The 922,746-nt window shown below is 56.1% G+C and carries 834 protein-coding genes, 9 tRNA genes, 1 other RNA gene, 5 pseudogenes, 1 CRISPR repeat array and 5 riboswitches (2 of these 855 cut by a window edge); of the genes and pseudogenes, 586 read left to right on the top strand and 263 right to left on the bottom strand.

Translation table 11 applies throughout. The features are described from left to right. Both MNODULE_RS13805 and MNODULE_RS13800 read right to left on the bottom strand, forming a co-directional pair. Positions 1–84, bottom strand: partial view of a YceH family protein gene (locus MNODULE_RS13805; RefSeq protein WP_168060747.1) — the start only. 558 nt of this gene lie to the left of the window's left edge; the window shows 84 of its 642 coding nt (coding positions 1–84); the start codon lies at positions 82–84; the stop codon falls past the left edge of the window. 247 nt (positions 85–331) lie between these two features. After that, positions 332–781: a CBS domain-containing protein gene (locus tag MNODULE_RS13800; RefSeq protein WP_168060745.1), complete on the bottom strand. Its 450-nt coding sequence runs from the start codon at positions 779–781 to the stop codon at positions 332–334. A 201-nt stretch (positions 782–982) separates the two neighbouring features. Between MNODULE_RS13800 and MNODULE_RS13795 the strand changes: the two genes are divergently transcribed. Next, the gene (locus MNODULE_RS13795) at positions 983–1,150 is read left to right on the top strand and encodes a hypothetical protein (RefSeq protein ID WP_168060743.1); all 168 of its coding nucleotides are present in this window, start codon (positions 983–985) and stop codon (positions 1,148–1,150) included. Between the two features lie 72 nt (positions 1,151–1,222). Here the strand turns inward: MNODULE_RS13795 and MNODULE_RS13790 are convergent, their stop codons facing one another. Both MNODULE_RS13790 and MNODULE_RS13785 read right to left on the bottom strand, forming a co-directional pair. Further along, on the bottom strand, positions 1,223–1,930 hold the full coding sequence (locus tag MNODULE_RS13790; protein WP_168060741.1) for a DUF502 domain-containing protein: 708 nt from the start codon (positions 1,928–1,930) through the stop codon (positions 1,223–1,225). 71 nt (positions 1,931–2,001) lie between these two features. Next, positions 2,002–2,997, bottom strand: a complete 996-nt coding sequence (locus MNODULE_RS13785; RefSeq protein WP_168060739.1) for a ParB N-terminal domain-containing protein — start codon at positions 2,995–2,997, stop codon at positions 2,002–2,004. A 187-nt stretch (positions 2,998–3,184) separates the two neighbouring features. Here MNODULE_RS13785 and MNODULE_RS13780 point away from each other — a divergent pair, with 187 nt between their 5' ends. From MNODULE_RS13780 to MNODULE_RS13770, 3 genes are all read left to right on the top strand, one after another. Continuing rightward, positions 3,185–3,421: a DUF433 domain-containing protein gene (locus MNODULE_RS13780; protein WP_168060736.1), complete on the top strand. Its 237-nt coding sequence runs from the start codon at positions 3,185–3,187 to the stop codon at positions 3,419–3,421. Position 3,422: 1 nt separating this feature from the next. Further along, entirely contained in the window at positions 3,423–3,782 is a 360-nt protein-coding gene (locus tag MNODULE_RS13775) for a DUF5615 family PIN-like protein (protein ID WP_168060734.1), read from the top strand. A gap of 443 nt (positions 3,783–4,225) precedes the next feature. Next, positions 4,226–4,474 carry a hypothetical protein gene (locus MNODULE_RS13770; RefSeq protein WP_168060732.1) on the top strand — a complete coding sequence of 83 codons (249 nt, stop codon included), beginning with the start codon at positions 4,226–4,228 and terminating at the stop codon, positions 4,472–4,474. A 57-nt stretch (positions 4,475–4,531) separates the two neighbouring features. On the opposite strand, the gene MNODULE_RS13765 is transcribed toward MNODULE_RS13770, so the two are convergent. The 7 genes from MNODULE_RS13765 to MNODULE_RS13735 all read right to left on the bottom strand — a co-directional run bounded on the left by MNODULE_RS13765 (position 4,532) and on the right by MNODULE_RS13735 (position 11,916). After that, entirely contained in the window at positions 4,532–7,411 is a 2,880-nt protein-coding gene (locus MNODULE_RS13765; protein ID WP_202882214.1) for a peroxidase family protein, read from the bottom strand. A 691-nt stretch (positions 7,412–8,102) separates the two neighbouring features. After that, positions 8,103–8,486 carry a hypothetical protein gene (locus MNODULE_RS13760; RefSeq protein ID WP_168060730.1) on the bottom strand — a complete coding sequence of 128 codons (384 nt, stop codon included), beginning with the start codon at positions 8,484–8,486 and terminating at the stop codon, positions 8,103–8,105. 139 nt (positions 8,487–8,625) lie between these two features. Beyond that, positions 8,626–9,210, bottom strand: a complete 585-nt coding sequence (locus MNODULE_RS13755; RefSeq protein WP_168060729.1) for a magnesium transporter — start codon at positions 9,208–9,210, stop codon at positions 8,626–8,628. Then, positions 9,116–9,604, bottom strand: coding sequence for a CBS domain-containing protein (locus MNODULE_RS13750; protein WP_168060727.1), 489 nt, complete (start codon positions 9,602–9,604; stop codon positions 9,116–9,118). Before MNODULE_RS13750 ends, MNODULE_RS13755 begins: the two co-directional genes overlap by 95 nt. Before the next feature lie 47 nt (positions 9,605–9,651). Beyond that, the gene (locus MNODULE_RS13745) at positions 9,652–10,494 is read right to left on the bottom strand and encodes a hypothetical protein (protein ID WP_168060725.1); all 843 of its coding nucleotides are present in this window, start codon (positions 10,492–10,494) and stop codon (positions 9,652–9,654) included. Positions 10,495–10,496: 2 nt separating this feature from the next. After that, positions 10,497–10,820, bottom strand: a complete 324-nt coding sequence (locus tag MNODULE_RS13740; protein WP_168060723.1) for a TFIIB-type zinc ribbon-containing protein — start codon at positions 10,818–10,820, stop codon at positions 10,497–10,499. A gap of 172 nt (positions 10,821–10,992) precedes the next feature. Further along, on the bottom strand, positions 10,993–11,916 hold the full coding sequence (locus tag MNODULE_RS13735) for a hypothetical protein (RefSeq protein ID WP_168060721.1): 924 nt from the start codon (positions 11,914–11,916) through the stop codon (positions 10,993–10,995). 101 nt (positions 11,917–12,017) lie between these two features. Between MNODULE_RS13735 and MNODULE_RS13730 the strand changes: the two genes are divergently transcribed. Further along, entirely contained in the window at positions 12,018–12,740 is a 723-nt protein-coding gene (locus tag MNODULE_RS13730; protein WP_168060719.1) for a hypothetical protein, read from the top strand. On the opposite strand, the gene MNODULE_RS25475 is transcribed toward MNODULE_RS13730, so the two are convergent. The 5 genes from MNODULE_RS25475 to MNODULE_RS13705 form a co-directional block, all read right to left on the bottom strand. Further along, on the bottom strand, positions 12,690–12,902 hold the full coding sequence (locus tag MNODULE_RS25475; RefSeq protein WP_168060717.1) for a type II toxin-antitoxin system HicB family antitoxin: 213 nt from the start codon (positions 12,900–12,902) through the stop codon (positions 12,690–12,692). The genes MNODULE_RS13730 and MNODULE_RS25475 overlap by 51 nt on opposite strands. 1 nt (position 12,903) lies before the next feature. After that, positions 12,904–13,098, bottom strand: coding sequence for a type II toxin-antitoxin system HicA family toxin (locus MNODULE_RS13720; RefSeq protein WP_168060715.1), 195 nt, complete (start codon positions 13,096–13,098; stop codon positions 12,904–12,906). A 110-nt stretch (positions 13,099–13,208) separates the two neighbouring features. Beyond that, positions 13,209–15,848 carry a hybrid sensor histidine kinase/response regulator gene (locus MNODULE_RS13715; RefSeq protein WP_168060713.1) on the bottom strand — a complete coding sequence of 880 codons (2,640 nt, stop codon included), beginning with the start codon at positions 15,846–15,848 and terminating at the stop codon, positions 13,209–13,211. 79 nt (positions 15,849–15,927) lie between these two features. Next, entirely contained in the window at positions 15,928–17,145 is a 1,218-nt protein-coding gene (locus MNODULE_RS13710) for an ABC transporter permease (RefSeq protein WP_168060711.1), read from the bottom strand. Positions 17,146–17,226: 81 nt separating this feature from the next. Continuing rightward, positions 17,227–17,910, bottom strand: a complete 684-nt coding sequence (locus MNODULE_RS13705; RefSeq protein ID WP_272953262.1) for an ABC transporter ATP-binding protein — start codon at positions 17,908–17,910, stop codon at positions 17,227–17,229. Between the two features lie 205 nt (positions 17,911–18,115). Here MNODULE_RS13705 and MNODULE_RS13700 point away from each other — a divergent pair, with 205 nt between their 5' ends. Further along, positions 18,116–19,510: a peptidase associated/transthyretin-like domain-containing protein gene (locus tag MNODULE_RS13700; protein ID WP_168060710.1), complete on the top strand. Its 1,395-nt coding sequence runs from the start codon at positions 18,116–18,118 to the stop codon at positions 19,508–19,510. Positions 19,511–19,532: 22 nt separating this feature from the next. Here MNODULE_RS13700 and MNODULE_RS13695 read toward each other — a convergent pair whose 3' ends face one another. The 3 genes from MNODULE_RS13695 to MNODULE_RS13685 all read right to left on the bottom strand — a co-directional run bounded on the left by MNODULE_RS13695 (position 19,533) and on the right by MNODULE_RS13685 (position 23,283). Continuing rightward, positions 19,533–20,660 carry an efflux RND transporter periplasmic adaptor subunit gene (locus MNODULE_RS13695; protein WP_168060708.1) on the bottom strand — a complete coding sequence of 376 codons (1,128 nt, stop codon included), beginning with the start codon at positions 20,658–20,660 and terminating at the stop codon, positions 19,533–19,535. After that, on the bottom strand, positions 20,657–22,159 hold the full coding sequence (locus MNODULE_RS13690; RefSeq protein ID WP_168060706.1) for a TolC family protein: 1,503 nt from the start codon (positions 22,157–22,159) through the stop codon (positions 20,657–20,659). Before MNODULE_RS13690 ends, MNODULE_RS13695 begins: the two co-directional genes overlap by 4 nt. Positions 22,160–22,365: 206 nt before the next feature. Next, positions 22,366–23,283: an outer membrane lipoprotein-sorting protein gene (locus tag MNODULE_RS13685; RefSeq protein ID WP_168060704.1), complete on the bottom strand. Its 918-nt coding sequence runs from the start codon at positions 23,281–23,283 to the stop codon at positions 22,366–22,368. Positions 23,284–23,453: 170 nt separating this feature from the next. On the opposite strand from MNODULE_RS13685, the gene MNODULE_RS13680 reads away from it, so the two are divergent. From MNODULE_RS13680 to MNODULE_RS13670, 3 genes are all read left to right on the top strand, one after another. Next, positions 23,454–23,765, top strand: a complete 312-nt coding sequence (locus MNODULE_RS13680; protein ID WP_168060702.1) for a hypothetical protein — start codon at positions 23,454–23,456, stop codon at positions 23,763–23,765. A 305-nt stretch (positions 23,766–24,070) separates the two neighbouring features. After that, entirely contained in the window at positions 24,071–24,253 is a 183-nt protein-coding gene (locus MNODULE_RS13675) for an LSm family protein (RefSeq protein WP_168060700.1), read from the top strand. After that, positions 24,243–25,205 (top strand): site-2 protease family protein, encoded by a 963-nt coding sequence (locus MNODULE_RS13670; protein ID WP_168060698.1) that lies wholly within the window; start codon positions 24,243–24,245, stop codon positions 25,203–25,205. Before MNODULE_RS13675 ends, MNODULE_RS13670 begins: the two co-directional genes overlap by 11 nt. A gap of 48 nt (positions 25,206–25,253) precedes the next feature. Here MNODULE_RS13670 and MNODULE_RS13665 read toward each other — a convergent pair whose 3' ends face one another. The 4 genes from MNODULE_RS13665 to MNODULE_RS13650 form a co-directional block, all read right to left on the bottom strand. Continuing rightward, entirely contained in the window at positions 25,254–26,741 is a 1,488-nt protein-coding gene (locus MNODULE_RS13665) for an HD domain-containing phosphohydrolase (protein ID WP_168060696.1), read from the bottom strand. Further along, the gene (locus MNODULE_RS13660; RefSeq protein WP_168060694.1) at positions 26,734–28,935 is read right to left on the bottom strand and encodes an ATP-binding protein; all 2,202 of its coding nucleotides are present in this window, start codon (positions 28,933–28,935) and stop codon (positions 26,734–26,736) included. The genes MNODULE_RS13665 and MNODULE_RS13660 overlap by 8 nt, the downstream gene beginning before the upstream one ends. A 12-nt stretch (positions 28,936–28,947) precedes the next feature. Beyond that, a complete protein-coding gene (locus tag MNODULE_RS13655; protein ID WP_168060692.1) occupies positions 28,948–30,162 on the bottom strand; it encodes a hypothetical protein in 1,215 nt (404 codons plus the stop codon). A gap of 341 nt (positions 30,163–30,503) precedes the next feature. Then, positions 30,504–31,289: an inositol monophosphatase family protein gene (locus MNODULE_RS13650; protein WP_202882213.1), complete on the bottom strand. Its 786-nt coding sequence runs from the start codon at positions 31,287–31,289 to the stop codon at positions 30,504–30,506. Between the two features lie 187 nt (positions 31,290–31,476). On the opposite strand from MNODULE_RS13650, the gene MNODULE_RS13645 reads away from it, so the two are divergent. The 18 genes from MNODULE_RS13645 (at position 31,477) to MNODULE_RS13560 (ending at position 52,968) form a co-directional block, all read left to right on the top strand. Next, positions 31,477–32,808, top strand: coding sequence for an MATE family efflux transporter (locus tag MNODULE_RS13645; RefSeq protein ID WP_168060688.1), 1,332 nt, complete (start codon positions 31,477–31,479; stop codon positions 32,806–32,808). 58 nt (positions 32,809–32,866) lie between these two features. Then, complete coding sequence (locus MNODULE_RS13640) at positions 32,867–34,348, top strand: FG-GAP repeat domain-containing protein (RefSeq protein WP_168060686.1); 1,482 nt, start codon at positions 32,867–32,869, stop codon at positions 34,346–34,348. 165 nt (positions 34,349–34,513) lie between these two features. Then, positions 34,514–35,653, top strand: a complete 1,140-nt coding sequence (locus MNODULE_RS13635) for a bactofilin family protein (RefSeq protein ID WP_168060684.1) — start codon at positions 34,514–34,516, stop codon at positions 35,651–35,653. Positions 35,654–35,814: 161 nt separating this feature from the next. Next, complete coding sequence (gene mscL, locus MNODULE_RS13630) at positions 35,815–36,261, top strand: large conductance mechanosensitive channel protein MscL (RefSeq protein WP_168060682.1); 447 nt, start codon at positions 35,815–35,817, stop codon at positions 36,259–36,261. A gap of 65 nt (positions 36,262–36,326) precedes the next feature. Beyond that, the gene (locus tag MNODULE_RS13625) at positions 36,327–37,055 is read left to right on the top strand and encodes a DUF481 domain-containing protein (protein WP_168060680.1); all 729 of its coding nucleotides are present in this window, start codon (positions 36,327–36,329) and stop codon (positions 37,053–37,055) included. Between the two features lie 98 nt (positions 37,056–37,153). Beyond that, positions 37,154–38,998, top strand: a complete 1,845-nt coding sequence (locus MNODULE_RS13620) for a chloride channel protein (RefSeq protein WP_168060678.1) — start codon at positions 37,154–37,156, stop codon at positions 38,996–38,998. A 238-nt stretch (positions 38,999–39,236) separates the two neighbouring features. Beyond that, positions 39,237–40,799 (top strand): sensor histidine kinase, encoded by a 1,563-nt coding sequence (locus MNODULE_RS13615; RefSeq protein ID WP_168060676.1) that lies wholly within the window; start codon positions 39,237–39,239, stop codon positions 40,797–40,799. Continuing rightward, positions 40,786–42,189 (top strand): sigma-54-dependent transcriptional regulator, encoded by a 1,404-nt coding sequence (locus MNODULE_RS13610; RefSeq protein ID WP_168060674.1) that lies wholly within the window; start codon positions 40,786–40,788, stop codon positions 42,187–42,189. Before MNODULE_RS13615 ends, MNODULE_RS13610 begins: the two co-directional genes overlap by 14 nt. 234 nt (positions 42,190–42,423) lie before the next feature. Continuing rightward, the gene (locus MNODULE_RS13605) at positions 42,424–42,654 is read left to right on the top strand and encodes a hypothetical protein (RefSeq protein ID WP_168060672.1); all 231 of its coding nucleotides are present in this window, start codon (positions 42,424–42,426) and stop codon (positions 42,652–42,654) included. Positions 42,655–43,087: 433 nt separating this feature from the next. Then, on the top strand, positions 43,088–44,200 hold the full coding sequence (locus MNODULE_RS13600; RefSeq protein WP_168060670.1) for a calcium/sodium antiporter: 1,113 nt from the start codon (positions 43,088–43,090) through the stop codon (positions 44,198–44,200). Continuing rightward, a complete protein-coding gene (locus MNODULE_RS13595; protein WP_168061178.1) occupies positions 44,200–45,264 on the top strand; it encodes a calcium/sodium antiporter in 1,065 nt (354 codons plus the stop codon). Before MNODULE_RS13600 ends, MNODULE_RS13595 begins: the two co-directional genes overlap by 1 nt. Positions 45,265–45,402: 138 nt before the next feature. Continuing rightward, positions 45,403–45,864 carry a universal stress protein gene (locus MNODULE_RS13590; RefSeq protein ID WP_168060668.1) on the top strand — a complete coding sequence of 154 codons (462 nt, stop codon included), beginning with the start codon at positions 45,403–45,405 and terminating at the stop codon, positions 45,862–45,864. Positions 45,865–45,901: 37 nt separating this feature from the next. After that, entirely contained in the window at positions 45,902–46,855 is a 954-nt protein-coding gene (locus tag MNODULE_RS13585; RefSeq protein ID WP_168060667.1) for a TerC family protein, read from the top strand. A 114-nt stretch (positions 46,856–46,969) separates the two neighbouring features. After that, on the top strand, positions 46,970–47,248 hold the full coding sequence (locus MNODULE_RS13580) for a hypothetical protein (RefSeq protein ID WP_168060665.1): 279 nt from the start codon (positions 46,970–46,972) through the stop codon (positions 47,246–47,248). 159 nt (positions 47,249–47,407) lie between these two features. Next, positions 47,408–47,860, top strand: coding sequence for an HIT family protein (locus MNODULE_RS13575; RefSeq protein WP_168060663.1), 453 nt, complete (start codon positions 47,408–47,410; stop codon positions 47,858–47,860). A 72-nt stretch (positions 47,861–47,932) separates the two neighbouring features. After that, on the top strand, positions 47,933–50,878 hold the full coding sequence (locus MNODULE_RS13570) for an ATP-dependent helicase (protein WP_238339487.1): 2,946 nt from the start codon (positions 47,933–47,935) through the stop codon (positions 50,876–50,878). Between the two features lie 151 nt (positions 50,879–51,029). Then, on the top strand, positions 51,030–52,037 hold the full coding sequence (locus MNODULE_RS13565; RefSeq protein ID WP_168060659.1) for a tyrosine-type recombinase/integrase: 1,008 nt from the start codon (positions 51,030–51,032) through the stop codon (positions 52,035–52,037). Beyond that, on the top strand, positions 52,024–52,968 hold the full coding sequence (locus tag MNODULE_RS13560; protein WP_168060657.1) for a tyrosine-type recombinase/integrase: 945 nt from the start codon (positions 52,024–52,026) through the stop codon (positions 52,966–52,968). The genes MNODULE_RS13565 and MNODULE_RS13560 overlap by 14 nt, the downstream gene beginning before the upstream one ends. Positions 52,969–53,093: 125 nt before the next feature. Here MNODULE_RS13560 and MNODULE_RS13555 read toward each other — a convergent pair whose 3' ends face one another. From MNODULE_RS13555 to MNODULE_RS13535, 5 genes are all read right to left on the bottom strand, one after another. Continuing rightward, entirely contained in the window at positions 53,094–53,672 is a 579-nt protein-coding gene (locus MNODULE_RS13555; RefSeq protein ID WP_168060655.1) for a hypothetical protein, read from the bottom strand. A 190-nt stretch (positions 53,673–53,862) separates the two neighbouring features. Beyond that, the gene (locus MNODULE_RS13550) at positions 53,863–54,813 is read right to left on the bottom strand and encodes an MDR/zinc-dependent alcohol dehydrogenase-like family protein (RefSeq protein WP_168060653.1); all 951 of its coding nucleotides are present in this window, start codon (positions 54,811–54,813) and stop codon (positions 53,863–53,865) included. A gap of 3 nt (positions 54,814–54,816) precedes the next feature. Then, a complete protein-coding gene (locus MNODULE_RS13545; protein ID WP_168060651.1) occupies positions 54,817–55,134 on the bottom strand; it encodes a DUF3467 domain-containing protein in 318 nt (105 codons plus the stop codon). Positions 55,135–55,160: 26 nt separating this feature from the next. Next, positions 55,161–56,294, bottom strand: a complete 1,134-nt coding sequence (locus MNODULE_RS13540; protein ID WP_168060649.1) for a DNA recombination protein RmuC — start codon at positions 56,292–56,294, stop codon at positions 55,161–55,163. A 127-nt stretch (positions 56,295–56,421) separates the two neighbouring features. After that, positions 56,422–56,928 carry an ORF6N domain-containing protein gene (locus MNODULE_RS13535; RefSeq protein WP_181071040.1) on the bottom strand — a complete coding sequence of 169 codons (507 nt, stop codon included), beginning with the start codon at positions 56,926–56,928 and terminating at the stop codon, positions 56,422–56,424. Positions 56,929–57,089: 161 nt separating this feature from the next. Between MNODULE_RS13535 and MNODULE_RS13530 the strand changes: the two genes are divergently transcribed. The 6 genes from MNODULE_RS13530 (at position 57,090) to MNODULE_RS13505 (ending at position 61,802) form a co-directional block, all read left to right on the top strand. Continuing rightward, a complete protein-coding gene (locus tag MNODULE_RS13530; RefSeq protein WP_168060647.1) occupies positions 57,090–57,812 on the top strand; it encodes a glycerophosphodiester phosphodiesterase in 723 nt (240 codons plus the stop codon). An 85-nt stretch (positions 57,813–57,897) separates the two neighbouring features. After that, complete coding sequence (locus MNODULE_RS13525; protein ID WP_238339485.1) at positions 57,898–59,328, top strand: hypothetical protein; 1,431 nt, start codon at positions 57,898–57,900, stop codon at positions 59,326–59,328. A 22-nt stretch (positions 59,329–59,350) separates the two neighbouring features. Beyond that, positions 59,351–59,596 carry a glutathione S-transferase N-terminal domain-containing protein gene (locus MNODULE_RS13520; RefSeq protein ID WP_168060645.1) on the top strand — a complete coding sequence of 82 codons (246 nt, stop codon included), beginning with the start codon at positions 59,351–59,353 and terminating at the stop codon, positions 59,594–59,596. 38 nt (positions 59,597–59,634) lie between these two features. Then, positions 59,635–60,753: a KamA family radical SAM protein gene (locus tag MNODULE_RS13515; protein ID WP_320412468.1), complete on the top strand. Its 1,119-nt coding sequence runs from the start codon at positions 59,635–59,637 to the stop codon at positions 60,751–60,753. A gap of 99 nt (positions 60,754–60,852) precedes the next feature. Beyond that, the gene (dcd, locus tag MNODULE_RS13510) at positions 60,853–61,404 is read left to right on the top strand and encodes a dCTP deaminase (protein ID WP_168060644.1); all 552 of its coding nucleotides are present in this window, start codon (positions 60,853–60,855) and stop codon (positions 61,402–61,404) included. A 44-nt stretch (positions 61,405–61,448) separates the two neighbouring features. Continuing rightward, on the top strand, positions 61,449–61,802 hold the full coding sequence (locus MNODULE_RS13505) for a peptide chain release factor-like protein (RefSeq protein WP_202882211.1): 354 nt from the start codon (positions 61,449–61,451) through the stop codon (positions 61,800–61,802). Positions 61,803–62,256: 454 nt separating this feature from the next. Here the strand turns inward: MNODULE_RS13505 and MNODULE_RS13500 are convergent, their stop codons facing one another. Beyond that, positions 62,257–62,493, bottom strand: coding sequence for a tetratricopeptide repeat protein (locus MNODULE_RS13500; RefSeq protein ID WP_168060640.1), 237 nt, complete (start codon positions 62,491–62,493; stop codon positions 62,257–62,259). 3 nt (positions 62,494–62,496) lie between these two features. Beyond that, positions 62,497–66,849: a DEAD/DEAH box helicase gene (locus MNODULE_RS13495; protein WP_168060638.1), complete on the bottom strand. Its 4,353-nt coding sequence runs from the start codon at positions 66,847–66,849 to the stop codon at positions 62,497–62,499. A gap of 225 nt (positions 66,850–67,074) precedes the next feature. On the opposite strand from MNODULE_RS13495, the gene MNODULE_RS13490 reads away from it, so the two are divergent. From MNODULE_RS13490 to bcsS, 9 genes are all read left to right on the top strand, one after another. After that, positions 67,075–67,833 carry a hypothetical protein gene (locus MNODULE_RS13490; RefSeq protein WP_168060636.1) on the top strand — a complete coding sequence of 253 codons (759 nt, stop codon included), beginning with the start codon at positions 67,075–67,077 and terminating at the stop codon, positions 67,831–67,833. Between the two features lie 307 nt (positions 67,834–68,140). Further along, the gene (locus tag MNODULE_RS13485; RefSeq protein WP_168060634.1) at positions 68,141–68,821 is read left to right on the top strand and encodes a MotA/TolQ/ExbB proton channel family protein; all 681 of its coding nucleotides are present in this window, start codon (positions 68,141–68,143) and stop codon (positions 68,819–68,821) included. Continuing rightward, positions 68,818–69,234, top strand: a complete 417-nt coding sequence (locus MNODULE_RS13480) for an ExbD/TolR family protein (RefSeq protein WP_168060632.1) — start codon at positions 68,818–68,820, stop codon at positions 69,232–69,234. Before MNODULE_RS13485 ends, MNODULE_RS13480 begins: the two co-directional genes overlap by 4 nt. A gap of 1 nt (position 69,235) precedes the next feature. Further along, on the top strand, positions 69,236–70,108 hold the full coding sequence (locus MNODULE_RS13475; protein ID WP_168060630.1) for an energy transducer TonB: 873 nt from the start codon (positions 69,236–69,238) through the stop codon (positions 70,106–70,108). Between the two features lie 48 nt (positions 70,109–70,156). Beyond that, complete coding sequence (locus MNODULE_RS13470; protein ID WP_168060629.1) at positions 70,157–72,451, top strand: TonB-dependent receptor; 2,295 nt, start codon at positions 70,157–70,159, stop codon at positions 72,449–72,451. A 17-nt stretch (positions 72,452–72,468) separates the two neighbouring features. Continuing rightward, positions 72,469–73,149 (top strand): Fe2+-dependent dioxygenase, encoded by a 681-nt coding sequence (locus tag MNODULE_RS13465; protein ID WP_168060627.1) that lies wholly within the window; start codon positions 72,469–72,471, stop codon positions 73,147–73,149. Between the two features lie 15 nt (positions 73,150–73,164). Beyond that, complete coding sequence (locus MNODULE_RS13460; protein WP_168060625.1) at positions 73,165–74,334, top strand: PepSY-associated TM helix domain-containing protein; 1,170 nt, start codon at positions 73,165–73,167, stop codon at positions 74,332–74,334. A gap of 254 nt (positions 74,335–74,588) precedes the next feature. Continuing rightward, positions 74,589–77,036: a glycosyltransferase gene (locus MNODULE_RS13455; RefSeq protein WP_168060623.1), complete on the top strand. Its 2,448-nt coding sequence runs from the start codon at positions 74,589–74,591 to the stop codon at positions 77,034–77,036. Further along, the gene (gene bcsS, locus MNODULE_RS13450) at positions 76,994–77,776 is read left to right on the top strand and encodes a cellulose biosynthesis protein BcsS (protein WP_168060621.1); all 783 of its coding nucleotides are present in this window, start codon (positions 76,994–76,996) and stop codon (positions 77,774–77,776) included. The genes MNODULE_RS13455 and bcsS overlap by 43 nt, the downstream gene beginning before the upstream one ends. A 23-nt stretch (positions 77,777–77,799) precedes the next feature. Here the strand turns inward: bcsS and MNODULE_RS13445 are convergent, their stop codons facing one another. Next, entirely contained in the window at positions 77,800–78,201 is a 402-nt protein-coding gene (locus MNODULE_RS13445) for a 6-pyruvoyl trahydropterin synthase family protein (protein ID WP_168060619.1), read from the bottom strand. A 17-nt stretch (positions 78,202–78,218) separates the two neighbouring features. After that, positions 78,219–78,950: an SDR family NAD(P)-dependent oxidoreductase gene (locus tag MNODULE_RS13440; RefSeq protein WP_168060617.1), complete on the bottom strand. Its 732-nt coding sequence runs from the start codon at positions 78,948–78,950 to the stop codon at positions 78,219–78,221. Positions 78,951–79,203: 253 nt separating this feature from the next. On the opposite strand from MNODULE_RS13440, the gene MNODULE_RS13435 reads away from it, so the two are divergent. The 5 genes from MNODULE_RS13435 to MNODULE_RS13415 all read left to right on the top strand — a co-directional run bounded on the left by MNODULE_RS13435 (position 79,204) and on the right by MNODULE_RS13415 (position 83,590). Beyond that, the gene (locus MNODULE_RS13435) at positions 79,204–79,875 is read left to right on the top strand and encodes a 7-cyano-7-deazaguanine synthase (protein ID WP_202882210.1); all 672 of its coding nucleotides are present in this window, start codon (positions 79,204–79,206) and stop codon (positions 79,873–79,875) included. Next, positions 79,868–80,827: a hypothetical protein gene (locus tag MNODULE_RS13430; RefSeq protein ID WP_168060612.1), complete on the top strand. Its 960-nt coding sequence runs from the start codon at positions 79,868–79,870 to the stop codon at positions 80,825–80,827. The genes MNODULE_RS13435 and MNODULE_RS13430 overlap by 8 nt, the downstream gene beginning before the upstream one ends. Positions 80,828–80,899: 72 nt before the next feature. Further along, positions 80,900–81,364 (top strand): 50S ribosomal protein L9, encoded by a 465-nt coding sequence (rplI, locus tag MNODULE_RS13425; protein ID WP_168060610.1) that lies wholly within the window; start codon positions 80,900–80,902, stop codon positions 81,362–81,364. A gap of 152 nt (positions 81,365–81,516) precedes the next feature. Next, positions 81,517–82,812, top strand: coding sequence for an NfeD family protein (locus MNODULE_RS13420; RefSeq protein ID WP_168060608.1), 1,296 nt, complete (start codon positions 81,517–81,519; stop codon positions 82,810–82,812). Positions 82,813–82,822: 10 nt separating this feature from the next. Beyond that, entirely contained in the window at positions 82,823–83,590 is a 768-nt protein-coding gene (locus MNODULE_RS13415) for a slipin family protein (protein ID WP_168060606.1), read from the top strand. Positions 83,591–83,601: 11 nt separating this feature from the next. Here the strand turns inward: MNODULE_RS13415 and MNODULE_RS13410 are convergent, their stop codons facing one another. Together MNODULE_RS13410 and hemL are read right to left on the bottom strand one after the other, a co-directional pair. Continuing rightward, a complete protein-coding gene (locus MNODULE_RS13410) occupies positions 83,602–84,000 on the bottom strand; it encodes an ATP synthase subunit I (protein ID WP_168060604.1) in 399 nt (132 codons plus the stop codon). Next, positions 84,000–85,283 carry a glutamate-1-semialdehyde 2,1-aminomutase gene (hemL, locus tag MNODULE_RS13405; RefSeq protein WP_168060602.1) on the bottom strand — a complete coding sequence of 428 codons (1,284 nt, stop codon included), beginning with the start codon at positions 85,281–85,283 and terminating at the stop codon, positions 84,000–84,002. The genes MNODULE_RS13410 and hemL overlap by 1 nt, the downstream gene beginning before the upstream one ends. Before the next feature lie 123 nt (positions 85,284–85,406). Between hemL and MNODULE_RS13400 the strand changes: the two genes are divergently transcribed. Further along, positions 85,407–88,019, top strand: a complete 2,613-nt coding sequence (locus MNODULE_RS13400; protein ID WP_168060600.1) for a DUF6242 domain-containing protein — start codon at positions 85,407–85,409, stop codon at positions 88,017–88,019. Beyond that, a complete protein-coding gene (locus tag MNODULE_RS13395) occupies positions 88,016–88,606 on the top strand; it encodes a type II secretion system protein (RefSeq protein WP_168060598.1) in 591 nt (196 codons plus the stop codon). Before MNODULE_RS13400 ends, MNODULE_RS13395 begins: the two co-directional genes overlap by 4 nt. Before the next feature lie 6 nt (positions 88,607–88,612). Here MNODULE_RS13395 and MNODULE_RS13390 read toward each other — a convergent pair whose 3' ends face one another. Continuing rightward, a complete protein-coding gene (locus MNODULE_RS13390) occupies positions 88,613–91,486 on the bottom strand; it encodes a PD40 domain-containing protein (protein WP_168060596.1) in 2,874 nt (957 codons plus the stop codon). Positions 91,487–91,510: 24 nt separating this feature from the next. Further along, positions 91,511–92,041, bottom strand: a complete 531-nt coding sequence (locus MNODULE_RS13385; RefSeq protein WP_320412473.1) for a type II secretion system protein — start codon at positions 92,039–92,041, stop codon at positions 91,511–91,513. A 535-nt stretch (positions 92,042–92,576) separates the two neighbouring features. On the opposite strand from MNODULE_RS13385, the gene MNODULE_RS13380 reads away from it, so the two are divergent. Next, positions 92,577–93,782 (top strand): NAD(P)/FAD-dependent oxidoreductase, encoded by a 1,206-nt coding sequence (locus MNODULE_RS13380; protein ID WP_168060592.1) that lies wholly within the window; start codon positions 92,577–92,579, stop codon positions 93,780–93,782. Positions 93,783–93,786: 4 nt separating this feature from the next. Here MNODULE_RS13380 and MNODULE_RS13375 read toward each other — a convergent pair whose 3' ends face one another. Next, positions 93,787–94,122, bottom strand: a complete 336-nt coding sequence (locus MNODULE_RS13375) for a hypothetical protein (RefSeq protein WP_168060590.1) — start codon at positions 94,120–94,122, stop codon at positions 93,787–93,789. 168 nt (positions 94,123–94,290) lie between these two features. Here MNODULE_RS13375 and MNODULE_RS13370 point away from each other — a divergent pair, with 168 nt between their 5' ends. After that, positions 94,291–95,322, top strand: a complete 1,032-nt coding sequence (locus tag MNODULE_RS13370; RefSeq protein WP_168060588.1) for a helix-turn-helix transcriptional regulator — start codon at positions 94,291–94,293, stop codon at positions 95,320–95,322. On the opposite strand, the gene MNODULE_RS13365 is transcribed toward MNODULE_RS13370, so the two are convergent. Next, complete coding sequence (locus tag MNODULE_RS13365; RefSeq protein WP_168060586.1) at positions 95,319–95,714, bottom strand: type II toxin-antitoxin system death-on-curing family toxin; 396 nt, start codon at positions 95,712–95,714, stop codon at positions 95,319–95,321. The genes MNODULE_RS13370 and MNODULE_RS13365 overlap by 4 nt on opposite strands. A 2-nt stretch (positions 95,715–95,716) precedes the next feature. Further along, positions 95,717–95,944, bottom strand: coding sequence for an AbrB/MazE/SpoVT family DNA-binding domain-containing protein (locus tag MNODULE_RS13360; protein WP_168060584.1), 228 nt, complete (start codon positions 95,942–95,944; stop codon positions 95,717–95,719). 627 nt (positions 95,945–96,571) lie between these two features. Between MNODULE_RS13360 and cas3g the strand changes: the two genes are divergently transcribed. Genes cas3g through csb2 form a run of 4 tightly spaced genes read left to right on the top strand, consistent with a single transcriptional unit; the run spans position 96,572 to position 103,624 of the window. Further along, the gene (gene cas3g, locus MNODULE_RS13355; protein WP_202882209.1) at positions 96,572–99,016 is read left to right on the top strand and encodes a type I-G CRISPR-associated helicase/endonuclease Cas3g; all 2,445 of its coding nucleotides are present in this window, start codon (positions 96,572–96,574) and stop codon (positions 99,014–99,016) included. Continuing rightward, positions 99,009–101,075, top strand: a complete 2,067-nt coding sequence (gene cas8g1, locus MNODULE_RS13350; protein WP_168060582.1) for a type I-G CRISPR-associated protein Cas8g1/Csx17 — start codon at positions 99,009–99,011, stop codon at positions 101,073–101,075. The genes cas3g and cas8g1 overlap by 8 nt, the downstream gene beginning before the upstream one ends. Positions 101,076–101,111: 36 nt before the next feature. After that, positions 101,112–102,077 carry a type I-G CRISPR-associated RAMP protein Csb1/Cas7g gene (gene cas7g, locus MNODULE_RS13345; RefSeq protein WP_168060581.1) on the top strand — a complete coding sequence of 322 codons (966 nt, stop codon included), beginning with the start codon at positions 101,112–101,114 and terminating at the stop codon, positions 102,075–102,077. After that, on the top strand, positions 102,074–103,624 hold the full coding sequence (gene csb2 / locus MNODULE_RS13340; protein ID WP_168060579.1) for a type I-G CRISPR-associated protein Csb2: 1,551 nt from the start codon (positions 102,074–102,076) through the stop codon (positions 103,622–103,624). The genes cas7g and csb2 overlap by 4 nt, the downstream gene beginning before the upstream one ends. 1,060 nt (positions 103,625–104,684) lie before the next feature. Continuing rightward, positions 104,685–105,089: a CRISPR direct-repeat array (repeat unit 37 nt; unit sequence ACTTTCCGAAGAGTAAAATCTTCGGCCTCATTGAAGC). Between the two features lie 251 nt (positions 105,090–105,340). Here csb2 and MNODULE_RS13335 read toward each other — a convergent pair. Genes MNODULE_RS13335 through MNODULE_RS13325 form a run of 3 tightly spaced genes read right to left on the bottom strand, consistent with a single transcriptional unit; the run spans position 105,341 to position 107,085 of the window. After that, the gene (locus MNODULE_RS13335) at positions 105,341–105,532 is read right to left on the bottom strand and encodes a hypothetical protein (RefSeq protein ID WP_168060577.1); all 192 of its coding nucleotides are present in this window, start codon (positions 105,530–105,532) and stop codon (positions 105,341–105,343) included. A gap of 18 nt (positions 105,533–105,550) precedes the next feature. Then, positions 105,551–106,552, bottom strand: a complete 1,002-nt coding sequence (gene gap / locus MNODULE_RS13330; protein ID WP_168060575.1) for a type I glyceraldehyde-3-phosphate dehydrogenase — start codon at positions 106,550–106,552, stop codon at positions 105,551–105,553. Further along, entirely contained in the window at positions 106,549–107,085 is a 537-nt protein-coding gene (locus tag MNODULE_RS13325) for a BON domain-containing protein (protein WP_168060573.1), read from the bottom strand. Before MNODULE_RS13325 ends, gap begins: the two co-directional genes overlap by 4 nt. A gap of 183 nt (positions 107,086–107,268) precedes the next feature. On the opposite strand from MNODULE_RS13325, the gene MNODULE_RS13320 reads away from it, so the two are divergent. The 3 genes from MNODULE_RS13320 to MNODULE_RS13310 all read left to right on the top strand — a co-directional run bounded on the left by MNODULE_RS13320 (position 107,269) and on the right by MNODULE_RS13310 (position 108,597). After that, entirely contained in the window at positions 107,269–107,628 is a 360-nt protein-coding gene (locus tag MNODULE_RS13320; RefSeq protein WP_168060571.1) for a hypothetical protein, read from the top strand. 68 nt (positions 107,629–107,696) lie between these two features. Next, the gene (locus MNODULE_RS13315) at positions 107,697–108,026 is read left to right on the top strand and encodes a hypothetical protein (RefSeq protein ID WP_168060569.1); all 330 of its coding nucleotides are present in this window, start codon (positions 107,697–107,699) and stop codon (positions 108,024–108,026) included. A gap of 127 nt (positions 108,027–108,153) precedes the next feature. Next, positions 108,154–108,597 (top strand): hypothetical protein, encoded by a 444-nt coding sequence (locus tag MNODULE_RS13310; protein WP_168060567.1) that lies wholly within the window; start codon positions 108,154–108,156, stop codon positions 108,595–108,597. Positions 108,598–108,599: 2 nt separating this feature from the next. Here MNODULE_RS13310 and MNODULE_RS13305 read toward each other — a convergent pair whose 3' ends face one another. The 15 genes from MNODULE_RS13305 to MNODULE_RS13230 all read right to left on the bottom strand — a co-directional run bounded on the left by MNODULE_RS13305 (position 108,600) and on the right by MNODULE_RS13230 (position 125,123). Further along, positions 108,600–109,952 carry a cytochrome ubiquinol oxidase subunit I gene (locus MNODULE_RS13305; protein ID WP_168060565.1) on the bottom strand — a complete coding sequence of 451 codons (1,353 nt, stop codon included), beginning with the start codon at positions 109,950–109,952 and terminating at the stop codon, positions 108,600–108,602. An 18-nt stretch (positions 109,953–109,970) separates the two neighbouring features. Beyond that, a complete protein-coding gene (locus tag MNODULE_RS13300; protein WP_168060563.1) occupies positions 109,971–111,122 on the bottom strand; it encodes a cytochrome b in 1,152 nt (383 codons plus the stop codon). Then, on the bottom strand, positions 111,095–111,640 hold the full coding sequence (locus tag MNODULE_RS13295; protein ID WP_168060561.1) for a QcrA and Rieske domain-containing protein: 546 nt from the start codon (positions 111,638–111,640) through the stop codon (positions 111,095–111,097). The genes MNODULE_RS13300 and MNODULE_RS13295 overlap by 28 nt, the downstream gene beginning before the upstream one ends. After that, on the bottom strand, positions 111,637–112,860 hold the full coding sequence (locus tag MNODULE_RS13290) for a hypothetical protein (RefSeq protein WP_168060560.1): 1,224 nt from the start codon (positions 112,858–112,860) through the stop codon (positions 111,637–111,639). Before MNODULE_RS13290 ends, MNODULE_RS13295 begins: the two co-directional genes overlap by 4 nt. 33 nt (positions 112,861–112,893) lie before the next feature. Beyond that, positions 112,894–113,268, bottom strand: coding sequence for a response regulator (locus MNODULE_RS13285; RefSeq protein WP_168060558.1), 375 nt, complete (start codon positions 113,266–113,268; stop codon positions 112,894–112,896). A 234-nt stretch (positions 113,269–113,502) separates the two neighbouring features. Continuing rightward, a complete protein-coding gene (locus MNODULE_RS13280) occupies positions 113,503–114,480 on the bottom strand; it encodes a sigma-54 interaction domain-containing protein (RefSeq protein WP_168060556.1) in 978 nt (325 codons plus the stop codon). Continuing rightward, a complete protein-coding gene (locus tag MNODULE_RS13275) occupies positions 114,480–115,439 on the bottom strand; it encodes an ABC transporter ATP-binding protein (RefSeq protein WP_168060554.1) in 960 nt (319 codons plus the stop codon). Before MNODULE_RS13275 ends, MNODULE_RS13280 begins: the two co-directional genes overlap by 1 nt. 62 nt (positions 115,440–115,501) lie before the next feature. Further along, a complete protein-coding gene (locus MNODULE_RS13270) occupies positions 115,502–116,374 on the bottom strand; it encodes an ABC transporter ATP-binding protein (RefSeq protein WP_168060552.1) in 873 nt (290 codons plus the stop codon). 88 nt (positions 116,375–116,462) lie between these two features. Further along, the gene (sucB, locus tag MNODULE_RS13265; protein WP_168060550.1) at positions 116,463–117,839 is read right to left on the bottom strand and encodes a 2-oxoglutarate dehydrogenase, E2 component, dihydrolipoamide succinyltransferase; all 1,377 of its coding nucleotides are present in this window, start codon (positions 117,837–117,839) and stop codon (positions 116,463–116,465) included. A gap of 47 nt (positions 117,840–117,886) precedes the next feature. Beyond that, positions 117,887–118,867 (bottom strand): alpha-ketoacid dehydrogenase subunit beta, encoded by a 981-nt coding sequence (locus MNODULE_RS13260; RefSeq protein ID WP_168060548.1) that lies wholly within the window; start codon positions 118,865–118,867, stop codon positions 117,887–117,889. Between the two features lie 94 nt (positions 118,868–118,961). Beyond that, positions 118,962–119,924 (bottom strand): thiamine pyrophosphate-dependent dehydrogenase E1 component subunit alpha, encoded by a 963-nt coding sequence (locus MNODULE_RS13255; protein ID WP_168060546.1) that lies wholly within the window; start codon positions 119,922–119,924, stop codon positions 118,962–118,964. A 1,235-nt stretch (positions 119,925–121,159) separates the two neighbouring features. Then, a complete protein-coding gene (locus MNODULE_RS13245) occupies positions 121,160–121,522 on the bottom strand; it encodes a response regulator (RefSeq protein WP_168060542.1) in 363 nt (120 codons plus the stop codon). A gap of 112 nt (positions 121,523–121,634) precedes the next feature. After that, complete coding sequence (locus MNODULE_RS13240; RefSeq protein ID WP_168060540.1) at positions 121,635–122,618, bottom strand: sugar phosphate nucleotidyltransferase; 984 nt, start codon at positions 122,616–122,618, stop codon at positions 121,635–121,637. 74 nt (positions 122,619–122,692) lie between these two features. Then, positions 122,693–123,448, bottom strand: coding sequence for a Crp/Fnr family transcriptional regulator (locus tag MNODULE_RS13235; RefSeq protein ID WP_168060539.1), 756 nt, complete (start codon positions 123,446–123,448; stop codon positions 122,693–122,695). Between the two features lie 301 nt (positions 123,449–123,749). Continuing rightward, positions 123,750–125,123: a sigma 54-interacting transcriptional regulator gene (locus MNODULE_RS13230; protein WP_168060537.1), complete on the bottom strand. Its 1,374-nt coding sequence runs from the start codon at positions 125,121–125,123 to the stop codon at positions 123,750–123,752. A 254-nt stretch (positions 125,124–125,377) separates the two neighbouring features. On the opposite strand from MNODULE_RS13230, the gene MNODULE_RS13225 reads away from it, so the two are divergent. Then, positions 125,378–127,339, top strand: a complete 1,962-nt coding sequence (locus MNODULE_RS13225; RefSeq protein ID WP_168060535.1) for an ATP-dependent helicase — start codon at positions 125,378–125,380, stop codon at positions 127,337–127,339. 45 nt (positions 127,340–127,384) lie between these two features. Here the strand turns inward: MNODULE_RS13225 and MNODULE_RS13220 are convergent, their stop codons facing one another. Next, positions 127,385–128,497, bottom strand: a complete 1,113-nt coding sequence (locus MNODULE_RS13220) for an SGNH/GDSL hydrolase family protein (protein ID WP_168060533.1) — start codon at positions 128,495–128,497, stop codon at positions 127,385–127,387. Between the two features lie 145 nt (positions 128,498–128,642). Here MNODULE_RS13220 and MNODULE_RS13215 point away from each other — a divergent pair, with 145 nt between their 5' ends. From MNODULE_RS13215 to MNODULE_RS13105, 23 genes and pseudogenes are all read left to right on the top strand, one after another. Next, entirely contained in the window at positions 128,643–129,650 is a 1,008-nt protein-coding gene (locus MNODULE_RS13215; protein ID WP_168060532.1) for an ATP-binding protein, read from the top strand. 197 nt (positions 129,651–129,847) lie between these two features. After that, entirely contained in the window at positions 129,848–130,801 is a 954-nt protein-coding gene (locus MNODULE_RS13210; protein ID WP_202882207.1) for a formate/nitrite transporter family protein, read from the top strand. Positions 130,802–130,857: 56 nt separating this feature from the next. Continuing rightward, complete coding sequence (locus MNODULE_RS13205; protein ID WP_168060528.1) at positions 130,858–131,577, top strand: hypothetical protein; 720 nt, start codon at positions 130,858–130,860, stop codon at positions 131,575–131,577. Between the two features lie 74 nt (positions 131,578–131,651). Then, positions 131,652–132,365, top strand: coding sequence for a hypothetical protein (locus MNODULE_RS13200; protein ID WP_168060526.1), 714 nt, complete (start codon positions 131,652–131,654; stop codon positions 132,363–132,365). Between the two features lie 150 nt (positions 132,366–132,515). Continuing rightward, positions 132,516–132,937, top strand: a pseudogene (locus tag MNODULE_RS24745) (VOC family protein). Positions 132,938–132,943: 6 nt separating this feature from the next. Then, on the top strand, positions 132,944–133,924 hold the full coding sequence (locus tag MNODULE_RS13190; RefSeq protein WP_168060524.1) for an isopenicillin N synthase family dioxygenase: 981 nt from the start codon (positions 132,944–132,946) through the stop codon (positions 133,922–133,924). A gap of 20 nt (positions 133,925–133,944) precedes the next feature. After that, positions 133,945–134,433, top strand: a complete 489-nt coding sequence (locus tag MNODULE_RS13185) for a cupin domain-containing protein (protein WP_168060522.1) — start codon at positions 133,945–133,947, stop codon at positions 134,431–134,433. 25 nt (positions 134,434–134,458) lie between these two features. After that, positions 134,459–135,433: a PD-(D/E)XK nuclease domain-containing protein gene (locus MNODULE_RS13180; protein ID WP_168060520.1), complete on the top strand. Its 975-nt coding sequence runs from the start codon at positions 134,459–134,461 to the stop codon at positions 135,431–135,433. 97 nt (positions 135,434–135,530) lie between these two features. Then, entirely contained in the window at positions 135,531–135,815 is a 285-nt protein-coding gene (locus tag MNODULE_RS13175; RefSeq protein WP_168060519.1) for a DUF4258 domain-containing protein, read from the top strand. Next, complete coding sequence (locus tag MNODULE_RS13170) at positions 135,812–136,033, top strand: YgiT-type zinc finger protein (RefSeq protein WP_168060517.1); 222 nt, start codon at positions 135,812–135,814, stop codon at positions 136,031–136,033. Before MNODULE_RS13175 ends, MNODULE_RS13170 begins: the two co-directional genes overlap by 4 nt. Positions 136,034–136,272: 239 nt before the next feature. After that, complete coding sequence (locus tag MNODULE_RS13165; protein ID WP_168060515.1) at positions 136,273–136,641, top strand: YciI family protein; 369 nt, start codon at positions 136,273–136,275, stop codon at positions 136,639–136,641. A gap of 2 nt (positions 136,642–136,643) precedes the next feature. Next, positions 136,644–137,041 (top strand): annotated as a pseudogene (locus MNODULE_RS13160) (GFA family protein). Between the two features lie 249 nt (positions 137,042–137,290). Continuing rightward, positions 137,291–137,713 carry a YciI family protein gene (locus MNODULE_RS13155; protein WP_168060513.1) on the top strand — a complete coding sequence of 141 codons (423 nt, stop codon included), beginning with the start codon at positions 137,291–137,293 and terminating at the stop codon, positions 137,711–137,713. Positions 137,714–137,748: 35 nt separating this feature from the next. Continuing rightward, positions 137,749–138,171, top strand: a complete 423-nt coding sequence (locus tag MNODULE_RS13150) for a VOC family protein (RefSeq protein WP_168060511.1) — start codon at positions 137,749–137,751, stop codon at positions 138,169–138,171. After that, positions 138,168–138,524, top strand: coding sequence for a YciI family protein (locus MNODULE_RS13145; protein ID WP_168060509.1), 357 nt, complete (start codon positions 138,168–138,170; stop codon positions 138,522–138,524). The genes MNODULE_RS13150 and MNODULE_RS13145 overlap by 4 nt, the downstream gene beginning before the upstream one ends. Positions 138,525–138,554: 30 nt before the next feature. Next, positions 138,555–138,911 (top strand): DUF1428 domain-containing protein, encoded by a 357-nt coding sequence (locus MNODULE_RS13140; RefSeq protein ID WP_168060507.1) that lies wholly within the window; start codon positions 138,555–138,557, stop codon positions 138,909–138,911. Between the two features lie 161 nt (positions 138,912–139,072). Continuing rightward, positions 139,073–140,254 carry an efflux RND transporter periplasmic adaptor subunit gene (locus MNODULE_RS13135; RefSeq protein WP_202882205.1) on the top strand — a complete coding sequence of 394 codons (1,182 nt, stop codon included), beginning with the start codon at positions 139,073–139,075 and terminating at the stop codon, positions 140,252–140,254. 95 nt (positions 140,255–140,349) lie between these two features. Then, positions 140,350–143,490 carry an efflux RND transporter permease subunit gene (locus tag MNODULE_RS13130; protein WP_168060505.1) on the top strand — a complete coding sequence of 1,047 codons (3,141 nt, stop codon included), beginning with the start codon at positions 140,350–140,352 and terminating at the stop codon, positions 143,488–143,490. A gap of 20 nt (positions 143,491–143,510) precedes the next feature. Then, positions 143,511–144,764 (top strand): RNA polymerase sigma factor, encoded by a 1,254-nt coding sequence (locus tag MNODULE_RS13125; protein WP_168060503.1) that lies wholly within the window; start codon positions 143,511–143,513, stop codon positions 144,762–144,764. Positions 144,765–144,928: 164 nt separating this feature from the next. After that, the gene (locus MNODULE_RS13120) at positions 144,929–145,636 is read left to right on the top strand and encodes a BamJ family beta-barrel-assembly machinery protein (protein WP_168060501.1); all 708 of its coding nucleotides are present in this window, start codon (positions 144,929–144,931) and stop codon (positions 145,634–145,636) included. Positions 145,637–145,890: 254 nt separating this feature from the next. After that, a complete protein-coding gene (locus tag MNODULE_RS13115) occupies positions 145,891–146,481 on the top strand; it encodes an exopolysaccharide biosynthesis protein (RefSeq protein ID WP_168060499.1) in 591 nt (196 codons plus the stop codon). A gap of 73 nt (positions 146,482–146,554) precedes the next feature. Continuing rightward, the gene (locus tag MNODULE_RS13110) at positions 146,555–147,577 is read left to right on the top strand and encodes a sodium:calcium antiporter (protein ID WP_168060497.1); all 1,023 of its coding nucleotides are present in this window, start codon (positions 146,555–146,557) and stop codon (positions 147,575–147,577) included. A gap of 82 nt (positions 147,578–147,659) precedes the next feature. Beyond that, entirely contained in the window at positions 147,660–147,890 is a 231-nt protein-coding gene (locus tag MNODULE_RS13105; protein ID WP_168061166.1) for an amphi-Trp domain-containing protein, read from the top strand. Between the two features lie 13 nt (positions 147,891–147,903). Here the strand turns inward: MNODULE_RS13105 and MNODULE_RS13100 are convergent, their stop codons facing one another. The 3 genes from MNODULE_RS13100 to MNODULE_RS13090 form a co-directional block, all read right to left on the bottom strand. Beyond that, positions 147,904–148,911 carry an NADP-dependent oxidoreductase gene (locus MNODULE_RS13100; RefSeq protein WP_168060495.1) on the bottom strand — a complete coding sequence of 336 codons (1,008 nt, stop codon included), beginning with the start codon at positions 148,909–148,911 and terminating at the stop codon, positions 147,904–147,906. A 128-nt stretch (positions 148,912–149,039) separates the two neighbouring features. Continuing rightward, positions 149,040–149,600, bottom strand: a complete 561-nt coding sequence (locus MNODULE_RS13095) for a DsbA family protein (RefSeq protein WP_168060493.1) — start codon at positions 149,598–149,600, stop codon at positions 149,040–149,042. Next, positions 149,593–150,090, bottom strand: coding sequence for a peroxiredoxin (locus MNODULE_RS13090; protein ID WP_168060492.1), 498 nt, complete (start codon positions 150,088–150,090; stop codon positions 149,593–149,595). Before MNODULE_RS13090 ends, MNODULE_RS13095 begins: the two co-directional genes overlap by 8 nt. A gap of 139 nt (positions 150,091–150,229) precedes the next feature. On the opposite strand from MNODULE_RS13090, the gene MNODULE_RS13085 reads away from it, so the two are divergent. Beyond that, positions 150,230–151,240: a GNAT family N-acetyltransferase gene (locus MNODULE_RS13085; RefSeq protein ID WP_168060490.1), complete on the top strand. Its 1,011-nt coding sequence runs from the start codon at positions 150,230–150,232 to the stop codon at positions 151,238–151,240. A 17-nt stretch (positions 151,241–151,257) separates the two neighbouring features. Here MNODULE_RS13085 and MNODULE_RS13080 read toward each other — a convergent pair whose 3' ends face one another. The 6 genes from MNODULE_RS13080 to MNODULE_RS13055 all read right to left on the bottom strand — a co-directional run bounded on the left by MNODULE_RS13080 (position 151,258) and on the right by MNODULE_RS13055 (position 155,835). Further along, positions 151,258–151,539, bottom strand: a complete 282-nt coding sequence (locus MNODULE_RS13080) for a hypothetical protein (RefSeq protein ID WP_168060488.1) — start codon at positions 151,537–151,539, stop codon at positions 151,258–151,260. 140 nt (positions 151,540–151,679) lie between these two features. Then, positions 151,680–153,527 (bottom strand): glycoside hydrolase family 15 protein, encoded by a 1,848-nt coding sequence (locus tag MNODULE_RS13075; RefSeq protein ID WP_168060486.1) that lies wholly within the window; start codon positions 153,525–153,527, stop codon positions 151,680–151,682. Then, entirely contained in the window at positions 153,528–154,631 is a 1,104-nt protein-coding gene (locus tag MNODULE_RS13070; RefSeq protein WP_168060484.1) for a glucose 1-dehydrogenase, read from the bottom strand. Positions 154,632–154,637: 6 nt separating this feature from the next. Continuing rightward, on the bottom strand, positions 154,638–155,219 hold the full coding sequence (locus MNODULE_RS13065) for an NADPH-dependent F420 reductase (protein WP_168060482.1): 582 nt from the start codon (positions 155,217–155,219) through the stop codon (positions 154,638–154,640). A 26-nt stretch (positions 155,220–155,245) separates the two neighbouring features. Next, complete coding sequence (locus MNODULE_RS13060) at positions 155,246–155,632, bottom strand: nuclear transport factor 2 family protein (protein ID WP_168060480.1); 387 nt, start codon at positions 155,630–155,632, stop codon at positions 155,246–155,248. 20 nt (positions 155,633–155,652) lie between these two features. Further along, on the bottom strand, positions 155,653–155,835 hold the full coding sequence (locus MNODULE_RS13055) for a hypothetical protein (RefSeq protein WP_168060478.1): 183 nt from the start codon (positions 155,833–155,835) through the stop codon (positions 155,653–155,655). Between the two features lie 293 nt (positions 155,836–156,128). On the opposite strand from MNODULE_RS13055, the gene MNODULE_RS13050 reads away from it, so the two are divergent. The 3 genes from MNODULE_RS13050 (at position 156,129) to MNODULE_RS13040 (ending at position 158,644) form a co-directional block, all read left to right on the top strand. Beyond that, positions 156,129–156,866 carry a rhomboid family intramembrane serine protease gene (locus MNODULE_RS13050; RefSeq protein ID WP_168060476.1) on the top strand — a complete coding sequence of 246 codons (738 nt, stop codon included), beginning with the start codon at positions 156,129–156,131 and terminating at the stop codon, positions 156,864–156,866. Between the two features lie 17 nt (positions 156,867–156,883). Then, positions 156,884–157,723, top strand: a complete 840-nt coding sequence (locus MNODULE_RS13045) for an SDH family Clp fold serine proteinase (RefSeq protein WP_168060474.1) — start codon at positions 156,884–156,886, stop codon at positions 157,721–157,723. 117 nt (positions 157,724–157,840) lie between these two features. Beyond that, positions 157,841–158,644 (top strand): hypothetical protein, encoded by an 804-nt coding sequence (locus MNODULE_RS13040; protein WP_168060472.1) that lies wholly within the window; start codon positions 157,841–157,843, stop codon positions 158,642–158,644. 144 nt (positions 158,645–158,788) lie between these two features. On the opposite strand, the gene MNODULE_RS13035 is transcribed toward MNODULE_RS13040, so the two are convergent. The 5 genes from MNODULE_RS13035 to MNODULE_RS13015 form a co-directional block, all read right to left on the bottom strand. Beyond that, complete coding sequence (locus tag MNODULE_RS13035; protein WP_168060470.1) at positions 158,789–159,790, bottom strand: hypothetical protein; 1,002 nt, start codon at positions 159,788–159,790, stop codon at positions 158,789–158,791. Positions 159,791–159,849: 59 nt separating this feature from the next. Then, a complete protein-coding gene (locus MNODULE_RS13030; RefSeq protein WP_168060468.1) occupies positions 159,850–160,719 on the bottom strand; it encodes a hypothetical protein in 870 nt (289 codons plus the stop codon). A 51-nt stretch (positions 160,720–160,770) separates the two neighbouring features. Then, a complete protein-coding gene (locus MNODULE_RS13025) occupies positions 160,771–161,604 on the bottom strand; it encodes a fibronectin type III domain-containing protein (protein ID WP_168060466.1) in 834 nt (277 codons plus the stop codon). Positions 161,605–161,618: 14 nt separating this feature from the next. Further along, a complete protein-coding gene (locus MNODULE_RS13020) occupies positions 161,619–169,070 on the bottom strand; it encodes a fibronectin type III domain-containing protein (protein WP_168060464.1) in 7,452 nt (2,483 codons plus the stop codon). Positions 169,071–169,361: 291 nt separating this feature from the next. After that, positions 169,362–169,450, bottom strand: a riboswitch (cyclic di-GMP riboswitch). 98 nt (positions 169,451–169,548) lie between these two features. Continuing rightward, positions 169,549–170,997, bottom strand: a complete 1,449-nt coding sequence (locus tag MNODULE_RS13015; protein ID WP_238339479.1) for an FG-GAP-like repeat-containing protein — start codon at positions 170,995–170,997, stop codon at positions 169,549–169,551. A 188-nt stretch (positions 170,998–171,185) separates the two neighbouring features. On the opposite strand from MNODULE_RS13015, the gene MNODULE_RS13010 reads away from it, so the two are divergent. The 7 genes from MNODULE_RS13010 (at position 171,186) to MNODULE_RS12980 (ending at position 179,882) form a co-directional block, all read left to right on the top strand. Next, entirely contained in the window at positions 171,186–172,994 is a 1,809-nt protein-coding gene (locus MNODULE_RS13010) for a M3 family oligoendopeptidase (protein WP_168060460.1), read from the top strand. A 95-nt stretch (positions 172,995–173,089) separates the two neighbouring features. Further along, the gene (gene tviB, locus MNODULE_RS13005; RefSeq protein WP_168060458.1) at positions 173,090–174,373 is read left to right on the top strand and encodes a Vi polysaccharide biosynthesis UDP-N-acetylglucosamine C-6 dehydrogenase TviB; all 1,284 of its coding nucleotides are present in this window, start codon (positions 173,090–173,092) and stop codon (positions 174,371–174,373) included. Positions 174,374–174,385: 12 nt separating this feature from the next. Beyond that, the gene (locus tag MNODULE_RS13000; RefSeq protein ID WP_168060456.1) at positions 174,386–175,393 is read left to right on the top strand and encodes an NAD-dependent epimerase; all 1,008 of its coding nucleotides are present in this window, start codon (positions 174,386–174,388) and stop codon (positions 175,391–175,393) included. Positions 175,394–175,513: 120 nt separating this feature from the next. Continuing rightward, positions 175,514–176,953, top strand: a complete 1,440-nt coding sequence (locus MNODULE_RS12995) for a hypothetical protein (RefSeq protein ID WP_168060454.1) — start codon at positions 175,514–175,516, stop codon at positions 176,951–176,953. A gap of 137 nt (positions 176,954–177,090) precedes the next feature. Beyond that, positions 177,091–178,149, top strand: a complete 1,059-nt coding sequence (ligD, locus tag MNODULE_RS12990) for a non-homologous end-joining DNA ligase (protein WP_168060452.1) — start codon at positions 177,091–177,093, stop codon at positions 178,147–178,149. Positions 178,150–178,208: 59 nt separating this feature from the next. After that, positions 178,209–179,075, top strand: coding sequence for an SDR family oxidoreductase (locus tag MNODULE_RS12985; RefSeq protein ID WP_168060450.1), 867 nt, complete (start codon positions 178,209–178,211; stop codon positions 179,073–179,075). A gap of 63 nt (positions 179,076–179,138) precedes the next feature. After that, positions 179,139–179,882 carry a YgaP-like transmembrane domain gene (locus tag MNODULE_RS12980; RefSeq protein ID WP_168060448.1) on the top strand — a complete coding sequence of 248 codons (744 nt, stop codon included), beginning with the start codon at positions 179,139–179,141 and terminating at the stop codon, positions 179,880–179,882. A gap of 67 nt (positions 179,883–179,949) precedes the next feature. Here the strand turns inward: MNODULE_RS12980 and MNODULE_RS12975 are convergent, their stop codons facing one another. After that, positions 179,950–180,711: a GGDEF domain-containing protein gene (locus MNODULE_RS12975; protein WP_168060446.1), complete on the bottom strand. Its 762-nt coding sequence runs from the start codon at positions 180,709–180,711 to the stop codon at positions 179,950–179,952. A 356-nt stretch (positions 180,712–181,067) separates the two neighbouring features. Between MNODULE_RS12975 and MNODULE_RS12970 the strand changes: the two genes are divergently transcribed. The 5 genes from MNODULE_RS12970 (at position 181,068) to MNODULE_RS12950 (ending at position 185,722) form a co-directional block, all read left to right on the top strand. Then, positions 181,068–181,721: an urease accessory protein UreH domain-containing protein gene (locus MNODULE_RS12970; protein ID WP_168060444.1), complete on the top strand. Its 654-nt coding sequence runs from the start codon at positions 181,068–181,070 to the stop codon at positions 181,719–181,721. After that, positions 181,721–183,799, top strand: coding sequence for a heavy metal translocating P-type ATPase (locus tag MNODULE_RS12965; protein WP_168060442.1), 2,079 nt, complete (start codon positions 181,721–181,723; stop codon positions 183,797–183,799). Before MNODULE_RS12970 ends, MNODULE_RS12965 begins: the two co-directional genes overlap by 1 nt. Positions 183,800–183,892: 93 nt before the next feature. Continuing rightward, positions 183,893–184,600 (top strand): lysophospholipid acyltransferase family protein, encoded by a 708-nt coding sequence (locus tag MNODULE_RS12960; protein ID WP_168060440.1) that lies wholly within the window; start codon positions 183,893–183,895, stop codon positions 184,598–184,600. Between the two features lie 32 nt (positions 184,601–184,632). Next, the gene (locus MNODULE_RS12955) at positions 184,633–184,965 is read left to right on the top strand and encodes a hypothetical protein (protein WP_168060438.1); all 333 of its coding nucleotides are present in this window, start codon (positions 184,633–184,635) and stop codon (positions 184,963–184,965) included. 139 nt (positions 184,966–185,104) lie between these two features. Continuing rightward, on the top strand, positions 185,105–185,722 hold the full coding sequence (locus tag MNODULE_RS12950) for a CHAP domain-containing protein (RefSeq protein WP_168060436.1): 618 nt from the start codon (positions 185,105–185,107) through the stop codon (positions 185,720–185,722). Between the two features lie 92 nt (positions 185,723–185,814). Here MNODULE_RS12950 and MNODULE_RS12945 read toward each other — a convergent pair whose 3' ends face one another. Further along, positions 185,815–186,426, bottom strand: a complete 612-nt coding sequence (locus tag MNODULE_RS12945) for a hypothetical protein (RefSeq protein WP_168060434.1) — start codon at positions 186,424–186,426, stop codon at positions 185,815–185,817. Positions 186,427–186,710: 284 nt separating this feature from the next. Between MNODULE_RS12945 and MNODULE_RS12940 the strand changes: the two genes are divergently transcribed. The 14 genes from MNODULE_RS12940 (at position 186,711) to MNODULE_RS12875 (ending at position 201,985) form a co-directional block, all read left to right on the top strand. Further along, complete coding sequence (locus MNODULE_RS12940; RefSeq protein WP_168060432.1) at positions 186,711–187,019, top strand: protease inhibitor I42 family protein; 309 nt, start codon at positions 186,711–186,713, stop codon at positions 187,017–187,019. Between the two features lie 67 nt (positions 187,020–187,086). After that, a tRNA-Glu gene (locus tag MNODULE_RS12935) sits at positions 187,087–187,162 on the top strand. A gap of 244 nt (positions 187,163–187,406) precedes the next feature. After that, complete coding sequence (locus tag MNODULE_RS12930) at positions 187,407–188,696, top strand: RecB family exonuclease (RefSeq protein ID WP_168060430.1); 1,290 nt, start codon at positions 187,407–187,409, stop codon at positions 188,694–188,696. 169 nt (positions 188,697–188,865) lie between these two features. Next, the gene (locus MNODULE_RS12925; RefSeq protein WP_168060428.1) at positions 188,866–189,549 is read left to right on the top strand and encodes a hypothetical protein; all 684 of its coding nucleotides are present in this window, start codon (positions 188,866–188,868) and stop codon (positions 189,547–189,549) included. A 66-nt stretch (positions 189,550–189,615) separates the two neighbouring features. Further along, on the top strand, positions 189,616–190,449 hold the full coding sequence (locus MNODULE_RS12920) for a formylglycine-generating enzyme family protein (protein WP_202882203.1): 834 nt from the start codon (positions 189,616–189,618) through the stop codon (positions 190,447–190,449). A gap of 528 nt (positions 190,450–190,977) precedes the next feature. Continuing rightward, positions 190,978–191,124 (top strand): hypothetical protein, encoded by a 147-nt coding sequence (locus MNODULE_RS12915; RefSeq protein ID WP_168060426.1) that lies wholly within the window; start codon positions 190,978–190,980, stop codon positions 191,122–191,124. A gap of 96 nt (positions 191,125–191,220) precedes the next feature. Next, the gene (locus tag MNODULE_RS12910) at positions 191,221–193,149 is read left to right on the top strand and encodes a cytochrome ubiquinol oxidase subunit I (protein WP_168060424.1); all 1,929 of its coding nucleotides are present in this window, start codon (positions 191,221–191,223) and stop codon (positions 193,147–193,149) included. Positions 193,150–193,219: 70 nt separating this feature from the next. Continuing rightward, positions 193,220–194,446, top strand: a complete 1,227-nt coding sequence (locus MNODULE_RS12905) for a nitric oxide reductase (RefSeq protein WP_168060422.1) — start codon at positions 193,220–193,222, stop codon at positions 194,444–194,446. A 188-nt stretch (positions 194,447–194,634) separates the two neighbouring features. Further along, entirely contained in the window at positions 194,635–195,483 is an 849-nt protein-coding gene (locus MNODULE_RS12900) for a c-type cytochrome (RefSeq protein ID WP_168060419.1), read from the top strand. A 61-nt stretch (positions 195,484–195,544) separates the two neighbouring features. After that, positions 195,545–197,299: a c-type cytochrome gene (locus MNODULE_RS12895; RefSeq protein ID WP_168060417.1), complete on the top strand. Its 1,755-nt coding sequence runs from the start codon at positions 195,545–195,547 to the stop codon at positions 197,297–197,299. 242 nt (positions 197,300–197,541) lie between these two features. After that, entirely contained in the window at positions 197,542–198,693 is a 1,152-nt protein-coding gene (gene metK, locus MNODULE_RS12890; protein ID WP_168060415.1) for a methionine adenosyltransferase, read from the top strand. A gap of 203 nt (positions 198,694–198,896) precedes the next feature. Then, entirely contained in the window at positions 198,897–200,153 is a 1,257-nt protein-coding gene (gene ahcY, locus MNODULE_RS12885) for an adenosylhomocysteinase (protein ID WP_168060413.1), read from the top strand. 111 nt (positions 200,154–200,264) lie between these two features. Then, positions 200,265–201,095: an acetyl-CoA carboxylase, carboxyltransferase subunit beta gene (gene accD, locus MNODULE_RS12880; protein WP_168060411.1), complete on the top strand. Its 831-nt coding sequence runs from the start codon at positions 200,265–200,267 to the stop codon at positions 201,093–201,095. Between the two features lie 110 nt (positions 201,096–201,205). Next, the gene (locus MNODULE_RS12875; protein WP_168060409.1) at positions 201,206–201,985 is read left to right on the top strand and encodes a class I SAM-dependent methyltransferase; all 780 of its coding nucleotides are present in this window, start codon (positions 201,206–201,208) and stop codon (positions 201,983–201,985) included. A gap of 12 nt (positions 201,986–201,997) precedes the next feature. On the opposite strand, the gene MNODULE_RS12870 is transcribed toward MNODULE_RS12875, so the two are convergent. From MNODULE_RS12870 to MNODULE_RS12845, 6 genes are all read right to left on the bottom strand, one after another. Beyond that, the gene (locus tag MNODULE_RS12870; RefSeq protein ID WP_168060407.1) at positions 201,998–205,792 is read right to left on the bottom strand and encodes an FG-GAP-like repeat-containing protein; all 3,795 of its coding nucleotides are present in this window, start codon (positions 205,790–205,792) and stop codon (positions 201,998–202,000) included. Between the two features lie 18 nt (positions 205,793–205,810). Continuing rightward, positions 205,811–207,184, bottom strand: a complete 1,374-nt coding sequence (locus MNODULE_RS12865) for a DUF1302 family protein (RefSeq protein ID WP_168060405.1) — start codon at positions 207,182–207,184, stop codon at positions 205,811–205,813. Between the two features lie 46 nt (positions 207,185–207,230). Next, on the bottom strand, positions 207,231–210,758 hold the full coding sequence (locus tag MNODULE_RS12860) for a tetratricopeptide repeat protein (RefSeq protein ID WP_272953261.1): 3,528 nt from the start codon (positions 210,756–210,758) through the stop codon (positions 207,231–207,233). 105 nt (positions 210,759–210,863) lie between these two features. Further along, positions 210,864–211,718 carry a hypothetical protein gene (locus MNODULE_RS12855; protein WP_168060400.1) on the bottom strand — a complete coding sequence of 285 codons (855 nt, stop codon included), beginning with the start codon at positions 211,716–211,718 and terminating at the stop codon, positions 210,864–210,866. A gap of 105 nt (positions 211,719–211,823) precedes the next feature. Next, the gene (locus MNODULE_RS12850; protein WP_168060398.1) at positions 211,824–212,435 is read right to left on the bottom strand and encodes a hypothetical protein; all 612 of its coding nucleotides are present in this window, start codon (positions 212,433–212,435) and stop codon (positions 211,824–211,826) included. A gap of 340 nt (positions 212,436–212,775) precedes the next feature. After that, entirely contained in the window at positions 212,776–213,504 is a 729-nt protein-coding gene (locus MNODULE_RS12845) for a hypothetical protein (RefSeq protein WP_168060396.1), read from the bottom strand. A gap of 835 nt (positions 213,505–214,339) precedes the next feature. On the opposite strand from MNODULE_RS12845, the gene MNODULE_RS12840 reads away from it, so the two are divergent. From MNODULE_RS12840 to MNODULE_RS12780, 13 genes are all read left to right on the top strand, one after another. Further along, complete coding sequence (locus tag MNODULE_RS12840) at positions 214,340–222,652, top strand: FG-GAP-like repeat-containing protein (protein ID WP_168060394.1); 8,313 nt, start codon at positions 214,340–214,342, stop codon at positions 222,650–222,652. A gap of 21 nt (positions 222,653–222,673) precedes the next feature. Then, positions 222,674–224,179 (top strand): hypothetical protein, encoded by a 1,506-nt coding sequence (locus MNODULE_RS12835; RefSeq protein WP_168060392.1) that lies wholly within the window; start codon positions 222,674–222,676, stop codon positions 224,177–224,179. A 128-nt stretch (positions 224,180–224,307) separates the two neighbouring features. Further along, the gene (trpE, locus tag MNODULE_RS12830) at positions 224,308–225,786 is read left to right on the top strand and encodes an anthranilate synthase component I (protein ID WP_168060390.1); all 1,479 of its coding nucleotides are present in this window, start codon (positions 224,308–224,310) and stop codon (positions 225,784–225,786) included. Positions 225,787–225,841: 55 nt separating this feature from the next. Continuing rightward, positions 225,842–226,426 (top strand): anthranilate synthase component II, encoded by a 585-nt coding sequence (locus MNODULE_RS12825; RefSeq protein WP_168060386.1) that lies wholly within the window; start codon positions 225,842–225,844, stop codon positions 226,424–226,426. A gap of 9 nt (positions 226,427–226,435) precedes the next feature. Next, positions 226,436–227,446, top strand: coding sequence for an anthranilate phosphoribosyltransferase (trpD, locus tag MNODULE_RS12820; RefSeq protein WP_168060383.1), 1,011 nt, complete (start codon positions 226,436–226,438; stop codon positions 227,444–227,446). Between the two features lie 11 nt (positions 227,447–227,457). Then, entirely contained in the window at positions 227,458–228,285 is an 828-nt protein-coding gene (gene trpC / locus MNODULE_RS12815) for an indole-3-glycerol phosphate synthase TrpC (RefSeq protein WP_202882202.1), read from the top strand. Positions 228,286–228,294: 9 nt separating this feature from the next. Then, positions 228,295–228,957, top strand: coding sequence for a phosphoribosylanthranilate isomerase (locus tag MNODULE_RS12810; protein WP_272953278.1), 663 nt, complete (start codon positions 228,295–228,297; stop codon positions 228,955–228,957). Further along, positions 228,941–230,149: a tryptophan synthase subunit beta gene (gene trpB / locus MNODULE_RS12805; RefSeq protein WP_168060379.1), complete on the top strand. Its 1,209-nt coding sequence runs from the start codon at positions 228,941–228,943 to the stop codon at positions 230,147–230,149. Before MNODULE_RS12810 ends, trpB begins: the two co-directional genes overlap by 17 nt. Positions 230,150–230,163: 14 nt before the next feature. Then, on the top strand, positions 230,164–231,423 hold the full coding sequence (locus tag MNODULE_RS12800) for a GAF and HD-GYP domain-containing protein (protein ID WP_168060377.1): 1,260 nt from the start codon (positions 230,164–230,166) through the stop codon (positions 231,421–231,423). Beyond that, entirely contained in the window at positions 231,420–232,217 is a 798-nt protein-coding gene (trpA, locus tag MNODULE_RS12795; protein ID WP_168060375.1) for a tryptophan synthase subunit alpha, read from the top strand. The genes MNODULE_RS12800 and trpA overlap by 4 nt, the downstream gene beginning before the upstream one ends. 172 nt (positions 232,218–232,389) lie before the next feature. After that, positions 232,390–233,148 (top strand): hypothetical protein, encoded by a 759-nt coding sequence (locus MNODULE_RS12790; protein ID WP_168060373.1) that lies wholly within the window; start codon positions 232,390–232,392, stop codon positions 233,146–233,148. Positions 233,149–233,174: 26 nt separating this feature from the next. Next, entirely contained in the window at positions 233,175–234,239 is a 1,065-nt protein-coding gene (locus MNODULE_RS12785) for a PorV/PorQ family protein (RefSeq protein WP_168060371.1), read from the top strand. A 194-nt stretch (positions 234,240–234,433) separates the two neighbouring features. Further along, complete coding sequence (locus tag MNODULE_RS12780; protein WP_168060369.1) at positions 234,434–237,259, top strand: PAS domain-containing hybrid sensor histidine kinase/response regulator; 2,826 nt, start codon at positions 234,434–234,436, stop codon at positions 237,257–237,259. A gap of 15 nt (positions 237,260–237,274) precedes the next feature. On the opposite strand, the gene MNODULE_RS12775 is transcribed toward MNODULE_RS12780, so the two are convergent. From MNODULE_RS12775 to lysS, 3 genes are all read right to left on the bottom strand, one after another. Further along, positions 237,275–237,943 (bottom strand): ABC transporter ATP-binding protein, encoded by a 669-nt coding sequence (locus MNODULE_RS12775; RefSeq protein ID WP_168060366.1) that lies wholly within the window; start codon positions 237,941–237,943, stop codon positions 237,275–237,277. Between the two features lie 98 nt (positions 237,944–238,041). Next, entirely contained in the window at positions 238,042–239,343 is a 1,302-nt protein-coding gene (locus tag MNODULE_RS12770; protein ID WP_168061160.1) for a lipoprotein-releasing ABC transporter permease subunit, read from the bottom strand. A gap of 91 nt (positions 239,344–239,434) precedes the next feature. Continuing rightward, on the bottom strand, positions 239,435–240,925 hold the full coding sequence (gene lysS / locus MNODULE_RS12765; RefSeq protein ID WP_168060364.1) for a lysine--tRNA ligase: 1,491 nt from the start codon (positions 240,923–240,925) through the stop codon (positions 239,435–239,437). Between the two features lie 198 nt (positions 240,926–241,123). On the opposite strand from lysS, the gene MNODULE_RS12760 reads away from it, so the two are divergent. Then, positions 241,124–243,598, top strand: a complete 2,475-nt coding sequence (locus MNODULE_RS12760) for an FG-GAP-like repeat-containing protein (protein ID WP_168060362.1) — start codon at positions 241,124–241,126, stop codon at positions 243,596–243,598. 24 nt (positions 243,599–243,622) lie between these two features. On the opposite strand, the gene MNODULE_RS12755 is transcribed toward MNODULE_RS12760, so the two are convergent. The 4 genes from MNODULE_RS12755 to MNODULE_RS12740 are packed head-to-tail and all read right to left on the bottom strand — an operon-like array spanning position 243,623 to position 246,714. Beyond that, positions 243,623–244,960: a DUF2254 domain-containing protein gene (locus MNODULE_RS12755; protein WP_168060360.1), complete on the bottom strand. Its 1,338-nt coding sequence runs from the start codon at positions 244,958–244,960 to the stop codon at positions 243,623–243,625. 22 nt (positions 244,961–244,982) lie between these two features. Next, positions 244,983–245,432, bottom strand: a complete 450-nt coding sequence (locus tag MNODULE_RS12750) for a DUF421 domain-containing protein (protein ID WP_168060358.1) — start codon at positions 245,430–245,432, stop codon at positions 244,983–244,985. A gap of 34 nt (positions 245,433–245,466) precedes the next feature. After that, positions 245,467–245,979 carry a hypothetical protein gene (locus MNODULE_RS12745; protein ID WP_168060356.1) on the bottom strand — a complete coding sequence of 171 codons (513 nt, stop codon included), beginning with the start codon at positions 245,977–245,979 and terminating at the stop codon, positions 245,467–245,469. Positions 245,980–246,006: 27 nt separating this feature from the next. Further along, entirely contained in the window at positions 246,007–246,714 is a 708-nt protein-coding gene (locus MNODULE_RS12740; protein ID WP_422666757.1) for an ion transporter, read from the bottom strand. 644 nt (positions 246,715–247,358) lie between these two features. Between MNODULE_RS12740 and MNODULE_RS12735 the strand changes: the two genes are divergently transcribed. The 11 genes from MNODULE_RS12735 (at position 247,359) to MNODULE_RS12685 (ending at position 258,345) form a co-directional block, all read left to right on the top strand. Continuing rightward, positions 247,359–247,736, top strand: a complete 378-nt coding sequence (locus MNODULE_RS12735) for a response regulator transcription factor (RefSeq protein ID WP_168060352.1) — start codon at positions 247,359–247,361, stop codon at positions 247,734–247,736. 141 nt (positions 247,737–247,877) lie between these two features. Continuing rightward, entirely contained in the window at positions 247,878–249,281 is a 1,404-nt protein-coding gene (gene mpl, locus MNODULE_RS12730; protein WP_202882200.1) for a UDP-N-acetylmuramate:L-alanyl-gamma-D-glutamyl-meso-diaminopimelate ligase, read from the top strand. Positions 249,282–249,345: 64 nt separating this feature from the next. Next, a complete protein-coding gene (locus tag MNODULE_RS12725; RefSeq protein ID WP_168060350.1) occupies positions 249,346–250,467 on the top strand; it encodes a serine hydrolase in 1,122 nt (373 codons plus the stop codon). Beyond that, positions 250,460–251,374 (top strand): LD-carboxypeptidase, encoded by a 915-nt coding sequence (locus MNODULE_RS12720; RefSeq protein WP_168060348.1) that lies wholly within the window; start codon positions 250,460–250,462, stop codon positions 251,372–251,374. The genes MNODULE_RS12725 and MNODULE_RS12720 overlap by 8 nt, the downstream gene beginning before the upstream one ends. Positions 251,375–252,317: 943 nt before the next feature. Continuing rightward, a complete protein-coding gene (locus MNODULE_RS12715) occupies positions 252,318–252,983 on the top strand; it encodes an outer membrane beta-barrel protein (protein WP_168060346.1) in 666 nt (221 codons plus the stop codon). Between the two features lie 17 nt (positions 252,984–253,000). Beyond that, the gene (locus MNODULE_RS12710) at positions 253,001–253,405 is read left to right on the top strand and encodes a BON domain-containing protein (protein ID WP_168060343.1); all 405 of its coding nucleotides are present in this window, start codon (positions 253,001–253,003) and stop codon (positions 253,403–253,405) included. 75 nt (positions 253,406–253,480) lie between these two features. Further along, positions 253,481–254,011: a BON domain-containing protein gene (locus MNODULE_RS12705; RefSeq protein WP_168060341.1), complete on the top strand. Its 531-nt coding sequence runs from the start codon at positions 253,481–253,483 to the stop codon at positions 254,009–254,011. 20 nt (positions 254,012–254,031) lie between these two features. Next, complete coding sequence (locus tag MNODULE_RS12700; protein ID WP_168060339.1) at positions 254,032–255,486, top strand: PEGA domain-containing protein; 1,455 nt, start codon at positions 254,032–254,034, stop codon at positions 255,484–255,486. Then, a complete protein-coding gene (locus MNODULE_RS12695) occupies positions 255,486–257,228 on the top strand; it encodes a glycosyltransferase family protein (protein ID WP_168060337.1) in 1,743 nt (580 codons plus the stop codon). Before MNODULE_RS12700 ends, MNODULE_RS12695 begins: the two co-directional genes overlap by 1 nt. Then, complete coding sequence (locus tag MNODULE_RS12690) at positions 257,225–257,761, top strand: hypothetical protein (protein ID WP_168060335.1); 537 nt, start codon at positions 257,225–257,227, stop codon at positions 257,759–257,761. Before MNODULE_RS12695 ends, MNODULE_RS12690 begins: the two co-directional genes overlap by 4 nt. Next, on the top strand, positions 257,749–258,345 hold the full coding sequence (locus MNODULE_RS12685; RefSeq protein WP_168060333.1) for a COG1470 family protein: 597 nt from the start codon (positions 257,749–257,751) through the stop codon (positions 258,343–258,345). The genes MNODULE_RS12690 and MNODULE_RS12685 overlap by 13 nt, the downstream gene beginning before the upstream one ends. 37 nt (positions 258,346–258,382) lie before the next feature. Here MNODULE_RS12685 and MNODULE_RS12680 read toward each other — a convergent pair whose 3' ends face one another. Together MNODULE_RS12680 and MNODULE_RS12675 are read right to left on the bottom strand one after the other, a co-directional pair. Continuing rightward, positions 258,383–259,564, bottom strand: coding sequence for a tetratricopeptide repeat protein (locus MNODULE_RS12680; protein WP_168060331.1), 1,182 nt, complete (start codon positions 259,562–259,564; stop codon positions 258,383–258,385). A gap of 115 nt (positions 259,565–259,679) precedes the next feature. Further along, the gene (locus MNODULE_RS12675) at positions 259,680–259,961 is read right to left on the bottom strand and encodes a hypothetical protein (RefSeq protein ID WP_168060330.1); all 282 of its coding nucleotides are present in this window, start codon (positions 259,959–259,961) and stop codon (positions 259,680–259,682) included. Between the two features lie 368 nt (positions 259,962–260,329). Here MNODULE_RS12675 and MNODULE_RS12670 point away from each other — a divergent pair, with 368 nt between their 5' ends. The 29 genes and pseudogenes from MNODULE_RS12670 (at position 260,330) to MNODULE_RS12530 (ending at position 285,693) form a co-directional block, all read left to right on the top strand. Then, complete coding sequence (locus MNODULE_RS12670) at positions 260,330–261,685, top strand: DUF512 domain-containing protein (protein ID WP_168060327.1); 1,356 nt, start codon at positions 260,330–260,332, stop codon at positions 261,683–261,685. A gap of 59 nt (positions 261,686–261,744) precedes the next feature. Beyond that, positions 261,745–262,632, top strand: coding sequence for a shikimate dehydrogenase (locus MNODULE_RS12665; RefSeq protein ID WP_168060325.1), 888 nt, complete (start codon positions 261,745–261,747; stop codon positions 262,630–262,632). A gap of 219 nt (positions 262,633–262,851) precedes the next feature. Continuing rightward, positions 262,852–264,648 carry a type IV-A pilus assembly ATPase PilB gene (gene pilB / locus MNODULE_RS12660; protein WP_168060323.1) on the top strand — a complete coding sequence of 599 codons (1,797 nt, stop codon included), beginning with the start codon at positions 262,852–262,854 and terminating at the stop codon, positions 264,646–264,648. 13 nt (positions 264,649–264,661) lie between these two features. Further along, entirely contained in the window at positions 264,662–265,780 is a 1,119-nt protein-coding gene (locus MNODULE_RS12655; protein ID WP_168060321.1) for a type IV pilus twitching motility protein PilT, read from the top strand. 36 nt (positions 265,781–265,816) lie between these two features. Continuing rightward, positions 265,817–267,022 carry a type II secretion system F family protein gene (locus MNODULE_RS12650; RefSeq protein WP_168060319.1) on the top strand — a complete coding sequence of 402 codons (1,206 nt, stop codon included), beginning with the start codon at positions 265,817–265,819 and terminating at the stop codon, positions 267,020–267,022. 31 nt (positions 267,023–267,053) lie between these two features. After that, the gene (locus tag MNODULE_RS12645; protein WP_168060317.1) at positions 267,054–268,805 is read left to right on the top strand and encodes a two-component system sensor histidine kinase NtrB; all 1,752 of its coding nucleotides are present in this window, start codon (positions 267,054–267,056) and stop codon (positions 268,803–268,805) included. Positions 268,806–268,814: 9 nt separating this feature from the next. Next, positions 268,815–270,251 carry a sigma-54-dependent transcriptional regulator gene (locus MNODULE_RS12640; RefSeq protein ID WP_168060315.1) on the top strand — a complete coding sequence of 479 codons (1,437 nt, stop codon included), beginning with the start codon at positions 268,815–268,817 and terminating at the stop codon, positions 270,249–270,251. An 81-nt stretch (positions 270,252–270,332) separates the two neighbouring features. After that, entirely contained in the window at positions 270,333–271,226 is an 894-nt protein-coding gene (gene ispE, locus MNODULE_RS12635) for a 4-(cytidine 5'-diphospho)-2-C-methyl-D-erythritol kinase (protein WP_168060313.1), read from the top strand. 11 nt (positions 271,227–271,237) lie between these two features. After that, a tRNA-Gln gene (locus MNODULE_RS12630) sits at positions 271,238–271,312 on the top strand. A gap of 79 nt (positions 271,313–271,391) precedes the next feature. Then, positions 271,392–272,330, top strand: a complete 939-nt coding sequence (locus MNODULE_RS12625) for a ribose-phosphate diphosphokinase (protein ID WP_168060311.1) — start codon at positions 271,392–271,394, stop codon at positions 272,328–272,330. Positions 272,331–272,388: 58 nt separating this feature from the next. Further along, on the top strand, positions 272,389–273,135 hold the full coding sequence (locus MNODULE_RS12620) for a 50S ribosomal protein L25 (protein ID WP_168060308.1): 747 nt from the start codon (positions 272,389–272,391) through the stop codon (positions 273,133–273,135). Positions 273,136–273,252: 117 nt separating this feature from the next. Further along, the gene (gene pth / locus MNODULE_RS12615; RefSeq protein ID WP_181071066.1) at positions 273,253–273,813 is read left to right on the top strand and encodes an aminoacyl-tRNA hydrolase; all 561 of its coding nucleotides are present in this window, start codon (positions 273,253–273,255) and stop codon (positions 273,811–273,813) included. Between the two features lie 56 nt (positions 273,814–273,869). Beyond that, entirely contained in the window at positions 273,870–274,964 is a 1,095-nt protein-coding gene (gene ychF, locus MNODULE_RS12610; protein ID WP_168060304.1) for a redox-regulated ATPase YchF, read from the top strand. 347 nt (positions 274,965–275,311) lie between these two features. Further along, positions 275,312–275,680 carry a 30S ribosomal protein S6 gene (gene rpsF, locus MNODULE_RS12605; RefSeq protein ID WP_168060302.1) on the top strand — a complete coding sequence of 123 codons (369 nt, stop codon included), beginning with the start codon at positions 275,312–275,314 and terminating at the stop codon, positions 275,678–275,680. 78 nt (positions 275,681–275,758) lie between these two features. Then, positions 275,759–276,160, top strand: a complete 402-nt coding sequence (locus tag MNODULE_RS12600) for a single-stranded DNA-binding protein (RefSeq protein WP_168060300.1) — start codon at positions 275,759–275,761, stop codon at positions 276,158–276,160. A gap of 66 nt (positions 276,161–276,226) precedes the next feature. Beyond that, the gene (gene rpsR / locus MNODULE_RS12595; protein ID WP_168060298.1) at positions 276,227–276,454 is read left to right on the top strand and encodes a 30S ribosomal protein S18; all 228 of its coding nucleotides are present in this window, start codon (positions 276,227–276,229) and stop codon (positions 276,452–276,454) included. Positions 276,455–276,610: 156 nt separating this feature from the next. Further along, positions 276,611–276,985: a PilZ domain-containing protein gene (locus MNODULE_RS12590; RefSeq protein WP_168060296.1), complete on the top strand. Its 375-nt coding sequence runs from the start codon at positions 276,611–276,613 to the stop codon at positions 276,983–276,985. Between the two features lie 261 nt (positions 276,986–277,246). Next, positions 277,247–277,816 (top strand): DUF4149 domain-containing protein, encoded by a 570-nt coding sequence (locus MNODULE_RS12585; RefSeq protein ID WP_168060294.1) that lies wholly within the window; start codon positions 277,247–277,249, stop codon positions 277,814–277,816. Positions 277,817–277,856: 40 nt separating this feature from the next. Continuing rightward, complete coding sequence (locus MNODULE_RS12580) at positions 277,857–278,066, top strand: hypothetical protein (RefSeq protein ID WP_168060292.1); 210 nt, start codon at positions 277,857–277,859, stop codon at positions 278,064–278,066. A 192-nt stretch (positions 278,067–278,258) separates the two neighbouring features. After that, on the top strand, positions 278,259–278,948 hold the full coding sequence (locus tag MNODULE_RS12575; protein WP_168060290.1) for a septal ring lytic transglycosylase RlpA family protein: 690 nt from the start codon (positions 278,259–278,261) through the stop codon (positions 278,946–278,948). 57 nt (positions 278,949–279,005) lie between these two features. Continuing rightward, complete coding sequence (locus MNODULE_RS25085) at positions 279,006–279,416, top strand: type IV pilin protein (RefSeq protein WP_320412466.1); 411 nt, start codon at positions 279,006–279,008, stop codon at positions 279,414–279,416. A gap of 464 nt (positions 279,417–279,880) precedes the next feature. After that, the gene (locus MNODULE_RS12565) at positions 279,881–281,050 is read left to right on the top strand and encodes a DUF4062 domain-containing protein (protein ID WP_168060286.1); all 1,170 of its coding nucleotides are present in this window, start codon (positions 279,881–279,883) and stop codon (positions 281,048–281,050) included. Positions 281,051–281,200: 150 nt separating this feature from the next. Beyond that, entirely contained in the window at positions 281,201–282,040 is an 840-nt protein-coding gene (locus MNODULE_RS25275) for an HNH endonuclease (RefSeq protein WP_202882198.1), read from the top strand. Positions 282,041–282,071: 31 nt separating this feature from the next. Beyond that, positions 282,072–282,329: pseudogene (locus MNODULE_RS25470) on the top strand (transposase); the annotation flags it as partial. A 201-nt stretch (positions 282,330–282,530) separates the two neighbouring features. Continuing rightward, positions 282,531–282,899, top strand: coding sequence for a hypothetical protein (locus MNODULE_RS12550; protein ID WP_168060284.1), 369 nt, complete (start codon positions 282,531–282,533; stop codon positions 282,897–282,899). A 147-nt stretch (positions 282,900–283,046) separates the two neighbouring features. Further along, positions 283,047–283,400, top strand: coding sequence for a hypothetical protein (locus tag MNODULE_RS12545; protein WP_168060282.1), 354 nt, complete (start codon positions 283,047–283,049; stop codon positions 283,398–283,400). A 168-nt stretch (positions 283,401–283,568) separates the two neighbouring features. Beyond that, the gene (locus tag MNODULE_RS12540) at positions 283,569–283,994 is read left to right on the top strand and encodes a hypothetical protein (RefSeq protein WP_168060280.1); all 426 of its coding nucleotides are present in this window, start codon (positions 283,569–283,571) and stop codon (positions 283,992–283,994) included. A 106-nt stretch (positions 283,995–284,100) separates the two neighbouring features. Further along, a complete protein-coding gene (locus MNODULE_RS12535) occupies positions 284,101–284,442 on the top strand; it encodes a YciI family protein (protein WP_168060278.1) in 342 nt (113 codons plus the stop codon). A 207-nt stretch (positions 284,443–284,649) separates the two neighbouring features. Then, positions 284,650–285,693: a glycosyl hydrolase family 18 protein gene (locus MNODULE_RS12530; protein WP_168060276.1), complete on the top strand. Its 1,044-nt coding sequence runs from the start codon at positions 284,650–284,652 to the stop codon at positions 285,691–285,693. A 26-nt stretch (positions 285,694–285,719) separates the two neighbouring features. On the opposite strand, the gene MNODULE_RS12525 is transcribed toward MNODULE_RS12530, so the two are convergent. The 3 genes from MNODULE_RS12525 to MNODULE_RS12515 are packed head-to-tail and all read right to left on the bottom strand — an operon-like array spanning position 285,720 to position 293,452. Beyond that, positions 285,720–289,853 (bottom strand): tetratricopeptide repeat protein, encoded by a 4,134-nt coding sequence (locus MNODULE_RS12525; protein ID WP_168060274.1) that lies wholly within the window; start codon positions 289,851–289,853, stop codon positions 285,720–285,722. Positions 289,854–289,894: 41 nt separating this feature from the next. Then, a complete protein-coding gene (locus tag MNODULE_RS12520; protein ID WP_168060272.1) occupies positions 289,895–291,802 on the bottom strand; it encodes a polysaccharide deacetylase family protein in 1,908 nt (635 codons plus the stop codon). After that, positions 291,803–293,452, bottom strand: a complete 1,650-nt coding sequence (locus MNODULE_RS12515; RefSeq protein ID WP_202882197.1) for a glycosyltransferase family 2 protein — start codon at positions 293,450–293,452, stop codon at positions 291,803–291,805. 334 nt (positions 293,453–293,786) lie between these two features. On the opposite strand from MNODULE_RS12515, the gene MNODULE_RS12510 reads away from it, so the two are divergent. The 10 genes from MNODULE_RS12510 to MNODULE_RS12465 all read left to right on the top strand — a co-directional run bounded on the left by MNODULE_RS12510 (position 293,787) and on the right by MNODULE_RS12465 (position 302,666). After that, positions 293,787–294,809 (top strand): Gfo/Idh/MocA family protein, encoded by a 1,023-nt coding sequence (locus MNODULE_RS12510; protein ID WP_168060270.1) that lies wholly within the window; start codon positions 293,787–293,789, stop codon positions 294,807–294,809. A gap of 293 nt (positions 294,810–295,102) precedes the next feature. Next, positions 295,103–295,903 carry a nucleoside triphosphate pyrophosphohydrolase gene (gene mazG, locus MNODULE_RS12505; protein ID WP_168060268.1) on the top strand — a complete coding sequence of 267 codons (801 nt, stop codon included), beginning with the start codon at positions 295,103–295,105 and terminating at the stop codon, positions 295,901–295,903. A gap of 42 nt (positions 295,904–295,945) precedes the next feature. Beyond that, positions 295,946–297,151 (top strand): type II secretion system F family protein, encoded by a 1,206-nt coding sequence (locus tag MNODULE_RS12500; RefSeq protein ID WP_168060266.1) that lies wholly within the window; start codon positions 295,946–295,948, stop codon positions 297,149–297,151. Further along, positions 297,148–298,869, top strand: coding sequence for a GspE/PulE family protein (locus MNODULE_RS12495; RefSeq protein ID WP_168060264.1), 1,722 nt, complete (start codon positions 297,148–297,150; stop codon positions 298,867–298,869). The genes MNODULE_RS12500 and MNODULE_RS12495 overlap by 4 nt, the downstream gene beginning before the upstream one ends. A gap of 27 nt (positions 298,870–298,896) precedes the next feature. Then, positions 298,897–299,844, top strand: a complete 948-nt coding sequence (gene pilM / locus MNODULE_RS12490) for a type IV pilus biogenesis protein PilM (protein ID WP_168060262.1) — start codon at positions 298,897–298,899, stop codon at positions 299,842–299,844. Between the two features lie 4 nt (positions 299,845–299,848). Beyond that, on the top strand, positions 299,849–300,418 hold the full coding sequence (locus MNODULE_RS12485; protein WP_168060260.1) for a PilN domain-containing protein: 570 nt from the start codon (positions 299,849–299,851) through the stop codon (positions 300,416–300,418). Further along, complete coding sequence (pilO, locus tag MNODULE_RS12480; RefSeq protein ID WP_168060258.1) at positions 300,415–300,948, top strand: type 4a pilus biogenesis protein PilO; 534 nt, start codon at positions 300,415–300,417, stop codon at positions 300,946–300,948. The genes MNODULE_RS12485 and pilO overlap by 4 nt, the downstream gene beginning before the upstream one ends. 7 nt (positions 300,949–300,955) lie before the next feature. Further along, positions 300,956–301,546 carry a hypothetical protein gene (locus MNODULE_RS12475; RefSeq protein ID WP_168059263.1) on the top strand — a complete coding sequence of 197 codons (591 nt, stop codon included), beginning with the start codon at positions 300,956–300,958 and terminating at the stop codon, positions 301,544–301,546. Then, positions 301,546–302,028 carry a c-type cytochrome gene (locus MNODULE_RS12470; RefSeq protein WP_168060256.1) on the top strand — a complete coding sequence of 161 codons (483 nt, stop codon included), beginning with the start codon at positions 301,546–301,548 and terminating at the stop codon, positions 302,026–302,028. Before MNODULE_RS12475 ends, MNODULE_RS12470 begins: the two co-directional genes overlap by 1 nt. 110 nt (positions 302,029–302,138) lie before the next feature. After that, positions 302,139–302,666 (top strand): Slp family lipoprotein, encoded by a 528-nt coding sequence (locus MNODULE_RS12465; protein WP_168060254.1) that lies wholly within the window; start codon positions 302,139–302,141, stop codon positions 302,664–302,666. Here the strand turns inward: MNODULE_RS12465 and MNODULE_RS12460 are convergent. Beyond that, complete coding sequence (locus tag MNODULE_RS12460) at positions 302,656–303,852, bottom strand: FIST signal transduction protein (RefSeq protein WP_168060252.1); 1,197 nt, start codon at positions 303,850–303,852, stop codon at positions 302,656–302,658. The genes MNODULE_RS12465 and MNODULE_RS12460 overlap by 11 nt on opposite strands. Positions 303,853–304,066: 214 nt before the next feature. Between MNODULE_RS12460 and MNODULE_RS12455 the strand changes: the two genes are divergently transcribed. Together MNODULE_RS12455 and MNODULE_RS12450 are read left to right on the top strand one after the other, a co-directional pair. Continuing rightward, positions 304,067–304,633, top strand: coding sequence for a hypothetical protein (locus MNODULE_RS12455; protein WP_168060250.1), 567 nt, complete (start codon positions 304,067–304,069; stop codon positions 304,631–304,633). Between the two features lie 78 nt (positions 304,634–304,711). Further along, positions 304,712–305,710, top strand: a complete 999-nt coding sequence (locus tag MNODULE_RS12450; protein WP_168060248.1) for an SMP-30/gluconolactonase/LRE family protein — start codon at positions 304,712–304,714, stop codon at positions 305,708–305,710. A 21-nt stretch (positions 305,711–305,731) separates the two neighbouring features. On the opposite strand, the gene MNODULE_RS12445 is transcribed toward MNODULE_RS12450, so the two are convergent. The 4 genes from MNODULE_RS12445 to MNODULE_RS12430 form a co-directional block, all read right to left on the bottom strand. Next, positions 305,732–306,223 (bottom strand): urate hydroxylase PuuD, encoded by a 492-nt coding sequence (locus tag MNODULE_RS12445; protein WP_168060246.1) that lies wholly within the window; start codon positions 306,221–306,223, stop codon positions 305,732–305,734. Positions 306,224–306,319: 96 nt separating this feature from the next. Beyond that, positions 306,320–306,808, bottom strand: coding sequence for a urate hydroxylase PuuD (locus MNODULE_RS12440; protein WP_168060244.1), 489 nt, complete (start codon positions 306,806–306,808; stop codon positions 306,320–306,322). Between the two features lie 429 nt (positions 306,809–307,237). Next, positions 307,238–307,867, bottom strand: coding sequence for a superoxide dismutase (locus MNODULE_RS12435; RefSeq protein ID WP_168060242.1), 630 nt, complete (start codon positions 307,865–307,867; stop codon positions 307,238–307,240). A 164-nt stretch (positions 307,868–308,031) separates the two neighbouring features. Further along, complete coding sequence (locus MNODULE_RS12430; RefSeq protein WP_168060240.1) at positions 308,032–308,787, bottom strand: alpha/beta hydrolase; 756 nt, start codon at positions 308,785–308,787, stop codon at positions 308,032–308,034. Between the two features lie 268 nt (positions 308,788–309,055). Between MNODULE_RS12430 and MNODULE_RS12425 the strand changes: the two genes are divergently transcribed. The 6 genes from MNODULE_RS12425 to MNODULE_RS12400 all read left to right on the top strand — a co-directional run bounded on the left by MNODULE_RS12425 (position 309,056) and on the right by MNODULE_RS12400 (position 314,942). After that, a complete protein-coding gene (locus MNODULE_RS12425) occupies positions 309,056–310,171 on the top strand; it encodes an efflux RND transporter periplasmic adaptor subunit (protein WP_168060238.1) in 1,116 nt (371 codons plus the stop codon). A gap of 87 nt (positions 310,172–310,258) precedes the next feature. Continuing rightward, the gene (locus MNODULE_RS12420) at positions 310,259–310,933 is read left to right on the top strand and encodes an ABC transporter ATP-binding protein (protein WP_168060236.1); all 675 of its coding nucleotides are present in this window, start codon (positions 310,259–310,261) and stop codon (positions 310,931–310,933) included. Continuing rightward, positions 310,933–312,105 carry an ABC transporter permease gene (locus MNODULE_RS12415; RefSeq protein ID WP_168060234.1) on the top strand — a complete coding sequence of 391 codons (1,173 nt, stop codon included), beginning with the start codon at positions 310,933–310,935 and terminating at the stop codon, positions 312,103–312,105. Before MNODULE_RS12420 ends, MNODULE_RS12415 begins: the two co-directional genes overlap by 1 nt. After that, positions 312,102–313,268 carry an ABC transporter permease gene (locus MNODULE_RS12410; protein ID WP_168060232.1) on the top strand — a complete coding sequence of 389 codons (1,167 nt, stop codon included), beginning with the start codon at positions 312,102–312,104 and terminating at the stop codon, positions 313,266–313,268. The genes MNODULE_RS12415 and MNODULE_RS12410 overlap by 4 nt, the downstream gene beginning before the upstream one ends. A 55-nt stretch (positions 313,269–313,323) precedes the next feature. Further along, positions 313,324–314,697, top strand: coding sequence for a dihydrolipoyl dehydrogenase family protein (locus MNODULE_RS12405; protein ID WP_168060230.1), 1,374 nt, complete (start codon positions 313,324–313,326; stop codon positions 314,695–314,697). Beyond that, positions 314,697–314,942 (top strand): hypothetical protein, encoded by a 246-nt coding sequence (locus MNODULE_RS12400; protein ID WP_168060228.1) that lies wholly within the window; start codon positions 314,697–314,699, stop codon positions 314,940–314,942. Before MNODULE_RS12405 ends, MNODULE_RS12400 begins: the two co-directional genes overlap by 1 nt. 7 nt (positions 314,943–314,949) lie before the next feature. Here the strand turns inward: MNODULE_RS12400 and MNODULE_RS12395 are convergent, their stop codons facing one another. After that, the gene (locus tag MNODULE_RS12395) at positions 314,950–315,705 is read right to left on the bottom strand and encodes a hypothetical protein (RefSeq protein ID WP_168060226.1); all 756 of its coding nucleotides are present in this window, start codon (positions 315,703–315,705) and stop codon (positions 314,950–314,952) included. A 369-nt stretch (positions 315,706–316,074) separates the two neighbouring features. On the opposite strand from MNODULE_RS12395, the gene MNODULE_RS12390 reads away from it, so the two are divergent. Together MNODULE_RS12390 and MNODULE_RS12385 are read left to right on the top strand one after the other, a co-directional pair. Then, positions 316,075–316,896 (top strand): prohibitin family protein, encoded by an 822-nt coding sequence (locus MNODULE_RS12390; protein ID WP_168060224.1) that lies wholly within the window; start codon positions 316,075–316,077, stop codon positions 316,894–316,896. A 144-nt stretch (positions 316,897–317,040) separates the two neighbouring features. Then, positions 317,041–318,471 (top strand): NAD-dependent malic enzyme, encoded by a 1,431-nt coding sequence (locus tag MNODULE_RS12385; RefSeq protein ID WP_168060222.1) that lies wholly within the window; start codon positions 317,041–317,043, stop codon positions 318,469–318,471. A gap of 10 nt (positions 318,472–318,481) precedes the next feature. Here the strand turns inward: MNODULE_RS12385 and MNODULE_RS12380 are convergent, their stop codons facing one another. Further along, a complete protein-coding gene (locus tag MNODULE_RS12380) occupies positions 318,482–321,001 on the bottom strand; it encodes an efflux RND transporter permease subunit (RefSeq protein ID WP_168060220.1) in 2,520 nt (839 codons plus the stop codon). A gap of 319 nt (positions 321,002–321,320) precedes the next feature. On the opposite strand from MNODULE_RS12380, the gene MNODULE_RS12375 reads away from it, so the two are divergent. The 3 genes from MNODULE_RS12375 (at position 321,321) to MNODULE_RS12365 (ending at position 327,760) form a co-directional block, all read left to right on the top strand. Further along, positions 321,321–322,724 carry a hypothetical protein gene (locus MNODULE_RS12375; protein WP_168060218.1) on the top strand — a complete coding sequence of 468 codons (1,404 nt, stop codon included), beginning with the start codon at positions 321,321–321,323 and terminating at the stop codon, positions 322,722–322,724. 116 nt (positions 322,725–322,840) lie between these two features. Continuing rightward, positions 322,841–324,988: an alkaline phosphatase D family protein gene (locus tag MNODULE_RS12370; RefSeq protein WP_168060216.1), complete on the top strand. Its 2,148-nt coding sequence runs from the start codon at positions 322,841–322,843 to the stop codon at positions 324,986–324,988. A 102-nt stretch (positions 324,989–325,090) separates the two neighbouring features. Beyond that, the gene (locus MNODULE_RS12365) at positions 325,091–327,760 is read left to right on the top strand and encodes a protein kinase domain-containing protein (RefSeq protein ID WP_168060214.1); all 2,670 of its coding nucleotides are present in this window, start codon (positions 325,091–325,093) and stop codon (positions 327,758–327,760) included. Positions 327,761–327,805: 45 nt separating this feature from the next. On the opposite strand, the gene MNODULE_RS12360 is transcribed toward MNODULE_RS12365, so the two are convergent. The 4 genes from MNODULE_RS12360 to MNODULE_RS12345 form a co-directional block, all read right to left on the bottom strand. After that, complete coding sequence (locus MNODULE_RS12360; protein ID WP_238339473.1) at positions 327,806–328,642, bottom strand: metal ABC transporter permease; 837 nt, start codon at positions 328,640–328,642, stop codon at positions 327,806–327,808. A 10-nt stretch (positions 328,643–328,652) separates the two neighbouring features. Beyond that, on the bottom strand, positions 328,653–329,483 hold the full coding sequence (locus MNODULE_RS12355) for a metal ABC transporter ATP-binding protein (RefSeq protein WP_168060210.1): 831 nt from the start codon (positions 329,481–329,483) through the stop codon (positions 328,653–328,655). Then, a complete protein-coding gene (locus MNODULE_RS12350; RefSeq protein ID WP_238339471.1) occupies positions 329,483–330,439 on the bottom strand; it encodes a metal ABC transporter substrate-binding protein in 957 nt (318 codons plus the stop codon). Before MNODULE_RS12350 ends, MNODULE_RS12355 begins: the two co-directional genes overlap by 1 nt. Before the next feature lie 78 nt (positions 330,440–330,517). Beyond that, complete coding sequence (locus MNODULE_RS12345) at positions 330,518–330,859, bottom strand: 4a-hydroxytetrahydrobiopterin dehydratase (protein ID WP_168060206.1); 342 nt, start codon at positions 330,857–330,859, stop codon at positions 330,518–330,520. A 158-nt stretch (positions 330,860–331,017) separates the two neighbouring features. Here MNODULE_RS12345 and MNODULE_RS12340 point away from each other — a divergent pair, with 158 nt between their 5' ends. Continuing rightward, positions 331,018–332,187 carry an anhydro-N-acetylmuramic acid kinase gene (locus tag MNODULE_RS12340; protein WP_168060204.1) on the top strand — a complete coding sequence of 390 codons (1,170 nt, stop codon included), beginning with the start codon at positions 331,018–331,020 and terminating at the stop codon, positions 332,185–332,187. 79 nt (positions 332,188–332,266) lie between these two features. On the opposite strand, the gene MNODULE_RS12335 is transcribed toward MNODULE_RS12340, so the two are convergent. From MNODULE_RS12335 to MNODULE_RS12235, 21 genes are all read right to left on the bottom strand, one after another. Next, positions 332,267–333,562, bottom strand: a complete 1,296-nt coding sequence (locus MNODULE_RS12335; protein WP_168060202.1) for a ferritin-like domain-containing protein — start codon at positions 333,560–333,562, stop codon at positions 332,267–332,269. Positions 333,563–333,787: 225 nt separating this feature from the next. Continuing rightward, entirely contained in the window at positions 333,788–334,486 is a 699-nt protein-coding gene (locus MNODULE_RS12330; RefSeq protein ID WP_168060200.1) for an iron-containing redox enzyme family protein, read from the bottom strand. 12 nt (positions 334,487–334,498) lie between these two features. Further along, entirely contained in the window at positions 334,499–335,215 is a 717-nt protein-coding gene (locus MNODULE_RS12325) for a PCP reductase family protein (protein WP_168060198.1), read from the bottom strand. A 42-nt stretch (positions 335,216–335,257) separates the two neighbouring features. Then, a complete protein-coding gene (locus MNODULE_RS12320) occupies positions 335,258–336,181 on the bottom strand; it encodes an Mrp/NBP35 family ATP-binding protein (RefSeq protein WP_168060196.1) in 924 nt (307 codons plus the stop codon). Between the two features lie 145 nt (positions 336,182–336,326). Continuing rightward, positions 336,327–337,562, bottom strand: coding sequence for a SufS family cysteine desulfurase (locus MNODULE_RS12315; RefSeq protein WP_168060194.1), 1,236 nt, complete (start codon positions 337,560–337,562; stop codon positions 336,327–336,329). After that, positions 337,559–337,939, bottom strand: coding sequence for an iron-sulfur cluster assembly scaffold protein (locus MNODULE_RS12310; protein WP_168060192.1), 381 nt, complete (start codon positions 337,937–337,939; stop codon positions 337,559–337,561). Before MNODULE_RS12310 ends, MNODULE_RS12315 begins: the two co-directional genes overlap by 4 nt. Continuing rightward, the gene (locus tag MNODULE_RS12305; protein WP_168060190.1) at positions 337,936–338,964 is read right to left on the bottom strand and encodes a molybdopterin-binding domain-containing protein; all 1,029 of its coding nucleotides are present in this window, start codon (positions 338,962–338,964) and stop codon (positions 337,936–337,938) included. Before MNODULE_RS12305 ends, MNODULE_RS12310 begins: the two co-directional genes overlap by 4 nt. Continuing rightward, on the bottom strand, positions 338,961–340,091 hold the full coding sequence (locus tag MNODULE_RS12300; protein ID WP_168060188.1) for an XdhC family protein: 1,131 nt from the start codon (positions 340,089–340,091) through the stop codon (positions 338,961–338,963). The genes MNODULE_RS12305 and MNODULE_RS12300 overlap by 4 nt, the downstream gene beginning before the upstream one ends. 42 nt (positions 340,092–340,133) lie before the next feature. Continuing rightward, positions 340,134–340,700: a four helix bundle suffix domain-containing protein gene (locus MNODULE_RS12295; RefSeq protein ID WP_168060186.1), complete on the bottom strand. Its 567-nt coding sequence runs from the start codon at positions 340,698–340,700 to the stop codon at positions 340,134–340,136. A gap of 12 nt (positions 340,701–340,712) precedes the next feature. Then, positions 340,713–342,317, bottom strand: a complete 1,605-nt coding sequence (locus MNODULE_RS12290) for an NTP transferase domain-containing protein (RefSeq protein ID WP_168060184.1) — start codon at positions 342,315–342,317, stop codon at positions 340,713–340,715. Then, a complete protein-coding gene (locus MNODULE_RS12285) occupies positions 342,304–342,891 on the bottom strand; it encodes an SRPBCC family protein (protein WP_168060182.1) in 588 nt (195 codons plus the stop codon). The genes MNODULE_RS12290 and MNODULE_RS12285 overlap by 14 nt, the downstream gene beginning before the upstream one ends. 16 nt (positions 342,892–342,907) lie before the next feature. After that, positions 342,908–344,059, bottom strand: a complete 1,152-nt coding sequence (locus tag MNODULE_RS12280) for a vWA domain-containing protein (protein ID WP_168060180.1) — start codon at positions 344,057–344,059, stop codon at positions 342,908–342,910. Next, positions 344,056–344,973: an AAA family ATPase gene (locus MNODULE_RS12275; RefSeq protein WP_168060178.1), complete on the bottom strand. Its 918-nt coding sequence runs from the start codon at positions 344,971–344,973 to the stop codon at positions 344,056–344,058. The genes MNODULE_RS12280 and MNODULE_RS12275 overlap by 4 nt, the downstream gene beginning before the upstream one ends. 31 nt (positions 344,974–345,004) lie before the next feature. Next, positions 345,005–347,371 carry an aerobic carbon-monoxide dehydrogenase large subunit gene (locus MNODULE_RS12270; RefSeq protein WP_168060176.1) on the bottom strand — a complete coding sequence of 789 codons (2,367 nt, stop codon included), beginning with the start codon at positions 347,369–347,371 and terminating at the stop codon, positions 345,005–345,007. 16 nt (positions 347,372–347,387) lie between these two features. Next, the gene (locus tag MNODULE_RS12265; RefSeq protein ID WP_168060174.1) at positions 347,388–347,873 is read right to left on the bottom strand and encodes a (2Fe-2S)-binding protein; all 486 of its coding nucleotides are present in this window, start codon (positions 347,871–347,873) and stop codon (positions 347,388–347,390) included. Further along, positions 347,870–348,751 carry an FAD binding domain-containing protein gene (locus MNODULE_RS12260; protein ID WP_168060172.1) on the bottom strand — a complete coding sequence of 294 codons (882 nt, stop codon included), beginning with the start codon at positions 348,749–348,751 and terminating at the stop codon, positions 347,870–347,872. Before MNODULE_RS12260 ends, MNODULE_RS12265 begins: the two co-directional genes overlap by 4 nt. A 292-nt stretch (positions 348,752–349,043) precedes the next feature. Then, positions 349,044–350,216, bottom strand: a complete 1,173-nt coding sequence (sat, locus tag MNODULE_RS12255) for a sulfate adenylyltransferase (protein WP_168060170.1) — start codon at positions 350,214–350,216, stop codon at positions 349,044–349,046. Positions 350,217–350,266: 50 nt separating this feature from the next. Continuing rightward, positions 350,267–350,653 (bottom strand): 4Fe-4S binding protein, encoded by a 387-nt coding sequence (locus MNODULE_RS12250; protein WP_168060168.1) that lies wholly within the window; start codon positions 350,651–350,653, stop codon positions 350,267–350,269. Between the two features lie 62 nt (positions 350,654–350,715). Next, complete coding sequence (locus MNODULE_RS12245; RefSeq protein WP_168060166.1) at positions 350,716–352,431, bottom strand: adenylyl-sulfate reductase subunit alpha; 1,716 nt, start codon at positions 352,429–352,431, stop codon at positions 350,716–350,718. 37 nt (positions 352,432–352,468) lie between these two features. After that, positions 352,469–353,410 carry a sulfite exporter TauE/SafE family protein gene (locus MNODULE_RS12240; RefSeq protein ID WP_168060164.1) on the bottom strand — a complete coding sequence of 314 codons (942 nt, stop codon included), beginning with the start codon at positions 353,408–353,410 and terminating at the stop codon, positions 352,469–352,471. A 50-nt stretch (positions 353,411–353,460) separates the two neighbouring features. Beyond that, the gene (locus MNODULE_RS12235) at positions 353,461–353,925 is read right to left on the bottom strand and encodes an RrF2 family transcriptional regulator (protein ID WP_168060162.1); all 465 of its coding nucleotides are present in this window, start codon (positions 353,923–353,925) and stop codon (positions 353,461–353,463) included. Between the two features lie 131 nt (positions 353,926–354,056). On the opposite strand from MNODULE_RS12235, the gene MNODULE_RS12230 reads away from it, so the two are divergent. Both MNODULE_RS12230 and MNODULE_RS12225 read left to right on the top strand, forming a co-directional pair. Next, the gene (locus MNODULE_RS12230; protein WP_168060160.1) at positions 354,057–355,415 is read left to right on the top strand and encodes a hemolysin family protein; all 1,359 of its coding nucleotides are present in this window, start codon (positions 354,057–354,059) and stop codon (positions 355,413–355,415) included. Between the two features lie 41 nt (positions 355,416–355,456). After that, on the top strand, positions 355,457–357,811 hold the full coding sequence (locus MNODULE_RS12225; protein WP_168060158.1) for a GAF domain-containing protein: 2,355 nt from the start codon (positions 355,457–355,459) through the stop codon (positions 357,809–357,811). Here the strand turns inward: MNODULE_RS12225 and MNODULE_RS12220 are convergent. The 3 genes from MNODULE_RS12220 to MNODULE_RS12210 are packed head-to-tail and all read right to left on the bottom strand — an operon-like array spanning position 357,778 to position 360,924. Continuing rightward, on the bottom strand, positions 357,778–358,629 hold the full coding sequence (locus MNODULE_RS12220) for an aminotransferase class IV (protein ID WP_168060156.1): 852 nt from the start codon (positions 358,627–358,629) through the stop codon (positions 357,778–357,780). The genes MNODULE_RS12225 and MNODULE_RS12220 overlap by 34 nt on opposite strands. 56 nt (positions 358,630–358,685) lie before the next feature. Further along, positions 358,686–360,173, bottom strand: coding sequence for an anthranilate synthase component I family protein (locus MNODULE_RS12215; protein WP_168060154.1), 1,488 nt, complete (start codon positions 360,171–360,173; stop codon positions 358,686–358,688). Positions 360,174–360,192: 19 nt separating this feature from the next. Next, positions 360,193–360,924: a formylglycine-generating enzyme family protein gene (locus MNODULE_RS12210; protein WP_168060152.1), complete on the bottom strand. Its 732-nt coding sequence runs from the start codon at positions 360,922–360,924 to the stop codon at positions 360,193–360,195. Positions 360,925–361,305: 381 nt separating this feature from the next. Here MNODULE_RS12210 and MNODULE_RS12205 point away from each other — a divergent pair, with 381 nt between their 5' ends. From MNODULE_RS12205 to MNODULE_RS12175, 7 genes are all read left to right on the top strand, one after another. Then, a complete protein-coding gene (locus tag MNODULE_RS12205) occupies positions 361,306–361,719 on the top strand; it encodes a c-type cytochrome (protein ID WP_238339557.1) in 414 nt (137 codons plus the stop codon). 140 nt (positions 361,720–361,859) lie between these two features. After that, positions 361,860–362,174, top strand: coding sequence for a c-type cytochrome (locus tag MNODULE_RS12200; protein WP_202882196.1), 315 nt, complete (start codon positions 361,860–361,862; stop codon positions 362,172–362,174). 178 nt (positions 362,175–362,352) lie between these two features. Beyond that, the gene (locus MNODULE_RS12195; protein ID WP_168060146.1) at positions 362,353–363,429 is read left to right on the top strand and encodes an HD-GYP domain-containing protein; all 1,077 of its coding nucleotides are present in this window, start codon (positions 362,353–362,355) and stop codon (positions 363,427–363,429) included. A gap of 340 nt (positions 363,430–363,769) precedes the next feature. Continuing rightward, positions 363,770–366,430: a GAF domain-containing protein gene (locus MNODULE_RS12190; protein ID WP_168060144.1), complete on the top strand. Its 2,661-nt coding sequence runs from the start codon at positions 363,770–363,772 to the stop codon at positions 366,428–366,430. After that, a complete protein-coding gene (locus tag MNODULE_RS12185) occupies positions 366,427–367,101 on the top strand; it encodes a response regulator (protein WP_202882195.1) in 675 nt (224 codons plus the stop codon). Before MNODULE_RS12190 ends, MNODULE_RS12185 begins: the two co-directional genes overlap by 4 nt. A gap of 393 nt (positions 367,102–367,494) precedes the next feature. Beyond that, a complete protein-coding gene (locus MNODULE_RS12180; protein ID WP_168060142.1) occupies positions 367,495–367,716 on the top strand; it encodes a response regulator transcription factor in 222 nt (73 codons plus the stop codon). Between the two features lie 42 nt (positions 367,717–367,758). After that, the gene (locus tag MNODULE_RS12175) at positions 367,759–368,163 is read left to right on the top strand and encodes a response regulator (protein ID WP_168060140.1); all 405 of its coding nucleotides are present in this window, start codon (positions 367,759–367,761) and stop codon (positions 368,161–368,163) included. On the opposite strand, the gene prfB is transcribed toward MNODULE_RS12175, so the two are convergent. The 3 genes from prfB to MNODULE_RS12160 all read right to left on the bottom strand — a co-directional run bounded on the left by prfB (position 368,117) and on the right by MNODULE_RS12160 (position 371,386). Further along, a protein-coding gene (gene prfB, locus MNODULE_RS12170; RefSeq protein ID WP_202882194.1) for a peptide chain release factor 2 occupies positions 368,117–369,233 on the bottom strand; the annotation gives its coding sequence in 2 pieces (ribosomal slippage) (positions 368,117–369,163 and positions 369,165–369,233; 1,116 coding nt in all). The genes MNODULE_RS12175 and prfB overlap by 47 nt on opposite strands. After that, positions 369,223–370,881 (bottom strand): apolipoprotein N-acyltransferase, encoded by a 1,659-nt coding sequence (gene lnt, locus MNODULE_RS12165; RefSeq protein WP_202882193.1) that lies wholly within the window; start codon positions 370,879–370,881, stop codon positions 369,223–369,225. The genes prfB and lnt overlap by 11 nt, the downstream gene beginning before the upstream one ends. Next, positions 370,808–371,386: a DUF3105 domain-containing protein gene (locus MNODULE_RS12160; protein WP_168060134.1), complete on the bottom strand. Its 579-nt coding sequence runs from the start codon at positions 371,384–371,386 to the stop codon at positions 370,808–370,810. Before MNODULE_RS12160 ends, lnt begins: the two co-directional genes overlap by 74 nt. 186 nt (positions 371,387–371,572) lie before the next feature. Between MNODULE_RS12160 and MNODULE_RS12155 the strand changes: the two genes are divergently transcribed. The 15 genes from MNODULE_RS12155 (at position 371,573) to iscX (ending at position 387,008) form a co-directional block, all read left to right on the top strand. Continuing rightward, entirely contained in the window at positions 371,573–373,606 is a 2,034-nt protein-coding gene (locus MNODULE_RS12155) for a monovalent cation:proton antiporter family protein (protein WP_168060132.1), read from the top strand. A 156-nt stretch (positions 373,607–373,762) separates the two neighbouring features. Continuing rightward, positions 373,763–375,439 (top strand): arginine--tRNA ligase, encoded by a 1,677-nt coding sequence (gene argS, locus MNODULE_RS12150; protein WP_168060130.1) that lies wholly within the window; start codon positions 373,763–373,765, stop codon positions 375,437–375,439. Beyond that, the gene (gene tgt, locus MNODULE_RS12145) at positions 375,439–376,623 is read left to right on the top strand and encodes a tRNA guanosine(34) transglycosylase Tgt (RefSeq protein ID WP_168060128.1); all 1,185 of its coding nucleotides are present in this window, start codon (positions 375,439–375,441) and stop codon (positions 376,621–376,623) included. Before argS ends, tgt begins: the two co-directional genes overlap by 1 nt. 53 nt (positions 376,624–376,676) lie before the next feature. Continuing rightward, the gene (yajC, locus tag MNODULE_RS12140; RefSeq protein ID WP_238339465.1) at positions 376,677–377,027 is read left to right on the top strand and encodes a preprotein translocase subunit YajC; all 351 of its coding nucleotides are present in this window, start codon (positions 376,677–376,679) and stop codon (positions 377,025–377,027) included. Continuing rightward, positions 377,024–378,658, top strand: coding sequence for a protein translocase subunit SecD (gene secD / locus MNODULE_RS12135; protein WP_168060126.1), 1,635 nt, complete (start codon positions 377,024–377,026; stop codon positions 378,656–378,658). The genes yajC and secD overlap by 4 nt, the downstream gene beginning before the upstream one ends. Positions 378,659–378,704: 46 nt before the next feature. Next, positions 378,705–379,628 carry a protein translocase subunit SecF gene (gene secF, locus MNODULE_RS12130; RefSeq protein ID WP_168060124.1) on the top strand — a complete coding sequence of 308 codons (924 nt, stop codon included), beginning with the start codon at positions 378,705–378,707 and terminating at the stop codon, positions 379,626–379,628. A 5-nt stretch (positions 379,629–379,633) separates the two neighbouring features. After that, a complete protein-coding gene (locus tag MNODULE_RS12125; RefSeq protein WP_168060122.1) occupies positions 379,634–381,145 on the top strand; it encodes a DUF4388 domain-containing protein in 1,512 nt (503 codons plus the stop codon). Positions 381,146–381,262: 117 nt separating this feature from the next. Then, complete coding sequence (locus MNODULE_RS12120; RefSeq protein WP_168060120.1) at positions 381,263–381,694, top strand: RrF2 family transcriptional regulator; 432 nt, start codon at positions 381,263–381,265, stop codon at positions 381,692–381,694. Between the two features lie 19 nt (positions 381,695–381,713). Beyond that, complete coding sequence (locus tag MNODULE_RS12115) at positions 381,714–382,931, top strand: IscS subfamily cysteine desulfurase (RefSeq protein ID WP_272953259.1); 1,218 nt, start codon at positions 381,714–381,716, stop codon at positions 382,929–382,931. Positions 382,932–382,961: 30 nt separating this feature from the next. Then, entirely contained in the window at positions 382,962–383,345 is a 384-nt protein-coding gene (iscU, locus tag MNODULE_RS12110) for a Fe-S cluster assembly scaffold IscU (RefSeq protein ID WP_168060118.1), read from the top strand. A gap of 14 nt (positions 383,346–383,359) precedes the next feature. Beyond that, positions 383,360–383,710 (top strand): HesB/IscA family protein, encoded by a 351-nt coding sequence (locus MNODULE_RS12105; protein ID WP_168060116.1) that lies wholly within the window; start codon positions 383,360–383,362, stop codon positions 383,708–383,710. Between the two features lie 182 nt (positions 383,711–383,892). Further along, entirely contained in the window at positions 383,893–384,579 is a 687-nt protein-coding gene (gene hscB / locus MNODULE_RS12100; protein WP_168060114.1) for a Fe-S protein assembly co-chaperone HscB, read from the top strand. Next, complete coding sequence (hscA, locus tag MNODULE_RS12095; protein ID WP_168060112.1) at positions 384,580–386,415, top strand: Fe-S protein assembly chaperone HscA; 1,836 nt, start codon at positions 384,580–384,582, stop codon at positions 386,413–386,415. A gap of 9 nt (positions 386,416–386,424) precedes the next feature. Then, the gene (locus MNODULE_RS12090) at positions 386,425–386,760 is read left to right on the top strand and encodes a 2Fe-2S iron-sulfur cluster-binding protein (protein ID WP_168060110.1); all 336 of its coding nucleotides are present in this window, start codon (positions 386,425–386,427) and stop codon (positions 386,758–386,760) included. 35 nt (positions 386,761–386,795) lie between these two features. Beyond that, a complete protein-coding gene (gene iscX, locus MNODULE_RS12085) occupies positions 386,796–387,008 on the top strand; it encodes a Fe-S cluster assembly protein IscX (RefSeq protein WP_168060108.1) in 213 nt (70 codons plus the stop codon). Between the two features lie 13 nt (positions 387,009–387,021). Here iscX and MNODULE_RS12080 read toward each other — a convergent pair whose 3' ends face one another. Genes MNODULE_RS12080 through MNODULE_RS12070 form a run of 3 tightly spaced genes read right to left on the bottom strand, consistent with a single transcriptional unit; the run spans position 387,022 to position 387,952 of the window. Next, a complete protein-coding gene (locus MNODULE_RS12080) occupies positions 387,022–387,279 on the bottom strand; it encodes a hypothetical protein (protein ID WP_168060106.1) in 258 nt (85 codons plus the stop codon). Between the two features lie 9 nt (positions 387,280–387,288). After that, entirely contained in the window at positions 387,289–387,636 is a 348-nt protein-coding gene (locus tag MNODULE_RS12075) for a DsrE family protein (protein ID WP_168060104.1), read from the bottom strand. A 4-nt stretch (positions 387,637–387,640) separates the two neighbouring features. After that, positions 387,641–387,952 (bottom strand): DsrE family protein, encoded by a 312-nt coding sequence (locus MNODULE_RS12070; protein ID WP_168060102.1) that lies wholly within the window; start codon positions 387,950–387,952, stop codon positions 387,641–387,643. A gap of 306 nt (positions 387,953–388,258) precedes the next feature. Between MNODULE_RS12070 and MNODULE_RS12065 the strand changes: the two genes are divergently transcribed. From MNODULE_RS12065 to MNODULE_RS12035, 7 genes are all read left to right on the top strand, one after another. Next, a complete protein-coding gene (locus MNODULE_RS12065; RefSeq protein WP_168060100.1) occupies positions 388,259–390,280 on the top strand; it encodes a PAS domain S-box protein in 2,022 nt (673 codons plus the stop codon). A 111-nt stretch (positions 390,281–390,391) separates the two neighbouring features. Continuing rightward, positions 390,392–391,414 carry a chemotaxis protein CheB gene (locus MNODULE_RS12060; RefSeq protein ID WP_168060098.1) on the top strand — a complete coding sequence of 341 codons (1,023 nt, stop codon included), beginning with the start codon at positions 390,392–390,394 and terminating at the stop codon, positions 391,412–391,414. Positions 391,415–391,565: 151 nt separating this feature from the next. After that, entirely contained in the window at positions 391,566–394,544 is a 2,979-nt protein-coding gene (locus tag MNODULE_RS12055) for a CheR family methyltransferase (protein WP_168060096.1), read from the top strand. Positions 394,545–394,584: 40 nt separating this feature from the next. Continuing rightward, positions 394,585–396,579 carry a sensor histidine kinase gene (locus tag MNODULE_RS12050; protein ID WP_168060094.1) on the top strand — a complete coding sequence of 665 codons (1,995 nt, stop codon included), beginning with the start codon at positions 394,585–394,587 and terminating at the stop codon, positions 396,577–396,579. Between the two features lie 153 nt (positions 396,580–396,732). Continuing rightward, entirely contained in the window at positions 396,733–397,593 is an 861-nt protein-coding gene (locus tag MNODULE_RS12045; protein WP_168060092.1) for an acyl-CoA desaturase, read from the top strand. A gap of 156 nt (positions 397,594–397,749) precedes the next feature. Continuing rightward, positions 397,750–398,925 carry a cysteine desulfurase family protein gene (locus tag MNODULE_RS12040; RefSeq protein WP_168060090.1) on the top strand — a complete coding sequence of 392 codons (1,176 nt, stop codon included), beginning with the start codon at positions 397,750–397,752 and terminating at the stop codon, positions 398,923–398,925. 30 nt (positions 398,926–398,955) lie between these two features. Further along, the gene (locus MNODULE_RS12035; protein ID WP_181071034.1) at positions 398,956–399,189 is read left to right on the top strand and encodes a sulfurtransferase TusA family protein; all 234 of its coding nucleotides are present in this window, start codon (positions 398,956–398,958) and stop codon (positions 399,187–399,189) included. A gap of 49 nt (positions 399,190–399,238) precedes the next feature. Here the strand turns inward: MNODULE_RS12035 and MNODULE_RS12030 are convergent, their stop codons facing one another. The 5 genes from MNODULE_RS12030 to MNODULE_RS12010 form a co-directional block, all read right to left on the bottom strand. Then, positions 399,239–399,829 carry a DUF3501 family protein gene (locus MNODULE_RS12030; RefSeq protein ID WP_168060088.1) on the bottom strand — a complete coding sequence of 197 codons (591 nt, stop codon included), beginning with the start codon at positions 399,827–399,829 and terminating at the stop codon, positions 399,239–399,241. Between the two features lie 40 nt (positions 399,830–399,869). Beyond that, on the bottom strand, positions 399,870–401,120 hold the full coding sequence (locus MNODULE_RS12025) for an anaerobic glycerol-3-phosphate dehydrogenase subunit C (RefSeq protein ID WP_168060086.1): 1,251 nt from the start codon (positions 401,118–401,120) through the stop codon (positions 399,870–399,872). An 84-nt stretch (positions 401,121–401,204) separates the two neighbouring features. After that, on the bottom strand, positions 401,205–401,633 hold the full coding sequence (locus MNODULE_RS12020; protein WP_168060084.1) for a rubrerythrin family protein: 429 nt from the start codon (positions 401,631–401,633) through the stop codon (positions 401,205–401,207). Between the two features lie 43 nt (positions 401,634–401,676). Further along, positions 401,677–402,072, bottom strand: coding sequence for a Fur family transcriptional regulator (locus MNODULE_RS12015; protein WP_168060082.1), 396 nt, complete (start codon positions 402,070–402,072; stop codon positions 401,677–401,679). A 59-nt stretch (positions 402,073–402,131) separates the two neighbouring features. Further along, complete coding sequence (locus MNODULE_RS12010; RefSeq protein WP_168060080.1) at positions 402,132–403,265, bottom strand: FG-GAP repeat domain-containing protein; 1,134 nt, start codon at positions 403,263–403,265, stop codon at positions 402,132–402,134. 189 nt (positions 403,266–403,454) lie between these two features. Here MNODULE_RS12010 and MNODULE_RS12005 point away from each other — a divergent pair, with 189 nt between their 5' ends. The 8 genes from MNODULE_RS12005 to MNODULE_RS11970 all read left to right on the top strand — a co-directional run bounded on the left by MNODULE_RS12005 (position 403,455) and on the right by MNODULE_RS11970 (position 413,321). Then, positions 403,455–403,847: a tetratricopeptide repeat protein gene (locus tag MNODULE_RS12005; RefSeq protein ID WP_168060078.1), complete on the top strand. Its 393-nt coding sequence runs from the start codon at positions 403,455–403,457 to the stop codon at positions 403,845–403,847. Between the two features lie 201 nt (positions 403,848–404,048). Then, complete coding sequence (locus MNODULE_RS12000; protein ID WP_168060076.1) at positions 404,049–406,463, top strand: sulfurtransferase TusA family protein; 2,415 nt, start codon at positions 404,049–404,051, stop codon at positions 406,461–406,463. Positions 406,464–406,878: 415 nt separating this feature from the next. Further along, a complete protein-coding gene (locus MNODULE_RS11995; RefSeq protein ID WP_202882192.1) occupies positions 406,879–407,151 on the top strand; it encodes a hypothetical protein in 273 nt (90 codons plus the stop codon). A gap of 208 nt (positions 407,152–407,359) precedes the next feature. Next, positions 407,360–408,427 (top strand): beta/alpha barrel domain-containing protein, encoded by a 1,068-nt coding sequence (locus MNODULE_RS11990; RefSeq protein ID WP_168060074.1) that lies wholly within the window; start codon positions 407,360–407,362, stop codon positions 408,425–408,427. Next, a complete protein-coding gene (gene add / locus MNODULE_RS11985; RefSeq protein WP_168060072.1) occupies positions 408,424–409,503 on the top strand; it encodes an adenosine deaminase in 1,080 nt (359 codons plus the stop codon). The genes MNODULE_RS11990 and add overlap by 4 nt, the downstream gene beginning before the upstream one ends. Next, positions 409,500–411,497: an ABC-F family ATP-binding cassette domain-containing protein gene (locus MNODULE_RS11980; RefSeq protein WP_168060070.1), complete on the top strand. Its 1,998-nt coding sequence runs from the start codon at positions 409,500–409,502 to the stop codon at positions 411,495–411,497. Before add ends, MNODULE_RS11980 begins: the two co-directional genes overlap by 4 nt. 26 nt (positions 411,498–411,523) lie before the next feature. Further along, on the top strand, positions 411,524–412,438 hold the full coding sequence (locus MNODULE_RS11975; protein WP_168060068.1) for an NAD-dependent epimerase/dehydratase family protein: 915 nt from the start codon (positions 411,524–411,526) through the stop codon (positions 412,436–412,438). A 73-nt stretch (positions 412,439–412,511) separates the two neighbouring features. Further along, positions 412,512–413,321 (top strand): class I SAM-dependent methyltransferase, encoded by an 810-nt coding sequence (locus MNODULE_RS11970; protein ID WP_168060066.1) that lies wholly within the window; start codon positions 412,512–412,514, stop codon positions 413,319–413,321. 75 nt (positions 413,322–413,396) lie between these two features. Here the strand turns inward: MNODULE_RS11970 and smbP are convergent, their stop codons facing one another. Further along, positions 413,397–413,831, bottom strand: a complete 435-nt coding sequence (gene smbP / locus MNODULE_RS11965) for a small metal-binding protein SmbP (protein ID WP_168060064.1) — start codon at positions 413,829–413,831, stop codon at positions 413,397–413,399. 115 nt (positions 413,832–413,946) lie between these two features. Next, complete coding sequence (locus MNODULE_RS11960) at positions 413,947–414,393, bottom strand: DUF192 domain-containing protein (protein ID WP_168060062.1); 447 nt, start codon at positions 414,391–414,393, stop codon at positions 413,947–413,949. A 96-nt stretch (positions 414,394–414,489) separates the two neighbouring features. On the opposite strand from MNODULE_RS11960, the gene MNODULE_RS11955 reads away from it, so the two are divergent. From MNODULE_RS11955 to MNODULE_RS25075, 20 genes are all read left to right on the top strand, one after another. Continuing rightward, a complete protein-coding gene (locus MNODULE_RS11955; RefSeq protein ID WP_168060060.1) occupies positions 414,490–415,506 on the top strand; it encodes an energy transducer TonB in 1,017 nt (338 codons plus the stop codon). A 230-nt stretch (positions 415,507–415,736) separates the two neighbouring features. Further along, positions 415,737–415,997, top strand: coding sequence for a cell division protein ZapB (gene zapB, locus MNODULE_RS11950; protein WP_168060058.1), 261 nt, complete (start codon positions 415,737–415,739; stop codon positions 415,995–415,997). Further along, positions 415,987–416,283, top strand: a complete 297-nt coding sequence (locus MNODULE_RS11945; RefSeq protein WP_168060056.1) for a cell division protein ZapA — start codon at positions 415,987–415,989, stop codon at positions 416,281–416,283. Before zapB ends, MNODULE_RS11945 begins: the two co-directional genes overlap by 11 nt. Before the next feature lie 56 nt (positions 416,284–416,339). Further along, positions 416,340–416,522, top strand: a non-coding RNA gene (gene ssrS / locus MNODULE_RS11940) — 6S RNA. 73 nt (positions 416,523–416,595) lie between these two features. Continuing rightward, a complete protein-coding gene (locus tag MNODULE_RS11935) occupies positions 416,596–417,933 on the top strand; it encodes a replication-associated recombination protein A (RefSeq protein ID WP_168060054.1) in 1,338 nt (445 codons plus the stop codon). 45 nt (positions 417,934–417,978) lie between these two features. Beyond that, positions 417,979–419,364, top strand: a complete 1,386-nt coding sequence (xseA, locus tag MNODULE_RS11930; RefSeq protein ID WP_168060052.1) for an exodeoxyribonuclease VII large subunit — start codon at positions 417,979–417,981, stop codon at positions 419,362–419,364. A gap of 93 nt (positions 419,365–419,457) precedes the next feature. Further along, positions 419,458–419,877, top strand: coding sequence for a secondary thiamine-phosphate synthase enzyme YjbQ (locus MNODULE_RS11925; RefSeq protein WP_422666756.1), 420 nt, complete (start codon positions 419,458–419,460; stop codon positions 419,875–419,877). A gap of 6 nt (positions 419,878–419,883) precedes the next feature. Beyond that, positions 419,884–421,440, top strand: coding sequence for a DASS family sodium-coupled anion symporter (locus tag MNODULE_RS11920; RefSeq protein ID WP_202882191.1), 1,557 nt, complete (start codon positions 419,884–419,886; stop codon positions 421,438–421,440). A 177-nt stretch (positions 421,441–421,617) separates the two neighbouring features. Beyond that, positions 421,618–421,938: an exodeoxyribonuclease VII small subunit gene (locus MNODULE_RS11915; RefSeq protein ID WP_181071032.1), complete on the top strand. Its 321-nt coding sequence runs from the start codon at positions 421,618–421,620 to the stop codon at positions 421,936–421,938. Beyond that, positions 421,931–422,833 (top strand): polyprenyl synthetase family protein, encoded by a 903-nt coding sequence (locus MNODULE_RS11910; protein ID WP_168060046.1) that lies wholly within the window; start codon positions 421,931–421,933, stop codon positions 422,831–422,833. The genes MNODULE_RS11915 and MNODULE_RS11910 overlap by 8 nt, the downstream gene beginning before the upstream one ends. A gap of 32 nt (positions 422,834–422,865) precedes the next feature. Beyond that, complete coding sequence (dxs, locus tag MNODULE_RS11905) at positions 422,866–424,842, top strand: 1-deoxy-D-xylulose-5-phosphate synthase (RefSeq protein WP_168060044.1); 1,977 nt, start codon at positions 422,866–422,868, stop codon at positions 424,840–424,842. Then, a complete protein-coding gene (locus tag MNODULE_RS11900) occupies positions 424,842–425,642 on the top strand; it encodes a TlyA family RNA methyltransferase (RefSeq protein WP_168061140.1) in 801 nt (266 codons plus the stop codon). The genes dxs and MNODULE_RS11900 overlap by 1 nt, the downstream gene beginning before the upstream one ends. 69 nt (positions 425,643–425,711) lie before the next feature. Beyond that, entirely contained in the window at positions 425,712–426,629 is a 918-nt protein-coding gene (locus MNODULE_RS11895) for an SDR family oxidoreductase (protein WP_168060042.1), read from the top strand. A gap of 116 nt (positions 426,630–426,745) precedes the next feature. Next, entirely contained in the window at positions 426,746–429,091 is a 2,346-nt protein-coding gene (locus tag MNODULE_RS24730; protein ID WP_168060040.1) for a tetratricopeptide repeat protein, read from the top strand. Further along, positions 429,088–429,582, top strand: a complete 495-nt coding sequence (locus MNODULE_RS11885) for a type II secretion system protein (protein WP_168060038.1) — start codon at positions 429,088–429,090, stop codon at positions 429,580–429,582. The genes MNODULE_RS24730 and MNODULE_RS11885 overlap by 4 nt, the downstream gene beginning before the upstream one ends. Before the next feature lie 43 nt (positions 429,583–429,625). Then, positions 429,626–429,847, top strand: a complete 222-nt coding sequence (locus MNODULE_RS11880; protein ID WP_168060036.1) for a hypothetical protein — start codon at positions 429,626–429,628, stop codon at positions 429,845–429,847. 114 nt (positions 429,848–429,961) lie between these two features. Further along, positions 429,962–430,873 (top strand): patatin-like phospholipase family protein, encoded by a 912-nt coding sequence (locus MNODULE_RS11875; protein WP_168060034.1) that lies wholly within the window; start codon positions 429,962–429,964, stop codon positions 430,871–430,873. A gap of 45 nt (positions 430,874–430,918) precedes the next feature. Further along, on the top strand, positions 430,919–431,101 hold the full coding sequence (locus MNODULE_RS11870) for a DUF4177 domain-containing protein (protein ID WP_168060032.1): 183 nt from the start codon (positions 430,919–430,921) through the stop codon (positions 431,099–431,101). Further along, the gene (locus tag MNODULE_RS11865) at positions 431,098–433,182 is read left to right on the top strand and encodes a sensor domain-containing diguanylate cyclase (protein ID WP_168060030.1); all 2,085 of its coding nucleotides are present in this window, start codon (positions 431,098–431,100) and stop codon (positions 433,180–433,182) included. Before MNODULE_RS11870 ends, MNODULE_RS11865 begins: the two co-directional genes overlap by 4 nt. 144 nt (positions 433,183–433,326) lie before the next feature. After that, positions 433,327–434,835 (top strand): DUF4388 domain-containing protein, encoded by a 1,509-nt coding sequence (locus MNODULE_RS25075; protein ID WP_168060028.1) that lies wholly within the window; start codon positions 433,327–433,329, stop codon positions 434,833–434,835. A 50-nt stretch (positions 434,836–434,885) separates the two neighbouring features. On the opposite strand, the gene MNODULE_RS11855 is transcribed toward MNODULE_RS25075, so the two are convergent. From MNODULE_RS11855 to MNODULE_RS11845, 3 genes are read right to left on the bottom strand one after another with little or no spacing between them, the layout of a single operon-like run. Beyond that, positions 434,886–435,320 (bottom strand): hypothetical protein, encoded by a 435-nt coding sequence (locus MNODULE_RS11855; RefSeq protein WP_168060026.1) that lies wholly within the window; start codon positions 435,318–435,320, stop codon positions 434,886–434,888. A 2-nt stretch (positions 435,321–435,322) separates the two neighbouring features. Beyond that, complete coding sequence (locus MNODULE_RS11850; RefSeq protein ID WP_168060024.1) at positions 435,323–436,708, bottom strand: HEAT repeat domain-containing protein; 1,386 nt, start codon at positions 436,706–436,708, stop codon at positions 435,323–435,325. A 57-nt stretch (positions 436,709–436,765) separates the two neighbouring features. Beyond that, a complete protein-coding gene (locus tag MNODULE_RS11845; protein ID WP_168060022.1) occupies positions 436,766–438,487 on the bottom strand; it encodes an ABC1 kinase family protein in 1,722 nt (573 codons plus the stop codon). A 223-nt stretch (positions 438,488–438,710) separates the two neighbouring features. On the opposite strand from MNODULE_RS11845, the gene MNODULE_RS11840 reads away from it, so the two are divergent. From MNODULE_RS11840 to MNODULE_RS11815, 6 genes are all read left to right on the top strand, one after another. Further along, positions 438,711–440,663, top strand: coding sequence for a tetratricopeptide repeat protein (locus tag MNODULE_RS11840; protein WP_168060020.1), 1,953 nt, complete (start codon positions 438,711–438,713; stop codon positions 440,661–440,663). Positions 440,664–440,830: 167 nt separating this feature from the next. Next, positions 440,831–442,576 (top strand): AAA family ATPase, encoded by a 1,746-nt coding sequence (locus MNODULE_RS11835; RefSeq protein WP_168060018.1) that lies wholly within the window; start codon positions 440,831–440,833, stop codon positions 442,574–442,576. A gap of 77 nt (positions 442,577–442,653) precedes the next feature. Next, a complete protein-coding gene (locus MNODULE_RS11830; RefSeq protein ID WP_168060016.1) occupies positions 442,654–443,340 on the top strand; it encodes a rhomboid family intramembrane serine protease in 687 nt (228 codons plus the stop codon). A gap of 109 nt (positions 443,341–443,449) precedes the next feature. Continuing rightward, positions 443,450–443,665, top strand: coding sequence for a type II toxin-antitoxin system VapB family antitoxin (locus MNODULE_RS11825; protein ID WP_168060014.1), 216 nt, complete (start codon positions 443,450–443,452; stop codon positions 443,663–443,665). Between the two features lie 26 nt (positions 443,666–443,691). Further along, complete coding sequence (locus tag MNODULE_RS11820) at positions 443,692–444,042, top strand: PIN domain-containing protein (protein ID WP_168060012.1); 351 nt, start codon at positions 443,692–443,694, stop codon at positions 444,040–444,042. A gap of 81 nt (positions 444,043–444,123) precedes the next feature. Next, positions 444,124–444,435, top strand: a complete 312-nt coding sequence (locus MNODULE_RS11815) for a hypothetical protein (RefSeq protein WP_168060010.1) — start codon at positions 444,124–444,126, stop codon at positions 444,433–444,435. A 35-nt stretch (positions 444,436–444,470) separates the two neighbouring features. Here the strand turns inward: MNODULE_RS11815 and MNODULE_RS25465 are convergent, their stop codons facing one another. From MNODULE_RS25465 to MNODULE_RS11800, 3 genes are all read right to left on the bottom strand, one after another. Beyond that, positions 444,471–444,821, bottom strand: coding sequence for a DUF5615 family PIN-like protein (locus MNODULE_RS25465; RefSeq protein ID WP_168060008.1), 351 nt, complete (start codon positions 444,819–444,821; stop codon positions 444,471–444,473). Beyond that, on the bottom strand, positions 444,818–445,033 hold the full coding sequence (locus MNODULE_RS25460; protein ID WP_168060006.1) for a DUF433 domain-containing protein: 216 nt from the start codon (positions 445,031–445,033) through the stop codon (positions 444,818–444,820). Before MNODULE_RS25460 ends, MNODULE_RS25465 begins: the two co-directional genes overlap by 4 nt. Positions 445,034–445,192: 159 nt before the next feature. Further along, positions 445,193–445,732 (bottom strand): YqhA family protein, encoded by a 540-nt coding sequence (locus MNODULE_RS11800; protein ID WP_202882190.1) that lies wholly within the window; start codon positions 445,730–445,732, stop codon positions 445,193–445,195. Positions 445,733–445,997: 265 nt separating this feature from the next. Between MNODULE_RS11800 and gspC the strand changes: the two genes are divergently transcribed. The 11 genes from gspC (at position 445,998) to gspM (ending at position 456,890) form a co-directional block, all read left to right on the top strand. Further along, complete coding sequence (gene gspC, locus MNODULE_RS11795; RefSeq protein WP_168060004.1) at positions 445,998–446,906, top strand: type II secretion system protein GspC; 909 nt, start codon at positions 445,998–446,000, stop codon at positions 446,904–446,906. Positions 446,907–446,915: 9 nt separating this feature from the next. Then, positions 446,916–448,409 carry a secretin N-terminal domain-containing protein gene (locus MNODULE_RS11790; RefSeq protein ID WP_168060002.1) on the top strand — a complete coding sequence of 498 codons (1,494 nt, stop codon included), beginning with the start codon at positions 446,916–446,918 and terminating at the stop codon, positions 448,407–448,409. 88 nt (positions 448,410–448,497) lie between these two features. Continuing rightward, on the top strand, positions 448,498–450,210 hold the full coding sequence (gspE, locus tag MNODULE_RS11785; protein WP_168060000.1) for a type II secretion system ATPase GspE: 1,713 nt from the start codon (positions 448,498–448,500) through the stop codon (positions 450,208–450,210). A 55-nt stretch (positions 450,211–450,265) separates the two neighbouring features. Further along, positions 450,266–451,486, top strand: a complete 1,221-nt coding sequence (gene gspF / locus MNODULE_RS11780) for a type II secretion system inner membrane protein GspF (RefSeq protein WP_168059998.1) — start codon at positions 450,266–450,268, stop codon at positions 451,484–451,486. A 59-nt stretch (positions 451,487–451,545) separates the two neighbouring features. Further along, complete coding sequence (gene gspG / locus MNODULE_RS11775; protein WP_168059996.1) at positions 451,546–452,025, top strand: type II secretion system major pseudopilin GspG; 480 nt, start codon at positions 451,546–451,548, stop codon at positions 452,023–452,025. Further along, positions 452,025–452,624: a pilus assembly FimT family protein gene (locus tag MNODULE_RS11770; protein WP_168059994.1), complete on the top strand. Its 600-nt coding sequence runs from the start codon at positions 452,025–452,027 to the stop codon at positions 452,622–452,624. The genes gspG and MNODULE_RS11770 overlap by 1 nt, the downstream gene beginning before the upstream one ends. 31 nt (positions 452,625–452,655) lie before the next feature. Continuing rightward, positions 452,656–453,021, top strand: a complete 366-nt coding sequence (locus MNODULE_RS11765) for a prepilin-type N-terminal cleavage/methylation domain-containing protein (protein ID WP_168059992.1) — start codon at positions 452,656–452,658, stop codon at positions 453,019–453,021. A gap of 1 nt (position 453,022) precedes the next feature. Then, positions 453,023–453,727 (top strand): type II secretion system protein GspJ, encoded by a 705-nt coding sequence (locus tag MNODULE_RS11760; RefSeq protein ID WP_168059990.1) that lies wholly within the window; start codon positions 453,023–453,025, stop codon positions 453,725–453,727. A gap of 6 nt (positions 453,728–453,733) precedes the next feature. Next, positions 453,734–454,618: a type II secretion system protein GspN gene (gene gspN / locus MNODULE_RS11755; RefSeq protein WP_168059988.1), complete on the top strand. Its 885-nt coding sequence runs from the start codon at positions 453,734–453,736 to the stop codon at positions 454,616–454,618. Between the two features lie 21 nt (positions 454,619–454,639). After that, positions 454,640–456,346, top strand: coding sequence for a pilus assembly protein PilM (gene pilM, locus MNODULE_RS11750; RefSeq protein WP_168059986.1), 1,707 nt, complete (start codon positions 454,640–454,642; stop codon positions 456,344–456,346). Beyond that, on the top strand, positions 456,324–456,890 hold the full coding sequence (gspM, locus tag MNODULE_RS11745) for a type II secretion system protein GspM (RefSeq protein WP_168059984.1): 567 nt from the start codon (positions 456,324–456,326) through the stop codon (positions 456,888–456,890). The genes pilM (MNODULE_RS11750) and gspM overlap by 23 nt, the downstream gene beginning before the upstream one ends. A gap of 21 nt (positions 456,891–456,911) precedes the next feature. Here gspM and MNODULE_RS11740 read toward each other — a convergent pair whose 3' ends face one another. Continuing rightward, entirely contained in the window at positions 456,912–457,784 is an 873-nt protein-coding gene (locus MNODULE_RS11740; protein WP_168059982.1) for a hypothetical protein, read from the bottom strand. On the opposite strand from MNODULE_RS11740, the gene gspK reads away from it, so the two are divergent. The 4 genes from gspK to MNODULE_RS11720 all read left to right on the top strand — a co-directional run bounded on the left by gspK (position 457,723) and on the right by MNODULE_RS11720 (position 462,101). Then, the gene (gspK, locus tag MNODULE_RS11735; protein WP_320412472.1) at positions 457,723–458,847 is read left to right on the top strand and encodes a type II secretion system minor pseudopilin GspK; all 1,125 of its coding nucleotides are present in this window, start codon (positions 457,723–457,725) and stop codon (positions 458,845–458,847) included. The genes MNODULE_RS11740 and gspK overlap by 62 nt on opposite strands. A 318-nt stretch (positions 458,848–459,165) precedes the next feature. After that, complete coding sequence (locus MNODULE_RS11730) at positions 459,166–461,472, top strand: vitamin B12-dependent ribonucleotide reductase (RefSeq protein WP_168061135.1); 2,307 nt, start codon at positions 459,166–459,168, stop codon at positions 461,470–461,472. 150 nt (positions 461,473–461,622) lie between these two features. Beyond that, positions 461,623–461,796, top strand: coding sequence for an SWIB-MDM2 domain-containing protein (locus tag MNODULE_RS11725; RefSeq protein WP_168059978.1), 174 nt, complete (start codon positions 461,623–461,625; stop codon positions 461,794–461,796). A gap of 32 nt (positions 461,797–461,828) precedes the next feature. Next, positions 461,829–462,101 carry a hypothetical protein gene (locus MNODULE_RS11720; protein ID WP_168059976.1) on the top strand — a complete coding sequence of 91 codons (273 nt, stop codon included), beginning with the start codon at positions 461,829–461,831 and terminating at the stop codon, positions 462,099–462,101. A gap of 78 nt (positions 462,102–462,179) precedes the next feature. Here MNODULE_RS11720 and MNODULE_RS11715 read toward each other — a convergent pair whose 3' ends face one another. From MNODULE_RS11715 to mpqE, 4 genes are all read right to left on the bottom strand, one after another. Further along, positions 462,180–463,709, bottom strand: a complete 1,530-nt coding sequence (locus MNODULE_RS11715) for a HEAT repeat domain-containing protein (RefSeq protein ID WP_168059974.1) — start codon at positions 463,707–463,709, stop codon at positions 462,180–462,182. Positions 463,710–463,713: 4 nt separating this feature from the next. Then, positions 463,714–465,300, bottom strand: coding sequence for a B12-binding domain-containing radical SAM protein (locus MNODULE_RS11710; RefSeq protein ID WP_238339455.1), 1,587 nt, complete (start codon positions 465,298–465,300; stop codon positions 463,714–463,716). Between the two features lie 164 nt (positions 465,301–465,464). Then, complete coding sequence (locus tag MNODULE_RS11705) at positions 465,465–466,073, bottom strand: PEP-CTERM sorting domain-containing protein (protein ID WP_168059972.1); 609 nt, start codon at positions 466,071–466,073, stop codon at positions 465,465–465,467. 429 nt (positions 466,074–466,502) lie between these two features. Continuing rightward, complete coding sequence (gene mpqE / locus MNODULE_RS11700) at positions 466,503–467,222, bottom strand: methyl-plastoquinone biosynthesis methyltransferase MpqE (RefSeq protein WP_168059970.1); 720 nt, start codon at positions 467,220–467,222, stop codon at positions 466,503–466,505. Between the two features lie 214 nt (positions 467,223–467,436). On the opposite strand from mpqE, the gene MNODULE_RS11695 reads away from it, so the two are divergent. Further along, on the top strand, positions 467,437–468,018 hold the full coding sequence (locus tag MNODULE_RS11695; RefSeq protein WP_168059968.1) for a sigma-70 family RNA polymerase sigma factor: 582 nt from the start codon (positions 467,437–467,439) through the stop codon (positions 468,016–468,018). After that, positions 468,011–468,841 (top strand): zf-HC2 domain-containing protein, encoded by an 831-nt coding sequence (locus MNODULE_RS11690; protein ID WP_168059966.1) that lies wholly within the window; start codon positions 468,011–468,013, stop codon positions 468,839–468,841. The genes MNODULE_RS11695 and MNODULE_RS11690 overlap by 8 nt, the downstream gene beginning before the upstream one ends. Before the next feature lie 119 nt (positions 468,842–468,960). Here the strand turns inward: MNODULE_RS11690 and MNODULE_RS11685 are convergent, their stop codons facing one another. The 4 genes from MNODULE_RS11685 to MNODULE_RS11670 all read right to left on the bottom strand — a co-directional run bounded on the left by MNODULE_RS11685 (position 468,961) and on the right by MNODULE_RS11670 (position 471,122). Next, entirely contained in the window at positions 468,961–470,013 is a 1,053-nt protein-coding gene (locus MNODULE_RS11685; RefSeq protein ID WP_168059964.1) for a cytochrome-c peroxidase, read from the bottom strand. A gap of 147 nt (positions 470,014–470,160) precedes the next feature. Then, complete coding sequence (locus MNODULE_RS11680; RefSeq protein ID WP_168059962.1) at positions 470,161–470,406, bottom strand: DsrH/TusB family sulfur relay protein; 246 nt, start codon at positions 470,404–470,406, stop codon at positions 470,161–470,163. Then, positions 470,403–470,750 carry a DsrE family protein gene (locus MNODULE_RS11675; protein WP_168059960.1) on the bottom strand — a complete coding sequence of 116 codons (348 nt, stop codon included), beginning with the start codon at positions 470,748–470,750 and terminating at the stop codon, positions 470,403–470,405. The genes MNODULE_RS11680 and MNODULE_RS11675 overlap by 4 nt, the downstream gene beginning before the upstream one ends. A gap of 3 nt (positions 470,751–470,753) precedes the next feature. Further along, on the bottom strand, positions 470,754–471,122 hold the full coding sequence (locus MNODULE_RS11670) for a DsrE family protein (protein WP_168059958.1): 369 nt from the start codon (positions 471,120–471,122) through the stop codon (positions 470,754–470,756). Between the two features lie 125 nt (positions 471,123–471,247). Here MNODULE_RS11670 and MNODULE_RS11665 point away from each other — a divergent pair, with 125 nt between their 5' ends. From MNODULE_RS11665 to MNODULE_RS11650, 4 genes are all read left to right on the top strand, one after another. Continuing rightward, on the top strand, positions 471,248–474,661 hold the full coding sequence (locus MNODULE_RS11665) for a M20/M25/M40 family metallo-hydrolase (protein ID WP_168059956.1): 3,414 nt from the start codon (positions 471,248–471,250) through the stop codon (positions 474,659–474,661). 357 nt (positions 474,662–475,018) lie between these two features. Further along, positions 475,019–477,838 carry an excinuclease ABC subunit UvrA gene (uvrA, locus tag MNODULE_RS11660; protein WP_168059954.1) on the top strand — a complete coding sequence of 940 codons (2,820 nt, stop codon included), beginning with the start codon at positions 475,019–475,021 and terminating at the stop codon, positions 477,836–477,838. Between the two features lie 147 nt (positions 477,839–477,985). Further along, positions 477,986–479,770 (top strand): hypothetical protein, encoded by a 1,785-nt coding sequence (locus MNODULE_RS11655; RefSeq protein WP_168059952.1) that lies wholly within the window; start codon positions 477,986–477,988, stop codon positions 479,768–479,770. A gap of 87 nt (positions 479,771–479,857) precedes the next feature. Continuing rightward, on the top strand, positions 479,858–480,238 hold the full coding sequence (locus MNODULE_RS11650; RefSeq protein ID WP_168059950.1) for a rhodanese-like domain-containing protein: 381 nt from the start codon (positions 479,858–479,860) through the stop codon (positions 480,236–480,238). Positions 480,239–480,250: 12 nt separating this feature from the next. Here the strand turns inward: MNODULE_RS11650 and MNODULE_RS11645 are convergent, their stop codons facing one another. Continuing rightward, complete coding sequence (locus tag MNODULE_RS11645; RefSeq protein WP_168059948.1) at positions 480,251–481,492, bottom strand: ATP-grasp domain-containing protein; 1,242 nt, start codon at positions 481,490–481,492, stop codon at positions 480,251–480,253. A 141-nt stretch (positions 481,493–481,633) separates the two neighbouring features. Then, entirely contained in the window at positions 481,634–482,251 is a 618-nt protein-coding gene (locus tag MNODULE_RS11640; protein WP_168059946.1) for a NifU family protein, read from the bottom strand. 398 nt (positions 482,252–482,649) lie between these two features. Then, positions 482,650–482,742: riboswitch (cyclic di-GMP riboswitch) on the top strand. A gap of 82 nt (positions 482,743–482,824) precedes the next feature. Next, a riboswitch (cyclic di-GMP riboswitch) is annotated at positions 482,825–482,909 on the top strand. A gap of 48 nt (positions 482,910–482,957) precedes the next feature. Between MNODULE_RS11640 and MNODULE_RS11635 the strand changes: the two genes are divergently transcribed. Continuing rightward, positions 482,958–486,776, top strand: coding sequence for a fibronectin type III domain-containing protein (locus tag MNODULE_RS11635; RefSeq protein ID WP_168059944.1), 3,819 nt, complete (start codon positions 482,958–482,960; stop codon positions 486,774–486,776). 92 nt (positions 486,777–486,868) lie between these two features. On the opposite strand, the gene MNODULE_RS11630 is transcribed toward MNODULE_RS11635, so the two are convergent. Then, complete coding sequence (locus tag MNODULE_RS11630; protein ID WP_168059942.1) at positions 486,869–487,801, bottom strand: cobalamin-binding protein; 933 nt, start codon at positions 487,799–487,801, stop codon at positions 486,869–486,871. Next, a complete protein-coding gene (locus MNODULE_RS11625; RefSeq protein ID WP_168059940.1) occupies positions 487,802–488,554 on the bottom strand; it encodes a DUF72 domain-containing protein in 753 nt (250 codons plus the stop codon). A gap of 322 nt (positions 488,555–488,876) precedes the next feature. Beyond that, positions 488,877–488,961, top strand: a riboswitch (cyclic di-GMP riboswitch). Positions 488,962–489,045: 84 nt separating this feature from the next. Then, positions 489,046–489,130: riboswitch (cyclic di-GMP riboswitch) on the top strand. Positions 489,131–489,170: 40 nt separating this feature from the next. On the opposite strand from MNODULE_RS11625, the gene MNODULE_RS11620 reads away from it, so the two are divergent. Continuing rightward, positions 489,171–492,641: a fibronectin type III domain-containing protein gene (locus MNODULE_RS11620; protein WP_168059938.1), complete on the top strand. Its 3,471-nt coding sequence runs from the start codon at positions 489,171–489,173 to the stop codon at positions 492,639–492,641. Between the two features lie 114 nt (positions 492,642–492,755). On the opposite strand, the gene MNODULE_RS11615 is transcribed toward MNODULE_RS11620, so the two are convergent. Continuing rightward, complete coding sequence (locus MNODULE_RS11615) at positions 492,756–493,454, bottom strand: phosphoribosyltransferase (protein ID WP_168059936.1); 699 nt, start codon at positions 493,452–493,454, stop codon at positions 492,756–492,758. A gap of 114 nt (positions 493,455–493,568) precedes the next feature. On the opposite strand from MNODULE_RS11615, the gene MNODULE_RS11610 reads away from it, so the two are divergent. After that, a complete protein-coding gene (locus MNODULE_RS11610; protein WP_168059934.1) occupies positions 493,569–495,506 on the top strand; it encodes an ABC-F family ATP-binding cassette domain-containing protein in 1,938 nt (645 codons plus the stop codon). A 10-nt stretch (positions 495,507–495,516) separates the two neighbouring features. Next, the gene (locus tag MNODULE_RS11605; RefSeq protein WP_238339453.1) at positions 495,517–496,155 is read left to right on the top strand and encodes a DNA-3-methyladenine glycosylase family protein; all 639 of its coding nucleotides are present in this window, start codon (positions 495,517–495,519) and stop codon (positions 496,153–496,155) included. Between the two features lie 91 nt (positions 496,156–496,246). On the opposite strand, the gene MNODULE_RS11600 is transcribed toward MNODULE_RS11605, so the two are convergent. The 3 genes from MNODULE_RS11600 to MNODULE_RS11590 form a co-directional block, all read right to left on the bottom strand. Continuing rightward, positions 496,247–497,563, bottom strand: coding sequence for a CPBP family glutamic-type intramembrane protease (locus tag MNODULE_RS11600; protein WP_168059930.1), 1,317 nt, complete (start codon positions 497,561–497,563; stop codon positions 496,247–496,249). 371 nt (positions 497,564–497,934) lie between these two features. Continuing rightward, positions 497,935–498,783 carry a hypothetical protein gene (locus tag MNODULE_RS11595; protein WP_168059928.1) on the bottom strand — a complete coding sequence of 283 codons (849 nt, stop codon included), beginning with the start codon at positions 498,781–498,783 and terminating at the stop codon, positions 497,935–497,937. After that, positions 498,773–500,227 (bottom strand): class II fructose-bisphosphate aldolase, encoded by a 1,455-nt coding sequence (locus MNODULE_RS11590; RefSeq protein WP_168059926.1) that lies wholly within the window; start codon positions 500,225–500,227, stop codon positions 498,773–498,775. The genes MNODULE_RS11595 and MNODULE_RS11590 overlap by 11 nt, the downstream gene beginning before the upstream one ends. Before the next feature lie 526 nt (positions 500,228–500,753). Here MNODULE_RS11590 and MNODULE_RS11585 point away from each other — a divergent pair. Continuing rightward, entirely contained in the window at positions 500,754–501,839 is a 1,086-nt protein-coding gene (locus tag MNODULE_RS11585; RefSeq protein WP_168059924.1) for an LVIVD repeat-containing protein, read from the top strand. A gap of 25 nt (positions 501,840–501,864) precedes the next feature. On the opposite strand, the gene MNODULE_RS11580 is transcribed toward MNODULE_RS11585, so the two are convergent. Further along, positions 501,865–503,529 (bottom strand): thiamine pyrophosphate-binding protein, encoded by a 1,665-nt coding sequence (locus MNODULE_RS11580; protein WP_168059922.1) that lies wholly within the window; start codon positions 503,527–503,529, stop codon positions 501,865–501,867. Between the two features lie 146 nt (positions 503,530–503,675). Between MNODULE_RS11580 and MNODULE_RS11575 the strand changes: the two genes are divergently transcribed. From MNODULE_RS11575 to MNODULE_RS11560, 4 genes are read left to right on the top strand one after another with little or no spacing between them, the layout of a single operon-like run. Then, positions 503,676–505,166, top strand: coding sequence for a helicase HerA-like domain-containing protein (locus tag MNODULE_RS11575; RefSeq protein ID WP_168059920.1), 1,491 nt, complete (start codon positions 503,676–503,678; stop codon positions 505,164–505,166). 22 nt (positions 505,167–505,188) lie between these two features. Further along, the gene (locus MNODULE_RS11570; protein ID WP_168059918.1) at positions 505,189–505,650 is read left to right on the top strand and encodes a hypothetical protein; all 462 of its coding nucleotides are present in this window, start codon (positions 505,189–505,191) and stop codon (positions 505,648–505,650) included. Positions 505,651–505,706: 56 nt separating this feature from the next. After that, positions 505,707–506,648, top strand: a complete 942-nt coding sequence (locus MNODULE_RS11565; RefSeq protein ID WP_168059916.1) for a hypothetical protein — start codon at positions 505,707–505,709, stop codon at positions 506,646–506,648. 19 nt (positions 506,649–506,667) lie between these two features. Then, complete coding sequence (locus MNODULE_RS11560; RefSeq protein ID WP_168059914.1) at positions 506,668–506,967, top strand: antibiotic biosynthesis monooxygenase family protein; 300 nt, start codon at positions 506,668–506,670, stop codon at positions 506,965–506,967. A 13-nt stretch (positions 506,968–506,980) separates the two neighbouring features. Here the strand turns inward: MNODULE_RS11560 and MNODULE_RS11555 are convergent, their stop codons facing one another. The 3 genes from MNODULE_RS11555 to MNODULE_RS11545 form a co-directional block, all read right to left on the bottom strand. Next, entirely contained in the window at positions 506,981–508,120 is a 1,140-nt protein-coding gene (locus MNODULE_RS11555) for a M20/M25/M40 family metallo-hydrolase (RefSeq protein ID WP_168059912.1), read from the bottom strand. A 108-nt stretch (positions 508,121–508,228) separates the two neighbouring features. Then, positions 508,229–508,951, bottom strand: coding sequence for a dienelactone hydrolase family protein (locus MNODULE_RS11550; RefSeq protein WP_168059910.1), 723 nt, complete (start codon positions 508,949–508,951; stop codon positions 508,229–508,231). 42 nt (positions 508,952–508,993) lie between these two features. Beyond that, positions 508,994–509,974 (bottom strand): DUF6687 family protein, encoded by a 981-nt coding sequence (locus MNODULE_RS11545; protein WP_168059908.1) that lies wholly within the window; start codon positions 509,972–509,974, stop codon positions 508,994–508,996. Positions 509,975–510,308: 334 nt separating this feature from the next. Between MNODULE_RS11545 and MNODULE_RS11540 the strand changes: the two genes are divergently transcribed. Both MNODULE_RS11540 and MNODULE_RS11535 read left to right on the top strand, forming a co-directional pair. After that, a complete protein-coding gene (locus MNODULE_RS11540) occupies positions 510,309–510,827 on the top strand; it encodes a gamma carbonic anhydrase family protein (RefSeq protein WP_168061131.1) in 519 nt (172 codons plus the stop codon). An 11-nt stretch (positions 510,828–510,838) separates the two neighbouring features. Further along, positions 510,839–511,207 carry a phage holin family protein gene (locus tag MNODULE_RS11535; protein WP_168059906.1) on the top strand — a complete coding sequence of 123 codons (369 nt, stop codon included), beginning with the start codon at positions 510,839–510,841 and terminating at the stop codon, positions 511,205–511,207. Between the two features lie 52 nt (positions 511,208–511,259). Here the strand turns inward: MNODULE_RS11535 and MNODULE_RS11530 are convergent, their stop codons facing one another. The 3 genes from MNODULE_RS11530 to MNODULE_RS11520 are packed head-to-tail and all read right to left on the bottom strand — an operon-like array spanning position 511,260 to position 512,449. Next, complete coding sequence (locus tag MNODULE_RS11530) at positions 511,260–511,796, bottom strand: general stress protein (RefSeq protein WP_168059904.1); 537 nt, start codon at positions 511,794–511,796, stop codon at positions 511,260–511,262. Positions 511,797–511,807: 11 nt separating this feature from the next. Next, positions 511,808–512,200 (bottom strand): BON domain-containing protein, encoded by a 393-nt coding sequence (locus MNODULE_RS11525; protein ID WP_168059902.1) that lies wholly within the window; start codon positions 512,198–512,200, stop codon positions 511,808–511,810. A gap of 18 nt (positions 512,201–512,218) precedes the next feature. Further along, complete coding sequence (locus MNODULE_RS11520) at positions 512,219–512,449, bottom strand: hypothetical protein (RefSeq protein ID WP_168059900.1); 231 nt, start codon at positions 512,447–512,449, stop codon at positions 512,219–512,221. A 383-nt stretch (positions 512,450–512,832) separates the two neighbouring features. Here MNODULE_RS11520 and ftsH point away from each other — a divergent pair, with 383 nt between their 5' ends. From ftsH to MNODULE_RS11460, 12 genes are all read left to right on the top strand, one after another. After that, positions 512,833–514,719 (top strand): ATP-dependent zinc metalloprotease FtsH, encoded by a 1,887-nt coding sequence (ftsH, locus tag MNODULE_RS11515; protein WP_168059898.1) that lies wholly within the window; start codon positions 512,833–512,835, stop codon positions 514,717–514,719. Positions 514,720–514,730: 11 nt separating this feature from the next. Beyond that, entirely contained in the window at positions 514,731–515,153 is a 423-nt protein-coding gene (locus tag MNODULE_RS11510) for a ferritin-like domain-containing protein (RefSeq protein WP_168059896.1), read from the top strand. A gap of 40 nt (positions 515,154–515,193) precedes the next feature. Continuing rightward, complete coding sequence (locus MNODULE_RS11505) at positions 515,194–515,649, top strand: DUF1284 domain-containing protein (protein WP_168059894.1); 456 nt, start codon at positions 515,194–515,196, stop codon at positions 515,647–515,649. Beyond that, entirely contained in the window at positions 515,646–516,194 is a 549-nt protein-coding gene (locus MNODULE_RS11500; RefSeq protein WP_168059892.1) for a DJ-1 family glyoxalase III, read from the top strand. Before MNODULE_RS11505 ends, MNODULE_RS11500 begins: the two co-directional genes overlap by 4 nt. 26 nt (positions 516,195–516,220) lie before the next feature. Further along, positions 516,221–516,997, top strand: a complete 777-nt coding sequence (locus MNODULE_RS11495) for a hypothetical protein (RefSeq protein ID WP_168059890.1) — start codon at positions 516,221–516,223, stop codon at positions 516,995–516,997. A gap of 916 nt (positions 516,998–517,913) precedes the next feature. After that, positions 517,914–519,362 (top strand): ATP-binding protein, encoded by a 1,449-nt coding sequence (locus MNODULE_RS11490; RefSeq protein WP_238339449.1) that lies wholly within the window; start codon positions 517,914–517,916, stop codon positions 519,360–519,362. After that, positions 519,359–522,199: a Z1 domain-containing protein gene (locus tag MNODULE_RS11485; protein ID WP_168059886.1), complete on the top strand. Its 2,841-nt coding sequence runs from the start codon at positions 519,359–519,361 to the stop codon at positions 522,197–522,199. The genes MNODULE_RS11490 and MNODULE_RS11485 overlap by 4 nt, the downstream gene beginning before the upstream one ends. Next, positions 522,199–523,203, top strand: coding sequence for a PD-(D/E)XK motif protein (locus MNODULE_RS11480; protein ID WP_168059884.1), 1,005 nt, complete (start codon positions 522,199–522,201; stop codon positions 523,201–523,203). Before MNODULE_RS11485 ends, MNODULE_RS11480 begins: the two co-directional genes overlap by 1 nt. After that, positions 523,200–525,248 (top strand): AIPR family protein, encoded by a 2,049-nt coding sequence (locus MNODULE_RS11475; RefSeq protein ID WP_168059882.1) that lies wholly within the window; start codon positions 523,200–523,202, stop codon positions 525,246–525,248. The genes MNODULE_RS11480 and MNODULE_RS11475 overlap by 4 nt, the downstream gene beginning before the upstream one ends. Positions 525,249–525,406: 158 nt before the next feature. After that, positions 525,407–526,084: an HhH-GPD family protein gene (locus MNODULE_RS11470; RefSeq protein WP_202882187.1), complete on the top strand. Its 678-nt coding sequence runs from the start codon at positions 525,407–525,409 to the stop codon at positions 526,082–526,084. Between the two features lie 277 nt (positions 526,085–526,361). Beyond that, on the top strand, positions 526,362–528,401 hold the full coding sequence (dcm, locus tag MNODULE_RS11465; protein ID WP_168059880.1) for a DNA (cytosine-5-)-methyltransferase: 2,040 nt from the start codon (positions 526,362–526,364) through the stop codon (positions 528,399–528,401). 9 nt (positions 528,402–528,410) lie between these two features. Further along, a complete protein-coding gene (locus tag MNODULE_RS11460; RefSeq protein WP_168059878.1) occupies positions 528,411–529,940 on the top strand; it encodes a DNA cytosine methyltransferase in 1,530 nt (509 codons plus the stop codon). 183 nt (positions 529,941–530,123) lie between these two features. On the opposite strand, the gene MNODULE_RS11455 is transcribed toward MNODULE_RS11460, so the two are convergent. Together MNODULE_RS11455 and MNODULE_RS11450 are read right to left on the bottom strand one after the other, a co-directional pair. Next, entirely contained in the window at positions 530,124–530,414 is a 291-nt protein-coding gene (locus MNODULE_RS11455; protein ID WP_168059876.1) for a hypothetical protein, read from the bottom strand. A gap of 390 nt (positions 530,415–530,804) precedes the next feature. Continuing rightward, complete coding sequence (locus tag MNODULE_RS11450) at positions 530,805–531,014, bottom strand: hypothetical protein (RefSeq protein WP_168059874.1); 210 nt, start codon at positions 531,012–531,014, stop codon at positions 530,805–530,807. Between the two features lie 148 nt (positions 531,015–531,162). On the opposite strand from MNODULE_RS11450, the gene MNODULE_RS11445 reads away from it, so the two are divergent. From MNODULE_RS11445 to MNODULE_RS11435, 3 genes are all read left to right on the top strand, one after another. Continuing rightward, positions 531,163–531,570 carry a hypothetical protein gene (locus MNODULE_RS11445; protein ID WP_168059872.1) on the top strand — a complete coding sequence of 136 codons (408 nt, stop codon included), beginning with the start codon at positions 531,163–531,165 and terminating at the stop codon, positions 531,568–531,570. A 317-nt stretch (positions 531,571–531,887) separates the two neighbouring features. Then, positions 531,888–533,378 carry an eCIS core domain-containing protein gene (locus tag MNODULE_RS11440; RefSeq protein WP_202882186.1) on the top strand — a complete coding sequence of 497 codons (1,491 nt, stop codon included), beginning with the start codon at positions 531,888–531,890 and terminating at the stop codon, positions 533,376–533,378. 132 nt (positions 533,379–533,510) lie between these two features. Continuing rightward, the gene (locus MNODULE_RS11435; protein ID WP_168059870.1) at positions 533,511–534,269 is read left to right on the top strand and encodes a DNA/RNA non-specific endonuclease; all 759 of its coding nucleotides are present in this window, start codon (positions 533,511–533,513) and stop codon (positions 534,267–534,269) included. A 207-nt stretch (positions 534,270–534,476) separates the two neighbouring features. Here the strand turns inward: MNODULE_RS11435 and MNODULE_RS11430 are convergent, their stop codons facing one another. Next, positions 534,477–534,764 (bottom strand): helix-turn-helix domain-containing protein, encoded by a 288-nt coding sequence (locus MNODULE_RS11430; protein ID WP_168059868.1) that lies wholly within the window; start codon positions 534,762–534,764, stop codon positions 534,477–534,479. A gap of 161 nt (positions 534,765–534,925) precedes the next feature. Between MNODULE_RS11430 and MNODULE_RS11425 the strand changes: the two genes are divergently transcribed. The 3 genes from MNODULE_RS11425 (at position 534,926) to MNODULE_RS11415 (ending at position 536,170) form a co-directional block, all read left to right on the top strand. Beyond that, positions 534,926–535,330 (top strand): response regulator, encoded by a 405-nt coding sequence (locus tag MNODULE_RS11425; RefSeq protein ID WP_168059866.1) that lies wholly within the window; start codon positions 534,926–534,928, stop codon positions 535,328–535,330. 271 nt (positions 535,331–535,601) lie between these two features. Then, positions 535,602–535,880, top strand: a complete 279-nt coding sequence (locus MNODULE_RS11420; RefSeq protein ID WP_168059864.1) for an HU family DNA-binding protein — start codon at positions 535,602–535,604, stop codon at positions 535,878–535,880. A gap of 17 nt (positions 535,881–535,897) precedes the next feature. After that, a complete protein-coding gene (locus tag MNODULE_RS11415) occupies positions 535,898–536,170 on the top strand; it encodes a response regulator transcription factor (RefSeq protein ID WP_168059862.1) in 273 nt (90 codons plus the stop codon). A 20-nt stretch (positions 536,171–536,190) separates the two neighbouring features. On the opposite strand, the gene MNODULE_RS11410 is transcribed toward MNODULE_RS11415, so the two are convergent. Together MNODULE_RS11410 and MNODULE_RS11405 are read right to left on the bottom strand one after the other, a co-directional pair. Next, on the bottom strand, positions 536,191–536,466 hold the full coding sequence (locus tag MNODULE_RS11410; protein ID WP_168059860.1) for a hypothetical protein: 276 nt from the start codon (positions 536,464–536,466) through the stop codon (positions 536,191–536,193). A 23-nt stretch (positions 536,467–536,489) separates the two neighbouring features. Then, positions 536,490–536,819 carry a hypothetical protein gene (locus tag MNODULE_RS11405; RefSeq protein ID WP_168059858.1) on the bottom strand — a complete coding sequence of 110 codons (330 nt, stop codon included), beginning with the start codon at positions 536,817–536,819 and terminating at the stop codon, positions 536,490–536,492. A gap of 326 nt (positions 536,820–537,145) precedes the next feature. On the opposite strand from MNODULE_RS11405, the gene MNODULE_RS11400 reads away from it, so the two are divergent. The 10 genes from MNODULE_RS11400 (at position 537,146) to MNODULE_RS11355 (ending at position 552,909) form a co-directional block, all read left to right on the top strand. Beyond that, the gene (locus MNODULE_RS11400) at positions 537,146–538,516 is read left to right on the top strand and encodes an OmpP1/FadL family transporter (protein WP_168059856.1); all 1,371 of its coding nucleotides are present in this window, start codon (positions 537,146–537,148) and stop codon (positions 538,514–538,516) included. A gap of 47 nt (positions 538,517–538,563) precedes the next feature. After that, positions 538,564–539,739 carry a glycosyltransferase family 2 protein gene (locus MNODULE_RS11395; protein WP_168059854.1) on the top strand — a complete coding sequence of 392 codons (1,176 nt, stop codon included), beginning with the start codon at positions 538,564–538,566 and terminating at the stop codon, positions 539,737–539,739. Between the two features lie 48 nt (positions 539,740–539,787). Then, positions 539,788–543,141, top strand: a complete 3,354-nt coding sequence (locus MNODULE_RS11390) for an ATP-binding protein (protein ID WP_168059852.1) — start codon at positions 539,788–539,790, stop codon at positions 543,139–543,141. Beyond that, positions 543,113–544,534, top strand: a complete 1,422-nt coding sequence (locus tag MNODULE_RS11385) for a sigma-54-dependent transcriptional regulator (protein ID WP_168059850.1) — start codon at positions 543,113–543,115, stop codon at positions 544,532–544,534. Before MNODULE_RS11390 ends, MNODULE_RS11385 begins: the two co-directional genes overlap by 29 nt. Positions 544,535–545,162: 628 nt before the next feature. Continuing rightward, positions 545,163–545,366, top strand: a complete 204-nt coding sequence (locus MNODULE_RS11380; RefSeq protein WP_168059848.1) for a hypothetical protein — start codon at positions 545,163–545,165, stop codon at positions 545,364–545,366. 404 nt (positions 545,367–545,770) lie between these two features. Then, positions 545,771–547,456 (top strand): hypothetical protein, encoded by a 1,686-nt coding sequence (locus MNODULE_RS11375; protein WP_168059846.1) that lies wholly within the window; start codon positions 545,771–545,773, stop codon positions 547,454–547,456. A 234-nt stretch (positions 547,457–547,690) separates the two neighbouring features. Then, positions 547,691–548,209 carry a hypothetical protein gene (locus tag MNODULE_RS11370; protein ID WP_168059844.1) on the top strand — a complete coding sequence of 173 codons (519 nt, stop codon included), beginning with the start codon at positions 547,691–547,693 and terminating at the stop codon, positions 548,207–548,209. Continuing rightward, positions 548,206–550,011 carry a hypothetical protein gene (locus MNODULE_RS11365; protein WP_168059842.1) on the top strand — a complete coding sequence of 602 codons (1,806 nt, stop codon included), beginning with the start codon at positions 548,206–548,208 and terminating at the stop codon, positions 550,009–550,011. The genes MNODULE_RS11370 and MNODULE_RS11365 overlap by 4 nt, the downstream gene beginning before the upstream one ends. 904 nt (positions 550,012–550,915) lie before the next feature. Continuing rightward, positions 550,916–552,106, top strand: coding sequence for a hypothetical protein (locus tag MNODULE_RS11360; protein ID WP_168059840.1), 1,191 nt, complete (start codon positions 550,916–550,918; stop codon positions 552,104–552,106). 260 nt (positions 552,107–552,366) lie between these two features. After that, a complete protein-coding gene (locus MNODULE_RS11355; protein ID WP_168059839.1) occupies positions 552,367–552,909 on the top strand; it encodes a hypothetical protein in 543 nt (180 codons plus the stop codon). A gap of 239 nt (positions 552,910–553,148) precedes the next feature. Here the strand turns inward: MNODULE_RS11355 and MNODULE_RS11350 are convergent, their stop codons facing one another. Together MNODULE_RS11350 and MNODULE_RS11345 are read right to left on the bottom strand one after the other, a co-directional pair. Beyond that, positions 553,149–553,400: a hypothetical protein gene (locus MNODULE_RS11350; RefSeq protein WP_168059838.1), complete on the bottom strand. Its 252-nt coding sequence runs from the start codon at positions 553,398–553,400 to the stop codon at positions 553,149–553,151. Between the two features lie 96 nt (positions 553,401–553,496). Further along, complete coding sequence (locus tag MNODULE_RS11345; protein ID WP_168059837.1) at positions 553,497–554,690, bottom strand: hypothetical protein; 1,194 nt, start codon at positions 554,688–554,690, stop codon at positions 553,497–553,499. A 1,675-nt stretch (positions 554,691–556,365) separates the two neighbouring features. Here MNODULE_RS11345 and MNODULE_RS11340 point away from each other — a divergent pair. The 21 genes from MNODULE_RS11340 (at position 556,366) to MNODULE_RS11240 (ending at position 579,523) form a co-directional block, all read left to right on the top strand. Further along, positions 556,366–556,515 carry a hypothetical protein gene (locus MNODULE_RS11340; protein WP_168059836.1) on the top strand — a complete coding sequence of 50 codons (150 nt, stop codon included), beginning with the start codon at positions 556,366–556,368 and terminating at the stop codon, positions 556,513–556,515. 35 nt (positions 556,516–556,550) lie between these two features. Next, entirely contained in the window at positions 556,551–556,865 is a 315-nt protein-coding gene (locus tag MNODULE_RS11335; RefSeq protein WP_168059835.1) for a hypothetical protein, read from the top strand. A gap of 113 nt (positions 556,866–556,978) precedes the next feature. Further along, on the top strand, positions 556,979–557,146 hold the full coding sequence (locus MNODULE_RS11330; RefSeq protein WP_168059834.1) for a hypothetical protein: 168 nt from the start codon (positions 556,979–556,981) through the stop codon (positions 557,144–557,146). Positions 557,147–557,187: 41 nt separating this feature from the next. Then, complete coding sequence (locus MNODULE_RS11325) at positions 557,188–557,634, top strand: hypothetical protein (RefSeq protein WP_168059833.1); 447 nt, start codon at positions 557,188–557,190, stop codon at positions 557,632–557,634. A gap of 315 nt (positions 557,635–557,949) precedes the next feature. Further along, positions 557,950–560,196, top strand: coding sequence for a vitamin B12-dependent ribonucleotide reductase (locus MNODULE_RS11320; protein ID WP_168059831.1), 2,247 nt, complete (start codon positions 557,950–557,952; stop codon positions 560,194–560,196). Positions 560,197–560,243: 47 nt separating this feature from the next. Beyond that, positions 560,244–560,441: a hypothetical protein gene (locus MNODULE_RS11315; RefSeq protein ID WP_168059829.1), complete on the top strand. Its 198-nt coding sequence runs from the start codon at positions 560,244–560,246 to the stop codon at positions 560,439–560,441. Between the two features lie 97 nt (positions 560,442–560,538). Continuing rightward, positions 560,539–560,841, top strand: a complete 303-nt coding sequence (locus tag MNODULE_RS11310; protein WP_168059828.1) for a toxin-antitoxin system protein — start codon at positions 560,539–560,541, stop codon at positions 560,839–560,841. Further along, on the top strand, positions 560,825–561,175 hold the full coding sequence (locus MNODULE_RS25455; RefSeq protein WP_202882185.1) for a type II toxin-antitoxin system PemK/MazF family toxin: 351 nt from the start codon (positions 560,825–560,827) through the stop codon (positions 561,173–561,175). Before MNODULE_RS11310 ends, MNODULE_RS25455 begins: the two co-directional genes overlap by 17 nt. 258 nt (positions 561,176–561,433) lie before the next feature. Then, positions 561,434–561,835 (top strand): hypothetical protein, encoded by a 402-nt coding sequence (locus MNODULE_RS11300; protein WP_168059826.1) that lies wholly within the window; start codon positions 561,434–561,436, stop codon positions 561,833–561,835. Positions 561,836–561,869: 34 nt separating this feature from the next. Further along, complete coding sequence (locus MNODULE_RS11295) at positions 561,870–563,426, top strand: recombination directionality factor (protein WP_168059824.1); 1,557 nt, start codon at positions 561,870–561,872, stop codon at positions 563,424–563,426. 63 nt (positions 563,427–563,489) lie between these two features. Then, positions 563,490–564,470, top strand: coding sequence for a toprim domain-containing protein (locus tag MNODULE_RS11290; RefSeq protein WP_168059822.1), 981 nt, complete (start codon positions 563,490–563,492; stop codon positions 564,468–564,470). 3 nt (positions 564,471–564,473) lie between these two features. Then, positions 564,474–566,333 carry an ATP-dependent helicase gene (locus MNODULE_RS11285; protein ID WP_168059820.1) on the top strand — a complete coding sequence of 620 codons (1,860 nt, stop codon included), beginning with the start codon at positions 564,474–564,476 and terminating at the stop codon, positions 566,331–566,333. A gap of 17 nt (positions 566,334–566,350) precedes the next feature. Continuing rightward, positions 566,351–566,812, top strand: coding sequence for a hypothetical protein (locus tag MNODULE_RS11280; protein WP_168059818.1), 462 nt, complete (start codon positions 566,351–566,353; stop codon positions 566,810–566,812). 268 nt (positions 566,813–567,080) lie between these two features. Beyond that, positions 567,081–567,461: an antitoxin Xre/MbcA/ParS toxin-binding domain-containing protein gene (locus tag MNODULE_RS11275; RefSeq protein ID WP_168059816.1), complete on the top strand. Its 381-nt coding sequence runs from the start codon at positions 567,081–567,083 to the stop codon at positions 567,459–567,461. After that, complete coding sequence (locus tag MNODULE_RS11270) at positions 567,462–568,025, top strand: RES family NAD+ phosphorylase (RefSeq protein ID WP_168059814.1); 564 nt, start codon at positions 567,462–567,464, stop codon at positions 568,023–568,025. Between the two features lie 124 nt (positions 568,026–568,149). Continuing rightward, positions 568,150–568,566 (top strand): JAB domain-containing protein, encoded by a 417-nt coding sequence (locus MNODULE_RS11265; protein ID WP_168059812.1) that lies wholly within the window; start codon positions 568,150–568,152, stop codon positions 568,564–568,566. 24 nt (positions 568,567–568,590) lie between these two features. Continuing rightward, entirely contained in the window at positions 568,591–569,721 is a 1,131-nt protein-coding gene (locus MNODULE_RS11260) for a hypothetical protein (protein WP_168059810.1), read from the top strand. A gap of 120 nt (positions 569,722–569,841) precedes the next feature. Next, positions 569,842–572,406, top strand: coding sequence for a class I SAM-dependent methyltransferase (locus MNODULE_RS11255; protein ID WP_168059808.1), 2,565 nt, complete (start codon positions 569,842–569,844; stop codon positions 572,404–572,406). 34 nt (positions 572,407–572,440) lie between these two features. After that, positions 572,441–574,087 (top strand): ATP-binding protein, encoded by a 1,647-nt coding sequence (locus MNODULE_RS11250; RefSeq protein ID WP_168059806.1) that lies wholly within the window; start codon positions 572,441–572,443, stop codon positions 574,085–574,087. A gap of 80 nt (positions 574,088–574,167) precedes the next feature. After that, complete coding sequence (locus MNODULE_RS11245) at positions 574,168–575,337, top strand: hypothetical protein (protein WP_168059805.1); 1,170 nt, start codon at positions 574,168–574,170, stop codon at positions 575,335–575,337. Positions 575,338–575,674: 337 nt separating this feature from the next. Next, positions 575,675–579,523: a DEAD/DEAH box helicase family protein gene (locus tag MNODULE_RS11240; RefSeq protein ID WP_168059803.1), complete on the top strand. Its 3,849-nt coding sequence runs from the start codon at positions 575,675–575,677 to the stop codon at positions 579,521–579,523. Positions 579,524–580,007: 484 nt separating this feature from the next. Here MNODULE_RS11240 and MNODULE_RS11235 read toward each other — a convergent pair whose 3' ends face one another. After that, positions 580,008–580,154: a hypothetical protein gene (locus tag MNODULE_RS11235; protein ID WP_168059801.1), complete on the bottom strand. Its 147-nt coding sequence runs from the start codon at positions 580,152–580,154 to the stop codon at positions 580,008–580,010. A gap of 584 nt (positions 580,155–580,738) precedes the next feature. Here MNODULE_RS11235 and MNODULE_RS11230 point away from each other — a divergent pair. From MNODULE_RS11230 to MNODULE_RS11210, 5 genes are all read left to right on the top strand, one after another. Continuing rightward, a complete protein-coding gene (locus MNODULE_RS11230) occupies positions 580,739–586,867 on the top strand; it encodes an Ig-like domain-containing protein (RefSeq protein WP_168059799.1) in 6,129 nt (2,042 codons plus the stop codon). A 408-nt stretch (positions 586,868–587,275) separates the two neighbouring features. Further along, a complete protein-coding gene (locus tag MNODULE_RS11225) occupies positions 587,276–587,776 on the top strand; it encodes a hypothetical protein (RefSeq protein WP_168059797.1) in 501 nt (166 codons plus the stop codon). A gap of 259 nt (positions 587,777–588,035) precedes the next feature. After that, entirely contained in the window at positions 588,036–588,326 is a 291-nt protein-coding gene (locus MNODULE_RS11220; RefSeq protein WP_168059795.1) for a hypothetical protein, read from the top strand. 24 nt (positions 588,327–588,350) lie between these two features. Beyond that, on the top strand, positions 588,351–588,725 hold the full coding sequence (locus MNODULE_RS11215) for a hypothetical protein (protein ID WP_168059793.1): 375 nt from the start codon (positions 588,351–588,353) through the stop codon (positions 588,723–588,725). 184 nt (positions 588,726–588,909) lie between these two features. Next, a complete protein-coding gene (locus tag MNODULE_RS11210; protein ID WP_168059791.1) occupies positions 588,910–589,398 on the top strand; it encodes a hypothetical protein in 489 nt (162 codons plus the stop codon). A gap of 212 nt (positions 589,399–589,610) precedes the next feature. Here MNODULE_RS11210 and MNODULE_RS11205 read toward each other — a convergent pair whose 3' ends face one another. Genes MNODULE_RS11205 through MNODULE_RS11195 form a run of 3 tightly spaced genes read right to left on the bottom strand, consistent with a single transcriptional unit; the run spans position 589,611 to position 594,001 of the window. Beyond that, positions 589,611–590,471, bottom strand: coding sequence for a replication-relaxation family protein (locus MNODULE_RS11205; protein ID WP_168059789.1), 861 nt, complete (start codon positions 590,469–590,471; stop codon positions 589,611–589,613). Next, positions 590,440–592,203 carry a CHC2 zinc finger domain-containing protein gene (locus MNODULE_RS11200; RefSeq protein ID WP_168059787.1) on the bottom strand — a complete coding sequence of 588 codons (1,764 nt, stop codon included), beginning with the start codon at positions 592,201–592,203 and terminating at the stop codon, positions 590,440–590,442. Before MNODULE_RS11200 ends, MNODULE_RS11205 begins: the two co-directional genes overlap by 32 nt. A 22-nt stretch (positions 592,204–592,225) precedes the next feature. Next, entirely contained in the window at positions 592,226–594,001 is a 1,776-nt protein-coding gene (locus MNODULE_RS11195) for a type IV secretory system conjugative DNA transfer family protein (protein WP_168059785.1), read from the bottom strand. Between the two features lie 256 nt (positions 594,002–594,257). Between MNODULE_RS11195 and MNODULE_RS11190 the strand changes: the two genes are divergently transcribed. From MNODULE_RS11190 to MNODULE_RS11070, 25 genes are all read left to right on the top strand, one after another. Then, the gene (locus tag MNODULE_RS11190; RefSeq protein ID WP_168059783.1) at positions 594,258–594,944 is read left to right on the top strand and encodes an OmpA family protein; all 687 of its coding nucleotides are present in this window, start codon (positions 594,258–594,260) and stop codon (positions 594,942–594,944) included. Then, positions 594,934–595,650 (top strand): DsbC family protein, encoded by a 717-nt coding sequence (locus tag MNODULE_RS11185; protein ID WP_168059781.1) that lies wholly within the window; start codon positions 594,934–594,936, stop codon positions 595,648–595,650. The genes MNODULE_RS11190 and MNODULE_RS11185 overlap by 11 nt, the downstream gene beginning before the upstream one ends. A 45-nt stretch (positions 595,651–595,695) precedes the next feature. Next, the gene (locus MNODULE_RS11180; RefSeq protein WP_168059779.1) at positions 595,696–596,022 is read left to right on the top strand and encodes a hypothetical protein; all 327 of its coding nucleotides are present in this window, start codon (positions 595,696–595,698) and stop codon (positions 596,020–596,022) included. 66 nt (positions 596,023–596,088) lie between these two features. Then, on the top strand, positions 596,089–596,358 hold the full coding sequence (locus MNODULE_RS11175) for a type IV conjugative transfer system protein TraL (protein ID WP_168059777.1): 270 nt from the start codon (positions 596,089–596,091) through the stop codon (positions 596,356–596,358). Next, positions 596,355–596,909 carry a type IV conjugative transfer system protein TraE gene (locus tag MNODULE_RS11170; RefSeq protein WP_168059775.1) on the top strand — a complete coding sequence of 185 codons (555 nt, stop codon included), beginning with the start codon at positions 596,355–596,357 and terminating at the stop codon, positions 596,907–596,909. Before MNODULE_RS11175 ends, MNODULE_RS11170 begins: the two co-directional genes overlap by 4 nt. Before the next feature lies 1 nt (position 596,910). Then, on the top strand, positions 596,911–597,675 hold the full coding sequence (locus tag MNODULE_RS11165; RefSeq protein ID WP_168059773.1) for a TraK domain-containing protein: 765 nt from the start codon (positions 596,911–596,913) through the stop codon (positions 597,673–597,675). Beyond that, positions 597,668–598,843, top strand: a complete 1,176-nt coding sequence (locus MNODULE_RS11160; RefSeq protein ID WP_168059771.1) for a TraB/VirB10 family protein — start codon at positions 597,668–597,670, stop codon at positions 598,841–598,843. Before MNODULE_RS11165 ends, MNODULE_RS11160 begins: the two co-directional genes overlap by 8 nt. Further along, positions 598,831–599,301, top strand: a complete 471-nt coding sequence (locus MNODULE_RS11155; RefSeq protein WP_168059769.1) for a TraV family lipoprotein — start codon at positions 598,831–598,833, stop codon at positions 599,299–599,301. Before MNODULE_RS11160 ends, MNODULE_RS11155 begins: the two co-directional genes overlap by 13 nt. A 15-nt stretch (positions 599,302–599,316) precedes the next feature. Beyond that, positions 599,317–601,830: a TraC family protein gene (locus MNODULE_RS11150; protein WP_168059767.1), complete on the top strand. Its 2,514-nt coding sequence runs from the start codon at positions 599,317–599,319 to the stop codon at positions 601,828–601,830. A gap of 25 nt (positions 601,831–601,855) precedes the next feature. After that, positions 601,856–604,189, top strand: a complete 2,334-nt coding sequence (gene traN, locus MNODULE_RS11145) for a conjugal transfer protein TraN (RefSeq protein WP_168059765.1) — start codon at positions 601,856–601,858, stop codon at positions 604,187–604,189. Next, positions 604,161–604,847, top strand: a complete 687-nt coding sequence (locus tag MNODULE_RS11140; protein ID WP_202882184.1) for a hypothetical protein — start codon at positions 604,161–604,163, stop codon at positions 604,845–604,847. Before traN ends, MNODULE_RS11140 begins: the two co-directional genes overlap by 29 nt. 73 nt (positions 604,848–604,920) lie before the next feature. Beyond that, a complete protein-coding gene (locus tag MNODULE_RS11135; protein ID WP_168059763.1) occupies positions 604,921–605,832 on the top strand; it encodes a TraU family protein in 912 nt (303 codons plus the stop codon). Further along, entirely contained in the window at positions 605,822–606,946 is a 1,125-nt protein-coding gene (locus MNODULE_RS25270; RefSeq protein WP_168059761.1) for a TrbC family F-type conjugative pilus assembly protein, read from the top strand. The genes MNODULE_RS11135 and MNODULE_RS25270 overlap by 11 nt, the downstream gene beginning before the upstream one ends. Further along, positions 606,943–607,218 (top strand): hypothetical protein, encoded by a 276-nt coding sequence (locus tag MNODULE_RS11125; protein WP_168059759.1) that lies wholly within the window; start codon positions 606,943–606,945, stop codon positions 607,216–607,218. The genes MNODULE_RS25270 and MNODULE_RS11125 overlap by 4 nt, the downstream gene beginning before the upstream one ends. After that, positions 607,196–607,672 (top strand): S26 family signal peptidase, encoded by a 477-nt coding sequence (locus MNODULE_RS11120; RefSeq protein ID WP_168059757.1) that lies wholly within the window; start codon positions 607,196–607,198, stop codon positions 607,670–607,672. Before MNODULE_RS11125 ends, MNODULE_RS11120 begins: the two co-directional genes overlap by 23 nt. Continuing rightward, entirely contained in the window at positions 607,641–608,477 is an 837-nt protein-coding gene (locus MNODULE_RS11115; RefSeq protein ID WP_168059755.1) for a conjugal transfer protein TraF, read from the top strand. Before MNODULE_RS11120 ends, MNODULE_RS11115 begins: the two co-directional genes overlap by 32 nt. 19 nt (positions 608,478–608,496) lie before the next feature. Beyond that, the gene (locus tag MNODULE_RS11110; RefSeq protein WP_168059753.1) at positions 608,497–609,927 is read left to right on the top strand and encodes a conjugal transfer protein TraH; all 1,431 of its coding nucleotides are present in this window, start codon (positions 608,497–608,499) and stop codon (positions 609,925–609,927) included. An 8-nt stretch (positions 609,928–609,935) separates the two neighbouring features. Next, a complete protein-coding gene (locus tag MNODULE_RS11105) occupies positions 609,936–613,349 on the top strand; it encodes a conjugal transfer protein TraG N-terminal domain-containing protein (protein ID WP_168059751.1) in 3,414 nt (1,137 codons plus the stop codon). A gap of 275 nt (positions 613,350–613,624) precedes the next feature. Then, the gene (locus tag MNODULE_RS11100; RefSeq protein WP_168059749.1) at positions 613,625–614,080 is read left to right on the top strand and encodes a lytic transglycosylase domain-containing protein; all 456 of its coding nucleotides are present in this window, start codon (positions 613,625–613,627) and stop codon (positions 614,078–614,080) included. A 58-nt stretch (positions 614,081–614,138) separates the two neighbouring features. Continuing rightward, positions 614,139–614,357, top strand: coding sequence for a hypothetical protein (locus tag MNODULE_RS11095; RefSeq protein ID WP_168059747.1), 219 nt, complete (start codon positions 614,139–614,141; stop codon positions 614,355–614,357). 151 nt (positions 614,358–614,508) lie between these two features. Further along, positions 614,509–614,736 (top strand): helix-turn-helix domain-containing protein, encoded by a 228-nt coding sequence (locus MNODULE_RS25450; RefSeq protein WP_168059745.1) that lies wholly within the window; start codon positions 614,509–614,511, stop codon positions 614,734–614,736. A 95-nt stretch (positions 614,737–614,831) separates the two neighbouring features. Next, a complete protein-coding gene (locus MNODULE_RS11085) occupies positions 614,832–615,410 on the top strand; it encodes a hypothetical protein (RefSeq protein ID WP_168059743.1) in 579 nt (192 codons plus the stop codon). Between the two features lie 29 nt (positions 615,411–615,439). Next, positions 615,440–616,063: an EcsC family protein gene (locus MNODULE_RS11080; RefSeq protein ID WP_168059741.1), complete on the top strand. Its 624-nt coding sequence runs from the start codon at positions 615,440–615,442 to the stop codon at positions 616,061–616,063. A 124-nt stretch (positions 616,064–616,187) separates the two neighbouring features. Next, the gene (locus tag MNODULE_RS11075) at positions 616,188–617,294 is read left to right on the top strand and encodes a tyrosine-type recombinase/integrase (protein ID WP_168059739.1); all 1,107 of its coding nucleotides are present in this window, start codon (positions 616,188–616,190) and stop codon (positions 617,292–617,294) included. A 4-nt stretch (positions 617,295–617,298) separates the two neighbouring features. After that, positions 617,299–617,375, top strand: a tRNA-Arg gene (locus MNODULE_RS11070). Here MNODULE_RS11070 and MNODULE_RS11065 read toward each other — a convergent pair. Both MNODULE_RS11065 and MNODULE_RS11060 read right to left on the bottom strand, forming a co-directional pair. Further along, positions 617,354–618,565: a site-specific integrase gene (locus tag MNODULE_RS11065; protein ID WP_168059737.1), complete on the bottom strand. Its 1,212-nt coding sequence runs from the start codon at positions 618,563–618,565 to the stop codon at positions 617,354–617,356. The two genes, MNODULE_RS11070 and MNODULE_RS11065, sit on opposite strands and share 22 nt — an antisense overlap. Further along, positions 618,528–619,445 carry a CGNR zinc finger domain-containing protein gene (locus MNODULE_RS11060; RefSeq protein ID WP_168059735.1) on the bottom strand — a complete coding sequence of 306 codons (918 nt, stop codon included), beginning with the start codon at positions 619,443–619,445 and terminating at the stop codon, positions 618,528–618,530. Before MNODULE_RS11060 ends, MNODULE_RS11065 begins: the two co-directional genes overlap by 38 nt. Before the next feature lie 151 nt (positions 619,446–619,596). Between MNODULE_RS11060 and MNODULE_RS11055 the strand changes: the two genes are divergently transcribed. The 15 genes from MNODULE_RS11055 (at position 619,597) to MNODULE_RS10985 (ending at position 632,089) form a co-directional block, all read left to right on the top strand. Next, positions 619,597–619,794, top strand: a complete 198-nt coding sequence (locus MNODULE_RS11055) for a helix-turn-helix domain-containing protein (protein WP_168059733.1) — start codon at positions 619,597–619,599, stop codon at positions 619,792–619,794. A gap of 186 nt (positions 619,795–619,980) precedes the next feature. Then, complete coding sequence (locus MNODULE_RS11050) at positions 619,981–621,399, top strand: AAA family ATPase (protein WP_168059731.1); 1,419 nt, start codon at positions 619,981–619,983, stop codon at positions 621,397–621,399. A gap of 176 nt (positions 621,400–621,575) precedes the next feature. Beyond that, entirely contained in the window at positions 621,576–621,764 is a 189-nt protein-coding gene (locus tag MNODULE_RS11045) for a hypothetical protein (protein ID WP_168059729.1), read from the top strand. After that, a complete protein-coding gene (locus tag MNODULE_RS11040; RefSeq protein ID WP_168059727.1) occupies positions 621,761–621,991 on the top strand; it encodes a hypothetical protein in 231 nt (76 codons plus the stop codon). The genes MNODULE_RS11045 and MNODULE_RS11040 overlap by 4 nt, the downstream gene beginning before the upstream one ends. A 743-nt stretch (positions 621,992–622,734) precedes the next feature. Then, positions 622,735–623,001, top strand: a complete 267-nt coding sequence (locus tag MNODULE_RS11035; protein WP_168059725.1) for a hypothetical protein — start codon at positions 622,735–622,737, stop codon at positions 622,999–623,001. A 15-nt stretch (positions 623,002–623,016) separates the two neighbouring features. Next, positions 623,017–623,547 (top strand): hypothetical protein, encoded by a 531-nt coding sequence (locus MNODULE_RS11030; RefSeq protein ID WP_168059723.1) that lies wholly within the window; start codon positions 623,017–623,019, stop codon positions 623,545–623,547. Between the two features lie 60 nt (positions 623,548–623,607). Further along, positions 623,608–623,766: a hypothetical protein gene (locus MNODULE_RS11025; protein ID WP_168059721.1), complete on the top strand. Its 159-nt coding sequence runs from the start codon at positions 623,608–623,610 to the stop codon at positions 623,764–623,766. Positions 623,767–623,967: 201 nt separating this feature from the next. Next, complete coding sequence (locus tag MNODULE_RS11020) at positions 623,968–624,375, top strand: hypothetical protein (protein ID WP_168059719.1); 408 nt, start codon at positions 623,968–623,970, stop codon at positions 624,373–624,375. Between the two features lie 69 nt (positions 624,376–624,444). Next, positions 624,445–626,724, top strand: a complete 2,280-nt coding sequence (locus tag MNODULE_RS11015; protein ID WP_168059717.1) for a phage tail tape measure protein — start codon at positions 624,445–624,447, stop codon at positions 626,722–626,724. 345 nt (positions 626,725–627,069) lie between these two features. Further along, positions 627,070–627,945, top strand: a complete 876-nt coding sequence (locus MNODULE_RS11010) for a hypothetical protein (RefSeq protein ID WP_168059715.1) — start codon at positions 627,070–627,072, stop codon at positions 627,943–627,945. Between the two features lie 11 nt (positions 627,946–627,956). Beyond that, entirely contained in the window at positions 627,957–628,910 is a 954-nt protein-coding gene (locus MNODULE_RS11005) for a hypothetical protein (protein WP_168059713.1), read from the top strand. 71 nt (positions 628,911–628,981) lie between these two features. Then, complete coding sequence (locus MNODULE_RS11000; RefSeq protein WP_168059711.1) at positions 628,982–629,299, top strand: hypothetical protein; 318 nt, start codon at positions 628,982–628,984, stop codon at positions 629,297–629,299. 533 nt (positions 629,300–629,832) lie between these two features. Continuing rightward, on the top strand, positions 629,833–630,819 hold the full coding sequence (locus MNODULE_RS10995; protein WP_168059709.1) for a tyrosine-type recombinase/integrase: 987 nt from the start codon (positions 629,833–629,835) through the stop codon (positions 630,817–630,819). A gap of 268 nt (positions 630,820–631,087) precedes the next feature. Next, positions 631,088–631,336: a hypothetical protein gene (locus MNODULE_RS10990; protein WP_168059707.1), complete on the top strand. Its 249-nt coding sequence runs from the start codon at positions 631,088–631,090 to the stop codon at positions 631,334–631,336. A gap of 183 nt (positions 631,337–631,519) precedes the next feature. Beyond that, positions 631,520–632,089 carry a hypothetical protein gene (locus MNODULE_RS10985; protein ID WP_168059705.1) on the top strand — a complete coding sequence of 190 codons (570 nt, stop codon included), beginning with the start codon at positions 631,520–631,522 and terminating at the stop codon, positions 632,087–632,089. A 185-nt stretch (positions 632,090–632,274) separates the two neighbouring features. Here the strand turns inward: MNODULE_RS10985 and MNODULE_RS10980 are convergent, their stop codons facing one another. After that, on the bottom strand, positions 632,275–632,916 hold the full coding sequence (locus MNODULE_RS10980; protein WP_168059703.1) for a BRCT domain-containing protein: 642 nt from the start codon (positions 632,914–632,916) through the stop codon (positions 632,275–632,277). A gap of 494 nt (positions 632,917–633,410) precedes the next feature. Between MNODULE_RS10980 and MNODULE_RS10975 the strand changes: the two genes are divergently transcribed. From MNODULE_RS10975 to MNODULE_RS10955, 5 genes are all read left to right on the top strand, one after another. Then, positions 633,411–633,689: a hypothetical protein gene (locus MNODULE_RS10975; protein ID WP_168059701.1), complete on the top strand. Its 279-nt coding sequence runs from the start codon at positions 633,411–633,413 to the stop codon at positions 633,687–633,689. Positions 633,690–633,707: 18 nt separating this feature from the next. Next, a complete protein-coding gene (locus MNODULE_RS10970) occupies positions 633,708–633,980 on the top strand; it encodes an AbrB/MazE/SpoVT family DNA-binding domain-containing protein (RefSeq protein WP_168059699.1) in 273 nt (90 codons plus the stop codon). A gap of 6 nt (positions 633,981–633,986) precedes the next feature. After that, positions 633,987–634,421 (top strand): PIN domain-containing protein, encoded by a 435-nt coding sequence (locus tag MNODULE_RS10965; RefSeq protein WP_168059697.1) that lies wholly within the window; start codon positions 633,987–633,989, stop codon positions 634,419–634,421. A gap of 31 nt (positions 634,422–634,452) precedes the next feature. Beyond that, on the top strand, positions 634,453–634,854 hold the full coding sequence (locus MNODULE_RS10960) for a hypothetical protein (RefSeq protein WP_168059695.1): 402 nt from the start codon (positions 634,453–634,455) through the stop codon (positions 634,852–634,854). 349 nt (positions 634,855–635,203) lie between these two features. Next, complete coding sequence (locus MNODULE_RS10955; RefSeq protein ID WP_168059693.1) at positions 635,204–636,280, top strand: sensor histidine kinase; 1,077 nt, start codon at positions 635,204–635,206, stop codon at positions 636,278–636,280. A gap of 121 nt (positions 636,281–636,401) precedes the next feature. Here the strand turns inward: MNODULE_RS10955 and MNODULE_RS10950 are convergent, their stop codons facing one another. The 6 genes from MNODULE_RS10950 to MNODULE_RS10925 form a co-directional block, all read right to left on the bottom strand. Then, the gene (locus MNODULE_RS10950) at positions 636,402–636,878 is read right to left on the bottom strand and encodes a hypothetical protein (protein WP_168059691.1); all 477 of its coding nucleotides are present in this window, start codon (positions 636,876–636,878) and stop codon (positions 636,402–636,404) included. Between the two features lie 110 nt (positions 636,879–636,988). Beyond that, a complete protein-coding gene (locus MNODULE_RS10945) occupies positions 636,989–637,567 on the bottom strand; it encodes a hypothetical protein (RefSeq protein ID WP_168059689.1) in 579 nt (192 codons plus the stop codon). 1 nt (position 637,568) lies between these two features. Next, entirely contained in the window at positions 637,569–637,964 is a 396-nt protein-coding gene (locus MNODULE_RS10940; RefSeq protein WP_168059687.1) for a DUF1622 domain-containing protein, read from the bottom strand. A 74-nt stretch (positions 637,965–638,038) separates the two neighbouring features. Then, entirely contained in the window at positions 638,039–638,776 is a 738-nt protein-coding gene (locus MNODULE_RS10935; RefSeq protein ID WP_168059685.1) for a hypothetical protein, read from the bottom strand. A 97-nt stretch (positions 638,777–638,873) separates the two neighbouring features. Next, the gene (locus MNODULE_RS10930) at positions 638,874–639,377 is read right to left on the bottom strand and encodes a hypothetical protein (RefSeq protein ID WP_168059683.1); all 504 of its coding nucleotides are present in this window, start codon (positions 639,375–639,377) and stop codon (positions 638,874–638,876) included. Between the two features lie 191 nt (positions 639,378–639,568). Next, positions 639,569–640,273, bottom strand: a complete 705-nt coding sequence (locus MNODULE_RS10925; RefSeq protein WP_168059681.1) for a hypothetical protein — start codon at positions 640,271–640,273, stop codon at positions 639,569–639,571. A gap of 492 nt (positions 640,274–640,765) precedes the next feature. On the opposite strand from MNODULE_RS10925, the gene MNODULE_RS10920 reads away from it, so the two are divergent. From MNODULE_RS10920 to MNODULE_RS10910, 3 genes are all read left to right on the top strand, one after another. Next, on the top strand, positions 640,766–640,924 hold the full coding sequence (locus tag MNODULE_RS10920) for a lmo0937 family membrane protein (RefSeq protein WP_168059679.1): 159 nt from the start codon (positions 640,766–640,768) through the stop codon (positions 640,922–640,924). Between the two features lie 122 nt (positions 640,925–641,046). Next, a complete protein-coding gene (locus MNODULE_RS10915) occupies positions 641,047–641,244 on the top strand; it encodes a BON domain-containing protein (RefSeq protein ID WP_168059677.1) in 198 nt (65 codons plus the stop codon). Then, a complete protein-coding gene (locus tag MNODULE_RS10910; protein WP_168059675.1) occupies positions 641,222–643,585 on the top strand; it encodes a DUF748 domain-containing protein in 2,364 nt (787 codons plus the stop codon). Before MNODULE_RS10915 ends, MNODULE_RS10910 begins: the two co-directional genes overlap by 23 nt. Positions 643,586–643,589: 4 nt before the next feature. Here MNODULE_RS10910 and MNODULE_RS10905 read toward each other — a convergent pair whose 3' ends face one another. The 9 genes from MNODULE_RS10905 to MNODULE_RS10865 form a co-directional block, all read right to left on the bottom strand. Then, positions 643,590–644,609: a mechanosensitive ion channel family protein gene (locus MNODULE_RS10905; RefSeq protein ID WP_168059673.1), complete on the bottom strand. Its 1,020-nt coding sequence runs from the start codon at positions 644,607–644,609 to the stop codon at positions 643,590–643,592. Between the two features lie 60 nt (positions 644,610–644,669). Then, positions 644,670–645,230 carry a DUF421 domain-containing protein gene (locus MNODULE_RS10900; RefSeq protein WP_168061121.1) on the bottom strand — a complete coding sequence of 187 codons (561 nt, stop codon included), beginning with the start codon at positions 645,228–645,230 and terminating at the stop codon, positions 644,670–644,672. Positions 645,231–645,459: 229 nt separating this feature from the next. Beyond that, positions 645,460–645,942: a MarR family winged helix-turn-helix transcriptional regulator gene (locus MNODULE_RS10895; RefSeq protein WP_168059671.1), complete on the bottom strand. Its 483-nt coding sequence runs from the start codon at positions 645,940–645,942 to the stop codon at positions 645,460–645,462. Between the two features lie 56 nt (positions 645,943–645,998). Continuing rightward, on the bottom strand, positions 645,999–646,268 hold the full coding sequence (locus MNODULE_RS10890; RefSeq protein WP_202882182.1) for a DUF5985 family protein: 270 nt from the start codon (positions 646,266–646,268) through the stop codon (positions 645,999–646,001). Between the two features lie 11 nt (positions 646,269–646,279). Next, positions 646,280–646,540, bottom strand: a complete 261-nt coding sequence (locus MNODULE_RS10885) for a DUF5985 family protein (RefSeq protein WP_168059669.1) — start codon at positions 646,538–646,540, stop codon at positions 646,280–646,282. A 1-nt stretch (position 646,541) separates the two neighbouring features. Continuing rightward, positions 646,542–646,928: a hypothetical protein gene (locus MNODULE_RS10880; protein WP_168059667.1), complete on the bottom strand. Its 387-nt coding sequence runs from the start codon at positions 646,926–646,928 to the stop codon at positions 646,542–646,544. A gap of 71 nt (positions 646,929–646,999) precedes the next feature. After that, positions 647,000–648,424 (bottom strand): chloride channel protein, encoded by a 1,425-nt coding sequence (locus tag MNODULE_RS10875; RefSeq protein WP_168059665.1) that lies wholly within the window; start codon positions 648,422–648,424, stop codon positions 647,000–647,002. Positions 648,425–648,433: 9 nt separating this feature from the next. Further along, positions 648,434–651,391 carry a malto-oligosyltrehalose synthase gene (gene treY, locus MNODULE_RS10870; RefSeq protein ID WP_168059663.1) on the bottom strand — a complete coding sequence of 986 codons (2,958 nt, stop codon included), beginning with the start codon at positions 651,389–651,391 and terminating at the stop codon, positions 648,434–648,436. A 161-nt stretch (positions 651,392–651,552) separates the two neighbouring features. Beyond that, on the bottom strand, positions 651,553–654,885 hold the full coding sequence (locus MNODULE_RS10865) for a PAS domain S-box protein (RefSeq protein WP_168059661.1): 3,333 nt from the start codon (positions 654,883–654,885) through the stop codon (positions 651,553–651,555). 330 nt (positions 654,886–655,215) lie between these two features. Between MNODULE_RS10865 and MNODULE_RS10860 the strand changes: the two genes are divergently transcribed. The 6 genes from MNODULE_RS10860 (at position 655,216) to MNODULE_RS25445 (ending at position 658,549) form a co-directional block, all read left to right on the top strand. Further along, positions 655,216–655,587 (top strand): PilZ domain-containing protein, encoded by a 372-nt coding sequence (locus MNODULE_RS10860; protein ID WP_168059659.1) that lies wholly within the window; start codon positions 655,216–655,218, stop codon positions 655,585–655,587. A 101-nt stretch (positions 655,588–655,688) separates the two neighbouring features. Continuing rightward, positions 655,689–656,294 carry an NADPH-dependent FMN reductase gene (locus tag MNODULE_RS10855; RefSeq protein WP_168059657.1) on the top strand — a complete coding sequence of 202 codons (606 nt, stop codon included), beginning with the start codon at positions 655,689–655,691 and terminating at the stop codon, positions 656,292–656,294. 190 nt (positions 656,295–656,484) lie between these two features. After that, entirely contained in the window at positions 656,485–657,033 is a 549-nt protein-coding gene (locus tag MNODULE_RS10850; protein ID WP_168059655.1) for a hypothetical protein, read from the top strand. Between the two features lie 154 nt (positions 657,034–657,187). Then, positions 657,188–657,895: a hypothetical protein gene (locus MNODULE_RS10845; RefSeq protein WP_168059653.1), complete on the top strand. Its 708-nt coding sequence runs from the start codon at positions 657,188–657,190 to the stop codon at positions 657,893–657,895. A 78-nt stretch (positions 657,896–657,973) separates the two neighbouring features. Continuing rightward, positions 657,974–658,234 (top strand): type II toxin-antitoxin system Phd/YefM family antitoxin, encoded by a 261-nt coding sequence (locus MNODULE_RS10840; protein ID WP_168059651.1) that lies wholly within the window; start codon positions 657,974–657,976, stop codon positions 658,232–658,234. Positions 658,235–658,258: 24 nt separating this feature from the next. After that, positions 658,259–658,549, top strand: coding sequence for a type II toxin-antitoxin system RelE family toxin (locus MNODULE_RS25445; protein WP_422666753.1), 291 nt, complete (start codon positions 658,259–658,261; stop codon positions 658,547–658,549). A gap of 20 nt (positions 658,550–658,569) precedes the next feature. On the opposite strand, the gene MNODULE_RS10830 is transcribed toward MNODULE_RS25445, so the two are convergent. Genes MNODULE_RS10830 through MNODULE_RS25065 form a run of 13 tightly spaced genes read right to left on the bottom strand, consistent with a single transcriptional unit; the run spans position 658,570 to position 673,256 of the window. Then, the gene (locus tag MNODULE_RS10830) at positions 658,570–660,060 is read right to left on the bottom strand and encodes an NADH-quinone oxidoreductase subunit N (protein WP_168061117.1); all 1,491 of its coding nucleotides are present in this window, start codon (positions 660,058–660,060) and stop codon (positions 658,570–658,572) included. Beyond that, the gene (nuoM, locus tag MNODULE_RS10825) at positions 660,060–661,574 is read right to left on the bottom strand and encodes an NADH-quinone oxidoreductase subunit M (protein WP_168059647.1); all 1,515 of its coding nucleotides are present in this window, start codon (positions 661,572–661,574) and stop codon (positions 660,060–660,062) included. Before nuoM ends, MNODULE_RS10830 begins: the two co-directional genes overlap by 1 nt. Beyond that, positions 661,571–663,541, bottom strand: coding sequence for an NADH-quinone oxidoreductase subunit L (nuoL, locus tag MNODULE_RS10820; RefSeq protein ID WP_168059645.1), 1,971 nt, complete (start codon positions 663,539–663,541; stop codon positions 661,571–661,573). The genes nuoM and nuoL overlap by 4 nt, the downstream gene beginning before the upstream one ends. A gap of 1 nt (position 663,542) precedes the next feature. Next, positions 663,543–663,851, bottom strand: a complete 309-nt coding sequence (nuoK, locus tag MNODULE_RS10815; RefSeq protein WP_168059643.1) for an NADH-quinone oxidoreductase subunit NuoK — start codon at positions 663,849–663,851, stop codon at positions 663,543–663,545. Next, a complete protein-coding gene (gene nuoJ / locus MNODULE_RS10810) occupies positions 663,766–664,356 on the bottom strand; it encodes an NADH-quinone oxidoreductase subunit J (RefSeq protein ID WP_168059641.1) in 591 nt (196 codons plus the stop codon). Before nuoJ ends, nuoK begins: the two co-directional genes overlap by 86 nt. A gap of 19 nt (positions 664,357–664,375) precedes the next feature. Next, positions 664,376–664,891, bottom strand: a complete 516-nt coding sequence (nuoI, locus tag MNODULE_RS10805; protein WP_168059639.1) for an NADH-quinone oxidoreductase subunit NuoI — start codon at positions 664,889–664,891, stop codon at positions 664,376–664,378. A gap of 55 nt (positions 664,892–664,946) precedes the next feature. Continuing rightward, positions 664,947–665,894, bottom strand: coding sequence for an NADH-quinone oxidoreductase subunit NuoH (gene nuoH, locus MNODULE_RS10800; protein WP_168059637.1), 948 nt, complete (start codon positions 665,892–665,894; stop codon positions 664,947–664,949). Next, positions 665,891–668,635, bottom strand: a complete 2,745-nt coding sequence (gene nuoG, locus MNODULE_RS10795; RefSeq protein ID WP_168059635.1) for an NADH-quinone oxidoreductase subunit NuoG — start codon at positions 668,633–668,635, stop codon at positions 665,891–665,893. The genes nuoH and nuoG overlap by 4 nt, the downstream gene beginning before the upstream one ends. A 13-nt stretch (positions 668,636–668,648) precedes the next feature. Next, complete coding sequence (gene nuoF / locus MNODULE_RS10790) at positions 668,649–669,923, bottom strand: NADH-quinone oxidoreductase subunit NuoF (protein ID WP_181071052.1); 1,275 nt, start codon at positions 669,921–669,923, stop codon at positions 668,649–668,651. A 10-nt stretch (positions 669,924–669,933) separates the two neighbouring features. Next, entirely contained in the window at positions 669,934–670,398 is a 465-nt protein-coding gene (nuoE, locus tag MNODULE_RS10785) for an NADH-quinone oxidoreductase subunit NuoE (RefSeq protein ID WP_168059633.1), read from the bottom strand. A gap of 40 nt (positions 670,399–670,438) precedes the next feature. After that, positions 670,439–672,187, bottom strand: coding sequence for an NADH-quinone oxidoreductase subunit C/D (gene nuoC / locus MNODULE_RS10780; protein WP_168059631.1), 1,749 nt, complete (start codon positions 672,185–672,187; stop codon positions 670,439–670,441). Next, the gene (locus MNODULE_RS10775; protein ID WP_168059629.1) at positions 672,174–672,854 is read right to left on the bottom strand and encodes an NADH-quinone oxidoreductase subunit B; all 681 of its coding nucleotides are present in this window, start codon (positions 672,852–672,854) and stop codon (positions 672,174–672,176) included. The genes nuoC and MNODULE_RS10775 overlap by 14 nt, the downstream gene beginning before the upstream one ends. Before the next feature lie 9 nt (positions 672,855–672,863). Next, complete coding sequence (locus MNODULE_RS25065) at positions 672,864–673,256, bottom strand: NADH-quinone oxidoreductase subunit A (protein ID WP_168059627.1); 393 nt, start codon at positions 673,254–673,256, stop codon at positions 672,864–672,866. Between the two features lie 351 nt (positions 673,257–673,607). Here MNODULE_RS25065 and MNODULE_RS10765 point away from each other — a divergent pair, with 351 nt between their 5' ends. Next, the gene (locus MNODULE_RS10765; protein WP_168059625.1) at positions 673,608–675,302 is read left to right on the top strand and encodes a sensor histidine kinase; all 1,695 of its coding nucleotides are present in this window, start codon (positions 673,608–673,610) and stop codon (positions 675,300–675,302) included. A gap of 13 nt (positions 675,303–675,315) precedes the next feature. On the opposite strand, the gene MNODULE_RS10760 is transcribed toward MNODULE_RS10765, so the two are convergent. Further along, positions 675,316–677,529, bottom strand: coding sequence for a GAF domain-containing sensor histidine kinase (locus tag MNODULE_RS10760; RefSeq protein ID WP_168059623.1), 2,214 nt, complete (start codon positions 677,527–677,529; stop codon positions 675,316–675,318). A 155-nt stretch (positions 677,530–677,684) separates the two neighbouring features. Between MNODULE_RS10760 and MNODULE_RS10755 the strand changes: the two genes are divergently transcribed. Next, positions 677,685–678,176: a GNAT family N-acetyltransferase gene (locus tag MNODULE_RS10755; protein ID WP_168059621.1), complete on the top strand. Its 492-nt coding sequence runs from the start codon at positions 677,685–677,687 to the stop codon at positions 678,174–678,176. Here the strand turns inward: MNODULE_RS10755 and MNODULE_RS10750 are convergent. The 4 genes from MNODULE_RS10750 to MNODULE_RS10735 form a co-directional block, all read right to left on the bottom strand. Next, on the bottom strand, positions 678,136–678,933 hold the full coding sequence (locus tag MNODULE_RS10750; RefSeq protein WP_168059619.1) for an HAD-IIA family hydrolase: 798 nt from the start codon (positions 678,931–678,933) through the stop codon (positions 678,136–678,138). The two genes, MNODULE_RS10755 and MNODULE_RS10750, sit on opposite strands and share 41 nt — an antisense overlap. Further along, positions 678,930–679,781 carry a bifunctional hydroxymethylpyrimidine kinase/phosphomethylpyrimidine kinase gene (thiD, locus tag MNODULE_RS10745; protein WP_181071030.1) on the bottom strand — a complete coding sequence of 284 codons (852 nt, stop codon included), beginning with the start codon at positions 679,779–679,781 and terminating at the stop codon, positions 678,930–678,932. Before thiD ends, MNODULE_RS10750 begins: the two co-directional genes overlap by 4 nt. After that, positions 679,769–680,434 carry a thiaminase II gene (tenA, locus tag MNODULE_RS10740; protein WP_168059617.1) on the bottom strand — a complete coding sequence of 222 codons (666 nt, stop codon included), beginning with the start codon at positions 680,432–680,434 and terminating at the stop codon, positions 679,769–679,771. The genes thiD and tenA overlap by 13 nt, the downstream gene beginning before the upstream one ends. Before the next feature lie 145 nt (positions 680,435–680,579). Continuing rightward, a complete protein-coding gene (locus tag MNODULE_RS10735; RefSeq protein WP_168059609.1) occupies positions 680,580–681,338 on the bottom strand; it encodes a class I SAM-dependent methyltransferase in 759 nt (252 codons plus the stop codon). Positions 681,339–681,636: 298 nt separating this feature from the next. Between MNODULE_RS10735 and MNODULE_RS10730 the strand changes: the two genes are divergently transcribed. Further along, the gene (locus MNODULE_RS10730) at positions 681,637–681,951 is read left to right on the top strand and encodes a GroES family chaperonin (protein ID WP_168059607.1); all 315 of its coding nucleotides are present in this window, start codon (positions 681,637–681,639) and stop codon (positions 681,949–681,951) included. A 104-nt stretch (positions 681,952–682,055) separates the two neighbouring features. Here MNODULE_RS10730 and MNODULE_RS10725 read toward each other — a convergent pair whose 3' ends face one another. Then, positions 682,056–682,262: an SPW repeat protein gene (locus MNODULE_RS10725; protein ID WP_168059605.1), complete on the bottom strand. Its 207-nt coding sequence runs from the start codon at positions 682,260–682,262 to the stop codon at positions 682,056–682,058. A 780-nt stretch (positions 682,263–683,042) separates the two neighbouring features. On the opposite strand from MNODULE_RS10725, the gene MNODULE_RS10720 reads away from it, so the two are divergent. The 18 genes from MNODULE_RS10720 to MNODULE_RS10640 all read left to right on the top strand — a co-directional run bounded on the left by MNODULE_RS10720 (position 683,043) and on the right by MNODULE_RS10640 (position 701,826). Then, the gene (locus MNODULE_RS10720; protein ID WP_320412471.1) at positions 683,043–684,182 is read left to right on the top strand and encodes a c-type cytochrome; all 1,140 of its coding nucleotides are present in this window, start codon (positions 683,043–683,045) and stop codon (positions 684,180–684,182) included. A 72-nt stretch (positions 684,183–684,254) separates the two neighbouring features. Then, positions 684,255–684,782, top strand: a complete 528-nt coding sequence (locus MNODULE_RS10715; RefSeq protein WP_168059601.1) for a c-type cytochrome — start codon at positions 684,255–684,257, stop codon at positions 684,780–684,782. Positions 684,783–684,900: 118 nt separating this feature from the next. Next, positions 684,901–686,439 carry a monovalent cation/H+ antiporter subunit D family protein gene (locus MNODULE_RS10710; RefSeq protein WP_168061112.1) on the top strand — a complete coding sequence of 513 codons (1,539 nt, stop codon included), beginning with the start codon at positions 684,901–684,903 and terminating at the stop codon, positions 686,437–686,439. A 109-nt stretch (positions 686,440–686,548) separates the two neighbouring features. Beyond that, positions 686,549–688,078, top strand: coding sequence for a Na(+)/H(+) antiporter subunit D (locus MNODULE_RS10705; protein ID WP_168059599.1), 1,530 nt, complete (start codon positions 686,549–686,551; stop codon positions 688,076–688,078). A gap of 22 nt (positions 688,079–688,100) precedes the next feature. Beyond that, on the top strand, positions 688,101–688,448 hold the full coding sequence (locus MNODULE_RS10700) for a hypothetical protein (RefSeq protein WP_202882178.1): 348 nt from the start codon (positions 688,101–688,103) through the stop codon (positions 688,446–688,448). A 114-nt stretch (positions 688,449–688,562) separates the two neighbouring features. Beyond that, complete coding sequence (locus MNODULE_RS10695) at positions 688,563–690,965, top strand: c-type cytochrome (RefSeq protein WP_168059597.1); 2,403 nt, start codon at positions 688,563–688,565, stop codon at positions 690,963–690,965. 11 nt (positions 690,966–690,976) lie between these two features. Further along, positions 690,977–691,420, top strand: coding sequence for a c-type cytochrome (locus MNODULE_RS10690; RefSeq protein WP_168059595.1), 444 nt, complete (start codon positions 690,977–690,979; stop codon positions 691,418–691,420). A gap of 40 nt (positions 691,421–691,460) precedes the next feature. Then, positions 691,461–692,204 carry a c-type cytochrome gene (locus MNODULE_RS10685; protein WP_168059593.1) on the top strand — a complete coding sequence of 248 codons (744 nt, stop codon included), beginning with the start codon at positions 691,461–691,463 and terminating at the stop codon, positions 692,202–692,204. A gap of 22 nt (positions 692,205–692,226) precedes the next feature. Further along, a complete protein-coding gene (locus MNODULE_RS10680) occupies positions 692,227–693,804 on the top strand; it encodes a c-type cytochrome (RefSeq protein WP_168059591.1) in 1,578 nt (525 codons plus the stop codon). A gap of 31 nt (positions 693,805–693,835) precedes the next feature. Beyond that, entirely contained in the window at positions 693,836–694,651 is an 816-nt protein-coding gene (locus MNODULE_RS10675; protein WP_168059589.1) for a c-type cytochrome, read from the top strand. A gap of 333 nt (positions 694,652–694,984) precedes the next feature. Continuing rightward, positions 694,985–695,470, top strand: a complete 486-nt coding sequence (locus tag MNODULE_RS10670) for a carboxypeptidase-like regulatory domain-containing protein (protein WP_168059587.1) — start codon at positions 694,985–694,987, stop codon at positions 695,468–695,470. Positions 695,471–695,538: 68 nt separating this feature from the next. Beyond that, positions 695,539–696,117 carry a QcrA and Rieske domain-containing protein gene (locus MNODULE_RS10665; protein WP_238339443.1) on the top strand — a complete coding sequence of 193 codons (579 nt, stop codon included), beginning with the start codon at positions 695,539–695,541 and terminating at the stop codon, positions 696,115–696,117. A 54-nt stretch (positions 696,118–696,171) separates the two neighbouring features. Next, positions 696,172–696,942: a cytochrome b N-terminal domain-containing protein gene (locus MNODULE_RS10660; RefSeq protein ID WP_168059585.1), complete on the top strand. Its 771-nt coding sequence runs from the start codon at positions 696,172–696,174 to the stop codon at positions 696,940–696,942. 27 nt (positions 696,943–696,969) lie between these two features. Beyond that, positions 696,970–697,830, top strand: a complete 861-nt coding sequence (locus MNODULE_RS10655) for a cytochrome B6 (RefSeq protein WP_202882177.1) — start codon at positions 696,970–696,972, stop codon at positions 697,828–697,830. A 19-nt stretch (positions 697,831–697,849) separates the two neighbouring features. Continuing rightward, the gene (locus MNODULE_RS25060) at positions 697,850–697,972 is read left to right on the top strand and encodes an NOVXTKCP family nitrogen cycling protein (RefSeq protein ID WP_272953258.1); all 123 of its coding nucleotides are present in this window, start codon (positions 697,850–697,852) and stop codon (positions 697,970–697,972) included. 18 nt (positions 697,973–697,990) lie between these two features. Beyond that, complete coding sequence (locus MNODULE_RS10650) at positions 697,991–698,914, top strand: c-type cytochrome (RefSeq protein WP_168059583.1); 924 nt, start codon at positions 697,991–697,993, stop codon at positions 698,912–698,914. 233 nt (positions 698,915–699,147) lie between these two features. Further along, positions 699,148–700,926: an SLC13 family permease gene (locus tag MNODULE_RS10645; protein WP_168059581.1), complete on the top strand. Its 1,779-nt coding sequence runs from the start codon at positions 699,148–699,150 to the stop codon at positions 700,924–700,926. A 12-nt stretch (positions 700,927–700,938) separates the two neighbouring features. Then, positions 700,939–701,826 carry a mechanosensitive ion channel family protein gene (locus tag MNODULE_RS10640; protein WP_168059579.1) on the top strand — a complete coding sequence of 296 codons (888 nt, stop codon included), beginning with the start codon at positions 700,939–700,941 and terminating at the stop codon, positions 701,824–701,826. 74 nt (positions 701,827–701,900) lie between these two features. Here MNODULE_RS10640 and MNODULE_RS10635 read toward each other — a convergent pair whose 3' ends face one another. The 17 genes and pseudogenes from MNODULE_RS10635 to MNODULE_RS10560 form a co-directional block, all read right to left on the bottom strand. Then, complete coding sequence (locus tag MNODULE_RS10635; RefSeq protein WP_168059577.1) at positions 701,901–702,599, bottom strand: potassium channel family protein; 699 nt, start codon at positions 702,597–702,599, stop codon at positions 701,901–701,903. 9 nt (positions 702,600–702,608) lie between these two features. Further along, complete coding sequence (locus MNODULE_RS10630) at positions 702,609–704,432, bottom strand: TrkH family potassium uptake protein (protein ID WP_168059565.1); 1,824 nt, start codon at positions 704,430–704,432, stop codon at positions 702,609–702,611. A 148-nt stretch (positions 704,433–704,580) separates the two neighbouring features. Continuing rightward, positions 704,581–706,512, bottom strand: coding sequence for a 1,4-alpha-glucan branching protein GlgB (gene glgB / locus MNODULE_RS10625; protein ID WP_168061104.1), 1,932 nt, complete (start codon positions 706,510–706,512; stop codon positions 704,581–704,583). Next, positions 706,512–709,841, bottom strand: a complete 3,330-nt coding sequence (treS, locus tag MNODULE_RS10620; protein WP_168059563.1) for a maltose alpha-D-glucosyltransferase — start codon at positions 709,839–709,841, stop codon at positions 706,512–706,514. The genes glgB and treS (MNODULE_RS10620) overlap by 1 nt, the downstream gene beginning before the upstream one ends. A gap of 200 nt (positions 709,842–710,041) precedes the next feature. Beyond that, on the bottom strand, positions 710,042–710,743 hold the full coding sequence (locus MNODULE_RS10615; protein WP_168059561.1) for a mechanosensitive ion channel family protein: 702 nt from the start codon (positions 710,741–710,743) through the stop codon (positions 710,042–710,044). A 7-nt stretch (positions 710,744–710,750) separates the two neighbouring features. Then, positions 710,751–712,088 (bottom strand): glycosyltransferase family protein, encoded by a 1,338-nt coding sequence (locus MNODULE_RS10610; RefSeq protein WP_168059559.1) that lies wholly within the window; start codon positions 712,086–712,088, stop codon positions 710,751–710,753. Positions 712,089–712,109: 21 nt separating this feature from the next. Continuing rightward, entirely contained in the window at positions 712,110–713,753 is a 1,644-nt protein-coding gene (gene treS, locus MNODULE_RS10605; protein ID WP_320412465.1) for a maltose alpha-D-glucosyltransferase, read from the bottom strand. A 17-nt stretch (positions 713,754–713,770) separates the two neighbouring features. Further along, entirely contained in the window at positions 713,771–715,804 is a 2,034-nt protein-coding gene (locus MNODULE_RS10600) for an alpha-1,4-glucan--maltose-1-phosphate maltosyltransferase (RefSeq protein ID WP_168059555.1), read from the bottom strand. Positions 715,805–715,936: 132 nt separating this feature from the next. Next, positions 715,937–716,593: a TetR/AcrR family transcriptional regulator gene (locus tag MNODULE_RS10595; protein ID WP_202882176.1), complete on the bottom strand. Its 657-nt coding sequence runs from the start codon at positions 716,591–716,593 to the stop codon at positions 715,937–715,939. Positions 716,594–716,712: 119 nt separating this feature from the next. Further along, on the bottom strand, positions 716,713–717,120 hold the full coding sequence (locus MNODULE_RS10590; protein ID WP_168059553.1) for a YtxH domain-containing protein: 408 nt from the start codon (positions 717,118–717,120) through the stop codon (positions 716,713–716,715). Positions 717,121–717,392: 272 nt separating this feature from the next. Continuing rightward, entirely contained in the window at positions 717,393–718,592 is a 1,200-nt protein-coding gene (locus tag MNODULE_RS10585; protein ID WP_168059551.1) for an ATP-binding response regulator, read from the bottom strand. Between the two features lie 66 nt (positions 718,593–718,658). Continuing rightward, complete coding sequence (locus tag MNODULE_RS10580; RefSeq protein ID WP_238339439.1) at positions 718,659–721,445, bottom strand: ATP-binding protein; 2,787 nt, start codon at positions 721,443–721,445, stop codon at positions 718,659–718,661. A gap of 36 nt (positions 721,446–721,481) precedes the next feature. Next, positions 721,482–722,165: pseudogene (locus tag MNODULE_RS25440) on the bottom strand (histidine kinase N-terminal 7TM domain-containing protein); the annotation flags it as partial. Positions 722,166–722,194: 29 nt separating this feature from the next. Continuing rightward, positions 722,195–724,306 (bottom strand): aldehyde dehydrogenase family protein, encoded by a 2,112-nt coding sequence (locus MNODULE_RS10575; RefSeq protein WP_168059547.1) that lies wholly within the window; start codon positions 724,304–724,306, stop codon positions 722,195–722,197. Positions 724,307–724,323: 17 nt separating this feature from the next. Next, positions 724,324–726,102, bottom strand: a complete 1,779-nt coding sequence (locus tag MNODULE_RS10570) for an acyl-CoA dehydrogenase family protein (RefSeq protein WP_168059545.1) — start codon at positions 726,100–726,102, stop codon at positions 724,324–724,326. A 220-nt stretch (positions 726,103–726,322) separates the two neighbouring features. Next, a complete protein-coding gene (locus MNODULE_RS10565) occupies positions 726,323–727,666 on the bottom strand; it encodes a thiaminase II/PqqC family protein (protein WP_168059543.1) in 1,344 nt (447 codons plus the stop codon). Positions 727,667–727,770: 104 nt separating this feature from the next. After that, the gene (locus MNODULE_RS10560; RefSeq protein ID WP_168059541.1) at positions 727,771–731,691 is read right to left on the bottom strand and encodes an ATP-binding protein; all 3,921 of its coding nucleotides are present in this window, start codon (positions 731,689–731,691) and stop codon (positions 727,771–727,773) included. 708 nt (positions 731,692–732,399) lie between these two features. Between MNODULE_RS10560 and MNODULE_RS10555 the strand changes: the two genes are divergently transcribed. Continuing rightward, the gene (locus MNODULE_RS10555; RefSeq protein ID WP_168059539.1) at positions 732,400–734,187 is read left to right on the top strand and encodes a putative bifunctional diguanylate cyclase/phosphodiesterase; all 1,788 of its coding nucleotides are present in this window, start codon (positions 732,400–732,402) and stop codon (positions 734,185–734,187) included. Between the two features lie 108 nt (positions 734,188–734,295). Here the strand turns inward: MNODULE_RS10555 and MNODULE_RS10550 are convergent, their stop codons facing one another. The 7 genes from MNODULE_RS10550 to MNODULE_RS10520 form a co-directional block, all read right to left on the bottom strand. Beyond that, a complete protein-coding gene (locus tag MNODULE_RS10550; protein ID WP_168059537.1) occupies positions 734,296–734,703 on the bottom strand; it encodes a response regulator in 408 nt (135 codons plus the stop codon). A gap of 394 nt (positions 734,704–735,097) precedes the next feature. Beyond that, a tRNA-Ala gene (locus MNODULE_RS10545) sits at positions 735,098–735,173 on the bottom strand. 40 nt (positions 735,174–735,213) lie between these two features. Then, the gene (locus tag MNODULE_RS10540) at positions 735,214–735,696 is read right to left on the bottom strand and encodes a tetratricopeptide repeat protein (RefSeq protein WP_168059535.1); all 483 of its coding nucleotides are present in this window, start codon (positions 735,694–735,696) and stop codon (positions 735,214–735,216) included. 111 nt (positions 735,697–735,807) lie between these two features. Next, positions 735,808–736,419 carry a heavy metal-binding domain-containing protein gene (locus MNODULE_RS10535; RefSeq protein ID WP_168059533.1) on the bottom strand — a complete coding sequence of 204 codons (612 nt, stop codon included), beginning with the start codon at positions 736,417–736,419 and terminating at the stop codon, positions 735,808–735,810. Continuing rightward, complete coding sequence (gene purN / locus MNODULE_RS10530; protein WP_168059531.1) at positions 736,416–737,087, bottom strand: phosphoribosylglycinamide formyltransferase; 672 nt, start codon at positions 737,085–737,087, stop codon at positions 736,416–736,418. Before purN ends, MNODULE_RS10535 begins: the two co-directional genes overlap by 4 nt. After that, positions 737,080–738,111: a phosphoribosylformylglycinamidine cyclo-ligase gene (purM, locus tag MNODULE_RS10525; protein ID WP_168059529.1), complete on the bottom strand. Its 1,032-nt coding sequence runs from the start codon at positions 738,109–738,111 to the stop codon at positions 737,080–737,082. The genes purN and purM overlap by 8 nt, the downstream gene beginning before the upstream one ends. 351 nt (positions 738,112–738,462) lie before the next feature. Further along, positions 738,463–738,702, bottom strand: a complete 240-nt coding sequence (locus tag MNODULE_RS10520) for a hypothetical protein (protein WP_168059527.1) — start codon at positions 738,700–738,702, stop codon at positions 738,463–738,465. A gap of 266 nt (positions 738,703–738,968) precedes the next feature. Between MNODULE_RS10520 and MNODULE_RS10515 the strand changes: the two genes are divergently transcribed. The 6 genes from MNODULE_RS10515 to MNODULE_RS10490 all read left to right on the top strand — a co-directional run bounded on the left by MNODULE_RS10515 (position 738,969) and on the right by MNODULE_RS10490 (position 743,985). Next, positions 738,969–740,021 carry a class I SAM-dependent methyltransferase gene (locus tag MNODULE_RS10515; protein WP_168059525.1) on the top strand — a complete coding sequence of 351 codons (1,053 nt, stop codon included), beginning with the start codon at positions 738,969–738,971 and terminating at the stop codon, positions 740,019–740,021. Further along, the gene (locus tag MNODULE_RS10510; RefSeq protein WP_168059523.1) at positions 740,008–741,339 is read left to right on the top strand and encodes a sensor histidine kinase; all 1,332 of its coding nucleotides are present in this window, start codon (positions 740,008–740,010) and stop codon (positions 741,337–741,339) included. Before MNODULE_RS10515 ends, MNODULE_RS10510 begins: the two co-directional genes overlap by 14 nt. A gap of 1 nt (position 741,340) precedes the next feature. After that, complete coding sequence (locus tag MNODULE_RS10505) at positions 741,341–742,012, top strand: response regulator transcription factor (RefSeq protein WP_168059521.1); 672 nt, start codon at positions 741,341–741,343, stop codon at positions 742,010–742,012. 162 nt (positions 742,013–742,174) lie between these two features. After that, entirely contained in the window at positions 742,175–742,513 is a 339-nt protein-coding gene (locus MNODULE_RS10500; protein ID WP_168059519.1) for a PilZ domain-containing protein, read from the top strand. Positions 742,514–742,678: 165 nt separating this feature from the next. Continuing rightward, positions 742,679–743,545: a sensor histidine kinase gene (locus MNODULE_RS10495; RefSeq protein ID WP_168059517.1), complete on the top strand. Its 867-nt coding sequence runs from the start codon at positions 742,679–742,681 to the stop codon at positions 743,543–743,545. 71 nt (positions 743,546–743,616) lie between these two features. Continuing rightward, a complete protein-coding gene (locus MNODULE_RS10490; protein WP_168059515.1) occupies positions 743,617–743,985 on the top strand; it encodes a response regulator transcription factor in 369 nt (122 codons plus the stop codon). 4 nt (positions 743,986–743,989) lie between these two features. Here the strand turns inward: MNODULE_RS10490 and MNODULE_RS10485 are convergent, their stop codons facing one another. From MNODULE_RS10485 to MNODULE_RS10460, 6 genes are read right to left on the bottom strand one after another with little or no spacing between them, the layout of a single operon-like run. Further along, positions 743,990–745,393, bottom strand: coding sequence for a proteasome accessory factor PafA2 family protein (locus tag MNODULE_RS10485; protein WP_168059513.1), 1,404 nt, complete (start codon positions 745,391–745,393; stop codon positions 743,990–743,992). Further along, the gene (locus MNODULE_RS10480) at positions 745,394–746,173 is read right to left on the bottom strand and encodes an Ntn hydrolase family protein (RefSeq protein WP_168059511.1); all 780 of its coding nucleotides are present in this window, start codon (positions 746,171–746,173) and stop codon (positions 745,394–745,396) included. Positions 746,174–746,200: 27 nt separating this feature from the next. After that, positions 746,201–747,019, bottom strand: a complete 819-nt coding sequence (locus MNODULE_RS10475; RefSeq protein ID WP_168059509.1) for a proteasome subunit alpha — start codon at positions 747,017–747,019, stop codon at positions 746,201–746,203. 3 nt (positions 747,020–747,022) lie between these two features. Continuing rightward, positions 747,023–747,196, bottom strand: coding sequence for a ubiquitin-like protein UBact (locus MNODULE_RS10470; protein WP_168059507.1), 174 nt, complete (start codon positions 747,194–747,196; stop codon positions 747,023–747,025). Between the two features lie 9 nt (positions 747,197–747,205). Beyond that, positions 747,206–748,708, bottom strand: a complete 1,503-nt coding sequence (locus MNODULE_RS10465; protein ID WP_168059505.1) for a proteasome accessory factor PafA2 family protein — start codon at positions 748,706–748,708, stop codon at positions 747,206–747,208. Then, positions 748,708–750,264, bottom strand: coding sequence for an AAA family ATPase (locus tag MNODULE_RS10460; protein ID WP_238339436.1), 1,557 nt, complete (start codon positions 750,262–750,264; stop codon positions 748,708–748,710). Before MNODULE_RS10460 ends, MNODULE_RS10465 begins: the two co-directional genes overlap by 1 nt. Positions 750,265–750,596: 332 nt before the next feature. Between MNODULE_RS10460 and MNODULE_RS10455 the strand changes: the two genes are divergently transcribed. The 20 genes from MNODULE_RS10455 (at position 750,597) to MNODULE_RS10360 (ending at position 780,087) form a co-directional block, all read left to right on the top strand. Beyond that, positions 750,597–752,120, top strand: coding sequence for a carboxypeptidase M32 (locus MNODULE_RS10455; RefSeq protein WP_168059503.1), 1,524 nt, complete (start codon positions 750,597–750,599; stop codon positions 752,118–752,120). Between the two features lie 57 nt (positions 752,121–752,177). Beyond that, on the top strand, positions 752,178–752,579 hold the full coding sequence (locus tag MNODULE_RS10450) for a hypothetical protein (RefSeq protein ID WP_168059501.1): 402 nt from the start codon (positions 752,178–752,180) through the stop codon (positions 752,577–752,579). Positions 752,580–752,691: 112 nt separating this feature from the next. Further along, the gene (locus tag MNODULE_RS10445; RefSeq protein ID WP_168059499.1) at positions 752,692–753,942 is read left to right on the top strand and encodes a TolC family protein; all 1,251 of its coding nucleotides are present in this window, start codon (positions 752,692–752,694) and stop codon (positions 753,940–753,942) included. A gap of 27 nt (positions 753,943–753,969) precedes the next feature. Next, the gene (locus MNODULE_RS10440) at positions 753,970–755,610 is read left to right on the top strand and encodes an efflux RND transporter periplasmic adaptor subunit (RefSeq protein ID WP_168059497.1); all 1,641 of its coding nucleotides are present in this window, start codon (positions 753,970–753,972) and stop codon (positions 755,608–755,610) included. Positions 755,611–755,658: 48 nt separating this feature from the next. After that, positions 755,659–758,844, top strand: coding sequence for an efflux RND transporter permease subunit (locus MNODULE_RS10435; protein WP_168059495.1), 3,186 nt, complete (start codon positions 755,659–755,661; stop codon positions 758,842–758,844). 534 nt (positions 758,845–759,378) lie between these two features. Then, complete coding sequence (locus MNODULE_RS10430; protein ID WP_168059493.1) at positions 759,379–761,607, top strand: MEDS domain-containing protein; 2,229 nt, start codon at positions 759,379–759,381, stop codon at positions 761,605–761,607. Positions 761,608–761,620: 13 nt separating this feature from the next. Further along, entirely contained in the window at positions 761,621–762,841 is a 1,221-nt protein-coding gene (locus tag MNODULE_RS10425) for a PAS domain-containing sensor histidine kinase (RefSeq protein ID WP_168059491.1), read from the top strand. A 232-nt stretch (positions 762,842–763,073) separates the two neighbouring features. Further along, the gene (gene recO / locus MNODULE_RS10420) at positions 763,074–763,826 is read left to right on the top strand and encodes a DNA repair protein RecO (protein ID WP_168059489.1); all 753 of its coding nucleotides are present in this window, start codon (positions 763,074–763,076) and stop codon (positions 763,824–763,826) included. Between the two features lie 259 nt (positions 763,827–764,085). Then, on the top strand, positions 764,086–766,419 hold the full coding sequence (gene pgaA, locus MNODULE_RS10415; RefSeq protein WP_168059487.1) for a poly-beta-1,6 N-acetyl-D-glucosamine export porin PgaA: 2,334 nt from the start codon (positions 764,086–764,088) through the stop codon (positions 766,417–766,419). 2 nt (positions 766,420–766,421) lie between these two features. Then, positions 766,422–768,371: a poly-beta-1,6-N-acetyl-D-glucosamine N-deacetylase PgaB gene (gene pgaB, locus MNODULE_RS10410; RefSeq protein ID WP_168059485.1), complete on the top strand. Its 1,950-nt coding sequence runs from the start codon at positions 766,422–766,424 to the stop codon at positions 768,369–768,371. A gap of 6 nt (positions 768,372–768,377) precedes the next feature. After that, positions 768,378–769,643, top strand: coding sequence for a poly-beta-1,6-N-acetyl-D-glucosamine synthase (pgaC, locus tag MNODULE_RS10405; RefSeq protein ID WP_168059483.1), 1,266 nt, complete (start codon positions 768,378–768,380; stop codon positions 769,641–769,643). Continuing rightward, entirely contained in the window at positions 769,640–770,125 is a 486-nt protein-coding gene (gene pgaD / locus MNODULE_RS10400; protein WP_168059481.1) for a poly-beta-1,6-N-acetyl-D-glucosamine biosynthesis protein PgaD, read from the top strand. Before pgaC ends, pgaD begins: the two co-directional genes overlap by 4 nt. A 138-nt stretch (positions 770,126–770,263) precedes the next feature. Further along, positions 770,264–771,148, top strand: coding sequence for a glycine--tRNA ligase subunit alpha (locus tag MNODULE_RS10395; RefSeq protein WP_168061097.1), 885 nt, complete (start codon positions 770,264–770,266; stop codon positions 771,146–771,148). Continuing rightward, entirely contained in the window at positions 771,138–773,327 is a 2,190-nt protein-coding gene (glyS, locus tag MNODULE_RS10390) for a glycine--tRNA ligase subunit beta (RefSeq protein ID WP_168059479.1), read from the top strand. The genes MNODULE_RS10395 and glyS overlap by 11 nt, the downstream gene beginning before the upstream one ends. After that, a complete protein-coding gene (locus MNODULE_RS10385; RefSeq protein ID WP_168059477.1) occupies positions 773,324–773,758 on the top strand; it encodes a hypothetical protein in 435 nt (144 codons plus the stop codon). The genes glyS and MNODULE_RS10385 overlap by 4 nt, the downstream gene beginning before the upstream one ends. Before the next feature lie 68 nt (positions 773,759–773,826). Beyond that, positions 773,827–776,496 carry a pyruvate, phosphate dikinase gene (gene ppdK / locus MNODULE_RS10380; protein ID WP_168059475.1) on the top strand — a complete coding sequence of 890 codons (2,670 nt, stop codon included), beginning with the start codon at positions 773,827–773,829 and terminating at the stop codon, positions 776,494–776,496. 73 nt (positions 776,497–776,569) lie between these two features. Next, the gene (locus tag MNODULE_RS10375; RefSeq protein WP_168059473.1) at positions 776,570–776,935 is read left to right on the top strand and encodes a hypothetical protein; all 366 of its coding nucleotides are present in this window, start codon (positions 776,570–776,572) and stop codon (positions 776,933–776,935) included. 114 nt (positions 776,936–777,049) lie between these two features. Then, entirely contained in the window at positions 777,050–778,171 is a 1,122-nt protein-coding gene (ribD, locus tag MNODULE_RS10370; RefSeq protein WP_168059471.1) for a bifunctional diaminohydroxyphosphoribosylaminopyrimidine deaminase/5-amino-6-(5-phosphoribosylamino)uracil reductase RibD, read from the top strand. Further along, positions 778,168–779,466, top strand: coding sequence for a carboxylesterase family protein (locus tag MNODULE_RS10365; protein ID WP_168059469.1), 1,299 nt, complete (start codon positions 778,168–778,170; stop codon positions 779,464–779,466). The genes ribD and MNODULE_RS10365 overlap by 4 nt, the downstream gene beginning before the upstream one ends. 6 nt (positions 779,467–779,472) lie before the next feature. Then, a complete protein-coding gene (locus MNODULE_RS10360) occupies positions 779,473–780,087 on the top strand; it encodes a riboflavin synthase (protein ID WP_168059467.1) in 615 nt (204 codons plus the stop codon). Positions 780,088–780,139: 52 nt separating this feature from the next. On the opposite strand, the gene MNODULE_RS10355 is transcribed toward MNODULE_RS10360, so the two are convergent. Together MNODULE_RS10355 and MNODULE_RS10350 are read right to left on the bottom strand one after the other, a co-directional pair. Then, complete coding sequence (locus tag MNODULE_RS10355) at positions 780,140–781,549, bottom strand: sigma-54-dependent transcriptional regulator (protein ID WP_168059465.1); 1,410 nt, start codon at positions 781,547–781,549, stop codon at positions 780,140–780,142. Positions 781,550–781,581: 32 nt separating this feature from the next. Next, complete coding sequence (locus tag MNODULE_RS10350; RefSeq protein ID WP_168059463.1) at positions 781,582–782,307, bottom strand: Stp1/IreP family PP2C-type Ser/Thr phosphatase; 726 nt, start codon at positions 782,305–782,307, stop codon at positions 781,582–781,584. 310 nt (positions 782,308–782,617) lie between these two features. Here MNODULE_RS10350 and MNODULE_RS10345 point away from each other — a divergent pair, with 310 nt between their 5' ends. The 4 genes from MNODULE_RS10345 (at position 782,618) to lgt (ending at position 785,269) form a co-directional block, all read left to right on the top strand. Next, positions 782,618–783,148 (top strand): ribonuclease H-like domain-containing protein, encoded by a 531-nt coding sequence (locus tag MNODULE_RS10345; protein ID WP_202882175.1) that lies wholly within the window; start codon positions 782,618–782,620, stop codon positions 783,146–783,148. Between the two features lie 95 nt (positions 783,149–783,243). After that, positions 783,244–783,882, top strand: coding sequence for a hypothetical protein (locus MNODULE_RS10340; protein WP_168059461.1), 639 nt, complete (start codon positions 783,244–783,246; stop codon positions 783,880–783,882). Then, positions 783,879–784,301, top strand: a complete 423-nt coding sequence (locus MNODULE_RS10335; protein WP_168059459.1) for a GerW family sporulation protein — start codon at positions 783,879–783,881, stop codon at positions 784,299–784,301. Before MNODULE_RS10340 ends, MNODULE_RS10335 begins: the two co-directional genes overlap by 4 nt. 122 nt (positions 784,302–784,423) lie before the next feature. Then, positions 784,424–785,269, top strand: coding sequence for a prolipoprotein diacylglyceryl transferase (gene lgt / locus MNODULE_RS10330; protein WP_168061093.1), 846 nt, complete (start codon positions 784,424–784,426; stop codon positions 785,267–785,269). Here the strand turns inward: lgt and truA are convergent. Both truA and MNODULE_RS10320 read right to left on the bottom strand, forming a co-directional pair. Continuing rightward, positions 785,263–786,003, bottom strand: coding sequence for a tRNA pseudouridine(38-40) synthase TruA (gene truA, locus MNODULE_RS10325; RefSeq protein ID WP_168059457.1), 741 nt, complete (start codon positions 786,001–786,003; stop codon positions 785,263–785,265). The two genes, lgt and truA, sit on opposite strands and share 7 nt — an antisense overlap. A 5-nt stretch (positions 786,004–786,008) precedes the next feature. Further along, positions 786,009–787,544, bottom strand: coding sequence for an N-acetylmuramoyl-L-alanine amidase (locus MNODULE_RS10320; RefSeq protein WP_168059455.1), 1,536 nt, complete (start codon positions 787,542–787,544; stop codon positions 786,009–786,011). A 297-nt stretch (positions 787,545–787,841) separates the two neighbouring features. Here MNODULE_RS10320 and MNODULE_RS10315 point away from each other — a divergent pair, with 297 nt between their 5' ends. The 29 genes from MNODULE_RS10315 to MNODULE_RS25050 all read left to right on the top strand — a co-directional run bounded on the left by MNODULE_RS10315 (position 787,842) and on the right by MNODULE_RS25050 (position 820,816). After that, positions 787,842–788,981 carry a pyridoxal-phosphate-dependent aminotransferase family protein gene (locus MNODULE_RS10315; protein ID WP_168059453.1) on the top strand — a complete coding sequence of 380 codons (1,140 nt, stop codon included), beginning with the start codon at positions 787,842–787,844 and terminating at the stop codon, positions 788,979–788,981. 27 nt (positions 788,982–789,008) lie between these two features. Beyond that, positions 789,009–790,589 (top strand): phosphoglycerate dehydrogenase, encoded by a 1,581-nt coding sequence (serA, locus tag MNODULE_RS10310; RefSeq protein ID WP_168059451.1) that lies wholly within the window; start codon positions 789,009–789,011, stop codon positions 790,587–790,589. Positions 790,590–790,696: 107 nt separating this feature from the next. Beyond that, positions 790,697–791,989: an ATP phosphoribosyltransferase regulatory subunit gene (hisZ, locus tag MNODULE_RS10305; RefSeq protein WP_168059449.1), complete on the top strand. Its 1,293-nt coding sequence runs from the start codon at positions 790,697–790,699 to the stop codon at positions 791,987–791,989. A 49-nt stretch (positions 791,990–792,038) separates the two neighbouring features. After that, positions 792,039–793,442 carry a replicative DNA helicase gene (dnaB, locus tag MNODULE_RS10300; protein ID WP_168059447.1) on the top strand — a complete coding sequence of 468 codons (1,404 nt, stop codon included), beginning with the start codon at positions 792,039–792,041 and terminating at the stop codon, positions 793,440–793,442. Between the two features lie 234 nt (positions 793,443–793,676). Further along, positions 793,677–793,883, top strand: a complete 207-nt coding sequence (locus tag MNODULE_RS10295; RefSeq protein ID WP_168059445.1) for a twin-arginine translocase TatA/TatE family subunit — start codon at positions 793,677–793,679, stop codon at positions 793,881–793,883. A gap of 33 nt (positions 793,884–793,916) precedes the next feature. Continuing rightward, a complete protein-coding gene (locus MNODULE_RS10290; protein WP_168059443.1) occupies positions 793,917–795,758 on the top strand; it encodes a tetratricopeptide repeat protein in 1,842 nt (613 codons plus the stop codon). Between the two features lie 444 nt (positions 795,759–796,202). Beyond that, positions 796,203–796,601, top strand: coding sequence for a type IV pilin protein (locus MNODULE_RS25055; protein WP_168059442.1), 399 nt, complete (start codon positions 796,203–796,205; stop codon positions 796,599–796,601). A 16-nt stretch (positions 796,602–796,617) separates the two neighbouring features. Beyond that, entirely contained in the window at positions 796,618–798,768 is a 2,151-nt protein-coding gene (locus MNODULE_RS10280; protein ID WP_168059441.1) for a glycosyltransferase family 117 protein, read from the top strand. Positions 798,769–798,778: 10 nt separating this feature from the next. Next, positions 798,779–799,729, top strand: coding sequence for a glycosyltransferase family 2 protein (locus tag MNODULE_RS10275; RefSeq protein WP_168059440.1), 951 nt, complete (start codon positions 798,779–798,781; stop codon positions 799,727–799,729). 4 nt (positions 799,730–799,733) lie between these two features. Beyond that, positions 799,734–800,930, top strand: coding sequence for a glycosyltransferase (locus MNODULE_RS10270; RefSeq protein ID WP_168059439.1), 1,197 nt, complete (start codon positions 799,734–799,736; stop codon positions 800,928–800,930). Further along, positions 800,900–802,765, top strand: coding sequence for an asparagine synthase (glutamine-hydrolyzing) (gene asnB / locus MNODULE_RS10265; protein WP_168059438.1), 1,866 nt, complete (start codon positions 800,900–800,902; stop codon positions 802,763–802,765). The genes MNODULE_RS10270 and asnB (MNODULE_RS10265) overlap by 31 nt, the downstream gene beginning before the upstream one ends. Next, positions 802,762–803,904 carry a glycosyltransferase gene (locus tag MNODULE_RS10260; protein ID WP_168059437.1) on the top strand — a complete coding sequence of 381 codons (1,143 nt, stop codon included), beginning with the start codon at positions 802,762–802,764 and terminating at the stop codon, positions 803,902–803,904. The genes asnB (MNODULE_RS10265) and MNODULE_RS10260 overlap by 4 nt, the downstream gene beginning before the upstream one ends. 71 nt (positions 803,905–803,975) lie before the next feature. After that, complete coding sequence (locus MNODULE_RS10255) at positions 803,976–804,929, top strand: NAD-dependent epimerase/dehydratase family protein (RefSeq protein ID WP_168059436.1); 954 nt, start codon at positions 803,976–803,978, stop codon at positions 804,927–804,929. A gap of 51 nt (positions 804,930–804,980) precedes the next feature. Further along, positions 804,981–806,111, top strand: a complete 1,131-nt coding sequence (locus tag MNODULE_RS10250; RefSeq protein WP_168059435.1) for a DegT/DnrJ/EryC1/StrS family aminotransferase — start codon at positions 804,981–804,983, stop codon at positions 806,109–806,111. After that, a complete protein-coding gene (locus MNODULE_RS10245) occupies positions 806,101–806,670 on the top strand; it encodes an acyltransferase (RefSeq protein ID WP_168059434.1) in 570 nt (189 codons plus the stop codon). Before MNODULE_RS10250 ends, MNODULE_RS10245 begins: the two co-directional genes overlap by 11 nt. Beyond that, complete coding sequence (gene hisH / locus MNODULE_RS10240) at positions 806,642–807,265, top strand: imidazole glycerol phosphate synthase subunit HisH (RefSeq protein WP_202882174.1); 624 nt, start codon at positions 806,642–806,644, stop codon at positions 807,263–807,265. The genes MNODULE_RS10245 and hisH overlap by 29 nt, the downstream gene beginning before the upstream one ends. Before the next feature lies 1 nt (position 807,266). Further along, complete coding sequence (locus MNODULE_RS10235) at positions 807,267–808,046, top strand: AglZ/HisF2 family acetamidino modification protein (protein ID WP_168059433.1); 780 nt, start codon at positions 807,267–807,269, stop codon at positions 808,044–808,046. Beyond that, positions 808,043–809,176 (top strand): N-acetyl sugar amidotransferase, encoded by a 1,134-nt coding sequence (locus MNODULE_RS10230; RefSeq protein ID WP_168059432.1) that lies wholly within the window; start codon positions 808,043–808,045, stop codon positions 809,174–809,176. The genes MNODULE_RS10235 and MNODULE_RS10230 overlap by 4 nt, the downstream gene beginning before the upstream one ends. A gap of 27 nt (positions 809,177–809,203) precedes the next feature. After that, the gene (locus MNODULE_RS10225) at positions 809,204–810,376 is read left to right on the top strand and encodes a glycosyltransferase family protein (RefSeq protein ID WP_168059431.1); all 1,173 of its coding nucleotides are present in this window, start codon (positions 809,204–809,206) and stop codon (positions 810,374–810,376) included. Between the two features lie 7 nt (positions 810,377–810,383). Beyond that, entirely contained in the window at positions 810,384–811,892 is a 1,509-nt protein-coding gene (locus tag MNODULE_RS10220; protein WP_168059430.1) for a lipopolysaccharide biosynthesis protein, read from the top strand. A gap of 28 nt (positions 811,893–811,920) precedes the next feature. Then, entirely contained in the window at positions 811,921–812,994 is a 1,074-nt protein-coding gene (locus tag MNODULE_RS10215) for a glycosyltransferase family 4 protein (protein WP_168059429.1), read from the top strand. Next, on the top strand, positions 812,972–813,826 hold the full coding sequence (locus tag MNODULE_RS10210; protein WP_181071026.1) for a class I SAM-dependent methyltransferase: 855 nt from the start codon (positions 812,972–812,974) through the stop codon (positions 813,824–813,826). The genes MNODULE_RS10215 and MNODULE_RS10210 overlap by 23 nt, the downstream gene beginning before the upstream one ends. Positions 813,827–813,867: 41 nt before the next feature. Then, positions 813,868–815,781, top strand: coding sequence for an asparagine synthase (glutamine-hydrolyzing) (gene asnB, locus MNODULE_RS10205; protein WP_168059428.1), 1,914 nt, complete (start codon positions 813,868–813,870; stop codon positions 815,779–815,781). Between the two features lie 148 nt (positions 815,782–815,929). Further along, entirely contained in the window at positions 815,930–816,622 is a 693-nt protein-coding gene (locus MNODULE_RS10200) for a tetratricopeptide repeat protein (RefSeq protein ID WP_168059427.1), read from the top strand. Next, entirely contained in the window at positions 816,603–817,538 is a 936-nt protein-coding gene (locus MNODULE_RS10195; RefSeq protein WP_168059426.1) for an ABC transporter ATP-binding protein, read from the top strand. Before MNODULE_RS10200 ends, MNODULE_RS10195 begins: the two co-directional genes overlap by 20 nt. Continuing rightward, complete coding sequence (locus MNODULE_RS10190) at positions 817,538–818,317, top strand: ABC transporter permease (protein WP_168059425.1); 780 nt, start codon at positions 817,538–817,540, stop codon at positions 818,315–818,317. The genes MNODULE_RS10195 and MNODULE_RS10190 overlap by 1 nt, the downstream gene beginning before the upstream one ends. A 2-nt stretch (positions 818,318–818,319) precedes the next feature. Then, positions 818,320–818,973, top strand: coding sequence for a tetratricopeptide repeat protein (locus MNODULE_RS10185; protein WP_168059424.1), 654 nt, complete (start codon positions 818,320–818,322; stop codon positions 818,971–818,973). 21 nt (positions 818,974–818,994) lie between these two features. Further along, positions 818,995–819,174, top strand: a complete 180-nt coding sequence (locus MNODULE_RS10180) for a hypothetical protein (protein ID WP_168059423.1) — start codon at positions 818,995–818,997, stop codon at positions 819,172–819,174. Between the two features lie 25 nt (positions 819,175–819,199). Further along, positions 819,200–820,816 carry a Gfo/Idh/MocA family oxidoreductase gene (locus MNODULE_RS25050; protein WP_168059422.1) on the top strand — a complete coding sequence of 539 codons (1,617 nt, stop codon included), beginning with the start codon at positions 819,200–819,202 and terminating at the stop codon, positions 820,814–820,816. 87 nt (positions 820,817–820,903) lie between these two features. Here MNODULE_RS25050 and MNODULE_RS10170 read toward each other — a convergent pair whose 3' ends face one another. Further along, a complete protein-coding gene (locus MNODULE_RS10170; protein WP_168059421.1) occupies positions 820,904–821,656 on the bottom strand; it encodes a hypothetical protein in 753 nt (250 codons plus the stop codon). A 225-nt stretch (positions 821,657–821,881) separates the two neighbouring features. Between MNODULE_RS10170 and MNODULE_RS10165 the strand changes: the two genes are divergently transcribed. From MNODULE_RS10165 to rplQ, 50 genes and pseudogenes are all read left to right on the top strand, one after another. Beyond that, positions 821,882–821,957, top strand: a tRNA-Thr gene (locus MNODULE_RS10165). Between the two features lie 53 nt (positions 821,958–822,010). After that, positions 822,011–822,096: transfer RNA gene (locus MNODULE_RS10160), tRNA-Tyr, on the top strand. 51 nt (positions 822,097–822,147) lie between these two features. Further along, positions 822,148–822,222, top strand: a tRNA-Gly gene (locus MNODULE_RS10155). 121 nt (positions 822,223–822,343) lie between these two features. Then, positions 822,344–822,419, top strand: a tRNA-Thr gene (locus MNODULE_RS10150). A 92-nt stretch (positions 822,420–822,511) separates the two neighbouring features. Next, positions 822,512–823,702, top strand: a complete 1,191-nt coding sequence (gene tuf, locus MNODULE_RS10145; RefSeq protein ID WP_168059410.1) for an elongation factor Tu — start codon at positions 822,512–822,514, stop codon at positions 823,700–823,702. Positions 823,703–823,729: 27 nt separating this feature from the next. Further along, complete coding sequence (rpmG, locus tag MNODULE_RS10140) at positions 823,730–823,879, top strand: 50S ribosomal protein L33 (protein WP_168059420.1); 150 nt, start codon at positions 823,730–823,732, stop codon at positions 823,877–823,879. A 117-nt stretch (positions 823,880–823,996) separates the two neighbouring features. Further along, positions 823,997–824,074 (top strand) — tRNA-Trp (locus tag MNODULE_RS10135). Between the two features lie 12 nt (positions 824,075–824,086). After that, positions 824,087–824,344 carry a preprotein translocase subunit SecE gene (gene secE / locus MNODULE_RS10130; RefSeq protein WP_202882173.1) on the top strand — a complete coding sequence of 86 codons (258 nt, stop codon included), beginning with the start codon at positions 824,087–824,089 and terminating at the stop codon, positions 824,342–824,344. Positions 824,345–824,372: 28 nt separating this feature from the next. Then, entirely contained in the window at positions 824,373–824,903 is a 531-nt protein-coding gene (gene nusG, locus MNODULE_RS10125; protein ID WP_168059419.1) for a transcription termination/antitermination protein NusG, read from the top strand. 39 nt (positions 824,904–824,942) lie between these two features. Next, positions 824,943–825,365, top strand: a complete 423-nt coding sequence (gene rplK / locus MNODULE_RS10120) for a 50S ribosomal protein L11 (protein ID WP_168059418.1) — start codon at positions 824,943–824,945, stop codon at positions 825,363–825,365. A gap of 53 nt (positions 825,366–825,418) precedes the next feature. Beyond that, positions 825,419–826,108 carry a 50S ribosomal protein L1 gene (gene rplA, locus MNODULE_RS10115; RefSeq protein WP_168059417.1) on the top strand — a complete coding sequence of 230 codons (690 nt, stop codon included), beginning with the start codon at positions 825,419–825,421 and terminating at the stop codon, positions 826,106–826,108. A gap of 67 nt (positions 826,109–826,175) precedes the next feature. Then, on the top strand, positions 826,176–826,703 hold the full coding sequence (gene rplJ / locus MNODULE_RS10110; RefSeq protein ID WP_168059416.1) for a 50S ribosomal protein L10: 528 nt from the start codon (positions 826,176–826,178) through the stop codon (positions 826,701–826,703). An 82-nt stretch (positions 826,704–826,785) separates the two neighbouring features. Beyond that, positions 826,786–827,190: a 50S ribosomal protein L7/L12 gene (gene rplL, locus MNODULE_RS10105; protein ID WP_422666752.1), complete on the top strand. Its 405-nt coding sequence runs from the start codon at positions 826,786–826,788 to the stop codon at positions 827,188–827,190. A gap of 195 nt (positions 827,191–827,385) precedes the next feature. Beyond that, the gene (gene rpoB, locus MNODULE_RS10100) at positions 827,386–831,429 is read left to right on the top strand and encodes a DNA-directed RNA polymerase subunit beta (RefSeq protein ID WP_168059415.1); all 4,044 of its coding nucleotides are present in this window, start codon (positions 827,386–827,388) and stop codon (positions 831,427–831,429) included. Between the two features lie 113 nt (positions 831,430–831,542). Next, on the top strand, positions 831,543–835,709 hold the full coding sequence (gene rpoC / locus MNODULE_RS10095; protein WP_168059414.1) for a DNA-directed RNA polymerase subunit beta': 4,167 nt from the start codon (positions 831,543–831,545) through the stop codon (positions 835,707–835,709). Between the two features lie 139 nt (positions 835,710–835,848). After that, positions 835,849–836,220 (top strand): 30S ribosomal protein S12, encoded by a 372-nt coding sequence (gene rpsL, locus MNODULE_RS10090; RefSeq protein ID WP_168059413.1) that lies wholly within the window; start codon positions 835,849–835,851, stop codon positions 836,218–836,220. 51 nt (positions 836,221–836,271) lie between these two features. After that, on the top strand, positions 836,272–836,742 hold the full coding sequence (gene rpsG, locus MNODULE_RS10085) for a 30S ribosomal protein S7 (protein WP_168059412.1): 471 nt from the start codon (positions 836,272–836,274) through the stop codon (positions 836,740–836,742). A gap of 107 nt (positions 836,743–836,849) precedes the next feature. Beyond that, positions 836,850–838,937 carry an elongation factor G gene (gene fusA / locus MNODULE_RS10080; RefSeq protein ID WP_168059411.1) on the top strand — a complete coding sequence of 696 codons (2,088 nt, stop codon included), beginning with the start codon at positions 836,850–836,852 and terminating at the stop codon, positions 838,935–838,937. Between the two features lie 47 nt (positions 838,938–838,984). Beyond that, positions 838,985–840,175, top strand: coding sequence for an elongation factor Tu (tuf, locus tag MNODULE_RS10075; RefSeq protein ID WP_168059410.1), 1,191 nt, complete (start codon positions 838,985–838,987; stop codon positions 840,173–840,175). Positions 840,176–840,332: 157 nt separating this feature from the next. Next, on the top strand, positions 840,333–840,641 hold the full coding sequence (rpsJ, locus tag MNODULE_RS10070; RefSeq protein ID WP_168061083.1) for a 30S ribosomal protein S10: 309 nt from the start codon (positions 840,333–840,335) through the stop codon (positions 840,639–840,641). Between the two features lie 82 nt (positions 840,642–840,723). Then, positions 840,724–841,386: a 50S ribosomal protein L3 gene (rplC, locus tag MNODULE_RS10065; protein ID WP_168059409.1), complete on the top strand. Its 663-nt coding sequence runs from the start codon at positions 840,724–840,726 to the stop codon at positions 841,384–841,386. 17 nt (positions 841,387–841,403) lie between these two features. Further along, positions 841,404–842,042: a 50S ribosomal protein L4 gene (rplD, locus tag MNODULE_RS10060; protein WP_168059408.1), complete on the top strand. Its 639-nt coding sequence runs from the start codon at positions 841,404–841,406 to the stop codon at positions 842,040–842,042. Continuing rightward, the gene (locus MNODULE_RS10055) at positions 842,029–842,313 is read left to right on the top strand and encodes a 50S ribosomal protein L23 (protein ID WP_168059407.1); all 285 of its coding nucleotides are present in this window, start codon (positions 842,029–842,031) and stop codon (positions 842,311–842,313) included. The genes rplD and MNODULE_RS10055 overlap by 14 nt, the downstream gene beginning before the upstream one ends. 60 nt (positions 842,314–842,373) lie before the next feature. After that, complete coding sequence (gene rplB / locus MNODULE_RS10050) at positions 842,374–843,198, top strand: 50S ribosomal protein L2 (RefSeq protein ID WP_168059406.1); 825 nt, start codon at positions 842,374–842,376, stop codon at positions 843,196–843,198. A 111-nt stretch (positions 843,199–843,309) separates the two neighbouring features. Then, entirely contained in the window at positions 843,310–843,597 is a 288-nt protein-coding gene (rpsS, locus tag MNODULE_RS10045; protein WP_168059405.1) for a 30S ribosomal protein S19, read from the top strand. Positions 843,598–843,655: 58 nt separating this feature from the next. Further along, positions 843,656–843,988, top strand: a pseudogene (gene rplV / locus MNODULE_RS24685) (50S ribosomal protein L22); the annotation flags it as partial. 230 nt (positions 843,989–844,218) lie between these two features. Further along, positions 844,219–844,893: a 30S ribosomal protein S3 gene (rpsC, locus tag MNODULE_RS10035; protein WP_168059403.1), complete on the top strand. Its 675-nt coding sequence runs from the start codon at positions 844,219–844,221 to the stop codon at positions 844,891–844,893. Further along, entirely contained in the window at positions 844,893–845,306 is a 414-nt protein-coding gene (rplP, locus tag MNODULE_RS10030) for a 50S ribosomal protein L16 (protein ID WP_168059402.1), read from the top strand. The genes rpsC and rplP overlap by 1 nt, the downstream gene beginning before the upstream one ends. Before the next feature lie 3 nt (positions 845,307–845,309). Further along, entirely contained in the window at positions 845,310–845,531 is a 222-nt protein-coding gene (gene rpmC / locus MNODULE_RS10025) for a 50S ribosomal protein L29 (RefSeq protein ID WP_168059401.1), read from the top strand. Positions 845,532–845,557: 26 nt separating this feature from the next. After that, positions 845,558–845,815: a 30S ribosomal protein S17 gene (rpsQ, locus tag MNODULE_RS10020; RefSeq protein WP_168061081.1), complete on the top strand. Its 258-nt coding sequence runs from the start codon at positions 845,558–845,560 to the stop codon at positions 845,813–845,815. Between the two features lie 50 nt (positions 845,816–845,865). Continuing rightward, positions 845,866–846,234 (top strand): 50S ribosomal protein L14, encoded by a 369-nt coding sequence (gene rplN, locus MNODULE_RS10015; RefSeq protein WP_168059400.1) that lies wholly within the window; start codon positions 845,866–845,868, stop codon positions 846,232–846,234. An 8-nt stretch (positions 846,235–846,242) separates the two neighbouring features. Continuing rightward, complete coding sequence (rplX, locus tag MNODULE_RS10010; protein ID WP_422666751.1) at positions 846,243–846,596, top strand: 50S ribosomal protein L24; 354 nt, start codon at positions 846,243–846,245, stop codon at positions 846,594–846,596. Positions 846,597–846,654: 58 nt separating this feature from the next. Beyond that, the gene (gene rplE, locus MNODULE_RS10005; RefSeq protein WP_168059399.1) at positions 846,655–847,227 is read left to right on the top strand and encodes a 50S ribosomal protein L5; all 573 of its coding nucleotides are present in this window, start codon (positions 846,655–846,657) and stop codon (positions 847,225–847,227) included. A gap of 185 nt (positions 847,228–847,412) precedes the next feature. After that, a complete protein-coding gene (locus MNODULE_RS10000; protein ID WP_168059398.1) occupies positions 847,413–847,598 on the top strand; it encodes a type Z 30S ribosomal protein S14 in 186 nt (61 codons plus the stop codon). 72 nt (positions 847,599–847,670) lie between these two features. After that, positions 847,671–848,063: a 30S ribosomal protein S8 gene (gene rpsH / locus MNODULE_RS09995; RefSeq protein WP_168059397.1), complete on the top strand. Its 393-nt coding sequence runs from the start codon at positions 847,671–847,673 to the stop codon at positions 848,061–848,063. Between the two features lie 125 nt (positions 848,064–848,188). After that, positions 848,189–848,725, top strand: coding sequence for a 50S ribosomal protein L6 (gene rplF / locus MNODULE_RS09990; RefSeq protein ID WP_168059396.1), 537 nt, complete (start codon positions 848,189–848,191; stop codon positions 848,723–848,725). A 20-nt stretch (positions 848,726–848,745) separates the two neighbouring features. Then, the gene (gene rplR, locus MNODULE_RS09985; protein WP_168059395.1) at positions 848,746–849,123 is read left to right on the top strand and encodes a 50S ribosomal protein L18; all 378 of its coding nucleotides are present in this window, start codon (positions 848,746–848,748) and stop codon (positions 849,121–849,123) included. A 52-nt stretch (positions 849,124–849,175) separates the two neighbouring features. Beyond that, positions 849,176–849,676 carry a 30S ribosomal protein S5 gene (gene rpsE / locus MNODULE_RS09980; RefSeq protein WP_168059394.1) on the top strand — a complete coding sequence of 167 codons (501 nt, stop codon included), beginning with the start codon at positions 849,176–849,178 and terminating at the stop codon, positions 849,674–849,676. Position 849,677: 1 nt separating this feature from the next. Then, positions 849,678–849,890 (top strand): 50S ribosomal protein L30, encoded by a 213-nt coding sequence (gene rpmD, locus MNODULE_RS09975; protein WP_168059393.1) that lies wholly within the window; start codon positions 849,678–849,680, stop codon positions 849,888–849,890. Next, complete coding sequence (gene rplO / locus MNODULE_RS09970; RefSeq protein WP_168059392.1) at positions 849,887–850,330, top strand: 50S ribosomal protein L15; 444 nt, start codon at positions 849,887–849,889, stop codon at positions 850,328–850,330. Before rpmD ends, rplO begins: the two co-directional genes overlap by 4 nt. An 11-nt stretch (positions 850,331–850,341) precedes the next feature. Continuing rightward, positions 850,342–851,655: a preprotein translocase subunit SecY gene (gene secY / locus MNODULE_RS09965; RefSeq protein WP_168059391.1), complete on the top strand. Its 1,314-nt coding sequence runs from the start codon at positions 850,342–850,344 to the stop codon at positions 851,653–851,655. A gap of 92 nt (positions 851,656–851,747) precedes the next feature. Then, the gene (locus MNODULE_RS09960) at positions 851,748–852,401 is read left to right on the top strand and encodes an adenylate kinase (RefSeq protein ID WP_168059390.1); all 654 of its coding nucleotides are present in this window, start codon (positions 851,748–851,750) and stop codon (positions 852,399–852,401) included. A 37-nt stretch (positions 852,402–852,438) separates the two neighbouring features. Beyond that, entirely contained in the window at positions 852,439–853,188 is a 750-nt protein-coding gene (gene map / locus MNODULE_RS09955; protein WP_168059389.1) for a type I methionyl aminopeptidase, read from the top strand. Between the two features lie 63 nt (positions 853,189–853,251). Further along, the gene (infA, locus tag MNODULE_RS09950) at positions 853,252–853,473 is read left to right on the top strand and encodes a translation initiation factor IF-1 (protein WP_168059388.1); all 222 of its coding nucleotides are present in this window, start codon (positions 853,252–853,254) and stop codon (positions 853,471–853,473) included. A gap of 9 nt (positions 853,474–853,482) precedes the next feature. Next, positions 853,483–853,596, top strand: a complete 114-nt coding sequence (gene rpmJ, locus MNODULE_RS09945) for a 50S ribosomal protein L36 (RefSeq protein ID WP_168059387.1) — start codon at positions 853,483–853,485, stop codon at positions 853,594–853,596. A gap of 21 nt (positions 853,597–853,617) precedes the next feature. After that, positions 853,618–853,998, top strand: a complete 381-nt coding sequence (gene rpsM / locus MNODULE_RS09940) for a 30S ribosomal protein S13 (protein ID WP_168059386.1) — start codon at positions 853,618–853,620, stop codon at positions 853,996–853,998. Between the two features lie 22 nt (positions 853,999–854,020). Beyond that, positions 854,021–854,407 carry a 30S ribosomal protein S11 gene (gene rpsK, locus MNODULE_RS09935; protein ID WP_168059385.1) on the top strand — a complete coding sequence of 129 codons (387 nt, stop codon included), beginning with the start codon at positions 854,021–854,023 and terminating at the stop codon, positions 854,405–854,407. Positions 854,408–854,493: 86 nt separating this feature from the next. Beyond that, a complete protein-coding gene (rpsD, locus tag MNODULE_RS09930) occupies positions 854,494–855,120 on the top strand; it encodes a 30S ribosomal protein S4 (protein ID WP_168059384.1) in 627 nt (208 codons plus the stop codon). A 77-nt stretch (positions 855,121–855,197) separates the two neighbouring features. Next, positions 855,198–856,187 (top strand): DNA-directed RNA polymerase subunit alpha, encoded by a 990-nt coding sequence (locus MNODULE_RS09925; RefSeq protein ID WP_168059383.1) that lies wholly within the window; start codon positions 855,198–855,200, stop codon positions 856,185–856,187. Positions 856,188–856,219: 32 nt separating this feature from the next. Next, positions 856,220–856,666 (top strand): 50S ribosomal protein L17, encoded by a 447-nt coding sequence (gene rplQ / locus MNODULE_RS09920; protein ID WP_168059382.1) that lies wholly within the window; start codon positions 856,220–856,222, stop codon positions 856,664–856,666. A 24-nt stretch (positions 856,667–856,690) separates the two neighbouring features. Here the strand turns inward: rplQ and MNODULE_RS09915 are convergent, their stop codons facing one another. Further along, entirely contained in the window at positions 856,691–857,437 is a 747-nt protein-coding gene (locus tag MNODULE_RS09915) for a hypothetical protein (protein WP_168059381.1), read from the bottom strand. A 438-nt stretch (positions 857,438–857,875) separates the two neighbouring features. Here MNODULE_RS09915 and lptC point away from each other — a divergent pair, with 438 nt between their 5' ends. The 23 genes from lptC (at position 857,876) to purD (ending at position 878,701) form a co-directional block, all read left to right on the top strand. Beyond that, positions 857,876–858,403, top strand: a complete 528-nt coding sequence (gene lptC, locus MNODULE_RS09910) for an LPS export ABC transporter periplasmic protein LptC (protein WP_272953269.1) — start codon at positions 857,876–857,878, stop codon at positions 858,401–858,403. Beyond that, positions 858,381–858,926, top strand: a complete 546-nt coding sequence (locus MNODULE_RS09905) for an LptA/OstA family protein (protein ID WP_272953257.1) — start codon at positions 858,381–858,383, stop codon at positions 858,924–858,926. Before lptC ends, MNODULE_RS09905 begins: the two co-directional genes overlap by 23 nt. A gap of 16 nt (positions 858,927–858,942) precedes the next feature. Beyond that, entirely contained in the window at positions 858,943–859,689 is a 747-nt protein-coding gene (gene lptB, locus MNODULE_RS09900) for an LPS export ABC transporter ATP-binding protein (RefSeq protein WP_168059378.1), read from the top strand. A 44-nt stretch (positions 859,690–859,733) separates the two neighbouring features. Further along, positions 859,734–861,170: an RNA polymerase factor sigma-54 gene (rpoN, locus tag MNODULE_RS09895; RefSeq protein ID WP_168059377.1), complete on the top strand. Its 1,437-nt coding sequence runs from the start codon at positions 859,734–859,736 to the stop codon at positions 861,168–861,170. Between the two features lie 50 nt (positions 861,171–861,220). After that, a complete protein-coding gene (gene hpf, locus MNODULE_RS24680) occupies positions 861,221–861,742 on the top strand; it encodes a ribosome hibernation-promoting factor, HPF/YfiA family (RefSeq protein ID WP_168059376.1) in 522 nt (173 codons plus the stop codon). 44 nt (positions 861,743–861,786) lie between these two features. After that, positions 861,787–862,665, top strand: a complete 879-nt coding sequence (gene rapZ / locus MNODULE_RS09885) for an RNase adapter RapZ (RefSeq protein ID WP_168059375.1) — start codon at positions 861,787–861,789, stop codon at positions 862,663–862,665. A 2-nt stretch (positions 862,666–862,667) separates the two neighbouring features. Next, entirely contained in the window at positions 862,668–863,264 is a 597-nt protein-coding gene (locus MNODULE_RS09880) for a UbiX family flavin prenyltransferase (protein WP_168059374.1), read from the top strand. Next, entirely contained in the window at positions 863,261–863,731 is a 471-nt protein-coding gene (locus tag MNODULE_RS09875; RefSeq protein ID WP_168059373.1) for a hypothetical protein, read from the top strand. The genes MNODULE_RS09880 and MNODULE_RS09875 overlap by 4 nt, the downstream gene beginning before the upstream one ends. Positions 863,732–863,746: 15 nt before the next feature. Continuing rightward, entirely contained in the window at positions 863,747–864,448 is a 702-nt protein-coding gene (locus MNODULE_RS09870; RefSeq protein ID WP_168059372.1) for a hypothetical protein, read from the top strand. A 179-nt stretch (positions 864,449–864,627) separates the two neighbouring features. After that, positions 864,628–864,855 (top strand): MerR family transcriptional regulator, encoded by a 228-nt coding sequence (locus MNODULE_RS09865; protein WP_168059371.1) that lies wholly within the window; start codon positions 864,628–864,630, stop codon positions 864,853–864,855. A gap of 13 nt (positions 864,856–864,868) precedes the next feature. Beyond that, on the top strand, positions 864,869–865,945 hold the full coding sequence (gene pilM, locus MNODULE_RS09860) for a type IV pilus assembly protein PilM (RefSeq protein ID WP_168059370.1): 1,077 nt from the start codon (positions 864,869–864,871) through the stop codon (positions 865,943–865,945). Between the two features lie 3 nt (positions 865,946–865,948). Continuing rightward, positions 865,949–866,494: a PilN domain-containing protein gene (locus MNODULE_RS09855; RefSeq protein ID WP_168059369.1), complete on the top strand. Its 546-nt coding sequence runs from the start codon at positions 865,949–865,951 to the stop codon at positions 866,492–866,494. Positions 866,495–866,521: 27 nt separating this feature from the next. Next, positions 866,522–867,103: a type IV pilus inner membrane component PilO gene (locus tag MNODULE_RS09850; protein ID WP_168059368.1), complete on the top strand. Its 582-nt coding sequence runs from the start codon at positions 866,522–866,524 to the stop codon at positions 867,101–867,103. Continuing rightward, positions 867,100–867,663 (top strand): pilus assembly protein PilP, encoded by a 564-nt coding sequence (locus tag MNODULE_RS09845; protein ID WP_168059367.1) that lies wholly within the window; start codon positions 867,100–867,102, stop codon positions 867,661–867,663. Before MNODULE_RS09850 ends, MNODULE_RS09845 begins: the two co-directional genes overlap by 4 nt. Before the next feature lie 77 nt (positions 867,664–867,740). After that, positions 867,741–870,083, top strand: coding sequence for a type IV pilus secretin PilQ (locus MNODULE_RS09840; protein ID WP_238339510.1), 2,343 nt, complete (start codon positions 867,741–867,743; stop codon positions 870,081–870,083). Positions 870,084–870,119: 36 nt separating this feature from the next. After that, positions 870,120–870,650: a shikimate kinase gene (locus MNODULE_RS09835; protein WP_168059365.1), complete on the top strand. Its 531-nt coding sequence runs from the start codon at positions 870,120–870,122 to the stop codon at positions 870,648–870,650. After that, the gene (gene aroB / locus MNODULE_RS09830; RefSeq protein ID WP_238339429.1) at positions 870,625–871,704 is read left to right on the top strand and encodes a 3-dehydroquinate synthase; all 1,080 of its coding nucleotides are present in this window, start codon (positions 870,625–870,627) and stop codon (positions 871,702–871,704) included. Before MNODULE_RS09835 ends, aroB begins: the two co-directional genes overlap by 26 nt. A 34-nt stretch (positions 871,705–871,738) precedes the next feature. After that, positions 871,739–872,191: a hypothetical protein gene (locus tag MNODULE_RS09825; RefSeq protein WP_168059364.1), complete on the top strand. Its 453-nt coding sequence runs from the start codon at positions 871,739–871,741 to the stop codon at positions 872,189–872,191. 366 nt (positions 872,192–872,557) lie between these two features. Further along, positions 872,558–874,342 (top strand): hypothetical protein, encoded by a 1,785-nt coding sequence (locus MNODULE_RS09820; protein WP_168059363.1) that lies wholly within the window; start codon positions 872,558–872,560, stop codon positions 874,340–874,342. 235 nt (positions 874,343–874,577) lie between these two features. Beyond that, positions 874,578–875,120 (top strand): methyltransferase family protein, encoded by a 543-nt coding sequence (locus tag MNODULE_RS09815; protein WP_168059362.1) that lies wholly within the window; start codon positions 874,578–874,580, stop codon positions 875,118–875,120. 95 nt (positions 875,121–875,215) lie between these two features. Next, positions 875,216–875,851 (top strand): protein kinase family protein, encoded by a 636-nt coding sequence (locus MNODULE_RS09810; protein ID WP_168059361.1) that lies wholly within the window; start codon positions 875,216–875,218, stop codon positions 875,849–875,851. Then, positions 875,811–877,373: a bifunctional phosphoribosylaminoimidazolecarboxamide formyltransferase/IMP cyclohydrolase gene (purH, locus tag MNODULE_RS09805; RefSeq protein WP_168059360.1), complete on the top strand. Its 1,563-nt coding sequence runs from the start codon at positions 875,811–875,813 to the stop codon at positions 877,371–877,373. Before MNODULE_RS09810 ends, purH begins: the two co-directional genes overlap by 41 nt. Before the next feature lie 77 nt (positions 877,374–877,450). Further along, positions 877,451–878,701 carry a phosphoribosylamine--glycine ligase gene (gene purD, locus MNODULE_RS09800; protein WP_168059359.1) on the top strand — a complete coding sequence of 417 codons (1,251 nt, stop codon included), beginning with the start codon at positions 877,451–877,453 and terminating at the stop codon, positions 878,699–878,701. A 122-nt stretch (positions 878,702–878,823) separates the two neighbouring features. Here purD and MNODULE_RS09795 read toward each other — a convergent pair whose 3' ends face one another. The 4 genes from MNODULE_RS09795 to MNODULE_RS09780 all read right to left on the bottom strand — a co-directional run bounded on the left by MNODULE_RS09795 (position 878,824) and on the right by MNODULE_RS09780 (position 880,452). Beyond that, entirely contained in the window at positions 878,824–879,111 is a 288-nt protein-coding gene (locus MNODULE_RS09795) for a hypothetical protein (protein WP_168059358.1), read from the bottom strand. 27 nt (positions 879,112–879,138) lie between these two features. After that, complete coding sequence (locus MNODULE_RS09790; protein WP_168059357.1) at positions 879,139–879,531, bottom strand: CBS domain-containing protein; 393 nt, start codon at positions 879,529–879,531, stop codon at positions 879,139–879,141. Between the two features lie 386 nt (positions 879,532–879,917). Further along, the gene (locus tag MNODULE_RS09785) at positions 879,918–880,202 is read right to left on the bottom strand and encodes a type II toxin-antitoxin system RelE family toxin (RefSeq protein ID WP_168059356.1); all 285 of its coding nucleotides are present in this window, start codon (positions 880,200–880,202) and stop codon (positions 879,918–879,920) included. After that, entirely contained in the window at positions 880,186–880,452 is a 267-nt protein-coding gene (locus MNODULE_RS09780) for a type II toxin-antitoxin system prevent-host-death family antitoxin (RefSeq protein WP_168059355.1), read from the bottom strand. Before MNODULE_RS09780 ends, MNODULE_RS09785 begins: the two co-directional genes overlap by 17 nt. Before the next feature lie 272 nt (positions 880,453–880,724). On the opposite strand from MNODULE_RS09780, the gene tpx reads away from it, so the two are divergent. The 6 genes from tpx (at position 880,725) to MNODULE_RS09750 (ending at position 886,059) form a co-directional block, all read left to right on the top strand. Next, positions 880,725–881,333 carry a thiol peroxidase gene (tpx, locus tag MNODULE_RS09775; protein WP_168059354.1) on the top strand — a complete coding sequence of 203 codons (609 nt, stop codon included), beginning with the start codon at positions 880,725–880,727 and terminating at the stop codon, positions 881,331–881,333. Between the two features lie 148 nt (positions 881,334–881,481). Beyond that, positions 881,482–881,991: a 5-(carboxyamino)imidazole ribonucleotide mutase gene (gene purE, locus MNODULE_RS09770; RefSeq protein WP_168059353.1), complete on the top strand. Its 510-nt coding sequence runs from the start codon at positions 881,482–881,484 to the stop codon at positions 881,989–881,991. Continuing rightward, positions 881,969–882,604 carry an L-threonylcarbamoyladenylate synthase gene (locus MNODULE_RS09765; protein ID WP_168059352.1) on the top strand — a complete coding sequence of 212 codons (636 nt, stop codon included), beginning with the start codon at positions 881,969–881,971 and terminating at the stop codon, positions 882,602–882,604. Before purE ends, MNODULE_RS09765 begins: the two co-directional genes overlap by 23 nt. A gap of 2 nt (positions 882,605–882,606) precedes the next feature. Beyond that, complete coding sequence (locus MNODULE_RS09760; protein ID WP_168059351.1) at positions 882,607–884,094, top strand: sensor histidine kinase; 1,488 nt, start codon at positions 882,607–882,609, stop codon at positions 884,092–884,094. After that, a complete protein-coding gene (locus MNODULE_RS09755; RefSeq protein WP_168059350.1) occupies positions 884,091–885,503 on the top strand; it encodes a sigma-54-dependent transcriptional regulator in 1,413 nt (470 codons plus the stop codon). Before MNODULE_RS09760 ends, MNODULE_RS09755 begins: the two co-directional genes overlap by 4 nt. A gap of 76 nt (positions 885,504–885,579) precedes the next feature. Beyond that, positions 885,580–886,059 (top strand): hypothetical protein, encoded by a 480-nt coding sequence (locus tag MNODULE_RS09750; RefSeq protein WP_168059349.1) that lies wholly within the window; start codon positions 885,580–885,582, stop codon positions 886,057–886,059. A gap of 42 nt (positions 886,060–886,101) precedes the next feature. Here MNODULE_RS09750 and MNODULE_RS25435 read toward each other — a convergent pair whose 3' ends face one another. The 4 genes from MNODULE_RS25435 to rsmD form a co-directional block, all read right to left on the bottom strand. Next, positions 886,102–886,425 carry an FmdB family zinc ribbon protein gene (locus tag MNODULE_RS25435; protein ID WP_168059348.1) on the bottom strand — a complete coding sequence of 108 codons (324 nt, stop codon included), beginning with the start codon at positions 886,423–886,425 and terminating at the stop codon, positions 886,102–886,104. A 76-nt stretch (positions 886,426–886,501) separates the two neighbouring features. Continuing rightward, positions 886,502–887,695, bottom strand: coding sequence for a pyridoxal phosphate-dependent aminotransferase (locus tag MNODULE_RS09740; protein WP_168059347.1), 1,194 nt, complete (start codon positions 887,693–887,695; stop codon positions 886,502–886,504). 37 nt (positions 887,696–887,732) lie between these two features. Next, entirely contained in the window at positions 887,733–888,230 is a 498-nt protein-coding gene (coaD, locus tag MNODULE_RS09735) for a pantetheine-phosphate adenylyltransferase (RefSeq protein ID WP_168059346.1), read from the bottom strand. Further along, positions 888,217–888,762 (bottom strand): 16S rRNA (guanine(966)-N(2))-methyltransferase RsmD, encoded by a 546-nt coding sequence (gene rsmD, locus MNODULE_RS09730; RefSeq protein WP_168059345.1) that lies wholly within the window; start codon positions 888,760–888,762, stop codon positions 888,217–888,219. Before rsmD ends, coaD begins: the two co-directional genes overlap by 14 nt. Before the next feature lie 120 nt (positions 888,763–888,882). On the opposite strand from rsmD, the gene MNODULE_RS09725 reads away from it, so the two are divergent. Further along, positions 888,883–889,467, top strand: coding sequence for a hypothetical protein (locus MNODULE_RS09725; protein ID WP_168059344.1), 585 nt, complete (start codon positions 888,883–888,885; stop codon positions 889,465–889,467). Between the two features lie 33 nt (positions 889,468–889,500). Here MNODULE_RS09725 and MNODULE_RS09720 read toward each other — a convergent pair whose 3' ends face one another. Beyond that, on the bottom strand, positions 889,501–889,683 hold the full coding sequence (locus tag MNODULE_RS09720) for a hypothetical protein (protein WP_168059343.1): 183 nt from the start codon (positions 889,681–889,683) through the stop codon (positions 889,501–889,503). A gap of 200 nt (positions 889,684–889,883) precedes the next feature. Between MNODULE_RS09720 and radC the strand changes: the two genes are divergently transcribed. The 30 genes from radC to MNODULE_RS09570 form a co-directional block, all read left to right on the top strand. Next, on the top strand, positions 889,884–890,603 hold the full coding sequence (gene radC, locus MNODULE_RS09715) for a RadC family protein (RefSeq protein WP_168059342.1): 720 nt from the start codon (positions 889,884–889,886) through the stop codon (positions 890,601–890,603). 225 nt (positions 890,604–890,828) lie between these two features. Further along, complete coding sequence (polX, locus tag MNODULE_RS09710) at positions 890,829–892,547, top strand: DNA polymerase/3'-5' exonuclease PolX (protein WP_422666755.1); 1,719 nt, start codon at positions 890,829–890,831, stop codon at positions 892,545–892,547. Positions 892,548–892,702: 155 nt separating this feature from the next. After that, a complete protein-coding gene (gene bamA / locus MNODULE_RS09705) occupies positions 892,703–895,033 on the top strand; it encodes an outer membrane protein assembly factor BamA (protein ID WP_168059340.1) in 2,331 nt (776 codons plus the stop codon). Between the two features lie 63 nt (positions 895,034–895,096). Next, positions 895,097–895,627 carry an OmpH/Skp family outer membrane protein gene (locus MNODULE_RS09700; protein WP_168059339.1) on the top strand — a complete coding sequence of 177 codons (531 nt, stop codon included), beginning with the start codon at positions 895,097–895,099 and terminating at the stop codon, positions 895,625–895,627. A 105-nt stretch (positions 895,628–895,732) separates the two neighbouring features. Then, the gene (gene lpxD, locus MNODULE_RS09695; RefSeq protein WP_168059338.1) at positions 895,733–896,782 is read left to right on the top strand and encodes a UDP-3-O-(3-hydroxymyristoyl)glucosamine N-acyltransferase; all 1,050 of its coding nucleotides are present in this window, start codon (positions 895,733–895,735) and stop codon (positions 896,780–896,782) included. A 17-nt stretch (positions 896,783–896,799) separates the two neighbouring features. Then, positions 896,800–897,252 carry a 3-hydroxyacyl-ACP dehydratase FabZ gene (gene fabZ / locus MNODULE_RS09690; protein WP_168061075.1) on the top strand — a complete coding sequence of 151 codons (453 nt, stop codon included), beginning with the start codon at positions 896,800–896,802 and terminating at the stop codon, positions 897,250–897,252. Next, positions 897,249–898,022 (top strand): acyl-ACP--UDP-N-acetylglucosamine O-acyltransferase, encoded by a 774-nt coding sequence (gene lpxA, locus MNODULE_RS09685; protein WP_168059337.1) that lies wholly within the window; start codon positions 897,249–897,251, stop codon positions 898,020–898,022. Before fabZ ends, lpxA begins: the two co-directional genes overlap by 4 nt. Positions 898,023–898,099: 77 nt before the next feature. Continuing rightward, a complete protein-coding gene (locus MNODULE_RS09680; RefSeq protein ID WP_168059336.1) occupies positions 898,100–898,918 on the top strand; it encodes an LpxI family protein in 819 nt (272 codons plus the stop codon). Between the two features lie 73 nt (positions 898,919–898,991). Continuing rightward, positions 898,992–899,957 carry a Gfo/Idh/MocA family protein gene (locus tag MNODULE_RS09675; protein WP_168059335.1) on the top strand — a complete coding sequence of 322 codons (966 nt, stop codon included), beginning with the start codon at positions 898,992–898,994 and terminating at the stop codon, positions 899,955–899,957. A 16-nt stretch (positions 899,958–899,973) separates the two neighbouring features. Beyond that, positions 899,974–901,134, top strand: coding sequence for a lipid-A-disaccharide synthase (gene lpxB, locus MNODULE_RS09670; protein ID WP_168059334.1), 1,161 nt, complete (start codon positions 899,974–899,976; stop codon positions 901,132–901,134). Positions 901,135–901,156: 22 nt separating this feature from the next. Next, positions 901,157–902,944 (top strand): lipid A export permease/ATP-binding protein MsbA, encoded by a 1,788-nt coding sequence (msbA, locus tag MNODULE_RS09665; RefSeq protein WP_168059333.1) that lies wholly within the window; start codon positions 901,157–901,159, stop codon positions 902,942–902,944. A 20-nt stretch (positions 902,945–902,964) separates the two neighbouring features. After that, complete coding sequence (locus MNODULE_RS09660; RefSeq protein ID WP_168059332.1) at positions 902,965–904,281, top strand: 3-deoxy-D-manno-octulosonic acid transferase; 1,317 nt, start codon at positions 902,965–902,967, stop codon at positions 904,279–904,281. 68 nt (positions 904,282–904,349) lie between these two features. After that, entirely contained in the window at positions 904,350–905,402 is a 1,053-nt protein-coding gene (gene lpxK / locus MNODULE_RS09655) for a tetraacyldisaccharide 4'-kinase (RefSeq protein WP_168059331.1), read from the top strand. A gap of 8 nt (positions 905,403–905,410) precedes the next feature. After that, complete coding sequence (locus MNODULE_RS09650) at positions 905,411–906,298, top strand: lysophospholipid acyltransferase family protein (RefSeq protein ID WP_168059330.1); 888 nt, start codon at positions 905,411–905,413, stop codon at positions 906,296–906,298. 97 nt (positions 906,299–906,395) lie between these two features. Further along, positions 906,396–907,991, top strand: coding sequence for a lipopolysaccharide heptosyltransferase II (gene waaF, locus MNODULE_RS09645; RefSeq protein WP_168059329.1), 1,596 nt, complete (start codon positions 906,396–906,398; stop codon positions 907,989–907,991). Beyond that, positions 907,988–909,037 carry a lipopolysaccharide heptosyltransferase I gene (gene waaC, locus MNODULE_RS09640; protein ID WP_168059328.1) on the top strand — a complete coding sequence of 350 codons (1,050 nt, stop codon included), beginning with the start codon at positions 907,988–907,990 and terminating at the stop codon, positions 909,035–909,037. Before waaF ends, waaC begins: the two co-directional genes overlap by 4 nt. Beyond that, positions 909,024–909,194, top strand: a complete 171-nt coding sequence (locus MNODULE_RS09635) for a Trm112 family protein (protein ID WP_168059327.1) — start codon at positions 909,024–909,026, stop codon at positions 909,192–909,194. Before waaC ends, MNODULE_RS09635 begins: the two co-directional genes overlap by 14 nt. 191 nt (positions 909,195–909,385) lie before the next feature. Further along, on the top strand, positions 909,386–910,198 hold the full coding sequence (locus MNODULE_RS09630; RefSeq protein WP_168059326.1) for a lipopolysaccharide kinase InaA family protein: 813 nt from the start codon (positions 909,386–909,388) through the stop codon (positions 910,196–910,198). A gap of 38 nt (positions 910,199–910,236) precedes the next feature. Beyond that, the gene (locus MNODULE_RS09625) at positions 910,237–911,373 is read left to right on the top strand and encodes a glycosyltransferase family 4 protein (RefSeq protein WP_168059325.1); all 1,137 of its coding nucleotides are present in this window, start codon (positions 910,237–910,239) and stop codon (positions 911,371–911,373) included. Continuing rightward, complete coding sequence (locus MNODULE_RS09620) at positions 911,370–912,221, top strand: lipopolysaccharide kinase InaA family protein (RefSeq protein WP_168059324.1); 852 nt, start codon at positions 911,370–911,372, stop codon at positions 912,219–912,221. The genes MNODULE_RS09625 and MNODULE_RS09620 overlap by 4 nt, the downstream gene beginning before the upstream one ends. 53 nt (positions 912,222–912,274) lie before the next feature. Next, on the top strand, positions 912,275–913,030 hold the full coding sequence (locus tag MNODULE_RS09615) for an FkbM family methyltransferase (RefSeq protein ID WP_168059323.1): 756 nt from the start codon (positions 912,275–912,277) through the stop codon (positions 913,028–913,030). 271 nt (positions 913,031–913,301) lie between these two features. After that, entirely contained in the window at positions 913,302–914,576 is a 1,275-nt protein-coding gene (locus MNODULE_RS09610; protein ID WP_168059322.1) for an O-antigen ligase family protein, read from the top strand. Between the two features lie 34 nt (positions 914,577–914,610). Further along, positions 914,611–915,597, top strand: a complete 987-nt coding sequence (locus tag MNODULE_RS09605; RefSeq protein ID WP_168059321.1) for a CgeB family protein — start codon at positions 914,611–914,613, stop codon at positions 915,595–915,597. Continuing rightward, positions 915,590–916,762: a glycosyltransferase gene (locus tag MNODULE_RS09600; protein WP_168059320.1), complete on the top strand. Its 1,173-nt coding sequence runs from the start codon at positions 915,590–915,592 to the stop codon at positions 916,760–916,762. Before MNODULE_RS09605 ends, MNODULE_RS09600 begins: the two co-directional genes overlap by 8 nt. Beyond that, complete coding sequence (locus MNODULE_RS09595; protein ID WP_168059319.1) at positions 916,759–917,526, top strand: glycosyltransferase family 2 protein; 768 nt, start codon at positions 916,759–916,761, stop codon at positions 917,524–917,526. The genes MNODULE_RS09600 and MNODULE_RS09595 overlap by 4 nt, the downstream gene beginning before the upstream one ends. Continuing rightward, complete coding sequence (locus MNODULE_RS09590; RefSeq protein ID WP_168059318.1) at positions 917,507–918,052, top strand: methyltransferase family protein; 546 nt, start codon at positions 917,507–917,509, stop codon at positions 918,050–918,052. Before MNODULE_RS09595 ends, MNODULE_RS09590 begins: the two co-directional genes overlap by 20 nt. Positions 918,053–918,089: 37 nt before the next feature. Further along, positions 918,090–919,226: a putative lipopolysaccharide heptosyltransferase III gene (gene rfaQ, locus MNODULE_RS09585; RefSeq protein WP_168059317.1), complete on the top strand. Its 1,137-nt coding sequence runs from the start codon at positions 918,090–918,092 to the stop codon at positions 919,224–919,226. Positions 919,227–919,309: 83 nt separating this feature from the next. Further along, positions 919,310–919,957: a class I SAM-dependent methyltransferase gene (locus MNODULE_RS09580; protein WP_168059316.1), complete on the top strand. Its 648-nt coding sequence runs from the start codon at positions 919,310–919,312 to the stop codon at positions 919,955–919,957. 315 nt (positions 919,958–920,272) lie between these two features. Beyond that, the gene (locus MNODULE_RS09575; protein ID WP_168059315.1) at positions 920,273–921,694 is read left to right on the top strand and encodes a mannose-1-phosphate guanylyltransferase/mannose-6-phosphate isomerase; all 1,422 of its coding nucleotides are present in this window, start codon (positions 920,273–920,275) and stop codon (positions 921,692–921,694) included. Positions 921,695–921,696: 2 nt separating this feature from the next. Then, positions 921,697–922,746, top strand: partial view of a phosphomannomutase/phosphoglucomutase gene (locus MNODULE_RS09570; RefSeq protein ID WP_168059314.1) — the 5' portion only. The gene runs 294 nt beyond the window's last position; the window shows 1,050 of its 1,344 coding nt (coding positions 1–1,050); it begins with the start codon at positions 921,697–921,699; its stop codon lies off the right edge, out of view.

Genomic DNA, 922,746 nt, shown 5'->3' with positions numbered 1-922,746 from the left:
AGGGTAGTAGTCGGGGGTCGCCATCTCCTTTTCGATCAAGCAGCCCAGGACGCGGACTTCCGCGTCGGTGAGAACAAAATCCATCAGCACGGCTCCTTTACATTCTTTCTCATGAATGGTTTTTTATACCTGATCCGATCCGATTTCGCAACCGTTTAACCTTTGCGTACGGTCGGGAGAAGGGTGGGTCATGATTGAGGCGGGGTAAATGAAAGAGAGGCGGCTTTTTGGATCGATCTCTTTGGCGAGGACCCGGATCACCTCCAGGGGGGTGGAAGGTCACCGGGTCATCGCCTCCTTGTGAAGAGAGAAATTGGAGATCTCTGTGGGGCTACATCCACCAGACTTTGTCGGGGACCTGTGATTGGAGGTAACCTTTCATCAGGTCCCTTCGGGCCAACATTCCGACCAGTTTTCCATCCTCATCGACCACCGCGACACGGATCAGATGTTTGTCTTCCATGACTTTCATGATCTCCGCCGAGCTGGCTTCGACCGGGACCGTGATGGCCGGTTTGGTCATAATGTCGCCAGCGCTGATTTCGTTCAGCTGCTTTCCCTGCCGCATCGCCTTCAGCAGATCGTATTCGCTCACGATCCCGACCGGTTTCAGATCGCTGTCGACGATCGGCACGCTCCCGAAGTTGCCGGTGGTGATGGCCGCGGCAATCGATTGCGCTTTTACCGATTTTGTAAAATAAACCACGTCCTGCTGCATGAACTGAGCAGCGGTCAGTGTGTTGAAATCTGTTTGTCCGACCATAAAGTCAATCCGTCTCATCCGATTCCTCCTATGGTTCATTTCTGGGGAGACTACTTCGTCGTAGGGTCCGCCGGTTTCATCGCGCCTCTTTTACCGGAAGGTTTCGCAGATAATCATTCGAGAAGCTCGATTGTATTCGATACCACTCTGGGCTTCATCCCGCCGGCATGAAATCCCAGATACAAAGTAAGTATGCCATAGAAGTGAAAAGTAGGCCACATGGCCGGTGAGTATAAATTTCTATATAAACCGCCCCAGGAAAATAAAAACCGGAAGAAGGAGAGTGGCTCGGCATCCTTGGGTCGAAAGGGGGTGGTCATCGTCGATCCGCAAAAGCCGATGCGGCCGGCGCCCTATTCGAACGGCAAGACGGAGCTGGCGCCGTAACCTTCCCCTCCTTGCAATCGGCGCGGCGGCCCCGTATTCCATCGCGGGGCCGCCGATTGTCTTCTTTCCTCTTCAACGCAGTTCCTCCTTCGCAGACGACCGGGCCGCTTCGGCCAGGTCGCTGATGGAGACGGGGGCGTAAATTCCCGCCGCGACGATCATCTTCATCGCCTCTTCCACGCTTAGCGACGTCGGAATCACCTCCGACTCGGGAAGGTGGATCAGAAAGCCGGTGAAGGGGGTCGGGGTCATCGGGATGAAGATGTTGACCAGCCGCTCAAACGGGAGCCGCTGAATTTCCGCCCGGACCTCCCCCGTCACGAAACCGATGGAATACGCTCCTTTCCGCGGATATTCGACCAAGACGACACGATGAAATCTCCCGCGCTCCTTCTGCTGGACCGAGAGGGTTTCCACGATCGACTTCACCAGCGAGTAGACGTTCCGGACCACCGGGACCCGGTGGAGAAAATCGTCCCACATCTGCAGGAATTTCTTGCCGAAAATATTCGTCGCGAAGAGACCCGCCAGAAGGATCAGGGAGATCAAAACGAGAATCCCGAATCCCGGCAGGTAATAGATGCCGGACCCCTTCAGAAGATTGCCGAGCACGCCGTCGAGGGTCTTAAAGAGCGTCCTTAAGGCAAGGTAGGTTCCCCAGATCGGGACCACCACCAGGAGGCCCGCGATGAAATAGCGCCGGACCGCATTTAAGTAGTCTTCAGGAAACCGGCTTTCCCCCTCCCGCTCCGGCGGGGAGGCTTGGTTGTCATCGCTCATGCGTAAGGGTCGCCATTGTTAAATATTAAAATCATTCCGAATCGCTGCCGGCAATTCCTTCCTATATTACCTTATTCCGCTTCTTCCGCCACCCCGCCGGTCTTCGCCAGATCCTCCGGCTTGATCTTCTCCGGATTAAACTTCGCCAGCGCCTTGCTCATCCGCTCAAGCGTCTCATTGAAGGAGAGCGGCTCGGCATCCTTGGGTCGAAAGCGGATCGGGTTGATTCTTGCGACAATGAAGCTGCGCAGATAAGGGCTGGTCAGTCCACGTGCTTTTAAAAGCTCTACCCGGCTGCTGACGGTTTCATCCAATCGAAGCAGGGCGTCGGCCCGTTCTTGACGGAGCGCCGTCGCATCGCCGATCGGCTTCTTGATAAAGGTGTCGACGCGCCGCAGGATCGGGTGATACGCTCCGCCGGAGAAACGGGGGCGCGCTTCGTAGCAGAAGCCGAGGGTGATCAGGGCCGCTTCTTCAAATTCAAGCTGATAGGTTTCTTCCATGGCGTCGCCCAGGCCGGCCAATTCCCGGTACATCCGGACCACTTCCAGCGCCCGCTCGCGAAGGTTGTGCGCCTTCTCGGTATTCAGCGCCAGGATTTGATAGGCGACCGATGCTTCGGGCGCGACGATCGCGATGATGCTTTTGGCGCCGAGGGTCCGCATCGCCGAGAGCCGGTGATGGCCGTTGGGGGTCCAGTATTTCGCGATGCCCTCCTTGTCGATCCGAACGGTGATGATCGGGTCGAGGAAGCGGCCGATCTTACCGATCACCCGCTCCAGCTTGAGGACATGCGTTTCGGAGAGATTGCGTTGATAGGGGGTCGGCGATACTTTGTCGATCGGAAGCGCCGCCATCACCAGCCAATGACCGCCGTAAGGCTCCCGGTAGATCGACAAGACCTTCCCGCCGTCGGCTTCGATCTGCTGATGGAGATCGATCACATTTCCCGGCGGTCGCGCGGCCAGCAGCTCGGTCGCCTCCAGCCCCACCGCCACCCCCGCCGGCTTCCGCCGTTTTCGGACGGCGCCCGGCGCGCGCGGCTTCTTCGGCTTTTTCTCCGGCATGAGAGATCCCTCAGGAGGGTAACGCAATATCATAGCCCAAGCCGGCGACAAAAGGGAAGCCCCCGAAGCCTTCGTTCAGGGGTGAGTTTAAATCTGTAGCAGCCGGGGGATTTTTATCCGGATTTCCTTGTTTGACTCTCTCTCCCTTTTTAGATACCATGAGATTACAATTAGTGGAGCAATCCCAATGAAAAAGGAAGAGCTTTTGTCCAGGATCACTGTCGACCCAAAGATATTGGTCGGTAAGCCGACGATTCGGGGGCTGCGCATCAGCGTAGAACAGATCATTAAAGCCTTGGCCAACAATGTTTCTGCGAAGGAACTTCTGGAAGAGTACCCGGAACTCGAACCGGAGGATATCCAGGCGGTACTGCTTTACGCTGCGGAACTTATCTCCGAAGAGCGTGTCTTCCAACTAAAATGACATGAAAGCAGCCCTCAAATTCCTCGTCGATGTCGGGGTTGGAAAGAATGTGGAGGGGTGGCTCCGGTCGCAAGGTTTCGATACGACTGCGCTGAGGGACATCGATCCTCGGATGGCCGATCAGGATGCTCAAAAGCTTGCCTCTACGGAGGGAAGAATCGTCATTACAATGGACAAAGATTTTGGAGAACTGGTTTATCGACTACAACAGAAGCATGTGGGAGTCCTTCTTCTGAGAATGAACGATGCGCATAAGGATGAAAAGCTCACCGCAATAAAAAGTATCCTTTCCCAATATGGCGACCAGCTGAACAATAGCTTCAGCACCTTCCGAAACGGCAAGCTCCGGATCAGAAAGTAAGATACTAAACAAGCCCTTCACTTCGCTCCATCTTTAAAAACACGACCCTCCTACGCTGCCGCGTGCGGTTATACTCCTGTGAGTTCAGGAAGACAGCCGTAATCATCTATCGCATCAGCAGGGGAAGGATCAACTGCCGGGAATTCCCCGCCGGATGATTGAATTCAGGCGGAGGTTTTCCAATCTTCATCGTAATCAGTGGGCCAACCGCCCCAAGGTTTGGTCAATTCCCCCACCGTCCATTGAACGCTCCCGGGCCCGTGAGCCGGAGAGAATATTTTTCTTCTTCAATTTCAAGCGTCTCGATTCTTATCTTCAATTTCCCCTACGCTGGCATCCCTATTGCTACATGCCTGTCATGTGGTTGAAAGATCACATCGTCCCGGAGCGGAATCCGGCGCTTAACTTCACAACTTAAACGTCAAATGAAAAAGGAGGGTCCCATGTTGAATCTATATCTTGTTTTCGGTTCGTTTGCCTTCGCTTATGTGATCGGTTGTGTGCTCCTGGTGAATAATGTCGCCGCGGTCATGCAATCAGCCAACGTCCTTCCTCCCGGCATTATCGTGAAAATGGAAATGCCGGACCCGGTCCGGACAGAGTTTCAACATCTGGAGCAAGGCGTGCCGGTCCGCGGCGCCACGCTTCGGGCGCCGGAGTGGAAGAAATCAGAGACGCATCGGGCGCGCTGATGGTTTCGGCAGTTCAATTGACATGGAACGGAGAACTTACCGCTCGTCTTCATTTATTCATTTAAATGCCTCATCCCCCTCCGCCCCCGGGCGCGGCTTCCATTCCAAAGAGTAATATTCGCCGCGGTCGCGCCCCCACGGATCGAACGCGTTGACCACATGCGCCAACTCCGGCGCCAGCTCCGGCGTGGCCCGCAGCAGCACCCGCTTGAGCGGGGAGACCTCCACCAGGTGGCCGTTCGGCGTCCCCTTCTCAATCACCTTGCCGTCCGGTCCGTTGTTCGTCACCCACTCGACGCCGAGATGGGTGTAGAACTCGGGGCGGAAGCTGGAGGTGAAGAAGCGGTCGCTGAAGAGACGCCGGGAGGCGTTGAGGATGAAGACCTGGAATTGGGTCTCCGAGATCGCGAAGCCGTGCGGGCGGGTGAATTCCGAGAGCCAGCCGACGACGGTATCGACATCTTCGATGTTGTCGACCAGGCTCCCGTCGGGATGTCCGAGGCAGTCGGTGATCGGTGTGCCGTCGTCGTTGACCTGAGCGGAGGTGATGACCTTCGACGCATCGCAAATGTGCTGGCCGTAGACCTCGCGCAGCAGTCCCACCAGTCGTCTTTGTTCGACCTCCTCCGGTGAATCTTTCGGAAGGCGCGGATCGATGAAGTCGTCGAAACGGGTCAACTGCTTCAAGCCGTATTGCCGGCGGAACTCATTGAAGCGGGGGACCCCCCGCTCGCGGTCGCGGATCAGATCGAGCGCCGGCACGTCGAGCGTGTTCGTCGCCGTCTGAAGGCGCGGCATCGGGAGGTTCTGGAGGAACTGCGGCTGGTTCTGGAGGGTGAGGAGACCCAGGCGTTGCCGCCCCATCGAAAGGGCCCAGTTGGCGAGGCCGCGGCTCTCCATCGCCGCCGTTGCTTTTCCGCGGAAAGTTTCGATCACCGGAATCTTGTTTCGGATGACATTCGGATCTCCGGCCTCGCGGAATTCGATCAGGTCGGGGACCAAGGCATGCAGCCGGTAGACGGTGACGAACTCCTCCGGGAAGTTGAAGGGGGAGCCGAAGTGGTTGATCCCGCCGTTGACATGGTCGGGGTTCGCGACATTCCAGGTGTCGGTCTTCTTCGGATCGAACTTGGCGAGGATTGCGTCATCCGAATAGACCCGGCTTCCGAGACCGAAGATCCCCGGGCCGGAGGCGAAGACCGAATACCACTGTCCCGCTTTCCGGGCGTTTTCCGAGGCGCCGAAGTTGTCGACCACGATCTTCTCCAACGCCCGGGAGACGAGGTTGTCGCCGTGGATCAGCCCGCTCCAGTTGGAGTTCATTCCGAGGAAGAGCGGCTCATCGTAGAGGAGCTGCGGGGTCCATTCGATCGTGTGGATTTTGGCGATCTCCGCCGAAACGACCAGCCGCGCCGCCTCGAAGAGCTCGTCGTCGGTGACTTCCTTGTTGCGGATCACCGTATCGGGCCGCGCGGGGTTGCGAAGGCCGGAGTCGGCCTCCGGCATCTCCGCCGCCTGCGTCCGGAAGGCGTCGACGAAGAGGTTGTGCTCGCGGGCGAAAAGGTTGTGGTAGAAGCTCATGCCGATCGACCAGTTGTCGGGAAACGCGGTCGCTTCCTGGCCCGACCAGGCGGGATGGATCGGATCGCCGGGCGAAAACGGGGGGAGGTAGCCGGTTTTCTCGCCGGCCGCCTCCCGCTGCGGGATCGAAACCAACAAGAGCTTGGCCCGATCGGCCGGATCGCGCTTCACCCGGCGGCGCGACCTCTCGTCATAGCCGTAGATCTGAGAGGCATCCCACCAGGCGGTGACGTTGTTGTTCGTCGTCTTGTAGGCGCGAGTGAGAACGCGCTTGCCCTTGTGGATGAAGGTCGCGGGATCGCTTTCGTCGGCGGTGAGCGACTTTTCCATCCGATCATCCGGACGGCAGCCGAGCTTCGTAGCCTCTTCCGGTGTGATCGGCTGCTCCACATTGGCCACCTTCTGCGTCGCACAGCCGACCGCCATCATCTCCGGCCCGTTCTCTCCCTCTTCCAGGTGGGAGAACCAATCGTGCGTCATGAACTGAATCCAAAACGCCGCCAGAACGTTGAAGAAGGGGGCCTTCTTGTAGTCGCAGTTCGCTTCGGGCGAGTCGCCGGGGAGCCCCTGCCCTTCTCGGCATTTCTCCGGCTGCGACTGCGGGCGGGTGAAAAGCTTCCGGCTGATCACCTGCGGATCGGGGGTGAGCAGACCGATCCGATCGCCGTGACGGTTCCGGGCCAGTTCGTCTTTACCAAGGTCGGGGAAGGTCGCCTCGAATTGAACGTTTCGGGCGAAGGGCATCTGTGTCGATCCCATCGCCGGGTTTTTGAGATCGTTGCAGATCCCGGTCGGCGTGCGATATCGGATCAATTCCCCCCGGCAGAGCTGCGGGCCGTCCCCCCCGACGGCGGCGTAGTTAGGATGCCTGTTCTGCAGACGCATCGTGTCCCAGACCTTCAATGCCGCACCGGGAATGCCGTCGCGTCCCTGGACATAATCGGGATAGGTCCCGCTGTTGTCGAAGAGATTGAATTTGACCAGCTCCACCCGCTGATATTCCAGATCGAGGAGGGCGCCGTCGATCCCGCGACCGTTCGGATCGAGATGCCGATTGGTCCTGTCGGAGCCGGGGACGCGGCTGCTCAGATCGCCGGTGGCCCAGTAGTTTGACCAATCGAGCCAGGGAGCGCTCCTAAAAGCGGCGGCTTTTTCTCCGCCGCGGCAGCGGGCGGTCGCTTCCTGGACCTTTCCGAGGAACCGCTCGGTCCGCTCGCCCGCGACGGGACGGAACCCGCTCGCCGCCATCTTCGCGCAGCTGTCGAGATCGCGCTGCCCCTCCAGCCGTTTCTTCGCCCCGGCGCATCCGCCCATCACGATGAGGATCAACAATAATGCACAGACCGCTCTTCTCATTCTCCCCTCCTTGGTCGAAGCCGAGATGTCTCTTCCGTCTGCTTGTTCAATGCCGCCTGGTATATCACGCAATGAGATTCAATTCAATAAAAAACAGGGAGAGTCCCCGTGGGCTTGGGCGCGGGCCGATCCCTCCGGAATGTATGCCGGGCGGAACGCTCGGCTCCGGAGGAATGCCAGGGTCCCCGAGAGGGTCCCTTGCTTCCCAAAGCCCACGGGGAGGGGATGCGGCAGCAGATGGGACGGTCTCGACGGCGCAAGAAGAGGCCGAAGGAACGGCTGCCGCAGGCTTTGTATTCATCTCTCATTGGGACTTTGCAACAGAGATGCCGCAGCGGTTTATCTTTCCGCAGGGAGACTTTTACTGGAAAGACAAAGGATTTGTGAGTAGAGGAAAGAATGAAGTTTAATTTTAAGAAGAAGCTGAGAAGTTTTTCGGATACACCCGATTAAAAAGAATACACTTTATTGAACACGCACGCGCGTCGCATTCCTCGCAGCTTGCTGCGAAGGTTAGACGCGAGAATACAAATAGAGTCTTTCCATCCTATCGGGTCGAAGATTCCCCGCAGCTTGCTGCGGGGAGCTTCAATGAGGTCGGGGTTTGTCGTAGGGGCGCACCGATGTGTGCGCCCGTCTTTTTCTTTTTCGGTTGAAAGACAGGGCGGACACTCAGGTCCGCCCCTACCGATCAATTGATTCCTCGGACGACTTTCTTTTCGAAGGGAGATCCTTTTTTAGTACGGCCCTGTGCTCGGATGGTCACGCTTTGAGGCGGCGGATCGGTCAGGGTGAAGGAGAGCTCAAGCACCTGTTCCCCTCCGGCCGGGAGCGTTCCCTGCCAGTGGGGATCGCCTGCCGTGAGCTTCAGACCCTTTGAGGCTTCGACGGTCAGGTGGGTCAAATCGAGATCGGCCCGGCCGAGGAGGGTGACGGTGAGGACCCATCCTCCCCCCGGCGCCGGCACACCGTCAAACAAGATTTCCAGAGAGATCGGCTCCTCGGCCGAGGTGAAGGAAGGAATGAGGAGGGTCCACAGGAGAATGCTTATCCGGAGGCTTCGTTGACGACTCATGCCGGTTTTCACAAGACCTCTCTCATCGCAACGGCCAGATCGCACATCGCCCGCTCGCCGTCGCCGATATTCAGGTGAGTTGGTCTTGATGATAAAGGATCTCTGCTGTCGATTCCAAGAAGAATTTAGGCCGATCGATTTATCGGAGAAGAACTTGAACGATCAGAAAGTAGATCAGAATGCTCAGGACATCCTGAAGAATGGTGGCGGTGGGGCCGGCGCCGAAGGCGGGATCTTTTCCGAGGCGGGAGAGGAGCCAGGGTAAAAAGAGGCCGACGGTTGTCGCAATCGTCCCGGCGGTGATGATGGCCAGACCGACGGCGAGGGCAAGGGGAAAATCGCCGAAGGCGAGCCAAATGGCCGGAACGCTGAAACCGGCCAGCGAAAGCCCGATCAAGAAACCGGTTCGTAATTCGCTGCCGAGGAGATGTCGGAGGGAGAGGTGGCTGAGGGAGAGGCCTCGAACGGCGACCGCTTCGGTTTGGGTTCCGATGGCGTCGGCCAGGTAAACAATTCCCGGAACGAAAAACGAAACGGCGACCCGGGCCGAAAGAAGCCCCTCGAATCGCGACATGATGAACGTGGCGATGAAGCTCCCGATCAGTCCGACCAGAAGCCAAGGGAGCCGATCACGGGTCCGGCGGATCGGGGGGGGCCTCCATCGCGTTTCGGGCGCTTGCCGTTTCTCGGCGGATCCCGGCGAGACGATGGAGATTTTCGACATGCTCCCGCCGGAGAATCTGAAGCAGCGCCTGCGCCGGGACCACCCCCAAGAGCCGCCGGTCCGGTCCGACCACCGGAACCGCCGTCAGGTTGTGCCTCACGGCCAACCCGACGACCCGCTCCTGATCGACATCGGCGTGGACCGCCGGCGGAGGGGGGGCCATCACCTCCCGCAGCCGGCGGTGTCGTCGCGTTGCAAACAGGACGGAGAGGGGAAGAAAGCCTTGGAGACGCTCCTTTTCATCGACGATGTAGACTGCTTCCAAGGCGTCGAACCCCTTCTCGGGGAGCCGCGCGATAACCGCCCCGACCTCTTCTTCGATCTGCGCGGTCGGGATGCGGGTGACGAGGTGTTGCTCCGCCGTCTCTGTGTGATGATTCTGTCGGGGCCGCATGGCCTTTTCCTCCGTTCGATTTCATCATGCCGATCGGAAGGCTCAATTCAAGGGAAGAGATCATGATCAAACCTCCTCCGGAGGATCTCCCCCGCCTCGTTGGTGACGATCAGATCGTCGCCGTCCCAGGCGATCGCCTCGGCTTGACCAAAAAAGAAGAAGATGCTCCGGCGTTTGCCGGCGAGATAACGATCCCCGTCTTTCGGTTTTTCGAAGAGATGGATGGAGTTGTAGGTGAGAACGGAGAGGCGAGATCCGTCGGGGGCGAGGTCCGCGGCGGTGACCAGGCCGTCGATCTCGGTTTTGCCGGCAAAGGTGACGATCTGCTCGCGCTCCGGACGCGACAGGTCGAGCCGATAAAGGAACGTCTCGTCGGCGCCCCGTTCTTTGGTGAGGATGTAAATGGCGCCGTCGGCGAAGAAGCAGGCTTCGGCGTCGGGAGAGCGAAGGCCGGGGTAGCGGAAGGGGAAACGGGCGGCGACATTGACGGTTCGAACGCGCCTTGGATCGACCTCCGGCACCCGATAGACGACGAGATCGGTCCGGCGGTTCCGGTTGTTTCCGATGTCGCAGAGATAGAGGAACCCGACATCGTCGATCGCGATGTCCTCCCAGTCGACGTTCCGTGTGTTCGGAACTTCGACGGCGCCGATCGACCGGCCCTCCCGGGTGACGGCGAAGAGCCGCGGGCGGTCCCCCGAATCGTTATGCGTCCAGAAGACGCCGTCGAGACGGCGGCTCTTCACCAAGCCGGACGATTCGTTGATGGCGGGCTCTTCGAACCGGGCGTCGGGTGTCTCAAAAAGGGTGGCGCGGCCGATCGAAGCCGATCCGGCCAGGAGAACGAAGAGGGCAATGAACCGGACGGCGCGGAAAGCGAGGCGGCTCATCCTTACTTCTTGAAGACCTTCCGAAACCCGCTCAGAAATCCCTTCGGTTCCTGGGCCTGGAGGAGAATTTCGAGCTCGCCGTTATCAAAGAAAACACCTGAGCAGTTGCTGCAGCGATCGATCTTGATCCCGAGATGCTCCACCTCCTGGAGGTCAGAGCCGCACTTGGGGCATTTCATCCAGTGGGTGTTTTTTCGGGCCAGGGCCTCCTCCTCGGCCCGGTGAGAATCGCGCTCCTTCCGCATCTTTTCGATCAGCTCTTGGTTCTTCTTGAAGAAATATTCTTCTTCCTGGTTGTAACCTTGCTTTCTCATATCCAGTTCCATATGCCTCTTCCTTTCTCTGCGAAGATCCGGATTTAAACGGTTAGAGGGAAACGCCGGCCTGTTTGAATCGCTGATCGGTTTTCGCTTGCTTCATCCCGATGGGATGATAACCGAATCGAGGCCCGGATTTCAACGGGGGCCCGGCGCGAAGAGCGATTCGAAATTCTGCGGCTTAGGACAATACGACCAGCCGCTGATCGTCCTGATTCCAGCGCCAGGCCGATTCGCTCCCATGAAGATGAACCCCCCCGAGCCGGCGGTCGATCCCGTTCAGCCCGATCGAATCGGCGTCGCCGGCGAGGACGGCCCGGCCGCTGCCGGTGATCTCAAACATCCGTTCCGTCGTGAGGAGCGGCGAGGGGCCTACGGTGAGCCGCTTGAGCGCGGTGTAGAAGATCAAGTCGGTCATCCAGAAGACCTTCTCGCGGCGGTTGACCTCCCGGAAGATTCGATCGGGCCGGTTCTCCCCGGAGGCGATCACCTCGAGCGCCCACTGCTCGGTCAGGTTCAATCCATTCTTCCGTGAGGGAAACTCTTGGAGATGACGGAGCAGGGCGTCATGGAGGAAGGGGAGGGGGGCGGTGCCGTCGCGAAGGAGCCGCTCGATCCCGGTCGGGTCGGGGGAGCAGAAAGCGCTCCAGGCGCGGCGGGCGAGATCGAGCTCCGCCGCAGTCACCTCGTGCTCGGTTCCGAAGAGCCGGGTTAATTCTTCGCCGCTTAAGTGGCCGAGATGTTTTCCGATGCAGATTAAGAAGAGTTTCGTCTTGCCGAGTTTTTGCCGGGAGAACCAGTCGAGCAGGTAGATGAGATTGATCTGGCAGAAGAGGTCGTGCTCGAACCAGAGGAGCACCCGGTCATGTTCGCGGAAGCGTTCAAGGTTTTGATCCTGTTCGGCGAGAAACGGGAGTGCTTTATCGAAAGGAAGGTAGCCGTTTTCCGCGGCGAACCGCGCGCGGAGTGTTCGCCATTCCTCTTGCGGCAGACCGGCCGGAGTCGGTCCCTGACAGAGCGGATCGGCCCACCGGATGAATTCGCCGGGGAGGCCCGCTTCCTTCAGTTTCGGAAGGATATCCTCGCCGGGCCGGATGTGAAGCATGCTATACCTCTGTTATATATTGTGTGGTCTGCCTGACGGCGAATGCTGCTGAACATTAGAATATCCGAGACGCGTTGTCAAACCCAATAGGAGTAGCTGCAATGGCTAATATTCTTCTCTTATATGATATGACCGAAAGAGATTTTGCAAGGGATTTGAAAGACCTTTTAGAGGAATTAAACATTGGTAAGGTCAAGAGGATTCCAGTGTCTACGAATAAGGGTCTGACACTCGAAGAAAAGGAGAAACAGTGTTTCGATGAAGCAGATGGAGCGCTTTTCCTAATAACGCCTGGCTCAAAACGTCTTGACGACATCTATCCGTCTCCTAGTGTAAATCACGAGATGGGTCAAGCGAAACAAAAGTTTGCAGGGATGTCTCAGAATGTCATCTACCTCGTCGATGGAGAATGTAACCTTCCCGTCATTGATCAAAAGGCAAGAATAGTTTTTAACCGCAAGGATATCCGTTCAGTTGTTGTTGCTTTGACCCAGGTCATTCAAGATTTGAAAGCGGCCGGTTTGTTTCGAACCGCACCGATACCGACAGAGATTAAGCCTGAGCCAAGAACGATAACGTTGGAGGAAATAGCCAAGCGTCTTAATGGAGAAAGAGAGGGAGTGTTGCTGGAGATAAGTAATCGTCTTGACGGGCGTATCAGCGATACTGACCTAAATAAATTTTTAATCGAAAAATTGAAGTTTGATATGAGATCTGTAAATTTTATAAAACAAGATCTGGAGTCTCTTGGTTTTTTGCTTCACTTAAAATCTTTATTCGACAGAGATATACTCTGCAAAAGAGTGGGATTCGGGAATCGGTAGTTTGTCTTCCAGTAGACCCCGCACGTGCATTTCGATCGCCTCATGCATGTTCTTTTCCGCAGCTTCACGAGTAGGCCCTGTGGCGACGCAGCCTGGAAGATCAGGTGAATAAGCGGAGTAATTATCGTTCGCTTTCTCAATGACCACAAGGAAACGGTACACCTTACTTTCCCTCCTTTAATCGCGCCTGCTTCAAAACGCTGTTTAATGTTCCGGGTGCCAAATCGTCACCCGGATGGCCGGCGATCGTAACCCGACCAGGCTTCGTTGGATGTTTATACTGCCGATAGCTCCCTTTTGTAGCGACCAGATACCAACCATCTTTTTCAATCAGCTTTATGATATCACGTACCTTCATGCCAGTCTATCTCTTCACTGACCAATTAGGAGGTGATGATACTTCAGTCCCTTAACAGGGTCGCGTTGTTTGGAAGGATATCGTCGTCGGGCCGGATGTGGAGCATCGGATTACTCCGACGGCTGCTGAAGCGCTTCCATCACCCTTCGAAGAAGATCGTCGGGGCGGTAGGGCTTCGGGAGGAAGAGGACGTTCGTGAAGTCGAAGGAGTGATCGGTCCGGTGGCCGCTCGACATGATGACCTTCAGCTTCGGGTCTATTTGACGAAGTTGACGGAGGACCTCTCCCCCCGATCGATGAGGCATCATCACATCGAGAATGACTAGGTCGATCGTTTCTTTCTCTTTGGAGAAGATCTCGATCACCTCCCTGCCGTCCCCCGCCGTCAGGACCTGATAGCCTTTCTGCTCCAGAATGGCTTTTCCCAGATCGCGAATCGCCTCTTCGTCGTCCACGAAAAGGATCGTTTTTCCGCCGCCCGTGGCCGGTTTTTCGGATGAGGGAGCAATCGATGAAATCGGGGCCTGCTTTGTCCGAGGAAAATAAACCGAGAACCGGGTCCCTTCGTCTCTCGCGCTCTCCAATTCGATCCAGCCTTGATGCGCGGCGACGATTCCGTAGACCGCCGACAGCCCCAACCCGGTCCCCCGCCCGACCTTCTTGGTGGTGAAGAAGGGCTCGAAGATCCGGTGGCGAATCTCCTCATCGATTCCGATGCCGTTGTCGGAGATGGAGAGCCGGACATGGTCGCCGCTTTTGGCGTTGGGGTGCGCTTGGCAATGCGCGTCATCGACGATCATATTTTCGACGCGAATCAGAATCCGCGGCTCCCAGTCGGGCGGCGCGGAAGCGTCCGCATTTTTTTCGATCCGCTCCAGCAGGGCATCGCGCGCGTTGACGCAAAGATTCATCATCAGTTGGTTCATCTCCCCCGCATCGGCCAATACGGGCCAGAGATCGTCGGCGACGTCTATCTCCATCCGGATCCGCCGGTCGATCGCCTGCCGGAGAAGACGCGCCACCTCTTTGACTTCCGTCCCGAGATCTTGCGGCCGCCGGTCGATCGGACTTCGCCGGCTGAACGAGAGGAGTTGTTTGGTGAGCGAGGCCGCCCGCCAGGCGGCCTGTTCGGCCGTATTTACGAGGCCGTGCAATTCGCCCCCGGGAGGAAGCTGATCGAGAACGAGATCGAGGCTTCCCGTGATCGCCGTCAGGAGATTGTTGAATTCGTGGGCGACCCCGCCGGTGAGCTGGCCGACCGCTTCCAGCTTATGGGCGTGCCGGAGCTGCTCTTCGAGCTGTTTCCGTTCGGTGATGTCGTTTAACGTGCCGAAGAGTCCGGTCAAAGCGCCTTTGGGGTCCCGGGCGGTCTGAAGGTAGGCTTCGATCCACCGAACCCCTCCCTCCTTCGTCCGGTAGCGGGTCTCATACCGGGCCGACTCTTTTTTCCCCGTCGTCAGCGAGTGGAGGTGCTCCTCATTTTTTCGCTTGTCGGGAGGGTGAACGTATTTCCAGAAAGGGGCGCCGAGGCTGGCATCGACCGAAAAGCCGGTCATCGTTTCCCAGGCGGGGTTGAGAAATTGAAAGCAGCCGTGGATGTCGGCCTGAAAAATGACTTCCTTTACATTTTCCACGACCGAACGGTACTGCTCCTCCGATCGGCGCAGATTCCGATAGAGAATCAGGTTATCGAGCGCGTCGGCGATTTTTCGGGAAAGGTCTTTGAAGAGCCGCTTCTCGTTCGGGCACCAGACGCGCGGATGGGAGCATTGGTGCAGACCGAGCATCCACGGTTTGCCGAGCTTGGGCCGAAGGGCGGTGGAGATATGGGACTGGATGGAAAAATCTTTTTGCCACGCCGGGTTTCCCGGGATCGGCCGGTCCGGCCCGTAGGTCACCGGTACCGCCTGTTCGAGAGAGGCGCGGCAGATTTCTTGGGCCACCGGATCGAAAGGGATCTCCACGTTCTTGGCAAACGCGCCGGGATATTCCGGAACGGTGCTCTCGACCGGGACGCGCCAGGTGGGGGCGTCCGGATCGCACGGATATAAAAGCCATGCGCGGTCCGCCTTGAAGATCTGGCGGATCCGCTCGATGACCCGGGTGATCATCTCTTCCACGTCGTTCGTCTGCTCGATGATTTCGGAGATCTGCTGCATCGCCGAGATGTAGGCCAATGTGGCCCGCCGGGTTTCCTCCAGCCGCTTGCGCTCCAGGGCGGCGGAGATGATCTCCCCCACCATCTTCAAGAGGCGGATGTCCGCTTCGGCCCACCTCTTTTCGGCGCGGATCGAGTCGAAGCCGATAAACCCGACCAAGACGCCGCCATAGGTGACCGGGACCGAAAGAACCGAGCGGACGCCGTCTTGCTCGAGAATCGATTTTTCGGCCGCGGCTTCGGGAGGAAGGTCGGCGACGCAGGGGATATGGATGCTTTCAAAACGGCGGAGTTGGTCCATCCACCAAGGAAAGACGTCGACCGAGAGTCCTTTGACATTGTCGATGATCGAGGCGATTCCTTCGGCGCACCACTCGTGGGTGTTCTCGATCTTGGTCCCCTGATCGGTAAAAAGGTAGAGGTAGCTGCGGTCGTCCCCGGCGAACTCGCCGATCGTTTTGAGGGCCCAGTTGATCCCGTGGTCGGTTTCTTCCGGGGGAAGGTTAATGAAGTAGGTGGAGATGGCCGTAATCTGTTTTTCAATGCCGATTCGATGTTGAAGCGCCTCTTCCGGCTTGAATCGATCGGTCATTGAATGGCCCTTGGAGAGTTGTCTAAAAGAATGGCGCAATCATAACATGACTTTTTTGTTTGATCCACCCTGGATATACCTACTGATATCTAAGCGCCTCGGCCGGATCAAGGTTCGACGCCTTAAAGGCCGGGTAGAGGCCGAAGGTGATTCCGACCGCCATGGCGAAGAAGAAGCCGAGGAAGACGGCGCTCGGCAGAAGCACGGCGTTCCACCCGGTGATGGCGCGGCTGGCGAGCCAGCCGAAACCGAGGCCGAGGCTGGCGCCGAGCACGATTCCAACAATCCCTCCGATCGTGCTGATGGCGACCGACTCGATCAAAAATTGTGTCAGGATCGCCCGGCGGCTCGCCCCGACCGCCTTGCGCAGTCCGATCTCGCCGGTCCGCTCCGTCACCGTCACCAGCATGATGTTCATGATTCCGATCCCGCCGACCAGGAGCGAGAGGGCGGCGGTGCCCCCCAAGATCACGCGGAAGGTAAAGATAATCAGCTCGGTGTTTCGGACCAGCTCGTCCTGGCTTCGAATTACGAAGTCCTCGACCCCGTCGTGCCGCTGCAGGAGGATCGACTTGATCATCGCGTCGGCCTTCTTCATATTCTGCCGCTCGTCCACCTTCACGATGAAGGAGTTGAGCTCATCGTTTCCTTTAAAGAGCTTCATCGCCGTTGTCGCCGGGATCAGGACCGTCTCGTCGTAATTGATCCCATGCAGGCTCCCTTTCTCCGCAAGGATGCCGACGACGATAAAGCGATGATCGCCGATTTTGACGTCCTGGCCGAGCGGGTCGGCGCTCCCGAAGAGCTCTTTTACGATCTCGGTCCCGAGCACCGTCACCTTTTTGAATTCGGCGCTGTCCTCCGCGGCGAGGAACCGGCCCCGATCGACGTCGTAGTTTCGTATCTCCCGGTAGGTCTCGAGGACCCCTTCGACCATGCCGCTGTAATCGCGGTCGCCGTATTTAAGGTGGGATTGGAAGTTGATGACCGGCGTGACCTGCTCGGCGTAGGGAACCATCGCTTTGACCTGCTCGATGTCGCCGTAACGGAGCCCTTTGGAGCGGCCCGGGAATTGGCGGAGCTCCTCTTCATTCAACTTCTTGGGACGGATCGAGAGGAGGTTGGTCCCCATTTTTTCGATCATCTCGACAGTCATTTTCTGGCCCCCTTCGACGATCGACGACATGGCGATCACCGCCGCGACGCCGATGATCACCCCCAGCATCGTCAGGCCGGAGCGGAGCTTATTGGTCGAGAGATTCTTGAAGGCATCGGTAAAGATTTCGAAGAAATTCATCGGAATGATCCTTCTTTGTAGGGGCGACCCACCGGGTCGCCCTCGTTTCGCGAACGGATCCGGGCGAGGCGTCTCCTCGCCCTACGAATTCCGTTTCACATCATCCACGATCCGGCCGTCTTTTAATACGATGGTCCGCTCGGCCGAATCGGCCAGCTCTTTGTCGTGCGTCACCATGATAATGGTGTGGCCGTCCCGGTGGAGCTGGCGGAGAAGATCGACGATCTCGTGGCCCGATTTCGAGTCGAGGTTCCCGGTCGGCTCGTCGGCCAGAATGATGTCGGGGCGGTTGACCAGCGCCCGCGCGATCGCCACCCGCTGCTGCTGTCCGCCGGAGAGCTGGTTCGGCCGGTGGTGAATCCGGTCGGCCAGGCCGACTTTGGCCAGCGCTTCTTTCGCCCGGGCCGTCCGTTCTTCTTGCGGAAGACCTGCATAAAAGAGGGGGAGCGCCACGTTCGCCAGGGCGCTCTGGCGGCCTAAAAGATGAAACGTCTGAAAGACGAAGCCGATTTTCCGGTTGCGCACCCGGGCGAGGTCGGGATCGGAAAGATGCTGGGTCTCTTCTCCCTTTAGAAGGTAGGTTCCCGAGGTCGGGCGGGAAAGGCAACCGAGGATATCGAGCAGGGTCGTTTTCCCGCTCCCGGAAGGCCCGATGATCGAAATAAAATCTCCGCTGTCGATCGTAAAGCTGATCCCATCGAGGGCCCGTACCGCGACCTCTCCCATTTGGTAGGTTTTGGTGACCTCTTTCACTTGGATCAGCATGGTTCGGTGCCGGCTAGAAAGTGTGGTGCCGAAGTTAGAATAACAAAAGGAGGATAAAAATTCAATTTTGATCGATGTGGCGTGTCCAATCCGGTCGTTGACGCTTAATCACTTTAAGGTATACTTAATCGGGTAAAGAAAGATGCAATTATTCCGTACAGGAATTTTATAAAAAACGCTCAGATCTCCCGGAAAGGGGTGCTTTGTGCAACACTTCGATCGCATATTGTCCGTGGTTTTAACCGCAGGGTTTCTACTCGCCGGCTGCGGCGGGGGCGGCGGAAGTTCCGACGCGTCTCCGACATCCCCGGAAACGACCACCCTGCGCGGCGTCATTTTGGAGACGGCGGGGACCGATCAGACCAAGGTGGCGGAGAGCGCCACGATTACCGCGGAGGTGGTGACCGCGGAAAAGCCCGGACTGGCGAAGACCGACATCCTGACGGCCCAGACAAACTCGGATGGAAGTTTTGAAATCCCGGAGGTTCCCGTCGGGGCGACCGTCACGCTGACGATGAGCAAGGAAGGTTATACCTCCACGACGAAAGAGATCGCCGTTTCAGGCCTGACGTATGCCGGCGCTTCTCTCCAGCGGAAGGACGAAACGTCTGTGATCCTTACCGCCTCCGGAGGGACCTTGACGACCGACGGCTCGGAGTTAGTGGTCCCGGCCGGCGCTTTAAATGAAGATGTCCCGGAGGTCACGATCACTTCTTATCATACCGCCCAAAATCTTCCGGTTCCGCTCCCCGACGGCGCCACCCCGCTGGCCGGGGCGGATCTGAGCGCGTCGACCGAAGTGGTCTTTAACGCCGGGTTCGGCGCCGCTCTGATGACCCAGCCCCCTTCAAATCTCACTGCCGATGATCTTCAAGACGCCGATATCCGGCTTTTTGAATTCACCGCACTCGGCTGGCAAGAGCGTCCGGGGAAGGGGGTCTTGCTGACCGCGGGACCGTATGCCGGTTCCCTCGGGCCGGATCCAAATGATCCCGCGAGCCTCTCCGGCCTTTTTCCCGCCGTTTATGCCCGGATGGGGATCCTCCCAGGATCGGTGAGTGGAACGGTCCGTAATACCGCCGGCACACCGCTTCCCGGCGTCTACGTTTTTGGGGGAGGGGATCTGGCGATTACGGACAGTAATGGAAACTATCAGTTGCAAAGGGTCTCGATTCTGAAAGAAACGGGAGAGAATATCCCTCTGATCGCTGCGACGTCCGGCTTTTTAGCGGGCGCTCAGGTGGCGACGCTTGCGCCGGGAGGGACGGCCGCTGTTGATTTCACGCTGACCAGCCTGATCCAAATTCCAACGATCGGCTCAAACTCGGAAGGCTTTTCTATCGGGACGATCCGACTCACTTTTACCACGCCGCTATCGAATCTCATTCCGATTGAGGGGGAGATCGTTCGAAATAATGTTACTCTCGGAACCTTTTTGCTCGACCCGGGCGAGTCGGTTTTTATTATCTACATCACGGACGGAAGTTTTTCGACGGTGTATGCGCTGGATATCCTCGTCTTGTCAGGAGCGGTCGATTTTGACATACAGGGCCAGGCCAGCACGTTGAATGCCGGCCAGGACCAGCTTTTTATCCTGTAACGTTCAGGCGTTTCTCCCACCTTTATGCCCGTTCCTTGGAATTCCGTTTTGGCAGGATAACTTGATCCCCCTCCTTCAAGCCTTCGGTGATTGTGATGACACTCTCATTCCGAAGGCCGAGGACGATGGGGCGGAGCTGATCCTCGCCGGAGGGGAGGCGCAGGGTGACCGCACTCTTCCCGTCGTTCTGGTTCAGCGCGATCAGGGGAAGGTAGAGGACATCTTTGGCGACATCGGTAATGATGTCGATGTTGGCGGTCATCGACGGTTTCAATCGCTGGTCGGAGTTGTCCAATTCGATCGTGACCTCGTAGGTGACGATGTTGTTGTTTTTCTCCCCCTTCGGAGAGATTTTGACGACGCGTCCCTGGTAGATCTGGTTGGGGACGGCGTCGAGGCGGATTTCGGCCGACTGGCCGGCTTTCACCTGGCCGATATTCACTTCGTTGATCTTGGTTTTCACCCACATCTTCGAGAGATCGGCGATCTTCATCAGCGTCGTCCCCCCCGAAAAACCGGAGGTCCCGGAAGAGACGATCTCGCCGACCGAAACGCTCAGCTCCAGGACCGTCCCGGAGAGAGGAGCGTGGATGGTGAAGTCGTCCGGTTCATCGCTCGTCAAGTCCCGTTGAAGATATTTCTCATAAAGCGCTTTGTTCCCGCTGAGGGTGAGGAGAAGCTGGCGTTTGGAGAGATCGTACCTGATCTGCGCGTTGTCACGCAATTTCTGGGCGCTCTCCAGCTCCTTTCGGGCGACGAACCCCTTCTCGAAGAGCTCCTTCATCCGGTTGTATTCCCGCTCGGCCTCTTCGAGGTTGAGCCGTTCCTGCTCGATCGTCGCCCGCGCCTCGGCGACCCGCCGTGCCTGAGTTGATTCCTGCTGGATCCTCGCCAGCGGCTGCCCCGCCTCGACGGTATCACCGGAACGGACGAAGAGTTTTTTCACCTCGCCGGCCTGCTCCGACTTGATTTCGACGATGTTGGTCGGCTCCAACGACCCGGTCTCGGTCGCCTTGGCGACGACATCTCCCCGCTTGACGACGACGATCTCCTCGTCGGCCGCCGCGTGCCGTCCCTTGCCGCGGAAGGTCGCGATCCCGGCGATCAATACAAAGATGACCAGGGTGAGGGTGATCGTTTTTTTTCTCATCGCTTCTCTCCCGCGGCCGAGACCGTCTCGATGTTAAAGCGCTCCAATAAGAGGCCGGTGACCCGGTCGAGATTGATCAGCGCTTTATTATAATCGGTGATCGCCCGGATCTCCCTTCCCCGCGCATCGGCAAGCTCCGTTTGAAACTCCAGCAGATCATGGCTGCTGATCAGGCCGAGAGCGGCCCGTTCGTTTCCGGCCGAGAGCTGCCGCTCGGCGAGGATCCGGGCGCGCCGGTTCGATTCGATCCGGCGGTAGTCGGTCTCGACCCGCCGCAGACCCTCCTTCGTTTCGAGGGTGATTTGTTGAACCGTCCTCTCCTTGAAGAGGGCCGCCTGGTTCCATTCCGATTTTGCCCGTTGAACGTTGGCCCGCGCCGAGCGATTGCCGAGAGGAAAGCTCAAGACCACGCCGGCTTCCCAATGGTAGAAGTCGCCCGATTCGATCTGGTCGAGCTCGGCGTCGTAACTCCCGCCGATTCCGTTCAGGCCGACGCTTCCGACCAGATCGAACGAGGGATAGAGCTGGTTCTCGGCGATTCGAATCGAGAGGGCGCGGTTGCGCAACTCCATCTGATGCTGCGCGATCTCCGGCCGCTCCCTCAGCGCCGTCGCCAAGAGCGCCGACTCCTCGAATTCTTTGCGCGTGTCGGTCGGTGTCTCCGTCGGAAGAAGAGGGGGCGGGTCGCTGATCGGTTGTTCCGGAAGGTTAAGGAGCCGGCGAAGCAGATCTTCCGTGTCCTGGATTGCCTTTTCGGCCACCACGACTCCTTCGACCCGGGAGGCGACCCCCGCCTCGGCGACCAAAATCTCGATCGGTGCCAGGAGTCCCAACTGAACCTTGTTTCGGTTGAGCTCCAAGAGCTGTTCGGCGGCCAGAAGGAGTTGCTGCTGCACCTTCAAATTCTCCCGTTGGAAGATCAGGTCCCAATAGACGTCGCTGATCTCCAGGATGATTGCCATCAATTGGGATCGGAAGACCGATTGCGAGATCTGCAATTGAGTCCGAGCGATCCGTAGGGGGCCCTGCGTGATTTCACGTCCGAATCCGCGCAGAAGCGGCTGGGTAAAGGTGAGAACCGGCTCTCCACGAAACGTCGGATTGATCTGCTGGAGGGTGGCGCTGGAGCGGGCCTGTGAAAAGGTGACGTCGTAATCTCCCCCCCAGCCGAAGCGGTGATTCAGCCCGAGACTCAGCCGCTGGTTTTCCTGTTCGAGTTGGTCGGTCCGAATAAAGCCGGTCTCGATGACCGAGGTGCTCTCCCGGACCGTCTTGTCGGCGCGGGCGTCGAGGTGAAGAATCGGATCGAATTGGCCGCGCTCGAAGAGAACGGCCGATTCCTGAAGGCGGATATTTTCCCGTTCCACTCTAAGATCAACGTTGTTTTCAAGCGCAATGCCGACCGCCTCTGCGAGCGAGAGCGGACGGGGCGGGATTTCCGCCGCTTCGAGAGAGGCCGTCTGGAAAAAGGGGGAGAAAAGCAAGGCGAAAGAGAGCATGACCACGATCCTGGAAGGGAAGTTCGGCATAAGTGGATCTTAAGATAACAAATGCAGGATGAAAATTCAACGAGCGAAGGAGGATGTGCTCATTTGAAATTTTTGATGGCGTAGGGGCGACCCGTTGGGTCGCCCTTCTTTTGCGGACAGGGCGAGTCGCCGCCTCGCCCCTACACGTCACGGCGTCGTATTCGGAAGAGAAGGCTTTATCTCCGGAGGGCTCTTTCGGAGAACTGGTCGTCTTGCAGGCCGATGTTGATCTTCACGTCGCTCACCTCGACGAAAGTCTTTCTGGAAGATTCCGCGTTGACGACCTGAGAGCCCTTCCATACATATGATTTATCCACCTGTTGCCAGTCGATCCATTGCGTCTTCAGCAGGGTTCCATCGTCGGAAAAGTAATCGACCTTTCGAAGGGTTCCCTCGTTTTTGGAGAGGTGGAGAATCTTTTTCCCATAGAGATGGTGATCCTTGAGCTTGCTCTCAACCACGTAACAGGGCTCGCCGCGGACTTCGCTTTCGGGAAGAAGTTGGTGCGCATCCCATTCGACAGGACGCTGGTGCATGTCTTCAAAAAGAAGATCGGAATCGGGCTCGTTGTCGTGTTTGTGCCGTCCCGGTTGAAGACGCCGGACCTGGCGCAGTTCCGGGAGATAGAGCCAGAGGTCGGCCTGGTTTTCTTGGGCCCGTTCCCAGAGAAGGAACTTGATCCCTTTGTCGCTGACCGGCGATTCAGTGACGAGGAGCGTCTTGCTGTGGAGATTCTCCTGGCCGGCGTAATTCTTCCAGTAGAGCCGAAAGATTGTTTTCTTCTCGGTTCCGTCGGTATCGACGATCCGGAAGGTCACCTGCGAGGTCTGATCCTTGATCCCATACATCCGCTTGTGAGCCGCCTTGAGGATCGCTTCGGCGGTGGGTCCTTGTTTGGGTGGGGCCTCCTGAGCGGTCAGGAGCGGGGTGGGGAGGAGCAAGAGAGAAAAAAAGAGGAAAAATCTTCCGATAACGGTTTGCATCGTCATAAAGCGGCTTCCTTTCTCCGCCGGAAAGAGGGGAGAAGCGTTCGTTTCCGGCAGCCGAAGAGGAAGCGTATCAAAAACCCTGTAATCCGTCAAATCGCCTTCCATGATTCTCCTAGGTAATTGGGATGGGTCGGCGCTTTTCCTTTTTTCTCCGTGGTCGATCCCGAGCGATCGCTCGAATCGCCCTTCTCAATTTCTATCGAAGGAGGTTGACATGGAGGGCTTTTTCTCATTATGATCAAAAAATCCTTTTTGATTAAAACGGGAGCCTCTCCGTGGCCGATATGTCGGACAAACGAAAATCAAATCAGATCGCTTTTATTCTCTCCGGGATTCACCCGGGGCTGGGGCAGTTTTACAATGAGGATTGGGGGAAGGGGATCGCCTTCTTCGTTTCATTTTTCTTCTTGAACGGTTTGCTTCTCCCCGAAAGTTATCTTGATATTTTGCGGATGAAAGTGCCGATGAGCTGGAATCTCTTCGTGCGACTCCTCCTGCTCGGCGCCTTCTGGGCAGTTTCCATTTATGATGCGGATCGATCCGCAAAGAGAAGGAACGCCGCCCTCTCCGCCCCGTCCCGGACTTAGTCTTTCTCACCCCCGAGCACTGCCGATCCGAGGCTTCTTTCTTTTTCTCCCACTCCATTCAGAGGCAATTTCCGTCTGCAGGTGGCAAGTTGAGATTTCATCTGGTAAACTGAGGCGATGATGAAGAAGCTCTTATCGGGATGGCTTGGATTTTTTCCGTTAAGAGGGTTTTTTGACCGGCGCCTGCCAGGTTCATCGTTTTCCGGGAAAATGCGATACAACGTTTCTGAAATACAACTTGCCAGCGGAATGAAGAGAAGATTATAATTAGTCACAAGAATCGGTGTGCCAAAGGAGTCGCCCCGGTGGATCAATTGCAAAGGCTTCAGGGAAAACAGGTCGAAGTCGTTTATCAAGGGATCGTTTATAGGGGGACATTGGTCGGCGCAAGCGAAAGTGAAGTCTATCTTCAAACGCTGAACGACTGGGTCACCCTGCCGATGGAAGATGTCACCGACGTTCGAGAGGCGAGCGGAAATGGAGCGTGAGAGCGAAGGACCGAAGATTCCTGAAGTAAAAGAGGTTTTCCACGGCGGTCCCATCGGAAACGGGATGGCTCCTCCGATGCAGGAGGAGAGCTGGGCCGCGGCAGGGGAAGAGGAAAAGACCCGGTTTGCCGTTCCTGCTATCCTCTTTCTCATCACCATTTTTACCACCCTTCTGGCGGGAAGCTACCAGGAGGGGGGAGAGCCCTTTCGCCGTCCCGCCGACCTGGTAAAGGGGATTCCCTTCTCGTTCACGTTGATGTCGATCCTTTTTGTTCATGAGATGGGTCACTACGTGACGTCAAAGTATTACGGGGTCAAAACGACCCTCCCCTATTTTATTCCGGGTCCCTGGGCGCCCTTCGGCATCGGAACGTTCGGCGCGTTTATCCGGATGAGATCCCCCATTCTCCGAAAGAACGCCCTCCTCGACATCGGCGCCGCCGGGCCGATCGCCGGATTCGTTGTCTCCATCTTCGCCGTGGGGGTGGGGCTTTACTCATCGAAAATTGTGGAGATTCAAGAGGGAAACGCCTTGCTTCGCCTGGGCGATCCGCTGATGTTCACCTTCTTGGCCCATTTCCTCGGGAAGGTTCCTCCGGCCGGTTATGATGTGGCGCTTAGTTCCGTCGCATTTGCCGGATGGTTCGGCTTGTTTGTGACCTCCATGAACCTCCTTCCGATCGGTCAACTCGACGGGGGGCATATCGCTTACGCCCTGCTCGGACGCAAGCAGCGGTTCCTCTCGATCGGGATGGTGGTGACCCTGATTATCCTGGGGGTGATCGGATGGCCAGGCTGGTATATCTGGGCGATCTTAATCTCGTTCCTGGGGCTTCACCATCCGCCGACGATCGACGAAGATGTGCCGCTCGATTTGAAGCATCAATTGATCGGGTGGGGATCGATCGTTCTCTTCATCGTGACCTTCATGCCGGTTCCGTTCAAGATCTAGACGATTGGCGCGCGTTCCGGGGGCTTTTGGGGCGATAGAACCCCGGGGTTATCCTGAAAGCGCATCCAGGTCGGAGGATTCTGAATTGAGGAGGGTTTTTTCTTCGATCCCCAGGAAAATGTCTACCAGCTTCGGATCAAATTGGCTTCCCTTGAACCGCCGGATTTCATCCCGCGCTTCGGCCAGCGTGACCTCTTGTTGATAGGGGCGGGGAGTCGTCATGGCGTCGATCGTATCGGCGATGGCAATGATCCGAGAGAAGAGCGGAATCTCTTCTTTGGAGAGACCCTTCGGATATCCGCTTCCGTCCCACCATTCGTGGTGATGGAGGATCGAGGAGAGAATTTCCTGGGAGAGGCCGATCGTCTCCAAGATTTTGACGGCGTTGCCGGGATGCGACTTCATCAATTCGAATTCGTCTTCGGAGAGCTTGCTTCCCTTTTTAAGGATGTCGTCGCTGCTGCCGATTTTGCCGATATCGTGCAGGATCGCGGCAATGATCAAGTCTTGCATCCGTCCCTTTGAGAGTTGCAGTGCTTTCCCGATGATCCCCGCATATTGCGCCACTCCGGAGGAATGGCCTTTGCTGAATTGGTCTTTGATCTCGATGGCGGCGACGAGGGCCTGCAGCGTTCGAAGATAGCTGTTCCGAATGTCGCGGTAGAGGCGCGCATTTTCGATCGCGACCGCAATCTGTCCGCAAAAGATCGAGATCAGCCCCAGATCGCTCTCCCCCAACGGCTGGCCGCGGTTGAATTTCGAAAGATTCAGAACGCCGATCACCTTCTTTCGAATCATGATCGGAACCGCCAGTCCGGACGCGACCTTTTCATCGTCGAGGAGACCCTTCAGATCCGGGTTTTCTTCGATCCCTCCTTGCACCAAAATCGGCTGCTTCTTCTCCACGGCCAATCCGGCGATTCCTTCTCCCACATGTTTTTTTAGCTTGTTTTCATCCAAATTCTCGAAGCCGGTGGTGGCTTTCACGACGAGTTCGCCGGTTTTTTCGTTCAGAAGCATGATGCTGGCACGGTCCACTTTGAGTTCCGTTTTCACCAAATCGACGATCAGGCGCATCAGATGGGTGAGATCGGTCTGCATCATCAACTGTTGGTTGACCTGAAAGAGCGGCATGAGCGATTTCATCCGGACGTTTTCCTGCCGCAACCGGTATTTGTCGAGGGCGTTGTGGATGGCGGAGAGGAGCTCCTGGCGCGTGAACGGTTTAAGGATAAATCCCATGGCGCCCATTTTGAGCGATTCGATGGCGGTGGTGATCGTTCCGTGGCCGGTGATCACGACCATGATGATTTCGGGCCGGACCGATCGGGCCATCTTCATCAGTTCCAGGCCGCTCATCCCAGGCATTCGGATATCGGTGAGGAGGATTTCATAAGGGCCTTGCTCTAAAAGCTTCATCGCCTGCATCCCTTGAGAGGCGGTTTCAACATTGAATCCTTCAGAGGAGAGAAATCGTTGGCCCAGCTCCAGGATGGTCCTCTCGTCGTCGACCACCAAGATCCGCTCTTTAGACATTTCGGCTCCCCTGATGCGAGAGGGCGGGGAGCTTGATCATGAAATTGCTCCCTTTTCCAAGCTCGCTTTCGACTTCCATCCTCCCGCCGTGTTTCTCGATAATATTGTAGCTGATGGAGAGGCCGAGACCGGTCCCCATCTGCCGGCCTTTCGTGGTAAAGAACGGATCGAAAATGTTTTGAAGATGATCCGGATGGATCCCCATGCCGGAATCTTTGAATTGGATCATGACCATCTCTTCGGACGGACTCTCATGGAGGGAAGTTCCGTTCAGCATGAGCGGTTTTTCCGGGAGGGTCGTTGTCTCGATCGTCAGCATCCCCCCTTTGGGCATCGCATCAAACGCATTTTTAATCAAATTGATGAAGACCTGCTTGAGTTGATCGGCGTCGGCCTGGACGAGGGGGAGATCCTTTGCAAACTTCTCGACGATATTGATGTTGGAAGTTTTTGCTTGATATTGAATCAGGGTGAGCGTATTTCGGATGACGCCGTTGATGTCGATCGGCTCTTTTTTGGAGCCGTGAGAGCGGGAAAAATCGAGCAGATTGCGGACGATCTGCCGGGAGCGCAACGCCTCGCTCTCGATCACTTTCAGATCTTTCGTCCGAGGGTCATCGGGGGGCATTTCGGAGAGGAGGAGGCTGGTAAAGCCGAGGATGCCCGTGAGCGGATTGTTGATCTCGTGGGCGACGCTGACCGCCAGTTCTCCGACGGAAGCGAGCTTGGCCGACTGCATCAGCTGTTCGCTTTGGTTCTTTTTCAGCTCTTCCATCTGTTCCTGGACCCGTTTATAAAGCCGCGCGTTCTCGATGGAGGTGCCGGCCTGTGAAAAAATGATCTCCAGCATCGAGAACTCATCTTCCGTATAAATGTCTTCCGATCGTTTGTCGTCGAGAAAGAAAAGCCCGGTGAGGCGTCCCTTGATATAGATGGGGCCGACCAGCGTGACGCTCAGCTTCTCCATCTCCCGGATCAGCACGGTCAAATCACGATCGCTGGGATCTTCTTCGGACTGTTTTGCGATCTCATTATACACCAGAAGTTCTTTCTGAATCCCTTGAATATTGAAATATTCGATCAGAGGATTATTGGAGGAAAGCGCAAGGGTGGGTTCATTAAAACCCTCTTGGGCGCCGATAATGACAAAAGGGGATTCCTCTTCCACCAGGAGAATCGCCATCTTCTTCGCCGTCAATTTGGTCATCAACGTGTAGGTGAGATCTTTGCAAAGCTTTTCGAGGTTGATCGTGTTGCGCATCATGGTGGAAAGCCGGGAGAGGAGGAGTTTCTGGTCGTATTCTCCTTTGAAAAAAATCCGATCGGTCGCCCGCTGAAAGAAACGCTTCAACGGCTCGAAACCGACGGCCACCAGAAGGGCGGAGAGGAACATCCGGAAGGTCGGCTCGGATTTGTCCCCCAAGGTATTCTGGGAGAAAAGGATCATGAAGACATAGACGGAAAAGGTGATGATCAAGAGCATGGAATAAACGAGGGTCCGCTTTAGGATGATCTTGATGTCCAGCAGGCGGTAGCGAACGATGGCATAGGCGATGAAACTGCTCATGATGATGGTTAAAATCTGGCCGAGCCAGTTGAGCGAGAAAATGCCGAGGGTCGGCAGGATTAAATTGGTGATCATCCCGAGATTGGCCGAGATGAAGGTGCCGAAAAAGACGTAGCGGATCTGCATCCGGCCGATTCCGGAGGCGTTGAAATATTCCTTGCTGAGAATAATGAAGGACCAGCAGAAATAGGCGATGATAAAGATGAAATAAATCGGATAAGCGGGTCCGAAAACAATTTGCTTTTCGCCGGAGGAGGTGTGGAGCACCGCCTGGATAACCATCTCCGGCCACAGGGTAAGCCCCAGAATCCCCAATGCGGGTGCAAGGGGGAGCAGATAGGAGAATCGAGAAGAGCGCTCCTGACAAAGGAAGGTGAAATTGAAGAACAAGAAGGAGGTCACGATGGAAATCGGGCTGATGTATAAAATCTTAGACCAGAGGAGTGATGCGGCCGGATCGACGGCGGAACGGAAGGGAATCACCGAGAAGCACCAGGAAGCGACGCTCAACGCCACCAGACTGTACAGCGCGTTCAGGGTGTTCTTGCGGCCCCGGGACCAAACGACAAAACCCAGCGCCAGGTTGGTGATTCCCGCCAAAAAGCTAAGACTATTTTGGATGTCCATCTTGTTCCCGCTCTACTTGGGAAAGAGCTCGGCCATCGGCTGGTGGAATGTCTTGATATACTCTAACTTTTCCTGTGAGACCAATTCGTTGAAGCTTCTGAGGGGAGCAATTTTAAATTTCATCTCTTCGCTCCATCGGGTCATTTGATGGACGAGCTGGTCGTCGAATTGTCCGACGGCGAAATGCCCTTTCCAATTGCGCGCGGCCAAAATCATCACCTCCCCGCAGCAGGTGAAAACATCGTCGGACTGCGGAAAGCCGAATGAAAAATGGGTGTCGACGCCGGGAGCCTGTGCAACCACATCCAGGATGAGAACGTCGGGCCTTGTCCAGACGAGGTCCTTGGAGGTGTTCCGGGGCTGCGTGTCGTCGAGTACGACTGCGCCGGGCTTCAAGTGCTCCGGCTTGATGAGAACCTCGACCGAATTCGTGACGACGATGACGATGTCGGCCTGGCGAAGACTATGAAGGGTGGTGGCCACTTCGATGGCGACCGATTTTATTTCTTGCTGCAGAAGATCCAACGCGACTCGCTTCGCCGGGCGATCGACGAGGAGTAATTTTCCTATTTTCCTCTTCTCGGAAAGGATCCGCGTGCAGGGGACGCCCATATAGCCGGCCGCGCCGACGATCGCCAAGGTTTTTTGCTCCAGGTCCATGTTCAAGACATGGGCAACCTCATCCAGCATCTGGAGGATGACCGAAGTGGTATAGGCATGTCCCGTGGTGACGCCGATGTCGGTTTTGTCGGTCAGGTATTCGCCCCCCATGCTCATGGAGGTGGAAAGCGCGCCAAGGCCGATGACTTCGCAGCCGAGCTTCTCCGCCAACCGGGCCGTTTGAAGAATCCTTTTTTTAGCAAGGCGCTGATTGTAATGCATCTGCTCGGGTGTCAGCGGGCAGATGACGATATATCCGGTCTTATCCTCCCCGTCCGCCGACTTCAGGCCGGTAATGCGGGAGCCGATGATCGGCCACAACATCCGTGTGGCGCGTTCGACCCAATGGGGTGGAAAATAAGACGAAAAGGGATACTTTCTCGAAACATCGGTGAGGTCTCTTGGGTGGATAAGGAAGGCATAATCTCCCTTGCGGATCACGAGGCGAGCGATGATCCGGGGGAACCACAAAATAAAGAGGTCACGAAGGGCGGCCAGAAAAAGCGCCAATGAATTGATGGTGAGTTTAAAAAAAGAGGGTTTCTTCCTGGATTCTTTATCGCTCATCTGACTCCCGCTGGAGAGTTCGAATATATTGAACAAAACTGAACAGGGCTGTCGATGGCTAAAAAGCAATTCTTATACCAATAATGTATTGCAAGGAGGGTTCATTATGCCATTCAAAATCAATGGGTTATAAATATTTTAAGAATGCCCTGAAAAAAGTAAGACCGAAAAGAGGACGAGATTACCCATCAGTTGACAAAAAATGTCATTCTGTCTGGTATCCCGGCGTGCTGCTGCACGGACTTCCCCTGATGATTCACGGACTGAACTAAGACGAGACGGATATAAAAGAAGGCCGGGGGAGCGGATGCCCCTCTTCGGCTGCCGGTCAGCGGGGGGCTTCATCCGACCTTTTGCAACACATCAATCATCTCCCGATGAATTTTCCCGTTGCTGGCGAGCAATTCCGAATCGTAAATGGAATAGGATTTTCCGGAGAAGTCGCTCAATTTCCCGCCGGCCTCGGTCAGAATCAAGCTTCCGGCCGCGGTATCCCACGGCTGGAGCTTGAGTTCCCAGAAGCCGTCGAGCCGGCCGGAGGCGACATAAGAGAGATCGAGCGCCGCCGAACCGGTTCTGCGGACCCCCTGGGCCTTCATGCTGAAATTGATAAAATGATTGAAGTTGTTGATCGGATCGGTTCGAACATCGTAGGCGAAACCGGTGACAAGAAGACTCTTGCTCAGGCGCGTGACCGAAGAGACGGAGATCGGTTTTTCGTTGAGGAAGGCGCCCTTCCCCTTTTCGGCGAAGAAGAGTTCGTTCCGAAGGGGATCGAGCACGATGCCCAACTGCACTTTTCCCCGTATTTCCACCGCGATCGAAACGCAGAAAAATGGAAACCGATGGGAGTAATTGGTGGTTCCATCCAACGGATCGATAATCCATCGGAAGGGGGAGGGCTCGGTTCGATCGTGGCCCTCCTCCGCCAGGACCTGATGGCCGGGGAACTGTTTGTTGACCAACGCCACGATCGCTTCTTCAGAGCGATGATCGATGTTGGTCACCAGATTGAGGTCTCCTTTATAAGAGACCGTGACCTCTCCTTCCAGTCCTTTCTTGAGAATCTGTCCCGCCTTTTTGGCGGCGCGGAGGGCGACTTCGCGAATGCGTTTCATTTCCGTCATGGCTGCAATATATCATGTTTTATACCGAAAGTTAAAAAAATGTGATCAGTTGCCGATCCGAATCAAAGCGGATATAATCATTCACATCCATGAAAGATCGATTTGTTTTTCTTCCATCCGTCCCCCATTCTTCGTTCCCTCCGCCGCGCCGTTTGCTCATCGAAAAGCAGCTCCGGGCAGTCCCGCAATGAGAAGAGACGTTCGACGGCAGATGTTGGCGCTGGCCCTGCCTGTGATCGCCGGCAGCCTCTTGGATCGGGCGGTCACGACCACCGATATCTTCTTGGTCGGCGGTCTGGGAGCGTCGGCGATCGCGGCGGTCGGCCTCTCCCAGCTGATCATCGTTTTCATGATGAGCCTGATTGCCGGGCTATCGGTCGGGACCACGGTGGTCGTGGCTCAACTGGTCGGCGCACAAAGAGGACAGCGGGCGTCGGAGGCGGCATTCAGCGCGTTGTGGCTCGGCTTTGCGCTCAGTTTTTTGATCGGCGGGGTCGGGCTTTTTTTCCGCCGGGAAGCGGCCTTCCTTCTCGGAGCGGAGCCGGCGCTCATCGAATTGATCGATGCATACCTCTTTTATATTTTTCTCTTTTTGCCGGTCAGTGTGGGGGTCGATCTTCTCTCGGCGATCATGCACGGGCGGGCCGATACGCGCACCCCGATGATCGCCATCATCGGGGTGAATCTTCTTCACCTCGGCATCGCTTACACCCTCATTTACGGCCGGTTCGGATTCCCCGCGATGGGGGTTCGGGGAGCCGCTATTGCGGTCGGCGTTTCCGAAATCTTCGGCGCAGGCTATCTCCTGATGAGGGCTTTCCAGAAAGGTTTTCTCCACCGAACCCCGCTTCGCCTCGATTTGATCCGGCAGGTCGTCCGCGTCGGTCTTCCCTTCTGCGCCGACCGGCTCGTCCAGCAGGTGGCCCAAATGTCGTACGCGCGGGCCGTGCTGGTCTATGGGACGGTCACCTACGCCGCGCATCAGGTGGGGCTTGCGATCGAGGCCTTCTCCTTTATGGCCGGAAGCGGGTTCGCCGTGGCCGCCGTCACCTCCGTGGGGCAGAGCATCGGCGCCTCGCAGTACAAGCGGGCGAAGGTTGCGAATTGGGAGGCGAATCGACTCGCCGTTTTGGTGATGGCCTCCATGGGAATTGTTTTTTTCTTCTTCCCCTATCTATTGCTTCGGCTGTTTACGGAAGATGCGGAGGTCATCCGTCTGGGGACCCTCTTTCTGAAGATCGTCGCGCTGATCCAGATTCCGCTGGCGATCACGATGGTCCTCTCCGGCTCCCTCAAGGGGGCGGGGGACACCCGCTTTCTCCTGACGGTCACCTTCGTCGGCGCCTGGCTGATCCGGGTTCCCCTCGCCTTTTATTTTTCTTTCGTTCAGCCTCTCGGGATCACTTACGTCTGGGGAGTGATGGTGGTCGATTGGTTTGTCCGCATGACATTGACCCTCCTTCGATACCGCTCCGAAAAGTGGCAGAGCATCCGCGTCGTCGAGCAGGAAAGATCGTAATCATCCGTTTGCCAAAACGGGATCTCGGCAGTATTCTTACAGTAAAGAGGTGCCGGGGATGCCGTTTTCAAAAAAACTTGTCTTTTTATTTATTCTTTCTGCGCTCTTCGGCTGCGGCCGGAAGGAGGCGGATGACAGTGTCGGCGTCGCGGTGGTTCCGACCTTCTTTAAACTTCCGGCCGGGGGAGAGGTGCAACTTTCGGCCGATGTGTTTGGGACCCTGGACAAAGGGGTGATCTGGCAGATCAACGGACCGGGAAGTATCAATCCCGCGACCGGCCTCTATCGATCCGATCCTAATTTCGATTCGAATAGACCGACCGCCACGATCCAGGCGGTCAGCCAGGATGATCCGAGTGCGATCGGTTTCGCGGCGATCACGATGACCTCTTCCTCGAAGTCGTCGAGCGATCCGGCGGTTCCGGTTGGATCCCGCAGCTTGGTCATGGGGGGATACACGGTCCGCGCGGGGCAGACGATCGACCTCAATGGGGATAGCCTGCTCGACATGGTGTCGGTGAGTCGTTCAGAAAATCTTGCGGTGGTCTTCCTGGGGGTCGGCAACGGCCTCTTTCGAAAACAGGCCGAGATTCCATTGGGCGACCCGTCCGGCGTCACCGTCGGCGATTTTGTCAATTCGGAGGCCTTTATTGCCGATCTTGCGATCGGAAGCCGAGACGAGCGGGCGGTCAAGATCATCTCCGGAGAGGCGGGAAGCCCTCACGTTGCTTTCCCGGTGACCGTCACGACTCACTTACTCCCCGGCGGAGTAGCCCCCTCGGCCCTGGCCGCCGGGCAGTTCCACGGCGATGTCGCAAGCCGAAATTCGGATCTGGTCGTCGGAACCGAAGAAGGGTCGATCATCCTTTTTCTACAGGACCGGTCCACGAATCAATTTAGTCCGCAGCCTTCCATCGCCGTCGGCGGAAAAGTGACGCAGATGGTCACGGCCGATTTTAATGGGGATGAGCTTCTCGATCTGGCCGTCCTCCGTGAAGAGGCCGGCGATGTCCTCGTCTTCCTGGGCGACGGGGCCGGCGCCTTTTCCGGACCGGTCGCCGTTCCATTCTCATCGCCGCCGACGTCGCTTGCGGTGGGGGACTTGAACGGAGACAGCATCATCGATATGGCGGCGGCGCATCAGGCCTCCAGCCAAGTTTCGACCTCGAGCGGGACAGGGGACGGAACGTTTTTGCCGGCCGTTTATCTCTCCGTCGACTTTCCGCCCGGAGCGATCGTCGTGGAAGATTTCAACCTCGACAGGATTAATGAAACCCCCACCCGACCGGGAAATCCGATGTTGGACATCGCCGTGACCCTCCCCTCTTTACGTGAAATTCTGGTTCTCTTCGGAGACGGCACCGGGAAGTTTATCGGAAAGTTTAATCACAGCACCGGCGCCACGACCCCTCTGACTCTGATCTCCGGATTCTTTCTCACCGGCGGTTTCCAGAGCCCGCAAGGTTTTCAAAGCGTCAGCCTGGTCTACCTCAGCGAAACGGAAGACAAGTTTCACCTTCTCAACAACATCAGCTTCTAGTCTAGGCGTAAACCGCTCCCCCCTAAAAACTTACAGACATCGCCATGCCGCTTGGAGCCGGGCCGCCCGCGGCATTTTAATGCCCCATCCGGGGGATTGCCACGCGTGCCGACGGGGATCAAAATGGAGATGGCAGGTGAGGGCTTTGGTTTTGGAGGCAGTGCGATGAAAGCGAATATCAGAAAGGGGATTCAGCGAAGGGGGGCGAAGGGGTTTCTGCCGTTTTTTGTCGTGATGATTTTGGGGATAATTTTTTTTCGCCCCCTCTCCGCCGCGGCCGAGGAAGGGTCGCCGAACAACGCCGACAGGCTCGTCACCCTCCGGGCGGATCAAACGGTGAACGGGGATTATTTTGCTTTTGGGGATGTGGTCGAGATTTTGGGGACGGTTCATGGCGACGTCTACGCGGCGGGGGGAAAGGTCCGGGTCGCAGGGACGATCGCCGGCGATCTGCTGGCCGCCGGCGGGGAGATCGATATCGAGGGGGAGGTCGGTCAAGACGCCCGGATCGCAGGGGGCGAGATCACCCTCTCGGGCGACATCGGAAGAAACCTCACGATCGCCGGCGGCCGGATCATTCTGGCCGATTCCTCGACGGTTCAAGGGAACGTCATCTCCGCCGGCGATCTCGTGATCTCCAATCAGATTCACGGAAATGTAAAGGCGATGGCGGGGAATCTCCAGATTACCTCGACGGCAGCGGTCGGCGGGGATATCGCCTACCGGAGTCCTCAGCCGGCGCGGATCGCGGAGGGGGCGGAGATCGGCGGGACGGTGATGCAGCGGACGCCGCATGAGATGTTCGACTTTTCTCCCGGCCGGATGGTCGGGGCGGTGGCCGGTCTGATTTTTCTCTTCAAGATAATCAGCTTCGTATCGACCCTCCTCCTCGGATTGCTGTTGATCTTCCTCTTTCCCGGGTTCAGCCGCGCGGTGGTCTCGACACTGAGGGAGAAACCGATGGCGTCGCTCGGCTGGGGGCTGGTCTGGCTGATCGTCACCCCGGTCGTCCTCATCGCCCTCCTGGCGACGGTGGTCGGAATTCCGCTTGCCCTGATCCTCTTTCCCCTCTACTTTATCAGCCTCTACCTGGCGCGGATCGTGATCATTCTCTGGGCCGGCACCGCCATTCTGGAGCGGATGGGGAAGGAGGGACATCCGGGATGGGCGCTCTTCGTCGGTCTTTTCCTCTACACGTTGCTGACGCTGATTCCGGGACCGGGCGGTCTCATCAGTCTTCTTGTGATTCTCTTCGGGTTGGGCGCGGCGCTTTTAACCTTGAGGGCGCAATACGCCGCCGCATGAACCGTACGGGCGAGTCTAAGATCCGCCCGTACATGAACCGAACGTTTTTGTCCCGGGTCAAAGGGGCATTTCCGATCGCCCCATGTTGACAGGGGATAAACCATAAGCATATCATCTCCTCTTTGAAGAGATCGAGTCATTTTCAAAAAAGGAGACGAAATATGCTCAAAGAGTTCAAAGAATTCGCCATGCGGGGGAACATCCTCGATTTGGCGGCCGGGATAATTCTCGGCGCCGCTTTCGGCCGAATCGTCAACTCCTTTGTGAATGACATCTTAATGCCCCCCGTCGGCTTTCTTCTCGGGAAGACCGATTTTTCGAGCCTCTTTATCAACCTTTCCGGAAAGCCGGTCGCTTCGTTGGCGGAAGCGAAAGAAGCCGGCCTCGCCACCATCAACTACGGTCTCTTCATTAACCAGGTGATCGATTTTGTCATCGTCGCCTTCGCGATTTTTCTGCTGATCCGGCGGATCAATGCGATGCGGCGTCGAGCCGAACCGACGCCGGCGGCCCCCACCCGAAAAAGCTGCCCATACTGCCGGCTCGATATTCCGATCCAGGCCACGCGCTGTCCGCATTGTACATCGGAGTTGGCGTTGGCGGCTTGATCCCGCGGCCACCCCGGTCGACCGAAAAATCAATCCAGGTCTTCCGCCCACAAGGAGTCGAATTGATGAAACAGTTGATCCGAAACGTCGTGTTGTTTTCTTTCTTGATGCTGATTGTGAGCCCGCTTGCTGCGCAGGAGATCCCGCCGTGGCGAGGAAACCTGGAGCTCTCGTTTGTCGAGACCTCCGGGAATACGAACGCGGAGACCCTGGTGGTGGCCGGCAAGGCGGAGCGGACCTTTGAGGCCTCAAAGCTGTGGGGGGAGGTGAGAGCGCTTTATGGAAAAAGCGAGGGGGTCACCTCCGACAAAAACTGGATCGGCATCCTCAAATACGACCGGAACATCACCGAGCAGACGTACGGCTTTCTCTCCCAGACGGTGGAGCGGAACACCCCGAAGGGGATCGAAGCCCGCTATATCACCCTGACCGGTTTGGGGCGTTATTTTATCAAGACCGCCGCGGACACCCTCCGGGCGGAGGCCGGTCTCGGCTACACCCGGGAGAACCAGGTCCGTCCTTTGGATGACAACGGTTTTGCAACGGCCCGCCTCTTCGGCGGCTATATCCATGCCTTCACGGAGAAGACCCGATTCGAGCAGACGGCGGAGTACACGCCGAGCTTACAGGAGCCGAAAGATTACCTGATCAACGAAGAATCGGCCTTCATTACGAACCTGATGGGGAACCTCGCTTTCAAGATCTCCTATGCCGTCCTCTACGACAACCGGCCTCCCGTCGGGTTCGGGAAATATGATCGTCTTTTTAAGACGGCGCTGCTCTATACGTTTTGAGACGAATGATTGCGCATCCTTGACGGACTGTGATAATTTCATGAAATAAAGCAATGATCCGTTCAGTCACATGAACGTCAAAGTAGATCACCCAGCCTATGGCTCCTGTATCGAAATCATCAACGACTGAAGGCCTGCCGGTCGCCCCTGCATTAGAGGCGGCGCATGTTCCCCAGCGGGCGACGCGGGTGGACCGGCGCGTCGTCCAGATGACCTTCGTCGCCGTGCTTATCGCGCTTGTTGCGGGGGTGATTGCGCAAGGTCTCGCCCATTTGATCGATCTAATCACCAACATCGCCTTTTATGGCCGTTTTGCTTTGACGCCTGTTTCACCTGCAGGTCATCAACTTGGAATCTTTGTGCTCTTTGTCCCTGTCGTGGGTGGAATCTTGGTCGGTTTCATGGCGCGCTACGGCTCCAAGAGCATCCGCGGACACGGCATTCCGGAAGCGATGGAGCAGGTTCTGATCAATCAAAGCCGTATTCCGGCGCGGATGGCATTTCTAAAGCCGATCTCCGCCGCGATCGCGATTGGAACAGGAGGGCCGTTTGGCGCGGAGGGGCCGATTATCGCGACGGGCGGCGCGCTCGGCTCCGTGGTGGGTCAACTCTTGAAAACGACCGCCGACGAACGGAAGATTCTTTTATCGGCCGGGGCGGCGGCCGGCATGTCGGCGACGTTCGGCAGCCCTGTGTCGGCTGTCTTGCTGGCGATTGAGCTGTTGTTATTTGAATTTCGGCCCCGCTCCTTCATCCCGGTGGCATTGGCCAGTGTGACCGCGGCGGCGGTTCGAATGGGATTTGTCGGCGCGGCCCCCGCCTTTGCCATGCCTGAATTAGCCCAGCCCGCCGGGGCGGCGATCGCCTCTTACATTTTCCTGGGCGCCGCCGTCGGGGTGGTCTCCGTCTATATCACGCGTGCGGTCTATGCGATTGAAGATGGGTTCGAGCATTTACCCATTCATTGGATGTGGTGGCCGGCGCTCGGCGCGGTTGCCGTCGGCGTCATCGGTTATGCCGTGCCTCGCACCCTGGGGATCGGGTATGAAAATATTGAGGAGATCCTTTCAGGAGAGATCACCGGCCAAGCGCTGGTGATCCTTTTTACTTTTAAATTCATTTCATGGGCGGTCTCGCTTGGAAGCGGGACCTCCGGGGGAACACTGGCCCCCTTATTCACCATTGGAGGAGGCCTGGGAGCCGCTCTCGGAAGCGCGACCTTGTTTCTGTTTCCCCATATCGGGCTGGATGTGCGCGTCGCCGCTCTTGTCGGAATGGCGGCGATTTTTGCAGGAGCCTCCCGGGCGCTGCTGGCTTCCGTGGTCTTTGCCTTCGAGACGACCATGCAACCGCTGGGTCTGCTTCCGCTGCTGGGTGGATGCACAGCGGCCTATTTGGTTTCGAGCCTGCTCATGAAGCATACGATTATGACGGAAAAAATTGCGCGCCGCGGCGTCCAGGTCCTCACCGAATATACGGTTGATTCCCTGGCGCAGACACTCGTTCGAGAGAGCGCTTCATACCCGGCCGTCTCGCTTAAAGCCGATATGACGGTCGAGCAGGTTCGCTCCTGGGTTGCTTTAGATCTTCCAGAGAGCCGTCATCAAGGGTTTCCCATATTAGACCCAGAGGGCCGTCTTATCGGCGTCTTAACCCGGCGCGACTTGTTTGATCCCAACATTCCTGTGACGACACCACTCAGGGAGCTTATTAAACGGCCGCCGGCTGTCGTCTTTGAAGCGCATACCCTTCGTGAAGCGGCCGACTTGATGGTCGAAGAGGATATCGGACGGCTTCCTGTAATCACGCGATCCCATCCATCCAAAGTCGTTGCCATGCTGACACGGAGTGACCTGCTGTTAGCACACCGCAAACGCCTCGAAGAAGCGCACCAAATGCAACAGAGTATCCGCTGGGGTAAAGGTCCATCCGCTTCGGGATAATTCACAACCATCCTTCCACGGGAGATCTTCAGAGAAATGTCGGAAGCAAGGTTCCTTAGCCCCTATTTTTTCTTTGCCGGCCTGAAGCGTATTGTAATAATCTCTGTTATTTAAAGAAGAATCGCTTTGCTGCATTCGGGCTAACACTCCGAATGGGACTGTCACCGTCACGCCATCTTCTTGGCGTTCGGGCCTATATTTGGTATGATCCTCCTATCGTTCTCCCAAGGTAGTCGTTATGATCCATTTGTCCCGATGGAACATCGGTCTTCAGACGAAGATTACCCTTTATGTGATCGGGATCGTCGTTTCGGTCCTCTCCATTGCAATTACCGCGTCGCGACTGGTCATCGAAAGGCAGGCCCGTCTGCTTCTTCGGGAGGAATATATCACCCTCGTCAGGCAGATCGGGGCCGGTATCGGAACTCTTGAGGAGCTTCGAGACCGGTCGATTTTAGAGGAAGAACTGGCGAAGCTCCGGGAGATTGATCCGGAGATCCTTCTGATAGAAATTTTCGATCTGGCAGCAGGCGCACCTCATCTGATAGCAGGAAGCGGGAAGGCAGTCAGCGGATTAAGTCCCCTGCCTGGTGAATTGGAAATCAAAACGATCCTGCGAGGGGATCCCGTGGCACATCTCGCGGAGCTACGGGGACAGCTTTTTTGGGAAATCCAGGCGCCGGTCCGGATCGGAACGCAGGTTTCAGGCTTGGTCCTTGCACAGATTTCCATGACCGGATTTGAAGCGCTGGTGGCGCGGGATCGCCTCCATGCCTTTCTGGTGACAGGGGCGGTCGCGGCGGTGATCCTGGTTTTCCTGGTCTGGTATCTGCGCCAGAGGATCGGACGCCCGATCGGGTCGCTGGTGGCCGAGATGGCCCGCGTGGAGGCGGGCGACCTGGAACGGCAGGTTTCAATCGAATCTCAAGACGAAATCGGCGCACTCGCGGCGCAATTCAACCGGATGCTTCTGAGGCTTCGGGAGGGAACCGACGCGGTCCGGCAGCTAAACGAGTCGTTGCAGGGGCGGATCGAGCGGGCTACCGCTGAAGTCAACCGGCGCTACGAAGAGCTGGTGCGGGTGAACCGGCGTCTCTCCGAAATGCAGCTCCGGCTGGCCGACAGCGAGCGGCTGGCCGCGGCGGGGCAAATGGCGGCGGCGCTGGCTCACAAGATCGGGACCCCCCTTCACTCGACCCTGGGGCACCTGCAGCGGCTCAAGCGGGACACCTCGACGGAGAAGCGGGAGGAGCGGCTGAAGATCATCGAGTCGCAGCTGGAGCGGATGGTTCAGAGCATCCAAGAGGTCCTCGAAAAGGTCCGCAAGCCGGCTCCCCGGATGGCGCCAGTGGAGATCAATCCCCTTTTACAGGGGCTGCTCGATCTGGTCATGCCGGGGCTTTCGTTCCGCGGCATCGAGATGCGGGCTTCTTTTGAGGAGCGGCTGCCGGCGACGCTCGGGGACAATGGGGAGCTGCAGGAAGCGTTTCTCAACCTTCTCACCAATGCAATGGATGCCATGCCGAACGGCGGGCTCTTGCGTTTGGAGACCCGATCGATTGACGGCGCGATCCACGTCACCATCGCCGATACCGGCGTCGGAATCGCCGAAGCCGATCTGGAAAAGATCTTCGAGCCGTTCTTCTCGACGAAGGAACGGGGAAAGGGAACCGGTTTGGGGCTGAGCATCTGCCGGAACATTATCAGAGCGCACGGCGGGGAAATCGAAGCGGAGAGCCGCCGCGGCGCGGGGACGACGTTGATCATTACACTGCCGGTGAGGGATCATGAGACGAAATGAATCCGCTTCCGCCCGAATGTTGGCCGTTGATGACGACGCCGTCGCCTGCCAGCTGCTGGTCGAGATTTTATCGGAAGAGGGATACACCGTCGAATCGGCCTCCGGCGGCCGGGAGGCGGTCGACCGTCTGGAGAAAGCATTTTACGACCTGATCATCACCGACCTGAAGATGCCCGGCCTGGACGGTTTGGAGGTCCTGCGCCGTTATAAAGAGCAGAGCCCGGAGACATTGGTGGTTTTAGTGACCGCCTTCGGATCGATGGAATCGGCGATCGAGGCGATGAAGGCGGGCGCTTTCGACTACGTCAGCAAACCGTTTCGGGAAGACGAGATCAAGATCGTCGTCCGGCGCGCCCTCAATCAACGCCGTCTGAAGAAAGAGAACGAGCAATACCGGCAGGAGTTCGTCCGGACCTACGGCCTCGATCAAATCGTCGGCCACAGCCGGCCGATGACCGAGGTCTATAAAACCGTGGCGATGATCACCGGCCAGAACAGCACCGTTCTCATCCAGGGGGAGAGCGGAACCGGAAAGGAGCTGATCGCGCGGGCGATCCATTACAACGGCCCCCGCGCGGGAAGGCCGTTCGTCGTAGTAAACTGCGCCGCCCTTCCGGAGCCGCTGCTCGAGAGCGAGATGTTCGGCCATGTCCGGGGGGCTTTTACCGGGGCGGTCGTGAACAAAAAGGGGCTCTTCGAAGAGGCGGAAGGGGGAACCCTCTTTCTCGATGAGATCGGGGAGATGAGCCTTTCGCTTCAGGCCAAGCTGCTGCGGGCCCTTCAGGAGCGAGAGGTCCGGCGGGTCGGCGCCAACGATCCGGTCCGGGTCGATGTTCGAATCGTCGCCGCGACCAACCAGCCGCTCGATGTGAGGGTGAAAGAAGGCCGGTTCCGCGAAGATCTTCTCTATCGCTTCCGCGTCGTCACGATTGTCCTTCCCCCTTTGAGGGAGCGGAAAGACGATATCCCCTTGTTGGCCGACTATTTCTTGAAACAATATGCCGCCGAGGCCAAAAAAAGCGATCTCTCGTTTCATCCCCAGACGATCGAGGCGATGTGCCGGTACGACTGGCCTGGAAACGTCCGGGAGCTGCAGCATGCGATCGAGCAGGCGGTGGTCTTGACGACCGGCCGCGTCATCCTTGCCGATGACCTCCCGCTGTCGATTCGGGATGTGGCCGCTTCGGAAGAGGCGCTCCCTCCTTTTCCGCTCATGCCGCTCGATGAACTGCAGCGGCGTTATCTGATCCGGGTTCTTCGTGAAATCCCGAACCGAACCGAAGCGGCGCGGATCTTGGGGGTCGACCGAAGGACCCTCTACCGGATGGCGCAGCGGTACGGGATTCCTCTTGCGGACGAGCGGGGTCAGACGTTCCCCTCATCCGAGTAACGAGCAAAGACGCCCCACCGCTGTGGCGGTTTGGCTTCTCCTCACCGCGATTCTCCCACTTCCCATCTCCCTTTCTTCCATGCCGCACCGTTGTTTTTTCTTGAAAGAATAGGCAGATACGCGACGGTTCTCAATTTCTCTCCGACCGGAATGCGACGGCATCCCTTCTGCAAGGTGCTCCGGCGTGAGTCGTTTCATAGGAGGGGCGTTCATTCTTATTAAGGAGGCTTGTTCATGGCTGGATCGACAAAAACGGAATTTCAGACGAATGTCTACGCCGAGCAGGGTAAAAAAGAAATGCCAGGCTCTTCAACCGAGCCGTCGGGCGGCGCTTCGATCATCGCACCCGGACTCGATCAATTTTATGAATTTCTTTACCGATACGGTCTCGCGCTCGTTCTTTTCGCATCGGTGGCCTTCAGCTTTTGGATGATTTGGGCGCTTGATTTCAGCGGCGGGATGTAGACGGGCGGCGGCATTCTCCGAATGATCCAGCACGCGGCCGGGCGGGTCACCGGGGTGTCTGTCCGGCCGGCGATTAGTGAGGACGTTTGCCGACGCGAGCCGTCGGGCCGATTGACGAGTTCGGCCCGACGGCTCCCTGAAAAACCCTTCTTGCCACGTATTCATTCCCGCCCTTTCGCAGAACAAGACCCAAGCAGGCTCCCGAATATTCTCCTCGCCTAAAAACCTTCATACGGGCCCCTTTCCCTTCAAAACCGTCTCCACGCGCGGAACCGATCACTGCTGTCCTCTTCCCCCCTGATCCCGCGATCCGGTTGACCTCGATCTTCCGGGCAGGTTAGGATGAAAAGATTTCATTCATCCGGCCGGAAGTATTCCGGTGGCCCGGGACCGGATTTCAGCGCGGCAGCGGCAATCCGGATAATCGAGGTTCATGGAGATCACCCTCCTTCTCAAGTTCATCCTCGGCCTCGTCCTCCTCCTGGGGGGCGCAGAGGTTCTGGTTCGCGGTGCTTCTCGGGTTGCCGCCGCGGTCGGGCTCTCTCCGCTCGTGATCGGCCTGACGGTGGTCGCCTTCGGCACCAGCGCCCCCGAGATCACCGTCAGTGTGATCTCGGCGCTCAACGGGGAAGGGGATCTCGCCTTCGGGAATGTGATCGGAAGCAATATCTTCAATATTCTCTTCATCCTCGGTCTCTCCGCGGCGATCACGCCGTTGGTGGTGGCGCAGCAGATGGTCCGGATCGATGTTCCAGTGATGATCGGTGTGAGCTTCCTCATTGTTCTTTTAGCGGTCGATGGGACGATCGACCGTCTGGAGGGGGGGCTGCTTTTCGCCGGACTGATCGGGTATCTCGTCTTCTCGATCAGGCAGTCGCGAAGGGAGCCGCCCGAAATCGAGCGGGAGTACGCCGCCGAGTTCGCCCCCCCTTCTTGGAAAGCGTCGGGCGCGGTCGCATGGAACATCGCCCTGGTGATCTTCGGTTTGGCGTTGTTGATTCTCGGGTCGCGTTGGGTGGTTGCCGGCGCGATCTCGGTCGCTCAGGCGGTCGGGGTCAGCGAGCTGGTCATCGGGCTGACGATTGTGGCGGCCGGAACCTCGCTCCCGGAGGTGGCGACCTCGGTGGTGGCGGCGGTTCGGGGAGAGCGGGACATTGCCGTCGGCAACGTCGTCGGGAGCAACATCTTTAACCTCCTCGGCGTTCTGGGAATGGCGGGAATCGTCGCGCCGCAGGGGCTCTCCGTTTCGCCGGCGGCGATGAATTTCGATTTTCCGGTGATGCTCGCAACCGCAGCGGCCGCTCTTCCGATCTTCTTTACCGGTTACCGGATCGCCCGCTGGGAGGGATTTCTCTTCCTCGGCTACTACATCGCGTATACGGCCTATCTTACTCTCAAGGCATCGGAGCATGACGCCCTCCCCGCTTTCAGCGGCGTCATGCAGCTGTTTGTCCTCCCGCTGACGATTGTGACGCTGATCCTGATTGCATTAAGGAGTTGGTTCGCGACTCGGAAGGACAAGAGGACGCCGGAAGGGTCTGAATGATGGAGGTCTTCGTTCTTCTGGGGTTTGTCGCCGGGATCGTGCTTCTGCTGGCCGGCGCCGAGTTCCTCGTTCGCGGTGCATCGCGGATTGCTTCGGCGCTGGGCCTCCCTCCGGTCATGATCGGCCTGACGGTGGTTGCGATCGGAACGGGCGCTCCGGAGATCACCGTCAGCGTCGCATCGGCCTGGATAGGAAGGGGGGACCTTGCCGTCGGGAACATCGTCGGCAGCAATATCATGAATATTCTCTTTGTGCTGGGCGCCTCTGCGGCGATCACGCCGCTGGTCGTCGCGCGGCGGCTGGTCCGGATCGATGTTCCGATCATGATCGGTGTGAGCCTCCTGCTGGTTTTGCTGGCGATCGATGGGCGGATCGGCCGCATGGATGGGGCGCTTCTTTTTGCCGGATTGATCGGATATATGATTTTCTTGATCCGGCAGGTACGAGGAGAGCCGGAGCCGATCGATGCGCCGTATTCGCCCCCCGCGGGGCGGGCCGGGAGGATGGGGTGGCAAATCCTGCGGGTCCTCCTCGGCTTGGCGCTTCTCATCACCGGATCGCGCTGGATGATCGGCGGCGCGGTCTCCCTCGCCAGAGCGATCGGGGTCAGCGAGCTGGTCATCGGGCTGACGATCGTGGCGGTCGGAACCTCGCTCCCGGAGGCGGCGACCTCGCTCATGGCGGCGATCCGCGGAAGACGGGAGATCGCCGTCGGCAACGTCATCGGAAGCAATATTTTCAATATCCTCGGCGTCGTTGGAATCGCGGGGGTTGCGGCCCCCCGAGGGATTGCCGTTTCGCCGGCGGCGATGAATTTCGATTTTCCGGTGATGCTCGCCGCCGCGGCGGCCGCCCTTCCGATCTTCTTTACCGGTTACCGGATCGCCCGCTGGGAGGGATTTCTCTTCCTCGGCCACTACATCGCGTATACGGCCTATCTTATTCTCAAGGCATCGGAGCATGACGCCCTCCCCGCTTTCAGCGGCGTCATGCAGCTCTTTGTCCTCCCGCTGACTGCGGTCACCCTCATCGTCGTGGTCGTACGGGGTTGGCGGGCGAAGTGATCGGAACAGCCGTGAGGGGAAGAGATGACCGGATGCACCAAGCGAATAAAGACTTTCCGGTTTATTTCTGATAAGATGGACCGTAAAACCGTTGGGGGAGAGAGGCCCCCCCTGTGGTATTTGAGAGGGAGGATCACGATGACGCCCCGCCGTATTTTGGTGGCAACCGATTTTTCAGAGTGTTCAAAAGACGCGATCGATTCCGCCGCGCGTCTGGCAGCATGTTTCTCGGCAGAGCTCTTCCTGCTTCATGTGTTTGAGCCGCCGTTTTATACGCTGGAAGGAAGGGAGATCAGCATTCATCCGGAGGTCGACCGTTGGGTTCGGGAATTGAGGGAAAAGGAATCGAAAAAACTCGACGGAGAGGTGGAGGCGGTTAAACGCCAGGGAGTTGATGTCCGCTCCTATTTCAAGGAAGGGTCGCCGCTGGTCGAGATCTTGAAGGTCGCGGAGGAGGTTGGAGCCGATCTGATCGTCCTCGGAACCCATGGGCGGACGGGGATGGACCGTTTCGTCATGGGGAGCGTGGCGGATCGGGTGACGCGGAAGGCCCCCTGTTCGGTCCTCGTTGTCCGGGAGAAGCGGCCGGCCGGCGGCTAGTCTTTAGATCAAAATCTGAAAGGAGAATTGTAAATAAATGTGGCCATGGATTCTTTTCAATCTTTTCGTTCTTGCCATGTTGGCCTTGGACCTCGGTGTGTTTCATCGAAAGGCCCATGTGGTCCGCCTCAAAGAGGCGCTGGGGTGGAGCGTGGTTTGGATCTGCCTGGCGCTCCTCTTCAACCTGCTCATCTATTTCTGGCTCGGTCAGGAGACCGCCCTCCAGTTTTTAGCCGGTTATGTCATTGAAAAGTCGCTGAGCGTCGATAACCTCTTCGTTTTCCTGCTGATCTTTTCCTATTTCTCCGTCCCCTCGATCTACCAGCACAAGATCCTTTTCTGGGGGATCCTCGGCGCCCTCGTCATGCGCGCCATCTTTATCGCCGCGGGGATCACCCTGATTGAAAAGTTCCATTGGATGATTTATCTCTTCGGCGGCTTTCTGATCATCACCGGCATCAAGATGGCCTTCCAGAAGGATAAAGAGCTTCACCCCGAAGCGAATCCGGTCCTCCGGCTCTTCCGTCGGTTTGTTCCGGTCACCAGCGAATATCATGAGAGCCGCTTTTGGGTGATAAAAGAGGGGAAGCGTTGGGCCACCCCCTTATTCGTCGTACTTCTCCTGGTCGAGACGACCGACGTGATCTTCGCCGTCGATTCGATTCCCGCCATCCTGGCGGTCACGCGGGACCCTTTTATCGTCTACACGTCGAACGTCTTCGCCATCTTGGGCCTGCGCGCCCTCTACTTCGCCCTGGCCGGCATCATGCAGCTTTTTCATTATCTTCACTATGGTCTCTCGCTCATCCTTGTTTTTGTCGGGACCAAGATGCTGATCTCAGACCTGTACAAGGTGCCGATCGGCATCGCGCTTGCGGTGATCGCCGGAATCCTCCTCATTTCGGTCGTTGCCTCGATCCTTCGACCCCGGCCGGAAGCGGTTCCCTCTCCCCCGGCGGGGCAGGTCGAGGAGCAGGCCGGCCACCACTGACGCGGTCCGGTTTTCCGGTCTGAGGGGGCCGCTCGCATCCGGTTAGGCCGATAATGGCATCCGACCTTTCACTGTGATAGGATAAAAATAAGAATCAAGTGAAGGAGGGTTTCAATGTCGGAGAAGTTCCCGGAAGAGGAAAAAGAGGTTTACCAAGTCACCGTTGAAGATCGCGAACGGCGCAGCGGCCCGGCCTTCCGCCCCTTAAGCCGGATGGAGCGGTTGAAGTTCAGCTTGACGGCCCTCTTCGGCCTGACGATCTTTCTGGCGGTGATCATCTCGGCCTTTTTCATCGGTTTGGTCCTGGCGATTCCGCTGACGGTGATCTGGATGATCTGGCTGGCCCGGATCCCTTGGCGCCTGCGGATGCGATCGCGCGCAAACCGGTTTTAGCGGGGCCTATGAAGTACACCTCCAACTTAACGGCGCGTCCCTCTTGCTGGAGGGACCGAGTGTTTGCGGCGGCATTCCCGTCTTTTCCTTTCCTTAAGCACCCCACTCCTGTATAATCCAATCCCGAAAAAAGATCACGATCCGGGATGGAGCCCCAAAATGCCCAAGGTTGAACGTTCGAATTGCGGTTTCTGCAAAATCATCCGGGGGGAGGTCCCGAGCCATTCCGTTTTTGAGGATGAAGTTTCTTTCGCCTTCCTCGATCATCGCCCCCTCTTCGCAGGGCATCTCCTCCTGGCGCCCAAGGTCCATTATGAGACGCTGGTCGATCTTCCGGCCGGTCTGATTGCGCCGCTCTTCGGCAGCGCGCAGTTGCTGGCCCGCGCGGTGGAGGAGGGGATGGCGGCCGAGGGGAGCTTCATTGCGATCAATAACCATGTCAGCCAGAGTGTCCCGCACCTTCACATCCACGTTGTCCCCCGTCGGAAAGGGGATGGTTTGAAGGGATTTTTCTGGCCGCGCCATGCCTACAAGAACAATGATGAGATCGCACAGGTCCAGCAAACCCTCCGCGCGGCGATCGACCGAATCCGATCGGCGGGTGCGGTCTAGTCCAAGCGAGGATAAGATTTTTGGTCCCTCATTTTCATTGACTTCCTCGGCGGCTTTCTTTACATTTTCCTGATGGAACCCTCCTCTCTTCTTGGATCGGAAGCTGGCACCCGTCCTCTCTCGCCGAAGCAGAAAGCGGCGGTGGAACATGGCGAAGGACCGCTCTTGATCATCGCCGGGGCGGGGACGGGAAAGACCCTCGTCATCACCCGCCGGATCGCCCACCTCATCTCGACCAAAAAAGCGAAGCCGCATGAAATCCTGGCGCTCACCTTCACCGAGAAGGCGGCGAAAGAGATGGAGGAGCGGGTCGATCTCCTCGTCCCCTACGGCTATACCGGCATTACCATCTCCACCTTCCATGCCTTCGGCGATCGGATCTTGCGGGAGCATGGCCTGCGGCTGGGGCTTACCCCCGACTTTCGGGTGCTGTCGCGGCCGGAGCAGGTGATCTTCTTCAGGAAACATCTCTTCTCGCTCCCCCTCAAGACCTTTCGGCCCCTCGGCAACCCGACCAAACATATCGAAGCGCTCCTCTCCCTCTTCTCGCGCGCCAAGGATGAAGATGTCGGCCCCGAGGCCTATCTTGCCTATGCCGACCGGCGGTTGACGAAGGCCCTGGCGACTCCCGAAGATTCGAGCCTCTTGGAAGAAGCGGCCTTTGAGAAGGAGCTGGCCGAAACCTACCGGCATTATCAAGATCTTCTGATGGAGGAGGGGTGCATCGACTTCGGCGACCAGGTCTCGATGGCGCTGCGCTTGCTTCGAGAGAACCCGACCGTTCTTAAAAAAGTCCAGTCGCAGTTCCGGTATATCCTGGTCGATGAGTTTCAAGATACCAACTTTGCCCAGTTCCAGCTGGTTCGCCTGCTCTCCGAAAGCCACCACAACGTCACCGTCGTCGGCGATGACGATCAGAGCATCTACAAGTTCCGGGGGGCGGCGATCTCGAATATCCTCGGCTTCGGTAAGATGTATCACGACGCGAAGCGGGTGGTCCTGACCGAGAATTACCGGTCGGTCCAGCCGATCCTTGATGTCGCTTATCGCCTCATCCAGCAGAACAATCCCGACCGCCTGGAGGTTCAGGAGAAGATCGACAAGCGATTAATCTCGCAGGTCGAAGATCCCGCGCCGTCGCTTTTAGACCCGCCGGTGGTCCATCTCCATTACGACACCCTCTCGTCCGAGGCCGATGCGGTGGCGCGGATCATCGCCGAGGAGCACGAAGCCGGCCTCGACTTCGGCGATGTTGCGATCCTCGTCCGGGGGAATGCCGACGCCGATTCGTTTCTCCGAGCGCTGAACGTCCGCGGGATTCCCTATCGGTTCACCGGCAACCGGGGCCTCTACTCGCGGCCGGAAGTCCGGCTGCTGATCGCCTTCATGCGGGCGGTTGCCGACTTCCACGACAGCAGCAGCCTCTACTATCTCGCGACTTCGGAGCTTTACCGCTTGCCGGATGAAATCCTCGCCCGATGCAATGCGTTGGCGCGCCGGAAGAACCAGAGTCTTTATGACGTTTTTAAGACGATTGAATCGGTAGGTATCTCCGTTTCGCCGGAGGCGGCGGCGACCCTCGAGAAGTTGCTGACCGATTTACAGGCCTCGCTCCAGCGGGCGCGGGAGGTCGATGCCGGGGTGGTCCTCTACGAGTTCATCCGCCGCAGCGGCCTGCTGGAGCAGTATGCCGAGCGGATGACGACGGCGCAGGAGGTGAAGATCCAGAACGTCGCCCGTTTCTTCGAAGAGATTCGCCGCTTCCAGCAATTGACCCCGACCGCGGCGCTGCATGACGTGGTCGCCTATCTCGATCTTCTGATCAAGGCCGGGGAAGATCCCCCCGCCGCCGAGGCCGACGTTGACGCATCGGCCGTCTCGGTCCTGACGATCCACAAGTCGAAGGGGCTGGAGTTCGACACCGTCTTCATGGTCGGTCTCGTCGACGGGAAATTCCCGAGCCGGGAGCGGAGCGAGCGGATCGAGCTGCCGGTGGAGCTCATTCAGGAAGTGCTCCCGCAGGGGGATTTCCACATCCAGGAAGAGCGGCGGCTCTTCTATGTCGGGATGACCCGCGCGCGGCGGCGGCTTTATCTGACCAGCGCCCGCGACATCGGCGGGGTGCGCGAGCGGAAGGTGAGCCCCTTCGTGCTGGAAGCGTTGAATCTCCCGATCCAGGCGGTGCCGACGACGAAAGCATCGGCCCTGGAGGCGATCGCCCGGCATGGGGCGGTGGAGCAGCCCGATCTCTTCACGCGCCGCGCTCCGGCTTCGGATGAGCCGCTTTATCTGACTCATTATCAGATCGACGACTATTCCACCTGCCCGCTGAAATACAAATACACGCATATTCTCCGCGTGCCGATCTATCAGCATCATGCCGTCCTTTACGGCAATGCGATGCACCAGGCGGTGGCGGCCTATCTCTCGGCGAAGATGACCGATCAAACCATTTCATTCGAGGAAATCCTCGTCGTGTTCAACCGGGCGTGGCGGAGCGAGGGGTTCTTAAGCCGCCAGCATGAGGAGCAACGTCTTGCTGCCGGCCGCGCGGCGCTCCAGCGGTTTTATGATGAGCAGGAGCGGGGCGGGCGGAAGCCGACCTACATCGAAAAAGAATTTTCGTTCACTTTTGAAGGGAACCGGATTGCGGGGCGGTGGGACCGGGTCGATGAGACCCCAGAAGGCGGGGTGATCATCGACTACAAAACCGCCGAAGTGCACGATCAGAAGACCGCCGATAAGAAAGCCAAAGAGAATCCGCAGCTCACGCTTTATGCCTGGTCGTACCGGGAGCGGTTTGGGACATTGCCGGTGCGGGTGGAGCTGCACTTTCTCGATTCGGGGTTCGTCGGGACGGCGGTGCGGAAAGAGAAAGAGATCGAGAAGATGCAGGAGAAGATCCGCGTCGTCGCGGAGGGGATTCGGAAGGAAGACTTCGAGGCCCGGCCCACCTATATTGCCTGCCAGTATTGCGCCTACCAGGACATCTGCCCGAACACCGCGGGAGCGGAGTAGCGGTTTGAGAGATCGATTCGTTTAGCGCTCAAACAGTCGAAAATTCAACCGATTCTTTCACCTACCTATACGTAACAAAATAGATTGACCATTTAAACGGCTAACGGTCATGATTTTTCCTGCTTTTTCTTGAAAAAGGAAAGGGGGAGCAATGACCAAGGTAGAGCCGATCACCAATGAGTCAGTCGAAAGTGAAGCGCCACGTAAGCAGCATCCTGCACAAACCCTGATCGATCACATCCTGCAGAAGGTCTCCCGCCTGCAGCTTCCCGCCAAGGAATACTTCGAGCGCTACATGCGGCACAAGTGGCGCATGAACCACAAGCCGAGGACGCTTGGGAGTTCGTATACGTCCGTCATGCTCTTCCTCGCCTTTTATGGAGGGTCGGGCAAGAAGGATCTCAGGGAGATTGAACGGATTGACCTTGAAGCCTTTATCGAACATGAGCAGGACAGGGGGATCCGCCTCTCCACGGTGCGGACGAGGCTGGCCTGCATTATTGCTTTTTTGCATTTTCTGATCGAGCAGGATGTTCTCTCCGGGGCGTTTCTTAAACGGAGGATCAAGCTGAAGCTCCCCGACGTCCTCCCTCGGGCGATAAACCCTGCCGATGTGAGAAGACTTTTCTCTGTGATTGACGATATCCGGGACCGGGCCCTTTTCCTTCTGCTTTTACGGACGGGCATGCGGATCGGTGAGGCATTGGGACTGAGGATGACCGATCTAGATATTCAAGACAGAAAGATTCATCTCTTCGAGGGAGAGAAGAACAGCATGGGGAGGGTGGTTTACCTGAGCGATGATGCTCTGTTCGCCATAAAACTCTGGCTCAGACAAAGGCAGAAGAGCAAGCCGTTCGTCTTTTATGGTCAGGGCAATAAAGGCATCTGCTACAGTACGGGCCGCAACCTCTTCGTGAAATATCTGAAGAGGGCAGGGCTCGAGCAGAAAGGCTACACGGTGCATTGTCTTCGCCATACATTCGCCTCCGAGCTTCTCAATGCCGGGATGCGTCTGGAATGTCTCCAGCAGCTGCTGGGTCATCAGGATATTGAGGTGACCCGCCGCTATGCCCGGCTCACTGACAAAACTCGTGAACAAGAATACTTCCGGGCCATGGCCTTGATCGAAAAAGGGGGGATTGATGGAGACTACTGAGCTGATCCACTACCGCAGGGCCTTGAAGCGGAAAAACTACTCCGCTCATACCGTGAAGAACTACATCAACATCCTCGAACACTTCATCCGAGGGCTCACGGTCCCCCTCTGTGAAGTCACTGCCAAGCAGATCGACCTCTACACGGATCATCTGCTCCAGAAGCGGCGAACACCCAAAACGATCACCTGTCATCTGCAGACGATCCGTCTCTTCTTCGATTATCTCATCAACGAAGCGGGAAGAAGGATGGTGAATCCCGTGACTCGGATCTCGCTGCGCCTGCCAAAGCCCCTGCCCCGGCACCTGAAGGACGCGCAGGTCGGGAGGCTCTTTGCCTTCATCACGGATCTAAGAGACAGGGCCATGTTTATGTTGATGCTCCGCTGCGGTCTTCGGGTCAAAGAGGTTGCTCACCTGACCGTGGATGCGGTAGATTACCAGAGAAGACAGATCTTTGTCTTTAATGGGAAAGGGGGTAAGGACCGGATCGTCTACATGAGTGAAGACGCTCGCTCTGCTCTTTTAGCATACATCGAGAAACGATCATCGAAAGTGAAAGGATTATTTCTCGTGCAGAAGGGACCGATGAGAGGGAAACCCCTATCGGTCCGAGGAATCCAGAAGAGGATCGAATACTATGCGCGGAAAAGCAGTCTGGACGTCTCGTGTCATCGGCTTCGCCACACCATGGCCACGCAGCTTCTCAACGCTAATGCCGATCTTGTTACGATCCAGGACCTCCTGGGGCATGGCCAGATTACCACAACCCAGCGCTACTGCAGGGTAGCGAACATCAAGGTCCAACGAGACTACTACAAGGCCATGGAGGTGGTCCTGCAAAGAACGCAGACCCAAGAAGAAGATGACGACGATGGGGAAGAGACTTATATGCGGAAAATGAATAATGGAAAAAGGGAGATAAGCAACTAAAATCACAAGAAAAAGCAGGATATGTTACGTATAGCACCTACAAGTCTTCCAAAACTGAGATTTAGATGATTAAGGATTACCGACTGAAAGATGATGCTCAGGAACTCTAGTACACTGAGGTTTTCCTAATATCTATGCCGCCAACGGACGTCCTCGAGTAATATTAAACCTGCGCAGACTACAATACGTCGATCGACAATCTTATGCGAGTCTATAGTAAAATCGATAAAAGCTTGTCGACCTGCCAAACCCCTGAAATCTATTCCACCATACCACTTAATAAAACCAATGCCCTGGCAGCGTGATGAAAGAGTAAACAACAATGTTTCCCGTTCTGACGTAAGCTGTTTTGTCTCAAATCGACCTAGTTCCTCTCCTGAACCACCATATAGAATCCACTCGTGCTCGCCATGTCCGAAGAGAACCTTCTTTCGGGTTCTCTCCATCATGCCGATCGGGCGCGCGTGTTCATCACATATCGTATAGGTACCTTTCATTTCTATCGATAGAACCCTTTCCTTTTTCATCTCATCTGCATACACGGCCATAAACGGTTTTGGTGTCCATGGGAAAAAGGGTGTTTCAACTTGAGCGTATAGCTGTCTGTGCCCGGACACATCGCAAACAAAATACTTTCCTTGCAGGGTCCGGTTCTTACGATAAATAGAAAATTTACTTAATTCGAATGCAGATATCATGGTCACAACAATTATACTATCAGAGTAATGACTGGGTCCGTTTTGATGAGTATATCAAAGCTGTGGAACCCTAAGAGAATATATCAAAGGGTAACGCATCAATGTTTGGGTAATTCCGTATGAAATATAGGCTGTGGCGAAGATACAATGGCAGTTGATTACAGGAAGAAATTAAGAACCTCAAGCCCATCGCCCCCTAGGGCCGGAGTAACACCTTCAACGTCCCTCGCTCCGCCGCTTTCCGAAACGCTTCTTTTCCTCTCTTCAGCGGGAACACCTCTGTAATCAGCGGGCGAACGTCGACCTTCTTCCGAGAGAGCGCTTCCAGCGCCGGTGCAAACGGACCGCAGCGGGAACCGACCACGGTGACCTCGTCGATGACCACTTTCGCCAGATCCACTTTCGGGCGGCCGGCGCAGGTGGTCTTCAGGACGATCGTGCCTTGGGGACGGACGAGTTGTTGGGCGAGGTCGAAACCTTTTGGGGAGCCGGTGGCGTCGATGACGATGTCGGAGAGATGCTGGAGCGGGATGGTTTGGTCAGGGGAAAGAGATTGGATGCCCCACTGCTCCAGCGTCTTGTTCCGCTCTGGGTATCGTCCGACGACGACCAACCGGCAGCGGTCTTTCAGCACTTGTGCGATCAGAAGGCCGAGCTTGCCGTCGCCGAGGAGGGTGACGCGCTCTTCGGGACGGGTCGCAAGCTGCTCGGTGATTCGGAATGCGGCGGCGAGCGGTTCGGTGAAGACCGCTTCTTCGTCGGTGAGATTTTCCGGAACGAGATGGAGATTTTGAATCGGCAACGAGAGCTGCTCGGCGAAGCTGCCGTCTCTTCCCAGGATGCCGAGGACGGTTCGTTGAGAGCAATGATTTCGCATCCCCCGAACGCAGAAGCAGCAGCCGCCGCAGGCGGCGTTGATTTCACCGACGACCCGCTTCCCGATCCAGGCCTGATCGGGGGCCGCTTCGACGACGCCGACGAATTCGTGTCCCAGGATGCTGTGGAAACCCATGTAGCCCTTGGCGATCTCGAGATCGGTGCTGCAGATCCCGGCGAGGGAGACACGGATGCGGGCTTCGCCGGGCGCGGAGGGGAGCGGAAGATTCTTGCGGAGGGTCAGGGTTTTCTTAAAAGAGAGGCCCTGCATCGTTTACAAATAGAGTCCCTGGTACGGGGGATTGTTTTTGTCCGGCTCGCCGGCGACTTTGATCGTGCCGAAACGCTGCTCGTAACGCTGGATGTTCTCTTGAAGGGCCGCCAGAAACCGTTTGGCGTGGGCGGGGCTGGTGATGATGCGGGACCGCACCTTCGCCTTCGGCGCCTGCGGCTGGATGTAGATGAAGTCCATGACGAACTCGGTCTCGCTGTGGGTCAGAAGGGCGAGGTTCGTGTAGACTCCCTGGGAGGTGGCATCGTCGATTTCAACCTGGACTTGAACAGGGGGCTGCGATTGCTGACCGTTCGACATAACGCGTGTCCTTTTCTACTGAGTGATTAATCGAAGAGGGCTGGGCGGGCCAGTTCTTCCTTCGGCAGGGTGACCTTCACTTTCGGTTCCGCGCTTTCATGGTCGATCGTGACGAGCCGGTCGCCGAGCCGGTCGAGTTTCTTGGAGGCCTCTTCGTATTTGCCGCGCGTGTTCGAGAGATGTTTCCCGATGACATCGAAATCGTCTTTGAATTTAAGAAAGTCTCCCGAGAGCCGCTGCAGGCGCTGGTGGATCTCCTGCGCCGATTTCTCGATCCGCAGCCCGCGGAAACCGAGGACGATCGCCTGAAGATAAGCATAGAATGAGTTGGGGGAGACGGGGATCACCCGCTTCGTGAGGGCATAGCTGCAAAGGCTTTTCTCGTCGCCGAACGATTCGTCCTTGATGATCGTTTCGTAATAAACATTTTCGGCGGGGATATACATTAACGCAAAGTCATAGGTTCCTTCATCGGGGAGAATATATTTCGCGGCGATGGCATCGATGTGCTTTTTCACGTCGGTGAGAAACCGCTTCCGATGGGACTTCTTCTCCTCGTCAACGCTGGTTTCGATCATCTTCTTGAAGTTCTCGAGCGGAAACTTGGAATCGACCGACACCAGTCCCGGTCCCAGGGTGATCACGGCATCGACCGCTTCGTTGCTTTTAAAGCGATATTGCAGGGAGAAGTGGGTCGGCGGGAGGACCTGGGCGAGGAGCTCGCCTAAAAAAAGCTCGCCGAGGCTGCCGCGCAGCTTGGGGGCGCGGAGGATCTCCTGAAGCGATGAGATATCTTTTCCGACCTCGTAAACCTGCTGGGTCGCTTTGGTCAATTCTCCAAGGTTTTGCTTCACCTCGCCGACGACGCGCGCGGCGTTGTCGAGGCGGGTGCCGATCTGGCCGGTGGCCGAGGTGAGCTGCTGATTGACCGATTGAAGCTGGGAATTGACCTGCGTTGTGATTTGGGAAAGCTGCTGCTGCATCTGGTTCGTATTTGCGGTCAGCGTTTCCGAAAGCTGCTGGCGCAGCTGATCGACCTGCTGCTGCATCACGAGCATCCCGGCGTCGGGCGCTTGCGCGGGCGGCTTGAATGAGCGGACGAGGAGCACCAGAAGAAGGACCACCAAGACCGCAAGGAGAACAAAAATCCCCAGTTCCATAAAGAAGTGCTCCTGTTTGGTATCTGTTGATCATTACTACCGGAATCGAGGGGTGAAGTCAAACAGATTTTCAGAATCGAGGGAAGAGAGGCGGTCGGGTTTAATGAAATCGACGGAGGGTGCCGAATTATTTAAACCCAATTTTCCGGTTTGTGTTTTCCGGCGGGGCCATCAATTGCCGGATTGCTTCGAAGACCACCTGGAATTGCTCATCATATTTCTTTTCGAGTTCATCCAGTTTTTTCACCAGATCTTTGTGGGAGGCAATCATCTCGCGTAGTTTGACGAAGGTGCGCATGATGAGAATGTTGACCTCAATAGCCCGCTCGCTGTTCAAAGCGCTGGAGAGCATTGCGACCCCCTGTTCCGTGAAGGCATAGGGGAGGTATTTGAGGTGCTGACCGCGTCCTTTTTTTAAGGTCGCATTTTGCGACCTTAAAAATTTTGCTTCGTCCGCAGTAAGTTGAAACATAAAATCGGGTGGAAACCGCTTTATATTTCGGCGAACTTGTTCGTTCAATCTTTTTGTCGGCACGCCATAAAGTTTGGCAAGATCTCCGTCGAGCATCACCTTGTGTCCCCGGATAAAATAGATTTTCTGCTCAATGACTTCCGTAGGAATGGTTGTCTTCATTCAATGCTCCGCCTTGAAATCACCGGGTTGGGATGGGGTGATGATAGGTAATTACGGGATAATTGTCAATTCAGAGATTGCCGGACGCTCCATTTTTTGGCCTGGGATCAATTGGCCGTGCTTCCTTTACAACCCCAACCTCCTGTGTTACCTTTCCCCGCATGGATAAAAAGATCATCATCTGGGCCCATCGCGGCGCCTCCGGACACGCGCCGGAGAATACCCTTGTTGCATTTCAGAAGGCGATGGCGATGGGGGCCGACGGCATCGAGTGCGACCTGCGGGAGAGCCGGGAGGGGGATCTGGTCGTCTTCCACGATCCGACGATTAAACGGCTGACAGGACAGAGCGGCCGGGTCGTCGATCTAACCCTCTCCGAATTAAAGCGGCTTGATATCGGGAGCTGGTTTTCCCCTTCGTTTGCAAAGCAGACCGTTCTCACGGCGGCGGAGCTGATCGACAAAATCCCCCCTCCCTTCCTGCTGAACCTGGAGATCAAAGCGGCCTCTCCCCAGAAGGTGGTCGATCTGATCCAAAAGAAGGGAATCGTCGATCGGGTGATCGTCTCCTCGTTCGACCATATTCTCCTCAAAAAAGTCCGCTCCCTTCATCCCACCCTCCCGATCGGCTACCTGGTGGACCGGGAGCCGTTGAAGAAAATTCTGCAAGAAGCCCGACGGCTGGAAGCGGTCTCGATCCATCTCGCTTCCAAGCGGGTAACCCCCGACTTGATTGAAATAGCACACAAAGAAGGATTCAAGGTCTACGCTTACACCGTCAATGAACCCTCTCAAATGAACCTCTTTATGGGAATGGGGATCGATGGCCTCTTTACCAATTATCCTGATCGTTTGGCCGAGGTTCTAAGTAAAAAGAAGGAGTAAGGGGGCTTTCTCGCCCTAAAATCTTACTTGCGGATCGGCTTCCGGCGATGTTATCATCAAATCATTGTCTTTGGAGAATTTGACATTGTCCAAGGCCTTTGAGCCTCCACCTGACCCATCGAGAGACGCGCCCATTCAAAAAAAGAGCCATTCGATCCGGGGTACCCTTGTTCAAGAGGGGCTTTTTAGGCCCGAAGGGAATTCGGCGGCAGGAAACGACCTCTGGCGGATCGCGACCGAACCATACTGGATTACAAAAGAGGAGTTGGGTTTTCTAGAAACGCTTGGAAACCAGCTCCTTTCTTTTTACCAGGCGGCGAATCGGCTCTACCTCGACAGCGTCCATGGCCGGGCGCCCCGTTGGGTCGCAGGTTATCTCGATCAGGGAAAACCGGAATCGGTCGTCGAATATGGCCGGATGAACCGGTTTAAACAGGATCTGCCGGGGATCATTCGACCCGACCTCATCCCGACCGAAGAGGGGATGATTGCGACGGAATTGGATGCCGTTCCCGGCGGCATGGGGCTGACGGCGGGACTCTCGATTGCTTACGCTTCGGAGGGAGACCGTCCGGTCGGTGAGCGAGACGGGATGGTGGCCGGCTTCGAGCGGATGATCCGGGCCCATGCTTCCCAAGAGGATCCCCTTTTGGCAATCGTCGTCTCGGATGAATCGAAAGACTACCGCCCGGAGATGGATTGGCTGGGAGGGGCGCTCCACCAACGCGGGCTTCGGACGCGGGTGCTTCATCCGAGAGAGATCTCTTTTACCGAAGAAGGACTCTGGGCCGATCGGGAGCGGATCGATATCCTTTATCGTTTTTTCGAGCTCTTCGATCTAAAGAACATCCCGAAGTCGGAGCTGATCCTCTATGCCGCCAAGAAGAAGCAGGTGGCCATGACGCCGCCGCCGAAGGCGTTTCTGGAGGAGAAAAGTCTCTTCGCCCTCTTCCATCATCCGGTCCTACAAGAGTTCTGGCTGGGGCATTTGGGGGAGGGGACGATGTCTCAGCTCCGGCGGATTTTCCCAAAAACCTGGATCATCGATCCGCGCGAGGTCCCTCCCTATGCGATCATTCCCGACCTCACCTTGGAGAATCGGCCGGTCACCGATTTCCGGCAGCTGGGGGAGGCGACGCAGAAAGAGCGGCAGTTGATCATCAAGCCGTCCGGTTTCTCGGAGTTCGCCTGGGGAAGCCGTGGGGTGATCGCGGGCCACGATCATCCGGAAGAAGCGTGGAAAGGGGCGATCGATCGGGCGCTACAGAGCTTCCCGACGACCCCCCATCTCCTCCAGAAGTTCCACAAAGGGAAAAAGGTGACGGTCCGTTATTACGACTTCGAAGGAGAGCGAGAGGTTGCGATGGAGGGTCGTGCGCGGCTGTCGCCTTATTATTTTGTCGATGGGAAGGAAGCGAAGCTCGGAGGGATCTTGGCCACCGTCGTCTCCACCGAGAAGAAGCTGATTCATGGGATGGTCGACGCGGTCATGGCGCCGTGCGCTGTCGCAATCTAGAAAGGATTTGGCAAGCGAAACAATGGAAAAAATGAAACTGTATGATCTTGATTCCTGTCCTTATTGTCGGATGGTGCGGGATAAATTGGAGGAGCTGGGGCTGGAATACGAGAAGATCGCGGTTCCTTCCTATCGGCCGAACCGGAAGGAGGTCTTCGAGGTCTCGGGGCAATATTTGGTGCCGGTGTTGGTCGACGGCGATGTCGTCCTGGACGACGAGGATGAGATCATCGCCTATCTGGAAAAAAAGTACGGACAGCAGCCCTGACGAGGGGGCGGGCCTTTCTATCTTTAATTAAGAGGGGAGTGATCGCTGTGGAGCAGTGGCAGAAAGATATCAAAGAAAGTATCGACGACGTCGAGACGCTGGAGAAGATGTTGGGCGTCCCTGCGGAAGAGGTGCGCGAGATTGTCGAGCAGTACCCGATGCGGATCACGCCGCATGTCTTTAAATTAATCAGAGAGAAGGGGGATTCCATCTGGAAGCAGGTGGTTCCGACCGCCGAGGAAGACCATCCCGACGCCGCCTGCGATTCCGAAGACCCGCTGCACGAGGAGAAAGACAGTCCCGTGCCGAATCTGGTCCATCGCTATCCCGACCGGGTGCTGCTGGTCATCACCAACCAATGCCCGATCTACTGCCGATTCTGCACCCGAAAGCGGTTTGTCGGCTCCCCCGGCACGCTGACGCCGGAGAATCTCAAGCAGGTGGTCGATTACATCTCGGCCCATACCGAAATCCGCGACATCATCCTCTCCGGCGGCGATCCGCTGATGGTGGTCGACATGCTTCTGGAGCGGGTCTTAAAGGCGCTCCGCGCGATTCCGCACCTGGAGATCATCCGGATCGGCACCCGCGTGCCGGGAACCCTTCCCTCCCGGATCACCGAGAACCTCTGCAACATGCTCAAGAAGTACCACCCGCTTTATATGAACCTTCATTTCAATCACCCCGACGAGATCACCCCCGAGGTCGCCAAGGCCTGCGGGATGCTCGCCGATGCGGGGATTCCGCTCGGCAGCCAGACCGTTTTGCTGGAAGGGGTGAACGACGACCCGGAGGTGATGAAACGGCTGATGCAGAAACTCCTCTCGATCCGGGTGAAGCCGTATTATATCTATCAAGCCGACCTGGTGAAGGGGACGCATCATTTCCGGACCCGTGTGGAGAAGGGATTGAAGATCATCTCCGCGCTGCGCGGCCATACCTCCGGAATGGCGGTGCCGCACTATGTGATCGACGCCCCCGGCGGCGGAGGAAAGGTGGCGATTCTTCCCCAGGACACCCTCCTTTATCTCGATGACGACCAGGCGATTGTGAAGAACTACGAGGAGAAGACCTTCAAATACTCCCAGCCGAACGTTCCCAAAGAGGTCAATAAGGATGCGGCTTCCTTCTGGGTGGTTCCCCACGATACCGACTAGAAAATTGATGGTTTTGATTGCAAGCATTCCCCATTTGTGGTAGCGTACTTCCAATCGAACACACTATATGGGGATGGGAACGCTTAGCGGAGGGATCGGATGATTAAGAGCGATCGATGGATTCGGCGTATGGCCAAAGATTATGGAATGATTCAGCCGTTTGAGGAAAAACAAGTCCGCGCCGGGGGAATTTCCTACGGTGTCTCCTCTTACGGTTACGATATCCGGATTGCCAACGAATTTAAGATCTTCACCAACATCAACAACACCCTCGTCGACCCGAAGGAATTCGATCCCAAATCGTTCGTCGACTTCAAAGGGGATGTTTGCGTCATTCCCCCCAACTCCTTTGCCTTGGGGAAGAGCGTCGAGTTCTTCAAGATCCCCCGCAATGTCATGACGATCTGCGTTGGAAAATCGACCTACGCCCGCTGCGGCATCATCACCAACGTCACCCCGTTCGAGCCGGAGTGGGAGGGGTTCGTCACCCTGGAGATCTCCAACACCACCCCGCTGCCGGCGAAGATCTACGCCAACGAGGGGATTGCCCAGGTTCTTTTCTTCGAGTCGGATGAGGAGTGTGAGGTTTCCTACGCCGATAAGAAAGGAAAATATCAATCTCAAGTCGGGATCACGCTTCCCAAGATTTAGTGTCAACGATGAACCTGTTCGCCATGAGAAAAACGGAGGGAAGCGTGAGGAAGAAGCCGTTTGCGACCGACATGAAGACCCTCGAACGCGAAACCGAAATCTCCTTTTATAAAAGCAGCGGCCCGGGCGGACAGAAAAAAAATAAAACCGAATCGGCCGTCCGCCTCCACCATCCTCCCTCCGGTCTGATCGTCATCGCAACCGAGCAGCGCTCTCAAGCCCAGAACCGCCTCCTTGCCTTCCGCCGACTGCAGCGAAAATTGGCGGGACTGAACCGGGTCCCGAAGCCGAGGGTAAAGACCCGACCTCCAAAGGCGGCCAAGGAAAGAGTCCTCGCGTTCAAGAAAAAGCTTGCCGAAAAGAAACAGCTGCGCCAGTCAAAAGAGATTACCCCGTAACAGCCCTGAACGACCGCTTTTTCTCTCCGGGTCGGACATCCATGAACGAGCTGAGGTTCCCCTAGCGCGGATCGGATTTGGGGATAAAATAGGGGAGCGGTATTTTGGGGGCCAGGGTCGGGTGGGATTGATCGAGGAGATTTTTCCCGCACCCGTTGCAATGCGCAGTACCGCTCTTATACGGCGATCCGCAAGAGCGGCAATGAAGCGCGATCATAAACCGGCACTTCCAGCAAAAAGAGCGATGATCTCCATTCCGGACCTTACATTTTGGACATTCCATAAGTAAAATTTACCAGATCACGCTGATTCGTCAATCTGGAGAAAGACCGCCTTCTAGGGTGAGGATGTGCGGTGATTGCCGCAGAGGTTGGCGGGATTCAAACCGATGTTCGAACGATGCGTTTTTTCCAAGAAGCGAATACTTGTAGTGGAAGCAGGCTGAATAAACCATTTATTTTTCTTCCAACTCCTTCAACCTTGTTTCGGCCTGCTTGGCCGTTTCGGTTTCCGGATACTCTTTCAGAATCCGCTCGTAAAGCTGCCGCGCATGTTTGAAGTTCCGCTGCTGCTCTTCGAATTGCGCGGTGTCGTAAAGCTCTTTGCTTTTCGCTTCCGGGTTGCCGCATCCGACCGCCAGCAACAGTAGGCCGATTGAGAAAAATTGATTGATCCGATTCCGCCAGCCCATCGATCACTCCGTTAGTAAGCCGATCTGTTCCATCTCCCCCTCGCCCTCTTCCCCCGGCTCTTCCGGCGCCAACAACCGGCCCGACGCCAGGGTCCGCTCGATCTGCCGGGAGGTCTCTTTCTGAAGCTTCTCGGAGATCCAAATTTCCTTTCCCTCGCGCGATCCGACGAAGGCGCCGCCGTGGAAGGCGACGGCGTTCGACGGCTGGGCCGTCACCCGCCGGCCCGGTGTCAGAATGCCGATCAGGTTCAATGGATCGACCGCCGAGAGAAAAACCGTCTCCGTCTCCGGCGGATGCTGTTTCAGATGACGCAGCGACTCGACCGCCTCCGGCAGGCCATATTGCTCCCCGCCGACGTCGAGGACGAATCGCCCCCCCCGAACCTCTCCCCGTTGTTCCAGCCGCCGCAGGATTGGGAGAAGCCGATACCAGGGAGGCGCTCCCTCTTCGCGGCCCATGAGATCCCTGAAGAGAATCCCATAGCGCTGAAGAAGCTGCCAAGCCCACGCCTCGATGCGATCTTCAGGTGGAATGGTATCGGGAGCGGAGGGGAGGATGGTCCATCTTCCGCTTCCGCGCGCGCGGGGCGTCCGCTTCCACCCGCGCCGCCGTCGGGAGAGGGCGGCGCGCTCCGCACGATTCGGGTCGGTCAGCAACCGGACCGCCGAGAACCCATCGCCTGTGACCAGACCGGCGGCGACCAGCTCCCAAAGGGCTTCGTCGATTTGGGTCGAAAGAAGGCGGGTGGCGGAGAGAAGATCGGAGATAAACGACGCCCCCTGCCGGCGGAGCGCTTCAAGGACCGTCTTCGCATTTTCGCTGAGAAAGGGAAGCTCTTCCAATGATGTTCTGAGCCAGCCGAGATCTTCCCGCGCCATGAGCGAGATCGGAAGGTTTCGCGTCGCCTGCCGGGGCCGGCCCGGTTCGTCGCCGTTGCTCTTCTTCGCGACGGGCGGGCTGAGTCGTCCCCAGGCGACTTCGCCGTTCAAGCAGAGCTCATCGAGCCAGGCCGGATTGTAGCGGGCGATCCGGGAGGGGAGGATGATCCGCTCCCACGCGCTGGCCGCAATCTCGAATCCCTGGAGCTGCTCGATCACCGAGAAGAGTCCCTCGCGTCCATGCAGCTGCGTTTTCGGAAGGAGCCGATGCCACTGCAGGAGGAACTGGAGGAAGGTTTCCACCGAGGCCGGCTCGATCTGACGCCGCAGGCGGTCGAGTGTCAGACGGTGGATACGTGCAAGCAACCGACGTGCACACCATTCGGTCTCCGGTGCATCCGGCGTGAAGCGCCCCCGCAGGACAAAACCTTCCGCTTCCAATGCCCCTAACGCTGATTCAACGTGGTCCGGATTCAATCCAAGATCATGAGCGATCTGGGCTGTTGTGGCCGGGCCGACCACCTCCAACCGCCCGCGCGCCAGCGCCACCCATCCTTCGGAGGCCGACCCATCTTGGCGAATCCCGTCCGGAATCGTCGGCGTCGTCTGCGGAACGAGATCGGGCCGGGCGGCATGAGCCATCGGCCACTGCTCGACGGCGATCCAGAAGCGCCGGCCATCCGGACCGCGTGCTTCGACCGCACGGCCGGAGAGGCGGAGCGTGTGAAAGAAGGGGGCCCACGCTTCACCCTCGGCGGCCGGGAGCATTCCGATCAAGAGGAGCGCATCGTGCAGCTCGTCGGCGTCGCGGACCAACGGCCAGGCCTCTTTCCGGACCTGCTCGATGGCGAGCGGGTCGAGACGGCCGATGTCGCGGACCGACTCCACCGTCAGCGTCCGCCGGGTCGCCACCGCCCGCGCCCGCCGTTCTTCCAGCGGCGCGTCATCCAGGAAGGCATACGGGCTGGCATTGAGAATCTGGTAGGCGAAAGGGGTCGGCTCGCGCGTGTCGGCGGCGGTGATTTCGATCTCGCCCCGTTCAATCGCACGCAGCAGATCGAGCCAGCCGTCGATATCCATCGCCTCATGCAGACAGTCGACGATCGTCTGCTCGACCAGGGGATGATCGGGGACCGGGATGTCTCCCGGCAGGTTTTCCCGGCAGGCGACCTGTTGCGGGAAGACGGCGCAGAGCAGGTCGTCCGATTTCATCCGCTGGAGCGCCGGCGGGACCCGCTTGCCGTTCCGCTGACGCAGGATCGCGAGCGAGCGGTTGGCGTTCCACCGCCACCGTGTGTTGAACATCGGCGCGGCGAGGAGCGCCTGGACCAAAATCTCCCGGCCCTGCTCGGCGCGGAGCATCTTCGCAACCTGTTCGAGCGGGAAGCTCTGCTGCGGCCCGAGCGAAAGAACGATGCCGTTGTCGTCGGCGCTCGCCTGCAGCTCAAAATCAAACGTCCGGCAGAAGCGCTTTCGCAGGGCGAGTCCCCACGCCCGGTTGATCCGCCCGCCGAAGGGGGAGTGAATCACCAGCTGCATCCCCCCCGACTCATCGAAGAAGCGTTCGAAGAGAAGATGCCGCTGGGTGGGGAGAAGACCGATCGCGGCTTTCTGTGCCTGGGCATAATGGACCATCTGGCGGGCGCCGAATTCATCCAGCGCCGCCTCTTCCCTCAGCCACGCGGCGGCCTCGTCGGGCCGATCGACCCGGTCGGAAAGTTCTTCGCGCAGATCGGAAAGCGCCGCCGACAGCTCCACCGTCCGCGCCGGCGCTTCGCCGCGCCAGAAGGGGATCGTCGGAGGGGCGCCGTGGGCGTCGGTGACGACGACATCGCCGCCGCGGACATGAACGACACGCCAGGAGGTGTTTCCCAAGAGAAAGACATCTCCCGAGAGGCTCTCGACGGCGAAATCTTCATCGACCGATCCGACGACGATCTTCTCCGGCTCCGCCACCACCCGATAGTCGGCCAGCTCCGGGATCGCGCCGCCGGAGGTGATCGCCGCCAGGCGGGCCCCGCGCCGGGCCTTGATCTTCTTGTTCACCCGATCGTGATGGAGGTACGCCCCGCTCCGGCCGAGCCGGGTGGCGAATCCTTCGCTCAACATCTGAACGACTGCGCCGAATTTCTCTCGCGTCAGCTGATGATAGGGCCAGGCGGCGCGGCTGAGGTCGAAGAGGGCCTGCTCGTCCATCTCCCGGTCGGCCGTCTCGGCGATGATCTGCTGCGCCAGGATATCGATCGGCGCCTCCGGCGGAATGATCCGGTCGAGGCGGCCATGGCGGATCGCCCGGATCAGCGCGGCGCACTCGATCAACTCATCCCGCGTGAGGGCAAAGAGCCGGCCCTTGGGGGTGAGGCCGAGGGCATGGCCGGAGCGCCCGACCCGCTGCAGGAAGGTCGCGATCGACCTGGGGGAGCCGACCTGGATGACCAGATCGATGAAGCCGATATCGATCCCCAGCTCCAAGGAGGCGGTGGCGACGACCGCCTTGAGCTCTCCCGCTTTTAGACGCTGCTCCGCTTTCAGCCGGATCTTTTTCGAGAGGCTGCCGTGGTGGGACGAGACCGCGTTCTCTCCGAGAAGTTCTGCGAGCTGATGGGTCACCCGCTCCGCCAGCCGGCGGGTGTTGACGAAGACGAGGGTGCTTCGATGCTGCTGGATCAGCGCCGCGAGGCGATGGTAGACCTCGGCCCACTGCTCGTTCGAGCAGACGGCGGAGAGCTCGCTGGGAGGAACTTCGATGGCCAGATCGAGATTGCGCTGGTGGCCGACATCGACAATCGCGCAGGGGGAATGTCCATTGGCATCGACCCGTTTGCTGCCGATCAAAAACCGCGCGATCTCTTCCATCGGCCGCTGTGTGGCGGAGAGGCCGATCCGGACCGGCCGTTTATTACAGAGCGCTTCCAGCCGCTCGAGCGAAAGAGCCAGGTGCGATCCCCGTTTGTCCCGCGCGACGGCATGGATTTCATCGACGATCACCGTCTCCACCGTCCGCAGAATCTCCCGGCTTTTCTGTGCGGTGAGCAAAAGATAAAGAGATTCCGGCGTCGTCACCAGAATGTGCGGCGGCTTCCGGAGCATTGCCTGCCGCTCGTGCGAGGGGGTATCGCCGGTTCGGACCAGCGCCCGGATCTCCGGAAGCTTCACCCACTGTTTGACGGCGCGCTTTTGGATCTCCTCCAGCGGCGTCTGAAGGTTTCGTTGTACATCGCTGCTGAGCGCTTTGAGCGGCGAAACATAGAGGACCTTCACTTCATGGGTGAGCCGCCCCGCGATCCCGTCCCGAACCAGCCGATCGATGGCGCAGAGAAAGGCCGCCAGCGTCTTTCCCGATCCGGTCGGCGCGGCGATGAGTGTATCTTCGCCCGAGAGAATAGGGGGCCAACCGAGTTTCTGCGGCTCGGTCGGCTCGCCGAATTTTTCTCTGAACCAGTCGGCAATAATGGGATGAAAGGGGGTTAAAGACATGAGGGTCATTATACACTTTGGGAGGGGGGTAGGGAAGAGCGAGAGGAAATAGGAAAGGGAAGGACCGGCATTTTTCACGTGGATGAGAATGAGAATTGTGGTAGAGTGTGGATTGCCTTAACAGAACCGGACTACTTGAGAGATTAACTACGCACTCGAAGCGACCGTGAAACACCGCGGGGTTTTATACTAGGCGGCGGGCCACCTTGATCGTGAGGGGGGCAGATGCGAAGAATTTTTCTCATTGTTCTGATAATTATCCTATCCGGGTGCAGCACCTTCCGGAGCGCCAAGCTTTTTGCCCCCACCTGGTTCGGATTCGTTCAGATCGACGACGGCGTTTATGTCGATGCGTCGATGCCGTCCTCCCAACGCGAGACATTGCTGGAGACGATCGGCGCCGCGAAGGCGCGCGTCTCGGATTTCTTCGGCCGTCTCAAAGGCAACCCTACGATTTATGCTTGCTCCACCGAGGCTTGTTTTGTTTCAAACGGCGGTGTGACCGCAAGAGGAAAAGCGTATGGATCGTCCAGAGTGTTGCTCTCTCCCCGCGGACTCGGCCTGGTGACGATCTCTCACGAGTTGACGCATGTCGAGCTTTACCGCCGGGTCGGTGATTTCAGGGCCTGGCATGCGATCCCACCCTGGTTCGATGAGGGGCTGGCGGTTCTGGTCAGCCAAGACCCCGACTACACCATCGATACGTGGCTTCGGGCCACCGACAACGGCCGGGGCGCTCCGGCGCTCAAACTTCTCGGCAATGCGGTCCCCTGGGCCGATGGGCAGCGGAGCTACGGCACGGCGAGGCAAGTCGTCGGAGAGTGGCACTCCCGCGCCGGCTCGGAAGGGCTTTTCCGTCTCATCCGCGGGATCAAGGCAGGCCACGATTTCGACACCCTGTTCGGCCGCTATCCCTACCTGCCGATCCCGTCGGACCCGCTGCCCCACACCGTCGCTACACAGAACGCGAGTTGGACGCCGTGAGTCCGTTCGCGCTTCTTTCGCGCCCCCGTCGGCGACCGCGCACGACCGAAACGAACTCCCACTCCCGACCCCGAGCAACATTCGTCTCCCATTCTTTTCATTCAATTAAAAAAAGATATTGACACCGTAAATCCGGATGGAGTATCTTGTCGATGATATTGAGATTGATTCTCAATTCCAGTCAGTGAGGCTCGCGCCGTAGCATATTGGCCCAAAGCCCAAAGCCGAATCACTTCGGCTTTGGGCTTTTTTATTTTCACCGGGCGGAAACGGGGCGGGCGATCTTTTTTCAGGTAGGAGGAATCTTATGGACGCGGTCTTTCATCGGTTGGCCCTCTTGGGGGATATATGGGTGCTCTGGCTGCTCGTCGCCGCCAGCGTGGTTTCTTTGGGGGTCATGCTGGAGCGGGGGTGGGTTTTCCGGAAAAACCGGCTCGACTTTCCGCGTTTTCTGGAGACGTTGGCCGGTTGCTTGGAAGAGGGAGATCTGGCGGGTGCGCGGCAGGCGGCGGAGAACGGACGGGGGGTCGAAGCGCGGGTGGCGGCGGCGGGGCTGGCGCACTTTGCCAAAGGGCCGGCCTCCGTGTCGGAAGCGATGACCTCCCGTCTGGTGCTGGAGCGGGCCGCGTTGGAGCGGAATTTGATCATCCTCGGGAGTCTCGGGAACAACGCGCCGTTCATCGGATTGTTCGGCACGGTCCTCGGCATCATCAAAGCCTTCAACGACCTCGCCACCAGCGGGCAGTCGGGGATCGGCGTCGTGATGGTCGGCATCTCCTCGGCGCTGATCGCCACGGCGTTCGGAATTTTCGTGGCGATCCCGGCGGTGGCGGCCAACAATGCCTTTCACACGAAGGTAAAGCGGGTGAGCGCCAACGCCCAGAGCCTCATTCACAGGATGCAGGTCTATTTGAGGGATGAAACCAAGCGGGACCAACATCGCCTTGTCGGCGCAACGGAAGAGGAGAAGGAAGAGGTGCGCGCATGAGCGGATCGGATTCCGGCGACGACGGGGCGGTCACCGGCATCAATGTCACGCCGCTGGTCGACGTGGTGCTGGTGCTCCTGATCATCTTTATGGTCACGGCCCATTTTACCTCCAACGGGGAGCTGAAGATCAATCTCCCCAAGACCGCCGCGGCGGAGGCCCCTCCCACCGCCGCCGGCCTGATCGTCTCGCTCGACGGCGACGGCCGTCTTTATTTGATGGAAGAAGCGGTCGATCTCAACGGCCTGAAGGCGAACCTGGCGCGCGAGGCGGAGTTGAATCCCGGCGTGCGGGTGACATTGTCCGCCGACGGCGGGATTCACTACCAACAGGTGGTCGGCGTTCTCGACGCGATCAAGCAATCGGGGGTCACGCGGGTGGCGTTGGCGTCGGAGCAGGGGGCGTCGCCTTAAGATGATTCTCCTTAAGCAGATATTCAGCGGCACAAGTATCGGGATCTTTCTCTCAACCCTCGTCCATGCCGGATTGGGCGGCGGGGTCTACTATACCTTGACCTCGGCCGTCGAGCCATCCCCCCGCGTTGTGGCCGAACTCGACCTCTCCATGACGTCGCTTTTACCGGCTCCCCCCGCCCCGCCCCCGCCGCCGGGACCGGGAGCCCAGGCGAAAACAACGCCCGCTCCGGTCCGGACCGTCGCGAAGAAGCGGGCGGCGGCGTCTTCTCTCCCCCAGAAGGAGACGCCGCCGAAGCCGGAAGCGATCATCCCGCCGGTCGTTTCGGAAGTCTCCTCCGATCTTCCGGAGGTTCCGGAAGCGCCTGAAACCCCCTCCACGGAGGAGGCTCCTTCGGGGGTCTCTTCCGTGGAGGCTCAGGAGACAGACGCGGGCGAGTCCGCCGCAGAAGAACCTGTCTCCGTCGCCGCGGCGGAGAGCGGCGAACCCGGGGGTGTGACCGGGGGAATTCCGGGGGGGACTCCCGGCGGGGAGATGGGCGGGGTGTCCGGGGGATCGGCCGGCGCCGCGGGCCGCTACCTTTCCGCCGCTCAAGTCGCCAAACTCCCTCAATGGGTCGACAATCTCATCACCCCCCGCGACTACCCCCGCTCGGCGCGCCGGAGGGGGAAGGACGGACGGGTGCTCCTCTCGGTTTTCATCGACGCGGCCGGCCGGGTAAGGGATGTCCGTCTGTTGCAGGGAAGCGACGAAGCCTTGAACGAAGTGGCCCTTCGCAAAGTCCGGGAGGCGGTCTTCACCCCGGCCTACAACCGGGAGGGGGAGCCGGTCGCCTGCAAGGTGACCCTCCCGATCCGGTTCCATTTACAATAGGTTCAAAATCAAAACACTCACCTCTAAAAGAGAAAGGAACATCCGAGAATGAGACAATTGAAACGGACCTGCCGCCGCAACCGGCGGCTGGCGGAAGCGACGGCGAAGAAAAGAAGCGTAAAACAATCCCCTGCAGAGATCAGACCGCGCAAAGGGCGTTTCGCCCAATCGATCGTCAGCGTCATCGGCGCGGCGGCTTTGATCGGCATGGGGACGGTCGCCTGGGCGCAGCAGACCAACGAGGAGTCGGCCGTCCTTCCGGAGGTGGTGGTGCCGGGGCAACAGGAAAGAGATGAGGACTCCTACAAGCCCGAAGCGCCCGCCTCGCCGAAATTTACCCAGCCGCTGGTCGACATCCCGCAGACGGTCACCGTGATTCCCGAGGCGGTGATCGAAGAGCGGGGGGCGACGACGCTGCGCGACGTGCTGCGCAACGTCCCCGGCATCTCCCTCCAGGCGGGAGAAGGGGGAGGGGGGCCGCCCGCCGACAACCTGTCGATCCGCGGATTTAACGCCCGGACCGACCTCTTCATCGACGGCGTCCGCGATTTCGGCGGCTATTTCCGCGATCCGTTCAACATCTCACAGGTCGAGGTATTCAAAGGCCCCGCTTCTTCGTACGCCGGGCGCGGCTCGACCGGCGGCGCGATCAATCTGGTCAGCAAGCGGCCGCTCCTCGATCCCTTCTACGGAGGGACGATCGGGATCGGCACCGATAATTACAAACGGGCGACCCTCGACCTCAACCAGCCTCTGGAAGGATTACAGGGAACCTCCCTTCGCCTCAATGCCCTCTGGCACGACGCCGACGTTCCCGGCCGCGACGAGGTGACCAACCAGCGCTGGGGAGTCGCCCCGTCGATCGCCTTCGGCCTCGACACGCCGACCCGGCTGACCCTCAGCTACTCCCATCTCGATCAGGACAACATGCCCGACTACGGCATCCCCTGGGTGCCGGCCGGCAACAGCGACCCGGTGCTGGCGACCTACGCCGATGAGGCGGCGCCGGTCGACTTCAGCAATTTCTACGGCCTCAAGGATCGCGATTTCGACGAGGTGATCACCGACATCGCCACCGCGGAGATCGCGCACGATTTCAGCTCTTCCTTCAGCCTCCGCAATCTGACCCGCTACGGCCAGACCCGGCGCGACTCGGTCACCACCGCCCCGCGCTTTGCCGATTTAGATCCGGGACCGGCGACGGTGCAGGGGACGGTGATCAACCGGAATCTGCAATCGCGCGACCAGACCGACACGATTCTCGCCAACCTGACCGACCTGACCCTCCGGTTCCGGACCGGCGGGATCGACCATGCGGTGACGACCGGGATCGAATACAGCCATGAAACTTCGGTCAACTATCTCCGGACAGGGCCGCTGTCGCAGACAGATCTCTTCAACCCGAATCCGGACGACCCCTATCCCGACTCGGTCCGGCGGACCGGCGCCAAAAATGACGCAACCGCGAAGGCCGGGGCGGTCTACCTCTTCGACACCCTCGGACTCGGCGAGCGATGGGAGGTCACCGGCGGCCTGCGGTGGGACTACTTCGACCTTGACTACCAATCCCGCGCGGCCGATGGAATGGTTACCCCGCTGGAGCGGACCGACCGGATGCTCAGCTGGCGGGCCGGCGTCGTCTTCAAGCCGACGGCGAACGGGAGCCTCTACGCCGCCTACGGAACGTCGTTTAATCCCGCCGGGGAGGGGTTGACCTTGAGCAGCAGCGTCACGGCCGCGGCCAACGTCGACACCGAGCCGGAGGAGAGCCGGACCTATGAAATCGGAACGAAGTGGAATCTCTTCGAGGAGCGTCTTGCCTTTACGGTGGCCCTCTTCCGGACCGAGAAGACCAACGCGCGGACCCAGGACCCGGTCGACCCCACCGACGTGATCGTCCTGGAGGGGAAAGAGCGGGTCGACGGCGTGGAGCTGAGCGTCGCCGGAAACGTCACCGATCAATGGCAGCTCTTCGGCGGCTATGCCCTTATGAACAGCGAAGTGGTCGAATCGCTCAACGCGGCGGTGGTCGGAAACGAGCTGGCCAATACGCCGAAGCACTCCTTCAGCCTCTGGACGACCCACCAGTTGCCGTGGAATCTCGAAGTCGGGGGAGGTGCGCAGTTCGTCGGTGACCGTTTCTCGAACGTCAACAACCAACGGACCGCGCCGAGCTACTGGCACTTCGACGCGATGGTCGCCTACCGGGCGACCGAGAGCCTGACCCTTCGGGTCAACGGATTCAATCTGGCCGATGAGGAATATATCCAGTCGGTCGGCGGCGGCCACTTCATCCCCGGCGCGGGGCGGTCGGCGATCGCCTCGGCCGACTTTCAATTCTAAGATGAAAGGAGACAACCATGTTATTGAGTATCCCCGATATATTGACGAAGGAGCAGCTTATTGAGGCCCGAAGAGTCCTGGAGCAGGCCGACTGGGTCGACGGGCGCGTCACCGCGGGCCATCAATCGGCCAGGGCGAAGGAGAACATGCAGGTGCGGGAGGGCCATCCCGCCGCGGTCAAAGTCGGCGAGATGATCCTGGAAGCGCTCGGGAAAAGTCCGCTGTTCATTTCGGCGGCCCTGCCGTTGAAGGTTTTCCCGCCGCTCTTCAATCGCTATCAAGACGGCCAGTCGTTCGGCACCCACGTCGACAACGCCGTCCGGCAGGTTCCGGGGACCCCCTACAAAATACGCACCGATCTTTCGGCGACCCTCTTCCTGTGCGCGCCGGACGAATACGAGGGGGGTGATCTGGTGGTGGAAGACACCTATGGCGTGCAAAGTATAAAGCTGTCGGCCGGCCACCTGGTTCTCTATCCTTCGACGAGTCTTCATCATGTCCGGCCGGTGACGCGCGGGACCCGCCTCGCTTCCTTCTTTTGGATTCAGAGCATGGTCCGCGATGATGCCCGGCGATCGATCCTGTTCGATCTCGATCTGGGGATCCAGCGGCTGGAGCGGGACCCGGGCCATCCGTCGGTCGTGCAGTTGACCGGCGTTTATCACAACCTTCTGCGGCATTGGTCGGAGGTGAGTTAGAGGAGGGATGGAAAAATGGAGAAAGTATCGGCCAAACCGGCGATGACGTTCCGGAATATCCTATTCTGGATCCATCTCGCGGCGGGAACCGTCGCCGGTGTCGTGATTCTGGTGATGTCGGTGACCGGCGCGCTGATCGCCTTCGAGCCGCAGATCGTCGATTTCGCGGAGCGGGGGGTTCGGAACGTGCCCCCCCCCGCTCCGGGCGCGCAAAGATTGAACATGGAGACGATCGTGGCGAAGGCGCGGGAAGCATTTCCGGAGGTCCCTCCGAGCGGTGTTTCGATGCGCTCCGAGCCGACCTCCTCCGCCGGGGTCAGCTTCGGCCGGGAGGGGACGCTCTTCGTGAATCCCTATACCGGCGACGTCTTGGGACAAGGCTCGAAGATCCACAAGCTCATGCATGACATTCAAGACTGGCATCGCTGGCTCGGCTCGCGGGAGATCGGAAGGCCGGTCACCGGCGTCTCCAACGCCGCGTTCCTGATCCTGGTCGTCACCGGGGTCTACCTCTGGTGGCCGAGGCGGTGGGCCGGCACGACGCTCAAAGCGGTGACCCGCTTCAACCCGCGCTTGCAAGGGAAGGCGCGCGATTGGAACCGCCATAACGTGATCGGTTTCTGGTGCGCGCCGCTTCTCGTCGTCATCACCCTGACCGGACTGGTCATGTCGTACCGGTGGGCCAACGATCTTCTCTACAGGCTCGCCGGAAATGAGCCCCCTCCGGCCCGGCAGACCGTCCCCCCCGGGCCTCCCCTTGAATTTCCCCTTGACCGGGTCGATCCCCTCTGGGCGCGCGCGGAGGCGCAGGCGCCCGGCTGGGCGTCGATCCGGCTCCGCTTCCCGCAACAGGCGGAGGGGCCGGCGACCGTTTTTATTCAGGAGCCGGCGACCTGGCATCCGAGCCCGCGCTCATTGCTGACGCTCAACCCGGTGACGGCGGAGGTCGTGAAATGGGAGCCGTTTTCCGAATACAACCTCGGAAGAACGTTGCGCGCGTGGGTCCGGCCGATCCACACCGGCGTGGCGGGGGGAATTCCGGGTCAAATCATCGCTCTTATCGGGGCGATGGGAGGGATCATGCTCGCCTGGACCGGTCTCGCCATGGCGTGGCGCCGGATCTTCCAGCGCAAGCGGGAGGCGGTCTCGGCGCCGGCGGTCACTCCGAACCAAACGGCGTCCTGACGGACTTCGGGTCCGCTCGAAATGCGGCGGTCATTCTGCCCGCTCAAAAAAACTTGTAAGGTTAATTCCATTCAGGTATGATATGCCGACGTTGTCGGGGGCGGAAGGGCTCGGCGGTGATCGTCCTTTTCCACGGCGCGCCGCCGCTTTTCCCTGCGGGCATCGATCGGAACCGCATGGACGACAGTTCATAATTTATAAGGAGAGGATGCGCCGGTTTTTTTCGCCGGCGCAGCGATACATTTAACGGGTTCATGTCTGAAATCTTTCCCTATCTTCTTTACCTGAATCTCTCCGCACTGCTTCTCAGCGGATTTTCCCTCTTTTTGTTCGGCCACCGGGTGAAGCGGGGGCACTGGCTGGTCTCGCTGATCTACCTGGGGAGCGTCGCCTACGCCGCGCAGCTTCTTCTGGAGACCTGGATCGTCCCCCCCGGCGGGCGGCTCTATCCCCTCCTCCTCTTTCTGGGGCTCGGGATAGTGACGGCGGCGCTGGCGGAGGAGTGGAACGCCTTGGGCCAGGCGGCGTTCGCCGCGATGGCGGCGAGCGCCGCCAGCCTGATCGGATATACGGGCTATGTGACCTTCACCTCCCACCTCGGTCCGCTGAGTTTCGCCTTTTCGATCGCGCTGCTCCTCCTTCAGTCGGTCGCGATGTTCTTCATGACCGGGCACACCTTCGAAGTGGTCGATGTGATCTGCCGGACCCGGTGGCGGAGGAATTTCTCGATCTGCCCCGCCGAGCGGAACTTCCCGAAGGTCTCCCTCCATCTCCCGGCGTACAACGAACCCCCCCGGATGGTGATTCAAACGCTCGATGCGCTCGCCAAGCTCGAATATCCGAATTACGAGGTGATCGTCATCGACAACAACACGAAAGAGGAGTCGTTGTGGCGCCCGGTCGAAGCGCATTGCCTCCGGCTCGGCTTCAAGTTCTTTCATCTCGACAACTGGCCCGGCTTTAAATCGGGGGCGCTCAATTTCGGTCTCACGCAGACCGATCCGGAGGCCGAAATCATCGGGGTGATCGATTCGGATTACGTCGTCGAGCGGAATTACCTGAAAGATCTGATCGGATTTTTCGACAATCCCAACGTCGCTTTTCTTCAAACCCCGCAGGATTACCGGGACTTCTCGAACGACGACCGCTACGCGGGCGCCTGTTACCGCGCCTACGCCTATTTTTTCGCGGTGTCGATGGCCTCCCGCAACGAGCGGAACGGGATCATCTTCGCCGGGACGATGGGGCTGATCCGGAAGAGGGTCCTGGAGGAGATGGGGGGGTGGGACGAGTGGTGCATCACCGAGGATGCCGAGATCTCCCTTCGAATTCTCAGCCGGGGGTATGAATCGGTCTACGTCGATCGGACCTACGGAAGGGGGCTGATGCCGCTCAATTTCGAGGGGCTCAGGAAGCAGCGTTTCCGTTGGGCCTTCGGGGGGATGCAGATTCTTCGCCTCCATTGGAAAAAGCTCCTCCCCTGGTCGGGCCGGCTCGATCCGGAAAACCGGCTGACCTGGGGTCAAAAGGCCGACTATTGGCTGGGGGGGCTCCAATGGCTCGGCGATCCGCTCGCGTTCGCTTTCACCCTCCTCCTGCTGATCAGCAGCAGCGCCTTCTTGCTGGCCCGATCGGTCTTTTTGCCTCCGATGGCGGTCGCCTCCTTTTTCGGTCCCCCCTTTTTCATCCTGTTCGGGGTAACGAAGTTTTTCTGGGCGCTTCGCATCCGCCTCGGCTGCACCCTTCGGGAGGCGTTCGATGCATTCATGGTGATTTTGGGTCTGACCTGGGTCGTGACGCTCGCGTGCCTTCTGGGCCTCACGAAGAAGGAGGGGGTTTTTCTCCGGACCCCCAAACAGCGGGGAGAGGCGGCGGCGATCCGCTCTCTCCAGATCGTGGCGAAAGAAGGGGTGATTCTCGGCGTTTGTCTCCTCTCCTCGATCGGCCTGATCTTCAGCGGCCCGACGAACGGGACGCTCCTCCTTCTCGCCTCCCTTCTTGGATGGCAGGGGTTTATTTACGGGTCGTCCCTTCTGGTGAGCCTCTGGAGTTATCGGAGCGAGCAGAAGGTGACCGATCCGGTTCTTCTCCAGACGTCGCGGACGACCGGGGAGCGGTTCCGGTCGATGGTCACCGACCGGCGGGGCGCCCTGGGGCTCGCCGCGGTCGGCGGGTTCGTCGCCTTCTTCTTTTATTTTTCGGTCACCCTCGCTCCGGATCAGGAGAAGGTCTTCCGAACGCTTCCGGCCGAGCGGCCGGAGATCCCCTCCGCCCCCCGGGCGTTGATCAACAACCCTCCCGAGGCGCTCATCCGGGCCAAGGTCTTTTCGGAGGAGAACGCGGCTCTGTCGAAGGATATCGATGCGGCGGTGGCGCTCTGGAGCCGGGACGGGGTGATCCGGGACGTCAACTATACCCTCCATGATGAAAGCGACGACCGTGTCTGGCGCGGCCTCGACCAGATTCGGACGCGATACGAAGAAGAGTTCGGCCTGCGGACGTATGTCAACTTAAGTCATCAGAACCTCTCCATGTTCATCGAGGAGGAGAAGGCGTCGGTCGTGAACGATCTGAGCGCGACGATTCAATCGGCCGGAAAAGAGCAAAAGGTTTTCTTGTCCATGGGGGACCGGTGGACCTTTCGGAAAGAAGGGGAGGAATGGAAAATCAGCAGTTTAACCGTCAACCGCACGCCGCGCTGAAGCTCGGTTTCGGAATGTTGGCCGTTTTTGTTCTATCCCTCATCATCGATCCCGCCGCCGGGCGGGCGATGCAGCTGGAAGGATACGGCGCCTGGGAGGGGGACAGCCATGGCGTCGGATTCGGCTTCTACAGCGTCAGCCTGATTGGTCCGTTGAACGAGCGTTTCGCCTGGATCGGGAAGGTCGAGGGGAGCTATCTCTACTACGATTTCGGATCGGACGATCAGCAGACCGACGTGACGTCGCCCGGCGCCGGCCTGTTTGCGGGGGGGCGGCTCACGGCGGGAGCGACGATGGCGCAGCTTCTCGCCGGCGTTGAACGGCGGTGGGACCGGAAGGTGGAGCGTTTTGCCGGCGGGGAGAGGAGGAGCGACCTCGACCTCCAGCAGGGAGGGGTCGTGCAGGGGATGGTTGACCACTCGATCGGAAAGCGGGCGGTCGTCAACGGATTCTCCTCCCACAGCTTCAAGAGCAGATACAGCTTCGGCCGGCTCGCGGTCAAGCTTCCGGTGACCCGCAGCGGGAACTGGACCGATCGGCTCGCCGTCGGCCTCGAAGCGATCCTCCAGGGGAACCGGGATCTTCTCACCCGCCAGGGGGGCGGGTTCATCGAGATCGACGTGATCCCGGGGAGGTTTTCGTTCGGGATGAAAGGGGGATTCAAGCGGACCCGGTTCTCGGAAGGGGAAGATCAGGAGGGATCTTATGTCGGCCTGCAAGCCTATACCCGGTTTCGCTAGCCCTCTTTAACAAAGGAAGGAGGTCACTTTCGGTAACTCGCAAACGACTTCGGCGTCTCCCACAGGCGCACTTCGGAGACCGGAAGTTTTTGCGAGACGGCGTAGTCGTAGATCAGCTTCGAGATCGCCTCGGCGGTGGGGTTTTCGTCGATGAGGTAGTAGCGCTCCTTCCTCTCCTCCAGCGCGGGGATCAGCGGGTCGCGGCGGCAGAGGATCATGTTGTGGTCGAGGTTGTCGTCGATCCAGACCTGAACCACCTGCTTGATCTCCTCGAAGTCGCGGACCATCCCCAGCTCGTTCAATTTTTCAGAATAAAGCTCGATCTCGACCTTGCCGTTGTGGCCGTGAAGATGGCGGCACTTGCCGCTGTAGTTGAGAAGGCGGTGGCCATAGCAGAAATGGATTTCGCGGGTGACTTTATACATCGATTGTCCCTTTCAAATTAAGCAATCAGCCGTCCGCCGTCGACGACAATCGTCGCGCCGGTCATGAAATCGGTCCCCTCGATTAAGAAGAGAATGGCATTCACGATGTCCTGCGGCGATCCGACCTTCTTCAGCGGCGTATTCCGCGAGATCTCCTCCTCTTCCATCGGGTCGAGGTTCTCGGGGAGGAGAATCGGGCCGGGGGCGATGGCGTTCACCTCGATTTTGGGGGCCAATGTCTTGGCGAGGCCTTTTGTCATCGCGATCACCCCCGCCTTCGAAATGCAGTAGGGGAGATAATCGACGTAGGGGCGAAAGCCGGACCAGTCGGCGAAGTTGATAATCTTCCCCCCCTCTTTCTGCATCGCCTTCGCCGCCGCCTGGGCGCAGAAGAAACTTCCCTTGAGATTCGAATCGAGGGTGAGATCCCAATCCTTCTCGGTGACCTCGAAGAGCGGGGTCTTAAAAAAGACCGCCGCATTGTTGACCAGAACGTCGAGGCGGCCGAGGACCTTGACCGTCTCCTGAACGATCCGCTCGCAGTCGCGCCCTTTGGCGAGATCTCCCTGAACGGCATGCGCGGTTCCCCCCCGCTTCTCGATCTCTTTGACGACCGTTCGAGCTTCTTTTTTGGAGCGATTGTAATGGATGGCCACCTGCGCCCCTTTCTCGGCGAGGGCCAGCGCGATCGATTTCCCGACCCGGCGGCCGGCACCGGTGACGAGGACCGTCTTTCCTTTGAGTTTCATTCGAGCATTGCTCCCGTTTGCAGAATTTCGCTATGATAGTATGCGGGGCGGAAAAGATCAAGGAGGGATCGGGTCTTCCCTTTTTTGCCGGGTGTCAAGATTTCCGTCGGTATCGGACAATATTGTGCCAGAAAATTTGATCGAAATACAACTTCGGAATTGATTTGATGAAAGCACTTTGTTAGAATCGGCTCCTATCTCGGAAGTCCAGGCTGGTATGAAAGGTCGGAAGGGAAGAGGCAGAGAAGAAAAGGTGCTTGCTTTAGTCAGCGGCGGGATCGACAGCGCGGTGCTGGTGTCGGAGTTGTCGGCTCAGTTTACGGCGGTGGTCCCCTTCTATATCCGGAACGGATTTGCCTGGGAGAAGGCCGAGCTTCACTGGCTCCGCCGTTACCTCAAAAGAATCGCCTTCAAGACCATCGCCCCCCTTAAGATCGTCGACCTGCCGCTTCGGGATATCTACCCCGATCATTGGAGCCTGACCGGAAAGAAAATCCCGTCCTTTGAATCGGAGGATGCGGCTGTCTACCTTCCGGGAAGAAATATCATTCTTCTCTCGAAAGCGGCGGTGTACGCGGCGCTGCAAGGGATCGCCTTCATCGCGTCGGGCATTCTGAAGGGGAATCCTTTCCCCGACAGCACCCCCCTTTTTTTCAGGACGATGGAGACCGCCCTGTCGGAAGGTCTCCGGGCCCCCCTCACGGTGGTCACCCCCTATGCGCAGCTCTCCAAACGCGAGGTGCTGGAGCGCGGGCGCGCTCTTCCCCTCTTCCTCACCTTCTCCTGCATCGCGCCGAAGGGGAGGGCCCATTGCGGAAACTGCAACAAGTGCGCGGAGCGGATGCGGGCTTTCCGGGCCGCCGGCCTCTCAGATCCAACCACGTATCGATCGATGCCAAGCGTGAAAGGAAAGTCTCATGACTGACAATGCCGCAACCTTCCCAGACCCGTCCGGTTGGGAGCGGCGAAGCCGGACCTTCCCGAATCGGCTCCGCCGAAAACTGAACGACTATTGGTTGATCCCCCTTCTGATCTGCTACCTTCAACTTTCGACCCAGTTCATTTACCCGGCCGAGCCGCCGCTGGAGCGGCTTTACAAGGGAAACAGGACCTTCGTCCAAGGGATTCCGATCTTCTACAAAATCGCGACCCACGAATTTCCTTACACATTGATGGGGCATTTTTATGAGATCGCCGACCATCATCTTTACCGGTTCGACTTAAACCAGGTTTCCCACCGCGATCTGAGGGTGGCGCTCGAATCTCCGGAGATCGGTCAAGAGATTTACGATCGCTTGGCGGCCTCCCGCCGTCATCGCCAAAGCGAGCTCGGAGGAATCTTGACCCTCTCGTACCGGCAGGGAAATCCGTCGATCCGTCTTTATGAGATCACCTCTCTGAATGAAATTTATCTCGGCCGGCTTCGAGAAAAAGGGGATTCGGTGTCGCAGTTCATCGCATTCCTCGATGATAAAGAGGCCCAGGAGGTGTTCGAAAAGGTCGGGGTGCAGCAGAAATGGAGGAGCGATCTGGTCTCCGCTCTGAAAAGTGAACGGCTGAGCGGTCCGATCAAGCAGAGCCTCATCGACAACTTCATCGATACCTTCGAGGCCCTTTCCGAGTCGCGCTATCTCCTCTCCCCTTATCAATTCAAGGAGGCGCTTGGGAAAATTCCCTTCGGGGAGCGCGTGGTCGGCCTCTATCACTTCCATAACGGTTTTAATGAGCCCCCTTCCTCCATTGATATCGAACAGAGCCTTCGGAAGCGGCAGATCGTGATGACCCTCAATCAGAAGGGGTGGACCCTCTATGATGTCGCCAAGGAGGATCTGAGGCGGATCGATATAGACGTTGACAAGACGGCCGCGCTCCAATAAAATAGCGAAATTCGGCCCGGCACCCCGCCGGGCCTCGTCTTGCAATCTATCCGGCGAAGGGAGAAGCGCTTTATGAAGGTGATTTTAAGAGAAGATGTCGATAAATTGGGGCGGATGGGCGACCTCGTGAACGTGGCGGACGGTTATGCCCGAAATTTTCTCCTTCCGAGAAATATGGCGGCGCTGGCCACGACGAAGAACATCAAATCGCTCGAGCACGAAAAGAGAGTGATCGCCGACCGGATCAAGAAAGAAAAGACGGCGGCGGAGGAAGAGGCGAAGAAAATCAGCGCCGTTTCCGTTTCCATTCCGGTCCAGGTCGGCGAGGAGGGAAAGCTCTTCGGGTCGGTCACCTCCAAGGATATCGCCGACGCCATTGCGGCTCAGGGTTTTGAGATCGACAAACGAAGGATCCAGCTTGAGAAGCCGATCAAGGAGATCGGGACCTTCATGGTTCCCGTCAAGGTCCATCACGACGTGACCGCCCAGGTCAAGGTCGAGGTCATCAAGTCGGAAGCGGTCGAAACAGAAGGATAATCGCGCGTGGGGGTCTCCTCCCCCGCGCCGCTTTTCCCCTCATGTAGGGACGATCCGCCGGTTACCCAGGGCGAGGCGCCGCCTCGCCCCTACCACCCTCATCCCATTCCCCTTTCTTGACTCCCCTCCGGCAAAGGGCTAAGATTTATCCCATGCGGCCTTTACGTAAATCCCTTTTTTCTCTTTTTCTATCGGTTTTTTTTATTTCTTCTTTCCCTCTGATTTCCGAGGCGAAGCCGATTCATGTCGTTACCTATGACGGAATCATCAATCCGGTGTCGTCCGAGCTCTTCACGACGGCGATCACGCAGGCCGAGCAGGCCGGCGCCGAAGCGCTGATCATCCAGCTCGATACTCCCGGCGGGCTCGATACCTCAATGCGGGATATCATCAAAGCGATGATCGCTTCGGAGGTTCCCATCGTCGTTTATGTCGCCCCCAGCGGCGGGCGGGCCGGATCGGCGGGGGTCTTCATCACCCTCGCGGCGCATGTCGCGGCGATGGCCCCCGGCACCAATATCGGCGCGGCCCACCCGGTGGCGATGGGCGGGGGAGAGATGGATGAGGAGATGAAGAAGAAGATCACGAATGACGCCGCCGCCTATATCCGATCGCTGGCGGAGCGGCGGGGCCGGAACCCGGAGTGGGCCGAAAAAGCGGTCCGGGAATCGGTCTCCATCACCGAGCAAGAAGCGGTGAAATTGAACGTCGTCGATCTCGTCGCAGATGATCTTGAAGAAGTGATCAAAAAAATCGACGGCCGGACGGTGACGACCGCCGCAGGAAAACAGGTTCTCTCGACGGAAAACGCCGAGGTGGTCAAAAACCCGATCAGCCTGCGGCTTCGAATCTTGAAGGCGATCTCCGATCCGAATGTCGCCTACATCTTGATGCTGGTCGGCATTACCGGCCTGATTGCGGAGCTCTACAGCCCGGGGGCGATCTTTCCCGGCGTGGTCGGGGCGATTTCGTTGATCCTCGCCTTTTATTCCTTCCAGACCTTGCCGATCAATTATGCCGGGCTACTTCTGATTTTGCTTGCGGTGGGCCTTTTTATCGCCGAGGCGCTGGTCCCCAGTTTCGGCATTCTGGGGCTGGGGGGAATCGCCGCTTTTCTCTTCGGCTCGCTGATGCTCATGGATACCGATCTTCCCGCCCTTCGCATTTCGCCGGCGGTGATTTTATCGACCATGGCGATGGTTCTTCTGGTCTCCCTCGTCTTTATTCGAGCCGCTTGGCGCGCGCAGCGCGGCAGCACGGTGACCGGAAAAGAGGGGATGGTCGGAGAAATCGGCGTGGCAATCGCCGATCTCGCGCCGCGCGGGATGGTTCGCATCCACGGGGAGATCTGGCAGGCGGAGAGCGACGAGCCGGTCGCGAAGGGCGAAGAGGTGGAGGTGACGAAGGTGACCGGGTTGAAGCTGCGCGTGCGGAAGATCAAAAAATAAGGAGGATGAGATGCCATTGACGTTTCCGGTTGTTGCCCTGTTGTTGCTTCTATTTTTCATCCTGGCCAATGGTTTGCGGATTTTGAAGGAGTACGAACGGGCGGTCGTCTTTCGCCTGGGACGGTATTCGAAGGACGGCGCCCTCTACGGAGGGAATGGGCCGGGGCTGATCATCTTGATCCCGATCCTGGACAAGATGGAGCGGGTCAGCCTGCGAACGGTCACGATGGACGTTCCGGCGCAGGATATCATCACGCGGGACAACGTCTCTGTGAAGGTGAACGCCGTGATCTATTTTCGCGTGGTCGATGCGCCGAAGGCGATCCTGGAGGTGGAGAATTTTCTCTACGCCACCTCCCAAATCGCCCAGACGACGCTTCGGAGCGTGTTAGGCCAGAGCCAGCTGGACGACCTCCTTTCCAAGCGGGAGGAGATCAACGCGCAGCTGCAGCGGATCATCGACGATCAGACCGAGCCGTGGGGGGTCAAAGTGACGGCGGTGGAGGTGAAGAACGTCGATCTTCCGGGAGAGATGCTCCGCGCGATCGCGCGCCAGGCCGAGGCGGAGCGGGAGCGGCGGGCGAAGGTCATCCATGCCGAAGGGGAATTCGAGGCGGCGCAGAGGCTGGCCGACGCGGCCCGGATCATCAGCTCGGAGCCGGCGACGCTGCAGCTGCGCTACCTGCAGTCATTGATCGAGCTCTCCAGCGACAAAACCTCGACGATCATCTTTCCGATCCCGATCGATCTGGTGACGGCGTTCTTCAAAAAAGTGTAAGGGACCCGATTTTATTTTCGGAGGGTCTCCAGATAGACCGAGCTGGTGATTAAAAAAAAGCCGATGAGGATGCCGGCGACGCTGATCTCCTTCCACTGGATGATGTAAAAGAAAAGACCGACAATCAAGAAGACCTTTCCGCTGTAGACCAGCTGTTCTTTATGCCGGCGGGAGGGATCGATCAGTCTTCGCTGGAACATCCGGTGGAGGCTTCGAAAGTTAAACATCCCCAGAACCCCGCCGATCATCATCGACGCCCCGAACGCGCCGAAGAAAAGAAGGGTCACCAATCCGATCACCGCCAGAATGATCAGCCCGTTTCGTTCGATTCGGTGAAGCGCCTGATTGCTCCGCGTCAGAAATTGTTCGCGGTCAAACGGAGGGGGAGACGGGCGGGGCTGCGTCGTCATTAGAGCTTTTTGAACGCCCGGTAGGCCGCCGCGACGGTCTGCTCAATATCGGATGGACTGTGGGCCGTCGAGAGGAAGAAGGCCTCGAATTGGGAAGGGGGGAGATAAACCCCCTGTTCCAGAAGGGCGAGGAAGAACTTCGAGAAGCGGTCCCGGTCCGACTGGAGGGCGGTCGTGTAGTCGGCGACCTTGTTGCTGTTGAAGAAAAGGGTCATCTGGGAGGCGACCCGGTTGATTTGAACGGAGATCTTGGCTTTCCGCGCGGCGTCGGCGAGCCCCTCGGCCAGATCGGCGGCGCGGCGTTCGAGTTTTTCATACACGCTCAAATCCTTCAACAGAGAAAGGGTGGCCAGCCCCGCGGCCATGGCGATCGGATTGCCGGAAAGGGTTCCGGCCTGATACACCGGACCGACCGGCGCGACCATCTCCATGATTTCGCGCTTTCCGCCGTACGCGCCGACCGGAAGTCCCCCGCCGATGATCTTTCCCAAGCAGGTCAGATCGGGACGGATTCCATAACGCTCCTGCGCACCGCCGGGGGCGATCCGAAAGCCGGACATCACCTCATCGAAGATCAGCACGGTCCCGAACGGCCGCGTCAGCTCCCGTAATCCGGGGAGATAACCGTCTTCCGGAACAATCGTTCCCATATTCCCCGGGACCGGCTCCACGATCACGCAGGCGATCTGGTTTCCTTCCTGTTCCAAGGTCTTCTGGAGCAACTTTAAATTATTGAAGGGAAGGGTGATCGTGTCGCGCGCGAGGTCGGGGTGAACGCCGGGAGAATCGGGAATGCCGAGGGTGGTCGCGCCCGATCCGGCTTTTACGAGAAGGGAGTCGGCGTGGCCGTGGTAGCAGCCTTCGAACTTGATGATCTTGTTCCGCCGGGTGAAGGCGCGCGCCAGGCGGATGGCGCTCATCGTCGCCTCGGTGCCGGAGTTGACGAAGCGGACCCGCTCCATCAGCGGGAAGTTGGCCTGGACCGATTTGGCGAGATCGATTTCCAAGGCCGTCGGGGCGCCGAAGCTGGTCCCGTTTTCGGCCGCTTTTTTGATCGCCTCCACGACTTTCGGATGGGCGTGGCCGACGATCATCGGTCCCCATGAAAGGACATAGTCGATGAAACGGTTTCCGTCCGCATCGACGATCTTGCTTCCTTTCGCTTTTTTAATAAAGAGGGGGTTTCCGCCGACCGATTTGAAGGCCCGAACCGGGGAGTTGACCCCGCCCGGAATCCGCTTCTCCGCCTCTTGAAAGAGGGCCGCCGATTTTTCTCGTTTCATCCGCCAAGCTCCAGAAATGTTGCTTCATTCTAAGGAAAGGAGGGAGGCAAGTCAAGTCGAGGCCGAACGCGTTGACAGTACTGGACTCTTCGACTATCCTTTTGATGAGTATTTCCAGGGATAATGATGAAAAAAGGATGGCAGAGCGGTATTTTTTCCCTCTTTCTTTTCGCGCTCTTGGCAGGTTGCAGCAACGATCCCCGAAACACCGGCCCGCGCGAGTCGCCGGAACCGACCGGTTGGAGCGACACAAGCGACTTATCCAAGGGGATTTTCTACGCCTTGGCGGCCGATCCGACCAATTCAAACGTCATTTATGCCGCCAGCTCCACGGTCAGCGTCTATAAAACGACCGACGGCGGCGCCACCTGGAGCGCCGCCAACCGGGGCCTTCCGGGACAGCCGGTCCGCTCCCTGATCGTCGATCCGATCAATCCGCTGAAGATTTACGCCGCTTTGGCGGGGGGAGAGCTCTTCAAGACCGAGGACGGCGGCGCTTCCTGGCAGATCATCGGATCGGGTCTGGCCCAGAACACCGCCTACGCGGTCGCCTTCCATCCCTATGCTCCGCCGAGCGGCATCGACGTCAGCGCCGGAAATGCGAGCAATTCATTGAGCTGGAATGCGGTTCCCAATGCCGCCGCTTACAAGCTCTACTTCCGGGACTGTCCCGGCTGCACGACCCCTCCTTCATTTGACGGAACATGGACGCTGATCGATCGATCCGATCCGGTGGCGCTCAGTTATGTCCATACCGGTCTGACGAATGGAATCCCCTACTATTATGTTGTGACCGCCGTTGTGAGCGGGGAAGAAACGACCCCCTCGGCGATGGTTTCAGCCGTTCCGGAAAACGTGACCGGCCAGAATCCTCCCCCCAGCGCAACCAAGGTGACGGCGGGAGACGGCCAGAATACGATTCGGTGGGGAACCGTCTCCGGCGCAGGGACATATCGCGTCTATCGTGATGTAGTCGCAGGCGTTGATGTCACAGATCCGTTGAATCTGATCGAAGATGGGATCACCGGGACCTCCTTTACCGATACGATCAATATCTCCAACGGGACCCCCTATTACTATGTTGTAACGCAAAACGGGAATCCGACGGCTCCTTCTCCGGAAGTGTCGGCCACCCCCACGCGGATGACCGCCCTTTATGTCGGAACCGGCGGGGGAGGGGTCTTTTCCAGCGGGCCGGCCGGTGAGTTTCGCAAGGCAAGCAATACCGGTCTTGGGACCGGAGACGGCCTCGATCTCTCCGCCCTGTTGATCGACCCGACCGTGCCGCACACCAGTGTGCCGACCCTTTATGCGGGAACGCGGGGAGGGGTGTATCGCAGCGTCGACGGCGGCGATCACTGGGTTTTAAATAACACCGGTCTGACCGGGTTGGGGATTCTGAGTTTGACTCTCGACGGGCCGAGGGGTATTCTCTACGCCGGGACGCCGGAGGGGATCTATCAGGGGAGCGCCGATGGAACGGGCGGCTGGGTTTCCATCGGCGCTCCGTCCATGGAATCGGTGACATCGATTATGATCGATCCAGGCGATTTCCGGATCCTCTATGCGACCAGCGCGACCGGCGGGATCTTCAAAAGCACCGATGGAGGAGCCGCCTGGTCGACGATCAACCAGGGATTGACGACGACCGATATCCGGGCTATTCTGATTCATCCTCAAAATCAAAGTCTTCTTTATGCGGGAGGGGTGGGAACATTGTTTAAGAGCACCGACGGGGGAGGCCAGTGGACGGCGATCGACCTCGGAAGTCTGGAAAACATCTCGAACCCCCTTCCGGCCGCATCGATCAAATCGATGATTTCCACTTCCGGAAATGTCTTGTACGCCGGCGGCTCCGCAGGGGTCTTCAAGAGTGTGAATCAGGGAAGGGCTTGGACCGCCGTGAACACGCGGCTCGCCTCCCGGGAGGTTCAGGCGTTGGCCGCTCACCCCGATCAGCCGGGAATCCTCTATGCCGCGCTCTCCGGCGACGGCGTTTATAAAAGTCTCGACGGCGGCGCCAGCTGGCGGGAAGAGAACGGCCCGGCCGGCCTGCCCGCCCAGCAGATTACGAAGTTCGTCAGCAGCTTGATCGTCGATCCGGGCGATCCGACGCGGCTCTACGCCGGAACCTCCGGCGGCGGGGTGTTCCGGGGGACGGTCGGATCGGACGGGCATCTCACCTGGTCGCCGATGAATACCGATGTAAGCGCGACATTGCCGACCGGCGGCGTCCACACGCTGGCGATTCTTCCGGGAAGTCCGCCGACCCTTTTGGCCGGGATGTTTCAGAACGGCATTTTTAAGGCGGTCGATGACGGCGCCGACGTATGGGTCCGTGTCACGGAGGAGAACCCCGGCGAAGGGGACGACCTCTCCGCCCGGAGCGTTTTTGCCCTCGCCGTTCATCCGGAATTTCCGTCGGTGCTCTTCGCCGGAACGACGGCCGGGCTCTTCAAGAGCAGCGACGGCGGCGCGAGCTGGAATGGAGTTTCCGATTTGAACGGGATTCGTGTTCATGTCATCACCTTCGACCCGGCCCTGTCTCCGTTCGGATCGGGGATGTATGTCGGCACCGACGCCGGCGTCTTCAAGAGCCTCAACGAGGGGGTCCACTGGATTCCTCTCGATGACGGGATGGCTTCCCCCGTTTATGCGATTCTGGCCGATCCGCAGCAGAACAGCATCGTCTATGCCGGCACGGTGGCGACCGGAGTCTACAGGAGGACCCGGTGATCGCGGCCAGTCGCTCCGGTTCGCTTCGACCCAATCAGCGCGGTTTCACCTTTTTGACGGTGATGTTTTCGATCGTGCTGATCGGAACGATGATCGGCACCGCCGCCCGGCAGTTGACCACCGTCGCCAAGCGGGAGAAGGAGACGGAGCTGTTGTTCCGGGGCCAGGCGATCCGGCGGGGGATCGAGCTCTATTATCGAACCAGCCGGGCCGGTTTTTCACAGTATCCCCGGACGCTCGAGGATTTGATCAAAGATCCCGGCTCTCCGGGAATCCGGCGTTATTTGAGGAAGATTTATCCCGACCCGGTCACCGGGGGGGAGTGGGTTCTCCTCCGGGACGGAAGCGGCCGGGTGAAGGGGGTTCGCAGCGCCAGCGAAGAGACCCCCCTCAAGATCGGAAATTTTCCGGAAGAGTTGAAGAGCTTCGAGGGAAAGAAGAAATATTCGGAATGGCTCTTCGAGTACAATCCGCAGCAGGCGATTCACAACCTGCCGCCGTCGAAAGCGCCGGTCCCTCCTGCAACCCCGTCCTCCCCCCCTTCGTCCTCCAGACTCAATCCGACCGATTCGCCGCCGCCGTTTTGATTCGCATCAAAATGCATTCCCGAGGGTGATAAAGACCAGTGTGATTCCTTCCTCGCTGAGCCCTCTCGCAACCCCCCCCTGAAGACGAACGGGAATGTAATAGCCGAGATAAAAATCGGTTCCAAGACTGCCGCCGACCCCGCTTTTAAAGGAGGGTCCCCCCTCTCCCTCATCCCAGGCATCTCCCAGATCTCCGAAAACGGTTCCATGCAGGCGGCGAACGAAGAAGGGAAACGTCCCCCATCCCCGCTCGACGTTTCTGAGCGGAAAGCGGTATTCGACCGAGAAGGAAAGGGCTCGCTCGCCGCGGAATTCACGTGCCGGATAGCCGCGGAGGAGGAAGGGCTCCTCCTGAAAATCGGCAAAGGGGGCGGTCAGCCCGCCGAGCTGAAAACTCCGCTGAACGAGGAGATCGCCGTGCGCAAGCCCCCCGGAGAGCTGGGCGGCGAAGAGCTGGTTGGGCCAGGGGAGATTGTAATACTCACGCCATCCGCCGATCGTCCGCCGCCGGTTGACATCTCCCCCGAACTTCCGGCGGAAAATTTCTTGGGTGAGAAAGAGGCGCCGCCCCTCTTCCGGGCTGATGGAGAAGCCGTATTCATGGGCGCTGTTGTAGACCCAAGAGAGACGAAGCCCGCTTAAGACCCCCTCTTCCGGAATCACCAGCGACGCGCCGAGATCGGTCAGCGACGCGAGCGCCTCCCGCTGATAACCGACCGAGATAAACGACTGCCGCTCGAAGGTGAGGAAAGGAAAGATCGCTTCGATGCGAAACCGCCGGTTCCGCTCCCAGTAGGTTTTCTCATCCCCGTCCGGCTCGATCAGCAGATCCCCATGGGGGTCTGCCCGGTCGAGCCACTGGAAATGAAGGGTCGGGGTAAAATGATCGTTCCAGTAATCGATCTGATAGGAGAACCGGTCGCTCTCCGAACCGTAAAAGAGATTGAGAAGGTAGCGGTCCTTCCCGAGCGGATCGACCCCGCCGGTCAGCGCGCCGACGGTCAGCCCTTCTTCATCGACCCCGAAGAGGGGGACCCAGAACCGGGGGAGGAGGGTCGCCGGCTCAAAGTAGGAATGGACCCGGCCGGCCTCCTCGATCGGCGGCGCATCCACAGGGGAAGCCGCTTCCGCCGGCGCCGCGGCCGCGACGGAGATCGGTTTCCAGGAAGATCGGTCATACGGGATCGCCGCGATCTCGAATCCGTCTGCGCGGTATGAGGAGAAGAAGATCGACTTCGAATCGGGGGAGACGAAGGGGGTGAAGGCCCCTCCCAAGAGACGGGTGACCCGATAAAACTGCCGGCCGGAAAGAGTGTAGGCAAAAAGATCGAAGATCCCTTCCCGATCGGAAACAAAGAGAAGGACTTCTCCGTCGGGAGACCAGACGGGGGTGAGGTCGAGCGCCGCATCCTCCATCACCCGCTCGAGGCGGTTCAATTCGAGATAATAAAGCGCGATGTCCTGATTTCCCCCGCTCCAGATGGAGAGGACAATCCGCTTACCGTCGGGCGACCAGCGCGGGGTAGCGAAGAATTGATCCCGCTCGCCGGAGAGGAGGAGACGGCTCTCTCCCTCTTCCCAGATCCAGAGATCGCTCCGGTCGATCTCCTGCCGGACGAAGAGGACCCGTTGTCCGTCCGGGGAGAAATCGGGGTCTTTCGCCCGCAGCCCCTTCGTCAGCCGCCGGAGCTTCCGATCGTCCAGATCAAACCGGTAGAGATCGCTGTAGGTGGAGAAATTTCCGAAGACCTCCATTTGGGAGAAGACGATCGATTTTCCGTCGGGGGACCAGGAGAGCCCGGCATCGGAGTTTCGCCGGATCGAATTCTCTTCCGATGTATTCCACTTCGATTCTCCTTCGGAGGAGAGGAATTTGATCTTTGGATATTCCCGCCGGTTGATCTCGGTGTAGGCGATCCGTCTCCCGTCGGGGGAAGGGACGGGGGCGAGCTTCCAAAAGTCGGAACGGCTCAGGGGGCGAGGGGTCGTGATCCCTTCTTCCTTCAAACGCGCGGCCTCCCGGCGATATTTTTCCTGAAGTGAATCTTTCCACTCCCGCCAGAGCGCGCCGAGGCGTCTGCCGAAGACGTCCTCCGCGTTGCTTTCGATGAAAAAGGGAATGAGGCGGCCGCTGTACCGGTTGCTCCACTCGGCGATCTTCTCCTCTCCGTAGCGCTCGCGCAGGAACCGATGAAAGGCGGCCCCGTAGTAATAAGGGGTCATTCCGGCGGGCCAGCTGTCGGGAAGATGCGCCTGGTCGATCGACTTGAATCGATCTTCCAGAACGGCGGTTCGAAGGAGCATCTCTGAGAAGGTCCCGTCGGACCGGTCGGTCGTTCCGGCCTCGCTCTCCTCGTATGTCGCCAATCCTTCAAGCAGCCAGAGGGGCTGCCAGACATTCGGGAGGACGACGCGGCCGAAGATAGATCGGAACACCTTGGGAAGCCGGTGCGCCTGATCGAGCTGGACGATGTGGGTGTATTCGTGGAAGATGATCGCCCGGAGCCAATTCTGATACCGGATCGGGGTGAGGATTCCGGCGGCGGGGGGATAAGGGTTGATGTAGATCGTATTATAGGGAAAAGGGGTCGCCTCTCCCTGGACCCGGTCGGCGTGGTCGACCAACACCAGCTGTGTTTTTCCGGAAGGGGTCCAATGCAGCCGCTGCGTCAAACGGGTGTGGGCCTCCTCCGCATGGCGCGCCGCCTCTTCGGCGGTCCGCTCTTCCCCCTGATGAAAGTGAATCGAGAAATGGGGGGTCTCGAGTGTCTTCCATGTCAGCGAGGGATCGAATTTGGGTGGGGTGAGCGGAAGAGGAATACACCCGGAGAGGAGGACAAAGAGGAAGAACCGCCTGAGAAAAAGGGTGCGCCTCTTCACGCGGCCCGTCGGCGCTCCCGCCCGTTACCAGTCGCGGTATTTGGTTTCATCGAGGGCGGTCTCTTCGCTTGTGGTATAGACATCATAGATATCGTCTTCGCACCAGGTCTCGGAATCGGGGGGATCGGTATAACAGCGCAATCCCCACTCGCCCGATTCGGTCATCGGATCGGGAAGGGGCTTTCGTAGATAGCGCCGGGTGGTCGTCTCGACCTCTCCCGTCAGCTCCACTCCGAGGAGGAGCTCCAATTTCTTGGGGTATCCGAAGGGGCTGCTCACCTCTTTGCAGGTGAGCTTGTTCTGCTTGCAGAGCTCCCCCAGAAGGTTGTCCCCGTCCCGGTTCCAGTCGCGATTGAAATCGTCGATCGCTTTCCGGAGGATCTGGAGGCGTTGTTTCAGCTCCGTCTCTTTGGCCCGCTTGGCGATATTTTTTGAAAGGGGAAGCGCCATCATCGCAAGGACGAAGATGATGACGATGGTGATCATCAACTCCAGCAGGGAGAACCCGGCCTGACGGCCCTTCCGCGGCTCACGATCAGGGTGTAGAAAAGAAATCAGAGCGGTCCTTGCCTCCTTGGGTTTTCAACCCGATCCCACGCCGGATCGGTTTCCATCCGATGCGATTGAGATTATAGCGGATCGTTTTAAAAGGTCAAGGGATGAAGGAGAGAACAGGCGAGGCGCTGGGGGGGAGCCGTGAGGGAAGAGGATTTATTTCTTATTTAAGACTTGCAAGGAGAGACCCCCCCGGGTTCGTTGAACGAACAGCCGGACTTGGGGGGGATCCGGTGGGGGGGCTCCCCTTGGGCTTCCCTGCGCTCCCGGAGGAGTGCAAGTGGGCCAAAATGAAAAAAAGTGCGAAACGTTTACAACCCGGTTCAAAGATTCAACACGCGCTGCGGGAAGCTTCCCGGTGAGAGGGGCTGTTGTCCTTCTTCTTTGTGACCGGGAGCACTCTCGCGCCGATCGGTTTCCTTGTAAGGTGCAAGTGCGGTGCCGTTGAGGTTTCTCCCCCTCGATTGGTGATCCGACCGAATTTGGATATAATGGTCGGAGACGGGAAGCAGATCAGATTCATCGGGAGAGCGCTTTGGAGCGATCGTTCGATATCCTCATCATCGGCGGCGGGATTATCGGGAGCAGCGTTGCAATGGCCCTCTCGGAGCGGGGGGGCGGCCGGATCGGCGTGGTCGATATCGACCTCTCCGGGACGTGGGGCTCGACCGAGCGGAATGCCGGCGGGGTCCGCGCCACCTGGGAGCAGCCGATCAATATTGAATTGGGGAGGCGATCGATCGCCTATTACGAGACGGTGGCGGCCGAGGTCGGGTTTCAACAGAAAGGTTACCTCTGGCTCTACAATGCGGCGCAGTGGCGGTGGGCCGCCGAGCGGCTGGCGGCGCAGCGGCGGTTGGGGGTTCCGGTGGAGGAGTGGACCCCGTCCGAAGTTCAAGCCCGATACCCTTTCCTCGATCGGCTGGAAGGGGTGGCGGCGGCGACCTTTTCCCCCCGCGACGGCCTGATCAACCCGAATCTCTTAAAACTGCATTATCGCCGGATCGCGTCGGAGCGGGGGGTCGCCTGGATCGACCGCCATGCCGTGGAGCGGATTGCCATGGCGCAGGGGCGGATCGACAGCGTCCTCCTGCGCGAGATCCGATCTCAAGAAGAGGTGACGCCCTTCCTCACAGAGGGGACCCTCCCGGAGGGGAGCGCGGCCCAAACGATCTCGGCGCGCATCGTGGTGAACGCGGCCGGGCCGTGGGCGCCCCGGCTCGCCCGGCTTTATGGAAAAGAGATCCCTTCCGCTCCGGTCCGGCGCCAGGTCTCCGTCGCCCACAGCCGGGAGGTCGATCTGACCCCCTTCGGAATGATCGTCGATACGACCGGTCTTTACTTCCATGCCGAGGCGAATAACCTTTTGGCGGGATATTCGGTTCCGACCGAGCCGAAAGGGTATCGTTTCGAGGACGAGGGGTACGACTTCTTTTTGCGGGAGATCTGGCCCCGGCTCTGGGAGCGGGGGAGCCGGTTTGAAAAGTTGAAGTATGTGAGCGGGTGGGCCGGGCTCTATGAGGTCTCCCCCGACAAAAGCGCCATCATCGGCGCGGCCGGCCCGGCGGGGGTTTTCGAGGCCCACTCTTTTTCAGGCCGGGGGGTGATGCAGTCGTACGCCGCCGGCCAGGCGCTGGCGGAGTTGATCGTCGAAGGACGGTATCGGACGCTCGATCTCGCCCCTCTCGCGGGGGATCGCTTCGAGAGAGGAGCGATGGTTCCGGAGGGGCTGCATATCTGACCGGCTACGCGGCTCTTTCGCGGAGCTGGGCCATTTTGTCGTGGAGTGATTTGAGCTTTCGTTCGATCTTTTTCGCATCCGCCAGTTTTTTCTTGATCGTCGGATCGGAGAGCGGGTTCTTCGCGCCGTTCGCCTCGGCGAGCTCGAAGAGCCGCTCGCCGATCTCGGAGAAATTTTTCTCCGCCTTCTGTTCGAACAAAAAAATCTGGTAGCGCAGCTTTCCGATCTGCGCCAAGTGGTCCGCTTTCTCGGAGACCGATCCCGGCCGCCGTTTGACGTGGGGAATTTCCCCCCGCATCTTCCGGGTGATATCCTCCTTCACCTTCATCCATGCATTCATGCAATACTCCTTCCGAAGAACCTTCTTCTTTATTGTAAGATTTTCCGGAGAGACGATTCAAGCCGACCGGGGCGGAGGCCTTCCCTGAACTCCGGAATTTCCGGTTGCCTTTTTAAATCCGTTTCGATACCATGCCGCCATTGCCCACTCTTCCCTGCGGGAGATCCCATGCCGCGCGCCGATCAGCCGATCCGCCAATGGACGATCCTCAAGCTGTTGGAGTCGAACGGGCGGGTGACCCTTCGGCAGATCTCCGACGCCCTCTCCGAAACCTGCCATGAGCGGACGCTCCGGCGGGACCTCGACGTCCTGGGGCTCGTCGGGTTTCCGATCTACGCCGAGCGGGAGAACGGCAAGAGCGTTTGGAAGCTTGACGACGCTTACAAGCGCGCCCCCCTTCCCCTCACCGGCACGGAGCTTTACGCCCTCCAATGCGGGATGCAGATGATGGCGCCGCTGGAAGGGACCTTCCTCGCCGACGCGATCCAGGGCCTCACCCAAAAAATCAAAGCGAACCTTCCCGCCAAAAGCAAAGATTATCTCGCCCTGCTTCAGCAGACGATTCAGATCGGGATGCCGCCGTACAAAGTTTACAAGGCGCACCGCTCCCGGATCGATCCGATCCGGCGGGCGATCGAGACCGGAAAAACAATCGAGATCCGCTACACCCCCTTGCGGACCGGCCGTCCCGCAACGAGAGCCGTCAATCCATATCGTCTCTGGCACTACGGCGGAACGCTCTACCTCATCGGTTACTGTCATGAACGAAAAGACACCCGCACCTTTGTTATCGACCGGATCGCCTCGCTTCAGGTGACCGGCCGGCCGTTTCAGATCCCCTTCTACTTCTCCATCGACGATTATTTCAAAGACGCCTTCGGGGTCTACCGGGGGGAGGCGGAGGATGTTTCCCTCCTTTTCGAAAAGAAGGCGGCCCTCTGGGTGCGGGAGCGGCGGTGGCATCGGAGCCAGAAGATCACGCCGCTTCGCGGCGGAAAAATTCAACTGGACCTTCGCGTGGCGATTACCCCCGAGCTGATGCAGTGGGTGATGGGGTTCGGAGCGCAGGTGGAGGTGACCGCGCCGGTGAGATTAAGACGGATGGTGGAGAATGAGGCGTGGAAGGTGGCGGGGAAGTATCAGAAGGGGAAGATCAATGCCGTGGCAAAAACCGCATCGGCGAAGAAGAGAGAAATTTAGTCTTCATTCCGTATGGGCTTTTTCCTGAAGAACTCGGCGACGGCTGCTTTGCCGGCCCGACCCTGCGCAACATCGAGAACAAGCTGAACCAAAGCGGTATTGGTGATTTTAAGATCGACCTGATTGAGTTCCAGAAACACCAAAGCCGCCGTCGCGCCGACCCGTTTGTTGCCGTCAACGAAGGGATGGTTTTGAACAATGTGGAAAAGGTAGCCTGCCGCCATTTCGAAGAGATCTGTATGAAGATACTGATCTCCGAATCCGGCCTGGGGCATCGCCACGGCCGATTGCAAGAGCATCATGTCCCGGATGCCGGCGGTTCCCCCGTAATGGGTGATCTGGTCGGCATGGATTTCGATCACCTCTTCCAAGGTGAGAAAGATCGGCTCCATTTTCACTCGGCCAATTTCTTAAGAGCGCGGCCATAACGTTTGTTCACCTTCTTCAGCGCGCTCTGAAATGATTGACGGCGCTTTTCATCCGGAGCCGGAGCGATAATCAGGCACTTCCCGTCGGTCGTCACCGAGAGCGGGGTTTGATCATCGATCTCCAAAAGGTCGAGTACCGGACGGTCGATCACCAGCGCCAGGCTGTTGCCGTGTTTGGTCAAGCGTTTGATCATGTTGAGCCTCCATGACAAAGTTTATTCAATGTATCTCCATTGTATTACCTCTTTTTTGGGAGGTCAAGGGAGGAATCGAATCTAAATAGTAGGAGGCATTCTTGTCCATCTTTCCTTCTCCAGGTGGGAGGGGCATTCCTGCCCCGATTCTTTCTGGAAAGAATTAAAGAGGCAGGAGATAAAATTTTTTTGAGGGTGAAGAGAATTTGTGACCTGGGATGTCAAAGGGGCATGGTAGGATCGCGCTTATGAAGTTAAAGAAAAGACTGACATCTTGATCTGGTTGCAAGTTTTTTGAAAATGGCTTATTCGTTTAAGTCAAACTCAGCAGGAGACGATCCAGTATAGAATTGACGTTCGAATATTGCGGCGGGCCGCGCAGTATCGGCGACATCCAACACTTGCGATGGATTTTGGAGGAATAGAAGTCCGATGAGTGAAGAGAGGGATGACATCGACTGGCGTTTGACGACCTGGGAAGGGAGCCGCGGGCCCAACGGAGGCAGGCGCTCAAGCTGACGCTACGGGAGTGCGTGGAGGCGGTTGAAGGGATGGCGGAGGTTGCGCGGCCATTTGCCGCGGCCCCATTTATTTCATCACAACTCTATACCCAACAGAGGACATTAAGTGAATAAACCCCATATCGAGTTCATAAATTGGTTCAAAAGAATTACAACACATGAACCCTATCCATATCAAATCCGCTTCGCAATGGATGATTCCCTTCCTCAATTAGTCGATATACCGACAGGCTTGGGGAAAACGGCAACGACTATCTTAGGATGGTTATGGAGGCGGAGGTTTCATCAGGATAGAGCGATCCAAAATGCCACACCGCGCCGCCTTGTTTACTGCCTGCCCATGCGTGTATTGGTTGAACAAACCTACGAGAACGCAAAGGGTTGGCTGAATGAATTAAACCTGCTTGGTAACCCCGGTGACGGGAAAGTTTCGGTCCACCTTCTTATGGGCGGTGAAATCGCTCTGGACTGGGACGCCCATCCGGAAGCGGATGCAATCCTGATCGGCACTCAAGACCAGCTGCTATCGCGCGCATTAAACCGGGGCTATGCAATGAGCCGCTATCGATGGCCAATGCATTTTTCCCTTCTCAATAACGACTGTCTTTGGACCTTCGACGAAGTGCAGCTGATGGGAGCGGGACTTCCGACAACCGCTCAGCTTCAGGCGTTTCGGGAAAAGCTCGGCACCTATGGAGCAGTTCATTCGCTCTGGATGTCCGCCACACTGAAAAAAGAAGGACTTGCCACAGTCGATTTTCTGGAACAGGCCGCTCGTCTCCAAACGCTCTCGTTGAATGACCAAGATAAGCAGCATCAAGAAGTATCTAAACGCACGAATGCCAGAAAATCTCTGACCAAGGCGCAGACGATTTGGCGCGCGGAAGCAGCAGATGACTATGCGGAGACTTTAGCAAAAGAAGTGGTGCAGAAGCACAAGACCGAGTCGTTCAGCCTGGTCATTGTAAATCGTGTCAATCGCGCCCAGGAAGTATTCAAAGCACTACAAGAACTCTTGCGAAGCGCTTCCCAACCACCAGACCTTCTTCTCATTCATTCCCGTTTCCGCTCCGCCGAACGGAAAAAGATTCAAGCACGTCTAAAAGAAAGCCCTCCACAAGGCCGTATCATTGTGGCCACTCAGGCCATTGAGGCAGGCATCGATCTCTCCGCCCAAACGCTCTTTACGGAACTGGCCCCCTGGTCGTCACTCGTTCAACGGTTTGGGCGGTGCAATCGATACGGAGAATACAACGAAGATCATCCTGCCCGCATCTTTTGGATAGACCTCGAAACGCTGATCGTCAACAAAAAAGGTGAAAATGAGCCAAATAAAGAGGCGGCTCAACCCTATGAGACCACTCCGCTGGACTGGGCGAGAAAACAACTGACGCAGTTAACGGATGGGGGACCTCAAGCAGTCTCTGGATTCAGCGATCCTTTCCCGGCTCCGCCCGCCCATATGCTCCGGAAAAAAGATTTGATCGAACTTTTTGACACCACCCCCGATCTGGCGGGGAATGACATTGACGTATCCCGTTACATTCGTGAAACCGAGAACAATGATGTTCAGGTCTATTGGCGAGCATTAGTTGATAAAAATTCGGAAAGTGCACCCCGAGACGAAGAACTCTGTTCGGTTTCAATTAAAAGTTTCAGAATCTTTCTAAAAAGGAAGAAGCCAGCCTCCCGATGGAATAGTTTAGATCAAGAGTGGGTTCCCGTTACGGATAGATCCGTCTGGCCCGGCCTTACCATTCGCATGGACATCGGTTCCGGCGGCTATTCGGAAGAGCTTGGCTGGACTGGAGACGAGAACGATCTGGTCACGGCTCTTCCACCTCCTCCAGACGCCACTCCGCTGGACGCTTACGACGATAACCGGCGGACCTTTATAGGCCGTTACGTCACCCTGACGGAGCATGCAAAAGATGTTGCTGAAGCGCTCAATGCCTTCAGGAAAATACTTTTTAGTTCTCTACCCGATGTCCCGTGGGACGACCTCTCCAAGGCGGCTCGATGGCACGATATCGGAAAAGCCCATGAAGTATTCCAAATGATGCTGCCGACTCCCTTACCAAGCGACGATTTAGGCGGAGCCCAGCCCCCATGGGCAAAATCGGCCCATAAAGGGGGAGCATATCAACGCCCCCATTTCCGTCATGAACTTGCCTCGGCTTTGGCACTTTTGCAACACAAGGAATCCGATCTCGCCGCGTACCTTGCAGCAGCCCATCACGGCAAGGTGCGTCTTTCGATCCGCTCCCTTCCTGGTGAAAGAGCATCTGGTGATGGTCGGCCCTTCGCCCGCGGCGTCTGGGAAGGAGATGAGCTTCCGGCGGTCGACCTTGGAGACAAAATTCAGAGTCAGAAATTGATTCTGACACTCGCTTATATGGGAATGGGTGAGGGCCCGCATGGGGCCAGCTGGTTGGAGCGAACACTTAGATTGCGGGATGAATACGGGCCTTTTAGATTAGCCTGGATGGAAACCCTCGTTCGTGTGGCCGATTGGAGAGGAACCCAAAAGGAAGAGGAGATCAATGAATGATCTGATACTTTCTGGATGTAGACCGGAACCGCTGGCCAACTATCTCAAGGCCCTCGGGGTATTACGGCTCTTGGGAGAACAGGCTGACCCAAATGTCCGTGGCGGATGGAAACAAGATGAGTTTATTCTCCGATCGAGCCTTGATCGAGAAAAACTGGAGCAGTTCTTTTTGCAGGATTATCCGCCAACGCCCATTGTCGCCCCGTGGAATGGGGGAAGTGGATTTTATCCGAAAGACAAAAAAGAGGGAATCGATGCCCTATGTACTTCTCCGGCTCAACGATTCTCCGATTACCGGCAAACGATTTCTATCGCTCAAAACTTAATCGAATCACTTGGGTTGTCCGAAAAATCGAGTGGCGAGCAAAAGCAACTCCTTTTACGTCAATGCCGAAATCATTTCCCGGATAAAGCAGTCGCCTGGCTGGATGCGGCGTATATCCTGACGGAACATGAAGCGAAATATCCACCTCTCCTCGGAACCGGTGGTAACGACGGGCGGTTGGAATTCACGAATAATTTCATGCAGCGCTTGATCGACATTTTCGATATCGGAATGGGTACGCCGACCGCTTTTTCCCGGTCATGGCTCTCCGGCGCTCTTTTCAACGAGCCTGTACAGAAGCTTTTAGCTGACAAACCGATTGGGCAATTTTATCCGGGCGCAGCGGGAGGGGCAAATTCGTCAGTAGGTTTTTCCTCAAAATCACTGATCAATCCTTGGGATTTCATTCTCATGATCGAAGGTGCGTTGCTCTTTGCGGCTGCGGCAACAAAGCGTCTTCGGGCCGGCACCACCGTAGAGTTGGGTTATCCCTTCAGCACACGAGCGGCCGGCGTTGGATATGGCACTGCCAGCACGGCAGATGAAACTTCCCGCGGTGAACTCTGGATCCCCTTATGGGAATCCCCTTCATTGCTCTCTGAAGTGATCACCCTTTTTTCTGAGGGAAGGGCGCAAGCGGGACGGCGCCCTGCTAAAAATAGTGTCGACTTCGCCCAGGCATTGGCAATGCTGGGAACGGATCGCGGCATCAATGAATTTCTTCGCTACGGCTTTCAGGAGAGAAACGGTCTCGCTTATTTTGCAACCCCTCTGGGGCGTTGGAGGGCCAAAGCCCGTCCTAAGGCAAATTTGCTGGATCAGGTCGGGTCCTGGATCGATTCGTTCAGGCATAAAGCGATGGGAAACACCGCCCCCGAACGGATAAAACGAACATTTCGCGCCGTCGAAGAAGCGATCATGAACTTCTGCAAACCCGGAGGGCCCGCCCAAATGACGGAGATCGTGATTGCACTGGGGCAGGCAGAGAGGGCCTTGGCGGGATCACCTCGATTTCGAGAAGAAGCGTTTGCCAAACCGATTCTTCTTTCCGAAGAGTGGATTGAAGCATTAGACAATGGGAGAGAAAAAGCCGAATTTCACCTCGCTTTAGCGCTGGCCTCGATGGGAATCCGGAAGAATTTAGAACCGGTCGAAGTCCGACCTGGTAAAGTAAGTTGGCTTGATCAAAAGAATCCTCCGCATGTGGTCTGGAGAGATGGATCGCTCGTTAATAATCTTACGGCCGCTCTACTTCGGCGATGTTTGGATGCTGAGTCCCTGGATGGAAAATACCGAGCGGGCCTGGGAGAAATTGCGGCCTTTATTTCTGTTGATGTCGATGATTCACGGCTTGAGAAACTTCTATGGGGACTCTCTCTCATTGACTGGCCAAAAGGCACAACCGCAGCCAGTCATCGCATTGAGGGCAGGGTTACGCCCCTGCTCTATGATCTCCTGAAATTGACATGTCTGCATGAGCCTTTAAAGGATACACCGATTCCGCTCAATACAGCGATTCTGACGAGAGCAGCCTCAGGGGATGCAGCCGCAGCCTCAAAGCTGGCAGCCCAACGTCTCACAGGCAGCGGGTTTCATCCCTTAGTAAACCTTATTACAGAGCCGAGCAAAAAAACTCAACGCATTGCAGCAGCATTGATCTTTCCAATTTCCAGATCAGATATTTACCGCCTCGTTAAACGAATTTTAAAAGTGTCCGAGCCGGCACAAAGATAGAACTTAATATTCTTACTCACATGAAAGGAGAACACCATGGCCTCAAAATTGGATCTTAAGTCTCTTCAAGACACGCCCCGCCTCCTTATCGAAGTCGAACTTCAGCCAATCCAGGGGACCCGCTTTCAACCAACGGGCTTTCCCGATTTGGGTGCGGCGACATTCACCTTGCACAATGACACATCGATGCTCTTGGTCGAATCGGCACAAAGCATGGCGAACCGGTTAGAAAACATCTGCTGGGACGAAACGAACAGCGATCTTACCGCTACCCTTAAAGGGATCCCATATATCGTGGTCAAGGAGAACGGAAAGGTTATCACGAATTCCTTGCTGGAGTCTCATCGACTGAATTCCCCTTACATTCTGGAGGGCACCGATAAGACTTTTTTCAAAAAGCTAAAGGCAGAATTAGGAGCATTTGAAGAAAGGCCGGTCGACCTCAAACTCTTGGCCGCCATCCTAATGAAATATGACCTGAATGCCTTGTTGCATGGCGTCTTTTTAGCAAAGAGTGAATTAGCGGGGGGAAGACTCCGCTTAGCCAGGAGCCTCTCGGCTTTTATCGAAGCAAAACAGGTGTACGTCGCTGCAAGCGGTGGGGTCAAAATGGACCGGGTCAATCCACAAGGCGATACGAAAAAAGGGTTCGGCCATGTCCCTTTTCATCGAAATGAGTTTACCGCAAAGGAGATCACCGCTTTTTTCAACCTCGATATTGCCCAGATCCGAGGATATGGCCTGGGGGAAAACGCCGAACAGTTATTGGTCGCCGTTGCCTTATTTAAGATCCAGAAATTTTTAAAAGAAGGATTGCGCCTCAGAACGGCTTGCGATCTGGAAGTCGTCAAGACCACAGTAAAACGTCCGGAAAACTTTGAAATTCCATCTTTGCAGAACTTAGAGGCTGCATTGCCTCCGCTTATCATGGCAGTCGCCGGCGAAGGCAGATTTGCGAGCCCGGCGGTCACAACCGTCTCTTTTAACGGGGGCAATGGATGATCACCTTAAATATCCGGTTCATAGCCGGCCGATATCACGCGACCCCGTGGGGTCGGCATGTTAATGAGGGAGCGATCGAATGGCCGCCGTCTCCCTGGCGGATTTTGAGAGGGCTCATTGCCGCCTGGCATCGAAAGTTTTCAACCGATATTCCCGAACCTGCCGTTCGCAACATTGTTGAAAACTTAACAGCGCTTCCTTTGTTTCATCTTCCAAAAGCCACACTGGGGCACACGCGGCACTTCATGCCGCAGAGAGATCCGCTTGGCCGGGACAAAACGAAAATCTTTGATGCTTTTATTTCAATCCTGCCCGATGATCCGGTTTCAGTGATCTGGCCCTCGGTCACACTGGAACAAGATCAGTTACTCCTCCTTCAACGATTAACCTCCGGTCTCGGTTGCCTGGGCCGCGCGGAAAGCTGGGTCAGCATCGAGGTCTCAGACAAGTGGGACGGGGTCTCGAACTGCGAACAGATCGAAAACGGCGAGAAAGTAGAAGGAGAGCGGGTTCGAACCATGGCTGTACTGACACCAGAGGAGTATTCAGTCTGGTTGACTCATTTCAGCATTCAACCCATTGGCCCGGAACTCGCTACCAAAAAAAAGAACAGAAGTAAAAAGGACACACTTTCTGCTGCCCCAACCGATCTATGGGGTGCGCTTCACGCTGAAACAAGCGACTTGCAAAAACAAGGCTGGTCATTCCCTCCGGGAAGCAGATGGGTTGATTACAGCCGTCCGGATGATGCATTTCAGGTCGTCTACCAACGGAGGCCGATGATGAAAGAAATCCATAACCCGACCGTGGCCAGATACGCGCTTGCAGGCTCCGTCCTTCCTCAACTGACGGACAGTCTGTTTATTGGCGAGCGAATACGCCAGGCGCTCATGTCTAGATCAAAAGGGCTCGGTGACGATGAACATGCGTTGCCAGTTTTCTCCGGCAAAGGGAAAGATGGTACGGCCCTAACCAAAAATCATGTTCATGCCTTTTACCTCCCCACGGATGAAGATGGCGATCGGAAGCTCGACCATATTAACGTCTACTCCTCAACCGGATTCGATCAAAGGGCGCAGATCGCTTTGTACAGACTCGACAAGCTGTGGGGTCCTCTGGAACATGACATCTTCACCGTCCTTATAGGTCTTGGCCATGTAGAAGACTATGGCGGATTTGATGAACGGAAAGGTCAAGCGCCTCAATTAGCTCGATCGAAAGTTTGGGTTTCAGCAACTCCTTATCTGCTCACACGCCATCCGAAGAAGAATGGAAAGGATTCTCCAGAATCTCAACTGCGATTAGATCTGACCCGCCGAGGGTTGCCGGAGCCCATTAGAATTGACCCGGTGGATCATACCACCGTGTTGAATAAAAAGATCCGTTGGCTTGAGTTCCGGCGGATCAGAACAAAGGGTGAAGGCAGGCTCGCCGATCCACGAGGATATGGGTTCAGAATTGAATTCCCCATTGAGGTCCCCGGCCCGATTGCCCTGGGTTATGGATGTCACTTCGGTCTGGGCCAGTTCATCGCGATTAAAGAGTAGTCGCCTCATTCCTTATTTAATTGCTCTTTGACAACCGAAAAGGAGCTTTTCTATGAACAACGCTACAGATCCGCCTGCCGACCTGCCGCTCCTCCCCGTGCGGATGCTGAACGAGTTTACCTATTGTCCCCGTTTGGGATATTCGGCCTCATTGAAGTAAGGGGACGCTCTGGAACGTGGACAAGGTGATGGTCGCTTTCCGAAGAGTAAAATCTTCGGCCTCATTGAAGCGTCAGCTCCACGGAAATGTCCGACCCGGTAAGCTCCTCTTTCCGAAGAGTAAAATCTTCGGCCTCATTGAAGCGGTTTCTGGATAGGTTGAAAGAGCAGCACGCGGTGCTTTCCGAAGAGTAAAATCTTCGGCCCTATTGAAGCGACACGATCAAGGTCAACGCTTTTAAGCAGGCCGCGCTTTCCGAAGAGTAAAATCTTCGGCCTTATTGAAGCACAGGAGAGTTTTAAAGGCGGTTGCCCTTTTGGGTATCCTTTCCGAAGAGTAAAATCTTTGGCCTTATTGAAGCGAGTGGGACAACGACAATTATCTGAATTTCGGATACGGGTCCTTTCCGAAGACTAAAGTCTTCGGCCTCATTGAAGCGCGGGAATGGCCGAGAGCCTGATCAACGCCAAGATACTTTCCGAAGAGTAAAATCTTCGGCCTTATTGAAGCCCGCTGAGCCGCTTCGAGGGCGGAGAGGAGGGTAGGAACTTCCCGAAGAATAAAACCTTCGGCCTCATTGAAGCCCCAGGCCCCAGGCCCGAAGATCGGCATACCAGCATTTTCCGAAGAGTAAAATCTTCGGCCTTATTGAAGAGAGTGGTTCGCGCGAAAGACGCGGTGGCTCTACTTCCCTTTCCGAAGGGTAAAGTCTTCGGCCTTATTGAAGAGTCTGCGAGGAACATGATAAGCAGATTCAGGCGGACCAACTTTCCGAAGAGTAAAATCTTCGGCCTCATTGAAGTGATGTTGATGGTGCGGGGACCGGGACGTAGGGCCTCTCTAAAATCTTCGGCTTAATTGAAGCTCGTTCTGAAAATGTGGCCGTTTCTGAATTTCAGAATCTTTCCGAAGAGTAAAATCTTCGGCCTTATTGAAGCCTCGAAAGAGCCGGGGAGAGCTCGACCATCCCAACGGCCTTTCCGAAGAGTAAAGTCTTCGGCCTCATTGAAGCGTGATTCTCATTTCCAAAATCGTGATCTTGTCCAGCACTTTCCGAAGAGTAAAATCTTTGGCCCTATTGAAGCATGTCCGGGACTTCGGCATAGTTTTGGGTTTGCTCGACTTTCCGAAGAGTAAAATCTTCGGCCTCATTGAAGCTCGTGTTTGGCGAGGATTCCGAACAGGTCAGACATGAACTTTCCGAAGAGTAAAATCTTCGGCCTCATTGAAGCACCAGATAGGTCTTCGATCCAGGCTGGGTCGGCGCCACTTTCCGAAGAGTAAAATCTTCGGCCTCATTGAAGCTGACGAAGCATCCGCGAAATGGTTCGGAAATAGCGCGTTTCCGAAGCGCATTTGCTTACGGGTAGCATATGATTTGATCTTTGATGCCCCCCTAAGGCGTGAATACTTTTGACGGCACTATATCAATGTAAGTGGGGGGAAGGTTAATCCGTTGCGTCCATCCTCCGGATGGATTTCGGATGGAACCCCTTCGATGAGGCGGGGGACACAAACCATCGACGGCCGGCCCGCCTTCGGGCCGGCGCCGTATATCATCCTCTGTATCTTTCCAGCCGGTCAATTTCCTTCAGCCGCTTCTGCATCTCTTTCTTCGGGTTTCGCTTTGAGAACTGGCTGACCCGGTGGATGATGAAGTAGCGTCCCCCGCCCCGATTGAGGCAGGAGGTCTCTCGCTCGGGCTCTTTCTTCCTGCACTTCGCGTTCGGCATCGCTTTCAGAATCATCGCGTTCTCTCCTTCGGGCTATAAAAGTTTCGTCACATCGACAAGGCGGTTCGAGAAGCCCCATTCGTTGTCGTACCAGGCCAAAACCCGGAGCAGGTGCTCGCCGACGACCATCGTCGACGGCGCGTCGATCACGGCGGAGTAGGGGGAGCCGATGTAGTCGATCGAGACCAGCTCCTCTTCGGAAACTTGCAAAATCGGGGCGAGGCGCGGGTTCTGCTCCGCCTTCCGGAAGGCCTCGACGACCTTCTCCACATCGACCGGCTCCCGCGTCTGGGCCACCAGATCGAGGATCGAAACGTCCGGGATCGGGGCGCGAATCGCCATCCCGTCGATTTTCCCCGCCAGCTCCGGAAGGGCCTGGGTCGCCGCGATCGCCGCGCCGGTGGTGGTCGGGATGAGGGAGAGGGCCGCGGCCCGGCCTCTTCGTTTGTCTTTTTTCTTCGGGCGGTCGAGGAGGACCTGGGAAGAAGTATAGGCGTGGACCGTGTTCATCAGGGCATGCTCGATCGTAAAGGCGTCGTTCAGCACCTTGGCGACGGGGGCGATGCAGTTGGTCGTGCAGGAGGCGTTCGACACGATGTGATGGCGCCGGGGGTCGTACCGATCCTCGTTGACCCCCATCGTGATCGTCAGATCGGCGTCGCGGGCGGGGGCGGAAACAAGCACCTTCCGCGCGCCGGCTTGCAGATGTTTCAAGGCCCCTTCGCGGTTCGTAAATTTCCCGGAGCATTCGACCACCCCTTCCACGTCCCACTCTTTCCAGGGAAGACGGGAGGGATCGGCCTCGTTGAGCACGGCAATTTTCTTCCCATCCGCGACAAAATGGTTCCGCTCCACCTCGAAGGGATGTTTCCATTTTCCGTGAACCGAATCGAATTTAAACGCGTAGGCGAGGCTCTCCGGATCGGAGATGTCGTTCACGGCGACGACCTCCAGATCTTTCTCTTCTCTTTGAAGGGCGATTCTTAAAAAGGCGCGGCCGATCCGGCCGAATCCGTTGATTGCAATCCGTCTCATGAAGACCTCCTTGCGGAGCAGGGGACGATCCGAAGCGCGTTCTCGACCGCCAAGACCCCTTCGGTAAAGCGGACGGCGTCTTCGATCATCGCTTTTTCGGCGAGCAGGGAGACAGACCCTTCCAGACGGACCACCCCGGCGGAGACGGCGATCCGAAGGTCGGGCGGGAACTCCGTCACGGCGCTGCGCTTGAGGCTGCTTAAGACGCGTCCCCCGATCTCCCGATCGTCTGTCGAGAGGAACCCCTCTTTTTTCTCCGGAACCATCCTTCGCTCCCGATGAAATCGATTTCGATCATCGCCGCCGATGAGACTCAAAATGAGACTCAAATGGATCGAACGATGAGAAATATCATGATTGATATCGGAGCAATATTTGTACCAGGCATCGTCGCAACGGCGGACGATGCCATGCAAAGGGAGGAAGTCCAAGGGGCTCTCCGCTTTACCCGCCCGATCGCTTCCGGGAGATCCGCGGGTGATGTGATCCGGAATGTATAAAAACCACCGTTCTTTCGCAATCGCCTCGGTCATCTGTGCAAGCTTTTTACAAAGAGAAATCGAGGCGCCTGAATGATTTCATTTTTAATCGAATAGAAAAGCTCCGCGCTCTTTTAAAAAGGCACTTTTCTTGCTCATACTATCAATAGGCATATGACATCTGTCCGGACGAAGCTCAACCAGACACGGTATATCGCGAATCCTATGGAGATGAAAATGTTGAGGATGATCAGGAAATATCTTCCAGCTTTTGGGACTTTATTCGCCATCACATTCTTTTTGGTCATGGCGCTCACCGCCTTGGCTCAAGTCCGGCACGCGCAGCAAGATAAAAAAGGGAGCCGAAGCGCGATCGAAGCGACCCGGCCGAGCGGGAGCGCTCAATGGGAGCGTCGATCGGTTGTTGAAGAAGAGCGGACGACGCGCTTCGCGGCGGCATATGCCGATCCGCGAACGGGAATGATCGGCCAAGGTCTGACTCGGACCGATCATCAAGAAAGTGAACCACATCGATTGTTTCAATCGAACCTGTCGGCCGGTAACGGAAGGCCGTCGGGCTTTTTACTTGTAAGGTAAGCAAGGGAGGTATTGTGATGAAAAAAGGATTCTTCGTCCTATTTGGATTAATGATAGGAATGTTCCTCATGGGACCGGTCCTGTCTCATGCAGAAATGGAGCAAAAACCCTCGAATCAATTTGAAGAGGGGAGAGGGGCGGCTCCCGGCGGCGGCAGCGGGGTGATCCTCTCGGAGGGGAGACTTTCCGGCGAGGTGGTGAATATCAATCCGCAAACCGGGATGATCGAGATCCAAACCGAGGAAGGGGTGACCAACCGTTTCACGGTTGAGGAAGAAGCAAAAGAGCAGCTCAATCAGATCAAAAAAGGAGACCAGGTCGATTTGGTGATGGTCCTTCGGGCGACCCCCCAGCAAGGAACGCAGGGAGGATCGCCGCAGCAGCCGATGACCCGGTGATCGGTTTGTTGTCCCTTCCGATGAAGGAGAGAGAGAACGGGCAACGACTCTATTAAACGAACCCCGGCGACCCCGAATGCACAGAGCGGGCGCCGGGGTTCGCACTTGCCGATAAAGGAGAGATTTGATGAAAAGATTCGTCGTCTTATTTGGTTTTTTAATGATGGGAATGCTGATCATGGGGCCGGTCACCTCCTCTGCGCAGATGGCGCAGCCGGATGAGCAGCAGGGTCAACCGGGGCGTGATCTGAATCAACAACAGCCCGATCCGGGGATGGAATCGGAGCAGCCGGGAATGGAATCGCAAGAAGGGATGGCCCCCGGCGGAACGCCGATGATCCCGACGCGAGGAACGGTTTCGGGAGAGGTGCTCGATATCGATCCGGCGACCGGATTGATTGCCGTGCGGACCCCGGAAGGGATGGTGAATATCTTTACCGTCGAGGAAGGGGCGAGAGGCCAGCTGGATCAAATCGAAGAGGGAGACCAGATCGACCTGGTCGTGGTCCTCAACGCGGTCGAGGTGACCCCCCAAGAGCAAGGGGGACCGATGGAGCCGCCGGCCGGGTAATCTCAGCGTCTCCTCATTTCTTCAGAGCCCCGAGGGTTCGGATCATTCCGATCGTCGGGGCTCTTTCTTTGGCGGTCGGGAGCTTCGCGCGTCGAACGGCCCCCTCCCAAGCCGATTTCTCTTTCATCTTCCATCGTCATTTTGCCGTAGATCAGATAGGGATACCGCGCGTTCTCCCGGGCATAACCCATGTTGATCATCGAGAAGATCGTAAAGAGGCCGAGGATGATCAGAAGCGCTTGAGGGAAACGCCCTCCTCCCCCCCACTCCGTCTTGAAGCGCAGGGCGCTGAGATAGAAGCCGTAGTTGAGGATTCCCAATCCGATCAGGACCCCCATCGCAATGTATTTATGCGGCTGCATCTTTCCCCAGGGATTGACCTCGGCCGAGGTGAAATACTCGGCGAAGGGGATGTAGCGGACCTGGTAAGGCATCACGAAAACGATCGCCGCGATTCCCATCACGATGAAGGTGATCAGACGGTACCGCTTGAAATGGGGGTTTTCTTTGTACCGAAAGTAGGCCATCCGGAACATGTACCAGGTTCCGGCGATAAAGAGAACGTTGATCAGGAGGACCTGGAGAACGAAGATCCACGATTTCTCGCCGAGCATCAGCCGGCTGAACGCCCCCTCGGAGGCGAAGCGGACCGCTTTCAGATAGGAAAACCCGATGATCGGCATCAGAAGAAGAAATCCGAACCCGACAATCACCGAAAAGGCGCCGACCCATTCATGATAGGCCCGCTCTTCCGGATCTTTCGTCCGCAAATAACGGATGGCCGAAAGCGCGGCGATGCCGAAGCCAAACCACGACAGATTTCCGGCGAAGCGATGAAGGGTCAGTTGAACCATCGTCGGGTTGATGGCCCGTTTGAAAAACGGCTCGACCGGGCCGGGGGTCAGCATGAAAGAGCCGACGATGTCGATCATCACCATCGCGATCACCCCGAAGGTCGCCCCCAGCCAGGCGACGAACAGATGGGTTTTCCGCGGCCATTTTCCCCAGCTGTAATACCAGGGATAGAGACAGGCGGCCTCCCCCAAGAACATCGACGCCTCGAAGATCAGCGGCCAGAACATGATCCGAAAAAGAAGGGTCCAGAAGGCCGGCCAGAGGATCGTCAGCAAGAAAACGAGGACCACCCCCAAAAAGGCCACCGTCGCGCTCATCAGCACGAGGGTGCGGGCGATCGAATGGGAGAGCCGCTCGTAGCGCGGCTCGCGGGTGAGCACCCCGACCGATTCGGCCGTGGCGCCCAAGAGCATCCCCCCGACGATGAAGGTGGCGAAGAGAGAGTGCAGCGACGCGGTGATTGCGATCGCCAATCGGCTTGCGAGTAACGATTCCTCCATCCCGATTCCCCTGTTGCGTCAGTAGTTGAGAATCCGCGCCCCCGCCATCAGGGCGAGGACGATGATAAAAAGATAGACCCACGTTCCGATGATCGTCGGGACCGGCCTTCGGATGGGGCTGACCTCCGGGTGGCGCTCGACAAACGGAATGAGGGGGAGAAAAAGAAAAAAGAGGGTGACGAGAATCAGCCCGATCGGGATCAACCGCCCCGGAAAGAACATCAGCCACTCGTCCACCGACCAGAAAAACCACTCCGGCCGGGGAATGATCTCGGTCGGCGGCGGCTCTTCGCCCCGATAAGGGGAGAAGGGGAAGAGGATCGAAAAAAGCGAAACGGCGGTGATCAGGCCGAAGGCGACGATCGAGTCGCGGAAAACCTGGGCGGGATAAAAAGGCTCCGTCTCGTCGGGGGTCATTTTCGTCACGATGATCGATTCCCGCGGGACCCCCTTCGCCTTCAGCGCCGCGATCTGATCGCGGTACTCGATGACCGACCCGAAGAGGCCGTGCTTCCGGATCAGGTAGAGGTGCAATGTAATCAAAATTCCGAGCACCAGCGGGAGAACCCAAACATGCAGGGCGTAGAACCGGGTCAGCGTGAGGGTGCCGACATGTTCTCCCCCCAGGAGCGCGCTGCGAAGAAAAGGGCCGACCAACGGGAAATAGGAGAGGGTGTTCCCGAAGACCGTTCCGATCCAATGGGCGTTGTCGTCCCACGGCAAAAGCCCGCCGGTCAAGCCGATGCCGATCACCGTCAAAAAGATCAGCGCGCCGATGACCCAGGTCATCTCCCGCGGCCGCTTGAACGAGCCGCTCACGAAGACGCGGAACATGTGGAGTCCGATCACGACGAAGAGGAGGTTCGCCGACCAGCGGTGCATGCTCCGCAGATACCAGCCGTAGCTCACCTGCTCCGTGATGTACCGGATCGACTGCTCGGCGTATTCCCCGTCTGGGACGTAGTAGAACATCAAGAAGGCGCCGGTGACGAACTGGATCGTGATCAAAGACAAGGTGGCGCTCCCGAGGGTATAAAACCAGGCCCCCCGCTTCGGGAGCGGCTTCTGAAGCATCCGCTCGAAAATATCGAGCCCCACCCGCTCGTCGAACCAATCCCGGAGCGATTGTCTCATGCCGTGTCTCAAGCCGGCCTCCTCGGATCTTTCCATCCGACCTCGTAAACGTTCGCCGGGTCTTTCAGATAGACCAGCCCGTTCTCCACCTTGTATTCCATCTCCGCCAGGTTCCGGGGCGGGGGGCCGCCGATCACCTCCCCGAAGTTGTTATAGAGTCCGCCGTGGCAGGGGCAGATGATCATCCGCTTCGCCTCGTCCCATGCGGTCGGGCAGCCGAGATGGGTGCAAAAAGAGGAGAAGAGGGCCAACTTTCCCCCTTTCTTCACCGCGAAGACCGGCCGCGAGGTCTCCCGCGTCCGCCATCCCTCTTTCACGAAATAGGGGACCTGAAACATCCGGGGGAGATCTCCGATCGACTCCATTTCCGCCAGGGAGGCGATCGGCGCCCACCGCGTCGATTGGGCGAGGTTCTCCCGGACGCGGAAGATCGGCGAGAGGATGTAGCCGATGATCGGCGCCGAGAGCATCAGGCCCAAAGCGCCGAAGATGCCCAGGATCGCCCGTTCCATGAAATGCCGCCGTCCGATCGGCTCTTCCGTTGTCTGATTCATCGTTGTGCGAGCTCCGATGCCGGTTGTTTTTCATCTTCAAGACGGATCTCTCCATACACCGTATACGGCCGCCGGGCCTGCTCCCGAATCACCCCCATCACCAGAAAGGTCGCCACGGCGCAAAAGCCGACCGAGATCGCGAGCCACGGTCCCCGGCGATGCTGCGGCGTTTCCCGGAGGGGAACGTGGCGGAGATGGTAAAGCGTAATCAAGATCAGGACCAGGGTCAGTCCCCGCCGAATCCAGACCTGCTGCGCGGCGAGGACCATGAAGAAAGCCGCCAGAAGGAGCGTTCCGATCAGAACGCGGGAGCGCCGGGGATGGGAGGAGATCTGCGCAAAAAATTGGTTGCTCAAGTAGAAAAGAAGTCCGATCAAGAGAAACTGGATCCGCAGCAGCCACTCCAGCTCGAAGAGAATCCGCTCGTACGCCCGCGGATTGGCCCGCCGGATCTGAAACGAATAGAGCATCCCCGCGATCGGCTGAATCAGGAGCAGGCCGGTTCCGATCACCATCCCCAAGTGCATGACCCGCGTATAGTAGGCCTCTTCTTCCCCTTTGGGTTTTCTCCAGAGCAGCTGCAAGCCGCCGTACAGGGCGATCGCGTAGAAGGAAATGATCAGGACGCCGAGGAAGCGATGGAGCGCCAACGGCGCCCAGGTCGGGTTCGTCAGAAAGGTGAGCCGAACGAAATCGGAGGTCCCCGGGCCCCCCATGTCCCCCTCGCCCGGCGTTAACATGTACGAGCCGATCCCGTCGAGGAGACCCCCCCAGATCAGAATCAAAACGGCGGCGGCGGCCCCCAGAGCGATATGCCGTGGAATACTCTTTTCCCTCGTTTTTTCCCATCGATACCAGTAAGTATAAAAAAACCAGATGTGAAGCAGAAAGACGCCGATCGCGATGTAGACGGCGGGTTTGAAAAGGCGGAAGATATAGACCGTCGACACCGGAAAAAGCCCGATGAACAGCTCGACCATGACGACGGCGAAGACGGCGCTGACGCTGAAGACCACCGCGACAAACCGGACCAGCGACCGGCCGAGCCGGGTGTAGAAAGGGTCCCGTATCCCAAAATATTCGAAGACCGGGGCGAGGACGATAAACCCCACCGTCAGTCCGGCCAGCGCGATGTGGAGCAGGCTGAATAATCCGATCGCCCCGCTGTTGCCGAGGACCGGGAATTGAATCGGAGGAAGGAGAAGGTCACTTTCAGGCATCGGTCTTCTTTCTTGCCGCGCCGGGCGCGCCGTTCAAAGGGTGCTCTGCGAATGTCGGGGAGAGGATTCCAATTCCGTCAGGAACCGGTAGAGCTCGCCGCTGCTGATCGGCTCTTTCAAAAAGCAGACGTTCGGCATCTCCGGAAAGGAGAGGGGGGCGCGCTCTCTGCAGAGGACCACCGCCGTGGCCGACGGCCGGAGGTCTTGCAGATTCATCAAAAACTCCAGGGCGTCCATCCCCGACATTTGGTCTTTCAGCAGAACGACATCGACCGGAAGTCTCTTGATGAAAGAGAGGGCGTCCGCCGCCTCGTGAATAAGCACAATGTTATAGGTTGCGCCGAGATAGGTGAATCGATCGAGCCCGTCGTAACCTTGATCCAACACCATCAGATTTTTTTGATGCATGGCCCCTCTCCTCAAATAATCTATTGGGATTGTGGAAAAGCAATATCCGTACCCCTTCCGGCAGAGGGGTCTCCGATCTATATTAAGGGGGCGGAAAGAGAAACGGAGGAGAGAGGGACGATCCTTTGGAAAAGAGTCGTGAAATAACTGCTCATCCCCCCTTTCTCGACGGGAGGATGGTGTAGAATTTACGCATGAAAAAGAGAAGGGTGTTTCAGAGGGGGCCGAAGGGTCTCAGACTTTGATATTCAACTGCTGGATCTTGTTATAAAGCGATCTGCGGCTGATCCCGAGAATTTTCGCCGTCGCCGTTTTGTTCCCCTTCCGGTCTTTCAGCGTGCGGATGATGAGGGTCTTCTCCGCGTCTCCCAGGGAGGTCCCCACGTCGAAGACGATTTTATTGTTGGGAACGCTCTTTAACTGGAACCGCCGGGGAAGGTACTCGGGAATGATGACGTTGCGGGGGGTCAGCAGCACCGCGCGCTGGATGACGTTCTTTAACTCGCGGACATTCCCCGGCCAGGGATAATTGACGAAGAGGTCGAGCGCCTCGGTGGAAAACTCGGTGATGCTCTTTTTGTATTTTTCATTGTACTCGTGCAGGAACTCGCGGGCCAGGAGCGGGATATCTTCCTTGCGCTCTTGGAGCGACGGCAGGCGGATGATGAACCCTTCCAGACGAAAATAGAGGTCTTTTCGGAAGGTCTCTTTCTGAACGGCCGCCTGCAGATCTTCATTCGTGGCGCAGAGGATGCGGACATCGACATGGATCAGATCTTTTCCTCCCACCCGATAGAAGGCTTTGTCTTCGATCGCCCGCAGCAGGGTGACCTGCGTTTTCTGATCCATCGTCCCGATCTCATCGAGGAAGAGGGTCCCGCCGTCGGCGCGCTCGAAAGCGCCCGAGGCCTGCGCATGCGCTCCGGTGAAGGCCCCCCGCTCATGCCCGAAGAGCTCGTTCGAGACCAGATCGGGGGTCAGCGCGCCGATATTCACCGGAATAAAGGGGCCTTTTCGGCGGACGCTGGCATTGTGAATGGCGCGCGCGACCAATTCTTTCCCCGTGCCGCTCTCTCCGATGACCATGACGGAGAGGTCGGTTTCCGCGGCGAGCCGGATCATCTTGAACACTTCCATCATCGGCTCGCTTTTACCGATGATCTCTTTCATGGAGAATGCTCCTTCCATTCGATCGTTCTTTTCTTCTATCATCAATGAAATCCTTCTCTCGACCGCCGATTGATCTCGGCGGTCCTCAGATGGCACGCGACAAAATGCTCCGGCTCCGCTTCGATCAGCCGGGGCGCTTCTTCCGGACGGTGATCGCAATGCGGCCTGAAGGGGGTCTCCGGCGCGCCGGGCCGCTCCTGTTTTTTCCGAAAGCGGGGATCGGGGACCGGGACGGCCGAGAGCAGCTCCCGGGTGTAGGGGTGAAGGGGATGTTTGTAGAGGACCTCGCTTTTGGCCAGCTCCACGATGATCCCCAAGTACATGACGGCGGTCCGGTCGGCGAAACTCTCCACCAAAGAGAGATCGTGCGCGATGAAGAGATAAGAGAGGCCGAAGGTCTCCTGAAGGTCGGCGAGCAGCTCCATCACCTGCGCCTGGACCGAGACGTCGAGGGCGGAGACCGGCTCATCCGCGACCACCAGCTCGGGGTGGAGGATCATCGCCCGCGCGATCCCGATCCGCTGCCGCTGCCCTCCCGAGAATTCATGGGGGTAGCGGTTCAAAATGGACGGCCCGAGCCCGACCCTTTGGAGGATCGACGCCACCCGCTCCCGCCGCTCCTCCCGTGAAATGGAGAAGTGGATGTCGAGCGGTTCCGCGACGATGTCCAAAATGGTCATCCGCGGATTGAGGGAGGCGTAAGGGTCTTGAAAGATGATCTGCAACTTCTGGCGCATCCGCCGCATTTCCTCCTTCGGAAGGGTCAAGAGGTTTGTTCCGTTGAAGTAGACCTCTCCCGAGGTCGGCTCGGTCAGACGGAGGATCGATCGGGCCAGCGTGCTCTTGCCCGAGCCGCTTTCGCCGACCAGGCCGACGGTTTCCCCCTTCCGGAGGAGCAAATCGACCCCGTCCACGGCGGGGTGAACCCCTTCCTGCCGTTTGAACAATCCCCCCTTGTGGATCGGGAAATATTTTTTGAGTCGTTTGACTTCGAGCAGCATAATTTTAAGGTGAAGCTTTCAGCGGTCAGCTTGAGATAAATAAAAGCGTTGAAGAAGATAGATTAAAAGATCGGTTCCTCGCTGACGGCTGATGGCTGACGGCTGAAAGCTTCCTTTCTCTTTTTGGACCACTTCTTCGTTTCGCCCAGACGGGGGACCGCCGCCAGGAGCTGCCGTGTGTAGGAATGCTGCGGTTTTTCAAAGAGAGAGAAGACATCGGAGGTCTCCACCACCCGTCCTTCTTTCATCACCACCACGCGTTGTGCCGTCTCTGCGATGATACCGAGATTATGGGTGATTAGCAATACGGCCATCCCGATCTCCTCTTGCAATTTGCCGATGAGGTCGAGGATCTGCCGCTGGATCGTCACATCGAGCGCCGTCGTCGGCTCGTCGGCGATCAAGAGGTCCGGTCGCATCGCCAGCGCCATCGCGATCATCACCCGCTGCCTCATTCCGCCGGAGAGCTGATGCGGGTACTCCCGAACCCGCCGCTCGGGGGCGGGGATCTCGACCTTGCGGAGCATCTCGATGGACTGGTTCATCGCCTCTTTTTTCCCGACGTTTTCATGAAGAACGATCCCTTCCGCGATCTGCTCGCCGATCGTCAGGACCGGATTGAGCGAGGTCATCGGCTCTTGAAAGATCATCGAGATCCGATTCCCGCGGATCTTCCGCATCTCTTTTTCCGGAAGGGCCAGAAGGTCTTTCCCTTCGAAGAGGATTTTCCCCCCGACGATCTTCCCCGGCGGATCGGGAACCAGCCGGAGAATCGAAAGGGCGGTGACGCTTTTTCCCGATCCGCTCTCTCCTACCAATCCCAAGGTTTCGCCCCGGTGAAGATCGAAGCTCACCTCTTCCACGGCGGGAACAACCCCTTCCATCAGATAGAAGTGGGTCTTGAGCTGCTGGACTTGCAGGATCGGCTCCGGCATTCGGGTCTCCATGGTTGTCGATTCGTGGGGGCGGACCGATGTGTCCGCCCGGTCTTCCGTCCGGGTAGGGCGCACACGCAGGTGCCCCCTACAGTTGGAACCGTCCTTCCTCTAAAATCTCCTTCACCCGGTGAAGAAAGGCGTTTCCGGTGGCGCCGTCGATCACCCGGTGGTCATACGAGAGGGCGAGGTACATCATCGGCCGGACGGCGATCGACTCGTTTCCGTCGACGTCGATGACCATCGGCCGCTTGACGATCTCCCCCATCCGGAGAATCCCGACCTGGGGTTGAAAAATGATGGGCGTACCAAATAAGTTCCCTTCCCTCCCTGGGTTTGAGATCGTAAACGATCCGCCGGTGATCTCGTCGGGACTCAGCGTCCCCTTGCGCGCTTTCTCGGCCAGCTCGGCCGCGGCCCGGGAGAGCCCGGCGAGGGACATCTCGTGGGCCCGCCGGATAACCGGAACCATCAATCCTTTCTCGGTCTCCACGGCGATCCCCATGTGGATCTCCTTCCGGATAACGAGGCTGTCATCGACCACGGCGGCATTGAGGGTCGGATAATCGCTGATCGCCTGAATGGCGGCCGAGATAAGGAAGGGGAGATAGGTCAGATCGGCGCCGGTTTGCTCTTTGATCGACCCCTTCTTCTCTTTTCGCAGCCGGACGACTTTCGCCATGTCGACTTCCGCCACGGTGGCGACGTGCGGCGCGGTCCGCTTGCTGTAGACCATATGTTCGGCGATCATCTTCCGGAGGCGGGAGAAGGGGATGACCTGGTCTCCTTCTTTCGGCTCGTACCGCGGGATCTTGAACTCTTTGAACCGGAGCGTTTCGGCGGGGAGCGGCGCGGCCGGTTTGGGCGCCTCGTGAGAGGGGCGAGAGGGGGCCGGAGAAGCGGGCGCGCGCTGTTCCTCGGCGGGCTGGGTTTCCTCCTCTCCGACGTAGCGGAGGATGTCTTGCTTGGTGATCCGGCCGCCGAGACCGGTTCCCTGCACCTGCGAGAGATCGACCCGGTGTTCCTCGGCCAGCTTCCGGACGAGCGGGGAGATCCGCCCGATCTCCGCATCTTCTCGTTTCGCTTCGCCTCTCTCTGATTTTTCCGCCGGTTTTTCCGGAGAAGGCGCCGTCGTCGGAGGGCGTTCCGTCTCCGGGGGACGGCCCGGCGTCGTGGCGGGAGGGCGTTGCACCTCCGGGGGCTTGGCCGCTTCCTTCCCCTCCTCTTTCCCGTCTCCGATGACGGCGAGCTCGGCCCCGATCGAGACGGTCTCTCCCTCGGGGACGTAGATTTTGGTCAAGGTTCCGGCGCCGGGAGAGGGGATTTCCACGTCGACCTTATCGGTCGAGATCTCCGCGATCGGCTGGTCGGTCTCGACCTGTTCCCCCTCCCGGACCAGCCACTTCGCGACCTTCCCTTCGACAACACTTTCTCCCATTTGGGGCATGATCACTTTGGTAGACATATTACCCTCTGAATATGTGGGAGGGACATTTCTGTCCCGACCGATCTTTAATAAGCCGCCAGCGTCCTCGCCTTCGCGACGATCTTATCGACGTTCGGCAGAATGAACTCTTCCAGCGGGGGGCTGAAGGCATAATGAGTGTCTTCCGACGTCACCCGCATGATCGGGCCGTCGAGTGATTCGAAGCACTCTTCGGAAAGTCGGGCGGAGATCTCTCCGCCGATGCCGCCGGTCCGCCGGTCTTCATGGATAATGACGACCTTGCTCGTCTTCCGGACCGATCGGAAAACCGCGTCCCAATCGAGCGGCCGAAGCGATCTCAAATCGATCACCTCCACGCTGAGCCCATCCTCCTTCTCCAGCCGCTCCGCCGCCGCGAGTGAAGGATGGACCATGGCGCTGTAGGTGATAAAGGTCATCTCCGATCCTTCGCGGCGGAGCGCCGCTTGGCCGAGGGGGACGATGTAATCCTCTTCGGGAAGCTCTTCCTGAATGCGCCGATAGAGATATTTGTGCTCGAAGAAAAGGACCGGATCGTTGTCCCGGATCGACGCCTTCAAAAGCCCCTTCGCGTCATAAGCGGTTGCCGGCGCGACAATCTTCAGACCGGGGACGGAGAGAAAGTAGGATTCGGGGTTCTGGGAATGGAAAAGGCCGCCATGGACCCCCGCCCCGGAAGGCCCCCGGATCACGATCGGGACCTGCGCGCCGCCGCCGTGGCGGTACCGGAGGGTTCCGGCCATGTTGATGATCTGATCGTAGGCGCAGGAGATGAAATCGGCGAATTGCATCTCCGCGATCGGCCGCATTCCCAAGACCGCCGCGCCGATCGCCGCGCCGACGATGAGCGATTCGGCGATCGGCGTGTCGATCACCCGCTCCGGCCCGAATTCTTGTAGAAAGCCCTCGGTCGCCTTGAACGCACCGCCGAGGATGCCGACATCTTCCCCCAGAACGAAGACATTTTCGTCCCGCTTCATCTCCTCGAACATGGCATCGTGAATGGCTTTGATATAAGTAGTTGGCATTGTTTGAAAATCGTTATTCGTGAAAACGTGGTTCGTTAATCGTGTAGGTCTTTACGATTAACGAATCGCGAATAACAAATAACGCCCCTTTGATTTAAAATGGATTTGCATAAAGGTCTTCAATCGCCTCTTTCCCCTCCGGCCAGGGGCTCTCTTCGGCGAATCGGACCGCTTCGTCGGTGATTGCTTTGACCTCTCTCTCCGTGTCGGCCTTCATTTGATCGACGTTGTACCCCTTTTTCTCGAGATAAATTTCAAAGCGCTGGATCGGGTCGCGGCTTTCCCATTCGATCAGTTCGTTTTGGGGCCGATAAAAGGGCTGGTCATGCTCGCTGTGGCCGTGATAACGATAGGTCTTGCATTCGATCAAGGTCGGCCCTTCTCCTTCGCGCGCCCGCTCGACGGCGGCATGGGCGGTCTTCATCACGGCGTGGAGGTCGTTCCCGCTGCAGACCGCTCCCTTGAAACCGTATCCTTCGGCGCGGATGGCGACATCTTCCACCGCCATCTGCATGTTCTGGGGGGTCGAGTAGGCGTAAAAGTTGTTCTCGCAGACGAAGAGGACCGGCAATTTATGAATGCCGGCGAAGTTGAGCGCTTCGTGAAAGTCTCCCCGGCTGCTCGCCCCCTCGCCGAAGAAGGCCACGGCGACGTGCGATTCTTTCTTCATTCTAAACTTCAGCGCGGCGCCGGCGGCGACCGGCAGGGTGGAAGCGAGCATGCTGGTCGCCCCGAAGACCCCCCGCGACAGGTCCCCGGCGTGAAGAAAAGAATCTTTTCCCTTCGAGAGTCCGGTTTTTTTCCCGAAGAGCTGCGCCATCAGGCGATTGGGATCGACCCCTTTGACGAGAAAAGCCCCCATGTCCCGATGAAGGGGGGCGATAAAGTCCTCCCGGCGCAATCCGTAGCAGACGCCGACCACGATCGCCTCTTGACCCCTCCCGGAGTAAACCCCTCCCAAAATTTTCCCCTGGCGATGGAGCTTGGAGACGCGATCTTCAAACTCGCGCGTCAGCTTCAAATAAAAATAAAGCTCCCGATCTTCCTTGTTTTCCATAAAATTCACCCTAAATTTTGATGTGACTCCATTCTAGCACAAATGGGTGGAGACCTTGTAGAGAGGGCCGAACGGGGGCGCTTCGTCGGATCGATTCTGGAAGTTGCCGGTGGGCCAGTAGGAAAGAACAAGATCAATGGCGGTAGAGACGTCCCGCCGGGACGTCTCTACAAGGAACGTATGTAACGTGTTGAACACGCACGCGCGTCGCATGGTTCGCTTTCACTCACGATGTGAGCAGAGGCGCTTCGCGCTTCATTCCTGTGGGCACATTCCTCGCAGCTTGCTGCGGGGAGTTTCAATGGAGGGGAACGGGATCGGACGAGGGGGGCGCCGGATCGGATCCGGCGCCGCTCGAATTCTCGCCGCGGATGAAAGGGCTGCTCCGTGCAAGGTGGATTCGGCACGGAACGGGTCTCTCCAAGATCATGTATCCGTTTGTTTTGAGGAGACGGTCGGCCGGGCACGGATACAATTTATTTTCAATGTCGGTTTCTTTATAAAAGGGTGAAGGACCTTCCAAACCCTCCCTTTGGAGGCGTGACGTCGGGAGAGGGATCTTGATTCCGACGGAGGCCGGGGTACGAAGGCCCGCGCGATCGAATCGCGGATCGATCTTTGCTGTCTGGACCGCTTCTCAGGAAAGGATGTCAGCATGGCTTGCTCGATCAAAAGTAAGTTATCAATTCAATATTTGTGTTCATCGAGATAAAAAGTGGTTATCTCCGATTGGTGACGATCAACGGGTCGATGATCTCACCACAGTGGATGCAACGGAACACAAGGAGCGATCCTTGTTGCGTATAAATCACTTCCTTATACATCAACCCTCCACATTTCCTACAAGTCATTCTCCCCTCCTTCGCTGGATGATCAAGATTCGTTAAGCGTCATTCCTGCCGCATCCGGCAGATCTAAAGTGCGGCCTTGCACCTGTTTTATCGAATTGCCCCTTGGCGCGAATATGCGCTAATAAGAAAGAGAGGCTTTGATGTAGCCGTACTCCGATGAAGATTCTGTGTCTGTATATGAAAATGATCGGTCGTGATTCTCCCTGCCGATGGTGCCGATCCAATCCCTGAGCAGCCATCCGACCCTTCCGCTGCACATCGGGCAGAAAGGGTTTTCTCGATCGTAGATCTCGTCGCAATCCAAACAGATTTTCGCTTGTTTGATGTTCATCATCCCTCCTTTGGTTTCGCAGTACGGTTGGAATGAACGGAATGGGTTCCATCCTAACGGCACGGGCAGAGCTCTTTGATCTTCTTTTTGATCTTGAAGAAGCTGGCGGTGTTCATGATATAAGCCTCCGAGACCCACCAGAGGTTTTCATCGCCGCCGGTGTCGTAGGCGGACCAGATCACGACCGGCGGGGAGGCGTTTCCTTCACGGAAGCAGCGCAAGACATCGGCGCTGTCGATGTCCGACAAAACCGTATCGATCAACACGATGTCCGGGAAGTCTTGCCGATATTTAGAGAACGCTTTTTCGCTGCTATCGGCGAGGGAGGCCTCGTATCCCTCTTCCATCAATTCGGCTCGAAGCAACTCTCCGATATAGTTCTCTTGGCTGACGACCAGGATCTTCTTCTTCATCATGGCTCTACCCCGTTTCTCTGTTGGGCCTGATCCCCTTTGGGATTGCCTCGATGGCTTCAGAGCGACGCCATCCTTTTATGCGTTAAAGAATAAGGACGAATAGACGAATATCCTAAACCGCTTTGCTTTCGGCCACGGCGTAGGGGATCTCCTCCCGTCCGGCCTCTTTCGCTTCCTGAAAGGGGGTCTTGCCGATCTTCTGAAGCGTTTGGAGGACCCGATGGCTGCTCCCCCAGTCGCTCCAAAAGACCCCCTTCACTTCCAATACGGCGATCTGATCGGGACAGCGCTCGAAGATTCCGCGCGAGAGGGTCGCCGACTCCATCGTGCGGTATTCCCGCTCGATGGTCGAAAGCTCATGGACCGTTCCGATCGCCCCCCTGATCCGCTCGAAGCGCTGCCAGATGCCGTGCAGGTACCGCTGGGTGAGGGCCAGCAGGGTGGAGGCTTTGAGCACCGAGACGAAGGTGTTCCAGAGGTAGCCGCTTTCATAGAAGGCCACGGCGGCTTCTCGGTCCGGTTTTTCCAGAAAACGGCCGACCTTCCGGGCGCCCATTTCGTCGGCGTTCGGCAGCGGATCGCCCGGAGCGATCCAGCCGTACTCCACCTCGGGGCCTTCGGGCTCGATGCCGAGCAGCGCGATCTGCTCCGGGTGGCGCTGCACGACCTGATCGGCGGCGGCCACGTAGCGCATAAAACGATCTTCCTCCTGGATAAAATGATCGGAGGGGAAGAAGGCGATCCGGGCTTCCGGGTCTTCTTTGAGGATATAGGTCATCGGCAGCAGCGCGCCGGGGGCGGTTTCACGGTTGTAGGGCTGAAAAACCAGGGAACGGTCCGGCAGGCTCGACAGTTGAGAGCGGATCTCCTTGATGTGGCTCGGGTTGACCACGATACGGGTGCGCTCGGGGGGGATCATCTGCGCCACCCGATCCAGCGTATGCTGGAGCATGGAGCGCTTTCCGGTAAACGCGATATACTGCTTCGGCGAGCAGAGCCCGTACGAAGACCGAATGAACTGGTTCATCCGCGTCCCTTCTCCCGCCGCCAATACGACCGCCCATAAATTTCCCTTCTCAGAATTTACATCACGCATCAATATCCTCCCTTCTTTGCGTTGTCGCAGGACAAACCATTCCGCCCCGATATAGCGTTTACGAAACAGCCGACTTACGCGGCATGCGTTAAGGTCAGCGTCTTTTCCGGTTCTTTCGGTTCTTTCGGTGAACTTTGGCTCAGGCTGAGTGTTTTCAATGATTGGAGATCCTTTATATGGATATTCCCTTTACTCTTGTGGATAATTCCCAATTTTTGGAAACGGTTGAGAATCATGGTCGTCGTCTCCCGGGTGGTTCCCGCGAGGCTGGCCAGAATCTCATGAGTCAGTCGGAGCTGGATGGAAGAGGGAGGAGCGGCGGGAGATTTCGCCTGTTTTGTCGCGAAGTGAATCAGCACTTTGGCCAACCGGGAATGAACCGGCGCGTAAAAGAATTGAAGCAGCCGGTTCTCCGATTCACATCTCCTCGTTCCGATCAACCGCATGATGCCGAGCGTGAAGAGGGGATTCTGCTTCAGCGGTTCGGACAACAGATCGGTCTTGAGGCTGATTAAGACCGATCTCTCGTAGGCCACGGCCATTTCAACGCGCGCCATCTCCCCGGCCATGCTCAATTCGCCGAAGGTCTCTCCGACATGATAAAGGGACGAGGTAAATTCTTTTCCACTCTCCATCAGGGTTGCGATCCGAATCGACCCGGAATGAACCAGATAAACCTGATCGCTCGGATGCCCCGGGAGGTAGATAGACTTACCCTTCTCAAAAACAAGGATCTTAGACTTGGAATGAATTGTTTCCAATTCATGATGGGATAGGACTGAATAGGGGTCACAGCTCTGAATAAACGGAAGCAAATCTGCCTTTTCCATATTTACCTGGGATGAAAGTGGTTTCATAAGATGCGCAAAAATATGCGTTATGCCTGAAAAACATTTCCTATGTTCAGGCAACCCTCAACTAATGAATTGCTTAAAAGTTTAGGAAATTGTGAAGAAACCAGACTTTTATGAAAAACTAGTAATGCTATTGAGCAAGATCAATGCCAGTAGGAAAAATGCTGTTTTTTGGCAAAAGGGTTATCTAGATGACACCTTTTCTGTGGATAAGGTGTGGATATGTGGTGGGAGTGTAATGTATCGTTCAATCAAATTGAAAAAATGAACGGAGTGTTTAGTATTCTACGGTGAAGGTCTTTCGGAAGAATTCGGTGAGATGATATTTCTTGATCTTTCGGTCGAGGGCGGGTCTTGATATTCCTAAAATCTCGCAGGCTTTTCCTTTGTGTCCCCCGGTGTGGCCAAGAATGTTTTGGATATGCAGCTTTTCAATCTCGGAAAGAGAGGCGATGATATTTCGGGGCTGGGTAGAGGCCGGTTGCTGGGTAAGGGGGAGAAGCGAGAGGGACTCTTCCAGAATCACGTTGCCCCGGGTGAGGACGACCGCCCGGGTGAGGACGTTTTCGAGCTCCCGGATATTGCCGGGCCAGGGATAGTTCATCAAGACATCCATGACCTTGGGGGAGACGCCGTTGATATTCTTATGGAGGTTCGTGCTGATCTTATTGAGAAGATACTGAACGAGGTGCGGAATGTCTTGCATCCGCTCCCGGAGGGGGGGAACTTTGATGCTGATGACCTTCAATCGATAATAGAGGTCTTTCCTGAATTTTCCGACCTTGATCAGCTCCTCCAGGTTTTTGTTGGTCGCCGCAATCACCCGCACGTTCGCCTTGATCTTCTCTTTCCCGCCGACCCGCTCGAACTCCCGCTCCTGAAGCACCCGGAGCAATTTCGCTTGAAGGTGAATCGACATATCTCCGATTTCGTCGAGAAGGAGGGTCCCTCCCTCGGCCATTTCAAACTTCCCCTCTTTCTTTTGGATCGCCCCGGTGAACGCTCCCTTTTCGTGGCCGAACAGCTCGCTTTCCAGAAGGGTCTCGACCAGCGCCGAGCAGTTGATCCCGAGGAAGGGGGTGTTGTAATTGGCATGATAGTGGATGGCCCGGGCGATCAGCTCCTTTCCGGTTCCGCTTTCCCCCTCGATCAGAACGGTCGCGTTGTTCTCCGAAGCGATGGCGATGGTTTTGAAGATCTGGAGCATCTGCGGCGTTTTTCCGATGATGTTGCCGATTTTCATCGAGGAGAATTCGTCCGACATCGGTCCGAGCGATGACCGTTTCAGGGCGATGATCCCCTTGATCTTTCCGATGACGGCGTTCAGCTCATCGATATTGATCGGCTTATTGATGTATTCGAACGCGCCCGACTTCATCGCCTGGATCGTCGTGTCCATATCGATAAAGGCGGTCATGATAATGATGAAGGTGTTGTCGTCGATGGAGCGGATCTCTTTGAGGACCGACAGTCCCGTCATGTCGGGGAGCCGGTTGTCGAGCAGGATGATTTGGGGAGCGAACGTCTTCACCTTGTCGAGACCCTCGCGTCCCGTCAATGCGGTTTGGACCTCGTATTTTTGATACTGAAAGTGGAGAGACAAAAGCTCGCAGTTGGACGGATCGTCGTCGATCACCAATATCTTTTGCACGTTCCCCCCCATCCTTGGAGACGCACCGGCGCGTGGTGCGGTTACGGTAAGATCTTCGGATTTTCGAAGAACACAATAGACATTAAGCGAAAATAGTAGCAAAGAGCAAATACAAAATTCAATCATTATATGCTTGAGATCCCGTGCGGCGCTATGACAGATCGCAAACCGGTTCACCCTTGGGGCCCCGCCGGAGGTCTCTGCGGCGGCAATACCTTCTTGCTCTCATCTATAAAGGCCCCTATAATCGGGGGATGAAGAAGTATATCTTGAGGGAGCCACCGAAGCAGGCCGCGCTCGATTCCTTTCGGGCGGCCTACCAATCTTCCCTCAATGAACAGCAATTTCAAGTCGCCACCGCCCCCGACGGTCCCGCCTTGGTGATCGCCGGAGCGGGGAGCGGCAAGACCCGGACCTTGATTTACCGGCTCGCCTGGCTGGTCCACTGCGGGGTCAAACCGGAATCGATCCTCCTGCTGACCTTCACCCGCCGCGCCGCCCAGGAGATGCTCAAGCGGGCGGCGGAATTGCTGGATGAACGATGCCGGCGGGTCTCCGGGGGGACGTTCCATTCGGTCGCCGCCGCCATCCTCCGCAGATACGGCAAAGCGCTCGGTCTCTCTTCCTCGTTCACCATTCTCGACCGCTCCGACGCCGAGGATGTGATTCAGCTCCTCCGCGGCGAACTAGGATTGTCGGAGAAGGGGAAGCGCTTTCCGAAAAAGGGAACCCTCTCCGATCTCTTCAGCAAGGTGCAGAACAAACTGCTGACCCTCGATGAAGCCGTCGAAGCGGAGTATTACCACTTCACCGATCAGATCGAGCTGATCCGCTCCCTCTTTATACGTTACCAAAAATACAAGACCGACCGCCACCTGGTCGATTATGACGATCTTCTCGTCGATCTTTATGCGCTTCTTTCGGAGCACGCGTCGATCCGAGAAGCGCTGGCCGAGCAGTATAAACATCTCTTGGTCGATGAATATCAGGACACCAACAAGATCCAGGGGGAGATCGTCCGTCTTCTCGGCCGGGACGGCCGGGTGATGGCGGTGGGGGATGACGCCCAAAGCATCTACTCTTTTCGCGGGGCCGATTTCCAAAACATTCTTCGCTTCCCGCAGTTTTTTCCGGGAACACAAGTTTACAAGCTCGAGGAGAATTACCGGTCGACCCAGGCGGTCCTCGATCTGGCCAATACCGTGATCGCCGAGTCGAAGCAGCAATACCCGAAGCGCCTCTTTACCCGGAAGCAAGGGGGGATGAAGCCGGCGCTGGTGCGGGCCCAGGAAGAGTCGGAGCAGTCGCGGTTCGTCGCCCAGAAGATCTTGGAACTGCGGGAGGAAGGAATCCCCCTTTCCGAAATCGCCGTCCTTTTCAGATCGAGCTTCCATTCATTCGATCTGGAGATCGAGCTGGCCCGTCGCAATCTTCCCTTCGAGAAGCGGGGCGGTTTCAAGCTGGTGGAGACGGCGCATGTCAAAGATGTGATGAGCCATCTTCGCATCCTGGCGAATCCTTCCGACGCGGTCAGCTGGAACCGGCTTCTGCTGTTGATTCCGGGGATCGGGCCGCGGACGAGCCAAAAGATGATCGCGAAGATGCTACAGGAGGGGAGGGAGGCGCTGCGGGGGTTCGCGCGGGGCGCGCAGGCCGAACCGATCCAACGCCTGCTGGAGATGTTGACGCAGGCCGAAGGAGCCGATTCGGTGACCGGCCGGATCGAGCGGGTGATGGAATATTATCTCCCGCTGATGAAAAACAAATATGACGACCACCCCAAGCGGACGAAAGATCTGGAGCACCTGCTGCTCATTTCAGAGCGGTATCGGAATCTTTCCCGGTTTCTCTCGGACCTGGCCCTGGAGCCGGACGCGTCGATCGTCGACGTGGCGCCGGCCGACGCAGATCAAGAAAAGCTGGTCCTCTCCACGATCCACTCGGCCAAGGGGCTCGAATGGCGGGTGGTCTTCATTCTCTGGGCGCTCGACGGCTATTTCCCGTCGATCTACTCCTTCACCCATGAGGCGGAGCTGGAGGAGGAGCGCCGGCTGATGTATGTCGCCATCACCCGGGCCAAGGAGCAGCTTTATCTTTCTTACCCGATCCGGGTCTTTCATCGCGCCAGCCATGCCGTTCTCACGAAACCTTCCCGATTTATTGAACCGGTGCCGGAGGAGATTTTGGAGCCGTGGGTCTTGTCGGAGGAGGGGTAAAGGGGACGGAAGAGAACGCAATAATTGAAGGAAATCGTTTCGCCGTCAAAGCGGATGTTGCCTTAGAATCTCCTCAACGACAACATCGCTGACGACTTCGTGTCCGTATTGATTCCAGTGGTAATCGGTTTCGGAGTTGAATTTTTTATGATCTTTTTCCCAAATCTCGTTGAGTCGGTCGGTGAGGTCTACCGCATGGAGGGACAGCGTCCTGCATGTTTCTAAAAGCGCTCTATTAATTTGGTATGTTTTCGTGTTCTTAGAATCGAGATTGTCATAGATCGCCTGCCTGTTGCCGTCGATCAGGACGAGAACTTTTATCCGATGCAGCACGGAAAGTTTTTGAATTTCGTGAAGGAGGTGGTCGAGCAGTTCATTCAGCAACCGATCGTTCGATAGGACGGCGGAGTTTGTATCGACATTCGCTTCATACTGTCTTACATCGCCGTATAAGAGTTGTTTGAGCAAATTTACTTTCGCCGGCAATTCCAGATTGAGCACCATAAATCGAATCAAAGCGGAGTTTCTTGCCGCTTTTTTCAGGTTCAGATTGGATGCAGGATGGGGCGGCACTTCAACGAATTGATCTCCGCTTTTCGTAAGGGTCCAATTATCTTTTCTGCCATAGCCGTATAATGCTTCATCGAGATCGTTGTGAACGAGATTAAAAATCACCATGTCCGGTTTATATTGAATGGCTTCTTTGAAAACATGAAGGTACTGGACCATATTTGCGCCGGAATGTCCGAAGCTGTAGGTCTGGAAAACGGGCTTATCGGCTTTTGCATTTAATTTGGCTTCGGCCAGGTATGGGAATGACCGTTGGTAATCGACTTGAAACGCCTCGACATAAGAATCCCCGATGACGGCGATTCTAAAAACGTCGTCTTGTTTATCTGTTGTATAGTCATAGGGAGAATTCCACCCGCTGGTGTTGATCCGATACTCCGACCTTTCAACCCCGCCGGGTCCTCTGGTAATGACCCCTTTTTGATTGGGTACAAAATGATTCCCAAGGGTCGGGTGAAAAAAAGTATCGGGAACGTCGCTCACCGGCAGGGCCGTTCGTGCGAGCAATTCCAGCAAGACGAGCAAACCGACCATTGTCGGAAAGGTGACAAGCGCAATGTTTTTGCAAAAGTTTAGAAACCGTTTCATCGACTCATTTTGGGTCGGATTGGGCCGCGATTTTATCGGGGTCGATCATCGAAAGTGAAGCGGGACGAATAGAAGTTTAACGGACATCCGAAATCGGGTCAACTATGGCAGTGATTGGACCACGGGTAGGATACAAAGAGTCGATATGAGTAATCCGCTGATTTCGTTTTTAACCGGTCTTGGGTCGCGGCGTGTCGTCGAGACCGTTCTTCCGAGGCGCACGTTGGAAGAAGTCGTCCTTCCGCCTCAAACCCGGCGCACGCTGGAGCAGGCGCTGGCCCAAGTTCGGAATCACGCCCTGATCTTCGGCCGCTGGGGCCTCGGCGAGCGCCATACGGCGGGACGCGGCTTGGTCTTCAGCTTTGCCGGGCCGCCCGGAACCGGAAAGACGGTCTGCGCCGAGGCGATCGCGCATGCGCTCGGCCTGAAGCTTCTGATCGTCAACTATGCCGAGGCGGAGTCGATGTGGGTCGGCCAGACGCCGAAAAATATCGTCGCGACCTTTCAGGCGGCGGCGGAGCAGAATGCCGTTCTTTTTTTCGACGAGGCCGATGCCATTGCGACCCGCCGCTCGGCCGGCGCCCCGACGCCCCATTCCCGCGAGATGAATTTGACGGTGAACGTGCTTCTTCGCGAGCTGGAGTCGTTCAACGGCATCGTGATCTTCGCGACCAACCTTGCGGCCAACTTCGACCCCGCTTTCGAGCGCCGCATCCGGACCCATGTGCTGTTTGAAATGCCGGGGGTGGAAGAGCGCGCGCGGATCTGGGAATTGCAGATTCATCCGAAGAAGACCCCGCTGGCGCCCGACGTCGATTTCCGCCGCCTCGCAGAACGTTATGAGCTGAGCGGCGGCGACATCAAGAATGCCGTTATTAAGGCGGCCTCCGGCGCGGCGGCCGAGCCGGGCGCGGACCTCGGCAAGCGGATCCATCAGCGCCATTTCGAATCGGCCGCGGAAGCGGTCCGCTCGGCCAGGGGGATCATGCAGCAATCGCTTTTTACCGAGGAGGAGGGCGCCGCCTCCGATCCGGTGAGCGCATGGCTCAAGATGCAGGCCCGCTGGCAGACGACGATTCTTGTGGCGATCGGTCTTTCCGGCGCCGCATTGGTGGCCGCGCTGGTGGCCGTCGCGTTGGTTATCCTGCATTAACGCCTTACCACGCCTGAAAAAACACCTGATCATCACTCTCTTGCACTCTCTTCTTCGGAGGCGCCAAGGTAAGCGCGCCGCCAGCCGCCGATCACCAATTTTTTGTAAGATGATTAGTGTCGGCAAGGGGTCGCCCAATGGCCCGCCATGGATCGCGTCCTCTTCCGCAGATCCAGCATTCCGAACGGAGAAACGCGTTGAGTGATGAGGAAGAGCAGCCCGCCCCTGAAATTCGCGACGTGGATCGGGCCGCGTCCGGGGGGCCGCGCGCCGGCTGGGCGATCGGCGATCGCTTCTCGTGGGAGGAGATCCACCAGCGGCTGCTGGCGAGTGCCGACGAGGAGATCTCCTCCAGCGTCCGGGAGATGTTTTTCAGCGGTTTCACCGCCGGGTTTGCGATTGCGCTGACCTTCGTCGCCTACGCGGTCGGCCGCGTGCAGTTTCCGGAGAACCGGTTCCTCGCCGCCCTGCTCTATCCGATCGGATTTCTCTATATCATCTTGGGCCGATACCAGCTCTTTACCGAGAACACGCTGCCTCCCGTGAAGCTAGTGATGACCCGATTGGCCAGCCTCCCGCTGCTGCTCCGCTTGTGGGGGGTCGTTCTGATCGCGAATATCGCCGGCGCCGCGCTCGGCGCGTACATTCTCGCCCACACGCACGTTCTCTCACCCGACGCGATAAAGGCCGGCGCCACCTTCGCTCAGCAGGGTTTCGAGACGGGAAGGTGGTGGGATGCCTTCTTCAAGGCCGTTTTCGCCGGCTGGCTCGTCGCCGGCGTGGTATGGATCAACGTCGCGGCGCGGGACACGATCTCACGCCTGGTGATCGTCTATATTGTCTTCTACATGGTTGCCGTCGCGGATCTCTTTCACGTGATCACCGCCGCCGCCGACCTCTTTTTCTTCGTCTTTCTTCAGGCGCCCGGTCCCGGACTCATCAGTTTGGTTCATCGGTTCTGGCTTCCGGTATTGCTCGGCAATACCGTCGGCGGCGTGATGCTGTTCGCATTCAGCGCCTATGCCCAGACCGAACAGCGGCGCTACCCCGAGGTGCGTATCCTCACCCTGCGGGAGCTGCTCTTCAGCATGAAGGGGGGGAGACCTTTTAAAACGCCGCGGCCGCGGCCTCCGTGGAAGAAAGGGTCGTAGCGATCCAATATCAGAGAAAAACAGTCAAAGAGACAATCATCACGAGGAGGAGCACGATGGCAAAAAAAGGTGAAGGCCGGCGGTATCCGGCCGATAAAAAGAAGGCTCCAAAGGCTAATTTCCTTTTTCCGCTCAGGCTTCCGATGGTGCGATCCGAGCCCGACCCATTGTTCGCACGTTTCTGCAAGAGCATCGGCCGATCGGTTCGATGTCCGGCGTCCACCGCCGAAAACGGCTCTATCGTCGGCCGCTTCGGCGGGCCTCAGGGGGGAGTTCCGCCGATCGATGATGTGGCGGCGATCTTGCCGGCGCACCTGCGCGTGACTTTTATCCTGCAGCAGATGGAAAATGAGGTGGTCTCCGGAAGCGGCGTCGATATCCCTTGTTGGGCGCGATGGGAAACGCACGGCTCCGCCGCCACGGAAGAGTTTGGAGACGGAGGGCCGTTCAGCCTGCCGGCGCCGGGGCCGGGCGAAATATGGCCGGTTCCGCACGCGAACGGGATTTATGATGCATTGGTCGAGGACGGCTGCGGCAGCACGCCGGTTTTCCCGGTGGAGTTCCACAGCTCGGTCGGCGAGATGCCGGACATCCTGAGTCCCTACGTTCTCATCGGCCAGTTCGACGCGGAGGACGATTCCACGCTGCAGCCGAACGGCTTCTGGACCTTTGCTTATACCATTCGCGCGAACGGGACCAACGGCGGGGTTTCCGATTTCAAGTTCAGGGGCATTGTCAGCGTCACCTGCACGAACATCGAGACCTTTTCTCCTTAACTGTGGAAACGAAGATCCCCCGTCGTTCGCGACGGGGGATCTTCCATCGCGGATTCAGAGGAAGGATGAGGGGAATGTCACCGACTGCGAGACACATCCGAACCGCTTCTATCGCGGGATTCTTCTTGGCGATCGCACTGCTCCTGACGGCCTGCGCCGCGCCGTTCGAGGCGATGATCCAAGACGACCTCCCTCCCGAGAGCCCGCGGGGCTATCTGGAGTTCTATTGTACCGAGTGTATCGCGGGGTGGGGGGTCTTCCGGATTGAGAATGGCAAAGAGGTCCCTGTCGGCCAGCAGCCGTTGGGGGTGAAAATCGAGGCGTCGATCGAGAACCCGGTGAGAATAAAACGGCTTTGGATCGCCCAGGAGCCGGGCGTCCATCTCTATTCGATTCGGTTGTTGCCGTATGCTTTTTTGGAGAACGACCATGCCGGGAGTATGCATATCCGTATCACCGAAAATGAGCTGACCCCCTACCGCATCGTTTTTACCAGGGAGACCGATTTCACCTTTCGGTGGGAGATCCGGGCCGGACCGGCCACCCCTCTGGTGGTCGATTCCGACTCCCTTCAAGCTTTGGCCTCCGGTCTCAACGATTCGGCGTGGGACAGCCGGTGGTATGCGGCGCAGGCGCTGGGACGTTATAAAGGGGGTCTTCCCCCGTCGATCCGGGCCCGCCTCAAAGAACTTTCGAGCGATGACGCCTATCGCCATTGTCGCAAAACAGCGACAACGACCGAATGCGACGAGCTCCGCAAAGAGGCCGCTCAAGCGGTTAAAAATTGAAAGCGACCCAGCCCTAGAGTCGTAACTCCTCTCTGAAATTGAGCCATTGACATTAATTGGTGATCTGGACTATACCAGGGGGACCAACCGTAAAAAGGGTCTCCGCTTCCAAATAAGTGATGCCTACTTGTGAATGAGTGAGGCGAGAAGATGAAACCACGGATCAAGATCATCACGTTGGCCGTCCGCGATTTGGAGAAGTCGATGGCCTTTTACCGTGACGGGATGGGATTGCCGACGGAAGGGATCGTCGGCACCGAATTTGAGGACGGGGCGGTCGCCTTCTTTGAAATGAACGACGGTCTCATCCTGGCGCTCTGGCCGAAGACGTCGTTGGCGAAGGATGCCAAGATTCCGGTCACCCCGGCCAGCCCCTCCGAATTCTCCATCGGCCACAATGTCCACTCCAAAGAAGAGGTCGATGCGGTGGTCCGGCAGGCGGAGCGGGCCGGCGCTATCGTCACCGATCCGCCGCACGACCGCTTTTGGGGGGGTATGCCGGATACTTCCAGGATTTGGACGGGCACCTGTGGGAAATCGCCTGGAATCCCCAGTGGGTTGTCGAGGAGTGAGGTTGGATGGAAATTCCTGTCGTCGATATCGCCGGGTTGGTTTCCGGAACGGAAGCGCGTCATGCTGTCGCGGAGAAAATCGGCCGGGCGTGCCGCGACTTCGGCTTCTTTTACATCGTCGGTCATGGGGTAGACGAACCCCTGCAGCAGCGGCTGGAAGCGGTCAGCCGGCAGTTCTTTTCGCAGGATCTTCAGACAAAGCTTGCAATCGCCATGGCGCGGGGAGGCCGGGCCTGGCGGGGATACTTCCCCGTCGGCGGCGAGCTGACCTCCGGCCGGCCTGATCTCAAGGAGGGAATTTATTTCGGGGCCGAGCTTCCGGAGGACCATCCCCCGGTGAAGGCGGGCACCCCGCTGCACGGCCCCAACCTCTTTCCGTCCGGGTGGCCGGAATTTAAAGAGACCGTTCTCGACTATATGGCCGCCATGACGCGGGTTGGACATGCGTTGATGGCCGGCCTCTCCCTCAGCCTCGGTCTGGAGGAGTCGTACTTTGCCGACCGTTATACGGCCGATCCGCTGGTCCTGTTCCGCATCTTCAACTATCCCGCCCCTTCAGGCAGCCCCGAGGAATCCGGCTACGGGGTCGGCGAGCATACCGACTATGGATTGCTGACGATCCTCAAGCAAGATCTGTCGGGCGGCTTGCAGGTAAAAATAAAATCTCAATGGATCGACGCCCCGCCGATCCCCAATGCTTTTGTCTGCAATATCGGAGACATGCTCGACCGCCTGACGGCGGGGCGCTATTTGTCCACCCCGCATCGGGTGTGGAATCCGGCGGGACAGGACCGTTTGTCTTTTCCGTTCTTCTTCGACCCCAATTTTAATGCCGAAGTGAAGCCGATCGAAACGGGTGTGGTGAATGATAATAAAGAAGCGCGTTGGGACCGCGCCAGCGTCCACGCGTTTCGCGGCACCTATGGGGATTATCTCTTGAGCAAGGTGTCGAAGGTTTTTCCGGAGCTGCGCCGGAAGGTGCTTTAACGTTCACTTGGTGAGAAACGATGCGTAAGGTGAATCTGAAAGATATTCCTGATGAAACCTGGTCGTCGCCGAGAGGGAAGTTCGGCGGGGCGAGCAAAGAAATTTCGATCGCGTTGGGGCGCAAGCCATCATCTACGGATTTGAAGGAGCGGCATCCCTTCGATGTGGAGTTGTGCCGCCTTCCTCCTGGAAAGATCCACTCTCCTTATCACTCGCACAGCGCGCAGTGGGAATTTTATCATGTGATCTCCGGCGCGGGACAGGTCCGGCATCAGGAAGGGATGACTCCCATCGAAGCGGGCGACGCCTTTCTCTTCGAGCCGGGCCAGCCGCATCAGCTAATCAATAACGGTTCTGAGGATCTGGTTCTCTATGTTGTCGCGGACAACCCGATCGGCGAGTCATGCCACTATCCCGACAGCGGGAAGTGGCTGGTGCGCTCGCCGGAGCATAGGGTGATTCAGCCGGAGGGTGCTGAGAAGTTAGACTACTATGCTGGCGAGGAATGAAACATTTAATTAGGAAAGAGACTTCATGGCAAAGTTTAGCGGGATTGATCTGACCTCATCTCAATGGACCTCCATTTCCGGTAACTGGAGCAAACGTGAGGCTGACTTTATTCATCGCCCAACAGATGTTTCCCCTAACTCATTTAATTTTTTTATATGTGATAAGCAAGTGCGAGACGGTGCAATTGAGGGTACAGTACGAGTTGCCCAAGGGGGTGATGATAGTGGGAGGCTAGTTTTTAGATACGGTCCGAGCGGTTGTTATTACGCAGGCGTTGGAGGTTACAGCCGTCACTTTGCGATAGTCAAGTATGTCCAGTCGATTGATAGAGCCGTTTCCGTTGCTATTGCACTTGCCGGGCTTCGAAGAGATATTCGCTATGAGGAGCCATACCACCTCCGAGTCGAATTCATTGGTGACACCATTACTCTTAAAAGCTCGGGGGTTACTGTCCTTCAAGCTAGAGATAATTGGTTTGATGAGGGACATATTGGTCTCGAAACGTACGGACAAACCAAGGTTGAATTTTCTCATCTGCGAGCATATGAAATTCCTGCTATCGAAGGTTTACTCCGTATTTTGGAAACTTTTCCCTATACACTGAAACGTGACAACACATATTTGAAACGCGAACTCCAAGATGAGAAAGACGTACAACGTGTTTTATGGACTATTCTTCGTTCTCACTATTCAGATCTGGTAGATGAAGAAATATTGGGAAGATTTGGCCTCAAACACTATCAGAATGACTTCGGCATCCCTTCTCTTTCAACTATCATAGAAGTCAAAGTCATTACGAGTTCAACCAATCTCAAAGCTCTACAAGAGCAACTCATGATCGATTTTGTAGGGTACTTCGCAACAATGACTAATTACCGACATTTGGTTTACTTTTTATACAATAAAGCAAATCGACTTATTGATTCATCGTTTGTACGTGCACTCGAGTCTCTTGATCCTGTTGCGGCAGTTGTCATTGTGCCTGGTGTGAAGACCTGATAGCATTAACAGTCGATAGAGAGCAAGAAATAAATCTGTCCCCTTTCCTACCCTATTAATCAGAAAACCCTTATTCTTAGGGGTTAGGCACCAACGAATGACGACAATACAGAGAATCCGACAGAAGGTCATTGATAGGGAATATTATCTCTCATCCCATGCCGAAGATGAAATGCTGGATGATCGGTTGGGACGGGACGATGTCGAGAATGCCATCCAAAAAGGAAGGGTTGAGAAAAGATTCACAAAGGATCAGAGAGGAACAAGATACCGGATCGGAGGGCCGTCGAAGGACGGAAGACCCATTCATGTTATTTGTAGGTTCAATGAAGAGGGAAACCTTGTTATAATAACAACATATGCATTAGGGGAAGAAACATGACTTGCGAATTTTGTGGCGGACAAACAGCAAAGAAGAAAGTAAAAAAACAGCACTGGCTTCACGGCAGATTGTATATCGTTGAAAATGTGGAAGCAGAGGTCTGCTCCGAATGCGGAGAGCGATACTTTCACGCAAAGACCCTGGATGAAATCGATCGGCTTCTTGAAACCTCACATGAGGTAAAGGAGCGTATCGAAGTGGAAGTCGTGACACTATAAATCTGTTCCCCTTGGCTTTGTAGGGGCAGGCCTCCGTGCCTGCCCTTGTCTTCATCCAGATTCAATCAATGCGGGCGGCCACAGAGGGCCGCCCCTACCAGACCGAACCGACCTGACAGTCCCCAGCTTTTCGATGATCCATTTAAAAATCCCTCAACACATAGCCCATTTGTCGATTTTCAGCCCCTCCGACGACTATTGAATGTTCATAGACGATACGTCACAATTTGGAGCAAGCCATGAAATATATCTGCCTGATCTATTTCGATGAAAAGAAACTGGAAGCGATGTCCAAAAGCGAATTGGACGCCTTTATGGAGGAGTGCCTGGCCTGCGACGTGCAACTCAAGAAGAGCGGGCATGCCATTGCCTGCCAAGTCCTCGAACCGATTCAGTCCGCCACCACCGTCCGGGTCCGGAAGGGAAGGGTGTCGATCATGGACGGCCCCTTCGCCGAAACAAAGGAACAGCTCGGCGGGTTCGTCCTCATCAATGCCCGGGACCTGAACGAGGCGATCCAGGTCGCCTCGAAAATTCCGCCGGCGCGCCTGGGGAGCGTCGAAGTCCGGCCGATCGGCGAATCAAACCACACGTTGCTTGGAGCGTGAGAATGAAAAAGAAATACACCGGAAGCTGCCACTGCGGCGCGGTCCGTTTCGAAGCGGAAATCGATCTGAGCGAGGGGACCTTCAAGTGCAACTGCGAGATGTGCACCAAAACGCGGTTGTGGGGGGCGGAGGTGAAACCGGGCACCTTCGGCTGCTCGCGGGAGAAGCCGATCTCATCGACTATCAACCCGACAACATTCACCATGTTTTCTGCAAACATTGCGGCGTCCGTCCTTTCGCGTGGGGAGACGCTCCCGAACGCGGCGGCAAGTTCTACGTCGCCCGGGTCTATTGCCTCGATGACGTCGATATCGATGAGCTGGTCAATGCGCCGATCATCTACTTCGACGGACGGCACGACAACTACCACTCCCCCCCGGCGGAGACCCGGCACCTGTAAGCAATCCGGCGCGGAGCCGTCCCGAAGCGGTCTGAGGGATGGAATGATCTTTATGCTGGACAGCGAGCCGGAGCCTCTGTATTTTAACGGTATCGATAAACTCGCGGAAAGCTTGAATAACTTAGAAGAGGAAAATTGTCGATTTTGGCCCCGCCCAACGACTAGATAATGAAACATGAAGCGTAGGCTTCTTCCGGACGGAACCATCCAAGAGCCGGGTTCAAACTCTAACCCAAAAGGAGAATGAAGATGCGATACATGATCATCGTCAAGGCGAGCAAAGACTCGGAGGCCGGCGTGATGCCGGAGGAGAAGCTCATCGCCGAGATGGCGACCTACCACGAGGAGCTGGCGAAGGCCGGCGTCCTGGTCGACGGCGCCGGCTTGCAGGCAAGCGCGAAGGGGTTCAAAATCAAATATTCCGGAAACAAACGGACCGTGGTCGACGGCCCCTTTACCGAAACAAAAGAGATGATCGCCGGCTACACGATCATCAATGTAAAGTCGCGGGAAGAGGCGGTCGAATGGGCCAAGCGCTTCCCCAACCCGCACGGCGAAGGGGCGGAGACGGAGATCGAGGTTCGCCGGTTCTTCGAGCTGGAGGACTTCGAGCCGAGCGAGGCGGTGGAGCGGCATCGGAAAATAAAGACGGTTCTTCCGCGGAAGAAGTAACCGGGGAGATGAAGAAGGGATCGAAAGGAGAGAAGATGGCGACGAAAATTTTCGTGAATCTACCGGTCAAAGATCTCAAGAAGTCGATTGACTTTTTTACCCACCTCGGCTTCACCTTCAACCCCCAATTCACCGACGAGACGGCGACCTGCATGATCGTGAGCGAGGAGAACTTCGTGATGCTCTTGACCGAAGAGAAGTTTAAGAGCTTTACGCCGAAACCGGTTTGCGATGCGACCAAAAGCACCGAAGTGCTCCTCGCTTTATCGTTGGAGAGCCGGGAGAAAGTCGATGAAATCGTCCGCAGGGCGGTCGCCGCCGGGGGAACGACTTACAAGGAGCCGCAAGACCACGGCTTTATGTACGCGCATGGGTTTCAAGATCTCGACGGCCACATCTGGGAGCCGTTCTTCATGGAGCCGAGCGCGATCAACCAGGCTAACGAGGGATCGAGATGAAATACATGTTGCTGATTTACCTTGAGGAAAAAACGTTGAGCGAGACCGAGCGGGAGGCGTGTTACAAGGAATCGACGCAACTCGCGCACGATTTAAAATCGAACGGGCGATACCTCTCCGCCAATCCGTTGCATCCGATCTCGATGGCGACCAGCGTCCGGGTCCGCGACGGAAAACGTCTGGTGACCGATGGGCCGTTCGCCGAGACGCGCGAACAGCTGGGCGGCTACTTCCTCGTCGACGCAAAGGATCTCGACGAAGCGATCGCCATCGCCGAGCGGATTCCGATGGCGCGCAAAGGGACGGTCGAGGTCCGGCCGGTGATCGAGATGCCGGGCTTGCCGACGGAATAACCTCTATAACCCATTAAAGGAGAAACGCATATGGCGAAGTATGTCGACGGTTTTGTCATACCGATCCCGAAGAAAAACCTGCAAGCTTACCGCCGGATCGCTCAGAAGGCGGGGAAGATCTGGCGGGAGTACGGCGCTCTGGAATACCGGGAATGCGCCGGAGACGACCTGAAGGTGCAGATGGGGGTGCCGTTCACCCGTCTGGTCAAGCTGAAGCCGGGTGAGACGGTGGTCTTCGCGTGGATCGTTTACAAATCGCGCGCGCATCGCGACAGCGTCAACGCCAAAGTGATGAAAGACCCGCGCCTACATATGGACCCCAAGGCGATGCCTTTTGATTTCAAACGGATGACCTACGGCGGGTTTAAGGCCTTGGTCGACCTCTGAGAAGGCGAAAGGGTGAATTCCCCTGGGATGAAATTTAATATTCATTCCGGTCGTCGCAGAACGATGATAGAATGTAGAAACAATGAGATGAGGTGGGAAACAACGTCCGACATGATCCGCGAAAGCGAGCGGCGGCGTGCAACAAGCAAAGGAGAACATCGATGATGGATACAAGAAACGGAGGGCGCGGCGACCGGGAAGGGAGCCTGAAGCGACTCCGTTGGGTCATTCTCGGCGTGGTGATCGTCCTGCCGATTGCCGGCGGCCTCATCGGGATGAAGGCGCTCCAGTTCAAGGCGATGGGGGACGCCGCCGCCCAACAGGTCATGCCGCCCGAGCGGGTTAATGCCGCCGAGGTGCGCGAAGAGCAGTGGCAGCCGCGCGTTTCCTCGGTCGGAACGGTCATGGCCGTTCAGGGAACGGTGGTCCGGGCCGAATCCGAGGGGATCGTCCGCGAGATCGCGTTCGATGCGGGCGCCGTGGTGAAGGCCGGTGATCTGCTGGCGCAGCTCGACGTCGACATCGAGCAGACGCAGCTGCGCGCGGCCGAAGCGGCGGCCGAATTGGCGCGCCTCTCCTTCAAACGGGCCAAAGAGCTTATCGAAAGCGACGGCATCTCCCAGGCCCAGTATGATTCGGCCGCCAGCAACCTCAAGCAGGCCGACGCCCAATTGGACAACATCCGGGCGGTCATCGCCAAGAAGACGGTGCGCGCCCCCTTCTCCGGCAAGCTCGGCATCCGGCAGATCAGCGTCGGGCAGCTTCTCCAGAGAGGGAGCCCGGTGGTGTCGCTTCACTCCCTCGATCCGGTTTACGTCGATTTCTCATTGCCGCAGCAGCAATTGGGCGATCCGGTCGAAGGGCTGAAGGTGGCCGTGGCGTCCGACGCTTTTCCAAAGCAATCGTTCGAGGGGAAGATCACGGCGGTGAATCCGGAGATCGATCCCGCGACGAGAAACGTCCGGGTCCAGGCGACCTTGGCCAATCCCGGCGGCCGGCTGCGGCCCGGCATGTTCGTCTCGGTCGAGATGATTCTCGCGCGGTCGGAAAAGGTGTTGCTCATTCCGGCGACCGCGGTGGTTCACGCCCCCTTCGGCGACTCTGTTTTTGTCATTGAAGAGGGACCGGCCGGTCCGGGCGGAGCGAAACCGCTCGTTGTCCGGCAGCAGTTCGTCCGCCTCGGCGCGCGACAGGGGGACTTTGTCGTCGTGACCGAAGGCCTTAAAATCGGGGAGAGAGTCGTCTCCACCGGCGTTTTCAAGCTTCGGCCGGAGATGTCGGTGGTCATCGACAACACGCTGGCCCCCCCCTTCACATTAACGCCGAAGCCCGGCAACAGCTAAGAAAACAGGGGCCGGGTGTCAGGGGTCGGGGAGAAGAATTTTTAAATAAAATCTTTTAACCGGACCCCGGCCCCCGCTTTTAAGAGGATCGATTTATGAAAGGCTTTACCGACATATTCGTGCGCCGTCCGGTCCTCGCGATCGTGGTCAATGTGCTGATCATCATCGCCGGCCTGCAAGCCTGGAAGACGCTGAGCGTCCGCCAATATCCCCGAAGCGAAAACGCCTCGGTGACGATCGCGACCGTCTACATCGGCGCCAGCGCCGACGTGGTGCGCGGTTTCATCACCACCGCGATCGAGCGTTCGATCGCCTCCGCGGACGGCATCGATTACGTCGAATCGAAAAGTCTCCTCGGCCTCTCCCTCGTCACCGCGCGCCTGAAGCTCAACTACGACGCCACCCGCGCGCTCGCCGACATCACCGCGAAGGTGAATCAGGTTCGAAACGAGCTGCCCGCGGAGGCGGAGGTCCCTTCCATCAGCGTGCAGTCGGCCGACTCGGAGTTCGCGGCCGCTTACCTGAGCTTTGCGTCCGACGCCCTGACGCAGAGTGAAATCACCGATTACGTGGTGCGCGCGATTCAGCCCCGCCTCGCTTCGCTCGCGGGGGTGCAGAAGGCGGAGATCATCGGCGCCCGCACCTTCGCGATGCGGGTCTGGTTGAAGCCGGCGCAGATGGCGGCGTTGAACGTCAGCCCCGCGCAGATCCGCGCGGCGCTGGCGGCGAATAACTTTCTCGCCGCCGTCGGCAATACGAAAGGGGCGTTCGTTCAGGTCAATCTGACCGCCAACACCGACTTGCACACGGTGGAGGAGTTCAAACAGCTTGTCATCCGGCGGGAGAACGATACCATCGTCCGGCTGCAGGACGTCGCCGACGTCGAGATGGGGGCGGAGGATTACGACACGGAGGTCCGTTTTACCGGACAGACGGCGATTTTCATCGGAATTTTTCCGCTCCCCCACGCCAACACCATCGACGTGGTCGAACGGGTCCGCGCGGAGCTCGATTCGATCCGGCGCGATCTGCCGAAGGGTCTCGAGGGGAGGGTCGCCTATGATGCTTCCGAGTACATCAGCAGCGCCATTCACGAAGTGCTCGGCACCCTCACCGAAACGTTGATCATTGTCGTCATCGTCATCTTTTTCTTTCTCGGCTCCTTCCGATCGGCGCTGGTGCCGATCCTCGCCATCCCTGTCTCTCTCATCGGCAGCGTCTTTTTGATGCAGTCGTTCGGTTTCACCCTCAACCTGCTCACGCTGCTCGCCATCGTGCTCTCGGTCGGTCTGGTCGTGGACGACGCCATCGTCGTGGTCGAGAATGTCGAACGCCACCTGCGCGAAGGGCGCACGCCGTTCCAGGCCGCGCTGGTCGGAGCGCGCGAGCTGATCGGGCCGGTCATCGCGATGACGATCACCCTCGCCGCGGTCTACACGCCGATCGGCCTGCAAGGGGGCTTCACGGGGGCGCTCTTTCGCGAATTCGCCCTCACCCTCGCGGGGGCCGTCACGATTTCCGGCATCGTGGCGCTGACGCTCTCGCCGATGATGGCGGCGAAACTGCTCCGCGGCGCGGACCGGGAAGAGCGCGGCTTCACCGGTTGGATCAATCACCGCTTCGACCGTCTGCGCCGGGGGTATGGGGGGATGCTCGACCGGACGATGCGGGCCCGTCCCGCGGTCTATACCGTCTGGATCGCCCTCAGCCTGCTGACGGTCCCGATGTATCTCTTTTCACCCAAAGAGCTGGCGCCGGTGGAGGACCAAGGGTTCATGTTCGGCATCATCAACAACGCGGCGAACGCGTCGGCGGACCAGAAGAGCCATTTCGGCCGCGCCGCCGAGCAGGCGTTTCTCTCGACACCCGAGCGGGATGTGACCTTTCAGATCCTCATGTCCCCCTCGGATCCATTCGCCGCGGCGATGGGGGTCGGCGGATTCAGCGGGATGGTCGTGAAACCGTGGGAGCAGCGCGACCGTTCCATCTCGCAGATCTTGCCCGAGGTGCAGGGCAAGCTCTCCGCCATTCCCGGCTTGCAGATCTTCGCCGCCAGACCCCCCGCGCTGCCGGGCGGCGGCAACTTCCCGGTCGAATTCATCATCGCGTCGACCGCCGAGCCGGAGCGGATGCTGGAAGCGGCGCAGCAGCTTCAGATGAAAGCGATGGAAAGCGGCCTTTTTTATTTCCCGCCGGAGATCGACCTGAAATACGACCAGCCGCAGTCGGAAATCGTCATCGACCATCAGAAGGTCGCAACCCTCGGTCTGAACAACGCCCAGATCGGCGCCGATCTGGGCGCCGCGCTCGGCGGCGACTACGTCAACCGCTTCAACATCGCGGGACGCGCCTACAAGGTGATCCCGCAGATCGCGCGCGCCGATCGGCTCAATCCCGATCAACTGAAAGAGATCTACGTCACCGGACCGGACAACCGGCTCATTCCGCTGAGTGCGATCGCGACCATCCGCGACGGCACGGTGCCGCGCTCGCTCAACCGCTTCCAGCAGATGAATGCGATCAAGCTTTCCGGAATGACCGCCCAGCTCGACGAAGGGCTGAAGGTTCTCGAAAATGCCGCGCGCGACATTTTGCCCCCCGGCTACACGATCAACTACACCGGCGAATCGCGGCAGCTTCGCACCGAAGGGGGGAAGTTCCTTCCGGCGCTGGGGCTTGCGATTCTGTTGATCTTCCTGGTGCTCGCGGTGCAGTTCAACTCGTTCCGCGACCCGCTGGTGATCCTTCTGGGGTCGGTGCCGTTGGCGATGTTCGGTGCCTTGATCTTCACCGTCCTGAAGATGCCCAACCCCGATCTTCCCTACTGGACCGACGGTTGGACCACGACGATGAACATCTACGCGCAGGTCGGGCTGGTGACCCTCGTCGGGCTGGTCGCGAAAAACGGCATCCTCATCGTCGAATTCGCCAACAAGCTTCAAGAGGGGGGCGCCGACAAGCGGTCGGCCGTCAAAGAAGCGGCGATGACCCGTTTGCGCCCCGTCTTGATGACCTCTGTGGCGACCGTCGCGGGCCACTTCCCGCTGACGCTGGTCAGCGGTCCGGGCGCCGCGGCGCGCAATTCGATCGGCCTGGTCCTGGTCGGCGGGATGATCATCGGGACGATCTTTACCCTCTTTGTGGTGCCGTCGCTCTACATGCTCATGGCCAAGCAGCACCACGCCGACCGCACCGCCGCGCCGCAGCTCCAACCGGTCGAGGCGGCGAAGTCCTGACCGGCCTGTTTGGAATTCGGATGGGTCAAGATGCAGCCGAAAAAATGCGCGAGGTCGTGGACGGTGTTTACCGCTCCGACTCGCGTCGCGTCCTCGCCACCCTGATCCGGCTGCTCGGCGATTTTGATTTGGCCGAGGAGGCGATGCACGACGCCTTCGCCGCGGCGGTGGAGCAGTGGCGGCGGGAGGGGGTGCCGAAGAATCCGGCGGCGTGGCTCATTTCGACCGGCCGCTTCAAAGCGATCGACGGGATGCGCCGGCGCGCCCGGTTCGACGCGTCGCTCGGGGAGATCGCCAGGAGTCTGGAGGCCGCCGCGAGTGATACGTCCGGATGGGAAAATGAAAGTGTCGAGGACGACCGCCTCCGCCTGATTTTCACCTGCAGCCATCCCGCCCTCCCCCCCGACGCCCGGATCGCGCTGACGCTGCGCGAAGTCTGCGGCCTCACGACGGAAGAGATCGCCCGCGCCTTCCTGACCGCCCCTCCCACGGTGGCGCAGCGGATCGTCCGCGCCAAGAGAAAAATCAAGGACGCGGGCATTCCCTATCAGGTGCCGTCGCAGCGCGATCTTCCCGACCGGCTCGACGCCGTCCTTCGTGTCATCTACCTGGTTTTCAACGAGGGTTATTCGGCGTCGTCGGGGAGTTCGCTGACGCGGCACGACCTTTCGGGCGAGGCGATCCGGCTCGGAAGGCTTCTCATCGAGTTGCTCCCGGAGCCCGAGGCGATGGGGCTTCTGGCGCTGATGCTGATTCAGGAGTCGCGGCGCGCCGCGCGCGCCTCCCCGGAAGGGGATTTGATCCTGCTCGACAACCAGGACCGCTCGCTCTGGAACCGGGATCAAATTGCGGAGGGGACGGCGCTGGTGGAGCGGGCTTTGTCGTCGCGCCGGTTCGGCCCCTACACGCTCCAAGCGGCGATCGCGGCGGTCCATGCCGAGGCGCCGACCGCCGCGGCGACCGACTGGGCCCAGATCGTCGGACTCTACGACGTGCTGCTGCGGGTGGAGCCCTCCCCCGTCATTGAATTGAACCGCGCCGTGGCGGTGGCGATGCGCGACGGCCCATCGGCCGGTCTCCCCCTCATCGACGCTCTCCTTGCAAGCGGCGAGCTGGAGGAGTACCACCTGGCGCACTCGGCGCGGGCCGATCTCTGCCGCCGGCTGGGGAGAACAGCGGAAGCCCGCGCCTCCTACGAACGGGCCCTTGCCCTCACGCAGCAAGCGCCGGAACGGCGGTTTCTCCAACGGCGGCTGGAGGAGCTGCCGGACTGAGGCCGGACTGGGGGAGGGAGGGAATTGTTAATTTTGCTCAGAAGGAGTATTCTAGTGGCCGTTGCGCCCGGATTCCTACGGCTTATGCGGCATTCGCAGGTTACGAGACGAGCGCAAATGAAAGAAAAGCCATCTGGATCAATATTCAAATCAAAGGAGCATGTATGTTATTTCGATTCATCGCAATTGTTGGTTTGGGACTTCTGTCCGTTTCGGTTTACGCGGCCGATAAATCGGATCTTAAAACGCAAAAGGACAAAGTCAGCTACAGCATCGGATTGGATATCGGGAGAAATTTAAAAGACCAGTCGATCGAGGTCGACCCGAAACTACTGTCGCAAGGGATCCAGGATGCGATCTCCGGAAAACATCTTCTGACCGACGAGGAAATCCAGAAGGTCATGGCGACGTTTCAACAGGAGATGCAGGCCAAGGTCGCCGCGCAGGCCAAAGTGATCGGGGATAAAAACCTGAAAGAAGGGAATGCCTTCCTTGATGAGAACAAGAAGAAAAAGGGGGTCGTGACCCTCCCCAGCGGCCTACAGTATAAAATCATCACCGCCGGTAAAGGGAAGAAGCCCAAGGCCACCGATACCGTCGTCACCCACTATCGAGGGACGCTCATTGACGGGACCGAATTCGACAGTTCGCACAAGCGGGGGGAGCCGGCCAGCTTTCCTGTGGAAGGGGTGATCCCCGGCTGGACCGAGGCGCTGCAGCTGATGCCGGTCGGCTCGAAGTGGCAGCTCGTGGTTCCGCCCTCTCTGGCTTACGGCCCCCGGGGCGCCGGACAGGCGATCGGACCGAACGCGACGCTGGTTTTCGAAGTGGAGCTGCTCTCGATTCAGGAAGCGGGAAAAACACCCCAATAAGGACCCTGTCCCATTTGGGGGAGCGGTTCCCCACAGTCCTTTTTAGACGTTAATGAACACGCATCGCGCGTCGTACGGTTCGTTTGTAGGGGCGTATTGCAATACGCCCCTACAAATTGCCGGCCGGCGCGTCGGCTCTCTTCACCGCCTGGAATTGATCCCTCCTGGAAATCAATGCTAACATAGAAATCAGCGGTGTGATCTTATGCTCGACGCACTGTCTGATCCTCGAATTGCGTTGTCTTCCGGAGCGCATGGGCAAAGATCGGAAACTCACGAATTTGGAGCAGCTGCTCGATCGGATCGAAAAGGCTGCGGATGATGATCGGGTCTCTCTTGACGCGATTTTGGATGTGGTGGGACGGAGTTCGTTCGGTCCCTTGTTGCTTGTGGCGGGCCTGGTCACCCTTGCACCGATCATCGGCGATATTCCGGGGGTGCCGACGATCGTGGCGGTGTTCGTCTTATTGACCGCGGGACAATTGCTGTTCCGCAGGGAACACATTTGGCTGCCGCGCTGGCTGCTGAAACGGTCCGTGGCGCGGAACAAGCTCTGCAAAGCGCTCGGGTGGCTGCGGCGCCCGGCGCGGTTCGTCGACCGCCTGTTACGGCCGCGCCTCACGATCTTCACCCAAGGGGCCGGAATCTACGCCGTCGCCATCGGATGCATCGTCATCGCCGCCGCGATGCCGGTCATGGAGCTGGTCCCCTTCAGCGCCAACGGCGCCGGCGCCGCCCTGACCGCCTTCGGTTTATCGCTGATCGCCCGTGACGGGCTCCTGGCGCTGCTTGCTTTCCTGTTTACGGCCGCCACCTTCGGATTGGCCGTTTATCACCTGTTTTGATCCGAAAGCCTTTGGGCGGCTCGGATTCTGAGATCGAGCAACGACGTGGCCGCACCCGACCGTGAGAGGACCTATGCTCGATTCGCTGACATCCGGCGTCGCTCTCTTTTCAATCGCCGCGATCGTCATCGCCATGGCCGGGACATTTCTCTCCCGGACCGCCGATGAGCTTGCCGACAAAACCGGTCTCGGCGAGGCGATGATCGGCACCCTCCTGCTCGCCGGCGCGACCTCTCTTCCCGACTTCGCCGCGACCCTCAGCGCGGCGGTCGACGGACGGCCCGAGCTTGCGATGAGCAATATCTTCGGTAGCATTGCGGTCAACCTGGCCTTCCTCGGCGTCGGAGACATCATCTACAGAAAGGCGAATCTGGAGCATGCAGCCGCCTCGGCGGCAAACCTGACGCAGGCCGCTCTCTCGATCGCGCTGCTGGCCATCCCGCTCATCGCGATGACCGCTCCTTCCGTCACTTTCGGGAGGATTCATCCGGCGACGCCGCTGATCGTCATCGCGTATCTCTTCGGGCTTCGCTTAGTCCGGCGGTCCCAGAGGGCGCCGATGTGGTCTCCCAGAATGACGCGGCAGACCATCGAGGATGTGCCGGCGACGGGGCGAGGCGGGGGTGGATTGTCGGCGCTGTGGCTGAAATTCGCCGGACTGACGGCGATCACCGCCGCCTCGGGGTGGGTCCTGATGGAAGCGGCGAAGACGATCGCCGATCGAACGGCGCTCTCAGAAAGCGTGGCGGGGGGGGTGCTCACCGCCGTTTCCACCTCCTCCCCCGAACTCGTCACGACCATCGCGGCGATCCGCCAAGGGGCGCTCACGTTGGCGGTCAGCAACATCATCGGCACGAACTGCTTCAACATGCTGGTGATCGCCGCCGCCGATCTCGGCTACCGCGGGGGATCGATCTACCACGACATTTCGTCGCTTCAGCTCTTGTGGGGACTGGTTGCGATATGGATGACCGCCATTCTGCTGCTCGGGATGGTTCGCAGGGAGACCTACGGCATCGGCAAGATCGGGTTCGAGAGCTTTCTGATCCTCTCGGTCTACGCGGCGACGCTGCTGATCATGATCGCGGCCGGATGACCCGCAAACAGCCCGCAAACAGAAGGGGGAGCGGACGGCGCTTTCGGAAAAACGGAAAACATAGTAAATAAGGAGCTTCATGATGCCGCGACGTAAATCTCGAGACTTGGAACGCACCTACACCCGCCGGCAATTTGTAGAAAAGCTTCGCCGCCTGGCGGATGCTTTGGAAAAGGAGCGGCCTTTCACAATACAAGTCGCCGGCGAGCGACTTCACATCCCGGCCGACGCCGTTTTTAACATCGAGCACGAACGCGAGGGGGCGGAGAATGAGTTGGAGTTCCAACTCCTTTGGAAGAGTACGAGCTCTTGATTCTGTTGCCCTGTTACCGACGTCCCCCGCGAATCCGCAGCGCAATCCTCCCCAGCACATGTCCCTTCTCGAGCCGTTCATGCGCCTGGGCGGCCTGCGCCAGCGGATAGACTTCCGAGACCGGCACGCGAAGCGTGGCCTCTTCCACGGCGGATGCCAGCCGCGCGAATTCACGCGGACCGGCCGCCGCGTCATAGGCGCGGATGCGGACGCTGGGGCGCGGCCTCGGTTCAGGCTCCACCCCGTTGGGGTAGGCGACCCATCCCCCGGCGCGGACGAGATCGAGAAAGCGATCGAGCGCCCGGCTTCCCGCGAGGCCCAGGACGGCGTCGAGCCCCTCGGGCGCCAGCGATCGAAGCCGCTCGACGGCATCGTCGCTTCGGGCATCGATCACGCCGTCGGCGCCGAGGTGGCGGACGAGCAGCGTCGCATCACGTCCGGTCGCCGTGCCGAAAACGGTTGCGCCCCGGTATTTCGCGAACTGGACGGCGAGTGTTCCGACCGCGCCGGAGGCCCCGAAGATCAACACGGTTTTTCCCGGGCGGACGCGAAGGACGTCGTCGATTCCCTGGAGCGCCGTCAAGCCGGTCACCGCCGCCGCGCCGGCCTTCAGAAGATCCAAGCGTTCCGGCGCATGCCCGACGGCGTCGGCGTCGACCGCCACGTATTCGGCGTAGAACCCTCCTTTCGGATTGGCATACGCATAGGCCCAGACCCGGTCGCCGATCTCAAAACGCCGGACGCGCCCCCCCTTTGCCGCGATGAACCCGGCGCCGTCGGTCCCCGGCACGATCGGAAAAGCCGGATCTTCCGTCGGCCACCAGGCGCCGTCCCGCATCCGCGCGTCCCAGATGCCGACGCCGGCGGCGTGCAGCGCGATCAACACTTCATGCGGACCCGGCTCCGGGACCGGAAGGGTATGCAGCGTCAAGACCGACGGCGGACCGAACCGGTCGATGGCGGCGGCCTGCATTGTTTCAGGAATGCGGGGTGTTCTGAACGTTGTTTTCTTTTTTATCATGACGCACCTCATTGATCTCGGTGCGGCCGTAAGGGCCCACCGAGCCGTTCGTTTCCGGACGCAGATTGATCTCATCATCCACCTGTATGAGACCAACCTCAAGACGCCGGGGGATGTGCCGGTCCCGGCTACGCCGCGCGCCTTCGGTCCTGCATCGCCGCTCTGACGGCGGCGATCGCGGCCGTCATCGATTCGTAGTCTCGGGGCCCGTCGTAGCGGAGGCGATTGATGAAGAGAGTCGGCGTGCCGTTGACGCCGTCTCGGATTCCCCGGCGGAAGTCCTGCTTGACCTCTTCCCGATGCGCATGTGTCTTCATCTCCCGGTCGAAGCGGTGGAGGTCGAGGCCGATCGCGTCGGCATAGTCGAGCAGGTCCTCATCTTCAAGCCGATCCTGATGGGTGAAGAGCATGTCGTGCATCTCCCAGAATTTTCCTTGCGCGCCGGCCGCTTCGGCCGCCTCGGCCGCCGGCAGGGCGTGGGGGTGAATGTTCGTGATCGGGAAATGCCGGTAGACGAGCCGGACCGCATCGGGGTTGTCGGCCACCAGCGCTTGCAGCACGGGATGGGCCATCCCGCAGTAAGGGCATTCGAAATCGCCGTATTCGAGAAGGGTGACCGGCGCGTCGGGCGAGCCGAGAATCCAATCGTCGTCGGTGATCGGCGTCTTTTGTATTTGGTCGTCAAGCATAACGGGCCTCCTTCGGGCGCGCTCCCTGGATCCGTTCGAGCGCATCGAAAATGATATTCAAGCCGGGGGCGATCGCGGGATCTTCGGAAACCCAGCGCTCGCGGAGCATCCCCGTTTCGTCGATAAAGAAAAGGGCGCGCTCGCTAATCCCGTCTTTTTCGCGAAAGACCTCATATTGGCGGGCCACCTCGCCGTGGGGCCAGAAATCGCTCAGCAACGGAAAGGTCAAGTGCTGGCGCTCGGCCCAGGCGCGATGCGAGTAGGTGTTGTCGACGCTGACCCCCAGGACCTCGGCGTTGTAGCCGCGGATGTCGTCGAGAACCTCTTGTATGAGCGACAGCTCGCTGGTGCAGACGGGGGACCAGTCGGCCGGGTAGAACGAGAGGACGACATTTTTGCCGCGATAGCCGCTCAGCTTGACCGGCTGCGCCTCGCCGTTCGGCAAGGTGAAATCGACGGCCGGTTTGTTAGGATAAGAGAGGGAAGCCATGGTATCCTCCTTTGCTTCCTGAATTTATTCTGGATCTTATTTTTTATGCCGTATATATTTATTCTACGCCGATGGGTTCTACGGGACAATACTTGGGGAGCGACCCGAGCGCGGCGGCATACCCTTCGTGAGGGCTTTAATGAAAATTCGACCCGCCGTCATTGACGACGCCCCCGCGATCAGCGCGCTTGTCAGCGCGCTGGCGCGGGAGTTCATTGTACCCGACTTCACCGAAGCGGCGGCCAAGCGGCTGCTCGAAGAGATGGATACCGCATCGATCCGGAAGTACATTGCGTCCGGCTGTCGTTATCACGTCGCCGAAGAGGGTGGGAAGATCATCGGCGCGGTTGCGGTGAAAGAGAACGGCCATCTCTTCCATCTCTTCGTGTCGAAAGATTTTCAGGGCCGCGGCATCGCAAGGGCGCTCTGGGAAACGGCCAAGGGGGCGAGTCTCGCCGCCGGGAATCCGAGACGGTTCACCGTGAACGCCTCCCTTGCGGCTGTCGGCGTGTATGAAAAGCTCGGTTTTGTCAGGCAATCTGAACCGGTCCGCAAATCGGGGATCGTTTACGTGCCGATGATGCTGGACTTGAGGGTCGGTCGGAAGGACGAAAGACTCCACATTCGAGATGCAAAGGAGAGCGACCGGGAGGCGATTCGGGAGGTGACGCTGGCCGCTTTTCAGGAGTACGCGGCGCAGATGCCGGTCCATTGGGAAGGCTACCGGCAGGGCATATCGGCCACCCTTGCGAACGTCGAACCGGCCGAGCAGATCGTTGCGGAGCGCGAGGGTATGATTGTCGGCGCCATTCTATTGTACCCGGCCGGGAGTGTCTATTCTCCGCCGAACAATCCCCCGATGACGCGAGCGTGGCCGGAGATGCGCTTGTTGGCCGTCGCGCCGGCGGCAAGGGGGTCGGGGATCGGGGCTGCGCTTGTGCGCGAGTGTATCCGGCGCGCGCGCCGGTCGGGGAGTCAGGCGCTGACGCTGCACACAAGCGACGTGATGCGGGTGGCGATGCGGATGTATGAGCGAATGGGGTTTGTGCGGGATCCTGAACTCGACTTCCGTCTGTCTGAAGCGGTGACGGTGAAGGGTTACCGCTTCAACCTGGATGTCCCGACGTCCGAAGCCGGCATCGCCGATTGAAGCGGGGTCCGCTGAAGCTACGAAGGGAGATCGGAAGGGGGATCGAAGGGCTGTCCGGAGAGCTCGCGCAGGAACTTCATCTCGTTTTCAAGGGTCCGAACGCGCTCTCCCAGGCTCTCGCGAAGCAGGCTCTCCACGCGGCAGTTCGCCAAGAGATAACGCACCATCGTCTGAAGACAGCTGATTCGCCATTCCGTATCCGCTGCTTCTTCCGAATCCATCTGCGTCTGTTTCTCGACCGCCGCGGATGCCTGATTCAATTCATCGATCGCTTCGCTCAGTTTTTCTTTGATAGACATCTCCGCCTCCAACTCCAATTCAAAAGCGCAAAATCAAGCGTAACACTTTTGGAGGAGAAAGTTCAATCCCGATTCAAGGGGGGGTGAACGGACATTCGCGCGGTGAACCTTTTTTTGTAGGGGCGTATCGCAATACGCCCCTACGATCGATCGGCGCTTCCGAGCGCCCGGTCAAGGTTGAACGCGGCGCTGATCAGGCCGAGATGGGTGAACGCCTGCGGAAAGTTTCCGAGCGCTTCCCCGACCGGTCCGGTCTCTTCGGCGTAGAGCCCAAGATGGTTGGCGTAGCCGAGCATCTGCTCGAAAATCAGCCGGGCGCTGTCGAGTTTCTTCGGATCGAAGCGACCGGCGCGGGCCATCGCCTCCACCAGCCAGAAAGTGCAAATATTGAAGGTTCCCTCGACGTCGTCGAATCCGTCGGGCAGGTCCCGTATATTGTACCGGTAGACGAGGCTGTTCGAGACCAGCCCCCCCTCTTCGGGTGACTTGAGGATGGCGTCGAGTGTTTTCCGTATCCGCGGGTCGTCGGGGGAGGTGAAAAAGACAAGCGGCATCATCAGAAGCGCAGCGTCGAGCGATTCTCCCCCGTAATACTGGACGAAGGTTTGCCGCTTCTCATTCCATCCGCGGGTCATGATCTCTTGATAGATCGTGTCGCGGCAGGTGAGCCACCGCAAGCGGTCGGCCGGAAAAGAGCGCTTCTCGGCAAGCCGGTGCGCCCGGTCGAACGCCACCCACGACATCAGCTTCGAGTAGACGAAGTGGTACCGGCCGGCGCGGACCTCCCAGATCCCCTCGTCGGGTTGGTCCCAATTTTCGGCCAAATAATCCATCAATCGGCAGAGGCTCCGCCAGAAATCGTACGAGATCGGCGCGCCGTATTTGTTGTAGAGATAGACCGAATCCATCAGCTCCCCGTAGATGTCGAGCTGGATCTGGTTGTAGGCGCCGTTGCCGATCCGGACCGGGCGGGACCCGCGGTACCCTTCGAGGTGGTCGAGATGTTCTTCGATCAGGTGATGGCGGCCGTCGATTCCATACATGATCTGGAGCGATCCGTCGGGCTTCAGCTCTGCGCAGCGCGCCTCCACCCAGCCCATGAACGCCGTCGCCTCCTCCGTGAGGCCGATCCGCATCAGGGCGTAGAGGGTGAAGGCGGCGTCCCGAATCCAGGTGTACCGGTAGTCCCAATTCCGTTTTCCTCCGATCACTTCCGGCAGAGAGCAGCTCGGCGCCGCGACGATCGCCCCGGTCGGCCGGAAGGTCATCAGCTTCAAGGCGAGCGCCGAGCGGTGGACGGTCTCCCGCCAACGGCCGCTGTAGGTGCACTTGGAGAGCCAACGCCGCCAGTAGTCGACCGTTTTCTTGAAAAGGGCCGTCGCTTCTTTTTCGGAGAGCCCGATCCCGCACCCCTGTCCCAGCTCGGTATCCTGCAGGAGAAAGGTGACGCTCTCTTCCTCCCGGAGGCGGAACTCGGCGATGACCCCTTTTCCGTCGGGCGTGAGCGGAACGGCGGTCGCCAGCCCCAGCGTCAGCAGAGGGGACTCGAAGCAGACCCCCCCCGGGAGAAGATGTGTCCGGTGTTCGTCCCGGGCGTAATTGAAGGCGGGCCGGCACTCCATCCGGAAGGGCATGCTTCCCCGGACGACCCGGACGCGGCGAACGAGCTGATGGGTTCCGTGTCCTTCCCAATCCAAATCGACCGGCATATAATCGGTGACCTCGCCGACCCCATCGGGAGAGTAGAAGCGGGTCACCAGAATGTTGGTGTCGGGCCAATAGGCCTGCCGCGGCCGGATCTTCTCCGACGGCTCGGCCGGGGCGATCTTGAAGCGCCCCCCGATCCGGTCGTCGAGGATCGCCGCGAAGACGGAGGGGGAGTCGAAGTGGGGGAAGCAGTACCAGTCGATCGATCCGTCGATCCCGACCAGCGCGGCGGTGTGCATGTCGCCGATCAGGCCGTAATTCTCAATCGGTTGATAGGGCATCTAGAAATCCGCCACGTCGCAGTAGATTTTGATCGTCTCTTTCCCTTCGATCAGGAGTTGAAACAGGCGGCCGTAGTTTTCCAGCCCCTTCACCGGGTGGGTCAGAAGGCGTTCCAGCCAGCCGGGATAGGCCGCTTCGGCGCAAGCGAGGTCGCGCACGCCGGTTTTGAAGTGCTCGCGATTGGCGCTGACGGTCCCGACGGCGACCTTGTTTCCCAGGACGAACCCCAGGTTGATCCGATCGGCCGGGACCTCGCTTTTCCGCTCCCCGCCGGTCACGCTGGAGAGAATCAATACCCCGTTTTTCCCCAGCGCCTCCATCGCCTCGAAAGCAAGGGGAGAATAACCGGTCGCCTCCAACATAAGATCGAACGGCCCATTCCGTCCCGCCGCATCCCGGAGGGAGATCTCCCGGGTCGAGAGATACCGGGCCCCGACCGCTTCGACGAGATCGGCATTCAGGTAGGGCTTCTTTTTTCGCGCGAAGGTCGTCACCTCCACCCCCCGCAGCCGGAGGATCAAGGTGGCGAGCAGGCCGATCGTTCCGGCCCCCAGGACCGCCGCCCGCTGCGGCCGCCAGGTCTTCAGGCGGTGCTGGATCTCCGTCGCCTGGGACCAGCCCTTCTCCATCACCGTGCTCGGCTCCAGCAGCACACCGACCTCTTTTAACGAGGGAGGAACTTCGATCAGGTAGTCCATATCATCGACATAATACTCGGCCAGATATCCATGAAGGAGGTTGATCCCCCGTTCGTAGTAGACCTCGTCGGTAGTGAAGTCGTAAAGACCGATCCGGTCGTAAATGCTCCGGCCCGGCCGCCGTACCGTGGCGACGACGTAATCGCCCGGTTTCAGGCCAGCGACGTTCGGCCCGACCGCCTCGACCTGTCCAAAACTCTCATGTCCGATGATGAGGAAGTCGTCCCCCGGCGGCGGGGCGCCGTAGAGCGCTTCATTGATTTCCCGGTCGGTGCCGTCGACGCCGACCCGGAGGACCTTCACGAGGACCCCCCGGCCGTTCGGAACACTTTCGAGGTCGGGCCGAGGGGCCTCGGTGAGATGGGCCGAATTCGGTTTTCCGGGATAAACTGCGACCGCTTTCATGATGATTTACCTTATCAACTTGAATTCGACGTCCGATCCCATTTTAAGAGCGTAGCCGAGTTGGATGTGAAAGTAGCCGAGGGTCTCCAGCCAGCGGGCGTTTTGAAGCGGGCCGGCGTCGACGGCGTCGAAACCGATCTCCCGTCCCAATTGAAGGACCGCCGCCTTCGCTTCCCCGTCGTCTCCCGCGGCGAAGAGGGTGATCGGCTCGTCCTTCACCTTTCCGAGATACATATGTTCGGCAAAGACAGTATTGAACGCTTTGATCACTTTTGCCGAGGGGACTTTCTTTTGCAATTCCTCCGCGCCGCTGGTGGTGCAGCCGAGGGCGAGCTGAAAGTCGGCGGTGACGACATTGGTGACGTCGACCAGCGGCTTCCCGTTGACATTTTCTCCCATTTCACGCAGCGTCTCGTCGAGGGCGGCAAAGGGGACGGCGAGAATGATCACCTCTCCCCAAGCGGAGGTCTCCTGCACCCCTTTCAGGTAGTGTCCCACCGCCTTCGCCTCGTACCCCGCCCGCTCACATCCCCGCAGGAGCGCGTGCCCGACATTCCCTTTTCCGATAATTCCGATTTTGGGTTTCATAGGTTTCTCCCATTTTTCAAGACGGACTAGAACATGGTGTTGTTGTTCGCCGATTTCTCCGGAACCTCTTGGATCACGTCCCAATGCTCGACGACCTTTCCGTTTTCCAGCCGGAAAATATCGACCACCGCCAGGCCGCGGTCGTCCGGCTTTCGGACCATATGGCTGTGGAGCGCCACCCGATCCCCTTCGGCGATCTCTCTCTTGAAATCAACCCGCAGAGAAGGAAAGGCTTTTGTAAATTCGCGGACAAAGGCGATAAACGCGTCCGGACCGTCCGGCGCCATCGGATTGTGCTGCCGGTAGTAGGGGCCCATGTATTTTGCGACCGCTTCCTCGGGCTTCTTTTGATTGAAGGCGAGATCATAAAATTCCCGGACGACTTTTTTGTTTGCTTCTAATGATTGAGTCATCTCTTCACTCCACAAGGTCCTTACGCCGTCTTCGCTCCGCCTCCGGGGATTTGGACGAGACCGAGTTGTGTCATGACGCTCAGGCTGTCGTAATAGAAAATCTTTTCAACCCTATGAAGCGGCTCAAAAGTGCTCCAGTCCCTTGCGTTCCAGGCGCGGTCGGCGCGCCGAATCACCTCCAGGTTCTCATCCACATTGTTCATAACGGCGGCGGTTCCTTTTCCGGTTTAAAGCCTCCGGCGCATGTTCCCATCCTAGCCCCGGCTTTGAACATGTGTCTATAACCCTTTGGAAGAGGGGGGAGATACTTACAATGCAGAGTGTATCTCCCATGCCAAGCGGAGGAGGAATCGTCTTGCTCGGAAAGGGGATGTTGACTTGATTTGTACGACCCGGCTATACAGGAGAAAGAAGTCGAGAAATAACGTCTTACGAAACGCGTAGGTAACGTTGACAAATTGTTGCCCGTGATTCGTCTGCCAGGAAACCGGAAAAGATGATTCCGATTCGCGATACCATCCCAAGCAGGAGTGCCCCCGTCGTCACTGGGTCGCTGATTGCCGTCAACACGGCCGTCTTTTTTTATGAGCTCAGCCTCGGCCCGATCGGCGTCGAACAGCTCTTTTATTGGTTCGGCCTCGTTCCCGCCCGCTACAGCTACCCCGAGTGGGCGCTGACGGTCGGGCTCCCTCCCGACGATTACTTGCCTTTTTTGACAAGCATGTTCCTTCACGGGGGGTGGCTGCACCTGATCGGAAACATGTGGACCCTTTGGATCTTCGGCGACAATGTCGAGGACCGGATGGGACACGCCCGGTTTCTGGCCTTCTACCTGCTGACCGGCCTTGCGGCGGGGTTGACGCACTGGCTCACGAATATCGACTCCATCGTCCCGACGGTCGGGGCTTCGGGGGCCATTGCAGGGGTGCTGGGGGCTTATTTCATCTTGTTTCCGCACGCCCGCATCATCGCGATCTTCCCGGTTTTCTTCTTTCCGTTCTTTTTCGAGCTGCCGGCGGGGGTTTATCTTTTGTTCTGGGGGCTCAGCCAGGTCTTTAGCGGGACCCTTTCAACGCTTGCCGCCGCAGACGTGGGGGGGGTGGCTTGGTGGGCGCACGTCGGCGGCTTTGTTTCGGGGATGTTGCTTTATCGGCTCTTCATCCTTCGTCCGCGCGACGGTCCCCGGCGATTCGAGCAGGACGAGGTCGGCATCGAAGGGGCCTGGGCCCGTTAACCGATTAGGAGGAAACCATGGGAGTCGGCGATCTCTTTTTTTTCTTCTTCATTTTCACGGCGCTCCAGCCGGTCCTGCAGCAACGCCTTCTTGAAGGCTCGCGCCGGCGGCTCATCGCGCAGATCGAGCACAAGCGCGGCTCGCGCCTTATCCTGCTGGTCCACCGGCAGGAGACGATGAACGTGCTCGGCTTTCCGATCATGCGGTATATCGACATTAACGATTCCGAGGATCTCCTGCGCGCCTGCGAGCTGACCGATCCGGAGGTGCCGATCGACATCGTATTGCATACCCCGGGCGGACTGGTTTTGGCCGCGCTCCAGATCGCCCATGCCGTGCGCCATCGGAAGGGGAAGGTGACGGTCTTCGTGCCGCACTATGCCATGTCGGGGGGGACGCTCATCGCCCTTGCCGCCGATGAAATCGTAATGGCGCGCGACGCGGTGCTCGGGCCGGTCGATCCGCAGCTCGGGCAATATCCCGCCGCCTCCCTGCTGAAGGTGGTCTCAAAAAAACCGATCTCCGAAGTGGACGACCAAACCCTCATTTTCGCCGACATCGGTGAAAAGGCGATCAACCAGGTCCGCGAGAGCGTCGGCGAACTGCTGCTGCGCACCCTGCCGCCGGACAAGTCGGCCGAGTTGGCCGGCCTTCTCTCCACGGGGACATGGACCCATGACTATCCGATTCGGTTTGAGGAGGCCCAGCGGCTCGGCCTCCATGTCCGCTCGGAGATGCTCCCCGAGATCTTGCAGCTGATGAGCCTCTACCCGCAGCCGGTCCGGCGGCAGCCTTCGGTGGAGTACCTGCCGATGCCGCGCCGCGCGCAGGAGCCGGCGCGGGGGGCGTCTAAGTAGCTGTCTTGGAGAGAGCGGTTGACTTCCTCATTCGACTGGACTATACAGGAGAACCGGGGGTGAAGAAGGACCCCTTCTGCGACCCACATGTGTTCAAAGAGACGGCTCTGAGACAAAATGCAGAGGAAGATCGCGGCCTTTGTTGCATTCAATGCCTATTTATTCTGTATCCTCATTGCATTTTATAATGCGCTTCCCGAGCTTTTTCACCTGAACTTTCGTTCTTCTCTGTCCCCTTTATTGCCCGACCCGTACTTTGAAACTCCCCAATGGGATTTTAGGCGCCTTCCTTTTCTCCTCCTGAGCCTCCTGGCGACATCGATCGCGGCCGTTCTGACCGGTGCGATCGTAAAGAGCCGGGGCGGGGTGGTCGCCGCGAAGAGCGCCATCCCGATCACGATTGTGTGGATCGAGATTTTTTTCGTTTCTCTTTTTACCGGGACCCTCGCTTCCGGAGCCGTCTCCCTTGCGGCCGTTCCCCTCACGATCTTGTTCTCCTCCTATTGGGGGAACGTCGGCGAACGGATGCAGCGGGAATACTATTCCGATACGACGATTTTTGGAATTTATCCTTATCATTTTATCTGGATGGTGTTTCCCCTTTTTGTCTATTCGATGATGACGGCCGCTTGGCTTCCCTATCTTGTAGATGCTCTCTTTCACAATGGGCTGGGCGCGAGTCTCTCCGAAACGCTTCTCCACCTGCTCTCCCTGATATACACTCTCCTTCCTTTTTTAGGGATGAGCGCACTTCTCCATGTCGTTTATAAAATACTGACCGGAAGGATTTTCAAAATACGATCGGAATGGGGGAGGGCCCTCTTCACGATGGGCCTCTTGGTCGTCGTTCCGATCGTTTTCTATCGGGTTTTGTTGGTGATCGGACGATTGATGCGACTGATCCCTTTAGAGGGGATTTAATGGAAAACCAGACGCCTTTGGATGTGATCGATGACTGAACTTACCGGTGTGTCGTGCGACGGCTGCGGCGCCTGTTGCGAGGAGCAGGGGATGCCGCCAGGGTACCTTTTTCCGCGCTCGATGGGGATGGAAACGGCCTGATTTCTAAGGCGAGTTGGATGAGATACCTAGCGGCCCCGAAGAGTAGGTGACCGAGGGTAAGACCGAGCTGTTCCCGCTGTATTGAAGGGTTCCGCTGTCGTTTTGCTCCATGTCGCCTTGGGATGGATAGGCGCCTGGAGAAAAGACATACTGAGTCCAATCGACCGTAGGGGCATCGAACGTGGTCGGGCCGGAATTGTTTGTCTGCCAGCTGGAGGTGATATCCATGATCTGATCGCCTGAGCCTGGCGAGTCGAGGGTCCCCGACCCGCCCAAGATATAATTGACCACCTGGCGCTCCCGCTGATCGCTGGTGGTGCAGCCGGGCGGGGCCGGAGGCCCTCCGGCGCTGGCGCAAGAGGCCCAGTGAAAGATGTTTTCCGCAAGGTAGCCCATATGCAGGTCGGAGACTTGGCTCCCCGCGGAGAGACAGTCGGTCCCTCCCTCCGCGCAGAAATCGGCTTCGGTCGGGAAGGAGCTGGTGAAGGGAAGAAGCGAGTTGCCGCCTGTGGGGACCGACATCCCCTGACTTGTTGGATCGAACCGGATGTCGCCGCAGTTGAGGCCGGCCAGGTTATTCGCCGTCGAGCTGACCGTCCGCCCGCATTTATAGGTGGCTCGATCGTCACCCGTTCCTAGGACCGTATCGGGCCCGGGGTCGTCCGAAGAGACGATCCCGAACATATTATCGGTCAATGCCCCGGGGCCGGAGCGGTTAAAGTAGGGGCCGACACAGGGACCGACGGGGCAGAGCGCCGGATCGATATGCCGGAGCATTAGGGCCGGACTATAACCGGGACAGTTGGGGCACTGCGGATTGGCAAAGAGACCGGTGCATTCCGTTTTGGTCGCGCTCTCCTCCGGTCCGGCTCCGCCGGTGACGACGCAATCGGCGCTGCTTTCAAGAGGGGAGAACAGGAGCATTCCGCAGAATGCGAAGCCCCAAAAAAGAATCGATGAATAATCTACCCATTTCGTCTGCACTTCCGAATTTAAAAGAGACATAAAAATCCTTCGGAATGACCCAATTCCCTGAAGATGAATCGTCGCCGGTACCATCTGCTTCAGCATCCCAAACTGTTATCGAATGAAGTTCTACTAAACTTCCCTGGATCAAATTGGGAGCCTTGGCAAAGATTTCCGGCCCGATCGACACAGGTGATCACCCCAGTCATCCCCGATTCAAACCGTCCCTCTGATTGGTTACTGCTTGCAGTGACAGAGCAGCTAGAGCCGCCGAATCCACTGAAGCTTTCGTCTAATTGTATTTTATACGTACCGACGGCGTTTCCGACCATTTGTCCATTGGCGTCGGTTGTAGAATCGATCGTGTAGAAGACTTTAAGCGTTTGGTCGGTGCCGACCAGGTCCAGATCAAAACCATATTCGATGTGGTGGACCCTGAGGGTGCCAAAGGTGTCGGAGCGGAATTGGTAGAACGGCTGGCCAACCCCTCCCAGGCTGGGGGGAGCTAAAATGATAGAAGGAGAGTTGGGATCGTCAATTCCAAGGGGAATGATTTGGTTGACCGATCCTTTGGTCTGGCAAGGATAAGGGAAAGGGGGGCCGCTTTGGTCATTCGGACCACAAGGAGCGCCCCTTCCAAAGCGGTTATCGATCAAATTGAATCCACCGGGAAGCTGGGGATCAAACTGTGAAGAGCAGAAATCGTCGAAGGAGGAGGGGGAGCAGTCGTCATTGATGTTGAATGGGTCGCTTGTGTCGGCGAAGGGTCCCCCATCGCAGCTCCCGGTATTTCCCCCGGCACAGGCGGTTCCGGCATTGTCTGAAGTAGAGAGGTTTTTATTGCCGTTGTTGTTGACCCCCATCCCAGTGTTGATGGTGAGGGTCTTGCTGACCTGATTTCCGGCCCCCCAGGTAAAATCCGGAACGGCGAGAAAAAAGAGGATTGAAATAAGAAGAATCGGTTTCATAAGCCTCCTTACCTTCCTTCTAAACCACTAAACCACCGGTCGGCGATTTTGTCAATTTAACGCGACCGAAATTTCATTGGAGTCTCCGCTGGCGCAGCCGTCGGGGTTTACCGCCGTCACTTTGTAAAAGTAGGTCTCTCCGGGAGAGAGGTTCCCGTCCAGAAAGCTCAGCGAGGTCACCGGCTGCGACGTGATCCGGGTGTATGCCGTCTGGCCGGAGGCGCGGCGAAAGAGATGATACCCCAAAAGATCCGACTCGATGAGACCGGACCACGAAAGAAGGATGCTCTCTTTTCCCTGTCGCGGGCTCCAGAGGTTCGTCGGCGGCGGGGGAGGAGGCGCGGAGACCCCTTCCGTAAAGTCGACCACCAGCCGCGTCGGTTGGTCCCCATTCGGAAAAGCATATGAGCCGCCGCCGGGCGAGATCTCGGTCGTCACGCCGCGGGTTGCATCGATCAATCGAACGACCGGGCGTTGGCAGAGATTGCCGGCGGTTTTGAATGTCCAGGAGAGGATAATATTGGCTCCGGGGCGGTCGGAAGAGACATCGATATTCCATGTGTGAGACGGCTGGTCGTTGCTCCGGATATCTTGCCAGAGCCATTCGCTTCCGGCGATGTAGCCGGGGTGGCTCGGATATTCCGGATGGGGAAATGTCGCCTGGAGCGGCCCGGTCGGGAAGGCGATCGTGTCCCACTGATTGTTGAAGCCGTCGTCGGCGGCGGGATCGACCCCCAGGATCAGTCTGTTTTGAAGGGCTCCGTTTGTTGCGAAGGGATCGGGAATCGAGAAATTGAGGACCATATACCAATCGAGGGCCCAGCCGATGGAGGCGGTTCCCATCGTGCCGATCAAGATCATTAGGATTGAGAAGAATCGTTTCATCGATTTCCCCTTTGTTACGGCTTCACAACAATGAGGCTATATGTATTTGCCGCGTTTGCGTCGGTCACCTGCAGCCAGTATCCCTGCCAGAGCTGGAGGGACGCCTTCATCGCAGGATCGGGATCATTGTAAGTCCGGAACGTGTAAGCGGCGCCGTCCCATCGATAAAGGGCATTTCCAACCCATCCTGCGGCGGCGGCATTGGCGTAGGATTTGAAATCGGCATCGTTGACCGAGGAAGTGCAGGTTCCACTCCCGCCGTTCCGACTCACGCAGGTGGCATCGAGCGCGATATCTTTCGTGTATGGATTTCCAATGATGTTATACCCTTGCATCAGCGGGATGGAGAAGGTGGCGGCCGCATTGGCCGACCCGGCCGGGCTCAGGAACCGCGTCGCGTCGGGGGATTCGAGGAAATATCCGATCCCCGCTTGGACTGTATCGGTTGCAGTAAGGGTGGCGAACGATCCGGTTTGGCTGGTTGTTCCGGTTGAGACCCATTTTCTGATATTGACGGGAACCCCGACACTCGATCCGAAAACGGTCGCCACGTCGGCCGGGCTCGGGGTCATCGGAACGGAGACCATGTTCCAGCTGTTCATCAGATTCGTTGACGGAACCGGCGGATCGGCCGACGCGTTGACTACGTTGGACATTGGAGAGGTCCACGGTTTTGCGTCGGTGCCGGTCATCGCAAAATAATAAGGTGTATTCGGATTCAGTCCCGTGACGGTCACGGTTTCCGTCGTGCCCGCCGCCTTCGGCGTCAGGGAGACGTTTGCCGCCGTTGCATCCGAGAATCGGATCTCTCCGGCTCCCGGGGTGGCGACGTCATCAACGATCTTCAGTGTCGAATAACGGATGTTGTAAGAGGCGACGGTTCCGCACGGACAGCCGGTGCCGGTTCCGGCGTCTCCCGGCGCGGTCCAAGTTAATGTCGTCGAGGTAGAAGTGCGCGCGCTGATTGCCAAATCGGTTACTGCATTCGGGGCAACAAGATCGGTCACCGTCGGACCGGAGAGAAGGCCCAAAGAGGGGACGACCGGCAAGAAGACCTGTTTCGCCCCGTCGGTGGCCTCGAAGAGATAGGTGTGGCTTCCCACGCCGAGGTTCGTGGTATAGCTGTATTGCTCCCCATTGACATAGTTGCCGTCTTTGAGCGCCGCCGCGGCGCTGCTGTCGACGGCCAACAATCCCTCCTGAGCGCCATCGATATGAACTTTTACATACAGCGGGCGGTTGTTGTCGGGGTGGGTGTAGATCACTTTATACGTAAATTGTGTCGATCCGCTCTCGCCGTCATTGGGGTTGATCCCATCGGTTCCGTACCCGCTCTCCGATGAGAACTGAAGGAACGGCTCGTTGACGGAGACGTTCGGTCCGGAGAGGGTTCCGCTGGTCGGGAGCCGATAGGTATTGCTCCCGTCGTTGGCGAGGAAGTAGTAATTGTGCGGCCCGACCGCCAGCCCATTCACCGCGGTGCTGTAATAGAATTGCTCTCCGTCGGTGTAGTCGCCGTTCCTCAACGGATCGTTGGTGATGAATTCGCCGTCATGGATCATCTCGTGCCCGCCGTCGCCGTCGATGAAGACCTTTAGCGAGGTGGGGGCGAAGTTCGATCCGCTGGCATAGACGACCTTGTAGGTGAAAATATGGTTCGGGTTCCATCCGTCGGGATCGATGCCGTCGGCGCCGAAGTATCCCCCTTCCGGCGAGTAGGAGAGGGTCGGAAGGCTGTTGTAATTGACCTGGATATACATTTGCGTGACCCGGATTTCTCTGCAGTTTGAGGAGCGGCTGCAACCCTCGTGATGCTTGACCACGCCGAGGAGGCTCTCGACGTCGTCCCACGTCCAGGTCGCGCCGGTCTTGGGATTCGTGTTGTGGAGGGCGCCGGCGTAGGTCGTGTAAGTGCTGGTTCCGGGGGTGCCGTAGCTGGTCATGTAGTCGGTCCCGCCGACCTGGAGCCCGACCGAGAAGTCCACATCGGTGGTCCCGTTGTCCCGGATAATGGCAAAGAGTTGAACCGAAGTAATCGCCGATGTGCCTCGGCTGACGTCGTCCATGTTCATGTAGAGCCTGTGGGTGTTTCGGGTTCCTCGCGCGTAGGAGACATCTCCGTCATAGCGCCAGGGGACGCTGCTTAAATTGGGGGAAAAAGCGGTGTCGGTGGTTAGCGAGGTGTCGTTCGCAATGGCGGTGACCCTCCGTTTCTGGTGAGGGGAACCGGCGGTGAGAATGCTACCCTCGCCCATGGCGGAGAAATTGCTTCCGACCCCGGTGACCGTCGTCGAGGACAAGGCGTTTGAGAGGGTTCCATTCCCGTCATAACCGGGATCCAGCGCGGTGGAAGGATCCTGATCGGTCCCCAAGAAGGTGAATCCCGTAGTCTGTGAGTTCCGGCTCGCCGGATAAATGACGATTCCGGAGCTGACCGAATCGGTGACGGAGGGGGCCAGGAAGCCGTCGCCGTCGAGCGGCCAGAAGACCGCCGTGACGCCGTCGGTTGCATCGAAGGAGTAGGCGTGGGTGCCGGGATAATCGAGGTACACGGTCACGGTATATTGCTCGCCGTTCGTGTAGTTTCCATCCCGCAGGCTCGCCGCGGCGCCGGTATCGAGCGACATGGCATGGACGACCGTATTGTAATCGAGGAGGAGCCGGGGATAACCGGTCACGGGGGGATTGTTGTCGGCGTCGGTGTAGATAATTTTATAGGTGAACTGCGAATTGACCGTTCCGCTGTTCGGCTCCACCCCTCGGAGGGGGAGGCCGTTCACGAAGGTGAACGATGCGCCGGAGAGATTAGGGGAGAAGGCCGTATCGACCGTCAATGAGGTATCGCTCGCGATGGCCGTCACTGTCCGGGTTTGGCCGGAGGCGGTGATCGTGCTTCCGACCTGGAGCTGGTTCGTGAAGCTGGTCCCGCTGCCGGTGACGGTTGTTGTCCCCGAGGTTGTCAAGGTGCCGGTGCCCGACCAGACGGAATAGGTGAACGCGGCCCCGGAGAGATTGGGGGAGAAGGGGGTATCTACCGTCAGGCTTGTATCGTTTGTAATGGCCGTGACCGTTCGCGTTTGTCCGCTGGCCGAGGTGATCGTTGTGCCGACCTGGAGTTGGGTCGTGAAGCTGGTGCCTGTTCCGGTGACGGTGCTGGTTCCCGAGGTTGTCAGGGTGCCGGTGCCTGCCGACGTAAGGGCATATCCCGTCTGGCTTGCAAAAGAGAGGGTCGGCGCGTTGGCGGAGACGACCGGGCCGATCAAGGTTCCGGAGAGGGGCGTTCGCACGATATTCGTGCCGTCCGAGACGTCGAAATAGTAGTCGTGCGGCGTTCCCTGTGCACCAAGCGTCGTGGCGTAGAGATACTGCTCGCCGTTGGTATAATCGCCATCTTGCAACTCTGCAGGGGCCTCCGTGTCAAGGGTCATGGCGACACCGGTAGCATTGCCGTCGATGTGAACTTTAGGATAGCCCGCCGCGGGGGCAAGGTCGTACGCTTGCGTATAGACAATCCGATACTTGAATTGCGTCGTCGTAATTCCCCCGTTCGGATCGACCCCGTCGTCAAAGTACCTGGGATCGGTTGAATAGGTGAGCCGGATCGGGGAGTAGGTGACGGTCAGATAAAGTTGCGTGACTCGAATTTCATTCGAATTGGTCTGATGCACGATGACCGCTCTCATCCCTTTGATGTCGTTCCAGCTCCAGTTTTCTCCGGTCGCCGGATTGGTGGTATAGACGGCGCCGGCGATAGCCGTTCCGTAAGCGTCGGGCGGGGTCTTGGTTGTTCCCGAGAGGTAATCGTCGCTGCCGAGCCGCAGTCCGAAATCAAACCCAGTGGTCGTCGAGCTGGAGGTATCCCGGGCGACGGCAAACAACTGAATGGCAGTAATCGTAAGGGCGTCGGAGAGGGCGGCCGGATCGTCGAGCTCCATATAGAGCCGGTCGCCGTTGACGGTGCTTCTGGCAAAAGAGGTGTCCCCATCATTGGTGTCAAGCGCGACGGTATGGGCGTAGGTGCTGGTACCGTTGGTGCTGCAAGTCGGGGTCGCATTGCAGAAGGTCCATCCGGTAGAGGTCACGATCGTCGCTTTTCCGGATGGAGCCAGGTTGGGGGCGGCGCCGTTGAGGGCGACATCGGGTCCGCTGAAGGTTGCTGTGCCGGCCGGCAGCCGGGCGGTGTTGGTTCCATCGGTGGCGGAAAAGTAGTAATTATGGGTTCCCTGCGCAAGGGTGGTCGTGTAGATGTATTGTTCGCCATTCGCGTAGTCGCCGTCACGGAGGGCCGCATCGGCGGTTGCATCGAGAGTCATGGCGACTCCGGTGGCATTGCCGTCGAGATGGATCTTGGGGTTGCCTGCGGCGGGGGCGGCGTTATTCACCTGATAATAAACCGTTTTGAACTTAAATGACGTTGTCGTATTTCCAAGGTTCGGGCTGACCCCGTCGCTGATGTAACCGGCCTCGATGGAGTTTTGCAAACGGACCGGGCCGTAGCTGACGACGACATAGAGTTGTGTGATCCGCATCCGGGTGTTATTGGTGTGATTCACGACCGCGACCAGGTTTTTGATATCGACCCAGGTCCAGGGGGCGCCGGTCAGGGGATTGAATCCATAAGCGGTCCCCGATAACGTGACATAACTCGTTGAAGAGGTGCTCAGGACCGATCCTTCGATGTGGTTGTCGGCGGAGGAGAGCCCGAGGGTAAAGTTGATCGTGCCCGACTCGCTCCGGACCACCGCGCTGACCTGGACCTGCGTGATGAATTGGCCGTTGTCCTGCGCGTCATCCATCGTCATAAATAGAAGGTCGCTGCTGCGTCTCCCCCGAGCGTAGCTCGAATCCCCGTCGTTGGTGTCGAGGGCGGTCTCGGAATTGAAGCAGTCGGAGCGCCTAAATCCGGAATTGCAGAAGCTGAACCCGGCGGTTCCATCGGCCACATCGGTTGGAAAGAGGGTGAAGCTCCCGGCCGGAAGGGAAACGGCGGGGCCGCTGAAGTTTCCGGAGACCGGGAAGAGGACACTGTTGGTGCCGTCGGAGACGCTGAAATAATAGTTATGTGTTCCGGTGGAGTAGCCGGCAGGGGCGGTGTAGGTGTATTGTTCACCGTCGAGGTAATCCCCGTTATAGAGCGATGGGTCGGAGGCGCCGGTGTCGAGGGTCATGGCGACGCCGGTCGCGTTGCCGTCGATATGGACCTTGGGGTTGTTGGCGGCCGGTGCCGTGCCGTTGGCTTGGCTATAAATGACTTTATAGGTGAAAGCGGTGGTGCTTTTTCCGGAGTCGGGACTGACCCCGTCGAGAGAATTGTAGCCGGGATCTTCCGCGAAGGAGAGGATGACCGGCGTATGGACGACCGCAACGCTGAATCGGGTGATCCGGAGGTCCTCTCTGCTTTCATTGAGGACCACCCCGATCATCTCGTTGAGGTCGTCCCAGGTCCACCCTTTTCCCGTGTCGGGATTGATCGCGTAGAGGGCGCTGGCCGGGGTATAAGTCGTATAGGTCCCGCAACTCGAGCTATTCGCCACGTTGAAGGCGGTGCTGACGTAGTCGGTCCCGTTCAACCGGAGGCCGATCCGAACGTTTGCCAGCGAGGTGGTCACCGAGCACATCACCGCCGAAACCTGAACCGAGGTGATCGAACCGGTCAGGGCGGAGTCGTCCATGTCGATATAGAGGACCTCTCCCCTGTCTGAGGCGTTGAGGTCGGCATAGGAGGTGTTCCCGTCGCTGGTGTCGAGGGCGGTCGATGCATCCGCCCCGTTAAAGCCCCAGTCTCCGATGCTCAGTGCATTTTCGCCGGAAGGAAGGATCGTGCTCGTCCCCGCGGGGATCTCGACCCCCGGGCCCGCGAGCGTTCCGGCGGTCGGTTTCTGGGTGCTGTCCGATCCGTCCGAGGCGGCGAAGTAATAGGTATGCTGGCCGGAGGAGAGGGAAGCAGCCGTGTAGGTGTACTGCTCGCCGTTTTCAAAGTCTCCATCCCTAAATTCGGGCTGTTCCGCGCTGGTATCCCGGACCATGTCGTGTCCGCCGTCGCCGTCGATATGAACTTTGATGGAGGTCGGTGCATTGTTGTTTAAATTGGTATAGACGACTTTATACGTAAACGGGGTGGCGGCCCCGCCCCCTTTGGGAAAGACGCCGCCGGTCGATCCAAAACCGGTATCCGGACTATAGGAGAGCGCCACCGGGGCGATGTAATTGATCGAGAGATACATCTGGGTGACCCGAAGACCGTTTGCATTGGTGACATGTTTGACGACCCCCATCATGTTATTGATGTCGTCCCAGCTCCAGGGGGCGAGCGTCGCCGGATTGCGGGTGAAGAAATCGCCGCTAAATGTTTGATAACTCGTCGTTCCGCCGAGGAAGGTGAACGGCACCGCCAAATCGTCATCGTTCGGCAACTGCGGGCTGAAGGCGGAGCTGACCGTAAGATCGTTCCGATCGCTGACGGAAGCGACCGTTCGGGTTTGTCCCATCGCCGTAATCTGACTTCCGGCCGCCAGCTGGGATGTAAAGCTGGTGGCGTTTCCATGGATGCTGGTGGCCCCGATGGAGTAGATGGTACCGGCGCCCGGCACCTCATCAAAGCTTTTAAGAAAATCGACGCCGTTGGTCCGGATCCCGATCTGCAGATTGCACGGAATGGTGGCACAGCGCGCTACCACGTTCAGCCGGACGCCGGTGATCATGGTCGTTGAAGCGGGGAAATCGTCCAGGTCCATATAGAGCGTTTCGTCAAGTACGGTGCTTGCCGCGTAGGAAGTGTCGCCGTTGGAGGTGTCAAGAGCGGTGGCCTCTGACCCGCCGGGAGTGAAGGTCCATCCTGTGGAGAGCGCATTCTTCCCGGAAGGGGAGAGGGCCTTTGTAAAATTGACTCTCACAAAAAGTTCGGTGACCCGAAGGGCGTCGGAGTCGGTTGAATGCTGCACGATCGGAATCAATGAGTTGATGTCGTCCCAGGTCCAGGGGGCGCTGGTTCTCGGATTGGTTGTATAGAGGTTCCCGGAATAACTTCGGTAAGAGCTGCTTCGGACCGTTCTGGTGCTGCCGAGACGGTCGGTTGTGTCGGTCGGCCCGGCCCGAAATCCCAACTGAATGCCGGTGCTCGACGACCCCGCAGCGCGGGCCATGGCAAAAACTTGAACATCGTTGATCACGAATCCGACAAGCGTCGTGTCGTCCAAATCCATGTAGATTTTATTGCCTAAAGCCGTATTTTCGATGTAGCTCGCATCACTGTCGTTGGCGTCCCAGACGTTTGCATAGGTGAACCCGCCCCCGACGACCGTCCAAGTTCCCGATGCGCTGAAATTGGAGTTTTGGCCGCTCGGATGCAAAGTGAGGGTTTCAGCAAGACTGGATGCGGCATTGAGAAGAATCGCAAGCAAGCCGGCAATAACAGGAAAAAGGCGCAGAGATGAGGGTCTTTTACCGAACGGTGATCGTTTCCTCACGAAGTGCCCTTCCTCTTGGAAAATTCTCGCCGAGCTTACTTGCCGACAGGCCGGTTTTCCCGTTTTCGGGTCCTCCCCGCCGGATGAATAAAATTTACTATCGGTATATCCTGAGTCAAGTATATCGTCACACCGCTCACAGTCAACAGGAACGACCGCACAATGATGTCGGTTGTGCCGTTTCGACATTCCTGGTTGACCTGAACTCATCGCAAGCGACCCCTCATTTTTCAGTTTCGTACTAAAAAAAGCTCATACCACCTTTGTGGATGAGCTTCGAGCGATTGCCGCTTCGGTAATCCTTGCAACCATATCCTTATGGGACTTAGGTCAAGGACTTTGCGCCCCGTCTCTTTCGAGGAGGGTAGCTCTTGTCGGTGGCATCATGGGTGTCTTTATGTAACTTTTAATATACGGCGGGGATGTCGTTACGTCAATATAAATAGTATCCCAACATTGTATTATGTGGAACGGTAAATTAGTTGGGATCTGCATTAAAAAAGACGGAGAGGGTGTTGTCGCCGGCATTGGTGACGACCAGGTCGTCTTTTGCGTCTCCGTTCAGATCTTCGGCCGAGATGGCCAGGGGGCCGTCACCGGTCGATTGTTGAATCGGATCGGAGAAGAGACCGCCGCCGATATTGAGCAAAACGGAGAGGGTATTATTGGCGCTGTCGGAAACCGCGATGTCCGGTTTTCCATCATTATCGAAGTCTCCCGTCGCGGCAAACTCGGGGTGTTCGCCCCCGGCGAGCGGTAACGTTTGAGCTGAAAAATTTCCGGCGCCGTCTCCAAACAACAGAGTGAGATCGGCGCTGGCACTGTTGACCACGGCCAGATCGATATTCCCATCACTGTCCCAATCTCCGGAGATCATTGCATTGGGACCCGTTCCGACGGAAATCGGCGGCTCCGGGCTGTCAAAACCGCCCGCGCCGTCATTGAGCAAAATCGCAACTTTGTCGTCTGATCCGAGTACGACGGCCAGATCGGTTCTTCCATCTTTATCCAGGTCAGCGGCAAGAAGCGCGATGGGCCCGCTCCCTTCGCTCGGAAAAGGAAGCGGAGATTGGAAAGTTCCGTCTCCGTTTCCGAGGAATAGAGAAATATCGCTTGTGGAAAGATTGGCGGTGGCGAGGTCTTGGTTGTCGTCGTTGTCGAAGTCGGCCGTCACGATTGCGATGGGACCGTTGCCGGAGGAAGGAATTCCCGTGGTTGGGCCGATTCCGGTATGAATCCCCAGGAAAAGAGAGATGGATGAATCTCCGAAATTCACAACGGCCAGATCGTCAAATGAATCGGGCCCAAAACGTCCTGAAGCAAGCGATTGAGGAAAAACGCCGACCGAGAAAGTCTCGGCGGCCGAGAATAGTCCGTTCCCCGTCCCTTTCAAGAGTGAAATGGAGTTGTCGTCTACATTTGCGGTGACTAAGTCCACGAAACTGTCATTGTTAAAATCGCCGGCAGTCACTACTGAAGGGGTGGTTCCCACAAGATGGGTGGTCGGGCTAGAGAAGAGACGGAAAGTCACTTCCACCGCCGTTGTTCCGGAGACCCCATCCGCGGAGGCGGTGATGATCGCCGTCCCTTCCGCGATGCCGGAGGCGAGGCCGTTGGCGTCGATGCTGACAATATCCGGATTGTTCGAAGACCAGGTAAACGTCACACTGGAGATCGATGTTCCGTCCGCATCCCGTGCGGTTGCACTGAACTGTAGGGAACCTGTTTTTGAGATGGTCACGGCCGTCGGGGAGACTTCAATCTCGGCGATGACAGGCGGCGGAGGATCCGTGCCGCCCCCTCCTCCGCCGCCACCGCCGCCGCAAGCGGCGACGAAGACGGATAAGAATACCCCTAAACAGAGGGGAATTCGAGCAAAGATAGATCGGAGAAATAACCGATCCGGTATGAAAAATGCGAGTTCCATCGGTATTTAAAAGACTATCTCTCGACCGGAAATCTGTCAAATTGCTGTAAGATGATCGGCTCTGAAGAAGAAGGTCGGATTGTCGGTCCGTTGAGCCGACCGATATTTTTATGTTCCAGGGAATTCATCGTTTATGATATTGTAATTCTGATGGATTTGAGAGCGTACCCACGGATGAGGAGAAGGAATTGAAAGCGTCCGGATTGCCGACTTGGAATTTGAGCGATTTGTATCAAGGGATCGATGATCCCAAAATCGAGGCCGATCTCCGCGATTCGCTTCAACGGGCCGAACGGTTCGAGCAACAATATCGGGGCCGCATTCTTTCGGGCGAGCTGACCGGAAAGCGTTTTTTCGAAGCGCTGGAAGAGTTGGAATCGATCCGGGAGGGGGTCGATCGGGTTCTTGCTTACGCTTACCTTGTTTTCGCCGCCGATACGCAGAATCCAAAACATGGGGCGCTCCTTCAGCGAACGCAGGAGCGTTTTACCGAACTCCAGCGGCATCTTCTCTTTTTTGAATTGGAATGGACCGCGGTTCCGGAGAAAAAGGCCGAGGAATGGATGCAAGCGCCCGAGCTGTCGAGATATCGTCATTTCTTGGATTCGATCCGAAAATGGGCGCCGCATCGGCTTTCGGAGGCCGAAGAAAAAATCTTGGAGGAAAAGGCGAACACCGGCATCCGCGCCTTCCAACGGCTCTTTGATGAAACGATCAATCAGATTCAATTTCAAGTTGATATCGACGGAGAGCGCCGTTCACTCACCGAGCAGGAGGCGCTCGCTTTGCTTTATGAGCCGCAGCGCGAGGTCCGGCGGGCGGCGGCCAAAGGACTGACCGAAGGGTTGGAGCGGAACGCCCCGCTTTTTACATTCATCTTCAATCAAATTGTGGCCGATCATGCCAGCGATGACCGGCTGCGCCATTTTCCGGACCCGATGGCCTCCCGGAATTTATCGAACGAAATCGAGCCTGCCGCGGTCGATGCGCTTCTCGCCGCCTGCGAATCCTACTACGGCTTGGTCGCTCGCTATTATCGATTGAAGAAAGCGCAACTCGGTCTGGATCAACTCTACGACTACGACCGTTATGCTCCGATGACTGCCAGAACGGAGCCGATCCCTTTCGATAAGGCAAAGGGGCAGGTCCTCTCGGCTTTTACCGACTTCTCGCCGCAGGTGGCCGAGATCGCCGCGCTTTTCTTCGAAAAAAACTGGATCGATGCCCCCGTTCGCCCCGGTAAGCGGGGAGGGGCCTTCAGTCACGGCACCGTTCCGAGCGTCCATCCGTATGTCTTCGTCAATTATCTCGGGAACCCCCGTGACGTGATGACCCTGGCGCACGAGCTCGGACATGGGGTGCATCAGTGGGTGTCCCGCAAGCAAAATTACTTCAACTTTGATACGCCGCTCACCACTGCAGAGACCGCCAGCGTCTTTGCCGAGATGCTTGTCTTTCATCGTTTACGAACGGAGGAACAGGATCCGAAGCAGAGATTGGCCCTTCTGATGGAAAAGCTCGAGGAGAGTTTCGCAACGATCTTCCGGCAGGTGGTTCTCTGCCGATTTGAGCAGAGGGTGCATGCGGCGCGGCGGACGGAGGGGGAACTCAGCCCGGATCGAATCAATCAACTTTGGCTTTCAGAGAACCGTGCGATGTTCGGCGACGCGTTGACCCTGACCGATGATTATCGATGGTGGTGGATGTACATCTCCCATTTTATTCACTCCCCTTTTTATACCTACGCCTACGCTTTCGGACATCTCCTTGTCCTCGCTTTGTATCAAAAATACCTGGAAGAGGGCGCCGGTTTCGTCCCGAAATATCTCGAGCTTCTCTCGGCCGGGGGCTCGCAATCGCCTAATCAACTGATCCGGGAAAAAATTGGGCTGGATATTACGAAGCGTGATTTCTGGCAAGGAGGACTCCGTTTCCTGGAGCAAATGCTGGAAGAGGCCGAGCGTCTTGCTCCAACGGTCTCTGCCAAATTAAGCTAGCTTGCATCGGGAGAGAGCGCCTTTCGTTCGACTTATTCTTGGACAAGGTTTTGAAAGTTTGTTACACTTCTCCTAGAAAATAAAGAGGGGAATCGATGACGGAAAAATTGGAAGACCGGATCAAGATCGCAATTATCGGCTTGGGGTACGTCGGACTCCCGCTGGCGGTTGAATTCGGGAAAAAATTTAAGACGGTCGGTTTTGATATCAATTCGAAACGGGTTGAAGCGCTCCAGAAAGGATTCGATGCCACCCTGGAGGTGTCGGAAGAAGCCCTTCGCGCAGCAAAAAAGCTTGTCTATACGACTGACCGGCAAGGGATCAAAGAGTGCAATTTTTTTATCGTGACCGTTCCTACACCGATTGATGCACATAAGCGTCCCGATCTCACACCCGTGGTCAAAGCGACGGAGAGTGTCGGAGCGGTTTTAAAAAAAGGGGACGTTGTCGTTTATGAATCGACCGTTTATCCCGGGGTGACCGAGGAGATCTGTGTGCCGATTCTGGAGCAGAAGTCGGGTCTGAAATTCAACCGCGACTTCTTTGCAGGTTACTCTCCGGAGCGGATCAATCCGGGAGATAAAGAACATACCGTCACCAAGATTCTTAAGGTCGTCTCCGGCTCGACACCGGAAACCTTGGAGATGGTGGATGCCGTCTATAAGTCAATTATCGTTGCCGGGACCCACCGCGCGGAATCGATCCGCGTGGCCGAGGCGGCGAAAGTCATCGAAAACACGCAGCGCGATGTGAATATCGCACTCATCAATGAGCTGGCTCTTCTCTTCAGTCGTTTGGGGATCGACACGGAGGCGGTGTTGAGGGCCGCCGGAACGAAATGGAATTTTCTCAAGTTCTCTCCGGGACTGGTCGGCGGGCATTGCATCGGCGTCGATCCGTATTATTTGACGCACAAAGCACAAGAGGTCGGCTATCACCCCGAGGTGATCCTCGCCGGACGGCGGATCAATGACGGTATGGGAAGCCATGTCGCGGGGCAGGTCGTGAAGTTGATGACGAAAAAGGGAATTCCGGTGGTCGGGAGCGACATCCTCATCCTCGGGCTGACGTTCAAAGAGAACTGTCCCGACATCCGAAATACCCGCGTTGTCGACATTATTCAAGAGTTAAAGCAGTACAATGCCAATGTGCACATCTATGATCCCTGGGCCGACACGAACGAAGTGGAGCATGAATATGGTCTCAAGCTGGACGAGGCCCTCCATGAGGGCTACTATGATGCCATCATCCTGTCGGTGGCGCATCAGCAATTCAAAAAGTGGACGGCGGACGACCTGAATCGATATGCCAAGGAGCGGCGGGTGATCTACGATGTGAAACATCTCTGGGATCGGTCCTGGGTCGATGGACGGTTATAAAGGGGCTCACCATTGAAGGTTTTGGTTACCGGCGCGGCCGGGTTCATCGGCTTCCATCTGTCGAAGCGGCTCCTCTCCCAAGGCCACGAAGTGGTTGGCCTCGATAACTTAAACGATTATTATGATGTTTCTCTGAAACAGGCCCGGCTCAAGCAGCTTGAAGGCCGTTCGAACTTTCGGTTGGTAAAGGCCGATCTGGCGGATCGGCCCAAGATGGAAGAGGTATTCCGGAACGACCAATATGAGCGGGTCTTCCATCTCGCCGCGCAAGCAGGGGTCCGCTACAGCCTCACTAACCCGCATGTCTATATCGAAAGCAACCTGGTTGGATTTCTCCATATCCTGGAGGGGTGCCGCCAAGCGCAGGTCCCTCACCTGATCTATGCCTCTTCCAGCTCAGTTTACGGCGCCAACACACAGATGCCATTTTCGGTCCACGACCGGGTCGATCACCCGGTTTCACTCTACGCCGCTACCAAAAAAGCAAATGAATTGATGGCGCATACCTACTCTCATCTTTATCGAATCCCGACGACCGGCCTCCGCTTTTTTACCGTCTACGGTCCGTGGGGAAGGCCCGATATGGCTCTGTTTCTCTTCAGCAATGCGATTTTGGCGGGAAAGCCGATCGAGCTCTTCAACTTCGGAAAGATGGAGCGCGATTTTACCTACATCGATGACATCATTGAAGGGGTGGTTCGCGTGGGGGAGAAGATTCCTGCCCCCGATCCGAACTGGAGCAGCCGAAACCCCGATCCGGCCACCAGTTCCGCCCCATATCGAATCTTCAACATTGGAAATAACAACCCCGTCGCCCTTCTTACCTTGGTCGATACGCTCGAGCAATGCCTTGGAAAGAAGGGGGAGCGGCGTTTGGTTCCGATTCAACCGGGAGACGTCCCGGCGACCTATGCCGATGTCGATGATCTGATGAAGGAGGTCGGATTCAAGCCGGCGACCCCGATTGAAGAGGGGGTCCGACGCTTCGTCGATTGGTATCGCGGCTACTATCAGGTCTAAATATCCTCCGATTTCCCCCAAACCCTTAGGTTCCCTTTTTTGAGAATCTACCCTTTTTCCCCAATCCCTCCTTCTTTCTAATTCGGCTATGCTTGGGCTTTTAGACGAAAGGAGGGACGTATGCCCTGTATGAAGAATGGAATCAAATCGATCGGGTCGATCCTCTTGTCCGCGGCGCTCCTCTTCGGCTGCAGCGGCGGGGGCTCCTCCGCTTCGGGTCCAGGGGTCCCCCTCCCATCCGGAGAGGTTGTTTCTGTCGAAATTCCAGAAGGGGAGGAACCAACCCCGCCCCCGCCTTCAACAGATGCGCCCCCTCCTGGAGAGGACACTCCGACCCCCATCGATCCTCCTCCCGTCGCCTCGAATCCACCTCTGATTGTCGATGGTTGGATGTTAAAACATAAAGAGACGTTCGATACCCCCCTTCCGGCGAATCTTCCCTGGGAACGGGACGCGTACGGCCAGCCTGAAGATCCCTGGGATGAGGATGGTTCATTTTTCTTCAAAAAATATGAGTCGTTCGGGAAGAATTTCGCCGATGAACTCGGAAAATTCCTCTCCTTCCGAAAGTCGTTTCCTTATAGCGAAAACGGTTGGCTGACTTTCGAGCTCTACGGAAGAGATGCCAATGCAAGCGGCACCCTCGATCTGAACGAGCATGGGGGAGAGTTCTTGATTTCCGAGCTGGGAGACGGGAACCGTGTCTTGCAACTGAACAACACGGTTCATTACGACGGCGCCGAAGTGCGAAGCACCGAGCCGCTTCCGTCCGAATACCGAATCCGGCTCAAAGTCACCCCGGTCTCCGCCGGCGGGCGCGATGACGACGGCGTCTGGCGGAAGAACGGCTACTCGGATAAAACGGAGACTGCCGATCCATGGCGATTCTCCAATCAATCGACCGCGCCGCTGGAGGCGTGGCGGGAGAACGGTTTCTACTTCCTCGCCATCCTCGACACGAAGCCGATGCCGCACAACAACGTCTGGATCCATCACCATCGGAAAGTCGTGATCGACTCCGACAACAATTTCTACGACGACCTTCCCGGAAACGCCTGGTCGACGATCTGGACGCCGCGGGGCCGGATCACCGAAGGATCGCATCCGGTTTCCATGCTGGCCCTCGACGGCAATAACTTCGGGAGCGTCTGGACCGGCAATCCTTTTCATTGTTTCTATAACGGCGCTTTTCGCGACTGCGGCCCGACCGGCCATACGGCGGCCGACGCCTACATCAACGGCGAGACCTACACCGTCACGATCGAACGGAATGCGACTCACTATGTCCTGGAGGTCTCCGGCCGGTTCCAATACGGCGGGGTGACAACTTACCGCGGCGCGATCGATTTTCGAAAGACCCCGGTTTGGCACTACAACAACACCCCCGAAGACGCCCCGCGCGACAAAAACAGCCAGCCGCTGAAAAGCATGGGAATCGACTGGAACGCCTGGCCGGCCGATTCCGCCTATCCCGATTACTTCATGTTCGGCGATCCCCACATCACCCACTACGAGGGAACTGTCCTCTACGACGACGTCGAACTCTGGGTGAGACCTTAAACGATCCTGACAACGTAGGGGCACAAATGTTGTGCCCCTACCATCTTCCACCTCTTGCCCCCCGATCTTGCTTTGGTCTATCCTGGATGTAAGGAGGATTTCCTCCGCCCCGGTCCATCCATCCTAAGCGGGTCGCCATGGGACTCAAGCCTTACCGAAAAAAGCGAAATTTCGAAAAAACGCCCGAGCCGGTCCCTGCCGTGAAGCCGGCCCGGATCAAGCGGACCCCTCCTGCAGAAGGGTCCCCTTTGACGGTTGAAGAATTTCTCTCCATGAAGAACCCCACCGGCGATGTGATCGTCGAAATCGGCGGCGCCCGTGTCGCCCTCACCCATCTCGAGCGGGTCTACTGGCCGGCGGAGCGAATCACCAAATTCGAGTTGCTTTGCTATTACATTCGCGTTTTTCCATTCATCGATCCTTTTCTCCGAAACCGGCCCGCCATTTTGCAGCGGTATCCCCGCGGCATCGCCGCGCCGAAATTTTTCCAACATGATCTTCAAAGCGCACCGAGCTACTTGCGGAGCGCCCGGATGCGGAACGAAGAGGGGAGGGAGATCGACTATGCCGTTTACTCCGGGCTTGCCTCGCTCCTTCACCTGGTGAATCTCGGGACGATCGAGCATCACCCCTGGCATTCGACGGTTGATCGAATCGACCGTCCCGATTGGTTGGTGATCGATCTCGATCCGGGCGGCGCTCCCTGGGAGAGCGTATTGAGGACGGCGCGGGTGACGCGCGCGGTTTTCGGCGGCTGGGGCCTTTCCGTTTATCCAAAGACCTCCGGGTCGTCGGGGATCCATCTCTATCTTCCTTTGGAGCCGATTTACGACTACGATACGGTGGCCTTGTTCGCCGAAGTGGTTGCAAACGAAGTGGCCCTCCGCGTTCCGGAAATTGCGACGGTCGCGCGGACCCCGTCGGCGCGGAAAAAAGGACAAGTCTATGTCGATTGGCTTCAGAACGCGCGGGGGAAGTCGGTGATCGCACCTTATAGCGCTCGGGCCAAAGGGGGGGCGACGGTCTCGATGCCGGTGACCTGGGAGGAGATCGATCAGGAGGTGCGAATCGCCGATTTCACGATTCGAAATGTGCCGAAACGATTGAAGACCGAAAGGGATAGATGGAGCGGATTCTTCGATCATCGGCAACGACTTCCGGGCCGTCCGATGAAGAAAGGAAAACAGGCGGCCTGATCGGATCCAAATGATCTATCTCATACACTATGCCGTTGGAAATTTTTGAGGAGTGAGCGATGGAAGAGAAAAGGAAAGTGCAACGTCCGGCGCAGCGCCAGGAGCGCCAGCCGGGGATTGAAGCGGAGATGACGCCGCAACCGAAATCAAAGGAACGGGGTTATCGCGGGAGCGGCAAGCTGAAGGGGAAAGCGGCGTTGATCACCGGCGGCGACAGCGGAATCGGCCGGGCGGTGGCGATCGCCTACGCAAAGGAAGGAGCCGATGTCGCCATCAGCTATCTCAACGAACATCAAGATGCGGAGGAGACCCGGCGCCTGATCGAAAAAGAAGGGCGCCGCTGTATCACGATGGCCGGGGATATCGGAGAGGAGGCCTTCTGCCGGCGGATCGTCGATGACACGGTGAAGGCCTTCGGCCGCCTCGACATTTTGGTGAACAACGCCGCCGAGCAGCACCCGCAGGAGGGGATCGAGAAGATCAGCGCCGAGCAGCTCGAGCGGACTTTCCGGACAAACATTTTCTCGTACTTCTTCGTGACCAAGGCGGCCCTGCCATATCTGGGGGAGGGGAGCAGCATCATCAATACCGCCTCGGTCACCGCCTATAAGGGGAGCCCGCACCTGCTCGACTATTCGGCGACGAAGGGGGCGATCGTCGCCTTCACCCGCTCGCTCTCTCAGGCGCTCATCGCGCGAGGGATTCGGGTCAACGGGGTCGCCCCCGGCCCCATCTGGACGCCGCTGATCCCGGCCGAGGCGAAATCGCCCCAGCATGTTGCCGAGTTCGGGAGCAATGTTCCGATGGAGCGGGCCGGCGAGCCGGACGAGGTGGCGCCGAGTTATGTCTTTCTCGCCTCGGAGGATGCTTCGTATTATGCCGGGCAGATGCTCCACCCCAACGGCGGCGTCGTGGTCAACGGCTGATTTTCAAACCGATATTTCGGACAGGCTTTTACAGGGATCGATCTCGTTCAGAGGAGGAACGGCATGTTGGAACATTCGGAGGAGCAGGTGAACAATAATATCAATGATATCAATGTCGGGAAGATCGAGCGGTGGCTCTCGGCGCTGGGGGGAGGAGGGCTCATTGCCTACGGCCTGAAGCGCCGCACGTGGCCCGGCCTCGCGTTGGCTCTTGTCGGCGGGGCGCTGGTGCATCGCGGGGTGACGGGGCACTGTTACGCCTATCAGGCGATCGGGGCGAACACGGCAGAGAAGCAGCGGCTGACGGAGAAGGAGAGGGGAGGAGCGGGATTCAAAGAAGAGGAATCGGCCGGTGGTGCAATCGAAGTGGAGAAGAGCATCACTGTCGATCGGCCGCCGGAGGCGCTTTATCCGTTATGGAAGAACCTGCAAAACCTTCCTCGATTTTTCGATACGATCGAATCGGTCCGAGAGGAGAGCGACGGCCGCTCTTACTGGGTGGCCGGACCCGACACCGGCACCCAATTGGAATGGGAAGCGCATTTGATCGAAGATCATCCGAACGCGGCGATCAGCTGGGGGGCGGGCGAAGGGGGAGAGGCGGAGATCATTTCGGTCCGTTTTGAGGCCGACCCGAACGGGGCCGGGACACGCGTCCGGCTCTTCCTCAAATATGATCCGGCGCACAGTCTCTTGGGGGCGGCGTTTGCGCGGCTCTTCGGCCAGGTTCCGGAGAAGGCGCTGGAGCGAAGCCTCGACCAGTTCAAACGGCTCATTGTGACGGGGGAGATATCCGAGGCGGCCTGAGGGGACGATCTGGTAAAGGCATTGCGGGGGGAAGGGAATCGGCTCGATCTCTCGGGGCGGTCCTCTCTTAAGCGGTTTTATCGTAGCGGGAGTAGGTCCATCCCGATTCGGACTCGATGCGATTCCCTCCCTTCCGCTTGGCCCGGTACATCGCGTCGTCGGCCCGTTTCAAGAGCCGCTCGGGGGTATCCCCCCGTTTGAAAACCGCCACCCCCATACTTAATGAGATGTTCCCGTTTCGATGTTGATGGAAGGCAAGCCGGATCCGCTCGCCGATCTCCATCGCCGCCTCCAGATCGGTATCGATCAAGATGACCGAGAACTCATCCCCGCCGTAGCGCGCCCCGCAATCGACCCCTTCCCGGATCATCCGCAAGATAATCTGGCCGGCCTCTTTCAAAACGGAGTCGCCGGCCGTGTGCCCATAAGAGTCGTTATATCGCTTGAATCCGTCGATGTCGAGAAAGAGCAGGGAGAAGACCTCTTTTTGCCGCTTGGCCCGCTCCACCTCTTTCCCGAGCCGGTGATGGAAGAAGCGGGCGTTGTAGATTTCCGTCAGGTGATCGGTCATGGAGAGCCGCTGCAGCTCCATCGTTCGGGTTTGCTGCAGCTTGGTCCGTTGGGTAAAGAGATAGATCAAAAGAAAGACCATGACCAGATTGAGCGAGGTGCTCGCGATATTGGCGAAAAGGTCTTTTCTTGTCTGAAAGAAAGATCCGGTTTGATAAAGATCGACCCACCAAGGGGTGGCTCCGATCAAGAGAATGAGGAAGAGACTCACGAGGACAAAGAGGGTCTCCAAGCTTGTTTCCGATCTATCGAACTGCATCGGCGGAATCCTGGAAATGTAATCAAGCTGACGTACCGAGGAGAAGCCAAGAGCGAAAAATGCAGGGGAAAACCGAGGAAGTACAGGCACCACCACTTCTTAAAACGTCCAGGCAGATCGTAGCATAGGTGTTTTTTTTATTCAATCCCTCCCCGATGACACGTGCTCAAGAAAGGGCGGTACGAAAGTTGCGTTTCATACATACGGTCATCCGTTCGGCGGATCGGGAGACCGTTCTCCGACTTTGATCCTCCGCGCAAAGAGCAAGGTTCAAGAGGAATCGGCCCGGCGGGCCGGAAAGCGCCTTCATCCTCTTCGCAAACGATTGCGCAGGCGGTGCTCTACGGGGAGAAAAAGTGATCGAATACCTGGCATTGTTTCTGATCAGCCTGGCCGCCTCTTTTCACTGCGTCGGGATGTGCGGCGGCATCGCGGGGATGCATGGTATGTGGATGGGGACTTCTCGCGGCCGGGCGGTTCACCTCCTTCTCTACCACGGCGGGCGGATCGGAACCTATCTCTCCATCGGCGCGCTGTTCGGGGCGTTTGGAACCTTGTTGCTCGGGACGCAGCGGCTTCTGTCGCTGATCACCGGGATCGCAATTATCTGGATTTCGATGATGGCGCTTTTTTTCTCCCCTGCGAAGGGGCTCCCGTTTCTGGAGGGAATCTTCGCTTCGCTTTTCGGTTGGGTGAAGGGGAGAGAGGGATGGGCCGCTTCTCTCTGCTTTGGGATCTTTCACGGTCTTCTCCCTTGCTCGTTGGTCTACGCGTTCGCCGCAAAGGCGGCGGGCACCGGATCGGTTTCGGCCGGGCTCTTCACGATGATCAGCTTTGGATTGGGAACCGTTCCGGCGCTCCTCTTTTCGGCCAAGCTGCTCTCTCTTTTTTCTCCCGCCGTTCGCGCCCGATTCATCTCGGCGGGGACCCTCTTCCTCCTGATTCTGGGGGTGATCACGCTGCTGCGGGCATTCATCCCGATGCATGCCGGACATGAGAGAGGTTTTTGATGAAGAGATCGCTCCATTGCCGGCATTGCCGGCTTCCGATCCGCTCAGGCCGGTCCGATCCCGACCCCTTTTGTTGCTACGGCTGCCGGCTGGCTTTCCGGATCGTCGGCGAGCAGGGGGAGGGGGGCGAGGCGGCTTTTCTCCTCGCCCGACTGGCGCTCGGCGCGCTCCTTTCCATGAACATTATGACCTTCAGTCTTCTCCTCTACGGAAAAGCGATCCCGCGAGAAGTGGTCCCTTCGTTTCATCTTCTTCTTTTTCTCCATGCAACGCCGCTGATGTTTCTCCTCGGGGTTCCTTTTTTCAGGGGCTTTTTCCAAGAGATAAAGACCTTCACGTTCGGGATGGACAGTCTGATCGCCCTGGGGGCCGGCGCGGCTTACCTCTACTCGACCTTCGCATGGCTGGCCGGAGAGGAGAGGGTCTATTTCGATACCGGAGCGATGATTCTGGTATTGGTCACCCTCGGCCGGTTTCTCGAAGCGACCGCCCGCGCGCAGGCGGCCGACGGAATCAAGCGGCTCCTCTCTCTCTCTCCGCTGACGGCGACGGTTCTGATCGGCGGCAGAGAAATTCGAAAGCCGGCCGAAGAAGTCCAAAGGGGAGAGACCGTCCGGGTCCGTCCGGGAGAACAGATCCCGGTTGATGGAGAGGTGATCGAAGGAGGCGCGGCGGAAGGGGCGCCGGTCGATGAGTCGATGCTGACCGGCGAGGCGCGCCCGGTCGAAAAGGAGGTGGGAGACCGGGTTTATGCCGCGACGCTGAATGGAGAGGCCCCTCTGATGATCCGCGCGATCGCCCCGCTGGCCGGATCACTTTTCAGGCAGATGATCTTGTTGATGGAAAAAGCGCAGCAGGCGCGCGGGGAGATGGCGCGGCTGGCCGATCGGATCTCCTCATTCTTCATTCCGGTGGTTCTTCTCTGCGCGGCCGGAACCGCCTTGTTCTGGTGGCGGCGGGCCGGCGGATCGGCGGCCCTCTTCAACGCCCTCGCCGTTCTCCTGGTCGCATGCCCCTGCGCCCTGGGGTTGGCGACGCCGATGGTGATCTCGGTCGGGATCGGCCGGGCGGCCCGGGAGGGAATCTTGATCCGGTCGAGCCGGGTCTTTGAAGTTTTGCCGAAGGTATCTAACATGTTCTTCGATAAAACCGGAACCCTCACCGAAGGAAAGCCGGTTCTTCTCTCGATTCTCCTTCCCGCGTGGGCGAACGTCCGTCCGGAGCCGCTTCTGGCCGTCGGCGCCTCCTTGGCGCAGCCGTCGGAGCATCTGCTGGCCCGATCGCTTGTTGTCGCCGGCATGGGGCAAGGGATTCCGCTCTATCCGACGGCCGGATTCAAAAACCACCCCGGCCTCGGCATGACGGGCCAGGTGAAGATCGACGGCGACGGGAAATGGGTTTGGCTCGGAAGCCGGCGGTGGATGAAGGAGAATGGCCTTCTCTTCGATTCACTTCTGGAGGGAGAGAGCCGGTGCGCCGCTTCGGCGGGGAAGAGCCTTGTCTTTTGCGGATGGGAGGGAAGGGTTCATGGGGCTTTCGTTTTTGGTGATCGTCTTCGGACGGAGGCATCGGAGGCGGTTTCTCTTCTCCAGCAGGAAGGACTTTCTCTCCACCTGTTGAGCGGGGATCAAAAACCGGCGTCCGAAGAGATCGGAAAACATCTGCCCGGATGCGCCATCCATGCCGAGCGGCTCCCCCATGAAAAATGCGAAGAGATCGGCCGGGTGAAAAAAAGAGGAGCGGCCGTCGCGATGGTCGGAGATGGAATCAACGATGCCGCCGCCCTTGCCGAGGCCGACATCGGCGTCGCCATCGGATCGGGGAGCGATGTTGCGAAAGAAACCGCCGACGTCAGCCTGGTCCGGACCGATCTTCGAAAAATCGCCTGGCTGGTCCGATTTACAAGACGGGCCTCCCGAACGATCAAGCAGAATCTCTTCTGGGCCTTTTTCTACAACATCATCGGCGTCGGGTTGGCCATGACGGGGCTGCTCCAGCCGATCTTTGCGGCTTTGGCGATGATTGTCAGCAGCTTGCTGGTGATTTGGAACAGCCTCCGGCTGAGGGGATTTCAATGAAGGGAGGGTAAGGGGCAAAGCGCAATCTTGTTTGAGTTCTTTGCATTGATCTTGTAGAATGACACGGCGATTGAACAAAATCCGGGAGTCTTCGTGCCAAAATCGTTTCTTGAGAAAATCCTTTTCCGCCTGGCTTATTGCTTCGCCTGGTTCTTCGTCCATCTCTACCGCTGGACTTGCCGGGTGGAGGTGAAGGGCCCTCTCCTCGATTGTCTGAATGAGGACCGGCCGGTCCTGCTGACCTGGTGGCATCAGGATATGCTGTTCAATTTCTATTTTCTGATCTCGTTCGCCAAAAGACGGAAAATCGCGACGATCGTCAGCCAAAGCAAAGACGGGGCGCTCGCCGCGTATCTGATCGAAAAATTCGGCTTCACCGTCCTGCGGGGTTCCAGCTCCAAAGGGGGAAAAGAGGCGCTCGGTCTGCTGACCGACTTCGTGATCAAAGAAAAAGCGGTCGGGATCATCGTCTGCGACGGCCCTCGCCCGCCGGGGCGGGTCGCCAAGCCGGGGATCATCCTCCTCGCCCGAAAGACCGGCTACCCGATCATCAAGATTCGCTCATGGGGATCGCGGCAACATCTTTTTCAAAAGAGCTGGTGCAAGCTTGCGTTGGTTTTTCCTTTCTCGCGGGTGACCGTTTGGTCGGACACCCCCATGGCGGTTTCAAGGGAGTCGCGCCGCCAGGAGCTGGAGGAATCCCGTCTGGAAGTCGAGAAGCGGCTCAACGAAATGGCCGCCGTTTCGGAGGGTCATTTCGGAGTCGATCGGACTGCGTCGATCTCCGTAAAAACAAATTGACTCATCCCCGATAGATTTGATAACCTGCGCCTATGTCGGCCAAGACCGTTTTAAATACGCTTCATACTTCCTTCCCCGGAATGCTGGTCACCGGCGTCACCGGGGGGCTGATCGGATCGTTCATCGGCGGACCGTTCTGGATTATCCTCGCCGCCACGATCGGCGCCCTCATCGGCATGGTCGTCTGGCGGCTCGGCGGCCGGCGCTTCTTCCTTTTCATCGTCGTCGGCGCGTTGTTGGGGGGGGTGCTGGCCCTCCTGATCGCCGGTCCCGAGCAGGGATTGATCGGCGCGGCGACAGGAGGGGCGATGGGAGGTTTCATCGCCGTCAACTTCCTCATGATGCGCCCCCGGCAGCCCTCCTGACCGATTGGGAAACCACCCTAGACCCCTTCTCGCCGCTCCTTAATTTCCGGAAATTATTCCCCTACGGCATCCTTTCCCGTTGCAATATTTCGACGCTTCTTTTTTAATGTTCCGAGAACCTTATATTCGGAGGAACATTATGATGAAGCGCTCGATCTTGATCTTCTCCACCCTGGTTATTCTGACGGCGGGAACGGCGTCCACCGGCGGGAGCATGGAAATCGCTCCCTGCGGGGCCACTCTTGCCACCCATGCCGGCGTCCCCGCCCGATCGAATATCATGACTCCCGACGAGAGCTGCGGCGGCCGGGCGACCTACGGATTACAATATCAGTGCGTGGAATATGTCCGGCGCTTCTATCATCTGGTGAAGGGAATCGAGACTCGGGAAGGGAGGATGGGGAAACGTTGGAACGGCAATGCCAACACCTTTTTCAAGACCGCCGATAAAAAAGAGCTCGACGCCTTCGAGAACGGCGGACTGGTGGCGCCGAGGCCGGACGACATTCTCACTTTCCAGGGAGGGCCCTACGGCCATGTCGCGATTATCACGCGGGTGGCCGATGATCATATCGAATTCGTCGAACAGAATTTCTCGCCGACGGGAAGAGGCCAATTGGCTTACAACCCGGCCACAAATCGGGTGGAGAATCGAAAGGCCGGCGGAGAGCTCTTCATCGTCGAGGGATGGCTTCGTCCCCAGTCCGATCGGAATCTTCTCCCACAGGCGCCTATCGAAGCGGTCTCGGACAGGTAATACGAAAGCGTGAGGCGTCGGGTGGCAGGCTTGGGGGGTAGAAGATTTTTAAGATCTTCTGACCTACCTCCGACGCCTCACGTATTTAGGGTCTACTGGATTCCGCCCGCAGGAGGAAGAAGCGGGGGCGGGGTCTCTCGTTCAGACCCCGGAACATCCTGACTCGGCGGTTCACTCAATCCGCCACGCTGGTCCAACCCACCTCCTCGATCGGTTCCCGGAGGACAATCGGTCATTCCAAACTGGTCTTGGCCGAATTGATCCTGATTTCCGGGGTCCGGCTGACCGAAGCTCCCTCCCTGATCTCCGGGCACACTCCCTTGCGGGTTTGGAGGAATGCTCCCCGGCGGGTTGGAGGGAAGACTTCCTGGAGGGTCGGACGGGACACTTCCGGGCGGGTTCGGAGGAACGCTTCCCGGCGGCAATTCGCGTTGTTCGAGCTGGCGGTCGCCCGGTGTCCCCGGCTCTCCCAGCCCGCCTCGGTCGCCTGGATTGATATCGGGCGCCGTTGATCCGGGAGGACAGGGATCCAAACCGCCTCGATCTCCCGGATCCGGAGCCGTCCGCGGCGGGGTGCCGAACGGGTCTGAATCGGTTCCGGGAGGGGCGCCGAAATCACCCGGTCCTCCCCGGTCCTCCATTTGCGCAAACGACGGTGCTGCGCAAAGCAAAAGCAAAAGTAGGAACAAAGCACTTTTTCTCATTCTGCATTCCTTTCGCTACAGTGTCTGGACATAAAATTATAGAACAATGGAAAAGCAAGAAGAGGGCCATGTCAAGGAGCGCTTCTTTTGAGGTTTTTTGGGAACGACGGAATCTGGATGTGTAAGAGTGCCGACTTTCTGCGCATCCCGACAAAAAGGGCCGGAAACGACTGAGCAGAGTTTATACATCCATTCGAAGCTTCAGGAGAAAAGCCGTTGACAAAGGAAAGCGATTTCGTTTAAAGTACCGCTCAGTTAATCGTTTATTCGACTGGACGACGAAGATGGCGGAGCAAATCCAAACCGAGATCAAAAAGATCCACGCCAAGGTCGGAGAGCCGTTCAAAATCCGCATCTGGGAAGATCGGACTCGAGGAAGCCGGTATGTGCCGACATTCGATGCTGCGGTGCTCAAGCTCATTAGTGACGAGTATGAGCGGACGCGGCACGTCCGGACCAACGATATCGGGATGCATTATTTTGAATTTGTTCCGGTCAAATCGGGTCGGTATAGCATTGAATTCGAATGCCGGTACGGCTGGAAGTTCTCCGCGGAAGATCGCTTAGTGTATGAGGTGGAGGTCGCCGGGTAAACCCTCCCTCCCTGTCTGTCGTAGCGGACAGCCTGACTTTTATAAAGTAAAAAAGCTCCAAATAAGTGGTCCCATCGTCTAGTGGCCTAGGACGTTGGCCTCTCACGCCGAAAACACGGGTTCGAACCCCGTTGGGACCACCAATCTTTTCAGCAACATAATGGCATCCACCGGGCACCCTTCAGTGCCCAAGTGGGTGCCATTTTGTTTATCAATCCGGTCCATTCCCGGTTCGATGCTAAAGTAAAGTCGGGCGGAAAGGCGATTCCCTACGGTTAGGAGCGGCCCGGCGGGTCGCCCTTCTTTATCACGGCAAATCAGGGCGAGGCGGCGCCTCGCCCCTACGGGGCAAATACCTTTTGACTTCCTCTTTCCCGCCCGGTTACAATGTCGGCCAAGAAAACCCCCGGTGAATCGGCCCGAGAGAAGGCAGTCGATACCGCATATCGGACGGAACCGATCGCCTGGAAAATGGAGCGGCCGCCAGTGATCTATTCCCCATCCCGGCTTGAGACCTACCGTCAATGTCCTCAAAAGTTTAAGTTTACCTACATCGACCAGGTCCCTTCCTCCCTGGAGGGGATCGAGGCCTTCATGGGATCCCGCGTTCACGAGGCGCTCTATAAGCTTTATACCGATCTGCGCTTCTGCAAATTAACGTCCTTGGAAGATCTCCTCGCCTACTATCGCGAAATCTGGGAAAACGAATGGCACGGCGACATTCAGATCATCCGCGATGAACTGACCCCGGACGAATACCGCGCCCTGGGGGAGAAATGCTTGATCGACTATTATCGTCGGTACGCTCCCTTCGATCAGACACGAACGCTCGGCCTGGAGCATCCGGTCCAGTTCAATCTCGATCCCGATGGAAGATATGCGATGAAGGGATTCATCGACCGGTTGAGCCAGCCGAAGGACGGCGTGATCTGGATTCACGACTACAAAACAAAAGGATTCTTCCCCACGCAGCAAGATCTCGATCAGGACCGGCAGCTCGCGTATTATCAAATGGCGGTGCAACGGCTCTGGCCCGAAACAAAAGAGGTCGAGCTGATTTGGCATTATCTCATCTTCGATCAAGAGATCCGCTCGCGGCGGACGACCGACGATTTGGAAGCGTTGCGGCAGGAGACGATCGCCTTGATCGAGGAGATCGAAACGACCACCGAATTTCCCGTCAAACAGAGCGCCCTCTGCAGTTGGTGCGAATATCGCGCGATCTGCCCCCTCTTCCGTCATCTTTATGAGACCGCGTCGCTTCCCAAAAATGAATATATGAATGAAGAGGGGGTCTTCCTGGTCGAGCGCCTGGCCGCCCTCCAAATCGAGGAGGTAAGGGTCAAAGGAGAGATTGAAAAGGTCAAGGAGGCCCTCCTGGCCTATACGCAGAAAAAGGGGGTCGAGATCCTCTTCTCAAAGACCCATAAGGTCCGGGTGAAGATATATGAAAATGTCCGCTTCCCGGGAAGAAATGATCCCGGGCGGCCCGCTTTGGAGAAAGCGATCAAAGAGGCGGGGCGATGGGAAGAGGTCTCGTCGCTCGATGTTTTTGCGCTTTCGAAGGTTCTTTTGAGCGGCGCCTGGGGGGCGGAATTGACGGAGCGGCTGAAAAAACTGGGCAAACCTGACAAGAGCCCCTGGATCAAGGTCTTTCCCCGCGACGAACGAAAATAGCATCGGTCTCCAATCTTCTCAACCTCTCCGAAGACACTTCCGAAGCATTACACACTTTTTCGTTCAATCGTTCAATTTTTAACCGATCGCGTCGGATGGATACGACTGGACAACCGTTCCAGAATTATATATAAAGGACACGCAACGCAACAGTATTATGAGGAGAGGAATGATCAAATACTTTATTCTTATTGGTTTTATGGCTATGAGCACGGCTCATCCCGCGGGAGCGGCCGATTGGAAGGTGATTCCGCAGCCCAAACTGGGGATGGTTTCTGCGACGGCGAATCAAAACTTTTCGGGTGGAGCGGGAAAAACAGAAAAGGCCACCCTCCCCGATTTCGCGTCTCTTCCGCAGCTTCTTGAGGCCGCCAGTTCCGATCAAGCCGGAGCGGACCGGAGCGCCAAAGCGGAAGCCCGTTTGGAGATGGAAAACGGCGTCATTCGGTTCAAAGGAAATCTGGAAACGACGGATAAAATGCCGACTGATTTTCTCGCTCCCGTCGCATCGATGAAAGGCGCGGTGACGCTGGATTTGAAAGTGGTGCTTCCGAACCAGCCTGGAACGATAAAAGGATCGATCCGCGTCACCCATAACGCGCCTGAGTCGATGATTGCGGCGGGAACGGAAGAAGTACAAAAGGGGTTGCCGGAAAATATTATCGCGAAGGTCTTTGTCAATGACGAGCTTGTTTTAAATTCGACCGATCTGACGGCGGGGGTGGAGAAGGAAATTCCGGTTCCGCTTCGTCATGAGGATATTGTGACGATCTTCGTTCAAGAAGAGTTCAGTATGATCGCATCCGGAAAGGTCGATCTTCTCTCTACGATTGAGTACAACTTTACTCCGTAGAGGAGTGCAAAAAAAAGCTTTGCTTCGCAGCAATTATTTGTGCTACCGTGATTTCCAGGGAAGTCTATGGACAAAATTTTTATTAGAGCTTGGGTTCTTTTTGTTTCATTTTTGTGCCTCATCGCACTTGTTGCAATTCGCGTTACCAGCCCAAGAGATCCGGAAAACGGGGTGGTTGCTCAAAGTGTAAAAGTCTCGGGGGATCCAAAGGAAAACCCAATGATTTTAGTGCCGGCGGGAGAATTCATCATGGGAAGCGAGGAGGGCGGGTTTGATGAAAAACCGCCCCGCCGCGTCTATGTGGATGCTTTTGAGATTAACCGGTATGAAGTAACTCAATATGATTATGCCGAATTCGTTCGAGCAACGGGACACCGATCTCCTCTCTCTCGTTATCTGAAAAACATTGAAAGCTTTAATGACCAGAATCAACCGGTCGTGTACGTTACCTGGGAAGATGCCGATGCATTTTGCCGATGGAAGGGGGGGCGACTTCCCACAGAGGCTGAGTGGGAAAAAGCTTCGAAAGGGGCAGAGGCGGCGGCATGGCCGTGGGGAAATGAGCCCACGCCGGTCTTTGCCAATTTCCTGGGGGGGGAGGATCAAGCCCATTATACGGCGATCGTCGGCTCGTTTGAGCAGGACAAGAGTCCTTATCGGATCTATGACATGGCGGGTAACGTGCGGGAATGGGTCCAAGATTGGTATGACGAGCATTATTACAGACACGCGCCCAATCGAAACCCGAAAGGTCCGGATCAGGGGGAGATGAAAACGCTTCGAGGGGGCTCCTGGAATGACTCCGCGGTTTCAGGACGGACTTCCGCGCGGATGAAAATGTTCCCGGATTACAGGGATACTACGGTGGGATTTAGGTGCGCCAAGTCGGCCGATCGATAATGGGTGCGGCTGTCCGGTATAGGCGGTATAGATGGTTAGACCAGATTCAGCCAGTAGAGGACAAGAAAGATCGCGATGAGGGCGTTAAAGATCAAGCCGACGATCACAATCATATCGAAAATTTGAGGGTCTTTGCGTTTAGGGGGTTCCATGTTATTCAGCCTCCCGCGTGTTGTAGGTGAAAAGTACACTATCATACGACTCAGAAAAGAGTCAAGATTTTTGAGTTTGAACATGTTTACTTTTTTGTTGACAAGCTTTATTTTTTGGTATATAGTCCCGTCAATTTTCTTTCCGGTTTACCGTAGCAGTCATTATTCCTTGGGGGTGGAAAAATGGATCAACAGCAAGGCGTCAAATTAGGGAAAGTTATATTCTTCGTTACACTTATCTTTTGCTCGTGGGCCATTTGGTATATCTCTGCTCCGCCGCCGGGGTTCGGGCACTAAATTTAGCGACTTCCCAAGTAATGCTCTTGGAGTATTAAGTCTTACAACGATATTAATGTTGAATAAAAGGAGTTGCGAGATGGCAAATCAGGAGACAGGCAGTAAGGAGACCGGCAAAACGCTCGGTTACTTTTTCGTATTTATGATTGTTGCCGCAGTCTATTACTATTTTCTTGATTGGGTCATGATGGGACCCATGCAAAACCTTCCGTTTCCATATAAATAGTTTGGTTGCGTTTTCTCAGAAGTTCGGGCGAGGGACTTCCCTCCCCGTCAGTTTCAAGTGTTTCACATCTTAATCATCTCTCAAGGAGGTATTAAAATGCGTAGCTTTAACGATCCTAGAAAGGCGAAGATCGGAGCAGGTGTCCTTCTGGGTGTGATAGGCTTGCTCCTCCTCCTCCCCTTTATCCCCCTTCAGGCTGGAGCCGAAGAAGCAAAAAAAGAAGCGGCTGCTGGAACGGAACAAAAGGTTGAGAAGGCAAAGGACGTTTTTTATAAGGGAGAGGGCGAGTTTGGGATCGTCTCGGGCCCGCCGGCCCCAAATCTAAAGTATCCAGATGATTACGGAACCTACGGCACCTTCCAGAGCCGTACGATTCTCTGGGTTGCAAACCAGCAGCATCTCTATTTCGGTAGCTTCGTTCTCGCCGTCCCCATGTTCGTGTTCGTGATGGAACTGGTCGGGATGATGCAAAAAGACAAGACGATGGCCAAGAAATATGATGATATGGCCCATGAGATGATGAAAATCAGCTTGACCGCTTATTCGATCACCGCGGTCCTCGGCGGTATTCTCATTTTTACTTTCCTGGCCCTCTATCCCGGGTTCTTCGGTTATCTGTCCAAAATCTTCAAGCCGATCATGCATGTGTATGCCCTCCTCTTTATCCTGGAGAGCGGAACACTCTATATCTACTACTACGGTTGGGATCGAATGAATGACGGCGGATTCCTGAAGTGGGTCCACCTTTCCATCTCCTTCCTTCTCAATACGATCGGCATCATCCTGATGTTCTTCGCCAATTCCTGGATCGCGTTCATGATGTCTCCGGCGGGCGTTGATGAAAAAGGCCGCTTCTTGGGCGACATCTGGAAGGCAGTGCATACCGCCCTCTGGCATCCGCTGAACATCCATCGTATTCTTGGAAATGCCGCGTTCGGCGGAGGTGTGGTGGCCGCTTATGCCTCTTATCGACTGTTGGCAGCCAAAACGCCGGAAGAAAAAGCGTATTACGACTGGATGAGCTATGTCGCGATGTTTATGGGGATCTTGAACCTCATTCCTCTTCCATTCGCAGGTTATTGGCTGATGCGGGAAATCTACGGTTACCGGCAACAGATGGGGATCACCTTGATGGGAGGTCTTCTGGCCTGGGTGTTCATCATGCAGGCGATGATGATCGCGATCTTGTTTGTGAGCACCAACTACTACCTCTGGCAGGCGATGGGGAGAATGCCGGGAGCGGAACGGTATTACCGGTTCTTTAAATATATGCTCCTTGTTCTTATCGTTTCCACGATCGCTTGGTTGACCCCTCATACGTTGGTGATGACCCCCGCTGAGTTGAAGGCGATGGGTGGCGCGCAGCATCCGGTTGTCGGAAACTACGGTGTCATGTCGGCTAAAAATACCGCGATCAACATCATGATCTCGACAACGGTTCTCTGCTTCTGTATTTATCAACGGTGCAACAAGGTCCCGACAGTAAAATGGGCGGCGATGGGAAATGCTTTCCTCGGCGCGCTTTTCACCGGTGCGGCGATCAACATCGTTTTCCTCGGAATCTATGGCTACTTCATCCCCGCCAACGTTCGGATCGGTCTTTCCGTTCCTCAGGTCTGCTCGACCTTGACCACGTTGTTCGTTGGGGTGACGGTTAATACAATGATGCTCAAGAATGCCAGGCAGCTGGGTGAAGTACGGTGGGGGCAGATGTCGCCCAGAGGAGCCTATGCGCTCTTTTTGCTCGCCGTGTCTTTCACCTGGACAATGGCGGTGATGGGTTACCTCCGCTCTTCCGTCCGCCTGCATTGGCATGTCAATGAAGTCCTTCGCGACAATTCTCCATGGGCATTTACCAATCCGCTGGGTTATGCGGGTAACATCAACTCAATGAATGTGCTTTTATTCTGGACGATGCTCCTCTTCGTCTTCTGGCTTGGCGCCCTCTCCGCGAAGAAGGCCCATGTCACGGCAGAAGAGACAGCGGGTGTCGGAAAAGCGACAGTTCCAGCGGGGAGCCATTAAATTCTCTTAATGGGGGGGGCAGCTGGGGACAGTTCGCCCCCCCCAAAAATGTGGGGGGTAAGAGAAGAGAATGAAAAGTAATAAGGCGGGTACGGGAACAATTGTAAAAGTAGCCATCTGGTACGTCTTTATCCTTGGGATCTTTGCGGGAATTGCAAACTGGTTGCCGCAAATCAGAGGAGACGCGCCCGAGGCGGCGGAAGCGGTCGATCTTGGTTCCATCACGCCGGAAGAGCTGGCGACGATGGGGAAAAAGATCGTTTTCGGAACCGAAAATCCAAGCTTCGGTAAAGGAGACGTTCCGATCGGAAAAGGTCAGTGCCCGCTCTGCCATATGTTCTTTCAAGAGCAGAAAGCGGATCGTTGCCCGGTCCTGATCGGTGAGGAAGAGCGATCCGGCAATCGGGTCAAGGAAGAAAGATACAAGGAGTTTGCCTCTCGCCTTTCAGGCGGTGAGTCGAACAGCGGATTCAAGCCCCATGCGACTACCGGCGGACAGTATCTGCTTGAGTCGGAATACTGCCCGAACTGCTACGTGGTGGAAGGATTCGGCATCAAGGGGACGAACGACCAGGAAAGCCCCATGCCGATGATCCATAAGCCGCCGATCCAGTTGACCGACACTGAAATCGTCGCGGTTGTCAGTTTCTTGCAGTCAAAAGATGCGGGTGAAATGAGCAAGATCACCGCGAAAGATGACTGGGAGGCTTATTTTGGAAAGCCGTTGAAGCAAGATGCGGGGCCGAAAGAAGGAGAGGCTAAAGTGGTGGCCGGACCTCCCGTTGCTCTCGAAGCCGATACGGTTGACCAGATCGTCACCAAGATGGCCTGTGTCGCTTGCCATAAAATCCCAGGTCTTGAAGTTGCCAAATCCGGGATGGTGGGTCCTCTTTTGATCGAAAAGACGAACGCACCCAATCGGATCAAATCTCCTGAATATCAGAAGGCGGTGAAAGAAGGGAAGGCCAAGGCGAAAACGCCGAGAGAGTATGTCGTTGAATCAATCATGGATCCGGCGGCCTTCATTGTTCCCGGATTTGCCGATGATATGATGAAGGACTTCCGTCACAAATTCACCGTCTCCGGACTGGATAAACTTGTTGATTACCTTCTGCAGCAAGATGCTGAAGCGGCGATCAAAAGCGGACTGGACCGGCTGCCGAACGAGAAGGAGGGCTCTTTAAAGAAGGCGAGCCTCACCCCTTCGGAAGAGGAATCTGTTGAAACCGCATCGAACCCAACTTCGGGTTCGATGCAGGCCTCTGCTACAGGTCAGGTTTCAGGAGGGAAATTTTAATGAATGGTATGAGGACGGGAGGCGCGTATCTTATGTTAAAGCAGAGAGCAACTTCTCTTACATTGCAAGTCCTCTTCGCAGTTCTGGCCCTACCGATGGCGGTTTGGGCAGGGGGAGGAGCGGGATTTATCGATGCCGGCAAGTTCGCCTTGCTGATTCAAATGGGCGTCGGAATCGGGATCATCGTCTTGGCTTGGATCATCAAGGATAAGATGGGAATACCCATTCCAAAAATCATCCAGGCTCCGATTATCTGGATTGCGGCTTATATTGTTTTCCGGTTTATCCTTCAGCCGCCGATCCCGTTTTCCCTCCTGGCGATTTATATGGCTGTTGTGACGATCGCATGTTTTCTTTACGTTTCACTCAGCCAGCCTTCTTGGGAGGAGTTTACCAGTCCCATTAAGTTTATGCTTCAGGAAGACACCGGGAAAGCAAAGATGTCGCGTTACTTCACCTTTGCAGCCATTCCTTTGCTTCTTGCATACGGGACATACAATAAGATGCTCCCTAAGTTTGACGAGCCGATCGAGTTGAGAACCGTTCATCCGGCTCCTCCGGCCAGTATCAACGTTCACGATAAAGTCCTGAACCTACAAACGGCGGAGAATCCGTTTCGAGTGGACGATAGCGGAGGATATTTGAAGGTCGGCCTCGAGAGTGTTCATCATGGAAAGAACCCTTTTGCCGAGAACGCTCCTAAATTTCTTCAAAATGTCCGTGATGGGGGAACCGTTTTCTTCGGGACGGCCGGCTGTTTCTTCTGTCATGGAGATAATTTGGATGGAAGAGGCCCTTTCGCCTTTGCCTTCAATCCGATCCCGGCGAATTTTGCCGACCCAGGAACAATTGCCCAGTTACAGGAAAGCTTTGTTTTCTGGCGAGTCGCGAAGGGTGGTCCCGGATTGTCGCGTGAAGCGTTTCCCTGGGCATCCGCTATGCCGCCATGGGAGAAGCATCTGACGACAAATGAAATGTGGCAGGTGATTCTTTTTGAATATTGGCATACCGGTTTCTTCCCAAGAACGTGGGATTAAGCTAAAACGTCATTCAAATATCTTATTCCCAATCGGTTTAATTGAGGGGGGACTTACTACCATGAGGGGAAAACTTAATCAAGAAATGAGCCGGTTTGCTCGGAAGACGGTAACGGCCGGTTTGGTTGCCGTCTTCCTGGCCGCCGCAGGAATGCTCTGGATTGGAAATGCGGAGGCCCAGCAACAGAAGTTGGAGCCGAAGCCGGGAAAATACACGCCGTCAAAGCCGACCGCGGAGGATGTCGAAGCGGGAAAAGCGGTTTACTTTCGAAAATGTGTCTGGTGTCACGGTCCGGATGGGGCGGGAGATGGTCCATCGGCCATTCGGCTGGCAACAAAGCCGAGAAATTTCAACCAGGGGACATTTAAAATCCGCCATTCAGCGAGCGGTGAACTGCCAACAGATGAGGATCTTTTCTTGAGCGTCACGCATGGCCTCTCGGGTTCGGCGATGCCTCCTTGGGGAGAAATTCTTAGTGAAAAAGAGAGAAAGCAGGTCATCTCTTTTGTTAAAACAGAACTTGTAAAGGATCGTAAATTTGATGATCCGGATGATGAAATAACCGTCATTGATTACGGAAAGCAGATCCCTTCCTCGGAAGAAAGCATCAAATTGGGGCAGGAGATCTATATGACGAAGGCAAAATGCGTCGAATGTCATGGAGTTGAAGGGCGCGGAAACGGAAACCTTACGCAAAGAGATGATTGGGGTTTTCCAATCTTTCCGGCTGATCTGACGAAACCTTGGAACCTGCGCGGCAATCGCCGCGATCCATACAATCCCAGAAATATTTTCAGAGAGATTTCAACCGGATTGAATGGAACGCCGATGCCTTCCTTCAGGGATGAGCTGACTGAGGAGGAACGATGGCATGTCGCGAACTTCGTCATGTCGCTCTCCGAGAAATATCCGATCGACCCGCAGACGGCAAAGCCGGCCATCCAATTCGTCCTCAAATCACGGTTTGTGGCCGAAGGGGAGCTTCCAACCGATCCAAATGACCCGAAATGGCTGGAGTTGCCGGCGCAGTATATCGGTCTGGCAAGCCAGATTATCCAGCCTCCGCGCCACTTCCTGAGAACGGTCGATGACATTCGCTTCCGCTCTCTCTTTAACGATAAAGAGGTCGTGTTTCTCTTGGAATGGAACGACCGCACCGAGAGCCATTTCGATGAAAATAAAGAAGCGGTATACGACGCAAAACGGATATCTTCGGATGCGTTTCCCGCCATCAATACGACCAACCTTACCCACGAAAACGACGGTGCGGCAGGTCCGTTGAAGGATGTAAACCCCGAGCCCAAAGGGGTTTTTAACGATGCGATTGCGATCCAGTTCGCAGAGAAATGGCAGGAACTTCCCCCGCCGGAGAAGCCGTATTTCATCCACGGCGATGCAAAGCGGGGAACCGATATCTGGAAATGGGAGTCCGACGGCTCTACGAAGGAATTGACCGGCCACGGACTTGAGCAGATCTCGGTAAAAGAGGCCAACAAAAACCTCAAAGTCGAAAACGCCAAATGGAGCAACGGGCGCTGGCAGCTCGTGATGAAGCGGGCGCTCAAGACCGAAGATCCGGAACATGATGCGCAGCTTGAGATGGGTAAGAACATTCCCGTCGTGTTCTTCGCCTGGGATGGAGATGCCGGCGAGTTCGGCGGCAAGATGGCTCTCTCCACCTACTACTACCTGATGATGGAGCCTCCCGTTCCGGGGAAGGTCTACGTGATTCCTCCAATCGTAGCAGGTGTGGTTGTTCTGTTGGAGGGGTTGGTTCTCTACGCAGCACGTAAAAAGAAAATAGAGAACGCCTAACCGAAACAGGTCATGCATTAGAAAAAGGGTGGATACGGAAAGATTGTATCCACCCTTTTTCTTTAACATAAAGATAAATTATCCCTCTAAATGTAACAGAAATGCTTTGATTCCTGCTTTTATTCGAGTTATAATCAGACAATTTTGAAATCCATCCCCGTGTGATATGAACTTGGGATAAGAGACGAGCGAAATGATCATTGAGGGCGAGCAACTCAGGCCTCAATAGAAGGAGGAAAGTGATGAGTCGTTTGAATTTTTTGTTTACATCGGAATCGGTCACGGAAGGCCATCCTGATAAGATCGCCGATCAAATTTCCGATGCAGTTTTGGATGCGATTATCGGACAGGACCCGACGTGCCGCGTCGCCTGCGAAGCGGTTGTGACCACCGGCCTTGCGTTTGTGGCGGGGGAGATTACCACCTCCTGCTATGTCGAAATTCCCGATATCGTCCGGGAAACGATCAAGCAGGTTGGATACACCCGGGCCAAGTACGGGTTTGATTATGAAACATGCGCGGTGATCACTTCTATCCACAGTCAGTCACCGGATATCGCGATGGGGGTCGATACGGGAGGCGCCGGAGACCAGGGGCTGATGTTCGGCTATGCAACGAATGAGACGCCGGAATTAATGCCGACACCGATTCTCCTTGCCCATAAAATTACGAAACGACTTACAGAGATGCGGAAGGGAGATATTCTTCCTTATCTTCGGCCGGACGGGAAATCTCAGGTGACTGTCGAATACCGTGATGGAAAGCCGACCCGGGTGACGACAATCGTCGTCTCGACGCAGCATAGCCCCGATATTACCTTAAAAGAGCTTCGGGAAGATGTGATCGAGAAGGTCATCAAGCCGGTCATTCCGCCGGAACTCCTTGATGATGAGAGCATCATCTATCACATCAACCCAACGGGACGATTCGTGGTCGGGGGGCCGCAAGGGGATACCGGGCTGACCGGAAGGAAGATTATTGTTGACACCTACGGCGGCGTCGGCAGTCACGGCGGAGGGGCTTTTTCCGGAAAAGATCCTTCAAAAGTCGATCGCTCGGCCTCCTACATGGCCCGTTATATTGCAAAAAACTTGGTGGCTGCCGGCATTGCGGAGCGCTGCGAAGTCCAGCTTGCGTATGCGATCGGTGTGGCCGATCCGGTTTCCATTTTGGTCGATACCAAGCAAACGGGAAAGGTCTCTCAGGATAAGCTGGTGAAACTGGTCCGGGATCATTTCCCCATGACCCCTCGGGGGATCATCGAACATCTGAAACTCCGGCGCGCCATTTATAAAAAGACCGCCGCCTATGGCCACTTTGGACGGAATGACCCCGACTTTACATGGGAGAAAACGGACTTGGCCGATGCGATCAGAAAGGCTGCAGGACTTTAACCGATCGCCGTCTCAAACCAGCAGGCGGTTTTCCACGCATGATCGCCGGCTGGAAGAGAGAACAATTTTGTTCAAAGACAATCATCGATAAAGAGCGGCCTGAAGCCGACCCCGGACCGATTACGCCTCCTGCACCAGCGGTCGCAGGGTATGCAAGTCGGTCGCGTTCAATACATCAACCTCTAGCATGTGATGGAGAAGGAATGGACTACGATATTAAAGATATCAAGCTGAGTGAAAAAGGAAAACTTCGGATGGAATGGGCCGAGCAGAGCATGCCGGTGCTCCGCTTGATTAAAAAACGTTTTAAGAAGGAAAAGCCGCTGGCGGGTGTGCGCATTTCGGCCTGTCTTCACGTCACCACCGAGACGGCGAATTTGATGGATGCCCTCAAGGCGGGCGGCGCCGATGTGGTTCTCTGCGCCTCCAATCCCCTTTCGACCCAGGACGATGTCGCCGCGACCCTGGTCGATCATTATCAGATCGCGACCTTTGCAATCAAAGGAGAGGACAACAAGACCTACTACAAGCATATCCAGTCGGCCCTGGCACACAAGCCGATGATCACGATGGATGACGGGGCCGATTTGGTTTCGACCATCCTCTCCGAGCAGAAGCAATTGATTCCGAATCTCATCGGGGGAACCGAGGAGACGACAACCGGCGTCATCCGTCTTCGGAGCATGGCGCAGAAGGGGGTTTTGAAATTTCCGGTGATCTCGGTCAATGACGCCAGCACCAAACATTTCTTCGACAATCGCTATGGGACGGGGCAAAGCACGCTGGACGGCGTTCTGCGCGCCACCAATCGGATGGTGGCCGGATCGACGGTGGTCGTCGCCGGCTACGGCTGGTGCGGACGTGGGATCGCGATGCGGGCGGCCGGAATGGGGGGAAATGTCATCGTCACCGAGATCGATCCATTAAAGGCGATTGAAGCGGTAATGGACGGCTATCGGGTGATGCCGATGTCGGAAGCGGCGAAGATCGGCGACTTCTTCATCACCGTCACCGGCGATATCAAGGTGATCCGGAAAGAGCATTTTGAGGTAATGAAAGACGGCGCGATTGTCTGCAACTCGGGCCATTTCAACGTCGAAATCGACATCCCTGCTCTCGAGAAACTCTCCAAGCGGAAGCGGACCATCCGGGAGTTTGTGGACGAGTATACCCTCTCGGACGGACGAAAAGTCAATCTCCTCGGCGAAGGGCGCTTGATTAACCTCGCTTCGGCCGAAGGGCATCCTTCCAGCGTGATGGATATGAGCTTCGCCAACCAGGCCCTCTCTGCGGAGTATCTCGTTCAGCAGCACAAAAACCTTGAAAAGAAGGTCTATCCCGTGCCGCCGAAGATCGACGCCGAAATTGCGCGCCTCAAGCTGGAGGGGATGGGGGTCAAGATCGATAAGCTGACCAAAGAGCAGGAGAAATATCTCGCCTCCTGGGAAATGGGGACCTAAATAATTAGGTCATGGAAGTTTGGAATTCAGGGGCCAGAATCCAGGGTAAATAAGGTGCACACCTTCTGGTTTCTGGCTCCTTTTTTCTGAAATCTGTTAGAATAGTGAGCCATGGCTTGGTTTAAAAAAGAACGGCAGCCCGGGGAAACGAAAAAGATCAAAATCCCGGAAGGGCTCTGGGTCAAGTGCAACAACTGTCGCGAGATTATTTACCGAAAAGAGCTCGAGCGGAACGCGAAGGTCTGCCCCAAGTGCGACTACCACTTTCCCATTTCCGTCGAAGAGCGGATTGCGATGGTGGTCGACGAGGGAAGCTTCATTGAATTCGATTCTTCACTCGCCCCCCTGGACCCCCTCCATTTCAAAGATTCCGCCCGATACAAAGACCGTTTGAAAGCAAACCAGGAAAAAACCGGACAGCTTGATGCCCTGGTGATCGGAGACGCGGAGATCAATCAACGCGTGGTGACGCTCGGCGTCCTCAACTTCGCTTTTATGGCCGGCAGCATGGGCTCCGTCGTCGGTGAAAAGTTGACGCGCGGCATCGAACGGTCGAAGGAGAAGCGCCTCCCGCTGATTCTCTTCTCCGCCTCCGGCGGCGCCCGGATGCAGGAGGGAATTCTCTCCCTGATGCAGATGGCGAAGACGAGCGCTGCCATCGCTCGCCTTCAAGAAGAAAAGGTCCCCTATATTTCCATCCTCACCGATCCGACCTTCGGCGGCGTCACCGCCAGCTTCGCGATGCTGGGCGATATCATCATCGCAGAGCCGAAATCCCTCGTCGGTTTCGCCGGGCCCCGGGTGATCGAAAAAACGATCAAGCAGCAGCTTCCGGAAGGTTTTCAAAGGGCCGAGTTCCTTTTGGAACATGGAATGATCGATATGATCGTCGAGCGAAAGCGCCTCCGAGAGACCCTCATTCGCATTTTATCTTTTTTTTAGCTTTCAAGCCCCCCTTAAAATCCAGCGCTTCCTTCGGTACGAGCCGTCATGTTATACTCGCCTTAAATCGGGGTATCCCTTCGTTCAATTTATAATGTAGGGAGGTGTGCATGAAGGATAGCGCTTTAAGAAAACGTACAATCGATCCGGAACAGATTGGAATGGAAACCTATCGAAACGTCAAGCAGGCCGACTATACAAAGGAAGCGGAGGTCTACGATTTAAAGCGATTTTCTCATGTCGCAGGCCGGTTCTATGCCGAATTGTCCAATCAGGTCATCTTCGATCTTTTAGAGGCGAAGGAGGGAGATCGTATTTTAGACTTGGCGACCGGAACGGGAAGGGTTTCCGTGGGAATGGCGGAAAAGGGAGTTTCGATCTTCGGCGCCGACCTGACCTGGAAGATGATCGAACGGGCCAAGGAGAAGGCGTCGGAGAAAAGGCTCACGAACGTCTCATTCCATCTGGCCGATGGGCTGCAGCTTCCCTATAAAGAGAATACCTTTGATAAGATTGTTTCTATTCGCTTCTTTCATATTCTCCCCTTCGAGATGCAGAAGGCGATCCTTCAAGAGGTCCGCCGTGTCTTAAAGCCGGGAGGAACGTTTATCGTCGAATTCAACAGCCCCTTTGCCGGCCTCTTTCTTTGGGCGCTCCGTCGCGATCATCTTGTGATCTGGCCGCGTCAGGTCCGGGAATTGTTTCAAGGAATGGCGATTGTTAAGAAGGTCGGCGTCATGCTCCCGGGACTGGGGCGAATCGCGAAGGTCAATCCTCAACTTGGATATGCTTTGGGGCGCCGCCTCGACTTCTTTCCATTCAACCACCTCTGCAATCAAATCCTCATTGTCGCTCGAAAGGACGAGGAAGCCTCAGTGAAGGCAGCCTGAAGTTTTTCGTTCTTACGGATCAAGCTTAATAATATGCTCGCTGTTGGCGCCCAGGTGAAGTTGGTATCTCCCTTCCGCCCCCGACATGGTTTTTGCTGACGTTCCGAGTGAGCTGACTTCGATTCCCTCCACCGAAATCCCGGCAAACTCTCCCGCCGTCGGGTTGATGACCTGACCGTCCACCATCACGGTGGTCGGCTGGATTGGATCCATATCTAAATGGGTATAGGAGAGGCCTCCTGAATAGGCGGTCACCAACGCGTTTCCCGCTCCCCCCTCCGCCACCCTTATGTTCGTTAATCCGGCGGGGACATTGAAGAAGATAAATCGGCCGCTGTCGGTGGTGGCCGTGGCCCCCGCGATCCGACCGTTTTGATCGGGATATGTTGCCACCCCGACCCACTCTCCCGCTGCATTCCTCGCCTCAATCCGGATCCCTGCCTGGGGACTGTCCGACCCGCGGAATAGTTGGAGTGCTCCGCTACTTGCTCCAGAGAGGATCAAATCCTCCTTCCCATCATCGTCTGCGTCGGCCAAGGCGAGGTCGGAAACCGGGGACGAAAGGATGCTTTTGGACGATCCAAACGCTCCATTCCCACTGCCGATGAGGAATCGCGCCTCCCCTGTCGACCCGGCCCCCCCGATGACCAGGTCCGCCCTGCTGTCGCGGTTGATATCCGTGAAGAGCATCCGGGTCGGAATAAAATCCGCCGGAAGGTCAAACGACGGGAGAAAAGCGATATTCGTGGTCGGCGTGTCCTGCACCTGCGCCGGCGGCAGACCGAGGAAAAAGGCCCCCCCCGTTTTGTGGAGGAGGAGAAAATCGGGGATATTGTCTGAATCGAGGAAAGCGGTTTTAATGGCGATCACATCGGCTGGGGAGACACCGGTTGGAAGCGTAAGCGTGATCGGCGGCGCATTCGGAATCCCCGTATTATCAAACGTGAGATCACAGAGTCCGCGGGCCGCGTCGGAAATCAAAATGTCGATCACGGCCAATCCCACTTGTCGGACGGCGATCGCGGTCGGATCATTCCCGCAGCTGCCGGAGGGATCTGCTACACCGGTTGCTGCTTCAAACGGGACAAAAGAGCCGTCGGTTTGGTTGATCAAGCGGAGAAGGGGGCGCTGCCCGCCGAGCGCGAAGACCAGATCGGGAGAGCTGTCTCCGTTTAACTCTGCGACGGTCATCGCTTTGGGACTACCTGAATCAAAGAGGGGGGTCGGATTCTCCCTTCCCTCCTCAAATCCGATGGTTCGGTTCCCAGCTCCAGGGAAGAAGATCAGCGTGTTGTCTCCAAAAACAATTATATCGGTTTGTCCATCCCGGTTGAAGTCTCCAATCTCAACGGATTGCACGGAAGCCAGGTCTTGAGGGTTTTCGAGACGGTCTCTGTATTTCAATTGAAAAGACAACGTAGATGGGAAACCGCCTTGGCCGTCTCCGAAGAGAAGTGTCATCATTCCCTGCTCAGAGACCGACAAGAGATCGATATGGGCGTCTTGATCCAAGAAGCCGAAATGGAGGCTCTTCGCGGCAGCCTCTAGTCCCGGAATAGGCGGATCGGTCGGTTTAGGCGCGTCAAATCCCCGAATCGACACCTTGCCTGATAATATTCCCCCTTGCAGGGGAAGGGAGAGACCGGCTTGTTGGGCCAACGCGTCGGCATCCCCCGCCGAAATTGTCCAGAGCGAAGAGGAAGGAGAGATTAGATTCCTTGCCGACGTTTCTACCTGATAATTGTAAGAGGGAAGATAGCCTTCTTTCTCGGCGCGGACAATGAATCTGCTGTTGCTGTCGAGTAAGAGATCGAACCTGCCGGAAGCGTCTGCAGTGAAGCGTTTTTGTGTCCCAAGGACGGAAAGTCGGACGTCTCCAACCATATTGTTTGCCCCCTCGGGTTGAGCGAGGTTTTGGACTTGTCCCCTGAAGGAGGTCTCCCGAGGCAACGCCTTGTTGATGTCGATCGAGACGAGGGTCACGCCGTCCGGATAAGCAGTGACCAGAAAGGCCCCGGAGTCCTCGGGGGAGGTCACTCGGATCTGAAAGACGCCAGGGGAGTTCGAAGCGAAGGGAAGATCACAGATGATAAACTGGCCCTGGGTATCGAAAGAGACGACCCGACCGGCCTCTTCCCCGTTCTCTTTGAAAACCTTCAGGGTGATTTCCTCTGCTGCACGCCCCCTTCGGGATGGATCGATCAGGCCGAGATCGCGAGCCGTCCCGATCAAAGCGCCTTGGCCGGAAGGGGGACAGAGTTGGGACATCCGTGCCGCCTCCACCAAGATCAGATCGCGCTTTCCACCCGCCGGGCCGGTTGAAAGGGACTGGTATGTTGGAACGAAAGTGAGTCCCTGCGCCCTAACAGTGTAGTTGCTGTTTGCCATAAGGGGGGAGATCGCATCCGGTGTGCCGGAAGGGGTAGGGGAAATTGTGAATTGCCCCTCGCCATTGGAACTGGTACTCCCGTCCGATCCAACGATCTGCAGCGTTGCTCCCGCGACTGCAGCGCCTCCTCTCTCCGGTTTCACTTCCCCATTGATAGGGACTGTAAACGAGGTCGATCCTACGGGCCGTGGTGTGATTGCGATCGTCTGAAGGAAGACTCCTCCCGGCCGGCAGTAGGCGACCGCCCGTCCCGTGGAGAAGATATCGTTATTTTGTGGGTCCGAGGCGATTGCCGATGCATTGAGGAAAATTTCGCCACCCGGGTTCTGCGCGCAGTCTGGAAAAAATACGAAGGAAGAGGTATTTGACGTCCCGGACAGAGAGGGATCAATCTGTCCGCTCTGGTTGAAATAGAAAACACGGCCGAGGGAGGCGGGATCGGGGCCGGTGGGTGTGATCGCAACATTTGCTTGACCAGGCGTGACCCGTCCGATAATCACACCGGTCGTCGGCCGGAGTTCCACGCCGAGGCGCTGCGCCCAGTCTTGGATGTTCCCTTCCGAGTAGAGGAGCATGTTGTCGTCTGTAAGAGGATCGAATGCCTGCTGCCGATTGAGAACATCCCCCATGGCCGTATTGAAACGGTGCGTCGTCTCCCGGAAGCCGGGAGCCGAGAGTCGGACGAGGTATTCGCCGTTGGTCGGCAGGCCCTGGTCGAGGGAAATCAAGAAGAGCCCGGCGGCATTGGCTTCTTCGACCTGCTCCCTTCCAAAAAAGGCGGCCGAGGCGCCGGGGACACCGGCTCCGGTAAGATTGTCGATCGCCACCCCCAACAAGCCGACCCGTTCTGGAAGCACAGGAAGAGCGTCGATTCGGCCGAGGGAAACGGCCCCGGCGAAAGAGGTGATCCGGCCGTTGCCCCGCCCGCCTCGAACGACCTGAAAGAAGGTCTCCCCCGGTGGGACATTGAACACCGTAAAGGTCCCCTCCGAGGAGGTCCCTTGATCGATGGTCAGATCGGGAATCCGTCCCAGGCTGTTGTAGAAGAGATTCCGGCTTGTTCCGGTGGCATGCCCGATGATGTTTCCCTCGGCGTCGGTGACCTGAATGGCCGCTTCGCGCGCCGGTCCCTGCGACCCCTGAACCACCCCGCCGATCAATCCGTTTCGATTTAGCTGGCTGGTCGCGGCGGAGTTCATCAGGGTCATGATATCCGCTTCCGTAATGATTCGGAGGAACTGGTCCGGGTTTGGCGCAACAATGTCGCTCGAGCCGGTCTTGAACTGAGCGAGGAAGGTCGTGCTGAAAGGGGCATCCCTCCGCTCTCCTTGATCAATACAGCAATCGGGAAAAGGGTCCGCCGAACAGGCGGAGAGGAGAAGGAAGAGGAGGAAAATTTTCTTTAGTAAATATTGCATCTGTTGCCTCGTTGCTTGTTAAAAACTGTAAGTCAATTCCAGATAGACCCGGTCATTGTTTTTAAAAAATCCGACAAAATTGAATTCTCCCGGCAGCGGGCCGCCGATCTCTCCATGGAAGATATCGGCCCCCACGGCGACTTTGAAGGCGTCGTTCAATTGATAAGTGGCCTTGGGACGAATCAAGAGCTCCCGGTCATTCACAAAATAGATCGTCAGCATCTCCAAAAGCAAGCGGCCGTAGAAAAGCTCTTTACGGATGAACAGGCCCCAGACGGTATCGATCCGGTCCTGAATGATTTCGGATTGGTATCCCAAAATATATTGCTGTTGAACCTGCAGGGAGAGGTCCGCCCCGAAGACGCGCCAATCGACGCTCAATGCATATTTCCAATAATCCCGTTGAATCTCTCCAAGGGTCAATGTCAAAGCCTCCGGATTGTCCGGCTGTCCGGTATCCGGGTTGAAGCGGCCGAATCGGGTTCCGAACATCTTTCCATGGACAAAGGCGGCCTCGCCGTTGAAGACCAGCGATTCAATCCCCTTCGAGAAGGTGGTTCCTACAATACGAAGCCGGGTATGTCTCGGATTAAAGGCCACCTCCGGAGAAACCCCGAATTCTCCCAGGCCGAAGACGGTCCGAAAGGCCGACGGGAAATCATCCCAGGTATAGAAGTAGCTCAGCGAAGTATCCCATCCGCCGATCTGACGCATTACTTTGATCGCCCATTCGCTGTTCTTCAAGTTCTGAGGGGGCGTCTCAAGTCCTTCCAGCACCTGAAATTGTTCCCATTCACTTCCGACCGAGGCCGGTTTGTGAAACTCAAGATCGGGAATCCAGAGAATCTCCACGGTGTTCGGATCGAAATAGAAATCGGCCTTGACCATCCAGAGGGGGATATATCGATCTTGAATCTCTCTCAAGATAAACTCCTGGAAATCGAGCGGGTTGATTTCATCGATGACCCGGGACCCCTCCACCACTCCCCATCGGACGATCTGTTTTCCGATCCGCAGATCGAACCTCGGGAAAAAAAGATCCAGATAAAACTCCCGCAGCTCGGTCTCCTTCTGCTCGACCTCAATCTTCCGGAGGTTTCCAATGCGGAGGGCTTTAATCTCCTCGGCGGTAAGATCCTCACTCAGAATGGTCCGCGGATTCTTCCTCGGGACGACATTATCGACCTCCTGGAAATCGTACACCGCATCGTAATAACTTCGGACCAATGCAGTCAACTGCACCGATGAGGAGGGGGTATAACGCGCCTCCAGACGGGCCAGATTAAGGATTTTGGTAAAGGAGGCCGGGTTGACATAGCGATAGGCGGTCTCGTTTTTAAGCTGGCCATGGAATGTGAAGCTCTCTTGGGCGAAGGTATTTGCGATCATCATGTTTTGGGTCACTAAAAAAATAAAAATGAAAAAAAGGAGAGCGAAACTAAAACGCAACGTTCACCCCCAACGTCAGCGTTCTTTTTTCATAATCTCCCAAGGCGGTGCTTCTCCCCTCCAGGATATCCTGTTGGCTCAGAAATGCCGGGCCGAGGTTCGACCGATTCTCCTGCCATCGATAATCGATGAAGAGATTCGTGCTCTCGCTCCAGGTATAAAGAAGCCCCACGCTGTAGGAGAGCAGGGTGTTCTGTCGGAGTCGGCCTTCCGGGTCCAGGGCGTCGGGATGGAGAAAGTTTTGTAAGAAAACAGCCGCCGATCCCCGGAATTGAAGATCGGGGCGAAGCCATCTTCGGTATCCGAGTTGAAGGCGATGGCCTTGGTAGCTGTTGTCTGGAGAGCCCGGGCTCTGTCGGTCGTTAAAGGTATAGGAGAGGTCGGCTTCATCCTGCCAGCCGAAAGCCTGGGTTGCCGACAACGTCCCCCGATGTTCTTTTGCATCGAGCTCGTCGTTGTGGCGAAAATAGAAGTCGCTGAATCCATATTCGAGAGAGAGAATAGTGGGAATTGTTCCAAAGCGACTCATGGAGGCGGTTCCCTGAGAAAGGAGAAGCCCCACGCCGCCGTTTTTGGCGAAGCTGGCTTGGAAGCGTCCGGTCATTCCGTAGGAGAAGGAGGTGCTCGGCCGATGTTGGAATCCCAAGGAGAGGCCATGATTGCTGAAGTAGATCGAACTGCGGTAGTAAAAGGTCGTATCCTGCTGATAGGAAAAAGGAATTTGAAATTGTGGGGACCGGACCAAATAATAAGCCAGATTCACCGAAAGACTGGTAAAGGTCTCATCCTGCGGCGGAGGGAAGAAATCCTGGGGCGGCGGGCCGAGGTTAAAGTTGCTGTCCAGCCCGGCGGCATATCCGACATTTCCGAAAAAGCGCCTCTCAAGCCTCAGGACGTTTGCCTCGATCTCCTTGACCTCTATCGGGTGTGGATCAGGCGCCACCTCCAGAAGCGATTTGTAGAAGGTGAGGGCTTTATCGTTCTCCTCTTGCCATTCATAAAGGTAGCCAAGGCGGGCGTAAGGAGGGAGGTAGCGGCGATCGAGATCGATCGCCGCCTTGTACGCCGCGACCGGTTCTTTCAAAAGACGCGGCTCCTTCTTCACCCGCTCCGCATTTTCCCGATTCAATCCCCCTTCGCCGAAATTGAGATGCTCATAAAAGAGGCCGAGATTGTAATGATAACGCGCCTCGTCGGGGCGAAGGGCGACAGCTTGCTTAAAGTCCCAGAGCGCGAGTTGAAGCCTCGCCGGGTCGGGTCGTTCGACATCGGCAGCCGGCTGGGCCGTCCCGATCCCGGAAGCGATCTCAGAGAGCTTGTTTAAAACCGCGAGCCCCCGTTTCTCATGGCGCTCGGCCTCTCTCAGCCGTTTGAGATTTTCGGTAACGGCGGCAAGCCGAGCCGACGCTTCTTTGTATTCCGGCGCGTCGCCTCGCTCTTTCTGTCGCAGGAGGCGTCGATAGGTCCGGGCGGCGGCCGGCAGCATCCCTCTCGTTTCTTGGATGAAACCGAGCCGAAGAAGGGCGCCCAAGTGGAGCGGATCGGCGTCGAGAATCTTCATGAAAACGCCGGTCGCCTCGGGCAACTTACCCTCTATCGCATAAACGATCCCGAGGGAGTAGAGGATCGAGAGGTTGTCTTTCTCTTCGTTAGACGCGGCTTCGAAAAGAGAGATCGCATTTTCGTTCTCCCCCTTGGCGAGGGCCTCTTGTGCTTGATTAAAGAGGGCGCGCGTTTTCGCGCGGGCGTCTTCCATTTTCTGTTGAGCGGCTCCCTTTTCTTTTTGGATTTCCTCGCGCGAGGTTCCGATCGACGTTAAGCCTGGATCAGAGAGGCTGAGAAGCCGATCGAGGGCATCGAGCGCTTTTGCGTGACGTCCTTGTTGAGCGTAAAGCCGGGAGAGCGCCCGCCAGGCCGGATAGAGGCCGGGGTGGAGTTCGACGGCCTCTTCAAAGGCGGCGATCGCTTTTTCTCTTTCCCCCTTTTTCTCGTAAACCTCTCCGAGAGCATGGTGAATGAGCGGGCTCCCGGGCGAGAGGCGCGATGCCTGCTCCAGCGAAATCTGGGCTTCGTCCAGCTCTCCGCTCGCTTTCTTCTGGAGCCCGTCCCGATAAGGTGGGGCCGCTTCGATGGGGGCCTTGAGCATCTCAAATTCCGTCTGGAGGAGTCCGGCCTGGGCTTCCAGATAGAAGAGGCCTTCCTGGCCATTTGGGGAAAGGGAAAGGGTCTTGACGTAGGCGGCCAAAGAATCCTTGAAGGCGCGCTCTGCGCGGAGGGCTTTTCCGAGGAGGAGATGGAGAGTGCGGGAGTCCGGCTCAAGAAGAAGCGCTTCGTTGACCGCTTGAACGACCAGATCGGGCCGATCGGTCTTGTCGTAGAAGCGCGCCAGATTGTGATGGACGACCGGAAGCCCGGGATCGATGTCCGCGGCAGCCTGGAAGTGCTGCAGCGCCTCTCCCCATTTTCCCTCTTGGGTGAGGAGTTCTCCTTTTCGGGTCAGCTCCTGAATCTCTTTTCGATCCAGCAGGAGAAAAAGCGCCTCCTTGGCGGATCGAATTTCCGGGAGGGTCTCGTCGTGATTTAAGAGAAGGAGGGCTTCATACTCTTTGATCGCCTCATCGGTTTTTCCGATCTGGTCGTAGAGTTTCGCCAGGGAGAGATGGGGCTGAAGGGCGGTGGAATCGATCTGAATCGCTTCCCGATAGACCTCTTCCGCCTTGGTTGGATTTCCAAGTTGAGAAGCCAGGCTCCCCATAAAGAGTCGAATCGAGAGGCTCTTTGGAAGAAGCTCAGCCGCTTTCTGATAAAGAGCCCACGCCCCCTTCGCATTCCCCTCATTGAGCCGGGCTTCCGCTTGAGCGACCCACGTCTGAACCTGCCTTGCGATCTCCGGTGTGTCCCCCAGCTCTTTCAGGTGCTGTTCGGCCTCACGCGCTTCCGAGGATGCCGCCGGGCCGCGCTCAATGACTTTCTGATAAGCCGCGACGGCTTCATCCATCTTCCTTTGTTTCTCTAAGATTTGGCCGAGGTGGAGCCAGGCGGAAATATGCGCAGGCGATAATGCGACCGTCTTTCTGAAAAGCTCCTCGGCCTGTTCGATCTCTCCCTGATTTCTGTATACGAGACCGAGGCCGAAATATCCTCCGGGGTAGGTCGATGCCTTTTGGATCACCGCCTCGAAAGCGGTTTTTGCCTCTTCCAATCGGTTTGATTGAACATAGACCCGTCCAAGGTATTCGTGGGGAAGAACCAGCGTAGGATCTTCTCGAAGGATCTCCAAAAATTGCGTCTCCGCTTCATCGATTTTTCCTTGTTGAAACAAGACGACCCCTTTGTCGAATCGTTTCTTTAGTTCGGGGGAAGCGGCCAGTGCGCTTGAATGATTGATCAGATAGAAAAAAAGAAGAAAAACAGAGCAGAGAATCGAAAGGAATCCTCTGTAGGAGGATAAGAGTTTTTCGGGTCCGAACCGGAAAGAGCGGGAAGTGCGGGAAGATAGTAAAAAATTAATTTGCATTCAAAAAAAAGAGTCTCTTTGTTTCATAATCACCTGCCGTCCATAGCAACCTCTCCAAGAGGATCTTCTCCTGGGGGATGGTCCCCCCAGGAGAAGAGGTGTTCATTAGAAAAATACCGGGAACTCGTCGGGGTTGGTTGGTGAAATGTTCAACCCCGGCGTTTGGAAGGCTCTCTCCGTTGGGAAATTGCTTCCGGTGAATGGAGACTCGCCCGGAGCCGGGAAGGCATTCCAGGACTGGGCATACGGGAACGGCACCGTGACATTTAATGTAAACGGTGTCGCCGTGGGAATCCCGCTGTCGCCGGTTTGCGTCAACTGCATCCCGGCGGTCATGTTGACCGGACCGTCAAAAGCAAATTGGTCCGGATCGGCCGACGCGGTGAATGTCGGAGCGGTATCGGTCTCAGTGAAAGAGACTGTGAGACCCCCTGCATCGTTGATGACCTGAACGATCTGCTGATCGATCGACGCTTCCATCGTGGCAGGATTCAGGGTAAAAGTGATATGTCCCGCCGCATGGAACGGATCGGTTGCGGCGGTTCCCAAACCCAGGTCGATGTTGGAGTTAATAAGGCCGGTGAGGGTATTGACTTCCCCCGCTGCCCCGCCAAAATCAGGCGCGGTTTGCGGGTCCGAACCCCCATTGGTGCCGCAGAGGAGTCCACAGCCAAAATCGGCATCGGCCCAAACAATTTTGTTAGGATTCCCTGTGAAAGAGCCGGGCATCCCAACCGCCTTGACGTAGTTGTCCAAGGTGCATACCCTCGACGCATCGCAGGTAGGGGCGGTGGTCGATTGCATGACCGTCCCAAGCTGCGCCGGTGTAATGACAAACCCGAACGTCGGCGACCCAACCGTGGTGCTGGTGGTGTTGGTCTGGATGTTCTGACCAAACGCCGCTCCGGCCAGGAGGAAAACCCCCAGCGTCCCGAGCGTCATAAGTTGTTTGATTCTCATACACCCTCCTTGTTGATGTTGCTTTAGGTGTTGCTTTTGCTGCCTCACTTCCCGGCAGCCCACTCCGATCCATGATGGACCGGAGAAGCCGTATGAACTCTCCGACTACTGATGCAAATTCGTTCCGCTGAATCCGTTTACGCTGTCGAATTGAATCGTTCCCTGTGTGACGACGCCGTCGATTTCTTGGGTGAATGTTCCGGTCGCGCTTCCGATGAGGTTGCCGTCCGGGTCGGTTAATGAATTGATCGAGAAAAGAATTGAAAACTGTTGGCCCCCGATCTCCGAGGTGCCGGGCGTCGGCCCGACGGTTTGGCTGATCCGGGAGGTAAAGGTATTGCTCCGGCCGTTCGCCATCGGAAGGGAAGACATTTCGTTTTCGGCCGAAAGGGTCATGTTGCTTTCGGTGAGATCGAACGGGGTCGAATGAAAAAGCGGGGTCCCGCTGTCGCCTGCAGGAATCCCGACGCCGAATTGATTGTTCGGGGGAAGCGCGCTTGCAATAATACTTGGAAGTTCGGCAGCCCTGGGATCTCCTTGGAATAGAGGGGTCGAGGTGTCGGGAAAAACGGTGCTTGGATCATGATTCGGGATGGAAGCGCAGGCGGCGCAACCGAGCACCGGATTATTGAGAAGGTTGGTGTTGGTCGAAGTAATGGTAAAAGTGGCCGTATTTTGGGCCGCGACCTCCCAGGGGAAAAACAAAGGCCCCATCATCCAAAATCCTCCGAAAAGGACGATTAATGCCTGCCGGGATAACCACCTGAATAGACCGCTTCGTCTCATAAAATTACCGCAGATAAAAAAGCCGCCATAGAAATTCCCTTTGGCGGCTCGGGAGAAGTGAATCGTTAATTGTTAAACGTGAATCGTTAAACGTAAAACCCGACGGGTGGCCGCCCCATTTTCTAGGCCGGCTGTTCCCGAATAACGAATAGCCTTTAACGAATAACGCTCACCTTGCAACCCACTGCCTTCGTGGTCACGATTCCCTTGGAAATCTCCCTGGTGGTCGATGCCGCCCTTCGATTATATATTGATGGGCTATTAAAAATCATCAAAAATAAAAATGGATTCCGATCATTCCTTCCACGCCGTCCAATTCGAGCGGCAGGTGTTTCACATCCGATCGGATTTCACATGTTGGAACCCCTCCCCGTTGGACCTCTCCGTATGTAACGACCTCTCCCTCTTGGGGGCGCGGTTGAAGATCAGGCTCGCCGGGTTGGCATCCCGTTTGTGACTCCAATGGAGGATCGGCCGAGAATCCCGAGGGGAAGAATCGCCTGATTTTCAGCCTGGAAATCTTCCCTACTATATAGCTGGTTCGGAATGAAATTGCAATCCAATTTTTCAAAAAATAGGCGCCGCCGAATCCCCATCGGCTTGTGAATCCCCACCCCTCCGCTTCCATTGAGCTGGCGACCGGAAAGGGCTCGCGAGTCGGAATCACTTTCAGTAAAGTATCGATCGTCATCTGACCATAAGCAAGACCGACCAATCCAATATCGATAAAAACCCGACTTTTTTCCTCCACAATCGGGATGTGATAACGCCAGCCTAACCAGAGATTCGTGACGGAAACGTTATATCGACTCGTCCGTGGCACCAGGGTAAAAGATTCATCGGTCGCAGCACTGATGGTTGGAACGATATCGTTCCCTGTTGTCTCTCCATCCCAAATGTTCAGGGTTGCCACAAAGGCGTGCCGGCGATTGACCTCCCGCACCAGCTCAACACCGAAGGCCCGGTCGGCCTCGAAAGAGGGAACCTCCAGGTTCCTCACCGCCGGAGTAAATTCCTCATTCGGCTGAAGTTGGTGATTCGGATCTTGAAGAATCGCCGAGCTGCGCTCATTTAAAATTCTGTTTAGCGTTCTTAGCGACGGCTTATAAACCCCTCCGAGGATCCCGACTTCCCATCTTCCTTCTTCTTCGGCGGCGAAGCTTTTTCCAATTCCGGCCAGGAGAAGAAAAAAAATAAGTCCGTATTTTAGAATCTGGAACGTAATAGATTAACTTTCCGAATTAATGACGGAACAGAGGACCGCGATTCATTCGTTTGTCTATTCGGGTAACGATTGAACAGCGCCCAACAATAATTAATGATTAATAACCAACTCGCTTTTTTTTATGAGAGTTTGGGAGGTTATTACTAGTTTATGAAAATATAGGTAATTGTCTTCTTTGTCAAGCATTTTATATCTTTCTTAGCAGGGTCTTTGCGACCATTTGAGTAGGGAATATGCTTCATTTTAAACAGGAAAGAACATTTTTCTTGACATGCTTTTCTGAGATATGTTAATGAAGCCCGAGTAAGAGTATTCCCGTTCGTGAAATCCCAACCTTAGATTCTGAATGTCGGTTAGAGAGTTCCAGTGATGGAGACTTGGGCTGGCCGGTTTCAGTCATTCCGTTTCGATTCAAGATGTCGCCGTAAGTTTGTCTTGTGTGCGACTGATAGTCGTTCCTCTCTAGATCTAGACCCAGAGATTTTTTAGTCTCTGGGTTTTTTGTTTTCCCGTATTTGAAATAAGTCAGTGATTTAGATTCTGGATGTGTCGAGGATCAGCGAAGTAGGCCTGTTTGGATCTCACCCACTCATTCAAAAGGAGCCCTTCCATGCGATCTGTTCGCGTCTTTGCTTGGACCCTTTTACTAGCGATTATTCTCTTCTCCAATCTGAGCTACGCCCAATCCGATGGTGGCAGCCAGAAGCCGGGCTTAATGGGAGGCGGTGGCGGCGGTGGGGCCAGTGCGGGTGGAGCAAGCGGCGGCGGAACCGCGCTCCCCGACCTCTTCACCGGGACCATGAGCCACTCGATTCCGATTGAAGTGCCGCCCGGTCGAAAGGGAATGGATCCAGGGTTGGAGCTGACCTATCGAAGCGGGGGAGGGGACAGCTGGGTGGGGCTTGGCTGGGACTTAGAGGCTGGCGCGATTGAGCGCGGGACGAAGTGGGGCGTTTGTTACACCTGTGATGATTATCTCTTTCGGATGGGCTCTACCATCGATCTGGTCAATATTGCCCCCAGTGAGTATCGGGCCAAAGTTGAAGGCGCCTTCAGCCGGATTCGGAAGATTACGGGAACCGATGGTCGGCCTGCTTGGCAAGTGACCGATCGGAGCGGCACCAATTATTTCTTTGGACGCAGCTCCGTTTCCCGGCAGGACAATCCTGCAAACCTGGACGAGATTTTTAAATGGTTGCTGGAGCGGGTGGAAGATACCGACGGCAATTACATGACCTTCACCTATGCTAAGGAACTAAATCAGATTTATTTAGATCGAGTTGATTATGCAGGTAACGTCGCCGGGATTACTCCAAATATTTATGTCAAGTTCTATCGTGCGTCGATTTTTGATGTTCCCGTCCCGGCCATGTATACCACAGTCTTCGAAGTTCGAACAGCCCGTCGGCTTAAGACAATTGACGTGGTGGCCAATGGTGCCCGTGTGAGGACCTATAAGCTGTCTTATCGTCCTGGGGGAAGTCAAAGTACATTGCGATCGCTCTTGGATAGCGTCCAACAATTCGGCAAGGATGCGACACTGGATGCAAGCGGAACCATCACAAACGAGGGAACTGCATCCAAGCTTCCTGCGAGTACGTTTACTTACGCATCGGACGGCTCTTTTTCAATTTTTACCGATGGGAGTGAGTGGCGGAGCGGGTGGTGCAACGGTGGGGGAGCACAATTTGGAACAGGGGACTTTAATGGCGACGCTAATCTTGATATCTGGTGCCATGATCGCGCGTTAGGCAATTCGGTGATCGAGCAGAACTGGACGCCTTCCGATACGCCTCTCTATGGAGGATCTGGCTATACTTGGGCCGGTGATTTCAATGGGGACGGTTTATCGGATATTGCCTCTGCAAATGGCGGGAATATTTATGTGAAGCGGTCGACGGGGTCCGGGTTTATAGAGGAGGGCTGGTGGACCTCCTCCACACCACACTGGGGAAGCACCGCAGCGGTCTGGCCGGGTGATTTCAATGGAGACGGGCTGACCGATATCGCTACATACAATGATGGCAAAATGTGGCTCAAGCGTTCCACCGGCTCCAGCTTTGTTGAGGAGCCCTGGGGAGATGACACAGACAACTGGGGAGGCGATAGCTATCGCTGGGTGGGTGATTTCAACGGGGATGGGCGTCAGGATATCGCCACTGCGGATGGTGGAACGATCTGGGTGAAGCGTTCCATCGGCCTCGCCTTTGTCGAGGAGGAATGGACGACCTCTGCCCCAAACTGGGGAGGAGGCGCATATACTCGGGTGGGTGATTTCAACGGGGATGGGCTTCAGGATATTGCGACTGCCGAAGGCGGAACGATCTGGGTAAAGCGCTCCACCGGCTCCAGCTTCGTTCAGGAGACTTGGACGACCTCTGCCCCCAACTGGGGGGGAAGCAGTTTTACCTGGGTGGGTGATTTCAATGGGGATGGGCTTCAGGATATTGCGACTGCCGAAGGCGGAACGATCTGGGTGAAGCGCTCCACCGGCTCAAGTTTTGTCCAGGAGACCTGGACAACCTCTGCAACCTGGAACGGTTCAAATCGAGCCTGGGCCGCGGATTTTAACCGAGACGGGCTGACCGACATTCTCTCAAACGCTGGGGGTGAAATGCGCATAAAGCGTTCCACCGGCTCCAGCTTTGTCGAGGAGTTTTTTGGAGACGACTATAACTGGGGAGATGATTCATATAATCGGCTAGGGGATTTTAACGGAGATGGCCTGCCCGATATTTTTATCCGGGAGAGTGGCGGGGTCATTTTGGTAAAGCTGACTGTTACTGGCAGTGGGGGTGGCGACGTCAGAGTGGCTCTCTCGAATGGTAATGGCGCATTCACCGACATTACGGTTAATCCTTGGCGAAGCAACTGGTGCAGAGCTGCGGGTGCCATGTTCGGGACAGGAGATTTTAATGCGGATGGGAAAACCGACATCTTCTGCCACGATCGACCTTCAGCGACAAGTATAACCAGGAACACGATGGTGGCCCTTTCGGATGGCGACGGCGCCTTCTATGATGTGACGGTGAATCCTTGGAGGACCAACTGGTGTAGTGCGGGTGCCATGTTCGGGACAGGAGATTTTAATGCGGATGGGATGACTGACATCTTCTGCAAAAGTCCTCAGAACAACACTCCTGGTACAACGTCAATTGCGCTCTCGAATGGTGCAGGAGCCTTTACTGATGGAAGTGAATGGCTTTCAAACTGGTGCGGTGAGGCTAATAGAACATTTGGAACAGGGGACTTCAACGGAGATGGAAGGGCCGATCTCTACTGTACGACTATTCCGAAAGGGGGCACAGGCGTATTTATAGCGCTTGCAAATATTTCGACGAACGGAGTAGGCTCGTTTATACCTCAAAATCAACTCGATATGACTTTGTGCTGGGGACCCGGTGCGAGGTTTGGTACGGGAGACTTCAACGGGGATGGAAAGACTGACATCTTTTGTCATCAGACGGCTGTGTCCCAACCACTGCTTGTGTTTCTAAGTTTTGTCAGACGCACCTATGTTTCTCTTTCCACTGGAAATGGTCAGTTTACAGCAGCGGCCAACTGGAAAACGAATTGGTGTCTTGAAGTCGGTAATACAATTGGGACAGGGGACTTCAACGGGGATGGAAAAACCGATCTCTACTGTCACTCCCCTCAAAACAACACGCCTGGTAAAACCCTGGTTTCACTTTCACGAGGAACGGCTTTTGATAGCGGAAATGACTGGCGCCCAGGTTGGTGCGGTCATGGCGGCGCCGTCTTCGGGGCGGGGGATTTCAATGGAGACGGAAGAACAGACGTTTTCTGCCATGACACCCTCGCGAGCTCTGCAGGGAAAACATGGATCGCCCGGGCGGGATCGACGGGTATTTTAACCGATTTGCTTGTCTCCATTTCAAACGGCATCGGGGGAACCTCTACCATTGGCTATACCCCTTCTTCACGATTTTTGACCAAACAGCTCCCCTTTCCTGTTCATGTCGTTTCCTCTGTCACAACCAATAGCGGGATTATCAGTGCAACCACAAACTACTCCTATACGGAAGGTTATTACTATTTCCTAGAGCGGGACTTCCGCGGATTTCATCGCGTGACCGTTACGGGCCCACTCGGCCCGAACGGTGAGCGAAGTGTCACTGAAACGGCATTCCACCAAGGAAGTGACATCGGATTTGGTCAAAATGAGCCGAACGTTACGGTCGGATACATGAAAGGGAAGCCCTATCAAGTGCTGGTGAAGAATGGAGCGGGACAGCTCTTCTCGGAGGTCCAGACTAACTATCTTTCTGATAATACGGAGCCGTACTTCAATCCCCCGACACAGGTCGACACTATTCTCTGCGACGGCGATGGGGTCTGCGGCAGTCGGACTCGCAGCCTCTTCAATTATGATAGCTATGGGAATCTGACGCGGGAAGAGCATCAAGGGGAGATCGTCGGTGGAAATAACACGAGTGATGACCGGATCGTCACCCGTGACTTCTCTCCAAATACCGGGGAGCCTTGGATCATTGGTTTACCCTATAGAGAGAGGGTGTCGACCTTCGCCGGCTCAGTGAAGTCCTCGACTGATTTCTATTATGATGGTGTCTCCAGCGGGACAGCCGGCTGTCAGCAAGCGTCGGCCAACACCCTACCTCAGAAAGGAAACCTGACTCGCATTGTCCGCTGGCTTGACGGGGGAAGCAGTCCCGAGACACGGATGTCCTATGATTCTTATGGGAACCTTGTCTGTACCCGGAATGCCAATGGGCATACCACCACGATTTCTCATGACGGATCGTTTACTTTTCCGAAAGTCACAACAAACCCCCTCGGCCACCAGACCACGACACAATATTATGGCATTGATGGTGTTGCGACGGACACTGGCCTGTATGGCCAGGTGAAGAGCGTCACCGATAATGCAAACAACGTCACGACCACAACGACTTATGATCCGTTGGGACGCAGAGCCGGTCTGATTCCACCCAGTCCAGATGCACCGACGAGTTGGTCTTATAATAGCTTCGGCACCCTCGGCCAGCAGAACGTCCAGTCGACCACCGCGGGGCTCTCCACCTGGACCTACTTTGACGGTTTCGGCCGAACCACCCTGGAGAAGCGGACCGGACCGGATGGGAAAAATATTGCCACACAAACCATCTACAATAATACCGGAACAGTAAAGCAAATCTCTCTTCCCTACTTCGATGGGACGGGAACACCGATCTGGAAAACCTTTATCTACGATCCAATGGGCCGGATGACTCAAGCGACGAACCCCGACGGGAGCCGCGTTCTTCAATGTTACAACGAGGGAGTGGCGGTCGCGATCGATGCGAGCAATCACCGGAAGCGGGAGGTCCGCGATGCCTTCGGCCGACTCGTTCAGGTGAACGAATATCAAAGCACCTTTACCATCTGCACCACCGATGTCGGCACCCCCTATGCGACGACGACTTATCAATACGATCTATTGGGAAGCCTCGTCAAAGTAACCGACGCCAAGGGCAACCAGACCACGATGCGCTACGACACCTTGGGGCGAAAGATCGCCATGTCCGACCCCGATATGGGCCGCTGCGGGGATTTGGTCACCCTCACCCCTTCTGCCTCTTATCCCTGGTACGCGACCCCCTGCTGGAACTATCGGTACGATGCCATTGGAAACCTGCTTCAGCAGAGCGATGCAAAGGGACAGACCCTTCACTTCCAGTACGATGCGGTCAACCGCTTGCTTCAGAAGGATTACACAACCCTCAAAACGCTTGGCAGCGGGGATGTTGTTTATCGTTACGACAATACAACCGTCGGAACGTATCGAATGGGACGCCTGTGGCAGGTGACTGATTCCTCCGGTATTGCGACCTTCACCTACGACAAACTGGGACGGCAGACACAGACTGATAAAACTATTATCTCAAGCGATCCGGTGTGGACGACTCAAACAGTCGACAGCGGGGGCAATACGGGTCAGCATACCTCAATTGCTGTAGATGCCAGCGGCAATCAACACATTAGCTACTACGATGCGACCAACCAAGACCTCAAATATGCCAAATGGACCGGCAGTAGCTGGAGCATCCAGACTGTGGAGAGTGCGGGCAATGTCGGTCTGATCACCTCCATTGCCCTCGATAGTGCGGGTAATCCTCATATCAGCTATGCCGGTGGCGGACTACTAAAATATGCGAAATGGACGGGAGGCAGTTGGTCGATCCAAACCGTAGATCCTTCAATTATCTCCTCTTCTTATTCCACTTCTTTGGCTCTGGATAGTGCTGGACAACCTCACATTGCATACATGAAGCCTAACGCAGTCGGAAATCCCCGTTTATACTACGCCAAGTGGACCGGATCGAGCTGGTCTATTCAAGAGCCAAATACCACAGTAAGTAGTGTTACAGGCGCGTCATTGGCGTTGGATAGCTCAGCCAATCCCCACATCGCCTATGCTGACTCAGGGGTTATCAAATATACAAAATGGACGGGCAGTGCTTGGACAACGCAGAACGTTGACACTACCGGAAGCACGGCCAACCCCTCGCTCGGGTTGGACGGAGCCGGGATTCCCCATATTGGCTACGGACGCGTGACAGTCCTCAAATATGCTAAATGGAATGGCAGTGCCTGGGCACTTCAGACCGTAGCCAGCGACTGGGGCAACTCTAAAACATCCACTGTTTTAGATGGGTCGGGGAATCCCCATATCGGCTACTATGCCACGAATGGCGATTTAAAATATGCCAAGTGGACAGGTACTGTTTGGGCGATTCAGGCAGCGGATATTTCTGGGGATGTAGGGCAATATCCATCGCTTCGTTTTGATCCGACCGGAAATCCTCAAATCAGCTATTATGACGCGACGAATCAAGATCTCAAGTTCGCAAAATTTGCCCCAGGAACCGCAGTCTATACCACCCAGACTGGGTATGATCCTCTGGGAAGAGTCTCTTCCGTCAGCTATCCGGATGGCAGCTCTGTCCAGTATGCCTATAATGGTCCTCTGCTCGATCGCGCTTTTGAGGGAACCACGAACTATGCCCAGTATACCGGCTACAACGCTCTAGGACAGCCGACGAGGCTGACGTTGGGGAATGGGGTGACGACCGATTACCAGTACAAGCCGAATAATTTCCGAATCCACTCGATCTTCACCACCCATGCGGCGACCAGTCAATGTTTCCAAAGCCTGCTTTATAATTATGACTCCGTGGCAAACGTCACAGACATCATCGATTATCGCAATCCGACCACCGGGGTCTGCGGCAGCGTTTCGGAGACAAACACGCAAAACTTCGGATATGATGGTTTAAACCGTCTGACCGCGGCAACGGGGCCCTATGGTGCCTTCAGCTATGCGTATAATGAAATCGGCAACATGACCTCCAACTCCCAGGTGGGAAGCTATACCTATCCGACAAGTGGTCCCACGAGCGTTCGTCCTCATGCGGTGGCCCAGGCGGGAGCGAACACCTATGGATATGATGCCAACGGCAACATGACCGCCGGGGCGGGCCGGACGATCACCTATGACATTGAGAACCGGCCGATTCAGGTTATCTCAGGTGGGGTGACGACCACCTTCATCTATGATGGAGACGGAGGTCGCGTGAAGAAAACGGCGGGCGGGATCACCACCGTCTACATCGGCAAACTCTATGAGTGCACCGGGAGCACCTGCAGCAAATATATCTTTGCGGGAAGCCAGCGGGTCGCGCTCAAGCCGGTTGGCTCCAGCGAGGTTTACTACTATCAACCGGATCATTTGGGAAGCAGCAATGTCGTCACTAATCAGGCCGGCACCAAATTACAAGAGCTGACCTATTATCCTTATGGTCAGACGCGGACGAATACCGGCTCCATCAATGTGAATCATAAATACACTTCCCAGGAACTGGATAGCTCAACGGGACTTTACTTCTATAATGCGAGGTACTATGATCCAGTATTGGGAAGGTTCATTAGCCCAGATACCATAGTGCCAGGCAGGAGAAATCCACAGAACCTTAATCGTTATTCCTATGTGAGTAACAACCCAATCAACTATACAGATCCTTCAGGACATTGGAAGCTCAGAAATTTTCTTAAATCTGTTGGTAATGTTGCTGCCTGGGTTGCAGCGCCGAATTTGATGGCACAACGTACAATATTTCTTGCGCTTCCTCAGACGTATCAGACAAGAGTCATCCAAATTAGTAGTGTTGCAGGCAGTATTGCCTGTCCAGCATGCGCTCCTGCTATAGCTGCCGCAAGTGCTATGGTTCTCGCAGATATGAATGGCGGTACAACACGAGATATGATCAAGGCTGGTGCGATTGGTGCTGGAGTTGGGTATGTTGCTGGGACTGCTGGGAGCTATGTGAGTACTTCTGGTGGAGCCTCTGGAGCCATCGCTGGTGGGGCCGCCAGCGGGTACATTTCAGGGGCTGGGACAACACTAGCGTATGGGGGAAGTTGGCAGCAAGCTTATCGTGCAGGTTACCAAGGAGCTGCTATCGGCGCAGCAAGCGCAGCAATAATGTATTATGCAGAGTCCGCTTTAACTGTGGCGAATACGCAGCCGACTCCTGATACGATACAGGGAAAGTGCCATCTGGACTACAATTGCGGTCTTCGGTTAGGTTCAAAACCTCCGACCGCCACGTTTTCAGAATATGATGAAGGAACGGGCCTAAGCTTCTTTGAGATTAACCTCAACGGGGCATCTCCAGAAACAGGTGCTGCCTTCTTCTCGGAATCTGGCTATTCATGTGTAGGAATTGTATGTAATCCAGGGATCGGAGCCCAACAAGGAACAGCATTTTCCTTCGTCCGCGGTCCAAACACATTCACGGTAGGGATTTCCACAACTTATGGCAGCGGAGGGAATCTGGAATTGGCAGCTCCGTGGGTTCCAAATCAATCTGGAGGTTGGACCATTGAATTTCCTCTCCCATAGATTTTATTAGTAGGTGTATTTGTGAAGGATATAAAAACAAAACTTATAGTTGTTTTCACGACGATATTGTTGTGCTCTACTGATATCCATAGTCAGCAAGCAGAGGAATTGACTGCGGGGGAAGTTATCAAGCGTGCTATTAATGTTGTGCAAATGATCAATATACAGAGTCGTTCGAGTGAAAAACATAAGAGGGAAATTCTAAAAGAGATTGCTGTAGTGCAAGCCAAAGCAGGGGATCGAACCGGCTCAAAAAAAATATTCGGCGATTTAATAGATGCCATATACACTTCGGGAAATAAGAAAGATTATCCCGGTGAAGGCAAGAACAAGAAAATGGATTCAAGAATTCTTGACGCCGAGGACAAAAGTGATGCTGAGGACGCGAGAAACAGAGGTAATTTTGTTTTGAAAATTGAGAGTCTAGAAGCAATAGCAATTGCTCAAATACGGGCAGGATTTATACTAGACGCGAAACAGACATTTGGTCGCATGATTCAAATTGCGACCCTTATTCCAAATGATGATCGCACAGACGGTAGAGCCTACATCCTGAGCCGGATTGCCGCTGCTCAAGCTAAAAGTGGAAACAATGAATGGGCCAGTGAGACGATTCAGATGGTTTTACAAGTCATTGATTCCGCCAAAACTCATTCAGGAGGTTCTCCGGAACCCTTTAAAATATTTCTCAAAATGGATCTCACCAGAACTCAGTTAGAGATCGGGGAGCATCTAGCGGCTATTTCCGCCATCCAGGAGGCCATCCAGTTAGCCTCCAATCTAAAGGATGCTAAGGTGAAGGCATTTGCTTTAAGGGATATTGCCATGGCTCAATCAAGGATAGGAGATAGGAATGGAGCGGTTGCGACTATTCAAAAAATGATTGATACGAGACGTACCATTCAAGATGAAGAGCCCAATCGAATTCTAATGTTTAACTTAAATGACATTGCACATATTGCAGAAAGCGCAGCTGAGTTTAACAGAAGAGAAGATACCGAAAATATCATCAATATGATAATCCGAATAATGGAAGCTAACGAAGATGAAGAGGAAGCTAAATCTCCTGCTTGGAGAATTATTGGAGAAGTCCGTGCTCGACTAGGGGATGTAGAAGGCGCACTTGAAGCGGAGAAACGGATTGTCTCTCCGATATACAGAGGGACGGTTCTGCCGGCTATTGTTGAAGCAGAAATAGAAGCAGGTAACTTCAAGGAAGCGCGTCAGCTTGCAAATATGTCCTTGCAACGTGATATCCTTCTTAAAGACATTGCCATTTCCCAAGCCAGAAGTGGAGATATTAAAGAAGCACTATCCACCGTGGATTCTATCTGTTGTAAAGCTGGGACGCTCATTGCCAGAAGCGAGGCTTTCCGAGCGATTGCAACAGCACGAATTATTTCTGGAGAAAAAAAAGAAACTCTAATATGGGCAGAGAACCAACCCTCGCCGGAAGAAAAAGCATACACACTATTAGGTCTAGCTGAGGGTTTATTAAACAAACCGATGAATAGTTTCACTCATTAAACGGTAAAAACTTGCGTGTGATGCTTTTAGTGCTATAGTTACTTCTGTTTCGGCTGAAAATCAAGCCAATTCATTGACTTTTCTCTGCCTTCTATGGTAGCGTGGAGCACCAATTTTGTGGACGCTCCATGATAACCCCATCGTTTGATCTTTTCTGCCAGAAGTCCAAAGAAGGTAATCTCATCCCGGTTTACCGAGAGATCCTGGCCGACACAGAAACACCCGTTTCCGCCTTCTTAAAGATTGCGACGTCGGATTACGCCTATCTTCTGGAAAGCGTCGAAGGGGGAGAGAAATGGGGGAGATATTCCTTCCTTGGGGTCGATCCCGCCACCCTCATCCAAGCCAAAGGCGATCGGGTCGAAGTGATCCGGGATGGAAAGGCGACGCAGATCGCCGCCGATGGCAATCCGTTGTTTGTATTGGAAAAGCTTCTCTCAGAATATAAGCCGGTGGAGGTGGAGGGGCTCCCCCGCTTTTTCGGCGGGGCGGTCGGCTATATCGGTTACGATATGGTCCGTTTTTTCGAGCCGGTCGAATTTAAAACGGCCGACCGGCCGAATCCGGACCTCTTTTTCCTCCTCACCGACACCCTTCTCATCTTCGACAATGTCAAACATCGAATCAAGGTCGTCTCGAATGCATTGATCGAGGACGGAAATCTGAAAGAAACCTATCAGAAGGCGGTCGAGAAAATTGATGCGCTGATTGCGCGCCTTCGACGCCCGTTGAACCAGGATACGGCGTCCCCATCGAAGGGGAGAAAGGCGACCGCCCCGAAATCGAATTTTACACGGGAGGAGTTCAAGAAAGCGGTCCTCGCCGCCAAGGAGTACATCAAGGCGGGGGATATCTTCCAGGTGCAGATCTCGCAGCGCTTCTCAACGCCGATTTCCAGCGATCCCTTTATGGTTTACCGCGCGCTGCGGAGCATCAACCCTTCGCCCTATATGTTTTTTCTGAAATTCGGTCAGCTTCACCTGGTCGGGACTTCTCCGGAGGTGCTGGTCCGGTTGGAAGGAAGACAGGCCGAAACCCGCCCCATCGCCGGGACCCGCCCTCGGGGAAGATCTTCCCAGGAAGATCAGGCGATGGAAAAGGAGCTTTTGGCCGATCCGAAAGAGCGGGCGGAGCATGTGATGCTGATCGACCTCGGCCGGAACGATCTCGGCCGGGTCTGCGATCATGGCACCGTCAAGGTTGATGAAATGATGGTGATCGAACGGTATTCCCACGTCATGCATATCGTCTCGAACGTCGTCGGTCAATTGACCGAGGGGAAAGACGCCTTCGATCTTCTGCAAGCATCCTTTCCCGCCGGGACGGTCACCGGGGCGCCGAAGATCCGGGCGATGGAGATTATCGACGAGCTCGAACCGGATGGCCGCGGCCTCTATGCCGGGGCGGTCGGCTACTTCAGCTTTCAGGGAAACATGGATACCTGCATTACGATTCGAACGATTATTATCAACGGCAACCAGGCGACCGTTCAGGCGGCGGCCGGGATCGTCGCCGACTCCGACCCCGACCGGGAGTATGAGGAGACGGTCAACAAAGCCAAAGCGATGCTGACCGCCATTCAGATGGCGGAGCAGGGACTCGAGTGAACAACGTTAAACGTGTGGCTCGAACTTATTTACGATTAACGAATAACGGATAACGATGCTTTTGATTCTAGACAATTACGATTCATTCACCTACAACCTGGTCCAGTACCTGGGGGAACTGGGGGCGGAGATGGCGGTCCATCGAAACGACCGGATCACGCTCCAAGAGATTGAAAAAATGCAGCCGTCGAAGATCGTCATCTCTCCCGGGCCTTGCACGCCGAAAGAGGCGGGGATCTCGGTCGATCTGATCCGGAAGTTCGGCTCGCAGATTCCGATCCTCGGCGTCTGCCTCGGCCATCAGGCGATCGGCGAGGCGTTCGGGGGTGAGATCATCCGCGCCCCGCGGTTGATGCATGGAAAGACCTCCATGATCGAGCATGACGGCCGGGGCGTTTACCGCGGCCTTCCGAATCCGTTCGAGGCGACACGTTATCACTCCCTCATCATCCGCCGGGAGAGCATGCCGGAGGTCCTGGAGATCACCGCCTGGACCAAAGAAGGAGAGATCATGGGGGTTCGGCATAAAACGTTTCCGATTGAAGGGGTCCAATTCCACCCGGAATCGATTCTCACCAAGGTTGGGAAGGATCTATTGAAAAATTTTTTGGAGAGCGCCGCGGCTCCGGTAAGAGGATAAGGGAGAAGCATGATTAAAGAAGCGATTGCCAAAGTGGTCGAAAGGATTGACCTGAAAGAGGAAGAAGCGGAGCAGGTCATGCGGGAGATCATGGAAGGAAAGGCGACGCCGGCACAGATCGCCTCCTACATCACCGCCCTCCGAATGAAAGGGGAATCGGTCGCCGAGATCACCGGATCGGCCAAGGTGATGCGGGAGAAAGCGGTTCGCGTCCGGGTCAGCGATCCGATGGTGGTCGATACCTGCGGAACCGGCGGAGATCGGCTTCACACGTTCAACATCTCGACGACCGTCGCCTTCGTCGTGGCCGGCTGCGGGGTCACCGTCGCCAAACATGGCAATCGATCGGTCTCCAGCTCCTGCGGAAGCGCCGACGTCTTAAAGACGCTGGGAATTCAAATCGATCTTCCCCCCGAGCGGGTCGAGGCATGCATCAACGATATCGGCATCGGCTTTCTCTTTGCCCCGCTCTTTCACGGCGCCATGAAACATGCCGTCGCCCCCCGGCAGGAGACCGGCATCCGGACCATCTTTAACATCTTGGGACCGCTGACTAATCCGGCCGGGGCGACCGTCCAGGTCCTTGGGGTCTTCTCCTCCATCTACACCGAGCTGATGGCGCAGGTGCTCCTCAATCTCGGATCGCGCCACTGCTTCGTTGTCCACGGCTCCGACGGTCTGGATGAGATTACCATCACCAGTAAGAGCCGTATCTCCGAGGGAAAGGGGGGCCGTGTTCTGACCTATCCGCTGGAGCCGAAAGACTTTCAGCTTCCGGCTGGGACGCTGAAGGATCTCGCCGGAGGCAACGCCGAGGTCAATGCAGCCATCCTCCTCGATATCCTCAAAGGGGAGAAGGGGCCGAAGCGGGATGTGGTTTTGATGAATGCCGCCCCGGCGCTCGTCGCCGTCGGAAAGGCAAAGACACTCCAGGAGGGGGTCCATCTGGCGGAGGAATCGATCGACTCCGGAAGGGCGATGGGCAAGCTGGAAGCCTTGAAGGAGATGACCAATAAGTAAGGAGTAAGTAGTTGGCTCCTTACACTTCACCCCTCACTTATTCTATGACTTTCCTAGACGACATTCTTAAAGTCAAACGCGAGTCGGTTCAGCGCCGAAAGGGGCGGAGCGCGCTTCAAGAGCTCCGGTCGCGGATTGCCGATGCGGAGCCGACCCGTCGATTTCAGAAGGCGCTTCGAGAACGCCAAGAGGGGGCTCCCCGGCTGATCGCCGAGATCAAGAAGGCCTCTCCTTCGAAAGGGATCATTCGGGAAAAGTTCCAGCCGGTGGAGATCGCCCGGATCTACGAGGGAGAAGGGGCCGCCGCCGTTTCCGTCTTGACGGAAGAGCACTTTTTCCTCGGCAAGCCTTCTTATCTAAAGGAAGTGCGGTCGGCGATCGCGCTTCCCTTGCTGAAAAAAGATTTCATCCTCGATGAATTTCAAGTGTATGAAGCGCGCGCCTGGGGAGCCGACGCGCTCCTCCTGATCGCCGCCTTGTTGGAACGCCAACAGGCGATCGACTATTTCCATCTGGCGCGGGAACTCTCGCTCGATACCCTTGTGGAAATTCATGATGAGAAGGAACTGGAGCAGGTGGTCGATTGGGCGCCGGCCATCGGGATCAACAATCGGGATCTGCGCACCTTCAAGACCGATCTGGAAACGACCTTCCGCCTTCTCCACAAGATCCCATCCTCGGTTCGGAAGGATCGGATTGTGATCAGCGAGAGCGGGATTCACTCTCGAAAAGAGGTGGAGCGGCTCTACGATGCCGGGGTCGAGGCGATGCTGATCGGAGAAACGTTCATGGCAGCTGAGAAGATGGCGGACAAAATGAAGGAATTGTTGGGAAGATAGGGGGCCGGCCTGAAGGTCAAGATCTGCGGGATTACCAATCTGGAAGATGCGATGATGGCGGCGGAGTATGGGGCCGATGCGATCGGATTCATCTTCGCCCCGGAGAGTCCGCGATTCACCCCGCCGGAGACGGTCCGAAAAATTATCTCCTCCTTGCCGGTCTTCGTAACCACTGTCGGTGTCTTTACCTCCGGGGAGGAGAAAGATTTCAGGCGGGCGGTTGAAGAGTGCGGACTCGACCTGATTCAATTTCATGGTTCTTTTTCACCCGAGACGATCCGGCCGTTTGCATCGCGGGCGATCAAGGTGATCCGCGTCCGGGATGAGGGGAGTCTCGATGAGATATCGTCCCCTCCCGCACGCGCCGTTCTGCTCGACACGTACCACGATCAACAACTCGGCGGAAGTGGCGCTACATTTGATTGGAAGATTGCGGCGAAGGCAGCACGACTCGGAAGGGTTCTCCTTGCCGGCGGTCTGACGCCGGAAAATGTCGAGGCGGCGATTGCGACGGTCCGTCCCTACGGTGTCGATGTGAGCAGCGGGGTGGAGATCGAGACAGGGGGCCGGGGGTCGGGGGTCGGGGGTAGGAGAAAGAAAGATCACGTGAAGATGAAACGATTTATCGAAGCGGCGAAGCGGGCGGGGGAGAAGTATGCTGTTACCGAATAAAAAAGGGCGGTTCGGTCCCTACGGCGGGAGGTATGTTCCCGAAACGTTGATGCCGGCGCTCGAGGAGTTGGAAGCCGCGTATCAGGCCGTCCGCCGCGACCCGACGTTTAAGAAAGCGCTGGCCGATGCGCTGAAGAATTACGTCGGCCGGCCGACCCCGCTCTATTTTGCGCGGCGTCTCTCGGAGCGGCTCGGCGGCGCCAAAGTCTATCTGAAACGGGAAGACCTCTGCCATACCGGGGCTCATAAGATCAACAATACGATGGGCCAGATCCTCCTGACACAGAAAATGGGGAAGAAGCGGGTCATCGCCGAGACCGGCGCCGGGCAGCATGGGGTGGCGGTGGCGACGGTGGCGGCGCGCGCGGGACTGGCCTGCGAGGTCTATATGGGGACCGAGGATATGGAGCGGCAGGCGCTGAACGTCATCCGGATGCGTCTCCTGGGGGCGAAGGTGACCGGCGTCGACGCCGGAAGCCGGACCCTGAAGGATGCAATCAACGAAGCGCTACGCGATTGGACCACGCATATCCGAACGACCCACTACATCCTCGGCTCGGTCCTGGGGCCGCATCCCTTCCCGATGATGATCCGCGACTTCCAGTCGGTCATCGGGCAGGAGGCGCGCCAGCAGATCTTGCGGGCGGAGGGACGGCTTCCCGACGCCCTGATCGCCTGCGTCGGCGGGGGGAGCAATGCCATCGGTCTTTTTTACCCGTTTCTCTCGGATAAATCGGTTCGAATGGTCGGCGTCGAGGCGGGAGGACGCGGCATCGCCCCCGGGCAGCACGCGGCGAGGTTTGCGTCCGGCTCGGTCGGCGTTCTCCATGGGACGATGACCTACCTGCTCCAAGATCCGAGCGGACAGATCCAGACGACCCATTCGGTTTCGGCCGGTTTGGACTACGCGGCGGTCGGCCCGGAGCATAGCTACTACCGGGATATGAAGCGGATCGATTATACTTATGTGACCGATGACGAGGCGCTGGCGGCCTTTAAGCTCCTTGCGGAGACCGAGGGGATTTTGCCGGCGCTCGAGTCGGCCCACGCGATCGCCCACCTGGTGAAGCTTGCGCCGACATTGGGCAAAGATCAGTTGATCATCGTCAACCTCTCCGGACGGGGTGATAAAGATGTGAATCAACTCTCCCAAATGGAAGCATTCGCGTCCATGATCGGGGAGAGGAAGTAAAGCGGGGAGGGATCATGCCTGCAACGACGAAAAAGAGAGCGAAGGGGGGCGGAGGAAAAAAGCGCAAAAAGCCCGTGGTTCAGGTGCACGCAGAGATCGGCTTAAAAAATAAGATCGCCGCCCAAAAAGCGCGGCTCGAGATCCTGGAGACAATGGAGGAGATCGGCCGGCTTCTGAACTCCACACTCGACGATCGGGAGGTTCGTAGGCGCGCCATGGAATCGGCGACCCGCTTGATGCGGTCGGAGGTCGGATCTTTATTGTTGATCGACCCCGAAACGGAGGAGCTTTTTTTCGAAGTGGCCCTCGGAGAGAAGGGGGAAAAGGTCCGCGAGATCCGCCTACAGCCGGGGGAGGGGATCGCCGGCTGGGTCGCGCAAACGGGGGAGCCGCAAATTGTGAACGATACCCGGGCGAACCCCCGTTTCTTCAAGAGCGCGGATGAGAAGAGCGGTTTCGTGACCCGCAATATGATCTGCGTTCCGGTGAAGATTCGCGAGAAGATTGTCGGCGTCCTCCAAGCGATCAACAAAAAGCGGGGAAAATTTACCGAGATCGATCTGGAGGGATTCAAATCGTTGGCCGACCAGGTCGCCATCGCCATTGAAAATGCCGGTTTGTACAAAGAGTTGAAAGAGACCTTTTTGAGCACGGCCGCGGCGCTCGGGGACGCCATCGAGGCGAAAGATGCCTACACCGGCGGCCACACGAAGCGGGTATTGGAATACAGCATGGTCGTCGGAAAACGGCTGGGACTTTCCCCGGAAGAGTTGGATCAGTTGAAACTCGCGGCGGCGCTTCATGACATCGGGAAGATCGGGATTGAAGATCGGATTCTAGGAAAACCGAGCCGTCTCGAGCCGGAGGAGGCCCGGATGATGGAGAATCACACCGTGATCGGGGCGAAGATCGTCGAAAATATCCGGCCGCTCCGCGCGATTGTCCCCGGCATCCGCCACCATCATGAGAAGTATGATGGAAAGGGGTATCCCGATGCGTTGAAGGGAGGGGGGATTCCGGTCATGGCCCGGATTATCTCGGTCAGCGATACGTTCGATGCGATCACCTCCGACCGTCCCTACCGAAAAGGGCTTCATTCGGAGATTGCCCTCCAAGAGCTGCGGCGACATGCCGGAACGCAATTCGATCCGAAGGTCGTTGATACCTTTATCGCGGCCTTCGAGAACGGAGAGATCGAGCCGATCCTCCATCGAAATCGGCGGACGATCGCCGGTCCTTCCACCCCTCCTTCAGAAGAAAAGAGCCCCCGATGAGCCGGATCGAGTCTACGATTAAAAATATAACGGCCCGAGGCGAAAAGGCGCTGATCGCCTACGTGATGGCCGGCGATCCGACCCTTTCCGAAACGGCGCAAATCGTTTTGGAGATGGAAAAAGCGGGAGCCGACCTGATTGAACTAGGGGTCCCCTTTTCCGACCCGGTTGCCGACGGTCCCACCATCCAGAAAGCATCGGAGCGGGCGCTGCGGCAGGGGGTGACGCTGCGTGGCGTTTTGGATCTGGTCACCCTGCTTCGCCGGCAGACGAAAATCCCGCTGATTTTGATGACCTATTCCAATCCGATCTATGCCTTCGGCCTTGCCGCTTTCTTCAAAGAGGCGAAAGGAGCCGGCGTCGACGGTTTGATCGTTCCCGACCTTCCTCGTGAAGAGGCGAAGGAATTCTTGTCTCTCGCGAAGCGCCACCTGATCGATTTGATTTTCCTGGTGGCGCCGACCACGCCGGCCGAGCGGGCGGAGCGGATCGTCAAAGACAGCGGCGGGTTTGTTTATTACGTCTCCCTCACCGGTATCACCGGCGCCGCTCTCACTGAGAAGGAGTCGATCCGCGCTCGGATACTGAAGTTGAAGTCGATGACCGACCGCCCGGTCGCCGTCGGCTTCGGCATCTCGACCCCGGAAGAGGCGAAAGAAATGGGACAAGCGGCCGATGGGATCATCGTCGGCAGCGCCTTGGTCAAGATCATCGAAACCGCCCAGAACGACCCCGCGTATCTCTCCCGGCTCTCGGGACTCGTCTCCTCATTGAAAGCCGCGATCCGCTCCTGACCTCTCTATATAGTAGATAACATTATGCCGGTTTCAGGTCCAACCGGTATTCCTCCTTTCCTTGACAAACCTCGATTTCCTGTTACCTTTGTAAACGTGTTTCGGACCACCCTGTCATTTGTAATCCCTTAAAAATATATTCAAATAAGGAATGATTAAAGAGGAGAGGACCATGCGGTTTAATTTAAGGACGGTTGTCTGGATCGGGTTTCTTCTCAGCACCGGTTTGTTTCTCGGCGGCGCGGAGGGACAGGGCTGCGGGGGAAAGAGCGTTTTCGAAAGCATGGCCGATGATGGAAGCGACGAGGCCCAGCTGGAGAAGGCGCGGATCGCGCTCGACGAGGGAGAGTTTGCAGATGCGGTGGAAATTCTTGCCGACCTTTGCGGGACAGATTATTCGGCCCCGAGTTGTGATCCGGAAGTCGTCAGTCTCTACGCTTCGGCCTTTTCAGGTCGCGCGGGGCTGGACGTTTTCGATCTCATCCAAGAGGCGGCCGATCGGCCGGTTGCACCCGGAAGCAGCTATACCCTCTTCTCAACCCATTTTTCGGATCCTGATTCTGTGGATGTTGGCGACATGAATAAAGCCGTCCTTCTACTTCTCTCCCTTTCGGCCCGAACGCCCGGTCAGGGACTGCAACTTGCGGTGGCGACCGTCGTTGATTTAGTCGTCCTGCTTGGCAGTGAGACGGGAGGATATGGAGCGGATGGAAGACCGGTCAGCATTCCGACCGCGGCGGAACTCGACTTAAGTGTCATTGAAGGGGTCTCGCTCATCAGCCGAGTGCTACGAGATGTGAATAATATGGATACCGGGCTGGACGAGGCCGGTATTGGGAATGAAAACATCAGCGGCCACATTCGTGAGATTCAGGAGCAGTTGGCGGGAGCGGATTCAACGGCGGTTGAGAGTTTCCTGAATACCATCTAATGACTTGGACACTGGGAGAGAGCGCCATGGTTAATAAAGGAATCATACTGGGGATCTTGGTCGGAGGGTTCTTGGGAATAGGGGTAGCGGCCGCCGAAGAGTTTCCAAGTCTCTATCGAGGAATTCGGCCGCTTGGGATGGGGGGAGCCTTCATTACCCTTTCCGATGATGAAAACGCGATGTTCTACAACCCGGCTGGTTTAAATGATGTGAGCGGATTCGGGGGGGTCGATCTTCTCAATCCGGTTGTGGAGTTCTCTGAGAACAGCAACTCGCTTTATCAGGACTTAAGCGATCTGGACACCGACAGCGAGGCGGCGGTAGCGGAGTTCCTCAGCGGGATGGTCGGAGAGCATCAACATGTACGCTTGGCGGTTCTGCCCAATTTTTACATGCATAATTTTGCCATTGGAGCGCTTGGCCAGGCCACAGTCGATATGGAAATCCGTAATCGGGCCAATCCTGAGGTGCCTACGAGGGTCCTGCTCGACGCCGGGGTTCTTGCGTCCGGGGCGCTCGGGTTTTTTGATGGGATGCTCCAGATCGGCGTCACAGGGAAGTATGTTCAACGGGAAGGGGTGGACACGGTCTATGACGCTGCAGACATTGCCGGCACCGACTTCGATCCACTCGATGAGTCTGTGAAGAAATCCGACTTCGCCCTTGATATCGGGACGAAGATCAATTTCAAGAATTCCCTCAAGCCGAGCGTTGCTCTCGTCGTTCAGAACATTACCGATCTCGACTTTGAAGAGCTCGGAATCATCCCTCAGCAGGTGAACATCGGCGCGTCGATCAATCCTGATTTCTGGATTCTGAAGACGACCTTCGCCATCGAACTCGACGATTTGACCAAGCAGGTCGAAGCAGACGACGACCTCTACAAACGGCTTCATCTCGGCGCCGAGTTCCGCTTCCCGATGATCTTGGCCGTCCGGGCCGGGGTCAACGGCGGTTACCTGACGGCCGGCGCCAGTGTCGACTTCTGGATTCTCTCCATTTCGGCCGCCACCTATGCGGAAGAGCTCGGGGCCATCTCCGGGCAGCGCTCCGATCGACGTTATGTTGCTCAACTGAGTCTTGGGTTCTAACGCTTGATCTTCTCAAAAGGGAGCGACCTTTCGGTCGCTCCCTTTTTTGTTCAAGCTTCATGCTCTTGCCTGCTTTCCGATCGGGTCCGCTTAGACGATTTCCGATCCAGTCGTAGGGTTGCATTTTTTCCCTCGATTCCTTTAAAATCATATATCTATTTGCCGATCCTTTTGTTAACGACATGAAAGAAAATATGCAGAAAAAAGATACCAGGCCCGCAGGCGAAGACGGATTGGAAGGGGCAAGGGCGGCCGAGGAGATCGAGAAGCTCCGCTTAATCACCGATTCCATGCCGGTCCTCATCGCCTATGTCGATGCGGGGCATTGCTATCGATTTAATAATAGGGTGTACGAAGAGTGGTTCGGCCAGAAACCCTCCGATCTCGATGGACGGCATGTCAAAGAGATCCTGGGTGAAGGGGCTTATGCCGCCCTGCTTCCTTATATCGAGAAAGTGTTCTCAGGGGAGCGTGTCGTTTTTGACGGTAAAGTTCCCTATCGGGAGGGCGGGGAGCGGTATATCCGGGCGACTTACTCCCCGCATTGGGCCGATGGAAAAGTGAAAGGATACTTCTCTCTGGTTCAAGATATCACGGCGCAGCAACGGACGGAGAAGGCGTGGCATAAGAGCGAGGAGCTTCTCAAGATCGCGCTCGAAGCCGGCAGAATGGGGGTCTTCGAGTTCGATATCCGGAGCGGAAAGGTCGCCTGGTCTCCTAATCTCGAAAAGATTCATGGCCTGGCGCCGGGGACATTCGGCGGCACCTTTGAAGATTTCAAACGGGATATTCACCCAGACGATTTGAACCGGGTTTTAAATCGGGTTCAACAGACCATCCAAGAAAAAAAGACCGACTACGGCGTAGAATATCGGATCATCAAGCCGAACGGGGAAACAGCGTGGGTAGAGGCCCGCGGCCGCGTCTTCTACGATCCGAACGGGGGGGCGGAGCGTTTCGTCGGTCTCTGTATGGATGTCACCGCGCGAAAGGGGGCTGAGGAGACGCTTCAAAATGAATTTGCCTTCCGGCGGGCAATTGAAGATGCCATCCCGGCCGGGATCACCATGGTCGATCCGAACGGGCGTAAAACCTATGTCAATCGCGCCTTCTGCGACATGGTGGGGTGGAGCGAATCGGAGCTGGTCGGAGCGGACCCGCCCTATCTCTACTGGCCGCCGGAAGAGATCGATCGGATCAGCCAGGCGTTCGAGGCCACGATGGCCGGGAAGGTCCCCCCGGGCGGTTTTGAACTGCGCTTCCGGCGCCGAAACGAAACGCGATTCGATGTTGTGCTGACCCCCGTTCCGGTCCGGGACAACCATGGCGCCCTTACCGGCTGGCTTGCCTCCGTCGTCGATATCACGGGACGCAAGGGGATCGAACAGAAACTTCAGGAGAGTGAAACGCAGTATCGCCTTCTCTTCGAGACCAACCCGCAGCCGATGTGGGTTTATGAAATCGAAAGCATGGCCTTTCTGGAGGTGAACGAAGCGGCGGTCCGGCATTACGGCTACTCCCGTGAGGAGTTTCTGTCGATGACGGTCAAAGAGATCCGTCCGCCGGAGGATATCCCGAAGCTGGCCCAAAAACACGCGGATGTTCCCAAGGAGGTGGCTTTAGGCCTTCGCTCCGCCGGGGTGTGGCGGCATCGCAAGAAAGACGGGACGATCATCGAGGTGGAGATCACGCGCAGTCCGATCGTATTCAAGGGGAGAAAGGCGCTGCTCATTCTGGCCAGCGATGTCACCGAGCGGCGCCGGGCGGAGGAGGAGCGGGTCGGCCTGCTCGCGCGCGAGCAGCAGGCGCGGCGGGAGGCGGAGGCGGCCAACCGTGCCAAGGATGAGTTCCTGGCGACCGTCTCCCATGAACTGCGCACCCCGCTGAACGCCATCTACGGATGGGCCCGACTGCTCCAGATGGGAGATCTGGATCGGGAGACGGTGACATCGGCCTATGAAACGATCGAGCGGAACGCCAAGGCCCAGGCGCAGTTGATCGATGATCTTCTCGATGTCTCCCGGATCATCGCCGGAAAGCTTCGGCTCGATGTTCGCTCGATCGCGTTGAAGCCGGTGATCGAGGCGGCGATTGAGACGGTGCAAACGGCGGCGAACGCCAAAGGAATCACGCTGGATTCAACCTTCGATGAAAGAATCGAATCGATCTCGGGAGATCCGGACCGCCTGCAGCAGGTTGTCTGGAATTTGCTGTCGAACGCCATCAAGTTCACCCCGACCGGAGGCCGGGTCGAGATCGAACTCCGTCGGATCGACTCCGCAATCCAGATTCGAGTAGAAGACGCGGGAATCGGGATCCATCCCGAGTTTCTCCCTTATGTTTTTGATCGGTTCCGGCAAGCCGAGAGAGTGAGCACCCGATTCTACGGAGGGTTGGGGCTCGGCTTGGCCATCGTCCGCCATCTGGTGGAACTCCACGGCGGGACCGTTTCAGCCGAGAGTCCCGGCGAAGGAAAAGGAGCGAATTTCACGGTGACCCTTCCGCTCAAAGTGCTCTCCGAGGAATCACCCGATCCGGAGATGAAACGCTCGGAGGAGACAATGCCGCCGACCCCTGCGATGATGCTGGAGGGAGTTGAAGTTTTGTTGGTGGACGATGAAGCCGACGCCCGCGAACTGCTCACCCTGATTCTTCAACGATCGGGCGCCCGGGTGATCACCGTTTCATCGACCCGAGAGGCGATCGACAGGCTCAAGCGGAAAAAACCCGATCTCTTGGTGAGTGATATTGAGATGCCGGGAGAGGATGGCTATTCCCTGATCCGGAAGGTCCGGGCGCGAGAGGCCGAGCGCGGGGAGAGGAGCGTTCCGGCGGTGGCGTTGACCGCTTATGCAGGAAGGGCCGATCGACGGCGGGCCCTCATGGCCGGTTTTCAAAAACATGTTCCCAAGCCGGTCGATCCGGCCGGATTGGTCGCCGTGGTGGCGGGGCTGATCGGACTTCCGAGGGAGGAGCATCGGGCCCCCGACCGCTCCTCGGACGAAGCGAATTCCCGCTGATCAGACGCGTTCCCTTTACGCCCCTTCAATTTTCCCATCGACCATTTTGATGAGCCGATCGGCCTGAAGCGACAGCTTCTCGTTATGCGTCACCAGGACGAAGGTGGTTCCCCTTTCCCGGTTGAGCTTTTTCAGCAGGGAGAAGACCTCATCGCTCGTGTGGGTGTCGAGATTTCCGGTCGGTTCGTCGGCCAGAATCAATTGCGGCTGCAGGACCAGCGCCCGTGCGATGGCGACCCGTTGCTGCTCCCCCCCGGAGAGTTGCCCCGGCCGGTGGGTCAGCCGATGACCCAACCCGACCGCTTCGAGCATTTCCCGAGCGGCTGTTTCGATCTTCTGCCGCTCCATCCGTTGGATCAATCCCGGCATCATGACATTCTCGAGCGCCGTGAATTCGGGAAGAAGATGATGAAACTGAAAGACATAGCCGATCTTTCGATTCCTGAATTCGGCCAGCTCCCGATCGGACCGGGAGAAGAGGTCGATCCCTTCAAAGAAGACCTTCCCGGAGGTCGGGCGGTCGAGCGCGCCGAGGAGATGGAGCAGCGTGCTCTTGCCGACCCCCGACGCGCCGACGATCGCCAACAACTCTCCCTTTTGGATTCCGATCGTTACCCCTTTCAGGATGACCAGCTCCTTGCCGGCGATCGGAAACGATTTGTAAAGGTCGATCACTTCAATCATATAGAACCTAAAAACGTTATTCGTGAGTCGTTATTCGTTAAACGTAAAACGAATTTCACGATTCACGAATAACAAATAACGTTTAACGGTGTCCTTGCTCACTCGTACCTCAGCGCTTCGGCGGGATCGAGTTTGGCGGCCTGCCAGGAGGGGTAGAGGGTGGCGAAAAACCCGATGAGGACCGCCGCCAATGAGACAACGAAGACATCGAGCGCGTTGATCTTCACCGGCAGGTGGCTGATGTAGTAGATGTCGGCCGGCAGCGTATAAAACTTCTGAAGCATCCAACAGACGACCAGTCCCAAGGGGGTCCCCAGGATCACGCCGACCAGACCGATAATCACCCCCTCCATCATGAAGATCCGCATGATCGACTCCCGCGTCGCCCCCATCGCTTTAAGAATGGCGATCTCCCGGCTCTTTTCAACCACCGTCATCGTGAGGGTGCTGACGATGTTAAAGGAGGCGACCAGAATGATCAAGACGAGGATAATGAACATCATCATCTTTTCAAGCTGGAGCGCCGAGAAGAGGTTCCGGTTAAGCTTCATCCAGTCGCGCGCCTGGTACGGAAAACCGAGATGGGTCTCGATCTGATCCGCCACACGATCGGCGATGAAGATATCATCGACCTTCACCTCGATCCCGGTGACCGCGTCGGAGAGGTTGAAGAAGTTCTGCGCCTCTTTGATCGAGATATAGGCGAGGGAGGAGTCATATTCGTACATCCCGGAGTCGAAAATGCCGACCACCCGGAATTTCCGGATCTTCGGCGTAAAGCCCATCGGGCCGGTGAGCGATTTGCCGATCGACGCTCCCTCCTGGCCGACCGGCGAGACGATATTGATCCGATCTCCGAGAAACGCCCCCAATCGCCCCGCCAGCTCCCTGCCGATGATGATGCCGGGAAGAATCTTCTCCGGCTCCCCTTCCGTCTCGCCGATCTCTTCTTCAGGAAGGGAGGAATCAGGCGGATTCGTCAGATAGTCGAGCCGCCCTTCGATGATGTTTTTCCCGATCTCGGTGACCTCCGCCTCGGTTTCAGGGTTAATTCCGCGCAGGACCACGCCGAAGACATTGGTGTCGGATGAGAGGAGGACCTGTCTGAAGATAAAGGGGGTGGCGGCGACCACGTGTGGAACCTTCTTCGCCTCGTCAACCAGCCGGGGATATTCGGGAATCTCGTCCCGGGTCCGGTCGGTGATGACGATGTGGGAGTTGGTCCCGAGGATCTTATCGCGGAGGTCTTCCTTGAAGCCGGTCATGACGGCGAGGGTGGCGATCAGTGCGGCCACGCCGACCATGACCCCGCCGATCGAGATCAGGGTATTCAGAGAGATGCTTTTTTGGCGCCGTTTGGCCTTTAAGTAGCGAAGGCCGACGAAAAATTCATAAGGCAAAGACATTTAATTAGGTAACGTTATTCGCTATCCGTTCAACGTTAAACGTAAAATCAAATATCATTTACGAATAACGACTCACGAATAACGACTAACGTTCACTCCTCTCTGGTCTTAATTGCGGAAAGAGGATCACGTCGCGAATCGAGCTCTGATTGGTCAACAACATCACCAGCCGGTCGATCCCGATCCCTTCCCCCGCGGTCGGGGGCATCCCGTACTCCAGGGCGCGAAGGTAGTCCTCATCCATGACGTGGGCTTCCAAATCGCCGGCCGCCCGCTGGGCCGCCTGCGATTCAAAGCGGGACCGTTGATCGTGCGGGTCGTTCAACTCGGAGAAGGCGTTGGCGATCTCGCGCGAGGCGATATACATCTCAAACCGTTCGGTGAGATGCGGCTGGTCCGGCTTTCGCTTTGCCAACGGGGAGATCTCGGTCGGGTAGTCGGTGATGAAGATCGGTCCCGTCAGCGCCGGCTCGACCGTCATCTCGAAGAGATCGTTCAACTGTTTCCCAAGCGAAGCCCCTGGTTTCATCGGCAGCCCCGCCCGCTGCATCAGCTCGGCGACCTTTTCTGGATCGGAGAGGTCGCTCACTGCCACCCGGTATTTCTCCGCGATCGCATCGAGGTAGGCGAGCCGGCGCCAGGGGGGGGTGAGGTCGATCTGTTTTCCCTGGTATTCGAACGTCAGCGTCCCCAAGACCTCCTTCGCCACCGTGGTGATGAGCGATTCGGTGAACGACATTAGATCCCGGTAATCGGCGTAGGCCATGTAGAATTCGAGCATGGTGAATTCGGGGTTGTGGATCGTCGAGATCCCCTCGTTTCGGAAATTCCGGTTGATCTCATAGACCCGCTCGAACCCGCCGACGATCAGCCGCTTCAGATAAAGCTCCGGCGCGATCCTCAGGTAGAGATCGACTCCCAGCGTATTGTGATGCGTAATGAAAGGGCGCGCCGCGGCCCCGCCGGGAATCGGGTGCATCATCGGCGTCTCTACTTCCAGAAAATCATGCTGTGTCAGAAAGCGGCGAATCGAATCGATGATCATGCTGCGAAGGGCAAACACTTTTCGGACTTCCGGGTTGGCGATCAGATCGACATATCGCATCCGGTAGCGGGTTTCGACATCGGTCAGCCCGTGCCACTTCTCCGGAAGGGGCCGGAGCGATTTGGAGAGAAGGGTCAGGCGATCGGCTTGAAGGGTCAATTCGTCGGTCTTCGTCCGGAAAAGGGGACCTTCGACTCCAATGTAGTCGCCGATATCGAGCTTCTCGAAGAGATCGTAACCGGCCTCCCCCAGATGGTCTTTCTTGAAATAGACCTGAAGCCGTCCGGTGGCGTCTTGCAGGTGGGAAAAAGCGGCTTTGCCGAAACGGCGAAGCGAGACCATCCTCCCTGAGATCTTATAGGAAACCGGCTGCGCCTCAAGGGTCTCTTTGGTGGAGGAGTGATACTTCTCGACGATCTCGGCGAGCGGCGTCTTCCCCTCGAAGCGGGCGCCGTACGGATCGATCCCGGCGGCGCGGAGGCTCTCCAGCTTCTTGATCCGCTGGACAATCTGGTCGTTGGTCTCTTCCATCTAGGATGAAACTCCTCAATTCGTATTGGGCTGGGACGACTCTCTGAGCAGTGAGAATCCTTTCAAAAATCAAATCATTATAGAGGATTGGCCGGGACACGTCAAGGATCAGACATGGCACGACGGAACGGCCGTTTTCTTGTCAAAAGGGGGATCGACTGTTACACTCAAATGGAGTATGAAACATGTGGGAAACCCATGAACCGGATCAAGTTAAGCCCTCTCTCCTTACGGGGAGCAGGGATTTTTTTTCTCGTCATCGCCTTGTCTCTTCACGCCTGCGGGCGGGGAGGGGGCCGGCATCGGGGGGGACGTCCTCCCGCCGCGCCGACCGGGGTCGCCGTCACTGCGTTCAGCGGAGCGGTTGTCATCGGATGGGACCCGGTCGACGGGGCGACCTCTTACAATGTCTACGTGGCGGCCGGCCCCGGGGTGACGAAAACGAATTACGAGACCCTCCCTTTCGGGAAGCGGAATCCCGCGGCCGCCGGTCCTTTCACGCAGAGCGATCTACTCGACGGGACACCCTATTATTTTGTCGTTACGGCGGTGAATGAGGCGGGGGAGAGCGCCGAATCGGCCGAGGTCTCCGCCACGCCGACGTCGACCGCGCTTCCTCTTCCTCCCACCGGATTAAGAGCGATCGCCGCGGACGGTCAGGTCACCCTGGAATGGAACTCCGTCACCGGCGCCTCGAGTTATTTCCTCTACAGGGCGACCGTCTCCGGGATCAACCGAGATAATTGGAACACCATTGTCGGCGGAAATCGGACCCAGGTGCCGGGAGGCGCCACTGTCTATATCGAGGACGACCTGACCAACGGCACGACCTACTTTTTCGTCGTCACCGCCCAAAACAACCTCGGGCAGGGTGCCGAATCGGCAGAGGTTTCGGCGACCCCTTTTGCGGCGGAGACGGTTCCGGTGCAACCGACGAACTTGACCGCCTCCGCGGCGGACAGTGAGGTGATCCTCAACTGGAATGCCGCCGCCGGGGCGCAATTTTACAACGTCTACTGGAGCACGACGGCGGAGGTCACCCCGGACAACGGAACGAAGATTCCCAATCTCTCCGGCACCAGCTATACCCACACCGCCCTCACGAACAACACCCTCTACTATTACATTCTGACAGCGGAGAATGCCCACGGGGAAAGCCTTCCGTCCGAGGAAGCCTCGGCGACGCCGATTCCGATCCCGCCCCCGGCGGTGGTGACCTTGCCCCCGAGCGAGGTGTTAAAGACCGGCTCGGCGATCTTACATGGGGAGGTGAACCCGCTTGGATTCTCGGGAGAAACGACGGTTTATTTTGAATGGGGGGTGACGACGGCCTACGGCAGCAGCACGGCGCTGCAGACCACACCGGGTGGGAATACTTTTGTGCCGATCGCGGACGGCCTAGAAGCTCTGGAGCCAAACAGACCCTACCACTACCGCATCGTGGCGACGAACAGCAGAGGAACGAACTACGGGGCGGATCAGAGCTTTATCCTTCCCTTTCTCGGCGAACCGAACGAGTTTTCTGTGGAGCCAGAAGAAAGTCCGAGCGACGTTGCGATCGCCGATTTTGATGGAGATTCAATATCGGATCTGGCTACTACTAACTTTGGAACCCACAAAGTCTCAATCCTGTTTGGCATTGGAAATTGGGCCGATCCCGAGGATGAGGATAATTTTGGTTTTGATACTGTCTCGATCCCTGTATATGATGTCGGAAACAATCCAGAACATCTTGCCGCTGGAAAATTCCATGGAAACCTAAACCCGGCCGATCTCGTCGTATCGAATGGCACCAGTGGTACAATGACCCTCCTTTCGAATAATGGGAATGGGATTTTTACCCCCGCCTCTATCGATCTCTGGACGAACCCGGCCGATAGCGGAAAGACTTTTCCTTCTGACCTGCTTGTTGCCGATTTCAATGAAGACGGAAATCCGGATGTGGCCGTTTCATCTGTGATGAGTGGGGTTGGAAATGTGGTTATCCTCATTGGAGACGGCGTAGGTGGATTCGCTTCAAAAACGCTCTTCGCAGCGGGTGTCAGCCCCTCTGGAATCGCTTCAGGAGATTTTAATGGAGACACTCACCTCGACTTGGTCGTAACGAATGAACTGATTAATACCATCTCTCTTCTGTTGGGGGATGGGGCCGGGAGTTTCGAGGCTCCGACCTCTTTTTCGGTCGGAAGTGACGCATTCCATCGGCCGGTCGCCTTGGCATCGGAAGACTTCAATGAAGATGGGATTCTCGATCTGGCAGTGGTGAATCGCGAGAGCGGAACGGTCTCGATCTTCTTGAATGACGGTGCCGGCGGTTTTGCAGCGCCGACCCGCTTCCCGGTTGGATTGGAGCCCCAAGGGATTGCGGTGGGGGACTTTAACCGGGATAGAAAACCGGATCTGATCATTCCGAATTTCCATCCCACGGGCAATACCCAAGACAATACCGAATCAGTTACGATCTATCTGGGGGTCGGAGATGGGACCTTTGGGCCTTCCCGAGAGGAGATTCTCGGAGAAGGAAAAAATCCGGTCGCCGCCGCCACAGGTTATTTTGATGATGATCCGCCGAATGATCCGTACGACCCGGATGATCCGAATGCGAACTCCAAACTCGATCTCGTCGTGGTAAATCGCAGCGGAAACTCGGTCTCAGTTCTTTTGGGACAGTGATTGACTCGAAGCGGTCGCTTTCGGTCAGGCCGCTTCTCTCTGGCGCGTCAGCGCCCGCAAGACCGCCGCGTACCGCGCGTCGATCTCACTTCGATACCAAGACATCGTCAGCTTTTCTTTTGCTTCTGTTTTAACCTGCTCGGCATGCCGGAGAAGCGCCGCCCGGTCTTCCTCTCGATGAATATGTGTTCCGATCACGGCAAGACTTTCCAGAAGCCGAAGCGTGACCGCTATACTCGATGATCCATACTGCCGGATATCCTCAAAGGCATCCTCGGCGACCTCCACGAAGGTGACCGGGTCGGCGATGATCCGGAGATGGTTTTCATCGTCATAGCGGTAGGGAGAAGGAATCGTCCGCTCGGCCAGGCGGGAGAGCGAGGCCCCGAGGCGGTCGATGCAGGTGGTGGCGGTGAACGGATCGTTGATGCCGGGAGAGACGGCGCGGACAGCGGTCTCGACGAGCTGCTGGATGCCGAATTTCACATCCTGCGTCAGTGTCCGCTCCCTTCCGAGAATGAAGGCCGCGTGGATTTGGCCGGAGACCGTCTCATCGACCCGCTCCCTCGGCCAAGCCCGCACCAGCACGTGACCCCAGCTGATATAATCCCCCGGGCGCTGTACGAGCCGCAGAAGGAGATTCTTCTGTCGGGCAAGGCGCATCAGCTTCTCGTTGTCGATTGCCTGAAGGTAGCCGATCTCCGACGCGCAGATCGAGACCGCCTCCGCTTCGAATTCCTTCGGAATATCGGCTTTGCCGCGTTGGCGGCTCTCCGGCGTTTCTTCCCCGAGCTCCTCCGGAAAGACCCCATCGATCGCCTCATCGAGCTCTTCCCCCACGGTGGAGATGATCGTCGAGGCCTGAATCGACGCCGAGATGTGGTGGATGAAGTAGATCAACACGCCGAGACTGAAGATCGCCAGGACGATGCCGAAGGTGATGGAGAGATGCGGGACGAACCCCTCCTCGCCGTCTCCGGTGACCGTCCGGAGGACGAGAAGACAGTAGATGAACGTCCCGACAAAAGTCCCGAGGACGATCTGGTTTCCGGGGTCGCGCATGAAGTTGCGAAGCAAACGGGGACCGAACTGCGAGGAGGCGAGGGAGAGAACGACGATCGTGATCGAGAAGACGACCCCCGCGACGGTGATCATCGATCCGGCGATCGTCGAGAGAAGGATGCGCCCCCCCTCCGGCTGGCCGCCATAGATCCACCACGTTTGCGGCCAGTCATCGCCGATTCGGCCGTCAAGGTGAGTCATCATGAAGGAGAGACCGATCGCCAGGATCGTCGCGAGCGTCGGGACGAACCAGAAGCTGGTTCGAAGCCAGTCCCAAAATTGAATCGCTTTTGTTTTCATTTTTGACCCTTTCGAGAGCCGGTTATGCCGCCCGCTTCGGAATGATTGAAATCCCGCCGCTCCGCTCCAACACGGCATATTTGATCTGATCCATCCGCTCCAGCCCGAGTCGCTCCCGGGCCGCCGTTAAAATATCCGATTCATCGACACGTGCTTTGTCCATTCGATCGTGGAGCGGGCGGCCGTTTTCCACAATGATCAGGGGAACCCCATCGAGCCACTTTTCCGCCCGCGGCGACCGTTGCTTGACCAAAGACATCAGGATGTCGGCGCCCAGGAGTGTGATAATCAACAGAAAGGCATTGGTGATGGAGTAGTCCTGGCCGAGCAGGGCCTGTTGGGCCGCCTCCGCAATGATCAGAATGAGGACAAAGTCGAAGGTGGTGACCTCCGAAACAGAACGTTTGCCGCCAATCCGAAAGACGATTAAAAGAAAAATGTAAACGGCGAGGCCGCGTAGAACGGCGTCCATAAAGACCTCCTTGGTTCATGAAGGGGGAGCGCACTCATGGATAAATCCATTGGCGGAAAGCCAATTCCTCTCCCGTGTTAAGACCGATCCGGCCCGGAAGCAGTCCGAACTGCTCGGTCTCCAGGTGAAATGTAATTTCTTTTGGGGGCCCCGATTTCTCGACCCGAAAGAGGTAGGTAAGACGATCCGGGCCGCTTTGGGTCTCATCCGGCTCCGGGGTGATCCGTCGAATCTGCACCCCCTTCAAGTAATCGAGATCGATCCAGAGGCGGACCGCTCCCTCTTTTTCGGCGCCGGGCCCCACAAGGACGCGGAGCGTCGTCGGGGACTGAAAGCGCTCGAAGCGTTTGTACTCCAACCGGAGGGGCCCCCCTTGTCGGCCCTGGCCGGCGCTGCTGAGCGGCCCCGGACCGAATAACCCGAGGAGGGCTCCCAGCACCGCGAGCGCCATGAGAATCCAGCCGATTCGTTGGATTTTCCAGGAGCGCTCTTGAAAAGGGAGATCCTCATCGATTTCTAAATTTCCGACCTGTTTCATGGTTGCCATCGTTTCATCCTTAAAATGAGTTTCTCATTATTTTGTCTCCTCTGGTCTGACGATGTTCGGCGCTTCTTCTTCCCGCTCCATCCGCTCATCGGGGGGAGGCCGCCCGATCAGAAAGCTTGCGATCGTGGCGGTGATGTAGCCGAAAATCGCGAAAGCGTAGACTGCCAGGAGCCAGCAAAGAATCCGGCCCTCGGCGGTTTTCGGCCAGTATTCCGAACCCATCGTGGTGATGATCATTGCGGTCCACCAGAGCGCCTCTGCGTAGCTGTGGAACCCGGCACCTTGCTCCGCCGCCTCGACATATCCCGATGAACGCAATGCAGCCGGGTTTTCAAAAAAAACCATGCCGGCTGCGCCGGCGAAGGTGATCAGGACCGTTAGGGCCAGGACGTACCCGAAGCCGTGGCGGCCGAGAGTGGTCCGGACCGCTCCCATGCCGCGGCTGAACGAGGTAATGAGTCGGGCCAGATTGACCGGCCGCACCGTACCGGTGACCCGGAGAAATCGAAGGGTTTGAGCGACCCGTAAAATGCGAAGCGCGGGGAGAGCCAACGAGAAGACGGTCAACCAATGGCGGCGAAGGTAGACCGCCTTGTCCGGTGCGACGAGGATCTCGATTAAAAAATCTAAAACAAAGATTCCCCAGATCGCATAAGTCAGGGTGCGCACAACGCCGTTGTGCCCCGTCAGGTCGAGGATCAGAAGGCCGATCCAGGCGAATGACAGGAAGACCATCGGCTGATCAAGCAGTGAATCGACCTGCCGGAGCAACTCCCAACGTGCTTGGCGGAGGCCGTTTTCATCTTCCTCTGATTCTTTCTTGAGCATCTATTTCTCCGAACATAAAAAAAGCAAAAGTTATGCCAGTAGCTGAACCAGAGACAATTACTCGCAATTGGTATTGATGAGTTTGGGCTCTCAACCCATCCTGATCCAGTTCTACCTGGAGTGGAGCAGTTGCGCGTGACTCCTTCCTTGTATTTCATGGAAAGGTAGTGATACAATAAACGCTGTCTGCGTCATCATCCGTTTCTTCTTCGATTCTGCTCTTGTTTCCATTCTCGGTTCAGCGTGTTCCAATACCCCTGGGATCCAAGCGATCCCTCCTACGGGCCCGACGAGATGATTCGTCATTAGTCGTCCGACTTGAAGATAGGTGAATGGATATCTACATTTCGGGATGGACTTCCGATCGGCCGATTGATAAAGTACCGCGCGGTGTATAGAGACGGCGTACATTTAAATAAAGAAGTTGAGCGGACGCGGTGAAGAGGAATCCACATGAGCGCCACAATCGGCTATGCTGTAGGAAAGTGTCGGTCCGCCCGCGGAGGGAGGTTCCAGCGATTCCCTTTGTAGCTACCAGGAGGTGAAGATCCTTGCAAAAAAAGATTTTAGTCGTTGACGATAATCAGGATACGGTCCAGATTTTGACGGCCGTACTGAAACGAGGGGGGTATATCGTCGTGGCGGCGAGAGACGGGGTCGAGGCGGTTGAGAAGGTTCAACAGGAAAGACCGGCGCTGGTCCTTTCGGATCTGATGATGCCGAAGCTGGATGGTTTCGGGGTCATGGAGGCGATGCGGGCCGACCCCGGAATGAACCAGATTCCGGTGCTGATTATCTCCGCCAAAGTCGATCCGGTTTCCAAGGCGCGGGGAATGGAGTTGGGGGCCAAAGATTATATCGTAAAGCCGATCAACCCCGGCGAAGTTCTCCAGAAAGTCCGCCACCATCTTCAAGAGGGTCTGAGTTAGAAGAGACTCTGACCTGAATCTTTGATCCCTTCCCATTTTTCCGAGATCATCTCCACTTCTTCCTTGGTAATGACTTACCGGCTTGATAAAACTGAAATAGCCTGATACACTCCCTTCATTCCGATGGAATGAGGGACCTCTTTGCCGGAATCAAAACGGATTCATATCATCGCCATCTGCGGGACGGGGATGGCCGCCTTGGCCGGACTTCTCAAAAAGGCGGGGCACGCCGTCACCGGCTCCGACACACAGATCTACCCCCCCATGAGCACCCTTCTTGAAGAAGCCGGAATCCCCTGTAAGATCGGGTATGACCCGGCCCACATCGAACCGAATACCGACCTGGTGATCATCGGAAACGCCGTCGGCAAAACCAATCCGGAGGTGGTCGCCACCCTGGAGCGGGGATTGCCCTATTTCTCCATGCCGGCGGCGCTGGGGGAGTTTTTCCTCAAGGGAAAAGCGTCGCTGGTGGTGGCCGGGACACACGGAAAGACGACCACCTCTTCTCTTCTCGCCTGGGTATTGACCTCGGCAGGGCTCGATCCGGGAATGATGATCGGCGGCTGGGTGAAGAACTTCAACAGCAATCACCGCTTGGGAAAGGGGAATTACTTCGTCGTTGAAGGAGACGAATACGATACCGCCTTCTTCGACAAAGGACCCAAGTTCCTTCATTATCAGCCTCATCATGCCATCCTGACCAGTATCGAGTTCGACCACGGCGACATCTATGCCGATCTGACGGCGATCAAACAATCTTTCCGAAAGTTCGTGGCGCTTCTCCCCGCGGAGGGATTGCTGGTGACGGCCGCGGGAGATCCCGCGATCGGGGAGGTCATCAAAGGGGCCGGCTGCCGGATCGAGACCTACGGGATCGATGAAGAGGCCGATTGGCAGGCGGAGCAGATCCATATGACCGGGGAACTCCTTTCGTTCGACGTTTTCCGCCGCCGAAAAAAAATGGGGACGATTCGAAGCCCCTTGGCCGGCCGGCATAACCTGAAAAATACATTGGCAGTGATCGCGTTGGCGCACGAGGTCGGCGTTCCTTGGGAAAAAATCGCGGAAGGGGTGCTGCGATTCGAGGGGATCAAGCGGCGCCAGGAGATCGTGGGGGAGGTTCGCGATATTTTGATCATCGACGACTTCGCCCATCATCCGACCGCCATCTCCGAGACCCTCATGGCCCTCCGGCTCCGGTATCCGACCCGACGGCTCTGGGCCGTCTTCGAGCCGCGCTCCGCCACCAGCCGGCGGAATGTCTTTCAGAAAGAGTTTGTCGCCGCCCTTGCCCCGGCCGACCGGATTATCTTGGCAGACATCTTCGCCCCGGAGAAGATTCCGGCGGAGGATCGGCTTCATCCCGAAAAGATCATCTCCGATCTGGTCGCGCTCGGAAAGAACGCCCGGTTTTTATCGACCCCCGACCGGATCGTCTCCGAAATGGTGAAGGAGCTGGCGCCGGGAGATGTCGTCTGCGTAATGTCGAGCGGCGGTTTCGGCGGGATTCACCAAAAATTGATTTCCGGATTGTCTTCGTAGGGGCGTGATTCATCACGCCCGAATGAGAGGTGCGAGGGCGCAATGAATTGCGCCCCTACCAGGCGTGTCTAATCGAATCTCCCAAAAAATGCAGGAGGGGGTCGCCGCCGGGGTCTTCCCGGGGGGGGTCCTATTGATCTACTCCCAAGGGGAGGTCCGTTTTCATCAGGCGTTCGGATCGGCCTCGCTGATTCCCAACCAGGTCCCGATGACCTGCGATACTCTTTTTGATCTCGCCTCCCTGACCAAGCCGCTCGCCACCGCCGCCGCGATCCTCATTTTAATTCAGAATGACCTTCTTGCCCTCACCGATCCGCTCTCGAAGTTTTTTCCCGAGTTTACTTTCGGGGCGAAGCGGGAGATCACCCTCTATCATCTCTTGAACCACAGCGCCGGTCTTCCCGATTGGAGGCCTTATTATCAGGAGATTGCGGAACAGGAGGAAAAAGATCCCGGTTTTCTCGGCTCCTCCGCAGCCAAGCGGAAAATCTGCCAACGGGTGAAAGAGGAGCCGCTGATCGCCTATCCGGGGGCGAAGAGCCTTTATAGCGATCTCGGTTTTATCCTCCTGGGCGAGGTGGTGGAAGCGGTGGCGACGGAGCCGCTTCACCGCTTTTGTTATCGGAATATCTTTTCAAAACACGATTGCAAGGAGACTTTCTTTATCCGGCTCGGACGGCGGCCTCAGGCCTATCGGGGGCGCCTTTTTGCCGCGACTGAAGAGTGCCCCTGGCGGGGAAAGGTGATCCGGGGGTGGGTTCACGACGATAATGCGTATGCGATGGGAGGGGTGGCCGGCCATGCCGGTTTATTCTCGACGGCGTGGGAGGTCTACCGTCTGGTCCGGCTTTGGATCGATTCGATCGAGGGGACGGGGCCGCTCAATTCGACGCTGGCCACCCTCTTCACCACCTGCCAGAAGGGGAATGACATTCCGGTCGGCTCTTCCTGGGGGTTGGGGTGGGACACCCCCTCGCATCCCCGTTCCTCTTCGGGCCGGTTTTTTTCTCCAATGAGCTTCGGCCACCTTGGCTTTACCGGAACATCAATTTGGGTCGACCGGAAGAGGGATCTCATTGTGATCTTGTTGACCAACCGGGTCCATCCGAGCCGCGACAATTCAGAGATCCGTCTCTTCCGCCCCGAGCTGCACGATCTGATTTTTGAGGAGGTGGTCGGTGTCTGATCAGCGCCGGCAGTCGATCATCAAGCCGAAACGGCTCTCCCCCGGGGAGACGATCGGAGTTGTGGCGCCGGCCGGGCGGGTGGAGCCGGCCGATCTTCACCGAGGCGTGCTTCGGCTCGAACAGCTTGGGTTTAAGGTCATCGTCGGGCGGCACGTTGAGAAGCGCCACCGCTACCTCGCCGGGAAAGACCCCGACCGGGCGGCCGACCTCCGGTCGATGTTCGAGAACCGTGATGTCCGCGCCGTCCTCTGCGCGCGGGGGGGCTCCGGAGCCGCCCGGCTCCTTCGCTTCCTCGATCGGAACCGCCTTGAACCGAAGATTTTCCTCGGCTGCAGCGATGTCACGACCCTGCTCCTCTATTTCTCCCGTATCTTGGGTTGGGTGACCTTCCATGGCCCGATGGTCGCAACGCAGTTTGGGAAAGGACCGAATCAGGCGATGGACGAAAACTTCATGAAGGTCCTCGGCGGCGAGGCGTTGGAAATGTCGTTCCCCGGCGTCCGGACATTGCGGCCCGGTCAAGCGGAGGGGATCTTGACCGGCGGCTGTCTTACCCTGATCTGCACAACCATCGGGACCCCCTATGAGATCGAGACCGAAGATAAGATCCTCTTTATTGAAGACATCGATGAGGCCCCCTATCGAATCGATCGGATGCTCTCTTATCTGAAAGGGTTGGGCAAATTCGACCATGTGCGGGGGGTTGTCTTCGGTCAGATGCCCCGTTGCCAGCCGGAGCTCCTTCCCGAGATCATTATGGAAATTTTTGATGAACTCCCCGTCCCGGTTCTCTTTGGTTTCCCTTCCGGCCATGGGGATTCGCTCGCCACCCTTCCCTTCGGCCTTCCTGTGCGGATCGATGGAATGACCGGCTCCCTGCGAATGTTGGAACCGGCCGTCCTTTGATGATTCCCGGGTGTGAAAGATTTACATATCTTCATTAAGCCCCCGCATCGTTTGTATATAACTTACCCAAGGCAATTCTCTCCATCTACTTTGATTTCCAATTAATTTCGTCTTCCCTCCCGTCGGCGCATCCCGTTTGCAACGGATTGATCCCACTTCCTAAAAAGTGCATGTTTTTTCATCGATCATCCGAAGAGGTCCCTTCTAACCGATGAATTCGAAAGCGTTCTACTGGCATGGGACTTGCTTTTTTCCTAATACAGAGTCGGCGAAGAGGAAATGTTCCTCTCATCTCAGAAACGAACTTTATATGGAGTAGAGGTCGATTATGAATTGCCCAAGATGCTCAGGATCGATGGTCCACGAGAACTTCTACGGTCTGGAAGACGAATACGCGTGGTTTTATCCAGGCTGGAGATGTGTTTATTGCGGAGAGATCGTGGACAAGGTCATCCTATCCAACCGCAAGGTCGTCAGCCGCCCTCATCGACGGGCCGCCTAGTCTTTCAGTGAGCGGGAGAAGAATGGACGCTCGTCGAATGAAGCGCCAGTTATCCCGCCATCTTCCCTGGACGTTGAAGGCCTCGCGGTCCATCATGAGGCGAAAGGGGATGATCTTCCCCTTTCCATAAAGCAGGCAAAGGATGATTCGCGACGAGGGAGAAGCGTCCGGATCGCGAAGTGGAACGGAACAACGGGTCATTTCTTGCCAGATACTATCAGTGAAATGCGGTCGTCGGCTGACCAGCGCACGATCTGGTCCAGAGAACGCACACAAGTAAACGTATCGACGGAATGTATCGCGGTGTTCAAAAAACTTCTCCAAAATATCAGCGTGTCCTCGGCCCATCGTGTCGTAGCCGCCTTTCGACAAAAACGAATCATCGCGATGACAGACCGGATCGATATCGATTTCTCTTGTTGAGAGTGAAGGAGGCTTCGAATGAAGTGGCTTGGTTTGAAGACAGGTTTATGGCTGATCGCGTTTATCTTGACGGGCGCCCTTTCCGCCCATGCGCAGGACCGGGAGGATGAGCGTGCCTGGTTTGTTCCCGAAATTGCCAATGTCGGCGCCGGTGTTCACGGCGGGTTTTTATCGTCTCGGGACGGAGACGGCGGCGAAGGATTTGCCGGCGCTCATCTCCGGTTTCGGGTCCTTTCTTTTATGGGGTTGGAGGTCTCTGCCGGCACGCTGGAGGAGACATTTCTGAACGAGTCGATCGTCCTGTCGGAGATCCCTTTGAGTGTGAGCGGACTGATCTACCCGGTCGGCGCCCCGTTCACTGTCCTTCCCTGGCCGGTCACCCCGTATCTGATCGGTGGAGTGACATGGGTTTATTTTAGAACCGATTTTGAGAAAGGGCTCGCGACACCCCCGACGAACCTTCAGAATGTCTCGCCCCTGGAGCACGATGTGGCGCCCGGCTGGCACGCGGGGGGAGGTTTCGATATTGGGATTACGGAGAACGTGACTTTCAGTGTGGAATATCGTGCGACCTTCTGGGACTTCAGGGAGAACATCGACAACGCCGCAGTCCGCGCCGCCCTCCCCGATCTTGAGACGAATAACTACACGGTGCGCGGCGCGCTTACGTTCCTGTTCCACTAATCACAAGGAGAAACACAATGAAAGAGACACTCAGCAAGCTGTTGGTTTTGATTCTGCTCATTGGAGTGACAACCGGTTGTGCCAGCTGGCGGGACCGCGATACGGAGAGCGCGCCGACCGATCGCGGCGCGGGGACCACGACCCGAACCGATGATGCGGCGCTGACCGCAAAGGTGAAGGCGAAGCTCCTCTCCGATGATGTTCTGAACGGGATGAATATCGATGTCGATACCCAAAATGGGGTTGTCTTCCTGAACGGGGTGGTTGATAGTCAGGACCAGAAGCAGAAGGCGATCGAGCTGGCCCAGAATACCGAAGGAGTCCGAGAGGTCGAGGACAATCTAAAGGTCGGTCGTATCGAGGGCTCTTCGAATGAGTCGGGGAGCACGTTGTCGGTGAATCTGCTGGAAGATCTCGGGTAGCTCTTTGACGCGGAGGGCGGTCGCCTCTGGGCCGCCCCCGCGTTTTGATCCACGTTTCCAATTTGGAGAAAAAAGATGCGGACGGTTTATTATGCCTTGTTAATGGCGCTCTGCATCGGGGTGATCGGGTGCGCCGCTCACCCGAAGAAGGGGGCGGAAGAACGGGCGGACGACACCGCCATCACCTCCCGGATTCGGGCGAAGCTGGCCAATGACGCAACCCTCCATCTCTTCCGGATCAATGTCGACAGCCGTCAAGGGATCGTCACCCTCTCCGGCACGCTCCCGTCGGAAGACCGGAAACGCCGGGCGGCGGAAATTGCGGCGGGGGTGGCCGGCGTCCGGCAGGTCGAGAATCTCCTTCGTGTGGGACAAATGAGACGGCCTGACCGATTCGAAGATGCCGTCATCGCCTCCAAAATCACATCGCGATTGATCCAAAATCCAATGACCCACGCGCTCGCCATCGACGTCGAGGCGGAAAAAGGGAAGGTGATTTTGTCCGGCCGCGTGCAGAGTGAACGGGAAAAGAAGGAAGCGGAACGGATCGCCCGGAATACAAGCGGGGTCCTTTCAGTTGAAAATCAGTTAGAGATTCTCGAATAGGAAATTTTCGGATTGCTCTCATGAAACCGCGCTATCGAAGGGCTTTTTTTCTTGGAGCGCTCTTCTTATTTACGATCGTCGCCCCCGTGCTGATTCTCGGCGCGAGCGGATACCGGTATGATTTTCAGACGCAGGCGCTGGTTCCGACGGGGACCCTTGTTTTAAAGTCGTATCCGGAGGGGGCGAAGATCCGCATCAACCGGCGGGAAGGGACCGATCGGACGCCGGCCGAGATTCAAGGCCTGCTCCCCTCGCGATACATCTTGGAGGTGAACTCGGAGAATTTCCGCTCCTGGCGAAAAGAGGTGGAGATCCGGGCGAATCGAATTACCGTCGAGGATCAGATATTGTTGATCCCGAAGCGGATCGCCGTCTCCTCCGTGTCGGCGAAAGAAATTCGGACCTTCGCCGTCTCGCCCGACGGCCGGAAGCTGATTTATGTCCACCGGAAAAACGCGGACGAGGGGGAGTCCCTCTGGCTCTTCGATATGGATCGGAGAGAGGAGCGCCTTCTTTTCCCATTCGACTCCGACCCGGGGGGGGCGCTCTCCGTCGAAGATTCCATCGATCGTCTCCTTTGGCTGGGGGACGGCCGGGGGGCTGCCTTTTCCGTTTCGACCTCTCGATCGAAACGCTATTTTATCCTGGCCGTCGGGGAGGGTGAAGAGCGGGAGCCGCCGTTCGAATGGACCCCGCCCGAAGGGGGAGGAGAGGTCGATCGTTGGAAATGGACCAAAACCGGACTTCGTCTCTTCTTCATGCAGGGGGAGTCGCTCTATCGGGCCGATTATGAAAAAAGATCGATCGCGCAGGTGGTCCCCGACCCGGTCCAAGGATATGCCCTTCTTGAAAATTTCCTCTATTTTGTAACAACCTCCCCGCCGGTTCTTTTCAGGCAAGACCTCGTGACCGGCGAGCGAACCACGCTGGCGGAGCTTCCGATCGACCCGGCGGAAAGAAATGACCCCGAGCGCCTCGTCGTCTCGCCCCGGGGAAAAATCGCTTTGATCGATCGACACCATATTCTCTGGCTCATCGACGACGTTCCCTCCGCGGCCCCTCTGCCGGTCGCGGCCGGGGTTCAAACGGTCCTGTTCAATGGCGACGGGAAACGGCTTCTCTACCAGACGAAACAGGGGATTTTCGTTTATCACCTCGAGGAGGGAAAGGCCTTGGGGGGACGGGAGGCCGGTTCTTTTGAAACGGCCGTCCGGCGGGAAGGAACGGTCATCGCGCCGGTCTGGTACAGCGATCAATTCCACATTCTCTACGGCGCCGGCGATACCGTCTATATCACCGAGATCGGCGGGCCGGGTTCTCCCAATACCTATCCGCTTTTCCAAATCCCCGGCGAAGCGCACCGATTTGTTTATCACGACCCCGATCAGGTCACCTTTCTTTTTCGAAACCGGCTTTACCAGGCGGATCTCTCTTTCGGAAGGCCCCGCTCGACGCTCCTGGGGAGCCGTCTTTAATGGGTGTTTTTCTTCCTTCTCCCCGCACGTCCCACCGAAGGGATGCGCTCCTGCAGCGCGCCTTTGAGATCGTTCCCGGCCTTCTCCTCTGGTCGACCTTTCTCGGCCTTTTTATTTTCTCCTTCTTTCAACCGGTCGCCGTCGCGATCTTCATCATCGCTTACGACCTTTATTGGCTGATCCGCGTGACCTATTTTTCCATCTTCATGCTCCTCGCTTACCGGCGGGTGCGGATGGAGTGGGGGACTGATTGGCGGAGGCGATGCGAAAAAGCGTCGGGGGAAATTCCGGCCTATCGCCGGGAGATCGAGGAGGAGACGGCGCGCGCCGAAAGAGAAGGGGCTCCAAAGCGGAGGCTTCAGAGCCTGCGTCTTCATCTGCAGGAAATCCGGCGAATCGAAACGGAAAAGGTCGACGTCTGGGATTGGACGACAATCCGCCATCTGGTGATCTTCCCGACTTATCAGGAAGGGCTCGAAATCCTTCGTTCTTCATTGAGGGCCCTCTTGCAGGCCGACTATCCGAATGAGCGGATGATCGTGGTGCTCGCCTTCGAGGAGCGAGAGGGGATTCCGGCCTACCGGAAGGCGAAGGCCCTTCGGCAGGAGTTTGGATCTTCCTTCGGCGCCTTCTTAACGACCTTTCATCCCGACGGGATTCCGGGCGAGGCGCGCGTCAAAGGGGCGAACATGGCCTGGGCGGCCCGCCAGGCCAAGCAATACCTGGACCGGGAGAACATTCCTTATGACCGGGTGATCCTTTCCGCCTTCGACGCCGATACCTGCGTCGATCGGCAGTACTTCGGCTGCCTCACTTACAACTACATCATCCACCCGCAGCGGACCCGGCGAAGCTACCAGCCGCTTCCGATGTATCATAACAATATCTGGGATGCGCCGTCGTTCGCGCGGGTGGTCGCCAACAGCACCACCTTCTGGCACATGGTGCAGAGCATCCGGCCCGATCTCCTCATCACCTTCTCCAGCCACGCGATGTCGTTCAAGGCGTTGGTGGAGGTCGGGTATTGGCCGGTCGATGTCATTTCGGACGACTCGGTGATTTTCTACTCCTGCTACTTGTATTATGGGGGACAGTATGAGACGATCCCGCTTTATGTTCCCGTTTCGATGGATGCGAACCTGGCGGAGAGTTACTGGCGGACGCTGATTAATCAATATAAACAGATGCGGCGGTGGGCCTGGGGGATCGAGAAGTTCCCCTTGATGATGCGGGGGTTCTTAATCGATCGGGCCATTCCGCTTCGAAAGAAAATTAAGCATGTCTTCCGAATGCTCGAGGGGAATTACAGCTGGGGGAGCGCCCCTTTTGTCATTCCGGTCTTCGGGAGCCTTCCCCTGTTGGTCGGCGGGAGAGAATTTTATCAGACGGTGCTCGCTTATAATTTTACCGCGACCACCCGGTCGATCTTATCGATGGCGCTGGTCGGCGTGTTCCTCTCGGTCTTTCTCTGTCATGCGCTCCTTCCCCCGCGCCCCGCGCGCTACGGCCGATGGCGGACCGTTTCGATGACATTGCAGTGGGCATTGGTCCCCCTCTCTTATATTTTCCTGGTCGGATTGCCCGCGGTCGATGCGCAGACCCGCTTGATGCTGGGGCGTTATCTCACCTTTTGGGTGACCGATAAGAAAAGAAAGGAAGGGGACGTTGCGTCCGGGAGTCCGGAACTCGGCCCCGTCGCGGGATTGGCGGAAGTTCCGGAGAAGCGGGAGGAGGTCGGATGAGGCGCTTTATCTTGCCGATGTCGGGAATTATACTTTTTTATCTCCTCTTCGAGAAATACGGGCAGCCCCTCTGGGTCAGCCACTGGCATCTTTATCTTTTCCTGGAAGCGACCACCCACCTCGTCCTCGCCTTTTTTGTCTTGATCGTCCTGGAGGGGTTCTCTCCGATGATTTTCCTCCGGATCTTCACGACCCTGATTCCCGACATCGATCATGTGATCTGGGCGCAATACCGGAGTTTCTTCCATACGCCGATCTTTATCCTGTCTCCTCTCCTCTTCCGCCGATATGGGGAGAAGGAGGCGCGCCTGCTCACCTTCATGTTCGCAACGCATTATCTCTTCGATACCCGCTCACAGATGGCCTGGTGGCTCAATTACGGCGTCTGGCTCCTTCCCCCAAAGGGGCTGCCGGTCCTCGTTCCCTGGATGCCGCTGGTCCTGCTGGTTGCGCTCGGCCTGCTCGCCGGCCTGGTGGGGCATTCCGATCAGATCAAGGCCTACTTGGCGGGGGAACGGATGTGGGTCTCTTAATCCGCTCGATCGCTTTCGCCTTGCTCTTCTTCTTCAGCGTGGGTCTTGCCCAAGATGCGCCGCCGGAGCCGCAATCGGCCGACATCTTCTCCCGGATTCCCTCCCCCCGCTTTCTCGAATCGGGGGAGCGGCGGGTCGTCGATATCGTCATTTCCAATCCTGGAAAGGAAACGAACTTTTATACCCTCAGCATCGAGCGAAAGCCGCAGGGATGGATTGCGAGGGTCGATCCCCGGAATATCGATCTGCCTCCCGATGAAGCGGCGCCGGTCCACGTCACCCTGATCCCGAAGAGCGGTCCTCCCAGCTTCACCGAGCAGATGACCCAATATGACGTCGTCATCAAAGCGGAAGATAAAGAGGCGAAGCCATTTTATGGAACCCTTCCGATCTACTTGAAGCCGGGCTACCGGGACCTTCTGACTTTTTTCGGAATCCCGGCATTGATCGGCTTTGCCGCCATCGGGATGGGAGAATGGCTCCGCCGCCGCGACTACTTCAAAGTCGGCGGCCTCTTTGTCATGGGGGGAGGGATCTTGACGGTGGTGTCGGTGACGGCAGTTTTGGGGATTTTGGTTTTGTAGAGAGATTCGGAAGGGGCCTTGCGCGCGATTCGGAGGGCTAGTTCTGCATCTGATCGCGCAGGATCTGAATCCGTTGATCGACGATATGGATTTGCTGAGAGGCGCCTCCCCTTTGGAAAAGCTCCTTTGATTTTTCAAGGTGCTGAATCGCCTGGGGAAGGTTGCCGAAGCTCTGGTGGATCGTTCCGATCGTTCCTTCGACATTCGCCATTCCGGGGAGATCATTCATCTCCTCCCGGATCTTCAGCGCCTTCTCCGCCGATCCGATCGCTTTCTCCAATTCTCCCTGATCCTGATAAATCAGCGCGAAATTGATGTGAGCATTTGACTGGGAAGAGAGATCGTCTCCCGCCTGATGGATGGCGAGGGCGTCGGATTGGAACGAGAGCGCCTTCGCGAAATCTTTTCGGTCTTTATAGATGAAGCTGAGGCTGGTGAGGGAGACCGCCTCCCCGATCGGGTTTCCCAACTCCCGATAAAGCTTCAGCGCCTTTTGTTGATAATCGAGGGCCGTCTCGTAGGACCGATCGAGGTAGTGGAGATTGCCGATCGACGCAAGCTGGCGCGCCATCAGCCGCCGATCGGAGATCGCCTCGGCGATCTTCAACGCTTCCATGTGCGCTTCCGATCCCTTCGCGGTGTCTCCCGCTTGATAATAAAGGGTTCCCAGAAGGGCGAGATCGGCTCCTTCAGCCTGCCGGTCGCCGGTCTGGCGGTCGATCGCCAGCGCCCGCTCGGTCCAGACGATTCCCTCTTTCCAGACCCGCTTTGTCGAGTAGAGTAGCCCGAAATTCGCCAACGCGGCGGCCTGTTCTTGAAGGGTCTCGGCCCGACGATAGGCCTCCTGATAGGCCCCCGCCGCTTCTTCATGTTTGCCGAGGAAGGCCAGGGCGTTGCCGTGCAGGAGATGGAGGGGGGCATTTTTCTGATCGTCCGAGAGGCCGACAATTTGATCCGAGACGGCTTGGAACTGGTTATCATCGTACAGGGTCAGAAGCGAGGGGAGCGGAGAATCAGGGTCTTTCTTCTGTCGCGCAGAGAGGCGAAACTGTCGCTTCGCCTCATCCAGCTTGGTCTTTTTCAGCGTGTCGGGGTTGATTTCTCTCGGCTCGGTCTGCCGGGCCGACGAGGGGAGGGTGATCCACTGGCCGAGCCCCCACATAACCAGGGCGGCAAAGAGAACAAACAGGAACGTTTTTTTGTAGGAATGTGACTTCATCTCAAAACCGGCGACATCCTAACACAACGGATTTCTAGAGTCAAAACACAGGAGGGGGTAGGCAGCAGGCGGAAAAAATAAAAAGAATGTCCTTGGGCGGTGTTGAATCAGGGCGTTACGACGCTTTGTAATAAACCCAGGGCTCTCTCTCGGCGAGGTAGCGATCTTCTCTGAAGTTGACCCGCGTCCTCAACTCTGTGAATCCTTTTTTTTGAAGTTTCTTGGCGAGATCGCTTAAAACCTCTTCGACCGTCGGATATTCGCTCGTCTGGACCGTCAAACCTTCGTAGCTGCAGTGGCCGGTGTAGCCGTTTTCGCCGACGTTGACCCGAACGTTGCGGCTGAACATCCTTCCGGTCGGATCGAACCCTTCAATATGATGGATCTCAAAGACCATTTGAAAATTTCTCCCAATTTTTCCATGAACGAAGGCGAGCCGATTATAACGAATTGAATCTCATCGGGCAAGGTTTTTTTATCAAAGTTTATTTTTTATTTTGAAGAGGAGATCGGTCGGATGATGGAAACGATATGATTCGTTTCCCAATTCATTTCCCGTGCCGCGGCCTGCCTCCTATTTAGGCAAACTGCTCTCTCGCCAAGAGAGATCGGCCTTTCGTCGTGATTGAGAGGCGCTTATCCACAATCTTTCCACCCGAGGTGTTGAAAACTCCCTATTTGACATTCAGACCCACCGACTACTATAATCAACCCTTCGTTGCGGAAGGTTTTCCCTTCTGCAAGTAACCTGAAGGAAGGTGGTTTGTGGAACAAAAAGGGGTCCGTCTTTCAAAAAATGCGGGATTGACGATTGAGAAGGTCGAGCCCGGCAGCATTGCGGAAGCGGTCGGGGTGGAGGCCGGCGATCGGTTGATCAGCATGAACGGTAGAGAGATGAAGGATGTCCTCGACTACCGTTTTGTGGAAGGAGAAGAAGAACTCCTCCTGGAGCTGGCGAAGCCGAACGGCGAAGTGTGGGAGGTCGAAGTCGAAAAAGATCTCGATGAAGCGCTCGGAATCGACTTCCCGGAGATGAAGATCCGAAGCTGTCCGAACAAATGCTTCTTCTGTTTTGTCGATCAAATGCCGGAAGGACAGCGGGATACCCTCTATATCCGCGATGAAGATTACCGGTTTTCTTTCCTCTTCGGCAACTACATCACCCTGACGAATTTGACCCGGAAAGACAAAGAGCGGATCTTCGAGCAGAAGATGAGCCCCCTTTATATTTCGGTCCATACCACCGACCTGGAGCTGCGCCGCTTGATGCTGGTCAATCCGCGCGCGCGCGATATCCTGGCCGAAATACGCGAGATGACCGAACATGGAATTGTCCTTCACACGCAGATCGTTCTCTGTCCGGGCATTAACGACGGCGACTATCTGGTTAAAAGCATCGAGGATCTGGTGAAGTTCTACCCCTCGGTCGGATCGCTGGCAGTCGTCCCGATCGGCCTGACCCGGCATCGGCAGGGACTTCAAGCGCTTCGGGAGGTGAGCGTCGAGGGGGCGCGCGAGATGATCGAGTGGATCAAGCCGTGGCAGAGGCGGTTCCGGAAGGAGATCGGCTATCCGTTCGTCTTCCTGGCGGACGAATGGTATACCAAGGCGGGCCTTCCGTTCCCTCCCTTGGAAGAATATGCCGATCTCCCCCAGCAGGGAAACGGGGTCGGAATTGTCCCCCTTTTCCTGAGCGACTTCGAAGGGATGCTTCCTTTTTTACCGAAAAAGATCTCCGAGCCGGCCCAAATTCTCATGGCGACGGGGACCTCCTTTTCTCCTTTTTTAACGTCATGCCTGAAACGGGTTCGAATCCGTGGCGCGGAGATGGAGGTGGTGACCGTCGTCAACGATTTCTTCGGCGACTCGGTGACGGTGGCCGGGCTCATGTCCGGCAGGGATATCATCAGAGCGGTCCGACAGCGGACCTCGGATCGATTCGGAAACCGGATCCTTCTGCTCCCGTCGGTGGCCCTGAACGAGGAGCGAAACCTCTTCTTGGATGGGATGACGCCGCAAGATCTTGAAAAGGAATTGGATCTCTCCGTTCAGGTCGTCTCCGCCGATGCCGAAGGGCTGATGGGGTTTCTCCAAAATATTCCGGTCTCCCAGTACCGATAACGGTTTTCGAAAAAACCGTCCCACTCATGGCCTCGATAAAGAAGCGGCCACCCGATCCGATGACTGATTTGAAACCGATCACCGGCCAGACGAAAATCTTTGGAATCTTCGGGCACCCGATTACCCATACCCTTTCCCCACTGATGCACAACGCGGCTTTCGACGCCCTCGGTCTTCCCTATCGCTATGTCCCCTTCGAGGTCCATCCCGACCGGTTGGAAGGGGCGGTCAGGGGGATCCTCCCGCTGGGGATTCTCGGAGTGAATGTCACCCTTCCCCATAAGGAGACGATCTTCCCTTTTCTCGACGAGATCGACGAAGAGGCCGGGAAAATCGGCGCGGTCAACACGATCGAAGTCGCCTCGGGCCGGCTGATCGGCCGCAATACCGACGGGCGTGGCTTTCTCGAATCCCTTCAAGAAAGAAATGTCGATCTCTCTGGAAAGCGGGTGATTCTTCTGGGGGCCGGAGGGGCGGCGAAGGGGGTTGCGGTGGCGTTGGCGCAAGAGCCGATTGCGGAAATGGTGATCGCGGCGCGGACGGCGTCGCGCGGGAAAGCGCTGGCCGATCGAGTAACCGCCGTCGCGCCGCGTTTGAAGACATCCCTCGTCGGGGTCGATTTCGGCCCCGGTTTTCCGGCCGATTCGGATCGGCCGACCCTCTTGGTGAATACCACCCCCCTTGGAATGAAGCAAGGAGATCCCTCCCCCTTTCCGCCCCATCTGCTCGATCCCCGTTGGTCGGTCGCCGACCTGATCTATCGTCCTGAAGAGACCCCGCTCCTCGCCGCGGCGAAAGAGGCGGGCGCGACGGTCGTTCCGGGTCTCGGGATGCTCCTTCATCAAGGGGCCCTCGCCTTTGAAATCTGGACGAAGCAAAAAGCGCCCCTCTCCAAGATGAGGCAAGCCCTTCAAGAGGCGCTTTCTCTCGGTCCTCTTCTACATTGATTTTTCGAAAAAGAAGAGAGAATAAAACCGATCCCGGATCGGTAGGCGCCATTTTTTGTCTCATCCCCCGTTTCGTTGACAGAAATTGTAACTTGGGATAGACTTTTCTCAGTATTTTTGTGGTTTTCATGTCGGAAGCGTGGTTCGCCGGTCGGCTCTCGTCATTCCTTCGTTCGGTCGGACCGATCCCAGGTTATCTGTTCATATCGAGGGGTTCCTTTGGTTTCGGAAAAACTTGGAAAGCTCATCGTGAATGCGCAGTTGATTAACGATGAGCAGCTCCAAAAGGCGTTGCTGGTCCAGAAGAAAGAGGGGGGGCGGCTCGGGAGCATTCTGGTTCGCTTGGGATTTATCGATGAAGCCAAACTGTTGAAATTCTTAAGCCAACAGTATGGCGTTCCGGCGGCGGACCTTACAAAGATAGAGATCGACCCTGCGGTGGTCAAATTGGTTCCGGCCGAAGTGGTGAAGAAATATCTGGTTGTTCCGATCAAGCGGATGGGAGCCACGCTGAGCCTCGCGATGGTCGATCCCTCCGATGTCTTTGCGATAGATGACATCAAGTTCATGACCGGTTACAACGTCGAGCCGATCATCGCCGCGGAGTCTTCCGTGGTCGAATTGATCAATAAGTATTACGGCAAGGGAGCCCTGGCCGTCGTCGAGAAGACAATGACGATCGAGGCCAAAGACTATACCCTCTCGGAAGAAGATACGGGTGGTTTCCAAGGCCAGGATGAAGACAACGCCATGGTCTCGGTCGATGACTTCGATACCGTGGTGGGAGACGCCCTGGAGAACATCGATGTTGTCGAGGAGCAGCAGGATGACGGGGGAATCAAAGATGTCGATGCTCCTATCGTCAAGCTGGTCAACGGCGTCTTGGTCAATGCGATCAAAGTGGGCGCCAGCGATATTCATGTGGAGCCTTTTGAAACCGTTTTTCGGGTCCGGTTCCGGATCGACGGCTCGATGAAGACGATCATGAATCTTCCGATCAAGATCAAGAACGCCGTGGTCTCCCGTCTGAAGATCATGTCGAAGCTCGATATCGCGGAGCGCCGGCTCCCCCAGGACGGACGGATCAAACTGAAGCTCGGAAAGAAGAAAGAGGTCGATTTCCGTGTCTCCACCCTTCCCTGCCTCTTCGGGGAGAAGGTGGTGATGCGTATCCTCGATAAGGGAAACCTTTCCCTCGATTTGACCAAACTCGGTTTCGAAGAGGGGGCGCTGAAAGACTTTACGGAGGCGATCAACGCTCCGTATGGAATGGTGTTGGTGACCGGGCCGACCGGAAGCGGAAAGACGACCACCCTCTATTCCGCCCTGAGCACCATCAATACCACCGAAATCAATATCATGACGGCGGAAGATCCGGTGGAGTATAACCTGATGGGGATCAATCAGGTTCAGATGAAAGATGAAATCGGCCTGAATTTCGCGGCGGCCCTCCGATCGTTTCTCCGGCAAGATCCCGATGTCGTCATGGTCGGAGAGATCCGGGATTATGAGACGGCCGAGATCGGCGTCAAAGCGGCCCTCACCGGCCATCTGGTCTTATCGACCCTTCACACCAATGACGCCCCCGGTACGGTCAATCGTCTCCTCAACATGGGGATTGAGCCTTTTCTGGTCGCCTCCTCAGTCGTTCTCATCCTGGCGCAGCGGCTCGCCAGAAGAATCTGCGCCAAATGCAAGGAGCCCGATAGTCTCCCTCCCGATGCGCTTCTGAAGGCCGGTTTCAAACAGGAAGAGCTGAAAGGTTTGGTGATTTACAAGGGGAAGGGGTGTGATGTTTGCAACAAAACAGGCTACAAAGGGCGGGTGGCGCTCTATGAAGTAATGCCGGTGAAAGAGGAACTGAGAGAATTGATCCTCCAAGGGGCTTCCGCGGATGAGCTCAAAAAAAAGGCGATCTCTCTTGGGATGAAAACCCTTCGGATGAGCGGCTTATCGAAGGTCAAAGAGGGAATGACCACGATCGAAGAGGTGTTGGACAGCACGTTTGCGGATTAAGTAAGGAGCACGCATGGCCAATTTGCATCAGTTACTTCAGATCATGATTGAAAAGGGTGCGTCGGATTTGCATCTGACGACAGGCTCCGCCCCCCAGATTCGGGTCAACGGACATCTGACGCCGCTCGATCTCCCGCAGCTGACGCCGGCCGATACGAAGCAGCTGGTCTACAGTGTTCTGACCGATGCGCAGAAGCATCGATTTGAAGAGGAAAACGAGCTCGACTTCTCATTCGGATTGAAGGGCTTTAGCCGATTCCGAGGCAATATTTTCATGCAGCGGGGCGCGGTCGGCGCGGCCATTCGGACCATCCCTTTCAAAATCAAAACGTTTGAAGAATTAGGACTCCCTCACGTGGTCCAAGAGTTGGTCAAGAAACCGAGGGGATTGGTCCTGGTGACCGGGCCGACCGGAAGCGGAAAATCGACCACCCTGGCCTCCATGATCGATCGGATCAACTCGGAACGCCACGATCATATCCTGACCATCGAAGACCCGATCGAGTTTCTTCATCCCCATAAGAAATCGGTGGTGAACCAGCGGGAGGTGACGACCGATACAAAGAGCTTCAAGGCGGCATTGAAATATATTCTTCGCCAAGACCCCGATGTCGTGTTGATCGGGGAGATGCGCGATCTGGAGACGATCGAGGCGGCGCTCACCATCTCGGAAACAGGCCATCTGACCTTCGGGACCCTTCACACCAACTCCTGCGCGCAAACGGTCAACCGGATCATCGATGTTTTCCCGCCCCATCAGCAGCCTCAGGTCCGGGCACAGCTTTCGTTCGTGTTGGAGGGGATCATCTCGCAGCAGCTGATCGCCAAGTCGAACGGCCAAGGGAGGGCGATGGCGATGGAGGTCCTGATCCCGACGCCGGCGATCCGGAACCTCATCCGCGAGGACAAGGTCCATCAGATTTACTCTTCCATGCAGACCGGTCAAGGGAAACATGGAATGCAGACGATGAACCAGTCGCTGTATGAGCTATACACAAAACGGATCATCTCGTATGAAGACGCGCTTGCGAGATCGAGCAATGTCGAGGAGCTGATCAACATGGTCAATCGCGGCGGAGGGGCCGGTCCGGGTTCGGCCGCTCGCGATCCGGGGAAGATGGTTCGGAACTAGAAAAAACGATGACACCCAGTCATCAAGGAGCGATCCATGGCGACGTTTGAATGGACGGGGAAGACCCGACAGGGGACGATTCAGAAAGGGCAGCTGGCGGCGAACAGCCGGGAGGAGGTCATCGCGCTTCTCAGAAAGGAAAATATCCTTGTCACCTCCGTTCAGCAAAAGGCCAAAGATCTCAAGATCCCGGGATTCGGCGGAGGGAAGGTCAGCGATAAGGATATTGTGATCTTCACGCGGCAATTCGCCACCATGATCGACGCCGGGCTTCCGCTGGTGCAATGTCTTGAAATTTTATCGGCGCAATGCGAGAATCCGGTTTTAGCAAAGGCGGTCGGAGAGGTCCGGGGGGATGTGGAGGGAGGATCGACCTATGCCGATGCCTTGCGGAAACACCCCAAAGTCTTCGATGACCTCTATGTGAACATGGTGGCCGCTGGGGAGGCGGGGGGGATTCTCGATACGATTTTGAATCGGTTGGCGAAGCACATTGAAAAATCGATGAAATTGAAAAAGCAGATCAAATCGGCGATGGTCTATCCCTCCACCATCATGGGGGTGGCGGGGATCGTGATTGTGGTCTTGCTCGTCTTCGTGATCCCGATTTTTGCGCAGATGTTTACCGATTTCGGCGGCACCCTTCCGGCGCTGACCCAGTTTGTCATCGATATCAGCTATTTCATGAAATCGAATATCCTCATCATTGTAGGGGCCGTCGGCTTGGCCGTTTTTGGTTTCAAAAAATATTACCGGACGCCGAGTGGAAGGAAGACGGTCGACAAGATTGCTCTAAAACTCCCGGTTCTTGGTGATTTGATCCGGAAGGCCGCCGTTGCGAAGTTTACACGGACCTTAGGGACATTGATCGCCAGCGGTGTGCCGATTCTCGAGGGGCTGGGGATCGTCGCGAAGACGGCGGGAAATAAAATTATCGAGCAGGCGCTCATGAACGCCCGTCAAAGCATCAGCGAAGGGAAGACCATTTCAGATCCGCTCGGGAAAGAGAAAGTTTTCCCTCCGATGGTGGTCCAGATGATCGCGGTCGGGGAGACGACCGGGGCGCTCGACGCCATGCTGAGCAAAATCGCCGATTTTTACGACGACGAGGTCGATTCGGCGGTCGGCGCCCTCACCTCGTTGCTGGAGCCGATGCTGATGGTCTTCCTTGGTATCACCATCGGAACGATCGTGATCGCCATGTACCTTCCGATCTTCAAACTGGCCTCGGTGGTGGGATAAACGGGTTGCGATACTTCGGCAGGATCGGTCGATGAAAAGAGAAGACGAGATCATTCTGGGGAGGATCAAGTGGCTGATGGCCCTCCGGATCTTCCTGGTGACCTCCCTTCTCGGTATCCCACTTCTGCTGCAGCTCAATTACCTCAAAAACCCATGGTCGATCACCACCTTTTATTTCCTGATCGGGTCGACCTATTTCCTCACCCTTGTTTATGCCCTCTTCATTTCGCGGACGCGGTATCCCCTCTTTTTCGTCTCCGTTCAGTTGGGGATCGACCTTTTGTTCGAAACGGCCCTGATCGTAGTGACAGGAGGGATTCAGAGCCCCTTTTCTTTTCTTTACGTCATTACGATCGTTTCGGCCTGCATCTTCTTCCACCGCAAGGGGGGGGTGCTGACCGCGGCCGCGGCGACGTTTTTATTCGGCACCGTCGTGAATCTACAATATGCCCACGTTCCTCCTTTCAATTCCCCCAGTCTGCTCGGCGAGAAAGAGGTGTTTTATATGCTCTTTCTTTATATGATCACCTTCTTTACCGTCGGCAGCCTCAGCGGAAGGCTCTCGGAGCGATTGCATGAGAAAGAGGTCGGGTTTTCAAAGCTGCGCGTTTTCACGGAAGACATCGTGGAGAGTATCTCGAGCGGTCTCGTGACGACCGATCTTTCCGGAAAGATCACCTCGTTTAACCGGTCGGCCTCCGAAATGACCGGTTTTCGGGCGGAAGAGGCGGTCGGATCGATCTGGTGGGAGCTCTTCTCCTGGGGGGAGATTCGGGACCGCTACCGAGATCTTGCGATTACCGGCGTTCCGCAGCGATTCGACGGAGAGATTTCTACGAAGCAGGGAGAGCGCTGCCTGCTCGGCGTGACGATCTCGCCCCTTCGGAACGAGCACGGGGGGCAAATCGGAATTATCGGGACGTTCCAGGATTTGACCCAGCTAAAAAGCCTCGAAGAAGAGATGCAAAAGAAGGAGCGTCTGGCGACCATCGGAGAGATGGCGGCCGGAATGGCCCATGAGATCCGAAACCCGCTCGCCTCCCTCAGCGGTTCGATCGAGGTGCTCAAAGGCGACCTCAACCTCCGCGATGAACATCTTAAGTTGATGGAGATCGCCGTCAGAGAAGCGGACCGGCTCAACTCGATTATCACGCAATTTCTTCTTTACGCGAAGCCGCTGCCGCCGCGGCGAAGGCGGACCGATCTCCACGCGCTTTTATCGGAAACGGTCCAGCTTCTTCAGAATCATCCGGAGTATCACGATCGGATCAAGGTTTCCCTGCTGATTCCGTCGGAGCCGCAGATGATTCTGATCGATCCCGACCAGATCCGGCAGGTTTTCTGGAATCTCTCGATCAATGCCTTTCAAGCGATGCCGGAAGAAGGGGTGCTGACGATTTCGACGCGGCGGAGCCGTCCTAAAAAAGGGAAAGGAGCGGTGGTCTCCGACGAGCGGATCGAGGTCCTTTTCGCCGACACGGGAGGGGGGATTCAAAAGGGAGATCTCCCGAAAATCTTTTATCCCTTCTTCACGACAAAAAGCTCCGGATCGGGTTTGGGTCTGTCGATCGTCCAGCGGATCATCGAAGAACATGCGGGAGAAATTCGCGTCGAGAGCTCTTCCAAGGGAACCACCTTTTTTATCACCCTTCCGCTGGATGAGTTGACAAGGAGCGAACGGCTGGATATCGAAGATTCCCGTCCGGAGCGCTCTCCGGCGGCCGATCGTCCGTCCGATCTTTTTCAATCTACAGAGAACCGGTTGAAGTCGTTATCGGTATAGGAAAGAGAGATGGAGAAAGTACTGGTCGTTGACAATGAAAAAAGCATGCGGGACTTCCTGTCGATTGTCCTTAAGAAAGAGGGCTATTTCGTCGAAACGGCGGAAGACGGCGACCGGGCCCTGAAGGTGTTGGAGAAAGACATCTACGACCTGGTCCTGACCGACATGAAGATGCCCCGGATGAGCGGCCTCGATCTCTTAAAGGGGCTGAAGGAGCTTTCTCCCGAGACGATCGTGATCATGATGACCGCCTATGCCTCGGCGGAGACGGCCGTCGAAGCGATGAAAGAGGGGGCCTATGATTATTTGACCAAACCGTTTCAGATCGACGAGGTCAAGCTAATCATCAAGAATGCCCTGGAGCGGAGGAAGCTGCGCCAGGAGAATACTCAGCTTCGCCGCGAGCTGAAGGGCCAGGCGACCTTCACCCAGATTATCGGAAGAAGCGAGAAGATGAAGCGGGTGCTCGATCTGGTCCGGAAGGTGGCCGACAGCAAGAGCAACGTCTTGATCTATGGAGAATCGGGAACGGGGAAGGAGCTGATCGCGCGGGCGATTCATTTCAACAGCGCGAGGCGCGATCGATCCTTCGTCACCGTCAACTGCAGCGCGCTTCCGGAAGCGCTGCTGGAAAGCGAGCTCTTCGGCCACATGAAAGGCTCTTTCACGGGAGCGATCGGAAACAAAGAAGGGCTTTTTGAGATCGCCCACGAAGGGAGCATTTTCCTCGATGAAATCGGGGAGACCTCTCTATCGATCCAGGTCAAGCTCTTGAGGGTCCTCCAGGAGAAAGAATTTCGCCGCGTAGGCGGAACAAAAGATTTGAAGGTCGATGTGCGGATCATCGCGGCGACCAATCGCGATCTGGAGAAGATGGTGGCGGAGGGGAAATTCCGCGAGGATCTCTACTACCGTTTAGACGTGATCCCGATCGACCTTCCTCCCTTGCGGGAGCGGCCGGAAGATATCCCTTTGCTGGCCGATTTTTTTCTGCGCAAATTCAATCAGAGCCTCGGAAAAGAAATCGAGGGGATTGAACCGGAGGCGATGCGTGTCTTGATGAACCACGAATGGAAGGGAAATGTGCGAGAGCTCGAGAACGTGGTCGAGCGCGCCGTCGCGCTGGCCTCCCATAAAATGCTGACCCTGGCCGATTTTAACCAAGGCTTTCTTAAACCGGAGGGGAGCTTTCCGATTCCGGCCGCCATCCCCGAAGACGGGCTCCATTTGGAAGATCTGATCGGAAAGATTGAAAAGGAGCTTCTTCTGAAGGCCCTTCAAGAGACAAACTGGGTCAAGAAAGAGGCGGCCAAGCTCCTTCACCTCAACTTCCGCTCTTTCCGTTACCGGCTCGATAAATACGGCATCAAGAAGCTGAAAAACGGGGAGGTCGATCCGGACCTCGAAGACGATGCTGACGACAACGCCGACGATCCCCTTGCGTAGCAAAAAAAATCCGCCCCGCTCGCCTTTTGCGCCGGAATATCGTACAATTCCCCCTCTCGATAACCCCATTATACCGATTGTATGAAAAAAACCGTTTTGATCAAGGCCCCCGCCAAAGTCAATCTTTATTTGAAGGTCCTCGGGCGGAGAGAAGACGGCTACCATGAAATCCTCTCCCTGATGCAGATGGTCGGCCTCTACGATTTCATCGCCCTCCGGGAGGAGTGGTCCGATGTTCGCTTAACGATTGAGAATGGATTTTCCCTTCCGGCCGACCGCTCCAACCTCGTCTTCCGGGCGGCCGAAGCGCTCCAAAAGGCCGCTTTCCAGGGAGAGGCGCGATCGAAGGGGGTTTCCATCCGGCTCACCAAGAACATTCCGATTGCGGCGGGGCTGGGGGGGGGAAGCAGCGATGCGGCGGCGACGTTGATCGGTTTGAACCGCCTTTGGGGTCTTCGTTGGCCGCGCGAGCGATTGGCCCGCCTTGGCGCAACGCTCGGAAGTGATGTTCCTTTCTTCCTCTCCGGTCCGACCGCTTGGGCGTCGGGAAGGGGGGACGAGATTGAGCCGGCGACGGCGAACGGACCGGGGTGGATGGTGCTGGTCAACCCCGGAATCGCCGTCTCGACCGCTTGGGTTTATCAGGCGTTTTCGCGAAAATTAGGGTTGACAAAAAGCGACCGGGAGATTACTATAAACAAATTTATTGCGCACAGACCTTCTTTAAGGGAGATCTATCACCGCCCTCATAACGACTTGGAAGAAGTCACGTTAGAGGCCTTTCCGCAACTCACCCAAATCAAGAAGAAACTCCTCGGCTTGGGAGGAAAAGGGATTTTGATGTCGGGTAGTGGTCCGACCCTTTTTGCCCGCTTCAGCGAGTATTCTTCGGCCAAACAGGCCGCCGCCGCCTTCGAAAAGAAGGACTCGGTAAAGGTGTGGGTCGCCCGAATATTGAGAAGGTCGCCGGTATAAGTTTTTATTATTGGGGCGTCGACTAGCTGGCAGGTCACGAGATTTTGGATCTCGCAGCCCAGGTTCGATCCCTGGCGCCCCAGCCAAACCACCCCAAAACAGTTCTGATGAACCGGAAACGGAGCGCATCAGAACTGTCTGCGGGGCTTATGAGGATCGCTTCCCATGCGACGGTTGAAGCTTTTTTCGGGTAATTCAAATCCAGTCCTCACCAAAGAGATCTGTGATTACCTCGGTATCTCGCTCGGACATGCCGTCGTCTCCACGTTCAGTGATGGAGAAATCTTCATCAAGATCGACGAGAATGTTCGCGGCAGCGATGTCTTTGTCGTTCAATCGACTTCGGAACCGGTGAATAACCATATCATGGAACTGCTGATCCTGATCGATGCCCTCCGGCGCGCCTCGGCAGAGAAGATCACGGCGGTCATCCCCTATTACGGGTATGCGCGGCAGGACCGGAAAGACCAGCCCCGGGTGCCGATCACGGCGAAGGTCGTGGCCGATCTGATCGCAACGGCGGGGGCCGATCGGGTTTTGACGATCGATCTTCATGCCGGACAGATCCAGGGCTTTTTCAACATCCCGGTCGATCATCTTTATGCGACGCCGGTTTTGCTCGACTATTTCAGGAAGAAGAAGTTTAACGATCTCGTGGTGGTCTCCCCCGATGCGGGGGGGGTGGAGCGGGCGCGCGCCTTCGCCAAGAGATTGAATGTCGGCTTGGCCATTATCGATAAACGGCGGGAAGGCCCCAACCGGACGAAGATTATGAATATTATCGGCGATGTCGTCGGGCGGGATATCCTGATCCTCGACGATATGATCGACACGGCGGGGACCATCGCGCAGGCGGCGGCGGCGATCAAAACAAAGGGGGCGGCCCGGATCGTCGCCGGGTGCACGCACCCGGTCCTGTCGGGTCCGGCCTTGCAGCGGCTCTCCGAAGCCCCCATTGATGAGATCGTGGTGACGAATACGATCCCGCTGAAGGGGAAAGATCAGATCTGTAAGAAAATCACCGTTTTGTCGATCGCTTCCCTCATCGGCGAAGCGATTAAGCGGATTCACGAAGAGGCGTCGGTCAGCTCTCTCTTCGTGTAAAGAGTGACAGGCTAGATCAGAATCGGGACCGGGAGGTCCCTCCCACAAGAGAGGTTTTATGCAAAAGATTGAGATCCGGAGTGAATTTCGAAAAGAGGCCGGCAAGGGGATCGCCCGGCAGTTGAGAATGCGCGGGAAAATACCGGCGGTGCTCTACGCCGCAGGCACTTCCACCCTGCTGACTATGGACCCCAAAGATATCAACAAGGTGCTCCATTCGGCCTCGGGAGAAAATACGCTGATTACCCTTCAAATCGCGGGGGGATCGGGCGAGGAATCCCGTGTGGCGATCCTGCGTGAATTTCATCGCGATCCGATTAACGGAAAGATCCTGCATGCCGATCTCTTCGAGCTCAATATGAACGAGCCGATCGTGGTCAAGGTGCCGGTCGAGGTCACCGGGACGGTGTCGGAGGGGGTCAAAGAGGGGGGGGTGCTTCAGCACAATATGCGTGAGTTGGAGATCCGCTGTCTGCCGCTGTCGATCCCCGATCATATTCAGGTCGATGCTTCCGCGCTCGGGATTGGAGAGTCGATTCATGCGAAGGACATCCAGTTGGCGGAAGGGATCGAGATGATGACCGATCCCGACCATGTGGTCGTCTCCGTGGCAGCGCCGATTTCCGAGGCGCAGCTGGAAGAGCTGTTGACGGCGCCCAAGGAGCTGAAAGAGCCGGAGGTCCTCTCCAAGAAAGAGGGAGAGGAAGGCGCGAAGGCGGAAGGAAAGGGAGAGTCCAAAGCCGGAGAGGCCAAGGCAAAGCCCGAGGCAAAGGGGAAGGAAGAGAAAAAAGAGACCAAGAAGTAAGCTCCTTCAGGAGCAGGGGCCGGGTGTCAGGAGTCAGGGGCCAGCAAAACAAAAATTTATTACCGATCCCCGGCCCCCGACACCCGGCCCCGTTCTTTTGAGGAGCGGATCGTGAAAATGATCGTCGGACTGGGGAACCCCGGCCCGGAGTATGAGGAGACCAAGCACAACGTCGGTTTTTGGCTGATCGATTCTTTCGCAAAGGACCACGGTATCTCTCTCTCCGAAAAGAAGGGTGAAGCCAGGGTGGGACAGGGCCGGTTGGCCGTCCCCTCCGGGCAGATCGATTTGGTTCTGGTGAAGCCGCAGACCTTCATGAACCGAAGCGGCCGGTCGATTCAGTATCTTCTTCAGCTTTTCGGTCTCTCCCCCTCCGAAATGATTGTGGTGTATGATGATCTCGACCTCCCGTGCGGCCGGATTCGAATCCGGCCCAAAGGAAGCGCGGGGGGCCACCGCGGGGTGGCGTCGATCATCGATGCGACCGGAACCGATGGGTTTATCCGTCTCCGGATCGGGATCGGCCGCGACCCAAGCCAAGATCCGGCCGATTATGTCCTGACCCCCTTTCGATCGGAAGAATTGAAGCAGGTGGAGGAATCGATCGACAAAGGGGTCGAGGCGCTTCCCCTTCTTCTGGAGGGGCGGATCACCGAGGCAATGAATCGGTACCATTAAAATGCCGTGAGGCGTGAGGAGAGAGAGCTCACGCCTCACGTGTTTTAGGAAAAAAGATGGCAGTGAATTGTGGAATTATCGGGCTTCCGAACGTCGGAAAGTCGACCATTTTTAATGCGCTGACCCGCGCCAACGCGGCGGTCGCGAACTATCCTTTCTGTACCGTCGAGCCGAACGTCGGGATCGTGGAGGTTCCGGATGAGCGGATCACCCGGTTGTCGGAGATCTATCGGCCGAAGAAGCGGACGCCGACGAATATGGAGTTCGTCGATATCGCCGGCTTGGTCGAAGGGGCCAGCAAGGGGGAAGGGCTCGGAAATCAATTTCTGGGCCATATCCGTGAGGTCGATGCGCTGGTCCACATTGTCCGCTGCTTCGACGATCCGGAGATCGTCCATGTCAACGGGGCGGTCAACCCGAAGCGCGATGTGGAGATCATCGATACCGAGCTGATTCTGAAAGATTTGGATTCCATCGATAAGCGGCTTCTCCGGGTTGAGAAGAAGGCGAAGTCGGGCGATAAAGAATCGGTGCGGGAGGCGACGCTCCTGACCCGTCTGAAAGAGGCCCTCTCGGAAGGAAAATCGGCGAGACAGGTTCCGTTCTCGGAAGAAGAGGCGCCGGTCATGAAGGAGCTGGCCCTTTTGACGGGAAAGCCGATTCTCTACGTGGCGAACGTGCCGGAAGGGGATGTCGAGAAGGGGAACGCCTACTCCGACCGCGTCGTTGAGATCGCCCGGCAGGAGGGGACCGAGTGCATCATCATCAGCGGAAAGATCGAGTCGGAGATCGCCGTCCTTTCCCCCGAGGAGGGAGCGGTCTTCTTGAAGGAGTTGGGGCTGACCGAACCGGGGCTCGCCCGGCTGATCCGCGCTTCGTATCGCCTTCTGGGGCTGATCACATTTTTTACCGTCGGTGAGGATGAGGTCAAAGGGTGGACGATCTCCAAGGGGACTCCGGCGGTGCAGGCGGCGGGAAAGATCCATTCCGACATCGAACGGGGTTTCATCCGGGCCGAAATTTTCCGCTACGACGATTTGATCCGTCTCGGCAGCGCGCAAGCGATCAAGGAGAAGGGACTGCTCCGCCTGGAAGGGAAGGAGTATCTCGTCCAAGACGGGGACTGCGTCTATTTCCGGTTCAATGTTTAGGTGCGCCGGAACGGTCACGGTCCAATTGACTCGGAAAATCGGATATGTTAAAAAATGTGGCGTTGATCTTGAGTGAACACGTACGCGCGTCGCATTCCTCGCAGCTTGCTGCGAAGGTTAGACGCGCGAATACAAATAGAGTCTTTCCATCCTTTCGGGTCGAAGATTCCCCGCAGCTTGCTGCGGGGAGCTTCAATGCCTGGAAGGGCATTTTCTTTAAGCAGCGCAAAGCGGATGGGAAACCGTCCGAAATCGCGGCAGGGGTGGTGCGGTTGCACTGCAAATGCCTTGTAAACATCCTCGCTCTAAACCTGTTTTAGGGCTTGATTAACCGTGAGGGAGAATTCATGAATGGATATGAGACGATTTTCATCGTCAAACCGTCCCTTTCCGATGAAGAGGTCGCCAAGATCACTGAAAAGATCAAAGGGGTGATCCAGAAAGCGGGAGGGGAAGTGGTCGTCACCGAGAATTGGGGCAAAAAGAAGCTCGCCTACGAAGTGCGGAAGGAAAAGAAAGGGACCTATCTGATCGCCCATTTCAAGGGAACCGGGACGACGGTCTCCGAACTGGAACGGAGCTATCGACTCGACGAGTCGATCATCAAATTCATCACCATCAAAATCGAGGACGAGCAGCTTGGAAAAACCCTTCCCGCACGCGATGAAAAGCCGGTCTCATCGTTCCGTGATCGGGAATCGGTCGGAGGGAGATAATATCAACTTGAGAGTTCCGCGGTCGTTTTCGTCTTTTTTGACAGAAAGGTGCTTATCTGCGGAACGAGGAGTGAGAAAATGGTCAGCTTTAACAAAGTCATTTTGATTGGAAACCTTACCAAGGACCCGGAGATCCGCTACACGCCGAGCGGAACGGCCGTCGCCAGTTTCGGGCTGGCCGTCAACCACCGCTACAAGCAGGGAGACGAGATGAAGGACGAAGTCTGCTTCATCGACATCGTGGTCTTCGGAAAGCAGGCGGAGAACAGCGGACAGTATCTTTCCAAGGGCCAGGGGGTCATCGTCGACGGGAGACTTCAGCAGCGTCGATGGGAGACGGAAGACGGTCAGAAGCGGAACAAGCATGAGGTCGTCGCCCAGACGATCCGGTTTCTGCCCAAGCGTCAAGACGGCTCCTCGGAGGGGCCTTCACGCAGCGACCTGCCCGGCGACGAGGGGATGGATGAGGTTCCATTTTAGGTAGGGGGCGTATTGCCATACGCCCCTACGATGCGTGTTCAGGAATAAGAACAAAACGGAGGAGTTGTGGAGAAGAAATATTTTCAACGGAGGCGCGTCTGCCGTTTTTGCACCGAGAAGAAAGAGACGGTCGATTACAAGGAGATCCAGGTTTTAAAGGGATTTCTCACCGAGCGGGGGAAGATCATCCCACGGCGGATTTCCGGAAACTGCGCCGCGCACCAGCGGATTCTGACCGCCGCGATCAAGCGCGCCCGGAATATCGCCTTCTTGGCCTTTGCGGAAGAGCGATAGACACGATCGACTAGGGGTTCTTCCTTCGCCCGCCATCGGGCGAAGGAAGAAAATCGGCGCAGCAACGGGACGCCCCGCGTCGCTGAATTTGATTGACGGATCTCCCCAAAATTGATATAGTCAGCCTCATCTTTCTACTTTGATTGAGGGGGGGATATGCTGACTTCTGAACGGAAACCAAAGGTCAACCGGCGGGAATCCACCCGGGTCCCGTTCATCGTTCTCGAGGTCAAGGGAAAGTACTCCAACAAGGTCTTCCTGGCGTATGCCGAGAATATCAGCCAAGGAGGGCTCTTCCTCTCCTCGGCGCAGACGCTGAAGGTGGGGGATCGTTTTCCAATCGAGTTTATCCTTCCCGACAACAAAACGAAGGTTCGCTGCACCTGCGAAGTCGCCTGGAAGAAGAAATACGACCACAACGGAATTATCTCCGAAGGGGTCGGCGTTCGCTTTATCGACCTTCCGGCGAGTCAGAAGAAGATCATCAGCGGCTGGATCGATAAGGAAGAGAAGAAAAAACGTGGTTCATGAGCAAGCCCCCGTCTGAAGCAATCCTCGCCCGTTTCTCCAAACATCGCTTTCGCGTTTTGCTTTTCATTTTTCTTCCCGGCAATCTCTTTCCCCTCCTCTTGCGCCGGGTTCGGGAAGGGGGCTTCTCGCTCGCGGATGAAGTCACGGAATGTCGGCGCAAGCCTGGGTTTTTGCAGGAATGATTTTCAGGAATTAAAAATCGTCGGAGAACGACGCGCCACGGGTTCGATAGACTGATATAGACTGATTAAGAAGGGGACGATGGAAGTTCCGATTCCGAACTTTTACTTCATGGGGATTCAATTCATTCACCTGCTGGCCCTCTCCGTTTGGGTCGGCGGAATCGTGGCGATCGGTTTAATCGTCGCCCCCATTCTTTTCCGGCGGATCAAATCGCGGCGCACCGCGGGCGAACTGATGGGGGAGATTTTGAGGAAGTTCGATCTTCTCTCCCTTTTTTGCATCGCGGCGCTGATGATCACCGGAATCATCAAATATTGGACCTGGGAGAATCTCACCCCCTGGAATCTCACGCGGTATCTTGCCATCCTGGTGATGTCGGCGGGGGGGCTTTACTCGGCCCTGGTCGTCTCGCCGAAACTTCGCAGTTGGATGGCCTCCCAGTCGTCGACCAAAGTCGCCGCCGTCGCCCGAGAGGGGGCGTTGCGCCCCTCGATGGTTCTGGCCTCTTCCGGTTCGGCCGCCGTCCAAACGGTGGAAGAGGTGGAAACCGGGGAGAATCCTCCCGACTTTAATCGGCTTCATCATTTATCGGTTCGCCTGATGAGCATTAATCTGATTTGCGGCGTGGTAGCCCTTCTGATGGCATGAAGTCGGGCCGCTTGCGCTTCTTTAGGGAGGAGTGACCGAAGTGATTGACTCTCAAGAGAGACGTGCCGGAGAACGGCGGGATGAAACGGAAGACCGCCGCCAAGGAGAGCGGCGGCAGGCCGATCGGCGGCAGGGGGCGCGCCGGGCGATCGAGCGACGCAAAGAATCGTGTCCCGTCTGCGCCAGCGAGCTGACCCCCAAACTTTTTTGCCCCTCCTGCAAGATGAGGGTGATCAAGATTAGAAATTAATCCGGTTCGCCGGGCAAAATCGCTTTCAATCCAAAAGGCTTTTCAGCCGGGCGATGATCTTCTTTCCAATGGTCTTTCCATCTTCGCTGGAAAAAAAGGGCAGAGCGGTTCGATCCCTGTTCGGGAGGATGGAGAAGACGTCGGCGCGACCCCAAAGGGGGATCCGCCTTCCACCCCCGCGAATCGACGGCCATGTCTTTGACGATTAACACAAAGCGCTCCTTTCCAACCTCTTTTCCTCATTCTCTCTCTATTCATCTCGTGATTCTGGTCGGACTCCTTGCGTTCAGCGGGTGCGCCGGCTCCCCTCGCAAGGCCGATTATGGCCTCGGCTACCGGGAGATCGGCCTGGCTTCTTGGTACGGAAAAGATTTTCATGGCAGGCCGACCAGCAGCGGCGAAATTTATAATATGTTCGAACTTTCCGCAGCCCACCAGACCCTTCCTTTCGGGACCCATCTTCGCGTGACGAAACTGGACAGCGGCCGGAGCGTTCGGGTGAAGGTGAACGATCGGGGACCGTTCGTGGGCGATCGGATTCTCGATCTTTCCTACGAGGCGGCCAGAAAATTGGGAATGATTCAAGCGGGAACGGCGGACGTTGAAATCGAGATCGTCGGTTTTGAGAAAATGCGCGGCCACGGCGATTTTTTCATTCAGGTCGGCTCCTTTCAATCCAAGGAGAATGCCGCTCGGATCAAGGAAAAGCTGGGAGGGGAGGGTCAAGCGGTCCGCATGGAGACGATTGAAACGGGAGACGGACCGTCCCACCGGGTTCGGGTGGGACCGTTTCGCTCCGAGAAGGCGGCCCGCGCGGCCGTCGGCCGGCTCCGAAAGCAGCTCGCGTCGGAGTCGCTGAAACCGATTATACTAAGAGAATAATTAGGAATCTGAAAATTAGGAATGAGGAATCAAGGGATAAAAGGAACAAGGGGAATTGTGAAGCGGGTTCATCGACTATTTCAGAAAATAAGGCGGGGGGGGGAGAAGGGATTTACCCTCATCGAATTGATGGTCGTGGTGGCGATCGTCGGCATCCTCGTCACCCTCGCCGAGCCGTCTTATCGCATCGCCACAATCAAGGCCAAAGAGGCGGCGCTCAAGAAAGATCTCTATGTCATGCGCGATGTCATCGATCAGTACCACGCCGATCAGGGGAGCTATCCCGCCGCCCTCCCCGACCTCGTCGAAAAAGGATACCTGCGGGCCATTCCGGTCGATCCTTTCACAGGAACCACCGATAGCTGGGTCGAAATTTTTGTCTCCGAAGGGGATGAATCCGGAATTTATGACGTCCACTCCGGCAGCGATATCATCGGGACCAACGGGACTTCTTATAATGAATGGTAGCGGTTCACTTGTTTGAGACTAGCTTTCCGGATCCTCTTTCTTCGGCTAAGCTGATCTCCACCTCTCCTCATCAGACTTTCTTCCCACTCCGAAAAGGCTATAAGATAAACCCATCTAAACTATACGGGGCGCCATTTATTTGTTTCAGTTGGATGACTTTCCGAACTTGATCGAGTGACTTCTTCGGCGCCGGAGGCAGGATCATATTTGATTCGATCCATGTTGGGTGGGTTTACAGTTACGGTATTGCTTTTACTTATTTCGATGTGATATACCACGGTCGTCCAGAATTATTAAGTATAAAATTTCCGTTTTTCCCGGAGATCGGTTTTCGACATTTCATATTTTCAACAATTTAGGAATGACTCACGAGAGATAGACAGAAAAAATTCCGTAAAATAAGGTAGAAAATTTCTGTCTATTTATTATGTTAGACGGCTCTACACTCACCGAAGGCTAGAGGGATGAGTTCCCCGCCAAATGTAATGGTAAGTTCGACGTTCTACGATCTCCGTCAGATACGCACGGACCTGGCGCATTTCATTGCCGACGAGCTTGGCTACATCCCACTTCTCTCCGAGTTGCCATCGTTTCCGATCGATCCTGATCTGGATACGATCGAGAACTGTCGAGCACGAGTCGAGAAAGACGCGAACGTCTTCGTCCTCATAGTGGGGGGCAGATACGGGTCGATTGACGACAAAACCGACAAATCGATAACTAATCTCGAGTTCCTCAGCGCCAGGCAGAAGGGGATTCCGATCTACGCTTTTGTTGAGAAAAGCGTGCTCGCAGTTGTTCCAACATGGAAAAACAACCGAACCGCCGATTTCTCTGCGACGGTCGATACACGTCGTGTGTTCGAGTTTATCGAATACGTTCGCTCTCAAGAACGCGTTTGGACCTTTCCCTTCGAAACCGCACAAGACATTGTTGGCACGCTCAGGCGGCAACTAGCTTATCTCTTTTCCGATTCGCTGAAAACACGGCTCAGATTGAACGGAGGAGGACTGCCAAGCTACTTTGACGCGCTCAGCCCAAAGGCCTTACGCATCGCGCTGGAGAAGCCCAAGGGCTGGGAGTATCGGTTGTTCCTACAGTCGTTTCTCGACGAAGTCGAACGTCATTCCGATTCGATTCTGGAATACAAATCTGGCCTTACACTTGACCCAGCCGAGTATGTGATTGCTATGAGCGCCGGAGATTGGATTCTCACTCGCATGCACGAACTCCAAGCTTTCGTTGCCTCTGCAAACAAACTTCTCAATACCTACGCCCAGGAGAGCTTTGGGAAGCCGGGGGAGGCTGGAGACCTGCAACGGATCATATGGGTGTCACGAATGCTCGGCTCCGTGCTTGATGGCATGCTCCGGTGGGCAAAACGCATCCGATGCGCGAGGTTAGATACTCCCTTCGAGCGTGTCGGCGCGGAACTTTCGCTTTTCGTCGACAACCTTATTGGGCAGTTTCAGACCTTTCCTCGTGAGTCCCTGAGCAAAGTTGAGGCAAGCCTCTCCCTTGCCGAATCTGGCCAAACCCAACAAGTCGAACTGACTATGGTGTTCACGCTAGCGAACTTGGAAGCCTTCCAGACCGCGCTGGCTGCAGCAAGTGCTCGTGCCGGGCTGAAATAAAACGGGGGTCAAGTCTGCCCTTGGCTCAATATCAGGCAGGCATCAAAGCCCGATATGTTATCGTTTATAGTTTGTAACTTGAGTCAAGAGCAGACTTGACCCCGATAGAATATCAAGCCGGTGCCAAAATGATGAAATGGAGATCGTCCAGTGCCGATTCTTGATCAGATCAGGCCAAAGGATAAGAACAGAATCTATGACATGGTTCGAGATGTCGGCGTGGATGTTAGTGATTGGGAAGCGTCAAAGGGCAATGCGTTAAGCGCCGCGGCAAATCCTAAGTATTGCTATAACTGGTCATTCGTTCAGCCCAATGAGGTTGTCGTTTTGAACCTTTGGCATAGCGACATCGAGGAGTTGGATGGGGTACTTACAGATGAGTTGAATGCGCGAGATATCGCCAAGAGGGGTAAGGGCGTTACCGTACGTCGCGCAACAGAAATGGATGAGGCAATAAAGGAGGCCTATCGCAAGAACCTCCCAATAAGAGTCGTTCTTTGTGAAGGCACGAAGCGGAACAGAAACGACCCAAATTCCAAGGCATCTAAAGTCCACTTTCGCTCTTTGGATCCGGAGCCATGGCATGTCGCGAAATATGACATGGATACAGGGCAAACCACCTTAATGCGTGGGTTGGGGCGTGGTTCTGACGGATTCGTAGATCAGTTTGATATGGCCGTTCCTTTGGGACGGCCTGCCGAAAGAGGCGAAACGAAGTCCTTCCCATTTGTCCGCCGTCCTGATGTCCGCCGGTATGTTCTGCTACGTGCAAATGGAAGGTGTGAATACTGCGGCGCAGTGGGATTCACCATGGCCAATGGGCAGGTCTATCTGGAAACCCATCATGTGGTCCCCTTGAACGAGAAGGGATCAGATTCTGTAGGCAACGTTGTCGCTCTTTGTCCAAATCATCACCGTGAGGCTCATCACGGCAAGAGTCGTGCAGAGATTCGTAAGACACTGCAGGAGAAATTAGAGAATAATTCTTGACTCGGCTCAGACAGAGGGATACCTTGCCGTCATGGCGAGAATAGCACGAGTGGTTGCAACTGGTTTTCCCCTCCACATCACACAACGTGGCAACCGTCGGCAACAAACATTTTTTCATGATGGGGACTGCCACGCCTACATCCGGCTGATGGCCCAATAGAGCGCTCACTTCAAGGTGGAGGTTTGGGCATACTGCCTGATGCCGAACCACATGCATTTGATTGCGGTGCCGCGCTCTGAAGAAGGTTTACGACGCGCGATCGGTGAGGCGCATCGGCATCATGAGCGGACGGGGCGTCCTCTTGGAGAGGAAGGGTTTGTGGCCAAACTTGAAAAAGGATTGGGCTGTATTTTTCATCGTCGAAAGCCGGGACCGAAGCGAAGCATACAGAATTAAAGTATGGTGTCCCCGGAATTTCGGAATTTGCAAACAGCGCGCGCCGGTTAGCTTTCAGTTAGGAGTCTTTTTTATAGACTAACGAGGGAAAATATGAAGAACCTCTTCTATCCGCTATTTTTATTTGCATTCTCTGTGTCTTTATTATCAGGATGTGCCACATTTGAAATTGCTCACTTCTCGATGCTGACCACAAAGAATGTAGATCTTTCGCAGCCATCTGAGAAGGTCGGCAGTAAAGTAATAGGAAAGGATAAGAGAATTTGGTTCATTATACCTTTCGGGCTTCCTCGAATAGATAATGCTGTAAATGACGCCTTAAAGAATGGGAACGGCGATTTCATGACGGATATAGATGTAGAGCACCGGGTATTTTCTATTCCCCTCATCTATTATCGCGTTTGGTATGAGGTGAAGGGTAATTTGTGGAGAATAAAACCTGTTTCAGGTAATGCCCCGTAATATTATTGCATGCACAGGAGAAATGATCCTAACACGGCACTGGAGCCGACCGCATCAAACCGTCGCGTTTTAGGCCGCATCGCTTCGCGGTCGGCTCAGCTTTACGTTAGCAGTATCGCGAAACGAAATTAAATGGGGGCTCTATCCATGCTCGACAAAATAAAAGAACTCGGAGCACAGGTAGCAACAAAGGCGAATGATGCCATGGAAGGGATCACCACTTCGGTCAAGGGAGGCGTCGACTCGTTGGCGAATACTGCGACCAACATGACCGAGGCGCTCAACGAAAAGGCGGTACGCGCCTCAACGGCACAGATGTGTAGCATCCTCGAAATCGCCATAGAGGAACTCAAAACGCGACCGTTGTCGGATCAGCCTGTTTCACTCACGGCAACTGTCAATATTGGAATCGCCTCACTTGAAATGCAAATTCACTTGCCGCCAACCGAGAGAGAGAATGAACGTGGCATCGTATCGAAAACATTGCCAAAAAGTGCCTAACCCGGCAGTCAACACGGACTAGGAAAATGAGGAACACATCCCTATTATTATTGGCATCGTTCCTTGTGCCCAACCAGTTGCTGGAGCCCCGACCGCTATCAAGCCCGCATGGTTTATGAGGGTCGTTTCAGCGGCGGATCAGCTTTATCGTTAGGCGAATAGAGACCGATGCGTACCTACTTCTGTCATGGCTGTGCAGTTATCAATGGAACCTTGCTGCCTCCTCCCAAAGGCGATGGTCTTACGGACAACAGCTATAAGCTTGACAAATACATAAAGCACACGCTTCCTTCTTCCTGTGGTGACTATAAGACTGTATTTACTGGCGTTGCTTCTGAGAGCTACCAAAACTATATCGTTACTGCTGTTGCCTCGGGCCATGTCCAGATAGACAGTAAAAACAGAATTAATATCGTTTATGTTGGGTCCGGCACTACTGGCATTGCGCTTAAAGGAGGGAAATGGGTTGGTGATATGGGCGCAGTCAAGGTTGTGTGCCATTCTGACACAAACAGAATCCATGGGTTTCCTATCGCCATTACCGAGTTAAGTTCAGCGAGCTGTATACAATGTGGAAAAATTATCCCATATTAGTGACCTTCAATTTTAACAGGTGTAAATTTGACCGGTTGCAGCGGACGGTCCGCTGCGCGGCCCGCCGCTGAACCGAATCGTTAGGCCACAAAGAAGGAACGATACGATGCCTCGGTACTTGATTTCGTTTGATGACGGCTCGATGGACCATATTCCTGATGAAGATTGGCCGTTGGTGGCCGAAGCATCACATAATGTGGTTCGGGAAGCAAAGGCCGCAGGGGTCTGGATCTTCGGCGGCGGTGTCCAGCGCCAGCAATCGACCATTGTTGCCACAGACGGGACCATCTCGGTCGGACCAGTGCCGGAGACAAAGGCAGTTATCGGCGGGTTTTCAATCATCGAGGTTTCTTCACGTGAGGAGGCACTCGTTTGGGCTGCCCGGATCGCCGCTGGGTGTCGCTGCGCGCAGGAGGTTCGCGAGATCATGTTCGACCCGGAGTCCTGATAGGAGTTTGCTGGACCGTGTGGCCTAACAAGCATGCTGGGGAAAAGGGCCAGGTCTAGATTTTTGAGATTTAATCTGTTTCAATTCAAAATAGAAAATCCAAATTTTTACATCGTTCAAAGATTTCCTCCCTTTCGACCGCGCGTGAACGCGCGGCCGCTACACTCAACAAGGTATTTTGCGATGTTGCTAGGACGGCGCTTCCGTATGTCTCTTTTTATCCTCCCGCTCTTCCTGGCTGCCTGTGCGTCCGGCGGAGCGAAGCCGGCGCGGCTCGGCGCCTGGGTGACTTATTGGGATTACAACCGAGGAATCGATTCAGTTCGGAGCGCGCCGTCGCTCCTCAACGACATCTATTTCTTCGCCGCCCACCTCGATTCGGAAGGTGCTCCGGTTTTCGCCAACAAGAACATTCCGTTCAATCTGGAAGCGGGACGGGTCAAGGAGGGCAACGCGCTTCCCTGGCTGACGGTCGTGAACGACGTCAAACCGTCTGCGGGGGGAGCGGTCATCTTGAAAGACCCGCAGGTCATCCACGATCTCCTGAGCGATCCGGATCGTCGCCGGCAGCACCGAAGCGAGATCGTCAGGCTCGCGGCGACGCACGGCTTTGCCGGGGTCGATATCGACTATGAAAATCTTCGGGCGGTCGATCGGGATCTTTTTAGCCTGTTTATCCGTGAGCTGGCGGCCGATTTAAAGCAGAAGGGGATTCTCTTATCGGTCACCGTTCAACCGAAGGCGCGGGAGAGCCGCGCCGACGGGCCCGGCGCCGCCGACTGGGCCGACCTCTGCCGATCGGCCGATCGATTGCAGATCATGCTTTACAATCTTCACAGCGGAAAAAGCGGCCCCGGCCCGATCGCCACCCCTGCCTGGATCAAAGAGATCCTTCAGTTTGCCGAGAGCCAATGCCCTCGCGAGCGGGTGGTCCCGATTCTCAAGGTCAGCGGGATGAAATGGGGAGGGGAGCACGCGGAGGGGGTTCAATATGATCGCGCCGCTTCTCTCGCCGAGGCCCATCGAGCGGAGATCCTGCGTGATCCGAACGGAAACGTTCCTTATTTCATCTACACCGACGCAGGAGGCCGCCACACGGTCTATTATGAAGATGCCGAGAGTTTGATGGAGAAGATCGCCGCCTTGGAGTCGTTTGGCTACCGGAATGTCGTCTTCTGGAGCCTGGGAAGGCAAGATCCGGAATTTCTTCCGCGCCTGGCCGAACGAAGCGGCCGGAAAACCGGCCGTTGAGGCCATCCCGAGACGGGGCGCTTTCGTCAGAACCGATAGTGGGCCATCGCCTCCACCGTCCAACTACGGTAGCCCGGCGAGCGGTTGTAGTCCCAGGCGAGGCTCGATCGGATCTGGTCGGTCCAGGCCTGAACCGATTTGATCTCGCCATATCCCACCCAGCGGGTTCCGCGCAGCGTGTCCTCGGCGAGGCCGATCCCCCCCTCTCCTTCCAGAAGCGTTCCCGAATCCCAGGCCTTTCGATAGGAAAGGGTCGCGCGGCCGACGTTCAACCCGGCCGGGGTATAATACCGGTCCGATTGGAAGCGGGTGTCGCTCCGCGTGAACGCGGCGCCGACCCGCCACCCCGGCCAGGCAAGGAGCTGATAAGAGAGGCCCGTTCGGAAGTCGGTCCGCTCGTTTCCATCTTCATAAGAGCGGTATAAAAAATCGACGTCGCCGCGCCACTGCGATGTCAACCGGAGGCGGTAACGAAATCCGCCGTTCCGTGTCTGAAGACCGATCCGATGCGCTTGAAGGGTTTCCACATCTTCATACGCCCATCGGAGGTGAATTTCTTGATGGTCGGCCTGATATTTCCCCGTCAGCCATAAATTTCCGGTATCGTCTCCCCCCTCCAAGAAACGCGCGCGAACGCTCCCTTCCAAAAGAATCTGCGCCGAGGTCTGCCAGCGCGCCCCGACACGCAATTCCTGGCCGGATAACGGGGAGAAACCGTTTTCTCGAAAGGAGATCCGGCCGATCTCGAACGACAGGTCGATCGGGTGGGCGAGCGGGTATCGAAAGAGGAGCGATTGCCAGCGGTTGCTGCGGTCGTTGGAATCGTGAAAGAGGCCGAACCGGATTCCGGTCTGAGCTTGATTTTGCCACGCGATCTGCCTCAACAGCGAGGCGCTATTCCCGGCCCGCTCCGAGCCTTCGGCGAGAGAGAGGCTAAAGTGCCGCGCGGCTTCTCGATATCGTCCCTGCTGATAGGAAAGGGCCGCCAGATAATAGGCGCTGTCCCCTTTGAGCAAGGGCGCTTCGGCCGGAAGCCGTTCGAAAAGCGCGCGCGCCGTATCATACCGCCCGCTCCAATAATAGGATTGGCCGATTCGGATCGTGGCCGCGAGGCCGGGATGCTGGGCGGTCAGATGCGCAAGAAGTTTTTTCCCATCCCAGGAGCGGGGAACGGAGAAGCGGCGGAGCATCCGGCCGGCAGGAGCGGGGCCCGGCTCGATCGCGTTATATCCGTTTTGATCCTGGACAAACCCGAACCGGAAATATTTCGCCAGCAGCTGTTCGTTAAATTCGGCGGCGCGCGGCTCGTTCCCGATATTCTCCTGTCCCGCCTCGGAGAAGGGGAACGCATAGCCGATCAGATCGAGTCCGGCGACCTCCCGGTCGAGCAAACGGCGGCTTTGCCGATAATCGATCTCCAGTCGCTGCAGATATTCCTCTCGGGTCTCCAGCCGCTCCTGCTCTTTGATCCAGAGCCGGTTGACGAGGAAGCCGCCGATCTGTTCGGCGGCGTCGATCGGGATCAGATCGTGGGCGTGATCGCCGTGGCTCTGCAGGTCCCACCGTCCGGTCCCGGCGTATTTTCGGATCATCTCCCAATCGGCGAAAAAGGGGTTTTGATCGGTGATCTTCGCCGTCGGAACGAACATCGTCGCCTTCATCCCATGTTTGGCCAGAATCGGGTCGCCGAGGAGAAACGCGTCGATCCGGGCGTCGTCGAAGGTGATCAAAATCGGTTTGGGGGGGAAAGGTTCTTTTCCGTCGACCATCCGTCCGAGCTCCCGAATCGTGATCGTTTGATAACCGGCGGCCCCAAGGGCCTGCAACTGCGCGTCGAAGAGATCGACCGAAAGATTCATGCTCCTCGGATGATCGCTCAACCCGTGATATAGGAGGATCGGAATATAGCGGGTTGTCTCGGCGGGCGAAGCGACCCGCATGAAAGACGATTCGGCGTCGCCGGGGGCTCCCATCCCGGCGTAGATCGCCCCCCGCTGCAGATCGACCTCATACCCCTTGAGGAAGGCGCTCCGGTTCTGCTCCAGGAGGGCCAACGCTTCCCTGAAGCGCCGCGCCTCGATCCGGGTCTGGAGCAGGCCGATGTAGGCGCGGCGGTTGTCGGGATATTCCTCGGTCAGCTCGATGTAGCGCCGCTCGGCCGCGTCGTATTTACCGTTGAGCCGCTCGGCCTCGGTCAGGGAGAGGCGAATTTCAAGATGATCGGGGTGGGCCTGCCGCGCCTGCTCCAATGTTTTCAGGCTTTCCGGAAAAAGGTTCATCTCCTGGTAGAGCCGGGAGCGCTCCAGCCAAAAAGAAGGGTGTTGAGGGAACGCTTCCGTCAGGAGGCGATACCATCGAACCGCCTCTTCTTTATCTTCCCGAAAGAGGGCATCTTCCGCCAAGAATCGAAGAATGGCCTGCTTCGGGGGATGCTCACCGGCCCGCTTTTTCGCCTCGGCGACCGCTTTCTCATATTCGCCCGATTCATACATCGACCGAAGCCAGAAATACTCCGCCTTGGGAGAGACCGAGCCGAGGTCGAGCACCTTTCGCCATTGCTCCTTCCCCCGTTTGAAATCGTGGTGTTGCATCAGAAGCTCCCCCCAGAAGGTCTGGATCGGGAGATGGTCGGGATAGAGGGTTGCCAGCTGTTCGGCCTCCCGTCTCCCCGTGTCGAACCGGCCGTCCCAGAAACGAGCCTTGGCCCGCTTCAGCCTTTCATCCGGCTGATCGGGGGAGAGGGCTAAACTTGCTTCGATTGAATCGATCGCGGTGCGATAGTCCCGTTTGTACAGATAGATCTGCGTAAGAAGATTATACGGTTCCGGACGGTCCGGATAAACCGCGCGATAACGTTTCCAAATCTCTTCGGACCGGTCCCACTGCGCCTGCTTCCAGTAGGACCAGCCGAGGTCCCGAAGCGCCTGCATATTCTGATTGTCGAATTGGAGTGCTGCAAGATAGTGTTGTGTCGCCCTCTCAACCTCGCCGGCCCGAAACGACTTTCCACCCTGATAAGCGTAGAGCCGGCCGAGCGCTTTTCCCCTTCCTGGGTCCCCGGTTTTTCTTTGAGTGAAAAAGGAAACCCCCTCCTCCGGTTGATCCAAAGCGATGAAGAGGTTTGCGACGCGCAGCGCCCAAGTTTCATCCCACTCCGGAAGGGTGGATAAATCGCTGAATCGTTGGATCGCCCGCTCGCGTTGATTCTCTTGAAAGGCGATTTCGGCGAGGTGATAGGCCGCCTCAGGCTCCCGCCTCCCCGATCCCCACCCCCGCTCGTACCAGGCGCGGGCCTCCGCCCTGTCGCCGAGTTCGAGATAGGCGTCTGCCAAGGGGCGGTAAAGGCGGCTTGGGTCGGGATCTCGGTCGAGGGCTTCTCGCCATTCGGCAATCGCCGCCGCGGTCGACCCTTGTTTCCGTTTCGTCCAGCCGAGGTTGATCCGGTACTGGGGATTGTCCGGATCCCACCGAAGGGCGGTTTGATAGGCGGCTTCGGCCTCCGAGTAGGCTCCGCTTCGATAGGCGCGATCTCCCCGCCGCGCCTGGAGGCGTCCGAGGTGAAACCGCAAGAGCGGGGAGGAGGTTTCAGAGAATTTCTCCTCCAGAAAGCCGATCGCCTCCAATTCCTGATCGCGTTTCTCATAAAGGGCCATTCTCCGTAGGATCGCCGTCAGGTCACCCGGCCGGAGCCGCAGCGCCGTTTCGTACTCCCGTGCCGCCTTCTCCCATCGGCCCAACGCCTGATACGCCTCGCCCAATCGCAATCGCGTCTTCGGTTGGTTCGGTTCGACTTGGAGGCTTTTCCGGAGAGAGACGACCGCCTTCTCCCAGGCCTCCCCGCTTAAGTGAATAAAGCCGATTTCGTTGAGCAGGTGAAGATTCCCCGGCTCGATTTTGAGAAGGGTTTCCCAGATCCGGACCGCCTCCTCCTTCCGATCCAATTTGTAATAGGCCCACCCGATATTCTCCCACCCCTTCAGAAGTCCGGGATCGAGCTCGGTGGCCCGCTTGAAGCGCGACAACGCTTCCTGGTATCGCTCTTTTTGATAGAGGGAGACCCCTTCATCGAGAAGATCTTGACCGGGTGATTTTCCAAAGGCGGGGGAGATTCCGAATAGGATGACAAAGATTAAGAGCGCAGGATAAAGAGACCCACGCAAGCGGGCCTTCCCTCTGTTTCCTAAAAAGAAAAAAATCGGCGTCATTTTGAATCGATCGATACATCGGGGCCGTAGGCGAGCCGCAGTCCTCTTTTTTGGAAAAGAAACCCCCATTGCCGGAGGAGCGGTTGCAGGCTTTGGCGCGTGGCGGGGGGGAGTTGCCGGAGATCGAGATAAATTCCTCCCCATCCCTTCTTTTCAACCCGGTGGAGGAGTTCGGTCAGGGTCGACTCGCTGAGGACGGATGCGCCGTCGTCAACCGGCATCTTGATCCGCCGAATTTCTCTCCCCTTCGCAGACACCCGGACCGTCGGCAGGATCTCCCATCCGTATCGATGCGAGAGGATTTTGAAGAGCTGCGATTCGAGAGGCAATTCGTGCAGGCGATCCCCGGTCATCTCCAGTCCGGGAGGGGAGAGGGCGGCGATCCGAGGGGCCTCCTTAACGAGCGAGGCAAGCGCCTTTTGTGAAGGGTTCTCCCCTACCGGTCTGATTTCGCCGGGAGAGCGGGTGAGGTGGAGGTTTGAAATCTGCAGCGCCGCCGGCCCGTCGGTCCGCCAGCCGATCCAGCCGAGGGGCCCGCGCGAGGGTCCGGGAAGATAGACCGGGTGCGCGGTGAGGGGACGGCGGTCCCATTCGATCCAAATTCCTTTTCCTCGTTTGATGACCTTGAGATGATGCCGTTTTCCCGGCGTCACGTCGGCGGCGAACCGACGGAGGGTCTCCAACGGTTTCCCCGGCATCCGATGTTGAAGCGAGAGGCCCGCCGGATCCCCTCCCCATCGCCACGACTCTCCCGAGTCCGATTCCTGAAGCAGCCAGAAAGAGCCCGATTCGATCGAGAGATCGGCCTCCATCACCCATTCTTCGGTCCAGGCGCTTCCCGGAAGCCAGAGGTCGGTGCGAGGGAAGCCTTTCAAGAAGAGCGCTTCTCCTTCGGAAGAGATGCGCCCCTCGCCCGCGATCCATCGGACCGGCGGGTTCTCGAAAGTGCCGCCGTCGGGGAGCGATTCAATCGCGGAAGTGAGCCGTTGGACCAACTCCTCTCCGGACCAGCCCGGATCGACCCGAAGGCGCTTGAGGGCGTGCGGATCGGTGAAGCGGTCGTTGACCCCGAATCGATCATCGACGAAACCGAGAGGGTAGAGCGAAGCCGATGCGTTCCGATTAAAGTGAACAACGGCGGCATCGCCGGTAATTTTCGAGAAGTCCCCAAACGGCGCGGCAAACGCAACGGGACGAACCCCTCTGAGATTCGATTCGATCGCTTCCTTGCTCGATCGGTAGTCTTGCCGGATTCGATCTTTTAATTCGGAATCGGTCTCCCGGCGGCCCTCTTTCTCCATCCAGATCCGCCGGGCTAAAAAAGGACCGACCTCGCCGCTCTGATCGATCGGGGCCGGATCGTTGCCGATCCGGCCGTTTGATCCGATCTCCCAAAGGCCGCTGTCGACCATCCTTTGGAGCCGATCCCAGTAGAGAAAGAAGGTGTCGCTCTTTTCCAGGCGGACCGTTTTGACAAACATTGCGGCGCGCCATTTTTTTCGGCGCAGGACAGGGTCGACCGCCATATAGGTGTCGAGGTAGCCGTGATCGAAGGTGAGCAGCAGCGGGTTCTGCGGAAGCGGCCGGCCCCGCTCGTAAAAGTCGGCCAATACGGAGAGGGTGATCGGGGTGAAGCCGCGTTGCTCCAATGCCTCCAGATGTTCCCGAAAGAGCTCCCGATCGACATGCTCCCCTTTCGCTTTTGTCACATGATCGTAAACAAGGACGGCGATGCGGGGGTCGTCGTCGGAATCGGCCGGCAACCCGGGGGGCGGCGCGACCTCCCGATGAAGCCAGAGGTATCCCCCGCCGAGGAGAAAAAACGAGAGGAGAAATAAGAGTCCCCAGGCAATGCGATCCTGGCGAAAGGAGATGGAAGCGTACGGATCGGTCGGCTCCTTCATTTATCGGGTTCCCCAATGGTTTCGCCGAACGGTCAAAACGGCATAATAGGTTTGCCAGACCAGGATGAACATGTAAAAGAAGCTGAAGTAAATGCCGTAGATCCAGAGCCCGGTTCGGAACCGGCCGAGATAGTAGAGACTATAGACGGCGGCCATCAATGTTGCGCCATAGATATAGAGAAGGGAGGGGCTTCCGTATCCGATCAACGGCAGGATCAGATTATCGAATGCGATGAGGGGGGAGATGATCGGGAAGAGGACCCCGAGATAAAAGAAGAAGGCGACGATCGGATGCCGCTTCCACATAAAAGTGCCGGCAAGCAGACTCTCCCGGATCCATGACTTCTTCCACCGGAGCTGCTGGCGAAAAAATTGGCGGTAGGTTTCCGGCACCAGGGTCGTACAGATCGCCTCGGAGTGGTAGATCACCCGGTACCGCCGGAGCATAAAGTTGGTCAGGCTGCGGTCGTCCCCGAAGGTCGCCTCTCTTCCGAGAAACCGCTGGTTCAGCCAGGTGTCGAGTACCTCCATCACCGGCTTGCGCCGGTAGGCGGCCAGGCAGCCGGAGCAGCAGGTCACGGCGGAGAAGACCGATTCCGCCGCCTTGACCACCCGGAACGCGATAAAATAACGGACCTCTTGCATTTTGGTGAGAAGATTCTTCCGGGCGTTCTGAACGGTGGCATGTCCGCAAACGGCGCCGACGGTCGGATCGGAAAATCCCTGAACGAGCTTTCGGATGGTCTCGCTTCTGACAAAACTATCGGAATCGATGTAGACCAAAATCTCCCCGGTCGCCATCCGCGCCCCGGCGGCCATCCCTTGCCGTTTGCCGAGGTTTTTATCGAAGTGAATAATTTTGAGTCCCGGATGGCGCTCCTTCGCCCGCTCCATCTCACCGCCGGTTCCGTCGGTGGACCCGTCGTTCACGGCGATGACCTCCATTCGGTCACGCGGATAATCGGATTGATAGATTGCATCGAGGGTCCGGCCGATCGAGTTCTCCTCGTTTTTGCAAGCGACGATCACCGTGACGGGGGGCAAATACCCGGCATCCCTCGGCGGCTTGTAAAAATAGGAGAGGAAGAATCGAGAGAGAATATAAAAAGAGATCAAGAGGCTGTAAAGATTAATCAGCGGTTCGTACCAGAAGTAGTGTAAATTAAAGCTCTTCAAGTAGAGGACATTAAAGATCCCGGCGGCGAAAAGGAGGTGGGCGATCCAGGGAAGCGCGCGCTCAAAATGATATCGACAAAGCGTTTTCCAGCCGACGGCGAAGACGAGGCCGTATGCGTAACCATTTCGCGCTTCGACGTCGGACAAGAGCGGCGCCTCTTGGACGATCCGCGCGCGCACCCGTCGCTTCTTTCGAAGAATCGGGGGGATCGGCATGTCGGAAGCCGATCCGGGTTTCAATTCCAGCTCGAGCCAGGTGCCGACCTCCAAAGGCCGGCTCATTTCAATCCGCCCGCCGCCGACGCTCCAATTGGTCAGCATGGCCGTCCCGGAACGATGGTTTGAAAAATGCTTGATCCGATAGAAAGAGGGGAGCGCCGTTTTGGAGCGGGAATAGGCCCTCCGCCTTGCCAGCGATTCCATACCGGGAGAATCCGTTGTCCGTTTGTCTTCTTGGTGAATGATCGTCGCCATAAATCGTTCTTCTCCCTTGAGGAGGTTTCAGATAGAGATCGTACGGGCGCGAAGAATCGCGTCTCCGCAATATCTTCACTAATCGAAGAGGATGATGTTATCCGTAAAATTTAATTCAATAGGGCAAAACGATAACAGAAAGGTTTGATATGGATGTTCAGGCGGCACGAATGGATCTAAAGCGAGGACATTATAACATAAGAAGATGTCGGAGGAGGAAGAAAAATAATTGAAAGCGGATGAAAAGGAATTCGACAGATCCAAAAGGGGGTCCGGTAATATTGTTTTTAATATTTTCATGTGATATATCCCAACCTTTATGGAGCTGAAGCAAATGCGAACGATCCGTTGGGGAATGATCGGCTGCGGCAATGTCGCCGAAGTCAAAAGCGGTCCCGGTTTTCAAAAGGCGAACCACTCCCGTCTGACGGCGGTCATGCGGCGTACCGGGGCGTTGGCGAAAGATTATGCGCAGCGCCACGGCGCGCCGAAGTGGTACGATAACGCGGAGGCGTTGATCGAGGATCCGGAAGTTGATGCCGTCTACATCGCCACCCCGCCCGCCTTTCACAAAGCGTATACGCTGATGAGCGCCCAAGCCAGAAAACCAGTCTATGTCGAAAAGCCGATGGCGCTGAACTTCGAGGAATGTCAGATGATGATCACGGCGTGCCGGGCGGCCGGCGTTCCCCTTTTTGTCGCCTATTACCGGCGGGCGCTCCCCCGTTTTCTCAAAGTGAAGGAGCTCCTCGACGCCCGGGCGATCGGGGAAGTTCGTTTCGTGACGATGACGCTCCGCCGGCCTTTGGCCGCCGACGAGCTTACTCTGCATACGCTCCCCTGGCGGGTGATTCCGGAAATCGCGGGGGGCGGACGTTTCGTCGATCTGGCCTCCCATATGTTGGACCTTCTCGATTATCTTCTCGGGCCGATCCGCCATGTCCACGGTTTCGCCTCCAATCAGGCCCGGCGGTATCCCGCCGAAGACATCGTCACCGGCGCGTTCGTCTTCGAGTCGGGGGTGCATGGGGTCGGGAGCTGGTGTTTTACCGGCTATGACCGGTGGGAGCAGACCGAGATCGTCGGGACGGAAGGGAAGATCGCTTATACCATCTTTGACGACCGGCCGATTCTCTTGACCACTTCCCAAGGGAGCACCCCGTTTTCATTCACGTCTCCTCCGCACATTCAGCAGCCGCTGATTCAGACGGTGGTGGACGCGCTCAACCGGGTTGGAGTTTGCCCGAGCACGGGTGAAAGCGCCGCCCGTACCTCTTGGGCATGGACCAGATGCGGAAGGGGTTCTAATAAAGATGATAGACAAAACACAATTTATTACGCTTGTATGACATTCTGAATAATCCGCAACTTTTTGAACTGGCGCAGCCCTTTGCTGACGGGTGAAGCACCCTTGTATCTTGCAGAAATTGTGACCGGAAAAAATCCTCTGTTTTTGTTCGGTTGAACACGCACGCGCGTCGCATTCCTCGCAGCTTGCTGCGAAGGTTAGACGCGCGAATACAAATAGAGTCTTTCCATCCTTTCGGGTCGAAGATTCCCCGCAGCTTGCTGCGGGGAGCTTCAATCAATCGCTTCCCCCTTGCATCTCTCCTCAAAGCTTGTATAATAGTCGGGTTTATAAGGAGAAGTATGTCGAAATCATTCGATCAGCTCGTCGCGCTGATGGACCGGCTGCGCGCGGAAGGGGGATGTCCGTGGGACCGCGCGCAGACCCCCGAATCGCTGAAGCCCTTTTTAATCGAAGAAGCGTATGAAGTCCTCGAAGCGATCGAAGCGGGAAAGGCCGAGCCGCTCTGCGAGGAGCTGGGAGACCTTCTCTTCCAGGTTCTCTTCCATGCGCAAATCGCGAAAGAGCGAAACCAATTCGATATCGAAGCGGTCGTGAAGACCTCGTTGGAAAAGATGACCCGCCGGCATCCGCACGTCTTCTCCCCGGAGCAATCGGAGGCCCCTCCCCTCGATCAGCAAGCGGTCTTATCCCGCTGGGAGGAGATGAAGAAAAAAGAAGATCGAAATCAATCCCGCAAATCGGCATTAGATGGAATTCCGCGACAGCTGCCGGCGCTTTTGCGGGCGCACCAGATCCAAGCGAGGGCGGCCCGGGTCGGATTTGATTGGAAGACGATTGAGCCGGTCTTTGGTAAAATTGAGGAAGAATTTCAGGAGGTTCGAACGGCGGCGGCGGAAGGCGTTCCGGCACGAATCGAAGCGGAGGTCGGAGATCTCCTCTTCGCGGTGGTGAATGCGGCCCGCTTCCTAAAGGTGAACCCGGAGGATGCGCTTCGCGGGACGATTCAACGTTTCACCGACCGGTTTCAAATGATGGAGTCGGAAGCAAAACAGCGGGGGGTGTCGCTCGACACGCTCTCTCTGGAGGAAATGGATGCCCTCTGGGAAAAAGCGAAGAAAGATGAAACACGGGAGGGGTGAGGCGTTCGGCGCCTCCCCCCTCCCGTCCTCTCGGTTTTGAAGATGGCTTTCTTTTCATATCGTGTCGCCAAGGGGGACGGAACAATCGTCACCCAACAGGAAGAGGCCGAAAGCGAATCGCTCCTTCGAAGCCGCCTGGAAGAGCAGGGATATCTGGTCCTCTCCATTTCGAAGACGATCGGCCTCTCCCTCCCGACCCTTTCCATGCAGAGGCGGCTTCCTCCGCGCGATTTTCTGGTCTTTAATCAGGAGCTGATGGCCCTCTTGAAGGCCGGCCTTCCGATCATGAAGATCTTCGATGTCCTCGTCGACCGGGGGAGCCAGCCCGGGTTTGTGGAGGCGCTCAAGGCGGTGCAGCGGGATATTCGAAGCGGCAGCGCGATGTCCGACGCCATGGCGAAACATCCCGGCTACTTTTCGGATCTCTATGTCTCCTCCCTCCGGGCGGGGGAGAAGAGCGGGAACCTGGTCGAGGTCATCGGTCGCTTCATGGATTATCAAAAGAAGATCTTGGAGGTGAAGAAAAAGGTCGTCGGGGCGTTGGCCTATCCTTCTTTTCTTTTGGCGATCGGGTTCGGCGTGCTCGGCTTTCTGCTGATCTACGTAATGCCTTCTTTCACCGAAATCTATGAGGGATCACAGGTCGATCTTCCCCTCTTCACAAAGGTCTTGCTTGGACTCGTCCACTTTATTCAGGGGAATCTTTTCCTGCTGTCGGTGGCCGCCGCCGGTCTCGGGGCGCTTCTCTGGAGCCTCTACCAAAGCGGATGGGGACGGGCGCAGGCCGACCGGCTCTCGCTCTCTTTCCCCTTTATCAAGCCGATTGTCCGGCGGCATCACTTGATCCGGATCAGCCGGACCTTATCGACGATCCTGAAGAGCGGCATCCCGCTGGTGGAGGCGATCCGGATGGTGGCGTCGGCGATGACCAATCGGGTGGTCCGTGATGACGTCGAGCGGGCCGGGGAGGCGGTTAAGACGGGAATCGGGATCTCGACCGCCCTCTCTCAGATCGATCTTTTTCCGAAGATCTCGATCGAGATGATCGCCGTCGGGGAATCGACCGGCTCGCTGGAGGAGATGCTCAACGAGGTGGCCAATTTCCATGAGGAGGAGCTGGATCTCTACCTCTCGCGGGTGACGACCTGGGTCGAGCCGGTCCTTCTTTTGACGATCGGCTCCCTGGTGGCGATGATCTTGATCGCCATGTACCTTCCCATTTTCCATCTTGCAGGAACGATCCGATGAAACCTTTCACAAAAAGAATACCGATCGGCGCCCTCCTGGTCAAAAGGGGAAAGGTGACCCTGGAGGTGATCGATCAGGTCCTCGAAGCGTACAGCGGGAAGGGGATGCGTCTCGGCGAGGCATTGATCGAGAAGGGGTTCATCACGGAGGAAGACCTCGCCCAGGCGCTCGCCGAGCAGTATCACCTTCCGTATTATCCGCTCGATCATTTCAAGATCGATTCCGCTTACTTCAAGAAAATTCCGGTCGAGTTAATGTATCGTTATCCCTTCGTTCCTTACGGAGAAGCGGAAGGGAAGATCCTCATTCTCATCTCCGACCCGACCAAACTCGCGGCGATGGATGAACTGGCGCTGATTCTGAAAGAGAAGATCACCTTCGGGCTCAGCAGCCGGACCGCCCTCCTCGAGACGTTGAAGCGGAGCGAGGGATCGGGCCAGGTGCTACAGCAGATTCAGGCCGACTTCAGACCGGTGCTGATCAAAGAGGATGAGAAGGGGGAGGAGATCCTCTCGATCGAGAAGGTCAGCAAGGACACCAGCCCGGTCATCAAGCTCCTCGATACGCTGATTCTCAACGCCCTTCATAAGCGGGCGAGCGACATCCATATTGAAGCGAGCGAGACGCAGGTGCAGATGAAATACCGGATCGACGGGGTGCTCTATCGCGCGATGGATCCCCTCGATATCAAGTTTCATCCGGCGCTGATCACCCGGATCAAGGTCCTCTCCGAGCTCGATATCGCCGAGAAGCGGGTTCCGCAAGACGGCCGCTTCAAGATGCGGCTGGAAGAGCGAAAGGTCGATTTCCGGGTTTCGATTCTTCCGAGCGTCTTCGGCGAAGATGTCGTGATCCGGATTCTGGACAAAGAGTACATTACGGCGGAGCTCAATGAGCTTCGCCTCGACCGGCTCGGTTTTAACGAGGGGGATCTGAGAAAATTCCGAAAAGCAATCATGGAGCCGTACGGCATGGTCCTGGTGACCGGGCCGACCGGAAGCGGCAAGACAACGACCCTCTATGCGGCGCTCACCGAGATCAACACGCGCGAGGACAAGATCATCACCATCGAAGATCCGGTCGAATACCAACTGCAGGATGTGGTTCAGATCCCGGTCAATGAAAAGAAGGGGCTGACCTTCGCCAGGGGACTCCGCTCCATCTTGCGGCACGATCCCGACAAGATTCTGGTGGGGGAGATCCGGGATGCGGAGACGGCCCACATCGCCATCCAGTCGGCGCTGACGGGGCACCTTGTTTTTACCACCGTCCACGCCAACAATGCGTTCGATGTCATCGGGCGGTTCGTCAACATGGGGATCGAGCCGTATAATTTCGTCTCCTCCCTCAATTGCATTTTGGCGCAGCGGCTGGTTCGGGGTCTCTGTGTGATCTGTAAACAAGAGGCGACCCTCCCTGAAGATCTCTTGGAGATTTCGGGGCTCAATCCGGCGGAGTATAAAGATCGGCTCTTCGCCCTTCCGAAGGGGTGCCCGGAGTGCAATGGGACCGGGTTCAAGGGGAGGGCTGCGATCACCGAGTTTCTCAATCTCTCCGATACGATCCGTGAGATGATCCTGTCGCGCCGCCCGACCTCCGAAGTCCGCCGCGCGGCGCTGGCAGAGGGGATGACGACGCTGCGCCAAGCGGGGCTGGAGAAAGTATTCAAAGGGGAGACGACCCTCAAGGAGATCAATCGGGTCACGTTTATTCAATAAGATTAAGCACGTTACGTGGGTCTTTAAATGGGTTTTTTGAAGCAAGATCATGTCGGTCTCTCCATCGGGCCGACCCATCTCTCGATTGCTTCAGCGGCGCAGCGGGGGGATTCGATCGACATTCGACATTGCGCCGTTGAGACGTTGGAAGAAGGGGTCTGCCGTCCCTCTCCGGTTGAAAAAAATATTCTTCAGATCGACCGGTGGAAAAAATCGGTCGGTTCCATGTTGGATCGCTTTCCCCGCGTTCGCCACCTGACGCTGGCCCTTCCCGATTCGGCGGTTCGGATGCTGTTGCTCGACCTGCAGCAGCTTCCAACGGGCCGGAAGGACTTCGAAAAACTGATCCAGTGGCACATGGAGAAGACCTTCCTCTATCCGTTGGGCGCGTCACGGTTTTCGTATCAGGTGCTTTTCCGTGAAGGGGGCCGGACGAAGATCCTTGCAACGGCGGTCAAGAAAGAGGTGATCGAGCAGTATGAATCGCTCGATGAAGCGCGCCCGATCGAGGCGCGGCGTATTTCTCCTACTTCGTTTTATCTCTTCAACCTGTTCCGGCCCCTCATCACTCGGACCGTGGGGGAGACGGGCCACTTCGTTTTTGTCTGTCTGATCGACCGAAATTTCACCGTCTTGGTCTTTGAGAAAGGACATGTCCGTTTCATCCGGGTGAAGGAGGTTCCCCACACGGGAGGAGATGCGGAACGCTCGACCGACTTTCTCTTGGAGGAGCTGGGGAATTCCCTCTCTTTTTACGATGAGGGGGGCAACCGTCTTCAAACGCTGACCCATCTCTTCCTCCTGCTCGAAAATAGCGCTCCCGAAATGGAAGCCCATTTTCAGGAGATATTTCATATCACTCCTGTTTTCTTGAACCCGTCTCAAGTCATCCGGTCGGTTCCGTCTTCGCTTCCCGAATCCTCCGAATGGACCCTGCGGATGATCTCTGCGGCGGCGGCCGCGGTCGGAGGATAACCCGTTGGATCGGTTTGATATCAATCTCTCGTCGGGAGACTACCTCAAGCGAAGGGTCATTCTGCTCACCCTTTATCTCGCGATCGTCGCGATGACCGTGTTGATCGGAATCGATCTGATGAAGCTCAACGAGATGAAGGAGAGCAAGGCGGCCTTTGACGCCCGAATCGGCCGCGTGATGAATGAGCAGCGGGAGCTCCAGGAAGAAATCGGAAAGATGGGGCGGAGGGTTTCGGACGACGCGGTCAAAGCGATGCAGAATGAGATCCAACTGATCAACCAGCTCCTCCGCCAAAAGAGTTTCTCCTGGACCGCCTTTCTTTCCGATCTGGAAGAGCGTGTTCCCGCCAAACTCTCCGTCGCCCGGATTCAGCCCGACTTCAACACCGGCCAGGTGATCCTGGGAGGGTCCGCCCCCTCTTTAAAAGAGGTCACCGAGTTGATCGGACGTCTCCAGGAATCTCCCTTTGAAGAGGCCTTCTTGATGCAACAGGAGGAATCGGAGAGAGAGGGGAAAAAGGAGGTGAATTTCTCCATCCGATTTAAGTACAATGCCAGGAGAGGAGGGATATGATCCTCTCCGTAAAGGGGTTCGTCGCCCGTTTCGGCCCGCATCTTTTTTTGTTTGTTCTCTTCGCGGGAATCCTTCTCTTTGTGCACGCCGGAAGGGTCGTTCCGCTTCAGAAAGAGATCATTGCCAGGGAAACCACATGGCAATCGGAGCGGCCGAAAATCGGTCAACTCACCACGCTGAAAACGGCGCAGCAAGAGTTGATTCTCTTCCGCCAGCGCCTTCCCGAGGAGACGGCGCTTTCGGAAGTGGTCTCGTTTGTTTCCGATTCGGCCGCGGCCCATCGCCTCTCGATTCCGGCGATTTCGTATCAGCCGGAAAACGTCGGCGCGCCGGGGCTGATGAAGGTGCTGATTTCATTCAGCGTCAAAGGGAGCTATCGGGATATCCGGAATTTGATTTATCGTTTGGAGCAGTCGGGCTATTTCCTCGTTCTGGAGAATCTGGTGCTTGCCTCCTCCAGCAGAGAAGGGGAAGCGATCCAGCTTCAACTTCGGATCGCAGCCTATTTCCGAGAAGGAAAGCGTTCGTAGAGGACGGATGGATCAGAAAAAACTCTTAATCGGCCTGTTGGTTTTCTGGGGAGCGCTTCTCTCGTATCGGGCCCTTTTTAGTGAAGGTCCCCAGCGAGCCCCGTTGAAATATGTAAAGGGGGCGGTTCAGACCGCCGCGAAGGCGGGGAGGAACTCTCCGATCAAAATCCAAACGGAGCTCTTGAGCCAAGAACCTCCTCCCCTGCCGGCAGAGGTTAAAAATATCTTCGCGCCGATCCCCCCCCCCAAGCCCCCCGCGCCGCCGCGGGCGGTCGCCCCGCGTCCGGTTCCGCCTCCCCCGGCCGAGCCGATGCTTCCTCCCCCGCCGGTGATCACGGGTCCGACCCCGGAGGAGCTGGCCCTGGCGCGGGCGAGGGCCGATTTGGCGGAGATTCGCTATCTCGGTTTTTTGGACCGGGGAAATGGAAAACAGGAAGGCTTTTTCTCAAGAAGGCAGGAGACGGTCATCGGTGAGAGGGGGGGGCTTCTCTTCAGCCGCTTTCTCATCCGGGAGCTGTCGAGCTCCGTCGCCGTCCTGGCCGACAAAGACACCCAAGCTGAAGTGACCCTTCAGCTCTCCGAAGGAAGAAATCAATAATGAGCCCAATCCGCATTTTCTTGATCCTGGGATCGATCATCCTTCTATTCTCGGGTTTGATTCATATGGCGACCAGCATCTTTGTGACGACCGGCACCGATCCGATGGTGTCGGCCTTTGATATGAGCCGCCCGCGCGCTCCCTCCGATGCGAGAAAGCTTAAAAACCCGATTCCCCTCTCCGGAGATGCGATCTCAAACGGCAAGGCCCTGTATGAGGGAAGGGGAAACTGCTTTGTCTGCCACGGAATGAACGGGCATGGCGATGGAGAAGCCGGGGTAATGCTCAGTCCCCCTCCGCGCAATTTCACCGATGTCCAATTCCAGAGGCTGAGGACCGACGGGGAGATCTTCTGGACCATTCGATACGGCATTCCGGATACGGCCATGTTCGCTTTTGTTCCCCGGCACCTGACCGAAGAGGAGGTATGGATGATCGTCCACTATCTTCGGACGATGTGGAAAGAGGAAGAGCCGATGTAGACAGATCCAACCATCACCCATCGACTTTTAAGTCCCCTTAATATTAAAATTAATTACATCATCATTATCTATTCATGCCGGATTGATTTCCTGCGCTTAAGGGGACAGCAATGAAAAAAAAATTAAATTCCAAGATGCCGGCGGTGCTCTTCCTTCTTCTTTCTTCTTCGATACTTTTCTCTTGTGGTCCGAAGGTGATCCCTGAGGATCTGGAGCGCAAAGTCGATCAAGAGATTTCATTTCGAGAGGTGAAGAAAAATCCCGAGTCGTACAAAGGAAGGAGGATGCTGGTCGGCGGCGAAATTATCGAGATCCGCAACCTCCAGAATAAAACCGAGATTGAAATTCTCCAGAAGCCGCTCGGACGAGACCGCGCTCCGATCAACGTGGATGAATCGGGGGGACGGTTTGTCCTCATTCACCCCGCCTTTTTGGACCCTTCGGTCTTCCGTAGCGGGCGAAGGCTGACGGCGGTCGGATTGGTGGAGGGGGGGCGTTCGGAGCAGGTCGGAGAGGCGGAGATGGTCCAGCCGGTCCTGCAGAGCGAGCATATCCATCTTTGGCCGCCGGGAGAGGGAGGCCGATCGGAGCCCTCGATCGGAATCGGGCTCGGTTTCGGGTTCGGATTTAGCCGCTAGATGATTGGGTCGAAGCCGGTTTGAAGATGCCGAAACAGCTTGTATACCCGTGCAGGAACGTCGTCCCGCCGACGGCGCCGATCTCTCCGTTGCAAAAGAATCCCCCCAGAGGGAGCGGGCCGAACCGGGTGTGAAAGAGCTCGCTGTCGTGGTTCGGCTTGCCGTAGAGATGCTCGCCGCGCCCCATGCAGGAGAAGAGAAGGGCCCCTTTTGCCGATCGGGCCTTTCCTTCCATCTGGTATTCCGTCAGGTACCACTTCAGATCTTCCGTCGAGGTTTCGGCGTCCCGCAGATGGAACTGAACCAGCTGTCCCTCGCGAAGGAAGGCCCCCACCGCCAGGCTCCCCGTTTTCGAATCCATACCGACGAGGTTTCGAATCAGGAAGTCGCCTCTTGTCAAGGTCTCTTTGAACGGCGTCATCGCCAATCCCAGAAAGAGAGAATGCTGCATCAACTTCTGATCTTCCTCGCTTAATTGCTCGTAGATTTCTTGAAGGACCTCCAGAGGGGGTTTGTGGTCGAGCTCGGTGAGGAGGTTCCGGTTGCATTTCGTAATCGAAAGAGGGGCGCCGATCGGCCGGCAACCTTGCGCCACGATCGTATCGACTTCGATATTTCCGCTCAAGGCCACGCCGACCATTCCGGAGCGATAGATCTTTTGATTCAGAAAAAGGGCGTTTTCGCCGGGGCTGTTCCCGCCGCTGACAAGCCCGCCGACCTTGACCGCCCTCGGATAGGCGAAGTCGAGTCCCATCAGTCCCTTCTCGGCTTCGAACGTGAGCGGATCGGCGAAGAGGACGAACTGCGACTTCAGGTCGGAATCGACCTGAAAACAGTCCTGCCATTTTTTCGGGCTCGCATCGAGGTCGGGAAGATCCGACGAGTCCAAATGGAACGGAGCAATCTCCACCTCCGGGAGCCGGGCCGCGATCAGCGCCGCCGCCGGAAGGTGTTCGATTTCCCGCCCCCCGCCGATGATTCCCCCGCCGGAGCAGCCGACCAGGGTCCTGCACCCGATCGCCTCCATCACGGCGGCCGGTATCTTGTCATTCAGAAGCGCCGGGGAGACAAAGAGGAAGGCGAGGTCGATCGGTTCGTTTTCCATTTGGCTCCGGATCGCCTCCGTCAATTCTGCGATCACTTCCGGGGTGGATTTTCCCTCGCTGAGTGCGGATGCCCATTTCATCGAATGATCTCCTCAATAGTTGATATCCTGTAACGCAACATCATACCTTTATTGGAACCCGTCTGTCGAGGGGGATCGCGTCCTCTCATTTTTCACACTGGAAAAAGGGAGCGAATTCAGGTAAAAAGGGGTGTGGATCTTCAGAAAACCCCGACATAGAAAGTGAGTAAGAAATGGCTTTCAAACGAATTTCGTTAGCATATCGGTCCTGTCGATGAATCCGGTACTGGTTTGTCCCAACTGCAGAACCCCCACCGAATACCAAGGCTCCGGGCAGCCGGCGTGCAGCGCCTGCGGAACGAAGCTTTCGGCGCGTGCCGACGCGGCCGGTAACCAAGCGGCGGAGAGACAGCGTCCCCTTCTTCTGTTGGTGTTGATGGTTTTTCTTGCGTCCCTTGCGACGATCGGGCTCATCATTACTTTCATGACTGTGACCGTGCCGGGAAATGAAGATTATATTGTCGATAATCGGCTCGCCACCCAAAGCGATTTTCTCGTCAAGATGCTCCCCTTTATTCTGCTCTATGTTGCGGCGGTTCCGATCGCCTACGGCCTCTGGAAAGAACGGCCCTGGACCCGGCCGCTCCTCGTTGCGTTCTTCGCGATTCCCGAGTTCGGAAAATATCTGACCCCCCGTTGGAGTGATGCGCCGGCCCACGCCTTCATTCCACGGTTCATCCTCTCCGCGATTCTCATCGGCTTACTGAGCTGGTATCTCTATAAAAAAAGAAACGTCGTCCGCTATTACAATGCCCTCTCCGGGTTGAAGTCGGATTCCTGACATCGCCCGATCGACTCAAGTTCTTGTCCCGGTTCTATCGTCTTACGTTGTGAGATCAATGACAAATGGAGGAGAGTCATGATGAGGTGGAATCACGCAGTAAGAATCCTTGTCGCAATTTTTACAGTGGTTCTGTTGGTCGCTGGAGGCTCGCCTGTATTCGCCAAGCCGGGATCGGGCGGCGGCAAGCCGAACGGTCCGGGCCACGATCCGGAGGAGACCGTTGTTTTCACCCTTGACCCCTCCACGCACGGCAACCCGGAGGGGGTGGCGTTCGATAAGCGCAGCGGCGCATTCTTCGTCGGCGCGGTCGGTGACGGCGCTCTCTACCGGGGAATGTTGAATGATCCCACCGTAACGGAGTTTATCCCCGGCGAGAGCGGCAAATCGGCGGTTGGAATGAAAGTCGCAAAGGGAAAATTGTATGTGGCCGGCGGGAACACCGGAACGCTCTCGGTTTATGACATCGCGACCAAGGAACTTGTCGCGTCATTCGAGACCGGCGGAGGCGGTTTTCTCAATGATCTCGTCGTCACGAAAGAGGGGGATGTCTTCATCACCGATTCGTTTCGCCCCACCCTCTGGCGTGTGACGGCCGAGCAGGTCGAGGCGGGGAGCGGCCTGCCGGAAGGGATTCCGATGGGGCCGGAGGTTGAATACGAAGCGGGGGCGTTCAACCTCAACGGGATTGTTTCGCTTCGAGGGGGCAAGCGGCTCATCGTGGTGCAGTCGAACAACGGAAAGCTCTTCCTGATCGACTTGAAGGACAAGGCGCCGGACGGCCGCAAAATCCATCCGATCGACGTCGAGCCGCTGGTCGGGGGGGACGGCCTGCTGCTCGACCGGGGCCGATTGATCGTCGTTCAGGGCGCTCCGCCGACGCTGACATTCGTCCAGCTCGGCCATGGCCGGTTGCGCTGGAAGGTCCTTGAGCGGAGGACCGACCCGACCTTCCGCGGGCCGTCGACCATCGCCCGGGCGTGGCACCTCTATCTGGTCGTCAACGCCGACTTCGCTACGAGCAACACGCCGTTCACGGTGTCGGGTATTCCGCGCGAAGAAGAGGAGGATGAGTAGCTGTCTTGCTAGAACGGAAGACTAAAACTGCGGAAAATGCGCCGACATTCCCATGAAGAGGAGCATCGGGAAGGAGAGATAGAAGTTCGTTCTTGAGGCGAGATAGGCGATCCGGGCGTGTTTGGCCATCTGGGGGGGCGGCGGCGTTTTGGTGGCGGTGGCGTCGCCGGTCATCTGGATGACTTTCTTTTGATTCGGCCAGATGAGGACCCAGACATTGAAGAGCATGATGAGGCCGAGGGTGCCGCCGATCATAATCGACGTGTTGACGATTCGCCCTACCATTAATAATAAAATCCCCGCCAAGACGGTCACCAAGGCAGACCAGCGAAACCACCAGAGGGCGCGCGGCACAAGCCGCAACACCACCCCGCTTTTCGTCGCCGCATCGGTCTCTTTCATGAAGGGGACCTGGACGAGATTGAAGTAGTAGAGCAGGCCGATCCAGGTGATCCCGGCGACGAAATGAATCCAACGAAGTAATAACGGTAAAACGGTTTCAGAACTGATCATCTGCTCAAGCTCCATGGCGTGCCCGACGAGCTGAACCCAAAAAGCGGTATCCCTTCCCCTCGGACCGGTCCCTCTCTCGATGAAAGGCGATGATTCTTAGAAGAGACCGGCCGGTGCGTGGCTGGAACTCGCCATGAAGAAGAGCATCGGGATCGACAGCATTGTGTTGGTGCGCGACGCGAGGAAGGCGATCCGAGCCGCTTTGGTCTTCTCTTCCGCCGTCGCCTGAACGATGCCGAGCACCTTCTGCTGGTTCGGCCAGATGATCACCCAGACATTAAAGAGCATGATCGTGCCGAGCCAGGCGCCCACTCCAATCACGGCGGCCGCTCCTTGGAGGAGGAACGCTTCAAAGAGAATGCCTCGGACCATCAGGATCAAGGCGCCGAAGATCCAGGTAAAGGCGGCCGCCCAGCGGAACCACCAGAGGGCGCGCGGGACCAGGTGCTTGGAAACATCGGCCTTTCCCTCGGGACTGGCCGTTTTCATGTATGCGCCTTGGATGAAGTTGAAGTAGTAGAGGAGGCCGATCCACATAATCCCGGCCAGAAAGTGCCCCCATCTAAAAATGAGCTCAATGGTCATTGTTTTTCCTTCCTAGTTAGTAGAGAGGTATCTTGCCGATCGACAGGGGTTATACCAATGCCCTGACAACGAAAAAGAGAATGAACGTCAACACAAAACCGGCCGTCACTGTGCCACCAATCGTATCAAGCGGATTTTTCATATCTTCTCTCCTTGGTCAAGGAATCACGATGAGACTGAGATGTAAAGCTGCGCGTCCTTCCGAGCGATGCGGCGCAGGCTGTCTCAACCGTTTTGTAATGAATAGGGATGAACTTGCTTTTGAGGATACACAACCGGGGGATTGTTCGTCAATATAAAAATATGGAGAGGCGAATGATATTGCGGAGTTCGGATTTCGGATGGCGGCGTGTAAAGATGAAGAGAAGGTCCTGTTTCCCCGCCTTTGCCGCGCCGCCATCCGCATTCCATCATCCGAAAAGAGACTTCTCAGGCGGCTTTCCGCAGGGAAGTCCGGTATTGAGCGAGGGGATAACGGTTCAACATGTGAGCGGCGAAGTTCCAGCTCATGTTCGGGAGAAAGCCCTCCTCGACATAGCTTTTCACCGAGGCGCCGTAGTCGATGTAATAGGCATGTTCGTACATGTCCAGGATCATCAACGGGATGATGTTCCACGCGCCGATGGAGTGGTTGTCGGTCAAGACATTAAAAATCCGGCCGCTGTCGAGATCGAAGCCGCAGATCGACCAGCCCCGCGCCGAGAGGCCGCACGCTTTGAACTCTTGCTTCCAGTTGTCGTAGGAGCCGAAGTCCTCCGAGATCATCTGTTTGAGAATGTCGGGCGGATCGCTCCTGCCGGAGAGGCATTGCCAGAAGGCCTCGTGGAGCTTGATCGAGTTGTGGCAGTAGAGCCGCTCGACGAGCAGCTCGCGCGTCTCGCTGTAGTTGGGATTCGCCTTCTGCTTATCGGCTTCTTTCAATTTGTTCTGGATCTCATTGAATTTGGTCACGTAGCCTTTGTACTTTACATCGAAATGATCGTCGATCTGCCGGTCCGAAAGTCCCGGCACCGGCCTCGGCTTAAGGTCCTCTTTGAATTTGGCCTGGAATTCAATCATCGCGCTTCCCTCCAGTTGGTTTTCAAGGGGGAAAATTTGCAAGATCAAGACCGCGACCTTAGCCGCGCGATGAGGAGATCGTCCCGTTCCAGTGACAGTTTTAATCTGATCTTGTGTGCACTTCTTTCACAAGCCGCGGGGCGAAATCGGGGTCGGCAGAGAGGCTAAGACACGAGACCGACGCGATGAAGAAACGCCGTCATCATGTCGAAGAGGTAATCTTTTTGTTGGCTGAGGCGATGATCTCCCCCGCCGATGAGGACCAGATCGAGCGGGCGGGCCGCGGCGCGGCGGAGAAAGTCGAAGCTTCCTTCCGGGGGAACGGTCGCATCGGCCGTTCCATGAAGAATCAGCGTCGGGGTCAGATAGGTGGGAAGGATTTTCTCAATGTCGTACCCCTTCGCGTCTTCGATCATCTCGCGTCCGACCGTTACATCGATCCACTCGTTTTTGATCCGCATCTCCCCCTCCTGGTTCAGGCGCCGGAGTCCCCCCTCCCCCAGATCGCGCAGCCGGTTCTGGTAGAAAGAGAAAGAGGGGGCGATCAAGACGGCGGCGGCGATCCGGTTCGGGTTCCAGGCCGCGGTCCAAACCGCGAGTTGGCCTCCCATCGAGGAGCCGATCAGAACGATTTTCCGGAAGGGAGCGGCGGGGCCGGCGAGGATGGCGGAGAGGTCCTCCAGCCCGCGGGTGAGGGTCAACTCCCGGATCGTTCCGCTCGAATCGCCGTGTCCCCGCAGATCAAAGGCCAGGTAGGCCATCCCTCGTTCGACCGCGCGATCCCGGAAATAAATCGCCTTCTCCCCCCGTTGGTGCGAGGCGAACCCGTGGATGTAGACGACGAGAATCTCGGCCGGCCGGGAGGGGAGGGTCAGCGTGTAATCGAGGTGATCGTGGTTTGAAAGTGTCAGTCGCGCCATATCGGATCGATTCAACTCGAGATCAACAAGCCAACCTTGGCATCATATGAGAAGGGAGCGGCCGAGGTCAACGGCAAATCCCTCCTTGAAGAACCGACACATTGCCATTACAATGAAAAGACGCCCATTTCATTGAAAGGAAATCGCCATCGAAACGAAGCCTTCCGACCTCTCCCGTCTCAAGATTGATTGGAAAAATACCGGAGCCGGATCGACCCCCCGTCGAAGCCGAAAAGGGCTCTGGATTGTTCTCTTTCTGGTCACGGCGATGGGGGTTGTGATCGGCCTTCGCGCCTTCAGCGGCGCGGCGAAATCGGTCGAAGTGGCGACCGTCTCCTCCCTCGATCCGTCTCAGTCGGTTCCGTTCCTCAACGCCAGCGGTTACGTGGTCGCCCAGCGGCGCGCCGCGGTCGCCTCCAAGGGGACCGGCCGGCTGGTCGAATTGCGGGTGCGCGAAGGGGACCGGGTGAAGAAAGGGGACATCATCGGCCGGCTGGAGAGCGACGACATGGAAGCGGCCTTGGCGCGCGCCAGGGCGAATCTCAATGTCGCCCGCTCGGCGTATGATCAGGCGAAAGCGGCGCTCGACAATGCGACCTCCGATTACGAACGGAAGAAAAGTCTGCTGGAGGAGGGGCTTGTTCCTCAGGCAGATTTCGACGCAGCGGAGGCGCAATACCGCGGGTCAAAGGCGGCGCTCGCCTCGGCCGCGGCGGGGGTGAAAGCGGCCGAGGCGGCGGTCCGTTCCGCCGAAGTCGAAGTGGAGAACACCGTCATCCGGGCGCCGTTCGACGGGACAGTCCTGACGAAGAACGCCGAGGTCGGGGAGGTGGTGGCCCCCTTCGGCACATCGACGCAGGTAAAGGCGGCGGTGGTGACGATGGCCGACATGTCGTCGCTTCAGGTGGAGGCCGACGTCTCCGAATCGAATATCGAAAAGGTCCGGATCGGCCAGGCGGCCGAGATCACCCTCGACGCCTATCCGGAAACGAAATACGAGGGGGTTGTTCAGACAATCGTCCCGACGGCCGACCGGGCCAAGGCGACGGTTTTGACCAAGATTCGTTTTCTCAACCTCGACGACCGGGTCCTCCCCGAGATGAGCGCCAAGGTCGCCTTCCTCTCCGAGCCTAAGGCCGATCAAGGAGGAGCGCCGATCGTCACGGTGAACCCCGGCGCGATCGTCACCCGGGAAGATCGAAAAGTGGCCTTTCGCATTCGGGAAGAGCATGTCGAGATGGTTCCGGTGGAGACTGGTGGGCCGCTCGGGAGCCAGGTCGAGATCAAGCAAGGACTCAAGCCGGGCGACCGGGTGGTCCTCAATCCCCCTGAGAATCTGGCTCCCGGAGATCGGGTTCAGATAGGAGAGAGTGCGAATCGTTAATTGTTATTCGTTAAACGTGAAAATCGGAAACCAATGGGCCTTTTCGCTTTTACGATTAACGATTCACGTTTAACCCATAACGGTTTTATGGCTGATTCACTCATCGAACTAATCGACGTTTCAAAATCGTATCATCGGGACACGCTGGAAATTCCGGTGCTCCAAAACATCTCGATGACGGTGCCGGAGGGAGAGTTCCTTGCGCTGATGGGGCCGTCGGGCTCCGGAAAAACGACCCTGCTGAATCTGATCGCCGGAATCGATCGTCCGACGCGCGGCCTCCTTCGTGTGGCCGGGACCGAGCTCGGCGCGCTCACCGAATCGGAATTGGCCCGGTGGCGGTCGCAGACGATCGGTTTTATCTTCCAGTTCTACAACCTCCTGCCGGTCCTGACGGCGCTTGAAAACGTCGAGCTGCCGCTCCTCCTGACCCCGCTTGCGAAGCAGGAGCGGCGGGAGCATGCCGCCGTGGCGCTGGAGCTGGTCGGTTTGGCCGACCGGATTCATCACTATCCCAAGCAGCTCTCCGGCGGTCAGGAGCAGCGGGTGGCGATCGCCCGGGCGATTGTGACCGATCCGCCGTTGTTGGTCGCCGACGAGCCGACGGGCGATCTCGATCGAACCTCCGCCGAGGAGGTCATGAACCTCCTCGGCCGGCTGAATACGGAATATGGAAAAACGATCGTGATGGTGACCCACGATCCCCGCGCGGCGGAACGTGCGAAGGCGGTGCGACATTTAGACAAGGGGTCCTTCGCCTGATGGAATTATTCCGCCTCATCTTGAAAAACACCCTGCGCCATCCGCTCCGGTCGATTCTGACCGTCTTCGGAATCGCCATCGCCATCAGCGCCTTCGGCTTGATCCGGACGGTGATCGGCGCCTGGTACTCCGGGGTCGATGCCTCGGCGCCGAACCGGCTGATCACCCGCAATGCCGTTTCGCTCGGTTTTTCGTTGCCGCTCTCTTATCGAGAGGCGATTCGGGGAATCCCCGGGGTGGCCGACGTGTCGTACGCCAACTGGTTCGGCGGGATTTACATCGACGAGAAGCATTCGCAGTTTCCCCAGTTCGCCGTCGATGCGACCACCTGGTACGAAATTTACCCCGAGTTCCAGCTCCCCCCAGAGCAGGAGGCGGTGTTCAAGCAGCAGCGGAACGCCGCGGTGGCGGGGCGGAAGCTGGCGGAGCGCTTCAACTGGAAGGTCGGCGATACGATCCAGATGCGCGGGATGATCTTTCCGGGAGAGTGGGAGTTTGTCATCCGGGGGATCTACACCGGGGAGCAAAAGTCGACCGATGAGACGCAGTTTCACTTCCACTACCAATACCTCGACGAGAAGCTCCGGCAGACGGCGCCGTTTCAGGCGGGGAATGTCGGCTGGTATGTCGTGAAGGTTCAGAACCCGAAACAGGCGGCGGAGGTGGCGGAGGCGATCGACCGGCGGTTCAAGAATTCGCTCGCGGAAACGCTCACCGAAACGGAGCGGGTCTTCGTCCTCGGCTTCATTTCGATGAGCGAGACGATTCTAGTGGCGCTTCGGATCATTTCGATGGTGATCATCGGGGTGATTCTTTTGGTCCTCTCGAACACCATGGCGATGACGGCGCGCGAGCGTCTCTCGGAGTATGCGGTCCTCAAGACCCTCGGCTTCGGGGCGCGGCATCTGATTGTTTTCATCATCGGCGAGTCGCTCCTCATCGCCCTGACGGGCGGTCTTTTGGGAATACTGATCACCTACCCCGCGGCGAACGGTTTCGAGCGGGCGATGGGGGATGCGATGGGGGCGATCTTCCCGGCGTTCGATGTGGCGACGAGCACGCAAATCATCTGTGCCCTGATGGCGCTCATCGTCGGCCTCGCCGCCAGCGCTTTCCCCACCTGGCGGGCGGTGCAGGTGCGGATTGTGGATGGGTTGAGGAGGGTGGGATGATCATTCCTCTCAACTACAGTTTTCGTAATCTCTGGACGCGGCGGCTGACGACCTTCCTGACGGCGGGAGGAATTGCGCTGGTGATCTTCGTTTTCTCGGCGGTATTGATGCTGGCGAACGGGCTGGAGAAGACGCTGGTGGGGACCGGGTCGGATAAAAACGCCATCATCGTCCGCCAAGGGGCCGAATCGGAATTCATGAGCATGCTCGATCGGAATGCGGTCAACATCGTCAAGAGCCAACCGGAGATCGCCGTCGGTCCGGAGGGGAATCGTCTGGCGGCCTCCGAAGTCGTCGTTCTGATCAATCTCCCCAAGCGGGGGAGCAGCAATCCGTCCCACGTCCAGATCCGGGGGGTGGCCCCCGAGTCGCTCACGATGCGTCCGCAGGTGAAACTGGTGGAGGGTCGCCGCTGGCGGCCGGGGCTTTCGGAGGTGATCGTCGGGCGCCCCGTCGCGGAGGGCTTTCAGGGGGCCGGGCTGGGGGAGACGATCCGGTTCGGCATGCGGGACTGGACCGTCGTCGGTGTATTCGATGCGGAGGGGGCGGGGTTTGAATCGGAGATCTGGGTCGATGCCGAGCAGCTGGTTCAGGCCTTCCGCCGGCCGGTCTTCTCATCGATCACCGCGCAGCTCTCAAGCGCCGGTGATTTTTCCTCCCTCAAATCGCGCCTGGAGTCCGACCCCCGGCTGACGGTAGAGGTGGCGCGGGAGAAGCAATATTACGCCGAGCAGTCGGAGATGATGGCGACCTTTATCCGGGTGCTGGGGCTCTTCGTCACCGTGATCTTCAGCCTGGGGGCGATGATCGGGGCGATGATCACGATGTACGCTTCGGTCGCCAACCGGACGACCGAGATCGGGACGATGCGGGCCCTCGGCTTCCCCCGGCGGAGCATTCTCGGCGCTTTTCTTTTTGAATCGCTCCTGCTCGCTTCAATCGGCGGGGGGATCGGGATCCTCCTCGCCTCGCTCCTCCAGTTCGTCACCGTCTCAACGACCAACTTCGCCACCTTTTCCGAGCTGGCTTTCCGTTTTATTCTCTCTCCGGCGATTGTCGTCCAGTCGCTTGCCTTCGCGCTCGCGATGGGCTTCCTCGGCGGCTTCCTCCCGGCGGTCCGCGCCTCCCGCCAAAAAATCGTCGAAGCCTTCCGGGCTTCCTGACGATCCGAATCACATTGTTGAGAACAAGACGAAAGTGAGGTATCATAATCGCGGCATGAAAACATTCGATGTCATGGTGATCGGGGCCGGAAGCGCGGGGCGGTATGGGGCCAAGGCGGCGGCGAAGCTGGGGGCGAAGGTCGGCCTGGTCGAGACCGGTCCCTTCGGCGGGCTCTGCATCCTCAAGGGATGTATGCCGACGAAAGCTTATCTTCGTTCTTCGGAATTGATCGGATTGCTCAAGAAAGCGCCCGAGGTGGGAATCTATCCGGGGAAACATGTCGGCATCCGTTTCGATCAGATCAAACAGCGCAAAGATAAATTGATCGCCGAGATGGCCGACGATGCGTACCAGGGGGTCCTCCGGCATCCGAATATCACGCTGCTTTCGGGGCGGGCGCGGTTTCTCTCCGGAAAAGAGGTCCAAGTCGGCGACGAACGATATTCCGCCGAGCGGTTCCTCATCGCCACCGGATCGCGGGCGATGATTCCGCCGATTCCCGGCCTGGAAGAGGCCGGCTATATCACGAGCGATGAAGCGCTGGAGATGGAATCGCTTCCGGAGTCGATGGTGATCATCGGCGGCGGGGTCGAGGGGACCGAGTTCGGCCAGTTCTTCGCCCGGATGGGGGTGAAGGTGACCCTCCTGCAGCGAGGCGAGCGGATCTTAAGCCACGAAGACGAAGATGTCAGCGAGGCGCTCGCCGAGATTCTTCGGAACGACGGCATCGACCTCCGGACCGGGGTCCGGGAGGTGATGATCGAGCGGGATCGGCAGGGGGAGTGGATCTCTTTTGAGGAACATGAGCGGGTCCAGAAAGTAGAGGCCGAGGTGATCATGATCGCGACCGGCCGGACCGGAAATATCGACGGGCTCCATCTTTCGGCCGCCGGCGTGGAGACGCACCCCCTCGGGATCGTTGCGAACGATTTCCTTCAAACGAGCAATCCGAATATCTACGCGGCGGGGGATGTGACCGGGGGGGCTCAAATCGTCAACATGGCGACCTACGAGGGAGAGATCGCCGGGACGAACCTAGTGAAGGGGCCGGTCCAAAAGGCCGACTACCGGGTCTTTCCCCGCGCGGTCTTTTGCGATCCGGAGTTCGCGCGGGTCGGCCTCTCCGAGCGCGACGCGCGGGAGCGGGGAATTCCGGTCCGTGTCGGAAAGTTTCCTTTCAGCGATCTCGGAAAAGCGATTATCACCGATCGAACAGAAGGGTTTATCAAGATCGTCGCCGATGCGCAGTGGGGGGAGATCTTGGGCGCCGCCATTGTCGGCGCAGAGGCGTCGATTCTCATTCACCAAGCGGCGGTCGCGATGCATTTCCGGTCGACGGTGGAGGAGTATGCGAAGATCAGCCACATCCATCCGTCGCTGGCGGAGATCATGCTCTATCTGGCCGACGAAATGGTCGGGAGAGAGTGATGGAGCCGCGCCGGAAGAAGCGGATCGTCGTCGGATTGACTCTTCTTCTCCTCTGGGTGCCGATCTTTCTGGTCGCCCGGCATTCGGTGGAAGAGATCCACTACCTCAAGACATTTCTTCCCTCCGAAATGACCCCTTCCGAAGCAAAAGACGCGGCCGTGATCGAACTGATCAAGGTTGCGATCATCGTCCTGCCCCTTCTGATTGCGATGGCTTTCGTCTGGAAGATGTCCCGAGAGGAGTGAATTCCAATTAATGTGCCGAGGATCGTCCTGTTGAATACTCGGACAGCTCCTCGGTGATGATCGATCCGGTCGGATTCCCTCCGTCCGGGGAGGGGAATTCGGTCTTCTCGATCCCCTTGACCATGCCGACATCGGGCGCGAACCAATTGGTCGTCTTGTCGGTCATGAGGAGGACCTTCCCATCGCCGGAGAGGGTGATGAAAACTTTCATCCTCCCCTCTAATTTCAAGGAATCCTTAAACACCCCCGCCGGCACCGAGACCGTCTCGAATCCCAAGGCGACAATCTCCGCCTGGACGTGGGCCTGTTCCTCTTTTCCATCCTCGTCCAAATCGCGGGCGAAGGTGATCGACTTGTCGATTTGAGAGAAAGGTTTGTTGAGAATCAGCGGGAATCGAATGACCCGATAGGGGACGAGCTGGTTTTCGAAAGGGGTCGTCGGTTTGCCGCCGTAGTAGGAGATCCCTTCTTCATCTCTGACGAAGTAGCTCTCGGCGGGGCCCTCATCGGCCTGATTGCTCTCCGTAAAGATCTTTACTTGAGTTCCTTTTTTCTCCGCGGTTCCCTTGACGGCGGCGGTGTTGATATAAGCGCCGACGCGTTGCACGTCGTCAACGACCGATCCCCGATAGCTCCAGGACATTCCCACCTCATCCGGAAAATAGCGCTCCACCTGAGGAATGGGCGTTTCTTCCGCCTGGACGAAGCTGACCCAAAAGAACAAGATGAAGAGAAAACCGAACGTTCGCGTGATCTGATTCATTGCTCTCTCCTTTGCTTTCTATCATAGCGGGATTCGGCGACCCAGTCAATTGACATTCTTGCCATTCGGTCGAGAATGTGTTAAGAAGGGACAAGCGAATGAGTCAACTCCCCCCTTTTTATAATAATTTCATTCACTCTCCGCTCGGTCCGATCGGGATAGCCCTCCACACGGAGGGACTTTCTTCCTCCACTGGCGTCCGTTCGAATCAGACCTTCTCGACGAGATCCACCGCGATACGGATTTCATCCCGCAGAGGAGCCCTCGACGGCTCGACCCCCGGCATCGCTTCCCGGAGCGCAACGAATTATTGGTGATCGAACAGGTAGATGTAACCGAAACCGAATTTAAAACAAAGGAGGTATATGAATGGCCGATATCTATGAGATGAAAATGCCGGGTGGGGCGAATCTTCCACGATTGATCGTGCTCGGAGCCGTCGTCCTGCTGTTGCTGATTGTTCTCTTCAGCTCCTTTCAGGTGGTCGGAGCCGGGCAGCGGGGGGTGGTCTTCAGCAAGCTGAGCGGGATCAGGGATGTGACGCTGGATGAGGGGCTGCACTTCAAGATCCCCTTTGTTGAAGAGGTGGTTCTGATGGATGTGAGGGTCCAGAAGTCGCAAACCGCCGCGCCGGCGGCGTCGAAAGACCTTCAGAACGTTTCCTCGACGATCGCGGTGAATTTTCATATCGATCCGAGCCGCGCGCAGAAAGTCTACCAGGAGGTCGGCGTCAGCTACAAGGAGCGGGTGATCGATCCCGCGGTCCAGGAGGCGGTCAAGGCGGCGACGGCGCATTTTACGGCCGAGGAGCTGATCACCCGGCGGGGCGAGGTCAAGGATGCGATCAAGACGACTTTGATTGAACGGCTGGTCCAGTTTCATATCCTTGTTGACGAATTCTCGATCATCGACTTCTCCTTCTCGGAGGAATTCAACCGGGCGATCGAGGCGAAGCAGACCGCCGAGCAGTCGGCGCTCAAGGCAAGACGGGATCTGGACCGGATCAAGATCGAGGCGGATCAGCGGATCACCCAGGCGCGCGCCGAGGCGGAAGGGCAACGGTTACAGCGGGAAACCCTGACGCCGATCCTGCTGCAGCTTCGCGCGATCGAAAAATGGGACGGGAAACTCCCTCAGGTCTCCGGGGGGGCGATGCCGTTCATCGACGTCAACAGCCTGAAAACAAAATAGTGTAAAATAAGAAAGTGGGGTGCCGGAGGATGGGGCGGCGTTCATCGTGTCTTCGCGTCCCATAGACCCCTGCGTAGAAGCGCGTCGTCGGAATTCTGCCTCCGACGCGGCTTCGGCTCGTTTATTGTCAGAGTTCTTTTTAATATGGTTTATCCCAGCGCCAGCCGCAGCGTAACGCTGCGGCTGAAATTCAAGAATAAAATCGGCATGCTCGGCCAAATTACGTCGGCGATCGGAGGGGCCGGGGGGGATATCGGCGCGATCGATATCGTCAGCGTCGATCGGGGGGGGATCACCCGCGATATCACCGTCAGCACACGGGATGAAGCGCATACGGCCCGGATCGTGGAGGCGGTCAAGCGGATTCCCGGCGTCGAAGTGGTTCATCTCTCCGACCGGACCTTTTTGCTTCATCTCGGGGGGAAAATCGAGATTGCGAATCGCATTCCGATCAAAACCCGCGACGATCTCTCCCGTGTCTACACCCCGGGGGTGGCGCAGGTCTGCCGGGCGATTCAGGAGGACAAAGGCAAAGCCTTCGCCCTGACGATCAAGAAGAACAGCGTTGCCGTGGTGACCGACGGCTCGGCGGTTTTGGGGCTGGGCAACATCGGACCGGAGGCGGCGCTGCCGGTGATGGAAGGGAAGGCGATGCTCTTCAAAGAGTTCGCCGGGATCGACGCCTATCCGATCTGTCTTGCGACGCAAGATCCGGATGAGATCGTCGAAACGGTCCAGCGGATTGCCACCGGCTTCGGCGGGATCAATTTGGAAGATATTTCTTCGCCCCGTTGCTTCGAAATCGAGCGGCGTCTTAAGAAGACGCTCGACATCCCGGTTTTTCACGATGATCAACACGGGACCGCCGTGGTGGTTTTGGCCGCGTTGTTGAATGCCGTGAGGATCGTAAAAAAGAAGCGGGAGGATCTCAAAGTCGTCGTGAACGGCGTGGGGGCCGCGGGCACCGCGATCATCGACATGCTTCTCTCTTCCGGGGTAAAGCGGATTATCGGCTGCGATCGGGACGGCATCCTCTGTGCCGGCCGAAGAGTCGAGATGAACCCGGTGATGCGCCGGTATGCGAAGCGAACCAATCCGGAGCGGGTAAAGGGGAAACTGGAGGATGCGCTGGTCGGGGCCGATGTCTTCATCGGCGTTTCGGTCGCCGGCATCCTCCACGCCGCCGCGGTGAAAAAGATGGCGCGCGATCCGATCGTTTTCGCCCTGGCCAATCCGTCCCCCGAGATCATGCCGGAGGAGACGGAGGGGATCGTCCGGATCATGGCGACGGGACGATCCGACTACCCCAACCAGATCAACAACGTCCTCGCCTTTCCCGGAATTTTCCGGGGGGCCTTGGATGTCCGCGCTTCCGAGATCAACGACGCGATGAATCTCGCCGCAGCGGAGGCGATCGCCTCCGTGATCCGAAAAGACGAGCTCTCCGAAGATTATATTGTTCCCGGCGTCTTTAACCGAAAGGTCGCAAAGGTGGTCGCCCAGGCGGTCTCGAAAGCGGCCACCGAAACCGGCGTCGCCCGCCGGGAAAAGAAGATCACGAACAATCAAGAATAAACCGTCCGGATCAAACCTTCCGAGATCGTCTGCTCTCAAAAATGCAGGGAAGAAGATGGAGCGAGGCGAGCAGGCAGATCCCCAGCCCGATTGATGCGACGATGCCGAACTCGCGAACCGCTGGACTCTCCGAGAAGCAAAAGCTTAAAAAGGCGAAGGCGGTGGTCAGGCTGGTCGCCGTCAGGCCCGAGCCGGTTTCTTTCAGCACCACCCGGACGGAGCCCTCTTTCCGATAACGCTCCATGATATGAATGCCGTAATCGATCCCGATCCCGAGCAGAATCGGCGTCACGGAAAGGGTGAGGAAGTTGAGCTCATAGCCCAAAAAGCCGGTCACCCCCAGGGTGATCCAGACCGAGCAGAGCAACGGGAGCAACGTCAAGGCAATCGATGAAGGTTTCCTAAAAGCAACGGTCAGCAACAGGGTGACCAGGATCAGGGCAATGGAGCCGGCCTGGATCACCTCTTTTTTGAGAAGGTTCGCGTGGCTTTCCGAGCCGATCCCTTCGCCCGCGAGAAAAACCCCATCGAGTTGTCCTCCGCCGGCCGCCTCAAACCGGCTGGTAAACCGCTTGACCACCCCCTTTGCCCACGGAAATTGCGTGAGGTAAACGTAGGTGACCGCCAGAGGATCGTTTCCAATCGTCCCAAGATGGCGATCGATTTCCGGCCTCAGACCCCATTCTTTGAGTTCTTCCAGGCGGATCGGCGTCTGCCTCGGCGGGCCGAGTGTTTTTGCAACCTGATCCGTGTAGGGGCCCAACAAGTATTCGGAATCTCGGCCGCCCTCTTTTAAAATTCCATGAAAATCTTTTCGGAATCTTTCCGCAGAAAAGAGGGATTGATTTGCGTTGATGAAGGCGATGTTTTCCCGCTGTTGGGATTCCTCGGGAAGGAGGCTCGTGACCGATTGAAAAAACGCGATCCCCGCTCCCTTCCGAATTTGGGCGAGAATCTTCGCCACCCGCCGGTCTTTCTCGATGGCTTCCGTCTCGGTCTCCCCGCGACTCACGATCAAAATGGGGACAAAGCTCATCCCGACTCTTTTGTCTAAATTAAGAACTTCCTCCGCCTCTTTGTTCCCCCGAACCGCCACGCTCCACGGATGATCTTCGTAACCAAGCCGAAACACACCGAACGTGGCGATCACGACCAGGAGTCCCCAGACAAACACTCCCCGCTTCGGAAACCGCTCGCTTAAGAAAATAAAAGCTTCGGTCCAGCGGAGGATCGCCTTGGGTGTCTCGATTGGTTTTTTAGAAAAAGAGATAAAAAAGGGGAAAAAAGTGACGGCGCTTAGCAACATCACCAAAATCCCGATCGCCGTGAGGAGACCGGTTTGGATGATCCCTCTGTATTGACTGAATGCAAGCGCCGAAAAAGCGGCCGCCGTGGTGAGGGCGCTGAACAGATTGCCTCTGCCGGGCCGCACGACCGCGCCGACAACCGCCTCTTCGCGAGGCCGGGACGGATGAGAGTGAAGCCAATAGTGCGTTCCGATATGAATGGAGAAATCGATGCCGAGTCCGGCAAGGACGGCGGCGAAGAGCAAAGAGAAGAGATTCACGGAGGGAAAGATCAACGCGCTTAAACCGGCAATGATCAGAAGACCAAAAAAGACGGGGAGCATGACGAGAAGCGGAGCGGCGAGCCGCCGGTAGAACAGGACCAGGAGGAGAAAAATCGATGCGACGGAATAAAAAAGGGATTGTTTGGCGTCCTTCATGGCCGTGTCAAAGGTGGAGGCATAGATGTAAGGGCGGCCGATCGGGGTCGCATCGATCTCTTTGAAGAGCGATTCAAACGAAGGGTCGGCGCGAACCTCGTTGAGAACCGCATCGATCTTCGTCGTGATCCGTTTGGCGTCCTCCGCTTTGCGGATCGGATCTTTGGGCTCGACCAAAATAAAGAACGACTCCTCTCCTCTGAAGGCAAAATACCCGTCGACCAGCACGATCCGGAACCCGGTCATCAAGTCGAAAAGATAGGGGCCGGTCAATGTGAAGAGTCCCAACGGGTCCCGATTGAGGACCCCCTCCGGCTGCGGGTTTCCGAATTCGGTCGGAAGAATCAGCGTCTTCATCGTTGAGGCGCTTATTTTTTTTGAAAAAAGGTTTAAGTCTTTCGGGTTCAGGTGGAGCAGAAGCATCCTCGGCAGCTCCGCGTCGATGAACGCCTTCAGCTTGGGCTCCAGACGGAAGGTCACTTTTTTGACCTCTTCGACGGCGTTTAATTTCCCGGCGACGGCTTCGATGAGCGGCGCGATGTTTCGGGCTTCGATCTTTTTGTTGCTTCGAAAAACAATGACGACCGGCGCCTTCCCTCCAAATTGTTCCAATACTTGCTGTTGAAAGTGTCGATCCCGGGGCGGCTTTTTGGGGAGAAAGTCTTCCGCGTCCAGCGTCAATTGGATCCGGGAGATTGAAAAAGAGGCAATCAGCGCGATCGATAGGAAAACAACGGCCCATCGCCCGCGATCTTTACAGACGGAGCGCGCAATGCTGCCGAGGATACGATCAACCAATGACATAAAGTGTCCTGCAAGTCGTTAAAAGTCGATTCATGAAGCTTACCTTAAAAGAAAAAAGCGATTTCTTCAAGGGATGATGGGGATGTCTTTATTTGGATACCCCCTCCAAAGAGGGGGTTGACTCATACATTAAAAGTATTTTATGAATGGGAGCATTTTAAGACCGGGTTTTCGATAGAGAATAAAAATAAAAAATAAAAGGAGAGATCACATGAACCAACTTATCGGTCGGCTTTACCACCCTGTTCTATTCGTTTTGGTCGCGGTTGTGCTCGGCGCTTGCTCGGTATAAACCATTCAAACTCAAAAAGGAACTCAAATGCGTTGGCTCATACGTAAAATGAAAAATGAAGCGTGGCCTTCCTCCACGCGCTATATCCTATGGGGGCTCTTGTTTTTTGTCGCCGTCGGAGCAATCGCGGCGTGCGGGGGTGGGGGGTCTAAAGGGTCGAGCGCGGGTGCTCCGGTTGAAGTGACCCCAGAGCAGGCCGCAGCGGGGGCGGCCGACACGGTCGGCGGGGCTTCGAAAAGCCTGCTCGGTTCGATAGGGAAATCTGTCGGCAATTCTTCAGCGGCCGAAACGATTCTGAATGCGCTCGGCATTCCGCCCGATCCCGATCCGACGGCCAATTTGGAAGCCCAACTCGGGGAGGCGATTGCGCTGATCCTTGAGAACGGCCAAAGAACCGGAGATGCCATCACCTTCGATCCGGATGAAACGCTGCTCTGCTCTGATCCGTTGTTGGGGCAAGTTACCCTCGAGGGTCAACCTTGTATCGATTTCTACAGTCACATCACGGTTGTATTAACCCCCGGCGGCAATGCCGAAGAGGGTACGCTTGAAATTAAATATGATAATTTCGTTCTAGCGACGATCGATTACAGCAGCGGGTCCGTTTCCCTTCAATTGGACCTCGCCCAGTTGAAGGCGATTGCATCCGCCGCCCGCCCTGACGTGGAGCTTCCGGAAACGTTGGAAGGGGTTGTGCGGGCAACATTTACGGAACTCGGCATCGATCACGCACAGTTCACCTTTTCGATCGTACAGGCGATTAACATCGTCGATGCGGCGAGCGATTTCAACATCAATATCGCCGCGACCGAGAAGGTCTTTGAATTCACCGCCGACGGTCCGGGGGGAACGCTCACGGCCGAACTCGGTCTGGGCGCGCTTAATGCGTTGTTTCCTGTGGAAGATCTGAACGATGTCAGCTTCCCAACCAAGCTGGCCCTGAATGGGGCGACACTCCATGCGGCGTTGACGGCGGAGACGCTGGTCATTACGAAGATCGGCATCAACAGCCCGCCGCCGTTCAGCCTTGATGTGGACGATCCGGCTAATAGCCCGAATGTTGATTTTTCGTTTGGGTTTGTGCCGTTCGGCGTGACCCTGAATGGAGCGGACGACAGCATCACGTTTGATCAGGAATACAATAGCGACTTCGCGATTGAGGATGTGTTCGGTCTGTTCAGTCCAGTGCCTCCCGGGGGCGGCAGTGGGCTGACCGGTACCGTCAATGTGGTCATCCCGCAGGGGACGAAATGGACGCTTCGGGAAAGCACAGCTCTTACGACGGAGCCCATTATTCGAATTGAGGAAGGCTCAGCTACCGTTACAGGAGACGGTGTTACTTTCCCTTCAGAGAGTCTTGTTGCAGGGGATTGTTTCCTGCTGCGCCCCAGCTTTGGTTTTCCATTGGTATCGATACCCTGTATACCTTAGTATTGGATCGACGTCGAAAAGGGCGGACCCTCGTCCGCCCTTTTCTTTTGTGCTCGACGATCTTTAACGCTCCACCAAAAGATTGAAGCGGGCAGGTTTATGATATTGTCTTCACCGTGTTAAGACGCGACTTTTTAAAGCTCTCCGGCGCCTTTCTCGTCGCGGCCGGCCTTCCCGGTCTGCTGACCGCTTGCGCTTCGAACGGTAAAAGCAGTACCTCCAAAACCTTTCCCCAGGGGGTGGCCTCCGGCGATCCGAGGCCGAATTCGGTTGTTATCTGGACGCGCGCCCTTCCTCATTTGCTCGGGCAGCCGCATTCCGTGACCGCCGAAGTCGCACTGGATGAGGCTTTCACCAGTCTGGTCCTCCAGGAAACCTTTCATGTCTCTTCCGCCAGCGACTACACGTTGCGGGTGGTGGTCGAAAATCTCCAGCCCGATACCTTTTATTTTTACCGGTTCATCACCGCTTCAAGACAGGTCTCTCCGACGGGCCGCACTCTGACTGCGCCTCCGTTGTCCGATGCGAAGGAAATCCATTTTGCCTTCGTCAGTTGCCAGGACCGGGGACACGGTTTCTATAATGCTTATCGCCGGATGATCAACGATGATCGAAACCAGCCGGCCGATCAACAAATCCGCTTCGTGCTCCATCTCGGCGACTTCATCTATGAGACGAACAACGATCCCTTGATGGCACCGTTGGACGAAGCATTTCAGCCGATTCCCGGAGGGCTGATCGACGGCGACGGGAACCGGCGGGAGGTCGGGGCGTTTCCGAACGGAGGGAAAACGTCGGACGGCATCTCTTATGCCCGGACGCTGGACGACTATCGTCATCTCTATCGGGAATACTTGACCGATCCCGATCTGCTGGAGGCGCGGGCCCGATGGCCGTTCATCCATATTTGGGACGATCATGAATTTTCGGACGACAGCTGGCAAACCGAGGCCAATTACGAATCTGCCGGAACGAACGGCAGCACCGATGAACCTTCCCAGCCGCGAAAGGTGGCGGCCAACCAGGCCTGGTTCGAATACCTTCCGGTCAATCTGCTCCAACGGGGCGATATCGACCCCGATCTCCAGCAGACGAAAGCGTTTGAATTCGCCGAGGTGAGGGAGACGCTGAACGACCGGGTCGATGAGTCCAATTTCGCCGACAATGAAGACAACCTTAAAGCGATCGACACGTTGACGATCTATCGAAGCTTCCGTTTCGGCCGATGGCTGGAGCTGGCGGTGACCGACAACCGCTCTTACCGGAGCGATCACCCCGTGCCGGAAGAGATCAGCGGGAACGGGTCGGTCTTCGTCGATCCTCGGATGTTGCTGCCGTTGGAGCTGGTCAATCAGCTCGATGCCGGCCGAACGGCGAACAACGGCGATCCCGACTCTTTCATTTTCGCAGGAGGGGTGCAGATCAATCCCCGTTTCAACCGGCCGCCGGGGACGATCTTGGGGGGAACACAGAAGGAGTGGTGGAAAGCGTTGATGCTCCGGTCGGAGGCCCGCTGGAAGGTATGGGGGAATTCGGTTCCGTTGATGCGGTTTTTGGTCAACCTCAGCGCGTTGAACACCGGGCTGCCCGATGTGGTTCTCTCCACCGACAGCTGGGACGGTTATGCGACGGAGCGAAACGAGTTAATGGCTTTCCTTGTCTCCAACGGGATCAGGGACGTCCTCTCGCTCTCCGGAGATTTCCATGCCCACTTTGCGGGAGTCGTCCTGAGCAATTACGACGCGAGTCCCCCGGCGCCGGCGCCGGCGATGGCGGAGTTTGTCTGCGGGAGTGTTAGCTCCGTCTCGATGTTTGCCGCAGCGAGGCAGCTTTCAGAAAGAGAGAATCCGACGGAGAATGAACGGTTGTTGCAAAGCCTCATCAGCTACGATGCCACCCGGGCGGATGAGCCCGGTGAGAACCGTGTTACGAATAATCTGAACAACACCTTGTTGAACGGGGTCGTCGCCGGCGTTGCCGCCGCTCAAACCAACGCCCTCTCCGCCATCGAGGCGGCAAAAGATCTCGACGTGAACGGGCATCTGAGATATGCCGATACTGACGGGCATGGATACGGGCGGGTGAGCGTCGCTGAAAATGAGGTAAAAGTGAAGTTGGTGACCCTCTCTTCAATCAACAAAGAAAGCAACGGCGCTGATCCCGGAATTCAAAGAACGGCCGCCTTTAGAGTCCCTTCCGTGATGATTGCAGGGAAGCTGGAAATATCAGGCCCTGTGATCGAGGGAGAGCCCCCCTTTCCTTGACAAGTTCGGCACCGTGCGATTTACTTGCTTACGGGTCTTCTTCCCTCTCTTTCCTCAGTGCTTCAAAAGCGTATCCCGACCATCACGATAGGGCGACCGGAAATGCCGACCGATTTTCCCGTGCAATACGGAAAGTATCTCCTCATCGATAAGATTGCCAAGGGGGGCATGGCGGAGGTCTTCCTCGCGAAGCAGACCGGATCGAAAGGATTCGAGCGGCTTCTTGCCATCAAGCGGATTCTTCCCCAGTTTACCGAGAATGCCGAATTCGTCTCGATGTTCATCAACGAGGCCAAAGTCGCGGCCCAACTCTCCCATCCGAATATCGTCCAGGTGTTCGATTTCGGACAGGTTGAAGAGTCGTACTACATCGGGATGGAATATGTGATGGGGAGAGATCTTCGGACGATCATGGAGCGGAGTCAAAAGAGCAACCGGCCCCTTCCGATCGATCAGATTCTCTTCATCGTCAGCCGCGTCTGCAGCGGGCTGGAGCATGCGCACAAGAAGAAAGATCTGCACGGAAACGAGCTGAACCTGGTTCACCGGGACATCAGCCCGCAGAACATTCTGATCTCCTACGACGGCGAGATCAAGCTGGTCGATTTCGGCATCGCCAAGGCGGCCCTCCAGGAGAACGAAACCCGGACCGGAACGTTGAAAGGAAAATTCGCCTACATGTCTCCCGAGCAGGCCTGGGGAAAGAAAGTCGATCACCGCTCCGACCTTTTTTCTCTGGGAATTGTCTTGTACGAGTGTGCCACCGGCAAGCGGCTCTTCAAAGGGGACAGCGAAATCAACACACTCGACCGTGTTCGAGAGGCGAAATTCGATCCGCCGCGCCGGTTTAATGCCGATATCTCGGAGCAGGTCGAGACGGTCATCTCGAAGTCGCTCGTCAAGGAGGCGGGGAATCGGTGCCCTTCCGCGGCGCAGATGCAGAGGGAGTTGGAGCGGTGTTTGTCGAAGCCGCTCAGCGAGGTCCAAGCGGGGCTGGCCCAAAATCTCCACCAACTTTTTAACGAGGAGATCGAGAAAGACCGGGTGCGGATGAAAAAGGCCGCCTTGGCGACCTCGGAAAAATCGAAGATTGAAGGGGGGGCGCAAACTCCCCCTTCGGGTCCTTCAAAAGCGGCGCCCCCTTCCAAGCCGACACCGGAGTCGCCGAAGGCAGAGTTCAAATCAACGGCTCAGCCGACGATCCTCCAGAAGTTACAGGATCGGATCCATCATCGGGGGGATCTTCCTGTTTTGCGCGATACGGTGATTCAGACGCTGCGCGCGGCGGAGGACAAAGTTTCAGGCGCCGCCGATGTGGCCAGAAGCATCCTTCAGGATCAGGGATTCGCCGTGAAGGTCCTTAAAGTGGCCAATTCTGCCTACTTCAACGGCGGCTACGGGGAGGTCTACACCGTCTCAAGGGCCGTCGTGGTTCTCGGCCTCGATATGATCCGTTCGGTGAGTCTCGGTCTGTCGTTTGTGGAGTTATTCCAAAAGCAGCACCCCGGGATCGATTTAAAAAAGATCATTGCAGACGCCTTCATCGCGGCCACCCTCGCGAAAGAATTGGGTGAACGCCTCCACTATCCGAAACAAGAAGAGCTCTTTCTCGCAACGCTTTTTTACAATCTCGGACCGATCTCGCTTGCTTATTATCTTCCGGAGTCGCATCTTGAGATTCAGCGCCTGGTGGAAAAATCGGGGCTCCCTTTGTGGAAAGCGGAGCAACAGGTTTTGGGGGCCTCCGTCAACCAGCTCGGCATCGCCATGGCGAAGGAGTGCAAGGTTCCTGATCATCTGGCGGAGCCGTTGGCCGCCTCCGACCAGATCCTTTTTTCCCCTGCGAACACCCCTCGGGAACAGCTCTGGGCCGTCTCATACCTCGCAAACAGAATCGTCGGGAATCTCTTCACGGAGAAGGGGACGGAAGAAGAGATGGCCGGGTTGATGCAGCAGATGGAGGTCTGCCTGAAGATCCCGCCCGAGGAGGGATTGGGCTTGATCCAGAAGGCATACAAAAATATCAAGGAAGTTTCGGACAGCTTTGAAATTGAAGCGGAGAAATTCAGGCCTCCCACATCCGGTTCAAAAACTTCCTCCCCCCGGAGTGGTTTGCTGGAGCGTCTCGGAAAGATATTCCGGGTCTCGGAGGGAGCCGAGGAAGAGGTGCCGATCCCTCCGGTCCAGATCAAAGAATCGACGAATGAGACAGAAAAGATTGAAGCGCCGGAAAAAATCGAAGGGATCGACCGGCCTTCGCTGCAGTTGAAGTTCCTGCGGGACATTTCCAATCACATCGCCGAGAATCAAGATATCAATGTCCTTTTCAGCGCCATCCTGGAAGGGATTCACATCGGAATCGGTTTTGACCGGGCCCTTCTCGTTCTCTGTAATCCTTCGAAAACACAAATTACGGGCCGCTACGGTCTTGGCGCCCTGTCTCAGGAACTGGCGGATCGGTTGAAGCTTCCGAATGACCCCGCCGATAATATTTTTGGAAAAGTTTACTTGGAGAAAAAGGCGGTATTCGTCCAGGATATTCATGTCGAGCCGGTCCGATCCCTGATATCGAAGACTTTTCTCTCTCTCTTCGAGTCCCGGTCCTTCGTGATCAGCCCGATTCACGCCAAGGGGAATGTCATCGGGTTCTTCTATGCGGACAAGGCTCTCTCCAAAGAGGTGATCAGCCAGGAAGATTATCAGCTCTTTCTGCACTTTGCTTTTCATGCAAATATCGCTCTGGAGCGGATGTTTCTGAGGTCGACCTCATGAGGTAGAAATGAGATTGTCGGGCGGGCGGCAGTCGCGGTGGAGCGTTTACTCCGGGATTTTTTCCGCCGATTCCTTGCGAAACGCGCTCCGTCGTCGCTTCGGTGAAAAGAGGACCGAGAGGAAGAAGAAGAGCGTTGCCAGGAGAACGATCGTTGATCCGGAGGGAAGGTCGAACCAGTAGGAGAGAATCACCCCCGCCCAGGAGGAAGAGATGCCGATGAGGATGGAGATAATGATCATCGTTCTCATCTTGGTCGCCCACTGCTGGGCCGCGGCGGCGGGGATCACCAACAGCGCGAAGACCAAAATCGCGCCGACCGCTTGAAGGGAGATCACGATGGTCAGGGAGATGAGGCTCAGCAGGAGAAAAAAGAGATTGCGGGCCGGAATGCCGCTCGCCTCCGCCATCTCCTGGTCGAATGAGATAAAGTGGAACTCTTTGAAGAAGAGAAAGATCGTCAGGAGGATGCCGAGGGAGAGAAGGAGAATCGCCTTCAGATCCGACGGGGTGACTGAGAGGATGCTTCCGAAGAGATAACCGTAGACCTCCGGATTGTACGCCTTCATCAGGCCGATAAAGAGAATGGCCAGCGCCATCGTCAAGGTGTAGAAGATCCCGATCGAGACATCCGGCTTCATCTTTCCGGTCTGTTGCAGGTAGCCGGTGATCCAGACGGTGGAGAGGCCGAAGAAAACGGCCATCAGGAGAGGGTTCGCCCCGATCAGGAAGGCGAGCGCCACCCCCGCAAAAGCGGCATGCGCCGTCCCCGCCCCGATAAATGAAAGCCCCTTCAAGACGACGAAGACCCCGATGACCGAGCAGACCAGTCCGATCAAGAAAGAGGCGAGCAGCGCCCGCTGCATGAAACCGTATGAAAGCATTTCAAGCATATCAGTGATGATGGTGATCGCTCATGATGACGTAGGGTCCCTTCTCCCGTTCGGCGAGGAGGGTCTCTTTGCCGTATACGCCGGAGAGAATCTCCTGCTTTAAAATGTCGCGGGGAGGCCCCTTCCCGTAGAGCCGGGTTTTTAAGAGAATCAGAGAGTCGACGACAGGGCTGATGATGTTGATGTCGTGCGTCACGAAAACAATCGTCAGGCCGTAGTTCTGATGCAGGCTCCGAATCAGATCGATCAGATGATGCTGCGCGGCGGCGTCAATCCCGGTGGTCGGCTCGTCCAGCAAAAGGATCTGCGGACGTTGGGCCAGCGCCCGCGCGATGAGGACCCGCTGTTGCTGTCCGCCGGAGAGACTGCCGAAGGGGAGATCCTTCAACGGTTCGACGCCGACCGCTTGCAGCGACTCGAAGACGATTTCCCGGTCTGCCTTCGCAGGACGGCGAAAGAGCCCGATCGCGGCATAGCGGCCCATCATCACCACCTCCCACGCGGTGATCGGGTAATGGGGGTCGATCAGTTCCTTTTGGGGAAGATATCCGATGCGGGCGCGGTGCTCGCATCGTAAGGCATGGCATTCGCAATCAAAGATCTGGACGCTTCCAGAAACCGGATGGACGAGGCCGAGGATCGCTTTGAGGAAGGTGGTCTTCCCGGAGCCGTTCGGCCCGATGACGCCGGCAAACTCCCCTTCCATGATATCGAGGGTGATCTCTTCCATGGCGATCCGGTTGGCAAAGGCGAACGTGGCGCGGACGAAATGAATGATCGGTTTTGCGGCGGTGTGCGGTGTCGGAACCGTTTTCAAGGCCGGATGGGCCATTAAGATCCTCCCAAAGCCTTGATCAAGGTCTCGGTGTTGTAACGGATCAGGTCGACATAACTCTCGGTTCCCGGAAGGGCGCCCGGCAACGGGGAGAGAACGACCACTCCGGCCCCCGTCTCCTCGGAGAGGATTTGGGGAACTTTTGGGTTGAGCTGCGGCTCCGAGACGATCACTTTCACCTTCTCCCGCTTCATCAACTTGATCAGTTCGCCGAGATGTTTGGCCGACGGCTCGGTGCCGACCTGGGTCAGAATATCCCCTTTGATGACGAAGCCGAACCGCCGGGCATAGTAGGGCCACGCCGGATGATGGGTGACGATGTTTCGGTTCGGCAGGCGGTTCACCTTTTTCTTCAGCTCCGCTTCGAGCGATTCCAGTTCCAGGATGTAGCGCGACTGATTTTTCAGGTATTCGCCGCGGCGGGCCGGATCGAAGCGGATCAGCTCGTCCGTAATGTGCCTGATCATTATTTTAACATTTTCCGGATCGAGCCAGATATGAGGATTCCCCATCGTATGTTGTTCCTTGAAGGCATGCTGCGGGTCGATGGTTTTGTCCAGGTGCTCTCGTTCGGGCCGTTCGGCGTGATCGCGGATGAGTCCCACCCCGTCGGAGGTGGTGACGATCCTCAAATCGGGGCGGTCGGCATTTTTGATCAGGGCGTTGACCCAGATCTCCAATCCCAATCCGATCTTGACCAGCAGTTTCGCTTCTTTAATGGCAAGGAGGTCGCTCGGCTTGGGGGTGTAGGTATGCTCGCTTTCCATGCCGGTGATCAGCGACTTGACCTCGACACTGGAACCGCCGATCTGTTCCGTGAAATCTTTAAGGACCGGGAGGGTCACCACGATCGGGATTTTATCTTCCGCGTGGAGTCCGGTCGCAAAGAGAAGGCTTCCCAGGAGGAGAACCGCTTGGAAGGACAACTTTTTATGCTGTCGGCTTAAAAGCATCGGGAAAAAATAACACCATGTGAGGAATAAGTCAAATCGAATTCCGATAGAGGATGATCGACAATCCGGCCGATCGCCTTACAGTTTTTCCCGCTCTTGATCGGCCTTGGCCGCCCAGACAAAGTCGCTCTCGGTCAGGCCGTTGATTTTATGCGTCCAGATGGTCAATTTGACCTTTCCCCAGGCCAGATAGATGTCGGGGTGATGGAACTGCGCCTCGGCCAGCTCGCCGGCCCGAATCGTAAAATCGAGCGCCTGCCGAAAATTGGGGAAGGTGTACTCCTTTTCGAGATGATGTTCGTCGATCACCTTCCAGCCGTTCCCGAGTTTTTCCAGGAGAATGGATAGCTCTTTCCCCTTCAGCGGAGGAACGCCTCCCTTACAGGGGATACATTCTTTCTGCGCCAATTCACTCGCCATGATGACCTCCTCTATCCACCGTTACGGTAGAGACGTCCCGGCGGGACGTCTCTACCTGCGATGACAATAACACGCCGGACCCTTCGGAACAAGTAGAGACGTTCCGCCGGAACGTCTCTACTTGACCTTTCTCATCAAATTCGGTAGCCTTCCGCCTTGTGAAGATCATCGGCCTCATATCGGGAACCTCTTCGGACGGCATCGATGCCGCTCTGGTCGATATCCGAAAAAATCGAGGGCGGCTTCAATTGGAGTTGATCGCCTTTGAGGTTTATCCCTATCCGAAATCTCTCCCGCGGCAATTAATCGATCTGGCCTCCGGTTTCCCTCAATCGATTGCGAACGTCTGTCATCTGAATTTTTACGTCGGCGAGCTCTTCGCCGAGGCGGCGCGGGAGATTGCCCGGAAGGGGCGGGTGCCTCTTGGCAAAATTGAATTGATCGGATCGCATGGACAGACGGTTCATCATCTTCCGGAGCCGAAGCGGGAAGGCAAGCGGGCGATCCGCTCCACCCTCCAGATCGGGGAGCCGTCGGTGATCGCCGAGCGGACGGGAATTACCACCATCGCCGACTTTCGCCCCCGCGATATGGCCGCTGGAGGCGAGGGGGCGCCGCTGACCCCCTATCTTCATTTCCTTCTCCTTTCCGATCCAAAACGGTCGCGCGCCGTTGTGAACATCGGAGGGATCAGCAATGTCACCTATCTGAAAGCGGGGGCGTCTCTGGAAAAGACGGCGGCCTTCGATATGGGGCCGGGGAACATGGTGATCGACGGGTTGGTCCGGACCCTCACCGGGAAGGAGATCGACGAAGGGGGAAAGATGGCGCGCCGGGGAAAAGCGGACGCGGCCCTTTTGTCGGAGCTGATGCGCCATCCTTTTATCCGAAGAAAGCCGCCGAAGAGCACCGGCCGCGAGGTCTTCGGGGCGTCGATGGTGGCGTCGATTCTCCAATCGACCCGGATGCGCCGTCTCCCGCCGGAGGACCTGGTGGCGACGGCGACGACTTTCACCGCTTCGGCGATCTCCGAGAACATCGATCGATTCATCTTAAAACGGGGAAGCCTTCACGAGGTGATCGTCGGAGGGGGCGGGGTGCGGAATCCGGTCCTGATGGAGTGCCTTGCCGAACTGCTCGCTCCCATCCCCGTTCAACCGTTCGAGGCGTTCGGCTATGAAAGCCGCGCCATCGAAGCGATGACCTTCGCCCTCTTTGCCTATCAAACCTTCCACGGCCAGCCGACGAACATCCCCTCCGTGACCGGGGCGCGACGGCCTGTCCTCTTGGGAAAGATTGTTCCGGGAGCTTCTTTCAATCTGAAATAATCCATTGAGCCGCCGCCGCTTCCATTTCGAAAGCGGCAGCGGCCTTTCAACGATAAAACCCTGAAGATAAACGGGACGGTTACGCGGCCCGCGCCACGTATTGCGGCTTCACCTCCTCGGCCCGCTCCGGCGCCGTGTTGGGGGCTTTCTCGGCGTCGAGTGATCTCAGGCGGATCTCGGCGGTTCGCTTCGCTAATGCTTCGCTTGCCCGGACGAGCTCCTGTCCGGCCGACTCCATTCTCAGCCGCACGACCTCCTCAGAAGGGGCTCCGGACGCGTTGACGATCCGTTGATAGGCGTAGCTCGGCCAGTTGCTCGGAAGCGCGTCGATTCGCTCGAACGCGCCGTCGGGCATCAGGCGTTTGTTGACCGTGTTGAAGAGAACGTCGGCGACGTACGCTTTGTTCTCCTCAAATGTGCCGGGGGTCGGAAGGGTTGTTCCGACGATCTCCTCCGGATCGCGTTTGTCGTACTTCTTGAGCATCTCGCCGGCGATCCTCAAATGCTCCAATTCGTAGCCGAGGAACATTTCCCAGATCTGCTTCAGCTTCGGATCGACTTCCGTCGTGTAGCAGGCATAATAATTGGCGCACTCCACAAATTCATGGCAGACCCATTTCTCATGCCAGGTTTCCTTAGGATCCATCAGCGATTCATACTGTGTGACATGCTCCTCTTCGACCTCCGAAATTTCGGCGTACAGCTCCCTTAAATCGGGACTCCCATACTGAAACCCATGTGACTTGTAGAACAGGGCGGTCTGCTGCTCCGCCGAGAGAAGGGTCAGGATGTTCGCTTTTGAGATCGGATTCGCCTGGTTCTTCTCGTAATGTTTCCGAAGGCGAAGGATCGGATCGTTGTGATGGTCCTGCGTCGGCCGTCCGGGGAAGACATCGGTTTTTCCCTGGAGAATTTCGTCCGGATCTTTCCCCTCGATCAGGTCGAGCATCTGGGCGAAACGAAATAGATGATCGAAATCTTCAAGAAGTCCGAAATCGAACACTTCCTTTACGTAAGGATCGGGCTCGGTGCGGGCCAAATAGGCGGTGAGATCGATCGCCACCTGCTCGTAGGCGATGCTCGTCTCCAAAATTGTCTGGTCCGGCGGGTTGAGCCAGTTGATCGTGACCTGCTGCTGGTGCTCCACCCGTCGCGTTTCGGCGAGGCGCGCCTGAATCTCCTTATGGTCGGTGTTTCGGGCGAAGGAATGTTTGAAGAACCACCCTTCGTTCTCGATTCCGTTCATGAGAATAATCCGGGTGCGGGTGTAGGCATCGACCTGCTGTTTTCGATAGGGGAGCAGGGCGATCTGCTTCCAGTTTCGGATCTGTTTTTCCAGAGGGATCCCTCTCTCTTTGAATGGGTTCATCGCCATTTCTCACTCCTTCGGTTAGAGGTTGTTTTATTGCTTGAAGTTTTAGAAGAAATCGGACTGCTCGACGTGTCCGGTGAAACAGCAAAATGAGTGCCGGTAGAAATGGAGTGAAGAGAGATGCTCTTTTTGATTTTTTTATCGGGAATGGAACGGCGATGAATTCGGAAGTGAGAAGAAATGAATCAGTTCGTTCTTTCTTGAGTGGGGCGGGTGATCAGAAAAGGATCAAGCGCCGAAGACCGCCCGTTGCAGTCCGTCCCAGAAGGTTTTCCGGTAGGCGAGCGATTGCAGGGCGCCGTCGCGGAGGCGCTTTTGGCCCTCTTCGGTTTCGACGTGGCGGGAGATCAGCTTGTTGAAGACGACGGCGTGCTCGACATCTTCGACGATATGAAGCGAGAAGTACTCGACATCCTCATCGGTCAGGCTCGTGTTTTTCTTGAGCCCTTCAATTAAATAGGCGAACATCGTCGGGATGGAGAACTCGTGTCCGGGACCGATGGCGCCGAGGGCGAAGAGAAAGTCTTTCCCTCGGGTCATCTCCTTGTGGCCCTCGATGAAGCGGGAGGTCTCCGGAAGGATCTTCACCCTGCCCCAGGCTTCGTCCGGGAGACCGAGCGCCTTCAAGAAATTTCGATAAAGGGCGGGGTGGCTTCGGAAGATGGTGTGCTGGCCGAACTCGTCGTCAAACACGGTCCGGAAAAGATCGGCGGCGTCTTTGTCCGGAATCTTCGGAAGCAGGTTGGTCATGTAGTTGACGAAGACCTTGACCAGTTGATAATGCTGAAGGCCGAAGGTCTGGATCTGCTCGACCGTCAGCTTCTCGGAGGCGAAGCGCTTGAGGAAGGGATGATGCACCGCTTCATGATGCAGGATCTCTTCCTCAAGGGAGTGGATAAACGTTTGGGCGTCCATCGTCGTCGACATGGTTTCTTCCGCTTAATAACCCATGCCGATGAACTTCGATTTGGCTTCTTCCATCAGATCGGCGGTGATCTGCGTCTGTCCCCGCTCTTTGGCCATCCGCTCGATCTCTTTTTTGGCCATCGGGCGGATGAAAGAGGGGATGTTGTCGAGGCGGCTTTCCGCCTCCTTCGACCAGACCATCTCACCTTGATCATTCTTGGAGGCGTCCATGACGTCCGGGGTGATCGTCGAGAGGCCGTTGCGCCGGGCGTAGCTTTCGATCCCCATCTGGATCATCGGCCGCATGAACGAGGGGACCTTCTCGATCCGCTCCTTCGCTTCGGCGGTCCAGGTCAATTCCCCGGTGGCCGCCTCCTTCTTGGTTCCCCCCTGCATCTGGGCGATCATGCTGGAGAAGGGACAGGTCCCGCCGCCGGAGGAAGAGGCCTTGGCCATCTCGGCCGCCATCATTTCTTTCTGGACCGTGGGAGAGGGGGCCGGCTTGCTGAAGTTGTCGGGGGTCTCTTTCAATGTCTGCCGGGTCAGCTCCATCGGCTCGGCCGGAGCGGTCCGTCCGCCCAGCTTCACGCCGAGCGCCTGGACCATCGCCGTCTCGCCGGGGTTGGTCACCATCGCCACCTTGGCATTACAGGTCGGGCAGGCGAAGGTCACGCCGAGCGATTGTTCTCCCGGGACTTGGACATTCTCAAAGGTCATGAAACTTTCACACTTCATACATACGAACTTCATGGGGTCCTCCGTAAAAGGAAAAATCAGAGATTTTGTGGGACGCTACAATTTTTCGGCAACGATCTTTTTATAATCCAAGAGCTGTTGAATCCGGTTGGCGATCTCATCGAACCGCTTCGAAATCGGATGCGTCGCCGCGAGCGGCTCGCCCGAGTCACACGCGTGCGACAATTCGCGGTCGAAGGGGATCTTTCCCAAAAGGGGAACATCGAGCTCTTCGCAGAGGTCTTCGCATCCTCCCTCAAAGAAGGGGACGGCGGTGCTGCAATTCGGGCAGAGGGCGCCGCTCATGTTTTCGACCAGTCCGATAATCGGAATGCCGAGATCGCGGGCATAGACGATCGATTTCTTCACGACGGTTTTGGCGACTTCGGAAGGGGTGGTGACGACGACCGCGCCGTCCAGCTCCGGGATGAATCCGGCGATCACCGGCGGCTTATCGGCGGCGGCGCCGGGGGGAAGATCGGTGAAGAGATAATCGATCTCGCCCCAGTTGACGTCCCCGAGAAATTCGCGGATGACGTTCATTTCCATTAATCCGAGCCAAACCGGGGAGAGCTCCATCGGTCCCTTCCAACGGACCGGAGAGTCTTCCTGGCGAAGGAAGAAATCCATCGAGGCGACCTTCATTTCATACGGCCCGACCGGCGGGATCGCTCCTTCGGAGGTGAACTCGAAGCGGTCTTTGACGCCAAGCATCTTCGGAATGCAGGGGCCGTTTAAATCGACGTCGAGGACCCCGACCTTGTTTCCCTGCCGGGCAAAGGCAAGGGAGATATTGGCGGTGGTCATGCTTTTTCCGACGCCGCCTTTTCCGCTCATGATCACGATTTTCCGGCGGATCTGGCCCATCCGGATCTTGACCTGGAGCGACTGGTCGACCAGCTGCTTCATCACCTGCGCGTCATCGGTAAAGTGAATCTTTTTAAGAATTGTTTTTAAATCTTTTTGAGCTTCTGGGGACATTTCCGGCACTCCGAATAAATATGGCCCGAATCTTATAACATCGGGAGAACCATGTCAATGAATTTGTCCGTTTTGAAGGCCTGAGAGCCGATCGGTCATCGGCTTCGTGAGAGCCGTTTTGAATGATTTATTGAGGGTTTGTGACTCAGCCCCGGCGAAGGGAGCGGAAGAGATCGACCGCCCGGGTCACCGCTTCGAGAAATATCTTTAAGTCGGCCGAAGTATTATAGAGGCCGAAGCTCGCGCGGGCGGTCCCGGCGATTCCGAGACGGCGCATCAGCGGCTGGGCGCAGTGGTGACCGGCCCGGATGGCGATCCCCTCTTCATCGAGGGAGGCGGCGAGATCATGGGGATGGATTCCATCACAAGTAAAGGAGACGATCGGGCCGCGGGCCTCTCCCGGCTTGGGGCCATACAGGGTCGTTCCCCGAATCTTCAAGAGGCCGGCCGCGGCCTCCTCCGCCAACGCCGCCCCGTGCGCCTGGATCCCCTTCATTCCGACCCGGTCGAGATAATCGATCGCAGCGGCGAGGCCAACCGCCCCGGCGACGTGCGGGGTCCCTGCCTCGAATTTCCAGGGAAGGGTGTTCCAGGTCGCCGTCTCCGGCCAGACCTCCCGGATCATCTCCCCCCCTCCGAAAAAAGGGGGCATCCGCTCCAACAGATCGGGCCGAGCGGCCAGGACGCCGATCCCGGTCGGGCCGAGCATCTTGTGGCCGGAGACGGCGAGGAAATCGCAGCCGATGGAGGCAAAGGAGATCGGCTGATGGGCGACCGCCTGTGCGGCATCGACAAGGAGCAGCGCCCCGACCGAAAGGGCCGCTTCTCGGAATCGCTCCAACGGCGTCACGCTGCCGAGGGCGTTTGAAAGCGCGGTCACGGCGATCAGCCGGGTCTTGCGGGTGACGCAGTCGGCGAGCCGATCGAGGTCAAGCGCGCCGTCGCGGACCGGGAGGAAGCGCAGCCGAGCGCCGCGCTCCTTCGCGACAAGCTGCCAGGGGATCAGGTTGCTGTGATGTTCCAAGTCAGTGAGCAAGATCTCATCGCCTTTCCGAAGAAAGCTCCTCCCCCCGCTCTGCGCGACGAGATTGATCGCTTCGGTCGTTCCCCGCGTGAAGACAACCCCTTCCCGGGGAACGTCGATGAATCGGGCCACGCGGTCCCGCGCCGCTTCATACCGGGCGGTCGCCTCTTCTCCCAGCGCGTAAATGCTGCGATGAACGTTCGCATTGGAGGAGAGGTAATAGTCCCGGATAGCATCGAGGACCTGGACCGGTTTTTGTGTCGTGGCGGCGTTGTCCAGATAGATCAGCGGTTTTCCATGAACGGTCCGCTCAAGAAGGGGAAAGTCTTTCCGCAATTGTTCGGCGTCGAGGCTCATCGGTGTTCTCGGCGGTATTCTTTGATTCCGGTTTGAAGGATCTCATAGGGGAGGAGGGCGCATTTGATCCGCGCGGGCCGAAGCTCCCATTGGAGCGCCTGCAGCAACGTTTCAGGAGCAAGCGTTTCGATTTCATCGAGCCGCCGGCCGGTGACCATCTCGGTGAGAAGGGAGCTGGCCGCCTGGCTGATGATGCAGCCGTCGGCCCGAAACCGCGCCGCGTCCACCGTCTCTCCCGCGGCGAGCTTCAACATGATCCGAATCCGGTCTCCGCAGAGGGGATTTACATCCTCATAAGAGATGTCGGGGTCTGGGAGCGATCCGGCATTTCGGGGATGGCGGTAGTGCTCCAAGATCCGCCCGCCGTAGGCGATCATGGCGCGCTCTCCCTCTCATAGGGGGGAAAACGGAACATCATGTCGCGATTTAAGATCCCCCCGTGGCCGAGGTCGGCGATCTCCTCCGGGGAGATCCTTCCGCGCGCCAAGAGTTTGGGGAGAATGAGATCAAAGACGGTTGTCTGTGAGAAAAGCCCGCAGCGGGGGAGTCCGATCAGGGGGACACCCTTGTAACCGGCGAGCCAGAGCAACGTTCCCGGGTGGGCCGGTATCCCGATCCGTTCCATCCGGGCCCCCGCCCTTTCCAAGGCGAGGAGAAAGGGGTCGAGCGGGTCCATGGCATTGCTGCCGGCGATCAAGATCAGCGTCGCCCCCGACGCGACGGCGTCCACGAGCGAGACGCGGATCACCTCGGGATCGGGGGGGAGATCAACGACTTCCCGTATCGTGGCGCCGAACCAATCGAGCTTTTTTTTCAGGACATTGAGAAAACGCTCCCTTGCGACCGGATCGCTTCGCTCAGAGAGGATGAGGCCGATCGAGCAGGGGAAGAAGGGGGCGACGGAGAGGAGGCATCCCGCCGGCCGGGTCCACCGCTCCACCGCTTCGATCGTCTTGTCGGGCAGGGCAAGCGGGGTGATCTGCGCATAGGCGATCACATCTCCGCCGCAGACGACCTGGCCGTTCAGGAGAGTATAAACGGCGATCCCCGAAAGGGCATTGATCCCTTGAAGGGTCGCCGCGTCGATCTTCAGCAGCCCTTTGTGCGATGCGCGGAGGGTCTGCTTGCCGTGCGCCCCCGCCTGGATGACGACCCCGGTTCCGGCGATTGCGCGGGCCAGGCGTTCTCCCGCCGCGATTTCATCGAGGTCCCCCGGCTCCAGCTGGACCAGGTGAAGCGTTTCCCAGGGGGCGGCGAGGAGGGCGGGGAGATCCGCTTCTAGAATCGGCGCTCCCTTTCTGAAAAGTATTTTCCCCTCGGAGTCGGAGAGATCATGGCAGAGACGCTGAAGAACGAGCGTCTCGGGGCGAAGCGCCTCCCGCCGGACCAATATCGCCTTCATTGGGGTCCTCCCGGTGCGGAGCGGCCGGAGGTCGTTGCAACCGCGGGTCGGCTCAACGGGGTTCCTTCACGCCCATACTTCACGGCGAGGATCTCCGACAGGATGCTGATCGCAATCTCCGCCGCCGACTGCGCGCCGAGGTCGAGGCCGATCGGGACGCGAATCCGTTGAAGCGACCCTTCGTCGATCCCTTTTTCTCGGAGGAGGTCGAGGATCGCCCGTCCCCGCCGGCGGCTCCCGAGCATTCCGATGTAGGGGACATCGGTCCGGAGGGCGCGCGCCAGAACCGGCACGTCATACTTGTAATCATGGGCGACCAGGACGACCCAAACCCCCCGGTTCAGCGGAAAGGCTTCGGCGATCTCCGAGGGAATCCCGACCCGGATGTCGTCGGCGTCCGGAAAACGTGTCCGATTGGCGAAACGGGGACGGCCGTCGACCAGGACGGTCCGGAAGCCGAGTCCCTTCCCGAAGGTCGCGAGCGGGATGGCGACCGCCCCGGCGCCGAAGATCAGCAGCGTCGGTGGGGCGCCGAAGGTTTCGAGGAAGAGATCAATCATTCGGCCGTCGGACAACGTGAGGGGAATCGTCTCGGAAACGGCTTGATTTGCAATCCGAGCGGGGATTTCCCGGCGAAGCGCCTCGGCGAGCGCCGAATCGACCGGACCCTTTACCTCTCCCGTTGTGCCGATCAGGAATCGCGCCCCGATCGACAGGCCCTCTCCACCGATGACGGCCGCCAAGACCGCTCCTCCCTGTTCGGCGGCTGCGCGCGCCGCATCATATCCGCGGGCGGTGGGGTCTGCCGGGTCGGAGGGGTGGATCGGCTCGATGAGGATGTCGAGGGTTCCCCCGCAGGTTAAGCCGATCTCCCAGGCTTCCTCATCCCCCAGTCGGAGCGACAGAAGGCGGGGCCGTCCGTCGCGGAGGACCTCTCCGCCGGCCTCGATCACCTGCGCATCGACGCAGCCGCCGATGGTCACCGAGCCGAGGATCTGGCCCGCCTCATCGACGAGCATTTTGGTCCCTTCTTTGCGGGGGGTCGTCCCGCGGGTCCGGATCAGCGTCGCCATGGCGGCGCGGGTCCGGGTGCGGCGGAGTTGATCGATGAAGTCAAAAGTTTCCATAAAAATTTATAGGTCTTATAGGTCCTATCGGTCGTATAGGACCTATAAAGGTCTTTTCTTTCTCGCCCGGTAGAGCCGCTCTGCGAAACCGCCTTCATTTAGAAACTGTTTTTCAAGCTGTCGCAATTGCCGGTCGAGCAGGTAGTTGGTTTGGTGGATCAAGCAGATCAATGTGTTTGCAGCAGTTTCTGCACTTTCTTTTTCGACATAGGTCCTATAGGTCTTATACGACCTATCCTTTTCAAAAGCGAGTTTTCTCACCGCTTGCGCGGTGGAGTGATTCTTTGCCCAAAGGGCCAGCCCGTGTTGCCTTAAATAGTCCTGGTAGTCCAGCAACAATTCTTCGAGGCTCGCCCGCGCCACGCTCACCAGTTTCAGTTCTGTTTTCCTAGAAGTGCCCGACGCCACGCTCCCCTCGGCGATGTTCTGCTTGCCGCTCCGCGCCGCCTGAACCATCTGGTCGCGCGTGCGTGATCGGTGCTCCACAAACCGGTCGCAGAACCTCACGGTGGCGTCATAAACGATCTCCGCGTTTTGATACGACTTCAGCTCGCGGTATCCGCCGTGCGCTCCGATCAAAACAGGAATTGGCTTGTCGCCGTTTTTCATGGGGTCTTCACTCTACGCAGCATGGGCGGCCGGGGCGGCGTCAAACTTCGCTTTACACCCGTCGCAGCAGAAATGAAATAACTTTCCTTGATATTCAGATTTGTATTCGGCTCCGACCGGGTTGACCATCATCCCGCAAATTGGATCTTTGGTCTTAGCGACGACTTTATCCTCCCGACGGACCTTCGGTTGGTCCTTTCTTTCGGCCCGCCGGAGTTGAACGATCTCAGCCAAGATGCTCAGCGCAATCTCCTCGGCGGTCTCTGCTCCGAGGTTCAAACCGGCGGGAGCCTTCACCCGCCCCAGCGCTTCCGGAGAGACCCCCCGCTCGCGCAAACGCCGTAAGATCGCATCGGCCCGCTTCCTGCTTGTGACCAGGGCGATATATCCGGCGCCGGTTCCGACCGCCTGCTCGATTGCTTCTTCATCGAACCGGCCGTGTGTCGCGACGATGACCGCGGCGCGCGCTCCGATTTCGAGCGCGGGGAGGTCGAGCCGATGAATCAGCCGGTCGGCCGCCGGAAACGAATTCGGATCGGCCAGAGGGTCGATCAGGGTGACGTCGAATCGCATCGCCTTGCCGAGCCGGACGAGCGCCGCGGCGACCGGATCGCGTCCCAAGACGATCAGCGGCGGATTCGGCAGTTGCGGCTCGATGAAAAGATCGATCGTCCCCCCGCTATAGCAGGGCATCGGGACCGTTTCCATCCCTTCCATCGGTTCCTCCTTTCGAGGGGTGATCCGGAGGAAAAGGGGCTTCTCTCCGCGGATCGCCTCGATTCCTTTTTCGATCACGGTATCCCGGGCGCAGCTTCCCCCGATCCATCCGTGGAGGGCGCCGTCTTCCTGGATGATCGCTTTGTCTCCCGGCTTGGCGGAGGTCGGCCGCTCGGCCCGGACCACGGTTGCTCGGGCGAAGGGGGTTCCGATCCGGCGGAGTCGGGCTTCGATCTGCGATAAGTCGTCCGGAACGGCGGAGACGGCCCGGTCATTCGGCTTTTCGGACGGCCCCTTCGGTTTTCCTTCAGCCGCCCGCTCGAAATCTTCCGGAGTGTCGATGTCGATGATCACTCCCGGATCGTCGACCGCCACCTTCACGATCCGGCCGGGATGATTTCCGAAGAGGGCGCGGCAGCCGATGTCCCCTTCAATCTGCTGCATCTCGTCGAAGAGCGACCTTGAAAGGAGAACCGGGTTTCCGCGGAACCCGTTGTAGGTAGGGATCACCACGGCGGGATGCGTTTTGCGGAAGGTGTCGACCAGGGCCGCCATCGTCTCGGGGGAGACGAACGGCTGGTCGGCCAGAACGATGAGCGCTCCTTCCGTCGCCGGGGACAGAGCGGCCAGGGCGATCTTCAGCGAACGGCTCATCCCCTCCTCCGGCCGGTCGTTCCGGACGGCGCGGGCGCGGCCGACATCGATCTCTTTGAGAATCGCCTCGGCCTCGGTCCCGAGGACCAGGATCACCTCATCCATCCCGGCTTTCAGGACCGGATCGAGCGCATGCTGCAGAAGGGGTTTGCCGTTCAGCCGGATCAACTGCTTGCATTGGCCGAATCGTTGGGAGGCGCCGGCGGCCAAGACGACCGCCGCGATTTTCGGATTATCCCTTTCCATCGGCGCTCCTTTTTCCGAAGAGCCGCAGCAACCATTGCCAGATCGCCCGGCTCAACAGGGCGAAGGCGTTGATCGGCGCCGCAGGGGAGGGAGGAGAGACCGCCGCCGCGGCATCAGCCGGCTTTTCGAGGCGCTCGCGGACCGCCGCGGTGAATTTGTGAAAGATTTGGTCGGCGACGTCTTGAATGAGCCCGCGGCCGAATTGGACCAGCTTCCCGGTCAAGTTGACCTCGGAGGAGATGGAGATCTCCGTCTTGCCCGGATCGATCGCTCGAAAACGGCTGACCATCTTTCCGTCGGCCCCGCCCTTCCCCGTCACATCTTGGCCGCGGCCGACGGCGACCACTTCATAGGTTGCGCGGTCCAGTTTTTCCAGGCGGACCTCCCCTTTGTATTTCGCCATGATGGGCCCGACCTTCGCGGAGACGGTCCCTTCATAAGTCGTCGCATCGATCTGTTTTGTCAGCTCGGCGCCCGGGAGGCATTGGGCCACCTGTTTGGGATCGGTCAGGAATGCCCAGGCCGCCTCGATCGGCGCGTTGATCTCAAATTTTTTATCGAATGTGAGTCCCATCGTCTTTCTCCTTCAATCAGACGCCAAGCTGGGTGATCAGCGTTTCCAGCGATTCAAGATTGTGCGCGGCCCCGAAGTGGTCGACAAAGGGGAGGGCGGCCTGCATACCTTGGCAGAGCGGCGCGTATTCGGGGTCTCCCAACAGCGGATTGAGCCAGATGATTTTTCTCGCTTTTCTCCGGATTCCTTGCATGGCATGAGCCAACAGGTCGGTCTCCCCGCGGTCAAGCCCATCGCTGAGGATAACGACCACCGATTCCGGCTTCAACAAGGACGGGTATCCGGTTAGAAATGCGTCGAGCGATTCGCCGATCATCGTCCCCCCCGACCAGCCGGGGACCGCTTCCGCAATCTCGTCGAGGAGACGGTCGACCGTCTGGACCCTCAGAAGCGGCGTCAGGTGAGTCAGGCTTGTGTTGAAAACGAGGATCTCGACCGAATCAGTGAACCGTCGGAGGGAGAGGAGGAACCGGATCAAGAACCGGCTGTAAGAGTCCATCGACCCGCTGACGTCGCAGAGGAAAACCAGCCGTGCCCGCTCGATCGGGCGTGTCCGGCGGGCTAGCGTGATGAATTCCCCGCCATACCAGAGCGCGGCGCGAAAGCTCCGGCGCAGATCGATCTCCTCTCCGCCATGGGCGGGGACCCTCCGCCGGCTCCGGCGTGTGGCGAGCCGCCAGACCAGCTTGTCGAGGAGCGCCTCCATCTCATCGAGCTCTTCCGGGGTAAGGGTTTCGAACGACCTTTTCCGGAGCGGCGCTTCCCGGCTCGATCCGACCTGAACCGTCTCTTGCCGCTCTTCGGATCGGGAGGAGCGCTCCTCTTCGCCGGGCCAAGAGAGGGGGGGACCCTCTCCGGAGGGCCGGGATCGGCGCGCCGGGCGGGGAGGCGATTCGGAAGAGACGATCTCCTCCCCCTTCCAGAATTTGCGGAAGAGTCGATCGAACGGCGCTAAGTCGGCGTGACGCCGGACCAGGGTGGAGCGGAGGGCGAGATGGAATTCGTCGAGATCGGCCAGATCGGCCTGAAGGATCGCTCGGCCGGCGTCGATTTCTTCCGACGGGCCGACCCGAACGCCGGCCTCCCGGAGATGTCGGCAGAAGAGGGCGAGATTCTCGATGAGATCGCCGGGACGGGATGGGAAATCAGAAAACGCTTGCGTCTTCATCGAAGGGTCCTTTCCACTTCCGCCAGCAGCGTCTTCGTCTCCTCCGGACCGAACGCCTTTACGTCGTGATAATTCTTCAACACGCAGCCGAGCGTTTCTTCGATGGCCTCCGGGTCAAGATGATCTCTGTGCAGCTGCATGAGGGCACGGGCCCAGTCGAGGGTCTCGGCGATCCCGGGGGTTTTATAGAGCCGGCGCGTTCGGATTCGCTGCATGAAGTGGCCGATCTCCTGGGCGAGCCGCGCGTTGATGTCGGGGAGGCGGCTTCGGAGGATCGCGATCTCTTTTTCGAAGCCGGGGGGATCGATCCAGAGGTAGAGGCAGCGCCGCCGCAGCGCGTCGCTTAAATCGCGGGTCCGGTTGGAGGTGAGGAGGACGATCGGAATCTGCTCCGCCCGGATCGTTCCCAACTCCGGGATGGTGACCTGAAAGTCGGAGAGAAGCTCCAGCAGAAAAGCCTCGAACCGCTCGTCGGCGCGGTCGACTTCGTCGATGAGGAGAACCGGAGGGCGCTCCTTTTGCGTGATCGCTTTTAGAAGGGGACGTTCCAGGAGGCAGTCGCGGCTGAAGACCTCTTCCTCGATCTGGGCGATCGGGTTCGGACGATGGGATCGATCCGGATCGAGTCCCCGCCGCTCCTCCATACGAATGCGGAGGATCTGCCGGGGGTAGTTCCATTCGTAGAGGGCGGAATGGACGTCGAGTCCGTCGTAGCATTGGAGCCGGATCAGCTCGGTCTGCTGAATCTGGGCGAAGACCCGCGCCACATCGGTCTTCCCGACCCCGGCCTCCCCCTCGATCAGCAGCGGCCGCTGGAGCGACCGGGCCAAGAAGAGCGCCGTCGTGATCGGGCGCTCGGCGATATACCCGGCCTCGGCCATCCGGGATTGCAGCGTGGCGATTTCTTCTTTCATGTCGATCCTTTGGGGCGTATGCAATACGCCCCTACTCGGCGACCCCTTTTTCCTTCAAAATCTTCCAGACCTTCGCGGCGGTGATCGGGATGTCGATGTGCCGGACCCCCAGATGCCAGAGGGCGTCGACCACGGCATTGGCGATGGCGGGGGGGGCCCCGACCGTGGCCGATTCCCCCACCCCTTTCGCGCCGAGGGGATGATGGGGGGAGGGGGTGCAGGTCTTGTCGGTCTCCCACTTGGGGGTCTCCACCGCAGTGGGGAGGAGATAATCCATAAAGCTTCCGGAGAGGTTGTTCCCCTGGTCGTCGTAGATGATCTCTTCGAGCAGGGCGGGGGCGAATCCCTGGGCCAGCCCGCCGTGGATCTGTCCCTCCACGATCATCGGGTTGATGATGTTGCCGCAATCGTCGACCGCGACGAAGCGGCGGACCTTGACCTCTCCGGTTCCCCGGTCGATGTCGACGACGCAGATATAACTTCCGAAGGGAAAGGTCAGGTTAGGGGGATCGTAATAGTTCACCGCCTCCATTCCCGCCTCCATTCCCTGGGGGTGGTTCGTGTAGGCGGCGAAGGCGATTTCCTGAATGGTTTTCGATTTGCCCGGGACCCCTTTGACGATAAACTTCCCCGGCTCCCAGATCAGGTCCTCTTCGCTCACCTCCATGAGGTAGGCGGCGATCTTTTTCGCCTTCTCCCGGACCTTCCGGGCGGCAAGGGCCGCCGCGGCGCCTGCGGTGGGGGTGCTCCGGCTGGCGTAGGTGCCGAGGCCGTAGGGGGCGGTGTCGGTATCTCCCTCTTCCACGGCAACATGGACGGCGGGAATGCCGAGCTCCTCGGCGATGATCTGCGCATAGGTGGTCTCATGTCCCTGGCCCTGCGATTTGGTGCCGAAGCGGGCGATCGCCTTGCCGGTCGGATGGATCCGAAGCTCGCAGCTGTCGAACATTTTGATTCCCAGGATGTCGAAATTTTTCGAGGGGCCGGCGCCGACGATTTCGGTGAAGCTGGAGATCCCGATCCCCATCAGCTCCCCGCGCTTTCTCTTTTCGGCCTGCTCTTTTCGAAGCGCATCGTAGCCGATCTTCTCCATCGCCAGATTGAGCGCGGGGGCATAGTCGCCGCTGTCATATTCCCACCCGAGGACGGACTTGTAAGGGAACTGCTCCTTCCGGATGAAGTTCTTTTTCCGCAGCGCCGCCGGATCGATGTTCAATTGGTGGGCGAGAATGTCGACCATCCGCTCGATGGCGTGCGCCGCCTCGGTGACCCGGAACGAGCAACGGTAAGCGACCCCGCCGGGAGGTTTGTTGGTGTAGGCGGCGTCCATCTCCACGAAGGCATTTTTAAAATCGTAAGAGCCGGTGCAGATGCTGAAGAGTCCGGCCGGGTATTTCGACGGGTTCGCCGCCGCGTCGGTATAGCCGTGGTCGGCGAGGGTCTTGATCCGAAGGGCCGTCATCGTGCCGTCTTTTTTGGCGGCGATCTCGGCGGTCATGTGGTAATCGCGGGCGAAGGAGTCGGACTGGAGATTCTCCATCCGGTCCTCGACCCACTTGACCGGCTTGCCGGTGAGGACCGAGGCGGCGACGGCGATGACATACCCCGGATAAACCGGCACCTTTCCGCCGAACCCGCCGCCGATGTCGGGGGAGATCACCCGGATTTTTTCCTCCGAGAGGCCGACATGGCCGGCGACCAGCGCCAGGACCGTCCGGATGGCATGGGGGGCCTGCGTCGTCATGATCAGCTTCAATTTTCCGGTGGCTTTCTCGAAGTGGGCGACGCAGCCGCAGGTCTCGATCGAGGAGACATGAATCCGCGGCAGGTAGATCTTCTCCTTGACCACCACCTCCGCCTCTTGGAACGCCTTTTCAGTCGCGGCCCGGTCGCCGTTTTCCCAATGCCAGATGAGGTTGTCTTTTTTATCTTTCTTATCGGTTCTCAAGACGGGCGCGCCCGGCTCGAGCGCCTTGAAGGGATCGACAACGACCGGCAACGGCTCGTATTCAACCTCGACCGCTTCCACCCCGTCGGCGGCGATGTATCGGTCGGTGGCGAGGACCGCGGCGACCTCCTGCCCCTGGAACATCACTTTGTCGACCGGCAGGACCATCTGTGTGTCGGACATGAGGGTCGGCATCCAATGGAGCTTGTACTTGGCGAGGGTTTCTCCCGTGATGACGGAGAGGACCCCCGGGATGGCGAGCGCGCGGCTTGGATCGATCCGCTTGATTTTGGCGTGGGCGTAGGGGCTTCGGACGATGTCGAGATGGAGCATCCCCGCCATCTGGATATCATCGACATAACTTCCTTTTCCCCGGATGAAGCGGGGGTCCTCCATCCGTTTAATGGAATGTCCCATCCCACCGATCTCTTCGCTCGTTCGAGGTGTCATGTCGGGCTCCTTTTTGTTAGACGCCTTGCTGCATCTTGTGGGCGGCGTTTTGGATCGCTTTCACGATGTTGACATATCCGGTGCAGCGGCAGAGATTTCCCGAGATTGCCTCGCGGATCTCCGCCTCCGACGGGATCGGATTGCCGTTTCTCTGAAGAAAGGCATAGCCGGTCATCAACATACCGGGGGTGCAGTAGCCGCACTGTAAGCCATGTTCCTGAACGAATCCCTCCTGGATCGGATGAAGCTTTCCCTCCTGCTCCAGCCCTTCGACGGTCATCAGCCGGCGCCCGTCGGCCTGAACGGCAAAGAGGGTGCACGATTTGACCGCCCGGCCGTCGAGCAAGACAGTGCAGGCGCCGCAGTGGCTGGTGTCGCATCCGATGTGGGTTCCGGTCAGCCGGAGGATCTCCCGGATGAAGTGGACCAAGAGAAGCCGCGGCTCTACCTCCGATTCGACCTTTGCCCCGTTGACGGTGACTTCGATCTTCTTTTTCGTCATCGCTCTTTTCCTCCCATCGCCCGCTGGAGCGCCCGGTTGAGCGCGCGGGTGGTTAAAACCCTCACCAGAGACCGTTTGTACTCCACGGAGCCCCGCTGGTCGGCGCTCGGCTGGGCCTCTTCCGAGGCGGTCTCCGCCGCCTGCCGGATGATCTGATCGTTGATCGTCTGCCCGCGCAGCAGCTGCTCGGCGCGGATCGCCTTGATCGGGGTAGGGCCGACGTTGGTGAGGCCGATCCCGATCCGCTCGCAGATGTTTCCTTTTCCGACGGTGAGTTGGACGGCGACGGCGGCGGCGGCGAAATCGCCCACCTTCCGTTCTATTTTCAGATAAGCGCCCCCGCTGTGAAGCGGGGGGATCGGAATCCGGATCTCGGTGAGAATTTCGTCGGAATTGAGCGAGGTGCTGAGCGGCCCATTGAATAAATTTTTGACCGGGATGGCGCGTGTGCCGTTCGGGCCGAGGACGACCACCTCCGCATCCATTGCGAGCATGGTGGCCGGGTGATCGTTGGCCGGATCGCCGTGGGCGAGATTGCCGCCGACCGTCGCCATGTTCCGGACGAGGGGATCGGCGATCACGGCGGCCGTGTCGGCGAGAATCGGATATTTGGTTTGAATCAGCTCGGAATGGTCGAGGTCCGACTCCCGTGTGAGGGCGCCGATCGCCAGGTATCCGTTGGACTCACGCAGATAGGCGAGGTCGGGGATGCGGTTGATATCGATCAAAACGGCGGGGGAGGCGAACCGAAGCTTCATGAGGGGGATGAGACTATGTCCTCCCGCAAGGATTTTGGCATCGTCGCCATGTCTTTGCAGAAGGGAAATCGCTTCGGGGAGGGTGCCGGGAGAAAAATAGTCGAATCGCGGGGGGATCATCTTCTCTCTCCTTCCTTTTTGACGAGGGTTAAGGTTCTGAGAGGTCTGTCCTATGGCTGGAAGGGCAAATTATATTCTTAATTTTTTATACGTGCAATATTTTTTTAGGCTTCTATAAGTAGGAGATGTTAATCAGGTAAAGTATGGAGGCGAGTAAAGAAGTGGCTGTCCAAAGCCTTTTTAGAGGTAACAGAAAGGGGTAGGACTTATTTCTGCCCCCCTCCGGGCAGGCTGGGCCTCTCGGCTTGCAGTCCTGCCCGGGGGGTCTTCAGTGTTCAGCGGGGAATCGATCTTATTTCGGCTGGCGGGCTTGATCGGACATCGCCTCGATCAAAATCTCGGCGACCTCGGCGCGGCTGAACTCGGGGGGAGGTTTGATCCCGCCGCGAAGCATCTCGCGCACTTTGGTTCCGGAGAGGGCGATATGTTCCGACGAATCGTGTGGGCAGGTCTTGGCCGAGACCATCCCAAGGCAGCGTTTGCAGTAGAAGGTGTGGTCGAAGAAGAGCGGCTGGATGCCGAGCTCTTCCAGCGTAAATTTCTGAAAGATGTGATGGGCATCGAACGAGCCGTAGAAGTTGCCGACGCCGGCGTGATCGCGGCCGACGATGAAGTGGGTCACCCCATAGTTCTTCCGGCAGATGGCGTGGAAGATTGCTTCCTTGGGGCCGGCGTAGCGCATCGCCGCCGGGAAGACGGCCAGGATCGTCCGATCTTTCGGGTAGTAGTTCTCGAGGAGCACTTTGTAGCAGCGCATCCGGACATCGGCGGGGACATCGTCGCTCTTCGTCTCCCCGACGATCGGGTGCAGCAAGAGGCCGTCGGTGATCTCCAGGGCGCACTTCTGAATATACTCGTGGGCGCGGTGGATCGGGTTGCGGGTCTGGAAGGCGACGATCCGCTTCCAGTCCTTCTCCTCGAAGAGCTTGCGCGTTTGCGCCGGGTCCATCTGGTGCTCGTGGAAGCGCTGGATCGGCGAGCGGCGGAGCATCTCGATCTTGCCTCCGAGGTAAAAGTCGCCGAGGGTCTGTGTGTAGGCGACGCCGGGATGGCTGGCGTCGTTCGTTCCGTAGGCGGCGACCGCCTCTTTCTCTTTGTCGAAGGGGTAGATTTCGTCGATCTTCAGAATGGCGAGGGGGAGCCCGGTCTCCTGGATCAAGGCCACTTCCATCCCTTGCTTCAATTCGGCGGCTTCGGCGGCGGTGACCGAGAGGGTGATCGGGAGGCTCCATGGGAGGCCATTCGCAAGCCGCATCCGGTCCAGCACGCTCTGGTAATCGGCGCTCCCCATGAATCCTTCCAGGGGAGAGAAGACGCCGATTGCGATCAGCTCCAGATCGGAGATCTCGCGGGGGGTCAACTCGATCTTTTTCATTTGAGAGGCCTTTTGCGTGAGCCGATCGACCTCCTTCGGATCAACAAAACGGTTGATCAATCTTCCACCGTGCGGAACGGAAATAGCCATGCTTGAAGCTCCTTTCGGAATAGTGATAATTGAATTGAGATGAATTTCTGCTAAATCGAAAAGTCGAGTGTCTGTGTTCCCCCTTCGACCTTTTCATCGAGCGCCACCGGCATCAGTTTGGTTCGGATGGTGAACGTCTCGCTGTTTCCCTGCGTATCGATCAGCTCCCAGGAGATCTGATCGTGCGATTTGTGGATATGTGGAATCAGCTTGGCGCCCTTCCCTCCGAACTGGTAGGCGAGATGAAACTCGATCGCCTCTTCCGGACAGACCTTGACGCAGGGGAGACAATCCCAGCAATCTTCCGGATATTTTAGATAGGCCTTATTGGCGGTGTGGTCCTTGACGATCAGGTCGCCCGGACACATCCGAAGACAGGGGGGCTGGCTGGCTCCGTGACAGCCGTTGCACTTTTCTGGATCTACCCAAACAGGCATTTAAAAACCTCCTTAAATTAAAACCGCGATGAATGACATTCCATGGGCCGATCGATATCCCTCTACGGCTTGTACCGATCTCCAGGGATGACCTGCTCGTAGGGCCGTGTCAGGACCTCGATGTTCCCGGTTTTCGGGTCGCGCCGGGAGTTGACGAACTTCAGCCAATTCACATCATCCCGCTCGGGATAATCGGTTCGGGTCTGATACGACGGCCAGCGGGTTTCTCTCCGGTGGAGAAGGTGTTCGACCAGCGTTTGGGCGACATCGACCCGGTCCATGATCTCGTGCACCTTCATCAGTTGATGAAGGTCGTTTGCGACCAGGTGATCGAAGTCGGCCGGGAATTTGGCCAGCCGCTGCCGTGCGATCTGGAGCATCTCTTCGTTCATCTCATAATAGGTCGAGGCGCCGCCGGCATACTGCTCCAGCAATTTCTGAAGCCGGGCCTCCATGTCGGTGGGGAGAATAGGGTAGCGCACTTTGCCTGGCCGCTTGATCGCCTCGAAAGCGCGCGCTTCCTCCGCCGCGATCTGCTGGTCCGAAACAGTGATCGGCGGCATGTTCGCGATATCGGCCCCGGCGGCCCGGGCGGCGATGACCCCCTCCGCCCAGCATCCGGAGACGAATTTATAAGGGGCGCCTCCGGCGACGTCCCCCGCGGCGTAAAGGCCTTTCAACGTCGTCCGGCGCTCGCCGTCGACCCAATAACCGGCCTGGCAATGGCCGCCGACGATGTAGGGCTCGGTCGTTTGGACTTCGATCGGCTCTTTGGAAGGATCGATGTTGTTGGCGGCCCAATAGAGGACCATCGAGGGATACATGTCGAGATAAGCCGCCTTCAGCTCTCGAACCTGTTCCGCCGTGAGGCCGCGGGTGTCGAGATAAACCGGGCCGCGCCCTTCCTTAATTTCCATCAACGGGCCGTACGTCCGATAGGGGGTCGGGGCGCCGTCGCCGCCGAGGTGGGCGTAGCGGGTTTTCATGAACTGCTCCCCCTTGGCGTTGACCTGCGGCGCCCTCACGCCGAGGGCGATCGTGCCGGTCGGCGCGATGGTGTCCTTCGTCCGGAGGGCGACGTAGCGCATCTCGAACGAGGTCATCTCGGCGCCGGCCCGGATTCCCATGGCGTATCCCGCTCCCGTGTTGTAGGGGCAATACCAGGTTTTGTGCGAAGCGTCCCCCGGATTGTTCGGCCGATAGAGTCCCGCCGCGCCGCCGGTCGCGATGATCGTCGCTTTGGCTTTGACGACATAGAAAGTGCCGTTTCGGAGCGAGAACCCGACCGCCCCCGCGATCCGGTCTCCATCCGTGAGAAGGTTGGTGACGGTGACCCAATTGTAGACCTGCGCCCCCGCCGAGCGGGCCGCTTTGGCAAGGATCGGCTTGAGCGATTCGCCGTTGATTTTGATGTTCCATCGACCTCTCGGAAGATAATTTCCCTGATCGTCACAGAGGATCGGCAGGCCCCACTTCTCCACCTTCTTCACGCAATACTCGAAGAACTCCGACATCGTCTTGACCAGGTCTTCCCGGATCAAGCCGCACGAGTCGGACCGGACATACCGGACGAAGCTCTCCGGGGTCTCCCCCTTGTTCAGATAGGCGTTGATGGCGTTCATCCCGCCGGCGAGGCAGCCGCTTCGGTCGATGTGGGCTTTCTCCAGGATCGTCACATTCAGTTGCGGGTAACGTTCTTTTGCCTCCACTGCCGCCATACATCCGGCGGTTCCCCCGCCGATGATGAGAATATCGGTCTCGATGATCTTCCGTTCCATAGGCTCCTTTCAGTTTGCTACATGTTGCTGAGGTTGATTATTCTTTCTGGCTCCATCGGCCCTCTACCGGAGAGATGTTCTGGACCGAAGGGATCACCTCCGGTGTTATCTCTGGATTTTCGGTTTGGATCTCAATCGGTTTGCGCCGGGTAAAAAAAGTGTAGAGAAGATAGCCGTCCACTGCGAGCGCGGAGAGCATGACGCTATAGGCATAGGGACTGCCGACCAGATGCAGATCAACCAGCACGCGGGAGAGACCGAAACCGACGATCCAGACATCGAAGCTCATGCAGATGCGACGGAAGGTCTCCGCATCCATCTGGCGAATCAAAAAGGCGCCGACCGGGATCCCGACGATCACGCTCGGGATGATGGTCGAGAGGATCGCCTTGCTTTCCACCGAATAGAGTCCCAAGTAATAATAAGCCAGGGCGGTTAGGCTCGATTCGGCGACGCGGATGATCCCGAGGGCGGCGCGGAACTCCTTCTTCACAAAACCCTGATTGTTAAAAAAGACGGCGAGAGGAGGGCCGGAAACGGTCGTGACGGAGTAGAGAAATCCGATGCCGGTGCCGAATGGAACGCCGAGGGCCCTCTCCGATTGGATCGGCCTTCGAATTCCCGCCGCCTGAATCAGGATCAGCGGGAGGAGAAAGAGATAGGTGAAGAACTTAATCCAGCCGGGTTGAATGGAGGAGAGGAGATAGCTGCCGAGAACCACGCCGGGGGCGAGACCGATCAAAATCGGATAAACCCGCCGCCAAACGGTCGGAACGCTCTCTCTATTAATGATGAGGACGTAGATGTTGACGACCACTTCGATCAAAACCAGCGCCGGATTGAGGATGCGATTGGTATGGAAAATCAGGGCGACGGGGACCGTAATTGAAGAAAAACCATACCCCAGCGCGCCATTCACGACGGCTGCAAAGAGTGTGATTGAGATTAGGACGATCGAACTGATATCGATGGGGTTCATGGTTACTTTCTTAGGAGTCTCACTTTCTCATGCTTCTTATGAACGATTCGCTAAATATGAAACATCAATGTCTGCTTTCCTTCCAACTCCTTTTTTCTTTCAGCAAGGTCTTTAAAATTGATCGAATCAAGATGATCTCTCAGTGAGGTGTTCACCTCTTGCCAGACTTCCTTGATGAGGATGTTGTCGATCTCCCCATTCGTTCCGTTCAGCGATTCCCGCTGGCGGCGCTGGGCGGAGTCGATTTCGACGAGGGGGCCCTCCATCGCTTGAAGCACCTCTCCTAAACGGATCTGCTCCGGAAGCCGGGTTAAACGGTAGCCGCCATGAGGACCTCGCACACTCTCGACGAAACCACGCTTCTTGAGATGATTCATCACCTGTTCTAAAAAACGGAGGGGGATTCTCTCTTTTTGGGCGATCGCCCTGACCTGTAGAGGGCCCTCCCCGGAGTGAAGGGAGAGTGCAAGAATCGCCAAGACTGCATATTCACTTTTTGCCGAGAAATGAACCATATATCCTACTATTCCGATAGAGATTAAGTATTTTATAAATTTATAAACGATAGAGCTTCAGCTGTCAAGCGAATTCTTATTCTTGTTCGACCTAGGATTTTGTGCTATGTTAAGCGAAGGAGAACAACTTCATGACACTCGAACTGACGCTGATCATTGTATTAATTCTGATCAATGCGTTTTTTTCGGCCGCAGAAATTGCCGTGATCACCGCCCGAAAGAGCAATATCAAGAGTCTTTCGGAAAAAGGGAATACTCGCGCAGGGATTCTCTATCATCTTCAGAGTGAACCGGAACGGTTCCTTGCAACCGTTCAAATCGGCGTGACTCTGGTCGGTTCTGCTGCTGCAGCCGTCGGCGGTGCCGTTGCCGTGGAGTCGATCCGTCCAATTTTTGACAAAATTCCCCTGTTAAATCGATTCAGTGAGGCGGCCTCCATCTCCGTAATGGTCATTGTTATCTCATATCTTTCGTTGATTTTGGGCGAACTTGTCCCAAAATCGTTGAGTCTGAAGTATCCTGAACAGATCGCCCTTGCCTTTGCGAAACCGCTTGATCTGATGGCACGGGTTTTAGGGCCCTTTGTAAGGGTACTGACGACGTCGGTTCGTTTCGTCCTGAAACCGATTGGGGGAAAAGTTATTCCAGGCACCTTCATCTCTGAAGAGGAAATTAAATACCTGTTAAAAGAAGGCCGGGAAAAAGGAGTTTTCAACCAGACGGAGCAGGAGCTGATCCATAGTGTTTTTGAGTTTAATGATATTTCTGTGAAAGAGGTGATGGTTCCGCGTCCGAAGATCCATGCCGTCCAAATCGATACCCCTTTCCAAGAAATTCTGAAATATGTAACTGAAAATAAGTTTTCAAGATATCCGGTCTATCGAACCAATATCAACGACATCACTGGGATTCTTTATTTTAAGGATCTCATGTCGGCCTTGATTCAGGAAAAGGCCGTTCATTTAAAGGACCTCCTTCATCCGGCCTATTTCGTTCCTGAAACCATGCAGGTGAGCCATCTTCTAAAGGAGCTTCAACGGCGAAGGATTCAAATGGCCATCGTCATCAACGAATATGGAAGTGTCGAAGGGTTGGTGACGATGGAAGACTTGGTGGAGGAAATTGTCGGTGAGATACAAGACGAATACGACGTCGAGGATCGGCCCGTCGAACGCTTGAAGGACGGCTCCTGGGTGATCGACGCGTCGCTTTCGGTTCGAGACCTCAACACCGACTATGGGCTTCCCATCCCGGAATCGGCTAATTATGAAACGTTGGGGGGATTTGCTCTCTCACAGCTGCAGAATATGCCGAAGGGGGGAGAAATTATTCGATATGGCGATTATAAATTCACCATCGTCGACATGGACGGCCGCCGGATCGCCAAATTGAAAGTTGAAAAAAAACCGGACACAACGCAACCCCAAAGCGGAGGCACTTTGGGGCCCCCGCGGAGTACGGTTCCACACAAAGTATCGATTGACAAATAAGAGGGATTCCCTTATATAAGTCTAAATTTTGGGACCCTCATGTGAAGAACAAAACCAGACCGTATATACTTCCGGCGGTTCTCGTCCTCTCCTTTTCCTATCTTTTATTCGCATATCTGATCACCAGAAATATCTCTCCCGCTTCGATCCCTTTGTCTATTTTTCTTTTCTCCTTGCTGGTCGGCGGGGTTTTATTCGCTCTCTTCCGTCTTGATCATCAACAAGAGCTTCGTTCTTCCATCGAGGATCTCGATGCGCTCAATGAGATCTCGGTATTAATGACGCAAGGGGTGGAGGTCGATGATCTTTTCAAAAAGGTATTTGCAAAGGTGCAGGAGCAGCTTCCGGCACTTTCCGCCGGCGCGCTCTTTCTCGTCGATTGGCAGGGAGAAGATCTCGGTCTGGCGGCCTCTGTTGCGCTTCCTCTTGAGTCGATCTCCGATTTAAAAGAACGGCGAGCCAAGTCAGGTTACGGGGTTATCGAAAGGGTTGCAAAGGGAGGAGAGGCCCAGCAGAAGGATTCTTTACCGTCTTTACAAAAGGAGGGAACGACCCTTTGCGGCGCTGTCCCGCTTCGGTCTTCGGAGCGGGTGGTGGGGGTTCTTTCATTCTGGTCGAGTCAGCCGACGGATCTGACGCCGCGGGAAAAAAAATGGCTTGAGGCGGTCGGCGGACAGATTGGTTTGGCTCTGGAGCGGATTCAGCTTCAGAAGTCGCATTTGAGAAGGGAAAAAGAGGCGCTGGCCCTTTTTCAACTCAGTCAGGCGACGACCTCCTCATTGTCGATCGATACGGTTGTCAAAATTATTCTGAATCATGTCGCCGGGATTACCGAATCGGAGGCGGTCTGGATCATGTTGTATAATCCGATTCAACGGCTCTTGGAGGTAGTCGCCGCGCGCGGGTTTTCAGACCAGATCTCCCTGAAATCACTCACCCTTCGTCCGGGGCAGGGGGTTTTAGGAGAGGTTTTCGAGAAAGAGAAGTTGATCTTTGTTCCGGATGTGCGGAAAGATCACCGCCTGGTTTATCGGGACGTGACCGAGCGCTCCGGAATCACCTCTATGATTGGAATTCCTTTGATGGTTAAAGGGAAAGCCATCGGGGTGATTGGATTGTTTTGCCCCAAATCGGTGGAGGCGGGGCGGATTCAGCAGGAGCGGCTCGATTTTCTGACGACCATCGCCTCGCAGGTCGCCATTGCGATCGATAATGTCAAGCTGTATCAAGATCTGGAGCAGAAGGTGACGGAGTTGCGTCGGCTCCAGGGGCAACTGATCCAAACGGAAAAGCTCTCCGCCATCGGGGAGTTGGTTTCCGGGGTGGCCCATGAGATCAATAACCCCCTCACGAGCGTTGTCGGGTTTACGCAGCTCTTGCTGGAGACGACCGAGAATCCGCGCGATCGGGAATTTCTCGAAAAAATATTCAGCGAGGCGATGAGTTGCTCCGAGATCATCCGCAATCTTCTGACCTTCGCCCGGCGCCATCCTGCCGAAAAGAGCTATAACAACATCAACGATATTATCCGGAAAGCGCTTGAGCTAAAACGATATCAGCTTGAAACCGACGGCGTTGAAATCATCGAGAACCTCTCCGATTCCATCCCTCCCATATGGGTCGATCCGCACCAGATGCAGCAGGTCTTTTTCAACATCATCCATAATGCGCACCAAGCGCTGCTTGAAAAGAAGAAATTGAGCACCAGCCCTTTACGGTTGACGATTTCAAGCGAGAGCAGGAATGGTCTTGTTTCCATTTCCTTCCACGATACCGGTCAAGGGATTCTCCCGGACGTCTTGCCGAAGGTTTTCGAGCCGTTTTTTACGACCAAAGAGGTCGGCGTCGGAACCGGTTTGGGGCTCTCCATTTCTTACGGGATCGTCAAGGAGCATGGCGGGGAGATCCTCATCGAAAATTTATTCGGAGAGGGGGTGACCTTTATCGTCACCTTTCCGATCAACGGACAGGGAAGGGATCGGAGAGTGGCTGAGGGGGCCAAAGGGGGGAGCTATGCGGGGAGGAGAATTCTCATCGTCGATGACTCCAATGCGGCCCTGGAAATGTGCACCTATATCTTGCGGTCGGAAGGATTCCGTGTCGAGGGGGTGGAGAGCGGTCGTGCTGCATTGGAGCGGCTTCGATCGGAGGATTATGATCTGATCTTGACCGACCTCGGGATCGCCGACATGCCGGGACTGGCGTTCCACGATGCGCTTCTTAAAGAGTATCCGGTGATGGCGGAGAAGATTCTTTTCTTGGCCGAGGAGCGGATCAACCCGGAGGCGCGGCGTTTCCTTGAAGAGAGAAAAGTGGAAATTCTCTTCAGGCCGTTCGGGATGACGGCATTAAAAGAGGCGGTTTATCGCTCTCTGATCACCTCTTTGAAGGCTTGATGAAGCCGGCGGGTGATCGGCCCCGGTTTCCCGCTACCGATCGGGTTCCCGTTGATCCGCGTCACCGGCATCAATTCAAAACCGCTGTTCGTGAGAAAGGCCTCCTCGGCTTCGAAGAGCGCGTCGGGCTTGAAGAATCCCTCCTCGGTCGGAAGACGCTTCTTCCGGGCCAGATCGATGACCACTTCCCGCGTGATCCCCTCCAAAAGCCCCACGGCCGGTGAAGGGGTTTCCAGTTTTCCCCGCCGCACCCAGAAGAGATTGCTCGTCGTCCCTTCGGAGAGATATCCTTCCGGATTCAGAAGAAGCCCGTCGTCGCTTCCCGCTTTCGTCGCCTCCGATTTTGCCATGACGTTGTTCAGGAAGCTGATCGATTTCAGGGCCGGATCGAGCGCCGTCGTCGCGTTCCGCCGGACCTGAACGATGACGGCGGAAATCCCATCGCGATAATATTCCGGAGGATAGCCGGTAAAGGGCCGGGCCGTGACGACCAGCGTCGGTTTATCGCACAGCGCCGGATCGAGGCCGATCTCCCCCTCTCCACGGGTAAAGGTGAGACGGAGAATTGCATCCCGTAGGGCGTTTCGCTTCAGCGTGTCGTAGAGAATGGCCTCAAGCCGAGGAAGGGGAGGAAGGGGAAGTTCCAATCGCCGGGCCGACCGGGCCAATCGTTCCAGGTGCCGCGAGAGACGGAAAACAACCCCATCGTAAGCGCGAAGGGTCTCAAAGAGACCGTCTCCATAAAGAAAACCATGATCGAAGACGGAGATCTTTGCCTCTTCTTTCGGGACAAATCGATCTTGGAGGTAGATCCACATCTAATCGGCCGTGAAAGGTGAGGGGTGGGGCGTAAGGGCCTGGCGCCTCACGTGTTTCATGGTTCCAGCGCCTTTATCAAAGCGGCCGCCTTCTGAAGGGTCTCTCGGTATTCCTTCTCCGGATCGGAGTCGGCGACGATGCCGGCCCCCACTTGAAAGGTCATCTCCTCTCCCTGCCGGACCCAGGTCCGAATGGCGATGTTCAGATCCATCTCCCCTGTAAAGTCGATATAGCCGACGGCCCCGGTGTAAATGCCCCTGGCGCGTTTCTCCAGCTCGGAGAGAATCTCCATGCAGCGAACTTTCGGAACCCCCGTGATCGTCCCTCCCGGGAAAAGCGCCTGCACGACCTCCGTCAAGGTCATCTCCGGCCGAAGCTCTCCCTGGATATTTGAGACCAGATGCAAGACATGCGAGTATTTTTCAAGCGACATCAACTCGTCCACTTCGATCGAGCCGTATCGGCAGACCTTTCCAAGATCGTTCCGTTCCAAATCGACCAGCATCAGATGCTCCGCCCGTTCCTTCTCGCTTTTGTACAAGGATTGAATCATCCGCTGGTCTTCTGCTTCATCTCCCCCGCGCGGATGGGTTCCCGCGATCGGTCGCGTCGAGACGAGGCGTCTTCCCCCCGAGGTGCTTACCCGAACGAGCCGTTCCGGCGAGCCGCTTGCAATCTGAATCAAGCCCAAATCGAGATACGCGGCAAAAGGGGAGGGGTTGATCTTGCGAAGCCGCCGATAAATCTGAAAAGGAGAGGGAGCGGGGGAAGCGATACGAAAACGGTGCGAGAGATTGGTCTGAAAGATATCCCCGGCTGCGATATACTCCTTCGCCCGGAGAACCATTTCAACATACTCGCGTTCCGAAAAATCTTCTTCGACGGTCGGGGTGAGGATTTGCGGTTTAATTGCCCGCGACGGCCGAGAGGAGAGGAACTCCGATCGTAAGTGAGCCATCTTCGCCCGTCCGTCCCGACAGGCCGATTCCTCCGGTTTTCCCATTTCCATTTCAGGAAAGGGATTGTAGACCAGATAGAGTCGCTCTCTTGTATGATCGAGGAGAACGAAGAGATTAAAGAAAAGAAGGAGGATATCGGGAATGGCCGGATTTCGGACGGAAGGGGCGGGGATATTTTCCCATCGTCGGACCAGATCATAGCTGAAAAATCCGGCCGCTCCTCCTTGTAGGAACGGAATTTCGGAAAGCGATCCTTCAAAAAGGGAAGATTGAAATCGATCGAGCCACCGCTGAAGGTGAGCAAGCGGGTTTCCCTTCTGATGATGAGCGTATCCCTTCCCGTCACCGAGCAGTTCGAATCGGCTTGTCTCCTCTTTGCTCTCGAACTTGGCAAAGGGAGTTCCGGCCATGAGTGAAAACCGCCCATCGAACCACCCTCCTCGCATTCCCTCGAAGAGGACCGATTGTTCCTTCCATCCGAGCCGCTCGAAGAGGGCCGTCGCCGACTTTCCTTGAGTAGGAAGCGTTTCGACAATCAGATCCCTATGAGGGCGGTCCAATATCAGGCGATCGGCGGGGGGCATCTGTTCTCTCTGAAACGAATTAACCGGGCCGGACACAGCGGAAGCCGACATCGCTGATGGTGGAATCGGGGGGGGCATAGAGGCGAAAGGTAACGGTCGAATGATGCTTGACCAACTCTTCCTGGACATCCGGAGGAAAATGCCCGATCGCCGACCACGAATTGCCTCGAATCACCTTGAGCTGCTTTCCATACTCCTTGCTCTGATACTTGCTTCCGGGGTAGGGGTGGTACCAGTCGGCCGTCCATTCCCAAACGTTCCCGATCATATCCACTGCGCCGTAAGTGCTTTGGCCTGCGGGATAGTGGCCTACCGGGGTCAGGTCTTGAGACTGTCCCCCGATATTCGCCTTCGTCAAATCGAACTCGTTCCCCCAGGGATATCTTCTTCCGTCGGTTCCCCGTGCCGCTTTCTCCCATTCCGCTTCGGTCGGCAGCCGGCCTTCCTTCCAATGGCAGTAGTCCTGCGCATCCTGCCAGGGGACATTCACCACCGGATAATGATCACTCCCTTTCAAGTATTGTCCCTCTTCCCAATGGCCGGGAGGCGCGCGCCGCGTCGAACGAATAAAGTCGGCGTATTGCGCATTGGTGACCTCGGTCCGGTCGATATAATACAGCGGCAGGTAGATTTTATGGGCCGGACCTTCATCGACAAACCAGGGTTTGACGATCCCCTGCTCCTGAGCGAAGTGCTCCTCATCGACTTCATCGGTGCCTCGGATGAAATCACCGGCGGGAACAGCGACCATTCCTTCCGGAGGACGACGCGAACAGGCCAGTAAGAGAGCGGTCAGGAACAGGGCAAGGATATTATTTCTATAATGGATCATCCGCAGGGTCCGGTTTTAAGTGAGCCGATCTTACTGAATCAGGAATGAGGTGTCAAGTTTTGCAAAAAAGACTTGACACTCCGGGGGTCAATCGATATAGTATCGCCTTGTTATTCCGAAAAGGTCACTTGTTCTTCCAGCTGAGCATTCTTAATAGTCAGAGCGCGGGAGCGAGTGTTTTTTCACTTTCTGAGATCTCTACAAGCACCAGCAATACCGGATCAGCAACACCAGACAGCAGAGCTTCATTAGAAATAAACAAGGAGGAACAAAATGAAGTTTGGACGGATCGGTTTGGCAATGCTCGTTGCAACAGCGTTTAGCGTGAATATCGGTTCGGCGGCGGAAAAGGATCCCCTGGCGCCCCGTGTTCCTGCGGACCAGATGGCGGCCGCAAAGGCGTGGAAGAACCCGATGAAGGCGACCCCTGATAATATTGCCAAAGGAAAAGAGATCTTCAACGGAAAGGGAACCTGCTTCACCTGCCACGGAAATGAAGGACGCGGTGACGGTCCCGCCGGCGCGGCGCTTGATCCCACCCCCCGCAATTTCCACAATCCGAAACTGAAGGGCAAGACGGATGGTGAGTTTGCTTGGGTGATCAAGAACGGCAGCCCCGGCACCGGGATGATCTCCTATGTCCCCGGCGTGATCAGCGAAGAAGAAATGGCGCTGGTGATCCTTTTTGAGAGAAGCCTGCACGACCAGCCATAAGTTCGGATGCATGAGAGGTGTTTAGAAGGTTTTTCCCAATCCTTTTGACTTTGGTTTTGATGGCCTCCTTTGCGTTTTCAGCCGAGGAGGAACTGGCAAAACCGAGGGTTCCTGCGGATCGTCTGAAAGAGGCTCAGAGTTTGAAGAGTCCCTTTAAGCCGACTCCGGAGAACATATCGAAAGGAAAAGCGCTCTTTGAGGGAAAAGGAACCTGTTTCACCTGTCACGGTAAGGAAGGGACAGGGGAAGGGTTGGCAGCCGCAGGGCTGGATCCTCCTCCCCGCAATTTCACAAGCGCCGCCTTCCATGCGATGCGTACGGATGGGGAACTCTTCTGGGTGATCAAACATGGGAGTCCGGGAACGGCGATGATGCCGATGGTCGGAAGCGTGATCACCGATGAAGAGGCCTGGTTGGTGCTTCTCTATGAGAGAAGCCTCGGCCGAAAAAAGTAGTAAAAGGGGGAGCTTTCGCTCCCCCTTTTTTTTTGGAGATTAGGTTTGATGTTTCGGTACTGATTAAGAGGGCGACTCGTTGATTCGTCCCTACCGATCAAGAACCCTCCGTCGTTGACAGTGTTGGCTTTTTTATTCTAGAATACGTAGCAGATTTGTGAATAATTGGGCTTTTATAATGGAAAAAAGGGGAACAATTTTAATTGTAGATGACGAGGAAAATATCCGTGATATCCTCTTCGAGGTCCTCTCCAATGAAGCGTATGAGTGTCATCGCGCCGAAGGGGGTGAAGAGGCCCTTTCAGTATTAAGAGAGAGGTCTTTCGATCTGGTGTTGTCGGATATCCTCATGCCCGGCATGTCGGGGATTGACTTGCTGAAAGAGGCCAAAGCGGCCGATGCCGATTTGTCGTTCATCATGGTCACCGCCGTCCATGCGGCGGAAACCGCCATTGAGGCAATGCGGTTGGGTGCCGACAATTATCTCATCAAACCTTTCAATTTGGACGAGGTGATCCTGAGTGTCGAGAAGGCGCTTCAGCGTCGAAGATTGATTATCGAGAACAGAGAGTATCAACTTCACCTTGAAAAAAAGGTGGAGGAGCGGACCCGTGAGTTGCACGATGCCTTAAAGAAGATTCAGGCAAGTTATCGGGCAACACTCGAAGCGCTCGGCTCCGCACTCGATACCCGCGATATCGGCACCCATGCTCACTCGAGGCGGGTGACGCATTATGCCCTTCTTCTAGGACGCACTCTCGGCATGAGCGGTCAAGAACTGGAAGTATTGGAGAGAGGGGTTTACCTTCACGATATCGGCAAGATCGGCATTCCCGATGATATTCTCCTCCGGCCCGGAAAGCTGACCAAGCAGGAGATGGAGATCATGATGACCCACGCGGAATTGGGGAAGCGGCTGCTCTCCAGGATCGACTTTTTGAGAGAAGCCTCCGAGATCGTCTACAGTCATCAAGAGCGTTTTGACGGGTCCGGTTATCCAAGGGGGCTGAAGGGAGAGGAGATTCCGCTGGGGGCGCGCGTCTTTGCGATCGTCGATGCGCTCGACGCAATGACCTCCGATCGCCCTTATCGAAAGGCGCTCCCCTTTGAGGCGGCCCGTGCGGAAATTATACGCTCGGCGGGGATCCAATTCGATCCTGAGATTGTCCGTGTTTTCATGAGCATTCCCAAAGAGCAATGGCTCAGGGTGCGGGAGCGCCCCCTTCTCTATGAAGAGGAGAGGGAAGTCGCCTAAATATTTTGCTGTGCGGTAGAGAGGATTTCCGCGCGGAAGGCTGCCCGCATGATCTCTTAGAAATCGGCTCGGAGCGCCGTCCGGGACGGTGCTTTTCGGACGAGAGGATCACCTCCTCCTTAATCAGGAGATCTTCAAAATCGCTTTGACATTCAGAGGGATCTATGTTAAAGTCACCGCCGACTATGATCCGCATCCAGTCCCTCTGGATGAACTCAATTGCGGCAGACACCCTCACTCATGAACTGGCCAAGAGAGGAAGTTCCACCCCCTTACTATCGCAGAGGCAAGTACCATACGATTTTGAAGGACACAGGGTGTGAGCGGGTAAGGATTAAGGATGTACGAAGAACAGGTACCTGTCCCAATGGAGGAAGACAGCGGAAGCTCCTTCAGTAAATCGGCCGATTATGACCCTCCTCCCAGCGAGAGCAGTGCGTCATCCTCTCCTTTCGAAAAACTAGAGCCGATCCTCCAAATCATGGCGGACCATGCCGAATTGGTTCGCGACCCCCCCCAATTCTTGAATCTCCTCTTGGATCAAATCTTCAAAGTCCTCGGCTCGGACATTCTTCTCCTGTTTAGCCGAGAGGAGAAGGCAAAGGAATGGGTCCTTCTTTCCCATCGGGGAATGCCGAAAGATTTCGGGAAGAATGGTTTTATCCCTCGCGCCTGGCAGTCCCTTCCGACGATTGTCCTCCAGCAGGGCCCCGCCCTTTTTTCTCATGAGATCTCAAAAGATCCCGTTTTCGTCGGTCAGATCATCCGCGGGATGAACATTCAGAGCTTCGGCGGAGCCACCCTCCAGTCGGAGGGGAAAGTGCTCGGATCGCTCTCGGTCGGTTATGCGAAGCCGGATGCAATGACGCCGAAAGATCGAGATCTCTTTCTAATGATTGCCAAGCTGATTTCCCCGTTTGTTACCCAACAACAAGGAGCCCCCTCCGCCGCCGCGCCGGAAACGCCCCGTTTGACCGCCGGTCTGGATCTCAGCGGCCGGATCGTTTCGATCAATTCCGAATTCGCTCAATTCCTCGGTTATGAAAAAGAACAGGTCCATCGGACCCCCTTTTCTCAGCACCTGACCGCGACGGGACTGAGCACCTTTTCCGGCCAGGTGGAAGCCCTCAAGTCGGGTCAAAGGAATCTTCCCCCTTTCCATCTGGAGGTCTTAAGGCGTGGCGAGTCAAGGCGGATTCTCAATGTCCATCTCTCGCCATATCTAAAAGAGACGAAGATGGCCGGCGTGACGATCTCAGCACAAGATGCAACAGAGATCGACGTCTTGGAGAAAGATCTCTCCGATAAGAAAATTGAATTGAATCTGTTGGAGTCGCTCTTTGCCAGCCTCAGCCGTTCTTTCCAGGAGGGAGATGTTTTCCGGACCGCTTTGGAAAAAATCCTCTCGCTGATGAATATCGAGGGGGGGTATCTTCTCCGGTTCGATGATAAGAAACAACGATTTCTCCTGGTCGCGCAAAAGGGCCTATCCCCCGAAAAAGCGCAGCGCCTTGAAAAACAGGGGGCAAAAGTCGGCGAAAATGTGATCGGAAAGATTGTGGAGAAAAAATCGCCCACCCTTGTTGTCGCGGAGGATGCGAAGGGTCCTTTAAAAAAGAGATTTGTCGGAGAGGACGGTCTTCTCGCCTATATGGGGGTGCCGATCCAGGCTTCGGGACAGATTTGGGGGACCCTTTCCTTGTTCAGCCGGAGCCGGCTCTTCACCGAAAGTGATCTGGGCGTCCTCGGCTTCGTCGGCAGAGAGATCGGCTTTACCATCGACAATATGAAATTGTTCGATCAGGCGCGCCAGCGTGTCGAAGATCTGACGATCATGAACGAGGTCAGCCAGTCGATTACGAAAAGCCTTCACCTCGATCAACTGCTCTCTTCGGTCGCCAACAGCCTGACCCGGATGATCGGGGCGAGCAACTGCTATATTTTCTCCGTAGACGACAAGCGAAACCTTCTCTACGGCGTGGCCGCGTCGGATCAGCGGGGGGACGCGATCCGGAAGGTGGAAATCAAAATGAATGAGAATACGCTCCTTTCCCTCACGGCGAGGGAGCAGCATTCTTTCGTGATCGAGAACGCCCCTCAAGATCCGCGGGTCAGCAAGAAATGGATCGATCTCTTTAAGTCGAGATCCCTTTTATCGGTTCCCCTCATTATTAAAGAGCGGGTCATCGGCGTGCTCCTTCTGGATGAAACCCGTTATTTCCGGCAGTTCGCTCCGGAAGAGATCCAGAAGATCGTCACGATGGCCAATCAGGTCTCGGTCGCCATCGAAAATGCCACCCTTTACCAGGCGGTGACCAAACACATGGAGCGCCTGCAGACCCTCTCTTCCGCGATCGTTAACATCCAGGAAGAGGAGCGGCGACGGATTGCTCAAGAGCTGCATGATGAGGCGGGGCAAGCGCTGACCGGAATCAAGATGAATCTTGAGTGGGTGGAAAAGGAGCTTCCCCCTTCCGAGAAAGCGATCCGGGAGAAAATCGAGGAGGTCAAGTCCCAGGTGGGGAAAATCATGGAAGAGCTCCGGCGGCTCTCCTACGATTTGCGTCCCGCCATTCTGGACGAACTCGGCCTGGTGCCGACGCTCCGCTGGTACATCGAGGAGTATTCGAAGCGCACCCGGACCGCCGTCCACCTCCAGACGACCGGCCTGCAGAAGCGGCTTTCGGCGAAAATCGAGATCCTTCTTTATCGGGTGATCCAAGAGGCCCTGACCAATGTCGCCAAACATGCGCAGGCGGAATCGGTCATCCTTTCCCTGGAAAAAAAGGATGTCCATATCCATCTCTACATCACCGACGACGGAAAGGGCTTTGAGGTGAAGCGCTACTTTTCTTCTCCGCCGATGATCCGACGGGGTCTCGGGATTTTAGGGATGAAGGAGCGGGTCGAATTGGCGGGAGGGACCTTTTTCATCGACTCGGACCCGGGACAGGGAACGCGGATTTCAATCAAGGTGCCGATCGTAAAGAGGGGATCGTGACGAGAAGAATCAAGCTCATGATCGCCGACGATCATACCATCGTCCGGCAGGGGATGAAAAAACTTCTTGAGACCTATCCGGAGCTTCAGATTGTCGGAGAGTCGCAAGACGGGGAGGAGACGGTGGAAATCGCCGTGCAGCTCCTTCCCGACCTGATCATCATGGATATCAGCATGCCCGGCCTCAACGGCCTGGAGGCGACCCGCGAGATTAAAAAGCGGCTTCCCGAAATAAAGATCTTGATTCTCACGATGCATGCGGAGAAGGAATACATCTTCAAAATTCTTCAATCGGGCGCTTCGGGTTATCTGCTCAAAGGCTCTCCCATCGAAGAGCTGGTCTCGGCGATCCACGCCGTGGATCGGGGGGAATCTTATCTTAGCCCCGCCGTTTCAAAGTCGATCATTGAAGATTATGTCGGCGGTGGGGTGAGACGGCCCGTCACGACGCGGTCTCAACCGCTGACGACCCGGGAGCGGGAGGTCCTGCAGCTGATTGCGGAGGGTTATACCAGCAAGCGCATCGCCACCCGACTCTCTCTTAGCGCCAAGACCATTGAAACGCACCGGTCCCATATCATGCAAAAATTGAATATCCACAACGCAGCCGGATTGATCCGATATGCCATTCAGAAAGGCTGGGTTGAAGGACCTCACGCGCAGGAACGGTAGCGCACCACCCTAGGTGATCCCCGCTTTTACGCCTTCCCGTTTTGGTTGAACGACCGTCAGGGACTCCCCTGATTTACAAATGAATCGCAATCAGTTATAAGTATTAGCGTTTTTACCCTCAGATGGAATATCCCTTGTCCGGATCACATCTGGTTTGCCCCGGAATCGACGGGTAAGTTGCGGGGTCGGTCCCCGAAAAAGGTCGGATTGGCGGGAAGGGTTAGAGCGGTTGTCCGGTTATCCTGGAAAACTGGTTTGATGATGGAGAGACGAAGGCACCAGCGAAAGTTCCATCCGTTTTTTTCCTCACCCTTTTTAATCTCATTTTTAACACGATTGTTCCCTCCCCTTGGATCATAACCTATTCATGTTGAACGCATAAAGAGGAAGAGAATGCCGGAAAAGAGATCTTTAACGAAGCGTGAAACCGAAATTGTGCGTCTTGTCGCGGACGGCTTTAAAAATAGGGAAGTGGCGGAAAAGCTTCAGATTAGTGTCAAGACGGTGGAGACCCACCGGGCCAATATCATGAATAAACTTGCCCTCAGAAACCTGGCCGAGTTGATTCGATACGCGATTCAAAAAGGATTGGTTAAAATCGATCAAGAAGCGTAACATGGCCGATCGCGTCGGGCACGGATGCCATCAAAAGGGATCATGGCCAAGAGAATCCTGATCATCGACGATGAGCAGCTCCTTCTCGATCTGCTCACCCATCTTCTGTCCAAAATCGGATATGAGGCGGATCAGGCTTTGGACAGCCGGGAGGCGGCGGGAAAATTAAAAGATCGGAAGTACGACGCCGTTTTCCTCGACATGAAAATGCCGCTGATGGACGGGAAGGCGCTTTATTCTCAGATTCAGGAACGTTTCCCCGACATGGCCAAGCGGGTGGTTTTTATTACCGGAGATGTCGCCAATCCGGAGACGATTTCATTCCTCGAAGAGACCGGCAATCTTTTTATCGAAAAGCCGTTCACGATTAAGGAGGTCAAAAACCTCCTCGACGGTTTTTTCATGAACCCGAACGCTTCTTCTCCCCCTTCAGATATTCCTCGATAAACGGATCGATCTCCCCGTCCATCACCGCCGTCACGTTTCCCTTTTCAAGACCGGTCCGGTGGTCTTTCACCATCTGGTAAGGCTGAAAGACGTACGACCGGATCTGATGCCCCCATCCGATCTCTTTCTTCTCCCCCGCTCCGGTCAATTTTGACAATTCCGCCTCTTTTTGCGCTTGCTGGATTTCATAGAGCCGGGACTTCAAGACGGTCATCGCCACCGCTTTATTCTGGAGTTGGGAGCGCTCGTTCTGGCACTGGACGACGACGCCGGTCGGCAAATGGGTGATCCGCACCGCCGAGGAGGTCTTGTTGACATGCTGCCCTCCGGCGCTGCTGGCGCGATAGGTGTCGATCCGAAGGTCTTTCTCGTCGATCACTACGTCGGGATCATCCTCGATTTCAGGGGAGATGAAAACCGAAGCGAAGGAGGTGTGTCTTCGTTTATTGGCATCGAACGGCGAGATCCGAACGAGACGGTGAACCCCGCTTTCGGATTTTAGATATCCGTAAGCGTACGGTCCCTTCACGGAAAAGGTGACGCTTTTGATTCCCGCTTCTTCTCCCGGTTGGAGATCGAGGGTTTCGATCCGATACCCTTTCCGCTCGGCCCAGCGTACATACATCCGCATGAGCATCTGCGCCCAGTCCTGAGATTCGGTTCCCCCGGCCCCCGGATGGAGGGTGACGATCGCATTGTTGAAATCTTTCTCGCCGGAGAGAAGGGTTTCGATCGTGAACTGATCGATCTCCGATTTGAGCTGCAGAAGGTTGGCCTCGATCTCTTTCTCAAGCGACGCGTCCCCCTCTTCTTCCGACAGCTGCAACATTACGGAGGTCTCTTCGAAGCGGGTCTCGATTTCGTTCCAGCGCTTGATCTCCTTCTCGAAGCGTGACTTGAGGGCGAGCTTATTCTGAGCGATGGACGGATCTTTCCAAAAGTTGGGATCGCTCGATTCGGACGTTAATTTCTCGATCTGCTCTTGATGGTCGGCGAGGTCAAAGATGGCTCCGGAGCTGTTCGAGTTCCTGCCGCACCGCTTCAAGGTTCTGTTTTAATTCAATCAGCATCGGTTTTTCTCCTCTTCTCTCTATAGGAAAACAATGCAAATCCCAGGGCGATTATAACACAACCGATCGCGAAAACGTCTCCATAGGCGGTGTAGAGGGTCCGCCGCGTGCCGGGGTGAAGCGATTGCGTCAGCGCCGCTTCGGTGAAGAGCGGGCTCTGCTTTATGATCCGCCCGTGCGCGTCGATAAAGCCGGAGATGCCGGTATTTGCGGAGCGGGCGAAGGGAACCCGATTTTCGATCGATCGAAAGACCACCATCGAGAAATGCTGATAGGGGGCCGCCGAATCGCCGAACCAGGCGTCGTTCGTAATCGTCGTCATCACCGTCGCCCCGTTTTGGGCGAACCGCCGAACCACCTCGGGGAAGATCACTTCAAAACAGATCACCGTTCCGATTCGTGTCCCGGCCGCTTCCATCACCGTCGCTTCGCGTCCGGGTATGAACTCTCCGATCCCCTCCACCAATTTATTGACAAAGAAGAGAACGGAAGAGAGAGGGACATATTCGCCGAAAGGGACCAGGTGGATCTTATCGTAGCGCCCCACTACCTCGGCGGCCGGCGAGAGAAGATAGGCGCTGTTCAACAGCGCCATCTGTCCCGAGGAGGCCGGCTCGAACGCGGGGCTTCCGAAGAGAAGATAGAATTTCCCTTCTTGGGCGAAGTCGAGCAGCTCGTTCCGAAGGGCGGCTTCCGTCTGAAAGAAGAAAGGGGCCGCCGATTCCGGCCAGACGATCAACTCCGGAGGGGCTTCTTTTTTAACCGAATCGAGGGAGAGACGTTTGTATTTTTGAACCGTCTCATCGCGCAGGCGCGCATCCCATTTTTGATCCTGCTCGATATTCCCCTGGACCACCGCCACCGTCAGGCTTCGTTCTTCTCCCATCGGCTGATCGAGACGATAGAGGCCGTATCCGAGGCTAAGGAGGAAAAGCCCTCCGGTCAAAATCAGTGGACGCCATGCCATCCGACGCTCGATCCATCCCCCCCGGATCACTTCAAAGAGGCCGGCATTGACCAGCACGATCAGAAATCCGATCCCATAGATGCTGGCGAGATCGGCAATCTGAATCAACGGAAGAAAGCGATATTGCGAATAGGCGAGAGCGGCCCAGGGAAAACCGGAGAGAAGGTGTCCGCGGGCATATTCCAGCGCGACCCAGAGGACCGGAATCAACAGAAGCGCCCACCCGCGTTTTTTTTCAAAGAGAGATCGGCTACCCGCCGCAAAGAGTCCGACGTAGACCGCGCAATAGGCGACCAAGAGCAACATCAGCAGATAGCTGATCGGCTGGGGGATCTTCCCGTACCGGGTCATGCTGATCGTGACCCAGGAGAGGGTGCCGGAAAAATAAACCAATCCGGCCGTCCAGCCGATCAGAAACGATCGGGCCGCGGAGACATTCCGGACAGCGAAAAAAAGGGGGATGAAGGCGACCCAGGCGAGCGGAAAGAGCTCCCAGCGTGGAAAACTGAGGGCGAGAAATAAACCGGATAAAAATGCCAGCGCAAAGGGAAGAAGTCGCCTCTTCACAAGCGCCGGATTCGATGGGAGCGATGGAGCGGTGGAGCGTTTATTCTGTGTGGCGCGGATGGTGGTCAATCCCGACGTATGCCTCGATAAAGCGGCGGATTCTGGCTTCGTCAAATTCATTCAGCCTGTCGATTTTTCCCCAGGCCGTCAGCGCGATCGGCGTCTCCATGCCGGGGTAGGGGGCGACGATAAGATGTCCAAAACGGCCGTTCTGCGGAGTCATCTGCGACATCTTGAGGTACTCTCTTCCGAGGTTCTCGAGCTTCTGGATCATCTCCGCGCAATTTTTGCAGTCGTATTGAATCATGACGCCGCCGTCTTCCAGGTTGTGTACTTGCAGTTCGTTGGGAATCTGCTGCCGATAGATCCCCCATTTGGCGACGAAGGGGACATGCGGTCCGGAGGTCGGCGGCTTGCTATTATAAGGGGGATGGGGGGAATCGATCGATTGGATATGGTCGTTGCCGAGAGAGGGAACCGAGACCCCGGGCGCTTTCTCCTCGACCTTCTCGGTTTTTTTCTCCGCGCCCTTGGCAGGCGCTTTCGGGGCCGCCTGCAGCGGTCCGTTCAAAAACAGGATCAAAGCAAATAAGATCGTTCCGATCGATATTATCCTCATCTCCTCCTCATGCTCATGTTTAATTTGGGTTTGTATGATAGCCGATTCTATCAAAATGTAAAGTGAAAAGATAGGCGACCCTCCTCGGCGGCGAGATATGCCGACATGAAATGTTTTTTTCTTGATCGATTGAAAAAGTAAGACGAGCTTGTTAGGATGTAATATTATTTTGTTCGACGGAGGGCCATGCGGGACATTATTCTTCTACAAGATTTAGCCGTTGTCATGATCGTGTCGGGTCTGGTGACGGTTTTTTTCCACCGGTTCCGCCTTCCGGTGGTGCTCGGGTATATCCTTGCCGGGTTCATCATCAGTCCGCATACCCCTCCCTATCCGCTCATCAGCGATGAGGCCTCGATCGAGACGCTCGCGCAGTTAGGGGTCATCTTTCTGATGTTCGCCCTCGGACTCGACTTCAATCTTCGGAAACTCAAACAGGTGGGGAGCGCGGCGCTGAGCGCCGCGATATTGGAGATCCTCGTGATGGTCTGGCTCGGCTACGAGGTGGGGCAGCTTTTCGGCTGGGGAAAGATGGACTCCCTGTTTCTCGGCGCGATCCTTTCGATCTCCTCCACGACCATTATTTTGAAGGCGCTTGAAGAGCTCGGGAAAACCAAGGAGAAATTCGCCCAGATGATCTTCGGGATTCTGATCGTCGAGGATATCCTCGCGATCATGATCATCGCGCTGCTTTCAACGGTCGCCGTGACCGGTTCACTGCAGTTGACGGAGGTGTTGCTCACGGCGGGGCAGTTGGCGATCTTTCTGGTGGTCGCGCTTGTCTTCGGTTTGCTGGCGGTGCCGCGGCTCCTCCGGTACGTCGCCCGATACAGAAGCAATGAAATGCTCTTGGTCACCGTTCTCGGGCTCTGCTTCGGATTCTCATTGTTGGCGGTGAAGTTCGGCTACAGCATCGCGCTCGGCGCTTTTATGATCGGCGCGATCATCGCGGAGGCGAGGGAGATCGGCAAGATCGAGCATCTGGTCGCCCCGGTGCGGGATATGTTCAGCGCCGTCTTCTTCGTGGCGATCGGCATGCAGATCAACCCGGCCCTCCTGGCGGAGTATATGACCCCGATTATCGTCATTACGCTTGTCGTGGTGGCCGGGAAAATCGTGACCTGTACGGTCGGAACCCTCATCGCGGGGCATGACCTTCGTACCTCGATGCGGGTCGGAATGGGCCTGGCGCAGATCGGGGAGTTCTCTTTCATCATCGCCTCGCTCGGCATTACGCTCAATGTCACCAGCCAATTTCTCTATCCGATCGCGGTGACCGTCTCCGCGGCGACGACACTCCTGACCCCTTTTTTCATCCGAAGCGCAGACGGGTTTGTCAATTGGTTCGATCGAACCGCCCCCAGGACGCTGGTCGGCTCTTTGAGCCTCTACGCCGACTGGATCAAACGGCTCGGAAACACCGCCGAACGAAGCCAGGCGAAGCGTCTCGCCCGGCGGCTGGCCTGGCAGATCGGTTTGAACATGGCCTTGATTACCGGCGCCTTTTTGGTGGCCGCCTACCTGGCCAAACGAATTGAAGCGCCCTGGCTCCCCGAGTGGATCGGAGGGGCCAAGGCGCTGGTCTGGTTGATCACCCTTCTGATCACCCTTGTTCCGCTTCTCGCCACCTTCCGAAAGTTTCAATCGTTGGGTTTCCTTCTTGCCGAGATCAGCGTCCGCCGCAGCGGCGCAGGGGTCCGGGCTCCGGCGATCCGAACCACGATTGCTAATACCATTCTGTTTGGAGGAACCGTTTTCCTGGCGCTTTGGATCCTTCTGATCAGCGCCACTTTCCTTCCTCCCTGGCCGGTCCTCTTTGTCTCTCTGATTTTGATCGCCGCGGTCTCGTCATTGCTTTGGCGGAAGCTCTCTCGAATCCACAATCTGGCCCAAGTCGCCCTGGACGAGGTCTGGTCCCCCTTGCCGCCCCATCCTTCGGAGGGCTTGTCTCTTCCGCTGCTGGCGAATTTGAAGGAGGTAGAGTTGGATACCCTCTCGATCCTGGAGCGATCCTCGGCCTCCGGAAAACTGATCAGCGAGCTCCAGCTCCGGAGCAGAACGGGGGCGAGTATTATCGTGATCGAGCGGAATGGAGATCGGATCATCAATCCCGATCCGAGCGAGGAGCTCCGGGCCGGCGATAAACTTCTCCTCCTCGGGGATCACCATCAGCTCGAGGAGGCGCGGCGAATTCTATTCGGCATCAAGAGCGTTTCCTGAAGAAATCGACCCGGAGAGTTGACTTTTCAAACAGATCCGCTATACTCAAAAGCTTGTTTTTCCTTTTTTCTTCAGCGCTTCAAGTGAAGGTCGCTCGCCGAGAATAAAAGGTCGGCCGCCTGTTCACGGCGGCTTCATACATGCCGGGAAGAATCGATGAAAGCCATATTAACGGGTCTCCTGACGGAGGTCATCGCGGAGGCCCGAAAGCAGGGAAAGCTCAAACAGGGGAAGAGCGTTCAGATTATTTTGGAGGTCCCGAAGCGGGAGGGGCAGGGGGATTTTGCAACGACGTTGGCCCTTTCTCTTTCAAAGGAAGAGGGTCGTCCGCCGCGGGAAATCGCCTCGGATTTAGTCGCCCTGCTCCAGGGACGCTCCCCGCTGATCGAAAAGATCGAAATCGCCGGCCCCGGTTATATCAATTTTTTCCTGAGCAAGAACCACTGGTATCAAAGCCTCCTTGACATCCGAGAGAAGAAAGGCCGATACGGTCAGACGTCAATTGGGGGGGGAAAGAAGGTCCAGATCGAGTTCGTCAGCGCCAATCCGACCGGCCCGCTCCATGTCGCGCACGGCCGGGCGGCCGCATTGGGGGATGCATTGGCCCTTCTTCTCCAGGCGGTCGGTTACCAGGTGGACCGGGAATATTATATTAATGATGTCGGCAATCAGATGACCCTGTTGGGCCGCTCCACTTATCTTCGTTACCGGGAGCTCTTCGGCGAAAAGGTGACCCTTCCGGACGAGAGTTACCGGGGTAGTTATGTTATCGAGATTGCCGAGGAGATCAAGAAATCAGCCGGGGACCGGTATCTGACCGGTTCCGAGGAGGAGCACCTTCCTTTTTTCGTCCGGACGAGTTACCAGACGATCCTCGGATGGATCCGGCGGGACTTGGATCAATTCGGTGTTCGCTTCGATCGGTGGTTTCCCGAAGAAGATCTTTACCGGAACAAAGAGGTCGATGCCTCCCTTGAATTCCTGAAATCGGCGGGGGTGCTCTATGAGCAGGACGGCGCCCTTTGGGTCGCGACGACCCGCTTTGGGGATGATAAAGACCGGGTGGTGATGCGGAGCAATCGGCAGATGACCTATTTCGCCTCCGACATCGCTTATCACCGGAACAAATTCGAGCGGGGATATGATCGGCTGATCGACATCTGGGGAGCCGACCATCACGGCTACATTGCCCGGGTCAAAGCGGTCGCCGCCGCCATGGGCTATTCTCCCGATCGGCTTGATATTCTGATCCACCAATTGGTCAATCTCCTCCGCGAAGGAAAGCCGGTGGCGATGTCGAAGCGCTCCGGTGAGTTCGTGACGTTAAGAGAGGTGATGGATGAGGTGGGGGTCGATGCGACCCGGTTCTTTTTTTTGATGCGCCGATCCGATACGTCGCTCGATTTCGATCTCGATTTGGCCAAGAAGGCTTCTACCGAAAATCCGGTCTACTACGTCCAGTACGCCCATGCCCGCGTCTGCAGCATCCTCCGCGTGGCGACCGAGCGGGGACTGAATGTGGAAACGGAAATCCAAAATGTAAAATTGGCCGACCTGACGGTTTTGGATCTTCCGGAGGAGCAGGCGCTGATCAAACAGCTCTCCAATTATCCCGACCTTCTTCAATCGGCCGCGGAGGTATTGGAGCCTCACCGATTGACCTTCTACCTTCAGGAGTTGGCGGGAATGCTCCACCGGTATTACTTCGATCATCGCGTGGTGACGGAGGATCTTCCCCGAACGCGCGCCCGGCTGGTTTTGATGGCGGCGGTCCAGATCGTCTTGAGGAATGCCCTGGCCATTTTAGGGGTGCGCGCGCCGGAGCGGATGTAATGGAGCGGATTGAAATCGATACGGCGACCGAGAAAAAAGAGGGACTCGCTGGGGAGCATTTCCGGCTCCTTCACCGCTCCGAGGGGACACCGGCGCGGCGCGGGGTGGTCCGGACCTTCCACGGCGAGATTCAGACCCCCGCCTTCATGCCGGTCGGAACGTTGGGAAGCGTCAAGGGGATGTCTCCCGAAGATCTCGAACGGCTCGGCGCGCGGATCATCCTCGGAAATGCATACCATCTTTATCTTCGACCGGGGCACGAATTTATCGCGCGGCGCGGGGGTCTTCACTCCTTCATCGGCTGGAACCGGCCGATCCTCACCGACAGCGGCGGCTATCAAATCTTCAGCCTGAATCTTCTGACGAAGGTGACCGACGAGGGGGTGACCTTCCAGTCTCATCTCGACGGCTCGCGCCATTTTATTACGCCGGAAAAGGCGATCGAGATCGAGGAAGGATTGGGGGCCGACATCATCATGGCCTTCGATGAGTGCCTGCCCTATCCGTCGGACTATGCAAAGACGGCCGCCTCGCTCGAACGGACGCTCGACTGGGCCCGCCGCTGCAAAGCGGCGCATCGACGGGAGGACCAGTTCCTCTACGGTATCGTTCAGGGGGGCTTTTATGAGGATCTTCGGAAAAAAGGGGCCGAAGGTCTCCTGGAGATCGGATTCGACGGGATCGCCGTCGGGGGTCTCTCGGTGGGAGAGCCCCAGGAGCAGATGCTCCATATTCTAGACGAAGTGGTTCCGCTCATTCCGGAGGCGTTCCCCCGTTATCTGATGGGGGTCGGCACACCGGAAGATCTTGTGGAGGGGGTGATGCGGGGGATCGATCTGTTCGACTGCGTCCTCCCGACGCGGCACGCCCGGACCGGATCGCTCTTCACCTCTCGCGGAGAAGTTCATATCAAGAACGCGCGGTATACGGAGGATGACCGGCCGCTCGACGCCGATTGCGGCTGTTATACCTGCCGAAACTTTTCGCGGGCTTACTTGCGGCATCTCTTCATGGCGAAAGAGCTCCTGGCAATTCGGTTGAATACTCTGCATAACCTGTATTATTATCTCACCCTCATGGAGGGGTTACGTCAGGCGATTGAGAAGGATAGGCTGGGGAGTTTCCGAAACGAATTCTATCAGAAGCGGAATCCGGAGATCGAAGGGGCGGAGCCGGAAGCCTGAGTGTTTTCACCCCCCCATTTTTTTAATTCCGGATATACTACTAGGAGGTTGCGTTGCTGGAATGGTTTGAATCAAATGCATGGGCACAGGCGGGAGGAGCGCCGGCGGCGCCCGGAAATCCGATGCTCTCCTTTATCCCGTTTATTTTAATCTTTGTTATTTTTTATTTTCTTTTGGTCATGCCTCAACAAAAGAAGATGAAAAAACGGAAGGCGATGATCGAGGCGCTCAAAAAAGGGGACCGCGTGACGACCACGGGAGGGATCATCGGAACGGTGACCAATCTTTCCCCGGATGTCGTGACGATTCAGATTGCAGAGGGGGTTCGCGTGAAAGTGGGACGAAATTACATTGAAGAGGTTCAAACCGCGGAGGCCGGAGGGGCCGAGGAGCGGGCGAAATGAAGAAAGGAATTCGCGGACGTTTGATTTTCATTCTGCTCACGGTCTTTGTTTCGATCGTTTTCTTCCTTCCGTCGACCCCGCTCTACTCGAAGCTTCCCTCCTGGTGGGGCCGGTTTTTCCCGGACAAGGGGATTACCCTGGGGCTCGATCTCCAAGGGGGGATGCATTTGGTGATGGAGGTCGAAGGGGAAAAGGCGGTCGACAACACGGTGGAGCGAACCACCGAGAGCCTCAAGAGATCGTTGGAGGAGAAGAATCTGGCCGCTCAATCGATCCGAAGGGAAGGAAGGGATATCCTTCTCTCCTTTGCTCCGGAAAATAAGGAGGCGATTTCTAAAATCCTCGATGAGGACTATCCCAACCTGGCGACGAAGCAATCGGGCTCGGGGGAGATGGTCCTCACCCTTCGGGAGTCGGAGGTCAACCGAATTCTGGAGTCGGCCACCTCCCAGGCGTTGGAGACGATCCGAAACCGAATCGACCAATTCGGCGTGACCGAACCGCTGATTCAGCAGCAAGGGGCTGACGAGATTCTGGTCCAGCTTCCGGGGGTGAAAGAGCCGCAGCGGGCGATCGCATTGATCGGGCGGACGGCCCAACTCGAATTCAAGCTGGTCGACGATGAGAACCCGATCGCGCGACAGTTCCCGCTTGAGATCGAGGCAGACCAGGAAGCGGCTTTCGTTCAGGAATATCAAGCCCAGATTCCTCCGGACGATCAGATCCTCTTTGAGCGGATGGTGAACGAGGAGACCGGCAAGGTCACGAAGCGGCCATTTTTGGTCAAGCGCCAGGCCGCGCTGTCGGGTGATCTGTTGAGTGACGCTCGGGTGTCGATCGGAGACTTCAATACGCCGTATGTCGCCCTTACGTTTGATCCGGTCGGCGCAAGACTCTTTGAGAAGGTGACGGAAGAGAACAGACGCCGGCGCTTGGCGATCGTTCTCGATAACACGGTCTACTCCGCTCCGGTGATCCAAGAGCGGATCTCCGGCGGTCGGGCTCAGATCAGCGGCACGTTTACGATGGATCAGGCGAACGACTTGTCGATCGTTCTCCGGGCCGGCGCGCTTCCGGCGCCGGTAAAAATCATCCAGAACGTGACCGTGGGACCCTCCCTGGGGCAAGATTCGGTCGAGAATGGATTAAAGGCGGGGATGATCGGGACCCTCCTGGTCGTCTCGTTCATGGTTGTTTATTACCGGGCCTCCGGTTTGTTGGCCGACCTGACGATGGTCCTCAATATCGTTTTGTTGCTGGGGGCCATGGCCGCACTCAATGCGACCCTGACCCTGCCGGGGATTGCCGGGATTATCTTGACGATCGGGATGTCGGTCGACGCGAATGTCTTGATCTTCGAGCGGATTCGGGATGAACTCCGGGCGGGAAAGCCGGTCCGGCTGGCGGTCGACGCGGGTTATACCAAGGCGTTCTCTTCCATCTTCGATTCCAACGTGACGACCCTCATTACGTCCTTCGTCCTCTTTCTCTTCGGGACGGGCCCGATCAAGGGTTTCGCCGTTACCTTGAGCCTCGGCGTGATGTTCAATCTTTTTACAGCATTGATCGGGACCAAAGTGGTTTATGATTTTATCAATAGCCGGTGGAAACTGCAGCGGCTCAGCATCTGATGTGTCCGGCATTCTTTTCCTGCGGACGTATCGCACGAGGAGGTCTATGTTCCAAGTATTTAAAAAAACAAATATCGACTTTGTCGGAAAACGCTATTTCTCCTTCGCCCTCTCGGCGTTGATGCTTGCTTTTGGGATCGCGTCTCTGGTTTTCATCTCGCAGGGAAAAGCGAATCTGGGGATCGACTTTGCCGGGGGGGCTGCCATCCAACTCAGGTCTGAGAAGCCGATACAAATAGAAGAGGCAAGAGCGGCCCTGGAAGAAGCCGGCGTGAAAGGGGCTGAACTTCAGGAAGTCGTCGCGCAGAATAAGCTGCTGGTCCGGCTGAAACAGGATATCGTCCAGAAAAATGTGGTGGAGCAGGTCCAGGAGGCGCTGAACAAAAAATTTCCGGAGAATCAATTCACGGTGGAGAGCAGCACCGAAATCGGACCGACCGTCGGACAAAAGCTTCAGAAGGACGCGTTGTTGGCGATCGCGATCGCGATGATCGGAATCATTATTTATATCGCTTTCCGTTTTGAATTTCGATTCGGCGTCACAGCGACCCTCGCCACCTTTCACGATGTTCTGACGGTTCTCGGGATCTTCTTCGTTTTAAATAAAGAGATCACCCTGTTGATCGTCACCGCGCTGCTGACCATCGCCGGTTATTCTTTAAATGATAAGGTGGTTGTGTTTGATCGTATTCGGGAAAATCTCAGGCTCCAGAAGAGGGAATCTTTCGATCAGATTATCAACCGCTCTATTAATGAGGTTCTCTCCCGGACGTTCATCACCGGCGTGACCACCTTTTTGGTCCTCTTGGCCATCTTTTTCTTGGGCGGAGAGGTCATCCATGATTTTGCCCTGGCAATGATGTTTGGATTAGTCATCGGGACCTACTCGTCCTGGTTTATCGCCAGCCCGCTGCTTCTCTTGTGGGAAAAGAGAGCCAGGGTGTTGAAAAGAGCTTCTTCACAGAGCTGAGAACAATGACCGCACCGCCTATCCTCCCTTCCGGCCGGCTCCGGGACACCCGGTTGCCGGTCCTCCTGCAGCTCCTTCGAAGCGAGCTTAAAACCGGCGTTCTTACCCTCAAACGAAACGATTTGAATAAATCGATCTTCATCCAGGAGGGGGACATTATTTTTGCCTCTTCACTCTACTCTGATGACCGCCTGGGAGAGGTGCTCCTGAAAACCGGGAAGATCAACTTTAAACAGTACGAGATCTCCGTCGATCTTTTGAAGAAGACCGGGAAGCGGCAAGGGACGATCTTGGTTGAACAGGGCTTTATCGCTCCGAAGGATCTCTTCGAAGGGGTGGTTTTCCAGGTAAGAGAAATCGTTTTGAGCCCTTTCACCTGGGTCGAAGGAGATTATGAATTTATAGAAGGACCGCTCCCTTCGGAGGAGGTGATCACGCTTCAGATCAGCACCGGGGATATTATCCTGGATGGGATCAAGCGGATCCAGGACTGGAACCGGTTGATCCACGACCTTCCTCCACTCAATAGTGTCCTACACCTCTCCACCGATCCCCGCTCTCTGTTTCAGAGTGTGAACCTTAGCGCGGCAGAGCGTGACCTCCTCCGTTTGGTAAACGGGGAGCGGACTCTGCGTGACGTTCTTTGCGAATCAACGATGTCATCCATGGACTGCGCCCGGGTGCTCTATTTTTTTATCACGGCGGGGATTTTATCGCCGGCTTTCCAGAAAACGGAAGGGGCCGAAAAAGTCGATTGGCAGGACCATCATCAAGATCATCAAAAAGAAACGGAAGAGGCGCCTCCTGCCGCCGAAGAAGAAGTTCTAAAGCAAGCTTTTTTCGACGAGGAGAAAGAGGCGACCGTCCAAAAGATTCGTGAAGCTTACCTGCAGATGGAGAATCAGAATTATTACGAAATATTAAAGGTGACCCCCTCGGCGGGTCGAGACGAGATTAAGAAGGCTTATTTTAGGCTGGCAAAGGAATACCATCCGGATCGTCACTTTGAAGCCGAAATGGGTCAGGTAAAAAAAGAATTGGAAAGCCTCTTCGTCCGGATCACCCAGGCCTACGACACGCTCTTGGTAGAAAAGAAGAGGAAGGCCTACGATTCCGAGCTGGCAAATGGAAAACAAAATCAGAAACAGGCGGAGCCGACGCATCGCGATTTTTTTGCGCGTGGAGAGGCCGCGCTCGAGAAAGGGGATCTTCGGGATGCCTGCTACTTCTTCCAGGAAGCGATTAATAAGATGCCGGAAAGAATCGATAAAGCCGTCTATTACTTGCGATACGGTCAAGCAATGGCGCGCATTCCAGGCAAGCTGCGCGATGCAGCAGAAATTCTAAAAAAAGGGGTCGCCTTGGATCCCACCAGGACGGAATTCCATGTCGAGTTAGGTCTGATCTACAGCAAGACCGGGTTGACACAGAAGGCGATGACTTCCTTCTCAGAAGCCCTCAAAAGAGATCCAATTAATAAAATCGCAAAAGCGGAAATCGAAAAACTCCATCCCTAATTTTGTAAACCGGCCATGAATTTTCGGTTGACATGGGTAAAGTGCTATGTTATGTTTATATCCGACAAAACCAGTCGCCGATTAAAACGGTCGGCGATTCTCCTTTCAGAGAGCAGTATGTTAAAACTAACAAAAAAAACAGACTATGCGCTCATGGCAATCAATTATATGTCCTGTCAAGGAGAAGAGTTCATCGCAAATACCCGAACGATCTCGGAAATATATAATATTCCATTGGAATTGTTAGCAAAAATACTACAGAGGCTTGCAAAAAAAGGAATCATCCTCAGCCAGAATGGACCGAAGGGAGGGTATATACTTGCCAAAGAACCCGCGTTGATCACCGTGGGCGAGGTGATCCGGGCAATTGAGGGTCCCGTCCAAATTATCCGTTGCCATGATGGTGAGAATACGTGTTTACAAACGGAACGGTGTACTGTCCGAAGCCCACTTCGTAGGATTGAGAGCAAAATTATCGAGCTTTTAGATAAGACGACCCTCGATCAGATGTATCGAGAGGAAGTCATCGAAGAAATTACGGTTCGCTGACCGTTTACTAGAGGAGTTTATGTTGAAATTCCCTATTTTCATGGATAATCATTCGACCACGCCGATGGACCCCCGTGTTCTGGAAGCGATGCTTCCCTATTTTGTCGAAAAGTTCGGTAATGCCGCCAGTCGAAATCATGCGTTTGGCTGGGAAGCCGAAAAAGCGGTCGATCAGGCACGCGAACAGATCGCTCATCTGATTCATTGTGATCCGAAAGAAATTATCTTCACCAGCGGCGCAACCGAGTCGGACAATCTGGCCCTCAAAGGGGTCGCCGAGATGTATCGGGAGAAGGGGAACCACATTATTACGGTGGTCACCGAACACAAGGCGGTTTTGGACAGCTGCAAACGTCTAGAGAAGATGGGATATGAAGTCACTTATCTTCCGGTCAAGGCCGATGGGATGGTCGATCTCGATCTGCTCAAAGCGGCCATCACCGAAAAGACGATCCTGATCTCGGTGATGATGGCAAACAATGAAATCGGCGTGATCCAGCCGGTGGCCGAAATCGGCAAAATTGCCAAGGAGCGAGGGGTTATTTTTCATTGCGATGCGGCCCAGGGGGTCGGCAAAATTCCGGTGGATGTTCAGGCGATGGGAATCGATGTGATGGCCTTGTCGGCCCACAAGATGTATGGTCCCAAGGGAATCGGCGCGCTTTACGTGAGAAAGAAAAATCCGCGTGTCCGAATCGCGCCGATTATCGACGGCGGAGGGCATGAACGGGGGATGCGATCGGGTACGCTCAATGTTCCCGGGATCGTCGGTTTTGGAAAAGCGTGCGAGCTTTCCGACAAAGAGATGGTTGAAGAATCGGCCCGCCTCACCCAGCTGCGGGAACGACTCAGAGAGGGGATTCTCAAGGGATTGGATGAGGTTTATTTGAATGGAGATCCGAGTCAAAGGCTGCCGGGTAATCTCAATATGAGTTTTGCGTATGTCGAAGGAGAGTCGCTTTTGATGGGCTTGAAAGAGATCGCCCTTTCCTCAGGCTCGGCCTGCACCACCGCCACGTTGGAGCCGTCCTATGTTCTACGCTCCTTGGGGGTTGGAAGCGATTTGGCCCATTCTTCTCTCCGGTTTGGATTGGGACGTTTCAATACGAACGAAGAAGTCGACTACGTCGTTCAACGCGTGGTCGAGACGGTTCGACGGCTTCGAGAGATGTCTCCTCTCTATGAAATGGCAAAAGAGGGGATCGATCTCAAGAATGTTCAGTGGACACAACATTAAATCTATTTCCAACGGTGGAGGAGATTCGAAATGGCATACAGCAATAAAGTGATCGACCATTACAATAACCCTCGGAATGTCGGATCGTTGGATAAAACCGATCCTGAAGTCGGAACGGGGGTTGTCGGCGCGCCGGAGTGCGGAGATGTGATGAAGCTTCAGCTGAAAGTGAACAACGGCGTCATCGAAGATGCCAAATTCAAGACATTTGGCTGCGGCAGCGCCATCGCCAGTTCGAGCTTGGCGACGGAGATGATCAAGGGAAAGACGCTGGATCAGGCGACGCAAATCAAGAATACCGACATCGTCAACGAACTGAATCTGCCCCCGGTCAAGATTCATTGCTCGGTGTTGGCGGAAGATGCGATCAAAGCCGCCATTGCCGATTACAAGAAGAAAAACAGTCTGGCTTAAGAGACGGAGGCAAGATGGAATCGACAACGAATCAGGAACAGGTAATTGCGCTTACGCCGAATGCGGTGGCGGCGGTCAAAGAGATTATAGAGAAAAAAAACCTCGGTCAGGTCGGTTTGCGGGTCGGCGTGCAAGGGGGCGGCTGTTCTGGTCTCTCGTATAACCTGAATTTTGAAACGGAGGCGACCCCCCACGATACTTCTTTCGAGGTGGACGGCCTTCGGGTGATCGTCGATCAGAAGAGCGCCATTTACCTTGCCGGAACGACGCTCGATTTCAGCAAAGAGTTGGTCGGGGGCGGCTTCAAATTCCTCAATCCGAATGCGAAGCGCAGCTGTGGATGTGGCGAATCCTTTTCCGCCTAAGAATCATATGAAACCAGGAGAACGGAGCAGAGCCGGAGCGGCGCGCTCGACGGTCTGAGGTCTGAAGTATCAGGCAGCGGCCGTGAAAAGGCGTGATTGTGAACTTGACAAAGGCCCCGTGAGGGGCCGTTCTATTTTATGGATCTGGGATTTTCTAATTGAAGTTGTCCAGAACGTCCGAAGTGACGACAAGAAGACCCTGCTGGAGTTGCGGCGCCCCGGTCGAGTCGCTTTATGCCTGCGACCGATGCGCGGTTCTGCAACGATTTCCGGAAACAATCGACTATTTCACCTTGTTCGGGATCGGGCCTCGTTTGAAGATCGATCTTGCCCGGCTCGAAGCGACATTTTATGAATTGAGCCGCAAGTTTCATCCCGATTTCTATCAAAAGAAATCTTCGGAAGAGCAGGCGATCAGTCTTGAGAACTCGGCGCTGGTGAACAAAGCTTATCGAACGCTCAGAGATCCGATTCAAAGGACGGAATATCTGATCGGGCGGGTCGACGGGGGGAGCGCCGTTTCAACGGAGGCGCCGGCCGATCTTTTCGATGAGATTTTAGAGCTGCAAGAGTTATTGGAGGGGGTCAAAGAAGCGCCGGGTGATTCGGCCCAAAGAGGGGGACTCGTCGATGCCCTCGAGCGCGAGCAAGCCCGTTTTGGACAGATTCAGAGTGAGGGAGAGCGGGCGCTGGAGAAGCTCGCTACGGAGTGGGACCGACTTCAAGAGGAATCGAAAGAAGAGGAAATCACGCAAGCGCAGCGGCGGCTTCTCTCCGAGATGAAACAGATTCTGTCGCGCCGCGCCTATTTGGAACGGGTGTTGAACGACATTCAAACCGGAATTGAAAAGTTGGAGAAAGGGAATTAAATGCCGAGAGTGGTTGGAATCGATCTGGGAACCACAAACAGCCTGGTGGGTTACATGGAGAACGGGACTCCTCGGGTTATTTCGGACGCGCAAGGGAGGGTCATTCTCCCCTCCGTTGTCTCGTTTGGATGGGAGGGCCGGCCGGACGGCGTGATCGTCGGGGAAGAGGCGAAGAAACATCTGATCACCCACCCGGATCGAACGATTTATTCGATCAAGCGTTTCATGGGAAAGGGGATGGAAGATGTCGGCGGCGATCGATCCTTCGTTCCGTACGCGCTCTCGGGAGGGCAGCAGGAGGTCGTCCGGATTTCCGTCGCCGGGAAGCTTTATACCCCCCCGGAGATCTCCGCCTTTATCTTGAGAGAGCTGAAGCAGCGGGCGGAGGCGTTCTTCAAAGAGCCGGTGCGCCAGGCGGTCATCACCGTTCCGGCCTATTTCAACGACAGCCAGCGGCAGGCGACCAAAGACGCCGGGAAGATCGCCGGGCTTGAAGTCCTTCGAATCGTCAATGAGCCGACCGCTGCATCGCTCGCTTATGGACTCCAGAAGAAGAAAGAGGGAACGATCGTCGTCTACGATCTGGGCGGGGGAACGTTCGATGTTTCTATCCTGAAGATCAAAAACGGCATCTTCGAGGTTCTTTCGACCAACGGCGATACCCATCTGGGGGGAGATGATGTCGATCGACAGCTGATGCTCCTGATCGCTCGCGAGATCACGGCTCAGAGCGGAACCGATCTTTCCAACTCGCCCGATGTTCTTCAGGAGATCCGGTTGGCGTCGGAGGAAGCCAAGTGCCGGCTCTCATTTGAAGAGAAGGCGGAGATTGCGCTCTCTTTTCCAGATAAGAAGATCGACTATCGCCGGACGATTTCACGGACCGAGTTCGATGCACTGATCAACGGCTTCGTCGAGAAGACCTTGGGGCCGTGCCGTCAGGCGCTGGCCGATGCGCAGCTCAAACCGGAACAGGTCGATGAGGTGATTCTGGTCGGCGGATCGACCCGGATTCCGCTGGTGCGAGAAAAGGTCGCCGATCTCTTCAAGAAGACCCCTCACAGCGAGCTGAACCCCGATGAGGTGGTGGCGCTGGGCGCCGCGGTCCAGGCCGACATCTTGGCCGGCGGCATTACGAACATGCTCCTGCTCGATGTGACCCCGCTCTCGCTGGGGATTGAGACGATGGGAGGGGTCGTCAGTCGGCTGATTCCGAGAAATACCACGATCCCGACGAGCGCAAAGGAGTCGTTCACGACTTTTGTGGACGGGCAGAAGTCGGTCTCGATTCATGTCGTCCAGGGGGAGCGGGAGTTGGTGAAAGATTGCCGAAGCCTTGCGAAATTCAATCTGACCGAGATCGATCCGATGCCGGCCGGCATTCCGAGGATTGAGGTGACCTTCATGATCGACGCGAACGGCATCCTCAATGTGACCGCCAAGGAGTTAAGGAGCGGGAAGGCGCAGTCGATCGAGGTGAAGCCGACTTATGGATTGACCGATGGAGAAGTCGAAAAGATGATCTCCGATTCGATCGAGCACGCCCGTGCGGATCTCAACGAACGGATGTTCATCGAAGCGCGAAACGAAGCGGAGTCGGTGCTGCGTCACGCCGAGAAGGCCCTCTCCCAGGGGGCGGCCTTGATCGATCCGGCCGAAAAAGCGGAAATCGAAAAAAGCATGGCCGGTTTAAAAGAGGCGATGAACGGAAATGATCATCATCGCGTCCGCGAAGCGCTCGACCGGCTCGATCAGTCGACGAAGCAGCTTGCCGAAATGCTGATGAATCAAACATTGAAAGAGGCGCTTCAGGAAAAGAAGCTCTCTGATTTATAGAAAGAGACCATGCCGAAAGTGACTTTTAAATTAGGAGATGTGGGACAGGACGTGACCGTCGAGGCGAAAGAGGGGCAGTCGATCCTCGACGTGGCGCTCGACAATCATATCGACCTGGAGCACAACTGCGGGGGAAACTGCGCCTGCACCACCTGTCATGTGATCGTCCGGGAAGGAACGGAGAAACATCTCTCCGAAATGGATGAAGACGAAGAAGACCGTCTCGATACGGCGGAGGGGTTGACGCTCACCTCCCGGCTCGGGTGTCAGGCCCGGATCAAAGGAGATGTGGTGGTCGAGATTCCGAAGAACACGCAAACGTTCCGAAAAGCCGAGCAGCACTGACGCGAAGGGCGTTTGTCCTAACGGAGGGAGATTCGATGAAAATGGGCTGGCACGATTCCGAGGAAATTGCGATTTTGCTCTTGGAGAAACATCCGAATCTCGATCCTCTCACGGTCCGGTTTACCGATCTGCACAAGATGGTGACCGAGCTTCCCGGCTTCGAAGACGACCCGAAGAAGTCGAACGAGGCGATCTTGGAGGCGATCCAGATGGCCTGGCATGAGGAATATCAGGACGCCCAGGGTTAACGGCTTCGGATACTTACCATGTTACGACGCTCTCCGAATCGAGGATATATCCCAGCATTTCTTTATAGCCGATCGGAGGATGGGCCGGCGTCTCTCCCCCCTTCAGATCATCCGCCAAGGCGAAGACCTCCCCCTTGATCCCTTTTAATTCAAGACCGACCGCATCCTGGATCAGGATAATGACCAGCTCGTTCGATTCGGACTGCCTCCGGATGATTTCCAGGGGGGCCGGATCATCCTTCCGCCTTAAAATGTGCAAAATCCTTTTCATCGGCTCTTTCTAAAAAAGGGCGAAGCGTTGGGCGGCCGCAATTTTTTCGGCGATCTCTTTTTTTGAGAGGGGGACCGTCTTGTAATCGCTCTCGGAGAGATCGACTTCTTTGGCGCTTTCCTGATCGATATAAAAGGGGGGGATGAATTCCTGAAGGGTGGAGAGGAACTTCTCCGCCATCTCGCCGTCGACCAACGTGTCGGTATCGGGAGTCAAGAGCAGCGGCGCGCGGCCGGTGAGGATCACCTCCACCGCATGTTCTCCGGAGGCGAGACCGAGGGCGATCCGGACCCCTTCGACGGCGCGGTGACTTGTCTCGGGATCGCTTCGAATCAGGACGACGACGCTGCGTGTCATTCGGTCAATTAAATGTGACGAAACGGTCACATCCTTTCACCAGATCGGAGAGAACGACCAGCCCGCAGAAGACCGCCTTGTCGCTCGTCGGAATGCCGCGGCGCCGCGCGCCGTAGGCGCAGAGAAAGAGTTTCACCCCATTCTGCTTCAGCCGCTCCATCTCGGGACGGTCTACATTCCGCACCCCCTCGTCGATCAGGTAGAGATAGGTGTCGACCCCCTGTCGAAGGGCCTCGTTTGCGAGAGAGGCGACGGTGGCCAGGTTTTTGTCTTCCGGGGGGGTTGATAAGAGAATGCCCAACTTCTTTTTTTCCATCGGCCGACTTTAACACCTGCAAAACCGCGTTGTCAACTTTGACGTCATTCCGGCAAGGAATCTTTCGGTTGAAAAGCGGGCGGATGTCCTGAGCCGGTCGTGGAAAATTTGCCTTGAACTCTCCGAAAGAGACGCGATATCTTGTGAATGTTGCCTAGGTGTACTCCCATATTTGTCTTGATATTTTTTTGTGGATCGGCATCCTTGATCAATAAGCGCGTAGAACCGTCATCCCCCTTACGGAAAGGGGGCGGAGAGGGGACTATGATGATCCTGGCTTTTACCGGAACATAAGCGGACGGATCGATGCAAGAATCAGGAAAAATAAGCCAGGGAAGGGGAGCGAAGGGAAGGAACAAGCCGCGCGTGGTCGGAATTGAGAAACTCGTTCGCGAACTGGAGATTTATCAGCGCGAGTTGGAGGTCCAGAACGAAGAACTCCGGCAGGCGCAGTCCAATCTGGAGCTCTCCTGCGACCGCTTTTCCTCTCTGTACGACTTCGCTCCGGTCGGTTACTTCATCTTCAGCCGGAGCGGCCTCATCTTGGATGTGAATTTGAAAGGGGCCAAACTGTTGGGCGCCGATCGCGCCGGTTTGGTGAAGACCTCCTTCTCAGTTCATCTCGATAAGGGGAGTCGATCGTCCTTTATCACTTATCTGAAGCGATTGTTCCAGGAAGGGCATCCGGAGAGATGCGAGGTGCGGCTGCGTCCGGGCCGCGGGATGCTCTTTGCGGCCCGGATTGAGAGTGTGGTCGTCAAGGACCGCGAGCAGGGGCGGGTCTCTCGATCGATCCTGATCGATATCAGCGACCGCGTTCAAGCGGAGGAGGCGCTGCGGGATTCGGAGGAAAGATATCGCCTGCTGTTCGAGAGCAATCCCCACCCGATGTGGGTCGTCGATACCGAGTCGTTTGCCTTTTTGGCGGTGAACGAGGCGGCGATCGATCATTACGGCTACAGCCGGGAGGAGTTTCTCTCCATGACCATTCAAGACATCCGCCCGGCGGAAGAGGTCTCCCTCCTGACGGAGGGGCTTGCGAAATCGTCCGGGAGGCCCGTTCGCGCGGGGGTGTGGCAGCATCGGAAAAAGGACGGCGCCGTCATCGATGTGGAGATCACCGGGCAGCGGATCTTTTTCTCCGGAAGGAACGCCCAACTGGTGATTGCGAACAACGTCACCGAGCGCAATCGGGCCCAGTCGGCGTTGCGGCAGAGCGAGCGGCGGTTCCGCGCGTTGATTGAGAACAGCTCCGATGCCATTGCCCTGTTGGATGCGAGCGGGAAAATTTTCTACGCGAGCCCCTCCACTTTGCGAATCTTCGGCTACGTCCCGGAAAAGCTGATCGGAAAAACGGCGCTCGAACTGATCCACCCCGAGGATCGGGGAAGGATGAAACATCTTTTCTCGGATCTCGCCAAGCGGTCGGAGGGAGAGGCGACGGCCGAGCTCCGTTTTCGGCACAAGAGCGGCGTGTGGCGCTGGGTGGAGGGAATCGGGAGCAATCTGCTTCGGGAGCCGGGGGTCCATGCCATCGTCGTCAATTACCGCGATATCACCGACCGGAAGGAGGCGGAGGAGGCGATCGGGGAGAAAAACTTGCGGATTGAGGAGGCGAGCCGCGCGCGCAACCGCTTCTTCTCATATATGTCGCACGAGCTGAAGACCCCGGTCAACAGCATCGTCGGCTTTGCGCAGCTGCTTCGAAACGGCAACTACGGGGCCCTCGCCCCCGAGCAGGCGGCGGCCGTCGGCCGGATCAATAACAATGCCAGAGAGCTCATCCATCTTATCAACAATATTTTGGATTTAGCGAAGCTGGAGACGGGAAAGATCGGGCTGCAGGCGGTGGAGGTCAACCTCAGAGAGCTTGTCGACAAGGTCCTCCTCAGTTTCGATCCGCTGCTGCAGGAGAAGGGGCTGCGTTTCCGGAAGGAGATCGATCCGGACTTCCCGGAGCATTTTTTGACCGACCCGATGCAGGTGAGGAGCATCCTGATGAACCTTCTTTCCAATGCGGTGAAATTCACCGAACGGGGGGAGGTTCGGCTCCGTTTGGAGCGGCCGACGCAGGGGGGGATGCTGCTGCAGGTGTCGGACACGGGGGCCGGTATCTCGGAGGAGTATTTGGGGAGGATCTTCGAAGAATATGAGCAGAGGGGGGTGGCGCGGGAGGCGAAAGGGAATTACATCGGCGGAAGCGGATTGGGGCTTGCGATCGTAAAAAAAATGGTCGATCTTCTGGGGGGTCGGATTGAGGTTGCCAGCGCTCCCGGAGAAGGGGCCGTCTTCACCGTTTTTATCCCCGAAGCGTCGACGGCAACATAAGATCTCCTCGCCCTCTGATGAATTCGATCGATCGGTGCAAAGCTTCTATTGTATTAAACTGTTCTTTTGTGCCACGATAAATGTAATGAGGTACAAAAGGAGAAAAGCGCCATGATTAGGAAAAAAGGCCCGCGGGGTAACGGGAAGGTTTCTGGAAAGCAACAGACGCGCGATATCATTGCCATCGGCGCGTCCGCGGGGGGCGTGGAGGCGTTGAAGACCTTGGTGAGCGGTTTTTCTCCCGATTTGGCCGCCTCCATTTTTGTCGTCCTCCACGTGTCTCCTTTTTACCCCAGCGTATTGCCCGATATTTTGACGCGATTCGGGCCTCTTCCCGCCGTTCATGCCAGAAACGGCGACGCCATTCTACCCGGCCGAATCTACGTGGCGCCGCCCGATCACCATCTTACGCTGGAGCCGGGGTTTATCCGGACCGTGCGGGGACCGCGCGAGAACGGGCATCGGCCGGCGGTCGATCCCCTCTTTCGCGCCGCGGCGCGCGCTTACGGCCCGCGGTCGGTCGGCGTTGTTTTAACGGGGGCGCTCGACTGCGGAACGGCCGGCTTGATGTCGATCAAGGCCCGCGGCGGCGTGGCGATCGTTCAAGATCCGAATGAAGCCCTCAGTCCCGAAATGCCTCAAAATGCCATCAAGCACGTCAGGGTCGATCATATTCTTCCCCTCGCGAAGATTTCGTCCCTTCTCGCCAAATTGGCGCGGGAGCCGGTTGGAAGGGAGGTGGTGGCGATGGAAACCAAACCGATAAAAAAAAGATCGGTGTTTACCTGCCCGGAGTGCAACGGTTCCATGGTGGAGTCTGAAAGAGGGGGCTTGATTCAATTCGAATGCCACGTCGGACATGTCTTTTCAACGGATGGAATGGCGGCGGCCCAGGCCGAAGAGCTGGAAGCGGCGCTATGGGCCGGGGTGCGCGCCCTCGAAGAGAGCGAGGAGTTGGCGCGCCGGATGGCCTCACGATCCGACCGAAAGCTTGCAGCCCGTCTTGTGGAAAAGGCCGAGGGGATGAGGACGCATGCGCAACTGCTCCAAAAGATGCTTCTCGGGGGGGATTGGATGCTTTCGTCCGCGGAGACCGTCAAAGAGAACCGCTTGGTGAGAAAAAAAAGGAAGTAAAAGGATCTTCCATTTTCCTCACGCCGCTTATCTTCGGTCCTTTGTAGAATGTTCGACGGTTTTATGCTAATCTGCGTCAGGCGCAATCGGCGGGATAGTCTTTTCGCGTCGGCTCTTTTATCGACGGGCGGCATTCACTTTTCCAAAGGGAATGAAAAAAGAGAAAAAAGGAAAGAAAACGGTCCCCCAAAAAAACCGACCCGCGGGCGCGCTCAAGAGGAAAACGCCGTCCGAACAGCCCCCCTCCTTTGAAGCGTTGTGTGTGGTCGGGATCGGCGCGTCGGCCGGGGGGCTGGAACCGCTTGATAAGTTCTTCGGTCATATTCCGCCCGATAGCGGTATGGCCTTTGTAGTAGTTCAGCATATGGATCCTCACTACAAGACCGCCATGCCCGAATTATTAAGCCGCCATACCCGTATGGCGGTTCGTATGGCGGAGGATCGGGCGCAGGTCAGGCCGAATACCGTTTATGTGATTCCACCCGCCAAATACCTCACCATTTTTCATGGCGCGCTTTACCTGAGCGACCCCGATAAAGACCACGACGTCCGCTTTCCGATTGATCTCTTTCTGTGCTCTCTCGCGGAGGACAAAGGACATCGGGCGGTCTGTATCATCCTCTCCGGCGGGGGGACCGACGGGACGCTCGGTCTCAAGGCGATCAAAGCGGCCGGCGGCATGACGATGGTCCAGGACGAGGCTTCGGCAAAGTATGGCGGCATGCTCCGGAGCGCCGTCGCGACCGGAAGCGTCGACCATGTCTTGCGGGTCGAAGAGATGCCCCAGGAGCTGCTCCGATACGTTCGTCATCCGTATATCTCCGCGGCCCCTCCGCCGGAGACGGCCGAGCCGACCTTTGTCGATCGATTGGACAAGGTCTTCATGATCCTTCGCTCGCAGACCGGCCACGATTTTTCCCTCTATAAAAGAAACACGATCAACCGTCGGATCGAGCGGCGGATGGCGGTTCACCAATTTAAAAAGATCGGCGACTATCTCAAATATCTGCAACAAACCAAGCCGGAGGTGGAAGCGCTTTTCCAGGAGCTGCTGATCGGGGTGACCAATTTTTTCAGAGATCCGGAGGCGTTCGAAGCGCTTCGGAAAAAAGTCGTCCCGCATCTTTTCGAAAAAAGGGAAGCCGAGCAGCCGCTCCGGATCTGGGACGCCGGCTGCTCGACCGGGGAGGAGGCCTATTCGATCGCGATCCTGCTGCTGGAAGAGATGGAGCGTCTCGGCCATTATTACAAGGTTCAGATCTTCGCGACCGACATCGACGAAGCGGCGCTCGAATTCGCGAGGACGGGTCTTTATCCGGAGGCGATCGCGGTCGATGTCTCTCCGCAGCGGCTGCGCCGCTTCTTCGAAAAAGAGGGGAACAGCTATCGGATCAAGAAACAGATCCGGGAAATGATTATTTTTGCCAAACAAGATCTGATCAAAGATCCCCCCTTTTCCAAATTGGACCTGGTCGTCTGCAGGAACCTCCTGATTTATCTCAGCGGGCTGTTGCAGAAGAGGATTCTTCCCCTCTTCCACTATACGTTGAATCCAGACGGTTATCTGATGCTCGGGCCTTCGGAGACGATCGGAGAGTTCGCGAATCTCTTTTCCCTGATCGATAAAAGGTGGAAGATCTTTCACCGGAAGAGCTCTCCGCGGATTGCCGTGGAGTTTCCGACGGCCCCCGCGGTCAAAGAGCCGGAGGGGCTTCAGAAAAGAGCGTTGAAGCTTCACTCCGAATCCGGCGTCGTTAGTATTGCCGAGAAGATGTTGCTGGACGACTATGCCCCTCCTTCCGTCATCGTCAATGAGCGGTTTGAGATCGTGCACTTCCGGGGGCGGACCGGGCCCTATCTGGAGCACACGACGGGAGAGGCGACCTTCAATATCTTGAAGATGGTGCGCGAAGGGCTCCGGCTCGAATTGCGGGGGGCTATTCACAAGGCGTTTACGAGACAGGAGCGGGTCGTCCGTCCCGAGATCCGTCTCGAAGGGAATGGAGAGATCCGCACCATTTGTCTCACGGTTCAACCGTTCCAGCAGAAAGGGATGGATGGTCTTGCGATGGTGATCTTTCAGGAGGTGACGCCGCACGCGCCGGCCGATTCCGGACAAAAAAAGGGGAAGGGAACGCCGCAGATCGATCAGCGCCTTCTGGACCTGGAGCATGAATTAAATACGACCAAGGAGTCGCTGCAAACGACGATCGAAGAGCTGGAGACATCGAACGAGGAGCTGAAATCAACGAACGAAGAGCTGCAGTCGACGAACGAAGAGCTGCAAAGCGCCAACGAAGAGATGGAAACATCCAAGGAGGAGCTGCAGTCGATCAATGAGGAGTTGGTGACGGTGAATTCCGAGCTGCAGAACAAGCTCGATGAGCTCTCCCAGGCGAACAATGATATGACGAACCTGCTGAGCAGCACCGAAGTCGGGACGATTTTCCTCGACAGCGCCCTTCGGATCAAGCGTTTCACGCCAGCCGTCGCGAAAATCATACATCTTATTCCCGGCGACATCGGCCGGCCGATCGGCCATCTCACCGGAAACCTCGTTTATGAGAAGCTCGTCCGGGATATCGAGGAGGTCATGCGGACGCTGATTTTCAAACAGAGGGAGCTTCAAACCCGGGAGGGGGATTGGTATTTGATGAAGGTCTTCCCTTACCGGACGATGGAGAACCGAATCGACGGGGTCATCATCACTTTCATGAACATCAGCGATCTTAAAAAATCGCGCCTGGCCCAAGAGGCGCTCCTCGATTACACGAACCGCCTGATCGAGGCGATAGAGCAGCCCTTGGTGGTGCTCAACAAACGGCTGCGCGTCTTATCGGCGAACGAGGCGCTCTATCGGGTGTTCCAGATTCAGAGAGAGGAGAGCGACGGGCAAGCTCTGATTAATTTGGCAGGGGGGCGGATGAATATTCCGTTGTTGAGGAGCGCGCTTGAGGAAATGATCGAGCGCGATTCAACAGAACGAACGGTTGAAGCGGAGCATGCCTTCCCCGCGCTCGGGAGAAAGCGGCTGAAAATCGGAATTCACAAAATCAAATTAAAAGAGAAAGTCGTCATGGAGGAAGAAGAGTTGTTCCTCCTGTTATTCGAAGAACAATCGCATCCGTAAGGAAACATTCAACGGTTTTAAAGGCGTTTCAGGGGCCCCCATGGAGATCCCTCCCAAAGCTCAACAGAAGCGGAAATCAAACAAGAAAACCTTCCTTTTCGGCGCCGGCCAAGAGCAAACCTACGATAACGGCGACGCGGCCCCCCGCTCTCCGAGTGAGGTTCAGAAGGTCATCGACCAACTCCGGCTCCATCAACATGAACTCGAATCACAGAATGAGGAACTGCGACGGGCCCAAACGGAACTGGAGGCCTCCCGGAATCGCTATTCCGACCTTTATGATTTTGCGCCGGTCGGCTACTTCACCCTCAGCCGAAGCGGATTGATTACGGAAGCGAACCTCAAGGGAGCGGATCTGTTAGGGGTCGATCGCGAATTTTTGCTGAAGAAGCCCTTTTATTTCTATGTCTTCAAAAGAGACCGGCCCCTTTTCCATGCCCATCGGAGGAGCCTCTTTAAGGGGGGGAAGCGGCAAATCTGCGAGATCCGGCTACAAACCAAGAGCGGTATTCCCTTTTATGCGCAGATGGAGAGCATCCTCATCGAAGATGCCTCGAGGGGGGCGGTTTGCCGGACGGTGATCAGCGATATCACCCTTCGAAAACAGGTCGAGGAAGAGCGGGCGCAACTCTTCGAGCGAGAACAGATGGCCCGTGCGGATGCCGAGCGGATGCAGTGGCGCCTCACTTTCCTGGCGGAGGCCAGCGAGATTCTCGCCGCTTCCCTCGATTACGAAGCGAGCTTGCCCCGCGTGGCGCGCCTGGTGGTTCCGTATATGGCCGATGGATGTGTGGTCGATGTTGTGGAGGAAGATCGGACGATCCGCCGGGTCGCCGTCGCGGCGGCCGATCCCTCCAAAGAGGGGTTGGGGTGGGAGCTGATGCGCCGTTATCCCCCCCGGCCGGGGAGCCCCCATCCGCTTCTGCATGTCCTACAATCGGGTAAATCGATCATTTTACCCGAGATTTCCGATCGTCTCCTGCAAGAGATCGCGAAAGATCCCGAGCACCTCCGGATGGCCCGCTCCTTGGGACTCAGATCGGCCATGATGGTTCCGCTGATCGCGCGGGAGCGACCGCTCGGAGTGCTTTCCTTCTTGACCGCGGAGAGCAATCGATGTTATGGAGAAGAAGAGCTTGTTTTGGCTGAAGATCTGGCGCGCCGCGTTGCTGCGGCGGTCGATAACGCGAACCTCTATCGGGCGGCGCAGAAGGAAATCGCCGAGCGGAAACGGGGGGAAGAGGCGATTCAGGAGATGAATCTGATGCTCCAGCAGAAGAATGTGAGTGTTGAGGAGGCGAGCCGCGCGCGAAATCTCTTCTTCTCCTACATGTCGCATGAGCTGAAGACCCCGGTCAATAGCATTTCCGGCTTTACCCAACTCCTTCGAAGGGGGGCCTACGGAGAGCTCACCCCCAAGCAGGCCGGCGCGGTCGGCCGCATTCATCATAATGCCAATGAACTGATTCACCTCATCAACAACATCTTGGATTTGGCCAAGCTTGAATCGGGCAAGAAGGGGCTGCAAGTGATGGAGGTGAACCTCAGGGAGTTAACAGAGAAAGTGTTGATGATCTTCGAGCCGCTCCTTCAAGAGAAAGGGCTTCATCTACGGAAAGAGATCGACCCCGGCTTCCCGGAATGTTTTTTGACCGACCCGATGCAGGTGAGAAGCATCCTGACCAATCTCCTCTCCAATGCGGTGAAATTTACCCATCGAGGCGAAGTTCGGCTCCGTCTGGGGCGGCGGGTGGAGCGGCAAGAAGTGTTGCTGGAGGTTTCAGACACCGGGGTAGGGATTGAGCCGGCGCACCTGGGGAAGATCTTCGAGGAGTATGAGCAGAGAGTGGTGGCGCAAGAGGTAAAGGGGAAGTATACCGAGGGGACCGGTTTAGGGCTGGCGATCGTGAAGAAAATGGTGGCGGCGCTTGCCGGAAGGATCGAGGTCGCCAGCGCCCTGGGCCGAGGGACGACCCTCACGATCCTTCTTCCCGAACAGCTACCTAATGAGTTTATTTATCCTATTCCTAGGTAGAATAGTCCGGCCGCTGATCCCCTCCGGGGGCGCTCCTCGGATCACAAAGCGCTTGCTTCCCCATCGACATTCCTGTATAATGCCAGACTTGTTTCGCACCTTTTCGGTTATACTTAAAACCAACTCACTTTATTACGAATCGAGGATAGAAGAATGGCGCAGATGATGACCGCCGATGTGGCGGATGGACGGATCATAGACTATAAGGCGATTGTTGTTTTTTCGGCGCTTTCGATGGTCATGTTCGTCGGCGTTCCCCTGTTTGGTTATTTTTTCGATTATTCCTGGTTGGATTGGACGATGTTCGGGTTATTCTATGTGATGTCCGGAATGGGGATCACCGTCGGCTACCACCGATTCATCTCTCATCGAAGTTTTAACGCTCCCGATGCGGTGAAGGTGGCTTTCCTGATCGCGGGGGGCTGGGCGCTGGAGAATTCCGCTCTGAAGTGGTGCTCCGACCACGTCCGTCACCATGCCAACGTCGATACGGATGCGGACCCCTACAACGCGAAGCGAGGATTCTGGCACAGTCATCTTCTTTGGATCTTCATCAAAACCCCCTTCTCGATGGATGATAAATATACGGCCATCTTTAAAAAAGATAAGCTGATCATGTGGCAGCACCGTAATTATCTCCTCGTCCTTCTTTCCGGTTTTGTCATTCCGACGGTGATCGGTTTTCTTCATCGCGGCTGGATCGGGGCGCTCTCCGGGTTTCTTCTCGCCGGTGTGTTCAGAACCTTCCTGGTGTTGAATTCGACCTTCTGCATCAATTCGATCTGCCATATGTGGGGAGACCAGCCGAACGGCACCCAAAACAGCAGCCGGGACAGTTGGTTGATCTCCTTGATCACCTTCGGCGAGGGGTATCACAACTACCATCACACCTACCCCCGCGATTACCGGAACGGCCCGAAGTGGTACAACTTCGATCCTTCCAAATGGTTGATTTTCAGCCTCTACATGGTCGGTTTGGCGAGAGATCTTTCCTATCGTACTGAAACGAATTAGGCTGTTTTTCTTTTAACCGGCCCTCCTTCGAAAAGGGGGGGCCGGTTTTTTATTTTCTTTGTCTAAAGGCCGTGCAGGGGTTCAATATGTTGAACCCCGACCATCCTTCCGCCGGTCCTTGACAACCTCTTTCCATCCCGCTTATTATTCGTCGTTATGAAAAAAATCTACCTCGATCATATCGCAGCCACACCGCTTCTGCCGGCGGCGCGCGAGGCCATGCTCCCCTTCCTGGCGGAGCACTTCGGCAACCCGCAGAGTCGGCATGCGGCGGGGGAGATTCCCCGAAGGGGAATCGAAGAGGCGCGCAAGCGGGTGGCGGAGCTGATCGGCGCCGAGGCGCGGGAGATCGTTTTTACCGCCTCGGGGAGCGAAGCGAACAACCTTGCGATCAAGGGCATTCTTGCCGCGCGTCCGAAGAAAAAGACCCACATCATCACCTCGGTGATCGAGCACTTCTCCGTGGCTCACCCCCTCAAGCACCTGGAGCGCGAGGGGGTGGCGGTCACCTGGCTTCCGGTCGATCAAAAAGGGCGGGTCCGCCCGGAACAGGTCGCGGCGGCGCTTCGAAATGAGACGGTCTTGGTGTCGATCATGCATGCGAACAATGAAATCGGAACGGTGCAGCCGATTCAGGAGATCGCCTCGATCACGCAGGCGGCGGGGGTCCTCCTCCACACCGATGCCGTCGCCACCGTCGGGATGATTCCGTTCCGTGTCGATTCCCTCGGGATCGATCTGGCCTCCTTCTCGGCCCAGCCGTTTTACGGACCGAAGGGGGCCGGGGCGCTCTATATTCGGCGTGGAACGCGCGTTCATCCTCTGATCGAGGGTGGAATCCAAGAGGGAGGTCGGCGGAGCGGGACCGAGAATGTCGCGGCGATCGTCGGAATGGGAGTGGCGGCCCTCGAAGCGAGAAAGCGCCTCCCTTCCGAAGCGCCCCGATTGGCGGCGCTGCGGGATCGGCTGATCGTCGGACTGACGGAGCGGGTCCCCCTCATTCACCTGACCGGGGATCCGATCCACCGGCTTCCTCACATCGCCAGCTTTGCGGTGGAGTTTGTCGACGGGGAGGCGCTGATTCGACTCTTGGAAAAACAAGGGATCTTCGCGGCGAGCGGATCGTCGTGCAGCGCCGAGGCGTTGAAGATCTCGCCTGTCCTCACGGCCACCGGATTTCCGGCGAACGTGGCCCAGGGGGGGATCGTCTTCAGCCTGGGGATGGGAACGACCGAGGAGGAGATCAAGACGGTCCTCTCCATTTTTCCAAGGTGCGTCGAAGAAATCCGGCAGGTCTCGCCGATTTACACCAGCCTGTCGCCTCGGACATAAAGGGGGCGGAGTACGATTAGGGATGAACGGATGATTGTTGCGGATCAGACACTCGACACCCTGGGACTCTTCTGTCCGATTCCGGTGATTTTGACTTCAAAGAAGATCAAGCAGATGGAGATCGACCAAGTGCTGGAGATCCTCTCCGACGATGAAGGGATCAAGAAAGATATGCCCGCCTGGTGCAAGAGCAGCGGAAACGAGTTCTTGGATTTAATTCAGGAAGGAAAGGTGTTCAAGGTCTACATTCGCAAGAAGAAATAGTTTTGAAAGCTGGGGCCGGCTGGAGGACTTCACCGGCCCCAGCCCTCTTTTATCCGTCCGCCTGATCCAAATCTTCCAGCAGCGCTTTTTTCGTCTCTTCCGAAATCGACGCCCGTTCTTTATAGTGGGGGTGTTCCGCAACCAGATAGTTTTCCTTTTCGCTTCGGAACGCTTCAATGAGCGTCGGATTCCATTTGAACCGGACATAATGGACCGCGCTGATCTTCTCCTCGGTGCTTCGGCCCCCCTCAAAAACAGCAGGGACCTTTTTCTTCCCGATCTGGAAATAAACGACATTCGGTTTGTCGATTCCGATCAGCCGGTCCAAAACCTCTTTAATCTTGGCTTCCTCGGTGATTTCGATAAAAAGGGTCGCGGAGAGCTCCCCTTCGTCCGGGATGAGATCATTATAGACGTCAACCTCCTCCTGGACCTTGGCGGGATCTTCGACCCGCTCTACGCGCAACATCTCGTGTATCTGGAAGAGAATGGTCTCCCGATTCTCGAAGGTCAAAGAGACGTAAGGGCCGACTTGGATCCGCCTCTTCTTCTTTTCCTCCATGATCCCTTGACGATAGGAATCTCTTATTTTTTCGTACTCAGCCAGTGAATGAAGTTCTTCAGCGTCGATTTTCTTCATCGTTCTGCTCCAGGTTGTAGGGGCGACGCGTGCGTCGCCCTCATAATCCGTATGCCTTTTTCACAATTTGAATCGGATGAAGCGGCTCTTTCCCGGTCCCCTGGAGGATTTGCATTCCGGCCAGGGGGCAGTCGGTTGCAACCATATCGGGATTCCCCTCCTCAATGGCGCGGAAGAGCGGCTTCGCCGTCTTCATCGATTCGTCGAAGTACTCGGTCTTGATCCCCCAGGTGCCGTCGTGCGCCGAGCACTTCTCGATCACATCGATAGTGGTTCCCGGAATCAGCTTCATCAGATCGCGCGATTTGTAGCCGATGTTCTGATCCCGCAGATGACAGGGGATTTGATAGGAAATCTTTCCGATCGGGTTTTTAAATTCCTTGTTTAACTTTCCCTCGCTGTTGAGCCGCATCAGGTACTCGCAGAGGTCGAACGTGTGCTCGGAAACGGTCCTTGCTTCGTCTCCCAATAAAGCGGGATACTCTTTTTTTAACATCAGGCTGCAAGTCGGCATCGGGGCGACGATGTCGTAGCCGGCCTGAATCACCTCTTCGAGCGACCGGATATTGAATCGGGCTTTTTCCCGGGCCGATTCGATATCGCCGACATCGAAATAGGGCATCCCGCAGCAGCGCTGCGGGGGGGTGATGACTTCGATGTCGTTCTTCTCCAACACCTGCACCGACGCTTTCCCGATATCGGGGGCGTTGTAGTTGACATAGCAGGTATGAAACAGCGCGACCTTTTTGGTCGCCGGCGCCGATTGAGGGGGCTGATTTTTTGCCCGCCATTCGGTGAAAGTCTCGGTCGCGATCTTGGGGAGAATGCGATCTTTGTGAATGCCGAACCATCGATGGATCAAGAGGCGGACGGCGCGGACCGAATTGGCCCAGTTGAGAAGCGGCGCCAACCGGCGTCCCCATCGGCCGACCCAATCGGTGTCGACCAGAATCCGATCGCGAAAGGTGGGGCGGTGGGTCTTGGCCCGCTCGGCTTTTCCGAGAAGCATCAAGCGAGGGAAGTCGAGGTTGAAGTGATGCGGCGGAGTGTAGGGGCAGTGGTTATAACAGAGCTTGCAATAGTAGCAGAGATCGGTGATGTCGTCCTGGTCTTTTTTGGCGAGGCTGTCGGCCTCGCCGGTCCGATCGTCTATCCGGATGAACATCTGATCGAACGAAGGGCAGAGATTAAAACAGCGGCGGCATCCGTTGCAGATGTCGGCGACGCGCGCGAATTCCTGATCGAGGGTTCTCTTGTTTTCTGAAATCAGGCTTAAGGGGTCCGGCGACATGGATGATCCTAATCTTTGAAAGATGGGGGTGCGCCGGCGGTCTCGCCGGCGCACCCTCCGGTTTGGAGTCAATAAGAGAGGCGGTTATTTCCCTTTGATCGAATCGAGGGCCTTCTGGAACCGGCCCGCGTGGGATTTTTCGGCGCGGGCGAGGGTTTCAAACCATGCGGCGATCTCATCGAATCCTTCCTCGCGCGCCATCTTGGCGAAGCCGGGGTACATCTGTGTGTACTCATAGGTCTCGCCGTCGATCGCCGACTGAAGATTGACGGCGGTATCCCCGACGGGTGATCCGGTGGCCGGATCGCCGACCTCTTTTAGAAAATCAAAATGGCCGAAAGCGTGGCCGGTTTCGCCTTCCGCCGTGTCGCGAAAAACGCCGGCGATGTCGGGCTGGCCTTCGATATCGGCCTTCCGAGCAAAATAAAGATACCGGCGGTTCGCCTGGGATTCTCCGGCGAACGCATGCTTCAGGTTGTCGTGGGTTTTGGTTCCGTTGAGTGGTTTTGCCATCTTTTTCCTTCCCCCTTTCTCGTCTGTTGTGTCAGACCGCAAATCAATGCGGTTGATTGGGTTCAATGCAACCTTGGCAGATGCCGAAGGCCTCTATTCTCCACTCATCGATCTGGAAGCCTTTTTCCGAAAGACTTCCGGTCAGCGAGCGGTAGTTCGGGTAAATATCTTCGATTTTTCCACATCGTCGGCAGGTAAAATGCTCGTGGCGGCTGACGTTTCGATCGTAGCGTTTCTCGCCGGTTCCGAAACTCAGCTCGATAATTTCACCCTGTTCTTTTAAGATCCGGAGATTTCGGTAAACGGTGGCTTGCCCGACCTGGGAGTCGACCTCCCGGACCCGGGCGAAGATTTCTTGCGCGGTCGGATGGGTTTTCATGTCGGAGAGGGTATCGAGAATCATCTGCCGCTGGCGGCTTTTTCGAAAAAAAGGGCTCATTGGATATTCACTTATTAATAATGAGAATGATTATTAATAAATGATTTCGGGTCCCTTTGTCAATCCCTCCTCTTTCTTTGTTTTCCGATCAGGAGCGAAAGGTTTTGATCTTCGTTATTGGCGACGACGATGTCGAGGAAACCGTCCTGGTTAAAATCTCCAGTCGCGATTGAAAAGGGTCCGACGCCGGTGCGGATATTCAAAGGAGGGTGATGGAAGGTCCCGTCCCCTTTTCCGGCTAAAAAGGAGATATTCGAACTCCGGCTGTTGGCGACGACCAGATCGAGGAGACCGTCTCCGCTGAAATCGGCCGCGACGGCGGCGACCGGTCCTCCCTCCGCCCCGAAATGATGCGCTTTCCCGTAGCGGCCCTCTTTCTCTTGAAGAAAAAGGGAGAGGGAATCTCCAAGGCCGTTCACGACCACAATATCGGGGAGGCCGTCTTGATTGAAGTCTTCCGAGATCAGGCTCAGCGGGTTCATCCCGGCGGTCCCTTTTTCTCCCTTCTCGAAGGTGCCGTCCCCCCGTCCCCATAAAAAAATAAATTCATGGCTTCCGGGGCCGTTGTTCGCAACGGCAAGATCGAGGAACTCGTCTCCGTTGAAAAGCCCGGAGATGATTCCGGTGGGGATCGCTCCCGGATCGAGGACCATTCCATTCTCAAATGTGCCATTTCCTTTCCCGAGCAGGATCATCAGACGATCGTAGCGCGAGACGACCGCCATATCCAGATGCCGATCTCCGTTGAAGTCGGCGACCGTCGCCATGAAGGGGGCGCGGCCGACCTGATAAATAACGGGAGGAGCAAAAAGGACGTGGCCTTGGTTGAGAAAAAGAGAGAGGTTATCTTCATCGTTGTTGAGGGCGGCCAGATCAACCTTTCCGTCTTCGTTAAAATCCCCGAAGGCGATCGATCGGGGCTGCCGTCCGGTTTTGAGCTGGACCGGATCTTGAAAGCTTCCGTCTTTGTTGTTGATGAGAAGAAAGACGTTGTTGTCTTCGGTATTGGCCACCGCCAGATCGAGGAAGCCGTCTTGATTCAGGTCGGCGGCGCCGACGAACGAGGGGCTATGCCCAACCGCGTAGGTGATCGGCTCTCGGAAAGGATTCGGCGGGGGCGGTTCGGGTTTGACACAACCTGCTTCCAGGAAGAGGAAGATCACCGTGAGGACTGAAAGAGATTGGTTCATCATGGCCGGTATTCTACGCGAATTCATTTGCCTGTCAAATTCTTTTTCAAAGTGACATCGCGATCGATATTCCGATGATGCAAGCCTACCTGACAGGATTAGCTCTTCGAGGTAATTGATGCGGGGCAACCGCGATTATTACAATAAAGACTACGGAATATGCTCACCAGGCTCACCAGAAGGAGGTATAGAATGAAAAAAGTAATCGTATTGTCGATAGCGTTGATGTTCCTTACGACGGCGTGTGGAACGACCAGTAAGATTTTTAACGGCGGAGGCGGCCAACCGCAAGCCGCGGCGCCGGGGAATTTACCGGAAACCGTTCAAGATGAATTTAACGAAGGCGTTGATGCGTACAACGAAGAAAAGTATGTGAATGCGCAGCAACATTTTGAGAACGTGACCAAAATCAATCCCGATATCCCGGAAGCTCATTTGAATCTCGCGCTCGCCCTCTATCGGCAGGGAAAGACCCAACAGGCCAATCAACATTTCGAAAAAGCGCAACAGCTCCTCCAGAAGGAGTTTGGAATGGGAGGCGGCCAGCCTGAAATGGGTCAACAAGATACGAGTGGCCAGCAGTAGGAATCGACCGGAACGGATCGGCGGAAAGAATCCGTAGGTCGAATCAGCTAAAAAAGGGGAGCCGGACACGGCTCCCCTTTTTTATTATCTTCGTTGTTTTAAAGGGGAATTTCATTGCTTGGGGCGGCGAGTTTTATATTGATTGTTTGGGGAATCTGGTGTATCCTTTGTGAAATCTTTTAAGTTCGATGAGAGGATTCAATGGGCCCAATTCAAACCACCCTTCCGGAAGAAATCGTCAAGGAAATTGAGAACTTTGGTCTTCAGGTGGAACGTCTGAAGAAAAAAGAGATTCCTGAAGAAAAGTTCAAGCGTTTCCGGCTCCAACATGGGATCTATGGACAACGGCAAAAAGGGTTTCAGATGGTCCGGGTCAAGATCCCGTCGGGGGTTCTGAATAGTCGGAAGCTTCGCGCTTTGGCGGAAATCGCCGAGCATTATTCGACCGGCAAGGGACATGTCACCACCCGGCAGGATATCCAGTACCATTTTGTGAAATTGGACGACATCACCGCCGTGATGACCCGGCTGGCCGAATCTGGATTAACGACCCGCGAGGCGTGCGGCAACACCGTCCGCAACGTGACCGCCTGTCATCTTGCAGGAGTCTGCCCCACTGAATTATTCGATGTGACCGCGATTTCAGAGAAGGTCGCCTACTACCTGCTGCGGAATCCGATCAACCAAGATCTTCCCCGCAAATTCAAAATCTCCTTCTCCGGGTGCCAGAGCGAGTGCGGTTTGGCGTCGATCCATGATATCGGGTTCATCGCGACGAGCCGTGACGTTCAGGGCCGGACGGAGTACGGCTTCAAAGTTTTTGTCGGAGGAGGGTTGGGGTCTCATCCGAAACTGGCGAAGCTCTATACCGAATTTTTGCCGATGGAAGAGGTTTTGCCTTTCTGCGAAGCGATCCTCAAAATTTTCGATGCGAACGGAGACCGGAAAACAAAGAGCAAGGCCCGGATGAAATTCATTATTGAAAAGTGGGGGAGCGATCAATTCAACAATAAGGTGGCGGAAGAATTGGCCCTCCTTAAGGAATCGGGCAAAGTCTATCCCGCTCTGCCGGCCCCGCAACCGAAGGCTCCCTCCCTTGAGCTTGACTTGGTTCAGAACGGGGGGAATGGTCACCACGGAAACGCGGCGTATGAGAAGTGGTTTCGGACGAATATCATCCCGCAGCCGATGCCCGGCATCTGCGCCGTCCAGATCAAATTAATTCTCGGAGACATCACCGCCGCCCAGCTGCGCGGAATGGCCGATATCGTCGATCGGTTTTCCCCGGATGCGATCCGGACGACCCATCAGCAAAACTTGATTCTTCACCATGTCCGCCGGCAGGACCTTCCGGCGCTTTACGCCGCGCTCGATCGAATCGGGTTGGCCGGCGCGGGGGCGGAACGCGCCGTCGATGTAATTGCCTGCCCGGGCGCCGACAGCTGCCAGCTGGCATTGACCTCCTCGATGGGATTGGGCGCGGCCATTGTCGACCGATTCGAGAAAGATCTTCCGGAATTCGAAGACATCAACGGTCTTCGGATACGGATCTCCGGCTGTCCGAATTCGTGCGGCCATCACCATATCGCCGGGATCGGTTTTCATGGGGTCGGCAAAAAGGTTCACGGCAAGCTGGCGCCGCACTACCAACTCCATTTGGGAGGGGGGGTGAGCGCGGAGCGCTCGGTGATCGGGGCCTCCAAGCTGAAGATCCCTGCCAAGAACATTCCTTCGGCGGTGATCGAGCTCATCAAGGCCTATCGCGAGAATCGGCAGGGGGAGGAAGCGTTCAACCAGTTCATCGAGCGCTTCGGCCGCGACGCCCTCTCCGCCCGGCTGGAGAAGTTCATCCAGATCCCCACGCCGCAGGAGGCGCCGGAGTATTATCAAGATTACAACGGCGATCAGGATTTCTCGCTCGACGACCTCGGTCCGGGGGAGTGCGCCGGGACAGTGATCGATATGATCGAGCACCATCTTCGGATGGGGAGCCAGTCGATCGAGAAGGCCTCCGCCGCCCTCGCCCGTGGGCAGTCGGACGAGGCGATCGCCGACATCAAACAGGCGATCATGGTCTGCTGCCGCGCCTTGTTGATTCCGTTCGGCGTCGATTTGCCGCATGAAGATCAGATCCTCAAGGAGTTCCAGCACAAGCTGGTGGAGCAGGGGATCGTCACGGAACGGTTCGAAAACTTCACGGAGGATCTCGGAAAGTGGGTCTCCTTCGATCCGCAGCTCGAATCGGTCCGGAAGACTCTCGATCTGGCCGATGCCTTTGTCCGGGAGTGTCATGAAGCATATGATCGTCTCGATGCCGGCTTGAAGTTAAGGAAGAGAGAGCCGATTTCGTCCGTGATACAGAATGAGGTGGATATGAGCGTACAAAAAGAAGTCGATGCCAGTCTGGACCTTTCGGGTGTCGCTTGCCCCATGAACTTTGTGAAGACGAAACTGCAGTTGGAAGAAATGGATGCCGGCCAGCTGCTCGAGGTCATCATCGACGACGGGGAGCCGATCCGGAATGTTCCACGAAGCGTTCAGGCCGAGGGGCATAAGATTTTAAAGAATGAAAAATTGCCGGACGGCCATTTCAAGCTGGTCATCGAAAAGGTTTAATCGATCCGGTTGAATTTCTCGATAAGGAGTGTTATAGACAGCCCAGGTATATTGCCTGGGCTGTCTTGCTATGAACACGCACGCGCGTCGCTTTTCCGCTCCTTGGACGCGGGTTAGATGCGCCAACACAAATAGATGTTTTTCCTTCGGGTCGAAGCGTCCCCGCTGCTTGCGGCGGGGACGCTTCAATTTAAACCGCCAGATTAAAATAAGAAAAGCCGGGAATTCCGTGATGGCCGAATCGCTGCTACCAAATAGCCAGGAGAGGGGCGTCAATCAAGATGGAAATGCAGAGCAAAGTTTGATAATGCGCCGGTTTTTCAGTTGGCCCCGTTTGAAGGGGCATGTTATAATGACCACCTAAAGACGGGGCTGCCGGTTAACGAAGCCTGAATCGATTAAATGGGAGGTGCACGTGGCCGTACAGTATATCCTGACCGAATACGTGAGCCAGGCAATGGCTCAGGCGGTCTATGATAAGCTGGAGGACGGCACATTCACGGGTCGGATTCCCTCCTGTAAAGGGGTCGTCGCGTTCGGATCCACATTGCGCGCGTGTGAAGATGAATTGCGCTCAACCTTGGAGGACTGGATTCTGGTCGGTCTCAAGCTGGGCCACTCTTTACCTGTCATTGCCGGCGTGGATCTAAACAGGGAGCCCACCCGTGAGCCGATGGATTCCATGTAAGCGGCGTGATTTTATCCGCAGACTGCGTGAACTCGGTTTTGAAGGTCCCTATTCCGGAAGCCGGCATCAGTTTATGGCCCACCAGCACCACCGTTTGGCCATCCCTTCTAACTCCGATTATTCCGTCCCTCAGCCGGAAGGTTGACCCGGTGACCTCTCCGTGTTAGCATGAAAAGCATTAATTCGATTTTTCAGGAACATTCTTTTGATGAAGCCAAGCCCGACATACGATATCACCCGCTCCTACGAAGCCAATTATCAAGAAGGTCCCTTTCTCAAAGAAAAGCCCCCCGCCCGGCAGATTCGGAAGAAAGTGAAATTCCTCGGATTCGATGTCAATTCCCGTCTCGGCATCCCGGCCGGACCGCTTTTGAATTCGCGCTGGATCATCGCCTATGCGGAGCTTGGCTTCGACCTCCTTGTCTATAAGACGGTCCGAACCGCGGCGACCCCCAGCCATCCCGATCCGAATTGCATGTTCCTTCAATGGAAGGGGCCGTTGACCGAGAAAGATTTCGGGAAGCGCTTGATCGCCTCGATGGAATCTCCCTCCAGCGTGGAAGAGATCAGCATCACCAATTCGTTCGGAATGCCGTCGCGTGATCCGAAGATTTGGCAGGAAGATATCGGCCGGGCGAAAGGGGGGATCGGCGACGGGCAGCTGCTGATCGTCAGCGTCGTCGGCACGCCGGGCGAAAAGGATCTGGCGGAAGATTACGCCCGCGCGGCCCGTCTGGCCGCCGAAGCGGGGGCGCCCGTGGTCGAGATCAACCTCTCCTGTCCGAACGTCGTGACGGGGGAAGGGAGCGTCTACACCGATCCGGTCTTCTCTTCGGAGATTTCGAGGCGGGTGAAGCAGGCGATCGGCTCGGTGCCGTTGATCATCAAGATCGGCTACATCTCCGATCCCTCCCGTTTGGAGAAGGTTGTCGCCGCCAACGCGCCGCACGTCGATGCGATCTCCGGTCTCAACACCCTCTCCTTTGAGGTGGTAAATCCCGACGGCACCCAAGCGCTCCCCGGGAAAGGACGGCTTCGGTCGGGGGTCTGCGGCGCCGCCATCCGGTCCTGCGCGATGACGCAGGCGAAGCGGATCGTCGATTTAAAACAGAAAGAGAAATATGATTTCGAGATCGTCGGCGTCGGCGGGGTGATGACCTCGGCGCACGTCCGGGAGTTCCTCGGCGTGGGGGTCGATGCCGTCATGACCGCCACCGGCGCGATGTGGGATCCGTTTCTGGCATACCGTTACTGGCAAGAAGAAGCAGGCAGATGAGACGTTCCAACAAAAAGCAGATACCATCGAAAAACGGAATCGGAAAAATCGAGAAGGTCGAGCTTCACCAGCATGTCGACGGGTCGATTCCGGTCGACATCACCTGGAAGCTGATGAAAGAGCACCGGCTCAACCCGGTTGCCACAAAGAAGGAGATGGAGCGTCTTCTCGTTCTTCAGGAGGGGGAAGAGGGGGCGCTGCTTCGCTACCTCGACAAGTTTCACTATCCGGCCTGGATCACGCAGTTTTACGGAAACATCTCCTATGTCGTCGAGTCGATTGTCAAAAAGGCCTATCAGAACGGCGTCCGGCTGCTGGAGCTTCGTTATGCGCCGATCATCCACACTTTCGCGGGGTTGACCCTTCGGCAGACGATCAGCTCGGTGTTGACCGGCTTGAACCGCGCCAAGCGAAAATATCCGATCGAGACCGGACTCATCGTCATCGCCATGCGGCATCAAGGCCCCCATATCGCCAAGATCCTCGCCCGGCAGGCGATCGCCGAGGCGCAGCAGTTCCATGAGCGGACGGGGGTGATCGGCTTCGATGTGGCGGGGGCGGAGCGGGGAAACCCGGCGCGGCTGTTTAAAGAAGCTTTCGACATCGCCCGTTCGGGAAACCTCGGGCTGACGATTCATGCGGGAGAGGATGAAGGGCCGGAGGCGATCTGGGAGGCGGTCGATATCCTCGGCGCGCGGCGAATCGGCCACGGCTGCTCTGCGATCAAAGACAAAGCGTTGATGCGGAGGCTGGCGAAAGATCAGGTTCTGGTCGAATGCTGTTACACCTCCAATTATCAGACCGGCGCCGTGCCGATGGGGGCGCCCCATCCGATATTTACCTTTTTGGAGTATGGGATTCCGATCGCCATCTGCACCGACAACACGACCGTTTCGAATACCGATCAAATCCGGGAGAACGAAAAGCTCTCGAAGTGGCTGACGACGGCGCAGCTTCAGGAAATTCATCGAAAGGCCCGCGCCCACTCTTTTATCCACGCGACACCGAACATCCGGGAAAACCTTCCGCCGCAGCATGATCTGGAGCGGCCTCGGTTTAATCATTCAAAGAAATGATCTCTCTTCTCAACATCACAAAACGATTCGGGGCCAGGACCCTGCTTGCCGACGCGACCTTGCAGGTCGCGTATGGGGATCGGATCGCCCTGATCGGCCCGAACGGCGCCGGCAAAACGACGCTGCTGGAGATGATCTCCCGCAAGGTCGACCCCGACGAGGGAGAGGTCATCATTTCCAAGAGCTCCGTGGTCGGTTATCTTCCTCAAGAGATTATCCAATTGCGGGGACGCTCTATTCTGGAAGAGGTTCTTTCGGCCTCCGATTCGATCAATCAGATCGAAGCGACCCTCAAGCGGATCGAGCGCGAAATGCACGAGACCGACGACATGAAGGAAAAGGAGCGTCTCGGTCTCCACTATGCGGAGCTGCAGATCCAGTACGAGTCGAAGGGAGGGTATGACCTGGAACACCAGGCGAAGCAAATCCTCTCGGGATTGAGCTTCAAAGAGGCGAACTTCGGAAAGAAGACCGACACGTTGAGCGGCGGATGGCTGATGCGGATTGCGCTGGCGAAGCTTCTCCTCTCCCAGCCCGACATTCTTCTCCTCGACGAGCCGACCAACCATCTCGATCTGGAGTCGGTGATCTGGCTTGAAAACTTTTTGAAGAGCTATGCCGGAGCGATTCTGTTTATCTCCCATGACCGTCCCTTTATTAATGCGCTGGCCGACCGGATTGTCGAAATCGACAATGGAAAGCTGGTCAATTACACCGGGAATTACGATCGCTATCTTGTCGCGAAGGAGGAGGCGGCGGAAATTCGGCAATCGACTTACGAGAACCAGCAAAAAAAGATCGATGAAACCAAGCGTTTCATCGACCGGTTCCGCGCCCAGGCCACCAAGGCGCGTCAGGTGCAGAGCCGGATCAAGCAGCTCGAGAAGATGGATAAGGTGGAGCTGACGCAGGAGCGCAAGAAGGTGCGGTTTACCTTCCCTCAGCCGGAGCGGGGAGGCCAGGAGGTGATCACCCTGGAAGGGATCGACAAGTCTTATGGGGCGATCAAGGTGTACCAAGGGCTCAACCTGACGATCACGCGGGGACAGAAGGTGGCGCTGGTGGGGCCGAACGGCGCCGGAAAATCGACCCTCCTCAAAATTCTGGCGGGGGTTCTACCGGTCGATCGCGGGCGCCGCGCCCTCGGACAGAAGGTCAATCTCAGCTATTTCAGCCAGCATCAACTTGAATCGCTGCATCCGAATTACACCCTCCTTCAGGAGATGCAAGAGGCCCATCCGGAAGGAGCGCAGTCGTTCCTGAGGGGGATCCTCGGCGCTTTTCTCTTCTCGGGTGATGATGTTTTCAAACAGGTCTCCGTGTTGAGCGGAGGGGAGAAGAGCCGGTTGGCGCTGGCGAAGATGTTGATCAAGCCGGCGAACTTACTTCTTCTCGACGAGCCGACGAACCATCTTGATATCCCTTCCCGCGATGTTCTTGAGGAAGCGTTGAGGGAGTATACCGGCACCATTTGCTTCATCACGCACGATCGGCACGTCATTCGAGGGGTCGCGAATCATATCATCGAGGTTGACCAGGGGCTTGTAACTGTTTATCCTGGCGATTACGATTATTATCTCTACAAGAAGGGAAAGACGGCCGAGATGCCCGCGTCGGTGGGTAAGGGCGTATCGCAATACGCCCCTACATCCCAGGAGAAGGAAAAATCGCTGCTAAGCAAGGCGGAGCAGAAGGAGCAGAAGCGAAAAGAGGCCGAGGCGAGAAATCGGCTCTACCGCGAAGCGCAGCCGCTGAAGAAAAAGATTGAAGCGCTTGAGAAGGCGCTCGATGAAAAAAACAAAGCGTACCAGGAATGTGTGGCGCTTTTGGCCGATCCGAACATCTACCAAGAGAAGGTTCGTTTTTACGAACTGATGGAACGGCACAACCGTTTGAAGTCCGAGATCGATCAGGAGACGGCTCTCTGGGAGAAACTCTCCCTCGAATATGAAGCGCTCTCCCAAGCGATGACGACGCAATCATCCCCTCCCTGATCCTCTTTGCATAGGAGGAAAACGACATGCCAAAACAATTCACGACCATCCTGCTCATCGGCGAAGGACAACTGACGAAGCAGCTCGGCGTGCGCCTCCTGCAGCACGATCACAGTGTCTGGGCGCTGATTTCATCCGACGGCCTGGCCCCCGGCTTCGCCCGGCTTGGAATCAATCCGTTGGCGGCCGATCTCTCGGAGCCCTTTTTGGCGAAGATGGCGGTGGCGAATGCCGATGTGATCTTCCATCTTGCCAACCGGCGGCAGCATGGGATGGCGGCGCCGGAGCCGACCGATCTGAAGGCATTGCAGAATATCCTCTCGGTGATCCCGCGCGGCACGGTCAAGCGCTATATCTATGAGAGCAGTCTCGCGGTCTACGATAATGTGGTTCCAGGCCAGAATCTGCCGGCCGCGGGGATTGATGAGAAGGTCTTCTCTCGCCCGAAGAGCGCGACCGGCCGGATTCATCTGGAGGCGGAGCGGGAGATTCTGGCGCGGTTTTCGGAGGAGGGGTTTCCGGGAGTCATCCTCAGAACCGGCGCCCTTTACCAGGCGCTCCCCGGCATCCTCGATCAGGTCCGAAGAGGGGTCTATTCGCTTCCGGCCGATCTGCCGGCGTTGTATCACCGAATCTATCTGGAAGACTACCTCGACATCTTGATCGCCGCGATGGAAAAGGGGAGGCCCGGCCAAGCGTATAACGTGGTCGATCAAGCGCCGCATACACCCGCCGAGTATTACAACCACATGGCGGCGATGCTCGGCGCGCCCCCGCTGATTCTTCCGAGTGCCGATCTCCAGGCCGCTGCCCCTGCCGTCCGGTATCAGAACGAAAAACTGCTCAAAGAGTTCGGTCTTACCCTCCGCTTCCCCACCTACCGGGAGGGCTTGCTGGACGGTCTTCAGAAGGCCGAAGACCTGAAAACACGGGAAGGGTGAGACGGAAGGGGGAGGGGAGAAAGAGTCAGAAATATCTTGTGCCCCACCCCTGATCGTGATATAAGAAAAAACCATGTCCAAGCCATCCAGCGAAACGATTGCGAAAGTCTACAACGATTGGGGAAAGGGGTTTGACGATCTCGTCAGCGAAACCCCTTTCCTGATGAACAGCTATCTCCTTTACGACCTCTGCCTCGCGGAGTTGACGAAGGGGAAGCGCTACTCGCGCATCCTCGATGTCGGCTGCGGGAGCGGCCTGCAGGCGATCCATTTGGCGCCGTATGCCGACGAGGTGGTCGGGATCGACCTCTCGAAGGAGCTGATCGAAGTGGCCAAAGACCGATGCAAGGCCCATCCCAATGTGAAATTCCAGGTGGCGAACGCCTGTGCGCTTCCCTTTCCCGATAAGAGCTTCGACTTTCTCATCTCCTATGGCGATGTCTTAAGCCACATCGTCGATGGATACGAGCAGGCGGTGACCGAGATGGGCCGGGTCGCAAAGCCGGGGGCGATCTTGACGATAGAAACCGATACCAAGTGGAATTTCGGAATCTTCTATCACCCCTCCGAAATGATCGATGCCCTCCGTGTTCCGGGGAAGGGACATGCCACGCGGGTCTGGGAGGGGATGCGCTTTAAGACGTTTACCTGGCGGGAGCTCAAATCGCTCCTGGAGAAAAACGGATTCGAAATCCTCTCCTGCCGGGGCCATAACATTCTCTCTTCTTTAATTCCAGATCGCTATCTTTTGGAGAAGGGAAAGCGAAGCCCGATCGGCAAGCTCGCCCTCGCGATCGGCAGGCTCGACCTTGCGATTTCCGGGACCTTCCCCTTCAATCGATTTGGTTTCAACTTCGTGGTGACGGCAAGAAAAAAGGGATGAGCGCCTCCGGCGTCATCCCTCTCTATCAAACCCATCTATTTGTCTAATTATCCCAGTTGTCTAATTATCCCAGGGCTATTTCATTTCCTGCGCATGTTTGTTGCCTTCCTTTGCATGCATCATCGCTTCCTTCGCGTGATCCATCATGACGTCATTATGGCCGGCCTCGCCGTGGCTGACCGCCTCCTTGGCATGGGTGAGCGCCTCTTTCACATGCGTCATCGCTTCTCCCCCATGCATCTTGATCGGGCCTCCGCCCGCTGCTTTGATCGCTTCCTGGCCGTGACTTAAACACTCTTGTCCCGCCTTCACCATCTGTTTCAGATGTTTCACGGCGGTGTCGGTATGTCCTTGCCCGCCATGATCGAGACCGCTTTCTCCCGCGGCGACCATCGCGTTGCATTGTTCTCTGGCGGGTGCTGCGTGTCCGCCGCCGGCCAATGCATCGGTCGACACCGATGCCATAAAAAGGGCCGCTGCCATGAGGGTGAATTTCGCTTTATGACGCATGGTTCCTCCTTTTGTGGGGGGTGGGAAAAACAGCCGGAATTTATCATTCAAATAAAGGAACTGTCAAGAACGAGGACAACCCGGCCGCTCCAAGCTCGCGGCGGCGGGGCAACCGCTAAAATCGGACCTTCATTCCCAATTTCAGTTTTTCCTTTGCTGCAAACCCCGATGCAACCTCGATGACATAGAGGGCATTTTTATCGAGCGGCCCGTAATTCGGGCAGGGGTCCTCTTTGCAGGGAGGGGTTTTCTCGGAGATGAAGATGATTTCCTTCTGTTCGTTGAACCAGATGATGTCGATCGGGAATTTGCAGTTCTTCATCCAGAAAAGATAAGGGCGCGCCTCTTGAAAAACAAAAAGCATCCCGCCGCCGGACGGAAGGGAATCACGGAACATCAGCCCGGTATTCCTCGCTTCAGGGGTATCGGCCACTTCGGCATGGATCTGGGTGCCGCTTGGAAAAATAACGGTGCGGCGGGCGGGCGGCTTTTCCGAAAAGGCCGAATTCCAGGAGAGGGCCGTTGCAAGGAAGAGCAGCGCAATAAAAGTCGGTTTTCGCATGGGGTTATCTTATGAAAATTAAAGGGTTCTGTCAACCGAGGTGCGGGGACGGGCATCGCCTTTGATGTGTGTTGCCGTTATGTTATAATCCGTTCCATGCACCTCTACGATGAAATCGCCGAAGAAGTATACCCGGAAGGGAGAGAGAGATCCCGCTTTCCGTACGTTCTCTTCATTTCCCTCTCATTTTTAGTCCATCTCTCGATGCTCCTTATCATCCAGCAGTGGGCGCGATGGGAGCCGGCTCGCATACCCTCGGAAGGTCAACCGGAAGATCAAGTCGTTCAGTTGGTCGATCCGGAGGTCCTCGCCACGCCAAAGCCGAGAAGTCTCTTGTTTGGAACCGATCGGGAAGAAGATCTAAAATCAATCCCGCGAGGGGAAGAGACCCGCCTCCCGCCGATTCCAAAGTCGGAGCGCCCGGGTCTTCCTCCTACGGCCAGAGCGGGAAAAGCGCCGGGGCCGATCGCGCCGCCGGCGGCGAAGCCGCAAGTCCCTCCGGCGCCGATCGTCCCCGCGCCGTCCCCCGCTCTTCCGGAACGTTCTACAGAACCCGAGGGGGCCCTTCCCGCGCCGATCCCTTCCCCTCCGCTTGCCACGGAAGAGGCAAAGAGACCCCTTCCGTCGCTTCCCTTCGGGCAAGACGGACAGGGAGAGGCCGGAACCGATTCTCCACCCCGGCCGGGTGTCCCCGGTCTTCCCGGTCTCCCTTTTGCCGATGCAAAGAGCCTCGACCGGCTGGCGAAGGTTTTTTCCGATCAGGAACGGGTTCCGCCGAAAGATACGATCTCCATCAACACGGACGATCTGAAATATTTCTCCTATACGCTGAAGCTCAAGAACAAGATTGAGTATATCTGGAGGTATCCGCAGGCCGCCGCGGAGAGGGGAATCCAGGGAAACCTCCTTTTGACCTTCACGATTCAGCGAAACGGATATGTCAGCGAGGTGAGGGTCGTCTCCACGTCGGGTTATGAAGTCCTCGATCTGGAGGCGGTGCGCGCAATCAAAGAGGCCTCTCCTTTTGCTCCCTTGCCCGATTCTTGGAACGAGGACCATATCACCATCACCGGCCATTTTGTCTATCACAATCATATTACCTATTTACGATAATATGTGGGGCGGTTATCCTATGTGGGGGCCCGTGCGATGCTCGCGTTGCACGCGCTTCTCCGATGCCCCCACACCCCGCGCTCGAACCGGCAAAGCCGGTTGCTTGTTTTGATCTAGATCGGTCCCTTTCCCATATTCGGAACGCCAGAAGATTTTATTGACAAATAAAAATCGAAACGGTAGATTGATTGAAAATTTAATTGGGTCTGTTTAACCGGATAGAGGGGACCATGGTGCAAGAGCAGTTGGAAGTATTGGAAGCGCGGGTGCAGGAAATGATCGAGCTGATTAAAAAGCTGAAGCGGGAAAAAGAGGGACTAGAGGCCAAGGTCAACGAGCAGGCGAGGGAGTTTCGCCAGCTTCAGGAAGAGCGGGGCGAAGTTCGGCTCCGGATCGAGCGCATTTTGGGGACGCTGAATCATCTTGAAATCCAGGAGCCGCTTGAAGAAGATTCAGAGATTCCCGTGAAGGTGAAAGCCGGTGAAGAATAAGCTTCATGTCGAGATTTTCGGCCATCGCTATACGCTTCGGGGCGAAGCGGATGAAGCCTATGCCAAGGAGCTTGCAGGTTACGTCGATAAAAAAATGACCGAGATGGCGGGCCATGCCAAGGGGATCAATTCCTCAAAGCTGGCCATCCTGGCGGCGATCAATATCGCCCATGAGCTCTTTCAACTTCGGAGCCGTCAGAAGGAGCGGGACGCCCTCATCGGCGGCAAGACGCGTGATATCATCGAGAGCATCGAAGAGCAATTCGAAGAGTTTAAATTGGATTAATTTTGTCCTCTTGTATTTTTAAAATAACTTTGATAAGGTAATTTTAGAAATAAAAATTGCCCCTGCGTTGTGCGTGGATGGGTCGTCTCTAAACCTAACAATCGCTGCCAGGGAGCCGAGTCCAGGAGGACGGTGTGCACGTTCCGCCCCGGGCGGAAAAGCCTAAAGTCTTCATCTCGGTGCCCACCTGGTTGTTTCCGGTTTGAGGAAACCTTCTCCACGGCAACCGTGGGGGCTTTTCATTTCCCCCCCCTCTCATCCTACCTCAACCTCCGGCATGACCAGCAGCGCGCTTCATCACGGTGTCAAGGTATGGCGCAATCCCCTGCGAAGACAGACAATACCGATAAAAATCCCCCTTTGGCCTGGCGGATGCGTCCGAGAGATTTTTCGGAATTCGTCGGACAGGAGCACCTTGTGGGGCCGGGGAAGTTTCTCCGACGCGCCGTGGAGGCCGATCGGGTCTTTTCCCTGATCCTTTTCGGACCGCCCGGTTGCGGCAAGACGGCGCTGGCCCATCTCATCGCCGCCTACAGCAAATCGGCCTTCGTCGATCTCAACGCCGTCACCGCCGGCGTCGCCGAAGTGCGCCAGGTGATTGCAAAGGCGCAGGAAGAAAAAAACCGCTCCGGGCAAAAGACCCTTCTCCTGGTCGATGAGATCCACCGCTTCAATAAAGTCCAGCAGTCGGCCCTTCTCCCCGACGTCGAAAAGGGAAATATCACCCTGGTCGGCGCTTCCACGCAGAATCCGTTTTTCTCCATCATCCCGGCCCTCTCTTCCCGCTCGCAGATCGTCGAGTTGAAGCCGCTCCCGCCGGAAGGGCTTCGCTCTCTCATCAAACGGGCCCTCTCCGATCCGGAGCGGGGCTTCGGTAGATTAAACGTCCAGTTGACGGAAGAGGCGGAGCGGCATCTGATCGAGATGACCGAAGGGGACGCCCGCCGCCTTCTTAACGCGCTTGAGATCGGCGTCGTTACGACGCCGCCCGATGCGGAAGGAATCATCCGGTTCGATCTGACGGTCGCTGAGGAGTCGGTCCAGAAGAAGGGATTGATCTACGAAAGCGGGGACAGCCACTACGATACGATCTCGGCCTTCATCAAAAGTCTTCGCGGCTCCGATCCCGACGCGGCGGTCTACTGGCTGGCGAAGATGATCTATGCCGGCGAAGACCCCCTCTTCATCGCGCGGCGCCTGGTCATTGCCGCTTCCGAAGATGTCGGCAATGCCGATCCGCGCGCGTTGGTCGTGGCGGTTGCCGCCCTCCATGCGCTGGAGGCGATCGGGATGCCGGAGGGACGTATCCCGCTTGCTCAGGCGACGACCTACATCGCCTCCGCCCCCAAGAGCAATGCCGCGTATCTTGCGGTCGATGCGGCGCTCGAGGAGATCGAATCGGGCCGCGTGATGGAAGTTCCCCCCCCGTTGAGAGATACCCACTACAGCGGGGCGAAGCGATTGGGACGGGGGAAGGGATATCTTTATCCGCACGATTATCCGGACCACTTCGTTCCGCAGCTTTATCTTCCCGAGGAGAAGACGTTCTATCGCCCCTCCGACCAAGGAGAAGAGAAGCGGATCGCCGAGCGGCTGCGGCTCTGGCGGGAGAAGCAGCGGGCGATCCGAAACAAACCGAATCATAAATAACGTAGAGACGTCCCGTCGGGACGTCTCTACAGAAGAAGGGGATGAATGGCATTTTCTCCGATCCAACCTTCCGAGCGAAAGATCCTGACGGTTCAGGAGTTGACCGCGCGGCTCCGCTCTGATCTCGAGCGGACCTTCTCCGACCTTTGGGTCGCGGGAGAGGTCGCCAATCTGAAGATCCCCTCCTCGGGACATGTTTATTTTACGCTCAAAGATGCCGCCTCCCAGATCAAGGGGGTCATCTTCCGGTCGCATGGGCGGTTTCTTAGGTTCACCCCCAAAGAAGGACAGTTGGTATTGATCCGCGGACACCTGACCCTCTATGAGGCGAAGGGGGAGTATCAGATCATTGTCGATTACATCGAGCCGCGGGGGGCGGGGGCGCTGCAGGCCGCCTTCGAGGCGCTCAAGGAAAAGTTGCGCGGCGATGGGCTTTTCGATCCGGGCCGGAAGAGACCGATCCCCCCTCTGCCGAGGCGGATCGGATTGATCACTTCATCCACCGGCGCCGCCCTTCAGGATCTGATGAAGGTCCTCAAACGGACCGAGCTTCCTCTCTCGATTCTAATTTATCCGGTGGCGGTTCAGGGGGAGGGGGCGGCCGATGAAATAGCCCGGGCGCTCGATGGGTTGAACCAAAGGAGCCGCCGTTCTTCGGGGGAGCGGGTCGATCTTCTTATCCTGGCGCGCGGCGGCGGATCGCTCGAAGATCTCTGGGCCTTCAATGAAGAGATCGTCGCGCGCGCCATCGCCCGGTCGGAGATTCCGGTTCTCTCGGCGGTCGGGCATGAGACCGATACGACGATCGCCGATTTTGTCGCCGATCTGCGGGCGCCGACCCCCTCGGTTGCCGCCGAGATCGTCGTTCGAAACGCCGGCGAGATGCTCGGTCGATTCTACTCTTTGAATGCCGCGTTGGTCGAAACGATCCGGGCGCGGATTCAGGCCGATCGGAATCATCTCCAATACGAGATCCGCCTCCTCGCCGATCCGGTTCGACGGATCGGGCAGTTTCACGATCGGGTCGATCACCTCGCGATCCGTCTTCGGCAGTCGTTCGGGCGGCTGCTGTCGGAGCGGCGGGCAAAACTGGTTCACCATCAACAGGGGCTGACGCACTTAAACCCGATCGATCGACTCCAGGCGCTCCGGCGCCGTTTGACGGAGCTGAATTTGAATCTGACCCAAGAGGGAAGCGATCTGATCTTACAGCGGCGGCGCCTGCTCCAATCGCAGATGGTCCAGCTGAATATCCTCAGTCCCCTGAATATCCTGGATCGAGGATATAGCATCACCCGAAAAGTCCCCTCGCGCGAGGTGGTCCGGGAGGCCGATGCGGTCGCCCTCCGCGACCAGATCGAGATCACCCTTCATCGGGGAAAGCTGATCTGTTCGGTGGAGGAGAAGACGACGCCGGAGGACGTTTCATAGGGTGTGGGGCATGGCGCACCTGGTGTGCGAGATCTGAAGTCAAAGATTTCCTCCAGCGCCGGTCCCACATACAAGCAGAAGGAGACCGGGGTGATTCAGCAGAAGAGCGGTGAAATTCAAATTAAGACCTCGGGAAGGGGGCTTTATGAAATCACGGAGGAGACGGAGCGGTGGCTGCGGAGCCACCCGATTCAGAACGGCCTCTTGACCCTCTACATCCAACACACGTCGGCGTCGCTTTTGATCCAGGAGAATGCCGATCCGGAGGTCTTGCGCGATCTGGAGCGCTTCTTCAACCGCCTCGTCCCGCAGGGGGATCCCCTCTTCCGGCATACGACCGAAGGGCCGGACGATATGCCGGCGCACGTCCGGGCCGCCCTCACCGCCGTTTCCCTCTCGATCCCGATCCGACAGGGCCGGCTCGCCCTCGGCACCTGGCAGGGGGTCTACCTGTACGAGCATCGCAGCGCGGGGCACGCCCGGACGGTTTTGGTTCACCTCGTGGGAGAATAGAATTCTGTGACGCAGGAGATTCAGGAGAAGGTAGAGGCGGCCCCTTCCAATCCCGAACCGAAAGAGATCCTCTCCGAGGCCGAAGTCCGCTTCGAGCGGTGGCGAAAGCGGGTCGGGTTGATCGCGGGGCCGCTGGCGGCGCTGATCATTTTTCTTCTCCCCTCTTCGTTGTCCCCGGAGGCGCATCGCCTCGCGGCGCTGTTGGCGGGGGTGGTGATCTTCTGGGTCACAGAGCCGATTCCGATTCCGATCACGGCGCTTCTCGGTCCGGTCCTCGCCATCGTCTTAGGGATCGGGAAGGCCGATGCGGTTCTCTCTTCGTTCGGCAACCCGATCCTTTTTCTCTTCATCGGAAGTTTTCTGATCGCGCGCGCGATGGAGGGGCATCGCCTCGACCGGCGCTTTTCGCTCTGGCTTCTTTCTTTTCGATGGGTCGGGGATCGTCCCACCCGCATCCTCTGGACGCTGGGGGCGATCACCGCCTTCCTTTCGATGTGGATTTCGAACACCGCGTCGACCGCCATGATGTTTCCGATCGCCCTCGGGATCCTCTCTTCCTTGAAGGAATTCTCCGATGAGAAAGGGGCGCTGCAACCCTACGCGGTCGGGGTGATGTTGATGATCGCTTATGCCGCTTCGATCGGCGGGGTCGGGACGCCGATCGGAACCCCTCCGAACCTGATCGGGATCGGGATGATCGCCAAGCAAACGGGGAGAGAGATCAGCTTCTTTCACTGGATGCTCCTGGCCCTTCCCCTCCTCCTCGTGATGTACATCGTCCTCTACTTCCTGCTTCTCTTCCTCCATCCGGCCGGGCCGTCGATGCGTGCGGGACGCGTCTCAGAATTCATCCGGGCCCAGCGGGAGGCGATCGGCCCCTGGACCCGCGGCCAGAAGAACACCCTTTTCGCCTTTCTCCTGGCCGTGTTGCTCTGGACCTTCCCGGGATTTTTGGCGCTGATCTTCGGACCGGAGGGGGCGCCGGTCAAGCTCTTCAACAGCCGCTTGCCCGAGGGAGCGGCGGCGATCGTCGCGGCGAGCTTTCTCTTTCTTTTGCCGACAAACTGGGGCAGGCAGGAGTACACCCTTTCCTGGCGGGAGGCCGCCGGGATCGATTGGGGAACGATTCTCCTCTTTGGGGGGGGATTGGCCCTGGGGGATTTGATGTTCAAGACCGGTCTCTCGCAAGCGGTCGGCGAAGGGCTCCTCGCCTCCCTCGAAATCGATTCGCTTTGGGGGATCACCGCCTTTGCGATCGGTCTCGGCATCGTCGTCAGCGAGTTGACTTCGAACACCGCCTCGGCCAACATGATCATCCCGGTGATCATTGCGCTCGCGCTCGCCTCCGGGGTCAGTCCGATCCCTCCCGCGCTCGGCGCGACATTGGGGGCGAGCTACGGCTTTATGCTTCCCATCTCGACCCCGCCGAACGCGATCGTCTACGGCTCCGGTTTGATCCCGATCGGCCGGATGGTTCGGGCGGGTGTTTTCTTCGACCTCCTCGGGTTCCTGATCATCTGGGGAACTCTTCGACTTCTCTGTCCGCTGTTGGGGTTGATGTGAGCTGATCGGGTGATGCGAATCGGCGGCGGCCGTTTTATGTAGGGTTCGACATGTCGAACCCCTACATGATCAAAGTGCCGATTAGAAAAGAAAAATAACTTGACCTTGCGCCGCTCTCTTGTATAATGGAGATGGTTTTTCGGGACGACCGATTTTATAAGCGCTTTCCCGCAAAATATGCTGATTTTGCGGGGAGATGGAACCGGGACCGGTGTGGCGAATTTGAAATTTGAAGAGGCTCTTTCTCGGTTGGAAGAAGCGGTGAAGTCGCTCGAAAAAGGAGACCTTCCGTTGGAGGAATCTCTCAAGGTCTTCGAAGAGGGGGTTCGCCTCTCAAAGAATTGTCTGAAGATGCTGGAGGAGGCTGAAAAGAAGGTTGAGATCCTCGTCCAAGAGAAAGATGGGAAGCGGCGAGCGCGGCCTTTCGAAATGAAGCAAGCGCCGGCGGCCGACGAATCGTCCTCATTCGGAACGAAGGAGCGCCCGCCTCATGGATAAAGATCCGCTGAAGAAGTATCTCCGCGATCGACAGGCGGAGGTCGATCAGCTTCTTCATTCGTACCTCCCCGGGCCGAAGTGCCCCCCTCCCTTGATCCATGAGGCGATCCGCTATTCCCTTTTCGCAGGGGGAAAACGGCTTCGGCCGATTCTTTGTCTTGCGGCGGCGGAGTCGGTTGGCGGGAGAAGGGAGGTCGTCCTTCCCTTTGCGGCGGCGATCGAACTGGTCCATACCTACTCGCTCGTCCACGACGATCTCCCGGCGATGGATAACGATACCTACCGCCGCGGCAAATTGACGAATCATAAGATGTTCGGGGAGAGCACGGCGATTCTGGCGGGAGACGCCCTTCTGACCGCCGCCTTCGCCCTGATGGCCGAGAAGGGGCTGGCCGGCACGATCTCCCATAAGAAGATCCTCTCGGTGATTCTCGAGTTGGGATCGGCGGCCGGGAGCACCGGGATGGTCGGCGGGCAGCTGGTCGATATCCAATCGGAGGGAAAAAAATCGATTGACCAGGATGAACTCCACTATATCCACACCCACAAGACCGGGGCGTTGATCCGGGCCTCGGTTCGAATCGGCGGGGTTCTCGGCGGCGCCTCGTCCAAAAAGCTGACCGCGCTGACCCGATATGGGGAGAAGATCGGTCTTGCCTTCCAGATCGCCGATGACATCCTCGATGTCGAAGGGGAAGAGAAGGAGATGGGGAAATCGGTCGGCCAGGATCAGGCGAAGGAGAAGTGGACCTATCCTCGGCTCATCGGATTGGAGCGGGCGAAGAAAGAGGCTCATGTTTTGGTCGAAGAGGCGTTGGGAGAGTTAAACGGATTCGGGCCGGAAGCCGATCCGCTTCGGGGCTTGGCGCTCTACATGGTCGAGCGGAAGAAGTAAAACGCTAGGAAACTCTAGAATCGAGGAGAAGCATGGGGCTTTTGGATCAGATCAACAGTCCGAAGGATTTGAAGGCGGTTCCGCGGGAGGCGCTCACGCAGCTTGCGCAGGAGGTTCGGGAAAAGATCCTGGCGGTGATCGCCGACAAGGGGGGCCATCTCGGGGCGAGCCTCGGCGCGGTCGAGTTGGCCATTGCCCTTCATGCGGTCTTCGATCCGCCGCAGGACCGGCTCGTTTGGGACACCGGTCATCAAGCTTATCCCCACAAGCTTCTCACCGGGAGGCGCGATCTCTTTCACACCCTCCGTCAATACCAGGGGATCAGCGGGTTTCTCTCACGGGCAGAGAGCCCCTATGATACTTTCGGCGCCGGCCATGCCGGCACGGCGATCTCCGCCGCCCTCGGCATGGTGGAAGCGCGGGATCATCAAGAGGGAAAATATCATGTCGTCGCGATCATCGGCGACGGCGCCATGACCGCCGGAATGGCCTATGAGGCGCTCAACCACGCGGGGGCGCTCCGGCGCAACATGATCGTCGTCCTCAACGACAACGAAATGTCGATCTCGAAAAATGTCGGCGCGATCTCGGCCTATCTGGCGCGGATCATCACCGGTCCGCTTTATACCAAAGTCCGGAACGAGACGGCGGAGCTCTTGAAGAACATCCCGAAGATCGGCCGGCCGATGCTCAAGGCGGCCCGCCGGGCCGAGGAATCGGTGAAGGGATTGATCACCCCCGGGCTTCTCTTCGAGGAGATGGGCTTTCGATACATCGGCCCGATCGACGGGCACCGGCTCGATCACCTGTTGACCACCTTTGAGAACGTCAAGCAGCTGGAAGGGCCGCTGCTGGTCCATCTGATCACCAAGAAGGGGAAGGGGTACGCCCCGGCCGAAGGGGATCCGGCCGGCTTTCACGGCACCGCCGCCTTCGATCTTTCGACCGGCGTGGCCAAGAAGAAGTCTTCGGCCCCGAGCTACACCGGGATCTTTGCAAAACAGCTGATCGCGCTGGCGAAGGAAGACCGCCGGATCGTCGCGATCACCGCGGCGATGCCGGAAGGGACCGGCCTCAGCAAGTTCGCGAAGGAATTCCCCGATCGCTTTTACGACGTCGGCATCGCGGAGCAGCATGCGGTTACCCTGGCGGCCGGAATGGCGGCGGACGGTCTTCGTCCGGTGGTGGCGATCTACTCGACCTTCTTGCAGCGCGCCTTCGATCAAATCGTCCACGATGTCGCCCTCCAGAATCTGCCGGTTGTTTTTTGTCTCGATCGGGCCGGACTGGTCGGCGAGGACGGCCCGACCCACAACGGCGTCTTCGACATCGCCTACCTCAAAGGGATCCCGAACATGGTCCTGATGGCCCCGAAAGATGAAAATGAGCTTCAGCAGATGCTCGCCACGGCGGTCAAACATCCCGGGCCGTCGGCGATCCGTTATCCGCGGGGGGAGGCGGTCGGAGTTCCGCTGGAAGAGCCGGCGATGCCGCTTCAAATCGGAAAAGGGGAACTTCTCCGGGGCGATTTAACGACGGATGGCCTGGAAAATGAAGCGGCCGCCCGAGAGATCGACGTCGCCTTGGTGGCGCTCGGCAATATGGTCTATCCTTCGCTTGCGGCCGCCGCCCTTTTGGAGCGGGAGGGGGTCTCCGTCGCGGTCGTCAATGCCCGCTTCATTAAACCGATCGATCGGGATCTTCTCGTTTCGATTGCCCATCGCTGCCGCCGGATCGTCACGGTGGAAGAGCATGTCCTGGCGGGCGGGTTCGGAGAGTCGGTTCTCGCCCTTCTCGAGGAGGAGAAGGGGACCGGACGGATTCCCGCGGTCGATGTTCGGCGGATCGGACTTCCCGATCAGTTCGTCGAACATGGGGCGCAGCGGATCCTTCGCGAGAAACTCGGACTCGACGCAGAGCGCATCGCCGCCTCCGTCCTCGACTTCGTTAAGCTCGGGATCGTCGCCTCTCCTCAAAATGAAGATCGGGCGATTCGATTAGGGAAATGATGTCGGCTCGGTCGGCCAAACCGAAAGAACGTCTCGATCTCCTATTGCAATCGCGTGGACTGGCCGAGAGCCGGGAACGGGCGCGAAGCCTGATCCTGAGCGGATCGGTTTTGGTCGACGGGAAAAAAATCGAAAAGGCGGGGGCCCAGGTAAAGGAAGACGCGGAGATCGTTCTCCTCGGTCCGGTCTCTCCTTACGTCAGCCGGGGTGGAATCAAGCTCGAGGGGGCCCTGAACGCGTTCCATCTGGATCCTTCCGGGAAGGTGGTGATCGACGTCGGCGCGTCGACCGGCGGTTTTACCGACTGTCTTTTACAGCGGGGGGCGGCTCGCGTCTACGCGGTCGATGTCGGCTACGGCCAGCTCGCCTGGCGGCTTCGGCAAGATCCCCGCGTGATCGTTTTGGAGCGCCGCAACATCCGCACCCTTCCTCCGGAGTCGGTTCCGGAGCCGGTCGATCTGGCGACCATCGACGTTTCGTTCATCTCATTGGAGAAGGTGATTCCCGCGGTGATTCCTTTTCTGAAGACGCGGGGCGAAATTGTCGCATTGGTCAAGCCGCAGTTTGAGGTCGGGAAGGGGGAGGTCGGCCGGGGAGGAATTGTTCGGAGCTCCGAAAAGCACCGGAGCGTGTTGGATCGAATATACAGTCAGGCCGCGGGGTGGGGACTTCAGGTCGGCGGGTCGATTCCCTCGCCGATTCTTGGGCAAAAAGGAAACGCCGAATTTCTGGTATATTTTAGAAGGACCGAGGCAGGAGAGCAGACGCGTGAGGAATTCGGAGCGCGGAATGGGGAATGAAAACAAAAAATCTTTTCAATTTCACGCCGTCTTCGTGAACTCCTGCTCATACAGAAAGGAAGGACGCAGATGAAAGTGTTGGTGACGGGAGGGGCCGGGTTTATCGGTTCTCATCTGGTCGATCGGCTGATCCAAGAGGGACATGAGGTGGTGGTGGTCGATAATCTCTCGACCGGAAAGAAAAAGAACATCCACAAAGAAGCGAAGTTCTACAAGCTCGATATCCTGAGCAATCGCCTGGAGCGGATTTTCCAGAAGGAAAAGCCCGAGGTGGTCAGCCATCATGCGGCGCAGATGGACGTCCGCCGGTCGGTGGCCGATCCGGCCTTTGACGCCCAGTCGAATATCATCGGCCTCTTGAATCTGCTGGAGTGCGCCGTTCGAAACGGCGCCCGGCGGATCGTCTTCGCTTCTTCCGGCGGGGCCATCTACGGCGATCAACAGGTTTTTCCGGCGCCGGAGGAGCATCCGACCCATCCGCTTTCGCCCTACGGCGTCAGCAAGCTGTCGAGCGAGCATTACCTCTATTATTATCAGAAGGTCTGCGGCCTCGATTATTCCGCGCTGAGATACGCCAACGTCTATGGCCCGAGGCAGGACCCGTTCGGGGAAGCGGGGGTGGTCGCGATCTTCACCCAAAAGATGCTTCGGGGGGAGCAGCCGATCATCAACGGAAACGGAATGCAGACCCGGGATTATGTCTTTGTGGAAGATGTCATCGAGGCGAACATGGCGGTGATCCACGGTCAGATCAACGACACCTTCAATGTCGGAACCGGCAAGGAGACGTCGGTCAACCAGCTCTTCCGCCACCTCCTCGACATCACCGGGACGGAGGCGAAAGAGATCCACGGTCCGGAGAAGAAGGGAGAGCAGGTCCGGAGCTGCCTCGATTGCCAGAAAATTCATAAAGTGCTCGATTGGGAGCCGCGCGTTCCGCTCCAAGAGGGTCTGATGAAGACCGTCGATTATTTTAAGAGTGCCTAGTAAGGATATAAAACAGGTGAGGAGTAAGGAGTGAGCAGTGAGGCGTAAAGTCGGAAGATTTTCTCTCTTCACTCCGAACACCTCACTCCTCACTTTATTTGTGTAAGGGAGGGCCTGTGCAAGAAAACCGGGGTCGTGTTCGCGTATCAATCACCATTGGGGCGGCCCTTTTCTTTTTTCTTCTCTCCGGTTGTTTTACCTCCAAGCAGGTCCGTCTCGGCGATGAGTTTGCGAACGAGAAGCGCTGGGAAGAGGCGTATCACGTCTACTCGGACGCCCTCAAGAAAGATCCCTTCAATCAAAAGCTCAAGCAGAAGATGGACGAGGCCAAGATGAAAGCGGCCGCCGTCCATGCCGACCGGGCCAAGGTATTGTTAAGCCAAAAAAATCTCCCCGTCGCCCTGGAAGAAATCAAGCGGGCGATGCTCCTCGATCCGAGCCGGGCGGAGTACCAGGATCTTTTCGCCCAGACCTTCCGGAAAAAAGAGGCGGAAGATCATTTCTCGCTCGGACAAAAACTGCTGAAGGCCGAGCGATTCGGCGAGGCGATCGAATTTCTCGAGCGGGCGCTGGAGCGCGACCCGACCCTCCCGCAAGGCGCGGAAATTTTGGCGCAGGCCAGAAAAGGACAGCGGGCCGTGGGGGATGAAGTCGATGAGCTTTCTCTTAAATCGACCCAGCCGATCACGCTCAAGTTCCAGAATGCGCGGCTGAAGGAGGTTTTCGAGCTCTTGGCGAAATCGGCGGGGATCAACATTCTTTTCGACAAAGACGTCCGGGATGAAACGATCAGCATTTTCGTCAAAGATGCCAGCTTCAAAGAGGCGCTGAATCTGATTTTGTCGACCAACAATCTCTTCATGAAGCGGATCAGCGAGGAGACGATCCTGGTCATTCCCAAGACCAAACAAAAGGTCGATCAATACCAGGACCTGATCATCCGGACCTTTTATCTCTCGAACGTCCGGGCGAAGGAGATGGTCAACCTGCTCCGGACGATGCTGGAGACCCGGCGCGTTTTCGTCAACGACGAATTGAACACCATCGTCATTCGGGATACCCCCGAAAAGGTCAAGCTGGCGGAGAAGATCATCGAGGCGAACGATCGGAAGGTGGCTGAGGTGATGTTCGAGGTCGAAATCCTGGAGATGAACCGGACGAAGGGTTCGAGAATCGGCTGGAACTTCAGCGACGGCCGGATTTCCGGTTTTATCAGCGACGACGAGACGCCCGGGGCGTTCAGCCTTCAAGAATTGCGGGACCTCAACGATTCCGCCATCTTCCTGATTCTTCCCTCGATCTTGGTCGATTTCTTCAAGCAGGAGTCGGAGGCGCAGACCCTGGCGAATCCGCGCATCCGGGTCATGGACAACAAAAGCGCGAAGATCAACATCGGCGATCGGGTTCCGATTCTCCTCTCGACGACCACTTCGAACCCGACGACCTCCACGGTGATCGGGGGAGCGACCACGACCACCTCGATTGAATTCAAGGACGTCGGCATCAAGCTGACGATCGAGCCGAACATCCATCTGACCAATGATGTCACGATGAAGCTCAATCTGGAGGTCACCTCCCTCGGCGATCTGGTCAACTTGGGAAACGGCCAGCAGCAGTTCCGTTTCGGCAACCGGAATACCGAGACCGTTTTGAATGTCCGCGACGGGGAGACGGTCGTGATCAGCGGCTTGGTCCGGGACGACGAGCGGACGACGACGAACAAGATTCCCGGACTGGGGGACATCCCGCTGATCGGCCGGCTCTTCTCCAACGTCGAAAAAAACAAGGCGAAGACCGATATCGTCATGACGATCACCCCCCGGATCATTCGGACCTTCGAGACCCCGGAGAAGCCGCTGCAGTCGTTCTGGTCGGGAACCGAAGAGACCTACTCGACGCGGCCGCTCTTCTCCGAGTTTCCGACCGTCGGCGAGGTCAGGGGCGAACCGGAAGGGGCTCCGGTACCTTCTATTCCCTCGGCCCCGCTCCCTCCCTCGGGCCAGTCGCGGACGGCGCCGATCCAACCGCAGGCGGAGAACCGATTGGTTCCGATCCTCTCCGTCCTTCCGAGGGAATCGACGACGACCGTCAACGGGCCGGTGAATATCGAAGTCCGTGTCGATAACGCCAAAGACCTCTCCTCGGCGACCCTGTCGATCGCGTTCGATCCGACCGTCCTCACCCTCAAGGAAGTGGTCGAGGGAGACTTTATGAAAAAAGACGGGAAGAATGTATCGTTGGTCTCATCGACGCCGCCGAACGGAGGCGCCGTCGATGTCCAGATCAACCGGGTCACCGATGAAAAGGGGATCAGCGGCTCGGGGACCCTCTTCACCCTCGTTTTTGAGGGGCAGCGGGCCGGCGCTTCGAGCCGGGTCGATTTCCGCAATGTGCGCCTGCTGAATCCCTCGCGCGGCCCGATCAATGCCGATATTTTCCCCGGACTCATTAATGTTCGATGACGTTTTTTTGCGGAAAACTAAAAGATCAGTCGGGACTGACCCTCCTTGAGTTAATCGTGACGGCGGTCGTTATTCTGATCCTCGCCTCGGCGGCGATGCCGCTTTCCAAGATGGGAGAGCGGCGGGCGAAAGAGATGGAATTGCGTCAGGCGTTGCGGGATCTCCGATCGGCGATCGATCGGTTTAAGGACGACTGGGATTCGAAGCGGATTTCCCACTCCGAATCGGATATCGCAAACGAAGAGACAGGTTATCCGAGAAGCCTGGAGGTTTTGGTGGAGGGGGTTCCGGTGCCCGATCCGAACGATAAAAAGATCCGGAAATATCTTCGGCGGATCCCCATCGATCCCTTCACCCGTTCGACCGAATGGGGAACCCGCTGTTATGAAGACGAGCCCGATTCAACGATCTCATGCGACAGAGACGTCTATGATGTCTACAGCCGCGGCGACCAGGTCGGGCTCGATGGAACCAAAGTGCAAACGTGGTAGTAAAGAAGAGAAGGTGTGGTATAAATTATATAAGGAGAAGAGCGTGGCAGAGGTAAAAGATTTGGAGAAGCGGATCAGCAAGCTGAAGACAAAAGTGGCGGCGCAGCGGAAAGAGTCCGCGGGGGGAGATCGCGCCTCGTTTCGAGAGACCCTCAAGAAGCTGAAGCGGGCGCAGCGGCGAAAGAAAACGATTCAAACCCGGATCGCCTTCATTGAGGCGAAGGGCAAAAAGAAAGAGAAGAAGGCCGAAGGGGCCGCTTCATAAGGCAAGTGCGGAATGCGGATTGCGGATTCGGCCGGGGCGATGCGCGCGTCTCCCCAATGTCCGCATTCCGCGACCTGCATTTCCTGGGTCATAAACAATTTTTGATTGTTTAAGATGCAGAAGTATTTTAAAGTTGGCCTGGCGCTCGGCGGGGGAGGGGCGCGCGGGCTGGCTCATTTGGGTGTGTTGAAAGTCCTGGAGTCGGAGGGGATCGAACTCCATCTGATTGCCGGGACCAGCTTCGGCGCCATCGCCGGCGCCATGTACGCGCAGCACCCGAACGCCGATCAGGTCCGCCAGCGGGCCTGCGACTACTTAAGCAGCGAATCGTTCCGCCGGACCAAGCTCTTCTTCATCAAAAGACATTACGAAGAGGAAAAGCGCGCGACCTTCATCACAAACCTCAAATCGTATCTCCAGAAGGGAATCTTCTGGGGAATCTCCCTCCGGCGCTCCTCGTTCATTTCCGAGCAAGATTATGTCGCGCACATCAGCCGGCTTTTTGACGACAAAGGGATTGAAGAGACGGTAATTCCCTTTCTGGCCGTTGCGGCCGATCTGGCCCACGGCAGAGAGGTGGTCCTCTCGGAGGGTCCGATCCGAAGGGCGATCGCGGCCAGCTGCGCTATTCCGGGCGTTTTCCCGCCGATCACGATCGGGGATGCGAAGCTGATCGACGGCGGATGGGTAAACCAGGTGCCGGTCGACCCGCTCATCCAACGGGGGGCCGACTTCGTCATCGCCATCGATGCTTCGGAGAGCACCGGGACGGTCCGGGCGTTTACCAGCGGGCTCGACATCGTGTTGCGCGCCAGCGAGATCACCCGCCGGGCCTTATCCAGCTCCCAATTGGCGAAAGCCGATGTGGTCATTCGCCCGGATGTCGGCCAGCTTCACTGGTCCGACTTCTGGCGTTCCGACGAGGCGATCCGGAAAGGGGAGGAGGCCGCGCGGGAAAAGATCGAAGAGCTCAAGCGGCTTCTCTGGAAAAAGAAGATGAAGAAATTGTTGATGATCAAAGTCTGAGGACGGTCTTGTTATCGTTCCACCCCCGTTCTGAAGGAGTCCGACGTGCCGAAATGGGAATATAAGGCGGAACGACTCGCCGGGGTGCAGATCGACAACCAGCTCAACTTTCTTGGGGCGCAGGGATGGGAGCTGGTTCAGATCATCCACCAGCCTGAAGAAACCTATCCCTTCCTCTGCATCCTCAAAAAACGCCTGGAGGGATACGGCGCGGAGGGATACGATTGAGGATCGTCTCGCTTTTCATCCTCTTTCTTCTCTCCGCCGGAAATGCCAGGCCGAGCGATCTTTTTTTCTCCCCGGGGCGGATCGTCTGGCTGACCCTCTTCGTTTATCTCGCCGCCTCTCTCGCTTACCGGTGGACCCGGGCGCCGGCTCGGACCGCCGCCATGAAATGGGAGGGGGCGGCCCTCTCCCTGTTGTCGGTCAACGCCGTCGTTCAGCAAACCGGCGGCGTCCATTCCTACTTCCTCTACCTTTATCCCGTCGTCCTCCTGATCGCCTCTTTCCAATTCAGCTTTTTCAGAAGCATGATCCTGGTCTCCGGCATCTTTTTCCTGGAGGGGGTGAGTTTATCCGCCGCCCCCCCGGCCGATCCCCTTTCCCAATGGATGGTCTTCTTCCCGCTCGCTTTGATCGTCATCCCGCTCACCGTGAAGTGGGGGCTCCGCGCGTTCTACCGGGAGCGGGAGATGTTGATGAAGAAGCTGAAGAATAAAAAGATGGAGGCGGCCGTGCCTCTCCCCGATATGAAGCAGCGGCCGGAGCTGGCGCGTCTTTCGAAAGAAGAAGAGAAGGATGAGGCGCAGATGCTGGCGAAGCGGATGGAGGCGCATCTGGAGCATCTCCTCGGCCTGATTCTGGCGAGCCGGATGCAGGCGCATCGCGCCGTTTTCCTGTCATACGACCGGGAGGGAGAGCTCCTCTGGGTCCGGGCGGCGAGGGGACGACAATCGCCGCTCGGCATCGATCTCCAAAGGACGATCCCCCTCGGCGAGGGGATTCTCGGCTGGATCGCGAAGGAGAGGAGAGCCGTTGCGGTCGCCGATCTGCCGGATCAGAAGGAGCCGCTCGATTACGACGACGGATCGGTCGTTCCGCATTCTCTTTTAGCCGTTCCGGTGCTCGATCAAGATCTCTTTGAAGGGCTTCTCTGCGTCGATAGCCTTGCCGACCATGCCTTCTCGATCCAGGACGAGGAGGTGCTTCAAGGGGTGGCCCGGGAGATCGTGACGGTGCTGACCTATTACCGGGAGCAGCAGCGGATGAGCCAGCGGACGCGGGTCTACTCGGCCCTTCTGGAGATCAGCAAAAGTCTCGGCTCCCGGCTCGATCTCGATCATCGTCTGGAGATCACGGCCGATTCGGCGAAAGAGATCATCGATTACGACCGTTGCTTTATCTTCCTGGTCGAGCCGGGAGAGCGGCGGCTGACGGTGAAGGCGGTGAAGGGGTATGATCCGGCCGTCGTCGATTATAACTTCGCCCTCACGAACGGATTGCTCAGCATCATCGTGAAGAACCGGCAGGTGCTCCTCTTCTCTCAGCTCCCTTCGCAGCGGGCCAAACACAAGATTTTTCCCGACGGGTGTAAAATCAGCGTCGATTGCCGATCGTTCCTCGGGCTCCCGTTGATCATCGAGGACCGGGCGATGGGGGTGGTCCTCTTTCTCTCCGAAAAGGAAAACGCCTTCACCACCTATGATCGGCACGTCCTCTCGATTCTCTGCAATCATGTCGCGATCTCCATCGCCGAGGCGCAGGCCCACGCGCAGGTGGAGCGGTTGGCGATCACCGACGGCTTGACCGGCGTCTACAATCACCGCCGTTTTCAAGAGCGGCTCCAGGAGGAATTCGTCCGCAATGCGCGCCACCCCGAGCCCTTCTCGATTCTGATGATCGACATCGACTTTTTCAAAAAGATCAACGACACCTTCGGGCATCCGGCGGGGGACGCCGTCCTGAAGGTCATCGCCAAGCTCCTGGCCAAAATGGTCCGGAAGCTCGACGTGGTCGCCCGCTACGGCGGAGAGGAGTTTGTGGTCCTGTTGCTGAAGACCGATTCGATGCAGGCGTGGCAGATGGCCGAGCGGATCCGCAAGACGATCGAGTCGGCCCCGATCGATTGGCAGGGGCAGAAGATCGAGATCACCGTCAGCATCGGTGTTGCCTCTCAGCCGGCCGATGCGGCCCAGCGCGAAGAGCTCATCGCCTGCGCCGACAAGGCGCTCTATTCCTCAAAACGGGCGGGTCGAAACCGCTCGACCCTCTTCAAAGACCTGACCCAGGATATGTACGAGGTCGGGTAATTTCTGATTTTGAGGTCAGATTATTCCTGATTTTCCGAAACCCCTTCCTTTTCATGCTAGAGTTAAACAAACCGCAGGGGGATGAGACCCTCTCCCGCTGAAGACGGTTCTGTTCAACATCTCGTGTTCCTTTTAAGAGACGGTATGGTTGGGGAGATTCCCTTTTCCGGACGGCTTCGCGAAGCGCACCTCTCGTCGATTTTCTACATGCTTCAGCGAAGGCAGCTGACCGGGATTCTTCGGGTTCGATTAAACGATCTCGATAAATCGGTTTATATCAAAGAGGGGGAGATCATCTTTGCCGCCTCCCGGTATCCCGACGACCGTCTGGGAATGCTGTTGGTAAAGACCGGAAAGCTGACCTATGCCCAATATGAAACCGTCGTCCGGATTTACGAGGCCTCGCTCCAGGGTTCCGATAAAACAAAACTTCGCCAGGGAACGATCCTGATCAAACAAGGGTTCCTCACGCCGAAGGAACTCTACAACGCCGTGGTTGTCCAGGTCACAGAGATTATCCTCGGTCTCTTTACCTGGATCGACGGAGAGTACCAGTTTGTCGAAGGCCCGCTTCCTTCCCGAGAGTTGATCACCTTGAACATCAGCACGGCGACCTTGATTCTTCAGGGAATCCGCCGCATTTCAGACTGGACCTGGCTCGCCGGCCGCCTTCCCTCGTTCGATCACCCCCTGCTGCTGACGAAAGACCCGAGAGGCCTTTTTCAGAGGGTCGATCTGGCGTCCGATGAAGTCGCGTTGCTCGGCGGTTTAAACGGGCGGACGATTCTGGAACTCCTGATCGGGTCCCCGCTGCCTGCGTTTGAGACCCTGCGGCTTCTTTACTTTTTCGTCTCGGCCGGGATGGTCGAATTGTCCGAGCAGACCGCCGAATCGATCGCTTCCTTCGAAGAGCGGTATTCGGTGACCCATCGGATTATTACCGAAGAAATCCGGGCGACGATCGACAGAAAAGAAGCCGACACGGCGCCGACTGTTGAAGAGATCCGAGACGCCTATCGAAAGATCGGCGCGCGGAACTATTATGAGATTTTGGGCGTGGGGATGCAGGCGACCCGGGAGGAGATTAAGCGATCCTACTATCGTCTGGCGAAAATCTACCATCCGGATCGTCACTTCGAAGCGTCGATGCGGGAATTAAAGAAGGAGCTCGAAACGCTTTTCGCAAAGGTGAAAGACGCGTACGACGTCTTAAGCAGCGACTCGAAGCGGACCGCTTATAACGAGCGGTTGTCGAAACCGGAGAAGCCCGCAGCCACACCGGTCAGCATCGCCGAGCACGCGGAGCGTTCCTTCAATGAGGGAAGAAAAGCGTACGCGGCGAAAGATTATAAGCGGGCCGTCGAACTATTCGAGGCGGCGGCCCGGATGATGCCAAACAACTCCTCCTATTTCGCTTGTCTTGGAAAAGCGCTCCTCTATGTTCCGGAGCGGCTTCATCGGGCGGAGCTGGCTTTCCGCCGTGCGGTTGCCATCGAACCGGGCCGGATTGAATATCGCATTGAATTGGCCCGTGTCTACGAACGGCAGGGGAAGACCGACAGCGCGATGAAGGCATACGAAGAAGCGCTGATAAAGGCCCCCGAGAATGCGGCCGTTAAAGAAGCGCTCTCCCGTTTAAGGGCGAAGGTTTAAGCGGAGCGTTATCGGAGGATCAGCGGAGAGGGGGTTTCAGGCGCGGCCGCTCAGCCCGCCTTTTCCAACGCCTTTTCCAGCGCCTCGATTTTGCCGGCGACCTTCGGGTCCAACTTCTTGATCGACGCCTGGATCGATTCCAGTTCCGATTGGATCGGGGTGAGGTTTTTCTTTTGTGTCTCGGAAGCGAGAGAGATCGCCTTGGCGATCCGTTCCTTGGCTTTACCCGCCTGCGTCTCCGCCTCGCCGAAGTTTTTCTCCTTCACGTCGTCGCGGGCCGCGCTCAAGAATTCGCGCGCCTCGGTCAGGTTCAGCCGGACGCGCATCATGGAGACCTCGGTTTCAAGGCCGCGGGTCTTGGAGAACATCTCCTCTTTCAGGGTCATGTAATTTTTCTTGACCTCGGTCGTCCCGGCGGCGCCGAGAAAGTAGCCGGCCCCGAAAGAAGCGGCGAGCAGGAGGAGCAAAAAGAGCGCTCTGAACATCGCTACGCCCCCTCCTTCTTCGCGAGCCTTTCCTCCGTCTGGATGAGGAGCCGGGCGACATTTCCCGCCGCGTAGGTCCGAACCGAGCTGTCGGGGTCTTTCAGGCTCTCCTTCAAGATCGGAATCGCCTCCCGACCGCCGACCTCGCCGAGGGCCCGGACGACGGCGATGCGGACCCGCTGCGCCTCGTCGCCGAGCGCTTTCTCCAACAGCGGCATCGCCTCTTTCCCGCCGACCTTCCGCAACGAGCCGACCGTAAAATGGCGGACCGCGTAGTCGCTCTCGCCGAGGGCCGCCTCAAAGATCGGCATCGCCCGTTTTCCGAGGCGGTGGAGACCCTCCGCCGCGGAGACCCGGACGATCGGGTCGGGATCGTTGACCGCCTTGTCCAGGAAGGGGATTGCCTTCGGATCGCCGAGCTTGCCGAGCGAGGTGGCCGCGGCGCCGCGAACGGCCGGGTCGGCGTCGGTGATCGCCTCGGCGAGCGGGGCAAAGCTCTCCGGGGCGACCACTTCTCCCATCGCCTCGGCCGCATACATCCGAAGAGTGGCATCCGGATCGGACAGCATCTTGATTAAAAGGGGGGCCGTCTCGCGCCGCTTGGTCCGCCCCAATGCCGCGGCCCCGGCCGACCGCGCCGGGCCCTCCAATTTCGGGACAATCTCCATGATCTTGGAGAAGGCCTTCTCGTCGCCGTTTCGGGTCAGGGCGGCGAGAGCGAAGAGCCTTACCGTCGGCTCGGTGTCGTCGATCAACGTGGCGAGGATGTTGTTCATATCAACCCCGTCGGGGGCGCCGTTTTTGGACGCGGCCATGTCGTCGAGCGATTTCACCACCGCCACGCGGACCATCCCGTCGGGATCTTCCCCCATGGCGAGGAGGAGTTTCAACGCCTCCGGCCCGCCGAGCTGGCCGAGCGATTCGACGGTGAAGAATCGGACGAACGGAGCGGGATCTTTCAGCCCGGGAATAATCAGGGGGATTTGAGACCGATCCCCCATCTCGCCGATCGCTTTGACCGCGGCGCTGCGGACGAAATAATTTTCGTGCTTCAGAGAATTGTTGATCATCCCGACGGAGATTTCCTTGAGAAGGGCCGCCGCGATTTCGGGATGGTTCTTCTCCACCTGATTGTAATCGTTGAAGGCCCCCTCGATTTCTCCCTGGGCCATCGAGGCCAGAACCTTCAGGCGATGGGCCGGGAGGGAGGCCGGCTCTTTCTGGAGGACCGCCTCGCTCAGGGCGACCGCTCGGCTGAAGTTTTTCTTTTGATAGGCCGCTTCCGCCTGCGCGATCTCTTTCTCGGAAGAGCGGCTGCAGCCGAGCGGGAGCAGGCTGAGTCCGCAGACGATCCATGCGACGATCAGGTGTCCTTTTTTATTGCTCATTTCAATTCCTCTGGGTTTTGATCCGCCTCCGGTTCCGACCGGTTTTTTAGGGTAGATTTATTTTCGCCTGACGAATGAGTAGAGAAGGGCGAGCGCCGGAAAAACAATCAGCGTGCTGAGCACGATGCCGATGGGCGTATTGAAACTGCGGACCAGGTTACTATAAAGCAGCGTCATTGTCACGATAAATCCCGCAAGGACGGTTCGGTAGGCAAGCTTGTAGATCTTGGTCAGAATAGCCGTCAGATCTTCCGAATTCATCCTTGTCCGAAACTGCCCGTTGCTGGCAAGCTCCAGGAAGTTTCGAAGAACCACCGGAAGCTCGATCAGCGCGATCGCGATCTCTTTTCCTCTTGAGAAGATCTCGCCGACAAAATCGGGCGAGCCGACGAATTTCTTAGCGTACGGCTCGGCGATTTCGATGATGTTCAGGTCGGGATCGAGCTGCGAGCAGAGGCCGTTGAGCATCCCGGCGGTCCGTCCGACGAGGATGAAGTGATTCGGGACCTGAAGCGACGGGTAGACGTGGAAGAGGGTTTCGAGATCTTGCGCGATCTGCGTCAGGGTGATCCGCTTGAACGCGCGGGGGGAGATGTCGCGGTATCGGTCCATGAAGAAGCGGACCACGTTTTCAATGTCCTCCATCCGCTCGGTCCGGGCGATGAATCCAAGGTCGAGGAGCGCGCGGGCGATGCCGGTGATCTCCCGGTCGATGATCGCGATCATCATTTTCTCCATCCCGCGGTGGACCCCGGTGTCGATCTGCTGCATCAGCCCGAAATCGACGAAGACGAGCCGCGGCCCCGGCTGGACGAAGAGGTTTCCCGGATGGGGATCGCCGTGGAAGAAGCGGTGCTGGAGGATCTGCTTCATGTACGATTCGACCAGGAGGGTGGCGACCGCTTTGGTGTCGATCCCGGCCCGGCGGATCTCCTCGGTCCGGCTGATCTTAATCCCCTCTACGAATTCGAGCGTCAGGATGCGGCCGGTGGTGTAATTCCAGAGGACCTTCGGAACGACGATGCGGGGATCGCTTGCGAAGTTTTTATGAAACTGCTCCGCCTGCCGGGCCTCGACAAAATAGTCGAGCTCCTTGTGGACGATCTTGGAGAACTCCGTATAGAGAACGTCGAACCGGATATTGGTCATCACCTTCTGCAGGACCCAGACGATCCAGCGGATGGCGCGAAGATCGATCTCGACGATCTGCTCGATCTCGGGGTATTGCACCTTTACCGCCACCCGCATTCCATCTTCCCGAAGGGTCGCCTCGTGGACCTGCCCCAGGGAGGCCGACGCGAGGGGGATCTCGTTGAACGTTTCGAAGAGGGCCTCGGGGGGGAGGCCGAACTCCTGGATGAAACGGGTCCGGATCGTCGAATAGGGGGCGGGAGGGACTTGATCCTGCAGCAGGGAGAGGGTCTGCGTGTAGGCGTCGGGGAGAAGATCGACCCGGGCGCTCATGAACTGGCCGACCTTGATCAACAATCCCTTGAGGGTGAGGGCCGCCTTCTGCATCCGGAGGGCGTTTTTGCGATGCAGCGCCTCTTTCCACTCCGCCGCCTTCATTCGAGGGACGTAGAGGGAGCCGAGCTTGTAGAGGAAGTAGCTGAAAAAAATCCGAAAGGCGACCCAGAGAATACGCAGCGCCCGGCGCCTCAGATAGATCTGCTCCCCGACCGGTGTCGGCGGGATGTCGATCGGAGGGGAGCCGGAGGGGATCTCCCGGTTTTCCGAGGAGGCGTCGGTAGTTGGATCGGTTGCCGCTTTGGCCGTCACGAAGACCTCACGTAAGCAGCCCATCTTAGCAAGATTGTCTTGAAGGATCAAGAAGGGCCGGGGAGATCTTCGATTTGACAAAAATTGGAATGTGTGTAAACTTTTATACGAATTTTGTCACCCCACACTTTTCCTTTCGACATAAGTAAGGAGTCGCCTCAGGTTGAAGGCATTTCAGCTCTTATCCAGATCTCTTTGGAAAAGATCAGGGACCCTTCTCCGGGTGTTCTCCCTCCTACTTCTTCCCCTCTTTACTCCCGTGGTATTCTCCGCCGAAAAAGACGACAGCGCGCTTTTCTTCCAAGCGCATGATCTGATGGAGAAACGCCAGGCGGAGAAGGCGATTCCGATCTTCGAAGCGGTGCTTGAAAAATATCCCGAGAGCAAAATACGCGATCTGGCGCTCTTTTGGCTCGGCCGCGCCTATCTGGAAACGAAGCAGACCGACAAGAGCCGGGAAGCCCTCTCCCAGCTTGAGAAAGACTTTCCGGAGAGCCCCCTCCGGACAAAATTGCGGAGAATGATCGTCTCCAAAGAAGCCGCGCTGGCCCGGGCGGAAAAACGAGAGGCGGAGAAAAGGGAAAGAGAAGCGAAGGAAGCGGCGGCGAAAGCGGCCTCCCGTCCCAAAGCCGCCGCGAAGAAAACCCCTCCCGCCGCGGCCAAGGAAGCGCTTTCGGAAGAGAAAATGCCGGCCCCGCCGCGGTCCGCGTCCACCCGTCCGGCCGAGGGATTTCTTCTCGTCATTCCGCAGGTCGCCGAGGTCAAGGTCGAGCCGGCGGCCGATGAGAAGCGGGGATATCCCGGCGAGGATGTCGAGTTTCCGGTCGTGATCACCAATCGTGGAAACGGCGAAGATTCGTTTACCCTCGATTCGACCTTTCCGATCGAGTTCCGCCCCACCTTCTATGCCGAGGGAGGCGCCGGGGAGACGATCCAGACCACCCCGACCCTCCAGCCCGACCAATCGTTCCGGGCGCGGCTGCGGGTCCATCTTCCTTCGAACATGACCGACAACCAGAACAAAGTCTTTGAGATCAAGGTCGCCTCCCGATTCGACCGGAACAGTTTTCAGTGGGTGAGGAAGACGGTCGTCGCGTCGGCCCCGCTGCTCCTCGGCGAGTACCGCTCCGACAAAGAGCGGGCGCGTCCGGGGGAAGAGGTCCGGTATACGATCGTCCTGATCAACAATGGAAGTTCGGAAGCGCGGGACGTGCGTGTCCGCTACGCTTATCATCCTTCTTTGGTCTTCTTGAGCGCTTCGCCTCAGCCGGAGCGGGTCGAGTCGGCCGGCCGGGCGATCTATTGGAACCTCTCCGGAATCAATTCGAAGGGGAATGAAAAGATCGAGGTCGCCTTCAAGGTGGGGGACGAGACCGCCGCCGGCCAGCAGGTATTGAACCGCGGGACCTATCTCGCCTCGGTCGGCGGAGAGGTTCCCTTTCTCTCGCCGCCGGTCTCCGTGATGCAGGTCGCCTCGCTCCGCCTCGAGGGGGCGAAGGAGGAGCAGCGGGTCGTTTCCGGAGATCAGGTTTTCTTCCCGTTCACCCTGACGAACCTGGGGAACGGTCCGGACCAGTTTGCGTTGAAGGCGGCCGGCGCCCCGTCGGACCGCTTGACCCTCTATTTCGATAAGAACCAGGACGGCCTTTTCCAATCGGGCGAGCCGGCGATCACTGAGACGCCGCTTCTCGGCACACGGGAGAACTTCCCGGTGTTGGTGGGGGTGAAGGTGCCGGTCGGGCGCGACGGCGAGCGGCTCGATATTCGCCTCGATGCCCAGTCGAGACACGACGGCAAAGCGATCGCCACGGCGAGCCGGGCGCTCCTTTTGAGCCTCCCGATGGTGGCGATTCAGAGCCAGCTTCTATCGCGCGACAACCTCCCGGGGGGGGTGATCTCGTACCAGGCGACGGTCACCAACAACGGCTCCGGCCTTGCGCGGAACGTGATCGTTTCGGAGCTCCTTCCGCCGGAGCTGGAATTCGTTCATGCCGATCCCGAGCCGACCGAAAAAGAGGGCAAGCGGTGGATCTGGAAGATGAACGATCTGGGACCGCAGCAGAAGCGGACCTTCGCCGTCAGCGTTCGGATCCGAAAGGGGCTTCCGGCCGGAACGACGGTGCAGAAGCAGACCGAGATTTTTTATCAAGATCTCCACGGCAACCGATATCCATAAGTAAGGTGTCATTCCCGCGCAAGCGGGAATCCAGGAGATATAGATTTGTAGGGCGCACCAATGTGTGCGCCCTCAAGAGGGCAGACACACAGGTCTGCCCCTACCGGCAATAGAACATCTTTTATTACATTTGTCAGTATTAAAATCGTGAGCTGAAGACCGACCCGATGTATCTTCCTTTTTTCGGTTTTAAAGAGCCCCCTTTCAAGCTCTCCCCCGACCCGCGCTTTTTTTTCTCCAGCAAGAAACATCAAGAGGCTTTCTCGCATATTCTTTACGGCCTGAAAGAGCGGAAAGGTTTCATCGTCGTCACCGGGGAGGTCGGCACCGGGAAGACGACCCTTTGCCGGCTCCTGCTGGCCAAGCTCGATCCGACCGTCCGGACCGCCCTTCTCTTCAATCCCCAGCTGACCACGGTGGAGCTGCTGCAGAGCATCAACCAGGACTTCGGTCTGAAGGGGGATGGGCAGACCAAGAAGGCCCTTCTGGATGAGCTGAACCGGTTTCTTCTCGATCTTCTCGCGCAGGGGGGAAACGCCCTCCTCATCATCGACGAAGCGCAGCTGTTGACCATCGAGTGTCTGGAGGAGATCCGCCTTCTCTCCAACCTGGAGACCGATCAATCGAAGCTGATCCAGATTCTCCTGATCGGGCAGCCGGAGCTGAAGGAGACCCTCTCGCAGCATGCGCTACGCCAGCTTCGGCAGCGGATCTCGATCATGTACGACATCGAGCCGCTCGACCGGAAGGAGGTCACCGCCTATATCGACGCCCGAATCGAGGTGGCGGGGGGAAAGGAAAAGGTCTCCTTTGCGCCGAAGGCAACCGATCGGATTTATGCTTTCAGCAATGGGTTTCCGCGGTTGATCAACGTCGTCGCAGACCAGGCCCTTCTGGCCGCCTATGTGGCGAACACGACCTTTGTCTCCGAGGCGCTGGTCCAGCAAGCGGTGGAAGAGTTGAAGAAGGCCGATGCCGCCGGCCCCTCCCGCCTGCCGGCGAAGCAGAGCGCATCGCTCGGCCGGTACGCGCTCCCGGTCGCCTGGGGGATGGCCCTCTTGGTTCCGATTTTTTTGGCAGCTCTTCTTTGGAAAGGTGGGCTTTTCTCTCGGGAAACGGTCCGGGTTGAGACGGTGCAGGCCCGGCCCTCGCCCGAGGTTGCATCGCCCCCTTCCATCGAGACGTTGACGGGGACCGTCGGCCTGCAGGAGAAATCCGCGGGGAGCCCGGCCCCCATCGTCCTCCCTCCGGAAAAAAATATCCCGGAGATAGCTCCGTCCAAACCTCTCTTCGATCCGGACGGCATTTATCGGGTTGAACTTCTTGCCGAGACCGAAAAGGGGGCCTATCTCACCCTGCTGAATCTCTTGACCCCGCTTCCGCTCGAGGAGCGATGGCGGGAGAAGAGCATGGGGGAGGTGCTTCAGTGGCTGCGGGAAAACAGTATCGAGACGTATCCGCTGCCGCTCACGCTGAAGAAGGTCCTCGCGTTTAATTCGCCGCTTCTCTTCTCCTTCAGTGAAGAGGCTGGACACCGCTACCAGGTTCTCGTTAAGATCGAGGGGGAGGAGGCATTGCTCTATGATCCATTGGACGGACGGAAGCGGGTTCCCCTTCGCGAGCTGACCGCGGCATGGAAGGGGAGCGGCATTCTGCTTTGGCGGGAAATGGAAGGGTTGGAACTTCCATTCCGAAGGGTGGGGCCGGACCCCTCCGTTCAAAAAATCCAAGAGGTCCTGACCAAAGAAGGTCTCTACGTCGGGCCGGCCGACGGCCTTTGGGGACCGCAAACGGCGAAGGCCCTCCGCTTCTTTCAGCAGAAAGAGGGGCTGGAGGAAGATGGTCTCTTCGGAACCGAGACCCATCTTCTTCTCTCCAAGCGGGCCGGCGAAGGGACTCCCTCCTTAAGATAGACGACAGACCCCCGTTCGTGATTTAATAAGCGATCCATCATCCGCTTTCAGCTCAAACACAAAAAAGGAAGTCCCAGATGATCCCGTTGAAAGATGATCTTCCGACCCGCACCACGCCGGTGGTGACGATCGGCCTGATCGCCGTGAATATCGTTGTGTTCTTCTATGAGATTTCGCTCGGTCCGGCGGCCGAGGAATTTATCTTCGCCTTCGGCGCGATCCCGGCGAACCTGGTCCGGGGGCTGGAAGGGGGGGCGCCGTCGATCGTAGCGGCGTCCAGCGTCTTGACCTCGATGTTCCTGCACGGCGGTTTGATGCATGTGGCGGGGAACATGCTCTACCTTTGGATTTTCGGAAACAACATCGAAGATGTGATGGGGCATGTCCGCTTCATCTTCTTCTATCTCATTTGCGGCGTGCTTGCCGCCTACAGCCACGCCCTCACCGAGCCCGGCTCCCGCGTCCCGATGATCGGGGCCAGCGGCGCCGTATCGGGGGTGCTCGGCGCCTATCTTCTTCTTTTCCCTCATGCGAAGGTCTTGACCCTCGTTCCGATCGGCTTCTTCATTCAGATCATCCGCATCCCGGCCGTGTTGGTCTTGGGGATCTGGTTTCTGGTTCAAACGGTCAGCGGCCTCTTCAGCGGAGGCCAGGTCGGCGGGATCGCCTGGTTCGCCCACATCGGCGGTTTCATTGCCGGCATGGCGCTGATCTACCCCTTTAAGAAGAAGCAGCGAAAGCGGCGACAGGAAGGGTGGTTTTGAAAGATTGCGGAGTGAACCCATTCGCCTGAACCGGATGACATCTTATTCATATTGACAAGATATCTAAATTAGAGTTTAAAGATAGAAACATGCAACAGGAATAGGAACGATGAAAACGTCTGTTGAAATTGATGAAAAACTGCTGGCACAGGTCAAGCGTATTCTAGGTACGGAAACCCTTCGGGAAACCATTGAAAAAAGCTTTGAAGAAGTGGTCCATCACAAGGCTTTGGAACAATCGGCCCAATTGCTTGGAAAGATTGATTTGGACCTAAGCCGGGAAAGCATCCGATCGCAGCGAAGAAAACGGAAAGCATCTCGTTGATACCTCTATTGGGGTGCACGCTCTCCGTGCCGTGTGGAAGCCCGAAAATCCAAGAAAAGCTTCGTCCCTTGATCCTATCGGGACAGGCTGCGATCATCGACTGGATTATCTTGGAGCTGATGACCCGCATCCGGTCCGATGAAGATCAAAAAACGCTCAATGCCTTTTTGATGCCCCTTCCGCGATTTGATATCGATTCTTCCTGTTGGGAAGCAGGGTGGAAATTAGCGGTTGGGCTGAGAAAGAACGGCATTACGCCATCTGCCGCCGAATGTCTCATCGCAGCCACGGCAATCCGCCATCAAGTTTCTTTGATCCATCTAGATCAAGATTTTGAGGCAATTGCCAGGCACAGCTCGTTACAGGATCTGAACTAGGCAGACTACTTATAATTCCTTGAGACTCCTGCCATTATATCGAAGCAAAAAACTCATATTCATGTGAGTAAGGATCTCGGCGTGGATCGATCAAAGCTTCGAATTATCCCATTCTACACCGGTGACGAAAGTCTGGAAGCGGCTCTCAACAACCCCAAGAGTCTCCGTCTGCTCTGGCTGGAAGTCCTCTTCAACGACGAGATTCCCTGGGAAGAATATCTCGATCGGCCCGAGGTAGGCGCCGCTTATGAAAAGGCCTGTGCCTGGTATAGTCAATTCAAAACGATGATCGAAGGTCACGCGGGAAAGAGATCGCTGCCGTTGCGAAAGGGCAACGTCGATATGAGAGAACATCGAACTTTTCTGGAGGTCTTGAATTTTGTTTCGTGTTGACCCTGCTTCTGTTAGATCTGCCTGATTTGCATGGTTTATCGAATCTGAACTCGGTTTTTGTAGAGTGTTACCAGCTTTCCGGAATAATCCTTTTTTGAGTATCTTGATAGGAAGTTTTGAACCAATCCGATTTCTTCTTCGGATGTCAGGTTCCCGCGGCGGATGTAGAGAATGCCTCCCGTTCTTTCGGCGGGAAACCGAACGGGATTTGTGAAGTGATAATCGCGAGTGATCAGAACCGATCCGTTTTCTTCCACGATTTTGAACACCCCTTCATCATGGAGTCCGGTTGTGGCTGTTTCGGCGATAGCCGTGACGTCAAAACCGGCTTCCCTTAAAACCGCAACCAAATCGTAACTGACGTTTTCATCGACGACAAATCTCAAGCCGGTGCCACTTTCTCGGTTGCGAGAAAGGCAGCGTATTCAAGACAGGCTAAGATGTCCTCCTGCGTCAGGCGAGGGAATTGTTTGAGAAGGGTTTGGTGATCCTCTCCTGCTGCAAGATGGCTGAGGATGACCTGCACCGGAATACGTGTTCCTTGAATGCAAGGTTCTCCCCCGCAGATCTGAGGGTCGGATACAATGCGTGGGTTCATCCGGAGTTCTCCTAATCTAAAGCAATATGGTTAGAAAATAACACAAAAGGGGGGAACGCGCAATAAGAACCAGGGATTTAAATCCGTTCTGGAGAGGTACAAAGGCGTGAGCAGTGTGATCCCATCCCGCCTGAGCGATCGGAAGGCTAATTGGGTAAATCAATCCCCGTGGTGGCCGGACTTGTTGGTAAAGTAGAGGGCCAGGGCGACCATCAGGATGCCGAAGCCCAAGTAGAGGATGTTGAGGGGATTGTCGAACTTGGTGTGAACGACGTTTTTGAAGAAGGAGACGATCAGGATCATCAAGATCACTTTTGCCAGCCGGTCTTTGAGGTCATCGAGGGTCTTGATCAGCAGAATCCGAGAGCTGCTTTGGGTGTCTTCTTCGGCCTGTTTGATCTTGCTGATGAAGAGCTCATAGAGCCCCAACGAGAAGATCAGCAGCACCGTCGCCAGCAGGTAGTCGTCGATGGCGGTGATGACGTGGCTGATGACGTTGCTGTGGAAGGCATCGTATCCCTCCCCGCCGCTTGAGCCGACCAGATAGGCCGCCGTTTTCACCACCAACCATCCGACGTCGATCGTCGCAATCACAAAGAGGATGAACGAGGAGACGAGGCTGGCGACGACCGCCAAGATGACGATGAAGCGGCTTCGCCAGAGGAGGGTTTCGAAGAGTTTTTCGATCGGTTTCATCATATCGGTATCCTTTGTCCAGCCCGGTATCTTATTCAAACCGGCGGGGTATTGCAAGGGGAAATCGTCCTGCGTTATCATTATCAGCAGTCCAGCTTGTTATTTCGGGGAGGCGTAACCGCTATCGGCTCCACGTTTCTGTGGATGAACCCCGTTCCTTAACGTTTTACCTTCGGCTTGCTGGCTTTTTCGTAAGACCTCCCCATTTGACATTGCCGTCAAATTCCTTATAATAGATAAGAAATTCTCATTCCTTACGAAGGATTCCATGTTCAAATCCTATTTTTGGGTGTTGCATCTGGCGATGATTGCGGCCGGGGCTTATTTTATCGCCGATATGGCGAATGTCGCCATCGGCTCCCGCCTGGAGGCGTCGATCGCCCCCCGAAGCGCCGGAAATCCCGGCGGTGTTCCCGCGGCCGCATCGAAAGGGACCTTCCGCGACTACAACGCCATCGTCGAAGGAAACATCTTCAATTCCAAAATGCGGGGAAAACAGCCGGAAGTCGCGGGGCCGAACGCGGATCCGTCGTTTCCGGCGATGTCGGCCCCCCGAGTTCCCCTTAATCAAACCCTCCTCGGAACGATGGTCGGAAGCGACGAGGAATCGTACGCGGTGATCGAAGACATTAAGACCCGCGAGCAGCTCCTCTATCGGATCGGCGATGTTGTCGGCGAGGACGGCCGGATCGCGAAAATCAGCCGGAACAAGGTCGTGATTCTCCGGGGGGGCGAAGAGGAGATCTTGGAGGTGTCGCTCTTCCCCGAAGAGAATAAACCGGGCCCACGCGCCGCGCCGACCGTGTTGACCCCGAACGCGCCGTCCACCCCCGGAGCCAATATCCGGCAGGCCGGAAAAAACAGCTGGGTGGTCGACCGCCGCGAAATTGAAAACGCGGTCAACAATCTTCCCCAGCTTTTGACCAAGGCGCGGATCGTTCCGAATTTCAGCGAGGGCAAACCGGACGGGTTCCGTATCTTCGCCATCACGGAGGATTCCCTCTACGCCAAGATCGGTCTGCAAAACGGCGACGTCCTCCACCGGGTCAACGGCATCGAAGTGAAAGACCCCCAAAACTTCCTCAAGGTCTTTGAGCAACTCAAAGATGAGAACGCCATTAACGTCGACCTGGTTCGAAACAACCAAAGGGAGACATTCAGCTACGAAGTCCGATAGGAAAGGTTTATGAAGAGACGCCTTGCGGCCTGTCCCCGAGCGGTCCTCTCGGGGATCTGTCTCGCGCTCTGGATGATTGTTGCGATTGGAATCGAGGCCCCTTCTCCCCTTCGCGCTCAAGCGCCGGAAGCCCCGGCCCCGGAAAAAGAAAGCCCCGCACCGAATGAACGGCTCATCACCCTCGATTTTAACAATGTCGATCTTCCCGTTTTCGTCAAGTTCGTCAGCGAGCTGACCGGAAGGAATTTCGTCATCGACGAGCGGGTGAGGGGAAAGGTGACGATCTTCTCCCCGTCGAAGGTGCCGGTGGACCGCGTGTACGATCTCTTTCTCTCGGTTTTGGAGCTGAAAGGGTTCAGCGTCGTCCAGAGCGGGCCGGTCTATCAGATCGTGCCGGCCGCCGAGGTCCCTCCCGATCGATCGGTCCATGTCTACACGCTGGAGAACACCCAGGCCGAGGAGGTGGCGAAGGTGCTGCTGGGACTGGTGGCAAGGACGGCGGGCCCGGCGCGCCGGGGAACGGCGCGGCCGACGGGGGAGCTGACCGGGACGGTCCAGATCCTCGCCGATAAAACCACCAACAGCCTCATCATCACCGCGACCGACGAGGACTATGAGGTCCTCAAAGCGGTGATCCAGAAGCTCGATATGAAGCGGCGGCAGGTCTATGTCGAGGCGGTGGTCCTGGAGATGGCCGCCGACAAGTTCAGGGAGCTCGGGACCGATCTCGGCGCCGTCTTCGGATACACGACCGACAGCGGAGATGTGGCGGCGATCGGCGGGTTCAACCAGAACCCGAACGACCTGATCGAGCTGGCGCGGGTGCCGGGGGTGGAGGTCGGGACGGTCAACATCCGCGCCCTGCTGCGGGCGCTGCAATCGAATACCGACGTGAACATTTTGTCCACGCCCCAGATCCTGACGAGCGACAACCAAAAGGCCGAGATCGTCGTCGCTCAAAACGTCCCCTTCCCGGGGGCGCAAAGCCAGACGGTCGGCGGAAACGTCCAGACGACGATCGAGCGGCGGGACGTCGGGATCATCCTGCGGCTCACCCCGCAGGTGTTGGAGAACGACCTGGTGAAACTCGACGTCTACCAGGAGATCTCCTCGGTGGTCGATAGCGCGCAGACCGTCGGCACGATCGTCCTGGGTCCGACCACCAACAAACGGTCGGCGAACACCACCGTCATCGTCCACGACGCGCAGACCGTCGTCATCGGGGGGTTGATCCGGGACAACGTCGTCGTCACGCAGCGGAAGATCCCACTGCTGGGGGATATCCCGCTTTTGGGTTGGCTTTTCAAGTTTCAATCGCGGCGGTTTGAAAAGACGAATCTCTTGATCTTTCTCACCCCGCACCTGGTTCGCGAGTCGGGAGATCTCGATACGATCCGGGGGAGAAAAGTCGGGGGGGCCGCGACGTTCCTAGAGGAAAACCGTCTGGAACGGCGGGAGCACCGCGAGGAATTTTTCAATCAACTGATCAACCTCCCCAGGTAAACCGGAGAAGCGTTATTCGTTAAACGTTAACCGTTAAGCGTTGAAACCGAATAACGAATAACGATTAACAAATAACGGATAGCGAATCATGGCACAGCCGAAACGCCCGCTCATCGGGCAGATTTTGATCGAAAAACACGGGTTGACCCCCGCACAGCTCGAAGAGGGGCTTCGCCTTCAAAAAGAGCAGGGGGGCAAGATCGGAGAGATCCTGGTCCGGTCGAAGGTCCTCGCCGAGGAGGCCGTCCTGGAGGCCCTCTCCCAACAATGGCAATTGCCCTACCGCGCCTCCCTTGACCCCAAAGAAATCGATCTCCCCCTTTCGGAGAAGGTTCCGATCTCCTTCGCGAAGCGTTATGAACTTCTTCCCTTCAAGCGGGCGGGAAAGATCATTCAGGTCGCCGCCTCCAATCCGCTCAATCTCTCCCCTCTCGACGACCTGCGGCTGCTTTTGGGGGAGCCGATCGAGGTGATCGCCGTTCCCTCCCGGGTGGTCGTCAGCAGCATCAACTATGTTTACGAGCGGGCCACCGTCGGCGCAGAGCAGGCGATCTCCGATCTGGCCGAGGGGGAGAGCCTGAGCGCCTTGGCGGAGGAGCTGGCGGAGCCGGAAGATCTTCTCGACGCGAGCGATGAAGCGCCGATGATCCGCCTGGTCAACTCGGTTCTCTTCCAGGCGGTGCAGCAGCGCGCCTCCGACATTCACTTCGAGCCGTTCGAGAAGGAGATCGCCATCCGCTACCGGATCGACGGGGTTCTCTACAACATCCTCGCGCCGCCGAAGCGGCTGCAGTCGTCGCTGATCTCCCGGATCAAGATCATGGCGGGGATGAACATCGCCGAGAAGCGGCTGCCGCAGGACGGGCGGATCGGGCTGAAGATCGGGGGCCGGGAGATCGACATCCGCGTCTCCGACGTCCCCACGGCGCACGGCGAACGGTTGGTTTTGCGTCTCCTCGATAAGACGAGCATCCTTCTGAACCTGGAAGATATCGGCCTCTCTCCCAGTGGGCTGGCGACGATGGACCAGCTGATCCAGATGGCCCACGGAATCATCCTCGTGACCGGACCGACCGGGAGCGGCAAGACGACGACCCTTTATGCCGGGCTCAGCAAAATCAACTCGCCCGACAAAAACATCATCACGATCGAAGACCCGATCGAATATCAGCTCAAGGGGATCGGGCAGATCCAGGTGAATCCGAAGATCCAGCTCACCTTTGCCAGCGGGCTTCGATCGATCCTCCGGCAAGACCCCGATGTCATCATGGTGGGGGAAATCCGCGACACCGAAACCGCCGAAATCGCCATCCAAGCCTCGCTCACCGGGCATCTCGTCTTCTCGACCCTTCACACCAACGATTCGGCAGGCGCGATCACCCGTCTTCTCGACATGGGGATCGAGCCGTTCCTCGTCTCCTCCTCGGTCGTCGCGATCGTCGCGCAGCGGCTGGTCCGGCAGATCTGTCCCGAGTGCCGCGTCTCCTATCGCCCCACCCCCGAGGAATTGGGAAAGCTCGGAATCAAACAGGCGCCGCCCAACCTGGTCTTTTATCGGGGGAAGGGGTGCGCCCACTGCATCAACACCGGTTACCGCGGCCGGTCCGGCATCTACGAGATCCTCGTCCTCGACGACGAGATTCGAAACCTGATTCTCTCCAAAGTCGATTCGTCCCGGATCAAAGCGAAAGCGGTCGGCAAGGGGATGCTCACTTTAAGGGAGGACGGCGCGCGGAGAATCCTGTCCGGGATGACGACGACGGAGGAGGTATTGAGGGTGACGCAGGAGGAAATATTTTAATGTCGGACTGTAGAGACGTCCCGGCGGGACGTCTCTGCCCCGCATCACATTTGACATGGCCATTTACGAATACAAAGGACTCGATGTAGAGGGGAAGAGCAAGGCGGGGATTGTCGATGCCGACAGCCCCAAGGTGGCGCGGGCGAAGCTGCGCAAAAGCGGGATTTTTCCGGTGGAGATTACCCAGACGCAGCAAGCGGCGCCGACCGGGCTGTCGAAACCGGTCACCCTCTTCTCGGAGGGGATGACGCTGGCCGAGACGGCGGTGATGACCCGCCAGCTCTCGACGCTGCTGGGGGCGGGGATCTCCCTGATGGAAGCGCTGGGGGCGCTGACCGAACAGGTCGAGAAGCCGGCGGCGAAGAAGATCTGGATCGACGTCCGGGAGGGGGTGAAGGAAGGGGCCTCGCTCGCCGATGCCCTGACGCGCCATCCGAAGGTCTTCTCGGTGCTCTATCGGCAGATGGTCCGGGCGGGGGAGGCGAGCGGAACGCTCGACCGGATCTTGGTCCGGCTGGCCGATTATCTGGAGAGCCAGGTTCGGCTTCGGAACAAGCTCTTCTCGATCTTGACCTACCCGGTCTTGATGTTGTTCGTCAGCGGCGCGATCTTGATTTTCCTGATCTCGTTCGTCGTTCCGAAGGTGACGGCGATCTTCGCCGATTTGAACCAGGCGCTTCCCCTCCCGACGGTGATCCTCCTCGCGCTGAGCGATTTCCTGCGCGGTTACGGATGGCTCTTGATCGGAGCCGGCGTCCTCGGCGGAATGATCTACCGGCGGCATATCCAAACGCCGCGGGGAAGGGAGCAGTATGACCGGCTTCTTTTGAGAATCCCGCTGGCCGGAAGGGTGGCGAAGATGGTCGCCATCTCCCGGTTCACCCGGACGCTGGCGACCCTGCTGGCGAGCGGCGTTCCGCTGTTGACGGCGCTGGAGATCGTCCAGCAGGTGGTCGGAAACAAGGTCCTTGAGGAGGCGATCCAGGGGGCCCGCGGCAATATCCGGGAGGGGCAGAGCATCGCCGAGCCGCTCAAGAGAAGCGGCCTTTTTCCCCCGCTGGTGACCCATATGATTGCCATCGGGGAGAAGAGCGGCGAGCTCGAAGGGATGCTGCAGAAGGTCTCCGAGGCGTACGACAACGAGGTGGAGACGGTGGTGACCGGGATGACGTCGCTCCTCGCACCATTGATGATCCTGGGCATGGGGGGGGTCGTTCTTTTTATCGTCCTGGCGATTTTGCTGCCGATCTTCGAGGTATCTCAAATCGTAAAATAGTCGGAATGCAGAGTAGAGACGTCCCGCCGGGACGTCTCTACGTTCAAATTAGGAGGGACATGAAGCAATACAGCGCTCGAAATGGGGTTTTGGGGCGGCTCGTTCGGTTGAGCCGACAGGCGCAGGCCGGTTTTACACTGATTGAAATCATGGTCGTCATCACGATCTTGGCGATCCTGTCGGTATTGGTCGTCCCGAAGCTGGTCGGGCGGACCGATGAGGCGCGGCGGGTGGCGGCGAAGGTCCAGATCAAGAGTATCGAAGAGGGCCTTCAGATGTACAAGCTCGACAACGGCGACTATCCGAGCACCGAACAGGGGCTCGATGCGCTGGTGAACAAGCCGAGCGTCGGCGAGATCCCGAAAAACTGGCGGGAGGGGGGGTACCTTCCGAAGATTCCGGCCGATCCCTGGGGAAATCAATATGTCTACGTCAGCCCCGGGACCCACGGCGATTTCGATCTCCTCTCCTACGGCGCCGACGGCGAAGGGGGGGGAGAAGGAAAAAGCGCCGACATCGAGAGCTGGAACATGGAATAATGAAGGTGCTGAATTACAGGAGGGGTGCGGCGTTCGGCGTGAGGCGAGAAAGATTAAAAGGGCTTACCCCTCACGCTTCACGCCTCACGCCTCGCGGATCTTCATCAGGCTTCACCCTCCTCGAATTGATGCTGGTCGTCTTTATCCTCAGCGTGACGGCGCTCTTTGTTTTTCCCCGGGTTTCCTCGTTCGGCGCGGCCGATCTGAAGCGGACGGCGCGCCACTTCGCCGGGTTGATCCAGCATCTCGCCCAAGAATCCTCCACGACCAAGCAGACCTACCGGCTCTACTTCAATCTTGAAAATGGCGCTTATTGGGCGGCGGTGTTGGGGGAAAACGGCGAGTTCGTCGAAGCGACCGATCCGATGACCCGGCGGCGGGTCCTTCCGAAAGAGATCTCTTTCGAAGATGTCGTGACCCCGGCGCAGGGAAAGGTGAACGAGGGGGAGGCCTTCATGCAGTTCTTCCCGGTGGGGGTGGAGAAGGTCTGGATTCATCTGAAGCAAGGGGAGCGGCAGTGGACCCTGGTCGTCAATCCCCTGACCGGCCGGGTGAAGGTGATGGATGAGTATGTCGATGTTCAAATCTCACAAAGGTAGGGGCGAGGCACGCCTCGCCCCTACGGCGCGGATGCGAAATTCTGGCTTCACCCTCATCGAGATCATGGTTTCGTTGGCGGTGTTGGCGATCGCGCTCACGGTGTTGCTGGGGCTTCGCAACCGGGACATCGCCCTCTCTTCCTACGCCGGCCATATCACCGAGGCGACGCTGCTGGCGCGCCAGCGGATCTCGGAGATCACTTTCGCCGGATTTCCCGAACTGGGGGCGCGGGAAGGGGATTTCGGCGAGGAATACCCCAACTATAAATGGAAGGAAGAGGTGAAACAGACCCCGTATGAGGTGGTCAGGGAATTGAATCTGGAGGTCCTCTGGAAAGAGGGGAAGCGGGAGGAGAGCGTCCGGTTCACCACGTTTTTATTCAATGCGAGAGGTTAACGTGATTGGAGAAAGCGGGAGGGGGGAGGCGGAAGGTGGAAGGCGCGGGGCTTCCGGCGGTTTCACCCTCCTGGAAATCCTCGTCTCGCTCGCGATTCTGGCGGTTCTTTTCACCCTGGTGTACGGGTCGTTTAATGCGACTTACCGGGTTTCGGAGCAGCTGGAGGAGCAGGCCGATTCTTACCGCCTGGCGCGGCTCGGTTTTTATCATCTGGCGAAAGATCTCAGCATGATCTATCAGACGAAACCGATTCCGGGACAACCGACGAGTCCGCAACTCCCTCCAGGATCGGCGGTGACGAAGTCGTTTCTTTTTTTGGGAGAAGATCGGACCCGAACGATCGATGGGACAGATTACCCGGACGACTTGATCCGGTTCACCGCCGTCTCCCACGGGCGAACCTTGCGGGACGCCCCCGAATCGGATTGGGCGTTGATCTCCTACGGCCTTGAAGAGGAGTTCCTGATGCATGAGGCGGCCCTGGCGAACGAGCGGGTGATCCGGAACGAGATCGGGGAAGAGGTCCTCGGAATCAATTTCCGCTATCTCAATCGGGCCGATAAGAATTGGGTCGATCGCTGGGATTCTGAAAATACCAAGGAGCTCCCTTTGGCGGTGGAGATCGAATTGATCCTCCGGGGCCGCGGTAAGGAGGGCCTTCGTTTTAAAACAACGGTCGATCTTCCGATGGCGAGAAGGTCGTAGCAGACGATGTTCGATTGGATTAAAAATCAGAAAAGAAAATGGGCGGTCGGACTGGGGTATGCCTTCTTCGGCCTTCTGATGCTCCTTTTCTTTCTCTATCTGACCTTTCCCTTCGGTCTGCTCGAGTCGCGCCTGATCGCGGCGATCCAGTCGGAAAGCGGCTGCACGATGGCGGTCGGAAAGCGGGGGATCTTTTTCCCGCTGCGCTTGTCCTGGCGGGAGATTCAGGTCGATTGCCCGGCGGGGCCGGTTCCTCAGTGGAAGATCCAATCGCTCGATGCGGCGGTCGCCCCGTTGCCCCTTCTCTTCAATCGGCGGGGAGAAATCGATTATCGGGTCGGGATCGCCGAAGGGGAAATCGTCGGCCATGCGACGGCGGTCCAAACGCGGGAAGGGCTCTCCCTCTCTTTCAAGAGCGAGGGACAGAAGCTCAACCTGAGCCGGCTGGGCCTCTCGGGACTTCTCGATTTGCAGGGGGAGGGGAGCGGGGTCGGGCCCGATCTGTCGAAGGCGAAAGGGAGCCTCACCTTCACGATCAACAGCGTTCAGTTGAAGCAGGTGGGGCAGTGGATGGTCCCGATCGGGGAGGTGTCCTTTTCAAACATTCGTGGTAAGATCAATCTTCGTAACGGCATGCTGGTGGTGGAGCGATTCGCCGCCCAGGGAAATGAGGTCGATCTGACGAGCGACGGAGGGAATCTGGTTCTCCGAGAGCCGTTGGAGGGAAGTCTCCTTTCGCTCAGTTTTAAGGCGACCCCCAAGGGGAGTCTTCAGCAGATGGCCTCGCTCTTCATCCAGGGGTATTCGGGACGCGAGCCGCTGCTCCTGGGGTTGAAGGGATCGATCGGCCAACCGCAGATCTCGGTGAACGGCAGGCCGTTTGCGTTATAAATGAAAATGTGGTTTTAAGATATGGCTCAAATTATTCTCGGACTAGATATTGGACGATCGGTCATCAAGGGGGTTCGGATTGCGCGGACCCTGCGGGGGCTTCGTCTCGTCGATGCCTTCGAGCGGAAGGTGGAGCGGCAGGGTGAGCGGGGGCGAGGGGACCTCCCTGATGAAGCGCAGATCGAGGCGCTCCGCCGGCTTCGTTCGGAGGGGAAGATCAAGCCGGGCGAGATGACCGCCATCGCCCTGCCGGGCCACCTCGTTTCGACGCGGGAGATCACCGTTCCGTTCACCGATCCGAAGCGTCTTCGCCAGGTGGTCCCCTTCGAGGTCGAAGGACAGCTCCCGTTCGATCTGGAGGAGATCGTGATCGACTACCAACTCCTTCCACAGGGGGCGGCCCGGGATCTTCAGATCCGGGGCGCGGCCGAGCCGGGAAAGGCGGAGCCGGCCGAATCGTCGCATCTGTTGGTCTCCGCGGTTCCGAAAGGGGTGCTGCGCCGATATTTGAGCGCGCTGCAGTCGGTCGGCATCGACCCGGCGTGGGTCGGCGTCGATGCCCTCTCTCTTTATACCTTCTACCAGCAGATGACCCAACCCTCCAACGGCGAGAAAAAGCGGGGCGCCGCCGCCGGGGAAGAGCGGTCGGAACATCTGCTGATCGACCTCGGCGCTTCCAAGACCGTCCTCTGCGGTCTCTCGGTCGCGGCGAAGCAGACTTCGCCGCGATTGCGATGGGTCCGGACGATTCCGATCGGGTCGGACGATTTTACGGAGGCCCTTCAGCAGGATCTGGGGCTTTCGTGGGAGGAGGCCGAGAAGCGGAAGAGCGAGGTCGACCTGAGCGTCCCTCCCCGAACCGAGGCCGGAGAGGCGGTTCAGAAGCGGGTCTCCTCCTGGTTGGTCGAGATCGAGAAGAGCCTTTCATTGACGGGAGGGGCGAACGGGGAGTCGCGCAGCGGATTCTATCTCTGCGGCGGAGGGGGACAGTGGCGGGGACTGAAAGAGCTGATCGCACAGCACTTTCAGATGACGCCGGAAACGTTGAGCGGATCGCCGCCGATTGCGGGCCTGGATACGGCCCATTTCTCGACCGCCCTGCCGCGGTATGCCGAAGCGCTCGGCCTCGCCTTGTCGCCGGCGCAGGGGACGCAGATTAATTTTCGACAGGGAGAGTTCGTCTTCGGCAAGGAGTCGATCGAGCGGCGGCACCGGCTGGCGTCGGTCGGGCTGGTCTCCCTCCTCCTCCTAGGATTGATGGGGGGAGATTTTTATCTGCACTATCATCAGAAGGAAAAGAAGTTTCAGGCGCTCAAGCAGGAGCTTCGGTCCGAGTTCACGAAGACCTTCCCGCAGACGAAGAATGTCGCGAATGAGGTGGAGCAGACCCGCGCCGCGATCAACGAGCGGAAGCGGAGCGGCGACTTTCTGGGGGTCGGCGAGGAGAGCCCGCTCGAGGTGTTGAAGGTGGTGACCGCCGGAATCCCGACCGAGGTGCGGATCGACGTCACCGAGCTGGTCATCGACGGAGACAAGATCCGGATCGAGGCGCAGACCGACTCGTACGATTCGGTCGATCGGATCCGGGGGGGGCTGATGAAGGTGGGGCATTTTGAAGAGGTGAACGTCAGCGACGCCAAGATCTCGGCCGATCAATCCAAGGTCGGCTTTCGGATTCAGCTGACGATGATGGAAGGAAAGAAAGATGAACGGAAGCGGAGTTCGTAAAGGGGTCGATCAGTTCTTGATGCGGCTTTCTCCCCGCGAGAAATGGGTCTTGGGGGGAGGGGGAGTGATCGCTTTTCTCCTGATTTTTTATTTTGTGCTGGTCGGCCCGCTTTGGGAGCGGATGGAGATCCTCGACCGCCTGATTCCCCAGAAAGAAAAAGAGGCGCGCGAGTTCGCCGCCCTGAAGGGGGAGTACCTCACCGTCTCGCAGGGAATCCAGGAGATCGAACGGCGTCTCCCGACGACCAACCAGTTCTCCCCCCTCTCTTTCCTGGAGGAGACCGCCGCGAAAAACCAGATCCGGCCGAACATCGCCTACATCCGCCCTCTCTCCCCGCAGGCTCACGATCCCTACCGGGAGATCCCGGTGGAGGTGAAGGTGGAGAATGTCACCCTCGCCCGAATCGTCCCCTTCCTGGCCGCGGTCGAAAACGCCCCCTTTCCGGTCCGGATCAAGCGGCTTTCGATGAAAACCCGCTTCTCCGATCCGTCGCTGATGGACGTGACCTTCCTGGTGTCGTCGTATGAGAGAATGTCGTCGTAAGGTTGCGCTTGAGGCGAAGGCTTAGTCCCGCTCTTCCCGCTCGACGGTAACGGTCACGTCCGGGAGGCCGGGCCAGAAGTCGGCCGTGCAGATGGGCGGACTGGCACATCCGTTGAGGATCTTGCCATCCCGTGAAAGATCGAGATTGTCGACGCGGGCGTTGAAGCGGACCGGTTCGGTCTCCCCATCGGTATTGTCGAAGAAGAAGAGGTCGGTGAGGTCGAATCGGAGGGTGAAGACGAAGACTTCATCCGGATTCTCCTCAACCTCCAGCGGCGGCGAGAGGGGCTGTCTGAAGATCGGACTCGGACCGGTCGCAGGAAAAACCCCCAGCGGAACCTGGTAGACCTCGGGCGGTCGCTGGCCGGTAATCGGGAACTCGTTGAGGGAGAGGGGAAGCCCCAATTCGGGGTAGATCCAGCTGAAGAGGTCGCCGGTCGGGCTTCGTGAGATCAGGATTTCCCGGGCTTGCGGTGTGAAGTTGAGAACGGGGTCAGCGAGCGCATCGGTGGTGAGATAGTATCGGACCCGGCGGTTTTCGCAGTCGTCGTCGGCCTCGCAGAGGGGGATCGTCATCTCGAAGTAGCGGACCCCGTATTCGATCAGATTGTAGGTTCTCGCCTGCGGCTCGCGATTGCTCTCTTCGACCTCTTCGACTTCTCCGGTTGTGAGGGAGATTTCGATCGGATCGGAAGGATCGCGCTCGAAGACGGTGTGGGTCTGGATGGGGTCTGTGTCGAGATCGGTTGCCTCAATAAGACGGACGTGGGTGAAGGCGACGGTAAAGCTGCTCGGCGTCAGTTTTATGTCAGGGAAGGCGTCGTTGTCCCCGGTGACCGCTTGGAGCGGTTTTTCGACCGGGGCGACCCCCGGCGTCTCGGTGGTCGCCCTCACGATGACCCCCGAATCCCCTTCGCCGCAGCCGGTTGTCAGAGAGAGCAAAGTGAGTAGAAAGAAAGAGAGAAAGACGTTTTTCATGGGCGGGAGTATAGCAGAAGCGGTGCAAGGGCACAACAAATTATTGAAAAACGAGGGGGGATTCGCCCTGCTGTTGAGCCTCCTGGTGGTCCTGCTTCTCACCGTCCTGATCCTGGAGCTCGACTTTCAGGTCCGGGCCGATCTGCGCGCCGCCGGGAATTTCCGCGACGACTTGAAAGCTTTCTACCTCGCCCGCTCGGCGGTCTCGGCCGGCGAGGCGATTCTGAAAGAGGATTTGCGCTTCAGCAACCGCTACGACGGCCTCGATGAGCTCTGGGCCTATCCTGTTCCGGAGTATCCCCTGGGAGACGGGGTCCTCTCCGGCTCCATCACCGACGAGACGGGAAAGTTCAACCTCAACAGCCTGGTGGACAATAACGGAAAAACCACGGCCACCGTACAGAAGACGAGGCACAAGCAACTCCGGCGGCTCTTCGAGCTGCTCCAGCTCGACCCGGAGCTGGCCGATCCGATCGTCGACTGGGTCGATATCGACAGCGAGCCGATTTCGGCCTACGGCGCCGAGGATGAGAGCTACCGCCGTCTCGATCCCCCTTACTCCGCCAAAAATGCCCGCTTCGACACGTTGGAGGAGCTTCATATGGTCTGGGGGATCACCGACGACGTCTACCGCAAAATCTCCCCTTACCTCACCGTCTACGGCGACGGCCTCATCAATGTAAACACCGCCGATTCGCTGATTATACAAAGTTTGGATTTCGAGGGGGGAATCGATGAGTCGATTGCGGGCCGCCTGATTGAGAATCGCCCTTATGAGAACAAGCAGAAATTTATCGACAGTGTGCCGGCCGATGTAAAGACCCGGTTCACCACCGCCGGCACCACCTCCGGAATCGATACCAAAAGCAATTTTTTCTCCATCACCGCCGAGGGGAAGGTTCAAAACACCCGAAAAATCGTCCGGGCCATCATCCGAAGGGGTAATCCGATGGAACTCCTTTATTTTAAGGTAGAATAGCCGCTCTCTCCACACCTTATCCACAGGTTATCTCCAGCAATTCCACAATATGTTGTTGCTGCGGATTCCCATCCCGCTATATCTTGTATTTTTCCCCTTGACAAAAAATTGGCTTTCTCCTACGATTGATCATGTCACAACAATGTTGATCTTTCGGTTTTTGGTTGTGAGAAACCCTCTTTTCCGCAAAATCCCCAGGCACTATTCAATCTGAATTTATTGTTGACCTTAAAGCTGTGAGGAGATCGATCTATGGAGATGACTGAGCAAATCGGAAAGGCAGGTGAGAAGCAGAGCGGAGCGGATTCCAGTTCAACGCTGAATCTCTCCCCGAATGCGTTGCGCGTTTTAGAGAAGCGGTACCTGGCCAAGGATCAGGAAGGAAAAGTCATCGAGGCCCCCGATGCGCTCTTTCGGCGGGTTGCGCGAAATATCGCCGAGGCGGACCGGCAGTACGATCCGAGCGCGAATCTCGGCGCCGTGGAAGAAGATTTCTATGACCTGATGGCGTCGCTTCGGTTCTTGCCGAACTCCCCCACCCTCATGAATGCCGGCCGCGACCTGCAGCAGCTCTCCGCCTGCTTCGTGTTGCCGGTCGAAGACTCGATGGAGTCGATCTTCGAGACGGTCAAACAGGCGGCGATCATTCACAAGACCGGCGGCGGGACCGGCTTTTCGTTTTCCCGTCTTCGTCCCAAAGACGACGTCGTCCGCTCCACCGGCGGTGTCGCGTCCGGACCGGTCTCCTTCATGAAGGTCTTCAACCATGCCACAGAGGCCGTCAAGCAGGGGGGGACCCGTCGGGGCGCGAACATGGGGATCTTGCGGGTCGACCATCCCGACATTCTCGAGTTCATCGGGTGCAAGGCCGACACCAGCCAGATCATCAACTTCAACATCTCGGTCGCGATCACCGATCGGTTTATGGAAGCCTTCGAGAAGGACGAGGAGTACGAGCTGATCTCGCCCCGCAGCAAGCAGGTGGTCCGGAAAATTTCCGCGCGGATGGTCATGGACAAAATCGCCGAGCAGGCCTGCGCCACCGGCGAGCCGGGGCTTTTCTTCATCGACGTGACCAACCGGACCAACCCGACCCCGCATATCTCCGACATGGAAGCGACCAATCCTTGCGGCGAGCAGCCGCTCTTGCCGTACGAGAGCTGCAACCTCGGGAGCATCAATCTGGAGCAGCATCTTGTCGAGATTGACGGCCGGTATCAGATCGATTGGAAGAAGCTGGAGAAAAGCATCCGGACCTCGATCCATTTCCTCGACAACGTCATCGACATGAACCGCTACCCGATCCAGCAGATCGAAGAGATCACCAAGTCGAACCGGAAGATCGGTCTCGGGGTGATGGGCTTCGCCCGGATGCTCTTCAAGCTCGAGATTCCCTACAACTCCGATGAAGGGATCGAGACCGCCCGGAAGGTCATGGGCTTTATCCGCAAGATCGGCTACGATGAGTCGGGCCGCCTTGCCGAGAAGCGGGGGACCTATAAATTCTGGCAGGGATCGCTGCACCAAAAACGGGGAGAACGGATTCGCAACTCTTACGTGACGACGGTGGCGCCGACCGGGACGATCTCGATGATCGCCGACACCTCCGGCGGCTGCGAGCCGGAATTCTCGTTGATCTGGTATAAGAACGTCATGGGGGGGGATCATCTTCCGTATGTCCTCGACTACTTCATCGAGGTCGCCAAGCGCGAGGGCTTCTGGAGCGAAGATCTGCTCGAAAAAATCATCAAGAACCACGGCTCGGTTCACGGGATCGATCAAGTTCCCGGTTATTGGCAGCGGGTCTTCGTCACCTCGCACGGCATCTCGCCCGAGTGGCATGTCCGGATGCAGGCGGCGTTCCAGGAGTCGTCCGACTCCGCCGTCAGCAAGACGATCAACCTCCCGTCGCACGCCACCTCCAAAGAGGTGAAGGAGGCGTATCTGTTGGCTTTTAAACTCGGCTGCAAGGGGATCACGGTCTACCGCGACGGCGCCCGTCCCGATCAGGTGATGAACGTCGGGGAGTCGAAAAAGGGGGAGACCAAAAAGGCGGAAGCGGCGATCGCCACCGATGCGCCTCTCCTTCAGCCCGATCAGCCGTTGAAGGTGATTGCGCCTCGTCCCCGGCCGGAGATGATGATCGGAACGACGACGCGGAAGCGAACTTCCTGCGGCGATCTCTACCTGACGGTCAATCAAGACGAGAAGGGGCTGCCGTTCGAGGCGTTCGCGACGATGGGTAAAGCGGGAGGCTGCGAAGGGTCGTTCAACGAGGCGATCGGCCGTCTGATCTCGCTCTGTCTTCGGGCCGGCGTGACGCCGCGGGATATCGTCAAGCAGTTGATCGGGATTCGCTGCGACAAGCCGTTCGGTCTCGGCAAGGAGAAGGTCCTCTCCTGCTCCGACGCGGTCGCCAAGATCTTCAACCAGGCGTTCGAGAACAAAGTTCCCGAGAAGCGTTATCCCGACCCGATCGCCCAGGTCGCGCAAGCGGCGGTCATCGAGGAGGAGATCGTTCAGGAGAAGAAGATCGCCTTCCCCTGCCCCGATTGCGGCTGCGAGCTGGAATTCGCGGAAGGGTGCGAGAAGTGCCATTTTTGCGGCTATTCGCGATGTTATTAAGAACTCAGAGTTGGTGTTCAGTCCAGGTCTACGTGTCTGCTTGAGGCGGTCCATTCAAGTCACCCTCTTGGCACGAAGGTTCGTGAAGTGTAATATACAAGTGAACAATCGCTTTTGACCCGTAGCTTAATAACCCAAGGAGGCCATCGAATGGCGACAAAGACGGCAGGAAAGAAGAAAGCGTTCGGCGGGTATTCGGTTAACTTCAACGGCGCGACCGAATCGTTGGAAACGGTTTTCGGGAAAAAGCCGATCAGCCCGGCGGAGATGACGAAGGTCCTCTGGGCCTACGTGAAGAAGAAAAAAATCGGCGGGAAAGACTAAGCAGCGCTTTCCAGGAGAAGAACAGTTGGGGAATGATCCCCTCTGAAAAGAGAAGGGCAAACGACGCGTTGTCTAAAATCAGACGGAGAAGTCCGGAGCGGTGGGAATGGGAGCCCCCCTCGCCGATCGAGATCCATTTTCCTGAAAAGCAGCTTCGTTCGCCGATAACATTGCGGAAGTTCCGCTTTCTTCGGCATCATCGGGTGGAGCCGTTTGTCCTCGACATCACCTGCATGGGAAGAGCGGTCCTCTTCACCTGGACAAGTTTGGCGAAGCGAGACGAAGGGAAAGAGCAGAAGAAATAAGTAGGGATGCAGCAGCGATGAAGGCCGAGCCGGTTTGGGTTCGGCCTTCTTTGTTTAGGAAGTGATCTTTAACTGCGGCTAACCTTTACAGTGCTCCGGAAGAGGCTTCAATTTTGAGATGAGTTTGAAAAGCCAGTTTACAATTGGATATTTGCTTTCTTCGGCAGGTTGGTTTTCAATGTTTTGAATTGCTTCTCTTGCCCTTTCTCGAACCTCTTCAGAAGGATCAGCCTCCGCGACTTCTTTCATTTTCTGAATCGCTTCCGGGGCTCCAATGAAACCCAACGATGACACAGCACCGAATCGGACCATCTCATCTGAGTCCATTAAGACGTCAATCAAGGGTTGTACCGCCACTCGGTCTTTGGGTCGTCCAACCGAAAAGGCAGCAAATCTGCGAACCGATGGATTGGGGTCATACAGTGCTTTGATTACGTGCTCCAATCCGCTCGGAAGACATTCGAGGTTGACACCTCGAACCGCATGTTCTCGTACTTCAGCAGATGGGTCATTTAGGAAACCAAGCAAGATTTTGCTGGAACGTGTTGTATTGACCCCGCCTAACGAGTAAACGGCCGCAGCCCTGACAGAGGGATCTTTTTCATTCTGTACAGCCTTTTCTAGAAATTCGATCGCTGGAGCGCTATACTCTCCGTATGTAAACTGTCCCACACCAACCATGCTTATTTCCCGTACCATCGAATCGGAATCTATTGCTGATTCCATTAAGGCATGTAGAACTTTCTCCGTCCACCGCCCCATTAGGGGCCACGCTCCTAGCGATTGAGCGGCTGCGGCACGAACGGTGGAATCGTTGTCTTTAAGTGCCCAGATCAAGGCGTTTAAAGCTTCCGGTTTATCGGCCCAGGCCAAACGCAATGCCGCGGAGACACGTTCGATCCGGTTGCCCTCTTGGAGGAGTTTTATCTGAGGTGCGGCTTCTCTTTGCTTGAAGGTTACTTTGTTCTTGGGTGCCGGTTTCAATTCGGACCGATACGCTTCCATTACCTTTTCTAAAGGCTCGCCGGTTAGAAGCTTGATGGAAATTTTGACAGAAGACTCCCACTCTGGATGGGACAGCAGGAATTCTAAGATCGGTTTAATTGCTCTTTTGTCGTTCGACTCCCCCAGAGCGATTAACGAATCATAAACGATCTTGCTATAAGGGTCATAGAGCCGATCGAGGAAAGCATCAACAAAACGCGAGTCGTTAGGCCGAGCTGCCTGAAAAACGGCAGAGTCTCGTATTCCCACGTCTTCATCTACCATATCATCAAGTAGTAGGTCTCTCGGTGTTCCGTAGGGGAAGGGAGCACGCCGCACGATCCAGATATCATCGTGGGCCGCCGCTCTCAGAACTTCTGCCACCTTCGGATCTTCATACCAGGTGTTGAGTTGATTGACTGCTTCAAGACGAACGTAAGGATCGGGATCTTTGGCGAGCCGGGATAACTCCTCAAAAATGATTGGATCAATATTTTTGTTTTCTGGTTTAAAGAGGGAGGATACGGTTTCGGTCTTCGAGGGACCCTCATCGAAAGCGAATCCGCCTTGCGTCAGCAGCAAAGCCAGTCCGATCGACAAAGAGATCACTCTGGAAGAGCGCATCGCTTTACTCTCTAGAGGTGACCGGCTGAATGCCTCGGGCCTTCAACTCCGCCTCCAAATTCAGCAGCGCGGCGCGGCCGGTGTTTCCTTCGAAGATGTTGGCGAGGGAGTCGTCGGCGTAGGCGATGTTCCGCTTGGCGAAGGGGTCGGTCGGGGTTCGTTTTTGATTCTCCCACGCCTTGAGACAGGCGCGGGTGATGATCTTTCCGAGCGGCGGCGGGTTGTAGAGGAGCTTTTTGATCATCAGCGGGTTCATCGAAAAGGGGTTGTAGTTGCGCGGCAGATACCCTTCTTCCACCAGACGGTCGGCGAGGCCGGTGTGCGGCTGGATGCCGAGGAAGAAAAGCGCCGGATAAACCTGGGACTCCCCCATGATCTCGACGATCTTTTTGTAAGAAGCGACGCTTTCCATCAGCGTCTCCTCGGTGTCGCCGGGGGAGTTCAACGAGTAGTTCAAGATGATCTTTCCGGTAAAGCCGGCCTCCTTCAAATGGCGGCATCCCTCATAGAGCTTGTCGAGCCGGAATCCCATCTTTAACTCATCGAGCACCTTCTGCGAGCCGGAGGTGATCGCCACCTCGGTATCGCCGAGGCCCGATCGCACCATCAACTCCGCCAGCTCCTTCGTGATCAGGCTGGTTCGAATATAGGCTCCCCACTCGATCTTCATTCCGCTTGAGATGATCCGCTCCAGGGTCTCGGTGCAGTGGGAATAATATTTCGATCCGGGGATCCACTGCGCGTCGGCGAACCAGAAGCGGCGCGTTCCCCAGCGGTCGTAGAAGGCCTTCATCTCGGCGACGACGTTCTCCGCAGGACGCGTGTAAACCCGCTTCCCCTCGATGTAGGTATAGAGGCAGAACTGGCAGTCGTAGGGGCAGCCGCGTTTGGTTTGGATGCCGATCGGCTCGTCGATGTAGGCCTTGTACTGCGGGAAGATCGATTCGATATAGGCGGGATCTTGAACGGAGCTGTCGAGCTTCACGACCTCTTTCTGCGTTCCGGTGATGATCTGGTCTCCCTTCCGGAAGATGCAGCGGTCGTTCATGATCGTCTTCTCTTCATAGAGGTTGAGCAGGGCATCTTCCCCCTCGCCGATGATCCCGACAATCCCCTCCGGCAGCCGCCGGATGATCGGCTCGGAGAAGACGGAGAAAGCGCCCCCGCCGACGGTCATCTGCACCTGCGGGAACTCGCGGCGGACCTGCTCCAAATAGGTGAAGTGCTCCCGCAGGTTGCTGTAGTAGATCCAGAGGTGCCTCAGTCCCTGAACCGAGGCGACGAGCTTTTTGATCGGGTTCATCGAATAGTAGAAGTCGAAGGCATATTTGAGCGAGCCGTCCCCCTCATGCGGGGCGAAGAGCTGGATGTCTCTCCATGAAAAAGCGATCAGGTCCGGTTTAAAGTCGGAAATTGTTTCCCGGAGGGCGGCATGCCGCTGCGGGCGGGTGATTTGGGAGAGATCGAGAATCCGCTGCGGCGCTTCCGGATGGTGCTGATGAAGAAAGTGGGCCAGGTAGGTGACGCCGAGGGGATAGACTTTTTTACAGGGAAGAAAAACGTAGAGAACCGATTTGGGGCGAGGCATCATTGGGCTCCGTGTTGGAGCAAAGATAACATAGTCGAAAACGGAACGGCAAGGTTTTGTTCAGGGCCGATATGAACGATCTAATGAATAGAGTCGGGCGTGCGGCAAAAAAGAAACCCCGCGCAGCGGCGGGGTTTCCGATCAAACAATGAAATATTTGAGGCTTGTTAGCGGAGCAGACGGCGGCGCATCAAGCCGAGACCGACGAGGCCCATGCCGAGCAGGCCCAGGGTCGCCGGCTCGGGGACCTGGGCGGTGCCCCTGTTTCCATATACCGAAAGGTGGGAAAGGTCCCGGGTCGGCATGTTCCAATCGCCGCTGAGATCGCCCTCGTCAACCAGATAGACGGTCCAGTAAATTCCGTCGGCGGGGGCCCCGGCCTTCCCATCCTTCACGACGATAACGATTTGACCGTACGTTCCCCAGGGATCGTTGGTGAAGGTCCAGGTTCCTTCGGTCGTTCCGGTGTCGGGATTGACGATCAACCCGAGGTCGAACGCGCCGGTGGACAGATCTCCAGGTGTATCCTGTTTCTGAAGAAATTCCCATGTGTTGATGCCGAAATAGTTTCCTCCGTTGAGATCGGTCACCTGATCGTTTTTATCCTGGGACGGTCCGTCGATGCAGGGATAGCTCCCGTCGTTCACCCCGTTCAGACTGCCGTCGACATATCCGATGCTGCATGGAAACGCATCGGCATTCCCTCGCAGAACGAGCAAAAGAATGATCGCCATCGCGGAGTGGGTAGAAATTTTCCTGAAGATTGATCTGTGCAAGGCCCCTCCTGAGTTTAATTCGGCAGGTCATCTTACCGAAAGCAATTCGCATAGATCATACAAAATCCAGGCCGGTAAAGAGAGGGTGTTTGTAATCTCGATATTGAGTTATATCTTATTGAATTAATTATTATTTTTTGTGCGCTTCCACGGGGGCCGCAAGGGGTGGCGCTCCGTATCGGAAAGCGGTTGTCAAGAAATCCGGCGCCCTATCCGCCGGTGATCGTGTTCAATGATGCGACGCGCCGAGGAACGCGGTGCCGTGCCTTAATTAAGAGGTTGAACTAAAAGGGTTATTTCAATGGGGGCAAGGCCGATACGGGGTTGATTCCGATTTGAGTCTGATGGTCCGCCGGTGTAAAGTGTAAAGTTTTCCGGCAGTCCTCCTTCGTCGGCATGCAATGCGGCCGTCGTTCGCCCGGAGCGAGGCTACTTCCGTCCGGTGTGAATCGCCACAATGCCGCCGGTGAGATTTTCATAGGCGACCTGTTGAAACCCGGCACTCTCCATCCGCTTCTTCAATCCTTCCTGGTCCGGGAATTTTCGAATTGAGTCCGGAAGATAGGTGTAGACGCCGGTGTGGTCTTTGGCGACCCAGGTGCCGATTTTGGGGAGGAGGGTGAAGGAGTAGAAGTCGTACAGTTTGCGAAGGGCCGGGCCCGGCGGCGTCGAGAATTCCAGGCAGACCATCCGGCCGCCCGGTTTCAGGACCCGGTGGATCTCGCGTAAGGCCTGGTCGAGGTCCGAGACGTTTCGCATGCAGAAGCCGGTGAGGACCGCATCGACCGATCGATCGGGGAGGGGGAGCCGCTCGGCGTTGCCGAGGCTGCAGGCGGTTTGGCGGAGCCGCCGGGCGGAAAGTTTCCGCCGGCCGATTTGGAGCATCGGCTCGTTCAGGTCGATCGCGATGACCGATCCCTTTTCGCCGACCGCGTGAGCGGCGAGGATCGAAAGGTCGGCGGTGCCGGCGCCGACATCGGCGACCCGCTCTCCGGTCTGCAGAGAGGCGATCTGGATGGTTCGGACCTTCCACCGGTGGTGAAGGCCGAAGGAGAGAAGGGTATTGTTCAGATCGTAAAAGCGGGCGATCGAGGAAAACATCTTCTGGACCGTCTTCTCTTTATCGGAACCTGTCGCCGTCGAAGCCATATCGCCCTCTTGAAGTCTGCCAATGGGTAACATTCGGTTCCCACTCTTGTCAAGCCGGAAATATCCCGACCGCAGCGGTTCCCTCCCTCCGGGCTGTTCATCGCCCCGCGTCTCGGTTAAAATAAAGCGTTTCCGCCGACCGGATTCGAAATGACATGGAATAAAACAGCCCGCCCGGCGGTTTAGGGTTTAGGGAGGAAGGGCGCCGCATCATATGAAGAACAAAGATCCGCGGGAATTCGAAGAGACCACTTTACCCTTTCTCGATTCGCTCTATCGCTACGCCGCTCTTTTGACCGGCGATCGGGACCAGGCGGAGGATCTGGTGCAGGAGACCTATCTGCGCGCCTGCCGCTTCTTCGACCGGTATGAAAGGGGGACCCACTGCAAGGCGTGGCTGATGACGATCCTGCGGAACATTTTCATCAATCAGTATCATCAACGGTCGCGGGAGGTATTGGTCTCGGAGTTCGATGAGCCGGGCGACTTTGAGCCGCTCTCTCCGCCGGGGGTATCGCGGGAAGACGGCTCCCTCAAAAGCCGGATCGCGAGGCATGACCTCAAGAAGGCGCTGGAGGCCCTTCCGGCCCACCTTCGGGAGGTGGTTCTTTTGAAAGACGCGGAGGGGTTTGACTACAAAGAGATCGGCCGCCTGATCGGCGTCCCGCTGGGGACGGTGATGTCCCGTCTCTTTCGGGCGAGAAATCAGCTGAAGCGACATTTGAAGGATTATGAGAGCGGGCCTTTTTCGGTGACCGACCGGCCCGGCGTCTCGGGAGGAGAGCGCGATGTATGATTGCCAAACCATGACGAAGCTCCTCTATCCCTACCTGGATAACGAGCTCGATGTGAAAGAGGCGCTTCGGGTGCAGATCCATCTCGACGAGTGCGCCCCTTGCCGCGGCCGCTTCGAAAAAGAGCGCTCCTTTCTGGAAGAACTGCGGGGGGGAATCCCGGCCGAGCCCGCTCCGGCGTCGCTCCGCGGGCGGATTCGGGAGGAGATCGCCGATGAGGTTCCCGCGGGGGAGGCCCGTTTCCGATGGGGATCGCGCTTCGGCGCCGGCTGGGGCTCCGCCGTGCGGGTCGCCTCTCTCCTGGCGGTTTTCTTCCTCTTCGGCGCGGGGGGATTCTTCTTGTTTTCAAAACCGGCGGAGCATCCCGAGGCGTTGACTTGGGTCGATCTGGCGGTCGAGGCCCATGCGGCGGTGGTTGCGGATCAGAAGGGATTGGACGTGCGGGAGAGCGATCCGGCCGCCCTCTCGGCCTGGTTTGAGGGAAAGGTCGATGTCCCCTTTACCTTGCCGGCAGGGAGCGGTTCGATCGAAATGATCGGGGGGAGGATTGAGCAGGTCGGCGCCCTTCGGGTGCCGCTGATCGTTTTCCGAACGGAAGGGGGGCTCTCCTCCTTGCTTCTGGGGCCGGCTCAGCCGATGGCGGTCGGCGACAAGGCGGCCGAGCGGGGAACGCTTTCCTTCTACACCCTTCGCCATCACGGCTACGACGTGATCGCCTGGAGCGACGCCAACGTCAGCTATCTTCTGGTGGCGGACCAGCTTCGCGCGGCGAAGGAGGGATGCCTCCTCTGCCATGCCGATGAACCGGACCGAAACTTGATGTAAAAGACGCCCGAGTTAACCGATAAATAGAAAGGGGGCCTTTCGGCCCCCTTTCTATTTTCAGATCTGATGTAGGGGCGATCCTTGTGATCGCCCCCTTTTCCCTTATCTTAGATTCGCCCCTACTGTGGAAACTCCTCCGGCGCTTTTACATGCTGCCATCCTTCGCCGTTGAGCGCTCTCAAGAAGGCGACCAGGTCCTTCCGCTCCTGCGCGGTCAATTCGAGCGGAAGGATCAGCTCGCTCAGGAACGGATTTTTGATTCCTCCCTGATTATAGAAGTCAACCACCTCCTCCAGGGTGCCGAACCGGCCGTCGTGCATATAGGGGGCGGTGTTCGCGATCTCCCGGAGGGTCGGTGTCTTGAACGCCCCGATCTCGCTCGTGTTCTTCGTCACCATATACCGGCCGAGGTCGACGTTCCCGGTGTCCCAGCCGAGGCCGAGGTTGTGGAATTTCTCGTCGGTGAAGTTGAAACCGGAGTGGCATTTGGTGCAGCGGGCTTTGTTGCGAAAGAGGACCAGCCCCCGCTTGGCTGAATCGGAGATGGCGTTTTCGTCTTCGCCGTAGTCGTACCGGTCGGCCGGGCTGTTTCCGGAGATCAGCGTCCGCTGGAAGCTCGCGATCGCCTTCCCGACCCCGTCCATCGTGATATCGGTTCCGAAAACTTTTTTGAAAAGCGTCCGGTAGCCTTCGATCTTTTTCATCTTGGCGAGCATCTGGTCATAGTCGGCGAAACCGTGCTCGATCGGGTTGGTGAAGGGGCCGATCGACTGCGCTTCGAGCGTCGCCGCCCGTCCGTCCCAGAACTGGATCTGGCTGAAGGCGCGGTTGATCGCGGTCGGGGCGCTCCGTCCCCCCAGTTGGCGGCGGATGCCGGCGGAGACCGGCTGCCCGTCGGTGAAGGCGAGCGCCGGCATGTGGCAGGTGGCGCAGGCGATGCTGTTGTCCCCCGAGAGGCGTTTGTCGAAGAAGAGAAGCCGTCCCAGCTCGATCTTCTCCGGCGTCATCGGATTATCGGCGGGGACCTGGAAAGACGCCTCATCGAGTCCCAACAGGATGGCGGGGCGGGCCTCTTTTTTGGAAGGTTCGGCGGCCGCGGTGATTTGAATGAGGAAAAAAGCGGCGAAGGCCACCACCGCCCAGATCCCTAACGACCTTTTTTGATGATTCATATTTCTCCTCTCCTGGTTGATCGGTTTTGGGAATTTTTCCGGTTTCTACCGATTAAAACAGTCGGGCGCCGATTTTTATTCCGGGAAAAAACGATTTTTCTTAAAATTACATTCGGAAAGGCTCGGACATTCGGCGGATGCGGAAGGCTACCAGGTGATGACCCGGTCGTATTCGACGATGAGCCGGGCGATATCGTTGTAGTCGACCGGACGGAAAGAGCGGTCAATCCCCCGGGCGTCCAGGTCCTCGCGGCAAGCATACGTTTCCACTGGAAAGACCCCCTTTGTCAGGACCGCGTCCTGAATCAGGAGGACCGCCGCCCGCGGGTCGCTTTGGATCGCTTCGAGCGCGATCGGTTCGCTCGTCTTTCTGAGAATGTGGAGTGTCTTCATCGAAACGGAATCACCACCTCCGCGGCTGAGACGAGTTGAAATGCCTCTTGATGCGAGATCCGTTTGACCCCTTCCGAAAGTGATTGCACCCCGCGGTCCGCCAGCGCCCCCGCTTCGGCATAGAGTTGAACGCGGACCTTCGGGAAGTATTCAAGATAGGTCTGGATCGACGGCTGTCCGATCGTTTCCGCCCGGAGCGGGAGGAGGTTGAAGACCCCATCTCCCATCAACAGGAGCGACACCTCATTGTCGGCGAGGGAAAGCCCCATCGTCATCCGAAACCCCTCGCTGCTCCGAATCGTATTGAATGGGCCGTCTTGAATGAGGACGAGGACTTTCTTCATTGCTCAGGCTCCAAAGGACATAAAACGATCCGATCCTGCGACGATCCGGGAGAGCGCATGCTGCGAGAGCCAGCCGATCCCGGAAACCGCATCGGCCTCGAAGATCCCCCGCCCCTCCGCCGACTGCGTGCAAAGGGAGACGGCCAATCCCGCCTTTATCAGCTTTTCAAGATGCGCGGAGGGGCTGTTCGGCGAATCGATCCGGACGATATTGTAGATCCCATCGTCCATCAAAAAGAGAGAAACCCGGTGTCCCGCGGCGAGCAGCGCCTCGATCAACCGAAAAACGGTGTGGCTGTTCTGATGCTCCGGGCTGGTCGTCAACAAGAACCCGATTGCCAGCGGACGTTTTTCGGTGGATTGGTTTTCCATAGGCGATGTAGAAAAAGTTCTATCACGGAGAGGGGGGGAAGTCAACGCAGCGCCCCCCTTTAAACATCTTGACATAAATCAAATGAAATCCTTTAATGTTGGAAGGACTCCCTTGGAGACATTCAATGAAACACCGTGGATACCGCATCTTTGCTTTACTTGTCCTGATCCTATTCCCTGCCTCCCTCCACGCCCAGGTCCACCACGAAATCAAAATCACCCTCCATCCCGAAGCGCACAGGATCGAGGTCGAGGATCGGATCACTCTGCCGGAGGCGCGGACCCCTTCCGGCGCTGAAATTCCCTTTCTCCTTCACGAAGGCCTCGCCCCCGGCTCCCCCACGCCGGGGGTCGAAATCGTCCGGGCCGAGAAACCGTCCGAAGAGATGCTCGGCGTCGACTTGGAGGCGCTCGGCATGAAGCTGCCGCTGGATGAGTACCGCGTCACCCTCCCCGCCGGGAAGCGGGAGTTCGTCCTGAAATATCAGGGGGCCATCGACCATCCCGAAGAAGAAGGAGAGGAATACGCCCGAAGCTTCGGCGAGACACCGGGGGCCCTTTCCCCCGAGGGGGTTTATCTGGCCGCATCGACCTTTTGGTATCCCTGGTTCGACGGCGGCCGGGTGACCTTCGCGGTCGAGGCGCAGTCGCCTCAAGGGTGGGAGGCGATCAGCCAGGGGGAGCGGACCGAACATGAACGGAGCGAAAGCGGGACCACGGTCCGCTGGGAGTCCCCCGAGCCGCAGGAGGAGATTTTTCTCGTCGGCGGGCCGCTGACCGAGTACCGCAAAGCCGGTCCGGTCGAAGCGATGGCGTTTCTGAGAAAGCCCGATCCGGAGTTGGCCGAGAAATATCTCGGCGTCACGGGGCAGTATATCGAGATGTACCAAAAGCTGATCGGCCCCTACCCCTACAAGAAGTTCGCGCTGGTCGAGAACTACTGGGAGACCGGCTACGGAATGCCGTCGTTCACGCTGCTCGGCTCGCAGGTGATCCGCCTGCCGTTCATTCTCCACTCTTCTTATCCGCACGAAGTCCTCCACAACTGGTGGGGGAACGGCGTCTACGTTGAATTCACTGGCGGCAACTGGAGCGAGGGGTTGACCGCTTACCTGGCCGATCATCTGATCTCGGAGCAGCGGGGGAAGGGGGCGGAGGCGCGTCGGGCGTCGCTTCAAAAGTATGCCGATTATGTCGCGGAGGGAAAAGATTTTCCGCTCACCGCCTTCCGCGGGCGTCACAGCCCGGCGAGCGAAGCGGTCGGCTACGGCAAGACGCTGATGTTCTTCCACATGCTCCGCCGGCAACTCGGTGACGACCTCTTCGTCCGGTCGCTTCAACAGTTTTATCGCGACCACCGGTTCAAGCGGGCCGGGTTCGCCGACCTGCAGCGGGCCTTCTCCGCCGTCTCCGGCAAAGATCTTCAGGCCAAGTTCGACCAGTGGGTGACCCGGAGCGGCGCGCCGGCCCTCCGTGTCGGCGAGACGACGGCAACGGAGGAGGAGAACGGTTTTCTCCTGACCGTCGCGTTGGAGCAGATCCAGACCGGTCCGGCTTATCGACTGCGCGTTCCGATCGCCGTCACCCTGGAGGGGCAAGAGAGGGTCCATTCGATCACTGTCGACATGGACGCGAAGCGGCAGACCTTCTCGCTCTCACTGCCGGCCCGGCCGCTTCGATTCGACATCGATCCGGAGTTCGACCTCTTCCGGCGGCTCGATCGGAACGAAATTCCCCCCGCTCTCTCATTTGCCTTCGGCGCGGAGAAGGGATTGATGATCCTCCCGTCGTCGGAGTCGAAAGCGCTGCTTGAAGAGTATCGCCGATTGGCCGAGGCCTGGAGTAAGACACAGTCGACGGAGATCGAAATCAAGCTCGACAGCGAGGTGGAGACCCTTCCCGCCGACCGGGCGGTCTGGATCCTCGGCTGGAACAACCGATTTAAAATGACGATGATCGGCGCCCTCGCCGATTACCATCTGGAGTTCAGCGGCGTCCTACCGAAAGGAGGGGCCGACGTCGAGCGCTCCAGCTTGAAGGTCAACAACGTCACCATCCCCATCCGAAATCATAGCCTCGTCTTCACCACGCGGCATCCGGCCAATCCGGCGAGATCGCTCTCCTGGATCGCGACCGACCGGCCCGACGCCCTTCCGGGCCTGGCGCGAAAGCTTCCCCACTACGGCCCTTACAGTTATCTCGCCTTCGAGGGGGAGGAGCCGACCAACGTGGTCAAGGGGCAGTGGCCGGTGATCCACTCCCCGATGACCCTCTATCCCCTGAACAACCGGGGAGAGCGGGTTGAAATCGACCGCGCGACTCTCCCCCCCCGGCAGGCGCTGGCGACCCTTCCCGCCGTTTTCTCCGATGCGAGGATGATGGAGGATATCCGGTTCCTTTCCGCGGAGACGTTGCGGGGCCGCGGGTTTGGGAGCCCGGAGCTCGATCAGGCGGCGGAGTACATCGCCGGCCAATTCCGTAAAGCAGCTCTTTCGCCGGGGGGCGATTCGGAGGGAAACTATTTCCAGAGCTGGAAAGAGCGAGGGGGGGATCCGGAGCAAGAGACCACGTTGAAGAATGTCATCGGCATCCTTCCCGGGAGCAGGCCGGAGTGGGCCGGTCAGAGTGTTGTGGTCGGAGCGCATTACGACCACCTCGGAGAGGGGTGGCCCGACGTCCACCAAGGGGATAAAGGAAAGGTCCACCCCGGCGCCGACGACAACGCGAGCGGCGTGGCGATTCTGCTGGAACTGGCGCGGGTCTTGGCAAAGGAGAAACCGCCCGAGCGGACGGTGATCTTCGTCGCCTTCTCCGGCGAGGAAGCGGGACGCCGGGGGTCGAAGCGCTTCGTCGCCCATTCCAAAAACTTCCCGCCAGAGAAGATGATGGGGATGGTGAATCTCGATACGGTCGGCCGGCTCGGACAAAATAAGCTCCTTGTCTTCGGGACCGGTTCGGCCGAAGAGTGGATTCATCTCTTCAACGGGGTCGGTTTTGTCACCGGGGTGCCGATTCAGTCGGCTCAGAAAGATCTCGGGACGAGCGACCAGGTCAGCTTCGCCGATGCCGGCGTCCCGGCGGTCCAGCTCAACAGCGGTCCGAATCTCGATTACCATCGTCCCTCCGACACCGCCGACAAGATCGATCAGGCGGGCTTGATCAAGATCGCCTCCGTTCTCAAGGAGGCAGTCGCCTATCTCGCCGCCCGGCCGGAGCCGCTCACCTCTCTCCTCCCGCAGCGGCGCGCCGGGGAGGCGCCAGCCCCCGCTCCCGGAAGAAGGGTCAGCCTCGGGACGATCCCCGACTTCGGTGATCAGGGAAAAGGGATCTTGCTGGAAGGGATCGTCCCCGGCTCCCCCGCCGACCAAGCGGGGCTTCAAAAGGGGGACCGGATCGTCCGGATCGGCGCCGTCCCGGTGACGAACCTCCGCGATTTTTCCGAATTCCTCAAGACGCTCCATCCGGGAGATCGGATCTCCATTTTCTTCCTTCGCGACGGAAAAGAGGAGATCGCCGAAGCAACCGTGAAAGAAAGATAGGGGGGGCGCGGAGCCGGTCGATTCCGGCGCTGGCCCAATGCGATCGGTCCGTTTGGGATCGGACTCCCTGCAGATTGGCCTGGAATGCGCGTGTGAGGACGCGCATTTCAGGCACCCTGTCTCGCAACTCTTACAACGCTGTGCCGGCGCCTCCATCGATCGGCTCCGCTGGGAGGGAGAGAAAAAGATAGAGATAAAGATAAAGATAAAGATAATGAAGTGATCTCCTTTCCCCGATTCCTCATTCCAAATGGCCCTACCCTCGTTGACCTGACCAGAACTGCGTGATAAAATCGCTGGTTCGAATCATTCAATGTAGGGGCGAATCTTGTGTTTCGCCCTCTTTAATAGGATTTTATGAAAGACCAAAAAATCGTCATCAAAGGGGCGCGGGAGCACAACCTCAAGAACATCGATCTGGAGATTCCGCGAGATCGGTTCGTCGTGATCACGGGGCTCTCCGGGTCGGGGAAGTCATCGCTGGCGTTTGACACGATCTATGCCGAGGGGCAGCGGCGCTACGTCGAGTCGCTTTCGGCTTATGCCCGGCAGTTTTTGGAGCAGATGGACAAGCCCGACGTCGATACGATCGAAGGGCTCTCTCCGGCGATTTCGATCGAGCAGAAGACGACCAGCAAAAACCCCCGCTCCACCGTCGGGACGGTCACGGAGATCTACGACTACTTCCGTCTCCTCTATGCCCGGATCGGCCGCCCTTTCTGCTACAAGTGCGGCAAGGAGATCACCGCCCAGACGATCCAGCAGATGGTCGACACCGTCATGCAATTTCCAAAAGGGGAGAAGATTCAGATCCTCGCGCCGATCGTCCGGGGCCGGAAAGGGGAGTATAAAAAAGAGCTCCTCGCGATCCGGCAGAAGGGTTTTGTTCGGGTCCGAGTAGACGGGAAGATGATCGATCTCTCGCAAGAGGAGCACCCGATCCAGGACAAAAACAAGAAGCATACGATCGAAGTGGTGGTCGACCGGCTGATCGTCAAAGAAGGGCTCGAGCGGCGGCTTGCCGACTCCCTGGAACTCGCGGCCAAGATGGGGGAGGGGATCGTCTTCCTCCTCAAAGAGAAGGAAGAGATCCTCTTCTCCGAGCACCTTGCCTGCGTCGATTGCGGGGTGAGCTACCCGGAGATCGAGCCGCGGATCTTCTCGTTCAACTCCCCGCATGGGGCCTGTTCCTCCTGCGACGGGCTCGGGACCACGCTCGATATCGACCCCAACCGGGTCATTCCGAACAAGCAGCTCTCCATCCGCGAAGGGGCGATCCGTCCCTGGGAGCGGCGCAGCTCGATGTTTTATTATCAAATGCTCGAAGCGCTCGCCGAGCATTACAACTTCGACCTGCGCGCCCCCTTCCAGGAGCTGGCCCCGGAGCATCAAAAAATCCTCCTCTACGGGTCGGGCACGGACGAGATCCGCTTCTACTATGAAAAAGACGGCCGCCGCGAATTCTTCCGCCGGCCGTTCGAGGGGGTGATCCGGAACCTGGAGCGCCGTTATAAGGAGACCGACTCTTCCTACATCCGGGCCGAAATCGAAGAGTTCATGGGGATGAACCCCTGCCCCGCCTGCAAAGGAAACCGCCTCAAGCCGGAGAGCCTCGCCATCAAGATCGGCGCCAAGTCGATCGCCGAGATCACGAAGTTCTCCATCCAGGAGGCGCTTCAATTCATCCTCGATCTGCAGCTGACCGAAAAGGAGCGGGTCATCGCCCAACGGATCTTGAAGGAGATCCGGGACCGGCTTGGGTTTCTCGCCAATGTGGGTGTCGAATACCTCACCCTCGATCGGGCGGCGGGGACCCTCTCCGGCGGGGAGGGGCAGCGGATTCGCCTTGCGACGCAGATCGGCTCGTCGCTCGTCGGCGTCCTCTACATCCTCGACGAGCCGAGCATCGGCCTGCACCAGCGGGACAACGTCCGGCTGCTGAACACCCTTCGCCGCCTTCGCGACCTGGGGAATACCGTGCTGGTCGTCGAGCATGACCAGGAGACGATCGAGACGGCCGATTGGGTGATCGACATGGGCCCCGCCGCCGGAATTCATGGCGGGGAGGTCATCGCGCAGGGGACGCCGAAGGAGATCCTCGATCATCCCCGCTCCCTCACCGGGAAGTATCTCTCCGGGGAGCGGTCGATTTCGTTGCCGCCGCGCCGCCGGGAGGCGAAGGGGTTTTTGAAAATCAAGGGAGCGACCGAGAATAATCTCAAGAACATCGAGGTCGAGATTCCGTTAGGGCTCCTCACCTGCGTGACCGGCGTTTCCGGGTCGGGCAAATCGACGTTGGTCTTGGAGGTTCTTTACAAAAACCTGGCGCAGAAGATCTACCGGAGCAGCGAGCGGCCGGGGAGCTGCCGCGGAATCGACGGGATGGATCAGATCGACAAGGTGATCCATATCGATCAGTCGCCGATCGGGCGGACCCCCCGTTCGAACCCGGCCACCTACACCGGCGTTTTCACTTTCGTCCGCGACCTTTTCACGCAGCTTCCCGAGTCGCGGATGCGCGGCTATAAGTCGGGACGTTACTCGTTCAACGTCAAAGGGGGCCGCTGCGAGGCCTGCCAGGGGGACGGGGTGATCAAGATCGAGATGCACTTCCTTCCCGATATTTACGTGACCTGCGAAGTCTGCAGCGGGAAGCGGTACAACCGGGAGACCCTCGACATCCTCTACAGGGGGAAGAGCATCGCAGATGTCCTCGACATGACGGTCGAGGGGGCCTTGGATTTTTTCCAGGCGATCCCCTCGGTCAAGAGCAAGCTTCTCACCCTCCAGGAGGTCGGCCTCGGCTATGTCAAGCTGGGGCAATCGGCGACGACCCTCTCCGGCGGGGAGGCGCAGCGGGTGAAACTCTCCAAGGAGCTCTCCAAACGTCCCACCGGAAAGACCCTTTATATCCTCGACGAGCCGACCACCGGCCTTCACTTCGCCGACATCCAACGGCTGCTCGATGTGCTCAACCGCTTTGCCGAATCGGGGAATACGGTCGTCGTCATCGAGCATAATCTCGATGTCATTCGAAACGCCGATTGGGTCATCGACCTCGGCCCGGAGGGGGGAACGGGGGGCGGGGAGGTCGTTGCGACCGGGGTTCCCGAGAAGGTGGCCCAGGTAGAACAGTCTTATACGGGACAATTTCTACGGAAGATGCTGAAATCATAGAATATCGGTGAAGAATCAGAGGGAAAGAGGGGAGACGGCGGCGCCGTGCCCCTCTTTTTTTGTCAAGAATTTCTTGAATTCAGACCCGGAGATGGGTTATAAAAGACAATTGCAAGCTTTTTCATTTACATTCTACGGGGGGATCGGATGGCGACAGAGTTGGAAGCAAAGTTGGACCCGGCGAAGACGCCGGATGCGGTGCGGCAATCGACCGTGGAAAAACTCGTTTACAGCACCACGGCGCCGGACCCGAAGATCGGATTGATTCTGATACCGATCGTTCAAAAGGAGCCGGTCGAGTGGATTCAGAAACTCGAAATGCGGCTCCTCAAACGGCTTCCATTCGACCCTGAGACGATCGGCTCGATCGCCGCCCTTCTCTCGGCCCCTCAAAAAGAGATCCGCCTGGAGACGGCGATCCTGCTGAGAAACATGATCATCCAGCTTGTAACGGAGAAGAAAAAAGAGGAGCGGAAGCTCTTTGAAGAAAAACTTCGCGAGATGCTGGCGGCGCGGCTGCGGGCCGAAGGAGACGGCCACAATCCGGTCTGGATCGAGCTGTACAAGACGTTGAGTTATTTCTCCCACAGTGATGCGACCAATGCCGTTCTCATCGAGATGCTCCCGAAGGGGGGGGAGGAGGCGCTTCTTTTCTTCGCGCAGTATATCCAGGGAAAATATCCCCCGGCGGGCCTCGATACCCTCCTGGCCGGCGCGGTCACGTCCAAAGCGGATGACACGGTCATCCACACCATGCGGGCCCTGATCCAGACACTCCCGAAAGAGGGGCCCGCGATCGGCTATCCGAGCACAGAGGCGGTCATCCGCGCCCTGCTGGTCGGGCTGAAGAATCGGAGCGAAAATATCCGGAAAGAGGCGGCGATCGCCCTTGCTTCCCGGGCCAAGGTGGCTCGGAAGGAGAAGAAGTCGATTCCGCTCGAGGATGAGGTTTGGGAGGCGCTCTTCAATCTCTATCAGACGCGGCTTCCCTCCACCACCGCCCTCGACAAAGACCAGGCGAGAGAGGGGCTCCGCCATCTTCCGACCAACGCCGCCCGGCTCGCGAAGCTCTTCGAATTGATGTATCGGGTCCAGGACGAGCTTCAAAAGCAGAACGTCGTCGGGCTGATCGGAACCTTCAAGACTCCGGAAACCCGCGCCGAGCTGATCAAGATGGTGAAGGTCAATTTCACCGGGCTCCGTCTGGAGGCGCAGAAGACGACGATCGACGCCCTCTCCGGTTTTGTCCCCGACGAGGAGGTCGAGGCGGAGATGGAGAAGCTCCTCGAAGGGAAGGGGCTCCATGCCGACGTCCAGGCAAAACTGGCCGATAAACTTTTTTCCGAAATCCCGAGCCTCAAGCCCCGATTACTCCGTTGGCTTCGCCTCGACGACAAAAGCAAGCGGCCGGTGTTGGAGCGGTTTGATCTTCCGATGATGCATATCAAAGTCATCGAATCGGCGAAGAAGCTGCCGGGGGACGATGATATTTTCAAGAAGCTGCGGGATTTGGCCCCCCTTCTGATGATGAACGATGCGAAGGTGAAACTCCATGAGACTCTTCGAGAGTTCCCGCAAGCGGAAAGCGCCCTGCCGGAACCGCAGATCCTTCCGGCCGACCAGGTGGCGAAAACGCTCATTGCGCTGATCGAGCCGTTGAACAGCGCCCGGATCGTCTTCGACGGTTTTGCCCTTCCGGCTGAGTTCGGCGGGAGCAAGGAGTTGGAGTTCGGGAACTTTCAGCAGGCGAAGGCGCAAGGGCTCGGAATCGGCGCGGCGCAGATGGGGAAGGACTTTGTGAAGAAGATGATCGAAGATCTCTTCGCGGGGGACCTCGGCGATGTCGTCCCCGCGGGGGCGAAATTCAAGCTCACGCAGGAAGGGGACGGCCTCTTCACCCTGGCGGTCGCGGCGGCTCCTGCGAAACATTAAGATTGGTCAAACTCGATTTAGTAAAGGGGGCTCCAGAGATGAAGCCCTTTTTATTAATGGAGCCCCTTTATTAAAGGAGTCATGTATATGGCGCACCATCCCGGTTTTCTCAAGCTGGTCGAGGAGGCCAAAAAACGGATTAAAGAGTGCACGGTCGCGGAGGTGAAGGCGAGGTTGGAAGAGGGAAGGCCGGTTCACTTCATCGATGTCCGGGAGGACCATGAATGGGGGAAGGATCGCGCGGCCGGAGCAAGGCACCTGGGGCGGGGAATTTTGGAGCGGGATATCGAGGGGTTGATCCCCGATAAGAAGGCAGAGATCGTCGTCTACTGCGGGGGAGGGTATCGGTCGGCCCTGGCGGCCGACAACCTGCAGAAGATGGGATATACGAATGTGGTGTCGATGGACGGGGGGATCAAAGCGTGGCGAGCGGCGGGGTATCCGATGGAGCAGGGGGATGCCTCCTGACGGCCGGCGCCGTTACTTAAACGGGACAATCTCAAATTTCAGCTTCCGGTGGGCGTCTCGGAGGGCGGCTTCGACCTGTTCAGCTTGAGGGGCGCGGGCAAAGATAAATCCGAGGTAGCGTCTCCCTTCCGGAAGGGGGATCACCTTCTGTTTGCGGTGGATCGTGATCTTCACATCGACGATCCCCGGCACCTTTTTCGCCTCTTCGACCCCTTGATAATTGAGCAACGTTCCCGAGGCCGGGATCGGGATCATCATCACCCCGGCTGCGGGGCGCTCCCGCTCGAGCGATTCGATCGGCATGCCGAGGGCATGGCGAAGGATGATCTCTTCCAAGGTGAGGCCGACGCCGAATCGAAGCGCGCGGGAGCAGATCCCGCCGATCGATCGGGCGGCCAATTCGATGATCCAGGGGCCTCTCTCATTGACCCGAAGCTCGGCATGAATCGGCCCCTCCTTCAGCCCGAGCGCCGCCGCGGCCCGGCCGGTGCATTCGGTGATCGCCTCTTGCATCGAGGGGGGGAGGCGCGAGGGGGTCACATAAATCGTCTCCTCGAAGAAAGGCCCATCGAGCGGGTCGGGCTTATCGAAGAGCGCCAGGGCCGAAAGATGTCCCTCCCGGAGCAGTCCTTCCAGCGCGACCTCTTTTCCCGGTATAAAATCCTCGACCAAAATCTGTTTGGCGGCATCGCCGCCGAGGCGCTTTACCTCCGGCTCTTTTAGAATGCGGCTCAACCAATAAAAAGCGGCGACAAACTCATCGGGATGATTCGCCCGGATCACGCCGCGGCTGGCGGAGAGAAAGGTCGGCTTCAAGACGCAAGGATAAAAGACCTTTTGCGAAAGGACCTCCGGCGGATCGTCGGTCGAGAAGAGCTGGAACGGAGGGGTCGGGAGCGAGGCGGCGGTCAAGACCTCGCGGAGGCGATGTTTGTCCTTTGCGGCGGCGGTCGCCGAGACGGGGTTGTGGGGGAGCGAGAGCGCTTCCGAGATCGTTGCGGCCAGAACGATCGACTCTTCATCGGCCGACACAACAGCATCGATCGGATGATCCTTGGCGAAGTCGACCACTTTTTCGGCGGCCCCTTTTAAATCGGCGAAATCGAGGGTGATCGTTTTTCCGGGAACGACCGATTCGAGGGCCTGTCGCTCATTCGAGCCGACGACGACCGCCACGCCGAGGCGCTCCGCGGCAATGAGAAAGTCGGCCGCGCGATACGACGTGCTCGGGAGGAGGAGAAGAAGCCGTTTCATGGAACCCTCCGAAAAATGAGGGGAGAGCTTGGAAACGGATGATGGTTGATTGTGCGATGCCCCGGCTTGGTTCGGCCGAAACGGGTGCTCCGACCCGGGCCGTTCATTTTCGATGGGCTGGAACGGTGGAAGGGGGATTGGTTATTTTCCGGGGGTGTAATAAGGATTGGTTCCGCCGGCATGATCGGTGACATCGACGACATCTTTTATTTCGGGAATCGCTTTCTTGATCGCGACGACGACCCCCTGTTTGAGCGTCACATTGGACATCCCGCAACCCTGGCAGCCCCCTCCCAGCCGGATGTAGGCGATCTCCTCCTTCACATCGACCAAGGTGATATACCCTCCGTGCGCGGCCACCCCCGGATTGATCTCGGTATCGATGACCTGTTGGACCGCTTTCGCCTGGGGGCTCTCCAAGTTGGGGGGTGTCGCCGGCGTCGCCGGTTTCGATTCGATGACCTTGGGATTATCGACCTTAAAGCCGGTCTGCTGGAGGCCGGTGATGAAGTCGATCTTCACATCTTCGAGAAGGTTCGCATGGCGCGACTCCATGAATAACTTAATTCCATCGACTTCGACCACCGTGTCGTTCAACTCTTTCTTCCCCTGCTCGACGAAGGCAAGGGCATACTCGGGGCTCGGCGACATCGACTTGACCACCAGCCGGAGTCCCTCGATCTTTTTCCCATGATTGGTTTCTTGATCTTGCTTCAGGACGGCGATTCTCTTCCTTGCAATCTCGGTTATCTGGATCATTTTTGGATCGATCTCCTTCTTGGCGTTCCTAAGAAGCCTCAATTGATTATTAGGCCGATCATACCATAGTTCGGACCCCTTTTACACCCCCAAAATGCGTCTACGAAACAGGCGATCAGAGCGCGCCCGGGCGCGCTCGCCTACTTCAAGATCGAAGAAAAATGAATGGCCGCTACGGAAAAGCGCGTGGAAGGAAATAAGAGAAGTTGTGCTTCGTTTCGGCGAACGCGCATGATTCGGAGAGAGCACAATGTCAACCCGCTGAAATTCCGAGATAACATTTCTTGTGATCTGGAATACACACTTCCTCACGTAAGGTCACTGTCCGATTGACAGTGAATAAGTCGGATGATATAAACTGCGACATCATAACAAGGCAATTGAAATATTCGTTCATCCTTTGCTCAGAGCAAACTCTCCGAAAGGAGAGGGCGCAGAGCAACGGGGCTAAAGAAGAGACGCTCCTCTTCCATGCCCGCCGAGCCGCCAAGGGAATCCCGTTGGCGGCTTTTTTATTTGCGATTGCGTGTGATCGCGGGGATGATCGAATGAGCGGTCCTGTTTCAATCTGACCTTTGCTCAGAGCAAACCCATCGAAAGGTGGGGACGCAGAGCAACGGGGCTAAAGCCGAAAGGCCATGTCCGCCGAGCCGCCAAAGGATTTTCTATTTGGCGGCTTTTTTATTTGGAAAAAAGGAGGTCCATCGTGAGTGACGCTAAGAAGGTTGGCCTGATCTTTGGTGTCTTCATTTTTTCTTTTCTCTTTTTTAGCATGACCGTTTTTGCCGGGGATGCCACGCTGACCTGGAGCGCGAACGCCGAGTCGGATCTGGCCGGATATCGCGTCTATTTCGGGACCGCCTCACGGACGTATGGACCTTCGATCAATGTCGGCAAGACGACATCGTATACCCTGACCGGTCTTGCGAACCAAACCTATTTTTTTGCTGTGACGGCCTATGATACCGCAGGAAATGAAAGCAGCTTCTCTGCCGAAGTGACGAAGACGCTCACGACGCCCGATACATTGGCCCCGGTGATCTCCAGCATCAACGCGGGGAGCGTCACCGGCAACAGCGCGGTGATTACATGGGGAACCAACGAGCCGACCGATACACAGATACAGTATGGGACCACCACGGCTTATGGCTCTTCCACCGCGCGGGTGGCAACCCTGGTGACGGTTCATAGCCAAACCTTGACCGGTCTGCAGCCTCAAACGCTCTATCACTACCGTGTGTTGAGCCGGGATGCCGCAGGAAACCTCGCAACCTCGTTGGACAATACTTTCACTACCGCCGCGCCCCTTCCTCCGCCCACATCCACGCCGACGACGGTGAGATTGAGTCCGGCGGCCGACACGTTCATCAATATCAACACGTCGGTGTACAATACGTCGACGACGTTAAACACCTACACCTTTCCTGCAAACCAGACAGCCAATGCGGTGTTGATGAAATTTGCATTAAGCAGTCTTCCGGCCGGGGTGGTGATTCAGAGCGCGACGCTGAATCTCTCTCTGGTGGAGAGTGATGCGACCGCAGATGCCACCTACAGTGTTGCCGTGCACAAGCTGATCAATCGGAATCCCGATCTGACCCTGGCCACCGGTATGACGTATGACGGGACCAACGCGTGGACGGCGAATAGCTGCTGCCGCAATAATTATCCGTTGGCGCAGGCGGACATCTCGGCGGCCTATGACACGGAGTTGATCAACAAGACGCTGGGGAACAAGGTGTGGGACATCACCGCGATGGTGCGGGAGTGGATGAGCAGTCCTTCGAGCAACTTCGGGCTGCTGGTGAACTCCGATGCCAGCAAAGGGGCCGATCGCTACCGCTTCTTCGCCAGCATGGAGCACCCGACCGCCACTCTTCGGCCGTATTTGAGCATCACTTATTCAGCATCCACTGCGGATACGTCGGCGCCGACGGCGCCGACGGGCCTGACGGCGACGGCCGCTTCCTCCAGTCAGATCAACCTTTCTTGGAATGCGTCCACCGATAACGTCGGTGTAACCGGTTATCGAATCTATCGCAACGGCACCCAGGTGGGGACGACGACCTTGCGGAATTACTCGAATGCCGGTTTAGCGGCCGACACGGCCTACAGCTACACCGTCGCAGCGTACGATGAGGCGGGGAACCTGTCGGCCCAGAGCGCCGCGGTGAGTACAAGGACGCTGCCGCCACCGGACACAACCGCGCCGGTGATTTCGGGAATCGTGGCGGGGAGTATCACTGCCAACGGGGCCCTGATCAGTTGGACCACCAATGAGCCGGCCGACACCCAGGTGGAGTATGGAACGACCACGGCCTATGGCGCCTCCACCGCCATCGTCTCCACCCTGCTCACGGCGCATTCCCAGATCCTGACCGGACTGAATCCCGCCACCACTTATCAATATCGGGTAAAGAGTAAAGATGCTGCCGGTAACTTGGCGACCTCCGGAAATGGGACTTTTACGACCGTTGCCCTGCCCGATACAACGGCGCCCTCCATCCCCGGGAATCTGTTGGCTTCTGTGCTTTCAGCGGTCCAGATCAATCTGACCTGGAATGCCTCGACCGACAATGTCGGGGTGGCCGGCTATCGGGTGTATCGAAACGGGGTCCAGGTCGGAACGACCACCAGCCGGACCTATTCAGATACCGGTCTGTTTGCGGCGACGCTATACAGCTACCGGGTGGCCGCCTACGATGCGGCGGGGAATGTCTCGGCGCAGTCTGCCGCGATCAACGCAACGACGCTGGTGTCCAATCCTCCGCCCACATCCACACCGACGACGGTGAGATTGAGTCCGGCGGCCGACACGTTCATCAATATCAACACGTCGGTGTACAATACGTCGACGACGTTAAACACCTACACCTTTCCTGCAAACCAGACAGCCAATGCGGTGTTGATGAAATTTGCATTAAGCAGTCTTCCGGCCGGGGTGGTGATTCAGAGCGCGACGCTGAATCTCTCTCTGGTGGAGAGTGATGCGACCGCAGATGCCACCTACAGTGTTGCCGTGCACAAGCTGATCAATCGGAATCCCGATCTGACCCTGGCCACCGGTATGACGTATGACGGGACCAACGCGTGGACGGCGAATAGCTGCTGCCGCAATAATTATCCGTTGGCGCAGGCGGACATCTCGGCGGCCTATGACACGGAGTTGATCAACAAGACGCTGGGGAACAAGGTGTGGGACATCACCGCGATGGTGCGGGAGTGGATGAGCAGTCCTTCGAGCAACTTCGGGCTGCTGGTGAACTCCGATGCCAGCAAAGGGGCCGATCGCTACCGCTTCTTCGCCAGCATGGAGCATCCGACCGCGACCCTGCGGCCCTATCTGAGCATCACCTATGCGGCGGCCGACACCACCGCGCCGGTGATCTCCGGCATGGCCGCTGGCGGCATCACCAGCAACGGCGCGACGATCACCTGGACCACCAACGAAGCATCCGACACCCAGGTGGAGTATGGAACGACCACGGCCTATGGCGCCTCCACCGCCATCGTCTCCACCCTGCTCACGGCGCACTCCCAGATCCTGACCGGACTGAATCCCGCCACCACCTATCAATATCGGGTAAAGAGTAAAGATGCTGCCGGCAATTTGGCGGCCTCCGGGAATGGGACTTTCACGACCGCTCCGCTGCCGGATACCACGGCCCCTTCCGTTCCGCAGGGACTGCTAGCGAACATTCTCTCGGCGGTCCAGATCAATCTGACCTGGAGCGCTTCGACGGATAATGTCGGGGTGGCCGGTTACCGGGTGTATCGAAACGGGGTTCAGGTCGGAACGACTGCGACCCCCGGCTACTCGGATACCGGTCTGTTGGCGGCGACATTATACAGCTACCGGGTGGCTGCTTATGATGCGGCGGGGAACGTCTCGGCGCAGTCTCCTGCGATCAGTGCAACCACGCTGCTGCTCAATCCGAGTACACAGGTGAGGCTGAATCCGGTTGCCGATACGTTCCTAAACCTCAACAGTACGGTGTATAGTGGGTCGACGACGCTGAACACCTACACCTTTCCTGCAAACCAGACGGCCAATGCGGTGTTGATGAAATTCGCCTTGAGCGGCATTCCCGCCGGAGCGGTGATTCAGAGCGCGACGCTGAATCTCTCTCTGGTGGAGAGTGATGCGACCGCAGATGCCACCTACAGTGTTGCCGTGCACAAGCTGATCAATCGGAATCCCGATCTGACCCTGGCCACCGGTATGACGTATGACGGGACCAACGCGTGGACGGCGAATAGCTGCTGCCGCAATAATTATCCGTTGGCGCAGGCGGACATCTCGGCGGCCTATGACACGGAGTTGATCAACAAGACGCTGGGGAACAAGGTGTGGGACATCACCGCGATGGTGCGGGAGTGGATGAGCAGTCCTTCGAGCAACTTCGGGCTGCTGGTGAACTCCGATGCCAGCAAAGGGGCCGATCGCTACCGCTTCTTCGCCAGCATGGAGCACCCGACCGCCACTCTTCGGCCGTACCTGAGCGTCACCTACACCCTTCCATAGAAGTGAGAAGGTTGCCGCCGCTGTTCAGGGGAGGGCCAGATCCTCTGGAAGAAACGCGCGGCAAGGGGGACCGGGTAGACGGGATCGAGCAACTAGATTCTGATCCACCCGGTCCCTTCATGGCCGAACCGAAACCGGTCGGGATGGAAGATCTCCGCCAAGATCTCAAGCGATTCGGCAAGGCGGGGACCGGGGCGGTTGAAGTACTGGTTCCCGTCGAGCAGATAGACCTGTTTCTCGCGAACGGCTTTCAGCGCCGGCCAAGCCGGATGCGCGGTCAACGCGGGAAGCTCCTTCCGGGTCCGCGGAATGTCGAATCCGCACGGCAAGATCAGAATGACATCGGGATCGGCCTGAATGAGCGCTTCCCAGGTCATCCAGGGGGAGTGCTTCCCGGCCTCTCCGAAGAGATTCACCCCCCCCGCCATCCCGATCAACTCCGGCATCCAATTTCCCCCGGCCATCAGCGGATCGATCCATTCGATCGCCGCGGCGCGCGGCCTCACCGCCGGCCGTTCGTTTTTCTTCGCGATGGCCGCCATCCGCTCCTGCAACTGTTGCACGAGGGCGCGGCCCCGCTCGGAAACCCCCATCGCGTCGGCGACCCGCCGAATGTCGGCCCAAATATCAGAGAGCGCATTCGGGGCGAGGGGAATGAGGATCGGGGACGCCTCCGCCGCGGCGCCGGGGGTGATCCAATCCCGAAGCGCCGCTTCCACCTCCTTGAGGCTGACCGCGCAGACCTCGCATTGGGTCTGCGTGATGATGTGGGTGGGGCGAAGCTGTTTGAGAAGATCGGCGTCCACCCGGTAGATGCTCAACGCCTGCTGCAAAAGCCCTTTGACCCGCCGGTCGATCTCGCCGCTGGTCCCCTCGGTGGCGAATTTCGGCGCCGTGCAGACCGGCAGACGGGAAACCGAGAGGGGATAGTCGCATTCATGGGACCGGCCGACCAGTCGATCCTCCAAACCCAGCGCGCAGACGATTTCGGTGCTGCTGGCGATCAATGAAACGATCCGATTCATTCAGGCCGCCTCCTTTTGAAGAAGTGATGTTAGGTGTTCTCGAAGCATTCGCGCGTCCCGCGGCGCGTGCCCGCCGGTGTCGTTGTTGAAATAGGCATAAATCGCTTTTCCAGACCGGGCTTCGTTTGCAAGCCAGGCCGCCCAGTCTCTGAGCGTCCGATCGGAGTAGGCCCCTTGATAATGACCGTCGCCGCCGTGAAATCGGGTATAGACAAACGGCCCGATCGTCTCCCGCGGCGTGGCCGATTCGTGATGATCGTGGAGGCACATCGCCACCCCTCTCGCCTCCATCGCGTGGAAGATCTCATCGGTATACCAGGTTGGATCTCGAAATTCAACCACTTGCAGCGGGTGGTCCGGGAGGGCCTCCAAAAAGTCGAAGAGCCGCCGCTCGTTCCGCTTTAAACGAGGAGGGAGTTGATAAAGGACGGGGCCGAGCTTCGGTCCAAGAAGCCGGGCCCGGCTCCAGAAGAGGTGGAGCGGGTCGGCGGGATCTTTCAGCCTCTTGATGTGGGTGAGATACCGGCTCGCTTTCACCGCATAGAGAAAATGATCGGGGACCCGATCGCGCCATTCGGAAAACGTTTTTTCGCTCGGAAGCCGGTAGAAGCTGTTGTTGATCTCGACGGTGTCGAATTGCGCGGCATAGTAGTCGAGCCATTTTTTCTGAGGGAGGGAAGCGGAATAGAAGTTCCCTTTCCAATGACGATATTGCCAGCCGGAACATCCGACGCGAACCGCTTGTGCTTCCATGACCCTCCTTCCTTTCTCCTCGTGAAGAAATTCTTGAGATCGAGGCTTGATCAACTCATTTTAGAACAACGGCGTTCATGAAGGCAACGATGGGGCCGCGCCGGAGCATTGATTCAAACCGGATCTGCAGAGGTGGCGTGTCTTTCAAAAGTGGATGACGGTATGTCTTTCGGAGGGATGTCTCATGCCGAAATAATTTTTTGTCACGTGTGGAAAACTCGTTGACTCTTAAATTTTAAATGTGTTATATAACCTCTTATCGACGTATACCATGAAAGCTGTATACGCTTCGAAAGCCGTTCATCCAGGACATCTATCGATCCTTTGCTCAGAGCAAACCCGTCGAAAGATGGGGACGCAGAGCAACGGGGCTAAAGCTGTAAAGCCATGCCCGCCGAGCCGCCAAAGGAATGGCGGCTTTTTTTGGGGCGCGTTTGGGTCGCCCCTATCACGGACTGAATCAACACTCACCATACATACTCGCATTTGACCTTTGCTCAGAGCAAACCCATCGAAAGGTGGGGACGCAGAGTAACGGGGCTACCGCCATCCGGCCACGCCCGCCGAGCCGCCAAAGGAAATAGCTCTTTTCCTTTTTCGCGCTTGGAGGTTCGCCGTGGCAGATTACTTGAGAAGGTGCAGGCTTCTTCTCGCCCTTGTTTTTCTTCTCATCCTCGATCATCATGCGCTTGCCCTCGCCGGGGAGGCGGTCCTGACCTGGGATCCGAACAGCGAAGGAAACCTGGCAGGCTACCGGGTCTACGTCGGTCTGCTGCCGGGGGTCTACAGTCCTCCGATCAATGTGGGACGGGTGACTTCCTGGACGGTGCCGAACCTGACCGAGGGGCTGACCTACTATTTCGCGGTCACCGCCTATGATACGAACGGCAAGGAAAGCGGCTTCTCGAATGAAGCCCGCAAAACCATCCCTCCGCTAAACGATGTGATTGCGCCGCTGATCTCGAGTGTTACCAACAGCAATCGCACCCTGAATTCGGCGCTCATTACCTGGGGCACCGATGAGCCGGCGGATACGCGAATCGAGTATGGCACAACAACCGCCTACGGGCTGACCACGCCGTTGGTGTCGAGCTTGGTGACCGTGCACAGTCAGACCCTTTCGAATCTACTCCCCGGCACGCTCTATCACTACCGGGTCCTCAGCCGGGACGCGGCGGGCAATCTGGCGACCTCGGCCGATCAGATTTTTACAACGCTATCGGATACCACGACGCCGACCGTTCCCGGAAATGTTAGCGGGGCGGCGCTGTCGACCACTCAGATCAATTTGACGTGGAGCGCTTCCACGGATAACGTCGGGGTGGCCGGCTATCGGATCTATCGCAACGGGGTGCAAGTCGCCACGCGGACCACGCTGACCTACTCGGACGGGAATCTGACCCCCGATACCGTCTACAGTTATCGCGTGGCGGCTTATGACGCCGCGGGGAACCTCTCGGCGCAGAGCGCCGCGGCGAGCGTAAGGACATTGGCGCCGGCGGACACCGCCGCGCCGGTGATCTCCGGAATGGGCGCGATCAATATCACCGCCGGCGGAGCCTTGATCAGTTGGAGCACCAATGAGCCGGCCGACACGCAGATCGAGTATGGGACGACGACCGCTTTCGGTTCTTTCACCGCGATCGTTCCGACCCTGGTGACGGCGCACGCGCAGAGCCTTTCCGGCCTGCTTCCCGCGACGCTTTATCACTACCGGGTGCGCAGCCGCGATGCGGCGGGCAATTTGGCGGTCTCGGGAAGCGGCAGCTTCACCACCGCCGTTCTCCCCGATACAACCGCTCCTTCCGTGCCGACAAACGTCGGGGCGGCCGCGGTTTCGTCTTCGCAGGTTCAGTTGAGTTGGAGCGCCTCGACCGATAACGTGGGAGTGGCCGGTTATCGGATCTATCGCAACGGGGTGCAGATCGCCAGCAGCGCCCTTCGGACCTATCTCAACTCCGGCCTGGCGGCGAACACGGTATACAGCTACGCGGTGGCGGCTTATGACGCCGGGGGAAACCTCTCCCCCGCCTCGGCGGCCGTTTCCGTCACGACCCTCCCTTTGATGCCGACGGTCTCACAGTCGGCGGCTTCCGGTGTTACGGCCACCTCCGCCACCCTCTCCGGGTCGGTGAATCCGTCCGGGGCGACCACTTCGGCTTGGTTCGAGTATGGAACCACCACGGCTTACGGCAGCGGCACGACCCCGGTGACCCTCTCGGCGGCGAACACGATCTCCGCCGACCTGACCCTCTTGGCTTCGGGGACCACCTATCATTTCCGTCTTGTCGCCCGCAATGCGGGGGGGACGACTTTCGGACCGAACACTTCCTTCAACACGCCGTCCCCTCCGGCTTCCGCTCCGGCGCCGTCCCCTTCGGGCCCGATCACCGGCTACAGCATGTCAGAGGAGTCTTATGCCTGGGCGGAAGCCCCGACCCCGCTAACATTCAGCGGAGACGACAACGCGATCTCCCTCTCTCTTCCCTTCTCTTTTCCTTTTTACAGCCAGAGTTATCAGCAGATCTATATTTCCACAAACGGGTTGCTCACCTTCGGGTCGGCCAACACCGCCTACGTCCCCCAGCCGGTTCAGAACCCCGTTCTGCCGAATGCCTTTATCGCTCCCTTCTGGCGGGATCTCTACGTCGGGCTGCGGCAGATCAGCATTGCTTCTTCGGATTCGGAATTCGTGATCTCTTTCAACGAGGTCAGGGACCTCTGCTGCAGCACGAGCCACACCTTCCAGGTGGTTCTCCGTCCCGACGGAACGATTCTCTTTCAGTATGGGGCGATCGTTTTAAATGTCCCGACCACTTCCGGCATCGAAAACCAAGACGGCAGCGCCGGGGTGCCGCTCCTCTCCGCCGCCCCGAACACCGCTTTCCGCTTTACCCCCAATACCGCGCAGGCTCCGCCGCCGACGGCCGATACGACGCCGCCGGTGATCTCCGGAATCGGGGTCGGCGGCGTCACCAGCAGTGGCGCCGTCCTCTCGTGGAGCACCAATGAACCGGCCGATACCCAGGTGGAGTATGGGACCACTACGGCATATGGAACTTCCACCGGCGTTGTCTCCACCTTGGTGACATCCCATGCTCAGAGCCTGACTGGCCTGCTTCCCGCGACCCTTTATCATTACCGGGTGCGCAGCCGAGATGCGGCGGGCAATTTGGCGGTCTCAAACAACGGCAGCTTCACCACCGCGGCCGCGCCCGATACGTCCGCGCCGTCGGTGCCGACCGGCCTCACAGGAGCCGCCGTCTCTTCCAGCCAAATCAATTTGGCCTGGAACTCATCAACTGACAATGTGGGGGTCTCCGGCTATCGGGTCTACCGCAATGGCGTCCAGATCGCCACGGTCTCTTTGCCGAGCTACTCGAATACCGGCTTGGCGGCGGGAACGACCTACAGCTACACGGTTGCCGCCTTTGATGCGGCGGGGAATGTTTCGGCGCAGAGCGCCGCGGTGAGCGCCGCCACGCCGGCATCCAATTCAAGCACGACGTTGGTGTTGAATCCGACGGGCGACACATTCATCAGCGGCAACAGCACGGCTTACGGCAGCTGGGAGACGCTGAACACCTATACCTGGCCGGCGAATAAAATCGCCAATGCCGCGTTGATGCAGTTTAATCTCTCCGGACTTCCTGCCGGGGCGGTCATTCAGAGCGCGACATTGACTCTGGCGCTGGTGGAGGCCGACGCGACTGCCGATGCGGCCTACAACATCGGTGTGCACAGGATCCTCAATAGGAATGCCGATCTGACCCGGGCGACCGGCTTGACCTACGATGGGGTCAACGGCTGGACGGCGAACAGCTGCTGCTTCAACAATGTTCCGCTGGCGCAGGCGGACATTTCGGCGGCGTATGACACCCGGGCCGTTGATAAAACGCTCGGGCAGAAGAGCTGGAATGTGACGGCGATGGTTCAGGAGTGGCTGAACAGTCCTTCGAGCAACAATGGGATGCTGCTCAACTCCGATGCAACCAAAGGGGCCGACCGTTATCGGTTCTTCGCCAGCATGGAGCATCCGACCGCCTCTTCGAGACCGTCTCTGAGCATTACTTACCGGATGCCGTAACGGCGACATCAGAGGAACGGTGCCTCGGTCGTCATTCCCGCGAAAACGGGAATCCAGCTCCTTCCGTTTTGGATCGGCCAGCTCGATCTGAATTTCCGGCTTGGCGATGGTTTTTCAGGCGGCGAGAGGTCTCTTATTCAGGGTCAACAGAATCGCGCGGGCGGCCTCGTCGGAGACCGGATCGAAACGGCGGTAGTAACATTCGACCGAATGGAACGAAGGGACCGGGTGAAGCACCAGGCTCTCTTCGGAGAGCGCCTTGATCCGGGGAAGCTTTGCTTGAGGACTCACCGGAAGGGCGACGATCCGATGGCCGGCCCCTTCCGCCCGGAGCCACTGAAGGGCTGAAAAGAGGACCGCGCCGCTAGCAATCCCTTCGTCGACGACAATCACCCTCCTGCCCCCCAGATCGAAACCCAACGACGTTTTTCTGAATCGCCGGCGCCGTTGAAGGATCTCTTCTTTTTTCGATGTAATCGTCTCTTGGATGTAGCGGTCGGGGATCTCATAACGGCTGATCATGTCGGAGAGGAGGCAGATCCCGCCCGCCTCTGTCATGGCGCCGAAGGAGAGCTTCGGATTTCCCGGAATCGGCAACTTCCGGGAGCGAAACAGCACCATCGGCGCGCAGAGCGACAAGGCGATTTCCCTCCCGACGATCACGCCGCCCGGAGAAAGGGCGACCAGCAGCACGCTCTGGTCTCCTCCATAATGGAGCAACCGCTCCGCCAATGCCCGTCCCGCCTCCCGCCGATCTTCAAAAATCGAGCATGGCTGATTCGCCGTATTCTTTCGCTTCGCTCTCTTTTCCATGAATTCCTTCTTAGCTCTATTCTAGATGGTTCGGTTATAACGGCACAAGACCTCGGGGCGGAGCCTTCCGAATGTGCTATAATCAATCGCTTTTGGACTGGGAGAACAAAACGGATGAATCTTCTCGATCTTTCACATGTTTCCAAATCATATGGGTTGAAGCAGGTCCTGCGGGATGTGACCTTGACCGTCGGGGAATCGGAAAAAGTCGGTTTTGTCGGGCGAAACGGCTGCGGCAAAACGACCCTCTTCCAGATCATTGCAGGGATTGAGCCGGCCGACGGGGGAGAGGTCTCCTATAAGCGGGGGATTTCGATCGGCGCCCTCCCGCAAGACCCCGTTTTGACGGAGCACTGGACCGTCGCCGAAGAGGTCGGGTCGGCGCTGGTCGAGATTCTTCAAAAGCGCGATCGCTACCAGGCGATCGGCGAGGCGATGCGGGGGGCGACCCCGGCGGAGATGGAAAAGCTTCTCAAAGAGCAGCAGGCGCTCGGGGAGTGGTTCGATCACCACCAGGGATGGCAGATCGATCATCGGGTGGATGAGGTTCTGCTGCAACTCGGCATTGCGGACCGCAATCAGAAGATAGAGATGCTCAGCGGTGGGATGCGAAAACGGGTGGCGTTGGCGAAGCTGGTCTTACAGTCGCCCGATCTTCTTTTGCTCGACGAGCCGACGAACCACCTCGATGCGGCGACAACCGCCTGGCTGGAAGAATTCTTGATCGCCTATCCGGGCGCCGTCATGCTGGTCACCCACGACCGCTACTTTCTCGACCGGGTGGCCCAGCGGATCTTCGAGATCGAATCGGGCGGCGTCTACAGTTACCTGGGAGGCTATCTCGACTATCTGGAGGGGAAGGCCGAGCGGTTGCTCCACGAATCCCGGGAGCAGGGGAGATTGGTCACCCTGCTGCGCCGGGAGTCGGAATGGATGCGGCGCGGACCCAAGGCGCGGACGACGAAATCGAAGGCCCGCATCGAACGATTTTATACGATGCAGGATCAGCGGAAAGAGCATGTCGAGCGCGACATCGGGCTTCATCTCCAGTCGGACCACCGGCTCGGCCATACCATCTTGGAGTTGGATGAGCTCGGAAAGTCTTTCGAGAGCCGGCTCTTGATTCGAAATCTCAGCCTCAAGCTCAAGGCGGGGGATCGGATCGGGATGATTGGGCCGAACGGCGCGGGGAAAACGACCCTTCTCCGGATGATCCTGGGGGAGGAGCTTCCGACCGCGGGCCGAATTGTCCGTGGAAAGAACACCAAAATTGCTTACTTCGATCAGAAGCGGGAGTCGATCGACCCAAATCTTAAAGTGGAGGAGGCGCTCGGAGAGGGAGACTGGGTGACGGTGGGGGAGCAGCGGCGGCACAAAACCGGCTACCTCGCCGATTTTCTCTTCGAACATCACGATCAAAAGCGGTTCATCCGCACGTTGTCCGGGGGCGAGAAGGCGCGCCTGATTTTGGCGAAGATGATGCTGGAGAGCGCCAACTTTCTGATTCTCGACGAGCCGACGAACGATCTCGATATCCCGACCCTTCAGCTTTTCGACGACGCCCTCGTCGGCTACAACGGCTGTGTTCTGATGGTGACCCACGACCGGTTTTTTCTCGACAAGGTCGCCACCGGCATTTTGAGCTTCGAAGGGGAGGGGCGCGTCCGCTACACCGAGGGAAATTATGAAACCTATCTGACCCGCCTTAAAAATGAGGAGGCGTTGGCGAAAGGGGAGAAGGTCCCTTCCGCTGATCGCCGTGACGGGCTGGAAAAAAGCGCGGCGAACGGATCCTCGCAAAAGCCGACCGCACCGGTTAACCGAAAAGGGCTCAGCTTCAAGGAAAAGAAAGAGCTGGAAGGAATCGAACGGGAGATTGAAAAACTGGAGGCGAGGAAGCGGGAGCTGGAGATCTTTTTTGCCGATCCGTCGGCGCATGCCAAGAGTGCCGCCGGAGTGACCGACTGGTCGAATGAGCTTTCCCAAATCGAAAAAACCTTAGAGGAGAGGATTGCCCGGTGGGAAGCGCTGGAGAGCAAACGGGCGGGATGAAGGGTGAATCTTGATAAAGAATATGTCGCAGAACGGCGGTTTTGAATCGGCCTGCCGTGCGCTCGCCGAGGCCGACCCGGTGTTATCGACCTTTATCGATGCGATCGGTCCTTGCCGCTTGACCCCTGCTCCCGACCCTTTCGTCTCCCTGGTCGAGGCGATCGTCTCGCAGCAGCTCTCGGTGAAAGCGGCCGATACCATCTTTCAACGCCTTGTCGCAATCTGTCCTCGCAGCTTGGTCACACCGAAGGCGATCTTTTCCATCCCGGAGGAGGAACTCCGCGGGGTTGGCCTCTCACGGCAGAAAATCGCTTATGTGAAAGATCTGGCCGAACGGTGGATCGCCGGTGAAATCCGGCCGAAGGAGTTTCATCGGTTGCCGGATGAGGAGGTGATTGCCCGGCTGGTCGCGGTGAAGGGGATCGGGCGGTGGACGGCGGAGATGTTCTTGATCTTTGCTTTGAATAGAACCGATGTCTTGCCGGTGGGCGATCTCGGATTGAAGAAGGCGGTCCAGCGGGCGTACAGGCTGCGGAAGATTCCCTCCCCCGAAAGAATTCAGAAGATCGCCGAACCGTGGCGGCCCTACCGATCGATTGCAACCTGGTATCTTTGGAAGAGTTTAAACAATGTGACGAAGGGTTCATAATCATGGGGAAGCCGCTGCAAGTGAGCCTACGACACTTTCGTCTGCCTCCTACCCGGATAGGATGAGGGGGCAAGTCAGAGCCGAATCAAGGTCAAGGAGTCCCTTTCCATTCAATTCCATTCAACCATTTTATTCTTCTTTCCGCTTCATCACGGGGTTTTTCGAATTGACTAAACTCATTGAGTACCCTCTCGAAAGAGCTTCGGCTTTTCTCCAACTCCTGGAGCAACAGATAGCCGATCCCTCGCCTTAATAAGGCCGCTGCCACCTGTTCCTCCTGATCCGGATACTTCTGGATCAGACGGTCCGCTTCGATCACAGACCTTCGGTAATCATTCAGATAGAAATAAACCCAAACAATTCCGATCTTCGCTTTCGCACATGCCGTTCGATCTTCCGGGAACCATGTGCAGACGGCATTAAACGCGTTGATCTCTTGCTTCCATCGTTTAGAACCTTGACTCCCCCAGGTATCAATTGCATATTGCCATTGTTTCATTCCATCCTCTTTTTTCTTTACCCAGGCGGGCGGGACCGATTCGATCCAAGCGGGTGTGGTTTGAGCCTCTTCCCAATTAGAGGCAGGCATGTGAAAATTCTGAACCTCCATAATGAGCGCCGGCATAAGTGCTATGGCACTGATGAAGCCATGGACCAGGACGGGGAAGATTAATTTTTTTCGCGTTTCATAGGCAGCGACGAATACCATCCCAAACAAAAAATAGAGAATCCCGCCCAAGAAACCGACACGATGGGCCGCTCCGAACAGAATGGCTTGAAGCACTGCTGCAGCCAGCATCGGAAGGCGGGTCTTCAAGACATTATAAAGAAACCCGCGAAAGTAAATTTCTTCCACTAGCGGAATGATGGTGAATTTCGCGAGGATGTGCAAGACGGCCATTAGACCATTGGGAGCAAAGGTTCCGAAAACCGGGGGAGTGCGCACCTGGGGCTTCTGTTGAAATATCCACTCTAGTCCACCATAACTTACTCCTACGAGATAACTCGTCGCGCAGGCCAAAAAAAATCCTTTTAAAAGCATCGGAGGGATTGTCGGAGGAGAGGTCGAACGAAAGAGCGGCCAGAGCCCTCCCTTTTTACAAACAATCAGCGCATATAGGAGGGACACCAGACTGAAAACGATTGGCACCCAAAAATTGAGTGAAACCAGTCTCCAAGGCATTTTAGAAAAAGAAAAAGAGGCAACGAAACTGACAAGGTCATTGAGCAGAAAGGGAAGAAAAATTCCGAGAATAAGCTCTCCGGCAGATACCGAGACGTTTTTAAACTCCTCACGGTTGACTTCAGATTCGGCCGGAGCAGGTCCCCTTTCGATCCTTTTCAGAAAGAGGACAACGGCCACAAAATAGATAAGAAAAAAAAGCCAAACCCGCCAGTCCAGAAACATTTTTATCCATTTCAGAGGGGAGGCCTGAGCTTTCGCTGTTGGAAAACCTATTGCGAAGCTGTTCTACAACTCTGCACCGGGATATTATAACAGATGAAGTTTTATTGATAGGAGTATTTCTTAGGTTGGTTAAAGGGACTTTCGGGGTTTGGGGAGGGATCTGCTTCAGGCGCCATCTCGGCGCAACTGGAAAAACTGTCCGATCACACTTGCACCAAAAGACCATCATGGATGATGCTTCGACAGACGACTTGAGGAGGAGGGCGAAACATCTATATAAAAGGGGTAAAGGGGGGGGCGGGAAGGTTCGAGGCGGTATGCCTCAGACGCGCAGACGCTTCGTCCTTTATTCTGACCCCTTACTTTCTCCCCTACATTCTCGGATCACCGTGGCCTTCTCCGCCTCCCCCTCCGCTTCCGAAGAGCGATTCTTTTTTCAGTCCGGCCGGCGGGACGAATTGGTCGGAGGGGATCTCCTCTTTTTTCAGGACGACAAGGTCCTGTTCGACGCCGAGGGTTCCGTCGGGGCCGATCATCGCGACGTGGGCGGGGATGCCGGGGGATTGGACGAGGTCGGCGAAGATGTGGTTCTGCTGATTCCCCCCTTGGGTGCCGAGCTTTCTGAAGAATTGATCGAGGGCGTCAAAAGCCCGGAAATCATCGACCGAGAGGCCGGCCTCCTCCCAAGGGATAAAGCAGGCTTCTTCGATCGGTTTTCCATCGGCGAGGACGCGGTACGGCTTGCACGAGAAGCCGTGTTCGGTTTTCTTCGTCCCGCCGGCCGGCTCGAAGGTCAGCGTCGGGGGATCGACCGGCTTGATCTTCATCTCTTCCAGGCGCGCTTCCATCTCCTTGCGTTGATCGGGGGGGAGCGCTTTCAGCCGCTCCTCCATCTGCTGCTCCATCTGCTGTCGCATCGCTTTGATCCGGTTCGCGTCGGCCTCGGTGGTCTCTGTGTAGCGCTTTTTATTCGGGTCGATCGTCCAGAGGGTCTGCTTGTCTCCGTCGAAGATCATGACCCCTCCATGAGGATCTTCGGCGCGGAGCTTCTTTCCTTCCAGTGTGAATCGGCTGGCGGAGGGGGCCTCTTTCGAAGCGTTCGCCTCGAAGCTGAGGATCACCCCGGCCCCGGAGGTCGCGGGCAAGAAGATCGCAAGGGTGAGAAAGAGTGCGCCAAGGCGGGGGGCCGCCGATCTTCGATGATCGTGATCAGTCTGCATTCGGATTGACCTCTTCTTTCTTCGCCGGCTGCGCGGCGGCCTTCGTTTCGGCCTCGGCCGCGGCGATCTCGTCGCGGATGGCGAACGAAACCTCGATCGGCTTGACCCACTGGGTGACCACGTTTTTGGTTCCGACGACGTTGAGCTTGTTAAAAAGGAAGGTGAATTTGTCTTCCAAGACCTGACCGATCTTCTGCCGAAGATCGGTTGGAAGATTCCAGAAGCGCTTCTTGAACGGTCCGAGCGCCTTTTTCCGGGTCTTGTAGATGAACTGCTCGTCGGTCTGCCCCGATTTCATCTCGTCCTTGCATTCCTCCCGCAGGTAGGCGTAGATCTCCTCTTTGAAGGAGGCGGGGAGCTGTTCATAGATCATGTTCTGGAACTCGGTGGCGAGGTGAATCTCGGCGGTCCCGGTTTTCGGGAAGCGGTCGAAGACCTCCGGCGGCAGGGTGGAAGCGCCGTGCTGGACCGCGCCGGCGAGGCCGTACGCTTGACGCGCCACCTTCGAGATCGATTCCAGCACGCCGAAGTCGAGCTTCACCTTGGCAACGGTGCCGTCGGGCATCGGAACGCCGCCATGACTCGTTCCGGTCTGGACCGAGATCTTGCTGATCCCTTTGGCGCCCGGCTTCATCTTCTGAAGGGTCGCCAGATAGTTGTCGATATAGACCTTGAACTCCTCGACCGTCGAATTTTTCCCGCCGACCTCGCCGATCTCCCCGCCGACCGAGATGGTGACCCCTTTCGGCTCCAGCGACCGGACATAGGCGGTCAGATCGGCCCCGACCTCGAAATTGTCCCGCTGCTGCTCGACTACGTTCGGCCTGTCGAGATCGACCAGGGTGGAGGAGTCGATGTCGATGTTGAAGAAGCCGGCGGTGATCGCCTCCTTCATCAGCTTGCGGACGCCGTCGACCTCCTTCTGCCGGTTCTCCTTGAACTTCTTCGCATTGAGCTGGATGTGATCTCCCTGAATGAAGAGGGGGCCTTGGTAGCCCTCCTGGATGGCGGCGGCGGTCATGACGGCGGCATATTCGGCGGGGGACTGATGGGTGTAGCCCATTTCGGACTTGGCGATCTCCAGGATGAAGGCGCCGACGTTGTTCCGATTGGCCGATCGGATCAGGGCGCGGGCGGTGTCGTATGCCATCCCCCGGACGTTGACCGCCGGCGCGGTGAAGCCGTCGACCTCGCCCCGGCCCATCGCTTCATACAGCGGCTGGATGGAAGCGAGGTGAACCCCGAGCTGGGGCGCGGCCATTTTGATGACCCATCGGGCGGTGGCGCGCATGTCGGGTTTCTCATGAAAAACGGCGGTGTGGACGAGCCGATCGATGAGCGCCCCGCGCACCCGGCCCGGATCGAGCACCTTCACCTGGCCATTCGAAATTTCAATGATGCCTTTGATCGTATCGCCGAGCTGGCTCATCGTTTCGAACTGCATCCGTTGTCTCCTTATTCAGTAGGTTTTGATTGAGAGGACCGTCAGCGGAAAATTGATTTTAGCTTAGCAAAACCAGGGGGAAAGATCAATCTGTTCGATGTGTAGAGCGGTTTATTTCATCAAGGATTCATTTAGATGGGTCAGGGTGGGCCGGGTCCCAGAGGGACGATCGGATGGGAAAGGAGATCTTTTTTCCAGAACGAATTTCTCCATTTTTGGTATTCCATCCGATCACCTCATAAGGATATAATAATCACAGTCCTTAGTAGGGGCGGTGCAGGGGTTCGTCCGGTTATTTTTATCTCATTTTCGGTGAGAGACATTGAGTCGAAGGAAAACAATCCCGGCGAGTATTAAGGTATTCGCTTTTATCGCTCTCTTTTCCCTGCTCATGATTCGGGTTTCGCATTCGACGTCATGTGTCCCCGTCATGGACTTATATCGACCGATCTATCTGTCGTTTGACGCGCTTCGAAGCGCGTTTCGATCTCAACCGGTGGAGCCTCTCAAAGATCCGGGGAAAATCATGGTGAAAGATCAATGGATCTTTGTGAGTGAACGTCTCCGGGGAATCCATATTATCGACAATCGTGATCCGAGCTCGCCGCAGGATATCGCCTTTATTCAGGTGCCTGGGAACATCGATCTTGCCATGAAAGGGGACATCCTCTATGCGGACAGCTTTGTCGATCTGGTCGCCATCGACGTTGCCAATCCGGCGGAAGCTTTTGTAACGGGGCGTTTGGAGAACATTTATCCAAACGAACCATTGTTTCAGGAAGAGACTTTTTGGAGCGAGCCGATCGACCCGAGCAGGGGGGTGGTTGTTGGAAGAGAGCTTGTGAGCTCCGGCGGCGGCTGCGGCGACGGCTTCAGTGATGTACACAATTCCGGTTGCTCAGGAGGGGGCACTCACGCTTCGCGGCCTGCCGCAGCGTCTCCAGCGGACCAGTCGACCGGGGTGAATGGATCGCTGGCCCGGATCACGATTGTTCATGACCATCTCTATTTGTTGGCCGGGTCGAGCCTCAAAACGGTATCGATCATTGATCCCGAACATCCGGCTTACATGAATGCCCTCGAACTTGGTTTGGACATTGAAACATTGTACCCCTACAAAGAGGCGTTGTTCGTCGGCGGGCAAACCGGCGTGCAGATCATCGATATCAGCGCTCCGGAGCAGCCCACCTTTACTTCGAGATTTCAGCATGCTTGGCAATGCGATCCGGTTGTGGTGAGTGGTGATACCGGTTATGTCACTTTGCGCGCGGGCGGACGTTGCGGTTTGGGAATGAATCGGCTCGATATTTTGGATCTCTCGGACTTGTCTGCGCCGGCACTCCTCAAGTCCTATTCGCTGAACGACCCGTATGGGCTGGCCATCGATGCGAATACCTTATTTGTTGCAGACGGGGCGTTTGGTTTTCAGGTGTTTGATGCGCAGGATCCGCTGAACCTCGTCGAGATCGGCCTTTTTCAAAACCGGCCGGCCCGGGACATTATCCTTCATGCGGGGCGGGCCCATGTGATCGGCCCGGAGGGTCTCGATCAATACGACTATTCGGTGCTCGACCACATTATTTTGCTGAGTCATGTTCCAGCCGTAGAGTAATTTTCCCCCGCCGGACGATTCCAGGTTAGGAGAGCTTCGCCTTTTTCGCCGCGGCGCCGATGTACTTGCGCGCCATCGGGGAGAGGTCGTTCGGCTGGATGGCGACCTCGATGATGACGAACGAGGTCAGCTTCTCCGCCTTCAGGAGCGCGTCGCGCAGCTCCGGGACCGTCCCGGCTTTGAATCCAACCCCGCCCCACAACCGCGCCAGCTCGGCATAAGGCCAGTCGGGGATCGCCAGCAGCGTTTCCCGCTCGGCGATCGGCCGGAAAATCCCCCATCCTTTGTTGTTGAGAAGCAGCACGATCGGGTTGAGCCGATGGCGGGGGGCCTGCGAGATCTCATGCCCCGTCATCTGAAAGGCGCCGTCGCCGCAGAGGATCAGCGGCCGAAGCCCCGTCCCGATCTGCGCCCCCAATCCGCCCGGAATCGCGAATCCCATCGAGGCATAATACCCCTGCGCCAGGTAAACGCTGCTGCCGACCCTCAGGTCGATCCCGGCAAAGAGAGAATCGCCCGATTCGGTGATCGCCATAAACTCTTTTCGCTCTTTCAGGAAATCGTTCACCTCGTGCAGCACTTCGGCCATCTGGATCGGCCGGTCCGATCGGATCTCCGTCGCCCGCTTCGGCAGATTGTCGTGGTAGGTGATCTTCTCCTTGTGATGAGGCAAGGGGAGCTTGAGAAGGGCTTTGATAAAGTCATTGATCTGCACGTCGGTATAGGTGTGAAAGCTGATGTGGACCCGGTTCTCGACGGCCCAGATCGACTTCTCGCGGGGGATCTCCGGCGGCTGAATGCCAAGGTCCATGTCGGTCAGAAGCGTCCCGAGGCTCAAGACCAGATCGGCCTGCGCGACCCGCTTGTGGATGGCGGGGTGGCTCAACGCCCCGATGTAGACCCCCATCGCCAGCGGATGGTCCATCGGAAAGGCCCCTTTCGCGAGGACATTGGTCAGCACCGGCGCGCCGATCGCCTCGGCGAGGCGGATCATCTCTTTCGTCAGCCCGAAGCGCCGGACTTCGATCCCGACGATGATCACCGGCCGCTTCGCTTGCTTGAGCCGGGCGACCGTCTCCCGCGCCGCCTCGATCACCTTTCGTTTGTCGGAAGGAATCCCGGTGAACTTTCCATCCCACTCTAGAATCCGCTTGGGAACGGAGATCATCATATCGACCTTGTCCCGATGGATCTCCAGATAACCGGGCCGTCTTTCCCGTAGGATCGCCTGGATCACCGCGTCGATCTCTTCGGCGGCCCGGTTCGGATCGTCGATGATCTTCGCCGCGCAGGTCAGCTCTTTATAGATGTGGAGCTGGGATTCGATCTCTTTGGCTTGATGATGGATGAGAACGCCGAGCTTTCGCTCTTCTTCCCCCGGTCCGCCCGAGATGACCAGGATCGGCACCTTTTCGGAGAAGGAGCCGGCGACCGGATTGACCATGTTGAGCCCGCCGGCGCCGTAGGTGACGCAGACGACGCCGAGTTTTCCGGCGCTCCGCGCGTAGCCGTCGGCGGCGAAGCCGACCCCCGGCTCATGGGAGAAGGTGATCACCTTCAACCCTCGCGGCTTCCCGAATTGGAGGAAGAGCTTGATGACGAGGTCTCCGGGAATGCCGAAGAGGTGATCGACCCCGATTTTTTTCAGGTAGGCGATCAAAAAATCGCCGAGCTTCATCTGCGGCTGCATGTTCTTAACGATACCCAAAGTCGGGGGGAAAGGCAAGTTTCGATTACAGAGTCGGGCGGCGGTTAAAGAAAAGCTTGACTCCGTTTTTCAAATCCATATGATGGGGGGATCAACGTACGGTGAACTGATAAGGAGTGCCGAAAAAGATGCCGCAGCCGATCTTGATCGCCAAAGAAGAACACGACCTCACCCTGCTCCCGAAGATGGCCAACCGCCACGGCCTGGTCGCCGGGGCGACGGGGACCGGGAAGACGGTCACACTGCAAACGCTGGCGGAGCGGTTCAGTCGGATCGGGGTGCCGGTTTTCATGGCCGATGTGAAGGGAGACCTCTCCGGAATCGGCGCGCCGGGGGAGGAGCATCCGAGAATCATGGAGCGGGTCCGGCAGTTGGGGCTCGCCGACTTTCGCTTCGCCCCCTGTCCCGTCGTCTTCTGGGATGTCTTCGGCCGGCTCGGCCATCCGCTTCGGACGACGATCTCGGAGATGGGGCCGCTTCTGCTCGGCCGGCTCCTCAATCTGAATGAAACCCAGAGCGGTGTGCTGACCCTGGTATTCAAGATCGCCGATGATGACGGTCTTCTTCTCCTCGATCTGAAAGACCTCCGCGCCATGCTCCAATATGTCGGCGACAACGCCAAGAACTTCGCCACCCGATACGGCAACGTCTCCGCCGCCAGCATCGGCGCCATCCAGCGCGGCCTCCTGGCATTGGAGGAGCAGGGGGGAGACGCATTCTTCGGCGAGCCGGCGCTCAACCTCGATGATCTGATGCAGACCGACGAGAAGGGACAAGGGGTCGTCAACATCCTTGTCGCCGACAAGTTGATCCATGCCCCGAAGCTTTACGCCACCTTTCTTCTCTGGCTCTTGGCGGAGCTCTTCGAGCGCCTGCCGGAGGTCGGCGATCTGGAGAAGCCGAAGCTCGTTTTCTTTTTCGACGAGGCGCATCTTCTCTTCAACGATGCGCCGAAGGCGCTGCTGGACAAAATCGAGCAGGTGGTCCGCCTGATCCGGTCGAAGGGGGTGGGCGTTTACTTCGTCAGCCAGAATCCGCTCGACATCCCCGAAGCGGTCCTGGGACAATTGGGGAACCGGATCCAGCATGCGCTGCGCGCCTTCACCCCGCGCGATCAGAAGGCGGTGAAAGCGGCGGCGCAGACGTTTCGGAGCAACCCGAAGCTCGATGTCGAGGCGGCGATTATGGAGCTGGGGGTCGGGGAGGCGCTCGTCTCCCTGCTTGATGAAAAAGGCCGGCCCGGCATCGTCGAGCGGGCGTTGATCGTCCCGCCGGAAAGCCGGATCGGCCCGATCTCCCCGGAGGAGTGCCGGCGGATGATTCAACGGTCGGTCCTCTTCGGACACTATGAAGAAGCGGTCGATCGCGAATCGGCCTACGAGAAGCTAAAAGCCCGCGCGGAGCAAGCGGCTCCGCCGGAGCAACCAAGCGAAGCACAAGAGGGATCGTGGACCGATGTTCTGACCGGTTCGACCGGGAAGCGGGGACGCTCCCGGGAGGGGATCGTCGAATCGATGGCGAAGAGCGCGGCCCGGGCGATCGGCAGCCGGCTCGGCCGGCAGATCATGCGGGGATTATTCGGATCGATGACGGGAGGAACGACGCGAAGAAGAAGGTAGTTCGAAACGAAAGGAGCGAGAGATGGATCCGATTTCGATCATTGTGACCGCCCTGGCGACGGGCGCGGCGGCGGGACTCAAACCGACGGCGGCGAAAGTAATCCAAGACGCCTATGCCGGGATCAAGGCGCTAATCCAGCGCAAATATGGCGAGACAAACGTCGGCCTGCTGGAGAAAGACCCCGCTTCGAAGGCGAAACGGGAGGTGGTGAAAGAAGAGCTGGAGAAGAGCGATGCCGCGGATGATCCGGAACTTCTGACCCAGGCGAAGGCGCTCCTCGATGCCGTCCAACAACATGCGCCGGAGGCGGCCGGACAAATCGGCGTCGACCTGGAAGAGATCAAGGGGGCGTCGCTTCGGATCGGCGACGTCATCGCCGCGGGCGCCGGGGTGAAGGTCCGAAAGGCGGAGATCGCCGGGGACATCGAGATCAAAGGGGTGCGGGCCGGAGAGGTCTCCGAAAACCCTTCAAAGCGGCAGTAGGCCAATGGCCGGAACCTGCTGTCGCTGATTCTAACCCGGCCGTCGATCTGGAACGGGTGTCTGCCCGCGACGTCGATGTTCATGTCGGCTCGCGGAATTACCTCATCTTGCGGGGGGTCGATCCCTACCGCGATTTTTTGAACGATCCCGCCGGTCCATTGGACCTCTCGTTTCACGGGATCGAAGAGATCAGCAGCCTCCGAAAGAAGCTCCTTCAAATCGACGCCTTGAAGGAGCCGGTTTCGATCACGGTCCACGGCACCCTTTTCCCCTGCGCCCTTCTCTCCTCCGGCTGGTGGGAGCGGCGGTCGCAGGCGATCTCCTCCGAGCTCGATTGGAAAAATCCCCTTCAGAAATGGCTCTTCATCGGGTTCGATCTCTGGGGACCGTCGTGGGATTTTTCCTGGGATCTCGACTCCCTGGGAGACTGGGGGCACACCCATTTTATCGCGCAGATCGGGGAAGGGGACGAAGCGAACTCCCTCCCGGTGGTCCTTCCCCGCGCGAAGGCGGAAAAGCTCCGCGAAAAATTCAAGGAAGGATGGGGCGGGGTCGAGGTCAACCTCCGGGGGCTGTTGGGCCATCGGCGCCAGTTTGCGAAAGAGCCGGGGCCGCTCGGCCTCTTCGGCGGGCTCCTCGATTATTGCATCTGGCTGAACGAGGAGAACAAGGAGCATAAGATCACCCTTCTGGTCGATCGAACCGATATTTATTCGGGATATCTCTGGAAGTGCGTGGTCCCCAAGAAGTGGTTCGACACGAACCGGTTTCTCTGCCTCAGCGACGTCTTCTTTCTCTGGGAGCATACGAATTTCACCGAGAAAGACGCCGTCCGATACAACCTCGACAGCCTGGAGCGAAAGGTGGAATATGTTCGGAAGCTCGAAGGAGAGCTTGTTCTCCTTCAGAAATCTTCCGCGCTGGTGCCGGGCGAGCCGATCTGGTCGACGCAGGAGATCTACGATCTGCTGACCCGAAAGAAGGGAGAGGAGATCTGATTTTGAGGAGGGATGAAAGATGGTCGTCGTGGTTTTTCGATCGCGATTAAAGGAGGGGGGAGAGGCGGAGTTGGGAAAGGTCGGAATGCGGATGTATGAGCTCGCCTCCGCGATGCCGGGCTTCCTCTCTTACAAGGACTTCGTCGCGGAAGACGGGGAGAATGTCTCAATCATCGAGTTCGATTCCATCGAGACCGTCGACGCCTGGCGGGAGCATCCCGAACATCGGGAAGCGCAGCGGCGGGCGCGGACAGAGTTCTTCACCGAATATCAAATCCAGGTCTGCACGCCGGTGAGGGAGAGAGCGTTCAAAGGATAGGCGAGGACGCTTCCTACTTGCACTGCTGGATCGTCTCCAGGACGATCTCGGCCGCCTGATTCATCTCATCGATGGCGAGCCACTCCTTAACGGTGTGGATGTCGTGCATGCCGGTGCCGAGGTTGGCGACGGTGATTCCCTTTTTGTTGAAGACGTTGGCGTCGCAGCCGCCGCCGGTCGCATGGGTCCGCACCTTGTAGGAAAGCGTTTGGGCCGCGCGCATCACCGCCTGAACGATCGGGGCATTTTCGGGGACGTTCATCCGGTCGTAGTCGCGCCAGATCTTCTCTTCCACCCGGCCGGTAATCCGTTTCCCGTCCAAATCGACCCAGAATTTCTCGGCGGCTTTTCGGAAGCACTCCTGCATATGCCCGTTCTGCGCCGTCAGCTTCTCCTCGTCGTGGCTGCGCGTCTCCGCTTTGACATAAACATAGTTCGGGACGATGTTGGTCGCCGATCCCCCCTGGATGATCCCGATGTTGGCGGTCGTCTCCGGATCGATCCGGCCGAGCTTCATTTGACTGATCGCATCGGCCGCGATCTGAACGGCGGAGAGCCCCCGCTCCGGACAGACGCCGGCGTGCGCTTCGAGCCCGTGGACTTTGAATTCCAATCGATCGGAAGAAGGGGATTTGGTGAAGAGGATGTTGACATTGTCGCAATCGAGCACCAGGCCGTCGCGCGATTTTAACCGCCCGAAGTCGAGGTGCTTCGCGCCGAGGAGGCCGAACTCCTCGCAAATGGTGAAGGCGATTTCGATTTCGCCATGAGGGAGCTTCTTCTCCCGAATGGTCCGGAGCACTTCGACGATGATCGAGATCCCCGATTTATCGTCCCCGCCGAGGATCGTCGTCCCGTCGCTGCGAATCTTCTTCCCGTCGACGATCGGCTTGATTCCCTCCCCCGGCACCACGGTGTCCATGTGGGCGGAGAGAAGGAGCGGCCGCCGGGACGGATCGGTCCCGGGGAGGCGGGCGATCAGGTTGCCGATCTCGCCGCCGACCGCCTGGCCGGCCTCATCGAACTCGACCTTCGCTCCCAGCGCCTCCAATTCCTTTTGAAGGACCAGGGCGACCGCCTTCTCTTTTTTGGAAAGGCTGTCGATCCGAACGAGCTTAAGGAAATGATCGGTCATTCGTTGTGTGTTTAGCATGGGAGCCCCTTCATCATTTTATTTTCCATTTTCCATTTGTTATTTTCCATTTTCCATTTTGTAAATGACAAATGAAAAATGATAAACGGCAAATGGAAAATAGTTTTTTTATGATCGTAGGTATTTCTCAAGGAAGGCGAGTGTTCTCTTCCACGCGTCCTTCGCGGCCTTTGGATTGTAGACCTCTCTCCGGCTGTCGTTGAAGAAGGCATGCGGGGCGCCGGCATAGGTTTTCACCTCGCCCGGTTTTTTGAACTTCTTCAGCGCCTCCTTCAGCCGTTGGACCTCTTCCTTTTGGATCCAGCCGTCTTCTTCCCCGTAGATGTAGAGGATCGGCGCCGAGAGCTTTTCGATCTCTTCGTTTGTCGGGATCTCGCCGTAGAAGGGGACGGCGCATCGAATCTCGCCGGTCCTGCAGGCGAGCTGCAGAGTGAAAGAGCCGCCGATGGAAAACCCGATCACGCCGACTTTGTCGGGATCGACCTCCGGCAGGGTCTTCAGATAACGAAGGCCGCCCATCAAGTCGGCGACGGTTTTACCCGGATCGAGGGTGTCCGACAATTTGGCCGCCTCCGCCCCGTTCTGCGTCACGACATGGCCGAGCCGGGAGTAAAGATCGGGGGCGAGGACGGCGAAATGCTCCTTCGCGAGCCGTTGGGCGACCCCTTTGATGTGGTCGTTGAGCCCCCACCACTCCTGGATCAGGATCAACCCCGGATAACGGCCGGTGTGTTTCGGGCGGCAGAGGAAAGCGGAGAGAATCGTCCCGTCGGCCGGGTATTCCACCATGGAGGAGTTCAGGTCGTCGTCGGTCAGAAGTTGGGGGGTCATGATCCTCTCCTAATGCTCGACGAGGAAGCCTGACGATGGTCGCTAGTTGGAATCAATCTCCCTCGATTGAAGGTAGGTCAAGACGATCTGGATCACCTGGTCGGGATGAAGCCGGCTGAGATGCCGCCGACCCGTCTCGTCGGTGTATTTCAAAGCGGAGGTCATCGACCGGCCGGCGTAGCCCCCCGTCATCCATTTTCCTTCCCGGAGCCCCTCGTGGCGGTTGAGGTGTTCGGCGAGCGGCTCCATCGGAATCGGCGGGATCGGCGGACGGGTGACCGTCTCGGCCCAGGCGTAGTAGCGGTATTCGAGCTCATAACCGAACCCCCCTTCTTCCCGCTCCCGGTCTTCGATCACCAGGAAAAGATTTCCCCGGCAGTGATGATCGATCGCCTGCCGGGCCGGCCGCTGCTCGTCGATGATGACGGAAAGCCCCTCTTGCTCGTGCTCCTCGACGCCGATGATCCCTTTCTCGAAGAGCTCCATCGATTGAATGATGCTGTCGTAGGATTCCCGCCAGAGGGGGCGGTATTCGTCTTTGCGCCGGAAGAGATCGGGGAGCATCGGCATCAACGTTTTATAGAGGAAGGCTTCTTTCGGGCCCGGGTAGGTCGGGAGCTGAGAGAGGATCGGGCTTTCACCGGAAGAGGCCAGTCCCTCAATGAGGAGATTCATCTGAACCCCTTCCTCCGACGAGAAGGAAGAGAAATCGCCCGCCTCGGCGGCGGCGATCAGCCGCCCCGCCATCGGCTCCGCCTTCCTCGGATTGAGGAGGGTCCAGACCGAGAGGAGCCCGTCGGTATCGAAATGGTTGTTCGTGATAATGCTGACCTGCGGAAAAAATTGTTTTTGATTCGGATGGGCCAGGTAGCGCAGGACGATTTCGGTGGAGGTGTCGGCCTTGAGGGGAGGAGGGGTCTGGTTCCCCTTCCAGTGGCTCAAATGATGGCTTTGAGGGACGAGCCCGTCGACCGAGATCTTGGGAACCCCTTTCATCGCCTCTTCGTAGAAGTAAAAGACCATACCCTTTTAAATCGCCCTGTCGCCGCTGTTTTGAGATTGAGTAGGGAGTCGCCGTCGACGGGCCTGCATCGGACGGCGGCTCCTTTGAGGGGCTTAGCCGGTCTCCGTTCTCAGGAGATCGGCCGCAACGAATGGCTTACTATACCAAAATTTGGATCATAATTGAAGACCCTTGCTCAAAAATATGAAATCGCGTGACGAAGGGTCGGATTTGGGTCCGACGGCGGAGGCCGAGGCCCGCCGGAACCGAAAGTGCTTGCCATCGGAAAAAGGGGCGTGATATCCTCTGGTTTGAGAGGACCCATTGCGGTCCTCAGTCCTTTTTCCGGCGGCGATGATACATCCTTTTCAAGATAAGTTTCCCAAGTTCCCTTCGACCGTCTTCATCGAAGCGTCGGCGCAGGTGATCGGCGACGTGGAGATCGGGGCGTACAGCTCGGTCTGGTTCGGATCGGTGGTCCGGGGGGATGTGAATGATATCCGGATCGGCGACCGGACCAATATCCAGGATCTTTCGGTTCTGCATGTGACCCGGAAGACCCACCCCCTCGTGATCGGCAGCGAGGTGACGGTCGGCCACCGGGTGACGCTGCACGGCTGCACGGTGCGGGATCGGGTGCTGGTCGGGATGGGGGCGATTCTGCTCGACGGCGCCGAGGTGGGGGAGGGATCGATCGTCGGGGCGGGGGCGCTGGTGACGGAAGGGGTGAAGATCCCCCCCGGCTCGCTGGCCCTGGGGGTGCCGGCCCGGGTGAAGCGGCCGCTGACGCCGGAAGAGAGCGCCTTTCTCTCTCAATCGGCGCGAAACTATGTCGACCTGGCGCAGATCTACTTAAAACAGACCTCCAAATAAGGAGGCGACGATTGTTCCGCGGAATTTTGATCCGGTGGCTGGTGAACGCGGGGGGGCTGTTCTTGATCTCCTATGCCCTGGAGGGGATCGAGGTCGAGGGGGCGCTTCCCGCGCTCATCGCGGCGGCGGTCCTCGGGATCATCAACGCGATCATCCGCCCGATCCTTCTCATTTTGACCCTTCCGATCAACATCTTGACCCTCGGCCTCTTCACCTTGATCCTCAACGGCGCGATGCTGGCGCTGGCCGCCCAGGTGGTCCGGGGATTTACGGTCTCGGGCTTCTGGTCTGCGGTGCTCGGCGCGCTTCTCCTCTCCATCATCAGCAGCGTCATGTCTTTCTTCATCGAGGATATCGCGCGGCCCCATTCCGAATATTAACAAAAAAGCGGGCCGAGTTTTCCCGGCCCGCCGTTGTCCCGCTTCAATTGGTTTAAGCCGCTTCCCTCCGGGAGACCCCTTCCTCCCCGGTCGTCGAGATGTCCCGCGCGCCGCTTTCTCTGAAAATTTCCTTGGCGCGATCGACCTCTTCGGATGTTTCGCAATGGACGGAGATTAAGATTCCCCCTTCTTTGACCTTTGCCTCATACTGTTTGGCTTCGTATTCGGGGATTCCGAGTCCGATCAGTCCCCCTGCAATCCCCCCGGTCGCGGCGCCGATGGCGGCGCCGCCGAGCGCCGCCATAATGGGCCCCGCGGCGATGAAGGGGCCGACTCCCGGGATCGCGAGCGAGCCGATCCCGACCAGCCAGCCGGCGACCCCGCCGATCACCCCGCCGGTGGTTGCGCCGGTGGCGACCCCTTCCGGGGCTTTGGTCGCTTTTTTGTGAATGAAATCCCGAACCCCCTCCTTATCGGGGGTCAGGACAGAAATATCGGTCGGCGCGAACCCCGCGGCGTTGAGACGATTGAGGCAGCTCTCCGCCTGGTAGGGACTATCGAAAATGCCAACGACTGCTTTCTTCGCCATCCGTGATCTCCTTATCTCATTGTGGAGGATTTGACCTCCAGCTCATTCTCAACTTTTCCCGCCCCGGCGATCTGCTCCGCCTTCTCGGCGATCTTCTCTTTTTCGGCCGGGCTGTTGACCGGTCCGCGAAGGGTCACCTTTCCCTCCTGCGTGATGATTTTTACATTCTTCGCCGTGGTGGAGAGGGAATCATCTTCCGTGATCTTTTTCCGAATTTTACGGGTGGTCTCGACGTCGGCGGGGTCGGTGCCTTGCACCTCCGGCGTCACGGCCGAGGAGCCCCGGTCCCTCTGGTTGATCTCGCTGTTGTCCGGCGCGACGGACGGACCTTCCTTCTCCACCGCATCGGCCGGCCCGCCGGTCAATACAAAGAGAACTGCAATGATCCAAACGATTCGGTTCATTTCAACATCCTCCGGTTGTTACGATCGGATCTTTTTCAGAAGGGTGTTCCCCAAAGATCCGGCCCGCTCTCCGATCACCTGCACCCGCTTTCCGATAACCTTGGCTCCCCGCTTCAGCATCTTCTTCGCCTTCGGCGTCGCCTTTTTAATCTGGTATCCGAGCCCGCTTCTTCTGGGGGATGCCTTTTTTCGGCCGGGCGATTTCGCGACCGTTTTTTTTCGTCTGACCTGCTTTTTCTTCTCCGGCATGATGGTCCTCCTATAGAGTTGAGAGTATTCCCAATGAGGAGGTTGAGTGCAATTCATAGACCGTCGCAAAGCGGGGTTTTGAAGGCCCATATAACCATATAAAAGGAAGACGCAGGTCAACGAGGGATGAAGTCGAGCAATGGAGAGAGGAGTGGGCATGTACATTTTGCACAGTCATCGACCGGACATAACGTAAGGGGATACAAAAAAGGATGAGTTTGGGATAGGCGCTTGCGATCACCGGATGCAACCTGTGAAAAAAAGGAACAAGTCGAGGTCGAGAACCTGCACGCGGGACCCTGAATTGCAAAAGACATCTATGTTATAATGAATTATTCCAAAAAATGGAGCGTTCGCCGCTTTTCTCTCCTTTGGAGGCACTCATGCCGCAGAAAAAAGAATTTCCAGGTTGGACACTTTTCGCGATTCTCTTCATCGTCACCGTTCTGCCGTTTTTCTTCTTCAGCCCTCAAACCGGTCAGATCTCCTACAGCGATTTTAAGCGCCTTCTTCGAGAGGGAAAGGTCAAGGAGGTCGTGATTTCCAGAGACGCCATCGAAGGGGTGAAGATCGAAGCTTCGGGAAAAGAGGAGCCGTTCAGCACCGTTCGTGTGGACGATCCCAATCTCACCTCGGAGCTGGAAGACCAGAATGTCCAGATCACGGGGGAGATTCAGAGCGGTTGGCTCAGAGACATCGTCCTCTTTTGGGTGCTGCCGTTCGCGGTCATTCTCTTTATCTGGAGCCTCTTCGCAAGAAGAATGGCGGGAGGAGGGGGTGGGCAAGGGTTTATGACCTTTGGCCGGGCCCGCGCCAAGGTCTTCGCGGAGAAGGACATCCAGGTCAGCTTCAACGACGTCGCCGGCGCGGACGAGCCGAAAGAAGAGTTGATGGAGGTGGTCGAGTTTCTCCGGCAACCGCAGAAGTTCCAGCGTCTCGGCGGACGGATCCCGAAGGGGGTCCTGCTGGTCGGCCCTCCCGGAACGGGAAAGACCCTCCTGGCGCGCGCGGTTGCGGGAGAGGCGAAGGTCCCTTTCTTCTCGATGAGCGGATCGGAGTTCGTCGAGATGTTCGTCGGAGTCGGCGCGGCGCGCGTCCGGGATCTTTTCGCGCAGGCGCAGGAGAAGGCCCCCTGCATCATCTTCATCGATGAACTTGACGCTCTGGGGCGGGCGCGCGGCGCCGGGATGCTCGGTGGGGGCCATGCGGAGCAGGACCAGACGCTCAACCAGCTTCTGGTGGAGATGGACGGGTTCGATCCGAGGAAAGGGGTCATCATCATGGCGGCGACCAACCGCCCGGAGATCCTCGATCCGGCGCTGCTCCGGCCGGGACGGTTCGACCGCCAGATCCTAGTCGATCGCCCCGACGTTCGCGAGCGTGAAGAGATCTTGAAAGTTCACACCCGCAACGTCAAGCTCGATCCGAAGGCCGACATCAAATTGCTCGCCACCCGGACCCCGGGATTCGTCGGGGCCGACCTGGCCAACGTCGTCAATGAGGCGGCGCTCCTGGCGGCGCGCAGCAACAAGGACCATGTGGAAATGGATGATTTCGAAGAGGCGATCAACCGGATGACGACCGGCCTTGAGAAGAAAAAGCGGGTGATGAGCAAGAAGGAGAAAGAGTATGTCGCTTATCACGAATCGGGGCATGCCCTGGTGGCGGCGCTGGTGCCGAACGCCGATCCGGTCCATCGGATCTCCATCATCCCCCGCGGCATCGCCGCCCTCGGCTACACCCTTCAACTCCCGACGGAGGATCGTTATCTGATGACGAAGAGCGAACTGCACGATCGGCTGGCGGTGTTGCTCGGGGGGCGGGTGGCCGAGGAGATCATTTTCGGCGAGATTTCGACCGGGGCGCAGAACGATTTGACCCGCGCGACCGATATCGCCCGGAGCATGGTTCGCGAATTCGGGATGAGCGAGAAGCTGGGGCTGGTCTCCTTCGAGCGCCCCCGCCGGATGGTGCCGGTGGACGGCGCCCCGCCCGGCGCCAAGGATTACAGCGAAGAGCTGGCCAAGTCGATCGATCAAGAGGTCAAGGAGATCATGGACCAGACCTATGCCCGCGTCCATCACCTTCTTGAGGACCATCGGGGCGAACTGGAGGCGATTGCAAAACTTCTTCTCGAAAAAGAGGTGATCGAAGGGGAGGCGCTTCGAGAGATTGTTCGCGGAAGCGGCAAACCGAAGAAAGACGAAGACGCCCGCCCGGTCGATCTTACTTTTCCCGAACCGCCGCGCCCGCGGGCCGTCGGGGAGTAGCGAGGAAACGGATGCCGGAATTGAACGCCGTCCAAGGGCTGTTGCAAGGACTGTTAATAGAAGAGCGGCAGTTGAGTTCAGCCTATACCGCTTATCTTCCGCTGCTTCATCCGCCGGTTTTGCGTGAGAAGATTCGCGGGTGGGTCGGGGAGGGGTGGAAACATATCGAAGCGCTGGAGAAGGAGATCGAGAAGCGGGGGGCCGTTGCAGGCCGGTCGGCGGCTCCCGCGCCGACCGATCCCGCGTCTGATGAGACGCACGATCTTCTCGATTTTTTCTTCCAGAAGGAAGAGCGGCTTTACTACTCCTACCAGGAAGCGCTGAAGCGGACCGAGGCGGAGGATCTCCGTTCACTTCTCTTTCGCCACCTCGAAGAGCAAAAGGGGCACATCGCCGGGATTCAGAATCTCTATGCTGAGTTCCTTTACTACTAATCTTTTTGACAAATCGTATCCCGAAGAATAAAATTTCTCTATGTCGACCGGCCGTTCCAATCTTTTGACTGTTCGCGCCCACACCCTTCTCTGCCTGCTGGGGTTTCGCGGGGAGGGGTACAGTCCCGCCTTCGTCGAGAACATGGGGGCGATTCACCGCCGTCTCTCGACCGATCCGAAGACCCCCGTTCAAGTAATCGCCCGGCCCGATGAGATCTGCAGCGTCTGTCCGCATCTCCATCCGGACGGCTGCCATCTGAAGGGGCCCGGTTTTGAAGCGGCGATGCATCGTCAGGACCAAGCGGTGATGGCGCGATTGGGCATCGCGGAAGGGGAGGTCCTTCCGTGGGGAGAGATTCTTCATCGGATCGCCGCGCATATCGAAGGGGGGGATCTCGGCGCGATTTGCGGCGCCTGTTCCTGGCTGCCGTTGGGGTATTGCCGGGAAGGGATCGACGCGTTGAGCGTCGTTCAACATCGGGAGAGATTGTCATGAAGCGCGTGTTGATTCTTTTGGCGCCCGGGTTCGAAGAGATCGAGGCGGTCACGATCATCGACATTCTCCGCCGGGCCGCCGTCGAGGTAACGGTCGCCGGGACGGTGGAGGGGGCGATCGAAGGCTCCCGGAAGGTGAGGCTCCTCGCCGATCTGTCGATCGACAAGGTCGCCGGCGGCGATTATCACATGATCGTGTTGCCCGGCGGGCAGCCCGGCACCAACCACCTCGCCGAGGATGAACGGGTCGGGCGGATTTTGAAAGAGGCGGCGGCGAAAGAGAGATACATCTCGGCGATCTGCGCCGCCCCGTCGATTCTCGCCGCGGCCGGGTTTCTCAACGGAAAGAAAGCGACGAGCCATCCTTCGGTGCGGGAGCGGATGGGAGGGGCCGACTATTCCGAGGCGCGGGTGGTGGTCGACGGTAGATGGGTGACAAGCCGCTCTCCCGGCACGGCAATGGAGTTTGCTTTCGAATTGGTCCGGCTGCTGGCCGGGGAAGAAAAAGCAAAAGAGGTGAACCTGGGGGTGATGGCGCGGTTATAGGGGCGGTTTTGGCGGAGAGGTTTTCCATGTTGGACGCTTACGTGGCAAAGGGGCTTGGCGAGTATCTCGTGATGATGCAGCCGATCATTCCGATATTCCATCTCGCCTACGTTATTCTGGTCAATCGCCTCGTTTTGTTTGGAAATCAGTTTCGCTCCCCTTTCGAGTGGTTCATCACCCTCCATTATGTGATGTTTCTCTTCTTCCCGTTCGGCTGGCTCTGGGTGCAGCTCGGCAAATTGGGCCCCGCCTCCTTCGGCCGGACCGTCGAGAGCGGCATCCCATTCTGGATTCCGGGGATCAGTTTCGGTCTCTCCGGTCTTCATTTTATGCTGACCAGTCTTTTGATCTTCCTTTGGTTTTCGGAGGCGAAGGCGCCGCAAAACGATTTTGATTTTCGGAAGGTCCGGTGGTGGAGCTACCTGGTTCTCCCCGTTGTCCTCTGGGGATTCGTTTACCCGTTCCAACAAGGGGGGCAGCCGGGTGAATTCGTCTTCCTCGGCATCAAAGGGCTCTGGGATTCGCCGTTCGGCGCGCTGATGAATCCGACCTCCACCTTTCTTTTGGGCCTGCTGACCTTCATCTATCCGCGGGTCAACCTGAAACTTTTCATCGGAAGCGCGTCGGTCCTGCTGGTCATCGCCCTCATCGGGGCGCGATCGACGCCGCTTGATTGGCCGTTGGCGGTTCTGGCCGGGGTCAATCTCTTTTTGGGGGTGATCCTGGCGATGAAGCGGAGGAAAGCGATCCCCGCCGAAAATCCGGAAGTCGTCTCTTCCCCGTCATCCGCGCCGCCTGCTTGATTCGCCGGCGCAACTATGGCACAATCTGCCGACCGTCGCCGCATTTCAACCTTACAAACGGCGCGCCTTCCTTTCTTTCAAATGCCCCCGTAGCTCAGGCGGATAGAGCAGCGGTTTCCTAAACCTAAAAAAGCATTTCCTAAAAGTCCTCACAATTACTTGTAAAACCAATAAAATACTGATCTTATAAAGATTTCTGAGGTTTTCACGAGTTGGCCCCAGTTGGGTGGAATTGGATGGAGATTGGTTGAGATGGTTACAAAATGGTTACAGTCCAAAAAGATAATTTTCTACCTTTTTTCTTCTTCTGTGATAAAGCATCAGTATCTTGTGATAACCGATCAGTCCCTTCCGATTCAAATTTTCCTCTAACCTAAATTTATTCCGTTCAGAAAATTCGGGTTGAATCGGGAAGTCTTGCTCCGGATTTTCTGTTCCCAAAATCCTCACTCATTTGAAGTGGAAGCACGGAGCCTGACTTTTGATTGGTCGGAGTTCTGAAAATATTATCTCGGTATTTAACTCTTTTATTTCTGGTAAGAAGCCTTATAGGCAAGGACCGTTGGAAGCTGGGACCAAAAATATAACTACAAAAAAGAGGCAACTCATGCAGCCATACCGTTCTGTTCTATTCGGACCTGAAACGGCTCGTGTAATTTGGACCAGATGAAAAATAGACGTTAAAGTACATCTGGACAAAAAAATAGGACTAAATGAGAATGATCCAATAAGGGATTGCTATAAAAATCTAATTAATCTAAAATATTTTGCTATCATTACTTAAATCCAGGTATAAGGTTCCGGCAGGATAGATTGCTGCGGAAATAGACCAGCCCATTTACCAAAACCCATGGCTACAAAATATAAAGAGCCCCAAGAGAAACAGTGTGATTTAGCTGAGCCTCACGCAGCTTCAATGAGTGAGTCACTTCGTGCATTCGGATATGAACTACCAAGCGCGATAGCAGATCTTGTGGATAATAGCATATTTGCCGGTGCCAAAAACGTATGGGTGGATTTCAATTGGGGCGGAGAAAATTCCACTATTTCTGTTACTGATGATGGCTGCGGCATGAGTGAGGAAAGACTCATCAATGCTATGCGCCCCGGCAGTCGTAATCCCTTAGAAAACCGAGATCCCAAAGACCTCGGGAGATACGGCCTCGGTTTAAAGACAGCTTCGTTCTCACAATGTCGCCGTTTTACAGTTCGATCGAAAACCGGTATCAAGAAATCGGCGACACGTTGCTGGGACCTTGATTTTATCGCTACTAAAAATAAATGGTTATTGCTCCGGGAAGCCGGCGAGAAAAGTGAAATCTATTTTCAGAGACTGAGCAATTTCGGACAGGGAACAACAGTTCTGTGGGAGCAGATGGATAGAGTTGTAAAAGGACAAAACGTCGATGACGAAAACCACAAGCGATTTTTCCACGGCCGCATTGAAGGAGTTGAAAAACACCTCGCGATGGTTTTTCATCGCTTTATGGAAGGTACAGGGCGACTCAAAATTTTCGTTAACAACAATAAAGTCGAGCCGTGGGATCCGTTTTTAAAGTCAGAGAAGGCGACGCAGCAAATAGGTGATGAAAGAATAATGCATTTTCAGAAAGATATAAAAGTTATTCCATATGTGTTGCCGCACATTTCAAAGTTGACTCCAGAGAAACATGTCAGGGCCGCTGGTCTTAGAGGCTGGAATCTGCATCAGGGTTTTTATGTCTATCGAAATGAGCGTCTCTTGGTTCCAGGGGACTGGCTTGGTCTGTCAATGGCCAAAGAAGAACATTTTAAACTGGCACGCATCCAGCTGGACATTCCGAACACGATGGATCAGGAGTGGGAAATTGATGTAACAAAATCGAAAGCCAGGCCACCCGATGTTCTGCGAAAGGAGCTGAAGTACATCGCTGACGTGACACGCAAACGTGCCAGCGACATTTATCGCCACCGGGGAAGAGTTATAGCGAGAGCGAGCTCTCAGGGATACGTTTTTGTCTGGCAGCAGAAAGCGAAACACGGAAAATATTTCTACCGGGTGAATCGTGATCATCCCTTGATCAAGCAGGCGTTGAAAACGCATGAGAAGATAGTCGAACAACTTTTGAGGATGGTAGAGGAAACTGTGCCTGCTCCGCTCGTTGCCTTAACAAACTCTGAAGATCCGGATAAACACTCAACTCCTTTTGAAGGCGCTCCCTCAAAAGAAATTCTGGATCTGATCAGCCAGGTATACCGGGCTATGGTGATTTCGAAGGTTCCGCGCTCTACTGCTGTCGAGCGGCTTCGAGTGATGGAGCCTTTTGATAGCTATCCCGAATTGGTCCAGGCATTTCTGGAACAGCTCAACGGAGATGAAGAATGACGGATTATGAAAAAGCTTTGAGTCACGCATTACTGATGCTTGGCCAGGGAGGTGCCCCTGCAAAATCTATGATTGCTGAAATAGCCAACCTGGCAATCCAAACTGTGTCGCAGCTTGCGCCAAAAGATAGGCCCCTGGAAATAGATGAAGTAAGGCTGGTTCGTGAATTGGAGGGGTTGGTCACTTGGACGGTTGGGCCAGAGTTTGTTATCGACAGTGACGAAGACCATATTAAGTGGTTGCCGGCCAAGAGAGGAGTGCTCGAATGGAAATTCTGGAAACGGTACAGACGTTATCTTACCGAAAAGGCGAATCCTCTCCCTCTGGCTGTGGTAGATTCAATAGATGAACTTACGGATAAGGTTCTTGAACGGCTGGAAGACCCGGAACGGAAGGCGCCCTGGGACAGGCGAGGGATGATTGTCGGGCATGTTCAGTCCGGAAAAACAAGCAATTTTGTCGGACTCATCTGTAAAGCTGCCGATGCCGGGTATAGAATTATTATCGTGCTCGCGGGACTTCATGAGAATCTGAGGTCGCAGACACAAAAACGTGTGGACGAGGGATTTCTCGGTTACAGCTCCGCAGAGGCAACGACATTTACCCAGGGGAACAGACCAATTGGAGTTGGCCTCCTTTTTACGGGATACAGGGCGGCGGCAGATTCGCTGACCGGATACCAGCAGGACTTCAGCCGTCAGAAAGCACGCGGCTTAAATATCAATCCTATCCGCCATGACCCGCTAATCCTGGTAGTCAAAAAAAACAAAACCATCCTCACAAATCTTATCTCTTGGCTTGCCGGATACGCGGATAGCGACCCGAAAAATGTGAAACGGAGACAACCACTTCCTGATGTTCCGCTTCTTGTTATTGACGATGAAGCCGACCATGCTTCTATCAACACCAGGGCAATTCCGATCGACCCGATGACGGGAAGCCCCCAGGATGAATACGACGTAACCGCCATCAATGGAAAAGTCCGGCAACTCCTCAGTCTTTTTTCAAAGAAAGCATACATAGGCTATACAGCAACACCATTTGCCAATATTTTTATTCATCCCGAGGACTACTCAGCCGCCGGTACTCTCGGCCAAGCGCCGAACGAGATTGAAATTCCATACGGTGAAGGGCTTTTTCCGCGCAGCTTTATCATCAGTCTCCCGACGCCGACGAACTACATCGGACCGGTATCTATCTTTGGAATTGATCCTGATCCGGAAGCGGGTGTGAATTCCAGCATTGAGCCGCTGCCGCTAATCTTCAGGGTGACAGACAGCGCTGTCCATATACCCCGGGGACACAGAAGCAGCTTGATCGTCCAGAGCATTCCGGAATCACTGAAGCGAGCCATTCGCTGTTTTATCCTGACCTGTGCAGCCCGAGCGTATCGTGGCAGTGGCAGAGAACACAATTCTATGCTCATCCATGTCACAAGGTTCATATCGGTTCAGCGTCAGGTTCACGAATTAGTCAGGAGGGAGTTGCAGGATCTCACCAATCGGCTACGTTATGGCGATGGCGCATCTGCCCAGCAGATCATAACCGAGCTCCAAATTCTCTGGAATGAAGATTTTGTTCCTACCACAAAAGCAGTTCTTGCCAGAATAACCGATCCGTTGATGATTGAACCAGAGTGGAAGGATATTGAGCCGCTTTTAAATGCTGCCGCCCAGAAGATCGCGGTGAAGCAGATTAGTGGGGAATCCGACGATGTGCTGGACTATCATAACTCGCCGGATGGGGCAAGCGTAATTGCAATAGGTGGGGATAAGCTCTCTCGTGGGCTAACGCTGGAAGGCTTATCCATCAGTTATTTCCTCCGTCCATCCCAAATGTATGACACTCTAATGCAAATGGGACGATGGTTTGGCTACAGACCGGGCTATCTGGATCTCTGCCGCCTGTATACTACAAATGATCTTGTCGATTGGTATAAACACATTGCTTTTGCCGCCGAGGAACTGCGGCAGGAATTCGAATTGATGGTGGATACGAACAAGACACCCAGGGACTATGGTCTTCGAGTACGGAGCCATCCTAATGGTTTGTGGATAACAAGCCTGGTGAAAATGCGTGAAGCCAAGACACTGACTATTTCCTACGACGGACGTATTTCTGAAACTACTGTGTTTCATCGAGATGATAAGATCACAGGGCAAAACCTGGATGCTACCAACCGGTTTCTGACTGATCTCCCCAAATTGAATTCTTCTGGTACCTGTGTATGGTCTAAGATTCCGGCACGGGCAATTATTTCCTTTCTCAGGGAATACAGGACCCACCCTCATGCTCCTAAAGTCAACAGCGCACTCCTGGCCCATTACATTTCACGAAAGTCCGCGGCCGGATTTCTTAACGAATGGACGGTGGTCCTTGTTTCCAGTGAGGATAAGGGAGCCAGGGGTTCGGCGGTATTCCCTTATCAGGTGAACCTGGTACAACGGAAGAATGAAACTGAGGATGAATCCTCATTAAAATATACTGTGAAGCGACTGCTCAGTCCTGTACATGAAAAGATCGGATTGAGCGAAATGGCCATCAGGCAAGCGCTTGAGGAAACCAGAGCCGCCTGGGCTATGAGTCCACCGGATAAGCGTTCCAAAGATGAGCCCAAAGAGCCATCAGGTCCTGCTTTGCGTAGGAATCGGCCGATCAACGAAGGGTTGTTGCTTCTGTACCCACTTGACCCGGAAAAAGCCAAACTTCCCTATGACATTCCCACGGTAGGAATCGGTATTAGCTTTCCGGGAGATAAGCTCAATCCGACCGATGGAGTGGAATATGAGGCTAATCTGGTCTACATTGGGAAGGAACTGGGTGATGAGGATAACTGATGCTCAACGCAGGGATCTGGGCTCAGCTTGAGAACTCACGTGGGCGGTCTTCAGACCTGGTAGTGATGCGACTCTTGCCGCAATCGAAATTCAACGTGTTCGCCGCAGTGAATCCTCAAACCAGCCGTCGATGCCTCCTTCTAAAATCGAATCGGGAAGATGTCCGTCCTCTGCAGCCTCTGCCATCAGGCCGTGGTTTTGAAGTAAGATTTCTTGTTACATCTGCAGACCGGGACGGCGGCTATTGTATCCAGCTGGAGTTGATCGATCCACTTCACTCTGATGTATTCGATGTAATAGGAAACGATGTACTCAACAACATTATTCACTGTTCTGATGATAAGGAAGCATTCAATACCTTCGTGGCTCGAATAAAAGAGTGGCAGAGCTTTCTGGATCAACTTCCGCGTGGAGGCTTGGACGAGCAGGCTCAGCAGGGATTATTTGCAGAACTCTGGTTTCTGCGAGAGTTTCTGCTTGGCGAAATGTCGGAGGATAGAGCTGTCTCCGCTTGGGGGGGGCCCAAAGCGCTTGCAAAAGATTTCCAGTTCAGTGCACTCGCATTCGAAGTAAAAGCGAGTTCTGGAAAACAGCACAGCCGTTTCCATATCAGCAACGAGCTTCAGCTCGATATGCAGAGCTCTGATAGACTCATTTTATTCTGCCTCTTACTTGAGCGGCTTGCAGGTGGCGGATTATCGCTCTCTGAACTGGTGGCGGCCATACGGGAAAACTTGCGTGGGCATTCTGAAGCAGCGGTCCGATTTTCAGAAATGCTCTTGGAGGTAGGATATCAGGATGCAGAAGCCGCGAATTACACAACGCGGTTTGCTGTACGTTCTCAGCATTTCTTCGATGTTCGCGATGATTTCCCCCGGATCGTCGAAAGAGATCTGCGAATTGGTGTTGGGGATGTGCGTTACTCCATTCTCTTCTCTGAGTGTCAACATTATGAAGTCAATCCTGACAATGTGCGCAATTTAATCCGTCGTATATCGCTATGAACATTGATGAGTTTGCTGAAGAGTTCAGGCAGGAGGTGTTATCGCGTTGTAACGATGAAGAATCTGGACATTTTCGTGAAGACAAATTCACAGAGGTAATGATTGAATATCTGATCAGAGCTGATGAAGTGGATGATGGCGAGGTCTGTTATTATAAACATAACGCGCGTGGTGAGAAGCTGAATGGGGTCAATTTCTCCAGCGACGGGGAATGTGTGGACCTCTTTGTATCTTGTTACCACGGTATCGTACCACCGAAGTCGGTTCCAAATTCCGAAGTTAATGACCACTTCAGGTGGATCCGGAGATTCTTCGAAGCATCGCTTGGCGGAACACACCGTCATTTAGAGGAATCGTCACCCGTTTTCAGCGTGGCTCAGCAGATCCACGCGCAAAGGGAAGAAATAACCAGGGCACGTTTTTTCCTTCTTACCGATGGAATTGTACGCAAGGCGGAGGTCCAGAGTTCGACAGTTAATGGAATCGAGGTCAGGAATTTCCTTTGGGATCTGGAAAAATTGCGGCGTTTCATTACCTCGCGGATGCAGCGAGAGGTTATCGAAATTGATTTCGCCACTGATTTCGGTGCTTCCGTGCCGTGCTTGGAGGCTCCCGGAACAAAAGGAGAGTACCGGACCTTCCTGGTATTCTTTCCAGGCACGTTGCTCGCTGAGTTATACGGTGAGTTCGGTCCCCGGCTCCTTGAAAAGAACGTACGATCATTTTTACAGGCAAAGGGTAAAATAAATAAGGGCATCCGGAAAACTATTCTTGAAGAACCGCAGAACTTTCTTGCATATAATAATGGTATCTCCGCTACAGTAGAGAAGGTCAAGATTGATTTGCCGGCCAAGGGACCTCCTATGCTTCGATGGGCTCGGGATTTTCAAATTGTTAACGGGGGACAGACTACGGCATCGATTTACCATGCATTCAAACGGGACGGTGCAGATCTTTTAAATCTGGTGATTCAGGCGAAACTTACTGTGCTGAACGACCCGAATAAGGTGGAGATCTATGTGCCGCAGATTTCTCGATATGCCAACAGTCAGAACAAGGTAAATGCGGCTGATTTTTCGGCAAATCACCCATATCATGTGAAGCTGGAGGAATCATCGCGCCGTTTGTGGGCTCCATCTGTCACAGGAACGGAACGGCAAACGCACTGGTACTATGAGCGGGCTCGCGGATCATATCTCGACGACAAGAGTCGTGAAGGAACGCCTGCGCGGATGAGGGCATTCGAGATCTTAAATCCGTTGCGGCAGAAGTTTACTAAGACAGATCTGGCTAAGTATGAGAATACCTGGAGCCAGTACCCATATCTGGTGTGTCTCGGAGCCGAAAAAAATTTTATAAAGTTCACGGAGATGTTTATAGATAGAGGGTATCCCGTTGTTGATGAGGATTACTTTCATCACCTCGTTGCCAAGGCGATTCTGTTCAAGACGGCTGAGAAGCTGGTAGGTGCACAGGGATACGGCGGATTTCGGGCCAATATTGTAACTTACACACTGGCGTGGTTATCACATCATACTGCCCAGCGGGTTGATTTGGAAAAGGTTTGGAAGGAACAGAAGCTTTCGGAGAGCCTGTGTGAAGCCATAGTTACTGTCTCCAAAACCGCGAATGAACATATCGTAAACCCACCCCCTCAAAGACGGAATCCTGGTGAATGGTCAAAACGGCAGGATTGTTGGGAGACTTTCAGAAGCACTGCGATAATCATTCCTTTTGGTTTGGAACATGAACTGGTAGACACCGGTCGCCCAGACTACAGGCATGGTCTGAAGGATAGAGATGATGCGTCCGGTTACACCAGTGAAACACAGAAGGAAATCAGCTTGGTGAAGCAGGTGCCGGCCGAGACATGGTTAAAAATGTCCCGCTGGGCAAAGGAGACAGATAATCTCGCCCCCTGGCAACGTGGCCTGGCGTTCAGTTTAGGAAAGGTGGTCGGCTCTGGCAATTCGCCAACCCCGAAGCAGGCGCACCAGGGTTTGAAAATTCTAGAAGAGTCCCAGCGGAGGGGCTTCAAAATGTGATGCCCAATTTATCGATCAGAAGGGTTTCAGCAAGACGTAACCATTTCGGAAAATATTTTGGAGAAGTTATTCCAGAGAAGGGTTACCTACCTGTTTTCGAAAAGTGCCGCCCGAGGAAAACAGAGGATGAATGTGTTCAGGATGGATAATTAACATTAATGTTTATGGCTAAGATTAATTTAGACGGCGGTCATAGTATCGACGGTAAACTATTCAGGAAAAACCTGATGGAGTGGGGCCAGCGTTACTTTCGTCCCTTTCAATGGAGAGTTACTGAAGATCCATATCTTATTTTGATTGCGGAGGTAATGCTCCATCGCACCCGAGCATCACAGGTAGAACCAGTATATAAAAAGTTCATTGAGCATTATCCTGAGATATTGACTCTAGCCAGGGCTAAAAAAGATGAACTGTCTGAAATCCTTTATCCACTGGGGCTGCGCTGGCGTACCAATCTCCTCTCAGAGATGACTGCTGATATAGTAGCCAGATTTGGAGGGAAAGTCCCCGAAGAAAAAGATGATCTAATGGGCCTGCCCGGTGTTAGCGACTATATCGCCAGTGCAGTACGTTGTTTTGCCTGGAATTACCCTGAACCATTGGTGGATACGAATACTGTCAGAATTATTGGTCGGGTGTTCGGGCTGGAGATTAAGGATTCATCCCGTCGCAACCCGCGGTTCAGGGAATTAATCGCTTCTAATGTTGATCATTACGAACCAAGAAAGTATAACTATGCCTTGCTGGATCTGGCGGATCGGGTTTGTTTTAAAGTGAAAGAGCCGGAATGTAACTACTGTCCGATCCAGGAGTCGTGTCTCTACGGTGTTCAGTAATTCAGAATGTCCGTTTGATACGGCTATTCCCCTGTCCTAGCAAGTAGATGAACCTGGTTTCTGGTATGCCAGGGTATTTGAATGGATTTGAAATAAAAGTGTAAATATATTTGGTTTGCTGCAGATCATTGGGAGAGGTGAGGATAAGACGCAGAAAATGATTAAAACTGAGAAACCAAAAGGACAGGGAGTTCCAATCCGTAAGCCTGTACAGGATACGCCCATCTTTAGTGAGCGAAAGTGTTTCTCGGCAGAGCACAAAGCTTGGAGACGGCGCATGCTTCGCTGGATCAGGGAGAGAACCGACCTGTTTCCTGATGCGGTAAAAGAAAAAAAGAACGCGAATCTGAGAGAACACCTGGATGAATCAGTCATAAACATATGGCTTGTTGCCAGAATTCTTTCCATAGCTCAGGGTGATCCCGATCTTGGACGGAATTCGGAAGCGATTGACGGATTCATTTACGTTCTTCTTGCACAGAAAGTGGATGATTGTACTTCTCAAAAGGTTTTGGCGGCGCTCAGATGTCGTTTCGAAACCTGGGATCAATTTCTGAGAGTTGAATCTGAGGAAATCGAGTTTTTTGTATCGACGGTAGTATCTGGACCTAGGAAAGCTGCATTCGTCAGGTCAACGCTTGAAAATGTTAGAAGGCAGCTTGAGTTACTTTCGTTTGAAGCGGCACCTACACAGTCAGATTCGGAAATAGATAGATCGCTTGGATTAAACTCCGGTCTCACAAATCAAAATAACGCCGAATTTGTGAGGAAAATTCTGGGAATATCTGACTTTGTATCAAACGCCGATGCCATTCGGGTATTAGAACGCCTTGAACCTTATAGTTACTTCGGATTCAACCTTCGCGGAGTAAGCCTCCGAGAGAAGAAGATTCTTTTCTCCGACGCGATTCCTCCACACCTTCGATACTCGCTGCGGGTCAATCTTGCCATACATGGCCGTGAGATATGCAAAGTCTCAAAGCCCAAATGCGACCGCTGCCCGGTGAATAACTTCTGCGCATATTTTAGGACTGTTACCAGTACGGCCTTCATGGTTTCACGGAAGCCGACAGTGATAGATTTATTTTGTGGTGCAGGCGGTCTGTCTGCTGGTTTCCGTGAAGCAGGTTTTCGAACCATCCTTGCCGTGGACCAGGATCCAGCATCGATACGAACGTTCAGAATAAATCATCCGGAGGTCCCGGATAATAGAGTGATCTGTGCTGATCTCCGGGACCTCCGGAAATCAGAGTTTGCAGGTGTAAAGAGCCTTCTTGCCTCGGAAACAGTAGATGTCCTTGTAGGTGGTCCACCATGTCAGGGATTTTCACGCGCAGGCTGGAGGTCTCGCGGGACGGGACACCGTTATGAAGGTACGGACGATGACAGGAATCATCTTTATCAGGAATTGGTAAGCCTTCTTCGCATAATGCAGCCGAAGGTTGTGTTGATGGAAAATGTGCCCGGAATTGGTGAAGTCCGGTTTGGGGATGGAACGTCATTCCAGGATCTTGCCCGTAAGGCAATGCAGGATTTTGGATATAAGACCGCAATATGGACTCTGAATTCCGCCTGGTACGGAGTTCCACAGAACAGAATTCGTCGCGTGATTATTGGTTCAAACCTTGGAGTACCGCCGGATCGACCGGAATCAGAATATCGCATTGTCACGGATAGCAGTGATCAGGAATCTTTAGAACCTGCGATTACTCTCTTGGAGGCCATTGGGGATCTTCCTGAACTCGCTATTAATGACGGTTCTTGGGTAAGCCGCTATCCTACTTCCTTTGCGAACATGCCCGCGCGTTTTTTGCAGCGGTACGCTGTTCTCCACCCTCAAGGTTTACTCTTTTCACACGTCACCAGATTTCAGAATAAGAAGGATTTGGAACGTTTCGACACCCTTTCCCCTGGTGAAACCTATATGGACCTGATCGAAAGGCGTCCGGACCTGAAAAACTACCGAACAGATGCCTTTGATGATAAATATTACCGCCTCCTTCCTGATGCACCATGCCGTACAATCGTTGCCCATTTGCGACGAGATGGAAACAGCTTTGTTCATCCCAGCCAGCTCAGATCGCTGTCAGTTCGGGAGGCAGCCAGGATACAGTCGTTCCCGGACAATTTCATATTCACCGGTTCCCGGGGAAGTCAGTTCGAACAGATAGGGAATGCGGTTCCCCCTCTGATGGCCCGAGCGATGGCACGGACCATCCTTCTCCACCTTCAGAAGCATGGTATTCATTCTATGAATGGTCAACCTGTTAATAAAAGGGGTGCCTCACCGTTTCTCCAGGGATGGTGTAAAAAATAGGGGTTGGCAATGACCTCGCCGCGGGATAAGTCCGATATTTTTTATTCTCCAGATGTTGTCAGAAAAGGAAATATTAATCGGCCATCTGTAGTTGATCTCTTTTGCGGGGCGGGTGGTCTTTCTCTTGGTTTCGCTACTGCTGGCTGCACCATTATTGGAGCAGTAGATCTCGACGAAGTCGCAGGAGAGACCTATCGTACCAATATCTCGTCGATTCAATCAGATTCTCCAATCAACCTGTTTTTCGGCGAAAATGGCAATATAGAAAACCTGAACTTTCAACACGTCAACGGAGATATAGCGGTTGATCTTCTCATAGGCGGTCCGCCCTGCCAGGGCTTCTCAAAGCTTGGACGTGCCAAGCTCGATAGTCTCAGCGATGAGGGATTTAAAGGAGATCCAAGAAATACACTATATCGCCGGTTTGTAGACGCGGTAAGGTTCTGGAAACCGCAGGCTTTTCTGATGGAGAACGTAATCGGGATGCTCTCAGTCGGCGGTCGCAATGTCGCGGAAGAAGCAGCAGGAGAGCTGGCAGACTGTGGGTATAACGTAGGATATGCTGTACTTAATGCTGTGTGGTATGGCGTTCCACAGCTTCGAGAGCGTCTTTTCTTTCTAGGATACCGACAGGATCTTAATATTCACCCGGAAATGCCGATCGTGAGTCATAATTATAATGTGCCCCGCGGGTATATTCAGGACTTTTCTAATTGCAGTGAGGTTCAGCTTCCACTTCCACTCTTCAACGGTCTCTCCTCCAGCAGGAAGATCCGATTGGTTTCCTCCAGTCACGGTTTACCGGCAGTCACGGTGGCAGATGCACTATCAGACCTGCCGGCAATCATTTCTCACCTCAATTCTGAAGGGCATTCTGGTCACGAATCACGTCCACCCATCCTGGAATATAGAGGAGAGCCGGCTACAGGATATACTCTCATGCGAAACTGGCCGGGTCTTACCCCCGGAAAAATTGAAGATCATGAAATCAGGCTTACACCACGAGATTACGAGACTTTCCGCCAAATGAAGTCTGGAGATCGGTATCCAGAAGCACTGAAAATTTCTGAGCAGAGGTTCCAGACCGAATTGCAGAAATCGCAATCAAGTGGAAAGGTGCATATAGATGGGTCATCTGAATGGGAGGAATTTCGGCGCCGGTTTATTCCACCTTACCCTGTGAATATGTTTCTGGACAAGTGGCGTAAGCTGGATCCAGGCCGTCCTTCCTGGACGGTAACCGCCCATCTTGCGAAGGATTCGTATTCTCATATTCACTATGACAGCCTCCAGGCGCGCGCTATTTCTATACGTGAGGCGGCCCGTCTTCAGTCTTTCCCAGATAGTTTTCGATTTTATGGAAACATGGGTGATCGGTTCCGCCAGATTGGAAATGCAGTACCACCCCTTGTTTCCTGGGCGATTGCCTCCATGATAATTCAGAAATTGGGATATCATGCCCAGGTTCCTCCTTGGTCAGTCGGTGAATCCCTTAGTCCCGATTCTGACAAGACGGTTACCAAGCCTAAAAACAGATGAGATCACGAATCAACCATTTTCCCTCCATGTTTGTTTGAGACCTAAAATTGAAATGATCTATACGAATAACACACATAAGGCGCACAGGTTTTCCTCTCCGCCAGGGGTTGTTCTGTCTGACCCTGATGTCGTCTGTCATAACCATTTTTTTATTAACCTTGAAGTGCTACTATCGAGTAGTAATCAACGACGATCATTTTGTATTTTATCAATCAATGTGTATTCGTCATCACATATAATCCTTTCAACTCTATGCGAATCTGGGTTTATTAAAATTTCAGGCAGCATTGGGGCCAAAGCCGGACCAGAATAACCTAATCTTTTCACTTTTCGACCATTTAATTCAATTATCTTTGTCTCAGCAGGCTGACCCATAACTTGGTGAACCTGCTCTTGCGTATCTCCAAGCTCAAGTTCTTTACACGCCTTAACAAGCCTTTTATACTTTTTTCCACCTCCCTGATTAGCTACCATGAATCATATAGTCAAAACCGCCAGAGTAAGGCCAACCCACATAAATATTGAAGATCTTTTCTTCACGATAGTTATCTTATCGAACTGCCTTTTTTTCTAGTATCTAGGAAAGCGTCCGGGATTTTTCCTCGTCTTTAGTAACACAAGCGCGAGTAACGACTTAAAGCCTATTCTTATCAAGGTCAATTTTAAGCCGCTTAATAATCTCTTCTATTTCTCTTTCTTCTTTTTGATCCCTCTCAATCAGGGGAATATATTTTTTGGAACCACAGGTGGCACATGGATTCCTCAAATTCACGATTTCAACTTTACAGAAGAAACAGAGATAGCGAATGTGCTTTACGGTAACTTTGTCGCTCAATGCAATGAATCCATGGCAAGGTTTTGGTACTAGATCGTCTCACGTTTAACAAGCGTCCGGGTGAACACCGCTTTCTGATCTTCATGAAGCATCTTGAGTTCGCTGTGATAGTGGTTTGCCTCCGCCCTTGCCCTGATCCAGTCGTTTCGAAAGCTGATTGCTGTGAATCCCAGTAAAATGATGAGCGCTGTTTGCAGTACAAACACTCCAACGAGCAAGACTCTCTTTGTGGTAAACATCCCCCTCCTCCATGAGGCACAATGTGATAGGCCTATTAGCCCGGAGGATACCCGTTACGCTAAAAAGAAATCAATGAGAAAATGAACCGAAATGGCATTGAAGAATTATTTTGCTCATTCTATGATGCTGTACCACTGTGGAGGATCAATGATGGATATTAATTGGGAAGAATTGGAAAGACAGATCAAGGAACTTCGAGTGACGGAGAAGGTCGAATCGGATATCGATTCCAAATTTGGAATCTTGGTGAACGATTTTACAAAGGAGAAGTTTCCAGAGTGGCAGAAAAAGATGGGGCCAATCGTGCGCGATATGATCCAATCGAATAAAGACGATCCAGAGGCAGCTGCAGAGGCCCTGATTTTAATTCTTCTGCAAATGATTCATCAGCTCGCCCAACATGAAGTTCTTCTCGAGTATGTCGAGAAATATAATGCCAAATTGCTCCAGCAGTTTAGAGCCATGGATGAGAGGAGCGCAGCCCTAATTCAAGTCCTGGCGGCAAAGGGAATGATCTCAGAAAAGGACTTCGGTGCGGAGGGGGATAAAAGCTGATACTCATCCGTACTGAAAGAACGTGTTGGAGAATAATTATATTGTTCAATCGGATCGGAGGTCTTAAATTATTTTGTTGAAATCGGATGGAGACCTATGATATAATTAAAACAATCGAAAGAGGCTGTTATTAGCCGCCCACGGAAACGTCAGGGCGGCTTTTTTATTGTCTAAATCCTTCCTGAAGTGGTTCCACTCTTCCAGATCGCGTTAAAGATTGTAAGACTGCGCGATTGCTATTCGGGACCTGATTCGGTACGATCCGGAAAAAGAATTCTCCTTCCGTAAGACGCTGCTGCAACCGGTAGAATTCCATCATGCGCACGGTTTTACAAAAACAGAATCAACCGCAAAAGGATCGATTGTCCCGCCGCGCCGAGGCGAACAACGCAGCATCCGCGCCGAATCATTACTCACCCTCGATCCACTTACAGCGCACCCTCGGAAATCAGGCCGTACAGCGGCTTCAGGCGAAGCGCGCCGTCAGCTCCCCCAAAGACCTCTCGGAGCAGGAGGCGGACCGCGTCGCAGAGCAGGTCATGCGAATGCCGGGCGGGGAGGTGTCTCGTTTTTCAAGTGCCTGCTGCGAGAGGCTGCAGAAGAAATGCGCCCCCTGTGCCGGGGAGGCGAGATCTTGCCCGAAGTGTGCCGGGCCGGAAAAGCTTTCGATGAAAAGCGCGACGAACCCTGATCACGCCGCCCCCTCGACGGCCCCGCCCATTGTCCATGAGGCGCTTCGCTCCCCGGGATTTCCGCTCGATTCGGCGACCCGCTCCTTCATGGAGCCGCGCTTCGGCCACGACTTCGGCCCGGTGCGGGTGCATACGGACGCTGACGCGAATGAATCGGCACAGTCGATCAACGCTGTCGCTTATACGGTGGGACGGGACATTGTCTTCGGATCGGGGCGGTACACGCCGCAGACAGCGGAAGGCCGAAGGTTGCTGGCGCACGAATTGACCCATGTCGTACAGCAGAATCGGATTTCGACCCGATCCGCTTCCCCGATGATTCAGCGGCAGACCAGAGAGCCGATGGACGCGGGCGTCCCTTTCCCGGAGCCGCGGGATGCCGGTGTCCCCGGCGGGGTGCCGATGCCTCCTTCCGTCGCATCCGAACCGGCCGAAGCGCGTCCGCCGGCGCCCCGCATCTGCGGCCCGGATGTCACGGAGGCGACCCGGGGCGCGCTCCGTGCGGCCGAAGCGCATTTCAACTCGCTTAATCTCGCCGGCAAACGGGCGCAGTGCCGATCGTTGCATGACTTCATCAGCGGGCTTATCGCCTGGGATATCGTCGATCTCTACTGCCAGAACGCCGCCTGGATCGATGTCTATACCGACCGCCGCGCCTGCGCCACCCCCGGCGACGGCCGCGCCGAGCCCTGTGACGAGCCCGCGGACAGCTGCCGCCACTCAGTCAGCATGGCCGGACAATGCGTTCTGGCCGGAACCCTCAACTATCTGTTGTGGGGGCAGATGCATCGGCTCTGTCATCAGCATGCGCAGACCCCCGAGAACCGAAACACCTACACCACCTGGAACCCGCATCCGCCGCCGCTGCTGCATGTGCAGCTCGGTCCGCAGGAATTCGACCGCGATCAGATGGCTTTTTATATCAACCTCTACAAAGGCTGGGGGCTGGTTGAAGATCCGAGCGCGCCGGTCGCCATGGCACGGGCCGCATTCTCCTCGGGCGCCGATGCCGATCCACCGGTCGCGAACCGGGCCCACTGCACGGAGGCCTGTCCTTTCACGAACCGGGGCCCGTTCGCATGGACGTGGCGGCCCGGTCACGTTCAGTCTCCGTGAGAGCCGAACACAAAGTGAATGTGTTTGATGCCGCATTTGAATCGGAGGCAGAGCGAGGATCAGAGAAGTTGATCGTTCGGCCAGGCAGCGCGTAGGCGTCAAGCCGGCCTGACCAGGAGCACTGAGCCACAAATGAAGAAGACAGTTTGGGTCTTCCAGCTTTTCCTTCTTTTCTGGGCCGCCGGCGCGCTTGCGGAGGGCTTGGAAGGCTGTGACGAGCATATCAAGTACGGCATCCCTTCCGCCGAGCCGATTCTGTTGTGCAGAATGGGATATGCCCTCTCCCATGATCCACAAAAGAAAGCGGCCCGCTGGGTGGCCTATCATCTAACGAAAGAGAAACTGGAAGGGACCCAAGCGCGCTCCGACGACTTTCGGACTGATCCGGATCTGCCGCCGGGGGAGCGGTCCGAGTTGAAGGACTACAAAAACAGCGGCTATGACCGAGGCCATCTGGCCCCCGCGGCGGACATGAAGTGGGACGCCCGCGCGATGAGCGACAGCTTTCTGCTCTCCAATATGGCCCCTCAGGTCGGTGCGGGGTTTAATCGAGGAATTTGGGCAGTCCTGGAAGAGAGGGTCAGAGACTGGACGATGCAGCGGGGCGCAGTTTTTATTTTCACCGGACCGATCTATGCGGAGCGGCATCCTCATATTGGTCCCAACGCGGTGTCCGTTCCGACCTATTTCTACAAAGTGGTGTTCGATCCGGCAGAGGGAGAGGCGATCGCGTTTATTTTGCCGAATAAGAAGCTGAAAACAGGAGATCTCCCGAATTACATCACGAATGTTGACACCGTGGAGGCCCGGACTGGTCTCGATTTTCTGTCGGAACTCGAAGACAGCGTGGAAGATCTCGTCGAGGTACAAATCCAGCCGTCGCTCTGGTAAACAACCCAGAGCGCATTTTAATCAGCCTGTCTTCCGCGTTCCTCTCTGATTGGTCGTGCGCAGAACAGATTCCTGATCCGATCCAGCAAGACAGGGGAGTGCCCGGTGTCGAAGAGCAACCTGGGTCGGTTTCATCCGCCATGTGCCGCGGCCGATCGAATCATCCAGATGTGACAATTTGCCTCTGGTCTTCGCTTCCGAGAGAGATCAGGCCTTCTTTCTAATATCCTGACGTGTTGTCCCTCTGCCTTGAACGCCACGGGTGGTCGCCGTTCCGGCTCGGCCCTGTTTTCCGGTTAGCAGCCAGTCGGTGCTGACCCGGCCCATCTGGGCAATCCGCACCAGCAAGTCAGGGGATGGAATTCGCCCCCGCTCATAGCGGCTGATGTAGTTCTGTTTCTTCACTCCGAGGGCTTTCGCAAACTCGGTTTGTGTTTTATTGCCGCGCACGGATCTGATCCGTTCTCCGACTTCCATGGGAGAGATCTTCTTCATGGGTCTCCTCCTTCGATGGGTGAGTTTGATCTTGGATTTCTTAATATCTCACTTCGGCTTATTCTTGAAAAGTATTAGATTTAAAGACAAGAAGTCAAGGGCGGGATCGTCAGAGCAGCCAAACCACATCGGGTATAATAAAGAATCGAAAGGTGACCCGAATGGAAGCCAAACATACAATTTTAATTGTCGATGACGAAAGCGGATCGCGAGAGTCACTCAGGATGATCCTCAGTCCCCATTATCATGTCGAGGAGGCGGATGGGGGGCTGCAGGCCCTGCAGATCATCCGAAAAAAGAAGATCGATGTGGTGACGCTTGATCTGCGGATGCCGGGGATGGATGGACTGGCCGTCCTGCGGGCAATCAAAACCGATGATCCCCAGATCGAGGTCTTGATCATTACCGGATATGGGACGATCAAGAACGCGATTGAGTTGGTTCGGCTCGGGGCGTGCGGTTATCTGACAAAGCCGTTTCACATTTCCGAAGTCACCAATGAGATTATCCTGGCGATCGAGAAGAGAAGAAGAATTGATCGGCTCAATCGGCAATTCATCGGATAATGTTTCAGCTCGCCTCTGTCCTCTCCTATTGTCGTTTCTCATAGGTTCTCCGCTGAAATAATATCTTTCCCGCCAGAAACCATGAAGCGAGTCCCCGTGGATCTTTGATGAACCGAAGTCGGATTTGCGAGGACTCTCAGTTATTTTATTTTGATTTTCCTTGAATTCCAAAAGAAACTGTATTGTAATAAGGTCTGAAACAAATAAGAAGTGCTTGGATCAGTGCCGCGAGGGTGAACCGTCATTTACCATCTCTTTTGAGGAGGATTTTATGAATAAGAAAGAGCTTCTTGAGACGATTAATAAAAAACATGCTGGAAACGGCATCACGAAAAAAGCGGTGAGCGCGATTATCGATGATACCTTTGCCGCGATCGCGAAGGGGATCAAGAAAGCGGGGAGATTCGCGATTCCCGGTTTCGGGACCTTTACGGTGAAGGCCCGTGCCGCACGCAAGGGGAGAAATCCTCAGACCGGTCAGCCGATCAAGATCAAGGCAGGCAAATCGGTGAAGTTTAAAGCTGCGCCGTCACTCAAGAAAGGATTATAAGCCGAGGGGGGACAACTATGCCGTCGGTATTGAAAAGAGCCACCAGAAGCGATAAAAAGATTGATCGAGGACCGGTCGTAGCAAGAAGCATCACCGAACGCGAAAAGGAGGTGTTGCGGCTTGTTGCGCTCGGTTACAAGAATAAGGAAATCGCCAAAGACCTGGGTGTCAAGGTAAAGACGGTGGAGACCCACCGCTTCAACATCATGAACAAGCTTGCCTTTCGAAATATCTCAGAAATGATCCGCTACGCAATCACCAAGGGAATCGCACCGATCGAAGACGAATGAGGGGGCCGATTCATTTGAGATCAAAATGAATCGGCTGGTTTGATTCCGTATTCGTGCGCGATCTCGCGGGTGGCTGTGTATTCCCGGGTAAGTCTCTCTCGCTCGGCGATCAAGGACTGAAGTAAAGGATCTTCCCTTTCCGCTATTTCTTCATACACCTTCTGATAGTAATTGGCAGCGGCTCGAGCGGAGAGGGTTTCGTTTCGAAACGAGATTGTATTGAAGAGAAGAAGGAGAATAACAACCGTCTGGATCATGATCAAACCGACGAATATTTGCTTCTTTGAAAAAGCCATAAATTACCTCATCGAATTCGATTTCAAGAATCAACAACGCACTTTTTATCCTGTGTCGATATAGAATCCATTTCGGCAAAAACTTTGAGGAAAACTTCCATCCCTGTTTTCGCCTGTGCTCTCATCCGGGGATCAAGCCGTCCGTAGCGAACCATCCAACCGATCCCCTCTAAATAGATCAAGAGCTGCCGGTAATAATTTTCGGTAGACCTGTCTGTTCTCCCATAATTCTGCCTGACTGCCATAACGAGTTGGTAAGCACGCTGCTCAAAAAAGAGCAGAAGGGTTTCGTCAGTATTGAGCGGACGGTCTTTCTCATCCTTTATTGGCTCGTGCATGTGGTCAATGAGCACACATTAATCCTTCAATTTGAAACGGTGAGAATGTGTTCTGGAATAAAAATCGAAGGTATTCTACTGTTCCGATTTAGGATATGCAATTAAAAAGTAGACCTGCTGCGACAAGTTGTTTCCCGTTACGTTCACTAACCCCAAGGCCATTCATCTTTACCGTTTCAGGAAAGCTTGTAACATGCCTGCTGGATTAACCATTGTGTCGCTGAACTGTAACAGGGTGTCGCTGTTTGGATACGCTTGCACGGTGTCGATCATCCCTCCTGATCCATATCAAGATTTCTTCGCCGAGTCGCTCGGAGTGAAACAAAAATAAATGGAATCAAATGTTTACCCAGCGTATAGGTCTTAAACGAGCGCATAAATGTCAGGTCTCCCCAATTGGTATGATCGTTGCTATTTCAATCATCGCTAATAGTAATAAGGAGTCTATTCCTTTGGGGGAGGATATTGAAATGCTCCAATCAAGATTGCTTTCGTGCGCTTTAGCAGTCGTAACAGCGCTTTCGTTTTTCGATCAGGTGTGGGCGTCGGGATTTGCCATCTACGATCATGGGGCGAAGGAACAAGCGCAAGGGAACGCAGTGGTCGCTACAGTCGACACTCCCGCCGCTGTGTTCTATAATCCCAGTCGGTTGGAGGTACTCGACGGCGCTAATGCGGAGGTCGGCGTCTCAGCCGGGAGATCTGTTCTCCGGTTCGACAGCGACTTGAGTGGAGAGAACATCGAAGTTTCATCGACACCACTCGTTCCTTATGCCTTCTATTCCTATCAAATCAGCAACAAAATGACTCTGGGAGCGGGTCTGTATTCCTCCATGGGGAACCGCATCGATTATCCAAATGATTGGGAAGGTCGGTTCCTGGTGACCTCATCGGAGTTCAAACAAGTCAATTTCGCTCTTTCGGCCGGAGTGAGGATTTCAGATCGCACTGCTGTTGGTTTAAGCGTCGGGATGGCGCGATCTACGATCGAGCTGGAAAATCGGATTGATTTGACCCCCTTCACTCTCCCGGGCGAAGGGTCCGCTCGCCTGACGGCGGAGGGATATGGGGCATACGGTATCTTGGGTGTTCATCATGATTTCGGGCCCAGATTCGGCATCGGGGCGGTCTATACCACGCCGATGAAAATCTCATATGACGGTCATGCGAGTTACTCTGTGCCCGCTCCGTTGACCCCGCTGTTCCCGAACGGGGGTGCGGACACGAGCTTGACGGTTCCACAGTCAGCGGTGGTCGGCGCAGCCTGGCGATTTAGTCCCGATTGGGTCGCGGAGGTGGACGTCCAGTGGGTCGATTGGAATGAATTGGAAGAACAGAAGATCGAATTCGAACGGACGACCGCCGTAGTCCGCGACACGTCGATTCCGTATCGGCTGAAAAGTACATGGACCTATCGTGTCGGTACCCTGTACCGGATCAGCGACACCTCCCAATGGCGGGCAGGATACGCCTTCGACCCAAGCGCTTCCAGAAATTCAGGAATGAGCCCGATCCTGCCGGATGTGGACAACCATACCTTCACGGTCGGTTATGGATATAAAAAGGGAAGCTGGAATCTCGACGGCTTTTTAGCATATAACTATGGTGCGCCGCGCAAGGTCAACAATTCCTTGCCGCGAATGCCGGAACACCGGGGAACATACCAATCCCAGACCATCGGAGGCGGAGTTTCAGTCACCTATTCATTCTGACGTTGCCTTCGCGATTATCATCACGAGTGGAAGAAACGGAGCATGTCATGGTGTGGACAATCCTGGCCACAGTAGTCGTCGGCATCTGGTCTTACGCGCTGATCCTTCTTTGGCAGATCCGGTCGGCGGTTCCTTATCTAAGAAACCAGCCCGATGTGTTTCTGGACGTGGCTGAATCAAGGAATTCAAGCCGATGGCCGCGGGTTACCGTCGTGGCTGCTGCAAGGAATGAAGAGCGGTCGATCGAGGGCGCCGTCCGATCCTGGTTCGGGAGCGATTATCCGAATCTAAATGTCGTCGTGGTCAACGATCGGTCCACCGACAGAACAGCCGAGATCCTGGCGGACCTCAATAACCATTATCCTTCCCTGAAGGTTCATCATGTGACCGAGTTGCCGGAGGGCTGGCTTGGGAAGACGCATGCTCTGCACCTTGGCGCGTCCGATATGAAATCGGAGTGGCTCCTTTTCACCGATGCCGATGTGACCTTTCATCCGAAGGCCATTCGGAAAGCGGTCGTATTTTTGGAAACTCACCGCCTGGATCATATCACCTGTACTCCGGATTCCAAGGGGGGCACCTGGGCATCGAAAGGATTGCTGAGCATCTTTGCGGCGAGTCTCCTCCTTTATTTCCGGCCCCACAAGATACTCTCTCCGGAAAGCAGCGCAACGGCCGGCATCGGGGCCTTCAACCTCGTGAAGACATCGGTCTACCGCCAGATCGGAGGACATCTAGAGATCGCCCTCTGCACGGGCGACGACCTGAAGCTTGGGAAGCTGGTCAAGCTGAACCATTTCAGACAGATGATGCTCTTCGGGAACGGAATGATCTCCGTGCCCTGGTATAAGAATGTTCCCGAGGCGGCCCGCGCTCTGGAGAAGAATCTCTTCACTGCTTTCAATTACAGCCTCCCGACCGCATTTTTTGCGTCGGCTTGCGCCTTTATCGCGTTTTTCGCCCCGTACATTGGGATATTCTTCGCGTCAGGATTTCAAGAGATTTCGTTCGCGGCGGCCATTGCGGCGCAACTTGCCATTTTCAGGTACATGGGGCGGCTTACCGGCGTTCCAATGACGGCGGCCCTCTCCGTTCCGCTCAATGCAATGTCAATCTTCTACTGTGTGATGCGTTCTATTTACATGGCGAAAAAACGGGGTGGAATCATGTGGCGGGATAACCTCTATCCGTTGGCAGAATTGCGCGAAAAGGGGAAGATCTGAGCGATTCACCTCTGAAGAGATCGGTATTTAAACGTCAGGGTGCCCTGCATGATTGGGTTGAAGTATGGGTTTCTCGCATTTGCGACCGTAGTCTCCTTCTCCACGGCGGTTTTGATCTTCAAGCACCGCCGTCCAAAAGGGCCGCATGCCGCCCTCTCCCTCGGCAGCTTTTTCACGTCCGGCTATCTCGTCATCCTGCTGCTGATTGAGCGGGATCTCGATTCAGGGGTGCCCCCCGTTCCCTGGCTGAATCTCTTTCAGGGATTGATCGGTCTGATCGTCTCCCTCTCCGTGGTCGTGGCTGCCGTCCTTCCACAGGCTTACGCGAAGTTTCGGAGGGCGATACTTCCTTTTTCCGTGTTGGGCTTTGTGATCTCCGCAATTTCTCTGTCCGCGCCATTGTACTCCGATACGCTCGTCGTCCGACGCTATTCGGAGCTCTTTTTCAAGTCGGCGTTCTCTCTGATCTTCGATCTCTATGTTTTTGCGGGCCAGTGTTTTGTTCTGGCGATCATCGCGTTTCAATACCGGATCTGCCGTTCCGAGGAAATCCCCTCTCTCGATAAACGGATCGTCAGAACCCTCGCCCGGTGGGTGGGTCTCCGGGGGGCCCTCTTCTGGATCAGTATTTGGCTGCTGATTCAGATTCATGAGGAAGGGGCTTCGGAGAAATGGTTTGTCTTTCTGAATGCCGGCGGGAGCCTGATCACGATGGGGATCTTCATTCATCTCGTGATCCGCCATCGGGCATTCGATATCGAGACCGTCGTCCACAAAACGGCGAGCTGGTTGATCGTCTCGTCGGTTCCCCTCGTCGCCCTGATCTGGGGCGCGGCCTGGTTGAGGCCCTGGTTGGTAGAATATCCAGACTCGACATGGGGGATGTGGATCGGAGGAATCAGCTTCGCCGCGGCGCTCTATCTGTACATCGCGCAGCCCTTTGTCGATCAACTCTTCGACCGGCGCAAGTACGACCTTCAAAAAACGCTCGATCAGGTCATCGCCGAATTGGCGGTCCTTCAAGAGCTTCAGCCGATGTCGCAGAAGATACTGAGAGAGGTAGGGAGGGTCCTCTCTGTCGAGTCGGCGGAGGTATTGCTTCTCAACTCCCGGAGCGAGTCTCCGCGACGGGCCGCCGAATGGAATGGACCGATGGAGAAGATCGGGCCGGTCCCGCTGGTCGTTTGGGAGAGGCTCCAGGAGGGATCGGTTGTTCAGATCGCATCTTCCCGGTTCGCGCGTCCGGAGGAGGAAGAGGTTCCGGCAACGGCGTGGCTGAAAGAGCATCATTTTGCGCTCTGTCTTCCTCTGATCCAGAAGGGGGAGCTTCTCGGCACCATCGCCCTGGGAAGAAAGCGCAATATGAAAAGATTTTCCCGGAGGGAGGTCGACTTTCTCTCGCGGATCGGCGCGGCGTCGACGATCGCCTTTTCGAATTCCCTGCTTCTGGAACAGGTCCGGAATCTTGACCGCCAGAAGACCGAATTTCTTTCCGACGTGGTCCATGAGCTGCGGGGACCCCTCCTCGGCATGGCTAGCATCGCCGAGGGGATTCTGGCACACCACGGGACTGCGGCACCGGAAAATCAAAGACGACTGATCGAAGACATCAGACTGACGGCGCTCGACATGAAAGATCTCGTCGATCATTTGCTCGATCTGAGCAAAATCGAGATGGGGGTAATGACATATGACTTCCGCGAAATCGAATTAGAGAGCGTCGTCCGTCTCGCCGTGGACCTGGCCGGGGGCGCGATCACATCGAAGGGGCTGGAGCTGGCGGTTCAGATGGACGAACCTCTTCCGATGGTGAAAGGGGACAAGTCGCGGATCCGTCAATGCGTGACGAACCTCCTCTCGAATGCGGTCAAATACACAGATCACGGCACGATCCTGGTCTCTTGCGCGAAGGCCGAAGGAGGGGTCCAGGTTGTCGTCGAAGACACCGGCCGGGGAATGAGTCAGGAGGAGATCCGGAGCCTCTTCACAAGGTACCGGAGAGGGGATCAGGTCAGCGGCATCGAAGGGAGCGGCCTCGGACTCGCACTGACGAAAGAGATTGTCGAGGCCCACCGGGGACGGATCGATGTGGAAAGCGAGGCCGGTCAAGGGACCCGGATTTCGATTTTCCTTCCGGAGAATCAGCCGGAAGCGCTTCAATCGGATCCGGCGCCACCCACCGGAAGAGCGGCCGATCCGAACGGCAAACGGACGGAATTAACGAATGGGACGAAGGGGTCCCTCCCCAGGGCGGTCATGGGCCAGGGTGAAACCCTCCTGATCGCGGACGATTCGGAGATCGACCGGGATGTTCTTCAATCGTTCTTCGAAGCCAACGGATACCGTATTGTAACAGCGGCGAACGGAAGGGAGGCGCTTCGACGGATTCGTGAGGAGGTTCCGGATCTGATCATCACCGATATGATCATGCCGAACCTCAGCGGGCCGCAGCTTTGCCGGATGCTGAAGGATAATCTTAACACGGCGTCCATTCCGATCATCATGGTGACGGCACGCGATAACCTCGGAGAGATGGCGTTCGACTTTGAGTTGGGCGCCGACGATTATGCTCCGAAGCCCTGCAATCTTAAAGAGCTGTCGTTGCGGGTCGCGATGCTGCTCCGAATCAACCGCATCCGGAATGACCTCGAGACGGCGAGATCCCGCCTGATCGAAATGGAATTGATCGCCAGCTCGTCCGGAACGCTCGTTCACGCGATCAAGGTTCCGCTTGCTCTGATCCAGAACTACGTCAAGATCGTCCGGTCCGAATTTGTTTCTGGAAATCCCGAAGAGGCGCACGAGGGGCTTTCCCATATCAGTGAAGCCGCTGAGGACATCGCCGGAATCCTCCATGGGCTCCGAAGGGCCCACATCGATCCGCCGAAAATGGTCAGGGTTGACCTGGCCGAGGTCGTCGAAGCCTGTATCTCGGACCGGACGGAAGAAATAAGTAAACCCAGCTACCGTATCGTAAAGCGATACGGCGAGAATATTCCCCGCGTGCAAGGAGACCAGGCCCAGCTCGGGATGGCATTCGCGAATCTTATCGCGAACGCATTCGATGCGATGCCGGACGGGGGTACGTTGGAGGTAATCCTTTCAATGGCCGGTCGGGAAGGCGTGGAAATCAAAATCCGCGACTCAGGAGCCGGCATTCCCGAGACTGTCCGAAAAAATCTTTTCAAGCCCTTCATCACGACGAAGGCGCACGGAACCGGTCTTGGACTCTGGACTGCGAAAAGGGTGATTGAAAACAATCACGGAGGCGAATTATCGTTGGCATCCATCCCGGGAGCCGGAACGGCCGCGATCGTGAGGCTCCCGCTGGTCGGCCGGATGAAGACCGATCATCAAAAAGAGGTCATTGAACATGGAGAACGGCCGGATTCTGATCGTTGAGGACGATCCTCGTTACGCCAAACTTTACCGCGACGCCCTTCGATCAAGCGGTTACGCGATCGAGGTTGCGAAAGAGCCTTCGGCCGGGCTGCGCGCGCTTCAGGAGAGGCCACCGGACTTGGTGCTTCTCGATCTGACGTTCGACGGGACACCTCAGGGAGGCCTGGACTTCATCTCCTGCGCGTTGGAGGATCGGTCCGATCTTTCGATCATTACCATCAGCGCCCAGAGCGACAGTGCGATGATCAACAAGGCGATCGAATTGGGAGCGGTCGATTATATCGTCAAAGATCATTCTCTCTATGAACTCCTTCCCTTCAGAATCAATCAGGCTTTGAAGAGAATGCGCCTGGAAAAGCTGATTCAGACCCAGATCGATCTTCATAACGGATTTGCCTTCGGTCCCGGCAGGGTGATCGTCGGAAAATCTCCCAAGATGTATCAGGTCTACGCGCTGATCGAAAAGGTCGCATGGAGCCGTTCTACGGTGTTGATTCTGGGAGAAAGCGGAACCGGAAAGGAACTCGTCGCGCAGGCTATCCATGCGCGGAAAGGATCCAACGCGCCGTTTATCTCGATCGATTGTGGGTCGGTTCCGGAAACTATCTTGGAAAGTGAGCTTTTCGGGGTGAAGGCACATTACCCCGGATTCCATAACAGAGAGTCGCTGATCGGAAAATTGGAAGCCGCGAAGGAAGGAACATTCCTGCTGGATGAAATCGGGAACATGAGTATCGGGCTTCAGGCGAAGCTGCTGAGGGTACTGGAAGAGAGAAAATTCAGACCGCTTGGAGGAGAGGAGCTTGTTCTCCGTGCGCAGGTCATCTCCTCGACGAATATCGATTTCAGGTCCGCGATCGAATCGGGGAGGTTTCGGGAAGATCTCTATTTTCGTTTGAACGAGGTGCGGATTGTATTGCCCCCTCTGCGGGACCGTCGTGAAGATATCCCGCTGTTGGTCCGTCACCTCCTGGATCAATTCCGGTCTCAAACGGGGAGAGCGGTCGAGGTGCTCCCGCAAGCGCTGGATAAGCTGATCGCCTATGATTGGCCGGGAAACGTCCGGGAATTGTCCAAGACCCTCCATCGGGCGCTGATGACCTGCCAGTCACAATATCTGGCGCCCAAGCATATCGATCTTTTACTCGCGGGCGGGATGCGACCGGAGGAGGCAGGGGACGCATCGAAAATAGATCCGGACACAGTCACTCTCGCGACCGTCGGTAAGTACAAGAAACTGGTTCAGGAATATCAAAAGACATTATTGACATCCGCCCTCGAAAGGGCTGATGGCAATCAATCCGAGGCCGCAAGACTCCTGGGCCTCAACAGAACCCACTTCATCCGATTATTGAACAGGTATGATCTCACGAAATCGGGGGACGTGGAGTGAATTGCAAAATTCCGATTCCTTTTATCGATATTGAAAGCCCTACTTCTTCCTGAAAGTCTCACCTTGGTATACTGAAGGAAATTGTAGATTTCAATTTGTAATGAGCATGCTGGCCGAGAGACCCTTTTAGGGTTTAGAGGCGAATGTCACTCGCGAAACATTCTGTTTTTCCTTTCTGGTTCCGATTACATTTTTCTGTGATTTATCTCTCGCTTCATGCGATGAAATTCCGGCCTCGGTCGATTAGCAGTCGAACTCCTCAAAACAAAAATGGCTGAAGATTGACGACCTTGATCGTCTTTTACATGCCTAAAGATGCCGCTGTTTCAGAACTTCATATGTCTTTCGGTACTGCTGTACGAAATCCTTGGAATATTCCTGGAAGAGACCTCGCCGGGTACGCAGATTAAGTAGGCCGCCTGAAACTTCGTATTGACATCTTTTTCAAGGTCGTGATAGATTCCCTTCCGGAGACAACAGTACACTCCAACCAGGAATGTTTTACGGGGGGAGGGGACGGGATGGTGGGAAGTTGAGTCTGCAGGTTTCTGTGGCGCTCGTTTGAATCCGAGGGTTCTGAAAAGCCCTTGGGTTTTTAATTTTACGATGGGAATCGCACTCGAAGGATTTGATCCGTTCGCGGGGCCGTTCCATCCATGCTCGAAATCACAGCGGCGACTTCTTCGCGTGTCATTACAACGGGGACATTGATCTTTTTGTCGGCGCAAACGGCATCGATGTTTCCCGGCAGGTGGCTCGCGCCATGCTCAAAGCGATTTATCACATGATTAAATACAAAGAGCCGTTTAAAGCAATGCCGGTGAAGGAATAAATCGGCCAGCGCCCTGACGCCATGTTCTAGATCGAAAGATCGAAAGGCCCTTCAGACCTGATAGCGCGGCCGCGGCCGGTGTCTGACGTTATCGTGCGGCCAAGAGCGCATATAGGTGATTGACTTCTATTCCATAGAGATTCTAAATGGACCCAGGCCGAGGCGGTAGCGCTTTGCCCTTGGACAGATTTTTTCATAGGTGGCCCCGAATGTATAGACCTGCGTCGGAGACCGTTCTGACAAACGCCGCCCCGTCGCGCTGGTGCGCTTGTGTGCGTGGAACTCGTCGGTCGGCAAGACCAAGAAGAATGCGGTGGTAGCCTTACGAGACATGCCTCTGGTCGACGTTGCCAGAGAGTTGGATTGCTTTAGCCTAATAGCCTATCAGTAGGCGGGAGGTGCCGATGCGACGTAGCTGTGTTTCCGATGTGTTGCTTCATGTCAGTTTACTGCTTCTAGTGTCCAATACTGCACTAGCCCAAAGCTCTATCGACTACCATCCCAATGGAGTTGTTCGCTTGGGCTTTGGCTACGAACCCAGTACGCCTACGGTGCCGTTCGTTTCCGTCTGCATTTCGCACGAGGGTGTCGAGTCTATCGACCCCAGCGGGATCGCCGTCGGCTCGGTGGAAGTCAGCGAGGTGTCTGACCGACGTTCCTTGCTCAGTACTGTCGGTATCTCCGCGTCGATGGAAGCGCACACGGCCATGTTTTCAGGGGGCGCATCCTTCTCTCAGAATGTTGGTGTTTCGTTCGATGAGTCAACCTTGGTCTGGGTGGCCAGAATCAAGATTAACTTCGGTCGCTACCGCCTTAAAAACCCGGTGCCCACTCCATTATTGACAGAGGCAGCCAACCCTTCCGAGGCTAAGGCGCGCTGCGGACCAGAAGTCGTGTCACAGGAGAGCCGCGGCGCCATTGCGGCAGTTGTTTACGAGGTCCACAACTTGACGAACTCCGAAAAGCGCGAGTTGTCCGCCGCATTGAACGCGAAGTATTCCGGGCCAAATGCGGGAGCGAGCTTTGATTCGGCATACAACAACGTCGCTCAAAAGATTCAATCTCGTGTGAGCATCAAGACCTATGTGCATGTTCAAGGTGGGCCAGGGTCACAGGTTCTGGCAAAGTTCGTGTCTGCCACAGATCTGGCGGCCGTCAAGGCGGCCTTGACTGAGTACGGAAGGGCAACTACGCCGGCCAATGCGGCCCCTCTGACGTATCAGACCAGTCCTCTAAGCCAGTTCTCGAACCTCTCGTTTCAAGCCCCTCCGAACTTGGCGCAAGACCGGCTGTGGGAGATTTACTCGCAATACGAGAACCTCACCGGCCTGATTCGGAGAATCGACTTCCTGGTTAAACCGACCTCCGAAGCAGAAATGTACCTGGTGAAATACGTCAGTCCGGCCAAACGCAGCGAACTCAACGACGTCCGAATCCTTTACGAAAGCGGGCGGAATGCGCTAAAGCTTGCGGCGGTAGCCTGCCTAACAGGGGAAACGGACTGTAGCGTTCCCACCGCCGTTGGCAACCTACCTCGCGTTGCTTGGCCCCCGATTCCACCCGGCCTCTCATTGGTAGGTATATCGCGGTGCCAAGAAATTCACCTGGAGCCTGCTAGAATTGTGTCGCGACGGTCGCCGCCGCCACCTCCTGCGACAGGCCAGAGGATTGGATTCAGCGAGTTTGTGCTAGGCCTATCGGGAGACCAAACCCTCTTCGACAGTGTTTGGCTCATTACTCCCGATTCGCGCGTGCCGCTTGCGCCCGCGGTGAGAATTCCAAAGATCACTACAACCGATAGCTCCAAACCCACTTCCGATGAGCCTAAGACCTTAGCAGAGTTAGCAGAAACTATGGCAACGTTCAGGCTTTTATTGACGGAAGCAACGAAGGACCCTGTCGATGAACTGTTCGAGCGGCGCCCTACGAATTTTTCAGACTGCACGATTCGTAGCGAAATCGACCGCACCTTACTATTCGGCGGAGTATCTCTCGGCATCGAGCAGCGCAAGGACGTGCCTTTGCCTACGGTCGAAATACTCGACAAACTTGGGCGACGCAGCGTCTTTGAACTCGATAAGTTTCAGTAATTACTAATAGCCTCTTGCAACAGCTAGGCGCAAATCCACGAGGAACCCATTCGGGAGGTTTGGAACCTAATTCCCGCGGTTTGGTGACGCCCTGTGTGGCGATTCGAGGCGGGCGGCCGGCTCACAAAGGGAATGGCATGAGGGCCGACCCGCGGCCTTCTGAAGCGCGATTGTCAACTCACGCGCGACGTAGGAGGATCTCTACGTCGGATGCGATATGGAAGGAAAAGGGAAATGGCCTTTGAATGTCATTGGGTCACGCGGGCGGCGGCCGTCTTGCTGTGCTCAGTTGCATTGTGCCAGTCCGTAATTGCCGCGCCTGAACCATCCGTACAGTTCATGGCGACCGGGTCCAATTGGAGCGATAGTAGCTTCACCGGGCATGCCTTCGTGTGCCTACAGTTGCCGACCAACACCGGGATAAAAGAGGACTGCTACGGTTTCTACCCGAAGTCGATCGGAGCGATCTTCGGTGGCCCCGGTGTCGTTGACTCGGAGTTCAACTTTTCTGCCCGCCCGCCGACACGCTTCAGCAACGTCGTTGTGAGTCTGACCAAGTCCATATCACTGAAACAGCGTCAGCAGATCCTCGCGACTATCGCAGGCTGGGACAAGAGCTTCTCGCTTACGTCGACCAACTGCGTTTCGCTGGCTAACGCCGTGGCGGGAGCGGCGGGCTTGAACCGCCCCGCTGGCACGTCGTTTAGCACTCCGGTGCAGTATGTGACGAAGCTCAAGGAGGCCAACCCATGAGCGTCGCCGCTCGAATTCTGGCGGCACTGACCTGCGTGTTGAGCTTTGCTGTTGCGCACGCTGCGGACATCGCCTCGTCGACTGCGACTCGCTCAGCGCTGCTAGGTGGTGGCTACCAGTCTGAGAAAGAAGACCTGCTTGCACAGCAGTGCGTTCAAGGTACCGAGGTATTCAGCGGAAGCTCTCAAGCCACGTTCAGCTTTGACCAGGCACTCACCGAGCAACAAGCGTCCGAACAACTCGGGCTTTCGGCGGGTGGACGCGCCCGCTTCGGCGCAGTGGAAACCAGCGGCTCGGCCAAATTCATGCGCAGTGTGGTTTCAAACGAGTACTCAATTTCGGCGGTGTGGCTGTCCGAATACAAGTTGCCCTCGCGCAAGCTGTCTGCCGTCACTCGTTCGCCGATTGGCAACAGCGTAGCAGGGGACATCGAACGTTGGGCTGAGACATGCGGCGACGAGTACGTAGACGAGATCAAAGTCGGCTCGCGGCTGTTCTTCTCCATCCGCATCGACTTCACCTCCAAGGAGCGCAAGCAGTCATTCCAGTCGCAGTTTTCCGTGTCTGGTCCGCTGTACTCCGCCGACGCCAGCCTCCAGCAGGCGTCGCGCGAATACGGGAGGGACGCCAAGATCACGGTGACCGCACTGCAGATGGGTGGTGACGTTAGCAAGCTCACCGGCATCTTCCCGAATACCCCGGAGGGCAGTACCAACTTCGTCCAATGTGGTCTCGGCGACTTGACCCAGTGCACGAAGGTGACGCAAGCCGCGCTGACTTATGCGACGGACGTGCAGCGGGGCTTTCCTGCCCAACTTGCGCCTGGCGCAACTCCGGGAGGTTCACCTTTGGAATATAAGACTGCGCGTTATTCACAAGCCGGTATCCACCTGCAGGACGGTTACCCCTTTCTCACGGAGATTGCCCGCGAAGCACGTAAAACACTGCACGGCGATTTCGAGCGCGAGTTCAGGCGTCAAGTACTGGCCAACCGACTCATTGAACTGGGCATGGGAAAGGAGCAGTTGGAGAAGGTTCTTGCGCAAAAGGAGATCATCGACAGCAACCTTGCCAAGATCGCCGACGCCTCAAAAATCTGCTATGAGTCGGTTCCGAACTGCGCCCCGACTGTGAAAGCGCTCAACCTCTCGCCAGTCGATGACGGTGCCTTCCAGCTGCCGGCTCTCCCCCGCGCGAGCTTCCGGGTCCTAACCACCTCTCGTGGCGTCTGGGGACGCGAGGAATCGGTCGCAGCCATGACGGAGATGCTTCCAGCGCCGCACGGGGCCGGGCGCCGCGAACTGTCTGCCGTGGCGCCAAACGAGTCGGCGAGCGTAATCCTGCTGATTGAAGGCGCCGCGTTGCGTACAGCGCAATTATTCTTCGAGAACAGGGGCCTAAAGACGATTCCGTTGACCCAGGAAGCAGGCAGCTACGCGGAGAAGTACGGCCCGGGCCGAGCTGCTGTCGTCGTCGAGACAACGCGTAATAACCCAGGCTGGCGCGACGTTGACCTCTGGGACGAGCGCAAAAAGCTTTGGCGCGGCGACATTCCCAGCGGTGATGGCGTCTTCTTTCTCGTCGTCCGGGACGGCTTCGGACGGGACACGCGCTTTGATATCGAGTATCAGAAGTGGTCCCGAATTGTGACATCGACGCCGAACGCCAACAACGGAAGAACAGCCACGGAGACCTTCGAGTTTCGCAACCGCTGGTGGACCAAGAACGACGGCGGGACGTCAGTGAGCGGTGAAGGCGATTGGTCGAACAGCGGGTCCGCGACACTTTCTGGGCCGGACTAGCTTGCAGCCGTCAAGGTGCAATTGTCTGTGAACGACCAGGTGCAGGGTGGGCGCCGCCTAGTCCGTGGGTCGACCGGACCTGCCTTCGGCAGGCCGGTTACGCGCCCCGTTTTTTTATTGGTAATCGTTAATTTAAGACAAATTATTTTCGACTATTTGTAGGTGTTATCAATATCTGTACTCTGATCAAACTTGCTGAATTAAGTTTTTCCCTCGAAAAACTAATTTGAGTAATGGCTGACTCTGTTGCCTCTTCACGTCAGGTGTCTCGAAGTTCTGATGCCGATGAGAGACGGATCAGCCATCGTATTCCTTTTTCCTTCTGAATCTTTTCCTGCCCTTGCTCCGCCTAAGTCATTGATGATATGTGTGCTTTCTACCTCTCAATCTATGAAGAGATGTCGAAGCGTCGGTTCTTCCATTGGGCACATAAGTTGCGATAGATGAGAGTAAGAGAATCCATCTTTAGTTATTGGCAATTTTACAGATCAAATCAATAGGACGAATTACCTGCGGTGGTATAAAGCGCAGACTCATGATGACCAGAACGCCGGTGTACTTTGTGCAGGATATTTCAATTCGTCTTTTCCCTTTTCCACAATTTGAGATGTTCGAATCGGAACGGTGTACTTTGTACAGGGAAGTTGGTGTACCTCATGCAAGGAAAGCATTTTTCCCGGTGTACTTTGAGCAGGGGCTTGGTGTACTTCGTGCAGGTATTTGAATCGTAAGAGATTGAATGCACGAACAAAAAATAGCATTCGTTTGACCAGAGCGTTTCATTGAAGCGATTAACGGTTAAATAATTTAGCGTTGACGCTTTTCAGGGCGATGACAAACCGGTATTTTAGCTTTCTCCAAAACGAGTGTTTTCGGTTGAAGTGCGCCGACTGAGAAGACGAATATGCTGGAGTCCATTCTGATTCCCGGTCTCGATCACCATCTGGAGGTCCTTCCTGTTGAATTGAATGTTGCGAAGTTCGCGTCGTTTATCTTCTCGCCTTCGCACACCCGCAAGGATTCCTGGGCCCGGATAAAGACCTGGGTAATCGACATCGAAGGGAGAAAGGTTCTGGCCAAAATCTTTGTCGAACCTGTCGACCGCCGGAGTCTAAACACGCTCGACTATCGTACCTACCTGGCCCTTCAAAAAATGTGGTGGGAGCGCCCGGCTTGTCCTGCCGGCGAGGGAACTGCTGTCAGTTTAAGGGAACTGGCTCGAACGATGAAAATGGGATGGGGAAAGAAGCAGCTGTCGTTCCTCAAGCAGTCGCTGCGAGCCTTACGGAAGGTCCCGATCACATGGCAATACTCCTTTTTCGATAAGGAATCCGGACGCTACCACTGCTTCGAGGAACCAATCAATGTTCTCTCAATGCTCAGAATCCATGAGTCCCGGAAGGTTCACTCTCAGAATCAGAATTATAAAGGGACCACCACTTTTCGGTTCAATGAGCGGATCGAGAAAAATCTGCAGCGTCAGCATTCAAAACCGGTTTTGATCGACATCGTAATGGAGATTCGCGGAGAGATTGCCATCTCTCTTTATTCATTTCTGGATGTCATCATGGCCGACAAGTTCAACTGGCAGCGCCGCTGCGCCCGGCTTCTTCAAGATGACCTTTCGATTCGCGGGAGATATGCCTGGCCGTCCGAACGTCTCCGGCTGATTCGGCGTGCTGCCAATCAGATTAACGGGAAGGCGATCTCCACAGGGATCCTCGATCTGACGCTCACTCATACAAAGGACGGCCAGGATTACAAACTGGTCGTGAGAAAAAGGCCGACAACAATCCTACTGAATGAATGCGCAGACCCGGAGCAGGTTGATCTCGTCAAACAGATCCTCGAAGTCACGAATGACCCCCATAGCCGTTCCTATTATGAAAAACTAGTGCGTCGCCTGCCGGAGGTCCTCATTTATTCCGCGCTTTCGGAGACAAAAGACGCCGACCGCCGCGGTCAGATCCGGACCTCCCGGGCCCGCTTCTTCACCGCCGTGCTCAAACGGCTGGCCCGGGAACGGGACAGGCCGGCGAACAAACACAGTGAATTTTCAACTTGTAGGGGCGATGATGGAATCCTCGATAAATAAGCCGGCATGGAAAGAACCGACATGGGAGCCGCTAGAGCGAATCGTCGGACGCCAAAATCTTCCCGCGTTCATGTATATGGGGGAGGTGCAAACCGGAGAAAAGAGAATTGTCTTGTATAAGCATATTGTCACAAGATTCTATTTGAACTTGGACGAGGAGGGGAGGGCATACCGCTATACGTGCAGCGGCTATCATACCATTCCTCTGGATGAAGCCCTGGCGCATGTCTGGGGATTGTGATCATGATGGAGTGAAGGGAATGGAAATCGATCCGGTTCATCTGCTGAGCCGAGCGAAAGAAAAAGGACAACTTCAGAATCAACTCATCAAAGGGATCGTCTCCTTGGCGAAGATCGGGAAGGAAGATCTCTTGGCTCAGTACTTCGTGTTTCTCTCACAGCGGATCGATAGTAACATCGAGCTTTTCACATTTCATGAACAGCTCTCTTTGTATCCTCACCTATTGAGGGAGATTCAACCTTATATCGGTTTAACTATGAAGGAACTGCAATATTTGTCTGGGTTAAGTCGGAAGGTAAGCGATCTGGTTCCCACCACGATTGAGGAAATCATCGAGATTGATCGATATCTGAGATTTCTTCTTTGTCCAAATCAACCGGGTGATCATCGCCACCATTCCCATTCGATTTATATCGTGAAGGATAAGAAAAGGAGGCAGGATCGACACCGATGTGAGGCAAAAAAGTTGCGGACGATCCTCGGCGAAAAGGAAAAACTCATCCGCGCTTTAATGACGCAGGTCAACAAATTGAAGGTCCGTCACCGGATCCAGTCATTTTGACCGGTTAGAAATCCGCAAGAGATAGACAAATGGATTGCGACGTCGTACTGACAAAAGAACAGAAAGAAAATTTCATTTCACTTTCTAAGACGGCCGGCATGTCGCGAAAACAGGTCGAATCAATTCTGCCTATTTCGCCCGACGCTCTAAAATACCAATGGCAGAAGGTCCGCTCAAACCGGGTCCCAAAATATCTCAAGGTTCACAGAAATCACAAAGGGATGATCGTGGAGCTGTTGTTAGTGGAGTTGGATCTCTTCACGATCAGCAGAATTTTTAACTACATGCCGGCGACTGTTCTTCAGTTCGTCGAGAGAGAGTGTACCGAAAGCAATTGGCGTGTTCGGACGTGCCGCATCTGCGGCGACCACTTTATTTCCTTTGATGAGCGAAGAGTCTGTCACATGATGGGTTGTTTTGAAGAGGATCGTTTCATAAAGAAAAGAATCGATCTGTAGTACCGTTAAAGTCAGACTCAACATATATGACATTCAACTCTCAATTTGATAGAGTTTAGAGTCTACCAATATGGAATTCGTCATATCTTGCCTCATAGAAATTTTCTTAACCTTGAGGCTCACGCAGGATCATCGCTTCTTAAACAGGTTCTGATATCGATCGAGAAAGAGCTTTGGAGAATATCCACCTAACCAGCGTTCAAGAAAAAAGGAATCTATGGCACCTACGATTGAGCTCCCTAACGGACCTAAAATCCCAGAAGCGGTGGTTATTACAAAACGCAAAACTCGCCCAGGAGTAGAAGATATCCAGGATTGCGAACCAAGCACACTAACGTAGAGACGCTCAAGATCGCGGGCATCCTTTGGGGAAGCGTTTTTCAACCACCTCCTGAACTCATAAGCTTCCTTTTTTTGGCGAAGACACCAAATATCTACTAGATCGACCTTTCCAGATGTTACTGCTTCTTCTACGTTGGGTAGTTCATTTAAATCTAATAGCTTGAAAAGACCCTCAGTAAAAGTACTACTGACATTTAGACGTGTTATCTTCTGAGCCAAAATGCGCTCAGCTCCCTCTGGTACGTAAAGATCTGCCGTTGGGTAGTCTGCGGCAATTAGGAGGTCACGATGAAACTCTGCGATACGGAGTACTAGATCGATCGCATCACGATTGTCTTCACGGATCCCTGTCCTAAGCTGATTTGCTGCTATTCCAGGGAGGCGTTGAAGATCAATATGACCTTCATTTGCTCCGACTATATTCCGCACCAGGTTACATAAGTCTTGCGAATGCAATATTGCTCCATATGTTTCGTGAACGATGTGTTTCATGAAGGTTTCATTGTTGTATCGGCTCAAGGAACAATTTGGGAGTATTTTGTCAATGAGCTGAGTAATATCAGGGTCTAAAAGTTTTGGACAAAGATTCTTAAGTTGCGCCACGATCGCTCTGTCAGGTTCTTTGAAGAGTGCAATCTGCCACCACTGCTGAGTCGTGGAGGAATTACCCTGATCAATTGTATATCCTGAAATGCCGACTCCATTACCCGCGTAACCAAGAAGGTCTTGCGTCCGAACAAATCGAAAAGCACCAGTTTCCAAAGCATCTAGAAAGACCTCCTTGCCTAGCCAGTTCACCAATGCCGCCACGACTCCATAATCATGTGTTGGAATTATAATTTGGTCATAGAGAGTAATCTGGCTAGCGACATGCGCTTTCCATCGTGGATCTCTAATAAAAGCGGCATTTATATTGGGCATCTCACCGATGTCATGCCGGATTAGCATAGAAGTATCAAACACTCCGCTTTCCTTTGTCATCTTTCCACCTGTCTAACGATCAATTAGATAAATCAGACATTTGATCTAAGAACGCTGAATTATTCTACTCTTTTCTGCAGGGATTGAATAGAAGGATTGTGACGATAGAACAGAGCTATCATTGATGGGGCTTAATGTGTCTAATTTGCCAATTTAGATAATATAAAGTTAACCCTTTCAGTAGTGATTGGTTTTACAAATTAACTGGCTATGATGAAAGTCATGACTTCTACATTATATTTCCCTATACAATATTTTCATACACGACCACGTTTGCCAGAGCATCTTCCGGTTTAGAATTATTTTTAGTTTTTTCTCTTGGTCCAAATATTCTATTGTAAATCCTGATGCTGGATATGCTGCTGGACCTGCTTCCAGGTCTGCTGCTTCCGTGTTGCATGAATACGCCGTATGTTCCTATATTGATTGAGAACTTGGGCGGAACTTCCTTTGATATGCATTACAATGTGAATTCTGTCTTTATTGTTTTATATTATTTCGGTATATTTTAGTTCGGCTTCAGGGAAGGACAGCGATTTTTTTCTTGACAGGGATATCGCAATTTGTTAATTCTAGCCTCATAAAGATTGTTTGCAATGCCCACCATTCGGGTGCCTGGGGCGTAAAGCCCAAAATATCAGTCCTTTCGACCTTTCTGCTTTCATTGGGAATTTGGATACAGCGGAAGGGTATTTTTATGTCTAAAATCTGGTCATCTGCCGGCCGCTTTCAAAGGTCTGATCTATCAATGAGTTTCCTTCCTGGCCGCCTCGAAAGCCACTGCATCCTCGGGTAATCAACGAATAATTTTTTTTTGCGTATGAATTTTAAGCGGTCTGCCGATTCTCTCCTTCATCGCGGTATTCGATCGATCCCTTTCTTGTACACGCCGATACGCCAGATGCCTCGCACCTTATGCCTTCAACTTGTCGTCATTGGAGAATGACCGTGTCCTCTGTCGGAGCGATGAGTGTGATATGAACGTCGATCGCAACGTGAATCGAATCCATTTGTGAATTCCAATTCCGTAGTACTCTGTCATTTGTTCGCGTCCGTTATTTCTCTCCATTCGATTTATAAACAGTCCACTGAGTCTTCCCATGATCGTCTTTTTAATCCGTACTCACTCAATGGAAATACGATTACACCTGTACTCTTCGAGATAAACCACGATGTCTTTCTTCGTGAAACATGAGCTCTTCATCGTCCTTTATTTGAATTGATCCAACGTTTGTAACCAAATCCACACGGACTGTCCCAAGTATCAGTTGAATGAAGCTTGAGGAATATATTCTTCAGACTCTTTTAATTGAAGGATTCGGCAAGGGGAACGCTGCCGGCGAAATGCTATAACTGAATCCTAAAACCATCGGCCCGAAGCCCGGGTGATCACGAAAGCCCTTCGTAGAAACGATTCTCCGGAGGGCTTTTTTGTTTTTGAAGGGAGGTAATTTCGATGAATTGTCCAAAGTGCCAGGGTCTGGTAGGCAGTGAGTTTGTTGCTACTTATGAGGGAAAATGTTTCTCCCCCTATTGCATTATCTGTGGTTGGAGGCCAACACGTGCTTCCCGCCGGTCCGCGTCTTCAGCCAAGAAGCGAGCTTAAAAAAGTCACCCTTCCGTCCATCACCAAACCAAACCGTAATCCAAACAATCAAAAAGAAAGGAGAGAACCATGAAGAGAATCACGGGCGGCGTCATGCGCGAAGAGGTCCTGTTCCGGGAAATGAAGAAAGCGCTGCCATATATGGAGCGCGGAATCGATTGGAGCGATCTGAAGGATCACCGGCGGGAAACTCGAATCGACCGGATGATGAGAAGGTGACGGCTTTAATGGACAACCGACGATTAGGAGGAGGGATGAAGACGTATCAGGAAATATTCCACGGCACGATCGCATCGCTGCTGGTCATCAGCGGGATCGCTCTCGTCTCTACTCTGGTGATGTGTATTGGGGTGGGCGCCGGGATGATCTTAGGTTATCCATCCGGCGTTTGGACGAACCTTGGGGTCTCGGTCTTCGTGTTGGGGCTCACGGGCGCTCTCTTCGGCGGCATCTACCACCTCGCCCAGAAGCTCTTTATCGCTGAGATCGATCTCCCGGTCGATCAGAAAGAAAGGATGACCGGCAAGGTCGTCCAAATAAAAAGGGATCAACCAGCGGTCACTGATTGATCCCTTCTGAAGGTCCCTGATCGGAGACGCTTCGATCTAACTAGAAGTCAGTCTACCGGTTTGGGACCTTCTTGTCAAACGAAAAAAACATTCAACGACAAGGAGGAACACCCATGAAAAAGCATCACGCCCGCGGAGGAAAGTTTTTATCCACCTGGAACGGAGAAGCCCCGAAAGGGAGAGACAGCTCACCGCTCTGCTATCAGAAAGGACAGAGGGAAGAAGACCGGCGGATTCGGTATTCTTTCGATTCGGAGGGGGCGCGGATCTGGAGTTTCTGAGAACCGAACAGACAAATTCTGTCTCACCAAGGAGGACGAGCATGAGCGTGAGCAAGATCAAAATCGAAAAAACCGGAAAGAATAGCGCGAACCATCCCGGCTTCGCGGTTCTTGAGAACCTTGTTAAGAGACAACCGGGAAAGAGCCGCTCCGGCAGGTATCTCGCCTGGAGAATGTCGGCGGGATACTACATCAAACATTTCGGTTTGAAATACAGGGAGGCGGATCGAATCTCCTCCTTTATCTACCGGGTTAATGGCGAGGAAGATCGAACCTTTCTTTGGGCGATGGAGACATGGGTCCGGGAAGTGGCGCTCTTGAAAGGGGGCATCGGCGAGATTCTTGATGCGATCAGCATTCTATCGGTCTGCCGGATCGATCCGGGGAACATCAGAACCTGTCTGCGTGTCCGCAGGGAGGTGATCCGCTATGTCCGGTCCCGCTATGTTCAACCGGGTGCGGTTATTTCCAGTGGATCCCGTTGCTGAGGGATAGATGATCTGCGTGCAGGAAGGGGGACCACCCCTTCCTGCACTGCGCCGACGCCGATTTCAGCGACACCTGTTCCCGATCGGCGACAGGTTTTCCCTCTGAACACTTCCCTGACGATGCGGAGAGAATCATTCCCTTGAATGGTCGATCCTCGAATCCACCGGTATTTCCGGGGTATTTACCTTGACGGTATGCCCTCTGACGCCTTCATCGATCGGGGGAAGCGACCGGCATGGAAGTTGCCCTGAGGGATCCAGACAGGTCAGGAAATGACGGGGCGCGGAATATCTTTAAAAATGAGGAGTCCATCAATGATTCAACGATCGAGTTATTCAATTTCGGCGAACGCCCTTCGGGTGTTGGAGAAGCGCTACCTGGCGAAGAACGAAGAAGGGGTGGTCATCGAAACCCCGGAAGCGCTCTTCCGAAGGGTGGCCCGCAACATCGCTCAGGCGGAGCGGTTGTATGACGCGGAAGCGGATGTCTCAGCGGTCGAAGAAGCGTTCCACCGTTTGCTCTCGGAGTTGAGGTTTCTTCCGAACTCACCGACCTTGATGAACGCCGGCCGGGAACTGCAGCAGCTGTCGGCCTGTTTTGTCCTGCCGGTGGAAGATTCGATGGAGGGGATCTTTGACGCCATCAAGCAGACGGCGGTCATTCACAAGACCGGGGGTGGCACCGGCTTTTCCTTCAGCCGTCTTCGGCCGAAGAACGATATTGTCCGGACCACGGGTGGCGTTGCGTCGGGTCCGATCTCATTCATGAAGGTCTTCAATCATGCCACGGAGGCGGTGAAACAGGGGGGAACCCGGCGCGGCGCCAATATGGGAATCCTGCGGGTCGATCATCCGGATATCCTGGAGTTCATCCGGTGCAAGGAGGATACCCGTGAGATCACCAATTTCAATATCTCCGTCGCGGTCACCGATGTGTTCATGGAAGCCTGTGAGAAGGAGGGCGATTACGAATTGATCAATCCCCGCACGGGAGAGCGGGTCGGGACCCTGCCGGCGTCTGAGGTCCTCGGCCGGATCGCGGTTCAAGCTCACAGGACGGGGGAGCCGGGGCTGTTCTTCATCGACCGGGCCAATGAGGTCAATCCGACGCCTCACGCCGGCGCCATCGAGGCGACGAACCCTTGCGGAGAGCAACCGCTGCTCCCTTACGAGAGCTGCAACCTCGGGAGCATCAATCTGGAGCGGCATTTGATTGAAGTCGAGGGTCAATACCGGGTCGATTGGGCGGCCTTGGAGGAGAGCGTCCGGACCGCCGTCCGCTTCCTCGACAATGTGATCGACATGAACCGCTATCCGATCGGAGAGATCGAACGGATCACCAAAGCCAACAGGAAGATCGGGCTGGGAGTGATGGGCTTCGCCCGGATGCTTTTCAAGCTGGCGATCCCGTACGATTCTGAAAGGGGGATCGAGACGGCCAAGACGGTTATGAGCTTCATCCGGGAAACCGGTTGCGATGAATCGGCCAAGCTGGCGGAGAGGAGAGGGGTCTATCCGAACTGGAAGGGATCTTTACACGAAAAGCGGGGAGAACGGATTCGGAATGCTTATGTCACGACCGTCGCGCCGACCGGCACCATCTCGATGATCGCCGATACTTCGGGCGGATGCGAGCCGGAGTTCTCCCTGATCTGGTACAAGAACGTTCTGGACGGAGAGCGCCTTCCTTACGTGCTCGATTATTTCGTCGAGGTTGCGAAAAAGGAAGGTTTCTGGAGCGACGACCTGCTCGATCAAATCGCCAGAAACCATGGCTCGGTGCAGGGGCTGAACCTCATTCCGGAAAAATGGCGGGAGATCTTCGTGGTTTCGCATGACATCGCGCCGGAGTGGCATGTGCGGATGCAGGCGGCCTTTCAGGAATTCTCCGATTCGGCCGTCTCCAAGACCATCAATCTGCCCTCATCGGCCACGGTCGAGGAGGTAAAGAAGGCCTATCTCCTGGCCTACCGCCTCGGCTGCAAAGGAATCACCGTCTACCGGGACGGGGCGCGCCGGGACCAGGTGATGAACATCGGCAGGGATCCAAAATCCCCTGCCGGAGAGGATGAAAAGAGGAAGCCTGACAAAGAGCCGCTCCTCTCGCTGGAACTTCCGGATTTGATTCCGGAGCTACGGATCAAGGTCAAGACCCGGCGGGGCAACTCCTACGTCCATATCGGCTTCCTGATGAAGGACGAGGAGATGGAAGGGATCCTAAAGATACTCAAATCGAAGGGGAGCATCCGGGAGCTTTTCTTGTCTCCTTCTCCTCATGTAAAGAACCGGGAATTGCTCGACATGGTCTGCCGGTTGGGAAGCAAGCTGCTACGATCGGGCGCGCCGATCGAGGAGGTGCTGGAGCAGTTGGTGAAATCGAACGATCAATTCGGGGAGATGACCTCCGATGCGTATGCCCTGATCAAAGGGCTGACGACGGTGGTTTCCCGGGTCCAGGAAGCCGCGCAGATGCGGCTCCCCTGTCCGGAATGCGGTGCCTCTCCGCTCCGGATACAGGAAGGATGTCTCCTCTGCGCCGCCTGTTCCTGGTCCAAATGCTGAAGGGCCGATTGAAGGAAGCGACTTTATCGGCTTGATGGAGGAAGCTCATGGTACTGACCGATCGGGCGGGGCGTGTGAAGAAGAAAACGGATTCGGCCGGAAAGGACACGGCCGGGAGGGCGCCCCTCGGGGTCTGCCCGCACTGCAAGGCGGGGGGCGTCGACGGGGACCATCTGATCGTCGCCCTTTACTGGGATTCCCGCGACCGAGCCTTTCGTTGTGTTTATTGCGGATACTGGCAATAGCCAGGGATGGACGTTTGGGTAGCGTGAGTCTATGTTGACAAAATTACATACGGTTTTGTATACTAATATGTATACAAAAAAGGAGGGGAGGTGGCTGATGGAAAGTGCGACAGTGAGAATCAGCGGTCCGTCCCGGAAGACTCTTCGGGATCTCTCAGACAAGACGGGAGAGCCGATGCAGGCGATCTTGGACAAGGCGATTGAGCTTTACCGGAGGCAGCGGTTCCTGGAGGAGGTCAATACGGCCTATGCCGCCGTACGCCAGGATGAAAAGGCGTGGTCGGCAATTGAAAAGGAACGGGGAGAATGGGACGCGACTCTTCTGGACGGCCTTCAGGAGGTCGAGAAGCCGAGTAAAGTTGCGAAGGTGAGCCGGAAGAAAGGTGTCCCCCGTGGTTAGCCCCGCGCGAGGTGATGTGTGGCTTGCCGATTTGAACCCGACTCGGGGGCATGAGCAGGCGGGTCAGCGACCTGTCCTTATCGTCTCGGAGGACCTATTCAACCAGGGTCTGGCGGGATTAGTCATCGTGTTGCCGATTACCTCGACCCACCGAGGTATTCCTGCGCATGTCCCGGTCTCCCCGCCTGAGGGAGGACTAAAAAACGCAAGCGTCATCCTATGCGATTCGATCCGGTCCATTTCCAAAGGACGTCTCTCGAAAAGATTGGGCGGGGTATCCGGGGCCGTCATGGAGGAGGTCGAAGATCGGATTCGGATTCTTCTGGCACTTTAGACGGATCACAAATGAGAGCAAAGGAGGCCTGAGGTCATTTTCTTCAGGCCTTTGTTTTTTCAGGAGTCTGAAATGGGAAGGCCGGCGGGTGATATGACCTGCCATTGTCGTAGTCGAGCATAAGACCCGACCGGGTTGAACCATTGATAGCCCTTCGAAGAGGTTCTGCCTCTTTGAAGGGCTTTTTTATTTCAAAAGGAGGTTCCAAGGAGGTTCCAAGGCGGTGTACGAAGTGTGGTGGAAACGTGGGAGATGACCATGCAAGAACCGAGATCGAAACGATACCCGGACGAAATTCTCCATGATGCGAATTTCAGGCCGGCACACCTGCCTCTAGAGGAGAGGCTCCTGTCTCACGCCATCAGCAACGCGGAGTTCAACGATTTTTTAAGAAGGGTCCATCCGAAACTCTACGAGCGGATGCGGGGCAAGCTCGATTCGGCGGCGCGGGACCTGAAACGGCTCTATCGAAGACAACAAAACCGGGCGCTCTATATCGAGGTCGAAAAGCTCGGCCTGGATCCCAATCAGCCCCTGCCATACGAATTGGTGGAACGACACGAAAAAAAGTTCAGCCTGCGCGTGAAGGAGCTTGAGAAAAGGTTACGAGAAACCGTCTGTCCAATCTTTGAAGAGATCAGGAATTTTGAACCGCGATAAACCTTCAAAGGAAGCTCAACAATCAGGAGGCGAATTGAAAAGAGATCTCAATCATCAAAACCTCGTCGTTCATTTATCGGATGCCGTCGCCGACGGGAAAACGGATATGCCAACCGAGCCCGAATCGGTATTGGGCCACCGCCTGCTGCCGACCTACGCAGGTGTCTTGCGGTCGGGGATCAAGGTTCCGTACGAATCAGGAAAAAACGCGCTCACCGCGAAAGAGAGGACGCTTTATGAAAAATGGACCTCGGAGGGGCGCTCTCCGCGCGAGATCGAAAAGGAGCTTAAGAAAGATCTGAGGCCGACGAATGTCCCGTATTTTTCGGTCTACCGGTCGGAGTGCAAAAACAATCCGGAGCATGCGGATTTAATCCGCGCGCTGTATGCCAATGAGCGCGGAGAGATCGACCGGCTTCGGATCACTTTTCTGTCCGAGAAGTGGTGGGAGACGATCCCCCATAAGTTAATGGCTTTTCGTAAATCGGGTCTTTATTGCTCCTCGGAACCGATCGGCGGCCGGTTGATTGCGACCCGGGATCCCGAAATGGAACAGGCGGGGGAGGGTCATGAGAAACATAAGAGGGAATTCAAGAGAAATAAAACCACACTCCCTTGCATCCCCGACGAGTGCCCGATCTATCAATCCAGCGGTTGCCGCTTTTCGGGGGTGCTCCATTTCATGATACTGGGGGTGCCGGGAACGGATGTGTGGCGGCTTCCGACGACCTCATGGTATTCGGTGCGGGGCATCATGGAAAAAATCAACATGTTCGGATCGGCGCTCGCTTCGAGGGGAAAAAGTCTGATCGGGATCCCTTTCGAGCTCTTCAAGCACGAGGCGGAGATCTCGCGGTGGGATCCTGAGAAGGGACGGGTCCGTGTGAGGCAATGGATCATCCGGATCGACTGTCCCGAGCTCCCTTTGGCCGATCTGATCGTCCAGCACGCCGGCTTCGGATTGGACCGGAAACCACAGACCCGCTCGTGGGTGAACGGAGGCAGAATGACATTGCCCGGTACCGTCTCGGCCGGAGCGTCGGATCCGGACCCGGCATATCCCGATCTCCCGTCGGACCGGGAAAAGGCCCAAAAGGGATGGGGTACGAGTGGCGAGGAATCGCCGCGAGATCGGGAGAAGGTCACGAAAAACCCTTCAACATCTGAGGGAAAGGAGGACAAAGAAAGGGTCCCGGACGCTTCACCGGGCGAGATGACGCGCGAACAGTTGCAATCCGCCATTCTGGGAGAGGTTCAGCCGGTCGGAGAGGTTCCTCTGAGGATCGTTCAGGAATACCTTCTCTCCCGTGGGAAGAAACTCTTCAAAGAGCTTTCGACGGAGGAGGCGAAGGAGCTCCACCGGCGGGTTTTGGGTGCCAAAGAGAAGAAAGGGGAGGGGAACGACGCCGAGAAGGCGAGATCCTGTTCCGCCTGTCATGCGGGGATCTCCGACGAAGTTGAACGGTATTCCATGAGGCGCTATCAGCGGCCGCTCTGCCGGAGCTGCCAGGACAATGAGAAGGGGGGCCTTCCGAGCCAGACGACGATTCAGCGGAAAGCCCCGGGACAGATATCCGATTCGCAATTCTAAATTGACATGCGCGGGAGGTCCCGGACTTTCGATCCGGGGCTTCCTTCTTTCGGAGAAAAAAGGATGGAGTTAAGAGCGATCAAAGCGATTCCGATCCTGGAGGTCGCCGTCAGTCTCGGTCTACAGATAAAGGGCCGGTCGGCGCGTTGTTTCGCGCATTTTCCGGATCGGAATCCCTCCCTGCATTTCAACATCGGAAAAAACACCTTTCACTGTTACGTCTGTCCCCGAATCGGGGGATCGGTCATCGACCTTGTCATGCAGACATTGAACGTCCCCTTTCGCGACGCGGTGAACTATCTCTCCGGGAGCGCCACCGTGACAAAGCGGGCGGAGAGAGGGAGGGCGTCCCACGATCCCTCTCTTGGGGTGGAAGATAAGGATGAGATACTTCGCGCCCTATTGGCGGAAGCCCCTCTGGAAAAAGAAGGGGCGCGCTATCTGACGGGGAGGGGGATCGGCCTCGACGTGGCGAGAGGGATGGATATCGGGTATTTGAGGCCGGAAGAGTACAGAAGTCTCTTTTGGCGGATGAGCAGAAGATTCGGAAGTGGCCGGTTGAAGGCGGCGGGCCTCTCCCGATTCTACCTCTTCGCCAAAGAAGGTCTTGGTTTTCTCCTCTTCCCGTACCGGCTCGATGGACGAGTCCATCTGCTCAAGGGCCGGTGCGTTCTGACGAAGGAAGAAGCGAAAGAGCGAAGGGTGAGGCGGTTTGTCACGACGGAAAGGGCGGGGATCTTCTATAACCAGGAGGCCTTGAAGGGCGCCGGGACCATTTTCCTCTGCGAGGGGGAGGTCGACACGCTCACCCTCTTGCAGGTCGGCTATCCGGCGGTCGGAATTCCCGGAACCGGGAGCTTCAATCAACGGTGGTTCGACCTACTTGCGGGGAAACGCGTGGTGCTCAGTTTGGATTCGGATCGGGCCGGGAAAGAAGCGTCGGTCTATTTGTCGGAGGAGTTCGAGAAGCGGGGGATCGCGCATCTGAAGCTCGACCTTGCCCACGGAAAAGATGTGAATGACTGTTATCTGGAAAGGAGGTGAGCGTTGCTGAACGAGGAACAGCTCGACGCGGTCCGGACCCGGGAGACGCCGATATTGATTCTGGCCGGTCCGGGAACGGGAAAAACCGAGACGATCGCCTATCGGATCTCCGAATTGATCCGAGAAGGAGAAGATCCGGAGAAAATCTTGGCGATCACTTTCACGAACAGAGCGTCCCAGGCGATGAGAGACCGTGTCCTCTCCCTGACCGGAAAGCGCCTCTCCTGGATCCGGACGATCCACGGGACCTGCGCGCAGATGTTGAGAGGTCACATTCACAAACTCGGGTACAATACCGCCTTCAATATCGCCTCGATGGAGCAGAGCAATAAAATCCTCAAAGATTGCATCCGTGAGATCGGATTGAACGAGGCTCAGCTCGATGTTACGGAACTGGCCGGAACGATCGCCCAAATCAAATCACAGGCCGACGCGGCGGAGCGGCTTGTTTCCGAATCCCACCCCTTCTCGGAGATCTTCAACGCCTACCAAGTGAAGATGAAATCGTTGGGGTGTATCGATTTCAATGACCTGATCTATCTCTGTCTGAAGCTATTGAAAGAGGACCTCAACACCCTGGCTGAGGTCAGGGATCAATGGCGTCACATCATCATCGACGAATTCCAGGACTCGGATCCTGCGCAATATCAGCTGATCTCGCACTTAGGAAGAGAGCGCGGGATCGCCGTGGTCGGGGACGACGACCAATCGATCTACTCATTCCGCTCATCGACCCCGGAAGTCATCGCTCTCTTCGTCGCCGATTTCTCGCCGAAGATCATCACACTCAAGAAGAGCTACCGCCTTCCCCGGATCTTGCTGGAGGCGGCCTGCTCTCTGATCAGGAACAATCTGAAGCGGTTTGAGAAGGAACTCATCTGCGCCCAAGAAGCGGATGGGCATCTGGAGATCCGCGGATTCGGATCCGAAGCGGAAGAGGGGGATTTCGTGGCGAAGGAGATCCTCTCCCTTCAGGCCAAGGGGGTCCCTTCCGAGGAGATCGCCATCCTGGGACGGCGGCACGCGCCCCTTGCGATCATCGAAGCGTCGTTAAAGAAGATGAATATTCCCTGCCGGAAGATGGGCGACCGGTCCTTCTACGATCTGAGGGAGGTGCGCGACATAATGGGTCTGATCACGGCGGTCGCGCTGCCGGAGAACTCTCCCGCGATGGAGCGGATTTTCAAACTGGCACCCGGAATTACCGTCCGGACGATCGATTTGCTGGAGGATATCGCGGAACGAAATGAGGTCAGCCTCTATCGGGCGGCGGAACTCGCCGTTGAAAATCAATATTTGCAGGGAGAAGCGTGTCAGCGTCTGAAGGAGGTCCTGACCCGGCTGGACCGGCTTCGTCCCAAAATGGAGCAATTATGTATTTCGGATCTGATGCGGGCGGCGGCGAAGGAGTTCGATTATTTCTCCCATCTGCAGAAGATTTCACGAGGGGCCTCCGAATATGAAAAGCGGCTCGGTCGTTTAAAAGATCTCGCCCAGATGGCGGATCAATTCGAGCTGACGTCCGGGCCGAGTCTGACGAATTTCATCAACGAGATGGCGATATCCGCAATCCAGGGGGGGACCCTGAAAGAGAAGGGCGGAATTCGCCTGATCACCCTTCATGGTGCGAAAGGGCTGGAGTTCCGGGCGGTCTTTCTTGTCGGGGCCTTTCAGGGCAATATTCCTCATGTCAAAGGCAATCTGGAGGAAGAGCGCCGGCTGATGTACGTTGGCGCCACCCGCGCGAAAGAGCGTCTGTATATCACGCATGCCCGGTATATTCAGAACGAGGTGCGGCAGCGATCGTATTTTGTCGACGAGATGGGACGAATCGGCAAAGGGTTACCGGTCTCATCAAAATAGAGGCATGGAGGAAACCGATGATCCGGAATTTGTTAACGACCGCTCATCCGCTGGTGCGGGAGGCCTGGGAGGCGGGGTTCAATCCGATAGTGAAGGGTGAGGATCTGATCGTGTTGGATCCTCTCCCAATGTCGGATGAAGATGTCCTGACGAGAGAAGGAATAATCGATGACCTGGAACGTCGGATAGAGGAAAGGAAAAAAGAGGTTCTTGAATATCTGAAAAGTCTGCAAAAGGTCAAAGTGCTCATCCGTAGCAAGCGGTTGAACGATCACGTCTGGATTGTGGGGACGGAGGAACTCCTGACGAACCTCCCGGAGGGAGATGTCGGTTATCTCGCCGCTGAGGTATATCGGATCAAGAGCGCGAACTGGTCGGATGAAGTTCTACAAAAGATCCATCTGACAAAAAAGATTCTGGGCGGGAACATCCTTCATGTTCAACGGGCGCCTGATGGGAAAAGGGCATCCGAAAAATAGATCGGGTCTTGACCGAAACGGAATGACCGGGCCGGGGTCCAAAGATGCGATCTGAAAGGCGGTCCGGGCTCTGTTTCGCCTGGAATGGTTTTAACTTAGACTTCAGCCAGAAATCGATTGCCGTATGGTTCTTTTTTCAGAAGGTATTGATTTCTAGAGAATATAAGCGTGGATGTCGTTTCGATCCCGATTTCATTGGAACCTTTTATTGACGTATCATATGAACTATGATATGTACTTAATAGCGAATATTAATAGGAGATTTAATATGGCAACCGCCTCAGAAAAAGTTCGGCTTTTTCGTCACGTGGAGCGCGGCTTTTATGATGAAACCGGCTCCATCAACATTGAAAATCTTCGAAAAGAGCTTGGGCTGACTTTGGAGCAGATCGCCAAGGCGGTCGGGAAAAACATTCGGACTCTCCAGAAAAATTCTCATTCGCGGGCGATTCAGCAACGTCTGATTCAGATCGTCGCGGTCTTAACGCTCCTGAATGAACTGATCGACAACCCCCAGGAAGGGCAGGTCTGGCTCAACGCCCCCCATCCCGATTTCGCGGGAATGACGCCCAAGCAGCTGATCGTCGAGGGGAAGGCGCAGGCCTTGGTCGACTATCTGAATGAAATCCGCACGGGCGCCCTCCGGTAAATGCGCTTCCAAAAGATCCTCGCGCGTCTAAAGCGAATCGAGCCTGAGCCGCTGAACGGGACCTATTATCGCGCCGTCCGGATCGATTTCATGTGGGAGCCCCTGGGGACCCTGGGGTCGAAACGGGCGGGGGGACGCTACAACCTCAAAGGAAAGTTCGAGGTTCTCTACCTCGCTGCTGACCCGGAACTCGCCTTGAAAGAATCTACCCCCGGTTTTGAAGTGAAATTCCCTCCCCATGTCCTCTTCTCGGTCGAGATTCACCTCTCGCGGGTGATCCGGCTGGACCGTCCTGAGATCCGGGAAGCGTTTGGAGTCTCGCTGGAAGATTTGCTGATTCCTTGGAGATATGATCAGAATGTCCTCGGGCGAGAGGCCATCACACAGAAGGTCGGGAGGATGATTCGATCGAGCAAACGTTTCGAGGCGATTCTCTATCCCTCGAAGGTCGACCCAGCCCGGTCAAACCTCGGAATATTAATGGACCGGTTGAAGAAAGGGTCTACGGTCGACCTCTTCGATCCGGATCGAATCATCCAATGGACCTATCGAGGAAAGATCTGACGGCCGAATAGAAAGTTCGAGTTTCCATTCTAAAGCCTCGTCGGGGAGAGAACCCGGGCGAGGCTTCTTTTTTTCCGACGATCGGAAATTCCGACTCAACAAAGAAAGTGAGGGACCAATCCGAATGCGATGGGTCAAAATCAAGCTGATCAGGGAGTCGCGGCCTGAGTGGGCGACTCGAGTCAAAGAGAAGGAAGATGTCTCCGCTCTGCTCAAGCGCTATTACCGCTTTCACGACCGCGAGGAGGCATTGATCATCTGCCTCGATAACAAGAACACGCCGACGCATATCCATTCGCTGGCGGTCGGCAGTATCAATCTCTGTATCGTCCATCCGCGAGAGGTTTTCAAAGTTGCATTGTTGGCCAACGCGGCGCAAATCATCTTCGTTCACAACCATCCTTCCGGAGATCCGACTCCATCGGGGGAGGACCTAAAACTGACCCGAAGGCTCGCGGAGGCCGGAGATCTCATGGGAGTGAGCCTGATCGATTCCTTGATCGTCGGAGAGAACCGGGTCGAATCGATCATAAAGAGATGACACAACATTCAAGGAGCGAAACGCATGCTTTATCATCATGACAGCAAAACATATGAAGAGGCCGCCTCGGACGCCGAGCGGCGGGCGAGGGCGAAAATGGAGGAAATTCTCCGTCGGGGGCGGGAAAAGGCACGATTGACGATGGAAGGGATCTCTGAAGAGTATGAGAGACGTCAGGACATCCTGGCGCCGGCGCCCGCGATCAATTACCGGATCGACCCGGCGGCCTCCACCGCCTCGCAGATCCAGGCCAAGGTGGGGAACAGAATTCTGAATCTGACCGACCATGCCTTGGGACAGGCCCTCACCCGGATGGGAATGCCGAGGGTCTACGTCGACCGGTTGCGGCGCATCGAAGCGCCGTGGGCCGAAGCGCTTCTGCTGACCAGCATGAAGAAATTAACCGATCACGCGGTCGGCGTCGACCGCCTTCTCTTCCGGGTCGTCGGAGACACCGTCAAAGGGGTGCTCTCCTCCGCCTACCGTCGCTCGCTGGACGCCACGCCGATCATTCAGGTCTTCATGGAAGAGGGGCTCCGGTCGGGAATGGTTCCCGTCGATGGGGTGAACACCGAAACCCGCTACCATCTCAAATTGCTCCATGACCGGCTCTACTCGCCGGCGCCTCACGAGGTGATCGCTTTCGGATTCAGCCTCACCACGTCGGATTACGGAGCCGGGGCGCTACAGATCCAGTTTTTCATGATGCGGCTCTGGTGTACGAACTTCGCCATCGGCGAGAACTGTCTGAGAGAGATTCATATCGGAAGGAGATTCAAGCCGGAGGATGAGGCGGTGCTCAGTCAGAGGACGTACGATCTCGATACCGAAACGGTCGCAAGCGCCGTGAGGGATATCCTTTCGGAGGGGATCGACCGGCGCGCGGACTCGGTCTGCGGTCTGATCGCGGATGCGAATGAAAAGCGGATCGACGTGAGGGTCGCTCTGGAGGGGTTCCGCAAGCGGGGCGTGATGACGAAAGAGCAGACGCGCACCGCGGAGACGTTATTCGAGAATGTCACCGATATCACCTACCTGCCGCCGGAGCGTTCCGCGTGGAGATTATCGAATGTGCTATCGCTCATGGCCCAAAACCAGGCCGGTGATAAAAAACTGGACCTCGAAGAGGCTGCGATGGAGCTGATCACGGGGTAGACCAGGCGGAATATCGGACAGAGGGAAGTGAAGGGAGTTCCCGTCGATTCGGGGCTCTTCACCCCATAAAAGAGGGGGTCCGGAGGCAACGTCTCCGGGCCCCTTTTCTTTAGGAGGTCTATGGCGGAACAACTCGGTTTGTTCTCTTTGTTACAGCAAACGGAAGAAACCCATGCATCGTGTTTCAAGCCGGCGGTTCTTTTCGAAGAGGAGCTGAGCGAAAGCTATCCATTTCTCTCCTACCGGCTCTCGCCCTCCCGGTGGGTGACCCATTTTGACGGGAGCGGGGACCGCGCCGGAAGGCATATCGCCGCGGTGAACCGGCTGCCGGCCGTAAGGTCCCGATTGATTGAACTGCTGGCGAAGTTGAGAGAGGATGCCCATCCCGGCCTCTGTGATGCATGGATGGCAATGGCCACCGCACAGGAGAGGCTTTATCTCGATTATTCCGGCGAAGGGGGGCTTGCCGTCTCGCCCGATCTGATCCGCAGCCAACTGACTTATATCCGGGACCGGCAACCCTCCTCCTCCCAGAGAAAAGCGCTCCTTTCCGGCCTGTATGCGCTACTCGGGTCGGAGTTTCCTCCGGCGGCCGCGTCGTTGGCCGAGTCGTTGAGGAGCCAGGCGCGGCAGTTCTCCTTCGGAGAGATCTCCGCGGTCCGCGTCGATTATTTTCTGGAAGGGCTCAAGACGCTGGAAGAAGAGGCGGCAGGGAAGGAGATCTTCGAACCGGCGGCGAGGAGGTTGAACTCCGATGAAGGAAACGGCGCTTATTATTCTCCGGAAGTGTTTCAACACCTCCTTCGGTTGATTCCTCTCTCCGCGATCGCGGGAGAGGAGATCAATGTCCTGGAGCCGAACGTCGGAAAGGGGAGCCTGATCCGTCCGATGGTTCATCACCCTGGCTTTTTGATCGTAGCGAACGATCTCAATCCAATCTCCGCGGAGATCGCGGAGGTCACCACGATGGTCGACCCGGAGGCGATCGTTTTCGCCTGCAGAGAGGGGCGCGCCATCCACCCCGTCCGGAATTGCGCCGTTTTCAAGTCGCATGCGTTTGATCTGCTGACCCTTCTTCCGGATCATCTCTTCGATCTGTTGATCGCCAACCCTCCATATACGTTCGACCACCCGAAGAGCGGTTTCGACCGGCAGTTACGGGCCATGGGGCTGTCGAAAGGGCCGCAGGGATTCTCGTTGGCCGCCTACACCCGTCAGATCCTGCCGGTGAAGCTGCGGGAAGGGGGGATTTCGATTCTGATCACCTCCGCGCGGTCCCGCAACTTCAAAAGGACCCGTCACGCGTCGGGGCACGTCACTCACCCGATGATGATCCTGGCGATCACCGGCCAGCCGTTCTCCGAAAACGACGCCGAGTTGGTGCCGGTCTCGATGCCGGCCTACGTCTTCGATGGAGAGGGGATCGCCGAGAAGCGGCAGATCAGGGCGGAATGTTTTGTCTCGATCAATGTGTTCCTCTCTTCAAGGGAAGCCAATGGAAAACAGACCGTTTTTTCGGAGTGCGCGATCATCCGGGTTCACCATGAGCAACTGGCATCCTTCGTCGATTTATGTCTTTCTCCCTCACGATGGAAAAGCATGGAGCGCCAGCTGCTCGGTCCTTCCATGCGGATGTTGCAATCCGCAAATCTGCTTCGGATTTTCAGCCGAATCAAAGAGGCCCTGCGGAACGATCTGGAGGCGAAGCGGACCTCCGCGAAGCGGCGATATGACAACGAGGAGGCGGACCGGCACGAAAAGCGGATCGAGGAGGTAAACAATCAGCGGTTTCATCAGATCGGGACGTTCGAAGAACTAAACGAGTGGCTGGCCGGACTGTCGGAGCGATGGAACATTCCGGTCCGGAAGGAGATCGAGCGGACACTCCGGACCAACCCGCTTCGGGAGATTTTCGCGAAGAAGAGAAAAAGTGCATCTCCGGCCTCCACCGTGGCGGCCGATGTGAAGAGGGTCTTCCGCGCGGTTCTCTCCGTTTCCGATCGTTTTTTCTCCCGGTTTTACCTTCTCTCCGCCATCTACCCCGCCCTTGCCCTGCGTGAGATCGCGGAGCGGCATGGTCCCTTCGACGGGGTTGCCTTCGGTGGTACTCATCCGACACTGAAGCGGACGCCGTATCCCTTCTCGATGTATCTGCTGAAAGAGAGCGAGATCTCGGAACTCCTGGAGACCTTCCCCGAGGAGGAGCGGAAAGAGGTCCTCGCCAAAATGCGCGAGCGGATGCGTCTGTTGATTTCTCATGTCGCTGAATTCAATGCCGTCGGCAAGACCGCGAGCGAAGCCCTGAACGCCGCGTTTGGGAACTCCTGGCGGCAGGATCTGGTTCGAGGGGTCCTGCCGCAAAGAAGGCGCATCCCCCCGCTGCTCGATTCAGGAAACGGTCTGGTGGAAGCGTTGGCGCGGCTTCTGCTCAATTTGGTTGAGCAGGACGCGGTGAAGGTCAGAGAGAAGAATGAAGCGCTTGCGACCTTCGATTTAATCGAACGGCAAGAGCAGTATCAGAGGTATCTGAAGGATTTCAATTCGGGCGGCCTGACGGAGAAACGGATCGGGAACCTGGTTCGGAAAACGGAGGAGTTGATCGCCGTGATGCAAAAGGCGCAGGAGATATTGTCCGGCTCCCGGACGGCGCCGGGGCGAAAAATAAGGCTCCAACCGGTCGGCTGACCGGAATCGATAGATGAAAACGAGGAGGCGGCGGATGCAAATCGAAGAGAATCGATCGATCAAGATTGACGTGAATTTAAACGCCATGATGAAAAATTTCGGTGAGGTTTTCTCCGGGGACCGGATCTGGATCCGGGAGCTCTTGCAGAACGCCCGGCGCGCGGGGGCCACCCGGATCAACATTCACACCGACCGGAGCGATCCGAACTATTTCCGGATCGACGACAACGGATCGGGCATCGCGGACTTCCAATCGCTTCTCACCCTGGGCGGATCGGGATGGGAGCCGGAGGTGATCGAGCGGGAAAATCCGTTCGGGCTGGGATTCTACGCGGCGCTGTACGCGGCCGTAACCGTTGAGATCAGATCGCGGGGACGGCGAGCGGTGCTGCACAGCGGCCGGATTCTCTCCGGCGAGCCGGTCGCGCTGCAGCCGTTCGATATCCAGTCGGGAACCTCGATCGTCCTGCATTTGAAAAAATCGATCGTGGACGCCGGGAAAGAAAACCGGATCGGGAAGCTCAAAGAGGCGCTTGAAGCGATCGTGCGCGGATTTCCGGTCCCGGTGTATCTGAATGCCGAGTCGCTGAAGCGGCCGTATGCGCTGGACGTCTGGAAGGGACTCCGGTTTGATCTTCCGGACGGGGTGGCTCTGGTGGAATTGAACCCGGAGTTTGACTCTACCACGAAAGGAGTCACTTTCCTCCAGGGTCTTATCATCTCAAGCGCGGAAGACGGTTTGCGGACTTGGCCGAATTTCAGCCGCAACGGGATGCGGGTCTATATGCATCTTCAAGGCGATCGATGGCTTGTGCGGGTGCCGGACCGGGACCGGTTGTATCAGTCGAACGATACTTCAGAGCGAATCAGAGCGCTACAAGAGAAGGTCGTGGAAGCCGCCGCGGATCACATCAAAACCTCGGGAGAGGCACAGAAGTATTTCGATTGCCTTCTAGAGTGGGGGTGTTATGAGGTGATCCGGGATCTTCCGATTCCGGCCTCCCGCTGGGGCCAGTTGATCGCGCCGATGCATCTGCGTCATTACGAATATGAGGATCAGGAGGATTCGTTTGGACCTCCGGTGGAAATTCCCGGCGCCGGCAAGGATCTCCGCTTCCTGAAAGACAGATCGATTCTCTTCCCATCGGAGGAGACCCTCGATCATCTATATGCCATGTACGCCTTTGAGTTGCCGATTCTGGACACCTGGAATGATCCGGATCACTGGTTCTCGAAATCCCCCTTCGGCGAAGAGATCGAAGTGTTCTACAAGCGAAAAGTGTCGGCATCGGCCAATCAGAGCAACATCGTGGCGGAGGGAGCCTGGTGGGGAAAGCAGGTGGTGGTCTGCAAACAGTTTTCCCTGACCCTGGAAGGATATGGGACAAAGGAGATCTCGGAAGACACCTTCCTCAACGACACCTTCTGGATCATCGATCGGCCGATGGGCTGGGGTTATCCGATCGACCAGGCGTTTTATTTCCAGACCGAGGGAGACGATTTTGACGAATCGGGCTTCGATGCGGCGATGGAGAACTTCCGGGCGAATCTGGCGATCATTAAAAAGGATCCTTCAGCGTTGATTGCAAGTGCCCTTCGGGAGTATGCGGAAGCGCTCGAAGGCGGCCGGTTTGTGGTCGAGGCAAAGCAGGGGGCGATTCGGGTGGAAGCACTGCTATAACCGCATAAAGAACAGGAAAGTCAAAGAGGGGCTCTCTTCTGAAACAGTAGGAGAGCCCCTCTTTTTTAGGGAGAAACGTCATGGAAGTGAAGTTCCTGTACGAATTAACGAACCGGATGGGCTGCAATCTGTACGAGGCGCTGCGGGAAGAGGATTTCGAGGGGATCATTGAACGTGAGACTGAATATTATATCGAGCAATCGAAGGTTGGAGGTGAGCGTCGGGAAGCTTTTGTGGAATGGCTCGAAGGACATCTTTCTGCGCGGGATTGGCGGAAGATCAAAGAAAGCGTCGGATGCGACGATCTCTCAAAATGGTTGTTGGAGAATCCGGTCCGAGAACGGGAAGAGGATTTAAAAAGGTCTTATTCGGAAAATGAGATCGAATTTCTAACGACGACACTGACGAAGACTCAAAGCGGCGTCCATCTGCCTCTGCTGTGGGATCATGTCGATCCTGCCGATGACGCCGATGTGTCGCTGGGGTTCGGTTTGATCTCCTATCCTCCGGTGGATGAAAACGGCCATTATATCCAGACCGGAAACAGTCGGCATCTACCGGGCGATGTCGCGAACCGGATCAAAGCAGTAATGGAGGAGGCCAACGAACTGGCAAAAAAGACCGGCCGCGGCGTCGGATCTCCTGATCCGAAGGATGACCTGGACCGGACCATCGATGAGAAGATCGCATTTCTCTATCGGGAGGCCTCGTCTTTATCGAAGAAGACCGTGCTCTCCTTAATCCGGATAGAGGGATTTTATTGCGGGATTCACGGAGGAACTGTGAAGTATGAACGACCGATCCCAAGATCGGAGGTGTTGGCCTGCCCTTCCTGCAATCATCCGGTCTGCCCGTTCTGCGCCAATTGTTATGAAAAGGATCCGGCGACGATCGAGGAGGCGAAGGCTTATCTGGCCTCCTGTGAGGAGATCTCCGGGATGGCCTACTGCGGGCATTGCGGGGATTGGGGGGAGGAATGGATGCTCCGATTCCTGCGGCTGAAGAAATGTCCCATTCCGCAGGAATACGAGAATTACAAACCGGCGCCGCGATCGGTCCGGTTTGTCGCCACGAACAGAGTCGCATCCCTTCCGGATTGCAGTCGCATTCTGGAATCGGTCTCCCGGACTTTCGCGAAGGGGATCTCCGGGATCATTCACTATCCGCATTCCACGGGGGAGATTTGGGGAATCCCAGAAAGACACCCCGAAGGATGGATCGTGACCCTCTGTTATCCGGAGGAGCGATAATGGGGATCGATCAGGAGGAAAAACAAATGTTTCGATTCGGAAGACATACTTTCACGATTGGACAACGGGTAAGGTGGAAGAGAGGGAAAAGGGCGCAGGAAGGGATCATCCTGTCGGAACCTTTCAACGATGGGCAGTGGATCGAGATCAGGACGGCTTATAAGACCCACCCGGTAAGGAGAGTCAGCATAAAGTGTAATGTCGAACCGGCGTAGGAGTCGAAAGCGGCCGCGCCGGGGTAGAAGGCTTCGGGCGAATTTGCTGTGATAAAGAGGTCCGGTTTTCCGATGAGGGAGGCCGGGCCTCTTCATTATTTGAGACCATCACGGAGATGTTCATGAGCGGAAATATAACCAAAGAATTGCAGAAAGCGATGAAACGACTTCAGCGGTTTCAGACGAAACTCAAGGAAGTCGAAGACCACCCGGACAGGGTCGAAGAATTGGTGGAAGAGGAAGCATCCAATCTCTGGAAGCCGGTCGATCCGATTCAGCGTGTCAGAATACCGGCTGCCCCCGAGATACGGCTCCCTTTTTCCATCCCAGGTCGGCAAAGAGAAGCGCCCCGAATCGAGGCCTCCCCTCACGAAGCCGGTCTTTTCCTCCTTCCTTACGCGCCGGCTTTTCGGGAGCGGTTCATCGAACGCTTCGAAGCGGCGATCTCCCCTGTAAAACGGCTGATGCAAAGGTTGAGAGATCTGGAAGTGCAATATCATCAAAAAGCGAAGGCGCGGGAGGGCGGGAGCGCCGGGAAAAGCCAATCCGCCATAGAAGAATGGGAACGGTTGGCTTGTGATTACAACTTTTTCAAATACCTCCATACGGTCGTCCTGGACAACGGCAAGCTGGGAAGGCTCTTCACGGAGATCGGATCGCTCCTGGGTGGCGGCTCTCTTCAGAATCAAGGAATCGTCGGGTTTCTGAAAATCGCGCAAAGCGAAGCAAGGATCAGCGACGCCCTCTCGGGGGCATTGGCGGCGTTCGACCGGATCGCCCCCCTGTGCGCCAATATGTATCTCTCCTCCATCGCCTCCTGGGCGTCTCTGTCCAATTTCATCTCCGCCGAAGCCAAGACGCTCGAAAGGGAGATGCTCGACAAGGCCGGCCCGGAGAATTACCGTCCGGAGTATCTCACCTTCCGGGAGATGATCAACCGGATCACGCAAGGCCTTTCAGGGGCGCCGACTTCGATGCAGGAGAAAGCGCTCTATTACGCATACCGGAGTTTTCAGGCGCACTTGTCGGAAAAAAGAGACCATCCTTTCCGGCTGAACAACTTCGCCCAAGTCGGTGCCGGAAAGACCTACACCACCCCGATCTTCCTGAAAATGTTCTCCCATCTAATCCATCAAAAGTGGACGAAGCGGCGACACCCTCCGATCAAGCTCCTCACGCTCTATTTCACCGAGGCCAACCTGGGTCGGAATGTCATCAACTCGATGATCGAGATCGGCGTTCCTGAAAAGAGATTGCATCAGATTCAGATGAAGAAACTGCCCACCCTCGCCGTCCAGGAGGGCGATTGCGTCGTCCTCAGCCGGCACGAATTCGGATTAAAGGAAGTGGAGGAGATCAGCTATCCCTTGGAGATTCTGATCCGGAGAGGGTTTCATTTCATGATCGTCTCGGACGAGTCTTCTTTTCTGAAGAATTCGGAAAGCGGCATCTCCTCGGCCATGGAGACGCTTTATGGATATCTGAAGAAGCGGCGCGTGCTCTGGGTCGATTACCGGCTTTCGGCCACCCCCGCCAATAACGACACCGGCGATTTTCTCTATCTGCTGGCGACGAATCGGATAAACATCGGCTCATTCCTTTATGCTTATCCTGATATCGCCGAACGGATGGAGCGGATTCTCGCCGAATCTTATTATTACGATTCCGGTCTCGGGGGCTTGAGTCTGCATCGGTTACTTCCTCTTCTGATCGCCGGCGGATCCCGTACGGGGGTACTGGTCTCGCTCAATTTGATCGAATCATCGAAGGAAGGCTCCGAGACGGTTGGTGAGGAGGGGGAGGAGAAATCTTCCGGAAAGAGGATGCATGAGCTGATCTACACCGATTGCGCCGGAGCGGTGCTTTCTCTCTTTTATCAGGCGGTCCTCCAAAGCCGCCTCTTTCCGATCCAGCCCTGGCTCGGCTCGGATAAAGAGGGAAGGGAGATTCAACCGGGCCTGATCGACGTCCTGCATAAGCTGGGCGTCGGCTATACACGGCTTTTGCAACCAACGGAAGAGAAGGTCCGGGTCCTGACCGGATTGGAAAAACCGCTGATCCATCCGGGGTCGAGGGAGTTGGACGCCCTTGTTCCCTGCCTTGTCCCGCTCAAGGAGATGACTCCAGCGCTGACTTACGACCGGGCGCTGAACGCCGATGAGGAGGTTCATTTTCAGATCAACGCCAAACAACTCGATTCGAATCTCCTGGAATCGGTCACTAACCTGGAGGTGCTGGAGAAAATCGGTCAGTTTTTGAATCTGATCATGTTCGTCAACCTGGTTCGGAAGGTCCGATCGTGCGACCGCGCCTGGTGGGCAGTGGGAGAAGAGATCGAGACGGAGTTCCGGAGACTTCGTTTGGAATTTCTGGCAGCGTATGCGCATCTCAGGGGCGTCCCTTTGATTCCGATGCAAGAGACCGTGACCCGCAAGGTGCATAAGGGTTTTCAAATCGTCGAAGAGACGGAGACTTATCCTTATCTCGCGGCCCGGCCGGATCAGAAGAAGGATTTGATCGGATTGCTTCAAGGGCTGTCCTTCGACGGGATTCTGGGGCATCGACTCATGGACGATCTGGCCCAGTTTTTCGCGCCGGTGCGCTATTTCGAGCTGCTCGACTTCTTGGAGGGTCAGGAAGGGAAAACGCAAGCGGAACGGGAGAGGCGGGAAGAGGAGATTGAGAAGAAAAGGGTTGCGATCATCGAGACCCTGGTTGACGCCTTGGGGATCCGATCGGAGAGGCAGACCCTTCCCGGCCTGATCGCCCTCTTTGAAAAGGATCTGAATCAAACCGGAGCGGAAAAAGATCATCTGGTTCATTTCCGTTCCTCGATACTTGCTAAATATCCGCTCTTCCTGATGAAGACCCTTGAGTCCCTTCGGTGCGTGAAGGAGGAGCAGAAAGGAGCAGAGGCCCAGCGTCTTCATGACGTGATCCGTGAGATCGGATCGGAAAATGTCGATCTGGCGCAGACGCTGGCGGAGTACGGGATCATCTTCAAAGCCTCCGAATCGGTCAACTTCCCTCTCGTCCTCCGGTTCGCCGACCGGATTGTGCAGCGGCTCTCCGCGCTTCTGGCAGAGCGGGGAATCAAACTTGAAATAGGGGAAGGGGATATCGACCGGGTCCGGAAGGTGATTTCAAGATGCGCCAGTTTCGAAAAGTATGCGGGGAAGATGGCGGAACTCGCCCGGGCCCACCAAGCGCCGCTTCTGATCTCATGCCGATACCGCTTTTCTCAAAAAAGCCTTCTTTCCACGACCGGCGCACGGTTCTCCGTGACCGGGGAGACCGAGAAGTCGGAGCGGTACAAGATCCTCGGAGATTTCGATCGCTTGGATGAAGAGATGGGCCGGATCTTGGTCGCCACCACAAAGTCGATCCTGAAGGGGTTCAATCTCTTTTATACTCAGTATGGTTTCATGAGCGAAGGGATGGATAACGCGGAGGTCCGGCTTCAGATGGCCGGACGCCTTCGTGCTCTTTTTCCCCAGCACCTCAAAGAGATTGAGCGGATGGAGAAGGTATTGATGAAAGTGAAACCGGCGTCACCCGTGATCCGGCATCTGAGGCGGTTGAAGGAGAACGTGAAGATATTCGACGTGGTCTCGCCCAGAATGATTTCGGGTTTTCCGGACATCCAGAACGGGAAGGCGTTTATGTTAAACACTTTCCTCTTCTCTCAGATCCATCAGCGTTCTTTCCCTGAGATATTCACAGATGAGGAGGTATTTCATTATATCGACAGCCGGCCGACTTTTAATGCGAAGACGGTGGAAAGCTTCTGTAAGAAGGCGATCGAGGAGGCGATGGAATCGTATGCCGGGAAGCTGAAAGAAAAGGAGGGGGTCAGTGTTCCTGAACTGATCGATCTGATGGAGCGGGAGATTCAAGCGGCGGCGGAGCTGAATGCGCGGCTCTCGAGCTACTATCCCTTACTGGAGGGGAAGAACGGCTTGAGGATTTAGGATCGGATCGGGAGTTGTAAGAAAGTTCGTCCGAGTGATAAAAAAGAGGGACCCCGCCTTGGTGGGGGGTCTCTTTTTTTTGCCTTTTTTCGGACATATTATCCAGGCATTTGAGATTTCCTTCAGAGCCCCTGTAGGCAGAGTGTGTCCGGGAAGTGTATCCTTTTCTTTACCTAACCTTTTTACAATGTTTATAACTTTTTAATATTTTTTTCTTGACTCCTGGCAGTCACCTCCGGTATTGTCCGTCCGATGTTGATTGGACGGTGTTTTTCTGCTTGTTCTTGTTCTAGTAGAGCAAAGCCCTCTCCATGTCGCGAAAAACCGGACCGGCGCCACACCCCTCCGGCGATCTGCACCGCAGTATCGCCCAGTCTGTTTTATTCCTCCCCGACGGTTCACATCGGTTTCCTCTTAAACGATTTGCTCTGATTCTTTTCTTTTTCCTCTCTTTTATCTCTTTCCCGTTTCTCTCTTTTCGCACTCAACCGGCCCATGCTGCCTCATCAGCATCGAAGATCAAGCCGGTCGAGAATCCCAACGTTGTCTTTTCCAAGGGGTTGCTGACGGTCCAGGCCAAAGACGTCCGGCTCCAGATGCTGATGGACGGCATCGGAATGAAGACTAGCATTGAAGTCTCTCGGAGCCCCGCTCTGCAAAAAGAAAAGATCACGGTGCAGTTTAAGAATGTGCCGTTTAAGGCGGGGCCCCGGGTTCCTGCCTATGGTGGGAAGAGCTTTACATCCTCGGTGAACGAAACGAAAAGAATCATTCATAGGGCTTTCGTGAAAAGTGAGAGATGCTGTGAGTAATAAGAAGCGAGAGGCAGGAATAAGGAGTATTTTCTATTGGGTTTCGGCATTTTTGTTATTTGCGGTGAGTCTTCTTGTTCCACGTATTTCATTTGCCCAAACGATCAGTTGGACCACTCCGCCACCGTCTAGTGCGACCAGTGGCACCACCTTCACGGTTACCTGGTCGATCACGGGAGCAACATCTATTCAGCATGGGAATATACACTGGCACCCTACGGACCCGGCCGCTAATATTCCTGATGCAACCTGTGCCAGCGCAACCAACTGCTGGGCCCCCGCTACCGGGATAGCCGGCACGGCCGCTGGAGGCACATTGACCTTAACTGCTCCGACGGTAACCTCTCCCACCACGATTAGATATGCCGTTCACGTGAGGGTGAACAATGATGGGATAAACCGTTTGTCTGGATCTGTTTTGGTCACGATTAACCCACCGGCTGTTTCGCTTTCGGTTGCTTTGACGGCCAATCCTTCGAGTGGAACAGTGCCTTTAAATGGGGTCGATTTAACTGCGACAGTAGGAGGTACCGCTACCGGCACGATCAATTACACCTTTTATTGCAATCGATCAGATACAGGGACAAACGTGACCACTGGATGGGCGGTCAAATCCGACGGCGTTCTTGATAATCCTAAAACTGCTCTCGATGCATGTAATTACACAGCTGTGGGGAATTACACGGCCAAGGTGATCGTGGAACGGGGTACTGCCGCACCTGCAGAAGCACGGATAACTATTACGGTCAGTGCACCGACGCTATCGGTAACGCTGGCAAGTAATCCTTCGGGTGGAGCGGCTCCGTTAAGTACGAATTTGACCGCGGATGTGTCAGGAACTGCTACCGGAACGATCAACTATACCTTTTGGTGGAATTGTACAAACACAGGTACGAGTGTCAGTTTAGTAACAACAGCTTGCGGTGATCCCACCAATTCAGCCATTGGGGCCAAATTTAATGGGATCACTGATGATCCGAAAATAATCAACCACAATTATAGTGTTGCGGGTACCTATACGGCTAAGGTAATCGTGGAACGTGGGAGCGCTCTACCTGCAGAAGCAAGAGTAATAGTTACCGTCAACGCGCCTACACTCTCAGTTACTCTTGGGGCAAATCCTTTCAATGGTTCTGCCCCATTGAGTGCTATTCTAACGGCAAGTGTGTCTGGGACCGCAACTGGGACCATTAATTATTCTTTCTGGTGGAATTGCTCAAACACTGGAACAAGCGTTACCTCAGTAACTGCAGCCTGTGGAGATCCAACAAATTCCAACATCGGGGCAAAATTCAACGGGATCCTTGACAACCCCAAAATGGTAAACCACGTCTATACCACTGGGAATATTTTCACGGCCAAAGTCATTGTGGAACGTGGGAGCGCTCCGCCCGCAGAAGCACGGGTAACGATTACTGTGGCTGCGCCAACGCTCTTCGTTACTCTTGGCGCTAATCCTGTCGATGGCTTCACCCCGTTAGGTACTAACCTAACTGCGAATGTCTCAGGCACTGCGACGGGAACTATCAACTACACTTTCTGGTGGAATTGCTCTGATACTGGTACGAACGTTAGTTTGGTTATAGCGGCCTGCGGAGATCCTACCAACCCTGGTTTTGGAGCAAAATTCAACAGTGTTAGTGATAACCCGAAAATACTGAACCACATCTACAACACGGCAGGAATATTTAGTGCAAAGGTTATTGCCGAGCGAGGCAGTGCCCCCCCTGCCGAAGCACGGGTGACTATTACGATCAAATTCTTCGATCCTAGCCCCGCAGATGATATCACTACGCTTATCCCAGATGAGAACGATACTGCTCCCTTAGGAAATCGGACCCCGCTGATTCTAATTCACGGCATTCACGGCACGCCTTTCAATGAGATCGCTAATCCTAATCAGAGTTATTGGACCAAGTTCCTGAACTATTTCAATAATGAAGCGTTTAAGGCAAAGTACAAAGTATACAGATTTCACTATGCTAGCGATAATCATAGTGTATGGGAAATCGCCCGTAGCTTGAGGAACGATATCGATAGAAGAATAGATGACGGAAGCCTTGCAGATATGCCATTTGTAATTGTCGCACATAGCATGGGCGGGTTGGTAGCACGCTCCTATATGCAGGAGCACTCGCATAATACCGGGAATTATACTGGACGGAGGGGAGGAGAAAGGATTCTCAACCTAATTACATTAGCTACGCCGCATCATGGAACTCCTCTCACCAATGATGAACCGAGATTTAACGGATTGGCGGCCCCAGCCTGGTCGATAACAGCCAACTTATTTGACACGGGCTTCTGGTTATTTAGAGGATGTACACCTTGCATATTGCAATTAACGCATCCGAACAGATCAGATCTGCGATGGGACAATTACGATACGCTGTTCACATCAGAATACACAGGCAATGAGGTAAATACTTGGTTAAGAAGCCTCAATAGTGACACCACCTATGATGGAAAACTTATAACCTATTCTGGGCGTATAGGAAAGGATGCGATGGTTGACCTGTTCGGTCCTATGGGCGCTGGTGAGCTCGGAAATCAATTAGGTTTTCTCAACACTATGTTAGCAGACAATCCAGATATGGCCTTAAGGCTTAGTGGTGTGTTGTTGGAAAGAATTCTCAACCCATCGTTTCAGGGAATTGTAACCTACTTACCAGTCAGCGCTTTGAATAACGATGGTATGGTCCCCATCAACAGTGCACTTTTCACTGGCCACAACGTGAGTAAGCGGGTTCAGTGTGCCGGAAATGATGATTTGGGTATGAGTGGACCTGATCATTCGAAAATGAAAGACGGTGGGGTTCCAGCGCGTTGTTCTAATAATCAGTTTCTCTTTGAGTCTCTCAGCAACGACCTTGGGGTTGTGCCTGTGGTGGACACCACCCTGCCAGCGGCCGTGCCAACTTTAGCAACTGGGGCAGTTACAACGACCAGCGTGGTCCTTTCCTGGACAGCACCGGGGGATGATGGGAATACAGGAACCGCTACGAGCTATGACATCAGATATTCTACGTCGCCCATCACTGAAGCCAATTGGACCAGTGCTATCCAAGTGAGTGGAGAACCAACCCCGCTTGTAGCCGGCTCGGCACAGAGCTTCACCGTCACCGGCTTAAGTTGCGGAACCACTTATCATTTTGCCCTCAAAACTCTGGACGAGGTGCCGAACCCCTCGGCCATTTCTAACTCACCCAGCCGGACCACCTCGGCCTGTCCTGTTTCATTTGACTTCTCCGTCTCCGCTTCTACTCCGGCAGGTGTTGTGAGGGGAAGTAGCACCTCTTCAACTATCACTGCCACTATAGTCTCAGGAACCACAACGCCGGTCACCTTTTCTCTGCCCACCCTGGTCGGTACTACCTTTTCCTTGTCGCCGGATACGACATGCAGCCCCATCTGCTCAAGGACCTTAAACATCACTACTTCATCGACCACGCCCTTAGGAGCCAATATAATCACTATTGTTGCTACAGGTGGCGGTCTAACTAGAACCACTGCTTTTACCTTAACAGTGAATGCGCCCTTTGACTTCTCTCTCTCCACAACTAATGCCAGTGTGGTGAGAGGCGGGAGCGCTGTTTCCACAGTGACGGCCACGCTGATTTCGGGTTCAGCCACTTCCGTCACGTTCTCTCCGCCGACGCTCACCGGGACAACCTTCTCCTATTCCCCGACGACTTCGTGCAATTCGACCTGCTCAAGCACTCTGAACATTACGACCTCTTCAACGACGCCTCTGGGCACCAACACGATTAACGTTACGGCAACAGGAGGAGGGATCACACGGAGTACGACGCTTACCTTGACGGTCAATCCGGTTCCCGGTGTGTTCTCTGTTACCCCATCGGATGACTTAACTTCTTCCGGCAATCAGGGCGGCCCCTTTAGCCCATTGAGCAAGACCTATACATTGGCCAACACGGGAGGAAGTTCGATCAACTGGACCGCCTCCAAAGGCCAGGCCTGGATCACTTTATCTTCCACCGGTGGAACCCTGACAGCGGGCGCTCAGACGACGGTGACCGTGTCGGTCAACCTTACTGCCAACAGCCTCATACCGAGTTCTTACAACGACCTGGTAAGTTTCATCGACACGACCAATAGTAGTAGTACCGCAAGGGCGGTGAATCTGACAGTCAATGCAGCACCATGTACCTTCTCCATTACACCGACCAGTCAATCTTTTGGCTCTGGTGGCGGTATCGGAACAGTGGAAGTAACCGCACCCAGCCATTGTAATTGGACGGCCGCGAGCAATGCCGGTTGGCTTAATATCACCTCCGGAAATCCCGGCAATGGAAACGGAACAGTAGGATACTCGGTAGCGGATAACATTACTGCTGACTCTCGTGGCGGAACCGTCACGATCGCCGGTCAAACTTTCACGGTAACCCAATCTGGCGCTACCAATCGGATCCCAGAAGTTCGGATCATTTATCTCGTGCCGAGTGATCGGCCCGTCCGGGAGGATTATAAAAACGCAATAGAGGGAGCGGCGAGGCATCTCCAGATCTGGTTCCGTAATGAAATGGGGAATACGAGGAGTTTCACACTTCATACGCCGACCGTGGAGGTCTTCAGCACGACTCATACTGCCGCATGGTATTCTACTAATTCGAAACCGAGCGACTTCAACGTCTGGTTCTGGGAGAACGTGCTTGCCGATGGCTTTGGAGTCACCGGCGGACGATTCGATGATCCTAACAACAGATGGATATTTTATATCGATGCGGACCCGGCCTGCGGCCAGATAACTGGAGGAACGAACGGTGTAGCATTACTCCCAGCTAACGATCTAAGAGGGCTGGTAGGGGAACTTAATGTGCCTCCGTGTTCCTCTGATCAACCTGATACCGGTGGTAAATGCCGTTGGGCCGGTGGTTTGGGGCATGAGATTGGTCACAGTTTGGCGCTTCCTCACCCCTCCGGTTGCCCTGGTCCGACTTGCGTTGAGGATTCCCTCATGTGGTTCGGCTATAGAACATATCCCAACGCACACCTATCGCCCGAGGATAAGGCGGTTATAGATCAGAGCCCATTCTTCAGGTCGATGGACTTGACCAATGAGTTGTTCTCTTGCGAGGTGCTCGATCGAAAACCACCAACGGTGACCGCCGTCTCTCCATCCAATGGTGAAGCGAATATTGCCTTGAATCGGACCGTTTCAGCCACCTTTAACAAAGCGATAAATCCAGCTACCCTGAATGAAACTACTTTCAGGCTGAGTAATGGCGCGACAGGACAGGTAACTTATGATTCCACAACAAATACGGCGACATTCATTCCGTCAGGCAATCTGCTGCAAGTGACCACCTATTCAGCGACCCTTACAACTGGAGTCAGAGATCTTTCAGGCAATAATCTGGCTGCTGATTTCGTCTGGGTGTTTACGACAGGATCTATCCTTGATACGACTCCGCCGAACGTTGTCGCGACAAGCCCTGCTGACGGAGTTTCGGACGTGTCGATTGCTTCGACTGTTACGGCTACCTTCTCGGAAGACATGGATGCTTCTACGATCAGCGGATCGACCTTCATTCTTCGCAGGCCGGATGAAACAACTGTCAACGGCAGCGTTACTTACGATTCAACAACGCGAACGGCCCGCTTTACCCCACAAGAGAGCCTGTCCAATTCCACGACTTATATGCCGATACTCATGACAGGGATCAAGGACACTTCGGGGAACGCTCTGGCTGCTGAATTTACCTGGAGTTTCAACACGTCTCCGCTGATCAACAGCACCGTGACGATCGCCAATCCCGTTGGGAGCGGTAGCATTTCAATTACCGTCTCTGCTGGGAATCTGGAAAGCGCAACTGGTGTGAATCCGGCCACTTTGAACGGAGCACCCTCCGGATTTAGTTTTCCCTATGGGATGTTCGATTTTAAGATTATCGGCCTGACTCCGGGCCAGACTGTGACGGTTACGATTGAACTTCCGGAGGTTTTAACAGGCGACGCAAAGTGGTACTGGTATAACCCGAATACCTCTGCCTGGGTTGACATCACAAATTCTGTAAGCCGGACAGGGAAAACTGCCGCGTTGAGTCTCACCGATGGAGGAACAGGAGACGCCGATGGAATTGCCAATGGAGTGATAGACGATCCAGTGGGGCCAGCCTTGAATTCTACTGGTATTGGTGGGGGTGCCCCTCCTGTGACTACTACACCGATTCAAGATGGAGCCGGAAAAGGTGGGGGAGGAGGCGGGGGTTGCTTCATTGCGACTGCCGCTTATGGAAGTTATCTTGATCCCCAAGTTCAGGTGCTCAGAGACTTTCGAGACCGTTATCTTTTAACCAATGCTCCCGGGCGCATTTTTGTGGCATTTTACTACGATGTATCTCCACCTGTCGCCGATTTTATTCGGCAGCATGAGTTTCTGAGAACAGCGACAAGGTGGGCCTTAACACCGATGGTCTTTGCCGTGGAGTATCCCTTCATATTTATAGTGATCTTTGCCTCTGGAATCACTGTTTACAAAGGCGTTCGGAGAAGGCAAAAACTCGTTTGAGCTATCCCTGGCGAATCGGTGGAAACCAAGGAACCCGAGGCAGCAGTGTACTTTCGGCTAGAGTGCGTAGCGACAGATACGATAATGTGAACTACAACATCTCAGGTGCTGTTTGTCCGGATAACGGAGATGAGAGAACAAACATGCTGAATAGAGGTTACCTCCTGATTATCTGTACTATTATGATTTGTTTTTCCAGTGTGGAAATCATTTTCGCCGAATCATCGAAGAAACAATCTCCGGTTTCCAAGAAATCCTCGAACCGAAGCGAGGAGTGGATAAGCATCCCACCTATGGGTCCAATAATCGCAGTTTATGTTGGTCGACTAGAAATCCACCGAATCCGTCTATCTAGCAAATGAAAAATGACATCTTATAGTTGACATCCTTATGTGATATTCGTAGATTATGAATCACGACAATGAAGACAGGGAAAACCTCCGCTCAGTTTATGGAGTCATTGGGACTCTGCATAGTACCATTATCGCGACACGATTCGCGGTAGCTGGCCTTTATATGGCTGCCCTGGCTTTCCTTGCATCTGCTCTGCCTGTCGATCCTGGTAAAGCACTGTTACCGGGAACAGCAATAGGAGCTTTAGGGATGGCCCTAACGCTCGCGTTATGGATTCTTGAGATTCGTAATCTTTGCCTTCTCGAAAATCTCGAAGATCGTGGCCGGTCAATCGAATCCGAGTTAAAAGTCAGTGAGGAGCTCGGCCTCTTCTGGCTCATGCTCAAGCAGCCGGAAGGTCCGAGAGTGCCGTTCATTCGGTGGCGTCTTCCATATACTCATAACAGCAAGGCGAAAGAAGTAATCACCTATATTTTCACACATTCATTTGGTCTCTCTATGATCTATTTTCTTGGGATAGCCTTTTGGGGCTGGGTGCTCTTTCGGGTGAGATAAAGGCCGGAGACTAACGAGAATAGGTCGAGTTATCTGATTTGAAATTGATATTACCCAAAATTAAGAGGCAGGTTCCTGGGAAGATATCTTCATGAGCGGACTGGGCGATCCCCGGGAGCAGAAGGGTTTGTCGCCGGGGCTCAAAAAGCATGGGACCGTTTTCTTCATCATGGAAGCCGGGACCTGAACGAGAGGCTCCGAATAAGTATAGTATACCCGGACTCGGACAGAGCTTAATATTGGATATCTAAATATAAACATGCTTGGATATTTTGGTCATATTATTACGTTATGTGCAGCCATTATTGCTCTTTTTGGAGATACCTGGAACAAGAAAGAGAAAGGTTTCCACAGATTGACTTTGACAGGCCGCCTCGCAGTGGGGATCGCCCTTATTGGCTTTACTTTCTCTTCTATTGAAACATATAAACAACAGAAGAGAATATACCAGTTGCATCAAGTCGCAGCCTCTGAGGTACAGCGGCACTGGAAAGCATTGATTTATCCTTTTACTATGATTCTGTGGGCGATTGATGGCCATAGTTACTGATATGACGATCTCACACTTAAACGTTTGCTGGATGCAGATGCCGTACAAAAAATCAAAGCACTGAACCTCAGAGATCAAGCGCCACATTTTAATGGAATGTGGCTCAAAGTCCTCTCTGAATCAACTAAAAACGGTCGAGAGGGATTAGATACGGCATCGTTCAAGTATAACTTTGTTTTGGATGAAGAGGTTATTACGGCGATTCACCATGTTCGGAACATGTACTACGTCGATGCGCTCATTTCCTCCAAGGTATACGGCGAACCAATTCGTACGATAAATGACCATGACTCAATGTCGGTCCAAATACCATTGGGTAATCTGGCCGATGATAAATTCTATTTCGAATACATTAATTGGCTTACTCGCCTCAAAGAGCTAATTGATCTTTATTCTTAGAATGCTATAACCTGCCGAAGACATCATGGGGGGCCAGAAAAGGCATTACTTCCTTGGATTTGAACCTTGTAGTTTCGAGGCATTACCAATCTTCCTCAACCGATCCAACTAGATCCGGAAACCATTCCAACGGGGACTTCAATGGAAGCGAATAATTAGATCTTTTTTCACTAGGAGAACTAAAATGTCAAAAATCATCGTATTTGTTTTAACAATAACATTAAGTTTTTCCTTGCCTGCCTATTCTGAGGAAAAACCCAAAGAAGAAAAAAAACCCCGACCAGATACAGAAATCACTGTTTATGACTTAAGCTCACGTCCCGTCCTCGATAGTCTATCGCATGCTCAAGCTTCTATAAAATTAAAAAACTATATTGAAGTTTATCTTAAGGCGCAAAAATGCAATGAGGTCATTATTTGGTCTATGCCAAGTGACGAGGAGAAAAAATGGAATTCAGACAGGCTAAGAGATGAACAACGTCACTTTTTAAACTCTGAGGGGTTTGCCACATGTGGATGCAATTGTAGTGTGTTTGTTGAGGTCCTTCCCAAAGCTGACTTTGTTAATAACAGAAGAAGCCTCCATTTTTCTCTCGAAGTGTCACAAAGAAACCCAACGACTAATCGATTCGAGCCAGCAATTAAAGCCATTAACAAAGTGCTCGAATTCTAAAACTTAAAAAACCACCAGAGTATTACAGAGGAAACAGAATTGAATGATCAATTAGATTATTTTGGAGATCCCATCTGATACCTTTTTTAAATTATTGAAGAGTACTGTGACTTCTTTTTACCGTGTTTTGAAAGGTCAAGTTCCTGAGTTTTACAGCAAAGAAGGTTGCGGGAAATATCACTCTAACCAGAATCATCTGCGAATTTTATAAACTATTCTGTTTGTGTCGAGCGAATTTCAGAAGATCTGCCCCTGTCCTTGAAGATCATCTCTATTTTCGCTCCATCAGCCTTATACCACGGATTAAGCAGGCCGAGGCTGTTGTCGACGTTGTGAATGGTACTGAAAAGGAATTTGTTCGCCACATTGACCGTGACATGGCTTTCCATCACGGCCCGCTGAAGCACCGCCATTCGATCGCCCGTGTGACAGACGATCAATATTCCGACCGGATCTTTTGAATTGACGGGGGCGAGAACACGGCTGAGCTGAATGAAAGCGGCCAGCTTCTGGACGAACTCCGGAGTATGGGTGGTTCCGGCATCGATTTCGACGAGATAGCTGAAATAGGAGCCGTTCGACAGCTGGACTGTAAACCGTAAATCCGGAATCCGTTTGACCCGGACCTTCTGCACCTGCTTCGCCAGCATCGCATGATCGTACAGCCGGATCACCCGGTACCGCCTCGGCTCCCCTTCGTAGACTCTCCGAACGAACCGGCTCACGATAATTTCATGGAAAAGGAACGGCCGGTTCAGCCGGACTCGGCGGATCCGGTCGATCGGCATGACGGCTTCCGAGATCAATGCCGCGATTCCCTCTTCACCGATGGAAAAAACCGGTTTATGTTGGATCGGATTTCTTCCGCGGATTTTAAAGGGTGTAAACCGTGTAATACAGCAGGCGTCGGTCAATTTCCACATCCGCCTCTCGAATGCCTGACGGCTGATTGTTTTCCCTCTCCCGACGAAAAACCGGAGATGCAGGTCGTCGGCGAATGCCGGCCCGACGGCGAGATATTTCAGCACCTCCAAGTCGCGGTCAGTGAGATTCAGTCCCTTTTGCCTCGGCATGGGCCCTCTCCCCGGCATCCGGCTCATTCTCTTTACACAGAGCCTCAATCTCCCCCTTGATGCGTTCCAGGTGATTGAGCCGGGACGCTTCAAAGATCTCGTTGATTCGACCGATCATCGATTGTGCTTTCACTGGGTCCCTTCGAAGCTGTTTCAAGAGCTTTACATGTCCTTCCGCCAGGCGATTGACATGCCAGAGAAGACCGGACCTGGAGAGTTCCTTCGCCTGTAGAACGATGGCGGCATAGGCTTGAACCAGAACCTTATTCTTCTTTGCGAGATCCCGGTTTTTTGCTTTAAGGTCATCGATTCTTCGCCTAAGTTCGGCCGATTCTGTTTCCGTCGATGGCCCCTTCTCCTTCGCCCGGCTCGGGTTGGCTTCCGATAGATCCCGTTCTCCACCCGTGCCGATCGTGAGAGCGCGCTGAGCCAGCCTCTCGATTGTTTTTCGAATATCCTCCTGCGGCAACTCGGATCCGTCGGCCAGGTAGCGGAGGATCTCCTTCCGTTCGACCTCATCCGGGACATAACCCCATAAGGAAGCGACCTCCTGAAATATCCGGTCGCGGTCGAGTGGATTTTTCATGTCATGCTGATCCCGCATCGCCAGGACCAGCCAGGGGCCCGCTTTGACCGGATGGCCTATCACCTTCCTGATTACCTCAGCCCCGAGTTTGACGATCAATTCATCCGGATCCTTGATTGTCCGGGTCTCGTCGTTCGGATCGGGGGCGGTGATCTCGGTGACATAGAGAGCGAATTCCGGATGATTCCGCATCAGGAACGGAATCAGGCGCAACACCGCTTGTCTCCCGGGCCGGTCGCTGTCGAGCAATAGAATGATCCGCTCGAACCGGGTCGCCTCCAGCGCTTTTCCATACCCTTCCTTGAACGCCGTCCCTCCCAGAGCGATCGTGTTATGAAGCCCATGCGACAACATCTGCAGGCAATCGAGGACCCCCTCGACGATGACCAGGGTCGCATCATCGGGGACTCTCCTTTTGGCATAGTAGAGATTGTAGGGGGAGTCGACCTGAAAGCCCGCGGCGTTCTTGTATTTCGGATAAATCTCCTCCTCTTCCGGCTTCAGCTTCTTCAAGCCGGCTTTCGTCGCCCCCGCGATGAATCCGCCCAGCGTTCCATTGGATGCGCGCCAGCCGAAGAGGATCTCGTAGAAATCTCCGTACCCTTTCGTGAGAATCCCCGTGTTTGTGATTTCCTCATAGGTGAATCCTTTCTTCTTCAGTATCCCGATCAGTCTGGAGCGGTCCCCGAGATAGCCGACATCGTGTGCTTTCAATACGTCGGGGGAGAGTCGCCTTTCCTGCGTCAGGTACTCCCATGCGTCCCGCGCCTGCGGAAGATTCCAGTCTTCTTTTGCTTGAGAGAGGATCGCTTCGCGGATATCCCGCCCGGAAGCGCGTGACGAGGGGAGTGGATAGCCAGCTTCCCGCGCCAGTTCTTCCAGGGCGGCGCGTTTGTCGCAACCTCTGAGTTTGCAGAGGAAATCGAAGACATCTCCCCCCGCTTTGCCGGGGCATTGAAAACAATGATAGAGCTGTTTTTCCGGGGTGATCGAAAAGCAGCCGTGGCCCCCGCAGAAAGGGCATCGGGAGAGCGTATAGTTCTTCCCCGATCTTCGGGCGGTCGCCCCTGTCCATTTCTCGATCAGGCCGAGAAGGTCGACCCTTTTTTTCACCTCCTCGAATGGATTTACGCTTCCCTGTTTCATGACGGACCCCCCATCCTTTCAGCTACCATCCGACGATCTCTCCGCCGCGAGGAGGCCCGGGCGAGGTGCTCGACGAAGGAGAGGGGGGGAGCGGATCGCCCCCGGGCAGATCGAGATCCCGATAAGAGGGGGGAGTCAAAGGCTGCATGACCGGCCGGTAAGCTTCCACCGGCAATCCTCTTCTTCGTTTGAATCTCCGGGTCTTATAAGAGGAGACGAGCTTGGCCCAAACCGGATGTAATCCTCCGATATTGAGAAGCGCCGTGCCGAGCGGCATATTGTGGATCTCATCGACCGTCAGCAGCGGCTTTTCGATATATGCCGTGGTGGTGACGGAGCCTCGCCGCCACGATCGCGCGATGCGCTTGTCCCGGATCAGACATTTTCCATAGAGTTCCGAAAGGCGCTTACAAGAAGGAAGATCGCACCCCTGCAGGGCGACCTCGGTCTTCGTGTTCACCGCGATCGAGACGACCTCGTGCGGCTGATACCGGGTCAGCTGCTCTTCCGCCTGGAGGTAGGTGACGATGCCGACCCGGGCCGACCGCGCCGTGTTCGCGAAATCGGCGAGGTCGGGGAGATGGAGCGCGTAGAACTCATCGAGATAGAAGAAAAGGGGGAGTCCATCCTCCTTCGTCCGGACGGGACGGTCGTAAACTCTCATCATGATCGCGCGGAGCAGGAGCGATGCCGCCAGACGCGCCTTCGGATTGCTGTGCGGGCTTGCGATGATCAGGAGGATCGGCTCTCGAAAAAGAAGGTCGAGGTCGAGATCGGGACGGGAGAAAGCGGCCGCGATCTTCGGATCGGAGAAGAGATCCAGCTTGTTGAGGATCCCGCTGAGGATATCGGGCAGCCGTGGTTTGTTCTGGAATTGGTGTTCGAACTCCCCCTGAAGCAACGGATCCTGGCAATAGGTGACCGCCGCTTCCAGCGCCAGCACCCCTCGAAGGGCGAGCTGGTAAACCATCGGAAGGCAGCACTGCCGCGGATCTTTGTATCCCATCACCAATTGGCACATCAGGCGGAAGAGGCGGCGTTCCTGAAGGTCGAACCAGATCGAGGTGTCGTTGGCGTCGGTATTCCGTTTCCCGAGCACGACTTCCTCAATCCGGTCCAGTCCGGTTGTGCTGGCGAGCAGTTCAAACCCGGGGCAGTCGGGATGATAAGGATCGAACAGGATGATCTTTTTCCCCTTGGCGCACCAGGCGCCCCCGATCGCCTCGAAAGCCTCCGGCGATTTGACGTCGAGGACCACCGCCGAACAGTCGCCCGACGCATCCTCGATCAACTGCGGAAACATGTATCCATCCGTTTTCCCCGTTCCGGCGCGGCCCTGGACGCGGATGTGCTCGAAACGGTCTTTCTCCGGCAGGGAGAGGGTCACGGGGAGGAAGATCCGTTTCGTTCCCAAAATAAAGCGGTTTTTATCGCGCTGAATGAAGAAGCGTTCCAGAAGGATCCAGTAGAGAAGAAGCGCGACGGTCAGGGAGACGGTGAGAATGATCACGGTCTGATCGGGATGCATCCAAGCGGAGAGGCCCTCCCGGCTGAAACGCCATCCGAAGATGATCGCCGACAAGCCGGCGCCAATCGCGATCACCGCATAGAGAGAGAGGGGGAAGCGGGCCCAGTTTCCGAGGCGCGAGAGGATCTCCCAGGCCGTGGCGTATCGTCCCGTCCCTCTTCCGTCCGAATTCCGCCTGGCCCCCATCACAAAGACAAAAAGGAGCAGCGCGCCGACCAAGAGAAAGAAATATTGATCCGAGAAGAGTCGAATCGATTCGAACTCATTCATCTTTTCCTCCATCATTTATCATCATCGGCCCCTTCGAGCGGGGTCCCCTTGAGGACGCGCCGATCGAACCGGCGGTCGTCCTCCTCCATAACGAACCTTCTATTTCATTGACGCATTCCCTCCGCCCCGATCATACCGTCTCAACGGCTTGCAAAAAACTTCGATTTTGGGCGACGGATCGCCCAAAATCGCATGATTTTGCAACCGGATATTTTGCTATATTCCCCGCAATGAACATCGAACCATGGAATGGAAAATGAAACTTTCCTCAAAAAACGCTCTCCCGATCATCCTGATCGGATATTTTTCGTTCGCTTCTCCGGAGGCCGGGGCGGTTGAAATCATAAAAACTCCGTATCGGTATCCATCCGATATGGAGGTCGCCATCGAGGCCGCCGAAACGTTTGTCCTCTGCGACTGCAAGGCCGCTCCTCCCTTGGCCGTAAAGCCGAGAGAGATCCCGATCGCGTTGAAGGTGACGGAGCCGTTCCACTTCACCCTCCCGGCCCCGATCAGGGAAGAGCCGGTTCAGGAAGAGGGAGGAAGCGCCGGCGGGGGAGAAATGAGGGAAGGGGAGCCGGATTCGACTCTGACCGCTCCGGCCGGAGACGATTCGGGGCCGGCGATCATCTTGTTCGGGTTCAATGAGAAGCGGATCACCCCGGAGCAAGAAAAGGAGATCTTAAAAGCGGCGGACCGGATCAAAAAGTCGGGGGGAGAAGTGAACGTCTTCGGCCATACCTGCGATCTCGGGGGGAGCGACCAAAACGACCGCATCTCTCGCGAACGGGCGGAGAGGGTCGCCGCGATATTAAAAGAGCGCGCTGTCACGGTGGCGGAGATCGCGGGAAAAGGAAGCTGCTGCCCCCGGTCCACCGACCGGCGGCTCAATCGCAGGGTGGAAATCTTTGTCACGAAAAACGGAGGGGACCATGAGAAGTAGGCCGCTGCTGGTGATGTTTGTTGTGCTGTTCTATCCCTTGCAGCTCTTTGCGGAAGTGGAAACGAAGCCGGACGACGAAGAACTGATCCGGATCCGATTCCCCGAGATCACGATCGAGGGTCTCGGGAAAACGGAAATCGACGGCCTTTATGAGATCGCCTTCGAGGAGAAGATCGTCTACTACCACCCTCAGAGCGGGTTGACCATCGTCGGAGAGATTCTGACCAAAGATGGGATCAGCCTCACCGCCCGGAAAAAGGCGGAGATGACGGCCGACCGGATCAAAAATCTCCCTCTGGAGAAGGCGATCCGGATCGGGAACGGAAAGCACACGGTGATCGAAGTGGTCGACCCGGACTGTCCGTTTTGCCGAAAGACCGCGGCTTTTTTCAGGAAGCGGTCCGATGTCACCCGGTATGTCTTTCTCCTTCCGATCACGGAGATTCATCCGGAGGCGGAGAGAAAGTCCCGGTACATCTTATGCGCTCCGGATAGAAAACTGGCCTACGAAGAGGTCTTGTCCGGCAGGCTTGATCACGAAGCGTTTGAAACCTGCGAAGACGCCGCCGTTTCCGAGCTGCTGGAAGAGCACAAACGGATCGGCCGGCGGCTGGGAGTACGCGGCACCCCCACGATGTGGATCGACGGAGAGTTCGTCTCCGGAGCCGATTTCAAGAAGATCGCCCGGATTCTGGAAGGGAACTAACGGCTTCCCGTCGTGGACGGGGAGAATCAAAAGAGGAGGAGGCTGATGAGAGTACTCATGAGAATGAGGAGAGAGAGAAGGAAAGAGCTTTACACCGCGTTTCTGGCGCTGATGTTCGTCCTGGCGGTGGCACCGGCGGCGATGGCGATCACCGCGCCCGCGGCCGGATCGTTTGCTTACGACGTCTACGACATCGGAGTCAACCAGATTTTGAGGGGGCCGATCGGCTTCGTCGGTGGTGTCGTCGCGATCGTCATCGGCGCCGTGATGGCGATCCAGGGAGAGGTAATGTATGCCGTCCCCGCCATTCTGGGAGGAGCGGTGATGCTCAGAGCGGACACCGTGGTGACGAGCCTCGGGGCCGTTATTTAACAACGATCCGAATCCCTGAGACGGGCGATCCGTCTCAGGGAGAGTAAGTTTACGCGAAAGTCTCTGATGGAGAAAAAACGGTTTCCGCAATATTTGAGCGCCCCCTTCCAGGTGCTCTGGTTCGAATCGGACGATCTGGTCATCGCGCTGATTTTCTACGTGCTGGCGCTGCTCTACGGCGGCGTATTCTGGCTTCTGATCGCCGGAGGCCCGTACGCCTACTCCTCGGTGAAGAAAAGATACCCCAGGGGCTTCTTGAAACACAGCCTCTACTTCATGGGGCTGGTGCGGATGCGGGGCTATCCCGATTTCTTCGAGACGGAGTTTTACGAATGAAGCTTGAAACCTATTTACAGGGCGCTTCGAATAAGGCGGCGGAAAACAGGCTGCTCAAATCCGTTGTCCTGATCATCGGAGTCGCCGTCGTCGTCAACACTGTTCTGCTCTCGCGGGCGATGAATGCCGCGCGCACGATTCTCATCCCGCCCGGGATCAACGGCAAAGTGGAGATCACAGGGGATCGCGCTTCGGAGGAGTACGTGAAAGCCTTTGCAAGGTACGTGACCGGCCTGGCGGGAAGCTATACCCCGGCGACGGCACGGGCCCAGTTCGAGGAGTTGCTGGTTCTCTATTCCCCCGAAGCATATCCGGAAGGGAAGAAGATCTTCTATGAGCTGGCCGACCGGATCGAGACGGCGCACGTGACTCACGTCTACTTCATCCAGAAGATCGCCGTGGGAAAATCCCAGATCGAAGTCAGCGGGATCAGGAAGCAATTCATCGAAGCGACCCGGATCGATGAGACGGGGATGAGCTATCTCATCGATTACAAAATCCTGGACGGCAGATTCACCCTTTTGGGTTTTTCTGAAAAGACGGAGAGATAAGATGCGGTTATTTTGGATGGTCATCCTGATACTCAGTTTCCGGCTTCCGGCCTGGGGCGAGGCGCCGCTGGAGATCCGGCAGCCGATTCCCGCCGATATTGGGATTCTCCCGGAGGTGGCCACGCCGGTGGAGATGAGCGCGTCCGACGCCAACCGGATCGTCTGCGCCGATGTCATCGAAGACATCGTCTTCTCCAAAGAAAAAGGGCTCTCCATCCATTACACCCGGAAAGACGCTTTCCTGAAATTCCAGATCATCAAAGAGAACGACCGACTGATTTACGCTGAAACCCCCGCGGAGGTCTTTGTCGTCTGCAAAGAGAGCGTCTACCGGATCATTGCGATTCCGAAACGGATCCCTTCGCAAACCGTCCGGCTGCTCGCCGGAAGGACCGACCAGATCAAGACCAACCGGTCGTTGATGAACGGGCTCCCGTTCGAGGAGAAGGTGATCACGCTGGTCAAATGGGTCTATACCGACGCGATCCCGGAGAGCTTGACGGTAAAGCGCTCCCAAGAGAGGTTCGATCTTTTTCGCGATATCGATCTGACGCTGATCCGGACCGTGACGGTGGAAGGGGAAGGGCTGACCGTCAGGGAGTTTCTGGCCAAGGCCACCTCCGGGCGCGTGGAATTGAAGGAGAAGGATTTCCTCCGGGCGGAGCTGGCCCGAAAGCCGGTGGCGATCACCGTCGATCGATTCACGCTGTCTGCGGGGCAGAGCGCCCGGATCTTCATCGTCGAGCAGGGAGGGATCGATGACTAGCCTGAGAGAGTTCTTCAGCCGTCTCTCCCCAGGGCAGAAAAGGGGAGCGGTTCTTCTTCTGCTGATCGCGTCCGTCCTGGCGGTCGGCTTCACCGGTTACAAATACAGCCGCAGCGCCGGGCCACCGGCCCCCGTCTCGGAGAAAAAGAAGGATCTCTCCTTAGAACCGAGACTGATGGAAAAGTCCCTGTTCATGGAATCCCAGAAAGAGCTGCGCCGGCAGGAGGCGGGCCTCTCCGAGCTTCGCCGGGAGATGGAGGAGTTAAAAAAGCAGAAGAGGGAAGCGGATACAAATGGGAAAGAGGCGGCTGTCGGGGATCAAAAGGAGCGGTTTCCAATCCCTCCGCCTCCCCCTCCGGGGGAGTTCCGCATTCCTCCTCCGCCTGCTCCCTCTCCCGCGGCAAGGCCGCCGGACCCGCAGCGCGAGATTTTAGGGGAGATCATGGTCGTCTCCAACCCCCATGCCAGGACGGCGAAAGCGAACCCGGAGGAGGAGAAAAAAAAAGAGAAGCGGAGTGTTTATCTTCCCCCTTCATTCATGGAGGCAACCTTATTGACCGGGCTCGATGCGGAGACCGTGGAGTCGGCCCGCGGCAATCCCGAGCCGGTGCTCCTCCGGATTAAAGACCTGGCGGTTCTTCCCAACCGGATCAAGGCCAATCTGAAAGGCTGCTTCGTCATCGCGCACGGCTTCGGGAGGCTCTCGAAAGAGCGGGTCGAACTGAGACTGGTGACATTGTCCTGTCTTGCCAAGGACGGTCAGGCGGTCATCGACCAGGCCCTAAAGGGGTATATCGCGGACGAAGACGGGAAGAACGGACTTCGGGGCGAGGTCGTCTCCCGGATGGGATCAAGCGTGGCAAGGGCCGCGCTGGCGGGGTTCTTCGGCGGAGCGGGCGACGCCTTCCGGGCGGCCGCCAACACGACTTCCGTTAGTCCCCTGGGGACGACCCAAACCGTCCAGCCCGGGAACATCGGGATCGCCGCGATTGGAGGGGGCCTCTCCGGAGGATCGGACCAATTGGAGAAGCTCTATCTCGATCTGGCCCGCCAGGCGACGCCGATCATCGAGATCGGGGCGACCAAAACCGTCACGCTGGTGGTGACTGAAGGGATCGATTTGATCATCAAGGATGTCTGCATCGGAGGTCAGCAATGCGTACGATAACCTTCATTCTGTTTTTGATGATGCCCGCCGGCTGCTCTGTCTTCAATCCATACAATGGCGATTTCACCTGTCCGAAGACGTTCAACGGGAGATGCGTCTCTCCCAAACAGGCCTACCGGGAGTCGGTGGAAAGCACCCCCGGAAAAGAGGAGGAGGCGATCAGGCCGTTGAAGAATTTAGAGAAAGATTTCAACATGAGGGGCTCCGTATCCGAGACGACCTACCAAAATGCGCTCTTCGAGAAGCTGACCTCCTTGCTGAAGGAGCCGACGACCCCCATGATCGCTCCGCCCCAGATTGTGCGCGTGCTGATTCTTCCCTACGAAGGGGAAGGGGCCAAACTGTTCATGCCGCGCTATGTCTACGTCATTATCGATGAGCCGAAGTGGGTGCTCGGGAACAAGGACCTGCTTAATGACATAAAAAGCGGCCGGACGGAACACCTGCCGGCGAAATAAAGAGGGACGGGTTTGATGCGTATTCCAAATATTCTCAACCTATTCGGGTCACGCGGCGGGCTGACCGTGGCGGAGCTTAAGGAAATGACCTACCGGAACAAATTTTCCGACTACCTCCCCTGGGTCGCCTACGATGCGGAATCCCGAACCTACATCAACATCGACGATACGGCCGGTTTCCTCTGGGAATGCGCGCCGCTGGCGTTCGCGGGGGAGAAGACCGAGACGACGCTTCAGGCCCTTTTTCGGATCGCTTTTCCGGAAGGATCGATCCTGCAGTTCATCCTTTATGCCGACAGCCACATCGATCCGTTTCTTCATTCCTACCGGCAGTGCAAAACCAGGGAGAATCCGATCATCCGCAACACCACGGAGGCCGCCTGCCGGTACTTCAGGGAGGGAACGAAAGGGCTCCCCAGTCTCTCCGGAATACCGATCCGCAACTTCAGGCTCTTTGTCTCCGCCAAGCTTCCGGTCGATGCGAAAGGGATGCCGGCGCGAAAGTTCGAAGAGATTCACGCGACGATCGAGGAGACATTGCGGGGGGCTTCGCTCTATCCGGAAGCGGTCTCCCCCCATAGCCTGCTCGACTGGATGAGGCGGCTGTTCAATGCAGATCCCTCTCTGAACAACGACCGCTACGATGAAACGGTCCCGATCCGAAAACAGGTGATTCTCGCCGAGACCGGGATCACAAAAAACGCCTCTTTCATGCGGATCGGGGAGAGGACGTTTCGGTGCACCACCCCGAGACTCTTTCCGAAAGAGGTCGACCTGTTCCAGACGAACCAGCTGTTCGGCGGCTGCTGGGGGCTGATCTCCGACGGCGATCAGATCAAGACCCCCTTTCTCTATACCGTCAATATCCTCTTTCACGACATGAAGGCGCATCTACATAAGAAGTGCAACATCGTCCTCTGGCAGAAAGGGGTGGGGAGCTTCGCGCGTTCGCTTCTCCGGAAGCAGGAGGAGTTTCAATGGGCCACCGACGAACTGGAAAAGAAAGGGGGGAACCGGTTTTTGCGCGTTCTTCCGATGTTGTGGGTGTGGGATTCCGACGAGAAGGCCGCTTCGGAGTCGGTCACGCGGGCCAAACGGATCTGGGAGTCGCAGGGATACATCATGCAGGAAGACAAAGGGATCCTTCCGGTCCTGTTCCTCTCCTCGCTTCCGTTCGGTCTTTATGACAAAGGCGCGAATGTCGATCATCTCGACCGGGATTTCATCGCGCAGTCCGATTCGATCGGAGCGGTGCTGCCGGTGCAATCGGATTTCGCGGGGGGCGGCGCACCGGTCCTGATGTTCATCGGGAGAAAAGGGCAGCTCTGCGGCCTGAATATCTTCGACAAGCGGGCCAACAACCACAACATCTATGTGGCCGCGACTTCCGGCAGCGGGAAATCGTTCTTCGTCAACTATCTTGCCTACAACTATTACGGGAGCTACGCCATCATCCGGATCATCGATATCGGGGGCTCGTACAAAAAAATCGCCAAGATGTTCAAAGGCCGCTACCTCGATTTCAAAGAGAGCGAGAAGATCTGTCTCAATCCCTTTACGAACGTGAGCCGGAAGAACGAGGAGGATCTGCAGGGAGATCTTTCGGTCATCGCTCCGATCGTGCTGCAGATGATCTACTCGGTCACCGGAGCGCCCCCCCCTGAATCGGCCGAGACCGCGATGACGCTGATCAAGTCCGCCGTGAAATGGGCTTGGGATACCGAAGGGAATGACGCGAAGATCGACACCGTCTTCGAGTATCTGCGCCGGTTCCCCAAGTACATGGCCGAGGATTTCGAGTCGAATGACGCCTTCAAGCAGCTTTCCCAGACGCTGGCGTTCAATCTGATGGAGTGGACCTCCGGACACACCTTCGGCCGCCTGTTCAACGGGAAGTCCACTTTCGATATCTCCCAGGACGAGTTTGTGGTGCTGGAGCTGGAGCACCTGAAGCCCCGGAAGGAACTCTTCAAGGTGGTCACGCTTCAGGTGCTCAACGAAGTCACGCGCGATCTCTATCTGTCGGACCGGTTGAGGCCGCGCATGGTGATTTTCGATGAGGCCTGGCAGTTTTTGGAGACCGGCGCCGACAGCATGGCGCTCAGGGATGTCATCAAGGAGGGGTACCGGCGGGCCCGGAAATACAGGGGCTCTTTCGCGATCATCACCCAGTCGCTGCTCGATTCCAAGATGTTCGGGAGTGTGGGCGATGTCATCCGGGGGAATTCGGCGTTTCGCTTCTATCTGGAATCGGTCGATTTCGAGAAAGCCCGCGAGGAAAAACTGATCGACTACGACCCGTTCACGATGAAACTGCTCAAGAGCACCAAAAGCAGTCGCCCGAAGTATTCCGAAATCTTCATGGACACCCCGTTCGGATGCGGGGTGGTCCGGCTGGTGGTCGACTCGTTCTCATATTATGTCTACACCTCGGACGGAGCGGAGGTCGCGGAGATCGAGGCGATGGTGAACAAGGGGATGCCGTATGAAGAGGCCATCAAAGAGATGGTTGGCAAGTATCGCAGCTAACCTGATCCTTCTGTGTGGATTGGGGATGATCCGGACCGGGCCGGCACCGGCTCAACCCGACCCCAGGCAGGCGGCGGAGGATTCCGCGAATCGGGCGCTCTCGAAATTCGGCTCCTCCGAGGGGATCCGGGAGAACGCCTCCAATCCCCTGACTGCCGAGGGGACCCTGATGACGACGATCGACAACGACACCTCTTTCAATGCCCGGATGAGTTGTCCTTCCTCCAGCCGTTTTCTGAATGTATCGGTTTCTTCCACGCTTACAGGGGACCTCTTCCCGGTCTCAATCGGCCAGGATATCGACCTGGACGGAACGGCCGATGCCGCCTATCAGCCTTCCTTTCCGGTCTCGGGCGTTTGCAGCAACGGAGTCATCTCCTGCGATCCCGGCCGGTGGAACAACTGCCGCTATTACAAGTGGATCGCGCAGCCTTCGGGCAGGGCCGATCTTTCGTCGGTGCCGATGGAACAGCTCGGCGGCTGTTACTGTGTCAATAACAGCTGCGGCGCCCCGCTCGCCGCGAACCTCCCTGTCGCCTTGAAGGATCTTGGGGGAGGGGTCGTGGGGGCCATCCAATCCATCAACCCGAAATATGCGGTGACCGATGTGAGAATCGAGGGAACGTCGATCAATTACTACGGCCAGAACTCCGGGGCCTGCTCGGCCGTTCCGTCCGGGGGCGGCTCGACCACCCCCGAGGAATATTACGCCGACCCTGGGGGCCTCGGCATCGACACTCAAGCCGAGTTGATGACCCAAGCGGCCGACCCCGACAGCGGCTACAGCGTGATCACAGGGTCGCTCGCCGCGGAGAGGACCGCCTCCGATCTGAGCGTCTGCGCAATCGACAGAACGGTCTCGATCGCGACGGCGGCCTCGTTTTGCGAAAATCCCCCGCCGGCCGGGGCGATCGCTTCCAGGGAGGAGACTGTTTACCTGAAAGTTTACGCGGGATCGGATCGATCCAATAACGACTGCCGGTGTTCCAATGTGACCGGTTACTGCACGCCCCCCCCGGCCGCCCTTTTCGCGACGGTCCCGGAAGGAGCGGTCTATGTTGGGACTTCCGCCGAAAATTTCCGCGATCGGTCGAGGAGGCGGGGCCGGGACCGCTGCACCTATGACATCTATGACTATTACTCTCTCTGTACCCGGACCAGCGATATTCTGAGCGAGACGGTCACCGACGCCTGCAACGGCCTCGATTCCGATCCGAAGTGCCGCTTGAGAGACGAATCGGTCGATATCGTCGATACCTATCTGAATTATCAGCCGACCGGCCTGACACCGCTTCCCTCCTGCCGGACCTTCACCGGCGAGGTCCAAGCCCATTCGGTCTGCCGCGACTTCTGGGAAAAGAAGAGGAGCTACCTCTGTGAGACGGGGGAGGGTTACGGCTTCGGCGACATTCAGAGACGGATGGAGGCCGTCACGGCGAGCGTGACAGACAACACAGATTCTCTCTACTACCGGGATCTGAGAAGAGATGCGTCGGGAAACTGGATTGACGAGGAAAAGACGGTCGGTCTTCCGGAAAAGGATTCCTTCCCAGCCTGCCGGAAAGCGTGCAAGACCCGAAAGGCGATCTCCGATACGGACGCCGGGATTCCGGGAAACACGTCACAGTTCAGGACCTCTACCGACAGCGATGCGTTCTTCGTTAAGACCTGCACCGAGGGGGAGGTCTGTCCGCTCGATCCGGGAGAGGAGATCGTCAAGGACTGTGGGTGCATCAATGATTTTTCGGAGGCCGCCTCCTTGATGGAGGTGTTGAAATCGGCCGGGAAAGATCTGGCCTGCGAGGGACCGGTCGATCCCGATACCGGGTCGTGCCTGGGGCTGATCTCCATCTTCAAGGGAGACGGGGCGTTCTGCCGGAATACCGTCGGGGGTGGCGCGACCCGGAACTGCTGCGTGCTGGATGAGGCGCTCCTGAGCTGCAACGCGGAGGAAGAGGCGTTGCAGAGCCGAAGAAGGGATCGACTCTGTCATGAGGTCGGAACCTATTGCAGCCGCTGCGCGTTCGGAAACGAACCCGGATGCGGCGGACCGGGGAACTTCTGCGTCGAGAGATCGGCCGCCTTCTGCTGTTTCGGCTCGAAGCTTTCCCGCATCGTCCAGGAACAGGGGCGGGCCCAGCTTCAGAGCTTTGTCCCGGACGGTTTGTGGGATCTTGACCCGGGAGAGGGGGTTTCCCCCAATTGCGCCGGCTACTCCCCCGCGCAGCTTCAGATGATCGATTTCAGCCGGATCGATCTCTCCGAATATTTCGGCGATATCCGGGCCCGGTCGCAGGACCGGATCGAACAAGAGATGGGAAATCAGATCGATGAGTTCTACCGGAACACACGGCCATAAACGGATTCTTCAGGGAATGAGCCTGATCATTTTGCCGGCGCTCTGTGCCATCGTCTTCGCCGAGAGCACCCCGACAAGCAGGCGTTTGGGGCTGCCCGCGGGAACGCTCGGCACGGTCGGCGTGGTCTATCCGATCGCGGAGCCGGATGCGCTTTCGGAGATCGAAGAGCGGGCCCGGCAAGTTGATTGGGAGTGGCTGATCGGCGGGAAGATCGTCGAGAAAAAGGTGTCCGCTTACCGTCCGGCGGGGTTGAAATCTCTTCCGCGGACCGAAAAGGGGAGAAAGTACGACATCGATCTCACCTATACCCTGACCGGGGACATTCCGGACGGGGAGGGGGGCGTTCTCTATCCCCGAGGGTATCGGTTCAATCCGCTCGATTACTTGACCTTCCCGAACACGATCGTGGTGCTCGACGGAGCGGATCCGAAGCAGGTCGGTTGGTTCAAGTCGTCACAGCACTTCGACGACTTCAAAACGATCCTGCTCATCACCGGCGGCTCCTATTCCGACCTGTCGAGGGAGTTGAAGCGGCCGGTCTATTATGCCGACGGGACGATCATCGACCGGTTCAGGCTCAAAGCGACGCCGGCTGTCGTCAAGCAGCGGGGCAAAAAGATGGAGGCGCAGGAGATTGGGGTTAAGAGACCTTCTTAGGTTTGTCATCATCATAGGGTTTTTCTCTTTCAGTCGCGCGGACGCCGCGCCGGCGGGGGTACCGCTCAATCCAGTGACCGACATCTGCTGGAACTGCGTCTTTCCAATCCGGATCGGAGGGGTCACCGTCATCCCCGGAGATGTTCCGGACACCCCGGATCTCTCGCGCCTTCCGGTCTGCGTCTGTCCCATCCCGGTCCCCCCCTTTCTCCGCTCCGGGATCCCGGTCAGTTACTGGGAGCCGGCACGGTTCGTGGAGACGGTGAAGAATCCCTTCTATTTTCCTTCTCTGGGAGCCGGCATGCCGAACCTGGTCGCTCCCGGTTTCCTGGCGGGGACCCACTCTCAGATCGCCTCCGGAAATCAGATCGATACCTCCACCTTCGCCCAGGCGCACTGGTTCATCTTTCCGGTCTGGACGCTGCTGGAGCTTCTGACCGATTTTGTCTGCCTGGAGGAGAGCGGGTTCGACGTCACGTATCTTTCCGAGGTCGACCCACTCTGGAACAATGACATCCTCTCACTGATCATGAGCCCGGAGGCGCTGCTCTTTGCCAATCCGGTCGCACAGATGTCGTGTGTAGCCGATTCCGTGGCGGCCAACGGCGGCCTCCCGATCTCCGCCCTCTACTGGTGCATGGGAAGCTGGGGGTCGGCCTATCCGCTTACCGGCCATGTCAACGACGATAATTATGTCCAGGCCAATGCCGCGATCGCGGCGAGGATGATCTACAAGATGGGGAGGATGGGAGCGCTGCACGATACGGCGGTCAATCTCTGCGCCGCGGTCCCCACCCCCATCTGGGTGAAGCAGAACTACCGGCTTCACGCGGCGAAGCCGGTCAGAGATGTCACCTGTTCTCCGATCGGGCGATCGAGCCTGATCTGGGGAGCGGGAAACAACCCCCCTTTTTCCGCGGGCGGCAATTCGAGCGATAACTTTTTGTGGATGATCTTCCGGAAGAGGGCCTGCTGTGCGGCGTAGACGTTCCGAAAAAAGAAGCCTTCCGCGGGGTCCGATATTCGAGCGAGTACGGATCATCTTTAAAGTGGTCGTCCTCGCGATCGGCCTGATGATCGCGCTTGCATCCGACCGGGACGCTGGCGCGGAGACGAGGAGAGCGGTCATCGATGCGCCCGATTCATGCCACCCTTTGAAAAAAGTGGAAAGGGATGCCGTTTTCCTCGAATCGACCGGAGAAACGTGTCTCCGAATGATCGGCAAGGTTCCCGTGGAAGTCGATTCTTCCGTCCGAACGGTCCGGATCTATGTAGACGGCCGGTTCTGGAGGGAGCAGGAGCTTACTGAACTCGACATGGAGGAGATCAGCAAAATTGCGAAGCGCGCGGAAGAGATGGCGGCGGACCTCAAGGTTTTGGAGAATCGACACCGGCCGGAAATGCAGGCCGAGGCCGGTAAGCTGGCCGGGGAATTTCATTCGGAAGGGTCTCAGAAGAAGCTTGAGGCCGAGACGGAGAGGATCAAAGAGGCCCTCTTCAAAAAGCGGCGCGATCAGAGTGCCGGTTCGGCGGAAAGGGAAAGCGCGGACTCCCCCCAAAGAGCAGGCCCATCGCAGGGGCCTCCGGCGGAGAGTCGGTATCTTCAACCGGACGAGCGGATCTATCTTTTCGTCTCCTCCTCCGTTCCAATGACCACGCTCCGGAACTACGCCTCTGATCTGAGCAGGCTCGCCGATCCGAATATCTCGATGGTGATGCGGGGGATGATCGGCGGGATGAAATATGTCCGGCCCACCACCGAATTTGTCTCGAAAGTGATCGTGAAGGACGCAAACTGCAAAGTCTTTCGGGACCGGTGCGACGCCCATCAGGTGAACTTCGTGATCGATCCCCTCCTTTTTCGGAAGTACCGGATCACGCAGGTTCCGGCCGTGGTCTATGCGCCTCGTACGGGCGCCGCCGAGCCGGACCGGAGCGAAGGGCTGACGCCGACGGAGAAAGAGTTCTATGTCCTTTATGGAGACGCCTCGCTTGAGTACCTGCTCGAAACACTGCGTCGCGAGACGAAAAGCCGCTCTTTAGGAAGGGCCGCTTCCGCCTTGAGTCACCAAGAAAGTCCTCCGGAGAGAGAACGATGAGACAGTGGGTCATCACGGTCGTCGTCAGCGCATTTTTATCGGTGTTTTCGGTTTTGGTTTACGACCGATACTTCGCCACCAAGATCGTCGCGGTGGATGTCCGCGGTTTTATGGAGGAGCAGAAAAAACTGTATCTCTCCGGCGTGATCGGGGATGAGCGGCTCAAAGAGGAGATCGAGAAACTGGAGAAGGCGATTTCAGGGGTTCCTTCGAATAAAGTGGTTCTAATGGGAGAGGTGGTCGTCCGTAATGCGGAAAGTCTGGTCCCTTAAGCTGATCATATTCATGACGGCGCTGCTCGCGGCCGGCGCCTGGATTCCCCAGCGCTTTACGGTGACGATCACCCCTTCCTTGCGGCATCGAATCTATCTCCTGGACAGATCGCCTTCCAAAGCGCAGATCGTCCGTCACAGCTACGTGCTCTTCGAGCCCCACTCGAAATTATTGCAAGGGGCGAAGACCACGCGGACCCTCAAGCAGGCCGCCTGCGTAGAAGGGGATGTTCTTATTGTGAAAGAGGGGTTGTACTACTGCAACGGCACCTATCTGGGGCAGGCGAAAGATTACTCGCTGAAAGGAGAGAAGCTGGAGCGCTTCGAGTTTCAGGGTGAGATTCCGAAAGACCGCCTGTTTGTTTTTGGGGAGCATGTCGACAGTTTCGATTCACGGTATCTCGGATTTGTGAGGAAAGAAGATGTTATCGCGATCGCTCATCCCATTTTTTAGCGTGTTGTTCCTGACGGCCTCTGTTCATGCCGCGGAGCTTCCACCGGAAGCGTCCAAGCACGGATGGTGGTGGTACGAGAAGGAGCCTCAAGAGACGCAAGAGAGACAGGATACGCGGAGGCTTCCCTCCCTCTCCGAGCATACGCCCGGGGAGCTCTGGAATATGCATCCGGACGATTTTCAGGCGCTCTTGATGGCGTTTCAGAAGAAGGCGGTGATGGCCCCCACGATCGAGAATGTAAGGGAGTACTACATCGTTCAGGATATCGCGAGACGAAAAGCGCTGGCCTTCGCCAATGTCGCCGCGGCCGTGATTCAGAAATTTCCGGAGCTCTCCCTGGAGAAGGACTTTCCCAACGCGATCCCCGGGAAGCTGGCCAAGGTCCGGCGGCAATCGGAGGAGCTTGCCTCCAAGATCAACCAGGCAAAAGAGCGCTTTGCGCTCGTCTACTTTTACTCTCCTTCCTGCGGGTACTGCTCGGAGCAAAGCGAGATCTTGAACTTTTTCGTTTCGAAATACCGCTGGCAGGTCAGAGCGGTCGATATCTCCAGGAATTCCTCTCTCGCGGAGATGTTTCACGTCCGCGCGGTCCCCTACATCATGCTGATTCACAAAGAGAGCGAAGAGTTCATGCCGGTTGCGATCGGAGTGGTCTCACTGGCCCAGATGGAGGAGCGGGTCTTTCGGGGCATTCGTCTTTTGGAAAAAGAGATCTCTCCGGAAGAGTATTCGATGTACGAATTCGAGCGGGGGGGAGGATTCGATCCGGGGGCGCTCCTCAAGGTGAATGAACCCTATCCATAAAAAACTTGCGGAGGGATCCATGGTAAAAAGGACGATTATCACAACCTTAGTTCTGATCGTTATTCCTTTGCAGGTTTACTCCGGCTGGGTGGACGACTGGATCGATCAGAAGACGGAGACCTCTCCCGGATATTTCGAGGGGCAGAAGAGAGGATACTTCAACGGCGGCAGCTTCTCCGCCCGGTGGTACAACAGCAACGATTTCATCGCCAGCTTCAATCCGCCGCGGGTCAAAACCGGCTGCGGCGGCATCGATGTTTTCGGGGGCGCCGTCTCGTTTATGGATTTCGACCGTCTCGTCCAGAAGCTTCAGACGATGTTGACCAATGCCCCGGCGGTCGCGTTCGATATCGCATTCAACACCCTGTGCGAGCCGTGCGCCAAAAGCATCAAATCGTTCGAAGCGATCACCGACACCCTCAACCAGCTTCAGTTCAACGACTGCCAGGCCTCTCAGGTGGTCGTCGCGAAAACATTTCAGGGCCTCGGGGCGGAAAACGCCAAAGTCAGGGCGATGGCGGAGTCTGATTTTGCCCTCACCCGGGGCGTGCGGGACCTGCGGGCCGAACTGACCGATATTTGGAAGACCCATGACAACCAGCAGACCACGAACGACGCCGATCAGATCGTCGGGTGTCCCGCCGGAATCAGGGAGGTCTTCGCCACTCCAGGGAGAACGGTCCTGGCTGCGATGGCGGAGAAGAAGAGCTACCCTTTAGAGTACATCGATCTGGCGCGGGGCTTCACCGGCGATATCCTGATCTCCGAAGCCGAATCCGAAAACGGCACCCGGCAGATCTTTCCGCTCTTCGTTCCTCCCTGCGAGCAGAACAAACCCGAAGCGGTCGAGAATTTCTTCTCAGGACAGGCTTACAGAAGGCCCGCGGACGGCTCCGCCTGTACCTTGATCACCGACGCCAACGCCAATCTCTCCTTATGGGCCAACAATAAACTCAACGGAATCGTCACCAAAATGAGAACCGGATTCTCCCTCAGCCCGGAAGAGGAGACTTTTATCAACACTCTCCCCGTACCGGCTTATTCGGCTCTGAAGGTCGCGGTGATCTCGGACCAGCCCGGCAGCATCACGGCGCTGCTCTCGAACATGACGGCGCGGGCCTACGCTTACGGGATGATGTCGGACCTCTATCATATGGCGCTGCAAAACATCACCACGTCGCAATCGCTGATCTCAGCGCAAGGGCAGCAGATGAAATCCGACTGCCAGATGGACCTGATGACGCCGGCGATCGCTCAGACGGAGAGACTGGCGGAGCGGATTCAGGAATCGGTCGGACTGATTCAACGCGCTTATGCCGCAATGGCCGGTGAAGTGAATACGATCCTGGAAGTCTCGATGCGGTTCGAGCAGTTCAACCGGATCGCCCGATCCCAACTGTCAGAGGTCTTTCAGCCCTCCTTGGTGAATCGAACGATGGGGAGCCGTTGAAAAGCAGGGTGAAATCACTCAAAAGATCAGTATTCTCCATTCTCTTATCGATCGTATCGCCGGCTTTGCTCACCGTCTCTCCGGTTGAAGCGATCGAGATGGAATATTACACCTACAACGGCTTCGACGCGGTTGTCAACGCGTTCTCCAAAGTTGCGCTTATCTTCAGCGACGACAGCTACGAGGGTCTTTTCTTTACGATCACGGTCTTGGGGATCCTTCTTGGAGGGATCGTCGTCTATTTTCTGGCGCTCTCGGGGGCGAAGATCTCCCTCTTCTCCTGGGCTTGGCCGATCGGCATCGGGGTGACGCTCTATCTCGCGCTTATTATCCCCAAAGGGACGCTTCATATTTACGATCCGGTCAAAAATCAATATCAACCGGTCGGAGGAATTCCTGATGGATTGGTGGCTGTCATCGGCGCTTTCAATAAGGTCGAGCGGGGCCTGGTCGATATCGTCTCCACCGCCGCAGACCCGGTCGGATTTCAACGCCAGGCCGGGGGGACCGGCTTCGACATGCTCCTGAATCTCCACTCCAAGGGGGTGCTCCTCTCCGACCAGTATCTTCATCAGTCGTTGAGAAAATATGTGGAGGATTGCGTCTACTTTGAACTGGCCCGTCCGGGGGGAACCCTCACCGTGAATCAACTGGCCGCCAATACAGATTTCCTCCCTTTGTTCGAGAGAGCGGCCAATCCCGCCATTTACACCGTTTTCTATGAAGAGGCCTCCCCGCAGGGGATCACGCTGACATGCGGCGAGGCGATCGCCTCGATCAGAACCGAAATCCTCGATCCCGGCCAGTTCGAGAACACCTCCCGCGCGCGCTGCGCGGAGGCCGGGTTCGACCCGGCGATCCCCTCGGAATACAACCAGTGCAGGACGATGCTCTCCGATCTGGTCAGTTGGTTCGAAGGGGCCGTCTTCGACGCCGCCCAGATATATCGCCAGACCGTCATCGCGCAGACGATCTCCGATGTGGTCCTCTCCTCCAGCCCCGATACCGCGATCAGAATCCTGGCATCCCGAGAGGCGGGGAACAGCATGCTTTCTACGAGTGTGATGGCGAACGAGTGGATTCCGATCATCCGTGCGGTCACGACCGCGATGGCGATCGGCCTGCTCCCTTTTTTAGTCCTTTTTATTCCCACCCCTCTGTTCGGCAAAGCGGCCGCATTGATCACGGGATTCTTCGTCTGGCTGACCGCATGGGGGATTACCGATGCGATCGCTCATCAATTCGCCGTCGATTACGCCGTCCATGCATTCGAGCAGGTCCGGCAATATCAGCTTGGTGTGGCGGCGGTCTCTTCTTTCGGGACCGCGTCTTTAAAAACCCTGGCCGCTTTCGGGGCGATCCGTTGGTCGGGGCTGATGCTCGCTACCGTGATCACCACCATGCTGGTCCGCTTCGGCGGCCACGCGCTCAGCATGCTCGCGGGAGATATCACGTCGGCCCCCCAGCGGGGCGGCCAGTCGGCCGGACGTCTCGCCACCCCGGAAGGACAGTCGGTCACTCTGCGGGCGGCCGAGGAGTCGCCTCCGGTGATGGCCAATTCTTACAGGTTTCCTTTTGAGCAACGGGTCGAATCGAAATCGAATCAGATGGCCCGTGGTGTCGGCGAAGGGATCGGGCTGATGGATCCGGTTTCCTCCTTCGATATGGGATTGATTCAAGGGCAGTTCTCACGAGGATCGGCAAAGGGGACGAAATGGTTTGCGGAAGATATCGCCGGAGGGAACGTCACAGCGGCGTCAACGCAGTCGCAGTACTTCAGGCAGAGCGCTTTATTCGGAGGCGCGGAGGGACGGTTTCACTTTGCCAAGAGCGTCTTGGGTCTTAACACGCCGGCGGAATCGGCTCGCTTCGAAGCTACCGGCCGGGTGATCACCCCTCTGATGGCCGGTCATGCCGCATCGCAGGGGTATAAAGGGATTCTTCCGGGAATGCATATCACGGGCGCCGGGTTCGATCCGAAAACGGGTAAAGCCTTCTCGCTTTCGTTTGCGGGGCCTGTCACCCCGGAAAATGTGAGCGCATTGAGGGAGTTGTTCAAGAGCGGCGGACATCAGAGCGCGGCGGAGATGTTAAAGCCAGGCATGATCGCAACCTACTCCGTCGATCCCCAGACGGGGAAAGGGACGTTTCACGCGACGGATAACGCTTCCACTCAGAGCGAGGACTTCGGAGAGAAGACGATTCATCCGGAGAAGGGGCTGTCCGTTGACACGCCTCACGGAAGTTACCGGTTAAAGGCGGGAAAGATTCAGGAGGTCGGAGGTCAGGTCTACATCAATGGGACGACCGAAGACGGAAAACACATCCAGCTCAAGGGAGCATCGGCGGATACATATAAGGTCACGCCGGGGTGGAAGCGCATGGACGATGGGACATACCGGTTGAGTGCCGATCCCGACGTCGCCCTGTATGAACTGCAGATGAAACCGTCCGATTCCGGAAACGATCACGGTCGGAGAACCAGCCTTATCAAAGATCGGAATGGAGATATCACTTCAATCGGTTTAAACCTGACCCGGGCCGAAACGGAGAAAGGGGTCAGCAGTTACGAATCACTCAATCCGGAAGGGCTCAAAAATCTCGCTCGGGTGCTTAAATCGCAGGGAGCGCCCAAGCATGTGGTGAACACGATGGAATATCTGGCGGAGCAGGGAAAATCGGCCCAAGTGGAGTACACCGCTCCGGCTGATGGCGGAAGTCCCGGACACCTGTCGGTCCGCTCAGGCGGGAGCGCCACCGTCTTCGATTTCTCTCTTTCGCAAACCGGATGGGAAGAAGTCACCAAAACCCATAGCAGTCACCTCAGCGGTTCGAGAACCATTTCCGAAGATATCGATAAAAGCAATGTCGATCATGGAGTCCATATCGGTTCTGCCATGCAAATGGCATTGAATCGGGATCCGGCGATCGCGAAGTTTGTCTCGGACCACACGCTGGCTAAATATAAGCCGGAGACTTTCGATGCGAATGTAGCCGCAACCGCGAAAGATATAGCACAGGATGTCGGGGGATTTTTGCAAAGACAAGGAGTGAGCCTTGGATATACAGAAGCAAGCGCGTCAGGTGGTCTTAAGATCTTCTCAGTTGGAGCATCCGGGACTGCTGGCAGGGAATCCCGCGAGTCTGAAACGACAGATCTTTTGAAGGGGGAATATGACCGGTTGATCCGACAATCCGTATCGGAGGCCAGAGAGAAAGATCTCAGCAGAGGGGAAACGGAAAAATATGTGGCCGGAAAGGTCGGCGAACTAACACAGAGCCTCTATGATCAAGCCAGGAAAACTTCTTCACTGGATTACGGTGCGAGCGCACCAGTGGGAGCCGCCAAACGTGCAATCGAGAGTATCCCATTTGATCCGAGCAGGACAGACTTTGAGGAGTTGAAGAATAAACCTGACTAATTCCGATTGGAATCGAAGGGATTATAGCCCACATCACCGGGTGAAATGCCATGATTTTTAGGATTGTGTGGGTCTAAAGGCCTGCGTTCAGGATAAAACGGCCGAATCTTGATCTTCTTTCGAGTTGCGAGCATGTAAATCAATCTTAGAACAATGAGAAAAATGGCTGAGAGAAAAATAGCTCCGTCAGACATCGGGAGTACCCCATTAAAAACGATAAGTCTTTTTTTTCAGAGATCGCTATTCATAAAAAAGGGTAGCAAGGACAATATTAAATGTCAATTTTAATAAGGTCAGTGCGTGTAAAGACCTGTGCGGTATTTTTTGCAGTCTTGGGCGTTGTTGCCGTGTCTTTGACCCCTTATCCTGTTCATGCTTTCTGTTTCGAGGAGGCCGGTGCGATCTATCGGGTCTCGCCTCAGTTGCTGTGGGCCATCGCCAAAGTGGAATCCTCGTTCAATCCATCCGCCGTGAATCGAAATGCTAACGGAAGCTACGACTACGGACTCATGCAAATCAATTCATCCTGGATGAAAGTTCTGGGAGAGGAACTATGGACCTTTTTGGGGGACCCCTGCCTGAATGTGAAAGTCGGAGCCTGGATTCTTGCCCAATGTATGAAGCGTCACGGGCAGACTTGGGAGGCGGTTGGCTGTTACAACGCAACCCGTCCGGATAAACGGGCGAAATATGCATGGAAGGTCTATTCTTCCCTTCCAAACAAAAAATGAAGAACAAAGAAGGAATTGTTGGGTGAAATTGAAAAAAACGAAAATCAGGAGGAATGCGATGACGGACATTACAGAAACCAAAAGGCGGATATCAAAAAGGAGCAGGGGATCGGGTCATCTTTCATTTGATGATTTCGAGCCGCACGAGCAGGCTTTATTGACGTTGACGGCAAGGGAGAAGGGACTCTCTATTCCCGATTTGATGGCCTGGGCCATACGAGAATATCTCGATCAAAACGTGAGAATTCAAATTAACGAGATAGATGCAAAAATATAGCTGAACTGTTTTTAGAAAGTGTGTTCGATCGCCCAGTATCATGTTGGGTTGCATTCCAGCCAACCAAGGTGGAACGTGCCATCGCAGCAATGAAGGGCGAGCGAGTTAAGAGAGGCGGAGATGCGAAGCTTTTGAGCAGCAGGACTCGTCGATGGAACGATTGAAACAAAATTTTCTCACTAGAAACTATTCGCACTCAGTAAAACGCCTCTATACGATTCCGGAAGCTGCCGTGTATCTGGGGCGTTCGATATGGAGTGTGAGAGAGTTAATCTGGAGAGGAGATCTTCCCTATATTAAGGTGGGCCGTCGGGTACACCTGGACGTGAAGGATCTCGATGCATTTGTAGACCAACATAAGGTGCGAGCAGAATTTTGAAAAAGGTATTCTTGCTTGCTTTATTTACTAAATTGACAATTAAGGAAAAATAGTTCAAAATGCGACTTAAGAAGTTCAAGGCTATGAGAAGGTGAATGAATAAAAAAAGGTTTTCTTCTCCATCGGGTTATCTTGATTCTGTAGCTCAAAGCAACGCTTATTCGTTTGTTCCTGTTTCCCTGGCTGCTGAGTTTCTGAATGTTACTCCTTCAATGATAAATGATCTGCTGAAGAACGGTTCGTTGGACGCAGTTGTTGTTAATGGGAGTAGAAAGAATTGGAAGGGGGTCCTAGTGGAGTCGTTGATGACTTACACAAAAAACAAAAGAACTAGCGTTACGAGCATGATAAAACAAATTAGGCATATTTTGGAAACAGCGGCTAAGAAGAAGAGGAAAATGTTTTACTCAGACCTGATGGAGCAGGTTGGTTTGAGTTATCAAAATCCCTACCATCGCAGGTTAATTGGAGAATGTCTTGGGAAATTATCTGCTCAAACGTTTAAAGAGAAGAATTATATGTTGTCAGCATTGGCAGTCCTCAAAAGCACTGGACGACCGAATGAAATATTTTTTGAGTTAGCGAACGAGCTTGGAGCATTGGATGACACACAAAAGGAGAAAGATTTTTATCAATCTCAAATTAAGAAAATTTATGGGAAATATAAGACATAATAGGCTCTCATAATCAGGAGACGAATACGATGGGGAAGAGTAAAATTCCAGGAAAAAATGACCTCCCTGCCAAAGGAAAGGATCCCCGTGAACAGTTGTTTGAGGTACTTAAGCGTGTGTTTTCGGAGATACCTTCATCTGATGAACCTTTGAGCGCGGAACCATGCGAGCGAGCCAGATCAATTGTCACGAAAGCCTCATTAGGGGCGGCTACTACTTCCGGTATTCTTGCCATACCACCCGGACCTGTTGGAATAGCCACTATTATTCCTGACCTTTTTGCGATATGGAAGATACAGGCAAAAATGGTCGCCGATATCGCAGGAGCCTATGGCAAGAAGGACAAGTTGTCTCCTGAACAGATGCTCCTTTGCCTATTTAAACACAGCGCAGCACAGGTCGTCCGGGATCTTGCGGTAAGAGTTGGAGAGAGAGTACTAATCAAGCGAGCTTCTCTTCGGGTGATGCAACGTACTATGAAGGCGCTGGTACCTCGCATCACACAGAGAGTTATTGGTCGCTCTGTTTCTCGGTGGCTTCCTGTTGTTGGAGTAGTCGGTGTTGCGGGTTACGCTTACTATGATACAGCTCAGGTAGGTAAAACGGCTATTGATTTGTTTGCCAATGAAGTTGTTATTGAAAGTGGCAGATAAGTTAATAAATAAACGTCCTTTCGACCTTCCAATGGTCCTATATTATCTATCAAGTCTTGTAACGCCCATATGCTTGTGGTACGATCCCGCCACATAGAAGTAATGGGTCAAATGAGTGTGTAGTATGGGCAGTATTTACAAACGGGGCAAAACGTATTGGGTCAAGTATTACCGCAATGGGCGGCCATGCTTTGAAAGCACACATTCAGGCAAAAGATCTGTCGCCACAAGGTTGCTAAAGATCCGGGAAGGACGGGTTGCAGAAGGGCGGCTCCCGGAATTTCGGATTCTAAAAACCCGCATTGATGACCTTGTGGATTTATATCTAAAAGATTACGAAAACAATGGTCGCAAATCTCTAGTCCGGGCCCGTCAGTTTTCTGAGTTGATCAAAGAACGCTTTGGGGGAATGCAGGCGGCTCATATTACGACCGAGCAGATTACGGATTATCGGACCGAGCGAAGGGAAGAGGGTGTTAAAGACAGCACCATCAATCGAGAACTTGCGGCTCTCCGGAGAATGTTCCGCTTGGGGCAAAAGCAATCGCCTCCCATGGTCGGCCCAATCCCCAATATTGAGTTCGTGAGAGAGAATAATGTTCGAAAGGGATTTTTTGAGTTGGAAGAGTTTTACGCTTTGACGGGGGCTCTGCCAGATCATTTGAAGGTAACCGCAACGATCGCTTATTTTACCGGAATGCGCTTGGGCGAGATCTTGGACCTTCGTTGGGATCATATCGATTGGGATAGTGGGACGATACGCTTGGATCCCGGCACAACAAAAAATGATGAGGGTCGGCTGTTACCGATGATGTCCGATGTCCGGGAGACACTTGAGCAGTGGAGATTAAATACTATGAAGGATTGGCCCAAATGTCCCTGGATTTGCCACTACCATGGCGAGCGGTTCAGCCGGATCTATAGAGCTTGGAGAACAGCCTGCAAGCGGGTAGGACTTGAAGGGCGACTGTTCCATGACCTTCGGCGGTCGGCCGTTCGCAATCTCGTTCGGGCGGGGGTGCCCCAGGCTGTCGCGAAAAAGATCTCAGGGCATAAGACCGATTCAGTGTTCAACCGGTACAATATCGTATCTCAAGGGGATCTGCTGGAAGCAACAAAACAGATTTCCAAATACATCCATAAAAAACGAAATCAAATCAAAAATGGTTACAATTTGGTTACAATCTCCCATCCTGAAATTCAGTCAGCCTCACAAGTTATTGAAAAATAATAAAGCCCCCGTAGCTCAGGTGGATAGAGCAGCGGTTTCCTAAACCGCGTGCCGGGTGTTCAAATCACCCCGGGGGCACCAATTTTCTTAGACTTTTCGATAGTTTCCAAGGCAAGCTTTAAAACCTCTTCCAGGTCGGTGGCTGAAAGTGCCGATTTCTTGCCGATTGGAATCTGATTTTGCCCCTTCAAGTAGGCTTCTACCTTTTCGGCCGCTTCGATCAGGTCCCGATCGTTCTTGATGTCATACCTCTCGAAAACGGAGTCCGTCTTATGGCCGGAGATCCGCTTTGCGACGGTCCGATCAACCCCCGCTTTGGTCATATTCCTGACAGCGGTTCTCCTCAAATCATGAAAGAGTTTTCCGGGAAGTCCGGCCCTTCTGCAGGCCGTCTTCCAGGATCGGGTTATCCGCTCGATCGGCCGGCCGTCGAAATGGGCGACGCGATCACAGGCGGGGTATTTGGTCATGGTCTCAAAACGCCAAGCTTCCAGGACGGAGCGAACCTCCGGCCCGAGGGGAATGTTTCGCGGTCGCCTGTTCTTGGTATCCTTCGATTCCAGGCGCAAGACGCCGGCGCCGAAATCGACCTGAGACCATCGAAGGTTTAAAATCTCTCCGAGCCTCATCCCGGTGTAGTATCCGAGGGTGACAACGGGTTTCAAATGGGCGGGGAGGTGTTCTTTGAGACGTTCAAACTCTCCGAGATCGAAAAAGCCCTCCCTTACATTGTTTTCATCTACGAATGGAATCTCCGGGACCTGGGCGACCAGTCGGGGCTTGTTCCGGAATCCGAGCCGGTAGACGTGGCGCAACCAGGCCAACTCGCGGTTTATCGTTGAATCGGTGACGGCGCGGATTTTCTGATTTTTGCGCTTCTCCGGGTCTTTCGTCGTAACCTTGCCTTCTTTCCGGAGGGTCCGATACTTATTGCAATCGTCGGTTGTCAACGCCGCGGCGCGCCATGAACCGCAGTATTCCCCAAGGAGGGCGGCGAAGCGTTCAAATTCCTTTAGGCTCTTTCGATCGTTCGCCTTCGCTTCATTCAAGCCCAAGGTGATAAGGTCGGAGATCTTCGTCTTTCGACAATCGGCGATCATCTCCCCCTTGCGGATCTTTCCGGTTAAATCCTCATATCGGTTCCGCGCTTCGGTTTTCGTTCCGACAAATTCACGGTGATCTTTCCCATTGATCCAGCAGCGGACCCACCAGCGGCCGGAGCCCACAGGCTTTTCAAACAGTCCTCGATTCTCTCTGTTTTTTCTTGCCATCAGTTCCCCCTTTCTTTTTTTTGGAAGTTTCCTTTTTTCCCTCCTGCACCGACATGCGCTTTCGGTATCTATTAACCTTCGCTGAATTTTGACAGTTCGGAGAGCAATATTGTGTTCGCGAATGGTCGCCAAGAAAGAACCTCTTACACCATGGGCAGGTGAGAATATTGCCCCGACCCTGTATGTCGAAGAGAAGCATCAAATACATAGCACCTACCAGGGACCACGTATCCCAATGGGTAATCCACTGCTGAGAGAGGGAATCCCAAGCCAAACGCGGTCTAACAGCGGCGAGCTTCCCCGAGATCATTGTGCCCAATAGGGACCGCATAGCTTCAGCCTTCACACGATCCGAGCTTTCGGTAGAGGCCCTATGGAGGTCAACCGCAATTCGGATTGCTTGTTGGGCATTTTTAAAGGTTCCAATTTGCATTGGAGCACAAAGATCTTTGTCTGGGGTCTGCCCGGATGGGGTCCATCGTTGGATTCTTAAAAAGTCTTCGGCCGTCAGACCAAGATCTTCGATTCTCTGAGTCTCGGGCGGAATCTTCATGAGGAGTAAACCCTCTTTTGGTGTTTCATCAGGCGGTGGAAATAAGGTCTTAAACCAATTTGGGTTTCTGAACTTTTTTTCATCTCCGAGCACTCCAAAGCGCTGGCTGAATGCGGCGACGTCCTCTATGTTGTCTGCGTTCACATCAAGAAATAGATATGGGAGAGATCTTTGTTCCCTCGTCGCTTTACCCTGAGGAAAATAAAAGTCGAATGGATTGTACTGAATAAGCTCCTCTTCCACCGGTTCAATGATGAATCCTCTATCAACTTCTACTTTCCCTCTCCACCATACCCCCTCAAATTTCGGAAACGTTGCGTCGTCCATCGTTGTAACTCCACTTTTACCTTGAATAACATTTTTTGAAAGTGTAACTATTGTGTCATTAAGACTGGTTACGTTAGTAACGATAGGAACATTAATGAATTAACACGATCAAATAGTAAAAGTCAATAACAATCTGTGGGGGGGGATACGAATGGAAAATGTCAATCTCGCGCGAAGATATCTTCGGGTGCCGGAGGCTTCACATTATACCGGACTTTCCGAAGCAACGATTCGGAAGTGGATTTTTATTAAAAGGCTCCCAAGCGTCCGACTCGGACGTGCGGTGCTTATTCCGTTAGAGGCACTCGAAAAAATGATCGAAGAAAATTATCAGCCCGCGGAAGTATAAAATCATGGTGCAAGGGGCGAAAAAAGACATCATTCCGTCGCCGGCCCTGGGAGAATCAGACCCTCTTCCCTGCCAGGAGTGCGCGACGAGGCTTCCGGTGATATACAACCAATGTAAAAAGGAGCGCTGCTTCATCGTGTTTTTGGCCGAAGAGGCGATCCAAAAAAGCCGAGAGGGAAGAGGGCTGTGATCGAGGCGCAATATGAAGATATCCGACGGCCTCCCCCACATTCGGCCGAGATTGAACAGGCGGCCTTGGGCTCTATTATGCTGATGGAACCGAACCAGGTCGCCGAGACCGTTCAAAAGCTTGACCAATCACAATTCTATCGGCGATCACACCAGATTATTTTTCAAGCTATCCGCGACCTGCAAAGCGGCGATTATATTTTGTTAGGGGATCATCTTAGAGAGAGGGGGATGCTCGATCAGGTCGGCGGGATAAGCTATCTGACCGAGGTCCTCAACTCAACGGCGACCTGGCGGAACATCGAGAAATATCTAACGACGCTGCGGGACCTGGCGGCGAAGCGGCGCATTCACACAATCCTCTTATCCCGGCTCGATCAAAACCGGAACGGCACGGCGCCGGCGGATCTGGCGCGGGATCTCTCCGAGGAGCTGCGGGGGATCTCTGAGGAGTCCCGGATCACTCCCGATCTATCACAATGTGTTCTAACCTCCGACATGTTGAAAACGATCGACATCCCAAAGCGGGAGGACATCATTGAACGGGTTCTCCCGACGCAATCACTTTTAATGATCAACGCCGGCCGGGGCAAGGGAAAAACCTGGCTTGCTCTCGGCCTCGCGAGGGCGTGCGCTATTGGCGACGGGGTTTTCCTGGGATGGGCCATCAAGAGAAAGGCGAGGGTCCTATATGTCGATGGGGAAATGCCCCTTGCGGATATGCGAGAGCGGATCAACCAACTTCAAATACCAAAGGAAAATTTTCTCCTTCTCTCCGTTGAGTGGATGATCTTGAACGGATTTACCAAACGGCTGAATATTGCCAGCTTGGAGGGGCAAGACCTGATCGATAAATCGATTGAAGACCTTTCCCGGGGCGGTTTCAACCCTGACGTTCTGATTCTTGATAACTACTCCGCTTTGATCCATGGGATTAAACAAAATGACAATGACGAATGGGACGGGGTGAATGCGTGGCTTATCAGGAAGCGACACACGGGCCTTTCGGTTATCGTTCTCGATCACGCCGGAAAAGATGAGAGCAAGGGCTCCCGCGGAGCCAGCCGGAAAGAGGATGTCATGGACACCATTATTCAGCTTTCGGAGGTTAAGGGCGCCGATCCGGAGGAGTGCAGATTTACCCTCGAATTTACAAAAACGCGCGGCCGAAAGCCCTCGCCTATGAAGTTCGTTGCTTCACTGAGGGGGGCAGACTTCACGACGGAAGAGATGGAAATGAATTCATTAGATGAGTTGATCCGACTTGTAGAATCGGGGGTCGAATCTCAAACAGATATTGCAAACGAACTAAAGATCACTCGCGCTCGCGTCTGCCAGATCACAGCAAAAGCCGTCGAGCGGGGATTAATTAGAAAGATCGGGAACCGATTGAAACCAACATTCAAGGAAAGTTAATCCGGAAATTAAGTGTTAAGCCCCCCCTAAAGGGTGGGGGCTTAACTTAACACCGAGTTAAGAGGTTTTGTTAAGGCTTAACAACATGAAATCAATAGCTTGTAGGAATCTGTTAAGCGAAAGTTAAGTTAAGCGCCACAAACAAAAAGTTAATTAGTGAAAACACCGAGAAAAGCATGATCCGGATTCCCTTCCAAAAGAACACGATCTTGATCTTGACGGATGAGGAATTTAAAAGAGCGGTCGCCCGCGGGAAAGGGGAGAGAAGGAGTAAGGCGTTTCAAGAGCGGAAGAGGGCGAGCGGAGCCGACGCGAAAGCCTCAGCGGAAATATCAAAGCGGATCGATCGAGAGGAAGGCGTGTGACAAGGCCGACGGAGACAGACTTTGAAATTATTTTTATACGGGACCTTGGAAAATTCAGTGCAGCCGGAAAACGGATTTCCCGCCGGGATCTTCTCCGGCTTTATATCATGGCAGCTTCGAAGCGGGTTGATTGGGATGGAATCGATCGAGAACGGGCCGTCTCTTTTGCGGCGGCGGAAATCAAAAGGGGAGGGGTAGTCGATGGAAGCGACGAGATTTCAAGTTGAAGCGGAAGGATACCGGCAAGGGTTGGAGACAGCCCGCCGGGAGATCGGCCGTCTGAGAGATCAGAACAGTCAATTGACTCAGGAGGTTGATCAACTTCAAAGGGAGAATGATCTCCTCCGAAAGGACGTGTCTGAATGGCGGCAAGCGGCTTATCGTTCGCAAAGCGCACTTTGCGAAATGGAAAAGAATGCAGTCCCAACAAATTGAGCAGATCGGCCCCCCTCCTTGCCCGGGGTGTGGGGACCGTGCCGGGATGGCCTCCGGAAGCGCTTGGACGCTTAAGGCTTTGTTGGGTCGCTCCGCGGGGCGGGATGCGGAAGAATGGGCGGCGCCGATCCCGCATGGGGGAAACTCCTCCTCCCGCGAACCCGGGCGCCGCCCCCCCCTTATGGGTCCTTCCTGGGGGGGGTGCCGCATGGGGTGGCAAGGAAGCGCAGATTTCCCCTCGGCTCAACTCAAAATTTAGAGGTTCTGTTTCGTTATGAAACGAAATAAAGAAAAGCAGCCCAAAACCTTCAATGAGTTTGTCCCGGCGACGATCTTATCTGAATTTCTCGGAGTCTCAACGAGGAGGATTCATCAACTCGTCGCCGAAAAGGTGATACCGCGTGAGTCCCGCTCACGCTATCCCTTGGCGGAGAGCGTCCAGGCGTTCATCAAGCACATTTCAAACCAGGGGCGCGGCTCATCCCTCACCGACGAGAGAACCCGCTTGACCCAAATTAATATCGAGAGAAAAAAGATGGAGTTGGAGGTTTACCGCGGCGAATTCGTCAACAAAGCGGATGCGATAAGAGAGCTCGTTGACCGTGAGAGGGAAATCAAAACCGCTTTTCTTTCTCTCCCGAAGGATTCCTCTTCGGAGTTGATCGGCAAGGGTGCTCAAGAGATCGAGGCAATCTTGACAAAAAAGACGTTTGAAATTTGCCGGCAGTTGGCCCGCGGCTATAAGGGGCTCAAGATTCGGCAAGGCGAAGCACCAACAAACGCACCAGAAAACAAACCTTAAAAATGGAGATGACAAATGTCAAAAGTGATGGAAAAAGACCCCTTGATCGTAAGCACATCGGATTTAGGACCGTTAAAACCGGGCCTGACTTTGGTCGATGCGTGGAAGTCACAACCACGCCCGAACATGTCCCGGAGCTTCTTCCTTGGCCCAACTCCGAATAGTCAATTCCGGAGAGATCCGAACGAGTTTTTGTGCCCCGGGGCGGCCGTTGGAATCGATCACGACGGAATCCTTCGACACGTTCACCCGTCGAATAGATTGAAAGGATTTACCGGCTTTCTGATTACCAATCTTGAGGAGGGGCGGGCGCTTGTAACCGTCCGGGGGAGGACACTCCTAAAAATCGAAGATCTAAATCGCGGGGATGAACACAAAAAGGTCTACGCGCTCGGGGTGAACCGGTTTGTTCTGTCTCCCCAGGCCGGCGCCTATGAGATTGGCCAGATCATTTTCATTCAGCCGGATCGGGTTGGAATCGCTTGTGTTGAATTTAAGAGCTTTGACGATCCGGAGCCGCTTGACCTGAGAATTAACAACCAATAGTGAAGGCAAAGACCGAATTCCTTACGGGAATTAAAAAAATAAACGAAAGGAGAAAACAAAATGGCCACAGTTACAGAATATGATTTGCAACAATGGGAAAAAGAATGGAGAGGGAGCCCCACGCTCCGGGAGGAATTCCCGAAGCTCTCCACCTATCAGGCATTCAAGAAAGCGGAGGCAAACGGTCAGGTGAGGATTCTGAAAAGTAAGCAGGATTGAGGTCGCCCGAACGAGCGCGCCGGCGGCGACGAGGGAAGTCAACCCCCTGACATAGCCGGAACGCAAGAGGTAAAAGGGGCGGCCCGCCTCTCCGGTGTTCTCCCACCGGCCACGGGGCCGCCCCGACACTCCCATATAAGGGAAACATCAAACAATCCGGAGGAAATGATGACTACAGCGGCTAAAGAATGGGCATCAAAGATGCCGACTAAGGAACTCGCATTACCAAGCGGAATGATCGTTAAAGTAAAAGGGAGCCGATTTCAAGCGCTCACCCTTATGAATATCCCGATCGATTCCCTTCAAAAGATTTTAGAAAGTGGAACTGAGAGTACCCCGGAGGGGATTATTCAGGCGGTCCCCGTTATCCGTCAACTTTTGGAGCTCGTCAAGTCGACCGTGGCCGCCCCAAAAATTGTTGATGGACCGGCGGAGAATGAAAACGAAATCTCTCTTTCCGATATCCCGGATTCAGATATGGAAGCCTTGATTCTGTATGTGGTTCAGGGTAGGAAAGCCGAACATACCGCGGGGGAGAGCGGACCCACTCCGGTCCGCTCGATCGAGGGGGGGAAAGAACAAGTCAGCCCCGAATCGGCGCTACCTTAACGGATATTATTTCCCAAAGATTAAAGAAGGGCCGCCCCAGGAAATGAGAGATTTTATCAGGAGGACCAAATGTCTCAAGAGTCATTGATTTTAAAAATCGGTGCCCAATTCGACGGGCTTAAGTCCGGCCTACAAGGCGCACTCGGGGAATACAATGGATTCCTCAAGGGACTGGGAGATGGAAAGCAGATCTTAGGGGCCGTCTCGGTGGCGATTGCTGGAGTCGGGGCGGCCGCGCTTGGGCTGGCGACTTCGGCCGCCAACACCGGGGATCATCTTATCGGCCTCTCCGATAAGACCGGAATATCCGTCGAGCAACTCTCCCTCCTGAAATTCGCGGCCGAGCAAAACAAAACCGATATCGATAAACTCGCCGTCGGAATGACTCAGCTTGCCAAGAACATGAACGAGGCGAGCGACGGAACCGGGAAGGCCGCCGAGATCTTCAAGGAGCTTGGTATTGACGTGAAAGACGTAGACGGCTCTCTCAGGCCCGTCAATGAGGTCATGCTCGATTTGGCCGACGCAATTGCTGGGATGCAGGACCCCGCCAAGCAGTCCGCCATTCTGATGGAGTTGATGGGAAAATCTGGGATCGATCTCGCATCATTCATGAAACAAGGGGGGCAGACTATCCGGGAGACAACCGAAGCCGCTCGGGGGATGGGGCTGGAAATGTCAGGAAATTCCGCCAAGGCCGGCGCCGCCTTCCTCGATAACATGAGCGCAATTACAACAGTTGTCGGAAATCTCGGGACCCAACTCGGGGCGAGCCTCCTTGAGCCGTTGGCCGAAATTACCGCCATTATTCTGCAGGCGATCATTCCGGCCGCCAAGACCATGACCGATTGGTTTAAGGAACTCGATTCCGACACAAAGAAGTGGATCGTCGGGATTTCGGCCCTTGGGGTGGCGCTTGGATCTGCCGTCGTAGCGATCGGCGCAGTTACAACGGCCGTCGGCCTCTTCGGCGGGGCTTTCACCGGAGGTCTTGCCATTCTCGGAGCCGTTGTGACGGCTTTGACCGGTCCGGTAGGTTTGGCAATCGCCGGGGTCGCGGCGGCCATTACGGCCGCCATCGTCGTTTGGAAGAATTGGGATAAGATCGTCGCCGCCTTCGAAAGAACCGCAAAGGCGGTGACCGGATTCATTCAAGATATGGTCGCCGGGATCCGCCAACAGCTAATCGACCGCTTCAACGCGATCGTGGATGGAGTCAAGGATAAGATCGAAGCCGTGAAGGGATTCTTCAAGGACCTCTATGACGCCGTAGTCGGCAACTCATACATTCCAGATATGGTCGCGGAAATCGCCCATGAGATGGGCGATGGGCTCCAAAGGGGGATGGTCGATAATGCTAAATCGGCGACCAAGCAAACGGGCGAATTCTTTGAGGGTCTGGGTCGGCACATCAAATTCAGCATCGGCGATGCCGTAGCCGGCGCCATCGTTTACCACGAGGATTTAAAAAAGAGCTTCGAAGATATCGGAAAGGCGATCCTCGCCTCTGTCATTGCTTTTGGAACAAGGATCATGACTGAATGGGCGGCGATGGAGGCTTTCCGTCTTGCAACCACTGAGACTACCAACGCCAAGATTGCGGCCAGCAATACGGCGGCGTCTACAGGAATTGGAGCCGGCGCCGCCGGCGCGGGCGGAATGACAGCCGGCCAAATCGGGGGGGCCATTGTTGGCGGAGTTGTGGCGGTCGACGCGGCCAATCGGGCGAGAACGGGCGACAATGGGGACATTGCCACGGCCTTTGTTGAATCTCCAATAGGCGCCCAAGTCGGCCTTGTTCTGAGGGCGGGAGATGCCATTTTCGGAGGAGATGAAACCGATCACGCGAGGCTAAAGCGAAAATTCGGAAAGCCGGCCGTCGAGGCGGGTGTTCGCCGGGCGGCCGGCGGAGACTGGTCTCAGTGGCATAAACTACATTTCAACACAAAGGCGGCCACGATTATTGGAATTATCGATGAACTCGGAATGGAAGTGAATAACCGGCGGCAATGGCGGCTCTCAGGGTCTGAGAAGGAGGAACTCGCGCGGTTGATCCAAGCAAATGGACTTTGGGCCGGGGGAATCGTCTCAAAGCCCATGCTGGCCAGAATTGCGGAAGGCGGAGAATCCGAAGTTGTGGCCCCGCTCTCCCGGCTCCGGGAGATGCTCGGAGGGGTATTTGGGGGAGGGGGGAATATCAATATCAGCGTCTCTCTTCCAAACATTAGGAAAATAACTGATTTTACGGACCATGAGGCGGAACAAGTTTTAAAAACTACCTTTAACAGGGCCTCCCGAAATCTCTCCCGGCGTGGCTATACATGGGGAATGCAACCAGGAGCGAGGTAAATGTATACAGTATCAGCCGGCTTTAAAACAATCGCGGGCGATCCGCAGAGAATACCGGCCAAGCGTTTCTCATTTCCAGAAGGCGGAACCGACTATTCCGACAAGCTCTTAAACATCGGCTCCTTTTCTCAGAGGCAATTCGAGGGCGACGACTTAAACGGCGCGGACATTACCGTTGAGCTTTTGAACGATTCAAAGGAGTTTAATTTCTTAAAGAACACAAAGAGCAATATCGGGAAGATCGGGAAGATAGAGCTCGGGTTCGATGGTGAATACTTCAACAGGTATCGGGGATTCCTCGAAGACGTTGAGTTTTTCACCGACGCGGAGCGGCCGAAAGTCTACATGGTTTTTTCCTCAAGGGCTCAACGTGCAATCGATAAGAATTTAGGGGCCTCTTCCGCCCCCCTGGATCTTACCGGGAGCATCTATAACCCGGCGGATCTTGCTTGGACGCTTTTAACAACTCACGGCGGGCTTGATTCGACCGCCTCAACGGCAAACGTCGATATAGATTATACAAGTTGGTCCGCTTACAAGGGCATTTGCTCTTCCCTCGCTTTCAGGCTTAAAGCCTATTTTCGAGGCGAAACAATCGCGGAGGCCCTCCGCCTGATTGGGAAGCTTACCGATTCCCTGATTTATGGGGAGACGGACGGGAAGATTTATTTCAATCGGTTCATACCAAAAGAAACTTATCCGACTATTTATACTTTTACGGAAGAATCCGCCCATCTCCAAGCGGCCCGCCTCTACTTCAACAAAAGCCGGATCATCAACCGGGCCAATGTTTGGTATAACTACGACCCCATCGGGGACTTTTGGGAAGATAAGGCGACAAGCGACAACGCAACCTCTCAAACCGATTATGGATTGGTTGAGAAAGATTTTAACGATGCGGCGGTTTGGCATTATGAATATTATTCCGCAAAGAGCTTGTCAGACCGTTTAGTTTATAGATATTTTGAGCCGGCAGAAACGGTTGTATTCCGAACCAAGCAGGGAACGCAAGCCCTCATCCATCAACTCGGGGATAATATCCGCCTTACATGGTCCCAACTCGATTACTCCTCTAAGGTATTCAGAATCTACGGGATTTCAGCGGACCTTTTAAATCAGCAATACGAAATCGAGGCGGAAGAGGATAATGAATTCGGACAAGCCTACTTTACTTTGAATTCATCCACTCATGGGGTGTTGGGGACGAACAAACTTTTTTAGGAGAGGACTAAATGGGTAATTGGAAAAAGCTAGACTTTGCGCTCTCAGAAATATTGGCCGACACAAAGCTTGATCAATTGGTCGGAAACATCGTAAACGCCCTTGATACTTACCGGGCCGTTTTACCTTGGCGGGGCCTCGGAGCGACCGGCTTTGAAGCGGCGACCTCTGCAAACCTCACACATACCATTTCGGGAGGGATAGCCCTTGTAAACGGATTTTATATCGAGAAGGGCGACCAAGGCCACACCTACACGGCAAACAGGGACACCTATGTCGATCTTGGAATTGATGCAAACGAAGATGGAATTCTTGTTTTTAATGAAGTCCCAAATAATGATCCTGAACCGGGCTGGACGGGGTTAAGGCTCTTAAAAGTGGTAACAAACAGTACGGCGATAACTTCTGTTAAAAGCCTCATTAAAAGAGAATTAATTTTGCGTGAGGCTCTATGGGCTACGGGCCAGCTTGACTATTTAATCTTAAGCAACTCAACCGCTGAAACTCTGTTATTCCAAAAATCAATACCAATGGAAAGCTTTAATACCATTGCAGGGGGGGCAAACCCCGCAAGAAAGATGGTTATTAGGGTATTTGGGAGATATTTCAATAATTCCGGGGGGAATTCAAACTTCACTCTAAGATTGAAATACGGGGCAACAACGATTGGTCAACTCGTGTGGACCGCAGCAAGTCACGCCTCCGGAAATGTCCATATTCTCTCAGCGGAATTCAATATTCTTCTTGGGGATAACTGCTACTCGAAACTAGATGTAAGTCCGCTAATCTCAGATGCCGACCCATCCAGCGCGACAGGGGCCGGAACTCAGGTATGGGGAAAGTACGATAACATGGGTGAAGACTGGGTGGCAAGCACGCTCGACCTTTCTTTAACCGCTCAACATTCGGTGGCAAATGCAAACATCCAATTTGAGTTTAAGCATGTGTCCGTTGAATTAGTTTAATCATCTTGCTTTGATGGAGGATGGAAGGAAGGGAAGAAATAGAATTAATTTAACCCTTGGAAGGAGTCAAAGTGGAGCAAAACGAATCGGCCAACTCAGAATGGGCAAAGCCTCACACCCCGGATCAACGCGCAGAGATTCTTACCCAATACCGTCTTCTTGGTGAGAATTTATACGACGAACTGGAGAGCGCTGAATGTGCTCTTCTGACGCCGTTTCTCTTGGGCTGGTCTTCGGAAACAAGGTCGGCCTTTGACGATCTGAAAGGCTCCCATTCTTCCATTGAAGAGATGGAAGTTAAAATGAAGCGCTTCACCGATCTTCTCGGAAAGGACGCGTTCGCGCGGGGCTACCTGGCCGCCCGGATGGGAATAATTCCAAGTCAATGAACACTCCAAAAATTATTGTTCCTCCCCGGGCCGATGATGGCGCGGATTCGCGGCTCTTCGGAGCTCTGCCGGTCAAATAAGACACGTGTTGAGGGCGCTTGTTCTCCCCTCTTTTTCAGATTGTTTCATCCTAAACCCATATGGTATCATCCGAGGCCATGAAGAAAAAAACATACTCCCTCAGTGAATCCGCTAAAAAGCTCGGGATCTCCCGTCAATCCGTCTTGGAGGCGATCAAGACCGGAAAACTCAAAGGGCGGAAAGTCGCCCCACCGCCTCCCCGCAAAGTATGGGCTATCGATGCTGAAAGCGTTGACAGCTATCAAGTCTCGAAATCACACCAGACGCGGGGAAAAAACACTTCTTAGCCTGACAGTGTAAAGCTATTGACAGCCTGTCAATGTTAGGCTATCATCCCCATGTGATCAATCACATCAAAACAATCTTTTGGGGGGCCTTCTTCGCCTGGGTCGTGATCCGCTTTCTATGGGCGGTCTCGGTCACTCTGGCGGGATGATCCCAAGGGGGGGGCGATGAAGAAAGCGCTTCGAGCTTTTGAGAAATACATGACGATTGAGCGGGACCTATCAGAGAACACGGTCCGCACCTACCTCAGCGATCTAAAGCAATTCGATGATTACCTGAATGAAAATTCCCTCACCCTCGATGAAATGAACCTTTCCGAGATCCGGAAGTATTTGGGGCTGGCGTACGCTGAAATAGAACCCTCTTCGGCCGCCCGCAGGCTTTCGTCACTGAAAAGCTTTTTTCAATTCCTATTGAGAGAGGGGCGTATCGGGTTCAACCCCGTAAAGCTAATTCAGTCTCCCAAGCAGAAAAGCACCCTCCCGAAATTTGCCACTGTCGAACAGGCAAACCGCCTGATGTTGGCCCCGCTGGTTTCCGCCTGGCGCACCTTCCGAGATTTGGCAATTTTAGAAACCCTCTATTCAACAGGCATCCGCGTTTCGGAATGCGAGAACCTGCTTTTGGATAATATCGATTTCGAAGGGGGGCTAATTACGGTCATCCAGGGAAAAGGGAGGCGGGATCGTATCGTACCGATCGGGTCGAAGGCTATCATCGCGATCAAAGCTTATTTGAAGGTCCGGCCGTTCAAATCAAAATCGGTCTTCCTAAATAGCAGGGGGGAGCCGTTGACCGACCGGCAGATACATCGGATCGTCACCGAGTATTCAGTGATGATCGGCCGGCCGGATCTTACCCCGCACTCTTTGCGGCACTCGTGCGCGACCCACATGATCGAGGGCGGCGCAAATCTCATTGAGGTCAAGGAGATGTTGGGGCATGTCAGCGTATCGAGCACGGCGCGATATGTCCATATCGGGGTCGACACCTTAATGAAAGAATACCTCAAAGCCCACCCGCGGGCGAATCTCCCGGCGAAGAGGAGAAGCTTCGAGGTGTCCGGCGCGGTTCTCCCAGACGAAAAGCCGTCCCCTCGAATCATGGCCGAGCTAAGGCACGAGCAGGCGCGCTATGCCAGAGAAAACCACTGATCGAGTAAATAGGAGGCATCCCAAGAATCACGCCCCCCCAAGCGCAAGGAGGCCAAATGGAAAAACCCAACAAAGTAAACCCACCCACCTTGGACCAAATGAGCCGGGCCGTTGCGGCGTTCCACCGGGCCGCCCTCAGACGCAAGGAAAAGGGCAAGAGCCCCGCAGACCGAAAGAATCCCAATAATGAATCAGGACCGCAACAAGGGGAATCGATCGAGAGGCGTTGAAGCGGAAAATTTAGCGGTTTAACATCGAGGGGGTTTCGATGAGAACAAGCGGAAATAAAGTGACTCTTATCGAGAACAAGAACACGCCGGCGGAAGTGGCAAGGATCAACAGAGAAAAAAAGGAAGAAAAGAGGGGTGTCATTTTTCAAATCATAACCTCCCTCATGGATATGACACTTGAAGAGCTCCATCAGATGGAGGATGAGATCACAAAGGTCAAATGCAATCGCTTCAATCTACTTCGCTACCAGTACCAGTTAAGCGAAAAACAGAATGCGATCAATTGAGGGGCGCCGGCCGATTGTGGGGCGATTCTAAAGGGCTCAAGGGATTCGCCTCCCCAACGGCTCCCCGGAGGAGTGCGAGAAATGTAGTCAGAGAGCCGCCCGCTTTGTTGGGGTTCGTTGCAGCGGCTTTATGGGCGGTCGTTATCGCCCTGAGAGTCTACCTGGGGCAGTAGGAGGTATCCGATGAAATCAACGAGTAAAAGTAAACTTAAAAAGCTTGAGAGAACCGCTTACCATGAGGCGGGACACGCTGCGGCGAGTTATTTACTCGGCCGCCGGATATGTCGCGTTTCCATTGTGCCGGATTACAAAAATGGTAGCTTGGGGCACTCCGCAGGCCATCGTCTTCGGAATTTCCACCCCGATTATGACGAATCAGACAAGACCAGACTAAAGGTTGAACGGGAGATCATGATCTTAATGGCGGGAGAAGAGGCGGAATGGTTTTATTCGGGACGACGGAACAAAGAAGGGGCAAGGTCCGACCGCCACGAAGTTTTTAAATTGATGGGTTATATCGATGATGACCCCGACAGTTGGCGACTTTATTGTAAGTGGCTCCGAATTCGTACAAGGAGGCTTGTGATAAATCACATCCGTTGGAAAGTGGCTATCCCGGCCGTGGCTCATGCGCTGTTGAGCAAAAACAAAATGACTGGGGCGGAAGTGGCCGAAGCTATCCAGGCGGCAATTCAAAAGGAGATTGCCGCTTCCGTGGAGGCAAAGGCGGGGCCGATTGTAAGGCGATTCTAAGGGGCTCAGTCTTTCGAAGAGATGTCCCTCAACGGGGCGGAGAAGTCTTGACAGCGGGGCGCCTGCTTATCCGGGGGCGCTTTTTCTTTAATGATCGGGGATGCCGGAGGGGTGTCAGATTTGACCGGTCGGGCAATTTCCATTATAAACCATTGCCCCGCGGCGGTCTGAGTTGTCTTTCATACTCATTCCCTCGTTTCCTCTTCCCTCAAAACCGCTTTTACAAAATCCCTCTCTCTTACAATGAGAGGAAACGCGAAGCCGTTCCGCCTTCGACCGAGGGCCTTTTCGATCTTGTCTCCGAATCGGCTATATTTCCAGGTCTGATTGCCAAGATCTCCGACGATGAGATAATGCAAAGACCGGGTAACTGATTTTCCTACGATCCCCCCGCGGTCTAAAACGGTGTTCTCCGCCTTTCTTCTTGACCCAAATTGAAGGATTCCGGTAAAGACGAATTCTTTCTCCATAAAGCTGATCGTCGGGCCTGGGTCGAAGATCCCCTCGACCACCTTTGGCAAGTGAGGACCCGCGGCAAAGCGGGAGAGTGAATCGAAAAGGCGGTTTCGCTCTTCGGGAGTAACCTCGCCATCGTCCAGGATTTGGTTGAGAACGTCGCGGACCTCGCAAAGGGGCCATTGCTTCGTTTCCAGGCGATGAGCATCGATCCATTTCTTAAGTTGGTCAATCTCATTGTCGTCTATCTTGCCGTCGTAAATGACCGCGGCCGCAATGCCTTGAAGCTCTTGAACTGTTTTTTTGAGAAGGAGGGTTTGATTATAACGCCTCAGAAGATCTTGGTCTTCATCATAATCGATCTCATCCATGTTCCACCTCAAAGAAGGAGGGAAGAGAGGGATAAAGAGCTTTTTTGAATGGATCAACGGGAAGTACCGGGGCGGAAGTATTTTAGGATTGAATTTGAGGAGAAGTCAACGGAAAAAAGGCGGCCCGTCCGGATTCCCTCCCTCGTTTGGATCCGGCGCGGCGCGGCGCGGCGTAGGGGAGAGGGACCGGAAAGCCAGCGGCTGATGAAGTTGTGGGCCTTTGCGGTTGGGGACTGCATCCGGTGAAAAGGTACGGCGGGCGAATAGGGGCCGATTCTACGGGGTCAACTTCTTCAAGGCCCGGATCATCGCCGGGGGGAAAGAAGTGAAGACATGGAGCCACCTGCTTTTAAAGAGGTGTCTTTTTGGGGCGAGGACTACGCCGGGCGCGGTCGATCGTGGCCCCTCCAACCTGAGGGACTACATCCAGCATAATTGAGGACACGACCAGACGGGGGACTCCCTTTTCTCGGTGCCGGTTTGTTGCCGATTAAGTGCCGATTACACAGCAAAACAGGGAACAATCAGGAACAAAAGAAACAGGCTTTAAGCTATTGAAAGAAGAGAGAAAAGAACATCCTGGAACAATCGGTAATAATAAGGCAAAAGCGGCCTATTTCCGATTCCTAAACCGCGTGCCGGGTGTTCAAATCACCCCGGGGGCACCAAACCTTTCAAAGATTAGAACATCTGGAGGAGTGAGTGTCGCGTGGAAGCCGACTTTCCGCGCAATCATTCAAGCCGGATACGTGCGGTTGATTTATGTCAATTAGAATGGTATTATTCATGGCATGAAGACTACCATTGATCACGCTGGACGCGTCGTTGTGCCCAAGGCCATCCGTGAAGCCGCCGGCTTATCTCCAGGAACGCCGCTGGAGATCCGTGTGGTGGGCAGCCACATCGAGATAGAGCCGGCGCCTCTGCAGGTGCAATTGAAGCGGCGGGGGAAACTTCTGGTGGCCGTCCCGCAACAGGACGCCCCTCCCCTGACCGCAGAAGAAGTGGAAGCAACGCGAGAGGCCTTGTCCCAAGAACGCGAGCGAGTCGAATCCGAGGAATGAAGACACTTGCGGACGCTCATTGATACCAGTTGCATGGTTGCTGCGCTCTGCTCCTGGCACGAACATCATGAGGCCACCCGAATCGAGGTGGAGCGGTCTGCCCGAACAGGCGGTGCGATGCTGCTTGCCGCCCCCTCTCTGATTGAAACCTACGCCGTGTTAACCCGTCTTCCTGCTCCCCATCGAATTTCCTCTCAAGATGCATGGACACTGCTCGATGCCAATTGGGGAGAGGGGGAGGTGATCGCCTTGACGGCGACGGAGTACTGGCGGATGCTGCGCGACTGTCAGGGTGAAGGGATCACCGGCGGGCCGGTCTATGACGCCGTGATTGCCGCCTGCGCCCGAAAAGGTCGCGCGGACCGCATCCTGACCTGGAATGAAAAACATTTTAGCCGGTACCAGGGATCATTGGCAATCGAGACGCCGAAACGAAAGTGACCGCCAAATCGCTTCCCAGCCCGAGGATTCAATGTATCTCTCAATCCCAGCGTTAAAAGAGATCGTCATCGACACCCTTTCAAAGAAGACAAACATCCCCCGAGACCGTGTCAAAGAAGTTTTAGAATGCGACGGCCCCTGGACCGATCATGACCGATTTCTGATGAATACCTTCATGACCGCGCAACAACACGCGGAAGATTCGGGAGTCGATCTTTCCGCCGCGATGGGTGAGACCGCCGGCTTTACCGAGCTTGAAGGCGAAGAATCGCTCAAGAGCGCTGAAAGACTGGGAGAGGTTTCGAAAGAGACGGGCCAGCCGCTTGAAACGATTGAAGCGATCAATACCGCCTATTTTGATTTCATCGAAAATGTCACCGCGATGATGAAGAAGAAGTTCGGCAAGCGCGACCCCCCTGAACCGAATCAGTGAGATTTAGATCAAGGAGGGATCGGTATAAACAGCGACGAAATTTTCTTCCTTTAAAGTCATTTCGTCCGGAATTTCTGCGTTACAAATCCTTTTCAGACGGAAGAGGCGGGAGACAGTCTTCTAGAATCGCACCGCCGCCGATCGATCAGCCCCAACCCTTTCGGTAAAATCTCCTCTATATTTTTATGCTTTCCTCCGTGAAGGTTTGCCTTTAGCGGATCGGCCGCAGGCCCCCCCCTCTCTTGCGGACCGAGTTCATATTGATTAAGATCGAAAAGAATGCCCAAAGCAAGCGCATGATTTTTCCCGCAAGCGGATCTGCCGTCTTGTCCAGGCAAACAAGAGGTCGATGAAGCTGACATTTTTAACACAGACTTGTTCTCCGGCCGTTCGTTACGGCATTGCCGTTGTGTCGAGTCTCGCGGCCTTTTTTATTACTGAACTGTTATTTCCGTTCTTTCTCAGCCCTGTTTTCTTTTTCCCCTATATTGCCGTAATGATCAGCGCCTTGTGCGGGGGGTGGGGACCCGGTCTGCTCGCCACCCTGTTCTCCGGCGCGTCGTTTGTCTACTTCTTTTTACCATTGACCTTTGATCCCGCGGGCAACTGGGAAAGAGAGCTGATCCGGCTGGGGCTTTTCTTTCTTTTTTCATTGCTCGTCGCTTGGATCAGCGCCTCCTTTCGCTCCGCATACAGAGCGGCGGAGATCGCGCGTGCGGAGGCGGAGGAGGCCAACCGTTTTAAATCGCGCTTGGTCTCGAACGTCTCACACGACCTGCGGACCCCCCTCAACGCCATTATCGGCTATAGCGATCTTCTGCTCGGCGGGACGTTTGGTCCTGTCTCTGAAGACCAGGGCCCTCCTCTGGAAGGGGTTCGGCGGAACGCCGGAGATCTCCTCAAGATGGTCAACGATATCCTCGATCATGCCAGGATCGAATCGGGGAGGGTGTCGGTGGAGGTCGGCTTCATCGAGATTCCTTTTTTGACCAGGGAGGTGGTGGAGGAGATCAGCCCGCTGGCCGATCAAAAAGGGCTCTCTTTCCATTGCCGCCTGCCGGATCGGCTTCCGACGATCGAGTCGGACGGAATGAAGATCAAACAGATCCTCGTCAACCTTCTCTCCAATGCGATCAAGTTTACGGAGCGGGGAGAAGTCAGGATCTCCGTAGAAAATCGGGAGGAGGAGAAGGGGATTCAAGTCGTGGTCCAGGACACGGGGATCGGAATCCGGCCGGAGGCGCTTCCGAATATATTCGATGTTTTTTATCAGGTCGAGGGAGAGGAAAAGCCGAAGGGGAGCGGTTTGGGGCTGGCGATCGTAAAAGACCTTGTCTATCTGCTGAAAGGGAACATTGAAGCGGAGAGCGAATACGGAAAGGGAACGACCTTCACCCTCTTTCTGCCGTACCGGTTTTCCGCCTGAACCGGGGAGAGGTACACCCAACGCTTTTGTTTGAGAAGAAAACCCCGGGGCTTCCGCTCCCGGGGTTTTCCAAGGAGATCGAAGGGAGGATCGCGTCGCTCGCTCCCTCCAACGGCCTCTCTTATTTTCCTTGCCCCTGAGTCATCCCTCCCTGATCTTGAGGGGTGATTTCGATCGCTCGGAGGACCAGAACCATATTCACCTTATCCCCCTTCTTAAACCCTTCCATCTGTTGCTTCGCCTGGCCTTCGACGTTAAAGCTGTTCACGGCCCCTTTCTCCGTTTTGATATCGATCGTTCCGGCCTGTTTATCGATATTGACCACCTCTCCGGCGAGTTTTCCCCTGGTCAATGTCATCGCGCCTTGTTGGTCATTCGGTCCCGCCCCCTTTCCGATATCGGTCAGGGGAACGATTTCGATCACCAACAGATCCGGCGGGGGAACTTGGCTTTGCATCTGCTCCTGCTGCGCTTGTCCTTGCGCATGGGGTTGTCCCTCCGCATGCGGCTTTCCCTGATCGGCCCAGGCGGGGAGCGCCAGGGCGACGGCAAAGATGAAAGAGACGAGACTTAAAAAGGTGGTAAAGCAACGCTTCATATGATCCTCCTTTTCATGTTAAAAACGCGAACTGCATCACATCGCAGCCGAGTTGCCACTTTCCTGAAAATGGAGGGGATTTTTATACGGCGAACCCCTCCTGCGCCGGTTTATTTCGACGCCTCCGATCCGGCCTTTTCCCCCTCTGCCGCCTCTTCTCTTATCTGCGCGGTGAAGTGAAGCGACTCTGCAATCACCACCGGGTGGCTGACCGGGTAATCCGATTCAACCTTTGGATCGAGCGCGGCGCCGATCTCTTCCTGTATCTTCTCCGGAATGTATCGTTGGACCCTGCCGGTGATTTGAACGAAGTCCGCTTCGATCACCTCGGCGCGCTCCGGGCGGTCCGAAATTTCGGGAAAATCTTTGGCGGTAACGACCAGCAGTTCATCGGAGGAAGCGTCCGGGGATCCAATCGTGAAGGCTTTGGGTCCATACACCTCCTTGATCTCGCCGCTCACCGTCACCTTTTTGCCGATATATGCATTGGGCGTTGCAGTGATCTCATTCACCGTCGCGCCCGCCTCGCGACCGGCCGGCTCTTCGATCTCCCGCTCGCACCCAAGAGGCAATCCGATCAACAGTAGAAAGAGGATAACAAGGCCGAACCGCGCCGTGCCGACAGATCGGCGGACGGATGATTTGCGAGGAGATTTTTTAAAAGCATCGACTCGGTTCAATCGATTCATCTCACTCTCCTCGTCCCCCCTCAATAGGATTTTCCATTCGGGAGGAGGGCCGGGCCTCCTTGGGGTTCTGCCAGGGCCAGCGTCCCTCCAGTTCCACTTCCAAAGCGATGCTGAGAAACGTCCGAATCAAAACGATCAGTCCGAGAACAATTACATTCTCCAGCGTCGGCGCGACCACCACCGTCCGGATGATGTCGCCGGCGACGAGGAACTCCAGCCCCAACAGAATCGCCCGGCCCAGATCTTGTCGATAGTGCCGGTAGGAGCGGCCGGGCGCCGCTCGCATCCGGAAGCAGAATCGGCCGGTGGAAAAAAGCGCTCCGATGACAATGATGACGACCCCAACGGCATCGACCCCGGTGCCGATGATCTCCATAAACCTGCGAAACTGCGCCATCAGATATACAACGATTCAGATGCTGTAAGCGGGAAGCCACGGTTGAGTTATAAACCTCTTCAGCGCGTGGCCAGTTACCCGACGACGAAAGGAATGCTGACCATTCCGAACGTCTCTCCGGTCTCCGCGTTGACCAGCTCGGCGTTCACGCTGAAGCGGGAGACATCCTCCCCGATATCCTGAAAGTAGAAAAACCCCCTGACGCGGCCGTTGTCTTCGAGAACCCCCTCCGGGATTGCCTTTCGAATCATGTCGTCGGTCGGCAACTCCACCGGCCAGCGCGCGTAGTGGCGGCGATAATAGAGCGGATCGAAGAAGAACGGATCGGACCAGGTGCGCAGGTGCGGGCCGTAGAAGGGGCGGTGATAAGGGGCCACATAGAAATCGCGGTGAAAGAAACCGGGGGTGAGCGGCGTCGTGGGAACCGGCTCCTCCGTGGTCGCTTCGATCTGATGAGGGGGAAGGGCGTAGGAGCGAAAGCCGGCCGGGCTGACCAGGACGAAGTTGTTGTAGCGGATCTGGATCGGCTTGCCGCTCCGGTTCTCGATCGTCGCTTCGATCGGGGTTAAGATCTCTTCAAGGTTGGCGGGACGTCCGGACCAGGTGTCTCCCTTCGCGACCATCCGGACCCCGTCCGCCAGGCCGATCGCCCCTTTCTCCTCTCCCGGAACCACCCTCGCCTCCGGCGCCGGCCTGATTTCAGGACCTTGGGCACAGCCTGCAATGACGGCCAATCCAAATAGAAATAAAAAGAGCGCTCCGGACCCCCAGGGTCCCTGCCTCCAAATAGGTGCGATCTGCCGTGATGTCATGGCATTTTCTCCTGTTTAATCGAAAGGAAGATGCCGCCGTCCGCCGCTCGGATTGGCGGCATCCCTTAAAACCTCTTCCGGCGCACAGTTCATCGGGTTAAGGCTCGGCGAACTCTTCATTGTCGATGATGCCCGGATCGTCGAATTCTCCGACCCCTCCGCCGAAGTCATCACCCATCAACGGCTGCTCGGTGACCTCTTTTGCGATGATCACCGGGTCACCCTCCTGCGCTTGCGCCTGCAGCTCCGGGCTCAGCGCGACACCGAGATCCCTTTCGATCTCGGTGGGGGAGAATCGCCGGACCGTTCCGGTGACTTCGACGAAATCGCCTTCGTCCGCTTTGTTGGATGTCAAAGATTGATCTTTAATGACAAGCAGGTCTTGTCCAAAGAGCCCCTCTTCATTGAGGATGAATGCCTGGTTTCCATGAGATTCCTCGATTTCACCGCGAACGGTCACCTCTTCTCCGATATACTCGGACGGGCTCTCAATGACTTCCGTCGTTCTGACGGTATCCGACTCGGCCATCTCTCCGGTCGAAGCGCACGCCGTCAACATCAGAAGCGAAGCGAGGAGTAGACCTCCACCGAATCGAGTCATTCCCGTCTTCTCAGGTGATCTCCTGGAACGATATTGAGCAAAACGAATTCGATTCATAATTTCTCCTTTTTATTAAAAAGGCCTGTGTTTATTAATAAGGCCTGTGACTTGCCTCGATAAGTACTTTCGGAAGAATGGCGGATGTGTGAGAGCCCTTTCGTCGAGGGCGCTCTTCACCGAATCGCACCCCATTACAGACCCGGATCTTCGACCCCCGGTTCCAGCGGCGCTTCGCCGGGCTCGGCCAAGTGATCGTCGTTCATCCCCGGATCGAAGCCGGGCGCAAGTGGATCGTCGATTCCAGGCTCCAGCGGATCGCCGAATTCGTCTTCCTCCAGGCCCGGGTCGATTCCGCCGCGGTCATCCAACGGTTCATCGAGGCCGGGATCAATAAACGGATCATCGTTCAGGCCCGGCTCTTCCAGTCCCGGCTCGAACGGGTCTTCAAGGCCTGGATCAAGCGGTTCTTCGAATCCTGGATCGGTGAATTCATCCTCCGTCCCCGGATCAAATCCTCCCCGATCATTATCGAATGGCTCCTCGAATCCTGGGTCGGTGAATTCATCATTGTTCAGAGGGTCCTCAATACCCGGCTCGATCGGCTCTTCGAATTCAGGGCCGGTGAAGGGTTCATTTTCTAGATCGGGATCGATTTCCCCGCCCAGCCCCTCATCTTCCGGGAGGGGATCTTCGTCGACAATCAGGAGAGCGCCAGGCCGATTCTCTTCGCTCTGCAGCCGTTCGATCCCCGCGGCATTGGCCCCTTTTTCCGTCGGGAAAAGGACCGTCCAGAGAAAGAGGGCGGCGAGGAGAAGTCCATTTCCGAAACGGGTCGCTCCGAGAGGCCCCTGCGATCTTCTTCCTCTGACCGGATCAAAATCGTCTCTTCGCATCATGCCTCCTCAACATTAATTATTCGCTTGTCGGCAAAATAATTTACTCTGTTCCACCGCGCGGCCACTCTTTTGACCCTCTTGCGGTTCCGGAGTGATCGGCTTTGCAACAATGACGAAAGCGGCTTGTCGCTGATGACCGCTCCTCTTGAACTATTCTTAATAGGAGTCTTTTAAGATTAGTGTAGACAACCTGCTGTTGCCGGCACAATTCGTTAAGAAGGAGTATGCCGAGGTCATCCAATAGACAGCACCCCCGGTCGAGGGAGGCGGCTTCTTCCTCTGATGGAGTGAACCGCAAGCATGATGAGGATGGGAAAGAATTTTCCCCGATGACAGGTCCGTGATGGGGATCGGCGAAGCATAAGCAACTGAGATAATGCCCATTTGATCGAGTTGACCCCGGGGATCGCAATGCTTTTACACTAAAAGTGGGGGTCGGACGTTTGATTATACGACCGATCCGTTGACCTAGAGAATGACGGAAGGAGACCGATGCTTTGGCCGATACTGATTCTGCTCGCCCTCTGGGCGCTGGGCCTCACGTTCAACTTCGCCGGGGGGATCATCCATTTCCTCCTGGTCGTGGCGGCCGTTTTACTCCTCGTTCAATTGTTAATGGAAAAAAAGAGCACCACCGGTCCGCCTCCATAAGGGAGATCCTCAACGGTTCCTCGATCTCGCTCTTGTTTTTCCTTTCACTCCTGCTCCTCCAGACAGGGTGTCTGCGGGCTTCGACGCCGCGGCCCGCATTTGAAGTGGCGCGTGAGGCGGCGTTGGAGACGAAGATCCGCGCCTACATCGTTGCGGAGCCGATGCTCGATAAAGAGGCGATCAGAGTGGAGGTCGAGGAGGGGAAGGTCGTCCTGAAGGGGAAGGTCGCGCGGGAGGCGCAGAAGGAAAAGGCGGCCGAGGTCGCCGTCCGGGCGGGAGGGGATCTCCCGATCGAGAATGAGATCGTCGTTCAAGGGTAAGAAAAAAGCGCTGCTGTGGGCCCTGCTCATTTTGGGGGCGCTCGCGATTGTCTTTTTTGTGCTGCCGCAGCTCCTCCTGAATCAATGGCTGATCCCTTCCATGAAGGAGCGCTTTCGGCAAGCGACCGGGCGGACCCTTTCGATCGACGGGGCGCGCCTCTCCTTCGGCAACGGGGCGACGCTCCACCTGCGGGATGTGACGATCGAAGCGAAGAAGGGGGAAGCGCCGGCGGCGAAGGCGAAGCGGGTGCAGATCGGCTTCGAGCCGCTCCCTCTTTTTCAGAAGCAGATCAATCTCGAGGAGGTCCGGCTGATCGAGCCGACCGTCCGTCTGCGCCGCACGCGGGAAGGGGAGTGGAACATCGGGGATCTCCTCCCGCGGGAGAAGCGGAAAAAAGGGGAGTGGCAGGTCCGGCTCGGATCGGGGGTCGTCTCCGTCCGGAACGGAACCCTCCTCTTTACCGACCGCGCGCTGCCGGGAGCGCCGGTGGCATGGACCGCGACGGGAATCGACGCGACGCTTCGCCGTCCCCGGCCGAACGGGAAGATCGCGCTGCACGCGACGGCGCCCGCCGTTTGGCGGGGGGCGCGCCGGGGAGAGGTCGCCTCCCTTCAGATCGACGGGACCGTCGGCGGAGCGGGGGAAGGGGCCGGCTTTCCCCCGGAGAACGCGCATCTGACGGCGACCCTGACCCGGTTTGATTCGGCCCTCATCCGGCCGTATCTTCCTTCCGACCGGATTCCCCCCTTCTCGGCCGAGAAAAGCCGGATCATGATCGATGCGACCGGCGGGAATCTCCTCCAACCCCGCGATCTGCTCCGTTCCGCTCAGGTTCGTCTGAAGGGGGAATCGCGCGGGGTGACCGTCAACCCGCCCGATCTTCCCCCGATCAACATCGCGCAGGCCGATTGGCGCTATCACGATCAAAAGGGGCATTTTAAGCTGATCGATACCCGACTGCTCGACTCCCGTCTCCCCCGGACCGAAGGGGTCCTGCTCGATCCGCTCTCTCATCCCAAAATCCATTTGGAAACGTTCGGCGAGGTCGCCGTCTCGGACGTCGCCCGGGTGATGGCGGAGCGGTTCGGGAACCGTCGGCTGAAGAAGCTGGAGGCGAAGGGGAGGATCGAGACCGCCCTCGTAATCAAGATCCCGCTGGAGTCTCTCCCTCAAACGACCTTCGAGGGGCGCCTTGCGCTTCGAAACGGGAGGCTGACCCCGACCGCGTCGTTCCGGCCGATCCGCGAAATCCACGGGGAGGCCCGGGTGGAGGGAAAGCGCCTGGTGGTCGAGTCGCTGAAGGGGGAATGGGGCGAAGCCGACCTTTCCGCCACGGCGCGGATGCCGAATCTCTATGAGGAAGGGATCGAGTTTCATCTGCGCGCCGACACGCTGGTTTGGGATCAGATCCGGATCTCAAAAAGTGAAAGAGACCAAAAGAAGGGGCCCCCTTCCGAGCCGGCCCCCGCGAAGGAAAAAGAGCCGTCCCGCGATCCCGTAGAGGAGCGGGGATACGCGGTCGGCCTGATTGAAATCGCGCATCTGGTTGTCAAAGATTATGATTTCTACGCCGTGGAGAGCGCGCTGATCTATCAAGACCGGGTCTTGCGGCTTCGCGAGACGGAGGCGTTTTTTGAAGACGGAATCGCAAAGGCCGACTTCGCGCAGGTTTATTTTCGCCCCGACGGCTCCTACGCGCTGGCGCTGACGCCGCGGCTGTCGGAGATCAAGATCTTCGAGTTTTTGAAAGACTTCGGCGGCGGCGCCGAGACCCCGGTCATGTCGGGAAAAGCGCTGGTCGCCGGCGGGCTCAACACCGAGGGGAAGAACTATCAGGAGTTCAAGGAAAACCTCCGGGGGTCGCTGGCGGTCTATCTCGACAATGGGACGATCTATCGGTTCGAGACCCTGGCCCGGATCTTTTCGCTGATGAACCTGTTCACTCTGCCGGAAGTGAACGTGGAAGGGATCGAGTATGACGCCATCTCCGGGACGCTCGATATCGATGAAGGAAAAGTCTCGCTGAACGATGCGATCCTCTACGGAGAGGATGTCCGGATCATCGCCGACGGCGAAATCCTCCTTCCCGAGCGGCGATTCGATTTGATCATGGGGGTGCAGGTCTTCAGGGTCGTCGACGAAGTCCTGGAAGAGATTCCCCTGGCGGGGCCGATCCTCCTCGGAGAAGACCGGATGTTCATCGCCGCCTACTTCGACGTGAAGGGGGCGTTCATCAACCCATACGTCGATTTCCGGCCGTTGAAGACGATCCGGGAGCCGACGCTGGGGGTCTTGAGCCGGGCGCTGACCTTTCCGGCCCGGCCCGAGCTCTTCGGGTGAGCGCTCAGGCCGCCTCTTTCTTCCCCGGCGTCTCCTCCGCGCGACTGGGAAGCTGCTGAATGCGAAGCGGCGGCAGGCCGACGATCTCGAAGGTCGCGGAGGCGACGCCGATTCGGGCCTCATCGAACGCTTTGAGGATATCGCGGCTCATCGCATCCTTTAATTCCCGGACGCCGTAATCCCTGGCGATGAACCGGACCGTCAGCTCCAGCCAGTTGTCGGTCAAGCGAAAATAGACCTTCGGCCGCATGTCGGCCGACTTCATGAAGTAGCGCCGCTTCATCTCCTCCAGCGCCTCCCGTCCCATCTCGCCGATCGAAACGGTGTGGCGCTCCGCCGCGTCGAGCAAGATCCGCTCGGCGCGGGCCCGGTCGGCGTCGTAGGTGATCGGCACGACCATCTCCTCCCAAAGAAAAGGGAATTCGCGGGTGTAGTTGAAGACCGGCTCTTCAAAGATCTTGGCGTTGCTGACGGTGACGACCCGCCCCGTATACTGCCGGCTCTGGACCCACATCGCCGGCTCGTCCCCCTGCACCGGCGGCGGCTGGCCCATCTCCATGATCGTCGTCTGGGTAAAGGTCAGCCCCAGCACGTCTCCGCGGACCCCTCCCATCCGGATCCGGTCGCCGACATTGAAGACCTTCCCCCGCAGGATGACGAAGTAGCCGGCAATGGCGGTGACGACCTTCTGCAGCGCGAAGGCAAGCGCCGCGGTAATCAACCCCAGGGCGGTGGCGAGCCGGCCCGGATCGTCGAACCAAATCGAGGCGAGCCCCAGAATCAGGATCACCGCCGCGGCGAGGCGGATTCCTTGCCGCGCCCAAAACTCAACCTGCTCTTTGCCCCGCCCATGCAGCCACCAGCGGGCAAGCTTTGTAAGGCTTCGAACCACCAGAACGATCAGGGCGATGAAGAGGAGCGAGAAGAGAAGCTTCTTGGCGTTTTCCGCATTGACGCCGACGAGTTTCACGCCAAAAATTTCGACCGCCCGGTTCGGTCCCACCAATCTGATAAAATTTTCCAAAAGAACCTCCTCTGACTTGTAGGGGCATATTGCAGTACGCCCTACTGACGGCTGTTTCGTTTATTCATTCCCCGCCCGCCTGTATCGGTCGGACAGGCTCTCCGGGGGCCGGGAGACGTTCGAAAGACTCGATGCTTCGCCGCGCGCCGCTCTTTGAACGACGCTGAAGGTGCCGTCGGTCTCCAGCACGACCGCTTCGATCTCCGAAAGATTCGCGAATCCTTCCGCTCGGATCGCCGCGCGCACTTCCCCTTCGGTCACCCGTTCCCGGCGCATCGCTTCCCCGAGAAACTCCCCCCGGTAAAACAGCAGCGCCGGCTCGCTCTTCACGATCCGCCGGACAAACGGAGAGTGAACCGAAGCCCAAGCGACGAGATACTGTAAGCCGATGAGAAGGACGAAGGCGAGAATTCCTTCAACGAGGGCGACATTCTTCGAGAGGAGAATCGTCGCCAGGGTCGATCCGAGAGCGACGGTCACCACCAGATCGAAGGCATTCATCTTCGATAAAGTCCGCTTTCCGGAGATCCGGAGCAGAAGAACGAGGGCCGCATAGGCGAAGATGCCGATGATCAGGGTGCGGACGACCCCCGCCCAGTTGTCGAAGAAAATTCGTTGCAGATCCATGAGCCGAGCCTCAAGCCCCGGTGCTCCGCCCGTAATAAAGGAGAACCGGAAGTTCATTTTATTATGGCATGGGGAAGAGAATCCGAACAAGGCGCAGGCGGAAGACCCTGTTGAGGGGGGGCTATCGCGTGATGTTCAGGGAAGTCGCTTCTGGAGAGAACGGCGGGTGATCCGATTTAGCCGGGATACGCCGGGCCTGAACTGAAATCTGGCAAGGCTCGGTTTACTCCTCGCCGAAGAAGAACGTGGCCTCTATCTGTTCGAGTTCCATCAAATGGACGATCTTCTGAAGCGCTTGATGCATCTCCGAAACTTCTTCCTTGGAAAGATTCTCAAGGCTGTAGAGGAGCTTCCCCTGGAAGGGCTCGGGCGCTTTGTCGACGATCCGTTTTCCGGCAGGGGTCAAATGGACCGTCACCACCCGGCGATCCGGCGCTTCCCGTTTTCGGGCGACGGATCCTTTCTTTTCCAGACGATCGATGATTCCCGACACCGTGGAAATGTGGAGATACATCTTCTGACTCAGCTCGCCGACCGACGTGCCCCCTTCATCCCGGAGTGTTTTCAGCAGCCAGAGCTGCGGGCCGGTCACGCCGAACGCTTTTAAAACCTCCTCCGAATAGCGATGGATCGCTTTGAAGATTTTGCGGAAGGATTGGACGATCTCCGCAATCGCCGTTTTCTTTGAAACCGTTTTCTTTCCCATCGATTAAAAATAGAATGTATTTTATGGATGCTTCTATCAACCGGTAAGGGTGGTATTTAAAGGTGATTTTTGGATCGATTCTTGTCGACAATGGCCCACAAAATGAGAAGAAACGCGATGGAGCGGATGATATAGACAAAGCTGTAGACCTCATTTTCTTTGTTCATGATCAAAAGAACGATCCGTTCGACCGCCAGCATCCAGAAGGCGACGGCGAAAATTGAGAAGAGCCGGTCTTCCGTCTTTTTCCAAAATCGGAGGAAGAAAAGCCCGATCACCCAGCAAGCCATCATGATGGCGCCCGACAAAAATTGAGTCATCCGCATCCGATCCCCCTTTATGCGACATCCCAGATCAGACCGTAAATCAGCAGCATCAACCCTGCCAGCGCGGCGATGCTCCGCCATATCGAAAGGTCGGCGGAATCGGGGATGATGACCAAATCGATATAAAGCAGGAAATTATTCAGCGTCAATCCGACAAAGCAAAGGCTGCTCCAGAGTAAAAGCCGTGTTTGGCTTCGAAGATACCCCCGGAAAAGCATCAGCGCGCACGCCAGGCTGGTGATTGCGGAGAGAAAGTAAACGGTCTCGGCCATCTTAGTCGTCCTTTCTGAATTTAAAGGCATCTGAGAAATCACGCAATGTGTCGGTTTGTTTCGAGAAGATCAGTTCAATGACCCGGGTCGGGCGCTCTCGATAGGCTTCGGCCAACTCCCGGACCGCCCCATCCAATTCGTCCGTTCTCGTTTTGTAGAAGTAAAGCGGGGGTCGTGAGTCTTTCATCGACAACAGCCCCCGGTCGCAGAGATCGGTGAGGCGTTTGGTCACCGAGGTCGGGCTGCTCCGAATTTCCTGACTGACCGATTCGGCGCTCCATTCGTTCGCATGGCTCCGAAGCAGGAGGAGGACCTCCAACAGCTCGACCGAGTCGATATAGGCCGCGATGAAGCGCTTTACGTTTTCCGAGATCTTACTACCGGCCAAACAAATACTCCGACTCATGAAAGCGCCGTCTGTCCGTCATCAGGGACAAAGCCGCTTATTTCGTCCGCGGATCAGTGCCCGCTTTTCCGAAGACGATGGTAAAGACCCGAGAGAAAGAAGAGCAATTTTTGGGGACGCGCGATTCTCCGGATCTGGACGACCTGGCCGATCTCCGATTCCAGATCGACCTGAATCGACTCGCTCTTCGCGACGCCGATGATCTGGCTGGGGTAGACGCTCCGATGTCCCGTGATTAGAAAGCTCGTCACGCAGGCGACGGCGGCATACGAGGCGAGGAGGGGGCCGAAGAGCTCGATCGCCATCACGGAGGCGGCGATGGGGGTATTCGTCGCCCCGGCCAGAACCGCCACCATCCCGATGGCGGCGAAGGTCCCCCGGTCCATCGACATCATCTGTCCCCACAGGTCCCCGGCGGCGGCCCCGATAAAAAAAACCGGCGATAAAATTCCCCCGCTCCCCCCCGATCCGAGGGTCACCGCCGTCGTCAACGTCTTCCAAAGGAAGGCGCCCGGCGGCAGACCCTCTCCCTGGACCGCCTGTTCCATGCCGGAGAGCCCGAGACCGAGATAGGCCTTCCCCGCGACCATCGTCAGCGCGACCAAGAGGAGCCCTCCTGCGGCCGCTCTCCATGGTTTCCAGATCCGCCATTGTTTGAACGAGCGCTCGATCCATTCCAGCGTGAGAACCAAGAGAAGGGCCACGGCGCCGAAAAAAAGCCCGGAGAGAAGGACCTTGAGGAAAACCAGCTCATCAAGCGCCGGCACCCAGGTGACCGTATGATGAAAGTAGGTAATCCCCAGCCGGGTGGTGACATGATACGCCACGACCCCCGCCACGAAGGAGGGATAAAGAACGTCATAAAGAAGTTGCCCCAGAAAGAGGACCTCGACTGCAAAGAGGGCCCCGGCGATCGGCGTGCCGAAGACCCCGGCAAACCCCCCCGCGATCCCGCAGATGACCAGTTTTTTCCGGTCATAGGGGGAGAGGCGAATGAGGTTCGAGAAGACCGAGGCGAGCCCCGCGCCGATTTGGGCACATGGACCTTCTTTCCCGGCGGAGCCGCCGGAGGCGATGGTGATGATCGTCGCCAGGAGCTTGATCGGCACCACGCGCGGATCGATCCGGCCTTCTTGCTTATGAATGGCCCAGATGACTTTCTCCGTTCCGTGTCCTTCCGCTTGCGGGGCAAAGCGCTGGACCAGCAGGCTGCTTAAGAAGAGGGCGGCCGGAAGGAGGAGAAAAAAATAAGAATACCCGCCGGCGAAGTCGATGCTCCGCTGAAGCAGGGTGAGAAAAAGGGCTGTGGAAGCGCCGACGAGGGCGCCGACGAAGGCGGCGAGGGCGGTCCACTTCAGAAGGCTGAGCAGAAGCGTTCCCTGCTCGAGGATGATCCGGCGATGGAGGGGCATCCCTGTCTTCCCCTCTTGCGGAGACCGGTCGGGCGGGTCATCGATCGGTTCTTTTCCCGTGTGCAACGTTGTCTCCTACGGCTCAGGATGGCTGTTGATAAAATCTCTTTTCTCCTTCGTCTTGATCCGCTTGAGGAGGGCGACCGGAAAGGTGCTGAAAATCTGCGCCAGCGGAAGGAGCGGCCGGCCCTCCGAGAGGGTCGGATGGAGGATCTCTCCCGTAAAAATGTTTTGGTAGCCGTAGCGCTCGCTTCCCGGGGAAAGAACAAGCCCGGTTTCTTCCCAAACCGCTTTCCCGATCGGCAGCGCGGGCGCTTCGCGGAGGAGACGGGCCACGAGGCGCGGGACGACGGCGATCACCTCCTCCCCGTTCGCCCTCCGGGCGAAGGCGATCGAATGTTTTCGTTTCTCCCCGTATCCTTGCAGCGGCAGGTAATCCCCCTCTTGAAAAAGCGCGGCGTTTGCCTTTCGGAACTGGAGGCCGGTCCGTGTGACGAAGAGCTTGATCCGTCCGTCGGCGCGGTTTTTCACCAGATCCTGAATCAGGATGTCGCGCCCGCCGGTTTCCGCCTGCGACAACGCTTCCAACAGCGCGGCGCGGCGCCGGTGATCCACGGGGCGGCGGTTGTCGGGATCGACCAGGTTGAAGTCCCAAAGCTCGGTTCCCTGGTAAAAATCGGGAACCCCGGGGGCCGCGATCTTGATCACCAATTGGGAGAGGGCGTTGGAGACGCCGTATTGCGCGATCCTCTCCTGAAAGGGGAGGAAGAGCTCCAAAAAACGATTTGACCCCGTTCGTTCCAGCAGCGCCTGGATGAACGCCTCGACCGCCTCTTCATACGTTCGGTTGGGATTGATCCAGCTGGTGTGGACCTTCGCTTCACGAATGGCCTTGATCATGTAAGATTGAATCCGCCGGCGGAATGTTCCGTCGTCGGCCGTCGGGTCGGTTTCGAACGGCCATGCCCCGAGGAGCGTTTGATAGAGAAGATATTCGTCGTTCGGATCGGGCGCGGGCTTCCCTTCGATAAATTGTTTCTTTGACTGGTTCCACCCGCTCCAGCTCGTCACGGCGCGCTGCCACGCCCGCGGAATTTCCGAGAGGGAATTGATTCGCGCCCGGACATCTTCGCCCCGTTTCGTGTCGTGCGTGGCGGTCGCCGAAAGCGCATGCGGCTGGCGCGCCTGCCGCTCCCGCATCCATTGATGGAATGTCTTCGTGTCGATTCCGAATTGCCCCGGATGCCCGCCGACTTCATTCAAGGAGATCAGCCGATGGTAGATGTAGAAAGCGGTGTCCTCCATCCCCTTCGCCATCACCGGGCTGGTCGTCTGTTGGAACTTCATCACGAACCGGCGATGCGCCTGCCGGTCTTCTTCGGAGCAATCGGCCGGGTATTTCATCAGGAGCAGGTCTCTGACAAAATCGAAGACCAATTCGGTGACGGCGGGATTTCTCCGTTTGGCCCGCGCCACCGCCAGGTTCAAATAGGCCCGGTCCCGGTCGGCCGTCTGCTCCGGGTCGGTGACATAGGTCCGGTAGACGGGAAAGCAGGCGATGATTTCCCGGATCGCATGGGTGAGGCTGTTGAGAGTGAAGTCGCGGGAGCGGCGGTTTTTTTCGGAAAGGAGATTCAACTGATGTCCGAGGACATTGATCTCGCTCGCCATCGACACTTCCATCATCAGCTTTTTTTTCTCGTAAACGAGGTCTTCGAAGGAGATCCGCCCGCCGGTGAACCGGCCGTAGAAGTAGTCGAAGGAGCGCTCGTTGTCGCGGTCGACGAAGAGGCCGTTCACCAAATTGAGAAAATCATAGCCGGTGGTTCCTTCCACGGGCCACTCTTCGGGGAGGGACTCTCCCGGGTTGAGGATTTTCTCCACGACCAGGTAGAGGGGCCGCTCGCGGGATTCTGAAGAGGGCAGGTTTGCGCGGGCCCATTCCTGCAGCTTTCTCAGGTAATCTCCGGGGTCATAGAGGCCGTCGACATGATCGATCCGAAGACCGGTGACCGCCCCCTCTTGCAACAGCCGGAAGATCAGCGCGTGGACTTTGTCGAAGACGATCGGGTTTTCCATCCGGATCGCCGCCAGCTCGTTGATATCGAAGAAGCGGCGGTAGTTGATCTCCTCGGCGGCGACGCGCCAGTAGGCGAGCCGGTACGCCTGGTCGGCGAGGAGGCGGTCGAGCAGGTCGAAGCTCTTCGGGTCGCCGCGCGTTCCGTTGAACTGCCGAAGATTCTCTTCCAAAAAGGCGGCGACCGCCGGACTCTCCTTCACCAGAACGGCGATTCGCTTTTTGATGACCTCTTTTTCCCGATAGCGCTCGATCACCCGTTGCGCCTCTTGCTCGCTTCGCGAGGGGAGATAACTCAAAGCGGTGATGATGCTTTGCAGCTCCTGGAAGTGAGGGTCGGCTCCCCTCTCCTCCCCGAGGAGGGATTCGAGACGATGCGATAAGATTTGGACCGAGGAGCGGGGGGCGATCGGGAGGGTGTGATCGTAATAGGTGACGAAAAAGCCCCCCTCTTCGTAAACCAGCTTGATCTCCCGGTTCTCCAAGACGGTGCCGTACAGATCGCCCAATATCGGGAGGAGAACTTTGTTCTCCAATTCCGGTTTGACCGGCCGCCAGTCGATATCGAAGAAAGAGGAGTAGTGAGAGCTCGGTCCGTTCTCGAGCAGATCCATCCACCACGGATTGCACGATTTCCCGATTCCCATGTGATTGGCGACGACATCCAGGATCTGGCCCATGCCGTGCGATCGCAGCGCTTCGATAAAGGAGCGGTATTCTTCCTCCGTCCCCAGCTCCGGATTCAGCGCGGCCGGATCGACGATATCGTAGCCGTGCAGGCTTCCTTGAACCGCTTTGAGATAAGAGGAGACGTAGCAGTCGGTGATGCCGAGGGTGTGCAGGGCGGGAAGGACGCGCCGGGCGTCCGAGAATCCGAAAGACGAATTAAGCTGAAGCCGGTAGGTGGAAAGAGGAAGAAGATGCGTTTTTTCCGTAAAAGGTGGAGTAAACGTCATTCTGATAGACGACCCTCTTCTAAGACGATTGGGAATGATCTATCATTTTGTATACAAAACAAACGGCGGAGTCAAGAGGAGTTCGATCTATTTCATTCATCCGGCCGAAGAAGGACCGGAAAACACCGGATTCCCGAGGCGGCCGTCCGGCGTGTCGTCTCTCATCTCCCCTTATCCGTCATGACCTTATGGAGGATTTTGCTCAAGTCTTCCAGTTTATACGGTTTCGCCATCACCCCCTTGAAGCCGTATTGGGCGTAATCGGCCATGATCGGGTCGTTGGAGTAGCCGCTGGAGACAATCGCCTTGACGTCGGGATCGACCGCAAGCAGCTTCTGAAGGGCCTCTTTCCCTCCGATCTCTCCCGGGATCGTTAAATCCATGATGATCAAGTCGAACGGCCGGGCCGCCCCCTTCGCTTCTCCGTAGCGCGCGATCGCCCCGCTTCCGTCTTCGGCGAAACCGACCTCATATCCGAGGAAACGGAGCATCTCCCCCAGCACGCGCCGGACCGATTTCTCATCGTCCATGACCAAGATTTTCCCTTTGCCGCGAAGCGGCGCTTCGGTCGTCGCCGGCGGCTCGATTTCTTTTGACGAAGCCGGCAGGTAAATCGAAAAGGTCGATCCCTTCCCCAGTTCGGAGTCGACGGTCATATGGCCGTCATGTTTTTTGACGATCGAATAGGAGGTGGAGAGGCCGAAGCCGCTCCCTTTCTGCTTCGTGGTGAAATAAGGATCGAAGATTTTGTCGAGATGCGCTTTTTTGATGCCGATCCCGAAGTCTCGGACCGAGAGGTGAATGTACCGTCCGGCCGGGATCGGGAGCCGCTTCTCGGTCCCGGTTGCGATATAGTTTTCGGCCCGGACCTGGAGGGTTCCCCCTTCCGGCATCGCCTGCTGCGCGTTGATGACGAGGTTATGGAGGACCTGACTGATCTGTCCCTCATCGATATCGACCGGCCAGAGCGCATCTGAAATGTAAAACGCCGGGTGCACATTCGATCCCCGCAGCGCAAACTGGATCGAATGCTCAAGCAGATGGTTGATCCGGAGCGTCTTCTTGATCGGGGCCCCTCCTTTGGAAAAGGTCAGCAGCTGATGGGAGAGGTCGCGCGCCCTCAGAGAGGCGGTTTCGGCGTCTTCCAGGTGCCGATAGAAGCGATGGGCGGGGCCGAGCTCCGTTTTGATCAGGGAGAGATTCCCCAAAATGGCGGTCACGATGTTGTTGAAGTCGTGAGCGATGCCGCCTGCGAGAAGGCCGACCGCTTCCAGCTTGCTCATCCGGAGGAGATCCTCCTCCCTTTTTTTCTCATCGGTGATATTCCGGAAGACCAGAATCGTTCCGATGATCTCTCCTTTCTGATCCCGGATCGGAGCGGCGCTGTCGGAGATGATCCGCTCCGATCCGTCTCGCGAGATCAATACGGTCGGATTCGCCGGCGTCACTGTGCGGCCTGTCTGGAGGACCCGGGTGACGGGATTCTCCAGGGCCTGTCGGGTTCTCTCGTCGCTGATGGAGAAAATTTCATTGAGCGGCCGGCCGAGGGCCTCTTCCTGATTCGTTCCGGTGAGGCCTTCGGCGACCTTGTTCATCAAGACGATCTTTCCCTCCGTGTCGGTCGCGATGACGCCGTCGCCGATGGAGCGAAGGGTCACCGCCAACCGATTTTTTTCCGCCGACAGCGCTTCTTCCGATCGTTTTCGTCCGACCACCACTCCCAATTGGGAGGCGAGCGCGGAGACCAGCCGGATCAACCGCTCATCTTCTCTGCGCGATTCCGAGATATACCACTCCAGCACGGCCACCACTTGATCCGCGGCCAGGACGGGAACGGCAAATCCGGATTTGAGTCCCGCCTCGGTCGCCGCCGGCGCGCGGGAGCAGTTCTCCGCCTGCGATAAATCCTGCACCCAGACCGGCTGCTTTGTTGAGAAGGCGATTCCCGGAAGCCCCTCTCCGGGGAGAAGGGTCATCTCTCTGCTCATCCATCTGAGTTTTTCGAAACAGCCTTCCCGGCGATACCATGTCGGACTGCAAGCGAGGGTTTTCCCATCGGGTTGCGGTATCCAGGCCTGCCCGATCTCCCATCCGGTCGCCTCGCAGATTTTCTCCATCGCGACATAAAGCGCGGCGGGAAGCGTCGGCGATTCGCCGACCGCGAGGAGAATCGTCTGAAGCAAGACGACCTCATCCTCGGCCCGCTGTTGCTCGGTGATGTCTCTGACCACGCCGATCATCCGCACCGGCTTTCCCTCCTCGTCGAAGAAGGGCTCTCCTTGAGCGGCAATCCAATGGATGCTCCCGTCCGGCCAAACGATCCGAAATTTGTCCCGGAGGGTGCGTCGCTCGACAATGGCAAGCGCCAGGGCGCGCTCCACCCCCTCCCGGTCTTCCGGATGGATCCGTCCCTCGAAATCCTTGTAGGTGCCCTTGAAAGCGCCGGGCGCCATGCCCCATAACTCCTCGTGGCCGCGGGACCAGACAATTTTGCCGGTCTCCATGTTCCAATCCCAGGTGCCGATCCGCCCCGCCTGGAGCGCGAGCCGGACGCGCGCTTCGGCTTCTCTCAACGCCTCCTCGGCCCGTTTTCGTTCGCTGATGTCGCGGACGAAAGCGACATGAAATTCATCATTGCCGAGCCAGAGGTGCTCCGCGGAAACCTCCACCGGAAAGACGAGGCCGTCCTTTCGGCGATGCAAGGTTTCAAGGTGGACCGAATCGGTTTTATCTTCCAGGAGTTGCGCCCACACCTGCTCCCATCTTTCTTTGGGGTAGATCGGATCGATGTCCCAGAGTTTCAGATTCAACAGCTCATCACGCGTGTAGCCGAGCGAGCGGCAGGCCTGTTCATTCACATAAGAGAAGCCGGCTTCGCGGGTCATAAAGAAGACCGCGTCCGGCGCATGCTCCATGGAGAACTGGAACCGCTGCAGCGCCTCCTCCACCCGCTTGCGTTCGCCGTTTTCCTTCTGGAGCGCGGAGAGAAGGGCGTTGGTCCGGCTGAGCGTCAGATTGCTCAGCTCATCTTGCACAAGGTCGGCGAGATCTTTCAACGCTTTCAGATCGGCCTCGGTCATCTGCCGCGGCCGGTTGTCGATGATGCAGAGGGTGCCGAGGTTGCGGCCGTCGGGCCCTGAAAGGGGACAGCCGGCATAAAATCGAAGAAAGGGGGGGCCGGTCACCAGGGGGTTATCGGAGAAGCGGGGGTCTTCTTTGGAATCAGGGACCACGAAGATGTCGCGGCCGAGGATCGTGTGACCGCAGAAGGAGATGGAGCGTTGGGTTTCGGAGAGGGTGAGCCCCTGAGTCGATTTGAACCATTGCCTGCTTGCATCAACGAGTGTGACGAGGGCGATCGGAACGTCGAAAAGCCGCGCGGCCATCCGGGTGATTCGGTCGAACCGCTCTTCGCGGGGGGTGTCGAGAATCTGCAGGCTTCGAAGCGATGCGAGTCTCTGCTCCTCATCCGGGGGGATCTCAGGTTCTTTCATCCCTTGCTCCTTACAGCCGGTTTTCGATATATCCCCGGGTTGCACAAAGGGGAGCGACTGAGATCGTCCGGCCCGTCCAACATCGTGTTTTTCCCTGAGCTATACCGACTGTGACTTATTAGAGGCTTTTATGGAGGGAACGCTATCACAATTCTAAAAAATATGTCAATAGTAATAGTCGCGAGTAATCGTCGCGGCGCGAACGGACGCGCGTATTTTCCAAGAGCCGATATCGCGCCGTTCGGCCTTTCCTCTCCATTTTCCGCTTCCCGTAGTAAGCATTCTTGATTGACGGATGGAAATTCTCTGATACCTTTTGCCAGAGGGTTTATGCAGGATCGAAGAAAGTCCCCCAGAATTCCGCTTGTTTCCATCGCCCGCCTGACGCTCGAAGGGATGGGAAGGGAGAAGTCGGTCTTGGTCCGGGATATCTCCACGCACGGCGTCGGAATCTACACCGAGGAAGCATACCAGCAAGGAGATCTCGTGGTGATCCATCTTGTTCTGACCGGAGATCGGTCCGAGACGATCACCGAATCGGTGGCGGGCGAAGTGGCCTGGGTCACCCCCCTTCCGGACGGAGCCCACTATGCGGTCGGTATCCGCTTTGAGAACATGGAAGTGGAAAGGCCCAAGCTCTATGCATATGTGAAGCATCTTGAGCGGATCAACCCCGGGGTGGACCCAAAAGCGTCCGCCTGACCGGGTCGTCCGAATGGGTCTCATCCATCCGTGTCATTTTCTCCCCCCGTTTTAATATCGTAAAATAATTTCAGAATGGATGAACCTATCGGGAGGAAGCCATGCCTATTGCAACGGATCCCACCCAATCGCTTAAAATTTTTGGCCTTGCCGGGAGCCTTCGGCAGGGTTCTTTTAACCGCGCCCTGCTGCGCGCCGCCGTCGAAGTGGCGCCGAAAGGGGTGGAGATCCGGATCTTTGAACGCCTTGGAGAGATTCCCCCTTTCAACGCCGATGTCGAAGCGAAGGGTGATCCGGAGCCGGTCGTCGCGATGAAATCGGCGATTCGAGAGGCCGACGCGTTGTTGATCGCCACCCCCGAGTACAATTACGGCATTCCGGGGGTTCTCAAAAATGCCATCGATTGGGCCTCGCGTCCGCCGGACGGATCGGTCCTGCAAGGCAAGCCGGCCGCCGTCATCGGGGCGACCCCGGGGATGACCGGGACCGCGCGCGCACAGCTCGCGCTCCGCCAGGCCTTCCTCTTCACCGAGACCTATGCCGTCCTGCAGCCGGAGGTGCTGGTCGCCCGCGCGCACGAGAAGATCGACGGCCAGGGACGCTTGAAGGATGAGGCGACGCGCAACTTTATCCGCGAGCTTCTCCAATCCCTGATCGCGTGGACGCTTCAACTGCGCCAAGGGACGGCGCGGCGCGAAGCCGCCTGACGATCGATTGTTTTCACGCCGAGACCGAAAGCGACAGACAAAAGTCAAGAGACGCGAGTCTGCCGACCCGCCTCCATTCCATATTCTCCTGGTATAATTGTAATTAGAAAATTTTGAGATCGACGCAATCCGTGAAACGCGACATCGGGGAGCGGCGTTTAACAAGCCGCTTCGAAAACCTGGGGTGAATATGAAGCGATATATTCTAGACTGTCGTGAAGGGACGCCCAACGGGCCGGCCCCGAAGTTATTAAGCGAGCAGGGGATCGACCGGATTCTTCACCGGACGATCCTCGGATGGTCTCCGAACATCGGGTTGTATGGGGCGGGCGGGCCCGGCTTCTGGGGATTCAAGTTGGCCGAAACAGATCAGTATCCTGAGGAATGGCTGATCCTGACCGTCTGGAACGCGGGCGATTGTCTCCTCATCGACGGCGAGAAAGGGGAGGTCGTCGCGGCGGAATTCATCGCGATGCATCCGGACGCCGGCGTGGAGGCCTTTTATCGGCATTACGTCGCCCGGGTCAACGAGATCACGGAAAAGGTGGTCGGATCGAAAATCGTCGACGCGCAGATCACCCCGGCCTCTTCCGAAATTCTCTTTCAGAAAGGGGGCGAGACGCATCGCCTGGAGATCCCCCAAGGCTCTTCGGAACCCTACCAAGGCCGATCGTGGCCGTCGGGCGAGAATCAGCGCGAGGCCTGGGTCCTCTCCGAGCGGAACGAGTTATGGGCCTGACTCGATAATCTCCCGCCGGCCATCGTTTTCTCTTTTTTCCATAACCGCCCTGCCGAGCATTTTCCCTTGAATTTCCGCTCCTCCGGGATTGCCTTTCCCCGGTCCGTTTGTTTACACTGGAACGTGAAGCCGTCTACCGGAGTGGAGCCCTCTCGTGTTCAAGATCATTTTCAAAACCGGCCTCTGGATTCTCCTGTCTTTCTGCTTACAAACCGGGATCGCCTTGGCCTCTCATTATGTCGATCAGATCGAGGCGGCCCTTTCGGATGAGGTCGGCGATCAGGTCGGGCCGAAATTGGGTCGGGGTCTTTCAGAGGAAGACAAGGCGTATGCCTATTTTCTCCTCGCCGTTTATAAACACGACCCCGCCGCTAGAGAAAAGGCGGAGGAAGCTTACGCGCATCTGAATACCCCCGCGAGCGAGGCGTATCTTGGAACGATTGAGATGTTGAAGGCCCGCGATTTGGAAGGAGGCTTCTTTCGAATATTTAAAAAGAAAAGGTTGGTTCAAGAAGGAATCGAGAAGCTCGATCACGCCGTTAAAGCGCACCCGGACGATCCGCAGGTGCGCATCGTCCGGGCGATCGCCTATCTCCGCGTCCCCTCTTACTTCGGAAAGTTCGAAGAAGGTTTGGCCGACATGGAGAAGGTCATCCGCTGGATCGAAGAGGGAAAGCTCAATGTGCCGGAGGAAGAGCTTCTCTTCAGGGACCGCTCCTCGCTTTATTATTACGCGGGACAATATTATCTGAAGAAGGGGGAGAGAAAGAAAGCGAAGGAGATGTTCTCCAAAGCGACCGGATCGACCTTCCACACCCCGTTTGCGGTCGCATCCCGAAAACGGATCGGGGCGCTTTCGTAGCGCATCGCGGCGCGTTGACAAGAAACGGGACGTGTGTTAATCTGGGCTAAATTCTAGTCAACCTAAATTCGAGGATTTATGAAAACCCTCTCATTATCCGAGGCAAAGACGAAGTTAAGCGGCCTCGTCGCGTCGGTCAGCGAAACCGACGAAGAGATCGTGATCACAAAGAACGGTCGGCCGGCGGCGGTTTTGGTCAGTCCGGATGAATTCGAAAGCTGGAAAGAGACGATGGCGATTCGCTCCGATTCGTCGCTGATGAATGAGATCCAACAAGGGCTCAAGGGGTTGAAGCAGCGGAAGGCGAAGCTTTACACGCTTGAGGAATTATTCAAGTAACTCTCTCTCCCCCCTCATTTATCGATGTCGCCCCCTCTCTACAAACTTCGGGTTCCTGATTCCCTTGCCGCGCTTGTTCGAGGGATGCATCCGCATCTCAAGCGAAAGGTGAAAGCGGCTTTGAAGGCGATTTTGTTGGAGCCTCACTCCGGAAAGGCACTCAAAGGAGAGCTGCTCGGATTACGAAGTTTCCGGGTCGGCCGCTTCAGAATCATCTATCGAGTTTCAGATCGAAAAGAGATTCAACTTGTAGCGATTGGTCCCCGCGAGTCCATTTACGAGCAAACCTACCAGACTTTGAAGAAAGAGAGCTGATCCGTGACCGCCGAATACAGTCACCCCACCCCCACCCCCGCTGCCATCGCCTGGACGATCCGGATGATCGGCGTCGGATAGGTCCCCAGCCAGATCAGCAATCCAACCAATACAACGATCAGCCCGCGCCCTAAAAGTGAAATCGATACGGTCGGCGCCGCTTCCGGCGCTCTGCTCGCGAAGAGCGCGACGATCACGCGTAGGTAGTAAAAGACGCTGATCCCGCTCGTAACGACCAGAATGAAAACCAACGTCCACAACGCCGAGGAGGCTCCCGCCGCGACGAGGTAGAATTTTCCAACGAAGCCGGCCGTCAGCGGCAGTCCCGCCAGGGAGAGGAGCATCGCGATGAAAATCCCCGCCAAAAGAGGGTTGCGCCAGAAAAGGCCGCGGTAATCGTCGATATCATCGGCGTCGCGGTCCGGATGGGAGAGCAGGGTCACCACCCCGAACGCGCCCAACGTCGTCACAAAGTAGGTGACGAGATAGAAGGTGACCGTCTCGATCGCCAGCCGTCCCGCCGCCAGAAAAGCGACCAGAATATACCCCATCTGCGCGATCGAGGAGTAGGCGAGAATGCGCTTCACGTTGCTCTGAAGGAGGGCCAAAAAGTTTCCGGCGATCATGGAAGCGGCGGCGATCAGCGCAATGAGGAGAATGATCGGCCCGGTCCCCGGTTCCCCGGCGGCGGAGCTTGGAATGAGAGCGGCCGCTTGGAACGTCGGATTCAGTGCCCCTACTTGGGCGCGCAGCAGGAGGGCGAACATCGCTCCCTTCGAGACGGTCGCGATGAAGGCGGTGACCGGCGCGGGGGCTCCTTCATAGACGTCGGGGGTCCAGAGGTGAAACGGGACCAGGGAGAGCTTGAAGCCGACGCCGGTTAGGATCATCACCGCTCCCGACAAAATCAGGATCGTCTCCATCGGTTGATCTCCGGCCAGCAGCGATGCGATCCGGCGAAACGACATCGTGCCGAGCGCCGCGTAGATCAGCGCCATCCCGAAGAGGAGAAAGGCGCTCGAGACGGCGGCGAGGATCAAATATTTGATTCCGGCTTCGAGCGGCCGTTTTCGATCGGGGAGGTAGGCATTCATCGCGAAGAGGGGGATGCTGAGCGTCTCCAGCCCGAGAAAGAACGAAGCGAAATGGCTGCTCGACGCCAGGACCGCCGCCCCGAGGGTCGCCACCAGGAGGAGAACATAGAACTCTTCGCGGCGTCCCTCTTTTTTTTCGAAGTAATCGTAGGAGAAAAGGGCCACGGCGGCGGCCGCTGCGACGATCAGGCCGATGTAGAAGAGAGCGTACCGGTCGACCAGAAGAAGCGGCGTGACCGGGCGGGGGGCGACCCGGAGGCTGATGAAGAGCGAGAAGAAGGCGGCGGTCAGCCCCAGGATCGTCAGCCCGACCGTCCAGCGGTGGCTCCGGACGACGGCGATCAGGAGCATGACGGCCACGGAGGTCGCGGTAATGATTAAGAACGGGAGGAGCGCGGTGAAGTCGGCGGGCTGCATCATCCTCTCCCGAGAGCGACGGCGGTTTGACCGGCGGCCCGCTGGAGCCCCTCCATCGCCGTCTGAAACGTCTCGAAGACCGGTTGGGGATAGATTCCGAGCCACACGATGGTGAGAATCAGCGGGACAAGGATCAGGATCTCCCGCCTTCCGAGATCGGGGAGGGTCCAGCCGTTGCGGTTCGGCCCGTGGAAGACCTTCTGAACCAGGCGCATTCCGTAGAAGGTGCCGACCAAAATCCCGACCGCAGCCCAGACGGTCAGCGCCACGCTGACCCGGTAGGTCCCGAGCAGCACCAAGACCTCGGCGATAAAGTTCCCGAGGCCCGGAAGACCGATCGCCGCCATCGTGAAGAGAAAGCCGACCCCGCTCCACCGCGGCATCGTCGACCAGAGCCCTCCCATCCGGTCGATCTCGCGGGTATGGGTCCGCTCCTGAATTTGCCCGACCAAAATAAAGAGGGCCCCGGTGCTGATGCCGTGCGCGAGCATCTCCATCACCGCCCCCTGAATTCCCAATTCGTTCCAGGCGAAGACGCCGAGGAGGACGAAACCGAGATGGCTGACGCTGGTGTAGGCGACGAGCCGCTTGAGGTCGGTTTGCGAGAAGGCGAGAAACGCGCCGTAGATGATCCCGATCACCGCCAGAACCATGATGTAAGGAGCAGCCTCGCGCGCGGCCTGCGGAAAAAGAGGGAAGATGAATCGAAGCAGGCCGTAGGCGCCGGTCTTCAGGAGGAGTCCCGCCAGGATGACGCTCCCCGCCGTCGGGGCCTCCGTATGGGCGTCCGGAAGCCAGGTATGAAAAGGGAACATTGGGAGCTTCACGGCGAAGGAGGCGAAAAACCCGAGCATGATCCAGCGGGCGGTCTCCGGCCGCATGGAAGTGCCGAGAAGCTCCTCATACGCGAAAGTATAATGGCCGGTGGTTCGGCCGTGGATCAGGTAGAGGGCGATGATGGCAATCAGCATCAACAGCCCGCCGATGTGGGTGAAGATGAAAAACTTGATGGCGGCGTAGATGCGGCGCTCATGCCCCCAGATCGCGATCAAGAAGGTCATCGGGATCAGCATCAGCTCCCAGGCGAAATAAAAGAGGAAGAGATCGACCGCGACGAAGACGCCGACGATCCCGGACAAGACCCAGAGGAGATTGAAGTGGAAAAATCCGACCCGCTCTTGAATCTCGCGCCACGAGGCGAGGACCGACAGAATGCCGAGGAAGAAGGTAAGGACGATCAGCAAAAGGCTCAAGCCGTCCATCGCAAGGTGAAACGTGATCCCGAACCGCGGAATCCAGGGAAGATTGATCTCTTCCAGCCAGGCGACCGGCCGATCGGCGGAGAAGGTCATCACCCGTCCGGCGTTTCGAACCCAGAGGACGATCGAGAGAATGAAGCCGAGCCCGACCGCGATGAGGGAGATCCATCGGGAGGTGTTTTTTCCGTCACGGCCAAACGCCCAGGCGAGCAGGCCGCCGATTAAAGGAATTAAAATAAGCCAAACCAGAATCATAGAAGCACCACCCATCCAAGAAAGAAGATCGTTCCCGCCGCCAGGCCGGCGGCATACCATCGAACGCGTCCCGTCTCCGTCCGGCGGAGCGTCTCATAGAAAAACGCGGCGAGCCGCGACAGGCCGGTGTAGATCGAGTCGATGAGATCGTGCCGATTTAATCGGGCCAAGACAAAAACCGGCCGGACCAGCCATCGATCGTAAAATTGATCGATCACGTCGCGCCGGGACGCTTCGGCCAGCAAGACATAAGGCCGGACGAAGAGCCGATCGTAAAGGAGGTCGAATCCCCAGCCGGCGGACCAAAATTGATAGAGCGCTCTCCCGACTGGGTTGCTCGCGAACGATTCCGCAAGCGACGGCCGCCGCAGGTAAAAGAGGTACGCAAGGAAAAGACCGAGCAGGGAGGCGGCCGTCACAAACGCTTCCGACCCGATTTCGGTCATCCCCCCCGCCGCGTGCAGGGCGCTTGCTTCGGTGTGCGGCAGGACGGTCTGGAGAAAATGCGTCAGGAGAAGGTTGTTCCCGAGCGCGGGGGGAAGATTGATGAACCCGCCGATGATCGACAGAATCCCGAGGACGACGAGCGGGATCCGGATCAGGAGGCCCGGCTCGCCGCCGGCCGGCGCTTTGCGCGGCGCGCTGAAGAAGGCGAGAAAGATCATCCGGAACGTATAGAGCGAGGTGAGGAAAGCGCCGGTCACCCCGGCCGCCCAAAGGGCGCTCCCGCCGAGCGCCCATGTTTCCCAGAGGATCTCCCCCTTGCTGTAGAAGCCGGCGGTGACGAGCGGAAGGCCGGCGAGCGACGCGCCGCCGATCAGAAAGACCCAGAAGGTGAACCGATGCGTCCGCCGCAGCCCTCCCATTTGAAAGAGGTTCTGATCGCCGTGGTATGCATGGATGACGACCCCGGCGGCCAAAAAGAGGAGCGCTTTGAAAAAGGCATGGGTCATCAGATGGAAGATCGCCGCCGACCAGGCGCCGACCCCCAGCGCCAGGAACATGTAGCCGATCTGGCTGATCGTCGAGTAGGCGAGGACCCGTTTTAGATCGGTCTGCGTGAGGGCGCTGAAAGAGGCGATCAAAAGTGTCGCCGCCCCGATCACTGCGACCGCCGTCAAGACCGGCGGGGCGAGGAGGAAGAGGGTGTGGGTCCGGGCGATCAGATAGACCCCCGCCGTCACCATCGTCGCCGCGTGGATCAGCGCGCTCGTCGGGGTGGGGCCGGCCATCGCATCGGGAAGCCAGACCTGGAGCGGCAGCTGGGCCGATTTCCCGACCGCGCCGCCGAGGATGAGGGCCGCCGCCCAGATCGCGAGCGGTGCGCCGATCGGCCACGTTTCGCCGGCGCGATCGAGGAGGGTCGTGATCTCCAGGCTCCCTAAATGGGTGAGGAGAAGCGCGAGCGCGATCATCAACGCCGTGTCGCCGATCCGGGTGAGGATGAACGCCTTTTGGGCCGCCCGGACGTTCTTCGGATCGGTATACCAGAAGCCGATCAAAAGAAAGCTGCAAAGCCCCACCCCTTCCCATCCGAGAAAAAGAAGGAGAAGATGATCGCCCAATACGAGAATCAGCATCGCGCCGACGAAGAGGTTCATGTAGGCGAAGAACCGGCTGTATCCCTCTTCAGGGGCCATATACTCGACGGAGTAGAGATGGATCAGGAAGCCGACAAAGGTGACGACCCCGATCATCACCAGCGAGAGAGGATCGAGAAGGAGGGCGACCGGCGCGCTCAGATCGCCGACATTCATCCAGGTCCAGAGGGTCTGGACATAGCGATGGTCGGGCGGCGGCGACGCGATGAAGTCGGCCGCGATCCCGAGCGTGATCAACGCCGAAAGCCCGATCGACCCGGCGCCGAAGACGGCGATGGTCTTTCGGGAGAAACGGGGCCCGAAGACCGCCAGGAGCAGGGCGCTGAAAAAAGGAATCGCGGGAATCAACCAGAGGAGCGATCGCATTTTATCCCCTCATCCGGCTTAAGAGATCGGCATCGAGCGATTTGTACTGATGGTGCATCCGCAGGACGAGCGCCAAGCCGACCGACACCTCGGCGGCCGCCAGCGCCAGGATGAAGAAGAACATCACCTGTCCGTCGGCCGCTCCCCAGCGCGCGCCGGCCACGATGAAGGCGAGCCCGGCGGCATTGAGCATCACCTCGGTCGACATCAGGATGAACAGAATATTACGGCGCACCAGTAGACCGATCAGTCCCAGCGCGAACAAAATCGCCGCCAGGAGGAGCCCCTCTTGCACGGGAATGGTTGACATTGGCTTTCTCCAGTTTTGGCCGGTGCCAGCCGAGATGATAGGCGGCGACCAGCGCCCCCATCAACAACACCGAGGTCAGCTCGACCCCGATCAGGTAAGGCCCGAAGAGGACCAGGCCGACCTCCTTCGGCCCGACGACCTCCGCCGCCGGGGCCGGAACCCCGGCGCGGGTAAGGAGGAGGATCACCTCTCCCAACAAGATCGCCGCCAGGATCGACGGTCCGATCCACATCGCCGGCCGCAGCCACGCCCGCTCCTGCGCGGCGGCGCGTCTACCTAAGTTCAACATCATCACGACGAAGATAAAGAGGACCATGATCGCCCCGGCATAAACAATCACCTCCAGCGCCGCCACGAAGGGGGCGCCGAGAATGTAAAAAATCACCGCCACCGCCAGAAACGAGACAATCAAATAGAGAAGGGCATGCACCGCGTTCAGACTCAGAATCATCAAGAGGGTGGCGGCCACTGCCACCGCGCCGGCCGTATAAAAGAATGTCTGCATGATCACTCCGTTTCTCTCGTTACGGCATCAAACTATGCACGTCGACCGGCGGCGACTCCCGCTCGGCTTCCCCTTTGTCCTTGCCGCCGATGCTGACGCCGGCGACTTTCCAATAGTTGTAGCCGTGGTATTTCCCCTCCCCGGCGATCATCAGGTCTTCTTTTTCGTAGACCATGTTCTGCCGGTCGTATTCACCCAGTTCGAATTCCGGGATCAGCTGGATCGCGTAGGTCGGGCAGGCCTCTTCGCAGTAGCCGCAGAAGATGCAGCGGGAGAAATTGATCCGGAAGAATTCCGGATAACGCCGGCCGGTCTCATCCTGCGTCGCCTGCAGCGCGATGCAATCGACCGGGCAGGCGACCGAGCAGAGATAACAGCCGACGCAGCGTTCGCCGCCGTCCGGATCGCGCGAGAGGATGATCCTTCCGCGGTATCGCGGCGAAAGAACCGCCTTTTCCTCCGGGTAGGGAATCGTGACCGGTTTCCGGAAGGTATGGAGAAAAACGTCCCAGATGGTTCGTAAGATGCTGAGCATAGGAGAGATATCCTTTCGTATCGTAGGGGAAGCACAGGGGCCTGCCCCTGCATTTTCATCCTCTAGCCACCACCACCGCGCCGGTGACCAATAAGTTAATTAACGAGAGGGGCAGCAGGATTTTCCACCCGAACGACATCAACTGATCGATCCGGGGCCGGGGGAGGGCGGCCCGGAGCAGGATGAAGAAGCCGAGGAAAAAAGATGTTTTCAGTAAAAACCAAATGATCGGCGGCAGAAACGGCCCGTGCCAGCCGCCGAAGAAGAGAACGGTGATCATCGCCGAGATCAGAATCATCCCGAGATACTCCCCGATGAAGAACATCCCGAATTTCATTCCCGAATATTCGGTGTGAAAGCCGGCGCCGAGCTCGGTCTCCGCCTCCGGCAGGTCGAACGGCAGGCGGTGCGTTTCGGCGACCCCGGCGATCAGAAAAAGAATAAATCCTAAAAATTGAGGGATGACGAACCAGAGCCCCCGTTGCGCCTCGACGATGTCGGTCAGACGGAATGAGCCGGCGAGGATCACCGTTCCGGTGATCGAGAGACCTAGGAAGACTTCGTAGCTGAGGAGCTGCGCCGCGGCGCGCAATCCGCCGAGGAGCGAATATTTGTTGTTCGACGACCATCCTCCCAGCACGATGCTGTAGACGGTCAGCGAGGTCATCCCGAGAAAGAAGAGAGCCGCGATGTTCAGATCGACCAGGACCAGTCCGGGGGCGAACGGGACGACGACGAACGCCATCAGAACGGCGACCATGATAATGGCCGGGGCGAGGACGAAGACCGGCTTGTCGGCGAAGGGGGGAATCCAATCCTCCTTCGTAAAGAGCTTGATCCCGTCGGCGATCGGCTGAAAACTTCCGAAGGGTCCGACCCGGTTCGGTCCCAACCGGTCCTGCCAGACGGCCAGAAGACGCCGCTCGATCCATGTGAGCCCGCCGGCGAGGCTGAGCATGATGAAGAGAAGCGCTAAGATGAAGATCCAAGTGTAAAGGGTCATGAGGCCATCCTCAACATTCTCCCCCCGGCGGCGGGACGAAGCCGGCCCCAGGCGGGAAGGGGAACCCCGACGAACGGCGGAATTCCGGCCGGGACCGCCGCCAACCCCTTCGGCAACGTTTCATCGATCCGGACCAGGAGGGGGTAGACCCGTCCGTCCCATTCGAGCTCGACCTCTCCGTCTTCCCCCTGTTCGATCTGGAGACGCTTTGCGTCGTCCGGACGGAGCGCGATGTAAGTAGACGGCGCCAACGACATGAGCGTCGGTGCAGAGCGGGTCAGCTCCTCCGAGCCGAAAAGATGGAACCGGGGGACGAGGAGCCATTGGTCGGTCCGGGCCGCGAAGGGGGCGGGGACTTTTCCAAAATAGGATTTCTCTTTTTTCTCCGGCGGCGCAATCAAACGGACGCCGAAGGGGGCATCGGGCAACTCTTCGCCGGCCTCCCCCTGGAGTTTGATGGTCGCCTGCTGATTCGAGTTCCAGCCGGGGGTCCAGGGAAGGGGGGTGAGCGAGGGGGGGCGCGGCCCCCAATATCCTTCCATCGAGAAGGCGAAGGGGGAGTCGGGATCTTCGGGCGGCTTCGGCTCATGGACATTTTCATTGGCGTGGATCGCCGTCCGACCGCTGAAGCGGAACGACTCGCGCGGAAGCTTCTGATCGGCGATCCGGAAGGAGGCCGGCGGGGCGGCATCGCGGGCCCCGGCCAACGTGGGGATCTCCCTTGCCAGGGTATCGAGCAGATCGTCAAGGCTCTGCCAGGCGGTCCCTTCTTCTCTTCCGGCCGCTGCGAGGCCGTCGCGCAGCCACCGCCAGCCTTCTTTAATCTCCCCTTTGGGGATAAACACTTTAAAGAACCGTTGTGCCCGCCCCTCGTTGTTGACCAACGTGCCGGTTGACTCCGCGTAGCTGCCGACCGGAAGCACCAACTCGGACCGGGACGAGGTCGAATGATGGAGCAGGTCAAGCGTGACCAGATGCGGGACGGCGCCGAGAAAGGCATCGACGGTCGCGCCGTCGGCGCGCCGGGTTAAGTCATTCTCCAGAAGCAACACCGTTTCCACTTCCCCGTTGCGGACTGCCTGGAATGCCTCGTCGAGGAGGCGGCCTCCCAACAATCCCAAACCGATGGTGTTGCTTTCCGGGATGGCAAAGGTAAGCCCCGCTTTCTTCCCGGCGGCGTAGAGGGCTGAGGCGATGTTTGCTGCGGCGCGGATGATTGTTTCACTATTCAGGCTCATCCCGGTGACCACCAGCGGTCGATCGGCCGCCATCAACGATCGGGCGATCCGATCGGCCAGCGCGACGAGCGACGGCGGAAGGTCGGGGACCGCAGGGGCGTTTGGGTCGACGGCGTGCGCAACCGCGGCGCCGAGCCGGGCCAGATCTTCGGGGGCGGCCCGATAAGTCTCCGTCGCAACCTCATCGAGCCGGGTCGCAGCCGGCGCGGCGATGAAGAGGGGGCTTTGCGGTTGGCCTTTGGTCGCGTCCCGGACGGCGGTGGCATTCCAGGAGGGGATCTTCAGCGCTTCGGCGGCGGTTATCTGCCGCTGGCGGACCGCCTGGCGAAGGCTTAACGCCATCCGCGGGGTCACATTCGTGACATCCTCTCCCAAAATAAAAATCGCATCGGCGCGCTCCATCTCGGCGAGCGAGGGGGTGTGGGCCGGGCCGGTTCGGAGAATGTCGAGGATGTTTCTCAGGAGACGAAATTGCTTGTCGGCCATGCCGGCGAAAAAGCGGTCCGGTCCTACGGCAGTTCGGAGGGCGAAGTTCGCCTCCAGCGAGGCGCGGGGGGAGCCGATCCCGATCACCCGGCCGTTCCGGAGCAATGTGCCGAGGTGTTGAACCGCCTCTCTCTTCGAAATCTGGATCGTCTTTCCTTCCCGGACCAAAAGCGGCTCCCGAATCCGCTGCGGGCTGTTGGCATGTTCATAACCGTAGCGCCCCCGGTCGCAGAGGAAGTAGCCGTTGACCTCCGGGTTGTACCGGTTGATGTTCCGCCGCAAGGTGCCGTAGCGCTCGCCGGGGGAGATGTTGCACCCCAATCCGCAATGGAAGCAGACCGAAGGGGCGCTCTCCAGGTCCCACTTGCGGACGTAATGGCGTCCGTAGGTCGCGTCTTTGAAGACGCCGGTCGGGCAGACTTCATCAAGGTTTCCGGAGAACTCGTTTTCCAAGACGCCGTCCTCCTTGCGGCCGAAGTAGACGGTGTTGCGCAGATGGAAAGGGTAGAGATCGCGGCCGCCGGCATAGTCCCGGTAGAAGCGGACGCAGCGGTAGCACTGAATGCAGCGGTTCATCTCATGTTCGAGCAGCGGGCCGAGGTACTGGTTCCGGAAGGTCCGCTTTCGGAAGCGGTAGCGGCGGGCGACATGGCCGGTCATCACCGTCATGTCCTGGAGATGGCACTCCCCCCCCTCGTCGCAGACGGGACAGTCGTGCGGATGGTTCAACATCAGCCCCTCGATCACCGAGGCGCGGAATGTTTTGGCCTCCGGATGAAGGATCGAGATCCGCGTTCCGTCACTTGCCGGGGTCATGCAAGCCATCACGATTTTGCCGTTTGTATCGTTCTCGTCTTTGAACGCTTTCACCGCGCACTGCCGGCAGGCGCCGATGGAGCCCATCGCGGGATGCCAGCAAAAGTATTCCAGATTCAATCCAAGTCCCAGCACGTTCTGAAGGACGTTCTGGGAGGGGTTGACCGGATAGGGCGTGTTGTCGATGTAAATCGTCGCCATTGACTCCTCTACCTTAACTTTTCCACGGGCAGCGTTTCTCTCTGATGTGCCGCTCGAAATCTTCTTGAAAATAGGTCAGCCCGCTTGCCAGCGGCTCCATCGCGCCGGGGGCGAGCGCGCAGAAGGTGTTCCCCGGGGCCATGAACTTCGTCTGCTGCCGCAAGATCTCCAGATCGCCCTCTTCCCCCTCCCCCCGCTCCATCGCCCCCAGGATCTGCTCCACCCAGGAGAGGCCGCTCCAGCAGGGGGTGCACCAGCCGCACGACTCCTGGGCGAAGAACTGCTCGATGTTCCACAACATGCCGACCGGGCAGGTCCGGTCGTCCAGGACGATCAGCGTCGCCGTGCCGAGGCGGCTTCCCGCCTTTTTGATTTCGTCGAAATCCATCGGGATGTCGAGGTGCGGCTCGGTGATGAACTCGGTGGAAGCCCCCCCCGGGATCGCCGCTCGAAACCGCAGGCCGTCGCGCATCCCCCCCGCATGCTCTTCCAGAATCTCCCGCGCGGTCGTCCCCATCGGCAGCTCCCAAAGACCGGGCCGTTTCACCTTTCCGCTCGCGCCGTAGAGCTTTGTCCCGGCGTCTTTGGTGCGGCTCAAGCTTTGGAACCAATCGGGACCGTTCTTCAGGATGTGGGGGACGTTGCAGAAGGTCTCGACGTTGTTGACGACCGTCGGCTTTCCCCACAGCCCGACCGTCTGAGGATAAGGGGGCTTGGCCCGCGGGTTGGCTCGCTTTCCCTCCAGGGCGTTGAGGAGCGCCGTCTCCTCGCCGCAGATATACCGGCCGGCGCTGACGTGGAGGATCATCTCCAGGTTGTATCCCGTCTCCAGGATGTTCTTGCCGAGGTAGCGATGCCTGTAGGCGTCGGCGATCGCTTTCGATAAACGGACGGCGGCCTCCCGGTACGCCCAGCGGAGAAAAATATAGGCGGCGTCGGCCTCCACCGCATAAGCGGCAATGATCATCCCTTCGATCATTTGATGCGGGTCCCCTTCCAGAAGAAACCGGTCTTTGAACGCCCCCGGCTCCATCTCATCGGCGTTGGCGACGACATATTTCGGGTGGGGAGCGTCTTTGCCTCGCGGGACCAGGCTCCACTTCACCCCGGTCGGGAAGCCGGCGCCGCCGCGGCCCCGAAGGCCGGAGCGCTTGACCGTCTCGAGGACCTCCTCCGGCGACATCCGGAGCGCCTTTCTCAATCCCTGATAGCCGCCGGCCCGTTCGTAGGCGGCGAGGTCGATCGCGGTCCCGTCTGTGCGAATGTTTTGCGTGAGCGGTTTTTCCAATACGGGCATCTTATTTATAATCCTCCAGGAGGGTGTCGATTTTCTCCGTTGTTAAGTCGGCATGAAGGTCCTCATTCACCATCATCACCGGCGCCCGGTCGCAGGCGCCGAGACAGACGTTCGGCAAAAAGGTGAATCGATTGTCGGCGGTGGTCTGGCCGAGACCGACGCCGAGCCGCTCCATGAGATGCGCCCGAACCCGTTCATATCCCATCACCCAGCAGCTGACGCTGTCGCAGAGAAGCAGCACATGCCGGCCGACCGGCCTGCGGAAGATTCGATTATAGAAGGTGGCGATCCCGTCGAGCTCATCGGGGGCCATGTCGAGCAGGGATGCGACATCCTGGATTGCCTCGTCGGGGACCCACCCGCGGTGTTTCTGAACGATCTGCATCGCATCGATGCAAACGGCCTGCTTGTTGGGGTAGAGAGGAAGCTCCGCCTCAATCTCCCTTCGTTCTTCCGGACTCAACATGTTTTCTCCGCATCTTGTTTATGTTTGATTCCTAATTGATTTATTTGTCCACATCCGCCAAAACAAAATCGACGCTTCCGAAGATAGCGATCAGATCGGAGACGGTCAGACCCCGGCAAAGAAGGGGAAGCATCTGCATGTGGGGGAAAGAGGGGGTCCGGATCCGGTTCCGGTACGGCGTCGTGCTCCCGTCGCTGATCAGGTAATAGCCGTTGTTTCCCTTGCTCGCTTCGATCGCTCCGAGCGCCTCGCCGGGGGGGATCACCGGCCCCCAGCTGACGGTGAGGAAATGGGCGATCAGCGTCTCGATATCGTGCATCGTTTTCGGTTTCGGCGGCGGGGTGGCGAGCGGATGGATCGCCTTATAGGGGCCGTCGGGCATGTTCCGGACGCACTGGTCGATGATCCGCAGGCTCTGGCGCATCTCTTCGATCCGGACGGTGGCGCGATCGTAGCTGTCGCCGTTCTTCCCGATCGGGATATCGAATTCGAATTGGTCATAACCGGAATAGGGGTGCGCTTTTCGAAAGTCCCATCCCAATCCGCAGGCGCGCAGGTTCGGCCCGGTCATTCCCCACTCGATCGCCTCGTCGACGGTCGTCCGGCCGATCCCCTTCGTCCTCGCTTTGAAGATCCGGTTTTTGACGATCTCCCGCTCGTATTCGTCGAGCCGCGGCGGAAGGTAGTTGATGAAATCGCGGAAGAGATCTTCCCATCCGATCGGCAGATCTTGCGCCGTTCCCCCCATCCGAAACCAATTCGGGTGCATCCGCGCGCCGGTGATCGCCTCGGCGATGTAGAAGGCGCGCTCGCGGTCGTTGAAGGTGTAAAAAACCGGAGAGAGCTGGCCGACATCCTGGGAAAAGGTCCCGAGCCAGACGAAATGGTTCGCGATCCGGTAGAGCTCGCACATCATCACCCGGATGACCTGAGCCCGCAGGGGGATCTCGATTCCGGCGAGCTGCTCCACCGACGAAAGATAAGCCATGTTGTTGATCACCCCGGAGAGGTAATCGACCCGGTCGGTGTAGGGGAGGTAGGTGTGCCAGGTCTGCCGCTCGGCGACCTTCTCCTGCGCCCGGTGGTGAAAGCCGATATCGGGGACCGCGTCGATGATGATCTCGCCGTCGAGCTGCAAGACCACCCGCAACACGCCGTGGGTGCCGGGATGGTGCGGGCCGAGATTCAAGAAGAGAAAATCGGTCCCGTCGCTGCTCCGCTTCATCCCCCACTCTTCCGGGTCGAATTGAAGCTGCTCCTGCTCCTCCATCATTTTTTGATCGGGCATGTTCAGACCGAGCTCGGTTCCATGAGAGGGATGATCCTTTCGAAGGGGATGGCCTTCCCAATCGCGGGGCATGATCAGCCGGACCAGATGCGGATGGCCGTCGAAGCGGATGCCGACGAGGTCCCACGTCTCCCGCTCGTACCAATCGGCCGCCGGCCAGAGGTCGGTGATCGTCGGGACGGAGGGGCGTTTCTCCGGCAAAGGGACCTTGAAGCGAAGATAAGCATTCCGGCCGAAGGAGTAGAGATGATAAACCGCCGTGAAGTCGCTGTCGGGCTGTCCTTCGCGGTGCGATCGGCCCCGCTCGTCGATGCCGGTCAGATCATAGAGCATCTTGTAGGGCCGGTCGATTTCGTTCTTCACGTACCGGAGCAGATCGTGGATCTTCTCTTTGGTGATCCAGAAGGTCGGTATCCGATCGACCGTCGGCTGCGTTGCCAGGAGCGCCGGACCGGCTTGCGCTTGAATCGCCTCGTTGAGGGCGAGATCAACGGTTTGCATCGTGGCCTTCCCGGTAGAGATCGTGCGACGCGTAATCGGGCGGGGTGAGCCGGCCGATCCGCCGGCGCTTCGGACCCTTTAATTCGCGCTGGGCGGGAAAGACCGGCTGCTCCACCCCCTGCGGGCCGATCACCCAGCTGAGCGGCCGCCGCTCGTTTCCGACTTTTTCTTGAAGCAAAAGAAGTCCTTCCATCAGGCTGTCGGGACGGGGGGGGCAGCCGGTGACGTAGACATCGACCGGGAGAAATTTATCGACCCCCTGGATGACGCTGTAGACGTCGAACATCCCGTCCGAGCAGGCGCACGATCCCATCGCGATCACCCAACGGGGCGCCATCATCTGCTGGTAGAGCAACTTGATCATCGGCGACGCCTTGTAGAAGACCGTTCCCGAGATGACGATGACATCGGCTTCCCGGGGGGTTCCGCGGATCACCTCGGCGCCGAACCGGGCGATGTCGTATTTGCTCGTCAGGCTGGTCGCCATCTCCACGTAGCAGCAGGAGAGGCCGAAGTTAAACGGCCAGATCGAGTTCTTCCGACCCCACGCGACCAGATCTTCCAGCCGGGCGAGCGCGAAATTGCCCCGGACCGAGTCATTTATGGAAGTATGGTTGTGGCTGAGCTCCTTTTCTCTCGAATCGGGCTTGCGGGACCACCAGGCCATCGTTGCTCCTTATCTATCTTGAGTGCCATCGGGACTTGAGTACCATCGGGGCGATCCCCAATCGAGGGCGCCGAGACGCGCAAGGTAGACCAGCGCCGCAAGCAAGATGCCGATGAAGAGGGCGATTTCCCCGTAGCCGAGCCAGCCGAGCTCGCGGGCCGCCACCGCCCAGGCGAAGATGAAGACCGCTTCCAGATCGAAGATCACGAAGAACATGGCGATCAGATAGAATTTGGCGGAGAAGCGAGCCTCCGCCGTGCCGGTCGGAATAATTCCCGATTCGTAGGGAATGTCGGTGGCAAGGTCGCGATGACGCTCTCCCAAGAGATGGGAAAGGAGAAGCATCCCGGCGACCAGGAAGACAACGAGGAGGAAATAAGCGCCCAACGGCCAAAGAGTCATTGTTCAGATCATCCCTAACGGCTCAGATTTATTCCCTCATTGTAGGAGGATCGGGAGGGAGGAGACAATCAGCCGGGATGATGATCTCCTTCCGTATGACGGGCGGCTGCCGCGCGCGGCCCTGGTTGTCTCTTCCGGGTTTCTTCTTGGCGCGAGATCGTCTTTATTCCCGGGCCGGAATGTTTCCCGCCGGCGCTATTGCTTTCCGGAATTTAAATGATTATTCTTGGAGATCGAAGGCGACGGTCTGATCCCCGTCGGAGGGCGCTCTCCGCGATCGGCTTCCTTGCCGCTTTCGGCCTCTATCCATACCGTCATTCCGGCTTTATAATGAGGGCATGAAGTGTTCACATGGCGCAACGCGCGATACAATCGGCCGCTTCTCCGCTCGGACTTCCGAATCAGCGGCCTGGAACGACCGATAAGATGAGGATCTCCTTTTCAAATGCAGCGATGAGCCTGGGGCTTGCCGGCGTCTATTTCGTCGCCGGCAAGCTCGGCTTGATGTTGGCTTTTCTTCATGAGAATGCGTCGGCGGTTTGGCCCCCCGCGGGGATTGCGCTGGCCGCCGTTCTGTTCTTCGGATACCGCGTCTGGCCGGGGATCTTCCTCGGGGCCTTTCTGGCCAACGTGACGACGGCGGGGTCGGTTGCGACGTCGCTCGGCATCGCGGCCGGCAATACGCTGGAGGCGCTGGTCGGCGCCTGGCTGGTTCAGCGGTTCGCCAACGGCCGCCATGCATTCGACCGGCCGCAAGATGTTTTCAAGTATGTTCTTCTCGCCGCTTTCTTCAGCACGACCCTCAGCGCGACTTTCGGCGTCACCAGCCTGACTTTGGGAGGCTTTGCCTCCTGGAATCAGTACGCGCCGGTCTGGCTGACCTGGTGGCTCGGCGATATGGTCAGTATTCTGATCGTGGCGCCGTTGATTTTCCTCTGGGCCGAAAGGGGTCTCACCGGCGTCACGGGAAGGCGCTTTTTTGAGCTTCTTCTTGTGCTCGCCCTCGTCTTTGTCGTCGGCCAGATCGTCTTCGGCGGATGGTTTCCCTTCAGGACGAAGCATTATCCGCTCGAATACCTGACCGTCCCCCTTCTTCTCTGGGCGGCGTTTCGGCTCGGCCGGCGCGGGACGGTGACCGCCGCTTTTGTCATGTCGGGGGTCGCCGCGGTCGGAACGCTCCGCGGGTTCGGACCCTTTTTTACGGGCGATCCGAATGAATCGCTCCTCCTGCTGCAGGCGTTTATGGGGACGATGACGGTGATGGCATTGTCGCTCGCCGCGATCATTTCAGAGGAGAGACAAGCGGAAGAAGCGCTCAGGGAGAGAACGATGGAAGCGCAGGAGGCGAGCCGGTTGAAGTCGCAGCTCCTCTCGAACGTTTCGCACGAGCTGCGCACCCCCCTCAACAGCATTATCGGATTTGCGCATCTCCTTCTGGGGGAGACGTACGGTCCGCTTCAAGAGAATCAAAAAATGCCGCTGGAGAGGGTGCTGAGAAACTCCGATGAACTGCTCAATTTAATCAACAATCTGTTGGACTTTTCCAAGATCGAGTCGGGGAAGCTGGCGCTGGAGCTGCAACCGGTGGAGATGGTCCCTCTGCTGGAAGATGTGTTGGAGGGATTGAAACCGCTGGTCGAGAAGAAATCGTTGTCGACCCGCCTGAATCTCTCAGGGCGTATCCCGACGATCGAGTCCGATCCCAACCGGATCAAACAGGTTTTCTCGAATCTTCTCTCAAATGCGATCAAATTTACCGAAGAGGGGGAGATTCGAATCATGTTGAAGGATCGTCCTGAACGGGGAGGGGTGGAGATTGCGGTGCATGATACCGGCATCGGCATCCCGGCGGAGGAGCTCCCGAAAATCTTCGAGGCGTTCCATCAGGTCGATGGAACGTTGACGCGGGAATTCGGGGGGACCGGTTTGGGGCTGGCGATTGTAAAGGAGCTGGTGGATCTGCTGAAGGGGGAGATTCAGGCGACCAGCGAGCGGGGAAAAGGATCGACCTTCACCCTCTATTTGCCCTACCGGTTCAAGGGGTGATGTGTGATAGGATTCATTCTTTTTGCGAGGAGGAGTCCTCTTTCTTCGGGATCTGATAGGGCAATCGGACGGTGAAGATGGAGCCGCTTCCGACCTGGCTGGCGACATCGACCGTTCCCCCCAGCGCTTCGACCAATCTCTTGACGATCGATAAGCCGAGCCCGGTCCCTTTATGGGGGGCGGACTCTGTCGCCACGACGTGATAATAGGGCTCGAAGAGGTGAGGGAGGTCCTCCTCGGCGATCCCCCTCCCGGTGTCGCTGACCTCCACGCAGACCTTCTTTTCTTCGGGCTGATGGCGAATGCGCACGGCCACCGAGCCTTGCTCGGTGTACTTGATTGCGTTGGAGATCAAGTTGGTGAGGATCTGCTTGAGCTTCGCGGGATCGGATTGAATCGTCGGCGCCGAAGCGTCATCGATGAATTCCATACTCAATCCCTTTTGATCCCCCATCGGGTTGAGGTTGCTCACAGCCCGACGAGCGGCATCGGAAACGGAGACCGGCTCCAGTTCAAGCGAGAGCTCCCGCTGTCCCGCTTCGATCTTGCTGACATCCAGAATCCGGTTGATGAGCTCGAGAAGGGTCCTCGAATTTTCATAGATCCGCTCCTGCATCTCCTTCAGCTTTGCGGGGTCCTTCTGGAAACGGGGATCTTTCAACAGCGAACTGTAGCCGATGATTGCGTTGAGCGGCGTTCTCAACTCATGGGAGACGATGGAGACGAGCCTCGATTTCAGACGATTGGCCTCCTCCGCCTCCGTCGTTTTCTGACGGAGCGTCTCTTCGATCTGTTTGCGCTCGATCGCGTTTGTCAATACGTTGGCGACCCCTTGGAGAAAGTGAATATCCTCTTCTTTAAAAGCGCGCCGTTTTATCGTGTGCGCTCCCAACACGCCGAACGGCCGATCGCGTCCCTGAATCAGCACCGTCATCCCGCTGACGACTTGATGCGCGTCCAAAAGCGCCGCGCCGGTAAATCGTTTCTCCTTCCGGAGATCCTCGGTGATCACCGGCGTTTTGGAGAGGAGGGTATAACCGGCTTGAGAGTCGGGCCGGGTGTCCACCGTCGCGCGACCGACCGAATCCTCCTTCCATCCGACGCCGGCACGCAGAAGAAGGCGTTTCCCGTCGGGAAGGAGCTCTAAAATTTTAGTGTATTCGACTTCCAGGCATCGAGCGACCAGGGCGACCGCTTGATTCATCAGCGTCGCGACATCGGTCCCTTCCAGGGCGCGCTGTCCTAACGCCGCGACCGCCCCCTGTTGGGCCTCCCGCGCTCGGGTCTCCTCCTCCACCTGCTTGAGCGGCGTGATGTCCATCGAGATGCCGTGGATGAACGTTCCCGTATCCGTCACGCCGCTGAGGCTCATTCCGGTGTGAAACCAGACGGCGCGGCCGTCGGCGGCGATCATGCGATGGTCGAACCGCCGGTCTTTTCCCTCGGAAACCAGTTTCTGGAATTCCTTCAGGACATTTTCCCGATCGGCCGGATGAAGACGGGCTTCCCAAAACCGGGGCTCGGTCAACCATTGTTCCACGGGGTATCCGAGAATCATCTCCGCGCGGGAGCTGACAAAGAAAAAACGGTTTGCCGCCGCGTCCGCCTCCCAGACGATGCTATGATCGAGGCCGTCGACCAGCGCCCGGTAGCGCCGCTCGGCGGCCTGCGCGCTGGCGCGGGAGTGCCACTCGGCCTCGTAAAGCCGCGCATGTTCCGTGGCGAGCCCGACCTGCTCGGCGATCAGCTCGAGCAGACGCCGCTCTTCCTCGCCGAATCGCCGTGGGCGGAAACATCCGACGTGAATCACCCCCATGAGATGGTCCTGGACCCGAAGTGGCGCTCCCAGGAGGGAGCGAACCCCCTTTTCCCGGAGGATGGGGCTTGCGACCTCGACCTTCGAGAGGTCGTCGATGATGAGTGATCTCCGTTCCGAAAAGATCCGTCCGGCCACCCCCTGTCCGACCGGAATTCGGACCCGATCCACCTCTTCTTCCAATCCATAGGCGGCCCGGACCGCGAGCGTCCGGCTCTCTTCATCGAGCAAGAGGATCGCGACCGTATCGGCCATAAAAATTTGCTGGACCCGACCGACTAAATTATTGAGGAAATGGTCGAGGCTGAGGTTGGAAAGGGTCGTCTCGGCGATCGATTGGATCTCGGCTAGCCGTCGTAGCGCTCCTTTGGGTTCATCGCGGTTCTGTTTTTTCTCTTCGTTCTCTCGCATCACCTATCCATATAAATCATTATTAACATAGCGACAAAGGGACTACAATGGGGGGGCAACGCCCTACGGAAGGGCCGTTCCCTCTTGATAGACGGAAAGAAGTATGGAACAATGGCGCCGGCATGCTCCCTTTTTATTCTATTCGTGAGGACCCGATGCCCTGGACCCCCCCTGTTCTGAAAACGGAACGTCTCTCTCTCGCCGGCCCGGACGATGCGGTTCAACCGGTTTTCGTTTCGGACGGCCGCGACGCCGCCGCGCAAGCATTGCCCGGTCTTCCCAGCAACTGGAAGATTTATTTAAAAGAGAGCGAAGAGCCGATCGGGACGATCGGCTATATCGGATGGGACCGTGAGACGCGTTTGGCGGAGGTCGGATTTATCCTGATGAACATCCATACCGGCCGCGGCTACATGACCGAGGCCTGCCGGGCCGTCGTCGATTTCGGCTTCGAGGGGATGGGCCTGGCGATCGTGGAAGCCAAATCGCTTCCGAACAACATCGGATCGATCCGCGTTCTCGAGAAGGTGGGGATGAAGCGGGAGGCGCGGATTCAAGGACGGCTTTCTTCGAAGGGTCCGCTGGTCGATCTCGATCTCTTTCGAATCAAGAAAGAGGCGTGGTCAAGCGGGAGAAGTTTTCGATGACGTAGTCGGGTTGGATCGGGCCCCGTTCGACCATTGCCGCCGTTGTGCAGCCGGAGAGGACCAAGATCGTGGCGAGCCCCGCCCGCTGCCCGCCGAGGATGTCGGAGTCGAGCCGGTCGCCGACGATGGCGCAGCGGCCGCCGGGGGGGAAGAGATCGAGCGCGATCTCGAAGATCAACTTTTCAGGCTTCCCGACCACAACCGGTGTGATCCCGGTGGCCACCTCGATGGCGGCGACGATCGGACCGGTCCCGGGCCAGAGACCGTCGGGCATCGGGAAGTTGGCGTCCCGGTTCGTCGCAATAAAGGCCGCCCCCCGCTGGATCGCAAGGGTCGCGATCTTCAGCTCCTGATATGAAAAGTGCTCATGTCCCCCGACGACGACGATCTCCGCCGTCATCCCATCGCTTCCTCTCAAAACAGATCCCCCGACCGCCTCGATCTCGGAGCGGAGCCCATCGCTTCCGACGACGAAAATCGGCCGGCCGGTTTTTCCTTCCCTCTGAACGTAGAGGGCGGCGGCGCGTCCGGAGGTGAGGAACTCCGCCGGGTCGGCGGGGATGCCGAGGCGGGCCAGCTTCGTCGCATATCCGTCGGCCGTGCGGCGGGGATCGTTGGTGATGAAGAGACGGCGCTTTCCCGCGTCGTTTAAAGCGGTGAACGTCTCCGCGGCGCAGGGGGTCGGCTGATCGCCGAGGTAGACGACGCCGTCGAGATCGATCAGAAAATGGTCGAACCGGTCGAGAAGGCGGTTCATCTCTTTCGCGAGGGGAGAAAGTAGAAGTGGTCGGTCGGGCCGTGTCCGTGGCCGATGGAGAGGCCGTGACGGATCGCCTCGGTCACATAAGTCTTGGCTTCTTGGACCGCTTGCTTCAACGTTTTTCCGGAGGCGATCTGAGCGGCGATGGCGGCGGAGTAGGTGCAGCCGGTGCCGTGCGTGTTCTGCGATTCGATGAAGTCGGACCGGAAACAGGTGATTTCGTTGCCGTCAAAAAGGAGATCGCACCCCCGCTCTTCCAACAGGTGCCCTCCCTTCACCAAGACGGCGCGGCAGCCGAGCAGGTGGATCTTTCGCGCCGCCTCTTCCGCCTCGGCCGCGGTGCGGATTTTGTTCCCGGTGAGGAGCTCCGCTTCGTGGATGTTCGGCGTGACCAGCGCCGCCAGAGGGAACAGCTCGCTCTTCATCATTGCAATCGCCTCCGGTTTGAGGAGAGGATAGCCGCTTTTGGAGACCATCACCGGATCGACGATCAGATTTTGAACCTGCATTTCTTTGACGAGCTGGGCGACCCGTTTGACGATTCCCTTGGAAGAGAGCATGCCGGTTTTGACGGCGGAGATCGTGAAATCGTCGAAGACCGCCCGGATCTGCGCTTCAATCACACGAAGGGGAAGGTCGAACGCGGTGACGACCGTTTTGGTGTTTTGAGCGGTGATCGATGTCAATACCGACAAGGCGAAAACCCCGTTGGCCTGGATCGCCTTGATGTCGGCCTGAATGCCGGCGCCGCCGCCGGAATCGGAGCCGGCGATCGTCAAGACCTGCGCGATCGGCGGGCGCGACCGCGTCCCGTCCGGCGGCGCGGCGGTCTCTATACCGGCCATCGCTCTTCCCTCCAGGCCATCTCCCAGAACATCCACTCGTAGCGGGAGCTGAGGATGAAGTGGCTTTCCATCCGGAGTTTTTCGTCGGCGCCGGCCCCTTTCGCCCATAAATCGACCTTCTCGCACATCCAACGGGCAACCTCGGCAAATTCGGGCGAGGCGTAAAGGGCGAGCCAATTTTTATAAGGGTGGGTTTCGGGGGGCGCTCCCTTTTCCGTCAGACGGCGGCCGACCTCCACGTAGATCCAGGCGCAGGGGAGGGCGACGACCGTCGTCTCGGCCAAACTGCCGGTGGCGGCGACCTGAAGCAGGTGGCGGGTATAGGCGTAGTTCGTCGGGGCCATCGGGAGGGCGGCCATCTCCGCCTCGGTCATCTTCCATTGCCGGCCGTATTCTTTGTGGAGCCCCCGCTCCACCTGGATCGTGTCGGCGGCCAGCTGGGTGAATTTCTGCATTGTGTCTATGTCGGCGCTCTTCTGAGCCGCGGCGGAGAAGATCTTCGCCAGCTCGAAGAGGAAGAGGGAATCCTGGATGATGTAGAACCGAAATTTTTTCTCCGGGAGCGATCCGTCGCCGAGGGCCTCCACGAACGGATGCTTCAATTGCGCGTCCCAAATCGGCTGGGCGAGCTTTTTGAGATGTTCGGTAAACATAACCGCCTCCTTCAAAAACCCATAATGAAGGCCATTTTAAAAGAAGCGATCTTGGATTGCAACTAAGAGATAAAGACGGCGTTCAGCCCTCCGCAATCGGCTTAAAGCCTTTAAAAGGTTTTGCCGGACGCTGATCGCTTCGTTTCTATTTTTGCGGTTTGGCGGTGATGAACCAATCCCAGAGGCGGGGCTGGCCGTCGAAGAGCTCGAAGCTTCCGATCTGGCCGCCCCAGGGATAGAGGACTTTCTTGATCCGGACGTTTTTGAAGCCGGCCTTTTTCAGGCGGTGCTTGATCTCGAACTCATAGAAGAACTTCTGTCGCTGACCGTCATCGTCGTAGATCCCGCTGATGAAATCGAACTTCTGGCGCTCCAGAATCCGTTTGGTGGCCCAGAGCGCTTTTTCTTCGTCTCCGATTTTTTCGATCTCGCGGTCGAAAATCAAGGCCCCTTGATAAAGGATCACCTCCATCGACGGAAAGATCGCCATCAGGGTTCCTTCCGGCGTCAAGGTTCGATGGATCTCCGTCAGGATTGCATCGATGCTTCGCGAGGAGGGAAAGAGGATTGAGTTGACCGCGACGGCGACGTCGAACTGACCGTAAAACCGGGAGAGATCCGTCAGAGAGGAGCGGCAGAAAGAGATGTTCTTGGCGTCGACGCGCCGCTTGGCGGTCTTGATCATCCGCGGCGAGAAGTCGATCGCGGTAACCTGCTTGAAGTGGTCCGACAGAAATGGAAGGAGGGGGCCGGTGCCGCAGCCGAGATCGGCGGCCGTTTGTTCTTGTTTATTTGGAAGGGCGAGGATCTCGTCGAAGAGAGGGTTGATGACCCCTTCTTGAAAAGGGGAGATGATTTCCTGCTCGTATCGGTTTGCGATCCGGTCCCAATCTTTTACATCCATCGATTTAAATATAGCATATCTCTCCCGTTTGGAAAACGGGAAATTCCGATGCGATGCGGACAATCCCTTTAGGGGATTTATCGCGGCGGTGTCCGGGCGGCGCGGGGGCGGCAATCGGATCTCTGTAGGGGTTCAACATGTTGAAGCCCGATGTCCCCTGCGCCGACCGGTTTCCTGCCGATCGTTCCTCGTTGTCAAATTGATAGAACCGTCGGTCGCAGGAACTTGATATTCAGGAACTTGATATTTTGGATGAGATCGATTATCTATATAATGCTTGAAAATGGAGGAGACGAAGATGAGAGTAAAGCCTTTGCAAGACTGGGTTGTGGTTCAGCCGGATGAGCCGGAAGAGAAAACCGCCGGAGGGATTTTTGTCCCCGACGCGGCGAAAGAGCGGCCTGAGAGTGGAAAGGTCGTCGCCGCCGGGGAAGGTCGATTTGTCGAGGAAAAGGATGCGAAGGGAAAGATTAAAGAGAAGAAGTTTGTCAAAACCACGCTGAAGCCGGGCGATCATATCATGTATGAGAAATACGCGGCGAAGAAGGTCCAGGTCGATCAAGAAGAAGTCCTTCTGGTCCGAGAGGAGGATGTCCTCGGCTATCTCGTCTAAATTACGTTAAGGAATTCGTCTTTGACTGTGCGAATGAATGGCCGGGATTTCCCGGCCATTCATTTTTGAATCTCCCCGGGCGGATTTTTCTTGTCATTCCAGCGCTATGCCCTCCCCCGCTGCTCTCCGGAGCGATAGTGAGTTCTCTGGCCGGTGATTGAAGCGCCCAGCGTGCTCGAAAAGATGAGCACTAAGACACCGACAATAATTTGATTCCACATCGCGGCCCGCACGTCGCTGTACCCGAGCAAGAATGGAGAAATGATCAGCCAAAGCCCTAATATGAAGTTGATCCACGGAACATAACTCATCGTTCACCTCCCTCTGCCGTAGACCTTGTACAAGCAAGGTCGTCATCATTTTCATAGAAACATTTCAAATAAAAAAGCAAAAGGGATGCCGTGACTTGAAGCCTCTGATGATGACGATTGTCGGGCCGACGGTCCTGCTCGGCGCGCGAGCGACGGTTCTTTCTGGCTAGAACCTGCACGGGATCTGATCAATCGAGGTAAAAGAGTTGCTCATTCCGAATAAACCGTCGATCCTGTCGGAAGAAATCATTCAAAGTGAAATGGAGGTGCTCCACTTAAACCGTTTCATGTCGCGGCCCGACCGACAAATAATCATTTCCTCAGAGTGGCGGTTAGCGCTTGAATGAATTGACTTTTTCGCCCGCAAGTGAGCCAAAAAAGTATTGACAAGCCTAGCGATGTATGCTATAAGAGCGAATCTTTAAAAGAAATCACGGCCTTGTGCATTAAAGCGGATCGCGAGTCGGGGTGTTGTTTCCTCCGGCGGCACTGCTTCGGGGTGGGTTTTTTTCTCATCTTACAATCTTAATTTTGAATTCGATAAAGGGCCAGTAGGGTCTCTCCATCTTTAAACCTCTTTAATATTGATGGAGCGCCGTTGTTCTGGTTTTCTGGCAATTGGATACATCATTCGTTTCCTTCCCATGCCGAATATCAACAGGGTTTTTCTCCCTGATTCCATCCCTCACCCGCAGTTCGTCTCTATTAGGGGGATGGCTTGGTCGTTTCTTTCAATAATGTAGGGGCGATAGATTGTTTAATAAAAGGTATTTTATTTTAGTGAGTCTCCTTTTTTTTCTTTTTTTCACGGCCGCTCTCTCCGTGCAGGGGGCTTCTCCCAAGAAGGAGTCTCCTTCCGCTTCAACTCCGTCAAAACCGAATCCTTCGGAAGGCAAACGTATTTTTAATCATTACTGCGCGGTCTGTCATGGCGTCACCGCAAAAGGAAATGGGGTGAATGCCGAGAGTCTCGATCCGACGCCCGCCGATCTGACCAGTGGTGATGTGCAGGGCTTGACCGATGAAGAGATCTATGAGGTCATCGATTTGGGCGGGGGATATGTCGAACTTTCCGTTGCGATGCCCCCCTGGGGAAAGACCCTTTCCGGCGAGCAGATCAGCGACCTTGTCGCATACATCCGCACATTTTCGGAAGATGCCCCCGAGCCTGAAAAGGGGGTGCGGCTCTCGGATGTGCGGCGGGGGGACCGCTCCGATTGCCAGATCTGCCATATGAAACAGGGCCAGATTCGTCCGATCGCTCCCAACCTGGGCCATGAGGGGAGCAAGCTGAATCCGGAGTGGCTCTCGAAATTTCTGAAAGATCCGGAGAAAATTCGCCCGGTCGGTTTTATCCCGCTCACCAAATCGAAGATGCCTGATTTCCAATTGAGCGATGAGGAGGTTTCGGCGCTTACCGCATTTTTGATGACTCAAAAAGATGGTGGAGTGTCCGCGGCTCCTTTGGCGGGGCTGAACCTGTCCGACCCGGCGGAAATTGAAAAAGGAAGAAGGTTTTTTATCGATAAATATGCCTGCGACGCCTGTCACAAGGGGGCGGAAATCGGCGGCATCGTCGGTCCGGATCTTTCGAGCACGGCAGAACGTATCAAGCCGGAGTGGGTTTACTTCTGGTTGAAGAATCCCCAGGCGATACGGCCCGATGTGGCGATGCCGAACTTCGGCATTCCCGACTCGGAGATACGCTCCCTGATCGCCTACATTTACAGTCTCGGCGGGGGCGCTTCCCAGGCGGCCAAGGTTTCCGGAGAAACTCCCTCCGATCCGGCGTTGATTAAAAAGGGAGAAAAGTTAATTAAAGATAAAAATTGTCTTGCTTGTCATACCATGGATAGTTTTAATAGTCAGGAGAGGCGGCAAGAAAAGGGGAAAGAGCAGGCGGCGGCGCCGCGCTCCTAAAGTTCCAGAGAAAAATTGATTTTTCATTAAGACAAGCGGCATCTTTACGGATCTCTTAAATAAGGGGAAACGATGATGATGAACGGGGTTCGGTTTTTTCTCTTGAGTTTGATCGCCATTACTTTTATTTTAGTGCCAGCGGGTGTCCGTGCGGATGAAGAGGACGACAAGCCGTTAAAGCCGGTTCCGAAGGAATACGCGGACAAACATATGCCGAAAGGGTGGTGGACCGACCCCAAAATCATCGCGGAAGGGAAAAAACTTTACGAAACGGCGCATTTGGAATTTGAATTCAAGGGGAAAAAGGTAAATGTAAAGGATGGTTGCGCCGAATGCCACGGCATTGATCCTAAGAAAGACCGGCCCAAGCAGAGAGGGGCGCGGGATTTTCGGGTTCCTAAGAAAATCAATCAGTATTCCGACAGCTATTGGTTTTGGCGGCTTTCTGAAGGGGTGCCCAAGACCAAGATGCCGGCGTGGAAAGATAAACTGAGCGAAGAGGAGCGATGGAAGATCATCGCTTATGAGCATACGATGTCCCACGGCTCAAAGGCGGAAGCGCACGAACATCCAGAGATTCAGATTTCCGTTGAAAAATAGCGGGGAGCGTTTTGGCTTCCCTGGGAGGTTTCGCTTTTAGCGGTTTGAAGGGAACGTTTCCCATGGTCGCTTATCACCTCGCTTATCATTTCCTAAGGCTAGGAATCCGATGACTACGATGGAAATTGAATCGATCAAACCGTTGTTGGCCGTCGCCGTTTCTTTGATCGGCGCGGCGCTCATTGTCGCAACCCGCAGGAATCCGAATGTAAGGGAGGGATGCTCCCTGGTGACGGCGATCCTGAAATTTCTGATCGTCGCTTCCATGATTCCCGCGGTCCTCGCGGGAAATACGCTTCACTACAATCTGATCACCCTTCTGCCGGAAGTCTCCATCGCGTTTCGGGTGGACGCGTTAGGTCTTGTTTTTGCGATCACCGCCTCCTTCCTCTGGATCGTAACCACCCTTTACTCCATCGGCTACATGCGCTCCCTCAGGGAGCATAACCAAACCCGCTACTACACCTGTTTTGCGATCACCCTTTTTGCGACGTTGGGTCTGGCCTTTTCGGCCAACATGATCACCCTTTTTCTCTTCTACGAAATCATCACCTTCATTACCTATCCCTTGGTCACGCACAGCGGAACCAAAGAAGCTTACGCCGCCGGGAATAAATACCTCTTTTATCTCTTGGCGACGACGAAGGCCTTCTTCGTGACCGCGATGTTTTTGACCTACAACATCACTGAGACCTTCGATTTCAGGCCGGGCGGCGTTTTTCCCGCGGGGGCAAATCAAACCGTTCTAATTATCACTTATTTCCTTTTCATCGCCGGCCTCGGCAAGGTGGCGATCATGCCGTTTCACGCCTGGCTTCCGGCCGCCATGATCGCTCCCACGCCGGTCAGCGCGCTGCTTCACGCGGTGGCGGTCGTGAACGCGGGAGCGTTTTGTGTCCTCCGGATCATCTTCCATGTTTACGGCGTCGATTTGATGAAGGAGTTGAACCTGGGGGTCATGACCGGGTTCCTTGCTTCTTTCACGATTATCACGGCTTCGGTCTGGGCGCTGACACGGGATAACCTCAAAGCGCGGCTCGCCTACTCGACGATCAGTCAACTCTCTTATATGGTATTGGGCGCGGCCCTCTTGACCCCCAGCGGGATGGCCGGCGGAATCATGCACATTGCAAACCATGCCTTTGCGAAGATCACCCTCTTCTTCTGCGCCGGGTCGATCTATGTCGCTTCCCACAAGACGAATATTTCCGAGATGGCCGGCATCGGGCGGAAGATGCCCTGGACCATGGGCGCTTTTGCGCTTGGGACCCTCAGTATGATCGGTGTCCCTCCGGTGGCCGGATTTCTGACGAAATGGTATCTGATGACCGGCACCATGGAGGCAAAGGAGCTCGGCTTCCTTTTTGTCTTACTGTTCAGCTCCTTTTTAAATGCGCTTTATTTTCTGCCGATCGTCCACAAAGCTTTTTTTGAAGGACCGCAAGAAGCTCCGGAAGGGCTGGCGCTTCGTCCCGTTCCGCAGAGTCTGGGGGCGGCGGCCGCAGGCGGCCACGAAGGGCATTCCCGTCCGGAGGGGCCGATCAAGGAGCCTTCTTATTTCCTCGTGGTTCCCCTGTTCTTATGCGCGCTCCTCTCCGTGCTCTTGGGGATGTTTCCCGAGTTGATACTCGATCTGGCCAAACTGGTTATTCGATGAACCAGCCTGTGACGAGTGAAATGGATCGTGAAGCGCGCCGTAGGACGGTCTCTACGTGCGTCGGAGAGAACCGGCTGATGAAACGAGAGAACGACTCTGGAGGAAGATTATGACCGGGTGGATTCATCCCGCTGCCTTCTTTTTCATCGCTGCGGCTTTGCTCCTTTTTGTAAAAGGAAAAGCGAAGCAAGGGATCATTCTCGCCGCTCCCGCACTCGGTTTCCTCTCCCTCCTGATCGCCCCGGAAGGGGATCACGGCACGACGACCTTTATGGGACAGCAGCTCATCTTCGGAAGGGTCGACCGCCTCAGCTTGATCTTCGGCTATATCTTCACCCTCATGACTTTCGTCGGAATGACCTATGCCCTCCACCTCAAGCATGAAAAGGAGCACATTGCTGCATTGCTCTACGGCGGAAGCGCTCTGGGGGTGACCTTTGCCGGGGACCTCTTCACCCTTTTCCTTTTCTGGGAGATCATGGCCTTCTCGTCGGTCTTTCTGATCTGGTTTAAAGGGGACAAGCCGTCGAGCGCCGCCGGTTTCCGCTATCTTCTGATGCACATCGTCGGCGGGCTTTTCCTGCTCGGTGGAATCGTGATTCACGCCGCCGGCGGCGGGGGAATCGCCTTTAATGCGCTTCCACATGCCGGTCTGGGCGCGACGCTGATCCTCATCGGGTTTCTTTTGAATGCGGCCGTGCCGCCGCTGCACGCCTGGTTGGCCGATGCCTATCCGGAAGCGACCGTGACGGGGATCATTTTCTTGAGCATTTTTACAACGAAGACGGCCGTCTATGCTTTGGTGCGCGGTTTTCCCGGAACGGAAATCCTGATCGTGCTCGGAGCGGTCATGGCCGTTTACGGCGTCGTCTATGCGATGCTCGAGAATGATATCCGAAGATTGCTGTCGTATCACATGTTGAGCCAGATCGGATACATGGTGGTGGGGGTCGGGATCGGGAGTGAACTGGCGCGCAACGGGGCCGTCGCGCTGGCCGTCGCAAATATCGTCTATAAAGGGCTCCTGCTGATGGGGATGAGCTCGGTCCTTTTCATGACCGGAAAGCGGAAAGCATCCGAGTTGGGGGGGCTCTACCGAACGATGCCTTGGACCTTCCGGCTGTTTATGATCGGCGGTTTGTCCATCTCCGGGTTTCCGCTGCTGGCGGGATTCGTCAGCAAATCGATGGTGGTGTCGGCCGCCGCGGAAGCGCACCAGGGATGGGTCTTCCTGCTCCTCACGCTCGCCTCGGCCGGTACGTTTCTTTCGACCACCCTCAAGCTTCCCTATGCGGTCTTCTTGGGCGAGGACAAAAAGATCGCTGCGACCGATCCTCCCAAAAACATGCTGGTCGCGATGGGTTTGGCCGCTCTTCTCTGCGTCCTCATGGGGGTCCTGCCGGGTCTGTTCTACCGGTTGTTGCCCTTCCCGGCGGAGTATCACCCCTATACGGTCGCGCACCTGGTCGAGTCGTTGCAAATTCTCTGCGCGACCGCTTTGGGATTTATCTTTTTCTTGCATAAATTTCATTCGGAAAATACGATCAGCCTCGATATCGACTGGTTTTATCGGAAAGGGGCGGCGGCTTTTCTCTGGCTGGCCAAACTGAATAAGTCTTTTTCAAGCCCCGAGCGATGAAGGGGCTTAGACAGGTTGTTCGATGAATCCGCATACGGATCAAACAAGCGCTACCCGGAAAAAAGAGGCCGCCTCCACAAAGGGGCTCGATGGAGTCGCCGTGAAGGTCACAAAACAATCCGTTCACGCTGGAGGCTCCAATTTGGTGAAGCCTGAGCAGATTCAAAAAATAAAAACACCATTAATCGCCGCGTTGGTTCTTCTGGCGGTCGTGGATATCTTCGTCCACGGAGATCATGCCACATTTATTTGGGATTCGATCCCGGGATTCAGCGCCGTCTACGGCTTGATCACGACGGTGCTGATTATCGTGGTTTCCAAGTTTTTGGGGCATGCCTTTCTGATGAAGCCGGAAGACTACTATGATTGAACGGGAAATCTGCGGGTTATCGACGAAGAGACGGCGCGCCATTCAGGTGGTCGGAAAATTTGATAAACCGCATAACGGGTCTCCGGATTCGTCGAGATCCAAAGGGGGTTTCTCATGACCTTCAAAAGTGTGATTCGAAAACCGATTTTCGCGGTGTGGCTCCTTTTCCTGGCCCTCTTCTTGATCCTGGAGGCCTCCTTCCTCTTTGCCCAGACTCCCGCGGCCGGAGGCGCGGTTGAATACCGCGATCCTTCCTGGATCAGCAGCCGTAATTTCATCTGGATCCTCTCTCAGGTGCACCTCCTCTTCGGCGGATTCGTCCTGGGGGTGCCGATCTTCGCCTGGCTGTGCGAGGTCATCGGCATGGTGTCGAAGGATCGCCGGTACGACCACCTCGCCAAAGAGTTCACCATCCTGATCACCGCCTGTTTCGAGATGACCGCCACCTTGGGGATCATCTTCCTTTTTGCCCTTCGCGTCCTTTATCCGAAACTCTGGACCTATCTCACCGGTGTTTTTCTCCCCAGCTTTTACTTCTATCTCTTCCTTTTTGTCTTGGAAGGGGCGGCGCTCTACATTTATGCGGCGAAGTGGGACGCGATGCAGGGTAGGTACAAGCCCCTTCACATGTTCGTCGGCCTGATTCTGAACATCGTCGGCTTTTTCGTGATGATCGTGCCGAGCGCTTGGGCCTCTTTCCAGGCGAGTCCGGTCGTTTTGAACGAGGGAATGGGGTGGATCGAGAAGGCATGGGCCGCGGCGAACAACCCGACCTGGTGGCCGGTGAACATCCATCGAATCGTCGCGAATGTCGTTTTGGGAGGATATGTCTGCGGGGCGTACGCGGGAGTCCGCTATCTCGGCGCTAAAACGAGGGAAGAGCGCGAGCATTACGACTGGATGGGGTATGTCGGAAACTTCATCGGGATCTTCGGGCTTCTCCCGTTGCCCTTTGCCGGCTACTGGCTGATGCGGGAGGTGTATGAGTATAACCAGCAGATGGGGATCACCCTGATGGGGGGGATTCTCTCCTGGCTCTTTATCCTCCAGGCCCTTCTGATCGGGGTGCTCTTTCTCGGCTCCAATTACTACCTCTGGCAGGGGCTCATCACCCGGACGGAAGACGGGGTGAAATACAAGCCGTATATCGTCATCATGCTGGTCACCATTCTCGCTTGTATGGGGGTCTGGATGACACCGCACAGCTTGGTCGCCAGCATGGAAGAGGCGCGCGCGATGGGGGGAACCCATCATCCGATCCTGGGGGTCTTCGGGGTCATGTCGGCCAAGTTGACGGTGGTCAACATCATCATCCTGACCAGCTTCATGAGCTTCCTTCTTTATTGGAGGGCGAACCAGCAGATCACCGTCAAATGGGGAAAGGCGGCCCGCGTCTTTGAGGTTTTCCTCTTTTCGGTCGCGATTATCGGCGTGATCCTGGCCGGCATCTACGGCTACTTTGTTCCGGCGATTTACCGCGTCAACGTTCTCTCCGTCGCCCAGGTGTTGGCGGTTCTCTTCGTCCTCGCGCTGGTGACGCCGATGACAGGCATGATGCTCCGGGGGGCGAAGATGACCGGAAAAATGACCTGGGGAATCATGCGGCCGAGCTCCCAATATGCGTTGGTGATTAACGCGATCACCGTGGTCCTCACGATGAGCCTGATGGGTTATGCCCGTTCCGCGTCGCGGGTCCACTGGCATGTCTATGGGGTGCTGGAAGACACCTCCGCCTATGCCTATACCCCTCCGTTGGGGACGGCCGCCTTTCTTTTTTCGGTCAACACCCTTCTCTTCTTCTCTCTGGTCGCCGCGATCTTCTGGGTGACCACCCGGACGATCCGCTACGACGGTTTCTGCACGCAATATTTCTTCGTCGCTCCTTTTGTCGAATGGCTGGTGAGCCTTCCTGAAAAGCTCAGCGCGCCGAAACCGGTCGGTGAAGCGCGGTCCCCTTATTTCCGGAAGGTCGTGGGGGTCGTCGTCGGATTTCTGGCGGCGTTTACCTGGGCCGGCTTTATGGTTCCACAGAGCGTCGGTCTTCCCCCGACAAAAGAGAAGCTGGATGTGGCGAAAATTTCAACCGAGAAAGATCTGACGAGAATCGGCCAGAACATGTTTTTCGGTAAAGGGCAATGCGCCCTCTGCCATACGCTCGGGTCGGAAGGAGGGCGTTGTCCGACGCTCCAGAATGCCGGGGCCCGTCTGACGCGGGAGTTTATCTTCGAGACGCTGACAAAGCCGGACGCCTATGTGAAGCTCGATTTCGAGCAGGTGGAGCCGAAAAAGTATCCGGCGCAGATGCCTGTGATCAATCGGCCGCCGATCGATCTGACCGATCAGGAGCTGCTGACGGTGATCGCTTTCGTTCAAAGCCTCGGGGGAAAGGTCACGGTCGAACCGGCCGAGCTGATCGCCCTTGATCAGCCCGCTCCGGTTGCCGAGCCGGCGGAAGGAGAGGCGCCCGCTCCGGAAAGGCTGGAAAGCCGGCGAGAAGTAGGACACACAGGATCCTAAGAAGAGTTCAGTTGCAGATCAGGCGGGGATTCGGTCTTTGTTTTTTAGCCTTGGCGTTGGCGGCGGGTTGCGGCTCCAAGGCCGACGAGAAACTTGAGTTCGGCGCTGTTTCAAATGAACGGGACCTGGTTGAGATCGGGGAGAAGATTTTTTTCGGAAAAGGCCAATGCGCCCTCTGTCACACCCTTGGAGGAGAAGGCCGGGGGAAGTGTCCCGATTTAGAGGGGGCGGGGGAACGTCTCACGCGGGAGTTTATCTACGAGACGCTGACGGAGCCGGATAAATATATCCGGCTCGATTTCGATCCCGCAGAGCCGAAAAAATATCCGGCGCGGATGCCGGCGGTCGATCAGCCGCCGATCGGTTTGACGGAGCCCGAGTTGTTGACGGTGATCGCCTTCGTTCAGAGCCGGGGGGGAAAGATCACGGTCAGCCCGGTGGAACTGAAAAGATAGGACAAGAAAGCTGACTCGGTCAGCAGGTGAGGTCGCTGCGATGGAAAAAATAAAAAAGAAGGGGATGCCTCCCGGGCTCAGAGTGGCCCTCTCTTTGGCTCTATTTTATCTCTTCTTGAGGTTTATCGTTCAACCTCCCCTCCCGTTCAGCGTCATTTTTATGTATATGGCGATGGCCGTGGCGGGGGCGATCATGTATCTCACCCTGTTTTTCGATATCAAAGAGGTGATCGTCAACCCGATTTATACCTTTTTGGGGGGGGGCGTGGAAGGGGGGGTGGCCAAGGGGGGGCGGTATGCGCTTCTGGTCGCCATGCCGCTGGTCGTCTGGTTCGGCTCGTATCAGAAATTCAATAAAGAGATTCAGCCGCCGCTCGATCCGCGCGTGATTCATCCGGCTCCTCCGGTGGAATTTACCGGTTTGTATAATCCCTTCAACGTCGAAGACAAAGAAACGCTGCGGAAAAGCGTCGCGGACGGGAAAGAAATTTATTATAAAAATTGCATCTTCTGCCATGGCGATCTGCTCGACGGCGACGGGATTTTCGCGCATGGATTTAACCCCAGGCCGGCCAATTTCCAGGACCCCGGGGTTCTTCCGATGCTTCAGGAGTCGTTTCTCTTCTGGAGAATCAGCACCGGCGGGATCGGGCTTCCGCAGGAGTCGACCCCCTGGAGTTCGGCGATGCCGAAATGGGAAGACATGCTGACCGATGAAGAGCGGTGGAAGGTGATTCTCTTCCTCTCTGATTATACCGGATTTGTGCCGAGAAGTTGGGAGTAGATCGGTCTTGATGAGGAATCCAATGTTAAGAAGAGCGATCGGACGATACGGACTGACTCTGATGTTGATTTTCGGGGCCGCTGTTTCACCCGTCTGGGCCGACGAGGAGGCCGCTCCTGAAGCGAAAAAGTCGGACGATAAAAGTAAAGGTGTCGTCAGCGTGGAGCTTGGAAAGGAAGTCTATATCAAGCGGTGTCTCGGCTGCCACGGCGCGGAAGGGGCCGGAGACGGCCCGGCTGCATTGCGGTTCAAGCCGGTGCCGAGAGACTTTACGAAAGGTCTATTCAAATATAAATCGACCCCCCATGGGAGCGTCCCGACCGATGAAGACCTCATCAAAGTGGTCGTCCAAGGGCTCCCCGGCACGGGAATGCCGGCCTGGAAAAGCATTTTGAAAGATAATCAAATCCGCTCGGTCGTTCAGTATATCAAAACCTTCGCGCCGCAGTTCAAGGACGCGGCGCCCAAGCCGATCACGATCGGCCCCGAAGTCAAATCTTCGCCGGAGAGCATCGAGAAAGGGAAGGCGCTCTTCAAAGAGCTCGCTTGCTTCATGTGCCACGGCGAGGAGGGGCGGGGAAATGGACCCCTTGCCCCCACGCTGAAGGACAATTTGGGGCGTCACGTTCAGCCGCGAAATCTGACCAAGGGCTGGATCTTCCGTGGAGGGGGGGCACGGGAGAATATCTATATGCGGATCAACACCGGCTTGATGGGAACGCCGATGCCCTCTTTCGCAGACAAACTCGACAATGAAAAGAGCTGGCATATCGCCAATTACGTCAATTCGCTTTCCCAGTATCCGGGGGTTCCCAATTGGAACGTCGCCGTAATGGCGAAACCGATCGAAGGGGATGTTGCCGACGATCCGGACGATCCCCGCTGGAACGACCTGGAACGGCATAGTTTCCCGCTGGTCGGCCAGGTCACGATCGATCCGAGGATGTTCACCCCGACCGTCGATATGGTCACGGTGAAGGCGATGTACAACGAGAAGGATCTGTCGCTTCTTGTCATCTGGGACGACCCGACGAAAAGTGTGGCGACGCCGGCGGCCGGAGAGACGGTCCCCGAAATTTTCGATGACGCCGTCGCCATTCAGTTTCCGACCAAAATGTTGCCGGGGACCCAAAAACCATACTTCATCATGGGGGATGTGAACCACTCGGTCTATGTCGCCCGCTGGAACGGAAGAACCAACAGCGTCGACGAGTTCAATGCGAACGGGACGGAGGTTCGGGTCGGGCTTCGGATCACGCCGCAAGAGGAGACCAACTGGCAATTTAAGGGAAAAGGGAAGTATCACCAGGGGCAATACAAGGCCGTGTTCAAGCGGCCCCTCGTCACCGAAGATAAAGAAACCGATTTGCAGATCCAGCCGGGCGTTTTTTACCCGATCGCTTTTACCGCCTGGGACGGCTCCAACGGGGAGCGGGACGCGATGCGATCTTTATCGGCCTGGTATTCCCTTTATCTTGAGGTGCCCGCGTCGAATGATCGCTTCATCTATCCGACCCTCTTTCTCTTGGTCGTTGTCGGTGTGGAGTGGTGGATCGCCCGAAGTTACCGGAATGGGAATGGAAATGGGAAGCAGAAATGATCTTTCTCTCTGTTGGAAAGGAATCTAGGTAATGAAGAAGCTGCAATTTGTGCTGATTCCGGCCATCATTCTCGTTATCGGCGGGGTTGCGTTTTCATTCTTATTCGAAGATAAACATGTCGCCAAGGGGAGGAAGGTTTTCAGCCGATATTGCACCCCTTGTCATGGAGACAGCGGCCGGGGAGACGGGTATAATGCAAAAAATCTCGACCCGCATGCGCGCGACCTGACCGACGGGACCGAAGAGTACATGGCAAAGCTGACGAATGAAGAAATTTACGAGGTCATCGAACAAGGGGGCTACGGCGTCGACCTCTCCGCAGGGATGCCGACCTGGGGAAAACATTTTTCAGAAGAAGAGATCTGGTCTCTCGTCGCCTTTATCCGGACCCTTCATTCTTATGACGGCCCGCCCGTGATCTTTGATAAAGAGAAGCCGTACCAAACGGCCCGGCCTCGGACCCCCCCGGTACAGGAGGCGGAGTTTGTTTCCCTTTTCGAGGAGAAGGTTTCCGATGACGACGGGCGTCAAGAAATGATCGATCAGGGGAAAGAGGTCTTTGTCGATCGCGGATGTGTCGCCTGTCATCAGATCGACGGGGAAGGGGGGGAGCTCGGTCCCGATTTAAGCCGGGTCGGTTTTATGTTACAGCCTCAATTTATTTACCGTTGGGTCCGGAATCCGCTGTCGTTCAAACCGCATACCCGGATGCCGAACCTCGATCTGTCGGATGAGGAGGCCTTGGCCGTCACCATTTATTTGAGCACGTTAAAAGGATCGTCGGAAGAAGTTCAAAAAGCGGAGCCGCATCGATCGGGGGCCGATCCCTTGCAGCGACGTTCCTGACGGCGGACAGAAATGAAACGGTTTCTCCCCGCCGCGGCGGCGGCTCAGGAGTCCTGACTTTTCACAGTGAAGAGCCGTCCTTAAAAAAGTCTCCCCGGACTCGGGAGGCGATCGCGGCGGGAGAAAAATTTACATCGCGCTTTTGACCCGCGGCGGGAAGCGCAGCGCTGGAATGGAATTTTACAGAGTCTTCAATGGAGGTCAAGAAAGAGGCCCATTGGGATGAGAAGGGAAGAAAGCGCGTCTGGATCATTGACATATTTAGTTCGCTGATTTATGATACGGCGACTTGGCTCCCTCGAAGCGTCTCTTCGGGGAAATTATCCTGACGGAATGCAATTGGCGATCTTCCTTATTTTCATCCTTTCCCTCGTAACGATTACGCCCAAGCCTGCGTTTGCAACGCACGAAGTCGACCATCGATATATTGTCTCCGGTTACGTTCGGGACGCGGAAGGAAACGCCCTGAAGGGCGTCGATGTGCTCTTAGAGCATAAAAGCGGGCAGAAGTTTAAGGTTAAGACGAACGGCTCCGGTTATTACGAGACCCTCTTTCACCTCCACGACGAAGATCTCGGAGATGAGATCACCGTCACGGCGGGAACCGAGGTCAAGAAGGTCGCCGTCGCGTTCAAAGCGGGCGATAAGGTGACACACCGGGGGGGGAGCGCCGACTTCGGCGCGCCCGGGAAATCGTCGCCGTTTGCCTGGATTTATTGGACCGGCGGGTTCGGTCTTCTGGCGGCGGTTCTTTATTTCGGTCTCTTTCGGAAAAAGAAGAAGAAAGAGGCCCCGCGCAAAAGCAGGAAAAAGAAGTGAGATCTTCCGTTTAGATTCACATTGAAGAAACACATCACCGCTTCAAAGCGGTGCGGAGGAGGTTCCATATGAATCCCGGTGGCAAGAAAGACAGTCCGCAAAATCCGCAACAGCAGCAGACGGATGTGACCCGGAGGCGGTTTTTTACCCTCATGGGCCTGGGGATCGGCTGGGGCGGGTTTGCCGCGGCGCTCGGAGGAAGCGGCGTCGGCGCCCTTCGGTACATGTTTCCAAACGTCCTTTACGAGCCCCCCACGGTCTTCAAAATCGGAAAGCCGGATGATTACGGAATCGGCGTCGATAACAAGCTGAAGAAAGAGCGCCAGATCTGGGTGGTCCGAAACGAGCGGGGAATCTATGTGATGGTGGCGATTTGCCGTCATCTCGGATGCACCCCCAACTGGTTCGACGACCAAAAAAAGTTCCGGTGTCCCTGCCATGGAAGTATTTATGACGTGGCGGGGAATGTCGTCGGCGGTCCGGCCCCCCGGACCCTCTGGCGGGCGGCCCTTTCAATCGATCCGGTCGACGGACAGATCGTCGTCAACTTTACGCAGCGCCAGGATCCCGATCCGAAGGGAACGGAGGAAGGGTTGATGGTCGACGAAAAGAGCCGGGAAGTTCCACCGTTTTTCTTAGAGGTATAGCGGAGTCCGACCTGTCGGACAGGTCGGACAAGAAGGGAAGGAGAGCCATTCGGAATGAATAAGTTACTCGATCAGATTCGGGAGAATGTGACGCAGACGCAGGTCTGGAAGTCGATCTTCCGTCACGGTTACCCGAACACCGACGCCAACCGGGCGCTGGTGATGTTCAGCAACGTCATCCTCCACCTCCATCCGGTTCGCGTCCGTCGCGGCGCGTTGAAGATCAAATTCACCTGGTGTCTCGGAGGGTTGACCTTCTTCTTTTTCGTTCTGTTGGCCGTTACCGGCGTTTTCCTGATGTTCTACTATGTCCCCGATACGCGGCGGGCATACAACGACATTAAAGACTTGGGAACGGTCATTTACTTCGGCAGCCTCTTCCGGGCGCTCCATCGCTGGTCGGCGCATGCCATGGTCTTCTCCGTCTGGATGCATATGACCCGCGTCTTCCTGACCGGGTCGTATAAGCCTCCCCGCGAATTCAACTGGGTGGTCGGGGTGATCTTGCTGGTGGTGACGTTGGTCATGAGCTGGACCGGCTATCTTCTCCCCTGGGATCAGCTGGCTCTCTGGGCGGTGACGGTCGGGAGCAAGATGGCGGAAGCGACGCCGCTCGTCGGGAACGCGGGACCGTTCGGTCCGGAGCTGGGGATGACGATCAACAACGATGTTGCCTTCGTCTTGTTGGGAGGAACGGTCGTGGGGCAGAGCGCGCTGCTGCGGTTCTACGTCCTTCATTGCCTCGGACTGCCGTTGGTGATGGCCCTCTTCATGGCCGTTCATTTTTGGAGGATCCGGAAGGACGGATTCTCCGGGCCGCTTTAATCGATTCGTTTGGTTTGAGGAAGAAACATGGCTGAAAAGGAAACAGCGCTTGGGACAATTCCGAAGCGGGACGGGAATTCGGGCGGGCTCGCCGCTTTAATCAAGAAATCGGCGGCCGACAAGATGGGGCCGGAAGATCACGTCCTGGTCTGGCCGAATCTGGTCTACATCGAGTTGATCTCGATGTTGGTCGCCACCGCGGTACTTCTCTTTCTCTCCCTCGTTTCGCCGGCGCCGCTGGAGGAGTTGGCCAGCGCCGATACCACGCCGAACCCGACAAAGGCCCCCTGGTACTTCTTGGGCCTGCAGGAGCTTCTGGTCTATTTCGATCCCTGGCTCGCCGGCGTGGTCCTCCCCTCCTTGATCATCGTCGGACTGGTTCTTCTTCCCTACATCGATCCGAATCCGCGGGGGAAAGGTTATTATACCTACTCCGAGAGAAAGTTCGCCGTACTGGGATTTTGTTTCGGGCTGGCGCTTTGGTACATCTTGATCGTGATCGGTGTCTGGTTCCGGGGGCTGGATTGGTCGTGGTATTGGCCCTGGGACAATTGGAAGGCGCACAAACCGATCACAGGGGGCCTCGTCGATCTGGAGGTCGTGATCCAGAACACGCTCGGACTGCCCGAAGCCCCCCTCGTCACGCTCGGCCGGTACGGCGTCACGATCGCCAACCTGATCACCTGGGCGTTGTTCCTGGGATATTACGCGGTCGGATTCAGCATTCCTTTTCTCTTCATGAGAAAGTTTTACAATTCGTTGGGGTTTGTCCGGTACAATTTGATGATGTTCCTTTTCCTTTCGATGCTCGGCGTGCCGCTGAAGATTTATTTAAGACTGCTTGCCAGCATCAAATATGTGCTGGTGACCCCCTGGTTTAAAATTTAGGCGATTTGGAGAAAAAACGATGGATGATCGATTGGGAATCGGGATTTTCATCACGGTCGGGACTCTGCTTCTCATGGGGTTCTTCTTTGGAATCACCGTCTGGCTTGAGAGCGCTTTCAAGAAAGAGAAGCAGAAAAAATAGGAAGGGATCGATCGATTTATGGTAAAGCACGCTTTATTCGCGGTCTTCAGTGTTCTGGTTCTTTTCCTGCTCGGGATGTTTGCCTATCGCGAGCAGAATCCGGAATGGAAAACATATCAGGCTGAATACTACAAAAAGCTGGCCCAGGCGGTGAACGACCCGAAGATCGCCGGCACCCCGTTGAAGGTGAAGCAGGTTTGGAATCAAAGCCTGAACCGGGCCGATCGCTGCACCACCTGCCACGGCGGCATCGATAATCCGGCCTTCGAAAATGAGCCGCAGCCTTACAAGACGCATTCCAATTTTGCGAATGAAGGCTATATCTCGAAGCATGCTTTCGAGAAATTCGGCTGCACGATCTGCCATGAAGGGGACGGCCAGGCGGTGACTGTCAGTAAAACACACGGCGTCGTCAAACACCTCGATCGGCAGCTTCTGACCGGACCGTATGTTCAGACCGCCTGCACCAAATGCCACTATGAGCTCTACAACCCCGAGGTCTACTGGCCTGAAGTGGAGACCTTGATGGAGGGGAAAAAGTTGGCCGTCGAGCTCGGCTGCGTCGCCTGCCATGCGATCAAACAGTTCGGAAGCAATGCGACCTTGGCGCCGGAGCTCTCCGCCATGGGGAGCAAAACCGAGCTTTCCTTCTATCTCGTCCACGACTTCTCAAGAATCGAATCGAAAGATCATCTCACCCGGGTGTGGGAGTTCGAGCACTTCAAGGACCCGCAGAAGATCGTGCCGGGGACGATGGACGCGGCCGACCCGAAAGATCGGACCCCTCCGACCATTATGCCGAATTGGGGATTGACCGACGAAGAAGCGACCGCCCTGACCGTGTTCACCCTGTCGTTGAGAGATCCCAAGGTGGAGCGAATCCCGAGGGAGTACTTCCCGAAGCTCGACGAGCACGACGAGTTCTTGCAGTATCGCCAATAATTTTTTTATCGGAAGCTCCTGCTCCTTTTTCAGGAGCAGGAGCTTCTCCTTTTCCATCTCCGTCCGAGCTCCCGTTCACCGGAAGCATCTTCCGGGGCCGACGCCTTCCTTGTCCGGAACGGATTCTCCTTTCCTCATAAATCGTTGACAATCGACTTTCTTATGGTATCAATAACCTGTTCGTCGCGCGGGCGATTCGGGAAGGTCATCCGCCGGCCTGATCAAGGGATCTTATGACGATTGAAGTCATCATCGTTCTTTTGCTGGTCGTCTCGGCCGTCGTTCTCTTCGCGAGCGAGCGGTTTCCGGTCGACATGGTCGCCTTGATCCTCATGGCGACCCTTCTTTTGAGCGGGATCATCACCCCGGAGGAGGGGATTTCCGGCTTCAGCAACACGGCGACCGTGACCGTCGGGGCGATGTTTATTCTGAGCGCCGGTCTTTTTAAAACGGGGGCGCTCAACTTTATCGGCGTCGCGCTGGCGAAAATCGGAAAGCGGAACTTCTGGATCGCCTTGATCACCATGATGGCCGGCGTGGGGGTGATCTCCGCGTTCGTGAACAACACGGCGGCGGTCGCCATCTTCATGCCGATCGTTCTCGGCGTCGCGCGCGATGCCAAGGTAAACCCCTCCAAGCTCCTGATGCCGCTTTCTTTCGCGTCGATGTTCGGAGGGGTCTGCACCCTGATCGGAACGTCAACCAACATCCTGGTCAATTCGATCGCCGAGCGATACGGACAGCCTCCTTTGCGGATGTTCGAGTTTTCCTCCTTCGGCCTGGTGATATTCGGCGCCGGAATGGCGTATATGATCCTGATCGGCGTCCGGCTGATTCCCAACCGGAGAGGAGGGGGGGATCTGACCCATAGTTTCGGGATGGGGGAGTACCTGACCGAGATCGTCCTGCTTCCGCAGGCAAAGTCGGTCGGACAACGTTTGAGGGATTCGCAGCTGGTCCGGGATCTGGATGTCGATGTCTTGGAGGTCCTCCGGGGAGGGCGGCGCCTTCTGCTCCCTTCGCCCGAAATCGTCTTCCAGGCCGACGACCTCTTACGGGTTCGATGCAACGTCGAGAAGATCAGGCAGCTCCAGGAGCGGGAGGGAATTCTCCTCAAACCGGGAATAAAATGGCGGGACGAGGATCTGGAGTCGGCCCAGACGGTTTTGGTGGAGGCGGTCATCGCCCCGAATTCCGTCCTGGAAGGGAAGTCCCTCAAACGGGTGCGGTTTCGCCATCGGTTCAACGCCACGGCCCTGGCGATCCGGCATCGCGGCGAGGTGATGCACGAGCATTTGGAAACGACCCCGCTTCGGGCGGGGGACGCCCTCCTCATCGAGGCCCGGCGCGATCGCCTCGATCAGTTGAAGCAGCACCCGGCGTTTGTCTTCGTCTCCGAGGTCGGGCTGCCGGAATTCCGGAAGGAAAAGATCGTCCCGGCCCTGGCGATCATCTCCGGGGTCGTCCTGGGGGCCGCCCTCAACCTGCTGCCGATCGTGGTCGGCGCGATCGTCGGATCGGTGTTGCTGATCTTGACCGGGTGTCTCTCCCTCGAAGAGGCCTATGAGGCGATCGATTTGAAGGTCATCTTTCTGCTGGCGGGGGTCCTCACCCTCGGCACCGCGCTCGAGAAGACCGGCGCGGCGCGGTTCCTCTCCCAATTCCTCATCTCCGGCGTCGGCCTGCTTGGACCGACGGCGATTCTCTTCACCCTTTTTCTCCTGACGACCCTCTTGACCAACGTGATGTCGAACACCGCCACGGCGGCGCTGCTCGCCCCGATTGCGATCGTCACGGCGGAATCGCTCGGCGTCAGCGCCCGGCCCTTTCTGATGGCGGTGACCTACGCGGCTTCCCTCAGCTTCATGACCCCGGTCGGGTATCAGACCAACACCCTCATCTACGGGCCGGGACAATATCAGTTCTCCGATTTTCTCCGGGTGGGGACCCCCCTGAACCTTCTCTTCTTGTTGTTAGCCGTTTATTTTATCCCGCAATTCTGGCCTTTCTAGAGGAGGCGTGAGATGAACGTTTTACAAGGTTTTTTGGAACAGGTGAGAAGCTGGATCAACTTCCCGATTTTCACGCTCGGTGGGACCCTCTTTACCCTCTGGTCGCTTCTCTATATCGTGGCGCTCCTGGCGCTCCTCTTTTATCTCTCCGGAAAGCTCAAACGGTGGGTGGTCGATCAGCTTCTTTCAAGAAGCAACGTCGACATCGGCATCCGCCAGGCGACCGGGACGATCATCCGATATATCGTGGTCGCGATCGGATTCTTGGTCATCCTGCAGTCGGCGGGGATCAATCTGAGTGCCCTGACGATTCTGGCGGGGGCGCTCGGGATCGGCGTCGGGCTGGGGTTGCAGAGTATCACGAACAATTTCGTCAGCGGGATCATCATTCTTTTCGGCCGTCCGATCAAGGTCGGAGACCGGATCGAGGTCAACGATGTGGTCGGGGACGTGATCCATATCTCCCCCCGCGCCACCACCGTCGTCACGAACGACAACATCGCCATGATCGTTCCGAACTCGGAATTCATCTCTTCAACGGTGACCAACTGGAGTTACACCGACCGGAAAGTCCGATTCAGTATTCCGGTGCCGGTTTCCTACCGCTCCGATCCGGAGCGGGTTCGGGCGCTTCTCATGGCGGTGGCCGAGGCCCATCCGGGGGGCCTCGGAGAACCGGAGCCGGACGCGCTCCTGGACGGCTTCGGCGACAGCGGCTTGAATTTCGTTCTCCGCGTCTGGAGCCAGCGATACACTTCCCGGCCGGGGGTGCTCCGAAGCGAGCTCAATTACGCGATCATCAAGAAATTCAGAGAAGAGGGGATCGAGATTCCTTTTCCCCAGCGGGATATTCACATTCGAAACGGGGGAGAGGAGGCGGAGGGAGCCGCCTCCCGATAAATGCAAAAGAAAAAAGCTCCTGATGGGCTTATTCGAAGGGGTAGTCACATTCTAGCCCCTTACGGCGGGGAGCTTCAATGCTTCTGCTCGGTCGTAAACCGCATCAGGTCCCGATGTTTCCCCACCAGAATCAGGACGTCCCCTTTCTCGATCCGATATTCCGGGGAAGGGTAGAGCTCCAGCCGCTCCGGCTCCTTCCGCAAGCCGATTTTTTGGGAGAGGCTTTCTTCCTTTTTCTTGACCGCCAGAAGGATCAGTCGCCACGATTCGTTCAATTTCAGGTCGGCCAGCGATGTTCCTGCCAGCGCCTCGGGGGCGTCCCAATGAACGATCGAATAATTCTGAGAGAGCTCGATGTAATCGCGGATTCCCTCTCCCGAGATCGCCTTCGCCAGACGGCGTCCCATTTCATCTTCGACGAAGATGACCCGGGTCGCCCCGATCAATTCGAGAATCTTCTTCTCCCGATCCGAATAGGCGCGAACGATGATCTCTTTGATCCCCATCTCTTTCAGGATCACCGTGGTGACGACGCTTGCTTCCAAGTTCTCTCCGATGGCGACGATCGCCACATCGACCCGATCGCACCCGATCGATTTGAGCGCATCGGGATCGGTGCTGTCGAGCTGAACGGCGTGAGGAACACGCTCCTTGACCTCCTCCACCCGCGCCATGCTGGCATCGACGGCAATGACCTCTTCCCCGATGGAGGAGAGGGTTTTGGCCAGACTGATTCCGAACCGGCCCAATCCAATGACCAGAAAACGTTTCATAAGAATTTTCTACCCCACAATCACTCTTTCTTCCGGATAGTGATAAATCCCCCGGCTGGTCCGCTCCGCCAGGGTATAGGCGATCGTAAGGGGACCGAGCCGCCCGATAAACATGATCAAAATCAGAATCGCTTTCCCGAGCGGGGAGAACGCGCCGGTATTCCCGATCGAGAGTCCCACCGTGTTGAACGCCGAGACCGCCTCGAACAAGATCACTTTAAAATCCCCTTCCTCGACCGCCAAGAGAGCAAGGAGCAGGAGCGCCAGCAGGGCCGATGAGATAAACCCGACCGAGAGCGCCTTCTGGACCGCTTGAGGCGCCAGCCTCCGATGGAAGATCTCGATCTCCTCGCGTCCCCGTAGGAGGCTCCGCAGCGTCGCCAACATCACGCCGAAGGTGGTCGTCTTGATCCCCCCCGCGGTCGAGATCGGCGAGCCTCCGATCCACATCAGGAGAATGATCAGAAAAAGGCTCGCATCGGAAAAGCGGGCGATGTTCAGCGTATTGAACCCGGCGGTCCTGGCCGTGGCCGATTGGAAAAAGGCGGCGATCCACTGATGATACCAGGGAAGCGGGGCGAGCGCTCCTCGATATTCGAGGAAATAGATCCCGAGGGTCCCCGCCACCAGGAGCCCGGCCGAAATTGCCAAGACCATTTTGGAATGGAACGTCAATCTCCAGGAGGTCGGACCCCTTCCGAAGAGGGGATAGTTCCCCAGGTTGTGCAGCACAGGAAAGCCGAGTCCGCCGAGAATGACGAGACCGATGATGGTCAGGCTCACCCCGGGCCGATCGACGTAACCTTCCAGATTCGCCGGAAAGAGGGAGAAGCCGGCGTTGCAGAAGGCGGAGACCGAATGAAAAATTGCTTGGAAAAGGGCGTTCGGCGTTGCATCCTCAAGAAGGGTCCAGAGCAGCAGGGCGCCGAACGCTTCGATCGTCAGTGTGATCACGAAGATGGAGCCGATCTCCCTCCGGACCGATCCGATCGATTCGACCTCCAGGACCCCTTGGAGGGCGATCTCCTCATGCAGCGGCATGCGCCGTCGGGGAAGAAAGAAGATGAGGGCCCCGAAGGTCATGATGCCGAGTCCGCCGAGCTGGATCAGGAGGAGGATGACCCATTGGCCGGCCGTTCGATAATATTCGGAGATCGGGGCGACGGCTAATCCGGTCACCGTGGTGGCCGAGGTGGCGGTAAAGAGGGCATCGATAAAGGAGATCTGAGAGGGGTCGGCCACCATCTGGGGGAGCGAGAGGATCAGGGCGCCAGCGAAGATCAACAGGGCAAAGCTGAGCGCCAGGGTCTGCGCCGGTTTGAGATGGAGCCGATCGAGGAAAGTAGCGATGGTTTTCAGCCGCATCGCATAGATCGAAAAAGCCGCGCCGAAAAAGATCATGCTGTAGAGACGGTAGGTATGAATCGGGAAGATGTCCGGCTGGTCCCACCTTTGGAAAAAGAGGATCCCTTTCTCAAAGTAGAAGAGAAGGGCGATCAGAAAAAGTGCGACGGGGACCAGCCGCTTTCTCCATGAGAGATGCCTGAAGCGGAGCAGAAGATAGCGCTCCTCGAAAGTCAATTTGATCAGGCCCCCCGCTTGCAGCAGGAGGGCGGCCGCCTTGAAGAAGATCGGAAACCAAATCGAGAAATCGAAGAGAAAGGAGAGAAGTAAAATGCCGGAAAGGGAGGCGACCTTGATCTCCCTGATCGACGAGGCGGTCAAGTCGAAAACCTGCCGGACGAAGGTTGCCGGACGAGATTCTCGAGCGGCGGAGAGGAGGAATCGAACCCATCCCTCCCGCTTCATGCTGTCGGTTGAAGCCCCCTTCAATCGGTTCTCCTGAGGATACGATGGGCCGATGCTATCATATCTTCGCGGAATTGGCAAAGCGGGGTGATCCGCTTTTAAAAGAGTAGGGGCGTATTGCAATACGCCCCTACAACGGAAAAGATTCGATTCAAATGCGGTTTTTTCCTGTTTATCCTCTCATCAGCGCGATCATCGCCAGCGGCGGAAGGGTGATCCGCAGCGAGTAGGGGCGTCCGTGGGAGGGGATCGGCTCGGCCAAGAGGCCGCCGCCGTTTCCGAGGTTGCTTCCGCCGTAGAAGCTTGAATCGCTGTTGAGCCGCTCCTGCCAGAATCCTTCGGCGGGGACCCCGATCCGATAGTCGAGGCGGGGGACCGGGGTGAAGTTGCAGACAAAAACAACCGGCTGGTCCGGGTTCTCCCCCCGGCGCAGGAAGATCAGGGTGCTGGCCGCCGCATCGTTCAGATCGATCCATTCGAAGCCGGCCGGGTCGAAGTCTTTCTGGTAAAGCGCCGGCTCTTCCCGATAAAATCCGTTGAGGTCGGCGACCCACTGCTGGAGCTGCCGGTGCGGGGGATATTGCAAAAGATGCCAATCGAGACTCCGATCGTGGTTCCATTCCGTTCCCTGTCCGAGCTCCCCCCCCATGAAGAGGAGCTTTTTGCCGGGATGGGCGTACATGTACCCGAATAAGAGCCTCAGGTTGGCAAACCGCTGCCAGTCGTCCCCCGGCATCTTGGAGAGGAGCGAGCCCTTTCCATGGACCACCTCGTCATGAGAGAGCGGAAGGACGAAATTCTCGGAAAAGCCGTACCAGATGCTGAAGGTCAGCTGGCCGTGGTGGTATTTTCGATGAACGGGGTCCTTTGAAAAATAAGAGAGGATGTCGTGCATCCATCCCATGTTCCATTTCATCCCGAAGCCGAGCCCCCCGAGATAAGTCGGCCGGGAAACCATCGGCCAGGAAGTCGATTCTTCCGCGATCGTCTGGGTGTCGGGGAAGTGGCCGTAGACCGCTTCGTTCAGCCGTTTCAAGAAGGAGATCGCCTCCAGATTCTCCCGGCCGCCGTACATGTTCGGTATCCATTCTCCCTCTTTCCTGGAGTAATCGAGATAGAGCATCGAGGCGACGCCGTCGATCCGAAGCCCGTCGATGTGGTACGTCTCCAGCCAGAAGAGGGCGCTGCTGATCAGAAACGCCTGCACCTCGTTGCGCCCGTAGTTGAAGATGGCGCTGCTCCAGTCGGGATGGAATCCCTTTCGGGAATCGGCATGTTCGTAGAGATAGGTCCCGTCGAAGTAGGCGAGTCCATGTTGATCGGTCGGGAAGTGGGAGGGAACCCAATCGAGAATCACGCCGATGCCGTTCTGATGAAGGGTGTCGATCAGATACATCAGGTCCTGCGGCGTGCCGTACCGGCGGGTCGGGGCGAAGTAGCCGGTCGTCTGATACCCCCAGGAGCCGTAGAAGGGGTGTTCGGTGATCGGCATCAACTCGACATGGGTGAACTTCATCTCACGGAGGTATTCCGTCAGCGGTTTCGCCATCTCACGATAAGTCATCGGCCGGTCCCCCTCTTCGGGGACCCGCCGCCAGGAGCCGAGATGCATCTCGTAAATGGACATCGGGGCGGTCATCTGATTCCGCTGCGCGCGCTGCGCCGACCAGTCCTGATCGTTCCATTGATGCTGTAGATCCCACACGACCGAGGCGGTCCGGGGAGGGATCTCCGTGCAGAAGGCGAACGGATCGCTCTTCTCCACGGTGTATTGATGGTTCCGCGAGACGAGATGATATTTATAGAGGGCCCCCACGCCGATGTCGCTGAAAAATCCTTCCCAGATCCCCGATCCGTCTTCGCGGACCTTCAGGGGATGGGAGGCGGGATTCCAACAGTTGAAATCGCCGACGACCGAGACCGATTCCGCGTTGGGCGCCCAGACGGCGAAATAAACCCCCCGCCTCCCCTCCGATTCGATCGGATGGGCGCCGAGCTTTTCGTGAAGGTTGAAGTGGCTTCCCTCTTTCAGAAGGTAGATGTCATGCTCGGTCAGCAGACTGAGGGAGGGGAGGACTTTCTGCATTCGTTCTTTTCCACTCATCATCGGGCCTCCATCAGGTGAGTAATTCCTTTCAGCGGAATCATGATCCATTCGGGACGGTTGTTCAATTCGTATCCGATCTCGTAGACCGCCTTATCGAGGAGAAAGGTATTGAGCAACACCTCGATGTCCTCCCGCTCTTTCGGAATGAACGGGGCGTCTCCCGCGGTATCGAGGTAGGAGCGAAGAAAGGCCGCCGACGTGTACCGATACCAGAGATCGGCCCACGGTTCCAGCACCGGGACGTCCTCCGGCCGGATTGAGGCCTGCGTGACCAGCCCGCTGTAGGCTTTGTAATGGAAAGAGCGGATCATTCCCGCCACATCTCGAAACGGCGAGCGCTTCAGCCGCCGCTCGCTGAGGGGGCGCGCCGGCTCTCCCTCGAAATCGATGATGTAGAAATCATTCCCCGTATAGAGAACCTGTCCCAGATGATAATCTCCATGAATTCGGATCTTCATCGTCGAGATCTTCTTTCGGTAAACCGTCTTAAACCGCTCCAGGATCTCCCGTTCGGAATTCAAAACCTCCTGCGCTCCGGTCCGGACAGGTTCGGGGAGGCCTTTCAATTTCTGCCGCAGGAGCTGGAAGACCTGCCGCCCGTGGCTCTGCATCCCCTGGTAGACGGAGCGCTGATAGAGCAGCGTGTACGGTTCCGGCGCAAACTGGGAATCCTCCGTCGGGGAGGAGAGGGCGAGATGAAATTCGGCCGTCCGTTTCCCGAGCAAGGTCGCCATCTCCAGGTAGATGCTCCCGATCAGTTCATGGAGGAGGGGAGGGACTTCTTGGAAGGCGGTCTCCAGCAGGGAGGGGGGGGCCTTCGGAATGGCGTCGATCTCCCCCCGCTTCGAGAGGACCCGCTCAAAATAGCGCTCCACCGCATCGACCGTGTATCGCCAAGCGTCTCCCTCGTTCGGAACGAATCCCTGAAGCAGGCCGACGATCATCGGCTCCGCCCCCGGCCTCCGGTACTCGATGGCGCCGGCATAAGGGGGGATTCGGGAGAGAAGGGCGTTTTCGGTCAGGAACCGGCCGATCTCCAGATCGGGATTGATCCCTTCATCCAACCGCCGGTAGAGCTTGAAGAGAAAGGTCTGCCCGTATAAGAGATTGGAGTTGGTCTGCTCCCCCTTCAAGACCTGGGACGCGAGCAGGGCGCCTGCGGCCGCCGCCAGCGATTTAAACCGCTTTCCCGGAGAGGCGATGATCTCGCCCCGCGCCCCTTTGATCCGCTGTCGCTTCGAGATGATCGAGAGGAGGCAGTCTCGAAGCGCCTCATCGTAGATGCCGTCATAGAGAATCCCTTCCTGCTCGCCGATGACGCGGGCGATCACGCTGTGAGGGGCCTCTTCCGCGATTCGCGCAGCCCCCTCTCCGGAGGCGAAGGCGATCGGAAGAAGATAGGTTTCCGGCATTCCCTCCGTATAGTCGATCTGAAGCAGGAGAAGCTGCCCCGTGCTTCCCTCTTTACCGATCGGGATCGCCTCGAGGATATGGAGCTGCTCGATCTGCCGGGCTTTTCCGCCGTACCATCGGCATCCGACGATGTAGGCCGGGAAGGTGTTCCGTTCGAGCGTCTGCTTCTGCCTCCCCTTTAACACGTTCCGCCAATCGCCTTCGACGGAGATCTCGGGAATAATCCGTTTTCCGGAGGGATGCATCGATTCCTCCTTTTTTTGAAGGATAAAACGATAGTAGCCGTACGGACCGAGGGTGATCGTATAACGGCCGTCGCGGATTTCCGGGAACCGATTCCTGCTGAAGAGGGTCTCCGGAACGTGGCCGACGTATTGAGAGAGATCGAGCTCGGCGATCTGGGAGTGCCGTGAAAGATTGACGACCACGAGGATATGCTCTTCGTCCTTATAATGGCGCAGAAACGCGAGGACTTTGGGGTTGTCCGGCAAGAGGAATTCGATCGTTCCCCTCCCGAACGCCTTGTAATATTTTCGGGTCGCGACGAAGCGCTTCATGCTCCAGAGGAGCGAAGAGTGATTCCGCTCCTGGTTCTCGACGTTGACCGATTCGTAGTGATATTCCGGATCGATAATCGCGGGAAGGAAGAGCTTTTGCGGGTTCGCCTGTGAGAAGCCGGTGTTGCGGTCGCCGTTCCACTGCATCGGGGTGCGGACCCCGTTTCGATCTCCGAGATAAAAATTATCCCCCATCCCGATCTCATCGCCGTAGTAGATCACCGGCGTTCCGGGGAGGGAGAAGAGAAGAACGTTCATCAGCTCGATTTTCCGCCGGTCGTTTTCGAGCAGCGGGCCGAGCCGCCGCCGGATCCCGAGATTAATCCTCATTTTGGGATCGCGCGCGTAGATCCGGTACATGTAGTCGCGCTCCTCATCGGTGACCATCTCCAGGGTCAGCTCGTCGTGATTGCGCAAGAAAATCGCCCATTGGCCGTTTTCGGGGGGCGAGGGGGTCTGCTCCAGGATGTCGATGATCGGGAAGCGGTCTTCCATCCGAAGGGCCATGAACATCCGGGGCATGAGGGGGAAGTGGAAGGCCATGTGGCAGGCGTCCCCTTTTCCAAAGTAGGCGACGGCGTCCTCCGGCCACTGGTTGGCCTCGGCGAGAAGCATCTTATTTTTGAACTTCAGATCGACCCGCGTTCGGAGCTGTCTTAGAAACTCATAGGTCTCCGGGAGGTTTTCACAGTTGGTCCCTTCCCGCTCGTAGAGATAGGGGACGGCGTCGAGGCGCAACCCGTCCACTCCCATCTCCAGCCAGTGCTCCATCACCCGGAACATCTCTTTTCGGACGTGCGGGTTGTCGAAATTCAGATCGGGCTGGTGGGAGTAGAAGCGGTGCCAGTAGTAGGCTTTCGCCACCGGGTCCCAGGTCCAGTTGGAGGCCTCGAAGTCCTTGAAGATGATCCGGGCGTCCTTGTATTTCTCCGGGGTGTCGCTCCAGACGTAGAAATCCCGCCAGACGGAGCCCGGCTTGGCCCGCCGGGCCCGCTGAAACCAGGGGTGCTGGTCCGAGGTGTGATTGAGGACCAGCTCGGTGATCACCCGCATTCCCCGGCGATGGGCCTCCTTCAAAAACTCCTTAAAGTCGCGCAGCGTCCCGTAATCAGGGTGAATATTGAAGTAATCGGCGATGTCGTACCCGTCGTCCTTCAAGGGGGAGGGATAGAAGGGGAGAACCCAGATCGCCGTGATCCCCAGGTCCTTCAGATAATCGAGCTTTTGCGTCAGCCCCTTGAAATCGCCGACGCCGTCGTTATTGCTGTCGAAGAACGCTTTGATATGGAGCTGGTAGATGACGGCGTCTTTGTACCAGAGCGGGTTGTGTTCAGACCGGATTTCCTTTTCGGACATTCAAAACTCCTTGTGGCCAGACCGGGGCGGAGAGGCCGCCCTCCCCGAACGAATCAAAAACTTGATCATGCCACACCCGTTTCGGCGAGTCAATTCAGGGCTCCTCCGGACCGGTTGTCTCCTTCCGGAGGCAGGTCGATTTCCTCCTGTAGCGGTTCAACATGTTGAACCGCTACGATTTCCCTCGCCATCCCGGCGGATCAAAGCGGCGAGATCTCATCTTCCTTCTCGACCGGCTCGCCGGTGAACTGCTCTTCAAGGATGCGCCGCGCCAGATCCCGTCCTCCCAGGCCGAAGGCGATCGCCAGGGCGAGCATCACGGCGCCGAAGGCGATCGAAAAAGCGGTCACCACGACCCCCGTCGCCACCGCCATCTGCTCGAGCGCCATCGCCGCGGCGAGGAGAATGACGAAAAGACGGGTCAGCACGCTCAGAAGCCGCGCCGACGGGACGTTGGCGTTCACCAGGGAGAGGAGGACGGCGCGAGACGCGAAATTGGCGACGACGAGCCCGATGACGAAGAGAAGCAGGCCGATGAAAAGCTGCGGCAGGTAGGCGAAGAAGCGGGCGATCTGCGCCTCCAGGACCGGGAATCCGAGCGCGCTGACCCCCAACAGAATGAAGCCGATCCAGACCAGCCAGAAAATAAGACGGGAGACGACCTCGCTCGGCGGGGGAAGATTCGCCCTCCGCAGGAGCGAGGTGAACCCGGCCCCCTCGCTCAGATGATCGAACCGGACCAGGAGCAATATCCGGCGCGCCAGCGCCCTCAGAAAAATGGTAATCACCCACCCGACGAGGATGATGATGATCATCACCAGGAGCTTCGGCACGAATGCTGCGACCATTCGGGTGAAGGTCTCCATGGTTTCCGCCAGCCCTTTCATCACCGCTTCCGACATAGTCTCCTCACTGTTTGATGTTCCATCGTTCGATCAGGCCCGGTTTCTGCCGCTCGTATTCCAGGCAGAGCGCTTCAATCCGCTTCCCCACCTCCTCCGAGCCGGCGTCGGCGTTCTCCAGGACGAAGGAGCAGGCCCTTCCGAGATAAAGCGGGGTAAGCGCCTGAATCAAATGAGGCCGGTGAAGGACCCCCCGGTGGAACGCGGCGGCGAACTCATAGACCGTTTTCACCCAGAGGTCGTCCGGATAGCGAAACGCTTTGTCGTCCATCCCAGCCCGCTGCAGGATCGCCTGCCGTGTGTTCTGAGAGAGGATCGTTTCAAAGAGAGACGACAGCTCCCGCACGCCGGTCCGGAAGGTCTCGAGCATCCGGCGCTTGTTGATTCGGATCGGCTCCAGCCGCATCGCGTATTCGAATCCGAAGAGCGGCAGCGGCGCGGAGCCCTGCCGCCCGGGCCAGAACGCCGCGTCGCGCTCCACCTGCTCGAAGAGGGCGCCGACCGTCTTCCGGAGCGCCTCCGGCAGCGACGGCTCGTCCCGGCGCGAGGCGTGAACCTTCGGTCCCAGGAACGACTGGCCGATCCGGTAGCCCCCGGTCGCCGCGGCGGCGGTGATCGTAAGATCGATGCCGTGCGCGGAGAGGGTCCGGGCGTCGCGCTCTTTCGAGAGGAGCGCGCGGGCGAAGCGCCCGGAGAGGCCGAATTCGGGTCCGAGCGGCTCCCGGATCCGATGCCCGTAGATCGCCCGGACCATCGGATAGATCAGATTGCTGATCAGGAGGCCGTCGAATTTGTGGCGCTGGTAGAGGGGGGCGATCAGATCGAACGACTCCTTGTAGACCGGACGGAGCAGCGCGTCGATCCACTCGGGGGTGATGTTCTCCAGATCGCCGCTGACGACGGCGCAGGCTTTGGCCCTGACCAAGTCGGCGGCGGCGAGGAGGGTCCGCAGCGCCCCGTCCCTTCCGGGAGAGCCGGGATAGGGGGTGGTGATCCGGTGCAGCGTCCGAAGCGGCTGCGCGGAGAGAAGCGGGCGAAAATCGTCGATCGAGGCGGCCCGCACCTGCTCCGGCGTGCCGTCGGTCGAGCCGCCGTCGAGGTTGATCAGGGCGGTTCGCTCTCTCGGGAAGTACTTCACGAACCCGATCTGGACGGCCCGGACCACCTGTCCGACCGTCCCGGCATGATTGAGCGTCGGGATGCCGACCAGAAGATCGACCTCGCCGACGGCGATCAGCCGGTGAAGCAGATCGTCCGGAAGGAGGCTCTCGTCGGCCCCGGTCCGTTCCGGCGCCGGCGGGGGGACGGTCGGCGCTTGATCTTGAATCGGCAATGGGGTGGCCATCGGATCTCTTTCGCTGATAGGTTATAAGCGCCGCAGCTGGAACCAGAAGAAATGATACGGCGCCAGGGTCAACGGATAAGGGCGCTCCCCGATGCGGGGAAAAGCGTTCCGTCCGAACATCTCGATCGGGATTGCGCCGCGGAAAGGGCGAAGATCGAGCTCCACCGCCTGCGCCGATCGGGAGAGGTTGGTTACGACCAGAACGGTTTCGTCCTCCCATCGGCGGATGTAGGCGAGCACCCGGTGGTTCTCCGGATTGAGGAACTCGAGCGACCCTCTGCCGAAAACCCGGCTCGATCGGCGAAGCCGGATGATCTCCTTCATCCACGAGAGAAGAGAGTCCTCGGAACGCCGCTGCGACTCGACGTTGACCGCGGCGTAGCCGTAGACCGGATTCGAGATGATCGGCAGGTAGAGCTGCTCCGGGTCGGCGGTGGAGAAGCCGGCGTTCCAGCCGCCCCCCCACTGCATCGGCGTCCGGACACCGTTGCGGTCACCCAGATAAATATTCTCTCCCATCCCGATCTCGTCGCCGTAGTAGATCACCGGCGTTCCCGGCAGGGAGAAGAGAAGGGAGTTGAGAAGCTCGACCCGCCGGCGGACGTTTCCCATCAGAGAGGCAAGGCGTCTTCGGATGCCGAGGTTGATCCGCCCTTTCGGATCTTTGGCGTACTCGTCGTACATATAGTCGCGCTCTTCGTCGGTGACCATCTCCAGGGTCAGTTCATCATGATTGCGCAAGAAAATCGCCCATTGGCAGCTCTCCGGGATCGGGGGGGTCCGTTCCATGATCTCGACGATCGGTTTCCGGTCTTCCAGCTGGACCGCCATGAAGATCCGCGGCATGATCGGGAAGTGAAACGCCATGTGGAACTCGTTCCCTTCGCCGAAGTAGGGGCGGACGTCGGCCGGCCACTGGTTCGCCTCCGCCAGGAGGACCTTGTTGGCGTGGTTTTCATCGAGCCGCCGGCGGAGGAAGCGGAGAACGTCGTGGGTTTCGACGAGATTTTCACAGGAGGTCCCTTCGCGCTCGATCAGGTAGGGAACCGCATCGACCCGGAAGCCGTCGGCCCCCATCCGGAGCCAGTAGTCCATCACCTTCCAGATCTCCTCCCGGACGGCGGGGTTGTCGAAGTTCAGATCGGGCTGATGGCTGAAGAAGCGGTGCCAGTAGTACGCTTTCGAGACCGGGTCCCAGGCCCAGTTCGATTTCTCGGTGTCGAGAAAGATGATCCGCGCCTCTTTGTAGCGGTCATCGGTGTCGCTCCAAACGTACCAGTCGCGAAGCGGGCTCTCCCGGGAGCGCCGGGCCTCCTGGAACCAGGGATGCTGGTCGGAGGTGTGATTGACGACCAGTTCGATGATCACCCGCATCCCTCTGGCATGGGCCGCTTCCAAGAAGCGGCGAAAGTCTTCCATCGTGCCGTAGTTTTGATGGATGCTGTAGTAGTCGGCGATATCGTAGCCGTCGTCCCGGAAAGGGGAGGGGTACATCGGCAGCAGCCAGAGACAGTCGACCCCCAGCTCGTGCAGGTAGTCAAGCTTCGTCAACAGCCCCGGAAAGTCGCCGATCCCGTCGGCGTTGCTGTCGGAGTAGGCCTTGACGTGGAGCTCATAGAAGACCGCGTCTTTATACCAGAGCGGGTCGTCTTCCGTCCGGATCACGCTCGTTTTCCCTTTCTTTAAGTGAAAGGATCGAAATCGCGCTCGGAGTGGATCTTCCGCCGCACCCGGAAGATGTGGGCGGGAGAGACCATCGGGTCGAGGCGGATGTAATTCCACGCGTCGTGCCAGAGATAGCGGTCGCCGCCGATCAGATCGTGGAGCTGGTACGGCTCGCCCGGCGCGATCCCGAGCTCATCGATCGGCACCTGGACCCATCCGTGCTGAAGATGGTGCGGGTCGAGGTTCACCGCGACGAGAATAATGTTGGAGAGATCTTCGGTCGTCTTGGCATAACAGATCAACTGGTCGTTGTCGGTCGTATAAAAACGGAGCCGGTCGTTCGCGTGAAGCGCCGGGCTTTCCCGCCGGATCCGGTTGACGCGCGCGACAAGATCTTTGATATTCCCGGGGCGGTCCCAATCCCAGGCGCGGATTTGATATTTCTCCGAATCGAGGTACTCTTCCGTTCCGTGAACTGCCCGGTTTTCGCATAACTCGAACCCGCTGTAGATCCCGTAGCTCGCGGCCAGGGTCGCGGCGAGCGCCAGCCGGACCTGGAACGCAGGACGTCCCCCGGTCTGGAGGTACTCGTGCAAGATGTCGGGGGTGTTCGCGAAGAAGTTGGGACGGAAAAAATCGCGCGCTTCTGTTTGCGTCAGCTCGGTCAAATATTCGGTCAACTCCTGCTTGGTGTTCCGCCAGGTGAAATAGGTGTACGACTGGGTGAAGCCCCCTTTCGCCAGCCCGTACATGACTTTCGGCCGGGTGAAGGCCTCGGCGAGGAAGATCGTCTCGGGGTGTTTCTTCTGAATCTCACCGATCAGCCACTCCCAGAAGCGGAACGGTTTGGTGTGGGGGTTATCGACCCGGAAGATCTTCACCCCCTGCTCAATCCAGAATTCGACGACGCTTTTAAGCTCCGTCCAGAGCCCTTTCCAATCGTCCGACTCGAAGTTGAGCGGGTAGATATCCTGATATTTCTTCGGCGGGTTCTCGGCGTATTTGATCGTCCCGTCCGGCCGGTGGCGGAACCACTCGGGATGCTCTTTCACGTAGGGGTGATCGGGAGAGCACTGAAAGGCGATGTCGAGGGCGACCTCCAACCCGTGTCGATCGGCCGCTTCGACAAAGTGTCTGAAGTCGTCGAGCGTTCCGAGATTCGGATCGACCGCTTTGTGGCCCCCCGCCTCCGAGCCGATCGCCCAGGGACTTCCCGGATCATTCGGTCCGGCGGTGAGCGCGTTGTTCGGTCCCTTCCGGAAGCTTTTCCCGATCGGGTGGATCGGGGGAAGGTAGAGGATGTCGAATCCCATCGCCGCGATCTCCGGCAGGCGCGATTCGGCCTCCAAAAAGGTGGCGCTCCGGTTCGGATCGGGGCCGGCCGACCGGGGGAACATCTCATACCAGGCGCCGTAGCGGGCACGGATCCGGTCGACGGTGACCGCCAGGATGCGATCGTACCGGGTCGCCCGGCTCCGGTCGGGGTAGCGGGAGACCCGGTCGGCGAGTTTCTCATCGAGCGCGATCGCAATGCGTTCCTTCTGTGGCCGTTCGCTCGACAACGCATCGGCCGCCGCATGCAGCGCTTTTTGATCCGCGCCGCTTGCCCGACGGCCGGCCTCCGACACCAGCGCCGCTCCTTCCAATAGCTCGCCGGCGACATCCTGCCCGGCATCGACCCGCTTGACCAGATCGGCCCGCCAGGAGCCGAACCGGTCGATCCAGGCCTCGACCGTGTACTCATACGGCTGTTGGACGGCCGGTGTGAAGGCGCTCTCCCAGACATCGTTGCCGAGCGGCTCCATCGCCGTTTCCATCCAGGTGTCTTCCTTTTTCGCTTTATGCAGAAGGTGCGCGGTGATCCGATCGTGGCCGTCGGTGAAGACATGTGCGGTGACAACCACCTTCTCGCCGACGGTCCGCTTGATCGGGTATCGCCCGGCGTCGATCTCCGGCCGGACCCGCTCGACCACGACGCGCTTCCGCGCATCCTCCGGAAAATTCTCTTTGGCTGTTTTCACCGTCTTCGTCGTCTTTGGGGTCTTTTTCATGGTTCATCGCTCCCTGGGTGGCTGGGATGGAAGAGGGGCGAAGTCGTTTCCCTTCCATCCTGGGATTCTCAATCGGTAGGTTGTCCGCTGTTCTGAGATATCGACGGCTCCTTTCGTGTCGCGACGGGCTGGTTACTCTTTGATCAGCGCGGAGAGGCTCCTTTTGATTTGGATCTCGACGTCGGCCCTCCGGCGCTTGGAGACCCTGTTTTTCCCGAAGAGCAGGTGATAGGTCAGCAGGCCCGACGTCACGGCCGAAAGGGCCATTCCGAACTCGCGTGGAAAACCGGTCCGGCTTCCCTTGCCGGTCAGCGCCGGCTGCACGAGCCGGCCCAATTCGTTGAGGTAGCGGCCGTAGACCTCTCTTAGCTCTTTGACCGAACCGGTTTGCAGCTGGAGCAGGCCGCAGACCTGGTGGAACAGCAGAAGGTATTCGGGATGATCCTGATAGAAATCGAGTTGAGATCGGATGATCGCGCCGATTCGACCCGGACCCGGCTTGGCCGTTTCGGCCGCTTCCGTCGCTTGGACAAGCAAGCGGTGGAGCCCCTCTTCCAGAACGGCCTGGAGAAGCAACTCTTTGGTATCAAAGTAAAGGTAGAAAGTTCCCTTCCCAATGTCGGCCCGGGCCGTAACATCTTCGATTTTCGTCAGATAAATTCCCTTTTCATAGAAAAGGGAGAGCGCCACTTCCATCAGCGTCCGACGGGTTTTCTCTTTTCTTCGCTCCACCCGCGTTTGTAGAAGCGGGGAGGATTCTTTTGACTTAAGAACACTATGGTCGATCATGATCTCTGTCGGTATCCGATCCGGGCGCTTTGACGCGGCGGCGCGACCGGCGCGCACGCGGCCTTTCAGGCCGAAAGAGGGTTCCGGGGAAGATCGCTTTCTTCACCGGCCGGCCCGGATCAGGCCGAATCCCGCATGAGTTCTTTTCCGTGCGCGGCGATCTGGTCCGCGGTCTGCCTCGCTTCTTTCGTGATATTCTCCAAGTGGCCGCCGGTCTCTTTCGCGATCTGCTTTCCGTGCGCGGTGATCTTGTCCGCGGTCTGTTTCGCTTCCTGCGTGATATTGTCCAAATGGCCGCCGGTCTCTTTTGCCAGCTCTTTTCCGTGCTTCACCACGCCGGAGAAGACCTGTTTGGTTTCATCCGCGATCCGGCCGAGATGGGTTCCGGTCTCATCGGCGAGTCCTTTGATTTGTCTGCGGGTGTCGCGTCCCGAGCGCGGCGCCAGAAGAAAGCCGGCGCCGATCCCGACCGTGAGGCCCAACATAAACATCATTCCCCCAAAGAAATAGTGTCGTCCTTCGCTCATGGTTTCCTCCTTTATATTTTAAAGCGGCGATGAGAAAAGCCGGTGCTTCCTCGCCGCAGGTGGGATTGATGAATGGATAGTCGTAAATGACCTATGGGTCATTTTATTCGGATGCGCCTTGCAAGTCAAGAATAATTTATTCCGGTGGGGGGAAACAAGGGGGTAATAAAGAGGCGGGTTCGGCGAACACGAATAAATAAACAGGGGGAGGTGGAGACGGATTAGAAGGGGGGTGTAAGAATCGGTCGCTTTTAAGCCGAATCCGTCCGCATCTAATCCCTGCTTTTCTCTCTCCGTTCCGTTTTCCGGCGCTCATGCCGGGTGGGATCGACCGGGATTTGAACGGTCATCGTCGTCCCTTTTCCCAGTTTCGATTGGACGTCGATATTTCCGCGGTGTTGGTCGACAATGTGATGGCAGATCATCAGCCCCAGGCCGGTCCCTTGCGCGTCTTTGGTGGTGAAGAAGGGGTTGAACAATTTCTCCAAATTCTCTTCCGAGATGCCGGCGCCCGTATCGGCCACCGCGACTTGAAGGTAGCCTTGTCCCCGCTCGTCTTGATGAAAAGAAGAGGTCGCCGTGATCTTGCCTGAGCGGGTCGCATGGATGGCGTTTAGAATCAAATTCAAAAAGACCTGCCGGATCTTTTCCGAATCGATTTTCCCGAGGGGGATGTCCGAAGCCAGTTGAAGGTCGAGGGTGGTTTCCTTTTTATTCGCTTCATGCTTCAGGAGAGAGACCACCTCCTGCAGGATCAGATTGATTTGGCTCTCTTTGAAGATGAGCTCGTCCTGATCTCCGTTCTTGGAAAAGTCGAGCAATTTACGGATCAGCGTCTGGATCCGCTCCGCTTCCCGGATGGAGAGGCTGTAGAATTTCTCCAGATATTCTTTGTCCAATTGAGGCTCTTTGAGCTTCTGGGGGAGCATCTGAAGAAAAGTATAGATCGCGACCATCGGGTTGTTGATCTCATGCGCCATGCCGGCCGCCAAGGTGCCGATGGCGGTCAGCCGGTTGGTCCGGGCGACCCGCTTGAGGGTTTCGATCTTCTCGGCATAGAGCCGGTCCCGCTCCTTGACAAGGTAGTAGTGCTCGATCCCCTGGATCATCGCGCAGCGAAGGTCGGCGACGTCGTAAGGCTTGGTGATATAGCGATAGATGTTTCCCTTGTTGATCGCCTCGATGACCATTTCCATTTCGGTATAGGCGGTCAGCAGCATCCGGACCGCTTCCGGAACGGCCTTTTTCGCTTGGGCGAGAAATTCAACGCCGCTCATCCCCGGCATCCGCTGATCGCTGATGATGAGGGCGATCTCCGGATGAGCCTGCAATGTCTCGATCGCCTCTTTTCCGCTCTTTGCAGTATAGATCGTGAACTCCCGCTCGTATTGCTCCTCCAGGCTGATCAAGGCCATCTCTTCATCATCGACGAAAAGAACGGGGTAATCTTTGGGATGGATTCCTTGCTGCATGAAGGTCCCTTCTAAATATAAGTTACAGGAGCGAAAGAGGGGAGAGAGTTAAGCTGCGAAAGCCGCTTAACTTGTCTCCTTACCCCTTGCGCCTAATGTGTTTTGATGTGCCGTGCTGATCGTTTGCCGCACCGGTAAGGTTATCACAAACTCCGTCCCTTGTCCCGGCCGGCTGATGACGGTGATGTCTCCCCGGTGGCTCTGGAGAATTCGGTAGCTGACGGAGAGCCCCAGCCCGGTCCCTTTTCCGGCCTCTTTGGTGGTGAAGAAAGGTTCGAAGATCCGCTTTTGATGCTCCGGCGAGATCCCGGTGCCGCTGTCCTTCACGGAAATCTTCACCCGATCGTCTTCTTTCCAGGTCTTGATCCGTATTTCTCCTTCGTCCGGAATGGCGTGGATGGCGTTCTGTAGCAGGTTCATGAAGACTTGATTGAGCTGCCCAGGGACCGCGTCGACCGGATCGATCTCGCCGTACTCTTTGACAATCGTGATTCGATCCTTCAATTCGGTCCGCATCAGGTTGAGGGTGGAGTCGAGGCCTTCATGGAGATCGGTCGGTCTGAATTGGGCCTCGTCTTTTCTGACGAACGCTTTCAGATCGGAAACGATCGCCTCGGTCCGATCAAGTCCCGTCTTGATGATCGAAAAGGCCCGGTCAATCTTGGCATTGAGCCGCTTCATCTCGGCGCTGTCCGGGGCCGCTCCCTCTTTGAGGAGCCGGTCCTGCTCTGCGAGGGTGTTGTGAAGATTTTCCAAGCTGACTTTCGCAAAGCTGATCGGGTTGTTGATCTCATGCGCCATCCCCGCCACCAAAAGCCCGAGGGCCGCCATCTTCTCCGAATGAATCAGCTGAGTCTCCAGGCCGCGCTGGTTGAGGAGCGATTTGATGCGCGCCCGCAGCTCTTCGCAGCTGAACGGTTTCGTGAGGTAGTCGTCGGCGCCATACTCCAACCCTTCGATCTTCATCGAGAGATCGGCTTTGGCGGAGATCAAGACGATGGGGATATGTTTCGTCAAGGCGTTTTCTTTGACCTCCCGGCAGAGCTGATACCCGTCTTTGATCGGCATCATGACGTCGGAGAGGATCAGATTGGGGAGATCGGTCTGGGCGCACTGCACCCCGTCCACTCCATTCTGGGCGGTGACGACTTGATAGTCGTCTTGAAGTTGCGTCACCAGAAAGTGGAGCATGTCGGGATTGTCTTCGACCACGAGGATCTTGGGGGCCCCTGCCGGCGCGCCGTTTGAGGGGGCCGTCTGGATCGATTGCCCTTCCTGAACGATACCCGCGGTCGTATATTCCGCCGCCTTGTGGAGCGAGCGTGTCCAATCGGCTTCGCCTTCCTTTCCATGCTCGGGGATACAGATTGGATCGGTCAGATAGGGAAGGGTAAAACTGATCACGGTTCCTTTACCCAATTCGCTTTCGGCCCAAATCTCTCCTTTATGGAGCTCGATCAATTCTTTCGACAAGGCGAGCCCGATTCCGGTTCCTTCGAAACGGCGGTTGGACGAGGCGTCAATCTGGGAGAAGCGATTAAAAAGTTTGTCGATATTCTCTTTCGCGATGCCGATTCCGGTGTCGGAGATCCGGACAAGAATTTGATCCTCTCTCTGTTCACAGGAGACATCGACCTTCCCTCCCGGATTGGTGAATTTGAGGGCATTGAAGATCAGGTTCAAAAGGACCTTCTCAATTTTATCTCGATCGAAGTAAAACTCGTTGAGCGGATTCGGGCCGGTAAACGAGAGGGAGATCCCCTTCTTCTCCGCCAAGGGGGTGACGGAGGCAATGATCCCTTTGGTGAATTTTGTAAAGTCGGTCTTTAAGTGAGAAAGCTGCATTTTCCCGGCGTCGATCTTCGCCAGATCGAGGAGGTTATTGATTAATTTGAGAAGGCGAAGGCCGTTCTGGTACATGGCACTTAAATCTTCTCTTCGTTCACCTTGGACCGAATCCCGGTGTAGAATCGATTCCAGCGGGGCCAGGATCAGCGTGAGGGGAGTGCGAAGCTCATGGGAGATGTTGGCGAAGAATTGGGTTTTGACTTGGTCGAGCTCCTGGAGTTTTTTATAGGAGCGCTCCAATTCTTCTTTGCTCTCGGATAATTCACGGGTCCGTTCTTCGACTTTCTTTTCCAAATCCAGGGCCCATTGCCGAATGGCCTCCGACATCTTTTGGACATCATCGTACAAAAGAGAATTGGAAAGGGCGATGGAGGCTTCCACCCGAAGGTTAGACAGAAATTCAATGTCCGAGCGGGTGAACGGTTTGAGATTGTCTTTCTCTCCGAGGTTGATGATGCCGATAAGGTTCTTATCATGTATGAGCGGAAGCGCAACCTTGACGGATAACGCTTCAAAATACTGCCGTGCGGAACTTTTGATTTCAGTAAAGCGGGGGTCGGCCTCGATTTCGTTCCACTCCACTACCCGGTCTTCTCTTCTTAGCCAATCCATAAAAGTGTGATGCGAGGAGAGATCGATATCCAAATCCAGACCACGCATTGAATACCGTGCCCTTTTTTTCTCCCAAAGAATAATTGATGAGTTGGAAACATAAAGTGCTTCGCGAATAGTCGCTACAATTTTATTGATGAGGCCCTCCAGGTCTTTAAGAAGAACTAATTCCTTGACCATTCCCTGCAAGATCTTTTGCATGTCGTACTTCCGGCGTTGGAAGAGATGGTCGATGCGGGGCTGGATGGTTTTGATGTAGAAAACTAAGAGAAGAAAGTAAAGGGCGACTAGACCAGAAAGCTGAAGATCGGTGAGATTGGTAATCCATGGTCTTGCCGATAAGATGGTGAATAAAACTGGTAAAAGGGCTAAACCGGACGTGGTTAACCACATCAGAGTCTTGTGTATAACCGTTGATATGTCCCATAATTTGTATCTGATTATGGAATAAAACATTATCCCAGTAAATATAAGCATTGGAAGGTAGCCAAAGGGATAAATACCAAACCCGAGATTAGGAAGATAATCGACTGAAGCTGTGTATGCTACACCAAATGCAATAAGCACTAAGCGCATTTGTTGCTTTCGAACAGGATTGTCAGCGCGTCTATAGGCGAGATAAAAATTATATAGACTGACTAGCATTTGGGTGAAGAAAAAAGGGATGTAGAAATAATAGAGGAGATTTGCCTTTGGATAATAACCCCAATTATATTTCCAAACGCCATAAATAAATTTATCTGTTGTTAGAACGGATAAACAAAAAAGCCCAGAAACTATAAAATTGATGATTAAAATATTTCGGCGATTTTCAGTTAGATCAGTCAGCGATAGCGTCAGGAAATAAATAGAGCTACCAATAAAGACAAGACCAGCCCAAAGGAATCGTCCCCAAAAAAAGGCAGTCTCTTCGTCTCCAGAAAAATAAACTAGAGTGATTCCTATTAACCAGATAGATATAGAAAAACAGGACAAGAAAAAAGAAAGGTTAACCTGTGTTCTACTACTTTTGAAGAATGTGAAAATGCCTAAAAATAAAATAAGTACCCCACAAAGAAGTACGGGAATCCCAAACGCATTAAAATGGTATTCTCCTGGCAGGAGTTGAATCAAACCGATAACCTCAAATTATTTTTCACGGTTCACTCTCTTAAAGCTATTCCTTGAAGATGTGTTGTTTTTTCCCATAAATAATTGAGTTCGCCAAACGGCCCCCCTGATCGCTTTGGGCCACCGTGAGTTCCAACAAAGGCAGAGAATCCAGTGTGAAGTAAATTGATCCGAATAATCCCGCTACCTTGGATGGATTTTATGAATTTTTTCATGTAACGTTTTGACTCAATCCAGACAGAAGTTCGAAGGCCGTATGTATTCTGATCTAAAAAGGTCATGATTCTAGAAAAGATTATATCATCAGATTCAATCTTGGAAGACCTATCTGAAGCATTTATGAGTGTGAGGAGAGGGAAAAAACCTTCTTCCAGAGTGCATTTCATCGTTTCCGCGATAGGTATATCTTCGACTGTTATAAGAGTTGGAGTGATGAATATTCCACTTGGATCGGGAGAGCCTGCATAATTGATGCGGGTTCCTCCATAAATCAATTGTGCACCTTTTCTTAACGCATCTAAAAGGTATTCATAGAACAGTTCAATTTTCCCTACTGGAGCAAGATAACTTGTTTTGTCATCCGGCAGACCAGCACTTATTTTTTTTATTTTATCTAAAATGATTGATTGAAACTGATCATATATTGCTGGATGTATCACGGCACGTCTTGCTACCATGCATATCTGCATTGAACCGTTAAATCCTTCGATAAGTGAATCCGCAGCGCCTTCTAGATTTGCATCTTTCCAAATCACCATTGTGTCATTACCCGAAAGTTCCAAGATAGGTTTTTTCCCACTTGAATAAATCTGTGAGCCGATATTGAGCCCTGTATGACTGTCTCCGAAATAGACAATATCGCTTACCTTTGGACTTGCGAGCCATTTCTTTAGGATTCCTTCGGAATCACCAATTATTAAATTTACCACTCCGGGCGAAATTTTGTTGGATTGGAGGACGTCGCCGATTACTTTTCTCCAGAGATACATTGTGGATATAGGATTACGAAGTGGTGGTTTAATTATTAGGGTGTTGCCTCCAAGAAGTGCGAAAGCAGCCAATAAAGAATTCGGACATGGAGCATTCCCAGGGGGCATAACACATACCACACCATCCGGTTTTCTGGCGAGGAATAGCTGTTCATCGCCATCGTTGCCTAATTTCCTAAAAAGTTGTTTGAGATAAAAGTTTATTGTCTTTGGTTCATAAGCCTTAACCATTCCCGCATGTTCCCATTCAGCTAATCGTAGCGGGTGGCCTTCCTTAACCATTAAATCGATTAGTTGACTACGATGATTCTTGATGTTGTCGTAGAAATCATAAAAGAGGCGCTTCCTCTTATGAATAGAGGTATGACGAAACTCTTGCCACGCATTAAATGCGGCGTCAATTGCTTCATCAATATAGTTGTCGTAAGCAATGCAGTATGCTGCATACGTACTTTTAAAATTGTTATCCGGTATGGAACCATTCAATATGGTCTCTTGATTCAGCAAAGTCTCTGATGGGTTCAATATCAATTTAGCTGTGTCTGCAGAGAAACCATAAATGCCGGTGTCGACATCCCTGCCTCCAATATACAGCGGGTAGAAATCAACACTAGGAATGTCAGAGATCGATTCGATTCGGGTTAGATTTTTTTCTAAGGGTGGGGAGAATCTTAAGGTAGATTTGTTATTGGCTGTTTTGTTAAGCTCAATACCAATCAAATAACTGTTCCCGTTGTTGAGATAATATGAATTAAAATCTTTCCAGATTATTCTTCCGGATAATACGGTTGATGGACCCCATGTTATTGTGACCTCATTACAGGAGGTCAGCCAATCAGCACCACTCGATAAGGCGATGGCCAGGCCTTGGGAAGATATGTTTACAATCGTTCCATGGATGGCTTCTTTTTCTCTCAGGATTGAATTTTCTGGAAATATATTCGCCGGACAAAGAAAACCGCGTCGTTCTTTTGTCCTTCTGGAGTGTCTTCCTCCTGGTTTCAAGAACTTTTGGTTAAATTCATTGGCGATATCAACTGACCTTTGTCGTCGCTGTTCCTTACGTCTATCGTTAGATAGTACAAGTGATTTGAATCGGCGTCGATCAGTGTCACGTATACGCCTATTATATTTGCTATCTATAACATTCGACATATCTTTCTCCTCACCAGTTAACACAGACCATATTCGTTTGCCAATTCTCGATAAATTATTGTCTTATGGACTGGCGATGGTCCCTCGTAAATCTGCATCAGTTTTGCATCTCGCATTAGTTTTTCCATTGGGAATTCTTTCGAGTAGCCGTAGCCACCGAGAAGATCGAGTGCTTCACTAGTCGCCTTCATTACCATATCACCGGCAAAGTCCTTGGCCATTGATGCTTGTTTGGCGTATCGTTGTCCTTTATCATGTACCCATGCAGCTCGCCAGGCCAGTAATCTTGCCGCATCAATAGCACTTGCCATATCAGCTAGTCTAAACTGTACATATTGAAAATTGGCTAACGCTTGGTTAAATTGTACTCGCTTCTGAACATATCGCATGGCGTGATCCATCGCGGTCCTTGCCACCCCAACTGAGCCTGCAGCAACATTGATTCTTGATCGTGATATAGACAGCATCGCGATTTTATATCCCTCATGTTCTTTACCGATCCTATTTTCTACAGGAATTTTGACATTATCGAAAAATATCTCTGCTGTATTTGAAGCGCGCTGTCCCATTTTATCGAGAGTTTTGCCAATACTGATGCCCTCAGCTTTAGATGGTGTTAGAAAAGCCGTAAGCCCTTTTGTTCCAATGCTCCTGTCAACGGTAGCAAAGACAACATAATAGTCAGAAACACCTCCATTTGTGATAAAACATTTTGAACCATTTAGAATATAGTGATCTCCAACCAATTCAGCTCTTGTCGCAATACGGCTTGGATCTGAACCAGCATCTGGTTCAGTGAAGCAAAACGAATACAGAGTTAACTGACGACAATAGGATGTTAAATATTTCTCTTTCTGCGATTCTGTTGCAGCGATAAGAAGTGGACTTATTCCAAGAAGATTGACCATAATTGATGTGGTAATACCCACGCAACCTGCGGCAAGCTCTTCTGTGATCAACGCCGTTTCAAAAATTCCTAACCCATTTCCGCCAAACTTTTCTGGGATGTAACAAGTCAATAAGCCAAGTTCAAAAGCTTTTTGGATTATATCCCGAGGAAATTCTCCGGTTCGATCGTAGTATCCAGCAACAGGCTCGATCTCTTTTTCGGTAAATTTTCGTACGGTTTCTTGCAATGCTTTTTGTTCATCGGTCAGTTCAAAGCTGACTCCGTTTAACAGAGAGGTCGGGTCTTTTTGAGTGAGAACAGTGGGTTTCAAATTGGCAAAGGCTGTTTGTCCAATTCTGAAAGTATGATTTGGAAGATTGGCTGCCTCCTGGGCTAAGGTATCCTTTGAGGCAACGATTCTCAATGATGATTTCTGCTGGGTAATAGTACTCTGTTTGAGGGTTTGAAACGCTGTTATTAGAATTCTCTGCTCAAAATCACGAATAGCGGTAAATTTAATTCCGATCACATACTGTCCAGATTCTTTATCGTTTACCAAATGGCAAAAGACAACCTGTCCCGAAATATTGACAAAACAAGCATGCTCTCCAAAGGAGAATTGAAGGATTGTAGGATCTCCATTGTTTAGAGCAATAGTGCTGTAAACGAGAAGGCCTCCTAAACTTATATTTTGCGTATGGCCGTGTATCTCTTTTCCTTCTGATTGTAGATAAACTTGGATATTAATATTTTCTCGATCAAAGTGACGTATTTGCGAGAACAGGCGTCGTCGTTCTGGCGAGATCGGTTCTTCAGCGATCCTTCGTTCGGCTGTCCTTCTATCGTTAAAATTGATTGGTACGGCGTTCTGCCTTCTGTCGAAGAAAACTGAGGTTTTTGTTTTCATTGGTTCCTCCATTGAAATATAAAAATATGGTTAAGAATCAATGGTGCATACCATTGAAGATCTTGCAGATTAAATGGCTTATGCAGAACGTTAATGCCGCGATGCTTTCAAAATGCCGATGATGCCGGAGGGCTGATAATGTTGCATCGCTCGCAAGGACTGGAGAAGCCGGTTGTTAATACGATATGAGAATCTTCCCTCTGCAGCTTAATGCGTCTGTTCACGCAAAAGCGACATAACATGCTTCCAGTGCAAGAAAGAGATATTCCAGACTGCGCTGGGTCGCTTCCTTGACCTTCTCCTGGTCCTTTAGCGATACTGCATGGAGTTTAATAATCTCGAGCGCTTTGTAGGGGTGGCGGTGATCATAACGAGTGTGCATTTCCATCCACTGGCACGCCTTTCGATCAAGATGAACCCATTCAAACAGCTTATATTTATTCAACTCCTTAACCATGATTGCTGCTATTTCTTGGGTGATTCCCTCGATCGCATAGTGTAATGCAGCCACCGATTCGATAAAGCTAGCCCGGGTAGTGACCGACCACATCCAGTGTGTCAGTGCCTCCACTTCTGCCAGGATAGGAGATTGAAAGAGCTCTTCCGTGCTCACGCCGAATCCCTGAGCCATGTCAACCCACTGATCGGCATGGCGCTTCTCAACACGGATATTATCAATGAGATACGTCCGCGACATCGGATCGTTTGCCCTCGCCAAATTCAACGCTATGAAATGAGGGACACTGTGAATAAAAGGATAAAACTGAATATTCCATCCCCGGATTTGCTTTAGCGAAAGTTGCCCTTTAGATGTTTCCTGGACCAAACGCGACTGCAAAATTACCTGACGATACGGTTCAAGGGATTGGTTCATTTTGATAACCCAGTCGGGATCGGGGGTAAATCGAAGCTCCTGTTTTTTTCTCCTTCCCCCCACCGTGGTGCGCCTCGTTTCCGGCGACGTTATTTGGTTGATCGGCATTTCCCTTATTTGGGTTATCGCTTTACTGATTAACGGAAGCATCGGCAGAGCTCCCGGCTGTTTTTCAACGAGGTGTCGCTCATCTGAGATAAGAATACTGATTCCGAACTGGTCCTCTGTTGCATCCTTTTTGCTGATCAAATCAATGGTCGCAGCGAGCACTTTCTGGTTAAATTCGCCTGAGGTCCGAAATTGGATGCCAACTGCCTGCGACAACGATCCTCTCTCCTCCAATGAACGACAGAAAACTATCCGACCGAACAAACGAAGAGAAAAGGCATCCTGTTCCGAGAAGAGATGCAGGAAGACCTCCAAACCTTCGCGCAATGGCGTATTCGTTCGAATCATTACCCCCCCGGGGCTGATATTTACCATGTGACCGACCCTGTCTTTTCCCTCAATCTCGAGACGGATAGGTAGGACGATACCTTCTCGCTCCTGACATCGGATTCTCGAAGCAGGACGGCGCCGCTCCGGCGAGTAAGCTTCAACCCGTTGACGCCGCTCTCCATTGCGCCGGTCATTGGTCTGCAACAATATATTGATCCTCCGTCGCTCATGAAATAGGAGTTGACTCAACATCTCTATCTCCTTGACGATCATTTATATTAATAAGTAAATGCTTTAATATTTATGTCGGAGAACTTTAGTCATAGGCATCGGCGCTAAAGTGATGTTGTATTTCGTCAAACTCTCCACCGTTGGGTTGAATTTCGTTCTAGAATTGACTTTGCCCGGTGTTGAAGCTCTGCGAGGTCGAACGGTTTTTCCAGAACGGTGATGCGGGTTCGATTGAGGAACGCCGACGTCACTGAATTGACAGCATCCCCAGTGATTAAAATGGTCCGATCCAAGATCTCCGGATAGACGCGGCCGACCTGCTCCAGAAACTGAATCCCGCCCATCCCCGGCATACGAATATCGGCGACCAGCAGGTCATAGGAGGTTTTGGTCAATTGTTCCAAGGCGGCTTCTCCGCTGTGCACCGCATCGACAACAAATCCGATCTGCTCCAATGCCGTCTTGCAGACCTCCAGAACCATCGGCTCATCGTCCACCACCAGCGCCCGTCTGTCTTGATGGAGTACACTTGTTTCTGAGGGGAGAGTGGGAGCAGTGGATGCAGCGGTACGGATCGGCAGCTCAAACCAGAAGCGTGTCCCGATCCCTTCCTCAGAGATAAATCCGAGCTTCCCGCCATGAGATGCGATGATCCCATGCGAGATCGCCAATCCCAACCCCGTTCCTTCTCCTTCCGGCTTCGTCGTGAAAAAAGGCTCGAAGAGCCGGGACTGAACTTCCTTGGGAATTCCCGGACCATTGTCCCCAATTGTGATTCGTAGGAGCCCTGCAGTTTGTTCCGAAACAATTTGGATTCTCCGTTCTTCCTCATTTATCAAAACGGCTTGGTGAGCATTGTTGATGAGATTTAACAGAACCTGCTTGATCTGGTTGCCATCCACAAGTGTTTTGGGAAGACGTGGATCGAGATTCAATTCGAGTACGATATTGTCGGTGCGAAGGTAAGAGGCGTTCAGCTCCAAAACAGAATGAATCAAGCTGTTCAAATCGTTTCCTTGCCAGAGCGGGGGAGATTTGCGTGCAAAGTCCGAGAGGCTTCTTATAACAGCGGCACATCGGCGCGCTTCCCTGGAGATGGTGTCTGCACACTGATGCGCCTCTTTAGGAAGAGGCATGCCTAAGAGAAGCTCAGCAAAACCGATCACCGGAGTCAGTGGATTGTTCATCTCGTGTGAGAGGCCGGCCACCAAGGTTCCCAGCGCCGCCATTTTGGCCGAGTGAATCAGTTGCGTCTGAGTCTTTCGCAGCTCGGCGAGCGTTTTCTCCAGCGCCTGGTTTCTCATCTGAATTTCTTTTTCGAGCGTCCGAAGGTTTAGAAGTGATCTCACGCGCGCCTTCAACTCTTCGGAGCTAAATGGTTTGGTCAAGTAATCATCGGCCCCTTGGTTCAATCCTTCGATCTTCATCGACAGATCGGCCTTGGCGGTGACCAAGACCACCGGGATGTGACGCGTTGTGAGGTCCTCTTTTATTTCACGGCAGAGCTGATAACCATCCTTCATCGGCATCATGATGTCGGCGAGGATCAGATCGGGAGGGTCGGTCTTTGCTCGCTCAAGCCCTTCGGCTCCGTTTCGAGCAAGAGCAACGTTATAGTCCCCCTGAAGGAGAGTGCCGATGAAGTCGAGCATGTCGGAGTTGTCTTCAACGATAAGGATCTTCGGTCTGCTCTTTTCTTCCGTTGCGAATTGCGGAGGGAGTGCAGCGGATTCTTGAAGGATTCTTCCTTCCGCATACTCCGCCGTCTTGTGAAGCGAGCGGAACCAATTCTCCTCTGAATTTTCTTGGCAAGGTGTGAAGAGGCTTGATATGGGCATCTCTTTAAGAGAAGGAAGGGTGAAGGAGATGACCGTTCCCCTTCCGACTTCACTCTCGACCCAGATCTTTCCTTGATGGAGCTCCACCAACTCTTTAGAAAGGGCAAGGCCGATCCCGGTTCCTTCGTGTTGTCGGGTGGCGGAGGCATCGAGCTGTGTAAAACGGCTGAAGAGCTTGTGAAGATTTTCTCTGCCGATGCCGACGCCCGTATCCGATACTTTGACAACAACATGCCCCTCTTTTTCCGCGCAGGAGAGAATAATTTCTCCGCCCCGTTCGGTAAACTTAATGGCATTAAATAGCAGATTCAGGAGGACCTTTTCGATTTTATCGCGATCGAAATAGAATTCGATCACGCTTCTATCAGCCAGAAATGAGACGTGGATCTGTTTTTTGTAGGTGAGAGGGGTGAGAGAAGAGATAATCCCTTTAATAAATGCCACCAAGTCGGTCTTTGAATAAGAAAGCGGCATTTTCCCGGTATCGATCTTTGCCAAATCTAATAAGTTGTTGATGAGTTTAAGAAGACGAAGTCCGTTCTGATACATGATCTGAAAGTGTTTTCGCTGTTCTTCCGGAAGATTCGGTTGATTGAGAAAAGATTCGAGCGGCGCGAGAATGAGCGTAAGGGGCGTTCGAAACTCGTGAGAGATGTTTGCGAAGAACTGAGATTTGATGCGGTCGAGCTCCTGGAGCTTCTGATAGGAGCGTTCTAATTCTGTCTTACTTTCAGAGAGCTCTTTTGTTCGTTCGGAAAGCTCATGCGTTCGCGTAGCAACCTTTTCTTCCAACTCCGAGGCCCAGCGCCGGAGCTCTTCGGACATTTTGTGGACATCTTCGTACAAAAGGGAGTTAGAAAGTGAAATGGTCGATTGAGCTCGAAGCGTCGATAGGAATTCGATATCTTCACGGGTGAAGGGCTTGAGGTTATCTTTCTCGCCTAGGTTGATGACGCCGATCAGTTGATCTTCATGCACTAGAGGGAGAGCTATCTTGGCTGACAACGCTTCGAAATAATTTCGCGCCGGAATTCTAATCTCTTTATATTGGGGTTCAGCTTCGATCTCATTCCATTCAATGACGCGATCTTTCACTTTCATCCAATTGAGAAAAGAAGCATGAGTCGAAAGATCGACATTTTGGTTTGGCCCGTTGATGTTTAGATAGCCCTGTTTTTTCTTTTCCCACAGAATGATTGAAGAATGGGAAACATACATGGCTTCTCGAATGGTGGCCGCAATTTTCTCTGTTAGTTCCATTAGATCCTTGAGCAGAGCGAGTTCCTTTACCATTCCATGCAGGATTTTTTCCATGTCATACTTTCGCCGCTGGAAAAAGTGGTCGATCCGGGGTTGAACGGTTTTGATGTAGAGGACTAGAAACACAAAGTACGCTGAGATCAGAGCGGAAATCTGGAGGTTGGTAAGATCCGCTAGCCACCGCTTAGCCGGTAAAATGACGACCAGGATCGGTATAAGGGCCAAAGAGAAAGTTGTCAACCACATTATGGTCATGTGAATGACGGTTCGAATATCCATGAGTTGATGGCGAACAATGGAATAGGTTGTGGATACCGCAAAGAAAGGAACGGCATACGTGCCGTATTCATTTAAAAGGGGGATTTTAATATCATAAACGAGGAGGAAGTTCGCGCAACCTCCAATCCATCCGCCGATTGAACTCCAGAAGAAATATCCGATTTGAACTTTTTTCGAGGGTGAGGCAGAGGAGTAAGCTTGATATAACTTTAGTTGTCCGTAAATCACACATGATATGAAAAAAATAATCATATAAATATATAACGGACCGGGCTTAATGAAGAAAGAGAAAAGATTGCTTGGCCCCACACCCGAGATAACGAGAGGAGTAAAACAGAGAACGCTAAGCAAGGTGCTCACCCCGTATAGGGCAATAAGTTTCCAACGAGCGATCTGCAACCCTAAAAGCGTTAAAATGAAATGTACAAAGAGGGTTGGAAGGTGCATGTCTCCGGCTTGCATAATTCGGCCCCAGAATAGGGCCGATTTTTCATTTGAGCTTTGTATAAGGAGAATCTCAAAAAAGCTCCACCATGAAATAGAGAGGCACCAAAGAAAGAAGAGAACGCCTAAACGTTCACGTCCTTTTCTTATAAGAACGAACAGTCCGAGAAGGAATACGGTAATTGCCGTGAGAGCGAGTCCGGCCGTTAAATGAAATAAGAACATACGAGAGCCGGCCTCCTCTTTTTTGAGTTAAACTCAGGTATTGGTATCCATATCCTGAAGTAGCTGACTGGACCAATGCAGCACTTCAATTCTGATCGTTCGTTTAAACGGATGGGCGATTTTATAGGCAGAGAAGAGGGATGAGAAAAAAAGACAAGACGATTTTGGAGAAGATCTTTGAGGCAGTATGCACGGATACTCAAAACATCCGCTGTCGGCATGACAGTCCTCCCCATAGCACCTCCCTGTGCGGGTTTTGAATCGGTGTGGAGAGGGTGGAAGTTCACCCCCGTTGCGCCAACTTACAAGACCAGATGATAATTCAAAAGCAGAATTTCACAATATACCTATTTACAACAATGTCAATAAAATTCTTCTTGTCTATAACCGGAGCGGTATTTTTAGACGGTCTTTCAGCTATAGTCCTCAGGGGTGCTCCCTGGCTTTTGACAGAGGATTCCGTCCTCTTTAATGAAGTCCAAAAAAAGACTTAGCTATCGTGTCTTAAGACAGGTCTCAGTTTAGGCTGAAAAATAGAAAGTCTTTCAGAAAGATAGACATCTTTCAGCTTTATGGCATACTGAATGAGTATCAATCGACATTTTAAATTTCTTGGCGGAGGCAATTCCGGTTCTGAAGTCGAGTTCATTCCGAAAGGGTCATTTTTGAAAACGCAAGCCATGGCCGACTGAAGTGGGAGAAGAGAAGATGAGTGATATCTCGGAAGACAGCGTCGCCGGAACGTCGATCCGCCTCCTGGCGGATAAGGAAGCGCTGGAAAAAGAGATCGCGGAGCGGAAAAGGATCGAGGCGGAATTAAAGCGCAGCCTCTCATTGCTGAATGCCACACTCGAAGCCACCGCCGACGGCATCCTCGTCGTGAATCAGCAGGGTAAGATCGCCTTGTTCAATTCGAAATTTATAGAGATGTGGGAGATCCCGCATCCTGTCTTCACTTTGGGAGACCCGGAGAAAGCAATGGCCGCTCTCCTGAAGCCGATCAAGGATGTGGAAAGCTTTTCGGCAAGGCTCAACGCGCTCAACCAATCGGATTCGGAGAATCAAGGCACGTTGGAATTGATCGATGGGAGAATACTGGCATGGTACGCGAAGCCGCAGCAGATCGGCGGAGAGCGGATCGGCCGAGTTTGGTGCTTCCATGACATCACGGAGCGGAAGCAGGCGGAGGAGCGTCTCAACCACTTGACCAACTTTGACCTCCTTACCAACCTTCCGAATCGTCTTCTCTTTCGGGACCGTCTGGGGCTGGCGATTTCACGGGCTCCCTGGCATAAACGATCGGTCGGCGTTCTCCTGCTTGATCTCGACCGGTTCAAAGTGGTGAACGAGACGCTCGGGCAAGCGATGGGGGATTTCCTGCTGAAGGCCGTGTCGGAGCGGCTGTCCGCCACGGTGAGGGAGGGAGATACCGTCGCGCGGCTGGGAGACGACATGTTCGGTTTGATCCTGGACGATCTCGCGCAACCGGCCGACAGCTTTCGCGTTTCTCAAAAAATTCTCGACTCATTGGGGAAACCGTTTCAGTTAAAGGGACAGGAGATCTTCGTTTCAGCCAGCATCGGAATTGCGATTTTTCCCAATGACGGAGACGAGATCGATCTGCTGATGAAACATGCCGACACGGCGATGTATCGCGCCAAAGAGCAGGGCGGGAACAATTACCAGCTCTATGCGCCGGCGATGAATCAACATGCCACCAAACGTCTCGCTTTGGAAAACAATCTCCGCCGTGCGTTGGAGCGGGGGGAGTTCCTGCTCTATTACCAACCCAAGGTCGATCTCACGACGGGACAGATCGTGGGGATGGAGGCCCTGATCCGATGGAAATCCCCGGAGGCCGGAATGGTCTCTCCCGCGGACTTCATCCCGCTTGCGGAGGAGACCGGTCTCATCGTTCCGATGGGGGAGTGGATCTTGCGCACCGCCTGCGCGCAGAACAAGGCTTGGCAGAAGCAGGGGCTTCCGCCGGTGCGAATGGGGGTCAACCTTTCGGCCCGCCAGCTTCAAAGACAAAATCTCATCGGAACCATCGCCCATGTGCTGAACGAGACCGGCCTCGATCCGAATTATCTGGAGCTGGAATTGACGGAAAGTCTGATCATGAAGAGCAATGAGAGCACGATGACCGAGCTGCGGGAGTTGCATTTGGGAGGGATTGAAATCTCGATCGACGATTTCGGAACGGGATACTCTTCCCTCAGCTATTTGAAGCGGCTTCCGATCGACACGCTGAAAATAGATAAGTCCTTCGTGCAGGAGGTGACGACCGATCTGGACGACGCCGCCATTGTGGCTGCGATCATCACGATGGCCCACACATTGAAGCTGAAAGTGGTGGCCGAGGCGGTGGAAACGGTCGAACAGTTGGAATTTTTACGAGGGTTGAAATGCGATCAGATGCAGGGCTATCTTTTCAGCAAGCCTTTGCCGGCGGAGGAGATCACCCGGCTTTTGGCCGAAGGAAAACATTTGTAAGTTGTCGTTCCTCTTTCCGGTAGGTCCCCCTCCGTACAACCGGGTCATCCCTCAAGCAAACCGTTTCCATCCCGATCTGTTCGGTTCGAGAGATTTCTCCAGCAGGCGCTAGCCCGGGTTGAAGATCTGCTTGAGTTTTTGCATTTTATTTTTTCTGTCGAGTGTTTTTGAAATATTCATGACGACTTCGGTAATCGTGAAGGGCTTCAACTCATATCCGCTGGCCCCCTTTCGGATGAGCTCGATCGCATTTTTCAACGTTCCGTGACCGGTGATAATCAACACCTCGACCTCCGGATGCGCTTCCTTGATCCGACTGAGGACTTCTTCCCCCTGCATCCCCGGCATCTTTAAATCGAGCGTGACCAGATCGATCTTCTTCTTTTGTATGATTTCCAACGCCTGCGGACCGTCTTCGGCGATTTCAATGTTGTAGAACGGCTTCAAGATGAGCTTCAGCGACTCGCGCGGTCCGCTCTCATCGTCGACGATGAGGATGGTGTTTTGGGTGTCCATAGCGATCTCCTAATTTTCACATCGGTATTGAGAGCAAGAGACATGCCTGAAAGGTATGAAGAGGAGCTTTCCCGGAATGGATCAATTTCGTTGACGAAAAGGGGGAGATACATGAAATATGGGTGAGTATTTCATGTAGGTTAGGACCGGTTCTTCTTGTACAAGAATGTACGCTTGTTGTGCCGAGGGACGGCGCGGGTTATTAGAATTGTGTGGAGGGGTATTGATATTTGGTGGAGCTGCGGGGGAGTCTCACGCGCTCGACGAGCCCGCTTCCCCCAGGGGGCCTGCCCCCTAGGGCGTCCCAAATAACGGGACGGTGACCCCCGAAGCGTGGAGGAGCATCTCCCCCACACCCCCTCGTTCGATCCCCCTATGGAGAAGAATTAAAATTTGGTGGAGCTGCGGGGGATCGAACCCCGGACCTCCTGATTGCGAACCAGGCGCTCTCCCAGCTGAGCTACAGCCCCGTAAAGGCAGGACAAAAGATAAAACATTTCATGGCGATTGTCAATTGGATCTTCGAGAGGCGGCTCTTTTCCCCTCCGTGCTCAGGAACCACATCCCGAGATACTTGTTTATGAAGTGCTGACGGGGCAGGAAGGAGAGAAACGGCCGCTTCCGAAATCCGAGTTGGGAGATCTGAGACCAGATGCCGGAGTGCTCCGGATTCAATTTCAATCCCTTTCGGAAAACCGCAAGCGCCTTCTTCTTGTCTCCCGTTTTTAAATAAATCATGCCGAGATTCTGGTAAAAGCCGGGCTGAAACTGATCCATTGAAATGGCGCGCTGACAATAGGTCAATCCGCTCATGATGTTGTTGCGCGCCATCGCGTAGCAGAGGCCGAGCGCGGAGAACAAAACAGGAGGGATATCTTCTTCCGGCAGGTCTGAAAGGCGTTTTTGGCTCTCAAGCAAGGTATTCAGCGCCGAATCCCAATTTTTTTCACGCATGTAGGCGAGACCTAGTTCGAGATATTCCTCTCCAGTCATCTCCATTCTCCATGGTTTTTACTTTCCGGTGGACTACAAAACATAAAAGCGAAACCCATCCCTTGTTGTCGATTCCGGCGAGTCCGAGGAATCCGGCCTTGCGAAGTAGAATCAGTTCAGCTCATCGATCAAAACGGCGGTTCCGACGGCGGAGAGAAGGAGAGAGCGCGGGTCGATTCGATGGAAGTTGAAAGAGGTTCCCACCACGGCATTGGCGCCGAACAGGGCCGCTTCGCCTCGGAGATCGCGAAGCGCAAGCAAGATCCCTGTCTTCAGGTGGCTTCGATAAGTGGTGTTGGTCGAGTAAACCGCTTTTTCAGGGATCGAGTGAATCTGGTCCTCCAACTCGATAATGATATTGGCATTGATCAATCCAAAGTAGTTTTTGACTTTTCTTCCCTCTATCTTTTGAGTTGTGGTGATCAAAATCTTGTGAGCCCCTTCTTCATGACGTGCACGGCGTTCCGGCTCGACGACGCGGATCGGCCCCTTGCGATTCGTTTTGAGCGCCTCTTTCTCCGTCTGCTCCGGAGGGGAGAGCGCCGGATCTTCTTCTCTCTCCTCGCTCTCTTCCCGCTCTTTCTTTTCCCCTCTCTTCGACGTCGTCGCAGGGGTGGGAGGGGGGGTGCTCGCCGACGCTTCCTTCACGCCGGGGAGCGTCATTTGACACTGAATACATCGGCCGGCCTCGCGCTGTTCGCAGCCGCAATTGGGGCAGATCATCGGGCGCTCCTTGTGGAAGCGCTTTCTTGAATATGAACTTTTCTCCCGTCTACCGTCAATTTCCCCTCGGCGTAAAGCTGGAGAACCTGCGGCAGAAGCCGGTGCTCTTCCGCCAAAATCCGCTCCGACAGCTGCTCTATGGTGTCCCCCTCGAAGACAGGAACCGAAGCCTGCGCGATGATGGGGCCGTGATCCATCTCTTCATCGACAAAGTGGATCGTGCATCCGCTCACACGAACCCCGTACGACAGCGCCTGTCGCTGGGCATGCATTCCGGGAAAAGCGGGGAGGAGACTCGGGTGAGTGTTGATGATCCGATCATGGTATGGCTGAATCAGCGTCGGCGTGACAAGGCGCATGTAGCCGGCCAGCACCACTAACTCGACGCCAAACTCTTTTAATTGCTGTAAAACCGCGGCGTCGTATTCTTCTCGACGACTGTAGTGCGTCGGATCTAGAAAGAGCGCGGGGACCTGATACCGCGCCGCTCGCTCCAGCGCCGGGGCGTCCTTCTTATTGCTGATCACCACCGCCACGCGTGCGGAGAGCTTCCCTTGCTTGATCGCATCAAGAATCGCCTCAAGGTTGCTCCCTCGGCCGGAGACGAGGACGCCCAGTCGAAGGGCTCCTTCAGCAGGGTTCAGGACAGGTTCCTCTTCGCTACACATAAACCACCGTTCCATCTCCCTTGACGATCTCGCCGATCACGTACGCTTCCTGTCGGAGCCGTTTTAGAAGGGAGCGCGTTTGGGAGAGCGCCTTTGGCGAGATCACCAGGATCATTCCGATTCCCATGTTAAAGTCGATGTACATCTCTTCGGTGTCGACCTCTCCCATTTCCTGGAGAGTCTTAAATATGAAGGGGACCTCCCATCGGTCGCGCCGCACCTGGGCCGCGCAACCGGGCGGAAGAACGCGCGGGAGATTTTCAGTGATTCCTCCTCCGGTGATGTGGGCCGCTCCTTTAATTTGGACTTTCTCCTGAAGTTTCGAGAGGGTTTTTGCGTAAATGACGGTCGGGGTCAGCAGAGTTTCTCCGATCGATTTCGACCCTCCGGGAAAATGGTCTTTTACCGTAAGCCCCCTCTTCTCGAAAACAATTTTCCGGACCAGGGAGAAGCCGTTGCTGTGCAGGCCTGAAGAGGCCAGGCCGATCAAGAGATCTCCCGGCCTGATTTTCTTTCCGTCGATGATCTTCTTTTTGTCCACCACCCCCACGGCGAAGCCGGCCAGATCGTATTCTCCCGCGGGGTAAAAGGAGGGCATCTCCGCCGTTTCGCCGCCGATCAACGCGCAGCCGGCCTGCCGGCAGCCGTCCACAATCCCTTTCATCACCTCCACCGCCTTCTCCGGAAAAAGCTTTCCCGTGGCGAAGTAGTCCAAGAAAAAGAGCGGTTCGGCGCCGGTCACGATGACGTCATTGACGCACATCGCGACGAGGTCGATGCCGACCGTATCGTGGCGGTCGGTCATAAAAGCGATCTTCAGCTTTGTCCCAACCCCATCCGTGCCGGAGACCAGGACCGGTTCTTTAAACTTTTTCGCTCCGAGGGCGAATAGGCCGGAAAAGCCTCCCAAGTCGGTGAGAACTTCGGGCCGGTGTGTCGATCGGACCATGGAGGTAATCTTTTGGACGAAAAGATCGCCGGCTTCAATATCAACGCCTGCATTTTTGTAGGTCAGTCGCGCCATCGTTTACTCGTGAGGGGTGGGCTTTCGATTTGTTTTTTAAAAAAAAGTAACCTCGTAAAAGTGATCTGTATCATACCGCAAGATCAGGAAAAGGTCAATTTAGGAGCCCTTTCCCCGGCGGAAATCGAGCGGAACGAAACGGCTTTAAACATGCAGATGAGCGGCTCGTCCTCCTCGATAACGAAAGACTCCATAAGATACATAATTCTTGACAAACATTTTTTGCGGGCTTATTTTTCTACGGATCAAAATTGGTCACCTCCCTCCAACGTCTGTCCCAATCGAGAGATCAAAAACGATTGTCTTTCCCAAAAAAATCGGTTATTCTGACGGAGTTTATCCATGATTCGATTATTCTGTTTGATGAGAAATAATCAGTGAAGGGGTGTAGAACGCCATTTCGGCTTCACAGAAAATTTTTTCCAAAGTGCTGGAGAAGGGTAAGAACATTGGCAGTGGGGTCAGAGCAATCGCCGGAAGATTGAGAAATGCGATAAAGTACTCCCTAGAAGCATAGAGACGAAGGGGCATTGATGGCGGCAGGGGGATGGAAGACGAGAAGGAGATGTAAATTCCAATCGAGTGGGGCATTCTTCCCGAATCCTCCGGCGCGGGGTTCTTCGAAAACGTCGGATCGATCGATTCAACCCTTCATCGCGGCCGCATCATCCCTTGGTAAGCTTTCATAGAGGTTAGGGAGTATGATGGAAAAAGAGGCATTCACAAGGGGATCGTCGCCGCCGGGCCAAAATAAAAGGGAGGCGAGTCGACAACTTAAGGAGAGCAGGAACGTTCTACGAAAAGTCTCTCCTCTCTTTGAGGTTCTGATCTCCGAGCTTGAGCACTGTCTCTTTCAAATGAAGCAGAAATTGGATGCGGAAGAGTCCGGGATTCGCTCCGAGAGGGATGAGGAGCACCGGATGCTGCTTGAGGCGGAGAGCCTTCATCATGGAGAGGGACTTTTAACCGAGGCCCTGGATCGTTTTATCTTGAGAATGGATAAAATGGTGAGGCACTTTACCCCTCAGGAGCACCGCATCCATCGCGATTATTTTCAGAAACATCTTCATCCCTTCCTCCTTCTCTCTCCTTTCGTGAAGCGGGCTTATTCGAAGCCGTTGGGATATCCGGGTGATTATGAAATGATGCGGATGTTGTATGAAGACCACGACCAAGGAGAGACCCTCTTCGCCCGTCTCATCAACCGGTATTGCTCTCAGCTCTCCGTGGCCCGGTCGGTGATGGGCCGGGTTCCTTATATGCTGGGGAAGACAAACCGGATCCTCGGCCGGGCTTCCGGGAATCGGGAAACCGTCTCGATCATGAGCATCGGTTCCGGACCGGCCAAAGAGGTCCAGGAGCTGATTCGGAGCAACCCAAAGGGTGATCGATGCCACCTGACCATGATCGACACCGAGTGGGAGGCGCTGCAATATTGCCGCGCGAAGATCGATGTATTAAAGGGGGTGACCCGGAGCCGCATCCAGGTCGGTTATGTTAACAAATCGATCCATCAGTTGGTCCACCATCCCCATACTTTTGATCTCTTCGCCGGGCAGGATTTGATCTATGTGATGGGCCTCTTCGACTACCTTCCCTTTCATATCTCAAAACATTTGATTCAACGTTTGTACCGGCTCCTCTCCGAGGAGGGGGATCTGATTATCGGAAATCTGGACGCCTCGAATGAGGCCCGTTATTTTATGGAATATGGCGCGGAATGGTATGTCCTCTATCGGACGCCCCAGGAGCTCATTCAGATGGTGGAAGGGATTTCTTCCGCCCAGGTTTTTGTCGAGACCGACGAAGAGGGGACGCAGCTTTATTTGACCGTTCGAAAGGGGAAGAGGCCGAAGGAAAGCCTGAGCTATCCTCCTGAGGTCGCAACGGTTTTCTATGGAAAACAGTAACGACGCCGAGCTTCTTTCCGCTTTTCAAGATTACGCGCGCGAGATCAACACGTTCCGGCTCCGAATCGGCTGTATTTTGGGATTTACCCTCGTTCCCCTTTTCAGCCTTCTCGATTATTACGCCGTGCCTCACCACTTCAAAACGTTTCTCCTGATCCGGCTCGTCTCCTCCGCGCTGACCCTTCTTCTTTTTCTTTTCACCTTTACCTCTTTTGGAAAAAGCCACATTACCTGGGTCGGGGCCCTGACCGCCATCCTCATCGGCGGCACCATCGCGCTGATGACCCGTTACCTGGGAGGCTACGAGTCCCCTTACTATGCCGGTCTCAACCTGGTGATGCTTGCGATTTCGATGCTTTTTGCCTGGGATGTGCGCATTACGGCGGCGATCTGTTTGTCGATGTATACCCTTTATATTGTCCCGATTTTTCTTTACGATCAGATCGAGCGGGCGGAGATATTAATCAACAACAACGCCTTTCTCATTTCAACCATGGTGATCGGATTGACCAGCGCCTATTTTATTTCCAGATTGCGCTACCAAGAATTTGAATCCCGTTATAAAATGGAAGAATCCCGGAAAGCGTTGGAAGTCTCCAATCAGAAACTAAGGGAGCTCAGTTACCTGAAAGGTCAGTTTTTTGCGGATATCAGCCACGAGCTTCGAACCCCCTTGGCGGTGATCCGGGGAGAGGCGGAGGTGACGCTTCGAGGGAAGGAAAAACCGGTGGCGGAGTACAAGCGGGTCCTCCACTATATTATTCTCCTGGCTGATCAGCTCAATAAGCTGGTCAGCGATCTCTTGTTTTTGGCCCGTTCCGAATCGGGGGTGTTGCATATGGAGAAGCGGGAAATTTCTCTGCAGGAGATTATTCGGGAGGCATCCCGCGAAGGAGAGATCCTGGCGATGCGGAAGGGGATTATGCTCACACTGAAAGAGTCCGCGGAGGACGAACTTTTCTTGCAGGGGGATCCGCAGCGTCTCAAACAGCTTTTTTTGATCGTCATTGATAACGCGATCAACTACTCGAAGATGGGGGGAGATGTGGAACTCTCCCTGGAGCGGGAGGAGGGCCGAGGAAAAATCACCATCGCCGATCACGGCGTCGGTATTCCAAAAGAGGCGATCCCCCACGTTTTTGAACGGTTCTATCGGGTTGAAAAAACCAAATCGATGGCCAACGGAACGGGACTCGGATTGCCGATCGCGAAGTGGATCGCCGAGGCCCATGAAGGGAAGATCACGATCGACAGCGAAATGGGGGCCGGCACAAGGGTGACGGTGCATCTCCCCCTCTCCGAGAAGGTGAAGGTCTAGAATGGAAATTCTCCTCGTGGAAGACGACGAGCGGATCGTCAGCTTCGTGAAAAGGGGACTGGAGGCGGAGCATTACAGTGTCGATGTGGCGCACGACGGCCAGGAAGCGATCGACATGGCGCGGGCGATCCGCTACCGGTTGATTATCCTCGATCTGGTCCTCCCGTTGAAGAGCGGTTCTGAAGTCTGCTTGAGGCTGAGGGAGGAGCGGATCGAAACCCCCATCCTCATGCTGACGGCGAAAGATACCCTCGAAGAGAAGATCGAAGGGCTTCGGATCGGGGCGGATGATTATTTGACGAAACCGTTCGCCTTCGAGGAACTCCTGGCCCGGATGAAAGCGCTCCTGCGCCGAGGCCCTTATCGGGAGGAGAGCCAAGACTTGAGGGTCGCCGATTTGATCCTCAGCCGGGAGACCCATGAAGTCCGCCGGGCCGGAGATCTCATCGCCCTCACCGCGAAGGAGTTTGCCCTCCTGGAATATCTCATGACTCACCCCAATAAGGTCATGAGCCGGACATCGATCCTTGAAAAGGTCTGGGGATATCATTACGATACCCTGACCAATGTCGTCGATGTTTATATCCGTTATTTAAGGAAGAAGGTAGACGAAGGGTATCCCAAAAAATTGATTCAGACCGTCCGGGATATCGGATATAAAATCTGCGGTTGATCGCTTCCTTGTCCGATTCCTCCATCGTGTTCCTCTTTTTCTTTTCTCTTTTAATTTCTTTCTAATCTTTTCCTCATCTGTTTTTCACCTTCTCCCGTTAAGCTGGATTTACTAGATGAAAGTAGACGGATGCTCGACGTGAAAAAACCGAGGGGGAAAAAAATGTCTTCACTCACGCTGAACGATATGGCGCAAAAGGCCATCTTCAATCCACCCAGGGAAAATAAAAGAGTCGTTTTCAATGAAGAGATCCTTCTTTGGAAGGGGACGTCGCTCCAGACGAAGAAACCTCCCCGATCCGCGATCATCGGAAGAGCCAAAAATATCAGCAACGGGGGGGTCTGCCTCGTTACAAAAACAAAGCTGGAGATCAATCAGTTCTTGAGAATGACCTTCAAGCTGAAATCGGTCCCGATCAATATTCCGACCCTCGTCGAAGTAAGATGGGTGGAGAAGGTATCCGATTCCTACTTCAGGGTCGGGGCCCGGTTTATTTATTAAGCATTCGATCTCATTCTCCTTTGTGATCGTTCTCTCTCCCCGGTTTGCGCCGGAATGGAGGATCTTCAGAGTGGAAACGGTCTTTCCTCCCGCGTTTTTCTTTCACCCTCTTTATCCGTCACGGTATTCTCTCGAAACAGATCCTCCGGACAGGACCGGTTCTCCATGGGTGATCAGGCCAAAACAAGGGAAGAGCTTCTCAAAGAGCTGACGGCGTTGCGCGCCCGCCTTAACAAAATGGTGATCGCGAAGCGCCTCGCGGTGAAGAAGCGGGTGCGAGCGAAGGGCAACGCGAACCTCCCGCGCCGCAGAGAGCGCAATCCGACCCGGGCGCAAAATCAATTACTCTCCTATATCGCCCATGAGCTGAAGACCCCTTTAAACAGCCTTCTCGGTTTTATCCAATTGCTGCGGAATGGAACGTATGGGGTGCTCTCGCCGGAGCAATCTCAGGCGATCATGCGGATGCATGTAGATTTATTGGAGTTTATTCACCTGGTCGACAATATCTTGGATTTCTCGAGAATCGATTCGGGCAAGATGCCGGTTCAGGTGGTGGAGACGAACCCCCGTGATCTGGTCGAGCGGGTCTCGATGCTCTTTGAGCCTTTTCTCCGTGAGAGAGGACTTCAGGTGGAGCAGCGGATCGATCCTGATTGTCCGGCGATGTTCATGACCGATCCCCTGAAGATCAAGAGCGCCCTGATCAACCTCCTGGGCAATGCGATTAAATTCACGCCGAGGGGAACGATTCGAATCGGGCTCTGCTCTCTTCCGGGGCAGAGGGGGATTCGGCTCTCCGTCTCGGATACCGGCATCGGGATTGCGCCGCAGGAGCTCTCCCATCTTTTCGAGGGAAATCAGCGGGAGGCCGTGAGGGAGTCTGCCGCCCCCTATGGGACCGGGACCGGCTTGGGGTTGGCCATTGTCAAAAAAATGGTCTCCGCCCTTGGGGGGACCGTTCGCGTTGAAAGCGGATTGGGGGTCGGCACGACGTTTACCGTCGATATCCCGGAGAGTTCTTGTTCCTGAAGGGGATCTCGCCGGCGCCCGCGGGAACAAAGTCAGGCCGTATATCCATTGTGATGAAACAAGGAGCGAGTATGCGTATTTTAATTATTGAAGACGATGAACGGATATTAGGTTTCTTGAAGCGGGGTCTGGAAGGGGAGGGGCATGCCGTCGATCTCGCCCTCAACGGAGAGGCCGGCCTCGGTTTTCTGAAAAAGCGCCCTTACAACGTCATCCTTCTCGACGTCTATCTCCCTGAAATGAATGGAATGGAGGTGTGCAAAGAATTGAGGCGTCAGCGCCTGATGACCCCCGTCTTGATGATGACGGCGAAGGATTCGCCGGAAGTTCAGCAGGAGGCCGTTCGGGCCGGTGTGAATGATTACCTTCCAAAACCGTTTTCGTTTGAGGTCCTCCTGGCGAAAATAGAGGCATTGGGTCTCTGCACCGATCCCGCCTGAAAATTTACCCCAAAAAATGCGCCTCGGTTTCGGTCCGATAAGTCTTAAACGGATCTTCCATCGAGAAAGGTTTTTTCCCCTCGATATAAAAACTCGACCAGTTGATCACATAAGGGGTTTGCCGCTCCAGGAGAGATCGGATCAATTCTCCCCGCGCGGAAGCGCGCGTATTCCGGGGGGGACATTCCACCGCCAGATCGACGGCGTCGTCGGTGGTCCGCCGGAGGGCCTTTCCTTCTTCTTCCAAGGCAACGGCGAGTCCGCGGGATCGGTTGAGATTATGGTACTCCAGATCGAGGCTGGCCATCCAGGGGTCCTGCCAATCGACCCCCTCCGCCTCTCGAAACGATTCAAGAAGCCACCGTTTGGAGATCCAGTCGATCTTTCCGACAAGACGCTCCGGGTCGATCGCGAGCGCCTCCAGCGTCTTTCCCCATTCCGAGATGATCCAATCGGTCTGATCATCCTTTCCAGACAGGGTTCGTTCCGCTTCTTGTTGAAGAAGGGATTGAAGCTCGACGGCGGAAATCCGTTTTCCGTTCTGAAGGGTCACAATCCATCGCCGCTCCGGATCGCGCGAGATCCGCCTTAAATCGAGAACCGCGTCCGCCAGCGCCAGATCGTCCGGAACCGCCCCTTCCTCGATCAGGGAGAGCATGACGGAGGTGGTGCCGAGTTTCAGCGCGGTGGCATATTCGAGCATGTTGGAGTCGCCGAGGAGGAGGTGGATGCGCCGATACCGGTTCGGATCGGCCAGCGGCTCGTCGCGGGTGTTGATGATGGCGCGGTTGAACTGGACCCACTGGTAGAAATCGTTGACGATGTGGTCGGCCCGCTGCGAGATCTGAAAGTCAATCTGCGGCAGCGCCCGCTCGCCCAGAGCGACCCAGCCGTCGGGGACCAGATGCGCGCCGACCCGCCCCGCCCCGGTGAAGATCTGGCGGGTCACCAGGAAGGGGATCAGCTGGCCCAGGCCGTCGTAGGAAAAGGGGAAGTCGCGGGCGACGAGGTAATTTTCATGCGATCCGAAGGTGGCGCCGGTTTCATGATCGACATTGTTTTTGATGATCGAGACCCGTTCTCCCAGCCCCAAGGCTTCGACCGCCTCCTGCAAGATTCGGTCTCCCGCCCGATCGTAGGCGAGCAGGTCGGTGAGGGAGAGGCACTCCGGAGAAGCATACTCCAGATGTCCCATGTCGATGTAGATCCGGCCGCCGTTGAGAAGAAATCCGCCGTTTCCCGGCGGCTCGTCGTGGGCCCGATGGTGCAGGTCGATCAACCCGAGTTTTTTCTTTTTGAAGATCGTCTCTTTGATTCGGTACGCGATCCGCTCGGGCGAATCGTTCGGGCGCTCTTGATTCACCAGACAGCCGTATTCGGTTTCGAGACCCATAATTCGTGACAGCATCTATTTCAACCACCCCTTCAGCGCCTGTTCGATTTCGTCATGAGAGAGGGTCCGGTATTTCGAACTCCCCGGCTGGGTCCGGTCAAGAAGGGCCGCTTCGAGGGTGTGCGATTCGAGCGACCGCTTCAACAACGGATCGAGCTCCTTTGGCGACGGGGGGGCGCCGGCCTCTTTTTCCGCCTCCAGATCGGCCGGAAGTTGAGAGACCGCCCAGGTTCTCAGGGCGATCTGCAGGGCCTCCTTGAGTGATAGGGAGTGGGTCTCTCCGGCGGCATTGAGAAAAGCCGCCATCCGCTCGCTCATCGGCGCCGTCGGCGCCAGGACCACCCCGCGTTCCTCCTCTTCGAAGACCCCGTCATAATTGAGGTGGAAGAAGAGCGGCTTGGCGGAGAGGATGCCGATCTCCGCCATCACGATCTTCGCGATGTAGGGAGCGTGAAGCACCTCTTCGAAGGCCTGCTTGACCATCGGCGCCAAAATAAACTTCATCAGCCGGCGGACAGTGACATCGACGGGGGAGCGATTGAACCCTTCCACATGGGCGGCATCGAGGACGACATTCCGAAGTTTCTCCAGATCGGCCGGATGGCCGATCCCGCCGAATGCGATCTGGTCATAGACTTCATACAGCTTCGACGTGCCGGCGCCGAGGGTCGCCATCAGGACGCCGTTTTCATAGGGGAGGGCGACGATCGGGCTGCCGGCGGAAAGTTGTTCCTCAAGATAGTCGCGCCGGTTTCGAACCGCCTCGACCCATCGGTAAGGCTCGTCATAAACCATTTGTCTCTTCCTTTCAGAAGTCAGATGTTATCCGATGCCCAGCCCCGGTTCTCCCGCGGTAGAGCGGCCGACGACGTTTCGCGCATAGAGCGATTCGAGTGTTTTCTGAGGAATCTCTCGGACCCCTTCCATCGTGACCAGTTTGATCACCGGGTAGAGATGGGCTTCTCGGTTGCTCCCGCCGGTGGCGGCGTCGAATTCGGCCGCCGTCTCCAGGAGCCTCATCGTCAGGGTGATCGCCGCCTCCTCGGAGAGTTCGGCCAGCGGGCGCTTCCCCCAGCGATTCTCATACTGGAGGATTCCACGAATGGCCGGGGAACCGGAACCGGAGGTGGTGAACTCCACCGCTTCGAATCCGGCGCCGAGAATGTCGTAGAAAAAGAGCTTCCCCTCTTTCCGCGCCACATCATAGGCGGCATAGATCGGGGCGACCGCGCCGATTCCCTGAATCGCCATCGGGATATTTTCCTTGAGGAGTTTCGAGAGGGCGCGGACCTTTCCTTCGAGGCTCAGCTCCTGAAGCTGGCTGCGCCGATAATACTTGAAGGTATGCTCCATCACGCGGGCAATCTCGAAGGCCGTCGCGGGAACCCCTGCGATCGCCATCACCGAATGGCGGTCGATCTCGAGAACCTTGTCGGTCCGGTCATACATCACCGTCGTTCCGGCGGTCGCCCGGCGATCCCCCGCGACCAAGACACCCTCTTTATATTTCAGTCCAAAGATGGTTGTCCCTTGCGTGAGGGCGATTTTGCTTTCAACCGGCTCTCTCCCTTCCGGAAGGGTTCCCGGTCCTAATTTATAACCGTTGGTTTTGAGAAGGGACCAAAAGTCACCATTATGCATCGGTTATTCTCCGGTTCTTTGTCGGTACCGTTCCGCCTGTTTCGGATCGACCTTCCGCATCCGCTTTAAAAGATTTTCCTTGCTGGAGTCGGTGTCGGGACGCTTCGGTCCGGTCTCCTCGCGCGGTTTCTCCAGCGGATTCACCGGGCGTTCCCGTCGTTCCATGAATTCGGTCATGATTTTCTCCTATGAATTAAAAATCTCTTTGAAGCTGGCGGCCTCTCCGATCCGCGCTCGCAGCGTGGCGATCTCGGCCGGGTCGAACAGGCTGTTCATTTCCAGCGTTTTATGAAAGAGGCCGTTCTGAAAAACGACCCGCTCCCACTGGATTCGATGGATCTGGTCATAAAATTTTTCGATGCACAGCCCCCGGATCGCGGCGCGGGTGTCGGCGGGGGGAGTTGTCATCGCCTCCTTGATCTCCGCTTCGGTGGAGAGCCGTTCCATATTCCCTTCCATTTCCAGACCGATGAAGAGCCCCCGGTCGGGGGAGAGGTTGTGATATTCGAGATCGAGCCCGCGAAGCCGAGGGTCGTCCCATCCGCACCCTTCCGCCTCCATGAAGGTTTCGAGCAGCCATTTCTTGGCGACCCAGTCGAGCCGGTTCGTCAGCATCATCGGGTCGATCTCGAGGTCGTTCAAGACCTCTTCCCACTTGGCCAGGACCCATTGGGTGTCCGGATCGGCCTCCTGCCCGAACGCCTTCTGCGCCGCGGCGAGGTAGAGACGCTGATGGTCGATCGGCGAGATCTCTTTTCCATTCATCCGCTTGATCGGTTTTTTGCAGGTCGTATCGAGCGAAACGGCGTGGACGGCGGCGACCGGCTCCGGAATCGCCGCCGCGGGCGCCGCGCCGATTTCGATGAGACGAAGGGTCAGCCAGGTGGTCCCCACCTTCAGCGCGGTGGCGGTCTCCGACAGATTGGCGTCTCCTAAAATTTGATGAAGGCGCCGATATTGACTTCGGTCGGCGTGGGGCTCGTCCCGCGTGTTGATGATCGGCCGGCGATCCATCGTATCGACCGACATCTCCACTTCGACGAAATCGGCCCGCTGCGAGAGCTGGTAGACGCCGGCCCGGTATCCATCCCGGCTCTCGATCCCGACCTTCCCCGCCCCCGCGAAAATCTGCCGGGTCACGAGGAACGGGGTGAGATCGCGGATGATTTTGTCGAAGGGGATCGATCGGGGGAGAAGATAGTTATCGTGGCAGCCGTAGCTGTGGCCGTAAAAGTCGGTGTTGTTTTTGTAGAGCTGGACCGCCGGATTCCCGAGGGCCGCGTTCCGCCGGTCGGCGCAGGCCTGGACGATCCGCTCCCCCGCCTTGTCGTGGATGACGAGATCCCGAAGCGACCGGCATTCCGGGGTAGAATACTCCGGGTGGGTGTGGTCGTTGTAGAAGCGGGCGCCGTTGGTCAGGGCGAGGTCGCTCTTCATCTCGTGAAAGGAGAAGGGCCGGTGGCGGTCTTGTTTCTCGAACGCTTCCTCTTCTTCATCCTGCGCCAGCTTATCGGCCCGGAATCCGCGGGCGTCCTGCCGGGGGTCTTCGCCGCTGTAATCCCATCCGGGCCGAAAGGGGCGGGTGAGATAGGCGCGGACCAGTTCCATCGACTCCACCACCGGATCGACCGCTTCTAAGTCTTCCCGGGTAATTCCATATTCGGTTTCGATCCCAAAGAGCTTCAGCATTAGATGACTCGCTTCTCGGGTTTGGGCCGTTCCTTTTTGTCGAGCAGCGAGAGGCCGACGACATTCTCCGGATCGACGTCGATCAGCTTCAGCCAGTCTTCGACAATGTCGTTGGGGGGGAGGATCTCTCCCTCTCGGTATTCGGTTTCGACGGCGAGGGTGATGTCTTCAACCGTGATTCCCTCTTCCCCTTCGTTGATGGTCCGTTTGATCGCCCGCTCCTTGGCCCGTTGGATGATCGACGCGATCAGGGCGCCGCTGATCAGGTCCGACCGGTGGAGGATCTCTCGACGGCTGCTCCGAAGCTGCAATTCCAGAATCTGCTGCGCTGCGCCCTTTGAAAAGATCGCATCGACCCCCGCTTTGATCAAGGCCTGACGCGCCTGCGCCGGATCATCGCCGTGGGCTTTCATCAGACTCGGCGCGAGGGGGATTTCCGGGGTCACGTAAATGCCGAAGATCTCCTCGGTGCCGGTCCGGTCGGGGCGATTGATTTTGATCTTCCGGTCGATCCGCCCGGGGCGCAGGACCGCCGGGTCGATCAGGTCGGGGCGGTTGGAGGCGAGGATAATCACCATCTCCTTGAGCGATTCGATTCCGTCCATTTCGGCGCAGAACATCGGAACGAGGGTGCTGAGGATGTTGTGAGAGCGCATCGAGCGGCGCGTCCCCAGGATCGACTCCGCCTCGTCGATGAAGATGAAGGGGAGGTAGCCGGCCCCCCGTTTTTCGCGGGCGCGCGCGAAGATCTCCCGGATCATCCGCTCCGACTCGCCGAGCCACATATTCAAAATCTCCGGCCCCTTTACATGAAGGAAAAATTCTTCGACCTGCGGGTTGCCTTGATCTTTCAGCTTCTGGACCAGGCTATAAGCGGTCGCTTTCCCGATCAACGTCTTGCCGCAGCCGGGGGGACCGTATAAGAGGAAGCCCTTCGGCTGGGAGAAGTCGTATTTCTTGAAGAGGTCGGGGTAGAGGAGGGGATGCTCGAGTGTATTGCGGATCGCGTCGATCGCCTCCTTCTGGCCGCCGATCTCTTCCCAGGAAACCTTCGGTGTCTCTTCCAGGAAATACTCCCGCCGCTGGGCGTTGTTGACCTTTTCCACGGCGACCCGGTGGCTGGCGTCGATCCGGACCTCGTCGCCGACCTTCAGTTTTTCTTCGGTCAATTGGGAGGAGCGGATCAGCAGAGACGACTGCGCTCCGACATCCTGCCCGACGCGAAGCCGGCCGTCCGGCAGAAGGTCGGTGATTTTTTGAACCGATCCGTTCCGGTCATAGCCGATGGCGCGGAGGACGACGAAAGCTTCATTCACCAAGACCTGCGTGCCGATCTGCAGCGCTTCCGGTTTGAGGCGCGGGTCAACATTCGTGTAATAGTCCGCCCCGCCGACCACGATGTGCGCCAGATCGGGGGCGGGGAGTCCCAGGAGGGTGCCGATCCGGTTGGCCGGCGCGGTGACCTTTTCCACCACCTGATTCAGCTTCTTGATCTCCGATTGAACCTGTTGGAGGTTCAGCTCCCCTTCGAGGATCTTGCCCCGCAGCGCATTCATTAAAGAATAGCGGGGATCTTCTTGGGGGGTGGACGCAAGGATGCGGTCGATCAGTTGGAGCGGGCTTTGAGAGCGCTTTTCCTGCGGAGTTTCCCGTTGCGGGGAATAATATTTGGATGAGTCGCTAATGGCGGTCTCCTTCCTTAATAATGAGGGTAATAAAAAATTCTAAACCGCTGGGAGGGGCTTGTCAATCATCATATGTTGTGTGATCTTCTTGAAAGGACGCTGCCCCGATTTCTACGCTCTTTATTTCTAATAAAACTCCCCGCATCCATTGTCTTCCCCGGCGGCTTCGGATACAATGACGGAAACCTTTCGGAGGTCCCCTCATGAAGACGCTTCAAGATCTCAAGCCGCTCATCGAATACCTTCAAGAGATACAACATCTTTCCAGCGCGATTTCGATCTTTCATTGGGACCAGGAGACCTACATGCCGCCGGGGGCGGGACAGGCGCGGGCGCAGCAGTTGTCGTCCTTGGGCGGTTTAGCGCACGACAAGAGCGTCGGGCCGGAAATGCAGCGGCTTCTCTCCCAATGGGTTGATTTGAAGAGCGGTGAAATCAAGGGGGAGTGGGACGAGGCGCCGCAGGCGCTTTTAAGAGAGGTTTGGCGAGATTACGACAAAGCGACGAAGCTTCCATCGGAATATGTCCGGCGGTTTGCGAAGGCCTCGTCGATTTCGGAGCAGGTCTGGGTAGAGGCGCGAAAGAAGAGCGACTTCCCGCTGTTTATGCCGCACCTCAAGACGATGGTCGATCTGAAGAAAGAAGAGATCGGCTATATCGGTTACAAGGATTCTCCTTACGATGCGTTGCTTGATGCGTATGAGCCGGGGATGACGGTGGCGCAATTGGTTCCGCTCTTTGCCGCGTTGAAGCAGGAATTGGTGCCGCTGCTTGAGAAGATCGTTCACTCACCCGTTCAACCGAAAGACGACTTCCTTCGCCATTCCTATGTTCCCGAAAAGCAGTTGGCGTTTGGGCATCAGGTGTTGGAGGCGATGGGCTTTAATTTTAATACGGGCCGGCAGGATCTCTCGGCGCATCCCTTCACCACCTCTTTCCACCCCACCGATGTCCGGATCACGACGCGGGTGGACGAGCATGATCTCCTCTCCTCCCTCTTCAGCTCGATCCACGAGGGAGGCCATGCCCTCTACGATCAAGGGCTCCAGGCCGATCTCTACGGAACCCCGCTCGGCGAGGCGCGCTCGCTCGGCGTTCATGAGAGCCAGTCCCGTCTTTGGGAGAACGGCATCGGCCGATCGAAGCCGTTCTGGGGACATTTCTATCCGATCCTCCAGAAGACCTTTCCGGAAGGGTTGAGGGGGGTCGATCCGGAAACCTTCTATGCGGCGGTGAACACCGTCCGCCCGTCGCTGATCCGGGTCGAAGCCGATGAGCTGACCTACAACCTCCATATCATGGTCCGGTTTGAAATCGAGCGGGCATTGATCGAGGAGAATCTTCCGGTCGAAGAACTTCCGTCGCTCTGGAATGAGAAGATGGGTCAATATCTCGGCGTGGTCCCCGACTCCGACGCCCACGGCGTCCTTCAAGACATCCACTGGTCGGGCGGAGCGATCGGATATTTCCCCACCTACACTCTCGGCAACCTTTATTCGGTTCAGTTTTTGAATCAGGCGAAGAAGGAAATGCCGGGTCTCGAAGGGGAGATCGCGAAGGGGAATCTTTTGCCGTTGAAAAAGTGGCTGAACGAGAAGATCCATCGGTGGGGCAAGCAATATCCGACCGACGAATTGGTCCGCCGCGTCACGGGGGAGCCCTTGAACCCAACCTACTTCATTCAATATTTGAAGGAAAAATTCGGTCCGATCTATCGCGTGACATAAATCTATCTGTGGTATGCCGGCCGGATCAATCCCTTGACATCGGATCATCGAACCTGTATGCTTCCCGAAAAATTCAGGATCGCTATGTTTTTGAGTAAAAAAGCCAGATATATTACGCTGATTATCCTGGCCTTTTCCTTTCTCAATCTTTCTCTGGCCAGTGCTTGCATGGTTCCGGATTGGGCGCCGAAAGCCGATGATTGCTGCGTCCTGCCATGCAAGACCGTCACATCGCCGGAGCTGGCGAAAAGTTTCTGCAACCTGTCCGATCAGCAACGCTCCCTTCATGCCGGGCCCCAGCTTTATGCGCCGGCCATTCTCGTGGAGGATGGTCTTGCTCTGATTGCCCGCTCCTGTAAGGCCCCGCCCCCTGTTATTTTGTCCGGAATTGATTCAGATCAACCCCTGTCCCAACCCCGTGGGGATCTTTTTATCCTCCACCGTACCCTTCTGCTTTAAACCGATCCACTCCAAATCTCGTCACGGCTGATTGCGCTCGTTTTTGAAAAATCAGAGTGCGCGATCGCTCATCTTATTTCACCCATATTGATATCTGCCGGAGTGGTCTACGATGAAACGACTTCTCTTGCTCTCCATTTTATTAATTGGCGCGACTGTCATTCCGATGGTCACATCTGCCGCCGAAGAAGTAACTCCAACCCTGCGCTTGGAAGAAGTGCTCCAGGAGGTCATCCAACGAAATCCGCAGGTCCGCGCGGCCGAGCGGGGGGAGCGCGCCGCAGAAGCGCGGATCCCGCAGGCGCGCGCCTTGGAGGATCCCCAGTTCGGCGTGATGCAATGGTCGATCCCTTCCAACTTCAGTCTCTTCGATGCCGATGAAACCTGGTATACCCTCTCCCAACACTTTCCCTTCTTTGGGAAGAGAGCGCTCCGCGGCGATATCGCCAAGCTAGAAACGAGCATGGCGAGTGAAGAGTCCCGTGCGGTTCGTTTGAAAATCGTCAAAGAGGCGAAGCAAGCTTATTATGATTTCTTCTTCACGCATAAGTCGCTCGACATTCACCACAAACAGGTGGCGCTGGCGCGACGATTCTCTATCATCGCCCAGGAGAAATTTGCCGTCGGGGAGGTCGGCCAGCAAGATGTGATCCGCGCCCAGGTCGAGCTGCTTGACCTCTCCAACGCACTGAAGACGTCGGAGCAGGATCGGAACGTTGCGGCGGCGCGGCTCAATGCGCTCCTCGATCGGCTTCCCGATGCCCCTCTAGGCGTCCCCGAAACGCCGACGATTCCGGCCGTTGAGCCGGAATTAGAGATGCTGCAGCGTGAAGCCGAAGCGGCCCGCCCCGAAATCCGGATGCAGACGCTGGCGATCCGACGCGGCGAAGAATCGGCCGCGCTGGCCGAGCGAGATCTCTTTCCCGATGTCGTGGCGGAAGTCGGGTATTGGGATGTCCACGACGGCTCGAATCGTTGGATGGCCTCCATCAAGATTAACCTCCCCTGGATGAATAAGAAGAAATATGACGCCCGCATTCGGGAAAAGGAGGCGGAGCAGTCGCGCGCTGAAGCCGCCCGCCGGGCCGCCCTCAATGAGACCCAATTTCGCATTAAAGAGCTCTTTGTCCGTTTCCAGACGGCCAAGCGCCTTGCCACGCTTTACCAACAGGGAATCCTGCCGCTGGCCGAGCAATCGTTGGAAGCGGCCGTCGTCGGATATGAAGCGAAGAAGAATGATTTCCTCACATTGATCGATGCGCAAGAGAACATCAAGAGATTGGAACTGACTTATTTTCGGACACTCGCGGAGATTTGGAAGCGTCTCGCCGAACTGGAAGAGATGACGGGAAAAATGTTTTAAGCAAATAAGAGACGGGAGGAGACAAAGATGAAAATCTGTCGAAAAGCTCGAAGGGGAACCACATTGGCTGTTTTGCTTCTGACCCTCTCGGTCATTGGTTTCTACATGACGCAGAATCGCGCCATGGGGGATACAAAAGCGGACGCGCCGATGAACGAGCAGGATGGGACACCCGATGGCATGGAAGAGATGGCGATGGATATCAATGAGACCGGCCGGACGACGGCGATGCTGACCCCGGAGAAAAAACAACGGATCGGGGTCAAAGTGTCCGAAGTTCAGGAGAGAGAGATCGAGAAGGTGATCCGGGCCGCTGGACGGGTCGCTTATGATGAGCGAAAGCTCGCTCGAATCAACCTGAGGGTCGACGGCTGGATTCAGGACCTCTTCGTCAATTTCACCGGTCAAGAGGTGAGGAAGGGAGAGCCGCTTCTCACCCTCTACTCTCCCGATCTCCTCATCACGCAGCAGGAATACCTGCTGGCGAAGCGGGGCCGGGAGAAGTTGGGGGCCAGTCCGATCGCCGAGGTGCGGGAGACCGGAGACGCGCTTCTCGCCTCAGTGCGAAGAAGACTTCTTTTGTTCGGGATTACCGAAAAGCAGATTCAGGAACTGGAGAAGCGGGGAGAGCCGCAGACGGCGATCACGATCACCTCCCCGATCAACGGCGTCGTCACCCATAGAGAGGGGGTCCAAGGGATGCGGGTCACACCGGAGGCGACCCTTTATGAAATCGCCGACCTCTCGACCGTCTGGGTGATTGCTGAAGTCTATGAGTCCGATCTCTCATTTGTAAAAGAAGGGCAAGAGGCCGCCGTCACCGTGGCGGCCTACCCCGGCGAGATCTTTCACGGAAAGGTGGCCTATATCGATCCGTTTCTCAACCCTCAGACCCGGACCGTCCGGGTACGGCTGGAGCTTCCGAATCCGGGGCTCAAGCTCAAACCGGAGATGTTTTCTCAGGTCGATCTGAGATCCCGTCTCGGGAGGGGACTTCTGATCCCCGAATCGGCCGTTCTCGACGTGGGTCTGCGCCAGATCGTCTTCGTCGATCAAGGGATGGAGATGTACGCGCCGAAGGAGGTCAAGGCGCGTCGGATCGACGGGGCCTACCTCATCCAGGAAGGGCTGAACCCCGGAGAGCGGATCGTCACCTCGGCCAACTTTCTGATCGACTCGGAGAGTAAGCTGATGGCGTCGGCCAACATGATGGGAGCGCTCGGAATGGCCGGCATCCGGATGGAGCAGGCCGAAATGGGTGAGATGAAGATGGATGGGATGGAAGTGCAAACCCCGGGGGAACAGACCCTTTCTGGTCCCCAGAAGAAAAAGAAAGGAGATCTGACGTTGATCCTCGCTACGAAACCCTCTCCCCCCATCGATGGAGAGAACCTTCTTCATCTCGTCGTAACCGATGCGGCAGGAAAACCGATCGAAAATGCGAAGGTCGTCTTCTCCTACACCATGCCGATGCCGGGAATGAAGGCCGTCAAGGTTCCCGCCTTGTTTAAGAACGGACAATACGAAGCCAAAGCCAAATTCGGGATGGCCGGAACGTGGGAGGTGACCGCATTGGTGACCGTTCCTGGCAAGCCGGAAGTCCAGGAAACATTCACCCTGGAGGCCGGCGGCGAAATGGAAGGGATGGAGGGAATGCCGGGGATGTAGGCGACCCGAAAGGTCGAGGGGTACAGCCATTACACAGGGCCAGAAAACATGATCGAAAAAATCATCGACTATTCCGCTCGAAATAAATTCCTTGTCCTCACCCTCACCGCCTTTCTGGTCGTGTGGGCCATCTGGGCGATACGGCGTGTTCCGCTCGATGCCATTCCGGATCTCTCCGACACCCAGGTCATTCTCTTTACGGAATGGCCGGGCCGAAGCCCGACGTTGATCGAAGATCAGATCACCTATCCCGTCATCACTTCGTTGATTTCCGCCCCGAAGGTGAAATCGGTCCGGGGGCAATCGATGTTGGGTTTATCGTATGTCTACGTTATTTTTGAGGAGGGGACCGATCTTTATTGGGCCAGAAGCCGGGTCTTGGAATACATGCAGGGGGTCGCCGGCAAGCTGCCGGAGGGGGTGACGCCGACGTTGGGACCCGATGCCACCGGCGTCGGCTGGGTTTATGAGTACGCCTTGATCGATGAAACCGGACGGCATGACCTTGCCGAGCTTCGCTCTTTTCAGGACTGGACCCTCCGCTACTGGCTCCAGTCGGTGCCGGGGGTCGCTGAAGTCGCTTCTGTCGGAGGTTTCGTCAAACAATATCAGGTCAATGTCGATCCGAACCGGCTGGCGGCCTACCGCATTCCACTCCACGAGGTCATCTCCGCAATCCGGGCGAGCAACAACGACGTGGGGGGAAGGGTCTTAGAGCAGGCCGGCCGCGAGTATATTATCCGAGGCCAAGGCTACATTCGATCGACCGAGGATATTCGAGGGATTCCACTCGGCACAGACGGCAATGGAACACCGATCCGGGTCTCGGATATTGCAAATGTGGCGATCGGACCCGACATTCGGCGGGGGGCGGCGGAATTAGACGGCAAAGGGGAGGTGGTCGGCGGGATCGTCGTGATGCGCTTCGGCGAGAATGCGTTAAATGTCATCGACCGAGTAAAGGAGAAGATCAAAGCGATTGAACCCTCTTTGCCGGAAGGGGTCAAGATCGTCCCGACCTATGATCGATCCGACCTGATTCAGCGGGCGATTGAGACACTGAAGCATACCTTGACGGAAGAGCTGCTGATCGTGAGCCTGGTCATTCTCCTCTTTCTCTGGCATCTCCCGAGCGCCATCGTTCCGATCGTCACCATCCCGATTGCGGTCATTTTATCTTTCATCCCGATGTATTACTCCGGGTTGACGTCGAACATCATGTCGCTTGCGGGCATTGCCATCTCCATCGGGGTGTTGGTCGACGGCGCCATCGTGGAAGTGGAAAATGCTTATAAAAAGTTGGAGCGATGGGAATCGACCGGTCGGGTCGGCGACTATCACGAAGTCCGGTTGAAGGCCCTCAAAGAGGTCGGCCCCTCGGTTTTTTTCTCGCTGCTCGTTGTCGCCGTGGCTTTTATCCCGATCTTTACCCTTCAAGGTCAGGAAGGAAGGCTCTTCAAACCGCTGGCGTTTACCAAAAATCTGACGATGGCGATTGCCGCGGTCCTGGCGATCACGTTCGATCCGGCGATGCGGATGCTCTTCACCCGGATGAATCCCTTCATCTTCAGGCCCAAGTGGCTCTCCCGGATCGCCAATCCTCTTCTGGTCGGGAAGTATTATCCGGAAGAGCGGCACCCGATCAGCCGGCCGCTCCAGCGGATCTACCACCCGATTCTGGAGTTTGTTCTGCGACACCGCTGGCCGGTCGTGATCTCCGCCTTCCTCATCGTTCTCCTCACCATCCCGATCTATCTTCGCCTCGGCTCTGAATTTATGCCTCCGCTCAATGAGGGAACGATCCTCTATATGCCGACGACCCTGCCGGGTATCTCGATCACCGAGGCGACCCGGATCCTTCGCCTTCAAGATCGGATGTTGAAAGAATTCCCGGAAGTGGAGCGGGTCTTCGGAAAAATCGGAGAAGCGAAAACCGCCACCGACCCGGCCCCGTTGAGTATGGGGGAGACCGTCATCACGCTGAAGCCGAAAGCGCAATGGCGCGAAGGGATGACCTGGGACAAGTTGATCGCGGAGATGGACGGAAAACTGCAATTCCCCGGCGTTGCCAACATTTGGTGGATGCCGATCCAGACCCGGACCGAGATGCTCGCCACAGGTATCCGCAGCAACATTGGAATTAAGGTCTTGGGGCCGGATCTCGAAGAGATCAACCAGATCGGCCGGCGGATCGAAGGGGTTCTGGCGCAAATGAAAGAGACCCGCTCTTCATTCTTTGAGCGGGTGACCGGGGGCTACTATCTTGATTTCGTCATCGACCGGAACGCCGCTGCGCGTTATGGACTTCGGGTGGACGAGATTCAGGAGGTCATTGAAACGGCCATCGGCGGCAAGAACATCTCACAGACCGTCGAAGGCCGGGAACGCTATCCGATCAACGTCCGCTATGCAAGAGAATTCCGGGATGACATTGAGAAGTTGAAAAGAGTCTTGGTCCCGACGCCGGCCGGCGCTCAGATCCCGATGGCGCAGCTCGCTCAAATTGAATACAACGAAGGGCCGTCGATGGTTAAAAACGAAAACGGCATGCTCGCCGGCATCGTTTTTGTCGACACGGCGCGGTCCGATCTCGGCGGCTATGTGAAAGAAGCGCAGCGGGTCGTCGCGGAAAAGGTGAAACTTCCCCCCGGTTATTCGCTCGTCTGGGCCGGACAGTATGAATATCTGCTGCGGGCCAGAGAGCATTTAAAGGTGGTCCTTCCTCTGACCCTCTTCATTATCTTTCTGCTGCTTTATCTCAATACCGGCTCGGCGGTGAAGACGCTGATTGTCTTGCTGGCGGTCCCCTTCTCGGCGGTCGGCGCCATTCTCTTTCTCTTCCTGCTCGATTACAACATGAGCATCGGTGTTTGGGTCGGATTGATCGCCTTAATGGGGCTGGATGCCGAAACCGGGGTTTTCATGCTGCTCTATCTTGACCTTGCCTATGAGGATCGGAAGGCGAAAGGGTTAATGCGTAATGCATACGATTTGAAGGAGGCAATTACCGAAGGGGCGGTGCATCGGCTTCGGCCGAAGGTAATGACGGTGAGCGTGATGCTCCTCGGTCTCCTTCCGATTATGTGGTCGACCGGGACAGGATCGGACTTGATGCGCCGAATCGCCGCCCCGATGATTGGCGGGATTCTCACCTCATTTATTTTGGAGTTGCTGGTCTATCCGGTTATTTATGAAATATGGCGGGAGCGGGAGCTAAAAAGCATGCTCAAATAACTGCGGAAACGTTTTCAGGTGACCCGGAGATGTAAGCATTGCGAATTCAAATCTTTCGTCATCAAAATCCTGCTATGGTCTACACCCGGATGTCGGGGCGGAACGTCACGCATGGCTGCATTGGAATGGCCGATAAAGACCTGGAGACGTCTACAAGCGCCTGCCGAACGGGGCGCCGATTTATCTTCTAAGCGCCACCCCCATCATGAAGCAACCGTTTCCGAAGACGATCGCATACTCTCCCAGCATCCCGGCCTCGATCCGGTCATCGGCATCAGTCGGCCGGGCCTCCCCGAGGAGAAACTCCGCCTGCTCGTAGTCATAGAGAAGAAAAGCCTTCTCATCTGCCCGCCTCGATCGAAATCCCGGTTTCGTTTCGCTTCAATTCGGAGGGCTCGCCGAGGATCTCACCTCTTGAATCACGCTGAGGCTTAACCTATAATCAATCGGACCCCCTTTTTTCATGAAAGAGGGTGGTCCGTCATCCCGTCGCGACCCTCCCCGGTAACGCGCCGCCGATCTAAGGAGAACATAATGAAACATCCCGACCTCAGCAACTCCCTCCTGGTCAAAACCATTGAGCAGACCGCTCCGCACGATCATCTCTGTCTGCTATATGAAACGCCGCAAGAGCAGCTCGCCGCGGCGATCTCCTTCATCCGAATTGGACTGCAGCGGGGAGAGCGGTGTGTCTATCTTGTCGATCATAACGCTGCAACGGTGACGGGCGCCATGCGTCAAGAAGGGATCGACGTCGATGCGGCGGTCCGGTCTTGCGCGTTGATCATCGCCGAGAAGCAAGAGGCCTATCTTATGGAGGGTTATTTTGACCCGGATAAGATGATCTCCTTTTTGGAGCAGACCCTTCATTCGTCCGAGAAAGCCGGATTTCCCGCATTGCGGGTGACCGGCGAGATGACCTGGGCCTTGGGGGGAGATCCGGGGACGAAAAGGCTGATCGAATATGAAGCCAAATTGAATCGGTTTTTCTCGAAAAAGAATGTCTCCGCGATCTGCCAGTACGACCGAAAGCGATTCAGCCCGGAGGTCCTTCTCGATGTGATTCGCACCCATCCGAAAGTCATTTCGGGGGGGGTGGTCTGTCGAAATCACTATTATGTGCCGCCGGGGGAGTTTTTCTCGAAAAACGGCGCCTCTGTTGCGTTTGAGCGTACGTTGAATAATATTGTCGATCGCGAGAAGAGCGAGATTGCGCTTCGTGAAGGCAAGATAAATCTGGAATTAAAGAATTTGCAGCTCGAGCGGGAGATCGTCGAGCACCGGCGGGTGAATGAACGGCTTGATCTCTATCGCCGGATTGTCTCCTCGGCTTATGACGCCATTGCCGTGATCGATTCGAAGGGGGGATATCTTGAACAGAATGAATCCCACCGCAGGTTGATCGGGTATTCCGATGAGGCGTTGCGCGGAAAAACGCCGGCGATCCATCTCGGAGAGGAGTCGTTCGGGCGGATCGCGGAGGAATTGGTTAAAAACGGAATCTACCGGGGGGAGCATGTCAGCCGAACCAAATCGGGGGAGGAGCTTGTCATCGAGCTCTCCGCCTTCACCATGCGGAACGAAGCGGGGGAGGTGGTCTGTCACGTCGGGATCAAACGGGACATAACCGGACGCAAGCGGATGGAAGAGGCGCTCAATGTGTCTCAGAACAGGTACAAGGGGCTGGTCGATTCGATCGATGGGATCGTTTGGGAGGTCGATATCTCGACCTACCGATTCACCTTTGTCAGCCGGCAGGCCGAGCGGATCCTCGGTTATCCGGCGGCGCGGTGGCTCAACGAGCCGGATTTTTGGAGGGAGCAGATTCATCCGGAAGATCGCGAGTGGGCGGTCGCCTTCTGCGCCAAGAAAACCCGCGAGATGTGCGATCATGATTTCGAGTACCGGATGATGGCGGCCGACGGACGCGCGGTTTGGCTGAGGGATCTGGTCACGGTGATCGTCGAAAACGGCCGACCGGTGATGCTCCGCGGCGTGATGATCGATGTCACCGAGCAGAAGCGAACGGAGGAGGCGCTGAAGCAGAAAACGGTCGAGGCCGAGGAGGCGAGCCGGTTGAAGTCGCACTTTCTCTCCAACGTCTCTCATGAGCTTCGGACGCCGCTCAACGCCATCATCGGCTATGCGCACCTTCTGGGTGAAGAGGCGTACGGCGCCGTCGCGGCGGAGCAACGGCCGGCGTTGGAGGGGATTCAACGCAACGCAAAAGACCTCTCCCGCCTGATCGGCGACGTGCTCGATCTGTCGAAGATCGAGGCGGGGAAGATGTCGGTCGATCTCTCAGAGGTCGATCTGCCCGCGCTGGTGGCGGAGACGGCGGCCGGGCTTCGTCCCCTCTCCGAGAAAAAATCGCTTCCGATCCGGTGCGTGATCGAGCCGGGAATTTCACGGATCGAAAGCGATGAGAGCAAGATCAGGCAGGTCCTTGTCAATCTTCTCTCGAATGCCGTGAAGTTTACCTCCAAGGGGGAAATCGTCGTTCATGTCCGAAAGGGGAGCGACCGGCAGGGAATCGCGCTGGCGGTTCAGGACACCGGGATCGGCATCCGGCCCGAACAGCTGCCGGGGATCTTCGATGCTTTCCACCAGCTGGACGAGGCCGACACGCGCGAGTTCGGCGGGGTGGGGCTGGGGCTGGCAATCGTGAAGGAGCTGCTGCACCTGTTGGGCGGGGAGATCCGTGTCGAGAGCGAATACGGAAAAGGATCGACCTTCACCGTCCTCCTCCCGGTTCGAAATTAACGGAGTAATGTATATGGAAAAGTCCCATCCCCACGAGCTCCTTCGAGACAAGCTCGACAGCTACCGTCTGCTCGTTCAAGAGGTGAAGGATTATGCGATTTTCCTCCTTGATCTTCAAGGAAATGTGAATAGCTGGAATGAGGGGGCGGAGCGGATCAAGGGCTACCGCGCCGATGAGGTCATCGGCAAGCCGCTTTCGCTCTTTTATCCGAAGCAGGAGATCGACAATGGGAAGCCGTTTCGAAACCTCGCCGAGGCGCTGAGGGAAGGGCGGTTCGAGGACGAGGGGTGGCGGGTCCGGAAAGACGGTTCGCGGTTCTGGGCCAACGTGATCATCACCCGCATTCAGGATGACCAGGGAAAGGTGATCGGCTTCTCCAAGGTGACCCGTGATCTCACGGAACGAAAGGCGGCGGAGAATGAGGTCAGAAAAATAAATACGGAGCTGGAGCGCCGGGTCAAGGAGCGGACGGCGGAGCTGCAGGCGGCCTACGAGGCTCTCAAGCAGCGGACCCAAGAGGCCGAGGAGGCGAGCCGGCTGAAATCGCAATTCGTTTCCAATGTCTCCCACGAACTGCGGACCCCGTTGAACGCCATCGTCGGTTACACCTATCTCATCGGCGACGTTTGCAAGGCGGCGGGGGAGGAGCACCGGGCGGCCTTGGAGGGAATTGAACGGAATGCGAGCGACCTCTTACGGCTGATCAACGATGTGCTCGATCTGTCGAAGATCGAGGCGGGAAAGGTCTCTGTTGAGCTGGGAGAAGTCGATATGGCCGCTTTGCTCAAGGAGCTGGTGGAAAATATGAGCCGGTTGACGGAGGGGAAGCCGGTCCGAGTCGATTGCAAAGTGCCCCCCGATTTTCCTCTGATCGAATCGGATCCCGGAAAAATCAAGCAGATCGTGACGAATCTTCTGTCGAATGCGATTAAATTCACCCCAGAGGGAAAGATTACGATTGAGGCGGCGGCTTCCCCGGCGAAGGGAGGAATTTTGGTGGCGGTTCAGGATACCGGCATTGGAATAAAGCCGGAGGCGCTGCCGAAGATCTTCGAGGCGTTCTACCAATCCGATTCCGAGTCGACCCGTGCGTTCGGCGGCGTGGGGCTCGGGTTGAGGATTGTGAAAGATCTGGTCGATCTGCTCCGGGGGGAGATCCGGGTTGAAAGCGAATACGGCAAGGGCTCGACCTTTACTGTTTTCTTTCCCGATCGGTTTTACGATCATGTTTGAGAGGCGGCGGAGCGATGGATGTCAAGCCTCTTTTAATTGGCAGCGCTGTCCATTCAACTTTTTCTCGATCCGATCCTCGGTATAGGGAATCCCCTTCGCCGTTTTCCTGCCGTATGATGTAGGGGCGGGTTTCAAACCTGCCCCTACGAAAACCGGTCCTCCTTGAACGATCCCTTCTTGTAAAAAGCCGTTTTATCAAGTAAAATAAAACGTTTTCTGTGCAAGGGGGGGTATGTCTTTACTGACCACGCCGGCGATCGTCCTCGGGAGCATTAAGCTCGGCGAGGCCGATAAGCTGGTCACCTTCTTTACCGCCAAGAAGGGAAAGCTCAAGGGGGTCGCCAAAGGAGCCCGCCGTGTGAAGAGCCGGTTCGGGGCCTCCCTGGAGCCGTTTACCCACTGCAATCTCGTCGTTTTCGAAAAACCGGGGGACAAGTTGGCCCGGGTCAACCAATCCGACATCGTCCACTCTTTTCAAAAACTCCGGGAGAACTGGGGGGAGATTCATCTCGCCTCCCATATGGCCCATCTGGTGCAGCGGATGACACCAGAGGGGGAGCAGAATCTCTTGGTCTACCGGCTTCTTTTAGAGGGGCTGACCTTTCTCGAGCGGGGGGCCGACCCGGAGCTCTCCACCCTGCTCTTTGTCGTCCGTCTTGTTTCCTTTTCCGGTTATCAACCCCGTTGGGACCGCTGCCTGAAATGCCATCGGCCGATGGGGGAGCGAATTTACTTTTCCCCCGCCGACGGCGGGACCGTCTGCACCCAATGCGCCCACGGGCCGCTGGCGACGATCTCGCAGGGGACCCTCGCTTTTCTTCGGGCTTCTCAGAAGATGGACTATACCGTCGCCCATCGCCTGAAGCCTTCCCCCGCCATGCGGTCGGAGATCCGAACCATCTTCGGCCAACATATGACCTACATTACCGGGATGCCGGCCCCCGCCTGGGCCGCAGAGGCCCCTTCGGCGCCGAGCCGGTCCTAAGGTTTCTGTCTTAGTTGTCTGCATCACTCCTCTTTCTTTTGAATGTGCTTTGGTATATATTACTTCCGGCTAAACGTTCATAGGTAAACCGGAGAACCGAAAGCGTGACATTTTGCAACCTCTCCCCTCTACGCCCCTCTCCATCGAAACCCCCGGACCAGACAATCGAATGCCTCTTCTGATCGATCTCTTTTCTCGAATCGAAAATACTTTTGCGCCTGCGCACCGTCTCCCTTCCCGTCGTTGGAATGTTGCCTGGATGATGCTGCTCTGTTTGTTTGGATTGATCGGTCCGCTCGAAGCGGCCGATTCCCCGAAAGTCCGTTATGAGAAAGCATTGCAACTGGCCCGCGACGGAAAACATGACGCGGCCCTTCCGATGCTTCGACAACTGGCGGAGGAATTTCCGAAAGAGCCTTTCTACCTCTACGATTACATGACGGTGCTCAGCTGGGCGGGACGGGATCAAGAGGTTCTCTCCCTTCGATCGCGCGTCGATCTTGCAGCGGCCCCCCCTTATCTTCTGGAGACCCTCGGCCGATCGGCCCGCAATATCCGGGATTATCCGCTGGCGATCCGTTTTTATGAAATGGCGACGAAAAAAGCGCCCGAGCGGGTGGAGGGGGGACTCGGTCTGGCGCGGGCCCATTTGGATAATGGCGCCCCTCAAAAAGCGATCCCGATTCTGCAACGCTTGGATGAAAAACATCCAAAACGAGTCGACATTCTCGAAGCGCTCGCCGAGGCCTACCGGCTCGATCAAAAAAACATCGAGGCATTGGCCGTGTACCACCGGATCCTGCATCTGGATCCGGAACATCGGGAAGCCCGGCGCCAGCGCATCCTGATCGCCGCACAATTGGGGGCCCATGACCTGGCCGCCTCCCTGGCGCGTGAAAACCCGGCGCTTCTCAGTGATGAAGAGTTTGAAAGAATTATCGGCGATCAAGCGGCGCAGTCGATCCGCTTTCAAAAGGCCGACGCCGCCATCCCGCTTCTCCAAGAGCAGTTAAGCCGCCTGGAAGGGCGAGGCCAATCGAGCTCGCCGGCCTATCAGCGTGCCCGGTTCGATCTGATGGCGGCGCTCCGGGACCGGGAAAGGATGGAAGAGGTGATCGCGCTTTATGAGACGCTGTCGGCCGAAGGGATCGAGATTCCCGACTATGCGTTGCGCGCCGCGGCCGATGCCTACATCCACGAACAAGATCCGGAGAAGGCGCGCGATATTTATATGAAGATTCTGGAGCGCAATCCCGACGATTTTGACGCCAAGCTCGCCCTTTTTTACGCCTATTTTGATACGGGAGAATATTCCTCCGCCCTGAAATTGATCGATACGGTGGCCGCCGAAGAGCAGGACCCTTCGCGAAAGTTGCGCGCCGAATCGGTCGCCGCGATGGGGTATGCCTGGGCGGGACAGCTCTCCAAGGCTCAACGGCGTTTTGAATTATTGTTGGAGCGGCAACCGAACGATCCCTATCTTCACTCGAACCTTGGATATGTTTTTTTGTGGCGGGGATGGCCGAGACGCGCGGAGGAAGAATTCCATCTGAGCCAGTCGATCGAACCGGAAGTGCTTGATGCGCAGATCGGCGAGGTCGGAGCGGAGCGCGATCTTTTCGAATTTCGCGCTGCGGAAGAAGGGATCATCGGGCTCGAAACACGCTACCCCGATCATCGTCAGGTAGAAAGACTCCGGCGGAGTTGGAACATCCACAACATGCGAGAGCTGCGGGTGGCGGTGTCGGGCCGGCACAACAGCGGGACACAGGAGGGGGCGAAAGATCTCGCGGTCGATCTCCTGCTCTACTCGCGTCCCCTCGATTACAATTATCGCGTTTTTGCGCATGGGCTTTACAGCCGCTCCGAATTTCCGGAAGGGGACGGCCTCTACCGGCGTTACGGCGCGGGCCTCGAATATCGCGCGCGGGATATCAAAGTCGAGGGGGAGCTTTCGACCGGCGCTTCGCCCGATACCGAATTGGGGCTCAGCCTGCGCGCCGCCTGGATGCCGAATGATTTCTGGACCTGGGGGGCGACTCTGGACACCTACAGCAACGACGTGCCGCTGCGGGGCCGCCTCAACGAAGAGGTGAAGGGTTGGTCGGTCGGCCTGAGCGCCGGTTATCGATTTCACGAATCACGCTCGATCGGGGCCGGAGTCCAATGGCTCGATTTCAGCGACGGCAACCGCCGGATCTCCTATTCCTTGGTCGGATATCAACGTTTGATCAACCGCCCGACCTACAAACTCGATGGACGGCTCGGCTTCTACGGCTCCAACAACACGCTGGAGAACGCCTCATATTATAATCCGAGCAGCGATCTGTCGGCCGAAATCGGCTTGACCAACGAGTGGCTGGTCTTCCGCCGTTATCAGCGATCATTTTTACATCGCCTCGGAGGGACGGTCGGAACGTACCTGCAGCGCGGTTTCGGATCGAACGGCACCTGGGGCGTTTTTTATGAGCATGAGTGGAATCTGAACGATCGGCTCTACCTGCTCTATGGGGTCGGACGGTTCCGCCCCGTTTATGACGGCGTTTCAGAGACATCGATCCGCTGGTATGTGACATTGAACTGGAGATTTTAAGCATGATCCGATGGGCGGATCTCGCGCTTCTCATCATCATGATCGGGGTGATCGGGTTTTCCCCTTTACCGGCCATGGCCGAGAATCGCTTTACCGTTCTTGCTTATCACGATATTCGGGATGAAGGGGCCGAGCCGGGGGTGGTCACCCTCCGGACCGAGACCCTCGTCGCGCACTTTTCCTGGCTGCGGGAGCAAGGCTATAAAGTGATCAGCCTTGAAGAGGTCGTGGCGGCGAATGAGGGACGGCGCCCGCTTCCGGACAATGCGGTGTTGCTGACGTTCGACGACGGCTATCAAAGCATGTACACGCGGGTCTACCCTCTCCTCAAGTTGTTCAACTACCCCGCCGTCGTCGCGGTGGTCGGGAAGTGGATGGAAGCCGGTTCCGGCGAGCGGGTCGCCTACGATAAGGAGCAGGTGCCGCGGGAACGTTTTCTTTCCTGGAGCCAAGTGAAAGAAATGGTCGATTCCGGTCTGGTGGAGGTTGCCTCTCACAGCGATGACCTGCACCAAGGCCTTCTTGCCAATCCCCAGGGAAATGATCAGCCGGCGGCCACGGCGCTCCGATACGACGCGGAGAGCGGCCGTTACGAAACGGCAGAGGCCTATTTACAACGGATCCGCCGCGATCTCTCTCAAAGCATTCAGGCGATCGAACGACACACCGGCCGGAAGCCGCGCGCCGTCATCTGGCCTTACGGCAGCTACAACCGGGAAACGGTCGAGATTGCGCGATCGCTCGGCATGACAATCACGATGGGGCTCGACGGCGGACCGAATGACGCAAGCGACCTCTCGGCGCTCCGCCGGGTGTTCATCATGCACAACGCCTCGCTGGCCGACCTTGTTTCAGACCTGCGTCACTTTGTTCCGCCGCGCCGAATCCGGGTCGCGCAGGTCGATCTCGACTATATTTTTGATGAAGATCCGGCGCGGCAGGAGCAGAATCTCGGTCTTTTACTCGACCGGGTCAAACAACTCGGCATCAATACCGTTTATTTGCAGGCCTTCGCCGACCCCGACGGGAACGGCAGTGCGGAGGCGCTCTACTTTCCGAATCGCCATCTCCCGGTTCGCGCCGATCTTTTTAATCGCGTTGCCTGGCAATTGCACAAACGGGCCGGCGTGCAGGTCTATGCCTGGATGCCGGTGCTTGGATTTACATTTAAAGAGGATCATCCCCTCTCGAAGTTCTCGGTACAAACGGAAGCGCCCACCCGAGCGTCACATGGACCGACCGGACACCCGCGGCTCTCACCGTTCCATCCCGCCGTTCGAGAGGCCATTGGAGAGATCTATGAAGATCTGGCCAAGCAGGCTTATTTCTCCGGCCTTCTCTTCCATGATGATGCTTATCTATCCGATTTCGAAGATGCCGGGCCCTGGGCGCTGGTTTATTACAGAGACCGGTGGAGCCTGCCGCATTCCATCGCCGAGATTCGCCGCTCTCCCGAATTTCGCGACAAATGGAGCCGGCACAAGACCGAATTCCTTGTCGATTGGACAAAAGAGCTCGCCGATCGGGTCAGAAAGTTTCGCCCCGAAATAAAAACGGCCCGGAATCTCTATGCCGGCGTGGTTTTGAATCCCGAATGGGAACAATGGTTCGGCCAGTCTCTCCCGGCCTTTCTGGCGAGTTATGACTATACCGCGGTGATGGCGATGCCTTACCTCGAAGGGGCGGAGAATCCGGACGAGTGGCTCCTCGCGCTGGTCCGGCGGATCGCCGCCGTACCCGGCGGGCTGGACCGGACGGTTTTTGAACTACAAAGCGTCGACTGGAAAACCAAAACGCCGATCGAAGGGAAGACGCTCGCTCGGCAGATGCAGCTGCTCAGGAGAAACGGCGCGCTGAATCTCGGTTATTATCCGGACGATTTTATCAAGGGGCATCCGGAGTTGTCCGAGATACAACGCGGGATGTCGCTCAGCCCCAACTCAAACAAGTAGGCAGGAATGGCCGATCTCTTCGCACAGTTTCTTTCAGTACTCTATCAGTTTCTTTTTTATTACCCGTTCTTCATGGCCTATCTTTGGATGATCGGGGCCCTCTTTTATTTCAGGCATTGGGAGGCCGGTCCGGAACATCGCGTGGAGAATGTGCCGGCCTTGCCCGAGTACCCCCCCGTCTCCATCATCGTTCCCTGCTACAACGAAGGCGCAAACGTGGAGGAGACGATCCAGTTTCTGGTGAATCAGAAATACCCTGCTTTTGAGATTATCGCCGTCAACGACGGCAGCAGCGATCAGACGGGGCGGATGCTCGACGCGCTGGCGGAGCGTCATCCCCCGTTGCGGGTCGTTCATCTGGCAAAAAACCAGGGGAAGGCGATGGCCCTCTCGATGGGCGCGCTGATGTCCAAAAACGAATATCTGATCTGCATCGACGGCGACGCGCTGCTCGATCAACACGCGACGACGTGGATCATAAGCCACTTCCTGCAAGGACCCCGCGTCGGCGCGGTCACCGGCAATCCGCGCGTCCGGACGCGATCGACGCTGCTCGGGAAAATTCAGGTCGGCGAGTTCTCGGCGATCATCGGGATGATCAAGCGCGCCCAGCGCATTTATGGCCGCGTTTTCACGGTCTCGGGGGTTGTCTCCGGATTTCGCAAAAGCGCCCTGCAGCAGATCGGCTACTGGAGCCTCGACACCGTCACCGAAGACATCGACATCAGCTGGAAGCTGCAAATGAACCACTGGGATATCCGTTTTGAGCCGAACGCCCTGTGCTGGATTCTGATGCCTGAAACGATCATCGGGTTATGGCGCCAGCGCCTGCGTTGGGCGCAGGGAGGGATGGAGGCGCTGATACGATACGGCAATGACATGTTCTCCTGGCGCAAGCGTCGGATGTGGGGGGTCTGTCTGGAATACTTCGTCAGCATCCTCTGGGCCTACAGCATGGCGCTCGTCGCGGTCATCTGGGCGGCCCGATGGATTTTCCCATTGCCGGAGATCCTCCAGATCCCTTCACTGATTCCCGGCTGGCACGGCGTGGTGCTCGGCACCACCTGTCTTGTGCAATTTGCAGTGAGTCTGGTCATTGATTCACGTTATGAAAAAGGGATCGGCAAAGTGTACTACTGGATGGTCTGGTATCCAATGGCCTACTGGCTGTTGAGTGTCTTTACCACCGTGGTCGCCGTTCCCAAGGCTGTTTTTAAGAAACACGAGCGGCGCGGCCGTTGGGAAAGTCCCGACCGGGGGTTGCGGCCATGAGCGCGATCATCATTAATGAGCCCCGTTTGCAGACACTGCGGCAGCGCTACGCCTACTCGCTCGTCACCTTTGTTTTCTGGGTCTTTTGGCTTTACCTCTGGCTGCCGTTGGTCAGTCTGGTGGCATGGCTGCTCGGCATCAATCTTTTCTACCAGGAGATGATCCTGCAGGAAGGATACCTCGCCTTTTTTGAATTGGTCGGCTGGTATGCGGTGACGATTCTGATCATGGCGGCCGTGTTATTGGGCTGGGCCGGATACAATCTCTATCGTTTCCGAGGAAAGGAACGCCGCAAGAGCGCGGCCGGGGTCGATCCGGCCGACATTGCGCGCCAATTTGCCGTGGAGGTCGATCAACTCAACCAATGGCACAGGGCAAAACGGCTGACCATCCATCACAATGAGGAGGGGGCGATCGACCGCGTCGATGTTCATTTGTCTGATTCATCGGATAAAAGCCCCCTGGGGCGTGGCGAGGGATAAATTCCGCCCGATTTTCTTGACAACTCCCCGCAGGCTTTGCTACTTTGGTTTCAGTCTTTTTCGAAGTGAAGATGGAGATTTTTCTTGAAAGCTGTTGCCCCCCGAAAGAAAGCCGCCGAGCCCTCTCTCCGCAAGCCCTTGACCTTTCAAGCGCTTTTTTTATCCCTCCATCAATACTGGGCCGAACAGGGCTGCTTGATTCTTCAGTCGTACGATAACGAGGTCGGCGCCGGGACCTTCCATCCGGCGACCTTTCTTCGCGCCCTCGGCCCGGAGCCGTGGAACGCCGCCTATGTACAGGCCTCCCGCCGGCCCACCGACGGCCGCTACGGGGAAAACCCGAACCGGCTTCAACATTACTACCAGTATCAGGTGATCCTGAAGCCGGCGCCGGCGAATATCCAAGATCTTTATCTGAAGAGCCTCTCCTCCTTCGGCCTCCGGATGGAGGAGCACGACATCCGATTCGTCCAAGACGATTGGGAGTCGCCGACGCTCGGGGCGTGGGGGCTCGGCTGGGAGGTCCGCCTCGACGGGATGGAGATTACCCAGTTCACCTATTTCCAGGAGATCGGCGGGATTCCGCTCGATCCGGTTTCAGTCGAAATCACTTATGGCTTGGAGCGGGTGGCGATGTATCTTCAGCAGGTCGATAATGTCTATGACCTGGCCTGGAACGACACGGTCTCCTACGGACAGGTCCATCACGAGGGAGAGGTCCAATTTTCCCGGTTTAATTTCGAGGAGGCAAATACGGAACACCTCAAGGCGGCCTTCCAGCGCGCCGAGGAAGAGTCGCGCGCCTTGATCTCGAAGGGACTGATCCTCCCCGCATACGACTATTGCATCAAGAGCTCCCACCTCTTTAACCTTCTCGATGCGCGCGGGGCGATCTCGGTGACGGAGCGGACGAGCTACATCGCCCGGGTGCGCGGGCTGGCCCGTCTCTGCGCCGAGGGATACCTGAAGCAGCGTCAGGAAGCCGGATTTCCTCTCCTAAAGGACAAGAAAAATGCCTCGTAGCACTTCCAAAAAAGGAACCGGCGCCGGGGCGACAAAAAAAGGGAGAACGACCACCGCGAAGCCGAAGGAAAAATCTTCGCAGGAGCTGCTGGTCGAAATCGGGGTCGAAGAGATCCCTTCAAATATCATGGCCGCTGCCCTTCAGCAGCTTCGGGAGGAGACCGCGGCGCGATTGGCCCCGCTTGGGATTCCTTTCGATCCCCCCCAGGTGTATGGAACCCCGCGGCGTCTGATCCTCTATCTTTCGCAACTGGCCCCCCAACAAGAGACGAGAATCGAGACAGTCTCCGGACCGGCAAAAAAGGTCGGGTTTGATCCGCAAGGGAATCCCACCTCCGCGGCGCTCGGCTTTGCAAAATCGCAGGGGGTGGCCGTCTCCGATCTCAAAGTCCGGCAGACCGAGAAGGGGGAATACCTCTTCGTCGAGCGAGAGGTGCGGGGGGAGGCGACCGTGGTCCTGCTTAAAAAAATCCTTCCTGAAATTTTCTCCTCGCTCGATTTTCCCCGGTCGATGCGCTGGAACGGTGAAGGGGTTGCCTTCGTCCGACCGATCCGCTGGATCGTGGCGCTTTATGGCGGAGAGGTCGTTCCGTTCTCCTACGCGGGGGTGAAGACCGATCGGATTTCCTACGGCCACCGGATCCTCTCCCCGGGGCCGTTTCGGGTGGCCGACTTTTCCGACTACCGGAAGAAAATTCGCAAGGCGTCCGTCCTGATCGACCCCAAAGAACGATATGATCTGATCGTCCAAGAAATGGCCGATCTCGCCGCCGAGAAAAAAGGTCGGATTGAGGAGGATGAAACGCTCGTTTGGCAGGCGGCGTTTATGGTAGAATATCCGAAAGCGGTCTGCGGTTCTTTCGATCTTTCCTTCTTAGAGGTTCCCAAAGAGGTGATCATCGCGCCGATGAAAGAGCACCAGGGCTATTTTCCCCTCGAAGCTTCCGACGGCAAGCTCCTTCCAAACTTCATTACCATCGTGAATAACCCGTCTCCCAAATCTGAAACAATCCGAAAAGGGAATGAGCGGGTATTGCGCGCTCGCCTGGTCGATGCGAAATTTTATTTTGAGAAAGACAGAAAGAGCTCATTAAGAAATAAAGTCGAGGGGCTCACGGGAGTCACCTTCCAAGAAAAACTAGGCACATTGTATGAGAAGACGCAGAGACTGATTCATCTTTCTGGTTTTATAGCAAAACAGGTCGACGTTCCCGGAGAAGATGCTGTTCAGGAGGCCGCCATGCTTTGTAAGGCGGACCTCGTTGCCGGCGTCGTCCGTGAATTTCCCTCGCTTCAAGGAACGATGGGGAAGATCTATGCCGAGATGGATGGAGAAAGTCGCTCCATTGCCGTCGCAATCGAGGAGCATTACCTTCCCCGCTACTCCGGCGGGGCCCTTCCCCGGACGCCGATCGGCCAGGTTCTGGCGGTCGCCGACAAGCTCGATACCATTGTCGGCTGCTTCGGCGTCGGCCTGATCCCCAGCGGCTCGGAAGATCCTTACGCTTTGCGGCGCCAGGGACTCGGCCTCATTCAAATTTTGGTCGCCGACGGCTCGCCGCTCCGGCCCCTCTCTCTTCAGGCCGCCATTTCGGAGTCGATCCGCCTCTATGAGGGTCAGCGGAAGTTTTCGGCCGGACGGGTGGCGGAGGAGGTGAACACCTTCCTGAAGCAGCGGGTCGCCTCTTATCTCCAATCCGAAGGGGTTCGCTACGATCTGATCGACGCGGTCCTTGCCCGAAAGCTCGACCGCCCCCATGTCATGGTCGATTTCGCGAGGGCGTTGGTCCGCTTCTCGACGCAGCCGCTCTTCGGACCGCTGATGATCAGCTTCAAGCGGGCCATCCGGATCCTCCCGAAAGGCTTTTCGGGCGAGGTCAACGTCCCCCTTCTAAAAGAAAATGTGGAGAAGGAGCTGCACGAAGCGATCCATACGGTCAATAAAGGAATCGGCGATTATTGGACAAAGGGCCGGTACGAGCAGATCCTGGAGATGCTCGCCACCTTATACGTTCCGCTGAACCGGTTTTTCGAAGGGGTGATGGTGATGGACCCCAATGAGGAGATCCGGGAGAACCGGCTGAGCCTCCTCTCCTGGGTCCGGACCCTCTTCAATGAGTTCGGTGATTTCTCAAAAATCGTGGAAGGGGAATCTTCTCCCAAACCGGAGCAGAAATGAGATCCGGACAGATCCCGCTCGGATTTTTGATCGCGGCGGTCGTTCTCGTCTCGATGATCGGCTCGAATCGAGCGGAGGGGGGCGGGCTTCAGACCGAAGCGGCGACAATCAGCGGAGAGGTGGTCTTCATCGGAACCGGCGGACCGATTGTGGTCGAGGTATCCGATCTGCCGAGGTTTTCACCGAGGCCGCGTTACTCGATCACGCTCTCTCAATCCGGTCCTTATGAGGTGGAGGTCGGTCCCGGCGCCTATTTTCTAAGGGCGTTTGTCGATGCCAATCAGAACCGGCGTTGGGATGTCGGTGAGCCGATCGGAACTTATCCGACAGAGCGTGCTTTGATCATCGTTCCCCTTGCTTTTAAAAGAGGGATCGACATCCTCATCCCTCTAAAATCGATTGAAGAACAAAAGAAAAGATCACTAAGATAAAGAAAGCGATTTATCGGAGAAGTTGTTTCGACTGGTGAACCTGTTCGGAAAAAGAGCGGAGGAACTTGATGGCAACGAAGAAAAAATATGTCTATTACTTCGGCGACGGCCGAGCGGATGGACGGGGAGACATGAAGGATCTCCTGGGGGGAAAGGGCGCCGGCCTGGCGGAGATGACCCGCCTCGGCATCCCGGTCCCCGCCGGATTTACGATTACCACCGAAGCCTGCATTGAATTCTTCGACAACAAAAAGAGCTATCCGAAGGGGATGTGGGAAGAGGCGCTCGCCGCGTTGAAGCGGGTCGAGAAATCGATCGGATGCGGTTTCGGCGATCCGAAGAGCCCGCTTTTGGTCTCCGTCCGGTCGGGGGCAAAAGCCTCCATGCCGGGGATGATGGACACGGTCTTGAATCTCGGCCTGAACGATCAGACGGTCCTCGGCCTCATCGAAAAGTCGAAGAACGAACGGTTCGGTTACGATGCATACCGCCGGTTCATCTCGATGTTCGGCAGCGTCGTCATGGGGGTAAAGCGGGACAAGTTCGAGAAGGCCCTCGAAGAGAAGAAGTTGCAGCTGCGGGCCCGCCTCGATACCGATCTTCCGGCCGAGGCGCTCAAGGAGATGGTCCAGACCTACAAGAAGATCGTCCTGAATGAAACGGGGCGAAATTTTCCGGAAGATCCGATCGAGCAGCTTCGCCTCGGCATCAATGCCGTCTTCAACTCCTGGTTCGGCCAACGGGCCATGACCTATCGCCGGTTGAACAACATCCCCGACACCTGGGGGACCGCCGTGAGCGTTGTCGCGATGGTCTTCGGAAATCTCGGCGAGACGTCGGGAACCGGCGTCGCCTTTACCCGCGATCCGTCGACCGGGGAGAGACGATTCTTCGGGGAGTTCCTCTTTAACGCGCAGGGAGAAGACGTGGTCGCCGGCATCCGGACCCCCCTGCCGATCGACGCCTTAAAGCAAAAATTGCCGAAAGCGTATCGCGATCTCATGGCGGTTTACAAAAAACTGGAAAAGCATTACAAGGATATGCTCGACATCGAGTTCACGATTCAAGAAGGGAAGCTCTACATGCTTCAGACGCGGGTCGGCAAGCGGACCGCGGCGGCGGCGATGCGGATCGCGGTCGAGATGGCGAAGGAAAAGCTGATCACCAAAGAGACGGCATTGTTGCGGATCGACCCTGTGCAACTTGATCAGCTGCTCCATCCGATGATCGATCCGAAGGCGAAGGTCCGGATCATCGCCAAGGGACTTCCGGCCTCTCCGGGGGCGGCGATCGGCAAGGTCGTCTTCACCGCGGAAGAGGCGCAGCATATGGCGGAGCGGCACGAGCGGGTGATCCTGGTCCGGACGGAGACCTCGCCGGAAGATATCGGCGGGATGCACGCGGCGGAAGGGATCGTCACGGCGCGCGGGGGGATGACCTCGCATGCCGCGGTGGTCGCCCGGGGGATGGGAAAGTGCTGTGTCGCCGGCTGCGGGGCTTTACATATCGATGAAGAGCGAAAGTTCTTCACCGTCGGCGACGTGACGGTGAAAGAGGGAGATTACATCACCCTCAACGGTTCGACAGGAGAGGTGATCCTCGGCCAGGTCGATCTGATCCAGCCGGAGATGAGCGGTTCTTTCAAAACCTTGATGGGATGGGCCGATGCCGCCCGGAAGCTGAACGTCCGGGCGAACGCAGACACCCCGCACGACGCCCGCGTCGCGCGCGAATTCGGGGCGGAGGGGATCGGGCTTTGCCGGACGGAGCATATGTTCTTCGAGGGGGACCGGATCAAGGCGGTCCGGGAGATGATTCTGGCCGACACGCTGGAGGGGCGGAAGCGCGCGTTGGCAAAACTGCTTCCGATGCAGAAGGGGGATTTCATCGGAATCTTCCGCGAGATGAAGGGGCTGCCGGTGACGATCCGCCTCTTGGATCCGCCGCTCCATGAATTTCTGCCGCAGACGGAAGAAGATCTCGAAGAGCTCTCCCGCGAAATGGGGATTCACGTCGATCTGCTTCGGGCCAAGAACAGGAGCCTCCATGAATTCAATCCGATGCTCGGCCATCGCGGCTGCCGGCTCGGCATCACCTTCCCCGAGATCTATGAAATGCAGGCGCAGGCGATCTTCGAAGCGGCCTGCGAGTTGGCGCAGGAGAAGTTGAAGGTGATCCCGGAAGTGATGATCCCGCTGGTCGCTCACATTAAAGAGCTCTCGGAGATGAAAGCCCTCTGCGTCAGGACGGCGGAGGAGGTCATGGCCCGATACAAAAAGAAGATCAGCTATACGATCGGGACGATGATCGAGCTGCCGCGCGCCGCGCTGGTGGCCGATCAGATCGCGCGGGAAGCGGAATTCTTCTCGTTCGGAACCAACGATTTAACCCAGACCACCTTCGGTCTCTCCCGCGACGACGCCGGCCGATTCCTGCCGGACTATGTCCACAAGGGGATTTTGGATCAAGACCCTTTCGTCGCCATCGATCAAGAGGGGGTCGGTCTCCTCATGAAAATGGGGGTGGAGAAGGGGAGATCGGCTCGACCCGGGATGAAGATCGGAATCTGCGGCGAACATGGGGGCGAGCCGAGCTCGGTGGAATTCTGCCATCGGATCGGCCTGAACTATGTCAGCTGCTCTCCTTTCCGGGTGCCGATCGCGCGGCTTGCGGCGGCGCAGGCGATGGTCCGGGGAAAGATGAAGGGAAAGGACGGCGGCCACCGCGCAACGGTCTGATCTGTTAGAAGATCCAGTTGTTCCTTGTAGGGGCGTATTGCAATACGCCCCTACGTTTTTGGGGGTAGCGATCATGAAAATCCAGACCATCTGGGCGGTGAAGGTTGTGCCGGATGATGAAGCGGAGGATCTTCACGAGTTCGGTCTCTCTTGGTACCGCTTTGCAAAAGAGCCGATCGAGACCGACCCCGTCTTGAAAATTCCGGCCAAGCCGGCGGTCTGGGTCAAATTCTCCAAACTCGAACAGCTTGAGCTGATGCAATCCGATTTCCCCGAAGCCAAACTCGGCCCCGCCGGCTCCTTTACCGAGGGAATTCTTTTTGCCGAGAGTTGGGACAAAGCAGAGGCGCTTCGGAAGAAAGTACACGCCGTTCTTCTCGGGGAGGGAGAAGATGAGATGGGGAAAATCATCAAGGAAGAGACGATGGAAGATTATTAGAGGTTTGCTCCTTCATCAGGGTTCTCGTGAGGGACGATAGAAGAACGCAGCGCTTTTTTCAAGAAATCTGCCGCTGATTTGACATCCTACCAGGCCCGCTTATATAGTAGCGTCATGCCGAAAACGGACGTCGATTATATGAAACGCGCGCTTCGCCTCGCCCGGAAGGGACGCGGGAAAACTTCCCCCAATCCGATGGTGGGCGCGGTGATCGTCAAAAATGGCGCCGTCGTCGGCGAAGGATTCCATCCCGGTCCGGGCGCCCCCCACGCCGAGGTGATCGCCCTTACCCAAGCCGGAAAGCGGGCGAAGGGGGCGACCCTCTATACCAATCTCGAGCCCTGTTGCCACACCGAAAAGCGAACCCCTCCTTGCACCGATGCGATTTTAAAAAGCGGCCTCCGCCGGGTGGTCGCCGCCATGACCGATCCGAATCCGCTTGTCTCCGGACGAGGACTGGAGCAACTCCGGAAGGCGGGAGTGGAGGTGACGGAGGGAGTTCTCCGTGAAGCGGCGGAGCGGCTAAACGAGGTCTTCCTCAAATACATCACGACCGGGAAACCGTTTGTGATCCTCAAAGTCGCAATGACCCTCGACGGCCGGATTGCGACGGCGAAGGGATCCTCCCGTTGGATTACTGGAGAGGCGGCGCGATTAGAGGTCCATCACCTCCGTTCCGAGGTCGACGCGGTCCTGGTGGGGATCGGGACCGTTCTGGCCGATGATCCGATGCTGACGGCGCGCCGGCCGGGGAGGAGAAACCCGATTCGGATTGTCATCGATCCCGATCTCAAGATCCCGCTGAAAGCCAAACTGGTCTCCTCCCTTTCAGAGGCGCCGACCTTCCTCATCACGACCTCCTCGGCCTCCGTCGAAAAAATTAGAAAACTGGAGAAGGCGGGGGTCCAGGTGGCCCTTCTTCCTCAGGCAAAGAGGGAAATCTCCTTCGACGATATTTTCGAGCGCCTCGGAAAGGCGGGGATTACCAGCGTGTTGATCGAAGGAGGGGGAAGGGTGAATGGCATGGCGCTTCGATCCGGCGTGGTCGACAAAGTGATCTTTTATGTCGCCCCGAAGCTTCTCTGCGGGGACGATGCGCGAAGCGCCGTCGCCGGAAAGGCGATCCCGAGTCTCGGAGAGGCGCTCCTCCTGGAGGGTGTCCAGGTTCAAGAGAGCGGGGGGGACCTTCGCATTGAGGGTTATCTAAAGAAAAAAGAAAGAGGAGGCCGTTCATGAACCCGATTCGAATTTGGATTTTCTTCTTCATCCTCTGCTCCGCATGTGCTCCAAGCCGACACGTTCCCTCCGCTGCTTCAGACGATCCGGCGCTCCTGCAGGAAGAGCTCCATCCTTTGGTCCAACAATACCTCGCTTCGGGAGATCCGAATCAATCGGAGGCCCTGCTCAAAGAGATCCAAAACAAAAAAGGGGTGACCGTAGAACAGATCGAGCAGGCGATTCAAAACGGCATCTATCCGCTGGAGCCGAGGGTCGGGCCGTTGCATCTGGAGCTTGAGATCGAAGGGGAGCCGGCCGATTATGCCCTTTATGTTCCGGAGAGCTACGATCCGGCCGTCGCCTACCCGCTGATCGTCTGTCTGCATGGGGCCGGTTTCACGGGAGACAGCTATCTTGAGCGGTGGCAGGCCCGCCTGGGGGAGAAAACGGTCCTGGCCTGTCCGACGATGATGGGGGGGGCCTGGTGGACCCCGGGAGGGGAGGCGCTGGTGACGGCGGTGATCGACGACGTTCGATCGAAGTACCGCATCGATCCCGATCGGGTTTACCTTACCGGCATGTCGAACGGGGGGATCGGGACTTACCTCATCGGAATGTTCCACGCCGATCGTTTTGCCGCGATCTCCCCGATGGCCGCCGGCATTCCCGACGAGATTTTTCCCTTTCTTCGGAATTTTTCCTCCACCGGGATTTACATCGTCCATGGGGCGCAGGATGAGGTGATGCCGGTGATCCTCTCCCGGAAAATCAGCGAATATCTCAAAGAGCAGGAGATTCCTTATACCTATCGCGAGCACGACCGCCTTCATCCGATGGCGGGAGGCCACTTTTTTCCCAGGGAGGAATTGCCGGAGTTAGTGGCATGGTTCGACGGACAACACCGGGAGCCTTATCCGGCCCGAGTTGTCTCCATCCGAGATTCGGAACACTTACAGCCCTTTTATTGGACCGAGATCAATCAGGCCGAGGGGGAGGTCGCCAGCGTTTTTGGATCGATTTTCGACGCGGAGGAGGCGGATCGGGTGAAGCAGGGGGCTTTCCCTTCTTTGACCGCCGAGGTGAAGGAAAACCGGATTGATGTCCAAACCGAGCGGGTTGAAAAGTACACCCTTTTTTTCAACCGCGCGTTGATTGATTTTTCAAAACCGGTGACGGTGTATACCAACGGCCAAAAAAGCTTCGAGGGACGGCTCTCGGAGGGGATCGTTCCTCTCCTGAAGGAGGCGAAGCGAAGAGAGGACCGAGGAGCGCTTTATTCGGCGTCGGTGACGATTAACTTAAAAACAAAGTGACGGAACATGTTTACCGGTATCATCGAAGAGATGGGGGTGGTCAAAACGATCGATCGGAATCTTCAGTCGATCCGATTGACCCTCTTGGCGAAGACCGTTTTAGATGATCTTGAGATCGGAGACAGCGTGACGGTCAACGGGGTTTGTACGACGGCGACCGCCTTGATTGAAAGCGGGTTCACCGTCGATCTCTCCCCGGAAACGGCGCGGGTGACGACCCTCGGCGGTCTGAAGGCGGGCGATCCGGTCAACCTCGAACGGGCCATGCGGATCATGGACCGGATCGGCGGGCATCTTGTCTCGGGGCATGTCGAAGGGGTGGGGGTGATCCGCGACCGAAAACAGGAAGAGAATGCGATCATTCTGACCATTGAAGCGCCGTCGGACATTTTAAAGTACTGCATCAAAAAGGGATCGATCGCCGTCGACGGGGTGAGCCTGACGATCAACAGCTTGACCGACCGGAGCGTGACCCTTTCGATTATCCCTCATACCGCCAAGGTCACGACATTGGGCCTGAAGGAGATCGGCGCCCCGGTGAATCTGGAAAGCGATCTCATCGGGAAGTATGTGGAGAGACTCTTGGGGGCCGGGGGCCAGGGGCCAGGGGTCAGGCAATAAAAACCAGGAGAGGGAATTGTTCTTATTGTCGGTCTATGTTCTTTTGCGTGATTTAATTTTTCCCTGGCCCCTGTTCCCCGGCCCCGGACCCCTGCTTCTCATCGCCCAAACCAAGCGCATCCATTTTGTATTTTAACTGCCGCCGGGAGATGCCGAGGAGCTTCGCCGCCCGCGTCTGAACGTGACGGCTCTGTTCAAGGGCGTGCGAGATCATCTGCCGTTCGAGCTGTTCGACCGCCTGTTCCAACGGCAGCTCTCTAAAAGAGATCAAGTCGTTCGAACCGGATCGGCCCGGTTTCCTTCGGATCGCGGGAGGGATGTCGTCTACATCGATCCGCTGAGAGGAGGAGAGGGTGACCATTTGCTCGATCAGATTTTCGATCTCGCGGATATTTCCCGGCCATTCATAACCAGAGAGGATTTCCATCGCTTCTGCCGTGATCGATTTGGGGGGGAGCCCTTCCGCCGCCGATTTCTTGTCGAGGAAGTGCTTGATGAGGAGCGGGATATCCTCCTTTCTTTGGCGAAGCGGGGGGAGGAAGATCGGAATGACATTGATCCGATAATAGAGATCTTCCCGAAAACGCCCTTTGCGGATTTCTTCTTCCAGATCTTTATTGGTTGCCGCGATGACCCGGACGTCGGTTTCGATGAGATCCGATCCCCCGACCCGCATGAATTTCCGCTCTTCCAAGGCGCGAAGGATTTTGGCTTGGCAGGGGAGCGAAAGCTCTGCGACTTCGTCGAGGAAAAGCGTTCCGTGATCGGCTTGCTCGAATCGTCCGATCCGTCGCGACTGTGCGTCGGTAAACGCCCCGCGCTCGTGGCCGAAGAGCTCGGTTTCAAGAAGCGTTTCTGGGATGGCGGCGCAATTGATCGCCATGAACGGATGGTTTCGTCGGCTGCTGTTGTAGTGAAGGGCCTTGGCGACCAGCTCTTTTCCGGTGCCGCTTTCCCCCAGAAGGAGCACGGTTGTCTTGGTGTCGGCGACGTGTCGGATCTTTTCGAAGACCGCCTGAATCGCCTCGCTGTTCCCGACGATGTTTTCATATCCGTACCGCTTGGAGACTTCCGTTCGAAGGGCTTGCACTTCTTTTTCAAGGTCGCGATTGGAGAGGGTCTTGGCCAAGAGCCACTTGAGCTCTTCCAGGTCGAACGGCTTGGTCAGATAGTCGTCGGCGCCGGCCTTGATCGCTTCGACCGCGGTTTTGATCGTCCGGGTCGCGGTGAGCATAATGATCGGGATCTTTTCGTCGGCCTCGCGGATTCGCTTGAGCGCCGCCATCCCATCCATGCGCGGCATGATCAGATCGAGGAGAATCAGATCAGGGAAGGCTTCCTGAAAACGCCGCACCCCTTCCTCGCCGTCGGAGGCGAAAACAAGGGCGTACTCTCGCTTCAAGAAATTCCGGAAGGATTCCTGAACGCTGATCTCATCATCGATGACGAGAATCTTTTTCATCTGTGCCGAATCGGGGAAGGAGATGGGATTGCTTAACGATAGCCGATCAAAATCGCCGTGATGTTGTCTTCGCCCCCTTTTTCTTTCGCTTTCTCAATGAGGGCGCTGCATGTCTTTTCGAGATTATCCCGCGTTTGGGTCAGGATGGCGCTGATTTCTTCAAGGGTCAATTTGTTGCTGAGGCCGTCCGAACAGAGGAGAAGAATATCTCCGGTGGCAGGGGTCCGACGGACGGTTTCCACCTCCACGGCGGGGCTGGTGCCGAGCGCGCGGCTGATGACATGTTTGAGCGGATGGCGCTCCGCCGCCTCGGGGGTGAGGAGGCCCTTTCGGACATACTCGTTCACCAACGAGTGATCTTGCGTCAGTTGTTGCGTCTTGTTGTTCTGGTGGAGATAGACCCGGCTGTCGCCGACGAAGCCGATGAGCATCTCCTCACTCCGGGCGATGACGGTGACGACCGTGGTTCCCATCCCGCTGAGCGCGGCGTCTTTTTCGCCCGCCTCGTGAATTCTTTGGTTTGCGTGGTTGATGGCCCGGGCCAGTTTCATCTCTTCCGTCTGTTCCGTAATTTCCGTGGAGGAGAAGAATTCCTTGATCAGCTCGACCGCCATTTTGCTGGCGACTTCGCCCGCCGCATGGCCGCCCATTCCGTCGGCGACAATGTAGAGGTTATGCTCGGGAAAGAGTCCGAAACTGTCTTCATTGGATCGACGGACGCGACCCACATCGGTTAACCCTGCGGCGATCACCTTCATTTGTCGGAGTCCTCAGTCGATTCGATTGGTCGGTTCTGATTTGATGAACGTTTGAAGAAGTAGGACATCAAGCTCATTTTATAAGATAGGTGCAATTTTGTCCACCATCGTTTTAGAGATAAAGGAAAGCGCATGATGTTACTTAAATGGGTACTATATCGGATGAAGTTCGATCTTGCAAGGGATCGTGATCAGATTCGAACAGGACATTCACGACAATGAAGGAATTCCTTGACATGGATTGCGAGAATTACGTAAATTACGGAATCTTTTTCTTTCAAAAGATTCTGTTCGCCGGACCGGGGGTCTGATGAATATCGTCTACTTCGACCTCGAAACGAAAAAGAGCGCGGAAGAGGTGGGAGGATGGGAAAACAAGCACCGGATGGGTTTCTCGTTCGGGGTGACCTATTCGACGCGCGACGATCGGTTCCGAGGATATGAGGAAGAGGATATCCCGGCCTTGATTTCCGAACTGCGCTCGGCCGATCGAATCGTCGGATACAACATTCTCGGTTTCGATTATTCGGTCCTTTCGCCTTATACCGATGTGAACCTTTCGGCGCTTCCCACGCTTGATTTGATGACCTATCTTCATCCGATCCTCGGATTTCGCCCAAAGCTCGACAGCCTGGCCGCGGCGACCCTCAAGGCGGGAAAGACGGCCGACGGTCTCAAGGCGATCCGATGGTACCGCGAAGGGAATTTCGCCAGCATCGCTCTTTACTGTAAAGAGGATGTGCGCATCACGCGCGATCTCCATCTCTACGGCTGCCGGAACGGATTTATTTATTATACGAATCGATCGAACCAGGCCGCGCGCGTCAGCGTCGTCTGGTAGTCTTTCTCCCCGCTGTTTCTTTCTTTTTGATTTCCGTTTGTGTTATATTGAATTAATTTCTTTTCCCAACCCCCTTCTCAAGTGAGATTTCCATCATGTCGATCGGCTGGATGGTCGTTCTGTTCATCGCCATTTTCGCGGCGCTCCTGCTCGTCGTTCCACTCCACTTTGTCGTCGATTCCAAAGAGAAGCGTTTTTCCGTCCGATGGCTTTTCTTGAGTCTGGCCTTCCGTTTTCCTGACAAACGTTTGGAGATTCGATTTTTCGGTATTCGGTTTCGAACGAAAAAAAAGAAACCGGCCGCTCCCCCCCCGGAGCCCCCTCCCGAAGAGGAGACAATGGAGGAGGAAAAAGAAGAGCGGCCCTCGTTCGTCTCCGTTCTGTTGTCTCGCCGCTCCCTGATGATCCAACTGGCCGAGCTTTCTGTCCAGTATACGCTGGAGCTGCTGCGCGCCTTCTCGATCTCGCATCTTCGGTTGGATCTCTCGTTCGATGATCCGATGATCAATGGGATCTGCTACGGTTCCTTTCAGGGGGTTCGGATGAAGCGGGTTCATCTCGCGGTGAATTTCTGGGGGGAGAACCGTTTCGTGGGGGCGTTCGCGCTGCCGTTATACCGAATGGTGATTCCGACCCTTCGGCTTCTTTTTAAATTACCTTATCGTGAACTCTATCGCGTGTTTCGTGAGATTCGACATCCGGACCGTGTCAGAAGAGAGGAGGTTTCAGCATGAGTATCGCAGAAGATTTGATGAAGACGCTTTTAGAGCAGCTCAAGGCGATTGCAAACACCGATACCATCATCGGCGAGGCGTTTCAGGCGGGCAATGTCTCGATTATTCCGGTTTCCCGGATTTCGATGGGAATCGGCGTCGGCGGCGGCGGACAGTCCCAGCAGGGGGAAGGGGTCGGCGGGGGAGGGGGGGTGAAGGTGGAGCCGATCGCGTTCCTCGTCGTCAAGGATCAGAGCGTCTCGTTGCTGAATGTCGGCAAGGGGAAGGGTCTCGATGCCCTTTATGAAAAGGTCCCCGAATTGATCGACAAGGTGGTCGAGAAGGTTTCCCAGAAGGTCGGAAAGCCGGAAGCCGAAGAGCGGGTCGAGAGACCGAGCCCCGGCGCGCCGGGATTCACTCCGGGATTGCAAACCCCATAGAAAGGATAAAATACGTGAGGCGTGAGGGGTGAGGCGTCGGGGATAAGATCCAAAGATTTCTTCTTTCGTCTTTAAACCCCTCATGCCTTATGCCTCACGCCTCACGCGTTTACGCTCTTATGATCAAATACCCCGATATTGACCCGGTCTTCATCCGGATCGGTCCGCTCGCTTTCCGATGGTACGGGTTGATGTATGCCCTCTCCTTTATCGCGGCGATCTTCATCATCCGCGCGACGGCGGTCCGGAGGGGGCTTAAGATCTCGAAGGAAGAGATCTCCGATATGATGCTCTACGTCGCGATCGGAGTCATCTTGGGAGGCCGCCTCGGGTATGTCCTCTTCTACAATCCGGGGTTCTACCTTGAAAATCCCTCGAAGATCTTTGCCGTTTGGGAAGGGGGGATGTCGTTTCATGGGGGGCTGATCGGCGTTTTGGTCGCCGGCGCCCTTTTTTGCAAACGGTATCAATACGCCTTCTACGATCTGGCCGATATCTCGGCGCCTGCGGTGCCGGTCGGCCTCGGGTTGGGACGGATCGGGAATTTCATCAACGGCGAGCTCTGGGGCCGGCCGACCGATGTTCCTTGGTGTATGGTCTTCCCTCAGGCGGATGACGCCTGCCGCCATCCCTCCCAGCTCTATCAGGCCGCATTGGAAGGTCCGGTCCTCTTTCTCATCCTCTGGGTCCTCTCCGGCCGAAAACTGCCGCGAGGGGTTGTCTTCTGGTCCTTCTTTCTCTTTTACGGTCTCTTTCGCTTTATCACTGAATTCTTCCGTGAGCCCGACCCGCAATTGGGATTGATCCTCGGCCCCCTCTCGATGGGGCAGCTCCTCAGCCTGCCGATGTTCCTTCTTGGGGCGGTGATGGTTGCGATCCAATTTAAACGGGGAGAGCCTCCGCCGAGCCCCGCTCCGGTAGAGGAAATAAAGCGCGACCGGACGGCCGGAAAGAAGAGACGTCAATAGTCGATCCGCATCAAAAAGAGTCCCTGCGGCGGGGCGGTGGGACCGGCCAGGCGGCGATCGCGTCCCTCCAAAATTTCAGGAACCTCTGAAGCGGCCCTTCTGCCGCGCCCTACCTCCACGAGCAATCCGACCAAATTCCGGACCATGTACTGCAGAAAGCGCGGGGCTTGAAAGGTGATCCGAATCCGGTCCCCTTCTTTCCGGAGATCGATCTTTTCCAGATCGACGATCCGATCCTCCGCCTCGCCGGCGGCGGCGCAGAGCGATGTGAAATCGCGACGGCCGATCAGCAAGCGGCTTGCTTTCCTCATTTTGGAAAGATCCAACGGCTGAAAAACATGCCATGCCGTCCGCCGGTGAAGGGGAGAACGGCGTGGATGATTGTAGATGAAATAGGCGTAGGTTTTTCGCTTCGCGGAAAACCGCGCGTGGAATGACGCGGGGACTTCTTCGGAAGATCGAACGGCGATGTCGTCCGGCAGATGGGCATTGAGCCCGCGGGTCCAGGTGTCGGTATCGAATGGGACCGGCGGGGCGAAGTGAGCCACCTGGCCGAAGGCATGGACCCCGGCATCGGTCCGTCCGGCGCCGGTGATCCGGACCGGCTTTCCGGTCAGTCGCCGTAGGGCGTTTTCAACGGTTCCCTGAACGGTCGTAAGGCGGGGCTGAATCTGCCAGCCGTGGTAGTGGGCGCCGTCATATTCGAGGGTCAGCTTGATGAGGTTCCCGGCCATTTTCGTTATGAGTCGGCTTGGGCGGAATCAAGGTATCGCTCGATTCCCCTGAAGAGGGACTCGGCGATTTTCTGCCGGTATGCGGCGCTTCGAAGGCGTTTCCCTTCGGCCGGATGGGTCAGGAAGGAGATTTCGGCGAGAATGGCCGGCATGTTCGTATGGGCCAACACGTAGAAAGGGGCCCGCTTCACGCCGAGGGAGGTGGTCGGATATTTCGAGATCAGATGATCGACGAAGGCCCCCTCGGTGATGTGGGCCAGCTCCAGCGACGCGTTCATGTTAAAATCGCGTTCCAGGTCGTTCAAGATCACCTCTTGAAAATCGCGGGCCGCTTTTTCACTGGTGGCGTTTTCGCGCGCCGCGACCTCGATCGCCCGATCATCGGTGGCCCGGCCGAGGAAATAAACTTCGACCCCTTGCGTATTCCGCTTCGGGCTCGCGTTGGCATGCACCGAGATGAAGAGATCGGCTTTTTGGGCATTCGCCATGAGGGTCCGCTCGTCGAGGGGGATGAAGACATCCTGATCGCGGGTCATGATCACTTTTTTCTTGAGTTTCTTCTCAATCATTTTCTTCAGCCGGAGGGAAACATCGAGGACGACCTCTTTCTCCTCCAATCCATTGACCCCGATGGCGCCCGGATCTTTTCCCCCGTGTCCGGGGTCGATCATGATGGTCTTAATCGTGAAGAGGGGAGGCGGGGGGAGCAACGCCATCACGTCGGGCTCGGCGGATTCTCCCTTGGCGCGGGTAGTCACCGTCTTCTTTTCAACGTTGGTGACATCAATCACCACCCGGTCGGGATCGCTGAGCGGGATTACTTTGTGGGAGCCGAGCTGCTTAAAGGTCAGCACGACATCGACCGTATTTTCCTCTTTTTGTTTTGCCTCAATCTGTTTTAGGGGGGCATCTTTGACGGCGATCGACCGGTTCTTTTTGAAAAGCTCTCCTAGGACGGCATCGGAAAGACGGACAGTCAGCGAGGTGGGAGAAGATTTCTCAACCCTGAAAAGAGCCGGGCGATCGAGATCGATGACGACGCGGGTATAGTCCGGATAGGCCCAATGCCGGATATTGGAAAGGACGGCTCCCGCCGGTTTCGGAGCGGGTGCCTGTCCGACCAGCGCTTCGATTCGATTGATCTGCCGCTGCGCCTCGTTCCAAAGGGAGGGTTCGGACGGTTTCTGTGAGATCTTTTGATAGTGTTCCCTCGCCTTTTGGAGGTCGCTCTTCCGATCGGAATAGAGGTACAACTCCTGGTAGAGCCGGGCGATCTCAAAGAGGACCTGCCCGTCGTTTTGCTTGAAGGCGCGGGTCTCTTTATACTTTTGAACGCACTTCTCCCAATTGTCCCGGAATTTTTTCCGCTCGGGGGCCGCTCTCAAGCCGTCCCGGCAGGCATCGGCTTCTTTGATGTCTTCCGCCGCAATCGCAGGCGAAGCCGTCGGCATCGCCGCTACGATTACGGAGAGAATCAATATCGGGAAAATAAAACGCATCGGGTAAAAGAACAGTCGATGTGGATGGAGCAATCGTTTCATAGGCAGTTTGATTTTTCCCGGCCCCGCGTGCGCGCCGAATCTTTAACAGGGGGGAATCGGGTTTGTCCAGAGTTGAGCCGCTCGTCGGAAAGCCGTTTTGGAAATAAGTGCGCTGTTTCCAGACAAGGTAAACCGAAAGAGAAATCTTGTCAAATTCCCCCTTCTTTTTCCCTTCCATCGTACCATAACTCGAACCTTTTTCTTGACATTTTTCACCCCCCTATGTTACCGTCGAAAAATTCTCAGTTTGCTTTTCAGTCCGAAAAACTTGTTTCAATTCTAAAGGAGTAGATAAAGATGAAGAAGTACCTCTTGGCGCCGGGTCCGACGCAGGTCTCTCCCGAGGTTCTCTTGGCCATGGCCCAGCCGATTCTGCATCACCGCGCCCCCGAATTCGCGAAGATCCTCGAGCGGGTCAAACAAGATTTGAAATGGCTTTACCAGACCCAGAACGACGTCCTCATCATCGCTTCATCCGGGACCGGCGGCATGGAAGGATCGGTCACCAACTTTCTCTCTCCCGGCGACAAAGCCCTCTTCGTCAACAGCGGAAAATTCGGCGAGCGCTGGGGGAAAATCTGCGCGGCCTACGGCGTTAAGGCGGAGGAGATCAAGGTCGAGTGGGGATACGCGGTGAAACCGGAGCAGATCAAAGCCGCCCTCCAGAAAGACCCGTCGATCAAGGCGGTCTTTACCCAGGCCAATGAGACGTCGACCGGCGTGGCCCATCCGATCCGCGAGATCGGCGAGGTCGTCAAACAGTTCGAAGGGACCTTAATGGTCGTCGATGCCGTTTCGGCGATGGGGGTTTTCGACATCCAGACCGATGCGTGGGGCCTCGATGTCGTCGTCACCGGCTCGCAGAAGGCGCTGGCGTTGCCTCCGGGATTGGCGTTCGTCTCCGTTTCCGAGAAGGCGTGGCGCCAGTCGGAGAAGGCGAAGAACGCGAAGTTCTATTTCAACTTCAAAAAAGAGCGGGAAGGTTTGGCGAAGAATCAGACCGCCTACACCCCGGCGGTCTCGCTGATCGTCGGTCTGGACCAATCGCTCCGGATGCTTAAAGAAGAAGGGCTGCAAAATGTGTTTGCACGCCAGGGGCTTCTTGCCAAAGCGACGCGGGAGGCGATGAAGGGGTTGGGGCTATCCCTCTTTCCGAAAGAGTATCCCAGCGATGCGGTGACGGCGATCGAAGCGCCCCAGGGCTATGACGGCCAGGCGATCTACAAAGATCTCCGCGTCAAATACGGCGTCACGGCCGCGGGCGGACAAGATCAGCTCAAGGGAAAGGTCTTCCGGATCGCCACGATGGGATACATGGACACCTTTGACATCATCACGGCGGTCGCGGCGGTCGAGATGGTCCTGAAGGGGATGGGGCATCCTTTGAAACTCGGGACCGGCGTCGGAATCGCGCAGGAAATTCTCTTAAAAAAATAGCTTTCAGGAAGGCTGTTTGGAGGTTTTATGAAGGTATTAATCAGTGATTCCCTTTCAGAACGGGGCGTTGAAATCCTGAAGAAGGCCGGTTTGACGGTTGACGTCAAAACGAAGCTGACCCCGGCGCAGTTGATCGAGGAGATCCCGAATTACGATGCCCTCATCATCCGGAGCGGCACCAAGGTAACGAAGGATGTGATCGCCGCGGCGAAGAACCTCAAGGTGGTCGGCCGGGCCGGATCGGGGCTCGACAACGTCGATCTTCCCGCCGCGACGAAGCGGGGGATCGTCGTCATGAACACCCCCGGCGGGAACACGGTGACCACCGCCGAGCACTCTTTCTCCCTTCTGATGTCGATGGCCCGGCAGGTTCCCCAAGCGAACGCGTCGGTGAAGTCGGGGAAGTGGGAGAAGAACAAGTTCATGGGGATGGAGATCTTCAATAAAACGATCGGGATCGTCGGGATCGGTCAGATCGGGAGCTACGTCGCCAAGCTTGCCCAGGGAGCGAACATGACGGTCATCGCCTACGATGCCTTCCTCTCCCCGGAGAACGCCAAGAAGTTAGGGGTGGAAGTGGTCGATCTGGAGACCCTTTTCTCCCGGGCCGATATCATTACCCTCCACGTGCCGTTGACAACCGAGACGAAGCACATGATCAACGCGGCGGCGATCCAGAAGATGAAACATGGCGTTCGGATCATCAACTGCGCCCGCGGCGGGATCGTCAACGAGACCGATCTCTTCGACGCCCTCAAGAGTGGAAAGGTCGCGGCGGCGGCGTTCGATGTTTTCGAAAAAGAGCCGGTCGATCCGGCGAATCCGCTTCTCACATTGGATAATTTCATCTGCACCCCCCACTTGGGGGCGGCCACCACCGAAGCGCAGGAGAATGTGGCCTGGGCGATTGCGGAGCAGGTCGTCGATTTTCTCGTCCGGGGGGTTGTCCGGTACGCCGTGAATCTTCCCTCGGTCCCTGCGGATCTTCTTCCGAAAGTCCAGCCCTACGTCGAGCTGGCGGAGAAGATCGGCGCTTTTCTGGGGCAGACGGTGGAAGGGGGGATCGAAAAGGTCACGATCGAATACCACGGCGAGGCGGGCGATCTTCAGACCAGTCCGATCACGCTTGCCGCCATCAAGGGATTGCTTGCGCCGATCCTGGAAGAGACGGTGAATTATGTGAATGCCCCCAGCATTGCCAAAGAGCGGGGGATCGAGGTGAATGAGGCGAAGAGCAGCGACGCGGGGAATTTCTCCAGTTTGATCTCGATCAAGGTGAAGGCGGGAGGGCAGACGAAGGTCGTCTCCGGGAGCATCTTCAACAAGAAAGAGCCGCGCTTCGTGGAGATCGACGGCATGTCGTTGGAAGTCGTCCCCGAGGGGCATATGCTCTACCTCTTCAATGAAGACAAGCCGGGGGTGATCGGCGGGCTGGGGCAGCTTCTCGCAAAGAATCAGATCAACATCTCCCGAATGCAGCTCGGACGTGAACGGGCCGGCGGCAAAGCGATCTCGGTCGTCGGTATCGACTCGGTCGTCTCCCCGGAAGTGCTCAAAGATCTCAAATCGCTCCCGCACGTTCTCTCCGTGAAGCGGGTCAAACTCTAAGAAATTACCTAAAGGGCGGGGCCGGGGATCAGGGGCCGGGGTTCGGTTTAAACTTTTTGAGTTTTTGCCGGTCCCCGACCCCTGGCTCCCGGCCCCCGGTTCTTTCAATGAAATTACCCGGTAAACCAAGAACGATGATTCCAAAGGGGGTGGCCACCTTCCTTCCCGAAGGAACGTCGAGACGCCGCGAGATCGAGCGAAAAATCCTCTCTCTCTTTTCCCGGTGGGGATATCAAGAGGTGATCACCCCGATTTTCGAATACCTCGATGTCTTCTCACTCGGGGTGGGAGAAGAGCTTCTCAACCGCGCATATAAGTTCGTCGATCGTGCGACGGGGCGGATGATGGTTTTGCGCCCCGACGTCACCCCCCAGATCGCGCGAATCGCCGCGACCCTCCTGAACGACCAACCGCTTCCGATCCGCCTTTGTTACTCGGCGAATGTCTTCCGCCACGAGGAGGAGCATGCCGGGAGGGAACGGGAGATCCACCAGATCGGGGGAGAGCTGATCGGTCCCTCCAATGCCGAAGCCGACGCGGAAACGATCTCCCTCGCGATCGAAATCCTGCAGAAGCTGGAGCTCAAATCGTTTAAGATCGCCCTGGGTCAGATGGCGTTTACGCGGGGGATTCTCCAGCCGTTTGAATCGTCGCCCGCTTCGTTCAAAAGGATCTTGGGCGCGGTCGCAAAAAAAGATGCGTCTCTTCTGGAGGCCCTCTTAAAAGAGGAAAAGGTCGGTCCGAAAACGCGGAAGCAGGTCCTCTCGCTCCTGGACCTCTTCGGCGGGGAAGAAGTCTTCGCCGCGGCGAAGCCGCTCGCCGTCTCTCCCGCCTGCAAAGCCGGTCTTCGACGGCTTCGGGAAGTGTATGAGATTTTAAAACAGGCCGGACACCAGGAGTTTCTCTTGATCGATCTTGGCGAGGTCCGCGGGTTCGATTATTATACCGGGACGATCTTTGAAATTTTTGCGGAGGGGGCCGGCTCCGAATTGGGGGGAGGGGGCCGATATGACCACCTCCTGGAGAAGTTCGGCGCTCCCTCTTCTTCCACCGGGTTTGCCCTTCACATCGAGCGGATTCAGTGGGCGTTGGAACAGGCGGCCGGATCGGACGGCGACTATTCGTCGGCCGATTTTCTGGTGCTCCATACCGCCGAGGGGACGTCCGAGGCGATGTCGCTTTCTCATCAACTTCGCGACGCCGGTTATCGGGTGATCCGCCGAAACGGATTTCACGGCGCGGTCGAGTCGTATCTTTCCGAGGCCCGCAAGCAAAAGGTGGCGAAGATCCTCCTGATCACGGGAGGACGAGACAAAGGCATCCGCTCCGTGGATGTTCGTACAGGCCGTCAAGAGCGCCGGAGCCATCCCGATTTTCTGGAATGGTTGAGATCATCCTGATCCGATTTTTCCTTCAAACAGATTCTTAAATCTTTCGGGTGATGCTGTGATGCAGACAGATCTTTCTATTCAGAAGCTCCCTCCTCAGAACCTCGAGGCCGAGCAGGCGGTCTTGGCGGCCGTCCTCCTTGATAATCAAGCGGTCAATAAAGTCGTTGAGATCTTGCGCGCCGATGAGTTCTACAAAGAGAGTCATCGAAAGATCTTCTCCGCCATGTTGGAGCTCAATGGGAACAACGAGGCGATCGATCTGATCACTTTGACCGAGCATCTCCGGCTGAAGGGGCAGCTCGACGCGGTGGGAGGGGCCTCGTATCTGGCGGAGATCCTCAACAGCGTCGCGACGGCGGCGAATATTCGAATGCATGCGAAGATCGTCCATGAAAAATCGCTCCTCCGGAGCCTGATCAGCATTGCGACCGACATCGTCACCGTCGGGTATGAATCGCAAGGGAAGGTGGAAGATCTTTTGGATCATGCCGAGCGGAACATCTTTGCTATTTCGGATAGGAAGATGCAGGGAACGTTCGTTCCGATGCGGGAGCTGGTGAAGGCCGGTTTCGAGATCATCGAGAAGCTGGCCGACCAGCGGCTCACCGGGCTTCCGACCGGTTTCAAAGACCTCGATAAAATGACCTCCGGCCTTCAGGCGGGCGATTTGGTCATCGTGGCCGGCCGCCCTTCGATGGGGAAGACGGCGTTTGCGTTGGGAATGGCCCAAAATGTGGCGATCAAAAATCGGCAGACCGTCGGCGTCTTCAGTTTGGAGATGTCGAAAGAGCAGCTTGTTTTTAGAATGCTTTGCTCCGAGGCGCGTGTCGACTCGCACAAGATCCGCTCCGGATATCTGGGACGGCCTGGAAACGACAATTGGCAACAGCTGATCCGGGCGGCCGGAAAGCTAAGCGAGTCGCCGATTTTCATCGACGACTCGGCCTCCATGTCGATTCTGGAGATGCGGGCGAAGGCGCGCCGCCTCAAGGCGGAACATAACCTGAATCTGATCATCGTAGACTATCTTCAATTGATGCGGGGACGGGAAGACGCCGACAACCGGCAGCAGGAGATTTCCGATATCTCCCGTTCTTTGAAAGCATTGGCGAAGGAACTCCACGTCCCGGTGATCGCCCTCTCCCAACTCTCCCGCGCCGTGGAGTCGCGGCCTGAGAAGAAAAAAAGGCCGATGCTCGCCGATCTGCGGGAATCGGGCGCGATCGAGCAGGACGCCGATGTGGTCCTCTTCATCTATCGGGAGGAGGTGTACGATCCCTGTAAATGTCCTCGGGAGGGAGAGTGTATCTGCGGCCGCAGAGGGCTGGCGGAGATCATCATCGGAAAACAGAGAAATGGACCGATTGGAGATGTCCCGATGGCCTTCATCGATCGATATACCCGCTTTGAAGATCTCTCCGACGATCATCCGAAGCGGCTACAGGGCGGGATGGAGGGCTAGAATCAATTTGACAAGGTTCTTGATTCCTCCTATAATTTGATGAATCTAAAGAGTCTGTTTAATTCTATGGTGACGAAGAATCCCGATAGGCCGGGGTTCTTAACACTTCTCAAGTGGATATCCAAAGGGATTGCCCCATCTTCATCAGGCGCTTAGGGCTCTTCAATCTGGATCGGCTGCAATGCCTGCCCCTCATATCGCGTTCTTCCAACTTGTTTAACCAAAGGATGATTTATGTTTGGACTGGGAATGCCAGAACTGGTGGTTCTCCTTGTGATTATCCTCATCATTTTTGGCGCCGGAAAGCTTCCTGAGATCGGATCTGGCCTCGGCAAGGCGATCCGGGGTTTTAAAAAGGGAATGTCGGAGCCGGATGCCATCGATGTCACCCCCAAGGAAAAAGGAGAAGAAGGTCGGAAAGAAGGTATCGAAAAGCATTGAGTGGTGATGGAGGTTCCTATTAAGATACGTCCAATGCAGTACTTCAGTCGGTGTTTTGAAAGCGCTTCAACATTTTTCTTCCTTCTGATCTTTTTCTCCCAATTCGTCTCTTGCGCTGCATTAAAAACAAATGAATCGCCTCTAGATCCCGCGCCCAACAAAGAGGCACGGGAGGAGATTCCCGACCCGGAAGCCTATTATCATGCCGTGGTCGGTCTCCAGTTTGAGAACGAGGGGGAGGAGCGGGCCGCGTTAAGGGCCTACCTTGCGGCGCTTCAACATGACCCGAACTCCGCCTTTCTCTTGACGCGGGCGGCCGCGCTTTTAAGCCAGTTCGGCAATCAGAAAGAGGCGATCTCTTATGGAGAGCGCGCTTTGCAGCTTCATCCCAATGATCCTAGGGTATTAAATCTTCTCGGGAATATTTACGTGGCTTCCGGGAAAACGGAGAAGGGGATAAGCGCTTTTCAACGGCTCGTCGCAGTCGATCCGAAAAGGGTCGACGCTTATTTTAGTCTTGCCAGTATCTACGCCGCCAGGGGGGATCTTGCCCCGGCCGAGGAGATGATCCGAAAAGGGATTGAAGCCGAGCCGGCCTCCGGTTTGGGTTACTACTATCTTGGCAAGATTTCTTTTGAGAAGAAGGCGTTTGAAGAGGCACTGCAGCAGTATCGGAAGGCGCTGGCGCTTCATCCTTATTTCGAGCAGGCCCATCTTGAAGTCGCCCGCATCCACGAATTGCAGGAAAAACCGGAAGAGGCGGAGAAGGTCTACCGTACGATTCTTCAAGAAGTCAATCCGAGGAGCCGGGAGGCTACGGCGCGGCTGGTTCAGTTGCTGATTCAGGGGAAGGCGTTCGACGAGGCGCTTCGCTTTTTAAATGAGATGGCCCAATCGGACCCCGCCAACTTGGATATCCCCCTCCAGGAAGCGCTGATTTGGGTGGAGAAAAAAGAGTACGCAAAAGCGATTGAAAAAGTTGAAGCGGTCATGAAGGGAAGGCCGGAGGATCTTCGCTTGAGAATTTATGTCGCCTCGCTTTATGAAGAGAGCGAAAACTACGAAAAGGCTGTCGCGATCTATCAGGATATTCTCGGAAGGGATCGTCAGCTATACGACGTGCGCATCCGCCTGGGCGCCCTCTATTTTTATAAATTGAAAAAAATAGAGGAAGCACTGGAGCAAGGAGAACTGGCAAAAAAGATCGACGATCAGCGGCCGGAGGCGTATCTTTTTAACGGACTGATTTTTTACGAGGAAGACCGGTTCGAAGAGGCCGCCCGGATTTTTCTTCAGGGGATTGAAAAAAACCCAAAAATACCCGATCTTCATTTTCATCTCGGCGCGACCTATGACAAGCTGAATCGGTTCGATGATCTGATCCGACAGATGGAAAAAACGATCCAGCTCGACTCGAATCATGCCAACGCCTTAAATTATCTTGGTTACACTTACGCGGAGAAGGGAATCCACTTGAATGAGGCGATCGACTTGATTAATCGCGCCCTGGCCATCCGGCCGGATGACGGCTACTTTGTCGACAGTCTCGGCTGGGCCTATTACAAGAAAGGGAAAATTCAAGAGGCGCTCGAGGCGCTCAACAGAGCCGTTTCGCTGGTTCCCGAAGACCCGGTAATCCATGAACATCTCGGCGAACTTTACTTAAAGCAAAACCGTCTGGACCTTGCCAAAGAAGCATGGGCTCGGTCGCTGGAATTGGATCCGAAGAACGACAAATTGATTTCTCGATTCAGAGAGGCCGGTTTCGGAGAGCCTCTTTTAGAGGAACATCCTCCGAAGAAAACAGACGGGCTGGAAGTCCTTCCTACGGAATCATCCAACCAAAAAGAAGTGTCTAAAGGATCAATTCACTAGATATGGAAGTAAGGAGGGGGTACATATCGAACCGATTGGCATCTTGTGATGATTGAGATTCTGGTCATCGCCAATCGGATGTGGATAAAATGATCGGGCACGTTCACTGAAAGTAGAAACCGAAGTAGATTTAGATGCGGTATCGCCTTCTTAATTAAATTTGATTCTTCTCATCTCTACTTAGTTGATTTCAGAGGGGAATGGATTTTCTTGGATTCGTTTTCTCTCTGCCGATTGACAAAAAGTGTCAGATGCAGGATTGAATGCTGACAATCTTCGGACGGATAGAGAGATCTTATGCGAAATAAGAAAGCACAACTCTGTAATAATTAAAGAGAATTTAATTCTATTCCTTGTGGGAATGTTGGCATATAACCTGCACTACCTCGGCCTGAAGTTCGACAAGGAAATACGAGAAGTCGATTCAAACAGAGGAGGAAAAAGATGCTTCATCAAGTAAAAAATCAGAAGGGCTTCACGCTCATTGAGTTGATGATCGTGGTTGCGATTGTCGGTATTCTCGCCGCCATCGCGATCCCGAACTTTTTAAACTATCAGGCCAAGTCGCAGCAGGCCGAGGCGAAGGCGAATTTGGGGTCGATTTTTACGAATATGACCGCCTATTCCGCTGAAAACGCGACCGGCTTCACCGGAGGTGGAACGACACAAATCGGCTTTGCCACTTCAGGGACTCCCAGGTATACCTATACGATTACGGGCCAGCTCGTCGATACTTTCCTCGCGACGGCGACCGGAGCCTTGGGGCGTGTGGTCGGTGATGTTTGGACGATCAATCAGACCAAAACATTAACGGATGTCGATCCAGGTTCGTTTACCAGCTAATATGATAGGAGGGTGGATGGATCCAACGGTTCATCCACCCTCTTTGCGGCCGATGGCTCAAAAAAAAATAGACCTTTTAGGTCTTTTTGTTTTTTTAATCCCGTTTTCAGCCTACCTTTTCACCGCCGCGCCGACCCTTTATTGGCGGGACGGGGCGGAGTTTCAGACGGTTGGATTCGTTTTAGGCATCGCCCATCCATCCGGCTCTCCCCTTTACGCCATCATTTCCAAATTATTCACATTCATCCCCATGGGGAGTATTGCATTTAAGGTCACCCTTCTCTCCGCTTTTTTCGGAGGGGTGATCTCTTATCTGATTTATCGAATCATCCAGGCAATTCTCGTTCACATCTCGTTCGGAATGACGCAACGGTTCAATCCTCATTCGATTGAATGGATCGCATTTTCCGCGGGCCTTCTTTTTTCTTTATCCAACGCGTTATGGGAGAATGCAAACGTGCCCGAAGTTTATACGCTTGCGAACGCGTTTACCGCCTGTTTTATTTTACTCCTGGTCTGTGCGATCGGCCGGGATGCCGATTCTCAAAAACAGTTCAAAGCATTTTCGATCTTGATGTTTCTCTTTGGATTGAGCCTGGGCGCACATGCGGCGGAGATCTTTTATCTTCCGTTTTTACCGGTCTTACTGTTTTTCCTCTGGCGTCGGCGTACCGGATCGGGCGTTTTAAAATATGGCTCGATTTTATTGTTCTTCTTCATTTTGGGCTCTTCCGTTTTTCTTTATCTGCCGGTTCGGGCGAGTCAAGCTCCCGCCTTTAACTGGGGCGATCCCCAGACCCTTGAGCGATTTCTCATCCATGTAACGGATCGAAAAGATGCGCCGGTTCATTTTGATGTCCCAAGCAGTCAAGATGTATGGATTCCCCAATTGATCAACTACGCTCGGTTTTTCCCCGACAGCTTTTCGTTTTTCGGAACGCTTCTCGGCTTGATCGGATTGGTTTATCTTTTCCGAAGAGAGAAGAAAGTCCTTGGGATCATGGCCACTTTTTTCTTTCCCCCCTTCCTCTTTTTTATCCGTTTTTGGTGGGATTCTTCAAATTACCTCTCCGGTTTTATCATTTTTACGATATTATTGGGGGTGGGCTCCGGGTGGGTCTACCTCAAACTGGTTGATCTGGCGGAGCGATCTCAGCAGAATCTTCATTTGACGAAAATATTCGGGGTTCTTCTGACCGCCAATATTTTGATTCTCGCGCCGGCTCATTTCATTCAGAACGATAAATCGACCTATTGGGGGCCGGGCAAGGTATTCAAAAGAATTTTGCTCGATCTTGAAAGCAATGCCATCGCATTTACCCGTGATGCCTACTTCGCGTTCAGCTATTTGCAAAATGCAGAAGCCATGCGCCCCGATGTCACGCATTTAAGCTCAGTCGAGTTTGTATCACCCTCCTTTTTCTTTACGGTGACACAAGCGCGATTTCCCCTTGTCACCGTTCCATCGACCGGGCGAGAAAAGTTAGGGTCGGCGTTCCTCAGCAGCAACATTATGAATCATCCCATTTATTGGCAGCCTGATCCTGAGAACGATCATCTCGTTGCGCCGTATCTCTCTCTGGACGGGCTGTTTTTTAGAATCCAGGAAACTCCGCCGCCTCTGACCCAAGAGAGGATCAAGAGTTATCTCGCAAAGATAAAGGATTCCTTTGATCCGAATGAGATCCCTCTGGATTCGGAGGAGAGTCGGTTTTATGGAGATGCCTTCTCGAAAATGGGGGCCTATTTTCTCAAGGAAGGAGGCTTTGATATCGCCCTTCAGCATTTTGAGACGGCCAATGCCCTGAGTCCGGATAACGTTGTTTTTCTAAACCTCCTCGGGGTGGCTCACGGCCAGCTAAAGCAGGTGGAGCGATCAGAGGAATATTTCAAGCGGGCGCTCTCTCTGGACGCGCAATCCTTGGATGTTCAGAGAAACCTCGGCATCCTTTATCTAGAAGAGAAGCGGTTTCGGGAAGCGGAAGGAGCCCTGTTAAAAGCGTCGATGCTTCAGCCGAAAAATGCGGAGACGAATTACCAATTAGGGCTCCTCTATGAGCAAATGGGAAAGAAGGAAGAGGCCGCTTCTTATTTTGAACGAGCGATCGCAGCGTCTCCTGAATATAGAGATACCCGGGAACGATTGAATCAGCTTCAATCATCATAAGGAAAAAGGAATGCTTGAAAATCAACGGATCGGGGTGGTTGTCCCGGCCCATAATGAGGAGCGGCTGATCGGGCAGGTATTAGAGACGATCCCTTCTTATGTGGATCGGGTGTTCATTGTCGACGATTTCAGCACCGATCGAACGGTGGAAATCGTAAAGGGATATATGCAGAGGGCGCCTTATCGATTCACGTTGATTCAGCATACTCAAAATCAAGGGGTGGGCGCCGCCATTGTGACCGGCTATAAAAGCGCGACGGATGAGAAGATCGACGTGGTTGCAGTGATGGCGGGCGACGCGCAGATGGATCCGGCCGATTTAGTCCGCGTCGTCTCTCCGATTCTTCGCGGCGAATCGGATTATGTGAAGGGGAATCGGCTGTTCCGAGGGGAGTCGTGGAAAATGATTCCCCATCATCGATACTTGGGGAATTCGATCCTTTCGCTCTTGACGAAGATCGCATCGGGCTACTGGCATATCGCAGATTCTCAATCGGGGTACACCGCCATCTCACTGACGGCGCTCCGCGCGCTGGATCTGGACAGCATCTACCAGCGATACGGCATGCCGAATGATCTGCTGATTACGCTGAATATTAATAATTTCCGAGTGAAGGATATCTCCGTTCGTCCGATCTATAACATCGGCGAGAAATCGGGAATCCGGCTTTGGAAGGTCATTCCGACCATCAGCTGGTTGCTGGTGAAAGGATTTTTTAAGCGGATGGTCGAGAAGTACATCATCCGCGATTTTCATCCGCTGGTCTTCTTTTATTTTCTCGGGATTTGCCTCACCCCTTCCGGGGTATTGTTGGGACTCTACTTATTTTCATTGCGAGTGATGGGGCATGGTGTCACCGCGACCAGCGCCCTCTTTTCCGCCTTTTTGATCATTTCCGGGCTCCAGTCGCTTTTCTTCGCAATGTGGTTTGATATGGAGTATAACAAACATCTGAAGTGAAATTGTGAATGTGAAAGTTTGTCTGCTCACGACATCATTCCCGCGCTCGAAGGAGGATCATTCGGGCATTTTTGTTTCCCGTCTCTGTCGTGCTTTGGTTTCATCCGGTATCCGCATTGACGTCGTCGCACCGGGTCATGAAGCGACCCCTGATTCCGAGCTGATCGACGGATGCCATGTTTATCGATTCTCTTATTTTTTCCCACAGAAATGGCAGCGGCTGGCCTATGGACCGGGCGGCATTCCGGGTAATTTAAGCAGAAGCCCCTGGCGTCTCATCCAACTTCCTTTCTTTCTCTTGACGTTTTTGTTCAAGGCCGTGAAGGTTGCGAAGGGGTCGGACATCATTCATGCGCAATGGATTCCCTCCGGCATTATCGCGTGGGTCGTCAGCGTTTATCGGGGAATTCCTTTCGTCGTCACCCTGCGCGGGAGCGATGCGCTTTATGCGCGAAGGAGCGGTTTTTTATCAGCGGCTTCTCTCTGGATTTTGAGGCGGGCGGCCGCCGTAACGACGGTGAATAAAGAGCTTCGCGCGTGGCTGATCATCGGTGGTCTCCCACAAGACCGAGTTGTATTCATCCGAAATGGCGTCGATCTGGAGCCCGAGAGACGAGACGGAGAAGCGTCCCCCTTTTACCGGATTCTTTTTGTCGGAAATTTCATCCCCATAAAGGGGATTCGATACCTCATCGAAGCTTTTTCAACGGTGATCCGTTCCGAGAGCAACCTTCGCCTGACGCTGATCGGGGAGGGGGAAGAGAGACCCGCCCTGGAGCGGCAGATCAAAGAAAACGGGATGAATGCGTTTGTGGAATTTGTCGGGATGCAGCCTCCGGAGGAGATCCAAACCTGGATGAGTCGATCCGATTGCCTGGTTCTTCCCAGTCTCTCGGAAGGAACTCCCAATGTCGTTTTGGAAGCGATGGCGTGTGGGATCCCGGTCGTGGCGTCGGATCTTCCCGGCATACGGGAAGTGGTCCGAGATGGGGCGACCGGATTGTTGACAAAGCCTCAGGATCCGGAAGATTTGGCCGAGAAACTTTTGAAGCTGGTTCGGGATCGGTCCCTTTCCGAAGAAATGGGGAAAAAAGGACGGGAGGCAATCGGCGAGATGGGCCTGGACTGGGAAGCGGTTGCCGGGCGTTATCGAGAGGTCTACGAGCGGGTATGTGCGGGATCGCGGGAATCTTCAATTTAAACGGAAGACCGGTCGAGCAGACTGAACTCGCTGCGATGACGGAGCGGCTTCGGCATCGCGGTCCCGACGGCTGGGGGCATTATCTTAACGGGCCGGTCGGCCTCGGACAGACGCGGTTGGCCGTGATCGACCTGGAAGGGGGAAAGCAGCCGATCTACAATGAGGACAAGACGGTGGTAACCGTCTTCAATGGAGAGATCTATAATTTTCAAGAAATCAAGCGGGACCTCGAAGCGGCCGGACATGTTTTTACCACCCATAGCGATACGGAGGTCATTGTTCATCAGTACGAGAAAGAGGGAATCAAGGGTGTTCAACGATTCCGGGGGATGTTCGCTTTTGCCCTGTGGGATCAACATCGAAAGAAACTCCTCCTTGTCAGAGATCGTGTCGGCAAGAAGCCGCTCTATTACGCCATCGATAAAAACCGATTAATCTTCGGATCGGAGATCAAAGCGTTGTTGGCGGTCGGCGGGAGCTGCCCTTTGAACTATCCCGCCCTGGATCTTTTTTTCAAGTACCAATTCATTCCCGGGCCGGAGACGATCTACCAAAACATCCGCTCGCTTCCCCCCGCGCATTGCCTAAGCATCGATACACAGGGTGTGGAGATCAAGCGCTACTGGGAGGCGCCTTACCCGTCTCACGAAAGAATCTCTGAAGAGGAGCATGTCGCGTCGCTCCGTCAGGCGCTTGAAGAGGCGGTTCACTTAAGGCTCATCAGCGACGTCCCCTTGGGCGCTTTTTTAAGCGGAGGAATCGACTCGTCGATTATTGTCGGGTTGATGAAAAAAAAGGGGATGGAACGGATAAAGACCTTCTCGATCGGGTTCAAAGAGGCGAGCTTCGATGAAACTCCTTTTGCCGAACAGGTTGCCCGATTTTTTCAGACCGAGCATCAGAACCACCCGCTGGAGGTTCAGGTCGAGGAACTCTTGCCGAAGCTGGTCGATCATTTCGATCAACCCTTCGGTGATTCCTCCGCGATGGCCGTCTATCAATTGTCCGAGGCGACAAGACGTTCGGTGACCGTGGCCCTCTCAGGCGATGGGAGTGATGAGATCTTTGCAGGCTATCGAAGATATGTCGCCAGGAAGCTGCTCAAATATTATTGGATTCTTCCGAAAAAACTTCGGCAAAGAGGAATCGAGCCCCTTCTGTCCCTCTTCCCGGAATCGACCGTTTATTATGATCGGAGTCTTATCCGCCAGCTTCATCTTCTGATCGGCGCCTCGCAGCGATTGGAAGCGGATCCCCTGGAACTTCTTCCTACCACATTTTCCCAAGAGGAGCGCGATTGCCTTTATCGCCAACGGATGAAGACCGAGCTCAAAACATTCGAAAAAGATCAACCCCATCAGCTCGCGGATCGTTATTCAACTTTGGATGAGATTTCCCAGATGATGTGGGTCGATTTTCATACCTACTTGCCGGATGATATTCTCGTCAAGGTGGATCGGATGAGCATGGCGCACGGGTTAGAGGTCCGATCTCCGTTTTTGGATCAGAAAGTAGTCGAATCGGTGATGAAAATGCCGATCGGCTTAAAGTTAAAAGGCTTCGAGACAAAATCTATTTTAAGAAAGGCATTCCGAGATTTGCTCCCGGCGCAGATTACGCAGCGGAAAAAGCACGGCTTTATGATTCCTCTGGGGGATTGGTTCAAGGCGGGGCTAAAGGGTTTTGCTCACGATGTCCTGCTCAAACAGGACAGAGAAGGTCTATTCGATCTTTCCTATATCGAGCGGCTCTGCGCCGAGCATCAGAAAGGGTTTCGGGATCATAGCCAGAAACTCTGGCTGTTGCTGGTTTTCCGCTTGTGGGAGGAGCGGTGAGTCTCCAGGGGAAAAAGATCTTATCGATCTACTACAAACACAAGCCGGGCGGATTGTGCAAAAGACTCTATATGATGTTCAACGCCCTGACGGAGGGGGGTGGAGAGGTTCACTACATCGCGGTGGAGCCTTATCCGATCTCTCATGCCAAGGTCATTCCCCATCTTCTCTGGACCCCTTTCCATCGGACGGAGGGGGTCTTCTTCTGGATTTACTTTATTGCAACGGCTCCTTTTTACGCACTTTGGATCGGTTATCGGTTCAAAGTGGACATCGTCTCCGTCTTCGGCGCCGTGTACGGTTTTCTCGCTTTGCTTCTGAAGGGATTGCTCGGAAAACCGATCCTGACCTTTGTTCGATCCGATCCGTATGAAGTGAATCGCTTGCTGCAGCGTCCCCCCTTCCTGCTGCTTCTGGAGGATCTGCTTGCGCGTATCGGTTTGAAATACTCGGACAGAATTATCACCGTCAATGATCGTTTGAGAGAGATCATTTCGTCGCGATATCGGATCGGTCCGGAAAAAATAAGCGTGTTGACGAACCATATTCAGTCTCGCCCGGAGCGTTTTTTGCCGATCGATCTCTGTCGCAAGGAGTTAGGGCTCAACAGTGAAGATTTTGTCGTCATCACCGCCTCTGTCCTGGATCAGAGAAAAAATGTGGAGATCCTCATCCGGTCCGGCGCCTTCTTAACGGCGCCCGCCGTTTTCCTCATCGTCGGGGATGGCCCGGAGAAGCGGCGCCTGCAGCAGCTGGCCGAAGAGGCGAACGGAAAGGCGAGGTTCGTTTTTTCCGGTTGGCAAGGGGATCTCTCCCCTTTTTTTGGCGCGGCCGATCTGTTTGTGACGACATCACAACACGAAGGATGTTCAAACTCCCTCCTTGAGGCGCTCGCTTGGGATCTTCCCTGCCTTGCAAGCGATCTTCCCGAAATCAGAGAAGTCCTCCCGTCCGAGCGCCTTCTCTTTCGGCCGAATGACGCAGCAGCGCTGGCGGAAAAAATATCGAGGGCGGTCCTGGATCAAGCGAGTTTGGAACAGATGAGGAAAGCCTGTGCGGAGGCGAGAGAAAAGCTTCGTTTTGATTGGGATAAAGCGGTCATCCATCTTCATGAAGCGGCCTTCCATCGAGCGGCTTGAGGGTGGCAAGGAATCCCTGACGCATCGTTTTAGCGGTGCGTCGGAGAAATGAGGAGACGGGAGAATGCGCGATGATCAAGAATAAAAAAATCTTCATCACAGGGGGCGCCGGTTTTATTGCGAACACCCTCATTTCGAGGCTGGTCGCCGAGAACGAGATATGGGTGTATGATAACTTCCATCGAGATACGTTGTCGACCAGTCTCCATGCAGGCCATAAGAACATCACCGTCTCGAAAGGGGATGTCTTAGACTACGATCGCGTCTTGGAGTGTATGAAGGGGGCCGACATCGTGGTTCATGCGGCCGCCATCGCCGGAATCGATACGGTGATCAAGAGCCCCACTAAAACAATGAAGGTGAATATGCTCGGCACCGCCAATGTTCTTGAGGCGGCCCATCAGAATCGCGTTGGGGATCGGGTCGTCGATTTCTCCACATCCGAGGTTTTCGGCAGCATGGCATTCAAAGCGACGGAAGACCGGGAGACCGTGGCGGGGAGCGCCGGAGAGGCGAGGTGGACCTACGCGGTGAGCAAGCTGGCCGGCGAGCATCTCGCCGTCGCCTATTTTAGGGAGTTCGGTTTGCCGATCGTCTCCGTCAGGCCGTTTAACGTCTATGGCCCCGGGCAGACGGGGGAGAGCGCCATGCAGGTCTTCATTAAAAAGGCATTGAAGAATGAAGATCTGCACATCCACGGGGATGGGAGTCAGATTCGCGCCTGGTGTTATGTCGATGATTTCGTCGACTGCCTCATCGAATGTCTCGAAAATCCGAAAGCGGTCGGTGAGTCGTTCAACATCGGAAATGCAAGGGCCGTGGTGACGACCTATGGGTTGGCGCAAACGATCTGTCGTGTTTTGGGATCGAGCTCTAAAATTTTGTTTAAACCGGCGCTTTCCGCCGAGGTCGAGCTGAGGGTCCCTTCCGTCGAAAAGGCCTATCAACTGTTAGGCTTCAGGGCCAAGGTCAACATGGATGAGGGAATCATCAAAACGGCGGAGTGGATCAAAGGACATTTATGAGTGTTCATGGAGAGGTCGGCGATCGACGTGATCAACCTCAGCGGGTGATGAATGGATAGAGATCCGATTCGGTTGGTAAAACCGGATATTCCGGAAGAGGCCCTTCGGCGGGTGGCCGACGTCATCCGATCAGGCCGGCTGGTCCAGGGCGAGTATGTTCAGAAGTTCGAGCTTGCCTTGCAAGATTATTTGGGAACTCGGAATGCAGTCGTTGTTTCGTCGGGGACCGCCGCCTTGCACCTCTCACTGATGGCGTTGGGTCTTCAGAGCGGCGATGAGGTGATCGTTCCCGCCTTTACTTTCCCTGCGACGGCCAATGTGGTCGAAGTGATGGGAGGAAAGCCGGTCTTGGTCGACATCACCCTGGATGATTTTTGTATCGATACAGCGCAGATCGAAAAAGCGATCACGAAGAGAACAAAGGTGATCATGCCGGTACACGAGTTCGGGCAGCCGGCGGAGATGGACCGGATCATGTCGATCGCCAGGAAGTATCGACTGGAGGTGATCGAAGACGCGGCCTGCGCGCTGGGGGCGGAATTCAGCCATAAAAAGGTCGGGACATTCGGGAGACTCGGCTGCTTCAGCTTGCATCCTCGAAAGATGATCACCACCGGTGAAGGGGGAGTCGTGATCACCGATGACGATATTTTGGCCGAAAAGGTGAGATCGCTGAGGAACCATGGGCTCTCTCCCAGCGGGAATGGATTTGATCTCATCTATGCCGGATTGAATTATCGAATGACCGACATTCAAGCGGCATTGGGGTTATCCCAATTGGGAGCGATCGATGCGTTCGCTCAAGCCAGAGAGCAGGTGGCGCAGATGTATCAAGAACGGCTGGCCGGGATCGGCTGGATAAAAATACCCTCCAGCTTTGAGAAGCGGAGATCCATTTACCAGACCTATCATTTGTTGCTCGATGAAAACATCCAGCGTGATTTCTTGATCACCTCCTTAAAACAGGAAGGGATTGAGACAAACTACGGCGCTTATGCGTTGAATTGTCTCGGCTACTATCAACAAAAATATGGTTATACTGGAAAAGAACTTCGGAACGGCGTGAGAGCGTATAAACAGGGACTGGCGTTGCCGATTGGAGCGCATGTCAGTAAAGACGGCATCGATTATATTGCCGGTACGCTGAAAAAAAAGGGAAGGCCCGCGGTCGATGGATTTTGAAAATCAGAAAAGACACGCCTCACACGGAAGCGGTCAATTTAAAATCGAGGCGTTCAAGGAGATCGGGGAGAACGTCATTTTCGAGGAGGGAGTTCTCGTTTTTCATCCGGAGCAGATCCGCATCGGCAATAATGTTTATATCGGCCATCGGACGATCTTGAAGGGATATTACCAAAATGAGATCGTCATCGGAGATCATACCTGGATCGGCCAGAATTGCTTTTTTCACGGCGCAGGAGGGATTCGAATCGGGAAGGGGGTCGGGATCGGTCCAACGGTCCAGATCCTGACCTCCGTGCACCGGTCGGAGGATCTTACAAAGCCGGTCCTTGCTCACCCCCTTGAGTTCAAGCCGGTTGTCATCGAGGACGGCTCGGACATTGGAATCGGCTCCATTATTCTTCCCGGCATTCGGGTGGGGGAAGGGGCGATCGTGGGGGCGGGCTCGGTGGTGACGAAAGAGGTTCCTCCGTTTTGTATTGTCGCGGGGAATCCGGCAACGTTTCTGAGAAAGAGAGGAGCGTCGGATCGTGGCGCATCGGAAGATCGTCATCGTTGATTATGGGATGGGGAACGTGGGCTCCATCCAGAACATGCTCAAGCATCTCGGCGTCGAATCGGTGATCTCTTCTCAGATATCCGAGATCCAATCGGCCGACAAATTGATCTTGTCGGGCGTCGGCGCTTTTGATACGGCGGTGAAGAATATTCACGAACGAAATCTGCTCCCGGCGCTCAATCACCGGGTCCTCAAAGAAAAGAAACCCGTTTTGGGGATCTGTTTGGGGATGCAGTTGCTGACGCAGCGGAGCGAGGAAGGAAAGCTCGCCGGTTTAGGATGGATCGAGGGGGAGACGATTCGATTCAAGTTGGATGGATCTCAAAAGCTCAAAGTCCCCCACATGGGGTGGAATCCGGTTGCGGTTCAGAAGGAGAGCCCTCTTTTTCAGGAGATGCCGGCGGAGCCTCGTTTCTATTTCGTCCATTCCTATCATGTCGTCTGCAAAAAAGAAGATGCGCTCTGCACGACGCATCACGGCTACGACTTTGTCTCTGCGGTTGAGAAAGAAAATATTTATGGGACGCAATTTCATCCGGAGAAGAGCCATAAATTCGGACTCCAGCTGTTGAAAAATTTTGCGGAGCGGGTCTGACATGTTGCAGACCCGGGTCATCCCCTGTTTGTTGGTTCAAAATGAGCGGCTGGTGAAAACGGTTCGATTCAAAAATCCCTCCTATGTGGGAGATCCGGTCAATGCGATCAAGATTTACAATGAGAAAGAGGTCGACGAATTAATTCTGGTCGACATTTCGGCCACCGTTGAACAGCGCGCACCTTCCTTCAAACTGATCGAGCAGGTGACCAGCGAATGCTTCATGCCCCTTTGTTATGGAGGGGGGGTCCGGACGCTGGAGGAGATCCGGCAAATTCTAACACTGGGGGTTGAGAAGGTGGCGATCAACAGCCATGCGGTTGAAGACCCATCGTTTATCAGAGAAGCCTCCGACCGGTTCGGAAGTCAAAGTATCGTTTTATCGATGGATGTGAAGAAGACCCTCTGGGGAAAATATTTGGTCCACACGCACGGCGGGCGCAAAACAACCAAACTGGAGCCGGTCGAATTTGCCCAAGAAATGGAAGCGATGGGCGCCGGCGAGATCTTGCTTAATTCCATCGACCGGGATGGAACGTGGGAGGGATACGATCTCGGTTTGATTAAAGCGGTGGCCGATGCGGTGAGCATCCCCGTGATTGCTTGCGGCGGCGCCGGTCGCATCGATGATTTTTCAGAGGCGGTCAAAAAGGGAGGGGCCTCCGCCGTTGCGGCGGGGAGCATGATGGTTTATCAGGGTAAGGATCTGGGGGTGCTCATCAACTTTCCAACTCAGGAGGAGCTGAAAAAGGCGCTCCATACCGGAAGGGACGCAAGATGATCTGCTCCCGCTGCATTTACGATGATCACATCCCTTATATTACGTTCGATCCGGCCGGCGTCTGCAATTACTGCCGGCAGCATGATCAGCTGGAAAAGGAGTACCCGACGGGGGAGGAGGGATCGCGTCGTCTTCAACACCTTGCCGAGAAAATAAAACGGGCGGGACGGAATAAAAGATATGACGTGGTCGTCGGGGTAAGCGGCGGAACCGATTCGTCTTATCTGCTGTATCTTGCGAAAAAGCTCGGACTGCGACCGCTCGCCGCCCATTTTGACAACACCTGGAATTCGAAGATCGCCGTGGAGAACATCCATGGCGTCTTAAAAGCGCTCCAGGTCGATCTCTTCACGCATGTCGTCGATAACCGAGAATTCTGCGATCTGTTTAAATCCTTTTTGAAGGCCTCGGTTCCCGATATCGACACCCCTTCCGACATCGGATTGGCGACGACGCATTATCTGGCCGCCGAAAAATATGGAATCAAATATATCTTCGAGGGGCACTCCTTCAGAACGGAGGGGATCTCTCCCCATGGATGGTTCTATATGGATGCGAAATATATCGAAACCGTCCAATCGCAGTTTGGCTCATATAAAATAGAGACCTTCCCGAATTTGTGGATGATGCGCTGGCTGAAATGGACGGCGGTCGATCGGATCAAAAAAATTCGCCCTCTTTATTACATCGACTATCAGAAAGAGGAGACGAAGCAATTTCTCAATAAAGAGTATGGATGGAAATGGTACGGCGGACATCATATGGAGAACAGGACCGCCTATTTCACCAATAACTATTATCTACCGAGAAAATTCGGGATCGACCTGCGATATTCCGAATTCTCGGCTTTGGTCAGAAGCGGTCAAATGACCCGGTCGCAGGCGCTTGAAAAAATCAAAGAGCCGAAACCTTTCGACCCGACGATTCTGGAGGAGATGAAGAAACGACTCGATTTGAAAGATGAGGAGTTTGATCGCTTGATGAATCTTCCACGAAAAACGTATAAGGATTATCAGACTTACAAGGAGACATTCGAGCGAATGCGGTGGTTTTTCTGGGTCATGTACCGATTCAATCTGGTTCCAAAAAGTTTTTATATGAAATACACGCAGCGATACGACAATCGCTAGCCGTTCAAATAAGTGCGAGGGTTCCGGGTGAAGGTCGCCTGCATCGGCAACAGTAATAATATTTTCTTCTCCATCGCCCGTTATCTCCGGGATCGGGGAATTGATGCGGATGTTCTTTTACTTAATGATGAGAGCGCCCACTTTCACCCTTCCGCCGATACGTACGATTTGGATTATCAGCGTTACACGGCCTCTCTTTCGTGGGGCAAGCCGCTCGGATTCACAACCGTGCCGGCCAGGCAGATCGCCGAAGATGTAAAGAAGTATGATTTTATTATCGGCTGCGGCTCGACCCCCGCCTTTCTTCATAAAATCGGCCGTCCCCTCGATCTGTTCATCCCTTATGGGACTGATGTCATCGTCTATCCTTTCTTTAGCCTTAAGCGCCCGGCCTATTCTTTGATGTGCGCCCCTTTTATACGAAACCAGCAGCGTGGAATCCGGAGCGCGTCCTACCTCAACTTCGACTTGACCAATGAGGAGATGGAGAAGGTGATATTGAGATTGAAGTATCCCGGAAAAAGGCTGGAATGCGGAATCCCGATGGTCTATACGCCGATGTACCATCCGGAGCGGATCGCTCAATTTTATGACCGGAGCCGTTGGTATCGCGAATTCGAGAAGATCCGGCGGGAGCACGACATCGTCATTTTTCATCAGACGAGACATGTCTGGAAAAACAGCCCGGACCCGTTCAGCTGGAAGGGAAACGACAAGCTTTTTATCGGCTTCTCTGATTTTGTAAAACAGGCCGGCATCAAGGCCTGTATTGTGACCTGTGAATACGGCGCGGATGTCGATGCGAGCAAAAAACTGGTTTGCGACCTTGGAATCGAAAAGCAGGTTTTCTGGTTTCCTCAGATGATGAGGAAAGAGATCATGATCGGGCTGAGTCTCGCGGATATCGGAACCGGCGAGTTTCACATGAGCTGGCTTTCGTGCGGAACGATTTATGAGACATTGGCGATGGCGAAACCGTTGATGCATTATCGTGAGGACACGCTTTATGAGAAGCGTTATCCCGAACTCTACCCCATGATCCGTGTGAAAACGGCTGAAGATATTACGCGGGCGTTGCACGACTATGCCGCGCGGCCGGCCGATTACAAAAAAATGGGGGAAGCGGGGCGGAGCTGGCTTCAGCGGCATGCGATTGATGAGCCCCTCAACGCGTATCTGAAGATCATGAAGGGTGGATAATCATATAATGGACTCGACCCTTTCAAAGCCTCCCGCGACGACAGGTTATCAGGAGATCCGCGGCGCTTCCAGCGGCCAGCGCCTTCTCTTCTTGTTCAAAGATTCGATGTTGTATGGCGGCGCATGGGCCTTCAGCCGGGTGCTCGCCCTCTTTACGATTCCGATCCTCACCCGTCTTTTCTCCACCGAGGCGTACGGCGCCCTCGATGCGATTGCAACGCTGGGGGCTTTGTTTATCGCTTTCATCACCATGGGACAAGATTCCGCCATCGCGAGATTTTATTACGAGACGGAAGATCCGGCCGAAAGAAGGGAGATCATTTCGCAATCGCTTCTGATTCAGGGGGTTTTTTGCGGAGTGGTCGGCATCGCTTTGTGGCTCACCGCCGATTGGGTGGTCCAAAAGATGATTGTTGTTCCGGATCATGCCGACACATTTCGTGTTCTCGTGATGAGTTATCCTTTCGTGATTTTATTCCAATTCTGCCAGCATCTGGCAAAATGGACATTCGGAAGGCGCCAATTCATCTTTCTTTCCGTCGGATCAGGCGTGGTCGTTTTGTCTTTGACGTTGATTCTAGTGTGGGGGTTTGGTTCAGGGATCGTCGGGGTCTTTTATGCTCAGCTGATCGGGACGGGAATATTTGCTATGGTCGCTCTCGTTATGTACAAGGACTATTGGGTCTGGCCAAGCAGCTTTAACTATGGCTGGAAGCTGCTGAGCTTCGGATGGCCCTATATGTTGGTGGCGATGATGGGGATGATGATCCCGGCGCTGGACCGGATTTTTATCACCCACTTCTTGGATATGGAAGCGATGGGTTATTATGCGGCCGGTTTTAAGATGGCGGTCCTCATCGTTTTACCCATTACCGCTTTCCAAACGGCATGGGGGCCGTTTATGCTGGCGCTCTATAAAGAAGCGAATGCCCTTGAAACGTACAACCAAGTGCTTGTTTACTATACGGCGGCGATCTCTTTTTTGGGGTTCTGTCTGGTCGCGGTGGCCGAACCGTTGACGATGGTTCTCACCTCTTCCCGTTATTTAGCGGGGAGTGTCGTGATATTGCCGATTGCGTTTTCTCTCATCGTGGAGTCGATTGCATGGATCATGGGAATCGGAATCGATCTCTCGAAGAAAACGTATGGGAGCACGTTGAGCTACGGCGCCGGAATGATCGTCTCGGGGATCTTTATCGCATTCTTGATCGCGCCTTTTGGGATCTGGGGGGTGGCTTACGGGGTCCTGCTTGGGCGAATCGCACAAGCGCTCAGTTACATTCTTTTCGCTTATCGGGTCTACCCGCTTCGATTCGCTTGGAGAAAGCCGCTTGCCTTGTTTCTGATGACCCTTGCTTCCGCCGTATTGCTTCAACGGATCTCTCTGCCGACGCCGGTCTATCATGCTCTTTTCCGGTTTTTTCTTTTCCTGGTGTTAGGCGGCGTATTCTGGCGTTATGCGCTCTCCGCCGAAGGGCGGCATTGGTTTTCCGTCAAATTGAAGCCGTTCGCTTAAGGGAGCGTTTCCTTTATTTGATTGGAATATGAGACTGACATTTGTAATCGGAGCATTAACGCTGGGAGGGGCCGAGAGAACCCTCGCCTTTTTAGCGAAGCACTTCATGGAGCGAGGACATTCCGTTTCCGTCGTCACCCTCTATTCGCCGGAGAAAGATTTTTATGCGCTTCCGTCAAAGATGAATCGGAAGACGTTGGGCATGACCCGTCCCGCTCAGATATTCCATCAGTTTCCATTGCTGCGGCGGACCATTTTATCCACGGAGCCTGAAGTGATTATTTCTTTCCTCGACAAAATGAATATGATGACATTGACATCGATGTGGGGAACAGAGGTTCCGGTCATCGTCTGCGAGCGGACCGACCCGAGCGGCTATTCAATCGGTCCGATTTGGGATCAGCTTCGCTGGTGGACTTATCGGGCGGCGACCGGAATTGTTGTTCAAAGCAAGGGAACGGCCGATTACTTTTTGCCCAAATTCAAAGACAAGATATCGATTATCCCCAATCCGGTTACACGACCCGCTTCGTCCGATCGGCCGCCCGACATGTCCCTTCCGAAACCTTGTATTGTCGGAATGGGAAGATTGGTCGCGGAGAAACGTTTTGACCTCTTGATCCGCGCCTTTGCACAAATAAAGGACCAATATCCGGAATGGACCCTGGTGATTTTAGGAGAGGGACCCCTCAGAGGGGAGCTCGAGCGGCTCCGTGACGCGGTTGGGCTGGCCGATCGTCTTCTTCTTTCGGGGAGGGCGCAAAATCCCGATGACCTCCTCAAACAGGCCGACCTCTTCGTCCTCTCCTCCAGTGTGGAGGGTTTCCCCAATGCCTTGTGTGAAGCGATGGCGTGCGGCCTTCCGGTGATCGCAACCGATTGCCCCAGCGGCCCGCGAGAGATTGTCAGGGACGGCATCGACGGCCTTCTCGTTCCAAACCAAGACGAGGCTGCTTTGTCGAAAGCGATGGACCGCCTGATGTCCAAAGAAGAAGAGCGCCGGCGTCTTGCCGCGCGTGCCGTGGAGGTCGTCGATCGATTCGGCGTGGAGAAGGTCGCGGAGATGTGGGAGGCTCTCTTTGCTCAAGCCGTCCGGCGGTGAAAATAAGATCGGTCACCCAACCGAAATCGCGCTCGGGGAGCGCTTTGAGTTCGGAGAGAATTGGAGCCGCTTTCTGGCGGTGTTGGATGAGGCCCGGATCGAAGAGGCCGAACGCTCGTTGAAGCGGATGCTCGGTCTGGAGAGACTGTCGGGGAAGCGGTTTTTGGATATCGGCTCCGGAAGCGGATTATTCAGCCTTGCCGCGCGAAGGATGGGGGCCACCGTACACTCTTTTGATTTCGATCCCAAGTCGGTCGCCTGCACGCAGGAGCTGAAGCGGCGGTATTGCCCGCAAGAGGCCGCTTGGTCGATCGAAAAGGGATCGGTTCTCGATCGAGACTATCTTCAATCTCTCGGAAAATTCGATGTCGTCTACTCCTGGGGGGTGCTGCATCATACCGGGGCGATGTGGCAGGCGTTGGAGAATGCCGCGGCATTGGTCGCCGACGGAGGGTTTCTCTTTATCTCCATCTACAACGATCAACTCTATAAATCGGTCCTCTGGCGCAAGGTGAAGCAATTTTATTGCTCCGGGCCGTTGGGGAAGGGATTGACGGTCGGTTTTTTCATCCCGTATTTCGTTCTACGCGGAGCGATCTTCGATCTGCTTTGCCTGAAAAATCCTTTAAAGCGATACAGCAATTATAAAAAAGAGCGCGGGATGGCGAGATGGACCGATTGGTTTGACTGGCTGGGGGGATATCCGTTCGAAGTGGCGAAGCCCGAAGAAATTTTCAACTTTTACCATCAAAGAGGATATCGGCTGCAAAAGCTGAAGACCTGCGGCGCAGGCCTCGGCTGTAATGAGTTCGTCTTTACCAAGGAAGAGTAAGCCCCGCCGTCTATGGAAGTATCCAAGAGGAAAAGAATCCAATGTGCGGTCTGAGCGGTTGCCTCGACATTTCTCTCCAAAGAAGTCCAGGCGAACTGGAATCGATCGTCACCCGGATGGCCGACGCCCTTGCCCACCGGGGTCCGGACGATCGCGGCGTCTGGGTCGATGCGGAGGCCGGTATCGCCTTGGGCCATCGCCGTCTCTCCATCATCGATCTTTCGCCGGAGGGGCATCAGCCGATGGCGTCGGCCTCCGGCCGTTACATCATCGCTTTCAACGGAGAGGTCTATAACTTTAGAGGTTTGCGTCAGGAGCTGGAAGGGTCGGGCGGGCGCTTCCGGGGTCATTCGGATACCGAGGTGATGCTTGAAGCGATCAGCCGATGGGGGGTGGAAGGAGCGGTCCGGCGATTGAACGGCATGTTCGCCTTTGCCTTGTGGGATCGAAAAGAGCGGCGGCTCCACCTGGTTCGCGACCGTTTGGGAGAGAAGCCGCTCTATTATGGATGGATGGGGAGCGCATTTCTCTTCGGATCGGAATTAAAAAGCCTTTGTGCCCACCCGGAATTTCGGGGAGAAGTCGATCGTAGTGTCTTGGCCCTCTACCTCCGGCATAATTATATTCCGGCGCCTTATTCGATCTATAAAGGAATTTACAAATTACCGGCCGGGATGATGCTGAATTTAAATCTTTCCGCCGGCCGATCGCTGCCACCGCCCGTGCCTTATTGGTCGTTCAGGGAGGTGGCCGAAGCGGGGATGGCGCATCCGTTCGAAGGCTCCGCCGAGGAAGCCGCCGACGCGTTGGAAACCCTTTTGAAGGATGCGGTCAAGATGAGGATGGAGGCCGATGTTCCCCTGGGAGCGTTCCTCTCGGGCGGAATCGACTCCTCCACCGTGGTGGCGCTGATGCAGGCGCAAAGCAAACAAGCGGTGAAGACCTTTACGATCGGCTTCAGCGAAAGGGCTTATAATGAAGCGGACCATGCAAAGGCGGTCGCGCAGCATCTGGAGACCGATCACACCGAGCTTTATGTCACCCCCGAAGAGGCGATGGCCACCATTCCATCCTTGCCGATTCTCTATGATGAGCCTTTCGCCGATTCTTCTCAGATTCCAACCTTTCTTATTTCTAAACTGGCGCGTCAACATGTGACGGTGAGTCTCTCCGGCGACGGCGGGGATGAGCTTTTTGGGGGATATCGGCGATATTTTATCGCGCAGCGGCTTTGGAATTTGATCGGATCGATTCCCAAGGGGATCAGAGGCGTGACCGCCGGAGGAATCGAGGGGGTGTCTCCTTTCATCCCATTTATGAGTGATAAAGCGGAGCGGCTCGCTGGGATTCTGAAGGTCGAAGGGGCGGAAGCAATGTACCACGCTGCCATCTCCCATACGAATAAGCCGGCCGACTTTGTTCTTGATGCGGTCGAGCCGTCGACGGTGTTCAGCGATCCCGGCGCATGTATCAAGACGCCCCATTTTATCGAGCAGATGATGTATCTCGATACGTTGACCTATTTGCCGGAAGATATTTTGACCAAGGTCGACCGGGCGAGTATGGGGGTCAGCCTTGAGGCGAGGGTCCCCCTCTTGGATCATCGTGTCGTTGAATTCGCGCGGCGTCTCCCCCTCTCCATAAAAATCCAAGACGGAAAAGGGAAAGCGCCGCTCTGTCGAATACTGAAAAAATATGTTCCGTCCGAATTGTTCGAGCGCCCCAAAATGGGTTTTGGAATCCCCCTCGATGTTTGGCTCCGCGGCCCGCTCCGGGAATGGGGGGAGGCCCTTCTCAATCAAGAGCAGCTTCGGCGTGACGGTTTTTTTCATCCGGAAAAGGTTCGCCGTCTCTGGGAGGGGCACCTCTCCGGAAAGTGGAATCGGCAGTATCTCTTGTGGAATTTGCTCATGTTCCAAGCCTGGTTGAGAACAACGAAAAATTCCGGCGGATAACTTTCTTTTATCCTATTCTGAAAAGGTGGGGCATCGTTTTTTTTAAAATTTTGGCTATACTATACGTTGACTCGGCAAGTCGCCAAAAGTCGAATGGATGAGCGCTTTCCTTGAATCGCGAAATGAATTCTGTAGGATTGAATTAGTCATGATCAGAATTAAATCTGAGGGTAAGAAAGGAGTCCTGGCCGTCTGTATGGCGGCGACGTTGCTTTTCGGTCTCGTTCAAACACAGCGGAAATTGGTGACCTATCAGCCTGTTCATGGAGAATCATTGCTCTATCTTCCTTCCGGAAAATATTTGAAGCCGCTTGCCTTGGGATATGATCAGGTGGTGGCCGACCTTCTTTGGATGAAGACGATTTCTTATTTCGGCGGCCATTTTATGTCGGACAAGCAATATCCCTGGCTCGCTCATATGCTGAACCTCATTATCGATTTGGATCCTCGATTTGATTTTCCCTACTATTTCGGGGGGATTGTTCTGTCGCTGGAAGCCTCTCAGATTGAAGAGGCGAACAAAATTCTAGAGAGGGGGATCGAAGCGTATCCCGACCGATGGCAGTATCCCTTCTACATCGGCTTCAATTATTACTATCACAAGAAGGATGCTCAGCGTGCGCTCCCTTACCTTGAAAAAGCTGCGTCTCTCCCCGGGGTGCCCGCTTTTGTTAAGAGCCTGGTTGCGCGTCTTTACGAAAAATCTGGGAAAGAAGAAGAGGCGCTCCATTTTTATGAAGAGATCTATCGGAACACGACTGATGAGATGATTCGGCAGAAGATCAAGGAGAAGATCGATCGAATCAAATCGGGTGCTGAAGATGAAAACACTCGCCATTGAGATCAAGCATCTCACGAAAAAATATCGATCCGGTTTTTGGCTGAAGGAAACGGAGTCGCTCTCCGATCTCAACCTGGAGGTCGAGGCCGGGAGCATCTTCGGATTTTTGGGACACAACGGGGCGGGGAAGACCACCACGATCAAACTGCTGATCGGCGTCATTCACCCGACTTCGGGAGAGGCCTTCATCTTGGGACGTCCCATTTCGGACATCACGGTCAAGCGGGAAATCGGATTCCTTCCGGAAAGCCCTTACTTTTATGATTACCTGACCGGATCGGAGTTCCTCCATTTTTGCGGTCAGTTGTTCGGGATGACCGTGAAAGAGCGCGCCAAGCGGGTCGATACTTTGGTAGAGCTGGTCGGCCTGAAGGGTTCGGAGGATGAGCAGATGAGGAAGTATTCCAAGGGGATGCTGCAGCGGATCGGCCTCGCCCAGGCCCTGATCAATGATCCCAAGCTGGTCATTTTGGACGAGCCGATGTCGGGACTCGATCCGGTCGGCCGGAAGGATGTCCGCGACATCATTCTTCGTCTGAAAGAGGAGGGGAAGACCGTCTTTTTCAGCACCCATGTCCTGACCGACGCGGAGATGATTTGCGATCAGGTCGGCATCATTATCAAAGGCCGGCTTCGCAGCAAGGGAAAATTGGAGGCATTGTTGAATCCGAAGGTGCGGTCGATCGAGGTCTCCCTGACCGGCATCGCACAGGACGGTCTGGAGTCTCTAAAGTCTTTCTCGAACACCGTTCTCCAACGGGGAGGGGACTTTTTGGTGGTTCTGCAAGAGGAAGCGCAACTTCCTTCCATCATGGATTGGACCACCAAACGGGGGGGGAAGATCGTTTCGGTCGTCCCACGAAGGGAGAGCTTGGAAGACATCTTTATGGAGGAGATGAAGGGGGCGGGTCGCTGATGGTTGCTTGGGCGATTGCAAAAAATACATTTAAAGAGGCGGTTCGAAGCAAGATTCTCTATAGCCTCATTTTCTTTGCCCTGGTGATGATGGGGGTCTCGTTGGTGCTCGATCAGGTGACGGTCGGCCAGCGGAGCAAAATCATTATCGATTTCGGACTTGCCAGCATTAACCTCTTCGGGATTCTCATTGCGATTGTGGTCGGGATCGGCCTGGTCTATAAGGAGATCGAAAAGCGGACGATTTATCCGCTTCTCGCCAAACCGGTGCGACGGAGCGAGTTTTTGATCGGGAAATATTTCGGCATCGTCCTGACGCTCGGCGTCGAGGTGGTATTGATGTCGTTCTTCCTCTTCTTGTTGATGGCGATTTATGGGCTGAGCACCGATTCGCGGATGTTCGATCTTGGATTGCTGGCGGCGATCTTTCTCATCTTTCTAGAAATGGCAGTCATTGCGGCGGTTGCGATTCTCTTCTCCTCTTTCTCGACCCCCTTTTTGAGCGGGATGTTTACCTTGGCGGTTTATGTCATCGGCCATTTGACCGAAGACTTGAAAAGGCTCGGCGCCCTTTCGGGGAGCCCTGCTTTGGAAAAAATGACCGCCTTCTTTTATTATCTTCTCCCCAATTTGGAGAATTTTAATATTAAAGGAGAGGTCGTCTATCAGCTTCCGGTCGAAGCAGGACGGATCCTCTTGGGCCTGCTGTACGGCCTGCTCTACATCGGCCTGTTGATCTTTTTCTCCTCCATGCTTTTTCAGAGAAGGGATTTCAGATAACGATGAATGATCGACTCATCAGACGCGTCGGATGGATCGGCCTCTTCCTCCTCATTTTTTTCTCGATGATCTATCTGAAGGTGTTCCTCTCTTCCAGGGCTGAATTCAGAACGGCCGAGGCGGCCTTGGCGAAGGGGAACGATCGCGAGGCGATCATCCATTACGAGCGGGCCATCCTCTGGTATCTACCGATCGGAGGATATGTGGAGCCTTCGGCCGAGGCGCTCTGGAAATTGGCGACGGCGCTGGAGGAAAAAGACAAGAAACTCGCCCTGGAAGCGTTTCGTTCGTTGCGGAGCGGTTTTTATGCGGCGCGCAGTTTTTACACCCCCGGAAAAGAATGGATCGCCCGTTCGGATCAAAAGATCGCCTCCTTGATGGCGCAGGAGCCTCCTTATTCAGAGGCCGATAAAAAGAAAACGGTCGAGCAGCGAACGGAGGAGGCATTGGCGATCTTGAAGCGACCTCTGAAACCACACACAGGGTGGTCGATCGTCCTCGAAATCGGATTTTGGGGGTGGGTGGCCGGGGTGCTTCTTTTTATCATGACCGGGTTTAACGCGGAAAACCGGGTGATCCCCAAGCGGGGCCTTCTCCTGGGGGGATGGATTGTCTTCTTCTATGCGCTCTGGATCGTCGGAATGATGAATGCGTAATTTTTGCCGAGGTGAAAGGGGATGAGCATCGTTTACATATTGATGATCCTCCTGGGAGTGATCGGAATCGGACTCAGCTTTTGGGGCCAGGGGAGTCTCAGGCCGCCTTTCGATACAATCAGCGCAATCGGTCTGCCGCTGAGCCTCATCGTCGGACTCATGGGGGTGTTGCTTTTGTGCGTTCCTCACTTTTTCGGCTAACCGTTTGGGGGATGGGAGAGATTCGATGGAACAAAAAAGGGCGGGTAAAAAGAACATCGCGCTGATCGGCAGCGGTTATTGGGGTAAAAATCTTCTGCGGAACTTCCATCAGCTCGGCGTCTTAAAAACCGTCTGCGACAGCGATCCCGCCCGTCTCTCCGGTTTCAAAGAAACCCATCCCGATCTTTCGTATACGACCCGATTTTCGGATGTACTCGACGATCCTCAAATCGATGCGGTGGCCATTGCGGCGCCCGCCGCGCTTCATTTTGAGCTCGCCAAGAAAGCGCTGGAAGGCGGAAAGGATGTGTTCATTGAAAAACCGCTTGCCCTCGACGTAACCGACGGAGCCCGACTGGTGACTCTGGCGGAGAAGAAGAACCGCATCTTGATGGTCGGCCATCTTCTTCAATACCATCCTGCGATTTTGAAGTTGAAGGCGTTGATCAATGACGGGGAGCTCGGAAAAATCGATTATATCTATTCGACCCGGCTGAACCTCGGAAAGATCCGAAGCGAAGAGAACATCCTCTGGAGCTTCGCCCCGCACGACATCTCGGTGATCTTGATGTTGCTCGGCGAGCTTCCGAAGGAGGTCTCCACGCATGGAGGGAATTATCTTCACCCGACCATCGCCGATGTCACCTTTACGAATTTTACCTTCGGCAGCGGGGTGAGGGCGCATATCTTCGTCAGCTGGCTCCATCCCTACAAAGAGCAGAAGATGGTGATTGTCGGTGAGAAGAAGATGGCCGTTTTCGATGATGTGTCGCCCGACCGGAAACTCCTCCTCTTTCCTCACAAGATCGAATGGATCAATCGAGAGCCGGTCCCCTCGAGGGGAGATGGGGAGATCGTCCCCTTGGTCATGAAGGAGCCGCTCTTGGAGGAGTGCCTTCATTTTCTTGATTGCATTTCAACCCGGAAGAAACCGAAGACCGATGGGGCGGAAGGGCTCCGTGTCCTTCAAGTGCTTCAAGCTTGCCAATCCTCTTTGCACGAGCAGGGGAGACCGGTCTTGATCGAAAGTGCACCGAAGGGGAAAGCTGAGAAGAAGGGGTTTTATATTCATCCGACCGGTATTCTAGACGAGGGGGCTAAAGTTGGGGAAGGGACGAAGGTTTGGCATTTCTCCCACATTATGACCGGTAGTGAAATCGGACGAAACTGCAACATCGGTCAGAACGTGGTCGTCTCCCCCCAGGTTAAGGTCGGCAATGGGGTGAAGATTCAGAATAATGTCTCTGTCTATACCGGCGTCATCCTGGAGGACGATGTTTTCTGCGGTCCGAGCATGGTCTTCACGAATGTCATCAACCCCCGGAGCGCCGTTTCGCGAAAAGACGAATATAAATCGACCTTGGTCAAACGGGGGGCGACCATCGGCGCCAACGCGACAATCGTCTGCGGGGTGACCATCGGACAGTATGCGTTTATCGGGGCGGGGGCGGTTGTTACAAAGGATGTTCCCGACTTTGCTCTGATTTATGGAAACCCGGCGGCGCAACATGGATGGATGTGCCGTTGCGGCGTAAAGCTGAGCTTCAAGGGAGCGAAGGCGGTTTGCTCAGCATGCGAGGCGACTTACAAGAAAGATAAAACAGGGTGTCATCTTCTTTCCTCCTCAACCTCCGGAGTGTAAGCGGAATCACCTGTAGTAAAAATTGAAGGGGCTGTCTTCACCAATATTGAGAAGAACAGCCCCTCGTTCAGATCTACGTAGGGTCTCCTAGAAACCGATATTAATCCTTCCTGAATAAAGCGGAATCTTCGAAAAATCAGCCTGGGCGACAAAATTAATAATCAAAAGGGAGATCTTGACCCCGATAAATCCTTTTGTTAGACTGAGGCTTTCTTTTTCCAGGTCAAGACTGCCGACTTTCTCTTCGCTTCTGATCCAAACCTGACCGATACCGGCATAGGGGGTGACAAAAGCAAGGCCTTTACTGATAGAGAGATCCGCTCCGATGGTTTCCAAATCAAGATCATCCACGCCGAGGAGTCTGGTGTAAGACCCCCGAATTGCGACGGCCGGCCAAACGGCATTCCCCGAAATGAACGCCCACTTGAGTTCGCCTCCTACCATTGAAACGTTCGATTGAGGAACTTTTGAATAAACCGCTCCAATATCGAATCCGAAGGGAAGTCCCTTCTGAATATGCAGTTTTGGAAGGATGACTTGGCTAGGGGGATCTTCTGTCACTTTGGTCCAGTATGAACGGTCTTCACGAATATTTGCCGCGGTCACTTCGACCCCGATGTCGATCCCAAGGATTCCAAGTGATTCGGCGGGGCTAAGTGGAAGATAACTTAATGCAAGGCCCATCTCCTCGCTAAGGCCTTTGAATTCTTCTTGGCTGAGGAGCGTGGGGCCCAGTCCCAGGTCAATATCAAGATCTATGGCAGAGGCGGGCACGGAATACGCCGAGAGAAAGAGACTGACGATCATCCAGAAAAAAACGGATCTGAATAGGGTTGCCATTAATACCTCCTGGTGAGTTTCACGGTTTTCATGGTGTGAGAAGGTTATAATTAAAAATATTCTTGCTTTCCCTATTGACAAAATGATAACTCAAAACTATAATTAATCGTTTATCTGGCTGGTTTAGCCTCTTCCTTCCCTTTTTTCAGGGCTTCAATCGATTTGAAATTATAATGAAATACGGGAGCTTATAGCACAGTTTCTTTCGGGTTGTAAAGAATATAAGCTGGCGTAGCTCAGTTGGTAGAGCAGCTGACTTGTAATCAGCAGGTCGGGGGTTCAATTCCCTTCGCCAGCTCCAGAGCAGGTGCTGTTTCAATTATAGCAGAGGAATCAGGAGGATGGCCCTCAGCTGGGGAGGTTCCCGAGTGGACAAAGGGAACAGACTGTAAATCTGTCGCCTTAGGGCTTCGGAGGTTCGAATCCTCCCCTCCCCACCATGTAAAGTGAAGAGGATTTCAGCCATCGGCCGAATTAAAAGGAAAATTCATGCGGGAATAGCTCAGCGGTAGAGCGCTAGCCTTCCAAGCTAGGGGTCGCGGGTTCAAATCCCGTTTCCCGCTCCAGATCGGTTTCATGAAGTAGAGCATGCAGTAGAAATAGAAAATTGTTACGAGAGAGCAATAAAGGAAAAAGAAGATAGCCGCTTGTTACCCTGCCTGATAACTCGATAGCAGAATCTATTGAGCCCTTGTAGCTCAGTTGGCAGAGCACATCCTTGGTAAGGATGAGGTCACCGGTTCGATCCCGGTCGAGGGCTCCAGTGAAGATGAATAGTCGGGCGATGCCTTAGTATAATGAACAAGGCGGCGGGGTGACGCAAGGTCACCGTAAGACGGAATTTTGGAGGGATAGATGGCGAAGGCGAAATTTGAGCGGACGAAGCCGCACGTGAACATTGGGACGATCGGGCATGTGGATCATGGGAAGACGACCCTGACCTCTGCGATCACAAAAGTATTGGCCGACAAGAAGTATGCGGAGTATTTGGCGTACGACCAGATCGACAAAGCCCCGGAAGAGAAAGAGCGGGGGATCACCATTGCGATCGCGCACGTGGAGTACCAGACCGACAAGCGCCACTACGCGCACGTCGACTGCCCGGGGCATGCCGACTACGTCAAGAACATGATCACCGGCGCCGCCCAGATGGACGGAGCGATCCTGGTCGTCTCGGCCGCCGACGGCCCGATGCCGCAGACACGCGAGCACATCCTGCTGGCGCGCCAAGTGGGGGTTCCCTACATCGTCGTCTTCTTGAACAAAGCCGACATGGTCGACGACAAAGAGCTGCTGGATCTGGTGGAGCTGGAAGTCCGAGAGCTGCTGAGCAAATATGAATTCCCCGGCGATGACATCCCCGTCGTCGTCGGCTCCGCCCTCAAAGCGTTGGAGGGAGACAAAGGAGAGATGGGCGAGCAAGCCATCATGAAGCTGATGGAAGCCGTCGACAGCTACATCCCGACACCGACGCGCGAAATCGACAAGCCCTTCATCATGCCGATCGAAGACGTCTTCTCCATCTCCGGGCGCGGCACCGTCGTCACCGGCCGATGCGAGAAAGGGATCGTGAAAGTCGGAGACGAGATTGAAATCGTCGGGATCAAAGCCACCCAGAAGACCGTCGTCACCGGCGTCGAGATGTTTAGAAAGATCCTGGATCAGGGGCAAGCCGGAGACAACGTCGGCGTGCTCTTAAGAGGCACCAAGAAAGAAGACGTCGAGCGGGGCATGGTATTGGCGAAGCCGGGGAGTATTACCCCGCACACCAACTTCAAAGCCGAAGCCTACATCCTGACCAAAGAAGAAGGAGGCCGGCACACCCCGTTCTTCAATGGATATCGGCCGCAGTTCTATCTTCGAACCACCGACGTCACCGGAGTAGTGAAGCTGGCCGAAGGGGTTGAGATGGTGATGCCGGGAGACAACGTCACGATGGACGTGGAGCTGATCATGCCGATTGCCATGCAAGAGGGACTGCGCTTCGCCATCCGGGAAGGGGGCCGAACCGTCGGCGCCGGCGTGATCACAAAAGTCATAAAATAGATTGCTAAATAAGGTAGGATCCCAACCATGCGCGATATCGTTACGATGGCTTGCACCGATTGCAAGAGACGGAACTATTCGACCAATAAGAACAAGAGGAACACTCCCGATCGGATTGAGCTCAAGAAGTATTGCAACTCCTGTCGCAAGCACACGGCTCATAAGGAAGTGAAATAAGATAAAGGCGAGGGTCAGTCCTCGCCTGTCCGCCTGTACCCGATAGGGTGAGCCGCGGGGCGTGAGGCATCGGAGGACCCTTTCTTTCTCAGTGCCGCACGGGCCCACACAGATAATAGGCCAGTAGCTCCAATTGGTTAGAGCGGCGGTCTCCAAAACCGCATGTTGGGGGTTCGAATCCCTCCTGGCCTGCCAGGTTGAAAAGACGTGGTCAAAATCGCCGGAATCGATGCCGAGAAGGCAACGGCGGAAACTGAGGTAGAGAAAAAAATGATCAAGCGGTTTTTCCAAACCATCAGCGATTTCTTTAAAGACGTTAAGAGCGAACTTTCAAAGGTCACCTTCCCCAGCAAAAGTGAGACGATCGGGTCGACAACTGTGGTGATTGTTTTTACTGTGATCGTTTCCGTTTTCCTAGCCGTTGTGGATCTCATCTTGGTCCGCCTACTGCGCTTGGTCGTTTGAGTCCCAGATAATGTTGAAGGAGAGTTTGATGGAAAAAAACTGGTATGTCATTCATACCTATTCCGGTTATGAGGGGCGCGTCAAAGCCAGTCTGGAGGAGCGGATCAAGGCGCTCGGTCTGGAAGAGAAAGTCGGCAAGGTGCTGATCCCGACGGAAGAAGTGGTTGAGATCAAAGAAGGGAAAAAGCGGGTCTCGACGAAGAAATTCTTCCCGGGCTATGTTCTCGTCGAGATGAATATGGATGATGAGCTCCAGCAGTTGGTGAAGAGCACCCCCAAGGTCACCGGATTTTTAGGCGGCGGCGAGGCCCCTTCCCCGCTCTCTCGGCATGAAGTGGACGTGCTTTTGAAGCAGATTGATGAAGGGGTCGGCAAGCCGCGGGAGAAGACGCAATTCGAGAAGGGGGACAATGTCCGGATCACCGACGGACCGTTCTTGGGATTCAATGGAGTGATCGACGAGGTGAATCCGGACCAGAGCAAGGTGAAGGTATTGGTCAGTATCTTTGGACGATCGACCCCGGTGGAGCTCAGTTTTCTGCAGGTAGAAAAGGTTTAAGACAGAATCAAAGATTCATATCCATTTTAAGGAGATCAAATGGCAAAAGAAGTGACGGCGATGGTTAAGCTTCAAATTCCGGCGGGCAAGGCGAATCCGGCTCCTCCGGTCGGTCCGGCCTTAGGACAGCATGGGGTCAACATCATGGAGTTCTGCAAGGCCTTCAATGCCAAAACACAGGGGCAGGAGGGGACGATTATCCCCGCTCTCATCAGCATCTACTCGGACCGCACTTTTACCTTTGTCTTGAAGAGTCCTCCCGCTGCGGAGCTTCTTAAAAAAGCGGCGGGGATTATCAAGGGGTCGGCCGTTCCTCAGAAAGACAAGGTCGGCAAGGTGACCCGTGTTCAGGTCGAAGAGATCGCAAAAACGAAAATGCAGGATTTGAATGCGGTCGATCTGGACGGGGCCCGCAAGATCGTCGAGGGAACGGCGCGAAGCATGGGGATTACGGTCGAGTAATCTCGCCGTTTGGCGTGACAGGTTGAAATAGAATAGATTCAGTCGAGGGGGAGATGGGAAAAAAATACGAGGGGGCAGTCGCAAAGGTCGAGGAGAGGGCGTATAAACTCGATGAGGCGTTTGAACTGGTAAAGCAAGTTCATTTCGCCAAGTTCGACGAGAGCGTCGATATGGCGGTTCGCTTGGGGGTTGATCCGAAGCATTCCGATCAAATGGTGCGCGGCTCGGTCGTTCTTCCGCATGGGACGGGAAAGAAGGTTCGCATCCTGGTCTTTGCAAAGGGAGAAAAGGAAAGAGAGGCGACCCAGGCCGGGGCCGATTACGTTGGATTGGATGACATGATCGAAAAAATCAACCAGGGATGGCTTGATTTCGATACGGTCGTTGCAACCCCCGATTTGATGGGGGTCGTCGGTCGATTGGGAAAGGTTCTCGGTCCGCGCGGTTTGATGCCGAATCCGAAGACCGGCACGGTGACCTTCGATGTGGCGCGGGCGATCAGAGAGATTCGACAGGGAAAGGTGGAGTATCGCGTTGAAAAAGCCGCCATCATTCACGTGACGATCGGCCGCGTTTCATTCACCGCGCAACAGCTTGCTGAAAATGCCGGCGTCGTCATCGATTCCATCATCAAGGCCAAGCCGGCCTCGGCCAAGGGGAAATATGTCAAGGGGATTACGGTTTCTTCCACAATGGGACCCGGCATTCCAATCGATACGGGGAGCATCGGCGGCATCACTTAACTCGTAACTCGGTTTTTTCGCGGCCGTACCGGGCAGGTTAACAAGAAACGAAGAATAAGGGCGGAAAATGAAAAAAGAAGAAAAAGGTGTGATGATTGCGGAGTTGAGAGAAAAGTTTTCCCGGGCCAAGGTGGCCGTTCTGGCCGAATTTTCCGGCATGGAGGTCGAAGAGATCCGAGCGGTGAAGAACGAACTCCGCCGGGTGAAGGGAGAATTTAAGGTCATCAAGAACACCCTTGCCTTCCGGGCCTCAGAAGGGACGACATTGCAAGGGGTCCGTGATCATTTCAAGGGACCGATCGCCGTGGCCCTCGGTTATGACGATCCGGTCGCTCCGGCGAAGGCATTGAGCGGCATTGCGGACAAACAGAAAAAGCTGAAGATCAAGGTGGGGGTTGTCGAAAATCAGATCGTTGATCCGGTCCGACTGAAGCAGATCGCGAAGCTCCCATCCAAAGAGGTCTTGGTCGGCCAGTTCATCGGCCGCCTGAAATCTCCGCTCTACGGATTGGCCGGAACCCTCAACGGGGTATTGAGCAAATTCGTCAGGACCCTTCAAGCGGTCCATGATAAACGTCAGGCGCCTCCGGCCTAAGTTTACGAAAGAAGACCAAACATGGGCGGCCACAGGGGGCCGTCCCTACAAACCCGTTCATTTAACAAGGAGAGAACCGAAGATGGCACAGACAGAGGAAATGGAGTTAACGAACGATCAGATTATCAAGGCCGTTGAGAAGATGCCTGTACTTCAACTGGCCGAGTTGATTAAGATGGTAGAAGAACGATTCGGCGTCACCGCCGCGGCGCCGATGGCCGTCGCCGCAGCCCCCGGGGGCGGGGGTGGCCAGGCGGCTGCAGCGGCCGAGGAGAAAACGGCGTTCGACGTGGTTCTTTCCGCTGCAGGCGAAAAGAAAATTCAGGTCATCAAAGTGGTTCGCGAGTTGACCAACCTCGGTCTGAAAGAAGCGAAAGATCTCGTCGAGGGGGCCCCGAAAACCGTGAAGAGCGGTGTGACCAAGGACGAGGCCGAATCGATGAAGAAGAAGCTCGAAGAAAATGGGGCCAAGGTCGAAATCAAGTAAGATTCTCGGCCACTCCAGACCGAGTGCGTCTTCAAATCGGTTTTAAACTGAGTTCGATCGAAGGATCGTCACGGCGTAAGAGATCGGAAATTCAGACTCGGAGGCGGGACCTTTCAATGAAGGGGGGATTCCCGCCGTCGATTTTCCGGATCGTGCTTGCCGGGTGACCTTGAACGTGGACTCCAGGAGGATTGAATGGCACAGAGCACCGTAAACGGTACTCGAGACAGAAAAGATTTATCAAAAATCAGCATCCAGATTCCGATTCCGAATCTGATTGAGATTCAGAGGCAGTCATACGAGCGCTTCCTGCAACGAGATGTCCCGGCGGAGCAACGGGAGGATATCGGATTGCAGTCCGCGTTTACGAGCGTCTTCCCGATCTCCGATTACAATGATACGGCGATGATCGAATTTATCGACTACTCGATCGGAACGCCGAAATATGACGTGCAGGAATGCCTCGAACGGGGAATGACCTTTGCGGCTCCGTTGAAGATCCGCGTCCGCCTGGTTGTCTGGGACAAAGAGGCCAAGGGGGATGCTAAGAAAGTCCGGGACGTCCGTGAGCAGGAGGTCTACATCGGCGAGCTTCCGCTGATGACGGAGAACGGGACCTTCCTGGTGAACGGAACCGAGCGGGTGGTCGTGAGCCAGCTCCAGCGCTCTCCCGGCGCCGCCTTCACGCATGACAAGGGGAGAACCCACGCCAGCGGGAAGGTGCTTTATTCCGCCCGGATCATTCCTTATCGGGGTTCATGGCTCGATTTCGAATTCGACGCGAAAGATATTCTCTACGTTCGAATCGATCGCCGGCGGAAACTTCCCGCCACGATCCTATTGAAAGCCTTTTCGCAGGAAGAGGGAGACAAGCAGGAGAAGAAGTACACCCTGTCCGGACGGGAAGAAAAGGCCGAGGGGGGGAGCCTCGAAGAGGCGATCTTGAAGCTTTTCTATCCGATCGAAGATGTCCGGATCGCGGACGGCGCTTTCTGGCGGAGGCTCGATTCGGAAATCCATGCCGGGATCAAGGCCCCGACCGACTTCATGGATAAAAAAGAGAAGGAGCTCCTCGCAAAAGAGGGGAGCAAGATGACCAAGGGGGTCCTCAAGCGGATGAAGACGGAAGGGATCAAAGAGATCCCTTATCCCAAAGAAGAGTTGATCGGGAGAGCCGTCCTCAACGACATCATCGATCCGAACACCGGTGAAGTTCTCCTCGAGCGCAATCATGAATTAACCGATGCCGTTCTAGCCAAAATCGCAGAGGCCGGGATCAAAGAGATCAAGCTCCTCTACATCGACAACATCCAGGTCCTTCCGGTGATCCGCGATACCTTGTCGATGGAGAAGGTGGCTTCTCCGGATGAAGCGATGGTGGAGATCTACCGGCGTTTGCGGCCGGGCGAAACCCCGACCATGGAGACGGCCCGCGTTCTCTTCGACAATCTCTTCTACAACCCCAAGCGCTATGATCTTTCTCCGGTCGGCCGGCTGAAGCTGAACAAAAAACTCAATCTCGATCTGCCGCTCGAGCGGAGAACCCTGACGGCGCCCGATATCGTCGAGGTGATCCGTTATCTGGTCAATTTGAAAACCGGAAAGGGAGAGATCGAGGATATCGACCATCTCGGCAATCGCCGCGTCCGGTCGGTCGGCGAACTGCTTGAGAACCAGTTCCGGATCGGCCTGGTCCGGATGGAGCGGACGATCAAGGAGCGGATGAACCTGCTCGATCTGGAAACCGTTCTCCCGCACGACCTGATCAACGCCAAGCCGGTGATCGCCGTCATCAAGGAATTCTTCGGAAGCAGCCAGCTCTCGCAGTTCATGGACCAGACCAATCCGCTGGCCGAAATCACCCACAAGCGGCGTCTCTCCGCGCTGGGGCCCGGCGGGTTGACCCGGGAGCGGGCCGGATTCGAAGTCCGCGACGTTCACCCGAGCCATTACGGCCGGATCTGTCCGATCGAAACGCCGGAAGGTCCGAACATCGGCTTGATCACCTCGCTCGCCACCTATGCGCGGGTCAACGAGTTCGGCTTTATCGAATCGCCTTACCGCAAGGTGAAGAGCGGACGGGTGACCGAGGAGATCGAGTTTATCTCGGCGATCGACGGCGACAAATACGTCATTGCCCAGGCGAACACCAAGGTCGACGGGAAGGGAAAAATTACCGCCGACAGCATCTCCGCCCGTTACGCGGGGGATTTCGTCATGGTCCCGGCCGAACGGGTCGAGTACATGGACGTCTCGCCGAAGCAGATCGTCAGCGTGGCGACGGCCTTGATTCCGTTTTTGGAAAACGACGACGCCAACCGGGCGCTGATGGGTTCGAACATGCAGCGCCAGGCGGTGCCGTTGATCGCCACCGAGGCCCCGTTCGTCGGGACCGGAATGGAGGCGATCGTCGCGCGGGATTCGGGTTACGTGCTGCTGGCCCGGCGGCCGGGGGTGATTGAAAGCGTCGATGCGACACGGATCGTCGTGAAGGCGGAATTGACCCGCAAAGAGAAGGAAAATGCCTCGGAAGATCCGGAGGTGGCGCTCGATGTATACAATCTCATCAAGTTCCAGCGCTCCAATCAGAACACCTGTATTACCCAGAAGCCGGTCGTCACGGTCGGAACGCGGGTGAAGAAGGGGGATGTCCTGGCGGACGGCCCCGCGATCGACCAAGGAGAATTGGCCTTGGGCCGAAACGTCCTGGTCGCCTTCATGCCGTGGGGCGGATACAACTTCGAAGACGCGATCCTCATCTCCGAAAGGCTCGTGCGCGAAGACCACTTCACCTCGATCCACATCGAGGAGTTCGAGCTCGAAGCGCGCGACACCAAGCTCGGAAAGGAAGAAATCACCCGGGATATTCCGAACGTCAGCGAAGATGCGTTGAAGAATCTCGACGAATCGGGAATCATCCGCATCGGCGCCGAAGTGAAGCCGGGAGACATCCTCGTCGGCAAGGTGACCCCGAAAGGGGAAACCCAGCTGACGCCGGAGGAGAAGCTGCTGCGTGCGATCTTCGGCGAGAAGGCGGGCGACGTGAAGGACGCGTCGCTTTATGTTCCCCCCGGCATCGAGGGGATCGTCGTCGATGTGAAGATCTTCTCGCGAAAGAGCGTGGAGAAAGATGAGCGCTCCAAGAGCATCGAAAATGAGGATGTGATCCGGCTCCAACGGGATCATCAAGACGAGCTTCGCATCATCGAAGAGGAGAAGCACAAAAAGATCCGCAAGCTCCTTCTCGGAAAGCTCGCCGGGGTGGATATCGTCGATCCGGAAACGGGCGAGAGTCTTCTGAAGAAAAAGAAAAAGATCACCAAGGAGATCCTCGATCGAATTCCGGACGAGGAGTTGAAGAACGTTCTCTTGAATGAGCCGGAAGAGCAGGAGAAGATCGATCGGATCGAGGCCTTCACCAAAGAGCAGATCGATATTTTACAGACGATCTACGACGAGAAGGCCGGCCGGTTGAAGCGGGGCGACGAGCTTCCTCCGGGGGTGATCAAGCTGGTGAAAGTCTTCATCGCCATGAAGCGAAAACTCCAGGTCGGAGACAAGATGGCCGGACGGCACGGAAACAAGGGGGTTGTCTCCCGCGTTCTGCCGGAAGAGGATATGCCCTATCTTCCGGATGGGACGCCGGTCGGGATCGTTCTAAACCCATTGGGTGTTCCTTCCCGTATGAACGTCGGCCAGATCTTGGAAACCCATCTCGGTTGGGCGGCGAAAGCGCTGGGGCTCCATTTGGCGAGCCCGGTCTTCGACGGCGCCACCGAGAGAGAGATCAAGGAGATGCTTCAGAAGGCGAAGCTCCCCACAAGCGGACAGACGGTCCTCTACGATGGGAAGTCCGGAGAGCCGTTTAATCGCCCTGTGACGGTCGGCTACATGTATATGATGAAGCTCCACCATTTGGTGGACGACAAGATCCACGCCCGTTCGATCGGCCCTTATTCGCTGGTGACGCAGCAGCCGCTCGGAGGAAAGGCGCAATTCGGAGGACAACGTCTCGGAGAAATGGAGGTCTGGGCGCTTCAAGCCTACGGCGCCGCCTCCATCCTGCAGGAGTTCCTCACGGTGAAATCGGATGACGTTCCAGGACGATCCCGGATTTACGAGGCGATTGTGAAAGGCGAGAACTTCCTCGAGCCGGGCCTTCCGGAGTCGTTCAACGTCTTGATCAAAGAGCTGCAAAGCTTGGGTCTCGACGTGGAACTCATCAAGGGAAGAGAGTAAAGTACGGGTGACGGGTGTCAGGGGTCGGGTGTCGGTGAAAGAAATAATTATTTAAGCCGATCCCCGGCCCCTGGCCCCCGACCCCCCACAATTTTTTAAACTTTGGAGGTTCAATGGAGACAATTAGTAAGGTCGAAGCGATTAACAGCCTGTTCGAAAAATCGAAAGACCCGATCTCTTTTGATGCCATCCGTATTCGAATTGCTTCGCCGGAGAAAATCCGTTCCTGGTCCTACGGCGAGGTCAAGAAACCGGAGACGATCAATTACCGTTCGTTTAAACCGGAGCGGGACGGGCTCTTCTGCGCCCGGATCTTCGGGCCGATCAAGGACTGGGAGTGCAACTGCGGAAAATACAAACGGATGAAGCACCGCGGAATCGTCTGCGACAAGTGCGGCGTCGAAGTGATTCAGTCGAAGGTCCGCCGCGAGCGGATGGGGCACATTGAGCTCGCCTCTCCGGTGGCGCATATCTGGTTTTTGAAGGGGGTCCCGAGCCGGATCGGCGCGCTGCTCGATATGACCTTGAAGCAGCTCGAGCGGGTTCTCTATTTCGAGAATTACATTGTCATCGATCCGAAGGACACCGACCTGAAAGAGAAAGAGATCCTGACCGAAGACCGTTATCGCGCTCTGTTGGAGCAGTATGGAAACCACGGATTCCGCGCCGACATGGGGGCGGAGTCGATTCGCGAGTTGCTGCGGAAGCTCGATCTCGATTCGATGTGGAACGAGCTCCATCTGAAGGTGGCCGAGGCAAGTTCGACCGCCGTCAAGAAGAAGCTGACGAAGCGATTGAAGGTGATCGAGTCGTTCCGGAAGTCGGGGAACCGTCCGGATTGGATGATCCTCGACGTCATTCCGGTCCTTCCGCCGGAGCTGCGGCCGTTGGTGCCGCTCGACGGGGGACGGTTTGCGACCTCCGATTTGAACGATCTTTATCGGCGCGTGATCAACCGGAACAACCGTCTGAAGCGGCTGATCGAATTGAAGGCCCCTTCCGTCATCATCCGGAATGAGAAGCGGATGTTGCAGGAATCGGTCGACGCTCTATTCGACAACGGCCGGCGCGGCCGGGCGATCCGCGGGCCCAACAAACGTCCGCTCAAGTCGCTCTCCGACATGCTCAAAGGAAAGCAGGGGCGGTTCCGTCAGAACCTGCTCGGAAAGCGGGTCGACTATTCGGGACGGTCGGTGATCGTCGTCGGGCCGGAGCTCAAGCTTCATCAATGCGGTCTTCCGAAGAAGATGGCGCTGGAACTCTTCAAGCCGTTCATCTTCCAGAAGCTCGAAGAGCGCGGTTACGTCACCACGATCAAAAGCGCCAAAAAGATGGTGGAGAAGGAGCGGCCCGAGGTCTGGGATGTGCTCGATGAGGTGATCAAAGAGCATCCGGTCCTGCTGAACCGGGCCCCGACATTGCACCGGCTCGGCATCCAGGCGTTCGATCCGTTGCTGGTGGAAGGGAAAGCGATCCGTCTTCATCCGCTCGTCTGCGCCGCGTTCAACGCCGACTTCGACGGAGATCAGATGGCGGTTCACGTCCCCCTTTCGGTCGAAGCGCAGATCGAGGCGCGCGTTTTGATGATCGCGATCAACAACATCCTCTCCCCCGCCAGCGGAAAGCCGATCATGGTCCCCTCTCAGGACATGGTGTTGGGCTGCTATTGGCTGACGAAGGAGCGGAGCGGGGCGAAGGGAGAAGGGAAGCTCTTCTCCTCCGCGGAAGAGGTGCGGATCGCCTACGATCATCGAGAAGTGGAAGAGCATGCCCGGATCAAGGTCAAGCGAGACGGCAGTATGATCGAGACCACCGTCGGGCGGGTGATCCTGGGTGAGATCCTTCCTCCCTCGATTCCGTTTTCGATGATCAATAAAGTCTTGAACAAGAAAGAGCTGATGAAGCTGATCGATACGGCCTACCGCGAGGCGGGCCATCGCGAAACGGTCGTCCTGCTGGATCGGGTCAAAGATCTCGGTTATCTCTACGCGACCAAGGCCGGCATTTCCATCAGCATCGACGACATGCACATTCCGACCAAGAAAGAAGCGTCGATCGAAAAGGCGAAGAAGGAAGTGCTGGAGATCGAGAAACAGTATGCCGAGGGTCTGATTACAAACGGCGAGCGCTATAACAAAGTGGTCGATATCTGGGCGCATGTCACCGAAGTGGTCGCCAGCGAAATGATGAAGGAGCTCGGGCAAGAGGAAGAGAACATCAAGAAGGGATCGGGCAAGGGGAAGATGTTCAACTCGATCTTCATGATGGCCGATTCGGGCGCCCGGGGCAGCACCCAGCAGATCCGTCAGCTCGGCGGAATGCGGGGATTGATGGCGAAGCCGTCGGGGGAAATTATCGAAACCCCGATCACCGCCAACTTCCGAGAAGGTTTGACCGTGTTGCAATACTTCATCTCGACGCACGGCGCCCGGAAAGGTCTTGCCGATACGGCGTTGAAGACGGCGAACTCCGGCTACCTGACCCGGCGTCTGGTCGATATCGCCCAGGATGTGATCGTGAACGACCTCGACTGCGGCACGTCCGACGGCATCACGGTGACCGCCCTGGTCGAAGGGGGAGAGGTGATCGAGCCGCTCGAGGAAAGAATCCTCGGCCGGGTGACCGCGGAAGACATCCGCGACCCGATCACCGGGGAGTTGATCTGCGCGGCCGTCGAAGAGCTCGACGAAAAAAGAACGCAGGTCGTTGTGGAAGCCGGTATCGACAAGGTGAAGATCCGGTCGGTGTTGACTTGTCAGGCGCGCCGGGGTGTTTGTGTGAGGTGCTACGGACGGGACCTGGCGCGAGGACGATTGGTCGAGAAAGGGGAGGCGGTCGGCGTGATCGCGGCCCAATCGATCGGGGAACCTGGAACGCAGTTGACGATGCGGACCTTCCATATCGGAGGGACGGCGAGCAAGGTCATCGAGCAGACGGTTCTTGAAGCGAAAAATGCCGGCATCCTGAAATACCTCAACCTGAACACCGTGAAGAATAAAGACGGCGACATGGTTGCGATGAACCGGAACGGGAAAATCGCCGTCTATGATGAAACCGGCCGTGAGAAAGAGAAGTACTCGGTCGTCTACGGCGCCAGAATCAAAGTAAAAGAGGGCGCACGGGTTGAGCCGAGCCAAAAACTGGTGGAGTGGGACCCTTACTCCCTCTCGATTTTGACCGAGGTCGGCGGAAAGATCGCCTTCGGGGACATCGTCGAGGGACAGACGATGCGCGAGGAGGTCGACGAGGTGACCGGATTGTCTCGGCGGGTGATCGTCGATTATCCCGGCTCCAATCTTCGGCCGCGTATCTCAATTAAGGATGAAGGGGGTAAGACGTCGAAGATCTCTTCTTCCGCCGCCGTTGCCCGGTACCTTTTGCCGGCCGGAGCCCACATTCTGGTCGAGCGGGGACAAACCGTTTTCCCTGGGGATGTTCTGGCGAAGATCCCGCGGGAAACGACCAAGACCAAAGATATCACCGGCGGTCTTCCCCGCGTGGCCGAGCTCTTCGAGGCGAGAAAGCCGAAAGAGCAGGCGGTCATCTCCGAGATCGACGGAACCGTCGAGTACGGCGGCTTCGTGAAAGGGATGCGGAAGGTCATTGTCCGTAACGAGATGGGAGACGCCCGGGAGTACTACATCCCCAAAGGCAAGCACGTCAACGTCCATGAAGGAGACTGGGTCCATGCCGGCGAGCCGCTCATGGACGGCTCGGCGAACCCGCACGACATCCTGGATGTCCTCGGTCCGAAGGAGCTTCAGAAATACCTGGTCGATGAAGTGCAGGAGGTTTACCGCCTGCAGGGGGTCTCGATCAACGATAAGCATATCGAGATCATCGTCCGCCAGATGCTCCGAAGGGTGAAAATCGAAGAGCCGGGGGACACCGAGTTTCTCATCGGAAACCAGGTCGATAAGTTCGTCTTCCAGCAGGAAAACGAAAGGGTGATGGCCAAGGGGGGACGGCCGGCGATTGGAAAACCGATTCTGCTCGGAATCACCAAAGCGGCCCTCTCGACCGACAGCTTCATCTCGGCGGCCTCCTTCCAAGAGACCACCCGTGTTCTGACGGAAGCGGCGATCAGCGGAAAGACCGATGATCTCTTGGGGCTCAAAGAAAATGTGATCGTCGGAAGGCTCATTCCGGCGGGAACCGGATTAAGCAACTATCGCGAGGTTTACGTCCGGGTGCCGCAGTCGGAGGAAGCCGCGGTGGCGACACAAGACGCCGTTCCGCAGCTGCCTGCCCCGAGCGAGGAACCGGCTCCGGCCGAATAGGCGCAGTGCGAAGCGATCTTTTCCGTTTCGTGTTGAAGTCTCCCGTGTTTTGCAGCGGGAGACTTCAACAAAGCGCTTGACAAATAAGAATTCTTTCACTATACTTCCACAGTTTCGGTGCTTCATTACAGGAGGGTTTGTGCCCACAGTCAGTCAGTTGATTAAAAGAGGACGTGAAAAAGCCCGGACGAAGACCAAAAGTCCGGCGTTGAAGGGATCGCCCCAGAAGAGGGGAGTCTGCGTCCGTGTCTACACCACGACGCCGAAGAAGCCGAACTCCGCTTTGAGGAAAGTGGCGCGTGTCCGCCTGACCAATGGGATGGAAGTCACTTCTTATATTCCGGGGGTCGGTCACAATCTTCAGGAGCACTCGATCGTGCTTGTCCGCGGAGGAAGGGTGAAGGATCTCCCGGGCGTTCGTTATCACATCGTCCGAGGCGCGCTCGACACGGTCGGCGTCGCGAATCGGAAGCAGGGACGATCCAAGTACGGAGCGAAGACACCGAAATAAGGAGAGGTCGATCTGATTCGTCTCCGATTGTAATTTCTTACTGAGGTTGAGATGCCAAGGCGAAAAGTAGCCGTTAAAAGAGAAGTTCTCCCGGACCAGCGATTCGGCGATCGGCTGGTCTCGAAATTCATCAATATGCTCATGCACCAGGGAAAGAAGAGTATCGCTGAAATGGTCTGCTATAGCGCCTTCGAGTTGATCAAGCAGAAGAGCGGTTCGGATCCGATGAAGATTTTTAAAGGGGCCGTCGAAAATGTAAAGCCGATGGTTGAGGTGAAATCGCGTCGCGTCGGCGGCGCCTCCTATCAGGTTCCTGTTGAAATCCGCCAGAGCCGTCGAACCACCTTGGCCCTGCGCTGGATCACCCTGTATGCAAAACAGCGGGCCGGAAAGAGCATGGAAGAGAAGCTGGCCGCCGAGCTGATGGACGCCTCGAATAATACCGGCGGCGCGGTGAAGAAGCGGGAGGATACCCACAAGATGGCCGAGGCCAACAAGGCCTTCGCGCATTATCGCTGGTAATCGTTCAAAGAATACCCGTCGGGTGAGGGCGCTGCCTTCACCCTTTTTTACTCTATCTCCTCTCGCTTTGAGTGCCGGAGAGGAAAAACAGCGGTAGACAGAGTCCAATGGCACGAGAATATCCTTTAGAGAAAACGAGAAACATCGGAATCATGGCCCATATCGACGCCGGAAAAACGACCACGACCGAGCGCATCCTCTACTATACCGGCGTGACCCATCGCATCGGCGAAGTCGATGAAGGGACCACGACGATGGACTGGATGGAGCAGGAGCGGGAGCGCGGAATCACGATTACCTCCGCCGCTACGACCTGTTACTGGAAAAAGCATCGGATCAATATCATTGATACGCCCGGCCATGTCGATTTCACGATCGAAGTGGAACGCTCGCTCCGTGTTCTGGACGGCGCCGTGGCGGTCTTCGATTCCGTGCAAGGGGTCGAGCCGCAATCGGAAACGGTTTGGCGTCAGGCCGATCGGTACGGCGTTCCGCGCATCGCGTTCATGAACAAGATGGACCGGACCGGCGCCGACTTCTTCGCCAGCGTTCAGTCGATGGTCGATCGGCTCGGAACCCGTCCGGTTCCGATTCAGATCCCGATCGGCAAAGAGGCCGCCTTCCGCGGATCGGTCGATCTGATCGCGATGAAGGGGATTTTCTTCGACGATGAGACGCTCGGCGCGAAATACAGCGTGGATGAGATCCCGGAAGATCTCCGCGCGACCGCCCAAGCGTATCGCGACAAGATGATCGAGGCGTTGGCCGACGTCGATGACGCGATTATGGAAAAGTTTTTAAGCGGAGACGCGATTGCCCCCGAGGAGATCAATCGGGCGCTGAGAAAGGGAACGCTTGCGATGAAGATCGTTCCGGTCCTCTGCGGCGCCTCCTTCAAGAACAAGGGGGTTCAGCTTCTGATCGATGCCGTCGTCGATTTCCTGCCCTCTCCGCTCGACGTTCCGCCGGTCAAAGGGATCGATCCCGCAACGGGGGGCGAGAGCATCCGAAAGGCCGACGACGAGGAGCCGTTCTCGGCCTTGGCGTTTAAAATCATGAGCGATCCTTTCGTCGGACAGCTCACTTATTTCAGGGTCTATTCCGGGGTGCTTCATTCCGGATCGTACATCTACAACTCGACCAAGGAGACGAAGGAGCGAATCGGTCGGATTCTGAAGATGCACGCCAACAAGCGTGAGGACAGAAAAGAGGTGTACGCGGGAGATATCGCCGCCGCGGTCGGCTTAAAGAATACGACGACCGGAGACACCCTCTGCGATGAGAACCATCCGATCCTCCTGGAGGTGATGAAGTTTCCGGAGCCGGTCATCTCGATGGCGATCGAGCCGAAGACCAAGGCCGATCAGGAGAAGCTCGGCCTCTCGCTGCAGAAACTCGGGCAGGAAGACCCGTCGCTCCGGATCTCCAGCGATGAAGAGACTTTGCAAACGATCATCTCCGGGATGGGGGAACTGCACCTTGAGATCATCGTCGATCGGTTGAAGCGGGAATTTAAAGTCGAAGCCAACGTCGGGAAGCCGCAGGTCGCCTACCGCGAAACCATTCAGGCGCGGGCCGAGGCGGAAGGGAAGTATATCCGGCAGTCCGGAGGCCGCGGTCAATACGGACATGTCTGGCTGACCGTCGAGCCCCAGGAATCCGGGAAGGGATTCGAGTTCGTCAATAAAATCGTCGGGGGCGCGGTTCCGAAGGAATACATCCCCGCGGTTGAGAAGGGGGTTCGCGAGGCGATGACCTCCGGCGTCGTCGCCGGATATCCGATGGTCGATTTCAAGGTCACCCTCACCGACGGATCGTACCACGAGGTCGACTCTTCGGAAATGGCGTTCAAGATCGCCGCCTCCATGGGATTCAAGGAGGCGACGAAGCGCGCCAACCCGGCGTTGCTGGAGCCGATCATGGATTTGGAGGTGATCGTCCCCGAAGAATACATGGGGGATGTCATCGGGAATCTCAGCTCCAAGCGGGGGAAGATCCTCGGAATGAAAATGCGGGGCGGGGCGCAGGTGATTTCGGCCCAGGTCCCGCTGGCGGAAATGTTTGGATATGCGACCGATCTCCGGTCGATGACGCAGGGACGTGGTGTCTTTACCATGCAATTTGCTCACTACGACGTGGTTCCGAAAAATATTTCGGATGAGATTATTGCAAAGAGCCAAGGGACCGCTGCTTAACGTTGGACACGAAAATTATTTTCAACCCTGAATTTTTGGAGGGATAGATGGCGAAGGCGAAATTTGAGCGGACGAAGCCGCACGTGAACATTGGGACGATCGGGCATGTGGATCATGGGAAGACGACCCTGACCTCTGCGATCACAAAAGTATTGGCCGACAAGAAGTATGCGGAGTATTTGGCGTACGACCAGATCGACAAAGCCCCTGAGGAGAAAGAGCGGGGGATCACCATTGCGATCGCGCACGTAGAGTACCAGACCGACAAGCGCCACTACGCGCACGTTGACTGCCCGGGGCATGCCGACTACGTCAAGAACATGATCACCGGCGCCGCCCAGATGGACGGAGCGATCCTGGTCGTCTCGGCCGCCGACGGCCCGATGCCGCAGACGCGCGAGCACATCCTGCTGGCGCGCCAAGTGGGGGTTCCCTACATCGTCGTCTTCTTGAACAAAGCCGACATGGTCGACGACAAAGAGCTGCTGGATCTGGTGGAGCTGGAAGTCCGAGAGCTGCTGAGCAAATATGAATTCCCCGGCGATGACATCCCCGTCGTCGTCGGCTCCGCCCTCAAAGCGTTGGAGGGAGACAAAGGAGAGATGGGCGAGCAAGCCATCATGAAGCTGATGGAAGCCGTCGACAGCTACATCCCGACACCGACGCGCGAAATCGACAAGCCCTTCATCATGCCGATCGAAGACGTCTTCTCCATCTCCGGGCGCGGCACCGTCGTCACCGGCCGATGCGAGAAAGGGATCGTGAAAGTCGGAGACGAGATTGAAATCGTCGGGATCAAAGCCACCCAGAAGACCGTCGTCACCGGCGTCGAGATGTTTAGAAAGATCCTGGATCAGGGGCAAGCCGGAGACAACGTCGGCGTGCTCTTAAGAGGCACCAAGAAAGAAGACGTCGAGCGGGGCATGGTATTGGCGAAGCCGGGGAGTATTACCCCGCACACCAACTTCAAAGCCGAAGCCTACATCCTGACCAAAGAAGAAGGAGGCCGGCACACCCCGTTCTTCAATGGATATCGGCCGCAGTTCTATCTTCGAACCACCGACGTCACCGGAGTAGTGAAGCTGGCCGAAGGGGTTGAGATGGTGATGCCGGGAGACAACGTCACGATGGACGTGGAGCTGATCATGCCGATTGCCATGCAAGAGGGACTGCGCTTCGCCATCCGGGAAGGGGGCCGAACCGTCGGCGCCGGCGTGATCACAAAAGTCATAAAATAGAAAAGCGGGAAACGGTCCCGCGATGAAGTTCATTTAATCTAAGCGAGCAACCGGCTTTCAGCCCCAGAGAGCAAGCCGGTGCGAGCGCGGGGCGTGGGGGCATCGGAGGACCTTTTTCTTCGGTCCGCCGCACGGACCTCACATATGAAGGAAACGCATTGTGAATCAGAAAATTCGAATTCGGTTGAAAGCATACGATTATCGCGTTCTGGATCAATCGGTCGGGGAGATCGTCGAAACGGTGAGGCGAACCGGCGCCAAGGTGGCCGGTCCGATTCCTCTTCCGACGAAGATCAACAAGTATACGGTCCTTCGGTCGCCGCACGTCGATAAGAAGTCCAGGGAGCAGTTTGAGATCCGAACACATAAACGCCTCATCGATATTTTAGAGCCGACGCCGGAGACGGTTGATGCCCTGATGAAGTTGAATCTCTCGGCGGGCGTGAATGTGGAGATCAAGCTCTAAAGAGACCGGGTGCGGGCATCGGAGCGGGATGCGCGCGGGCCCCACATGGAATCGTCGGCTGGATGAGGGATAGGTGAGAGAGATGGTAAACGGATTAATTGGATATAAGCTCGGAATGACGCAGGTGTACTCGGACGAAGGGAAACTGGTTCCCGTCACAGTCATCGAAGTCGGTCCTTGTAAGGTGGTTCAAATCAAGACGGTCGAAAGAGAGGGTTACCCCTCGGCGCAGCTCTCCTTTGACGAGGTGAAAGAGCACCGCGTCACCCAACCGGTGCGGGGGCATTTCAAGCGGGCGAATGTCGCTCCCGCCCGTGTGCTCCGGGAGTTTAAGGGAGACCTCAACGGGATCAGCGTCGGCCAGGTCATCACGGCGGAGATTTTCCAGAAGGGAGAATTCGTCACCGTGACCGGAACCTCCAAGGGGAAGGGTTTTCAAGGTGTGATGAAGCGGCACCACTATCGGGGAGGTCCTGCGACGCACGGGTCGATGTTCCACCGGCGTCCCGGATCGATCGGGGCGAGCTCTTTTCCCTCCCGCGTTTGGAAGAACAAGGGAATGCCGGGCCATATGGGAAGCGAGCGGGTGACCGCGGAAGGGCTGGAGGTCGTCGATGTCCGCCCGGAGGAAAATCTTGTCTTCGTGAAGGGGTCGGTTCCCGGGAGCGAGAAGGGGTTGGTCCTGATCCATAAGGCGAAGCGGGGGAAGGTCAAAAAGCAGGCGGAGCCGGCTAAGAAGAAATAGATCATATTGAGGAAACCATGCCTGAAGTAGAAGTAAAAAATATTCAGAATGAAAAAACGGGGACGATGACCTTGGATGCGCCGATCTTCGGCGCGGTGGTTTCGAAGGGTCTTCTCCATGAAGTGGTCCTCATGCAGCAGGCTTCGATGCGCCAGGGGACGGCCTCGACGAAGACAAAGGGCTTCGTCAGCGGCGGCGGAAAGAAACCGTGGAAGCAGAAGGGAACCGGACGGGCCCGGGCGGGATCGAATCGCTCTCCGATTTGGCGGGGCGGCGGAACCACATTCGGTCCGCTCCCGCGTTCGTACGCGTACGACATTCCTAAAAAGAAGTCGAGGAAGGCGCTCTTTTCGGCCCTCTCCTCCAAGGTGGAAGAGGGAAAACTGCTCGTCCTGGAGGATCTTGAGATCACCGAGCCGAAAACGAAAACGATGGTGAATCTGCTCGGCAGGCTCGGGTTGGACGGGAAGGTCCTCCTCGTCGTTTCGCAAATCCAGGAGAATCTCGACCGCGCGGCGCGCAACCTCCCCTTGGTCAAGATGCTGGAAGTCCGACAATTGAACGTTTATGATCTCCTGCTGGCGGATACGGTCGTCATCACGCGCCGGGATGTCGCCAGGCTGGTAGAGGTGTGGGGAAACCATGAATCGGCATGATATTATCATCCGTCCGGTTTTGACGGAGAAGAGCACGCAGCTTCGTGAAGCGCAGAACAAATACTGTTTTGCGATCCGGCGGAATGCGAACAAGAGTGAAGTGAAGCGGGCCGTCGAAGATACCTTAAACGTCAAGGTCAAGGATGTCCGGATCGTGAATATGCCCGGTAAAGAGAAACGACTGGGACGGTTTGTCGGAAAGCGGCCCGATTGGAAGAAGGCGATTGTCACCCTGAAAGAGGGTGAGAAATTAACGCTGTTCGAGGGATAATCAGCAAGCGCAGGACGCTTCAACACGTCCCTACCGTATACGTATAGAGGTTATGGATCGATGGGAGTAAAGACATATAAGCCAACGTCACCGGGTCGCCGTTCTGCAATGGGCTTGACCTTTGAAGAGATTACGAAGACCGAGCCGGAAAAGAGTCTGGTTCGTTCGCTTCCCCCTTCTGGCGGAAGGAACAATCGCGGAAAGATCACGGTCCGCCATCGCGGCGGCGGACACAAACGGGCCTACCGGATCATCGATTTCAAGAGGGATAAGTTCGACATCCCCGCCACCGTGGCGTCGATCGAATACGATCCGAACCGGTCGGCCCGGATCGCCCTGCTCACCTACGCGGACGGCGAGAAGCGTTATATCATCGCGCCGGACGGTTTAAGGGTGGGCGAGCATCTGATGTCTGGACCGAACGCCGAGATTCGAAATGGGAATTCCCTTCCTTTATCGAACATTCCCGTCGGGAGCATGATTCATAATATCGAGCTGAAGAAGGGGAAGGGAGGCCAGCTTGCCCGGAGCGCCGGCGCGTCGGCGCAGTTGATGGCGAAAGAGAACGAGTGGGTTCAGATCCGTTTGGGGTCGGGCGAGGTTCGTCTTGTCCACGCCGCCTGTATGGCGACCATCGGCCAAGTCGGAAATATCGATCATGAAAATTATTCTTTGGGCAAGGCGGGACGAACCCGTTGGTTGGGCCGTCGGCCGACCGTTCGAGGGGTTGCGATGAACCCGGTCGATCACCCGCACGGCGGAGGAGAAGGAAAGGCCGGTCAGGGCAATCCGCATCCGGTCTCTCCCTGGGGCCAGTTGACCAAAGGATATAAGACGCGGCGAAGAAAAGACACCGACGCCTTCATTATTAAGAGAAGAAAATAAAGCGAGCGACTGGCTGTGCCAGCGCGAGCGCGGGGTGTGGGGGCATCGGAGGATTCCTGCGAAGCGGGAACCGCACGGGCCCCCACCGAACGATAAACCAAAAGGTTAGCGATGCCGAGATCAGTTAAAAAAGGGCCGTTCGTCGACACCCATCTGGCGGAAAAAATCGCCAAGATGAACGAGTCGAACGACAAAAAGATCCTCAAGACCTGGTCGCGAAGATCGACCATCACCCCGGAGATGATCGGACACACCCTCGCCGTCCATAACGGCAAGAAGTTTATCCCGGTCTACATCACGGAAAACATGGTCGGCCATAAGCTTGGAGAATTTTCCGCGACTCGTTTCTTCAAGGGGCATGGCGCCGCCAAGACGGAAAAGGCGACGGCGTTAAAGTAACGAATGGATCAGTGCCGGAGTGATCACGGCATCTGTGCGGTTTAGGAGTGGAGTTCAAATGGAAGCGAAAGCCGTTTTGCGGTACGTCCGCGTGGCGCCCCGAAAGGCAAGATTGGTCGTCGATCTCATCCGAGGCAAAAATGCCGCGGAAGCGCTCACGATTCTTAAGTTCACGCCGAGGCACGCCGCCAAGGTGATCGAGAAGGTTTTAAAATCGGCCGTCGCCAACGCCGCACAGAAAGAGATGGGGGATGTCGATGATCTTTGGGTCTCCAGAGCGCTCGTCGACGGCGGCCCGGTGATGAAGCGGATGCAGCCGAGAGCGATGGGACGGGCGAATATCATCCGGAAGCGGACGAGCCATATTACCTTGATCCTGTCCGTGGCGGAGATTGCGCCCAAAAAGCCGAAAACAACGAAGGCGGAACCGATCAAGGCGGCGCCTGCCGTAGAAAAGGAAACTGAAAGCAAGGCCAAGAAGCCGAAAGCCCGTAAAGCCGTCGCCGATAAAGAAACAAAAACGGAGAGTAAAGCGAAGAAGCCGAAAGCCCCCAAGGCGGAGGCCGGACCGACAAAGAAGAAGGCGGAGAAGAAACCCTCCGCTGCCGAGAAGGAGCAATAATGGGGCAGAAAGTTCATCCGATCGGATTCCGATTAGGTTATATCAAAACGTGGAGCTCGCGCTGGTATGCCGAGAAGGATTATGCCAAGCTGCTTCATGAAGATCTGAAGATCCGGAAGATCGTCAAAAAGAAGCTCTACCACGCGGGCGTCGCGCGGGTCGAGATCGAGCGTTCCGGAAATCAGATTCGGATCACCATTCACACCGCCCGGCCCGGGATCATCATCGGGAGAAAAGGGGCCGAGGTCGACAAGCTCAAGGTCGAGCTCGAAGCGATGACCAAGAAGCAGGTCTACATCAACATCAAAGAGATCAAGAAGCCGGAGCTCGACGCGCAGCTGGTCGCGGAGAACATCGCGATGCAGTTGGAAAAGCGGGTGGCCTACCGGCGCGCCATGAAGAAAGCGGTCGCCTCTTCCCTCCGGTTGGGCGCCTTGGGGATCAAGGTCTACTGCGCCGGCCGGTTGGCGGGGGCCGAGATCGCGCGGACGGAGTGGTACCGGGAGGGACGGGTTCCGTTGCATACCCTCCGCGCCGATATCGATTTCGGGTTGGCGGAAGCGGCGACGACCATGGGCCAAATCGGCGTGAAGGTTTGGATCTATCGAGGCGAGATTCTTCCTGAGACGCAAAAAGAGCGGGAATTGGCCGCTGCACGAGGTGAGAGAAGATAATGCTGTCCCCTAAAAAGGTAAAATACCGAAAACGAATGAAGGGTCGGATGGCCGGCAAGGCGTACCGGGGGTCCGATCTTAGTTTCGGCGAGTTCGGTCTCAAGGCGATGGAGCCGGGCTGGATTACGGCGAGGCAAATCGAGGCGGCGCGTATCGCGATGACCCGCTTCGTCAAGCGGGGGGGGAAAATCTGGATCCGCATCTTCCCCGACAAGCCGATTACCAAGAAGCCCGCCGAAACGCGTATGGGAAAAGGAAAGGGCGCCCCCGAGTATTGGGTGGCGGTGGTCAAGCCGGGCCGGATCATCTACGAGATGGACGGGGTCACCCCCGAGGTGGCGAAAGAGGCCTTCCGGTTGGCCGCGTACAAGCTTCCGATCGCAACGCAGTTTGTATCGCGGGAGGAGGAATAAGAAATGGCGGATGCAAAGGACTTTAGTGAGTTGACGGCGGAGGAGCTCTCTCAGAAAGAGAAAGAGCTTCGGAAGGAGCTCTTCAACCTCCGTTTTCAGGCGGTTTCCGGACATGTCGAGAACCCCAATCGGATCAAGTTGATCAAGCGGGACGTCGCGCGGGTTCTGACCTTTTCTCAAATGAAAAAGAAAGAAGCGATCGAGAAAGAAGGCGCTTCGAAATAGGATTCCAGGTGAACGACAAGGAAAACATGTTGAAAAAGAGAAAAGAATACGTGGGCCAGGTCGTCAGCGACAAGATGGAGAAGACCGTCGTCGTCGCGATCGACCGGATGGTGCAGGATCCTCGATATAAGAAATTTTTAAAGAGAACCAACAAGCTGAAAGCGCACGATGAGAAAAACGAAGCCCATGTCGGCGATCGGGTCAAGTTGATCGAGACGCGTCCGATCAGCCGGGAGAAACGGTGGGTCGTCGTCGAGGTGCTGGAGCGGGCGAAAAAGATTTAGGAAGAAACAAATTCGAATCGGTTTAATCTTAACGGAAGCGGGTGCTTAGCATGGTACAAATTTACACAATGCTCGATGTCGCTGATAACTCCGGGGCCAAGAAGGTGATGTGCTTCCATGTCAAAGGGGGCTCGAAGAAGCGTTATGCGCGCCTGGGCGACATCATCGTTGCCACCGTGAAGGAAGCGATCCCGCAAGGGAGCGTGAAAAAGGGAGATGTGGTGCGGGCGGTGGTGGTCCGGACGACGAAAGAAGTGCGTCGGGACGACGGCTCCTACATCAAGTTCGATCGGAACGCGGCGGTGCTGATCAACGCCCAGGGGGAACCGATCGGAACGCGTATTTTCGGTCCGGTCGCCAGAGAGCTCCGCTGGAAAAAGTTTACCAAAATTATCTCACTTGCCCCTGAAGTTTTATAAAGGATTGGATGATGGGAAAAGCCGCTTTGCCGTTGCTCAGGACCAAGATTAAGAAGGGCGATATCGTTCATGTGGTCGCCGGGAAAGAAAAAGGAAAAGAGGGAAAGGTCTTGCAAGTCCTTCCGGATAAGCAGGCGGTCGTTGTTGAAAAGCTGAATCTCTTGAAGAAGCATACACGGCCGAACCAAAAAAACCCAAAGGGGGGAATCGTCGAGCGCGAGGGGAGGGTCCATCTCTCGAATGTGATGATTGTCTGTGCGAACTGCGTGAAGCCGAGGAGAATCGGGAGCAAGACGCTGCCGGATGGAAAGAAGCTGAGGGTCTGCAAAAGTTGCGGCGAAGCGCTGGATAAGGAAGGTTAGTTTCGATCGACAGAGATCGGAGCACATCTCAAGCGAGACGAGGGAACGGTAAAGGATCATGAAAACAACAAATAACATTGCGTCAGTCAGAGAACGATACCGGCAGGAAGTGATTCCTGCGATGATGAAGGAGTTTGGATATAAGAACCCGATGCAGGTGCCCAAACTCGAAAAAATCGTCGTCAATGTCGGAATGGGCGAGGCAATCTCCAACGTCAAGTTGCTCGATGCGGCGGTGAAAGAACTCGGCCAGATTACCGGACAGAGACCGGTCGTTACCAAGGCGAAGAAATCGATTGCCGGATTCAAGCTTCGTGAAGGGATGCCGATCGGCGCCAAGGTCACCCTTCGGCGTGAGAGAATGTATGAGTTTTTAGATCGGCTCCTCAATGCGGCCCTTCCCAGAATTCGTGATTTCAGGGGGATCTCTCTCAAAGCGTTCGACGGAAAAGGAAACTACACCTTGGGAATCAAGGAGCAGTTGATCTTTCCGGAGATTAACTACGATGAGGTGGCCGCGATTCACGGAATGGACATTACCATCGTCACCACGGCGACGAACGACACCGAGGGAAGAGCGTTGCTGCGGAGTTTCGGGTTTCCCTTCCGCAAGCCGAGTGAACCGAAGTAAGTAGGGTTAAAGCGAGCGGATGGCATCGCCAACGCGATGCGCGACGAAGCAGGCTTTTTGGGGACCCCGAAAAATGAGAGGGCTGGGCATCCGGCTTTGCCGGTGACCAGTCGGGGCGTGGGGGCATCGGAGGACCCTCTCTTTGGGTCTGCCGGACGGGCCCCCACATAAAATAGAGGTAGAAATTGGCAAAGAAATCTTTAATTGCAAAAGCCCAAAGGACGCCCAAGTTTCAGGTGAGAAAATACCATCGCTGCGCCACTTGCGGTCGGGTGCGCGGTTATATTCGAAAATTCAACATGTGCCGGATCTGTTTTCGCCTGTTGAGCTTAAAGGGAGAGATTCCCGGGGTGATCAAATCGAGTTGGTAGGTCGGACTGTCCTTAACGTCATCGTAGATCGATGACAGGAAACGCCGATCGTGGAAGTAATTGGAGTCGAGAATGACAGATCCTATTTCAGATATGCTGACCAGAATCAGAAATGCCAAAATGCGGAAACACGAGGTGGTCGATATTCCCCTTTCGAAGCTCAAGGTGGAGCTTGCTCGGATCTTGAAAGAAGAGGGGTTCATCCGAAATTATCGTGTGGTCGGCGAATCGGTGAAGAAGAATTTGAGGGTTTATCTTAAATATGTCGAGAACGACGAGCCGGTGATCAGCGACCTGCAGCGCGTCAGCAAGCCCGGCCGGCGGGTGTATGTCGGAAAGGATCAGATTCCCTCGGTGAAGGGGGGGATCGGTGTCGCAATCCTCTCCACCTCGAAGGGGCTGATGACCGATCAGAAATCGCGTGAAGCGAAGGTCGGCGGAGAGGTCCTCTGTTACATCTGGTAACGAGCTGAGAATAAATCAAGGCGAGGAGCGGGCTTTGCCTGTCCGAGCCGCGGGGTGTGGGAGCATCGGAGGACCTCTCTTCGATCCGCCGCACGGGTCCCCACATAAGATAAAAGGTTGAGATTATGTCGCGAGTCGGTTTAAAAAAAATTACCATTCCCAATGGGGTCAACATCAAGGTGAATCCGGACAACGTCCACGTCAAGGGCCCGAAGGGAGAAAATCAAAAGCCGCTTCGGCCCGAGATCAAGGTGGATGTTCAGGGAGCCGAGGTCACTGTCTCTCGCGCTTCGGATGATCGTTTTTCGCGATCGCTTCACGGCCTGACCCGAAACGAGATCCAGAACATGATTGTCGGCGTGACACAGGGATTTGAAAAAATCCTCGAGATCAACGGAGTCGGTTTCCGCGCCGCGGTGCAGGGGAGAATGTTGGTTTTAAATTTGGGATACTCCCATCCGATCAATTTCGAGCTTCCCAAAGGGATTGATGCAACGGTTGAAAAGCAGACGACCGTCACGATCAAAGGAATCGACCGATATTTGGTCGGACAGGTGGCGGCGAATGTCCGCGCATTAAGAGAGCCCGAGCCCTATAAAGGGAAAGGGATCAAGTACAGAGACGAGCGGATCATCCGTAAAGAAGGAAAGACTGGAAAATAACGCGTAAAACGGGGTTTGTGATGGCGGTATCGGCGAAAGAAAAGGTTCTGGCAAGAACGAGAAGGCACGAACGGGTACGAAACAAAATCATGGGAACACCCGAGCGGCCGCGACTCTCCGTTTATCGGAGCCTGGACCACATTTATGCTCAGATTATTGATGACCTCTCCGGAAAGACCTTGGCGGCGGCTTCTTCCCTTACGAAAGCGGCCAAAGGGAAAAAGGGAAAAGAGTCCGGGGGGAATATCGAGGCGGCGAAAATGGTCGGCGCAAAGCTGGCCGCCCTGGCGAAGGAGAAAAATATCAGCAAGGTCGTCTTTGATCGGGGGGGGTATATCTATCACGGGAGAGTGAAGGCGCTTGCAGACGCGGCCAGAGAAGGCGGACTTGTATTTTAAGCACGACGGCAACCCTTCTGTTTGATGAAGACGGGTTTTTAGGAGGCGGTACTTGGCAAAAATTAATGCAGACGAACTGACGTTAAAAGATAAGGTCGTATTCATCAACCGAGTGGCGAAGGTGGTGAAGGGGGGCAAGCGCTTCTCCTTTTCCGCCGTGGTGGTGGTGGGAGACGGCCAGGGGCATGTCGGGGTCGGCAAAGGAAAAGCGGCGGAGGTTCCTGAAGCGATTCGAAAAGCGATTGAGAACGGAAAGAAGAATCTGGTCCGCGTTCCCTTGAAAGAGTCGACGATTCCTTTTGAAATCACCGGGCACTACGGGGCCGAGAATGTTCTGCTCAAGCCGGCGGCGGATGGAACCGGAATCATCGCGGGGGGGCCGGTCCGGGCCGTGATGGAGATGGTCGGAATTTCGAATATCCTCTGCAAGTCGCTCGGGAGCGGAAACCCGCTCAACGTGGTCAAGGCGACGCTGGAAGGTTTCTCGAAATTGAGAGATCCCGGAGAGATGGTCAGGCGGAGGCAGACGGCCCTCGCGCTGTCGGAGAGATAGAATGGCGAAGAAAGAAGCTTCGAAAGCGGCGACAAAACAGTTATCGATTACCCTGGTGCGGAGCTATATCGGGCGGCCTGGAAAACATAAGAAAGTGGTTGCCGGACTCGGCCTCCGTAAAATGAATCAAACGGTGATCCGCCAGGATACGCCTCAAACGCGCGGGATGATTCATAAAATTTCGCATCTGCTGGAGGTCAAGGAAATCTCGTGAAAATATCGGATTTAGCGCCCACTCCCGGGGCCAAGAAAAAAGAAAAAAGGATCGGACGGGGACCGGGTTCGGGACATGGAAAGACGGCCACCAAGGGTCATAAAGGCCAGGCGGCGCGTTCAGGCGGAACGAAAGCGCCCGGTTTTGAGGGAGGACAGCAGCCGTTGATTCGCCGCGTCCCAAAGCGCGGTTTTAAGAATATCTTTAAGAAAGAATACGCGGTCGTCAACCTGAATCGACTCGATCAGTTCCCGGCCGAAACGGTGATCAACCCCGAATTTCTCCATCAAGCCGGCATCATCAAAAAGGCCACGGAGAGCGTAAAAGTGTTAGGGGAAGGGGCGCTGACGAAGCCGTTGGTGATTGCCGCCCATAAGTTCAGCGAAGAGGCCCTCAAGAAAATTCAGGCGGCCGGCGGGCGAGCCGAGGTCCTCTCATAGGAGAGAGTGGGTTGTTCGACAGATTTATTACCAGCGTTCAAAATATTTTTAAGATCGCCGAGCTCCGGCAGCGAATTATCTTTACCGCGCTGATGCTGGTTGTTTACCGGATCGGATCTCACGTCCCGACCCCCGGGATCAACAATGAGGCGCTCGCCAAGTTTCTGACCGAACGAGGGGGCGCTTTGATGGGCTTCCTCGATATCTTTTCGGGGGGCGGGCTCTCGAGGTTGACCATTTTCGCGTTGGGGATCATGCCGTATATTTCGGCCTCGATCATCCTTCAGCTGTTGACGGTGGTGATCCCCACCCTCTCCAAACTGGCCAAAGAGGGAGAGCGCGGGCGAAAGAAGATCATCCAGTACACCCGAATCGGCACCATCGGGATCGGCATCGTCCAGGCGCTCGGGATTGCGATCGGCCTTGAAGGAATGGAAGGGGGGGCCTTCGTCCAGAACCCCGGCTGGGCATTCCGATTAATGACGATGATCACCATCACGGCCGGGACCGCTTTCCTCATGTGGCTTGGAGAGCAGATTACGGAGCGTGGAATCGGGAACGGCATTTCATTAATCATCTTCGCCGGGATCGTCACCGGGATGCCGGCCGCCGTGGTCAACACTTATCAGCTCTTTCAGGCGGGGCAGATCAATTTTTTCCTCCTTCTCTTTCTGGCGATCTTGATGGTCGGCGTCGTCGTCGCGATCGTCTTTCTGGAGAGCGGCCGGCGGAAGATTCCGGTCCAATACGCCAAGCGGGTCGTCGGCCGGAGAGTGTACGGCGGGCAGAGCACCCATATTCCGTTGAAGATCAACACGGCAGGGGTGATTCCGCCGATCTTCGCCTCTTCGATCATCGCCTTTCCCGCCACCATTGCAGGGTTCATTACCGTTCCCTGGGTGCAGGCGATCGGGAGGAATTTGACGCCGGGAACGGTTTTTCACACCGCGCTCTACGCGATGCTGATTATCTTCTTTGCCTTCTTTTATACGGCGGTCGTGCTCAATCCGGTCGATATGGCCGACAATATGAAAAAGTACGGCGGCTTCATCCCGGGGATCCGGCCTGGGCAGCGGACCTCCGATTACATCTACCGCGTCTTGACCCGAATTACCTTTGCCGGGGCGATCTACCTGGCGATGGTGGCGATTATTCCGGAAATCTTGATCTATCGATTCAACGTTCCCTTCGCCTTCGGGGGAACTTCCCTTCTGATTGTGATCGGGGTCGGTCTCGATACGGCGCAGCAGATCGAGACCCATATGTTGACCCGAAACTACGAAGGCTTTATGAAGAAGGGAAAGCTGAAAGGGCGAGGGTTCTAGGGGATCGTTAAACACTGCCCGTTAACCGTTAAATGTAAAGACCCGATTGACGAATAACGATTCGCGAATAACGATCATAGAGGGATAGAACAATGCGGTTGATCTTCCTCGGTCCTCCCGGGGTTGGAAAAGGGACGCAAGCGGAGAAATTATCGAAAGAGTATCGAATCCCTCACATCGCCACGGGCGATATGCTCAGAACGGCGATGGCCAAGAAAACACCGGTCGGCATGGAAGCCAAATCCTATATCGATGCCGGCAAGCTGGTCCCGGATGATGTGATTATCAACCTGGTTGCGGAGCGGTTGAAGGAGCCGGATACGTCGGCCGGATATATCCTGGATGGTTTTCCAAGGACGATCAAGCAAGCCGAGGCGCTGTCGAAGATTTTAAAAGAGAACCGCCAGGGGATCGATCGGGTCCTCTATTTTGATTTGAATGAAGAGGAGTTGGTCAAGCGGATTGCCGGAAGACGAAGCTGTCCCGCTTGCCAGAAGGTTTATCATACCTCTTTTAATCCCCCCCCTCAGGAGGGGATCTGCAGTTGTGGAACCGCTTTGGTTCAAAGGAAGGATGATCGTCCTGAAACAGTCAAAGCGCGTCTTGTCGTTTATCGAAATGAGACGTCGCCGCTGATTCAACACTATCGAGAGCAGGGCCTCTTGTCGCAGATCGACGCCGACGCCGGCGTGGACGACGTCACCGGTCGGGTCAAAGAGGCGGTTCTTGGGAAGAAGTCATCCTGATGGGCCAAAGCAATCCGGTTGACCCAAAGGGAAGAAAATGATTATTTTAAAGTCTAAAGAAGAGGTCGCCAAGATCGCAAAAGCGAGCCGGATCGTCGCAGAGTCGCTTGAGGCAGTAAGAGCGTATCTGAAGCCGGGGATGACGACTAAAGAACTCGACCTCTTCGTCGAAAGACAGATTCGAGAGCGGGGAGGGACGCCGGCTTTCAAAGGTTACCGCAACTATCCGGCGACCCTTTGTATCTCCGTCAACGAGGAAGTGGTACATGGAATCCCCTCTCCCGATAAGGTCATTAAAGAAGGGGACATTGTCGGCCTCGATCTCGGCGCGATTTACGAGGGTTTTTATGGGGATTCTGCGGTCACAGTTGCCGTCGGAGAGGTGAAGCCGGAAGCAAAGCGGCTGATTCAGGTCACCGAAGAATCTCTCCGCGCAGGCATCGCGCAGGCGCGTGAGGGGAGCCGGTTGTCGGATATTTCCCACGCGGTTCAATCGCATGTGGAGCAAGCCGGTTTTTCGGTCGTCACCGATTTTGTCGGTCATGGAATTGGACGCGCTTTGCATGAGGAGCCTCAAATCCCTAATTTCGGCCCCCCCGGTCGAGGGCCGCGGCTGAGAGAAGGAATGGTTTTGGCGATCGAGCCGATGGTCAATATGGGGAAGGCCGCCGTTCGGGTTTTGGACGACCGCTGGACGGCGGTGACGGCGGACGGGAGCCTTTCCGCTCACTTTGAGCATACGATCGCGGTGACGAAAGAGGGGCCGGTCATCCTAAGCAAATTGTAACGGGGGGATGCCTCGCAAAGCGTTTGATGCATTTCAGAGATCGATAGATTGGGAAAAAATAATATGGCGAAAGAGGATGTCATTGAAGTGCAAGGGACCATCGTGGAGACATTGCCGAACGCCATGTTTAGGGTGGAGCTTGAAAACGGCCATCGCGTTCTTGCTCATATTTCCGGAAAGATGAGGATGCATTACATCAAGATCCTCCCGGGAGACAAGGTCACGCTGGAGCTCTCTCCATACGATCTGACCCGTGGGCGGATCACGTACCGCTTTAGCAAATAAGGAGTTTAGATGAAAGTTCGGTCATCGGTCAAGGCGATCTGCGCCAAGTGTAAAATTATCAAGAGAAAAGGGGTGATCCGCGTGATCTGCGAGAACCCCCGCCACAAGCAACGGCAAGGCTAGTTTAAATGACGAGGAGATTTCATGGCTAGAATCGCAGGCGTTGATTTGCCGAGGGATAAAAGGATCGAGATCGGTCTGACGTATATCTACGGAATCGGACGGTCCATCTCTCAAAAGATTTTAAAAGAGACGAACGTCAGTCCGGACATCCGTGTGAAGGATCTCAAGGAAGACGAGGTCATCCGGCTTCGCGAGGCGATTGAGCGAGGCGTCCGGGTGGAAGGGGATCTTCGCCGCGAAGTCTCGATGAGCATCAAGCGTTTGATGGATATCGGTTGTTACCGAGGGCTGCGTCATCGTCGGGGCCTGCCTGTTCGCGGTCAGCGGACACGGACGAACGCAAGAACCCGAAAGGGCCGGAAGAAACAGACGGTTGGCGCCAAGCGAAAAGAGACGAAGTAATTCATCAGCGAAAGGGTTGTGAATGGTTGCAAAAAAAGGTGCGAAGAAAAAAGAAAAGCGGAACGTTCAGACGGGGGTGGCCCATATTCAGGCCTCATTCAATAATACGCTTGTGACCATCACCGACATGGCGGGGAATGTGATCGTCTGGTCGAGCGCCGGGAGCCAAGGGTTTAAGGGCTCGCGGAAGAGCACCCCGTTCGCCGCGCAGAGGGCGGCTGAAATCGCGGCCAAGAAGGCGATGGAGAACGGGATGAAGCAGGTCGATGTCTATGTGAAGGGCCCCGGCTCTGGCCGCGAATCGGCCATTCGGGCGCTTCAGGTCGCAGGGTTGAAGATCAACCTGATCAAGGATGTGACCCCGATCCCGCATAACGGCTGCCGTCCCCCCAAGAGAAGAAGAGTTTAGGGATACCGTATTCGTGAATCGTTAAACGTAAAGACACGGAATAACGATTAACGACGAACGAGTAACGAACAACAGGAGGTGTTTGCTTGGCTAGATATGTCGGTCCAGTATGTCGGCTTTGTCGAAGGGAAGGGACCAAGTTGTTTTTAAAAGGAACCCGTTGTTTTTCCGAGAAGTGTGCGATCGATCGGCGAAGTTATCCGCCGGGCCAGCATGGACAGGCTCGGCCGCGCGCCTCCGAATACAGCGCACAGTTGCGGGAGAAGCAGAAGCTGAAGCGGATTTACGGCCTTCTGGAGCGTCAGTTCAGGCAATATTTCTTCAAAGCGGAACGAAAGAAGGGAATCACCGGAGAGAACCTGCTCAGGTTGTTGGAATCGAGACTCGACAATGTGGTCTACCGCCTTGGTTTTGCTTCTTCACGGAAGCAGGGCCGCATGCTGATCAGACAGAATCATTTCATCGTCAATGGAAAAGGGGTCAATATTCCTTCTTTCCTGGTCAGTCTCAATGATGCGATCGAGGTGAAAGAGGGGAGCCGCGCTCTTGTCGCTATTCAGGCCGCGCTTGAGGGGATTGGAACCCGCGGCGTCCCTTCCTGGCTGGAGCTCGATCAGAACCAGATGAAGGGGACCGTAAAGTCGCATCCGAGCAAGGAAGAGATCGCGCTTCCTGTCAACGAGCAGCTGGTTGTTGAGCTTTATTCCAGATAAAGACATTGAGCTATTCGGGCATCGGAGCAATGTCTTCGATCGTCCGGTCGCTCCCACTCAAAACGGGTGAGGATCTTATGATTATTAGAACAAAAGATTTTCAGATACCAAAGAAGCTTGAAGTCGAAAAAGAAACGCTCACAAAAACGTATGGAAAATTCTTTGCCGAGCCGTTCGAGCGTGGATTCGGCAGCACCATCGGAAACTCCCTCCGGCGCGTTCTCCTTTCATCCATAGCAGGGGCCGCGGTCACGTCGATTAAAATCGAGGGGGTCCTGCACGAGTTCTCGACGATTCCGGGGGTGAAAGAGGATGTCACCGATATCATTTTGAATGTCAAAAATCTCCGTTTGAAGATCCATACCGATAAACCGAAGGTGATCCATATTAAGAAAAAAGGGGCGGGCGAGGTTTTGGCGAAGGATATTATCCACGACGCCGACGTTGAAATCCTGACCCCCGACCTTCATATCGCGACATTGGACAAAGACGGGAATCTCGATATGGAATTGGTCGTCAAGGTGGGCCGAGGCTATGTTCCTTCGGAGCGGAACAAAGAGGAAGGGATGCCGATCGGTGTGATCCCGATTGACGCTATTTTCTCGCCGATCCGCAAAGTGAATTTCATCGTCGAGAACGCGCGCGTCGGCCGCGTGACCGATTATGACAAGCTGGTCATGGAGATTTGGACGGACGGCAGTGTGAAGCCGGACGACGTGCTCGGTTTTTCCGCAAAGATTTTGAAGGACCATTTGAATATCTTCATCAACTTTGAGGAGCTCGAGCAGCCGGTCGAGCAAGAGCGGGATGAGGTCAAGGAGTTCAACAAGAATCTTCTCCGAAGCGTGCACGAGCTGGAACTCTCCGTCCGCGCCGCCAATTGTCTAAAAAATGCCAATATCCGGACCATCGCCGATTTGGTTCAACGGTCCGAATCGGAGATGCTGAAAACGAAAAATTTCGGCAGAAAATCATTGAACGAAATTAAGGAAATTCTCTCTGAGATGGGATTGTCCCTTGGGATGAAACTGGAGGGGCATTCCGCCGAGGTCGGTAAAGAAGGATAACAAAATAATACGATTGGGAAAGGAAGTGCGAAATGCGTCATCGTAAGGCAGGTCGTCCCCTCGGAAGGAACAGCGCTCATCGAAGGGCACTCTTTCGAAATCTGGTCACCTCTTTTTTGAGGCACGAGCGGATCGAGACTACGGAAGCCAAGGCAAAGGAGATTCGTTCCATTGCCGATAAGATGATCTCCTTGGGAAAACGAGGAGACCTTCATGCAAGGAGAATGGCCGCGGCTTATATTCTCGATCAAGATGTGGTTTTCTCCCTTTTCTCGGAAGTGGCCCCCCGTTTTCAAAATAAAAACGGCGGGTACACGCGCCTAATCAAGACCCGGGTCCGGCACGGCGACGGCGCTCCGATGGTCATCCTGGAATTGACGGAGGCCAAAAAGGTCGAGAAAGCGCCTAAGAAGGAACGTAAGCAGAAGAAAGAAAAAGAGGCCGGCACGGAAGAAACCGCCTCCGCGCCAGCCTCATAGTTCGTCCAATCATTTTTCAGTCGTTTACTTTTTTGCCTCTTCTTTCGCCGCGGGTTTTGCTTCCGCCGCCGCCGTGCTTGCCGCTGCCAGCTTTGCATCAACCGCGCTGAGAATGACGTCGGCGGGAAGCCCCGCCTTTTCCGTGTTCGGATCAGCGTCAACCCACGCCCGCTTGGCATCATCGTGAATTTCGAACTTCCGCTCCACGAGCACCTTGACGACCCGGGGCTTGCTGGCCAGCATCTTTGCCTCTTCTTCTAATTTTTTGGCGGCTTCCGCCGATTCTTTGCCGTCCTTTTCGGACTGTTTCGCTTCCTCTAATAATGTTTTTGCCTCGTCTCCGCTTTTTCCCTTTGCCTCTTCCATTTTTGCTTTCGCATCGCCGAGAAAGAATTCGGCTTCTTCCGCTTTCTTCTTCGCTTCTCTTGCCTTGAAGCTGGCCGCTTCGGTGATGGTGATCGTGTATGTATCACGATAATGCGACTCTTTCACCGGTTTGGCGGAGAAGATCTTAAAGTAGCGGAAAGTGGGGGTTGTGATTTTTCCGGTGTCTTTGTTTGCAGACATTTTACCGTGCGGATGATCGGAGAGCCCTTTCTCCGTCAAGACTTCTACCACTTTATCCCAAACCTGGTCGTACGGTAACGAATAGGTCTTTTCAGCGGGTCCTTTCGGCGCCGGTTTTGCCGCGTCCTGGGCGTGGACGGCCTGAATAAACAACGGGTGAACCAAAAACAGGAACCATAGGAAGATGTTTAATTTTTTTCTCATCCTTTCCTCCAGGTAATTGGCGGTATCGATATTTCTAGCGTTTTTACCAGTGCGTGTCAAGAGAAATCGATGGAATGAAACCGGTTATGTGGTCTGTTTTCAACCTTTATTGTACAATGTGAACAGCGCCGTTGTCATCCGGTTGTTGGAAGATTGAACCGGGAGCCTTGTCTCTGTATCGTCGGGAGATTTCTGCGCAATCGGAAGACGTTTTGGAATATCGACCCGGTATATTTTGGCCTGGATGTTCGCTTCAAAGCGATCTTCTCGGGTGATGAATTGCGTTTATTCATGGGATGTTGCAATCAATTTTTCAACGGGTTTTCATAGATGAAGCAAGAAACACGCCGAATTGGACATTTGCTTTACTCGCATTTTCTTTTGTGTTATATTTAGACCGTGTTGACGCTAAAGATACAATCGAAGCAAGTTTTGCTTATGCTCATCATGACCTTCCTCCTATTTTTGTCTTTTGCGCTTGTCTCCGGTATGAAAAAAAGGAATTTGCTCGTCTTTTTTAATGATATCGGCGGAAAGGCGGATGTAAAGATCGGTCAATTCTCGGTTGTTCAGTCGCACGAGGGGGTGAAAAATTGGGAGTTGAGGGCGGATCGCGCCGAGATATTCGAGAAAGACCAAAAAGCATTGCTTGAAAAAGTCGCTGTGACGATTCAGACCCCTCAGGGGGTCCAATTATCTCTGGATGGAGACTCGGGAACGATCAATACGCGGACAAAAGATTTTTACCTGGAGAAGAAAGAGGGGCCGATGGTGCTCCGGTTGAGCAACGGTTACACCGTTGAGACGCCGGCATTGTCTTGGCTCAACGATCAGAAGATGATTGTCGCCGAGGGACCCGCCCGCATCACCGGCCCTCAAATCGAGATCAACGGGGACGAATTACACGTTGCGCCGGAAAACCAAGAGGTCACCGTCTCGGGTCATGTTCAGGCGCTGGTTCATTAAATATATTCTTTCTCCTCTCCTCCTTATCGAACTCCTCGGGGGGGGCGGTTTTACCGTCGCCGGTGAGATACCGGTTAGAAATAATCCTCAGGAACCCATCTCCATTACCTCCAATAAAATGACGATTAAAAGTCTGGAAGACAAAATTATCTTCGAGGGAGAGGTCTTCATCAAAAAGGGCGATTTGACGATTAAGGCGGATCACGCGGAAGTTTTTATGTCCGAGTCCTCTTCTTTATTGATCGATCCTTCGGCCCAAGAGAAGCGGGAAGTCTCTCGAATCGAGACCTCCGGCAACGTCGACATTCGGCAGGGCGAAAAGCATGCGAAGGCCGAGAAGGGCGTCTATGACCAAAAGAAAGAGACCATTACCCTCACCGGGGATGCCGAAGCTTGGGAAAAAGAGTACCGTGTCAAGGGGAAGGTGATTACCCTTTTTATCGCGGAGAATCGGAGCCTGGTCGAGGGAAGCCAGGTGATTATTCATTCCGGGGTAAGCGATTTGAATTTAGGAAAAAAATAAACTTTCCGGAAGAGAGATGCTCGAAGCAACGGAACTCGAAAAAAAATATCAGGGCCGCAAGGTTGTCCGGAATGTCAATATCCGGGTGGGCGCCGGGGAAATCGTCGGATTGCTCGGTCCGAACGGCGCCGGAAAGACAACGACCTTTTATATGATCGTCGGTCTGACCCCTCCGGACCATGGGGATATCTTTCTGAACGGGGAGCGGATGACCGGGATGCCGATGTATCTTCGGGCCCGCAAGGGGATCAGCTATCTTCCTCAGGAACCGTCGATCTTCAGAAAGTTGACGGTTGAAGAGAACATCATGGCGATTCTTGAAACGCTCGATCTCTCTCCGTCCGAGCGGCGGTCCCGTCTGGAAGCGCTTCTCGGAGAATTGAACATTTCACATTTGGCGAAGAACAAGGCGTTCACCCTCTCCGGAGGGGAGCGGCGCCGTCTTGAAATCACACGGGCCTTGGTGATCTCGCCCCAATTCATCCTCCTGGACGAACCGTTTGCCGGAATCGACCCGATCGTCGTCATGGAGATTCAAAAGATCATTTTTCAACTCAAAAAGCGCGGGATCGGGGTCCTCATCACCGATCATAATGTTCAAGAGACGCTCGAAATTACCGATCGATCCTATATCATCTATGAAGGGGAAATCCTCGTTTCCGGGACCTCTTCCGAGATCGCCAGCAGTCCGCAAGCGCGGGAGATTTACCTCGGCGATCGTTTCCATTGGCAGGATCGAAACGCGACGTCTCTTCAATCGTAACGTAGGCTTGTAGGGGTTCGGATATGTCTTGGTCAGAGAGTGGGATGCGAGCCAGACTCGATCTAAAGATGACGCAGAAGCTGATCATGACGCCTCAGCTGCAGCAGGCCATCAAGCTTCTCCAGCTTTCAAGACTCGAGTTGACCCAAACCATTAATCAAGAGATGCTGGAAAATCCCCTTCTTGAAGATACGGCCTCCGATTCCCCAGAAGAGGAAACCGCTTCTGCGACCTTGGACGGAGAGACCGAGAAGAGAGAAGAAGAATCGTCCGAGAGGTCGGATGAACTCGACCTCAAGTGGGAAGATTATTATACGGATGATGATCGCGGAGACGAGGGGGGAAGCTACTCGGCCGCCTCTTCGGAAGAGCGGCCGTCGTATGAGCAGACCCTTACGAAGGCGGCTTCTCTGGTGGATCATCTCCTTTGGCAGTTGGGACTCTCCTCGGTGACGGAGAAAGAGAAGGAGATCGGGACGGTTCTCGTCGGCAATATAGACGATAACGGTTATCTCGGCGCTTCACTTGAGGAAATCGCGCAGACGGTCTCGAGCCCGGTCGAATCGGTCGAAAAAGTCTTAAAAGTGATCCAGGGGTTTGATCCGACCGGCGTCGGCGCCAGAGACTTGAAAGAGTGCCTTCTCATCCAGACCGCTCAGTTGGGGTTGTCCGGCTCCCTGGTTGACGCGGTGATCAGGGATCATTTGGAAGATCTGGAGAAGAAGCGCTATCAGAATATCGCAAAATGCTGCAATGTCACCCTCCAAGAGGTGTTGCATGCCTCGAAGGTGATCGAGCATCTGGAGCCGAAGCCGGGCCGTCCCTTCTCTTCGTCGGAAAACCTCCACATCATCCCGGATGTTTTCGTCGTCAAATCGGAAGGGAAATATGTGGTCCTCTTGAATGACGACGGTCTTCCCAAGTTGAAGATCAGCCCTTTTTACCGCAGTCTCCTCCGATCGAAGGAGACCGTTGCCGAGACGACAAAGACCTATCTTGAAGAAAAATTCCGTTCGGCCCTGTGGCTTGTCCGCAGCATCGAACAGAGAAACCGAACGATCCAGCTGGTGGCCGAGAGTATCGTTAATTTTCAATACGAGTTTATGGAGAAGGGGATCAGTTGTTTGAAGCCGCTGATCCTCAAGCAGGTGGCGGATGACATCTCGATGCATGAATCGACGGTGAGCCGCGTAACCACCAATAAATATATGTTTACCCCGCAAGGTATTTTCGAATTGAAATTCTTCTTCAACAGCAGCCTCCCTCGCGTCGGGAACGGCGCAGAAAACCTCTCTTCAATCGCCGTTCGAGAGATGATCCGGAAGATGGTCTCGGAGGAAGATCCGGTCCGTCCCTTAAAGGATCAGGAAATTGTAGAGCGCCTCAAGCAAAATGATGTGGACATTGCAAGGCGGACGGTGACAAAGTATCGGGCCTGGCTCAAGATTCCGCCCGCGAGCCGGCGGAAAAGACCTTTTTAAACGATCCAACGGAAATATCCCATTTGTACCGACCGTCGCAAGGAGGATCAATGGAAGTCTTGATCACCGGAAGACAGATGGAGGTCACCCCCGCGTTAAAGGAGTATATTGAAGGCCGCGCGCGGAAAATTGAAAAGTATTCCTCCAAAACCACACAGATCGCGTTTACGCTTAAGGTAGAAAAGTACCGTCACATTGCAGAGGTGTTGGTTCGCGCGAACGGATTCCTCTTGCAGGCCGAAGAAGAGACCGACGAGATGTACGTCTCGGTCGATCAAGCCATGAGCAAAATCGAAAGACAATTTAAAAAATATAAGGAAAAACTGACCAATCACCGGGTTCGGCAGGAAGCGGTTTCGGGAGAGCCCCAACCGGAAGCCGAACCGTCCATTCCGACGATCCATAAGAAGAAGGTTTTCCCCGTGAAGGCGATGCGCTTGGATGAGGCGGCTTTACAAATGGAGCTGCTTGGAAAAGATTTTTTTCTGTTCGGAAATCACGAAAATCACCGGATCAATGTTCTCTACAAACGGAAAGATGGAACACTCGGGCTGATCGAGCCGATTTATTAACGTAAGAGCTTTTAAAGCGCCATTGGTTTCCGGCGTTTCGCCCTATGCCTGCAGCTAAAAATGTACGCCTGGTTGTCATTAGCGGCCTTTCGGGTTCCGGAAAAAGTTATGTCATCAAGTACTTTGAGGATCTCGGTTTTTTCTGTATCGATAACCTCCCGCCCCCCCTTCTTCCGAAATTTGTAGAGCTGTGCAACCAATCGCGAAGCCATATTACAAAGGCGGCGCTCGGCATTGATATCCGAGAGCGGGATTTCCTAGGCCATTTTCTGAATATCTTCGATCAGTTGAAGGAAGAGGGGTACCAGATGGAACTCCTTTTCCTCGAGGCGAATGACGAGGTGCTCGTGCGGCGATTTTCGGAGACCCGCCGTCCGCATCCGTTGGCTCGGGACGGTTCGGTGATCGACGGCATTCGGCTGGAGCGCGAAAAGCTGAGCGACCTGAGAAAGCGGGCCGATAAAATTTTGGACACCTCCAATTATCATGTTCACCAGCTCAAAGAGGTGATCACCCAATATTATTTGGAGAAAGGAGAGAACAACCATTTGAATATCTCCTTGATCTCCTTCGGCTATAAATTCGGAATTCCGTATGATCTGGATCTCCTGTTCGACGTCCGCTTTCTCAGCAACCCCAACTTTGAAAGGGACTTAAAGCCGCTCACCGGGGAGCATCCCCGCGTCCAAAGCTACGTTACCTCCCAGCCGGAGGCGAAGATATTTCTGGAGAAACTGTACGGCTTTCTCGATTTCCTTCTCCCGCTTTACGAGAAGGAGGGAAAAAGTTATCTGACGATCGGGATCGGATGCACCGGCGGAAGACACCGATCCGTCTCGATCGTCAATTTATTACGGGAGCATCTCCAGTCGAGGGGATTGCAGGTTCATTGGCGCCATCGGGATTTGGGACAGCCGGGGTAAAAATGTCGAGTTACGTAGTGGCGATTTCGGGGGCGAGCGGGGCGATCTACGGGGTGCGGCTCCTCGAGTATCTGTTGAAGGAAAAATACAAGGTCTATTTGACTGTTTCCCATGAGGCGCGGTTGATCATTCGGGAGGAGCTCGGATTGGAGTGGGGCGCCCATTTCGAAGAGACTGACGAAATCCTAAAAAAGAAATATGCCGGTGATGATCTTATTTATTGTAATGAGAAGGATATGACGGCGCCGATCGCCAGCGGATCGGTTCCCACGCAAGGGATGATCATCGCCCCTTGTTCGATGAAGACGTTGGCGGCGATTGCGCACGGATTCTCTTCGAACTTAATTGAACGCGCGGCCGACGTTACCCTCAAGGAGCGGCGGCCGCTCCTGCTCATTCCGCGGGAAACCCCCCTCAACCAGGTTCATCTGAGGAATATGTTGATGCTTTCCGAGATGGGGGCCACCCTCATTCCCGCGATGCCGGCCTTCTACAATCATCCCCGATCGATCGACGATATGGTCAACTTTATCGTGGGACGCGCGCTGGATGGGCTGAAGATTGAGAACCGAATCTATCAACGATGGAAGGAATCATGAAAGTGAATTTCTATGGAAGGCTCTTTCTTCTGGTGATCCCGGTTTTATTTCTTCTTTCCTGCGAATCGGGGCCCGAAGTCGCACCGCATGCGGACTGGGCCGATGTCACCCTCCATGCGGTCGGCATCGGGCAGATCCAAGGAGAGTGGTCGCTTTCGGACAGGATCCAAGCGGTGCAAGACGCCAAGGTCGATGCTTACGCAAAACTCGAATCACAAATCATGATGCTGCAGATCGATTCAAAAAAAACGATTTCCGAATTGGTCGCGAAAGACGAGCAGATCGGCAAGAAAATCGCTTCTTTTGTAAGGGGAGCCAGAATCGTTCGGACCGACAACAGAGAGAACGGCGTTGAGATTCTGACCGAGCTCTTCTTGGGAGAGAACTTTAAAGCGACGATCGGTCTTGCCGAGAGAAAGCCGAGACCGGTTCCAAGAGGGAATACACCCGAATCGTCCCGATTCTAAATTGAGGTAAGAAGTGTGGCTGATCGAAAGCGGCTCCTTTTACCGCGACTCAATCTAGAAATCCTTCAGCCCGAAACCCTCTTCTTCCTTGCGGAGGATTCGTCGACCGACGGATCTACCCTGGACTTAATCGCAAAATATTTTCTTACGACGGAATCGCTCATCCGGAAGATCTTTCAGCATCCGAATGTCTGGAAAGCCACGCTCAATTACGTCCGCATGTTTGGAGATTACGCTCAAGAGCCGTGGCTCGCGTCCAAACGAAAAGAGACGGACATGGACGCGATGTCCGAACCGGAGTTCGTGAACTTGTTTCAACAAGTTCAACAGATGAAGGTGTCTGAAAAAATTCAATTGGCACTCAAGGGGAACAAAGAAGCAAGAGCCCTCCTATTAAAGGATTCGAATAAACAAGTCATCCTGGCCGTCCTCAACAGCCCCAGACTGACGGAACAAGAAGTGGAATCGATTGCGCAATCGAAAAATGTGTCGGAGGATATTCTGCGTGTCGTTGCGAACAACCGGAACTGGATGAAGAATTACGGGATTATCGTCGGTCTCGTAAACAATCCCAAAACGCCCGTGGGGCTCTCCCTCGGTTTCATCAAAAACCTCAAACCCAAAGAGCTCAATAATCTCGCGAAAAACAAGGGCGTTCCAGAAGTCATCCGGAGCTCCGCCGGAAAGTTTCTTCAGATGAAGCGAGCGGGGAAATAGTCGATCGGCCTGCTCCCAATCCATTAAAGAAATTTTCCTCTTTCTTGATCGCCTGTCCTGATACGATTTTAAAGTTATCCACTTTTCGGTTAAAATTTCCACTTTCCTTGACAAACGTCAAATACTAAGTATACTTACTATCGTCAAATTGCATGGCGGGATACTTGAGGAATTTGGGGATGCTTCATAAGAATAACGGGAAATACAAAACGAAAGATATCTGCGCGCTGTTTGATATTTCGAAGGCGACGCTGTTCCGCTGGGAAAGCGAAGGACGGATCTCCAACGTGGGGCGGGACTGGAGAAACTGGCGGCTCTACTCCGACCAGAATATCAAGGAAATTAAGAAGATCATCTCTCGCCGTTCCGGCCATTCCAATAAACAGGGATTTTCAAAGAAAGGTTGAGGTGCGGATTCTGATGGAACTTTCTCTCCCCTTTTCCCGTAAAAAAGAGCTCATCGGACTGGACATCGGCTCCGGCGCGATCAAACTGGTCCAGGTGAAAGAGACGAGCAAGGGTTACCAGCTTCAGAAGTTCGGCGTCAAATCGCTCGATTCCGAATTGATCGTCGATGGAACGATTATGGATGCGGGTCGCGTCGTCTCCGTCATCAAGGAGCTTCTGGAGGAGCAGGCGGTCAAAGTAAAAGATGTCGCCGTCTCCGTCTCAGGACATTCAGTGATCGTGAAGAAGATCAGTCTTCCGATGATGACGGAGGAAGAGCTGGAAGAATCGATCAAATGGGAAGCGGAGCAATACATTCCATTTGATATTAACGACGTGAACATCGACTTTCATATTCTTGGAACGGGAGACAATCAGGAATCGAAAGAGCAGATGTCCGTTTTGTTGGTGGCGGTCAAGAAGGACAAACTGACCGAATACACCACCTTGGTGACGGAGGCGGGCCTCAATCCGGTCATCGTCGACGTCGACGCGTTTACCATCGAGAACATGTTCGGCGTGAATTATGATGCGAGGGAAGGGGAGATCGTGGCGCTCGTCAATATCGGCGCCAGCGTGATGAACATCAACATCCTGAAGGGCGGCACCTTCGCCTTCACGCGCGACATTTCCATCGGAGGAAATCGGTACAACGAGACGATTCAGAGAGAGTTCAACGTCAGCTACGAACAGGCCGAGAAAGCAAAGCGGAACGAGCCGGTCGAAGGAATCGATCCACAGGCCCTTTCTTCCATCATCAATAATCTGAACGCGGAAATTTCTTCGGAGGTGATCCGATCGTTCGACTATTTCAAAACGACCTCTACCAATGAAAACATCGACCGCATTGTTCTCAGCGGAGGCGCCTCCAAAATTCCCGATCTGTTGCCCCAGCTCGCGGAAAAATCGGGTGTCCCCGTTGAAATGGCGGACCCCTTTAAAAAGGTGGATATTCCCAAAAAAGTATTCGACCCGGAGTACATCCAGGAGATGGCGCCATTGGCCGCGGTCGGAATGGGCTTGGCGATTCGAAAAATTGGGGATCGATAATCAATGATCAAGATCAATTTACTTCCGACGCAAAAAGCGAAGAAGGGAAAGAAGAAGGTCGAGATCCAATCGCAGCTGATCCTTGCTTCCGGCGTGTTGTCCGTTCTTTTCCTGATCCTCGGATACGGCTGGATTACGCTCAATGAGAGAGTCGACAATCTGACGGCCGAGAAGACAAAACTGACGACGGAATTGGGAGTGCTTAAGACAAAAGTAAAAGAAGTGGAAAATTACGAGAAAGACAAGAAGGCGGTTGAGGAGAAAATCCACATCATCGAGCAGCTCCGTAAAAATCAGTCGATTCCCGTCCTTCTCCTGGATCAAATCAGCCGGAGCCTTCCGGAGAAAGTCTGGTTGGTGAACGTCAATGAGCAGAACGGCGTGATCGACCTGGAGGGGAGGGCCACCACAAACAGCGAAATCGTCGATTTCATCAATAATCTAAAGCGGTCTGCTCTTTTCAAAGATGTGCAGATTCTCGAGTCAAGACAGGGAATGGAAGGGGCCGTTTCCATTTATACATTCAGGCTCAAATGGTCTCTGACATAAAACAATAAGGGGCGGCCGGGCGGCATTATGGCATTGAATCTGGAAAAACTGAAGAACCTCACCAATACCCAAAAGTTTGTCTCTCTCGTTCTCGTCATCGTGATCATCTCCGGGGCGTTTGTTTGGTTTGTCTTTATACCGAAGAGCGGTGAGATCTCCACCCTCAACGGGGAAATCGCAGCGTTGAATAACGACATCAATATTCATCGAATCAAGGTGAAGCGCCTTGATGAACTCATCGCGGAGAATCGACAGCTTCAACTTCAACTGGCTGCTCTAAAAGAGCAGCTTCCCCCGGAGGCGGAGGTTGAAATTCTCTTGAAGCAGGTGTCCGACTTGGGGGGGAGGACCGGCCTTGATTTTAAATTGTGGCGGCCTGCCGAGAAAAAGCCCAGCGCGTCGGGACTCTACGTCGAAATTCCTGTGAATGTGGAAGTGGCCGGAGCATACCATGCGCTCGGCGTCTTCTTCGATAAAATCAGCAAATTGCCTCGGATTATTAATGTGTCGAATATTCGGATGGGGAGCTCCAAGCTGGAACAAAATAAGGTTTTGATCCAGACCAGTTTCTCCGCCACGGCATTTGCTTCTGTTGAAGGGGATCCATGATCAGGAAACAATATCTTTTAAAAAGCGGGATGCTCTTCCTCGTGGCGCTCTTTTTCGGATGCGGAGAGACGGCGCCGCCGGTTGCCTCAAAACCGGCGCCGACGGCGGCGGCGAAGGTTGTGCCGGCGATTCCGGTTGTACCGGCCCTCTCGGCGGAAGAGGTCGTTTCCCCGGAAGACCCCGTCAAGAAAGAGGATCCGATTGCGCTGTTTCAATACAATCCGGAAGGGAGGCGTGATCCATTCAAATCCATCATCATCGCCACCGGAAAGCGGAGCGCCTCGGAGAATCTTCCCCCTCTGCAGCGGAAGGAGCTGTCTGAAATGAAGTTGATCGGCATTGTTTGGGGAGGGTTTGGACACGGCGCCGTCATCCAGACGCAGGATGGAAAGGGATATCCCGTCCGAAAGGGAACCCGGATTGGGATGAACAACGGCGTGATCAGCCGAATTACAAACAAAGAAGTGGTGATTGAAGAAAAATACCTCGACATCTTTGGTGAGACCAAGGTGAGGAATGTTGTGATGGAACTTCATCCCCAAAAGGAGGGGCTAGAATGATCGGGCAGAACAGATTTGTTTTCGTGATTGCATTCCTAATATTGACCCAATCCTGTTCTCCGAAGGCCTCTCAGGTGATGACACAACCCTCATCCCCAAAGGAAATCGTCGATATCCGCGTCGTTTCAGAGTCCGAGAAGACCCAAGTGGTCGTGGAAGGCCAGCAACCGATGATTTATACGACCTTTCATTTGACCGATCCTTATCGTCTGATTGTGGATATGGCGGGGGTGAGTCTTGGAAAATTTACGGAAAAGATCGATGTCAATCAAGGGGGGGTCCGCTCGATTCTCCCCGTGTCGGGGGATGGAAATCAGGTCGGACGCCTTGAAATCGAGGTGGATGAATCTGTCGAGACGAATGTGAGGACGGAAGGGACCAATCTCATCGTCGAAGCGGCTCATCCGGCGTCGAAACCGGCTGAACCGGTCGTGGAGAAACCGGTGGAACCGATCCTTGCGTTCACCGAGGAGCCCAAGCCGGTCCTTCCTCCGCCGATCAAGGAGGAGAGAAATCTCTCTCCAGCGAAGATCGTCAAGTCGGTCCGGTTCGATCGGAAGGAAGATCTCCAGTTGGTGATCACCTTAGATGGACAGCCTTCGCCGAACGTTTTCCTTCTCGATCCGAAGCGTCTCGTAATCGATCTTCCCGATGTAAAAATGGCTTCGAAAATAAAGACCCTCCCGGTAAAGGACCACGCCGTCAAACAGGCTCGAATCGGCGTTCATTCAGACAAGGTGCGGCTCGTCCTTGATTTGAATGCGCCGGTTGTCTACTCGCTGCAACAAGCCGGCCCCCAACTGCGCGTTCATTTAAAAGATGCTTCCGAGGCCGCTTCCTCGTCCAAGACAGAAGAGCCTGCAAATTCTTCTGTGCCGGAGGATGTCTCCGCGGCCCCTGCAACAGCGGTCATCGTTCCTCCGGTTGTTCCGATGCCTGAGGCGGCTGTTCCTAATATGGAAGTGGCCGCTCTGGTCGATCCTTCCGTCGATATGACGGAGAGTACTGAGGTGGCGGCGGCACCGGCGTCGGCGCCGATTATCGATACGAAGGCGGTGGAAAAGCCTTCTCTGGAGGCTCCCAAAATGGAGGCTCCGGCGGAACGGGTGGCCGATAAGGCGGATATCATCCTTGAAAATGGGGAGGTGTCTGAAGAGCCTAAGAAAAGCGCAGAAACCGGATCGGTCACTCCTCCCAAATATGTGGGGAGGAGAATTTCTCTCGACTTTCAGGATGCCGATCTCGCCAATGTCATCCGACTGATCGCGGATGTCAGCAACCTGAACATCGTTCTCGGAGAAGATGTAAAGGGAAAAGTGACATTGAAATTAATCAATGTCCCCTGGGACCAGGCGCTCGACATCATCCTGAGGATGAACAGTTTCGGCCAAATCCGCGAAGGGAATATCATTCGGATCGCCACCTTGTCTAATATTGCGCAACAGCAAGACGAAGAGGCCCGCGCCAAAGAGACCAAGATCAAGGCGGAGGACCTCCAGACGCGAATTATCTATGTGAACTACGGAAAGGCGGCCGATCTCGTCGATTCCCTCAGAAAGCTTCTCTCGACACGAGGAGATATCACTGTCGATGGCCGAACGAATGCGCTGATTGTGAAAGATATCGAAAAAAATCTCGATGAGGTTGCCCGGCTTGTCAAGACGATCGATACACAAACCCCTCAGGTGGTCATCGAAGCGCGGATTGTTCAGGTGTCGCCAACTTTCAACAGAAGCCTTGGAATTCAGTGGGGCGCTTCCACCCAAACCGTCTCCGGCGGAAATATCATCGGTTTGCGTGGGGGAGGCGGGGGGCCGGGGGCCATCTTCGGCACGCCGGATCCATCCTTTGCGGTCAACCTTCCGTCCGCCCAAAATTTCGGAGGTCTTGGATTTTCGTTCGGCCGGTTTACCGATAACCCGATTAATCTCGATCTTCGACTCTCGGCCGGAGAATCACAGGGGTTGACGCGGGTCGTCTCGACGCCGAAGGTGTCGGTCTTAAACAATCAGGAGGCGAAAATCGAGCAGGGCGAGTCGATCCCCTTTTCGACCACCTCCCAGGCCGGAACTCAAACCACCTTTGTCGATGCAAACCTCACCCTTCTAGTCACCCCGCATATTTCTTCGGATGGAGGGATTATGATGAAAATCAAGGTGACCAAGAATGCTCCCGGCGAGACCCGGTTCGGCGCATCCGGCCCGAGTATTCTCAAGAAGGAAGCGACCACGAATGTACTTGTAAAAGATGGGGAGACAACCGTCATCGGCGGTATTTATGAGACCACGAAGAGCGATTCGATCAACGGAATCCCCTATCTGATGGATATCCCATTCCTGGGATGGCTTTTCAAAACGACGACGAAGCGGGAAGATACTTCTGAGCTTTTGGTCTTCTTGACCCCCAGGATTTTAAAATAGCTTGATCTGAGTGATTTAGATCGGTAAGTTGTATGGATGAAGAATATCGTGTTGCTCGGGTTTATGGGGACTGGGAAGAGCGCGGTCGGAAGGCGATTGGCGACGGCGTTCCACTATCAGTTCATCGATACGGATCAAGTGATCGAGGAAAAGACCCATAAACGGGTTGCCGAGATTTTCTCCGAGCAAGGAGAGGAAACGTTCCGGCGGCTGGAATCGGAAGCAGTTTTCGATCTGGCGGAACGGACCGGTTGTGTGATTTCAACCGGAGGAGGGATCGTCCTCGATTCAAAAAATCTTGATTTGCTTCAAAAGAATGGTATTCTCGTCCTCCTGCGGTGCCGTCCGGAAGTTATTTTCAAAAGGGTCCAAAAGCGAGCAGGCCAACGGCCACTTTTACAGAAGGCCGATCCGCTGGCAGAGATCAAACGGCTCCTGGCGGAACGGGAGCCATTTTATCGGAGAGCCGACATTACTTTGGACACCTCCGATATGAATTTGGATGATGTTGTTCAACAGATTAAGAGAAAGGTCTTGGAGATTGAAGGTCGAGAAAGTACGGCTTAGTTTGGGCGCAAACAGTTATGATGTCGTCATCGGAACCGGGGTCAGGAATCGGTTGGGTCCGTATCTGAGAGCCCTTTCGTTGGGGGAAAAAGTGGCGGTGGTCACCAATCCGGCCATTGATCGTCTCTACGGCGCCGGCATCCGAAGAAGCCTCCAGGCCGCTCGCTTCGTTCCAAAGACGATTCGAATCCGGGACGGAGAGCGGTATAAGAATCTGACGGAGATCGAGCGGATTTACGACCAATTGATTCTTCATCGATTCGAGCGGGGATCGACACTCGTCGCGTTAGGCGGAGGGGTGATCGGGGACATGGCCGGTTTTGCGGCGGCGACATTCCTTCGCGGCATTCCATTCGTTCAGGTTCCGACCACGGTGGTGGCGCAGGTTGATGCGAGCATCGGCGGGAAGACCGGCGTCGATCACCCTCGCGGAAAGAATTTGATCGGCGCTTTTCATCAGCCGAAGCTGGTCTGCGTCGATCCGGGCGTGCTTGGAACCTTGCCCCGGCGGGAGTTCATCGCGGGACTGGCGGAGGTCGTCAAGTACGGGGTCATCATGGACGCCGCATTTTTTAAATATCTTGAAGAGAATGCAGCGGCGATTCTGGCGATGGATTCTAAAAAACTCTTTCACTGCATTAAAAGGTCGGCGGCGCTGAAGGCGAAGGTCGTGTCGGCCGACGAACGGGAATCGGGGCTGAGAAAAATCTTAAATTATGGCCATACGCTTGGACATGCCGTTGAGACATTAACCGGCTACCGAAAGTATAAACACGGCGAAGCGGTCGCCATTGGGATGGCCTCGGCGGCCAAACTCTCCTACCGGCTCGGCCTGACGGATTGGCAGACGGTTCAACGACAAATTTCGCTCTTACGGACGTTTCACCTTCCGACCGAGTTGCCTAAATTAGACCCCGGAAGTATACTTGAGACCATGGAAAGGGACAAAAAAGTGGCCGGTGGAGAAATCTTTTTTGTCTTGCCGGAAAAAATTGGCGTGATCGGGATCGTCCCGGTCGACCGAAAGGTTTTGAAAGCGTTTTTGAGCGCGTAGAAATGAGGTGAAGTCAATCGTGAGGTATATCCAAATGAGAAGACAAGCGGCTTCAGTCCTTTTACTCTCCTTGATCTTATTCGTTTCGGGGTGTGGCGGCGATGCAAAAGCGCCATTTGATGCTACAGTAACCGGACCGGAAGACGACGATTTTACGGTTAGTGGTGCTGCGGCGCCTTCCATCGTATTGCCACTTGAGTTTCAAGTGAGAGATGTTTCCGGGACCGTTGCGCTGCCCGATGTAGAGATTGAGCTATTTGCGGGAGGGGGGGGGATTCTGACCGACATTGACGGAAATCCATTGGATCCCAATAACCCGACTTATTTTAAAACAAAAACGGACGATCGCGGTTTAACCCGTACCGCTTTCCTTATTTCACTTCCAGGCTGCGGAGCTGAAAGCGTTGTTATGACGGGGTCGGTGACAGCAACCGTCGGGTCTGCAGCTGCATTGTGGACAGGAACATTCACGATTGAAGAGTGTTAAATGACATTGAATTGACGAGCCGGAGCGTCATTTTGGACCTTAATGATGTTTTAATTCCTGATATCAGCATACGGTGATCTTTCCGGGTTCCAGCCCATTGAAAGGTTCTAATTGATTGTCCCCCCATCAAGCAAACTCACTTCTGTTAATTAACATTCCCCTCCCCTGATTGTTGTCAAACGATCCGCAACTAATTTGAGCGACAATCTTTTTAGATCGTCCTGTTCACAAGAGCGGTTCTCTTCATAAACATAAATAGAACCGGTTTGCCTTGACAGTCTCCAAGCTTCTGTTAAACTCTAAAGCACGTAATACTCCCTCGGTATTGGACGGCATCGGATAAGAATCTTTCTCGGAGTGAGCGCGATGTTTTTTCCTCATATGAAAAAAACAATGTCCGCAATGGCTTTGTGCGGACTCGTCGGTTTTTTTATCTTGGGATGCACTGAGGAGACGCAAGCGCCGAAAGGCCGGGCGATCACCCCTCTCCATACCCCTTCGCAGGGAGCACAAGCGGCCAGCTCCAATGTGGTGTCGATACAGGCGGGCATTGCCGTTACGGACGTCATGGTCTCATTAGGGGAGATTGCAGCCGGAGACGGTTTAGGCATCGGTAAGCCGATCAACCCCGTCACCAAGACGAATCATGACTATTATAAAATGGTGACCTTGAGCCATAAGGTTGCTCGAACTCCGGTCGTGCAAAAGGTCCGTCGTATGTTGAAGACGGCAAACGCGCCGGCTCCGATTGCGAGTGCAACGACCCCCTGTGTGGACGGGGGAACCATGGACCTCAGCGGGACGTTCGACAGCAGCACCGGAAATTACGAACTGGACTTCGATTTCACCGATTGCAGAGAAGACAGCTCACAAATGAACGGGCCGTTCCACGTCTCCGCGACCGCGAGCGGAAGCGGCAGTGTCGCGAATGCCTTGATGACATTGACCTTCGGCGATGAGGATGGAGATTTTTCGATCCAAGACTACGGAAAAACCGATACCAATCCATATGCGACTTTAAAAGGGATTATCACCTCATCGTTGACGCTCACGGAGGATCTTAGTACAACGTCCGGCACGGCCGGCACGATTGTCCTGGCCGCAGAGGGAAATATCTCATTTAACGATTTTATCAATTTAACTGAGATTGGATTTCAAGGTTTTACCAATGAAATAAGATATGATGAAGCGACGGGCCGATTTGATGAAGTACTCAACGGGGTCATGACGGAAACCAAAACAAACGGAAGAAATGCAACGGTCATTACGACATTTACCGATGTCATCACAAGCGTGATTGAAACGGAGGCAGGAGGCGATACAACGACAGAGGTGGCCTACTCCGGAACGCTGACCCTTTTCATTAATCCCGATTCCGACTGTATGACTCAAGGAACATTTAATATTGAAACTCCGACCCCGATCCGGACGGTGAATGGCGCCTGTCCGGTTGCCGGTCGGGTCGTGATCAATGAGGATGCCCTGATCCAATTTAATGCCGACCAAAGTGTCGATGTCTCCATCACCGGGGGAAGTTCAAGCCAGCATACCGACTGTACCGATATTTTCGAGATGTGTGAAGTGGACGATCTGAACGATAATAGCGAGATTGTATCGGTTGCCTCAGGAGCGACGGTCGGCGTCGAAGGTGAAAACGTTCTGGTCACATTGATCTGGGAGGATGATACTGTGGATCAGAGCGACATCGATTTACATGTCGGTTATTATGCCGATCCGTTTCCGACGAGTGGTCCGGCGACTGCGACAGTGGCTTTTCATAATACGGGAACAACCTTCGGAACCGCCAGTGCCATACTGGACCTTGACGATACCGATGGCCAGGGACCGGAACATGTGACCGTTTTCGGGCTGCCGGTCGGGCGCTATGTCATTGCCGTAAACAGTTTTTCACTTTCCGGATCAGCGAGCGCCACGGTTACGGTGTCGGTCAAAATAGGCGATTTCGTATACCTTTATCCGAATCACACTTTTACAACCTCCGACGGAGACGGTACAGATCCAGACAGTTGGCATCGTGTCACCGACCTGCAATGCACCTCCTCAGGATGTAGTTTGGTTCCCCCCGATCTGAGCCTACAGGTTCATAGTACCGAGGGTGAATTTAAACCAGGGATCAGACGTGTAAAGTAAAGAGATAGACTGTGTGTCTGAGATTCTTGTCCAGCCGAGGGCCTACTTCCTTTAATCGAGAAAAGCCGCCTTACCATCGGTCACAGACGGCTCTTTTTTAGTTGAACCAAGCCATTTCCCCCTGAAATTCCCTTCTGATGATACTATTGCACACCTCTTTCTCCGCAGACTTTGCTTGAATTTTCTGCGTGATTTGATATACTCCACCCATCTTTTATCCTCGGAGATGGACATCTTGAAGAATCTGCTTCGAAAGATTACCGTTAAGACAATCCCCGTCTATATTCTGATGGCCGCCTTGATTTATTTCGCCCGGCCCAAACTGAGCTTCTTCCTGGTAGGGCTCCCGTTGATCCTGGGGGGGGAAGCATTGCGCCTCTGGGCGGCGGGACACCTCAGCAAGAATCGGGAGGTGACGACCACCGGGCCGTATGCCCACGTGAAGAATCCCCTTTATCTCGGCACCTTTTTGATTATGATTGGATTTTGCCTTTTAGCGAGCCAATGGATTATTCTAGGGGTAGGCCTCCTTGCTTTTTTCTCTTACTACGTCCCATTCAAGAAGAAGGCGGAATCGGACCGGTTGCGGGAAATTTTCGGTTTGGCTTGGGACGAATACGATCGAAGCGTGCCCGATTACGTTCCGCGCCTGACCCCTTACGAAAAGCGGGGGAAACATGAATGGGAGTGGTCCCGCGTCGTTTCGAACAGCGAACATGAGACCGCCGTCGTCACCGCATTGGGCGTTTTGATCTTATCGATGCGGTTCTTTTTCTAGAGGGACTTCAAATCGAATTAGAGCGGGGCTCATTCCAACAATACCGGCAGGGGACGATCCGGGAGGGTTATCCCTGGAAGCCCGATATTTTTATCTTGAAGAAAGACAATAAATACATTGTCGTGAAGGATTACGCGGCGAAGTCGTTCGTCTTCCGGTTTTTCGTCGGGATGGTCTCAAACAGGCGGGAGGCGACGATCTACCGCAAGCTCCAGGGGCTTCACGGGATCCCGGAATACCTCGGGTCGATCGATCGTTACGCCATTGCGGTCTCGTACGTTCCCGGCCGGAACGCTTCCGAGCTCAAGCCGGGAGAGCTTACCCCTGATTTTTTTGCGCGGCTGCGGAGTCTGATCGATGCCGTCCATGCGCGCGGGGTCGTCTTGTGCGACCTTCGAAATATCAAGAATGTCATCGTCGGGGATGATGGGGAGCCATACCTCATCGACTTTGCGACCGCCTTTCAAAAAGGGGGAAGGTTTAATTTTATAAAAAACGGTCTTCATCGAATTTTTTATCAAGATGACCTTTTAGGAATTGCAAAACTGAAACGGAACCGTGCGCCTCACTTATTAACCAAAGAGGAAGAGATCGCCTTGGAGAAGGGGGTTTTTCTCCAACGGCAGGCGATTTTCATTAAACACTGGGGGCGGCCGCTTCTACAAAAAATATTCGGTTTTAGGAGAATCCATGGGAAGAATCAGAAGAGCCATACTGAGCGTTTACGATAAAGAGGGAATCGTCGATTTCGCCCAAGGACTTCAGTCCCTCGGGGTGGAGATCCTTTCGACGGGAGGGACCTACAAGCTCCTTAAAGAGAAGGGGATCCAGGTCAAAGAGGTCTCCGAGCATACCGGCTTTCCCGAAATGTTGGACGGCCGGGTGAAGACCCTTCATCCGAAGATTCACGGCGGCATTTTGGGGAGGCGGGATGATCCGAAACACCTGGAACAGATGAAGACTCAGGGAATCGAGCCGATCGATTTGGTGGCAGTGAACCTCTATCCTTTCAAGGCGACGATCGCGAAGCCGAACGTCACGCTGGAAGAGGCGATCGAGAACATCGATATCGGCGGGCCGACGATGCTCCGCTCCGCCGCGAAGAACTACAAAGATGTCGCCGTCATTATCGACCCCAAGGATTACGCCGCGGTCTTGGATGAAATGAAGCGCTCCGGCGGGGAGATCTCCGAGGCGAAACGATACGATCTGGCGAAGAAGGTCTTCTTCACTACCTCCGATTACGACCGGACAATTTCTTCCTATCTCGAAGGCCGGGAGGGGAAGGCAGAACGCTTTCCCGATCACCTTGTTCTTCAGTTCGAGAAGGTTCAATCGCTTCGATACGGCGAGAATCCGCACCAGCAGGCGGCGTTTTACCGGGAGCCCCAATTGACCGAAGGGGGCGTCGCCGCCGCGAAGCAGATCTGGGGAAAGGAGATGTCGTACAACAATTTCCTCGACACCCACTCCGCCTTCGAGCTGGTCAAGGAGTTTAAGGAGCCGGCCGCCGTCATCATCAAACACAACAACCCCTGCGGCGTCGCCACCGGCGCCACATTGGTCGAAGCGTACAAGAAGGCCAAAGCGACCGATCCGGTCTCCGCCTTCGGCGGGGTCGCCGCCTTCAACCGGCCGCTCGATGCCGAAACCGCCCAAGAAATCACCACCACCTTCATGGAAGTGATCATCGCCCCGACGATCGATCCGGCCGCCGCGACCCTCTTTCAAAAGAAAAAAGACCTTCGTGTCCTGGAGGCCGGAAGCAAATCGATCAACGCAACAAATGCCGGGCGGCTCGATTTCAGACGGATCGGCGGCGGACTGCTTGTTCAGGACACCGACAGCGCCATGATTCATGATCCGAAGGAGCTGAAAATCGTCAGCAAACGCCCGCCGACACAGGAAGAGATCGAAGCGATGCTTTTTGCCTGGAAGGTCTGCAAACATGTCAAATCGAACGCCATCATCTTTGCGCGCCCGGGGCAGACGGTCGGAATCGGCGCAGGGCAGATGAGCCGGGTCGACTCGGTGAAGCTTGCAACGATAAAAGCCCAAATGCCGGTTTCCGGCTGCGTGATGGCCTCCGACGCCTTCTTCCCGTTCCGGGACGGGATCGACGCCGCCGCCCAGGTCGGCATCACCGCGGTGATCCAGCCGGGGGGATCGATCCGGGATCAAGAGATCATCCAGGCGGTCGACGAGCAGAACCTGGCGATGGTTCTCACCGGCTTTAGACATTTCAGACATTGATGGATCGGGACCGGGAGGTCCGTCCCTCCCACCGGACCTTCTTTGTGGGAGGGCTCTCTTGAGCCCGAAGCAACGACATGAAGATCTTAGTCATTGGAGCGGGGGGGCGCGAGCACGCCCTGGTTTGGAAGATCGCGCAGAGCCCTCGGGTTCGCGAGCTCTACTGTGCGCCGGGGAATCCGGGAATCGAGACCCTCGCAAAGATCGTCCCCATCGCCGTCGATGAAATCGAAAAACTTCTCGCCTTTGCCAAAGAGAAACGGATCGATCTGACCGTGGTCGGTCCCGAGCTCCCCCTTTCGCTGGGGATCGTCGACCGGTTTGAAGCCGAAGGGCTTCGGATTTTCGGCCCGCATCGCGCCGCCGCGCAGATCGAAACGAGCAAGGTCTTCTCCAAAACCCTCATGCAGAAATATCAGATCCCGACCGCCGACGCCGAGGTGGTGACGCTCGAGCGGGCCTACGAGATGCTTCCCCATCTACCAATGCCGATCGTCCTCAAGGTGGAAGGGCTGGCTGCCGGGAAGGGGGTTGTGATCGCCCGCGATCAGAAAGAGGCGAAGGAAGGGCTCGATGGGTTTAGGGCGATGGGAGAAGCGGCGGGACGGATTATTTTGGAGCGGTTTCTCGAAGGGGTCGAAGCGACCTTCTTCGTCATCACCGATGGGGAGAAGGCCTTGCCGCTCGCCTCGGCGCAGGATCACAAGCGGGTCTTCGATGAAGACCGCGGCCCCAACACCGGCGGGATGGGGGCGATCTCTCCCACGCCCCGAATCACCCCGAAGCTCGAATTGATGATCATGGAGCGGATCATCCATCCGACCTTGCGGGGGCTTGCGGTGGAAGGGACTCCCTATCGCGGCGTCCTTTATGCCGGATTGATGTTGACCTCTTCCGGACCGCACGTCCTGGAGTTCAATGCCCGGTGGGGGGATCCGGAGACGCAGGCGGTGTTGCCGCGGTTGAAGAGCGATTGGGTCGATGTCATGGAGGCGGCGCTCGATCATCGCCTTGATCAAACCCGGCTCGAATGGCGGGAAGAATCTTCCGTCTGCGTGGTATTGGCTTCCGAAGGTTATCCCGGAACATATCGAAAAGGGGAGGTCATCTCGGGCCTCGATCAGATCGACCTTCCCGACACCTTCGTTTTTCACGCCGGAACCGGGCGACAGGGGGAAGCGTGGGTGACGCAGGGGGGAAGGGTGTTGGGGGTGACCGCCCTCGGCCAGAGCGTCGCGGAGGCCCGCCGCCGGGCCTATCAAGCGGTCGAGCGAATTTCCTTTCGCGGGATGCATTACCGGCGGGATATCGGTGCGTCGGCGGTGTAGATTCTTGATGCCTTCCTTGTCGGGCGGGAAGTGAAGGTAAAGCCGGATTCGACCATTAGAACCCGGCCTGGTTTTCAACTGAAATAATCCAAAATCCTGCCGAATAGAATCGGTGAATGATACTACTTTTTTGTAATCAGCGGCTTCTTATCCCCCTCCGTTCCCCTCATCTTAAATAATGGATAAAGAAAAAACCGTCTGACCAAAGGACGAAGACTGCTGAAGATCAAAGCATAAGCGCCTGTCAGCCAACCGGCGACGATCAATACAAGAAGACCCACCAGGAGACGTTCTCCCAAAACCCATTCCTCCGGGTAGTTTTGCGCCCCCACCGCTTCGACAAGGCTGCTAAAGAGAAAAGAGAGGGTCAGAAAGAGGAGGGTCGTCCAAGGTAATTTCTTTTGTTGCATGGCAAATTTCTCCTGTCGAGTGAGAACCTAAAAGCCGCTCGCCTGTTGTTTGATATCCGCTTGTTCTTTGACGTCGAGAGGATGAAGGAAATCTCGAATCGAGACCATCCCGATGATCTTTCCGTTTCGGGTCACCCCGATGTGACGGATCTTCTTTTGCTCCATCAAATCGTTGGCATCGAGCACCGACCGATCCGCCTCGATGGTAATCAGAGGAGAGGTCATGACGGTTCGTACCGTGGTTGCGGCCGGATCGATTCCCTTTGCGACCACTTTTCGAATGATATCGACTTCTGTGATAATCCCGGTATAGTTCCCCTCTTGGGTCACCAGGAGACTCCCAATTTGGTTCCGGGCCATCTCCTCCGCCGCGCTTCGGACATTTTTCTCAGATCCGATCGAATAGATTTTCGTCGACATTAACTTTTCTATCGTAGGCAACATAGGCGCTATCCCTCATCATGGAACAAGCCTCCTTCGGCCTTTCAGGGATAGACCAAAGAGAGCCTGTCAAATCGCTAAATTCAATTCATTCAATATGTATAAAACAGCAAAATCGATGCCACCCGCGAGAAGCACGAGGACCATTGAAGTAAAGTAAAACCGCCGTTGATTCTCAGTAAGGTGGGAAAAAGAGGACCATTATTCAGGGGGGAAATAGTGTAGATTTTATACATCCCAACGCATTCACTGATGCCGGGGGTTCGACCTTGCCTGAGGTTTGTTCCATCTCCCGTCTGGACAGTGAGAATTCCAAGGACATCACCACACTTCATTCTTGACTCTAAGGCATACTCGACTTCTCGTTAAAGCTGCCGAAGTCTCCTCTCAAGTGCTTTGCGAGGAACGACCGAGAGGACTTCGATCATTTTTCCTGAGATCCGATAAACGATACGAAAGTCGCCGGAGCGAAGCCGGAGAAGCGGAGGGCGAAACCCTCGAAGAATTTTTATTTCGTTTTTGCCTCTGGGAAGGGGATTTGTTTCGAGAACCTTCATTTTGGTGAGAAGCTGAAGGCGAACCGAAGGCTCCAGCGCATTCAGCTCTTTCTGGGCGCCTTTTAAGATTTGAACTTCATACTTTTTTCCCAATCGCCCGCTCCGTGGCCTCAATCATCTCATTCAGGCTCACTGCACCTTTTGACTGATAGTCTTTTGCCCTTGCCTTCAGGCGCTTCTCCATCAGCTTCGTCAAAATATAATCTTCCAGATCGTCTTCGCTGAAGGCTTGGATCAAAGCGGCCGGTTTGCCTTTAACGGTGACAATGAGGTCTTCTTTGCCGGCTTGTTTGAGGACTTTGGCTGTGTTGATATTCAATTCTCTGGAGTTGATCATTTTCATTTAAAATCTCCGCAGGCTTTTTACACTACAATACAAGAGGGGTGTCGATGTGTCAAGTAAGGGACCAGGACCAGCCCGAGTGTCCTGTAGCAAAAGCGTAGGTATGGTTTACTTTAACCGACCTCTTTCACCCAAGGGAGAAGATGGATAGCGATTTTCTCCCCAGCCATTTCATAATCATATCATCGTTGCGAAAACAGACACATTTGTGGTATGGGTAGAAAATCACGGATCGGGTGGGTCGGTATTGAACAGGGTAAAGGGAGGGAACAATGAAGAAAATCTGGATCGCTTTGATACTTTTAAGCGTGGTCGGTTGCAGCGCCGTTCGCTCTCAGACGATGCCGATTGCAAAAGAGAGCGCGTCGGCCGGAGAGGGGCAGTCGGTCACCTTCAAAGGAAAGGCGTTGGCGCTGGAGGGAACGGGGATTAAGGTCGGCGATCGTCTGCCGGCGGCCGTCTTGGCCGCGAATGATCTCTCGCCGGTCAATTTGGCGGAGACCGGCGGGAAGGTCCGGATCATCAGCGTGGTCCCCTCGCTCGATACGCCGGTCTGCGAGGAGCAGACGCACGCCTTGAGCGAACGAAACGGGGGGCTCGACAAGGAGGTTCAGCTGATCACCGTCAGCATGGATCTTCCCTTCGCCCAGAAGCGGTTCTCCAAGGAGGCGAAGATCGGAAATGTCCTCTTCCTCTCCGATTATAAGGGAGCCGAGTTTGGAAGGAGTTATGGATTGTTGATCCAGCCGCTCCATCTCCTCTCCCGCGCGGTGCTCGTCGTCGACAAGGAAAATGTCGTCCGGCATCTGCAAGTGGTCCCGGAGATCACCGAGCTTCCCGATTTGGAAGCGGCGATGCAGGCGGCAAAGGGGTTATTGTAGGGGCGGGTTTGAGACCCGCCCCTACAAATCCCGCCCTGTCCAAATTGGAAAGGGAGATCCTGCGCCCAGTCGGGGGTCGTCTCTCCAGTTGACACTCTTCTTTTGGCTATGTTAATTTGGCCCTATTCATTTTTAACAGGAGATTTTCATGAGCGAGAAGTGGTCGGTCCTCATTTTGATGGGAAGCGATTCCGATTGGGAAGTCATGCAAGAGGCGGCGAAGATGCTGAAGGAGTTCGAGGTCGGTTACGAGATGACTGTCTCTTCCGCCCATCGGTCTCCTGAACGAACCAGAAGGCTCATCCATGAAGCCGAGGAGCGGGGGGTTCAGGTGATCATCGCCGGGGCGGGGGGCGCCGCGCATTTGGCCGGGGTGATCGCCGCCGAAACGATCCTTCCGGTGATCGGCGTCCCCATCACCTCCGTGCTCAACGGACTCGATTCGCTCCTCTCCACGGTCCAGATGCCGGGCGGGATTCCGGTGGCCTCGATGGCGATCGGCAAGGCCGGCGCAAAGAACGCGGGGATTTTTGCCGCGCAGATCGTCGCGAGGCGTTCTCCTGAAACGGCCAAACGTCTACTCGCCTATAAAAAGTCCCTTGCCGAAGAAATGGAAGCAAAGGGGAAGCGGCTCCATGAAAAAGGTCATTCCGATTGATCCTGATGATCCCGATTCCTCTCTCCTCTCCGATGCGGCCGCGCTGATCCGAAAAGGGGGCGTGGTTGCGATTCCGACCGATACCTTTTACGGCCTGGCGGCCAATCCCTTTGATTCACAGGTGGTCTCCCGCCTCTTCGATATAAAAGGGCGCGACGCTTCGAAACCGATCCTTCTTCTCATCTCCAGGTTGGAGATGCTTCCGTCCCTCGTGGAAGAAATTTCCCCCCTCGCTGAAAAGGTGATGGCCCGTTTTTGGCCCGGTCCGCTGACCCTTATTTTCAAAGCATCGAAGCGCCTTCCCGATCTTTTGACCGGCGGAACGGGGACCATCGGAATCCGCTTTCCGAAGGCGGTCCTGCCGGTCCACTTGATCGATCGGGTCGGGTTTCCGATCACCGCGACGAGCGCCAATCGATCCGGCGAGCCCTCTCCCGCGTCGGCGCAAGAGGTGGCGCGGGCGCTCGGGGCTTCGCTCGACGGCATTCTGGACGGCGGGCCCTGTTCCACGCTTCCTTCCACCGTTTTAGATGTCACCACTTCCGAACCGAATCTTCTGCGGGAGGGAAGGGTCTCCGCGGAAGAGCTGGCCCCCTTCATCGCAAAGGAATAACATTGCGCTACTTTTTGGATCGGGTGAATCTCACGACCAAGCTGGTCTTGATGATGCTCCTCTTGACCCTCCTCTCCTTGATGGCTTCGTATGTTTATAACGTCCGGAGCGAGAAAGAGTTTATTCGGAAGGTCGAGGACAATATCGGCGATTTGTCGACCGCCATCAAGATCAGCGTCGAAGAGCTGACCAGCACGGCGCGGACCGACGAGGCGCGCCTGGCCGATTACGTGGGGCGTCTGAAAAACCAAGGGGTCAAAGAGCTTTCCATCATCAGCAACGAGCGGGAGGTGATCGCCAGCTCCAATCCCAAACGGGTGGGGGCGAGAATTATCACCAAAGTCGATCCGAAGCACAAGGATCTCTTCATCACGGCGAAGATCGGGGAAGAGCCGGAAGCGGCGGGTCCCCACCGGGAGTATAATCTCCTTGTCCCGATCGTGGTCGACGGGGAGCGGATGGGTTTCGTCCATGTCGACATGCGCCTCGAAGACTACTCCCAGTTCTTGAAAGACAATCATCGCCGCCGGTTGGTCACGACCTTTTTCATCTTCACGGTCGGGATCGGCCTCTCCTTTTTCCTCTCCGTAAAGTACACCCAGCCGATCGATGAGGTCGTTCAGGCGGCCAAGAAGATCGCATCGGGAGATCTGTCGAAAACCTTGCCGGAGCAGCGCCACGATGAGATCGGGGAGCTGACGAAGAGCTTTAATGAAATGGTGGATAAGCTCCGTCGGCAGCGGGAGCTGGAGGAGCGGCTTCGGCAGGCGGAGCAGCTCTCGGCCCTGGGGCAGATGGCGTCGGGAATCGCGCATGAGATCCGAAACCCGCTCAACCTGATCAATCTCAGCATCGATCATCTGAAAGCCCAGTTCCCGAACTGGGATGCAGTGAAACAGAAAGAGGCGGAGGAGATCATCTCCAACGTCAAGGTGGAGATTTATCGTCTTAACCAGATGATCGAGAATTTCTTGATGTATGGAAAGCCCCTTCGGCTTCATTTTGCCGAGGTCTCGATCGATGCGCTGCTGCAGGAGGTCCTCCGGCTGGCCCGGCACAAAGCCGGGGAGCAGAAGATCGAGTTCATTCTCGATGCCGACCCTTCCGTCCCGAAAGTCACGGCCGATCCGGAACAGCTGAAGACCTGTATGATCAATATCATTTTAAACGCCATCCAAGCGATGCCGCACGGAGGAAAGTTGGAAATCCAACTCCGCGCGGATCCTTCCATGCGGAACGTGGCCGACGGAGAACCTTCTCGCGGGAGCCTGGTTCTTACTTTCCGGGATACCGGGGTCGGCATCGACGAGGAGGATTTAGCGATGATCTTCGAACCCTATTTTACGACTAAAAAATTGGGAATCGGCCTGGGACTGGCGATTACCAAACGGATTATTCAAGTGCACGGCGGGAACATAGATGTCCAGAGTGAGCTTGAACAGGGGACCCGGGTGACGATTCATCTGCCGGTCCGAAGGAGGTCCATTTGAAAAAAGGGCAGATCCTGGTCGTCGATGACGAGAAGTCTCAGCGCGAGATCTTAAAGGTCATCCTCAAAACGGAAGGGTATGGCGTGCAGGCCGCGGGGAGCGCGACCGAAGCGCTCCGGATGGCGGAGGAGGAGTCGTTTGATCTTGTCTTAAGCGATCTGAAGATGCCCGATAACGACGGGCTCTTCATCCTCGATCGTCTCTTCAAAATCAATCCGGCCGTCTGCATCATCATCATGACGGCGCACGGGACGATCGACTCCGCCGTCGAGGCGATCAAGAAGGGGGCTTTTGATTATCTGACCAAGCCGCTCGACCGGGAGGAGCTCCTTATTTCGGTCGCGAGGGCTTTCGAAAAGCTGAACCTGGTCCATCAGAACAAGATGCTGCAGGAGCAGCTTTCGGAGCGATTCGGCCTCTCCAACATGATCGGCAATCATGTCAAAATGCAGGAGATTTTCAAAACGGTCCGGAAAATCGCAAACAGCACCGCGACGGTGTTGATCTTCGGGGAAAGCGGAACGGGAAAGGAGCTGATCGCGCGGGCGATCCACTACAACAGCATTCGGGGAGACAAGCCGTTCCTGGCGATCAATTGCGCGGCGATTCCCGATACCCTGATCGAGAGCGAGCTGTTCGGCTACGAAAAGGGGGCTTTCACCGGCGCCACCGGGCGAGGCATCGGACTGTTCGAGGCGGCCGACGGCGGGTCGCTTTTTCTCGATGAGGTCGGAGATCTCTCCTTGACGATGCAGGCCAAGATTCTCCGGACGATCCAGCAGCGGGAGATTCGACGGATCGGCGGAAGGGAAGAGATTAAGATCGATGTGCGGGTGATCGCGGCGACCAATAAGAACTTGGAGGCCGAGATCCAGGAGGGAAGTTTCCGAGAAGATCTTTTTTATCGGTTGAATGTGATCTCTATCGGTCTTCCCTCCCTGGCCGAGCGTGCGACAGACATCCCCGCGCTGACCGACCATTTTATCGAAAAGTACAATCAACGTTCCGATAAGCGCATTAAAGGGATTTCACGTCCGGCGCTGCGGCTGCTGCTCGACTATTCCTGGCCCGGGAACGTGCGGCAGCTGGAATCGACGATCGAACGGGCTGTCCTCCTCTGCGAGGGAGAGACGATCGAGACGGAAGACCTTCCCCAAGAGATCCGGTTGAAGAGCTTTTCATCCGACCGGATCGCTTTTGATATTCCCCCGCAGGGATTCTCTTTGGAAGAGTTTGAGAAGGAGCTCCTGATGAAGGCGATGGAGAAAAGCAACGGGGTGATTGCAAAGGCGGCCAAACTTCTGGGGATCAGTTATCGGACGCTGCAGTATCGCCTTGAAAAATTCAACATCCGAAAAGAGGAAGATCCCCTCGTCAGGAGCATCCTTCCCATGCAAAAGGGAAAGTAAAAAGCCAATTCCTCCCAGATCGGCTAAAATGAGAGGAGGAAGTCACAGGCCGTTTATTCACCAGGAGGGATGTGAAATGCGTAAAGCAAGCGTCTTGGTTCTCTCGTTATTGTGCGCCGGTTTGTTTGCGGCCGCATCCGTAATGGCGGAGGAAGCAGCCGGAGATGAAAAGCCGGCGATATCCGCCCAAAAAGGGAGGATGACGAGCATCAAGGGGGAGATTACGGAGATCGATCCGGCGGGGAGTCACGTAAAGGTGAAGGAGAAAAACGAGGAGATCACAATCGGTGTGACCGACAACACCATCATCACCGCGGGAAAGATCAAAAGAACGCTGGCCGATCTGAAAGCGGGCGATCAGGTTGTTGCCAGATTTACAGAAGAGGACGGAAGGAAGATCGCCCGGTCGATCCGTGTTGCCACCGTAGGCAAAGGGAGCGGAAAGAAACCACCCGCACCCAAAGCGGAAGCGCCGAAGGAAGAGGCGCCGGCGACCGAAGCCCCCCCGGCGGAACCGCCTGCAGCGGCGTCCCTTGAAGAGGCCGCCCAGGAGTAAGACCCATTCATAATCAAGTTAAAGCAGGTGGGGAGAAACCTCTTACGGCGTTTGATTCGATGATGGGGGAGGTGGTTTTGAAGGGGATTCTTTGGGAGTCGTTTCCCCTTTTGTGCTTCCGCTTGAAGAATCCGATTTACCCTCTCCTTTGGGAGCGGATGGAGCGTCGCCGCTTTTCCCGTTCTTTTTTGCATAGTCGGTAATGTACCAACCGCTCCCTTTAAAAAGCAGACCTGCCGGGGAAGAGACCATCTTATGGACCTTTCCTCCACAGGAGGAACAGATTTCCAGAGGAGGATCGGAGAGTCGCTGTATTAGCTCAACACGCGTCTTGCACTGCTCACATTCATACTCGTAGATCGGCAAAACCAAATACCTCCTTTATGACTCAATTCTAGCTTTCAAATCAAATTCCATCAAGCGAAGGGTCTCAACGTCATCGTTAAGAGAGTTTGAGAACCGCATTTTTAAGCTTCTCCACTCCCTCGCTTAAGACCTCCCTTGAGACGGCATAGGAGAGTCTCAGATACCCCTCGGCCCCGAAGGCCTCCCCGGGGATCGTCGAGATCCCCCCTTCCTCCAGGAGGAAGGAGGCGAGGTCTGTCGATCCCTTGATCTGATATCCCTTATAGCCGGTTCCGATCAATCCTTTGATGTTCGGGAAGACATAAAAGCTGCCGACCGGGCGGGGACAACGAATTCCCCGGATCTGATTCAATCGCTCCACCACGAAAAGGCGCCGCCGGTCGAATTCCGCCACCATCGTCTTGATGAACGCGTCGCTTCCCTGAAGCGCGGCGGCGGCGGCCTTCTGAGAGATAGAAGTCGGGTTCGATGTGCTCTGGCTTTGCACGGTTCCCATCGCATCGATGATTTCCTTCGGACCCGCCGCATATCCGATCCGCCAGCCGGTCATGGCATAGGCTTTGGAGACGCCGTTGACGACGATGGTTTTTCTCTTTAACTCCGGGCCCAATGAGGCGATGCTGGTGTGCGCCACGCCGTCATAAATAAATTTCTCGTAAATCTCATCCGAAATGATCCAAACCGGCGCATCCGAAAGAACACCTGCGAGCGCTTCCAGGTGTTTCGCCGTGTAAGAGGATCCGGTCGGATTCGACGGGTAATTAAGAATGACCGCCTTCGTCCTCGGGGTGATCGCTCTTTTGAGCTGCTCGGGGGTCATCAAAAACTGGTCTTCTTCCCGGGTCTCGACGATGACCGGCGTTGCATCGTTTAAGAGAACCTGATCCGGATAGGAGACCCAATAAGGGGCCGGGATGATCACCTCGTCTCCCCGCTCGAAGAGAACCTGGGCGATGTTGTAGAGCGTGTGCTTCGCCCCACAAGAGACAATAATCTCTTTTTTTTCGTAGTCAAGGTTGTTTTCTTTTTTCAGTTTCCGGCAGACGGCTTCTTTCAGCTCCTCCGTTCCGGAAGGGGGAGTGTATTTCGTAAATCCCTGCTGAATGGCGCGGATTCCTGCCTCGGCCGCGGCCGCGGGGGTGTTGAAATCAGGCTCTCCCAATCCAAAATCGGTGATCGAGATCCCCTTTGCCGCCATCGCTTTTGCTTTTGCGGCCATCGCCATGGTCGGGGAGGGTTTTATCTGCTGAACGCGTTTCGCAAACTTCATCTCTATCCTACCTATCCTTTTTCCTATCCGGTCCGGCTTATCTCGGAAATTTTTCAAGGAGTTTTTCTGAAACGCCTTTTGGAACGAAGGCGGTCACATCTCCTCCGTAACCGGCGACTTCTTTAATCAACGTCGAAGTGATATAGGAATACTCTTCGCTCGGCATTAAAAAGACGGTTTCTATTTTGGGATCGAGTTTCCGATTCATCATCGCCATTTGAAATTCGAACTCAAAGTCCGAAATCGCCCGAACCCCCCTCACAATCGCCGTGGCTCCTTTTTTCCGTAAATAGTTGATCAGGAGACCTTGAAAGGGTTCCACGCTCAAATCATGAAATCCCTCCGTTGCGGTTCGGATCATCTGGAGGCGTTCTTCTAAGCTGAAGAGGGGGGCTTTTTTGGGATTGGGGGCGACGGCGACGAGCACGCTGGGGAAGATTCGAAGGATCCTTCGGATAATATCGATATGCCCATTGGTAATCGGATCGAACGTTCCGGGATAAACTGCGAGTTTGAGTTTTTCAGCCTTTGCCATAAAAAGAAAGGACCGTTTCGCCGTATTTATACCGTTTTATGAAACGGAGCCGGCCGGTTTGCTCGGCCAGGATTTTCTTGTGAAAATGTTGTATGATCACCGTTGCGTCGTCGGTTATCATATCACCCTCTCCCAGCAATGGCAATGTTTTTTCAATCTCTTCCCCCTCGTAGGGGGGATCGATAAAAATCAAGTGAAAGGGACCGGCTTTCTTCTTTTTCAAGAAGTCGACCGCGTCCATACAAAAGAGGTCGAACCGGCCTTCGAAGGGAGATAAAGAAAGATTTTTTTTTAAGAAGCCGACATGTTTTTTGCTTTTCTCGACGAAGACGACCTCTTTTGCGCCGCGGCTCAAAGCTTCTATTCCGATCGAGCCGATGCCGGCGTAGAGATCGAGAAAGGAGGCGCCCTCGATCCGGTCCGATAAGATATTGAACAAAGCTTCTTTGACCTTATCGGACGTCGGGCGAACATCCAACCCCGACGGGGCATATAATCTTCTTCCTTTGTGGGAGCCGGAGATGATTCTCAATGGGGTCTTTATTAATGAATAATGTAAGGGCGAGTCGGTCACTCGCCCGGTTTTGTCTTTCGATTCGGTTCTTTGACTTTGATTCAAAGTTAAACTATAATAACACGCCTGGAGAGCCTTATGAAGTTTTTTATCTTTTTACTTTTTTTATTGGGGGCGTGCGCCCCCCTTTCACCCGTGTTGTCGCCGCTCGATCCTCCACCGGCTGCTGAAGGACCGGAAATTATTCAGGTCATTGTGAAGCCGGTCGTCACGAGCGGGATTAAATCGGAGGATGAACAAAAGTGGGGGGTGGACCTTTCGGCCTACTATACCGCGTTCGAAGTTCAAATTATCAACAAAACAAACGAAGAAGTCATCTTTGAGCCGACGCGGGCGCGCCTGGTCAACGAAAGCGGCCAAGTCACTCAGGCCCTCGATGAAAAAGGGACGATTCGGTATTACATGAACGGCGGCGGTGATACGGTCGCGACGCTTCTTCCGAAATCAAAGGCGATTATTGAAGAAGAGACGAAGAGAATCGTCCAGGCCGGAATAAAGAAGTCGACCATTGCACCGGGAGGACAAAAAGAAGGGCTCATCTTTTTTAAAAAGGTGAGCCCTGAGCATTGCAAAGAAATCGCACTCGAACTGGATGTTGACGTCAGTGAAACCGGAGAAAGGAAGGAATTCTCATTTCCCTTCTCCTGTGCGAATAAGAGCTAATTGAGAGTGACGATTTCGTCGAGGAGCGGTTGGCTATTCCTCATTCGCTGCTGCCGTGCCGACCGGTTCAAGGAAGGGCAGGCTCTTTTTCTGGTTATCCAAAATCGTTTTGTCCATCAGAGTACCGCAGTTGATGCATTTCCAGGCATGGAAGACGATGAAGAAATCGGAGAGTCGCTCCAGGTACATCAGGCCTTCACACTTAGGACATTTCATTTTTTCGCTCCTCTATAGGGTGATATGCCTTTTTTAGCAATTGATATGCCGAGAATTTGAGTTGTTATATCCTATTGATATTTTAAGTATTTAATAAGACGTCTTTCAAATCAAAGCAGGCAGAGCCCCTCAATAGTGACAAAATTTGTCAGTTTCCTGGGTAAGATTCTACCGAAAATTTCCAAAGAGAGGATCGCTTAATGGCCAAGATCAAGGATTGGCCGGCAGGGGAGAGACCGCGAGAGCGCCTCATTAAGGAAGGTCCGCAGGTTCTCTCCGATGCCCAGCTTTTGGCCATCCTCCTTCGAACGGGATCGGATCAGGCGAATGCGGTGCAACTTGCGATCGGCCTTTTGGATCAATTCCATGAATTAAACAACTTCGCGAACTTGAGCATCAAAGAGCTCTGCTCCATTCGCGGGATCGGTCCGGCCAAGGCGGCTCAATTGAAAGCGGCATTTGAGTTGGGACGCAGGTCGCTTGTCCCTCCTCTTTCTCAGCGGATTAAGATTCATTCAAGCCAGGATATATTCCGGCATTTTTCGCCGACCTTCAGACATCTTAAGAAAGAGCTATTCAAGATCGTTTTGTTGGATCAGAAAAATAAAATTATCCGAGATGTGCTTGTTTCGGAGGGAAGTCTGACGTTGACGGTGGTCCATCCGAGAGAGGTGTTCAATCCCGCGGTTCGGGATTCGGCGGCGTCGGTGGTTTTCCTGCATAATCATCCGAGCGGAGATCCGACCCCCAGCTCCGAAGATAGGGAGCTGACAAGGAGATTGGTCGCGGCGGGGGATTTGATGGGGATTCAGGTTCTCGATCATCTGATCATCGGGGATGATCAATATTTTAGTTTCTCCGATGCCGGCTATATACGAAGCCCGTCTCCCAGGGTTGCGGTTTCAGAGGAACGGACATAAAATATAATCTGGAAAGGGGAATATGAATCCACTTCTAACGCTCTGGTTATTGGTCTTATCGAGCACCATTATATTATCGGGCATTTTCTTCATGGCCGAGAATTACTCCCACATCCTCGGGAACTTCTATTTCCTGATCGGGGCTTTTTTCGGCTCATACGGCCTGTATATTCTGGTGCAATGGCTTGTTCGGCGTAATCGGAAGCCGCCGGCATAGGGTCAATGATTACGAAAGAAGCGCTCATCGAACAGCTTGAAGCCTCGGCGGTGTTGTTGGAATTGCAAGGAGAGAATCCCTTCAAGTGCCGCGCCTATACCAATGCGGCGAAAGCCATCGCGGAACTCGATGTCGATTTGCATGAAGCCGTCCGGAATCGAACGCTGCTGGAGCGCGACGGAATCGGCAAGGCGATGTTTGAGAAGATCTCCAATGCCGTTGAGACCGGGCGGCTGGGGTCCTATGATGAATTGAGGGCGGCCGTCCCTTCCGGACTCCTGGAGATGTTGAAGATAAAGGGGCTTGGTCCGAAAAAGATCAAGATCCTCCACGAGCGGCTCGGGATCAAAGATGTTGTTGAGCTGGAATATGCCTGCATAGAAAATCGCTTGGTCGACCTTCCCAGCTTTGGAAAGAAAACCCAAGACAAAATATTAGAAGGAATCTCCTATCGCAAGAAGCAGATGGGATTCCATCATTGCCATACCGCCCGGAGAGAAGGGGAAGCGCTTTTATCGAAGTTACGTGAGAGAAAAGAGGTTGTTCGTGCGGCGTTTGGGGGGAGCGTCCGAAGGAGAAACGAGATCGTTCAGGATATCGATCTGATTGTCAGCAGCGATCATCCCGCCGACCTCATCTCCTTTTTTTGCGGACAGCCGGAGGTGGAGCGAGAGGTCGCCCGATCCGAAAGCAAGGCAAGGGTGATTTTGAAGTCGGGAATAGCGGTCGATCTTTATGTGGCCACGGAGGAGCGGTTTCCGTATCTTCTGCATCACTACACCGGGAGCAAGGATTACCACGCGGCGCTGGAAGAGCGCGCCAAGCGGTTTGGGATTCGGATCAGCGAATACGGTCTTTTTCTGGACGATCATATCTTACCCTGCCAGGAAGAGCGGGAGATTTTTTCTACATTGGAGCTCGATTATATCGAGCCTGAGCTGCGGGAAAACCGGGGGGAGATCGAAGCCGCCGCGCAACATCGTCTTCCCCCTCTTGTGACGGAAAACGATCTCCGCGGCATCTTTCATGTCCACAGCACCTACAGCGACGGTTCGGGGTCTCTCTCCGAGATGATCGAGGCGGCCGAGCGGGCCGGCCTGGAGTACATCGGCATTTCCGATCACAGCCAATCGGCTTTTTATGCGAATGGGTTGAAGGAAGACCGCATCCAAAAGCAGCACGAAGAGATCGAGCAGCTCCGTCAACGGTTCAAAGGGATCCATATCTTTAAAGGAATCGAAGCCGATATCCTTCCCGACGGCAGCATCGATTACGACGATCGTATCTTATCGGCATTTGATTTCGTGATCGCCTCCGTTCACTCCCGCTTCAACATGTCCGAAAGAGAAATGTCCGACCGAGTGGTCCGCGCCATGAGCCACCCGAAGGTGACCTTTTTGGGGCATCCCACCGGCCGAATCCTCCTCTCCCGTCAAGGGTATCCGCTTGTCGTACCGGAGGTCATCGAAGCGGCGCGCCGCTATGGGGTCGTTCTTGAGCTGAATTCAAGCCCGTATCGGCTCGATCTGGATTGGCGCTATTGTAAGCTGGCCAAAGAGGCCGGCGTCCGATTGAGCATCAATCCCGACGCACATGGTGTCGAGGGGATCTCGGATACCTTTTTCGGCGTCGGAATCGCCCGAAAAGGATGGCTCTCCAAAGAAGATGTCATTAATACTCTCCCGCTCGATCAAATCAAACCTTTTCTGATGAATAAAAGAAAGTAGCACTCATTCGCGGTTTTCTCATCTCGATCGCTTCATCCGACGTCATCCCGTTATACCTCTTTCTACGACCGACGGAAAAAACGTATTTTTATTTACAGTTTACGACAAAAATGTTAAATTACTGAGATTTTGAACCTGGAGGAAAGGTTGCCCCATTGCTGAAGCGGTTCGGTCCTGTTTCCCTTCTACTTATTTTTATTCTAACTGGTTTTTCCTCCCCGGGTTTTACAGAGGACAATGAGATCCGAATCAAGCTGATCGAGGTCGCCGGAAATCGAAAAATTGACACGGCGATGATCCTCTCCAAGATTTCGCTCAAAGAGGGAGATCTCTTCTCGCCGGAGCAGATTCGGGAGGATATCAAAACCCTCTACAGAATGGGCTACTTCGATCGGGTCGAGGTCGAGTCGGAAGGATTCGAAGGGGGAGTGGCATTGACCTTCAGAGTCCATGAAAAGCCTTTCCTTGTCGATGTCGTCTATGAGGGAAATGAGAATATCGACAAAGACAAATTGAAAGAGAAAGTGCCGGTCAAAACCGACACCTTTCTTGACATGGAGGAGATCAGCTCCTACGTCGATAAAATCAAAAAGGTCTACGAGGCGGATGCCTATTACAGCGCGGAAGTGACCCCGGTGATTCAACTCATCTCGGAAGATCAAGCGGTGCTGACCTTCCTGATCAAAGAGGGGGAGCGCGCCTATGTCCGCCGCGTCCGAATGGCGGGAAATAAGGCGTTCACCGACAAAGAGTTGAAAAAACAGATCGAGACGTCAAAATATTTCTGGTTGACCTCCTGGCTGACCGAATCGGGACGCTACAAAGAAGAGACCGTCCAGGCCGACCTCGACCGGCTGCGCGAACATTATCTCAACCACGGGTACCTGGAGGTCCAGGTGGCCGCGCCGAAGGTCGAACTCAGCGAGGACAAAGAGTGGTTTGATATCACCATTCCGATTGTGGAGGGGGATCAATTTCGGATTCGCGACATCCGTTATGAAGGAAACGAGCTCTTCGAGACCGGGCGATTGGTCAATCTGACGAAGAGCAAAGAGGGGGAGATCTTCAATCGCGGCCAAATTCGGCAGGATATCATGAGCATGGTCGATCTTTATGGCGAGCGGGGCTATATCTTCGCCAATGTGGTCCCGCAGCTATCGCCGAATATTGAAGATAAAACAGTCGATGTCTCCTTTCAGGTGACCGAAGACGACCCAGTCAAAGTAAGAGAGATCCACATTACCGGAAACGACAAGACCCGCGACAAAGTCATCCGAAGAGAAATCCGTGTCAACGAACAGGAACTGATCAATACAAGGCTGCTCCGGCGGAGCTTCCAGCGGCTGAACAATCTGAACTTTTTCGAGAACATCGAAATCGTCCCGGAGCAGGTCGAGCCGGGATGGGTCGATCTGGAAGTGAAGGTCCAAGAGAAGCCGACCGGCACGTTCAGCATCGGCGGCGGATACAGTTCGGTCGACCGCTTCATCGCCATGACCGAGGTGACCCAAGGAAATCTTTTCGGAAGAGGACAGCTTTTGCGGGCCAAGGCAGAGTTGGGAGGAAGACGAACGACCTACAGCCTCACCTTTAGAGAGCCCTATCTTTTTGATTCGAATATTTCCGGCACCACCGATCTCTTCAACAGCGTGCGGGACTTCAGCTCTTATCAGGAAAAGCGGGTCGGCGGTGATATCGTGCTTGGGCGCTCCTTCGGCGAATACGTGAATGGGAGTGTCAGTTATACGTTAGAGACGCTCAATATTTTCGATCTGCGTCGTGTTCCGGAGGTCGATGCCGCGGGCAATCCGACCGGGGGTACCGTCCCTGATCGCGATATTCCCGAACAGGTCGTGCGACAGGCAGAGTTAGGAAAGACCTTAACAAGCGCCCTTGGTTTTTCCCTTTCCAGAGATACGCGCGATTTTATTTTCGATCCGACCAGTGGAAGCCGCAATTCCATTTCGCTCGAATATGCTGGAACCTTCTTGGGGGGAGACAATGATTACTATAAAGTGATCTTTGATTCCAGCCGCTTTTTCCCCCTTTGGAGAGAGCATGTTCTTTCGGTCCATGGGCGGGTCGGATATGCGGTTGGGATTGGTGATAAAGAACTTCCGGTGGGGGAGCGGTTTTATGTCGGGGGGATCAATACGGTGCGAGGGTTTAAATTCGGAAAAGCGGGCCCGATCACCAGCACCGGTGAAATCATAGGGGGAAATAAAGAGCTTTACATCAACGTAGAATACCTGATTCCGCTGGTTCCTGAAGCGAAAATTAAATGGCTCTTTTTTTACGATATCGGACGCGCCTTCGATGATTCCGAAGCGATCCGATTTTCGGAGTTGAGGCAAGGGGCCGGGTTCGGCATCCGCTGGATCTCTCCGGTCGGTCCCCTCCGGCTGGAGATGGGAGCGAATTTGGACCCCGAGAGGGGAGAGGAGACCGGATTTATTCCGGAGTTTTCAATCGGCACCCTATTTTAGATAGAATGCGGTGAGGTGGGGGTCGTTTTTGACCTCGACGGCTGCTTTTTGTAAGGAGGAACAATGAGGAAACAGCTACTTTGGTTAGGGTTGGTTTTGCTTATCATGATGTCGGGGACCGGCTATGCCCAGAACATGAAAATCGGCTTCGTCGATGCGCAGAAGGTGCTTGAAGGCTCGAAGGAAGGGAAGCGGGTTAAGACGAACATGGAAGAGTTCGTAAAAAGCCGGCAGAAGATTATTGATCTGGAAGAGCAGGAGCTGAAGCAGCTGGAAGAAGATCTCGTCCGGCAGGGGGCCCTTCTCTCCCCGGAGGCCAAAAAAGTCAAGCAGGACGACTTTCAAAAGAAATTGATGGAGTATCAGAAGAAGGCGACCGACTTGAACAAAGAGGTGCAGGGGAAGAAGTTCGATACCCTCCGGGACTTCAACAAGAAGCTGGAAGAGGCGGTCAAACAGATTGCCGAGAAAGACGGATACACCTTCGTTCTCGATCGGAATGCTGAAGGCGGAGGCTCGGTCATCTACGCGAAGGAGAATTTCGACATCACCTCCAAGGTGATCGAGCAGGTCGATAAAAACGCAGGGAAATAATCGTTATTCGATACTCGTTACTCGTTAATCGTCGAGAAGGCAAACCCGGTTTTATATTCTACGTTTAACGATTCACGTTTAACGATGAACGTCAGGATTGTTCCCATGGAAGTATCGTTGGACAAAGTTGCGGAATGGCTCGGAGGGAAGGTCGTCGGCGATCCGCACCTTTGCATCCGGGGGGTCGCTTCGATCGAGGAGGCGAAGCAGGGAGAGATCACCTTCCTCGCGAATCCGAAGTATGCCTCCAAGGCGATGCAGACGCGCGCCTCGGCCATTATCGTTCGCGCGAAAATCGACGGGGTTTCCTGCGCCCTTTTAGTGGTGGAAGATCCCTACTTCGCCTTCACCCGGCTCCTCTCCCACTTTCATCCTCCCCGCCGCTACCCCGCGGAGGTCGATCCGCGTGCCGCCATCGGTAAAGAGGTCCTCCTCGGGGCCGGGGTGTCGATCGGCCCATTTGTGACCGTGGAGGATCGGGCGAGGATCGGCGACCGCGTCCGTCTCGGCGCAGGGGTCTTTGTCGGGGAAGAGAGCGAGATCGGGGAGGACAGCCTGATCTATCCGAACGTCACCCTCCGGGAGGGGGTGAAGATCGGCAAGCGGGTCATCATCCACAGCGGGACGGTCATCGGCAGCGACGGGTTCGGCTTCGCTCCCCACAAGGGGAAATATCACAAGATCCCGCAGATCGGCGGGGTGATCGTCGAGGACGACGTGGAACTCGGCGCGAACGTTACCGTCGATCGGGCGGCCTTGGGAAACACGATCATCGGCGCCGGGACCAAGGTCGATAATCTCGTTCAGATCGGCCACAATGTGGTGATCGGGGCCGATTCCATTCTGGTGGCGCAGGTCGGCATTTCAGGGAGCGCCAAGATCGGGCGGCGCGTCACCCTGGCGGGACAGGTCGGCGTCGCCGGTCACCTGACGATTGGCGACAATGTGATCGTCGGCGGAAAGTCGGGGGTCACCAAAGATATTTCGGCGGGGGAGAATGTCTCCGGTTTCCCCCCCCTTCCCCACAAGACCTGGTTGAAGGCCCAGGCCACTTTTCCCCATCTGCCCGAAATGCGGGAGAGAATCAAAGCACTTGAGAAGGAAGTCGAATCACTGCGAGAACGGATTGCCCAACGCGACGAGAGGAACGGCTGATGGACATCAAGGAGCAGATCATCGATATCGGAGAGATTCAGGAGATATTGCCGCATCGTTATCCTTTTTTACTGGTGGACCGCATTCTCGAAATCGAGCCGGGAAAGAGAATCGTCGGTTTCAAGAATGTAACGATCAATGAGCCCTTTTTCCAGGGACATTTCCCGAAGCATCCGATCATGCCGGGGGTCTTGATCATCGAGTCGATGGCGCAGGTCGGAGGGGTTCTCGCGTTCAAGTCGACCAAGGGGAACGAGGGACAGCTGGTCTTTTTTCTCGGGATCGATAAGGCCAAGTTCCGAAAACCGGTCTATCCCGGAGATCAATTGCGGATCGAGGTCGAGGTGATCCAGGAGCGTCCCCCGTTCTGGAGATTGAAAGGAATGGCCTACGTCGACGGCAAGCTGGCGGCGGAAGCGGAGTTTAAAGCGATGCTGGGCCAAGGAAACAAGGGAGGTCTGGAGAAGTGAGCATTCATCCGAGCGCCATCGTCCATCCGAAAGCGGAGCTCGACCCCTCGGTGGAGGTCGGTCCCTTTTCGATCATCGGCGAGCATGTCAAGATCGCCAAGGGGACCAAAGTGGCGGCGCATGTCGTGATCGACGGATGGACCGAAATCGGCGAGGAGTGCGCCTTTTATCCTTTTGTTTCCGTCGGGCAGCCTCCTCAGGATTTAAAATACAAAGGAGAGCCGACCCGGCTCAAGATCGGAAAGCAGAATACCTTTCGGGAGTATGTGACGCTCAATCGGGGAACCCAAGGGGGGCGGGGAGAGACGGTCATCGGCGATCGAAACTTCTTCATGGCCTATGTCCATGTGGCGCATGACTGCATCGTCGGAAACCAGGTGATCCTCGCGAATGCCGCGACGCTGGCCGGGCACATCACCATCGGCGATCACGCCATCCTCGGCGGGCTCTCCGGAATCCATCAATTCGTGAAGATCGGGGCCTATGCGATGATCGGGGGCTGTTCGGCGGTTGCCCAGGATGTTCCCCCCTATGTCAGCGTGGCGGGAAATCGGGCCAAGCTGTACGGCCTCAATTTAATCGGGTTGAAACGGCACGGCTTCTCCAAGGAGCGGATCGAAGCGTTGAAGGGGGCCTATAAACTTCTCTTCCGATCGGGGTTGACACTGCGGGAGGCGGCAAAGCAGGCGCGGGAGAAATGGAAAGAGATTGCCGACGTGGAATCGCTCGTTTCCTTCGTCGAGCAATCGGAGCGGGGAATTTCTCGGTAAGGAAGGGGGGATCATTTGCCATTGACCATTTTTCATTTTCCATTGGTAAATGACAACTGACAGATGGAAAATGGTAAATGACAAATGATCATTCCAAAAAGATCGGTCTTATCGCCGGCAACGGCCAGTTTCCGCTGATCTTCGCCGAAAATGCCAGGCGGGCCGGTCTTTCCGTGATCGCGGTGGCCCACACCGGGGAGACCCCGCCGGAGCTCTCCGAGAAGGTCGATGAGATCCTCTGGATTCGCGTGGGGCAGATTGGGAAGCTGATCTCTTTTTTCAAAAAGGCCGGGGTGACCGATGCCGTCATGGCGGGAGGCATCCGAAAGACCCGCCTCTTCGAAATGCGACCCGATTTTCGGGCGCTCACGCTCCTTGCGCGGCTCAAGGAGAAGAAGGACGATGCGCTGCTCCGGGCCTTTGCCGGGGAGCTGGAGCGGGAAGAGATCCGCATTCGAGCGTCGACCCTTTATCTCTCCTCGATCCTGGCGGTCGATGGGGAGATGACACGGCCGTTGACCAAAGCAGAGCGGGAAGATATCGCGTGGGGATGGCCGCTTGCCAAGCAGATCGGCGGGCTCGATATCGGCCAGTGTATTGTCGTAAGGGATGGGGTCGTTTTGGCGGTCGAGGCGATCGAGGGGACCGACGCGACGATCCGCCGGGGGGGCACCCTCGGCAAAGAGAAAGCGGTCGTCATCAAGATCTGCAAGCCGCAGCAGGACCTTCGTTTTGATATCCCGGCGATCGGACCGGGGACGATTCAAGCGATGATCGAGGTGTCGGCCTCCGTTCTCGCCGTGGAGGCGGGCAAGACCCTTTTGCTGGAAAAAGAAAAACTCCTTCAGGAGGCGGCATCCGCGGGGATTGCCGTCGTCGGTATCAAGGGAAGTTAACCTGAAAGAACATTTGTCATTTATCATTGGTCATTTTTCATTTATCATTTAAATGAAAAATGGAAAATTAAAAATGGAAAATGAAATGGATACTTCTTCTAAAAAGATAAAGGTCGCGGTCGTCGGCGTCGGCTATCTCGGTGAGCATCATGCGCGGATTTACTCGGAGATTCCCGGCGTCGAACTGGTCGGCGTGGTCGATCTGAACGTGGAACGGGCACAGAAAATCGCCGCCGACCGCCGTTGCGAAGCGTTCACCGATGTGTCGGCCCTTTTCGGAAAGGTCGATGCGGCGAGTGTCGTCGTTCCGACGCCGGCCCATTTCAAAGTCTCCAAAGCGCTCCTCGAAAATGGAGTCGATCTGCTCCTTGAGAAGCCGATGACGGCGACGTTGCAGGAGGCCGATGAACTGCTCGCCCTTGCCGATCAAAAGGGACGGATGCTTCAGGTCGGCCATGTTGAGCGGTTCAACGCCGGCGTCAGAAAGCTCAAAGAAGGATTGGTTCAACCGCGCTTCATCGAATGTCATCGAATGGGGCCGTTTGTCGAGCGCGGGACCGACGTTCATGTGATTCTAGATCTGATGATCCACGACATTGATATTATCCTCTCTCTGGTCTCCTCCGAATTAGTCGAGGTCCGCGCCACCGGTGTGCCGGTCCTGACCCCCCAGATCGATATTGCGAATGTCCGTCTTGCCTTTGCGAACGGCTGCGTGGCCAATGTAACGGCGAGCCGCGTTTCCCGGGAGAGATTGCGCAAGATCCGTATCTTTCAACCGGAAACCTATCTTTCGCTCGATTACCTTCTTCAAGAGCTGGTGATTTGCCGCCGGGTGGCCGCGCCGGGCGGATCGCGACCGGAGGTCACAATCGACAAGGTCCAGATTGAAAAAGAAGAGCCGTTGAAGGCCGAACTGAGCGCCTTTATCCAGGCGGTCCGAACAAGATCGGTGCCGAAGGTCTCCGGAGAAGATGGAAGACGGGCGCTGGCGGTGGCGCTTCAGGTCGTCGATCTCATCAAACACCAGCCCCAATAATCGGCGGATTGATCTCATGTCGGATCCCTCTTCCAAATCGCCCCGCGTGATGATCGTGGCCGGAGAGGCCTCCGGCGATCTGCACGGCGGCGCGCTGGCCGAAGCGCTCTTGAAGAAAGCGCCTTCGCTCCAACTGATCGGATTCGGCGGAAGCGCGATGCGGCGCGCCGGGGTCGAGATTCTCTTCGATGTCTCGCGACTCGGCGTCGTCGGGATTTTCGAAGTTCTCCTCCACCTAAGATCGGTCTGGGAAGCATATCGCCTCGCAGTTCAAACGCTCAGGAGCGGGGTCGATCTGCTGGTGCTGGTCGACTATCCCGACTTCAATCTCCGTCTGGCGAAAGCGGCCAAGCGGCTCGGCATCCCGGTGGTCTACTATATCAGCCCCCAAATTTGGGCATGGCGTTCCGGCCGGATCAAGACGATCGCCGAGCGGGTCGATCTGATGCTGGTCCTCTTCCCCTTCGAAAAGGAGATCTATGCGAAGGCGGGGGTCCCCTGTGAATTCGTCGGCCATCCGCTGGTCGATGAAGCGGCATCGGTTCGGTTGAAGTATCCGTCAAAAACGGCGTATCTTGAGGGGATCGGGTTTTCACCTTCCGGGATCACCGTCGGTATCCTCCCGGGGAGCCGGATGCGGGAGGTCTCTTCTCTTCTCCCCGAGATGCTCCAAGCGATGGTATCCTTATCTAAGGACTTTCCGAACCTTCAGCTGCTGATTCCGGTCGCCCCCTCGCTCTCGAAGGAGTGGATCGCCGATCTGGCGCGGCCCTACGCGATTCCGATCCGATGTGTCGAAGGGGAGTTCCAGGAGGTCTTGAGGGCGTCGGAGGTGGTCGTCGTCGCATCGGGGACCGCCACATTGCAGACGGCGCTGGCCCGGACGCCGATGGTGATCGTCTACAAGGTTTCGCCCCTTACGTTTTGGATCGCGCGGCGGTTGGTTCGTCTCAAATCGTTTGGTCTGGTCAATATCGTCGCCGGCGCGCCGATTGTGCCGGAGCTGCTTCAAGAGGGGGCGACTGCCGAGCGAATTCAAGCGGAGGTCGGCCGTCTGCTGAAGGAGGACGGCGCCCGTGAGCGGATGAAGCAGGCATTGAAAGAGGTCGCCGATCGCCTCGGCGCCGCCGGGGCGTCGAGCCGCGCCGCCGGGATCATCTTAGAGAAATTAAAATGACGCCTGACATGTTCCCGAATTTATGAAACTCTACCTTCGATTATTAAAATTTGTAAAGCCTCACCGTTGGACCCTGGCGGCGGCCTTCTTTTGCAGCGCGATGGTGTCGCTGCTCACGGCGGCCTACGCTTGGCTGGTGCAGCCGGTGGTGAACGATGTGTTCATTCGGAAGGACGGTTTCATGTTGAAGATTCTTCCGGTGGCGATCATCCTGGTCGCTCTCCTCAAAGGACTCTTCAATTACGGCCAAGCCTACCTGGTCCGTTACGTCGGGAGCAGAATCATCGCCGGTATCCGGAAAGATCTCTACCGTCACATCGTCCTTCTGCCGATCGGCTTCCATGCGAAAAATGCGACCGGAAAACTGATGTCTCGCGTCATCAATGATGTCGGCATCATGCAGACGGCCGTTTCGACCGTGGTCAAGGATCTTTTCCAACAATCGCTGACGATGGTTGCATTGACCGGGGTGATCTTCTATCAAAACTGGCAACTCGGCCTGATGGCGATCCTGGCGATGCCCTTGGCGACTTATCCCCTCATCCGGGTCGGAAGACGGCTTCGGAAGGTGGCCCGGGCGGGACAAGAGAAAATCGGCGACCTCACCAGCATTCTTCAGGAAACTTTTTCCGGCATCCGCATCGTCAAGGCGTTCGGGCGCGAAGATTTTGAGACCGAGCGTTTTGACAAGAAGAACATGAATTATTTTAAGAATGTCATGCGGGCGACCTCCGTCTCGGAGCTGACCAGCCCGATGATGGAAACGCTCGGAAGCGTCGGCGCGGCCGCCATCATCTGGTACGGCGGTTATCAAGTGATTACCGGTCAGATGGATGCGGGGGCGTTTTTCTCGTTTATGACCGCCGCCATGCTGATGTATGCCCCCATGAAAGGGCTGAGCTCGGCGAACAATATCCTACAGCAGGCGTTGGCTGCGGCGGAGCGGGTCTTTACGATCTTGGATCAAAAAAATGAGCGGGAGCTTGACCCCGGCCGCCGGTTGGTGCCGAGCCTGCATGGGGAGATTGAATTCAGGGAGGTCTCCTTTCAGTATGACGGCATCCGGTCGGCCGCCCTCTCGAACATCAGCCTGAAGGCCAGACCGGGAGAGGTGATCGCGCTGGTCGGGAGCAGCGGCGCCGGCAAGACGACGCTGGTGAATATGATCCCCCGATTTTATGAGCCTCAGGGGGGGACGATCCTGATCGACGGCATTCCGATTCAAGAGATCAACCTTGGCTCGCTTCGAAGCCAGATCGGAATTGTGAGCCAGGAGGTCGTCCTCTTTGACGACACCGTTCGATGGAACATCGCCTACGGCCTCGATCATGTCTCCGATGAGGAGATCGTCCGAGCGGCGGAGGCGGCTTACGCCCATCTCTTTATCGGAAAGATGCCGAAAGGGTACGATACCGTTTTGGAGAAAGGGGGGGCGAATCTCTCGGGCGGGGAGCGCCAGCGACTGGCCATTGCGCGGGCCCTTCTGAAGAATCCCCCGATTTTGATTCTGGATGAAGCGACCTCCGCGCTGGATGCCGAATCGGAGTTCATCGTTCAGAAGGCGCTCGTCAATTTAATGAAGAACCGGACCACGTTCGTCATCGCCCATCGTCTCTCGACCGTCCAACGGGCGACCTGTATTATCGTGGTCGATCAGGGGCGGATCGTCGAGATGGGCCGGCATGAGGATTTAATGCAGCGCGACGGCCCCTATCGAAAGGTATACCAGATGCAGTTTCTGCACACGGAAGGGGGAGAGTCGCCCGACGGAGAGGTCATCGAGCCTCTTTCCGAAGGGCGAAACGGATAAAGCGGAATCAGGATACGGGAATGAAAAGATTGCTCTTCGGGGTCTATCAGGCAATGATCTTGTTGTTGCTCCCCCCCCTCTCCCTCTATCTTCTCCGGCGTCTCATCGGCCGGCCGGCCTACCGTGACGGGGTGATGCAGCGCCTGGGACGGTATCCCCGCGATTTCTTCAAGGCGATCGAGGGGCGCCAGGTCATTTGGGTCCATGCCGTTTCGGTGGGCGAAGTGATCTCCTCGGAGCTTTTTATTCAATCGCTCCGCCGGCGGTATCCTAAAGCGGGAATTATTTTTTCGACGACGACGCCGACCGGCCAGGCGGCGGCCCGCCAGCGTTTGAAAGGGGTCGATCAGTTTATCTACTTCCCGTTTGATTTGCCCTGGGTGACCCGGTCGGTGGTCGAGCGGATTTCTCCGGCCCTTTTTATTTTCCTGGAGACGGAACTCTGGCCGAATTTTCTTCGGACCCTTTCGAAAAAAGGAATCCCTTCGATTCTGATCAACGGCCGGATCTCGGAGCGTGGATTCCGCCGCTATCGCCGGGTCCGTTTCTTTTTATCCTCCGTCCTGGAAGAGGTTTCTCTTTTTCTGATGCAGACGGAGCGGGATGCGGAAAAGATCCGGACGCTCGGGGCCCCCTCTGATCGGGTGATCCGGACGGGAAATATGAAATATGATCAAGCGGCGTCGCGAGGCGTGCCCAAAGAAGCGGGGACCTTGCGGACCGAGATCGGCCTCGCGCCGGGTGAGCGGCTGATGATCGCCGGGAGCACCCACGAGGGGGAAGAGGAATCGGTTCTCGATGCGTATCGGATCATCGCCGATGCGATCGGCCCGATGAAACTCCTGATCGCTCCCCGCCATCTGGACCGGCTCGGCCGGGTAGAGGAACTCCTGATCCAAAGAGGAATGGCTTGCGTCAGGAAGACGGCGCTGAATCGAATGAGGAATGAGGAATTAGGAATGAGGAATGAAAGGGTGATTCTTCTCGACACGCTGGGGGAGCTCGATCAATATTATGCCCTGGCCGATCTGGTTTTTGTCGGAGGGAGTCTGGTCCCGATCGGAGGGCATAATGTCCTCGAAGTCGCCGCCCATCGGAGGCCGGTTTTCTTTGGTCCGCACATGTCCAACTTTAAAGAGATCGCCGATCAGCTCAAAGGGTCGGGGGGGGGGATGGAGGTTTCCGGCGGAAAAGAGATGGGGCTGCAGATGGTCTGGCTGATGCAGCATCCCGACGAGATGAAGAAGCGGGGGGAGAGCGCGTATCAAGTCGTTCTGGCAAACCGGGGTGCGGTCATGCGAAACTTAGAGCAGGTTGCGCGGTGGCTCGAAAACTAAACCCCAATCAAAAAGGGAATCGAAGGCGGGTCCCTTTGTGGAAGTGGGTCTGGAACAAGGGGAGGGGTGTGTCCGAGACGATCCTCTTCCCCTTCTCGATCCTGGCGTCGCTCTATGGCCTTTCGTGCCGCCTTCGGATCTTGCTCTACGAAAAGGGAATGCTGCCGCGCAAGAAGGTCGATTGCCTTGTCGTGAGCATCGGAAATCTTACGGTCGGGGGGACCGGGAAAACCCCCTTTACGATCTTCCTGGCGAAGAAGTGGCAAGAGCGGGGATACACGGTCGGGATTGTCAGCCGGGGCTATCGAGGAACGTACAAGGGCCCGCTTCGTTTGGTTTCCGATGGTCAAGAAATCTTGGAAAGGCCCGAGACGGCCGGAGATGAACCTTATCTGATGGCGCAGCGGCTCAAAGGGATCCCGATCCTTGTCTCCTCGGATCGTTATAAAGGCTGCCAATGGCTCTTGGAGCGGTTTCATCTCGACCTTATTCTTTTGGACGACGGCTTTCAGCACATCCGGCTTCATCGGGATCTGAACATTCTTCTCGTGGATGCGACAAACCCCTTTGGGAACGGGGCGCTTCTTCCGAGAGGAGCGCTGCGAGAGCCGCTCTCCGAGGTCCGGCGGGCTGATGTGGTGATCTTTACCCGTTCCGAGGACCAGGCCGATGCCTCCGAGTGGATCGGCGAGATCGAGCGCTTCGGAAAGCCTTGCGTTCGAACGTCATTCCAACCGTCGCGGCTGATTGATGTGCGGAACGGGACGGCACTGCCCGCCGGCACACTGGTGAAGGAGCCGGTCCTGAGTTTCTGCGGGATCGGAAATCCAGACTCATTCGGAATGCTCCTCAAGCGGCTGGGGGTCGATCTTCGTGAACAGGTGGTCTTTCGGGATCACCATTCTTACCAACTCTCCGACCTGGAGAAGATCCGAAAAAAAGCCGATCAACTCGGGGCCAAATGGGTGGTCACGACCGAGAAAGATGCGGTGAAAATAAAAGCGCTTCTCCCAAAAGATTTTGTCGTGTGGGCTCTCCGGGTCGATATCATCTTCTGGGAAGATCCGGCCAAGTGGGAGTCGCTCCTGTTTCATTCAAAACCGACGCTGCGATCGGTGTAGGCAGTCCGATGAAAGAGAAGTTCGAATATCTTTTAGCCCGTTTTTTTATCTCTCTCTTCCAGGTCCTTCCTTACCGGGTCGCGGTGGAGGGCGGTGCGCTCCTCGGACGGCTTTTTTACCTCGCCGATCGCCGTCACCGGGCGGTTGCGCAGGTGAACCTCAACGTAGCGCTCGGCAAAGAGCGGAGCGAACGCGAACGGAAGCGGATCGCCGTGGCGGCTTTCGAGAATTTGGGCCGGACGGTTGTCGAGTTTGCCTGGGTTCAAGGAAAGCCCGCGGCCGAGATGATGGGCCGGACGACATTCGAGGGGATCGAGCATTATGAAGCCGCGATCCGTGAGCAAAAAGGGGTGGTCATTCTGACGGCCCATTTCGGAAATTGGGAATGGATGGGGATGTCGATTTCGCTTTTGGGAACACGGATGAATGTCGTGGCGCGGCCGCTCGATAACCCCGATTTAAACCGGATGGTCAATGCCTGGCGCGAGCGGTTCGGAAATCGGGTTCTGAATAAAAGAACCTCCGCGGCGGAGCTCTTGCGGCTCCTCCGGGCCGGGGAAGTGGTCGGCATTCTCCTCGATCAGAATACGGCGCCGGGCGAAGCGGTTTTCGTCGATTACTTCGGGCGGCCCGCGGCGACCCACAAGGGGTTGGCGGTCCTGGCCCTCCGGACCGGCGCCGCCGTTTTGCCGACCTTTATTGTCCGTGAGGGAAGCCGTCATCGCGTCCTCATCGAGAAGCGGTTGGAGATTGTACGGACGGGTGATCTGGAGAGGGATCTGACAGAGGCGACCGCTCTTTTTACCCGAACGATCGAAGCGGCCGTCCGGCGTTATCCCGATCACTGGCTGTGGGTCCATCGGAGATGGAAAACACAAGAGCAGAAAAAACGTTAAACGTTATCAGTTAAACGTTAAACGTGAAGACCCAAGACAAAGATCAATCTTTTCTGTTTTACGATTAACAAATAACGTGTAGCGAATAACGAGGATTATGTTTAATAAGATATTAGTTCGGGCGCCGAATTGGATCGGGGATGCCGTCATGGCGATTCCGACCCTCTCGGCGCTGCGCGCCCGTTTTCCTGAGAGCCGGATCACCCTTCTGGCGAAGCCGCCGGTGGCGGCCCTCTTCGAGCACCATCCGGCGATTGACCGGTTGTTGGTCTACGAATCTCCCGGACGGCACGCCGGCCTCGCGGGATTGTGGCGATTGGTTCGTTCGATTCACGAGGGTCGGTTCGATCTTGCCTTTCTTCTTCAGAATGCGTTCGAAGCGGCCTTGATCACCGCGGCCGCCGGCATTCCGGAACGGGTCGGTTATGCCGCCGACGGTCGGCGATTTCTTTTGACGAAGTCGCTCGAAAAAAAATCGGCCCCCTTGCATCAAAGGGAGGCCTACCTCCATTTGATGAGTTCGGTGGGATCGGCGAGTGAATTTGAACGGCGCCCTTTTCTGGTGATCTCCGAGAAGGAGAAACAATCGGCGTCGGACCTTCTTCTCGCCGAGGGGATCGCCCGCTGGGAGCAGGTGATCGGCATCAATCCCGGGGCGGCCTACGGTTCTTCGAAACGCTGGGACCCGGCCCGGTTTGCAGCGGCGGCCGACCGGCTGGCGGCGCGGCATTCGGCGAGGGTGGTCATTTTCGGCGGTCCGGCCGAAATCGCCATTTCGGAGGAGGTCCGCCGAAATATGAAACATCCGGCCGTGGTCATGGCAGGGAAAACAACCGTCCGGATGATGATGGCCTTGCTCTCGCGCTGCCGTCTTTTCATTACCAACGATTCGGGGCCGATGCACATCGCCTCGGCGTTGGGGGTGTCGGTGGTGGCGGTTTTCGGTCCGACCAATCCCGATGCGACCTCCCCGGCCGGCGCGGACGATCTGATCGTTCGGAACAAGGTCGATTGCGCTCCCTGCACCCACCGGGAGTGCCCGATCGATCATCGCTGTATGACCGGGGTGTCGGTCGAGGCGGTGGCAGAGGCGGCGGAGCGACAGATGGCGCGCCTCGGAAGAAGGAAGATTGCCGTTTTTCTCGATCGAGATGGAACGATCAATCACGATGTCGGCCACATGGATGCGCTTCATAAGTATTCGATGATCCCGGGGGCCGCCGAAGCGATCGCGCGGCTCAACCGGCGAGGCATTTCGGTGATCATCGTGACGAATCAGTCCGGCGTGGCGAGAGGGATTTTTGATGAGGAGATGATCGGTCAGGTGCATCATCATCTCAAAACAGTTCTGGCCGAAGCCGGGGCGCACCTGGACGGGATCTATTATTGTCCACATCATCCGCAGATCATCCCCTGTACCTGCCGAAAACCGCAGATGGGAATGATCGAACAGGCGATTTCAGAGCATCCGATCGATCTTTCCGGATCGTATGTGGTCGGGGACAAGCCGCTCGATATGGGACTGGCGCGCGGAGGGATGAAGGGGGTGCTCGTCCGCACCGGGCACGGCGAGGCCTCGCTGCAGGAGATGATACAAGCGGGAACACGGCCGGATCATGTCGCCGACGACCTCCCCGCGGCGGTCGGGTGGATTCTGGAAGACCTCCAACGGCGGGGGTGGATCGCCGAATGACGGGCGCGAGATCGGATAAAGCGCGGAGAGACTTTCGGGAAATCCTTATCATCAAGCCGAGCTCGTTGGGGGATGTTATCGACGCCCTTCCCGCCGTGGGGGCGATTCGGAAGCGCTTCCCGTCGGCGCGAATCTCCTGGCTGGTGAAGTCGGAATGGGCGGGGATCTTGAAGGGACATTCTGCGATCGATGAGGTAATCGCCGTTCCCTTTAGATGGGGTGAGGTTCGACAATTGATCCAGGCGGTCCGGAAACATCGGTTCGATCTGGTCGTCGATTTCCAAGGGCTTCTGCGAAGCGCGCTCTTGGGTTATGTGTCGGGGGCCCCTGTTCGGATCGGTTTTTCCGCCGCGCGGGAAGGGGCCCCTTGGTTTTACACGGAGCGAGTGCCGGTTCCGGAAGGAATCGTCCATGCGGTCGATCGCTATCGGAGGGTGGCGAAGGCGTTGGGATGCGACGTAGAGGGGGTTCACTTCGACATCCCCTCTTCGACCGAGTTTGCGGCGAATGTCCGGCGGCTTTTGTCCGAGGGGGGTCTTTCGGAGCAGGCCTCTTTCGCATTGATCCATTCCACGGCGCGATGGGAAAGCAAAAAGTGGGAGCCGACCCGTTTTGCAGCGTTGGCCGACTGGTTGATTCGGGAAAAGAAAATTCCGGTTGTTTTTGTCGGGAGCAAAGGAGAGCGGGAAGAGGTCGATCGGATTCTTCAACAGATGAAACAGCCGGCGATGAACCTGGCCGGAAAGACGGCCCTGCCGGAGCTGGCCGAACTGATTCGGCAGGCGCAATTCTTCGTCTGCAATGATTCCGGTCCGATGCACCTTGCGGCGGCCGTTGGAACGCCGGTGGTGGCCCTCTTCGGTCCGACCGACCCGAGGAAGATCGGCCCCTATGGCGCAGGGCACACGGTGGTCCGAAAAGAAGTCGGCTGCGCCGGCTGCCGGCGGGACCGCTGTGTCCGCGGGAATGAGTGTATGAAGGCGATTTCTGTCGATGATGTCGTCCAGGCGATTGAGAAAAGAGGAGGAAGAGATGGGAATCAATAAAGAGCTGCTTGAGATCTTGGCCTGCCCCAAATGCAAGGGGGATGTTCAGTTAAACGATAAAGGGGACGGCTTGATCTGTCCGAAGTGCAAGCTTCTCTATCCGATCCGGGAGGAGATTCCGGTGATGCTCATTGATGAAGCGATAAAACTATCCTAAGTAGTACGTGTCGAGTTTCAAAGCATAGGGACGATCTTTTCTCGAAAGTAGCCGTTTTTGCTCCAGATCTTTCCCCATTTTTGCTTGATCTCTCATCCATCTGCTGCTATATTGAGGGGTCATTCGTTCCGTGGGGTGAGCCTTTCTGCTCTTTGACTTTTAGAAGCCAAGGTCAGTCGATTCAATCTTTCATGCAAGTTTATCCAGGCTATATCGAACGGGATCTCGACGGGACGCATCTCTGGATCCGCGAAGATTATCACCGGGAGGAGTTGCTCCACCGAATCGGTCCGGAAGCGTTGCTGAAGGATGCTGATGCGGTAAAAATTCAGACAGGTCGGTTGACCGCTGTTTTCAGGCTCCGCTGGGAGGAGAAGGAATTATTCGTCAAATTTTTTCTCTACAAACACTGGCGGCATGTGGTGAAGGCCCCCTTTCTGAAAACTAAGGGCCGACTTGCCTGGGAAAACGCGGGGATGCTTCTCCAGGAAGGTTTCAAGACCCCTCCGGTGATCTTGGTCGGAGAAAAGCGGACCTTCGGTTTTGTTCAGAAGTCTTTTTTTGTGACGGAAGCGGTTGAGGCGGTTTCGCTTCGCTCTTTTCTTAAAGAGTCTTTTAAAGACTCTCTTCTGAAATTATCAATTTCAAGAGTAAATTTCTTTTACCGGCTCGGCCGGGTGATCGGTTCTTTACATGCCAAGGGGATTTACCACGGAGACCTCAATTTGGGTAATCTCTGGATTACCGCCTCTTCCGGGAACGGCCTTTTTGATCTCTATTTTCTCGACAATGAAGGGGCACGCTCCTTCCGGTCGCTTCCAAATTCACGGCGCCTCCACGACTTAAGAGACCTGAACGATATCCGCTTTGAAGCGATTTCTCTTAAAGACCGACTCTGGTTCCTCCGCGCTTACTTGAATGAGAATCCCGATCTCCGTCCCCATAAAAAGCGATTCGTTCGGGAACTGCTTGAAGCTTCTATCCGAAGGCATAAAAGGAAATAGGGGCGTATTGCAATACGCCCCTAGAGCAAGGCCCAACGATGAAAATTGCGATTATCCGAAAACGTTATGTGGCGCATGGGGGAGCGGAGCGTTTCACGAGAGATTTTATTCATCGCCTCGTGGGGCGGGGGCACCAAGTCCATCTGATTGCGGCCGACTGGATCGGGGAGAGGGACCCGAAGGTGACGTTCCATCCGGTCCCGACGGTTCGGCTCGGCGCTTTTTTCGCGGCGTTGACATTCGCTGTCGGGGCGTATCGCGTCTGCCGTCGGAATCGTTTTGATCTGGTGCAGAGCCATGAGCGGACTCTATATCAGGACCTCTACCGGGCCGGCGACGGATGTCATCGCGAGTGGCTGCTCCGGCGAAGAGCAGGGGCCTCTCTTCTTAAGCGTTTCTCCATCGCGATCAACCCTTTCCATCGGTTGATGCTCTGGATTGAAAAAAGATTGATGCAACGGTCGGCCAAAATTGTTGCAATCTCAAACGCAGTCCGAAGCGAGATCATCCGGCATTATCAGGTTTCTCCGGAAAAGATCGCCGTGATCTACAACCCGGTCGATCTGGTGCGATTTCATCCAGACCACCGGACGGGGATCGGGGAGGCGTTGCGCGCTGAAGAGGAGATCAAAGATCAGGAAAAGGTGATCCTCTTCGTCGGTTCGGGGTTTGAGCGAAAGGGTTTGGGCCCGCTCATTGAAGCGATCGCACGCCTCGGCTCGCTTCCGGTGAAATTGTGGGTGGTCGGGAAAGGGAGTATCACGCGATATCAGCGGCAGGCGCGGGATTTGGGGCTGGAGGGTCGCGTCCGTTTTTTCGGGCCGGTTCCCGATGCCGCGTGTTATTATGCGGCGGCCGATCTTTTCGTCTTCCCGACGCTCTACGAGCCTTTCGGCCAGGTGCATCTGGAGGCGTTGGCGAGCGCTCTTCCGGTGATCACGCACCGGCATTGCGGGGGGGCGGAGCTGATTCGTTGCGGGGTCAACGGAGATCTCCTTGACTCTCCGACCGATTCAAAAGAGATTGCCGAGCGGATTCAAAAATTAATCATGCATCCTCATCCGGAATTGCTGCGAGAGGCGGCCCGGAAGACGGCGGAGGAATACCCGCCGGGCCGAATCCTGGACCGGTGGGAAGCGCTTTATGAAGAAATGATTTCGGCAGAGGGGAGATGATCGACGCGGACATTCCCGTTCGGGGCTATTCCGATTCAAAGTGGACCGGCTTGATCCATCAAGATGACGACCGTCCCGGTTTCCGGAGGATGCTTCCACAATTAGATGAGATGCTGAGGATGCGGCGGGTTTCAATATTCAAAGAACGGGAGGATCGCATTTATGGGATCGTCGCTCCGGAGCTGTATGGGGGCGCGCGTCCTCTCTTTATGAAGTTGGATATTTATACAAGGAAGATCCGGCTTAAAAAGTGGCTGAATAACTATGTCATGAGTTCCCGCGCTGAAAAATCATGGAACGCCGCTTGGGACCTGATTCGGATCGGACTTCAAACCCCGACTCCGGTGGCCATGTTGGAGAAGAGAAAATGGGGAGGGCTTCAGGAAGCGCTCTCATTGACGGAGTATTTGGAAGACGCGCTTCCTCTTCAAAAACATTGGGACCGAGGCGTTCCCTCGGCTGAAAAAAAGCCGCTATCTTTCCTTGTCGCCAGCCGGGTGGCCTACCTCCATCAATCGGGTTTCGTCCATGGGGATTTGAAGCCGAGCAACCTTTTGATTAAGCAAGAGAAGCACGGCGGGTACGACGTCTATTTCACCGATCTGGAGTCGCTCTTCCGAGTCTCGAAAATCCAGCCAAGCCACCGAGTTCGGGATATGGCGGCGTTGCTCAGCGCCTTCCTCGGGCGGACGGAATCGTTCGACCAGGTTCGATTCTTCGCGAATTATCTAAGGGGTGAGAAGATGCCGCGCGCTGAAAAACGGGCGCTGGCAAAAAAGATTTTGGAAGAGGCTCACCGTCGCAAAGGGCGAAGCAGGGTAAAAAGGGGGGCGCTCTCCTCGATCTGATGGAGGCACTTTTAGAAGTGCAGATCGCATCGAAGCGATGACCGGAGAAAACCATGAGTCTAAGGAAGCTGATAGAGCAGCTGACCGGCACCCGCATATATCGTTCATTACCGCGCGGTATTGATTTCGCTCAAGACATTGCGAACTCCCTGCCGACGTATCGCACCGACATTGTTTTTGACATAGGCGCTAATGTGGGTCAGTCCTCAAGGCTCTATTTGGTCAAGTTCCCGAATGCTCACATTTATTGCTTTGAGCCGGTAAGCGACACATTCCGTCGACTTCAGGATAAGCTACAAAGTAATGAGCGTGTTGATTGTTACCGACTGGCTTTCGGTTCTTCAAAGAGCACGGGGAGAATGGTTCTCCAAGGCAGCTCTAATAAGATGTTCTTTCTGTTAGATCCGTCAAAGGAGTCGCCAGCGAACAATAATGTGCCGACTGAATCCGTAGATATCGTCACGGTGGACGGATTCTGTCACACGAATGGAATTGATCGCATCAATTTCCTTAAAATAGACACAGAGGGGGGGGATCTCGACGTTCTGAAGGGTGCCGTGAACATGCTGGCCGAACAGAAAATAGACTTTGTACAAGTGGAGGCCGGTATGAATCCTAGCAATAGGCGACATGTGCCGCTTGAATCACTAAAAGAGTTTCTTGAGTCTCAGCGGTATTTTCTATTTGGAATCTACGAACAAGTGAACGAATGGCCTACTAGGGCGCCTCATCTGCGACGGACAAATCCCGTCTTTGTTTCTCAGACCCTCATAGAGAGGAACAGGATGTCAACGGATTCCAACGCATGACAAGGCGCTGCACCGGGCGACCTATCCGCTGATCCGCTGCGCTCCATGGTCGTCAGCGAGCTTGATCGTTGGTGCGCGATTCTGCGCACACATTGCCCGGGCTGAAAACCGCCAATGACGCGACAATAAAGCTCAGTTTTATATTCATCGCGGCCTTGGATGTCGGCCGGTACGAAATGCTCTATCAACTTTACGAGTTTACTTCATGTTTAATTCGATCCATTCTTGGAGTGCGACCGCTGAAAGTAAGATGAACGATTTGGCGATTTCAATGAAGGACAGGTGGATTCCGTGGATCGACCGCTCGATCGAGGGGGGGATTCTCCTCTTCATTTTTTTGTTTCCCGTCAAGGAATTTATTATCTCCAATGATGCGATCTCCCTAATTAAATGGATGGCGCTTTATCTCCCTTTCGGTTTATGGATTCTGAAGATGGTCCTTCGGAAAGATTCTTCATTGGTCCGAACTCCGATCGACCGGCCGATTCTGCTTTATACGATTGTGGTGGTCGCCTCGGTTTTTTATTCAATAGATCGCATCGAAACGCTGGCCGGTATCCGCGGCTCATATCTCAAGGCGATCGTTCTCTACCTTGTTGTGTTAAATAACTTCCAGACGAAAGAGAAAGTGAAGCGTTTGGCAGTGACCTTTGCCGTTTCTTTCGTTGTAACCATCGGAGTCGGCTTCTACAATTATGAGATCGGCCAGTATAATATCGCAGGCGGCATCATCGCTTTTGAAAACAGGAATCATAATACCATGGGAAAAATCTTGGGAGGATCTTTCCCTTTCCTGCTTTTGGCTTTTTCAGCGGTAAAGAGGCCGATTTGGAAGGGAATCGCGATACTTCTGATTCTACTGGGACTCTTTGCGATCTTCATGACCCTGTCGAGAGCGACCTGGGCGGGAGCGGTTTTTGCGTTCTTGATTTGGGGGATGCATCAAAATTGGAAGAAGGTGATGACCGCTGCTATGATTCTCTTTTTATTTATCCTTTTTTCGTTTGGTCCGGACTCGGTCGCTCAAAGATTCGCTCTGCTTGAGACACAAATCAACACGATCAGCAACAGAACCCCGATCTGGGAGGTGGCCTTTCAAGAATTCAAAGAGCGCCCTCTCTTGGGCTACGGATATGGTCTGAACATTTTCGAAAAAGTATATGAAGATGGGCGGACAGGTCAACCCGAAGAGGCGATGAAGGTGACTCATGAGCACAACCTTTTTTTCGCGCTCCTGATCCAAAACGGGATTATTGGGATGGTTTTATACTTTTGGATTTTTATCCGGACGTTGATTTTGATTTATAAGATGATCCTATCAACGGCAGTCGGTTCCGATCGAGAAATTCTTGTCGTCATTTTCAGCGGGATGATCGGTGAATACTTTATCCATGCTTTGGCTGACAGGAATAATGTCGGAAACTTAGCCCTTCCCTTATGGGCAATGTTGGCGCTCGCAATGGCCGTCTGGAATCGGATCGGACAGGGCGCTCCCAATCATTCTCCCGCCCATCGGGTGGAAAGCAGGCTTGTGGAAGTAAAGTAACTGGCGACCCGGAAGAAAAGCGAACCCGGTAAAGATGGACCCTATTTTAATCGTCGGAAGTTTTGGAAAACCCTGGAATACCGCTCATTATCTGGTCCATGCGGCGGAGAAGATCGGCCATCGCGTCTCCACCTTCGATCCGCTCCAAGCGGGAGCGACGGAAGAGATGTTGATGAAAAGGGTGGAGGAGTCCAGGCCGACATATATGTTGATTATGAAGGGGACCGGCTTCAAGCCGGAGTGGAACGAGGCGCTTAAGGAGAAGGGAATTTACACCATCCTGTGGCATCCCGATCCTGATATCCCCGATTGGTTGCTTCCTCTGATCCGATCGGTCGATTTTTGTTTTACGATGGCGGAAGGAATGATCCCGGAATGGAAAGAGAAAGGGGCAAAACAGGTTGCCTGGCTCTCACAGGGGTTTGAGCCGGCCTTCTTTGAGGCCGGCCCGATAACCGACATGGACCTCCGGTTCTACGGGGCCGACGTCGCCTTCGTGGGGAATATCGATTCAACGAATAATTATTTGACGCGGCGCTATAAATTGAAAAGAATCCTTCGAGAGGGATTCCATCTCAAATGGTGGGGGCCGCGGCTCGGAAGAAAGCTGATCAACCTTCCGATCCTCCTCTCGTCTATCGGACGCGCGTATGGCGGGCGTTTCATCTACGGGCCGGAATTTGCGAAAGTGGCCCTCTGCTCAAAGGTATTTCTCGCATTTGATCGAGAGACGGAGATTCGGCTCTCGATGAGCGCCAGAATGTACACAGCGGTCGGCTGCGGCGCATTTTACATGTGCGAGGCGATGGATGGAATCGAGTCGGTCCTCACTCCCGGCAAGGAAATCGTGACCTTCAAGGGAGAAGAAGAAATGATCGATAAAATCCGTTACTATCTTCCGAGGGAATCGGAGCGGGAGCAGATTGCGCGCGCCGGTCAGGGACGCGTGCAAAGGGAGCATACGTATCAGAGGCGGCTTGAGCAAATGTTTCGGACGGTGAAGGGCGCGCCCCATGCCTGATCGGAATCCGCTTAAAAGACCGATCAATGTTTTGCATTTAGTCGTCACCCTTCCCGTGGGAGGTATTGAACAGCGGCTCAAGGAGTTGGTCCTCCGCTACTCCAAGGAGGAATTCCGGCCGATCGTCTGCTGTCTTCGCGATAAGAGCGTCATTGGAAGGGAAATCGAGCGGCACGGTATTGAAGTGATTGAGCTTGACCGAATGCGCCGACACCAGTTTGATCCGATCCTCGTTTGGAAGCTCTATCGCCTCATGCTCGAAAGAGAGATTCAGGTGGTTGCGACGGATGAATACCATGCGAGCCTCTACGGGCGTCTGGGGGCCCGTTGGGCGAAGGTCCCTGCGGTTGTCTCCACCGTCCACAATGTCTACCGCAGAAAGCTTTCCCATCGATTCCGGATCAATCGTGTTCTGGCGCGGTGGTCTGATCGCATCATCGCGGTTTCCAACCGGGTGAAGGCGGACCTTCTCCGTTTCGACCGGGTCTCTCCCTCCAAAGTGGAGGTGGTTCCGAACGGGATCGACCCGCGCCGCTTCGAGGATCTTTCTCCCAAGGCGGAGGCCCGAAAGAAGCTCTCCTTGCCCGAGAACGCTTTTCTCATCGGAACGGTGGGGCGTTTATCGATCGCGAAGGGACACCACGATCTGCTGAGCGCTTTCCGGCTTCTGATGGATGAAGAGGGACGGCCCGATCTTCGGCTGGTTCTCATCGGAGACGGCCCGCTTCGGGAGGAGTTGACACAGACGGTTCAGCAGATGGGATTGGAGAAGGTCGTCTTTTTTCTGGGAACCCGCCGCGACGTTCCCGATTGCTTGAGCGCCCTCGATCTTTTTGTCTTTCCTTCCCTCTGGGAGGGGCAGGGGATCGCGCTGGTCGAAGCAATGGCGGCCCGATTGCCGATCGTCTGCGCCGATTACGAGGGGGCGCGTGAGATCGTCTCCGACGGTGTGGAGGCCCTCCTTGTCGAGCCGAAGGAGCCGAGGCGCCTCAAGGAGGGGATCGTTCGGCTCCTGCGTGATGAGGGATTGGGGCGATCTTTGTCGGCGGCGGCCCGTTCGCGGGCGGTTACCGATTTCTCTGTTCAAGGGATGGTTCGGGAACATGAGCGGTTCTACAAGGAGATCCTCCGCACGAAAGGAATTTTGTTGGATGGGCGCCAATGAGCCGTCCGAAGCTCTCCGTCACGGTGATCACGCTGAACGAAGAGAAGGAGATCGGCGACTGTCTTGACAGCGCGGCGTGGGCCGACGAGATTGTGGTCGTCGATTCCGGAAGCTCCGACCGGACGGTGGAGATTGCCGGGAAATATACCGATAAAGTTTTCTCCTATGCGTGGACGGGTTATGCCGCCCAGAAAAACCGGGCGCTCGAATTGGCGACCCACCCGTGGGTGTTGAGCCTGGATGCGGACGAACGGGTGAGTCCGGAGCTTCGGGGAGAGATCGAGCAGATTCTGGAATCGCCCCGCCACGCCGACGGCTACCGCATCCCAAGAAAAAATTTCTTTCTGGGACGCTGGATTCGACACGGGGGGTGGCATCCCGATTATGTTCTCCGTTTTTTCAAGCGGGAGGCCGGCCGGTTCGGCGAGAGAAAAGTCCATGAGTCGGTGACGATTCGCGGAGAAATCGGAACCCTCCGATCCCCGCTGGCGCATTACACCTATCGTTCTTTGGAGGATTACTTCCGGCGGATGGACCGCTATTCGACCCTGGCGGCGGAGGAGATGTTCGAGGCGGGGAAGCGGGCCAATCTCCTCGATCTCTTCCTGCGGCCGCCGGCCACCTTTCTGAAGATGGTGGTTCTCCGGCAGGGTTTTCGAGATGGGGGCGACGGCCTGTTGTTGGGCCGGCTCTACAGTACTTATACCTTTGCAAAATATGCAAAGCTCTACAAGATGGGACGGTATGGGAAAGATCATCGGTAGTATCGGGGCGATCGTCAGCCGGAATCGGATTATCGTCAGCCTGTTGTTGGGGGGCGCCCTTTGGTTTCTCTCCAGGCCGACCCTCCTTTCCATCGCCGCGGGGGCGCCCTTTGTCATTTTGGGGGAAGCGATCCGAACGTGGTCGTCGGGACATATCCGGAAGAATCAGGAACTGGCGACGACCGGCCCCTATGCTTTCACCCGAAATCCCCTTTATCTCGGAAGCGGGATGATGGGGTTCGGCTTTATTTTGATGGGGCGCAGCTGGGGTCTTCTCCTCTTGTTTTTGATGTTCTTTGCATTGATCTATCATTTCACGATTTTGCGGGAAGAGGAGAAGCTCTCGGCCCGTTTCGGCTCGCAGTTCTCCGCCTATGCCGAGTCGGTTCCCCGTTTCTTCCCCCGTTGGAGCGCGTGGCGGCAGGTTGAAACCGGGTTCGACTGGGGGTTGGTTTTGAAACATCGGGAGCATCGAACCTGGCTGGGAATCGTGGTCATCTTGGCGTTGATGATGATCCGGATGTGATCGGACTTCGGATGGCGCTGCGGGAAACGGGACAAGAATGATCGATTTCCGACCAGAGGCGATCAAGAGCGTCTTGCTCATGCTTTTCCGGCAGATCGGGGACGTTCTTCTGGCGACTCCGACAATCCGTGCCTTCAAGGAAGCCTTTCCCGGGTCGCGCCTGTCGGTCGTTGTTTTCAAGGAGTCGGCGCCGGTCCTGGAGGGAAATCCATTCGTCGATCGAATCGTCGTGGTCGATCCGAAATGGAAAGGACTTCCCTTAATGGAGCGGCTGTGGCGGGAGCGCCTCATGTTAAGCGAGATCCGCGAGACGAAGGCCGATTTGGCGGTCAATCTGACAACGGGAGACCGGGGTCTTTTCCTGTCGCTTCTCTCCGGCGCCCCTCGTCGGTTAGGGCTTCTCCCCAGGGAGCGGTTCCCCTTATTGATGCGGCTGATCTACACTCATCGCTATCGCGTGCCGACGCCGCATACCCACGCGGTCGAGCGACATCTCGAATCGATTCGTTCGCTCGGTTATGAACCGATCGAGAAGCGGCCGCAGCTCTTCTTTTCGAAAGAAGAGGAGGATCGGGTCGTCTCATTGCTGACGGCGCAAGGTTGGTCGGAAGCGCGACAGCAGGAGGGGCGCTATCTCGTCCAGATCCATCCGACCTCCCGATTGTTTTTTAAATGCTGGCAGGACGATGCGATGGGGGCCGTGATCGATCATCTGATCGGGGAGAGGAATGTTGATGTGGTGGTAACGGGAGGACCGGCCCCGGCCGAGCGGGAGAAGATCGAGCGGATCCTCTCTTTTTCGAAGCGCCGGCCGATGAACCTGGTCGGTCAGACCAGCTTGAGGGAACTGGCGGCTCTTTCTCGGCGGGCCGATCTCTTTTTCGGTGTTGACAGCGCCCCCATGCATATCGCTGCGGCAATGGCAACGCCGGTGATCGCTCTCTTCGGGCCGTCCGTCGCCGAGATCTGGAGGCCATGGGGGGCGGGTCATACGACGCTCGCAAAAGATTTCTCCTGCCTTCCCTGCGGACAGGATGGTTGCGGGGGAAGCAAGCGGAGTCGTTGCCTGGAGGAGACGACCGCAGAGGAGGTCATCGTCGAGATCGATCGTTATCTGCTCCATCTGGATGCGATGTCGCGGCAACCGAGCATGATCCGGTTTCTACCGGCATGATGTTGTCGGAAAAGATCGTTATTCGTTAAACGTTATTCGTGAAATGATTGTTAGAGACAGTTAAAGAGGAGAATATAGGAGCAATGGATAAATATCCGGCAAAAATGCGTTATCAGGACGTGGGATACGCAGGTCATTACGACGGCGCCCGATATCAAACGCGCTGGGCGCAGTTCAAGAATAAGCAGACGCACCAAACGCTCATGAAAGCGCTTGCTTTTCTTAAGCCTGGGAGCACCATTATCGATCTTCCCTGCGGGACCGGCCGGTTCGGCGCGTTTCTCTCCGGTTTGGGGTTCCGTTGGATCGGCTCCGATATTTCGGCGCAGATGATGGCGAAGTCGCAGGAGAAGGTGAAGGGGAATGACAGGGTCCTCGGCCACATCCGATCCGACGCGGAGATCCTTCCGTTCAGGGATAAAAGCGTCGATTGTTTCCTCTCGATCCGCTTTTTGCCCCACCTCCCCCCAGATGTGAAACAGAATGCCTTGAAAGAGATGGCCCGAGTCAGCCGGCAGTGGTTGATCATCGACCACACCTACCGGAATCCCTATAAGGCCTTTTGGCGGGACATCGGAACCAAGATCGGTGTCGGAAGCGGCGGAAAGAAGCGGCCGACGAAGGAGGAGGTCTTTCAGGAGATCGAGCGGGCCGGGCTTCGGATCCATCGGGTTTTTCCCGTTTCCCGGTTTTTCTCCGACAACATGCTCTTGCTTTGCAGCAAAGTTTAGTTTCGTAGGATTTATCCGCGAATTGTGGATTCCCTTTAGAACAATCCGCCCCCTCGCGCCGAGGACGAATGGACTGGAACCCCCCTGTTGCAACGTCTGAAAATTCCGCGTTTTAATCGCGCTGCCAAGCCTGCCGAAATTTGTTCCGAACCGTAAGATATCCTTGCATTGTCCGTCTCATTTTGATATACGTATATGACTTACAATTTCCCTAATGCCGTCTATTTCTCCAGGGCATATTGAATTAATTAAAACATATCTTTTCCTACGCTGAGTGCAGTAAGGCTGGCTATTCTTTTTCGGATTGAGGGCAACATGTACGGAGTGATACTGGCAGGGGGTAGTGGAACGCGCTTTTGGCCGCTCAGCCGGGAAGAATACCCAAAGCAGCTCTTAAAGATCTTCGGCAATCAGAGTCTCATTCAGGCCACCCTGTCCCGGATCGCCGACCTGATCCCGTCCAATCAGACCTATATCGCCACCAACCCTTCTCAGGCGGAGCAGATCAAATTCCAGCTGAAGCCTTCCCGAGAGGGGCCTCACTTTATCTATGAACCGATGGGGAGGAACACGGCGGCCGCCATCGGCCTGGCGGCGACCTACCTACGCAAGCGCTTTCAGGACGGCGTCATGGCGGTTCTCTCCGCCGATCACTTTATCAGGGAGCCGCAGGTTTTTATCGAGGCGCTTCGTTTGGGAGAAAGCCTTGCCGATGAAGGTTATCTTGTCACCTTAGGCGCCAAGCCGACCCGGCCGGAGACCGGCTACGGTTATATCCAAAAGGGAAAGCCCTTTCCGAATCAGCCCGGTGCATCGACCGTACAGCGCTTCGTTGAAAAACCGAACCGTGAAACCGCCGAACAATATCTAAAGAGAGAAGATCATTTCTGGAATACCGGCATCTTCCTCTGGAAGATCTCAACGATTTTGGCGGAGATCAAGCAGTTTGTTCCTGAGCTGTCGGAGGGTTTGAAGGAGATTGAACAGAAGATCGGAACGGCGGAGGAAGCGGAAGCGCTTGCGCGGGTTTATCCGACGCTTCCCTCCATCTCGATCGACTATGCCGTTTTGGAGAAGTCGGATCGCCTCGCCGTGATCTCCACCGACATGGGGTGGGAAGATGTCGGCTCCTGGAGCGCGCTCGATGAAGTGATCGAACGGGATGAAAATGGGAACATCCTCACCGGAAATGTCGTCAACATCGGCAGCTCCAACAGCATCATCTACGGACAAAAGCGGGTCGTGGCCGTGGTGGGGCTGAAAGACATTGTCGTGGCCGATACGGAGGATGCAACCCTCATCTGTTCGAAGGATAAGGCGCAGGAGGTCAAGAAGGTCGTTGAGGCGCTGAAAGGCCGCAACGGCGATGAGCACCGCGTTCACAGAACAGTCATCCGCGCCTGGGGAAGTTATACCGTTCTGGAAGAGGGACGCGATTACAAAATCAAGCGAATTCTGGTCAATCCTCGGGCGCGTCTTTCCCTTCAAATGCATCATAAGCGGAGCGAGCATTGGGTCGTGGTCGCGGGAACGGCGCGGGTCACCTGCGGGGAGAGTGTTTATACCATTCAGGCCAACCAGAGCACCTTTGTCCCGATGGGGGTGAAGCATCGGCTGGAAAATCCGGGCGATGAGCCGCTCCAGATCATCGAGGTGCAGAGCGGGAATTATCTCGGAGAAGACGACATCGTCCGGTATCAGGATGATTACGGGCGGGTGGAGGCCAAGAAGGGCTGACCATGTCGATCTTTAGAGAGTATGACATCCGAGGGGTTTACGGAACTGTCCTGACCGAGAAGGTAGCCGAAGAGATCGGGAAGGCCTTCGCCACGCTGATCCGCCGATCCGGCGGAAAAAAGATCTCGCTCGGCTATGATATTCGTCTCAGCAGCCCTTCGCTTCGGGAAGCATTGTTGGCGGGACTCCTCTCGACCGGTATCGATGTGGTCGATATCGGCGCCTGTCCGACACCGGTCCTCTATTTTTCTCTCTTCAACTTGCAAGTCGACGGCGGGGTGATGATCACCGCCAGCCACAATCCGGCCGAATTCAATGGGTTCAAACTCTGCCGCGGGAAAGGGACCCTCTTCGGCGCCGAGATCCAGCAAGTCCGCACGATGGCGGAGAGCGGCGATTTCGACCGGGGGAAGGGGGAACTGACCTTTGAACGCGATTTTCTCTCTGTTTACCTCAACTACTTTGTGAAGCACTTCGGTTCCTTCCGGTCAAAAAAAGTGGTGGTCGATTGCGGAAACGCCGCCGCCGCCCTCATCGCTCCTCGGATTATGGAAAAGTTGGGATGTGAAGTGATTCCGCTCTATTGCGAACCGGATGGCCGATTCCCAAATCATCATCCCGATCCAACCGTTCCCGAAAATATTGCTGACCTTATTGAATGTGTCCGGAAAGAACGGGCGGATGTCGGCATTGCGTTTGATGGGGATGGAGATCGGCTGGGCGCCGTCGATGAAAAGGGGGAGATCATTTGGGGGGATAAGCTCACCCTCCTTTTCGCGACTGATATTCTCAAACGAAATCCAGGAGCGACCATCATCTCCGAAGTTAAGGCTTCTCAAGTCCTTTATGATGAAATTTCACGCCTCGGCGGCAACGGGATCATGTGGAAGACCGGGCACTCTTTGATCAAATCCAAAATGAAAGAAACCGGGGCGCTGTTGGCCGGGGAGATGAGCGGCCATCTCTTTTTTGCAGATCGGTATTTTGGGTATGATGATGCGATTTATGCAGGGTGTCGGCTGGTGGAGATTCTTGTGAAGGAGAATCGGCCT

Origin of the sequence: Candidatus Manganitrophus noduliformans (assembly GCF_012184425.1) — a bacterium.
GTDB classification, from domain to species: Bacteria; Nitrospirota; Nitrospiria; order SBBL01; family Manganitrophaceae; genus Manganitrophus; species Manganitrophus noduliformans.
The sequence above is the reverse complement of the archived record's forward strand: the minus strand, read 5'-3'. Positions and strand labels throughout refer to the sequence as shown.

Excerpts from the sequence above, each read along its gene's own strand:
- MNODULE_RS13800 (WP_168060745.1), bottom strand. The coding sequence starts at position 781 with ATGAGACGGATTGACTTTATGGTCGGACAAACAGATTTCAACACACTG.
- MNODULE_RS13795 (WP_168060743.1), top strand. The coding sequence starts at position 983 with ATGGCCGGTGAGTATAAATTTCTATATAAACCGCCCCAGGAAAATAAA.
- MNODULE_RS13790 (WP_168060741.1), bottom strand. The coding sequence starts at position 1,930 with ATGAGCGATGACAACCAAGCCTCCCCGCCGGAGCGGGAGGGGGAAAGC.
- MNODULE_RS13785 (WP_168060739.1), bottom strand. The coding sequence starts at position 2,997 with ATGCCGGAGAAAAAGCCGAAGAAGCCGCGCGCGCCGGGCGCCGTCCGA.
- MNODULE_RS13780 (WP_168060736.1), top strand. The coding sequence starts at position 3,185 with ATGAAAAAGGAAGAGCTTTTGTCCAGGATCACTGTCGACCCAAAGATA.
- MNODULE_RS13775 (WP_168060734.1), top strand. The coding sequence starts at position 3,423 with ATGAAAGCAGCCCTCAAATTCCTCGTCGATGTCGGGGTTGGAAAGAAT.
- MNODULE_RS13770 (WP_168060732.1), top strand. The coding sequence starts at position 4,226 with ATGTTGAATCTATATCTTGTTTTCGGTTCGTTTGCCTTCGCTTATGTG.
- MNODULE_RS13765 (WP_202882214.1), bottom strand. The coding sequence starts at position 7,411 with ATGAGAAGAGCGGTCTGTGCATTATTGTTGATCCTCATCGTGATGGGC.
- MNODULE_RS13760 (WP_168060730.1), bottom strand. The coding sequence starts at position 8,486 with ATGAGTCGTCAACGAAGCCTCCGGATAAGCATTCTCCTGTGGACCCTC.
- MNODULE_RS13755 (WP_168060729.1), bottom strand. The coding sequence starts at position 9,210 with ATGTCGAAAATCTCCATCGTCTCGCCGGGATCCGCCGAGAAACGGCAA.
- MNODULE_RS13750 (WP_168060727.1), bottom strand. The coding sequence starts at position 9,604 with ATGCGGCCCCGACAGAATCATCACACAGAGACGGCGGAGCAACACCTC.
- MNODULE_RS13745 (WP_168060725.1), bottom strand. The coding sequence starts at position 10,494 with ATGAGCCGCCTCGCTTTCCGCGCCGTCCGGTTCATTGCCCTCTTCGTT.
- MNODULE_RS13740 (WP_168060723.1), bottom strand. The coding sequence starts at position 10,820 with ATGGAACTGGATATGAGAAAGCAAGGTTACAACCAGGAAGAAGAATAT.
- MNODULE_RS13735 (WP_168060721.1), bottom strand. The coding sequence starts at position 11,916 with ATGCTTCACATCCGGCCCGGCGAGGATATCCTTCCGAAACTGAAGGAA.
- MNODULE_RS13730 (WP_168060719.1), top strand. The coding sequence starts at position 12,018 with ATGGCTAATATTCTTCTCTTATATGATATGACCGAAAGAGATTTTGCA.
- MNODULE_RS13720 (WP_168060715.1), bottom strand. The coding sequence starts at position 13,098 with ATGAAGGTACGTGATATCATAAAGCTGATTGAAAAAGATGGTTGGTAT.
- MNODULE_RS13715 (WP_168060713.1), bottom strand. The coding sequence starts at position 15,848 with ATGACCGATCGATTCAAGCCGGAAGAGGCGCTTCAACATCGAATCGGC.
- MNODULE_RS13710 (WP_168060711.1), bottom strand. The coding sequence starts at position 17,145 with ATGAATTTCTTCGAAATCTTTACCGATGCCTTCAAGAATCTCTCGACC.
- MNODULE_RS13705 (WP_272953262.1), bottom strand. The coding sequence starts at position 17,910 with ATGCTGATCCAAGTGAAAGAGGTCACCAAAACCTACCAAATGGGAGAG.
- MNODULE_RS13695 (WP_168060708.1), bottom strand. The coding sequence starts at position 20,660 with ATGAGAAAAAAAACGATCACCCTCACCCTGGTCATCTTTGTATTGATC.
- MNODULE_RS13690 (WP_168060706.1), bottom strand. The coding sequence starts at position 22,159 with ATGCTCTCTTTCGCCTTGCTTTTCTCCCCCTTTTTCCAGACGGCCTCT.
- MNODULE_RS13685 (WP_168060704.1), bottom strand. The coding sequence starts at position 23,283 with ATGGAAGGCGATTTGACGGATTACAGGGTTTTTGATACGCTTCCTCTT.
- MNODULE_RS13670 (WP_168060698.1), top strand. The coding sequence starts at position 24,243 with ATGGAGCGTGAGAGCGAAGGACCGAAGATTCCTGAAGTAAAAGAGGTT.
- MNODULE_RS13665 (WP_168060696.1), bottom strand. The coding sequence starts at position 26,741 with ATGTCTAAAGAGCGGATCTTGGTGGTCGACGACGAGAGGACCATCCTG.
- MNODULE_RS13660 (WP_168060694.1), bottom strand. The coding sequence starts at position 28,935 with ATGGACATCCAAAATAGTCTTAGCTTTTTGGCGGGAATCACCAACCTG.
- MNODULE_RS13655 (WP_168060692.1), bottom strand. The coding sequence starts at position 30,162 with ATGAGCGATAAAGAATCCAGGAAGAAACCCTCTTTTTTTAAACTCACC.
- MNODULE_RS13650 (WP_202882213.1), bottom strand. The coding sequence starts at position 31,289 with ATGACGGAAATGAAACGCATTCGCGAAGTCGCCCTCCGCGCCGCCAAA.
- MNODULE_RS13645 (WP_168060688.1), top strand. The coding sequence starts at position 31,477 with ATGAGAAGAGACGTTCGACGGCAGATGTTGGCGCTGGCCCTGCCTGTG.
- MNODULE_RS13640 (WP_168060686.1), top strand. The coding sequence starts at position 32,867 with ATGCCGTTTTCAAAAAAACTTGTCTTTTTATTTATTCTTTCTGCGCTC.
- MNODULE_RS13635 (WP_168060684.1), top strand. The coding sequence starts at position 34,514 with ATGAAAGCGAATATCAGAAAGGGGATTCAGCGAAGGGGGGCGAAGGGG.
- mscL (WP_168060682.1), top strand. The coding sequence starts at position 35,815 with ATGCTCAAAGAGTTCAAAGAATTCGCCATGCGGGGGAACATCCTCGAT.
- MNODULE_RS13625 (WP_168060680.1), top strand. The coding sequence starts at position 36,327 with ATGAAACAGTTGATCCGAAACGTCGTGTTGTTTTCTTTCTTGATGCTG.
- MNODULE_RS13620 (WP_168060678.1), top strand. The coding sequence starts at position 37,154 with ATGGCTCCTGTATCGAAATCATCAACGACTGAAGGCCTGCCGGTCGCC.
- MNODULE_RS13615 (WP_168060676.1), top strand. The coding sequence starts at position 39,237 with ATGATCCATTTGTCCCGATGGAACATCGGTCTTCAGACGAAGATTACC.
- MNODULE_RS13610 (WP_168060674.1), top strand. The coding sequence starts at position 40,786 with ATGAGACGAAATGAATCCGCTTCCGCCCGAATGTTGGCCGTTGATGAC.
- MNODULE_RS13605 (WP_168060672.1), top strand. The coding sequence starts at position 42,424 with ATGGCTGGATCGACAAAAACGGAATTTCAGACGAATGTCTACGCCGAG.
- MNODULE_RS13600 (WP_168060670.1), top strand. The coding sequence starts at position 43,088 with ATGGAGATCACCCTCCTTCTCAAGTTCATCCTCGGCCTCGTCCTCCTC.
- MNODULE_RS13595 (WP_168061178.1), top strand. The coding sequence starts at position 44,200 with ATGGAGGTCTTCGTTCTTCTGGGGTTTGTCGCCGGGATCGTGCTTCTG.
- MNODULE_RS13590 (WP_168060668.1), top strand. The coding sequence starts at position 45,403 with ATGACGCCCCGCCGTATTTTGGTGGCAACCGATTTTTCAGAGTGTTCA.
- MNODULE_RS13585 (WP_168060667.1), top strand. The coding sequence starts at position 45,902 with ATGTGGCCATGGATTCTTTTCAATCTTTTCGTTCTTGCCATGTTGGCC.
- MNODULE_RS13580 (WP_168060665.1), top strand. The coding sequence starts at position 46,970 with ATGTCGGAGAAGTTCCCGGAAGAGGAAAAAGAGGTTTACCAAGTCACC.
- MNODULE_RS13575 (WP_168060663.1), top strand. The coding sequence starts at position 47,408 with ATGCCCAAGGTTGAACGTTCGAATTGCGGTTTCTGCAAAATCATCCGG.
- MNODULE_RS13570 (WP_238339487.1), top strand. The coding sequence starts at position 47,933 with ATGGAACCCTCCTCTCTTCTTGGATCGGAAGCTGGCACCCGTCCTCTC.
- MNODULE_RS13565 (WP_168060659.1), top strand. The coding sequence starts at position 51,030 with ATGACCAAGGTAGAGCCGATCACCAATGAGTCAGTCGAAAGTGAAGCG.
- MNODULE_RS13560 (WP_168060657.1), top strand. The coding sequence starts at position 52,024 with ATGGAGACTACTGAGCTGATCCACTACCGCAGGGCCTTGAAGCGGAAA.
- MNODULE_RS13550 (WP_168060653.1), bottom strand. The coding sequence starts at position 54,813 with ATGCAGGGCCTCTCTTTTAAGAAAACCCTGACCCTCCGCAAGAATCTT.
- MNODULE_RS13545 (WP_168060651.1), bottom strand. The coding sequence starts at position 55,134 with ATGTCGAACGGTCAGCAATCGCAGCCCCCTGTTCAAGTCCAGGTTGAA.
- MNODULE_RS13540 (WP_168060649.1), bottom strand. The coding sequence starts at position 56,294 with ATGGAACTGGGGATTTTTGTTCTCCTTGCGGTCTTGGTGGTCCTTCTT.
- MNODULE_RS13535 (WP_181071040.1), bottom strand. The coding sequence starts at position 56,928 with ATGAAGACAACCATTCCTACGGAAGTCATTGAGCAGAAAATCTATTTT.
- MNODULE_RS13530 (WP_168060647.1), top strand. The coding sequence starts at position 57,090 with ATGGATAAAAAGATCATCATCTGGGCCCATCGCGGCGCCTCCGGACAC.
- MNODULE_RS13520 (WP_168060645.1), top strand. The coding sequence starts at position 59,351 with ATGGAAAAAATGAAACTGTATGATCTTGATTCCTGTCCTTATTGTCGG.
- dcd (WP_168060644.1), top strand. The coding sequence starts at position 60,853 with ATGATTAAGAGCGATCGATGGATTCGGCGTATGGCCAAAGATTATGGA.
- MNODULE_RS13500 (WP_168060640.1), bottom strand. The coding sequence starts at position 62,493 with ATGGGCTGGCGGAATCGGATCAATCAATTTTTCTCAATCGGCCTACTG.
- MNODULE_RS13495 (WP_168060638.1), bottom strand. The coding sequence starts at position 66,849 with ATGTCTTTAACCCCCTTTCATCCCATTATTGCCGACTGGTTCAGAGAA.
- MNODULE_RS13490 (WP_168060636.1), top strand. The coding sequence starts at position 67,075 with ATGCGAAGAATTTTTCTCATTGTTCTGATAATTATCCTATCCGGGTGC.
- MNODULE_RS13485 (WP_168060634.1), top strand. The coding sequence starts at position 68,141 with ATGGACGCGGTCTTTCATCGGTTGGCCCTCTTGGGGGATATATGGGTG.
- MNODULE_RS13480 (WP_168060632.1), top strand. The coding sequence starts at position 68,818 with ATGAGCGGATCGGATTCCGGCGACGACGGGGCGGTCACCGGCATCAAT.
- MNODULE_RS13475 (WP_168060630.1), top strand. The coding sequence starts at position 69,236 with ATGATTCTCCTTAAGCAGATATTCAGCGGCACAAGTATCGGGATCTTT.
- MNODULE_RS13470 (WP_168060629.1), top strand. The coding sequence starts at position 70,157 with ATGAGACAATTGAAACGGACCTGCCGCCGCAACCGGCGGCTGGCGGAA.
- MNODULE_RS13465 (WP_168060627.1), top strand. The coding sequence starts at position 72,469 with ATGTTATTGAGTATCCCCGATATATTGACGAAGGAGCAGCTTATTGAG.
- MNODULE_RS13460 (WP_168060625.1), top strand. The coding sequence starts at position 73,165 with ATGGAGAAAGTATCGGCCAAACCGGCGATGACGTTCCGGAATATCCTA.
- MNODULE_RS13455 (WP_168060623.1), top strand. The coding sequence starts at position 74,589 with ATGTCTGAAATCTTTCCCTATCTTCTTTACCTGAATCTCTCCGCACTG.
- bcsS (WP_168060621.1), top strand. The coding sequence starts at position 76,994 with ATGGAAAATCAGCAGTTTAACCGTCAACCGCACGCCGCGCTGAAGCTC.
- MNODULE_RS13445 (WP_168060619.1), bottom strand. The coding sequence starts at position 78,201 with ATGTATAAAGTCACCCGCGAAATCCATTTCTGCTATGGCCACCGCCTT.
- MNODULE_RS13440 (WP_168060617.1), bottom strand. The coding sequence starts at position 78,950 with ATGAAACTCAAAGGAAAGACGGTCCTCGTCACCGGTGCCGGCCGCCGG.
- MNODULE_RS13430 (WP_168060612.1), top strand. The coding sequence starts at position 79,868 with ATGACTGACAATGCCGCAACCTTCCCAGACCCGTCCGGTTGGGAGCGG.
- rplI (WP_168060610.1), top strand. The coding sequence starts at position 80,900 with ATGAAGGTGATTTTAAGAGAAGATGTCGATAAATTGGGGCGGATGGGC.
- MNODULE_RS13420 (WP_168060608.1), top strand. The coding sequence starts at position 81,517 with ATGCGGCCTTTACGTAAATCCCTTTTTTCTCTTTTTCTATCGGTTTTT.
- MNODULE_RS13415 (WP_168060606.1), top strand. The coding sequence starts at position 82,823 with ATGCCATTGACGTTTCCGGTTGTTGCCCTGTTGTTGCTTCTATTTTTC.
- MNODULE_RS13410 (WP_168060604.1), bottom strand. The coding sequence starts at position 84,000 with ATGACGACGCAGCCCCGCCCGTCTCCCCCTCCGTTTGACCGCGAACAA.
- hemL (WP_168060602.1), bottom strand. The coding sequence starts at position 85,283 with ATGAAACGAGAAAAATCGGCGGCCCTCTTTCAAGAGGCGGAGAAGCGG.
- MNODULE_RS13400 (WP_168060600.1), top strand. The coding sequence starts at position 85,407 with ATGATGAAAAAAGGATGGCAGAGCGGTATTTTTTCCCTCTTTCTTTTC.
- MNODULE_RS13375 (WP_168060590.1), bottom strand. The coding sequence starts at position 94,122 with ATGAATGCATGGATGAAGGTGAAGGAGGATATCACCCGGAAGATGCGG.
- MNODULE_RS13370 (WP_168060588.1), top strand. The coding sequence starts at position 94,291 with ATGCCGCGCGCCGATCAGCCGATCCGCCAATGGACGATCCTCAAGCTG.
- MNODULE_RS13365 (WP_168060586.1), bottom strand. The coding sequence starts at position 95,714 with ATGGAGCCGATCTTTCTCACCTTGGAAGAGGTGATCGAAATCCATGCC.
- MNODULE_RS13360 (WP_168060584.1), bottom strand. The coding sequence starts at position 95,944 with ATGATCAAACGCTTGACCAAACACGGCAACAGCCTGGCGCTGGTGATC.
- cas8g1 (WP_168060582.1), top strand. The coding sequence starts at position 99,009 with ATGAATGATCTGATACTTTCTGGATGTAGACCGGAACCGCTGGCCAAC.
- cas7g (WP_168060581.1), top strand. The coding sequence starts at position 101,112 with ATGGCCTCAAAATTGGATCTTAAGTCTCTTCAAGACACGCCCCGCCTC.
- csb2 (WP_168060579.1), top strand. The coding sequence starts at position 102,074 with ATGATCACCTTAAATATCCGGTTCATAGCCGGCCGATATCACGCGACC.
- MNODULE_RS13335 (WP_168060577.1), bottom strand. The coding sequence starts at position 105,532 with ATGATTCTGAAAGCGATGCCGAACGCGAAGTGCAGGAAGAAAGAGCCC.
- gap (WP_168060575.1), bottom strand. The coding sequence starts at position 106,552 with ATGAGACGGATTGCAATCAACGGATTCGGCCGGATCGGCCGCGCCTTT.
- MNODULE_RS13325 (WP_168060573.1), bottom strand. The coding sequence starts at position 107,085 with ATGACCGAGGCGATTGCGAAAGAACGGTGGTTTTTATACATTCCGGAT.
- MNODULE_RS13320 (WP_168060571.1), top strand. The coding sequence starts at position 107,269 with ATGTTGAGGATGATCAGGAAATATCTTCCAGCTTTTGGGACTTTATTC.
- MNODULE_RS13315 (WP_168060569.1), top strand. The coding sequence starts at position 107,697 with ATGGGACCGGTCCTGTCTCATGCAGAAATGGAGCAAAAACCCTCGAAT.
- MNODULE_RS13310 (WP_168060567.1), top strand. The coding sequence starts at position 108,154 with ATGAAAAGATTCGTCGTCTTATTTGGTTTTTTAATGATGGGAATGCTG.
- MNODULE_RS13305 (WP_168060565.1), bottom strand. The coding sequence starts at position 109,952 with ATGGAGGAATCGTTACTCGCAAGCCGATTGGCGATCGCAATCACCGCG.
- MNODULE_RS13300 (WP_168060563.1), bottom strand. The coding sequence starts at position 111,122 with ATGGAAAGATCCGAGGAGGCCGGCTTGAGACACGGCATGAGACAATCG.
- MNODULE_RS13295 (WP_168060561.1), bottom strand. The coding sequence starts at position 111,640 with ATGAATCAGACAACGGAAGAGCCGATCGGACGGCGGCATTTCATGGAA.
- MNODULE_RS13290 (WP_168060560.1), bottom strand. The coding sequence starts at position 112,860 with ATGCCTGAAAGTGACCTTCTCCTTCCTCCGATTCAATTCCCGGTCCTC.
- MNODULE_RS13285 (WP_168060558.1), bottom strand. The coding sequence starts at position 113,268 with ATGCATCAAAAAAATCTGATGGTGTTGGATCAAGGTTACGACGGGCTC.
- MNODULE_RS13280 (WP_168060556.1), bottom strand. The coding sequence starts at position 114,480 with ATGATAGAAGAAAAGAACGATCGAATGGAAGGAGCATTCTCCATGAAA.
- MNODULE_RS13275 (WP_168060554.1), bottom strand. The coding sequence starts at position 115,439 with ATGCTGCTCGAAGTCAAACGACTCAAAAAATATTTCCCGATCCACAAG.
- MNODULE_RS13270 (WP_168060552.1), bottom strand. The coding sequence starts at position 116,374 with ATGCCGGAGCCGATCCTGCAAGTCCAGCAGCTCAAGACCCACTTCTAT.
- sucB (WP_168060550.1), bottom strand. The coding sequence starts at position 117,839 with ATGTCTACCAAAGTGATCATGCCCCAAATGGGAGAAAGTGTTGTCGAA.
- MNODULE_RS13260 (WP_168060548.1), bottom strand. The coding sequence starts at position 118,867 with ATGCCAACTACTTATATCAAAGCCATTCACGATGCCATGTTCGAGGAG.
- MNODULE_RS13255 (WP_168060546.1), bottom strand. The coding sequence starts at position 119,924 with ATGGAAAACAAGGAAGATCGGGAGCTTTATTTTTATTTGAAGCTGACG.
- MNODULE_RS13245 (WP_168060542.1), bottom strand. The coding sequence starts at position 121,522 with ATGATGAAGAAGAAGATCCTGGTCGTCAGCCAAGAGAACTATATCGGA.
- MNODULE_RS13240 (WP_168060540.1), bottom strand. The coding sequence starts at position 122,618 with ATGCGTGATGTAAATTCTGAGAAGGGAAATTTATGGGCGGTCGTATTG.
- MNODULE_RS13235 (WP_168060539.1), bottom strand. The coding sequence starts at position 123,448 with ATGGAAAAGGCAGATTTGCTTCCGTTTATTCAGAGCTGTGACCCCTAT.
- MNODULE_RS13225 (WP_168060535.1), top strand. The coding sequence starts at position 125,378 with ATGAAGAAGTATATCTTGAGGGAGCCACCGAAGCAGGCCGCGCTCGAT.
- MNODULE_RS13220 (WP_168060533.1), bottom strand. The coding sequence starts at position 128,497 with ATGAAACGGTTTCTAAACTTTTGCAAAAACATTGCGCTTGTCACCTTT.
- MNODULE_RS13215 (WP_168060532.1), top strand. The coding sequence starts at position 128,643 with ATGAGTAATCCGCTGATTTCGTTTTTAACCGGTCTTGGGTCGCGGCGT.
- MNODULE_RS13205 (WP_168060528.1), top strand. The coding sequence starts at position 130,858 with ATGGCAAAAAAAGGTGAAGGCCGGCGGTATCCGGCCGATAAAAAGAAG.
- MNODULE_RS13200 (WP_168060526.1), top strand. The coding sequence starts at position 131,652 with ATGTCACCGACTGCGAGACACATCCGAACCGCTTCTATCGCGGGATTC.
- MNODULE_RS13190 (WP_168060524.1), top strand. The coding sequence starts at position 132,944 with ATGGAAATTCCTGTCGTCGATATCGCCGGGTTGGTTTCCGGAACGGAA.
- MNODULE_RS13185 (WP_168060522.1), top strand. The coding sequence starts at position 133,945 with ATGCGTAAGGTGAATCTGAAAGATATTCCTGATGAAACCTGGTCGTCG.
- MNODULE_RS13180 (WP_168060520.1), top strand. The coding sequence starts at position 134,459 with ATGGCAAAGTTTAGCGGGATTGATCTGACCTCATCTCAATGGACCTCC.
- MNODULE_RS13175 (WP_168060519.1), top strand. The coding sequence starts at position 135,531 with ATGACGACAATACAGAGAATCCGACAGAAGGTCATTGATAGGGAATAT.
- MNODULE_RS13170 (WP_168060517.1), top strand. The coding sequence starts at position 135,812 with ATGACTTGCGAATTTTGTGGCGGACAAACAGCAAAGAAGAAAGTAAAA.
- MNODULE_RS13165 (WP_168060515.1), top strand. The coding sequence starts at position 136,273 with ATGAAATATATCTGCCTGATCTATTTCGATGAAAAGAAACTGGAAGCG.
- MNODULE_RS13155 (WP_168060513.1), top strand. The coding sequence starts at position 137,291 with ATGCGATACATGATCATCGTCAAGGCGAGCAAAGACTCGGAGGCCGGC.
- MNODULE_RS13150 (WP_168060511.1), top strand. The coding sequence starts at position 137,749 with ATGGCGACGAAAATTTTCGTGAATCTACCGGTCAAAGATCTCAAGAAG.
- MNODULE_RS13145 (WP_168060509.1), top strand. The coding sequence starts at position 138,168 with ATGAAATACATGTTGCTGATTTACCTTGAGGAAAAAACGTTGAGCGAG.
- MNODULE_RS13140 (WP_168060507.1), top strand. The coding sequence starts at position 138,555 with ATGGCGAAGTATGTCGACGGTTTTGTCATACCGATCCCGAAGAAAAAC.
- MNODULE_RS13135 (WP_202882205.1), top strand. The coding sequence starts at position 139,073 with ATGATGGATACAAGAAACGGAGGGCGCGGCGACCGGGAAGGGAGCCTG.
- MNODULE_RS13130 (WP_168060505.1), top strand. The coding sequence starts at position 140,350 with ATGAAAGGCTTTACCGACATATTCGTGCGCCGTCCGGTCCTCGCGATC.
- MNODULE_RS13125 (WP_168060503.1), top strand. The coding sequence starts at position 143,511 with ATGGGTCAAGATGCAGCCGAAAAAATGCGCGAGGTCGTGGACGGTGTT.
- MNODULE_RS13120 (WP_168060501.1), top strand. The coding sequence starts at position 144,929 with ATGTTATTTCGATTCATCGCAATTGTTGGTTTGGGACTTCTGTCCGTT.
- MNODULE_RS13115 (WP_168060499.1), top strand. The coding sequence starts at position 145,891 with ATGGGCAAAGATCGGAAACTCACGAATTTGGAGCAGCTGCTCGATCGG.
- MNODULE_RS13110 (WP_168060497.1), top strand. The coding sequence starts at position 146,555 with ATGCTCGATTCGCTGACATCCGGCGTCGCTCTCTTTTCAATCGCCGCG.
- MNODULE_RS13105 (WP_168061166.1), top strand. The coding sequence starts at position 147,660 with ATGCCGCGACGTAAATCTCGAGACTTGGAACGCACCTACACCCGCCGG.
- MNODULE_RS13100 (WP_168060495.1), bottom strand. The coding sequence starts at position 148,911 with ATGATAAAAAAGAAAACAACGTTCAGAACACCCCGCATTCCTGAAACA.
- MNODULE_RS13095 (WP_168060493.1), bottom strand. The coding sequence starts at position 149,600 with ATGCTTGACGACCAAATACAAAAGACGCCGATCACCGACGACGATTGG.
- MNODULE_RS13090 (WP_168060492.1), bottom strand. The coding sequence starts at position 150,090 with ATGGCTTCCCTCTCTTATCCTAACAAACCGGCCGTCGATTTCACCTTG.
- MNODULE_RS13085 (WP_168060490.1), top strand. The coding sequence starts at position 150,230 with ATGAAAATTCGACCCGCCGTCATTGACGACGCCCCCGCGATCAGCGCG.
- MNODULE_RS13080 (WP_168060488.1), bottom strand. The coding sequence starts at position 151,539 with ATGTCTATCAAAGAAAAACTGAGCGAAGCGATCGATGAATTGAATCAG.
- MNODULE_RS13075 (WP_168060486.1), bottom strand. The coding sequence starts at position 153,527 with ATGCCCTATCAACCGATTGAGAATTACGGCCTGATCGGCGACATGCAC.
- MNODULE_RS13070 (WP_168060484.1), bottom strand. The coding sequence starts at position 154,631 with ATGAAAGCGGTCGCAGTTTATCCCGGAAAACCGAATTCGGCCCATCTC.
- MNODULE_RS13065 (WP_168060482.1), bottom strand. The coding sequence starts at position 155,219 with ATGAAACCCAAAATCGGAATTATCGGAAAAGGGAATGTCGGGCACGCG.
- MNODULE_RS13060 (WP_168060480.1), bottom strand. The coding sequence starts at position 155,632 with ATGACTCAATCATTAGAAGCAAACAAAAAAGTCGTCCGGGAATTTTAT.
- MNODULE_RS13055 (WP_168060478.1), bottom strand. The coding sequence starts at position 155,835 with ATGAACAATGTGGATGAGAACCTGGAGGTGATTCGGCGCGCCGACCGC.
- MNODULE_RS13050 (WP_168060476.1), top strand. The coding sequence starts at position 156,129 with ATGATTCCGATTCGCGATACCATCCCAAGCAGGAGTGCCCCCGTCGTC.
- MNODULE_RS13045 (WP_168060474.1), top strand. The coding sequence starts at position 156,884 with ATGGGAGTCGGCGATCTCTTTTTTTTCTTCTTCATTTTCACGGCGCTC.
- MNODULE_RS13040 (WP_168060472.1), top strand. The coding sequence starts at position 157,841 with ATGCAGAGGAAGATCGCGGCCTTTGTTGCATTCAATGCCTATTTATTC.
- MNODULE_RS13035 (WP_168060470.1), bottom strand. The coding sequence starts at position 159,790 with ATGTCTCTTTTAAATTCGGAAGTGCAGACGAAATGGGTAGATTATTCA.
- MNODULE_RS13030 (WP_168060468.1), bottom strand. The coding sequence starts at position 160,719 with ATGAAACCGATTCTTCTTATTTCAATCCTCTTTTTTCTCGCCGTTCCG.
- MNODULE_RS13025 (WP_168060466.1), bottom strand. The coding sequence starts at position 161,604 with ATGAAACGATTCTTCTCAATCCTAATGATCTTGATCGGCACGATGGGA.
- MNODULE_RS13015 (WP_238339479.1), bottom strand. The coding sequence starts at position 170,997 with ATGGAACTCGCATTTTTCATACCGGATCGGTTATTTCTCCGATCTATC.
- tviB (WP_168060458.1), top strand. The coding sequence starts at position 173,090 with ATGACGGAAAAATTGGAAGACCGGATCAAGATCGCAATTATCGGCTTG.
- MNODULE_RS12995 (WP_168060454.1), top strand. The coding sequence starts at position 175,514 with ATGCCCTGTATGAAGAATGGAATCAAATCGATCGGGTCGATCCTCTTG.
- ligD (WP_168060452.1), top strand. The coding sequence starts at position 177,091 with ATGGGACTCAAGCCTTACCGAAAAAAGCGAAATTTCGAAAAAACGCCC.
- MNODULE_RS12985 (WP_168060450.1), top strand. The coding sequence starts at position 178,209 with ATGGAAGAGAAAAGGAAAGTGCAACGTCCGGCGCAGCGCCAGGAGCGC.
- MNODULE_RS12980 (WP_168060448.1), top strand. The coding sequence starts at position 179,139 with ATGTTGGAACATTCGGAGGAGCAGGTGAACAATAATATCAATGATATC.
- MNODULE_RS12975 (WP_168060446.1), bottom strand. The coding sequence starts at position 180,711 with ATGCAGTTCGATAGATCGGAAACAAGCTTGGAGACCCTCTTTGTCCTC.
- MNODULE_RS12965 (WP_168060442.1), top strand. The coding sequence starts at position 181,721 with ATGAAGAGATCGCTCCATTGCCGGCATTGCCGGCTTCCGATCCGCTCA.
- MNODULE_RS12955 (WP_168060438.1), top strand. The coding sequence starts at position 184,633 with ATGTCGGCCAAGACCGTTTTAAATACGCTTCATACTTCCTTCCCCGGA.
- MNODULE_RS12950 (WP_168060436.1), top strand. The coding sequence starts at position 185,105 with ATGATGAAGCGCTCGATCTTGATCTTCTCCACCCTGGTTATTCTGACG.
- MNODULE_RS12945 (WP_168060434.1), bottom strand. The coding sequence starts at position 186,426 with ATGAGAAAAAGTGCTTTGTTCCTACTTTTGCTTTTGCTTTGCGCAGCA.
- MNODULE_RS12940 (WP_168060432.1), top strand. The coding sequence starts at position 186,711 with ATGGCGGAGCAAATCCAAACCGAGATCAAAAAGATCCACGCCAAGGTC.
- MNODULE_RS12930 (WP_168060430.1), top strand. The coding sequence starts at position 187,407 with ATGTCGGCCAAGAAAACCCCCGGTGAATCGGCCCGAGAGAAGGCAGTC.
- MNODULE_RS12925 (WP_168060428.1), top strand. The coding sequence starts at position 188,866 with ATGATCAAATACTTTATTCTTATTGGTTTTATGGCTATGAGCACGGCT.
- MNODULE_RS12920 (WP_202882203.1), top strand. The coding sequence starts at position 189,616 with ATGGACAAAATTTTTATTAGAGCTTGGGTTCTTTTTGTTTCATTTTTG.
- MNODULE_RS12915 (WP_168060426.1), top strand. The coding sequence starts at position 190,978 with ATGGCAAATCAGGAGACAGGCAGTAAGGAGACCGGCAAAACGCTCGGT.
- MNODULE_RS12910 (WP_168060424.1), top strand. The coding sequence starts at position 191,221 with ATGCGTAGCTTTAACGATCCTAGAAAGGCGAAGATCGGAGCAGGTGTC.
- MNODULE_RS12905 (WP_168060422.1), top strand. The coding sequence starts at position 193,220 with ATGAAAAGTAATAAGGCGGGTACGGGAACAATTGTAAAAGTAGCCATC.
- MNODULE_RS12895 (WP_168060417.1), top strand. The coding sequence starts at position 195,545 with ATGAGGGGAAAACTTAATCAAGAAATGAGCCGGTTTGCTCGGAAGACG.
- metK (WP_168060415.1), top strand. The coding sequence starts at position 197,542 with ATGAGTCGTTTGAATTTTTTGTTTACATCGGAATCGGTCACGGAAGGC.
- ahcY (WP_168060413.1), top strand. The coding sequence starts at position 198,897 with ATGGACTACGATATTAAAGATATCAAGCTGAGTGAAAAAGGAAAACTT.
- accD (WP_168060411.1), top strand. The coding sequence starts at position 200,265 with ATGGCTTGGTTTAAAAAAGAACGGCAGCCCGGGGAAACGAAAAAGATC.
- MNODULE_RS12875 (WP_168060409.1), top strand. The coding sequence starts at position 201,206 with ATGAAGGATAGCGCTTTAAGAAAACGTACAATCGATCCGGAACAGATT.
- MNODULE_RS12870 (WP_168060407.1), bottom strand. The coding sequence starts at position 205,792 with ATGCAATATTTACTAAAGAAAATTTTCCTCCTCTTCCTTCTCCTCTCC.
- MNODULE_RS12865 (WP_168060405.1), bottom strand. The coding sequence starts at position 207,184 with ATGATGATCGCAAATACCTTCGCCCAAGAGAGCTTCACATTCCATGGC.
- MNODULE_RS12860 (WP_272953261.1), bottom strand. The coding sequence starts at position 210,758 with ATGCAAATTAATTTTTTACTATCTTCCCGCACTTCCCGCTCTTTCCGG.
- MNODULE_RS12855 (WP_168060400.1), bottom strand. The coding sequence starts at position 211,718 with ATGAGAATCAAACAACTTATGACGCTCGGGACGCTGGGGGTTTTCCTC.
- MNODULE_RS12850 (WP_168060398.1), bottom strand. The coding sequence starts at position 212,435 with ATGATGGGGCCTTTGTTTTTCCCCTGGGAGGTCGCGGCCCAAAATACG.
- MNODULE_RS12840 (WP_168060394.1), top strand. The coding sequence starts at position 214,340 with ATGCGATCTGTTCGCGTCTTTGCTTGGACCCTTTTACTAGCGATTATT.
- trpE (WP_168060390.1), top strand. The coding sequence starts at position 224,308 with ATGATAACCCCATCGTTTGATCTTTTCTGCCAGAAGTCCAAAGAAGGT.
- MNODULE_RS12825 (WP_168060386.1), top strand. The coding sequence starts at position 225,842 with ATGCTTTTGATTCTAGACAATTACGATTCATTCACCTACAACCTGGTC.
- trpD (WP_168060383.1), top strand. The coding sequence starts at position 226,436 with ATGATTAAAGAAGCGATTGCCAAAGTGGTCGAAAGGATTGACCTGAAA.
- trpB (WP_168060379.1), top strand. The coding sequence starts at position 228,941 with ATGCTGTTACCGAATAAAAAAGGGCGGTTCGGTCCCTACGGCGGGAGG.
- MNODULE_RS12800 (WP_168060377.1), top strand. The coding sequence starts at position 230,164 with ATGCCTGCAACGACGAAAAAGAGAGCGAAGGGGGGCGGAGGAAAAAAG.
- trpA (WP_168060375.1), top strand. The coding sequence starts at position 231,420 with ATGAGCCGGATCGAGTCTACGATTAAAAATATAACGGCCCGAGGCGAA.
- MNODULE_RS12790 (WP_168060373.1), top strand. The coding sequence starts at position 232,390 with ATGCGGTTTAATTTAAGGACGGTTGTCTGGATCGGGTTTCTTCTCAGC.
- MNODULE_RS12785 (WP_168060371.1), top strand. The coding sequence starts at position 233,175 with ATGGTTAATAAAGGAATCATACTGGGGATCTTGGTCGGAGGGTTCTTG.
- MNODULE_RS12780 (WP_168060369.1), top strand. The coding sequence starts at position 234,434 with ATGCAGAAAAAAGATACCAGGCCCGCAGGCGAAGACGGATTGGAAGGG.
- MNODULE_RS12775 (WP_168060366.1), bottom strand. The coding sequence starts at position 237,943 with ATGATTGAAGTGATCGACCTTTACAAATCGTTTCCGATCGCCGGCAAG.
- lysS (WP_168060364.1), bottom strand. The coding sequence starts at position 240,925 with ATGGAAGAGACCAACGACCAGATTGTCCAGCGGATCAAGAAGCTGGAG.
- MNODULE_RS12760 (WP_168060362.1), top strand. The coding sequence starts at position 241,124 with ATGAACCGGATCAAGTTAAGCCCTCTCTCCTTACGGGGAGCAGGGATT.
- MNODULE_RS12755 (WP_168060360.1), bottom strand. The coding sequence starts at position 244,960 with ATGAAAACAAAAGCGATTCAATTTTGGGACTGGCTTCGAACCAGCTTC.
- MNODULE_RS12750 (WP_168060358.1), bottom strand. The coding sequence starts at position 245,432 with ATGGACGCCGTTCTACGCGGCCTCGCCGTTTACATTTTTCTTTTAATC.
- MNODULE_RS12745 (WP_168060356.1), bottom strand. The coding sequence starts at position 245,979 with ATGGCAACCATGAAACAGGTCGGAAATTTAGAAATCGATGAGGATCTC.
- MNODULE_RS12740 (WP_422666757.1), bottom strand. The coding sequence starts at position 246,714 with ATGGTCTTCCTGTCATTCGCCTGGATCGGCCTTCTGATCCTCGACCTG.
- MNODULE_RS12715 (WP_168060346.1), top strand. The coding sequence starts at position 252,318 with ATGAAGTGGCTTGGTTTGAAGACAGGTTTATGGCTGATCGCGTTTATC.
- MNODULE_RS12710 (WP_168060343.1), top strand. The coding sequence starts at position 253,001 with ATGAAAGAGACACTCAGCAAGCTGTTGGTTTTGATTCTGCTCATTGGA.
- MNODULE_RS12705 (WP_168060341.1), top strand. The coding sequence starts at position 253,481 with ATGCGGACGGTTTATTATGCCTTGTTAATGGCGCTCTGCATCGGGGTG.
- MNODULE_RS12700 (WP_168060339.1), top strand. The coding sequence starts at position 254,032 with ATGAAACCGCGCTATCGAAGGGCTTTTTTTCTTGGAGCGCTCTTCTTA.
- MNODULE_RS12695 (WP_168060337.1), top strand. The coding sequence starts at position 255,486 with ATGGGTGTTTTTCTTCCTTCTCCCCGCACGTCCCACCGAAGGGATGCG.
- MNODULE_RS12690 (WP_168060335.1), top strand. The coding sequence starts at position 257,225 with ATGAGGCGCTTTATCTTGCCGATGTCGGGAATTATACTTTTTTATCTC.
- MNODULE_RS12680 (WP_168060331.1), bottom strand. The coding sequence starts at position 259,564 with ATGAAGTCACATTCCTACAAAAAAACGTTCCTGTTTGTTCTCTTTGCC.
- MNODULE_RS12675 (WP_168060330.1), bottom strand. The coding sequence starts at position 259,961 with ATGGTCTTTGAGATCCATCATATTGAAGGGTTCGATCCGACCGGAAGG.
- MNODULE_RS12665 (WP_168060325.1), top strand. The coding sequence starts at position 261,745 with ATGACTGATTTGAAACCGATCACCGGCCAGACGAAAATCTTTGGAATC.
- MNODULE_RS12655 (WP_168060321.1), top strand. The coding sequence starts at position 264,662 with ATGGCCAATTTGCATCAGTTACTTCAGATCATGATTGAAAAGGGTGCG.
- MNODULE_RS12650 (WP_168060319.1), top strand. The coding sequence starts at position 265,817 with ATGGCGACGTTTGAATGGACGGGGAAGACCCGACAGGGGACGATTCAG.
- MNODULE_RS12645 (WP_168060317.1), top strand. The coding sequence starts at position 267,054 with ATGAAAAGAGAAGACGAGATCATTCTGGGGAGGATCAAGTGGCTGATG.
- MNODULE_RS12640 (WP_168060315.1), top strand. The coding sequence starts at position 268,815 with ATGGAGAAAGTACTGGTCGTTGACAATGAAAAAAGCATGCGGGACTTC.
- ispE (WP_168060313.1), top strand. The coding sequence starts at position 270,333 with ATGAAAAAAACCGTTTTGATCAAGGCCCCCGCCAAAGTCAATCTTTAT.
- MNODULE_RS12625 (WP_168060311.1), top strand. The coding sequence starts at position 271,392 with ATGCGACGGTTGAAGCTTTTTTCGGGTAATTCAAATCCAGTCCTCACC.
- MNODULE_RS12620 (WP_168060308.1), top strand. The coding sequence starts at position 272,389 with ATGCAAAAGATTGAGATCCGGAGTGAATTTCGAAAAGAGGCCGGCAAG.
- pth (WP_181071066.1), top strand. The coding sequence starts at position 273,253 with ATGATCGTCGGACTGGGGAACCCCGGCCCGGAGTATGAGGAGACCAAG.
- ychF (WP_168060304.1), top strand. The coding sequence starts at position 273,870 with ATGGCAGTGAATTGTGGAATTATCGGGCTTCCGAACGTCGGAAAGTCG.
- rpsF (WP_168060302.1), top strand. The coding sequence starts at position 275,312 with ATGAATGGATATGAGACGATTTTCATCGTCAAACCGTCCCTTTCCGAT.
- MNODULE_RS12600 (WP_168060300.1), top strand. The coding sequence starts at position 275,759 with ATGGTCAGCTTTAACAAAGTCATTTTGATTGGAAACCTTACCAAGGAC.
- MNODULE_RS12590 (WP_168060296.1), top strand. The coding sequence starts at position 276,611 with ATGCTGACTTCTGAACGGAAACCAAAGGTCAACCGGCGGGAATCCACC.
- MNODULE_RS12585 (WP_168060294.1), top strand. The coding sequence starts at position 277,247 with ATGGAAGTTCCGATTCCGAACTTTTACTTCATGGGGATTCAATTCATT.
- MNODULE_RS12575 (WP_168060290.1), top strand. The coding sequence starts at position 278,259 with ATGTCTTTGACGATTAACACAAAGCGCTCCTTTCCAACCTCTTTTCCT.
- MNODULE_RS12565 (WP_168060286.1), top strand. The coding sequence starts at position 279,881 with ATGAGTTCCCCGCCAAATGTAATGGTAAGTTCGACGTTCTACGATCTC.
- MNODULE_RS12550 (WP_168060284.1), top strand. The coding sequence starts at position 282,531 with ATGAAGAACCTCTTCTATCCGCTATTTTTATTTGCATTCTCTGTGTCT.
- MNODULE_RS12545 (WP_168060282.1), top strand. The coding sequence starts at position 283,047 with ATGCTCGACAAAATAAAAGAACTCGGAGCACAGGTAGCAACAAAGGCG.
- MNODULE_RS12540 (WP_168060280.1), top strand. The coding sequence starts at position 283,569 with ATGCGTACCTACTTCTGTCATGGCTGTGCAGTTATCAATGGAACCTTG.
- MNODULE_RS12535 (WP_168060278.1), top strand. The coding sequence starts at position 284,101 with ATGCCTCGGTACTTGATTTCGTTTGATGACGGCTCGATGGACCATATT.
- MNODULE_RS12530 (WP_168060276.1), top strand. The coding sequence starts at position 284,650 with ATGTCTCTTTTTATCCTCCCGCTCTTCCTGGCTGCCTGTGCGTCCGGC.
- MNODULE_RS12520 (WP_168060272.1), bottom strand. The coding sequence starts at position 291,802 with ATGAAGGAGCCGACCGATCCGTACGCTTCCATCTCCTTTCGCCAGGAT.
- MNODULE_RS12515 (WP_202882197.1), bottom strand. The coding sequence starts at position 293,452 with ATGGCGACGATCATTCACCAAGAAGACAAACGGACAACGGATTCTCCC.
- MNODULE_RS12510 (WP_168060270.1), top strand. The coding sequence starts at position 293,787 with ATGCGAACGATCCGTTGGGGAATGATCGGCTGCGGCAATGTCGCCGAA.
- mazG (WP_168060268.1), top strand. The coding sequence starts at position 295,103 with ATGTCGAAATCATTCGATCAGCTCGTCGCGCTGATGGACCGGCTGCGC.
- MNODULE_RS12500 (WP_168060266.1), top strand. The coding sequence starts at position 295,946 with ATGGCTTTCTTTTCATATCGTGTCGCCAAGGGGGACGGAACAATCGTC.
- MNODULE_RS12495 (WP_168060264.1), top strand. The coding sequence starts at position 297,148 with ATGAAACCTTTCACAAAAAGAATACCGATCGGCGCCCTCCTGGTCAAA.
- pilM (WP_168060262.1), top strand. The coding sequence starts at position 298,897 with ATGGGTTTTTTGAAGCAAGATCATGTCGGTCTCTCCATCGGGCCGACC.
- pilO (WP_168060258.1), top strand. The coding sequence starts at position 300,415 with ATGATCCTCTCCGTAAAGGGGTTCGTCGCCCGTTTCGGCCCGCATCTT.
- MNODULE_RS12475 (WP_168059263.1), top strand. The coding sequence starts at position 300,956 with ATGGATCAGAAAAAACTCTTAATCGGCCTGTTGGTTTTCTGGGGAGCG.
- MNODULE_RS12470 (WP_168060256.1), top strand. The coding sequence starts at position 301,546 with ATGAGCCCAATCCGCATTTTCTTGATCCTGGGATCGATCATCCTTCTA.
- MNODULE_RS12465 (WP_168060254.1), top strand. The coding sequence starts at position 302,139 with ATGAAAAAAAAATTAAATTCCAAGATGCCGGCGGTGCTCTTCCTTCTT.
- MNODULE_RS12460 (WP_168060252.1), bottom strand. The coding sequence starts at position 303,852 with ATGAAATGGGCATCCGCACTCAGCGAGGGAAAATCCACCCCGGAAGTG.
- MNODULE_RS12455 (WP_168060250.1), top strand. The coding sequence starts at position 304,067 with ATGAATCCGGTACTGGTTTGTCCCAACTGCAGAACCCCCACCGAATAC.
- MNODULE_RS12450 (WP_168060248.1), top strand. The coding sequence starts at position 304,712 with ATGATGAGGTGGAATCACGCAGTAAGAATCCTTGTCGCAATTTTTACA.
- MNODULE_RS12445 (WP_168060246.1), bottom strand. The coding sequence starts at position 306,223 with ATGATCAGTTCTGAAACCGTTTTACCGTTATTACTTCGTTGGATTCAT.
- MNODULE_RS12440 (WP_168060244.1), bottom strand. The coding sequence starts at position 306,808 with ATGACCATTGAGCTCATTTTTAGATGGGGGCACTTTCTGGCCGGGATT.
- MNODULE_RS12435 (WP_168060242.1), bottom strand. The coding sequence starts at position 307,867 with ATGATTGAATTCCAGGCCAAATTCAAAGAGGACCTTAAGCCGAGGCCG.
- MNODULE_RS12430 (WP_168060240.1), bottom strand. The coding sequence starts at position 308,787 with ATGGCGCGACTGACACTTTCAAACCACGATCACCTCGATTACACGCTG.
- MNODULE_RS12425 (WP_168060238.1), top strand. The coding sequence starts at position 309,056 with ATGGGGGTTGTGATCGGCCTTCGCGCCTTCAGCGGCGCGGCGAAATCG.
- MNODULE_RS12420 (WP_168060236.1), top strand. The coding sequence starts at position 310,259 with ATGGCTGATTCACTCATCGAACTAATCGACGTTTCAAAATCGTATCAT.
- MNODULE_RS12415 (WP_168060234.1), top strand. The coding sequence starts at position 310,933 with ATGGAATTATTCCGCCTCATCTTGAAAAACACCCTGCGCCATCCGCTC.
- MNODULE_RS12410 (WP_168060232.1), top strand. The coding sequence starts at position 312,102 with ATGATCATTCCTCTCAACTACAGTTTTCGTAATCTCTGGACGCGGCGG.
- MNODULE_RS12405 (WP_168060230.1), top strand. The coding sequence starts at position 313,324 with ATGAAAACATTCGATGTCATGGTGATCGGGGCCGGAAGCGCGGGGCGG.
- MNODULE_RS12400 (WP_168060228.1), top strand. The coding sequence starts at position 314,697 with ATGGAGCCGCGCCGGAAGAAGCGGATCGTCGTCGGATTGACTCTTCTT.
- MNODULE_RS12395 (WP_168060226.1), bottom strand. The coding sequence starts at position 315,705 with ATGAATCAGATCACGCGAACGTTCGGTTTTCTCTTCATCTTGTTCTTT.
- MNODULE_RS12390 (WP_168060224.1), top strand. The coding sequence starts at position 316,075 with ATGGCCGATATCTATGAGATGAAAATGCCGGGTGGGGCGAATCTTCCA.
- MNODULE_RS12385 (WP_168060222.1), top strand. The coding sequence starts at position 317,041 with ATGGTTTATCCCAGCGCCAGCCGCAGCGTAACGCTGCGGCTGAAATTC.
- MNODULE_RS12380 (WP_168060220.1), bottom strand. The coding sequence starts at position 321,001 with ATGTCATTGGTTGATCGTATCCTCGGCAGCATTGCGCGCTCCGTCTGT.
- MNODULE_RS12375 (WP_168060218.1), top strand. The coding sequence starts at position 321,321 with ATGCGTTGGCTCATACGTAAAATGAAAAATGAAGCGTGGCCTTCCTCC.
- MNODULE_RS12365 (WP_168060214.1), top strand. The coding sequence starts at position 325,091 with ATGCCGACCGATTTTCCCGTGCAATACGGAAAGTATCTCCTCATCGAT.
- MNODULE_RS12360 (WP_238339473.1), bottom strand. The coding sequence starts at position 328,642 with ATGCTTTCATACGGTTTCATGCAGCGGGCGCTGCTCGCCTCTTTCTTG.
- MNODULE_RS12355 (WP_168060210.1), bottom strand. The coding sequence starts at position 329,483 with ATGGCCCATCCGGCCTTGAAAACGGTTCCGACACCGCACACCGCCGCA.
- MNODULE_RS12350 (WP_238339471.1), bottom strand. The coding sequence starts at position 330,439 with ATGCTTTTAAGCCGACAGCATAAAAAGTTGTCCTTCCAAGCGGTTCTC.
- MNODULE_RS12345 (WP_168060206.1), bottom strand. The coding sequence starts at position 330,859 with ATGGCGAGTGAATTGGCGCAGAAAGAATGTATCCCCTGTAAGGGAGGC.
- MNODULE_RS12335 (WP_168060202.1), bottom strand. The coding sequence starts at position 333,562 with ATGGCGATGAACCCATTCAAAGAGAGAGGGATCCCTCTGGAAAAACAG.
- MNODULE_RS12330 (WP_168060200.1), bottom strand. The coding sequence starts at position 334,486 with ATGTCGACGACGATGGACGCCCAAACGTTTATCCACTCCCTTGAGGAA.
- MNODULE_RS12325 (WP_168060198.1), bottom strand. The coding sequence starts at position 335,215 with ATGAAGTTCGTATGTATGAAGTGTGAAAGTTTCATGACCTTTGAGAAT.
- MNODULE_RS12320 (WP_168060196.1), bottom strand. The coding sequence starts at position 336,181 with ATGTCCCCAGAAGCTCAAAAAGATTTAAAAACAATTCTTAAAAAGATT.
- MNODULE_RS12315 (WP_168060194.1), bottom strand. The coding sequence starts at position 337,562 with ATGAGCCTCGACGCCGAACAATTGCGGAAAGACTTTCCCCTTCTTGAG.
- MNODULE_RS12310 (WP_168060192.1), bottom strand. The coding sequence starts at position 337,939 with ATGATCGCCTACGGCGGGCGGATCTTGGAGCACTACCGCCATCCCCGA.
- MNODULE_RS12305 (WP_168060190.1), bottom strand. The coding sequence starts at position 338,964 with ATGAAGGCGATATTGGTCCGGCGGGAGGCGCTTCGCCCCGAGACGCTC.
- MNODULE_RS12300 (WP_168060188.1), bottom strand. The coding sequence starts at position 340,091 with ATGGAAACTTTTGACTTCATCGATCAACTCCGCCGCACCCGGACCCGC.
- MNODULE_RS12295 (WP_168060186.1), bottom strand. The coding sequence starts at position 340,700 with ATGAAAAACGGCGACAAGCCAATTCCTGTTTTGATCGGAGCGCACGGC.
- MNODULE_RS12290 (WP_168060184.1), bottom strand. The coding sequence starts at position 342,317 with ATGGAAAGGGATAATCCGAAAATCGCGGCGGTCGTCTTGGCCGCCGGC.
- MNODULE_RS12285 (WP_168060182.1), bottom strand. The coding sequence starts at position 342,891 with ATGGGACTCACATTCGATAAAAAATTTGAGATCAACGCGCCGATCGAG.
- MNODULE_RS12280 (WP_168060180.1), bottom strand. The coding sequence starts at position 344,059 with ATGAAGACGCAAGCGTTTTCTGATTTCCCATCCCGTCCCGGCGATCTC.
- MNODULE_RS12275 (WP_168060178.1), bottom strand. The coding sequence starts at position 344,973 with ATGAAAGAAGAAATCGCCACGCTGCAATCCCGGATGGCCGAGGCCGGG.
- MNODULE_RS12270 (WP_168060176.1), bottom strand. The coding sequence starts at position 347,371 with ATGACACCTCGAACGAGCGAAGAGATCGGTGGGATGGGACATTCCATT.
- MNODULE_RS12265 (WP_168060174.1), bottom strand. The coding sequence starts at position 347,873 with ATGACGAAAAAGAAGATCGAAGTCACCGTCAACGGGGCAAAGGTCGAA.
- MNODULE_RS12260 (WP_168060172.1), bottom strand. The coding sequence starts at position 348,751 with ATGATCCCCCCGCGATTCGACTATTTTTCTCCCGGCACCCTCCCCGAA.
- sat (WP_168060170.1), bottom strand. The coding sequence starts at position 350,216 with ATGGCTATTTCCGTTCCGCACGGTGGAAGATTGATCAACCGTTTTGTT.
- MNODULE_RS12250 (WP_168060168.1), bottom strand. The coding sequence starts at position 350,653 with ATGCCTGTTTGGGTAGATCCAGAAAAGTGCAACGGCTGTCACGGAGCC.
- MNODULE_RS12245 (WP_168060166.1), bottom strand. The coding sequence starts at position 352,431 with ATGGAACGGAAGATCATCGAGACCGATATTCTCATCATCGGCGGGGGA.
- MNODULE_RS12240 (WP_168060164.1), bottom strand. The coding sequence starts at position 353,410 with ATGAACCCCATCGATATCAGTTCGATCGTCCTAATCTCAATCACACTC.
- MNODULE_RS12235 (WP_168060162.1), bottom strand. The coding sequence starts at position 353,925 with ATGGTTCATTTCTCGGCAAAAAGTGAATATGCAGTCTTGGCGATTCTT.
- MNODULE_RS12230 (WP_168060160.1), top strand. The coding sequence starts at position 354,057 with ATGACACTCGAACTGACGCTGATCATTGTATTAATTCTGATCAATGCG.
- MNODULE_RS12220 (WP_168060156.1), bottom strand. The coding sequence starts at position 358,629 with ATGTGGATCTACCTCCAAGATCGATTTGTCCCGAAAGAAGAGGCAAAG.
- MNODULE_RS12215 (WP_168060154.1), bottom strand. The coding sequence starts at position 360,173 with ATGCCCCCCGCCGATCGCCTGATATTGGACCGCCCTCATAGGGATCTG.
- MNODULE_RS12210 (WP_168060152.1), bottom strand. The coding sequence starts at position 360,924 with ATGGTCGCTGTTCCCGCCGGTGATTTCATCCGAGGCACCGATGAAGTC.
- MNODULE_RS12205 (WP_238339557.1), top strand. The coding sequence starts at position 361,306 with ATGCTCGTTGCAACAGCGTTTAGCGTGAATATCGGTTCGGCGGCGGAA.
- MNODULE_RS12195 (WP_168060146.1), top strand. The coding sequence starts at position 362,353 with ATGGAAAAAAGGGGAACAATTTTAATTGTAGATGACGAGGAAAATATC.
- MNODULE_RS12190 (WP_168060144.1), top strand. The coding sequence starts at position 363,770 with ATGTACGAAGAACAGGTACCTGTCCCAATGGAGGAAGACAGCGGAAGC.
- MNODULE_RS12180 (WP_168060142.1), top strand. The coding sequence starts at position 367,495 with ATGCCGGAAAAGAGATCTTTAACGAAGCGTGAAACCGAAATTGTGCGT.
- MNODULE_RS12175 (WP_168060140.1), top strand. The coding sequence starts at position 367,759 with ATGGCCAAGAGAATCCTGATCATCGACGATGAGCAGCTCCTTCTCGAT.
- MNODULE_RS12160 (WP_168060134.1), bottom strand. The coding sequence starts at position 371,386 with ATGAGGATAATATCGATCGGAACGATCTTATTTGCTTTGATCCTGTTT.
- MNODULE_RS12155 (WP_168060132.1), top strand. The coding sequence starts at position 371,573 with ATGCGGGACATTATTCTTCTACAAGATTTAGCCGTTGTCATGATCGTG.
- argS (WP_168060130.1), top strand. The coding sequence starts at position 373,763 with ATGAAAGCCATATTAACGGGTCTCCTGACGGAGGTCATCGCGGAGGCC.
- tgt (WP_168060128.1), top strand. The coding sequence starts at position 375,439 with ATGGAGCGGATTGAAATCGATACGGCGACCGAGAAAAAAGAGGGACTC.
- secD (WP_168060126.1), top strand. The coding sequence starts at position 377,024 with ATGAAGAAAGGAATTCGCGGACGTTTGATTTTCATTCTGCTCACGGTC.
- secF (WP_168060124.1), top strand. The coding sequence starts at position 378,705 with ATGTTCCAAGTATTTAAAAAAACAAATATCGACTTTGTCGGAAAACGC.
- MNODULE_RS12125 (WP_168060122.1), top strand. The coding sequence starts at position 379,634 with ATGACCGCACCGCCTATCCTCCCTTCCGGCCGGCTCCGGGACACCCGG.
- MNODULE_RS12120 (WP_168060120.1), top strand. The coding sequence starts at position 381,263 with ATGTTAAAACTAACAAAAAAAACAGACTATGCGCTCATGGCAATCAAT.
- MNODULE_RS12115 (WP_272953259.1), top strand. The coding sequence starts at position 381,714 with ATGTTGAAATTCCCTATTTTCATGGATAATCATTCGACCACGCCGATG.
- iscU (WP_168060118.1), top strand. The coding sequence starts at position 382,962 with ATGGCATACAGCAATAAAGTGATCGACCATTACAATAACCCTCGGAAT.
- MNODULE_RS12105 (WP_168060116.1), top strand. The coding sequence starts at position 383,360 with ATGGAATCGACAACGAATCAGGAACAGGTAATTGCGCTTACGCCGAAT.
- hscA (WP_168060112.1), top strand. The coding sequence starts at position 384,580 with ATGCCGAGAGTGGTTGGAATCGATCTGGGAACCACAAACAGCCTGGTG.
- MNODULE_RS12090 (WP_168060110.1), top strand. The coding sequence starts at position 386,425 with ATGCCGAAAGTGACTTTTAAATTAGGAGATGTGGGACAGGACGTGACC.
- iscX (WP_168060108.1), top strand. The coding sequence starts at position 386,796 with ATGAAAATGGGCTGGCACGATTCCGAGGAAATTGCGATTTTGCTCTTG.
- MNODULE_RS12080 (WP_168060106.1), bottom strand. The coding sequence starts at position 387,279 with ATGAAAAGGATTTTGCACATTTTAAGGCGGAAGGATGATCCGGCCCCC.
- MNODULE_RS12075 (WP_168060104.1), bottom strand. The coding sequence starts at position 387,636 with ATGACACGCAGCGTCGTCGTCCTGATTCGAAGCGATCCCGAGACAAGT.
- MNODULE_RS12070 (WP_168060102.1), bottom strand. The coding sequence starts at position 387,952 with ATGGAAAAAAAGAAGTTGGGCATTCTCTTATCAACCCCCCCGGAAGAC.
- MNODULE_RS12065 (WP_168060100.1), top strand. The coding sequence starts at position 388,259 with ATGCAAGAATCAGGAAAAATAAGCCAGGGAAGGGGAGCGAAGGGAAGG.
- MNODULE_RS12060 (WP_168060098.1), top strand. The coding sequence starts at position 390,392 with ATGATTAGGAAAAAAGGCCCGCGGGGTAACGGGAAGGTTTCTGGAAAG.
- MNODULE_RS12055 (WP_168060096.1), top strand. The coding sequence starts at position 391,566 with ATGAAAAAAGAGAAAAAAGGAAAGAAAACGGTCCCCCAAAAAAACCGA.
- MNODULE_RS12050 (WP_168060094.1), top strand. The coding sequence starts at position 394,585 with ATGGAGATCCCTCCCAAAGCTCAACAGAAGCGGAAATCAAACAAGAAA.
- MNODULE_RS12045 (WP_168060092.1), top strand. The coding sequence starts at position 396,733 with ATGGCGCAGATGATGACCGCCGATGTGGCGGATGGACGGATCATAGAC.
- MNODULE_RS12040 (WP_168060090.1), top strand. The coding sequence starts at position 397,750 with ATGAAAAAAATCTACCTCGATCATATCGCAGCCACACCGCTTCTGCCG.
- MNODULE_RS12035 (WP_181071034.1), top strand. The coding sequence starts at position 398,956 with ATGATTGTTGCGGATCAGACACTCGACACCCTGGGACTCTTCTGTCCG.
- MNODULE_RS12030 (WP_168060088.1), bottom strand. The coding sequence starts at position 399,829 with ATGAAGAAAATCGACGCTGAAGAACTTCATTCACTGGCTGAGTACGAA.
- MNODULE_RS12025 (WP_168060086.1), bottom strand. The coding sequence starts at position 401,120 with ATGTCGCCGGACCCCTTAAGCCTGATTTCAGAAAACAAGAGAACCCTC.
- MNODULE_RS12020 (WP_168060084.1), bottom strand. The coding sequence starts at position 401,633 with ATGGCAAAACCACTCAACGGAACCAAAACCCACGACAACCTGAAGCAT.
- MNODULE_RS12015 (WP_168060082.1), bottom strand. The coding sequence starts at position 402,072 with ATGAGCCCTTTTTTTCGAAAAAGCCGCCAGCGGCAGATGATTCTCGAT.
- MNODULE_RS12010 (WP_168060080.1), bottom strand. The coding sequence starts at position 403,265 with ATGATGAACCAATCTCTTTCAGTCCTCACGGTGATCTTCCTCTTCCTG.
- MNODULE_RS12005 (WP_168060078.1), top strand. The coding sequence starts at position 403,455 with ATGAAAAAAGTAATCGTATTGTCGATAGCGTTGATGTTCCTTACGACG.
- MNODULE_RS12000 (WP_168060076.1), top strand. The coding sequence starts at position 404,049 with ATGGGCCCAATTCAAACCACCCTTCCGGAAGAAATCGTCAAGGAAATT.
- MNODULE_RS11990 (WP_168060074.1), top strand. The coding sequence starts at position 407,360 with ATGAAGCCAAGCCCGACATACGATATCACCCGCTCCTACGAAGCCAAT.
- add (WP_168060072.1), top strand. The coding sequence starts at position 408,424 with ATGAGACGTTCCAACAAAAAGCAGATACCATCGAAAAACGGAATCGGA.
- MNODULE_RS11980 (WP_168060070.1), top strand. The coding sequence starts at position 409,500 with ATGATCTCTCTTCTCAACATCACAAAACGATTCGGGGCCAGGACCCTG.
- MNODULE_RS11975 (WP_168060068.1), top strand. The coding sequence starts at position 411,524 with ATGCCAAAACAATTCACGACCATCCTGCTCATCGGCGAAGGACAACTG.
- MNODULE_RS11970 (WP_168060066.1), top strand. The coding sequence starts at position 412,512 with ATGTCCAAGCCATCCAGCGAAACGATTGCGAAAGTCTACAACGATTGG.
- smbP (WP_168060064.1), bottom strand. The coding sequence starts at position 413,831 with ATGCGTCATAAAGCGAAATTCACCCTCATGGCAGCGGCCCTTTTTATG.
- MNODULE_RS11960 (WP_168060062.1), bottom strand. The coding sequence starts at position 414,393 with ATGCGAAAACCGACTTTTATTGCGCTGCTCTTCCTTGCAACGGCCCTC.
- MNODULE_RS11955 (WP_168060060.1), top strand. The coding sequence starts at position 414,490 with ATGCACCTCTACGATGAAATCGCCGAAGAAGTATACCCGGAAGGGAGA.
- zapB (WP_168060058.1), top strand. The coding sequence starts at position 415,737 with ATGGTGCAAGAGCAGTTGGAAGTATTGGAAGCGCGGGTGCAGGAAATG.
- MNODULE_RS11935 (WP_168060054.1), top strand. The coding sequence starts at position 416,596 with ATGGCGCAATCCCCTGCGAAGACAGACAATACCGATAAAAATCCCCCT.
- xseA (WP_168060052.1), top strand. The coding sequence starts at position 417,979 with ATGGCATTTTCTCCGATCCAACCTTCCGAGCGAAAGATCCTGACGGTT.
- MNODULE_RS11915 (WP_181071032.1), top strand. The coding sequence starts at position 421,618 with ATGCTGATTTTGCGGGGAGATGGAACCGGGACCGGTGTGGCGAATTTG.
- MNODULE_RS11910 (WP_168060046.1), top strand. The coding sequence starts at position 421,931 with ATGGATAAAGATCCGCTGAAGAAGTATCTCCGCGATCGACAGGCGGAG.
- dxs (WP_168060044.1), top strand. The coding sequence starts at position 422,866 with ATGGGGCTTTTGGATCAGATCAACAGTCCGAAGGATTTGAAGGCGGTT.
- MNODULE_RS11900 (WP_168061140.1), top strand. The coding sequence starts at position 424,842 with ATGTCGGCTCGGTCGGCCAAACCGAAAGAACGTCTCGATCTCCTATTG.
- MNODULE_RS11895 (WP_168060042.1), top strand. The coding sequence starts at position 425,712 with ATGAAAGTGTTGGTGACGGGAGGGGCCGGGTTTATCGGTTCTCATCTG.
- MNODULE_RS11885 (WP_168060038.1), top strand. The coding sequence starts at position 429,088 with ATGACGTTTTTTTGCGGAAAACTAAAAGATCAGTCGGGACTGACCCTC.
- MNODULE_RS11875 (WP_168060034.1), top strand. The coding sequence starts at position 429,962 with ATGCAGAAGTATTTTAAAGTTGGCCTGGCGCTCGGCGGGGGAGGGGCG.
- MNODULE_RS25075 (WP_168060028.1), top strand. The coding sequence starts at position 433,327 with ATGGTTGGGGAGATTCCCTTTTCCGGACGGCTTCGCGAAGCGCACCTC.
- MNODULE_RS11855 (WP_168060026.1), bottom strand. The coding sequence starts at position 435,320 with ATGTTCAGAGCGCTCTTTTTGCTCCTCCTGCTCGCCGCTTCTTTCGGG.
- MNODULE_RS11850 (WP_168060024.1), bottom strand. The coding sequence starts at position 436,708 with ATGAGCAATAAAAAAGGACACCTGATCGTCGCATGGATCGTCTGCGGA.
- MNODULE_RS11835 (WP_168060018.1), top strand. The coding sequence starts at position 440,831 with ATGTATCTTCCTTTTTTCGGTTTTAAAGAGCCCCCTTTCAAGCTCTCC.
- MNODULE_RS11830 (WP_168060016.1), top strand. The coding sequence starts at position 442,654 with ATGATCCCGTTGAAAGATGATCTTCCGACCCGCACCACGCCGGTGGTG.
- MNODULE_RS11825 (WP_168060014.1), top strand. The coding sequence starts at position 443,450 with ATGAAAACGTCTGTTGAAATTGATGAAAAACTGCTGGCACAGGTCAAG.
- MNODULE_RS25460 (WP_168060006.1), bottom strand. The coding sequence starts at position 445,033 with ATGAACCCACGCATTGTATCCGACCCTCAGATCTGCGGGGGAGAACCT.
- MNODULE_RS11800 (WP_202882190.1), bottom strand. The coding sequence starts at position 445,732 with ATGATGAAACCGATCGAAAAACTCTTCGAAACCCTCCTCTGGCGAAGC.
- gspC (WP_168060004.1), top strand. The coding sequence starts at position 445,998 with ATGTTCAAATCCTATTTTTGGGTGTTGCATCTGGCGATGATTGCGGCC.
- MNODULE_RS11790 (WP_168060002.1), top strand. The coding sequence starts at position 446,916 with ATGAAGAGACGCCTTGCGGCCTGTCCCCGAGCGGTCCTCTCGGGGATC.
- gspE (WP_168060000.1), top strand. The coding sequence starts at position 448,498 with ATGGCACAGCCGAAACGCCCGCTCATCGGGCAGATTTTGATCGAAAAA.
- gspF (WP_168059998.1), top strand. The coding sequence starts at position 450,266 with ATGGCCATTTACGAATACAAAGGACTCGATGTAGAGGGGAAGAGCAAG.
- gspG (WP_168059996.1), top strand. The coding sequence starts at position 451,546 with ATGAAGCAATACAGCGCTCGAAATGGGGTTTTGGGGCGGCTCGTTCGG.
- MNODULE_RS11770 (WP_168059994.1), top strand. The coding sequence starts at position 452,025 with ATGAAGGTGCTGAATTACAGGAGGGGTGCGGCGTTCGGCGTGAGGCGA.
- MNODULE_RS11765 (WP_168059992.1), top strand. The coding sequence starts at position 452,656 with ATGCGAAATTCTGGCTTCACCCTCATCGAGATCATGGTTTCGTTGGCG.
- gspN (WP_168059988.1), top strand. The coding sequence starts at position 453,734 with ATGTTCGATTGGATTAAAAATCAGAAAAGAAAATGGGCGGTCGGACTG.
- pilM (WP_168059986.1), top strand. The coding sequence starts at position 454,640 with ATGGCTCAAATTATTCTCGGACTAGATATTGGACGATCGGTCATCAAG.
- gspM (WP_168059984.1), top strand. The coding sequence starts at position 456,324 with ATGAACGGAAGCGGAGTTCGTAAAGGGGTCGATCAGTTCTTGATGCGG.
- MNODULE_RS11725 (WP_168059978.1), top strand. The coding sequence starts at position 461,623 with ATGGCGACAAAGACGGCAGGAAAGAAGAAAGCGTTCGGCGGGTATTCG.
- MNODULE_RS11720 (WP_168059976.1), top strand. The coding sequence starts at position 461,829 with ATGATCCCCTCTGAAAAGAGAAGGGCAAACGACGCGTTGTCTAAAATC.
- MNODULE_RS11715 (WP_168059974.1), bottom strand. The coding sequence starts at position 463,709 with ATGCGCTCTTCCAGAGTGATCTCTTTGTCGATCGGACTGGCTTTGCTG.
- MNODULE_RS11710 (WP_238339455.1), bottom strand. The coding sequence starts at position 465,300 with ATGATGCCTCGCCCCAAATCGGTTCTCTACGTTTTTCTTCCCTGTAAA.
- mpqE (WP_168059970.1), bottom strand. The coding sequence starts at position 467,222 with ATGGCTTCGACGGCGACAGGTTCCGATAAAGAGAAGACGGTCCAGAAG.
- MNODULE_RS11695 (WP_168059968.1), top strand. The coding sequence starts at position 467,437 with ATGAAGAACAAAGATCCGCGGGAATTCGAAGAGACCACTTTACCCTTT.
- MNODULE_RS11690 (WP_168059966.1), top strand. The coding sequence starts at position 468,011 with ATGTATGATTGCCAAACCATGACGAAGCTCCTCTATCCCTACCTGGAT.
- MNODULE_RS11685 (WP_168059964.1), bottom strand. The coding sequence starts at position 470,013 with ATGAATCATCAAAAAAGGTCGTTAGGGATCTGGGCGGTGGTGGCCTTC.
- MNODULE_RS11680 (WP_168059962.1), bottom strand. The coding sequence starts at position 470,406 with ATGAAGACACTCCACATTCTCAGAAAGACGAGCGAACCGATCGCGCTC.
- MNODULE_RS11675 (WP_168059960.1), bottom strand. The coding sequence starts at position 470,750 with ATGAAGAAAGTCCTCGTCCTCATTCAAGACGGCCCATTCAATACGATT.
- MNODULE_RS11670 (WP_168059958.1), bottom strand. The coding sequence starts at position 471,122 with ATGGAAAACCAATCCACCGAAAAACGTCCGCTGGCAATCGGGTTCTTG.
- MNODULE_RS11665 (WP_168059956.1), top strand. The coding sequence starts at position 471,248 with ATGAAACACCGTGGATACCGCATCTTTGCTTTACTTGTCCTGATCCTA.
- uvrA (WP_168059954.1), top strand. The coding sequence starts at position 475,019 with ATGAAAGACCAAAAAATCGTCATCAAAGGGGCGCGGGAGCACAACCTC.
- MNODULE_RS11655 (WP_168059952.1), top strand. The coding sequence starts at position 477,986 with ATGGCGACAGAGTTGGAAGCAAAGTTGGACCCGGCGAAGACGCCGGAT.
- MNODULE_RS11650 (WP_168059950.1), top strand. The coding sequence starts at position 479,858 with ATGGCGCACCATCCCGGTTTTCTCAAGCTGGTCGAGGAGGCCAAAAAA.
- MNODULE_RS11645 (WP_168059948.1), bottom strand. The coding sequence starts at position 481,492 with ATGAAACGGCTTCTTCTCCTCCTCCCGAGCACGTCGTATCGCGCGGCC.
- MNODULE_RS11640 (WP_168059946.1), bottom strand. The coding sequence starts at position 482,251 with ATGATCCAGATAACCGAGATTGCAAGGAAGAGAATCGCCGTCCTGAAG.
- MNODULE_RS11630 (WP_168059942.1), bottom strand. The coding sequence starts at position 487,801 with ATGAATCGGATCGTTTCATTGATCGCCAGCAGCACCGAAATCGTCTGC.
- MNODULE_RS11625 (WP_168059940.1), bottom strand. The coding sequence starts at position 488,554 with ATGGAAGCACAAGCGGTTCGCGTCGGATGTTCCGGCTGGCAATATCGT.
- MNODULE_RS11615 (WP_168059936.1), bottom strand. The coding sequence starts at position 493,454 with ATGGAAAAGAGAGCGAAGCGAAAGAATACGGCGAATCAGCCATGCTCG.
- MNODULE_RS11610 (WP_168059934.1), top strand. The coding sequence starts at position 493,569 with ATGAATCTTCTCGATCTTTCACATGTTTCCAAATCATATGGGTTGAAG.
- MNODULE_RS11600 (WP_168059930.1), bottom strand. The coding sequence starts at position 497,563 with ATGTTTCTGGACTGGCGGGTTTGGCTTTTTTTTCTTATCTATTTTGTG.
- MNODULE_RS11595 (WP_168059928.1), bottom strand. The coding sequence starts at position 498,783 with ATGCAGACTGATCACGATCATCGAAGATCGGCGGCCCCCCGCCTTGGC.
- MNODULE_RS11590 (WP_168059926.1), bottom strand. The coding sequence starts at position 500,227 with ATGCAGTTCGAAACGATGAGCCAGCTCGGCGATACGATCAAAGGCATC.
- MNODULE_RS11585 (WP_168059924.1), top strand. The coding sequence starts at position 500,754 with ATGGTGAAAGATCAATGGATCTTTGTGAGTGAACGTCTCCGGGGAATC.
- MNODULE_RS11580 (WP_168059922.1), bottom strand. The coding sequence starts at position 503,529 with ATGCAGCCGCAGATGAAGCTCGGCGATTTTTTGATCGCCTACCTGAAA.
- MNODULE_RS11575 (WP_168059920.1), top strand. The coding sequence starts at position 503,676 with ATGCCGCAGCCGATCTTGATCGCCAAAGAAGAACACGACCTCACCCTG.
- MNODULE_RS11570 (WP_168059918.1), top strand. The coding sequence starts at position 505,189 with ATGGATCCGATTTCGATCATTGTGACCGCCCTGGCGACGGGCGCGGCG.
- MNODULE_RS11560 (WP_168059914.1), top strand. The coding sequence starts at position 506,668 with ATGGTCGTCGTGGTTTTTCGATCGCGATTAAAGGAGGGGGGAGAGGCG.
- MNODULE_RS11555 (WP_168059912.1), bottom strand. The coding sequence starts at position 508,120 with ATGCTAAACACACAACGAATGACCGATCATTTCCTTAAGCTCGTTCGG.
- MNODULE_RS11550 (WP_168059910.1), bottom strand. The coding sequence starts at position 508,951 with ATGACCCCCCAACTTCTGACCGACGACGACCTGAACTCCTCCATGGTG.
- MNODULE_RS11545 (WP_168059908.1), bottom strand. The coding sequence starts at position 509,974 with ATGGTCTTTTACTTCTACGAAGAGGCGATGAAAGGGGTTCCCAAGATC.
- MNODULE_RS11540 (WP_168061131.1), top strand. The coding sequence starts at position 510,309 with ATGATACATCCTTTTCAAGATAAGTTTCCCAAGTTCCCTTCGACCGTC.
- MNODULE_RS11530 (WP_168059904.1), bottom strand. The coding sequence starts at position 511,796 with ATGGCGAAGAAAGCAGTCGTTGGCATTTTCGATAGTCCCTACCAGGCG.
- MNODULE_RS11525 (WP_168059902.1), bottom strand. The coding sequence starts at position 512,200 with ATGAACCGAATCGTTTGGATCATTGCAGTTCTCTTTGTATTGACCGGC.
- MNODULE_RS11520 (WP_168059900.1), bottom strand. The coding sequence starts at position 512,449 with ATGCCGGAGAAGAAAAAGCAGGTCAGACGAAAAAAAACGGTCGCGAAA.
- ftsH (WP_168059898.1), top strand. The coding sequence starts at position 512,833 with ATGCCGCAGAAAAAAGAATTTCCAGGTTGGACACTTTTCGCGATTCTC.
- MNODULE_RS11510 (WP_168059896.1), top strand. The coding sequence starts at position 514,731 with ATGCCGGAATTGAACGCCGTCCAAGGGCTGTTGCAAGGACTGTTAATA.
- MNODULE_RS11505 (WP_168059894.1), top strand. The coding sequence starts at position 515,194 with ATGTCGACCGGCCGTTCCAATCTTTTGACTGTTCGCGCCCACACCCTT.
- MNODULE_RS11500 (WP_168059892.1), top strand. The coding sequence starts at position 515,646 with ATGAAGCGCGTGTTGATTCTTTTGGCGCCCGGGTTCGAAGAGATCGAG.
- MNODULE_RS11495 (WP_168059890.1), top strand. The coding sequence starts at position 516,221 with ATGTTGGACGCTTACGTGGCAAAGGGGCTTGGCGAGTATCTCGTGATG.
- MNODULE_RS11490 (WP_238339449.1), top strand. The coding sequence starts at position 517,914 with ATGAGTGAGTCACTTCGTGCATTCGGATATGAACTACCAAGCGCGATA.
- MNODULE_RS11485 (WP_168059886.1), top strand. The coding sequence starts at position 519,359 with ATGACGGATTATGAAAAAGCTTTGAGTCACGCATTACTGATGCTTGGC.
- MNODULE_RS11480 (WP_168059884.1), top strand. The coding sequence starts at position 522,199 with ATGCTCAACGCAGGGATCTGGGCTCAGCTTGAGAACTCACGTGGGCGG.
- MNODULE_RS11475 (WP_168059882.1), top strand. The coding sequence starts at position 523,200 with ATGAACATTGATGAGTTTGCTGAAGAGTTCAGGCAGGAGGTGTTATCG.
- MNODULE_RS11470 (WP_202882187.1), top strand. The coding sequence starts at position 525,407 with ATGTTTATGGCTAAGATTAATTTAGACGGCGGTCATAGTATCGACGGT.
- dcm (WP_168059880.1), top strand. The coding sequence starts at position 526,362 with ATGCTTCGCTGGATCAGGGAGAGAACCGACCTGTTTCCTGATGCGGTA.
- MNODULE_RS11460 (WP_168059878.1), top strand. The coding sequence starts at position 528,411 with ATGACCTCGCCGCGGGATAAGTCCGATATTTTTTATTCTCCAGATGTT.
- MNODULE_RS11455 (WP_168059876.1), bottom strand. The coding sequence starts at position 530,414 with ATGGTAGCTAATCAGGGAGGTGGAAAAAAGTATAAAAGGCTTGTTAAG.
- MNODULE_RS11450 (WP_168059874.1), bottom strand. The coding sequence starts at position 531,014 with ATGTTTACCACAAAGAGAGTCTTGCTCGTTGGAGTGTTTGTACTGCAA.
- MNODULE_RS11445 (WP_168059872.1), top strand. The coding sequence starts at position 531,163 with ATGATGGATATTAATTGGGAAGAATTGGAAAGACAGATCAAGGAACTT.
- MNODULE_RS11440 (WP_202882186.1), top strand. The coding sequence starts at position 531,888 with ATGCGCACGGTTTTACAAAAACAGAATCAACCGCAAAAGGATCGATTG.
- MNODULE_RS11435 (WP_168059870.1), top strand. The coding sequence starts at position 533,511 with ATGAAGAAGACAGTTTGGGTCTTCCAGCTTTTCCTTCTTTTCTGGGCC.
- MNODULE_RS11430 (WP_168059868.1), bottom strand. The coding sequence starts at position 534,764 with ATGAAGAAGATCTCTCCCATGGAAGTCGGAGAACGGATCAGATCCGTG.
- MNODULE_RS11425 (WP_168059866.1), top strand. The coding sequence starts at position 534,926 with ATGGAAGCCAAACATACAATTTTAATTGTCGATGACGAAAGCGGATCG.
- MNODULE_RS11420 (WP_168059864.1), top strand. The coding sequence starts at position 535,602 with ATGAATAAGAAAGAGCTTCTTGAGACGATTAATAAAAAACATGCTGGA.
- MNODULE_RS11415 (WP_168059862.1), top strand. The coding sequence starts at position 535,898 with ATGCCGTCGGTATTGAAAAGAGCCACCAGAAGCGATAAAAAGATTGAT.
- MNODULE_RS11410 (WP_168059860.1), bottom strand. The coding sequence starts at position 536,466 with ATGGCTTTTTCAAAGAAGCAAATATTCGTCGGTTTGATCATGATCCAG.
- MNODULE_RS11400 (WP_168059856.1), top strand. The coding sequence starts at position 537,146 with ATGTTTACCCAGCGTATAGGTCTTAAACGAGCGCATAAATGTCAGGTC.
- MNODULE_RS11395 (WP_168059854.1), top strand. The coding sequence starts at position 538,564 with ATGGTGTGGACAATCCTGGCCACAGTAGTCGTCGGCATCTGGTCTTAC.
- MNODULE_RS11390 (WP_168059852.1), top strand. The coding sequence starts at position 539,788 with ATGATTGGGTTGAAGTATGGGTTTCTCGCATTTGCGACCGTAGTCTCC.
- MNODULE_RS11385 (WP_168059850.1), top strand. The coding sequence starts at position 543,113 with ATGGAGAACGGCCGGATTCTGATCGTTGAGGACGATCCTCGTTACGCC.
- MNODULE_RS11375 (WP_168059846.1), top strand. The coding sequence starts at position 545,771 with ATGCGACGTAGCTGTGTTTCCGATGTGTTGCTTCATGTCAGTTTACTG.
- MNODULE_RS11370 (WP_168059844.1), top strand. The coding sequence starts at position 547,691 with ATGGCCTTTGAATGTCATTGGGTCACGCGGGCGGCGGCCGTCTTGCTG.
- MNODULE_RS11365 (WP_168059842.1), top strand. The coding sequence starts at position 548,206 with ATGAGCGTCGCCGCTCGAATTCTGGCGGCACTGACCTGCGTGTTGAGC.
- MNODULE_RS11360 (WP_168059840.1), top strand. The coding sequence starts at position 550,916 with ATGCTGGAGTCCATTCTGATTCCCGGTCTCGATCACCATCTGGAGGTC.
- MNODULE_RS11355 (WP_168059839.1), top strand. The coding sequence starts at position 552,367 with ATGGAAATCGATCCGGTTCATCTGCTGAGCCGAGCGAAAGAAAAAGGA.
- MNODULE_RS11350 (WP_168059838.1), bottom strand. The coding sequence starts at position 553,400 with ATGTCATATATGTTGAGTCTGACTTTAACGGTACTACAGATCGATTCT.
- MNODULE_RS11345 (WP_168059837.1), bottom strand. The coding sequence starts at position 554,690 with ATGACAAAGGAAAGCGGAGTGTTTGATACTTCTATGCTAATCCGGCAT.
- MNODULE_RS11340 (WP_168059836.1), top strand. The coding sequence starts at position 556,366 with ATGAAGAGAATCACGGGCGGCGTCATGCGCGAAGAGGTCCTGTTCCGG.
- MNODULE_RS11335 (WP_168059835.1), top strand. The coding sequence starts at position 556,551 with ATGAAGACGTATCAGGAAATATTCCACGGCACGATCGCATCGCTGCTG.
- MNODULE_RS11330 (WP_168059834.1), top strand. The coding sequence starts at position 556,979 with ATGAAAAAGCATCACGCCCGCGGAGGAAAGTTTTTATCCACCTGGAAC.
- MNODULE_RS11325 (WP_168059833.1), top strand. The coding sequence starts at position 557,188 with ATGAGCGTGAGCAAGATCAAAATCGAAAAAACCGGAAAGAATAGCGCG.
- MNODULE_RS11320 (WP_168059831.1), top strand. The coding sequence starts at position 557,950 with ATGATTCAACGATCGAGTTATTCAATTTCGGCGAACGCCCTTCGGGTG.
- MNODULE_RS11315 (WP_168059829.1), top strand. The coding sequence starts at position 560,244 with ATGGTACTGACCGATCGGGCGGGGCGTGTGAAGAAGAAAACGGATTCG.
- MNODULE_RS11310 (WP_168059828.1), top strand. The coding sequence starts at position 560,539 with ATGGAAAGTGCGACAGTGAGAATCAGCGGTCCGTCCCGGAAGACTCTT.
- MNODULE_RS11300 (WP_168059826.1), top strand. The coding sequence starts at position 561,434 with ATGCAAGAACCGAGATCGAAACGATACCCGGACGAAATTCTCCATGAT.
- MNODULE_RS11290 (WP_168059822.1), top strand. The coding sequence starts at position 563,490 with ATGGAGTTAAGAGCGATCAAAGCGATTCCGATCCTGGAGGTCGCCGTC.
- MNODULE_RS11280 (WP_168059818.1), top strand. The coding sequence starts at position 566,351 with ATGATCCGGAATTTGTTAACGACCGCTCATCCGCTGGTGCGGGAGGCC.
- MNODULE_RS11275 (WP_168059816.1), top strand. The coding sequence starts at position 567,081 with ATGGCAACCGCCTCAGAAAAAGTTCGGCTTTTTCGTCACGTGGAGCGC.
- MNODULE_RS11270 (WP_168059814.1), top strand. The coding sequence starts at position 567,462 with ATGCGCTTCCAAAAGATCCTCGCGCGTCTAAAGCGAATCGAGCCTGAG.
- MNODULE_RS11265 (WP_168059812.1), top strand. The coding sequence starts at position 568,150 with ATGCGATGGGTCAAAATCAAGCTGATCAGGGAGTCGCGGCCTGAGTGG.
- MNODULE_RS11260 (WP_168059810.1), top strand. The coding sequence starts at position 568,591 with ATGCTTTATCATCATGACAGCAAAACATATGAAGAGGCCGCCTCGGAC.
- MNODULE_RS11255 (WP_168059808.1), top strand. The coding sequence starts at position 569,842 with ATGGCGGAACAACTCGGTTTGTTCTCTTTGTTACAGCAAACGGAAGAA.
- MNODULE_RS11250 (WP_168059806.1), top strand. The coding sequence starts at position 572,441 with ATGCAAATCGAAGAGAATCGATCGATCAAGATTGACGTGAATTTAAAC.
- MNODULE_RS11245 (WP_168059805.1), top strand. The coding sequence starts at position 574,168 with ATGGAAGTGAAGTTCCTGTACGAATTAACGAACCGGATGGGCTGCAAT.
- MNODULE_RS11240 (WP_168059803.1), top strand. The coding sequence starts at position 575,675 with ATGAGCGGAAATATAACCAAAGAATTGCAGAAAGCGATGAAACGACTT.
- MNODULE_RS11235 (WP_168059801.1), bottom strand. The coding sequence starts at position 580,154 with ATGCTAGTCTTCATTCCGATGCCGTCCATCAGCATCTGGAGCCGGACG.
- MNODULE_RS11225 (WP_168059797.1), top strand. The coding sequence starts at position 587,276 with ATGAATCACGACAATGAAGACAGGGAAAACCTCCGCTCAGTTTATGGA.
- MNODULE_RS11220 (WP_168059795.1), top strand. The coding sequence starts at position 588,036 with ATGCTTGGATATTTTGGTCATATTATTACGTTATGTGCAGCCATTATT.
- MNODULE_RS11210 (WP_168059791.1), top strand. The coding sequence starts at position 588,910 with ATGTCAAAAATCATCGTATTTGTTTTAACAATAACATTAAGTTTTTCC.
- MNODULE_RS11205 (WP_168059789.1), bottom strand. The coding sequence starts at position 590,471 with ATGCCGAGGCAAAAGGGACTGAATCTCACTGACCGCGACTTGGAGGTG.
- MNODULE_RS11200 (WP_168059787.1), bottom strand. The coding sequence starts at position 592,203 with ATGAAACAGGGAAGCGTAAATCCATTCGAGGAGGTGAAAAAAAGGGTC.
- MNODULE_RS11195 (WP_168059785.1), bottom strand. The coding sequence starts at position 594,001 with ATGAATGAGTTCGAATCGATTCGACTCTTCTCGGATCAATATTTCTTT.
- MNODULE_RS11190 (WP_168059783.1), top strand. The coding sequence starts at position 594,258 with ATGAAACTTTCCTCAAAAAACGCTCTCCCGATCATCCTGATCGGATAT.
- MNODULE_RS11185 (WP_168059781.1), top strand. The coding sequence starts at position 594,934 with ATGAGAAGTAGGCCGCTGCTGGTGATGTTTGTTGTGCTGTTCTATCCC.
- MNODULE_RS11180 (WP_168059779.1), top strand. The coding sequence starts at position 595,696 with ATGAGAGTACTCATGAGAATGAGGAGAGAGAGAAGGAAAGAGCTTTAC.
- MNODULE_RS11175 (WP_168059777.1), top strand. The coding sequence starts at position 596,089 with ATGGAGAAAAAACGGTTTCCGCAATATTTGAGCGCCCCCTTCCAGGTG.
- MNODULE_RS11170 (WP_168059775.1), top strand. The coding sequence starts at position 596,355 with ATGAAGCTTGAAACCTATTTACAGGGCGCTTCGAATAAGGCGGCGGAA.
- MNODULE_RS11165 (WP_168059773.1), top strand. The coding sequence starts at position 596,911 with ATGCGGTTATTTTGGATGGTCATCCTGATACTCAGTTTCCGGCTTCCG.
- MNODULE_RS11160 (WP_168059771.1), top strand. The coding sequence starts at position 597,668 with ATGACTAGCCTGAGAGAGTTCTTCAGCCGTCTCTCCCCAGGGCAGAAA.
- MNODULE_RS11155 (WP_168059769.1), top strand. The coding sequence starts at position 598,831 with ATGCGTACGATAACCTTCATTCTGTTTTTGATGATGCCCGCCGGCTGC.
- MNODULE_RS11150 (WP_168059767.1), top strand. The coding sequence starts at position 599,317 with ATGCGTATTCCAAATATTCTCAACCTATTCGGGTCACGCGGCGGGCTG.
- traN (WP_168059765.1), top strand. The coding sequence starts at position 601,856 with ATGATCCGGACCGGGCCGGCACCGGCTCAACCCGACCCCAGGCAGGCG.
- MNODULE_RS11140 (WP_202882184.1), top strand. The coding sequence starts at position 604,161 with ATGAGTTCTACCGGAACACACGGCCATAAACGGATTCTTCAGGGAATG.
- MNODULE_RS11125 (WP_168059759.1), top strand. The coding sequence starts at position 606,943 with ATGAGACAGTGGGTCATCACGGTCGTCGTCAGCGCATTTTTATCGGTG.
- MNODULE_RS11120 (WP_168059757.1), top strand. The coding sequence starts at position 607,196 with ATGCGGAAAGTCTGGTCCCTTAAGCTGATCATATTCATGACGGCGCTG.
- MNODULE_RS11115 (WP_168059755.1), top strand. The coding sequence starts at position 607,641 with ATGTTATCGCGATCGCTCATCCCATTTTTTAGCGTGTTGTTCCTGACG.
- MNODULE_RS11110 (WP_168059753.1), top strand. The coding sequence starts at position 608,497 with ATGGTAAAAAGGACGATTATCACAACCTTAGTTCTGATCGTTATTCCT.
- MNODULE_RS11100 (WP_168059749.1), top strand. The coding sequence starts at position 613,625 with ATGTCAATTTTAATAAGGTCAGTGCGTGTAAAGACCTGTGCGGTATTT.
- MNODULE_RS11095 (WP_168059747.1), top strand. The coding sequence starts at position 614,139 with ATGACGGACATTACAGAAACCAAAAGGCGGATATCAAAAAGGAGCAGG.
- MNODULE_RS25450 (WP_168059745.1), top strand. The coding sequence starts at position 614,509 with ATGGAACGATTGAAACAAAATTTTCTCACTAGAAACTATTCGCACTCA.
- MNODULE_RS11085 (WP_168059743.1), top strand. The coding sequence starts at position 614,832 with ATGAATAAAAAAAGGTTTTCTTCTCCATCGGGTTATCTTGATTCTGTA.
- MNODULE_RS11080 (WP_168059741.1), top strand. The coding sequence starts at position 615,440 with ATGGGGAAGAGTAAAATTCCAGGAAAAAATGACCTCCCTGCCAAAGGA.
- MNODULE_RS11075 (WP_168059739.1), top strand. The coding sequence starts at position 616,188 with ATGGGCAGTATTTACAAACGGGGCAAAACGTATTGGGTCAAGTATTAC.
- MNODULE_RS11065 (WP_168059737.1), bottom strand. The coding sequence starts at position 618,565 with ATGGCAAGAAAAAACAGAGAGAATCGAGGACTGTTTGAAAAGCCTGTG.
- MNODULE_RS11060 (WP_168059735.1), bottom strand. The coding sequence starts at position 619,445 with ATGGACGACGCAACGTTTCCGAAATTTGAGGGGGTATGGTGGAGAGGG.
- MNODULE_RS11055 (WP_168059733.1), top strand. The coding sequence starts at position 619,597 with ATGGAAAATGTCAATCTCGCGCGAAGATATCTTCGGGTGCCGGAGGCT.
- MNODULE_RS11045 (WP_168059729.1), top strand. The coding sequence starts at position 621,576 with ATGATCCGGATTCCCTTCCAAAAGAACACGATCTTGATCTTGACGGAT.
- MNODULE_RS11035 (WP_168059725.1), top strand. The coding sequence starts at position 622,735 with ATGGAGTTGGAGGTTTACCGCGGCGAATTCGTCAACAAAGCGGATGCG.
- MNODULE_RS11030 (WP_168059723.1), top strand. The coding sequence starts at position 623,017 with ATGTCAAAAGTGATGGAAAAAGACCCCTTGATCGTAAGCACATCGGAT.
- MNODULE_RS11025 (WP_168059721.1), top strand. The coding sequence starts at position 623,608 with ATGGCCACAGTTACAGAATATGATTTGCAACAATGGGAAAAAGAATGG.
- MNODULE_RS11020 (WP_168059719.1), top strand. The coding sequence starts at position 623,968 with ATGCCGACTAAGGAACTCGCATTACCAAGCGGAATGATCGTTAAAGTA.
- MNODULE_RS11015 (WP_168059717.1), top strand. The coding sequence starts at position 624,445 with ATGTCTCAAGAGTCATTGATTTTAAAAATCGGTGCCCAATTCGACGGG.
- MNODULE_RS11010 (WP_168059715.1), top strand. The coding sequence starts at position 627,070 with ATGGTTTTTTCCTCAAGGGCTCAACGTGCAATCGATAAGAATTTAGGG.
- MNODULE_RS11005 (WP_168059713.1), top strand. The coding sequence starts at position 627,957 with ATGGGTAATTGGAAAAAGCTAGACTTTGCGCTCTCAGAAATATTGGCC.
- MNODULE_RS10995 (WP_168059709.1), top strand. The coding sequence starts at position 629,833 with ATGAAGAAAGCGCTTCGAGCTTTTGAGAAATACATGACGATTGAGCGG.
- MNODULE_RS10990 (WP_168059707.1), top strand. The coding sequence starts at position 631,088 with ATGAGAACAAGCGGAAATAAAGTGACTCTTATCGAGAACAAGAACACG.
- MNODULE_RS10985 (WP_168059705.1), top strand. The coding sequence starts at position 631,520 with ATGAAATCAACGAGTAAAAGTAAACTTAAAAAGCTTGAGAGAACCGCT.
- MNODULE_RS10980 (WP_168059703.1), bottom strand. The coding sequence starts at position 632,916 with ATGGATGAGATCGATTATGATGAAGACCAAGATCTTCTGAGGCGTTAT.
- MNODULE_RS10970 (WP_168059699.1), top strand. The coding sequence starts at position 633,708 with ATGAAGACTACCATTGATCACGCTGGACGCGTCGTTGTGCCCAAGGCC.
- MNODULE_RS10960 (WP_168059695.1), top strand. The coding sequence starts at position 634,453 with ATGTATCTCTCAATCCCAGCGTTAAAAGAGATCGTCATCGACACCCTT.
- MNODULE_RS10955 (WP_168059693.1), top strand. The coding sequence starts at position 635,204 with ATGAAGCTGACATTTTTAACACAGACTTGTTCTCCGGCCGTTCGTTAC.
- MNODULE_RS10950 (WP_168059691.1), bottom strand. The coding sequence starts at position 636,878 with ATGAAGCGTTGCTTTACCACCTTTTTAAGTCTCGTCTCTTTCATCTTT.
- MNODULE_RS10945 (WP_168059689.1), bottom strand. The coding sequence starts at position 637,567 with ATGAATCGATTGAACCGAGTCGATGCTTTTAAAAAATCTCCTCGCAAA.
- MNODULE_RS10940 (WP_168059687.1), bottom strand. The coding sequence starts at position 637,964 with ATGGCGCAGTTTCGCAGGTTTATGGAGATCATCGGCACCGGGGTCGAT.
- MNODULE_RS10935 (WP_168059685.1), bottom strand. The coding sequence starts at position 638,776 with ATGACATCACGGCAGATCGCACCTATTTGGAGGCAGGGACCCTGGGGG.
- MNODULE_RS10930 (WP_168059683.1), bottom strand. The coding sequence starts at position 639,377 with ATGACTCGATTCGGTGGAGGTCTACTCCTCGCTTCGCTTCTGATGTTG.
- MNODULE_RS10925 (WP_168059681.1), bottom strand. The coding sequence starts at position 640,273 with ATGATGCGAAGAGACGATTTTGATCCGGTCAGAGGAAGAAGATCGCAG.
- MNODULE_RS10920 (WP_168059679.1), top strand. The coding sequence starts at position 640,766 with ATGCTTTGGCCGATACTGATTCTGCTCGCCCTCTGGGCGCTGGGCCTC.
- MNODULE_RS10910 (WP_168059675.1), top strand. The coding sequence starts at position 641,222 with ATGAGATCGTCGTTCAAGGGTAAGAAAAAAGCGCTGCTGTGGGCCCTG.
- MNODULE_RS10895 (WP_168059671.1), bottom strand. The coding sequence starts at position 645,942 with ATGGGAAAGAAAACGGTTTCAAAGAAAACGGCGATTGCGGAGATCGTC.
- MNODULE_RS10890 (WP_202882182.1), bottom strand. The coding sequence starts at position 646,268 with ATGCGGATGACTCAATTTTTGTCGGGCGCCATCATGATGGCTTGCTGG.
- MNODULE_RS10885 (WP_168059669.1), bottom strand. The coding sequence starts at position 646,540 with ATGGCCGAGACCGTTTACTTTCTCTCCGCAATCACCAGCCTGGCGTGC.
- treY (WP_168059663.1), bottom strand. The coding sequence starts at position 651,391 with ATGACGTTTACTCCACCTTTTACGGAAAAAACGCATCTTCTTCCTCTT.
- MNODULE_RS10865 (WP_168059661.1), bottom strand. The coding sequence starts at position 654,885 with ATGAAAGAACCTGAGATCCCCCCGGATGAGGAGCAGAGACTCGCATCG.
- MNODULE_RS10860 (WP_168059659.1), top strand. The coding sequence starts at position 655,216 with ATGCAGGATCGAAGAAAGTCCCCCAGAATTCCGCTTGTTTCCATCGCC.
- MNODULE_RS10855 (WP_168059657.1), top strand. The coding sequence starts at position 655,689 with ATGCCTATTGCAACGGATCCCACCCAATCGCTTAAAATTTTTGGCCTT.
- MNODULE_RS10850 (WP_168059655.1), top strand. The coding sequence starts at position 656,485 with ATGAAGCGATATATTCTAGACTGTCGTGAAGGGACGCCCAACGGGCCG.
- MNODULE_RS10840 (WP_168059651.1), top strand. The coding sequence starts at position 657,974 with ATGAAAACCCTCTCATTATCCGAGGCAAAGACGAAGTTAAGCGGCCTC.
- MNODULE_RS25445 (WP_422666753.1), top strand. The coding sequence starts at position 658,259 with ATGTCGCCCCCTCTCTACAAACTTCGGGTTCCTGATTCCCTTGCCGCG.
- MNODULE_RS10830 (WP_168061117.1), bottom strand. The coding sequence starts at position 660,060 with ATGCAGCCCGCCGACTTCACCGCGCTCCTCCCGTTCTTAATCATTACC.
- nuoM (WP_168059647.1), bottom strand. The coding sequence starts at position 661,574 with ATGATTCTGGTTTGGCTTATTTTAATTCCTTTAATCGGCGGCCTGCTC.
- nuoL (WP_168059645.1), bottom strand. The coding sequence starts at position 663,541 with ATGCGATCGCTCCTCTGGTTGATTCCCGCGATTCCTTTTTTCAGCGCC.
- nuoK (WP_168059643.1), bottom strand. The coding sequence starts at position 663,851 with ATGTCAACCATTCCCGTGCAAGAGGGGCTCCTCCTGGCGGCGATTTTG.
- nuoJ (WP_168059641.1), bottom strand. The coding sequence starts at position 664,356 with ATGCAGACATTCTTTTATACGGCCGGCGCGGTGGCAGTGGCCGCCACC.
- nuoI (WP_168059639.1), bottom strand. The coding sequence starts at position 664,891 with ATGCTCAGCATCTTACGAACCATCTGGGACGTTTTTCTCCATACCTTC.
- nuoH (WP_168059637.1), bottom strand. The coding sequence starts at position 665,894 with ATGACCCTTTACACTTGGATCTTCATCTTAGCGCTTCTCTTCATCATG.
- nuoG (WP_168059635.1), bottom strand. The coding sequence starts at position 668,635 with ATGGCGACGATTTACATCGACAACACGCCCTATCCGGTCAACCCCTCC.
- nuoE (WP_168059633.1), bottom strand. The coding sequence starts at position 670,398 with ATGTTGAGTCCGGAAGAACGAAGGGAGATTGAGGCGGAGCTTCCTCTC.
- nuoC (WP_168059631.1), bottom strand. The coding sequence starts at position 672,187 with ATGCAAACCGTTGATCTCGCCCTCAACGAGGCGATTCAAGCGCAAGCC.
- MNODULE_RS10775 (WP_168059629.1), bottom strand. The coding sequence starts at position 672,854 with ATGGCCTGGTGGTCCCGCAAGCCCGATTCGAGAGAAAAGGAGCTCAGC.
- MNODULE_RS25065 (WP_168059627.1), bottom strand. The coding sequence starts at position 673,256 with ATGACTCTTTGGCCGTTGGGCGCTTATTTCCTCCTCGTTGTCTTCCTG.
- MNODULE_RS10765 (WP_168059625.1), top strand. The coding sequence starts at position 673,608 with ATGGCGCAACGCGCGATACAATCGGCCGCTTCTCCGCTCGGACTTCCG.
- MNODULE_RS10760 (WP_168059623.1), bottom strand. The coding sequence starts at position 677,529 with ATGCGAGAGAACGAAGAGAAAAAACAGAACCGCGATGAACCCAAAGGA.
- MNODULE_RS10755 (WP_168059621.1), top strand. The coding sequence starts at position 677,685 with ATGCCCTGGACCCCCCCTGTTCTGAAAACGGAACGTCTCTCTCTCGCC.
- MNODULE_RS10750 (WP_168059619.1), bottom strand. The coding sequence starts at position 678,933 with ATGAACCGCCTTCTCGACCGGTTCGACCATTTTCTGATCGATCTCGAC.
- thiD (WP_181071030.1), bottom strand. The coding sequence starts at position 679,781 with ATGGCCGGTATAGAGACCGCCGCGCCGCCGGACGGGACGCGGTCGCGC.
- tenA (WP_168059617.1), bottom strand. The coding sequence starts at position 680,434 with ATGTTTACCGAACATCTCAAAAAGCTCGCCCAGCCGATTTGGGACGCG.
- MNODULE_RS10735 (WP_168059609.1), bottom strand. The coding sequence starts at position 681,338 with ATGGATGTAAAAGATTGGGACCGGATCGCAAACCGATACGAGCAGGAA.
- MNODULE_RS10730 (WP_168059607.1), top strand. The coding sequence starts at position 681,637 with ATGAGAGTAAAGCCTTTGCAAGACTGGGTTGTGGTTCAGCCGGATGAG.
- MNODULE_RS10725 (WP_168059605.1), bottom strand. The coding sequence starts at position 682,262 with ATGAGTTATGTTCCGTGGATCAACTTCATATTAGGGCTTTGGCTGATC.
- MNODULE_RS10715 (WP_168059601.1), top strand. The coding sequence starts at position 684,255 with ATGATGATGAACGGGGTTCGGTTTTTTCTCTTGAGTTTGATCGCCATT.
- MNODULE_RS10710 (WP_168061112.1), top strand. The coding sequence starts at position 684,901 with ATGGAAATTGAATCGATCAAACCGTTGTTGGCCGTCGCCGTTTCTTTG.
- MNODULE_RS10705 (WP_168059599.1), top strand. The coding sequence starts at position 686,549 with ATGACCGGGTGGATTCATCCCGCTGCCTTCTTTTTCATCGCTGCGGCT.
- MNODULE_RS10700 (WP_202882178.1), top strand. The coding sequence starts at position 688,101 with ATGAATCCGCATACGGATCAAACAAGCGCTACCCGGAAAAAAGAGGCC.
- MNODULE_RS10695 (WP_168059597.1), top strand. The coding sequence starts at position 688,563 with ATGACCTTCAAAAGTGTGATTCGAAAACCGATTTTCGCGGTGTGGCTC.
- MNODULE_RS10685 (WP_168059593.1), top strand. The coding sequence starts at position 691,461 with ATGGAAAAAATAAAAAAGAAGGGGATGCCTCCCGGGCTCAGAGTGGCC.
- MNODULE_RS10680 (WP_168059591.1), top strand. The coding sequence starts at position 692,227 with ATGTTAAGAAGAGCGATCGGACGATACGGACTGACTCTGATGTTGATT.
- MNODULE_RS10675 (WP_168059589.1), top strand. The coding sequence starts at position 693,836 with ATGAAGAAGCTGCAATTTGTGCTGATTCCGGCCATCATTCTCGTTATC.
- MNODULE_RS10670 (WP_168059587.1), top strand. The coding sequence starts at position 694,985 with ATGCAATTGGCGATCTTCCTTATTTTCATCCTTTCCCTCGTAACGATT.
- MNODULE_RS10665 (WP_238339443.1), top strand. The coding sequence starts at position 695,539 with ATGAATCCCGGTGGCAAGAAAGACAGTCCGCAAAATCCGCAACAGCAG.
- MNODULE_RS10660 (WP_168059585.1), top strand. The coding sequence starts at position 696,172 with ATGAATAAGTTACTCGATCAGATTCGGGAGAATGTGACGCAGACGCAG.
- MNODULE_RS10655 (WP_202882177.1), top strand. The coding sequence starts at position 696,970 with ATGGCTGAAAAGGAAACAGCGCTTGGGACAATTCCGAAGCGGGACGGG.
- MNODULE_RS25060 (WP_272953258.1), top strand. The coding sequence starts at position 697,850 with ATGGATGATCGATTGGGAATCGGGATTTTCATCACGGTCGGGACTCTG.
- MNODULE_RS10650 (WP_168059583.1), top strand. The coding sequence starts at position 697,991 with ATGGTAAAGCACGCTTTATTCGCGGTCTTCAGTGTTCTGGTTCTTTTC.
- MNODULE_RS10645 (WP_168059581.1), top strand. The coding sequence starts at position 699,148 with ATGACGATTGAAGTCATCATCGTTCTTTTGCTGGTCGTCTCGGCCGTC.
- MNODULE_RS10640 (WP_168059579.1), top strand. The coding sequence starts at position 700,939 with ATGAACGTTTTACAAGGTTTTTTGGAACAGGTGAGAAGCTGGATCAAC.
- MNODULE_RS10635 (WP_168059577.1), bottom strand. The coding sequence starts at position 702,599 with ATGAAACGTTTTCTGGTCATTGGATTGGGCCGGTTCGGAATCAGTCTG.
- glgB (WP_168061104.1), bottom strand. The coding sequence starts at position 706,512 with ATGAGTGGAAAAGAACGAATGCAGAAAGTCCTCCCCTCCCTCAGTCTG.
- treS (WP_168059563.1), bottom strand. The coding sequence starts at position 709,841 with ATGTCCGAAAAGGAAATCCGGTCTGAACACAACCCGCTCTGGTACAAA.
- MNODULE_RS10615 (WP_168059561.1), bottom strand. The coding sequence starts at position 710,743 with ATGTCGGAAGCGGTGATGAAAGGGCTGGCGGAAACCATGGAGACCTTC.
- MNODULE_RS10610 (WP_168059559.1), bottom strand. The coding sequence starts at position 712,088 with ATGGCCACCCCATTGCCGATTCAAGATCAAGCGCCGACCGTCCCCCCG.
- MNODULE_RS10600 (WP_168059555.1), bottom strand. The coding sequence starts at position 715,804 with ATGAAAAAGACCCCAAAGACGACGAAGACGGTGAAAACAGCCAAAGAG.
- MNODULE_RS10595 (WP_202882176.1), bottom strand. The coding sequence starts at position 716,593 with ATGATCGACCATAGTGTTCTTAAGTCAAAAGAATCCTCCCCGCTTCTA.
- MNODULE_RS10590 (WP_168059553.1), bottom strand. The coding sequence starts at position 717,120 with ATGAGCGAAGGACGACACTATTTCTTTGGGGGAATGATGTTTATGTTG.
- MNODULE_RS10585 (WP_168059551.1), bottom strand. The coding sequence starts at position 718,592 with ATGCAGCAAGGAATCCATCCCAAAGATTACCCCGTTCTTTTCGTCGAT.
- MNODULE_RS10580 (WP_238339439.1), bottom strand. The coding sequence starts at position 721,445 with ATGTGGTTAACCACGTCCGGTTTAGCCCTTTTACCAGTTTTATTCACC.
- MNODULE_RS10575 (WP_168059547.1), bottom strand. The coding sequence starts at position 724,306 with ATGTCGAATGTTATAGATAGCAAATATAATAGGCGTATACGTGACACT.
- MNODULE_RS10570 (WP_168059545.1), bottom strand. The coding sequence starts at position 726,102 with ATGAAAACAAAAACCTCAGTTTTCTTCGACAGAAGGCAGAACGCCGTA.
- MNODULE_RS10565 (WP_168059543.1), bottom strand. The coding sequence starts at position 727,666 with ATGTTGAGTCAACTCCTATTTCATGAGCGACGGAGGATCAATATATTG.
- MNODULE_RS10560 (WP_168059541.1), bottom strand. The coding sequence starts at position 731,691 with ATGTTCTTATTTCATTTAACGGCCGGACTCGCTCTCACGGCAATTACC.
- MNODULE_RS10555 (WP_168059539.1), top strand. The coding sequence starts at position 732,400 with ATGAGTGATATCTCGGAAGACAGCGTCGCCGGAACGTCGATCCGCCTC.
- MNODULE_RS10550 (WP_168059537.1), bottom strand. The coding sequence starts at position 734,703 with ATGGACACCCAAAACACCATCCTCATCGTCGACGATGAGAGCGGACCG.
- MNODULE_RS10540 (WP_168059535.1), bottom strand. The coding sequence starts at position 735,696 with ATGACTGGAGAGGAATATCTCGAACTAGGTCTCGCCTACATGCGTGAA.
- MNODULE_RS10535 (WP_168059533.1), bottom strand. The coding sequence starts at position 736,419 with ATGATCTGCCCCAATTGCGGCTGCGAACAGCGCGAGGCCGGCCGATGT.
- purN (WP_168059531.1), bottom strand. The coding sequence starts at position 737,087 with ATGTGTAGCGAAGAGGAACCTGTCCTGAACCCTGCTGAAGGAGCCCTT.
- purM (WP_168059529.1), bottom strand. The coding sequence starts at position 738,111 with ATGGCGCGACTGACCTACAAAAATGCAGGCGTTGATATTGAAGCCGGC.
- MNODULE_RS10520 (WP_168059527.1), bottom strand. The coding sequence starts at position 738,702 with ATGCCCCACTCGATTGGAATTTACATCTCCTTCTCGTCTTCCATCCCC.
- MNODULE_RS10515 (WP_168059525.1), top strand. The coding sequence starts at position 738,969 with ATGAAGCAGAAATTGGATGCGGAAGAGTCCGGGATTCGCTCCGAGAGG.
- MNODULE_RS10510 (WP_168059523.1), top strand. The coding sequence starts at position 740,008 with ATGGAAAACAGTAACGACGCCGAGCTTCTTTCCGCTTTTCAAGATTAC.
- MNODULE_RS10505 (WP_168059521.1), top strand. The coding sequence starts at position 741,341 with ATGGAAATTCTCCTCGTGGAAGACGACGAGCGGATCGTCAGCTTCGTG.
- MNODULE_RS10500 (WP_168059519.1), top strand. The coding sequence starts at position 742,175 with ATGTCTTCACTCACGCTGAACGATATGGCGCAAAAGGCCATCTTCAAT.
- MNODULE_RS10495 (WP_168059517.1), top strand. The coding sequence starts at position 742,679 with ATGGGTGATCAGGCCAAAACAAGGGAAGAGCTTCTCAAAGAGCTGACG.
- MNODULE_RS10490 (WP_168059515.1), top strand. The coding sequence starts at position 743,617 with ATGCGTATTTTAATTATTGAAGACGATGAACGGATATTAGGTTTCTTG.
- MNODULE_RS10485 (WP_168059513.1), bottom strand. The coding sequence starts at position 745,393 with ATGCTGTCACGAATTATGGGTCTCGAAACCGAATACGGCTGTCTGGTG.
- MNODULE_RS10480 (WP_168059511.1), bottom strand. The coding sequence starts at position 746,173 with ATGGTTTATGACGAGCCTTACCGATGGGTCGAGGCGGTTCGAAACCGG.
- MNODULE_RS10475 (WP_168059509.1), bottom strand. The coding sequence starts at position 747,019 with ATGCATAATGGTGACTTTTGGTCCCTTCTCAAAACCAACGGTTATAAA.
- MNODULE_RS10470 (WP_168059507.1), bottom strand. The coding sequence starts at position 747,196 with ATGACCGAATTCATGGAACGACGGGAACGCCCGGTGAATCCGCTGGAG.
- MNODULE_RS10465 (WP_168059505.1), bottom strand. The coding sequence starts at position 748,708 with ATGCTGAAGCTCTTTGGGATCGAAACCGAATATGGAATTACCCGGGAA.
- MNODULE_RS10460 (WP_238339436.1), bottom strand. The coding sequence starts at position 750,264 with ATGAATGCGCTGCGGGGCAAGATCCTCGAAGGGGAGCTGAACCTCCAA.
- MNODULE_RS10455 (WP_168059503.1), top strand. The coding sequence starts at position 750,597 with ATGAAGACGCTTCAAGATCTCAAGCCGCTCATCGAATACCTTCAAGAG.
- MNODULE_RS10450 (WP_168059501.1), top strand. The coding sequence starts at position 752,178 with ATGCTTCCCGAAAAATTCAGGATCGCTATGTTTTTGAGTAAAAAAGCC.
- MNODULE_RS10445 (WP_168059499.1), top strand. The coding sequence starts at position 752,692 with ATGAAACGACTTCTCTTGCTCTCCATTTTATTAATTGGCGCGACTGTC.
- MNODULE_RS10440 (WP_168059497.1), top strand. The coding sequence starts at position 753,970 with ATGAAAATCTGTCGAAAAGCTCGAAGGGGAACCACATTGGCTGTTTTG.
- MNODULE_RS10435 (WP_168059495.1), top strand. The coding sequence starts at position 755,659 with ATGATCGAAAAAATCATCGACTATTCCGCTCGAAATAAATTCCTTGTC.
- MNODULE_RS10430 (WP_168059493.1), top strand. The coding sequence starts at position 759,379 with ATGAAACATCCCGACCTCAGCAACTCCCTCCTGGTCAAAACCATTGAG.
- MNODULE_RS10425 (WP_168059491.1), top strand. The coding sequence starts at position 761,621 with ATGGAAAAGTCCCATCCCCACGAGCTCCTTCGAGACAAGCTCGACAGC.
- recO (WP_168059489.1), top strand. The coding sequence starts at position 763,074 with ATGTCTTTACTGACCACGCCGGCGATCGTCCTCGGGAGCATTAAGCTC.
- pgaA (WP_168059487.1), top strand. The coding sequence starts at position 764,086 with ATGATGCTGCTCTGTTTGTTTGGATTGATCGGTCCGCTCGAAGCGGCC.
- pgaB (WP_168059485.1), top strand. The coding sequence starts at position 766,422 with ATGATCCGATGGGCGGATCTCGCGCTTCTCATCATCATGATCGGGGTG.
- pgaC (WP_168059483.1), top strand. The coding sequence starts at position 768,378 with ATGGCCGATCTCTTCGCACAGTTTCTTTCAGTACTCTATCAGTTTCTT.
- pgaD (WP_168059481.1), top strand. The coding sequence starts at position 769,640 with ATGAGCGCGATCATCATTAATGAGCCCCGTTTGCAGACACTGCGGCAG.
- glyS (WP_168059479.1), top strand. The coding sequence starts at position 771,138 with ATGCCTCGTAGCACTTCCAAAAAAGGAACCGGCGCCGGGGCGACAAAA.
- MNODULE_RS10385 (WP_168059477.1), top strand. The coding sequence starts at position 773,324 with ATGAGATCCGGACAGATCCCGCTCGGATTTTTGATCGCGGCGGTCGTT.
- ppdK (WP_168059475.1), top strand. The coding sequence starts at position 773,827 with ATGGCAACGAAGAAAAAATATGTCTATTACTTCGGCGACGGCCGAGCG.
- MNODULE_RS10375 (WP_168059473.1), top strand. The coding sequence starts at position 776,570 with ATGAAAATCCAGACCATCTGGGCGGTGAAGGTTGTGCCGGATGATGAA.
- ribD (WP_168059471.1), top strand. The coding sequence starts at position 777,050 with ATGCCGAAAACGGACGTCGATTATATGAAACGCGCGCTTCGCCTCGCC.
- MNODULE_RS10365 (WP_168059469.1), top strand. The coding sequence starts at position 778,168 with ATGAACCCGATTCGAATTTGGATTTTCTTCTTCATCCTCTGCTCCGCA.
- MNODULE_RS10360 (WP_168059467.1), top strand. The coding sequence starts at position 779,473 with ATGTTTACCGGTATCATCGAAGAGATGGGGGTGGTCAAAACGATCGAT.
- MNODULE_RS10355 (WP_168059465.1), bottom strand. The coding sequence starts at position 781,549 with ATGAAAAAGATTCTCGTCATCGATGATGAGATCAGCGTTCAGGAATCC.
- MNODULE_RS10350 (WP_168059463.1), bottom strand. The coding sequence starts at position 782,307 with ATGAAGGTGATCGCCGCAGGGTTAACCGATGTGGGTCGCGTCCGTCGA.
- MNODULE_RS10345 (WP_202882175.1), top strand. The coding sequence starts at position 782,618 with ATGAATATCGTCTACTTCGACCTCGAAACGAAAAAGAGCGCGGAAGAG.
- MNODULE_RS10340 (WP_168059461.1), top strand. The coding sequence starts at position 783,244 with ATGTCGATCGGCTGGATGGTCGTTCTGTTCATCGCCATTTTCGCGGCG.
- MNODULE_RS10335 (WP_168059459.1), top strand. The coding sequence starts at position 783,879 with ATGAGTATCGCAGAAGATTTGATGAAGACGCTTTTAGAGCAGCTCAAG.
- truA (WP_168059457.1), bottom strand. The coding sequence starts at position 786,003 with ATGGCCGGGAACCTCATCAAGCTGACCCTCGAATATGACGGCGCCCAC.
- MNODULE_RS10320 (WP_168059455.1), bottom strand. The coding sequence starts at position 787,544 with ATGAAACGATTGCTCCATCCACATCGACTGTTCTTTTACCCGATGCGT.
- MNODULE_RS10315 (WP_168059453.1), top strand. The coding sequence starts at position 787,842 with ATGAAGAAGTACCTCTTGGCGCCGGGTCCGACGCAGGTCTCTCCCGAG.
- serA (WP_168059451.1), top strand. The coding sequence starts at position 789,009 with ATGAAGGTATTAATCAGTGATTCCCTTTCAGAACGGGGCGTTGAAATC.
- hisZ (WP_168059449.1), top strand. The coding sequence starts at position 790,697 with ATGAAATTACCCGGTAAACCAAGAACGATGATTCCAAAGGGGGTGGCC.
- dnaB (WP_168059447.1), top strand. The coding sequence starts at position 792,039 with ATGCAGACAGATCTTTCTATTCAGAAGCTCCCTCCTCAGAACCTCGAG.
- MNODULE_RS10295 (WP_168059445.1), top strand. The coding sequence starts at position 793,677 with ATGTTTGGACTGGGAATGCCAGAACTGGTGGTTCTCCTTGTGATTATC.
- MNODULE_RS10290 (WP_168059443.1), top strand. The coding sequence starts at position 793,917 with ATGCAGTACTTCAGTCGGTGTTTTGAAAGCGCTTCAACATTTTTCTTC.
- MNODULE_RS25055 (WP_168059442.1), top strand. The coding sequence starts at position 796,203 with ATGCTTCATCAAGTAAAAAATCAGAAGGGCTTCACGCTCATTGAGTTG.
- MNODULE_RS10280 (WP_168059441.1), top strand. The coding sequence starts at position 796,618 with ATGGATCCAACGGTTCATCCACCCTCTTTGCGGCCGATGGCTCAAAAA.
- MNODULE_RS10275 (WP_168059440.1), top strand. The coding sequence starts at position 798,779 with ATGCTTGAAAATCAACGGATCGGGGTGGTTGTCCCGGCCCATAATGAG.
- asnB (WP_168059438.1), top strand. The coding sequence starts at position 800,900 with ATGTGCGGGATCGCGGGAATCTTCAATTTAAACGGAAGACCGGTCGAG.
- MNODULE_RS10255 (WP_168059436.1), top strand. The coding sequence starts at position 803,976 with ATGATCAAGAATAAAAAAATCTTCATCACAGGGGGCGCCGGTTTTATT.
- MNODULE_RS10250 (WP_168059435.1), top strand. The coding sequence starts at position 804,981 with ATGGATAGAGATCCGATTCGGTTGGTAAAACCGGATATTCCGGAAGAG.
- MNODULE_RS10245 (WP_168059434.1), top strand. The coding sequence starts at position 806,101 with ATGGATTTTGAAAATCAGAAAAGACACGCCTCACACGGAAGCGGTCAA.
- MNODULE_RS10235 (WP_168059433.1), top strand. The coding sequence starts at position 807,267 with ATGTTGCAGACCCGGGTCATCCCCTGTTTGTTGGTTCAAAATGAGCGG.
- MNODULE_RS10230 (WP_168059432.1), top strand. The coding sequence starts at position 808,043 with ATGATCTGCTCCCGCTGCATTTACGATGATCACATCCCTTATATTACG.
- MNODULE_RS10220 (WP_168059430.1), top strand. The coding sequence starts at position 810,384 with ATGGACTCGACCCTTTCAAAGCCTCCCGCGACGACAGGTTATCAGGAG.
- MNODULE_RS10215 (WP_168059429.1), top strand. The coding sequence starts at position 811,921 with ATGAGACTGACATTTGTAATCGGAGCATTAACGCTGGGAGGGGCCGAG.
- asnB (WP_168059428.1), top strand. The coding sequence starts at position 813,868 with ATGTGCGGTCTGAGCGGTTGCCTCGACATTTCTCTCCAAAGAAGTCCA.
- MNODULE_RS10200 (WP_168059427.1), top strand. The coding sequence starts at position 815,930 with ATGATCAGAATTAAATCTGAGGGTAAGAAAGGAGTCCTGGCCGTCTGT.
- MNODULE_RS10195 (WP_168059426.1), top strand. The coding sequence starts at position 816,603 with ATGAAAACACTCGCCATTGAGATCAAGCATCTCACGAAAAAATATCGA.
- MNODULE_RS10190 (WP_168059425.1), top strand. The coding sequence starts at position 817,538 with ATGGTTGCTTGGGCGATTGCAAAAAATACATTTAAAGAGGCGGTTCGA.
- MNODULE_RS10185 (WP_168059424.1), top strand. The coding sequence starts at position 818,320 with ATGAATGATCGACTCATCAGACGCGTCGGATGGATCGGCCTCTTCCTC.
- MNODULE_RS10180 (WP_168059423.1), top strand. The coding sequence starts at position 818,995 with ATGAGCATCGTTTACATATTGATGATCCTCCTGGGAGTGATCGGAATC.
- MNODULE_RS25050 (WP_168059422.1), top strand. The coding sequence starts at position 819,200 with ATGGAACAAAAAAGGGCGGGTAAAAAGAACATCGCGCTGATCGGCAGC.
- MNODULE_RS10170 (WP_168059421.1), bottom strand. The coding sequence starts at position 821,656 with ATGGCAACCCTATTCAGATCCGTTTTTTTCTGGATGATCGTCAGTCTC.
- tuf (WP_168059410.1), top strand. The coding sequence starts at position 822,512 with ATGGCGAAGGCGAAATTTGAGCGGACGAAGCCGCACGTGAACATTGGG.
- rpmG (WP_168059420.1), top strand. The coding sequence starts at position 823,730 with ATGCGCGATATCGTTACGATGGCTTGCACCGATTGCAAGAGACGGAAC.
- nusG (WP_168059419.1), top strand. The coding sequence starts at position 824,373 with ATGGAAAAAAACTGGTATGTCATTCATACCTATTCCGGTTATGAGGGG.
- rplK (WP_168059418.1), top strand. The coding sequence starts at position 824,943 with ATGGCAAAAGAAGTGACGGCGATGGTTAAGCTTCAAATTCCGGCGGGC.
- rplA (WP_168059417.1), top strand. The coding sequence starts at position 825,419 with ATGGGAAAAAAATACGAGGGGGCAGTCGCAAAGGTCGAGGAGAGGGCG.
- rplJ (WP_168059416.1), top strand. The coding sequence starts at position 826,176 with ATGAAAAAAGAAGAAAAAGGTGTGATGATTGCGGAGTTGAGAGAAAAG.
- rplL (WP_422666752.1), top strand. The coding sequence starts at position 826,786 with ATGGCACAGACAGAGGAAATGGAGTTAACGAACGATCAGATTATCAAG.
- rpoB (WP_168059415.1), top strand. The coding sequence starts at position 827,386 with ATGGCACAGAGCACCGTAAACGGTACTCGAGACAGAAAAGATTTATCA.
- rpoC (WP_168059414.1), top strand. The coding sequence starts at position 831,543 with ATGGAGACAATTAGTAAGGTCGAAGCGATTAACAGCCTGTTCGAAAAA.
- rpsG (WP_168059412.1), top strand. The coding sequence starts at position 836,272 with ATGCCAAGGCGAAAAGTAGCCGTTAAAAGAGAAGTTCTCCCGGACCAG.
- fusA (WP_168059411.1), top strand. The coding sequence starts at position 836,850 with ATGGCACGAGAATATCCTTTAGAGAAAACGAGAAACATCGGAATCATG.
- tuf (WP_168059410.1), top strand. The coding sequence starts at position 838,985 with ATGGCGAAGGCGAAATTTGAGCGGACGAAGCCGCACGTGAACATTGGG.
- rplC (WP_168059409.1), top strand. The coding sequence starts at position 840,724 with ATGGTAAACGGATTAATTGGATATAAGCTCGGAATGACGCAGGTGTAC.
- rplD (WP_168059408.1), top strand. The coding sequence starts at position 841,404 with ATGCCTGAAGTAGAAGTAAAAAATATTCAGAATGAAAAAACGGGGACG.
- MNODULE_RS10055 (WP_168059407.1), top strand. The coding sequence starts at position 842,029 with ATGAATCGGCATGATATTATCATCCGTCCGGTTTTGACGGAGAAGAGC.
- rplB (WP_168059406.1), top strand. The coding sequence starts at position 842,374 with ATGGGAGTAAAGACATATAAGCCAACGTCACCGGGTCGCCGTTCTGCA.
- rpsS (WP_168059405.1), top strand. The coding sequence starts at position 843,310 with ATGCCGAGATCAGTTAAAAAAGGGCCGTTCGTCGACACCCATCTGGCG.
- rpsC (WP_168059403.1), top strand. The coding sequence starts at position 844,219 with ATGGGGCAGAAAGTTCATCCGATCGGATTCCGATTAGGTTATATCAAA.
- rplP (WP_168059402.1), top strand. The coding sequence starts at position 844,893 with ATGCTGTCCCCTAAAAAGGTAAAATACCGAAAACGAATGAAGGGTCGG.
- rpmC (WP_168059401.1), top strand. The coding sequence starts at position 845,310 with ATGGCGGATGCAAAGGACTTTAGTGAGTTGACGGCGGAGGAGCTCTCT.
- rpsQ (WP_168061081.1), top strand. The coding sequence starts at position 845,558 with ATGTTGAAAAAGAGAAAAGAATACGTGGGCCAGGTCGTCAGCGACAAG.
- rplN (WP_168059400.1), top strand. The coding sequence starts at position 845,866 with ATGGTACAAATTTACACAATGCTCGATGTCGCTGATAACTCCGGGGCC.
- rplX (WP_422666751.1), top strand. The coding sequence starts at position 846,243 with ATGATGGGAAAAGCCGCTTTGCCGTTGCTCAGGACCAAGATTAAGAAG.
- rplE (WP_168059399.1), top strand. The coding sequence starts at position 846,655 with ATGAAAACAACAAATAACATTGCGTCAGTCAGAGAACGATACCGGCAG.
- rpsH (WP_168059397.1), top strand. The coding sequence starts at position 847,671 with ATGACAGATCCTATTTCAGATATGCTGACCAGAATCAGAAATGCCAAA.
- rplF (WP_168059396.1), top strand. The coding sequence starts at position 848,189 with ATGTCGCGAGTCGGTTTAAAAAAAATTACCATTCCCAATGGGGTCAAC.
- rplR (WP_168059395.1), top strand. The coding sequence starts at position 848,746 with ATGGCGGTATCGGCGAAAGAAAAGGTTCTGGCAAGAACGAGAAGGCAC.
- rpmD (WP_168059393.1), top strand. The coding sequence starts at position 849,678 with ATGGCGAAGAAAGAAGCTTCGAAAGCGGCGACAAAACAGTTATCGATT.
- MNODULE_RS09960 (WP_168059390.1), top strand. The coding sequence starts at position 851,748 with ATGCGGTTGATCTTCCTCGGTCCTCCCGGGGTTGGAAAAGGGACGCAA.
- map (WP_168059389.1), top strand. The coding sequence starts at position 852,439 with ATGATTATTTTAAAGTCTAAAGAAGAGGTCGCCAAGATCGCAAAAGCG.
- infA (WP_168059388.1), top strand. The coding sequence starts at position 853,252 with ATGGCGAAAGAGGATGTCATTGAAGTGCAAGGGACCATCGTGGAGACA.
- rpmJ (WP_168059387.1), top strand. The coding sequence starts at position 853,483 with ATGAAAGTTCGGTCATCGGTCAAGGCGATCTGCGCCAAGTGTAAAATT.
- rpsM (WP_168059386.1), top strand. The coding sequence starts at position 853,618 with ATGGCTAGAATCGCAGGCGTTGATTTGCCGAGGGATAAAAGGATCGAG.
- rpsK (WP_168059385.1), top strand. The coding sequence starts at position 854,021 with ATGGTTGCAAAAAAAGGTGCGAAGAAAAAAGAAAAGCGGAACGTTCAG.
- MNODULE_RS09925 (WP_168059383.1), top strand. The coding sequence starts at position 855,198 with ATGATTATTAGAACAAAAGATTTTCAGATACCAAAGAAGCTTGAAGTC.
- rplQ (WP_168059382.1), top strand. The coding sequence starts at position 856,220 with ATGCGTCATCGTAAGGCAGGTCGTCCCCTCGGAAGGAACAGCGCTCAT.
- MNODULE_RS09915 (WP_168059381.1), bottom strand. The coding sequence starts at position 857,437 with ATGAGAAAAAAATTAAACATCTTCCTATGGTTCCTGTTTTTGGTTCAC.
- lptC (WP_272953269.1), top strand. The coding sequence starts at position 857,876 with ATGCTCATCATGACCTTCCTCCTATTTTTGTCTTTTGCGCTTGTCTCC.
- MNODULE_RS09905 (WP_272953257.1), top strand. The coding sequence starts at position 858,381 with ATGTTCAGGCGCTGGTTCATTAAATATATTCTTTCTCCTCTCCTCCTT.
- lptB (WP_168059378.1), top strand. The coding sequence starts at position 858,943 with ATGCTCGAAGCAACGGAACTCGAAAAAAAATATCAGGGCCGCAAGGTT.
- rpoN (WP_168059377.1), top strand. The coding sequence starts at position 859,734 with ATGCGAGCCAGACTCGATCTAAAGATGACGCAGAAGCTGATCATGACG.
- hpf (WP_168059376.1), top strand. The coding sequence starts at position 861,221 with ATGGAAGTCTTGATCACCGGAAGACAGATGGAGGTCACCCCCGCGTTA.
- rapZ (WP_168059375.1), top strand. The coding sequence starts at position 861,787 with ATGCCTGCAGCTAAAAATGTACGCCTGGTTGTCATTAGCGGCCTTTCG.
- MNODULE_RS09880 (WP_168059374.1), top strand. The coding sequence starts at position 862,668 with ATGTCGAGTTACGTAGTGGCGATTTCGGGGGCGAGCGGGGCGATCTAC.
- MNODULE_RS09875 (WP_168059373.1), top strand. The coding sequence starts at position 863,261 with ATGAAAGTGAATTTCTATGGAAGGCTCTTTCTTCTGGTGATCCCGGTT.
- MNODULE_RS09865 (WP_168059371.1), top strand. The coding sequence starts at position 864,628 with ATGCTTCATAAGAATAACGGGAAATACAAAACGAAAGATATCTGCGCG.
- pilM (WP_168059370.1), top strand. The coding sequence starts at position 864,869 with ATGGAACTTTCTCTCCCCTTTTCCCGTAAAAAAGAGCTCATCGGACTG.
- MNODULE_RS09855 (WP_168059369.1), top strand. The coding sequence starts at position 865,949 with ATGATCAAGATCAATTTACTTCCGACGCAAAAAGCGAAGAAGGGAAAG.
- MNODULE_RS09850 (WP_168059368.1), top strand. The coding sequence starts at position 866,522 with ATGGCATTGAATCTGGAAAAACTGAAGAACCTCACCAATACCCAAAAG.
- MNODULE_RS09845 (WP_168059367.1), top strand. The coding sequence starts at position 867,100 with ATGATCAGGAAACAATATCTTTTAAAAAGCGGGATGCTCTTCCTCGTG.
- MNODULE_RS09840 (WP_238339510.1), top strand. The coding sequence starts at position 867,741 with ATGACACAACCCTCATCCCCAAAGGAAATCGTCGATATCCGCGTCGTT.
- MNODULE_RS09835 (WP_168059365.1), top strand. The coding sequence starts at position 870,120 with ATGAAGAATATCGTGTTGCTCGGGTTTATGGGGACTGGGAAGAGCGCG.
- MNODULE_RS09825 (WP_168059364.1), top strand. The coding sequence starts at position 871,739 with ATGAGAAGACAAGCGGCTTCAGTCCTTTTACTCTCCTTGATCTTATTC.
- MNODULE_RS09820 (WP_168059363.1), top strand. The coding sequence starts at position 872,558 with ATGTTTTTTCCTCATATGAAAAAAACAATGTCCGCAATGGCTTTGTGC.
- purH (WP_168059360.1), top strand. The coding sequence starts at position 875,811 with ATGGGAAGAATCAGAAGAGCCATACTGAGCGTTTACGATAAAGAGGGA.
- purD (WP_168059359.1), top strand. The coding sequence starts at position 877,451 with ATGAAGATCTTAGTCATTGGAGCGGGGGGGCGCGAGCACGCCCTGGTT.
- MNODULE_RS09795 (WP_168059358.1), bottom strand. The coding sequence starts at position 879,111 with ATGCAACAAAAGAAATTACCTTGGACGACCCTCCTCTTTCTGACCCTC.
- MNODULE_RS09790 (WP_168059357.1), bottom strand. The coding sequence starts at position 879,531 with ATGTCGACGAAAATCTATTCGATCGGATCTGAGAAAAATGTCCGAAGC.
- MNODULE_RS09780 (WP_168059355.1), bottom strand. The coding sequence starts at position 880,452 with ATGAAAATGATCAACTCCAGAGAATTGAATATCAACACAGCCAAAGTC.
- tpx (WP_168059354.1), top strand. The coding sequence starts at position 880,725 with ATGAAGAAAATCTGGATCGCTTTGATACTTTTAAGCGTGGTCGGTTGC.
- purE (WP_168059353.1), top strand. The coding sequence starts at position 881,482 with ATGAGCGAGAAGTGGTCGGTCCTCATTTTGATGGGAAGCGATTCCGAT.
- MNODULE_RS09765 (WP_168059352.1), top strand. The coding sequence starts at position 881,969 with ATGAAAAAGGTCATTCCGATTGATCCTGATGATCCCGATTCCTCTCTC.
- MNODULE_RS09750 (WP_168059349.1), top strand. The coding sequence starts at position 885,580 with ATGCGTAAAGCAAGCGTCTTGGTTCTCTCGTTATTGTGCGCCGGTTTG.
- MNODULE_RS09740 (WP_168059347.1), bottom strand. The coding sequence starts at position 887,695 with ATGAAGTTTGCGAAACGCGTTCAGCAGATAAAACCCTCCCCGACCATG.
- coaD (WP_168059346.1), bottom strand. The coding sequence starts at position 888,230 with ATGGCAAAGGCTGAAAAACTCAAACTCGCAGTTTATCCCGGAACGTTC.
- MNODULE_RS09725 (WP_168059344.1), top strand. The coding sequence starts at position 888,883 with ATGAAGTTTTTTATCTTTTTACTTTTTTTATTGGGGGCGTGCGCCCCC.
- MNODULE_RS09720 (WP_168059343.1), bottom strand. The coding sequence starts at position 889,683 with ATGAAATGTCCTAAGTGTGAAGGCCTGATGTACCTGGAGCGACTCTCC.
- radC (WP_168059342.1), top strand. The coding sequence starts at position 889,884 with ATGGCCAAGATCAAGGATTGGCCGGCAGGGGAGAGACCGCGAGAGCGC.
- MNODULE_RS09700 (WP_168059339.1), top strand. The coding sequence starts at position 895,097 with ATGAGGAAACAGCTACTTTGGTTAGGGTTGGTTTTGCTTATCATGATG.
- lpxD (WP_168059338.1), top strand. The coding sequence starts at position 895,733 with ATGGAAGTATCGTTGGACAAAGTTGCGGAATGGCTCGGAGGGAAGGTC.
- MNODULE_RS09680 (WP_168059336.1), top strand. The coding sequence starts at position 898,100 with ATGACAAATGATCATTCCAAAAAGATCGGTCTTATCGCCGGCAACGGC.
- MNODULE_RS09675 (WP_168059335.1), top strand. The coding sequence starts at position 898,992 with ATGGAAAATGAAATGGATACTTCTTCTAAAAAGATAAAGGTCGCGGTC.
- lpxB (WP_168059334.1), top strand. The coding sequence starts at position 899,974 with ATGTCGGATCCCTCTTCCAAATCGCCCCGCGTGATGATCGTGGCCGGA.
- msbA (WP_168059333.1), top strand. The coding sequence starts at position 901,157 with ATGAAACTCTACCTTCGATTATTAAAATTTGTAAAGCCTCACCGTTGG.
- MNODULE_RS09660 (WP_168059332.1), top strand. The coding sequence starts at position 902,965 with ATGAAAAGATTGCTCTTCGGGGTCTATCAGGCAATGATCTTGTTGTTG.
- MNODULE_RS09650 (WP_168059330.1), top strand. The coding sequence starts at position 905,411 with ATGAAAGAGAAGTTCGAATATCTTTTAGCCCGTTTTTTTATCTCTCTC.
- waaF (WP_168059329.1), top strand. The coding sequence starts at position 906,396 with ATGTTTAATAAGATATTAGTTCGGGCGCCGAATTGGATCGGGGATGCC.
- waaC (WP_168059328.1), top strand. The coding sequence starts at position 907,988 with ATGACGGGCGCGAGATCGGATAAAGCGCGGAGAGACTTTCGGGAAATC.
- MNODULE_RS09635 (WP_168059327.1), top strand. The coding sequence starts at position 909,024 with ATGGGAATCAATAAAGAGCTGCTTGAGATCTTGGCCTGCCCCAAATGC.
- MNODULE_RS09630 (WP_168059326.1), top strand. The coding sequence starts at position 909,386 with ATGCAAGTTTATCCAGGCTATATCGAACGGGATCTCGACGGGACGCAT.
- MNODULE_RS09625 (WP_168059325.1), top strand. The coding sequence starts at position 910,237 with ATGAAAATTGCGATTATCCGAAAACGTTATGTGGCGCATGGGGGAGCG.
- MNODULE_RS09620 (WP_168059324.1), top strand. The coding sequence starts at position 911,370 with ATGATCGACGCGGACATTCCCGTTCGGGGCTATTCCGATTCAAAGTGG.
- MNODULE_RS09615 (WP_168059323.1), top strand. The coding sequence starts at position 912,275 with ATGAGTCTAAGGAAGCTGATAGAGCAGCTGACCGGCACCCGCATATAT.
- MNODULE_RS09610 (WP_168059322.1), top strand. The coding sequence starts at position 913,302 with ATGAAGGACAGGTGGATTCCGTGGATCGACCGCTCGATCGAGGGGGGG.
- MNODULE_RS09605 (WP_168059321.1), top strand. The coding sequence starts at position 914,611 with ATGGACCCTATTTTAATCGTCGGAAGTTTTGGAAAACCCTGGAATACC.
- MNODULE_RS09600 (WP_168059320.1), top strand. The coding sequence starts at position 915,590 with ATGCCTGATCGGAATCCGCTTAAAAGACCGATCAATGTTTTGCATTTA.
- MNODULE_RS09595 (WP_168059319.1), top strand. The coding sequence starts at position 916,759 with ATGAGCCGTCCGAAGCTCTCCGTCACGGTGATCACGCTGAACGAAGAG.
- MNODULE_RS09590 (WP_168059318.1), top strand. The coding sequence starts at position 917,507 with ATGGGAAAGATCATCGGTAGTATCGGGGCGATCGTCAGCCGGAATCGG.
- rfaQ (WP_168059317.1), top strand. The coding sequence starts at position 918,090 with ATGATCGATTTCCGACCAGAGGCGATCAAGAGCGTCTTGCTCATGCTT.
- MNODULE_RS09580 (WP_168059316.1), top strand. The coding sequence starts at position 919,310 with ATGGATAAATATCCGGCAAAAATGCGTTATCAGGACGTGGGATACGCA.
- MNODULE_RS09575 (WP_168059315.1), top strand. The coding sequence starts at position 920,273 with ATGTACGGAGTGATACTGGCAGGGGGTAGTGGAACGCGCTTTTGGCCG.